The sequence below is a fragment of the Xylella taiwanensis genome, from assembly GCF_013177435.1.
GTDB classification, from domain to species: Bacteria; Pseudomonadota; Gammaproteobacteria; order Xanthomonadales; family Xanthomonadaceae; genus Xylella; species Xylella taiwanensis.
The window spans coordinates 828,995-1,751,740 of the sequence record NZ_CP053627.1 but is presented as its reverse complement, the minus strand read 5'-3'; the positions used below and the strand labels follow the sequence as shown (position 1 = coordinate 1,751,740).

Sequence of the window (922,746 nt, the reverse complement as noted above, 5' to 3'; positions counted from 1 at the left end):
GGGTTGCTCGGTCCCAACGGCGCGGGAAAGACGACGACGTTGCGCATGCTCTATACGTTATTGGTCCCAGATCAGGGCTGCATCAGCGTGGACGGCGTGGATGCGGCGAGCGATCCGATGACGGTTCGTCGTGGACTTGGTGTATTGCCAGATGCATGTGGTGTTTATAAGCGCTTGACTGCGCGCGAGAACATTGCCTATTTCGGTGAACTGCATGGCTTGTCGCGTATATACATCGCCGAGCGTGTCTCCATACTGTCGAAGGCGTTGGATATGGACGACATTCTCGACCGTCAGGCTGCAGGCTTCAGCCATGGTCAACGCACTAAGATCGCAATCGCACGCGCATTGGTGCATGACCCACGTAACGTCATTTTAGATGAGCCGACGAATGGCTTGGATGTGATGACCACACGTAAGTTACGAGATTTTCTCCGCCAGCTACGTGCCGAAGGCCGTTGTATTATCTTCTCAAGCCATGTCATGCAAGAAGTGGCAGCGTTGTGTGATCACATCATTGTTATTGCTAAGGGCAAGGTAGTGGCGGCCGGTAGTGGCGATGAACTGCGCGCACAAACTGGAAAGGACAATCTGGAGGATGCATTCGTTGATGCGGTCGGTTCGGACGAGGGACTGCATGCATGAGCCCGTTTCCTACCTTATGGACAGTGATGCGCAAGGAGTTGCGGGACGTCTTGCGTGATCGACGTACCCTTGCTCTGTCGCTGCTGCTTACACCGCTGCTGTATCCTTTGCTTATCCTCGGTATGGGGATGCTTAGCGAATCGCGGATCAAGACTCAAATTGATCAGTTACTGGATGTGCCTACGATCGGGCGCGAGTACGCACCTACCTTGGTAAAGTTTCTTGCAGCTCAGGGGCTGAATGCAGTTGCCCCTTCGGGTGATGTGGTCACGGCGATTCACACACAGCGGATTGACATTGCGTTGCGTATTGATCCGAGCTATGCCGATGCTTGGCGCGAAGGACGTCCGGCCCTGGTGGAGATTTTGTACGATACTACGCGTCGTGATGCCGAAATCCCCGCGACACGGTTGAGGTCGGCTTTGAATGCTTACAGTCAGCAGGTTGGCATACTGCGGTTGCTGGCAAGGGGTATCGATCCTCAAGTGGCGCGCCCGATCGAAATAAGCATGCGAGATTTGGCAACGCCCGATGCCAAACGTGCTCTGTTGATGTCGGTCATACTTCCGGTGTTGTTGATCATTACATCGTTTATTGGCGGTGCTTCGTTGGTTTTAGATGCCACTGCCGGTGAACGTGAGCGGCAGTCTCTGGAGCCTCTGTTAACGACACCTGTGTCACGTTGCGTCATTGTCAGTGGCAAGATTGCTGCAGCGTGCACAGTTAGTTTGCTCTCGTTACTACTGACGTTGCTGGCATTTAAATTAAGCGCCCAGCTGTCAAGTGCCGATATTAGTCAGCAGCTCAATGTCGGGTTAATACCGATGTTACAGATGCTATTTATCCTTCTGCCGATGCTGTTCATCGGGACTGCGCTGTTAACCCTCTTGGCTGCTGCCGCTAAAAGCGTGAAAGAAGCCCAAGCCCATATGGCATGGTTACTATTGCTACCGATGCTGCCCAGCTACGCCATGATGGCTTATCCACTGAAAAGTCAGCTATGGCAATTCGCGGTTCCATTCTTGGCACAAAACCAGTTATTGCAGAAAGTGATCAGGAATGAAGTGGTTGGGATCGAGGTATGGGTGATTTACCTAACCATGGGTTTTGGCTTGGCCCTACTGCTATGGTGGGCAGCAGTACGCCGTTACTATCAGGAGCAACTAGCAATTTCCGATTAAGCGTGCCGTGGGAGGAAAGAGCCATATCTGTTACGTGTTGCATGCAAACGCTGCTACGAACCTTTACATGGTCTGGAAAGTATTCCAAGCCAAATCTTTCAGTTGCCTGGGGTAAAGGATAGTGTACGGCGCGTCGTGACCATGGCCTTAACTGGCTCGAATTTCCAGCTTTTGACCGTATGCAGCGCCTCTCGATCGAATACGCGAGGTGGTGTGGACTGCACTACCCTTGCATTAGTGACCGAGCCGTCAGTGCCTACTTTGATTTCCACCACCACTTCCCCCGAGATACCGGCGCGTAGTGCCTCTGTCGGATAGCTTGGTGCTGGTGTACTGATCGCGTGTAGGGTTGCTACTACAGGTGCCCTCACCGGTATTGGTGTTAGTGCAGGTCCCTGTGCTGTTGCAGGTGCTGTTGCAGGTGCAGTTATAGATGTTGGAGGTGTTTGTGCTGTTGTGGATACTGGTGCCGTTGTGGGTCCTTGTGTTGTCGTCGAAGGCGGTATCAGTATCGGTACCGCCACTGGCGCACCAATTTGAGTGGTGTGTTGCTCAACCTCACGTTTGGTTGGGGCTGGGCGTTCGAATTCGGTTATTTCCTGATGCACTCTTTCACGTTGTTCAGCTACGCTTTCGCGTGTTTGCTGACTAGTTTGCTTCTTGTAATTATTTTCCCCGATTTCCTGCGATTCTGATTTCTTTGTATGCATCTTGCCCATGACCGCCTGCTTCAGACGTGGGAACGCTGGTGCGTTGGGATCCACCTTTTCGATCAGATCAACCAAGCGTCTGGCTTCAGTGAAGTCTTTTCGGTTAATGCTCTGTTCTGCGGCGATCAGTGTGTACGGCAATAAATCGGTCAATGCGCTGTTGACGATGGGGTCTTGTGGTTGCTTTTCACGGAGTGCCAAGTAGTACTCTACCGCGTTGTTGCCGGCTGGTGCGTACATGCGATTATCGCGTAGTGCTTGAGTCGCGGCCTCGTGTAACTGATCCATCGCCATGTTTTGTGATTGTGATGTTGTCCCTTGAACAGTGGGTGTGGTTTGTGGATCTGTGGTGGGAGCCGATTCATCGTCTTGCTTGGAACATGCCACTAGTATCGCTAGTAACAGCAGTATTGGTGCGCTCAATGGTACGGTGCGGCTCATCTTCGGTTGCAACATATTTCCCTCATTGAGCGAGTATTAATGCGGTGAGACGTCGTGCTGGGCGTTCTCATGCGGGGGCGGCGAAAAACCGAAATTTAGCATTTCTCATCATGAGGAGGATGCAGTTTTTTCCTCGACATGACGCGTGCTGATACCTGAGAGACAGGTTATATAAAGCTCGGTTAGGAGTTTACCTTTCAAATTCGACAGCAATAGTCTGGCATTCCTACTTTGCTGAAAGTCCTTTCCCCTCGCAGTGATTGATTGTTGCCGGCGTCTGTCGAACTGGACGTTTGATTTATGCGTACTGCTTGCAAAGCGTTCCTTAGAGTAGATAGGGTGAGTCTAAAGATCTGTGGTTAATCGCATTGGGTCGCTGAGATGCTATGGTATTTACAGAGGGATTCATGGCAGTCAAACGGTGATTGGAATGCTTGAGAGTGTCATGATTTGTCACGTATAAGCCGACAACCGTAATTGATTCGGCTAAAGATATGGAAACGAGGTCATTTGTCTAGACCGATTTTGTGATTTTATTGACAATTGCACTTCGGAGACGGATAACAAGTAACAAGCTGTGTCGTGCATTTCATTCAGTGATGCATGTCAGTATTTTAAAATGTGTGATGTTGCTATAGGGCTGCTGCATACTACTTTAATGAATAAAATCGTTCCCTAAAGGCGGATGATGATGCGTGTGTTTAACTTCAGTCCCGGCCCAGCAGCATTACCAGAACCTGTTTTGCGTCAAGCACAGGCTGAGATGCTTGAGTGGAACGAGGCGGGAGCTTCGGTGATGGAGATAAGCCACCGAAGTGCTGAATTTATGGCGCTGGCTGCCGGTATTGAGAGCGACCTACGTTGCTTGCTTGGGATACCAACTGACTATGCAGTACTGTTCCTGTCGGGTGGTGCGACAACTCAGCAAGCTCTCTTGCCGCTCAATTTTGCCGCATCAGGGCAGACTGCCGATTACGTGGTCACCGGTCACTGGAGTAAGACCGCACTTAAACAAGCCAGACCCTATGTGAATATCAACGTGGTGGCCGATGGTGAGCCTGGTGGCTTCCACGATATTCCAAGCCCCGCTGGTTGGCGTTTATCCAAAGATGCGGCCTATGTGCACATTACTGCTAACGAGACGATCCACGGCGTTGAGTTCCGTAAGATTCCGGAGGTTGGCGATGTACCGTTATTTGCCGATTTTAGCTCTTCGATTGCTGCGGATCTGATCGATGTGTCCAAGTATGGTTTAATTTATGCCGGTGCGCAGAAGAACCTTGGTCCTGTTGGCATTTGCGTAGTGATCGTACGCCGCGCTTTGCTTGAACGTATCGGTCAGCCGCGTGCGGATATTTTCACTTACGCCTTGCACGCTGCACGTGATTCGATGCTCAATACTCCGCCAACCTGGAACTGGTATCTGCTTGGCCTCACCGTCAAATGGATGCTTGATGAGGGCGGAGTGCAGGAGTTCGCGCGTCGTAATCATGCCAAGGCACAACTGGTTTATCAGGCGATTGATCAGTCTGGCGGTTTCTATCGTAATGGTGTCGCTCCGGCAGTGCGTTCGCGGATGAATATTCCGTTCTTTTTGCCGAGCGCTGAGCAAGATGCCCGTTTTGTAGCTGAGGCCAAGGCCGCTGGTTTATTAGCATTGAAGGGGCATAAAGCGGTTGGTGGCATCCGAGCTTCCCTCTATAACGCCATGCCACTGACTGGTGTACAAGCATTGGTTGCATTCATGCATGATTTCCAACAGCGCTACGGTTGATTTGGGTCCCCGTACCACGCCGTTTGAGCGGCAATGACCATGAGGCATTTCTGCTCGTGACTACCAAGCTAGCTTCCAAAAAGACTAAGTCGGTTAACACGACCGCTGACATGGTTGCAGTGCCTGACATGGCATTGACCGATGTCCGTACCAAAATCGATAAGATTGATTGTGACATTCAGACATTGATTACCGCGCGCGCGCGTTATGCCCAGCAGCTTGGTAAGGCCAAGAGCAAACTTGTCGCTGCAATGGATTACTACCGCCCCGAGCGTGAAGCGCAGGTGCTGCGTATGGTGGTGGAACGCAATGAAGGCCCGCTGTCAGATGAGGTTCTGGTACGGGTGTTCCGTGAAATTATGTCTGCTTGCCTAGCTCAGCAGGAACCATTGAAGATTGGTTACCTTGGCCCGGAAGGCACTTTTAGCCAACAAGCAGTGCTCAAACACTTTGGCCATTCTGTGCTTGGTGAGCCCATGGCTAGCATTGAGGAGGTGTTTCAGGAGGTCGAAGCCGGTAATACCGATTTCGGAGTAGTGCCGGTGGAGAATTCAGGCCATGGAACAATCCAGGTCACGTTGGATGTGTTCTTGACTTCTAAATTGAAGATCTGTGGCGAGATCGAGCTGCGTGTGCACCAATACCTAATGTCCCGTACGGGTCGTCTTGAAGACATCCAGCGGATCTATGCGCATCCGCAGTCCTTCGCGCAGACGGCCGGTTGGCTGCGTGCTAACTTGCCTAATGCCGAGAAAATCCCTGTTTCCAGCAACGCAGAAGGTGCGCGTCGTGCCTACAATGCTAACGATGCAGCCTCGATCGGTAGCGAGAACGCCACACGTGTGTATGCTCTGAACAAGGTGCTCATGCAATCGATTGAGGATGAGCGGGACAATACCACGCGCTTTCTTGTCATTGGTCGTCGGATATTTCCACCTTCAGGATGCGACCGTACTTCGATTCTAGTGTTTATTCACGACAATCCTGGTGCATTGTTCGAAGTGCTTGGCTCGTTCGCACGTCACGGTATTAACATGAGCCGTATCGAATCGCGCCCGTCGCATCAGGCCAGATGGGAGTATGTCTTTTTTATTGATCTGGTCGGCCACGTCGAAGATGAATCGATGAAACAGGCGCTGGCCGAACTGGAGGAATCCGCGGTGAAGGTCAAGATCCTTGGGGCTTATCCCATCGCGCTTCCATGATTAGTGCCTATTTCTGTTCGATGTCTGCACACGTGACCACCGCATCGGCAGTTTGTGCTGTGGTCGCCGTTTTTTGCAGAAACCCAGTATGAGCCATAGTACGCATGATTACTGGATCGCACGTAAGGGTACGCCACTGCACGGTGTGCTGAGTCTCCCCGGGGATAAATCAATGTCCCATCGTGCGGTGATGTTTGCTGCGCTTGCTGACGGGACTTCACATATCGATGGCTTTCTTGAGGGGGAGGACACGCGTTCCACTGCGGCTATTTTGACCAGGCTCGGCGTGCGTATCGAGATTCCCTCATTCTCCCAGCGCATCGTGCATGGTGTCGGCGTGGATGGACTCAAGGCACCGTATAGTCCCCTGGATTGTGGCAACGCCGGCACCGGCATGCGCCTGTTAGCCGGCCTGCTGGCAGCACAGCCTTTCAACAGTGTGTTAATCGGAGACGCCTCACTGTCAAAGCGACCGATGCGGCGTGTGACCGATCCGCTGTCACAGATGGGCGCACGTATCGACACCAGCGACGATGGCACTCCGCCGCTGCGTATCTTTGGTGGTCAAACGCTATGTGGCATTGATTTCATCTCGCCAGTGGCCAGCGCTCAGGTCAAGTCAGCAGTGTTACTGGCTGGACTGTATGCGCGCAACGAAACTGTAGTACGCGAACCGCACCCCACTCGTGATTACACCGAGCGTATGCTCGCTGCGTTCGGTGTGGACATCGATTTTTCGCCAGGTCAGGCGCGGTTGCGTGGTGGACAGCGTTTGGGTGCTGCCGATATTGCAGTTCCCGCTGATTTTTCTTCGGCTGCGTTTTATCTGGTCGCAGCCAGCGTCATTCCTGGCTCGGATATCACACTGCAAGCGGTGGGGCTCAATCCGCGTCGTATCGGTCTGCTAACCGTGTTGCGGCTGATGGGTGCAGATATTACCGAATCCAATCACCATGAGCATGGTGGTGAGTTAGTTGCCGACCTGCGTGTGCGCTATGCGCCGCTCCAGGGTACATGTATTCCTGAAGATCTGGTGCCGGATATGATTGACGAGTTCCCGGTATTGTTTGTCGCTGCAGCGGCGGCCAAGGGTCAAACTGTGGTCAGTGGTGCGGCTGAACTACGGGTCAAGGAATCGGACCGGTTGGCTGTGATGGCGGCAGGCTTGCGCGTGCTCGGCGTCCGGGTGGATGAGACCACGGACGGAGCGACGATTCATGGGGGAGCAATCGAACATGGCACTATCAACACTCATGGCGATCATCGCATCGCCATGGCGTTTTCAATTGCAGGGCAGCTTTCCGTGAGTGGAGTACGTATTGAGGATGTCACCAATGTTGCCACTTCGTTCCCAGGCTATGAGACGTTAGCGCGCAGCGCTGGTTTCGGTCTTGAAGTGTACGGTAATCCATTGGGAATGAACTCCATCAATACCTGAGTCGCGCTGTAAACCATGTGGTGGCTGCCCAAGATATATGCTTCTGATCATCATGTGTTCCAAGCATTGAATCATGCTTGTGTTTCTGACTTACTTCTTCGATTTACCTTGTGAACGGTCAGCATCTGCTGGGTGATGTGCTACTACCACCTATATTCGAAAGGCGAGTTTTGTTTAATTAATGATGGGTGATTCGCGTTGTCCATTCATAGGGGGCTTACAGAAGAAATTGAGTTGTGCATGCAGGTGTGCATGCTTTTTTCCTGGTTACGGCAAAGCGGTGTCTGGCAAGGGCGATACACATCCAAAATATTTTTGTCGACTCGATGATTGGACGGGTACCAGTAGCCACCAAGTCGCAAAAACAACCGGCAGCAACTATTCGAGAGTTTCCCAGATGGTTTCATGACGATGGGTACACATTTCCGCCAAGCCTATGGCATGTGGTTGCACAGGACACCGTTCGTTCAAGCTTCTCAAGCATTGTTCGCCGATTTTTCACCTGTGACGACAAGCATGCCAGCAAGCTCTCTCGTATTCGTCTCACTTGTCTTTGTGTTTGGGTGATGCGTGAAAATACAAACACAACCTGTGAGCAATGTCATCGCGGGCAACGCCCAAGCGATGTGTGCAGGTCAAGACAGATGTGTTGATCTTGTGTGCATCCCCTGCTTTGCCAGCCATGTTGCAGGGGCGAGGAATCTTCGCCTGCTTGGTTGGTGACCAGAATAAGCAGGCGATGCATTGCCATGTGGCGTCAACGCAGAGAGATCGAACTTACTGCCCGAGATTGAACTCAAACGGGATTTCAAGGCTTCCTGGTACCGGTTGATCGTTGCTGTTGCGCGCTGGTTTGAAGCGCCAGCCGCGTACCGTTTGTAGTGCGGCATTATCCAATTCGCGCGAGCCGCTACTCTTGGCCATTTCCACGCCGCTGGGAGCACCTTCGGCATCCACCAGCACCCGCACGGTGACTGTACCGTGATCTCCACGCGCTGCCGCATCGGCTGGATACTCGGGTGGGGGCATTTGTCCAGGTATAGGAGTAGGTTGGTTGATTGGCGTCGTTGCTGCCGCAGTTGGGGCCGATGTTGCCGTGGTCGGCGTCTGCGCCGGCATATTAGCTGGTGTCGTGCCGGTGGGGGATGACGGTATGGGTTCGGGAAGCGTGTCGTTTATTGGTGCATTCTCTGTCGTCAGGCCGTCCTCTGGTAGTGGGTCGGATGGTGCCTTGGGCATATTGGCGGCAACATCGCCTTTAGCCGGCAACGGTGCCGGTAACGGAGCTAGCGTTGGCGTACTTTCGGCCACCGGTGCCACTTGAGTGTCGGTTGCCCTGCCTTGACTGCGTCCTGTCATCCAAAAAACACCAAATAGGAGAATACCGATACCGAATGCGATGCCAGCAATTTTGAATGTATGCGGGGGGAGCAGCTGAGGCGCGGATTGGGCGTAAATACGGCGGGCGTACATGAGACTAAGCCTGGGCGAATGCTGCAATTATTTCACAGTACGGATGAATGTGTGCCACAGGCAGAAGCAGCGATAACAGGCGATAATCGTGACCCGATCCATTTCACCGTGCTGCTTCTATGCTCGATCCGGCCCTGCTGCGTCAACATCTCGCAAAACTTGCTGAACGCTTGTGGAATGCACGCGGTTTCACCCTTGATGTTGCAGCCCTTGAAGCATTGGAAAGCGAACGTAAACGTATCCAGATACGTACCCAAACGTTGCAAGGCTTGCGTAACAGCAAATCTAAGGCGATCGGCCAAGCCAGAAGCAGAGGCGAAGATGTGTCTGTGCTGATGGCAGAGGTTGCTGGTTTTGGTGATGAACTGAAGATGTCGGAGATTGCGTTGGAGCATATCCGCAGCGAATTAGAGACATTGGCGCTGGGTATTCCCAACGTGCCGCAGGAGGATGTGCCGCTCGGTACCGATGAGCGTGAGAACGTAGAGCAGGCACGTTGGGGAGTACCACGTACGTTCGATTTTGTGATCAAGGATCATGTTGAATTGGGTGCGTGTCATGGTTGGTTGGATGCCGAGAGTGCAGCCAAGCTGTCCGGCGCACGTTTCACTGTATTGCGTGGCCCCATTGCACGCCTGCATCGTGCACTTGCGCAGTGCATGCTTGACTTGCATGTTTGCCAGCACGGATACGAAGAAATTAATGTCCCGATCATTGTCAATGCCGACAGCCTGTACGGCACCGGTCAGCTACCAAAATTCGAAGAAGATATGTTCAGTACTCAACTCGGTGAGCATCGGCGCTATTTGATTTCGACTTCGGAAATCTCGCTGACTAATATGGTACGCAACGAGATCATTGAGGCGGATCGTCTGCCACTGCGTATGACCGCACACTCATTGTGTTTCCGTTCCGAGGCAGGCAGTGGTGGCCGCGACACGCGTGGCATGATTCGTCAGCACCAGTTTGAGAAGGTCGAATTGGTCAGCGTATGCAGGCCCGAGGAGAGTGAAATTGAGCACCAGCGTATGACCCGTTGTGCAGAGATGGTGCTGGAGAACCTTGGGCTGCCTTACCGTAAGATGCTGTTGTGCACTGGTGATATGGGATTTGCTGCAACCAAGACCTATGACTTGGAAGTTTGGTTGCCGTCGCAGGGGATGTACCGCGAGATTTCATCGTGCTCCAACTGCGGCGATTTTCAAGCCAGGCGTATGCAAGCCCGCTGGCGTAATCCTGTCACCGGCAAGCCGGAATTGGTACACACTCTCAACGGTTCTGGCGTCGCCGTTGGCCGCGCGATGATTGCGGTGATGGAGAACTACCAGAATGCTGATGGTTCAATTGAGGTGCCGGAGGTGCTGCGTCCTTACATGAATGGCTTGACTCGGATTGGTTGAGTCTGGATGTAGCGACAGTGTGGCAAGGTGCTGTGGACTGTTATGTGCGCTGTAAAGGCATGTCAGAACCATGCAGGTGAGTATCGTGCCCTGCCAAATGAGTGCCGCCTCATCGCTAGCAAATTTGCGACGACATTAGATTGATGAAAAACGGTAATGACTCTCTGGGTGTTGAAGCTGTCAATAGCAAAATGGAGGCATGATTTAGAGGTTAACGTAAAACTTCATGACCCTCCGATGATGAGATTGGAGTACAGGCCGGGCTCACAGAATGAAGTGCAATACAATGCCTTCCAGAAAGGATCGAGTTCTGCCCATCTGTCCGGTGAAACACCACCCAACGCCTCTTATGTTCCACCAGTGTGCCGATTGCTGAGCAGAAATTTTCCGCTTTATTTGCTTTATTTAAAGTTGTCTTTCTGAGTTGTCTTTCTGCGCGGTGCCCCGATACGGGATGCGGCTTCATCTTTGTGCAAACAGGGTGCGATACGCCGTGCGTTGAGGATAAATGATTCTCTGTTGCTATTTACCAATGTTGTGTGGTGGCGATCATGTGCCGCTTGGCTCGGGCTCAATGCCTGGGGCATGTTTCCCTTGATTTCACCACATAAACTTGATTGTCAATCCTGGCATCAATCATTTTGTTCTGATCAATAGATCATCGAATACATCGATAGAGATAGAGATTGGACGCACGCCGATGATGATGTGCTCCGGGGCCAGTGACCGAACATAAAATCGTTATGGAGGATCTCTCCGCTGCCATAATGTGTGTCCCCGGTCAGCGATGTGGCTTTGGGAGGTACTGCTGGCTGCTATGATCGGCTACGTCATCCGCTGCCTAGGGTATAGAGTTGCTGCATCTTAAGATCAGCAAAGCACGACTTTGAGTTTCCCCTGTTTTTACCATCTTTAAGCGCGTAAATATCTTCATGGTACAGAGGGCATTGGAACCAAAGGGCATGCTCGTGTTTTTGCTAAGCATGATGAATCTGGATTTTTTCTTTGATTTTCAAAAATTTTAAAAAGGGAAGTGCAATGGGGACATTAAATAAAATCAGATATGCGTGTTCTGTGTACATGCTGATGGCCGTGGCGACATTGGTCGGATGTAAGCCTGCAGATCATCCTGTCGAATCGACTCAGCGGTCCCAGCCGCCCCATGTTGTGTTGGAACACAAAGATGCCGAACAGGTCCCGTTAAATATTGAAGTGTTTAACCTGGGCGAGCATTCGACCTTTGCAGTCTCCTCCGTATTGGTGACAGGTACTAAAGATGCTGTCCTGATTGATACGCAGTTCTCTGCCGCTGATGCGCGTCAGCTTGTCGAGAAAATCAAGGCATCTGGCAAGCGTCTGATGACGATCTATATCAGTCATGGTGATCCTGACTATTATTTTGGTTTAGATATTGTGCATGCTGCGTTCCCTGAGGCGCAGCTGCTTGCTACTCCACAAACTATCGCGCATATCCAGGCTACCAAGGATGCGAAGTTGAAGCTCTGGGGGCCGCAACTAGGGCAGAACGCACCGAAACAAATCTTGATCCCAAAGGCATTGGAAGGAGACCAGCTGATGCTTGAAGGTCAGGCATTGAGGATTATAGGCCTGGATCGTCCGACGCCTGACCATACTTTTGTGTGGATTCCCTCAATTAGGACAATCGCCGGCGGTATCCTGGTGACGGATGCTCAGCACGTATGGATGGCTGACACACAGACTCCACAGTCGCACCTGGATTGGCTGGCTATGCTGGATCGGATCAAATCACTGGATCCGAAGGTTGTGGTTCCAGGACATTTTTTGCCTGGCGCGTCGCTGGACGGGCGCTCGGTGACGTTCACTGCCGATTATATCCGTGCCTTTGACGAGGAAACCGCTAAAGCCAAGGATGCGGCTGCGCTGATCGCAGCGATGCAGCGACGTTATCCCGGACTTGGTGGCGAGAAATCGCTTGAGATCAGTGCCAAGGTGGCCAAGGGCGAGATGGAATGGAAGTGATGTGACGGATAGGGCGGCTGTTTAGGCCGCCTCCAGCACTGTCAGCACTTTCGACGGATGGATCATATGTTCTCTCCTGGCGGTGGCGGATGAGCAGGATGTATGGCACTAAGATCGATTCTTCGTTTGATCTTTCATTGGTTGACTGTTTGCTGTGTTGTTCGATCTGAAAACACACGCTTCATTTGAATGATGTGAGCAATGTGTTGAAAGAGCGGGCTCATATCCGAAGGTGTGAAGGCTGTATCGATACGAGATCATTAGCATGATGCACATGAAGAAAATCTCTTAATTTTGTGGATCGGAAAAGTTGAAAACGTCAGGCGATCACTGCGGATGATGAGTGATAAGTGCGACGGTATTTTTAACTTACGATCGCAGTACATAAAGCCGTGAAGCAGTCCTGTGGAGTTGGTTCGAGTGGCTGTAACGCTGAATAGATTCACTTTAGTCATAACCCCCATCAATACCATTGCATCGAAGCCCTGAGTGAAATGGGTGGCTTCATAGGTGGAATGGCCTTTCCGGTCAGTTCCACCGTTCAGTGTCACTGACGGTGATCTTCACCCTAATCACATGGGTTGACCTAAAATCCAATTCGGGCACAACACCGCTCAGAGATCATCGGCATGCGCAGCCTGGGCGGGGGGATAGAGGCATCTCCTAGTCAATCTCTAAATGGATCCCGCGACATGGCACAAAGACTTAAATTTGGGACAGATTGCAGAGGTGCCCGAGTTGATCTCCCATGCATCCATCAATCAGTAAGCCTATTACGTCTATGTTGAGCGTCACCGAAGCAGTGAGCCGCTCAAACTTCTGTGCTGTCCAGAGCAGTGATGAAGGTCAACAGTGTTAGCAGTACCGTTGAAACGACAGGAAAACACTGGCTCAGTCCCGTTTCCGCCGAGGAAACGAGGAAATCAGTCGAGAGATATATCCAGTGGCAATAGTCAGATCCATGTTGGTGATGATGATCTCGTCATCCCATACAAAACCAATGCGCCCAGAAGTAAAAAGGTTCTAAGAAGCATTTCTACGTAGACCTTTCGACTCACTGCAACCAGCTCCTGTTTTGGTGTGCCGGAAGCGATGTACCGAGCTGCGCATCACCAGGCCATTTTCTATAAAGTATCGAGCTGCATCGGTGCCTCGCTGGTGGCTGGGATGAAGGAGCTTCAAAAAGAAAGCATGAAAGCAGTACATCCATTCCTGGATATTGGTGAATGCGTTGTAACTACTGTTTCTACGGACAAGCGTCCCAATTGGAGTTTGGAGAGGCGTGTAGGGCAGAAAAATGGAGACGATACGGCTTTTCAATGAAGTGGCTTGGAAGCTCTACTCAACATCGCGTAGGTTCGGAAACGTAGTCTCGTGAATCGATTTACAAGCACCCTTATCGAAGTTTAAGGATGAAATCGAAGTGTTTGGGGCACGTTGTAAGACGACAGAACAATCTGGTAGCGCTTGACAGGATGCATGCATCGCCATCCTTGCAGGACGATGGTAAGGACTTTACAGAACATTGCTTCAATATATGCTCACGATCCATTTTCATTCGTACATTATCCAGTGCTTCATTGTGATGATGGCCTCAATTATTTGTGGTAGAGCGCGATAGAGCGACTTCCTTTTGGAGCCGTGTGGCCTGGGAGATGACATGTCTTTTAGGTTTTGCGATGGCTTCCCCTTCACTGTACTTGACGTTCGAAATGCTGTTTCTTGAAAGCTCAAACCAGTTGCTGTCTGGTAGAAGTGGCATCCGGATTTTCCTGATTGGCCTCCCAGCCCGCATAATGTTCAAATGACCCCTTTCATCAAAACTCCTTTCATGTCTAGGATCATCGCCATTGCCAACCAAAAAGGTGGTGTCGGTAAGACCACGACAGCGATTAATCTGGCGGCAGGTTTGGTACGCTCATCCAAGCGTGTACTGCTGGTGGACCTTGATTCGCAGGGCAATGCGACGATGGGCAGCGGTGTGGATAAGAACGAGGTGATCTCGTCCACCTGTGAGGTTCTGCTGGGTGAAAGTAGTGTCGCCGAGAGTCGGACCAGGGCCCCGGAAGGTTTCGATTTACTGCCTGGCAACATCGATTTGACTGCAGCGGCCATTCAATTGATGGAGCAAAGCGAGCGTGAGCAGCGGCTTAAGCGTGCGTTGGTACCGATTCGTGATCAGTACGATTTTATCTTGATTGACTGCCCGCCGGCGCTGTCGCTGCTGACATTGAATGCCCTGACTGCAGCTGATTCGGTGATTGTGCCGATGCAGTGCGAGTATTACGCGCTGGAAGGGTTGAGTGCGCTCCTAGAAACGATCGAGGCGCTGCGCGCCAACCTGAATCCGATGCTGGAGATTGAGGGCGTTCTGCGCACGATGTTTGATATTCGAAACAATCTGGCCAATGCCGTTTCGGCTGAGTTGACCGAGCACTTTGGTGACAAAGTGTTCCGGACCATTGTGCCGCGTAATGTGCGCTTGGCTGAGGCTCCAAGTTACGGGCAAAGCATCGTCGGTTATGACGGCGCTTCGCGTGGTAGCGTGGCTTATTTGGGTCTGGCCAACGAAGTGATTCTCCGCCAGAACAACCGCAAAAAGGCTAACGTTGTGGAGACCAATTGATGAATAAACCCAGCCCTCCTCTCAAGAAGCGTGGTCTTGGCCGTGGTCTTGAAGCCTTACTTGGGTCTAAGGGTGGATCTTCCGTGCCACCGACGCTTGCTGAGGAGCAGTTCTCTGACGAAGAACTGCGTACGCTGCAAGTCACGCAGTTACAGCCCAGTAAGTACCAACCGCGACGAGAGATGAATGATGTCAAGCTGACTGAGCTTGCTGAGTCGATCAAGGCACAGGGGGTAATTCAGCCGATTATCGTGCGCGAGCTGGCTTTGGATATGTTCGAGATTGTTGCTGGCGAGCGCCGTTGGCGCGCCTCGCAATTGGCTGGGTTGAGCGAAGTACCGGTGCTCGTTCGCGAGTTGGATGATCGTACCGTGATTGCTATGGCGCTGATCGAAAACATCCAGCGCGAAGATCTTAATCCACTGGAGGAAGCACAGGCACTGCAGCGGCTGATCGATGAGTTCTCGTTGACTCATGCAGAAGCTGCTGAGGCTGTCGGCCGCTCACGTGCGGCGGTGTCTAATCTCTTACGTTTACTTGAACTTCCGGTGGGGATCCGTACGTTGCTGGAGTCACGTCAGTTGGAGATGGGCCACGCGCGTGCCTTGTTGACCCTGGCGCCAGAACTGGCGACTAAGCTGGCCAAGGAAGTGGTTGACCAAGGGTGGTCGGTCCGTGAGGTTGAGCACCGTGCTCAGCAGTTTGCCGCTGGAAAAGTGCCAGACGTCCGTGACAAGAAGGCCAAGCCCGCCGCGAGTATTTCTTCTCAACCCGACATCGCCTCGTTGGAGATTGAGTTGTCTGAGCGCTTGGGTACCAAGGTGGCGATCAATCATGGCCGTGCTGGTAAAGGTAAGTTAGTGATCCACTACACTGACTTGGACGTCCTTGATGGTGTTTTGGAGAGGTTACGTACTCGTGCTGCTGGTTAGGTGCCCCTATGGCTTCCCCAATTTTGCTGCCATGTATACGGAGATGAAGAAGAAAGGTCACCATCGTCTGTTATCTGGGCTGCGAGTAGGATCAGTGCCTGATCTCGGTGTATCTGCATGATGGCTACACCTATGGCCACCAAGTGCAGCTGTGCCTAGTGGTTGGAGTGGATCTGGCATGGTGATGTGTGATCGATCTTTTACCGTTGATCGTGTATTGCCTCCCGGGAGGACCACCACGGCCATGGTAGGTATTTGCAGTCACGTGCAAGAACACGTTGCAGGGTTCGTGATTGCTATGGAAAGCATGGGCGCCTGTGCGGCGGCTGGTTGGATGGATCTGCGAGTCTGGAGCCTATCTGGAGGATCCCAATGACGGTGTTGGTGACAGGTGCGGCTGGCTTCATCGGTGCCCATATTTGTCGCGCGTTGGCCGCATGCAACGCTAAGGTGGTCGGATTGGATAACTACAATGCCTACTACGATCCGCAGCTGAAGCGTGACCGCGTTACAGCCCTATGTCCGGATATTGATATCCGTAGGCTTGATTTGATCGACCGCGATAGATTGGCGGCACTGTTTGACGAGGTTCAGCCCGAATGTGTTGTGCATCTGGCTGCGCAGGTGGGGGTGCGCTACTCGCTTGAGAACCCGTATGCCTACGTAGATAGCAATCTTGTCGGTTTTATCAATGTGTTGGAGCTATGTCGGCATTGTCGTGTGCAGCACTTGGTTTACGCTTCGAGCAGTTCAGTGTATGGCGACTCAGCGACCCCGCCGTTCTCGGAGGAGCAGCGCGTGGATCAGCCACGCTCCCTATACGGCGCAACAAAGGCTGCCAACGAATTGATGGCCTATAGCTACGCTCAACTCTATGGGCTGCGTGCCACTGGTCTGCGTTTCTTTACTGTCTATGGTCCCTGGGGACGGCCGGACATGGCGCCGTTGATCTTTAGCCGTGCTGTACTGGAAGGGCGCCCCATTGAAGTATTCAACCATGGTCGCATGGAGCGCGACTTCACTTTTATTGATGACATTATTACTGGTGTTATTGGTGCGCTTGATCATCCGGGTGAGCGGGCGGTGCCACACCGTCTGTTCAACTTGGGTAATCATACTCCCGTGCCACTTGAGCATTTCATCGCGGTGATCGAGCAGGCGGCTGGCAGGCAAGCTGATAAGCATTACAAACCAATGCAACCGGGTGACATGACCACCACAATGGCAGATATTGCCTCGGCACGCACCGCGTTTGGATTCGAACCGGTCACACCGATTGAGATCGGTTTGCCGCAGGTGGTGGATTGGTGCCGTCGCTACTTTGGTGCACGTTTCTAATGTACTGATTTCAATCGATTGAAGTGTGCCGAAAATGCATTGCTTTTTTCTTCCGTAGTGCTTGCAGCGATAGATGTCCCATGAATGATTTGCAACTTTCTGTTGTGGTTCCGGTATTTAATGAGCGTGATAATGTTGCGCCCCTGATTGCTGAGATCGTTGGTGTACTGCGCGGAGTGAGGGCGTTTGAGATTGTATATGTTGATGACAATTCAAAAGACGACTCGCTCTCTGTGTTGCAAGGATTAAAGGTCTCCACTCCGGAACTGCGCGTGTTCCACCATGCTGCCCGAGCGGGGCAAAGCACGGCGATACGCAACGGAGTGAAGGTTGCGCGTGCGCCTTGGGTGGTCACCCTGGATGGTGACGGCCAGAACGACCCGTCCGACATCCTCAAACTATTGGCTGCACGCGAAGTGGCTGAACCGTTGGTGAGGCTATTCAACGGTTGGCGCCTCTATCGTCAAGATTCAAGTTCCAAGCGCTGGGCGAGCAAATGGGCGAATACGATCCGGGCACGCCTGCTGCGTGATGACACACCGGATACCGGTTGCGGTATCAAGCTGTTCGAACGTGCGGCGTTCTTGGAACTCCCGTACTTCGATCATATGCATCGTTTCCTGCCAGCGTTGATGCAGCGCGCTGGCTGGGAAACCGCCAATGTCCCGGTGAGTCACCGTCCTCGTGTTTCTGGGGTGTCCAAGTACAACAATCTCCATCGTGCCTTGGTAGGCATCCGTGATCTGTATGGTGTGGCATGGTTGATGGCACGTAGCACATGCATTGATGCTCAGGAATGTTGACGTGTGGAGTGATGAGTTGAACGCGCAGTTGCAGTGGCTGGCTTGGACCGGATTGCATGTCACCGGTTGGAAGCTGATCGGTTATAGCGGTGCTTTGATGTTTGGTGGACGTTGGGTCATCCAGTTTTTGGCTTCGAAGCGTGCTGGCAGGCCAGTGATTCCACGTCTGTTTTGGTACATGAGCGTGCTCGGCAGCTTAATGACACTGAGTTACTTCATGTTTTCAGCCAAGCGGGATTCGGTAGGCGTATTACAGAACTTGTTACCAGCATTCACAGCGTTCTACAGCTTGTATTTGGACATCAAGCATCGAGGCTGGAAGTAGGATCTTGTTCCATATTCAACACGAGCAGACTTGGCTGTCATCCTGCGGTTCGCTCAGTAAACCGACTCAGGTCATGCTTACACATCAACGTGTGTCTGTGTCAGGACAGTTGCGTCGTACGGTTCAAAGAGGACTCTGGGAGCGCCACGATTCATAGAAAGATCGCTTGCAACTTCTTAGAAGCTCTCTCATGGATGGCTACGTATTGGATGAGTCGGATGTATAACGGCCTCTGGTAGCATCACTGGGCTTGGCGCGTTATTAAGGTATACGTATGGATGACTTCTGTGTTGCGTCATTTCAGTGGTATCCCAGGATGCTAGCCACTCCGTATTCCGGACTGAGTAGATTGCTGCCTGTGAGGCTAGGTCAGCTTGCAATCACACAGATACCAGCGCATGTGTGATGTGGTGTAAGCCGGCTTCCATTTTGACCGATTCCTCATCATTGCAGGCAGAGTAAATTTATTTCACAGATGTGTGCTTGGTTGATGTGGGCTCTCTGCGAGCAGCGGTGCACCTGCGAGTGCTTAGTCACACATACTTCGTGCGTTGTGGACAAGGAGTAGGCTCGAGGCTCGATCAGCGGGTTCGCAGCACAATCCAGCACGCGCGATTGCGCAACCATTCTTATGTTTAGCTGTGCTTGGAGCAGCTCGCACATATACTTCAGTGTGCGAACCAGCCTGTTTGACAACAGGTATCTTTTGCTAATGATGACAACGTTGTTGCTGTGATCGTAGAGCATGGGCTGTGGAAGGGCAGGATGGTCGAACATAAAATCGGTGTCTTGTGCATTCAATATTCGAGAATGCATACCGGCGATATTGCCTGGTGCACGGTGTTGATAGAGCGTGCCACTGAGTGTTCATGGGCCACGTGTGACATGGTGCGGTGCGTGTTGAGTTGCTATTTGCCAGAGAGTCTGTGTGTAAGCAAACAAGCCACGTGCAGGTAATCGACCATAATTCAACACATGATAGAGCCTTGTAACATCGCTGCAGTGCTGCCGCGTTTGGCACGCGAACGCCCCGACCAAATTGCGATTCGCTGTCCGGGGCGTCATGTTTCTGGTGGTATGGCGGCTTATGACGTGACCCTCAGCTATCGTGAATTAGACATGCGCAGCGATGCGATCGCGGCTGGCTTTAGCGGTTATGGCATCGGCCGCGGGGTGCGTACCGTGGTTATGGTGCGGCCTTCGCTGGAATTTTTCTTGCTGATGTTTGCCCTGTTCAAGGCTGGCGCGGTACCGGTACTCGTGGATCCGGGGATCGATCGATCCGCCTTGAAACAATGCTTGAAAGAGGCCGAACCTCAGGCATTCATCGGTATCTTGCTAGCACAACTGGCACGGCGTTTGTTGCGTTGGGCACCTTCCGTCACACGGATTGTCACCGTCGATACCCGGTGGGCGTGTGGCGGCACCACGCTGGCGCGCCTGGAGCGTGCTGGCGTAGGCGCAGGTGCCCAACTGGCCGATACGACGGCTGATGAGATTGCAGCGATTCTGTTCACCAGTGGCTCAACAGGCGTGCCTAAGGGAGTGGTGTATCGTCACCGTCACTTTCTCGGTCAGATTGCTTTGTTGCGAGACATGCTTGGCATTGTGCCCGGAGGGGTAGACTTGCCAACCTTTCCTCCGTTTGCGTTGTTCAGTCCAGCACTGGGTTTAACCAGCATCATTCCGGATATGGATCCCAGATGTCCGGCCCGGGCGGATCCACGCAAGCTGCATGATGCAATCGCACGTTTCAATGTGAGCCATTTGTTTGGTTCACCTGCGTTGCTGCGGGTCTTGGCCGAGTACGGCAGGCCGTTGCCAACGTTGCGTTGCGTGACCTCGGCGGGTGCTCCGGTGCCCCCGGAAGTGGTGGCACAGATACGCGCGCTATTGCCCGAAGACGCGCAATTCTGGACGCCCTATGGGGCCACCGAATGTTTGCCGGTCGCGGTTGTGGAGAGCCGTGAATTGGAAACCACGCGTGCTGCCACTGAGCGTGGTGCTGGGACGTGCGTTGGTCATGTGATGGCACCAAACCTGGTACGTATCATTGCGATTGACGATGCGGTCATTGAAGCGTGGGATGCAGTGCGTGAAGTCGGCCTGGGGGAGATCGGTGAGATTACTGTCGTTGGCCCTAGCGCCACTGATACCTACTGCAACCGTACAGCAGCGACGCGCCTCGCCAAGATTCGAGAGCGTTTGGCCGATGGCAGTGAGCGTATTGTGCATCGCATGGGAGACCTCGGTTACTTTGATGCGCAGCGCCGCTTGTGGTTCTGTGGGCGCAAGACACATCGCGTGGAGACAGTGCACGGACCGTTGTATACCGAGCAGGTCGAGCCTGTTTTCAATGTCATCAACGGTGTGCGCCGTACCGCGCTGGTGGGTATCGGTGCGCTTGGCGCGCAGCGCCCGGTGTTGTGCTACGAGGCGCTGCCAGGCGTGGATGCGGCTGCGTTGGAGCAGCGTTTGCGTGTCACTGCAAGGGCGTCTCTGCACACCGTCGCTATTGCTGATGTTCTAAGCCATCCCGGGTTTCCGGTCGATATCCGTCATAACGCCAAGATTGGACGTGAACACCTGGCGGTGTGGGCGGCACAACAGTTGGCGTGCTGAAAGGGATGGTGTGCGGGATGCCGCGAGGTGAACGAGGCTGGGTCGGCCGGGTGCCAGTCCTGGGTTGCAACGATGGTGTGGTATCCGGCGTGCATCGCAGAGTGCAGCGATTTCAGGCACGATGGACGCTCCTGGGTCGCACGCAAATGCCCCGCCGGGTATGAAATCAGGTTGCAGATCAACCACGATCAGCGCGACGTTTTCGGGGTGCAATGGAAGTGGAACCAAGGTCCTTTAATCGATTGCTTCAGGCGGTTGACGAGATGGCGTGTCAGTTACCGATTCAGGTGTGTCGCCGTAGTACAGTACGCCGAGTTTGATCCGTTCCCGGCCCTGGGCGCGGCGATGGTGGTTGCTGTCCCGCAGCGAGTAGACGCAGCCGCAATACTCCTGCTGGTAGAAGTGCTCCCGCTTGCTAATCTCGATCATGCGTTGGCTACCGCCGTGTTTGCGCCAGTTGTAATCCCAGTAGACCAGACCGGGATAAGGTGCAGCGGCGCGGTGGCCACAGTCGTTAATCTGCTGCATGTTTTTCCAGCGCGAGATCCCTAGAGAACTGGTGATCACTGGGAAGCCGTGCTCGTAGGCGTACAGTGCGGTGCGTTCGAAGCGCATATCAAAACACATGGTGCATCGGATGCCGCGTTCGGGTTCGTTCTCCATCCCCTTGGCGCGCGCAAACCAAGCATCGGTGTCGTAATCGGCATCAATGAACGGCACGCCGTGTTTCTCGGCAAAACGGATATTTTCCTGCTTACGCAGTTCGTATTCTTTGAGTGGATGGATGTTGGGGTTATAAAAGAAAATGGTGTAGTCGATACCGGATGCCACAAAGGCTTCCATAAGTTCGCCCGAGCAAGGAGCGCAGCACGAATGTAATAGCAGGCGCTCACCTTGTGGCAGTTGCAGAGGCGGGCGAACGGGGGGGGATGGATGGGACCTCATACAGCGTGCTCCAGTGCGTGCCGGGACGGTTCCCCGCCCCGGCTGTGTTCAGATAAGCCTGCGTTCATTCGGCGCGCAGCCGCTGTGCGGCGTGCACCATCGTTTGTAGTGCGGCCCGGGTTTCCTTCCAGCCACGTGTTTTTAGACCGCAGTCTGGATTGACCCACAATTGTTCCGGCGCCAATACCGCACGTGCCTTTTTCAATAGCTGCACCATTTCCTCTTCCTGTGGTACACGCGGCGAGTGAATATCGTACACCCCAGGGCCGATAGCGTTCGGATAGCGGAACTTCACGAATGCATCCAGCAACTCCATGCGTGAACGTGATGTCTCGATCGAGATGACGTCCGCGTCTAATGCAGCCACGGCTTCGATGATGTCGTTGAACTCCGAGTAGCACATGTGAGTATGGATCTGGGTGGTGTCGCGTACATTCGAAGAGGCAATGCGGAAGCTGTCCACGGCCCAGTTCAGATAGTCCGCCCATTCGCCACGGCGTAGTGGCAGACCTTCACGGATGGCTGGTTCGTCGATTTGAATCACGCTGATTCCAGCCGCCTCTAAATCCTGGACTTCGTCGCGCAGTGCCAGTGCGATCTGTCGGCATGTCTGGGCGCGTTCCTGATCATCGCGTACGAACGACCATTGCAGCATCGTCACTGGACCAGTGAGCATCCCTTTCAGCGGTTTGGCGGTGAGTGATTGTGCATAAGCAGACCAAGCCACGGTCATCGGCGCCGGGCGCGCCACATCGCCATAAATGATGGGAGGCTTGACACAGCGCGATCCGTAACTCTGTACCCAGCCGAACTTGGTGAAGATGAAGCCATCCAACTGTTCCCCGAAGTATTCGACCATGTCGTTGCGCTCGAACTCGCCGTGCACTAAGACGTCCAGTCCGATCTCTTCTTGGGTACGCACGCAGCGCTCGGTTTCTGCCTTCAGAAACACCTCATAGTCGGTTTCGGACAACTTGCCGGATTTGAATTGAGCGCGGGCCTCGCGTACCTCCAGCGTCTGCGGGAATGAACCAATCGTGGTGGTCGGGTAAGCAGGCAGGTTGAGTGCGTGCTGCTGTGCTTGACGGCGCTGCGGGTAGGCTGTGTTGCGCCGGGTGGTTTCTGGTCTGAGTGCGGCGAGGCGCTGTGCCACTTCGGGGCGGTGGACCTTCGGTGATTGGCGCCGTGTCTCCAATGCCTGGCGTGCTTGCGCCAGTGCCGTTTCGGCTGTCGGCTTACCGTCCAGTGCGTCTGCCAGCACATGTAGTTCGCCAAGTTTTTGCTTGGCAAATGCAAGCCAGTGACGTACATCGGGATCCAGGTTTTTTTCTTGTTCCAGATCTACCGGCACGTGCAGTAGCGAGCATGACGGTGCCAGCCATAACCGATCCGCACCGACGTGGCCCTGCGCGTAGCGTGCCAGCGTCAGTGCGTTGTCCAGTGCGGTGCGCCATATATTGCGTCCGTTCACCAGGCCAGCGGAGAGCACCCGCCCCGCGGGCAATGCTTTGAGGACGGCGTCCAACTGTTCGGTGCCACGCACCAAGTCCACGTGTATGCCATCGGCAGGGAGTTGCAACGCCAGTCCGAGATTGTCGCCGAGCGAACCAAAGTAGCTGGTCAACAGCAGTTTTGGACGTGGTCCCTGAGTCAGTGTGGCGTAGGCGTCACGGAATGCTTGCTGCGTGTGTGTGTCCAGGTCCAGCACCAGTGTTGGTTCGTCTAGTTGTACCCATTCCGCACCGGCGGCTTGCAATTGGCTCAGCAATTGAGTGTAGACCGGCAGCAAACGCTCCAGCAGGTCGAGCCAGTTGCTGCCATCCACTGTCTTGGACAGCAAGAGAAAGCTCACCGGTCCGAGCAGCACCGGGCGGGTACGAATACCCAGCGCCAGTGCTTCTTTGAACTCGGCGACCGGTTTGTCGCCACGTAACGCGAAATGCTGGTCGCGGTGCAGTTCTGGGACGAGATAGTGGTAATTGGTATCGAACCATTTGGTCATCTCCAGAGCGTGCAGGTCAATCCCGTCAGCTTGGCGACCACGCGCCATCGCGAAGTAACCGGCCAGCGGATCAGCATCTGCCAGGGTGCGGTAGCGCTGTGGAATGGCGTCGACCAGGAATGCGGTATCCAGGACGTGGTCATATAGGCTGAAGTCGTTGCTCGGTGGCAGGTCTACACCCGCCTCGCGTTGTAGCCGCCAGTGCCGTGCACGAAGTTCGCAGGCGGTGTGTTGCAGCTGCGTGGCATCGGTGTCGCCACGCCAGTGGCTTTCCAGCGCGCGCTTGAGCTCGCGTCGTGCGCCGATGCGCGGGAAACCCAGGTTGGTCACGATTGTCATAGTGGGTGTTCTCAGTACTTGAAGGGCGATGAAGAACGAAACAACTGTGCAGCTTGCCCGTTACCGATGTCATGTCATCGGCCTTCTCCTTCGCCGGCGAACCGGTTGGAGTGGGCAGCGTGCGGACGCATGTCTGCTCAATGCGGGCCGGGTCGCTTCCCGCGGAGCGCCAAGCTGAAACCAAGGATCATGTGATCCTACGGTCCAGATGGATATTGGGGTGTATGGACAGGCCGTGCGAGCACACGGAAAGCCTACTACCCGTCATATTCCAGGGGCGCGCCGGTGCCCAGGGTGGATAACGGGGGTCGTTTCCATTCACCTTTGCTGAGTCGCTCCGGAATGGGATGCAAGCATCCTTCACCGGGCTTTCCTTCAACTCCATCGCTTCATCGAGATGTAGCGATGAAAGACTCAGCATGTGCAGCGTAGGTGCCGCGCATGTCCAGGTCAAGCATCAGTGCACTTCAATCGTGGCGTGGTTACTTCGGTCTTGATATCCGTTCTGGGGTGACAGGCGTACTTGGGGAGGCAATAGACTCGGGCCCGAGATGGTCTCTCGGCAGCGATTGACGCACTCTGGCGATGTGCCGATCAGGGTGTCGGATGTCGGTGAGGCTATCGGATGTGTGCTACAGCGGTGCCACGGCAATGGTCTGGCGCAGCACATGGCGTGCTCCGGGAGGCAGTTCGATCACGTCTGGTCCTGCGTTGGCTGGTTCCAGGCAGACATAGTCGCGCCAGCCCTCGGCAACATCGATCATGTGGGTTGCGCCGGCCTGACCTGGATTCCAGACCACCAGACTGCGGCTACCCTGGGTCGTCAACACGATGCGTCGGGCGAACAGTGGATCGACCAGTACATAATGACCGCCGGCTTCGACATAGATACGATCTGCACGGCCCGGATCACGTGGATCCTGCAAGGTCCAATCGCCCTGCTGGCGGTGGCGTTGGGTATAGCCCTCGAATTTGTCGAGGTATTCCAACCCGTCCAGTCCCTGGACCGTGACTTCCAGTGCGTTGCTCACCCTGAAATAGTTGTGCAGCGCTTGGGTGAAGCTGAGCGGGACTTGGCTGAGGTTCTCGGTGGCCAACTCTTGTTCCAGGGTGCGGCCGATACGCAGTGTCATCCGCAGACGTAACCCCACCTGTTTGAATGGCGGCGGCACCAGGACGAGAAACAGACTTCCATCGGTCTCTTGGCAGCTTTCCACCCGTTGCCATGGCACAGTGCGTACGAACCCATGTGCGGGCATAGTGTCGCGTTGTCCTTGGTGGCCGAAGTAAGGCCAACAGACTGGAATACCGCCGCGGATCGGGGTTGGTGGTTGCTGGGCCAATGGGGAGAGCCACATGACCTCCTCGCCACCGGCCGGTACGAAGGAGAGTAACTGTCCGCCAAACACACTGATCACGGCACGTGAGAACGGGGTGTGTATCAGCAGTGCGGGGAAACCATGAAAATCACCTGTGCTCATGCCGGGAATGTCAAACATCGTGGTCACCTTCTGGAGAGAGGGGAATACGGGAATTGCTTGAGAGTGCTGTGCTGAATGATGGTGGTGTTGGCCAGATCGTGAAGGGGATATGTCCAGGTCCAAGCATGCGCCGGAAGCGGGAATGATGCGACGTGCTCCAAAAGGGTATAGACACGCATCTTAGGTTGATTACCGTCATCGCTTCTGGGAACGGTGGCGTTGTGACACCCCATGAGGGCGATGTGCTGCAGGCTGTGCGGCTTGGTGACGATATGAAGTGAGCATGCTGTCGCTAATAAAATTTTCACATCCACGTATGCTCGCCGGGATTGCAGCGATGGCTATTTTGCCTACGGGGTTCCTAATACATGAATTTGCACAATAAGACAGTGCTCATTACCGGAGTGGCGTCTGGCATTGGCGCAGAGGTGGCCCGGCTGGCGCGTTTCCAAGGGGCTACGGTGATTGGTATCGATTGTCAGCCAGTCACCATGACTTTGCATGGGTTCCATCACGCTGATCTTGGTGATCCTGCTTCGATGGATACCTTGATCGCGCAGTTGCCCGAACGTGTCGATGTGCTGGCTAACATTGCTGGTGTGCCAGGCACTGCGCCGGTTGATGTCGTTGCCAAGGTCAATTATTTAGGGTTGCGTCACTTGAGTCATGCATTGCTGCCACGCATCGCGCCGGGAGGCAGTGTGATCAACATGACTTCGCTTCTTGGTGCGGAATGGCCGCAACGGCTGGAACTGCATAAGCAATTAGCTTCCACCCCGGATTTCGCTGCCGGGCTGGATTGGTTGGCGGCGCATCCGGTGCCGGCTTCTAGCTGTTATCAGTACTTTAAGGAAGCGTTGATCGTCTGGACCATGCTGCGGTCGCGTGATTGGTTTGCCGAGCATGCCGTGCGGGTCAACAGTGTTGCGCCCGGCCCGGTATTTACGCCGATTCTGGGTGATTTTGCGACCATGCTCGGTCCGGAGCGAGTGCAGGCTGATGCGGCCAAGATGAAGCGGCCTGCTTACGCGGATGAGGTGGCTGAGGCGGTGGTGTTCCTGGCGTCCGATGCCGCGCGCTGGATCAACGGTGTCAACCTGCCGGTCGATGGAGGCTTTGCTGCCGCGGCGATTTAAAAGCGTTGTCGATGCTCCGTGCGGGGAAAACATGTTTCGGTACGCTGCACTTTTCTCACAGGCGCAGGTCTTGTGAGGTGAACGGCACGCGTGTTTCTCGACAACGGGCGCGTGGTGAGTCGGTTGGTCGCATGATCACTGTTGTCGAAAAGGGAATGAAATACCGGACCTTCGTGTGTTCCCATTCGATGCGAAGTCGATCGTGTGGCCTTGAGAGGCCACACGTCTAGCCTATTGGAGAAGAGCGATAGCATTCAGCAGGTTGCTCAGTTCACGCTCCACGAATCCTGGGTCACCCTGAAACGCGACCACTCATTTGCAGTCAAAAGACGTCCCTGAGAAATAGACGAGGTGCTGTAGCGCCATGGCCCTGCATATTTCATCAATATGTGGTTACGTGAATCCGATGCACGCCAATGCAGGAGAGTGCAAAGCCCTGTGCTTGATCGAACTAGCGATCAAGGAATATAGGCAGTCCGCAAGTTCAATCATTTATTCATGAAGACGATATTGAATATTTCGAAAAACTGGATAGCAAGCAGCGTGATGTGATGGTTCGATTTTCCGTCTGTGGTGTCGCTGCGTTCGGCGGTTCCGATGCTGGCAGGGGAGAATGCCGTTATAACCTGCCACGACCTTGCAGCCCATATCGTCCGGCATGGTTGCGTTGTTGTGTCAGAGCACAGACCTGCCCGAGCGTTGTGCAGAGTCGTTGTATGCAGTGCGTTGCTGGTGATGTTGTCTGCCTATGTGGACATCAATGCGATGGGTGCAGGGTGGCTTGAGGCGGATTCATGAGTGTTTGTGGTGCTGGCTCGAGGTTGATGCCGATCTCAGGTCACATGGAAGCCTAGTGTTGCCTCGACGGCTTGTTTCCAGCCTGCGTACAACTGCTCGCGTCGCTCCTTGTCCATCTCCGGCTTGAAGCAGCGATTCATCCCCCAGTGTTGCGTAATTTCCTCGCGGCTGGACCAGAATCCGGTCGCAAGTCCGGCCAGGTAAGCCGCACCCAGGGCTGTGGTCTCGGTGATCTGTGAGCGCAGCACCGGCACGGCGAGGATATCGCTCTGGAACTGCGCCATGAAGTTATTGGTGATTGCCGCGCCGTCAGTGCGTAGTTCTTTGAGTTCGATGTCTGCGTCTGCCTGCATGGCGCTCAGTACGTCGCGGGTTTGGTAGGCCATCGATTCCAGTGCTGCACGGATGAAGTGTTCCTTGGTGGTACTGCGTGTCAGCCCGAACACCGCACCACGGACGTCGCTGCGCCAGTAAGGTGCACCCAGGCCAACGAAGGCCGGTACGAAGTACACTCCGCCGTTGTCGCCGACACGGTCGGCGTAGGCTTGTGAATCCTGGGCCTTGCCGAGCATGCGTAATCCATCACGTAGCCATTGCACCACGGAGCCGGCGACGAAGATCGAGCCTTCTAGTGCGTACTCAATGTCCCCATTGATACCCCAAGCGATCGTCGTCAGCAGACCATTTTTGGATTTCACCGCTTTCTTGCCGGTGTGCATCAGCATGAAACAACCGGTGCCGTAGGTGTTCTTCGCCATGCCAGGCTCGAAACATGCCTGGCCGAACAATGCAGCTTGTTGATCACCGGCGATTCCGGCAATCGGTATTTGTTTTCCGTGGAAATACGGGGTTTGGGTGACGCCGTAAATTTCACTGGATGAGCGGACGTCCGGCAGCATCGCCGCTGGCACGTCGAGCATGGTCAGCAGATCCTCGTCCCAACGCAGTGCATGGATGTCATACATCAGGGTACGTGAGGCATTGCTGTAATCGGTGACATGGACTTGGCCACCGGTCAGGTTCCAGATGAGCCAGCTGTCGAGGGTGCCAAACGCCAATTCCCCACGTGCAGCCCGCGTCCGTGCGTTCTCGACATGGTCCAGGATCCACTTTACTTTGGTGCCGGAAAAATAGGCGTCGATCAGGAGGCCGGTCCTGGAATGAACGAGGTCCTGGTGCCCGGCCGCCTTGAGTTGGTCGCATATGTCTTTGGTTTGGCGCGATTGCCAAACGATGGCGTTGTAGATTGGCTGGCCGGTCTTACGGTCCCAGACCACGGTTGTCTCGCGTTGGTTGGTGATGCCGATCCCGGCGATGGCATGCACGTCGATCTGGGTGTTGTTGAGCAGCTCGGTGATCGTAGTGTAGACACTGGTCATGATCTCACGTGGGTTGTGCTCGACCCAGCCAGACTGCGGGAATATCTGGGTAAATTCCCGTTGTGCGATGCCGGCGATGCGGCCTTGGTGGTCAAACAGGATCGCGCGCGAGCTGGTGGTGCCTTGGTCGATGGCCAGTATGTATTGCTTTTGCATCAGGACAGTTTTTTCAATGCGGACATCGCCCGCGATATTCGGAAGGGGAATGCTTCAGGGATGCTGCCTGTTCAACAGCATCATGGCTTGTTGCTTGGCACGTACCCGCGTCGGTAGGAATGGATAGATGAGACACTGGAACGCGGTTGCACCCGTCACGCCACCGATCAGGGGACCGACGATCGGAATCCACCAGTAGTGATCTTTTCCGGGCAGCGCCGCTGCACCCCAGCCAGCCAGAAAGGCGAACAGACGTGGACCGAAGTCACGCGCCGGGTTGATGGCCCATCCTTCCAGATAGCCCGTGCAGGCACCGATCGTCGCAACCAACAGACCGATGATCAGTGCCCCTGCGTTGGCGGTTGGTGCTGCTTCGTTGAAGCGTTCGGTGATTGCGAAAATGCCGAAGACCAGGAATGCGGTCAGGATCACTTCATCGCTAAGTGCGTGCATGGGTGTGATGGCCAACCCCGGCGAGGTGAAAAACACGCTGGCGGCACCGCCGGTGTCGCGCGTTAGTTGGTGGATGTGGTTGTAGTGGTCGATGACGGGGCTGTATAGCTGGTACACAATCATTGCACCGAGGAAGGCGCCGCCGACTTGCGCTCCCCAGTACGGCAGTACTTTTTTCCACGGGAAGTGGCGGAATAGCGCCATGGCCAGGGTGACGGCCGGATTGGCATGGGTTCCGGAAACCGAAGCGGTGACGTAGATTGCAATTGTCACCGCTAGGCCCCAGGAGATGCATACGCCCCAGTAGGCGTTTTGATAAGGACTGGGAGCATAAAGGACGTACATTGCGGCCACGGATTCACCAAGAGCGATGATGATGAACATCGCGACTGCTTCGGAAATCAGTTCGCCGAACAGCGCTCGGCTCATGGTGTGCTCTTGCGGGGGGATATTCATGTAGCTGAAACACCTCAGTGTATGGTGGGTGGTGTGATCGATCCTTTGGAGGTGCCAGGATCAGTCCGTTGTCGTGTTTGCTTCCTCCGGTATACGGGAGGAGCAGCTTAGATAGTCTTCAAGACGCTGGGTGACATCGGCGTCTAAGCGTAGACCGAGTTTGCTGCGGCGCCAGAGGATGTCCTCGGCGCTACATGCCCATTCGTAGGTGCGCAGGTAATCGACTTCGGCTTGGTACAGATCAGCACCAAAGTGGATACCCAGGGTGTGCAGGTTGGTGGCATCGCCGAGCACCATTTCGGCACAGGTGCCGTAGTTGCGTATCAGGCGTTGTGCAGTGGAGGCAGGTAGCCAGGGGCGGCGTTGGCACAGGGTGCGCTCTAGCGCCTGGATGTCGTGGCATTCGCCGCCAGGCAGAGGTGAGTCATGGCCGGTCCAGGCGCGGTAGGGGTGTCCCAACACCCGACATAGCTGGTTCACGGCTTCTTCGGCGAGCTTGCGATAGGTGGTGAGCTTGCCGCCGAACACGTTGAGTAATGGTGCGTCATTCCCAAGCATTTCCAGTTGGTAGTCACGGGTGACTTTCGATGCGTTGCTGTGTGCATCGTTCAGGAGCGGGCGCACTCCACTGTAGCTCCAGACGATATCTTCCGGTGTGATCTGATCACGGAAATAAGCATTGACTGCATTGCACAGGTAGGTCATTTCGGCCGCGTCAATGTGTGGATGAACTGGGTCGGCTTGGTCGTCGACGTCGGTGGTGCCAATCAGCGTGAAATCTTGTTCATAAGGAATGGCAAATACGATGCGCCGGTCCGGTTGCTGGAAGATATAAGCATGGTCATGCTTAAACAGACGTGGCACGACGATGTGACTGCCCTTGACCAGACGCAGCGAGTGACGATGTGGCTGTTGAGCGATGTTATCCAGGAACGCTACTGCCCACGGGCCGGTGGCATTAACGACGGCCCGGGTACGCACCACGTGGTGTGTCCCTTGAGCGTCTTCCAGTTCAGCCAGCCAATGCGTGCCATCACGGCGCATCGTCATGCAGCGGGTTCGGGTGAGGATGCGTGCGCCACGCCGTGCTGCATCCATTGCATTCAGCACGACGAGCCGCGCGTCCTGGACCTGGGCGTCGCAATACATGAATCCGGTGTGTAGTTCCGTCTTTAGGGGTTCCCCGCCGGGGTGTTTGGTCAAGTTCAAGCGACGTGACCCAGGTAGGGTGCGTCGGCCAAGGCCGAGGTAGTCGTACAGCAGCAGGCCGGCGCGGATCATCCAGGTTGGGCGCAGATGCGGTTGGTGCGGGAGTATAAAGTGCAGTGGCCTGACGATGTGCGGTGCTTGGCGCAGTAGTACCTCGCGCTCGGTCAATGCTTTGCTGACCAACGCAAACTCGTAATGTTCCAGGTAGCGCAGCCCACCGTGAATCAGCTTGGTGCTGGCACTGGAAGTGTGGGAGGCCAGATCGTGTTGTTCGCATAGACAGACTGACAAGTGACGTCCGGCGGCATCACGGGCGATGCCCGCACCGTTAATGCCGCCACCGACCACCAGTAGGTCGAAATCATGAATGGTCATGGGTCTGCTTCGGTTAGTGATACGAACTGGGTGCTTATCTGGTGCTTATCTTGGGACGCATCATGAGTAGAGGGTGATGCGTTAGGAAAATGATGCTTCGTGTATGCCAGCAACATGCGGCATTGGCCTTGAGGAAGGCGTGTTGTTTTGAAGGTCGTACATCAATGCTTTTAATGAATAAATGTTATTGCCGATGCCAACGGCCAAGCTGGTGTTAGGAGGACAGCCGCAGTGGAGGAAGACGTTGTGCAGCGTGCGGAGCATCCTAAGTGCTGTAACTCGATCGGCTGGTTCGACGCGACGGCCCACCGTTTTTTCAGTGGGTGGAATAGTCAGCTTGCATGTGCTGGCGTTGCGGGGCGTCCTTCGTTGATCTGAGTGTGCGATGTGATGTCTGCCATGGCTGTTTTATTTTTTAATCTGCAAGATGTGTCTCTTGAGTGCCTGTGTCAACACCATTGGGTTGCTATTGTTTGTTGTGGTGGTGCTGTTGGTATGCGTCATTGTCTGGTTGCATGCGATCCATGCATGTGCAGGAAATCGAGTTATTGTCACCCACGACCGGGCGCGTTGGTGTGATCATTTTCACAGGTTATGAAAATGTATCCTGGTGATGATGTCATCATCGTCATGAGCGCTGCACCATGATTCCAACCTGGGTTTGGCGTGATTGTCTGCGAGTGTGGATGCAGCCATACCGGCACTAGCGATCTTTACGTTGCTCTGGGCGTGGTGTTGCAGAGGGTCTGACAGGAGACGGTGATGGTGGTGCGATGGGAAATAGTCCCGATGCTGTGTGTGCTGGTCGTCATGGGGGAGAAGGACGTGCACGTTTTTCTGGAAACGGGCAGGGAAGGCGTCAGCGGGGGGGCTGTCTGTTGAGTTCTAAATGGCTGACAGCGTTTTTCGTGGTGACGTGTGGCGTACATCAGAGGATGCCACGCGGGAACGATCACAGGGCCAAGGTTCGGAATGAATACTCGGATTGCTGATGGTAGTGAGCCAAGTAGGCGTGTTTTTCGAATTCGGATGTCGCGTCGGTTTGCTTGGTGTGCAACGTGTCTAGTCGGCGCCGTGGTTGCCTGGGTTGCGCAGTGGTCACAGGTCATGACTCACATGATGTTGATTGATCTCGGTGATATGGCAGGCGGGGTGTCGTGTGCGATGTGAGGTGACTCCGGTGGTATATATCCGGGGGTGTGGTCGTACGCTTCTGAGGGAGTCTCACATGGGTAACGCGGTTGAAGTTCAATGGGTTGCTCCATCTCAGATCGGTCAGCAGGTGTTGATGTTGATAGATGCGATGTTTTCTGGGTGCTTGTGCTGATGCAGTTGTTACTTGCAGGTCTGTCGCGCCTATTCCCCCGGGGGATATGGCTGTAGCAAAGATGCCAATGCCGTTGCGGGTGGGTGCGTCGTTTGTCTGAGGACATGTGTATCTGGGAGGAGCGTCCGGCGATGGGTACAGTGGGGTGTTTGAATCACACACTCACGCACTTTGCATTGGGACATCGCCCTGTCATCCAAAAAAGGTGTCTGAATCAGATCACTTTGTTGGATGTTTTAAAGATGTCTGGGTGTTGGATGTTTTTCCGTTGTCGGAATGCAACCTGAAAGGCTTTCTTGAGGTGTTTGCTTGTCATTTACGCGTGACCGTCCGGACTCCAGGAGGCGTCTTGGGATGGATGGGGAGCATTCAGTCATTTTGGGCGCGCTTGGGCTGACTGCTGCATTCGTGTCGCTGGACTTGCTTGGGCTGAAGCGCTAGCGTGGCTCGGTTTTTTGCGGATCACGTGGGTTTTTGATGAACAACGCTATTTCTCCCCGTCAGCTCACTTTCCGTGCCGCGGTGCTGGCGGTCGTGCTGGCGGTCGTGCTGGCGGCGGCTAACGCTTATCTGGGGTTGTTTGCCGGCTTGACCATTGCTACGGCGATCCCGGCGGCGGTGGTGTCGATGGGGGTGCTGCGTCTGTGCGGCGGCAGTTCGATCTTGGAAAACAATATCGTCCAAACGGGTGCTTCGGCCGGCTCATCGATTGCTGCTGGTGTGATCTTCACGATTCCGGCGTTGGTCATCATGGGCTACTGGCCGGATTTCAAGTACTGGTGGGTGCTTGGCATTGCGGGCCTGGGTGGGTTGCTTGGGGTACTGTTTTCGGTGCCATTGCGGCGCTCAATGATCGTTGAGGACCCGCTGCCGTTCCCTGAGGGCAAGGCCGCGGCTGAGGTGCTGAAGGCGGGTGAGAATCCCGGGCCAGGGCTGAAGATCTTGGCGTTGTCTGGTGCGATCGGTGCGTTGGTTAAGCTGGCCGCCGCCAGTGGCTTCAAGCTGATTCCGGACACCTGGACGCAGGCGGCCTATCTGGGTAGTAGCAAGGTGGTGGGTTATATCGGCACAAACTTGTCGCCGGCACTGTTGGGCGTTGGTTACATTGTCGGCTTGAATGTAGGCATCGTGGTTTTGTCAGGTTCGATTCTGTCCTGGCATGTCGCCATTCCGCTATATCAGCAGTTCTTGATGGGGAGTGATCCAGATCTGGCGCAGCGTCTGGCGACGGCTGCGGCGGCTGACGCGGCGTTTGGCATCTGGGGGGAAAAGATTCGCTATCTGGGCGTGGGTGCGATGCTGATTGGTGGTGTATGGACGCTATTCTCGCTGCGTAAGTCACTGCTCGGCGGCGTCAAGAGCGGCTTCGCTGCGGCACGCAAAGGAAGCGGCAAGGTGGTGTCGCATACTGAATGTGATTTACCGATGAAGTGGATGTTGGTGGCGCTGGTGGTGTTTACGTTGCCGTTGCTGGCGTTGTATCAGACGATCGTGCAGCAATGGCAAGTGTCGGTGCCGATGACGATTATCATGATTGTGGCTGGTTTCTTGTTTGTTTCGGTGTCAGGGTACTTGGCTGGCATGATTGGTTCGTCAAACAATCCAGTGTCAGGCATCACGATCTCAACGATCTTGTTTGCTTCAGCGGTGCTGGTCTTGTTGCTTGGGCGCAGCGGGTTGGCGCCGACCGGGAGCGGTGGTGCGCCGCTGGGTGCTGTGGCGGCGATTATGATTGGTGCGGTGGTGTGCTGTGCGGCAGCGGTGGGCGGCGATAATTTGCAGGATCTCAAGGCGGGCTATTTGGTCGGTGCCACACCGTGGAAGCAGCAGGTGATGATGGGGGTTGGTGCGTTCTCGTGTGCCTTGATCATGGCGCCGGTACTGAACCTGTTAGCGCATGCTTACGGCATTGGTCCGGCGACACCGGAGCACCCGAATGCGCTGAGCGCACCGCAGGCAACGTTGATGGCGTCGGTGGCACGTGGTCTGTTTGGCGGTCAGTTGCCGTGGACGATGATCGGTGCCGGTGCATTGATTGGTGCACTGATCATTGGGGTTGATGAGTGGCTCAAGGGACGTGGTGCGCGTTTCCGTATTCCGGTACTGGCCGCAGCGATTGGCATCTACCTGCCTTTGGAGCTGATGGTGCCGATTTTCGTGGGCGGGGTGTTGTCATATTTGGTTGAACGGGCTCACAGGATCCGTCGCGATGACGAAGCAGAGCGCGACCGGGTGCATCGCCCTGGGGTGCTGTTTTCTGCGGGTTTGATTACCGGAGAGGCGTTGATGGGCATCGTGATTGCAGTGCCGATCGTGGTTTCGGGCCGTGCTGACGTACTGGCATTGCCGGAGACCTTTCATTACAGCCAGTGGGTTGGGTTGGCACTCTTGGCGTTCGTGGGGTGGCTGCTGTATCGCGTCAGCAAGTATGGTGCACGTACGGCGTAATGGATTTTTTCTTGATGCTTGTGCTTTGCTAGAAAGAGTGGGGAGTGCTTGTATTCAACAGTGATGGTTGCACTGCCTGTGTTTCTCTCAGTGTATTGGTTGCGGGAGTATTCGGATGTGTGCAGATGAAGAGAACGTCCCTGTGGTGGAATACAACGGCGTTCTCCACTGCATTGAGTGTGCGTATTTCACTGAGGATCTTCTGCATCGACTTCACCAGCCTGCATCATGATCCGAGTGCCGCACCACACAGCGTAAAGAGGCTTAATGCCCTGTCATGCTTTCGGGTTTGGGTGACGCCGTGTCGCTTTTGCTTCCCATTGTCGGCATGTTCATTCATGCGGTTGGTATGCCGATGGCTTGCTGTCTTTGCGTCCTGATGAGACATCGCACTACCATCGCTGCTTTTCCGTTGCGAGAGTCCTGATGAAGTTTCGTTGTGTTTTGCTGCTGTGTTTACTGTCCGTCTTGCCCACACTTGCCGCAGCGCGTGGTTTCGATGTGCGCGATATGGTGGCGTTAGACCGGGTGTCCTCGCCAGAGCTGAGTCCTGATGGCACCGTCCTGGTATTTGCTAAACGCCAGATGGATGCTAAGCACATCAAGGCCAGTACCAGTGTGTGGGTGAAACGGTTGCATGCTGGTGCTACGGCTGACCCCGTTCGGCTTACGCCATTGGGGTGGGATGTGAGTGCACCGACTTTTTCCCGTGATGGCAAGGCTGTCTATTTTCTTAGTGCCAAGTCCGGAAGCAATCAGTTGTATGTGTTGCCGGTGAGTGGTGGTGCACCGCGCCAGTTAACCAATCTGGCTGTGGGTATGGACAGTTATAAGTTGTCCCCGCAGGGCGACCGCATTGTGTTCAGTGCCGGAGTGTTTCAGGCCTGTGGCGCGGATCTGGGCTGTACCAAGCGAAAGTTGGATGAAAAGAAAAACGCTAAGCCGAGTGGTGTGGTATTCGAGCGACTGTTTGTGCGCCATTGGGATGCTTGGAACGACGGTCGCCGCAACACGCTGTTTGTTGCGTCGTTGCCCGCTGCTGGTGATAAGCCGGTGAGCAATGTGGCAGCGATGAGTGCAATGCTTGATGGCGATGTCCCGTCTAAGCCGTTTGGCGGTGCCAGTCACTTCGCTTGGTCACCAGATGGAAATAGTGTGGTGGCGAGCATCCGTGTGGCCGGTCGTGAAGAACCTTGGTCGACAAACTTTGATTTGTATCGTTTTGATGTGTCCGGCCACGCGGCGCCGGTCAATCTGACCAGGGCCAATCCGGCTTGGGATGCGACGCCGGTATTCAGTGCCGACGGCAAAATGCTGTATTACCGTGCGATGCAGCGTCCGGGTTTCGAGGCTGACCGTTTTGGGCTAATGGTCATGGATATGCATAGTGGCAAGGTGCGTGAGATTGCTCCGCATTGGGATCGTTCTACGGATGAGATCGCACTTTCAACCGACGGTACGGCGCTCTATGTCAATGCCGACGATCATGGGGAGCACCCTCTGTTCAAGGTCGACATTGCTTCGGGCAAGGTGGAGAAGTGGGTGGGCGAAGGCAGCGTGCATGCTCCAGTGCTGGCGGGTGGGACGTTAGCTTTCACGCGTAACTCGCTCAAGAGTGCGGACCAGATCTTCGTGACAGATGCGGCGGCGCGGGCACCGCTGCGTGCCATCACTCCGGCGACTGGCGAGGTGCTTAAGGATGTGCGTTTCGGTGATTTCGAGCAGTTCAGCTTCAAAGGATGGAACGATGAGACGGTGCACGGTTATGTGGTCAAGCCACATGATTACCGGCCGGGGAAGAAGTATCCAGTCGCATTCTTGATTCATGGCGGCCCACAGGGCAGTTTTGGCAACGGCTGGAGCTACCGTTGGAATCCACAAACCTATGCTGGTCAGGGCTATGCTGTGGTGATGATCGATTTCCACGGATCCACTGGCTATGGCCAGGCGTTTACCGACGCCATCAGTCAGCACTGGGGAGATCGCCCGCTGGAAGATTTACAAAAAGGCTGGATTGCAGCACAGCACCAGTACGCATTTCTCGACGGTGGCAAGGCCTGTGCTTTAGGTGCCAGCTATGGCGGCTATATGGTGTATTGGATGGCCGGCCAGTGGAATCAGCCGTGGAAATGCCTAGTCGACCATGATGGTGTATTCGATAATCGGATGATGGGCTATGCCACCGAGGAATTGTGGTTCAGTGAGTGGGAGAACGGTGGTACGCCGTGGCAGAATCCTGCTGGTTATGAGCAATTCAACCCGGTGTTGCACGTGGACAAATGGCGTGTGCCGATGTTGGTGATTCACGGCCAGCAGGATTTTCGCATTCCCGTCGAGCAGGGGTTAGCGGCGTTCGGGGCGTTGCAGCGTAAGGGTATTGAATCCAAGTTTCTGTACTTCCCGGATGAGAATCACTGGGTGCTCAAATCTCAGAACAGCATTCAATGGCACGACACAGTGAACGCGTGGCTTAAGAAGTACATCGGTCAATGACATGACTTGCGCGAGGCGTGCGATGTCATGCACGGCCTCGTTGGGTGTTTGTAGCAGCGGCGGCTTGGGTATCGGAGTGTATGTATGACATCGCAGGCACGTTGTTCCTGAGCGCCGCTGGTTGCTGGTGAGGTGGATGTGGTGAGTGCCGCTCTTCGTGTTGCTGTTGTCTTGTTATTGGTCGATGTGGTGCTGCTGTTTGTGCCCGGATTACATGGTGGGTTGACATCGCGGGTGATGCGATGCTTGATCAATCCCGTTGGAATATCCGTAATGGTTGGCATGCTGCCCCTTGAGGCGACCAGAGGGTGTGGTGGTCGGCGTTGCAGTGTGCAAAAAACTGCGATCTGACAGGGATGTCTGCCTCGTGTGTCTATCGTTGTCCATCGGGTGCTGTGATGTACGAGCTCTAACGCAGCATGCATTGGGTTTGGAAAGGACGTTTGGTGCAACTGGAGGTAGGCACAGCCTGCCTCCAGTGGCCGGAGTTTACCGTCTGCTAGCGCCACTGTAGTTGCCACCGCCGTAACCACCAGCGCCGTTGCCGCTGTAACCACCAGCACCGCCACCGCTGTAATCACCAGCGCCGCTGCCGCTGTAACCACCAGCGCCGCCACCGTTGTAACCACCAGCGCCGTTGCCGCTGTAACCACCAGCGCCGCTGCCGCTGTAACCACCAGCGCCGCCACCGTTGTAACCACCAGCGCCGTTGCCGCTGTAACCACCAGCGCCGCCACCACTGTAACCACCAGCGCCGTTGCCGCTGTAACCACCAGCGCCGCCACCGCTGTAACCACCAGCGCCGCCGCCGCTGTAATCACCAGCGCCGCCGTAACCACCACTACCACTCCAGCTTCCGCTTCCGCTGTAGCTCCAGCTACCATCGCCATCATGCTCGTCATGATGGTCGTTTTGTTCCGACATGCGATTGATCAGAGATCGCTGCTGGTTGCGCTGGAGGTTACTTATCTGCACGTTTTCTTGTGTCGTGAACTTGTACAGCTTGCCCGTGTTGTCAGTGAAAGCGAAACCTAAGTACAGCGCGTCATTGGCGATCACAGGGGGGCTGACGATTGATGCCTGGGTATCGAACGACGACAATATTTCTCCGGTGTTCGCATTAACCATCGTTATCTTGCCGCCGGGCAGGCTGGTGTAGACGATATCCGGTGATGATGCTATTCCACCCCCTGTATTGTGCTTGGTGTTGATGTGGCTGCTTTCTGGCAGTTTTATATTCCACAGCATTGTGCCGGTTGCTGCATCCAGCGCTGTTAAGTAATGCGCGTTGTGCATCTGGGGGTCTGTGGCATTGGATGCCACATAGATGTGCGATTTGTAAGGATTAAATGAGGTTCCAACAATGCTATTTGTACTACCGGGGTTGACCTCAATTGACCACAGTATGGTGCCGTTATTGGCATCGAGTACTTGATAGTGACCTCTTGCTTCCGGAATAGCCACGACGTCTCGTGTTGTGCCATTGATCTGCAATGTAAATAAAGTGACGCCGTTGTTGTCGGCGTTGTCAGTGACAGTACTTGCCTGCTTTTCCAGGTTCCGGCTCCAGAGCAATGTGCCGTTTTCCGTGTCCAACACCAGCAATGTGTTGGTCAAGGATGATACTTTGCCGTTGCTGCTTGTTAGGGCATAGAGACGTTTTTTTGCTGAGTTAAGCGCTAAGGGGCCCCGAATTAAAGCGTCGGCTGGAATAGCGTAGGACTGCCAGCGCAGCTTACCAGTCTTCATATCCAGCGCGGCCACGCTGCTTGGTGATTTTCCGGAAGATACGCTGACGTAGACACTATCCTCGTCGATGGTCGGTGGGGAGGTGATTTTCGCATCCAGGCTGGGTTGAATCGTGGTTTTCCACAGCAGTGTGCCGGTGGTTTTGTGCAACGCTAGTAAGGTGCCGCTGCTCTGGTCGCCGACCACGATACCTTCGGGAGCGATCGCGGTGCTGTTGAGTGAGACTGAATGAAGGTTGCCGGTGTAGTCGGATAGTGGGATCGACCAGAGCAGGCTGCCCAGCTCGGTATCGATCTTGTTCAATGTGCCGTTCGAGTTCGATACGTATAAGGAGTGATTTTCGATAGTTGGAGCAGTTGGGAATCCACCTGGTGTGGCGAGGCTCCATTGGACTTGCAGGCGTATGGCAGTGGTTGCATTGATCAGCGGTCCGTCCGGTTGAAAATTGCTGTTCAGGGTGCCGCCACCAGCACTAGGCCAGGAGTTTTGGGTGGGAAAAGTGGGAAAAGTAGTGTCCAAGCGGGAGGTGGTGACGTGGTTCGATAGAGTCCTTTGCGTAGCAAGCAGGGGAGTGAGGGACGATAGGCCGATGAGCAAAGTTGGTAACACCGCGAGAGCAAGAGGGCTTGGTCTGAAGTTGCTTCTTGGTATTTTCATTTGAGGTTCCATAGTTCAATCGGTTGAAGTTGGATTCCCCCGGTGTCCGTAAGGCCAAGATAGGCAGATAGAATGACCGGATGCCAGCAGGAGATCCGGTAGCGTTTATGTGCAAGTTTGGATAGTGAAATTATTTGAGAAATGATATGTGTTTTTAATCACGCATCATGGTTTTTCTATTGAAAAATATGGAGACCAGATCATAAATTCAGACATTAATTATTATTTTTTTCTATCGTATGATATGGAAAATATTTTATAAAAAATTGCTTACATCTGGTTTCGTTTGGAGACGATAATACTTTTAAACTTCCATGTCTTGTTAATTAAATGTTTCGATTCCAAGATGTGTTTTACTGCATGATTCTCCTATCTTCACGGGCGACACTTTGTTTATCCATGTGCTCATACACATGCCATGTTGGTTCTGCTTGGTTTCTTTATGAGAGTAATCAGGAAGTGCTTAGTCCCTACGTCCAGTCAGGACGCTCTTTGATTTTTGGAACAATAACAACGAAGGAGTTTGGAACGTCCCCGAGAGGGATGATAGGGCATGCTGATCGTAGCAATGACATACCGCTATTTAAAGGGTTTTGATTCTGTTTTCCAAATAAAATATTGTCATTTCGTTTCCAGAAATATATTGCTCTACGATCGTGTAATGTCTGTCGTTTCTTCCGAAGGTGCGTGAATGTCTGTACTAGTACGTTGTTTTGTTTAGCATTAATGGATAAATTTTAAGAAATTGAAATTTTAATTTATGGAGTTATTTCATGTAATCGCTGGCGTATTATTTTCATAAATGCATAATAAACATCGAGTATCTCAATGGAACGCGTTAATTTCTAGAATTTCAAAATTATTTTTCATTAATTTTTAAGAAATCCATTCAGGTTTTCTTTAATGTGAAGATTTTATTTTCATAAATCATGGATTTATTTTAAAAATAACCAGACGGGTTATTTTATAGAATGAATTTCCGTTTTTGTTAAGTATGGCGATGTGATTTATTAAGCTATCCTATAAAAAATCAATTTTTCATTCGGTGTGAGGTTTCTATAAATTAATTGAAAAGTCGTGCATCTTTATAATGATGTATTGACGAAGTGATTTCATTTCCAGAAAGGCTGGACTCAATATTTATAATGATTTCATTTTCCTTCTCCTTCCTATGTGAATAATCACTGTCGGCTAAGAATATCTTTGCTTTATATTTACACTTAATTTTTTCTTCTGCATGAATGCATTTATTAAATCCGAATGTTTCTAAGCATCTTTCTGATGTGCAGTTATTGGATAATATGTGTTGACTCAAAGAGTCGCTTAGGTTTTTGATTGAAAAATCTTTTCCTTTCGTCCATGACATAGATACGAGTGTCTGCAGAGCCGATCCTGAAATATCATCCATTCTATAGTCGATGCCAACTTTTGTTTTGCCTGATATTATAATGAAATAGGAGATTATAGCCGTAATAAAAAATATTATGATCGGAATTTTTCTTTTAAGTGAAGATTGTTTTTTCATGATTCTTGCTTTAATTAGAATTTGTGAAGATAGGTGCTTCAAATAATTTCCATATTCCTTTTAATTATTCATCTGGAGAGATGATCTCGAAATGAATGATGTACCTATACCTGCTTACAGCATAATCGGTTTGTGTCTTCTAACTATTAATGAGGTTGAAATAACTTTATTTTAACGATTTTCCAATCGAGTTTCCAAGATGATAGCCATTACCTTAATTTTATTTGCGGTAGAAAAATTATCCGGATACGTTGTTTGGATATCTGAACAGTGTATAGGATGCGTGATTAAAAATAATTAAATGAATGGAAGTATTGAAATTCATGTTGATGGTAAAAGGATGAAAATAAGATGGAATGAGATTGCTAGGATGTATAGCAGGATATGCTATTAGGGGCGCTTCATTTCTTATATGCCTTTTCGTTTTAGATCTGTAAGATCTATAGGATGCCTTTTAAAGATGCTCTTCAGTGTCCAGGAGGCATTGTATGTTGATGCCATTGTTGATGTGCTGGGTGTGCTGACGTCGATAATCAAATAGTTCGAAAGTGGTGCTGTTGATGTGTGTTATTGGTGGTTAGAGGTGTTGGGGATGTTGGTTCAATACGGCATGTATGTTGTTCTGACATTGCTCCTTGGTTGATTTCATCTCCAAGAGACTTGTTTAGTCTCTTAAGAGATTTTAGAGGGTGGAATACAACATTTAAGTTTCTGAGCGATGCCGTTGAAATCCTTCCGAATCTGCAATGTTCTAAGGTAGTATTTGGAACAATGATGGCAACTTTGGAATCGAATAAAGATGATACTGAAAAAATTAAACTAAATGGTTTTTCTGCATTTTGGAATACAATCAGGGTGTTTTTTTACATCACCTTGGCTACTACTAACAAGCAATCACACACGAAAGGAAATTAAAAATGAAAGATCTAGAAGGAAAAATTATTCTTATTACAGGTGCAACCGATGGTATTGGTAAAGCAGCCACGACTGAGTTTGCAAAACGTGGCGCATCAATAACTTTAGTTGGACGCAGTAAAGAAAAGACCGACAAGGTCATCAAAGAACTTGAAGCATCTACCGGCAACAAAAATCTTGATTACATTATTTGTGATTTAGCAAAGATTAAAGATGTGAAAAGAGCGGCACAAGCGTTCAAAGCAAAGCATGATCGTCTTGATGTTCTTGTAAATAATGCTGGTGCAACCTTTAAAAAACCAACATTAGGGCATGACGGATATGAGATTACATTCACACTGAATCATCTAGCATATTTTCAGATGACTCATGAGTTACTTGACTTAATTCGCGAAACACCGAATGCACGAGTTGTCTCAACCTCAAGTTCAATGCAAGCATTAGGGAAAATTGATTTAAATAAAATCTCCACTGCTATTGATGTTTCTGGACCTAAGGCTTACGCTACATCAAAACTTGCAAATATTCTCTTCACCAAGGAACTTCAGAAAAAATTAGCTGGAACTACGGCAGTAGCCAATTGTTTTGAACCAGGAATGGTTAACACTCAGTTTGGTGGATTTGGATCAGATCAAGGTTGTCTAATAAACTTGGTTTATGCTATTGCGAAGCCATTTGCAATTTCACCAGAAAAAGGTGCAGATTCTTTGATTTGGCTTGCCACTTCTAAAGAAGCATTAGCTTTGCAAGGTGAATATGTTTCTAAACGTCGTCCAATCAAACCATCCCAACAAGCACTTGACACCAAACTAGCTTCAGATTTATGGGTCCTTAGTGAAAAAATTTGCTTGAATGAAAATGGATTGATTTAATAAGAAAGCTGTCATTGCGACAGCTTTTTTATTTTTTGTAAGTTGATTTTTTATGCGTCGGTTAAGCCCTTCGATTCTGGAAGTTGCTAATGTGAATGATTTCAAAACAGGCGCAGGTAAAAATGTTCAATTTTGTTTAATATCAGATTGATAATTGGAAAAAGCATTAAGCAACAAATAGCGAACTACGAAGCATAGAAAGTAGTAGTTAAGTAGGCAAGAATGGGGTTTTTAAACATAGCTACACTCAGAGTCTTAATAGGTGTGACTAAGTTTAAATTTGTGTTAATACGATGCATGCACGATCTAGGAATGATTAACTATTTCCGATTCTACATGTAGAGCGACTAAGAAGGAAAAAGATTAGAAATAAAATAATAGTACTTTTATGAAATAACAAATTGAAACTGCGAAAATTTTCTTCAAAAAATACAAAGCACCTGTGGGTGCTTTTTTTACGAACTTGCCTTTGACGTTGGGTAATCACATTGTGCTTTGCTGTCTGTACGATTTTCTTCATCGGGGTAAATCCATTCCACAATACAGAGACGCAGAAATAAATTTAAAAGTGACTCCCCGACAACTGCCTATCACTTATTATTAGGAGTGTTCAATCATGAAATAACTCAACATTTTTTATAAAAGTAGAAAAAGTACAAAAAACTATCAACATCTTGGTAAGACTGGTTCCTTATGGAAATTTTTCTGTAGCTAGATTTTATAAATCACATGTTGGGCAAGCAGCTATGCGCCAAGTTTTTGAGAACACATCTGTGATGCTATTGAGAAAGTATTTGCATTGCTTGGTGCTTACCAGGCTGCTGAATATGCGAATGCTTTCTATGGAATGAGTAGGGATGACTTGTTACCCAATTGTTCAATATGTTTATGTAATCGGGTTATAAAATTCTTCAAGATGGTGATTACTGTAGGTATTGAACTTGCCACGTGACAAGCTACGGTGAAGGAATCAACAGAAGAAGTTGTGTAATTATGAAAACTACAACATACCCTCAATATATCGTCAATGGAGTTAGAAAAAGGTTCTTTAACTTCACCAAAACTAATAGTGGTAAGAAGTTAATTGAGGTCTATAAGAAAATAATGCACAACAGTGATGAGTCAAGCAAAGAGACTTTGATTGCATTCAACAGCGATTTCATGCTTCAAGCGGTATTAAAATTAAGAGACCTCCTAAAACAAAGCTTCAGTCATCAAGTTTATGTCTTCATCCGCGGAGTAGACCGGGTGTGACCACGGGGATCAAGTGGGTCAGGATGTTGGTACCCCGTCTTTTCTGCGTTGTGCTATGTGAGTGTTTGTGAGAGCGTGAGTTCAGTTGTTGCTGCTGTGTTGCATGCAAACCTCATCCGGTGCTGCTCAGATGTTCGTATAAGATTGTGCTGCCTACGATGATCAGGATCATACCGCCAACGATCTCGGCACGTTTGCCTACTAATGTGCCTAATGCACGACCGAGCATCACCCCGACGGTTACCATGGTGAGGGTGCATAGGCCGACCACTGCGGCGACGACGCCAATCTGTACATCCAGGAACGCTAGGCTGATGCCAACCGCTGCTGCATCAATGCTGGTTGCCAAGGCAGTGGCGGCCAGGATCAGCCATCTTCCTTTGTGGGGGTGCGTATTAGTGTTGTTCTTGCTGGTGTTGGCGTCGTATTTGAAACCCGTAACGATCATGTGGATACCCAGACCGCTGAGCAGGCCGAATGCGATCCAGTGATCGAAGGTGGTGACATATTGCGATGCAATTTGGCCGAGTAGCCAACCTGCGATTGGAGTCAAGGTCTCGATCACGCCAAAAATCACACCAACATACAGTGCATCACGCAGGCGTGGTTTACCCATCGCGGCACCCCTGCCTATCGCAGCGGCGAATGCATCAGTGGACATCGCAATGCCGATCAACAGGATCGCAACAGGGGACATGCAAACTCCTTGTGGGTCGGGCGCTGCGCAACGGTTCGTGTTCGTGCCCAACCAGCATGACGTACACGAGCCGTTGGTCTCGCCAAACCAGGATGGTTGCTGCGCCACGGTACGTATGCCGAGTCTGTTGACGCGAGCGCTTCCGCATGTGTGGAAGCAGGCTACTCCCCAAGGGAGATGCAGTGTAACAGTGCAATCGTGGCCATCAATGCTTTCGATGAAATGCGAAGGTTGATCTGGCTTTTATAGCCGAGGCTATGCATTTGATGTCAAAGCATGACAGCAGTTTCAGTAAAGTACGCGGTCATGTGGCATGAGCGTGCTTGTGTGGCTGCGGTGTGAGTGTGACGGGAATGCGACGTTTCCACGTTCATTCACTTCTTATTTTCCGGTCGCTGTATGGTTCGATGCAGTGTGCCGGTGAGTAGTCACATCTGGGTTCAGATGGTGGCGCCTCGGTTGCGTGGCATGGTGTGGTCTTTGATACGTGAAGTTCTTAGACGATCCGCGTGTCGATACGTTTCGCACCTGTTATTCGTAGTGAATAAAATGGATGTGGAGTCTTTGGACAAGTGTTGGTTGATCTTGTGTGCTTCGCGATCGTGATGGGGGTACCAAGTGCTGTGCCTTTCTATGAAGCTCGCGTTTTGTTTTTCATGCTGATAGCGATGGTGTGGCCGATCGTGTCTCAATGCGTTGTTTTGGAGAGGCGTCTGTATCTGTCGTGGTCGATCGTATCGTGTGTCAAAGGCCGTTCCTGGGAGCACTATTGTCGACTGCTGTAAGTGCAGCGTGTCTACGTATCAGTGTCCAGAGGTTTGAGGTGCCGAATGCGTTGACGTCTATCAGTCGCACATTGGCATCGTTGTGTTGTTTGGTCAGGGAGAGCATGCGTTGACATGAGTGTGTGGTACGGCTTGGGACGCTGCAAAACGGAAGGAGAGCGAGGAAAAATGCCTGTCAGGGATTAAGGGCATGATCGTGGATCCCGTCCCGTGGATTTGTCAGTGTTTCAGTCGTTCGTTCACTAGTAAATCGACTACAGACGGATCGGCAAGTGTCGAGGTGTCACCGAGCTGGTCCGGTGCATTTTCGGCAATTTTGCGCAGAATACGGCGCATGATCTTTCCTGAGCGAGTCTTGGGGAGGCTTGGGGCCCATTGCACGTGATCAGGTGTGGCGATTGCCCCGATGTCCTTGCGTACCCAGGTGATCAATTCTTTGCGCAGCGCTTCGCTGGGTGCCTCGCCGGCAATCAAGGTCACGTACGCGTAGATGCCTTGGCCTTTGATCTCGTGAGGGAAACCGACGACCGCGGCCTCAGCCACTTTCGGGTGAGCGACCAGGGTGCTTTCGACTTCGGCGGTGCCGATGCGGTGGCCGGAGACGTTGATGACGTCGTCCACACGCCCGGTGATCCAGTAGTAGCCGTTGGCATCGCGGCGGCAGCCGTCACCGGTGAAGTAGGTATTGGGGTAGGTGCGAAAATAAGTGTCGATAAAACGTTGGTGGTCACCGTAGACAGTACGCATTTGACCCGGCCAGGAATCGAGCAGCACCAGGTTGCCTGCTGCGGCGCCATCCAGGATGTGGCCGTTGGCATTGACCAAGGCGGGGCGTACGCCGAAGAAGGGGAGGGTGACTGATCCGGGTTTAAGGTCGATTGCACCCACGAGTGGGGTGATGAGAATTCCTCCCGTCTCGGTTTGCCACCAGGTATCGACGATGGGACAGCGTCCGTTGCCGACGACGTTGTAGTACCAGTGCCACGCCTCGGGGTTGATGGGTTCACCGACGCTACCAAGCAAGCGCAAGCTTTGGCGTGAGGTTTGTTTTACCGGCATCTCGCCTTCGCGCATCAATGCACGGATTGCGGTCGGTGCGGTGTAAAACAGGGTGACGTGATGTTTATCGATCACTTCCCAGACGCGCGACACGGTTGGGTAGTGGAGCACGCCTTCGAACAGCAACACGGTGGTGCCATTGGCCAGGGGACCGTAAACGATGTAGCTGTGACCGGTGATCCAGCCGATGTCGGCAGTGCACCAGTAGACATCGTCTTCGTGCAGGTTGAATACGGCTTCATGAGTGTAGCTGGTGTACACCAGATAGCCGCCGGTCGTGTGCAGCACCCCCTTGGGTTTGCCTGTGGAACCGGAGGTATAGAGGATGAAAAGCGGGTCTTCGGCGTTCATGCGCTCGGGTGCGCATTCAGTCGGTTGGATGTCGACCACGTTGTGGAACCAGCGGTCGCGTGGAGGGTGCATGTTGACCGTGCCGCCGGTGTGGCGCACCACGAGTACGGTTTCAACGCTCTGAGTTCCGGTGATCTTTAATGCGGCGTCGACATTGGCTTTCAATGGAATTTTTCTGCCGCCGCGCAGGCCTTCGTCTGCGGTAATGATCAGTTTGCTACCACAGTCGATCACGCGGTCGGCAATGGAGTTTGCTGCAAAGCCGCCGAAGACGACGCAGTGGATGGCACCAATGCGTGCGCAAGCTAGCATGGCGACGACTGCATCCGGAATCATTGGTAAATAGATGGTAACGCGGTCGCCCTTTTCGATGCCGAGGTGACGCAGTGTGTTACCGAGTTGGCAGACGCGTTCGTACAGTTCACGGTAGGTCATGCGGTAGGACGAGGTGTCCGGGGCGTCAGGTTCAAACAGCAGCGCCGTTTTGTCGCCACGCAAGGTGAGGTGGCGGTCCAAACAGTTGACGCTGGCATTCAGTTCACCGTCTTCGAACCAGCGGATGTGAAAGTCTTCTAGCCGGTAGCTGACGTCCTTGATCCGGGTTGGCACTTTAAACCACTCTAGCCGTTGTGCGACCTTGCTCCAGAATGCTTCCGGTTGTTCGAGGGATTGCTGGTAAAGCGCTTCGTAGTCAGCACGGTTTACGTGCGCATCTTTAGCCAACATCGGGTCAACGGGATACAGATCAGCCATGGCACTTTTGGGTTGTTAGTTCGATGGGAACGGGCTGGCGTTTTGATGCCGGCTTGCAGGTGTCCAGTGTGCCGTATCGTTGCCTCACTTTGGACTTTTCCGTGGATTCCAATGCTGTGCTTAACGTGTGTTCGTGCATGTGGTGAGTTGATCAATCGAGGATCAATGGGCGTCATTGTCCGACTGCGCCTTGCCATGTGTTGAATGAGTTGTGTGGCGATGGCCACTCAATCTAGACGTGATTGATGTCCGCCGGGAAGTATTCTGGTGAGTCACCCCTCATGTGTGACCTTGCTGGAGTGCGTATACCAATTCTTTGATGTATGGATCGTGTGACTTGGGGAGGTGGCAAGGTCGAAGCAGTCGTCAATTTGCCAAGTGCGATCATTTATGGATTGTATTCCCGGTGACAATGGAAACGGCAGATTGCTGGATTCAATATGTTGCAATGTCTCGAATGAAGGCTAAAGCGGCGTCGGTATCTTTACGGTGCTTGGCGAATTGAAGGTGAACAATGTCAGTACGACTGCCATGCATGTAATGGTTGCTTTTTGATTCTTGTTTTAATCCCTGTTGCTCAAGCTCGGTGGTGATGTCGAACGGATCATTGGCAGTACGAAATAAAAAGTAGGGCCAGCGGTGTCATGGCGTGTGTGCAATATGTCAGCGAATACACATTTTGATGCTGGTACCTGGCTCCGAATAGTTTTAAAAGGCTGGTATGCAGCGCCATCCTTGGCTTAGGGCGAACTAGCATCATCATCTGGGAGACTATGCATGAATGTTTCGCATGACGATTTAATCATCAAGATTGATGCTGATCCCAAATATTACGCATTGAAGCGGCAACGCAAGGTGCTGAGTTGGGTGCTGACCGTACTGATGTTGCTCGTGTATTTCGGTTTTATCGGTCTCATCGCTTTTAATAAGGCGTTTCTTGCCGTGCCGCTCGGCAGCGGCGTCACCACACGTGGTGTCCCGATTGCGATTGGGGTGATGCTGTTTGCCATCGTGGTCACTGCGATTTATGTCCTTTTTGCCAACATGGTCTACGACAAATTGAGTAACAACATTCTTGAGGATGCCTGCAAATGAACATGGGCACGCGTCTTGTGTTGTTGTTGATTGGATTGTTGCCGGTGAAGTTGGCATTGGCTGCAGACGGTATGACTTTGGTCGATAAGCAGCCGGTCAACTGGGTGGCAATCGCAATGTTCGCTGTCTTTGTCTTGATCACGTTGTGGATCACTAAGTGGGCGGCGCAGAAGACTCGATCTTCTGCGGACTTCTACACTGCCGGCGGTACGATCACCGGCTTCCAGAATGGTTTGGCGATTGCTGGCGACTATGTGTCCGCTGCTTCGTTTTTGGGCATCACTTCGGCGGTGATGACCAATGGCTATGATGGGATGATCTATGCGATCGGTTTCTTGGTTGGTTGGCCCATTCTGATTCTTTTGATTGCTGAACGGCTGCGTAATCTTGGCAAATATACGTTTGCTGATGTCGTGGCTTACCGTTTCGCAGCCACGCCGGTCCGTCTGTTTGCTTCCGTTAGTACGCTGGTAGTGGTGTTGTGTTACCTGATTGCTCAGATGGTCGGAGCCGGTGCGCTCATCAAGTTACTGTTTGGCTTGGATTATTGGGTTGCAGTGGCCTTGGTCGGCGGGCTCATGATGGTGTACGTGTTGTTTGGTGGTATGGCTGCGACGACCTGGGTACAGATCATTAAGGCGGTGCTACTGCTCAGCGCTGCGACTTTCATGGCGGCGATGATTATGCGGGGGTTCGATTTTAGTTTTGAGGCGTTGTTTGCCAAGGGTGTAGAGGTCAAGACCCACATTGCGATGGCGGGTGGTCAGTCTGTGGAAGAGGCCCAAGCAGTGGGGCGGTCGATCATGGCACCGGGGGGCTTCGTTAAAGATCCGATTTCGGCGATTTCATTTGGCATCGCATTGGTGTTTGGTACTGCCGGGTTACCGCATATTCTAATGCGCTTCTTCACCGTGCCTGATGCTAGACAGGCACGTAAATCGGTGTTGTGGGCGATCACCTGGATCGGCTACTGCTACACCTTGATGTTTATCATTGGTTTCGGCGCGATTGTGCTCGTGTTAACCAATCCACAGTATGCCGATATCGCTACTGGCACCATCCACGGTGGGCAGGGTGCTGCCAATATGGCCGCGGTGCTTGTTGGCAAAGTAGTGGGGGGTGATGTGTTCATGGGGTTTGTCTCTGCGGTGGCGTTTGCCACGATTCTGGCGGTGGTGGCAGGTTTGGCCCTGTCTGGTGCATCGGCGGTGTCCCACGATCTGTACGCGATGGTGATCAAGCGTGGTAACCCGTCTTCGGATACCGAATTACGGATCTCACGTGCGACGACCGTGGTACTGGGTGTGGTGGCCGTGTTGCTCGGGATCGTGTTTCAGAAACAGAACGTTGCATTCATGGTGTCATCAGCATTTGCGATCGCGGCGTCGGCTAATTTCCCAGTGCTGCTTCTGTCGCTGTTGTGGAAAAATTGTACGACGTGGGGTGCCGTGATCGGTGGCTTTCTCGGTTTGATCTCCTCGTTGGTGTTGACCGTGTTATCGCCCCCGGTGTGGGTGGATACGTTGGGTCATCCAGTGGATTCGGTGTTATTCCCGTACACCTCGCCGGCGTTGTTTTCTGTGGTCATAGGATTTGTCGGTATTTGGTTGTTCTCGGTGCTGGATCGTAGTGGCCGTGCCGCTCGAGAGCGTGCGGCGTTCAAGGCGCAGCAGGTGCGTGCCGAGACTGGGCTGGGTGCTTCCAAAGCGTCCAATCATTGGTCATCTTCGCGTTGAAAGGGGGGAGGCTATGGAACGTTCGCGCCCTCGGTTGCCGAGGTGCGGCGTTTTGGTATTTGAAGTGGAGCAATGAGCAACGCTGCGATCATCGAAGCATGTCGATGCAGAAATTGTGATGCAAGCCATGCTTTGTGCTGTCTGTTGAGCCCAATGGATTGATGGTGACCTCGGTACTGATTACTTGAGTCAGCAACAAGCATCGATCAATGCGAGTCGTTGGTTATATCCGAAGTATTGAGGAACCACAGTTGCAGCAAACGGAGTGTGTGTTGCATGTCTCGATGCTCATCAATGAGTTGATCATTCAATGTTGCTGTGTTGCTGATCATGCCGCATTGGACGCTGTGAGTATTGGTATCTATCTATGTCCTTGTGGTGATTGTCAGTGTCGAAGAGGCGTTCCATGAAGTCGGTGAAGGCCAGTGGGGTAGACATCACTGTGGGGGTGATAGGCCGGTGGATATCCATAGAGACTTTCAGTGTGAACTGTCCAGACGTGGATAAGAGAGGACTGCAACTTTATGTATTCATCATGTACGAATGCGATTTGTACCCAGGTGGTGTGTACTGTTAAGTGGTATCGGTTGAAGCATTTTCAGTGTGGGTAAGGTGCACTGTCTATCGTGATTTGATGATGTGGTGGTTGCAGTGCAGTGGTCGTCACATCTGTCGAACGTGCCGCAGGCGCACTATGGGGATGTCGATGTGGTGTCGTCACTGGATGTCTAAACGTCCGGTTTGGGCATGCATATTGACGGCCAATGCTAGGGACATCTCGTTATGATCCCATGAGCCTGCGAACACCTTGGCACAATGCTTGCTTGGAACGTATCGAAGGGGTTGCCAACGGTACGTTATATGAGTTCGCAACAGTGATATCCCACTATCCAATATCTAAGCTTGGTTGCACGATTTCCTGATACAGAGTGTGAGTTGTTTGCGGAAGGTATTGAAGAACTCAAGATAATGTTGTTGACGCTGTCATCTTTTGAAAGTGCGTCAGTCATGTCGAGTGATATCCACTGTTGCCGGGATGTTTCTTGGATATTCAAGCCATGAGGGTCATATGCTGGTCTCTTATTGATTTCTCTGGACTTGCTCTCGAAAGGTTTTCCAAGAAACCCAAACTAGGCAGAGTGGGTGTGATGTTCAGTTGATGGAATCGATCCGATAGAGAGTGGTTTGTCGAAAGTGGGAAGGTTTTCAACATGGATAGTGGCGGATAGGGATACGGTTATTTTCAAAGCGCTGTTGTCCGGCAATAAGAAGCAATCAATGCCATTCTCATGCTTGACGGCATTGCTTGCTCGGGTTCCATATGGGGAGGACAATATTGTTTCCGCTGGAATACCAAGACGATGATTGATTCCGCCCGTTATTCACGTTTGTCGCGTATCCAGACTCCAGATGATCTCCGCACGTTCGAGGAGACGGAGTTACGTGCGGTTGCCGATGAGTTGCGGGATTATCTGATCGAATCAGTAGGGCGCAGCGGCGGTCATTTTGCTGCTGGCCTGGGTGTCATTGAATTGACGATTGCCTTGCATTATCTGTACCACACTCCTGTTGATCAACTTATCTGGGATGTGGGTCACCAAACCTATCCACACAAGATATTGACCGGTCGCCGTGACCAGATCAGCACAGTCAAGCAGAAAGGTGGTTTGGCACCGTTTCCAAAGCGCGAGGAAAGCGTCTATGACACCTTTGGTGTCGGTCACTCCTCAACTTCGATCTCGGCTGCGCTTGGGATGGCGATCGTGGCACAGCGTAATGGTGATGACCGCAAGGTAGTGGCCATCATCGGTGATGGTGCGATGACCGCGGGGATGGCTTATGAAGCGCTGAATCACGCCGGTGGCATGACTCCCGAACCGAATGTGTTGGTGATCCTCAATGACAACCGCATGTCGATTTCCGAAGCGGTTGGTGGGCTTACCAAGATGCTTGGTCGTGCGACTGGCAGCAAGACATTCAATGCAATCCGTGAAGGTGGTAAGAAGATTCTGGGGGACAAGAAAACCAATGCGACCGCGCGCTTTTTACGTCGCTGGGAGGAGCATTGGAAGGGTATGTTTGTGCCGTCCACCCTGTTCGAAGAGATGGGGTTTCACTATACCGGCCCAATCGATGGTCATGATTTGCCGGCGCTCTTGGGTGCGTTGAAGACGCTACGTACATTGAAGGGCCCACAACTATTGCATGTGATCACCACCAAAGGTAAGGGCTACGAACTGGCTGAGGGAGATCAGATTGGTTATCACGCTGTCGGTCCGTTCGATCCGCAAAAGGGGTTGAGCAAGGCGGGAACAAAGAAGCCAACGTATACGGACGTGTTTAGTGAGTGGTTGTGTGATATGGCCGCCGTTGAACCGCGCTTGCTTGGCATTACGCCAGCCATGCGTGAGGGATCGGGGTTGGTGCGTTTCAGTCAGGAGTATCCGCAGCGCTATTTTGATGTGGCGATTGCCGAGCAGCACGCGATAACACTGGCGGCTGGGATGGCCACTCAGGGCGCCAAGCCTGTGGTGGCGATTTACTCGACTTTTCTGCAACGTGGTTACGATCAATTGGTCCACGATGTTGCGTTGCAGAAGTTGGATGTGCTGTTTGCAGTGGATCGCGGTGGTGTGGTTGGCCCGGATGGTGCGACGCATGCAGGTCATTTGGATCTCAGTTTCCTGCGTTGTGTGCCAAACATGGTGTTGATGGCTCCCGCCGATGAGGCAGAGTGCCGACAGATGTTAACCACTGGCTTGTACTATTCGGGACCAGCGGCGGTGCGTTATCCGCGTGGTACGGGTCCTGGAGTGATGCCGTTGGCTGAGTTGGATATGTTGCCGATTGGTGTGGCGCAGGTGCGTCACCTTGGTGCGCGGATCGCGCTACTCGGTTTTGGTGCGTGCGTTGCCCCTGCTGAACAGGTAGGGCGCACACTTGGCTTGACTGTGGTCAATATGCGTTTCATCAAACCGCTGGATCGAACGCTGTTGTTGGATCTGGCGCGTACCCACGAAGGGTTTGTCACGATCGAAGACAACGTGGTTGCTGGTGGGGCTGGTTCGGGGGTCGCTGAACTGCTCAACGCTGCAAGCATCACCCTGCCGATCTTGCATCTGGGGCTTCCCGATGCGTTCCAGCAGCATGCTGGTCGTGAGGATTTGCTGGCTGAAGCTGGTATTGATGCGACTGGCTTGCATGCCGCCTTGCTAAGCCGCTGGCCTGATTTGGTAGCGCAGCAGCCTCCACTCAGTGCGGTAAGTTGAGGTCAGTGCTGTTTCATATCTGGATTGAGCCACTGGACGATCACATGTATCCAACAATCCAGAATGGCTGCGCAGCGTGGTTGTGTGAGTACACGTGTGGAGCCCTGTTCAGGGCTTTGGCGATTCGAGATTTACCGTGATGCGTCCGAATGTATCGATCATTTCCCAGGATTTCAGGCCACGGCCACCCAGGTGGTGCAACAGCACTGTACGCATGCTGCGGCGTAGACCAGCCAAATCATCGTTGTTCGGTATCTGGTTCCGGCTCAATGCCAGGAGTACGTGTCCGGTGGCAGTGTCGCGTCGGTCAGCGTTACTGCGTTCGCTAAGCAAACGGCGTGGTCCTTCCAATGGGTCGAGCCAATAGCGGGCGGCGGGATCCAAAGGTGTACCGTCTGCATCGCATTCCAGGTTGAAACCGACGCCCAGTGTTTCGAGTACGTCGTGTTCGAAACGGCGCAGTGACCACGCTAAGGAGTCATGGGTGCGCAGGCGTTCCCGTGTCTGCGCATAGGCCAGATACAACTCGCTGACTGGAGCGTGACGAGGCACCAAGCGCAATAGCAATTCGTTAATGTAGAAACTGGCCAACATGGCTTCGCCTTTCAGGCGTGGGGCGGTGTCTAGCGCTTCGGCTTGGCGCAACTGGCCAAGCTCGCCACGTTGCATCGCACTGAATCGGATCCACTGTAACGGTTGCAACGCTGCACGCAGTGCCTGTTTTTTCAGTCCCTGTACACCACGTGCGATCAGACCCAGGCGCCCATAGGCCTGGGTCAGTACTTCGACTAGCAAACTAGTCTCGCGCCAGGGGCGCACGTGCAGAACGAAGGCGACTTCATTTTCGATGAGCATAAGAGAAAGGGGATACCCAAGCGGTTATGAGCGTCTTGCGACCCTGTTTGGGCATTGTAAGCACTGCCATCGCGTATGCGCCGCGCGTAAGCAGGCGTTATCCGGGTGGAGCAAAACGGAACGCAAAGATGGGCCACATTGGGTGGATTCAAACCGTAACTTGTGATGTGGCTTGCATGGGATTGGCAGGCATTTGCGATTCGATCGGATGAAGTGAGGTTATTCGTAGCCAAATGTTTTTAGTGTTGCTTCGTCGTCGGACCAGCCTTTACGTACACGCACCCAGGTTTCGAGGAATACTTTGGCTTCGAATAAGCGTTCCATCTGTTGCCGTGCTTTAGCGCCGATGTCTTTCAGTCGGGCACCCCCTTTGCCGATGACGATCGCTTTCTGACTTTCGCGTTCAACCCAGATCAGTGCACCAATGCGTAACAACCCAGCATTTTCGGTGAAGTATTCGATTTCTACGGTAGTTGCGTAGGGCAATTCCTCACCAAGCTGGCGCATTATTTGCTCGCGAACTAGTTCGCTGGCCAGGAAGCGCTGACTCCGGTCGGTGATCTCGTCTTCGCTGAACATTGGCTCGCCCTCGGGCAACAGTTTGAGCAGGTCGCGTACCAGGGCTTCCAAGCCCTTGCGTTTGAGTGCTGAAACCGGATGTATTGCGGTGAACGTGTAGTTCTCGTTGACACGCGTGAGGAACGGTAACAATGCGCTCTTGTCTTTGAGACGGTCGACTTTGTTGATGACGAGTACGACAGGGATACCAGTGTCATTGAGTACGTTGTAAGCCAGTGTGTCTTCCTCGTTCCAGTCAGTGGGTTCGGTCACCAGGAGTGCTGCATCCACGTCCTCAAGTGAACCGCGTGCGGTTCTGTTCATGAACCGGTTCATCGCACGCTTTTGCTCGCAGTGTAAACCCGGTGTGTCGACCAGCATGATTTGGCCTTCAGGAAAGGTGGCGATGCCAAGCAAACGGTGCCGAGTCGTTTGTGGGCGGTTGGAGACGATGCTGATTTTGGTTCCGACCAGTGCGTTGGTGAGTGTGGACTTGCCGACGTTGGGGCGGCCGATCACAGCGATGCTGCCGCAACGATACGGAGAAGCCTGGGTCACTTGTTTGAATCCAGTTGGTAGATGGCGTGAGCGGCAGCGTCTTGTTCAGCAAGGCGGCGTGAGCTGCCTTCACCCTCGGTGCGCAGCTCCAACTCACACAGAGTACAACTCACCCGGAAGTGCTTGGCGTGAGGGTCACCGCTCTCGAAAGTCAATTCATATACTGGTAACGACCACTGGCGTGCCTGCAACCATTCCTGGAGCCGAGTCTTTGGGTCCTTCTCGGGTTTGCCGACGGGCAATGCCGTGAGTGCTGCCTCGAACCACGGTAACACCACAGTACGGCAAGTTTCTAACCCGGCGTCGAGATAAATCGCTGCAATCACTGCCTCCACCGCGTCGGCGAGGATTGAGTCGCGGCGGTGTCCACCAGATTTGAGTTCTCCGGGTCCAAGTGTGAGCTGTTCGCCCAACTGTATGGTGCGCGCAATCGAGGCCAAAGATGTCTCACGTACCAGTTCGGCACGAGCTCGAGTCAGTGCTCCCTCGTCGGCACGTGGCCAGCGCTGGAAAAGTGCCTCGGCGATCAGAAAATTAATCACGCTGTCGCCGAGGAACTCCAGGCGTTCATTGTGTGGGGTACCAGCGCTGCAGTGACGCAGTGCTTGCAGAAACAGAGACGGATCGGTAAACACATGGCCGATCCGATGTTCGTAGTCGCTTGTCTTACTTGATAGCACTTGATGTCAAGTCCTGCTCGGTATCGAATGTGCCGATTACGTGGAGATTTCCAATGCGCTTGCGGACGATTCCATAGTTGACCTTCATCTTCCAGCCATCTTTGATTCTTTCAAACTTGATGTTTTCTTTCTTTACATTTTGCGAAGAGTCGACACTGAGTCGCTTTAGCAACAATTCTTCCAGTGTGGCGGGATCTGCATCGCTACTGCCAAGCTCTTCATGGCATTCTTGATGGAGTTGTATTCCTGGTAAATCGAAAACACATTTATAGCGATATGCAATGCAAAAAAGAAGACAGTCGTCACAATCAAGACAGATCTCAGTGTCAGGTCATACTGCACGTGCCTCACTAGAATTCCCCTGGTAGGGAGCAACTTTCATTCAATGAATCACGGTGCCGATTCTCGATGGATCAAAGCTTCCTTTACAGAACCAGTTTTCGCAGTTGAGCCAGATCAGGAAGGCTTTGCCGCGTAGGCTCCGTTCTGGAAGAAAATGGGTCTTTGTCCAGAATCTGCTGTCCTCACTATTGTCACGATTGTCGCCCATCACAAAGTACTGCCCCGGTGGTACCACCCAGTCACCCTCGCCTTCCTCGCGGCCACGACCGATTGATTCCAATATGGTGTGTGGCCGGTTTGGTAGCTCCTCGACGAGCAGAGTCGGATCCGGTACGCCAGCATTTTTGCCTGTGTACTGCCCTTTTAACGTATATCTAACGGCTTCTCCGTTGATGTACAGCGTGTCGCCATGGAAGCCGATGCGATCCCCTGGTAGACCGATCACACGTTTGATCCAATTCTCGTCAGGCTTGTGTGGTGGCTTGAATACCGCCACGTCGCCGCGGCTTGGCTTGCCGATCGGAATGATTTTGGTGTTGGTGATTGGCATGCGGAGGCCGTAAGCGAACTTATTGACCAAAATGAAGTCGCCAATCAGCAAGTTGGGCATCATTGAGCTTGAGGGGATCTTGTAAGGCTCTGCGATGAAGCTGCGCAGGATCAGCACGGCCGCCAGTACTGGAAAAAATGAACGAGAGTAGTCGATGATCGGTGGTTCGGTGTCAAGCAAGCCGGCGCGTGCGGCCCGGCGCTTAGCCAGGAATAGCTTGTCCAGCAATGAGATGATGCCTGTCCCCAGAGTCAGTACTACTAAGATGATTTCAAACCATTTCATTCGCATTCCTTAACACGATGGGAATAGGGAATGGTGCAAGGGGGCGGAAACGACGTTGGTTGGTAATGTCGTCGCCGCTTGGTCCCTTGATCCAGGCCCAGCTTACTTGTTGTCTATCTGCAGTACGGCCAAAAATGCTTCTTGCGGGATCTCCACCCGACCGATTTGTTTCATCCGCTTCTTGCCTTCTTTCTGCTTCTCGAGCAGTTTTTTCTTACGACTGACATCCCCACCGTAGCATTTAGCCAGCACGTTTTTTCGCATCGCCTTGACTGTCGAGCGTGAAATGATTTGCGACCCTATAGCGGCCTGGATTGCCACGTCAAACATCTGCCGCGGGATCAAGTCTTTCATCTTCTCGCACAATTCGCGACCCCGACGCTCCGCCTGATGACGATGCACAATGATGCTCAGTGCGTCGACTCGGTCACCATTGATCAGTGTGTCCACCCGAACAAATGGTCCTTCTTGGAAGCGTACGAAGTGGTAATCCAATGAGGCATAGCCACGACTGACCGACTTAAGTTTATCGAAAAAATCCAACACAACCTCGGCCATTGGCAGCTCGTAGGCAACCTGGACTTGACTTCCTAAGTAGGTGATACCGATTTGGTTGCCACGCTTTTCCTCGCACAGTGTGATCACTGCGCCCACATAGTCTGGTGGAGTCAGGATATTGGAACGGATAATCGGCTCGCGGATCTCGTCGATTTGATTGATCGCAGGCATCTTTGCTGGGTTGTCCATGGCCATCACATTGCCGTCGGTCTTAAGTACTTCATAGATCACGGTTGGCGCAGTGGTGATGAGGTGCAGATCGTACTCGCGTTCCAGACGCTCTTGTACGATTTCCATGTGCAGCATGCCTAGAAAGCCGCAACGGAAACCAAAGCCCATTGCCTCTGAATTCTCAGGTTCGAAGCGTAGTGCGGCATCGTTCAGGCGCAGCTTTTCCAGTGCCTCGCGTAGGTTCGGATAGTCTTCGGCATTGACTGGAAACAAGCCGGCAAACACGCGTGGTTGCATTTCCTGGAAACCTGGCAGCGCTTTGGCTGCCGGATCGCTGGCAAGCGTCAGTGTGTCGCCGACCGGTGCACCGTGTACATCCTTGATCGATGCGGTGACCCAACCCACTTCACCGGCAGTCAGCTTTGTCAGTACCTTGCGCTTAGGTGTGAATACACCAACAGCGTCCACCTGGTAGCTGCGTCCTGTGGACATCACTAACAGTTTGGCACCAGGTACGATCTCACCCTGCATCAGGCGTACCAGTGAAACCACACCCAGGTAGTTGTCGAACCAGGAGTCGATGATCAGCGCCTGCAACTTGTCAGTATCACGCGGGCGCGGTGCTGGGATGCGGTGGACGATGGCTTCCAGTACCTGTTCCACGTAAAGGCCGGTCTTGGCACTCACTGCCACTGCTTCGCTGGCTTCAATACCAATCACTGCTTCGATTTCTGCCTTGGCACGCTCGGTATCGGCGGTGGGTAAGTCGATTTTGTTCAGAATTGGCACTACTTCCAGCCCTTGTTCCACGGCGGTGTAACAGTTGGCGACGGACTGCGCTTCCACACCCTGAGAAGCATCCACGACCAGCAATGCGCCTTCGCAGGCTGCTAACGAGCGGCTGACTTCGTAGGAGAAATCGACGTGTCCGGGTGTGTCAATTAAGTTCAGATGGTAGTTCTGTCCGTCCTGCGCTTTGTATAACAGCGACACGGACTGGGCCTTGATCGTGATGCCACGTTCCCGTTCGATCGGGTTGGAGTCAAGTACTTGAGCTTCCATCTCACGCGCCTCCAGACCACCGCACAACTGAATGAGGCGGTCGGCCAGGGTAGATTTGCCGTGGTCGACGTGGGCAATGATAGAGAAGTTGCGAATGTTCCGCATCGGATCAGATGACATGGAGATGTGCGGCGCCGGAACCATCGTCGGGATAACATGGGATTATGGCATGGTTCAAAGTGGCCGTACTCAGGAACGCTTGAGTAATGATGATGTCTGGCCTGGACGCCCGCTGCCGGCTCGGCATGACGGGACGTGTCAGACTCATTGGCGGACGCGGTGTGTGCCCGCCGTCACTGCTTACCCGCCCGCCCTCAGCGCACTGTAGAAGGTGCCACGGCCGCCGGTCACCAGCAGCATGATCACATCTCCCTTCTTATAATTTGCTAGGACACGATTCAGATCAGTCACATTGGTGACCGGAGTACGTCCGATCCGTAGGATCACTAAACCTTCCACCAATGGCGGGTTGGCGTTGCGTGCCCACGGCGCTGTGACCGCTGTGATACGTACTCCTCCCTTTCCATACTGTGATGCAGCTAAGCGTTCACGCTCAGCAGCGCTCAGGTTTTCGACCTGCAGGCCGAGCAGGTCAACACTGGCAGATGCTTCTGGCTTGGAAGGTCCTATGTTGTCTTCATCTTCGCTGGTTGTTGCATCTTGATTGAGTGCCGAAAGAGTGACGACGATCTCGCGCGGTTTGCCGTCACGCATAATACCCAGGGTGACTTTGGTGCCTGGTGGCATCATGCCGATCATTGGGGGCAGATCGCTGAAGTTACCGATTGCTTTGCCGTTGACTGAGCGAATCACGTCACCGATTTCGATACCTGCTTTGGCTGCCGGACTGTGAGGTGGAATGTTATTGACCAGTGCGCCACGGCTGTCTGGCAAGCCTAAGCCCTGGGCCTTGAGTGCATCGATAGGACCGATTTCCACACCGAGCATGCTGCGTTGTACCTTGCCTGTTTTGCGGATTTGTTCGGCAGCATTGATCGCTAAATTGATCGGAATAGCAAAGCTGATACCCATGTAACCGCCGGAGGCGGAGAAGATCTGTGAGTTGATACCAACCACCTCACCTCGGGTATTTAGCAATGGACCACCAGAATTGCCCTGGTTAATCGGCACGTCGGTTTGGATAAATGGTACATAGCGTTGATCATCGCTGGTGCTGCGCCCTAGTGCACTGACAATACCTGCAGTCACCGAGTGGTCCAACCCGAAGGGTGAACCAATTGCGACAACCCACTGACCGGGTTTAAGCGCACTTGAGTCGCCGGTGCGCACGGTAGGAAGATTTTTGGCGTCGATTTTGAGCAAAGCGACATCGTACTGTTCGTCGCTGCCAATGACTTTTGCCTTGAACTCGCGGCGATCAGCTAATTTGACCGTGACGTCGCTCGCCCCATTGATGACGTGGTGGTTGGTGAGTACGTAGCCGTCTTGCGAAATAATGAAGCCAGAGCCCATTCCCCGACCAGCGATACCCCCATCGTCGTCCTGGCCACCACGAGGTTGGTCCGGGAACTGGAAATCTGGGCCAAAGAAACGCCGGAAAAACTCGGGTATATCGTTGTCAAGCGGTATGCTGCCACGTCGCCCGACTCTCTTACGGGTAATGACTGTCTCAATGTTAACGACGCCAGGTCCCACCTGGTCGACCAGCTGAGTGAAATCGGGTAACCCAGCCACGAGCTGCGGTGCTGGGGTGGTATTGCGGGTGACAATGGGTGTGGATGGTGCAGAATGAGGGGGGGGAGGACTTTGTTGTGCGCCGCATGCAACTAACGGCAAGGTGATGGCAAGTAGGCCGCAGCATCGTGTATGGATACGTGAATTCATCAGGTTAATCTCCTAATTGCGAAACAAAGGGATCCAAACCGGGGCAACTACACCGGTGAGTAGAAATACAAAGCGGAGCATCATGAGCAGTGCGTGAGGTGGTGGCCTTACTCCTGTGGGGACGTAGGCTGCGATTCGGGGAGTCGCTGTTCGAATGGATAGAACACACGTGGTACAGCGGTACCAGGGAAATTCGCGTTGAACGGTGCCTCAGCAGGGAGAACAGTACGCGGCCAGGGTTTGGTTTGTATTGTGTTGTAATGCGTGAATGGATTCAGACGATGTGGGGCTGCTGTTGTGGGAATGGTGGCGAGCGTATGTTCGGGCGCAACCTGCCGGTTGTGTGTCGTTTTGCCCCATTGTGTTGTACCACTGTCTGCGTATTTTGACTTGGGGATTGCGGCAATCTTAGTCGATGCAGGGGGCTTGAGCAGTTGTGCGGTCGTTGCAAATACCAGTTCGGTTGTTGTTAACGGTGGTGCCATTGCTAGCCACCCGCGCACTGTCAGTAAGATGACTGCGGCAAGTGAGGCGGCCAGCGCCACCCCACCGCCCCAGCGCCAACGGCGGTGCGGCCCGGTGTGAGTGACGGGTGCCGGTTCGGCTGCCACCGCTGCCTGCACGCGTAGGGTAAAGTCCGCAGGAGCAGGAGCCACTACAACGCCACGCAGCACATCACCATACAGTTGCCAACGCTCCTGGCAGTTGGCTAATTCTTCGTTGTGTTGCAACCGACGTAGTAGGAAGCGAGCTGCGTCCAGCGGCAGTTCACCATCGATCAGTTGGGACAATTGCAGTCGGGTGTGGAGTTCGAACTTGTCAGCAGTCTCGGACAGATGTTTGTTCATACACGATATTGTTTGCGGGTCATGTTATTGATCTCTAGAAAAGGCCGTAACTCGACGTCGATGGCCTCGCGCGCCCGGAAAATACGTGAACGTACCGTTCCAATTGGGCAATCCATCCGTTGGGCGATCTCTTCGTAGCTCAATCCTTCCACCTCACACAGAGTAAGAGCAGTCTTAAATTCTTCGGGCAGTGCTTGGACCGCTTTCATCACGATTTGTTCCAACTCCTGCCGCATGAGTTCTCGTTCCGGTGTATTGGTGTCGCTTAAGTGTGTGGTGTGATTAAACTGCTCGGCCTCTCCGATCTCGATGTCATCGGTAGGGGGGGAGCGCTTGCGCGCGGCGAGGTGGTTCTTGGCGGTATTCACAGCGATGCGATGTAACCAGGTCGAAAACTGAGCGTCGCCGCGAAAACTGCCGATCGCACGATAGGCGCGTACAAAGGTCTCTTGCGCTACGTCTTGACATTCGCTCCAATCAGCGATGTAGCGTCCGATCAGGGCGATGACCCGATGCTGGTATTTGCGTACTAAGGTATCGAATGAAGTGTGTTCGCCGCACTGCACGCGTCGGACCAATTCTATATCTAGAGACTGAGGTGGTTTTGTTTCGGCCATGTCGGGCCGTACTCCTAATTGAGCCGAACGAAATCGGCCGCTGTAGCCATGCAGTGTGAGAAATAAAGTTCAGCGTTTTTCGTTGGTGTGCAACAGCACTTAGGTTAACGCCTCTCCTGTCAGGTTGGCCGTAGTCGATCATCTGTTGGATTTGAGGTCAAGGTAACAGCCTCCGGATGATAACCACCTCCCATATGCAAACAATTGATGGTTGGTTCATGCTCCCAGGTTTTGATGGTCTTCCATTCAGCCATTGGTGGGTAGAACCGCGTGACGATGGTGTGGTGATCCTGAGCGTGGATTATCAGGATGTCAGGCTTCATCTGCTCTCGCAGAGTGTGTGACTGGAGCTGGGTACCTGATCGAGCGTCTGGTGTTGGACGTACCCAAGGGTGTTGTGATGCGCTCGAATAAACCGAAGGGCTTCATTGTTGGTGCGGATCTTAAGGAGTTCGAAGAGTTCGACCGCAAGGGAAGGAGCAACGATGTGATCCACTGCGGCCAGGCCGTGTTCAGCGCGTGGTTGAATGGCCCTGTCCAACGGTGGCGGCGATCCCCAGTTTGTGTATGAGATCGCGCTGTGCTGTCGATACTGTATTGCTTCAGATAATGCCTGGACCCTGATTGGTTTGCCCGAGATAAAGTTCGGTCTTTTCCCGAGTTGGGGTGGTAGCTCGTGCTGCCGTAGCTGATTGGTGTACTCGTTGTGATTCAGAGTGGTACATGATTGTGTGGATTACAAATATCTGGTTGGCTCCCAAGCTGTTGGCTAGACAGATGTGTAAACAGATCGTACGTCAGGCACGTTATGACCCTTACCCGGCTCCGTACGCCATGATCAGGGTTTACATGGGGGTGATATTCAGGCACGTCTAGATGCAGAGTGTGAGGTTGTCATCAAGTGTGCTGCTACCTCGATAGCGCGTCATTTGATCCGCATCTTTTTCTTGACTGAACAGTTCAAGGATCTGGGTGGCAACGAGTCACATGGAGTGCATCAACGGTTCAACTGTGATGTTGGTGGTACCGGTATTTTCAAGGCCGATGTGGTGATTGAGGCAATCGTCGCGCAGTCAGAAGCTAAACGCGCGTTAATTAAAAGCGGATGTGAGTGCTGTGTCGATCCCGTTGACGGAGTAAAGATGCTGCTGCTAGAAATCGTTTGGCGGTGTTATGTAAGGCATTGGATAATGCTCCCATTACCAGTGCTTGGTTTAGTTCCCAGGATTTTCTCGTTGACTGCGTGCTGTTTCCCTACCTTCTGGAAGCAGTCACCGCCTACATGGAGGGGATTTCCAGGTCCGGTGATTGATGAGGTGGCAGTGAAATTTGGGATACCGATGAGGGCAATCGAGCTGATCGATACGCTGAATCTTGAAGTGGCATCTGGGGTCAGTCCCGGATCGGCGTGGCAACAAGGACGGCCAGAGGCGCTATGTTTGGCAGAGAGGATGTGCGTAAAAGCCGCAGGTGTTGCAGCAGTACCAAGTTCCGACTGACTTGAAGGATACGCTGATCCTGAGGTTACTTAATGAAGTCGTGGCTTGTCTCCACGAAGGTGTGGTGGCCGATACAGACCTGCTTGAGTTGGTGTGATCTTCAGTACCGGCTTTGTGCCGTTCCGCCGCGGCCCAATCCAATACATTCGTACCGTTGGCGTCGATATCCTGGTTGAACGTTTGAAAGCCCTGCAGCGGCGTCTTGATTGGGGCGCATCATCGTTGATCTGAGCGGAGTGCTAAATGGCAGGCGGCGGGGTTGTCCCGCCGCCGCTTGTATCAATGGGTACAACCAGGTTGGAACTAGAATTTCAATCCTATGCTGGTGAAGAAATAGCGTCCCGCCTGGTCATAGCCACTCAGCGCGTTGCCGTTGTAGCTCAGCGAACTGCCGACCAGGGGAGGCTCACGGTCGAATACATTGTTAAGTCCCAGCGTCCAGGTGATGTCATCGCTCAACTGTACTGAGCCGCTCAAGTCCAAGTAGTGATAGGCCGAAACCCGGTTGCCACGGTTGACCAGTAATGTGTCGGTGGAACCTGGGGTGCCATCCGTGTTTTCGTAATCCATCTTTCCGATATAGCGCCAGCGCGCACCCACGGTGTAACGGTCGAAACCGTAGCGCACGTTCAACATGTGTCGCCACTTCGGGCTCCCTCCCTTAGCGCCGTTAGTGCTGCCGCAAGCGGTATTGACAATGCCAGCACAACTGTAATTGTTGGCACTGATACCGGGTACGGGTTGATAGTCCTGCTTGAGCACGTAGTTGCCGATCATACTGGTGGTCAACCGTCCGGGCCCGATGTTCCAGGCATACGAAGCGGTCAAATCGATACCGCGGAACTGCAATGCACCGAAGTTGCCCAGCGAGTTCAACACCAGACCGGAAGTGGCTGGATTGCTTCCCATGAACAAGTCGCCTGTGGCGGTATTACGGCGGATGCGGCTGCACAGATTGGTATCGTTTGTCAGACCACAGGCAGTCAGGATATTCGATGCGCCGATCGTGCGGATCGTATCCTTAATTTTGATACTGTAATAATCCACGCTCAGATCAAGATTTTTGATCGGTGTGGCGGCGAACCCAAGGGTCCATGTATCGGCGGTTTCTGGCTTGAGGTTCTGGTTGCCGCCACTGATCTCGTTGTACTGGCCGGATGGGTTCGCGGTGATGTTCCCGTACTGAGCTGCAGTCACGCCAGTGTTGGCACACTGCGCTTGAGTGAACAGTGGAGTGGCACCGCCGCAGGGATCGGAACCATCCCACAGTCCAATGGTGTTTGCTTCATACAGCTCGGTGATGCTTGGTGCGCGGATTGCACGGTTCCAACCACCACGTAACAGGTACTGGCCGTCCGCAAAGCTGGCACCGAAACCCGCTTTGTAAGTGTTGGTGCTACCAGAAACATCGTAGTTGGAACGGCGGTAACCGAACTGTAAATCAAGTTCTTTCAGTAGACCGGTATTAGCGAGCACCGGTACTGCACTCTCCAGAAAAAGCTCCTTCACGCTAATACTATTATTCACGTTGGTGGTGGGGCCGCCTGCACCAGTAAAATTGCCAGCCTGTGTATTGCTGTCGGCGGTACGTGTGTAGGTTTCGGTACGCCACTCGTAACCGGCGACCAAGCTGATCGGCTTGTTGTTCGCCCAGGGCAGCGCATAACCGAAGTCGCCAGTGACGTAGCCGTTGAGTACTTTCATCGAGGTGGTGTAATTGATAATCCCCACACCCTCGAGTGCTTGTGCAGCAGCTGTGCTGACGTTATTTGCCCAAACATTGTAAGGAACGCACCCCTCAAATGAACCGGCCGGGCAACCCAATAACGCGTCGCGTACTCGAGTGGTTATAAAGTCCTTGAAGCGTTCTTCCTTCGTAGAGCTGCGGTTGTAGGTAAATGAAACGTCGTAGGACCAGTTACCGATGAGGTTGCCGCCAGCACCGGCGGTAATGCTTCCGCTGTTACTGTCGTAGTTGGTAGTGCGTGGCCCGCCTTCGACGTTGCGCTTGGCAACATAGACAGTGAATGCATTGTCGGTAATGCCAACATCGTGGCACAGGCTGCCTAGAACGGCGGTGCTGCAGTTCACGCTTAAATCAGTGAAAAACGTACCCGATGGTGCGGATTGGATTGAGCTGCGGTGATTAACGAACAACGCTTCAACATACGGTTTGAAATGGTTATTGATTTCATACTGGATGTTAGTACCAGCGGTGTAGCGGGTATCCGGACGTTGGTAGTAATTTACTGGAGCATAGTTGTAAAGGTTTGGGGTGTTGGTTTTAGACCAAGTCCCGTTGGCTGAAGGCAGCACGTAAAACGTGCCGGCCGCTGGTGCGACGATGTTGAAATTGGATGGGTCAGCGGTGAGCGAGCCGCCGCAGGCACCACCGCTTGGGCGGAGTGCACATGCGGAATAGTCGCGCCGCCCTTGTAACAGGCCGTCGTTTTTGCGCCAGGTGAGCCACGTAGTGGCGTGGCCACTTTCTCCGAAGTTGCCACCGATCGCTAAGTCGATATTGCGTGAGATACCGTCGAAACCGGATCCACCTTTGGGATAAGAGTAGCCGGCTTTGTCCATCAGACCGCGCATATAGCTGTTGTCATTGTTGTGCTGATATGCTGAGTAGCCGACGTTGGCACTGATGCCATGAAACGTATCGTCGAGGACGAAGTTAACCACGCCAGCAACCGCATCCGAACCGTATACTGCTGATGCGCCGCCAGTGAGCAAGTCCACACGTTTGACAAGTGCTGCTGGGATAATGGTGATGTCTGGCGTCTCTCCGATGCCCTTGGGAATGCGCCTGCCATTGACCAAGGTCAGGGTACGCTTAGCTCCAAGGCCACGCAGGTCGACGGTGCCATAACTATCCGCACCGTTGTTGGTAAAACCATCGAAATTCAAGGACAATTGCGGATATTGGTTGACCAGATCTTCAACTTTGGTTGCTCCGCTGTATTGGAATTCCTCGGCATTAATCTCGGCCACTGGACTTGAAGCGGTCATCGACTGGCTCTTAAGCCGAGTACCAGTCACATTGACCGTATCCAGTACGGCAGCAGTACTCGTATTCTTTTCCTGGTCCTGGGCGAAACCCGTGGCGGGGATAGAGAACGTAGCCATCGCAATAGCGAGCGATACGACGATCGATTTATGTGGAGTGTCGGGCCTAAATTTCATTTCTGTTTACTCTCTCTGAATGTCGCAGAGCGTCCTGATCAGCCGTGGAAAACACCGGCCAAGCGGAGCTCTTTGGCAGCCGCCAGAAGATATGGGATAGTGATGGCAACGAACGCAGTATGTAGTACTTCGAACACGCCATCTTAATGATTAACTAACACAAATAAAGAAGCAAGAAAAATACGAGGTCATTGGATGAGATAAGGGTCTCTGAAATACGATCTCGGTGGAATGAGAGGGGGTGCTCAATTTATTGGGGCGTGTTTTGCACGGATTGAGGGCGTTAACCTGTAAATACCCAGTGTTACTGCAGTCAGGTAACGATGATGACTCCATGACCGTGGAAAGTGTGTTTCTCTGAATTTTCCGATGTTGGAGACACTTGGAAGAGAGCAAGCGTCTAGGGCGAAACGTGATTGGATTGATCTTGGGCAACGATGGCTGATGAGCGTGTTGAAAAGCCAATGGCTGTGCTCAAGAAAATGTAATGCCTGAAGCGATGGTTGTGTCGATGCTCGCAGAAAAGATGAGAGCAGATGACACGCCAGTATGCCTTTCATGAAAGAGCATGATGAGCCGGTATGGGTAGACACGAATGTAGGGAGAATCGGCGTATATACGGAGAAAGTTCAGGGTTCATCCTGTGGTTTACGTTGCAGCTTGAAGTGGCTGCGCTGGTTGTGCTCAGTGTCTTCCAGCCATTCGAGTGTTTGTTATCTTTTTGTCCTTTGCTTATTTTCAGTTCGTTATATGAAGTGCATCAAATGGTATCCAGTCAGAAGGACATGCTGCTTCTGCATGAAAAGTAACCACGGTGAAAGCACGTTCCTGCAGATCGTCCTGTTCTACTCCCTGCATCGCATGAGAGAAGACACCACCACACCATGAGCACTGCTTGTTTTTAAGATCGTATGTTCGTTCCGTGGAGCGGTGAGGTTGTGATTGTTTTCGCCAGCCGTTTCCGTGATTTTTTTAAGTCATTGCAAGGAGGAGCGACTGGTGAGCATCGGAGGTGAATGCACGCATATCACTTGGCTCTGGTATCCGGGCTAAGTCCAGTGTGGTTGCAGCTAGGCCATCGACAGATGCGGGTGACCGCGTGCCTCATACAGCCAGTGACGTTACCTTGGGAGAACTGGTCGGCTTGAGGATTCCGGAAGATCTACTGTGCGAACGGGACTTGGGTTTTGGCTCGCTAAGACTGTTGATCCCTGATCCAGACGGATGTGCAGATCAAGAAGGGGTGACACTTCAGTGCGGTAAATAACGGGCGGCGTTTACTGACAATCCCTCGTATGTCGTTTGATAGGCGTTGACTTGATATGTCGTCGTACGAGCATCGTGTACTGGTGTACCGATTTCCAGTGTCACGGAGAATACAGAGAGATCAAGGCTGTTTGGTGCCGTAGCGGTTTCGTTGCTGAAGATAACTTTGTCCTGGAAACGCGTATTGAAAGGTGCCTATGTCGTGCCGCTGTTGTGATGCTAAATGATTCACCATGAGTCAGTTGCTTCGATATGTTGCTGTACAGGTTGATGCTGTCTGCCCGTATTGAGTTGCTGCCGATTTTGTCGCATTGCATTTTTGCTGACTTCGCAAGATTCAAGGCATCTTTGCATGCGACGAACCTTCACCTTTCCGATGGAGATCGCTTACAAGACAACGCCTGAGTACGTCGCTGGTGCATCGTTGATTGCATCCGATCGTGACCAACGCATCATGGTGAAGCCGTTGCTGTGACGGGCTTCTCGGCTGCTGAGATCATCTGTCTGAAGAATGATGTTTCCTCATGCAGAGCGCTTGATCCTCAGGTGGCGAATGAGGGTTCCATTGACTGCTCTACCTCATAGACGCCCATTAACTTGTCGTAAGGCTTTGATTTTATGAGCTCTTGGTGGAGCAGGCACAATAGCCATCCCGTCCAGGAGTGAGTATGTTCGTGTTTGCATCATTCTCGGTCTTGATGTTTGGCTGTTTGCGTGACTCTCGTGCCTTGACCTGGCTGCGCTGGAGTTGTGCCGGACTGCTTTCGCTTCTTCTCGTGCTGGACTTGGTTTGCCCACTGCCATTACCAGCCTCGCAAGATATGGCCATGCTGGTGGTTGCGCGAGATGGTACTCCGCTGCGTGCCTTCCCTGATGCTGGCGGTGTATGGCGCTACCCGGCGCTGTTGGCGCAGGTGTCGCCGTTGTACGTGCAGGCCCTGTTGACCTATGAGGACCGTATGTTCTGGCACCATCCGGGAATCAATCCTTGGGCACTGTTACGTGCTGGGGGGCACTGGCTGCGCTATGGTCGTATTGTTTCTGGTGGCTCGACCTTAACGATGCAGGTGGCACGTATTCTTGAGCCGCATGGCCGTACTCCTTGGGGCAAACTCAGGCAGTTGTTGCGTGCAGTGCAGTTAGAAGTACATCTGAGTAAATCTCAGATTCTGCAGCTGTATTTGGAACGTGCACCTTATGGGGGGACTATCCAGGGCGTTGAGGCGGCTAGCTGGGCCTATCTTGGTAAGTCGGCCGCACGCTTGTCGCATGCTGAGGCGGCGCTGTTAGCGGTATTGCCGCAGTCGCCGAGCCGGTTTCGCCCAGACCGTAATCCGGAGGCAGCCTTGTATGCACGCGACAAGGTGCTCACTCGCATGGCGGTGCTTGGTGTCTGGTCCGATGAAGATGTGAAAGATGCGCGGCTTGAACCGGTAGTCGCGCGTGCACTGCAACCGCCGATGTACGCGGCGCTGTTGGCGCAGCGTCTGCGTGCTCAATCGCCACGGGTTGCACGTATTGTTACCACGTTAGACATTGATTTGCAGCGCACGCTTGAGGAGCGAGTGAGTACCTACTTCTCGCCGTTGCCTGAGCGCACTTCTGCTGCGGTGCTGGTGATGGATAATCAAAGTCTGGAAGCACGTGCCTACGTTGGTTCGGTGGCGTTTGGTGATGCCAAGCGGCTTGGTCAGGTGGACATGGTGCAGGCTTGGCGTTCGCCGGGGTCCACGCTCAAACCATTTCTGTATGGGATGGCGCTGGACCAGGGGCTGATCCATTCTGAAAGTCTGTTGGTTGATGCGCCACAGCGTTTTGGTGATTATCGCCCGGGTAATTTTGATGCCGTGTTCAATGGTCCAATTGGTGCGGCCAGTGCATTACGACAGTCGTTGAACGTGCCCGCAGTCGACTTATTGGAACGGATTGGGCCGGCTCGCTTAGTGGCGCGCTTGGCGCATGCTGGAGTGCAGTTGCGTTTTTCACGCGGTACCACCCCGAATTTGGCGTTGATCCTTGGGGGGACAGGTACGCAGTTGCAGGAGCTGGTGGGTGCCTTTTCTGCGTTCAATCGTGGTGGCGTTGCCGGACGGGTGCGTTATACCCCTAATGATCCGCGTATTGAGCGTCGCTTGATCTCGCCTGGTGCGGCTTGGATTGTGCGCGAAATTCTTGCTGCTAACCCTCGTCCTGGTTATGGGAGGGGTACTTTCGATACAGCGATGCGTCCTTCCGTGGCGTGGAAGACTGGGACCAGCTACGGTTTTCGTGATGCTTGGGCGCTGGGGGGGACGCGCCGCTACACGGTTGGCGTCTGGGTTGGACGTCCTGACGGTACTCCGTTGCCGGGTCAGTATGGTGCGATCACCGCGTTGCCATTGATGTTCGATGTGATCGATGCGTTGCCGCGTGAGCCTGGCAATGCTGTCCCGGAGCCGATGCCGGCCAGTGTGGAGCAGGTTGATATCTGTTGGCCGCTAGGTTTGGCTGCTGTCAACACTGCGCCGGAGTTGTGCCGGCGCCGCTACAGTGCTTACGCATTGGATGGGGTGGTGCCGCCGACATTGGCTGAACGTGATGCGCGGCTGTGGCGTAGTGGTCTGGAACGGTTCCAGGTGGATGCGCGTAGCGGTTTGCGTGTGATGCCTAACTGTCGTGTGTCACACGTGGTCAGGGAGCGCCAGATTGCACGCTGGCCGGCACTGGTGACCCCATGGCTTGATGCTGCCGAGCGTGACGCGGCGCAATTGCCTCCGCTGGCACCAGACTGCTCTGATGATGGTCGTGGTGATGCCGGGGTGCTGTACATCGATGGTCTCGTTGAAGGTGCCACACTGGCGCGTGCACCTGGTAGTGCCCAGCCGGTGCGCCTGCAATTGCGTGCATTGGGTAGCGAGGCGCGGATCGACTGGCTCTTGAATGGGCGCTGGATTGCTCAAACCGTTGGGCGTCGCACCTTTCAGCGAGATTTCCTTGACCCCGGTACGTATGTGCTGACTGCGCTGGCTGAGGATGGTGCCTGGAGCCGTGTACAGTTCCGCGTTGTCCGTTAATACGTACTGTGCAAAGTGTGTTGATAGAAGCAAGATTTTGAGCGTGTCGGCGTTCAGTGATACTCACGTTTGCATGTGGCGGGTTAGCGGATCATTTTCCGGCAGCCCTTGCTGGGAGTGTCGTGACAGGTTTCAGATGGGTCCATGTTTTGCTTCCCGGCAGATGTGCTTGCTCCAGCTACAAATTGACTAGCGCACACTTTGAATGCGATTCCGCCAGATATCAGTTGTGCATCTTCAATACTTTTTCAATTTCCTAATTCGACAAATCTAATGATTGTTGAGTGAGGTGAATACGTGGCGTTTGTCTGTGTTTGCAATGGTGCGTGTGCGTCTTAATGTGCTGTTGAGTGTGTGCTTGCTCATGCGGATTTTTTCCGGAATGGAGTCATGCAGAATCGGTGGTACCAACAGCAGGTCAATGCTCAAGAACACTATGTGTGCGTTCGGAGAGTCGAGTGCCATTCTGAGTAACGGGTCATTGATACGAATGCCCAGTTTGTTTTTTGAGATGAATGGAGTATGGAAGCAGATAAAAAGAATGCATCTGGGTGCTTGAAAATAACGTCACTGTGCCTATCTGTGGGACTAAGGCGCAGTGTTTTTATCAGAAGCCTGCAGCCGTCCATCAATCAATCATGTCCGGAGGTTATCGATGAACGTTGTCCGTTACACTCCGTGGCCTGCTCAGGCTGCGTTGCAGAATGAGATCAGACAGGTGTTTGACCGCTTTTTCGAGCACAACGGCGACACCGATGAGTCTGCAGTGGTGACTGCGCAGTGGGTACCGCGCGTAGATATTAAGGAAGAGCCCAACCAGTTTGTGTTGTACGCTGATTTGCCTGGAATCGACCCGGCTAATATAGAGGTACAAATGGAAAAGGGCATTCTCTCGATTCAGGGAGAGCGTAAGAGTGAGGCGTCTAGTGAAACGGAACGTTTCTCACGCATTGAGCGGCGTTATGGGAGTTTTCATCGCCGCTTTGCATTGCCTGACAGTGCTGACGCTGACGGCATTACGGCCAGTGGCAGTCATGGTGTGTTGGAGATCCGAATTCCGAAACGACCGGCAACGACACCGCGGCGCATCCAGGTTGGTAACGGTGTCTCTGGCGACGCTTCGTTGTAATAACTGCGATGTCGTTTGGGTGCGTGCAGATGCATGCCTTCGTTGGACATGTGCTGGCTGCCGCAAACTGGTGTCAGCGCGTGTCCCGGAACGGATCGGGCGGGCCCGTGGCTTCGATGCTACGGGCTTTTCCTTGTGTGAGAGGTGACGGATGCAATTCAAGGATTATTACGCGACCCTGGGTGTTGAACCGAGTGCGGGTGAGGCTGAGATCAAGACCGCTTACCGCCGGCTGGCGCGTAAGTATCATCCCGACGTCAGTAAGGAGTCGGGCGCCGAGGAGAGGTTCAAAGCTGTCAACGAAGCCTATGAAGCATTACGCGACCCGCAGAAGCGTGCAGCTTACGATCAATTGCGCGCGCAAGGGTACCGGCCTGGCGAGGAATTCCATGCTCCACCTAATTTTGGTGGTGCGCATGGCTTTAGGTTCGAGGAGGTGTTTGCCAATGCGTCGGGTGGTGATTTTAGCGATTTCTTTGAGAGCTTATTTGCTGGGGGACGTGCTGACCGCAGTCGCAGTGGAGGTGGTGCCGGCGCGTCACCATCTGGTGACACCCGTAGCAAGTTGACGGCGCCACTGGAGGCAATCTATACCGGCAGTAGCGTACGAATCACGGTCAATGGGCGTCAACTTGATGTGCGTGTCCCTAAAGGCATTCAACCTGGTCAGGTTATCCGGCTGAACGGGCAGGGCAACTATGGTCGTCATCTCTTGTTAGAGATCGAATATGCGCCGCATCCACAATTCGAGGTCGATGGGCGCAATATCCTGCACACGGTGCAGGTGACGCCATGGCAGGCCGCATTGGGTACCACGATTAGCGTGCCGACTCTCGGCGGATCTGTGGAGCTGAAGGTGCCGCAGGACTCCGATGCTGGGCGCAAGTTGCGTCTGCGAGGTCGTGGTTTGCCGGGTCATCCACCAGGCGACCAGATCGTCGAGTTGGAAATCACGGCTCCGCTGGCTACAAACGAGACGCAGCGCAAGGCATACCGGGCGCTTGCGAAAGCGTTTGGCGAAAAGGCTTGAACAGACCAGCCATGTGCGATTTTTGAATGAGGATCGGGGTTCGGCTGTGTCGTATTGTATCAGCCGTGTTCTTCAAGCGATCTTTGGAGAATACTGACCTCGATATTAGGGTTTTTTAAAGTGCAGGAATCTAGCAAACGCTTGCTTTGCGATGCTTATGGGAGTTTGCACTACTCATTGGTTGTGGCTTTTTTCTTTAACGCATTCGGTTGGGTTAAACAGGGTTTGGGGACTCAGATGGTATTGGCAGATCAATAATGGCTTGGCAAGCGTTGAAGCGAGGTTTCTTTATTGCATTTTCTTGTGGCAGTTGAAGAAAAAATCATACGATTCATGTGTGCTGTTGAGTGAGGGATGATGATTGGACATGGTATAAATTCAATAATTAATAACTATCGTATTGCTGTATATATTTAATTTATACATATCGTTATTTTTTTATAAACTATTGCTTATTTTCTTTTACAAGGATTGTCCGCAGTGAGCGCATCATCTCCAGATACCACTTCTGTCGTTAAGTGTCCTTTCCATCAGGCAGTGGTTGAAGGTACGAACAATAAAGATTGGTGGCCGAATCAGTTACGTGTGGACCTGTTGCATCAGCATTCGAACAGATCTAATCCACTGGATACAACGTTTGATTACGCCAAAGAATTTCAGAAACTCGATTACGCTGCGTTGAAGCGTGATTTGCATGCATTGATGACCGACTCACAGGACTGGTGGCCGGCTGACTTCGGTCACTATGGCGGTTTGTTCATTCGTATGGCTTGGCATAGTGCTGGTACTTATCGTATCGGCGATGGTCGCGGTGGTGCTGGTCGCGGCCAACAGCGCTTTGCCCCGCTCAATAGCTGGCCGGATAATGTCAGCCTGGACAAGGCGCGTCGTTTGCTTTGGCCAGTCAAGCAAAAGTATGGTCAGCAGATTTCCTGGGCCGATCTGATCGTGCTCACTGGCAACGTAGCGCTTGAATCGATGGGTTTCAAAACCTTCGGTTTCGCTGGTGGTCGTGTGGATACCTGGGAACCTGATCAGGACGTGTATTGGGGCCGGGAGACGACCTGGTTGGGGGGCGATGTTCGCTATCAAAATCCAGGTGCACACGGTGGAGCGATGGGTAAGGCTGATCAGAACATCGACTCGCGTGTGTTGGAAAATCCGCTGGCTGCTGTACAGATGGGGTTGATCTATGTCAATCCGGAAGGCCCTGATGGCCATCCGGATCCCCTCGCTTCTGCTCGAGACATCCGTGAAACTTTCGCTCGCATGGCAATGAATGATGAGGAGACCGTTGCGTTGATTGCTGGCGGCCACACCTTCGGCAAGACTCACGGTGCTGCTCCTGCAGACAACGTCGGTGTTGAACCAGAAGCCGGGGAATTAGAACAGCAGGGTTTGGGCTGGCGCAATCGGTTCGGTAGTGGTAAGGGAGAGGATACGATCACCAGTGGTTTGGAAGTCACTTGGACCAATACTCCAACACAGTGGAGTAACGGTTTTTTCGGGAATTTGTTCGGCTACGAATGGGAATTGACCAGGAGTCCTGCGGGCGCCCACCAATGGGTGGCTAAGAATGCTGAAGCGACCATCCCGCATGCCCACAATCCATCAAAGAAATTATTGCCGATGATGCTGACATCGGATTTGGCGTTGCGTTTTGATCCGGTCTACGCAAAGATCTCGCGGCGTTTCCATAAGCATCCGGACCAGTTTGCCGAGGCTTTTGCCCGTGCTTGGTTCAAGTTGACGCACCGTGATATGGGGCCGCGTGCGCGTTACCTTGGTCCTGAAGTGCCGGCTGAAAAGTTGATTTGGCAGGACTCGATTCCTGAGGTCAACCATCTGTTAGTTGATGTGCAGGACGTTGCTGCGCTGAAACAGAAAATTCTGGCTTCAGGCTTGGGAGTTTCGCCGCTTGTTTCGACGGCTTGGGCGTCGGCATCTACTTTTCGCGGCTCGGATAAGCGTGGTGGCGCTAATGGAGCGCGTATCCGCTTGGCTCCACAAAGGGAGTGGGAGGTCAATCAGCCTCGGCAGCTTAGCGTGGTGCTGGAAACGTTGGAGCGTGTCCGGGCTGAATTCAACGCGCAAGCGGGCGGCAAGCAAATTTCCTTGGCCGATTTAATTGTTCTGGCCGGTGGTGTAGGGGTGGAGCAGGCGGCGAAGAGTGCCGGTATTGCGGTGGAGGTGCCCTTTGTGCCCGGGCGTACCGACGCTTCTCAGGAGCAGACTGACGTCGCTTCATTTGCTCCTCTGGAGCCGGTTGCGGATGGATTCCGCAATTATCTCAAGGGAGATTATGTCGTCCCGTCCGAGCATCTGTTGATCGACCGTGCTCAGTTGCTCACATTGACTGCACCGGAAATGACCGTGCTCATCGGCGGTTTACGCGTGCTGGGTGCCAATGTTGGCGGTGTGAAGCACGGTGTGTTTACAGATCGCCTTGGGACGCTGAGCAACGATTTCTTTATCAATTTGCTCGACATGGGCACGGATTGGGTACCCGTTTCCGAAGGGCGTGATGTGTTCGAAGGGCGTGATCGCACCAGCGGTGTGCTGAAATGGACTGGTACCCGTGTTGATCTGGTGTTTGGCTCGAATGCAGTGCTACGTGCGTTAGCTGAAGTCTATGCCGGGGCAGATGCTCAGGAGAAGTTTGTACGTGACTTCGTCGCGGCCTGGACTAAAGTGATGCACCTGGATCGCTTCGATTTGGTGTGATGACCCTGGTGTGCGCGGTTCTCGATCGCGTACACCGAACGCTTACTCCCGATGATGTGCAATGACGGCCATTGGCTGGTGTCCTTGATGAGTACGGCAACAGTGTTCGCACTGATTTTTGTTGTTTCGCGTGCAGAGTGAAACAACAGCACTGGCCTTGGTGTCATTGTCATTCAGTGTGTGGATCAGTGGCTATCCAAGTTGAGTTTGGCAGGATGGCAGCTGCTGTTGGCAGTGTTTCCCCTCGTACAGCGTTTGCGCCATTGGCGTTAAGGAGGGCGTGGATGTTATGCGGCACCTCTCGAAAGTGAGATTGCTTCATGAAATATGTCGCTAGGACCCTGGTCTCAGGCAGTCAATTTCAATGTGCCTTCAGCATCGTCGTTGCAATGGACCCACGATTCGAGCGTTGAATGCGGGTGTCTTGGCATGGCGAAGAGCTTTTTGGTTCGGGTGTTTCCCTGGCAATGCGCTTTTCGTTTCATGTTCGTACAACATCCAGGTGAAGCCCTTGTTTCGATGGAGGTGCTGCTGGCGTATCGATTGATGTGATTGGTAATGAACAGCCCGTCATGTTGGCTTCGAGGCAACGAGCAAATATCGAGTGAATACCTGTTGCAGTGGATTGACTGAGCAACGACCACATGTCAAACATGTGCTGTGTACAGATTGATGACGGCGGCCAGATAGCTGTGGTCTTTAGGATGTTGCGATATAGGCGATGTTGTCTGCTTATAGGTGTGGGATGCGTTTCAGGGATTCGAGCCATGACGAAGGGAGGCCGATTCGGTGATTCAGCCAGTGACATCCTGAGTCTTGAAGTACTTCGATGGTATGGAGATCAGATGGAATGCAGACTACATGGCATGACATCATCGGAGGTGATGGAAATCCCGCCTCCTTAAGTATTCAGCGTCTAGACAGCTTTAGATTTGCTCGCGGAAACATCTTCGAGAAGAATTCATCTTCTTTCAATAAACGTCTCAGAAATTAAGTGAAGCCTATAACGATTTTTCAGTTACCACCGTTGGGTGTCCCAGGGAGCATGCCTTGATGAAATTCCTTTTTTCGGCGGCTGTTACCTCCATGTTTGCAGTTAGCCTGGTTTTTGCGCAGGCTCCACAGCCTGCTCCCGCTCCCGCAATACCGATTCCCAAGGCGCCAGCGCCTGCTGTGGCCAAGGCATGGATTGTGATGGACTATGCTTCCGGTCAAGTGCTCGCCGGCGAGAACATCCATGTGCATCTGGCTCCGGCCAGTATGACCAAGGTGCTGACTTCCTATGTGATCGCTGCTGAGATCAAGAACGGCAAAGTGCATCGTGATGATCAGGTGATGATGACTGAGAATGCTTGGCGCAACGGAGGCGCTGGGACCGATGGCAGTTATAGCGGCTTTCCTGTCAACAAGACTGCGCGTTTGGAGGACATGGAGCAGGGCATGATTGTGCAGTCGGGGAATGATGCTGCGATCGCGCTGGCCGAGCATGTGGCTGGTAGCGAGCAGGCATTCGTTTCGCTGATGAATAGCTACGCCCAACACATTGGCATGAAGAATTCGCACTTCGTCGATGCCACAGGCTTGATTGCTGAGGGTCATTACTCCACTGCGTACGATATGGCGCTGCTTGGCCGTGCGCTGATCCGAGATTTTCCAGAAACCTACGCCTATAACAAAGTGAAGGAGCTGGTGGTCAACGGGATCAAACAGTCGAACCGTAACTTGCTGCTGTGGCGTGATCCATCGGTGGATGGCATCAAAACAGGCCATACTTCCGAGGCAGGCTATTGCATCATGAATTCGGCCAAGCGTGGTGATCAGCGCATCCTGACCGTGGTGATGGGTGATGTTTCCGAGAAGAAGCGTGCAGAGGATAGTCTGGCCTTGTTGAACTGGGGCTTTCGCTTTTTCGAGACTCACAACCTCTATGAGCCTGGCAAGGTGGTGATTAAACAGAAGGTATGGAAGGGGCAGGTTGCCGAAGTTCAGTTGGGGGTGGCGCGTCCGCTACTCGTCAGTGTACAGCGTGGCCGTTATAACGATCTTAAACCCAGTATCGAGGTGCCGCGTAATCTTGAGGCACCTATTAAACCGGGGCAGTCGGTGGGTAAGGTGAAAGTCACGCTTGATGGTAAGGTCGTCGCACAGGCACCTTTAGTAGCAATGGCTGGTGTCGAGAAGGGGGGATTCTTAAAGCGCTTATGGGACGCTTTCTGGATGTGGTGGGAGCTTAAGTAACCTGTGTGGTGAGAGACGTTGGTGCCAGCAGATCAGCGCATCAAAATGATCCAATGGCTTTTTTCTCGGCACAGTATCGGTGGCTCATGGTGTGTCCGGAAGATGAGAAGTTTTAACCCTGATTGATAGGCGACTGTGTTTGTTAGAGCCTTTTGTTTAGCAAGTGTAGTCAGAGTGGGGCAATGGCTAAATATGATTTGAACAGAGCTGGATCCTTGATCCGTCAATAATCTAACCAGCATGATCGCTGCGCCAGGAATGAACAGGTCCAAAATCATCGAATGTGCAGTGACGGTAGGGCCATGATCTTGGCACCTCGCAATGGTTTGTCCCATGTCGATCATGTGGCTATCGCAGCGAAGCCGGCGACCATCGTGACGGCGACGGCGTGGCTGCAAGAGCAATGGAACAGGATGAGACGTAGGTGGATGATCAGATACGACGGCGGGATTATTTTCTGAGGCGCGGGTGCAGCGAGAACGATAGAATGTGGTTATGTCCCTGCCGACTATTTCCCTGGTCAATCAGTTGCTGATTGCGTTGCCGTCGCTGTCGGATCCACATTTTGCACGTGGCGTCGCGTTGATTTGTCAGCACGATGGCAATGGAGCGATGGGTGTGGTGCTTAATCGGCCATCTGAATACACGCTTGGTGAGGTGTTGTCTCAAATGGGGATTGACACCGCCTATGAGGCACTGCGTGGGCAGGTTGTGTTGGCTGGTGGCCCAGTGCATCCGGACCGCGGCTTCGTCATTCATGACAGCGAACACGCGTGGAATCCAAGTCTGTCAATTGGCAACGGTCTGTATCTGACTACCTCACGCAACATACTCGAAGCAATGGCTGCAGGGTGTGGTCTTCCCCGGGCGTTGGTCGCGCTTGGCTGTGCGGGTTGGGGGGCCGGGCAACTGGAGTTCGAGCTGGGCGAAAACAATTGGTTGATGGTGCCGGCTGATGCCTCATTGCTGTTCGACACCCCGATAGATCAGCGTTGGCAGCGTGCAGCGGGACGCATTGGCGTGGATTTATTTCGGTTAACGGACTATACAGGGCATGCCTGAGGCATCGCCCATATTCCCCGACGGTATTGTGCTTGGGTTTGATGTCGGCACACGTCGGATTGGCGTAGCGGTCGGCAGTGGATGGGGTGTTGGCGCGCGTGCGGTGGCGGTGATCGACGTGCATGGCGCTGCTGTGGATTGGAATGCGCTGGATCGTGTGAAGTGCAATTGGCGGCCGGTTGGTTTGGTGGTTGGTGATCCGTTGACCATGGATGGCCAAGACCAGCCGATGCGCAAACACGTGCATGCTTTTGCTCGCCAGCTGCGTGAGCGCTATCGATTGCCTGTGGTGTTGGTTGACGAACGTTCCAGTTCGGTCGAGGCGGCACACCGTTTCGCCGATGCGCGTGCAGCAGGGTACAAGCGCCGCCGCGATGCTGACACATTGGATGCTATAGCGGCTGCAGTCATCGTTGAGCGTTGGTTTGCCGATCCCACGCAGGCGACGTCGCTTCCTTGATTTTTCGAACCTCGAGCGGTTACTCCTATGCAATTAGATTCAAATGGACGTTTGCGTCATCTGCTCACTTTGGAAGGACTGCCGCGTGCCACACTGTTGCAGGTACTTGACTGTGCTGCCCAGAACTGCGCTGTCACGGTTGACCATGTGGGCAAGCGTCACGTGCTGGCTGGTATGGCGGTATGCACACTCTTCTTTGAACCATCCACGCGTACCCGCAACTCGTTCCATTTGGCTGCGCAGCGTTTGGGAGCGGACGTATTGAATTTTGATATCTCAATGTCGTCTACGAGCAAGGGTGAGAGCGCACGCGACACATTAAAGAACTTGGAGGCAATGGGGGTGCGCGGTTTTATAGTGCGCCATCCTGAGGATGTAGTCATCGCACAGTTGGCTGCGGTAGTCGGTGAGGGCACTGTGCTCATCAATGCAGGTGCTGGCCGTAGTACCCATCCGACTCAGGCGTTGTTGGATATGTTGACCTTATGTCAGGCCAAGGGCAACGATTTTTCCAGACTTAAGCTGCTTATTGTCGGTGACATCAAACATTCGCGTGTTGCACGCTCGAACCTGCACGCGCTGCGTACGCTTGGTGCCGGTGAGATCCGTGTCTGCGGTCCGACCGCGTTAATGCCCCGTGACGGCATCCTTTCTGGTTGTATGGTTGGTCACGACCTCGACGCAATGCTAGAGGACGTGGACGTGCTGATGATGCTGCGTCTGCAGCGCGAGCGTATGCAGGAAGGGCTGGTGCCGTCGTTCGAGGAGTACCATGCCAAATACGGTTTGACTGCAGCACGTTTGGCGCGCGCTGCTCCGGATGCGGTGGTATTGCATCCGGGGCCAATGAACCGCGGTGTAGAGATTACCGATGAAGTGGCTGATGGTCCGCAGTCATGGATCCTGCGCCAAGCTAGGAATGGTGTGATGGTACGTATGGCGGTGCTGGAGACTTTGCTGGGCTGAGCGCGACTGCATGATGCGGTGTCGTCGTTTGCAATGCATGGATGCTCAATCCGTAGGCCTTGTGAGCACAGACGGCAGCGCGCATTCGCGCAACTGTGCCGTTGTCTGTGCCTGTTTTTGATTCCTATTGTAACGATCATGCCTGCAAGTGCGAGTTTAATTCCTTGATCGTATTATGGTTTATGCTGCTGCTGGCGGTCGAGGTGGTGCAAGTGTGGATGGCCTCTTGACAGCCATAGGGTTGCTGCGGTTTCTTCACGGCATGTTTAAGTCCGGCTGTTATCTGATCTTTACTATGCCTGCGGCTTGGCGGGGCATCGGTGTTGCTGGGATAGTCGGCATGATTGCCACGACTCGCACCAACATTATGTGCCCGGTGCGGCCCGTCGTCTTCGCGTAACTTCCGAATACCACGGCCCCGCACCCGACTTAGGTTGCGGGGGAAACCCTCAGCCTGATGCGGATGGGGCCTCCATCATGAGGTCTGTCGATGTCATCGTCTGCTGTCCGGCTGTCCACCGTTGAAACTCCGGTCCACGTCCCGCGTACTGTCGTTCACAAGTTTGGAGGAACCTCGGTTGCCGATGCCGATTGCTATCGTCATGTGGCACGTTTGCTGTTGGCGCGTGAGGAGGCTGTGCAGGTGACCGTCGTCTCTGCGATGAAGGGCGTAACCGATGTGTTGATCAAACTGGCTGAACAGGCCGCCAGGAATGCTCCCGAGTGGAAGACGCTGTGGCAGCAAACCCGCACGCGTCATTGCGACGCAGCCGTGGCACTGCTTGGAGAGCAAGCCGGCACGGTGGAAGCGTGGTTGAATACCCGTTTTAACGAACTCCATGAGATGTTGGCTGCATTGGCCGTCATCGGAATGTTGCCGTGCGAAGTGCTGGACCGCTTGCAGGGCTTGGGTGAGGTGTACTCTGCGCAGCTGCTTGGGCAGTATTTCCAGTTGCTCGGTGAGGATTGCGTGGTGCTGGATGCGCGTGAAGTGCTTGTGGTCAATCCCGGCGAATTTGGTGTGGAAGTGGATTGGACAACGAGTGCGCAGCGCCTTGCGCATTGGCGTGTGCAGCATCCGCAGCGGCGTGTGGTGGCGACCGGTTTTGTTGCGTGTGATCGTGCCGGGCGCGCGATCACACTGGGTCGCAACGGGAGTGATTATTCCGGGGCTATCTTCGCGGCGTTGTTCGAGGCTGACGAACTGCACATCTGGACCGATGTGGATGGGGTGCTGTCGGCGGACCCAAGGGTGGTACCGGAAGCAGTGCAACTCGACGCCCTGAGTTACGACGAGGCGTGTGAGTTGGCCTATTTTGGTGCCAAAGTGGTGCATCCACAGACCATGTCGCCAGTGATGAAACGGGGGATACCGATCATCATTCGAAACACGTTTCAACCTGGCCATTCAGGGACTCGGATCACCTCTGACAGCGTGGTCAGTGGGCCGGTCAAGGGCCTGACCCTGAGTCCAGGACTGGCCGTGCTGAACGTGGAGGGGACGGGCCTGATCGGTGTCCCTGGTACCGCCGAACGTGTGTTTGCTGCGTTGCGCAATGCACGTGTGTCTGTCGTGATGATCTCGCAGGGCTCTTCCGAGCATTCGATTTGCTGCGTCGTGCGCCAAACTGAGGCCGAGCGTGCACGTGATGCGCTGTTGCATGCCTTCGCCCACGAGTTGGCGATAGGGCATGTTCAGCGTGTGCAACTCACCAACGCTATCAGCGTGTTAGCGGCGGTGGGTGACGGCATGACGGGTCACCTGGGTGTGGCGGCGCGCTTGTTCGAATCGTTGCGGCACGCTCATGTCAACATTCTAGCCATTGCTCAAGGCTCTTCCGAGCGCAATATTTCGGTGGCCATCGACAGTCAACATGCGACCAAGGCACTGCGTGCTGCCCACGCTGCTTTTTGGTTATCGCCGCAGACATTTTCGATTGGTGTGATTGGCCCGGGTCACGTTGGGGAGGCACTGTTGGACCAGTTACGTGCGGCACAGCCGCAATTGCTGTCCAAGGCGAATTTGGATTTGCGGTTACGCGCGATCGTTTCACGGCGGCGTATGTTATTGGACGAACGTGGCCTGAGCGGTGACTGGCGTGAGGCCTTCGCCACCGCACCGGAGGTGGCCGATCTGGATCGCTTTACCGCACATTTACAGGCAGCACATCTGCCGCATGCGGTGATCATTGACTGTAGTGGCAGTGCCGAGGTGGCGGATCGCTATGCCGGCTGGCTGGCGTCCGGTATCCATGTGGTGACCCCGAATAAGCAGGCCGGCTCCGGTTCCTTGTTGCGCTACCGCGCGATTCGCACTGCTGCAGATGCCAGCGGTGCACGTTTCCGCTACGAAGCCACGGTTGGCGCAGGGTTGCCGGTCATCACGACATTGCGCGATTTGATGGATACCGGTGATAGCGTCACCTCGATCGAAGGTATTTTTTCCGGAACGCTGGCCTGGCTGTTCAACAAATATGACGGTAGCGTCCCGTTCTCCCAGTTGGTCGTGCAGGCGCGAGCGATGGGATATACCGAGCCGGATCCGCGGGATGACCTGTCTGGAATCGACGTGGCGCGTAAGCTGGTGATTCTGGCGCGAGAGGTTGGACGTGATATCAGCTTGGAGGATGTTGCGGTAGAAAGCTTGGTGCCAGAGACATTGTGTCAACTCAACGTTGAGGATTTCATGACACGGCTCGGTGAGGTTGATGCTACCTTCGCACAGCGCTTGGCTGCCGCGAAGCAGCGCGGCTGTGTATTGCGTTACGTCGCACAGTTGTCCCCGGGGCACGTCCCTAGTGTCGGTTTGGTTGAATTGCCGCCTGGCCATGCCTTTGGCAATCTCCGTCTCACTGACAACGTCGTGCAATTCACCACGCGCCGTTATTCTGAAAACCCGCTGGTGGTACAGGGTCCGGGAGCCGGTCCGGAGGTGACCGCAGCGGGTGTATTCGCCGATGTGCTTCGGGTTGCGGCTGGCGAGGGTGCACGCCTGTGAATCGGATCTTGGAAGAGGCCACGGGCGCCTCTCGAGCGGTGCCCGGAGTGTGTCAGGCGCGTGCGTTCGCACCAGCGTCGGTGGCGAATGTTGCCGTTGGGTTTGACTTGCTTGGCTATGCCATGGATCGGGTCGGCGATACTGTGGCCGTGCGGCGCATTGATACACCGGAGGTACGTATCGTCGCAATCCGCGGTATTCCGCAATCGTTGCCATTGGACGTCGAACGCAATACAGCCGGTGCAGCGTTGCTTTCCATGCACCGCGACTTGAGTTTGACCTTTGGCTTTGAACTGGAGATCGAAAAAGGGATCCCGTTGAGTTCCGGAATGGGCGGTTCGGCGGCCTCTTGCGTGGCTGCCCTGATGGCGGCCAACGCACTGCTGGATGAGCCGTTGCCCCGTGAGCAACTGTATCGCTATGCACTGGATGGCGAGGCGGTCGCCAGCGGTAGTCGTCATGGCGACAACCTGGGGCCGATGTTTCTCGGTGGGCTCGTACTGTGTACCTTGGAGCGGCTAGTGCCGGTGACAGTACCCGCTGCCTGGCACAGTTTGCTTGTCCATCCGGATGCGTTGCTGGAAACACGCCGTGCACGCGAGGTTCTGAAAGCCCCCTATCTGCTGGCCGATGTTGTCACACAGAGCGCCAACTTAGCGTTGGTGTTGGCGGGTTGCCATGCCGGTGATGCCGGGCTGGTGCGTGCTGGGCTGCGTGATGTGCTGATCGAGCCACGCCGTGCACCGCTGATCGCCGGTTTTGCTGCGGCCCAACAGGCTGCACTGGAAGCTGGTGCGATGGGGGCGAGTATTTCTGGTGCTGGCCCCAGCGTGTTTGCCTGGTTCGAGACGCGGCGCGTTGCAGAAGCCGCCGCGCCAGCCGTGTGTGCCGGCTTCGCTGGTGCCGGCCTGGCCAGTCAGGCGTGGGTGACGCCACTGGCCAGTCCAGGAGCGCGCCTGCTATGAGTGCGTTGCATCCTTAAGATTTTTCCTTTCCGTTGCTACGATCTATTCCCAATGAACTTTCTTTCCACCCGCACCACCGCCCCTGTGGTCACCCTCAGTCAGGCGATCGCTGCCGGCTTAGCACCAGACGGCGGGTTGTACGTCCCCGAGTGCTTGCCACCCCCTGGTGACTTGAATCACGGCGCAGATCCCATTAAGACCGCCACCGCATTATTAGCCCCGTTCTTTGCTGGTGATGCGCTGGACGTGCATGTGCCGGTGATCTGTACGGAAGCGCTTAATGTCCCCGCACCGCTGCTGCCTTTGGCGACATCTGGAGACTATGTACTTGAGTTGTTTCATGGCCCCACCGCCGCCTTCAAGGACTTCGGCGCGCGTTTTCTGGCCGCGTGTCTGACTCGGCTGCGCCGTGATGCGCGCTATCCGTTGACGATTCTGGTCGCCACATCCGGTGATACCGGGGCGGCGGTGGCGGCTGCATTTCATCGCCAACCGGGGCTGCGTGTGGTCGTGCTCTACCCGGATGGGCGTGTATCGCCACGTCAGGCGCACCAGCTGGGTTGTTTTGGCGACAATGTACAGGCCTTGCGTGTGGCGGGTGTGTTCGATGACTGTCAAGCGATGGTCAAGCAGGCGCTCAACGATCCCAGCCTCCAGGCAACCGTGCCGCTGAGCTCCGCTAACAGCATCAGCCTGGGCCGGTTGCTGCCGCAAATGAGCTACTACGCACATGCGGCGTTGATGCACCGTGCAAGCTGTGGTCGCGAGCTGAACTTGGTCGTGCCGACCGGCAATCTCGGCAATGCCTTGGCCGCGATGCTGGCGCGTGCATTGGGGGTGCCCTTAGGCCGGATCGTGCTGGCGACGAATGCTAACCGTGTGCTACCTGATTATTTCTCCGGAGAGCATTACCGACCGCAGCCGAGTGTTGCGACGTTGGCCAATGCGATGGATGTTGGCGCGCCCAGTAATTTCGAGCGATTGCGTTGGTTGTATCGGGGCGATGATGCCGCGTTACGTGCCGCTTTTGCCGCGCATGCAGTGGATGATACGGCGATCCGCGAGACGATCATGGCGCGCCATCACCGCTACGGTGAAGTGTTTTGTCCGCATACCGCCACGGCGGTGTATGTGCTTGAGCAGTTGCGGGCGCAGGGGGTGGATGGCGATTGGGCCGTGGTGGCGACGGCGCATCCCGCTAAATTCGAGCAGGTGGTAGAGCCTTTGATTGGTACAGCGGTGCCGGTGCCGGCACCGCTGGAGATGCTGCTGCAACGCCCCACGCGGGCCGAACCGTTGGCGCCGGAATACGCGGCGTTGCGGCAATGGCTGCTGGCGATGTGAAGTTGGAGTGTGGTGCCGGTAGTCAGTGGGGATCTGGTTTTGATCCTTGATCTCGCTGAGTGGGTCAGAGTGAGGACTGCGGTCTAGTAGCCGTGCTGCCGGCTGGCCTAAGACTGTGCATGCGTTGCTTCGTTCCGTATCGTCATCCTGCGCTGCGACAGCGCTGCCCAGGCCGTGTGTCTACAGACCATGTTGAGGCGTATTTCACTCAGTTGGATGAGATCGGCCCCTGCTCCGGGCGCTGCGGCGGACATGCTGCAAAATTTTAGGATTTTCCGAGCATGCCATGTCATCTGCAGGGACCGCAGCCGGTAAAATGGCTGCCTGCTTTTATCTGTTTTTGTTTTTCCTGGAGTTTCGTTCGTGATCAAGCCTCGCACGCCGCCTGGCGTCTTGGAACTGCTGCCCCGCGAACAGATCGCTTTCCAGCGCATGCTGGACGTGATCCGCCGCAACTATGAGCGTTTCGGATTTTTGCCGGTAGAGACGCCCGTGTTTGAACTGTCTGATGTCCTGTTGACCAAGTCTGGTGGTGAGACGGAGCGTCAAGTCTATTTCGTGCAATCCACCGGCACTCTGGCCAATGCCGCTGAGTCCGGAGATAACCGTCTGCCGGAGCTGGCGTTGCGCTTCGATTTGACCGTACCGCTGGCACGCTATGTGGCCGAATATGAGCACGCCTTGACCTTTCCGTTCCGGCGCTACCAGATGCAGCGCGTCTATCGCGGCGAGCGTGCTCAGCGCGGCCGCTTCCGTGAGTTTTATCAGTGCGACATTGATGTGATTGGCAAAGATACCCTCAGCATCCGCTACGATGCCGAGGTGCTGGCGGTGATCCATGCGGTGTTTTCCGAGCTGGGGATTGGTGACTTCCAGGTGCAGTTGAACAACCGCAAGCTATTGCGTGGCTTTCTTGAGAGCCAATGTGTGGTTGAGAACGAGCTGCAGTTGGCGGTGTTGCGCGAGGTCGACAAGCTCGATAAACGCGGTGCCGTTGCGGTGAGAGACACGCTGATGGGGCCGGGTTTCGGCATTCCTGCGGTGCAGGTCGACAAGATCCTTGCCTTTGTTGCCATGCGTTCTCGCAGCCATGCGGATGCATTGGCCCGGCTGGATGCATTGGACGGGACGTCGGGGCCGGGTGCGCACGATGTACTGCGCGAAGGTGTGGCTGAACTGCGTGAGGTGCTGGAGTTGGTCAGGGCGCTCGGGGTCCCCGAGGATGCGTATTGCCTGAACTTCTCGATTGCCCGCGGTTTGGATTACTACACCGGCACTGTTTACGAGACCTTGCTCACTGAGCATCCACAGATTGGTTCGATCTGCTCGGGTGGTCGCTACGAAAACCTAGCGAATCATTACACCAAGTCGAAATTGCCGGGCGTGGGCATTTCGATCGGGTTGACCAGGTTGTTCTGGCAACTGCGCGATGCTGGGTTGATTGATGGTATTGCCGAGAGCAGTGTGCAGGCGATGGTTGTATTGATGGATGAAGCCAGACTGGATGATGCGTTGGATATTGCCCGGCGGTTGCGCATGGGTGGCATCAATACCGAAGTACAGATGGAAGCAAAGAAGGTTAGCAAGCAATTTCAGTATGCGTCGCGTGCTGGGATCCGTTTCGTGGTGTTGGCGGGTGAGGATGAGCGCGCGCGTGGGGTGGTGGCGGTCAAGGACCTGAAACGTGAACAGCAGTTTGAGGTCGCCCGCGAGGAATTGGCGAGTGCGTTGCAAGTCGAACTGGAACAGGCCAAGGTCATGTGAGCATGTCCGCTCTGTGGGAATGGCGTTCCATGTGCCAGACAAGGCGCGGTCATGTCTGGGGAGCGGTGTTCAGGGGAGAGCGGTTGAGGCGATCGCATCTGCATGCAACAGCACCTGCTGTTGCTGCTGTGGTTGGTGACCCGCCGCCGTTCTTGATTGATGTTTCCGACGGGGTTGCACGCCGTGCGTGGATTGGTCGACTTTCGATTAGCACCGGGCGTCTGGGTTGCCCTGGTAGCCCGTAAAAGGGCTGGGTGAGCGTTCCTCTGATGCTTCCACCCGGGCCTGCTTCGGACAGTGGCCGTCCCCCCCGCAGACGGCCATCCTCAGCGTCCATGTGAGATGCGGTCAAGCGCCGTTGCCGGCTTAAATCAAGATGTAAAGAGACAGAGGTGCCGAATATACAACGGGTACGTCCGTTGTTGAGGTGTTACTGATGGCCGTGTGCTGATCTGAATCAGTCACCTGAAGTGTATTTAGATTCTGATGAATCAATGAGTTGCTTCAGGCCCAATAGGAGGTGTCCGCAAGGTGCCCAGGTGAGACAAGTGCTCAGTATGGCCGGCGGCGCAGCGATGCAGCGGGGCATTGAGCCGCGTCTATGGCGGCGGCGTGCTCTTGCATGGCCACGCTTGATTGTCTGAAGCAAGCCACATCCAAGGTGATTGAATGCAAACAGGTCATGGCATGCGTTGCAGTCTGCTGCTAATCCAGCCTGCATCATGGCGTTTCACGCGACTGCTTCTCGCTTGTAGGGTTGTATTAATGTAATAGCTCGCTATAAGATTCCCCGATGAAGCCACGTCCAATTTCCCGCCCCCATGGTGATACCTGCGATGCTTTACAGGCGTTGGCCGAGGCTTTTGCCTGTCTTGGAGAAAGCGCTGCAGTCGTTGCCTTTCTCCGTGACCTGTGTACCCCAGCCGAGTTGGAGGCGCTGGCCGACCGCTGGCGCGTGGTGCCATTGCTGCTCGAAGGCCGGCCTTACCGCGAGATTCACGATCATACCGGGATCAGCGTGACCACCATCGGGCGTGTGGCGCGTTGCCTTGAACACGGTGCCGGCGGCTATGCGGCGGTGCTGCGTGCCCGGATCACCCCTCCTGCCGGATCCCATTGAGAGACCACGATGAGTGCTTCCACGGCAGTGCCGTTACGTGACCGGCTGCGTATTGCCATTCAAAAGAGCGGGCGTTTGACCGAACCAGCGCGCAGCCTGCTGACGGCCTGTGGACTGAGCTGGCGCCAGAGCCGCGACAAGCTGTTTTGTTACGGTGAATCGCTACCGGTGGATCTGTTATTGGTGCGTGATGACGACATCCCTGGATTGCTTGCTGACGGCGTGTGCGACCTGGGTATCGTCGGTCGCAATGAACTGGATGAACAGGCGGCTGCGCGTCGCCGCAACGGCCTGCACGTGCCGTACAAAGCGCTGCGTGCATTGCACTTCGGCCAGTGCCGACTGATGCTGGCGGTGCCCGAGGAATGGGAGTGGCAAGGGATGTTGCAGTTAACCGGTAAGCGCATTGCCACCAGCTACCCAGCGATCTTGGCTGAGTGGCTGGACACGCATGGCGTGGATGCACAGGTGGTTGAACTGTCCGGCTCGGTCGAGATCGCTCCACGCCTCGGCACGGCTGACGTGATCTGTGATTTGGTGTCCTCCGGTGCGACATTGGCGGCCCACCAGCTCAAACCGGTTGTACAAGTGATGGAAAGCGAAGCCGTACTTGCGGGCATGATCCGCGCACCTGCTGATGCCCGTGCCGGACTGTTGGCGATGCTGCTGCGGCGCATTGATGGAGTGCTCACCCTACGCGACAGCAAATTGTTGATGTTCCGTGCGTTTCAAGAACACGTGGCCGAGTTGACCCGGTTACTGCCCGACGCCGATCCGCTGGTGCAGTTACCCGATGATGGGAGTGGAACGCTGCGGTTGCAGACCATGTGTCACGGTGCTGTCACCTGGCAGCGTTTGGAGGCATTGGAACGCGCCGGTGCTCAGGCATTGGTGGTGTTGACGGTGGAGCGATCCCTGGCATGAACATTCTTGATTGGAACCGCCTCGATGCGGCGGCTCAAGCCCGGGCCCTGATCCGTCCCGCACAGACGATCGTGACGCGGACACGCCAGGCAGTGGCCGCGTTGCTTGACGAAGTGCGTACCGGAGGCGACGTGGCGTTGCGTGCCATCACCGCGCGCTTGGATGGTGTCGACATGGCCACGTTCGAAGCTGGTGTCACCGAATTAGCTGCTGCTGAGGCTGCCGTCGCGCCGGCATTGCAGCAGGCGATGCAGGCGGCGGCGGCACGCATCGAAGTCTTCCATCGCGCCGGGTTGCCACAGGGCTATACGGTGGAGACGGCGCCGGGTGTGGTGTGCGAGCGTCTGGTGCGTCCGATCGGTCGGGTGGGTTTGTATGTGCCGGCCGGCAGTGCGCCGTTATTTTCAACTGCGTTGATGCTGGGTGTGCCGGCGCGGCTGGCGGGTTGCCGTGAAGTGGTGTTGTGTACCCCACCGGGCAAGGATGGCCGTGCCGATCCGGCAGTGCTGGTGGCCGCGCGCCTGACGGGGGTGACCCGGATATTTAAGCTGGGTGGTGCTCAGGCCATCGCGGCGATGGCGTATGGGACCGAGAGCGTTCCCGCATGTGACAAGCTGTTTGGGCCTGGGAATTGCTTTGTGACCGAGGCCAAGCAGCAGGTCGCACAGGCGGGCGTGGTCGCGATCGACATGCCAGCGGGCCCTTCGGAGGTACTGGTGATCGCTGATGCCGGAGCGGATCCTGCGTTTATCGCTGCCGACCTCCTGTCGCAGGCGGAACACGGCCCGGATTCTCAAGTGTTGCTGTTGTCTGAGAATGATGCACTGCTTGCAGCGGTACAGGCCGCACTGGCCGTCCAAGTGGAGCAGTTATCCCGTGCGGCGATCGCGCGTCAGGCGTTGGCGCAGTCGAGGTTGATCAAGGTGGCGACGCTCGATGAGGCCTTCGAAATTAGTAACCGCTATGCCCCCGAACATTTGATCCTGGCATTGCGCGAACCGCGTGCTTGGCTGGACCGGATCGAAGCGGCCGGTTCAGTGTTTCTTGGTGATTACACCCCTGAGGCACTAGGGGATTACTGCAGCGGTACCAACCACGTGTTGCCCACCGGTGGTGCCGCGCGTGCCTATAGCGGCGTGAGCGTGTCCAGCTTTCAGAACATGATCAGTGTGCAAGCGGCCAGTCGCGCGGGGATTGCCGGGATTGGCGACTGTGCATTGACCCTTGCGCGTGCCGAAGGGCTGGATGCGCACGCCAATGCGGTCGCGCTGCGGATGGGGGCGGCGGGATGAAGGCACAGACGGCTTCCGTGCTTGACCTGGTGCGTCAGGAGCTCCGCACCTTTACTGGCTATTCCTCGGCGCGCAGTACCGCGTTGACCGGTGACATCTGGTTGAATGCTAACGAATCGGCTTGGGCCAATCCGGCAGATCCGCAGGCCACTATGCGCTGTTATCCGGAGCCGCAGCCCGCCACATTGCGCCGCATCCTGGCTGAACTTTACGGCTGTGTTCCCGAGCAACTGCTGATGGGGCGCGGCAGTGATGAGGGGATCGATTTGCTGGTCCGGGCGCTGTGCGAGCCTGGACGCGATGCCGTGGTGGTGACCCCGCCGGTGTTCGGGATGTATGCCGTGTCCGCACAGTTGCAGAACGCGCCATTGGTTGAAGTGCCGCTGGTCGATGGCGAGGATGGGTTCCGCGCGGATGTGCCTGCGATTATCGCGGCGGCGCAGGCGTCTCGTGCCAAGCTGGTGTTCTTGTGTTCACCGTCGAACCCGGTTGGCGCGGCGATCCCGGTGCACCACATTGAGGCCGTGCTGCAGGCGCTGGCTGGTACGTCTCTCGTGGTGGTCGATGAAGCCTATGGCGAGTTCTCCGCGGTGCCGTCCGTGGTCCCGCTGCTGGCCCAATATCGAAATTTGGTGGTGCTGCGTACCTTGTCCAAGGCGCATGCGCTGGCTGCCGTGCGGATCGGTAGCTTGATCGCCGATGCTGATGTGGTGGCCGTGTTACGTCGCTGCCAGGCACCGTATCCGTTGCCGGCTCCATGCGTAAGGCTTGCCGAGCAGGGGCTGTCGGCAGCAGCGTTACACGTCACGGCGCAGCGCGTGGCCGTGGTCTGTGCCGAGCGCGAGCGCCTGCGTGTCGCGCTCGCTTCTGTGCCTGGCGTGCGCCGGGTCTATCCGTCACAGGGCAACTTTTTGCTGGTGCGCTTTGATGATGCTGAGGCCGTGTTTCAGGCGCTGTATCGTGCTGGCGTGGTGGTGCGCGACCAGCGCGCCGCGCCGCAGTTGCATGATGCATTGCGCGTGACCGTGGGAACGCCCGCGCAGAACGCCCGCGTCCTGGCCGTGTTGCGTGATACGCAGGCGGTGCCCGCATGACACCAATCGTGTTCATTGACCGCGATGGGACTCTGCTTGAAGAGCCGCCCGATTTTCAGATCGATGCTTACGAGAAGCTGCGCTTTGTCGCAGGAGTAATCCCCGCATTGCTGCAGCTGCGCGATGCTGGTTATCAGTTTGTGATCGTCACCAATCAGGATGGATTAGGCAGCGCCGCCTATCCGCAGGCCAGCTTTGATGGTCCTCATGATCTGATGCTGCACATTTTTGCTAGCCAGGGCATCGTGTTCCGGGATGTGCTCATCGATCGCAGTTGGCCGGCTGACAACGCGCCCACCCGTAAACCAGGTATTGGTCTGATGGTCGGGTACCTTCAGGATCGCCGCATTGATTGGGCACGCTCAGCGATGGTGGGCGACCGCCCCACCGACCTCCAATTTGCGCAGAACCTCAATATTCGCGGATTCCAATTGCGCACGCCGCAGTTCGGCGGTGAGTGGGATTGGGGCGCGATTGCGCACGCACTGGCCGATGCGCCGCGGCGTGCGGTCGTGCAGCGTCATACAAAAGAAACCAACATCCGTGTCGAGATTGACTTGGATGGTGCACCGCAGGCGCGTATCGCGACGGGGTTGCCATTCTTCGATCATATGCTCGAACAGATCGCTAAGCATGCGGCTGTCTACTTGGATATCAGCGTTGCCGGGGATCTACATATCGACGAGCACCATACGATTGAAGATACCGGGCTGGTGCTGGGCCAGGCGCTGCGTGAAGCCTTGGGGGACAAACGCGGTATCGGGCGCTATGGGTTCGATCCGCCAGAGATGCCGTGGCACGTGAGCGGTGCGGCGGTACACGGTGGTTTTACCTTGCCGATGGATGAAACTCAGGCCAGCGCGGTATTGGATTTCAGCGGGCGCCCGTATTGTGTCTTTGAGGGTTCATTTGTGCGTGAGCGGGTTGGCGACATGCCGACCGAACTGGTGCCGCACTTTTTCCGCTCGCTGTGTGATACCTCCGGGATGAACCTGCACTTGAGTGTGCGTGGCGAGAACGACCATCACAAGGTGGAAGCTTGTTTCAAGTCGCTGGCGCGCGCCTTGCGTCAGGCGGTGCATCGCCAAGGGCGGGTGCTGCCTTCGACCAAGGGGGAGTTATGACCGTTGTTGCCCTGATTGATGCGGGTGGTGCCAATCTCGGTTCGGTGCGTTACGCGCTCCAGCGTTTGGGGGTGGAGCCACGCGTGGTGGGTGATGCCAGCGGTTTGGAGGGGGCCGAGCGGGTGATTCTGCCAGGGGTTGGGGCGGCACCCGAAGCGATGGCGCGGCTGCGTGATCAAGGCTGGATTGAGCCGCTGCGTCGGTTGCAGGTGCCGCTCATGGGTATCTGCCTGGGCATGCAGTTGCTGTTCGAACATTCGGAGGAAGGTGATGTGGCGTGTTTGGGATTGTTGCCCGGTGTCGTGCGCCGCCTGACGCCGGCTCCCGGCATCCGAGTGCCGCACATGGGCTGGAATCAGTTGTTACCGCTGCGTGCTGCGCCGTTACTGGCCGAGGTGCCTGAGGGAGCCAGCGCCTATTTCGTGCATAGCTATGCTGTGCCGTTGACGGCGGCGGCGGTGGCCGCGTGTGATCACGGTGGGATGTTCAGTGCTGTGGTGCAGCATGGATGGCGCTGTGGTGCCCAATTCCATCCGGAGCGTTCTGCCGGGACGGGGGCGCGTATCTTGCGTAATTTTCTTGAGATGGAAGTTGCATGAGTTTCATTGTCTATCCAGCGCTGGACATCCGTGATGGCCGCGTGGTGCGCCTGCAGCAGGGTGATTACGCCCGTGAGACGCGCTACGACGATCAGGTGCTGCCGCGCGCGCAAGCGTTTGCCGAAAGTGGTGCAACCTGGATGCATCTGGTTGACCTGGATGCTGCCAAGGCGGGCGGTTATACCTTGGCGCCTCTGTTGGATCGGATCACCCACGAAACGGGATTGCGGGTTCAGACCGGCGGTGGTGTGCGTTCACGCGATGACGTGGCACGCATCCTCGACGCAGGCGCGGCGCGTGTGGTGATCGGGTCGCTGGCGGTGCGCGAGACGGCCCGTGTGATCGATTGGTTGCATGCGTTCGGTCCTGAACGTATTACCGTGGCCTTGGACACGCGGCAGGATGCCAGTGGCGTCTGGCGCTTGCCGGTGCATGGTTGGACCCAGATGGCCGAGGCCACGTTGGGCGTGTTGGCGCAGCAGTATGCCGAGGCAGGTTTGCGCCATCTGTTGTGTACGGACATTGCCCGTGATGGCATGTTGTCCGGTCCAAACATGGCCTTATACGCGTATCTGCGAGCGTTGGTGCCGGGAGTGCGGGTGCAAGTCTCGGGTGGTGCCCGGGATGTAGGGGATATCGTGGCTGCCAAGATGGCTGGCTGTGCGGGCATCGTGCTTGGTAAAGCCCTGTTGGAGGGCCGCCTCGCATTACAGGAGGCGTTGCAGCATGAAGGTGTTGCCGAGAGCAGCGATACCGTGCCTGGTGGGAAACAAGAGGAGCCTGTATGTCGTCAGAAACCCGTGTGATGCGGCTGGTGCGGTCGCCAGGTGTGGTATGTCCGCATGGCCGTCTCTGGCCGTGTGGTGGCGGCACACAATACCTGGGTTGTTTTTGCTGGTATGGGCAGGCGCTGTCATGTTGAGCCGCCGCATCATTCCATGCTTGGACGTGCGCGATGGACGGGTGGTGAAAGGGGTGCGGTTTCGCGACCACGTGGACATGGGCGATATCGTCGAACTGGCACTGCGTTACCGTGATCATGGTGCCGATGAGTTGGTGTTTTATGACATCGGCGCCAGTCCAGAAGGACGTTCGGTGGATTACCGTTGGGTGGAACGTGTGGCGCGTCTGATCGACATTCCATTCTGTGTGGCCGGCGGCATCCGGGAGGTCGAGACTGCGCGTGCGGTCTTACAGGCTGGTGCCGATAAGATTTCGATCAACTCACCAGCCCTGCGCCGGCCAGCGTTGATTAGTGCGTTGGCTGAGGCTTTTGGGGTGCAATGCGTCGTGGTTGGTGTCGATTCGATCCGTGAGGCCGACGGTCAGTGGCGAGTGCGTTGCAACACCGGGGATCCGGACAAGACCCAGGCGTTGCCGCTGCGCACGCTGGACTGGATTGTTGAGGCGCAGCGCTTGGGGGCGGGTGAGATCGTACTTAATTGCATGGATAGCGACGGGGTGCGCCGTGGTTACGATATTGCACAGTTACGCCAGGCGCGGGCGTTGTGTCAGGTGCCGTTGGTGGCGTCAGGTGGCGCCGGGGAGAGGCAGCACTTTGCTGATGTGTTTGCACAGGCCGATGTCGATGGCGCATTAGCGGCCAGTGTGTTCCACAGCGGTGCGATTTCGATTCCTGATGTGAAACAGTTTCTGCGTGAACGGCAGATCGAGGTCCGTGATGTGCAATGAGTGTCCGATGACCGATGTAAGGTTGCCTCGCCTGGATTGGGCGAAGGGCGACGGATTGCTGCCAGCCATCGTGCAGGACGCCGATACGCTGCGGGTGCTGATGCTTGGCTACATGAACATGGAGGCGCTGGAGGTGACGCAACGCAGCCGCCGCGTGACGTTCTACAGCCGCAGTAAGCAACGCTTATGGACCAAAGGGGAACGCTCCGGGCATGTTCTGGATCTGGTGGCGATTGATGCGGATTGCGATGCCGATACGTTATTAGTGCAGGCCCGGCCCCATGGGCCGACGTGCCATCTTGGGCGGACGAGTTGCTTTCCGTCGGCACCGGGGCAGTTCCTGGGGACACTGGATGCCCTGGTGGCGGAGCGGGAGCGCGACCGGCCACAAGGCGGTTACACCACCGCGTTGTTCGAGAAGGGGATACGCCGCATCGCGCAAAAGGTGGGTGAGGAAGCTGTGGAGACAGCACTGGCTGCGGTGGCACAGGCGGATGATGCACTCCTTGATGAATCTGCCGACCTGCTGTATCACCTGATCGTGCTGCTACGCGCACGCGGGCTGTCGCTTGCCGATGTGGTCACGGTGTTGGAGGCGCGGCATCGTTAATGTCGATGGCGGGTTGCTCGCAGTGCGAACCTTTGAAGTTGCCTGTTTTTTGCTGGTGATATGGCTGATGGTTGTGGCTGTTGTTTGCAGTACGCCTGATGCAGATGCAGGCAGTCCAAGCCCGCGATGCTTCATGCGCCGGATGGATGGCTTGCGATTTTGGAATAGCTTCCCGGCATCTCCCGCTGTGCTGCAGGAGTCACGATAGATGTGGGACAGAGGGATGTTATGTGCAATGCAGCGTGGCAGCACTGCGCCTGCTGAGCCGTGTCTGTCTGTGCCCAGCATTGCATTGGGCTACGGTGTGGCTTGGCATACCGTGGTATTGAGGTATTGAGGTATTGAGGTATTGAGGTATTGAGGTATTGAGGTATTGAGGTATTGAGGTATTGAGGTATTGATCATCGTGGTTGCGATGTGAATGGGGCCAATGACCCTGGATGGTGATCTCGTCAGTCTGTCATTGGCGCATTCATCACGCTTTGCAACTGCGTGGTGCCAATTTCAGGGATGTTGTTGTGTCTTGCAGCGATTCGCATGTGATGGGATGTATGTTCGCAATGCTTCTAAATGTGAATGAGCGCTCTTGGCACGATGAGTAAAACTACTGCAATGCGGATCATTAACGCTGAGCGGCGCTGAGGGAGTCCGGCAACACTGGCAGGAGTCTGCATGTGTCGATGCGGCGTTTGAAGCGCAGGCCGACTTGGCCCATGTTGGCGAACCAGAGATCAGCACGTTGCGCTGTTGACCGATAGAACAGCGCCGCCTGTCGTTGTGTCCCACGCCTGTAGGCGCGAGGTGTGCATAGGTCCAGGGATGTGTGATGTTCTTGATGTTGGCGGATGGCGTCGGCCTGATCTATGTGCCGCTGCAACCACTCGAGTTGCCCAAGCATCGCTGCTCATGCATCACCTGATGATTCAGGTCGTGTCGATGTTCCCTGAGCATGCGGAAGACTAGGAAAAAGCAGTGTTTGCGGGTGATCCGGTGCTACTTGTTATCGAAGGTGTCCTGGTTGTTAAGGGAGTGATGTGTACCTCTTCTGCGGATCCATTGCCTGTATCTGGTCTTGCTCGGTGACAGTCCAGCAGGTTCATTCGGCACAGTGTGGCCGGTAGCGTCTGATGGAGGCGATCTCATTCCCACAGAGGTGTTATCGCGTCACGGGTGTCAGCAGATCATGTGGTTGCCGTCACGCAGCACCTGCCGCATTTTTTCAGAGCAGGATGCTGTTCAGGACGTACCCGATGTTGTTGGGCGTGCATTCCTCGTCTGCTTGAGGCCATCAAGATGTCGGCTCTGAAAGTAGCGCTGGGGTGTGCGAACCGCACAAGGTGGCCTCTCTTTGTGTCAGGACAGCGTTCTGTCACCTTAACCATGCTTTTGAATCAAATGTTTGGTGAGAGGTGATGCTGACTCCGCATCCAGAGTCGGTTGATCTCTCTCGGCTGGGCAAAGGGAAGTGGGTGTTTTAAACGTGTGATTGGCTTGCGCATGTGGGGCGTTATCAGACATGTGCTGGGGTGGCGTGATATCTACTCCGCAGTGTATGGCCGATGCGTCAGTTCCATGCTGAGGTGCGGAGGATCCATCACCGGCCGTGTGATTGGCGCAGTGTTGGCGTCAATCAGAATCCCGTCAATGCAAAGGGTTCAGTGAACCAAGTATCCGATGGATTTAACCACGCGTCGCTATCAAAGCTGGTTGGCGACAGTCTGCAGGCTGACGGTATGTTGATTGCAGCATCGTGATCAGTCATCCGTCATGGTGACATGACGTTCAGCGCGCGGTGGGCGCTGCGGCGACGGGGGGATAGGGATATGGTATCGGAGGACCTGGGACAATCCCGGCACGCCAATGCGCCAGGACTGCACCGATGTGCGCGCCTTGTGCGCGCTGCGGCAGTGATGGCCATTTGCCGTCGTTGTGTTCGCGTGCGCTGATTTCTTGGCGTGCGAACTCGAATGCGGTGCCGAAGTCGTTGGTGCGGTTCATCCCGTCGATGAGCCACGCCTGCCCGAAGTAGGTCGCGTTGGAGGTATTGCCACAGCCAAATGATGATCGGTCGGCGCGTGTCGCGGTGAGCAGCAGCGTATCAGGGGTGTGCAATCGTGCAATGAAACCACCGGAGTAACACGCCGAGATCACCACGACACGGTTGCGGATGCCGGCATCATCCAACGCCTTACGCAGGTCTTTAGGTGTGATGGCATCTTCCTCCTCATTATCTACGTTCACGTATAGCGTGTGCTCTTTGGTGCCATGCGTGGTCAAAAACAGCAGGAGTACGTCTTCACGCGGATCCATCAATTCCCCGATACGTGCCAGCGTTTCGTACAGATTGCCGTAAGTTGCAAGCGGTGCATACGGCTGCTTGCCAAGGTTATCTGGATGGTTGACAAGGACAACGGTACGTCCGGTTGTGCCAAAACGGCGCTCGAATAACTGGCGTAGGTAGAGTGCCTCGTTGCGAAACACGTCCTCGCTGGCGTCGCCGGCGAAACCGACCACGTACAGATCGGTGACCCCCGGGCGCTGCGGATGCAAGGTGGCTAGCGTCCGCTGCAGTTGTGCTTTGTCGACCGGATCATCTGGATCGATATTCTCCAGAATTGTTTCTCGCGTTACTGACATGAGGGAGTGTTGTGCGGCATCGATGTCCTGGTGACAGCCGATGAGCAGCGCCAGCCCGAGTGCGAGCACGAGGTGTGGCAGCCGTGTTGGAGTGGGGGCAGTGCAGAGCAGCATGGGCGCGATAGGGTGAGCAACACCGCAGGTGGAGCCATTAATATGGGATGGCGCGCAAGCGCATCTGTCGTGGTGTGTTGTGAACGTGTTAATCAGAAGAACGCCAATGGCTGCATAGCGCAACACATGGGAAAACAGCCATGCAGAAGCATCTCCAAAAGCGATCCGCGTTGTAGGCGGCATGGATGACTTTTATCGAGTAGCTTCGCAAGTGAGGTGAATTCAGGAATGAAAAACACATCGTGTCATGGCCATTGATGCTTGAAACCTGGGCTGCCATCAGAGAGAAACTCGATCTTATCGCTATGCTTAATATTATTTTGAGAAATGAAGGGTGTGCAGTGACCTTGGACGATATCAAAGACGGCGAAGGCGACAACCTCATGTATGTCGCAGGATACGTTTGAACTGATCTCTGGAGAAGGTAAACCTGCAGTGAAGTCGCAACTTGCGTTGCCTTAGGTTAAGGCGGCGCGTTTCATGGCCGAACGTGGCACATGTGAAGGCATATCACTATGCATGATGGGGCACGTACGTAGATGCTGTTCGATCGCGGTGTGGCCGCGATGGCAACCGAGCACCATGTGCGCGGACGCTAACCCCATCTTTTATAGATACATGATGGGGCAGGTACCGTAGTGGTGCAGCATCCTGTGCCGCTGGATGTCTGGCGCGCGTGTCAATGTAAATGTAGGTGCGTCCACTACGGTCTTGTGGTGTTGCAGCGGTATACCCACCAATGAAGCGGTTTGAACAGTCATGTCAGCTGCATTCTGAACGATGCAGAGCGTTGCGTCGTTGGAACGTGTAGGGATGTGATTGAGCAGCCCGTGCATGTCTGCGTGTGGATCGTTCCTGGACGCGGCGACTGGGACAATGAATGAGGACGCGGAGGTCTTTTGGATGGGATCGATGCAGCGTTTCCAGAGGCTGCTGCCTGTGATTGATTGCATGATTAGGATGCAACAGGCCAGCGGCGCCGTTGTTCTGATGGACGATGTGCTTGGCGATGGCTGATGCGCGGTGAGATTGAAATGGCTGCAGCGGGGTAGCGCTACACGTGTTGCCTAATGCAAGTGCAGATCCGCTCCCACGACGGTGGTTGCGGATTGATGTGCGGGGATGACGGCATCGCTGTGACCGCAATGAGCCCGTTTAGAAGGGCAGTTGTGCGAAGCTTTCCAGATGCATGTGGCGTCCGGCGTCTTTGGCGTTGCGTGGCGTCGGATAATCTTCACGGCGGTCGATCAACACCGTCTTCATTCCGGCATATGCGGCGGCGTCTAATTCTGCGATCACATCGGATAGAAACAGGATCCCGGCGGGCGCGATGCCAATGTGTTTGGCAATGCGCTGGTAGCTGGTGTGCTCGCGCTTGCCGCCAGTCTCGGTATCGAACCATCCTGAAAATAATCCACTCAGGTCACCGGCATTGCTGTGGCTGAAGAATAGCTGCTGCGCTGGTACTGAGCCGGACGAATACACGTACAGCGGCACTTTGGCCGCGTGCCAGGCACGCAGGCGTTCGGCGGCATCCGGGTAGATGGGCGCGGTGAAATCGGCCTTCTGGTAACCCGAGGCCCAGATCATGCCTTGCAGTGCTTTGAGTGCGGTGTGCTTACGATCCTCGTCAATCCATGACTGCAAGGTTGTCACCAAAGCGTCTTCTGAGATCTCTTGGCCACTGTCATGGATGACCTGATTCAGCCAGTGCTTCACGTCCGGGTGTCCACGATGCTCGTGGATAAAATCGGGAAGTGCGCGGCGGGCGTACGCAAACAACACATCCTTGACGAAAGAGATACTGCTTGTGGTCCCTTCGATGTCCGTGACAATCGCGTGTGGCATGTCCATTGTCAGAGGACTCGTTGGCCGTTTTCAGGTACATAGCGCGGGAATTGCTGCGCTATGGTGCTGCCGGTGAAATGTCCAATCCAGCCGTCTGGTTCGGTAAAGAAGCGGATGGCGACGAAATACGGTGCGGCGCCCATGTCGAACCAGTGCAGAGTGCCATCGGGGATGGCGATCAGGTCATTCTTGACGCATTCGATTTCGTAGACGTTGCCGTCCGTGTGCACTGTGAATAACCCTGAACCAGCGACGAAGAAGCGGACTTCATCTTCTTTGTGAAAATGTTCATCCAGGAATTTGGCGCGCATCGCTTCACGCTTGGGGTCGTCTGGGGCAATGCTGACCACGTCCACAGTCTTGAAGCCATACTTGGCAATCAGCCGGTCGATATCGTCACGGTAGGCGGCCATCACCTGCTCTGGAGTGGCACCAGGTTCAATCGGCTGAGCGGCTTGCCAGCGTTCGAAGGTGATGCCGATGTTGCTCAGCTCTGCGGCGATCTGTGCCTCTTCATTGCTGACAAAGAACGGGGTCTCGGGGATTTGGTCGTGGAAGATGCGTAGCCGGCTCATGTTGAAGGGTGGTTCCATAGACAAGTAAGTGGGACTCAAAGATGTCCACGTAATTTCAGCAGATCCAGCTCGCAGTGCAGCAGAAATTCGAATGCTTCCAAGTGGCGGCGCGCGGTGGCGAGGGTACGGCCCCAGGTGTACATCCCGTGTCCGTCGATCAGATACCCCCACATCCGTTGCTTGTCTAAGAGTGCGTCAACCTGGGCCGCAAGGACGTTCATGTTTTGGGTGTTGGAGAATACGGGCACATCCAATGTGGTCTCGTGGGTGGTGTAACCCTCGAAAGCCTTGAGCAGTTCGTAATCTTGCAGACAGATGTGGCCAGCTCCGGCGTACAGACGTGAGGCGACGGTTTGAGTCAACGAGTGGGTATGCAATACACAGCCGATTTCAGGGAAACGCCGGTACAGTTGGGTGTGTAACAGCGTCTCTGCCGAGGGGGAGTGCTGCTGTCCAACAGCGTTGCCGTCCAAGTCGACGACCATGATGTCCTCTGCCACTAAGCATTTCTTATCGCGGCCTGACACGGTGATTGCAACGTGATGTTCGTCCAGGCGGTGCGAGAAATTGCTGCTGGTGGCCGGTGTCCACCCAGCATGAGCGAGTTCACGGATGGTGCCGATCAACAGATGCGCTAACTCGCACAGATGGGTGGCAGCGTAGGGGAGCGGTGGTGTTGAGGCGGTGCTCATCGCCTCATTCTAGCGTCCTGTGTCTGGTCATGCTGTTTTATCGACGCAACTTGCTGTGGCGATAGCCGTAACCGCAGTACAGCCCAAAGCCAATGGCCGTCCACACGCTCATCAGCATCCAGTTATGCATGGTCATTGCTGACAATAAGGTGATGCAGCTGAGTACACCGGCGGAGCAAAACAGCCAGGCGGCTGGCATCCGGAACGGACGCGGCAGGTTTGGTCGAGTACGGCGCAGAATCAACACGCCGGCACAGACGGCGGCAAAGGCAATCAGGGTTCCCATTGAAGTGAGCTCGCCGAGTACATCCAGTGGGAACAGCGCCGCCAGCAAGGCGATACCGATACCGGTGATCACCGTGTTGATGTGCGGGGTGTGGTGCCGGGCGTGGATCCTAGTGAATACCGGTGGCAACAGGCCGTCGCGGGCCATGATCATAAAGATGCGTGGTTGGCCGATGAGCATCACCAGCACCACCGAGGACAATCCCACGAGTGCACCGATCTCGATCACTACGCGCAGCCAACTCAGTTGTGGGTGCGCGGTGACGGCGGTGACCACGGGCTCGTCTGTGCCGAGTTGCGTGTAGGGCACCAAGCCCGTCATGACAGCGGCCATCATGATGTACAGCACAGTGCAGATCAGCAACGCGCCCATCATGCTGATAGGAAGATCGCGTTGTGGACGCTGCGATTCCTGCGCGGTGACCGACACCGCTTCGAAGCCGATGTAGGCGAAAAACACCATCGCCGCGCCATGCAGCACACCGTCCCATCCGTACTTGCCCGGCCCCTGGTTGGCAGGGATGAACGGTTGCCAGTAACCAGGATCCACGTATTTCCAGCCGGCAATGATGATCAGGAGGATGAGGGCGCTCTTGAGTGCGACCATAGCGATATTCATCTTCGAAGACTTGCGGATGCCGAAGTAGCACACCCAAGTCAGCAACAGCACGATGGCGGCGGCTGGCAGATTGGCGATGGCACCGGTGGGGTGCAGGGTACCGTTGAGTGGCGCATTGACCAGTGACGCGGGCAGATGGATGTCCAGATGCTGTAGCAGGCTGAGGAAGTAACCGGTCCAGCTGACGGCGACCGCGGCGGCGGAAACCCCGTATTCCAACACCAGCATCCAGCCGATGAACCAGGCAGCCAATTCACCGAAAGTGGCGTAGGTGTAGGTGTAGGCGCTCCCAGAGACCGGCACCATTGCCGCGAATTCGGCATACGCGAGCGCACAGAATGCGCAGCAGACCGCCGCGAGTGCGAACGACAGCATAATGGCTGGCCCAGCGTGATTGGCTGCCGCCTGGCCAGTAATGACGAAAATACCGCCGCCGATCACCGCGCCAATCCCTAGTGCAGTCAAACCCCAGACTCCGAGTGCGCGTTGCAGGCCGAGCTCAGCGGCGGTGTCCTGATTGGCTTCAGAGAGTTTCGTGGCCCAGAGCTGCTTAAACATAGAGAGTCAGGACATGCAAAAGTGAAATGTAAAGAGGCCGGCGCTTGGCCGGCCTCCTGAGGTGTGATCGTTTAGGCGCCACGTCGTAATTTGCTGTGGTGATAGCTGTATGCGAAATACATCACCAAGCCGAGCACCGTCCAACCGACCATCAGCGGCCAGTGCTCGGTGAACGGCTGCCAGAACAGGTATAGACAGGCGGCTGCGCCTGTTGGGGCAATCACGGCGTAAGCGGGTACCCGGAAGGGGCGTGGCAGGTCCGGGCGGGTACGGCGCAGCACCACGATGCCGATGCAGACCGTGGCGAACGCCAGCAGCGTGCCCATCGAGACCAGATCGCCAAGCAAGCTGATGGGGAACAGCCCGGCTAAAACGGCGGCGCAGACACCGACGATAACCGTGCCTATGTGAGGCGTCTGGAATTTCGGGTGCACTTTGGACAGCAGCTTGGGCAACAGGCCATCCTGCGACATCGTGTAGAAAATCCGCGGTTGTGCCATCAGCATCATCAGCATGGTGGAGCTCAGGCCCGCAATGGCACCGATTTCGACGACATGCTTGAGCCATGCCAGTGTCGGGTAGGCTTCCAGAGCGGTGGCGACGGGTTTGGGCGTGTCCAACTGCGGGTAGGGCAGCAGGCCGGTGAGGACACCGGAGAAGAAGATATAGATCACGGTGCAGATGGCCAGCGAGCCGAGGATGCCGATGGGCATGTCACGCTGCGGGTTCTTCGCTTCACCAGCGGTGGTAGACACTGCATCGAAGCCAATGTAGGAGAAAAACACGACGGCGGCACCGCGGATCACCCCCTCGATACCGTACTTGCCCGATTCCACGTTGGCCGGGATAAAGGGCACCCAGTTGTCCGGGTTCACGTAGCGCGCCGCAAAGCCGATGAACAGCACGATGACGCTGACTTTGATCGCAACGGTGATGGAGTTGACGAAGGCCGATTGAGTGATGCCGACGTAGCACAGTCCACTGATGGCGGCCACGATAGCGACTGCCGGCAGATTGATCAGGCCACCGCTATAAATCAGGCGGCCATCAATCACATCCAGTGGCGCGCTCGATAGCGAGGCCGGCAGCCCATAACCGAAGCTACTCAGGAAGCTGTTGAGATAACCGGACCAGCCGACCGCGACGGTGGAGGCAGAGAACATATATTCCAGGACCAGGTTCCAACCGATGAACCAAGCAGTGAATTCGCCGAGCGTCGCGTAGGCGTAGGAGTAAGCCGAACCGGATACCGGCAGCATGGCCGAGAACTCCGCATAGCACAGACCAGCTAAGGCGCAGGCAATGCCGGCCAGGATGTAGCTCAGTACCACGGCTGGCCCGGCGTATTCGGCAGCAGCGTGTCCGCTAAGCACAAAAATACCGGCACCAATCACGGCGCCGATGCCGAGCATTACTAACTGCCGTGCGGTCAGCGATCGTTTGAGTGTCGTTTCGCTGTGGAGTGCACCTGCGGCTGGTTGGCCGGTCCCTGGGTGACTTGCCGGCGCGATTGGTTTGACGATGAATAAATGTTTCTTGAGCATGCGACGTTCCCCTCCCCCTAGATAGATAGTCGCTGAGTCATAAAGTGAATCGATGGATGTGCAGCAAATGTTGTGTAACGTTATCCCTGTGCCAATAGCGTAACGCCTACCTTGCCAATAGGCGTGGAACAACACAAGCGGTATTGCACGTCAATCGTGTGATGCCAGCGGATTGAGCTCCTGACTTGCAGGATTGGTGCATATGCCTATGCCGCACGAAAATGAGGCGGAATTGGGGTGCTATGCGGAAGGGATTGGCCAGACACGATGTTGCGAGCCATTCGGGATCCGTCATCATCCGCTGAATGTTGTGGCGCCGCATGGGTGCGGTGCTGCAATCGAATGCGGCGTTGCCGATGCAAAGCTTCGCGAAGTGGTTGCCATAGCGAGCAGTTTAAAAGTGTCAGCTCCCGCTGCCGGGAGACCTGCCGTGAATAGGGTGGTCAAGTGTCTGGGGCTGGTTCAGTACAGCAGGCGGGTGCGCAGCGTGCTTGGAATCTGTGTCAAGGCATCCTTCAGTGCATTGGCCTGTGTTTCGCTGGCGTCGCTATCGATGACCACATAGCCCAACTTGGCATCGGTACGCAGGAACTGACCATCGATATTGACGTTGTGGCGCGAAAACAGCTCGTTGATATGCGACAGCACCCCAGGCACGTTACGGTGAATATGCAGCAAGCGCATGCTGCCAGCATGCTCCGGCAGGGTGACCTCGGGGAAGTTCACGGCTGACAGGGTGCTGCCGTTGTCGCTGTAACGGATCAGCTTGGCTGCAACTTCAATGCCGATGTTGTCCTGTGCTTCCAGCGTGCTGCCCCCGATATGCGGCGTCAGGATCACGTTGTCGTGTGCGGTCAATGGCGAGATGAACGGATCACTATTACCCTTGGGTTCGCTTGGGAACACGTCCACTGCCGCGCCGCCGAGATGGCCGGACCGCAGCGCTGCATCCAATGCATCGATGACGACGACGGTACCACGCGAGGCATTGATCAGATGTGCGCCTGGCTTCATCCGTGCCAGTTGAGCACTGCCAATCATGTGCTTGGTCGCCGTGGTTTCCGGCACATGCAGCGTGACTACGTCAGCGCTGGTGAGTAATTCATCCAGGTTTGCGGCGGGGCGTGCGTTGCCCAGAGAAAGCTTGGACTCGATGTCGTAAAAAATCACGCGCATCCCCAGCGCTTCGGCCAGCACACCGACTTGGGTACCGATGTGACCGTATCCGACGATACCCAGTACCTTGCCACGCGCTTCATGGCTGTGGGTGGCGGATTTGGACCAGCCCCCACGATGGCATTCGGCATTTTTCTGCGGGATCCCGCGCAGCAGCAAAATGGCTTCGGCAATGATCAGCTCGGCCACACTGCGGGTATTGGAGTATGGAGCGTTGAAGACGGGGATGCCGCTCAGTTCCGCCGTATCCAGGTCGACTTGATTGGTTCCGATGCAGAAGCAGCCTATTGCGATGAGCCGCTTGGCGTGGGCCAGTACTTCTGCACTGAGGTGGGTGCGCGAACGGATGCCGATGATGTGGGCTTCGGCAATGTCTGCTTTGAGTTCGTCTTCCGGCAGCGATGTTGTATGGAGCTTGATGTGTGAATAGCCCGCTGCGCGGAGTGTTTCGACGGCGGTGTGGCTGATCCCTTCCAGTAGCAGTATCCGGATGTCTGGTTTGGGAAAGGAGGTTTGCTTCGGCGGCATAACGGGACACAGGGCAGTGCAACGGAACGGCGACTATGCCAGATGATTCACTGTGTTTGGGGAGATTGTGCAGATGATGTGCTGGCAGCGTGTCAGGTGAATCCACCGCGTGGTGCTGGACGGGCGCTGGTACGGCTGGCAGGCTGCGGAATCCTCTTTAATAGTTCTGCGCGTGTGATCCGATGAATGATTCCCGCCTCGCTGCGTTGCAGCAGTCCGTCCCAGGGCTGCGTCTGAAAACCGATCCTGCCGATCTGCAACACTATGGCCGCGATTGGACGCGGCGTTTCACACCAGCACCGTTAGCCATCGCACTCCCTGGCAGTGTCGAGGAGATACAGGCGATTGTGCGTTGGGCCAACGCTGCAGAGGTTGCGATCGTGCCCTCGGGTGGGCGCACCGGACTATCCGGTGGTGCGGTAGCGGCCAATGGCGAACTGGTACTGAGCCTGGAGCGGATGCACAAAATGCTGGTGTTCGATCCCCTGGATCGCACCATGATCGTGCAGGCTGGCATGCCCTTGGAGGCGGTGCAGGTGGCGGCGCGCCAGCAGGGGCTCCAGTATCCGGTGGACTTTGCCGCGCGCGGCTCATGCTCGATCGGCGGCACGATTGCGACCAATGCCGGTGGCATTCGCGTGGTTCGGTACGGCAATACCCGAGCGTGGATCGCGGGGCTCAAGGTCGTGACCGGCACCGGTGAATTGCTGGAGTTGAATCATGCGCTGGTCAAGAATTCCAGTGGCTATGACTTCCGTCATCTGATGATCGGTTCGGAAGGCACCTTGGGCATTGTGGTTGAGGCGACACTGCGCCTCACCGATCCACCGCCGCCAAGCAAAGTGATGTTGCTGGCATTGCCCTCGTTTGAGGTGTTGATGCACGTGTTTGCCGCGTTTCGTGGGCAATTACCGCTTGAAGCGTTCGAGTTTTTTACTGATCGTGCCATGCGCCATGTTTTGGCGCATGGCGCCCAAGCACCGTTCGAGCGCCTCTATCCGTATTACGTGGTGACAGAGTTCGCCTGCGGCGATGCGGTGCAGGAAGCGGCCGCACTGACGGTGTTCGAGACCTGCATGGAGCGAGACTGGGCGTTGGACGGGGTGATCAGCCAGAGTGAAGCGCAGGCGACACAGTTATGGCGCCTGCGCGAAGGCATCACCGAGAGCGTCGCGCGTTATACACCGTACAAAAACGATATTGCGGTGCGAATTGCCGCGATGCCGGCGTTTCTGGAACAGGCACAGGCGCTGCTGAGTCAGTCCTATCCAGAGTTCGAGGTCCTTTGGTTTGGCCATATTGGCGACGGCAACATACACATTAACGTTCTCAAGCCGGATACATTAGCCCAGGTCGATTTCATCGCAACGTGCGAGCAGGTGACCGCGCTGCTCGCTGATCTGTTGCAGCGTTTCCGCGGCAGTATCTCGGCAGAGCATGGCATCGGCCTGATCAAAAAACCCTACCTCGGCAGCACTCGCAGCGCGGCTGAGATTGCATTGATGCGTGAGGTCAAGCGTGCCTTCGATCCCAAGTGGCTATTGAATCCAGGAAAATTGTTCGATGCGTGAACAGCCAAGTCAGCGTCCGTGGTTCAATGAGAGCCAAACAACGGCGGTGCCTGGCTGGCACCAGAAACCCGGGCTGGTGGTGTGTTGCAACGCGTGGTGATCCTTCCCGATGGTGTTTAAGGGGGGCTGACAGCAACGCGGTTCAGCCGGCACGGCCGCCAAACGTGCCCGTCGTGGTATTGACCAGGATACGTTCGCCTGTGGTGATGTACTCCGGCACCATAATCTCGATGCCCGTCATGAGCTTCGCCGGTTTGGGGCGTTTGGTGGCCGTGCCTCCCTTCAGTTCCGGAGGCGTCTCGATCACCTCAAGAACCACATGTTGCGGTAACTGCAATGCGACCGGCACTGCATCAATGATCTGGACGTAGCACCCGGAAAGCCCCTCGCTGATATAGCCGGCCTGATCACCGATGGCTTCGAGGCCCAGTGTGTACAAGGTGTAATCCTCATCGTCTAGGAACACGAAGGACTCCCCGTCCTTGTACGAGAAACTGGCCTGGCGGCGCAGCAATTCCACCTCGGTCAGCGTATCTTCGGCATCGAAACTGGCGTCTAACTTGGTACCGCCGGGGACGCTATACATGATGAAGCGGAAGCGGACATTACCACCCCGTCCCTGTGGTGAACTGCGTTGGATATCTCTAATCTGGTAGGTGGCATTGTTGTACTCGACAATACTGCCTTTTTTGATGTCGCTGACTTTCATGGAATCACGTGTCGGTGGTGGATGTGGTGTCGCAGGTAGATCACGTTCTGCAAGGTAGTGTGGTTGTATGCGCTGCAAGAGAGGCGTACTGCATGATGTGATCGAGCCAAGTGTTGCCGACGTCAGGCAGAGGTCGAAACCTGTTTAAGTGGCCTGCTATCCGGAAAATCGTCATCACCCTGAGCGCTGTGCTGGCCACTTAATCTGTCTAGTCTCTTGCCTTCCTACAGACGGTGATCGGCGCCGTAGTGCATGTTGGTCGTCATTGATAGGAGCGTTGCGTTGCATCGTGCCGACCGCGCTCTGAGCGACATCGCATTGCTCAAACAAACGGATAGGCCATCATGCCGACCGTTCAGTACCACGCATGATGGCCGTTCTTCTTCGATATTCCAAATACGTGAAATGCAAAAAACCTTTCACGCCCGTCTCTGAACATGACTTCCTTGAACTGGCTGCAGAACAAGAGCCTCCCATTGAGATGCGATTGGCAGCGTTAACAACGTCTTATTCAAAAAAACGGGTGCTTTAAATGGATGCTGAATCAGATGGGAATCAAACAAAACGCCTTCTGCAAGCGCCTTGCAAAATAACCAAACTGCCGTTCATTCCTTTGCCTTATTGCGCCGCATGAGCTGCAAAATGTTTTCTTGATGCTTCAGCATCCCTTGACATGCCTTGATGGCAGCCACGGATGCTTGCTCCTTGCCCGGCTCTGCGAGTGCATTCATGTGGATGAGCCCAGCTTCACGTTTGGGGTCCGTCAGAGATTTCCAATGCGTGTTACTGACTGTGTTCCCCGTCGCGACATAGTGTTGTGAAGCTAGCACCCACATCGCCGCCGTTTCGGCCTCATTTGCCTTGTTATGGAATTGCTCAGCGTTGGAAGATTTTCCAGCGATCTTTTCTAGGTTGGCCATCCAGTCCCAGACACCAGCACAGTTTGCAAGCATCATCGCAGACTCCTCAGCTTGGCTTTCAGTGATACCCACAGGCGGGCTCTTCGCTGGCCCGGCGGCCAATGCAACGGCCAAAAAGATTGCACTCATCTATCACCCTATGTATTCAGTCAGTCACAAATGATTGTGTGCTTGATAGGGTAGGGAAAGCTACGGTGTTGTAAATGGTTACTGGCAGCAGCGGCGTTTTTCCGGATCATCCGCCGATGCCAAGGAGCCTGGTATCACTGCGTGGCATCACCCAGGTGCCACCCCGAAGATTGCATGCCGCAGTCATCTGAACGGCATTGACGCTGCGCTGCCAGTGCTCTGCCGCCGTGTTCAGGTCCGTGCCAGCGGAGCGTGGCCCACTGGAACCTCTGCAGATCCCCTACGCCCCAGGTGACCCTCCAGATGCTCTTGCCGCCCCAAATGACATAAACGCACCCGCCGATTCGGCTTGCCCACCTTAGCGTTGCATCAGATACACCCACGTCCGCTTGAGTGATAACAAAGTCGCCGTGCCGGCCCGATCTCGGACAACGTCGCACTTGACGCTGCGTGGCCGCATAGGCGTTGTCGTGCTGTACGGCACTTGACCAGGATCGGCAGTGCTGCGCGTTCCTAGCGTCAACAGCAGGATCAGCCGACTGGCCATGCACCCAGCGCCGTGACGGCTGCAAACACGCTGAAGCGGCGTGACCCAAAACAACGATGACCTCTGGCGGATCACCAGGCAGGCCCTGCACCAGTGCGGACGACGTCTGATTCACATGTGCTGCCGCAGTGACCTGAAGCGTCACCCATGCCTTGCCCGCACGTATCGCTCACCGCTGCACCGATCGCGGCTCCTACACCTATACCTGTGAGCGATCGATACCACCAGCCCGATACATCCCGCGTCTTCTCATCCCCAACGCCATTGCACCGCATTTCAGCAACGCCGCACCCCCTCGATCCGTATCCAATCTTCCTCACGCTCACAACGCAGCAGATCGAACCAAGCGGCATAGCAGCGCAATACCTCTGCCTCCTCCCCGTGCAGAATCCCCGACAGCGCAAGATGTCCCCCGGGCGCAACATAGGCAGATAACCTCTCGGATAACGAAACCAACGTCGCAGCCAGGATATTGGCCACCACCACCGGATAGGTGCGTGCAGGTGCCTGAGAGGGCAGATACACCGCCAACCGTTCCACCACCCCATTGCGCCGCGCATTTTCCGTGCTTGCCAGCAACGCTTGCGGATCATTGTCCACCCCCACCGCACCGGCCGCTCCCAGCTTCAAACCAGCCATCGCCAAAATGCCGGAACCACAGCCGAAATCGAGCATTTGGCGACCCGTTAACAACCCTTGCCCCCCCAAGGTGTCGAGCCAGCGCAGGCATAACCCCGTTGTCGGATGCGTCCCCGAGCCGAAAGCCAACCCAGGATCCAGGCGTACCACCGCCGCATCGATCCCGGACGCCTCCTCAGGCACCGCCTTATTCCAGGGCACGATGAACGTACGCGCCCCAAAACGCATCGCGCGGAACTGATCCAAGCACACCCGTTCCCAGTCCTGATCCTCGACCACACCAAAACGTATCCCGGCCCACTCCAGTTCCGGATCGAACTTTTGCAACGTCCCCAGCAACCCCAGCGCATTGGTCTCTACCGGAAACAGCGCACTCAAGACCAACGCATCCCATAACACCGTCTCGCCCACCCCCGGCTCAAAGATCCCGCGCTCATGCCCCGTGTTGGCATCGGCATCTAGCAGGGTGATGGCCAACGCACCGCAGGTCTCCAACACCTGCTCATAGCGAGGTTGTGTCGTATCAGTGCAGTGCAAGGTCAGTTCTAGAAACGGCATGAGTAAATCCCCTTTAAACCGCCCATTCTCCATGTGTCTGGATGGACACCCAAGCCCCTAGAGGTGTGCAACCATCCCATCCCAGCAGCGCATTGCAGCCGCATCGCTCCCTACAGAGGGCACACCACAGCGCAGCGGGAGAGGGCCTTTCCACACCTAAACTGGCAAGGGAAATTATCACGCCGCGACGGCTAGCAAGCATCCACCCACTGGTTGGCCTGAAACGCCACACACGTATTGACGTTGCCACTTGAAGAATATCTAAGGCTAACCCATAGATCTGATAAACAAGATTGCTCCAGATAGTGAGCCACAGATAAAACCATGCAGGGAGTGATCTGTCCGTCGCACGACCTAATACCATCATTTCAAGTCATCCAAAAAAAATGAAAAAAGCAAAAAGTGATAAGACTGACCCGGTGGCTATATTGATATAGCTTCTGACTTTTGGTTTTTTTAGGGCTACATTTGCAAACGATATAAATATCGTCATTAGAGTAAACCATGCGAATATATTGAATGAATGAATGGTGACGAGTTCAAATCCTTTTTTTATGCTATCTCCAGAAGATAGAAACTTTGGAAATACAGTGATATAGAATATAGAAACTTTAGGATTTAATATTTGCGTTAAGAACCCATCCATATAACTCGTTGATAATTTTGTTTTATTTTTTAAATGATTTTCTTCGCTTGATACAATCTCATTTTTTTTAAAGCCTTTAATCCCTGAAGCTATAGACTTCACACCCATGTATAATAAATAAGTACCGCCCATCAACTTAACTAAAAGAAAGAGAGCATGATTACTTAGGACAATAGCTGATACACCTAGTATAGAGAAAGCCCCATGAACATATGTTGCAGTGCATAGTCCGGCAACGCTGGCGAATGAATTTTTCTTTCCTAATCTTGATGCATGATCAATGATGAGGGCCATGTTTGGCCCTGGGGATATCACCAAGAAAAGAGAAACGATGAAAAACGTTAATACCTGATGATTCATTTTACATTGATCTCTGCAATTAAATTACCATCAATATATAGATTTGTTTTATCATTGTTTGACAGTTTTCCTACTCCCTTAGATCTCCAGGTATATATGATGTCACCCTCACTTGGCTGAATATATTGACTAATAAAAGATATTATTTCTTCAAAACTAAAAGCTTTCACCTGTCCAGTGTTGCTTGGCCTATCTTTCCTAACCCAATGAATCCGATAACCTTATGCTTCGGGAGAATTTTTTTAGGTTATTTTCCTGCTATGTGCCATTATATTTCTTGGCAAGATTAATTATGCCTTGATACCTGTCTACATCCATCTAGTATCATTGATAGTGCTGTATCAGCTACTTCATCGATACAATATGAAAGATTATTTGCAAACTCAACCCCATGCTTCCTAATTGCTTCATAGTCAACTTGGTCATATCCAATGCCAAATCTAACTGCTATTTTACATTCTTTTAGCTTCTTGGCTGTTTTTTCTGTGATTTTTTCGTGCCAAATCAATAAAGCATTAATTTCATAAGGGCATCACTCGGAAAATCGTCTTCATTGAATTGAATCGAAAAATAAAACTCAGCGCCACGATCAATCAGTGGCTTTTCAAAATCACTCCTGTTCTCCGTGAGATCAAAAAAAGCCTATATCACAGTATTCATTCCAACATTTCATCCTCGTCGGCATCCTCCTCCACCAAAGAATCCAGTGGCCTCCATACCATCGAGTCGCTCAGACATATCAACGGTCATAGCAACCTTGAGCGCATCGGCCTTGGTATTCCAAAAGTCCATCATGAATCAGATCCTTTATACAGGCGGTTGACTAGGTAGTAAGCACTTTTCTTCTTCTATGTGGTCGCTACCACTATTTCGCATGAGATGGATAAGTGATGATGAAATTTCTGACCCACTGCGGGATCGGGCGCAACGGGCGATCCGTGCCCCGCTTGCACGGGGCTTGGCTTCTCAGCTGATCGTCCCCCCAGCGGTGAATGACGGCCGCTCCCCGATCAGCACAATCAATCCAGCACATCTGTGGAGTGTGTCGTGTCCTGCTTTGTTATCAACTCGATTTTGGCGAAGGTTGGTCACCAGATCATGAGCAGCACCAGGCACGGCCAGCGTCCAGAAGCCAACTACCATGATGTCGGCAATGGCCTCACGCCAGAGTGGTGTAGTCAGCCGGTCCTCTGTTTTAAGCAGGCCCTCAAGGTCTTTGACCCCAGAAGCATCAACGGGTGCGACCGACTGCACCCCAACGTCGTCTTGGCTAACTGTTGGAGTGTCCCGAGAGACATCCAAGCAATGCCCACATTCAGGCAACATCACGCCTTGTCACCATAGCGCCGGGCCAATTGGGCCAACCAGTGTGCCAGCGCCGCTGCGCTGCTTGGGCGGTAGCGGCCTTATTGTGATGCGACCAGAGATACTCAGAGAGCTGCGATTGTCGCTGCTGTTCTCCACAGTCAGCCGACTATCGAGCAGCCGAGCACCGGCCACGGGTACGCACGTCGTGCCGGTACTGTAGCGCTGACTGATCGTTGGCACCCCGCACAGCTGATCCGGCCACGTACCCACAAATACATCCCATGCATCCAGCAACAGCTCCAGCGCCCCGCGTATTTAAGCCGGGTGCGGAGAGTTTGGATGTGGAGTGTGTGCTGTACTTTTCGAACTGAGCCTGAGTGTTTTTCTGAAGTTGGCGTGAGTGGAATGTCCGCGCACGGCTTAGCACATTTTTACGCTGGCCGGATTAAAATGTGATAAATATCACCTTATCTCATGGAGCATCCCTCACCTGACCTGGGCGTTCGGGATCCTCCCTCATCACAAGGACTATGGATGAACAAGGACCTGTACCGCCTGATCTACAACCGCGCCCTGCGCCTATGGCAAGTGGCTTCAGAACTGGCTGTTCCACGCGGTAGCGCCGCGGGCACCTCACCGCAGCTAGCGCGCCGACAGACCGCGCAAGTGCGTGCAGTGTCCTTTGGATTATGGTTGAGCCTGGGTTGGGTTGGGGTGTGCAGCCTGGCTGGCGCCCAAGTGGTGGCCGATCCCCAGGCCCCCGGGACGCAGCGCCCCACGATTTTGGAAGCGTCCCCTGGTGTTGCCCTGATCAATATTCAAACCCCCAGCCAGGCGGGAGTATCGCGCAACACCTACCAACAGCTAGACGTGGGCGCCTCTGGCGCGATTCTCAACAACGCCCGCACCCAAACCCAAACACACCTGGGCGGCTGGGTACCGGGCAACCCCTGGCTGGCGACCGGCACCGCCCGGGTGATTCTTAACGAAGTAAACAGCGCCCAACCCAGCCAATTGCATGGCATGGTGGAAGTGGCTGGCGCCCGCGCCCAAGTGATCATTGCCAACCCTTCTGGGATCACCTGCAGCGGCTGCGGGGTGCTCAACGCCAGCCGTTTCACCCTGAGCACGGGAGCTCCCGAGTTTGATGCTGGCGGCGCCTTAGAGAGCTACCGCGTTCAAGGCGGTGCTATTCGCCTGGACGGCGCTGGCCTGGACAGCCGCACGGCTGACTACACCGCCCTGATCACCCGCTCCATACAGCTCAACGCTGGCCTATGGGCCCAGCAACTGCAGGGGAGCATTGGCGCTGCCTCCGTGCCGGCTGACGGTAGCGCGGCTGTCTCCCTGCCTGGCGCGGCGGCGCCTCCGGCCTTTGCCCTGGATGTATCGGCCCTGGGCGGGATGTACGCCGGCAAGATCACCCTGATAGGCACCGAACACGGCTTAGGCGTCCGTCATGCTGGCGCCATGACGGCCCAGTCCGGTGAACTGGTGGTCACGGTGGATGGCCGCCTAGACAACAGTGGTCGCCTGCAAGCGGCCACAGACACGCACCTGAACGCGACACAGGGGGTTGGCAACAGCGGCCTGATCAGTGCTGCCCAGACCCTGCACCTGCACACTCAGGCCGACATTGACAACCGCAGCGGCACCCTCAACGCCGCTCGACTGGACCTGAGCGGCGCCACCCTGGACAACCGCGGCGGTCGCCTGGAACAAACCGGCGCCCAACCCCTATCCATCCAAGCCCAGCAGTTCGACAACCAAGCCCAAGGCCGCCTGGGAGCTGTGGAGGGGCCGTCTATCGGGCAGCCTCCCTCCACGGACCTGCCCACCGGCCCCAGCGCCCCTCCCGTCGCCGTTGAGCCTCCTGGCAGCCCCCCCCCCTTCCGTTGCCATTGAACCTCCTGGCAACGACACCTCCCCCCTGCCTGCGTCCCCCCCTGCCATCTCCCTGCTGGCCGACGGTCGCCTGACCCTAGAGAGTGACATTGACAACCGCGGCGGCCTCATCACGGCTGGCGGCGCCATCAACGCCACCCTGAGCGGCCTGGACAACCGCCACGGCCACGCCGCCCTGAACCAACTGACCCTGCAAGGCCAAGGGTTGGATAACCGTCACGGCATCCTGCACCTTGCAGCAGAGGCCCTCATTCACAGCCAAGTGGTCAACAACGCCGCTGGGCAACTCCAAGCCAGCGGCGCCCTGGACCTGAACACCCAACAGTTCAACAACCGTGGCGGCCAATTCCTCCACACCGGCCCCCAGGCGGCCCACCTGCGCATTGATGGCCTACTGGACAACCAACACGGCGTGCTGGCCAGCGCGGCTAACGCTCTGACCCTGCAGACCGGGCAACTTACTAATGACGCCGGCCAACTTCAGGCCAGCGGCGCCCTGGCCCTGAACACCCAACAGTTCAGCAACCGTGGCGGCCAATTCCTCCACACCGGCCCCCAGGCGGCCCACCTGCGCATTGATGGCCTACTGGACAACCAACACGGCGTGCTGGCCAGCGCGGCTAACGCTCTGACCCTGCAGACCGGGCAACTTACTAATGACGCCGGCCAACTTCAGGCCAGCGGCGCCCTGGACCTACAGACCCACCAGCTCAACAACCGTGGCGGCCAACTCCTCCACACCGGCCCCCAGGCGGCCCACCTGCGCATTGGTGGCCTGCTAGACAACACCACTGGCACCCTATCCAGCACCGGCAGCGCCCTCACCCTCAACGCCACCACCCTGGATAACAGCGGCGGCACCGTACAGCACAGCGGGCAGGGGTCCCTGCAGATCGACGCCGCCACCCTTTTCGGCCCCGGCGGCACCCTGAGCAGCCAAGGCGCCCTGAGCATCACCGGCACCCAGACCGACCTGAGCCAAGGCACCACCTGGGCCCAGCACGTGAGCATCCGTACCGGCGTCCTCAGCACCGCCGGCGGCCAACTTACCGCCCAGTCAGACCAAGCCCTCCAACTGGAGGCCCGCACCCGCCTGGACAACCGTGGCGGCAGCATCGCCACCAACGGCGTGCTGGACCTACACACCGCCACCCTGGATAACCGCGGCGGCACCCTGCACAGCACCGGCCCCGGCGCCAGCCGCCTGGAGGCCACCCAAGCCCTAGACAACCGCGGCGGCCATCTATTGCTCACTGGCCCGGCCACCCTGACCACCGGCACCTGGGACAACACCCAAGGCCAGCTGCTGCTCAGCGGCCCTGGCACCCTGCACGCCAGCACCCTGGACAACCGCGGCGGCGTCCTGCACACCGCCACCGGTCTGCTGGACCTGCACGTTACTGGCACCCTCAACAACCAAGACAACGGCACCCTGTCCAGCGGCCAAGACCTGCGCCTGAGCGCGGCCACCGTGTTCAACCAACACGGCACCCTGGACGCGGCCGGCGCAGCGCAGCTGCACCTGAGCGGCCTGCTGGACAACAGCGCCGGCCTGCTGCAGAGTCGCGAAGCCCTCTGGCTCAGCAGCGCCGGCCTGACCAACCGCGCCGGCACCCTGAGCGGCGCCCAAGTGACCCTGTACACCCAAAACCAACCCTTGGACAACCGCGGTGGCCGCCTGGGCAGCACCAGCGGCACCGTGACCCTGCACAGCGGCGTCCTAGACAACCGTGCCGGCCTGGTGCAAGCGGCCACTGCCCTGCGCATCGACACCGGCCCGCACCTTCTGGACAACAGCGCCGGCGGCGCCCTACTGGCTGGCGGCGCCCTCGACCTGCGCAGCGCCACCCTAAACAACCACGGCGGCCAAGTATTCTCCCAAGCCGCCACCCAGCTGCACAGCACCCACATTGACAACACCGCTGGCGGCCAACTTGGCGGCGCCAACGGTCTCCAGATCGACGCCCACACCCTGAGCAACACCGGCGGACGCCTGCACAGCGGCGCGGATGCGCGCCTGCACCTAGACAACCGCCTGGACAACCACGACGGCCTGATCAGCGCCGCCGGGGCCCTGGCGATCACCACCACCACCCTGGACAACCGAACGACCCCTGCGGCCCCGGACCCTGGCTCCCGCCCCCGTGACACCGCCGCCCCGGCCACCGGCCTGCACGCCACCCACCTGCAGATCGACAGCACCACCCTGGATAACCGCGATGGCCACCTCAGCGCTGCCCAAGACATCGCCCTGACCCTACGCGGCGCCCTGCAGAACACCGCCGGACGCCTCACTGCCGGCGGCACCCTACAGCTGAGTGCCGCCCAACTGACCAACCAAGCCGGCACCCTGCTGAGTGGCGGCGCCCAAAGCCTGCACCTGAGCGCCTTCAGCGGCGCCGGCCTGCTGCATGCTGGCACCGCCCTGACCCTGGCCCTGCAGGAAGGTCTGGACAACGGCGGCACCCTCAGCGCCGCCGGCCTGCTCACCGTGCGTACCGCCGGGGCCCTGCACAACCGCGGCCTTATCCAGGCGGCGGACCTGACCCTGCACGCCCAGCGCATCGATAACGTGGCCACCGGGCAGATGGCTGCCAGCGGCCAAGCCCAGCTCAGCGCCGCGGACACCTTCAGCAACGCCGGCCTGCTGCACACCGGCGACCTGACCCTGCACGCCCAGCGCATTGACAACGCTGCCACCGGGCAGATGGCTGCCAGCGGCCAAGCCCAGCTCAGCGCCGCGGACACCTTCAGCAACGCTGGCCTGCTGCACACCGGCGACCTGACCCTGCAGGCCCGCACCATTGACAACGCTGCCACCGGGCAGATGACTGCCAGCGGCCAAGCCCAACTCACCGCGACCGAGACCCTCACCAACAGCGGCCTGCTTCAGGGCCGTGACCTGACCCTGCACGCCCAGAACATCGATAACGTGGCCACCGGGCAGATGGCTGCCAGCGGCCAGGCCCAACTCACCGCGACCGAGACCCTGAGCAACAGCGGCCTGCTTCAGGGCCGTGACCTGACCCTGCAGGCCCAGCGCATCGATAACGTGGCCACCGGGCAGATGGCTGCCAGCGGCCAAGCCCAACTCACCGCCACCGCGACCCTGAGCAACAGCGGCCTGCTTCAGGGCCGTGACCTGACCCTGCACGCCCAGCGCATCGATAACGCTGCCGCCGCCCAGATCCTTGCCAGCGGCCAAGCCCAGCTCAGCGCCGCGGACACCTTCAGCAACGCCGGCCTGCTGCACACCGGCGACCTGACCCTGCAGGCCCGCACCATTGACAACGCTGCCACCGGCCAAATCACCGCCAGCGGCCAGGCCCAACTGACCGCCACTGCGACCCTGAGCAACCGCGGCCTGATTGATGCGGCCACCACCCACCTCCAGGCCGCCACCCTCGACAACATTGGCACCGCGCGCCTCTACGGCGACCACCTCGCCCTCCAGGCCCAGACCCTCACCAACCGCGATGAATCCACCGCCGGCCAGACCCACGCCGCCACCATTGCCGCCCGCGAACGCCTGGACATTGGCGCGGCCACCGTGCGTAACAGCGGCGCCGCCCTGATCTACAGCGCCGGCGATGCCGCCATTGGCGGCACCTTGGATAGCGATCGCCACGCCACCGGCAGCGCCACCCTGCTGGACAACCGCAGCGCCACCATTGACGTGGACGGCGCCTTGGACATCACCACCACCACCCTCAACAACATCCGCGACAACGTCCACCTCACCCAGGCGCCCGGCGTGAGCACCACCGTACGCATGTCCCAACCGGCCTGGCGCGACAACCAACGCAACAATGACGCGGACTTCACTCTCACCAGCAACTACGACGCCCACGAGATCTACTACCTCAACCCCAACGACATCCTCCAAGACGAACCCTATACCACCCCGGACGGCTACATCATCCACCGCGCCGTGGTGCGCCTGACCCCGCAGACCAGCGCCTACCTGTATGCCCGCGGCGGCCTGTATGCCGCCCGCGGCCAACGCCAGCGCCTGGACCTGAGCCAGCGCGAAGGCATCGTCGTGCTGTACTACACCGACCGCCAAGACCAACAACCCAACCCCGACCAAGTCCAAAGCGCCGCCCGGCAGGGCAGCGCCTGGGCCGGCCTGGACACCCCCCAAAAAAACGAACGCCAACAAGACGTCCACATCACCTACCAAGACGAAGTCCTGACCTACGACCCGGCCTACGGCACCTGCCGTACCGACTGCGTCCGGCTGATCACCTGGCGTGACTACACCGACCCGGACCACACCCTGACCCACATGCGCCGCGGCCCCACGGATGTCAAAACCAACGAACAGTACCGCCACGCCACCAAGACCACCGTCGACGACATCCTGCAACCGGGCGTCGGCGCCGCGGCGCTGATCCAATCTGGCGGCGCCATGTTCGTCCAGGTCGACCGCCTGGCCAACCACTACGCCGACATCCTTGCCGGTGGCGACCAGACCATCGTTGGCCTGCCGCCACACCCGCCCAAGGACCCCGAAAAAGCCCCGGAGTACAGCAAAGCCAGCCTCATCGACAACCTCACTGCTGAACTGTCGCGCACCACGCAGTTCAACAACATCAGCTACACCTACGCCGGCGCCGCCGAGACCTGGACCATGCCGTCCCAGCGCTACACCATCGGCCAAATTGGCGGGCGCATCACCAGCGGCGGCCACCAATACATCGCCGCCGTGGATGTCAACAACCGCCTGCAATCCCTGCATACCACCACCCACGTCGAACACCCGCCCCTGGGCGACCTGCACACCAGCCCCCCGATGCCGCTGATGCCCGAGCTCACCCCGGCTCCGAGCACGGACCAGTCTGCCGAGGAGCCCGCCTTATCCGTGGAGAGCCAGCTCCCGCTGACCATCCCCGACACCACCCTGCAGGACCTGGCGGACGCCCGCCTACCGACCCTGCACACCGACAACGCCCCGATCAGCGTGGCTGCCCCGTCCTGGGCCACCGCGACCACCGTTCCTGGCCCCCTGATCCTGCCCAACAACCGCCTGTTTACCGTCCATCCCGACGCCGCCAGCCTCATCGTCACCGACCCACACTTTAGCGGCGGCAGCGACCGGACCACCGCCGACCGACAACTTCAGGCCCTGAACGACCCCCTGGCCAGCATGCACAAACGCCTTGGCGACGGCTTTTACGAACAACGCCTGATCCGCGAACAAATCGCCCAACTCACCGGGCGGCGCTTGCTGGACGGCTACGCCAACGACGACCAACAATACCGCGCCCTGCTGGACGCCGGCGTCACCGTTGCCCAGCACTACGGCCTACGCCCCGGCATCGCCCTGAGCGCTGACCAAATGGCCCAACTCACCAGCGACATCGTCTGGCTGGTGGAACAACCCGTCACCCTGCCCAACGGCACCAGCACCACCGCCCTGGTGCCCCGTGTCTACCTACGCCCGCGCCGCGGGGACCTGAAGACCGACGGCGCCCTCATGGCCGGTGCCCGCCTCACCATGGACCTATCGGGCACCCTCACCAACACCGGCACCCTCACCGGGCGCGACCGCCTCACGATTGACGCGGACAACATCCACCAAGAAGGCGGCCAGATGGACGCCGACCACGTCAAAGTGCATACCAAAGACACCCTCACCGACATTGGCGGCACATTCAGCGCCCGCAGTTCACTGGATGTCACCGCCGCTGGCGGCCTGATAGCCCGCAGCACCACACGCGGCTACAGTACCTCAGGCCAACGTCACTTCAGCCGCACCGAAATCGACCGTCCATCGACCTTTCGCGTCACCGGCCCCGGCGGCACCCTGCACGTGACTTCCGACAAAGACATGACCCTGCAAGGCGTCACTTTCAGCAACACCGGCCCGGGCGGCACCAGCAGCGTCACCGCCGCCGGCAAACTCAACATGGCCACCGTGGCCGTGGGCGAAACCAACACCGCCACCCTAGGACCGGGCAACAGCATCCACAGCACCCGCGACAGCGAAGTAGGCACCCGTATTACTGGCACTGGCAACGTCACCATCAAAGGCGAGGGTGGCGTCATCGGGCGTGCCGTGACCCTGGACAGCCGCCAAGGCAAGCTGAACATCAGTTCTGCTGACGGCACCGTGGCCCTGGTGGCCGGCCAAGAACGGCGCAGCGGCCAAGAAGAACGCACCAGCCGGCGCAGCGGCCTATGGGGCTCCAGCCGTAGCCACAGCACCGCCAGCAGCCAAGACACCATTGCCCTGGGCAGCGTCCTGGGCGGCACCAAGGTCACCGTCACAGGCGACAAGGTTTACAGCGTTGGCACCGACTTTATAGCCGATGGCAACCCCCACATTGAAGGCACCCACGGCGTGGGCATGTTCGGCGCCCAAAACACCCACAGCTCCAGCTACAGCACCACCCAGCGCCGCAGCGGCGTGTTCGGTTCTGGCGCCGGCTTCACCGTGGGCTCCCAAAAAGCCAGCCAACAAGGCAGCCACCACGCCACCTACTTGACCGGCAACACCGTGGCCGCCCTCAATGGCAACATCTTCATCTCCTCCAGCAAAGGCGCCGTCCAGGCCCCTGGCATCGACCTGATTGCCCCGGAAGGCAACATTGACATCCACGGCAAAAAAGTAGCCATTGTCGAAGCCCGTGAGACCGAGCACACCACTCAGGAAACTAAGTTTCGCCAAAGCGGCCTGACCGCGAGCCTGAGCAATCCAGCGATTGCGGCCTTCCAAACCACCCAGCACATGACAGCGGCCGCCGGGCGGACCTCCACCCCCCGCCTCCAGGCCCTAGCGGGAATCACCGCCGCCCTGGCCGCCAGAAACGCCGTAGATGCCATCGGCAGCGACCCCAAGGTCCTGGGCGGCGTAAACCTCACGGCGACCCTGGGCACCACCCAATACCACAGCACCACCACCACCCACAGCGACCGCGCCGTTGCATCCACCCTCCACGCCGGCGGCAACATCACCATCAGCGCCACCGGCGCCGGTGAACAGTCCACCCTGACCCTGAGCGGCACCCAGATCAGCGCTGGCAACGTCACCCACCTCAAAGCCGATGGCGACCTTGTCATGGCGGCGGCCAAAAACACCGAACAGATGACCCGCGACAGCCGCGGCAGCGGTCACGGCGTGGGAGTGGCGGTGAACCTGGGCACCGGCGGCGCCAGCGCCGGCTTCACCGTCCAGGGCAGCGCCTCCAAAGGCAGCGGCGCCAGTACCGATGTCACCTGGACCAACACCCGCGTGCAGGGCGGTCGCTTGCTGGTGCTGGAATCTGGGGGCAACACCATCCTACGCGGCGCCGTGGCCAGCGCCCCCCAGCTGATGGCCACCATTGGCGGCAACCTAGACATCGAAAGCCTCCAAGACACCCACCAGTACCGCAGCAAAGATCAAAGCATCGGCGGCAGCTTCACCGCTGGGGTTGGTGTTTCTGGCAGCGCCCACCTCAACCATCACACCATCCGCAGCGACTACAGCAGCGTTACCGAACAAAGCGGCCTGCTGGCTGGTGATGGGGGCTTTCAAGTGACCGTGGGCGGGCACACCACCCTGATGGGCGGCCTGATCACCTCCAGCGCCGCCGCCGCCCAAGCGGGCCTGAACGTCCTGGACACCGCCACCCTGAGCGAAACAGCGCTGGACAACCACGCCTCCTACAGCGCCAGCCACGTGAGCCTAGGCGGCGGCTACAGCCGCGGCCCCGGCGGCGTGGGGACCGACCAACAAGGCCGCGCCGCCACCGCAGAACAGGTGCCTGGCACCCAACTGCCGGGCTATCACGGCGTGAGCGTGGCTCCCCCCGGCGTCATCAACGCCCGCGACGCCAGCCACAGCACCACCCAAAGCGGCATCAGCGCTGGCGCCATCACCATCCGTGACCAAGCCGGCCAACAGGCCCGCACCGGGCAGACCGCCGCCGAGACCATCGCCGCCCTCAACCACGACGTGCTCACCGGCCAAGACACCAGCCACACCCTGCAGCCGATCTTCAACGAACAAGAGATCAAAGCCGGCTTTACCATCGTCAGCGGCCTACAGCGCGAAGTCGGCACCTTTATTAACAACCGCGCTCAAGAAGCCACCCAAACCCAACAGGCCCTAGACAGCGAACGCGCCAAACCCGAACACCAACGTGACCCGGCCCTAATCGCGGCCCTACACCAACGCCTCCAAGACAACGCCACCTGGGACGTAGGCGGCACCGGCAGAACGATTGTGACCGCCCTGAACCTGGCCGCCGGCAGCCACGTGACCGGCAGCGCCACCCAAATGCTTCAAGGCGCCGCGGTCAACTACCTGCAAAGCCTAGGCGCCAGCCAAGTCAAAACACTGGCCGACCAACTAGACAGCGAACCGGCCCGTGCGGCCCTGCAAGGCCTGCTGGGCTGCGCTGGTGCTGCCGCCCAAGGCCAAGGGTGCGGCGCCGGCGCGACTGGCGCGGCGGCGGCCGTGGTCATCAATAACCTACTGGACCGCGCCACCGGCGCCGACGTCGCCAGCCTGAGCGCCGCGGAAAAACAACAGCGCACCGATACCGTCACCAGCCTGGTGGCCGGCATCACCGCTGCCGCCGGTGGCGAAGCGGCGGTGAGCAGTGCAGCAGCCCGGCTGGAAACCGAAAACAACGCGGTCTTCGTCCCCGTGCTCATTGGTGCCCTTTGGTTAGCCGATAAAGGCCTGACCGCCTATGACGCCTGGCAAGACATCAAAGCGATTCGTTCAGGGGAAAAGACCATAGAACAAGTGGCCCTAGAAAAAGGCGAGGAATACATCGCCTCGGTGATGATCGGCAACCTGGCCAAATACGGCGTGAGAGCGGCCAAAATCGGCGGTCGCTGGATCTCCGGCAAAGCCGATGACATTGCCAAAGCCGAGAAACAAGCCCTTGATCAAATTGCACACAATCCTAAAGGGCCTGATCTCACCTCAAAGCCCATTGGCAGTGTTTTAGAGCAACAGCGCATAAAGCGCCTGGATAACGTAAAAGGCGTGATTGGGAAGGGCAATGCAAAGGATGGCTTAGTGGTTGGAGGCGTGGAGTTCAAAGCCATCCCGTATGACCCCAAAGTGAAAGGGGGAAGTAATAAAATGGGTAATGCGAAGGTGTTTGATTCTCAGGTGTTAACGGATCAGGATATTAAAAACTACGCACAGCAATTGGCCGGAGATGTGCCTTTAAAGCAGGTGAAGCCAGGTATTTATCTGGCTGAACTGAGTGATGGAACGAAGGTGACGTTGAGGTCTGTGTCTACTTCACAAGAGGTGACTCAAGCAAGATGGACGATTGATATCAAAGATAACCCCTCTTTGATGAATATTACAAAAGAAAAAGTTGAACTTAAATTTAGGTGAGAGGTGATTGGATGTTAACCCAAGAGCAGATAGATTCTATTTGTGACCCGGACAGGTCGGACGAGCCTTTGCATTTTCTTTGGAGTTATGTAGGGGATGCACATGGAATTTCTTCTACGCAAATAGATAAGGATTCATTTGAAGAGAGAAAAAACGATTTCTTCTTTGTACTGAGGAAATTAATGGATGAGGGTCGTTTCAAGCTTGGTCACAGAAAGGAGGAGCGTATTATGCAGGGGTCCACCGAGGAGGTGCTGGAGCCGTTCAGACAATGTTTTCCTGCTTCGGATGAAGCGCTAGAGAAAGGACTTTGGTTAGTGTTTGAGGAGTGTCCATTCGTCGCCGTCTGGGTATATAAAGGATTAGGAGAACATGGTGAGGATGATTACGGATGGTGTTTTTGATGATGCCTCAGTAATTGCACTGCCTCTTGAGGTGAGTGGTGTTGCTGCACGGGTGCCGCGTCCCCAAGGGGGGGTGCCGGTGCGGGTATGATTGCTAATATAAATCGTGGTGTTTTATTTAAAGGCTATTGAATAAAGCAGGGTGTGTTTGGGTCGCCTCGCCTAAATCATCAATGGGTTATTTTTGGTTTAAATCTAAAACCAACCTCATCCGAATATAAAGCGGGAAGTCATAAAACGTCGTCAGCGGCCTACAGCGCGAAGTCGGCACCTTTATTAACAACCGCGCTCAAGAAGCCACCCAAACCCAACAGGCCCTAGACAGCGAACGCGCCAAACCCGAACACCAACGTGACCCGGCCCTGATCGCGGCCCTCCAGCAGCGCCTCCAAGACAACGCCACTTGGGCCCCCGGCGGCACCTATCGGCAAATCACTACCGCCTTAGCCGCCGGCATCAGTGGCAATGCCAGCGCCGCCACGCGCGAGGTAGCTAACACCATGCTGGTGAACTACGTACAGCAACAAGGGGCCTCCTATATCGGTCACCTGGTCGCCAACGGGCAACTCACCGAAGGCACGCCCTTACACGCGGCCTTGCATGCCATCGTGGCGTGCGCCGGTGCCGCGGCCAGCCAGCAAGGCTGCGGCAGCGGGGCCACGGGCGCGGCGGCCTCCAGCGTACTCACCGGTTTATTCAGCGCCACCACGCCCGATGAAACCGCCCAGCAGCGTGAAGCAAAACGCAACCTGATTCTTTCCCTGGTCACCGGCATTGCCAGCGCCGGCGATGCCCATGCAGCCAGCGCCACCCATGCAGCCACTGCGGCGCTGGATAACAACTGGCTTGCCACCCAGCAAAACGCGCAAATGAATCAGGAGCTTGCAGCGGCCAATGGCCTCTTGGAATCGCTGCAAGTGGCGGCCAAATGGGGTTCCATTTATGCAAGACAAGAAGGATTAACGGGCGTTGGATTAGTCAAAGGCTTAGCCGAATCAGGCCTCAGCGATATTCAAGGACTGGTGCAATTTCTCTCCAACCCCATGGCTGGCCTTCGTGGCCTGAAGGAGCTGATCACCAACCGAGAAGTACGCCAGCAATTAGGCGACAGCGTTTTTCAGGAGATAGATCACAAGATTGATCGCATGCAGACGGCCCTGACCGTTGGAGGTAATCAGCATGCCGAGCAATACGGTCGCGATCTTGGCACCGTGGTCTGGGATATTGGTTCAGTTGTCTTGGGGGTGGGCGGCGTGGCCAAAGGCGGTGCGGCCCTTACCAACGTAGGCATCAATCTGAGTAAAGATGTCTTGGAAGGCATGGCCGCGTCTAAGGCCTATCAGCTGGGCCGTGCGGAGGCGATTGCCAGTGCGGAACAAGCTCAGCACTTCTATCGAGATGGTGCCGCTTACCTCTTGCCGGCAGAAATCAGAACAACCAGTGGCGTGGTCATCAAGGCTAATCCTGATAAGACCACCACGGTGCTTGGAGCCTTTTTAGATGACACTGATCGCATCATCAATCTAGAACTGGGCTTGCCCAAGTCAATGATTATTGATGGCCCAATACAACCTGGCTCGTTTAATTTACTGAATACCCCAGATAGTCTGTACGCCGCATTAGGCCCAGAGAAATTCTGGCAACAGGTCAATAAACCCTTCCTGGATGCCGCTATAAAAAGAGGAGATGACATTGTGCTGGCAACAACACCAAAAAGTGGACCTTTTATTCTAAATTCAAAAGAATCAGGAAATATGCTTAGAGCAGATGGAACCCTGACCGGCTTTGGACGTGAAATAACCTATCTCGAGAAACATGGATATATTTATGACGCAGCTACAGGAAAAATGGTGAAACCATGAGTAAGCAATCCCTCACAGTGGAAAAAGAGTGGTTAAGAGTAGTCGAATGCCATCGCAAGCTTGCTGAATTTGGCTTTGTTGAAAGTCATCCTGTAGATCCGCGAGGAAGGTTGAAAAAAGCGCGCTTCTCATCAAAGAATTTCATTTTTGTCATTGGCATTGATCTGCTTCTGAATGAGCAATCTGGGCAAACCCTTGATGCTGATACAGGGATGACGGTGCCGACACTGGGATCAGCGCTGTGTTATTTTTTGCCAGAGATTGACAGCCTCATCGCCCGGTATGAGGGTAAAGATACTATAGAGCAGTCCTTCGACGTCACGGTTGCTTTATATCGAGAAAATCCCTGGGTGATTCACTCTAAGGCGTGGACATTAGATCAAGAATTTCTTGATGCCATTAAAAAAACCGAACAATGGGTTTATAAAGAAATGCATGGTAAAACGCATCCTTTAAAGCAATGGGAATTTGAAAGAAAACTGCATTCATACCGCAAGCCAGAGACGCAGATTCCAAGTGAGGTGCGTTAGAAAAATCATGCATTGAGTAAAAGAACTAAATCTGAGCTGCGCTGCCGCCCAAGGGTAGGGCGGCGGTAGTGCGACCCGGCCCTAATCGCGGCCCTCCAGCAGCGCCTCCAAGACAACGCCACCTGGGACGTAGGCGGCACCGGCAGAACGATTGTGACCGCCCTGAACCTGGCCGCCGGCAGCCACGTGACCGGCAGCGCCACCCAAATGCTTCAAGGCGCCGCGGTCAACTACCTGCAAAGCCTAGGCGCCAGCCAAGTCAAAACACTGGCCGACCAACTAGACAGCGAACCGGCCCGTGCCGCCCTGCAAGGCCTGCTGGGCTGCGCTGGTGCTGCCGCCCAAGGCCAAGGGTGCGGCGCCGGCGCGACTGGCGCGGCGGCGGCCGTGGTCATCAATAACCTACTAGACCGCACCACCGGCGCCGACGTCGCCAGCCTGAGCGCCGCGGAAAAACAACAGCGCACCGATACCGTCACCAGCCTGGTGGCCGGCATCACCGCCGCCGCCGGTGGCGAAGCGGCGGTGAGCAGTGCAGCAGCCCGGCTGGAAACCGAAAACAACGCGGTCTTCGTCCCCGTGCTCATTGGGGCCCTTTGGTTAGCCGATAAAGGCCTGACCGCCTATGACGCCTGGCAAGACATCAAAGCGATTCGTTCAGGGGAAAAGACCATAGAACAAGTGGCCCTAGAAAAAGGCGAGGAATACATCGCCTCGGTGATGATCGGCAACCTGGCCAAATACGGTGTGAGAGCGGCCAAAATCGGAGGCCGCTGGATCTCCGGCAAAGCCGATGACATTGCCAAAGCCGAGAAACAAGCCCTTGATCAAATTGCACACAATCCTAAAGGGCCTGATTTAACCTCAAAGCCGATTGGCAGTGTTTTAGAGCAACAGCGCATAAAGCGCCTGGATAACGTAAAAGGCGTGATTGGGAAGGGCAATGCAAAGGATGGCTTAGTGGTTGGAGGCGTGGAGTTCAAAGCCATCCCGTATGACCCCAAAGTGCAAGGGGGAAGTAATAAAGCGGGTCATGTGAAGGTGTTTAAATCAGAGGCCTTAACGGATCAGGATATTAAAAACTATGCGCAGCAATTAGCCGGAGATGTGCCTTTAAACCAGGTGAGGCCAGGGGTTTATCTGGCTACGCTGAGTGATGGAACGAAGGTGACCTTGAGGTCTGCTTCTTCTTCAAATGAATTGACTAAAGCAAGATGGACGATTGATATAGACAATAATCCTTCTTTAAGAGAAATTACAAATAAAAAAGTTGAACTTAAATTTAGGTGAGAGGTGATTGGATGTTAACTCAAGAACAAATAGATTTTATTTGTAAGGATTTAGGGGGGGGGTTTCATTTTCTTTGGAGTGATATAGGGAATGCCTATGGAATTCCTGCTGGAGAAGTGGATCCTGACTCGTTTGAGGAAAGAAAAAACGATTTCTTGTTGATCATCGGGAAATTACTTGATGAGGGACGGCTCAAAATTTGCAATACAAAGGGAGAATTTATCGAGGGTACCACTGAGGAACTAGTAGAGATGTTCAGAACATCTTTTCCTGCTTCCGATGAAGAAGTGGATCTGGGAGCGGTAGGACTTTGGTTTGTTCTGATAAATGAGTGTCCATTCCTAGCAGTCTGGGTGTTTAAAGGAGAAGGCGAAAATGGAGAAGATTATTATGAGTGGACGTGAGGTTGTTTGATTGGCTTGACACTGCGTCAGTGAAATCATTAAACGCGATGGATTTTCTTCTTTTAGGTGCTTGCATGCGATGTTGCTGCAAGCATCGCTGTTGAATCGAAGCAATGTCAATGTCAAAGCCATCCCGTATGACCCCAAAGTGAAAGGGGGAAGTAATAAGGCAGGTAATGTGAAGGTGTTTAAATCAGAGGCCTTAACTGATCAGGATATTAAAAACTATGCACAGCAATTGGCCGGAGATGTCCCTTTAAAAGAAATGAAACCAGGCGTTTATCTAGCTACGCTGACTGATGGAACGAAGGTGACGTTGAGGTCGGTTTCTACTTCACAAAACGTGACCAAAGCAAGGTGGACGATTGATATAGATAAGAATCCTTCTTTGAGGGAGGTTACAAATGAAAAAGTTGAACTTAAATTTAGATGATAGGTGATTTTGTGTTAACCCAAGAGCAGATAGATTATTTTTATGAGCATTTAGCGGATCCTTTGCATTTTCTTTGGAGTTATATAGGGGATGCGCATGGACTGTCTCATGATCAAGCGGATCCGCACTCCTTTGAGGAAAGAAAAAACGATTTCCTGTTTATCATCGGGAAATTAATGGATGAGGGTCATCTTAAGCTTGGTCATAGAAAGGACGAGCGTATCTTGGAGGGTTCCATCGAGGAGCTAGTGGAGCGATTCAGGCAATGTTTTCCTGCTTCAGATGAAGAGATTGATCAGGAAGTGGGAGGACTCTGGTTCTTTACAGATTGTCCATTCGTCGCCGTCTGGGTATCGAAAGGAGTAGGAGAACATGGTGAGGATTATTACGATTGGTGTTTTTGATGATGCCTCAGTAATTGCACTGCCTCTTGAGGTGAGCGGCGTTGCTGCACCGGTGCCGCATCCCCAAGGGGGCGGTGCCGGTGCGGGTGTGACGGTGAATACCCATCTTGGGGTTTTATTCAAGGCTGTTGAATAAAGTAGGGTGTGTTTGGGTCGCGTCGCCTAAATCATCAATGGATTATTTTTGGTTTAAATCTAAAATCAACCCTATCCGGATATAAAGCGGGAAGTCACAAAACGTCGTCAGCGGCCTACAGCGCGAAGTCGGCACCTTTATTAACAACCGCGCTCAAGAAGCCACCCAAACCCAACAGGCCCTAGACAGCGAACGCGCCAAACCCGAACACCAACGTGACCCGGCCCTAATCGCGGCCCTACACCAACGCCTCCAAGACAACGCCACCTGGGACGTAGGCGGCACCGGCAGAACGATTGTGACCGCCCTGAACCTGGCCGCCGGCAGCCACGTGACCGGCAGCGCCACCCAAATGCTTCAAGGCGCTGCGATCAACTACCTGCAAAGCCTAGGCGCCAGCCAAGTCAAAACACTGGCCGACCAACTAGACAGCGAACCAGCCCGTGCGGCCCTGCAAGGCCTGCTGGGCTGCGCTGGTGCTGCCGCCCAAGGCCAAGGGTGCGGCGCCGGCGCCACTGGCGCGGCGGCGGCCGTGGTCATCAATAACCTACTAGACCGCGCCACCGGCGCCGACGTTGCCAGCCTGAGCGCCGCGGAAAAACAACAGCGCACCGATACCGTCACCAGCCTGGTGGCCGGCATCACCGCCGCCGCCGGTGGCGAAGCGGCGGTGAGCAGTGCAGCAGCCCGGCTGGAAACCGAAAACAACGCGGTCTTCGTCCCCGTGCTCATTGGTGCCCTTTGGTTAGCCGATAAAGGCCTGACCGCCTATGACGCCTGGCAAGACATCAAAGCGATTCGTTCAGGGGAAAAGACCATAGAACAAGTGGCCCTAGAAAAAGGCGAGGAATACATCGCCTCGGTGATGATCGGCAACCTGGCCAAATACGGCGTGAGAGCGGCCAAAATTGGTGGCCGCTGGATCTCCGGTGCAACCGATGTTGTCGCCCGGCGTCAGGCATTGACTGATCAGTTAGCCAAGCGGGCCGATGTCAGCCAGGTCAAACAAATCACCACAGGCAGCAAGAACACTGGTTGGGATAAAGCGGTCAATGGTTCTCTGGAGCCTAAGACAGCCTATGTGTTGGATAACGGTCATGGGTATGTGACAGACACGAGAGGATTAGTAAAAAGTGTCGAAGCGGATTTGACTTTAAAAAAGATGGACCGCAACACCTACCAGCAACGTTGTATGGGTAAGTGTGGCGAACTGGGCGATGAAGGCGGACATTTGATTGCCTCCAGCCTCGGTGGAGCTGGTGATAGGATCAATCTCGTGCCGCAAGCAGAGATTTTGAACCGAAGCGGGTGGAGAAAAATGGAACAACAGTTTAATCAAGCGTTACAGGACGGCAAGTCCGTCAGTGTCAAGATCGATCTGGGTTATCCAGCCACTGGTGGCGTGAGACCGAATAAGTTTGTGGTTGAAGCAACGATTGACGGGGAAAAGATTTTAAAGGAGTTTTATCAATGAATACCGAATTCGAATTTCAAAATGTCGAAGAAGCGTATCATGCCATTGCAGAAGATCTTATGGCATTTCCAGGCGAGCGCGCTTGGGATGAAGTGGTGGGTAAATATGAGGTTTATCCAAAAATGGTTTCATGTAGATGGTGGTTAGTAAAAGAAGGGTGTGTGGATAGGAAATGGATTGGTGGTTCTGATGAATTCCATTCTCGTGCTTTCGCTGCTGTTTTATATCTTAAAGATGATCTTATAAAGTCAGGTGGAGATCGAATATGGGGTTTGACGTGTACTATTCGTCCCAACGGTGACCTTGGTGATGAATTCTGTAAAGTTAAATTTAATATTGAATATGACTACAACAAGCCCGAGGATTACGATGAGTCTGATGAGTTCATCACGGGCGAAGAGGCCAATCAATCTTTACGTAATTTGTTTGGATGAGCATCAAGGCTGCTGGTGATAATGGTGCCGCCAGCGGCTAGTTAAATAAGCTCAATCATGAATGAGTGATTTCAGGCGTGGAGGTCAAAGCCATCCCGTATGATCCCAAAGTGAGAGGGGGAAGTAATAAAGCGGGTCATGTGAAGGTGTTTGATTCCCAGGTCTTAACGGATCAGGATATTAAAAACTATGCACAGCAATTGGCCGGAGATGTGCCTTTAAAGCAGGTCAGCCCAGGGGTTTATCTGGCTAAACTCAGTGATGGAACTATTTTGAATTTTAGGTCTGTTTCTTCTTCACAAAAAGAAACTGGAGCGAGGTGGACGATTGATATAAGAAATAGTCCGGCCTTGAAAGATGTTGTAAATCAACAAAAAGTTGAACTTAAATTCAGGTAATTTTATGTTAACGCAAGAACAAATAGATTTTATTTGTGAGGATTTAATCCATCCTTTGCATTTTCTTTGGTTTGGCATATGTGATGCACATGGAATTGATACTAGGAAAGTAAATAATGATTCGTTTGAAGAAAGAAAAAATGATTTTCTGTTTTTATTGGAGAAATTACTTGATGAGGGCAAGCTTAAGCTTGCCAAAAAAGGTGAATTTATTACGGGGACGACCGAAGAATTGGTTGATCTATTTAGAAAATCGTTTCCTGTTTCGGATGAAGATGTGGATATGGAAGGAGCAGGACTCTGGTTTTTTATGGATGAGTGTCCCGCTGGAGCGGTATGGGTGTTTAAAGGAGAAGGTGAAAATGGAGAAGATTATTATGAGTGGACGTGAGGTTGTTTGATTGGCTTGACACTGCGTCAGTGAAATCATTAAACGCGATGGATTTTCTTCTTTTAGGTGCTTGCATGCGATGTTGCTGCAAGCATCGCTGTTGAATCGAAGCAATGTCAATGTCAAAGCCATCCCGTATGATCCCAAAGTGCAAGGGGGAAGTAATAAAGCGGGTCATGTGAAGGTGTTTAAATCAGAGGCCTTAACTGATCAAGATATTAAAAACTATGCGCAAAAATTAGCCGGAGATGTGCCTTTAAAGCAGGTCAGCCCAGGTATTTATCTGGCTAAACTCAGTGATGGAACCAGTGTGCGTTTGAGGTCTGTTTCTTCTTCACAAAAAGAAACCGGAGCGAGGTGGACGATTGATATAGAAAATAATCCTTCTTTGCGAGACATTACAAAAGAAACAGTTGAACTTAAATTTAGGTGAGAGGTGATTGGATGTTAACCCAAGAGCAGATAGATTCTATTTGTGACCCTGACAGGGCAGGGGAGCCTTTGCATTTTCTTTGGGGGTATGTAGGGAGGGCGCATGGAATTGGGCCTCAGCAGATAGCTCAGGATTCATTTGAAGAAAGAAAAAACGATTTTCTGTTTATCATCGGGAAATTCCTTGATGAGGGTCGTTTCAAGCTTGGTAATAGAAAGGACGGACTTATCATGGAGGGTTCCACCGAGGTGTTGGTGGAGATGTTTAGAAGCTGTTTTCCTGCTTCGGATGAAGCACTAGAGAAAGGAACTTGGTTGGTGTTTGAGGAGTGTCCATTCGTCGCCGTCTGGGTATTAAAAGGCGTAGGAGAACATGGTGAGGATGATTACGATTGGTGTTTTTGATGATGCCTCAGTAATTGCACTGCCTCTTGAGGTGAGTGGTGTTAATCCACGGGTGCCGCGTCCCTAAAGGGGGGGTGCCGGTGCGGGTATGATTGCTAATATAAATCGTGGTGTTTTATTTAAAGGCTATTGAATAAAGTAGGGTGTGTTTGGGTAGCATTGCCTAAATCATCAATGGGTTATTTTTGGTTTAAATCTAAAACCAACCTCATCCGAATATAAAGCGGGAAGTCATAAAACGTCGGCAGCGGCCTGCAGCGCGAAGTCGGCACCTTTATTAACAACCGCGCTCAAGAAGCCACCCAAACCCAACAGGCCCTAGACACCCTGCCCAACGGCACCAGCACCACCGCCCTGGTACCCCGTGTCTACCTACGCCCGCGCCGCGGGGACCTGAAGACCGACGGCGCCCTCATGGCCGGTGCCCGCCTCACCATGGACCTATCGGGCACCCTCAGCAACACCGGCACCCTCACCGGGCGCGACCGCCTCACGATTGACGCGGACAACATCCACCAAGAAGGCGGCCAGATGGACGCCGACCACGTCAAAGTGCATACCAAAGACACCCTCACCGACATTGGCGGCACATTCAGCGCCCGCGGTTCACTGGATGTCACAGTGGTCTACCGGGCGATGAAGGCGGACATTTGATTGCATCCAGCCTCGGCGGAGCCGGTGATAAGATCAATCTCGTGCCGCAAGCAAAGATTTTGAATCGAAGCGATTGGAAGGAAATGGAAAATATGTTTCGTCAAGCCTTGCAGGACGGTAAGTCCGTCAATGTCAACATTGATGTGTATTATCCAGTCAATGGGGGCGTGAGGCCGAATAAGTTTGTGGTTAAAGCAGAGAGATTAACGGGGAAAAAATTTCAAGGACATTTAACCAATGAATCATGAATTTCAAAATGTGGAAGAGGCTTATCACGCGGTGGTGGGTAAATATGAGGTTTATTCAACAATGGTCAAGAATTTGGATCATTCGTCCGCGTCATCGTGATCGTGCAGGATTGTTTCGTAATCCTGGCCGCCGTAGAACACGCCTATGATGGAAACCAGATTGTCAACCACATCGAAGGCGATCACGACGCGCTTGCGGTAGTGCGTGATGCGCAAGCCAGGTCGTACATCGTTGCGCATGGTGCCGCGCAGGGGGAACGTGCCAAGACTTTCACAGTAGGAGACGATTGCTTCGGTGTAGTGAGCTGCAATGTCAGGTGAGGCCGCTGCCGCGATGTAGCGGTATAGCTTGGCAAGCTGCTCTTCGGTCTCAGGTGAGAAAACAACCTTGTAGCTCATCGGGCCTTCGTATGTTCTGCGGCGAGGCGTGTGCGTACTTGGTCAGGGGTGATAGCTCGGGCGGGATCGGCTTTCAGCGCGTCATACGCTGCACCTGCTTGGTTGTGAAGCCAAGCTTCGACGGCAAGGTCACGTGCAAGAAGCGCGCGCAGGCCGTCATGGATGACCTCGCTTTCGTTCGCGTATTCTCCTGTTTTCACCTTCGTTCTCACCACGTTGGCCATGTCATTTGGCAAAGTGATGCTCATTTGTTGAGTGGTTCGCATGCCGGCCTCCAATCGGTTCAGTAGGATTCAATCCTATCACCATCCCAAAACCTTACCCGATTTGCGCAAATGACTCCTCATTGGGATGTATCTCTGTGGAGCATGTGTATTCCGCTATATGGTTGGCTTGTTCGGTGACTCGTTGGCTGTTGTCAGGGGGGCATGTGGTGTTGGCCATTTTTTTCCGTAGTAGTTTCGAGTGGATGTGGAGTGTGTGCTGTACTTTTCGAACTGAGCCTGAGTGTTTTTCTGAAGTTGGCGTGAGTGGAATGTCCGCGCACGGCTTAGCACATTTTTACGCTGGCCGGATTAAAATGTGATAAATATCACCTTATCTCATGGAGCATCCCTCACCTGACCTGGGCGTTCGGGATCCTCCCTCATCACAAGGACTATGGATGAACAAGGACCTGTACCGCCTGATCTACAACCGCGCCCTGCGCCTATGGCAAGTGGCTTCAGAACTGGCTGTTCCACGCGGTAGCGCCGCGGGCACCTCACCGCAGCTAGCGCGCCGACAGACCGCGCAAGTGCGTGCAGTGTCCTTTGGATTATGGTTGAGCCTGGGTTGGGTTGGGGTGTGCAGCCTGGCTGGCGCCCAAGTGGTGGCCGATCCCCAGGCCCCCGGGACGCAGCGCCCCACGATTTTGGAAGCGTCCCCTGGTGTTGCCCTGATCAATATTCAAACCCCCAGCCAGGCGGGAGTATCGCGCAACACCTACCAACAGCTAGACGTGGGCGCCTCTGGCGCGATTCTCAACAACGCCCGCACCCAAACCCAAACACACCTGGGCGGCTGGGTACCGGGCAACCCCTGGCTGGCGACCGGCACCGCCCGGGTGATTCTTAACGAAGTAAACAGCGCCCAACCCAGCCAATTGCATGGCATGGTGGAAGTGGCTGGCGCCCGCGCCCAAGTGATCATTGCCAACCCTTCTGGGATCACCTGCAGCGGCTGCGGGGTGCTCAACGCCAGCCGTTTCACCCTGAGCACGGGAGCTCCCGAGTTTGATGCTGGCGGCGCCTTAGAGAGCTACCGCGTTCAAGGCGGTGCTATTCGCCTGGACGGCGCTGGCCTGGACAGCCGCACGGCTGACTACACCGCCCTGATCACCCGCTCCATACAGCTCAACGCTGGCCTATGGGCCCAGCAACTGCAGGGGAGCATTGGCGCTGCCTCCGTGCCGGCTGACGGTAGCGCGGCTGTCTCCCTGCCTGGCGCGGCGGCGCCTCCGGCCTTTGCCCTGGATGTATCGGCCCTGGGCGGGATGTACGCCGGCAAGATCACCCTGATAGGCACCGAACACGGCTTAGGCGTCCGTCATGCTGGCGCCATGACGGCCCAGTCCGGTGAACTGGTGGTCACGGTGGATGGCCGCCTAGACAACAGTGGTCGCCTGCAAGCGGCCACAGACACGCACCTGAACGCGACACAGGGGGTTGGCAACAGCGGCCTGATCAGTGCTGCCCAGACCCTGCACCTGCACACTCAGGCCGACATTGACAACCGCAGCGGCACCCTCAACGCCGCTCGACTGGACCTGAGCGGCGCCACCCTGGACAACCGCGGCGGTCGCCTGGAACAAACCGGCGCCCAACCCCTATCCATCCAAGCCCAGCAGTTCGACAACCAAGCCCAAGGCCGCCTGGGAGCTGTGGAGGGGCCGTCTATCGGGCAGCCTCCCTCCACGGACCTGCCCACCGGCCCCAGCGCCCCTCCCGTCGCCGTTGAGCCTCCTGGCAGCCCCCCCCCCTTCCGTTGCCATTGAACCTCCTGGCAACGACACCTCCCCCCTGCCTGCGTCCCCCCCTGCCATCTCCCTGCTGGCCGACGGTCGCCTGACCCTAGAGAGTGACATTGACAACCGCGGCGGCCTCATCACGGCTGGCGGCGCCATCAACGCCACCCTGAGCGGCCTGGACAACCGCCACGGCCACGCCGCCCTGAACCAACTGACCCTGCAAGGCCAAGGGTTGGATAACCGTCACGGCATCCTGCACCTTGCAGCAGAGGCCCTCATTCACAGCCAAGTGGTCAACAACGCCGCTGGGCAACTCCAAGCCAGCGGCGCCCTGGACCTGAACACCCAACAGTTCAACAACCGTGGCGGCCAATTCCTCCACACCGGCCCCCAGGCGGCCCACCTGCGCATTGATGGCCTACTGGACAACCAACACGGCGTGCTGGCCAGCGCGGCTAACGCTCTGACCCTGCAGACCGGGCAACTTACTAATGACGCCGGCCAACTTCAGGCCAGCGGCGCCCTGGCCCTGAACACCCAACAGTTCAGCAACCGTGGCGGCCAATTCCTCCACACCGGCCCCCAGGCGGCCCACCTGCGCATTGATGGCCTACTGGACAACCAACACGGCGTGCTGGCCAGCGCGGCTAACGCTCTGACCCTGCAGACCGGGCAACTTACTAATGACGCCGGCCAACTTCAGGCCAGCGGCGCCCTGGACCTACAGACCCACCAGCTCAACAACCGTGGCGGCCAACTCCTCCACACCGGCCCCCAGGCGGCCCACCTGCGCATTGGTGGCCTGCTAGACAACACCACTGGCACCCTATCCAGCACCGGCAGCGCCCTCACCCTCAACGCCACCACCCTGGATAACAGCGGCGGCACCGTACAGCACAGCGGGCAGGGGTCCCTGCAGATCGACGCCGCCACCCTTTTCGGCCCCGGCGGCACCCTGAGCAGCCAAGGCGCCCTGAGCATCACCGGCACCCAGACCGACCTGAGCCAAGGCACCACCTGGGCCCAGCACGTGAGCATCCGTACCGGCGTCCTCAGCACCGCCGGCGGCCAACTTACCGCCCAGTCAGACCAAGCCCTCCAACTGGAGGCCCGCACCCGCCTGGACAACCGTGGCGGCAGCATCGCCACCAACGGCGTGCTGGACCTACACACCGCCACCCTGGATAACCGCGGCGGCACCCTGCACAGCACCGGCCCCGGCGCCAGCCGCCTGGAGGCCACCCAAGCCCTAGACAACCGCGGCGGCCATCTATTGCTCACTGGCCCGGCCACCCTGACCACCGGCACCTGGGACAACACCCAAGGCCAGCTGCTGCTCAGCGGCCCTGGCACCCTGCACGCCAGCACCCTGGACAACCGCGGCGGCGTCCTGCACACCGCCACCGGTCTGCTGGACCTGCACGTTACTGGCACCCTCAACAACCAAGACAACGGCACCCTGTCCAGCGGCCAAGACCTGCGCCTGAGCGCGGCCACCGTGTTCAACCAACACGGCACCCTGGACGCGGCCGGCGCAGCGCAGCTGCACCTGAGCGGCCTGCTGGACAACAGCGCCGGCCTGCTGCAGAGTCGCGAAGCCCTCTGGCTCAGCAGCGCCGGCCTGACCAACCGCGCCGGCACCCTGAGCGGCGCCCAAGTGACCCTGTACACCCAAAACCAACCCTTGGACAACCGCGGTGGCCGCCTGGGCAGCACCAGCGGCACCGTGACCCTGCACAGCGGCGTCCTAGACAACCGTGCCGGCCTGGTGCAAGCGGCCACTGCCCTGCGCATCGACACCGGCCCGCACCTTCTGGACAACAGCGCCGGCGGCGCCCTACTGGCTGGCGGCGCCCTCGACCTGCGCAGCGCCACCCTAAACAACCACGGCGGCCAAGTATTCTCCCAAGCCGCCACCCAGCTGCACAGCACCCACATTGACAACACCGCTGGCGGCCAACTTGGCGGCGCCAACGGTCTCCAGATCGACGCCCACACCCTGAGCAACACCGGCGGACGCCTGCACAGCGGCGCGGATGCGCGCCTGCACCTAGACAACCGCCTGGACAACCACGACGGCCTGATCAGCGCCGCCGGGGCCCTGGCGATCACCACCACCACCCTGGACAACCGAACGACCCCTGCGGCCCCGGACCCTGGCTCCCGCCCCCGTGACACCGCCGCCCCGGCCACCGGCCTGCACGCCACCCACCTGCAGATCGACAGCACCACCCTGGATAACCGCGATGGCCACCTCAGCGCTGCCCAAGACATCGCCCTGACCCTACGCGGCGCCCTGCAGAACACCGCCGGACGCCTCACTGCCGGCGGCACCCTACAGCTGAGTGCCGCCCAACTGACCAACCAAGCCGGCACCCTGCTGAGTGGCGGCGCCCAAAGCCTGCACCTGAGCGCCTTCAGCGGCGCCGGCCTGCTGCATGCTGGCACCGCCCTGACCCTGGCCCTGCAGGAAGGTCTGGACAACGGCGGCACCCTCAGCGCCGCCGGCCTGCTCACCGTGCGTACCGCCGGGGCCCTGCACAACCGCGGCCTTATCCAGGCGGCGGACCTGACCCTGCACGCCCAGCGCATCGATAACGTGGCCACCGGGCAGATGGCTGCCAGCGGCCAAGCCCAGCTCAGCGCCGCGGACACCTTCAGCAACGCCGGCCTGCTGCACACCGGCGACCTGACCCTGCACGCCCAGCGCATTGACAACGCTGCCACCGGGCAGATGGCTGCCAGCGGCCAAGCCCAGCTCAGCGCCGCGGACACCTTCAGCAACGCTGGCCTGCTGCACACCGGCGACCTGACCCTGCAGGCCCGCACCATTGACAACGCTGCCACCGGGCAGATGACTGCCAGCGGCCAAGCCCAACTCACCGCGACCGAGACCCTCACCAACAGCGGCCTGCTTCAGGGCCGTGACCTGACCCTGCACGCCCAGAACATCGATAACGTGGCCACCGGGCAGATGGCTGCCAGCGGCCAGGCCCAACTCACCGCGACCGAGACCCTGAGCAACAGCGGCCTGCTTCAGGGCCGTGACCTGACCCTGCAGGCCCAGCGCATCGATAACGTGGCCACCGGGCAGATGGCTGCCAGCGGCCAAGCCCAACTCACCGCCACCGCGACCCTGAGCAACAGCGGCCTGCTTCAGGGCCGTGACCTGACCCTGCACGCCCAGCGCATCGATAACGCTGCCGCCGCCCAGATCCTTGCCAGCGGCCAAGCCCAGCTCAGCGCCGCGGACACCTTCAGCAACGCCGGCCTGCTGCACACCGGCGACCTGACCCTGCAGGCCCGCACCATTGACAACGCTGCCACCGGCCAAATCACCGCCAGCGGCCAGGCCCAACTGACCGCCACTGCGACCCTGAGCAACCGCGGCCTGATTGATGCGGCCACCACCCACCTCCAGGCCGCCACCCTCGACAACATTGGCACCGCGCGCCTCTACGGCGACCACCTCGCCCTCCAGGCCCAGACCCTCACCAACCGCGATGAATCCACCGCCGGCCAGACCCACGCCGCCACCATTGCCGCCCGCGAACGCCTGGACATTGGCGCGGCCACCGTGCGTAACAGCGGCGCCGCCCTGATCTACAGCGCCGGCGATGCCGCCATTGGCGGCACCTTGGATAGCGATCGCCACGCCACCGGCAGCGCCACCCTGCTGGACAACCGCAGCGCCACCATTGACGTGGACGGCGCCTTGGACATCACCACCACCACCCTCAACAACATCCGCGACAACGTCCACCTCACCCAGGCGCCCGGCGTGAGCACCACCGTACGCATGTCCCAACCGGCCTGGCGCGACAACCAACGCAACAATGACGCGGACTTCACTCTCACCAGCAACTACGACGCCCACGAGATCTACTACCTCAACCCCAACGACATCCTCCAAGACGAACCCTATACCACCCCGGACGGCTACATCATCCACCGCGCCGTGGTGCGCCTGACCCCGCAGACCAGCGCCTACCTGTATGCCCGCGGCGGCCTGTATGCCGCCCGCGGCCAACGCCAGCGCCTGGACCTGAGCCAGCGCGAAGGCATCGTCGTGCTGTACTACACCGACCGCCAAGACCAACAACCCAACCCCGACCAAGTCCAAAGCGCCGCCCGGCAGGGCAGCGCCTGGGCCGGCCTGGACACCCCCCAAAAAAACGAACGCCAACAAGACGTCCACATCACCTACCAAGACGAAGTCCTGACCTACGACCCGGCCTACGGCACCTGCCGTACCGACTGCGTCCGGCTGATCACCTGGCGTGACTACACCGACCCGGACCACACCCTGACCCACATGCGCCGCGGCCCCACGGATGTCAAAACCAACGAACAGTACCGCCACGCCACCAAGACCACCGTCGACGACATCCTGCAACCGGGCGTCGGCGCCGCGGCGCTGATCCAATCTGGCGGCGCCATGTTCGTCCAGGTCGACCGCCTGGCCAACCACTACGCCGACATCCTTGCCGGTGGCGACCAGACCATCGTTGGCCTGCCGCCACACCCGCCCAAGGACCCCGAAAAAGCCCCGGAGTACAGCAAAGCCAGCCTCATCGACAACCTCACTGCTGAACTGTCGCGCACCACGCAGTTCAACAACATCAGCTACACCTACGCCGGCGCCGCCGAGACCTGGACCATGCCGTCCCAGCGCTACACCATCGGCCAAATTGGCGGGCGCATCACCAGCGGCGGCCACCAATACATCGCCGCCGTGGATGTCAACAACCGCCTGCAATCCCTGCATACCACCACCCACGTCGAACACCCGCCCCTGGGCGACCTGCACACCAGCCCCCCGATGCCGCTGATGCCCGAGCTCACCCCGGCTCCGAGCACGGACCAGTCTGCCGAGGAGCCCGCCTTATCCGTGGAGAGCCAGCTCCCGCTGACCATCCCCGACACCACCCTGCAGGACCTGGCGGACGCCCGCCTACCGACCCTGCACACCGACAACGCCCCGATCAGCGTGGCTGCCCCGTCCTGGGCCACCGCGACCACCGTTCCTGGCCCCCTGATCCTGCCCAACAACCGCCTGTTTACCGTCCATCCCGACGCCGCCAGCCTCATCGTCACCGACCCACACTTTAGCGGCGGCAGCGACCGGACCACCGCCGACCGACAACTTCAGGCCCTGAACGACCCCCTGGCCAGCATGCACAAACGCCTTGGCGACGGCTTTTACGAACAACGCCTGATCCGCGAACAAATCGCCCAACTCACCGGGCGGCGCTTGCTGGACGGCTACGCCAACGACGACCAACAATACCGCGCCCTGCTGGACGCCGGCGTCACCGTTGCCCAGCACTACGGCCTACGCCCCGGCATCGCCCTGAGCGCTGACCAAATGGCCCAACTCACCAGCGACATCGTCTGGCTGGTGGAACAACCCGTCACCCTGCCCAACGGCACCAGCACCACCGCCCTGGTGCCCCGTGTCTACCTACGCCCGCGCCGCGGGGACCTGAAGACCGACGGCGCCCTCATGGCCGGTGCCCGCCTCACCATGGACCTATCGGGCACCCTCACCAACACCGGCACCCTCACCGGGCGCGACCGCCTCACGATTGACGCGGACAACATCCACCAAGAAGGCGGCCAGATGGACGCCGACCACGTCAAAGTGCATACCAAAGACACCCTCACCGACATTGGCGGCACATTCAGCGCCCGCAGTTCACTGGATGTCACCGCCGCTGGCGGCCTGATAGCCCGCAGCACCACACGCGGCTACAGTACCTCAGGCCAACGTCACTTCAGCCGCACCGAAATCGACCGTCCATCGACCTTTCGCGTCACCGGCCCCGGCGGCACCCTGCACGTGACTTCCGACAAAGACATGACCCTGCAAGGCGTCACTTTCAGCAACACCGGCCCGGGCGGCACCAGCAGCGTCACCGCCGCCGGCAAACTCAACATGGCCACCGTGGCCGTGGGCGAAACCAACACCGCCACCCTAGGACCGGGCAACAGCATCCACAGCACCCGCGACAGCGAAGTAGGCACCCGTATTACTGGCACTGGCAACGTCACCATCAAAGGCGAGGGTGGCGTCATCGGGCGTGCCGTGACCCTGGACAGCCGCCAAGGCAAGCTGAACATCAGTTCTGCTGACGGCACCGTGGCCCTGGTGGCCGGCCAAGAACGGCGCAGCGGCCAAGAAGAACGCACCAGCCGGCGCAGCGGCCTATGGGGCTCCAGCCGTAGCCACAGCACCGCCAGCAGCCAAGACACCATTGCCCTGGGCAGCGTCCTGGGCGGCACCAAGGTCACCGTCACAGGCGACAAGGTTTACAGCGTTGGCACCGACTTTATAGCCGATGGCAACCCCCACATTGAAGGCACCCACGGCGTGGGCATGTTCGGCGCCCAAAACACCCACAGCTCCAGCTACAGCACCACCCAGCGCCGCAGCGGCGTGTTCGGTTCTGGCGCCGGCTTCACCGTGGGCTCCCAAAAAGCCAGCCAACAAGGCAGCCACCACGCCACCTACTTGACCGGCAACACCGTGGCCGCCCTCAATGGCAACATCCTCATCCACTCCAGCAAAGGCGCCGTCCAGGCCCCTGGCATCGACCTGATTGCCGCCGGCAACATCAACGTCAGCGGCGTCAACGTCACCATGGACCCGGTGTACGACACCGCCAGCGCTCAACAGCAGCAGGCCAGCAAACACAGCGGCTTTAGCGTTGGCTTCAGCAGCGCCCTGGGCACCTTCGCCCAGGCCGTGCCCGCCGACATTAGAAACGCCCGCCATGCCCCGACGGGACAACTCAGCACGCTGTACGGCGTACGCGCCCTCAACAGCGCCTTCAGTGCCGGTGATCGTGCCCTGGACGAAATCAAGACCCTGCGCGAAGGCGGCATACCCCACACCTTCGGCGGCGGCGTCTCTTTCGGCAGCACCACCAGCCAAAGCCAGACCAGCATGACCGCCACCACGGCCCGCGGTGCCCAACTACGCGCCGGCGGCAAAGTCTCCGTCACCGCCTTTGGCATCCACAATGAAAAAGGCGAGCGCCAAGAGGGCACCGGGCAACTCAGCGCCGTTGGTGCCCAGATTAGCAGCGGTAGCCTGGCCTTCAATGCGGCTGGTGACCTCATTCTGCACAGCGCCCAGAGCACCCAAGAGCACACCTCCAGCCAACGCTACAGCAGCAGCAGCGTGGGTGCCCAATGGAACGTGGGCTCCTCCAGCCCCAGTCTCAACGCCGGCGGCGCCCGGGGCAGAGGCCAGTCCAGTCAGCAGTCTGTCACCCAGGTGGACACCGCCATCCGGGTCAGTGGCAATGCCACCCTCAACGCCGGTGGCAACGCGCAACTGCGTGGCGCCCATGTCTTAGCCGATAGCATCAACGGCACCATTGGCGGCAACCTAGACATCGAAAGCCGCCAGGACACCCTGCGTGCCAGCTCCCAACAGCGCCAAAACAGCGCCGGCGCCACCTTGGTCATGAGCGGGCTTGGCAGCAACGCCACCTTCAGCCATGCCAATCAACACGCCACCCAGGACTACGCCAGCGTGCGTGACCAAAGCGGCCTATTTGCCGGCGCCGGCGGCTACACCATCCACGTGGGCGGCCATACCCAACTGGACGGCGGCGCCATCGTCAGCAGCGCCCCTCAGGCATTGCAAAAGCTCTCCACCCAGAGCATGGGCCACAGCACCGTGGACAACCACCACAATGCCGGTGCGAGTGCCTCCGGCTTCACCCTGAGCAGCGACCTGGTCAGCGGCCTCTCCCAGGGCAACAGCCAGCTTCCGATCTACAGCCTCGGCAGAACCCTGATTGGTCAACACATGGGCAGCGCTGATCGTCAGGTCAACGACCGCAGCACTACCGAAGCGGTGGTGAGCGCGGCTAACATCGTGCTGCGCGGCGGCGATCCCGCCCCCCTGGCGACCCTGCGCCGTGACCCGGATGGGGCCCACACCCCTCTGGCGGCCACCGACCTGGGCACCTTGCAGGCTGACGTACAGCACCGCAGCCAGGCCGGCGCCTTACTGGCCGACAGCGGCCGCATCCTGATTGACCAAGGCCTCAGCAACATCCTCAGCCCGACCCTTGAGAAGGTGTTCTGCGTCAGCCAACCCTGCACCAACGACCATGCAGCCAACAACACATTGGTGGAAGAACGCACCGCCGCCCTGCGGCAAGCCCATCCGGGCTGGTCGGACAAACGCCTCCGCGAGCAGGCCGTCAACGACCTGACAGACACCATCCACGACGCCAACCGCACCTTGGACGCGACCAAAGTCGCCGAGTTCATCGCCGGCACCCGCGGCCCCAACGATGACCTGCTCACCGACCAAAGCCGCTGGGCCCTGACCGGCGGCGTAGCCAATATCCAAGCGATCCCGGTGACCTTGGATGCGCTGCGCGCCCTGGCGGACGAAGAGAAGAAAAACAGCACCGTGTTCGGCAACGGCATCAGCAACTTGTTGCGCCGCGCTGCGGAACTAGGCTTGCAAATGACGCCGTGGGACAGGAATAAGGGAAATATCCAGGACACCGGCGAAACCTACGTTAACACCACCTACGTGGTGCATACCCAGCCCACCCATACTGTGGGGGAACTGATCGTGGCCGGCCTGGAGAAGCTGATGGAGGTCAGCAATGGGCGCGTGGTCAGCCCGGCCTCACGGCTCCAGGCCCAGGTGGCGGAGACGTTGATGTATAACGAAGCGGATAAACAGTACACCAACCCGGTAAATTTTGTGGGTCATAGCCGTGGCACCATGACTGAAACCGGGGCGCTCAATGTGCTCGCAGCACTTGGGGTGAAGAGCGATGAATTAAAGATCTTCGTCAACAACCCCGCGGCTGAAGAGAGCCGTCTGACGGCGGTCGCGGGGCAGGTTACTAAAAATAAACCCGGCTTCTGGTCACCGCCCAATGACTTTGTCGCCCATATTATTGGTGGCTATCCGGGGACCGCGGGTTTGAAGGACCTGCGGGAGATCTTTGAGACCAACTACTCGGTGCACAGCAGCGGCGGCACCGCCGCCCTGGGCAGCCATCCGGACAACGTCAATCCTGAAGGGGTGTTCAGCTATGCCGGCCTGGATATCGATGAGATGAACCGTAAGCGTCACGATCAGACCATGGCAGCGCTGCAGCAATGGCAGGCGGTGCGGCGTCCGGAGGACCCCGTCGCCACCCAACTGGCCCAGTTGCAACGCCTCCTGGATCAATCGGCCTACTGGCAACAGCAGCTCGATGGCACCCCAGGCATGCTGACACCCTTCACCCCTGCATCGCCCCCAACCGGCACCTCCCGCCAACAGCAACTGCAGCAGTTGCGCCAACAGCTCACCCCCGCGGAGTAATCCCCATGCACAGCCGCATCAAGATAGGTGTCCTGATACTTGCCAGCAGCGTACTGCTGGCATGCAGCGGACCCGGCCCCCGTATCGACTCCCGCACCGGCAAACCGATGCTGGCCGGCCCCTGGGAGAACCGCGACCTGAGCCTGGAATCCTTCAAGGTGGATTTTTTAGGCCAATACACGGTCAAACACGCCTTTATCAATGGCATCAATATCTTCCGCTGTTACCCCAGCTCGCCGCCGGACAATGTCCAGATGGTGATGGAGCGGCGTAGTAATGGAGAAGATGTCCCAGGAATCGTGGCCAGCATTGGAGATGGTCCGCCAATGGTTGCTAGAAAATATGCCCATTTCATCGGCTACCCGTATTACAGAAACACCCCCCAGCCCGATGGCACGGTGAAAAAGCAAGTCGCCGGGGTGAGGTTTAGTGAGTTGTGCGATGCAGAGTTTGCGGGGCGCAACGACATTAACTTTGGGATCCGTAGCGCCGCCAGCGAAAGTATCCAGACGCATGTCCAAAGAATGGTTGCACGGGTCAGTGCTCCTGATCGTGCTTACAAGTCCAATCGTTTTTTAGAGCCCCCACGCACCGAAACCCGCTGGGGCAACGCCTGGACCTGGTACCGAGCGTATATGCCAACGCCGGTGGGTGATGGCGTGGAAACCTGGATGACTCCCATCGGCGACAGCGGCTACTACATCACCGTCAACTTCAACTTTATTGAAGCCGCGCGGCAACAGAACACCGAGGATTACCAACGTGCCCGCAAGCTGATGGACGGCATCTTGCAATCGGTGCTCATCCAAAAGCAGTGAGCGCGGTAATGTCCATGCACCGCCGCATCAAGCTAGGTGTCCTGATACTTGCCAGCAGCGTACTGCTGGCATGCAGCGGCCCCGGCCCCGTCATCGATTCCCGCACCGGCAAACCGATGCTGGCCGGCCCCTGGGAGAACCGCGACCTGAGCCTGGAATATTTCAAGGTGGATTTTTTAGGCCAATACACGGTCAAACACGCCTTTATCAATGGCATCAATATCTTCCGCTGTTACCCCGGCTCGCCGCCGGACAATGTGCAGGTGGTGATGTATCGGCGTAGTAATGGCGAAGATGTCCCGGCGATTGTGTCAGACAGCTACGGTAAACGGCCTCCTCAGGCATATCCAATGTATGCCCATTTCATCGGCTACCCGTATTACAGAAGCACCCCCCAGCCCGATGGCACGGTGAAAAAGCAAGTCGCCGGGGTGGAGTTCAATGCGTTGTGCGATGCAGAGTTTGCGGGGCGCAACGACATTAACTTTGGGATCCGTAGCACGGCCAGCGAAAGTATCCAGACAAAGGTTCAAAGGGTGACGGATTTGATCAATGAGTCCTATCAGGGTCGCCCGTCCAATCGCGCTTTTTTGGAGGCCCCGCGGACCGAAACCCGCTGGGGTAACGCCTGGACCTGGTACCGGGCACGTATCCCAACGCCGGTGGGTGATGGCGTGGAAACCTGGATGACCCCCATTGGCGACAGCGGCTATTACATCACCGTCAACTTCAACTTTATTGAAGCCGCGCGGCAACAGAACACCGAGGATTACCAACGTGCCCGCAAGCTGATGGACGGCATCTTGCAATCGGTGGTCATCCAAAAGCAGTGAGCGCGGTAATCCCCATGCACAGCCGCATCAAGCTAGGTGTCCTGATACTTGCCAGCAGCGTACTGCTGGCATGCAGCGGCCCCGGCCCCGTCATCGATTCCCGCACCGGCAAACCGATGCTGGCCGGCCCCTGGGAGAACCGCGACCTGAGCCTGGAATATTTTAAGGTGGATTTTTTAGGCCAATACACGGTCAAACACGCCTTTATCAATGGCATCAATATCAAACGCTGTTACCCCGGCTCGCCGCCGGACAATGTGCAGGTAGTGATGATGTCTTTTCGCAATGGTTCCAGTAATCCGGGGATTGTGTCAGACGGTTACGGTAAACGACCTCCTCGTCCTGCTGATAAATATGCCTATTTCATCGGCTACCCGTATTACAGAAGCACCCCCCAGCCCGATGGCACGGTGAAAAAGCAAGTCGCCGGGGTGGAGTTCAATGCGTTGTGCGATGCAGAGTTTGCGGGGCGCAACGACATTAACTTTGGGATCCGTAGCACGGCCAGCGAAAGTATCCAGACGCATGTCCAAAGAATGGTTGCACGGGTCAGTGCTCCTGATCGTGCTTACAAGTCCAATCGTTTTTTAGAGCCCCCACGCACCGAAACCCGCTGGGGCAACGCCTGGACCTGGTACCGAGCGTATATGCCAACGCCGGTGGGTGATGGCGTGGAAACCTGGATGACCCCCATTGGCGACAGCGGCTACTACATCACCGTCAACTTCAACTTTATTGAAGCCGCGCGGCAACAAAACACCGAGGATTACCAACGCGCCCGCAAGCTGATGGACGGCATCTTGCAATCGATGCTCATCCAAAAACAGTGAGCTCGGTAATCCCCATGCACATATGCATCAAGCTAGGTGTCCTGATACTTGCCAGCAGCCTGCTGCTGGCATGCAGCGGCCCCGGCCCCGTCATCGACTCCCGCACCGGCAAACCGATGCTGGCCGGCCCCTGGGAGAACCGCGACCTGAGCCTGGAATATTTTAAGGTGGATTTTTTAGGCCAATACACGGTCAAACACGCCTTTATCAATGGCATCAATATCTTCCGCTGTTACCAAGGCTCGCCGCCGGACAATGTGCAGGTAGTGATGAAGTCATATCGAGATGGCTCCAGTAACCCAGGAATCGTGGCCAGCATTGGAGGTGGCCCACCGATGGTTGCTGGAAAATATGCCCATGTCATCGGCTACCCGTATTACAGAAGCACCCCCCAGCCCGATGGCACGGTGAAAAAGCAAGTCGCCGGAGTGAGGTTTAGTGAGTTGTGCGATGCAGAGTTTGCGGGGCGCAACGACATTAACTTTGGTATCCGTAGCGCGGCCAGCGAAAGTATCCAGACAAAGGTTCAAAGGGTGACGGATTTGATCAATGAGTCCTATCAGGGTCGCCCTTCCAACTCGAATTTTTTGGAGCTCCCACGCACCGAAACCCGCTGGGGTAACGCCTGGACCTGGTACCGGGCACGTATCCCAACGCCGGTCGGCGATGGCGTGGAAACCTGGATGACCCCCATTGGCGACAGCGGCTATTACATCACCGTCAACTTCAACTTTATCGAAGCCGCGCGGCAACAGAACACCGAGGATTACCAACGTGCCCGCAAGCTGATGGACGGCATCTTGCAATCGGTGCTCATCCAAAAACAGTGAGCGCGGTAATGTCCATGCACCGCCGCATCAAGCTAGGTGTCCTGATACTTGCCAGCAGCGTACTGCTGGCATGCAGCGGCCCCGGCCCCCGTATCGACTCCCGCACCGGCAAACCGATGCTGGCCGGCCCCTGGGAGAACCGCGACCTGAGCCTGGAATCCTTCAAGGTGGATTTTTTAGGCCAATACACGGTCAAACACGCCTTTATCAAGGGCATCAATATCTTCCGCTGTTACCCCAGCTCGCCGCCGGACAATGTCCAGATGGTGATGGAGCGGCGTAGTAATGGAGAAGATGTCCCAGGAATCGTGGCCAGCATTGGAGATGGTCCGCCAATGGTTGCTAGAAAATATGCCCATTTCATCGGCTACCCGTATTACAGAAGCACCCCCCAGCCCGATGGCACGGTCAAAAAGCAAGTCGCCGGGGTGGAGTTCAATGCGTTGTGCGATGCAGAGTTTGCGGGGCGCAACGACATTAACTTTGGGATCCGTAGCACGGCCAGCGAAAGTATCCAGACAAAGGTTCAAAGGGTGACGGATTTGATCAATGAGTCCTATCAGGGTCGCCCGTCCAATCGCGCTTTCTTGGAGGCCCCGCGGACCGAAACCCGCTGGGGTAACGCCTGGACCTGGTACCGGGCACGTATCCCAACGCCGGTCGGCGATGGCGTAGAAACCTGGATGACCCCCATTGGCGACAGCGGCTACTACATCACCGTCAACTTCAACTTTATTGAAGCCGCGCGGCAACAGAACACCGAGGATTACCAACGCGCCCGCAAGCTGATGGACGGCATCTTGCAATCGGTGGTCATCCAAAAGCAGTGAGCGCCGGTGTGATGCCTTAGGCCGGGCGATGACAGTGATATGGACATGGCCACCGTGGCCGTGGGCGAAACCAACACCGCCGCCCTAGGGTCGGGCAACACCGTGGCCGCCCTCAATGGCAACATCTTCATCTCCTCCAGCAAAGGCGCCGTCCAGGCCCCTGGCATCGACCTGATTGCCCCGGAAGGCAACATTGACATCCACGGCAAAAAAGTAGCCATTGTCGAAGCCCGTGAGACCGAGCACACCACTCAGGAAACTAAGTTTCGCCAAAGCGGCCTGACCGCGAGCCTGAGCAATCCAGCGATTGCGGCCTTCCAAACCACCCAGCACATGACAGCGGCCGCCGGGCGGACCTCCACCCCCCGCCTCCAGGCCCTAGCGGGAATCACCGCCGCCCTGGCCGCCAGAAACGCCGTAGATGCCATCGGCAGCGACCCCAAGGTCCTGGGCGGCGTAAACCTCACGGCGACCCTGGGCACCACCCAATACCACAGCACCACCACCACCCACAGCGACCGCGCCGTTGCATCCACCCTCCACGCCGGCGGCAACATCACCATCAGCGCCACTGGCGCCGGTGAACAGTCCACCCTGACCCTGAGCGGCACCCAGATCAGCGCTGGCAACGTCACCCACCTCAAAGCCGATGGCGACCTTGTCATGGCGGCGGCCAAAAACACCGAACAGATGACCCGCGACAGCCGCGGCAGCGGTCACGGCGTGGGAGTGGCGGTGAACCTGGGCACCGGCGGCGCCAGCGCCGGCCTCACCGTCCAGGGCAGCGCCTCCAAAGGCAGCGGCGCCAGTACCGATGTCACCTGGACCAACACCCGCGTGCAGGGCGGTCGCTTGCTGGTGCTGGAATCTGGGGGCAACACCATCCTACGCGGCGCCGTGGCCAGCGCCCCCCAGCTGATGGCCACCATTGGCGGCAACCTAGACATCGAAAGCCTCCAAGACACCCACCAGTACCGCAGCAAAGATCAAAGCATCGGCGGCAGCTTCACCGCTGGGGTTGGTGTTTCTGGCAGCGCCCACCTCAACCATCACACCATCCGCAGCGACTACAGCAGCGTTACCGAACAAAGCGGCCTGCTGGCTGGTGATGGGGGCTTTCAAGTGACCGTGGGCGGGCACACCACCCTGATGGGTGGCCTGATCACCTCCAGCGCCGCCGCCGCCCAAGCGGGCCTAAACGCCCTGGACACCGCCACCCTGAGCGAAACAGCGCTGGACAACCACGCCTCCTACAGCGCCAGCCACGTGAGCCTAGGCGGCGGCTACAGCCGTGGCCCCGGCGGCGTGGGGACCGACCAACAAGGCCGCGCCGCCACCGCAGAACAGGTGCCTGGCACCCAACTGCCGGGCTATCACGGCGTGAGCGTGGCTCCCCCCGGCGTCATCAACGCCCGCGACGCCAGCCACAGCACCACCCAAAGCGGCATCAGCGCTGGCGCCATCACCATCCGTGACCAAGCCGGCCAACAGGCCCGCACCGGGCAGACCGCCGCCGAGACCATCGCCGCCCTCAACCACGACGTGCTCACCGGCCAAGACACCAGCCACACCCTGCAGCCGATCTTCAACGAACAAGAGATCAAAGCCGGCTTTACCATCGTCAGCGGCCTACAGCGCGAAGTCGGCACCTTTATTAACAACCGCGCTCAAGAAGCCACCCAAACCCAACAGGCCCTAGACAGCGAACGCGCCAAACCCGAACACCAACGTGACCCGGCCCTAATCGCGGCCCTACAACAGCGCCTCCAAGACAACGCCACCTGGGACGTAGGCGGCACCGGCAGAACGATTGTGACCGCCCTGAACCTGGCCGCAGGCAGCCACGTGACCGGCAGCGCCACCCAAATGCTTCAAGGCGCTGCGGTTAACTACCTGCAAAGCCTAGGCGCCAGCCAAGTCAAAACACTGGCCGACCAACTAGACAGCGAACCGGCCCGTGCGGCCCTGCAAGGCCTGCTGGGCTGCGCTGGTGCTGCCGCCCAAGGCCAAGGGTGCGGCGCCGGCGCCACTGGCGCGGCGGCGGCCGTGGTCATCAATAACCTACTAGACCGCGCCACCGGCGCCGACGTTGCCAGCCTGAGCGCCGCGGAAAAACAACAGCGCACCGATACCGTCACCAGCCTGGTGGCCGGCATCACCGCCGCCGCCGGTGGCGAAGCGGCGGTGAGCAGTGCAGCAGCCCGGCTGGAAACCGAAAACAACGCGGTCTTCGTCCCCGTGCTCATTGGTGCCCTTTGGTTAGCCGATAAAGGCCTGACCGCCTATGACGCCTGGCAAGACATCAAAGCGATTCGTTCAGGGGAAAAGACCATAGAACAAGTGGCCCTAGAAAAAGGCGAGGAATACATCGCCTCGGTGATGATCGGCAACCTGGCCAAATACGGCGTGAGAGCGGCCAAAATCGGCGGTCGCTGGATCTCCGGTGCAACCGATGTTGTCGCCCGGCGTCAGGCATTGACTGATCAGTTAGCCAAGCGGGCCGATGTCAGCCAGGTCAAACAAATCACCACAGGCAGCAAGAACACTGGTTGGGATAAAGCGGTCAATGGTTCTCTGGAACCTAAGACAGCCTATGTGTTGGATAACGGTCATGGGTATGTGACAGACACAGCAGGCCGAGTAAAAAATGTGCAAGCAGATTTGATTTCAAAAAAGATGGATCGCAATACCTACCAGCAACGCTGTATGGGTAAGTGTGGCGAACTGGGCGATGAAGGCGGGCATTTGATTGCCTCCAGCCTAGGCGGAGCCGGTGATAGGATCAATCTCGTGCCCCAAGCACAGATTTTGAACAGAACCGATTGGAGAAAAATGGAACATCATTTTCATCAAGCATTGCATGACGGTAAGTCCGTGAGTGTCAAAATCGATCTGGGTTATCCGGCCACTGGTGGCGTGAGACCGAATAAGTTTGTCGTTGAAGCAACGATTGATGGTAAAGAATTTGTAAGGATATTTAATCAATGAATAGCGAATTTGAATTTCAAAATGTCGAAGAAGCGTATCAGGCCATTGCAGATGATGTGATGGCATTTCCAGGCGAGCGCGCTTGGGATGAAGTGGTGGGTAAATATGGTGTTTTTTCTAAAATGGTTTCATCTGAATGGTGGTTAGTAAAAGACGGGCGTGTGGATGAGAAATGGATTGGTGGGTCTAAGGATTTTCGTTGTCGTGCTGCCGATGCTGTTTTTTATATTAGGGATGAACTTATGAAGTTCACTGGAGATCGTATCTGGGGTTTGACATGTACTATTCGTCCCAATGCTGAATCCGGTCAAGTTAAGTTCAATATCGAATTTGACTACAACAAGCCCGAGGATTACGAAGAGTCCGATGAAGTCATCACCGGGGATGAGATTAATGAATCCTTGCGCAATTTGTTTGGATGAGCATCAAGGCCGCTGATGACATGATGTTACCAGCGGCTAGTTAAATCAGCTTAATTATGAATGAGTGATTGCAGGCGTGGAGTTCAAAGCCACCCCGTATGACCCCAAAGTGAGAGGGGGAAGTAATAAAGCGGGTCATGTGAAGGTGTTTAAATCAGAGGCCTTAACTGATCAGGATATTAAAAACTATGCGCAGCAATTGGCCGGAGATGTGCCTTTAAAGCAGGTCAGCCCAGGGGTTTATCTGGCTAAACTCAGTGATGGAACCAGTGTGCGTTTGAGGTCCGTTTCTTCTTCACAAAAAGAAACCGGAGCGAGGTGGACGATTGATATAGAGAAGAATCCTTCTTTGATGGAGATTACAAATAAAACAGTTGAACTTAAATTTAGGTGAGAGGTGATGTGATGTTAACCCAAGAGCAGATAGATTTTATTTGTGACAGTGAAGGAGAGCCTTTGCATTTCCTTTGGGATTATGTAACGGAGGCGCATGGAGTTTTTGCTGATCAAGTAGATCCGGACTCATTTGAGGAAAGAAAAAACGATTTCCTGTTTATCATCAGGAAATTACTTGATGGAGGTCGTTTCAAGCTTGGTCATAGAAAGGACGAGCGTATTATGCAGGGTCCCACCGAGGAGCTAGTGGAGCTGTTCAGACAATATTTTCCTGCGTCGGATGAAGGACTAAAGGAAGGACTGTGGTTAGTGATGGAGGAGTGTCCATTTGTCGCAGCCTGGTTGTTTAAAACCGAAATAGAAGGAGAACCTGATGAGGATGATTACGAGTGGGCTTTTTGATGATGCCTCAGTAATTGCACTGCCTCTTGAGGTGAGTGGTGTTGCTGCACCGGTACCGCGTCCCCAAGGGGGCGGTGCCGGTGCGGGTGTGACGGTGAATACCCATCAAGGTGTTTTATTCAAGGCTGTTGAATAAAGTAGGGTGTGTTTGGGTCGCCTCGCCTAAATCATCAATGGGTTATTTTTGGTTTAAATCTAAAATCAACCCTGCCGGGATATAAAGCGGGAAGTCATAAAACGTCGTCAGCGGCCTACAGCGCGAAGTCGGCACCTTTATTAACAACCGCGCTCAAGAAGCCACCCAAACCCAACAGGCCCTAGACAGCGAACGCGCCAAACCCGAACACCAACGTGACCCGGCCCTAATCGCGGCCCTACACCAACGCCTCCAAGACAACGCCACTTGGGCCCCCGGCGGCACCTATCGGCAAATCACTACCGCCTTAGCCGCCGGCATCAGTGGCAATGCCAGCGCTGCCACGCGCGAGGTAGCTAACACCATGCTGGTGAACTACGTACAGCAACAAGGCGCCTCCTATATCGGTCACCTGGTCGCCAACGGGCAACTCACCGAAGGCACGCCCTTACACGCGGCCTTGCATGCCATCGTGGCGTGCGCCGGTGCCGCGGCCAGCCAGCAAGGCTGCGGCAGCGGGGCCACGGGCGCGGCGGCCTCCAGCGTACTCACCGGTTTATTCAGCGCCACCACGCCCGATGAAACCGCCCAGCAGCGTGAAGCAAAACGCAACCTGATTCTTTCCCTGGTCACGGGCATTGCCAGCGCCGGCGATGCCCATGCAGCCAGTGCCACCCATGCAGCCACTGCGGCGCTGGATAACAACTGGCTTGCCACCCAGCAAAACGCGCAAATGAATCAGGAGCTTGCAGCGGCCAATGGCCTCTTGGAATCACTGCAAGTGGCGGCCAAATGGGGTTCCATTTATGCAAGACAAGAAGGATTAACGGGCGTTGGATTAGTCAAAGGCTTAGCCGAATCAGGCCTCAGCGATATTCAAGGACTGGTGCAATTTCTCTCCAACCCCATGGCTGGCCTTCGTGGCCTGAAGGAGCTGATCACCAACCCAGAAGTACGCCAGCAATTAAGCGACAGCGTTTTTCAGGAGATAGATCACAAGATTGATCGCATGCAGACGGCCCTGACCGTTGGAGGTAATCAGCATGCCGAGCAATACGGTCGCGATCTTGGCACCCTGGTCTGGGATATTGGTTCAGTTGTCTTGGGGGTGGGCGGCGTGGCCAAAGGCGGCGCGGCCCTTACCAACGTAGGCATCAATCTGAGTAAAGATGTCTTGGAAGGCATGGCCGCGTCTAAGGCCTATCAGCTGGGCCGCGCGGAGGCGATTGCGCAGGATGCTCAACATTTAATCCAAAAGCCGATTGGGAATGTTGTAGCGCAGCAGCAAAATTACTTAGATAACGTAAAAGGCGTAATTGGTAAGGGCAATGCAAAGGATGGCTTAGTCGTTGGAGGCGTGGAGTTCAAAGCCATACCGTATGACCCTAAAGTGCAAGGGGGAAGTAATAAAGCGGGTAATGCGAAGGTATTTGATTCTCAGGCTTTAACCGAGCAGCAAATTAAAAACTATGCGCAGGAATTGGCAGGAAATGTACCTTTAAAGGAGATGAGGCCAGGCATTTATAGGGCCGATTTGAGTGATGGAACCATTGTGCATTTGAGGTCTGTTTCTACTTCACAAGACGTGACTAAAGCAAGGTGGACGATTGATATAGACAATAATCCTTCTTTGAGAGACATCACAAAAGAAACAGTTGAACTTAAATTCAGGTGATAGGTGATTTGATGTTAACCCAAGAGCAAATAGATTTTATTTATGAGGATTTAGGGGGGGGGTTTCATTTGGTTTGGAGTTATATAGGGAATGCCCATGGAGTTTCTTCTGTGGATGTAGATCCGAACTCGTTTGAGGAAAGAAGAAACGATTTCTTCTTTGCATTGGGGAAATTACTTGATGAGGGCAAGCTTAAGCTTGGTCATAGAAAGGACGAGGTTATCATAGAGGGTCCTACCGAGGAATTGGTGGAGCGGTTCAGGCAATGTTTTCCTGCTTCGGATGAAGCGCTAGAGGCAGGACTTTGGTTCTTTGCAGATTGTCCATTCGTTGCAGCCTGGTTGTTTACAAGAGAAGTAGAAGGAGAACCTGATGAGGATGATTACGGATGGTGTTTTTGATGATGCCTCAGTAATTGCACTGCCTCTTGAGGTGAGCTGTGTTAATCCACGGGTGCCGCGTCCCTAAAGGGGGCGGCGCCGGTGCGAGTATGACGGTGAATACCTTTATTCAAGGCTGTTGAATAAAATAGGGTGTGTTGTTAATTAGCGTCGCCCGAATGATTATTGATGGCCCCACACAACCTGGCTCGTTTAATTTACTGAATACCCCAGATAGTCTGTACGCCGCATTAGGCCCAGAGAAATTCTGGCAACAGGTCAATAAACCCTTCCTTGATGCCGCTATAAAAAGAGGAGATGACATTGTGCTGGCAACAACGCCAAACAAAGCCCCTTTTAATCCAAATCCAAAGATATCAGGAAATATGCTTAGAGCAGATGGAACCCTGACCGGCTTTGGCCGTGAAATCGAGTATCTCAAAAAGAATGGATATGTTTATGACGCAGCTACAGGAAAAATGGTGAAACCATGAGTAAGCAATCCCTCACAGTGGAAACAGTGGAAAAAGACTGGTTAAGAGTAGTTCAATGCTATCGTAAGCTTGCTGAATTTGGTTTTGTTGAAAGTTATCCTGTAGATCCAAGGGGAAGACTTAAAGAAGCCGAGTTTTCATCAAAGCATTTCATTTTTGTCATTGGTGTTGATCTGCTTCTGAAGGAGCCATATGGACAAACCCTTGATACGGACACCCGGATGATGGTGCCGGAACAGGAATTAGCGCTGTGTTATTTTTTGCCAGAGATTGACAGCCTCATCGCCCGGTATGAAGGTAAAGATACTATAGAGCAGTCCTTCGACGTCACACTTGCTTTATATCGAGAAAATCCCTGGGTGATTCACTCCAAGGCGTGGACATTAGATCAAGAATTTCTTGATGCTATTAAAAAAACTCAACAATGGGTTTATAAAGAAATGGAAATGGAGGATGAACTAAAGCCTTTAAAGCCCTGGGAATTTGAAAGAAAACTGCATTCATACCGCAAGCCAGAGACGCAGATTCCAAGTGAGGTGCGTTAGAAAAATCATGCATTGAGTAAAAGAACTAAATCTGAGCTGCGCTGCCGCCCAAGGGTAGGGCGGCGGTAGCCTGACCCGGCCCTGAGCGGCCCTACACCAACGCCTCCAAGACAACGCCACCTGGGACGTAGGCGGCACCGGCAGAACGATTGTGACCGCCCTGAACCTGGCCGCTGGCAGCCACGTGACCGGTAGCGCCACCCAAATGCTTCAAGGCGCTGCGGTTAACTACCTGCAAAGCCTAGGCGCCAGCCAAGTCAAAACACTGGCCGACCAACTAGACAGCGAACCGGCCCGTGCCGCCCTGCAAGGCCTGCTGGGCTGCGCTGGTGCTGCCGCCCAAGGCCAAGGGTGCGGCGCCGGCGCGACTGGCGCGGCGGCGGCCGTGGTCATCAATAACCTACTAGACCGCACCACCGGCGCCGACGTCGCCAGCCTGAGCGCCGCGGAAAAACAACAGCGCACCGATACCGTCACCAGCCTGGTGGCCGGCATCACCGCCGCCGCCGGTGGCGACGCGGCGGTGAGCAGTGCAGCAGCCCGCCTAGAAACCGAAAACAACGCGGTCTTCGTCCCCGTGCTTATTGGGGCCCTTTGGTTAGCCGATAAAGGCCTGACCGCCTATGACGCCTGGCAAGACATCAAAGCGATTCGTTCAGGGGAAAAGACCATAGAACAAGTGGCCCTAGAAAAAGGCGAGGAATACATCGCCTCGGTGATGATCGGCAACCTGGCCAAATACGGCGTGAGAGCGGCCAAAATCGGCGGTCGCTGGATCTCCGGCAAAGCCGATGACATTGCCAAAGCCGAGAAACAAGCCCTTGATCAAATTGCACACAATCCTAAAGGGCCTGATCTCACCTCAAAGCCGATTGGCAGTGTTTTAGAGCAACAGCGCATAAAGCGCCTGGATAACGTAAAAGGCGTGATTGGTAAGGGCAATGCAAAGGATGGCTTAGTGGTTGGAGGCGTGGAGTTCAAAGCCACACCGCGCGGCTCTGAAGGAGGAAGTAATAGAATGGGTAATGTGAAGGTGTTTGATTCACAGGCATTAACTGATAATCAAATTAAAAACTATGCACAGCAATTGGCCGGAGATGTCCCTTTAAAGCAGGTCAGCCCAGGGGTTTATCTGGCTAAACTCAGTGATGGAACCAGTGTGCGTTTGAGGTCTGTGTCTTCTTCAGAAGCAGCGACTAAAGCGAGGTGGACGATTGATATAACAGACAATCCATCTTTGCAGAAGATTGCAAATCAAAGAACTTTTGAAATTAAATTCAGGTGATTTTATGTTAAGTCAAGAGCAAATAGATACTATTTATGAGGATTTAATTCATCCTTTTCATTTTCTTTGGTTTAAAGTGGGGTATGCGCATGGAATTTCTATTGATCAAGTAGATCCTGACTCCTTTGAAGAAAGAATGAATGATTTCTTTTTTTTAGTGGGTAAATTACTTGATGAGGGCAAGCTGAAGCTTGGTAACAGAAAAGACGAGCGTATCATGAAGGGTTCCACCGAGGAGCTAGTGGAGCGGTTCAGACAATGTTTTCCTGATTCGGATGAAGCGCTAAAGGAAGGACTTTGGTTAGTGATGGAGGAGTGTCCATTCGTCGCAGCCTGGTTGTTTAAAACCGAAGTAGAAGGAGAACCTGATGAGGATGATTACGATTGGTGTTTTTGATGATGCTTTCGTGACTGCACTGCCTCTTGAGGTGAGCGGCGTTGCTGCACCGGTGCCGCATCCCCAAGGGGGCGGTGCCGGTGCGGGTATTACCGTCTATCCTGGTGTTTTATTTAAGCGTTGCTGAATAAATTTATAGTGTTTTTGATTGGTGTCGCCTAAATAATCAATAGTTTATTTCTGGTATCAATCTAAAACATATCTCGCCCTGCTCCGAAGGGGGAAGTAATAAAGCGGGTCATGTGAAGGTATTTGATTCCCAGGTCTTAACTGATCAGGATATTAAAAACTATGCGCAGCAATTGGCCGGAGATGTGCCTTTAAAGCAGGTAAGGCCAGGTGTTTATAATGCTGAACTGAGTGATGGAACGCAGGTGATTTTGAGGTCTGTTTCTTCTTCAAATGAATTGACTAAAGCAAGATGGACGATTGATATAGACAATAATCCTTCTTTAAGAGAAATTACAAATAAAAAAGTTGAACTTAAATTTAGGTGAGAGGTGATTGGATGTTAACTCAAGAACAAATAGATTTTATTTGTAAGGATTTAGGTGGCGCTTTGGATTCCCTTTGGTTTGATGTAGGGCATGCACATGGAATTTCTGCTGTGCAAATAGACAAAGATTCATTTGAAGAGAGAAAGAATGATTTCTTTTTTTTAGTGGGCAAATTACTTGATGAGGGCAAACTTAAGCTTGGTCACAGAAAGGACGAGCGTATCATGGAGGGGCCTACCAAGGAGTTAGTAGAGATGTTTAGAAGCTGTTTTCCTGATTCGGATGAAGCGCTAGAGAAAGGACTGTGGTTAGTGTTTGAGGAGTGTCCATTCGTCTGGCAGTGTTTTAGCGCAGCAGCAAAAAAAGCGATTTGACGAGTTCAAAGATTTCTTTGGCAAGCGTAACTCAAAGGATGAATTAGTGATTTCAGGCGTGGAGTTCAAAGCCACCCCGTATGACCCCAAAGTGCAAGGGGGAAGTAATAGTAGCGGCACGACTAAGGTGTTGGATTCGCAGAAGTTAACTGATCAGAACATCAGAGACTATGCACAGCAATTGGCAGGAAATGCACCTTTTAAGCAAATGAGCCCAGGGGTTTATAGAGCTGACCTGAGTGATGGAACCGTTTTACATTTGAGGTCTGTGTCTTCTTCAGAAGCAGCGACTAAAGCGAGGTGGACGATTGATATAAGAAATAGTCCGGCCTTGAAAGATGTTGTAAATCAACAAAAAGTTGAACTTAAATTCAGGTGATAGGTAATTTTATGTTAACCCAAGAACAAATAGATTTTATTTATGAGGATTTAATCCATCCTTTGCATTTTCTTTGGTTTGATATAGGGGATGCTCATGGAATTGGGCCTCAGCAAATAGATCCGGATTCATTTGAAGAGAGAAAGAATGATTTCTTTTTTTTAGTGGGGAAATTACTTGATGAGGGCAAGCTGAAGCTTGGTCACAGAAAAGACGAGCGTATCCTGGAGGGTTCCACCGAGGACCTAGTGGAGCGGTTCAGACAATGTTTTCCTGCCTCGGATGCAGCGCTAGAGAGAGGAACTTGGTTAGTGATGGAGGAGTGTCCATTCGTCGCAGTCTGGTTGTTTGAAGGAGAAGAAGGGGGTGAGGATTATTACGGATGGTGTTTTTGATGATGCCTCAGTAATTGCACTGCCTCTTGAGGTGAGCGGTGTTGCTGCAGCGGTGCCGCATCCCCAAGGGGGGACGGCGCCGGTGCCAGTGCGGGTGTGACGGTGAATACCCATCTTGGGGTTTTATTTAAATGTTGTTGAATAAAAACTCTGCATGCGATACTGCTGCAGGCGTTGCCGTTGAATCGAACCGATAGGAAGGCGTGGTTGTACAAGTCAACCAAATCATACATTGTTCATTGTTCCAGGAGAAAGCAATATGAGTGATACTCTCAGGGTTTTTGATTCTCAGGTGTTAACCGATGATCAAATTAAAAACTATGCGCAGCAATTGTCAGGAAATGCACCTTTAAAGGAGGTTAAGCATGGCCTTTATACGGCTAAATGTGATGATGGAACCATTTTGCATTTGAGGGCTCTTACTCCTTCTCCAAAAAAATGGAATAAAGCGAGGTGGGCGATTTATATTTTAAATAGTCCCTCTTTGACCCCTGTTGCAAATAGAAAATCTGTCGAACTTAAATTCAGGTGATTACATGTTAAATCAGGAGCAAATAGATTTTATTTATGAGGATGCAGGACATCCTTTAAGTTTTCTTTGGTTTAATATCGGGGAGGTACATGGAATTTCTCCTGCGCAAGTAGATAAGGATTCATTTGGAGAAAGAAAAAATGATTTCCTGTTTTTATTGCGGAAATTACTTGATGATGGAGATCTGATACTTGCCAAAAAAGATGAATTTGTTAGGGGGACCAAGGAAGAATTAGTGGATCTATTTAGAAAAGCATTTCCCGCTTCAGATGAAGAGGTTGATCTGGGCGGGGGAGGACTCTGGTTTTTTACAGATGAGTGTCCCGGCGAAGCGGTATGGATTCTTAAAGGGGAGAATGGAAAATTTTATTTCGAGTGGACCTGAGGTGATTTGATTGGGGTGACGCGGCGTCAGTGGAATGATTAAACGGAATGGGTTGTCTTCTTTCAGGTGCTTGTATGCGATTCTAAATGGCGAAGAGGTTTATCACGTCCTAGTTCGCGTCATCGTGATTGTGCAGGATCGTTTCGTAATTTTGGCCGCCTTAGAACACGCCGATGATGGAAACCAGATGCGCACGCCAGATTGCGCATGGTACCGCGCAGGGGGAACGTGTCTAGACTTTCAGGAGAGACGATTGCTTCGGTGTAGCGAGTTGCAACGTCAGGTGAAGTCGCCGTTGCAATGTGGCGGTACAGCTCGCCAAGCTGCTTTTCGGTCTCTGGCGAAACAACAATCTTGTCGCTCATCGTGGCTTCGCATGTTCTGCGGCGAGGCGTACGCGTACTTGGTCAGGGGTGACAGCTTTGGAGGGATCGGCTTTCAGCGCGTCATAGGCTGCGCCGATTTGGTGGTGAAGCTAGGCTTCGACGGTCAGGTCACGTGCAGGCTGTCGCGCATGTTGAGTATGTGTATTTCGCTATGTGGTTGGTTTGTTTCGCGGCTCGTTAACTGTTATCAGGTTGGTGCATTCTGTGTTGGCCATTTTTTTCGTAGTCGTTTCGAGCATTTCCGTAGTCACGTGATCTACGGTGACGCTCTGTTGCAGTATCTGTTGCCGCTTGGTTGGGAGTCATCAATTTAAATGGCGATGACCTCTGGCGCAGCAGAGCCAAGATCGGTGCGGACAAGTTCAGGCCACTACGACTGTTGCAATCAGCTTAGCGTGCTTTATTTTCCGTTTTCTGAGACCTCTCCATCGTCGACATTGGTGGTGACCTCAGTATTGAAGGCCTTCCAAGACACCCACCGTTACCGCCGTCTGGGCGACGGCTACAACCGTAGCAACGCTGGTATGAGATGCGCGCCGGGGTATGTAAGGACGCCGGAGTGGGCACTACTCAGCAAGGCCGCGTCGCCGCTGGGCGCTGTTTGGCGTTGTTGGTGTTCGGTCGGTTGCTGCATAGTCGACTATTATTGGTTTGTTTGAGCATTGCTGGCGTGTTGTTGCGAGTGCTTGCGCGGGTATTTTCCCCATTTCCGGACTGTTTGATGATTACTTTGATTTTGATCGCTATTAATGCGCTGGTGTTCTGGTTGGCTTTCAACAATGGCCGTTTGCGTGATCGGTTGATTTTTTGGCCACCGGCGGTTGACCGCGATCGCCAATACGATCGGTTGATCACTTATGGTTTTGTGCATGCCGATGTTTCGCATTTGGTGTTCAACATGGTGACGTTGTATTTCTTTGGCCGCATGATTGAGGCAGTAATGGGTGAGCTCACTGGTAGCGTATTGACTTACCCTTTGTTTTATTTAGGGGCGCTGTTGGTTTCGATTCTGCCCAGCTATATCAAGAACCAGAAAAATCCACAATATCTGAGTCTTGGCGCTTCAGGGGCTGTGTCTGCTGTGTTGTTCGCTTCGGTATTGTTGCAGCCTTGGGCGTCAATTGTTGTGTTCTTTATCCCTACGCCTGCGATTTTTTACGCTGTTTTTTATGTGGGTTATAGCATTTGGATGGGGCGCCGCGGCGGTGATGGGATTAATCATAGTGCACATCTTTCTGGTGCTGCTTTTGGTGTGGTGTTTATGTTGTGTATGGAACCGCAGTTGTTGCAGGTATTTTTGATGCAGTTGAGTATGCCCCGCTTTGGCTGAATTCATGTGTTGGGTGTTTTGATTTGGGGCGAGGTCAGGTGTTGGTTGGTGGAATATGTCAGGCAGATTTGTAATGGGTGTGTATTTTTCTTTTTGAGTTTCGTGTGGCGATTGTCAACTGAGAGGTGCCTAGGCGATGCATTCACAGCAGCTGTTGTGCGGGTGGTGATGCCAAAGTGATCTTGGTATGTATGGTGTGGTGTATACCAAATCTGCCTTTTGGTATTGCTATTGCGCGCTAAGCGATGGTGTTTGAGGAGCGGGTTGGATGTTTTGTGTTCGACCGCTGGGAACCGGGATGGTGGTGAGGCTCGCTGGAAGTGGTGTGCGAACAGTGTCGTATGACATTGAGTGGTGTTGGATCATCTCAAACACCGAGGCGTTAACTCACGGATTGTCAGCAAGGCTGACTCCGAAGCTCGGTGTATGCTGCTGCGAGTCAACGAACATGGGTTTTGGAGCTGGATAGACATGCGCCTATGTCGATCCAGTATCGATCGATCATAGGCCAACGATTTGTGGACGGCCTAATCCGAGAGGAGTAATGCGTCTTATCAGTTCTAAGGCGGTGTCATGGTCTGGTGCGTCAACGCGCAGTCGCCACAGAGTGCGTCCGCTGCTGACGATAGCACTGATGCTGGCTCCGACAATGCCGGCGGAGGTCAGTTGGGTCAGTGCGCGGTTGGCGTTCTCACGGCTTGCGAAGCTGGCCACTTGCACTAGGATGCTGTCCAGCGTGGTGGTGGCGACCTCAGGAACATGGAGGGTCCCTGTAAGAGGAGCTTGCGTTGTTTCACTGGGTGGTGTTGCTTTGGAGACGCTTGCAGCTGCAATGATAGGAGCCTCAGGTGGCCGGGTGGTGATGGTCGTCACCGGCACAATGGGAGTGAGCGTGGTGACCGAGGGGCTGCTGGTCGGTAGTGATTGCAGGCGATTGATGGGGTTATCAGGCTTGACAGTGGCTGAGATGCTGTTGGTTGGTGTTTGTGCCGTCGTCGTTGGACCCGTGGAGGCGAGGGCACTTGCGGTTGTCGGTGCGATACGCCTGTTATTCCGCGCCAGCAGCATTGGGTTGTCGTCTTCGCTGAGTACACGGACTTCGACATTTGCGAGTCCGTTTTCGGTAAAGCCCAGTTTCACTGCTGCGGCGTAGCTGAGATCGATCAATCGATCGTCGTGAAACGGGCCGCGATCATTGACTCTTACCACGACCGATTGGCCATTGTCCAAATTGGTAATCAGGGCGAAGCTGGGGAGTGGTAGCGTTTTGTGTGCGGCGGTGAAGGCGTACATGTCATAGACCTCGCGGTTGGAGGTCAGCCGGCCATGGAATTTGGTTCCGTAATATGAGGCAATGCCTCGCTTCACATAGCCTTTGGCTTCGTCAAGTACTCGGTAGGATTTACCTAATACCACGTACGGTGATTGGTTGCCGATGACCGAGCGTGGTTCGACGGTCACAAGGGGCTCTGGGATACAGGCGACATCGGGTACCTCGTCTGGCACACCATCTTTGATACCAGGCTTATACAGGCCATTTTTGGTGTAGCCGTTGCGGGTACTGGGTAGCTCTTTAGCCGGTGCGTACGGAGAGGTTGGTGGGCAAAGAGTTGCGGTTTCCGAGTGCTTTCTGTCAGCGATCTTGGACGTGGGTGTACCTGGGTATGTGCCACCTTTGTGTGGTGTGGTGCTGCACGCCATCAGGTCAAAAACAAATGCTATGAAGTACCAACGTGTGTTCATGTTTTGGGGAGTGCGCGGCCGGCAATGGCTTCGGAGAGTTGAAATACTGCCATCGCATACATTTTGGAGGGGTTATATCGGGTAATTGCGTAGTAATTCTGGAAGCACAGCCAGTATTGTTTACCGGTGGTGCCGTCCAGACTAATCGGGGTGGCGGTGGTGCCGTCCGTCACGGGTGCATTGGCATGGTAGCCACGCGCGGCCAACTCGGTCAGGGTGTAACGTGGGATCCAGTCGGGAGGAGTAAATTCCTGGTAACCCGGAGTGAGGGTGGCTGGTACCGCGATCAGACCGCCACGCACCCAACCGCCCTTTTCTTTGACGAAGTAATTGGCGATGGAAGCGAATACGTCCTCCTTGTTGGTGAACAGGTCACGTTTGCCGTCACCGTCACCGTCTACTGCATAGTCACGATAGTTGGAGGGCATGAACTGACCCATGCCCATGGCACCGGCGTAGCTGCCCATCAATGTGGTCACATCCAGGCCTTCTTCCTTACCGAGTGCAAATAACTGGCCGAGTTCATCGCGGAAAAACAACTCACGTTGCACTTCGCGTTTGAGCTTGTTTGGATCGCCGCTGCGTGGGTATCGAAAGGCGAGTGTGTATAACGCGTCCAGTACCCGGTATTTATCACGACTAGTACCGTAGTCGGTTTCCACACCCATAATCGCGACGATTAACTCCATTGGCACGCCAGTAGCAGCCTCAACGCGTTTCAGTTGCATCTTGTGAGAGGCTAAGAACTTACGTCCACTATCGATCCTTTGCTGATTGACGAACATCAACCGGTATTCGCTCCACGGTTTGACTTGCTCGGCTGGGCGCGACATTGCTGCCAATATCCCATCTTTGATTTGAGCTTGAGCCAGGGTTGCTTCGATCCATCGCGGGTCCAACCCGTACTTGGTAGCGGTATCGCGTATGAAATTGGTACGAGCGATTTCAAACGGAACGGGGGACAAATCCAGTGGAGGTTCTGTGACTTTGGGCGGTTCTGTCGTTTTCGTCGGTTCTGTTGGCGTTGGACTCGCTGGCCGCTTGGATGAGGGTTGCGATGCACAGGCGACGAGGCCGAGAGTCAGTATGGAAGTTATTAAGCGCTTAATCATACTCATTAACGATAAGGGAAAGTAAATAAAAAATAGGTTAATAAAAGGGTGTTTTTTGTTTCCGGTCAAGCTCGGCGAGTTCGATTTTGAATGTCCGATGGTTTTTCTAGAGAAAACCACATCGTAAATGAGACTGAAGGTATGACAATTGGTACTTCGCGCCCTGGGTTTCCTTTTTCTCTAAAAGTCTTTGATTCGATATGAGGTCGAGTCATGCCGCCGATCCGCATAGGCTTTGGATGTGATGAGTTTGGCGCTGTGTTTGGATGCTGGCGTATGGATCGTCTTGCGTTGGAGGTAGGTATTCGGATGGCGGTGTGGTGCTGGCGACTTCCACGGCTCGTTGCTACATAGGGACTTCCAAATGTGCTGCATTTCCAACCGGATTCCTGCGCAACGTCTATGAGATGTTTGCATCGTTCGTTTTTCAATCTTGTGGACGTGTTCTGGTACTGGGGCGGTGTGATGCGCTGAGATAAGGTGCTGAGTGTCGTTGAGATATGAGTTGAGCTTCGTGTGTTTTCTGCATCTGCTGGTTATTTCAATCTTCCCGACCTTTGGGTTCTGCAATAGGCTTCAAGGTGAATGGTGAAATGTTTTGCCAGATACCCAGTAAATGAAGGGATTTGATTGTGATGCGGGTTTTATTCCGCTCCAACGTGATTGGGGCGACTTGGCTTGGCCTGGAGTACTCTGGGGGAACTGATTGGCTGGGTTGTTTCAGTGCGGCTGTTTTCAAAAAGCGTGCCACGCAACGGGTGTAGCGGCTAAGATGGCCGCCCGTTTTGTCTTGTTGTTGGTATGCAATCTAAATCTAACGTTGTTACCGCACTGATTCTGATTCTGGTTGGTTTGCTGTTTTTAGCGAATAACTTAGGTTGGACTCAGCTTAGTCTCGGTCGGTTGATTGCCACGTGGTGGCCGGCATTGCTGGTAGCAATGGGGATCGGCATGTTATTCAACAAAGGTAGGTAATCGGATGTCGATCCTAAGGCAGACGAGGGCATGTATCTAAAGTAATGCGCTCTGGATTCACGCTGAGGGAACAATACGAATGCGGATCCCCATTCCAGGTGATTGGTGTTTATAAGTGCAATGCATAATCCATGGCTCGAGCGGCGTGGCCGTCTGAGTGATTGGATCACCTGTGAATTCAACAGGTGCTGCGAATCTTATAGGCATGGCGGCAGCTGGTGCTGTGCACGTGTGGTGGCTGCTCAGTTTGCGTTGTCGCTTGATGTCAGTTGGTCAGCGACGATCCATAGCCGTTCTAATGCATAGAACTCGCGTATGCGCGGTAGCATCACATGGACGATCACGTCACCAAGATCGATCAATACCCATTCAGCTTCGCGCTTGCCTTCCACACCCAACGGCATGATGTCCAGGCGCTTGACAAACTTGACCACCTCCTCAGCAATCGATTTCACGTGGCGTGTGGAGGTGCCTGAAGCGATCACCAAGTAGTCTGCGACGCTGGATTTGCCACGTACGTCGATCTTTACGATGTCTTTGGCTTTGAGTGTTTCAACGGCCTCGCAGACGGTCGACAGCAGCATCGGTAGCGATGGCGGTGGTGTGGGTATGGTGGTTTTGATGAGATGCGCTTGATTGGTCAACGTGAGGACTCAGGCGAACGTTGGTGAGGGGGGATTATAGATAACGTGGTGGTTAATTGATGTCATGGATGCCGTATAGGCCATGGGTGCGGATGTATTCTGCAACTGCTGGTATGAGGTCGGCCTCCCAGTCGGTGGCGGCAGCGATGGCGGCACGCACGTTGCTTGCTGAGCTTGGGGTCGGGTGTTGGTTCAATAACCAGACACGCCCGTTCGCAGTGCTGCGAAGTGTTGCAGGATCTTGGACCCAGCGATCATTGAAGATGGCAGCCATCTTGGGCGGCAGTGGTGCTTGTAGTGTGACGCCTGGTCGGTTGGCGACGACCAGATGAGCGAGTTCCGGTAATGTTTGCCAACGTTGCCAGTTGCTCAGGTTGAGGAAGGCGTCAGCACCCAGCAGCCAGATGATCGATGTTTTGGGGCCGAGTTCACTGCGTACTTCGGTCAAGGTGTCGACGGTGTAGGACGGCTGCGTCTGCCGCGCCGCGCGTTGCAACTCACGCGGATCCACCGACAAACCTGGTTCGTCGGAGACCGCTAAGCACAACATGCGTAAGCGATCTATGCTTGATGCGCTGGGTGTCGGACGATGTGGCGGATCAGCGGATGGGAGCAGCGCTACGGGTGCTCCCAGTGCTGCACGTGCTGCGCGCGCGATGGTTAAGTGGCCGGTATGCACGGGATCAAAAGTTCCGCCATAAAACACGTGCATGCTGGACATAGCATCATTTGTCTCCAGGACGGGGCCGTTATGCTAGCAGACGCGCTGCACCTGCTTCTGCCACTGCGACCAGCAGCCGTTCCAGCGCCAGCCACGCATTGCCGTCACTGCGTCCTTTGGCGATGCGGTCGATGCGCCCGGCTTCGGCAACGAAGTGCTCCCAACGGTATGCTGAGGGATGACGCTGCAACGCACGCTTGAACGGTGCTTGACGTGTCTCCCAGATGCCTTGTGCTTTCATTTCTGCGGCTAAATTACCGCTGCTATTCTGGACCCATGCCAGCGTAGTAACACGGATCAGTTCTTTGATCAGAATGGGCAGCAGTGCTGCAACCGTTTCGCCTTCAGCACGTAGCTTGGCGAGCATGCGTACCGCTGCAGCTGGTTGGCCAGACAGCATCGCTTCGGCAAGTCGGAATACGTCATAACGGGCTGTGTCGGCAACGCAGGATTCCATGGTCTCCAGGTCGAGGAGAGGGCCTTGGGTTAACAGTGCCAATTTGTCAATCTCCTGGGCGGCGGCGAGCAGATTGCCCTCCAGGCGTGTGCTTAACTGTTGCACCACATCCGCAGTGGCGCGTAGCCCTTTGCTATGCAGGCGGCGTGTAATCCAGTCGGGTAGTTCGTGAGGCTTGATGGTCCAGGCGATTGCGATTTTACCGATGCGTGCGATTGCATCGGTCCACTTACCATGGTGTGTTTTATTCCATTCGTTGCAGATGATCAGTAACACAACGTCTGGCGGCGGGGCCGCACAGAAGGCTCTGATGACTTCACTGCCTTCCTTACCAGGCTTGCCGCCTGGCAGGTGTATTTCGATCAAGCGACGGGAACTGAACAGACTTGGGGCGTTGAAGCTGGATGCAAGTTGCTGCCAGTCGAAATCGCGATTCTCGGCGTCAAATACTTCACGTTCGGTGATGCCGTCAGTACGTGCCCGCGCACGTATCGCATCGACAGCTTCTACTAAGCGCAGCGTTTCGGGGCCGGCGATCAGGTAGGCTGGCTGTAACGGTTGGTTGGCCGGCAGGTTGGCGAGCTGCTCTGGACGAAGTTCCATGATGTCTCGATCAGGCACCGGACGTCGCAGACGAGGGCGGTTTTGCTTGCTCCAACAGTTCGCTCTTTTCAAGACGCGAACGTACGACACTGTCGATACGGCGTAGGATTGAGGCTGACATATCACGGCGTAGCTCGTTAGCCAAAATCTCGCGTTCAGTGGTGGTTCCTGTTGCATCGACCGGAGGAGATAGGTAATCACGGGACAATTCGATGACTTGTTGTGGCACGATCACCTCCCCATTAGCAGCGACCAGAGTGAAGATGGCTGCGTAGCGCAGACTGTACTCTTGTGCGCGCCCCTGGATGTCGATCGCGGTGGGTAAATCGCCCCAGCGTTCGGACAGGATCTTCAGCTGTGCCACGCCGCTGGTGGTTGGATCTTCAACTACGGTGACGCCTGAAGCATGTAGGCCGCGCCGCACGAACTTTTCCAATTCGCTGTACTTGATACTGGACTGGATCAATAACGCTGGCACATTAGGGGGAAGATTCAGGTTGGGGGGCTGGGGTAGGCTGGGAGGCAGGTTCAGCTTGTTACGCAGGTGGAAGTCACAGCCAGTTAGCCCAGTGATCAGAGCGGCGGCAGCCAGAGTAGTAAGAAATTTGATCATTGAGAGACCCTCTTGGAGGAGACGCCGATATGGGAACAGATAGCTAGCTTCCTGCATTCGGCGTGAACGGTGCTTAAGATGCCATCGGTTCAGCTAGTAACAATGTTCACTATTTTGCCTGGGACAATGATGATTTTAAGTACCGTCAGTCCCTGCAGAAATTTGGCGGTGTTCGGCTCGTCCCGTGCGTTGGTTTCGATATTCTCGCGCGCTGCGTCGGCGGCAACCTCAATCGTCCCACGCAGCTTGCCGTTGACTTGTACAGCCAGGGTGACTGCCTCGCGCACCAGTGCAGTGCTATCGACCTTAGGGAATGGCTGATCTTCCAGTAGCGTTTCGGGGTGACCCAGGGTCTGCCACAGTGCGTGGCTGGTGTGTGGAGTGATCGGATTGAGCAGCAACACCATTGTCTCAAGTGCTTCTTGACGTACAGCGTGGCTCTGTGTGTTGGTGTCATCGAACCTGGCTAATGTGTTGGACAGCTCCATGATCGCGGCAATCGCGGTATTGAAGCTGCGACGGCGGCTGTAATCGTCCGCGACGCGCGCGATAGTCTCGTGGGTCTTGCATCGTATGGCCTTCTGTGCGGCGTCCAGTGTCGTGATATCTAGGGCTGTGGGCGGACCATGAGCGGCGTGGTGATGCACCTGGGCCCACAACCGACGCAGGAAGCGCGCCATGCCTTCTACTCCGGCTTCGTTCCATTCCAACGATTGTTCTGGTGGTGCAGCGAACATCGAGAACAGGCGCACGGTGTCTGCGCCATATTTGCTCACCATCGCTTGTGGATCCACACCATTGTTTTTGGATTTCGACATCTTTTCAGTCGCGCCGATCATGACGGGCTTGCCATCGCTGATGAGGATCGCGCCGGTGATGCGGCCGCGCTCGTCGCGTTCCACATTGACATCGGTTGGGTTGATCCAATCTTTGGAACCATCCGGGTTTTGTCGGTAAAAGGTCTCGGCGATCACCATGCCTTGTGTAAGCAGGTTGATCGCTGGTTCGTTGCTGTCGACCAGCCGCGCATCGCGCATGAGCTTGTGGTAGAAGCGGAAGTACATCAGGTGCAGGATCGCGTGTTCGATGCCACCAATGTATTGGTCTACCGGCAGCCAGTAGTTGGCCCGCTTGTCGACCATCTCTCGTGCCTCTGGAGAGGTGTAGCGCGCGTAATACCAGCTCGATTCCATGAAGGTGTCGAAAGTATCTGTCTCACGCTCAGCAGGGCCGCCGCATTCCGGGCAGGTCGTTTTGCGCCATTCCGGATCCGTTTTGAGCGGTGAGCCAGTACTGCTGAATGCGACATTTTCTGGCAGGATGACCGGCAGTTGGTCTTCCGGTACAGGTACCGCGCCGCATGTGGAGCAGTAAATGACTGGAATCGGACAACCCCAGTAGCGCTGGCGGCTCACACCCCAGTCGCGCAGGCGGTAGTTCACTCGGCGCTGACCACGTCCTTGACGTTCGAAACGCTCAGCCAGCACCTCGAATGCGCTCTGGTAGTCCAGTCCATCGAACTCGGCTGAGTTGACCAGCTCAAATTCGCGAGTCTTATCACCGTACCAATCACGCCAGACATTTGGTTCCCAGGTGCGCTCATCGTGGTTTTTGGGTGCCTTGAGCGCGATCACTTGGTGGATCGGTAAGCCGTACTTATTCGCAAATTCCTGGTCACGCTGGTCGTGGCCAGGCACACCCATCACCGCGCCGGTGCCGTAAGCCATGAGCACGAAATTGGCTACCCACACGGGTAATGGCTCGCTGGTAATCGGATGGATCGCCTTCAGACCGGTGTCCATGCCACGTTTTTCTTGGGTTTTCAGCTCGACTTCGGAGAGACCACCTTGCTTCATCTCAGCTAGCAGCGTGGCCAATTCAGGCTTAGATTTCGCCGCATGCAGGGCGAGTGGGTGTTCAGCAGCGATCGAGACGAAGGTGACGCCAAGCAGTGTGTCTGGGCGTGTCGTGAACACGCGGAGTGCTTCCAACGCATTGTTATCGGGATCGCGTACTTCGAATTGGATCTCCAGACCCTCAGAACGGCCGATCCAGTTGCGTTGCATAGTTTTGACCGGTTCCGGCCAGCCATCCAGTGTGTTCAGATCATCTAGCAGTTCCTGAGCATAGTCGGTGATACGCAGGAACCATTGTGGAATTTCACGTTTCTCCACCCGTGCTCCGGAACGCCAGCCACGTCCATCAATGACCTGCTCATTGGCTAATACAGTTTGATCCACCGGATCCCAGTTCACGAGCGCATGACGACGGTAGGCTAGACCTTTGCGCATCAGCCGGGTAAACATCTGCTGTTCGTGTACGTAATAGTGGGGTTGGCAGGTGGTGAACTCCCGCGACCAGTCGATCGCGTAGCCCAGAGACTTGAGCTGGGTACGCATGTGTTCGATGTTTTTATAGGTCCATTGAGCTGGAGCGACCTTGTTTTTGATGGCTGCGTTCTCGGCCGGCAGGCCAAACGCATCCCAGCCCATCGGCTGCAGCACGTTGTGGCCGGTCATACGCTTGTAGCGGCTGATGACGTCCCCGATCGTGTAGTTGCGCACATGCCCCATGTGCAACGCGCCGGATGGATACGGCAGCATCGACAGGCAGTAGTACTTGGGCTTGTCAGAATGCTCGTTGACTTCAAAGGCGCGTGTGGAGTCCCAATAATGCTGTGCAGCGGATTCGATCTGTTGTGGGTCGTAGGTGTTGGCTTCGGTGGACATGAGAGCGGATATGTGGAACAGCGCAAAGCAGAACAGCGTACCGCAGCGCGGCAGATGGCTCCATATTTGATTGGCGCGGCAAGTCAGGGCGGCACGGCGGGCCAACGCCAGCCAGCCAGCATTAACCAGAGGAGCCACGTGGAAAAACCGATCCGTTGTGCGAAGGCAGGATGCAATCGTTCGGCAGGCCCGAATGAACTCGCTGCGACGATCAACCCAGCGATGCACGTGGCCCACGCCAGTGCTGTCATGCCTGGTCGAGGCAACAGTGCAACAGCAAGGAGAAGTGTGGCCGCAGAAAAGGCGATCACCCACAGTAGCCATACAGAGGCGTGGTACTGGGTGGCGCGCCCCTCCAGTTCGTTCATATCCAGTGGCAGCAATCCCATCGCAGCGAACGCGAATCCTGAGAGCATTACCAGTTGCATGCCGATGCGCAACGACCAGCTGGTATGTTGGAGGGAGCGTGTCATCAGACAGGTGGCCAGTGTCGCTGCCAGCAAACCAGGGACCAAAAATCCGAATACGTTGAACAAGCCGGCGTGGGGCATGCCTTGCGCGCCGAGCAGGGCCACGGGATGCAGCATGTGTCGGTACCCTGGCAACGTGAGCGCGAAGCCGGTGACCGATGCAGCGAACATGATGGCTGCCATCGCTCCTGCACTCCGCCAGATCTTTTCGATATGCATTGCTGTTTCCTTTGTTTCTGGCGTCCACTATTGGGTCTGGAAGGTGGCCTGTGTCCAGGCGCGCCCCTAAACTGCATTGTCATGCTTGCCCTTCATCAGGTGAACCCCTCACCTTGTATCGCTCTGGTGTGTCACCATTTAATGAGCAATCATCATTGATCGAAGAGTCCTTGACATGTCCGACAAACCCCACGTATTCGACGTGACCGACGCAGCTTTTGAGACTGCAGTCTTGAAGAAATCTTTGCGGACCCCGGTACTGGTCGACTTTTGGGCCCCTTGGTGTGGTCCCTGCCGCTCCTTGAGCCCAATTCTGGAGAAACTGGCTGCCGAGTATCATGGGGCATTCGAGCTGGCTAAGGTCGATGTGGATCAGGAACAGCAAGTGGCTGCCGCGTTCCAGATCCGTTCGGTGCCGACGGTGTACCTGGTCAAAGGTGGGCAATTGGTCGATGGCTTTCCAGGTGCGAAGCCTGAAGGTCAGGTGCGCGAGTTTTTGGCTAAACACGGGATCTTTCCTGCTCAGTCTGAAGTACCCGAAGAGGTGTCGCCTGCCATTCCACTGGATCCACAGGCTGAGGTCGCGCGGTTGCGTCAAGCACTTGCGGCTAAGCCGGACAATAACGATCTCAAGCTCGATCTGGCCTTGGCGCTGCTAAAGACGAATGAGATCGATGAGGCCACGGTACTCATTGATGCGTTGCCGGCGAAGCTGGCAACAGACGATCGAGTGTTACGCGCCAAAGCGCGGCTTCGCTTTGCTGGTGTATTGAATGATGCACCGAGTCTGGATGTACTCCAGGCGGCGTTTGCTGTCGATGCTTCGGATCTGAACAAGCGTCACTTGCTTGGTGTGCGGTTATTGCTCGATGGGCAGAGCGAAGCGGCACTGGAGCATTTCTTGGAGATACTGCGTCAGAATCGCGACTTTAACGACGGGTTGCCACGCAAAGCTTTGATTGATGCGTTTCAGGTGATCGAAGACAAAGATTTGGTGGGCCGTTACCGCCGCAAGATGTCGGCATTGTTGTTCTGATTGCTATTGATCGAGCATCGGCCAGTGCGACAAATCGCAACGTGGCACCATGTTTGGGTGCTTGGTGGTTAAGCGGCACAGGCTGCTTCATTCAGATTGATGCCGTGTAAGCGTGAGAATGACGCGGCTCAATCCCAGGTGTGGATGCGTTTATAGCGTGGTGCTGATAGCAGCGTTCATTAGTTTGGACATGTATTGAAGCAACATGGCTTTTCTTGCGTGGGGGGCTCTGCAGTACCCGTCATGCTGGCATTGTTTGACTGAAGCGATGAGGTGTTTTGGAAGGCATCGGATTCCGATGGTGAATCAGTGGACTTTTGTGTGGATTGTTGGTCGTTTTGCTCGAAAGTAAAGTGTTGTCGTTGCTGTTGTCCTTGAACTGAACGAAGGTGGGGTACCTGTCAGTGTTGAGGCACTGTACGGTGTTTCGAATGCAGGTGGTTTGCGGCCAACGTTCTGGAAGATGGATTTGGGTGTCATCGTGTTTTCCCTTGTTTGCGTGCAGCTGCTACGGCTCAGCATTGAGAGTGATTGCCTCGCCATGATTGGATTGAGTATCGCGCTGCATACCCATTGGGATCTTTCTCGAAGTGCTTGCTGGCCTCTGAATGCTGCATGCAGTGCTGGTCGTGGCGTGAACGAGGGGTTGCTTCGTGTGGGTGGGTGAGCGGCTGTTTCAAGCCAGTGTGGTGCATCTCCTGCGGTGAGACGTGTTTGCTGATTCACCGATAGAGAAAAGACGGCGATGTGCATTTTATTATGCTTCCAGCAAAGCCTTGTAGCTGTACCCACAGCTATCTGTCCTTCAGGGGTTGCTATGCCCGCTATCGCTGTACGCAGCGGTGCAGGATTGCGGTGCTGTGCTTGCCATGAACCATCTGCTTGCACATCTTGACCTGGGGTGAGGTACTGTCCGGATGATTGGTACATGTGGCACGTGTTGTTCGCATGGTGCACCCGTGTTTCACGGATGGGCGTATCGTTGTGACCTTGCATGTTTGCGCTGCGGGGTCATGTCTGTTGGGTTGGTTCGTCCATCACGTCTCAATGCTGCAATGAGCGGAGCATGCTCGACGAGCCGCGGCATCACGGTGGAACAACAGATTCAGTGTGCTTTGGGCATGACACTGTCAATCAGCACACCCGCGGATGTGAGAGGGACATCCAGCGCTTGTTTGGGCAAGTATTTTCTGGATGGCTGGCTGGGTCATCAGTCACTGCGGCGTCAGATGAGCGCATAGACCACAAGTGAGACGAACACGAGATTGTTGCTGATGTGCTTGTCCTCGCATGTGTCGGATCACTCTTTGGATTTGCAGTGATTGAGTGTTTGTGGATATTGCCGTTCCCTGTGGGGCTGAGCCCGGTGAGCTTGGTGGTCTCCTCGTGCGTGTGATTGGCTTTGCACAACCGTACTAGATGTACTGACTTCTTTATCCGGCCCGGCCTGTAGTGGCAGTGATCTCATCCCGGCCGTTTCCCTTGAACCGATTGAGTGGCGCAAGGGAAACATGCGGATGGATTCATACCGGATCCAAGAAGGTGGTTCCTGCCTGCCTCCATACACCGTTATCACCGTGCTAGATCACGATTGAAACGCAATGCATCCCTTGAAAGGGCTTTCGAGCCTGGCTGGTGAGTATGTACGGGGCCCTACTGCATATTGTCTCTGTACCGTTGTACCGCCTCGGTCAGGATCCGTTTGGCTTCGATTGCGTTGTCCCAACCCTCGAGCTTGACCCATTTTCCTTTCTCCAAGTCCTTGTAATGATTAAAGAAATGGCCGATACGTTCCAGCCAGTGACCGGAGACTTGGTTGATGTCCTCGATATGCGCGTAGCCAGCAAAGATTTTGCTCACCGGCACCGCCAGCAGTTTTTCATCATTTCCAGCTTCGTCTTTCATGTTCAGCACGCCGACCGGACGGCAGCGCACGACCGAACCGGGTACCAACGGGAGTGGCAGCACCACCAGCACGTCGACGGGGTCACCGTCGCCGCACAGGGTGTTAGGAACGTAACCGTAGTTGCAGGGATAGCGCATCGGGGTGGATAGAATGCGGTCAACGAAAATTGCACCGCTCGCTTTGTCTACTTCGTATTTGACTGGCTCGGAGTCCTTGGGGATCTCGATGACGACGTTGATTTCTTCAGGTAGGTTGTTGCCGGCGTTGACCAGTTCCAGGCCCATGCGTGTTCGCTCCGAGGCAGAGTGTAGGTTAAAGAGGAGCAGTGATTTTACGCTTTCGATTGTTGCAGCATAGTGGGCTGCGGCGAATGTCGGCAGGGCGTGGCAATCTTTACAGTGCTGCCGTTCCGCTTGATGTAGCCACCTGGGTCACGTGATGAGCGTTATGCCCTTCTTGCAAAGTCTTTCTGTATGCCAACGCAACGGTTGATCATGTGAGTGATGATCTGGAGTCTCGGCGAAGGGGAGTCGATTGGGGCATATGGAGTCGCTTCTGGAGCATCATCTCGATAAAAGCGGTGGTCACTGTCATTGTCTGTGAAACCGATGGCGGTGCTGATTGCTTCTTAGTGATTGTATTGCTTGCATCATCCCAGCGGCTTTTGTTTACCAATATGTTGGGATGTTTACAAAGTTAACCCGGTCAAGCGACCGATGCCTTGTCTACTCAGCACGTTAGGCCAGCGCTGTATCACCGTGTGCTTCATCTCGCTGCTTGGTCATGAGGTGTTGACGTTACAGTGGCGCACATCTGTATCGAGCTATGTTGTGGTATTGCCAGGGTGAATCTTGTGTGCTCTCAATCTGTCCAGGTATGGGAGGGGAGATGCGGAGATTGCTTTGTCTGGTGATTGAGTTGGCATCATTGCAATGGAATCGCCTTGGATAGCGCATTAGGGTGTACTCAACACAGTACTTTCGATCTCTCCAGACGTGTTGCTGCACGCTGTGCAACTGAGACTGGGTTTGGCTTTCCTAATGCTGTCCAGCAACGGGACACTCTTGTGTGTGGAGCCACCGATACGCCTGTGTATGCATCCGTTCAAAAGCGGAGTGTTGTATGCACAACTGAAGGTTTAACGTGTGTTGTCCTTGTGGGGAAGCATCAGCATTGTCAGCGCATTGCGGTGTTTGTTGTTTACGTACGCTGTGGTGCATTTGAACGATGGGGATCTTGTTGTAGAGCTCCGTATCGGCTCATGCATCTTGGCATCTTCGTTGTGGCGCGTTGTGGCGATTGATGGGGCATTTTTTCAAAACACTGATTGGCGCAAGTTACGGCGCACCGTATGTTTTACATCGGTTTTTGCGGTGTGCAGCGGGCATGTTAGTTCCAGATCTATGTTCAGGCATTGCGGGATTGGTTGCCTTAATCGTTGCGTGCGTCCGTCACGTGTCAGGTATCTTCGATCTTTCCATCTTCAATGGATCAGAGATCTTTCCGGTCATTGTTTTGTCAATCGGCAACTCCTGTGTGACATCGCGTTGTCATCTCCCGTGGGACTATCGTTTGGATTTCAGTAGGGATATCGCTTGCAGGTGTTGAATATGTCTATGTCATTGGCTGTCAAGTGGATCGTTCCTGGGAAATGACAGGTGCTTTTTTGTCTTTGACAAGGATGCGGTATTGCCGAAGGCACGCTTCAAAGGGGCATGAAGTCATTTGAGGTGTTGTCGCTTTTGTTGCTTTAAATCCAGAGGCGGCGCTCACGAGTTTTTGTCATAGGGGCTGTTGGTGGTGGAATTCAATCGATGCATGGCTGCGTGGATTGGCATGTGGTGCGCTGCGCTTATACGGCGCTTGCGCTGTGGATTTTTCATAGATGGGGCTCGACTCATCAATGCAACGATCAATGGTTTGGGGGGATGCCAGAAGACAGTGCTGCATCATCTTTGAGCCTTGGGATTGAGAGTGTAGGTGCCGTACAGCGCGGCTTCGGTCAATACATGACCCTGGATCGCGCGTAGGAGTGCGGGACCGTCAAAGCGCTCGGGAAGAGGCAAGCGTTCCAGGTCAAGTGCGAACAGACGGAAGAAGTAGCGGTGTACACGCAGGTCGTTGAACGGTGGATACGGGCCGTCATAGCCGTAATAGTCACCGCTCATCTCCGGGTTGTTGGCAAACCAGTGCGTGTAGTCGTTCAATCCCTGGCGTGTGCCTGCCGGACCAGGCGGCGTGGGTTTGCCGCGTACCACAAAGCCATCGCTGCAACTACCGGAGGCGATCACCCGCAGGGCGGCAGGTAGGTCAGCCATGACCCAATGTACGAAGTCGGTACGTGGTTGTGTCACCGGGATATCCAGATCGGTACGACCGACAGTCTCTGGAATGCTCGGTGCGTCTGGGTCCACGCACAGCAGGGCGAAAGAACGGGTGTTTCCTGGCACATCGTCCCACGTCAGGTGCGGGTTACGGTTGGGGGCGAAGCTGTCCGCTTTGCTAGCCGCGTATTCGAGCGGGATCGGTTGGCCGTTTTTGAAGTCGTCACTCATTAAGCGCATGGAATGTCTCCGGAGTAAGTGCTAGATGGTCCGTTTGGGAAGCTGGGGGAGGATAGAGATCACATCTTAGAACTTGCGGTGAGGTTTTTAGTCAATGGGATAACCCAGCCGCATGGCGGCCAACATAAGCGCGTCGAATGCGTTTCTGAGTGTTTCTTGGTAGTCACGCCAGCGGCCAGCGGCCAAGCGTGGCGCCTCCAGCGATGGTGGTACTGGAAACGGATAGCCGAAGATCTCTTCCAGGGTGGCGGCCAGTGCCGGTGGATTGTCTTCGATCCCATCCAGGCGGATGAGGTGGTGTGGATACAGGTCAAGTTCGTGCAGGGTAGCGATTTGATTCAGGATGTCTCCCAGCCAGTTTGCCGCTTGTTGCAGTGACTCCAACGCAAGCGGTATTGGTGAGCCGTAGGCGATCCAATCCAGCAGCATGTCACGCGGATCGCGCAGCACAATGGTCAGCCGACCTTCCGGTAAGTGGGGACGCAATGCCGATAACAGGCTGTTATCCCACCAGAGCAACCAATCGATTACGTTGCCGTCTTCGATGCCGCGTGCCGGTAGGTGTTGCCGCCATGCATCGACCAAGGCCTGCGGTGCTAATGTGCCGGATGCCAGTTCGGACACCGTTTCGTAGCGTTGCAGTGGATCTGGTGGCGGTGTCTCGCTATAGCGATCAGTACACAGCATGCTGCTGGCCCAGGCCATCATCATGGTGACGCGCTCGACGTGGCTGCCGGGAGGCCCCCATATCAGCAGTGGGCGTGCCGTTATTTCATCGGGGATTGCGGCCAAGTCGGGCCATTGCCGTGGGTTGGGCCAGGTTTGTGGCGGCAGTGGCAGTCGGTATTGAGCTTGTTCGGCTTGGAACTGCAGCCAGGTTGCCAGCGCTGCCTCAAACTGGCCGGCACGATCTTGGACGAGCCCCAGCCACGGTCGTAGTACGGTGCGTTCATGTTCGGGCACGCTCTCGATGAGTTGTTGCAAACAAGCGACCGCGGCTGGTGGGTCGCGTTGCAGCAGCGCTTCCACAATCCGCTGTTCGCCGCTGAGCCGGCCTGGCTCGATGGCCACGATTTGCCGTGCCACGGTCTCGGCGGCTTCAGGTTCGTTTTGTATGTCGTGCAAGCCCATCAGTGCTTCCAATGCTGGAAGATGCTCCGGCATGGCCAATAGCCACCGTTCGATCACGGTGCGTGCTTCCTCGCTTCCGATGGGTGCTACGGCCAGGCGTGCCAGCCATAGATCATGGGCGTGTGGTGCGGTCTCTAACGCTGCGTCCAGGGTGACGCGGGCGTCATCGTCTGTATCCAATTGCTTCCAGGCAGTCAGCAGTGCTTCTAGGGTACGCCGGTCTGCCGGCCAGGTTGTCAGTACCTGGCGCAGGTGTGTGAGTGCCCGATCCGGGTGTCCGGCCAGCAGTTCAAATTCACCAGCCAACCGGCGTAACGCTGGGGTGTCGCCTCCAGGTAAGGACAGTGTTTCTTCCAGGATGGTCAGTGCGTCATTGAGTCGGCCTTGGCGTTGTGCCAGTTGGGCGATAAGAGTCCGTACCGGGATGACCTGCGGGTTGAGTTCGATGACACGCTGAAACGCGCGCTCGGCGAACGCAATATGACCTTTTTGAAGGTAGGCGAAGCCAAGCGAGAACAGTACCGCTGGTTCATCAGGCAGCCGCTCGGCGGCTTGCGAGAGCATGGCCAGTGCCTGGTCGCTTTGCCCGCGATGCAGCGCGATGGTGGCGTTCACGGCCAGCAGTTGCGGGTGATCCGGCATCACGCGTGCGGCAGTGCGGCTGAGTTGCTCGGCTTCGTCCAGGGCGCCGCGTGCGATTGCCAAGTGTGCTTGCATGACATAAGTGCTGAACTGGTTGGGATCTAAGCGGGTACTGCGAGACAGTGCTACGTCGGCGCCGGAGAGGTCGTGTTGGGCGATTAACAGGAGACCGTGTTGCAGATGTAGTTCCGGTAGTTCGGGGGCTAGTGCCAGTGCGGCTTCGCTGGCAGCCAGTGCCGCTTCGTGCTCGCCATGTTGTTGCAGGGCCGCTGCCAGCCAGCGTTGCGGTTGCGCCTCACCGGGTGCAGATGCGCACCAGGCGCGGGCCAGGGTCAGTGCTTCGGTGTGTGCCTGACGATGCAGGGCATCAATGATCTGGTCTTGCATGGAGAACTCGGGGGCAGTGGTCAATGTGTGCAAACAAATGGAGTAAGTCCGGCACTATGCTGCTGACAAATCGTCGTGATGTCGTTGGCATCATGCTGTTTGGTTATCCAGTACTTAAGAAAACGTCTCAGTGGAAAAAATCAGATGCCGCTGAGTCAAGTTTAATTATTGTGATGGGCGGCGCCATGATGGTGGCCGGTTCCGACAGCGGACACACGGTAACAACGTCTGCTGTTGATGTATTGGCTCATTGCTGTTTCGAGTGGACTGCGATGCGCCGTGGGAGGGCTGACGATGATGTGCAACAAGTTGCATGTGCTGTTGAATCATGCTTGGCGTCGTTCGGCCTGGATCAGGTTGGCGTTGCATGGGAATCGTTGTAGTGGTTTAGGACGTGTTAACACGTCTGAGATGGAGAGATCTCGATTGCATTGAAAGATATCTAACGTCAATGAGTGTGTTTGATGACCTTCATAGGCATCATGGATGATCAAGCGATCGGATGGGAACAATCCGGAGAGCAGCTTGTAAAACTGAAATGATTGTACGTTTAGCTTATTTCATGAGTTTTCGAGTTATCAGCGTTTAGAGTAAAAAGCTATATTTTTATTCTTGGTCTATGTGTCCTAACTTAACCGCAGTGCTTCTACTATCAGCGAAAATGCTGGAGAGGGATGTTTACGACTCGGGTAATACAGCGAATAGCCTGGAAATGGATGGCACCATGGTTCCAACATTCGAATCAGATGACCTGTTTCAATATGCGTACCAAACTCTTCTTCGGGCAAAAAGGCGATTCCAAACCCCGCCAGTGCAGCATCGATAACGTGTTCAGATGTGTTGAACGTGAGCTGCCCGTTAACGCGTACATTCAAATTGCCACCACCCTGATCAAAATCCAAGATATACAGTTCGCCAGACCTGATCATTCGTAGATTAATACACTGGTGTTGTGTCAGTTCATGCGGTATTTGCGGGATTGAATGACGCGCAAAATAATTCGGTGATGCCACCGCCGCCATACGTAATTTTGGTCCGATAGGCACGGCAATCATATCTTTATCAATAGTGTCTCCAAGTCGCACACCAGCATCAAAACGGTCTGCCACAATGTCACGCAAACCATGATTTGCGTCGAATTCAATATTAATATCCGGGTACTGACGCAAAAGCGGTGTCAGCTTTGGAAGCAGCGTAGTCTTCAGAATATGCGGCCCACAGGTGATACGTACCGTACCTGCAGGTTTATCGCGTAGTTCGGTCAATGTATTCAACTCGGCTTCTATCTCATCAATTCGAGTGCCGATCGCTTGTAAGAGCCGTTCTCCAGCGCCAGTCAGTGACACGCGACGGGTCGTACGTGTTAGCAGACGAATGTGCATACGTTCTTCCAGAGCCGAAATCGCTTGGCTGAGAGCAGACTGAGTCACGTTCAGGTGAGCGGCTGCTCGGGTAAAACTGCCTTGACGTGCGACCATGACAAAATAAAAAAGATCGTTAAGGTTACGTTTCATCAGGTATTCGTCTTGATATTAATAAGTAAAGCTTATAATAAAATTAAGTATTCATTAGTTATTAAATGTATGCTGGATGTGTAAAATTTCGGCACGTTAAGTGCTGTTGCCTTTATGTTTACTACATGATTAATCTTTTTGACGTTATTTCTAGAAATAACGCCTGCTTCCGATTTGCTTGAAAACGGTCTGGGGTTTATTCGGAGATAAGTATTTATGTTCACTCTGCGGAGAGACGCATCACACCACAAAGATCAAGTGTACTGGAGTGGTGTATTCGCCATGACGCTGTGCGTCTTTGCGTTAGTTGCTTCGGAATTTATGCCTGTTAGCCTGCTTACGCCCCTATCTATGGATTTAGGCATCAGTGAAGGTCTAGCAGGGCAGGGGATCACGATGTCTGGGGTGTTTGCAGTACTGACGAGTCTCTCTATCTCTACGCTTGCCGGGAATCTCAATCGTAAGATTTTGCTATTGAGTATCACCACGTTGATGGCACTTTCCGGAATTGTCATGGCGTTGGCATCCAGTTATCTGATCTATATGGCGGGACGTGCCCTGATCGGCGTTTCTATCGGGGGATTCTGGTCGCTGTCTGCTGCCACTGCCATTTGCTTGGTTCCTCAACATCAGGTTCCTCGCGCACTGGCCATTTTTAATGGCGGTAATGCTTTGGCAACCGTTGTTGCTCCACCGCTAGGCAGTTATCTGGGTGCGGTGATCGGCTGGCGTGGCGCATGCTTTTGCCTCGTTCCAGTTGCGGTGATTGCTTCCATCTGGCAGTGGTTCAGTTTGCCAGCAATGACAGTGAGTAAAAGCGATAAACGTACTGGCACTGTTTTTCGCCTTTTCGCTAACCCACTTGTGTTGGTTGGTTTGGCGGCTTGCGGATTGTTCTTTATGGGTCAGTTTTCTTTGTTTACCTACCTGCGTCCATTCCTGGAAACGATCACGCAGGTGCATATCAGTGTGCTGTCTTTCATTTTGCTAACGATTGGTCTGATGGGATTTATTGGTACATTGTTTATTGGCACGTTTCTGAAATCTGGTTTTTACCCTACGTTGATAGCGATTCCTTTGCTCATGGCCGCGATTGCTGTGGCGTTGATTGTATTTGGTCGCAACGTCTGGGTTGTCGTACCTTTGCTCGGCTCTTGGGGATGTATCGCAACGGCAGCCCCTATCGGATGGTGGATCTGGATCACCAGAACCATGCCTGATGATGCTGAGCAAGGTGGTGGCCTGATGGTTGCTGTAGTGCAATTGTCGATCGCCTTGGGTTCCACAGTCGGTGGCTTAGCGTTTGACCACAGTGGTTATCAAAGCACCTTCATCATCAGCGGCGTTTTATTGGTGATGGCTGCTTTCTTGGTTTTATTGACATCACGTAAAGATATCTAATTAAACTCGCTTAGGGTGCTTCAATGAGAGCATTTAATATGTTGTTTTGGTTGTTAATGAGCTTGTTTTCTGCTGCTGTAACAGCAGTCGATATGTTTAACGTAACAGATAATTTTTAAAAAAGTAAAAGGTCACTAAGAAAAAGTGAGCTTTAAAAGTCAGTATCACATGAATGTCACTGCTCATCTTTTTATGCCTAAAGATATGAGTCAGAATGTAAAAAAACAGGCGATTATCTTTGGCCATCCAATGGGGGCGCTCAAAGAACAAAGCTCGGATTTATATGCCTATAGGCTCACGGAACAAGGCTTTGTGACACTGGCTATTGATCTCTCTTTCTGGGGCGAAAGCGAGGGTTAATCGCGTAACGCCGTCTCTCCGGATATCTATGCGGAAGATTTCAGTGCGGCAGTGAATTATCTGGGTACACGTTCAGATGTCGACCGTCATCGTATTGGTCTGCTCGGTATTTTGTGGCAGTGGTAGCTTTGCTATCAGCGCAGCGAAAATCGATCCACGCATGAAGCAGATTGCTACCGTCAGCATGTATGGCATGGGGCCGCCAACCCCAACGCGTTGCATCACTGGTTAATTCTTGAATGACACTACAAAAAATTTCTTTTTTTAGAAAAGATGATGGAATGTACTGCCGCCTCCTGTAATGATGGAAATACTTGGTTTACTAAGTATTTCAATTGTCTTAAAAATTACCTGGTTCACTCGAGCATTCGACTTTTTCTTACAACCATTCTTATTGATAGTATTAATCTTAGTCTTTCCATCAGGCGCTCATTTACACAACGGGTCTCAACCTGAAAAAATAGATCCCCACTGAAATGACTTACTGCGTCTGGCCACATCCATCAAGCAGGGTATAGTTACCGCATCACTCATGTTGAAAAAGTGAGTCAGTTATCTAAAGCAGAACGGGTTGGCAAAAGTACTGCGGGAAATTGGCCGCATCGAAAGGACATTGTTAATGTTGGATTGGTCTCTGCACTAGCCTTGAAATCCGGCATTGCGCCGAATCGTCTCAGCGAAATCAGATATCAGCTCATCCCGTGTGTGTATTCGTGAAGGGCGATGCTACATTCCGGATGATGTTGGTTGTTTAGTATGTTTATCAGTGTTGCAAGGTTGGATATCAGGAGGATGCAAAGGGAGATAGGCAGGCTTGCCAGCGTATCCGAGTATGGTGTGTTCATTGTCGGAAGCAGTCTTTCGGTGACGTAACTGTAGTATGAGGTGCTGGGGCGCTTTGATAAGCTTGTCACTTTCAGCATGGTTCTTTCTTCCTGTGTGGTGTGTGTTGGCCATTGAATCGTGTTGCCTGAATCCATAGCTCATGTCGTATCGGACACGGCGGTTGGAAAGATGGGACGCGAAATCATCCTTGCCCGATTTCAATGTGCGTCACACGTGTTAGGCAGGTACTCAGGTGCTTCAAAGTGTGAGAAGGCGATATCGACGCAGCTGAGTAAGCGGTTGGCAGCGCATTCTGACCAATGTGTCCGGAACGGAGCCCCTCCTGGGGGCATTCATTTGAGTCGTGCACGTGCGAAGGCTTGTGCGAGTGTGTTATCGGTTGGGGGAGGAGGGGATTTGACTTTCCTGGCGATGGGACCTGGGCTGTTGCGTGTGTCATGTTCATGACCAGCCTTATTGGCTGGTGAGGGGGGGGTCTTCATGTAGGCGGCACGTCAGTGCGATACGTTTGCGCGGCACATCAATGTCTAAGACTTTGACTTTGACAATGTCGCCCGCTTTGACAACGTCACGCGGGTCTTTGACGAAGCGGTCCGACAGCGCTGAGATGTGAATTAATCCGTCTTGGTGTACCCCGATATCGACGAAGGCACCAAATGCGGCCACGTTACTAACGACTCCTTCGAGGATCATGCCGGGCTTGAGGTCTTTGATGTTTTCTACGCCTTCAGTAAATTGCGCAGCTTTAAATTCCGGACGTGGGTCGCGGCCTGGTTTTTCCAGTTCTTTGATGATGTCGCGTATGGTCGGTATTCCGAAACTCGCGTCAGTGAATTGTTCTGGTTTGAGCACGCGCAAGGTGCGGCTATCGCCAATCAATGTTTTGATCGGCTTGCCTGTTGCTTGCACGATGCGTTCGACGACCGGGTAGGCTTCTGGATGTACTGCAGAGGCGTCCAGAGGTTCTTTGCCGTCAGCGATACGCAGGAAGCCGGCGCATTGCTCAAAGGTTTTTGTGCCCAGTCTTGGTACTTTCAATAGGTCTTGGCGTTGTTTGAACGATCCGTGTTCATCGCGATAGCGAATGATGTTTTCAGCGACGGCCGCAGACAAGCCAGATACGCGCGACAACAGTGCAGCGGATGCTGTGTTGACATACACTCCAACGGCGTTCACGCAGTCTTCTACACGTGAGTCCAGCGCTTTAGCGAGGTGGAATTGGTCGACGTCATGCTGGTATTGGCCGACTCCGATTGCTTTGGGCTCGATTTTGACCAGTTCGGCCAGAGGATCCTGGAGCCGGCGTGCGATCGAGACGGCACCGCGCAACGATACGTCTAGATCGGGGAATTCCTTAGCAGCGGATTCTGAGGCCGAATAGACGGAGGCGCCTGCTTCGCTAACCACGATTTTTTGCAGTTTTAATGCAGGATGCGCTTTGATTAGGTCACTCACCAGCTTGTCGGTCTCGCGGCTTGCAGTGCCATTACCAATTGCAATCAGCGTGACGTGATGTTGCGTGCAGAGTGTCTTTAGGGTGTGTAGTGATTTGTCCCATTCGCGCCGCGGCTCGTGCGGGTAGATGGTTTCTGTGGCGATGAGTTTGCCGGTGGTGTCAACGGTAGCGATTTTGCAGCCAGTGCGGATACCTGGGTCGATGCCCAAGACTACGCGAGGTCCGGCCGGTGCGGCCAGCAGGAGATCCTTGAGGTTATTGCTAAATACTGCGATTGCTTCCGCTTCCGCTTTTTCGCGTGCCTGGTTGAAGAGATCTAACGTCAAATGCATGTGGAGTTTGGCACGCCATGTCAGGCGGCAGGCGGTCATCAACCACGTGTCCGCCGGGCGTCCCTGGTCAGCGACACCTGCGGCACGTGTGACTCGACTTTCACAGTGTTGATGGCCAGTTTCAACATCATGACCGGGATCTAGGTCTAAATGCAGCACTTCTTCGGAGCGTGCGCGGAACAACGCCAGCAGGCGGTGTGAGGGAATCTTGGAGAGCAGCTCGGTATGGTTGAAGTAGTCTCTGTACTTGGCCCCAGCGTCTTCCTTGCCTTCGCTGAGGCGCGCATGAATCACGCCATTGTTGATGAGCCAGTCGCGCAGTTCACCGACCAGGGCGGCATCTTCTCCCCAACGCTCTATCAGGATTGCACGTGCGCCTTCAAGCGCGGTTTTGATGTCAGTGACACCTTTTTCAGCGTCGATAAAGTTGGCAGCAAAGGTTTCCGGAACGAGTGTGGGGTCAGCCAACAGGCTGTCGGCGAGTGGCTCCAGGCCGGCTTCACGTGCGATCTGTGCGCGAGTGCGGCGTTTGGGTTTATATGGGAGATACAGGTCTTCCAAACGTGATTTTGTGTCAGCAGCGATGATCTCAGCGCGTAGGACGTCGCTCAGTTTTCCTTGCTCGGTAATGCTGGCGAGGATTGCTGAGCGGCGTTCTTCTAGTTCGCGCAGGTAGGTTAATCGGGTTTCGAGGGTGCGTAATTGGGTGTCGTCTAGGCCGCCCGTGGCTTCCTTACGGTAGCGTGCGATGAAGGGCACGCTTGCGCCCTCATCAATCAAGGTGATGGCTGCGCGGGCCTGGTTAGGCTGAGCGGAGATCTCAGCGGCAATGATCTGTGCAATTTGCTGGGTGAGAGGGCTGTTTTGCATGAATCCGGCGATGGCCGTCTGTCAGGAATCCAGCATTGTGGCAGCCTTGCAAAGCTGTGCAACCCGTTGACAGCGCCGCCCACTATAGGAGTAGGAGGTGGGCGGCGCGCTTGTGGATTCAGCTTGCACGTCTTGCGTAGTGATCAGCAGCACGTTCGATCAGGATATCTTCCTGAAGAGATTCAAGTGCCATCACTCGGACGGTACCGATCTCGGCGAGTGATAACGTGCGTTGCACATATACCTCAGGCCCTGTTTCAGTAATTGTTCGGGTTTTGTTGAAACCATATGGGACAACACCTTTGTCACCATCTTTACTTCCACCGACATAAAGGACTATCGACATGCGTCACCTTAAGCGTTGCGGATTTTAAATTTGAGGTCGTTACCATACACAGCTTTACTTAAGACAGGTCTGAACGAGTTGGCAATTCAAAAATACTGCACTGATCCGAATACAAGTATGCTCTCCAAATATGGCACTAATAAAACAACGAAATTTCACAGAGGCTAAATAAGGCAACAAAGGCAGGCAAACACACTCAGATGCACTGCTTATAGGAATCTGAGAAGTTCCTTTATTTAGGAAGATGGAATTATCGTTAAAAATGTTTCCGAGGTTGTCATCAGGAGTGATTGGGTGTGTTGTGTGTTTGATATTGGGAGTCAATTTGGTGATCGCCTTTGGGTTGGTTGTGGTGTTGGTGTGTGATATCAAGTAGTCAATTTGGTTGCGATTTTTTTCTTGAATCGTAGGCGTCCAGGTTGAAAATCTGTTTTTTAATGTTTCTGAACCAAGCTGAAGTGCCAGAAAATGCCTTGGAACATGGCTCGCTAAGGGATGAGATGCAGTTATGAATCTTGCTCCATGATTGCATCCTGATATTTCATAGAGTCATGTCTTTATATGTTGTGAAGAAAAACTTAATAGCTATCGATCATGGATATTTAAAATTTTTTATTGTTATTTACATCACAAATTAACCGGAAAATAATCCAAAAGGGCAATTTGATCCAACTAATAAATGATGATGTTAGGCCGTGAGCGCGATATAGAGTGTCATGTCAGTGATCATCAAGATTTGCACAATGCGTCGTTACTGGTATTAAGAAGGTGTTGAGCGTGTTCTGTGTTGTTTCTTTCTCTAATGAAATGAAAAACCTGAGCCCATGAGATGTCGTTCTTTTGCTTCCAGTGATGCCATTAGTTGTCGGCATCGCTGGCATTTGCGCAGTTTGGCGTGATAGCAAGTTCGCTTGGGTTCGATCTACATTCAGCAAGCTGCGCTTTGCGTTCTGTTTTATGTTTCTTGAACCATTTCACGGTTCGCACTGGTTCTTCTTTCCTACCGGAATTTTCTTTCTTACATCCCGTTAAGATCATCATTGCAATTGTTACAAGCAGTAGCATGACGTTTCTTTTCATTCATTCGCTCTCTATACCACTATTGACATTGATAAGGTGTCATCAAACAAGGGTGATGCAGGACAATGAAGGGGGTGTTGTGGGTGCCGCCCATCTCGTATCGATGCTTGAAGAACATAATTGGTTTTTCCTGAATGCTATGGGAGATCCTGTCGAATGTGGACTTCCATTTTCGTAATTTTTGTTTCTCAATCTTGTGCTTGATTTGATCTTTTCTGATCATTTTTTCTTTGGTAGCGATCCAATCAGCGCTTGCAGCTGAGCGATAACCTTTGATATGCCTTTGAGTGGTGATGTCACCTAAAGTCATGTTTGGGCCTTCATAGTTGTCCATCCAGGTCCGAGCCAGGATGGATGGACTGACGTTTTTCAAGCCCGTCGATGGGTACTGTGATCGTCAAGCGCCGCTCGAAGTGTGCAAGCAGACGTTGTTTGGCGGGTTGCCACGCGAATCTGATATCTAAGTGAACGATGGAAGCACTGTGAGTGATGCGCCAGCGGTCGTCATTGTCTTTAATACGGCACGGAAAAGCATTAAATATCAAATGGTTATTTTACATTTGTTTCCGCAATCGGTATTGGCGACATGCTTATAACTGATTGATTTTATAGAGCCTATAAAGTACATGCGGAGATGATTTTTCGTGGTCGATCAAGGTTACTGCCCGATAAGGCTTTCCGCCGGAATCCCCAAGCCTGTATGCAGTTTTCGGATCATGGCCAAGGTCAAAGGGCGACGGCCAGCCAGAATTTCGTAAACGCGATTCCGGCGCCCAATCATGGGTTCCAAGTCTTTGGGGGTTAACCCGGCCTGTTCCATGCGAAATTTAATTGCCTCAATCGGATTGGGTGGGGCGATGGAGTGATGTTTTGCCTCGTAAGCCTCGATCAAGATAAGCAACATTTCAAATTGATCAGCCTCTGCCGTTCCCAATTCTGGTTCATGGTCGAAGTAAGGCGAAACGGCACGCAGTGCGTTTTCGTATTCGGCCTCGTTTCTGATCGGTTTGAGTTCCATTGCGCGTTTCATGCTTTACTCCGTTTCGACAGTGGCTGCATCTACTTGGTCATATTGCCGATGGGTGCCAACAAACTGGATATACACCGCGCCAAATCGGTAGGCCACAGCCACAATGAGCCTGTAAGTATTACCTTTGATGTTGAACACCACGCGATTATTAGCCACAAAACTTGCACTAGCGTACTGTCGCTTGATGTCCTGCGGGGTTTTCCATTCAGCTTTGGATACCTCGTCGTACCAAGACTTGAGCGGTTGCTCAGTATCTGAATGTTTAGTCCAGTAATCGACAAGATGATGTTTGGCTATGACCCTCATGGAGTAACTTTAGTCCCGAAATGGGACTGATGCCGGTGTGTTTTCGATAATGGGGTTTCCTTAAGGTGCCGATAAAGGCGCTGCTCCTAACGCCCCGCGGGTTGAGCGGCCTTCATGGCCCCGTGTCCGGCCTGATGAAGATGCCTTTGCCGCGGGGATTAAGGAATCAGGGAATGCCGTAACAGCGTGTATGACTTTCAGCGGATGTCCTACGGATGCGGTGCAGCGGGCCATGTCACCTGGGAAGGGAAACCAGGTTGCGATGTGATCTGGCGCAATGCGGTGCGGTACTGCATCCATGCCGTGCGCTTAGCTTCAGAGAGGGGGACATCCAACAGCATGTAGTGGTTGCTGTTTTTGAGTAGCAGATCGCGCCGTGCTCGTACTGCATCGGGCAGCGGATCGGATGCGGGCGCAGGCTCAGTTTCGATAGCGACCCAACCGCCATCTTGCCGGACGTAACGCTGCCTATCGCTAGGCGCATCAATGATCAGATCGCCAGAGGCGTTTGGCAGGGTGATGGTCTTTGATCCCCCGCTCGCCGGGCGCGCCTGAAGGTGCGTACCGTCACCCTGGTGAAATTGCAATGCGGGCGGGGCCTGTACACCTGCGTCCCCGCCGTGCAACGACATTGCAGGGGTGTCAGTGGCGTGAGCATCGCACACTGCGATGCTGGGCTCCCGCTGCCGGTTCAACTTGAAGCCAAGGGAGTGGAAGCCTTTTTCGCCGGTGGCGTCTGTACCGTAATAAGCCTCTGCGGCGGGGGTCGCTTCATCGCCCACCAGCGCAAGCACCACAACGCCGTTAGACACGACCCCATCGGCATTGATGGACTGTCGGCCCAGGATCGATAGTTGCAAGCCCTGCCCGTTTTTGATCTGGGTCACCGTCTTATCTAGGGTTTCGTACAACGCCCGTAAAGCGTCGCTGTCCTGGGTCAGACTCAACCGGGCCAGATAGTTTCGCCACGGTGGGGTGATCCGTCCGGCGCTGTCCACCACCGGCTGATCGACACGTGGTTGCGCCGCGAACGCGGTGTTCATGATTGCACCTTGCCGAAGGCCAACCACTGAAACGGAATGGGAGAGGTGAGCACGTCGGAGTTTTTCTCTTTGCTGTCAGCCGTGACAAAATTGAACGTGGCCGCGGTCGTCGATGCGCCACTCACACTTTCGGCCACCAGGCTGGTATTGGTGGTGCGCACCACGGTGACACTGGCTTTGATGAAGTACGGCGCGCTGCCGAAAGGCTTAGGGAAGGTGACGGTTTTTAATGTGGCTGTGCTGCCGTTGGTGTGCATCTCTAATACCGGCACTGCGCCGCCAGGATTGCCGGTGAGCGGTTCGTACTCGCCCGCCACAACATCCCCGGGTGCCGGAGCAGTCACTAACTGCATCTCCAACACGCCCCCCGCACTGGCATCCGGATACATGAAATAAGCGCACGTGCGCGCATCCCAGTATTCCGCCGGGGGGCCCACGTAGCCGCCCCAGAACATGCCCTGCCAGCTTTTCCACAGGGATGGATCGGCCAGTAAGTTAGCCATGTCCCCAGGCCTGTATCAGTTCGCGATAGTGGGTACGGCGCAAGCGGCGGCCCGGACTCTCATACAGACGATGGACGTAGCTGTGGTCGTTGACTGGGTGCATCCGGGTGGTATGCGCGAAGGCCAGGTCGCCGCACACCCGCCAGGCGGCGTGATCAAAGCCGCACGCCGTGGAGCGTTGATAGCAGATCAGATGATGCGGGCCGGGGCAGCGCCGCCGCACGCCGGATTGCTCGGTAGTCTCTCCGGGGGCGATGGCCTCGTGTCCGGCGTGCAGTGCGGGCCCAAGGGCCGTAAACGCCCCAGGCAATACCACGTCGTCATCGTCGATGTAGGTCACATAGGGTTGGGTGCCCAGACGGTAGCCACGGGCGCGGCCACGGCCAATATGCCCGATGATTCCAGGCAACTCGTGAATGACCACCCGGTAACCGGCCTGGGCCACCGCCGCCGCGATCGCAGCACGACGCTGCTGCACCCACGCCACCGGCGTGTCCGGCAGGGTCAATATATGCACGTCCAACATGCGTTCACTCCGGCTCCAATGCGCCGCACCCGTCGGGCTGCCAGGCTTGCTCACGGCTGGCCGCCTGGGTCCACGCCGCAAGACAACGCACTTGAGCGGCGCAGTGCGCATAGGCCACACGCCATGACAGCGCATGCTCAAGCACATCACGCACCGTCGCCACACGCGGCAGTACTGGCTCCTCGCAAGGGCGTAATAATTCCTGTGGCGGGGCAGCCACCTCAACGCGGCTCTGGACGACCGTGATCGTCTTGACAGGTGCTCCCGTCGAGCAGGCACCCAAGCACGTCAGGCACATCAGTATCCAGAAAGGTTTTAGCCTCATCGTGCAAATGCTCCAGGTGGGTGATGCGCTGCCGTAAAACGCGGTCCCGGGAGGTGATCCGGTTTAAATCCGTATGCAGGCCCGCAAGGGCGTGCCTGTCGATCTCGCGTAAGGAGCGCAGCCGTGCAATCGCTTCATCCTGATCACGGTTAATCGCGATCTGCTGCTCCAAGGTGCTTTCCACACGGGCCAGTTGCTGCGCCAGGTGCGTGGCACGCTGCGCTAACTGGCTACGTTCAGACCACGCCAGCACCGCATGACCGATCAGCGCCACTAAGGCCCCAATCATCGTGTACTCGATCAGCAACCGCACACTGGGCAGATGCTGACGCATCCGGCGTATCCGTTTAACGATCATCAGAGGGTCTCTTTTTAGAACTCATTTTTGGGGAGATGACGTGTTGGATGAACTCCAGACTATTGGAGGTACCGATCAACCCAGACACCCCGACCGTGGCGAACGTGATGGACTGGCTCATATCGAGCGCGTCGCACCCCCACATGACACATAAGCCCACCAGCCCCGCGCTGAGGGTTTCAACCAACACCCGCGAACACAGCAGCTTCCCGCCTTCATCAAGCGTGCGCATGCAATAGCCCAGCGTTCCGGCCATCATCGCCAGGCCCACGCAAAAGGCTTCCTTCCACAGGGGCATGTCGGTCAGGTCAAGCACACCGGTCCTTCACTGCATCACGGCGCTTTCTTGCTTCGGCATGTAAGCGTTTGGCTGCGGCGCGCCAATCCCCACCTTCAAACAACACCCGTTCTACGGCCCGCCGTATGATCAAGCCTCTAGAGACACGCCCAGCGGCGTGCTTCCATACCTGGAACTGCTCCGCCGCGCCTGTGACATCTCCCGCATTGAGCTTGCGCAGCAACGTTGAGATCCCCAAATTCCCCAAGCCGATGTTGTAAGCCAGCGAGACCAGCGCATCGAATTGATATTGGGTGACAGGCACGCGCAGCCTCCGACGCACCCCCGGCACGAATTCCTTAGACATCCGGGTGTGAAAGCGCGTTTCGGCTTCCTCTAGGGTGATCTTCAAACCAGGCACCACGCTAGGCCCGGTATCACCATAGCCAATGGTCCACTTGCCACCCGGGCATTTGTACGAGGTCAGCTTGCACCCTTCAAAATACTTGATGAGGGCGATGCCTTCGGTTCCTAGGTTCATAGCCGTTCTCCGCAACGCAAAAAACCGCCCGGAGGCGGTCTGTGCTCAATAAAAAAAGCCCTGCGGGTGTACAGGGCTTGGGGGAAATCGCGCGATGGCGGCAAAAACAAATGTGCGGGATCACCACTCAGGCGCGTAGATTAGGGGGAAAAGTGCGGCGGTATCAACGCCGCACTACGCTGCCACACGTATCAAGCCGTGCGGCGTGGTCTGTACAGCTCGCCAAGCACCCGTTGCGCGGCCTGTTCCATGTGCGGGTCAAGGGCCTTTTCTATCGGACCGACACCGCCATGCATCCCGTCAAGCAGGCGGTCGTAAAGCTCACCGCTGATCCGCTTAGCCCCAAGCCAAGCCAGCGCTTGCGACACCTTGTTGACGCGGGCCATCTCGTGCAGCCCCTTGAAGTGTCCGGACAGAAAACGGATGGCGTAGAGCACATTGTCATCTACCATCGTGCCGGTAGCGGTATAGCGGCCCGTCTTGCGGATGGAGGGGAGAACTTCATCTGTCACCCAATCCGAGAAGGCAATAGCCTCTGGCTTACGGCTCCGTAGGACAAGGCGATATAGGCTGCTCTCGGAAACTATCGTAAGTTATTGATTTACTTTGATGGTACTCACAATGTGAGTACCCTTCTGATGCGCATTAACATGACGTGCTGCATTTGAAGGAGGTTGACGGTGCATGGTTGTAATACCGAGTTAAGGAATCGGCGGCCTGAAGGCCGCGCGCACTGACGCTATGTGCATTGAACCTTGGGATTGCAAACCAGGTCGCCGATTGGGGCGACAACCCACCATGCACAGGCGAATCAAACAGTTCGTTCCTTATGAGACGGTCTGTCAGCACGCTTAGCACTTTCAAAGTGGCTTGCAGTCCGGCTACTGCGAAGTGATGGTTAAGAACGCAAGTTCGATCCTGCATGCTGCTCCGGGCACAACGGAGTACTCCAGCATCACTGGTTCTGGATGACCGGAAGTCGTCATCTGTTGTTAGGCATGGCGCACGGGTGGGCGATGCTGGAGCAGGAGCAAACGTAAAAGCAGAGAGGGTGGTAAGCGTGCTGTCCTGCTTGCTGACAGGACGCATCATGCCTGTGCGTTGCCGGGTGTGCGCCCAAATGTATTAGCGGATGCAGCAGATGCAGCATGTGCAGCACATCGCGGGTCAAAGAGTAAAAGTGGTTTTCTAGCACAGGATGCAGGGGATGGCATTGCAGCCATCATCCTTGCTGAGGCTGGACATGGCTTCGTACTGCTGCCATCCCTTCCAAGAGGAGGCCAGCGCAGCTGCGGATGCATGAAGCGTTGGGTGACGACTGGTTGGTGATAAAGAACGATGGCCTGATCGCTTAGCAAATTTGCATTGTGTCGTCTCCATCCTTCTGATGTTCGGCAGCGCAGTCTCTTTCTACAGCGTTCATAACGCGCGTTAAAGTGGTTGAAAAAAGCTCGTTCGGATGTTGAAACTTCGATGTCATGTCCATACGCTGCTGTGCGATATCCATTCGTAACCTTCCTATGTCTTCATCAGCCACTAGTAGTGCGTGGAAGTGTTTTGGATTCCATTAGATGCTGAAGACATAGCCTAAAGCTTTATTTATTCGCGAGTCTTTAGACACTGGACCGTCTATCAATTTCACGGCCTGAGAGACCGACTCAGGTGTGACCGCCACGATCAAGATAAGACTGTTAATGATTTTTTGCTGGATGGATCTATCTAAGGTGACTGTTTCAGCGGACGTGATGCGTACTCAGAGGTACCATGGGCGGTCATGAAGAAAAAAACTATCAAGGGCGCTCAGGCGTCACAGACTGCACGTACCACCACGATCTCTTCTGCAAAGCGTGTCTCGGCCCCATCTAAGGTGACATCGAACAAGAAGCGGAGTCCCGACGGCAAACAACAGGGACACACTACGTTGTCCCCAGCCACGCCGCCGCCGCCGGCAGTCGTGACGGGTAAGCGATTACGTCAACGCAAAGCCCCCCTAAAACATGCGCCCGCAGCGTCTTCCTCTAGGAAAGCGTCACCACGCCTAGCTCGGGCTGCGGCAGCAGTGCCTTTTCAGGATCCGCATGCGGCACGTGAGGCCGAACGTTATGCTGAGCCTATTGCGAGTCGTGAGGCAATTCTCGATTTGTTGGATGCGTGCGATGGCCCACAGACGGTTGAGGAGATTGCCGATCGGTTCGGGTTTGGCGATCGCATCGACATCCTTGGGCGGCGTCTCGGTGCGATGGTGCGTGATGGTCAATTGGTCAAGAACCGCCGTGGCGGTTTTGCTCCGGTGCAGCACGTCAACCTGATTGCTGGTACGGTGATTGCCAATCCCGATGGCTTCGGTTTCCTCAAGCCGGATGAGGGAGGGGACGACCTGTTCTTACCTCCGTTCGAGATGCGCAAGGTCATCCATGGTGATCGGGTGCTGGTGAATCTCACTGGTATCGACCGCCGTGGCCGCCGCGAGGGGAAGATCGCCCGCGTCTTGGAACGTCGGATGACCCGTCTGGTCGGACGCTTTTTCTATGAGCAGGGCATCGCTTATGTCGAGCCGGACGACAAGCGTTTACAGCGTAATGTACAGATCCCACCGGACCGTATCGGCGGTGCCTGCGAGGGCCAATTGGTCGTGTGTGAATTGGTTGTGCCCCCAGACACGCGCCGTCCGGCGATCGGTCGCATCCTGGCCGTGCTTGGTGACGCACTGACTCCGTCGCTGGTCGTTGAGACGGCCATTCATGGTCATCAGTTACCGCATGTATTTCCACAGATGGTGTTGGATGAGGCGGCGGCGGTGCCGTTGACTGTAGAGTCAAGTATGGTTGGCCGACGCGTGGATCTGCGTGGGCTGCCGTTGGTGACGATTGATGGCGAGGATGCGAAAGATTTTGACGATGCAGTGTACTGCGAGCCCAACCGTGGTGGTTTCCGCTTAGTGGTGGCGATTGCAGACGTTTCTTACTACGTGCGTCCAGGTACGCCGCTGGATGAAGAGGCGATGAAACGCGCCACCTCGGTGTATTTTCCCGGCTTCGTCGTGCCGATGTTGCCGGAGACCTTGTCCAACGGCATTTGCTCACTGAAGCCCAAGGTCGACAGGATGTGCTTGGTGTGCGACATGCAAATCGATCGTAAGGGCAAGGTGAAGTCTTCGTCCTTCTACGAGGCGGTGATGAACTCGCATGCCCGTTTGACCTACACACAGGTGTGGAGGGCCGTGGGTGAAGACGATGCAGAGGCACAGGCGCACCTGGGTGCGTTATTGCCGCAGGTGCAACAATTGCATCAGCTGTATCGCGTGTTGGCCAAGGCACGGGCACAGCGGGGGGCGATCGAATTCGAGTCATCGGAAGTCCGTTTTGTGCTGGACAATCGCGGCGAGGTGACTCAGGCCGGGATGTTGGTGCGCAATGATGCGCATAAGCTGATCGAAGAATGCATGATTGCTGCCAACGTGCAGGCCGCAGACTTTTTGCTCAAGGCGGCGGTGCAAGCACCGTATCGTATCCACGAGCGACCGCCGGAGAGTAAATACGCCGATTTGCTGGAATTTCTCAAAGAATTCAAGCTCAGCTTGCCCTCGTGGGGGAAGGTGCAGCCCGGCGACTTTACCAAGCTGTTGAACAAGGTCCGGGAGCGTCCAGATGCGGTGCTGCTGGAGTCAGTGCTGTTGCGTAGCCAGAGTCTAGCCGTGTATTCGGCTGAGAATCGCGGTCATTTTGGTTTAGCGCTGGATGCCTACGCGCACTTTACTTCGCCGATCCGGCGCTATCCTGATCTTTTGGTGCACCGTGCGATCAAACATGCTCTCAGTGGTGCGCCACCGGAGCGTTTCCTGTATACGCCGCGTAACATGGTTGCATTGGCATTGGAGTGTTCTAGCCGCGAGCGCCGCGCCGATGAGGCCGAGCGCGAGGTGGATGAGCGCTACCGTGCCGCATGGATGGAACGGCACGTCGGCAGTGAGTTCGATGGTGTGATCAGTGGTGTGACCAGCTTCGGTCTGTTCGTAGAGTTGGAGCAATCCAAGGTCACGGGGTTGGTTCATGTGACCCAATTACCGCAGGATTACTATTACTTCGATCCGATTCGAAAGATGCTGGCAGGTGAGCGCCGTGGTCGTGTGTTCCGGCTTGGTGATCGTTTGCGTGTTCTGGTGCTCAAAGCCAGCATGGAGGAGCGTAAGATCGATTTCCGGTTGGTTGAGCGCTCAATGGGTGAGCAGGTTCCACAGGATGTGCCGCCCCGGGTGCCACGTGGGAAGTCTGCTAAGCGCAAGAAGGTCGTCAGGACGCGGTGATCACCTGAAAGTGCAAGTGCTTTCCCTATTGGGTATCGCGTGGCCGAGCGGGTGGGACTGCTTCCATCTTCAGGTGAAGCTGTTGCTTGAAGATGGAAGGATTCGGTGTATATGACGCCGTGTGGATGTCGGGGTGTGGTACCTGATTAGTCCCGACGTACGATGTATTGCTGTCCGGGACATCGTGCTTGGATACCTTGCACTTGCGATCAGTGGGTTGTAGCGAAGCAAACATCAACAGTGCTGCCTGACGGTGACATGCCGTGCGACGGGTATCGGTCTTTGCTTCGCGATGGACTTCGAAGGTCGGCATATGCTCGTTGTGGTTGGTCCCAGGGGAGAGCAGCGCCTACCATGTTTCGATCTTTTTTTAGATCTAGATCATGAATAAGCAAAACCAGTGGATTGTTGGCATCAACGCCGTTGTGTCTTCTATCGAGAATGATGCTGAGCACGTGCGTGAGGTGCTGGTCGAGATTGGCAGCAAGAATCAGCGGCTGCTTGACATTGAGGGAAATGCGCGGCGCAAGGGGATTGAGGTGCGCCGGGTGACCACGCAGGCGCTGGATGGGGTCGGCGGTGGCGTGCGTCATCAGGGGGTAGCCGCACGTTATGTGGCGGCTTATCTCTGGGCCGAGAATGATCTAAAAGGACTGGTGGATACGGCTGGAGGTCAGGCACTGCTGCTGGTGCTGGATGGGGTGCAAGATCCCCATAACCTAGGCGCTTGCCTGCGCAGTGCGGCGGCGGCTGGGGTGACAGCAGTGATTATCCCCAAAGACAAGTCGGCTGGTATCAATGCGACGGTACGTAAAACCTCAGCGGGTGCGGCGGATCGTCTCCCGGTCATTCCGGTCGTCAATCTGGCGCGTTCTCTGCGTGAATTGCAGAAGCAGGATGTATGGATCTATGGGCTCGCGGGCGAGGCCGAGACTTCGCTGTATGCATTGGATCTGCGTGGCAACGTGGCGTTAGTGGTGGGTGGAGAAGCTGACGGGCTGCGTCGACTGACCCGCGAGCACTGTGATGTGCTTGCACGCATTCCAATGTCGGGCGGCATCGAGAGCTTGAATGTCTCGGTCGCGACGGGTGTGACGCTTTTTGAGGCCGTCCGCCAGCGTGCTCCGGTTTAAGGCTGTTCAGTGATTGAGATCGTATGGCCTGTACTTAAGGAGGGTGTCGTATTGCAGGGTCTGGCTGGTTGAGCTGGGGTTGTGTGTGCTGGAGTGATTGCAGTGGGTTTGACTGATCTGAGCGGATGGCGTTTCAGAAAGAGTTCGGCTAGCATTTTGTTGAGACGTTGTGCTGTCCCGGTCAAGGATGCAATTTGCGATTTTTCAATGAATTTCCATTGTCGCAACGACAGTAACCAGGACTTCGATCCTCATGCTACTGGTGTCTTAAACGGGTCGGGATTCAGGGAAAGTGCTCACTCCACTTTTTCACGTATGTTCAAAACTCACCTCAGTGAGGCCGACACACGATCGCTGTTGGAGTGCTTGTTGTCACGTATGTAGAGTTGACAAAACTGCTTAATACACTGCACAAGCATTTGGCTATGTTTTTCTTTGCATTGCAGATGGCCTTGGCTTGTTGTGCGGTGAGGATCAACCCCACTGGCTTGCCAAGCACACCACACTTGAGACTGACATCGTGCTGTTTTTGAGGCAGCGGTGGCCTATACCGTCGTCAGGTCGAGCAAGACGTGTTGGGCGTGGGTCCTAGCCTGCCATTCCGAGCGCGAGGGGTGGTCACACTGTATGTACACGGTGTGCCAGTGGCCACTGTTACCAGCGAATGAGGCGGCGACGCGGGGCGTGTGCAAGTAACCCATCACGCGGTGTGGAGGAATCTGTGGTGGTTGACGGCTGTTGGATCTTCGCGGTCTGTTTTGTCCTGCATGTTCCCTGCATTCTGCATGAAGACATCGTCATTCAGCTGTATACCAATCATCCTGACGGGTTGATGTAACAAGCAGCATGTCGACACGTGCGAAGGTCAATCGCATCTGATGAAAGACGCAGACACAAGGCGACAAGGAGGATTCGTGGGGGTCGTCCCTTTCGTTGGGTTGCATGGATGGCAGCACCTGGAAGGTGTGCAACGCGCGTTAAGCAGGCGATCTTGACGGCTCTGCGGCCACGCTGTGGGGTGATGGGACGCTGCTGTAGCAGTGGAGAGTGTTATGTGGCTTTGGTTCCAGAGAGACGTGTGCTTGCGGTTTTTGTGCTCAAACCTAAGTAGCGGTTTTTCAGTTGCACGTAATGTTGTGCTGAATAGTGCAGGCTTTCGATTTCTTTGTCGCTGAGCTTGCGTACCAAGCGTGCCGGATTGCCGAGCCATAGTTCCGCCTCACCCACTACTTTGTTGGGGCTGACAACGGCGCCAGCACCGATGAAGCCGTACTTTTTTACGGTGGCGCCATCCAGGATGCAGGCGCCCATTCCGATGAGACATAGGTTCTCGATGGTGCAAGCGTGGATGATGGTGCCGTGTCCGATGGTCACGTCTGTGCCTATCAGCGTTGGATGTCCGGTCGTGTTGTACGGGCTGTGGTGGCTGACGTGGATGATGGTGCCGTCCTGCACGTTGCTGCGGGCACCAATTTGGATGTGGTTAACATCGCCACGGATGACCGTCTGTGGCCACACCGAGACGTCATCGCCAAGGATGACGTCACCAATGACGGTGCTGGTTGGATCGACGTATACGGCACAACCCAGTTGCGGTGTCTTGTCCAGGAATGGGCGGATCGGGTTCATGAGCACTCCAGGTGGATGCGGCGCAGCGATGCATCATAGCGTGCACGAGTGCGCTGTTAGATGTGCTGAGAGATCACCCTGGCAGCGATGTATCGGTATTTTCTTCGAATGCTGTACTGCGGTTTGAATGTACGGGCTGGTCTTTTCGTAACATGCGATCCTGGAGATGAGGTCATCGCCCGTGTTGCTGCTATCTCTGGTGCCTTCACACATGCGTCTGTTGTAGGGGCGTTGTTGTCATGAATGTGTTGTCGAATATGGTCTATTGCTTGGATGTAATGGTGATGTCCAGTGTGGAGCGATCAGTCACACGAGTCGTTGTCTTGCAAAAGGTTGGGTGGGTGGGGCTTTGCCAGTGTTGGTTCTTGGGGCGTTCGCTGTGGCTGGGGTCACTGGTTGCTCAATGGGACCGGTGACCGTGATTTGTTTGCTTGATTTGTCTGTGTTGGCATGGGCAGTGTCTGGTGCGTGGCAACGTGAAGGAAAGTTGTGCGGCGTTTTTAGTGCGCCAAGTGGCGGTGCACATTGCCGAGTAACGAGTAAAACGTCCTACAACAATCCGATGATTTCTGGTGTCTGATCGGTAGCAAGCAGCTTCCAGAGCGGTGGGTCGCGGAGGGAACAGTAGCCGGCGATGCGGGCGGGTTCATTTATAAGTCCATCACGTGAATCAACTCTCACCACCTACTTCGATGAAATTTAAGAATTCGGCGCGGGTGCGTGCGTCTTGGCGGAAGGCACCGAGCATCTTTGAGGTGACCATCGATACACCACGCTTGTGCACACCTCGGGTGGTCATGCATTCGTGCGCACCCTCGATCACGACACCGACGCCGCGTGGGGTCAATGTGTCCTGGATGCATGCTGCAATCTGTGCAGTCATTTTCTCCTGTACCTGGAAGCGGCGCGCATAGGCATCAACCACACGTGCCAGCTTGCTGATGCCGACCACTTTACCGTTTGGCAAGTAGCCAACGTGAACTTTACCGATGATGGGTGCCATGTGGTGTTCACAGTGGCTTTCATAGGTAATGTTGCGCAACACAATCAGCTCGTCGTAGCCAGAGGTTTCCTCGAAAGTGCGTTGCAGGTAGGCATGGGGGTCTTCGCGGTAACCGCTGAACCAATCCCCGTACGCTTCAACGACACGGCGTGGTGTGTCAAGCAAACCTTCACGGGTGGGATCTTCACCGGCCCAACGTAACAGGGTGCGTACAGCTTCTTCTGCCTGGGCTTGAGTGATGGAGGCTGTGTGTTGGTTGGAGTGGTCCATAGATGAGGAAGTAGTATGGATGATACGCATGGTACCTGAACTCACTATGTTTGAAAGGCTAAGGAGAATGCAGGTTAAATAGGGCTAAATAATGAACTTTGGAAGTACTGATGACCGGTGACAGGATGTGTCCATGATAGATAAATTCAAGTGAATATCTTGGCGTCTAAACATTTCTTTTTATAATATTTCAATACAATTTTTATTGTAATGACTATTTAAATAATGAAGAACATCTGTTCTAGATGGTTTTTCGGTATTGGATACGGGGAAATCGGCAGTTTTTTGATCAATTTGGCTATGAATCAAATATTCACGAGACGGCTGATGGATTGCCATCAGTGAGCGATCTGACAAGCATCTATCTTGATTTTAGGAAGGTGATCTACGTGAATGGTTCCAATCGGTGATTCAGTTGCCGTGTTATGTAACATGGAAAATAATAATTTGAAAATTTCAATGTAATAGATCGTTTGCATGTATTCAATACTTAATATATGCGTATCCATAGTGGTATTACTTCAAGCTTGGTGTTGATGATGCAATATTCGACGTTGGTTGGTGCGATTATATTTTAAAAGATGCTGATATTGATTAGTATATTTAATAATAAGATATCGTCTATTTTTTGGTTGGTGTGTCGAAGCTTTCTTCGTAATGATTAAAGTTTACTTCTCGATAAGTTGTGCATCATAAATGAGTCGCCATTCCTTATCAGTTGATAGATACGCAATGGTCACTGCATGGCCGTTTTTAGCCAACTTCCGTAGCTAGCAATCTAACGTAGATCCGGTAAGCGTTAAGAGTACATCCGCTTCAGGTCGATTGCTGAGTGCTTGATCCTTGGTGTCACCGTTAACAACGCGCCGCAAAATTCTTCCATTTGTCACATTTAAATGTTTATGTTAGTCACATTTATTTGTACAATTGCAATGTTTAGAGATAAATCTATAGGGGATGGAAATCAATTCAATAGATTTTCTCAATTCTATCGATTCTATTGGCAGTTCTTTAATCCACAGTAATTCGTAGTCTCAAATGCTCGGCATTGCCGAGCCAAAGTGAAGGAGTATTGTTATGCAAGCTGACGTTGCACTGCCCATGGTTCGGTTGGGTAGAATCAAAAGTGTTGATCCATTTATGCCGAAATATGGAATCGGTCATCCGCTGCAACACGCGGTTATGACTTCAGTGTCTTCAGGTAAAAAAGGCACGGGATCCGGACGTTCCAACAAGGCGATGGTCGCTAAGCGCAGTGGTAAAGTGCAGGACAGGAGGCAGCTGCAAGGTGTCTTTTTAACAGTGCTTGCGGCGTCGATGGGGTATGCCGGGAAAGCAGCAGCTCAGGTCTACGTGAATGCCAATTCTACTGGAACATGCGTACAAATACTGGATGATAGTAATCAGCAGTCCATCATTCAGAATTTTAGTGGATCGCAATGCGAGCCGGATTTGACGCAAACAGAGTATTCCCTGTTTTTCGACTATAGAAACCTTGTTCTTGGCGGGTCCTTATATGTCAATGAGGGCAAACTCGGTTTAGTTGATATCACTGGTGCAACTTATTCTATGCGTCTAGGGAGCGTTGCCACCGTGAATGGACCGGCTGGCATCGACTCGATTGCTATCGGTTCAGGGCAAGGTTCGAAAACTGACGGTAAGACCAGTGGCGCCACTGTTGCAAGCGGGCTGCGTGCGATTGCCATTGGTTCTACGGCTCGTGCGCAATCTCTTGATTCAATTGCTTTAGGGACTGGCGCATCCGGTACAGGTAATTTAGGGATAGCAATAGGCAATTTAGCAGCGACTTCGGGCGCCAATGGGGTGGCAATTGGCGCATCAAGCAGTGTGACCGTTGCAAATGGAGGCGTGGCGCTGGGACAAGGCTCACTGGCTTCTACCGGCGCGGGTATCTCTGGCTATGATCCAAAGACAAGGGGTACTTCGACTGATTCCTCGTCAACGTGGAGGAGTACGCTGTCGGCAGTCAGTGTCGGCAATGTGTCCTCTGACACCACCAAGACACGCCAGATGACAGGTTTGGCAGCGGGTACGGCAGATACGGATGCGGTGAATGTCGCCCAGCTTAAGTCACTTACTGAATCTGTCAATGCTGGTTGGAATTTGACAGCTTCTGGGGCCAACAGCAGTAATGTGGGGTCGGGTGAGTCGGTGGACCTGAAGAATACCGATGGGAACTTGTTGGTCAGTAAAACAAGCGACAGCAATGATGTGCTTTTCAATCTGTCCAACGAAGTCAAAGTGGACAGTGTGACCACTGGCGACACGGTGATGACCACCGATGGTGTGAAAGTGGGCAGTGGCGTGGTGTTGAGTTCGACTGGATTGGTGATTATGGATGGTCCATCGGTCACCAGTGCAGGCATTAATGCCGGTAGCCAAAGGATCACTCAAGTTGCAGCCGGTACGGCAGACACGGATGCCGTCAACTTTAGCCAGCTTCAATCGGTGAGCGATACGGCCAACAAGGGTTGGAATTTGACAGCTTCTGGGGCCAACAGCAGTAATGTGGTGCCGGGTGCGTCGGTGGACCTGAAGAATACCGATGGGAACTTGTTGATCACTAAAACAAGCGACAGCAATGATGTGCTTTTCAATCTGTCCAACGACGTCAAAGTGGACAGTGTGACCACCGGCAATACGGTGATGACCACCGATGGTGTGAAAGTGGGCAGTGGCGTGGTGTTGAGTTCGACTGGATTGGTGATTATGGATGGTCCATCGGTCACCAGTGCAGGCATTAATGCCGGTAGCCAAAGGATCACTCAAGTTGCAGCCGGTACGGCAGACACGGATGCCGTCAACGTTGGCCAGCTTCAGTTGGTAAGCGCTACAGCCAGCAGGGGTTGGAATTTAATGGCTTCCGGAGTCGACAGTAGTAATGTGGGGCCGGGTGAGTCGGTGGACCTGAGGAATACCGACGGAAACCTGTCGATCAGTAAAGCAAGCAACAGCAATGATGTGATTTTCAATTTGTCCAAAGATTTCAAACTGGAGAACGTGATCACTGGCGACACGGTGATGAACACCCATGGCGTGAGGGTGGGTAGTGATGTGACGTTGGGTTCGACTGGATTGTTGATTGCGGATGGCCCCTCGGTGACCAGCACGGGCATTAATGCTGGTAGCCAAAGGATCACTCAAGTTGCAGCCGGTACGGCAGATACGGATGCCGTCAACGTTGGCCAGCTTCAGTCAGTGAGCGATACGGCCAGTAAGGGTTGGAATTTGATGGCTTCCGGAGCCAACAGCAGTAATGTGGCGCCGGGTGAGTCGGTGGACTTGAAGAATACCGACGGAAACCTGTTGATCAGTAAAGCAAGCGACAGCAATGATGTGATTTTCAATCTGTCCAAGGATTTCAAACTAGACAGTGTGACCACTGGCAACACGGTCATGACGACCGATGGTGTGAAGGTGGGCAGCGGCGTGATCTTGGGTTCAACCGGATTGGTGATTGCGGATGGCCCCTCGGTCACCAGTACGGGCATTAATGCCGGCAGCCAAAGGATCACTCAAGTTGCAGCGGGTATGGCAGACACGGATGCCGTTAACGTCAGCCAGCTCAATAGTGTGGTCGCGGGCATCAAACCAGTTCGTTACTACAGTACGAATGATGGTGGTACCCAGGGAGGCAACTATGATGGCGATGGTGCGACGGGCATTGGGTCTGTAGCGGCTGGTGTGGGTACGCAGGCATCGGGTGAAGGCGCGACAGCGCTAGGCGCTGGTGCTGCGGGCAATGGAAAAGGCTCCGCGGCGATAGGCCGCAATGCAAGTGCCAGTGCTGATGGCAGTGTGGCGTTGGGGGATGGTGCGAAAGATGGTGGGCGTGGTGCTGAGAGTTACACCGGGAAATATTCAGGTGTACAGAACAACACAGTGGGAACCGTTTCGGTGGGTGATGCTGCTAAGGGGGACACTCGCACGATCAGTAATGTCGCTGATGCTAAGGAAGCGACTGACGCGGTGAACTTGCGTCAGCTTGATTACGTCGCTCAGCAAGCCAATCGTTATGTTGATGACAAGATACACAGCATTGGCGATGCACAGAGTTTCGTTAAAGTTAACCATGTCAGCAGTAGTAGCACTCCCAGTGCGAGCGGAGTCGACGCAACAGCCATTGGTGTCGGTGCCGTAGCTTCGGGTACCGATAGCTTGGTGGTAGGTCAGCATGCCAATGCATCTGCTGAAAGTGCGATTGCCATTGGTTCTAATGCTGTGGCTTCGGGTGCCGATAGTGTTGCGATGGGTAAGCATGCCAATGTGTCTGCTGACAATGCGGTTGCCATTGGCGCCAATTCAGTGGCCGACCGTGCCAACAGTGTTTCGGTAGGCTCGGCGGGTTCTCAGAGGCAAGTGACGAATGTGGCCGCCGCAACGGCAGATACTGATGCAGTCAATCTGGGTCAACTCAATCAGGGGTTGATCACCGCCAAACAGTACACTGATGGAATCGTAGGCAGTCTTCGTAGGAATAGTAATGCAGGCGTGGCGGCAGCAATTGCGACGGCAAACCTCCCGCAGGCTTATGTTCCGGGACGAGGCATGACCTCCGTAGGCGTCAGTAGTTACCAGGGGCAGTCCGCCATTGCGGTGGGTGTTTCAGCGGTTTCTGAGAGTGGGCGTTGGGTGTTCAAATTCAGTGGTAGCGCTAATACTCGCAGTCAAGTGGGCGTAGGTGCAGGTGTGGGTTATCAGTGGTAAATACAGGCTGTCAGCAATGAAAACCATAGGACGAGGGAAGCTCCCTCGTCCTAACTCAATGGCACCGTGTGAGTCCATAGATATAAAACACATCAGCCACTTTCAGATGCATGCAACACAAAAAATCGTATGGGTTGTGCCGTAGTGCATGGTCTCCGTTGTCGTACTGTGCCCGTTGGTGTGATTTGATTGCGCCTCTGTAGGATTGGGCTGAACCTAATCCCGGGTGACATATTTAAAAAAACTACATGCGGCTGCATGTGAGTCATGCTCGGTGTCAAGCCAAGCCTTAATGATGTCAGCCTTGGCGGATTGGTGGCCATGATTGGGCTGAAACGGTGAAATCGACTTCGTTTAGAGAAGCTCTGTCAGGCATGTTGTATCGTGTTTCTCGGTCATCTTCATCTATGGTTGAGGGATGCGTTGATTGGAATCCTTACTATTCAGAAAGTGTCAATCGGCTTCTGCGGCATGATCGCTTGGTGCTTGACATTGTTGGATAGGAACGGTGTTGCATGAACATCTCTAGTGATGATGAACGCATTGCTTTCTAGCATCTGTTCGGCAGATCCTGATGTGCTTTTAGTGATAGTCGTTGTCTCGCGTTTTCCGTGTGTCGTGCCACATAGGGCGCGATACATTAAGTGGCTGGAAAGAGATCGCAAGATTGATGGATATCTGCTTGTTACTTGGCCGTATAGACCGAGATATTTGACTGTTTATTAGATGTGGGATTTCGCTGCGCACGCGATGACAGCAGGTAGTGTGAGTGAGTTGTGAACGAGAGTTAGGACCGCTTGCTGTAATCTTCCCAAGATCGGTGGGTTCATGTTCTGAACGGAAGCTTGGATAAAGTGTTACGGGAGCCCTCGACAATCACGTTACTGTTGTCGATCGTCATCGCGCGTGCTGATCGGGTATGCATGCGTAGCGCACGGCCGGCTGAATGTGCAGACAGCCAGGAATCCTGTGAGATGGTTGTCGTAGATGGCTCGGCTAGAATCATCGCAGGAGGAACTCCATTATGTTCATTACACTGATAGCCGTGATTGTTGCACTCGCGTTGGGACATCTGTTCCCTTCCCAGGTAGCAACATTGCGTTCTTTCGACTGGTTCGGCCGCTGGCTGGCTTGGATGGGTCGTCTGGTCCAAATGCGTGACCTGTGGCAGACCTCATATGGCTTGGGGTTAGCATTGGGACCACTGTTGTTGACCGTGGCTTTGCTGCAATGGTGGTTGGACGGTGTTTGGCACGGTCTGTTTTCATTACTGTTCGGTGTGGCTGTGGTGATTTGGACCTGGGGGCCCCGCGATTTGGACCGTGACGTTGAAGCAGTGATTGATGCTGACGATGCGTCAGCTCGACACTTGGCAGTCAGGCAACTACAGGCAGCCGGTGGTAGCCTGTATGACGATATCCCTTCGTTGGTTGAAGCTGTGGTGGTTAACGCACTACGGCGTTGGTTGGCACTGTTGTTTTGGTTTCTGTTGCTAGGGCCGTTTGGTGCGGTGTTGTACCGACTGACTGCGCTGGCAGTGGAGAGCCGTTTAGCAGCACATTTGCCGCCTGCTAACAGGCGCGGTGCGAGTCGCTTTCTGTCGATGATGGAATGGCCAGTGGCACAGCTGATGACACTGTCGATGGCGCTTGTAGGCAACTTCGATACCGTGTTTCGTGCCTGGCGTGAGGCAGGTGGCAACCGTTTAAACTTCGAGCTTGCTTTTCTCGGCGATGTGGCGCGTGCCAGCGTGCGCGGCGAACTGCGTGAAGAAGCGACTGACTATACCGAGTCTGGTCTAGTTTCGGTGTGGCGACATTTGCCTGAGTTGCGTGATGCAATGAACCTGGTGTGGCGAGTGTTGTTGCTGTGGATAGCGCTGCTGGTATTGCTGATCATTGTTAGCTGGGTCACTTGAGTAGATTGTCTGTGTTGCTGCGACTTTCCGGGTCAAGCAAGGTTGACTTTAAACTGACCTTGCTACGGGTAAGTCGAACTTGGTTTTTATGTGGGATTGCAGAATTACGTGTACCTCTATCGTCAGGCTGCGGCGATTTTAGTTAGAACTTCCTTGCCCGAAGTGCTGACTGAGATTGAGCCGGCCTTGCTCGATTTTCATATCACTGTGCGGGGCATTGGGGTGCATGGTGAGTCGGACATGCCGCAAAAGTATTCCGGCGCATTCCATTCAGTCAGATGAGTCGAGGCCCGCATTCAAGGAGATGTGCTTCCGCATCTCGGATGATTGAACACTTTATCGACGGCCACAAGATCAATGATGTGAAGAGTCGTGTTGCCTTTAATCTGGAATGGTATTCGCAGGATCAGACCTTCGAGCGTGATCTATATGCGATGAGGGCATTCCACGAGTGCGGTCTGATCAGTTTAGGTGCCATGGTGACACGTAGCGAGACGCTAAACGCTGTTTTGGAAGTAGTACCGCGACTGACCAGAACCGGTGAACCAGACCTGTTCAAAACCGTGAAGCAAGCCGGTCAACCTAAAACGGTACACAACAAGTACGCTGCTAGCAGGATGTGGATGGAGAAACGACTGTAATGGTGGTTGTCCGGTCCTGGTATTCGGCATCACTCCGAAGCTGAAACTGCATGATAGTTAGACGTTTGCAACGATCCTGGCGTATCTACCTGCACAGTTTCAGAATCCGACGGGAAAAGTCGCACGGAACATCACCGGCTGTCCCGTGATGGAACGACGGATCTTGCTGAAATCATGACCTTGCCAGTGAACGATGCTTTACTTCTGGGTCTGTAATGCTCTACTGCCTGAAGGTATCAAGGTGCTGGAAGCCTAGGGCTTCATCTACACAAGCAACGTGGTGCGGCACAAGATCTGTAAGGATGGCCGTTCAGATAGTCGAGGAGTCGGTTTCTAATTCCGTCATGTCACGGAACCGCTGCTGTTTGGACTGCGTGGTAAGAACGCCCGAACGTCACAGCAGATCAACGACTGGGTAGCCCACAAACGGGAACATTCCCGCACGCCAGATGAGTTTTACTGCGTTAGAGTCTTGCAGCCCTGGACCTTACTTGGAATTGTTTGCACGCGGCTCGCGTAAAGATTAGGCCGTATAGAACCATCAGGCGGAAGAATATTTCCCGGATTGGCCGACTTACTCACACCACTCACAGACTGAGCATAGCGGCATAGGCCTGTCAGGGATCAAACTTGCCTCTGTTTCTGGTATCGATGAGATGAGCATCGCGCGGTGATCTGGATACTCTGATCGTATTCCTGATCACGTGCATTGCTTTCTCCATCTACAGCGTGCATTGATTTTGGGATCATACCGAGGGCATGACAATAGTAAACCGGCCAGTCTGACCGTGGAGCACCGACGGTTGCCAAGGTCTGAGCCTGGCGGCACTTGCCACTTGATTGAGCTTCGCAGTGGCGATGTGAGTGGCTTGCCATGCGTGTTACATGCGCAGTAGCAGCGCCGCTGAGAATGTGACTCGCGCCCACTATGTCGATGTCCATCGTCATTGATGCGCGTTCCTGGTTGAGTGTCGTCCAGTCAGCCCGCCAAGCTTGCATTGGGAAAACGAGGCGGTTGCTTCCAAGCGGCGCTGAAGAACATCGCACCTACATCAGGTGTTGAATAGGTGGGCTATGTCGTGGCCAATTCCGGGATATCTTCAGCCGGCACCGGCTGCATGAGTGCAGTGACTGCGGCACGCAGTTGCGGTAGCAATCGCAATAGCAACGTTAGCTGAGTCGCGAGCAAGTGACGGGTGCGGTCGTCGGATTCTTTGATTGCCTCCAGTGTATCGATCAATCGTTGTTCGATCTGCGCTTCAGGCATGGGGGGAGCCGTACGTGCTGCCAATGCATGTGAGATTGCTTCCAATTCCTGTTCTATATAAGCCCCTGCTTCCTCTAATTCCGTTGTGTTTGAGATATCCGCCAGTGGTGCACGATGTACGCCCAGCGCCGACAGATGGCCCAGTAGCGTGTTGGTCAGTGCCAGGAAGCGGAACCCAGTATCAAGATTACGCCGATAACGACCAGGCTCACGCAACATATGTGCCAACGCTGCTGACAATCCTGCATCCGCGTTATTCATGTCGCGGCGCGCAATGCGATAGTCCAGGTCATCAACAGGCTGACCACGATAATACACAAGCACCTTGTCCAGATAGTTCGCACAAGTGTCAATGACATGAGCGCAGATCTTGTGCAACCGTCGACCCTGCCAATCAGGAAGAATCAAAAACGCAGCGGCGGCGGCAATTGCACAGCCAATTAAGGTATCGAACAGACGTGGCCAGATCAGTACAAAACCATTGCCGATCAGATTGAAACAGAACAGCACCATCGCTGTAATCGCAGTGGTAGCCACCATATAACGTTCGGTGCGGGTGAGGATGAAGATCAGCGTACTGAGCAGAGCGAACACCAGCTGTAATAAGGTATTGGAGAACAACTGCATCAATACCCAGGCGATCACCAAGCCAAGCAGCGTGCCGAGAATCCGCTGTATCAAGCGCAACCGGGTCGCGTCGTAATGGGGGCGGCAGACGAAGGCAGTCGTTAACAGAATCCAGTAGCCATTATTGGTATTGATCGAATGTATCAGCAGATAGCCAGCACTCAATGCGATGGCCATACGTAGACCGTGCCGGAACAGTATCGAATTGGGGGTGAGTTGCTCCCCCAGGCGTGCCACCATCTCTCGCAACGTGTGTGGCGAGGAATCGCTTAAGCGCATGTCCATCTGCTCGGTGGCGGTATCCAACTGCGCAGCCTCGAAGAGACGCCGCTCAATTGTTTGTAGATTGCTCACTAACAGATCGAGCGTGCCAAGTAAGCGCCGTTGTGCGGCATTGGGACGGTTTTTTAAGAAGCTCAGTGACTTGTATAAATCGTCGCTGGCCAGACTCGTATCCTCACTATAAACAAACGGCCGACCTAGCTGGATAGCCTTCCCCAGCGCAGCGCAGAGCAACCCTTGCAGGCTGAGCAGACGTTGGCAGCGATAGAGGACATCGCTGTGGAAGAACGCCTCAGTCAGTGCCTCATATGGATAGTGTGAGGAACTGGCGCGTTCGTGAAACTCCTGAGCCATGTAATACAGTCGGAAGTACACCCCGGAGCGCATACCAGGCCGGCCAGAGCGACCGAAGCGCGCAATGATCACGTCTTTCACATCGTTAAGTGCGGTGACCACGCGTGCGTTCTGCTCGGACAGCGCCAAGCGTATGGCATACAAGTCACTTTGTCGCACCGGTTCCAGCAGATCGGCTTTAAGTTGCAGGTAATGGCCTAATTCTTCGAACAGCCGTGACAGGCGTTCGCGCACTGGACGGTTGGCAAATAACAGGACCCATAGAATCGACAGCGCCCCATACCAGGCAGCACCAATCATCAGTAACACGACACCCTGCCATGGCTGTTCTCCACCGTGGTCAATGCCGATCATGGCATAGATGGCCAAAGCCACAGTGGCTTGAGCGATCAAGGCATAACGCTCACCGAGCGCACCGAGTAAGGTCAGAGCGAACGTTGAGGTCGCCATACCCAGCACAAACAATGCTGGATGCGGAAATAAAAGGACCACGCTGGCCCCGGCACCAGCAAAGCACAGCAGCGACAGCAGCACCGCCTTGCTGCGACCTAACCAGTTATCGTCAGTCTCTGCGATAGCACTGGCAATTGTTCCCAAGAAAAGGCTCGCTACTGCATCAAGGTGGTCCGTCTCCCAGCAGACAGCGATGGTGACCGAGAGGGTGATCAGCACACGTAGGGCGTAGCTCGTTTTCTCATGCGTCCATAGACGATTGAGCTCGGAGGTGAGGTGCCCTATCCAATGTTTACTCGAGCTGGTCAAACAGGTCTTTCCAGAAGTTCTGCTTCAAATCGCTTGATACTGGCGATCATGTTGAAAAAATGACTGCAATGCTGATGATCCAGCACTGCAAATTGACCAGTCTGTCGAGCACAGGTCACTTTCTGGTCATCGTCCCGGGGGAGCATATTTAGTGTCCGGCTTGGCCTGATGAATGCGTTGGAAGATCTGCAGCGGCGTTTTCCCTGGTGTCGCGCTAGTGTGCCTATTTCTAAGGCGTGCTCTAGCGACTGGAAGAGCACCGGATAGCAGGATTGCAATTCCCACCAGGCGATATGAACAATGTCATACGCCGCTGTGCCGGAGGTGTGACAAACATGCATGAGATGTTGCTGCATCCCCCAGTCATTTGGCAGGTGATCCTGATCGCACTGCGCGATAACCCTTCTATGGGAATGTGTGTCGCTGGCAATACGGCGTTCCAATGGCTGTTTCTGATCCTGCGTATCGTTGCAAGCGATCAATCGATGATCCATTCCTTTGACCAGTACCCGTAAGCACTGCAGAAAACGGCCCGGTAGGCGGCGAGCCAATATTTCCTCCAGCAGCAAGCGCAGCGCTTTCATCCTGGATGAATCCTTTTGAAGATTGGTTGCCACCCATGGCCGCGTTGACCGTCCCCCGTGATAGGGGGGGTGATGTTCTGATTGTCGTGTCTGCGATGCCGCCTGATGCCGTCGCGGTACTTGACCAACCCACGCCCCCCGTAATGTCTTGCAACACGGTCCGGTCTCCCGCTGTCAGCGGATCTTGGGGACGTTTCTAGCTGCCCGATCACTAATTGCAATTGCCGATCACGATGATGCCCTGGTGCTGCGACGCAGGGCATCAGGTCGGGAGCCGGATCGTACAGCAGAACCCTGTCAGACACGTCACGATCAGGGAAAAGCAATCTGAACGAACGATCTTGTAAATGCAGAGTGAGAGAGTTCTTGTCCATCGATCGGAGTACAGGCGAGGCGATACCAGGCACACGGTGTGTCCCTGCTTTTGGACCATTGAGAAAGATCGCAACGTTGCAGCCATGCCCTGTATCGATATGGGAATGTGAGATACGCCCGTGTCCTGTGATGTGTTTGAAGGTACGGATGGACTGACACCGTTCAAATGCGCCCAGATCTTTAATGGCCAGCGTATTCAGGGCAACCTGTTGATGTTGTCGGTCCGGTGCGTTGTCGGATGGATGCACATCTTCCACAGCGCTGCTTGCATAGCCCTGACCGATACATCCATCCAGAAACACGCCTGGGCGGTCATGGAGTCCGCGTTTGTAGCGTAATTGTTTCTGCTGCACGGCCGGGATGGGTGCGTCCTTCGCGAGCGAGACGGAATACGACATCGTCCACTTAACCCCGCTCGTTTCCATGCTGTATTGCAATTCAATTAGGACGGCGTTGTGATGCGGATTGCAGCCAGGGCTGCGGGCTTCACAGCAGTGGTGGTGCGTATCCAGGGCAGTGCGGCAATTGTCTTGGAGACCCGGGTCAAGCAAACCGGACAGAGTGAAAAACGCCCGCTCGCCTGAGCGGGTGACCCCGACAACAAACACGACACATGCTGATCTGTTTTTAAGATGAACGTTGCGGAAGCCCTGAACATGTTTCAGGATGATGGGCTCGATTTTCATACGTGCAGTTCCAGAAAATGAGCCGCTGGGGTGGCATCATGGTTACGGCGTGGAAATATTATCGCGGGTCGCTTCAATGTAAGCCACAGCAATCAATCCGTGACTTCGTAGCATTTCAGTTCAATCGGGATGGCAGTGTGATAGAGATCGCAGCCAACGCCGAGTACTTCACGGAAACCATTGCACTTGCCCAGGGCCGCGTGGTCATGAGTCCTGGGGACAATGGTCAGGAAAACCAGCCAAAGTGAACAACGTGCACGCGGTCAGCACAGTGCCGGTAGGCACTGCGCGTTCATGGGCAAGCTGATCAAACAGCCTCCATAGAGCGCCTGCCGATGCTGGCCGCGAGTCACGCAGCGTGCTCGCGCATGATAGCGCGCCAGCCAATGTCGTTGCGCTGGAAGGCGTTGGCCCAGTGCAGCGATGCCACACCGGCGTAGGCGTTACGCTGTGCTTCGGAAACGTTGCTCCCGAGCGCGGTGACGCACAGCACGCGCCCGCCTGCCGTGACGATGCGGCCTGCTGCGTCGAGTGCAGTCCCTGCATGAAACACCTTCACGTTGGCTGGGAGTGCTTCCAGACCGGAGATGATATCGCCGGTGATGGGTGCCTCGGGATAAGGGCGCGCTGCCATCACCACACCCAGTGATGGGCGCGGATCCCACTGTGCTGGCACCTCATCAAGACGACCATCGAGTGCGGCTTCGATCAGTTCCAGCAGATCGGATTGCAAACGCACCATCACCGGTTGAGTTTCCGGGTCCCCGAAGCGCACGTTGAACTCGATGACTTTGGGCGCACCACTGGCATCAATCATCAGGCCAGCGTAGAGAAAGCCCATGAAGGGCGTACCGTCAGCGATCATGCCCGCCACGGTCGGGTTGACGATCTCGCGCATCACCCGCGCATGGATCTCGTCCGTGATGACCGGCGCGGGTGAGTAAGCGCCCATGCCCCCCGTATTGGGGCCCATGTCGCCGTCACCGACGCGCTTGTGATCTTGCGACGTGGCCATCGGTAGCGCGTGTGTACCGTCGACCATCGAAATGAAACTGGCTTCCTCTCCATTGAGATAGTCCTCGATGACCACGCGTGCGCCCGCATGACCGAACACGTTTCCGGACAGTATGTCGCGTATTGCCACCTCGGCCTCGGTCACTGTCATCGCCACAATCACTCCTTTGCCTGCCGCCAAACCATCGGCTTTTATGACAATCGGAGCGCCCTGTTCGCGTACGTAAGTGATTGCAGCATCGACATTGGTATGCACCGCGTAGCGCGCGGTGGGGATACGGTGGCGGGCCAGAAAGTCTTTTGCATAGGCTTTACTGCCTTCTAATCGTGCGGCGGCGGCTGTCGGCCCGAAAATACGCATCCCAGCTGCGCGGAAGCAGTCGACAATGCCAGCGACCAGCGGCACTTCAGGGCCTACCACGGTCAGATGCACCGCTTCGCGCTGCGCCAACGCCAGCAGTCCGTCCAGGTCGGTGACCTGCACAGGCGCATTACGGCATTTAGTCTCTGTTGCGGTGCCGGCGTTGCCGGGAGCCACGATGATTTCGGAGACACGCGGAGATTGGGCGAGTTTCCAAGCCAGCGCATGTTCACGGCCGCCAGAACCGATGACAAGGAGTTTCATAGGACATTACATGGATGAATGGAGAGGGAAGCGCATTTCAGCATGACGTTCAGATCAATGCCGTTGTGAGGTGTCATTTAAAAAAGTGCAAGGAAGCGTCGCGGTCTGTGGCTGACTGATGGGGGATGTTACCTATGATGCTTGCGATGCCAGCCCTCATTGAAACGGCGGTGCTGTTTCATGACCTGTTCAAAGACCTTTGATTTTTTCGATTGCATCGAAGTTCAAGAAGATGTGTGTGCGATCCGCCTCCGTTGATGCCTCTACAGAGATGCCATTCCGAAGGGGTGCCAATGCCCGCTATCGTATCAACACTTTCACACTGCAACGCAGTAATGTGCTGTTTCTGCCGTGACGCCGCTGGCGCGCTTTTTCAAGCACCTCGGGAACGTTATTGTGTTGCTCAATGGATTCCCGGCCAATCATGCGCATGCGTGCATCCTCGATTCATTGGTTGTTGATCTTGATGATGAGCACAGCATGGCTGGTACATGTTTTTAATTCTTATGTCTGCTGGTGCTCCCCCTGGCATTGTCGTGGTTTGCCCAGGGCATCTTGATCCTATGGAAGTCGTCTTCCAGCCTGGCTGATTCACATGCCGACACGTGATAGGCGCACCTGAATCCAGGCAGGAATCGTGGGTAGCGGCCCACATCGGAATATTTATTGTGCAAGTGAACGTGTTACAGACAGGAGATGTCCTGTGACCATACGATGTCAGTCAGAGGGCGCGTGGCGTTATGTTCTTCAACACTGGCAATCAATGGGATGGACGTTCCGAATCTTCAACGTGCTGATGTGCGGGGTACCTACCATTGCTTGGTTTCCCTAATTTGCATCGCATCCTTTGAAGCGGCTGTGCCATGTGCAGCCATCCAAGCCATAACGCATTTCCGTTCAGTGCCGGAAATGGCGCACCCCGGTGAAGACCATCGCAATCCCATGTTCGTTGGCTGCCGCGATCACCTCGTTATCACGCATCGAACCGCCTGGTTGAATCACGGCATTGATGCCAGCGGCGGCGGCGGCATCAATGCCGTCGCGGAATGGGAAGAACGCATCGCTCGCCATCACCGAGCCTGCGACAGCCAGATGGGCGTCGACCGCCTTGATGCCAGCGATGCGCGCTGAATACACGCGACTCATTTGTCCGGCGCCGATGCCAATGGTGCGATTGTCCTTGGCGTAAACAATGGCGTTGGACTTGACGTACTTGGCCACGTGCCAGGCAAACAGCAGATCGCGTTGTTGTGCATCGGTGGGAGCAAGCTTGGTTACCGTCCTGAGCACATCGGAATGGATGTGCATGGTATCGGCGCTTTGGACCAGCAGTCCGGAGCCGATACGCTTAAAATCGTACTGATTCATCCCGCGACCTTCTGGGATACGCAACACGCGCACATTGGCCTTCTTGGTTGCATAGGAAAGGGCATCCTCAGCGTAATCCGGTGCAATTAACACCTCGACGAATTGACGATCCAATATGCTTTGCATGGTGACCGCATCCAGCATGCGGTTAAAAGCAATAATGCCGCCAAACGCACTGGTTGGATCCGTGGCATACGCTGCTGCGTAAGCCTCACCGCAGGTCATCCCGATCGCGACGCCACAGGGGTTGGCATGTTTGACGATGACGCAGGCTGGCGCTTCGAGTTCACGGATGCATTCCCAGGCGGCGTCGGCGTCGACGAGGTTGTTGTAGCTGAGTGTCTTGCCCTGGAGTGGCTGGAAGGTCGCCAGCGTCCCGGGCTGCAAATGCACATCGCGGTAGAACGCGCCCCGTTGATGCGGGTTTTCACCGTAACGCAGCTCCGTCACTTTCACGAAGGTATGGTTCAACTGGGCCGGGAATTCATCCCGCAGCGGCACCGCCATCTCCGTGTCGGAGACGCTCGAAAGATAGTTGCTGATGGCCGCATCGTACCGGGCAACGTGGTTGAACGCCGTCACGGCCAATGCAAAACGGGTGTTGGCTGAAAGCTGGCCGTGGTGTGCGTTGAGTTCAGCAAGCAGCTCGGGATACTGATCCGGTGACGTTGCCACGGCCACGCGCGCGAAATTCTTTGCCGCTGAGCGCAGCATCGCCGGGCCACCGATATCGATGGTGTCTACCGCCTCGGCCAGCGTGCAATCTTTTTTGGCGGTGATCTGTTCGAACGGGTACAGATTCAATACCAGCAGATCGATCGCTGCGATGCCGTGTGCGGCCATCACCGCATCGTCGATACCGGTGCGTCCGAGCAGGCCGCCGTGGACCACGGGGTGCAGCGTTTTCACGCGGCCATCCATCATTTCCGGGAAGCCAGTCACATCGGCTACGTCCTGCACCGGCAGACCAGCCTCGCGGATCATGTTGGCCGTGCCACCGGTGGACAGTAATTCAACGTTGCATGCCACCAACGCGCGCGCCAATTCGATCACGCCTGTTTTGTTAGAAACAGACAACAGTGCCCGGCGTACGGGCAGAAAATCGGATGTCATGGGGGCACACTGTCGACGCGGAGTGAAGCGGCATTGTAGGTCCTTCCAGTGTCAGTGTGGGATCTGGGGGGCGGTGCCTGGCGATCCAGGCGGCGGGTGGGCCTGGATGCCTGTTCATCCCTTGCCTGTGCTGCTCGGGATGGATGCTGCAGGTGCTACGGTGTGCGGATGCGTTGCAGTGATGTGCAACGTCTGACGTTTGGATGGCGCTTCCTAGCGTTGCTCACCTGTCGCGTTGTTCCTGGTGGGCTGGATCAGCTTAACGCAGTGATTCTAAAGCGTAGGTATTGCATGTGCCCGATGAGTGATGGCGCACATGCTGGCAAGAAGGGCAGCACACGCAGCAAGACCAGCACGGGACCCATGCGGCGGACACGTTGACGCTGAGTGGCGAATTAGGAGTGTGCTCAGGTGCATTCACTTGCACATCGTATCCAGCACAGGGTGGCCCAGAGGGTGAGCGTAGCTTTCGAGTGTGTGTCTGCTGCGGTGGGAGCCAGTGAAACAATGTCAAGCGATCGTTTTTCAGGAAGCCATGCAGTTGAGCTCGCACCCAAGGCACTCGCCGAGAGGCCAGACACCAAGCGTCACGGTGCGATCTCGCGCAGCACGGTTACTGCTCCTTGTCGAAGTCAAAAATGCACATGGTGCATCACGCTCGATGTTTCGCAAGGATGGCGCTGCAATTGACCGTTCAAGATTGTTCTGCATTCTTATCGTATCTCCCCTGGTGCCGCGTGATCTCGATGTGCTCACGTGTCTGCACGGGTCGAAGTAGGCGTGTTTGAGTGGCTGACATGCATGCTTACTGCCGCGCCGACCAAAGTGCCGCATGCATCTCTACAAGGGTTGCACCAAGAAACTGCGCGCCGGCTGGACGGTAGTGTTGCTCCGTTGCTTGCCAGGTTGCGCGCTCGGATTGCTGCTATACGCAGTGCAGCACAATGTCTGCCCTGGTGGCTCGATGGGTGCGATGTCCCGTTGCGGAACGGGATCAATGTCGAGTGTGTTTTATCCTTGGTCGTGACTCACGCTTAACATTCTCCAAGTGAATGATGTTTCCCATAGAGAGACATCGATAGTGATGCAGGTGGCTGGACATGAGTCAGCAGTGATGTTTCAGGAGGACATCCGGAGGATGTGTGCCTGTATCCATACCAATAGGCAGGTTGTTGAGCTTGCCGCCGCAGGGAGCGTTCTGAGGAATAAACGTTAGTGACTGAAGGGCGTTAGCGATCCGCAAGGGAAGGGGGGCAGGTGACTCCTACAAAGCCCTGTTGCCGCCATGCCTCGAACACCATCACGGCGACGGCATTGGAGAGGTTCAAGCTGCGGTTCTGCGGTTGCATCGGTAAATACAGGCGCTGCGATGCGGGGATGGCGTCCAACACAACGTCGGGCAGGCCCCGGGTTTCTGGGCCGAAAAGAAATGCGTCTCCCGCGCTGAACGTTGGGGTGTCGTAGCGCACCTGGCCACGTGTACTGAGTGCGAACAGGCGTCGTGGTGCGATTGCGGCGAGCGCACTGGTGAGGGTGGGGTGTACCTGCATCCGCGCGTATTCGTGATAGTCCAATCCAGCGCGCTTGAGTTGCCGATCGTCGAGATCGAAACCCAGTGGTTCGATCAAATGCAGACGCGCACCAGTATTGGCGCACAGGCGGATCACATTGCCGGTGTTGGGTGGGATTTCGGGTTGGTACAGCAAGACATCGTAGCTAGAGATGTGCATGAGGGCAGTGTAGCCCCAGCTTTGAGGTACACCGTGTTTTACCAAGTTCGGATCGTTGCAGCGAGATGCGCCAGGCATTGATGATGGTAACGAGGCTGCTTAGTCAGCACCCCAGACGGATAGACCTGGGGTACGGTTGTGGTTGCAAGACTTTTGTTGCACTTCATGAATCGGGTTGGAGCGATGGCTCCAGTCGCTACCACCATTGCCAAGTTCCACGATTGGGGCACAATCGAATACTTCGATGCATTGCTGCATTTATTGTAGAACAGTCTTATGCGTGTTTTGATCCTTGCTTTGCTTGTCGCTACTGTTATTTCTGCTTGCACGTGGGTGCCGATTGAATCGGTTGGAAAAACAGTGCGCGTGTTGCCCCGGGGGACTGTGCCGAATGACTGCCAATCCCAGGGTGAGATTATGGTGTCGGTTAAGAATAAGGTCGGGTTTTATACTCGGAATCCGTTGCGCGTCCAGGATGAATTAGAAACCCTGGCACGTAATGAAGCACCCTCAATCAACGCCAATACAGTCCAGGCACTGGGTCCGCCCGTCGACGGCAACCAGCGATTTGTGGCGTTCTATTGCGGTGGTCGCTGACGCCACAACGCGGCGCAGTGGCACCAGTCTGGAATGCTAAAGATGCGGTAAAAGCATTCAATCGCTAGAATAACCGCCTCTCGCCCGATTCTGGCGCTATTTATTTATGTTTTTCAAGAATGTCTCCATTGCGGGACTGGCGCATATTGACGCCCCATATACACTCACTTCGCAGGAAATTAACGCGCGGTTGCAACCGATGTTAGAGCGGCTCGGGATTAAGAGCGATGTGCTCGGTGATATTGCCGGCATCGACGCGCGCCGCCTGTGGGATACCGACGTGCAGACTTCCGATGTGGCAACGATGGCAGCGCGTAAAGCACTGGAGGATGCCGGAGTGGAGGTGGGCCGTATCGGCCTTGTCGTCAACACTTCGGTGAGTCGCGATTATCTGGAGCCGTCCACTGCTTCGATGGTGTGTGGCAATCTTGGTGTTGGCGAGCAATGCATGACCTTCGATGTGGCCAATGCTTGCTTGGCCTTCCTCAACGGTATGGATATTGCAGGGCATATGCTGGAGCGTGGGGACATCGATTATGCCTTGGTGGTCAATGGCGAAACCGCTAACCGCGTTTACGAAAAGACCCTTGAGCGGATGAGTGCCCCTGGTGTGACCGAGCATGAGTTCCGCGAGGAGATGGCGGCGTTAACCCTCGGTTGCGGTGCTGTGGCGATGGTATTGGCGCGTACCGATCTGATCCCTGATGCACCTCGATACAAAGGGGGGGTCACCCGCTCGGCCACCGAATGGAACACGTTATGTCGCGGCAATCTGGATCGCATGGTCACTGACACCCGCTTGATGCTGATCGAGGGCATCAAGCTGGCAGAGAAAACCTTTGTTGTGGCGAAGCAAGTACTAGGTTGGGCGGTGGAGGAACTGGACCAGTTTGTGATCCACCAGGTCAGCCGCCCACACACGGAGGCGTTTATCAAGTCATTCGGCATCGATCCGGCCAAGGTCATGACCATTTTCCGCGAGTACGGCAACATTGGTCCGGCTTCCGTGCCGATTGTGCTGAGCAAGCTCAAGGAACTGGGCCGTCTCAAGAAAGGTGATCGCATTGCTTTGCTCGGCATTGGTTCAGGGCTGAGTTGCTCAATGTCAGAAGTGGTGTGGTGATGCCAGGATGGGCCAAGCAGCCCTCATGTTGAAAAATGAGGGGAGTCTTTGATGCCCCTGTCATGCTGCGTAGCGAATGCTTGCCTAATCCGCCGGCTGATTTTGAAGCCCGGTTGATGGATTTCGTGGATTTTAACGACACCGTGCTGGCAAGCCGTTTGCGCATCCGGGAACGCGTGATGCGTGTTGAGTCAGCGCTGCTCTCCGGCCCTCAGCGTGCTGCGGATGAATGCCGTACTGATCTTTGGGCGACGCTGGCTCCGGCGGCGGTGGCAGAAGAGGCCGAGCAGGTGCGCCTCTGTCTGTCCGAGGCGAATGACCGGGAGTTGCAGGTGCGTTTGCTGGAGAAGTTCCGTCAGGTCATTGAGCATGCCGGTTATGCACTTCCTGAGGATGATGAGCAGTTGTTGCAGCAGCTGGAGTTGGTGTTGGTCCGCCATCCTGAATTGCTGCGGTTAGCCTACCGGCGGTTTCGCCATGCTCAGGTGGCTGATGTCGAGGTGCCGCTCCTGTCTGAGTTGCACAGTGATGTGCCTCTGGAGAGGGCGCAGCGCGGGCTGTATGGCATATTTCCGCCGGGCCTCAATCAAGATGAAATCGCGGTAGCGCGGCAACTTGATGCCAGCCCGTTGGTGCATTGGTGGCATCGCAATCCGGTGCGCAAGCCCGAATCGGTGGCGCTGTATCGTTGGGACGACGGGGAAGGCTTTTATCCCGATTGTGTTGTGGCGATGATGCAGCGTGATTCACATGGCTGTATCGCCTTGTTGGAAGTGAAGGGCGCTCACCTGTGGGGGGAGCCGAAGGAAATCGGGAAAGCGGCGGAGACTCACCCCGACTATGGTCGAGTATTCATCGAGGGCCTGCGGCGCGGCGAGCGGGTGTTCCATCACTTGCGGGTCTTGGAGCATCGTCTGGAGACAGACGGCCTATTTACATTGGATCGGTTGGGTCACGTATGAGATATCCCGATTATCCCTTTATCCCGAAGTGCTTCGAGGTCCGTCCGGGGATCACGCTGCGTTATCTCGACGAAGGTCCACGCGATGCAGCGGTGGTCGTCATGCTGCATGGCAATCCATCCTGGAGCTACTACTGGCGCCACTTGGTGACGGCGTTGCGGGATGGCTATCGCTGTATCGTTCCAGATCACATCGGTATGGGCTTGTCGGATAAGCCGGAGGACACCCCCGGCGCGGTGCCCCGTTACGATTACACACTGCAATCGCGCGTGGATGACTTGGATGCATTGCTGTGCCATGTGGGCATTGGAAATGTCACGCCGGTGACGCTCGCCGTGCACGATTGGGGCGGCATGATCGGATTTGGTTGGGCGCTGGCGCACGCGCACGCTGTGCAAGTACGGCGGCTGGTGATCATGAACACGGCGGTGTTCCCGATGCCCGCGGCCAAGACGCTGCCGTGGCAGATTGCATTGGGGCGTGATTGGAGGATCGGCGAATGGCTCATCCGTGGTTTTAACGCCTTTGCAGTGGGTGCGGCGTGGATGGGGGTGGAAACGCCATTGCCGCGCGCGGTGCGTCGCGCCTATGTAGCGCCCTATGACAATTGGGCGCAGCGGCGCTCGATCATCCGTTTTATGCAGGATATCCCGCTTGGCCCAGGTGATCGTGCTTGGCCGTTGCTGGAGGCGGCCGCCAAGGCGCTACCTGGCTTCGCTGACCGCCCGGCGTTCATCGGGTGGGGCTTGCAGGATATTGTGTTCGACCATCATTGTCTGGACAGATTCCGTGCTGCTTTGCCGCGCGCGCAGCTCCATGCTTTCGAGGATGCTGGCCACTACGTATTGGAAGATAAACGCACTCTTCTGGTGCCGGCGATTCGCGCGTTTCTCGACGCGCATCCGTAGGAATACATGCGTTGCGGGGGCTATGCGTTTGTGGGCCATGCTGCTGCATGGCTTGAGTGTCAACCCACGTGATATTGCATGTGATCCCGTTGTTCACTCTGGCGTTGTACGTTCAATCAAGTTGATGCATGAACATGCAGTGACTCGAAAACGCACGCTGGGAAACCCCCGGTCAACAGCGTGCTCATTTCAGGTGCGATGTGGGTACAGTGGCTATCCCGGTGACGGTCCTGGTTGTCTTGTGTCATGCCAGCTATCGCTTTCATAGCTGTTTTCAGGAAATTGTTGTTGGCATTGATCTCAAGGTGCTTGCAAGTTGCTGGGAGGCGGTGATCAGGTGGGGATCCCAGGGCAAGGCGGCACTGTATCTTCCTCAAGAAGCGTGTGGTGAGTACATGATGCGCCTACCTCAAGAGGTGGGCGTAGGCAGAGCGTTTCGCTAAAGGACTTGCGGGATTTGCTGTCGTTTGTGGGCGTTTTCGGATCGAAAGACATCGCTGCATGCGGGCGTTGATGTTGGTTGCTATTGCTTTTGAAAAGCAGCACCCGAGAGGAGGTTTATTGGCTCATCGTGCAGGTGTTGCTGGCGTGGCTGCGCGAGGCGGTGTTGCGGTGTTGATGTGGGCATTAAACGATCTGGTTTAGTCATGTGGCAGTGGGTTGCGTTCGGTGTTGGTGACGCCGGCCCAGTCGGCTTCGGTCAGGATGTGCAGTCCGTGCGCGCGCCGCGCTGTGTCGCATTGCTGGCTGCGTGCGCCGAATTCCAGCGAGGCGGGGACGGCTGCGCACACGGATGGACGCCGGGCGTGGATCGTACAGCGGCTGTGACGGCCGATCTCGGCGTCCAGTGCGATGCAGCGTGGATGTGACTGCGAGGTGCCGCGCATGACCCGTTCGTGGCTACGCAGTGGCTCAGTGAGTTCAATCGGGACGGTGCCGCCCAGTGCCGGATCGGCCTCGCTCCAATGAAAGCTGACGCGGAAATAGGCGCAGCAGGCACCGCAAGAGAGACAGGGATGCGCCATGTAAATCCTGATTTTCGTGGTGTGTATGCGTCAGTGGTGCAGCATTCTGACGCAATCATTGCTGCGTGCAAGTAAAACGGCAGTGTGACGGTGAATGCCGTGCGCTGTTTGGTTAATGCAATGGTTTAACGTGCACACGTTTTTTTACGATGCGGCGCCATAGGTGCTCTTCTCGATGGCGCTGTGTCGTTTGTTACGCCTTCCGGTGTTGGCGTTGGTGTGGTTGATGATGCAGGTCAATCCGGTACTGACAGGGATCGATGATTGGCATGAAGCGGTCCGAGACCATGCGGTGCATTTGCATGACGCTCCGACTCTATATATCGACTGACGATGCCGGGATGAGCATGCATGGTATGCACGGCTGTAGTCACTTGAGCGTGGTGTTGCCGGGAGTTGTTCTGGCGCCGTTGCTACTCCAAGGGACTGACAGTCCTGACAGTATTCCGTTGGCGCGTGCGTGTGCGCCTCTGGTACCTCTGCTGTGTCCTCCAATGGCGGGCTGACATTGAATGCGGCATGCCGTTATCTGGCGGCACTCTGGAAGAGCCGCCGTCCTGATTTCGCAGCAGTGAGTGGTGATCCGCTGGTGTTGCCGGCGTTACAGGATCTGGCTCAGTTGGAACACCACTTGATGCGCACTCCAGAGTTGGCCCAGTTGACGGGTGAGGCTCGGGTACGTGAGGCGGAGTTACGCTTGGCGCGCAGCCAAGCCGGTGCTGATGTGCAATGGCAAGTGGGGATACGTTATCTCCGCAATGGTGGTGATGTTGGGGCTGAGCCTGCCGCTTGGGGCAGCAGGCGGTGCGGTGCCGGGTCTTGATGCGACTGAGGGGGCATTGACGCTGAATGCAATCGAGCGTGAGACGTTACAGGTTCGTTTGTATTCCACTTTGGTTGCAGCCTATGGTGACTACACCACAGCATGCTTAGAAGTGACGCGGATGCGCGACGCTGTGCTCCCGCGCTTGGCACGTGCGGAACAGGCGGCTGATCACGCTTGGCGTGCTGGGGCCATCAGTTACCTGGAATGGGCGCAGTTGCAGCGTCTGCGGATGGTGGCGTTGCACTGTCAGTTGCAAACAGCCATACAAGCGCAGCGTGCTCTTATCGAACTCCAGCGCCTCACCGGCCAAGCGATTGTTGCCGGTGTGCATGCCACTTCCCAGGACACATCCCCACAATGAACACGTGTTGTTCTCGGCGTCTTTTTAAGAGCTTCTCATTGGTTTCTGGGCTGTCTGGTGCTCATGGCCTGTGGTAAACCGGAGGCCGCAGTAACGCGCCCCATCTCAACAACACCGGCATTCAGTGCCGAGGCTGGCCTGATGGCCACACGCATAGTAATGATGATGGGGACATTGGAGATGTGACCAAGGAAGGCGTTGCTAAGATGAAAGGCGTTATGCACGTTGTTGGTGTTGCTGTGTCGGTCCCTCGGTTACGACCTGCGCGATAGCTTGCCAAGAAGTATCAGGTTTGTGCCTGAGAGGTGATCTTGATGTGCCGTGGCAATGAAGACACATAGAGTAGATTGGCCATAGCTCGTTTGGGTGGATAGTACCGCGCGATTGATACAGATCATGCTACGCAGCGTGTGCTGCTGAAATGATGTGGTGTTGGTGAGTCTCGGGTGGCTCTGAGGGATGCTTGCGCATGCTCTACGCACCCATTGGGGTTGCACTATCCTTATCATGCGTGCAAGAGGAGCAAACACAAGGTCACTGATGATATGTCCGCATCTCTCCGCATCGCCATGGCTCAGTTTGATTTCCCTGTGGGGGCTGTGGCGCAAAACGCTGATCGCATCATTGCATTGCTTGAACAGGCGCGAGATGAGCACAGTGCCGATGTGGTGTTGTTCCCGGAGTTGGCGCTCAGTGGTTATCCGCCGGAAGACTTGCTGTTACGTCCAGGTTTCCTGGCGCATTGTCAGGTAGCGATTGAACGCATCGCGGCGGCCACGCAGGGCATTGTTGCCGTGGTTGGGTGGCCGCAAAGCGCGGGGAGTGTGGTGTACAACGTGGCTAGTGTGCTGCGTGGCGGCCAGATCGAACAGACCTACCGGAAGCGTGAGCTGCCCAACTATGCGGTGTTTGACGAGCGCCGTTATTTTGAAGTCGATCTGAGTGGCGGTTGCTGTGTGTTCAAAGTAAAGGGTGTGCCGCTTGGATTGCTGATCTGTGAAGATCTATGGTTCTCTGAGCCACTGGCTGACAGCGTGTGCGACGGTGCCGAGTTGGTGTTGGTACCTAATGCTTCGCCATACGAACGCGGCAAGCACGCGCAGCGCGATGCGCTGTTAGCCGAGCGTGCTCGCGAGACAAGAGCAGCAATCGCATATCTCAACGTGGTTGGAGGTCAGGATGCGCTGGTCTTTGATGGTGCTTCGGTGGTTGTTGATGGTGATGGCCATGTGCATCCTGCGGCGGCGGCTTTCCTCGATCAGTGGCTCGTGGTGGACTATATGCCGTCTGAGCGCCGTTTCGTTCCGGTGCAGTGGATGGAAGAGGGTGATGTGAGCATCAATGCGCTAGCGTGGCGTGCGGTGGTGCGTGGGGTGCAGGACTATTGTCATAAAAACGGTTTTTCCAGAGTTTGGATAGGGTTGTCGGGTGGTATCGACTCAGCGTTGGTGCTTGCCATCGCTGTCGATGCGCTCGGTGCCGACAATGTGACTGCAGTGCGGTTACCGTCGCGCTATACGGCTGAGGTATCCAATGATTTGGCTGCAGAGCAGTGTCATATCTTGGGAGTGAGGCTGGAAACGGTGACGATCGAACCTGTATTTGAGGGGGTGTTAGCTGCGTTGGGGCCGTTGTTTGCTGGGACGGTTGCAGATGCTACTGAGGAGAACCTGCAATCGCGCAGTCGCGGTGTGATTCTGATGGCGTTGGCCAACAAGTTCGGTGGGCTGTTGTTGACGACCGGCAATAAAAGCGAATACGCGGTTGGTTACGCGACGATTTACGGTGATATGTGTGGCGGGTATGCGCCGCTGAAAGATCTTTATAAGACTGAGGTGTTTGAGTTGGCTAAGTGGCGTAATACGGTCAGCGATGTACCGTCGATCCCTCCGGCAGTGATCCATCGGCCGCCTTCGGCGGAATTGCGGGCTCATCAGACCGATCAAGATTCGCTGCCTCCCTATGAGGTGCTCGACGGCATCCTGTCTCTCTACGTGGATCAAGAACAGTCGCGTGAGGACATCATCGCTGCTGGTTATGCTGCCGAGATCGTTGACCATGTGCTGAACTTGGTACGGATTAACGAGTGGAAGCGTCATCAAGCTGCGCCGGGGCCGAAGGTGTCCCGGCGTGCGTTTGGACGCGAGCGACGCTATCCGATTACGAATGGTTACCGTGGCTAGAGATAGGTGTTGTCTGTCTTGTTGGATGGTGCGGCTAGTGTGTGATGTCGCCATGCCATGACACGTTTTGACAGAACGGCGCGTTGTCCATGAGGTCAAAGTAAATGGTTCTGCTGGGTATACGATGCCGTTGAGTCTGGTGCAGGCTGCTTCAGTGAAGTTCAGACTTCACGGTGATTGATGATGTAGCGTGATCTGTTTGAAATTTTAGGGCCCATGCCGTACAACAACGACCTCTGCGTGAGCCAGAATGGCTCATGAGTGTCCTGACACTGAAATAAAGCGCAGCAGTTCGGTCGGTATACTAATGTCCTGTTTCCACAAGGCGTTTGCTGCATGTCCGATTCTCGGGGTGTACTGTCTACTTCCACCAGCACAACCTTCCAGGGTTTGATCCAGATCCTCAATCAGTACTGGGCAGAGCAGGGTTGCGTGTTGATTCAGTCGCTGGATCTGGAAGTAGGGGCGGGCACCTTTCATCCAGCTACCTTTTTGCGTGCTTTGGGCCCGGAACCTTGGAATGCTGCCTATGTGCAGCCCAGTCGCCGCCCGACTGATGGTCGTTACGGGAAGAATCCGAATCGCTTGCAGCGTTACTATCAGTATCAGGTCGTCATGAAACCCAACCCTGACAACATCCAGGAGTTATACCTGGGTTCGTTGCAGGCGTTGGGGATCGATCCGTTGGTGCACGACTTGCGCTTTGTCGAGGACAACTGGGAGTCCCCGACATTGGGCGCTTGGGGTCTTGGCTGGGAGATCTGGCTCAATGGCATGGAGGTGACGCAGTTTACGTATTTTCAGCAAGCGGGCGGCCTGGAATGCAAACCTGTTCTGGGTGAGATCACTTACGGGATGGAACGGCTCTGCATGTATTTGCAGAACTGCGATAACGTTTACGATCTGGTGTGGACCTATGGTCCGGATGGTGCCCCAGTGACTTATGGCGATGTCTATCACCAAAACGAGGTGGAGCAGAGCGGTTACAATTTTGAGCACGCGAATGTGGCTGCGTTGTTCCACACTTTCGAGGCTTGCGAGCGCGAGGCTAAAGCGCTGTTCGAGGCTGGTTTGCCGCTGCCGGCCTATGAGCAGGTGATCAAGGCGAGCCACAACTTCAACTTGCTTGATGCGCGTCGCGCGATTTCTGTCACTGAGCGCCAGCGCTACATTCTTAGGATACGTGCGTTGGCACAAGGAGTGGCGCAGGCTTATTACGTGCAGCGTGAGAAACTAGGTTTTCCGAACTTGAAGCGCTAGCTGCCTCCTTTATCCGTTTTCCGTTTTGATAAGTGTGGTGTGCCGCTTGTTGCCATTGGCGGGAGAAATGAAGATCAAGGTCCTATTGCCATGACTGAACTAAAACCACTGCTGATCGAACTGGGTACCGAGGAACTGCCAATCAATGCGTTGCCGGGGTTGTCCCAAGCATTCTTCGAGGGTGTGCTGACTGGCTTGGAGAAGCGAGGCATTGTGATCGATCATGGTGACGCTAAGTCACTGTCCACTCCACGCCGGCTTGCCGTGTTACTAACGGCTGTAGCAGCGGAACAGCCAGAGCAGTACCGTGAATTGTTTGGTCCTTACCTGAACGTGGCGTTCGATGATGCAGGTAAGCCGACCAAGGCGCTGGAGGGTTTTGCTGCCAAATGTGGTGTGAATTGGACAGCATTGGAGCGGATCCGCGATGCCAAGGGTGAGCGTTTCGTACATCGTGTTGTGGTGCCCGGTGAGCGTACTCATACGTTGTTGCCAGAGATATTGACCGAAGCAATTGTGAGTATGCCGATTCCCAAGCCGATGCGCTGGGGTGCCCATAATTATCTGTTTGCACGTCCAGTGCATTGGCTGGTAGTGCTTTTTGGGCAGGATGTGGTTGAGGCCGAGGTCATGGGGGTGAAGGCTGACCGTATCAGTCGTGGTCATCGCTTCTTACACGGCAAGCCGGTGTGGCTGAGTGATCCGCAGGATTATATTGATGTTCTTCAGGCTGCTTATGTGTTGGTGGATCCTGCTGCACGCCGTGCTCGCATTGTTGCTGAGATTGAGGCCGCAGCGCGTCAGGCTGGTGGAGTGGCGCGGATCACTGCAGATAATCTGGAACAGGTGGTGAACTTGGTGGAATGGCCGTCGGCGGTGTTATGTAGCTTCGAGCGAGTGTTTCTTGAAGTGCCGCAGGAAGCGTTGATCGAAACAATGGAGGTTAATCAGAGATTCTTTCCTGTACTTGATGGCTTGGGCAAATTGACCGAGAAGTTCATCGGGATTGCCAATATCAAGTCCAATGATGTGGCTGAGGTTGCAAAGGGCTATGAGCGTGTGATCCGCCCACGTTTTTCCGATGCCAAGTTTTTCTTCGATGAGGATCTCAAGCAGGGATTGAAGGCGATGGGGGAGGGACTGAGGACAGTCACTTATCAGGCTAAGTTGGGTACCCTGGCTGACAAGGTTGCACGTGTTCTGGTACTAGCTGAAGCGATTGCACCACAGGTTGGGGTGGATCCAATGCTTGCCAGACGTGCTGCATTGCTCAGTAAAAATGACTTGCAGTCTCGTATGGTCAATGAGTTCCCGGAATTACAGGGGATCGCGGGTCATCACTATGCCTTGGTGAGTGGTGAATTGCCTGAGGTCGCAATGGCGATCGAGGATGCCTATCGGCCTCGCTTTGCGGGTGATGACATTGCGCGTTCGCCGCTGGGCAAGGTGCTCGCACTTGCTGAACGTCTCGATACGTTGGCCTGTGGTTTTGCCGTGGGATTGAAGCCGACGGGTAACAAGGATCCGTTTGCGTTGCGTCGCAATGCGCTGGGATTGGCAAGGACGATGATTGAGAGTCGATTCGATCTGGATTTAAAAGTGCTGCTGGATCAAGCGTCGGACTGGGCCGCGTTTGCGACGACAATCGAGCAGGAGCGTCATGCACATGGATCAGAAAAGGAAGCGGCTGTTACGCATTCGGTGCCCCAGGCCAGTGACGAGAAATCTGTCAGGATCGAGGAACTTTACGATTTCATCGTGGAACGTTTGCGCGGTTACTATGCTGACAGGGGCATCCCGGCCACGCACTTTAATGCAGTTGCTGAACGCAAGCCGGTATCTTTATACGATTTCCATCGCCGCATTGATGCGATTGGCAGATTTGCGGCACTGCCAGAGGCCGAGGCGCTGGCAGTTGCCAACAAACGTATCCGTAACATCCTGCGTAAGGCGGAGATCAAGATCCCAGATTCAGTCGATTCGGTGTTCCTCCTTGAACCGGCCGAGAGGGTGCTGGTTGTGGCGTTGGAAGGTGTGATCAGCGATACCCGCAGTGCATTGGATTGCAAGAACTATGTCAGTGTCCTTACGTGCCTGGCACGGTTGCGGCCACATATTGATGAGTTTTTCGACAAAGTGATGGTTAACGATGCAGATCTGAAATTGCGTGCTAACCGGTTAGCGTTGCTGCAACGATTAGGTGAGCACCTGGGCTGTGTCGCGGCAATTGAGCATTTGTCCAGCTGATGACAATGTCAGCTTTCTCCTCTGGGATCACACGTGTGTATACCTTACCTTAGGTTTATAAACGATGTTTGTGTATCAAACCTTGTGTCTGTTTGGTGCTCTAGAAATTGCCGTGATTCACTGTTTACGAGGGCATTTGTTGATTTTAATCAGATGAACTTTGTGCGATTCAAACGGTGTTGAGCATGGTGTTGGACATTTGCGCGCAGCCATTTTGGAAAACCATATAGAATTTTTGTATTGCACGCTTTGACTGCCCATGCTTTAGGGCTGGGTATATCACTACGCCTGTTTTACTCAAAGATAGTTTGGGGTGGTATCACTTCTAAGAATAATGATTGCTGATGACCAGATTGAGCTGTTTTCTCGAGCCCCCGTGATAGGGAGGTATCCTGCAGGTGTTCATTCCTTCGTGGATGAGTGGCAGTGGAACAGGGAGGTGAAGCTATTGATTCGGCACTTAAGGAAAAGTGTATTTAAGTCTTGAGTGGGCAGTAATGTAAATGGTAAGTAGGATAGTCAGCGTGGCATTGGGGATTAATCGAGGTATGACCTGATGCAGGATACCGAAATGCTTATCAGCACTTATTCCATTACCGATGGTCCATGCGCTGGTTTTATTTCTTCGGAATAGACGATATTCATGAGGCTATGGCATGTGCGTCATAATGCCTATTTTTTGATGGGGAATCATTGTTCTTGAGGGGGTTTTATTTATCATTGCCTATCAATTCATGCAGTTTGATTGTGGCCCATCCATTTCTTGTTGTGTTTATTAGGGGTGTGGAGACAAAAAGTAATGCTATTATGATTATAAGGGAGGCTTTATTTTGCTCGTCGATATTTTCTGAAATGATATCTTTCATGGATGGATTTTTCCATATTTCGCAAAGAATTTTATGATCTCTTTTGTTGAATTTTTTTTCAGCCACGATCTTTTTTGCGCTGCAATTTTCTATATTTATAGTTTCTTGTTCTCGAAATGGATTTGCTGTTTTAGCTTCATTATGAGATAAATAAACCCAGGTGCCAGTTTCTTTGATTATGACAATAAGATGATTGCTTATGGCTAATGTTGTGGCTAATGCTGCAAAAAAAACAATGAATACGATTGGAATTAGTGAAAATGTTGTCAACAAATGACATGAAATTCTCTTTGGTACTTCTTTCTTGTCGATGCTGCACGTGCGCAGGTTAAATGCTTTATCTGCTTTTCCAATGAGATTCAATGATATATTTCTATTTTCCGCAAAGTTTGCTACTTTCTTCGCATCACTTAACGTATGCGCTTTAACGCCAAAAGCTACACGAAAAGTAATTAAAGCGGCTTGATCCGATACATGTTTGCGGATAGTTTGATCTTCAATATCATTTTTACTGATAAAGAAGCGTAGTAACCGCATATTGATAGGGTAGAGAGAATCTGATTTCCAGTAGATGTAGATGGCAGCACTAAAAAATAAAAATACAGGAGCCAGTATCGTTATCGTTTTGTCTGTCAATAAAATTATAAAATCCACGATCAGTCTGCTTTCTAAATAAAGTGTTGTCTTGACCTATGTGCCAATTAAACTATTTGATTCAATGTCATTTTATTTTTATGAGTAATGGCTATTAAAAATAAATCTTTCTTGAAAAGAATCGAATCTGTTTGAGTGGTATCGATGTTGGATATAAAAACTTCTTAAGGAATCTCTGTAAGACTCGATTTTTCACTTGGTTCAACGTCGTCACTTATTAATGATACATGGGGCTTGGGGCTCTGAAATGTCTGTAATGAATGAAGCGCTGTATCAAGAATGTTATTTACAGACATGTCATGGGCACATGTTGAGGTTGTAAAGGTTCAAAAGATGGCATGGTCAGGCATCGTTATGAAATGTATGCGTGCGAGTGCGTTCTGTCAGTGAGTGTCGTGCAAGCTGCCGGCGGGCAGGAACAGCCACGTGCGGGTCACATGCAGGATGTCAACATTGTCTTGAGTCTTGGGAAGTGGTGGGAATGGCTGTGCGAGTTGGACGACACGCAACGCGGTAGCGTCTAGCAGTGGTGAGCCGCTGGAGATCAGTACTCTACTGCTATCTACACTGCCGTCGCGGCGTATCCCAACCGTAATGACTACACTGCCGCTGAGCCGACGTCGGCGTGCCTCATCCGGATAGTTTAGGTTGCCGATTCGCTCGGCACGATCGACCCATGCGCGCAGGTAGTTGGCATAAGCGTATTCGCGTGTGCTGGCTGAGATAAATTTGCGGGTAGGGCGCTTGGCATACTCTTCTGAGCGTAGGTGTACTTCGGCAGCTAAGCGTGCCATCTCTGCATTCCGTTGTTCACGTGTTGCATCGCTTGGGTTCGGTTGCAGATGTGGATCTTCCAGACGTGTTTGCTGTACCGGAAGCGGTCGCTCGCCATGACGGCTGGTAATCACGTGCGGTTGCGTTGGTTCTGGTGTGCGTGCCTGTGTTGCGCGTTGTATCTGTGGAGCGAGTCCAACCTGCTCTTGAGGTACCACACCGGGTTGGCTGTCGCGCGGGCGCTGTGCTTTATCTTGGTCACCGCCGCCTTGCTGGTTGGCTTGGGCCAGAAAATCGGCTTGCTTGGGTGTCAGTGGGGTACTGGTCTGGCTGAAGATGACGTCCAGGGTTGGTACCAGGGGGGCTTTGTCGGTAACCACAAAGCCTACTCCCAAGATCAACACAAGGTGTATGAGGATCGATAGCACCAGTGTTGCGTTCAGACGTTGGCGTTCCCGAATTTGGGCTGTGCTGACCGCATCCATATCAGCCTCCAGCTTCGATTGCATCGAACAATTGGCCAGCGATGTTCAGGCCGCACTGTGCATCTAATTCACGTAAGCCGGTCGGGCTTGTGACGTTTATCTCAGTCAAGTAGTCACCGATCACGTCGATTCCGACAAAACGCATGCCACGGTATCGCATCTCTGGTCCGACTTGAGCGGCAATCCAACGGTCGCGTTCGTTGAGGGGACGGCTCTCGCCCCGGCCTCCAGCAGCCATGTTGCCGCGGAATTCGTCTCCCTGTGGGATTCTGGCTAAACAATAGTCTATAGGTACTCCGTCGATCAGTAGGATGCGCTTGTCGCCGTCGATAATTTGTTGCAGGTAGCGCTGTGCTATGGCCAGCTTACGTCCACCGTCTGTCAAAGTTTCTAGGATCACGTTGAGGTTAGGGTCGCCGTCATGACTACGGAATATCGAATGCCCTCCCATGCCATCTAGTGGCTTGAGAATCGCTTGCCCCTGCTTTTGGACAAACCTCTTAAGTGCTTTCATATCACGGGTAATCAGGGTTGGTGGACAGCATTGTGGGAATAGCTGTGCAGCTAGTTTCTCATTGAAGTCGCGTAGGCCCTGTGGGTGGTTAATCACTTGAGCGCCAGCAGCTTGGGCGATACCGAGCAGCTGAGTGTCGTAGATAAATTCAGTATTGACGGGAGGATCTTTGCGCATCAGGATTATTTGTCCTTGGCCGAGTGCGGTCTCGCTGAATTCGGCTAAGGTGTACCAGTCTGTCTTGTCGTCATGTACTTTTAGCGGTGAGGTTTGTGCAAACGTACGGCCCTCGTGCAAGCTCAGGCTTCCGGGATGTACGTAGTGAAGACGATGGCCGCGGCGCTGTGCTTCTAGCAGCATGGCGAAGGTGGTGTCTTTGGCGATTTTGATACCGGTGATGGGGTCCATCACAACAACGACGTCCAACGGCATTACGGGTCAACCTGGATTTGAAACGGAGATGCCGATGTTAGCGAGTTTAGGAGAGCAATAGTGTGCCTGTTTTGCCATGTACCGTGTATGCATGCGATGCTAGGGCCGTTTTTTTTCTATGGCAATGACCTATGGCAATGACCAGTGCTTGCCGGTTTTCAGTTCTTTTTCTTGACTGCGGGCACATTTTCATTCAGGGTTACCATTTGCGGTTGCAGTGCAGTACACAGTATTTAGATTAGAGCGCTGTGCGCATGGGGATATTGGCAATGATTGACAATGTTGCTGGTGGCAAGGAATTCGCAGGTCTTAGGGTGATGGTCATCGACGACTCGAAAACCATAAGGCGTACTGCCGAAACACTGCTCAAGCGTGAGGGGTGCGAGGTGGTTACCGCTACTGATGGCTTTGAAGCCTTAGCAAAAATTGCTGACCAGAAGTCGCAGATTATTTTTGTCGATATTATGATGCCGCGTCTGGATGGTTATCAAACCTGCGCGTTGATCAAGAACAATACCTTGTTTAAGTCGACGCCCGTGATCATGCTTTCTTCTAAAGATGGCCTATTCGATAAGGCGCGTGGCCGTGTGGTCGGTTCCGAACAATATCTGACCAAACCTTTTACACGCGAGGAATTGTTAAGTGCGATTCGTAGATATGTTACCCCTTTGAAATTAGCTGTTTAACCTGATTATCCATCTGATGCGTTTTCCCTTCGATATTCTTGATGATTACGAGCGGCGTAGCCTCGTACACAGCGTGCAGTTGCCTGAGAAGCAGTTTTCGGTCGATATTTGGCGCGGTGTTGGCTATCGCATTGGAAACAGACACTTAGTCTCTGACTTTAGTGAGGTGGTTCAGGTTGTGCCAATGCCTCCGGTGACATTAGTGCCGGGGTCTCAGTCCTGGTTGTTGGGCGTAGGTAATTTGCGAGGTAATCTGTTGCCTGTGATCGATCTCAAGCAGTTTCTGGAGGGGCAACGTACAGTATTACTGGAGGGCCAGCGTGTCTTAATCATGCGCTTAGGGAGGGATAATGCAGCACTGGTTATCGATGATCTCTATGGACAGCGTAGTTTTTCATTGAGTAAGACGGTCAAGATCGGCGATCTTGCGCAAGGGCGTTATGCTCATTTTATTGAACGTGTATTTTTGGTTGACGGGCAGTCCTGGTGCGTATTTTCGCTTTCTCTGCTGTCGCGGACACCCGAATTTAGACAGGCTGCCGCTTGATCGGCTATCCCGTCTTGCATATTTAGATTGAGGTCGAACATGAGTAGCTCCCCGAGTGTCCGCAATAGTAAAAAGCTTGGCAGCGTGAGTACCAGCTTTTGGATGGGTTTGCTCTTATTATCGATAATTGTGTTGAGCGCCAATATCGGTGTGGCGACTTGGCAGGGGAGGCGTCTGGCCGGAGCCAGTGCTGATGTGGCTAATTTGCAGGTATTGTCACAGCAGTTGGTGAGTCAGGGGCGCGAAGCGGTAGCTGGAGATTCAAAGGCATTTGCTCATTTTAAGGAAATCAAAAGCAAAATTGAAGGAACGCTCAGGGAGCTGGAGGCGCGCTATGGTAATGAAAGTTCGGTTTCTGGTGCTTTGCTTCAGCTCAAAAGTACTTGGGAACCACTGAGTAAAAATGCACAGCAGTTGATTGCCAGTGAACCTGCAACATTGGTTTTAGCCAGTAATGCTGATCGGTTCGTAGGTAATGTGCCTCAGCTTCAGGCGCAATTAAACGAGGTGGTACGTGCGATGACTGCCAGTAGCGCCCCACCCTCGCAGTTCTACAACACATTGCAGCAGGTGGTCGTCGCTGGGACTATGGCTAGGCGTGTGGCAGAGATGCGTGCTTCCGGGTCTGGAGCAGTCGCAGCCGGTGATGCGCTGGCGCGGGACTCTGTGATGTTCACGCGGATGCTGGACGGTTTACGCAACGGTAACCAGGAACTGGGCATCTCTCCCGTGCGCAATGATGCTACGCTGGCAGCGCTGGCAAAGTCGCAGTCGCTGTGGATGACGATGAAAAAGGACGTTGATACGATCCTGGCGACCTCGCATCAGCTGTTCGTTGCACAATCCTCTATCGATGCATTGGTGAATGGCTCGGGTAAGTTATTGGAGGACAGTAACAAACTATTTCATGCGTTTTCGACCTTTGGATTTGGCTCGATACGCGATATGCGCCTTTTCCCTAATTTCTGGCTAACCCTGATATTTGGGGTGCTATCGCTGGTGTCGATCATTGGCTTTGTCTGGAGTACGGTTCTTGCTCGCTCACGCGAGCAAGAACAACGCTACCAAGCTCAGGTGGAATTTAACAGCCGTAACCAGCAGGCAATTATGCGATTGCTGGAGGAAATTATTTCTATCGGTGAAGGTGATCTAACCGTGAAAGCTTCGGTGACCGAGGAAATGACTGGGGCAATAGCCGACGCGATCAACTGCGCTGTTGATGAACTGCGTCAATTGGTGGCCACGATCAATACCACTTCAGCTAAAGTTGCGGTATCGACCAATGAGACTCAGTCCACTGCGATGCGCTTGGCCGAGGCCGCAGGTCACCAAGCCAATCAAATCACTACTGTCTCAGAGAGAATTAGCGAGATTGCTGCCAGCATCGAACAGGTGTCACGCAACTCCACAGAATCGGCCGAAGTAGCGCAGCGTTCTGTAGTGATCGCTGCAGAGGGGGCTGGTGTGGTACGAGAGACTATCCAAGGCATGGACCAAATCCGCGATCAGATCCAGGAAACCTCAAAGCGCATCAAGCGTCTGGGCGAGTCGTCCCAGGAGATTGGTTCAATCGTGGAGCTAATCAATGATATTTCCGAGCAGACCAATATTTTGGCGCTTAATGCCGCGGTACAGGCTGCTTCGGCTGGCGAAGCAGGGAGGGGTTTCGCCATCGTTGCCGATGAAGTGCAGCGTTTGGCTGAACGCACCTCAGGCGCAACCCGTCGCATCGAGAGTTTGGTACGAACAATTCAAGTGGACACTAACGAGGCCGTTAACTCGATGGAGCAGACTACTGCTGAAGTGGTATCTGGCGCGCGTTTGGCTGAAGATGCCGGTACTGCATTGATTGAGATTGAACACGTGTCCAACGCGCTTAACAATCTCATTAAGAACATTTCCATTGCTGCGCACCAACAAGCTGCTGCTGCTACAGACATCACTCAAACGATGGGTGTAATTCGCCAAATCACTGCTCAGACCTCGCAAGGAGCCGGGAAGACTGCTGAATCGATCGGTCGTTTGGCTGAGTTGGCTGCTGAATTGCGTCGCTCGGCAGCCAACTTCAAACTGCCAGCTTGAATGCTTCTCAGCTTGTAAGGGATGAGCAGATGAAGTGCAGCATGATATCAAAGCAGAATATGTGGGTGCGTCGTTCTTTGAGTGGTGACGTAGCAGGTGAACTTCCATGAACGCACTTCGTGATGCGATGAGCCATGCTGCGCTTGGTTGGATAAAGCCTGATCTGGATGAAGTTTTGGGCCAGGCGCGTCGGGAGATTGAGTTCTTTGTTGAGAAGCCTGCTGACACCAGCCGGATGTTTTCTTGTGCCGATTATCTGCATCAGGTGCAGGGTACGTTACGCATGCTTGAATTGTATGCTCCGGCGATGGTGGCCGAGGAGATGGAACGGCTAGCTAAGGTGATGCAAGCCAATGGAGTCGATGATCATGAGGAAGCCTGTGCAGTATTGATGCGCGGCACTCTATTGCTGCCTGATTATTTGGAACGCTTGCAGAACGGCCATCGGGATATTCCAATTGTTCTTCTACCTCTGCTTAACGAGATTCGTGCTGCGCGTGGCGAACCAAGATTGAATGAGAATGTGTTGTTTGCTTTCGATCCTGAGGTGCGCAACGCTACTGAAGCTGAGCTTGATCATGCCCGTAGCAGTCTGAGTGGGTGTAATCGCCAACTGTTGGATGCGGTTGGTAGTGAAGTGAAGGAAGAGTTGCTCCGAGTCAAGGAAGCGTTGGATCTGTATCTGCGTATCGGTGGCGATGTCGCTGATTTAAGGACACAGATTGTGGAGCTGAGTAGTGTTGCTGATACTTTGGCAATGATGGGTTTGGGCATTGCTCGCAGCTTGGTGCTGCAACAGCGTGATGCACTATTGCGGATTGTTGAATCTGGAGAGCAAGCTGATGAGGCGCTGTTGCTAGACATCGCTGGCGCATTGCTCCATGTTGATGCTTCTTTGGACAACCAAGTCGCTAGCTTGGGGGCAGATACTGATGGGGATGTGGCGCTGGTAAACGTTGAGACCCGTCGTACGTTGGATGTGCTGGCGCATGAAGCGATTGCTAACTTTGCTGCGGCCCGTGAGTGCTTTGTTGCTTTCATCGAGAGCAATTGGGACCAAGCGCGCTTGGTGAAGGTGCCCGGTTTGCTCAGCGAAGTTGGCGGTGCGTTGTCAATTCTTGAGTTGCCACAGGCTGCAAGCTATCTGGAGGGTGTACGCCGTTATATCGAGTGTGAGCTAATCGCAAAGCGTCGTGTGCCTGGTGCCCGTCAGCTAGACACTCTGGCGGATGCAATAGCCAGCTTAGAATACTACTTGGAAGCGTTGCGTGAGAGACGTCTGGGGCGTGAGGACATCCTCGAGATCACACGTAACAGCCTGGAGTCACTATCTTATTGGCCGTTTGCTACTAAGGATGGTGAGAGCGTTGGTTCGCAACAAAGTACAGATGTGCTGGCTTTGTCGGCTGTTACTGTCAAATCTATGTCACCTAAAGAGGTGCCACCAGCACTGACTCTGATCGAAGATGAAATGGGTGTTTTTGCAGCCAAATCCCTTGAATTAGTTGCGCCTGAAAGTGCGTACATTCCCGGCTCATCGTTGCGGGAACTGGTGCAGCCGATTGTTACTGAGAGATACGAAGGGGCTCAGGGGAACGCTCTGGAGTTGTCGGTTGAATGCACGCCTGTTTTGGTGCCGCCTCCGCATGGTGAGGCTATGGCACTGTATCCCTTAAAAAACGATGAGACTGTTGCCCAAGGTACGTCTGCTTTTGTTGCACCGCTGTTGTCTGAAGGTTTCAAAGACGATGTTGGGGTGATAATCGACAGTGATATCCGCGATGTATTCCTTGAGGAATTTGATGAAGAACTGGGTAACCTGCGTCGCCTGCTGACGATCTGGTGTGAGGCACCGGATAACATGGATAGTTTGCGTCAGATCCGCCGTGTGTTTCATACGCTTAAGGGTAGTGGCCGATTGGTTGGCGCGCTCATCCTGGGTGATTTTGCTTGGAAGATCGAGAGCATGCTTAACCGCGTGCTTGATGGTTCGCGTTCAGCGAGTCCGGCTGTTGTTGCGCTGCTCGAACGCGCCTGTGAAGTGGTGCTTCCAGAGATAAATGCCGCTTTGCATGGTAAGGCTTCGATCAGCGCTGATCTTGAAGCAATTCAGGAGGAAATTGATCTGGTTGCATCAGGTGAAGATGCGTTCTATGCGTCGCCGGACAGGGTTGCTGGCGAATCGGTCATACCAAACATGGCACCTCAACTGATCGAGGGTGGTGCGCCTGTCTTCGTGGACAGTGTGCTGCGTGAAATCCTTGAAGCTGAGGTTGCTACCCATTTGGATACTATCAACGCTTGGTTAAATGCTGCTGCTGGCCAATCTCATTCTGTCAACGAGCCGCTGTTGCGCGCTGTACACACATTGCATGGCGCGTTCGCTATGACTGAGATTCCAGAAATCACCCAGGTGATGCAGTCTGCGGAACTTTATATTAAGCGTCTAATTACTAAAAACCAACAAGCCAGCGTTGAAGGTGTGGCTGTATTGTCGGCAACGGCCACAGCGATTGCCGATACGGTGGCCACGTTGCGAACTGAATCCCCGCGAATTCCCTCTTTTGCGTCTTTGGTCACATGCCTGTGTGAATTAGTTGCAACAATACCGGAGAGGCAGTGTCAACTACAGCATCCTGAAAGTGTGTCGGAGCAAACGCATGATGTGTTGCTGAGTAGTGATGTATTGACTGATGTATACGATTCAAGTTTTGACTTGGATGTGTTGGACGCATCAAGTACTGAAGTCGAACCAATGAGGCCAATGATTGATACACCTCCGCAGGACGCTGTGTATCAATACGACGATGTGGCTGCATCTACAGTGGATGATCCTAAAGCGGACCCAGCGATGGCCGGCACACGCTCGCTTGTTTCGGGTAACGCCGAAGTTGTCCCCCAAGCGCCTGCTGAGGAACTGGGGCTGCTGGATTTTGATGAGCCTGTTTTTGAGTTGGTTGACATCTTTGTTGAGGAGAGTAGCGACCTGCTTGACCATTGTGACAATTTGTTAGCGAAGCTGCATGAAGCACCACAGGACCGTGAGCTGTTGGTTGGTTTACAACGTGACCTGCATACGCTTAAGGGCGGAGCACGTATGGCTGGGATCAACGCGATTGGCGACCTGGGTCATAGTATTGAGTCGATGTTGGAAGCAGTGATGGCTGATTACATCATGCTTAGTCGTGATGATATGCGCCTGCTTGAGTATAGTTTTGACCATTTGCATCAGATGTTGACACATACTCGTCAACATCGTGCGGTGGCGATGCCCAGCGATCTGATCACGATGCTCAAAGCACGTACACAAGGTACCACACATCATGGCGTGTCAGATTTTGCTGTGTTTGTCGGGCGTTCGTTGACGACTGATGTTTCGTCTGTTCAGGATAACGTGGCTTCAAGTGCTATCGCTGACAAGGGAGCACAGGCTCTTCATGATGCTGTTTTTGACTCGGTCGCATATGCGCCTGCGCCTGTCAGTGTAATGCCCCCATTGTCGTCGCCAATACCGTTGGAAGGTCATGGCGAGGACGGTTCTCTGGAACGTTTGGTGCAGGAGCAGGTGCGCGTACGCGCTGACCTTCTTGACCGTTTGGTCAACCATGCTGGTGAGGTTGCTATCTATCGCTCGCAGTTGGAGCAGCGATTGGGTGCTTTCCGGAACGCGATGTCTGAGCTGGGTCGTACCAACGCGCGTCTGCGTGATCAGTTACGCCGCCTGGATTTGGAAACGGAAGCGCAGATTGTGGCGCGTTACCAGCGCGAACAACACTTGGTTTCACGTGATTTCGATCCATTGGAGTTGGATCGCTTTTCCACTTTGCAGCAACTCAGCCGTGCGTTGAACGAATCTGCGGCTGATTTGAACGGTCTACAGGGGGTACTCGACGAGCTGGCACGTCAATACGATGGCCTACTGCAGCAACAATCGCGAGTTAACTCAGAGTTGCAGGATGGGCTGATGCGTGCACGCATGGTGCCTTTCAATAGCATCGTACCGCGTTTGCGTCGTGTGGTGCGTCAAGCTGAAGCCGACACTGGCAAGCAGGTGCATTTAGTGCTGGAAGGTACTCATGGTGAACTTGATCGTAACGTACTAGATCGTATGGTCGCACCATTAGAGCACATGCTGCGCAATGCAGTAGCACACGGTCTTGAGTTGCCTGAGCAACGCCGTGCTGCTGGAAAAGCTGATGAGGGTATGATCACGATTCAGCTGCAACGCGAGGGTTCTGAAATCGTGTTGAAGGTTGCCGACGACGGGGTTGGCTTGGATCGGGATGCAATTCAGCGTCGTGCTAAGCAGCGTGGTTTGATTCCGATTGATGTCGATCTTAGTGATGCCGAATTGGATGGACTTATCTTCACCTCTGGCTTCACTACTTATGATGAGGTCAATCAGCTTGCTGGTCGCGGCGTGGGTATGGATGTGGTACGTAGCGAAGTGTGTCAGCTCGGTGGCTCGGTCAACATTGACTCAGTATCCGGGTACGGAGTGACTTTCACTCTGCGTCTACCGCAGACGCTAGCAGTCACCCAGGCGGTATTTGTTCGGATTGGTGAGAGCACCTTTGCGGTTCCGGTGGCTTCAGTCAGTGGCATTGGAAGGATTGCACATGAACGCTACAAATCTGATCGGGACAGCTACCATTACGATGGAGAGAGATATGCACTGTATGACCTCGGTTTGCTGATTGGTCAATCTGCAGTGCATGCTGATCGTCACGAGCAGGTGCCGTTATTGCTGGTGCGTGCTGGTGATTTGCGCGTGGCTGTAGCGGTCGACGAAGTGCTTGGCAACCGTGAGATCGTGGTTAAGCCAGTTGGATTGCAGATTGCTTCAGTACCAGGCATCTATGGGGCCACTATCACTGGTGACGGTTGTGTGATTGTCATTCTGGATTTAGCGCCGTTGGTGCGTCGTTATTTCAGTCAGCCGATACGTTTGGAGGTTGAAGAAGCACCTGTTACTCAGGCCCAGATGCCGTTGGTGATGGTGGTCGATGACTCGCTCACCATGCGTAAGGTTACTAGCCGTGTACTGGAGCGTCACAACCTCAGTGTTAGTCTTGCTCGCGATGGTGTTGAAGCACTGGAATTGCTTGAAGAACGTATCCCGGACTTGATGTTGTTGGACATCGAGATGCCACGTATGGATGGTTACGAATTAGTCACTGCTATGCGCACTGATGATCGCTTTAAGACCATACCAATTCTGATGATTACCTCCCGCAGCGGTGACAAGCATCGTCAACGTGCCTTTGAGATCGGTGTACAGCGCTATCTTGGGAAGCCCTACCAAGAGTTGGATCTGATGAGAAATGTATATGATTTACTAGGGGTTGTTCGTGTCCGGGAGTAATAGCGTCCAGGGCAAACTCGTTGCATTACTGGGGTGTGCTGGCTCTGCAAGGGAGCGCTTGCGTGAAGTGTTGATACAAGCAGGTGTAGATCTTGTGCTTGAGGAGGATCCTCGTGTTCTCGACGTACGGATGCTGCTTGGTGCCACACCAGAAGCTGTGGTGATCGCGCTTGAGCCCGTTATCGAGGAGGCGTTGGAGGCGCTGGAGGTAGTGTTGCTTCAGCCTGGCTTGACTGTGATTTTTGATGAGGCCGAGTTAATTGCTCGTCGCCAGGGTTGGGAGGCGCAACGTTGGAGTCGACATTTGGTAGCGAAGTTACATGGTCAAGATCAAGATAATGCATTGCCAGAAGGTGTTTATATTGAAGCGAGACCTGAAATGGATTTACCACCGAACCTGGAATATTCGCATGTTGATGATCCCGTGGAGATATCTCGGAAAGTACCAGCTGATGACCCTGAGTTGGTCTCGAATCTTGAAAAATTGATGACTGCTTTACCAACAATAGAACCGGTACTGGCACCATTGCCTGCTGCTCCATTGGCCCCTTTGGGATCTTGGACGCTTGGTTGGCAATTGATTGATGAGGTCATAGTTGATCACCCCTCCTGTGGCACACCTGGTCTAGCTCTGAGCTCTGCGCCGACATCCTCTTTATTCGGTGCGGTGCTAGTGCTGGCTGGTATCGGCGGTCCGGATGCGATCCGGCGTCTGCTGGCTGCATTACCTGCTGGTTTCAAACATCCAGTGTTGATACGGATGGATGGGTTGGATGGTGGTCAATACAGTAATCTAGTCCGGCAGATGGGACGAGTCTCGACATTGCCAGTTGATTTGGCTGAATCTGGTCAGCGCGTTCAGGCTGGTCATGTTTATGTGCTTCGGGATGATCTGGGCATACGCTTCGGCGACGATGCATTGGTGTTCAGTATCTCCTCAGAGGATCCAGCGGCCCTGGTGGCAATGTTATCGGCCAAGGATAGCGCGGTGCTGTTGCTTAGTGGTGCTAGCGCGGCCTTGGTTCCAGATATATTAGCGTTTGCCAAGCGAGGTGCTTGGGTCGCGGGTCAGGCGAGTGCCGGTTGTTATGATCCTGCAGCAGCGTCGCTCCTGGAGCTGGATGGACAATTTTCCGGTAATCCTACCCAGTTAGCACATGCCTTGAGTGCACGTTGGCCAACTAAACATTGAGATGCAAGGAAACTGTCTTCAATGAGCTATATCAGCCAAGACGAAATCCGTGGAATTCTTATCCAGACTGGTAGCGAGCGAGTATTATTGCCGAATGCAGTGGTGGCTGAGGTGATGTCGCGTGTGTCAGTCGAGTCGTTGACTGATGTTCCGTCTTGGTTGGTTGGCAGAATTGTTTGGTATGGTTGGAAGGTACCGTTGGTCTCCTTTGCTCGCTTTATCGGGCTGGATGAGGAGGTGACTGCCGACAGTAATAAAGTGATCCTAATGAAGGCGCTTGGCTGTCATGCTGATCTTCCGTATTTTGCTTTACTCACAGGTTCATTCCCACAGTTGATTTCGGTGTCACGTGATAGTCTACTTGCCGATGCGTCTGAGGAGATATTGCCGCAGGGGGTGCATATGCGTGTACTGCTCAGTGAGACTCAAGCGCTACTGCCGAATCTAGACACTATTGAGGATGCCTTGCGCCTTACCTGTGTCCATAATCTCAACAGTGATGGAACTACATTTAACATGGGGGGGATGCCTTAGATGTCCACGAGTTTGTTCGATATTTTCATGGAATTGAAAACATTTATCAGAGAGATGTAGTTTCTCGTTAACAGTTTAGTTTAGCTGGGTAGGTAGCGTATTAATGTGCAGCAGATGGAGAGTGCCTATGTGTAATAAATCGACCAGTAGATCTTGCTCAAGCCCCGTACCACATAACAATGGCGGCGTTCCTACTTGTTGTATGGCATTCTTCCTACATTCTCTGCGACCATCTTAAATGACCAGACTGCCTACTAGATAAAAAGAATTTTTAGACTAGCTATGATTCGGTCTTAGCTTTATGGATCGTATAGTTAGGATCTTGCTAAAGAAACAATTAAGAGCGTCAATGAGCTGACTGATGGTTTACTATGATCCAATTAATGATTGGACGTTAATGTGTATTTAACGTTTTGAGTTGGTGAGATGGACTATTGATTCTTTCATGAAGTTGCGTATAATCTCTGTGTTCTATATTCTATTGCGATATAGATTTATATGATGCTTATTTAGCATGTTTTTAAAGGTCAGTGCTTTTTTCTGCAATCGCAGTAATGAGTGCCATGTATAAAATAAAACTTCCTTTGCGGTGGATCCATGCCGGGGGGCTGGGTTCACCGCTTTTTTGGTGCTTATTAGTTTTTAGTACATGCTTTTTTCGAGTTTAATTTGGTCCGCGTTGTAGGCTCTTGCTGCTCTTGATTGTTGATGCTCATATTAAGTGGCTTATTTTCGCTTGAGGTCATCGGAGCGTATTTGACGGATCCGATCTAAATAGCCTCGTTCAATTCCAGTGATATAGTTACCATTGAAGCACGATGAGTCAAATTGCTTGATTTCTTGGTTTCCCTCGCGCACAGCGCTTTCTAGATCCTCTAAATCTTGGTAAATCAACCAGTCGCAGCCAAGAAGGCACTGTATTTCCTGTTCAGTACGATCATGCGCGATTAATTCATCTGCTGCTGGCATGTCGATGCCATACACGTTTGGATAACGCACTGGTGGTGCAGCACTTGCCAAGTACACCTTGCGTGCGCCGGCATCACGTACCATCTGGACAATCTGGCGGCTGGTGGTGCCGCGAACAATTGAATCGTCGATCAACAGCACCACGCGGTTTCGGAATTCCAAATGAATTGGGTTTAGTTTACGACGTACGGACTTAACTCGTTCCCCCTGCCCTGGCATGATAAAAGTGCGGCCAACGTAGCGATTCTTAACGAAACCTTCGCGATACTTGACGCCGAGTACGTTAGATATCTCCAACGCTGCATCGCGTGAGGTGTCCGGGATCGGAATGATGGTGTCGATATCGTGATTTGGGCGCAAGCGCAGGATCTTTTCACCTAATTTCACACCCATACGCATACGCGCCTTATGCACTGAAATGTTGTCGATCATCGAATCGGGACGTGCGAAGTACACGTACTCGAAGATGCAAGGAGCATGGTTGGTAGGCGTGGTGCAGATCTCGGAGAATAGCTCGCCACGTGCGGTAATCACCACCGCTTCACCCGGACGCACGTCTCGCATACGTATAAACCCTAGGATATCGAGTGCCGCCGATTCAGAGGCGACCATGTATTCGTCACCTTCGGTATGTTCGCGCTTGCCAAGCACCAACGGACGGATGCCGTGTGGATCACGGAATGCAACCAGTCCCAGTCCCAATACCACACTGACCACTGCGTAGCCACCCTTACAGCGGCGATGGACTCCTGCCACCGCACGGATTGCCGCTTCTGGAGTGAGCATACGTTGCGCATCTAACTCGTATGCAAATACGTTCAGTAGCACCTCGCTGTCGGAGTCGGTATTGATGTTACGTCTGTCCGCTTCGAACACCTGCTGGTGTAGTACTTCTGTATTGATCAGATTGCCATTATGTGCTAAAGCGATGCCATATGGTGAGTTAACGTAAAAAGGCTGTGCCTCGTCCATACCTTCAGAGCCAGCAGTTGGATAACGGCAATGAGCAATCCCCATACGGCCATCAAGCACCGCCATATGCTGTTCGTCGAACACGTCGCGTACCAAACCATTGGCCTTTTGAACGCGCAAACGAGTGCCGGCGGCTGTGGCAATGCCAGCAGCATCTTGTCCACGATGCTGCAAGACGGTCAGACCGTCATAGAGTTGACCAGCAACATTTTGGTTCCCAACGATACCGAGGATACCGCACATGATTGAGTGTTCTCCGCTGCAGCTTGTACTGTGAGTTTGTGGATGCTGGGCCGTGAACTTTAAATTTGCAGGATATTGTATTCTCCAGCGTACACCTGCAATGGGTCGATGTTGGCCTAAAGAGCATAGTTTGGACTGGATATCAGCGATTATCACCGGATACTGGCAATCTGCTTAAATCCGTATTACTGATCATTGGCCTTATTAAGTGCGATTGCTGCGTTGGCAGCTTAGCGTGCATCCATGAGACTCCGGGTTGCAGCAATGGTATCAATCGTGAGTTACGCCAAACAGGCTCATGGGTCAATGGAGTGTAACCCAACAGCAGTAGCAGTACGCAGGCAATGAAACCACCGCGCAGTGTGCCCAAAGCAAAACCGAACATACGATCTATGTTGTTTAAATGTATTGCGTCGATCCCAGCGTGGATTAGCATGCCTCCTCCTCCAACCGTCATCAAAGTTCCGACGAACACTAACGCATAACCGCAGAACGTCTCAGTAGTTGATGGTGTGGGATGGCTTGCTAGCCAATGACTAGCTGCGGCGCCGAACTGAAACGCCGCCCAGCTGGCCAGTAGCCAGGAGGAAGTACCGACCATAATGCTGACAAAACCGCGTAATAATCCCAATAATGCTGAAACTAAGATGATGACGCCTAGGATCAGGTCGATCATCGTTACAGTTTCCATAGCGGTGAGTTGGAACCGCTCATGTGCGAGTGCCTTCAGGGGGGAGAGGGAGAGACAGTAATCAGGGATGTGACCTGACCATACCGATAATGCCAATCTTGGCCGCGACTTGTGCTTTGAGTTGATCTGCCGTTTCGCGCTTAGGTACTGGTCCAACTCGGACACGGTGTAGCAACCCTTTATCAGTGTTGACTTGCTCGACAAAGGCGCTGAAACCAGCTGCACGCACTCGGTCACACAAGACATTAGCGTCTTCGAGCCGTCCGAATGCACCTAGCTGCACGGCGAAACCGATGCTACTGGCAGCTGGTACCTTCGGTGCTACTACGGGAGGTGTTACTGGTGGCTTGGCCGTTGAGGCGGCTGATTTGGCAGCAGTGATGGTAGCCCTAGGAGGTTGAGTGAGTTTTGATGGGCTTGGTACTTGTTTCACCGGTAGCTTAGAGGTTTCAGTTTGTACCGTGGTGGTTGGTTTAGTTCGCGAAGGTGTACTTGGCACCAAGGGGTTAGTGACTGGGCTTTCCAGCTTTGCGTCTAAAATCACCACGCGTGCGTTAACGTCGCTGCGTATCTTGATTGCCTCCAGGCGAACTGCTTCGGCCTGTGCTTGCTCAGCGTAGGGCCCAATACGTACGAGCCAAGCTGGGATCCCGTTGATCTGAATCTTTTCACTGAATCCCGGCAGCCGTGCTTGCGTAAGACGCATAATCACTTTATTAGCATCAATGGGGCTGGAGTAGGCGCCAAAGTTAACCGCATAGTTACCTGCTGCTACGGCAGGTGGCAGTACGTTTGCTGTATCAGCAACATCGTGGCTCCCTTTTACTGCGCTGGGCAGTGGTTGCAGCGGTGTGTTCCCTATGGGCGTGGTATTGCTTGTGGTGGGAGGTAACGGTAGTTCTCGAGTCTCGAACTTGGTGTTGTCGGGTGCAGAGGGGGCTTTCAGTGGTACATCGACCACACCGCTGTCAGGAGCGGGGCCGTTGACCAGCAACGGTAAGAATATTACGGCGAGTGCCACCAGGATGATGGCACCGATCAGTCGCTGTTTCAAAGCAATGTCCACTGTTGGAGAGCACCACACCAAAATGAAAGCCTTGCCGATTATACGTCCACTGGCAATGCTGCACTTTTGTCAACTGAATGAAGCAGTAGCAAAGCTTCGGCTACGGTGTAAAACGAGCCGAATACAAGCACTCGATCACCTGGGGCTGCAGTTTGTAACGCATGCTGTAATGCTTCGGTAACATTGCCAGAAAGGCTAGACGGTACCACAGATGTCTGTGCCAGCCTTCCGGCCAAACACTCAGCCGATTGTCCACGTACGCAGTCCAGCCCAGCCAAGTGCCAGTGTGTCACTACCTCAGCCAATGCAGCAGCGACTCCCACCACATCCTTGTCGGCCAGAGCGGCATAGACTGCATGCGTAACGCCACTGGGTATCAGCCGAGTACGCAGCGCCGAAGCGAGTGCCCTTGCAGCTTGTGGGTTGTGACCGACATCAAGCAGGACCTCGATAGGCCCGATCTTGAATGCTTGCAGACGTCCGGCAATCTGTGCTCCGACTACGCCGTCGGCGCAGGCCACAAGCGGTAGGGTCCGCGGGAGCGCGCGCAGTGCAGCGATTGCGGTGGCAGCATTGGCTAACTGTATCGGTGCGCTCAGCGTAGGCAACGGTAACTCCATGCATAGCGAAACATCCCGCCAGCGCCAATGCTGCTCATCGATCTGTTCGTAGAAAAAATCGCTGCCTGCGCGGATCGCATTGGCACCAAGTAAGTAGGCGCGATGCAGCACACTCGATGGCGGGTCGACCTCACCCAGCACTAATGGCTTCCAACTTCTAATAATGCCAGCCTTCTCTGTACCAATTGTCTCGCGATCATTACCGAGCCAATCGGTATGGTCGATGTCCACAGTGGTAATCACAGCTACATCAGCATCAACTAAGTTGACTGCATCCTGGCGTCCGCCTAATCCCACTTCGAGTATCGCCAAGTCAAGCGCGACGCGCGAAAATAACCATAGGGCAGCCAGGGTGCCAAACTCAAAAGAGGTCAGTGCAGTTTGCTTGCGCGCCGCTTCGATCCTAGAGAAAGCTTCTACCAATATTGCATCGTCCACCTCTCTGCCATCAATACGCACTCGCTCGTTGTAGCGCAGCAGGTGCGGTGAGGTGTAGGCGCCGATTTTCCAGCCCGCTGCGCGTGCGATCGCTTCAATGAAGGCCACGGTTGACCCTTTGCCATTAGTGCCGGCGACTACAATGCAATGCTGCGCTGGGCGTCCCAACCTCATGGACTCAGCCACTGCGCTCACGCGTTCCAGACCCATCGAGATTGACTGAGGATGTTGTTGCTCGATATACGTAAGCCATTCGGAAAGCGTTTTGGGTTCGGTCATGATGAGCACTAGCCACACGTAAGCCAGAGAGCTTTAATTATTATATTGCCTCTGACCTTTGGCAACTCTGAATCCTGAGTATTTGAATGAGTGTTGTTTGGTTTGACTTTATTTTGCATTCCAAATCACAATTTTTCTTTCTTTAAATTGGTACGCATCCTGGCTTGGTGCACCGTATCGTGTCATTGCACCAGCACAAGGACTTACGAGTAACGTAGGTTTATCATGCAATGTGTAACGACAGTAAAGAAATATAAAAATCGAAAATAATAATTATTGAGATAGAATGCAATAGGTAGGTAGTTATCACATGCGACAAAAGTTCGATGTGTGTCTAATGATCCTTTGAGAAGAGTTTTAGTGATGATTCATCGATGATTTGTCGATTAATCGAGAAGGTTAAAAGCGATGCTTATTTTTAGTTCTAGTCGACGATAATTTGGAGGTTGCCTCCGGTGTACTACTTCATTACTGAACTGCAAGACGATGAACCATACGCTGTGTTTTATACGGGGAGTCAGTGTATGTGGCTGACAAAGAGACTGGTAGGTTGCTGGTCGCTGCATAACTACGAGAACGTCTTGCCAAGTAGATAAGAAACATGGTTCTTGGACCTCAGCAAACAGTATCTTCATGAATGATGGTTTGCTGGTACTTTACTTGTCGATATCATTGTTCATTGTTACCGAATGTTTTTTCACTATTTGACTCGGATCATCAATCAAAGATAAACATCATCCAATGCATGGCTTATTTTCTATCGTGATGGAAATGTATTTTCTTCATTAAGATTATAATATTTTATTATTTTTTAAGAAAATAAAGATATTTATGACAACGGAAGTGTGATGCATTTTAATTAATAAAAATAATGAATTTAAAATTCACATACTAATATCATGTGTTTTATATACTCTTTAAAATCCGTGATGTCTGTTTTATCTCGGTCCAACTTAATTCGAGGAAGTATCCCAATGATACGCATTACTTTTGTTGGCACATTGCTGTTGTCGTTGGTACCTGTAGCCTCGGTCATGGCACTGCCATTTCCGTTATCCCTTAATACGCAGTCAGAAATTCTCGCAGCGTTTGATACTGGTCATGCTGTTTCAGTTTCGATTAAACTATCCAACTGCATCCCAGAGAGTGGGACGCCGGTTAGTCAGACGCGTGGTAGCTTACACATTCAAGCATATCGACTCACCGCCGATGGCACATTGGCATTCTCGGACGAACACTTTACTGTCTCCGATGATGGAAAACCGATCCAGCAATTCATGCGCTACCAGGTGTATAAAAACGGAAATATCAGATTTACTACGTACATGTATGATCTCCCAGCCATGACTCCGCGTGGTTCAGTGTTTGCCTACCAGTGCGCGATTAATAGCGGTATGCATTTTTACTCAGACTATAGCATTACGCATTTTTACTCTGACTGAGGCGGTCAAGTTTACCGTCCGAGCAAATTAGAAATAAGAACGAGATGGACGATGCCACCTCGTTCTGCTGAACACACAGGTTCATTCACTTCAACCCACGATTCTCCAACAGTGGTTGTACACTTGGATTCTGGCCTCGGAATTGTCGATACAAGTCACCCAGCTCGATGCTGTTACCACGCGAGAGAATTTTGTCGCGGAATATATCGCCGTTCTTGCGGTCTAGGCCACCGTGCTGTTTAAACCACTCGAATGCGTCGTCACTCAGCACTTCAGACCAGAAGTAAGCGTAGTAGCTTCCCGAATAGCCGCCACTCCAAATGTGGTCGAAATAGCTGGTGCGATAGCGTGGCGGCACTTCTTTCAGATCGATCTTGTACTTCTTTAGTGCGTCGGCTTCGAATTTGTCTACATCCTGTAGTGGCACATCTGCTGGCAGAGTATGCCAAGCCAAGTCGAGAAGCGCGGCTGAAAGGTACTCGGTGGTTATGTAACCCTGATTGAACGTTTTTGCCTTGTGGATACTTTCCACCAAGCTCTGTGGCATCGACTCACCGGTTTGGTAGTGCTTGGCGTAATGTGCGAACACTTTTGGATCGGAGGCCCAATGTTCGTTGAATTGCGACGGGAATTCGACAAAGTCGCGTGAGGTTCCTGCCAGTGAAGGATACTTCACTTTCGAGAATATACCGTGCAGTGCATGGCCGAATTCGTGGAAGAGGGTGATAACGTCTTTGAAGCTCAGTAGCGCCGGCTGGCCTGGGGCCGGTTTGGTAAAGTTGCAGACGTTGTAGACCACAGGTTTTGTGCCGGTAAGCCCATTTTGTTCGACTAACTCGGCCATCCACGCACCACCGGATTTACTGTCGCGTTTGAAGTAATCGGTGTAAAACAGCGCCAACGAGGTGCCATCATGGTCAAATACCTCGTAGACCTTCATGTCCGGATGGTAAGTGGGTATATCTTTCCGTTCTTTAAAAGTGAGTCCGTATAGTTGATTGGCCGCGTAGAACACGCCGTTTTGCAGCACATTGTCGAGTTCAAAATATGGTTTGATCTGCTCTTCGTCCAGGTTGTACTTTGCTTTGCGCACCTGCTCCGCATAGAAGCTCCAGTCAGAGGCGGTGAAATTAAAGCGATTTTCTTTTGTATTGACGCGTTGCGTATCAATCAATTTCTGAATCTCGGCAGCTTCGTTGTGTGCTTTCGTAGTCGCCGCGGGCACTGTATCGTTCAGTAGCTTCATTGCCGCATCAGGGGTCTTTGCCATCTGATCGGCTAGGCTGTAAGCAGCGTAGTTTGGGAAACCTAGTAATTTGGCTTTTTGCGCACGTAGCTGACTCAGACGTTGCACGATCTGGCGAGTATCGTTGGCGTCGCCCTTCTCGGTCCGGGTTTCTGATGCTTGTAGCACCTGAGCACGCAACTCACGGTCCTTCAGTGAAGCTAATACAGGTTGTTGAGTGGTGTTTTGCAATGCGAGCACGTACTTGTCGTTGAACTTACGTGCCTTGGCAGCTTCCGCCGCTGCAGCGATATCACCTTCGCTCAGTCCGTCGAGCTTATTTTTTTCGTCGACCACTACAGCACTGCTCGCTGTGGCAGCGACCAGCTTGGTATGGAACTGTGTAGACAGCATGCTCTCTTCGACGTTGAGTTTGCGCAAGGTTGCTTTGTCTGCTTCAGGCAACTGTGCCCCAGCGCGCACGAACTTTTCGTAATCACGTTCGACCAAGCGTTTCTGTAATGGATCCAAATTAAGCGTGTCACGCTGGTCATAAACTGATTTGATTCGGTTGAATAGCTTGGGATTCAAATAAATCTCATCTTGGTGTGCAGCCAACTTGGGGGCGATTTCCTGCTGAATCTTTTGGCGCGCATCATTGGTATCGGCTTGTACTAGACCGAAGAAGATATTCGAGACCCGATTCAAGGTTGTGCCGCTGCGCTCTAGCGCTTCGATGGTGTTCTCGAAGGTCGGTTTGTCGAGGTTTTCAGCAATCTTGACGACATCGGCCAGATCTTGCTTCATGCCCTCCTCGAAGGCGGGCAAATAATCGCTGTCCTTGATCTTGTCAAAAGGTGGCGCCTGGAACGGTAACGAACTAACAATTAGCAGTGGATTGGTGGTGACTGGCACTGAGGGTGTGGTGGTAGTTTTTTCGGGCATTGTGGATGATTCTTTGGAAGAACAGCCAGCAAGCGACAAGCTAATGGCAGCAGCTAAAATGGCGGTACGCGAGATCACTTAAAACTCCAGGAATAATTGGGTGGAGGAATCATCTGATAAGTTTAACAAGGTGCTGTCATGAGCGTCATGTTCAATTGAAGTAATCTATCTAAGGTGTCAAGGCAGCATGATTTATGTTGATGCCCACTTATCATCGCCGAGATAGTATTTGCTGCAACTAGTGAGCTCATTACGGAAAGTCCATTCAAAAAATCACAATCTTTTTTTGAAACCTGGAAACATTCAAAGCAAGTTGAGATTGCATGATATCAGTGATCGATAGCAGTTTGATTCGGAGCTGATCTATAAAGGGGATACGAGTCAAGGAGATGCTTGAATGCTTTATCGATACTTTACATAATTTGAATGCGTGCAAATATGATTCTTTCATCCTCATTACAACCTTTTCAAGGTTGATGTGTTTCCTAGCGCCTTTGTAGAGACCTTGATTAATTATAGATGTACTCACATTTTTTTGTGGTCATGCGTGGCTGCTCAAGCGACATTTTTGATGCATTTTCGATTTAAGCGTGGTGCAATGATGCTCTTGGTAGGGTTGGATCTAACCGTCCCTACTTAAGGGGACATCGTTCTTGTTGGCCATTTAGTAATAACGGCTTAGCTAGGTCGAGTGATGCGATTCTGCATACACCAGATATCCAGGACTTCTTCTTTGGTAATGATCAACTGCAAATGCCTGTAATACGTATTCATTCTTAGAAGGCATCCTGATACTTAAGCCACCTTGCAAACTGTTCGAGTGTTTGTGGTCGGGTATTTTTTATGCTTCAAGTGCTTGTTGGTGCGTGAGCACGATCATTGAGAGTCGATCAGGATGTATTGGACTTCGTCGACCTTGCCGGACTTCGTTTCGCCGCGATCGGGAAACGCATATGCAAACGGGTGTGCCAGCGATACGATGCCGTCGATAGGTTCCCGCTACGGATGACCTGTTCGGGCCATTCATCGTTCTATCTGGATGAACGAACTTTGATCTATTATTTTGCGAGGCAAGTCGTATTCGACCCACTTCTGTACTTCATCCATTAGCAGCGTACCGGTACCGAGCATACTGAGTTTTTTATACAACAAACAATATGTCAATGCCAGAGGATGTCAAAAATATGGTTTTTAATCTCGCACTATTTAATGTGTTTTATTCTATCCAATGAAGTGGTTAGGTAATTTAGCCTTGTTATATTTTATGAGCCATATTCGGATAGATCAGTATATATTGAACTTGGCATCAAGTTTTTTTTAGCTTTCTCTAATGACTATAGTTTAGCGGCGCGCAGGGGCTACTAGAGCACAATTCATATACAAAAATAGCAGTGCCAGGGGAGCGTGCTAATGAAATTGGGACGACCTCAGCCGTCCCAATCGTTTTACTACGGATATCGATGATGAGCCATCAAAGTGTTGCGTCTTTAAGCTTTTTCAAAGGGCGGGTCTTGATCTTCACCGAAGCTGGCTTGGCGGCGAACCATTGCTCTTCTTTGGTAAAAGGGTTGATTCCCTTGCGCTTTGGCTTGGCTGGTACATTGACCGTGCTGATCTTCAACAGGCCAGGAAGGGTGAAACTGCCGATCCCCTTCTTATTCAATGAGGCGTGAATGGTATTCTCCAGTGCTCCGAGCAAGGTGCGTACGTCCTTGGGCGCCAATGCTGTGGATTCAGCTAAGTGAGTTACCAAAGCAGATTTGCTCAATGTTTCTTTGATCGGTTTTATGGTGGCCGGCTTAGCGGCTTGTTTTTTCACTGCTTTCTTCGGAGCAGCCCTCGTATTCTTGGCGGTTTTTGCCATGGTGTCCTGTTCCATAAATCAAGTGGTGGTTGGGTCTTGCCGACACCGTCGGCAAGCGCAATGTAGGGTAACTGTCGATGTTAGCCAATAGGTGCGAGGCAAAGACATAGATTTAAGGGTAACAAATCCAGCAGGTTCGATTGCTGGCAACCGCGTATGTCCAAAGATAGCACCACCGATGCGATCCATTAGAAGTGGTTCAGTTGCATTACCGCTATCGAGTTTACTCCGCAGAAACACCTTATAGGCGACGTATGATGTTCGATTGGGACGTGGTACTCCACCCAGCTGTAACACGATTCACCTTTGGCTACTATGGTCAAAGCTACCAAGTGGCGTGTCATGCAATTTTTTAGTCCACCGATGTCTAAGGATTGTAGTGAGCGTATAGAAGTTTGCTCATCATATTTAGTAGGTACTGATCGACCTATCCAAAGTGCGTGGTGAGTGCATGAGTGATAGGTTGGTGTTGGTCGCCAATTTGCGGAGTCGTTGTGACAGTGCTAGTGCTAGTGCTAATTAAGTTACTGCGAACACCACATTGAATCTGCAACTCATTTTTGTGGGAATAGAAGAAGAGTACTGCGATTGCTTTGAAACGCTTTCCAAGAACTGTGGTTTTGATATGTTGGTGCAAGCGTTCAACCACCTCATAAAGGTATGATGGGGCATTGTAATCTTTGAATGGAATGGGAAGCAGACTTTGCTGGCTCGCCCTTTGTGGTGTACGCCTGTTTTGGTCTGCGTATTCCTTAGTGCAGATCGCTGATGCAGCACTGATGTTCTAAAGTTTAATACTGGATAGATTGCTGGCATAAAACGTGCTACTCCTCCTGATCTATCGTGTGTGGGTAATCAAATCCTCCAGTGACAGGCCAAGTTACTCATGTCGTTGTCACCACGGGCACTGCTTAGATTTTCTGTTTGGATATGATCACTTACTTCACAGCAAGTACAATTTCGGTTAGTTAATCCAAGTGGTAGCAATCCAGCATGTGTTTTTCATACATGTTTGGGAGATACAGAGATCAGTTTGTGTCGACTTCACAGCAGACTCATTGACACAATCTGGAAACACTGCGAATAAGGATGCTAGTAGTGCTGGATTGTCACGACGTAGTGCATGTGTGAATGCACAGTAGACTGCTTCTATCAAAGTGTCCTTGTGTGGAATAGTGGTTTTACTGGATTGAAAGGCCCATTGGCTATGTAATGCGCTTTAGTTGGAATCATACTATCTAACGTTCATTGTTCCTTGAAACTTACTACAGCATTGCTCATGCGAAGCAGCATGAGTGTTGGAAAATCATAGTTTGAGATTGAACACGGGTTTCTTATTTTTTCATGTGTATGATTCTTGAGTTGGAGTGCTAATGATCGTTGATGTATTTTCTATAGATTTAGCGCTTTGATGAACGCTAAATCTTTTTTCTAACTTGGAGAAATAATCGATGTCGTCTCCCGTGTATCGCATTTTGCTCTCTCTATTATTCTCATTCCTTGCATTACCAGCTTTAGCAGGTAATCCAAAGTGCTACAAAGGAAGCGCACCCTTGCCTTCTGCCGGTGAGGTGCGTGAAGTTGCTCAGCTGTTTGATCGTTGGAATGCGGCCTTGGCCACCGATAATCCACGCAATGTTGTTGAGTTGTACGCACCACATGCTGTGCTGTTGCCAACGATATCTAATCAGGTCCGTAGCTCTCATGCTGAGATTTATGATTATTTTAAGAAGTTCATGGAGCTTAAGCCAAAAGGAGAAGTTAACTACCGTAAAACGCATCTGATTGACGAGAACAATGCCGTGGATGCTGGCGTCTATACCTTCACTTTAACCAACAAGGATGGCAGCAAACGTAACCTCCAGGCACGCTACACCTTCGTTTACAGTAAGCGTGCCGGAGAGTGGAAAATCATTCATCACCACAGTTCCACAATGCCGGAGGGGGGATGCTTCTAAGTTCAGTCTCTGAGTACTGGCTAACGTTGAACTTGAAGTCTAAGCGGGTTTGAAAGCGTCCCTGGACATCGCCTCGCAGCATGAAACATATTCAATCGGAGGTTGTACCGTGATACTGAAAATCGGAACCTTCAAACAGGGTATACCACACATTGATGGATCCCAGGCAGGACGTACCGAACCACTGCCATTGCATAATCGCCATTACGTCAATGGCCATCCACTACGCGATGTTTTCTTGGGTTTGGCGCAGGTCCAATTTGGATTGGGTTGTTTTTGGGGTGCTGAGCGTATGTTCTGGCAATTGCCGGGAGTATTCAGCACAGCAGCTGGTTATGCTGGCGGTGTAGTCTCGTATCCGACTTACCGTGAAGTCTGTTCTGGGCAGACGGGTCATGCCGAGGTGGTCTTGGTGGTGTATGACCACACTGTTATTTCATTTGAACGTTTGTTGCAGGCATTTTGGGAATGCCATGATCCCACCCAAGGGATGCGCCAGGGCAATGACATTGGTACCCAGTACCGTTCTGTGATCTATTGCACTACGTCTGAGCAACACACTGCGGCATTAGCCAGTCGAGAGGTTTACCAGCAACAGTTAAGTGCGGCGGGTTACGACGCGATTACTACAGAGATACTCCATCCAGCACCGCCTTTCTACTATGCCGAGGATGAGCACCAGCAATATCTTGCAAAACATCCGAACGGCTATTGCGGCTTGGGAGGCACTGGAGTGAGTTGTCCGATTGCCGTGCAGGTCTGAGTGGCTGGACACCACTTGGAACAGTAGTGCGACGGTTAGTGTGTTGGAAGAGAGGACTGACGTCTTAGCCCGCTGACGCTCTGAATTTTTCTTTGATTGTGCTAGCTCTGGGGATAGGGTGTGTGGTGACAGCGGTGGTCTGCATCCAATCTTGCGAGTATATACGGAGAGATCGTTAGTCGATCGCAGCCAACCAGCGTTTCAATTGATTGAATAGTAGAGTAAAACGAGGCAGCCATTGAGTAGTCAGTGTTGCGCCGTGAGAAGAAATATTTGGATGTAGGCAGATCTTGTTTTGCGTCACTGCAGCTTGTGCGATAGCCACCGCGATTTATGCACCATGACCGCTAGCGTTGCGTCCTGCGTTCTTTGTTCACTGAGATGTCTATCGTATGGCCGAGCTGCTTTTATAACTCTGCCATTTGGAATGGGGGTCACAAGTATGGTCGGGGTGTTAATGTTTGCTAATCTCTTGGCTTTGATCTGCCCCGAGGCCAGAATTGATGACTTCGTTTGCTACTTCTCCTCATTCCGGCTTGCCACTGCACTGGAAAATGAGCATAGGTTTTCTTGGTGGCCTGCTGATTGGCTTGGCTGCGCATTATTTGGCTGGTGCTGATGCCATTTGGGTACAACGTGCCATCCATTATTTCACCACACCGTTTTCCAAGTTGTTCCTCAATCTGATCTTCATGCTGATTGTGCCCTTGCTGTTCTCGGCACTGGTGATTGGTGTAGCCGAAATGGGCGACATCCGCGCACTGGGCCGTATCGGTTGGCGCACGCTGAGTTATACCGTGGTGCTGTCATCCGTGGCTGTGTTACTGGGGCTGGTGCTTGTCAATGTGCTTAAGCCAGGGATCGGTGTCGATCCGGAGTTGGCGCAACAGTTGCTTACCGAGAATGCGGAGCGTAGCCGCGAGATCGTCGCCTCCACCGACACCCAGATCCATGGCATGGATATGTTGTTATCGATCGTACCGAACAACGTGGTCGCCGCAGCGTCCAGCAACGGTGCCATTTTGTCGCTGATGTTCTTCGCGGTTATGTTTGGCGTTGGTATGGTGCTGGCACCGCAGGACAAGGTGGAGACACTCAAACGTGGTATTGAGGGCGTGTTTGAGATTTCGATGACCTTGATTGGGTTAGTGATCCGTCTTGCACCGTATGCAGTGGCCTGCTTTATGTTCAATCTGACAGCACTATTCGGCTTCGAATTGTTGATGCGCTTAGCGGCTTATGTCGGTGTTGTGGTCCTGGCGTTGGCGCTGCATATGTTTGTCAGCTATGGTTTGGCAGTATGGTGGGCGGGGCGTTCACCGCTGCGTTTTTTCCGCGAGACTCAAGAAGCAACACTGATGGCGTTCTCTACCGCCTCCAGCAATGCCACTTTGCCAACCGCATTGCGCGTCGCTGATGAGATGGGTCTACCACAGCGGGTTTCGCGCTTCGTACTGACCGTTGGTGCGACTGCCAATCAGAACGGTACGGCGTTGTTCGAAGGTGTGACCGTGATCTTCCTGGCGCAATTTTTTGGTGTGGACCTCAGCCTGACTCAGCAAGCGATGGTCATGGCCGTCTGTATCCTGGGTGGCATCGGCACCGCTGGTGTGCCGTCCGGCTCGCTGCCGGTGGTGGCACTGATCTGTGCCATGGTTGGCGTTGATCCTATCGGGATTGGGCTGATCCTGGGAGTAAACCATTTCCTGGACATGTGCCGTACCGCATTGAATGTGACCGGCGATTTGGCGTTGACCACGTTGGTGTGCAAAGGCGAGCGTTAGTCTGATGCAAGTCAGTGTGCCTTGATCCGCGATCATGTCACTGTGGGACAATAGCGGGACATCGTGCGATTTTCACGATGTCCCTTTCTTTAGCACCGATGCCTCATGACCCAACCTACACGCCGTCAGTTGGCCAACGCCATCCGTTTCCTTGCCGCTGATGCGGTGCAGGCCGCTCATTCTGGACATCCCGGCATGCCGATGGGCATGGCTGATATTGCTGAAGTGCTGTGGAATGATTTCCTGCGCCATAACCCGAACAATCCGCACTGGTTTAACCGCGACCGCTTCGTCCTCTCTAACGGTCACGGTTCGATGCTGCAGTATGCGTTGCTGCATTTAAGCGGCTATGACCTGCCGTTAGATGAACTCAAGCGATTCCGTCAGCTGCATAGTAAGACGGCTGGTCATCCTGAGCGTAGCGAGACCCCAGGGGTTGAAACAACGACAGGCCCGCTTGGTCAGGGGTTTGCTAACGCCGTCGGTTTTGCCCTGGCCGAAAAACTTCTAGCGCAACGCTACAACCGTCCGGAACACCTCATTGTCGATCACCGTACTTGGGTGTTCATGGGCGACGGCTGCCTCATGGAAGGTATCTCACACGAGGTTGCAGCGCTGGCAGGTACCTGGAACTTAGGTAAGTTGATTTGTTTCTGGGATAACAACCAGATTTCTATTGATGGCAATACCGCGGGTTGGTTTACCGAAGACACTCCGGCGCGATTTGAGGCTTACGGTTGGCACGTGGTCCGCGATGTCGATGGCCATGATGCGGAGCAAATCGAGGCCGCCATTGCAGCCGCCCTTGCCGAAGAGAGCAGGCCCTCGTTGCTGTGCTGCCGCACGGTGATCGGATTCGGTTCGCCGAATAAAGCGGGTAAAGAAGCTTCGCACGGTGCACCACTGGGCAAGGAGGAACTGGAGGCCACCCGTAAGATGTTGGATTGGCCATACGGTCCGTTCGAGATTCCTTCCGAAATTTACGCTGGTTGGCGTGCTAACGGCGCTGGCATGCTACGTCAAGCAGAGTGGGAGCAAGCGTTCGACAGATATGCTCGGCAATATCCGAACGAAGCTATTGAATTGACCCGGCGTTCTCATGGTGAATTGCCTGATGATTTTCTCAGCCAATTCGATGCCTACATGACTCAGATTCAAGCTGAGGGGCCGTCCATTGCTTCCCGTAAGGCATCCCAGATGGCCATCGAAACATGTGCACCGCTGCTGCCTGAATTGATTGGAGGCTCGGCTGATTTGGCGCATTCTAATCTGACGTTGTGGAAAGGGAGTCAATCGGTTGTTGGCGACAACCCGAACGCCAACTATGCCTACTACGGCGTGCGTGAGTTTGGCATGAGCGCGATCGCGAATGGACTTGCGTTGCATGGTGGCTTCATCCCCTTTGACGCTACATTTCTCGTGTTTAGTGATTACGCACGCAACGCGGTGCGTATGAGTGCATTGATCCCAGCCCATGTGATTCACGTTTACACCCACGATTCAATCGGACTGGGTGAGGACGGTCCAACGCATCAGCCTGTCGAACACTTGGCCGCGTTGCGTTATATCCCAAACAATGACGTGTGGCGTCCCTGCGATGCGGTTGAGTCGGCAGTGGCATGGAAGGCCGCGATCACTCGCAAGAACGGCCCGAGCTGCTTGGTGTTCAGCCGTCAGACCTTACCGCACCAGCCCCGTCATGATGCGCAAGTGGCGCACATTGCACGCGGCGGCTATGTATTGGCCGATGCTGCAAACAGCGTCCCCGACATCATCTTGATCGGGACGGGTTCGGAAGTCAGCATCGCGGTCGCAGCGAAGCAGATGCTTGATGCCGCGGGATTGAAGACGCGGGTGGTGTCGATGCCCTCGACCAATGTGTTCAACCGCCAGGACGCCGCTTACCGTGAATCAGTACTACCGTCGCAAGTCCACAAACGTGTGGCCATAGAAGCCGGTGTGACTGGTTTTTGGTGGCAGTACGTAGGGTTGCATGGCGCCGTGATTGGCCTCGACACGTTTGGCGCCTCGGCCCCGGCCGATGTGTTGTACAAACATTTCAACATCACACCCGAACACGTGGTTGCAGTCGCAAAGGCGCTTTAAACGTGTCTGCCATCGTGCCAAGTTTCAGCTGAGACACAAGGCGACATCAACAGAGGATGTGCGGTAAGCGCTATCCCTTCCGCACGACCACCAAGTGCCGCGTTCCGGTGAGCTTGGGGACCTGCAAAGGGTGTACTGCTTCGACAGTCCAGCCAACCGGCAACCTGGCGATCTCCTCGTGAGGATAGACACCCTTCATCGCCAGCAAGGTCCCATCGGGCTTGAGGAGATGACCACCGACCGCGATGATGCCGTTTAACGTATCCAAGGCGCGTGCCGTGAGATGGTCATACATGATGGGTTCGTCCAATGCTTCAGCGCGCGCTTCAGACACGCGCGCATTGCTCAAACCGAGTTGATGCACTACCTCACGCAGAAAGCGTGCCTTTTTGCCGTTACTTTCTACCAATGTCACCTGTAGAGACGGGCGAGTGATGGCCAGCGGAATCCCAGGTAGCCCAGGTCCAGAGCCGAGGTCGGCAAGGCGAGCCGCGCTCACGTAACGCTGTATCGCCAGCGAATCGAGCAGGTGACGCGCCACCATTTCCCGTGGATCGCGGATTGCGGTCAGATTGTAGGTACGGTTCCAGCGTATGAGCAGTGCTAAATAAGCCAGCAGCGGCGCAGTGCAGGCCCGGTCCAGTGCCAGAACATCTAGACCGTATTCCAGATCGGCCGTCACTTCTGGAGAAACAGAGGGATCGTTCATCAGTGAATTGGCTTCGTTGCGGGACAAGCCCCGGTAAAAAATCGAGAGCCCTATATCGGGCACCCAGCAGCAGGCTATTAAGCAGGCGATTGATAACTGTTCCGAATCCTGTCACTCCCGTGTCCTGCAATGCTGCTTGCTTCTCGTGATGGCATGTTATCCCGCCCCTGGAACCTGCGATACGCTGCTCAGGCAGACATTGATATCCGTATCAGACATCGCTGCGTGGGGTTGCCGTGGCAAACGGATGCCAAGCTAACGCCGCGCGATAACCGGGTGCGGCTTGCCATTCGTATAACGTCCAAGCTGGGGCGGCGCCCAGCGCCGGGTCGCACTCGACCAAAATCAGATGTCCGTTATGTTCGGCTAAGTGCAAGCGGTGCAAGCCGAAGGCGATGCCAGCCCCGTGCGCTTTCAGGATGGCTTCTTTGGCACACCACAGGCGGAAGAACAACGCGTGCTGTGCTGGCACATCCAGCGTGTGTAGCACCGCTGTTTCGCTGGGATGGAAAAAACGCTGTGCCAGATCGAGCAACTGTGGCCGTGAGCGTTCACGCTCCAAGTCCACACCAAGACATCCTCCATGACCGAGGGCAAGCAGCAAATAGTCGCCGCTATGACTCCAACTGATATCCCAGCCTGACAGGGGAGAGGTAAACCGTGGGCGGCCGCGCGCATCCCGACGTAACGGCAGTGCATCTGGCGCCCACCCCAACACCTTACCGAAGACGAGACGCGCTTGCGGCTCACCGCGCTCACCACGTTGGTGCGCGTGAAGCCATACCTGCACTGCGCCCCATTGCCACGTGTGCTCACCCACGGTTCTTACCGGGCTTGCATGAAATCAAGGCGTGGTCGGTCACGCAGATCCCATTCGCCTTGCCACGCATGGAGCTGGGACCCAGATGCTGCGGGCGGTACGTCAACAATGGAGATAGGCCTCATTGCATTGATCATCAAGCGGCCTGGTGTGCTGGTCAGCAGCACCACCCGTTCACGATGTCTCCGGACATGTCTCCTCCGAGATAGTGCCGGCCTGACGCTGCCAGGTTGTCCGGCAGCGATATTGAACCGACCTATTGAACCAAGCATCGTGCTCAAGAGGCTGGCCGACATGGGGTGTTTTCCGGGAATGCAGGACACCGCATGGTTAAGACACCGCCGCAGTTAATTCAAGCCACGCCGGAGCGTGATCACTGGGCCGTTCCCAGGTTCTGGGGACCCGGTCGATCCCAGCGGCGGCGACCTGCGTCCGCAGGCCCTCGGAGATCAGCGTGAGGTCGATGCGTAATCCTAAATTGCGGCGGAAGCTGGCTTGCCTGTAGTCCCACCAACTAAACATCCCCGCCTCCTGAGTGTGCAGGCGCAAGCCATCATGCAGGCCCAGTGCCAACAACTGACTGAGTCCGGCGCGTTCCGCCGTTGAAGTAAGAATATGCTCATCGTTCCATACCGCCGCGTCGTATACGTCCCGTGCGTCAGGAGCAATGTTGAAGTCACCCAGCACCACCAGCCGCGGATGGTGCCGCAGCTCCTGTGCCAACCAGGCGTACACCGCGTCCAGCCAACGGAGTTTGTACGCGTACTTTTCGGTGCCAACGTCTTGGCCGTTGACCACATACAGATTGACGATGCGTATTCCATGCACTGTGGCGGCGATCACCCGTTGCTGCGCATCTTCAAACCCCGGGATCCCGATTTGCACGCTCTCCAGCGCCGTGCGCGCCAGAAGTGCAACACCGTTGTAAGTTTTTTGTCCGGCATACACACAGACATAGCCCAGTGCGGCTAGCGCTTCTTCTGGGAATTGATGGTCTTCCAATTTCGTTTCCTGGAGACCGAGCACATCCGGTGCGGCATCCACCAGCCACTGCTGCACATGAGGCAGGCGCACCTTGAGTGAATTCACGTTCCAACTTGCAATACGCATGGTCATATTAACTAATTGATTTTATTTAAAAGATATTCCACATTTCATGAGGTTTGCCTGTGTGCAGACCTCTCGACAGCAGTGCTTGGTGATCCTGCAATACCTACAGCTGAGAGGGAAACTTAACCTTTCTGGTGTCTGGTGTCTGGTGTCTGGTGTCTGGTGTCTGGTGTCTGGTGTCTGCCCGATGCCCGATGCCCGATGCTATGTGGATGGCCAATCGTCACGAGGGGTATTCGATCGTGCCAAACAACGTTTGGATAAACCACATGCAGCATAAGCGGGATACTTCAGTGCATGCGTGTTAGCACGACGAACAATCACTCAAGTCATTGCAGAAAAACGTCCCGCAACATGCTTGCCGCACCTGAGCCCACACCTGAAAAAATGCGTCCATGCGACAAGGTCGTTACACATGACCCCTCCCTTCAGCAAGGGATCAAAGGGCCATGTACTGAATGCACCGGACCGAGTGGCCGCACTTCCTAATGCACTACCAGGATGGCACGCACAGCACTAAGACCTTGATAGAAACGCAGAAAAACCCTTCCTTCCCGGCATGCCACCAAGCGATACCGCGCAATGTTTTTGCCGTGGTGTTGCTTGACATACGGGCACGGTGCAACGCATCGCACATCCACACCAGCATCCTCAATGCATGACGTCACCCATAGAGATGCTAGAAATACTGACAAATCAATCCCTTCATTCATCCAGCACGCTCCGCGCTAAAAGCGGTGGCCGTTCAATGAATCAGCCCGAGCGAAATATTCGTTAATTTTCACTTTTATTTCACATTGAAATCACATTTTATGCCATTTAATTCCGCGTGCCCGACTGGTACCAATGCGCCTCTGAGGCGCATCAGCTCACCAGACAGGCGGACCCGGGTAAAAACCCTTAATACGATGGAGTGATAACAACGCGTGATCTTAATGTTGAAGAGCTTTCGTTAGTGGCTGGTGCTAGGAGACTGATCTATAGAATAGAGCCGAAACCAGAGCCGGTACCAGATCCCATAAATCCCAACAGAGGTGTTATCCCATACGAAACTCTCGCGGAAATTTGTATAAGCCACGGTGGATCATTCTCAACAAGTACATTTTCAGGATCATTTTCCGGGAGTGCGATTGGTGGCAGGTTTGCTTCGGGTAATATAGGAGGCGAGTATATTAGTGTGACGTGTAAACTCCCGCATTCCAAAGAATAACATGGTGAAGTAACCTTAGCTTTTTGACCTGAGTGGTTTACCGCTCAGGTCATTTGAGGCAAGTATCCTGAGAAATATAAAATTGCGATGGTTGAACGGAGATGATATTTACTTCATGGAATATCGATAAGCTGCAAGGTGATTGATAATGCAATTAATGTAAGATTCACCATAGCCTCCGTAGCGAGCAGGCTGTTTTCCAAGTTTATTCAGAACGCTGATTCGAAAAACTTACGCCTCAAAACCTCCGTAACATGCTGTGATTGGATTTGGAATGGCAGGCTCGTAAACGATCGTTACGTTAAAAGTTTATTTCTGGACATATAGGAACATTGGATGAAGATAAATACTGGAATAAAAAAAATAGTCATCTTGATGCTGTCTGTTGTGATATTGTCATTCTTTGCGATGGCTGTATATGTTTTATATCCCAGGCTACCGCACTCCAGGCTATTGTATGCCTGGAAAAAAGTGGATGAATTCTATTACGACAGAACGTTTGGCGGCTTTGACTGGCCAGCCGTCCTGGCGACGTATAAAAAGGAGCTGCCGTGGTTCGATTGGGATGGGCAAAAGACCTCTCCCATCATTAACAACATGCTGTCAGTTCTTGAGGTGTCCCATTTGAAGCACTTGCCAGCTTTTATGGTTTCAGAAGACATAAAGAAGGGAGCCGTGTTGGCAAATTATTCCCCAGAATTGCGTGATATATCAGGGATGGCGCTAGCGCAGGATATGTTATTCCGGACTTCAAGAGTACTGTCTCTGGAGACCTGGTCCCCGCTGTATGCGCATGGGGTCCGTGTGGGCGACCGTATTTTTCTGGAAAGTATAGATACTGCCGATCAGGCGGCCCGGTTCCATTGTTATCACATCAATAAAGCAGGGGCAAAAAAAGAATTTGAGTTCACCCTCCCGGCGAAGCTTCTTGGCGCTCGGCGTACGGCGGTAAACACGGTCGATCATGAGCTGCGCTTAGAGCGCTTAGACCAGGCAGATCTCCAAGCGCTCAAAGCAGTGATCGAAGATAGGAATTCATCGGTGACACGGTTGCATTATATTCCTTTAGGAACCGTGATGACGCCGCCTCGCCTGTCAAATACCAAAGTCATTGATATTATTAAAGATTCAGAGGCGGATAAGGCGGGCGTTGAAATCGGTTCCATCATGGGGGCGGGTACCAACATTAAAGCAGGGCCTGAAAATATCGGCGGAAAAAAAGTAATAAAAACAAATTCAACATATAAAATGATCCTACCCGATGATAGGAAAGTCACTTTCTCCATTGATAAGGAAATTCCCCAATTGAGTCACTTTTGGGAACAGCGTTCAGCACAGCTGGTCGGTCGAACACTTGTCCTCACATTCAATGAGATGACCGATGAAAACACGCGCTGGGTATTGAAAGAAATACAAAAGACACCTGCAACAGCCATTGTGCTCGATTTGCGCTACAACACCGGAGGTTCAAGCATCGCCGTATTGCAGTTACTGGCTGGATTTTTGCCATCAGGGACCCGAATGGCAACAGAAGTAACTGCCAAAAAAACCAATGCAATAAACATCCCTTCCGGATATCCTCCCACTGACAAGCCACTGGCCGTCTTAATTGGTCTCGCCTCTGCAAGTGCTGCTGAAATAGCGGCAAGAACTCTGCAATTTTATCATCGTGCCCGTGTTTACGGTGCCCAATCGTCGGGGCAGGTGTTCGTATCCCATTTTTTCAGACTTACTGACGGTTCTTATATACAAATTCCGGATGCAAATTTACTTGATCCGGGAGGGAAGCCGCTTGAGGGGGATGGCGTCATCCCCGATGTAAAAAAATGGAAAACTTTAAGCGATGTCCGTGCTGATCGCGATCCAGTGCTGGAATGCGCGTTAACCGACCTTTCCGGGCGTCAATGCCAATCACACTGAGCCATCTGGAGCGCACGATTTTGTATCAGTGAATACGGTTATGTTCTTGTCGGAGTAAGGGGTTGCGATTCGGATGTTGTTCGAATAGCACTGTTTACAGATAGGCTTGAGATTATTTTATTCTTGTTGCGGTATTTTTTCTTTAAATTATAAAGATATTTTTGGGTTGCTTCATAGGAGTATCCGCTTAAGTTTGATGCGGTTAAATCTAAGGTAGAGAGTTACTCTGCATTTTGATTTTTTATTTTATTCTTGAAAATGCAGGATATAATTAAATCCCATAAATGATTAAGATGCATTTGAAAAATTGAGTGTGCTTGAAGTGGAGAGCAGTGTTACCGATGTGGTTTTATCACTTATGACAATCTAATAATAAAGTGAGTTGATCAATATTCGCTCTTTTAATATTCTTGATAATATTGAAAATAAAATAAAGAGAAAGGAAGCTGACAGCACGAGTGCCAGTTGATAGAGCATCAGTAAATCTGCGGTATGGTGGTATTTGAATTTCGTTATGAAAATGATGTGAGTTTTTCTTGCCTAGCAAGTTAAGTACTAGATCCGATGGCTGCTGGTCCAGCAATGCTTGCAGGGAAGGGATTGACGGTGTCAATGGTCGGGGCGTGGTGTTGGTTGCGATGGCTTGGCATAACGTCAACCGCGTGACAATCGGCAATCCACTGCAATAAATGCGGTTTTCTGATCTTTACCGATCCAAGTGCTGATAGTGGACGGCAATCTTGCAGTATGCCGGTTTGGTGAGGGGCAGTGAGGAGGAGCTGTAATGTCTTCCTATTCAAGGGCAGGGTAGGGAGGCAAGCGGTTTCAGTAGGGCGGACCGTGGTCTTTTCCCTGTGGTTATGAGGTGGAATTTTATGCAGGCAAGTATCAGGCTGAGGCGGGGTAGGTTGAATCCACTGCTGCAGGTGATTGATTGTCATCCTGCTCAGTGTGGCTGGGACGGCAACTGCCACACATTTGCGATTTAGATGAATGTTGACAATCCGCATGAGGTGTGAAATGTGTTAAGCATTACAGAACCAGGGCGTCAGAAAAAACGATGATGTGCTTGGTGATAAGGGTGTTCAGTACATCGCTTTGCTCGGTTTTCGATCTGGGCCGCGTCAGGTTAAAGCACTCGATGGTTGCATCACTGTGGTGTTCCCTGGAGTCAGTGTCACTGCGTTCCTGGGTTTTAATCCTCAATTTTTATTTGAGATCACTTCCATTGCCGGTGTTTCTTTCAGAGTTTCATGTCCGGAGATGTATTCAGGGGCCTTACAATGGCAACGTTTTTTAGTCAGCAACTAAGAGCCAGCCGGTGTCATTGATTAAACAAGAAGACTTTATCCAATCCGTCGCCGATGCATTGCAGTACATCAGCTACTACCATCCGGTCGATTACATCAAGAATCTTGCTTTGGCTTACGAGCGCGAGGAGTCGCCCGCTGCTAAAGATGCGATGGCACAGATCTTGATTAACTCACGCATGTGTGCAGAGGGTCGCCGCCCGATTTGCCAAGATACGGGCATCGTCACGGTGTTCCTTAAGATCGGCATGCATGTGCGTTGGGACGATGTCACGATGGATGTGGAAGACATGGTGAACGAGGGGGTCCGCCGTGCTTATCGTCATCCGGATAACACGCTGCGTGCGTCAGTGCTTGCCGATCCCGCCGGCAAGCGCCGGAACACGAGGGACAATACGCCAGCGGTGGTCAACGTCAAGGTCGTTTCTGGGGAACATGTTGAAGTGATTGTTGCTGCCAAGGGCGGCGGCTCGGAAGCTAAGAGCAAATTTACAATGCTGAATCCATCAGATTCCATTGTTGATTGGGTGCTCAACACGGTGCCGACTATGGGGGCTGGCTGGTGCCCGCCAGGGATGCTCGGTATCGGTATCGGCGGTACGGCTGAGAAAGCGATGCTGCTCGCCAAGGAGGCGTTGATGGAACCGATTAACATCCAGGATTTAATGCTGCGTGGCCCTTCCAACCGTGCCGAAGAATTACGCTTGGAGCTGTACGAGAAGGTCAATGCTTTGGGGATTGGTGCTCAGGGGTTGGGTGGTTTGACGACGGTACTGGATATCAAAGTCAAGGATTATCCGACACATGCCGCCAATTTGCCGGTAGCGATGATCCCCAATTGTGCGGCCACCCGCCATGCACATTTCACATTGGACGGCAGCGGTCCAGTTGCGCTGGAGCCGCCGTCATTGGAGGATTGGCCTAAGTTGAGCTATCTCCCGCAAAGCGCACGCCAGGTGAATCTGAATACTATTACCAGGGATGAGGTTGCTCAGTTCAAACCAGGTGAGGTGTTGCTGCTCAGCGGTAAGTTGCTGACGGGCCGCGATGCTGCGCACAAGCGCATCGTCGACATGCTCAACAAGGGGGAGACATTGCCGGTCGATTTCACGAATCGCTTTATCTATTACGTGGGTCCGGTTGATCCGGTGCGTGATGAAGTGGTCGGCCCTGCGGGTCCAACCACCGCCACGCGCATGGATAAGTTCACGCGTCAAATGCTGGAGCAGGCTGGGCTGCTCGGTATGGTGGGCAAGGCCGAGCGCGGCCCGGCAGCGATCGATGCAATCCGTGACAACAAAGCCGTGTATTTGATGGCGGTGGGTGGTTCGGCTTATCTGGTCTCCAAGGCGATCAAGGCCAGCAGGATGCTAGCTTTTGAAGACCTGGGCATGGAGGCAATTTATGAGTTTGAGGTCAAGGAGATGCCAGTGACAGTGGCGGTTGATGCCAGTGGCGAGTCTGTACACAAAACTGGGCCGCGTGAGTGGCGGGCCCGGATCGGCAGAATTCCGGTTGTTGTGGAGTAGGAACGGCTCAAGGCTGGGAGCAATGGAACAGTGAGGGATCGCCTCAGAAAACGGAAAATAAAGCACGCTGAACTGATTGCAGCGGCCGGAGTGGCCTGAACTTGCCGGCGCCGATCTTGGCGCTGCTGCGCCACAGGTCATCACGATTCAGATTGATGTGCTCCTAGCCAAGCGGCGACAGGTACTGCAACAGGGCATCATGGACGGTTTGGCTGCGGCTACGCAGGGCATGTCCAGGCCGTTTCAGATAGACCGTGTTCCATAACACGATGGCCGCCGTCACCAGGTTGAGGTTACTGGCCCAGTAGTGCTGCTGCTCGAAACTGCGGTCGCGGATTTCGCTAAGGTGGTGGAAGCACAAGGTACAGGCCAGCATGTTGCGAGCCTCCCCCGGCGTACACGCGGTGTCGAATTCGACGCGTTGCAGCCAGTCCAGGATGAACAGCGTGCGCTCGATGTGGCCCAGCTTGCACAGGGCGACGGCCAAACCGCTCTGGCGCGGAGAGTTGCTGAACTTGCTGAGCATCAGTGAGGCCGTCACCTTATCCTGCTTGATCGAGGTGGCCAGCCGCAGGATTTCGTCCCAATGGGCGCGGACGTGTTTGATGTTGAGCGTGCCACCGATTATCGGCTTGAGCGCGCCATAGGCGGCGTCGCCCTTGGGAATATAGAGCGTGGTGTCGCCCAGGTTGCGAATGTGCGGCGTGAAGTGGAAGCCCAGCAGGTGCATGAGCCCGAAGACGTGATTAGTGAAGTTCGCCGTGTTGGTGTAGTGCGCTTCGATCCGCAGATCGGATTCGTAATACAGCAGACCGTCGAGCACGTAGGTCCAGTCGCGCACCCCGATGTTCACGACCTTGGTGTGGAACGGCGAAGAGCTGCTGTTTCGGGTTGTTCTCAGCCTTGTTGTCAGTACGGAAGCTCTAGCCATCCGAGGATGAAACAGGTGCCGTCTTCCCTGTGCTCTGCGGAAGGATGCCGAAACTGTGTCTTGAGCAGCTCGGCCAGCACCACCGCGTAGGTTTCCTCGTGGATGTGCCAAGCCAGCTTGGTGTAGGTCGTGCTGAGAATCGCGTTGGCCACAATCGTGGTTAGCACTAGGTGCTTGTCTTTGCCAAGTCGCCCGATTTCAGGTGCGCGAGCAGCAATTCGGTAATCTTCATATGCGGCAGGATCATCGCGATCTGGTCGATCAGGGCCTGCGTGGTGTTGGGTATCGTAGATACACCGGTTGGCACGGATGATCGCCCAGGTTGGCCATCGGCGAGTCCTCGCCGGTGAAACTCAAGCCTTCCTTGAGGAAGGCGATGCGGACGCCGCGCTTGCTCAGCTCAGGTTACGCGCCACGCGATCCATGCTGTGCACCACCACCATGTCTCTATCGCGCACGAAAGACAGTAGCGTGTCGAGTTGTGGTCGATGGGTGTCCTTGACCGACGTCTTATCGGTAAAGACACGATCTCCCTGGACAGCATCCAAGTGCCGTTCTGGGTTCTGGTCAAAGCTGCTGATCCGAACATAACCAATGCATTGACCTGCCAAACGGCCTCCACAAAGTGTGAAGTGTCAGCGTGAAATTTATTACTCTTAGGGTGCGTGTCAATCGGTCACACCCCCTCTGGTGTGATATTAGGGGATATATCAAATTGACACTCCAATTGTTTCTTCACGCAGGAGAGGCCAATTATGAAAAGCATTACGGTCGTTATTGGTGCCGGATCTATCGGTCAGGCAATCGCACGGAGGGTTAGCACCGGCAAACATGTTTTACTGGCAGATCTGTGCCCAGAAAACGCCGGTGCCGCAGCGCAAGTGCTTGGTGAAGCCGGATTCGAGGTAAGTACAGCTACGGTGGATGTTGCTTCACGCGAGTCGGTTCATGCTCTTGTTCAAGTAGCGACAACGCTTGGCAACGTCACCTGCATGATTCACGCAGCTGGCGTTTCCCCGTCTCAAGCACCTCCAGCCGTTATCCTCAAGGTCGATCTGTATGGGACCGCTGTCGTTCTGGAAGAGTTCGGTCACGTGATTTCGTCAGGAGGTTCCGGGGTTGTCATCTCTTCCCAATCCGGACATCGCTTGCCAGCACTGACGGCCGAGCAGAACAATGCCCTGGCAATGACGCCAGCCGATGCATTGTTGTCACTTCCGATGCTCCAGTCTGACCAAGTGACAGATTCACTACATGCTTACCAGATATCCAAGCGTGGTAATGCGTTACGGGTCATGGCCGAAGCAGTGAAGTGGGGCAAACGCGGGGCGCGGATCAATACAATCAGTCCAGGCATTGTCATCACGCCGCTGGCTAAGGACGAACTGACAGGCCCTCGCGGTGAGGGCTATCGACGCATGATTGAGCTATCTCCAACCGGCCGCGCGGGAACACCGGATGAAATCGGAACGCTGGGGGCATTCCTCATGGGGCCAGATGGTGCGTTTATCACGGGTAGTGACTTCCTTATTGATGGTGGGGTTACCTCTTCCTATTGGTACGGTGAACTCGCCCCGAAATAAACGTTTGTGAAAGAGGCACGCTGTCCTTTCGTGCTTTATTTTCCGTTTTCTGAGGTGACTCCAATGAGCCCAAGTCAGGCTGTGCGTTCTCTTTGCCGTTGCATCGAGTTGGTGCAACGCAGGATCTAGTTTGTTTGTTTCGACATATCCATTCGTGTTGCAGATGTTTGCCAATAGCCAGCCATGCAATCGGCTGGATTGGCTAAAGATTCCTTGGCTTAAAAAACACAATATGAAGCGGTGATGACAGCATTGCGTCCGATGGCACGCTCATGCCAATCGTATCCATTGCTTGATTTAATGAAGTCGTTTTTGCCGCCATCACGGTGTGAGTTTCCTGGTCATCACATGGACCTCGGAGAGTTGTTCGTCCGGGATGGGCGACGGCGCATCGGTCATCAGGCATTGTGCGCTGGTCGTTTTCGGAAATGGAATGACGTCACGGATTGATTCGGTGCCGGCGATCAGTGCGGCAATGCGGTCGATACCGAAAGCAATCCCTCCGTGGGGCGGGGCGCCATAATTCAGTGCGTCGAGGAGAAAGCCAAATTTGGAACGTGCTTCATCTTCCGCAATACCGAGCAGTTCAAAGACGGCACGCTGCATGTCTGGGCGGTGAATACGGATCGAACCGCCACCGATTTCGTTGCCATTGAGCACCATGTCATAGCCACGGGACACAGCAGTTCTAGCGTGTGCACGTAATTCAGCAATATCTTCAATGGCTGCTGGTGCAGTGAATGGATGATGCAAGGCAATGTAGCGCTGCGCCTCCTCATCCCACTCGAACATCGGAAAGTCGGTGACCCACAGTGGGCGCCAGCCTGCGGTGATCAGCGCAAAATCTTTGGCGGCTTTCAGGCGTAATGCGCCCATGAAGTCGGAAACTTTGCTGTAGCTTCCAGCACCGAAAAACACGATGTCGCCTTTATCCGCACCGACATGGGACAGCAACGCAGCGAAGGCATTTTCGGAGAAAAATTTGGCTATTGGCGAGGTGATTTCGCCTGTGGGGGCGAGCTTGGCGTAAGCAAGCCCTTTGGCACCATACTTGGATGTGTGGGCAGCGTATTCATCGATCTGCTTGCGTGACAGTATTGCCCCCCCGGGGATACGCAATGCGGCAACGCGGCCGTTTGGATCTGCAGCGGCATCAGTAAATGCGGTGAATGTGCTGTTAGCGACCAGTTCGGCAACATCAACCAGTTCCAGATCAATGCGCAGATCTGGTTTGTCCGAGCCAAAACGGCGCATTGCTTCAGCCCATGCCATGCGGGGAAACGGTGTATCGAGCTCGATCCCGGCCACCTCTTTGAATACCGTCCGGATCATCTCCTCAACGAAGTCCTGTACGTCACGTTCGCGTACAAAGGCAAACTCCATGTCAAGTTGAGTAAATTCAAGCTGGCGATCCGCACGCAACGCTTCGTCACGGAAACAGCGTGCGATTTGATAGTAGCGATCAAAACCGGCCACCATCAGTATTTGTTTGAATAGCTGCGGCGATTGCGGTAACGCGTAGAATTCGCCGGGATGCATTCTCGCCGGAACAAGAAAGTCACGGGCGCCTTCAGGTGTGGCTTTCGTCAGGATTGGGGTTTCGATGTCTTGGAATCCGTGCATGTCCAGATGGCGGCGCAGTGCTTGTACCAGCTTGATGCGCGTGCGTTGCATACGCTGCATTTCTGGACGGCGCAGATCCAGGTAGCGGTATTTGAGACGGATATCCTCGCCTGGATTCTCGTGAGCATGAAACGGTAGCGGTGCAGCCTTATTGAGCACCGTAATCTTTGTGGCAATCACTTCGACCTTGCCGCTCTTGATCTTGGTGTTGACCGCATGACGTGTGCGTACGACGCCTTCGACCTGCAGTACATCTTCGTAGCTCAAGCTGGTAGCGATCTTAAATAGTTCTGGGCTGTTCTCATCGATTGCATGCGGATCCACAGTCACCTGCACGATTCCTTCGTGGTCGCGCAAATCGATAAAGCAGACTCCCCCGAGGTTGCGAGCCACATCGGTCCAGCCGGCAAGGGTCACGGTGTGCCCGATCAATGTTTCATCAATCAGGCCGCAGAAATGGGTACGCATCAAGAACTCCCCAAGGAACGACCGACTCAGAATGAAGTCGGATAGTTTCACATTCTGCGGCTCGCGCTCAACGTCGGCAAATCCTGGCTGATGTCTGGAGTGCAAAACATGCATGCCTTTGAAATATAGGCTTAAGGATCAACAAAGAGGTTGAGGAATGGCATCACCATGTATCTAATGCCGTCTTGGGGACGCTATGAATATTAAAAATTACTTAATAGAGGGTGCGTATAACACCATAGGGTGTCCTTCGAACAAATCACTTGAAGCTCCTTGACTTTCAGTCTGTTTCAATGTAGTACCGCCATGATTAAACAATTCGCCTTTTCAGTACACCCTTGGTGCCAAGATCACTTGGCGTGTTTGGGTTACGTCTTGGAAGAGTGCACGCGATGTTTCAGTGCACATCAGTTTTGGCATCACGTCATTTTCCATCTGGCACTGTTCCCGGTGTGAGTTTGCTGTACTCATTCTTTTGTAGTTAACCGTAGATGAGGTGCTAGATGAGGTTGATGCGTGGTTGATATCTTTCATTGCGACGAACATTCGCATCTGAGTGAGTGAACCTTAAAAATGAAGCTGATACAGCAAATACAAGCGACTCAACATTACATGTGGGATGGCGACGGGCGTCTTGGAGAAGTGAGCTAACATAGACCGCTGCCACCTGTCAGACTCAGTCAGTCATTCTTGAGGTCTGGCGTTCTTGCCATAGTTAAATAACGTCAATGAGTTGAAACAGCGTAAGTGACATTCGTTCTGATATCCCCAAAAGTTTGAGATTTCTAACATCTAACTGCTGTTAGATATTTCATATTCTCCTGATTTTTCGAACTCTGACTCTAAGTCTCCATATGAAGAAAGCTGTTGTCTTGTTGTCCGGAGGTATGGACTCTGCTGTTGTCACCGCTATCGCCCAATCGCAGGGATTTACGGTGCATGCTTTAAGTGTACGTTACGGTCAGCGCCATACTTCCGAGCTGGACGCAGCCTCACGCGTAGCCAAGGCACGGGACGTGGCTGCACACAAAGTCGTGGACGTGGATCTGCGCAGCATCGGTGGTTCGGCATTGACTGACGACATCGAAATACCAGACGCGGGTAGCGAGGGCATTCCGGTCACCTATGTGCCAGCGCGTAACACCATCATGCTTTCACTCGCGTTGAGTTGGGCCGAAGTCATCGGTGCCGCCGATCTGTTCTGTGGGGTTAACGCAGTTGATTATTCAGGTTATCCCGATTGCCGCCCGCAGTTCATCACGGCCTTTGAAACGCTGGCTAATCTGGCAACCAAAGCCGGCGTCGAGGGTACTAAGTTGCAGGTACATGCCCCATTACAGTTTCTCAGTAAGGCAAACATCGTTCACGAAGGCTTGCGACAGGGAGTGGATTTTGCATTGACCGTGTCTTGTTATCGTGCCGATGTTGGCGGGCGCGCTTGCGGCCGCTGCGACGCTTGTAAGCTGCGTGCGGCCGGATTCGCTGATGCTGGTGTCTCCGATCCTACGCGCTATGTGCAGTAAAATCGCCCAGGTCATTACTCTTACGGTAGACTATGCAGCCGCACTGTCATGTGTGTGGGGGATTGTGATTTTGGGCCGTTAGCTCAGTCGGCAGAGCATCGGACTTTTAATCCGCTGGTCGCTGGTTCGATTCCAGCACGGCCCACCAAAATCTCTTCCCGCATTGCCTCGTTCGCAGAAGCCGCCATTGCTACGTTTGTGGCTGCGCTGAGCCGTTCTACTATCGATTGCCATATCCGGCGTTGTGTTGGTGTGTCTGCTTCTTCTTCACGTACTTTTGCAAACGTGCTCGCGTCTGCATTGGCTATTTCGATCAGCAATGCAAGATATTCATCTTTGATTTTTCCTCCCTGCCTCCATACGTGTAGCGATTGCGCTGAAACTCCTATTTTTTTCGCTAATGCTCTATCGCTGTTTTGAGAGCATGTTTCTTTAGCTTTGTCAATAAGTTTATTTGTCGTAATCATATTAGTTTGTGGTTGACAATCTATCAGTTATCAGTTTACATATGTCTTGTGTCAGTTTGTAACTGATAAATCACCTTCTCATTCGACCTACCTTGGAGGTGAGGTGTTCTAACCAGAGGGTAGGTCAGGGTAGGAGCTGATGCGTGTTGATCTTTAGAGACGGTAAGCCGTGTAAGGGCATGTCATACCATCCTAGTGTGATTACGTATCGCATGTTTTTACGTGATCACATTTCATCTTTGACCCTTGTTTTAGATCGTCTTGATGAGATTGTTTTGAAGGCTGATTGCGCGTTAGATGATTTGGCAGGATTGGATGGTACGCGTTCGGTTCGTTTAGCTGATGAATTTTTAACAACTGTTTTTTCTGCTTATGTAGCTTGCAGGGCATTAATTGAGCATTGACATGCTCTTGATAATACGAGTGTTTGATATATGCGCATCACCGATACAGAGCGAGGTGCTCGTATGGCGTTAGAGGTTGCAGATATTCGTGCATTGCAATTTGATTTATTTGAGGTGATTCCAGATCAGTTGGAGTTTTGGTCCGATATACGTGTTGCGGCATTGGATCAGTTGGATGAATGCGCTTTATTGAGGCAAGTATTGTGTTTATAGCTACTTTTCAAGCGAGTGTTGTTTATGGATGACTTCACGTTCAGATTAATTACTTTTTTTCTCATTCATTTTATTCTCTTTCTTGATCATTTTGGGTGGCTTGTTATTTTGATTTCTTTTGTTTTTCTATATAGGGCGCTTACTCGTACAGATTTTTAATGATACATACTGCGGCATTAGATCAGTTGTATAAGTGTGCTTTATTGCGGGAGGCTATGTGTCTGTCTCAGAATATTCTTTCCACTGTGTAACTTATTTGTTTTTTCTTTTTTGTTTTGTCTACCATCTTTTTTCTTTACGTTTAGCAAAGTTTCGTTTGCGTGTGGTCTGGGTTGATTGCATTCTTTTAGTTGTTGGTTTTGTTTTGCTCGCGTTCCATTTTTATTGTTTGGTGTCTCTAGTAATTTAAACTTTCTTGGGTGGTTAGTTTATGGCTCGTAAAGCCTGTGTTGATGGTGCCGATTTTATGTCTCGTGAGCGTCGTGCGCTTGAGGAGGCTGCTCATTTGTATGAGACCCGCCGTGAGCGTCACGATCCGTCCTATGTGTTCCGTGCTGCGTCCGGTGAAAAGGGGGGCGGCCCACACAGTAACACGGGCCAAAAGGGTTACCCTGTTTGTGTTGATTATTTGACGGTTGTGATGAGCCGTGATCGTTTGCAGGAGGCTGGTTATTTAAATGAGCCTAAGTTTTTGTTGTACCTTTTGTTCGGTTTAAATCCTGATGAGGTTTCTATTGGTAAACATACTTCGGTACGCTGGCATTTTTATGCTTCTAGCGCCTCTATTTTAGATTCCAATAGCGATCTGGTCGGTAAAGTGGGGTGGGACGGTAATAATGATTCGTTCTGTATTAGTTTGACGGGTGCGGCATGCCGTTATATTCATGATTGGTCTAAAGCGTGTCGTGTTTTAACGTCGCTGGATGCGCGTATTACACGTTGTGATGTGGCTTATGATGATTATGACGGCATATTGGGGACTGTGCGCGATCATGAGGCGCGTGCTCGTGAGCACTTAGCGCCCGCCGGCGGTTGCCTATTGTTTGCTTCCGGCGGCACTCCTCCACGCACCCGGTTTTTAGATGATCATGGGGGCGGCTCTGGCTGTACGTTGTATGTGGGGCAAAAGGGGCACAAACAACTGTGTATCTACGATAAGGGCAAGCAATTAGGTGTGGCTGAGTCTGCCTGGGTGCGTTACGAGGTGCGTTTGTATGCCAAGCACGCGGTGATTCCTTTTGAGGTGTTGTTAGATCCGATGCGTTATTTGCGTGGGTCTTATGATTATTTGCACCAGTTATTTTTAAAGGTGGTGCCGGGGGTGGGGGAGCGTATTCCTGCGGTTGTGAAGTATGTCGAGGTTACCGGTGAGGCGTTGGTGCGTTGGCTGCGTCGGCAGGTCGGCCCGGCCATTCATGTGTTGCGTGAAGCATTGGGTGATCTTTTCCCACGTTTTATAGGTGAGCATGTGTCGCGTGAGGGGCTGCCGTCGCGGTTTCGTGGGGTGTGTAAGAAGGCGCATTTACCTGCGTATTTGCGTGAGACGTTGTCGGCTCGTGTGGCCAGTGTGGCGGTGTGAGTGTGCGTGGTGTTTTTGTTATCTAACTTAATTGAGGTGATATGTATGTCTGTTGTTAGGGTAAAGGATAGTCATGTTCTCGAGCGTCAGATTACAGGCAAGACGGGGCCAATGACATTTCGTGAGCAGCGTGCTTGTCTTTTAATGGGGGGGGGGTATGAATCTGTATTTAATATAGCCCTTGGTTCTGGGGGCGCGTATTCCCCGGGTGATTATTTGATTCATCCGGATTCTTACGCGAATGATAAATATGGAAAGTTGGCATTTAACCGTATTTCTCTCATTCCGTTGTCTGTCGCGTTGAAAGACATTGTTGGTAAGGATGCTAAGGCGTCGTAATGATGACCGTGGCCGTGTTGCTGGTGCCTGCGTGCCGTGGGGCAGACGTAGATATAGCAACGGGGACATGTGCGGCGGTGATGTGGGTGCCGCAGTCGTCGATATTACCTGAGTTGACGATTGAGGGTGCACAGTTCATCGGCGCTGGTATTTTAGGCTTATGGGCTGTGGCGTATGTATTCAGGTTATTGCGTAAATTAATCAAGTGAGGTGGAAGATGTTGAAACGATGTTTAACGGTGTTGAGGCGTCCTGGTGTTGTGGGTGGTCTGCTTGCTTATGGGTTTGTGGCACCCGCATTTGCCGCAGGTATTGATGTGTCTGAAGTGCTGGAATCAATCAAAGCCGGATTGGTGCCGATTGCCGCGATTGGTGCTGCCGTGTTGAGCATTCATGTAGCGATCAAGATTTATAAATGGATCAGGCAATCTTTATAAGAGAGTCAGTTCATCTCTTTCATGTGGACGGGGTGTCTTTGTACAGGCACCCCGATTTAAGGAGGCATGATGGAAGGGTGGATCTATTTAGGTGCGTTATGTGTGGCGGGCCTCATTCTTTTTTGGGGCGATGATTAATGCGTGTCGTTCTGATGTTGATTTTATTCGTATTCCCGTTATATGCCTGGGGTAAGTCTTGTGGTCCGGATGGTAAGCAAGGGACCTATGATCATCAGGGAGACGCTTATCGAGAGGCTGTTAGAGCGGCGAGATTTCAAGAATGTATGTCTGCTGGTCGCAACAAGGCTGAGATCAGGAGTTCATACGGACATTATACTGTTGTCATGCTTAACCCTTGGGTTATTGTGGGAGGGTATTCTTATTATAATACTTGTGCGTCACGCCCATCACGGCAAACGCGGCGTCATCCATTTACCGGCTCTCTGGGCTGTAATATGGGATGTCTGGTGAGTTTTATCCGTAATGGCGATGATGAAACCTCAACCGAGAGTACGACCGGCGAGGTATGTGATACCGATCGGTTAGAGGACGTGTGTAAATCCAAGTCAGGTCCTCAAGGGAATTATGTTTATTTTCCTGCGATGCATGTCTGTCACCCCGTGCAACCGCCGTGCCCTGAAGGACAGCGGGCCGAACATGGTGTGTGTGAACGTATTGACGCCTGTCCACATGGCACGATCACGGATCAGCACACGCAAGCATGTGTGCCTGAGCAGGAAGCGTGCCCTGTCGGGCAAGTGCGCGCGCCTGATGGTAGTTGCGTAGGAGATCAAGACAAGGATCAATGCCCGCCTGGACAAGCGCGCGGTGCCGATGGTCAGTGTAAGGCCGATCAGGATCATGATGGCATCCCCGACGATGAGCAAGATTCGGATGCTAAGGATAAAGACAAGGACAAGGAAAAAGATAAGCCGTCATCATTTTCTGGGGGTGAGCGGTGCGATGTGCCGCCGCGATGCTCAGGCGATCCGGTGATGTGCGGTCAGGCGCGTATTCAATGGCGCATTGAATGTAATTTGCGCCGTGATGTGAAAATCACCGGTGGGGCATGTGATACGCCCCCCGTATGTACAGGGGAAAAATGTAATGCGATGGAATATGCCTCGTTGTTATTACAGTGGCGGACGGCGTGCGCGCTCGAAAAAAGCCGTGGCGGTGTTGTTCTAGGTGAGGGTGACGATTCGTCTGCTGCGAATGTGGCCGCGATTAAAGAGGCGCTGACTGGGTCCGATGGGGCTGTGGAGGGGGCAGAAGAAGGTGATGCCTCGGGGGTGTTTTCCGATGAGTCCGGCTATGGCCGTGAGGGGTATCCGAACATCAAGTTGGATGATAAAGGGCGCGGGTATTCGCGAGCGTGTCCCCGGTCTATCACGGTGAATGTGTTAGGGCACCCGATTGTTTTTGATGCTACTCCGCTGTGTCAGTGGATGCAGTTAGGCGGCAAGTTGGTGCTGTTATTTGCTGGGCTTGCCTGTTTACGGATTGTAGGCGGTCGTTCGGATGGGGCGGGGTGAGTCATGCCAATGTTTGTCGCTCGGTTGCTGACGGGCCTATTAGGATTATTAAAAACGAAATTGGGGTATCTGGTCATGGTGGCGTTTGCATGGCTCGGCATTAATTGGGGGTCGTATCACTTTGTGATGACGCCTGTGATTAACCAGTTATATATCTATATGGATGGTGTGGGGTCTTCCGGGGGCGATTGGGGAGCCTCGGCGATTGATTGGCTTGGCGTGCTTAATTTTGATCGGGCGGTATCCATGATTATTTCTGCGTATGTGGCCCGGTTTGCGGTGTTGAGTGGCCGGTTATATCTATTTAAGCGTGGTTTTGGTGGTAAACCTTCAGGAGTAGCGTAATGCCAATTCATCTGTTGACGGGCAGTCCTGGTCATGGAAAAACCGCGTTAATGGTGGAGCTTTTATTGGCCGAGTCCAAGCGTGCCGAACGTCCGATTTTTGCAGCCGGTATTGATGGCTTACAACCAGGATTGGCCAGTGTGTTAGGGGACCCGCGGCAGTGGAATGCCAAGGATAGCCAGGGGGACTATCTTGTTGCTGCTGGGGCCATTATTTTTATTGATGAGGCGTGGAAATGGTTTGGTCATTTACACGATGCCTCCCGGCAGCCGACCCCGCCTCATGTGCTTGATCTTGCCGAGCATCGCCACCGTGGTTTGGATTTTGTCTGGACCACGCAGCAAACCGGGCAGCTATACCCTTTTGTCCGTGGTTTGATTGGCCAGCATACCCATGTTAAACGCCGCTTTGGCACTGGCTGGATTGATGTATGGACCTGGGGGGAACTGATTGACAATGTCAAATCCTCTTCCAGTCGTGAGCGTGCTCAGTATGTATTGCGTCGGCTTCCTTCACAGGCGTATGGGTTTTATCGATCAGCCCAAGTGCACACCATCAAGGCGCGGTTACCTTTCAAGGTGTTTTTGCTTCCTGGGGTTGTTGTTGTTGCCATCGTGTGTATCGTTGTGTCCTATCGCGCGTTACGTCCCGCGTCGTTTTCTACGGTGGTCACGGGGGCGCAGGAGCGGCCAACAGCTGAGCTTGCGAAGCCTGGCGCGACGGCGTCCCCGCGGTTTGTAGAAGGTGAACGGGGGGAGGGTCCGCGGTGGCAGACGGTCACAGCCTATGCCAAAGATCATTTGCCGCGTTTTGCGTCGATGCCGTGGACGGCTCCGATTTATGATCATCGTTCCCCGACGACGGATCCTCAATTGATCTGTATGTCTGGCGGTGAAGGACTGGATGCCCAGGGGGTGTTTAAGGGGCTGTCGTGTACGTGTTACACCGAGCAGGGCACCTTGTACGAGATTGCCGATGGAGAGTGCCGCCGTATTGCGCGGCGGGGGCCGGTGTATAACCCGTATCGTGAACCCAGTCAGGAGCAGGGGGTGGTGCAGCAGGCTCACAGGCCGGTATTGCCGATGCAGCGCGCTGGTGGGGAGCATGTCATCCTAGCAACAGGGCACGGTCAGGGGGTGTTGCCATGATTTCTAGTTCAACTATTTAGTGATTCGTCAATAAGGCAGGCTCTATTCTAGTTATCTATTATTTATTTAATGATGATTCATGTTAGTGGGTTTTTAACCTTTAGATGATACCAACGATGAGCAACAGTGCTTTTTCTACTGCTTTTATCCTCTCGTCATTGAGATGTCCAAAAGGTTTGCTGATTTTGCTACGCGGCAGTGTTGAAATTTTGTCTACCATGATTTGCGAGAGCGTCCGTAGCCCATTGGCTATGTTTGGTTCAACGGTGATGCGAAATATCGCATTACGTAGCTCACTTGTGACCGGACACAGTACGACACTATCTAGCTCCATCAGCAGGTCTGATTGGAGGATTAACGCCGGTCTAGGTTTGCCATAATCGCCTTGCAGGGAAACCGTTACAAGGTCGCCGCGTTGAGTCATTTCCAGCCTTCAATATGGGTTATGGCTTCTTCGGTGAAGCGCAAAGCGTCAGCTTCTTCCGGGTCGTTCTTCAGGCTCCTGCACTGGCTCCGAATTTCAGCGGCGAATTCCGGTGTGCGCGTATCCGGTACCCAGAACTGGACAGGACGTAATCCCGCTGCGCGCATTTGCTTTCGGTGGCGAGCTACTTTGCTAGTCGGTTCGTGAATGAATGCCATGACAGGCTCCCTTTGGTTACATGCATAGTTACATGATGGTATACATGAAACCACAGAGGGGGTGTAGGGGGTTCCCCCCTACGGTGACGCTTTTTTCCAGCGTTGTGTCAGCGCTGAGGGGAGCAAGGCATCCGATACTGTCTCCGCGTCCCTCGCTAACCATTTTCCGCAAAACCGCTTTTATAGGCGCGTTAGGCAGGCGCTGATCATCGGACGGGGCAAAGCCGCCCTGCGACATGTCCGCCATGCCATGCCTGTATATGTTTAAGGACCTAGGAGAGGGTCATGTTTAATTATGTATGGGAGCAGGCTGCGACCCGATGGTTAGCGGAAAAATCTTACAAAGCCACGGCGCATGAGGATGCCGCCAAACTGCGATGGCTGGCTCCACACTTTGTAGGGACATTATTGGTTGATATTGATGGCGATTTCATTTTGCGTGTCGCCATGTTGAAAGCCAATCAAACAACACCGGCCACTGCGAATCGTTATTTAGCGCTCATTCGTTCTATTTTGCGCCGTGCCTGTGATATTTGGCGCTGGATTGATAGGTGTCCTGCTATTGCACTTTTTCCTGAGCCTAGCAAGCGCGTGCGTTGGTTGACCCCGGCTCAGGTGCGCTCGCTGCTGGCGGAGTTGCCATTGCATCAGCGCGATATTGTGGTGTTTGCTTTGGCAACCGGATTGCGTCAGGCCAATGTATTAAAGCTACGTTGGCAGCAGGTCGATATCGTTCGTAAGGTGCTGCGTATTCCTGCTGATCAGGCCAAGGGCCGTCAAGCGATCCGTATTCCGTTACCGGCACATGCGTTGGGAGTGCTTCAGCGGCAGTATGGCCAGCATCGTGATTGGGTATTTACCTATCGTGGCCAGCCTTTGAAGAGTGTCAATACTCTTGCATGGCGTCGTGCGTTACAGCGGGCTGGTATAGAAGATTTTCGTTGGCATGATTTACGGCATACCTGGGCGTCGTGGCATGCACAGGCCGGTACTCCGTTGTTATGTGTTGCAGGAGCTTGGCGGCTGGCAGTCCGAGTCAATGGTGCGCCGCTATGCTCACTTGACGCCCAGTCATTTTTCTGCTTATGCAGAAGCTGTTACGGAGTCTCTCCCACAGTGTTTTTAGTGTTCCTTCCGACTGCCGGACTTTTAATCCGCTGGTCGCTGGTTCGATTCCAGCACGGCCCACCAACATCTCTTCCCGCATTGCCTCGTTCGCAGAAGCCGCCATTGCTACGTTTGTGGCTGCGCTGAGTCTTTGCCACAGTGTGCTCCATCCTTTCTTTTCAGTTTCACTTTCTGCGCTTTCTTGACGTATCAGTACTGCTAGAGCCGGATCTTCTTTGGCTAGGTTTATAGCTGCCATAAGATGTTTGTCGGTGATTCTTATCGCGTCTCTGCGCCATTGCATCATTGTTTGTCGCGATACATTGAGCGCTTCTGCTACTGCTGCATCACTTTTTCTAAAGCACGATTCTTTTGCTTTGTCAAGTATTTTATTTAGCGTGTTCATGTCATTTGATTATTGACAATAGTGTCATTGGTTAGTTTACACAATGCATTGTCATTCATTGAATGACACCACCTCCTCATTAATCCCTACCCGGGTGAGGAGGTGATCTAGATAAAGCGTAGGGTCGCGTAGGAGCGTAGAGATGTTGCAGGTGAAAGAAGGTGTATCTGCTGACGGTATGACGTTTGACCTTTTAATGTTGTTTATTCCTTCCGGGAAAGTGTCTGAATCCGACGTTCAACACCTTTGTCGTTTGGTTCTTGAGCAAACCAAGCCGGACTCTAAAACCCCAGCGGAGTATTAGATCATGCGCATTCCCGTTGATTTTAATCGGATGTCCCGGCAGCAGTTGACTGAGCATATTTGTCATTTACGTAGTGCCGGCTCTTTTATTTGTAACCACGATACTTACGTTTGTTTATCAGCGATCGCATTGATTGCTGATGAGTTAGATCATCCATCTGTTGCTTCGCTTGCTTACAGTATTGTTGATGATCTTCATGATTTTTCTGATTTACTGACCCGCCTGTCGCATCGTTTAGAGGAATCTCTTTCCGTAGCGGCTGCTTAGTTTTTTATATGCGCATTGATCATATGAAACGAAGTAGGAGAGTAGGGTATGCGCATCACCGATACTGAGCGAGGTGCTCGTATGGCGTTAGAGATTGCAGATATTCAGGCATTGCGATCATCGCAATTTGATTTATTTGAGGTGATTCCAGATCAGTTGGAGTTTTGGTCCCATGTTCGTATTGCGGCATTGGATCAGTTGGATGAATGTGCTTTATTGAGGCAAGCATTATGTCTATACATTATTTGAACACCTTTCTTTTGGCCGTTCCCTACTTTTTTTATATTTTTGCCTGGGCTCTATGCTTTCCTTTTTAATCATTGAGTATTTAGACATCTAGCGATTTACAATTTTCTATGAATTACTTGATGACTCGTTTGCTGACTCCATATAAGTTTTGGTGGCGTCGTACCTCTCGGCTAGACAAGATTGGTTTTTTTGTGGAGGAGATTCTTCCTCGTTTTGCTATTTGGTTTACCTTGGCGCTGTATGTCTGTTTTATCTTTATCTAAATACATGTAGTGGGTGTTTAAAAGTGAAATGTCGATATTCTCTCATCGCGTATCGGTGGTCATAGTGTGTGCATCTTGTTGTCAGTGCGTGTGCGGCGTTTTGTGCCGTGCACCACTGTCAATGAGATGTGCACACGGTGCCGTAGGCAATGTCCACGGATACGTGAGCCCGTGATCTTTCCGTTGATGAGGGGTGATGTCTCTTGCAGAACGTGATGAACAGTTATGTCAATTATTAAACACCCAGTTCAATCAATCCGGGGTCCGCCTTCAGTCAGCCGCGTATGCCGATTTATTACGTCGCATCCCTTGGCAGCAGTTTTGGACCTTGACGTTTCGACCGACCAATTCCGGTTGCAATGGCAGTATGCATCCGGAAGCCGCTGATAAAGCGTACCGTTATTTTGTCAGTTGTATTAATCGGTCCTTATATGGTCGGGTGTGGTCCAAGCGTCCCCATCGCGGGATTCAATGGGCCAGGGGCCAAGAATGGCATCGCGACGGACGCTTACATTTTCATGCGGTGGTCGCTGCCCCGGATGAGGATATTAACCGTTTAATTAATCGGTATGAGTGGCATGAGTTTTGGTACCGCGAGTTTGGCCGTAATCGCATTGAGGCTCCACGTAGCCAGATGGAGATTACCGGTTATCTCTCTAAGTACGTGGCCAAGGGGGGCGAGGTGGATGTATCGCGTAATTTCGGGGCCTGGGTCCCGCCGATGCTCGACTATACCCCGCGGCCTGAGCAGTGCGCCTTGATTGCAGGTGACCGCAGTACGTAATTCGGCGATTGGTCCGTCATCCAATCCCCCGGTGGCAGGTGGCAAGCCCCGCACTGTGGGTACTCAAGCGGTTCTTCCTTGTCTCCTGCTGGGGGGTAAGGGGGGATCATAGCTTGACCCCACAGTACCGCCCGAAATGATGCAACGACCAAAGATGACGAAGCGATAAAAGATGATGAAAAGACGAAAGATGAGTAGGCGACGCAAGATGAAAAGATTACAGATGAAGATGAAACGAGATGATGAATGAACCGAGTGATCAAGAGGATTAACTGATGGATATGCCTAAAGTAACGATTATGTCTGGTGTGAATATGCGTGTTGTGACGACGAGTAAAGGCGTACAGATGCAGATTTATAGTCAGCGCGCTGTATTGGAATCGGAGTTGATGAAGCTTCAAATTGATGTAGATGTGGATGGTTTGAATGCCGGTTATCCGGTGGGTGCGATTAAATATTGGGATGTGGTGACGGATTTGGTGCCGGGTCAATATGGGCTTGGGTTGGCTCGACGCATGACGCTAGTGGATGCCAATGTGAGTAGTAGTGGCCGTGCGGTGCCGCCGGTGTCGGCGTCTAAGGTGGCGTAGTGATGCCTGTGGCAACGTTGCTGGTGTCTGCGTGCCGTGAGGCGGATGTGGACGTTGCCACGGGTCAATGTGCGGCGGTGATGTGGGTGCCGCAGTCGTCGATATTACCTGAGTTGACGATTGAGGGTGCACAGTTAATGGGCGCTTGTATTTTGGGCTTATGGGCTGTGGCGTATGTGTTCAGGCTATTGCGTAAATCAATCAAGTGAGGTGGAAGATGTTGAAGGCAATGTTGAGGGTGTTGAGGCGGCCTGTGGCGTGGGGCAGCTTGGTTTCTTATGCGTTTGCGGCGTCGGCGTTTGCGGCGGATGCTGCCGGTGGTGGTGGAATTGATGTGACTGATGCGGTGAATTCGATTAAGCAGGGCAATGCACCTATTGCTGCGATTGGTATAGCGGCGCTTGGGGTTGCAGTGCTTTTGAAGGTCTATAAGTGGGTGAGACGGGCTTTATGAGCCGATTGTTATTTTGATGTGTTTGGGGTGTCTTGGTCGGGCACCCCTTTTTTCGAGGTGGGCATGATGGCGGGCTGGATTTATTTAGGTGCGTTATGTGTGGCGGGCCTGATTATTTTTTGGGGCGATGATTAATGCGTGTTGTCCTGTGCCTATTATGTTTGATGTGTCCTACGTTGGTGTTTGCTGGTCCTAAATGTTCTGGTCGAATTTTGTTATCTCAGAATTTTCATGATCAGGGTGCGGCTTATTCTGCTGCTGTGAGCTCTTTGAATTATCAGCTTTGTTTTGATGATGGTCAGTCATCTGGTCATATTGTGTCTGGTGTTAAACAGTATATTGCTGTGCTTGATCATCCTTCTTCTGTGATTGGTTATTATACTTATGATACGTCTTGCTCTGATTTGCCGAGTAAGCGTATAGAACTTTCTTCTACTGCTATTTCTCATTTCGTTAATGGTACGCGTTCTTGTTTTGATGGTTGGGATATAGACAGTGGAGGCACGGGTGCATGTGAGGTTGTGAAGCACTTTGATTCTGCAACTAAGACAGTGATTGAGACATATACAGGTAGTGTGTGTGAGGTATTTAATTATAAGGACGATTGTCTTTCGCGTCCGGGATACACCTATCTTGAAGGTGGGGCTGGATCAGGGGCTTCGTTGGTGAATGGATATGGTGATTGTGTTCCTCCTTCTTCAAAATGTCCTTCAGATAAGAAGCTTGTTAATGGGGTGTGTGTATCTGATTGTCCTGCGGGTTTGGTTGAGGATCAGACCAGCCATGAGTGTGTTGCGAAGGATCAATCGTGTCCTACCGGTCAGGTGCGCGCTCCTGATGGAAGTTGCGTAGGAGATAAAGATCCTTGTCCTTCAGGTCAGGCGCGCGGTGCTGATGGTCAGTGTAAGACGGATGCCGATCATGACGGTACGCCCGATGATGAGCAGTCAAAAGATAAGGATGGCAAAGACAAGTCGTCTTTTTCTTGGAAGGGCAGTTGTGAAGTAGCTCCGAGTTGTTCAGGCGATCCGGTGATGTGCGGTCAGGTACGTATTCAATGGCGGATTGAGTGTAATTTGCGCCGTGATGTGAAGGTGACCGGGGGAGCGTGTGATGCGATGCCGGTGTGTACGGGTGAGAAATGTAATGCGCTGGAGTATGCCTCGTTGCTGATGCAGTGGCGCACGGCGTGTGCGTTGGAGAAATCTACAGGTGTGGCTTTATCGGGAGATAAGGATGGCGTCTCTTCGGATGTAGCGGTGATTAAGAATGCTTTGACCGGCAAGGAGGGTGTGGTGGATACGGGCGATGAGGGGAAAGCATCGTCTGTTTTTTCTGATGAGTCCGGCTATGGGAAGGATGGCTATCCGCAATCCAAGCTTGATGATAAGGGGCGCGGTTATTCTCGTTCGTGTTTAGAGCCAATGATGGTGGATGTGTTTGGAGAAACGATTACTTTTGATCTTACTCCGCTGTGCCAGTGGTTGCAGGTGGGTGGTAAGTTGGTGTTGTTATTTGCAGCGCTGTCGAGCGTTCGTATTATTGCCGGTACTTCTCAGGAGTAAGCATGCCTATTTTTATAGCTAATGTATTGATGGGTCTGTTTAATTTATTTAAGACGAAGTTAGGTTATTTAATTGCGGCGGCGTGTGTGTGGTTAGGTATTAATTGGGGGTCCTATCATTTTGTGATATCGCCTCTTGTGGATCAGTTATATACGTATATGGATAGTGTGGGTTCTAGCGGTGGTCAGTTCGGCGATTTGGCGGTGAGGGCGTTGGGTATTTTGAATGTTGATCGTGCGTTGTCGATGATTATTTCTGCGTATGTGGCCCGGTTTGCGGTATTGAATGGGCGGTTGTATTTATTTAAGCGCGGTTATGGCGGTACGCCGCCCACATCGGTTTCTTGACAGGGGGCGTGTATGCCTATTCACGTGATTACGGCTACGCCTGGAGGCGGGAAAACGGCTTTAATGATGGAGATGTTATTGGCTGAGAGTGAGCGTGCTCAGCGTCCGATTTTTGCGGCGGGGATTGATGGATTAGCCCCTGGCCTTGCGGCGGATCTGGCGGACCCTCGGCAGTGGAATGCTAAAAATGATCAGGGTGAGTATCTTGTGCCTCATGGAGCTATTATTTTTATAGATGAGGCGTGGAAATGGTTTGGCAGTGCATTTAATGCGTCCCATCAGCCGACGCCGCCTCATGCCCTTGAGCTTGCTGAGCATCGCCACCGTGGGTTAGATTTTGTGTGGACGACGCAATTGGCGCATAAGCAGTTGTATCCTTTTGTGCGTGGTTTGATTGGCCGTCATACCTTTGTGAAACGTCGTTTTGGCACGTCCTGGCTAGATGTGTATGACTGGGATCAGCTTGTTGAAGAGACTGATTCTTCTACCAATCGTCAGTTTTCACGGCATTCGGTGCGTCGTCTACCTAAGCACGTGTATAAGCTGTATAAATCAGCCGAAGTGCATACCATCAAGATGCGTCTGCCTTGGCAGCTTGTATTGATTCCGTTAATGGTTGTTGTCATTGTGGCCTGTGTCTTTTATGCCTATCGTTCCTTGATCCCTTCGGGGTTTTCTTCCTCAATTGAGGGGACGCGGAGCACGCCGGGTACCGGCGGCGATGCGTCCCCGAAAGCGGGTGAAGCTAGCCGTGGGGAGGGGCCACGTTGGCCGACAGTCACAGCCTATGCCAAAGATCATTTACCGCGTTTTGCATCGATGCCGTGGACGGCTCCGATTTATGATCATCGTTCCCCGACGGTAGATCCTCAATTGATCTGTATGTCTGGCGGTGCGGGTCTGGATGCTCAGGGGGTGTATAAGGGTTCGTCCTGCACGTGTTACACCGAGCAGGGGACGGTGTATGACATTTCACAGCTGGAGTGTCGAACGATCGCGCGGCGGGGTCCGGTGTATAACCCGTATCGTGAGCGTGTGCAGGAGCATAGTGCTATGCAACAGGGGCAAGTATCGTCTTCACTGGTTCAGGGCAGTACGGCTAAGCAGGTGAGTGTGTCTGCGGCAGGGGCGCTGCCTTAATTTCATTATTATAGTGGCTGCGTATGGACAATGTAGCTCATTTGAGCTACATTTTTCTTTCTGCTAAATAGTGAAGGATCGTAAACTTATGGCTGCAAATGCACTTGTGCGTGCCAGAGTTGATGAGGCTCTTAAAGATGAGGCCGCTTCTGTACTTGCGACGATGGGCCTTACCGTATCTGATCTTATACGTATCACCTTGACTAAAGTGGCTCGTGAAAAAATGTTGCCTTTTGAGATGCACTCACCTAATAGGCTTACGGTTGAGACTTTTGTTAAAAGTGAGTGTGGTGAGGATGTGCATTATGCTGAAAGTGCTGATGCCATGTTTAAAGATCTTGGTATCTAATGCGCCGTCCTGCTTATTCTTCGCAGTTCAAGCGTGATGTGCGAGTGTCTCAGAAGCGCGGTAAGGACATAGAGAAACTTAAGATTCTAATAACTTTGCTGATTGAGGGTAGTCCGTTGCCTGCGATGTATTTGGATCATCCGCTTAAGGGGCAGTGGCGTAGTTTCCGGGATGCTCATGTTGAGCCGGATTGGTTGTTAATCTATAAGGTTGATGGTGATGTGGTGCGCTTTGAGCGTACTGGTCGTCATGCTGATTTGTTCGACGATTAATGATTGAGTGGGGTGTAGGGGGTTTACCCCCTACGTTAACGCTTGTGTTGGCGTTGTATCAGTACTTGGCTGAGTAGGATGACCGATCCTATGTCCGTGTCAGGACACTTTCTGTTACGCAAACCCGTTTTTTGGGCGTTGTCAATGAGGCGTTGATGATCGCTCGCGGCAGGGCCGCCTTGTAATGGAACCGCTCGCGCGTGCTCCATCATTTTTTGCCATTCTCGTGCCAGTGTGCATGTGAGTGATAGCCATCGCAGTTGATACGGTTCGATGTACCGTCTTTCCGGTGTCACCAGATATCCGTTTCTGAATGCAAACCCCGTCCAGTTTTCATTGAGCACTTGATCGGCGATGGGATCTTCGATAACTACAGCCATGCTAGCGATTCGGGCGTTAGCATGGCTTTTACGTTATTCAGTTTTGCTTTCAATGCAGTTAACAGTTCTCGTGTGTACTGTGTCGACCTTCTTCTCCCATTTCGCATAATGCATAATCTGTCCACTTTGTGAATAATCTATTTTTCACGTGATTCGACGCCTCTGACACGTTAGGGGAGGTAACGCCTACACCTAATGCTAACGTGGCCGCTGTTGCTAGTTTCCGCCAGACTGCTTTTTCCTCTTTGCTTTTTGCTCGCGCTTCTCCAACGATTCCAATTACTTTTGCTAGTGGTAGTCCTGTGGCATTTGCTAGTGCTGAGCATGCTATTGCGTCTGGTAGTGATATGCCTTTTCTGTAATTGCTTATTGCTGTTGCTTTGATTTTTAGCTTCTGTGCTAGTTCTTTGTCCTGTTTCACGGAATACATTTCTTTTGCTTTGTCAAGTAGTAAATTTATATCCATTGTGAACCAAGCCTCTTGATTTTTATGCTCCAAGGGTATTGAATCATATTTGTAATCCAAGAGTATTGGATTGCACATCTCTTCATTAAGCCATACCCGGGTGAGGAGGTGTTCTAAGCAAAGGGTAGGGCAGGGTAGGAGTGTAGAGATGTTGCAGGTGAAAGAAGGTGTATCTGCTGACGGTATGACGTTTGACCTTTTAGTGTTGTTTATTCCTTCTGGGAAATTGTCTCAGTCTCAGGTTCCTGATCTTTGTCGTTTGGCTATTGAGCGATTTAAGTTAGATGCTAAAACTGAAGCGGAGCATTAGATCATGCGCATTCCCGTTGATTTTAATCGGATGTCCCGGCAGCAGCTGACTGAGCATATTTGCCATTTACGTAGTGCCGGCTCTTTTATTTGTAACCATGATACTTACGTTTGTTTATCAGCGATCGCATTGATTGCTGATGAGTTAGATCATCCATCTGTTGCTTCGCTTGCTTACAGTATTGTTGATGATCTTCATGATTTTTCTGATTTACTGACCCGCCTGTCGCATCGTTTAGAGGAATCTCTTTCCGTAGCGGCTGCTTAGTTTTTTATATGCGCATTGATCATATGAAACGAAGTAGGAGAGTAGGGTATGCGCATCACCGATACTGAGCGAGGTGCTCGTATGGCGTTAGAGATTGCAGATATTCAGGCATTGCGATCATCGCAATTTGATTTATTTGAGGTGATTCCAGATCAGTTGGAGTTTTGGTCCCATGTTCGTATTGCGGCATTGGATCAGTTGGATGAATGTGCTTTATTGAGGCAAGCATTATGTCTATACATTATTTGAACACCTTTCTTTTGGCCGTTCCCTACTTTTTTTATATTTTTGCCTGGGCTCTATGCTTTCCTTTTTAATCATTGAGTATTTAGACATCTAGCGATTTACAATTTTCTATGAATTACTTGATGACTCGTTTGCTGACTCCATATAAGTTTTGGTGGCGTCGTACCTCTCGGCTAGACAAGATTGGTTTTTTTGTGGAGGAGATTCTTCCTCGTTTTGCTATTTGGTTTACCTTGGCGCTGTATGTCTGTTTTATCTTTATCTAAATACATGTAGTGGGTGTTTAAAAGTGAAATGTCGATATTCTCTCATCGCGTATCGGTGGTCATAGTGTGTGCATCTTGTTGTCAGTGCGTGTGCGGCGTTTTGTGCCGTGCACCACTGTCAATGAGATGTGCACACGGTGCCGTAGGCAATGTCCACGGATACGTGAGCCCGTGATCTTTCCGTTGATGAGGGGTGATGTCTCTTGCAGAACGTGATGAACAGTTATGTCAATTATTAAACACCCAGTTCAATCAATCCGGGGTCCGCCTTCAGTCAGCCGCGTATGCCGATTTATTACGTCGCATCCCTTGGCAGCAGTTTTGGACCTTGACGTTTCGACCGACCAATTCCGGTTGCAATGGCAGTATGCATCCGGAAGCCGCTGATAAAGCGTACCGTTATTTTGTCAGTTGTATTAATCGGTCCTTATATGGTCGGGTGTGGTCCAAGCGTCCCCATCGCGGGATTCAATGGGCCAGGGGCCAAGAATGGCATCGCGACGGACGCTTACATTTTCATGCGGTGGTCGCTGCCCCGGATGAGGATATTAACCGTTTAATTAATCGGTATGAGTGGCATGAGTTTTGGTACCGCGAGTTTGGCCGTAATCGCATTGAGGCTCCACGTAGCCAGATGGAGATTACCGGTTATCTCTCTAAGTACGTGGCCAAGGGGGGCGAGGTGGATGTATCGCGTAATTTCGGGGCCTGGGTCCCGCCGATGCTCGACTATACCCCGCGGCCTGAGCAGTGCGCCTTGATTGCAGGTGACCGCAGTACGTAATTCGGCGATTGGTCCGTCATCCAATCCCCCGGTGGCAGGTGGCAAGCCCCGCACTGTGGGTACTCAAGCGGTTCTTCCTTGTCTCCTGCTGGGGGGTAAGGGGGGATCATAGCTTGACCCCACAGTACCGCCCGAAATGATGCAACGACCAAAGATGACGAAGCGATAAAAGATGATGAAAAGACGAAAGATGAGTAGGCGACGCAAGATGAAAAGATTACAGATGAAGATGAAACGAGATGATGAATGAACCGAGTGATCAAGAGGATTAACTGATGGATATGCCTAAAGTAACGATTATGTCTGGTGTGAATATGCGTGTTGTGACGACGAGTAAAGGCGTACAGATGCAGATTTATAGTCAGCGCGCTGTATTGGAATCGGAGTTGATGAAGCTTCAAATTGATGTAGATGTGGATGGTTTGAATGCCGGTTATCCGGTGGGTGCGATTAAATATTGGGATGTGGTGACGGATTTGGTGCCGGGTCAATATGGGCTTGGGTTGGCTCGACGCATGACGCTAGTGGATGCCAATGTGAGTAGTAGTGGCCGTGCGGTGCCGCCGGTGTCGGCGTCTAAGGTGGCGTAGTGATGCCTGTGGCAACGTTGCTGGTGTCTGCGTGCCGTGAGGCGGATGTGGACGTTGCCACGGGTCAATGTGCGGCGGTGATGTGGGTGCCGCAGTCGTCGATATTACCTGAGTTGACGATTGAGGGTGCACAGTTAATGGGCGCTTGTATTTTGGGCTTATGGGCTGTGGCGTATGTGTTCAGGCTATTGCGTAAATCAATCAAGTGAGGTGGAAGATGTTGAAGGCAATGTTGAGGGTGTTGAGGCGGCCTGTGGCGTGGGGCAGCTTGGTTTCTTATGCGTTTGCGGCGTCGGCGTTTGCGGCGGATGCTGCCGGTGGTGGTGGAATTGATGTGACTGATGCGGTGAATTCGATTAAGCAGGGCAATGCACCTATTGCTGCGATTGGTATAGCGGCGCTTGGGGTTGCAGTGCTTTTGAAGGTCTATAAGTGGGTGAGACGGGCTTTATGAGCCGATTGTTATTTTGATGTGTTTGGGGTGTCTTGGTCGGGCACCCCTTTTTTCGAGGTGGGCATGATGGCGGGCTGGATTTATTTAGGTGCGTTATGTGTGGCGGGCCTGATTATTTTTTGGGGCGATGATTAATGCGTGTTGTCCTGTGCCTATTATGTTTGATGTGTCCTACGTTGGTGTTTGCTGGTCCTAAATGTTCTGGTCGAATTTTGTTATCTCAGAATTTTCATGATCAGGGTGCGGCTTATTCTGCTGCTGTGAGCTCTTTGAATTATCAGCTTTGTTTTGATGATGGTCAGTCATCTGGTCATATTGTGTCTGGTGTTAAACAGTATATTGCTGTGCTTGATCATCCTTCTTCTGTGATTGGTTATTATACTTATGATACGTCTTGCTCTGATTTGCCGAGTAAGCGTATAGAACTTTCTTCTACTGCTATTTCTCATTTCGTTAATGGTACGCGTTCTTGTTTTGATGGTTGGGATATAGACAGTGGAGGCACGGGTGCATGTGAGGTTGTGAAGCACTTTGATTCTGCAACTAAGACAGTGATTGAGACATATACAGGTAGTGTGTGTGAGGTATTTAATTATAAGGACGATTGTCTTTCGCGTCCGGGATACACCTATCTTGAAGGTGGGGCTGGATCAGGGGCTTCGTTGGTGAATGGATATGGTGATTGTGTTCCTCCTTCTTCAAAATGTCCTTCAGATAAGAAGCTTGTTAATGGGGTGTGTGTATCTGATTGTCCTGCGGGTTTGGTTGAGGATCAGACCAGCCATGAGTGTGTTGCGAAGGATCAATCGTGTCCTACCGGTCAGGTGCGCGCTCCTGATGGAAGTTGCGTAGGAGATAAAGATCCTTGTCCTTCAGGTCAGGCGCGCGGTGCTGATGGTCAGTGTAAGACGGATGCCGATCATGACGGTACGCCCGATGATGAGCAGTCAAAAGATAAGGATGGCAAAGACAAGTCGTCTTTTTCTTGGAAGGGCAGTTGTGAAGTAGCTCCGAGTTGTTCAGGCGATCCGGTGATGTGCGGTCAGGTACGTATTCAATGGCGGATTGAGTGTAATTTGCGCCGTGATGTGAAGGTGACCGGGGGAGCGTGTGATGCGATGCCGGTGTGTACGGGTGAGAAATGTAATGCGCTGGAGTATGCCTCGTTGCTGATGCAGTGGCGCACGGCGTGTGCGTTGGAGAAATCTACAGGTGTGGCTTTATCGGGAGATAAGGATGGCGTCTCTTCGGATGTAGCGGTGATTAAGAATGCTTTGACCGGCAAGGAGGGTGTGGTGGATACGGGCGATGAGGGGAAAGCATCGTCTGTTTTTTCTGATGAGTCCGGCTATGGGAAGGATGGCTATCCGCAATCCAAGCTTGATGATAAGGGGCGCGGTTATTCTCGTTCGTGTTTAGAGCCAATGATGGTGGATGTGTTTGGAGAAACGATTACTTTTGATCTTACTCCGCTGTGCCAGTGGTTGCAGGTGGGTGGTAAGTTGGTGTTGTTATTTGCAGCGCTGTCGAGCGTTCGTATTATTGCCGGTACTTCTCAGGAGTAAGCATGCCTATTTTTATAGCTAATGTATTGATGGGTCTGTTTAATTTATTTAAGACGAAGTTAGGTTATTTAATTGCGGCGGCGTGTGTGTGGTTAGGTATTAATTGGGGGTCCTATCATTTTGTGATATCGCCTCTTGTGGATCAGTTATATACGTATATGGATAGTGTGGGTTCTAGCGGTGGTCAGTTCGGCGATTTGGCGGTGAGGGCGTTGGGTATTTTGAATGTTGATCGTGCGTTGTCGATGATTATTTCTGCGTATGTGGCCCGGTTTGCGGTATTGAATGGGCGGTTGTATTTATTTAAGCGCGGTTATGGCGGTACGCCGCCCACATCGGTTTCTTGACAGGGGGCGTGTATGCCTATTCACGTGATTACGGCTACGCCTGGAGGCGGGAAAACGGCTTTAATGATGGAGATGTTATTGGCTGAGAGTGAGCGTGCTCAGCGTCCGATTTTTGCGGCGGGGATTGATGGATTAGCCCCTGGCCTTGCGGCGGATCTGGCGGACCCTCGGCAGTGGAATGCTAAAAATGATCAGGGTGAGTATCTTGTGCCTCATGGAGCTATTATTTTTATAGATGAGGCGTGGAAATGGTTTGGCAGTGCATTTAATGCGTCCCATCAGCCGACGCCGCCTCATGCCCTTGAGCTTGCTGAGCATCGCCACCGTGGGTTAGATTTTGTGTGGACGACGCAATTGGCGCATAAGCAGTTGTATCCTTTTGTGCGTGGTTTGATTGGCCGTCATACCTTTGTGAAACGTCGTTTTGGCACGTCCTGGCTAGATGTGTATGACTGGGATCAGCTTGTTGAAGAGACTGATTCTTCTACCAATCGTCAGTTTTCACGGCATTCGGTGCGTCGTCTACCTAAGCACGTGTATAAGCTGTATAAATCAGCCGAAGTGCATACCATCAAGATGCGTCTGCCTTGGCAGCTTGTATTGATTCCGTTAATGGTTGTTGTCATTGTGGCCTGTGTCTTTTATGCCTATCGTTCCTTGATCCCTTCGGGGTTTTCTTCCTCAATTGAGGGGACGCGGAGCACGCCGGGTACCGGCGGCGATGCGTCCCCGAAAGCGGGTGAAGCTAGCCGTGGGGAGGGGCCACGTTGGCCGACAGTCACAGCCTATGCCAAAGATCATTTACCGCGTTTTGCATCGATGCCGTGGACGGCTCCGATTTATGATCATCGTTCCCCGACGGTAGATCCTCAATTGATCTGTATGTCTGGCGGTGCGGGTCTGGATGCTCAGGGGGTGTATAAGGGTTCGTCCTGCACGTGTTACACCGAGCAGGGGACGGTGTATGACATTTCACAGCTGGAGTGTCGAACGATCGCGCGGCGGGGTCCGGTGTATAACCCGTATCGTGAGCGTGTGCAGGAGCATAGTGCTATGCAACAGGGGCAAGTATCGTCTTCACTGGTTCAGGGCAGTACGGCTAAGCAGGTGAGTGTGTCTGCGGCAGGGGCGTTACCTTAAGTATTGGTCAGAAGAATTTGATGATAGTCGCAGCGACCGCAGCTCCGATATTTACATATACAATATGGCATATACAATGAGCCGATACTATGTCTATTTCTATGCCATCATCTAGACTCAAGGAAGCTAAGCTGTTCCGCAACAATCGCAGTCAGGCCGTGAGAATTCCGGTTGAGTTTGAATTACCGGGGGATCGAGTATTGATTCATCGCGAGGGTAGCAAGCTCATCATTGAGCCTGTGAGCATGCCTACCAACATTATAGAATTGTTAGCGCAGTGGAAAACGGAAGATCCGCTTGGACTTGAAGATCAGTTTCCTGAAATTGAGGACATGCTTGCTAAGCCGGATGACATATTTTGAGCGGATATTTGCTCGATACGAACATCATTAGCGACATGATCCGTAATCCGTTTGGACTAGTTGCGTGTCGCATTGAAAAGGTCGATCCAAAAGAGGTTTGCACTAGCATCGTTGTCGCTGCTGAGTTGCGGTATGGTTGTGCAAAGAAAGGATCGACCAAGTTGCTTGCGAAGGTGAAGCTCATGCTTGAAACAATTCCTGTGCTGCCTTTGGATATTCCTACCGACGCTGAATATGGTCGCATTCGTGCAGAGTTGGAGTCAGTAGGACAAACTATCGGCTTAAATGATCTATTGATAGGTACTCATGCTTATGTACTGGGGATGACATTGGTAACGGATAATGTTAAAGAGTTTAAGCGTATTCGTGGCCTTAAGATCGAAAATTGGCTGGAATGTGCATCCTCGGTTTAGCTTAGGATTTTTCCTTAATCTTTGTATCCGAGTAGGGGGTGTAGGGGGTTTACCCCCTACGGTTAACGCTTGTGTTGGCGTTGCATCAGTACATGGCTAAGCAGGATGACCGATCCTATGTCCGTGTCAGGACACTTTCTGTTACGCAAACCCGTTTTTTGGGCGTCGTTAATGAGGCGTTGATGATCGGTCGCGGCAGGGCCGCCTTGTAATGGAACCGCTCGTGCGTGCTCCATCATTTTTTGCCATTCCCGTGCCAGTGTGCATGTGAGTGATAGCCATCGCAGTTGATACGGTTCGATGTACCGTCTTTCCGGTGTTACCAGATATCCGTTTCTAAATGCAAACCCCGTCCAGTTTTCATTGAGCACTTGATCGGTGATGGGATCTTCGATGACTACAGCCATGCTAGCGATGCTGGCGTTAGCATGGCTTTGAGGGTGTTAAGTTTGGTTTGTAGCCAACTTAACAGTGTGTCTGCGCGCTTTGTCGCTCTTTCACATTTCATTTCGCATAATGCATATTATGTCCATTTATGCATGGGCTTATGAACCTTGCTCTCTAAAATCAATGCTACAGTGCACGATGCCTAGCTTCACCGAAGAACGGTGTGTGGTGAGCGCAGTCGTTTAGGCGTACTACTTGTAGCTGGTCAAGATCTTTTCCTTCGAGCAAATTCAGCGTAGTAGGTGCTTGGTGGAAGCGCCATAAATGGGCCAACGGCAGTCCCATCACTCGACATAGGAGCACTCGGTTGACTGCATCATGCGCAACTACTAATAAGATGTCGTCGATGCCCAATCCTTCAGTAGCGCTTGTTAAGCCACGCCAGCTGCGTTCTAGGACTTGCTGCAGTGATTCGCCGTTAGGCATTCTCACTGTCTCAGGTGCTTTACGCCAAGCGTACAGCCGTGTGGGATCCATCTCATGAATCTCAGTGTCAAGAAGCCCCTCCCATTCGCCGTGGGCAATTTCTTTCAGATCCGGCTCAATAAGTAGCTGTGCTGCGCGACTCTCGCCCAACGCCAATTGTGCGGTGTATTGAGCCCGTGCCAGCGGTGACGCCACTGCACGTGCAATTGCCACATCTCGTAGACGCTCACCGAGTGCACGAGCCTGAGCCTCACCAACAGACGAAAGAGGGATATCGATTTGGCCCTGATAGCGGCCTTCAGCGTTCCAAAGCGTCTCTCCATGACGAGCAAGCAAAATGCGCATGCTATACAAAGTCTCACATTATGGGAAAAGTCAACGTCACGACGGCAGCTGGAAAAATACAGGATGTATTTTTGCTTGCAGCACAAGCTATTTGATAGGCAGTAGTTCAACGATACAGATTCAATTCCTTTAGCAGATGTGGTGCTGGTGCGACCTCGGTCATGATCCACTGCACGTAGCGGCTGTCGACTGCGATCATTCTAGTCATCACCGGATCAAACACCCAATTACTACTGATAGACTCCCAATTACCGTCAAATGCTAAACCGACCAATTTGCCGTGTGCATCCAAGACTGGTGACCCTGAATTGCCGCCGGTAATGTCCAAGTCAGATAAAAAATTCACAGGTACAGTGCCAAGGTGGTGGTCGGCCAAACCAGCATAGCGCTTTGTCTTTATTGCATCTATAAGTGCCTTTGGTGAATCGAACGGATCAATGCCAGTATTCTTTGCAGTGATACCCTGCAGTGTGGTAAAGGCTGTGTACTCGACGCCATCCTTAGGTGGATAACCTTTTACGTGGCCGAAGGTAATGCGTAACGACGAGTTGGCGTCTGGGTAAACAAGTTTTCCCTGATTCTTTTTGTAGTCAGCTAACGCTTGCAGGTAGATCGGGCGTGCCTTGAGCAGCTCCCCAGTACGGATCTTGTTCTGACGTTCAATTTCCAGTAATGCCGGCATGATGGCCACTGCATAGCGGATCGCTGGATCTTGACTGCTTTCGAACGTCGCACGTTCGGCCTTAAACCACTGCAGCCGTTTCTCGGTACTGCTCAATATAGTGTCATCCAAACGCTTGACAGTTGCTGCAATGCTATCTCCCAACCAAGCATCAATTGCAGCCACACGCTGCTTGACAGGAAGCTTGGTGTACTCGGTCAGCCAGTACTGCTGCATCTGGCGGTCCATTGCTGGTACGTAGCGTCGCTCCATCTGCTTCAGGTTACCTTCAATGGTTGACAAATCACGCTCCTGATATCCCGCTTCACGTTTGGTATCAGGTTTGGTGCGCTCAATTGCCAAGCGATACAGGTTCACTGCCACACCAATGGTGCCGCTGCTGTTGAACTGACTCAGCACGAAATCACGATCCTGGTTTGCTTTATATTGTTCAGTCAGATCAACCAATGTTTGATGTGCAGCCAGTGCCTCGTGCCCGCGTGTACCCTGCTGCTTCAACCAAGCCAATACTGCCGTTTCCTCACGCTGTTTCTGCCCCATAGCATCAATGCGTTGGAAGCCCTCCAATTGACCATCAAAGTTCTTGGCTACGTTATTCAAAGCCGCTGAAGTGCTCGCGTATTTCACTTGGATGTCTGGATTCTGCTTGCTGGCCGCCTCAATTAGAGCAATGACGTTCTTGAAATGCTGGCCGACCACTGGATAGGCCCAGTGAGCAGTATTCTCAAATTCGGCCACCAGAGCATAGCGATTGGTACGTCCTGGGTAACCAGCTACCATCACGAAGTCACCTTCACTTAAGGGCTGATCGCTAAACTTCAGCCAGTGTTTTGGTCGGTAAGGCACGTTCTCGTTAGAGAATCTAGCCGGTTTACCGTCTTTACCGATGTAGGCGCGGTAGAAAGCAAAGTCACCGGTGTGGCGTGGCCACATCCAGTTGTCGACGTCGCCCCCAAACTTGCCAACACTGCCCGGCGGCGCGTAAACCAAACGTACGTCCTTGATCTCCAAGTTCTTAAACAACCTGTAGGCATTGCCGCCGGCAAAGCTGAAGAGTTGGCAGCGATAACCCGGCTCGGCCTCGCATTTAGCGATTTGTTGTTTGCTGAATGTCTCCAACGCTACCGTACGCTTGAGTGGGTCATGACCAGCAGTAGCCAAGGCGGCTTTGGCATGTGTGGTGACGTCAGTAATCTGGTCAAGCACATAAATACGTGCATTCGGACCGGCACTGACTTCGTCGGCCTGAGTCAATGCGTTGAAACCTTCCTTGATCAAGTTCTTCTTTGGTGTGGAGTTCAACTGAATCGCACCATAGGCGCAGTGATGGTTAGTGATCACGAGCCCCTCTGGTGAAACCAGACTCGCGGTACAGCCACCGAGAGCGACTACCGCTCCCATAGGATCTCCAGTCAAATTAGCTAATTGTTCGGGTGACAGTTGCAGGCCAGCCTGCTTTAGTTGGCCAGCGATTTCTGGTAGCTGTTGTGGAACCCACATGCCTTCACCAGCGTGAGTGGAATCGACAGCCATTAGTATGGCTACAACGGAAAGCGACAACAGGTTAAGACGCATCAGTAATCACTCCATGGCAGACAGGTGACGGGATTCGCGCTTGCTGGAGCTGCCGAGCAAAGCTGGCCGAAGATAACATCTAGCTATGCCGGTCGCATGAAGTATTTACTTTCACTCGGCGTGTAATTTAGCTCAACCTAATCCAGTTGTGTTCTCGGTTGTGCTTTAATTTGTCCCGAAGCGGGGGTACCGTGGCCGAAATGCGGTTGAGACACACTCTTCGAACCTGATCCGGTTTATACCGGCGTAGGAAAGCTTCGTGGACCACGCCGCACGACCACTCAGCCGGGCGTAAGGTACCGCGCCGCCGCTTCGTCCCGCCACTGCTTGGACGAACATCGTGAACATCACCACTGCCCTACCCCTTCCCACCCATATGCTATCGGCAAAGGCGACTGCACCTTTGCCAGGAGCACGCAAAATTTACGTGATCGGATCACGCCAAGATATACGCGTGCCGATGCGCGAGGTTCCCCTCACATCTAGTTCAGCTCGCTACGGCGGAGGCGAAAATCCGCCACTGGTGCTATATGACACTTCGGGACTTTACACTGACCCGCAAGCCACGATTGACTTGGCGTGTGGTCTACCGCGATTACGCGCTGCCTGGATCGATGAACGCGCCGATACCGTAGAAACTGAGTTGCATTGCAGTGTGTCCGAATCAGCGCTGCACTTCCCTGCACCACCACGGTCACGACGTGCACGCGACCATGTAGCGGTAACCCAACTGGAATACGCGCGACGTGGCATCGTCACTCCAGAGATGGAATTCGTCGCTATCCGTGAACAACAACGCCGTGTACTGGCTGTAGAGAACCTTCGCGGCCAGCGCCATGTCGGTTACCCGTGGGATGCAGCGATCGGTACGTTTATCACTCCTGAATTCGTACGTGAGGAGATCGCACGTGGTCGGGCGATTCTTCCTAGCAATATTAATCATCCAGAAAGCGAGCCAATGATCATTGGCCGCAACTTTCTAACAAAAATCAATGCCAATATCGGTACCTCAGCCCTGTCCTCCAGCATTGCCGAAGAAGTGGAGAAGCTTGTTTGGGCGATCCGTTGGGGTGCAGACACAATCATGGACCTGTCCACTGGCCGTGACATCCATGCTACCCGCGAGTGGATTCTGCGCAATTCACCGGTGCCTGTGGGTACGGTCCCAATTTATCAAGCTTTGGAGAAAGTCGGCGGGCATGCTGAAGATCTGAGTTGGGCGGTGTTCCGTGACACTCTGATCGAACAAGCCGAACAAGGTGTGGACTATGTAACTGTGCATGCAGGTGTCCTCAGGGATTTTATACCTCTTACTGCCTCGCGTTTAACGGGCATCGTCTCGCGCGGCGGCTCGATCATGGCCAAATGGTGTCAGGCACACCGCCACGAAAACTTCCTATACACACATTTCGACGAACTCTGTGGAATCATGCGTGCCTACGACGTGGCATTTTCTCTTGGCGATGGACTGCGACCAGGCTGCATCGCTGATGCGAATGACGCAGCTCAATTCGCCGAATTAGAGACTCTTGGCGAATTGACCCGTATTGCCTGGAATCACCAAGTACAGGTAATGGTAGAAGGTCCTGGACACGTACCAATGCATCTGATCAAGACCAATATGGATAAGCAACTAGCCACCTGTGGCGAAGCGCCGTTCTACACGCTGGGTCCATTAACCACAGACATCGCACCAGGTTACGACCACATTACCAGCGCGATCGGTGCGGCAATGATCGGCTGGTACGGGACGGCGATGTTATGTTACGTGACACCGAAGGAGCACCTTGGGTTGCCTAATTTGCAAGATGTCCATGATGGCATCATCGCCTACAAAATTGCCGCACATGCAGCTGATCTTGCCAAAGGGCATCCGGCGGCACAGGTACGCGACGATGCACTGTCGAAAGCACGTTTTGAATTCCGCTGGCAAGATCAGTTCCATCTCAGCTTAGATCCAGAAAAAGCAAGGGCACTGCACGATGAGAGCCTTCCTAAAGAAGCGCATAAACGAGCAGCATTCTGCTCAATGTGCGGACCGCAATTCTGTTCAATGAAGCTCTCTCAGGAGGTACGTGAAAATGTCTCCACCGAGCTTTCGGATGGAAACACGGATACCAACGACAGCGTCTAGTACTCCCTTTTCTCTGACATTGGAACGAACACTTGTTTGTTCCTGTGTCAGTCACTTGCATGTATGAGATTCATTCTCATTGATGTTCGTTACACTAGAATTCCTTACCCTATTTATCTCGAAGAGCGCACGCTATGTCTCCCGCCTTCGGCACCGAAACAGTGCTCCATGTTCATCATTGGACCGATGTCTACTTTAGCTTCATCACTACCCGTGACTCTGGATTTCGCTTCGAGAACGGCCAATTTGTGATGATTGGGTTGGAAACCGAAGCACGACCGCTTCTACGTGCTTACTCGATTGCCAGTGCCAACTGGGAGGAGCAACTGGAATTTTTCAGTATTAAGGTACAGGATGGCCTACTGACCTCACGGCTACAATACATCGAACCTGGAGACAAAATCCTGGTCGGCAAGAAGCCCACTGGTACCCTGTTGATTAACGATTTGCATCCAGGCCGCCATCTGTATTTACTGGGCACCGGTACTGGGCTTGCACCATGGCTGTCAATCATCAAGCACCCAGAGACCTATGAGCGCTTTGACAAAGTCATCCTGGCCCATGGTGTGCGCTACAGTAAGGATCTTGCTTACCGTGACTACTTAGAGAAGGGACTACCACAGCATGAATTGCTTGGGGAGACGATTCGCAAGAAGCTTCTATATTACCCTGCGGTGACTCGCGAGGATTTCCCTAATCGCGGCCGTTTAACCCAACTGATTGAAAGCGGTGTGATGCAATACGCTATTGGTCTACCGGCAATCGATCCGGCCCATGACCGCTTCATGCTCTGTGGAAACCCGCAAATGCTGACTGATATACGTACCTTGTTGAATACACGGGGCTTTGATGCCTCACCACGTATCGGCAGCCCCGGTCATTACGTATTTGAGCGTGCTTTCGTTGATAAATGAGTATTACCCTCCCTCTCCTAAGGCACGCACGATATGCACCTCCAATTGTTCCGGTGACTTGGTTGGCGAATAGCGGGCAATGGGTTGGCCGTTGCGTCCGATCAGAAATTTAGTGAAGTTCCACTTAATCGCTGCCGAGCCGAACAAACCACGGCGGCGGTGTTTAAGCCATTGCCAAAGTGGGTGTGCATCAGATCCATTGACTTTGATCTTCGCCGCCATTGGAAAGTCCACGCCATAATTAAGCATGCAAAACTCAGCGATCTGCGCTTCATCCCCAGGTTCCTGACCACCGAATTGGTCGCATGGGAAACCGACCACAATCAACCCTGCATCGCGGTACCGCTGCCATAACATCTCCAACCCAGTGTATTGTGGAGTGAAACCGCAACGCGAGGCCACGTTGACCAGTAACAGCACTTGTCCACGCCAATCTGCTAATGCTTGAGACCGTCCGTCAAGACGGGTAAAAACGAATGTGTAGACGCTACTCATAGTGAACTGATCCCACGGTAGATGTGACGGCTTGTGTGCGTCCTGGTTGAGTTATTCTGACTCTACCCAAGTATGCCGTCACCACAACAGCCGCCAAGCATTCTAAATTCTGTTTTTTCTGAACATTTTTCTGTTGGGTCAACATAATCCAACCGTTAATTCATGTCCAGGAAATCATCAGAGACAAAGCAACTGCAGGTCCATATCAGTAGCTACACGATAATCCAAGTACATTGCAAGGATATGAGTGACATTACGAGCTTTCTGGTTGAAAGCAGCTAATACATGCTGAACTAGGGGATATCAATACGTTTATTGACTGAAAAATCTTGTACTGTTGCTAAGGGATTTAGATGTGCAGTAACTCATATAAGAAAACAGTATCTCGTTGAAAACACAGACTCAATATAAAAATTTCTTCAACTACGTATTTCTTGAGTGCTGTTTATCGAGCATGAGTCTCATACGGGATTTGACCTAAGTCCTAGCTTCGGCGATGCTCACATTTTATCTCCATTAATTAGGGACCATTTCTTTTTATCCTGAACACAGGAGAGATCTTCAATGAGCGTTGACACGACCGTGCAAAACACGGTGCATCCTCCGACACCACCAACGCAGTTTCTAGAATTTGAAACTATTTTCGGCCATCCCAAGCCTCTTTGGATGTTATTCATGGCGGAATTCTGGGAGCGATTTGCCTTCTACGGTATCCGTTGGGCACTTACGCTGTACATTGTCACTCAATTCTTTGATGGCAATTCTATTGGCGAAGGTGATGCAAACCGTACATATGGCGCCTATTTAGCATTGGTTTATGCCAGTGCCATTTTTGGAGGCTATATAGCCGACCGAATTATCGGCTATCAACGATCAATTCTTATTGGTGCCGTTATCATGGCTTGCGGGCTGTTCCTGATAAGTGTGCCAAGTAGAGCCATGTTCGAGATGGGTTTAGCTACTATCGTGATCGGCAACGGCCTTTTCAAACCCAATATTTCGTCGTTGGTTGGTCAACTGTATGCTGAAGGTGATACACGTCGAGATCGTGGTTTTACCATTTTTTACATGGGGATCAATGCTGGTTCTCTCATCTCACCGCTACTAACGAGTTGGCTTGCTGGGCATGTATTAGGTACATCGATGCAGCAAAACTACAAAGTGGTGTTCATCGCATCAGGAATAGGTATGCTTTTAAGCCTATTGTGGTTCTGGATAGGCAAACGGCAATTAAAAGGGATCGGCTTGCCACCAAAAGGAGGAGAAAGCATATTTCGCACTATTTTAATAATCTTGGGAGCGCTACTCGCTATCCCATTGGCATATCTTTTATTAGCTAAATTGAGCGCTACAGCGCTAGCATGGATTCTTGGCTTACTTTTTGCTGCTCTAGCAGCATTATTAATGGTAAATGCCTTGCGTCATGGAAAAATCCAAAGAGATCGTGTCATCGCGATGCTCATTATTTTTATTTTTAATGTAATGTTCTGGATGTTTTTTGAACAAGCAGGAAGTTCTTTCAATTTTCTTGCAAAAAATATTGTGGATCGGCAAATATTAAGCGATTGGGAGTTCCCTGTGGGATGGTTCCAGTCAGTCAATCCCATTGCCATTGTTTTACTTGCTCCGATCATTGCGCTTATCTGGTCATTGCTTGATAAACACCGACTGGAGCCTTCAATTCCACGTAAATTTGGTCTTGGTCTGATGTTTAACGGATTCGGATTCTTAATATTAATTTATGCGTTATCTAACCTCTTGAATGGCTCTAACATGATCCCACTCTGGCCACTCATTGCAGTCTACGTAGTACAAACAGTTGGTGAACTATGCCTTTCGCCCATCGGTTTATCGATGGTCACTAAGTTAGCGCCAATTCGTTTGGTCGGCTTTGCAATGGGCGGATGGTTCTTATCGACTGCAATAGGTAACAATCTTTCCGGTATTTTCGCAAGTTTGGTTAGTGGAGAGGAAGGGATGACTGTCAGTTCAGCGTTGAGTGGCTATACATTCGGTTTCTGGTCACTCATTGGCGCCGGGATGTTACTTTTTCTAGTCTCTCCTATGATTAATCGCCTGATGCATGGAGTGAAATAGTCGAATAAAACATGATTCAACTATCTTAGCTTCGCAGAGTACTCACATCTGCAATTATTTTGCAGGTGTGAGTACCAGCGTCTTTACAAATCACAAGTGCAGCATGTGAGGAGATAGTGTTAAATAGTGAATACATGGAACGTTTTTTGATACTAATGGTAGTTACAGCAGAGACAGTGAGTCATTGTTTAAGATTATTTTTCCACGTTGTGAGGCCAGACGATCCGCTTGCCGGGTGGGTTCTGGTAGCCGGTAGCCGGCGAGGCAGCGCTGGGTCCAAGTAAGCGCGCTGTGAAGTGAAACTCTGTGCCCAGGTGAGATAATCAGCGGTTTGCAACGCACTTTGCTGCGCAATGCCCAGCCGACCTGGGCCCGATGCAATAGGATTGGGGTGTGTTCGCCGATAGCGGTACCTGGTTCGATAAAATTGCCGACGAGTCTCTTCTTAGCTACACCTATACAAGGTAGGTTGGTTACTACGCCGAAATGTGCAGCGATCCCGAGTCGACGTGGATGCGCAATCCCATGTCCATCTACAAATACAAGTTCTGGACTTCGCGACAATTGGGCCAGTGCTTGCAGCAGTGCAGGTAGCTCGCGGAAGCTAAGTAGGCCAGGGACATAGGACATCGAAGTTGGTACACGCACAACATGGGTTTCTAGCAATCGTAGATCGCATGCATTAAGTAAAACGGCAGCAGCACGTGTGGTGCGTCCTTCGTCCTCAAAGCCAACGTCAAAACCAGCCAGCAATGTTGGCACCTGCAATAGATCAAAATCATCCTCAAGCACAACGCGTTCTGCCATGGCGGCTTGCAAGCGTCGAGCCTCGGTAATACTGCCATCCCAGCCGGCGAAGATAGAATCAATGGATGGAATCTTCATAAATACCATCATGCCTGTATCAGACCGCATGTGGGTAATCTCAACCTGACGTTACAATCACTATTTGAAACGTCCGTCCCATTCAGGAGAACTGCGTGATTCGTAAACTCGTATTGCTGCGTCATGGACAGAGTCAATGGAACTTAAATAACCGTTTTACTGGATGGGTTGATGTAGATCTGACCGAACAAGGTCATCAAGAAGCCATCATGGCCGGTCATTTGATGAAGGAGGAAGGATTGCAATTTGATTTTTCTCACACTTCTTTGCTTAAGCGTGCAATCCACACACTACATGACGCACTCAAAGGACTGGACCAGGATTGGTTGCCGATTCATAAAAGCTGGCGTCTCAATGAGCGTCATTATGGTGGTCTACAGGGGTTGGATAAAGGAGAGACTGCCGCTAAGTATGGCGAAGAACAAGTCAATATTTGGCGTCGCTCCTATGACATACCGCCACCGCCGATTGCTCTGGATGACCCAAATCATCCAATGCGAGATCGCCGTTACGCTGGTCTGGACCGCAAAGTATTACCTGTTGCCGAATCGTTAGAAAATACACTCGAGCGAGTCCTGCCATACTGGAGCGATGTAATCGCACCACAACTGAATGACGGCAAGACGGTGCTTATTAGCGCCCACGGCAACTCATTGCGTGCGTTGTACAAGTACCTCAATCAAGAAAGCAAGGAGGGAATCCTAAAGGTCAATATCCCTACTGGGATCCCACTCCTATTTGAACTAAACGATACCCTACAGGTAGTGAGTTACCGTTACCTGGGTGATCCGGATGTAGCTCAGCATGCCGCCGAAATGGTAGCGAACCAAGGCAAGGCAAAGTAATGAGTAATTTTTACGATCAATAACTGTGATAGGTATGTATTCAGTCTGTTCCTTTGAGGATTGAATCGCCTTAGCGCCCAGGCTCGTCGTTCCACAACAACTTGTGCAATTGCAACTGGAAACGTACTCCTAGACGGTCAGAAATAATCCAATCAGCGAGCACAGTAGGCGCCAGATCTTGTTTGCTTGGAGAGAACCAGACCATACAACGTCGTTCCAGATCATGCTTAGCAACACAGGCACGCGCCCATTCATAATCGGCACGGTTGCATAGCACAAACTTGACTTGGTCGTGTGGGGTTAACAATGTCAGATTGGGCCAGTAGTTGCGGTGCACTTCTCCAGATCCAGGGGTTTTAATGTCAACTACACGTGACACCCGTGAATCAACCGCGGCAATATCGAGTGCACCTGAAGTTTCTAATGAAACTTCAAAGTTGGCATCACATAATTTCTCCAGCAACAGCAGGCAGCGTTTTTGGGCCAGTGGTTCACCGCCGGTGACACAGACGTGACGCACGCAGTAACCACGCACCTCGGTCACGATATCGTCGATACTGCGCCACTCACCGCCGTGGAAGGCATAAGCAGTATCGCAGTACTGACAGCGCAGTGGACAACCAGTCATGCGTACAAATACTGTTGGCCAGCCAACACTATTTGCTTCGCCCTGGAGAGATAAAAATATCTCGGAGATCTTTAGCTGTGGCAGCGCGCAATCAGCGATCTCGCCGGATCTGGTGGACTTCATTAAGAGATTGTTATACCACTGGCCATTCAAAGCGATGACAAGAGCTACAATTCCTCAGAACGGATTGATTGACTTAACTTAATTGACTGTAAGCGTTCCTGAGCTAGACGTGCCGCATCAGTACCAGGATATTGGGATAAAACCTGTTCCAATGACTGCTCTGCATCGGTATTGTGCCCTTGATTAGCTTGGCATAAGGCCTGTTTCAGCAAGCCCCCGGATGCTTTGTCGTGGGTTGGATAACGGCTGAGTAAGCTGCGAAACTGAGCTTCGGCAGAGACGAAATCATGCATTGCATAGTAACTCTCCCCAAGCCAGTATAGGGCATTAGGAGTATAGACTCCGTTCGGGTAGATCTGTAGGAAACTCAGGAATAGCTGGGCGGCGTCGGCGTATTTACTGTTTTTTAAAGCTTCAAAGGCAACGTTGTAAGCAGTGCGCTCCTCGTTACCGATGGTCAATGCGCTTGGATCGCCATGTACTTTAGGCGATTGCTCGCTGGTTACAATTGGTTGCTTATAGTGAGAGGGGGAAACCTGAGAGATTGGGTTGACTGGAGCGTCAGGTAGCACTTTCACTGAACCACCTTCAATGGGTTTTAAGCGACTGTCTAAATCCAGATACTGATCCTTTGATTGCTGCTTCAATTGCTCGTACCCATGCTGTATCTCTTCGAGTGCACCTTGCATTTGACGCATCTGCGAACGCAAATCATTGATTTGATTAATAAGATCTAGGTTAACTTGCGGGTCAGAAGCACGCTGCTCTAATGCCGTCACACGGTCAGCCAAACTGGACATCTGGGCAAAAGTCGGCGCGACGGTCCCCAAGGCCATCGCGACGACACAAAATATAGCTCCCCAGAAGCGCATGGTTTACTTCGCTGTGTAGACGATTTCAACGCGACGGTTACGTGACCAGCAACTTTCTGTTGTTTCAGTGCAAACCGGACGCTCTTCGCCGTAGCTAACAACGTTCAATTGTCCCGATGAAGCACCATTAGCTTGTAATGCGTAAGACACAGACTTAGCACGTCGTTCACCTAGCGCTATATTATACTCCCGTGAGCCTCGTTCGTCAGTGTTACCTTGCAAGGTGAGACGTGCAGAGGGACGGTTTTGTAGATATTTGGCATGGCAAGCCATGACCGTCTGAAACTCTTGTTTCACATCATCTTTGTCGAAGTCGAAATAGACGACCCGCTGACGCAGGCAAGCGTCGGTATCCAGATCAGCCACTGTGTAAAGCCCAGAAGAATGGGTTGGGGTTGGGGGCGTCATAGGTGTAGAAACAGGCGGTGTAACAGGTTTAACCGGCACATGCGGCTGTTCTTTAACTTTCTTCGAACATGCGACAAGCGCGCTGGTAGAAAGCAATGACACTAGGAGAAAACGTGTGGAATTGTTCATAACGATACCTATGGTAGCTCCCTCGCCAATGAGTGGTTCAGTACATCAAAATATTAACATTATTAGTGTACGCTTCGGTAAGGACCCCAAGCAGGCTCTCTTACATCACTATCAGCCGATACTGATACTAGGCGCTGGCGCACGCGCGCATCAGCGGATACTGCATAAAGTACGCCACGATCACCTTCACGTGCCGCATAAATGACCATACTAGCGTTCGGAGCAAAGCTTGGAGATTCGTCCAACGAGCCAGTAGATAAAGTGTTCCATACCGTAGACCCCGAACTCTGATCCATCATTGCAATTCGGTATGTATTACCGCTTCCTTGTGCTACTACAATCTTCTTGTCGTCGTAGGAAACGCTGGCGGTGGCATTGTAATTGCCTTGAAATGTCACACGTGCAGCGCCCCCCCCCGAAGCTGCAACTTTGTATATCTGTGGACGTCCACCACGATCAGAGGTGAAATAAATAAATTTTCCATCTGACGACCAAACCGGCTCAGTATCAATACCGAAGCTATTGGTCAACTGAATTAACTGTTTGCTAACCAAGTCCATTACGTAGATTTCAGGATTGCCACTCCGTGACAAAGATAAGGCTAGCCGGCGACCATCGGGAGCAAACGAGGGAGCAGCATTGATACCACGGAAACTAGAGACCAATTCGCGAGAACCGGTAGCAATGTCCTGAATGTAGATTGAAGAACCACCTTTCTCGAAGCTAACATAGGCCAGTTTCTTACCATCCGGGCTCCAATCAGGTGACAACAGTGGCTCAGCTGAGCGTACGATGGTCTGTGGATTATAGCCGTCCGAGTCAGCAACCATCAGTGCATAGCGCATTGCTCCATGTGAACCACTGGCAGTGACATAGGCGATCCGGGTCCAGAATGCGCCACGTGTGCCGGTAATCTTCTCGTAGATTGCATCAGCCATTTGGTGTGCGACGTCGCGCATCGCACTAGAGCGCGCAGTCATCGCCAAGCCAAGCAGGCGTTTGCCGTTACGAACATCGAATAGTTCGTACTCGACACGGTAAGTACCTTGCCTCGCATCAAGAACACGACCAACCACGATGTAGTCCTGTTTCAGTGCTTGCCAAGTCGGAAATCGGATCTCGCTGCCATGTGTCGGGCGCTCAGTGATTTGCGCCAGTGGCAACGTGCGGAACTGACCGGAACGGTTCAAGTCAGCAGCAACAACACTCGAAACATCCGTAGCTGGAGCGCCTACACTGTCATGATAAGGCATCGGCACTATTGCAATAGGGGTCGCTGCGGAGTTACCACCAACGATATCGATTGTTAGCCCCTGTTGTTGCGTCAGAGCTGATAAGGGAAGCAATAAGGCGGCCAATGCGGCCAGCCAGCGTGGCAATTTCGTCATGGGTGACTCGATAACTTGGAAGAAAAACAATGCATGAATAATTTAAAACGGATCCCATAGAGTGAATGTTTTAGAAATCGTTAACAACAACAGCGTGAATGTAACAGTGGAAATGATGGCCGAGATGTACAAACGGCACAAGGAGACATGAAAGTTCAGTCACTAGGTATATGCAGAATGCGTTCAAATACGGTCTCATCGCACTACGTTTTTGATAGGACAGACAGGTGCCAATACTTTTACCTTCAGAAGCAACTTGCCCGAAGATTTGATTGTTTGAGAGGATGGCGACCCTGTCGCGTAAATAACATGCCCTTTCTGAGCTCACTTTGATCTAGCTAGATGGCAGCATCATGCAAAGAATGAAAACATGACAACACAAAGCAAGCTCCCCTCTGCACACACGTGTGCTGTTCGAAATCGCACACTGTAGGGGCGACAAGCATTACAGTTCCTCAAGCTCAATCAGTGGTCTTCAGGAATAAATTTGAAATACACATCACGCTCAAATACTGGCTCAAAACCACGATAAGGTAATGGTTGCGCACGCATCACCGCACTCTCAATGGAGCGCCGTCCAGCCTCGTCGTAAGGGCAATCAGATGCGACCTCAGCACTAAGGACACGTCCCCCAGGTAACTGAGTAATGTGGATCATGCACTCCTGACCGAGAGGGACTGATGGTGGACGACTCCACTGCCCACTCACTGCCTGTTGAATCGCTGCTTTGTACTTATCACGCAGCCCTTTATTGTCACCGTTCTGCCCAGGAGTCTGCGACCCGCCTGTGTTGTTGACCGGAGATGGCTGTTGGGCACGTTCAGCAGCTAACTGACGCAGCTTTTGCTCAGCCAGTTCGGCCTGTTTAGCGTCGTTTTGTATCTGCGTTTCCAATTGCTCACGACGTTTGCGGAGTTCAGTCAACTTTTTCAGGCGATCGATCTGGGCCTGCTCCTCAATCTGTTTTTGCTTCTGTATGATTTCTTCTTGCTGACGGGCCAAACGCAACTTCTGCTCGGCTTGTTCCTGACGTTTGCGTTCCTCAGTGAGATCGATCTGTTCCTGACGACGCTTGGCTTCCTGCTCCCGTTTAGCCTTCTCTTGCGATTCGGCTAGAGCATTGACTTGTTCCTGATCAACCTTGTCAGGTTGGGTAATGCGTTCCTGCGCTTCGGTCTGACGTGAGGTAAACGCATTCTGCGGATGTGATTCAAAAATTGGTTGTGGAATCTTCCCTTGTATCAGTTGAGGAGTTTGAGCTGGTTCATTACTTATCGCTTGGCGTGCAATGCGGGCATCAGTGACGGATACATCCAAACTTGCTTCGATACGTGAATCAGCAGCAGAAGAAGACGTTTCATGTTTGGGCGACCATAACCAAGCAAGCAAAAACACACCCGCAACAAAGGCATGTAGCAATAGTGCCATCAACACTGGGAACACAACCCCTTCACGGCGCCTTGAACGGCCAAGCTGTACGTCAGTGTGCATTGGTACCTGGTGGTCTAGTCAGCAAGCTGACCTTCTCGACCTTAGCATCCTGGATCGCATTCATTGCGGTAATCACATTCTTATAAGCAACGCTTCTCCCAGCGGCAACCACGACACGCACGTTCTTGTCCTGAAGCACCATCGCAGCCAGCCTATTACTCAGTAATTTATCGTTATCTATCTTCTCCAACGACTTATTTCTGGGTAACTGTAAACCGAACGTATCATCACCGTTCACGATGACCACAATCGGATCCTGTTTGCTTTCTAGTGCCTTAGCTTTTGAAACTGGCAGGTCTACATTGATGCTGAGTGTCAATAACGGTGCAGTGACCATAAAAATGACTAGCAATACCAGCATCACGTCGATATACGGCACAACGTTAATCTCTGCTTTGAGCTTGCGGCGTTTACGGTGAGAAATGCTGAACACTCTTTCAGGCTCCTGCGTCGTATGGAATACGGTTATTCGTCGACACTAGCCTGCCGTTGCAGGATAGCGCTGAACTCCTCTGCAAAAGTTTCGTACCTTACAGAAAGACGTTCGACACGGGTAGTGAAACGGTTGTAAGCCCACACTGCCGGAATAGCAACAAACAAACCAATCGCGGTAGCAAACAACGCTTCTGAAATGCCAGGGGCGACCGCAGCAATACCAGCTTGATTGCCACTACTGATCATGTCATGCATGGTGACTATGATGCCGAACACAGTGCCGACCAAGCCAACGTAAGGTGCCGTTGAGCCAATGTTTGCCAGTAGCTCCAAATTCCGTTCGAGCTGATCCACCTCACGCATGAAGTTAGTACGCATAACACGCTGAGCCCCTTCAAGTTGAGTACGCGGATCAAGCCGACGACGCTCCCGTAAGCGAGTAAATTCGCGGAAGCCGCCCTCAAATATGGCTTCTAGACCACTGACCATATGTTTGCGACTGCTCGTGGAGGCATACAGTTTGCTGAGATCAGTCCCAGACCAGAAGCGATTTTCAAACTGATCGGCTTCACGATTGGCTTGCTTGAATACTCGCGCCTTGCGAAAAATAATCACCCAGCTAGTAAATGAGCCAAGCAACAACAACAGCACAATAATTTTGACGGGGATACTGGCTTTTAGCATCAGATCCATATAATTGATCCCGCCATGAGCAGTTCGAACGAGTGCTTGCGTTGCTACGCCGGTGATGTCTTGCGGCAACGCTTCCACCGTATCCTGTAAGGCCAGGAGCCATGTCATCATCCGTTGTTCCTCGATAATTCAGATTCTGAGATTTCTAAAGACTTGAATCGGTCGTATAGCACACTGTTGATCGCGCAAGGACGGAAACGTGCTGCCGACAACGCTGCAAGCTGAACCTCCGCATCCAGTAATACCTTCCCGTCGCACTTAATCGACTGTGCAAACAACAAGCTAGCATGCTTACAGCGGACCAACACCACAGACACTTCCAGTGCATCATCAAGATGTGCGGGGCGGAGAAAATCCAGACGCATGGCACGCACCGCGAACACCAAATCGTACTCCTGGCGCAAACGCTCTTGTCCGTATCCTATCGCTCGCATCCATTCAGTCCGCGCTCGTTCAATGAAAGCCACGTAGCGAGCATGGTAGACGACGCCGCCAGCATCTGTATCTTCCCAATAAACGCGTGTCAGCCAACTGAACTCCGGAGTAACAGTGGTGTTGATAGGAGATTTGTTGGCAAGGTAGTACTTCAAAACAAGTCTCCTGGATCATTAAGAGCCGACACTCGCTCGCGAGGCAGGAGACCGAGATGCTGGTAGGCTCTATCCGTGGCCATACGTCCACGCGCAGTACGCACCAAGAAACCTTGCTGAATTAGGTAGGGTTCAATGACATCTTCAAGGGTACCACGCTCCTCTGACAACGAAGCAGCGAGCGATTCGATCCCCACAGGACCACCGTCGAAATACTCAACGATGGTGTGAAGCAAGCGTCGGTCCAATTCATCAAAGCCCGCTGCATCGACCTTGAGCATCTGCATCGCCGCCTGCGCCACCTCCATTGTAATTCGACCCATCGCCTTAACCTCGGCATAGTCGCGTACCCTCCGCAATAAACGGTTAGCAATGCGAGGCGTACCGCGTGCACGTCGCGCAATTTCAGCCGATCCTTCCGTAGTACAGTCGATACTGAGGATGCCTGCTGAACGCCGCACAATCCTAGCCAGATCCTCGGGACTATAGAACTCCAGACGCTGGACAATACCAAAGCGGTCGCGCAGCGGTGCAGTTAGCAGCCCTGTGCGAGTGGTAGCGCCGATCAGAGTGAATGGCGGCAGGTCGATCTTTATTGACCGCGCAGCCGGACCTTCGCCAATCATAATATCGATCTGGAAGTCCTCCATTGCTGGATATAGCACTTCCTCAACGACTGGGGATAGCCGATGAATCTCATCAATGAACAGCACATCGTAAGGCTGTAGATTGGTAAGCAGTGCGGCCAGATCTCCAGCCTTCTCAATAACCGGCCCAGAAGTCACGCGCAGTTTGACCCCGAGTTCATTGGCGATGACATGGCTCAACGTGGTTTTGCCCAACCCAGGTGGGCCGAAAATGAGTACATGATCCAGTGCCTCAGCACGGGCCTTGGTGGCCTGGATATAGATATCCAGCTGCTCACGCACCGGTTGTTGACCAAGGTAGTCAGCCAAACGCTTGGGACGGATACTGGCGTCGACCGCTTCATCCTCGCGGGTAACTCCGGTGTCGATAATGCGATCCATGAAGAGAGGCAGCAAAGTTAAGAGAATAGGTAATCGGAAACACTAGACAACAAATAGTAACTCTTGAGATACATGTGCCACGTGGCGAACCGTAGCTGAGCGCCACACTCAGATTTCCACTTGTGCACCAAGTTCGACCAAGCGATTCCCTGGGATTCTGAAGAATGCATTGGCTGGGGCTGCATTACGGTGCATCAATACGAATAACTTGTCGCGCCAGATTGGCATGCCTCGATTAGCACTAGGAATGACGGTTTCACGGCTGACGAAAAACGTCGTGTCCATCGGATCAAAGTCAATTCCCGCACTATCCCGTGAACACATCAGCGCCATTGGCACATCCGGTGTTTCCATAAATCCGAAGCGGACATGGACTCGATAAAACCCGTTGCTGATCGGATCGATCTTGAACCGTTCGCTGCTAGTCGCATAGGGTATTTTTAACGTTTTCACGGTCAAAAACACGTTGCGCTCATGCAACACCTTGTTGTGCTTAAGATTGTGCATCAATGCGTGCGGTACTACTGTTGAATCGGCAGTTAGGAATACCGCGGTGCCCGGTACCCTTACCGGCGGGGCCAGCATCAATCCGGGCAGAAAGTTGTCTAAGTTAATACCGTCTTTGCGTATCTCCTCGTATAGCAACTTGCGGCCACGACGCCAAGTACGCATAAAGGTGAATATCACCACGCCAAGTAATAGCGGAAACCAGGCACCGTCCATGAACTTAATGATGTTGGCATAGAAGAACGCACTATCTACTGCGATAAACAGAATTGCCATCATCCAGAGCATCACACGCGGCACGCGAGGATTAGCTCGGGCATAGATGATCATTAAGATTGTAGTAATCAACATTGTGCCGGTCACTGAAACGCCGTAGGCACTCGCCATTGACGTGGAGTCGCCAAAACCGATCACTGTTAAGATCACCATTGTCAGCAGAGTCCAATTCACCACCGGCACGTACACTTGCCCAATCGTGGACTGGGAAGTATGGCGAACATGCATGCGCGGTATATAGCCAAGTTGCATCGCTTGGCTGGAAAGCGAATAGGCTCCTGTGATCAACGCTTGCGAAGCAATGACGGTAGCGGCAGTAGCGAGCGCAATCATTGGATACAAACCCCAGTCTGGCACCGACTGGTAAAAAGGATTACTGATGACCGCAGGGTTGCTCAGCACTAATGCACCCTGCCCCATGTAATTAAGAGTCAGCATCGGTAGCACAAAAAAGATCCAAGCGTGGCGAATTGCTTTAGCGCCAAAATGGCCCATATCCGCATAAAGTGCCTCCCCTCCAGTCACTGCGAGAACAACAGCGCCAAGCACGAACATGGCATGCCAGTTGTGCTCTAAAAAGAAACGCAGGGCCCACCAGGGATTGAGCGCCTGTAGTACCTCTGGTGCCTGCACGATGTTGTATACACCGATCACACCAAGCGCAATGAACCAAATCAAAGTAATCGGCCCAAATGTTTTACCGACCCGTTCAGTACCAAAGCGCTGACATAAGAAGAGTAAGATCAACACTGCCAGAGTAATCGGCACTACGAACGCTTTCATTTGAGGCGCTGCCACCTCCAAACCTTCGACTGCCGACAACACCGAAATGGCCGGAGTAATGACTCCGTCGCCAAAAAACAACGAAGTACCAAAGATACCGAGAATGCCCACTACGTAGATCGAACGGGTACTAAACGGCATCGTGCGCTGAGTCAGTGCAGTCAACGCCATGATGCCGCCCTCGCCATCATTATCGACACGCATAATGACGGTGACATACTTAATTGTGACCACTAACATCAGTGCCCAAAAGATTAACGACAGAATACCTAACATCGTGTCATGGTTTGGGGTCAAGCCATAGTGAGGTGAGAACACCTCCTTTAATGTGTACAGAGGACTAGTACCTATATCACCGAACACGACACCGATCGCTGAAAGTATGATGGCGCGATGGTTCTTAGGGGACACTGCGGCGCAATCACCTGAATAAGAGGGAGCAGACATAAGTAATTAAGTCAAATAATGCGTAGGGGCGTGGAAATGTAGGAAATAAACCAGGATCAGCGTAACGCGGCTTGCAACGCTTTCTTGATCACACTAGCGACATCGCCGCTCTCAGTACTGGCATCGCGTGCCATACGTACAGCCTCAGCCGGCTTATACCCCAATTGCTGCAAGGCCAAGGCAGCTTCAGAAACAACATCGGGAGGGAGTTGGCCTGAACCAGAGGTGCTACTGCTGAAGTCCGTGGCACGATCACGCAACTCCACTAGCATGCGTTCGGCGGTTTTCTTGCCAATCCCAGGGATCACTGTTAGCGCGGCTATGTCGCCAGCCTGAATCAATCGTGCAAATGCATCCACGCTGACACTGGATAGGACCGCCAAAGCGATCTTGGCACCGATGCCACTGACCCGCTGCAGGTTGCGGAACAATCGCCGCTCACTTTCATGCAGAAAGCCATACAACGCGGCAGTCTCTTCCTTTTGCGTATAGTGAGTAAACAAAATGACTTCGTAACCGACATCCGGAAGGTCGCAAAAGGTACTCATCGGTGCCTCTAGTTCGTAGCCAACTCCACACACATCAACCACAAGCCAAGGTGGCGTTTTGCTAGCCAAGACTCCTCGCAGGCGACCAATCATACGTAATGCTCTTTACGGAAAGCCGTATGCTGATCGCAGGTTACCGCTCTACTGAAGTTCAAGATCACACACTGACGTTGGCGTTCAATCATTTCCGGCTCCACGCCTGCTTCGTGTTGACACCCAAGCGCTGTGCACTGGCGCGCACATGAGCATGCGTGATGGCCACTGCTAACGCATCTGCGGCATCAGACTGTAACCTACCTTGCAGATTCAGCATGACACCAACCATATGCTGGATCTGCTGCTTGTCGGCACCACCGCGCCCAACTACGGCTAATTTAATTTCCCTAACCGCGTACTCATGAACAGGTAAATTGTGCAGCACTACTGCACTGATTGCAGCACCACGCGCCTGACCAAGCTTAAGTGCCGAGTCGGCATTCTTAGACATAAACACCTGCTCAATTGCCACTTCCTTTGGACTGTACTCCTCGATCACCGCGTTCAGACCCAACAGCAACTGCTTAAGCCGTTCGGCGAAACTGCTCTGACCTAGCAGTACCAGTGGTGCATGGTAGATATGGTGGCTGCTTCCGTCGTTATCGACGTCGATGACACCAATTCCAGTGCGTTGTGATCCAGGATCAATACCGAGGATACGCGTCATCAGATAAGAGATATTGGAAGAGATAAGATGCAGTGGTGAATGGTGGAAGCGCAATTCATAAGATGGAGCGTATCCTGGTTAATTAACGTTGGTACGTGTTCATCTCAGACCTTGTCTAACGCAACCTGATCAACGTTGGAATACACGTCCTGAACATCATCCAAGTCTTCCAACATGTCCAGGAGCTTACGTACCTGTAACGCAGTATCACCATCCACCACAATGTCGCTATCGGCGCGGAAAGTAATCTCAGCATGGTCCGGTATCAAACTCGCCGCAGCCATCCCTTCCTTGACATGAGAGAAAGCTTCTGGGGTTGTCATTACTTCAATTCCACCGTCTTCTGTGTAAACCATGACATCTTCAGCACCAGCATCAATGGCTGCCTCGGTGATACGCTCTTCATCGGCAGTAGCGCAAGCGTAGCTGAGCACGCCCAAGCGCTTGAACATAAACGCGACCGAGCCTTCAGTCCCCATATTGCCGCCGCATTTGGAGAAAGCATGGCGCACATCGGCCACAGTACGCACACGGTTGTCAGTCAGACAGTCAACAATGACTGCAACTCCACCGGGAGCATAACCCTCGTAACGCACTTCCTCGTATTGGACATCTTCCAACTCACCGATAGCCTTCTTTATTGCACGCTCTATCACGTCCTTAGACATATTTGACGCCAATCCCTTGTCTATCGCCACACGCAGACTTGGATTATTCGATGGATCGCCGCCGCCGGCACGAGCAGCGACACCAATTTGGCGGATGATCTTAGTGAAAATTTTGCCGCGCTTGGCATCAGAAGCATTTTTACGGGCTTCAATCGAGGGGCCTCTACCCATGGCCTTCAGGAGTGCATTGATAATGGGAGTGCGATTATAGCTGCCCGAGTATCCAGAAGGCACAAGAACTGCCAACGGCCTCTCACAGTGCTGTTTTTACAATTTCCCACAAGACTACCTTCAGTAGTGCAATGTTCAAATGCATCAGATTTCTTTAAAAGCATGGCATAACTATTTCTTTATTCTGTAAATGCTTTGAGTGAAAGTCTAAAAGACTGGATCGCTGTTTTTGTATGGACTGTGTTGCATAAATGAATCGAAGGCCAGCTTCACCAATCCAGGACGAAGGGCCTGAAAACCTCAAAGTGGTGAACTATCACTCAGAGGCTGCTATGCAAACGGTTCCCTACCCCGCTCTAGGAGACATCCTGCTCAAGGAGTTCCTTGGGTACATTGGTATTACCCAATACTGCCTCACCAAGTCAATCGGCGTTGCCGCCGCAGTGTATTGGTCAGATTGTCAGCAACAATCACACTGGCACCACCGATATGGCATTACGTCTGTCGAAGTTCTTCGGGAGAAAAGATCGTTTCTGGCTCGGGTTGCACATGGACTACTACACCAACTTCCTTCATAACGCATGGTGTAGCACCAAGGCCACCTATCGGCATGGACGCATCCTATCCATCATCCATTCGTGCATGCCACTCCATGCACTGCGGTAGATGCATAAATCAGTATCTCGTCGTTGTGCCGATGCTTGGGTGTGCTTCTGTCCAGGCTCCAAACCACATACGCTGCTCGTGCTCGGCGATTCATTCGGTCGTCTAGTTACCGTCGGTCAGATAGCGGCGTACGTTGGCGCGACGGAATCGCTGCAGGTGCATGGTGAAATGGAAGTGCGGTCCGATAACTCATTCGAAGAAGGCCCGTGTGTCGGCGCCGTAAGTGTGGGCTGGCTTTCGCTGTGTTGGAACCAGATTGCTGGCGTATCCGCTCGATCGCCTCCTGTTTGTGGCGCTGTGTCGACAGACTACGCTCATGACAGTAGACCACCAGTTTCTGCATGTGGCAGTGATTTAAATCGGTGAAGCAGAACAGCACCCAGGAAAATTGTGTAGGATCCGTTGACGTCAGTCTCAAGTCCAAGCTTATGCTTGTGAAGATCGCAGCAGCCTAATGAACACTAGTTTTCCTAAGCACTCTGCCGAGGTAACGTCAGTCCGATGCATCTGCAAGTATTCCAAGTATTCACGAATCGATCGACGAAACCTGGAAGCTGAATCGAACCTTTGAGCCACTCCAGTCAGTGCAGGTCGTGCAGATCAATCTTCAATTTCCAAGGCGTGTCGCTGGACAGCATCAGTCTAAAGATGTACGCGGTACACCCCCAAAAACTATCGGTAAATTTCGTGGTGAGTGGACGCACGCGCTTACTTGCTCTCTAACACCTGGAAAAGCACAGGATGTGCTGTAAGGCCAGGAGTTGCTATTGCTCAACTCTGCCCGCCAAATCGCTCGTTGCACGTGCTCATGGATCGAGCGACTAAACTCGCCCGCTGACGCTTGACTTGAATTTCATTCCCATCGTGCCATCGCTGTGCACGCGTATCGAGAGTGACCCTAGCTGCAATGAGATCGAACGCCTGTGCCGCAGGATCAATGGTTATCGCCGCATCTGTTCCAGATCCGAGCATTCGCTTGGTTCCAATTCGGATGGCTTGCGATCATGTTAACAGCCCCTTTTATGGTGGCTTAGAGAAGTCATATTAACCAAGCTATTCTAAGTAAGCTCTAATCGCAGCCCTATTTGATGGATGCTTATTCATAGCATCAGTTTAATAAAGGGTAGTGGCAAATATTCAGGTAGTTGCGGATACAACACCAGAAAACAGCCTCATCACAGGGGGGGCTTTGATAGCCACCCTGCACTATCAATCTAAGTTACTTCAAAAGCATCACGAATCTGATGAACAGAGGGGATAGAATTCACATTCCATCGAACTAACAGCAATCCGGCATTTTCAACAGCCTTACTTTTATCAAGATCAGCCTTCCTACGGGATTCTCTCACATGTGTCGCATCATCCAATTCAATAACAGCTAAAACGGAAGAATCCTTGGCACACACAACAAAATCTGCACTCTTTTGATTAATACGATTAAACCAATGCCGTTGATGTCCTCTGCGAACACCGAGAAATCTGGATAATTGAACCTGACATAAAACGATACGATCTGGCAACGCTTCGACTAAACGCCAATATAAAACCTGCTCAGGATCAGTCATTACGCGCTTAGGATAAAAAGGCCATGTGGAAGATAAAGAGTCTTTTTTTGAAGAGCCTGAAGATTTTTTCTTAAAAAGAAGAAACAAGAATATTAATAATATGAAGAATAATAAAAACAAGATTATCACTTGCGCGTCCTATGAATAAATGACACAGAAAATCTATCATATAAATATTACATAAACCAGCAGATATGATCTTTACCACGCAAACATTTCCTGCACAGATCCATATACTACTTACCCCGGTCTCAACAACGGGAAGAAATAGATATCTAATTTAGATTTAGTGCGTCAGGGAGGGATCTACACTGATACTCCCCGTAGATGAAACAGATGCAAATAATTTAAATGCAAAATGTGATGCATAAATTAATAAACTGGTTATTAAAAACACTGTATACGTGGAATTCGTATTTAAGGTATCAAGCGTCAGGTTCAATGTATCCTTCGGGCTTGGCTGCACTGCGTTCAAATAAGAATTTATGGAGCTCCTCTTCGAGGAATGCCCGGTGCTTGGGATTACGTGGCGATAGCCTGTTTTCGTTGATTAGCATGGTCTGATGTGCCAACCAAGCAGCCCAGCCAACCTTGCCAATGCAGGCGAAAATCTTTTGGCCGAGCTCACCAGGATAAGGTACGAAGTCCAAGCCTTCGGTATCGCGTTGTTCGTATTCGCAGAAGACGATGCGGGACATGTGAGAGTGTGTGGCAGTAACTGTTAATGAAGAATCATAGGTCATTGAGCAATTTGCGGATTGGGGCGGGTAACCCAAACTTGGCCAGATTATTCGGTGTTACCCAGCACAAACCATCTGTGTTTTCCAACACTGGATGCAAGGCAACTTTACGCATGTAGCGTGGCTTCAGATAAAGACGGTAGTGGCTGAAAGTATGCACAATTGGGTTCAGAGCTTTGGCCAAGTCATAGTCTGCATCGGTATGGTCTGTACACCAAGTACGTAACTCTGCCTCGGTGTCGGCTTGTGGCAGAGTCCAAAGTGCAGCCCAAATTCCATTCGAGGGCCGCCGTTGTAATAGGATTGCGTCATCATCGTTCTGCAATAGCAGCACAACGGCTTCACGCTCGGGTAAGACTTTACTGGGTTTGGGCGTGGGTAAAGTTTCAGTCAAGCCCTCACGCCAGGCCACGCAATCGTCTTGCAATGGGCATAGTAAACATGCTGGCCGCAATCGGGTGCATACGGTAGCACCAAAATCCATCTGTGCTTGGGTATAGTCGGCCAGACGTCCGGCTGGTGCCTGAAGTACGTACCCTTCGGCCAGTGTCCAAAGCTGTTTTTCGATCATCAATTGACCTGGCCAGCCGACGATGCCGTGCAGGCGTGCCAGTACACGCTTGATGTTGCCGTCCAGGATCGGAGCACGGTCGTTCCATGCTTGAGACAGGATCGCAGCGGCAGTACTGCGACCAATACCGGGTAGTGTTTGCAGAGCGTCTTGGTCACGTGGTAAGTCACCGCCGTGCAGCTCAACGCAGCGCTTGGCTGTAGTATGTAGATGACGCGCGCGGGCGTAGTAACCTAGACCAGCCCAGTGTGCCATGACTGTGTCAGTATCCGCTGCTGCCAAATCGGGCAGAGTTGGGAAGCGTTCCACGAAACGTAGAAAGTACGGAATTACTACGGTGACCTGGGTTTGCTGCAGCATGATTTCCGACAGCCATACCCGGTAAGGGGTGCGGGGGTGTTGCCAAGGCAGATTATGGCGTCCATATTGATCGAACCATGTCAGCAAACGTTGGGCGTAGAGAGCAAGCATGTCGGCTGGCCGGGGAGTAGGCAAGCGAGTATGCACCCGATGGCATTACCTTAAAACGGTATGAGCTGGCGTAGGTAAGAATTGGGGAGCCTTAAGCACTCCCTAACGTTTTTGGCAGTAGCGCATCTACGAATGTCTCAGGGTCGAAAACGTGCATATCTTCTAGCTGCTCACCTATGCTGATGAAGTAAATTGGAATGCCAAATTCGCGTGCCAACGTGAATACCACGCCCCCCTTTGCAGTGCCATCTAGCTTGGTGACTACAAGACCAGTGACGTTCACGGCGGCGTGAAATTGACGCAATTGCGAAAGCGCATTTTGCCCAGTGGTACCATCAATCACCATCAGTACCTCGTGTGGTGCGGTGTTATCGAGCTTGCCGAGTACGCGGCAGATCTTGCTCAATTCGTTCATCAAACCAGTCTGGGTGTGCAGGCGGCCTGCGGTATCGGCGATGAGCACCTCGGTACCACGTGCCTTGGCTGCTTGTAGCGCATCATAGATTACCGAAGCAGCATCGGCATTCGGGCCTTTTTGTGCGATCACGGTAATGCCATTACGCTGACCCCATGTCTGTAACTGCGTGACCGCAGCAGCACGGAAGGTATCACCTGCAGCCAAAATAAGGCTGTAACTATCGTCCTTGAACCACTTCGCAAGCTTGCCGATTGTTGTAGTCTTACCAACACCATTAACACCCACAATGAGAAGCACGAACGGAAGTGCACTGCGTTTGATGATCAGTGGTTTAGAGACGGGACGCAGTATCGAAATCAATTCGGTACGTAATGCGGCTGACAGCGTTTGAATATCAGCGAACTCACGTGCTTTCATACGCTTACGCAAACCTTCGACCAGAGCGTTGGTCGTAGACACGCCTACATCGGCCGTAATCAGTGCAGTTTCAATCTCATCAAGAAGATTGTCATCTAAACGGGGGTTGCTGGAGAATAAAGCATTGATGTTGCGCGCAAAGAGACTGCCACGTAGGCGTTCACGCCAACTGGGCTTATCCACCAAAATTGGTGGGATGCTCAACACTGATCCGTCGTCCCTGGTGGATGCTGTTATGTCTGTAAGTGAAGTGGATAGGGTGCAGGAAGTGTTGCTCGTGAGGGGGTTCTGCTGAGGTGAAGATAGCAGTGAGGTAATCTTAATTAGCTCTTGGTCTGGTGCAACATCCCGTGTGGGAGCCTTTGGGAAGGCGGCTGCCAGTTCTTCAGTGTCGTAATGTTGGGTCCGCTCGTTGTCGCTGATGGCGTTCGGGGGCGGGGGCTTCTTGCGGCGTAAAAAGCTTAACATTGAGCAGATGCGCACTTGAACAGACTGACATGGTACCACTCCGTAGACTTGTACTTCGTGCGGCCATAAAAAGTCTTGTGGATTCTTGATTGTATGTCAGAAAAATTTAATTTGGCCCTAAACGATAACGTGATAGAAATTGTGCGATGTTATCTTTAACTCAACAAGAGTCAAAAGGTGTATGAGTACTCCAGATTGTATCGTGACTATTGCAAATTTTATCCTTAGCGATAGCGATTATAGAAAACATATCTTCGATTCCTATCGATCATGAAATGATTGATGGGTAATACACCTCAGAAAGAGAATTGATCCATGATGGTTTGTACGTGTTAATAGCTCACGATTGTGTTCTATAAAATGGCTTGGGCCATGAAATTTTCAAAGCTCATAAAACTGAAGAGTAATATTTTTTGATTGGTTACTATTTTTCATGGTAACCAGGACCGTCACATTATTATCGTACTGAAATTTATCCATGAATATCAGTTGCCAAGTGGCTTTGAAAAGGAGCACATGCTTTGTGCTTGCACCAACTATGCTGCAGTCTGCATCCATAAACAGACACTAAGAAGCAGGCGTTAAGCTGTTTGTTGATACCAAAAGATCTGATTGGAATCGAAAATGGTTCAGGATGGGCGCCAGCGCCAAGCTAAAATCTTGTAAAAATTTTTGACACTGACAGACGTTAGTCTCAACAGGTCCCAGTACAATGAACCTATCTTTGTCGTAGCATGATGTTTTAGCGGAAGCAACTGCAACGCTAAGCAACCTGCACCGGGTACCGCAAGCCGTACCGAGTAATCCATCAAATTAACATCATTGCTACCTAGGAATTAATACGATGCGCTTTACCATTAATTTGATCGTAAGTATGCTGTTCGGGCTGCTCCTGACAGGATGTGGGCCGGTACGCCGTATTTCCGAGCCAACTGCCAACATCCAACAGTTGAGCGTAGAGAAAAAAGACGTCTGGTCGATAGATCTGCGCCTGCAGAATTACAGCAGTGTGCCAATGCACTTTCAACGTGCCATGTTGTCACTGGAAACCGACGGCCAGGTAGCCGGTACTTTAGACGTGATGATCAGCTTATCGATTGGTCCGGAGAGCGCTGATGTCACCAACCTTCAGCTGCAACCAAGCTCGCTTGGGAAGATCGCCGTCGCCGCTGCCCTGGCTAGCAACCATTCGCTACCCTACAGGCTGAAGGGCAAGATCTGGGCGACGCGGGAAGGCAATAGCACCCCACGCGAATTTGAGATTGACACGCACAATATGCTCAACATGACTCCGGGTTTGCCTGGCGTCCTTCGCTAAAGTTTTAGAGCGTTTGATAGCGGGGAAATTTCAAGTTAACCAAAGTATTTTGCAATTGTTCATCATTGCAGTGCTGAGCCAAGCGAGACCGTTCGACGTTAGTCAACGTAACTGAGCTCCCCGTATCCTCACTCACCATGACATGAAGGAAATTTAAAAACTCCAATAAACAAAATCTCAGCAGAGATACACAAACGGTCGCTAATCGAGTATAACCTAGTTCTCCGATGGAGACAGACGCTCGGATATGCGGTCTGATTGACACCGAATTTGATATGGTTCCTGTCCCAAGCATCTTTTCTTTCTTACCATCTCCCAGTAGTGTTTCAATACGTTTTCTGTCGTTAGACGCTTGTGGCCGTGTACTCGACTGGATCAGTTGGCAAGAGGCTGCTTGTTTGTACGTACGCGATGCCGTGTCTTGGACTCTTGGGGATCCATGCCTGTCAATCCACGGTGGTATTTCGCGCTTGACCGGCGAGCGCAGCGTGATTGCGTTGCATCCGATCATTGCTTCACGCGGTCACGCACGTGCGTGCGTGCCGGTTTCAACCCCGGCACTGACCAACCAAGCGCTGTTTGCCCGTGATGACCACCTGTGCCTGTATTGCGGTCAACAGTTCAGCAGACTGCAGCTGACTCGGGACCATGTTGTGCCGATTTCCAAAGGCGGCTTAGATATATGGGAAAATGTAGTCACCGCCTGCTTTCACTGCAATTCGCGCAAGGCTAACCGCACCCCACAGCAAGCGTCTATGCCGTTGCTGGCGGTGCCATACCGACCAAGCTGGATTGAACACCTTATATTATCAAATCGTAATATTTTGACTGACCAAATGGCCTTTCTGAAGGCACAGCTACCCAAGCGTTCCAAGCTATCCCGCAACTAATGCATGCTGAAGGTTTCAACAAACAAGCTAATGCCACAAGACACTCTTTACGCTGTATCCCATCCGCTCTCATTATCGGAATACTTCGGTGTGACAGATATAGGTATTCAAATACAAAAACGGGAAGATCATAAGAACAATCGCTATTGACATAATGCAGTCCTCAATGACACAACTGATCAAATGCTGCAGCACGAATGGTGGACCAAACCAGAAATCCATTTGACATATAAAAACATCAGCAATATCTACTGCCATACGAGTGCCACGTTCAGTATCGATGATGCACCTAGCCTGCTCCTATACTCCGTTCAACATGGTCAATACCCAATGATTCAGAAATTACACGCCTCGGCCTCAGCTTCTAATAGAAAAATGCAGCTTGCCATCAGACAAAGCACTAGCTGATCGAATGGGAGTAACAAGACAAGTGCTATGGCAAGCACGAAACGAACGCGGGCAGCTATCAGATGAACGAATCGCACAACTGTGCGCAATGGCAAAACTAGACGGCCCAGCCTGGATAGCCAAAATCCATGCAGAACGAGCAGAGTCACCAACAGAACGTGCAATGTGGAAAGTAATGCTAGAACGGCTCAGCACAGCCGCCGCACTAGGAATAATAGGGCTAGGCGTTACCTCCCCTAACGTATCAGAGGCGTCGAATCATGTGAAAAATAGATTATTCACAAAGTGGACAGATTATGCATTATGCGAAATGGGAGAAGAAGATCGACACAGTACACACCAGAACTGTTAACTGCATTGAAAACGAAACTGAATAACGTTAAAGCCATGCTAACGCCAGCATCGCTAGCATGGCTGTAGTCATCGAAGATCCCATCGCCGATCAAGTGCTCAATGAAAACTGGACGGGATTCGCATTCAGAAACGGATATCTGGTGACACCGGAAAGACGATACATCGAACCGTATCAACTGCGATGGCTATCACTCACATGCACACTGGCACGAGAATGGCAAAAAATGATGGAGCACGCACGAGCGGTTCCATTACAAGGCGGCCCTGCCGCGAGCGATCATCAACGCCTCATTGACGACGCCCAAAAAACGGGTTTGCGTAACAGAACATATCCAGACACGGACATAGGATCGGTCATCCTACTCAGCCAAGTACTGATGCAACGCCAACACAAGCGTTAACGTAGGGGGCTAGCCCCCTACACCCCCTAATCAGTAAAAGGCTAGACTAGACAAGAACAAAAACGAGGAAACGACAATGACGCAAAATGAAGAAAACAAAGACATGGCAAATGAACGTGAATTGCAAATCGGAAGAATCATCACCGAAACTGCTAAGCTGAACGCAGAAACAGCCAAGTTACAAGCTGAAATCCACGAAGTGAACGCCCATACCCGCAAACTAATGACAGAATCAAAATGGTACCCAGTAGTCGTAGGCAGCAGTCTAGTCGCTGCAGGAGCCGCTGCTGCTACAGTTGCGATCAAATTCTTCTGAAATATAAATCATCACTCAATGATTCATGAATGATGAATAACCGGTTTAATGAGAAGAAGATGCACCTGAAGCCGTCGGCGTCGAAGCAGCAGCAGCCACCGCCCCAGACGAAGCAGCCACCACATATTGATGGTACACATTAAAAGGCAATGGAGCGGCCAGTAAACGACGACACTCCGCCGCACTCATATCAATCTGATAACCATCGGTATTGAAACAACGACACGAACGCTCCGAAGAGACACAACCAGCCAAAGAAGGCGCAGGCTCCGTCCCCACAGACGCATAGGCACGCATCCCAGAGATCAACGCACGCTGCACCGGCCCAGGGGCGGGGAGCAAGCTCCCCTGCCCAGGGGCCGCAGTAACCAGAGTAGGACCTTCAGTAGGATGACCATAATGACGCCAAAAGACAAACCCAATCACCGCAACAGTCACCATCACTGATAGAGCACTCCATACCTTCTTGGGAATCCTGAACTTGTGACTGACCGTATGCAGCGTACTAGACCGATATAACGCATAACGCTCCTTAGGAAACTTCCAAATCTCCTCCTCGGCCTTATCACGTTCCTTCACGTCGTAAGGGTCATCTTGGGCACGCGGCCAGCGCAATAAACCAGCCGTCTGTAATCCCATCGCACGACTCAAATGCACATGCTCACCCACAAGCCGACGGATCTCATGATGAAGCTTCGTAGGAGACTGCGTAATAAACATGATGTCATACCCACCATGCCGATGTGTATCAAGATCACGCACCCGTGGATCATCAGAACGACCAGGACGGCCAACCCCATCAAAAAGCCGGTGAGCCTCGTCATACACAATCACGCTGCCATGAGGCGTTGTACGCCAATCCTGCGGAGCAGACTCAACCACATAGCCAGTAAGACGGCGCACCGCCTCCACATCAAACCCCTCAATATCCGTGTAATACGTACGAGGCACAGCCCCTTTAGCCACAAGGGCTTTATCAATTTCAATTTGCCTGATTAACCAATCCACCGCATACAAGGTCTTTCCATTACCAGGAATACCCGTCACAAGATACAACATGAATGAGTCGCCTTAATTACAAAAAATGATGGGACAAACTCGGACGGAACCATAATAGAAAGAATTTACCGGTATCAATGTTGCATTCCAGAATATGACCCAGGCTCATACAAATGAACTGGGTTCCGGAAGACGGAAGAATTCACGCGTGACCGCTGTACTGCGATTGGCGCACGCAATCGTGTCTTCCCCACGGTTGCGTGCCAGTTCCGTAATGATATGAGTCAGAAACGCCGGCTCATTACGACGGTTCTTAGGCAACGGTCGCAATGTGCGTGGTAGCAAGTAAGGTGCATCCGTCTCAATCATCAAGCGTTTTTCTGGAATATGCCGCACCAGTTCGCGCAGATGCATACCACGGCGCTCATCGCACAGCCAGCCAGTGATACCGATGTGCCAATCATGATCCAGGTAGTCGAACAGCTCCTCACGTGCACCAGTGAAGCAATGCACAACTACTGGACCGAGGCGACCATCAAAGCCGCGCATCATCGCCATAAAGTCGTTATGTGCTTCACGTTGATGTAGAAACAATGGTTTCCCGTTCTCACTGGCCAACTGCAATTGCCGTTCGAACGCCCGGTGTTGAGTCCTGCGTGGAGAAAAATCTCGAAAGTAGTCCAGGCCGCATTCACCGACCGCCACTACTTCCTTATATGTATGCAGTATCCGCATCTCAGCATCGCATTCGTCGGTGTATTCAGCCGCATAGTGCGGATGCACCCCCGCAGTGGCATATAGCACGCGAGGATGACGCTGAGCTAGTAGCACCGCACGCGGTGAATGTGTGCGGCTGGTTCCAGTAACTACCATCTGCACTACACCTGCGTCATAGGCGCGCTGTAAGACTGCATCGCGGTCGTGATCAAACGACTCATGGGTGAGATTGGCGCCAATGTCGATCAATTGCATCTGATAAATAAAAATTCGAACACAGAGCAGCGGAATTGTACGACATGCTCTGGTTCTTTCTGCTATTCATGGTTAAGTGGGGTAGCGTGCTGGTTCTAAGATATAGAAGACGAGGTCGCTGGGGTGGGCATCATCGATAAACCCATATCGTCGACCGTAAACATAATGCACATAGGCAGGCTATCGGAGCATGAGCTTTGGCCACAGCCTGTCTAGTACTAACAAATAAGCAAGTAACGCGACGCACATAGACTATGAGTTGAAGGCTACGCACGAGTGTTATCTAGTGTATTTATCGATTTTCTGCCTTTTAGGCCTAAGAGACAAAATCAGTGCAACGAGGCAATTCTGGATGGTCTAAATAATTGTCTCCAATTTAACGCTCAGTGCAAGGTGGAACTACAATCACCCTCTATACAAGACTCGGCATCTGATTTAACACTACTAACAATACCAGGCTGTAAGGATAAAGCTCCTGCAACTTCCAATGGATCCTGGTTTTGATAACAAACTTTGATTGGATTGGAGAGATTCATACAAGCCTGCCCTTTTGCAAGAATTGCGTGAAGCTGACCACATGGTTTGTTTCATCTGGACTTTGCTTGAGGGGATGGTAGATTCTGGACTCCGTCGCAACGACATGATCCTTGGAGAGACAGCATGTTTTTTTTGAGACAAGGCCACTTAGCGCTCTGCCTGATTATTGCATTGTTCACTCCTTTCATATCTTTTGCTGCCACGCAGTCACAGACTGCGCCGTTCACGTTGCCGCCACTCCCCTACGCTGTCAGCGCGCTGGAACCGGCGATTGACACGGAGACAATGACTTTCCATCACGATTTCCATCACAGAACCTACGTAGATAACCTCAATAATGCAATCAAGGATGTACCTGCACTATCCGGAAAGACCTTGGAGCAACTGCTTGCCATCGCCTCAACGTTGCCGCCAGTGATACGAAACAATGCCGGTGGCCACTGGAACCACAGTGAGTTCTGGAAGATGATGGCTCCGGTTGGCAAGGGAGGGAAACCATCGGCCACACTCGAAGCACAAATTAAAAAAGACTTTGGTTCATTGGATGCTTTCAAGGAGCGCTTTAACAAGGCCGCAACTAGTCGTTTTGGCTCAGGTTGGGCTTGGATGATATTGACCAGCAGCGGTTTGCAGATCACCTCAACGCCCAATCAGGACAACCCACTGATGGATGTCGCTGAGGTACCCGGTCAGCCATTGCTGGGGGTGGATGTCTGGGAGCATGCCTACTATTTGAAGTACAAGTACAAGCGTGCTGATTATCTGAACGCATGGTGGACAGTGGTGAACTGGAACTATGTCAACTATTTGTTCGAGGTGGCAAAAAAGGAGGAGGGGAACCTAAGTCATCATCTCCACCATCAACACTGAAGAACACGGATTGCCTCGTAAATGAGCTGGCCGAGCGCGCGTTGTCCTCCATCTTTAGTCTGAATCAGCTATACAATCACCACGCGGTCGATAATGTTATCGGCTGCGTCGGTGTTTAACCTGATTTTACATAATATCTTTTCTACCCAGGCTCGCACTTTCTTCCTAATGACGGAGATTATCCAAGTCATGACAAGGGAGCTGCAAGAAATTATCTAGAACACTATTGAATCTATCTGATTTATTGATGCGAAATCGAATGAGGCATTATCTGGAATAATGCCAAGCATCTCTGCTATGAAACCTCTTATAGCTTAATCAGTTCTTGAATACTGAGATGCGGACGAACTGCGCAATCATGATATTTGAAGGATGAAAATGGTGTTTGCAACACAAGCGATGTCTACTCAACTGTTGAATCTCTCAAGGTGATCCCAATGAACGATCGCATCTTTTGGGGTCATATTGGCCATGAACGCCAATATTAAATACTCTGTTGAGTGCACACCTCTCGATTTTTACCAGAACATCACTCTTCATGAACTAACGGCCATAACATGCCACCGCCTCCGCACAGAGATTGACCATAATGCAGCCTTGCTTGGCAGTAGACCTATTTTGATTCAGTAAATGAGTTTCAGAGACACGTCAACCTATAGGTTTCTCGGAAGAAGCGATAATATGCTCGAAATTGGCATAAAGGAGATCGCAGTGAACCACGCCGTTTTATCTTCGTGTCTCGATAAATGCGGCGACTGTTTCGCCTCGAAAGCGGCCCGGATGAAGTTTGACAATGACATTGAGGCGATCTTCGAACTCAAACGTAAACGAAATGCTGTCATTCTTGCGCATAATTACCAGACCCCAGAGATCTTTCATGGTGTTGCCGACATTGTGGGTGACAGTCTCGCACTGGCCCGCAAGGCGATCGATGTCGATGCCGATGTCATTGTCCTTGCCGGGGTGCATTTCATGGCAGAGACGGCAAAGCTCCTGAATCCGGAAAAAACGGTCTTGATCCCCGATATGGAGGCAGGCTGTTCTTTGGCTGAGTCGATTACACCACAGGATGTCGCATTATTGCGTCAGGCGCATCCTGGTGTTCCTATCGTCACATATGTGAATACTTCAGCAGCCGTGAAAGCGGCTTCAGATATCTGTTGCACGTCGGGCAATGCCAGGAAGGTGGTAGAGGCACTCGGTGTTCCCAAAGTGCTGATGATTCCAGACGAATACTTAGCACGTAATATTGCCAAAGAAACGGATGTCGAAATCATCTCCTGGCATGGTCATTGCGAAGTACATGAACTTTTCTCGGCCAACGATATCTTGCAGCTGCGCGAAGATCATCCAGGTATCACCGTGCTCGCTCATCCCGAATGTCCACCCGATGTGGTGGCAGAGGCAGATTTCGCAGGCTCGACTGCAGCGATGTCCGACTATGTCGATGCTAAGAAGCCGGCGCGAGTGGTACTTCTGACAGAATGCTCGATGAGCGATAACATTGCCGTCCATCATCCAGATGTTGAGTTCATCCGTTCCTGCAATCTCTGCCCGCACATGAAACGGATCACACTTGCCAATATCCGGGCCGCATTGGAAGAAAACCGTTATGAGGTGACGGTGGATGCTGAGATTGCTGCCCCCGCGCGGCGAGCCGTTGAAAGGATGCTGACGATATGACCGAGGAGCAATATGGCTGAGATATTGGACCATCTTGCAGACCGCCCGATCATCGTTGGTAGCGGTCTTGCGGGTCTGATCGCAGCGCTTACGATTTCTCCTGAACCATCAGTTCTTGTCACGCGCAGTACCTTGGGCGCAGAAACATCAAGCGCGTGGGCCCAGGGGGGAATGTCTGTGAGCCTTGGACCCGATGACAATGCCAGTTTGCATCTTGCCGATACCCTAGCGGCTGGTGATGGTCTTTGTGATGCAATGGCGGCAGAGAGCATCATTTCGGAAGCAGTTCATGCTTTTAATGTTCTGGAACACTTTGGTGTCCGATTCGACCAAGATAGCAACGGCAATCTGGCGCTTGGGCTGGAAGCAGCCCATTCCCGCCGTCGTATTGTGCATGTTGAGGGCGATAAGTCGGGAGCAGTGATTGTCCAGGCATTGACTGCTGCTGTTCTCAACGATCCATCGATCACGGTGATGGAGGGAGTCGAAGCGCGGCAAATCCTGATGGCGGACAACGCAGTCTGTGGATTGCTACTTTCCAATCTGGTATCAGATATTGTGTTGCCTTCATCAAGAATTCTTCTGGCAACGGGCGGCATCGGCGGGCTTTATGATGCAACGACCAATCCGGTGAACAACTTTGGCCAGGGCATCGCGATGGCTGCACGTGCTGGTGCCGTACTTGCCGACATGGAGTTCGTGCAGTTCCATCCGACTGCACTCCATTGCCATGATCGCCCACTGGCACTCGTCAGCGAGGCTGTCCGCGGCGAAGGCGCGCAGCTCATTAACGAACGCGGCGAACGCTTTATGGCGGATATTCCTGGTGCGGAACTTGCGCCCCGCAACGTCGTTGCACAGGCGATCAGCGCTGAAATCACCCGCGGTGGCCTAGTTTTTCTCGATGCCAGGAGGGTATTGGGGCCACGCTTCAGTGCTCGCTTTCCAACAATTACTGCACTCTGCCACAAGATAGGCGTTGACCCAGCACGCATGCCAATCCCCGTACGTCCTGCTGCTCATTACCACATGGGCGGTATCGCAACCGATAGTGAAGGTCGCAGCAGCATTTCTGGCTTGTGGGTTGCGGGTGAGGCAGCGTCTACAGGCTTACATGGCGCAAACCGGCTTGCTAGCAATTCGTTGCTCGAGGCAGTCGTCATGGGAATGCGTGCAGCCCGAGATATAGCAACCCACAACATTCAACACGCTCTTGGGATAATCCCCTTCATGCCTAAAAAACCTGAAACCACGCTTGTTCGGCCAATTGTCTCCCGGTATCTCGGCGTACTGCGCCACGCGACGGGTATGTATGACGCGATTACTGCGCTGCTGCCGTGTGTGGAAAGCGAAGAAGAATTTTCAGATCCTGCCATCGTCGCGTTGCTGATTGCTGTCTTTGCAAGTCTCCGCACCGAATCACGTGGTGCCCATGCGCGAACCGATTTCCCTCTGAAACATGACAAGGCACAGCGATGCAAAATGACCCTTGCGGACGTTCTTGAGATCGCTCATTCCAGTGTTTCAAAAGATAAGGTTCTTCTGACATGAACCTCGTTTCCCTTCCACGCATCATCATCGAACCGATTGTGCGTAATGCGCTTGTGGAAGATTTGGGGCTTGCAGGCGACATTACCTCAGCTGCGGTTATCCCTGAGGAACACCGTTCCACAGCGGTCATAGCGGCTCGTCAATCGGGGGTGGTCGCGGGGCTAGATATAGCCGAGCTCGCATTCCAGCTAATCAATGCCGAGATCGTGATGATGCGACATGTGAAGGATGGTATGAGGGTGGAGCCTGGCGAGGTGATTGCCACTATCACCGGTTTCTCACGAGCATTGCTAACTGCCGAGCGTACGGCACTCAATTTCCTGAGCCATCTTTCTGGCATTGCAACAGCGACAGCGTCGATCGTCACAGCAATTGCCGGAACAAAAGCAGCGATTGCCTGCACACGTAAGACGCTCCCAGGACTGCGTACACTCGAGAAATATGCGGTCAGGGCTGGTGGTGGTATGAACCATCGATTTGCTCTGTACGATGCGATATTGATCAAGGACAACCATATCGCAATTGTAGGTAGTGTCCGCGAAGCGCTGCGTCACGCAAAGGCTGCAGCTGGTCATATGGTAAAGATTGAGATTGAGGTCGATACGCTGGAGCAGCTCCAGGAAGCGATGCAAATAGGGGTAGACGCTATCTTGTTGGACAATATGCAGCCCGACGAATTGCGAGAAGCGGTTAACATCGTTGCAGGACGGGCGATTACCGAGGCATCTGGACGCATTACTCCAGAGACAGCGATCGAAATTGCCGCGTCTGGTGTCGACCTGATATCTGTCGGCTGGATGACTCACAGTGCTCCCATCCTCGATATCGGCCTCGATTTTAAGAGTGCTATATCGCCAAGTTTATAAGGGATCGTCTCAGAAAACGGAAAATAAAAGCGCAGTCAGTTGCTGGATGGATACCTACCCATATCGTTTTCTATGTGCAAATTCCTGCAATCCTGTGTGGAGCTACTCAGGACTTACGTGTCGCACGAGGCGAAACACGAAGGCGGCCTGTCATACGTAGGCCATCGCGTGCGTTTAAACCCATCAGCATTAAGTTTGTCGCCCCGACGATCAGTTCAATGATCTGCACTACGTAGAAGGTCGTGTCGAACGTACCTGTGCTCGCCCATCGGTTTAGGAAGATTGCGCTTGGCACGAGCACGAGCAGTCCATTAGCTGCGATGAAGGGCATGCGCTTCTTCTTGGCATCGACTAGTCGTCCGTGCCGTGACTTGGACAGGAACATGCCGCTGCCTCCAGTAGCAGCCATAGCTGGAATAAGAATCCACAATCCTGGCGTGACGATGAGCGATTTAAGCTGTGCCACTGATACGTGTGAGCCGAACAACTCGACGAGGATGGTGGACATGAAGAACGTCGCCATGCAGAGCGGAGCAAGGAGTCCCGCGATGAAGTGAACGTGCTTTAACATAGTGTTGATCCTTTCTGGTCTACCGAATTAGGAGGTGCATAGGTTGGGTACTGCGACTTTACTGAACACATGCGGCGTCGCAGTGGCGCTAGAGAGATAAGCGTCTAAGGCACTGATGAAATTGGAATGAGTGAACGCAGCTCGGAAATGTTCAATCGTGTCTCACACGGTGTAGTTCATCAACATGCAACTACCACCAATCGCGCGATGCAACTGGGTAGAGATGAAGTATGACTGGCACTTCATCCAGTTAGTATCCTTACTCCCAAACGACCATGAGCGTAAGGTATGTCGGCTTCAGCGACGGTAAAGAAGTTGATGAGGACGACTGGTGTAGAGGTGCTTTAGATCTGTTTCTCAATCGGTACAGTGGGTCGAGGGGGAGTAGGTTTGGCCAAATTTGCGGGTCAGCGTGTTACGGCCCAGGCCCAAACGCGCAGCAGCTTCGGCGCACCGACCATGCGTCAAACGCAATGCTACATCCGGCAGCTTTCGATCTAAGCGCTTGCCCGTCTCGGCATACACACCGTTGCGTCTGAAACTCAATCGCTTTCAGCATCACAATGCCTACACTTGCCATGTGTCAACACAGCCTCAATGTCATTAGCTGAGATGTCTAGGTTGTGTCCAGTCATCCCCAGAAAATTCTTGGCCCGCTGTGCCACGTCATCACGCTGTTCACCTAACGATGGTAGTTGCAAGCGCACCACGTCTAAACGGTGCAACAGGTCGGAACGAAAACACCCCTGCTCGACCTAATGTCTCAAGGTCTTGATGAATAGCCGTAATCCGGAAGAATTCATTTTCGGCCAGCACACAGAACAAGCTAGTCTGCACGTGCAACGCCGTACATTGTGTTCATCTCCCTGCTGTTCCAGTGCTTTCAGTGTTTGCTGTTATTAGACGTCTTGCACTGACTCCAAGCCAGCATGTGAAGGCCGTCTTGACACCTTGGATGCGCCCTCCACCCCATGGACTTAGTGGTGCGCGGGCAGCCGCACCACGGCAATTCAATTCCACATCAAGGCAAGTCTGGTATATCGGGTCTATGAACTGAACCACGCTCAGGAGTCATACGCTGACTCGCCATGCGATGTAATGTCAAGTCCTTCGCGCTCAGCTTCTTCGGGCACACGCAAGCCAAACACCAGCTTGACGATTAGGAAACCAACAAACGAAACGATGCCAATCCACACGATACTGATCCCCACGCCCATGGCTTGAATCATGACTTGATTGCTCATCGTCATCCCCTCGGAGTATCCCTGGCCACCTAGCGCTTTATCGGTAAAGACTCCAGTCAGGATCGCACCGACAATGCCACCAATGCCATGCACACTGAATACGTCCAAGGTATCGTCTACGTTCAATAGTTTTTTCAATCCAATCACACCCCAGACGCAAAACACAGCAGCAACAGCGCCGATTGTGATTGCACCAAACGGGCCAACGGTACCAGCCGCAGGGGTGACGCCAACTAGACCAGCAACCATACCTGACGCAACGCCAAGCGCCGAGGATTTGCCTTTAATCATCTTTTCGAGCAGCGACCAAACCAGTACCGCCGCCGCAGTAGCAAGCATGGTGTTGAGGAAAGCCAACGCAGCAATGGTATTGGCTTCTAACGCTGAACCGGCGTTGAAGCCGAACCAACCGACCCATAACAGTGCAGCACCAGTGAAAGTCATTGGGACGTTATGCGGCTTGACTGCAATCTGACCGAAACCAATACGTTTGCCAACAAAATAAGCACCGACCAATCCGGCGATGCCAGCATTGATATGCACCACGGTGCCACCTGCAAAATCCAAGGCCCCCTTGTTAAACAGAAAACCTGGTGCCGACCACACCATGTGCGCTAGTGGTAGATAGCCAAAGGTGAACCAGATGACGATGAACAACAGCACCGCAGCGAACTTCACACGTTCGGCAAAAGCACCGATGATCAATGCACCGGTGATACCAGCAAAAGTCAACTGAAAAGCAATAAATACATACTCAGGCAATTTGAAACTTTTAGAGAAAGTGTCGGCCAACGTGGCGGTGTCCACGTCATGGAGCAATGCCTTGTTCAATGTGCCGATAAACATGTCACCATCGGCAAAAGCAAGACTATAGCCGTATAGCACCCACAAAATTGCTATCAGAGAGAACACCACGCCAATTTGTATCATCATCGATAGCACGTTTTTAGAGCGCAACATACCGCCGTAAAACAGTGCCAAGCCTGGTACCGCCATCAGTAGCACCAATAGCGTGGAGGTGAGCATCCATGCAACATCACCCTTGTCTACCACAGGGATGGGAGTGGTTTTGGAGGTCGCTACCGCCTCGGCGGACGCTACTTGAGGTGTCAGCAATTCGGTGGTGACTTGCTCGCTCGGCAGAGGATTGGTTTGTACCTGGGCTTGCAGATTATCGATGGAGTTGACCCCTACTAACAGGGTGAACGCCATCAATATACAGGTCGTATAAAATCGGTTCTTCCACATAGTGAAAAGACCATTCTTCATATGAGCATGACTCCAAGAGTTAGAGTGCATCGATGTCAATCTCGCCAGTGCGAATTCGTACAACCTGTTCGATTTTGGTGACAAAAATCTTGCCATCACCGATCCTGCCGGTGCCAGCCGCAATCCGGATCGCCTCAATCACAGCATCCAGGCGTTCATCGGTCACGACAGTTTCGATCTTGATCTTGGGCAGGAAATCAATGACATATTCAGTGCCGCGATACAACTCAGTATGACCCTTTTGCCGTCCAAAGCCCTTGACCTCGGTGACGGTAATACCTGATACGCCAGCTTGCGATAGTGCTTCTCGCACCTCGTCAAGCTTGAACGGACGGATGATGGCGGTGATCAGTTTCATTCGCATACCCCAATGGTGGAAGGGATAGATTGGCATCCACCAGCCAGTGATGTCAGGTTGATTGGATACTAAAGCAGCGTCTGTTCTCTCCAAACGAAGACGGACACACGTTCAGAGATATCTTTAACAGTTCAAGTCCATAACCAAGGTGGAGAGGGAGTCCTCCAGGATGCCCACTTAAGCAATGAGCGCTTGACACCTGATCCTCCCCTGCCATTGGTGAAATGGAAAATAGCGATGGTGGAAAGGAAGTACCCACCATCGCTGCCACTGGAATTGCCTAGTTAGCGTAGTACAGCTGGTATTCCAGCGGATGAGTGGCCGCACGGAATTGAGTGACTTCCTGCATCTTCAGGGCAAGATAACCGTCGATGAAATCGTCACTCATCACACCACCTGCCTTCAGGAACTCGCGATCTTTATCCAGTGCTTCAAGAGCCTGATCCAAACTGGAACAGACCTGTGGGATTAACTTTTCCTCTTCAGGTGGCAGGTCGTACAGATCTTTGTCATTCGGCAACCCTGGATCAATTTTGTTTTTAATCCCATCCAGGCCAGCCATCATCAGCACAGTGAAAGTCAGATAGCCAGACTGCAATGGATCGGGGAAACGCATTTCAATGCGACGTGCCTTTGAGTTGGAAACCCACGGAATACGGCACGAGGCTGAACGGTTGCGTGCCGAATAAGCCAGCATCACCGGTGCCTCAAAGCCAGGGACCAAACGCTTGTAGCTATTTGTGCCCGAATTGGAAAACGCGTTGATCGCTTGAGCGTGCTTGAAAATACCGCCGATATACCACATCGCCAGTTGCGACAGGCCAGCATAGCCGTCACCTGAGAAGAGGTTGACCCCTCCTTTAGACAGCGACTGATGCACATGCATGCCAGAACCGTTGTCACCAACGATCGGTTTCGGCATGAAGGTGGCAGTCTTTCCGTTGCGGTAAGCAACGTTTTTAATGATGTACTTCATAGTCAGCAGCTCATCGGCCTTTTTGACCAAGGAGTTGAACTTAGTGCCGATCTCGCACTGCCCAGCCGTGGCGACTTCGTGATGATGTACCTCAGTCTCAATACCCACTTGCTCCAGAGTCTTCACCATCTCGGTACGCAAGTCGTGTAGTGAGTCAGTTGGTGGGACTGGGAAGTATCCCCCCTTTACACCCGGACGGTAACCACCGTTTCCCCCCTCAAGCTTAGCGCCGGTGCTCCAGGCGGCCTCTTCCGAACCGATTTGGAAGAAAGTGTGGCCCATGTCATTAGCGAAACGTACTGAATCGAAGATAAAAAATTCAGGTTCCGGACCGAAAAATGCTTGATCGGCAATACCCGAAGAGTTTAAGTAAATTTCAGCACGCTTAGCGATGCCACGGGGGTCACGCACATAACTCTGCATCGTCGCTGGATCGAGGATGTCGCACGTCATGACCAGAGTTGGATCCGCGTAAAAAGGATCCAGGTAAGCAGTGTTGGTATCAGGTAACAGCACCATGTCCGACTCATTGATGCCCTTCCAACCGGCAATCGAACTGCCATCGAACATCTTTCCATCCTCGAACAGCGATGGTTCGATGATGCTGACCGGGAAGGTGACGTGCTGTTGCACGCCGCGCATATCGACAAAACGCAAGTCGACGAATTCGATCTTTTTGTCCTTGACAAGCTTTTCAACATTTTCCATTGACATCAGAGGCAACCTCTAGGATTGGGGTAGCAGTCGAAATATATAAAGCACTTGGTATACCAAGTGCGTTCAGCCTTGCAATCCATTGGTTTTTCTCGGATAAGCATAGTGCAAAGCCAAAAAATAAATCCCACCAACATGGATCATTCATGCATCGATTATGCTATCTCTCCATTTGGCTCTCAACCATTCCCCCCATGTTCGAACTGCTTGCTGCCCTTATGCTGGGCATTCTCGAAGGGCTCACCGAATTTCTACCTGTCTCCAGTACAGGCCACCTGCTGATTGCAGAACATTGGCTCGGTTCCCGCTCGGATTTCTTCAACATCGTGATTCAGACCGGCTCGATTCTGGCTATTACCTTGGTGTTCCGAAAAAGATTGTGGTCACTTGCCACCGGCTTGGGCAAGTACACCAACCGTGATTATGTGATGAAACTTGTTGCTGCTTTCCTGGTTACTGCAGTGGTTGGCTTGGCTGTGCGCAAGGCCGGCTGGCAGCTACCGGAGACGATACAGCCGGTCGCCTGGGCACTGATTATTGGCGGTATATGGATTCTGATAGCCGAGTATGTGGCCAAACACTTACCAGAGCGCGAGAGCGTCACCTGGACAGTAGCAATCGCAGTTGGTTTGGCACAAGTAGTGGCTGGTATGTTCCCCGGAACATCTCGCTCGGCTTCGACCATCTTCTTGGCAATGTTGCTAGGTCTAAGTAAACGTTCAGCAGCAGCGGAGTTCTCTTTTTTAGTTGGTATTCCGACGATGTTTGCAGCCAGCAGCTATACATTCCTGGAATTATTCAAACGCGGTGAGATACGCCACGAAAACTGGTTGGAAGTAAGCGTGGCGTTTGTGGCAGCGATGGTCACAGGCTTCGCCGTAGTGAACTGGTTACTTGGCTATATCAAAGCTCATTCGTTTGCGCCGTTCGCTTACTACCGGATCACATTGGGACTGGTCCTGCTGACTTGGTTACCCTAAAACAAACCTGATGCTAATACTTATCAGCCGCAGCGTACTGGCGCATTAACTTCATTGATTGGCGCCTGACCGGGTTTCCTAGACCGGAAGGCGCCAATGTGACTGGAGTTTCTACCCCTTCTTTAGACTGGTGTGCTGCACTTGATGGATGATGCTAAGGCACAGGGTCAATGAGAAACCCATATACATCTACATCGTTCAGGGCCCACACAGGCCAAAAAATTGTAGGCATGTGTGTCTAGAGTGTGATGCGTCTGCAATACCTTGATTACTGATGGGGTGCAGCAACAGCGCCTTCCAGTTGTGCCTCTGCCGTGATGCGCACTTTGATTTCGTCGCTGACATTAGGAACATAAGCACTCAGAGCAAACTCGCTACGCTTAAGCGTGGTGTTAGCATCGAAACCAATCGCTTGCTTCTTTGTCATCGGATGTTCACCAGCACCATTGATCGTTACATCCAAAGTGACGGGTTTGGTAATGCCTTTAACCGTTAGATCACCAGTGACAGTCAGTTTGTTCGTGCCGCTGGACGCGACCTTGGTGCTCTTGAAGGTGATGCTTGGAAACTTGGCCGCATCAAAAAAATCGGCGCTCTTCAAGTGTTCATCTAACTTAGTGGTAAAGCTGTTCAGACCGGAAAGCGGTAGGGTGACTTGCACCGTCGACTTAGTCACATCGGTAGCGTCGTAGACCAAGATACCTTCGGCATTACCAAAGTGTGCGCTCGGATTCGAGAATCCAAAGTGATTCCACTGTAGCAATACATCAGTGTGGCTTGGATCCAGCTTATAAGTACCAGACTGAGCCTCAATCGGCTTGATCTGTTCAGTCGTACTTGGAGGCTGGATTACCGGGGAAGCAGGAGTAGCTTCGTTTGCTCCCGGGACAGAGGGAACTTCCGGCTGCTTGGCGGGCTTGGAGCACGCAGTAATGTACAGAGTCAACGCGAAAGGCAGCAGCAGTTTTTGAGTGGTGTTCATAAAATCGACTCCTTAAAATGTAAATTGAGATAGTGCCTGAAAGCACAACTAGATCAACTAATTCAGACAATGTGTGCAGCTTCCTCGAAACTCAAGCGTGGCAAGCGCGGAAACAGACTGGTTGAATCACCATAACCCAAATTAATCAGAAAATTGGACTTGATCGCGGTCCCAGAAAAGAACGCTTCATCAACTTTGGTGTTGTCGAATCCTGACATCGGCCCAGCATCCAGGCCCAATGCACGTGCGGCTAAAATCATATAAGCACCCTGTAGAGTGCCGTTGCGGAATGCAGCTTCGGCACGAATTTCACGCGGGCCGTCAAACCGGCTTTTGGCATCGATATGCGGGAACAGATAGGGTAGCTTCTCATGGAAATCCTGATCATGGGCAACGATGACTGTCACCGGTGCGGATAGAGTCTTGGCCAGATTACCCTCTGCGAGGGCCGGTTTGAGTTTGGCCTTGCCCTCCACCGAGGTGACGAACACGAAACGTGCTGGCCCACTGTTGGTTGAAGTTGGCCCCCATTTCGTCAACTCATAAAGCTTGCGTAGCAGGAGCTCGTCCACCGGCTTGTCGAGAAATGAGTTATATGTGCGTGCAGTACGTAATAGCTGGTTCAGCGCGGCATCGTTGAGTACATCGGACATAGCAATCCCTTAAATTGAAGACTCGAAAGAAAATCATCGTGGGTAAAACTGTAAGGGTGGAGAGTATAAAGTGATGCGATTCGTGCAATACGCGTCTATTTTCGCAACACGCCAATGTCGTATGTAAAAGAATCAGACAGGGTTTTGGCCATTAGCGACGGTCGCACCGGTAATGCACGTCAAGCAGAAGCACTGGCCAACACCCTAGTGGGTAGCCCTTACACAACTCAATTGCTCAAGCCGCGTATACCGTGGTGCTGGACGGCACCATACTGTCTGCTTGGTGCCAAGCACGCGTTTGGCTCTGAATTCTTACATGCATTAAGACATCCCCCATTTCTGGCCATCGGTTGCGGACGCCAAGCCGCATTGGCCACACGCCTGCTGCGCAAGCAAAGCACTGGCGTCGTTCAAATTCTGGACCCGCGCCTACCAGCACGTTACTGGGACCTGCTCGTGGTTCCTGAGCACGATCACATACGTGGCCATAACGTGCTGACTCTAATTGGTAGTCTGCATCCAGTGAACGATGTTTGGCTGGCAATGGGGCGTGCCCAGTTTCCGAAATTGGGGGACTTGCCTGGTCAGCGCGTGGCGCTGTTGGTCGGGGCACCAACAACCCAAGCACCTTGGCAGCCAGCTAAATTGGAGGCGTTATGCACTACTCTGCTGAGGCGATTGTCCCACCGTGGCAGTTTGCTGGCCACCACCTCACGACGCACATCACCAGTACTCGCAGCTCAACTACGCACACGCCTGGCCGCAATACCAGGGCTGTTTTGGAACGACGCTGACGAAGGTCCCAACCCCTATCCAGGTATCCTCGGCTGGGCGGATGCGATCATCGCCACTGCTGATTCGGTCAACCTCCTATCCGAAGCCTGCGCCACCCGTGTTCCAGTGACTGCCGCCTTCTCCGATCATGCCCGTGGTCGCATACGCCGTTTCATTGACACCTTAGGTACACGCCTATGCACCATTGATAATTTGCTCGATATTGATACACTCGTGCAGCCTCTCCGAGAGACCGAACGCATCGCCAATGAAGTACGTGCCCGGCTCGGGATAATAATAGATTAGAGCTTTCAATTTAAGGACGAAGTTCAAATGAAAAATGGATTTTTATGCGCCCGCCTTTTGCTGCTATCCCTAAGTTTGGTAACGACTGCAGCGATTGCAGCGACGCCAGTTTGCCAACCACGCTATCCATCACCCACTGCAACCGAGGCCATGTTGACCGTGGCCGATCGTGCCGCCCGGCAACTGGATGCATTACCGGGCACACAGGTAGCAATCATCGCCCGCTCTGGCCAGGATCTAAGCCGCTACGGCTTACGTCACAGTCACATGGCATTCGTCGTGCGCGAAGCTGATGGTCAATGGCGTGTACGCCACTTGCTTAATCACTGCAAAAGTAGTTATTCGCAATTGTACCGTGAGGGGTTGGCTAACTTTGTCGGTGAAAGTGCACAAACTGGGGATCTGCGCTTGGGTGTGCTCGCGCCATCACTGCAGCAACGTTTGTATCCATTGCTGCTTGCTCAAAACAGCTTGATGCAGCGCTTGCACGAGCCCCGCTACAGTGCGGTGGCCTACCCTTTTACCGTTGGCTACCAGAACTCCAACCAATGGGTACTGGAGATCATCGCTGCAGCACTTGCCGCTCCTGATGGACCATTGCCGGATAGCCGCCGCCAAGTCCAAGCGTGGTTACGCAACGCACATTACAAACCTAGCCGCTTGCATCTCACCTTGGGACAACGGTTGGGTGCGCGTTTCATCGTTACGAACGCAACGACAACCGATCATCCTTGGGGAGAGCGTATTTCGGGTAACTATTCAGTCGCAACAGTGGAATCCGTATTCAACTTTTTACTAGAACGCGGTGTACTGCTTGGAGATCAATCCATCGCACATCAACCTCCTTCCTCTGCAAGAATGGGAGCTTCACCATGAATCATTCACGCCTCCTGGGTACTCTCTTGTCATTTGGATCATTCGGAGTAATTTTTTCGAGTAACTCTGTACATGCCAGTGACGCTATATCAGCCAGTGGAGATGCAATCTCAGCCAGTGGACAGGCTGCAGGGGTCAGTGCCATGTTGGTTGTGAGTATGCCGCTCATCTCTGTTGGGGCTTTTGTTAAAGGCGCATCAATGACCGCAACCCAACTGAGTCAGGAACATAGCAGTTCCCACAAACACTATCAGGCCAACAGCAAGCCCAAGCTGCCACCGCCGATGCAGGTGAAATCCATAGAAATTCAACAGGGTGGCGGATACCAGGTGAAACTGCAGGATCCTGTTACCCCAGATAACCAAGCAGAGTTGCGTTGGCCGGCACGCCAAGACAATCCCACCACGGGGTTCAAGGTTGGCGAGCTCGTACATTTCCAACCTAATAAGGAAGGCATAGGCTGGACTGTGCGCTCAGCACGAGAAGAGGCACTGGCATTTGTGCCAACTGTTGAAGCTGCAAATCACGTACTCAGCGAGACCTTGAGATGACCATGGCTCTCTTCCCATAACAAGCAAGGTTTACCTCTCACGCTTCTATGTTTGTCCCTTCCATGCTTGAGTATGTACATAGCAACGCAGATCTTCGGTCGTGGCAATGCCCCACTATGACGGCCAATCATCGATCACCCATTACGTGATCTAAGGAGCGGTTATCGTATTAACTCGCATTAGAGCTATAACCCGGATTTCAGAAACGGCAATCCCTGCCTCTAGCTTAGCTAGGTTCTGGATGATATGAGAGCGTGTTATGAATTCAGCTTACCGATGAAGCAGTGACCAATTAGATCACTCCGAAAAAGGTGCAGGCGACCTGAATCATTAAGCATGCCAATAGCGTATTTAAGACTACCTGCCTCACACAGAGGCAAGTTGATGCGCGAAGATGGTTTGAATGCGTTTGTGTTAAGAGGTGCGATGAATATGGACGTCAGAAGCCTTAAGCACTGTGTAAATAGCTGTACATAAATATCGTGTGCAAGTGAAAGCCAAAATCTAGTTTCTCGTTGCTGATGCTGCCATCGTTAATGGGTTAATGGTCACGAAGAACCCGTCTGGCATGATGCTATTTACCAGTGTTTATCGTTTAAAAGCATCACCAAACTAACAGAGGCGGCGGATGCTATTCGCAGCTGGCTCCCAGCCACAGCAGCTAAAGTAACGTGCCATCTCAGCGCTTACCGGGTTCCTTTTTACTGATGTTTACAGACCACATGCAGCGTGCGATCCGGTATCGCACCGACGACAAGATGGATGCACAGTACATCAAGTCCTCGGATTGAAAGTCATCAACATTCACTTGATCTGCAAGATGAGGTGTCCTCACGCATGTTCATGATATCCGTGAGATGAAACACATCTACTACCTTGCAATCGGATTCGATTTCCAAAACACGCTACTGTTCCACGGTAATGGATGGTCAGTGTGTCTGGATGGCTACGGTCTCAACCTTTGGCAATTCGTCCCCATTGGATTCTCAAGAAGCTTCACAATTGAAAATAGAGAATACACACGCCAACATTTTACATACAGTCGAGCATGGACTGGGTGACGCGTGCCATAACCTATAACATGCTGCAATTACAGTGTCCCTATGAGGTCCTTCAGTTGATTATTCATCCCAAAGTCCGCGGTTTCATTTGCACCACCACTCATCCAGTGGGTTGCGAGTACAACGTCCTGGAGCAGATTCAATCCACCCGCGCACGAGGTGTGCGCAGTAACGGCCCTAAGAAGGTACTGGTGATTGGCGCTTCCAGCGGCTATGGCTTGGCCTCAAGAATTACTGCTGCATTCGGCTTTGGTGCAGATACGCTTGGAGTGTTCTTTGAAAAGCCAGGTGCCGCCAAAAAACCTGGGACCGCTGGATGGTACAACGCTGCGGCATTCGACAAATTCGCTAAGAAGGCGAGTCTTTACAGCCGTTCGATCAACGGTGACGCGTTTTCCGACGAAATGCGTGCCAAAGTGATCGAACTGATCACGACCGAGATGGGAGGCCAGGTTGATTTGGTCGTGTACTCGCTTGCCTCACCACTGCGCAAGCTGCCATCTACCGGCGAAATAAAGCGTTCGGTACTTAAACCCATCGGGGCTACTCACACCTCTAACGCAATTGACACTAATAAGGACCAGATCATCCAGGCCACAGTCGAACCGGCCACCGAGCAAGAAATCGCCGATACAGTTGCAGTGATGGGTGGCCAGGACTGGGAATTGTGGATCAATGCGTTAGCGGAGGCAGATGTACTGGCACCACATGCACGCACCGTAGCTTTTAGTTATATCGGAACCGAAATCACTTGGCCAATCTATTGGCATGGTGCGTTGGGTAAAGCAAAAGCTGACCTTGATGCAACCTCACGACGATTGGATGCACGCTTGCAAGTCCGTGGCGGCGGTGCAAACGTAGCAGTACTAAAATCAGTGGTGACTCAGGCAAGTGCAGCAATCCCTGCACTACCGCTATATATCGCGATTGTGTTCAAGGTGATGAAAGAGAAGGGGTTGCACGAAGGGACGATCGAACAGGCGGATCGTCTGCTGCGTGAGCGTCTGTACCGGGAAGACGGTCAGCCTGCTACAGTCGACGAGGAGCATCGCCTGCGTTTGGACGATTGGGAACTACGTGAAGATGTGCAAGCTGCATGCAAAATGATCTGGGCGCAAGTGACCACCGAAAATCTGTTCCAATTGACCGACTATGCTAATTACAAACGAGATTTCCTCAAGCTGTTCGGCTTCGAGCGTGCAGACGTTGATTATGATGCTGATGTCAATCCGGAAGTTGCTTTCGACGTGATCGAATTGTAATCCGCCAAGTTTGATGTGGTTGTGGAACACGGGCGCACCTCTGTTTACCCATGCTCCTGTTTCTTAACACGTGCTCACTTGCTCTCATGAACTATGAATGAGCACGAGAAGTTCATTAACACAACATGTATTTACTCTGAGAACAGAGTCGCCGTAATCGATACTTAGCTGTGCTGTATGTAGCGTTGTTATTACAAATGTTCTAATCGATGCTTGCAACCTGCTTGACCAACAAACCGACAAGATCAGAAGATGGGAGCAATCTACATTCTCTTCCAGGAGTTCCCCCCCATGAAGCGATGGTTGCCACTGCTACTGCTTGTGTTGATACTTCCTGCGCAAGCGCTGGACCTTCCTTACGACGAACATGCGGACGCCTGGGCTCAAGTCACAAAAGCTTTGGCTGCTGGCAAACTTACGCACAAATCGACCCTCATATTTTTCGGTGCTAACTGGTGCACCGACTGCCGAGCACTCGATAAATCACTGCATAACCCGAAGAACGCCGCATTGATCGCCAAGCACTTTGAAGTGGTGAAGATCGATGTGGGCAATTTTGATCGCAATCTTGAATTGAGTCAGGCCTATGGTGACCCAATTCAGGATGGCATTCCCGCGGTCGTTGTGGTCAACCCGGATGGCCAAGTGCACTACACTACAAAGGCTGGAGAGCTGGCAAATGCGCGAAAAATGAGTGACCAAGGAATCTACGATTTCTTTGCCAGGGTTACAGGGATGAGAGCATCACATTGAATATCTATCACGGGTTCAGGAGAAGCGAAACGTCACGTCGCATGATAAATGTCCATCACAGGGCGCTATTCGCCTCATCACCAGCCGCTATAAACAAATGTTTCACATCGGGTAACCCACTTAATCCAGATTCACATTCCCAGGTACCAACCATCCGGATGTAAGCGGCTGTCTGCAATTCTATGTCATTAGCTTCGCCACCAGGCACTGAACAACGCTACCGCACCAGCAAACCCGCTAATCAAGCTCCACCCTGGAATCGTGCCTAGGTACCAACCATCCGGATGTAGGCCATACAACACAGCAGCCACCACCAAGAAGCTGCTCCCCACAATCGCATTGACCACACGACGCTGCAAGCCTTGTAAAGCTAGGGGTAGCCTGTGTAATTGTTGCAAATAAACGTCATTCTGTTTCCGGCTTTCAACCTGCTGTACTAGCCACGTATGTATTAGGCGCGGTGTGTCTGGAGCGTGAGTCATGATCTCAGGCAAGCGTTTATTTAACTCCTTAAGCACATGACGCGGGCTGTAACGGGCACGTAGAATTCGCTCAAGGACTGGGCGCGCCACTACCCAAATATCTAATTCAGGATCGAGTTGACGACCAACGCCTTCAATATTGAGCAGTGTCTTTTGCAGCAAAATCAATTGCGGCTGTAACGTAAGCTGGTAACGCTGGGCAACATGGAACAATTTGATCAGCACTTCAGCCAACGAGATCTGTGATAAAGGTCTTGTAAAGTATGGCTCACACACCGAACGTGCTGCCGCCTCTAGTTCCTCAATACGGACATGTGCTGGTATCCAGCCCGCTTCCAGATGCAACTCGGCAATACGCCGGTAGTCTTTATGAAAGATCGCCATGAAATTCTCGGCCAAGTAGTATTGATCCTTCTGCGAGAGCTGGCCCATGATGCCGAAATCAAGCGCAATAAAACGTGGATTGGATTTGCGTGCCGGATCACTGTCGACCCAAATGTTTCCGGAGTGCGCATCGGCATGGAAAAAATTATCGCGGAACACCTGAGTGTAAAACACGCGTACTCCCTTCCTCGAAAGGGCCTTACGGTCGATGCCGGAGGCATCAAGACAAGCAATATCGTCCGACGGAATGCCATACATACGTTCCAGAGTCAGCACCCGTTCGGCCGTGTGTGACCAAATCACTTCCGGCACATATAGATCGTCGGACGCCTCCCAGAAGCGACGTAACACGCTGGCGTTAGCACCTTCACGCTGCAAATCCAACTCAGCTGCAAGCGTAGTCTCGATCTCCGCCACAATCGCGCGCGGGCGGATTTTATCCGCATGCGGGTGGGTGTGCTCAACCAACGCGGCTAGTGACTTAAGCAGGGCAATGTCGCCATTGATCTGATGCTCAATATCAGGGCGCAGCACTTTGACCACCACTTCACGTCCGTCGTGCAGCGTGGCCGCATGCACTTGCGAGATTGAAGCGCTGGCCAGCGGCATAGTATCGAAGTGCGCAAATGCTGTTTCGACCGACTGACCCAGCGCAGTTTCAATGATGGCACGCGCAGTCTGGCCGTCGAACGGCTCTACGCGGTCTTGTAGCATGACCAGTTCATCGGCGACATCCGGTGGTACCAAGTCTCGGCGGGTAGAGAGAATCTGCCCAAACTTGACAAAAATAGGTCCCAGTTCTTGGAGTGCTAATCGCAAGCGGCGCCCACGTGGCTGCTCAGCAATCTTAGCGTTGATACGGGGTACAAAAGGCTTAGCCAAACGCAGCCAGCGCTCAGCTGTAGTACCGTCCAGCAACGTGTCCAGCCGGTAACGTAGCATCACCTTGCCAATACGACGGGCTCGGAACAACGCCTTCATGCCGCCGTTTCCGAACACAACCTCACCAGTCGAGTGGCTAGCCGCTCGACATCATCACGTAGCACATCAACATCATCGTAAAACGCTTCTAACTCAGCACGTGGCACCACGCTCCCGGATTCTTCGGTAATGAACTCCGCAGTGCTATGTGCCAAGTCCACTGCACTGCGTTGCATGTGCCGCAAAGTCATGTGCAACACACCAGCGACCTGTACGCCAAGCAATTCACCGAACACAGCAACAAAAGGTTGTTGCCAATCAGGATCGAAACGTGTGGCTAACTGTTGTAACCGTTGCGCCAGTTCAGCGTCACCAGCCACACGTAGCCGCCCAGTCTGCACCGTACTAGTGCGGCGTATATGTGCCAGCCACGGCAATTGTCCAAGAAACCCGGCCAACGTCCCCTGTACTTTCAGGTCCACCTCTTGCTCTGAATCGATCGGGCCGACGCGCAGACGTTCATCCTCAACACGAATCTGTAATTCTAAGGGTGGTGTCTCCAGGTACAGTGCGATGCGCTGGCCATCAAGCATGCGCATGACTTGATAGGTGTCCGGATCAAGAGCTAAGAGGCGATTTAATGCCAGCTCCAGGGCACGTGCGGCCAAAGGTTTAAGAAAAGAAGGGATTAATGAGGAAGACATGACTCTATTCTAGCCGTGCCTGCGTCATTTCATTGCATCAATCAATGTTACTTTCATTTTGGTAGTATCAAATTGGAGAAACTGCAAAGTGCTACCAGCAAAAGGACAAGGACGCGGCTGGAAGCATCTGTTGTCTGTGACCCGTTATGAAGCTGTATCTTGTGGCCCCACTTGCGACAAAACATGACTAAGGACTTGCACTACCTGATCCTTGCCAAGAGACAGCGCATCACCAAGAAGCACGACAACCAACACAGCAACACCTGAATGAACCAAGGGCTTCGTTTTTCTTCATCATTTGTGTGTTATTTCTCATGGAATGGTTTTGTTGCACGGTGTTGCTGGGTTGGAAGTTTGTGCCTGAGCCAGTCGTGAATATGCCGAAACAGGTAGAGAAGAAATACCGAACGACGGATTGGTCAACGGATAACACAGCGGCAGTCTAAGCCTGAATTGGTTCGATCCCGATTTCAATACGATTTCTCGGTACCAAAAGCACTTGCAAGTTGCCATACCCTATCGTGGCAAGAGCGATGTTTGAGAACAGCTCATGGATAGCGTGAGCCTCAAGATGCCCAAAGAGTGAGAAATGGAAAACGAAGAAGCAATACAACAACCCTGTGGGTGGTGCATTGATGTGGTTGGAGCTTCAATTATTCGGATACTGATCGACACTGGCATCTTTATCCAAAATGAGGGATGAGCACATTAGCAGTTGCGTCTTTTTCTAAGAGGCTACTTAACACAACCACTATTCAATATATGTGACAGAGACATGATGTTGATGCGAGGACATATTCAGCACTATGCGTACACCGTTTAAAGAAGATGCTTAGCGTGCTGCTGTAACAATAGACCAGCCAGCAAATGTTTTAGGAATCACCATGCGATTCCGGTAGTGTTCGGCTACCATCATACGAATGCGTCACGACTATATCCTTACCCTATTCTGTCCCGACCGTACTGGCCTTGTGTATCGCATCAGTGGAGCGTTGTTTCGGACGGGCTGCAATATCCTTGATGCGCAACAGTTCGGTGACAAGGAGAGTGATCGCTTTTTCCTGCGCGTGCATTTCGACGTGGCTGACAGTACTTCATTGGCACCGCTGCAAGATCGGATCAACATGCTTGCCAACACCTATGCAATGCACTGGCAATTGCACGATGCGCACCGACGTACCCGCCTGCTGGTGCTGGTCAGTAAGCAAGGTCACTGCCTTAACGATTTATTGTTCCGCATCCACAGTCGGCAACTGCGTGCAGAGATCGTCACGGTCGTTTCCAACCACAACGACTTCGCTCCATTAACAGCGTCATACGGCGTGCCATTCCAGTACTTGCCGGTGGATGCAGACAACCGCGCTGAGCAAGAAGCGCTGATCTTACAACTGGTCGAGCGTGAGCACATCGACTTGGTAGTGTTGGCACGTTACATGCAAATCCTTTCACCGACGCTGTGTGAAGCACTGGTTGGGCGTGCGATCAATATCCATCACAGTTTCTTGCCGAGCTTCAAGGGTGCCCAGCCCTACCATCAAGCGCACGCACGCGGGGTGAAGATCATCGGTGCTACTGCACACTACGTCACCCGTGATTTGGACGAGGGTCCCATCATCGAACAGGACGTAGCACGGGTTGATCACTCAATGACTGCGCATGACTTGGTGCGCATAGGCAGTGATATCGAATCGCTAGTGTTAGCGCGTGCAGTGAGTCGCCATGTTGAACATCGAATCTTGCTTAACGGTCATCGGACAGTGGTATTTCGCTAGAACACGTTACGCACTTTGAGCCAGCTAGGTTAGTGGATAAAGATGATATTCCGCCGTCCGTCTCCTAGGGGCATTTCTGATGAAAACGGTAGATTGCTACACCTTGATTGAGCAAACAGCTCACAATCCCAGTCCTGTCTGGGTATGGGGTAGCGCCATCATCATGGGGACGATCCTCTAGGGACCGTTAACACTCATGGTACTGAGACGATGTCACTGAGGCGGTGAGTGTATGAAGATTACAGCCGCTTAATTTATGCAGGTCGAACATTCTCTGCCAAAGCAACACAGCAACGTCAATCCAAGAAATCAGTAGATGTTCAACGCCCTTCTGTATGTTGCTGAACATGGTTACAAATGGCTTGGCCTACCCAAACGCTTCAACAACTGGCACATGATTTACACATGCATGAACCAAGAGGCGATCTGGCGTGCTGCATTGAGACTCCAGCAAGGGCAGGTCTTGCAGATCGAAAACTAGGCTAGCACCAGTCTGAAGGTACATCCTGACGGCACCAATGTACCCTCCAAAATCGTCCGCCCGTTATCGACAAATGAAACACCAACGCGCTCATCACTTTCTCTATCGGCCTGGACAAGTACACAAGGTGCTGAAAAATGACGAGTTGCCGTTGCTCAAGCGGCTCAGGCCACCGAATCGTCCTCATGGGCCGTGCCGATGATCGTGTTGAAAAGTGACTCAGCAACTTATCCACAAGCTTAAAGTATCAGCCAAAACAGTTTCATTCCCACGCTTTACCACTGGTTACCCACCTCGGCACACACTTCAGTGCACGATTTTTTCTATTTTCTGAAGCAACAATACGGGTAGACCCGCTTAGAAAATGATATAAAGTATCAAATTGTTTGGTTCATCCGCCAAGCATCTCAGGTATCGGCAAGATCACTCTGCTTAATCGACAGCTTTATAACTAACGTGGTGGATTGCTATGTCAACGCTTACACATCCCTTCGATTTCCACTTGCCTGTTACCGTTTTGTCAGGTTTTCTTGGTGCCGGTAAGACGACTTTGTTGAATCGCCTGTTACATAACCGTGATGGTCTCCGCGTGGCCGTGATCGTTAACGACATGAGTGAGGTCAACATTGATGCGCAGTTGGTGCGTGATGGAGGGGCTGCTCTCAGCCGTACCGAGGAGACATTAGTGGAATTCAGCAACGGCTGTATCTGTTGCACGCTGCGCGATGATTTGTCGAAGGAGGTTAAGCGTCTTGCGTTGGAGCAACGCTACGATTACCTGTTGATCGAATCTACTGGCATTGGCGAGCCGATGCCAGTCGCCGCAACATTCGCTGTGCGGGATGCCGAGGGCTTTTGTCTTACAGATGTGGCACGTTTAGATACCATGGCAACAGTTGTTGACGGCAGCCAATTTACGACGCTATTCAGCTCAGTGGCTACATTGGCTGAATTAGGCCAACAAGCAAATTCCGACGATACTCGCAGCCTTGCCGACCTGCTTGGCGAGCAGATCGAGTTTGCTGACACCATCGTCATCAGCAAGTGTGACCTCATCGATACTATGCAGCTTGCACGCGTCCGTGCAGTCGTGCGGGGGCTTAACCGCGACGCGCAGATCATCGAAGCACGCCTTGGCGAGGTACCCTTACAGCAGCTGGTTGGTACTGGGCGCTTCGATTTCACCCGCGCCCAGCTTGCGCCGGGTTGGATGCGTGAGCTGCGTGGCGAACACACTCCTGAGACCGAGGAGTACGGGATCACTAGTTTTGTTTACCGCGCACGCCGCCCATTTCACCCATTACGCTTCAGCTATTTGCTTGGTCATGGTCTGCCTGGTGTGATTCGCAGTAAAGGCTTCTTCTGGTTAGCCAGTCGTATGGATTGGGTTGGCGAATTGTCCAGTGTTGGCAGTGCCACCCGCACCCAGGCAGCCGGCTTTTGGTACGCTGCGCGGCACCGTGTCGACGTACATGAGGAAAATATGCCGCCACAGATTGGCATTGCTCCCCTCCCCTACACCGAGCTGGGTTGGCAACGTCAACAGAGTGCTTGTTGGAACGCACCATTTCCTGCGCCGCATGAAGTTAGCGATCCTGGTGAATATGCGGCGATGCAGCGCCTGTGGCATCCCCAATGGGGCGACCGCCGCCAGGAACTGGCGGTCATTGGTTTGGATATGGATGAGGATGTTGCACGTCATGAATTGGATGCTTGTTTGCTCAGCAACGAAGAGCTAAGGATGGGGCCGATGTATTGGAGCGCACTGCCAGATCCATTCCCACAATGGCAGCGCTGAATGTTACGTCGAGCGTCTGGTGCATCCCTAAAGCGATTGTCGCGTGTCGCAATCGCTAATCTGAGGCCGAGCTGAGTGTGTGTGGTGCCGTGGTCGTCATGACTAAGGACAATGCGCTTGAACGCGATATTACGCTCTGGAAAACCGCATTGATGGTGTCAGTCAATGATGATGATGACCAGCATCAATTCCGTTGAAAGGTTCACCAAAACGAAACGTATGTCATCCACATTCTGGCGATGTGGTTCATGAGACACCAGGGGTCGCAAAGTATATGACGCTGTGACTCGGGCTGTATCCATGATGAATACATGCCGTAGGGCAGCTATGATATGGGTATGCTGAATCCAGTATTCCCCCACACCTCCGGTACTCTATTTTTAGAAGGTCCCGTTGGATCGCTCGAAGTTGCAGTCGACTTTCCGGAGTTCGATGTCACTGCGCAGTCGGCGATTGCGATTGTTTGCCATCCGCTCTCTACCGAGGGAGGAAGTATGCATAACAAGGTCGTGACAATGACTGCACGTGCATTGCGCGAATTAGGCATGATGACCGTGCGCTTTAATTTCCGCAGTGTTGGCGCTTCAGATGGCAAGTTTGATGATGGCAACGGTGAACGTGCGGACTTGCGTGCAGTGGCCGCTTGGGTGCGTGTGCAACGCCCCGACAGTACATTGTGGTTGGCCGGCTTCAGCTTCGGTGCTTACGTATCGTTGCACGTTGCTGAGGAATTGGAGTCGCAAGCGCTGATTTCAATCGCACCACCAGCTGGGCGCTGGGACCTCAGTAACGTGCATCCTCCGGAACGTTGGTTGCTGATCCAAGGTGATGCTGACGAAGTTGTTGACCCTCAAGCTGTCTATGATTGGATCCGCACATTGCCGCGCCAGCCTAAGCTGATACGTATGCCTGACACCAGCCACTTTTTCCATCGCAAGTTGATTAACTTACGCGATGCTATCCAAGACAGTGTGCGTAGCTGGTTACCGCAGCTGCCATAGATCCACAAGCAGGCTGCGCCCGTACTGCAGCCATAGAATCCGATATGACCGAAATGACCCCTTCGCAACGCTATGCCGCCGGCGTGGAACATGGCAATTGGAACGACGATCTTGCCCAACATGCAGCCTTGGCAGAGTTGGATCGTATCCATAACGCAATCATTCACAATCCGCAGAACCGCTGGTTGGACCGTCTTGCAACGTTCTGGAAAAAGCCCGAGTTGGTGCAAGGCTTGTACTTTTGGGGTGGTGTAGGCCGCGGTAAGACTTTTTTGGTAGACCTGTTCTACGATGGCTTACCCCTTAGTAAATTTATCGCCGAACGCCAGTGGAGCGAGGATATTCAAGAGCCTAAATCCCCTATCTCAACCGCTACTTTCGGGGGCGGTAAGTACCGTACTCACTTCCACCGTTTCATGCGTGGTGTACATCAGCGTTTGCGGGTGCATACCGGGCAAAGTGACCCTCTGGCCAAGATTGCAAAAGAATGGCGTGGCAACTTGCGTGTGTTGGTATTGGACGAATTCTTCGTTGCCGATATTGGCGATGCGATGTTACTTGCGCGTCTGCTTGAGCACCTGTTTGCAGAGGGAGTCATCCTGGTGACCACCTCCAACACTGCGCCGGAGAAGCTTTATTGCAACGGTCTACAGCGCGATAGCTTCCTGCCCGCGATTGACTTGCTAAAGCATTACTGCGTGGAGTTGTATGCTGAAGGCACTGAGGACTATCGTATGCGCGCATTAACAGCTTCGCCTGTGTACCGTACGCCGTTGGACACGCAGGCCGATGCTTGGTTGGCCCAGCGTTGGGCCGAGCTGAGCGGAGGCGCTACGCCTCATCCAGGCAACATTGTCATCGACGGACGCAAGATTCCAGTGCGTGCCCGTGGTAAAAGCATTGCTTGGCTTGACTTCACCGTGTTATGTGAGGGGCCACGCAGTACTACTGACTACATTGAGATCGCACGTGAATTCAATACGGTGCTGATCGGTGGCATTCCGCACTTCAATCCTTTGAATGAGGACGCGGCACAACGCTTCGTCAACCTGATTGACGAACTATACGATCGCCAAGTCAACTTGATTTGCACCGCATCCGGTACACCGCTGCAACTGTATAACGGTGACCGCTTAGCAACGGCGTTTGAACGTACTGCCTCACGCTTAAATGAGATGCAAAGTGCTGAATATCTAGCCACTGCACATCGTGCCTGATCTTCTCTCCGCTATGTTTGTCAACGGTGCTGCATGTCAGTTAATGGGGCCACATTCCTGGCTAGAAATCTTGACATCATGCTCTCTCATCGGCTCATCAATAAAGCATATAGAGTGATGCACACACTATATAGATATCGTGCGTTATGAGAATCGACGTACTGTTTCGGAGATCGGCAAGCATCATGTTTTTGTAATTAATAACGTTAACAAAGTATGTGCTTAATAATCCGCAGCCGTACGTTAGGTGATCACCGCTCTAACCGATGGAGGCTGAACTTTGCGTGTTCCTTTCAGTAATGTGCCAAAGTGGGTACTGTGTTTCAGTTCCTATGACCTTGAGGAGTTGAAACGGCTTAAGAGCACATTCGATGTGCTACGAGACGCTTGCGCTGAAATGCATCAGTGTTGACATAGTGTTGGTATATCGCACGCAACAACTATTGCAAAAATTGAAATTCTTCTGACACGATTACGCCTTCATCTGACAGGACAACTACCATGGCTTCACCCGAGAAGATTCTTTACACCGCCATTGTTACAGCAACTGGTGGCCGTGATGGCAACGTCGTATCTTCCGACAACTTGTTAAACGTCAAACTATCCGCTCCACAGGAATTAGGTGGCCCGGGTGGCTCTGGTACCAATCCAGAGCAACTGTTTGCTGCGGGGTATTCCGCCTGTTTCATTGGTGCTCTGAAGTTTGTTGCTAACCAGGAGAAAGTGAATTTACCGGACGAACCACGCATTGAAGGCCGTGTTGGCATTGGTCAAATTCCTGATGGTTTCGGGCTAGTTGTCGAACTGCGCATTGCCGTATCAGGTATGGAGCGCAGCATGCTGCAGACCTTGGTTGACAAGGCTCATCGAGTTTGTCCGTACTCCAATGCAACTCGTGGAAATATCGACGTCGTTTTGACTCTGATCGACTAACCCAGATGACGGAGTGCATCTAAGCAGGGGGAGATTGCTGTACGGCAGCGGCGGCAAAACAGGGGGTTATCAGCAATACTCGCTTGTGTACTCCCTGGATTGCCACAATCTGAAGATGACTGATTTTTTATCATAACGAGTTCAATCCAGACACCAGCGCAATGGTGCTGGTATATCGCAGGTTAGTTGTGACACCACTTCCCATCTTTTATTACCCCCAGTGTTGTTTTGCCGTGGGTGCTATGTGAACTATTGGTGATTTCGTTTGGCAGAGACATGCTTCTTTAGACCCTGTGGTGGCATGGATTGTCGCGAGTGAATGGAGGTCGCAACGTACTAATCTTCTCGCTGTCACTGCTCCAGTCAGTAATGATGGTCACATTTTTATGAAAATCCTCGTTACCGGCGGCGGCGGGTTCCTGGGCCAAGCACTGTGCCGAGGGCTACTCAAGCGTGGCTATCAAGTGCTCAGCTTCCAGCGTGGTTACTACCACACACTACAAGCGCTGGGTGTTGTCCAGATTTGCGGAGATCTGACCGATTTGCACGCGGTGCGGCACGCAGTCCGTGGTATGGACGCAGTTTTCCATAATGCTGCCAAGGTAGGTGCATGGGGTTCCTACACCAATTACCACCAGGTCAATGTGGTTGGCACACAACACGTTCTGGATGCTTGTCGTGCTGAGAACATCGGTAAGTTGGTGTATACCTCTAGCCCGAGTGTGATTCATCGTTTCACTTACCCGGTTGGAGGTTTGGATGCGGACCAAGTGCCATATAGCAAAGACGTCAAAGTGCCATACGCGGCGACTAAGGCAATTGCTGAACAGGCAGTGTTGGCAGCCAACGGTCCTGACTTAAGCACCGTGGCACTGCGCCCACGCATGATATGGGGCCCAGGTGACCAGCACTTGGTGCCGCGCTTGGTGGCGCGCGCGCGCGCTGGGCGACTGTGTCTGATCGGCGATGGTAGTAACTTGGTAGATAGCACCTACATTGACAATGCCGCACAGGCACATTTCGATGTGTTCGACCATCTCACGCCAGGAGCAGCTTGTGCTGGCAAGGCTTATTTCATCTCCAACGGTGAGCCGTTGCCGATGCGCGAATTGATCAATAAGCTGCTCGCCGCTGTGAACGCGCCACAGGTGACCAAGTCACTGTCATTCAAGGCGGGTTACCGCATTGGTGCATTATGCGAGATGCTGTGGTCGTTACTGCCCCTTCCCGGCGAACCATTGCTAACACGGTTCCTCGTTGAGCAGATGTCTACTCCACATTGGTACAGCATGGTGCCAGCCAAACGTGACTTTGGCTACGTGCCACGTGTGTCTATCGAAGAGGGTTTGGTGCGTTTGCTGTCTGATTGGGGATGATTTCAACGGTATTGTCAGCGTGATGATCAATTACGAAGCACCTATTTTCATCAAGGCTTTAAGGACAAGAAGGCGATTGACGATGTTGTGCCAACCATGCGTGATGAGAACCCTACATCACCTACACGGAAGATTCCCATATATGAACAATTGATCTTCCATTGGCCACCTAAATGCATGCGAACAAGCTGACCAAAGGTTTTTATTGATATTTCTGGAAAACATATCAACCGACAGACGCATATAGGATTCGTTCAGCATAAGTGAGTCGCGCGATTCCTGCAGAAACAGGGTAAGCCGCGCCTTGATCCCTGCTTGCAATCATTTTGCGACCTGATACGCAATGGATACAGAGTACAAGCACAACGTGCACAACGATAACTCAGTACCCAGCGACACTATTTGTATGTGTCATGCGTGTCCGTAATACGCCAAGCATTTTCAGCAATCTTGGTATTCATTTGATAGGAAATCGGTGATCTATTAGCAACTTCTGTTTTACATCGACTCATCCTATCGGTTTATTATAGGGTTCATCACAAGTGCATCACGTAGCCAATAGATGTTGAACATCGCTGTGCGGTTGAGTTCGGATCACCTCGGCAATGTCCTCATCCCGATGTATTCGTACTGCAACGGCAGCAATCTCATCTCGGGCGTTTCCGTTGAAACGGCTTGATAGCACGCGTGAAAATGGCCGTTCGGTTTTCCTTAGATCAACGCTTCAATCAGTTCCATCAGTGACAACTTTGCCTTCTTCGGTTGTGACTTTGTCAACAGGATCATTAACTCTATATATATCAATTCATTGGAGAAACTTGCGAGGTTCTTTTATAAGAACCTTCACAGTATTTAGGATAAGCACCTAATGCACTGATCCATGAGACGTGCATTTACAGCGTGTACGTGCGCGTTCATATTTTTCGGCAGTCGTAGCGTTAGGCTGTTTTGCAACTTGCCTGACCTAAAACGGCCTCGTCCTCTAGAGTAAATTAATGAGTTTCCGAATCCTTAACTCCTTAAAAGCTGCCCTGCTAACCCTGGCCATCACTACTGCTCCGGCGTTGATGGCTAAATCGGACCCCACACCTCCTCAAGCAGCTACGTCAGATCAAAGTACAGCGGCCAAGCTGGTGTATGGTTTGCTTTCAGACAGCCGTTATGCTTACCGGCTGCGCCCACTTAACGAAGCAATGTCCAAAGACATTTTCAAGCGCTACTTGGAAGCCCTGGACAGCAGTAAGCAATTTTTTACTCAAGCCGATATCGACAGCTTCGTAACATTACAAGCCGATATACCGGATTCAATCCGTAACGGCAATCTCCAGCCGGCGTTTAGCATATTTGCGGTGTATAAAAAGCGCGTTGCTGAACGTGTCTCCTATGCAAATCAGTTACTCAAGCAGAACTTCGACTTTTCCGGCCAGGAAAAGTACGAATACGATCGTAGCAAAGCGCCATGGCCAGCCAACCCGCAAGAGCTCGACAACCTTTGGCGCCGATCGACAATGAACGATTGGCTACGTCTGAAGCTGGCCGGCAAGAAGCCCGAAGACATCCGGAAAACTCTTAACAAACGCTATGGCAACCTTGTTAAGACGGTCAACGAGCTTAAGGGTGAAGACATCTTTCAGTTGTATCTCAATGCATACACTAATGCGATCGATCCGCATACCGACTACTTCACTCCACGTACTGCTGAGGCTTTCAACCAACAGATGTCACTGTCGCTGGAAGGTATCGGCGCCCAGCTGCAAAAGCAGGAAGACATGGTGGTCATCCGTGAAGTCATTCCCGGCGGCCCAACTGCTTTGGATGGGACGCTCAAACCTGGTGATCGCATCGTCGGCGTTGGTCAGGGAAAAAACGGTCTAATCGAAGATGTCATTGGTTTACGCATCGACGATGTTGTGTCCAAGATCCGCGGCAAGAAAGACACCCAGGTACGGTTGGAATATATTCCTGCCGAGTCTGGAATCGACGGCGCACACCGTATTGTGACTCTTACACGGCAGAAGGTCCGCTTAGCTGAACAAGCAGCGAAGAGTGAAACCATTACCATAGGAGCCAGCAACGGCGAGCCACAGCGTCGCATCGGCATCATCAAGCTGCCAACGTTCTACCAAGACTTCGAAGGACGCCGCCGTAACGTCACCAACTATACGTCTGCAACACGAGATGTAGCTAAGCTCTTGACCAACTTCAAGGCTGACAAAGTCGATGGTGTGGTACTCGATCTGCGTAACAACGGCGGGGGCTCGCTGGATGAGGCTATCGAGCTAACTGGTCTATTCATCGAACAGGGTCCTGTGGTGCAGGTACGCGAAGCCGGGGGCCGTGTGACTGTCAACGGCGATCGCGACGACAAAGTGACCTGGGACGGCCCACTGGCAGTATTGATTAACCGTGGATCCGCTTCGGCATCGGAGATCTTTGCCGGAGCCATCCAAGACTATGGGCGTGGTTTGGTGATTGGAGAGACCAGCTTCGGTAAAGGTACCGTCCAGAACATTGTCGACTTAGATCGCTGGCCGGCCAACGAAAGTCGGCGATTCGGCCAGGTCAAACTGACCATCGCGCAATTCTTCCGTATCAGCGGATCCAGCACGCAGCACAAAGGAGTGGTACCAGACATCGCTTTCCCAGCAAGCGTAGGTGCGACTGAGTTTGGTGAGAGCACTTATGATAATGCCTTACCCTGGACTAGGATTGCATCGCTCCAACATACCCAATACGGTAATTTCATTCCGCTACTAACAAAGCTGAAAAAAATGCATCTCAACCGTACTGACAATGACATTGAATTTAAATGGTGGAAAGAGGATGTGCGTAATTTCCGTCTGGAAAAGGAAAAGAAGTACGTCATACTTAACGAAGCCGAACGCCTTGCAGAACGTAAAAAGCAAGAAAGTCAGAACAGAGAGCGCCAGACTATTCGGAAAAAGCTTGGTTTACAGCTCGATCCTTTGTCTGAGGATAATGACGATGGACTTATTGGTAACGAGCGTGATATCGCCAAGGACACCGCACGTGAAAAGCTAGCCGACAAGCGCCCCGACCCGTTATTGCATGAATCCGCTGCGATCCTGGCCGATACGATCAACCTGCTAGAGAATGACCAGTTACTATCGGCACAGGTGCTTTTACAGTCCACTGCACCGGGACATTGGGCCAATTGAACAGCGTTGGCTCTGCTTTCTATACACAGAGCTTTGCCAGTGGTGCTGGGTAAACCGACCAACGCCACAACGTTTTCTGCAAGGCAGCTTATTGGATTTGCAGATAATGTTGAGTGTAACGATGGCGCATTCCCAGCCCCTCCATCAGCAGCAGTGATTCATTTTCTGGCATCTGGCCTGGATGATCAGCTAGGCTAGATAGCGGTTCTTAAGCAGGTCACCCCGTCATCTCATCTTTTCTGTCTTTACCAACCGGCCATCCAGCATCGGTATCCCTAAAGATGCCGATGTTCGTCGAAACCAGGGTGGTCGAGATGTCTGTAAAGAGACTCGTGATACCAGCCTAACCCAGGGCACCTGCCACCACCGGCCATTTGGATGTTTCCAGTTCCATAAGAGCTTGGGCGTCAACTCAGGTCCATAGAATAATGAAGAGTCAATAAGATTTGCTCATACCGTTTCTTAAACGTACCTTTCGCTGATATGAGCACGTATTGGACACCTTCGGTACGTTGGCCATCACGCGGGTGGATGCCAATGCCAACACTGGATATGAGTATGGGGTCTTTGAGCCGAGAACCCATCATGTTACATATCTAAACACTTGATTATCTGGTCGGCTATAGCCGAGCCAAAGCGTAACCCTATATTAGGAAACAAAAAAGTATGTCTGCATCCCGCACAAACGGCAATTGCAACGACTCTCAGTCACTGTAAACACAATCTTTTCAATTGAAGTTAAGGGTTGACAGGACTGCCGTACAATGTTTATCTGCCTTCCATGATTTCCTTCCTGCGTTCTTCCAGCTTTCTTGTTCATTCTGCTCTTGCGGTAGACTTTCTTCTTGTACCCGTGCTTATTACCTGCTCAAGCAGTGCGGGACAAGCCAGCGTGTAAACAACATACACCCAGGCTTCGATAAGACCCCGCATTGGCAACATTGCGGGGTTTTGTCTTTGTATGGGGCCTGAAAATTTCGATATGACATGAACCAAAGCATCAGATCGGATTAAAGCATCGTCTGTCGTACCTGCAAAAGCCTCATGGAAGCTGCAGGTTATATGCGTTGCGTACCTCGTTCATAAACCTTCTAAACAGCCAACGTATGCACTGTTGGCTAACCACCCAAGATCATTACAAGGATCCCATTCATGAGAAACACAACTTCCACTCTGAGAATCGCAGTCATCGGTTATGGAAGTCAGGGCCGCGCACATGCTCTGAACCTGCGTGACTCCGGTTTCGACGTTATCGTCGGTCTGCGTACTGGAGGTCCAACCGAGGCTAAAGCTCAGAGCGACGGTTTCACCGTGCAGTCTCCGGCCGAAGCGGCGAAGCATGCCGACTTGGTTTCAATGCTGACCCCAGACATGGTCCAAAAGAAACTCTACGAAGAAGTTTTGGAGCCGAACCTGAAGCCGGGCACCTGCCTGCTATTCGCGCATGGTCTCAACGTGCACTACGGCATGATCACCCCACGGACCGATCTGGACGTGGTGCTGGTTGCACCCAAGGGTCCCGGCGCGCTGGTACGCCGTGAGTACGAAATTGGGCGTGGGGTGCCATGTATCTATGCGGTGCATCAAGATCCCAGCAGCCATGCTGAGCAGCTAGCGTTGACCTACGCTGGTGGCCTTGGTGGTGCTCGTGCCAACATCATCAAAACCACTTTCAAGGAAGAAACTGAGACCGACTTATTCGGTGAACAAGCAGTGTTGTGCGGTGGTGCTTCCTCGCTGGTGCAGGCTGGCTTTGAAACTCTGGTTGAAGCCGGTTACCAGCCGGAGATCGCCTATTACGAAGTGCTGCACGAATTGAAGTTGATCGTGGATCTGTTCTACGAAGGCGGCATTACCCGCATGCTGGAGTTTGTCTCTGAGACCGCACAGTATGGTGATTATGTTAGTGGCCCACGCGTGATCGACGCCAGCACCAAGGAACGTATGAAAGCTGTGTTGAAGGACATTCAAGACGGCACCTTTACCAAACATTGGATTGCCGAATACGAGGCTGGCCTTCCGAACTACAAAAAGTATAAGCAAGCTGACCTGGAACACCCAATTGAGAAAGTTGGTAAGAAGCTGCGTGCCAAGATGGTCTGGTTGAATAGCGAAGAGACAACTGATAATGCCACTTCTCTGAGCTCGAAGGTGGCTTAATGCCTTCCGTCCTCCTCTCACTGCAACACATAAGGTCGCTACCACATGAACAGAACCGCACACGGCGTACCCCGCAATGGTGCGCGCTGGTTGACGCAGGCTCTGGAAGCAGAAGGAGTTGATACGATCTTCGGCTATCCGGGTGGCACGATCATGCCGTTTTATGACGCACTCGTTGATTCTCGCCTCACACACATCCTGGTCCGCCACGAGCAGGGTGCAGCCTTGGCTGCCAACGGCTATGCACGCGCTAGCGGACGTGTCGGTGTATGTGTAGCAACATCCGGGCCAGGTGCATCCAATCTGATCACCGGCATTGCCGACGCGATGCTGGATTCAGTCCCCATGGTGTGTTTGACGGGCCAAGTCGTGACCTCGTTACTGGGCACCGATGCATTTCAGGAATTGGACGTGTTTGGCCTGACCATGCCGATTGTCAAGCATAGCTTCCTGGCACGTTCGGTACAGGATCTTCCGGGCATGGTGCGGGACGCATTCCGCATCGCACGGGAGGGCCGGCCGGGTCCGGTATTGATCGACCTACCTAAAGACGTGCAAATGGCTGATGCTTCGCACCTGCAGGACCACGTACCGGCCCCCGTGGTCCCACCGCCACCACCGGAAATGGAAATCATCATCAAAGCCGCAGCGGCAATCGCTGCAGCCGAGAAACCAGTGATCTATGGCGGCGGCGGTATCGCTCTGGCCGATGCAGTAAACGTCTTCCGTACCTTCGTCGATACTACTGGTATCCCGACCACGTTGACGCTACGCGGTTTAGGTGCGCTGCCACACACGCATGCCCATTACCTAGGCATGCTGGGCATGCATGGCACCCGCGCGGCCAACATGGCAATCCAGGAATGTGACCTGCTGCTCGTCGTTGGTGCCCGTTTCGACGACCGTGCAACCGGAAAGTTGAACGAATTCGCGCCGTTTGCTCGGGTTATCCACCTTGATGCAGACCCCTACGAAATCAATAAATTACGGGACGCAGACATCGCCGTGCCAGGTCACTTGGTCACAGCACTCACTGCACTGAGCACCGCCTTGCCATCCACTGCGGCGGGTCACCACCCACGGGCGGGCACACCACAAGCCGAATGGCACAAGCACTGCATAGGCAACCGTGAACGTTTTGGCGTACGTTACGATGCCCCAGGCAATGATATCTACGCACCAGCCCTGCTTAAACGCCTGAGCGAACTAGCGCCAGCTAATACCATCGTTGCTTGCGACGTCGGCCAACATCAAATGTGGGTGGCGCAACACTGCGCATTCGAGGATCCGCGCAATCACCTGACCAGCGGCGCACTAGGCACAATGGGTTTCGGTTTACCTGCAGCCATGGGTGCACAGTTTGCCTATCCAGAGCGCATGGTAGTACTGGTTTCTGGCGATGGCAGCTTCATGATGAATGTGCAAGAACTGGTCACCATCGCACGCTGCAAGCTACCGCTGAAAATCGTACTGCTCGATAACAGCTCGCTTGGCATGGTTCGGCAATGGCAGGAGCTGTTCTTCGCGGAGCGTTACAGTGAAATTGATCTGTCTGATAATCCCGATTTCACCGCGTTGGCGCAGGTATTTGGGATTCCTGCAAAACGCATCACCATCCGTGCCGATGTCGAAGATGGCTTAACTGACTTGCTGGCCCAGCAAGGTCCAGCGTTGCTGCACGTATTGATCGATGCACGCGCCAACGTCTGGCCTCTTGTACCACCCAACACCGCCAACAGCATCATGCTGGAAAGCAACCCCGCCCATGTCCAGAAGGAAGCACCGCATGCAATACCGGCTTGATCTGGTCCTCAAGCCCGCCGAAGGTGCAATACTGCGTGTGCTTGGCATGACTGAACGCCGCGGTTTCCGCGCCTGCGCGATCCACGGCAGCACTGTCGTTAACGATGCAGGCCGCTGGCACCTTCAAATGGTCGTAGACGGCTCGCGCTCACCAGAGACGCTACGCTTGCAACTGGAGAAAGTATACGACTGCGAATCAGTAGCAATTACCGCCCTGGAAGCGGCATGAATTGCAGGGTACTAAGTGCTATACCGCGCGCAATACTGCCGCTAGATTTTCTTTGCAGGCATAAGCCAGCATGGCATCTCGTAATGATGTTTGCTGGTCATCAGGGTGTATAGCTACATGGATATACCTGATTTGGGTCATGCCTTCGTTAAACAATCCAATGTAAGCGACAGTAACACCGTGAGTGTGGCCGATGTGTTGGCCGCACAAGCCCGTTTACGTCGTTATCTGACACCTACACCGATTCACTATGCTGAGCGTTTTGGAGTGATGTTGAAGTTGGAGAATCTGCAACGCACCGGTTCCTATAAGGTACGCGGCGCGCTGAACGCGATGTTGGTTGCGCTGGAACGCGGCGATGACCGCACAGTCATTTGCGCCTCAGCCGGCAACCATGCCCAAGGCGTGGCTTGGGCAGCTTACCGACTAGGTATGCAAGCAATCACCGTCATGCCTCACGGCGCTCCGGCTACGAAGATTGCCGGTGTCTCACATTGGGGGGCCACGGTACGCCAACACGGCCAAAGCTATGACGACGCCTATGCGTTTGCATGTGAGTTAGCTGAGCAAAACGATTATCGCTTTCTATCCGCGTTCGATGATCCGGACGTGATCGCCGGTCAAGGGACCGTTGGTATAGAGATCACCCCGCATGACCCAGACGTGGTGATCGTGCCGATCGGCGGCGGCGGCCTTGCTTCCGGCGTTGCTTTGGTGCTCCGCTCACAGGGAGTACGCGTCATCGGGGCTCAAGTCGAGGGCGTCGATTCGATGGCACGTGCAATCCGTGGTGACACGCGCGAGATCGCTCCAGCTTCGACCTTAGCGGACGGGGTGAAAGTCAAAATTCCTGGTTTCATTACCCGGCGTCTGTGTGCCAATTTGTTGGACGACGTGGTGATTGTGCGCGAAGCCGAATTGCGTGAAACACTGGTGCGCTTAGCACTGGAAGAGCACCTGATCGCCGAAGGGGCAGGCGCGCTAGCGCTGGCCGCTGGCCGCCGCGTCGCAGGTAAGCGTAAGTGCGCCGTGGTCTCCGGGGGTAACATCGACGCTGCAGTACTGGCCAGACTGTTGTCCGAAGTACGTCCGCAGCCACCTCGTAAGCCGCGCAAACGTAGTGCAGATCGTCCTAACAATTCCGGCAATGCCCCTGCCCCGCGTAACTGATTCCGTTCCATATCCACGCCTGTCAATGGCACTGCTGTAGAGGAGTATTCACTGGTGAACACGAGCATATCCAACCAGCCCCCTCGTATCCGAATTTTCGATACCACGCTACGGGACGGTGAGCAATCTCCCGGTTGCAGTATGCATTCGCAACAAAAACTGATCATGGCACGCGCGCTAGATGCACTGGGCGTGGACATCATCGAAACTGGTTTCCCAGCCAGTTCCCAATCTGATTACGAAGCGATGACGCTGATCGGTCGCGAATTACGCAGACCAACGCTAGCGGTGCTGTCACGTTGTTTGCAAGCCGATATCGAGACTTCAGCACGTGCATTGGAATCAGCCGCCAAACCACGCTTGCATGTGTTCCTGTCAACCAGCCCACTACACCGCGAGCACAAGCTGCGCATGACCAAGGAACAAGTGCTGGAATCGGTGCACAAGCACGTGAGCCTCAGTCGCCGTTTCATCGACGATGTGGAATTCTCGGCCGAGGATGCGACCCGCACCGAGGAGGACTTCCTGATCGAGGTTACCCGTGTAGCAATCGCTGCAGGTGCAACCACGATCAACCTGCCAGATACCGTTGGGTTCGCCACGCCGGAAGAAATCCGCAACATGTTTACGCGTATCATCGCGAGCGTCACAGATGCAGACAATGTGATCTTTAGTGCGCACTGCCACAACGATCTGGGGGTGGCGGTCGCCAACTCGCTGGCAGCGATTCAGGGTGGCGCACGTCAGATCGAATGCACTATCAACGGCATTGGCGAGCGTGCTGGCAACTGTGCGCTAGAAGAAATCACCATGGTATTGAAAGTACGCAATGCGTTTTACAACATTGATACTGCAATCCACACATCACATATCGTCTCCACCTCCCAATTGCTGCAACGATTGGTTGGTATGCCGGTGCAACGCAACAAGGCGGTCGTGGGTGCCAATGCATTTGCACATGAGTCGGGTATCCACCAACACGGTATGCTGCGCCACCGTGGTACCTACGAGATCATGCGTCCACAAGAGGTGGGTTGGATGTGTTCGCACATGGTGCTCGGCCGTCATAGCGGGCGTGCTGCAGTCGAACAGCGTCTACGTGCGCTGGGCTACTTGCTGGAGGAAGAAGAGCTCAAGCTGGTATTCGAGCAGTTCAAACAGCTTTGCGAGAAACAGCGTTTGGTCACCGATGTCGACCTGCAAGCGCTGATGCAAGATACGACCATGCAGAATGGCTACCGCTTGGCATCAATGACAATCAGCGATGTCGGTAACCGAGCCAACGCACTGGTGGAATTATCCGATCCCCAAGGTCATCGTGTGGCCGAAACTGCACAAGGCAACGGCCCAGTAGACGCACTGTTCGGAGCACTCGCTGCAGCAACCGGAGTCAAACTGGAGTTGGACAGCTATCAGGTACACAGTGTCGGTATCGGTACCGATGCACGTGGTGAAGCCAACCTCAGTGTGCGCCACAACGATACTCCATACGAAGGCACCGGTACCAGCAAGGACATTATCGAAGCCAGTGCGCTCGCTTGGCTGGATGTAGCCAACCGTTTGCTGCGTAAACCAGCTAATGTACAAAGTACACAAGACGCAGCAATGGCCTGACTCGACGCACCGCACATCCTGGTCATGGCTTGTCCCTGAAGTATCGAACTTCAGACATCAGCTGAGACTCTGCTGCCTGAATTGAAAGCTTGAGGTTAGGTTCTCTGGAAAGCGTTACGCATTGTGATCCAGTTGTGCTGGTGGCTACTTGTGCTGGTGGCTACGCATTATTTCCTGTGATCTGTCTCCACCCCAACATGAACAATGAAACATGGACGTTGCTGTACTGATGAATGAACAGACGCTGTAACCCATGCAGATACTGAAGATAATGTTTAACACTTTGCATTGGGTCGCACACTACACAACGACTTTTCATCCTGGAAAGCGGGCGATCGGCACTTTCAACGGCTGCTGAAAAAACGATGGACTGGAAGGGTGACGTTGATGTTACATGTCACCTCAGGCAGATCAGTTTAGCGAAGCTGTCCTGATTCGGGATTGCTAAACATTGCAATCCATCTGAGTGTGATACACGGAGTGTCAATGATGGTGTTTCTTTGTGGTAACTCGACATTGCTTGTTTTGATACTCCTATTTTGTTAACCATTTCACTATTTGATCCTGTTTAGCATATTTCTTTTGATTTGTGATGAATTAAAACGGCGAAACCTGTTTTGAGAATCTCCGCACGCTTTTTATGCGTAAATACAATGTTTCTCGAATCTGATATTCTCGAGGGAATAACTTTATCCATCCCGATGACGGCCTAAATTCAGTGTGCCGCAGGTTTATTTTATATTCAAATAAGATGAGATTATTTTAAATTCAGCTTCAAAATTGCATGGCATATTCAGCAACTATAAATTTATTGTTTTGTTGAATTGCAGATTCAATCTGACTCCTTAACTTTTGAGGGAATAACTTTATCCATCCCGATGACGGCCTAAATTCAGTGTGCCGCAGGTTTATTTTATATTCAAATAAGATGAGATTATTTTAAATTCAGCTTCAAAATTGCATGGCATATTCAGCAACTATAAATTTATTGTTTTGTTGAATTGCAGATTCAATCTGACTCCTTAACTTTTGAGGGAATAACTTTATCCATTATGACGATGGCTTAAATTCAGCGCATCTTAGGTTTATTTCACATTAAATAAGATGAGGTCATTTTAAAATCCAGCCTCAAAGCTGCATGGCATATTCAGCAACTATAAATTTATTTTTTGAATGAAATTCAACCCGACTCTCTATTTTAACTAATAAGGGGAACAAGCAAGCCAATCATAAAGATAACGTCATGTTTAAAGACCATCCATAAAATTACTGAGGAATAAGGTGAATAATTTGAAATTCCCTCAAAGCATCTTGAAAACCTTGAAATATACGACGTCTGTTTTACTCCTCACTGGAAGCCTATTATCAACTCCAGTTGTTTACGCTGAAGATCATGTCGATAACCCGTTCGTTGGCGCGACTGCTTATGTGAATCCAGATTATGCAAAAGCAGTTGATACTTCAATTGCGAAAGTAAGTGATGCTTCATTAAAAGCAAAAATGGAAACCGTGAAGTCCTATCCTACAGGGATCTGGCTTGATAGGATTGCTGCGATAGACGGCGGTGTGAAAAATGGAGGCCGTCTTGGTCTAATAGGTCATTTGGATGCTGCATTAGCACAGAAAAAAGGAAATACGCCTATTACAGCACTCTTTGTTATTTATGATATACCTGGGCGCGATTGTCACGCATTAGCTTCTAATGGCGAACTGCCTTTAACTCCAGCAGGTTTGCAGCGTTATAAAACAGAATACATTGATGTAATTGCCAATATTTTTGCAAATCCAAAATATAAAGATATCCGTATTGTTAATGTAATTGAACCGGATAGTTTGCCCAACCTTGTCACTAACATGAATACTCCGAGTTGTGCTAAAGCAAGCTCTACAGGAATTTATGAAGAAGGCATAAAATATGCGCTTAACAAACTTGCTGAGATTCCAAATGCATACAATTACTTGGATATCGCTCACTCTGCCTGGTTGGGATGGGATAACAACCGGATACCAACAATCGGTTTGTACACAAAGCTAATTCAAGGTACTACAGCAGGCTTTGCTAGTGTAAATGGTTTTGTTACCGATACAGCAAACTACACACCGCTGATTGAACCGAATCTCCCTAATTCTGATCTCAATGTGGGTGGACAACCTATTAGATCAGCAAAATTCTACGAATGGAATCGTTATTTTGATGAAGTTGATTATGTAGAAGTTTTGTATAACGATTTTGTCGCTGCAGGCTGGCCACGTAGTATTGGATTTTTAACTGATACTGGGCGCGACGGATGGGGTGGATCTCAACGTCCCACTGGCGCTTTCGGAAATGATGTCAATACTTATGTAAACTCTGGACGTATAGATCGTCGTCTTCACCGTGGTAACTGGTGTAATCAGAGCGGAGCAGGTATCGGTTTACCTCCAAATGCAACTCCAGGTGGTCATTTAGATGCTCTTGTATGGGTTAAAGCTCCAGGCGAATCTGATGGTTCTAGTTCACTTATTCCGAATGATGAAGGTAAAGGCTTTGACCGGTACTGTGACCCTACCTATGTAACACCAGATGGCACGTTAACAGGTGCATTGCCTAACGCTCCAATCGCTGGTGCCTGGTTTCATGATCAATTTGTAATGTTAATTAACAATGCTTATCCCGCCATAGAACGTTCTTCAAGTTCTAGTTCTGGTGTTCCTGATTCCAAATCCGGAGACTCCAAATCCGGAGACTCCAAATCAGGTGACTCCAGTTCTGGTAGCTCCAGCTCCAGTAGTTCCAGCTCCAGTAGTTCCAGCTCCAGTAGTTCCAGCTCCAGTAGTTCCAGCTCCAGTAGTTCCAGCTCCAGTAGTTCCAGCTCCAGTAGTTCCAGCTCCAGTAGTTCCAGCTCCAGTAGTTCCAGCTCCAGTAGTTCCAGCTCTGGTGGTTCCAGCTCTGGTGGTTCCAGCTCCAGTGGTTCCAGCTCTGGTGGTTCCAGCTCTGGTGGTTCCAGCTCTAGTGGCTCTTTTAATGTTACTACCATCATGGATACCGATTGGGGCACGGGTTATTGCCAACGTGTCCAGGTGACTAATACCGGAAACAGTCGCAATACCTGGACCGTCCAGGTTCCGATGAAGGGCAAGGTCGAGAACCTCTGGAATGCACAGTGGTCACAGAACGGTACCACGCTCACCGCTTCTGGTATGGACTGGAACAAGACGCTGGCGCCGAGTGGAATGCCGAATTCAACGGCCGAATTCGGCTTCTGTGGGTCATATTGAGGTGTCTTTCCCACTCCGGCGGCACACCGCCGCCGGAGCGGGTACGACGGCAGTACGCCGTGTCCAAAGATAATGCGACGTTTGTGGGAGGGGCCTAAACCAAGGCCCCGCTTTTCGTAATCCCTGAGTTCACCCTCTATCCTGAGTCCCTTGCACAGACCGGAAACAGAAGTGTCGCTTTGCACCATGACAGCTTACACGAGACACATCTGTGGGGTAGACCAACGCTTCTACACGCTTCGTTCGCTTAAACGTAAAGTTGAGATACTTAAAATGATGCTGCTCGGCGTCGCCATGACAGACATCGTTGCGCTGGTAGCCAAAGCATTTTTTGATTCATCCTGGGACTTTACGCCAGAACGGAACTGCCGATACTTGTCTTGTGCAGCCTGGTCACAAGCCAAGCTCGCGATGAGAGCCGAGGCGTACGAGCTGCTATATCAACACCAGCTCAGGTGTGACGTGGCAGTCCCGGTGCCTTTCTAGTTGCCAGTCAGTGCATGATCGGAATGAGGTGGCTCTAGTGGCTGGTCGTACGCCAATGCTTTGACAACGGGCATCAGTTCTAGATTGAGCGCGGTGCGGTGCTGCCCCTTGATCTCTTGTAGTCGCGCCTGAAATCGCTGCCAGCACGGTCGATGCCTGTTACTGGATGTGCTCGTCAATGTGGGCACGGACAACAGTATGTTTAGACATGGAGCTACATTTTCGTAATGCATGTAAGGTGGGTCGGTTAGTCCGCATCCTCAAAAAAGAAGACGTAGTAGCATGGCAGACGGCAACTGGTACCGGCAGAGCACGAACTGGTAATGTCCAAGAATCGTACTAACCGCCTTGGCTTCGCGCATCCTGCTGACCTTCTTCCGCGAGTGCGGCCGTTTTCCCAGAGACAAAAGCGAAGTGTTGAAGCGCACGGCATTGCGGTGTTCAGCAAACAACTCGACGTGCCTGCGCCGATTGACAGCGAAGCCTTCCTCCCGGCTGCCGTGAAGCAACGGTAGCTGATGCCGATATGCTAATCGCCTGGTTGCACCTGAGGTCGACAGCAGCACTTTGTGTACTCACGTAAACCACTTCCATTATGGCCTCTTTGAGTGGCCTGTCGTCCGAACGCGCGAGCATTTGGATGCTTTGCTGGATCCAGAGAAAGCGGGCATAGACGATACCGCACAGGACGAGGCTGCTCTAGTGAAGCATTTCGTCCACACCAAGGTACACACTTTCCCAACAAACGAAAAAGTGCCGCTCAAAGGCGTCGTACGTGGCCTATGGTGCAAAGCCGTGACGGAGAAATCAGATGGCGCATGTTGGGATCGAGATCGCGTCACTTACGAATGCGTTCTCCACCTTCAACATAAGCCTGAAGAAGAACACTTATGTCAGGCTGAGCAGCAAGAGCGGCGATTAGATCACATTGACACCGCTCGACACGCACCCTGATCTACCCAACCTGACTGCACTCAAGACCGAACTCAATGCCACCTAACCAACGGCCACCTAACCAACGAATGGCCGGACTGGATTCCGGCACAACAGCTAAGACCTGGTCTATGTGCACTGCCGCTCTATCGGCGTAGAGGTGATGCGCTGCTTAGTCATCAGCGTCGCCGACGGCGTGTAATACGGTGATCTGGGGCCGTGGCACTACAGCCTGCACATCCGACTCCAAACACTTCGGTGCCTGGGATCAGAACCTCACCACGCAATCGCGGCATCATGATCTACTGACAGGTCGAGCGTAATCCACTGTACATCCACTCTCAGCTCAAGTCGCCGTCGTCGTCGGAAATTGCGTCGATAATTGAGGGCGTGATCCACGACTGTACCGAGATAGAGGTGATCGTCAGTATGTCGATTCGTATGGCCAAAGCTATAGTCGCATTCGCCTTCTGTCGACTGCTGGGTTTTCAGTCGCTGCCATAGTTGAAGGCGATCAACTCGCAAAAATGGTGCAATCGATTTCGTTTTCTTTGTCCGTCGGAGTGAAATGGCACAGCAACCGCTCTGCGCGGATCATGAGGTCAGCATGCTCGAACGCTGCACCTGATCCAGAATTGCATGGTCGTACGTCAATACCCTGATGATCAAAATATTCTGGCACTACCGCACTGGCAAGGCAGGTTCACACAGCGCGACTACACTGCCCTGACACCGCTGATCTGGGAACACGTTAACCCTTTATGGCTAGCTAGACCTCAACATGAACACGAGGCTCGATGTGCCGTAATCGAAATGGTGGATGGTGACACGTTGGTAAATCAACAACGTGTTGCATTACGCAACAACATTTAAGTGATTACCAACTGGATCACCTGTTTAAATTTTCATCGACGAGCTGCTTAAGTGATCAGAGAGGTAATGCTTTAGATTCTGGAATTGACATACTTCTTGTTGTGCTGACAAATCAGGATAGTCGCTATGCTGCTGAATGATGACGTATGACGGAAAAACGCTATCTGCATGCACCACACATTTGGGATGACAGGAGTAACGCCAAGATGGTAAGGATCTCGCCCCAAAGCACTGGCGGATTGGATCAGTAACGCAGTAACGCTGATCCCCAAGTAAAACCACCACCAAACGCTTCCAGAAGCAGTAACTGACCACGCTGCACACGACCAGAACGGATAGCCTCGTCAAGCGCGAGTGGCACCGAAGCCGTGGAGGTGTTGCCGTGACGATCAACAGTGACCACCACCTGATCCATCGACATATCTAAACGCCTTGCGGTAGCTTCGATAATACGCAGGTTAGCTTGGTGAGGAATTAACCAATCCAGTTCGTGTTTATCTAGATGATTAGCTTCTAGCGTTTCGTCAACTACGCTATCGAGGGCTTTAACCGCGTATTTAAACACCTCATTTCCCTTCATCAACAGGGCGCCGCCATTTTTGCCTTCACCAAAGCCAACTGATACACCAATAGGGTCCCAAAGCAATTCTTTTTTACTGCCATCAGCATGCAGGTGGGTACTGAGAATGCCTGTGTCTTCATCAGCCTTAAGCACCACGGCTCCAGCGCCATCCCCAAATAGTACGCAGGTAGTGCGATCACTCCAGTCTATGATTCGGGTCAAGGTATCCGCACCGACTACTAACACTGTTCTAGAGTCGCCCGAAGACACAAATTTATCTGCCACGCTCAACGCATATACGAAACCGGAACATGCAGCATTAACGTCGAACGCACCACAGCCAACAGCACCAAGACGTGCCTGCAACAGGCAAGCAGTAGACGGAAAGATCAAGTCCGGTGTGGTGGTCCCGACAACAATCAAATCCAAATCAGTGGACCGCACATTAGCAGCTTCAAGTGCACGAATCGCAGCCTCGTAAGCCAAGTCGCTGGTCGTTTCGCCTTCGGCAGCAATATGCCGCTCACGGATACCGGTGCGAGTGCGGATCCATTCGTCGCTGGTATCGACGATCCGCGCCAGATCGTCATTGGTCAGCACTTTCTCTGGCAAATAACCGCCTGTGCCTGCGATTCTGGCGTAGATTCGCTTGCTCATATCGAATTCCTAAATTTAAAAAAGCCGCGTCGGGACAGACGCGACTTCCAAAGCACATGCACTAAGCAAGCAAGGTTCTGTATCCCACATCCCCCAATCAATCTTCTTCGACAACCGAAGTTTTAATCGCAATAACCTTCTTGCCACGGTAGTAACCATCAGCAGTCACGTGGTGGCGCACATGCACCTCACCGGTCGTTGGATCAATTGACAACTTTCTCGCGGTCAACCTGTCGTGAGAACGACGCTGACCACGACGGGAAGGGGTCACTCGGGATTTTTGCACAGCCATGGGATTACTCCAGATTTATTGCGATAACTTTGAATTGTTTCGTTGCATATGACAAAACACGTCTCAAATTCATTTTCTATCCTAAACCTTAGCAGCGGCTATTGCCTCTTAAACGAAGCGAGCACTGCAAACGGATTTGTCTTATTCGTTTCTTGATCAGTAGGGGGCCATTTGGTTTCCACTGCTTCGGTATCTAACGCCACTGGCACCAGCGGGATCGCCAACAACAGTTCATCCTCGACAAGATCAACAGGCCGTAGCATGCCATTAGCGGGCACCAGAAGTACCTCGTAATCCGGTGGGAGTGCCGACTCCTCAGCCTCATTGCGAATCAAGCCCATACGCTGGCTAACACGCACTGGCAACAGAAAACGTTGCAAACTGCGCTGGCATTCCAGCGGCAACTGCGCCTCCACGGTCAATGCCACATAAGCTATTTGCAGTCCCTCGTCATGACCGAACTCAAGCACATAAGTACACTCACCTTCGGTATCGAGTAACGCATCCCCCAACCGCTTCATCTTGGTTAGATGAATCCGCCCACCAAAACACCCGCGGGCAGCGACCATCCGCCAAGTATCCAGCCATTCTGGGACGTTTTCAATCATAAGCTACGGCATCCTAAGGATAGAGACCAGTATTGTCAAATCAGAACAATCCTGGCGCTAGCCATTGATAGCATTGACCTGCAAACTGGCGCAAAATTAGCGCGATGGTATAAACAATAACACCTGCCAAATTTTAGCCCCAGGCAATGACGAGATACTCCTGTGATATTGATATGCGTAGGAACATTCGACTTAAATATCATGGACTTGTACAAATGTTGTAACCACACACCGTTTAAAAATTGTATGAATTAAATATGGACTGCTTCTCTATTCTGGCCAGAGTAGTAAGCGAAATCATCAATTCCCATTCCGGTAATAAAATAACGGCATCACTTTCATCTTTTTCGACATTGTGGACATGCTCTGGATGATATGAAAACCGAAAGAAAAACGTATATTTCTTCGAAATCATAATATTCTTGAAGGAATACTGAGATAATCAAAGCAAGATTCATCCCGTCGAATGCATTGAGCGTGATGGAGGGAACACAGATACATGCCATTATTAACGGGAGATACGTAACGGCTGCTCTGTCCAATCTTCGACACTACCATCACGCCCATGGAGACGTAGTCCGAGCCAATGCCGACCCGGGGATAACATGCGGAAGTTCACTTGTCCACGAAAACCTACCCGTGGGTGGCTGGGATCAGTCGAGATACGCCAGTAATCACGCACGTCCCGCAATAGACCATAGTCAGCCTGAGCCGCAACTTGCCCATCAAGCAAGATATCCACTCCCGCCAAACCCACACCATCCTTAAAAGCCCATCCAGTGACCTGGAATGCATCAGATACCACCGCATCGGACAACGGCTGATCGATCCAAGCCATTGCTGGTGTTACGCATTGTCCGGACGTGCGCTGTACCGGCAACCGGAACAACAAGAAACGCTGGTAACCATGATCGGTCGAAACGATCTGTGGGGGTGGCAGTGGGCCAACCATCGCGCAGACCTCATGATAATGCTGTAACAGGTCACGGTAGCGCATGTCACTCGGCGACAGTACCAACAGACGTCTACCTTCGTGTGTACTCTGATTCAACAGCCCCCACTGACGCATTTGTGCGGTACGTCCGTGGCGATCGTTGAGTGATGAGGCCAGTACCTCAATGCGTGGGTCACGCAGCCGGAAACCTAGTTCAGCACCAACCTTAAAGTTGCCCGCCAAGATGCGTGTACCTGGCTGCAGCATCAGTTCAGCACGTACGGCCTCAGCGAGCGCATCCCAGCCAGCAAAATTGCGCGGGTAATACTTCCTTCCAGCACTGCGTTCCCGCAACGCCGGTACCGATACTGCCAAGTAATAGCCGTAAGCACTGAGCGTCCCAATGACCGCCAGTCCCCAGGCGCCACGCCGCCAGTGTCGCGGCCAATTCATCAGTACCTGCGGGACAACGATCAGCAAAGCGAAATAACCCGGAAGTGTCCAATGAAAGCTGACTCGCTCATTATCGGTAAAGAACCCGAGCAAAAAGATCCCCAGAGTGGAGATGCCGCCGAGTAAACCGAAGTAACGCCACTGTACACGCCCACTGCCACGCACCGCGAGCCAAGCCACCCGCACCATTGCATAGGCGAGCAACGGCGTGACTAGCAGTGTCTGAATCAACAGAAACACCGCACCTTTGACTTGAAAACTCCATGGGTGACGTTCAATAAATTGGAAGCGCAGCCCAGCCTCCTGGTTGTCGAAGTTCCATAGCAACAGAGGTAGCCAACCCAACGCACCGACAATAAGCGCAATCCATAGCCGCGGATCGCGCAGCAATGCACGTCCCTGCGGCATACACAACAACGCGATTAATCCGATCCCAATCACACCGATAAAACGGTAGTGACTCAACGCACCCAGCAACAAACCCGTCGCCAATTCCAGAACACTGATCGCATCGATGTCACGCAACAAACGCGCCCCAGCGTCCAGGCAAAACACCACAGCCAACGCCATCGGCACATCCGGGAGAGCGAGAATACCGAGCGTGGCCGATAACGGCATCAGCAGGGTCAGCATGCCAGCACGCCAACCCAACGAAGGACCGAACCAGCGTGTAGCAATATGTGCGACCAACCACGGCAGCAGCGCGGCGATTACAAGAAATGGCAAGCGCAACGCCAACAAATGATGCCCACCCAGCATGACACCCAGTCTGGTGAGCCATGCCGTCATCCCTGGAAGATCCGAATAAGCCAATGCCCAATGTTGGCCTTCCTGCCAGTAGAATGCCTCGTCAACAAACAGCGGTAACCGCGCCGCGATCACTAACTTGACGGCAGTCGCCAGGGCCCACAGGATCACAAATGCCCGATAGGCACGTTGATCTACCTGGATGACCTCCACCCGTTCTTTAGACACTGGATCGTAATGCCCCTACCATCGATTCAAGGAATGCTAACCGATACGCTATACCACTCGCTTGAGGACGCGCAGCATCAAGTCAATACCATGTTGCTTGGTAAACAGCAGGAAGTGCGTCTTGCCTTCGTCGCATTGCTGTCCGGCGGTCATTTGTTGCTGGAAGACCTGCCCGGTCTAGGTAAAACCACCCTGGCGCACGCATTAGCCTCGAGCCTGGGATTGCACTTTCGCCGTGTGCAGTTCACCTCCGATCTGATGCCGGCCGATGTGCTTGGGATCTCGGTATACAACACACAGAATCAGCAGTTTGAGTTCCATCCAGGCCCAGTATTCACCCATGTGTTGCTGGCCGATGAGATCAACCGAGCACCACCACGCACGCAAAGTGCACTCCTGGAAGCGATGGCTGAACAACAAGTCACCCTTGATGGTGTCACTCGCCCGCTGTCGGAACCGTTCTTAGTGATTGCCACTCAGAACCCTGTTGACCTGTACGGCACTTTCCCACTGCCAGATTCGCAATTGGATCGCTTTTTGCTGAGACTCAGCCTGGGTTACCCCAGCGTCGAGGCTGAATGTACTCTGCTATCCGGCATGGATCGACGAGAACTTATTGCAAACACCGTGCCACGACTGAAAGAGGCAGAGGTGATCCTGTTGCGCCAAACAGTGCTTCGAGTACACGTCAGCGATGCACTGATTAACTACGTGCAAGCACTGTTGTTGCGAAGTCGCCAGCAGACTGGCGTGCGTGTAGGTTTGTCTCCGCGTGCTGGCATTGCCCTGCTGCGCGCAGCGAAAGCCTACGCACTGCTCTCAGGTCGTGAGTACGTGCTACCGGAGGACATTCAAGCACTCTTCGTTGCAGTCGCCGGACACCGTCTGGTGCCAGAAGCCGAAACCGCTTCCACCGGACTAGAGCTGGCTAAGACATTGCTGTACAGCGTGCCCGTGGACTGAGCGTGCGCACACTCCTACGCCACTGGATCCAACGTGCTGGGATGCTGGCACGCCCGCACGGCCCCGAATCTATGCCGGTAACACTGGATCGGCAGCGTATTTACATGCTGCCCACTCCTTTCGGCCTATTCTTTGCGATCTTAATGATAGCGATGCTAGTAGGAGGACTGAACTACAACAACAACATGGCACTCCTATTGGCACTGCTGCTCAGCGGAGCTGGCATTGGCAGTGCATTGGCCACACATCTACAGCTCGCTGGGCTTTGTTTGGAAATACTCCCATCCAAACCGGTCGCCGCCGGACAACCGCTGCGGATGCGACTCCTGCTGGACAGTGCCCAACCTCGCCCTCGTCCGGGGCTGCACTTGAAGCATGAAGACGTACAAACGTATTGCTCGCTTTCTCCAGGAGTGTCTGTCGAAGTCAACCTGAAGGTGACTAGTACGCACCGTGGCTGGCGCAGATTGTCACGCATTCGGATCTCCACTGTGCAGCCACTAGGGTTGATCATGGCTTGGTCCTGGGTATGGCCGGAACAGCCTCTGCTGGTGTATCCATCTGCGGAACAAAGCGGTCCACCACCTCCGATCAACGATGGCCATAGAGCGCACACTTGGCGACACGGCGTGCAGAACGAAGAAATGCACCAATTACGCTCGTATCGCCCTGGCGATGCCGCCCGTACCATCGCCTGGAAGCACTCAGCACGGCGCAGCGCACTCTTGGTACGTGAGTATCAACAGCCTGTCGGCTCGGAAGTACTGCTGGACTGGAACCAACTGTACACCCTGCCCTATGAGCATCGCATCGCACGCCTGACACGTTGGGTCAATGAAGCCGAGCGGGAAGGCTGGCGCTACCGTTTGTCTCTTCCCGGCCATCCTGAATTGGGCTATGGCCAAGGTGCCCACCACCACCACGGTTGCTTGCGCATGCTGGCTCTTTTACCAAATGCCTAAACCAAATTCGCCTTCTCCCGCAAGCCGTGCCTGTGTGCTGGTCACTGCCTGGATCGCACTGACACCGTTGTTACTACAGATGCCGCGCCCTCTGTCGTTAGGCATCGTGGTGATGGCACTGGCCGTTGACACACTCACTTGGCGTAAAGCGCTTTGGGCACCTGTGCGGATACTGCTGGTGATAACGATGCTCGGCATGGTGTCTTGGCAAACGGAGATACGCTTTGACCGTGATACCGGATGTGCGGTGCTGGCGGCAATGCTGGCTATTAAAACCTCAGAACTACACAGCCTGCGGGATGCACGCAGCCTACTCGGTTTTGCTCTGTTCTCACCGTTTGCCGCATTCCTACTCGACCAAGGACCGGCAACCATGATATTTGCATTGCTCGTTGTGCCTGCTGCACTGCTGTCAATGCAGTACTTAGCCCAAGAACAAAGTCAGGTTCCGGCACTTCTACTGCGGTCCCAACTATTCAGCATCGGCAAACTGACTGTGCTGGGAGTGCCACTGGCTCTGGCCGCATTTTGGTTGCTGCCACGCTTGGATGCACCGCTATGGGGTGTTCCAGAGCGCACACTGGCACGTCCCGGATTGTCAGACAGGATGGCGCTCGACACCTGGGTCGATCTGATGAGCGACGACACCCCTGCACTGCGCGTAAGTTTCAATGGTCCAACACCACCACCGGAGCAGCGTTACTGGCGCGGACCGGTGATGTGGGACTTCGATGGGCGTAGCTGGCAAGCGACATCGCATGTCGATTTAACACCGCCGACACCCTTAGTGTCAGGTACGCAACACTTCAACTACAGCATGGATTACGAACCAACCGATCGCCACTACTTAGTCGCACTCGATCTGCCACTGGCCGCACCCGTCGGCGCACGCCTGACCGCCGAACGTAGCTTACTGTCGGAGGGTCCCCTGACTGCAATCACACGCTGGCAACTGCAATCAGCATCACCGACCAGTTTCGAGGAAACACTCACAGAAACGCAGCATCAACGCGCACTCGCTCTTCCTCTTGACTTTAATCCACGCACAGTAGCGTTGGGTCGGCAATGGCGGCAGGAGGCCGGTCATGACGATGCAGCCATCGTGCAGCGCGCACTGAAGTGGGTACGCAGCGAATTTACTTACACTTTGGCCACAGCACCGCCAGGCCGTCACGCGGTGGATGAGTTTCTATTTCGCGACAAAGCGGGCTTCTGCGAACATTTCGCTTCTGCATTTGTCGTGCTGATGCGTGCGTCTGGTATTCCTGCACGCGTGGTAACCGGCTATGTCGGTGGCGTCTACAACCATTTGGGCCATTATTGGGTGATACGCCGTATGGACGCCCACGCTTGGGCTGAGATCTGGCTACCGCAACGTGGCTGGGTAAGAGTTGACCCGACTATAGCTGTGGCACCCGAACGGATTCACGATACGTTGGAAGATCGCTTGGGACAGAACAATATCGGCACCAACATAGACGGCAATTGGCGATTAGCTGACATGAGAGACTGGTTGCGAAGCAGTTGGAACGACTTGGTATTAAGCTTCGACGCCAAACGCCAACAACAATTGCTGCACCCATTCGGCATCGACCATCTGCATGTATCTCAACTGATCATATTGTTTATCGCATTCGCATCAATTGCACTGAGCTGGATGGCGTGGTGGCTGGCCCGTGGCGAGCGAGAACGCGATCCGCTACTACGCGCTTGGCGTCGGCTCGGTCGCCGCTATGCGCGTCTTGGTCTAGAACGTAAACAGCACGAACCAGCACTGGTTTGGGCGAAACGAGTCGAACAACAGTATCCTGGCATCGGCTTATATACACTCAGCCAGCGTTTCACCAATGCACGTTATAATTGCAACCATTTGGACCACACTCTCATCCATGCTTTGCTGCAACATCGCCCGCATACCGGAGCACCTGAAATTGAGAACACGTTTGCTTGTTCCACTGATCACCCTTTTGGCGTTGGCTGCCTGTGTGACCGTGCCAAAGCCACTGCAAGGACAGTTCAGCACAATCACACCACGTGACTCCGTCACCAATGCCCAGATCGGCACTCTAGTGCGCTGGGGTGGCAAGATTATCAAAACCATACCTACCCATGGCCAGACTTGCTTCGAGATGATGTCACGCCAGCTCAGTCCATCGGGCCGTCCGGACAGTGATACCGGCGACGCCAACGACGGTCGTTTCATCGCCTGCCGTAACGGCTTTTACGATCCAGCGGTCTTCGAGCCTGGCCGTGAAGTGACTTTCATCGGAAAAATTGAGAGCTACGAAAACACACGCATCGGCGAATACGATTACAGGCTTCCCAAAGTCGCCGCCGACGTCATCTATCTGTGGCCAGTGATACGCGAAATTGAAGTTGTACCCGTCTATCCGTATGGCCCATGGGGCCCGATGGGGCCATGGGGCTGGGGTCATCCTCGCTGGTGGTGGTGAGAGCTACCACTCTGTAGGTAAGGCACGCGCCGCTGACCGTCAAGCGGCGGCGCATATTTCAAATAGCATCACCACATTCCCAAGGGTGCGCCAGCAAGCAGGTGCAGGTGGATGTGGAACACGGTCTGCCCACCATGCTCTCGACAATTCATCACGATACGGTACCCATCCTGCGCAAAGCCTTCGTGCCTGGCATATTCAGCTGCAGCTAACACGAGCTTGCCAATCAATGGACCTTGCTCTGGCCGCACATCGTCCAGGGTCGGGATCATCTCCCGCTTTGGAATAAACAATACATGCACCGGGGCTCGCGGCATGATGTCCTTAAAGCCCAGTACCTCCTCATCTTCGTAGACAATCGTGGCAGGAACTTCGCGACTGATAATCTTAGCGAAGATAGTCTCAGCAGACATACACACACTCACAGAAATGGGGATACACCAAGCTTAGCGGGTCAGCACGCTTTGGTTTGGCGTTCCGCATCACTGTTCAGACCACTTCATTACGGGTGCCAAACGCATGTGAAAGGGTGCCACGGTCTAAGTATTCCAGTTCCCCACCCAACGGCAAGCCTTGCGCCAGCCGGCTGGGGCGTACGCCATGCTGACGTGCCAGGAGCGCCAAGTAGTGCGCTGTCGTCTCACCTTCCACCGTCGCATTAGTAGCAATGATCAGCTCGGTGACCTCACCGGCGGCAAGACGTTGACCTAAACGGTCCAGCCCAAGTTCGTGCGGGCCGATCCCATCCAGAGGAGACAGCCGCCCCTGCAAAATAAAATAAAGCCCGCGATAGCCAGTGGCGTGCTCAATCGCCAGCCGGTCAGCCGGCGACTCGACTACGCATAGCTGCTGGCGATCACGGCTGGAGCTAGCACAGATCGCACAGATCTTGGTCTCACTGAAGTCACGGCACTCCGTACAATGACCAATTTGCTCAATCGCACGGCCCAAAACATCGGCCAAGTGACGACCGCCTTCACGTTCACGCTCGAGCACATGGTAGGCCATACGCTGGGCGGTCTTCTGACCGACACCTGGCAAGATGCGGAAGGCACCGATTAATTGCTCAAGCAAATATGTATGCATAACGTGTCTACGATACCAAGCCTGATACCTCGCCAATCAAGCCAACAATCAACCGGGCAAACACTGTCAAGTACAATGCACCGTTCACAATACAACGTCACAAATCGTCCAATGCCTTCCGAGACAACGGATCTGCGCCGTAGGTTCATTCACCATCCACTGCGTGGTCATCCTGTCAAGCACGCTCAGAACGGCAGCTTGAAGCCAGGCGGAAGCGACATGCCAAGAGTGGCTGAACCCATTCTTGCCTTGGATTCAGTATCCACCTTGTTGGAAGCATCATTGAACGCGGCAGTGATCAAATCTTCAATCATTTCGTGATCGGCCAATATGCTGGGATCGATACGTACTTTGCGACACTCTTTAGTACCGCTGAGGATCACGCTCACCATACCACCACCTGCGCTGCCAGTAACCTCCAACTTGGCTAGTTCTTCTTGGGCACGCTGCAGATTCTCCTGCATCTTCTGTGCCTGCTGCATCAATTGGGCAATATTGCCTCGCATCATTAGCTACTCATCGTAAGGACGTATGGAATCGGTAACAACCTTGGCAGCATGCTGATGGATCAGATGCTGCACTACATGATCGCTCATGAAAGCTTCTTCGGCCACCCGCTGACGCTCACTCTTCTGACGATGGGTGCGCTCATGCAGGGTTTCGACTTGAATGTTTCTGGTTTCGATCTGTACTTTAGGTGCCTGACCCAGCAACCGAGTCAGTGCTTGGATCAAATCCGTCACAGAACGTGTCGACTGCAGATATTCAAACTCCGGAGCCAGCGCCAAACGCAGGACGTTGTCCTCATGAGAGACAAAAGCGGCATGAGCAGCCAATTGCTTAGACGGACCACTCAACCCAATGCGCTCGACCAACGCAAGCCATTGTCCAACATCAGTGATATTCCCATCACAAGAACCAGCTTCATCGACTTCGATGGAAGACGAGTGAGGCAACAAGGCATGCATCATTGGCACAGCGACATGATCTGGATTCGATTGCTCAGGAATCGTTGCCAGTGGGACGCGTTCTATCGTTCCCTCAGAAGAGGGAAGTATAGTCGGCTTGGTCAGCACCAACACATCGTCGAGCTGATACAGCAGTGGATTTTCCACGGGCATCATCGCTACTGTCGCTGTGTTCGACTGAGCCACACGAATGTCATCATCGCCCCTTGGAGGTGGAGCAACCGCAAGCGGTGGGAGATCAGAACGGGATTCGGACATCGCATACACGGCGGCTCCATGTGCGTCACTGCCACTAGACGTCACTGTAACGGCGCTAATACCCGGCCCATCAGTCAACACCATACCCGGTGCGACTGCCGGAACAGGTCGGAACGCGAGCATCCGCAGCACTGTCATCTCAAATCCCACACGCGGACTTGGTGCCAAATGTAAGTCACGGCGTCCGTTGATGGTCATCTGGTACCAAAGTTGTACGATCTCCGGCTGTGTTTGTTCAGCAAATGGAGCCACGTTCAATGTGTGCCCTGCAAACGCCACCGAAGGCACCAGTTGCCGTACTTGAATCATGTGCAAGGCTTCAGCCAGGGCATCCAGCACCCCGCCCCAGTCTGGCGAAAACTCAGCTAATGTTGCCACCACCTGTAACACTCGCTCACCGTCACCGGCAGTTAACGCAGCCAACATCACATCAATCTGAGTACGATCCACCGTACCGAGCATGGTCCGTACTACATCCTCGCGCAACGCCCCCCCAGCATAAGCAATCGCCTGGTCTAACAAAGAAAGACCATCACGTAATGAACCGTCAGCGGCCTTGGCCAGCTGTGCGATCGCACCTTGATCTGCTGCAATCCGCTCAGCGGTCAGGATCTTGCTTATTTGACCGTGGATCTGTTCCTCGTCCAAGCGCTTTAGGTTGAACTGCAAACAGCGAGACAATACGGTCACAGGTAGCTTCTGAGGATCAGTCGTTGCCAGCAGGAATTTCACGTGCGGTGGTGGCTCCTCCAGCGTCTTGAGCAGCGCGTTAAACGCTGCTTTAGAGAGCATATGCACCTCGTCGATCAGATAGACCTTGAACTTACCTCTGGTGGGCATGTATTGCGCGTTTTCTATCATCTCGCGCACATCATCCACACCAGTATTGGAGGCAGCGTCGATCTCCAGCAAGTCGATATAGCGGCCAGCATCAATGTCCAAACAAGCTGTACACTGGCCACATGGATCGGCACTCGTGCCCTGCTCGCAGTTCAGTGATTTAGCAAAGATACGCGCAATAGTCGTCTTGCCCACACCACGGGTACCAGTAAATAGGAATGCGTGATGGACACGGCCACTTTCCAACGCATTACTCAGCGCACGGACCACATGCTCTTGGCCCACCAGCTCGGCAAACCGCTTGGGACGCCACTTGCGAGCAAGAACAAGATAGGACATTAGGGGATCATCTTCATCTAAATTGCTATTGTGACATGCTCGGCTGCAGGGGCCATATATGGTGCAATTGAACTTGTGAAGAATACTAAGCGAAGCTAAGATTTGCCCTTTAAATAATCCAAGTCACTGTGCTTGGTGAAAATTCAGGAGAGGTGTCCGAGTGGTTTAAGGAGCACGCCTGGAAAGTGTGTAAGCGTCTAAACCGCGCTTCGGGGGTTCGAATCCCCCTCTCTCCGCCATTTATCCAACATGTTGCAAGAAGGCCACCCGTCGAGGTGGCCTTTTTATTATCTAATTGCAGCACGTTGCGACACCGTACAGCTAGAAGAGCATCACCCACCATCGTAGGGACAACATGGCTAAGTAGGTGGATTAGGGCATTTTGGCTGTCCGGTACAACGCAAAGCGTACAGGTGAGGCTTGTAGACTGACTAAGGAATTACTCTTTGCCTACCGCAGCAAGATCTACAAAGATCTGATGCATGATGGGTGCAACAAGCCGATGGTCCAGCAGCGCTTAAAATCACTCAAGATGAAGGAGCAGCAAGGGAACTGCCCACTTTGCAATGAGGCCCCGCCTGAATGAGGGATGGTTCTGGAGTGCACCCTGGCAGTCGATAGGCAATACTCACCTGATTCACGCCACCTGCGAAGGCCGCAAAGAGCTACACCTAGTTCCGACCTTGGAGCTGATAGAGACCTGGACCAACCTTCTTGAACTTGGAAGCAGTCCACAGCCAAGTGATGTTGCGCGGCAAGGGCACAGATAGGGTGTTATCCAGTGTGCTGCCTGTATTATCTAAGCTTCCTGCAGCCTACGGCACGCTCGACAATGTCTCGCACCCGCAAAGGCTTGCCAGCACGCTTTAGCACTGCTTCGGCAGTAGGTAGGAAACCTTCACCAACTCTCTTAGGCATACACACCCTCGGTTCGAGAGAAAATTGGAATAGACCTTCGTATCCTCGGTCTTTGCGAGAAGGTGACGAAACAAGCGCCCGAAAACAGCAAGTGATTACAACTTCGTATCGCTTCGGCGATCCCACAAACATTAAAACTGAATGAATCGGCGGACGCAAAGCACTCTCAAAGGCTTTCAAAGAAGCGCTGATCATCGGTCGTATAGCGATCAGATCATCAGGCACAAGCTGCTGATGATACCGCCTATCGCGCCCAATGCTTGTACCCATGTAAGGCGGATCCATAGAAGTAACGTGGTGTCGCCTCGAAAGTAGTTTCCAGCGCCCCCCCCTTTCCGAAAGTTCGTCTTGCTGCGAAGCAGGGCTGATGCCTCCTCGATTGCTCCAGCCATTTTATATGGCTCCATTCCCAATCAGCGCTTGTCATGCGATGGGGTGAACCGCCCTCCCCATTGAAACGCACCACGTTCTTGACGCAACGACAAATCAGATACAAATAATCAACCGGGTCCTTCTCATTTGAAATAGTCCGTTGAAACGATTGCTTGACCTCGCCAAAGCTGCACATACTTTTTTACGGTGTTGGAAGGCTGCTCAATAATTACAGCCCAAGACATACCGTTTGATGACCCCATGATGTGCCACGAGCACCCTCATTACCGCGCATCCCGCAAAAGGTTCATAAAACGATGCGATATCAGATGGCAACAATGAATAGATCATCGGCGCTAACATTCGCTTGCTGCACTGATAAGGAATCGAGTGAGGGAGTTTCTTTGCCATGCGTCTTTATCTAGATCGTTGGGAAGATCCAGCGTGGACTCTCGGCCATTAGGGAGCACAGCGCAATGTCTGGATGCGCCCGGCCACAAGGCTGTTCAGCGATTCGAGCCTGGTCAGCGAGACGATCCGCCCAGAGGCGGCGTGCCGCAAGCAGTAAGTGCGTTCATCGAGCTGGAATTCCCGAGGTCATTCCAGGTAAACCTGGGGCGCTCACCAGGCCTTCACCTACATGGACATGCAAGCACGGTAACCGTGATCAACCCACTACAGGGCCATCGTCACTTGGCATGGGACAGTTCCCACTGGGCGCTTCTGCCCCTTTAGCTGTCATCGTCAGTGTCTTCCACGTACACGCTGAGGGTGGGCTGATTGATCAGGATTGCTCGGCGTCGCGAGGTGGATGTGACGCTTGGCAACTAGAAAGCCCCGATTCGGTCAGTAACCACGGCGAATCATTTTTCATCTTGGCAACGATCGCATTGCGCTCCGCCTGCTGCTTCTGGTGGAAGACCTTCGTGGAGATAGTGCCTCTCATGCTTCGTCTACCGCGGCGATGACCTAGGTGACAAGCTGATTCATCAGATTCTCGATAGGGTTGGTCTTACCATGGATGAACTCGTCATTGGTTGCGTGCGAGTTGTGCTTGGTCAATAGGACGCCCTTGAGCTTGGCCGTGATCTAGACGTGCTACATGGCCCTACATACCTGCTACTGAAAATGCGATCAGACATGTCCCCGATGGCAGTGGCAACTGTGATGACTACGGTGGTTGCCAGTTCGAGCAAGCCTACCCCGTCGGTTCGGTACTGCACGCGCTTCGAATCACTCAGCATCAAAGCAGGTGACGTGAAGTACAACGAATGCAGGCGGCAAGCGGCCTACACCGCTTCTCAGCAGGTGGCTAGGTGTTGAACAGTTGCAGTGCGAGGACAGGATTGTAAGGCGACGCGAACCTCTTAAAACGTAGATGACACGGGTGCCAATATCGGGCGAGGTACTCATGACAAACATGCCCATGAGCAGCGCCTGTGATCTGGTAGAAGGTGGCATCACATGTGTGATCATTCGCAGAACTGTTCACGTCCTCCGGGTTATGCGGATTATGTGGCAGGTTTGGGACCCTCTCCAACCAGAAAGTGGTAGCACAAGGCGATAAAGCACTTCCCATTGACCATGATATGTTTCAATAACTCGAAGCGCGGTATATACGTGCTTCCTCGCGGGCGAGTCCTTCATTTCAACCTCTTTCCCCCATACCATTTACTCGATAACTTCGCCTTTCTCGAAATGATTTGGATAGGTCGGAATACGATATTCTTCATCATCATTAGTATTAACGATGTAGCGAGAGTGGTTGGATGTTTTCATCATTACTTCTGTTGAGACACTCCCGATTGTTGACATCCCCATTAAGCATTTTGATGCATGACAGGCTCCCTGGCAGTTTCCTGGAAGAATGGCGTATTCCGAATGTCCAATGACATTTTTGACAAGCATGAAGAACAATTCCCCACACGGACAATGTGGTTATTTCGTGCGACGACGAATAACTGACTGTCGCTGCTGAGAAGTCCTAGGAGTAACTCATTGGACTTATGAAATTGAGAAATGCACTTACCGATTATTTTGATTCTTGGATAGCTTACGTTTTCACAACTGACAGGAAAACTACACGATTGATTCATTGAATTTTCCAGATCCCCCTGATTAGCTAACTGTTAGAAGCAATCAGGACGGCACCTTGTCGATAATCCCCGAAGTGAAATATCCTTTGACTTTGCTGCACAATGCCCCTTCCCAACTCAGCTTTGGACGCCAATTCGTCTTGTAACCTGAAAAATGCGCAAATGCTTTGAGTACTTTAAACAACAGCGGTTGCCCGTCAACTCGATAGCTATTAAAGATGATGGAAAGTAAGCAGGCGCAGAGTAAAGTCTAGCCCCATGCGTGGCATCATTACTTAATATTTTAATTGTTTAATATCTCAGACGTAGTAGATGCTCTTGCAATCTTGAGAGCAAGACACCAAGTAAAGTATCTGACACAACAACAGATCTAGCGTTGGTACCCCCGCCCTCAAAACTTGACTTAATTATTTTCAACTTATATTATTTCAACTAGTGTATTCAGTAATCATTCTGTTACATATATGGACAATTCATACTTAAGTGCTAACGCTCCCTAGAGTTTAAGTTGTCACATCACTTTTAAAGTACAGGTAATCAATATGAAGACTTCCCTCTTGGTTCTCGGCCTTCTCTCCTCTATTCCCTTCGTTGCTTCGGCTGCTCAAGGTTTGTCTTATAACTACGTCGAGGGTGACTACGTAAGGACGAAAGCTGATGAAAACGCCAAGGGTTGGGCCTTAAAAGGCTCCTTTGCCTTTCATCCGAATTGGAGTGTGTTCGGTGACTACACTAAGCAGAAGTTCCGTAGCAGCGATTTGAAGCAACAACAGTGGCGGTTTGGTTTGGGATATAATTATTCCATCGCTGACCACACCGATCTTATAGCACGCATAGCGTACAAAAGGCTTAATCAAAACAGCTCAAACCCCAATTTTAACGGTATTAATCCTGAAGTTGGTTTGAACACTGCATTTGGTGATCATGTAGTAGTATATGGTTTAACTGGCTATGAGAAATACTTTAAAAAGAATGGAATCAGACCAGACAGCCAGTTCTATGGTCTCCTTGGTGGCCAAGCAAAGTTCGACCAACATTGGTCCCTGGACGGCCAGATGAAACTAGGCAAGGGAGGCGCCAAAGAATGGTCAGTCGGGCCACGTTTCAGCTGGTAAACAGTATCCTGACCCTTGACCAACAAGCACGTTTTTATCTCGTGCCACATTTTGAGGAAGAGGCCCCGATCCAAGGATCGGGCTTCTTTTTTTATTTAGGCAAAGTCGATATATGCCTTCCCCATGGGCGGTGGAGACATTGATCGCAGCTTAAAGACGGGGCGGCCTATCTCGGATATTAAACAGAATATCAAGGTATTCTGGCTTCTGCTCGCGTGCGAGCAGGGCTTTCATTCCAGCATCTGGGGTTATTTCTTCACGTAGAACAGCACGTACCGCTTCGGAAATCGGCAATTCGATACCATACTGCTCAGCTTGGCGCATTACCTCATCGGAGGTCTGCACAGACTCAACAACTTGACCAATCTCACGTATCGCATCTGACAGACTTTGTCCACGCCCCAAAGCGAAGCCTAGGCGACGGTTACGCGATAAGTCACCAGTACAAGTCAGTACTAGATCGCCAAGACCAGCCAAACCCATGAGCGTTTCCGGTCGAGCACCTATGGCCGCAGACAAACGTAGCATCTCATTGAGTCCACGAGTAATTAGGCCAGCACGCGCGTTCATGCCTAACCGCATGCCGTCAGCCACGCCAGTAGCTACTGCCAGCACATTCTTCATTGCCCCACCAAGCTCAGCACCAATCACGTCGTTGCCGGTATAGGCACGGAACATCGGACCATGCATCGTATTGGCCACAATCTGGGTAAAACGTGTATCTTCACCATGTACGGTAACCGCTGTAGGTAGACCCTGGGTAACTTCTTTAGCAAAGGACGGGCCCGTGACTACTGCTAACGGTACATCCGGCCCAAGGATTTCGCGAGCCACCTCGTGCAGGAAACGACCAGATCCTGGTTCGAAACCTTTGGTTGCCCAAGCAACACCAACACCGATTGAGAGCAATGGAACCAGTCGCCACAAAGTTTCAGTGAATGCATAAGAGGGTACTGCGACCAAAATCCAGTCAGCCCCTGAGATCGCTGCAGCCAAGTCGGTAGTGGCACGCAGCGTCTGAGGAAGCACAATCCCAGGTAAGTAACGGAAGTTTTGGTGGTTAATGTCGATGCTCTGTATAACTTGCGCATCGCGGCCCCACAATATGGTCGGATAGGTATGCCGAGCAACTAATGCCGCAAGAGCAGTTCCCCAAGAGCCGGCACCAAGAACAGCGATTTTCTGCTTCGGATCGCTCATCCTTGCAACATGCACCAAAACTTAAGCGTTACCAGCTGGTTTGGAAGTGACCTGCGAACCTTCCTTTTCATTTTGAGCCCTTTGGCGTAGGGTTTCAGCATATAGGGCGTCGAAATTAATCGGCTGTAAATAGAATGGTGGAAAGCCGCCTACCTGGATCAGATCACTAACCAACGAACGTACATAAGGGAACAATATGTTCGGACATTGGGTGCCAAGCAACACACCGATCGCCTGTTGATCCAAGCCGAATAGGCCAAACACGCCGGCCTGCTGTACTTCAACCACATAAGCAGTTTTTCCTGCAGCGGTACAAGTTAATGTCACATGTAACACCAGTTCGAAGGCGTTTTCGTTTAGGCGTTGCACTCTTTGGTTCAGATTGAGCTGTAATTCTGGTTGGGCAGTCTCATTGAAGACTGTCGGCGAATTCGGTGCCTCAAAAGAAACATCCTTGATGTAAATCTTCTCGATAGTAAAAGTAGGGCCAGCGATAGCTTCAGTCGGTTTAGTAGCACCGTTGGTAATTTCGTCGGACATTTCTAACTCCAGAAATGGTTTGGGTAAATGATGTGGGGAGTAGCAAGCACATTGGGAGTATCACATGAGTGCTGTACCTGATGATGGACAGTTCCATCCCAGTAAAGTCCGTGGATTCAGGTACGCCCCTTGATCAGTGGCATCTCAGCCATTTTCCAAGTAGCAATACCCCCGTCAAGCCAATAGACTTTTTCGAAGCCGGCCTTCTTAAGACGTTTAGCTGCCGCTGCAGAAATATGCCCATTACGACACACCACAACTAATGGGGATTGTTTAGCGCCTAGCAGCAACTTGCTCTCAGGATCAAACTTACTCTCAATCACACTGCGACTACCAGCAATATGTCCCCTTTCGAAATCGCTACTAGGTGACAAATCTAAGACTAAGGCATTCTCGCTATTGATCAATCTAGTCAGATCAGCAGGCTTCAACGCAGTATAACTGCGGAACAGAAGGGCAATTTCTGTAATCACAATCGCAAGGGTCAGACCGACGAAAGCCAGCGAAAGCATCGGATTGCTGGCCGCGAAGGCCTGTAGCTCTTCAAGATTCACGGATCTACAGGATTAATGGAAGTGAACGAGGGATTGTCGCATAACTCGATAGCAAGCAGGGGAAGCCAAACCAGGTTCACTCGCCCTGCCACAGGTCCGGCAACCCAGAGACAAGCCACCATTGTTTACGCCCCGTGTCCCAGCGCCAGCGTTCAGTGCAGCGAACTTTGCGTTCAGCTTGACTATTACGCCCAACTACTCCGATCTCCACCTCACGTAGCACCATGCCATCGGCCTGCAGACTGGTGCGCAACTCACGATAGCTGGAGACCTGTACCTGCGCGTAGCGCGAGTGTTCCAAATCAGTCAGCGAATGGGTAAGACGGTAAGCTGGGTCAAGCATCTCCTCAGCGTCCTCGAAGTTGCTCCAACGCACTGCAGCAACATAAGCATCTAGAGTTGCCTCCCAAGCACGCATTTGCAAACGATCCATCGCCATGACATTGTCGACTAAGGCTAGCATCGCCAGCAGTAACCATCCCCATGGATATTTAGCTTCAATTGTGCACGCCATCTTCGCTCCATTAAGTTAGGCCACACGACACATATTAGCGCTTCATGAAGCTGGCACCCACTTATCCAACTCGGTCGTGAATTCATCATAAGAACTGCGTGGACAAACGCCATTCAACGAAGAGGCGACCCATAATGCACACCATGACCCGATCAAGCCAAGACTCCGCCTCATGGTATTTGTTGTCGATGCGTCCGGCAAACAACCATGCCGCCCTCCGCCGTGCCGTCGCACGGCACGGCGGAGGGCTAATCGCACTATCCCCGTGGCGATTAAAACACCGCGACAGTCCAGAAACACGCGCCGCATTGGCCTCAGCATTAACTGCATCAACACTTGTCTTCACCAGTCCGGAAGCAGTGCGTGCAGCACATGCACTACAACCACTACGTACTGCACCTGGACAAGTGTGGTTGTGCGTTGGTGCAAGCACTGCACGGGTGCTACAACACTGTGGCATTGCACACGTGTTACATCCAACACAAATGGACAGTGAGGGGCTACTCGCCTTACTTGCGCAGCAGCCCCCAACCGAAGTCGGACTTATTACCGCCCCTGGAGGCCGTGGTCTACTGCCGCAGAAGCTGTTAGAACGTGGCATACGGTTACATCGTGCTGACGTCTACGAGCGTCAGCCGTTGCGTCTGCGCACAGCCGCCTTGGATGCGCTGCAACGCACCGCCACACGTAGCATGCTTGCACTAAGCAGCGCCGAAGCGTTGGCACTATTACTGCCACAATGGCCCGAGGAGCTGCGAACAATCCTATACCAACGTCCAGTGATTGCAGCAAGCACACGCCTAGAAGATCTGGCACGCGCCAAAGGGTTCACCACCGTTTATCGCGCCACAGGACCATTAGCACACCAGTTGGCAGCAACAGCAGCAGCTTTTCGACCTGATAAAACAGCACAATGACATCTAGCTTGCGGCAGTGCCAAAGTACCCTAAGGAAGCCACCGATAATGAACGAGACCGCGCCCTCTACCCTACGCCGTATTCCCTGGCTCTGGCTGATACTGCTACTGACGCTGGCAGGGTTTGGGATGATGAGTTGGTATGGCTGGCGATACTGGCAAGCTCAGTCCAATGCTGCGCAACAAGCACAACTGGAAGAACAGCAACACTGGCAAAGCCTGAACCAGACACTGCAAATGCTGCGTAGCGGGCAGGATTTTGCCTACAAACGTCTGCGCGACGTGGACGATACTAACCGCGTGTTGCGCGATGAAATACTCGGTTTAAGCCAGCGCAGCGCCCTGTTGGAACAGACCGTGGCGCGGCTGTCCGATCCGAATCGGCACGGCACTCAAGCATTACGTCTAGATGAAATCGAAACCCTACTGCGCCTGGGCCAACAGCTTTTGACAATTGCTAGCGACCTGGACGGAGCACGCCGCGCTTATGCGCTAGCGGCCTCCACCTTGGAAGGCCTTGATGATCCCGGCTACCTCAACCTGCGCCAGACCTTGGTTCAAGAACGCAACGCACTAGACACTCTGGGCGAAAGCCCGCAAACGCGGGTCAATGCGGCATTAGAACGTTTCGGCAAAGCCTTACAGCAACTGCCCCAACATCCTAATGCGGGTACCGCCAATATACAGCCATGGTGGCATAAGGTACTGTCGCCGTTGGTGCGTATCACTCCCTCCCATAGCCCGGTATTACTCGCCGATTCTGAGCGCCAGAGTGCACAAGACGCATTGCAGATTGAATTGAGCTTGGTTCGTGCAGCGGTCGAACGTAACGACCTGACCAGCTATGTCGCAGCACTGCATCGGATTGATGCACTGATGCAACGATTGTGGCCAGATTCGGCGGCGCGGCGTGCACGGCATGCGGAACTCACTTTACTAGCGAAAGCCGATCTGCGTCCCACACGTTCAGAACTAGGCACCACACTTCTGCAATTACAAAGCATGCGTCAGGGAAGTCACCACCAATGAATATCTTGCGTAACCTCACCCTGCTGTTCTTCCTCTTAATCCTGGGCATATTCAGCGCACAATGGCTATCGCAGCAGCCCAGCCGCGACTTGGGTGATGTCGTGATGCGGCTCGGAGGCAATGACTACATCACGACAGTGCCACAAGCCGTCATCCTGCTACTGCTGACACTATTGCTGCTGTGGTCGCTGCGGTCACTGATCGCACTACCGTTCCGGATTTGGGAGCGCTACCAATACAAGCAAGGGTATGCACACTTAATCGAGGGCCTACGCAATGCCGATCATGGGTATTGGCAACTCGCCGAGCGGTTACTGATAGCCGCCAGCGAAGATACGCAAGTCAGTGCAATTGCACTCACAGCAGCAATCCGCATGGCTGATATGCGTGGTGATCTGGATACAGCCACCGAATTGACACAAAAACTCGCCAAGCACGATCCGATTACACATGCACTACTGCAAAGTGAGCGATTGCTGGCACAACAGCGCCCTCATGATGCGATTAATGCCTTGGACGCCCCAGAAGCACACCCCTTACCCCCACGAAGCTTGCTGATACGCACCCGCGCACTGGTACAGATCGGACGTGCTGACGAAGCCTATGACCACCTCAGCACGTTAAGGGAACAAAGAGTGCTGTCAAAACCTCACTATGTCGCCCTCGAAAATGAGGTTATCGAGCATCTACTAAATCAAGCTGAGGATGCTCATGTTCTGGCTGAACAGTGGGAAGCGTTGCCTCAGACGCTAAAAACACACCCAAATATCGTCGGCACATATGCTACCCGAGCAACGGCACTGCACTTGGAAGATGCAGCAATGCAGAGCCTGGAACAAGCCTTGGACAGATCTTGGGACGAAAACCTGATACGCCTATATGGTTTGTTACCCTTGGAAAAATACAACTCACGCCAAACCAGTGCCGAACACTGGCTAACGCTACACCCCGATAGCCCCAACTTGCTGCTGACCTTGGCACGATTGGCACGTCAGCAGCAACAACACACCCAGGCCGAGGGTTTTTTGCGTTGTGCCGTTGACAAAGGAGCTGGTACAGAAGCCTGGGAGGAACTCGGCCACAACTACGCCGCCCAGGGTAACGTGACCCATGCACAGGAGTGCTATGCAAACGCGTTGCGTCTACGTAATCCGACCCTAAAATAATTTCGCTTTTTCTAGTTGAAACATTAAGTCACGTAAAACAGATCACCAAATGACCTTTGGCATATAACCGATAACCTAACACCATTCGTCGTGCGTCGTTGGAAGTCGTTCGGCAATGCGATCACAAGTTCAGCCATAAATCCAAAATGACCGACAGCAAATAAACCGGTCGCTAAAAACTTAGGTGTACCAAGTCCAACGCTTTATCCATGTACATCAACCTTAACGTATTAAGGTAAACACACAATTCAACACAACACGGTGCCAGAGGTAGCATTCATCACGGGCTCGGAAGCGGGATGCTTGTGGCGTCCCGTTGACGGCGTGTAAGCAAACCGTAGTACAACAATGGAATCACCACCAACGTGAGCACGGTGCTGACCATAATGCCAAAAATCAGCGCGATCGCCAGGCCGTTGAAGATAGGATCATCGATAATGAAGAAGGCTCCACCCATTGCCGCCAACGCAGTCAGCACAATGGGCTGGGCACGTACTGCACATGCATCAATCACCGCACTCTCCAAGCGCTGGCCACGTTCGACAAGATGGTTAATGAAATCCACCAGCAGAATCGAATTGCGCACAATAATCCCGGCCAGAGCGATCATGCCGATCATGGATGTGGCGGTGAACTGCGCGCCAAGCAGAGCATGGCCAGGCATCACCCCGATCACAGTCAGTGGGATCGGCGCCATGATCACCAGCGGTACCGCATAACTGCGAAACTGAGCAACGACCAGCAGATAGATCAGCACCAAGCCGGCAGCATAGGCAATGCCCATGTCACGAAAAGTCTCATAGGTGATTTGCCATTCACCATCCCACTTGACACTGAAAGCACTCACGTCGCTTGGCTGAGTAAAAAAGTGCTGTTGCAACTGGACGCCAGCAACACTATCCCGCCGCAATTGGCCCACCAAATCAAACATGCCATACAGCGGACTATCCAGCCGCCCAGATGCATCACCGATGACATAAACCACCGGCAACAGGTCCTTGTGTTGAATCGCTCCATCCCAATTACGGTGCTGTACTTCAACCAGCTCCGACAACGGTACCAAGCGGCTGTCGCTACCGCGCACACGCAGAGCAAGCAAGCGTTGCAGGCTGGCCTGATCAGCACTGGGTAAACGTAAACGAATCGGCCGAGGATATTTACTGCCCTGATCAAGCAGATTGCTGACGTCGCTACCACCAATGGCAGTGGCGATGGCTTGGGCAATGTGCGACTGTGACACCCCCAAACGTGCAGCACGCACCCGGTCGATCACCAACACCTCGCGTGGCGCATCGGCCTCGACGCTAGTATCGATATCAACGATGTCAGCTGTTTTGACAAAAGTTCGCTCCAACGCACGGCCAAGCTGGCGCCCGACAGTATCGTCCGGACCGTACAACTCAGCGACAATCGGTGCCATCACCGGCGGGCCCGGCGGTACCTCGACCAGCTTCACCGAAGCGTTATAGCGGGCACCAATCCCGGTCAACACGGGACGCAGCCCACGTGCAATCACGTGGCTCTGGCGCGCACGGAGATGCTTGTCAACCAGATTGATCTGCAAGTCGCCGACATTCGTACCGCTACGAAGGAAGTACTGCCGTACTAGACCGTTAAAGTTGATCGGCGCGGAGGTACCCGCATAGCCCTGGTAATCGAGCACCTCCGGTACTTTGTCGATCTCTGCAGCCAGATCCTGTAGCAGCGCATTGGTCCTCTCCAGCGGCGTGCCCTCGGGAAGGTCAACAACAACCTGCAACTCAGACTTATTGTCGAACGGCAGCATCTTCAGTACCACAACCTCGATCACGGCCAAGGCACCGGCAAGCACCACGAGCACACCAATCACAGCAAACAGCCCACGTCGCCGGCGTGCTCCACGCTGTAGATCAAGGAACGGCATCATGACCCATGCAAACACTTGGCGCAGCCGTGCGGCCATACGACCCAATGCGGGATCATGGCCGCTGCTGGTAGGCACCGCCGGCATGTGACGCGATAACAGCTTCAATGACAACCACGGTGTCACCACCAACGCAACCGCCAGTGACAACAGCATGCCTGCCGAGGCGTTGATCGGGATCGGACGCATATATGGGCCCATCAACCCAGAAACGAACGCCATCGGTAGCAACGCGGCAATCACCGTGAACGTCGCCAAGATAGTTGGACCACCCACCTCATCTACCGCCAATGGAATGGCCTCGCGCAACGTCCTGACGCCTTGAACCATATGGCGGTGGATGTTTTCAACAACAACGATAGCGTCATCAACCAAGATACCAATCGAGAAGATCAACGCAAACAGCGAGACACGATTCAGAGTGAAGCCCATCGCCCAAGAGGCAAATAAGGTAAGCGCCAATGTCAAAACCACGGCAGCACCCACCACAAGCGCCTCGCGCCACCCCAGTGCGAACAAGACCAGAAGCACCACCGAACAAGTAGCGAAAACCAACTTGTGGATCAGCTTCTCTGCCTTGTCGGTCGCCGTGATACCGTAATCCCGAGTAACACTGACATGTACCCCCTCTGGGATAAGCTCGCCACGCAACGCTTCCACACGTTGACGCACCGCGGCGGTGATATCAGCGGCGTTACTGCCCGGTTGTTTGGCGATCGCCAAAGTGACGGCCGGCGCAGGACCACCCACTGGGCCGGCACGACCGGGTGGAGCACCATGCCAGACGTAGCGCAACGGCAAATCAGCAGCATCATCGACAGTCGCCACATCAACCACACGTACCGGCTTACCCTCCTGCAGACCAAGGACTAAGGCAGCGACTGCATTGCGATCGGCCAGAAACTGGCCCGCGGTGACAGGAACCACCCCTTGAATGCCAAGTCGCTCACCGGCCAGATGGACCTCATTGGCTGCCCGCAAAGCACCCGTAAGATCGTCCAACGCCAAGCCATAGCTCGCCATCCGCGCCGGATCTAGAGTGATGCGCACGGCGCGATCCGGCGTTCCGATCGTGTCGATGCCGCGAGTGCCAGGGATACGTTTGAGCTCACTCTCCAGCGTGTGTGCGATATGCCCAAGTTCGAGTGCACCACGCTGCGCATCGTCACTCCATAGTGTCAGTGCCATCACCGGCACGTCGTCGATGCCCTTGGGTTTGACCACCGGCTGGCCGACACCGAGATCACGAGGCCATAAATCGGCATTAGACCAAACCTGGTTATACAGACGTACCAAAGCAACCTGACGCGGCACACCGACTTTGAATTCAACGGTGACGATTGCGAGTCCAGGGCGACTGGTGGAGTAGACGTGCTTGAGTCCCTCAATCTCCGACAGACGCTGTTCCAAAGGCGTAACCACCAACTGCTCGACCTGGTGTGCATCAGCACCTGGAAAAGTAACGCTCACGTTGGCCATGGTCACATCTATCTGAGGCTCTTCCTCACGCGGCGTGATCATGACTGCGACCAAACCGAGTAACAGGCCCAGCAGCGCAAGCACCGGGGTCAACGGGTTGTGTTGGAAGGTCGCGGCGAGACGGCCAGCGAGCCCGAGGCGGGAGGAAGAGACGTCACTCATCACGGCCCGCTCCGACACCACGCACCCGCCGCATTACCTGTAGCGTTTGCAATGCTTGCAGCGGATCGACAGCAACACGCTCACCGAGACCGATCCCAGCCAACACCTCAACCTGATCTCCACGGCGCTCACCCAAACGCAACTGGCGCAGTACGATGCGCTGCGGCGTCACCACATAAGCACCCACCAATTCACCACGCAGGAACAGCGCGGCCGCCGGGATCCACGGCGTAGCCGCCTGAGTCGCCCCGCCAGGGAACACAACCTTAGCGGTGGTGCCTGGCACAATCGCCTGCGCATCCAGGGGCAGCAGCACACGCACGCCGACAGTATGCGTGGTGGCATCAGCACGAGGATGGACAATGACCCGGGCAGCTTCTAGTGTGCGTCCAGTGGCGAGGATGACGCGCGCCTGCGGCTGTGCGCGCAGCGTGTCAGCCACAGTCTGAGGCACCTGTACATCGATCTGTGTTCCTCCAGGCACATAGATCGCCATCAATGGCTGCCCAGCAACAACCGTCTCATCGACCTCAACATTGCGCGCCACCACCACTCCGGAATACGGCGCACGCACCACGGTGTACACCGCTTGTTGACCGGTGCCGATCAACCGGGCATGAGCAGCGTCGCGGTTAGCACGGGCAGCATCATATGCAGTGCGGGCCACATCGACCTGAGCACGAGAAACATACTGACTCGGTGCCAGCGCCTCGATCCGCTTCCAATACGCCTGAGCCTGTGCCAACTGTGCCTGGGCAGCGGCTAACTCGGCCTGTGCAATATGGCTGTCGGCCTGCTGTTCAACCGCCGTCAGGCGCAGCAGGACCGCACCAGCAGCAACGTGATCACCGATGTCCACGTATACCCCGGCGACGCGACCACTGGTCTGCGACGACAGCGTGGCATGGCGTACCGCTTCGACCACCCCATCCCATGAAACCAAACTTCGGTCGGCCATGGTACGGGCAGGCACAGTACTCAGGACCGGCGGCGCCGGTGGCGTCAGTGGTGCCGACTGGCTGCTACAAGCAGCGAATGCCAGTGACAAAAAAAGAAGATACCAGGGACGGAACAGACAGAGCCGAACGATCACTGGCAGGGCCTCACTTAAACGCACGGCCCTGGACGAACCCCGGGCGCTTGAACAGCAGAGTGGTTGAACAGAACCCAATGGATGTGTGTTAGGTCGGGTAACGCTAGTACAGGTGTCACTGGTGGGAAGCCACGCGTGTTGCTCAGCCTGTCCACACCACCCATCGCACCAAAACCGGTGAACACCGACAGCACCACACAGTCGCGCTGCCTGCACTTGCGCAGGTTGGCGTCTCAGATCATCGCGAACACGTAAGCGGCACCAAAACAACTGGCACTTAGTACGGCACTCATCACCACTGGACAAGAATTGGCAAAAAAGCGCCGGTAATATCTCTGCGATGTAGTACAGAAGCACGCGACCATTGCCTGGTTCAATACCCCCACCACCACTCAGCAGGTCTATGCCTTGGTTGACCAGAGAGCCACTGGCATCGCGCTGAACCTCAGTAGGCGCACACCAACCGACCGTGCCCCATTGATTCCACTGGGTGAAGGAGAAAATCGCGATCTCACTGAGCACAACAACGCGGTGCTCACTTGAAAGTTCGTCGTGTAGCGCATCGGCGGCATTCATATCGCCTATACCCGCACCCAGTACCAAAACCGTGCTCATCGTTGTATGGTCCTTTGCTTCAAGGAGACGCACTGCTAGGACACAGTCCAGCATCCGCGCCACTAATATTAGAAGATAATAATATTAGAGCAAGTTAATTCAATGAAAATTGTTTAAGAGTGAGCCATCCTGATGACAGTCGATAATCTGGTCGCTACCGCACGATCACCTATCCACGAGATCAAAGTGGCGGCGCTGGCCACGATGCAGGTCTCCAAGGACACACCGATTGATGTGCGACAACCAGCAAAACACTTGGAAGAACACTTGCCGAATGCACTCAACATCCCAAGCAGCGTGCTCGAATTCCGCATCCATAGCATCCTAGATCCCATACCAGCGTTGGCCAGCCGTCCGCTGGTGCTGTACCGCACGGTACTGGCCGCCGAAAGCCTGCAACAATCGAGGATCACTGGCGGACGCTTGCTAGCCGGTGGCATCCTCCCTTGGCGTGGTAAAGCTGGTGGTGTAGTACACAAGGAGGAAGAGTCTTGACCAGCCATACGCCAGCACTGGCTGAACAGATGCGCACACGCGCCAAAGAAGCCGCGCAATTGCTGAAGATATTAGCTAACGACAAGCGACTGATGATCCTGTGCTTGTTATCTGAGCGCGAGCTGTCGGTTGGGGAATTGAACACATTGGTTGCGCTCAGCCAATCGGCACTGTCTCAGCACCTAGCCGTGCTGCGCGCAGAAGGTGTGGTGAACACTCGGCGTGAAGCGCAGACCATTTATTACTCGTTGCTACCAGGGCCTGCGCTAGAAATGATGCGCACGCTTTACGCAATCTATTGCGCCCCATTGCACAACACACGCATGACGCCCTAACGCTCGCTCAAGCTGAAACACAAGCCCATCACTGGCGCAACGGCATTTCAAACAAGAGTTGATGCATTAGCCGGACATACGATCAATGAATAGGGCAGTATGCTGATCTCTTGTGCGTTGTAGAAACTACGCGGGATGTCGATAGTCGTCACTGATGCACATTGCATCGACACACGGATAGTGACTGAACACCGACCCCCGAGCTGTGCTGGAGATAAACCCCCAATTCGACTTGTAGTCACCAAAGATGGCGGCTAGTGACACGGCTATCCCAATGGGCCTAGGGGGGGCGGTTCAGTCTCAGGCGACTCAGTAGTACTCGAGCTCGGCCAAGGCCATCCGGGAAGTTGAGATACCCCTATTCCTGAAACGCATCTATGCCGATTCGACATTACTTCTTCTTGCCACCACCAGCAGGCTTGCTGCCGAGTAGCTGCGTGAGTACGGATTCCACCAGCTTCTTTGCGGTCATCGTGGAGGATTTCTGCTAGAAAACCTTGCAGGCGAGGCTGGTCAGCTCCTTTTGCGGGTTACCTCATAAATTGTGGACTAATAGTGGATCTGAACATCTGAAACACTGCTGCTCCGAGCTCGCCAAAGATGGCATGAGGCATACACGTTCCACTGACCGGGATGCGACCGCGAACCAACTACAATCACGAGAAGCGGTGACCAGCACTCTGTCATCTTGACAGACCTCACCTTTCACATCCTTCTGGATGGGATGATCATCTAGCGTCTATCGAACGGGCTGATGCTATCGGAAGGGCCGCTTTGTTGCCAAAGAGCCATTCTTGGCCATTTTCCAAATGGGCCAATGAGTTGCCTTAGAACCCGAATCTCCGTCACTCCCCTTCTGATTGAGAACAAGTTCAACGAGAACAGCGTTGACGATTTCATCAACCAATTGCGGATCACTGCAAAATTCGCGCAGATTTATGCACCACAGTTCACATGCGCTACTGAGCCACCATACATCATGCTTTGTAGTGGCGTGCCTCCTCAGCGAAACTAGCTTTCAAGGCATCGCTAACTGGCTTGAATTACAGGTACGCAGGATCAAACACAACCTGCAAAGCGAGTTAGAGCGAGCCAAGTCTCGCTCGGCTACTTGCATGCTCCCACCCAAGTCACGCTTCGACGTTGTACCCGCCGAACTACCCAACCGCAGGCGACCACGCCGAACTTCTCGGTGTCACTGAAGAGTGTTGGTACGGAGAGCACCGCATGAGTTGGTGGAGTTCATCAAGGTGCTCGACGTACAGTCGCTCGGGTTTCTGGGCGAGTATCTGGAGCAAGGCGCGCTGAAGTTCAGCAAGAGAACAACACCAAAGGAGCTGACGACGCGAGGTGATGCGGTGCCACTTCACAGACCCGCAACTGTGTACCTACTGATTACAAATCACTCATCGTTCCCTTGATACAAAAAGGAATTCTGAAGAATTATTTTGCCCCCCCCTCGTGGAACACCTGTCATTGTTAGGGATTTTCCAGAGTTTTCCCGGCATATTTATGCCAGCTACGAAGGGTCATGATCTATGGATGCTTTTTTCATGCTTGCCGTATAGCGGGCGATGCGCGAGCCCTTTGGGGCGCTAGTTTCCTATATGGCCGGTATGCTACCCGGATCGCGCGCCTTCATGATTAGCATCGCAGTGGCGGTAAGGTGCTGCTCATCTGCCTGCGTAACTTCAGGATAGGAGTTGCGCAACTTTTCCTTGACTTGATAGCAGTGTGACTGCTTTCTTATCAAACGATACGAAGGTTTCACCACCTAACCATGCGCTCTCATAGGCCATGATGCCATCGGCAAAATCGCCGCCGGCTTCCAAGATCGCAAGTCCGGCTTCTACAGCGGGCCGGTTCATCACGACATTTCCAGCATCCAGCAAATCGCGGAGCGTCACGGCAACATCTTCTTTCGACAGCTTTGCGCCCCGACTTAATATCCAAACCAGCTCACATAAGCAGGGCAAAGAAACTGCAATGAGAGAGGCGTCTTTCAAGAGTGTGCTTGCAGAACGGCCTTGGTTCGCATCGTCCTGCAAAACAGCGCGGGCTAGTACGTTTGTATCGACAGAAATTTTCATTCCTCGCCCGTCCAGCCTGCGGCGGCAATCTGGTTCATTTCCTCGATCGTCATCGGTTTTTTGACCTTGCCCGCATGCCGACCGATGAAGTCATCAATCGTGCCAGTTGGCCGCGCCGCCTTTGCTCGAAGCTCACCTCCGGGTAACTTTTCAAAGTCAATCCGCTCTCCCGGTTTGATACCAAGGTGTTGCAGCAAGTCCCGCTTGAGCGTGATCTGTCCTTTTGCTGTGACTGCCAACGATGCCATATCAATCTCCATTAGCCTAAATGATCCACAGAGTAATTGATAAGTTCATTACCATCAATCAGCTATTACTCCACAGAAACTATCACCTTCATGACGCTGATGTGGAGATGCCGGAAAAGGCGCTGGTCCTAGCGCCCCGCGGGTTGAGCAGCCATCATGGCCTCGCGTCCGGCCTGCTTAAGATGCCTTTATCACAGGGGGTTAAGGAATCAGGGAATGCCGCAACAGCGTGTAGGACTTACAGCGTTGCCAGATCTTACACACTGCCCATTGTCTGGCTCATGTGGTCCTATCAATACGCAATACAGGCCATGATGCGCAGGCGCGCGGGCAGGTTGTGGTGTTCCCCAAAAGGATCGACCCACACCGTGTGAGCATGGTGACCTGAGGATGCTGCTGTTGCCGTGTGGACGTGATGTCCCCGCCTTCGGCCACAGTAATGTCATGCCCCTGCTGGCTTGAGCCATGCATACCTATGGTGTGAGCATGAAGGCCGTTTGCAGGCGGTGCTTCGGCACTCATGCACAAAGCGCGTGTAAGCCGAACGTCCCCCCGGAAGGCTCGAGAATGGGAATAGCCGCTTATCTTGGCTGGGCCAATGCGACTGGCACCTATCGAACCATACATACTGACAAAGTATATACTTTGTCAGTATACGCACTATGGAGGATGGCCCATGTCGAAAGAATCTGTTTTCACGATGAAACTGGAACCGGAGTTACGTGCTGAGTTCATGGCCGAGGCAGCCAGCGAAGACCGGCCAGCGTCCCAAATCCTGCGCGAGCTGATGCGCAGCTATATCGAGCAACGTCGTCAGGCGCGTGAATACGATGACTACCTACGCAGCAAGGTTGAACAAGCACGCGACTCAATGCGCGCTGGCCGGGGCCGCTCGAATGATGAGGTCGAAGCGAAATTTGCCGCGCAGCGCGCCCGCCTGGCAACCAAGGCATAGAACGGGCAGCGCGGCTTTTAACTCGGTCCGACCTCAGGCAGCAAATCCAGATCGATCCAATCACCTGACCTCCATTGATTTACATCATCAGTAAGCGGCTAAGCTCAGATGTAAGTTGTAAGCTGGAACCTCACATACGCATCTATTGCATATCAGCCTTCCAGGGGTGTATCGGCTGCACCGCAAGACGCATACCCATCGTCTTTAGAATCGCTGACAGGCTGTGAATCTCCGGATTGCCCTTAGCAGACAGCGTGCGGTAAAGGTGCGTACCGTTTAGCTGCGCCTTTTCGGCCACCTTGGACATGCCACCAAATGCCTTCGTCATCTGACGAAGCGCAATCAGAAGCTCTCCCTGGTTGCCGTCTTCAAGGATGCTGTTTAACAACTCCACCGCATAGGCTGGATCTTTACGGAATACGTCGGCCATTGCATCGTCATGTAATCTATCTTTCATTTCTCTGGTGCTCGTTGTCTTTCATCGTTTCCTTCGTCGTTCTTTCGTCGTGTTCTTTGCGCCGCTTCTCTCTCTATACTCTCAATCTTTCTCTTATTTCACGTTGCTGCGCTTCCAGTCCTTCAGGGATTCACACGCCTTGGATATGTCTGCTTCCTGAGAACGCTTAATGCCACCGCAAAGCAGCAAGATCACAGTTTTTCCAACCTGCGCGTAATAGATGCGGTGGCCTGATCCCAAATCGATACGAAGCTCCCAGACACCTTCCCTGCATGGCTTATGGTCGCCAAAATTTCCAAGCTCGACACTGTACAAACGTCGGTCGATCGCAATTCTCACCTTGTTATCCTTTACCTGCTCGTACCACTCTGAGAACAAGTCACGGCCATCATCGGTGATGTAATGTTTTATCTCGAACATGATTTCCACTTATTAGAAAACCCATTTTTTTAGAAAACCTATTTCCCTACGCCCCCTTATTTTCGCTTATAAGCGAAAATAAGCAAGGGATTTAAGGAACGGTCACGTTCATTTTCTAGAACGGCACTGAGCACGTTGAGGGTGCGCACCATTCCCCGAGATTGTGCGCACCTGGGTAGATAACGTGCTCATTCATGAGCATCGCTACCGAACACGTCGCCCTATTACAGGAGGCCTACCGCAAAGTGCTGGCAGGTCAGTCCGTCCGTCTGGGCGAGCGCCAAGTGACCCGTGCCGATGCCAAATGGATTGGTGATGAACTAGACAAATGGATGCGCCGCGCCGCCGCCGAATCCGTGACCGGGACCGCTGGCGTGGCCATCGCCGATTTCAGCCGAGGCCGCCCATGAGCGCCGCCGCCCCGCGTCTTCACCGCATCGTCGCCGCCTTCGACCGCGCGCTGCTCCAGATGGCGCCGGCCTGGGCCGCCTCCCGCGCCCAGCACCGCATCAAAGCCGTCGCCTACCGCCAAGCCTACGAGGCTGCCGAGAAGACCCACCTGCGCCAAGCGGCGCGTGAATTCGGCAGCGGTAACACCATCGTGACCATGAACGGCAGCGCCCTGCGCCACCAGGCCCGCCACCTAGACCGCAACCACGACATCATCAGCGGCGGCCTGTCCACCCTGGTGCAGAACATCATCGGCCCCAACGGCATCAACATCATCCCCACCCCCCGCGATGCCGCCGGCACCCTGGTTGAATCTGTCGTTGACCAGATCATGCCCCTGTACCAAGCCTGGTCTAAGCGGCCCGAAGTCACCTGGATGCACGACTGGCCCAGCGTCCAGCGCCTGCTGGCGCGCACCTGGCTGCGCGATGGCGAAGCCTTCGTCCAAGAAATACGCGGCTTCCTGCCCACCTTGCAACACGGCTCAGCGATCCCGTTTTCCATCGAAATGCTAGAGCCGGATTTCGTCCCCCTGGACTACGACGATCCATCCCAAAACATCTTGCAAGGCGTCCAACGTAACGCCTGGGGCCGCGCCACCGGCTACTACGTCTACAAACAAAACCCCGGCGATGCGTACGTACTCATACCGGAAAAAAAGTTCGTTCCCGCCGACCTGATCCGCCACCTGCGCACCATCGACCGCATCGGCCAAGTGCGCGGCATCAGCCTGCTGGCGTCCACCTTCACCCGTATCGAAGACCTCAAAGACTACGAAGAATCCGAACGCATCGCCGCCAAGATCGCCGCCAGCATGGCCGCCGTCATCGTCAAAGGCGACCCCACCCTCTACGACGCACAGACCCCCGGCCAACAAGACCGCCGCATGCGCCTGCAGGCCGGCATGATCTTTGACGATCTACGCCCCGGCGAGACCGTGGAGACCATCGACAGCAAGCGCCCCAACGCCAACCTGGAGCCCTACCGCAACAGCCAATTACGTGCCATTGCCGCCCCGATGCGCATCTCCTTCTCATCCCTATCAAAAAACTACAACGGCACCTACAGCGCCCAACGTCAAGAACTGGTCGAGCAATACGGCGCCTACGGCGTCTTGGCCTACGAATTCATCTCCCAGATGGTGCGCCCCGTATACGAACGCTTGATTGCAATGGCTGTGGTGTCCGGGGAACTGGTGCTGCCGCGTGGCGTCACCCTGGCCAGCGCCGTCGGTGCCGACTACCTGCCGCCCTCCATGCCCTGGATTGACCCGCTCAAAGAAATCAACGCACTCACCGCTCAAGTCCAAGCCGGGGTGCGCTCACTGAGCAGCGTCATCGCCGAACGCGGCGGACGCATGTACGACGTCCTGGAACAACTGTCTCTCGATAAGCAATGGGCCGCCGCACGCGGCCTGTCACTGAGCGTATTCCAGACCCCCGCCGCCGCGCCGGCCCCCGCGGCGGACGAACCGGACGCCGCCGAAGACGCCCCCCCTGAGGACCAAACACCATGACAGCCAACACACGCCCTGGCGGCCTCCCCAAAGCGATCAATGCCCTGGACGCCAGCGCCCTGGAGCAGAGCGCCCCGCAGGCCCGCGGCCCATCGGTGCTGGCCCTGGACACCCGCCACCCCGACGCCGCCGAACTGCTCATCTACGGCCCCATCGGCGATACCTTCTGGGAGGAGGGCATCACCGCCTCCAGCATCGCCGCCCAGCTCAGCGCCATCACCGCCCCGGTGATCAACGTGCGCATCAACTCTGATGGCGGCGTGGTCAGCGATGGCCTGGCCATCTTCAACGCACTCAACACCCATCCGGCGACCGTCACCATCACCATTGACGGCGTGGCCGCCTCCATCGCCAGCCTCATTGCCCAGGCCGGCGCCACCCGCCGCGTGTACCGCAACTCGACCATGATGATCCACGGCCCGCGCGCCGGCGTCTGCGGCTTTGCCGAGGACCTGCGCAACATGGCCGCGGGACTGGACGCGATCGCCGCCGCCATGCTCACCAGCTACAGCGCCCGTGCTACCCAACCCGACGCCATCGAACAGATGCTCAGCGACGGCGGCGACCACTGGTTTACCGCCGAGCAGATGATCAGCGCCGGCCTGGCCGACACCATCATCGACACAGATCCCAGTGCGGACGCCCTCAGTGATGCCGCCGCCGCCGCCGCGCTGCGTTCCTACATCCATGCCATATCCACCCACCCGCACCCCGCCGTCGCGGCCGCCTTACGCCACCGCATCCAGACCACCGTCACCGCCTCTGCCTTTGCCGCCCTCCACCACACCCAGCAGCGCGCTGTGATGCCCCATATCCAGGACACCGCCATGAAAGAACAATTGCACGTCATCCTTGCCCAGGCCGGCCCCAGCGCGCCCACGCCAAGCGTCAACACCCCCGCCTCCGACCCTGCCGCGGAGACCGCCGCCAACGACGCCCCGATGACCGCCCTCATCGCACGCAACACCAGCATCCGCGACGTCTTCGCCGCCTTTGCCGAGGTGCCCGGCGTGCGTGAACTGGAAGCCGCCTGCCTGGCCGATCCGCGCCTGAGCGTCGCACAAGCCCAGGCTCGCCTGTTACAGCGCCTGCCCGGCGGCGCCATGCCGCTGGCCGTGGCACCGCGCAGCCCCCCGGACGGCATCCACCTGGTGCACGACGAACACGACACCCGCCGGCAACGCATCGCCGCCGGCATCCTCGCCCGCGCCGGCATCCTGACCGGCCATGAAGCCGCCACCGCCCGCCAAGACAACCCCGCCGCCCACCAGCCGCTTTACATCCTGGCCGAGCAATCGCTGATCGCCAGCGGCGTCAATACCCGCATCATGGATCGAGACCAAATTTCACGCATGGCGTTAGCCCAGAGTACCGGCGATTTCCCGGTGATCCTGGAGAACGTCCTCCACAAAACCTTGCTGGCCGCCTATCGCTTACAGGCTTACACCTGGCCGCGCTTCTGTGCCACCGGTTCCCTAACCGACTACCGCCCCCACCACCGCTATCACATGGGCTCCTTCTCCGACCTGAGGCCGGTCAACGAGGAAGGCGAGTATGAAAACGGCGTGCTCTCCGACGCCGCCAAAGAAACCATCCAGGGAGTCCGCAAAGGCCGCATCTTGCAGATCACCCCGGAAGTGCTCGTCAACGACGACCTCGGCGCCTTCTCGCGTCCCACCACCGCCCTCGGCCAGGCGGCGGCGCGCACCATTGAGAAAGACGTCTACGCCCTGCTGGCGTTAAACAACGGCCTCGGCCCGAGGATGAGCGACGGCAACACCCTGTTCCATGCCGACCATGCCAACATCCCGACCGCAGCGCCCCCATCCATTGAGAGCATCGACGCCGCCCGGCAACTGATGGCCCAGCAAATGGACGTGGGCAGCAATGACTTTATCGACATCGTCCCGGCCATCTGGCTCAGCGCACTGTCGTTGGGTAGCAAGGCGCGCGAACTCAACGCCCAGGAATATAACGACGAAACGGACAAGCAGCAGCGCAAACCAAACGTGGTGCGCGGCCTGTTCACTGACGTCGTCGATACCCCGCGCCTGACCGGCAGCGCCTGGTACACCTTTGCCGATCCCAACATCGAACCGGTCATTGAGGTCGCCTTTCTCAACGGCGTCCAGCCCCCCACCCTGGAACAAGACACCAACTTCCGCACCGATGGCCTGAGCTGGAAAGTCGTCCACCGCTACGGCGTCGGCGCCGTCGGCTGGAGAGGAGCCACCCGTAACAAGGGCGCCTAAACCCCCATCACTATCACGCTGGTGCAGGCCGCGCCACCGTCCAATGTACTGAGGACACCCACATGGCTAATAACTACATCAAACCCGGCGAGCACCTGACATTCACCGCTGACGTGTCTATTACTTTTGGCAACCCGATGCTGTCCGGTGGCGTGGTGCTGCTGGGCACACTGCTGGGCGTGGCGCTGACCACCATCGCCGATAACACCAATGGTGAAGCCGCTGTCGAAGGCGTCTGGAGATTGCCCAAGAAGAACGGCCAGGTGATCAACGCATGGTCCAAACCGATCTGGAGCCTGAGTGAGGCCGCGTTCGTCAATAAAGACGCCGCCGCGGGCGACCTGATCAACAGCTGCATCGCTGTTGAAACCGCAGGCGCGTCGGCACGCACCGTCAAGGTCAAGTTACTGCCGGGCGCTGGCCGCGTGCAGACCTGATGATTTTCAAGTGTCACGGCGCTGTCGGAGCGGCGCGGAGATTTTTTTCAGGGGGGTAGCCAGGAGAGATCGCAGCCATGTTCGGGAATCACACCATGCGTTACGAAATGATAATCACCATTGGCATGGCCGTGGCAAAATCCGCGGTGCCAGTCAGCGTGACCGTGCTGACCAGCGATGTCATCATTGAGGTGGCAACATGCTTATACATCCTGTTGCAAGCGGCCCACCTGCTGTGGAAATGGAGGGTGGACTGGAAGAAACGCAAGGTTAAAAAGGGTGAAAGGTGAAACGGGAACAGACGGATGGCAAGGCATAAAAAACGCTCCTCGCCACGCCACCCGGGTCCTCTGGCCGTCACCTGCATTGCGGCGGTGCTGGCAATTGCCACGCCGATCGTGTCGTACTGGGAAGGTTTGAAATATCGTCCATATCAGGACATCGTCGGCGTGGTGCTGGCAATTGCCACGCCGACCGTGTCGTACTGGGAAGGTTTGAAATATCGTCCATATCAGGACATCGTCGGGGTGTGGACGGTGTGCTACGGCCATACGGGTCCGGACGTGATCCGTGGCAAAACGTACACCAAGGCTGATTGCGATGCGTTCCTGCAAGCCGACTTGCTCGAGGCCAATACCTACGTGCGCCGCTGCATCAAGGTGCCGATGCTGCCCCACGTGGCAGCGGCGCTGGTGTCGGCTACCTTCAACCTGGGGCCGAAGGTGGTGTGCGGCAGCACCCTGCAACGCAAGGCCCTAGACAACGACTGGCCGGGAGTCTGTGCCGAACTGGACCGCTGGAAGCACGCCGATGGCCGCGAAGTGCGCGGCCTGATATTGCGTCGTGCCAATGAGCGCGCCCTGTGTGAAGGCGATGCATCGTGAGCGCTCTCAACCCCTGCGTCCTGCCCGCCGCACTCCTGCGGTGGATCGGCACCAGCCTGGGTATTTTCTTTGTAGGCATGCACCACAGTGCCGCACAGCACGTCACACCGCTGGTGCAGGCCATCCAGCAGCACAGCAAGCTCCGATGTCACTGAAAGCGGGACTGTTGGTCATGTCATAACCCATTACCTAAGTAGCACAGATTTTCAGCAACTAGCGGCACGCACAAAGGTGGATTATCAGCGTCAGTCAGAAATCGTCCACAGGTATAAAACCGGTATGGGTATAACACTGGACCGGCCAAAGGGGTGAGACAGGCACCAGAGCGTAAACGAGATGGCATGCCTACACATGAAGCATTCGCAGCGATCTTGCAATTTGCCACGCACAGAGGGCGGCTCAAGCCGCATACAGCAGGCAGTGTTCCATGCTACATCGCGCCACTGATATACATTACCTACACCTGCCGTTTGAGAGGCATTGAAGCCATCACACTGACCGAAGCCAACACGACCGAGCATGGAATTTTGAGCAACCGCCGTAAACGAAGCCGCGACAACATCACGCGCTGGACACCTAGCCTACGTCAGGCATGGAAGGAGCTACTCACGCATCGGGCAGCCGTATTGAATCGCAATCATCTCCCACAGCAACTACGCCCTAAAGATCGTCACCTCGTTTTGGCCGAATCAGGACGCCCGCTCACAAAATCAGCATTGGATCCTGCATGGTAGAGGCTGATGGCCTTAGCGATCCGAGAGAAAGTGATTTCCGATGAGCAGCGTTTTACCCTGCATGGAATCAAGCATAGCTTCCGCATAACCAGAAAAATGACTTGGCGTCAAGTGAGCATAGCGACGCACCATTGACTCGGACTGCCAGCCGCCAAGCTCCTGCAACACATACAGCGGCGTGCCGGCCTGTGCGTGCCATGACGCCCAGGTATGCCGTAAATCATGCCAACGAAAATCTCCTATCCCGGCCCGCTGTAACGCGTGACGCCATGCACGAGTATTCACACCTCTTATAGGCTGCCCACGGTACGTAAATACCCAATCACCGTGCTGGCCATACTGCCGCTGAAGCACTCCCACGGCATGCACCGATAACGGAATCCGGATCGCCTGGCGCCCCTTGGCCTGATCAGCAGGAATGCGCAGCACCTTACGAACAATATCTACCTGATGCCAATGCAACTTGAGTACATTGGCCTGACGCAATCCAGTAGCCAAGGCAAACACCACAATATCGCGCTGATGCAATGGCAACTCCGCCAGCAGCGAGCGCACCTGAGCCGGGGTCAACCAACGCACGCGCTTGCTAGGCTCAGGAAAAAGTGCAATAGCAGGACACCTATCAATCCAGCGCCAAATATCACAGGCACGGCGCAAAATAGAACGAATGAGCGCTAAATAACGATTCGCAGTGGCCGGTGTTGTTTGATTGGCTTTCAACATGGCGACACGCAAAATGAAATCGCCATCAATATCGATTAATAAGGTTCTAGCTAAGTGGGGAGCCAGCCATCGCAGTTTGGCGGCATCCTCATGCGCCGTGGCTTTGTAAGATTTTTCCACTAACCATCGGGTCGCAGCCTGCTCCCATACATAATTAAACATGACCCTCTCCTAGGTCCTTAAACATATACAGGCATGGTAGGGCGGACATGTCGCAGGGCGGCTTTGCCCCGTCCGATGATCAGCGCCTGCCTAACGCGCCTATAAAAGCGGTTTTGCGGAAAATGGTTAGCGAGGGACGCGGAGACAGTATCGGATGCCTTGCTCACCTCAGCGCTGACACAACGCTGGAAAAAAGCGTCACCGTAGGGGGAACCCCCTACACCCCCACACACGCAACAGAACTCTATACAGCAATGCTCAGATAACGCCCAGTAGATGGACAAAAAAACAATAAAGGAATACGTTATTACTAAGTATCACTAAGTGATAAGAAACTCATTATGGCAACATCACTCAAGATCGACAACACACTAAAAAGCCGTGTAGAACACCTCGCCAACCAACGCCGCCGCTCAGCACATTGGATCATGCTCGAAGCCATCCAACAGTACGTTGAACGAGAAGAAGCCCGTGACAGCTTCAAACAGGAAGCATTGGCATCATGGGCCGCCTATAAGGAAACCAATCGTCACCTAACAGGACAGGAAGTTCGTACATGGCTAAACACCTGGGGCACCAAGAACGAAAGAGAAACGCCAGAGTGCCACAAGTAATCGTCACCGAAGGTGCAGCGGAAGGTTTGGAACGATGCCGGCAGTTTTTAGCCACCAAATCCTCAGAAGCAGCCAAACGAGCTAGTCAAGCCATCGAAGAACAATTACTGCTACTAGAAACAGCACCCGACATTGGCCGACCGTTCCATGAAATGCCAGAGATGCGCGAGCTAATCATTGCCTTTGGGAAATCTGGATACGTGGCCCTGTACCGCCACGAGTCAATCGACGATGCAGTATATATCCTAGCTTTCAGACATCAGAAAGAAGCAGGCTACCATGACCACTCACCATCATGAGCAGTCAAGGCAACACCCCCTGACCGTGCCCTGTTGCTAGGATGACATGCTCCCCACCAGCGCGCTGCATCGGCAATACCGGCCTGTGAGCCTGCTGCACCACCCCCTGCTCCTGACTGGGTTCACGATACGGGTTATACACCGGCCCCCGCCGCGCAATACGGCGGCACTCTCCATCGGCAATCTCGTACAAGGTGCCCTGCTCGGTGTAACACGTACACGACAGCCCCTTAAACACCCCCTGGGCATCCAGTCCTTCACCGCCAGACATACAGATCAATTGAGGATCCGTCGTCGGGGAACGATGATCATAAATCGGAGCCGTCCACGGCATCGACGCAAAACGCGGCAAATGATCTTTGGCATAGGCTGTGACCGTCTGCCACCGCGGACCCTCCCCCCGTTCACCTTCTACAAACCGCGGGGACGCCGTCGCGCCAGGCTTCGCAAGCTCAGCTGTTGGCCGCTCCTGCGCCCCCGTGACCACCGTAGAAAACGACGCGGGACGTAACGCGCGATAGGACACAACGATACACACGATGGCAACAACAACAACCCCAGGAAGCAAAAACACCTTGAAAGGTAACCGCGCCTTGATGGTGTGCACTTGGGCTGATCGATAAAACCCATACGCCTGTGAAGGAAGCCGACGCAATACATACTGAGCACGCTCACGACTGGAAGAGGATTTGACATTGTCAATCAGTTCCCCCCAGGTCCATACATCAATCCAGCCAGTGCCAAAGCGGCGTTTAACATGGGTATGCTGGCCAATCAAACCACGGACAAAAGGGTATAGCTGCCCGGTTTGCTGCGTGGTCCAGACAAAATCCAAACCACGGTGGCGATGCTCGGCAAGATCAAGCACATGAGGCGGGGTCGGCTGCCGGGAGGCATCGTGTAAATGACCAAACCATTTCCACGCCTCATCAATAAAAATAATGGCCCCAGCAGCAACAAGATAGTCCCCCTGGCTATCCTTGGCATTCCACTGCCGCGGGTCCCCTAACACACTGGCCAATCCTGGTTGTAAGCCATCAATACCGGCTGCAAAAATCGGACGTTCGGCACGCTTGGACTCGGCCAATAAAAGCTCCACCATTAACGCGGTTTTTCCATGACCAGGACTGCCCGTCAACAGATGAATTGGCATTACGCTACTCCTGAAGGTTTACCACCAAAACCACGCTTAAATAGATATAACCGGCCACTCAACACCGCAAACCGGGCCACATACGCAGAAATAATCATGGATACCGCCCGATCAAAATTAAGCACGCCAAGCCAATCAATCGCCGAGGCTCCCCAATCGCCCCCGGAAGACCCCACACCATCCATATAGATATATAACTGGTTAATCACAGGCGTCATCACAAAGTGATACGACCCCCAATTAATGCCGAGCCATGCAAACGCCACCATGACCAGATACCCCAATTTCGTTTTTAATAATCCTAATAGGCCCGTCAGCAACCGAGCGACAAACATTGGCATGACTCACCCCGCCCCATCCGAACGACCGCCTACAATCCGTAAACAGGCAAGCCCAGCAAATAACAGCACCAACTTGCCGCCTAACTGCATCCACTGACACAGCGGAGTAGCATCAAAAACAATCGGGTGCCCTAACACATTCACCGTGATAGACCGGGGACACGCTCGCGAATACCCGCGCCCTTTATCATCCAACTTGATGTTCGGATACCCCTCACGGCCATAGCCGGACTCATCGGAAAACACCCCCGAGGCATCACCTTCTTCTGCCCCCTCCACAGCCCCATCGGACCCAGTCAGCGCCTCTTTAATCGCGGCCACATTCGCAGCAGACGAATCGTCACCCTCACCTAGAACAACACCGCCACGGCTTTTTTCGAGCGCGCACGCCGTCCGCCACTGTAATAACAACGAGGCATATTCCATCGCATTACATTTTTCCCCTGTACATACGGGGGGCGTATCACATGCCCCACCGGTGATTTTCACATCACGGCGCAAATTACATTCAATGCGCCATTGAATACGCGCCTGACCGCACATCACCGGATCGCCTGAGCATCGCGGCGGCACATCGCACCGCTCACCCCCAGAAAATGATGACGGCTTATCTTTTTCCTTGTCCTTGTCTTTATCCTTAGCATCCGAATCTTGCTCATCGTCGGGGATGCCATCATGATCCTGATCGGCCTTACACTGACCATCGGCACCGCGCGCTTGTCCAGGCGGGCATTGATCCTTGTCTTGATCTCCTACGCAACTACCATCAGGCGCGCGCACTTGCCCGACAGGGCACGCTTCCTGCTCAGGCACACATGCTTGCGTGTGCTGATCCGTGATCGTGCCATGTGGACAGGCGTCAATACGTTCACACACACCATGTTCGGCCCGCTGTCCTTCAGGGCACGGCGGTTGCACGGGGTGACAGACATGCATCGCAGGAAAATAAACATAATTCCCTTGAGGACCTGACTTGGATTTACACACGTCCTCTAACCGATCGGTATCACATACCTCGCCGGTCGTACTCTCGGTTGAGGTTTCATCATCGCCATTACGGATAAAACTCACCAGACATCCCATATTACAGCCCAGAGAGCCGGTAAATGGATGACGCCGCGTTTGCCGTGATGGGCGTGACGCACAAGTATTATAATAAGAATACCCTCCCACAATAACCCAAGGGTTAAGCATGACAACAGTATAATGTCCGTATGAACTCCTGATCTCAGCCTTGTTGCGACCAGCAGACATACATTCTTGAAATCTCGCCGCTCTAACAGCCTCTCGATAAGCGTCTCCCTGATGATCATAGGTCCCTTGCTTACCATCCGGACCACAAGACTTACCCCAGGCATATAACGGGAATACGAATAAAATCAACATCAGAACGACACGCATTAATCATCGCCCCAAAAAAGAATGAGGCCCGCCACACATAACGCACCTAAATAGATCCACCCTTCCATCATGCCTCCTTAAATCGGGGTGCCTGTACAAAGACACCCCGTCCACATGAAAGAGATGAACTGACTCTCTTATAAAGATTGCCTGATCCATTTATAAATCTTGATCGCTACATGAATGCTCAACACGGCAGCACCAATCGCGGCAATCGGCACCAATCCGGCTTTGATTGATTCCAGCACTTCAGACACATCAATACCTGCGGCAAATGCGGGTGCCACAAACCCATAAGCAAGCAGACCACCCACAACACCAGGACGCCTCAACACCGTTAAACATCGTTTCAACATCTTCCACCTCACTTGATTAATTTACGCAATAACCTGAATACATACGCCACAGCCCATAAGCCTAAAATACCAGCGCCGATGAACTGTGCACCCTCAATCGTCAACTCAGGTAATATCGACGACTGCGGCACCCACATCACCGCCGCACATGTCCCCGTTGCTATATCTACGTCTGCCCCACGGCACGCAGGCACCAGCAACACGGCCACGGTCATCATTACGACGCCTTAGCATCCTTACCAACAATGTCTTTCAACGCGACAGACAACGGAATGAGAGAAATACGGTTAAATGCCAACTTTCCATATTTATCATTCGCGTAAGAATCCGGATGAATCAAATAATCACCCGGGGAATACGCGCCCCCAGAACCAAGGGCTATATTAAATACAGATTCATACCCCCCCCCCATTAAAAGACAAGCACGCTGCTCACGAAATGTCATTGGCCCCGTCTTGCCTGTAATCTGACGCTCGAGAACATGACTATCCTTTACCCTAACAACAGACATACATATCACCTCAATTAAGTTAGATAACAAAAACACCACGCACACTCACACCGCCACACTGGCCACACGAGCCGACAACGTCTCACGCAAATACGCAGGTAAATGCGCCTTCTTACACACCCCACGAAACCGCGACGGCAGCCCCTCACGCGACACATGCTCACCTATAAAACGTGGGAAAAGATCACCCAATGCTTCACGCAACACATGAATGGCCGGGCCGACCTGCCGACGCAGCCAACGCACCAACGCCTCACCGGTAACCTCGACATACTTCACAACCGCAGGAATACGCTCCCCCACCCCCGGCACCACCTTTAAAAATAACTGGTGCAAATAATCATAAGACCCACGCAAATAACGCATCGGATCTAACAACACCTCAAAAGGAATCACCGCGTGCTTGGCATACAAACGCACCTCGTAACGCACCCAGGCAGACTCAGCCACACCTAATTGCTTGCCCTTATCGTAGATACACAGTTGTTTGTGCCCCTTTTGCCCCACATACAACGTACAGCCAGAGCCGCCCCCATGATCATCTAAAAACCGGGTGCGTGGAGGAGTGCCGCCGGAAGCAAACAATAGGCAACCGCCGGCGGGCGCTAAGTGCTCACGAGCACGCGCCTCATGATCGCGCACAGTCCCCAATATGCCGTCATAATCATCATAAGCCACATCACAACGTGTAATACGCGCATCCAGCGACGTTAAAACACGACACGCTTTAGACCAATCATGAATATAACGGCATGCCGCACCCGTCAAACTAATACAGAACGAATCATTATTACCGTCCCACCCCACTTTACCGACCAGATCGCTATTGGAATCTAAAATAGAGGCGCTAGAAGCATAAAAATGCCAGCGTACCGAAGTATGTTTACCAATAGAAACCTCATCAGGATTTAAACCGAACAAAAGGTACAACAAAAACTTAGGCTCATTTAAATAACCAGCCTCCTGCAAACGATCACGGCTCATCACAACCGTCAAATAATCAACACAAACAGGGTAACCCTTTTGGCCCGTGTTACTGTGTGGGCCGCCCCCCTTTTCACCGGACGCAGCACGGAACACATAGGACGGATCGTGACGCTCACGGCGGGTCTCATACAAATGAGCAGCCTCCTCAAGCGCACGACGCTCACGAGACATAAAATCGGCACCATCAACACAGGCTTTACGAGCCATAAACTAACCACCCAAGAAAGTTTAAATTACTAGAGACACCAAACAATAAAAATGGAACGCGAGCAAAACAAAACCAACAACTAAAAGAATGCAATCAACCCAGACCACACGCAAACGAAACTTTGCTAAACGTAAAGAAAAAAGATGGTAGACAAAACAAAAAAGAAAAAACAAATAAGTTACACAGTGGAAAGAATATTCTGAGACAGACACATAGCCTCCCGCAATAAAGCACACTTATACAACTGATCTAATGCCGCAGTATGTATCATTAAAAATCTGTACGAGTAAGCGCCCTATATAGAAAAACAAAAGAAATCAAAATAACAAGCCACCCAAAATGATCAAGAAAGAGAATAAAATGAATGAGAAAAAAAGTAATTAATCTGAACGTGAAGTCATCCATAAACAACACTCGCTTGAAAAGTAGCTATAAACACAATACTTGCCTCAATAAAGCGCATTCATCCAACTGATCCAATGCCGCAACACGTATATCGGACCAAAACTCCAACTGATCTGGAATCACCTCAAATAAATCAAATTGCAATGCATGAATATCTGCAATCTCTAAGGCCACACGAGCACCTCGCTCAGTATCGGTGATGCGCATATATCAAACACTCGTATTATCAAGAGCATGTCAATGCTCAATTAATGTCCTGCAAGCTACATAAGCAGAAAAAACAGTTGTTAAAAATTCATCAGCTAAACGAACCGAACGCGCACCCTCCAATCCCGCCAAATCATCTAACGCGCAATCAGCCTTCAAAACAATCTCATCAAGACGATCTAAAACAAGGGTCAAAGATGAAATGCGATCACGTAAAAACATGCGATACGTAATCACACTAGGATCGTATGACATGCCCTTACACGGCTTACCGTCTCTAAAGATCAACACGCGTCAGCTCCTACCCTGACCTACCCTTTGATTGGAACACCTCCTCACCAGGTAGGTTGAATGAGGAGGCAATCTGTCTCCAAGTTGAGACAGTTTTAAAATTACTCTTTTTAGAGTCAAATATCTACCATTTGGAGACAAAATATGTACGTAAAAAAACTAATAGAGCTTGCTGTTCAGCGTCTAGACAGGAGTAATGTGCATGCACTTGCAGAACGGCTAGAAATTGCACACGGAGTGCTATATGAATGGCGAAACGGAACAAAACCGATACCAGACGAACGAATCAGACAACTAGCAAAAATCGCAGGAGAAGATGCAGGACACTGGCTACTACTCATCAGGTCAGAACAAGACAAAGGCGACCTTGGTAGAGAATGGGCGAAGCTGTACAAACGACTCACCACGACAGTAGCAACGCTAGTAGTGGGCGTAGGGGTCAGTCTGCCTCACACATCGCAGGCCAGTATGACAAACCACGGTGGGGTGGAAGCGCTCAAAAAAGCTGGTGGGCCGTGCTGGAATCGAACCAGCGACCAGCGGATTAAAAGTCAATTCAACTTACCAGGAAAAATAAGCGTTTAGCAGCTAATTATTTTCAGGAGGCTGTAATTCCAGTTTACAACTTCCATTTGAGCTTGGTAGCTTAATTATAATGCAATTTTGCATTATAATACAAGGCAAACTAATGGAGGTAACGCCATGAGCACGCTAACGGTCACCGCACGTGGCCAAGTGACATTCCGTAAAGAAATATTGCAGCACTTGGGTATCAAACCAGGTGAGCGGATCGAGCTAGATTTGTTGCCTGATGGCCGAGCCGAGTTAAAAGCCGCACAGCCCAAAGGCTCGTTCCACGAATTGAGGGGCTTCCTCAAAGACAAGACGAACGGCGCTCGGTTGAGTATCGAGGAAATCAACGATGCGATAGCCGAAGCCGGCGCGGTAGCCGGAGCTAGTGACGCATGAAAGTGACCGCTGATACGAACGTACTGCTTCGAACCATCGTTGACGATGATGAAGCTCAAACCACACAGGCTGTCGAACTACTGGAAGCAGCCGATATGGTAGCGGTGAGCCTGCAATCGTTATGCGAGCTCGTATGGGTACTGTGTAGCCGATACGGTGCGGCACGTGCTGACATTGCCGCCGCACTCCGTATGCTGTTGAACACAAACAATGTCGTAGTCAATCGCCCAGCCGCTGAGGCTGGCCTTGAGATGCTTGATGCAGGGGGAGATTTTGCCGATGGCGTCATTGCATATGACGGCACTTGGCTCGGCGCTGAAACGTTCGTCTCCTTCGACAAGAAAGCGGTGTCGCTACTCACGAAGCAGGGACATGCCGCGCGCCTGCTCTGACCTTGTTTCAATAGACGTGACTGTTGAGATGATTCGTAGAAGAAAACAGTTTCGTGCGCCGAAATTTGGACCGTTTATTCAAGAGGTCATTAAGGATGGCGTTTTGGTCGGTATCGGGGGAAAGGATAAAAGCCACACATGCCATCATTGAAGATGGTGACGGCAACACGTGGCATTTTAAAGTCACTCGGGAATTGGCTAAGGACTTAGCTCACCATTTATTCGGAAAGCCAGTTCGGCTCATGGGCAGTGGCCGTTTGCATAGAGATGAAGAAGGGTAATGGCAATACAACAATCTCAAAGCAGCTGAATTTCAACCACTAAACGACGATAAATCCAAGGGCGCGCCCATCAGAATTTCCCCGTCACGCCGAAGATATCCAGCGTCTTACCTGCGGCAGGTGCGGTGACGGCGGCGGCCTTCCAGGTGTGTGTCTTCTGCATGTAATGCACCCGGTTTCCGTTGACGTCGTACTGAAACAGTCCCGCCAGCCCCGCCGCCGTACGCGCATCGGTCGTGGCGCCTGGCGCGGCGCTCACGCTGCCGATCAAAAAGTCAGGGCCGGCCCCGGCAAGCTGCACATAAAAATTGACCACGATGGCGGTGGTGTCGGTGTTACTGATGTGCAACGCCCGCAGTTCTTCGTCCTCGCCGCGCTCACTGCCGACCGTAAACAGCGTGACCTTGTTTCCCGCGCCGCTGGCCGTGGTGATCTGTGCGGCGAAGTTGCCGACGCTTTGCACGAATGATTGCTTGCTGGATTTAGCCATGATCAGAGTCCTCCACCAAAGTTGCCGTAGCCGTTGTCAGCGCCGCCGCCGCGCAGGTCGATCCCTTCGCCATCGGCGGGCCAGGCGGCGCCGTCGTACACGTACATCAGCCCATCGTCAGTGACCAGATAGGCCGCCCCCGCAGTGGGCGTACTGGGCAGGTGGGCGTAATCGGCCACAACACCCGTCAGCACGATGCCGGCGCGCGTGTTAGTGATCACCCCGTCTGTGATGTCAATCCCTGGGCCGGCTTCATAGACCAGGACACTGAGGACCGGCACCTGCGGGTTAGTCACATCGATGGTGACGCCGCGGCCCGCGTTGGCCGTGCCAATGGGCGTGCCGGCCTTCATGTAATCCAGCGCATTCCAGGCGGTGCTGCCATCGCCAATCTTCAATTTGCCGGTGTCGGTTTCCAAACCAAACTCACCGGCCAGCAGGCATTCATTGCGTGCCGTCCATGTAGCCGCACGCCCGCGGCGCAGGACAAAACGGTACTGCAGGGTCTCAACCATCGAGATGGCCTCCGTCCACGATGATGCCGTCGAATACCGGCGTGTAAGCGGTGGCCGTGATCGTGTTGTCTGCCGGGGCCGGATCACTCGGTGTGTACGCGAAGGCGTGCACGTGTTGCTGCAGACTCACGTGCGCCACGTTCATCGCTAACAGCCCCGTGAAGATCCCTGCCCGCATCAGGCCCGCCAGCGCCGTCGTATCACCGCCGCTCACCACCGGCGAGGCCGTGCCGGGCACATTGTTGACCATGTCGGTGTAGGTCGTGTCGCTCAGGTCGATATTGATGCCGTAGCACCGCAGGTTGGCCACCTGATCCACATCAGCGCGCGCGGCCTGGGCGATGCTGGCGGCAGGGGCGCTCGGCTCCCCATCGGTCATGAAAAACGCCAGCCGGATCGCATCGGAAGGTGCCCCGCCGTAGAAGCCGGGCATGTCCATCGTGCCGGCAGGAAAGTAAGTGCCATACGTGGCGACGCGGGAACTGACCCAGGCCTTCACATCAGTGATGTCCGGCACCGTGCAATGACGCCGCACGATGCTCTGACGGACATCCGGAGCATCGCCGAACCCGGTCAACATGATGTCTAGCGCGGCGCCGGCGGCGACCGCTTCACCGAGCTGATCCAGCACCGCATGCAGCGCGCTCTTCATGTTGCTCAGCCGCGACTGACCATTGGGGGCGAGCGTATTCATCGAGCTGGACAGGTCGATGGCGAAATACACCGCAACACTAGGTGCGGTGCGCATCCCGATAGGGGCGCGCAGCGGATACCAGCAGGTGTCGTGATCCCAGCCCGTCATGTCGAACCCCGATACCGTGGTAGTAGCCATAGTCGGACCAGTTAAAAAGCTGCGCGATACGCCAGTGGGTCTCCGGGTACAGCAGCACATCAGCCACTTGGAGCACCTCCAGGCTCATGATCTTTTTCGAGGGCAGATGGTGCGCGCCTTCGGGGAGCAATTGCAGGTCATCCGGTTTCACGGGGTGGATGATCGCAGTGACCTCTTCCAGCACATACCCTTGGGTCCAGGTGCCATCGGGCAGGTACTGGCCTGTGCCGCGCAGCACCTGGACACGCTGGGCGAATGTTGGATTGCGCAACAGCGCGCTGACATTAAGCATCTCTCACCTCATGGGTGATCGACTGAATCAGCTGTCCGGTGTCGATCAGCGAGGCGCTGGACCCCTTGCGCTGGATCGTCTGCGCTGCCAATGGTGTCAGATCGGCATGGCGGATCGTCACCGGACAGGGTGCCCAACCTGTTCAGGGTGGTCTCCGCGGTCATCTCGCCATGCAACATGGCACGGATGTGCTGACGGTTCAGCGCGCCATATTTTTCCTGGTACTGACGAATGGAACGCAGCACCACCGAGCGCTCCGGAATGCCTCGCTCAGGGGCACCAAATTCATGCACCGCCAGCAGGCGGATGCGATGGCCTCTCCAGGCCGGGCGTTGCACGAGGCCGGGATCCCCACCACCACACAGTGCGCCGCGGCGGCCTCAAGCCGCTCGGACAACCGCTTCCATTGCGTTGGGTCGCTGTCGCAGATCCAACATGACATTTTTAAACTTTCGTCAAAAATTTTTTATGACAAAATATTTTTTTTATTTTGAAATAAATCACAATAACGGCCTTCTCAATACTGAACAAAGCATCCAATATGGAGAATCAAGAAGGCTTTACTTTGACCGAGGTGCTCATCGTCATTGCCATCATTGCCGGGCTAGCAGCCATCGCTGTGCCCATTTACCGGAGTTACGTCGCCCGAATTCAAACCGTGGCGGCACTGGCCGATATCACGCCGGGCAGGACGCAAGCCGAGCTTATTTTTAACGAGCCCTTGCCGCGGAAAGCCTCCCGTTCCGAGATGATCGTCGATCACCCCAACCAGATTGGTTTGCCCACTTCCACGCTGCGTTGCCATCGCATCATGGTCGAGATACGGCAGGCGGATGGCGTTCAGAATGATATTAAAACTGGTGCCGTCACCCAGACGGATAGCGATACCCTAATCACATGCACGATAAACGGCAATGCGCTGGTCAACAATAAAACTATCTCTTGGCATCGTTTCAGTACTCAAGCCAACGTTTATGAAATCATCAAGCTTCCCAATGGGGGTCAGGAGTTAGGCCAGTCTTTAGGGGGGCGTTGGTACTGCCTCACAGACGTTGCCGAAGAGTTGCGACCTAGAAACTGTAGAAAATCGACCTACGAGTTCCTTTGAATGGCTTCCAAAGGCCAGTGTGGCCTTATCCCTACATGCCTAATCATTTACACAGCGCCCATGCCGGCCCTGCGGCGCAGGGCCACGTAACGCTGCCCATACACTGAGGTCATCAGCCACGCATCCCCGATACCCCCTGATGGGGCGGCGGCGTAACCCACCTGGAGATCGCCGGCACGCTCAGCGATCACCGCCCCTTTGGCCCCGGCGGCGGCGGCATCGCCGCTCATGTCCGGCATCGACCATACAAAATGGGCGGCCAGACTGGCTAAGCCTTGCTGATAGCACGGCCCCCAGCGGCGTGCATCCACCCAGGGGCCTGCGTCCTCAATGGCCAGGGCCAGCCGTTCTTGGGGCTGCGTGGCGAACTCCGGATAGCGATTGATGAAGGCTCGGACGCTCAATGACTCGGCCATGCTCAACTCCTCCTGGGTTTGCTGGCTTTACCCGGCGGAGCATCGCGGATGAGGGCGATGCCTTCGGTTTCTAGGTTCATAGCCGTTCTCCTCAAAACAAAAAACCGCCCAAAGGCGGTCTGTGCTTTCAATAAAAAAGAAGCCCTGCGGGTAGACAGGGCTTGAGGAATCGCGCGATGGCGGCAAAAACGAATGAGTAGGATCACCACTCAGGCGCGTAGATTAGGGGGAAAATGATGAGGTATCAACTCATCGCTACGCCTCCCCCCAACATCACTCAAGGGGCGGCATCACATGTCAGGGACAGCGCCCGAGTTATGCGCTCAATGACGACCTTGCAGACAGCTCGATCCCGAGCGCCTTCATTACAACCAGTGTCGTGCGTAGCGTCGGGTTCCCCTCGGCACTGAACGAGCGGGAAAGCTGTTCGCGTGATAGGCCCGTCTCTTTGGCTATCTGCGTCATGCCCTTGGCGCGGGCGACAATGCCAAGCGCTTGGGCGATGAATCCTGGATCGTTCGTCTCGAACGCACCGGCCATGAAGTCGGCGATGGCCTTGTTGGATTTCAAGTGCTCAGCCGGGTCGAAAGTGGTCAGTTTCTCGGTCACGGTCATTCGCTCCATTCGTCAGCAAGGCGCAACGCCGTCTTGATGTCGTGAGCCTGCGATTTCTTGATCGCCGCCACACAGCAGGACGATGATCGTGTCGCCGCGCCTCTGAAAATACACCCGGTACCCGGGGCCGTAGTGAATGTGAAGCTCACTGACTCCCCTTCCTATCGGTTCAACGTCACCAGTGTGACCGTAGGCCAGCCGCACCAGCCGCAACGAAATCGCTGTAGTCGCGCGCTCATCTAGGAGCTTGGCAAACCACTTGCGGAAGGTTCCAGTCTGCTTCAACTCAATCATGCTACGGGTGTAGTCTATAAAATACCCAAGGAAAGCGTCAGGCTCATACGTTCAATGGCGGCCTTTGCGATATCCGGTAGATGCTCGGATGGAAAGGTGGGGCGGCTTATATCGTTAAACATCACGCCGCCTCCCTGCGCAACGTCTCATGCAGCTCCAAGGCGGCTTGCCGTTCCGCGTGGCGCATCCGCTCCAGCAGCCACTCGTACACGCCGCGCCATGTCCTGATGTATGCCGCCGCATCCCCACCAATCGCCACCGCACGGCGGCAGTCGCTCATCGCAACCACGCCGCTGCCGTGGCCGATCAAAAACCAGACCATGTAGACCTCTGGTCATTGAGGAAGGCTCCGGCTGGATGGGCGCTATACCCCCGTCTTGCGGATCGAGGGGAGAACTTCACGTGTCACCCACTTGGCGAACTTGCAGGCTTCCGACTTGCGGGAACGCCGTCACTAAAGCGTACAGGCCGGACTCGGGGTTCCGGCGCAATTGGCCACACTCCAGGAGGCGAGCGAGTTTCTGCGGCAACATCGCATCATCGGCAAGTTGAAGAAGTACAACAGTCGCCTCACGGCAGATGAAGAAAAGAAGCGACTCACTGACCTGGATACGGGGCACGGCACAATCGTTCGCTTCGCCATACTCACTGCGCGGCGACAAGACGAGATTGTGCGCCTACAGGGGCCCCGACAAGGGCATTGCCCTGCTGCGTAACATGAAGTACCCGAAACGCCGTACTGGCAACGACAAGTCGTTTTGCATGTTGTCGCCAGCATGGGTGCTTATCGAGCCGCTGCCGCGTGTGATAGTTAGGTGATACGAAAAGCACTGCAATACCAAACTCTGGCGTATTTTCATGCAATGCGAAATCGATCAGCATTGCCTTCGGCCACGTGGTGCGTTTCCTTGGGATTGAGAATCTGCGTTTTCACGACCTGCGGCACGAGGCCACCTCTCGCCTATTTAAGAAGAGTGATCGCATTCAAGAAGTTACTCAGTTCACGCTTCACGCATCATACGCCACACTCATTGCTCGCCCCTTCAATAATGCCAAATCTTAATAGCGGCATTTTAATTGGATCAGTCGCCAATCAACAGCGCAACGGTAGCTAAGCTGCATTGCATCTGCTTGCGCTGCACAATGATTTTTTGTTGAGCCAGAGTTGAAGTGCATTCTTCTCTGCACCTCGCCTCTGGCTGTGGTAACAAGAGAGTTTGTTATACCCTCCGCTGATCCGTGTTCCCGAAGAGATTAAGGCTACAAGCGGACGTTATCCAAAAGCACATCTCCATTAATCCCAGGAATACTCCCTTTGCTACTGTATTGCCAGACTGACCAGGTTTTACCAGCTTTACTCCAAGTCTGCGGAATTTTAGGTTCATCAACGTCCCAATTGGCAACCCATAGTGGGTATTCACTAAAATTATGTCTGTCTCCAGCCACACTTTCATCCCAGAAACCTTTTGAGCAATAAATTAATGGCTTTCTATCTCCAATAATATATTCTTTCCCAAGCAAGAGAAGTAACTTGTAAAGATTGTCTGCAATCACTTCTGGTTTTGCCTCCTCATTACCGACGCGCGCCACACTTAAAGCCAAATATTCATGTGACGAATTAAATCCATTTTTAGTCAGCACATTAACTATATTATCTTTCTGTGCTTCTGGTGTACTGCTCAGTGCACGAAAATAATGATAGGTTCCCGCTTTCATTCCTGCGGATAGTGCACCGGAACGATTCTTAACATAGAGAGGATCGTGATATGTCGCACCTTCTGTTGCTTTTATAAAAACATAGTCTATATTTGCTCCTTTAACTTTTATAAAATCTATGTCTCCATTCCAGTGGGAAATATCAATACCTTTCTTGAACATATCAATACCTTTAAATTGAATGAGTTTGGTGTTTCATCATTCAATGTACCTATCATTACCCTAAATTTTTGATACTTCTATAGAAAATAAATGTTTTCTTGAGTGATAGAGTTCGCATTCCGAAAGTTCCACAGTGACAGCCTGTGGAAAGGCGTATGAATACCAACAGAAATAGCGACGCTAGCTGGATCATTCTTATAATCGGTGATTTGGAAATTTTCGACATTCAGGCGCATAGAAGTTCTTTCGTTTGGTGTTGCTTGCGTCTTTTAAACCTGTTGGCGGTACCAGCGTTAACCATGGAGCTGCTCGCAGTCCCGCCTGAATTTAATTTGCCGAATACGGACGCTAGGTAGTTCACGTTGCTCATGTCCCCGGTCATGCTCTCGTAGGGAACATCCAAACCAGCGGCAATCAGTTGCAGATGAAGCTTGCAATAGCCCACATATCCGCCGGTCGGTTTGGGCTCTACGGTAGTGATGCTCTCCCCTGGACCCATGCGGGTCATCGCACCTCTAGGCAAGGGGCCAAGGTCTTGCCATCCGCAAGTCGCCAGCTGGGAGCCGGGAGCACAGTGCCCTGCATCGGGCATCGGAAGATTGCTGATGCAGTCAGGGTCGCCGCTGAGCAGCACACCAAGACGGGTTTCAAGGTTCTTACGCGCAATCACCGGAGCCAGCCGTGTGATACCGGACACCTATCCAGGAGGGTTGACACGGTAAAGATGAATGATGTCCTGTGCGGGAACCAGCCCAGCTGGGTAGGTGTCATGTGTGATGCACATGCTCACCTGGATGTGTGTCACACAGCCAGTAGGCGCGCACGCAGCCCCGTGGGTCGTATTGGATACCGTTCATGATCCGTCCCCCATCGTTTAAGGAAAGGTTTTTGCTGCTGTCCAGGCAATCGATTTCCAGTACCTGCCCTTGCAACGGTACCCGCAGTGTCGGAGACCGAGCGCGGACGGCGGCGGCATGATCGAGGTTGGTACTGGCTCCAACGCGGTGCACGCACCGTGCGGGGCGTAACAAGAGGGAAGAAGACGCTCTACAAGGTGGCGGGTCATGGTCGAGAGTTTTTTGTCGAGCCCACCCCTTGAGCATGGCAAGCGCCACAGTTGATCCGTATCGGTCCTGTCAGACGTGTCGACGTTCGATCTCGTGCTCCTTGCCCATCGAAAAGCTGCGGGATTTGAAGCCATCGCTGTCCAGGTAGATACTTTTGACGTGCAAGTCATCGAAATATTTAGGACTGGTAAAACGTCCGAACCCTTTCCCGCCCTCGGTGATCTTTAAATCGGTGTCGAGCGTATCGAAAGATTCTCGGTGGGCATCGTTAAAGCCTATGCCATTATTTTCGATGTCAAAACCGACAATCTCCGGCAGACTACTACCATCAAGCTCAACCTGATTGCTACGCCGCGTCCGCACCAACACCTTTCCGTCTTTCCTGCCCGCTTCATCTATGGTTTAAATGCCGTTGACGACAGGGGGGTATGCGGTCGTATTCGACCGATTCATGCCCTGCCTGTGGGCCAAAGTGCAGCCAGACAACATCGCCAACTCGCTTCATGCATACGCTTCCTTGCGAGTCGCCACTACACCATCCTCATAAATCAATCTGATTGCCGACAGCCGGACCGAAACTAACTTCGCTGTACAGGTTGTTAGGGGCCATGCCTGCGACGAGCATCCCAAGCATAACCCGAGGATCCCACCGTACAGCGACCAATCCAGAATTCTAAAGGGAATCTATTGGGAGGATGGATGCTGGTATACGCCTCATATCTCACCGTAGAGCGCGGACAGCACCAGAAACGAACGGTGGCAAGCCGTGAGACGTACTTACATGACCTGCACACCATCATTGAACAGCAACAGACAGGAGTCATTCGAGGAACACTTGGTGACGTGTTTGATAAATTTCATCAGCTTATGGCTTGCGCCTGCGAAGCCTAAAGGTGTGCACACTGATCTACGCTCATCATAAACCGCACGGTGTCCTATCAAAACGTCGGAAAGGTAGTTGTGACAACATCACCCGTTGGAATGCTGAATTGCGCTCGGCGTGGGATTGGCTTGTTGAGTATCGGACTTCTCGTTGGTCCTCTAACAAACACGCCACACCACTACGGGCTGAAGATCGCTTTCTATTCGTCAACCAGTTCGGCGGACGGTTAAGCAAGTCATCATTGGACACTGCATGACAACGGATGATTGTCATGGCAATCCAGGGTAAGGTGTAATCACGGCAGAAGAACGTTTCTCGCTGCATGGTTTCAAGCATCGCGAGGTATTACCGATAGTGAGGATAAACGGTCAGGCGGCCATCGTACTGAAGAGATGCGCGAGCGCTAAGACCACGAAGTGCCCCTCGTGGAACCTCCACAGAACCCAAAGTTTTCCCGGTAGTTTTCCTGGCGACAGAAACAAACACCGCAAGTATCATCGCAAAGCATTGATGTATATGGTGCCGCTTGTCCGATTCGAACGGACGACCTACTGATTACAAATCAGTTGCTCTGCCAACTGAGCTAAAGCGGCAATTTCTGATAACTTTTCTTGACTGAACGCGTATTCAATCTAGCACGAACTCTTCAGAGTTGCCTTACCAATGCCCCAAAGTCCGCCATTCTATATTGCAAGATCATTTACCAACACAACAACATCAAAGTACCAAACGGACGTATGCGATACGCTTCTAGCGTAACGTGGCACAGTCCAGGGATCCAAGACGATACCCGCGCAATCGCACCTGCAGTGCGGCAAACGGAATTGCACTACGCAAATGAATTTCCCAGCGTGACATGTCACCCGATAGCAAATTTGCCTGGAAACCAGCAGCGGCAAGTTCGGTACGCAATCGTTTGGCACCTTCACGGTTGCGGTACCGACCCAAGACCACTTCATTGCCGAGCACATAATAGTCGTGAAAACCAGCACCCACAATGCGCTTGGCGAGCACCTGTGCCGCGGCATGATCACTTGCTGACATGACCACCCGATAGCTGCTTGATTCGCCACTTGGGAGCGCTCGGATACTACCCGTGTCCACGTCACGACCCAGCGCAATCAGCGCCGCGCGTGCTTCAGTTTCGCTGGCAAATGAGCCAACGCTATAACAATGAGGCAATACCTTCTGTGTGGCAGGACTCGGGGGCACCTGCTTTGCGACTGGAATCATCGGCAGCAACTCAAGCCGGGCGACGTGAACGGGCGATGACGTCGGCACAGGAACAGGCACCTGTGGTGCCGGCTGGCTCCCCCACCAGAGTGCTACGCCAAGATTGAGGACAACCAAAACCACAATGAGCGCACGCACGAGCATAGAGACGATTCTAAACGTTAGCCGCAACGGCCGCCCAGATCGCTAGGCCATCCAGCACCAATGTAGGACGATGTGCCGCGTCGCCGAACCAAGGCAATAAAGATGGCACACCACCACCATGCAACAATAATCGAACCGACTGGTCCAGGCGTTGACGTGCCTCATACAAACTTCGTTCGATCAATGCCACTGCTGCACCGTCGCAACCCGACACAAGTGCATCGTCTGTGTCCTCAGCAAACTCCAAATAGCGGCCACCATTGAGGGGGAGCGCGGCACGCGCATGCAACGCCTCGCGCATCAACGTCGGTGAAGCACTGATACGCCCTCCAAGGTGACCACCGTTGGCAGCCAATAAATCGATAGTCAATGCTGTTCCAACACCAACTATCAGTACATCACCTTCACCATGCGAACCAAGCAACGCTAAGAATCTATCCACGCCAAAGCGTTCCGGTTGAGCATAGGCGATCCTGACTCCGGCACATGCAGCGACGGTTGCGGCCACCTGGACTTGCTCAAAGCGCATCTTTAACGCTTCAAGCACATGCCTTGTGAGAGTCGGCGCCGCGACACTCGCCAAGTAAGCCACACGACCACGCGGGAGAGCCTGCAAGGCAAACGTATCCATAGTCTCGGTTAAGTGCGACAAAACCTTTACAGGACCAATAACACCGTCCCGTAGCGACGCACATTTGAAACGTGAATTACCTAGATCGAATAGCCAGTCACTCATTTCGGCCTAACCGAAACTTCACCGGCATAGAAAGGACACAACACACCGTCGATTTCCACCAAGAGCGCGCCGTCGGAGGCCAAGCCACGCGCAATACCAACATATTTCAGATTAGCTTTTTGGATCCGAACCGCACAGCCAACAAGACAATCCAACTTGGCATAACGCGGCAGAAACGGCGCCAAGCCCTCAATTTGAAACACATCCAACGCAGGCAATAAAGCCGACAGCAATAGTGCAACCAATGCATTACGCTCCACCGTACCACCCGCAAGAGTCTCCAGATCGACCCAAGGTTGGTCAATATGCTCAGCAAAAGTTGTTGGCATCCGCACATTCAACCCTAACCCGATCACCACACGCGCTGGCCCCTGTCCCTCAACTAACATGCCACCAAGCTTCCGCCCATTATCAACGAGATCATTAGGCCATTTCAGCCGGACTTGGGAGAAACCAGCCGTAATCAACACTTCAGCAACTACGACACCAACCGCCACGCTCAATCCAGCCAGTTGCCCCACGCTACCAGGAAACATCCGTGACAATGACAAATAAACATTTGCTGCCAATGGGGAAATCCAGGTCCGGCCACGTTGGCCGCGGCCGCCCGTCTGACATTCCGCCAGCAACACTTCCACGCCATCCACCAGAGCCGGACGCGCCAACAACGACGTATTCGTCGATTCAAGAATCCAAGCCACGTCTAAGACTCGCAAGTTAGCAGCGAGAGATGGTGATAAGCCTGCACGGATACGCTCAGCTGTAAGTAGGGATACCGGCGCAGCTAAAGCATAACCCCGCTTTGTATGTAACTGTATCGGAATGCCGGCGGCGCGAAGTGCTTGGATGCGCTTCACAACCGCAGCTTTGGTCATTCCAGTCATGCTCGCCAAAACATCGCCAGAGACGTAATCACACGCCAAGCAAGCCAGCAATACGCGCTCGTCCACATCAAATTCCCAACCACGGAGTTGCCATTATGCGAGATGCTGCCGACAGGGCTCAAACAACCTGGAAACCACAGGGTAATATATTCTTGCTTGCAAAATCCTGTTGATTCCCCTTCACAAGTCCGGGCAGCAAACAAAATCGATGCTCCCCAGCTATAAGCGCCTAAACACTTGAAATGAACCACAGTGATGAGCGCCGATAAACTATTGCTTACCTTGTTGCTGCACAAGGCGATGCGCTTGAACTCCTTGGAACGTGCCAAAAATGTTCTCAATCAAGTGTAAATCTCCAGAACCATGTCAAGGGGCTATTAACACCGTAGTGTGCTGAAGTGATTTCCCCCGAGAGTGAGCTTATGAAGATCACAGTCGCTCAATTTGTGCAGACTGATGGAACGCAGCTATGAAGGCCATCAAACCAGCCAGGTGGTGCTTGACTTGATCGTATCGCCACCGCACACACGCGGTTGGACATATGAGTACAAGATATGCAAGCGCCGCAATTGCATCTGCTCAAGATGTAAGAAGCTCGATGTCATATTCATCACCTTTATCTGCTTCACTCTGATTGCAGCTGGCTTGCAATGTAGGAGCTAGCAAAGACTGTGCAGGATAGAAAGTGATGGAACTGCAAGTCATCGACACGCTACAGCTTTGCTAGCCCGTGATGACGAATACTTGCCAAGTACCTGAGCAGGGCTGTATTCAGTTGTACTCGCTTTCCTGATGGTCAACAATACATTCACCATTATTTAACTTTGTATAACGTGCTCTGAAGAACGGCCCGAGGGAGAATAATGTTGCTGTCACGTGAGCAATTTTGCATTTTTTTTCGTAGAGAAGTGGTATCCGCTTACCATCGCATATAATTCCCATCCCCCCTGCGCTTTGACTAGATATGGGGAGGATTGTGACGTAAAGGGCTTCTGGTAATGCAGCAATGCCACCAACAATCTCCTGTCGCAAGTTGCTGGGAAAGGAGGGGCCGCCATCTACCAAAAACCCAAGTTGAGATTTTAGGTCAATGAAGGTCAATGATCGCTTTTGCTACAGTGCGTCGTCTGCTACAAGGGGGCACATGGGCCGCACACAAACCTCTGAAGCATTGCCAGGACAACGAAGTTGTCGCTTTTGAAGCTTTACGCAACAACTTACAAACGCTGACTTGCAGAAAACAAGCTGGAGCGGGAAACGAGGCTCGAACTCGCGACCTCAACCTTGGCAAGGTTGCGCTCTACCAACTGAGCTATTCCCGCACATTTACGCCAGCCATTGTAGACCACATTTCGGATTTGCCAAGCCTTTGCGGTATATCCGCAGATAGACTTATTCCCTCCAATCCAGCGAAAGCGTACTCGCTCCTTATGTCGGTTCAGTATTTGGGGATATACGAGAGTTTCCCTCTGCTACAAACCCATAGAACATTGTAGATGGTCCATATACCATCCCCAAATATGCTTATAAAGTACGCGATCGAACACGTGGCGCCATCATTAGAGTTAGAGAGATAGATGTTATCCACCCTACCAAATCATCCAAGGGTATTGAGATTGACACACAAAACTCAGTCGAGCAGCAAGCGCTTTCCGGGGTTTAGATAGCCTGACCAAGTTAATCAACACACACTATCCCGGTGACGTTCTGTAAATGGGGAACTGAAGTGACTGTCTTATCTCTCAAGGATGCTGTCGATCCGATGCGTGGCTCGCAAAGATTGACTGTGGATGATATCCGCCACAATCTGAACAAGGTGTATGGCCGTATCGTTTCTGCTTGCCAGCGTGTTGGCCGCGATCCCAGCAGCGTGAGGCTGTTACCCGTCAGTAAAAGCGCCGATGAAATACATATCCGATTATCCTACGAGGCTGGATGCAGGAAGCTGGCCGAGAACCATGTTCAAAATGCTTACCGCAAATGGGAAGCTATGGCCGATCTCACTGATCTGCACTGGTCGGTGATTGGGCACCTGCAGACCAATAAAGCCAAATTGGTTGCACGGTTTGCCTCGGAATTCCAAGCACTCGATAGTCTGCGTGTTGCTGAAACGTTGGAACGGCGCCTTCAGATAGAGGGGCGTGGCCTTGACGTGTTCGTTCAAGTCAATACTTCCGGCGAAGCAAACAAATACGGATTACCTCCCGAAGAGGTTATCCGTTTCGTGCATGCACTGTCCGCGTACCCAGCGCTTCGGGTACGCGGTTTGATGACGTTGGCACTGCTCTCTTGCGAAACCTCGCGGGTGCGGCAATGCTTTACGCAGTTACGCACCCTGCAAGATCGCATCCAACAAGCGTTGTCCCACGGCCATCAAGTAACCGAACTGTCCATGGGCATGTCTGGGGACTTCGAAACTGCTATTGAAGAAGGCGCAACGGTAGTGCGTGTGGGACAGGCGATCTACAGCGCCCCTACCCCGCCCGATCTTCACTTGCGCCATGTTGGTGTAGATCAACCCATATTTCAATGATCGGCGATGAGCCTCGCAACCTCACTCCCCTGAAACAATGGTGTTGCTATAACAGCGCTTTGAGCCGGTAAAGCGCTTCCAGTGCTTGTTTTGGCGTCAATTCATCAGGTTCCAATGCAGCCAGTGCTTCCTGGGCAGCTGAGGGTGCCGACGCGAATAGACTCCGCTGCTGCGGTGCATCCAATGCTCGCGGTGTTATTTCCGACACATGACTTTCGCGCCCACGCTGCTCCAATTCAGCTAAACGCTGCCGCGCCTGCGCGACGGTCGCAGCGGGGAGACCAGCCAAAGCAGCCACCTGCAGACCAAAACTGCGATTGGCCGGGCCATCCTTGACCGTATGCATGAACACCAATCGCTCACTGTGCTCGACTGCATCCAAATGCACGTTGGCGATACCACTCAAACCTCCCTCATACGTTTCGTCGGCAAGTGTAGTCAGTTCGAAGTAATGCGTGGCGAACAGCGTATAACAGCGGTTGATATGGGCCAAGTGGCGTGCTACTGCATCCGCCAACGCCAAGCCATCGTAGGTCGAGGTCCCCCGACCAATTTCATCCATCAGCACCAACGACTGCGCAGTCGCATGGTGCAGGATATAGCTGGTCTCAGTCATCTCGAGCATAAATGTTGACTGACCTCGGGCGAGGTCATCACCGGCACCGATACGGGTCATGATGCGATCAATCGGCCCAATCAGCGCACGGCTGGCCGGGACGTAGCTGCCGATATAAGCAAGCAGGACAATCAGGGCATTCTGGCGCATGTAAGTTGACTTGCCACCCATATTGGGGCCGGTGATCACCAACATACGGCGCTCAGGGTGCAAATCGAGATCGTTGGGCTCGAATGGCTGTTCGCGCACCGCTTCCACGACCGGGTGACGGCCACGTTCAATATGCAGGCACGGGGCGTGTTCCAGTTCCGGACGCACCCAATCCAATGCCTCTGCACGCTCGGCAAAGCAGGCCAGCACATCCAGTTCGGACAGCGCAGCGGCGCAGCGCTTAAGAGGATCCAATTGCGCGCCAATGGTGTCCAGCAACTGTTCGTACAGCAATTTCTCCCGCACCAGGGCACGGTCGCGTGCGGATAATACTTTGTCTTCGAAGGCCTTAAGTTCCTCTGTGATGTAACGCTCGGCGTTAGTCAGTGTCTGACGCCTGGTGTAATAAACCGGTGCCTTATCGGCTTGGCCCTTACTGATCTCGATGTAGTAACCATGCACACGGTTGTAACCAACCTTCAGCGTGGGGATGCCGCTGGATTCGCGCTCGCGCACCTCTAGATCGATCAAAAACTGGTCAGCATTGGTCGATAGCTTACGCAGTTCGTCCAATTCGACGTCGTATCCTGGGGCGATCACACCGCCATCGGACAGCTTCAACGGTGGCTGTTCTGCAATGGCTTCTGCCAATAGATACGCGGTGTTGTCATGCTCGCCCAGCTCAGCGTACAGCATGTGCAGGCGCGGGGAATCCAATGCATCGAGAAGCTCACGCAGGCGCGGCAAGAGGCTGAGACTATCCCGTAGTGTGGAGATGTCACGTGGACGTGCTGAGCGCAGTGCCACACGGGTCAAGATCCGCTCCATGTCACCAAGCCTGCGGAAAATCTCCCGGAATTTGCTATCGGTACCGCAGTCCATCATTGTCCCGACGGCAGCATGACGTTGTCTCACAACTTCGCGCAGCCGCAGCGGTCGATGCAGCCACCGCCGCAGCAACCGTCCCCCCATCGGCGTCACCGTACTGTCTAGCACCCCAAGCAGTGTGTGGCGGCTATCTCCATCCACACGTGTGTCCAGCTCCAAATGGCGGCGTGTGGCGGCGTTCATCGTAATCGCTTCGCCGACAGTCTCCATCGTGATTGAAGTAAGATGCGGCAAGCGCTGTTTCTGTGTCTCCTCAATGTAGCCAAGGAGTGCACCAGCCGCAGCAATGGCGCGTGGATTGTTTTCAATGCCGAAGCCGGATAAATCGTGCAGTTTGAAGAACGCCAGCAGTTTACGGCGACCACTGTCAGCATCAAACAACCAGGGAGGACGGCGACGTACGCCGATGCGCTGTTGCAGACACTCTGGCCAGGCATCCTCGTCGGGGAGCAACAGCTCAGCTGGTTCCAGGCGTGCGAGCTCGGCTTCTAATGCGTCCTCGCTATCGATCTCATTCACCAGGAAACGGCCACCAGCCAGGTCGGCCCAAGCAAGACCATAACCGCTTTTACTGCGTGACAAGGCCATCAACAGCGTGTCGCGACGTTCGTCCAGTAACGCCTCGTCAGTGATCGTACCTGGAGTGACGATACGTACCACTTTACGTTCAACCAAACCTTTAGCAAGCGCTGGGTCGCCGATTTGTTCGCAGATCGCGACCGATTCACCAAGCGCAATGAGCCGTGCCAAATAACCTTCATAAGCATGGACAGGCACGCCTGCCATTGGGATCGGCGCACCACCGGAACTACCCCGCTGAGTCAACGTGATGTCAAGCAACCGTGCTGCCTTGCGGGCATCTTCATGGAATAGCTCGTAAAAATCCCCCATGCGGAAGAACAGGAGTAGGTCTGGGTACTCAGCCTTGGCAGCGAAGTATTGCTTCATCAGTGGGGTATGTTCTGCTATACCCTTCCCACCTTCGGGCTTTTCTTTAATGTCAATGCTTTGCAAGAAACGTCCTTCCGCAGTCTGAACGGTCACGAGTGTCTCGGAGGTGGTTTGGTTTGAATCAGATGATCGTAGCTGGATTCAGTCTGCCGCCGATGAATAGCAAGACGCTTTCAGCTCTGCTGTGCGTGAGGCATGTGCTTGATAAGCCTTCTTAAATTGGCGAACTTTCTATCAGATATCAGATCGCAATGTCTTGGTTGTCGTCAGGCTTTCCATCACAGGTTGGATTGATTAAGGAATCGCCAATTTGTTGCTCCCTGTGGTTTCCGGAGATCAATCATCCATCTGCATGGATTACCGACTCGATTGCTTCTCTCTCTTTTGCCTCCAACTTCAGCAGTCACGCTAACACCCCTGCATATTCCAGGTAATGGGCCAAGTTTGGTACGAAGCAAAAAGCAGTCAGATTGCTTCGTCTATTAGGATGGAATCATAGATATTGTGATATGTCTCAATATCAATGCTAGCGTTAACCGCTTGGAGGGCATAGGTCAGCTTGAGCCTTGACGTATTACGATGCTTGCACACAGCCAAATGCGCAACCTGGCAAAGCCAATACAACGATTTACTCGTTGATCAAAGCACCTCCAATCACCGAACGTGCCCATCCGTCATCCCTGAGGACGGAGCAATAGTTCAATGGATAGCTCATCGGGAATGACAGATGAATGAAACGCTGCGGCCTATGGTATGGATCGTTTTGTCTGAAAGACAAAATATAAAGATAGATTTCCATTGAGCGCAGTTGATGTGTAGTAACCGAACTGAAATGGCTTGAATTGGAATGACTACACATCGTCTAAACATATAGAGGATGAATGCCAATAGACTCTAGGGTATCTCAAGGTATTCCGATCCACCGAGCTGTTGTGCTTGACGCTGAATCCATGAACTTCGCCACTGTATATAAGGACCAGGAGACTGCACATTATAACGCCGGGGTGCAGGCAGTACTGCGGCCAGCTTGGCTGCATCGCTGGTACTCAGATTAGTAGCGTCTTTGTTCCAGTAACGCCGTGATGCGGCCTGCACGCCATACACGCCATCGCCAAACTCAGCAATGTTGGCATAGACCTCAAGAATACGGCGTTTGGGCCACAAGAATTCGATAAGTAGTGTGTACCAACCTTCCAGCCCCTTACGCACCAAACTGCGGCCTTGCCAAAGAAACAGATTTTTTGCTACCTGCTGGCTGATCGTGCTGGCACCACGCAGACGCCCACCATGTGAGTTATGGCCGAGTACCTTCTTGATTGCATCAAAGTCGAAGCCGTGGTGGAAAGGGAATCGCTGGTCCTCAGCAGCAACCAGCGAAATTGGTACACTCGGTGCAATCCTATCCAAGTCACGCCAAACGTAATGCACACGAAAACCCCACTGCCCATCGCTCCAGGCCTCTAAGTAGCGCCCAACCATCGCCATACTGCACGGTGGATCGATAAAACGAAGCACAATCACCTGCAGCACGCTGATCAACGCTAACGCCAGCGAAAATATGAGCAGACGACGCCACCAGGCCCACCGTTGATGGGCATTAGTATCTATTTGAATCTGCTGATCCAGCACCATGGTTCGTCATCATCCACTTAACACTTAAGCCTGTTCTATTCCGCAAGCAGGCGTTCTCTACGCTTACTCATGACCGATCACGACTACCTGACTCGCTTTCTGTTACCTAATGCCGTAGTCTGCGGTATCCATGTCAGTCTTAACGAAACTTGGAGCAATATCCAGAGGAAAATCCACTACACACCATTTGCACGCCGCCTGCTTGGTGAGGCTGTAGTGGCAGCGGCACTGTTCGCCAATCACACCAAGGTGAGCGGACGCCTCTCGGTGATGTTGCACAGCAAAACAGCACTGCGCACGTTGTTCGCAGAATGCACGGCATCCGGCACCTTGTGCGGCACTGTACATATGGCTAAGGACATATCTCATGCCGATGCGCCAACCAATCTACGCGAATTAAGCAACGATGCCCTGCTGGCAATCACTGTGGAAAATTCAGGACTAGATCCACGTGAACTACAGCGTCACCAAAGCCTCGTCGCACTGGATGCAGCCAATCTGACTGAAGCATTCGAGAACTACTGCCGCCATTCTGAGCAACTACCAACCCGGGTGTTACTGGCAGCCGACGGGAAGCGGGCTGCAGGATTGTTGTTGCAGAAACTGCCTAGTAATGCTGACAACTTGGAGAGCTGGCCACACATTTGTACCCTGTTCAACACCCTGCAAGTATCTGAATTACTAGAACTCTCCGGGCAAGCTCTGTTACATCGTTTGTTTCACGAAGAAACCCCTCAACAGCTAGAGGAGCGTCCACTACGTTTTGGTTGCTCCTGTTCACGCGGGAAAGTCGCGGTAATGCTGCAGGAACTTGGTGAAGATGAGGCGCGCGCCGCCCTCAAAGGTAATGGCACGGCCAAAGTACATTGTGAATTCTGTGGACACGAATACCGGTTTTCTTACAAGGAACTTACCTCATTGTTCCCTTGCAAAGAGGAAAATTTGATAGAGCTTGAAAATATAACAACATGATGATTATCACTATCTGAAAGGATTTCATCTTGTTAAACAATCATAAGCCACCTAATATCCCACCCATAGTTTTGGGAACTTGGCCCATGTTTACCAGGTCTCACTCTCATCCATGAAAATGTTGACTCATCTGCTGCTTGCACTAATGGTCGCCCTAGCGACCGCGCTGGGTGCGCATGCACAGTCAACAATCCACTCTCACTCTATTAACAGCACAATACTGCCAATCTTGGATAAAGGCAGCGGGAAGGTTGAAGCTCTATTGTACCTAGAACCTGCTGGTGAACAGAAAATCGGCACACGCTGGAACTTCAACAAAAATTCGCTGGACACAGCGTTTGGTCTATCCCCAAGTAGTTCGCTGGGACTACTGTGTAATAACGGCAGCGGAATCAGTATGCTCGGCTTGACTACCCATTGCATGCTTGCCAGCTTGGACGAGACTAATGCAAATAATGGCAGTCCACGGATCGCAGCTACTGCCTTGTTTAATAACAACTCTACCCGCTTCGGATTAACCTTCAGTACCGTTCGCAATATCCTGCCAACATGGTTATTTGGTAGTAATTTGACCAAAGTCGAGCAAAACAACCTAACTGTGTTTGGCCAGAAAAGTACAGGTAGAGAAGGCTTCGTCTCGATAGCAGGTACCTATGCGCTCGCACGTGTAGTCCCGCTGACCAATGCCACTGCCGATCTAGCTGGCCAGTGGGACAGTAAAACTCTCAGCATCGGCGGTGGTTACGGATCGTTCAGCGCCCATATCATTGGCCGTGTGGTCGACGCTCCTGGCCGCCGTCCCGAGAAACTGAAAGGTATTGGTTTGGGTTTAACTTGGCGCACGCCTTGGAGCGGCCATTTCTCGGTCGGTGCCGAAAATATCATCAGTCGTGGTAATAATCCGTTTGCACCAAGCAATGAGAACAGTAACGACGGTACGGTACCGTACGTACGCTACGAACAAGATCTCTAGTTAATGACTCAATAATAGAGCTCCTAATAGATTAATCCAATTGTATATTCGAGCAGGACCAACCCATCGACTCCTTGTACCACTCGCCTGTAAAACTCATCAGAGGCCGCAAAAAGAAAAAAACAGAGGACTGGATAGATGATGCATTCGACAGACATCATCAAAACTTCGTCAGTAACCCTAAAAGTTTGGTGGCCCCGGCGGGATTTGAACCCACAACCTACGACTTAGGAGGTCGTCGCGCTATCCAGTTGCGCCACGAGGCCATATCCAATGATGATATCTTAAAATCGCACTAAGACAGCTTGACCAAATTAAAGCTACTACTAAACAAATTGACTTTCATCTTGAATAGCAAGATGCACAACTAGTCAGAGCATTTGGAATCAATGACAGCACAAAAAGCAAGACACTTCCTCAGGTGATAAGCCTAATAGGTGAACATCAAAAATGTGCGATCGGATATTCCCTCAGGAGGCAGGCGTATACTGCTAGACACGATGTTCAGCGTCGTCCAATAAAGAAGGGATGACCATCTAGTGCAACTCTGAGATCTGCGTTTTGACCGGATTCAACTCGTACAAACGATGCCCCTATTTGGTCAACGAGTAAACAGTGTGATAATGGACTACACCAGTCACGCAAATAGCTCATAGTGCAGCAGTCACCATAATTTCGACCTTCCATGCCGGATTGGCCAGCTTGGCTTGTACAGTCATACGCGCCGGCGTGAAGCCTTGAGGTACCCAGGCATCCCAAACTTCGTTCATACCAGAAAAATCACCAATGTCGGCAAGAAAGATTTCAGCTCGTAATATCTTACTCTTGTCGCTGGCCACAAGCGCCAAGAGTCGGTCTATCTCGGCCAGCACTTGCTCAGTCTGACGTCCGATACCAACACTAGTATCTTCAGGCACCTGTCCCGCCAGATAGCAAATCCCGTGGTACACGGTCATCTCGGACATGCGCACGCCAGTTTCGAATCGTTGCAACATTCCAGGCACCTCGAATTAAGTAAGCATTCCCATCAGCACCCTATGCACAGCCCCTACAGCGAAGATCACGGGGAAATAGCACGGCTACAGCAAGATCGCTACAATAACGCATGAATTAAGCTGGTATATGCACAACAGTAAGGATGCATGAACAACCAAGCATCAAACAGACACGCTGTAACCCAGCCGTCAACAATGGCAAATCCAATCAGGCCTAGCCGACACCCAAGAACAGACCGACCACTGTGACGCTACAAATGAAAGCTGTGGTGGAACGCCGACTGACAATATGCCACTCGCAGCAAAAAACTATATGGGCCCGTATAGATGCAACGTCAACTTTCGCCAAATCGCTACGCAAACACTGCCGAGAAAAAGCCGCCCCCTATTGCCCTCTACCGCTCGTTATACCGCATATGTTTCCTCAAATATCTTAAGGATTTATATGCCCTTCGGACACACTGATAGCAATGGATCATGCCATGCTACATCTTTGCTTTTCCCACTTTACTCTTCAATCTGTCGCCCTTGATGTGTGTGCTGTCACTGATCACCCCAGGCGTCACATGGTGTAAGTAACAACTTGGAAATGGATTTTTTCTCTTGACAGAATGTCTGACTCATGACGGATACCAGCACCCACAACGTCCACAGCCAATCTAGCTGGCGCCGCGCCATTCCGGTATTAATCAGTCTGCTCATTCTCGGCATGGCGTTACATGCCTTGTCTAGCCACTTTACCGATCATGGCTATCACCAGATCCGCCTGGCATTCAAAGCATTTACCACTTGGCAAATCGTGATGACCCTGGTACTTGGGCTGTGCAGCTACGCCTGCTTGGTAGGCTTCGATTGGATCGGTCTACAACGTGCCGGCAAGCGTCTACATCCTGCACGGGTGGCGATTACCGCCTTCCTCGCCCACACAATCGGCCAGACGTTGGGCTTTGCTGCGCTAACAGGAGGGGCAGTGCGGCTACGCAGCTACGGCAAAGTGGGATTGAGCTTAATCGAAATCGGTCAAACAGTATTGATGAGCACACTAGGCTTCATATTCGGTGCTTGGGTGCTGCTGGGTTTGGCATTAGCGCTCGAACCGACCACAGCCACATCAGTACTGCCACTGGACACCATAGGGATCCGCAGTACAGGTATTGTCTTGCTCACTGCATTCATGGTGATGCTTTGGCTCGTTGGTAGCAATGGTCGAGAGTTCGGCCTCGGTCGGCAACTCTTCTGGGTGCCGGATAGACGCACCGTGCTCGGTGTAACCGCGCTCAGCATCGTCGAACTAGGTCTGGCTAGCGCCGCATTCTATGTGCTGTTGCCATCGGACACGAACACAGGCTACTTCGGCTTCATCGGCCTATGGCTGGTTGCTGTCGTCGCTGGGTTGATATCCACAGTGCCAGCAGGGCTTGGTGTATTCGAATGGAGCATGCTTAAACTTCTGCCTCAGATTCCACCTGGCGTAGTACTAGCAGCCGCGCTGGCCTATCGCATCACCTATTACGTCTTGCCTACTATAATTGCGCTAGCAATCGCTGTAAGCACCGCTCTGCGTCAACCAATGCGAGTCAGCGCCGGCACTGCACTCGCAATCTGGAAGACAGTACGCCCCTGGCTCCCCAAAATCATCGCACTAGCAGTGTTCGCAATTGGTGCAATCCTGGTGGTAGACGGTACCTTGCCGACACCGAAGTCACGGCAGGATGTCGCACCCCTTCCACTCATCGAGACTTCACATTTACTGGTCAGCCTTGGTGGCGTAGTGCTATTGCTCATTGGCCAGGGGCTGCAACGACGTAGCCACTCAGCTTGGCTGTTGGCGTTAGGCATCTGCATATTACTGCCGCCACTGGCGCTGTTACGCGGTAGCCACTACTCGGTCTCACTGTGGGCTGGCCTGACCGCAGTAACACTCTGGGTAGCACGGCGTGAGTTTTACCGCCAGGGTGCCCTGCTAGACGAGGCTTGGTCGTGGCGCTGGCTGAGTAATCTGGGCATCGTCATGGTTAGCACGTTCTGGCTGCTGTTCTTCGTCTATAGCCACGTTGAGTACAGCAACAGTCTGTGGTGGGAATTCGCAACTTCTGGCAACGCGCCGCGCGCACTGCGTGCATTGTTATTGATATGTGTTTGTTTGATCGTGTTCGGCTTGGCGCGTTTACTGCATAGTGCCCGACGGCCATTCACACCAGCCAGCGAAGCTGAGTTGCAAACGTTGGTGCCGATACTGGCCAATAACAAAGATACAAAAGCCTGTTTGGCCATGACCGGGGACAAGGCGTTGCTGCACGATCCTCAGAAATGCAGCTTCGTAATGATGCAGCGCTACGGCGGTTCACTCATCGCAATGGGTGACCCAATTGGGCCACCTGAAGCAGCTACTCAACTAATCTGGCGCTTCCGTGAAGTAGCTGACCGACTTGGATTGCGCCCAGTGTTTTATCAAGTCGCGGGCAACTATTGGCAGAACTACCTGGATCTGGGTATGACCATGGTCAAGCTTGGAGAGGAAGCAATCGTTGATCTTGAAAAATTCAGCCTGGAAGGACCCGCTAACGCTGAAATGCGGCAGGCATTCAACAAAGGTAAACGACTGGGGCTGAATTTTCGTATTCTTTCGGAAGAAGAAGTCAGACCACTGATCCCTCGGCTCCGTCAGATCTCTGACGAATGGCTGGAAGAAAAAGGCAGTGAAGAAAAAAGCTTTTCACTAGGCAATTTCGATCCTATCTACCTGTACCGCTTTCCACTCGCGGTGATCGAGCACGGGACTGAACAGCGGATCATCGCCTTCGCAAACATCTTGAAAGCGCAAGCAGGCAGCGAGCTATCGATAGATTTGATGCGATACTGCCAAGACGCACCCAATGGCACGATGGACTTCCTGTTTGTAGCCATGCTCCTATGGGGGAAAGAGCGAGGTTTCCAGCGGTTCTCTTTAGGGATGGCACCTCTCTCAGGCTTGGCCCAACACCATTTAGCCGGACGCTGGAACCGGTTCGCCAACTTAGTCGCACGGCATGGCGAACGCTTCTACGGCTTCAGCGGGCTACGCCGGTTCAAAGCCAAGTTCTCACCCAACTGGCGCCCCCGCTACTTAGTGGCACCTGGCGGTATGCACCTGATCGCAGCGTTACTTGATGTCACCCGCCTGATCTCCATAGGTCCCAAGCGCCGTGAGGAGAATTACGATCAAACCTAATGTTTGCAATGCCCTTGGATCAGCCCTATGAAAAACTTTTAAAAATAGCTACACACAGCACAATGAATATCCTACTCACGAAACGCGCAACAAATGCATAGACAGCTGAAAAACTATACAAGCGCAGATTTGAATAGAGGATAACAAACCTTTTCCTAGAGATTTATGAAAAGTCATTATCGCCCTGAATACAGACAACAAAATCGGCAACACGCGACAGTATTAGTTTTATTCAATCAGCAGGCGGTATAGGCGGATCGAGCTGCCACATCCTCAACGATCCAAAACCAGACGAAGTTCCCTATGATACAAACGATGCTGGAAATCAGAAAATCCTGGTCCACTCTTACAGACCCGATGGGAAGTTAAAACGGTATTCAATCACGACAAGGGGGCACTATACACAATATAAACAAATTTTCTTTACATATTTCAAATAAAGATATAGTCCCAACACAGAAAACACGATATGGCTGAGTACGGGAAAAGCAACGCAACATTGTTGGAAAATGCAGAAAATCAAAGCGTTTCACAGAAAAAACCATCTGCACGGAAAATAGACCGCATCTAAGTTAAATGGGCCCATCAACATCAATGGAGACGCCAAATTAGGATAAAAGCGTCGCCTGAACACTCTACAATGCCCACCGTAGGACTTTATCAGGATTAGCAATTGCACAAAGCAAATTACTGCCTCAGCCAGCCGTATCCAGACTAACCCGACTTAAAATGCCGTCGATCAATCCAACTTAGATCGACCAACAATCACATATGAAGAAGCAACGTCATGAACTCACACTGCTGTCGGCTAGCATCCTATTAAGAACGCACCAACCTAATTCGACACTCCAGCAAATCGACATTAATAGAATCTATTCGATCACCCTTGCCCTCATTCGAAAGAATGATTTCGGTGGCATCTTAAATACGTTTGAAAAACACATCCAATGATCTCTTTACGTAGAAACACTACAATATCACCTAGAAAAAACTTCTGAGCCAATTATTTTCGTTAGATGCATAGGGGAATGGGGAATATCAATCCGTTTCTAACGATACACCATCGTTTTAAAACAAATAACTAGCACTGCAGCAGCAATTTGGCTCAACACTCATCACGCAAAAATCGTCCCATCGAAGCAACACCCAGTTGTTCCGACTCAAATTGCCCTGCAACATCAATGAAACCACGCATGATTGCAATCTCACGCGGCTGACGGTTGAGCGCATCACGACGATCTGAATCAGCACCAGCACGCAGCAAACATTGCACTAAAAGTGGCAAACCATGTAGTGCAGCCAAGTGAAGTGGCCCGAAACCGTGCGTGTCTACCACGTCTAAAGTGACTCCCTCATCAAGTAGGCGCTCAACTCCAGCCAGCACAACCTGCTCGTCACAGACTGCACCTCGTTCGGCACGTGCACCAAGCAATAGGAGCAATGGAGTGGTTCTACCGTCAGCGGGCTGCTCCGGATTGGCTCCGGCCAAGAGCAATGTATCCAACAGCGCCAACAACCGACTCTTGTCACGGGCACTAAAGCCATATAGCGCTGCACAATGAAGCGCGGCAAAGCCCAGCACATTGCTGGCATGTACATCAGCACCAGCCGCAATCAGGCGCATCGCAATGTCCGGAAAACCCAGTGCAGAAGCCAACATCAGTACCGTCATCCCCTCCGGTAAACGATGCTCAAGTGGCGCACCCGCTTCCAAAAGAGCGGGAACGATCTCATTCTGGCGCATACTTACCGCTGCCGACAGCGGCGTGGCTCCATTGTTGGCGGCACGCTGCAGGTCGGCCCCACGCATCAGCAGCAGACGCACCACTGGTAGATGGCCACCACCAGCAGCACGCAATAGTGCGGTACACCCCTGTGCGTCAACCGCATCTACCGGCAGCCCCAAATCAAGCAAGCGGCGCACCGCTTCAGTATCTCCTTTCATCGCCGCATCCGGCATATCGGCCTCTCGTAACGGACGACGCGGCAGTGACCAGTTACGCCAGTCCAACCAGGCAGCCAAGTCACGTCGACCACTGGATAGGGCCATACCCAGCGAGGTCTGGCCGTCAGCAGTGCGTGCATTCGGATCTGCGCCATACATCACCAAGAGCTTCAAAGCCGCTTCACGACCAAGAATGGTTGCCTGGTGCAATGCGGTCATACCGTAGCTATCACGAGCCTCACGGTCCACTCCACGCTCCAGTAAAGCCTGTTGCAAACGTAACCAGCCCAGCCGTACTGCCAACACCAGTGGCGGGTCGCCATCTGGTGAAGGCACAAACGGATCGGCACCATGCTCCAACAGCTCACAGGCAAACTGCTCCATACCGCGCGAAGCGGCATCACACTTTACACAGACAGCCAACCACCGTCCCAACCCGCCGGCGCCAGCGGGCGATACACCATGACGCAACAACACCTTCAAAGTCGGTACTGCCTCGATACCACACGCCAATAATGAAAAGATCGGCACGTCCCCAGAGGTATTACGCACCGTCGGTGCAGCTCCATGATTTAGCAACCAATCAACTACATCAGGATTCAATGCCAAGTGCGGATCATGCAAAAGCGTCCCCATTTCTTCTGCATTACACAGTTTGGTTAAGGCCGGCAAATTGCCAAAACTACCCAACTGCAGCCCCTCACGCAGCAATGTCAGTGGTGGACGATCCAGCAACCCAGGTACCGCCGCACCGACACTGATAGGTTCACTCACAGCCACGGGCAGGGGATAGTCGGGATCGAGCAGGGATACGATCAACCAACGCCCAGCCTTAGCAGCGATATCAACCGGACGATAGCCATGCTTGTCCGCTACGACTGGCACGCCAATTTCCAGCAAACGCCGGATTAACATCGGAGTCACCCGCTCGGCCAAGCAAGCCAAAAACACCGCATTGCGACCCTCGCTATCGAAAGCCAACTTGTCGGCCTTGTAGGACAACAGGCACTCCAACACCACAGTGCGTGCGTGCCGAGCTGCCTCCAGCCACGGCGTGCGCCCCCCCATGTCCCGCGCCTCCAGGTTAGCAGCAGCCCCCAGCAGCGCTTTGACAATCTCGATGTGGCCAGCCTCGGTAGCGTCGTGCAGCGCACTGCGACGCAACCGATCGCGTGCATCCACCCGAGCCTTATGCTTGAGCAACAGCAGCACTCCCGTTGGATCATCCTCATCGGTGCCAGCCGCAGCTAACAAGACCGGAGTACCCCCAACCGGCTCTGGCTGGGCACCGCGTTCAAGCAAAAATTTGGCCAGATGCCAATTGCCAACTTGACAAGCAACGGCAAGCGGCGAAAAGCCATCGCAGTTGAGCGCATCCAACTCCGCCGCCGCATCACGTAACAACGCCGCCACCCCCGGATCACAACTGCGGGCGGCATGATGCAAGGGAGTATTGCGATCAGCATCGACAATACGTGGATCTGCACCGTTTGCCAGCAAAGTCAATACCGCCTCAGGCCGGCCATGCCAGCTGTCGCGGGTAGCAGCTAACAACGCTGTCATACCGCGGTGTCGCTGGTTAACGTCGACGCGACGTACAATAAGCTCACGCAGCAAGCGCAGGTCCGGCAAGATTGCAGCCAACACCATCAAACTACGTTGGTCACGTGCCTTTGCGAAGGGCAGCGCATGTGGGTCCGCACCGACCTCAAGTAATTGCAACGCATGATCGACACGGCCGGTACGAGCTGCTTCATACAAATCCGCGACCAGTCGGTCGCTTGCAATCGGTACCAGCGTCCGTGGCACCGCCGCCACTTCAGCCAACAGTTCTCTTGCAATTGGCGGCACACTTCTTGCTCTCAACCCACGCGGTTGAACCCCTTGCAGCAGCAGATGCACCGGCAGCGCCAGTAACGCACTGACAAAAGACAATATCCAACGCATAGATGGCGCGAGTAACCCAGGCCAAGCCAGCGCCACGGCCACAGAACCGATCATCAGCACCAGAACGGCTGTACCAAGGCCTGGCCAGGATGCCAAATCATGTCTTGGCAAAACGTACCAACTGCTGCGAAGCGTACACGGCCCACGTTCCATCTGTGACCATAATGGCCAAGTGCGCCAAAGTGCTAGCAGACTGATACTGACAGCAACACTCAACGCCAATGCCGCCGCAAGACTACCGCTGTTACGCAGCACAGCCAGCGGCCATAACGCCGGCAACACCACGACACTCAAACCACCAGCCCACAGCCCAGCAAGCAACAGCCATTGCCGGCACAGATCACGTAGCGAATGAGGCAGTGCGCGTGTTCCACGTAACCAAGACACACTTAGCGCCAGCATCGGTTGCGCTCCCCACAGCGCTAATACCGCCCCTCCCCCAAATCCAGCAAGCAGATGCAGTAGCACTGCCGCGAACAGCACCAGCACAAACAACTTCAACGGTGCACGCACGCTCAAAATTTCAGTCATCTCCAAACCTATCGACTGATCGGAATGAATACAGCAACAACATGAAGTCGCATTCAGTCAGTTGGTCCTGTACCTTGGCCTGGACACTCTTGGCTAAGCACACACCCAAGATCAATGCGATCTCAAGCACGAACACAAGCATCCGAAATTGCTCGCACGCCATATTTGACAATATGACGAACGTAACCAGACAGGTAGACGCAAGTCTTCTGATTGCGGTAACCCTTGTAAACATAAGCATGGATGCAAATGTAGCCACACAAAAGTGTGGATTTGAATGAAATTGTCGCGGAAATCACTAAGGAAGCCCAGAAGCACCACAACTGAATGTTGCAATGAACTGGTAGCCCGGCTCGATAGCATCAATATACTAATCAAATGTTCCTGCCCAACAGATCTGGTCGAATGAGTCCATTGCAGCCTTCAGCACGCATGGTTCCTATCGCTATCACTGCCTTCACTGCTACTACTGCGGTAGGCACCGGGCAAGCCGCACTTGCTGAAGCACTACGCACGCGCCGCAGCGGGCTCCGCCGTAATGATTTCGGCGTACAGCCGCTAACGTGCTGGATCGGACGCGTCGACGGGTTGGAAACCATGACACTTCCCCAAGCACTGCGTCCCTGGGAATGCCGCAATAATCGGCTGGCTTGGCTGGCACTGCAGCAGGACAGATTGGCCGAGGCAGTCGCAGAGGCACGAACACGGTATGGCAAAGCACAGGTAGCAGTGATCATGGGTACCTCGACATCCAGCATCGGTGCAGCTGAAGAGGCTTATACCCGGATGGAATACGATGCCGAGGGCGCACGCTTCCCCGACGATATGCAAAGAACCACTATCCACAGCCCACATTCGCTAGGCAATTTCGTACAACACGCCATGGACCTGTGTGGCCCCTGCGTTACTGTAGCTACCGCCTGCTCATCTAGTGCCAAAGTATTCGCGCAGGCAGCACGTCTAATCACCGCAGGCGTGGTCAGAGCAGCTCTGGTTGGCGGCGTGGATACCCTATGTGGCAGTGTGCTGTTTGGTTTCAATGCACTTCAATTGATTGCACCAGAACCATGCCGTCCGTTCGATGTACGTCGTGCCGGCTTGTCGCTGGGTGAAGCAGGGGGATTTGCACTACTGGAACGGCTCGACTTGGCACCCGATACGGATCTGTTGCTGTGTGGTTACGGCGAATCCAGCGATGCATATCATATGTCTGCACCACATCCGGAAGGGCTAGGAGCGCGCTTGGCGATGCAAGAAGCACTGGCTATGGCCAACGTGGATGCCACTGAAGTCGGTTATCTGAACTTGCATGGCACTGCCAGCCCTGCCAACGACAGCATTGAAGCCGTGGCCGTGGCTACACTGTTCCCTGCGACACTGCATGCCAGTTCGACCAAAGCCTGGACCGGCCACACCCTTGGCGCTTCTGGCATCATCGAATCCACCATTGCACTATTAGCGTTACGAGGGAACGTCCTGCCCGGCACCATGAATAGCGAACAACTTGACCCAGTGTGCGGACCACAGATCCGTTTCGAAAACGCACACACTCCGATCCTTTACGCGATGAATAACTCTTTCGGTTTCGGAGGTAATAATTGCGCGTTGTTATTCAAAAGGACTGACGCATGAACGTGCTGAGCGCCACTGTCGAAGGTATCGGCTTCTGGTACAACGGCCTACCCAGCTGGGCAGCAGCCTGCGACTTTGTTGCTGGTACCGCACCGCATTCGGCTTCGGCGCGCCCTACTCCTCAACTGCTGGCCGCTAACGAGCGGCGACGTACATCAGACACTGTTGCCGTATCATTGGAAGTTGCACTGGCCGCCTGCATTGACGCTGAATGCGATCCGGCACAACTGCCATCCGTCTTCACCTCCGCATATGGCGACCAAGAAATCACTGACTATATGTGTATGACCCTGGCGAACGACCCGGAAGCGGTATCGCCAACAAAGTTCCACAATTCCGTACATAACGCCGCCGCCGCGTATTGGACCATTGGCGTGCATGCCCTGACACCAACGACTGCACTCAGTGCCAACCGTGCCAGCTTCGCTCAAGGTTTGCTGGAGGCATTGGTACAACTAGCGATGGGCGCCAAAGCGGTGCTTGTGGTCGGCTACGACAGCTACGCGGTGGGACCATTCCGCAGGATATTGTCTAGCCAGGGCCTATTAGCCGGTGCATTGGTACTGAGCAACACATTGCATTCAGATCGGCTGCAATTACGAACGCACCTCGGCGAAGGTGAAGCTCTCCCGGGAGCCGGTCCACTGGCACGGTATGCCGCAGCTAACGCGATGGCACCGATGTTGCCACTGTTCGATGCACTGGCTAGTGCGGATACAGAAACTGCACTGTATGCTGGCTCGAACCAGATACTGCACGTGAAATTGCTACGTTGAACAAGATCGTGCTGACCGCGGATGCCACTGCAATCATCATCCCCGCGCTAAATGAAGTACTGCGCATCCGCGAGGTCACCACCGACGCACTCACGTATTGCCCACACGTGATCGTGGTCGACGACGGCTCTGACGATGGTACCGCTGACTGCATCGCCGATCTGCCAATCACTCTAATACGACACCCACAACGCCGCGGTAAAGGTGCAGCACTGCGCAGCGGCTTCACCGCAGCCACCCACCTGGGTGTACAAGGAGTGATGACCATGGACGGTGACGGCCAACATAGTGTCGCCGACTTGCCACGCCTGCTGGCCGCAGCTAACCGTCATCCTGGCTGTGTGATCATCGGAGCACGGCTGCGCAAGCGTGCCGAGCAACCATGGATCCGGCGCCTGGGGAATCACTTGGCTGATTGGGGCATTAGTTGGGGCTGTGGCTGTCGCATCGTCGACACGCAAAGTGGGCAGCGCTTCTATCCAGCCTCTGTCTTTACCCTACCAAACGTATTTGGAGAAGACTTCGTGTTCGAGGCACAATTGTTGATCTCAGCCGCACGCCAAGCTGGTGCACGGATGGTTGCTGTGCCAATAGAAGCACGTTACACCACTCCCCATTCGCCAAACGTTTTCCGCAAAAGTCATTTTCGAATGGTAAGAGACCTTTGGAAAATCACATCTCACGTCACCGTACAAATCTGGAGCTACGGTCATATATTTCGCGAGTACTACCGCACGCAAGCACATCCTGCCGTTATTGACGATTCGGATAATGAAATGAACGCTGGTACCACATGACCTGTTGATAAAGATGTGAGTCAAAAACACACAAACAGAGTGAACATAGAGTAACGATCCATCCGTGATCACTAGGAGGGGGATTACATTTAGTGCTGCAATTGAAGCGGTACGCACATGTCGAAATGAATTGAAGGTCAAGCTCCCCAATCCAGGATGGATTGATGATGTGGTGCGGTAAGTTGGGCGAAACATCGGCATATTCAGATCTGTTCGAGTACAAACCTTTAGCCCAGTTATTTGTCTGCCCGATGTGTGTAACAAAGCTCCGCTATTTGTGCTGGTTGCAACGGTAATTATCCTCCACCTCTTTCCAGCACGTGCTCTTGATTTATACCACTACGTTGCTCGCGTTTGGCCATCCGTTGAGTTGATCCACATGGATACGGTTAGTAAGCAGAGAAAACGCCAGCATTCCTGCCAAGCCATTCACCCGGCTTACCCACGGTGGCAGCCAACGTGGTGCAGTCAAGGTGCCATCCTCAAACAGTGGAGCGAACACAGCGACATCCTCCAGTGCCATTTTGCCCGCAAACAGCCAACGGCACCGGCGTAATTGGTCATGCTGCAAGGACTGGCAAAAGAAGTGATGCACCGTCATCAACCCTCTCAGATACACGGTGTCCTTGGTGAAGGCAACCCCACCCCCCAAAGGCACACCACGGAACACACGCTGAGCCATCAAGAAACTCTCCGTCTCGTCCTGCCCACTTTGGTGGAAGTAATTGAACACTTCTATAAAGTCGGCCCCGGCACGCGCCATCGCAATTGCCTCGACACGCAGGCTAATACGTTTCAAGCGCTCGATATCGATGCTGCCAGTGATCTGCTCGGCAAAGGTTGCCAACCCCTCTTGAGTAGCGGTCGTACGGGGTGAAGAAACTCCTAAACTTGGTAACACCGGTTGCAAATGTCCGTTCAGCGCGGTCAGCGAGTGAACAAGCGCTTCGTGATGAAACAGTTGGGCGCGATCATAATCACTGAACACTGCACTTGAACGTAACCAAATGTGGTGAGCGCTGGCCATTGCTTTGGCGAGGATATCTGGGTTCAGTTCGACTTCAATCACCCTCCCATTGAAGAAAGCATCCAGATCAGTCTGCAACTGCAAGCGCATCACCGTTGCCGATACTTGATCTTCCGGTAATTTCTGCGCGTGATCTAGATTCTGTGCAATCTGGATGAAATGACGCGCAACTTCGCACGTCATTGAGCAGGTACCGGAAATCGTATCTTCCGGCACACCGAACAACTGCACTGAATAATCGCCCGCTGCGGAGGTACCCAACGACTCAAGCAACGCTGCGGCCATGTCCCAACTGTGAATCGAATCACAAAGATAACGCCCCAGAGGATGCCCCGGATCAGCTTGGTGGGCAATCATAGCGAGCTCGCGCCGGGCATCACTGAAATCTAGACGTGGATAAATCACTTGCGGCAGATGCGGGACACCACGCGTGACACCTTCCAAGAACAATGCCTGTAGTGACTGCGGCCAACTGGACAGCTCCAGCAAATGGATCCCACTCACTGCTTTGACCATGCGTGCGTCCAGCGCAGCGTAGTAAGCAATATCAGTTTGCATCGATAACTCAACTCAAGTGGTGTATGCACGCGCTAAGACATGTTATCAAGCTGGATATTAACCATTAGAAATAAAAATTTATTACAAAGTTACCCTCAGAGGCATTCATTTCTTTTATGTCCATGAAAATCCATGACATGATCTGGGAATCACCTTTTGTAGGTTGTTGTTCACTCACGACGGGATGCCGCATCCTTAGGTTCACGCAACCACAACCGCAACCACTGGACAAAAGCATGGCTCCAGATCGCCAGCCAGACCACGGAACGTATCAACAAGCTGCGCTGCGCTGCCTCGAATTTGCAGAAGTAGCGCCATAACCCACGATGTTTGTGCAACTCAACGAAGAACGGCCGTGAACGACTGGAAACACCACGTAGATGCACCACCTGCAATGTGTTGACCACTGCGACAGTAGCACCTGCTACACGTGCACGCCGACACAAATCCAGGTCCTCGGCATGCAGTCGGTACCTCACATCCCAGCCACCAAGGTGCTCAAACAGCGTCCGCGGCATTAGCATCAACGCTCCGGACAATGCCGGTACCGGCTGCAGTGACTGGGTCGGATCAGCCGGGATTGCCAGTTGCGTCCCCCGACGCGGGTTACGCAGCATCGCCGCAAAATCGGGATCACGCCGGCGCACTGCAGGATCCAGACACCCACCTTCATCGACCTGTTCCACACCTAGCAACGCTGGAGCATGCGTCTCAGCATACGCACGTAACTGTGCCAGGGTCTCAGGCTCAACCATCAAATCCGGGTTGACAAACACCAACCACGGGGAGGTGACATCAGCAGCTCCCTGGTTACAAGCGGCAGCGAACCCTGGATTATCGAGGTTGGCGACAAAGCGTAAGCGTGGGTCGAGCAAGGCATGGCACTGCACAATTTTCAAGGTGTCATCGTGCGAGCCATTGTCGACTACACAAATCTCGGCCACATCCGTGGCAGCACGTAAACGTGTCAAGCAAACATCGATCGTGCTGGCACTTTGGAAGGTGACCACCACCACAGCCATGAAATGCTTATCCATTACTGGATTATCCTCGCTTGGAGGGCGAGGCGTCAGCAACAATCGACAACATGGAATGATCAGGGGTTTGGTGAGGAATGTCTTGTCCCAAACAAGCCATCCGTACGCAACCTCCCATTCCAAACGACAGCCAAGGCCTGCTCTGTCTCTGTACCTGCATTGCATTCCAAACGATATGCCGCAGGAACCACCAGACACACCTCACGATGCCACGATAACGACACCTGCCCGTGATCCAAGCGCTGTGCTTTATCGATTACTGGCAGCCTCATTCTCCAAACCACGGTTACTTGCTCGGTCATGCTGACGGGTGCTGCAGTCTGGGAGCAGTCATACAGCCGAAGTGCGATATACACTAGATACTGCCTGGTGTTCCGGACCGTCCCATGAGACCCAGCCCATCCGATCCAGATAAGAACAGCGTGGTTTCTGTCGGGGGAAGATACATCAAGGCGCGTTTAATCCAGCAAGATAAACCTGGTGGTCAAAGGTATAGGGTCAGGTCTTCCTCTGGTCTGATTATGACCAAAGCTCATCAGCACGATTCGGCACTTTTGACCTAATGAATCAATGCGTCACCGGGACAATTGGAACGCTGCACGCACACGAGGTGAGTGTTTGTTAGCTGCTCTTAATTCCTTGGATGACATATATCGATGTGCCAATAGCAACATGGGGCAACTGCGTATTGATTCAGTTTTTGCAGCAGATTCCGACATATTAGTTCCTACGAACTATTTCCCCTCACTCATCTGTATCTTTTTGCAGGGAAATAGATAGATTCCAGCACCTTACTAAGTAGCAATATACTGCTGTCAAAATACACACACGGTTTTGCTGTCATCAGCATACGATGCTGTCGCCATTTTACAACTTTCGCATTTTCTTAAGAGAGGAACAACGTGCAAATGCCAGCGTGGCCAACGCAGCGACACACGCCATGAAACCTTAGAACCCTACGATCTGGCCGCTAAAACAGCAGCAGAATCACAGAGACCAGTATCTGAGCAGGTCCGGTAAACGCTCTCTGACTCAGATAATTCCATGGACGCTGCTCATAGTTCAGTATGATCACTGATCAATGCCAGCAGTTGACGCTTGACTTGGGCTTGATCGCTGTCCTGCTGCCGTTATACACGGACCTTGGGCATATGACCGCAATATATATAAGCGCTGCAATGAGCTATAGAGCTATTGTCGCATCTGCCCCAGATGCGAGAAACGTGATGTCACGTTCATTACCTTCGTCTACTTCGTTATGATTACGAATGGCTTGCGATCGTGTCGACAGTCCCTAGTCGGACGGGTTTGTGCGGCCATCCGAGGCAGTGTTGCAATTTTGCTGCCGCTTCTTGGACAAAATCTTCATCGAAAACATGCGAGTGCTATGTAATAAGCATTGTTAATGCACGTTCGTTATGCGCCAAAGGACGTTTAGTACCATCGGCAGCCGCACAGATCACATGCGCTGTACAATAAGCAGCACTTGATAACAGCACAACAACACGTTCTTTAGTGAGGCGTGCGCTATAATCCAGGCTGAATAGAGTTGTTCCATTACGTAGTCTATGCAAGGGGGCAAACAACGTATGGATATCGCTGAGCTATTAGCGTTTTCAGTCAAGAACAATGCTTCGGATCTGCATCTGTCAGCAGGCCTGCCACCAATGATCAGGGTCGATGGTGATGTACGCCGTATCAATATCCCTGCATTCGACCACAAGCAGGTGCAGGCACTGATTTACGACATCATGTCCGACAAGCAACGACGCGACTACGAGGAATCACTCGAAGTCGACTTCTCGTTCGAGATTCCGTCACTCTCCCGCTTCCGCGTCAATGCATTCAGCCAAGAGCGTGGGGCAGGTGCTGTATTCCGTACCATTCCCAACAAGATAATGACCTTGGAGGAACTCGGCTGCTTGCCGGTGTTCCGTCAACTTATTGAAGAGCCGCAGGGGTTGATCTTGGTGACCGGGCCGACTGGTTCTGGCAAATCAACCACCCTCGCAGCCATGATCGACCATATCAATAAAAATGTGTACGGGCACATTCTCACAATCGAGGATCCGATTGAATTTGTTCACACCTCGCAGAAGTGCTTGATTAACCAACGTGAGGTACATCGCGACACCCACGGCTTCAACAAAGCACTCAGCTCAGCTCTACGTGAGGATCCAGACATCATCTTGATTGGAGAACTGCGCGACCTGGAAACCATCCGTCTGGCGCTGACTGCAGCCGAGACTGGTCACTTGGTATTCGGCACCTTGCACACCAATTCAGCAGCGAAAAGTATTAACCGCATCATCGACGTGTTCCCGGCCGCCGAGAAACCGATGGTACGCTCGATGCTCTCCGAGTCGCTATGCGGAATCATCTCACAGATGTTGTTGAAGAAAATCGGTGGTGGACGAACCGCAGCCTGGGAAATTATGGTTGGTACCCCTGCAATTCGAAATTTGATCCGTGAGGATAAAGTCGCACAGATGTATTCATCAATTCAAACTGGCCAGCAGCACGGTATGCAGACGCTTGATCAGCATTTACAGGATCTCATCAAGCGCGGTCTAATCACGCGCCAACAAGCACGCGAATACGCTAAGGATAAAGCGAGTTTTTGAGCAAATGCTACCCCCCTCGTGGCATAAATTCCGAATGAAACAGTCACACTCTCTTCAAAACGTCCTAGTAGAGTGGGCCTTGAAAGCTGGAGACGAATAAGGACACGGGGCCATGCTCCCCTCCAGCTATCAACACAGCAGCAAAGGAGCAATACCGATGACGACCATCGATTTCACGTCCTTACTTAAGCTGATGGCGCACCAAAAGGCGTCAGACTTGTTTATCACATGTGGGATGCCACCATCGATGAAGATGCATGGCAATATCACTCCAATAACACAGGTACCGCTGACTTCAGACCAAAGCCGTGACATGGTCTTCAATGTGATGACTCAGGCTCAGCGTGAAGAATTCGAGAAGACACACGAATGCAATTTCGCCATCGACATCACGAACATTGGCCGCTTCCGCGTCAACGCATTCTATCAGCGCAGCCAGATTGGTATGGTGTTACGCAGAATCGAGATGTCTATTCCCACGTTTGAGAAACTGACTCTCCCCCATGTGATCAAGAATCTCGTCATGGCAAAGCGTGGCATCATCATCATCGCTGGCGCCACTGGCAGCGGCAAATCAACCTCAATGGCATCAATGGTCAACTACCGTAATCAAAACTCCACGGGGCATATCATCACTATCGAAGATCCCATTGAGTTCATGCACAAGCATGAGAACTGCATCATCACCCAACGCGAAATCGGTACCGATACCGATAGTTGGGAAAACGCACTGAAAAACACTCTACGCCAGGCCCCAGATGTGATTATGATTGGTGAGGTACGTACCCAGAAAACGATGGACCACGCGATCTCCTTCGCTGAAACCGGCCATCTGGTAATGTGCACCTTGCATGCCAACAACGCCAATCAGGCAATAGACCGTGTCATCAACTTCTTTCCGGAAGATCGGCGCGGTCAATTATTGATGGATCTGTCACTAAACCTAAAGGGCATCATCGCTCAACAATTAATCCAAACTCCGGATGGTAAAGGTCGCTGTTTAGCGGTGGAAATTTTGCTTGGCACTCCATTAGTCCAAGACTACATTCGCGCAGGCGAGATCCACAAGCTCAAGGAAATCATGCAAAGCTCCACTAACCTTGGAATGAAGACTTTCGATCAAAGCCTGGTAGAGCTGTATCAGGCCGGTGCGATTAGCCATGCAGATGCGCTACGCTATGCTGATTCGCAGAATGAGGTACGCCTGCGCATTAAGCTCTCTGAGGGTAAAGACGCTAAAACCCTGGAGCAAGGATTCGATGGAATAGAGATTGCAGAAGTGTCATGAATCTTTGAGGGTTACAAAACCGATAACAATGATAAATACCTTAGATAGTGACGCACCTAAACATCTAGGGTTTGTATGGCTCAATTCACCATTCAGGTACTTTTGTTAACCGTTTTTGCGTCATTTCCAGTGATCGCAAGGCGGAATCCAAATTGCATTCCGGAGCAACTGCCACCGCAATGTGGCAATTGCTAACCTTTGCATCAGATAGAAATCCTGGATTAATTACATTACTCATAGTTGCTCAGCACCAGGGACAATAGTGCCTTCACTTGCTCGCGCAGTGCTGGTGGTTCAACAATCTCTGCATCCGAAGCATAGTGCAACACATCGATTAGCAGCTCACGCGAGATGCTATACGGTAAATTCATAACAGCCATCGGTCGGTGCTTAAAATGTCAGTGTTCGTCAGCCACCCAGCGGGCCGCTTTGGGGCTGAACACGATTGTAACCCAACCCTTGGGGGCCCCTGAGAAAATACCGTAACTACCTGCCAACTACTCCTCCAGATCGGAATCAGGTAGATCATGCGACCGTACCTCAACAAGCCGAGCACAATGGATCCTGTCCACCACGAAACTGCGTACTCCTTGACGGCCATGATCCCAGGTATCCAGGTACCAGTTGTCGTGGTAGTGGATAATGCATTGTGGCGAGAACATACGGTTGGTTGCTTCGTCGATAGAACGTGCGTGGTCATAAAAGCCAAGCTGCTTACGCTCGAGCACCACCGAAAACTGGGTTCGTCCAACTCGTGATTTCGGTGTGAGATTATCCGTACACGTTCCGCTTGCGAAGATGGTAGACCAGCCTGGGCGGACAGGAAGTTTTCGATATACTGTTGCAACACCATCAGTACATGCCAACTGTTGTTGCATAGTCAGTAACACTTACAGTTCATCAGAACTGAACCACATCCTCGGTAACTCGAACTGGTTACCCGCTCTCAAGAGATAAAAAAACCCCGCTTCGCAATCACTCTCAATCGGAGCCATCAGCACATCGCGCAGGAAAGCCACATCGCGACATACCGTCGCACCCGAGCAAACTAGTTGATTATGGAAACGTGACACGGCGATTGCGACTTAAACAGACGGTGCATTACATTGATACGCTCATAACGATCCATGGAGGGATTATGTCCAAGTAGCCAGACGATGGCACGCAGACTACAAACCTTTCTCAGGAGACGTGCCACTACGCACAGTATCGAGATGCTTCTACTCGTCCCAAAAAGCTATTTTAGAATCGCAATCTTTTGCCCACCGTTAACTGCTCCCCCTTCTATGCCCATCACTGAAAGTTCTTATTTGAACCACACCAACTACGAGAACACGTCTCCCTGGGCTACAGTGGGTCAAGTCGGACTAGGGCTACTGTTATGGACACAGATAAGCACCACTCTTTTATCCATTGGCAGCAAAAACACAACATCGCTCAATCCAATGCAATGCGCTGCCCTCATCTTAGGTACAATACTGACGCTAAGTGTCATGATCAATTTGATCCGAACTGTATCTCCTGCGTATCGTAACTGGCAGCGCATTGCCGCAAGTGCTACATCACTGACTCTGGTCGGGAGCACTACGCAACTTTGGTTTCTTCACCATCCCGTTTTACTACCGGGTTTCATGCCGATGATCGGTACGCTATCCAGTCTAACGGCCCTAACTAGCTTGTACGCATTACAGAAGACACTGGCTCCCTCCCAAAATGAGCTTGCTTTGCTCAGTCACTGCATGCACACATTAGCCGGCGGTGCGGGACTTCTTCTCGCAATGATGTCCCAGTACGCAGCAACACCATTGGCAGGCACAAATGCCAGCATATTGATCCTACTGGGTACCGTCACTGCAATACTGTTGCTGAAACAGCAACTCCAGGACGCTACTACAAAACAAACGCCAGATATCAAGCATGTCATAGTACTGTCGCTGTTGCTCGGTCCACCCCTATTACTATGGATTTACGGGCATTTCAATGAGCCTTCACGACAGAATTGGTGGCTGACGGCCGCAGCCATGATCATCAGCCACACCTTACACTGGCAAGTTACTAAGAATCCAAGACAGCCTGGGAGTAGATAACACCGAAGACAACATACGCTCTAAAGGTTTTCCAACCTAGTTCTCGAAACCTGCGGAAAAGCTTGATTTATATAAAGCAGGTCACTTGTTCAGGCAACCCTTAGCAAGGCCGGTGCATCCACTTTTATAATTAAGAGACTTTACAGTTAACTTGCTCCCGACCCAGAGAAGCATCTATGTCCCGCCCATCATTCTCCATCCTACCTTTGCTGCTATGTACCTCCGCCACCTCGGCTCAAACCACCTCTGTCTCGCTGATCCCAAACAACCCAAGCGATCCGGCGGCGGCAGTGGTGCCATCACCGTGGACCGGTAGCAGCGGTGAACTGGGTTTTTCTTCGGCGCGTGGTAACAGTACCGCAGAAAACCTTAACGGGCGCCTGAAAGTAAAATACAATGAAGGAGACTGGATCCACTCGCTGGACTTATTTGCTAACCGTTCTAGTTCTAATTATACAGAGACCCGTGAAGACGGTGACATCAGTCGTTACCGTCAAACGACAGCTGAGCGCTATACGGGCGCTGCGGGTAGCGCTTTACAATTGGGCGAATTTCGCCAACTCATCGCCACAGGACGCTACGAGCGCGACAGGTTCGCGACCTACGACCGCTTGACAACCTTCGGTATTGGCTATGGAACACGCCTAATCAACCAAAACCGTTTCTCGCTCGACACGCAAATCGGACCAGGCGTACGTCGCGCTCACAACGCCTATCTGGCACGGACCGAGGTCGGGCCGATTGGCCGCGGCTTACTCGACCTAAAATACCGCATCAGCGAAAACACTGATCTAATCAATAATTTGCTAGTCGAAGTTGGCTCTTACAACAACTACATACAGAACGACCTGGGCGTACAAGTGGCAATGAACCAGCGCTTCGCGCTCAAAGCAGCTTGGCAACTACGCCACAATACTGAAGTCAACGGAGACAACAAAAAAACGGATACACTGACCACAGTCAACTTGGTCTACACCTTCAAATAATCTTACCGTCATTATTTACATAGCGTATCAGGTCTTCTTAATCAGTCGCAGCCAGTAACTCAGCTGCACCGGCATCCAACAAACGCTGCGCTACTGCCCTCCCCAGCATATCCACCTCACCCTTTGCACACCACAGATCAGCACGCACAAGACGACCATCGGCAGCGCAACCCACCACCCCCTGTAAGCGCAACCCACCAGCTTCGCAGCATGCATAAGCTCCCACTGGCACATGGCAGCTACCATGAAGAGCACGATTCATCGCACGCTCAGCAGCGACGCATTGGCGCGTTGGGAGATCATCGAGATCAGCCAATAACGCGCCGATCCAAGCATCCTCGGTCCGTGACTCCACCGCAATCGCCCCCTGTCCTGGTGCAGGCAACCATTCTGGCGGTGCCAGCCGAGCCGCAATGCGCTGCTCCAACCCCAACCGACGTAATCCAGCACAAGCCAGCACAATCGCATCGTAATCTCCGTTATCAAGCTTCGCCAAGCGCGTGTTAACGTTGCCGCGTAAGTCAAACAACTGCAGATCAGGCCGATAGGCACGTAGCTGGGCCTGTCGGCGTAGCGAAGACGTAGCGACGCGTGCACCAGTTGGCAATGCCTCAAGCGAAACGTAAAAATTAGAAATCAGCGCATCGGCCGGGTCATCACGACTCAGAATCGCCGAAAGCGTAAATGGCAGTTCCAGCTCCATGGGCACATCCTTCAGGGAATGTACCGCGCAATCGGCATCACCACGCAATATCGCCAGTTCCAGTTCCTTGAGAAACAGCCCCTTGCCACCAATTGCGGCCAGGGATCGGTCCAGGATCTCATCGCCACGGGTGCTCATCGGCACCAACACTACCTCTAAATCAGGACATAGCGCACGTAAACGCGCAGCGACATACTCACTTTGCCACAGAGCAAGCACACTCTTGCGAGTAGCGATACGAAGTAAAGGCACGTCAGCATTACCAGCGACCTGTCAGAACACCAGACAGGCGCAGCTGATCACATAGTAAAGGAACACAACGCCGACTAACGGCTAACGGCGTAACAACATTGCGAAGTACCGCCTGCACCTGTCCATCGCCGCAACGACGCAACTCGGTCAGTTCGGCACGAGCAATCAAACAGTTGCGATGGATACGCACCAGCCGGTCACTGAACTCCTTTTCCAAGGATTTCAGCGATTCCTCGATCAAATCTTCACCATGCGCATGACAGATCACCACGTACTTCTCCTCTGCCTGCAGGTAACGCACTTCATCCAGAGGAATCAAGCGTAGTGCGCCGCGGATACGCGCGCACAAATGAGTCCGTGGCCTCCCATCAAATGAGATCTGCGGCGCACGTAGGCGCCCAGCCACGAAGGTTCGCACTCGTTCCAATGCCGCATTGAGCCGTTCAGCACGCACTGGTTTCATCAGATAGTCGATAGCCTCCACATCAAATGCCGACAATGCGTGGTCACCATAAGCAGTACAAAACACCACCGCTGGACAATCATTGAAATGACGTAAATAACGTACCGTTTCCAAGCCATCAATGCCAGGCATTGCAATATCCAGCAGTACCAAATCAGGATGCAGACGCTCGCAATTCTGTAATACCTGCCCGCCATTCTCAGCCTCAGCCACCACCTCTAGATGTTGCACTTGTGCTTGCAGCAACACACGCAGCCGCTCACGAGCAAAAGGCTCATCATCGGCAATCAAGATACGTAGCAAACCGGCAACCTCCCATCATGTCAACGGTAATACGATGTCACAGGCATAATAGCCTCCACTCCAAACAGCCGTCATTCGAGCAGCTGGACCAAAGCGGTAACCAAGGCGATGCGCGATGCTGGCCTGCGCATGACCCGCTCCTGCAGCTAATTTCTGTGGAGACGGTGCCGGATTGACGATACGTATGTATAAACGCTGCACTTCGCAGCACAGGCTCACCTCGACGCAGCCACCGGCAGGCAACTGGGAAATACCATGTAAAATTGCGTTCTCCAGTAACGGTTGCAACACCAAGCGCGGCAACGGCAACTGCCATGGCAGAGGCTCAACACGTTTCCAACGTACCTGCAGCCGGTCACCCAAGCGCAATGATTCAATCGCAAGATAACGCTCAGCCAATTCGCACTCTTCACGCAAATTGGATTCGTCCCCCCCTGCCTCAAGCGCAGCACGGAACAGATCAGATAAGTCTAACACCGCCTGCTCAGCAATTTCTGGATCGCGGCGCAGCAAAGAGGCAATCAGATTCATGCTATTAAAGAGAAAATGTGGGCGGATACGTGCCTGTAACGCATCCACCTGAGCACGAGCCTGCGCCTGCAGTTGGGCAACCCAACGATCACTAACATAAAAATAGTGGAGCGCCAAACCTGTGATCAGTACTGTGATGGCGCTACATCCAAGGGTATAACGCCAAAACCCTATCTCAGGCGCTATTGGTGGCTGACCAAGCGAAACATACAAAACATGCACTACACCAGTTCCCAACATAGCCACTGTACTGGCCACCATTAACACCGCGACCTTGCCCAACATCGGAGGAAGACGCAACAGGAACGGACGCAAGACGCATAACAGCACACCAATAGCCAGCGCTAACCACATCGCCATACCACTTGCCGAGAGGAAACGCGACACAGACCACACGCTCCTCTGATCAGGCACCAACATCGCAACCACAACTACGAGCTCCGCCAATCCTAGCAACGCCACAATGCGTGGAACTCGGCACATCTCCGGCAACCAAGACGGGCGCAACAGCAATGATTGCGGCACAGGAGCAGCTCAGGGACAGGAAACGGCAAAACGCCGCTCTAGCCAATCTCCCAACGTCTGGATCTCCTCCTGGCAAACCTGGTGCGCCATCGGGTAAGTATGCCAGTCCACAGCGAAACCTAGCTTACGCAGTGTCTCAGCAGCGGACTGACCATGCACCAATGGCACCACTGGATCAGCACGCCCGTGGGCCATGAACAACGGCTGTGCACTGCTCCCTGGAAGCAAACGGGCAGCGGCGCCCGCCGTGTCCGGTAGATACGTAGACAACGCAATCAGGCCAGCTAAGGAGGTCGCGCAACGCAGACCTGTGCTGAGCACCACCGCCCCTCCCTGGGAAAATCCAGCTAAAAACAAGCACTTGGACGCAATGCCACGCTCCTGCTCGCGCACCATCAACGCCTCGACCTGAACGACTGCAGCCTCAATCCCAGCCTGGTCGGCACGCTGATTGAAATCGAGGCTGAGAAGATCATACCAACCACGCATCGGTACACCGTTATTAATCGTGATCGGCCTAACCGGAGCATGCGGAAACACAAAACGCAACGCAGGCCAGTGCGGACGCACCAACTCTGGCACGATCGGCATGAAGTCATGACCATCAGCACCCAAACCATGTAACCACAACACACTCCACTGCGGCATGGGGGCAGTCTCGTGTTCGATCGTTTCCAACATCTTGGGTGAATCCAAACAGAGAGAACCAAACATTATGCTTGCCTAACGCGGCGAAGCTCGGCTACACGCATCAACACCTTCGATGGTGCAGTTTCCTCTGGAATCAAAAAGATACCCCAATGACGTAACACAGCACCTACAAGGCGATGTGAGGTCAATGCCACAACCGGCACTGACAACGCCATACCAAACACCACTGGAGACATCCACATTGCTAACGGCGGAGAAACGGCATACGCCAATACGCCAATAAACACCCCCAAGACGCTCAAACCTCCGTAACTACGCAGCAATACACTCCAAGAGAGCTTACCATCGTCACGCTGTTGTGCATCCCAGCCAGAATCCTTGCCAGCCAACACTTCAAACACACCACGCGACTGCAAGTACATCACCACCGGAGCCATCAACGCTGCCAGAACGCTCTCCAGCAGAATACTCAGCAACACACGTAATGCTCCACCGCAAGCACGGCATTCATGCGGGTTAAACAACAAGGCGAGGTAAGCAAGCAGCTTTGGCGCCAGAAGAACAAACATGGTAAAAGCAAAAATCCACAATACATCACCGTCTGTGCGTCCATGCCAATAGTGTGCTGGTGAGAAGTGCAGGCCTGCAGTCAGATCAATGCCATCTCCAGCCAGGGGGATAGCAATACCAATCAGCATCATTAACCCCCACATCGGTGCAGTGAAGTAGTGGCCAATACCAATCAGCATATGCATACGGCTGATCCAATGCAGACCAGCAGCATTAACGATTTTGGCATGCTGTAAGTTACCTTGGCACCAACGACGATCACGAATCAGTAAATCGGTCAAAGTCGGTGGGCCTTCCTCGTAGCTACCCTGCAAGTACGGCACCATATGCGTGGCCCAGCCGCCGCGTCGGATTAGAGCAGCCTCAACAAAATCATGGCTAAGCACGTGACCGCCAAAAGGCTTGCGTCCAGGCAATGCAGGCAATCCAGCGTGGTCTGCAAAAGCCTTCGTGCGGATCACTGCATTATGGCCCCAGTAGTTGCTCTCTGCGCCATGCCACCAAGCTACGCCGTAAGCAATGATCGGACCGTACACACACCCACCGAATTGCTGCATCCGTGCGAACAAGGTACGGCCACCAACCACAACCGGCAGGCTCTGAATCAAACCGACGTCCGGATTGGACTCCATACCAGCGACCAAACGCACGATTGTGTCCCCAGTCATCACACTGTCGGCATCCAGGATCAGCATCTGCTGGTAAGCGCCACCAAAGCGGCGTACCCAGTCAGCGATGTTACCTGCCTTGCGCCCAGCGTTATCTGCGCGGCGCCTATAGAATATTCGGCCATGAGCAGCAAGCCGCGCACACAGTGCAGCATACTCACGCTCCTCGGCCAACCCGAATTCTTCACGACGACTATCACTAAGCACGAAGAAATCGAAATGCTCCAACTGCCCAGTCTCAGCCACCGATTCATAGATCGCCTGCAGCCCTGCTAACAATCGACCCGGATTCTCGTGGTAAGTAGGCATCAACAATGCAGTACGGGCGTGCAGATCAGGCAGCGGCACCTGCGGATCGATACCAAGCTTACGGCCACCACCGAACACCACGCAGAAAAACCCAGCTAATGCACTGGCAAAGGACATGGTCACCCAGGCGAACAAGAACATGAACAGCACTAGCAAGCAACCTTCAAGCACATTGATCCCACCAGGCCACATCACAGCGAGCATCACCCAGGTTGCAATCAAGCTCATCGCCATAGTGCCACCAATCAAGTAGAAGCGACGCAAACCAATCCCCAACGGGGCAGTACGCTGACGTGGCACCTGTAACCGACCCTTGCGTAACGACTGCTCAGGCATGGGCAACGGTGCCTCTGGTGGCAAAACCGCACAACCAACATCCAATACCTGGACATCTAGCAAAACGGTTTCAGAAGCGCACATTTGCATTTCCATCTAACGCATGCACTGACAGTGAGACACAAAGCTACATGCTTGCCATGAAACCACACCCGCCCGCTGCATACAGTAGATCCCCCACGCCATGCTTAGATTGCGATGCACACGCTCTCCTCGACCGTAAATGGTCTCCACGCACCAATCAAAGAGGGATGTGTGCCCCTCATCCGACATACCCTACAAAACACTATGATCGCACTGGACGTCCCAAACACATATATCCAAAGTAGCAGCAACAGTCCTGTATATGGCTAAGCCAGTGATCATTGTGGAGGATTTGGCATTCGTGAGCATTGGCCAACCTCGCACACATCAAACCATACATTCCATCAAGCGCCTAAAACTGGAGCGAACATATCTTACTATGCTTATCCATTGGTACAGCCCGACAACGACATGCATAAAAGCAACTCGATGTTTTCTGTAATCAATAAAACGGTGATTGATCAAACTGACTTGCCAGATTGAATAAAAAGGGACCTTCATGCTTGAAGGTAGCTATCAGTAAGCACTAGAGGCATTGCCTATCTTGGGGAAGCCTAATATCCGAAAGACATCAACAACCTCGACTCCAAGCCAAATCGTAAGCACGACGCAAACGCTCGAAGTCCCTATAGACTGCATCAACACTGCGTTCACCACGTATCTTAAGCAATGAACGTAGTAAGCGGGCCAAGTTGCGTTCCCGCCAGCTGGTAGCCGGGATACGCAGCACACCGCGATCAAAATCGATCAACCAGCACTTTCCAGCGGGGTCTAACAGAATGTTGTGCGCATTAAGATCAGCATGATCCAGCCCCTCGCGATGAAAGCGCGAAATCAGCCTCCCAATCTGCTCCCAAGGCGTATCGTTGCTGTTCCCACGCACGCACGCGGCCAGTGAAGACACCCCCTCCAGTCGCTCAATCAAGATCGCCGCTTGGTATTGCACACCATGCCGCACATAGCAGGCAGCCAAGGGAACTGGAACCGGCAACCTGCGCGAGATCAACTCGCGCATCAACCGAAACTCAACGATGCTTCGAGTACGATGCCCACCACACCAAAAGTAACGATCACGATTGAACATAGCGATCATTCCGCCACGCCGGTACTGACGCAATACCGCATGCCCAAACGGCGCGTCCACGAACCAAGCACTACCGCGTCCTCCCTCAGACACTGGATGTGCCCGCCCCCCCCACCAAGCCGGTACAAATAGACCGTACTCGACTTGCCGCATACGCTGGCAGTCGAACAGAATAGCTCCTTCCCTGCGGCCCTCGCAGAACGGCGTTAGGATTTCGTTGGCGTCAAATGCAACCATCCATTCAAGTCTAACAACACGATGGAGCAAACCTCCTATTCCCTATGCCTGCTACGCTTATCAGCACTTGGGGATATCACTCACGTAGTGCCGTTGGTACGCACCTTGCAACGCGAGCTACCCAAAGCACGCCTGCACTGGATTATTGATACGCCTGGCAGCAAGCTGCTGGACGGACTTGATGGGGTGCACCTACATGTCTACGACAAGCGCACGGGCTTAACCGGCATGCGCGCGCTACGTGCCAAGCTGACACCACTAGGCCAGTTCGACGCACTTTTGCAAATGCAAGTGGCGCTACGCGCCAACCTCCTGTCAGCATTTGTGCCAGCACGCTGCCGCATCGGCTACGACCACAGCCGCTCCAAAGATTTGCACGGCTTATTCATCAATCAGCGCATCCCCAACCGCCCCGGCATCCATGTGCTAGACGCGATCGGCAGCTTCTGCGAGCCGTTAGGCCTAGTGCAGCGTGAAGTACACTGGGATCTGCCAGTGTCTGAGGAGGCACGGGCCTGGGCCTGGGCTCAGTGGGACAATGATGGTCAGCCGGTACTGATGATCTCCCCCTGCTCCAGTCACATCCATCGAAACTGGCAAGCGCAACGCTACGCAGCAATGGCCGAGCACGCCGCTGCACAGGGCTGGCGAATCGTACTATGCGGTGGCCGCAGCACACTGGAACGGCAGACCGCAGACACAATTCTGGCGCAGACTCAGGCACCACTACTGGATATGGTTGGCAAAGATACACTCAAACAACTGCCAGCCCTCCTCGAACGTGCCGACTTAGTAATGACCCCAGACTCTGGACCGATGCATATCGCCAACGCAGTAGGCAGAAAAGTATTGGGTTTACATGCAGCCAGTAATCCACGCCGTAGTGGCCCATATTCGGACTTGCGCTACTGCGTGGATCGTTACGATACGGCTGCACGCAAGTACCTAGGTAAACCAGGCAACACACTGCAATGGGGCACCAAAATCGAGTTCGATGGGGTTATGGACCTCGTGACGGTCGAAGACGCCATCGCCGCGTTCGAACGGTACCGCACTGACTATGCACACACCTGAACTACAGACAGAGACGTTCAAAAAGTATCGACTGAGCGGTAATCCTGATAGGATTTTTCTTCAACATAAGGTGAATCTAACGCGAGGTTGATCTCCTTTTTGATCCGCGCGCGCGCATCGTTCTCAAAGTACACGCTGCGTGCTAGACGGATGAACTCATTATCGAATGCCTGCGCCTTCTCCTTCAAGCGGATTTCGTCCTCTATCACCCACAACCGCTCATTGACTGCTTTCAACTCGGCACGCAAACGCGGTATCTCGCTGGCAGTAGACGGGTATGCCATCCAAACTTCTTCCAGAGCTGCCAGTTCATTACGGACGTTAACAAGTTTCGCTACATCGTTGATCCTTTCGGACTTAATTTGCAGGATCGCGATTTTATCGAGCAACTCTCCAAAGGACACAGGCACGAGGATTCCTGACATAGTAAGCACCAACAGAACCAAGATACGGCAGTATAATGGCGGTGGATTAAAATCGCATTCGCATTACCAATTTGATTGATCAGCTGCGATGAAGCTTAATAATATCCCTTTAGCTTTAAGAGGATCATTAGAAACGCATCAATCCTTATTAAAAAATACAAAGAACATATTGGGAACAGTACTCACAATATCTCCCTGTTTCTCAAAAAAATGTATCACTTTGTGTCAGCTTCGTCTTACGTCGCTCCTAAACCGTTCAAGCCTACTAATACAGATGTTGCAAGTCCTGCTGCAATCAATGAATATCCAATGCATGATGATCAATCCAAGCATCTTACTGTCTCATCAACGCAGCTCCGTAGCAAAAGCTGATCGCATCAGAGCATCAGATGCACCAATTCTCAAAAAAATCTTCTTATGAAGCGATAGGACTAGTTGTGAAGTTACTAGATGTTACTCACTAATCGGTAATCAGATTAAATCATAACTTTGCAACTAGTTTTCCAACTGAACACGAATGTGCATTGCCATCACATCAACACAGATGCCACCCTGAAACGACGCGGCAAGTAGGTGATAATTAGCAAAGACTGAAAGGACGACCATTTGATACAAAAGTATTTCAACAAGATCAGAAACTTATAGCGCTATACAAAACATGTATCCCAAGAGTATTCTGATTTTTTTCGTACCCGAGACTTGTCAGCATTACAAGCATCTTGCCTAGAAACTCAAGTCTCCACTTTTGAAGTTTTCCAAACAAACTTCGATACATAAATCCAGGCATACCTTAGAAAAAAAGATTTTTTTAAGAATGACCAGTCATCCATCCTATTTACTTCAAAATATCATCAGATAAACAAATCTCAAGTGTCATCTGGAAAACCATACTCAATTACGCGACCAATATCAAAAATATCAATCGCTTCAGGTCACTCTCCTTTAACCTCAATGATGCTCCCATCTCCTTACATCAACCTTGGCTCATCATAAAATCCGACAAAGTGAGCGCCGACAACAAGATCACAGTCACGGCAAAATCAGGAAAATAATCTTCCCCTAACATTGCAGGCCGAAAACAATAAAAAAATGCAACCGTCAACAACGAAACCTAAAAGTATTTACGTGACAATATGGCTTATACGCCCTCTTATAGCTGTCTGATTGTTTTATATCCTTGACGGACTTCAGCACAATTTTTGTAAGCACTTTAAGACCCAATCATCAGCTCAAACAGATCTCCAATAGCTAGGAATGCCCTCTTACCTTGGACAAAAGCTATCAAGGGCTCACCTAAACAGTTGATGTGGTCGATCTTCTCCGCGATCACCACTTCGCTCAGTTTCAGATTCGGTCACTATGCACAGCAACTGAGCATGATCAACACGTGTACATGATGCCTTCTCGCGATACATGCCATCGGTCAATCTAACAACCTCAATGATCCTTCCCCGGCATAGACCTTGCACATCCGTACTGATGCACAGATAGAGCCACGCTAATATCGGCACCGTTGCCTACTGTAAGCGATATACCACCACGTACTCTTCTCGTAACACATCAATGCAATACCAAAGGAGTTCGCCAAGACCCGATCTCGGTGTATTAACAGACTTATAAGTGGCGCTCTTGGTCTAAACGTGGACAGGAGCGAACTTGACGCAAACCGATGAAAAATACAGTTTCAGCAAATCGTACGGATCGCCAACCAGATCCCTTGCTTCTAAATAACTGGCGGGAAGAGGGGGATTCGAACCCCCGAGGCGCTATAAACGCCTGCCTGATTTCGAGTCAGGTACATTCAACCGCTCTGCCATCTTCCCGGCGATAGGGAGGATATCGTACTTAGGTGCCGGCGGCCCAGCAAGCGCACACAGGCAGCGATGTGTTGCTTAAAGCACAGATGATCCGTGATTATATCTTCTCTGTTATCCACCACACTGCCATGCTTGAATTTGGCCACCTTTCACACCCTGGCCTAAGGCGCGACCTCAACGAAGACACCTACTATGGTGATGGCAAGCTCAACCTATGGCTGATAGCCGACGGCATAGGCGGCTACGCTTGCGGCGAAATAGCCAGCGCTTTGGCACGCGAAGTAATCGTACGCGAAGTACGTGCCGGTAGGACGCTAACCGAGGCGATTTACTTGGCCGATGAAGAAATCATCAATGCCTCAAAACATCGCAACGACACCTTGCCGATGGGGACCACAGTAGTCGCAGTACAAGTACATGGCACACGCTTTGAGGTCGCCTGGGTTGGCGATAGCCGCGCCTACCTTTGGCACGATGGTCGCTTGATCCAGCTAAGCCAAACTCACAGCTTCATTCCAAAACTGATCCCCCCGACCAACGAGCAAGTGCACTCACACCCATATCGCAATGTCATCACTCAAGCACTGGGCATCACCGATCCTGCCTACTTGAATATAGCCACAATCACCGGTGACCTGACACCCGGCATGGAGTTGCTGTTGTGCAGCGATGGATTGACCGAAGAAGTCACTGAGCGTGATATCGCCGCTACGCTTAACCATAACGACTGTAGCGCCCAAGAATGCGTGGACACGCTGGTCGCTGCAGCACTTGATAATGGCGGTTCAGACAACATCACTGTGGTGCTGATCCGCTGCCACTCACTCATGGAAGTACTTGGCTAATGGCCAAGTCATATCTCCAATCATCAGTCAATGGTGGCAAAGAACCCAACCTACACCCCATCCCACAGCGCATGACCAGCCATCTTACGCAACTTGGCCAAGCGAGCCTCATGCGCTTCCAGCTCGGATTGCGCCGCCACTACACAGGGACGTGGTAACAACACATCCGGTGCAAACGCCACTCTAACAGCATCGACACCACCAACACGACTGATATCTGGCAACGCAAAGCCAATCTCCTCTTGTCCAGAAGTCAACGCAATATAAACATCTGCTAATATCTGAGCGTCAAGCAATGCGCCATGCAACTGACGATGGGCGTTATCCACGCCAAGACGCTTACACAATGCATCCAGCGAATTGCGCTGACCTGGATAGCGCTCACGAGCCATCACCAGAGTGTCAAGCACACTGGCACGATCTGTTATTTTCCCGTACTCAGAACCCAACCGCGATAGCTCGTAATCAAGGAATCCCAAGTCGAACGCCGCATTGTGAATAATCAGTTCGGCACCATTGATATACGCCAGGAATTCATCGGCAATCCCGCTGAACTTCGGTTTGTCGGCTAGAAACTCTATGGTCAGCCCCGTCACTGCCTCGGCGCCGGCCTCAAACGAAACATCAGGCTTGAGATAACGATGAAAATTGTTGCCGCTGAGTCGGCGATCAAGCAACTCGACCGCGCCAATCTCCACAATGCGGTTCCCCTTGGCCCATTCCAGCCCGGTGGTCTCAGTATCAAGAACAATCTGACGCTTCGTATCATTCATTGGCTTGCTAACGTACCACGCTGAACCATAGCTTGGGCACGAGCCAATAAATCAACCCGTTCATTATCTAAATCACCATTGTGGCCCTTGACCCAACACCATTCGACCCTATGCCGCTGAGTAGCCGTACACAACCGCTCCCATAGATCGCGATTCTTGACTGCGTCACCGGCCGCGGTTTTCCAACCTCGCCGTATCCAGCCAGACATCCACTCAGTGATGCCTTGGCGCACATACTGCGAATCGGTATGAAGTTGGATCTGACAAGGCTCGCTCAACCGTTCCAGAGCCATAATCGCGGCCATCAGCTCCATCCGATTATTGGTCGTATTAGCCTCACCACCCACCAATTCCTTCTCCTTATCTGCATAGCGCAACAAAACAGCCCAACCACCAGGCCCTGGGTTACCAAGACAGGAACCATCCGTGTAGACGTCGATCGATTTCATAGACTCCAAAAATTCAGAAAGCCAACAACGGACGCTGCCAGCCTATTCGCGCTTGAATCAGACCAGTAGGTACAACCGCACGCTTATCAGCCTCAAGCAGACAGACTGCGCGCCACGGAGCACGATTAACATTGGATCGCAAGCAACTTGGCCGCCAAGTTGGCCCCAGATAGCGAACTGGCCGGCAATGCAAACCGGCATTGTGAAGTAATGCGCGCCAGTGCTCCGAACCAATCGCAACCGGGCCCTGCCGCAACCAGCGTAGACGATACGGACTCAGCGGATTGAGCGCAAACAGATACAGGCATCCACCAGGCATCAATACGCGTGCGCACTCGTCGAAAAACTCGACAACACTGTCAGCAACTACGTGCTGCACCACAATCGCACGCACGCTTTCTGTCGGTAACGGCAATGGAAGCACACAGCGCACATCTCCTTCGAACCCCCCATCGCACTGGATCAGGTGCAATCCACACCTACTCAGCGCAGTAGCAGAGGGCAACTCTGTAGAAACACTGAACCACAACCAAGGCTGGGACGATCGCTCACGCAACACATGCAAAACAAGCGGACACTCGAACTGAATCAACGAACGCCCCGCCCTCGTTTGGAACCAGGATGACATACCAGTTTGACATGAGACCATAACGGCAGGCATGGTCACATTCTATGCGACTGACTCCACTCCCCGCATTCAACGACAATTACATCTGGACATTGGTTGCCCCTGATGGCCGTGCCCTCATTGTCGATCCAGGTCAAGCTTTGCCAGTATTAACAGCTCATGCCAAGGGACTCATCCCCACTGCAATCCTATTGACACATCACCACGACGATCACATCGGAGGAGTGCCGGAACTTCTAGAACATTGGCCAACACTCTCCGTCTATGCACCACACGACGCACGAATCACCCTGAATTGCCGCCGGACTGGCGACGGTGATTCATTGAACATACTTGGTATAAGGTTCCGAGTCCTCCAGACCCCAGGCCATACCCAAAGCCACTTGGCCTTTATCGGTAACGACCTGCTGTTCTGCGGTGACACACTGTTCAGCCTGGGCTGTGGACAGATGTTTGAAGGTACCGCACCACAGATGCTCACTTCATTGCAACGCTTGGCTGCTCTGCCAGGCCGAACCCGCGTGTGCTGCGGTCACGAGTACACCTTGTCCAACGCTGCATTCGCACTGCACGTCGACCCGACCAACACCGCCTTACAACACCGTCAACAACAAGCCAAGGCCATGCGTCTGGCAACCCGCCCTACACTGCCTGTTTCGCTCGAAAGCGAACTGAACACCAATCCGTTCCTGCGTACTGCCGCACCTGCCATCCATACTGCAGCCACCGCTCACCTGCATCGAACACCACTAGATGAAGTGGAAGTATTTGCTACATTACGCAACTGGAAAAACAACTTCCACACATAAAAAATAACCTGCTAATAACACAACGCTGCATATCGGCCGACGATCTTTTGAACACAATCACAATACGTATCGATAACGCGTCCTTGCTACAACTTGGCAAAGCCGCGCCGTGACCGTGGCTAGACCACACATTTAAAGTCATTGCGGTAAAGACAACTTCATAAATTAACTACTCATTGATTTATAAAGACTTTTCAATCGTCATTTCCGCAACTGACCTCTAGATTTCCGCAACTGACCAAGCCCGTTCCTGTTTGCGTTAATGCTCATTTAGTGGGCTTCACCACTTCACCTACGCGCCGGTAGACCCTCTCGGTGATGTCCTGCTCGGTGTGACCTAACAGTTTGCTGGCATGCTCCAGCGGTAGTTCGCTGGCGGCCTTGGGGCGGATGTCGCGGAACTGGAAGGTGCGAATTCTTTTTGCCAAGGCGATATCACCCGCTTGTCCGGCGGCTTGAGCCGCAGCGCTCCTGGCCCGATCGAATCGGGAACGTAGCATGTGCTCGTTCAATTCATTCCCAGTTGGCGTAGCGACGAGGAATAGGTTAACCACCTTGCGTTTGCGTGCCTTGATACGGTCGATCACCTCACCAAGTCCTGTCCGCACGCCGTCACTCTCCAGCAGGATGCGCAGTTTCTTCCTGGTTTTGTTCTGTTGCACCTCAAGGGCGGCGTCTTTGATGTCAGAAAAGCGCATCTTGAGTACGTCAGCAGGCCGCTGCCCGGTCAGGTAGCTTAGATCCATCGCATCCTTGATTTCATGACTTGCCTTGGCATACACCGCCGCCCACACCGCATCGTCGGCGTAAAACTCGCGGGGCTTTTCTCTGTTTTTACGCACGCCGCGTACCGGGTTTTCTTTGGCCGTATACCCCCATTCGCGCGCCATATTCCATATATGGGATAACAGCGCGATTTCCCGATTAGCGCTGACCGGCGTTTTAAGGCCCCGTTTATCACGGTACTGCGCAATGTGCTGTGGGGTCACCGTATCGATATTCACCGCATCAAAGACCTTACGCAACGTGATCAGGCCGTTTTTATTTAATTTCTGCGTTTTGGGGGCTTTGGCCGGGATCACTTCACGCGCGTATCGATCAAATATGAAGCGCAGCAAGCTAGTGTCTGCCGGCGCTTGACAACATTCCAACGTGGCCCACTTGCGTTTTGCTTCGTTTAAATCCCGTCCCAGCGGGATTTCAATGCGGCGTCCTTGCGCCGTGCGTCCGTTGTAGTAAAACGATTCCCACACCTTGCCGCTGTTTAACACGCGCACACGGCGTAGCATTCGGGGCGGCAAATCGCGATGGCTTGATTTGGGACGCATCGTAACAACACCTTAGTCCAAGGCCGCAAAATTAGGGCGGCCCGCTGGGGACATACCGCCCCCGTCCATGTGTGGGTGTACCCCTGCCAAGCGCAAGCGTGCAAACCAGCGGCCTACAATCGGGCGGCCCGCCGCATTGACCACATAGGCCCACCCGTTTTTGTCGAGCCACTCACGTTGGCTGGCGATGTGCTTATAGCCTGTCACCTCAATCAGTTCTGCGGCGGTTAGAAATTCTGTTGCGCTCATGGCCGTCTCAACGTGCTATGTGTTCGGTGTTGCAAAGGCCCTGATAGGGATTACGCCCAGCTATTCATTGCAGGCAGAGAGGCTTTGCAGCGTATTGGCCTGAACGCTTCATCCACGTTGGTGACACAGAACCATTGGCCGTCAAAACCATTACCCGCATCATCAAACTTGGCGTTATGCGCATCGCTGATACGAATCCACTGGATGATTTTATTGTTGACCTGCGCATTGCCATGAATCGTGCAGGTGATGCTTGAATCAGGAGCGCTCACACTCCCTACTCTGGGATGGCCGTCTGGGTCGGTATAGGACTGCGTGATGGCAACCTCGACAATGACATCAATGCGGTGGCAATGCGTCGTGACGGCACGCAGGTCAATATCATTGGCAAGCCTGGTGCGCGGCATTCCATGTGCCATACGTATCTCGGTGTTTATCTTCCCAGGCGTAATGTCAGCCAGGGCCGCCGTGACTTGAGATTTAGCGACGTAATGCTGATACATCGGCACAGAGGTACCTGCGAGAATGGAAATAATCGCAAGCACCATCATGAGTTCGATTAAATGAAACCCTTGCTGCTTTTTCATCATGCGTCCCCTCTTATAGACATATTCGATCTGTAGCGAATCATCTGTAATGGAAGAGGTTATTCATGCCGCCTCCCTGGCCGTGCTGAAGCCTATTTCTGGAGTGATAGTTGATGCCGTGACGCTGGCTTCTTCATCCACGGTCGCGTTCTTCAGTAGACAAATACGTTCTCCGATGTACGCGCTTTTTTTGATTGAAACGCGATCGTGGATGGCCACGTAATTACAGATAACTACATCCTCACCAATGGAAGCATGTTTTCCGATGTTGACGTAGTGTCCGACGATGGCGTTATCTAAAATGAGTACTGAAGATTCAATAGACACATCGTCCCCGATAAGAACATCTTTTCTGATGTCCACGTGTCTAATGAGGGCTCTATCGCCAATGATGGTTCCGTTGCCCACGGAAGAATTACGACTTATGCGGACGGCGTTACCAAGGCGGACGTTGTCACCCACGTGTACTTGTTTACCGATGCTGGAATAGTTCCCTATGCGGGATTCAGCACCGATAGAACAGTTATATTTAATAAAGGCACCGAAACCAATTTCAGCTCTGGGATGAATGTGTGTACCTTTGCCAATGTGGGTGTCCCCTGCGATTGTCGCTTCAGGCCATATCACCGCCCCGGGGCATATGTGCGCACTCATAGGGTGTACATGGGCCGCCACGGCGACGATGCCGCCTTGGCTCCCATCGGGGTTGGTCCAGTAACACGCGGGCGCGGTTAATGCATCTGAGAATGTGTAATCGAAGGTGTCGTTTGTATTGATGTGTTCTGGTTTCCGTAGTGCGGGGTCATCGTCGGTGTCTTCTGCGTCTAGGCCTATGTGAGCCGCTAATGCGTTAACTAGATCGGCAAAATTTTTTACGGTGTCATCCGATAGTTGGAACGGTAGGTCACTCTGGTGGTTGGGGTGTTTATCATCGGGTGTGTTGTTCATGCGGATCGCTCCATTTATGGTGTAGGTGAGTGCGAGGTGCGTGTTTCTCTTCTTTTCACGGCATCAAGTAATAGGTCTTGGACTTCGCGTTTGGATTCGCGGCGCGCCATGACGAGCTCATCCACCGTGCCGGCGGCGATGATGTGGTGAATGAACACCGGGCGGTTGTGTCCGGCTTGGGCCTGCCGTGTGGGGCCGATGCGCTCGATGATCTGCTGGTACTGCTCCAGGTCCCACCAGTGACCGAAGAAGGCCAGAATGTTGCCGCCGTCCTGAAGGTTTAGTCCGTGACCGGCGCTGGCCGGATGGGTGAACAACACCGGGATGGCTCCGGCGTTCCACTCCCGGAGGGTGTCAGGGTGTGTGTCCAGGGCACGGCCTTGAGGGAAGGCGCGCTGCAAGCGGGCTAGATCGCTTTTGAAGTGATACGCCACCAGCACGGGCATACCGGCGGCCTCTTCGATAATGGCGTCCAGGGCATGCAGTTTGGCGTCGTGGACATCGGCCCAGGCGCGGCGCGTGGCGTCGGTGTACACCGCGCCATTGGCCAGTTGCAAGCACTTGATCGTTTTGCTGGCCGCGTTAAAGGCTTCAACTTCAGCGCCACATTCCAGCGCCAGCCACATTTCTTGCTCCATCGCTTTGTACATGCGCTTGGCATGCTCCGGCAGCGTGACGCGGATGGTATTCACGATTGGCTGGCGCAGGTCGAAATAGTCGCCGGGCTCCAGCGACAGACACACATCACGCACCTTGTCTTGAATCTCTTTAAAGGCGTTGGGTGTGGGCACCACGCGCACGGCGTGGGGATCGCTGCCGATGCGGATCGGGCGGAACCATCTATCCGTGAACTTGCTAAAACTACTCTCCAGGCGTGCGCCCCGATCCACCATCCACAGTAGCGCCCACAGATCCTGTAACCCGTTAGGCGCAGGGGTGCCGGTCAAGCCGATGTAGCGTTCAACTTTGGTATGTACATGCTTGGCCAGGGCGCGGGCGCGCTGGGTCCCGCGCCCCAGTCTGAAACCTTTCAGCTTGGAGCATTCGTCGGCAACCACGGTGCGAAACGGCCAGCGCTCCCCGAAAAACTCCACCATCCACTTCAGATTGTCGTAATTAATGCAGTAGATATCGGCCTGCTGCTGCAAGGCACGGCGACGTACCGCGGCGCTGCCCACGGCCACGGCCACGCGCAGCGGGGCCACAACTAAGATGGGGGTCACCGCTTCGGCCAGGATGAGCACATCTAGGGCGGTGAGCGTCGACACCGTCTTGCCCAGGCCCATCGGCACAAACAGATTGCAGCGCGGATGGGCCAGAATGAAGTCAACGATCCTGTGTTGGTAGCGGTGTAATTTCATGCGGCACCGTCTCCATGCTGCCGCGAGGGGGCGCTGCTATACTCGCCATCACATCCGGGTAAGGCGGGGGCATGTGTGACATCAGCGGCGTTCGATACACTCAAATACGCAAACCAGCTTAAAAATGCGGGTCTTCCTTCCGCGCACGCCGAGGCCGAAGCCGAAGCGTTAGCCGGGGTGGTGGAAAGGAATCGGCAAGACATTGCTGATTCGGAATCCAGAACCGCCAAGGCATTGGAGCGTCTTGAAGTCAATATGGAAAAAGGCTTCGAGAAAATGGACCAGCGCTTCGAGAAAATGGACCAGCGCTTCTCACATCTAGAGACGCGCCTTGCTAAAACAGAAGGTGATACACGGCTGCATAGCTGGATGCTCGGCGCTATCGTGACCGGCATCGTGACGCTCATTGCCAAAGCGTTTTTCTGAGTCATTGCAGCACCTGATCTACGCCTTCAAAGGAATCGACGACTTCCACGCGCTGCCCCATACGGCGCATGCGCTCGTGCTCGCGTAGTTGCAGTGGCCTGCACTGCTCACCGGGGGCTTTGAGTTCGATCCACAGGGTGCTGCCGGGCAGCATGGCGATGCGGTCGGGCGCGCCGTGACGACCGATCCACTTCACCTTGCGGATTTCACCGCCTTTGGCCCTGACTCGCGCCACTAAATAGCGTTCGATGCTGCGTTCATGCAATACGTTCATGGGTTAGTGCTTCCTATAGCGATCGGTTTCAAAGCCTTCAGCGGCCAGCGGCAGCCCAGCGGCCCAGGCGGGCGCGGTGGTCATCAGCGCCGCCAGGTGCCCGGCATTGAAGGCGCTGTGGGTTGCCGCTTCGGTGATGATTTCGTCGTGCACCGTCAGCACGATCTGATACCCGGCGGCCTCAATGCGCGGCATGCAGGCGGCCAGCACGTCACGGCTCACGGCTTGGGTGATGTTCTCGACCAGTTTTCCGCCATAGGTGGCGATCCGGGTCCATTGGCCGGTGGTGGGGTGGGGTCCCATGTAGGACAGCCTCCCGTCCGCATCTACTCTTGCTGCCGGGTAATGGAGCAGGCGTCCGGACGGCAGACGGATACGTAACCAGGCATTGGCATAGTGCAGCTTCAAGCGGCGGCAGGAGCGGACCGTGCCGGGGTGGGTGATGGCCTGTACAGCGGCGGCCTGCACATCACTCCAGAAGGTGACGATCGCTGGGTGGGCCTGACGCCAGGCGCGTTTGAACACATCGCACATCAACCACGCACGCTCGGACAGCTCGAAGGTGGGGCGCTGGGTGTCCCTGGTCCATTCCAGGGCGCGAGCGGCCTCCTGGAGCAGCACCGGCGGCAGCGTGGCGTGGGCCTGTGCGGCCATGTCATCTAGGTCAATGCGGTATAGGGCGGCGAACGCGGCGAAGGCCCCCACCCCGCCGCCATAGCCCAGCGCCAGTTCTTGCACTTTGCCGATGTGGCGCTGCTGCTTGGTCACAGCCTCTTGGGCGATCCCGAAAGATTGGGCGTAGGCCCGCTTGTACAGATCCGGGCCTTGTCGGACCGGCTCCCCCTGGGCATCACGATGCAGGGCGATGGGCGCGCCGCACCGTGCCGCCTCCGTGATGGCCGCGCCGCTATACCACAGCCCATCCACGCCTTGGCAGGTGTCAAAGGCGCTGAAGGCGTGCAGTTTGCCTTGCTCACCGGCCAGCCACGCCAGCACCCGCCCCTCAATAGTGGACAGGTCCGCATTGATTATTGAATGGGCGAGACGCCTCAAAGCCGCCGCACGAGCGCTTTTACGGTGACCAACCAAATCCGCAGGCAGGGAAGTTTGATCGAGGTCACCGTGTCCGACTGTAAACAACAGGAATTCTGCAATGAGCAACCCTGGTGAATTACTGGCCCGTCTTACCCCGGGCACGGTCCGGTACGGCGTGCCCCACGGCGGCACGCCCGATCTCACCGCACAGGACATTGCGCATGGACTGGCGTTAGTGCCTGCCGGTTTAGGGCGTGATGTGCTGGAAGCGTGCTGGTGGCCAGATGGCGCGGCGTTGCGGCGCAGCCACTTACGCGATACGGACGTGGCCCTGGTGGTGCGAGAGATCCAGCGCCAGCAGCAACGCTTGGCCGAAGCACGCACCGATCTAGGCATTGCCAAGGCGTGCTTGGGCTGGAGCGGTCCGGTGACCAGTGCGCAACGTGCCGAACGTGACCGTGCCGCGTTACGGCTGGAGCAGGTCAAAGACAGCCTCTGGCCACAAACGACGTTGGACATGCTGCCCGCCCTGGTCGCGGCGGTCATCTCGGAGATGGCGCAGCCTTCTTTGTGCCCCTCTTGCTATGGCCGGGGGGAACGGCGTGTGGGCGCACTGCTCAAGGTGTGTGATGTCTGTAACGGTAGCGGCGTGGTTGCGATGAGCGACCGCAGACGTGCAGAAGCTATTGGCCGTGATGGATCCAATTACCACAGGGCGTGGTGCGGTGTGTATGAATGGCTGCTGGAGCGAATGCACCACGCGGAACGACAGGCCGCTTTGGAGCTGCACGAGGCATTGCGGAGAGATGCGGTGTAGTGCGCTGGCCGACACGATGGACAATGCGTCACTTGAATGCTTGCACTGTTATTCCCAGTGAACTCTCGTGCTAGGTACCATTTTTTAGTACCATCTCATCCATGAAGCGTAAGCACGCTAAGACCCTCAGCACCATAGACACGCGCCCTGTTTCCGCCAACATCCAATGGCGCGATATTGAAGCACTCTTCTTGGAGCTTGGAGCGACAGTAGAAGAACGTGAAGGGTCTCGTGTGCTGGTGCGGCTGTTCGGTGAACGCCGTGTATTCCACCGGCCCCACCCTTCGCCTAACACTGACAAGGGCGCTGTTGAATCGATCCGAGCTTGGTTGAAATCGAACGGAGTGACACCATGAAAAACATCATGACCATTGAAGGCTTCAAAGCCATCATTACCTATGATCCGGATATCGACATGTTTCGCGGTGAGTTTGTCGGTATCAATGGCGGTGCTGATTTCTATGCCAAAGACCTCAAGGGCCTTCGTCGAGAAGGGGCTATTTCTCTGAAGGTATTTTTGGAAGCCTGCGAAGAAGATGACGTCGAACCACGCAAATCCTACTCAGGGAAGTTCAATGCAAGGATCTCTCCTGAACTCCATGCTTTGGCTTCTGAAGCCGCAGCAGCACAGGGAATCAGTTTGAACCAATTTGTAGAACAGGCGATTCAGCATGAAATCCACATCTGACGAAAGGAATCTCGATGAGCACAGCGGTATTTGCGTCCGTACGTCTCTATGTCAGGAGGGCTTGGGAGGTGGTGTAATTCGGACTTGATGGGTCCGCACTTCCCCCCCTAATCTACGCGCCTGAGTGGTGATCCCGCACATTTGTTTTTGCCGCCATCGCGCGATTTCCCTCCAAGCCCTGTGCACCCGCAGGGCTTTTTTTATTGAGCACAGACCGCCTCCGGGCGGTTTTTTGCGTTGCGGAGAACGGCTATGAACCTAGGAACCGAAGGCATCGCCCTCATCAAATATTTTGAGGGGTGCAAGCTGACCTCGTACAAATGCCCGGGTGGCAAGTGGACCATTGGCTATGGTGATACCGGGCCTAGCGTGGTGCCTGGTTTGAGGATCACCCTAGAGGAAGCCGAAACGCGCTTTCACACCCGGATGTCTAAGGAATTCGTGCCGGGGGTGCGTCGGAGGCTGCGCGTGCCTGTCACCCAATATCAATTCGATGCGCTGGTCTCGCTGGCTTACAACATCGGCTTGGGGAATTTGGGGATCTCAACGTTGCTGCGCAAGCTCAATGCGGGAGATGTCACAGGCGCGGCGGAGCAGTTCCAGGTATGGAACAAAGCAACCAACCCTAAAACGTATGCGGACGTGAATTCATGAATTCGCTGGCGGACTCTTCTATGGCCGAAGTGAAAGCGGCCATTCAGGCTGAGCCGTGGCTCACAGCGGCATTTGAGGTAGGCGAAAACTACATCCGCACCACAGATCGGCGTGTGGGGTTTGCTTTCATCGGTCTACGCCGCAACTTGGACAGCATCAAATCCAAGGCACGCATTCTGCTGCTGTGGGTGGATGAAGCCGAGAGCGTGTCCGAGGCCGCCTGGGAAAAAGCCATTCCGACCGTGCGTGAGGAACATGCGGAAATCTGGGTGACCTGGAACCCGGAACACGCCATCAGCGCGACCCATCTGCGATTTCGCGAACACCCCCCAGAGCGCTGCAAATGCGTGGCGCTCAATTGGCGCGACAACCCGTTTTTTCCGGACGCACTCAACCGTAAACGACTGGAGGACCTCAACAAACGGCCTGACAGCTACGCGCACATTTGGGAAGGCGCGTTTAGAACCTCAATCACAGGCGCGTACTACTCACGCGCCTTGATCGAAGCCAAAGACCAAGGGCGCATTGGCTTTGTTGCCACCGACCCCTTGATGACCCTAAGAGCGTATTGGGACATTGGCGGCACCGGGGCCAAGGCTGACGCCTGCGCCATCTGGATCGCCCAATTGATTGGTACCGAAGTACGTGTATTGGACTACTACGAAGCCATCGGACAGCCGCTGGCCACGCATGTGAACTGGCTGCGCCGCATCGGCACCCCACACTGCATCCTGCCCCACGACGGAGCCACGCACGACAGAGTATTTGCTGTCAGTTACGCAAGCGCCTTAAAACAAGCCGGTTTTGAAGTCGCGGTCATTCCTAACATGGGCCCTGGCGCGGCGGCAGCACGGATTGAAGCCACACGGCGCATGTTTCCAAGTGTCCGCTTCAACGAAACCGCGACCCAAGCCGGAAGGCATGCCTTGAACTTTTACCATGAAAAGCGCGACGCAAACCGCAACATTGGCCTAGGACCGCACCACGATTGGTCCAGCCATGCGGCTGATGCCTTCGGGCTGATAGCGATCGATTACGAAAAGCAGCGTACCCGCGCGGGTGTGCCTGTTAAAAGGATTCAGTACAAAAGCCAATGGCGATGAAGCAAGACGAAGATAAATACCGGCGGATGCGCGAGCGGTTTGCCGATTGCCAGTCCGCCGAAGCGGCGCTGCGGACGCGCGCCCTAGATGATCTCAAATTCATCTGGGTTCCGGGCAGCCAGTGGGACGATAGCTCCCTGGCGAATCGCGACAAGCGCCCGAAATACGAATTTAACAAACTGCGCCAGATGGTGAAGAAGGTCGTCAACGACCTGCGGATGAACACACCCTCCATTAAGATTCGGGCCACCGAAGATGGCGATGCCGCATTGGCCGAACTGCGGCAGGGACTGATACGCAATATTGAAACGCAATCGCGGGCCGACGAAGCCTACGATTGGGGCGGCTTATATGCCGTGAGTGGCGGGTTCGGGGCGTGGCGTGTCAGGACGGCCTACACCGATGATGACTCCTTCGACCAGGACATCCGCATTGAGCGGATTCACAACCCGTTTTCAGTGCACTTTGACCCGCATGCACGTGCTTTGGACCGCTCCGACGCCCGCTTTGCCTTTGTTGAGGAGTCCATCCCACGTGTACGGCCTACACCACTGCCAGCAACAGCAACGCCCGCATTGGCCTGGTATCCGGCCTGGGCTCGCACCTGCTGTCCAACGTCAACTGGAACGTCGCCGGGCGTTCCAGCGCCTACCCGACCGCCCCCGGTCCGCTGCCCAATCCCGGCAGCATCTACACCTTTGGCAACCATCTGAATACCTTCACCGGAACAGATCATGGTAAACGCCTTATCCGTGTTCTGTCCGGCTACGCCAACGGTGACCAGATGGCCGAGCGCTACCGCCAACAACGCCAGCGCAACCAGTGCTCCCCAGGTCATCAGCGGCGTTCCGCAGGCGTATGGATCCGCCGCCTGGACCCCCAGACGGCCACGGCCTATCAACAGGACGCAGACGGCATCGCCCTGACCCCCGCTGATGTGGACGTCATGGATGGCATTGTTAAAAAGGCCATGCGCAATATCGTGAAGGATCGCGCCGACGTGGTAAGCAAACAACACCGGTACATCCTTGATGCATTTGCACAGGGCCCCCTATCAGCAGCAAGAAATACCAATCAGAGTCGTCACCTGTATATATACAGGTGACGACTCTTAAGCTTTAGAGACTAGTTGCGACATTCCAAGCTTCCCATTCCAGGAGTGACGTGGGCCCATGATGGCCGTTCAACCCGTACGGCGCCGGAGCAGTGCCCTGACCGGCACATGAGGAAACCCCGAAAAATCGTTTCCACAGGCACTTTATAAACCAAAATATAATCAATTAGTTAGCGATATTTCGATGATGAGACTTGCAGAAACTAATTGCACATAAATATTTGATATTTAATGTTTTTTCGTAAGATTTAAAGACAGACTTCAGCAAGGCATCTGCATCCCATTGAGCGACTGAAGCAACGTTCATCGCACCTTCCCATTGTCAAGGGAACCGACACATGCTGGTCACCATGCGTACACCGTAAACACCTTGGATTTCAGCGACCAACGCTTGGCTGTCTCCACAGGATCGCGAAACAAACATCTCTCTCACACGCATCCGCTCCGCTGCACTTGCTGCCACACCCAAACACGATATGCATGTTGCAAGCGCTACCGGCCTAATAGAGATGAATCTTGGGGCAAGCGTTGCGCCATGCTGGATGGTACCGAGAGCGGGCGCAACCCGGACTGCTGCTCAACCTCGTTGGCAAGTACCACCAGGATTCTCAACCGTGCGCCATAAAGTTGGGTAAAGCCCGTATGCAGGGGCCGTAATGCCTCAACATAACCGATATCATCGCCCCCCAGGCTGCCCAACAAAGGGCATAACAACAGTAAGTATTTGTCAAGCCGCATCTGGGGACTCTCTGACACGATCACCTGTGCGGCACGCACCAGCCAAGCACACATGCGTTTCCGATACTCAGCCGCCTGGGCATACGCAACCTCGACCTGATCCAGATCCATTTCCGGATTCCACGCCAGTACCAGCACCATCTGAGCAAGCGCGTCCAGTGCTTTCACCTCAGTCCCCAAGGCATACAGCACGTGCAGCAAAAGCCACTGCACGTGTGCCTTCGCGCGCTGCGCTTCCGGCAATGCATGCAATGCCAGCCATAATCGACGTGCGAACACGCCCGGCACATCGTTCAACACCAATGGCCCCTGATCGACACTCAGTAATAGGCACTCGGTGCGCAACGCAAGAGTATCCGGCAGGCTGCCATCGTGCAGCGGACGACACACACCATGGTCAAGTAATGCCAACACCATTTCTAACCAGTAACGCCGCTGCTGTTGTTGCATCCGGCGCTGGCTGGCTTGCTGCCAGGATTCACGTAGCTGTTCCAGTCGGTCGATACATGCCTGGGCATCCAATGTCTCCCAAGGAGGGCGTTGCGCAGCACTAGGATCCAAATCTTCTGCAATCAACAAACCACTACAGAAACGCTGCCAAGAGGCATCGTGGCAAGGCAAGACGGTGTGCGGCGACACGGGTAAATACGGGAGTGCGGTTTGAATGCATAAGGTGGCACTGATCCAATCCGGTGGTAAACGCGGCACGAACAGCGCCTGTACGAGTCGGCGTCGGCAATACCACATCACGGCACCGAGCACACTTAAGCTAGCGATCCCGATACTCGCCCATAGCAGGCCATCGCCATGCAACAACACCCCATGCTCGCGCGCCATGTGCCACAGCGAGCAACAACCAGCAACCACCAACAGCAGCCAGCCAAAAATCAGGCCATACCACTCGCGCTTGGAACGGCGGGACAACGTCAAAGACGAACGTTCCCGAGCATTGAAATCAGTCATGACAGTTCCCCTTAGTCACTACTCGAACACGATGCTATGCCGAGTCATCGGCCAGGGGCGGGCAATTTTAAAAGATGTAAATTTCGATTTATCAACCACTCACTCAATCATGCTGTCTTCCATACGCACCAGAGCGGGCATTGGATTAGGATCACCAAGGCTATTTTCAGACAGGATGCAAAGGCCCGAAGGGCCCTGCAAACTGGCTCAACCCCATACCATCCATTGCTCCACGGCAGCATGCAAGGGTAAAGGCGAAGGAACACAGGCACTACACCACACCGAGCCACCAGAAGCATACTGCAGCCCTCAACCGGCTTTACCCGCTGGTCCGATCAGCCCTTCAACATCACGGGCGGTAATCGAACCGAGGAATTGCTTGGCGACAGTACCATCCGGCGCGATCAAGTAACTCATTGGCAAACCGCGCGGCACAGCGAAGTCTTTAGGCGGGTCGAAGACGTCAACGATAATGATCGGATAATCGACAGAATGCGATCGCAAGAACGCCTGAATCTCCTCCGGCTTACTGTCATCGTAGGCCAGCCCAATCACCTCAACGTCGTTTCGCCGCCGGTGTAACGCGGACAACTCTGGCATTTCCTTCAAACACGGGGCGCACCAGGTAGCCCAGAAATTCACCAAGACCCACTTACCGCGATGTGCAGCCAGGTCGTATTCTTCGCCACCTAACGTCTTGGCGTGCAATACCGGACGCTCAACCGTGCGCTGTTGCGTGGCAGCACCGACCTTCGCTGGGCTGGACACCTGCTGTGCAGTGGACGCAGCCGGCGGTTCAGGCACACGCTGGCAAGCCACGCACAACACAGTGGAAAGGAGACCCAAGATACGTAAGTTCATGCAGTATCTCCGAAGAATTGAGAAAGGCCACTCACCATGCAATGGCTGAAATAGCCCACGCACCCGTCGTCCACAATGATCTAGACAGCGGCCGCAATCCAGTACTCGCACCTCACTGTACAGCAACGCGGAAGGGACGGGAGGACGGGCGACACGTGTCAGGTGCCGGTGTGACAGATCACCCGCGGATGGATCTGCTCCAGATCCTGGGCCCGCCACCCTATATCTGACCTTGGTGATGCAGCAAGTCGGTGTCACACCACGCGGGTACACAGCCTGCAACACTGCATCGTTAAACAATGGCTGCAGCATCGGGATACATCACTCCATCCAAACCATTGCCACATGGGCATGTAGTCGCCGGACGGCCATCACCGCCGGTATATAGCAGAGCCCAGCAGCCAACATATTCACTCGGATCGGCAACGCAATACTAAAGATCAAACATGCCAGTCAGACACCCAACAACACTGGCACCTCGTTCCAGGAGATCCACAACATCATGATTCGCCATGTCGACGCAACACCATAAAAAGGCTTGAGTTCCTGAGCTTGGCATCCGCTTTAACGCAAACCAGGATCGCAATGCATGCTTTCATCTCAACAGCAACACAAACATATCAAGCACCTATGCTATCAATGCCAACCGATAGAAAAAGCATGATGTAATCCGCATCCCTGTTCCACATCCTCTGACACATCACCCACATTCAATATGGCAGCGCAACAGTGTCTGAGCACGCCCCGCACTGACACGAGCAGAACTCCAACACATCCTGATCAACTCCAAGAATATTGGTACACCGCAACAGGCCAGCAGGATTTCAAAAACAACCGGACGCAGGCACGCATCCGTTCCCAAGGCCGCTTGAATCCCAAGCGGCTTCTGGCCGCGGACGCTTCGAGCAAGCCAGCATGATTCATTGTGACCGCAGGACCCGCCAGGAATATCTGGCAGGTACAGCATCGTATTAACTGCTTACTAAAGGGCTTATTGTCAACGTCGACAAAAAGAATGATGCGGACACCTATGCATGAGCCGGTTCAATCTGACGGTATCAAGGCTGTCATTGCGCCACGCCCACATCGCACCTGGAAACACCACGACAGTCGATGGATACTAAGATTATTCGCCGCATCTCCACACACGAGGACAAGCGCACCAGCCGTCATCGTCTATCCGCCTCGTATACCTGTATGTCGAAAGCATGAATGAAAATGTAAACACGGCCCAACCCACACAGGTTACCTTCATGGCCTTGTGCGTAACGTGCTGAACGTTCTGCACCAATGGAGGCATTTGGGATCGCTGGATAAACGCAACTTGCATCCCCAATCGAGAGGCAAACATATCCACCACGCTGTGTCCGGCGCGTACCGGCCATGATCCCGGTGATGACACCTTGCAGTCATCCAGCATTGCTGCCTTGAGTGGACGTTTGTTTGAACGGAACGACGCAATCGTTTTGGAAAATCAGAACGGCCTTGCTACGCACAACCACTGTTTTGGAGTCACACCACTCAATGCCATGTCGTCATGTAGATGGTTATCCACCCAAACCAATAGATGGTTATCCACCCAAACCAACACGGGGCGTACCATTTGACGTCTTCCAAATGCATCCAAAGGGGACATGTCATCACGATGCATCGCTGCCAACCCGATGCAGGCATGTCATGCAGGCGGCGCGCTGCAGTTTTCCAGAGGAGACGGATTCAAACGTGCCACCTGTTTTCAGAGGAACAACGCACCCCGACTTGTGTTTCCAGTTATCACGTTTCACCTGGCACACGCACAGGGACACACACCTAAATCCCAATTGCAGTGGTCATCCTGCAGCGGCAGCTACTGCGCAGCGATCTTGCCATTCCCACCTGCCAAGACAACAGTCCTCCTTTTGGAGTTTCTTGCAGCAGCGCAAGCAACACTGTGTCCATGCGCCTAAATCTGAATCGTGATGCGCACGTCAGGGAACACTTCCACCACACCCAAGCCGGTCTCTATTCCTACGAGAGGTTGCATGATCCAACTTCCTGAAAATCGCGACTGCTTCATGAGTCATGTTCCTTAGGTAAAAACGACTTCGCTTCCCAATGCATTTTTTTATATGCGAATAGAGATGACTCCACCTGCCGCCACATACTGAAGCGGTCAACGTTGCTATGCACATCGTCAGGTACGACTCACTCATCAGGTATACGGCCAAAACGCTCCAAACGCACCAACTTGCATCTGTCTCGCTTCATGACGGGTTTGCACCCTGAACCCGCTACCCCATACCCAACCACACACCATCTCACCATCTCACCATCTCACCATCTCACCATCTCACCATCTCACCATCTCACCATCTCACCATCTCACCATCTCACCATCTCACCATCTCACCATCTCACCAATGTATGATGACGGCACATGAAAGCCATCGACATCTTTGCTGCAGCATTCATCAATACGATGGCGCAGCAAAGTGAAACGCACCAACTCAATGGGTCAGTCCCCTCTATCCAGTACAGCAAGATGCGGCACCTGTATGCACCTTGCCGGGATGACGCATCCGTTTTTCCAACATTGAACTGACTCGCATCCACAATCAAAAGATGATCACTATGACACCCGGCCCAACATCCATATATGTCGTTCGAAAGACGTGTGCCATCTGGATCCACTCATGAACAATCCCACGTTCCCACATCCACATCCGTTCGGCTCCCCGGCAACGATCCGTTGCGAACGCGCCGCTACCGAACTGCGTGCCGGCCGGCCGGTGTTGTTGAACGATGCTCACGAGCGCCAGCATGTAGTCATGGCCCTGGATAGCATGACCGCTCACAGCTTTGCGGTATTTGCCAACGCTGTGGGCAACACGCACTACCTATTCCTGACTCCAATACGTGCCAGCGTGCTCGGCCTAGACGCTCCCCACGGTGCGCGCATCCCACTGGCTGCTCTGTCCTACGACAGCCTGGCCAAACTCGCCTACCTGTGCGAGACCACGCTGCCAGCAGTATGGTCGCCCGGAGATAGGTTAGACGCAGCAGCCACCGAGATCACTCGACTTGCCCTACTACTGCCAGCAGTCGTTGCCGCCGAGTGCACCCCCAGCACCGCACATGCCTTTAAAGATTGCCAAACGCTGGACTTGGCTGACCTCAGCACGGCTACCACGTGCGCCTCCAAAACACCGTACGAACTGGTCACACGTACCCCGGTGCCACTACGTGATCTGGGCATGAGCGAGTTCGTTGTGTTCCGTGGCGGCATGGCTCAACGGGACCAAGTCGCGATCCTGATCGGTCACCCCGACTTGAGCAATGCAGTCCCCGTGCGAGTGCATTCGTCGTGTCTGACCGGCGACCTCTTTGGCTCGCTCAAATGTGACTGCGGCGACCAATTGCGCCACAGTCTGGCCAAGCTCAAAGCGCTGGGTGGCGGTGTGCTGTTGTACTTGGACCAAGAAGGACGCGGTAACGGCATCGCCGCAAAAATACGCGCCTACAACTACCAACACGCAGGACTAGACACAATCGACGCCGATGCACAGCTCGGATTCGGTCCGGACGAGCGCCGCTACACTGGCGCAGCAATGATGCTGCGCGCACTAGGCATCACCCGAGTGCAACTGCTATCCAATAATCCCACCAAAGCAGAGCGCCTGCGCGCGGCAGGAATCACCATTGAGGAACGCATCCCGGTGACAGGACAGATCACCAAACAGAACGAACGTTACCTGCGTACCAAAGCGAGCCGCGCCGGCCACGATCTGGACGTAGATGCGTTGATCATGACATCACAGACACGTAAAGACCGGTTGGATAGCGTGGACTGTGATGCTGTAAAACCCATCGCAAAAACCGGCCACCTATAACCGACAATCTCCAACACCCCGCAACCGCAATGAGCACACCGGAAACGGAAACGCGCCTGTTATCCCTGAACCAGACAGTGACGCCTCTTGGAAAAACGCCACATCTACAGGACACCTTAGCCGCCGTACCACGGCTTCACATTTAGGGGGCAAGCGTGACGCCTGCTGGCTGTCAAGCAAAATTCACTGAACCACATACACGGCCATGTGGAGCACACAGACGCTATCTCTCAAGCAGACATGAGAGCAGGTGCCCTCTTCCGGTGCGGCCACAGACACTTTCACAAAAAAATCCGGACACGACACCCAGCAGCGCTGACAATCACCCTGCAAACAAACCTGCAATATGCTGCCAACACACGGAAGACACCCGCCTCAGTCACTGGACGCAGTACCGTGACCACATCCTGATCACCGGACACTGGAGTTGCTGACCCAGTGAACGCTGGCGATGCGACACATCCAGTCCCACATCAAACCTCTGCAGCATACGCTGCACGGCCACCGGACAGTGCTCCACAGCGGCTCGCAAATCCATCGATGGCAACCGGCCTAGCAACACAAGAAACAAGATGAAAGCACTATGGTGTCACGCTCACCGCTGCAGCAACGATGCAACACCACAACACTAGGACTGGACACAACCGGCACGATGCACCACAACACACCCTCAGACGCCGCCGCTCTCTGCCAAAGTACAAGCCACTGTGGCTGCGCATTGACCGCACCGTAAAGCGAGGCAGGTTGCATGACTGGCCATACGGACACAAACGCATCACAGAGTACCGCTGCACACACCCGGAACAGGTATGAGAAACGCCTCTTACAGCGTTGCAGCGCGCCATCATTCACAGCCAAGCAGGCCCCCAATAGCCAATGCGTTTACGCAGTTTGAACTTACGCCAGAGATTCAACGGCTTCGGGCGACGATTACGCCCTCCCTCAGCAACGAACACCTCGATTGCCTCAAGCACACGCTCACTAGAACGACCATCTCGGTATGGATGGATCGCATCTGCATACGTGCGGATCGCAGCCATCACGTCCGGTGGTCGGGATAACGCACGCCGGATTGCCGGCTCGAACTGAGTCGGGTCATCAATATCGATCAGTTGCGGCCCAGGATTTCTGTTTTTGAAAGTCACCACTGGCTTGTAGGTCAACAGGAATTCGTTAAGCGCCGAAGAAGTATCCGAACACATCATGTCGACATGCGGAAACAGCTCAAGAATATTATCGTTATCGGCAAAATGCAGATAATCACTCTCCAAAGCACGATAGCGCGCAACGACATCTGGGCTCATCTTCGGATGGAAAGTCACAATCCAGCGCCACTGACCACGCAACGACAGACGCTTGACCTCATCGTAAAGGAGGCCAGCCGCACTCCACGACGGCGAAAACGTGGAATGGTAGAGAATCACCGGCGGCTGGCGTACTGAAGGCAGTGTTTCACCCATCCTGGCCATAAACGGATCGAGCTTCGGCCAGCCGGTCTCTTTCACTGTAAAGTGGCCGAGTGTACGGGCCAGCTCACCGAATGCAGCGGTGTCACGCAGGCCAGTGGTGCAATACAGGTCAAAGAAACCACGGCTATAGACATGGCGCGGCTTGCCCGCATTAAAGCCATGAAAAACCTCGACCTTCACCCCTGGGAAAAAGTGCGGCACCGCGTTACTACTCGTGATCACTGCATATGGCTTCCAGGCACGCACCTGCGCCACACTGAGCAGCGGCTCGTCAGCCGTAAGGTCCGCCGCACCTGGACCATCAAAAAACCATGCTACTTCGTCGCCACGTGCACGAATCGCTGCCTGCAGTGGACGCAGGATCGCCAGTGCATAGCGTTCCGATCCGTACAACAGATAATGCTTCTTGCTCATTCATGCTCCAGACGATGCTTACACAAGTGTGCGTGTGCTTGTTGAATCGAGTCAGGATTGCGCAACATCTCGTAGTAACGCATCCGCTTGTAGAGGGCATAACTGGCAGCCGTCTGCGCCACCACGAAACCACGCCAGCCATCGAGCATCGCCAAGCGGAGCACATAATCCTTTAAGAAAGCAGCCACAAAGACCAATGGAGCCTGCCACATGCGCGCAGCCTGCGCCTTGCTATGCCAATCCAATGCTTTTAACTCGGCATAGCGCAACACCTTCAAGTATTTGTGCACCAGCGTCGGATTGTGCAGATGATTGAACGGGGCCATGAACTCGGCACTGGGAGCATCGAAGCGCAGCGATTCATGGACACGCACTTCACTCCAACGGGCACGGTCACGATGATAGAGCCGGGCGAGGCGCTCACCCACCATCGGCCGGTACCAACGCATCGGCGCTCCCATGTACCAGGTACTGCGGCGCAGCCAAATGGCGGCCAGCCGGTCTTCCGCCAGTAGCGCCGGCAAGCGTCGTAAACATTCGGCTCGCAATGTGTCCGAAAGGAATTCGTCAGCATCAAGTACCAGGATCCAATCGTACGCCGCTTGCCCAGAAGCAAAGTTGCGCTGCGGCCCGAACCCCAGCCACGGTTGCTCGATGACGCGGGCGCCATGAGCGCGTGCGATCGCCACGGTGTCATCCGCGCTGCCGCAATCCACTACAAGTTTCTCAGAGACAAACGGCACGCTGTCCAGGCAGCGAGCAATATTAGCCGCTTCGTTGTAGGTCATCACCACCAGACTCATCGGTAACAGTACAGCCGCCTCTGACTGGGGCGTGTGATCCTCTCGCTCGATTCGCATCTGTACTCTTTATCCGCTTGTTCTAGTAAGCCACCGGCATTATAGAGACCGCTGCGCGCTCACCTCACGCAACGCCAAACCAATACACAGGCCAACCGCCACCGCATAGAAACTCGTGCTGACCTGATGCGCAAACATCGACTGAGTCATACCACATAAAATGTAGGCCACCACCAGCATCATCCCCGTCGCCGCCGGACCATGGAAGCGCTTACGGCCACTCGCCCAGTAAAGACGTAGTAATAATGCAAACGGCACACCGTAAATCGCCAGGATCACCAGTAATCCAGGCACCCCCTGGGTCGCGGCCCATTCGGCCAGATCATTGTGGGCGTGCCGCAGATGGCAACGCGCCAACCACACACCACTACGGCACACTGGTAACAGAGTCATCGCACGATCGAAGTGACCGATACCAACACCCGTCAAGGGCTTGCTCAAGAACGTGGCATAGGCCACTTGAAGACGCTCCAGACGCGCGCCTGTAGAAGAATCGCTGTCACCACTCTCCAGACGGTGCATGTCGGCCTTCAGTTCGATCAACCGCATCTGTTCAGTGAGCTGCGGTACCCCCCAAGCCAACGTACTGCCTCCCAGCACCAAACCAGCGAGCAGCAGCAGGCGGACACGCAAGCTGGCCCAACGTACGCTCAGAGCCAACATAAACAACACCACGGCCATTGCCAGCAAAACCCCACGGCTACCGCTGAGCACGATCACGACACCGCAAGCAAGTAACACCAGCGACGGCAGCAACCAACATCCCTTAGGGCGCGCAAACACCACCACGATTGCCAGAGCCATGGTGAGATCGGCAAGCACAATGGCATTACCCCAACCTTCGGCACGTGTGTCGCCACGCCATATCTGAACCACGGCCAGCAGCAGAACCCCAAACACACCCAAAGCCGCGCCACCCCAGAACCATTGCTGGCGCGGTCGCAACGCATAAACCCACAAAACAGACCAGGGCAACAGCAGGAAGCGTGTCCTGCTATCCAAATCACGCAGTTCCAGATGCGTGACCATAATAGACAGTGCCGACAGGACCAACACACCCAGCGCCAATACAAACAAAATACGCAGCGGCACCGCAATTTCCGACGCGGTACGACGCAATTGGTCGAAACACAGCAAACTCGTCGTCGTCAACACTAAGCCAAAAGGGGCAAGCCCGGCTGGCAGGGTGATGGCTAGAGCACCGAATAACAACAGGCCAATCTCAGCACCCATGCGCGTCCAAGCCAAGCCACCTGGGGGTTTTAGCATTGTAAACGTCGTCAACAGAGGGGATCCAGGTTAGCGTGCAATATCCATGGTATAGGCACTCAGGCAAGGTCGCCTACTCTTAACTATGGCAATAGAAAATCGTAGATACGATCAGTGGTATTTGGAACAGAGATGGTACTGCGACCTGGCAAAGGGCAGCCCCCCTTAGCGTAGGTGGAGACGGTCGCACCGTGGCACTGGAGGTGGCGTATTGCCCACCACAGCCAAGCCCTGATGGCGCACCGTAGACGTTCTCTCCCCTCGCCAGCATCGCTCACAACACCCCCGTGACATCGCATCGGATCACACCGTCATCGACCACTTCCACACGTCGTTCATCTTTAGTATCCAGTTGCAATCGTGGCGCGTGGCGCATGACAGGTTGGGATACAAGCAGGTCATGATCGCTGCTGCACCTGTTACGGCCATCCAATGCCCGGTTGACCGGGGTTTCAGTGCGATTGGCAACATCGCCTGAATATTTCCTAAAGATCACGCCATTGTCGAATTCGATGTGCCGGTAACAGTCACGTGCAGTCACAACACCGTGGTGCTCGGGCCCAGCAGAAAGATTCGCTACGTACTCACCAAATCGATGATTTGATCCAGCAAGACGCAAAAAATGACAAATGATTGCTCCACATGCCACTGCAACTCCTCAGGGTTGGAGCACTGACCCACATCGGCCATGTTCCGAGCAAGCCAACCCACACTTGTGCCATGCCACAAAGGCTGGCAAGAGATTACTCACCACACCCTCCCCACCATGCCAACGTCATTGCGCTTCCACAGCTGCGCAAGGCCACACCCCAGCAAAACGCAACATATCTGATCTGAAAATAGTGTGCGGGTTCAGCCAGCCACACTGTTGCTGCATCGCTCCATCTTCAGCATCGCAATCACATGCCTTGATCAATCGAATTCCATTACAAGGAGATTAAGCTCACTTACAGACAGTATCACTATCTTATCCGTAATTGAAAGCGGAACGAACACATCGCATCGAATGTAAGCGCTATATCTGCTCCCTGTCATCCGGGCACATTTTACGTGAGCAAACTTTTCGAACGCATCCGCGAGGCTCGCCGTATGTCCGGTCTGACCCAAGAAGCGTTGGCTGGTGAGCTTGGAGTCTCGCGCAGTGCAGTTGCCCAGTGGGAGATGGAGCAAGGTACCGCACCGTCTGTGGAGAATCTGATTCGCTTGGCGCGCCGTAGTGGTCTGTCGTTCGAATATCTGGCCACAGGACGTGGCGAGCCTTACTACGGTCCATCAGTGAGCGCTATCGCTGAACCAGTGCCGGCCTACCAGAAGTTCGATCCACAACAGAAACAGTTGCTAGAGCAGTTCGCCAAACTCACGCCGCGGCAACGCCACGGGCTGCTCGAGTTGCTCACTACCCCGTTTGACACGCGCCGCCGCTGAAGCCAGAACATGATTCAATAGCATTTCGCGCCCCTCCCCCGTCATGCTTCGATGAATCAGCTGCCACCTTCCCTGGTTAGATTTCTCCGCTCACAATCGTCCCCCCCACCAACCGCCACCGCATCTACCAACAATGCACCGTTGCTTGAAACCGGAATAGCAACACCGCCTTCTGAAACCACGCCCCAGCCGGCCTCCTCGCACATACCAAACGCAAACGCTGCGGAGACACCGACCTTTGCACATCCGATACAAAACGTCTTGGCGACGCAGCGCAGCCGATATCTGTACGGTCTGCTGATCGCCATCTTAACCCTTACACTGGTCTTGCAGGTGTTACTCGCTGACCGCGCACGCCTCGCCGGCGATGCGGCGTGGCGGCCATTGCTTAACAAACTCTGCATCGTGTTGCGGTGCTCACTGCCGGCTTGGCATGAACCGACAGCCTTTACGATGCTACAACGTAGCGTCCAGCCGCTGCCTGGATACCCCGGTGTACTGCAAATCCAAGCCAGCTTCCGCAATGATGCACGCTGGGATCAGGCTTGGCCGTACTTGCAACTATCACTGTCCGACGCCGATGGCAAAGTGATCGGCAGCAACACTTTCACACCGGGTGAGTATCTGGGTCACCCTCCGCATCCCAAGGAGAGGCTGGCCCCCGGTCAAGGCGCGCATATCACTTTCCGCGTACATGAGCCGGAAGCAAACACGGCTGCTTTCACCTTCGAATTCCGCTAAAACACACATGGCAGAAGCAATGGTCACGCGCTAGACTTCCCCTCCGCAAAGCGCCCGCCCGACGTCCCAAGCCCGGAAATGTCCGTTGAACGTAGTACCCTCCCGTCCTGAAGTCAGCCGTGGCACCTCAAAGTCCCCCCTACGTGAACATGTAGCTCAGGCGGTCCGCCGTTATCTGCGCGATCTCGACGGCTGCGATGCCAACGATCTCTATGGCATGGTGCTGCGCGAAATGGAGATTCCCCTATTTGTGGAAGCGTTGAACCATTGTGAAGGCAATCAGAGCCGTGCTGCTGCACTGCTTGGCATTCATCGCGCCACGCTGCGGAAGAAACTCAAGGAGTACGGATTAATCTGAGGTGTTCTGGATGTGAAGGCCAGAGGCCGCATTAACGAGTGATGATGAGGCCATGCAGATGTGACCAACAGGTCGGTACGCGTCCGTCATCCATGAGGCAAGCGCCGGGAACAGCCGATTGATGAGGATCAACGGAAACAGAGCAGACCACGACTGCAACACCGCAACAGCCATGTCGCCCCCGCATCACCGCCTGGAGGTAGGACGCAGGTATCACGATGATCGCAGGCCTTCCGATCGACTGGGCAATCCTGGTGGCAACACACAACAGAAACTTCAAAAACAGCCAAGCACAAGCACTCAGGCGTCCCCGAAACAGCTGGAGCGCCAGGTTACCTGTGGCGATGCACACTTCGGACCAGGCAGGGGCATTGATCCTCACCGCAGGACATGCACAGCAACACGTCGCTCACCCGTCTTCAAAATGCGTCATTGTCGACAACGCTCAGGACGCCGATGCTTGTGTACGTGGAGTTCAAGCCCGTACCAAGGAAGCCTTGAACCGCTCGAAGCGTCGGTTGGAACGCCACGACAGCCGCAGATGCACCGCACAGCAATGAGGTCAAACGCTTGCTCAACGACATCAAGCATCTTCGGCAAGCCTGCACGCGCGAGGACAAGTAGACCAACAGCAATCCCGGGTTCGCCTCACGTGCCTGTGAGTTTGGACCATGCGTAAGCATCTAAATACGACGTAGTGTGAATCACACGGGGGATGTAGGGATGTCCCCCAAGCCATTGATTTCAGGCCACGTGAGTGACAGTGCGGTAGCTGCGGTCATGGGTACGATAGCCAACATCATCATCAAGAGGCGGATCAATGTGAAAGCGCAACGACGGCTGGCAGATATACAGGTTTGCCTATCTCCGCCATCGCAATGCGTGGGTTCCCCGACATCAGCCATGTCAACACGTTCTTCAAGAATGAAGCAGGCTGTACATCGAGACATCGAGATCAACAAGGCTTCAACAACCACCCAAAGCCTGCTTAACAGCAGGGATCAGCGTGCGATTTTGCGGATTTCCGTGACGCGCCCGTGAAGGTATTCTGCAGCAAGGGCAGAACACAAGATCGAGTTTAACTGCACCCCACGGTCCTGTATGCAAGTAAAAAGTAAAGCGACACAAGACATGAAGAAAACCAGTGTTACTCATTCCTTCAAACGCATCATCCACCCATAGCGATCTGGCAGACGGCCGTATTGGATGTCGGTCAGTTCCTTACGCAACGACATGGTGACTGCACCAGGCGGTGCGTTGCGGTCTCCGACGGAAAAGCCCTCCGCTTTCAATTCACCAATTGGAGTGATCACTGCAGCCGTGCCGCAGGCAAATACTTCGCTGATCGCCCCGGAGACCACCCCCTGTTTCCACTCCTCAATCGCCACCTTGCGTTCCTCAACACACATCCCTCGGTCACGGGCAAGCTGCAAGATGCTCTGGCGGGTGATGCCTTCGAGGATGCTGCCGGACAATGCTGGTGTGACCAAGGTGCCGTCCCTGTAGACCAAAAACACATTCATGCCTCCCAGTTCCTCCAGGTACTTGCCTTCAACCGGATCGAGAAACAGGACCTGCGAGCATCCCTGGGCCTGCGCCAACTGCTGCGGTAGCAGCGAAGCGGCATAATTGCCCCCGCACTTGACCGCCCCCGTCCCTCCCCTGGCAGCACGTGCGTAGTCGGTCGACAACCAGATCGACACGGGAGCGACGCCTTTAGCGAAATACGGGCCGGCAGGGCTAGCGATCAGGTAGTAAGAGGCTTGCCGTGCAGCACGTACACCCAAATAAGCCTCTGTGGCAAGAATGAAAGGACGAAAATACAGGCTGGTCTCCGGTGCGGAAGGCACCCAGCGACCATCCACGGCGATGAGTTGACGCAACGATTCCGTAAACAGTTCCACCGGCAACTCTGGCAGTGCCAATCGTGTGGCCGAACGCTGCAAACGGCGACCATTGTCATGCGGGCGGAAGGTCCAGATGGAGCCATCAGCATGCCGATAGGCTTTGATACCTTCGAAGATCTCCTGCCCGTAATGCAGGACCGCAGCGGCAGGATCTAGCAGCAACGGCCCATATGCACGTACCTGCGCGTCGTGCCAACCATGGTCCTTATCCCAGGCGATCGCAATCATATGATCGGTGAAATGCACCCCAAACCCTGGGGCTTCCAAGAGCATAGATAGCTCGTCAGCAGCGCGGGGTGAAGATGAACGGGTGATAGCGAAAGAGACAGGCACGCAAAAATTCCTGTTGAAGCAAAGGGGAACGCATTAACGCAGCAAGTCAATATGGATTTCAAAGCATACCGGTCTCAAGACGTGCACTTTCAGACATCATGTGGCGGCTCCAAGGTGGCTCGAAGACGAGTTCGACATTGGCTGCAACAACCGTTGGAATCAACTCCAATTTAGAACGCACATCGTCAACCAATATCTCACCCATACCGCACCCCGGAGCAGTCAAGGTCATTTTGACCTGGACCGTACGCTGGCCATCGTCGCGATGTCCCAATACCGCCTCATACACCAAACCCAAATCGACAATATTGAACGGTATCTCCGGATCGAAACAGGAACGCAACTGCTGCCACACCAGTATTTCCACTGCTGCGTCGCTAGCGTCCTCGGGAAGTTGCAACCCTGGGGGCGGCTCTTTGCCAATGGCATCGCCATCCTTACCAGCAATACGGAACAAATTGCCATCCACAAACACCGTATAGCTGCCACCCAACGCCTGGGTGATGTAACCATAACTACCCGCGGGGAGGGTGACCGAATCCCCCTGCGGCACCATCACGGCTTCGCAGTCACGTTCGAACTGGACAGGTTCGCTGCTACGAGAATACATACATCGGATATAGAGCCACGCCATAAAGACGCAAGACAACCATTGTATCGTGTTCGTCCACCTTGCTTGGCGGTCTATTCCGGGCCCGAAGAAAAACCCCGTATTCTAAGCCTTCCCCAAGGAAGCCCCGATGTCCCCACACTCAACGCCCACCAGAACCACGCACTGGCTCTGGCCTCCACTCCTGTTCCTTGGGTGCATGATCGGCCTCATCGCCTGGATCCTGGTTGCACTCGGAAGCCAGCATCAAGCCGGCTGGTTCGCATTGGCTGTCGCGCTCGATGTGGCGTACATGCTGCACCTGGGTACATTGCGTAGAGGCTGGCTGCGTCTTGGTGTGGCGCTGACCGCCACCCTGGGAGTGATCCTGGCCGCAAACTGGGGCATCGCTTCAGCTCAACTCGGTATAGTCATGGGCTTGGATCCGTGGTCCTCAGCGTTGAAGATGGGCCCGCGACTTGCATGGACCTTGTCGACACTGGCCAATCAGAGCTTGGACCTCATTTGCTATGGCGCTGCGTTACTACTGAGCTGGCATTTGGCACGTTGATAAGCCAAAACGCAAATACACGCATCAACCACGGGGGCACTGATGGGTTCTCAAATCACGCTTTCTCTGAAAGCGATGCCCCATGCTGTGCTGGTCATCCCGCGTTACGATCGGCACTACACATCACTGTCACAGGCGGGTGCTATACAGCATGGCAACTCACCCATACAAATCGGTATCGGAACTGAAACCTTATGCTCCGCCACTGCAATCAATGCACTAAGCTGCTGGTGCTGAACGTATTAAGGCGATCAAGCACAACCCGCATTGCGTTGTCGAATGCGTCGTCGTTGACGCGGGAACACAATCGCCCCTGCCGTACCATCACCGCCAATTCTTCCGGTGAAGCGACACAGAAACGGATCCCGTGTCGATCGACCCACAGCAACCGCCCCGAAATCGGGCTGATCCAGGACAACTTGACGGTCTGCACCTTGCCTCCTGTTTCGATGAAATCCAACCAAGTACCAACCTCCATCTTCCGGAAGCGGTCAGCATCGACAGCATCGAACTCTCCCATCACGGTCTCCTGTCCAGGTTCGAATGCACTCTGCTCTAGAGTAGGTAGCAACAGGCTGATCTCGGGGAACGGCGTCTCTAACTCGGGTCTGGATGCGGCAATACCATGCAAAGTGTCGTAAAGCGCGGCAATCGCCACCTGTGCCGTATCCTCATGCAGACCGACGCTACCAAATATCTTCAGCAACCCCGGTTGAAATGCCTGCAACCAAGGTTTGGCAACGATACGGCGACGCGCCTGAGCCAGCTCCTCAAGCACACCATCAGCCACCGCCAGCGCCTCGGCCACACCAGCACCATCTTCGCCCTCGCGCAACAGGACCATGGTTAGGTAATGCTGCCAAGGTTGACGCATAAAGGCCTCGATCGCACCCGGCAGTTCAACGCCATTCAAGCGTTTGCCCAACTCCTTCGTAGCAAAGACACGTGCCAATCTCAGTTTTTCCTGAGCACATTGTGTTTCAGCAGCACGCCGCTCGACGATCTCGACCCGACGCCGGTGCTGAGTCAGAAACTCGCGAAACTCCTCGTCCAAAGTCAAGAAAATGGCTAAGTTCTCGTTAAAATCGACTACCAGACGCTTAACGATCTCCTCGACTTTGCTCAGCAGCGCGCGGTCAGCCGGAGTACTCGCAACATTGCCATTGCAGGCATCAGCCAATGCATTGAGTAAACGTCGCGCTGGATGAGTCTTTCGCACGAACATTTTGCGATCAAGCAATGCAACTTTAACGAATGGCACTAGTAATCGCCCCATCAGCCTCCGAGAATGCGCCTCCAAATGACACTGATCCAGCATGACATCGAACAACATACCCACCAGATCGATGGCATCTTCATCAACGGGATCCAGGTGCGCATGTGCAGGATTCACCCCAAGTTGGATGACATTGGACAGCACTTCTCTCTTCAACCGCTGCGTTAACGACTCTCCTTTGTCATCAAGCGTCGCACTGGGATTTGCTTGCAGCAGCGACAGTACAGAAAGTATTTCGCGCTGACTCAGTGGTCGCTGCGCGACGGCAACGGCTCTCGTCACTTTCTCGCGCTGACTGCGAGTCTGCTGCAGTAACGCATGGAGCGTTTCCAATAAGACGTCCTGACTACCGCCAAGATGGCCACAGGAAACATCTGCATCCTCATGCACCCGGTACGCGACTTGGAACCGGTAACGGTTTCGTTCCCAACGATCCATGAAGTCCACCGCCCGGAACGAGGCATATTGCTCACCGTATTCGTCTCCCTCGGAACCCTCCTTAGGTGTAGCAACGCTGGTCGAGTGGATCACTGGGAGCCGCGACCTGACAATCTGGGCCACGTCCCCAATCTTAGCCAGCTGTTTGTCCAATATGCGATACAAGCGTACCAGCGGTTGGAGCAAATCACGCTCACAAAGCTTGATCAGGAGCAGACGTACTTCTGATGCCAGCTCACATGTGCCAAAAGCCTTATACACTGCCACGCCGATATGCTCCGGGCCGACCGGATTAGAGTTGGCATTCAACTCGACCCCCCCAGCAATCACACCCAAGCGCCATTCCAAACAAGCCAATACGTGTTCACATTCACGCGATAGGACGGTAGCCAGATGACGCACAGCAAGATGAGATTCCAACACGTGCTCCGGCAACAGATTCAGACTGCTCTGACTAGCGTCTGTCAGCACCAATTCGGCTGCCAGTGGGGTCTTACGATCGAACGCTCGCCAAGCCACGTCCAGATGCTCGCGAAAGCGCATGCAAACATCCTCTCGGCATCGGCGTAGTTCATGGACACCATCCAAGAATACCCACCGGGAGAGGCCAACCGCCTCAGCACGATCAAACAACACAGTGTCAAAACACTCGACGCAACGGACAAAAGCATTGGCAATTTCCGGTAACGCCAAGGCACGCGCCTGCTCCATCAATCGGTTATCACGCCCCCTAATACTAGAAAGGCTGGACGTAGACTTCATGCAGAAAGGCTCCCCAACGCAACAGGCGCCAACAAAACCAATCAATAGGAAATAAAACGGGGCAAGCATACCCGCCTATTCATGGGAAGCGGAGTCATAAACGCACAACTGCAACAGACAGCACAATTTCATATCTGTGACGATAAATAACCTGCAATCATTCCATCCTTGCTCACCGAATCAGACGAAAGAAATGCCGTCAGCGACACTCCTCAAAATCGCTGGTTCAAGCTTTATATACTCCCCAGTCAACACCAAACCGCGTCAACCAGATACTGTTTGGCACTGTAGTAAAGCGTCTCCATCGCGGTGCAGACGCAAGCGACCTAAGCACATCAGCGTGGACAGTTCCTCTGGTGAGGCCACGCACAAACGACGACCAAGATGATTAACAAACATCAATCGCCCTGAAATCGGGCTGACCCAGGATAACTGGCCACTTTGCACGCGACCATCAAGGCCAATAAAGTCTAACCACGTCCCCAACGAAAGCCCACGAAAATAGGCAGCAGTAGCCGTATCCAACCCGCAAGTAGCCGATTCATCCGGCACTGGGAGGAGCACATCAACAACCTGAGTACCCGCCGATGTGGCGATCGCTGGCGATTGCGGCGTAGCCGCCGCCAATACATGCTGCAAATCAGCAAACCCGGCCTTAGCTTCAGCCAGCGTCATACCAGCAATAGAGAAAGCGTCGAATATGCCAGTACGCTCGTCATCCAACCAAGGCCGCTCCGGCGTGCGTCCCTCACTGGCCTGACGCCACTGGGCAAGCAATGCATCTCCTAACGCCAGTACGGCCTCAAGCGCTGGACCATGACCATCATTGAGCAACGCCACCTGCTGTACATGAGCAAACCAGATGCGACTGAGAAAATGTTCGATCGCCTGGGGCAACACATGCCCATGAAGGTGCTTTTTCAGTGCATCATCAGCGATCTGATGAGCACGTTGACGTCGCTCTTTGGTGATCCACGGTTCTGTCACATGACGCTTGGCACTCTGGGTATTGGCCAAGTACTGCTCGTAATGCACGCTAAACGTGGCTTCCTGAGTCAGGAACAACTGCACGTCATTGTCAAATTCACGCACTACCGTATCCACAATCTTGCATACCCGCATCAATAACGCCTGCTCAACTGAATTCTCACCGTTGTTACCATTGCAAGCATCTATTAACAATGTCAGTAAGCGCCACACCGGATGGTCATCACACTCGAACAAGCGACTGTCAAGCAATGCAACCTTCGCAACTGGCACCAGCAACTGCCCAATCCACATACGCGGTTCGGGATAGAAATAGCTATCACGTAAAATCGCATCGAACAGCCGCCCAACCAAATCAAGCACATTCTCATCCGCAGGTTCGAGGCATATCCCGGATGGATCCGCCACACCTAGTGCAGCAGCGGCCTGCAGAACCTGCATACGCAAGCCCATAGCCAAGCCTAGGCCAGTCTCGACCACCGCCTGATAACTCGCCTGTGCCGAGATCTGCAGGAGCGACAGCGCTGACAGCAATTCGCAAGGAAACAATGCACGCCCCTCCTTGGACACCATACGTGATGGTTGCCGCACATTGCGTAGCTCCTGCAACAACTGGCTCAACCCAGTCGATATCAAGCCGGCGTCCTGGGGCGTTTGCATGTTCAACGCAACGTCCCCAAGCAACCAGATGAACCGGTCGATTCAATCGTCAAAGGCACACCAGATGCAGTCCTGCTGATCTCAGAAACGAAAGACTTGTTCATGCACTCCTGGAAACAACTCGCAGAGACGGAACAACAAATCCCATCTATACTCGAATAGATTCCCACTCAAGAATGAGACAATGAGCACACTTTATCCGTTACAAGCGTTGGATGCACGTCGCTCGGTACCGTCACGCCAGCTCGGCGAGCCAGGTCCGGACACGACAACGTTGCGACGGATACTACAGTCAGCAGTGCGTGTCCCCGATCACGGGAAGCTTGTGCCGTTTCGGTTTCTACGTATTACCGGTACCGCGCGGGAGGCACTTGGAGAATTTCTGGTACAACGCACCCTGGAACTCGATCCACAGGCACCACAGACCGTGCTGGACAAAGAACGCGAGCGCTTTTCCCATGCTCCGCTGGTAATCATCGTCGTAGCGCGGCTGCAGCCAGCTGATAATGTCCCGGAGCAAGAACAACTGCTGACAGCCGGCTGTGTCTGCTTTGCACTGCTGCAAGCCGCCCAGGCCTACGGCTTTGGTGCTCAGTGGCTCACCGCCTGGATGGCCTATGATCGCAGAGTCGCCGAGTATCTCAACCTTGGCCCACATGAACACATCATCGGTTTTATCCATATCGGCACACCACGCTTGGAAGTCCCCGAACGTGAGCGTCCGGATGTGGACGCATTACTACACAACTGGACACCGTGACGTAGCCGCACTGCAGCAAAGGACACCAACACGACTGTCCTTGGTTGACACCGCGCTATACGTGTTCCGCTCCTGACACACAATATCCAAATGCATTCAGCAACATACGAATGTTTACAACACGCACGTCACGTATAGCATTCGTACTCGATCTGCTCGAAGGCGAATGTCGGCAACACATGGCGGCCGCAACTGCTCAAACATGACGAGCCGTGACCTCGCACGCAGCCTGCGTCGGGGCCTATCAAAGGTTAAAGCACGCCATGCAATACATCTGCACCAGATTGCCAATTATCTGGTACCGTCCGGCAAGCCGATTACCGTGGTATCGAGACCAAGTCTAATGAGGAATGACCGAGCGAAAATTCGGGCTGATTCCACCTAATCCGTCGTTTTGGGTGTGTCGCCCGCCGCGATCCGCAAGCCTGGGAAATACACTGCCCCACTTGAATCCTTGAGCCGCCTGTGGATCACATGCCGAGGCTATAAGCATGGGTGCCAAAATTAGCTAAGGACCTGGCTCGCCACTTATTAGGCAAGCCTGTTCGGCTAAAGGGTTGAAGCTGCGCAGTGTGCGTTTCAGAAGGGTTGGCAATGAGTCATAGAGCATTGCGTTATAGGTTTGATAGGACACATGATACGGTGGCAATTCTGGTAGTACTGACAAGGCAGTTTGATGGGGGACATTCGTCAAGCCCAAGCGCACTAAGGCATTCATCTGTGACGGCAACAAAGCATGATGCGCGTAAGCGCAAGGCGGCGAAGGCAACACCAACGCGGTGAATTGCGGAACGGGCATTGTGTTACAAGTCATCGATTCTATTTGAGCTTCGGATGCTACTGACACGCATGGATTAAGTCGCATTGCTACGTTAAGGACGTACTGCTGCAACCTCAATTGACCACCATTGCGTGGTACGGATCTATCGAGGCAACCCACGCTTTTAAACACCAAACAGATTCCAATATGATGCAGAACCTGTGCGCAGGATGCCGTTGCGTCCCTGCAACTTTGTGACGGAATCGACAGGCTTGTATGTTCCCCCTCTCCACCCATCAAGAAGATTTCACAGCAATGAATTCGTCTAACAACACACCACACGTGGTCTTCGAAGGAAAGTACCAACGTATGATCGTACACGGCACTTGGGAATACTCTGAACGCGTCCACGCTGGCGGCCTAGCTGCAATTATCCTGGCGGTAACACCGGAAGACCGGGTTATTTTTGTCGAGCAATTCAGAGTCCCCGTGCAGCAACGCACTATTGAGATGCCGGCAGGATTGGTCGGCGACATTGATACCAATGAATCAATCGAGCATGCAGCAATCCGCGAACTAGAAGAAGAAACCGGCTGGAGTGCTGACCAAGCCGAGATATTGCTCATCGGTCCGGTATCGTCCGGAGCCAGCAGCGAGCGTATCGCTTTTGTACGCGCCACTGGATTGCACAAGGTCAGCGCCGGAGGCGGTGACGCTAACGAGGACATCGTTGTACACGAAATTCTACGTACACAAGCTGCAGCTTGGTTAGTACAAAAGATGCATGCCGGCTTTGCGATGGACCCAAAACTATGGGCATCCCTATGGCTGATTGATCACGCCCTGGACGGCACCCCCATCAGATAAGCACCCTGGCAAACCCATACACCACCAAGCAGGACCAGCAAGCCGAGTCGAGCTATTGCGAAGCTCAGATATTAGTCTGCGAGTGCCGATCAGCACATCAAGAGACATCTCACCGCGCGGCAGCCATCTCCACCTCGATCTCATCGGCAGAGCGTGGCAACGCATCAGTCAGCACACGATGTCCATCTTCGGTAATTAATAAATCATCCTCGGTACGTATGCCAATGCCGCGCCACTTCGACTGGACCGTAGTGTCATCCGGGAGAATGTATAACCCTGGCTCAATCGTAAAGACCATGCCAGGCTCAAGTAATCGCGACTGACCATCAATACGGTAGTCACCAACATCATGCACGTCCAAACCTAACCAATGCCCAGTCTTGTGACGGTAGAAGCGCTTGTAACTCTGCTCAGCCAAATTCTGCTCCAGTGTGCCCTGCAAGAGACCAAGCCGCAGGAGGCCTTCGGTCAACGTCTGCACCGCAGCCAAATGTCCAGCCTCATATGGTAGCCCAGGTCGCGCCTGCGCCAGCGCAGCACCATGAGCAGCACCCACCAGATCGTATAGCGCGCGCTGCGCTGGGCTAAAACGCCCGTTGACGGGGAAAGTACGGGTAATGTCAGCGGCATAACCACGGTACTCAGCACCGGCATCGATCAACACTAAATCGCCATCACGGCTGCACTCGGCATTGGCTCGGTAGTGCAATACACACGCATTAGCACCGGCAGCAACAATACTGGAATAAGCAGGCCAACTGTCAGCAGAGCGAAACACGCGCTCGACCTCAGCCTGCAAAACATATTCAGGAACATTAGGATGCGCATAACGTAACACCGCACGGTGTGCTTCAACACTGATGTTGGCAGCACACTGAAGCAAAGCGATTTCATCGCAAGACTTGAACAGACGCTGCTCATGCAACAGGTGGCCAAGGTCTATAAATTCGTGCGGAGAATCCGTACCGTAGCGCACTTGCTCACGGGCTAGATTGACCCAACCAATTAGCCTCAGATCAAATTCAACATCACGACAGAAATGATAATAGATCCGGGACCGGCCTTCGAGTAGGCCGGGTAAGATTTCGTCCAAGTCATCAATCGGATATGCATCGTCCATACCGTAATGCTCTACCGCGCCGTCGTACCCAGCACGCGGACCATCCCATGCTTCACGCTCAGGATCACGCTCACGACAGAATAGGACTACTTGACCGTGGCAACGCCCCGGCACAAGCACCAACACCGCATCTGGCTCGGGAAAACCACTCAGGTACCAGAAATCAGAATCCTGCCGGTAGGGGTAATAAGTATCACGGCTACGTACCCGCTCAGGCGCAGCTGGTAGCACGACGATACCCTGGTCACCAACCATCTTCATCAGCTGACGGCGACGACACCCATATTCAGCGGCAGCAATGCCTGTATGCTTCTTCACGATTCTATTCAATTGAGGCGCTGGGAAAAACGCGGACCAATCACACAGTCTCCGTGCAACAGCATCACCGCCACACGAACGAACTCTTCGAGCTCCTCCAATGCCCCATCCTCCTCTTCAGTCACGTCAAAGTCTTCGACTGAAGCTTGGGCCAGCTTAGCCAGATCACGGAGGACTTCATCACCTTCCTCAGACAGCACCGAGCGGGACTGCGCAGCCAGACCAAAGCCACCTAGGAAAGCACGGCACCAGTCGAACAAGGCATCGGCACGCGCAGCCAAAGTCGCTCCATCGTCAGTCAAGAGTAACTCGAAGGCAAAATCAGGATCCTCCAATTGCAACACAGTGACCTGATACAAGCGTTCCAGCGCACTACCCTTAGCCGGTATAGGCGCTTCTGCATTGGCTAGAATCAGTGCCAGCCAATCAGGGCCATTTCCTCCCCCACCAGCTAACAAACCGGATAGGCTGCCATGAAGCTCAGTAGCAGTGGCGGACAAACCTAGCTGCCGGCTTTCTTGTTGCACTGCAATCACTTCAGGAAGATGCATGGGAGGTTCAAGGTTAAAGCGTGCAGCACAAATCGAAGTTTAGAATACTGTAGATTCTTGGGTTTTCAGTGTAACAATTTTTCCAACCAAACTAGTATAAGAGCATTACGCCCATATGTGCTTGACCAGCACTCCAAGCGGCACCTAGTCTTGCAAGCATGGATCAGACTGACGCCCTCACCCAACTCCACGCCCTGGCCACACACGTGGAGAGGTTGATCGAGTCCTACAAACGTTTAGCCGACGAGAACCGCAACTTGCGCTATCAGCAGGATCAAATGATTGTGGAACGCTCTCAGCTTCTGGCCAAAAACGAACAAGCGCGCTCCCGCGTGGAAGCAATGATTACACGTCTTAAGGCCCTGGAGCAGCACACGTGAGCGACACTGAGCCGGTCAACATCCGCATCCTCGACCGCGAATATACCGTCGGAGTGGGCGTCGAAGAACGTAATGGCTTGATAGCCGCCGCACAACTACTCGACGCACACATGCGTGAGATCCGCGGTAGTAACCGTATGGCATCCATAGATCGCATCGCAATACTTGCAGCACTCAACATCGCTCATGAACTGCAGCAGCTGCATGAAAAGCAGGAGCATCACGAGCGTCTGCTGATCACCACACTGGATACACTGCAACGGCGTCTGGAGAATGCGATGAATACAGCGCATTGACTGTTAACGTCAAAATCCGTGATGTAATTAGTCAATTCAGCACCATTCGCTCGATGAAAAATGGACTACACAAACACATCACGATGGATATAATCGCTAAGCGTTCTCTGCTGTGAACGACGGCGTGTGCAAACATTCGCCTTGTCCCTTAATCATGACCAAGGGGCGCGACGATGCCGGGTGTGCAAGTCCGCCTTAGCAGCGGGAAGCCCAATGGTGTTTCAGCGTCTCCACTTGAACCGCTGGTTCAAGGTCGTTTCGCACGCATCGTCATAGCGGAGAATGCAATGCCCCTCCTTACCCGAAAGATTTCGGTAGCCGCTGGTTGTTTGATTTTCAAATGAAGTGCGAGTGCATCCGCCCCATCTAGACTCATCGCTTGCAAGCCACATAAACCACACGCTGGGGTGTTTGATGCATCTTCCAGCTATCGTCTCGTCTGAGTACAGCATCGCAACACGATCGGTGTAAATCAGAATATTGCGCTCATGGAAATCAGGTTTTTTGACATTCGCAGCTGCTGACATACTGCTTGTTACGCGAACCAGTCAGGATGGCCAGTAGACTGCTGAACGATGAAATAAAGTATGGAAGCAAGCCGGAGAAAGCGTGCCACGTAAGGCAAGCAACTTGGATCTAACCTCAGTCAACCACTACGAGTTCCTCCAAGCCATGCACATAGATAAGGCACACAAGCCGTTCGTGGTAGAACTTGCCGAAGGAATTGAGTCACTGGGGCAGTTTCACGATAGCGGAAAAACGGCGTCTGATCACACATAGCACTTGCGATAGCAAGCTGAACAAAAATCCAACACATCTTGATCGACATGAATATCGTGGATGATGTCAGCATACAACTGGGGAACTAAAAACAACCAACCGCAAGCACCCGCTCGTTCCCGAGGTGATTTGAAATACGAAGCTGCCTATGATGGTGGATACGTCGAGTACATCGGCCCAGTTGATCCTCACCGTGAGAAACGCCCAAGACATCTGCTGTACATAAGCACTGGTCGACCAACTGCCTACCAAACCGGCACCCGCGTAGATAAATGTACACACGACAGCAACTAACCGCCTGCGTCCAACTGCCAACAGCAACTTTGCCGAATCAGACAGATGGCACCTGCTGTGCTTGGAGAGCCATCATGCCGATGACAGATATTCAGAGTGAAGAATTGGAATACGATATCTCCTGTCGGACAGCAAGTAGTCGCGCTGTTCGCGTAATCGAACGACTACACCAACTCAACCACAATGCGGGCGCCTTTTTCCCATCCAACACCGATGACCGACAACCGCTCTACTCTGCGTCAACAGATCCGCACACACCGCCGTGCAATCGATAAACACGCACGTCTGGCCGCTGCTGAAGCACTGGCAGAACGCCTGCTGACACTACCATTCGCCCCCCAATCCGGTGCGGTGGCGGGTTACTTAGCGATGGATGGAGAGATCACGTTGCACCGCTGGAAAATGAGACTTCCTGCACAAGTACGCTATTGCTTGCCAATACTCGTGGGTAAGACACTGCGTTTTGCGCCATGGCACCCCGGACAACCACTGAAGCCAAACCGCTACGGCATCCCCGAGCCAGACGTAGCACCGGACGACACCCTAACTCCAGAAACGATGGTATTGGTAGTAACACCGCTGGTCGGCTTCGACGCACAAGGACACCGACTCGGGATGGGGGGTGGTTGGTATGATCGCAGTTTTGCATTCCGGGATCGCCAGTCACCGCCTCCCTGGCTTGTCGGTGTTGGCTTCGCAGTGCAGGAAGTTAACGCACTACCGGTTGAAGCTTGGGACGTCCCGGTCGATGCGATCTGCACTGAACTCACCACGCTCTTGCTATCCACTACTTCCACATGAGCACTCATACCAGCTACTGGTTGATGAAATCCGAGCCAGATACTTTCTCAATTAACGACCTACAGCGGGTGGGTACCGAACCCTGGAATGGCGTGCGCAATTACCAAGCACGCAACTTCATCCGTGATAGAACACAAATCGGCGATGGTGTGTTGTTCTACCATTCCAACTGTAAGGTACCCGGCATCGTCGGCTTGGCTCGAGTAGCCAGTGCAGCCTATCCGGACGAAAGCCAATTCGACCAGAACTCCAACTATTACGACCCCAAAGCCAAGCGTGAGAAGCCACACTGGTACTTGGTAGACATAGCATTCGAGCGCAAACTGGCTCGCACCATCACACTTGAAAATATCAAACAACATGCCGAAGCCCTCGGTGAGGGCTTTCCACTGACCACACGCGGCAACCGGCTGTCAGTATTCCCGGTCGCCACGGCGCAATGGAAGCTGCTGCTGTCTCTAGAGTGAACTCAACCGTCAGCTGACGCCTGTCAGTTTTCCCACCTCTCCACGTCTTCATAAACCCATGAACGAAGCAAAACAGCGAGCGGCCGAGAAAGCCATCGAATACGTCGAGAACGATATGATTATCGGAGTCGGCACCGGCTCAACAGTAGCCTACTTCATCGACGCACTAGGACGCATCCGTAACCGGATCAAAGGTGCAGTATCCAGCTCTGAGCAGAGCACAGCACGTTTAAAGCAACACGGGATCACTGTCCTGGAGCTCAATCATACCGGCACACTACCTCTATATGTCGACGGTGCAGACGAATGCGACCCCCACAAACGCCTTATCAAGGGAGGGGGCGCATCGCTGACACGCGAGAAGATCATTGCCGAAGCCAGCGAACAGTTCATTTGTATCATCGATCCAAGCAAACAGGTGCCCATGCTAGGCAAGTTCCCACTACCGATCGAAGTAATCCCGATGGCACGCAGCTTGGTAGCCAGGCAGATCATGGCACGTACCGGCGGTCAACCCGTGTGGCGCGAGGGAGTGGTCACCGATAACGGCAACTTTGTACTGGATGTACATCACTTATGCATCACCGACCCGGTAAAGCTGGAACAGGAACTCAATCAAATCCCAGGCGTCATCTGCGTCGGCCTGTTCGCGCGTCGGTGTGCGGACGTGGTGATCATCGGCAGTGAACCACCACAAGTACTCTGATCTTCGCTCCCATCGTCTAAACCGCAAGCGAATTGCATCGCATCATTCATAACCGCACCCCTGCACTGCTCCAGAAATAGTACATCGGCTCAAAAATTCCACTTCCACACCGACAAAATGAAATGAGGAGGTTTTTCCGATCGCTATTAGCAGTGATCCTGGTCAACCACTTTGTACTGCGTAGATCAACATTGCACCACATCTCAAAATGCTTCGTTGCCATGACGCACTTCCACACCGAGCAGTGAACATAACGTCAACATCATCTCGTCGTCACGACTCAGTGCAATCCAGCCAGCATAGCTGTCGCCAGATGTATCCCAGTTCCATAAGGTATAACCATGCTCACGCAAGCGATCGTAAGCGACAGCCATCAGTGCGGAGACGTCAGTGACACTAAAGAAATCGTCGTCGTCTAAATCGCCGCCCCAGTCAATACGTAGATTCCAACGCGCGATCAATTCATCCACTGCATCAACGAAAGATTGAATGTCCTTCGCGTCGGCATAAAATCCTGAACGCCAGTCAATCACATCCTTCAGCGCCCAAAGCCAAGCCTGAACACCATCGCTATCCAGATCGAGATCCGCCACTCTGTCACGCCACGCATTGAACTGACCGAACACAGCATCCCGATCACCAGGATTGATCAATACCAGCAGATTCCAAACCCCAACGGAGTAATCGTCGGTATCGTCAAAGTCCTGAAGCAGACTGTCCTCGTCCTCATAATCCGCACTGTTGTCAGGCATTACGCTACTCCACCAAGGATACATCGCAGTGCGCCGACTGCAACGACAGACGCAAGAGATACAGCGATCTTCTGCCGCACGGTTGAAAAAAGCCATTCAACCTATCATCAACGACGCGAAAACCGCATGCACGAGACACCTCCACATCTATCAACACTGGTCTCATGTGGCCCCTCCACGACACTCAAGCAAGCAAGGGAAGCCTGCGTTTCAACAATACTCAACACGACAGCGTCAAGAAATGCATGCTCTCGAAGATTGGATTCAAATCCAGATCGGTAAGACATGTACACACATTGCAATCCAATGAGGTCGAAGCTCAAACACAAGGTTCCGTACTATTTCATGGAAGCAAAACAGGTTCATTCAATCCAACATAGTACCCGCCCTGTTCAACTAACTACGCCTACGTACCTCGATCAAATCCAGATTACGCACCATCCGCCGCGACAACTCATCGGAAATATGCGACTCGCGCGCCAATCTGAACAGTTCGTCACGCTCAGCGGCCAAACCAACCTGACGAAAGCGCCGTACAACCTGCTCGAACACCTTGGTTTCCTGTGGATCGGCCTTAGCCAAATCAACAGCGCCAAGCTTGCGTTGATACAATTGGCTGACTTGATTAGCCGCCTCATTGTAGCGCTCAGCATTAGCGCTATCCTCAACCAACCTCTGACGCAACCGCTCTACTGCCTCAAGTGCCGCCTGAGCCGATGCCCTGCGCGCAAAATCCTCTTCCTGCTCATAGCTACTCTCCTCAGGAAGCTCCAAGCCACGCAGCAAATACGGCAACACCACGCTAGCCAGCAACAGCGAAACCAGGATGACCGAGGCCGCCAGGAAAATCACCAGTTGCCGTGCCGGCAGTGGTGAGCCATCCGGCATCAACAACGGCAAGGTAAGCACGCCAGCCAGAGTGACCGCGCCACGCACCCCAGACAACGACGCCACAACCACAATCTGCCACGGCGGGCTAATGTGCTGCTCACCACGGTAAGCCGCGTAAAACAAGGTCCACTGCAGTGACACCCACGCCCATACAAAACGCAACAACATCAATCCGACGCTAATCACACCAACGTAAACCAATAACCATGCCGGATTCATATGCCCAGCTTGCTGTGCACTGTCGATTACATCGTTAAGGATGCCAGGCAACTGCTCACCGAGTAGCACGAAGATAATGCCATTGAAAGCAAACTGCACCATCTCCCAGACCGCCCAGCGCTGCACCCGCATCGTACCGGGAGCATTACCGTTCAATTCGACATAACTCATCGTGATCCCAGCCGCAACTGCCGCCAGAATCCCCGAAGCATGCATGCTCTCAGCCAGCAGATAAGCAGCAAAAGGAATCAATAGATTGATCAGGATTGCCGCCCCCGGCTCCCCACCGAAATGACGCCAGATCCAACCCTGTACTCCACAAAACACGTAGGTCGTCGCTGCGCCTAAACTCAAACCGATCAGTAAAACCCAGACGAAAGTCAGCGAGGCAGCCATCAAAGAAAAATGACCGGTCAACAGTGCCGCAATTGCAAATTGAAAACAGACCAAACCAGTCGCGTCGTTAAGCAGCGACTCGCCTTCCAAAATATGCATCATGCGCTTGGGAATAGGCACCCTTGCAGTAATCGAAGACAGCGCCACGGGATCGGTGGGCGACAAAATCGCCGCCAGCGCAAAGGCCAGCGGCAGCGGCATTGTGGGAATCATCCAGTGAATCAAGAACCCGACACCCAATACAGTAAAGACCACCAGTCCCAGTGCTAACTCTAAGATCGTATTTTTATCGCGGAATAAACCCTGCTTAGGAATGCGCCAACCATCCAAAAACAACAAGGGTGGCAAGAACAATAAGAAAAACAACTCCGGCTGCAACTTGTGGCCGTAATCGAATACACCAGAAATCACCGCACCAAGTGCGATCTGCACCAGAGGGAGCGGCATCGAAAATGGAATAATACGCACAAGGTAGCCACTGGCTGCCACGACAAGCAACATCGCAAGGACTACTTGAATCGAATACACGCAGAAACCATGAATTATCATGCAAAAACCATGAATGATGAGGAAAAGACATCACAGCCATACTGCACATAGTCACCATGGACGTTAGCGATTGCACTGCACCAAGAACATCTCCTTTTCCCAAATCATTCAGATGAAACTGAGTTCATCTGCCTGATTGAAACATCGCACCTAAAGATACTCACCACAACATACATCACTACATCATCATCCGATTCACTGACAATACAACGTCAACAACCACTTCCCATAACAAATCATCTCCATGAAAACATCGGCAATGTGCTCGATGAAACTCATCCTCTCCCTAACTGCGGAGATCGTACGTTCACCGCCATCACTGCAATCTGACTCGCACAGACTGACAGTATGCTTACCCCAGAAAAATTAAGAACACCAGCAATAACATGATCAATGACAAATAGTTCCCTTCCCTATGTTCAAGACCATAGCATCACGTCCGCACCTATCAACGGACGTTCAGCGTGCCACCTCAAACACCACTTGCATCGCATCGCAGCAAACCCTAACCATTCCAGCTCACCACCCTTCGCTTGCACACAATGCACTCACACCGGGTATACCAACAACACGGCGTCGAAACGATAAATATCATTGCGAGAAAACTCTCATCTACACAGGCGTCCAGTCGCTGCGCAGCAAGTCACATATCACCAAACACATTCATTGCCACGTACAACAACAACCAATGTTTATCTGTGCATCCGTCGAGTGTGCTTGCTTGTCATACAGCGCTTAGCAACAGTCATCCAGTCACGCCGGAATGTCGTCCGCGCAACTGATATTCGCTCCAGTCAACAAATGGTTGCATATGCGGTGCCGGCTGTGCATTGCTGTAACTACCGTCAGCATCGTACAGAATGTGAGTCAAGCTGCCAGAACCAATCAGCAACACAGCAAACATATGACCAAAAGCAAGGGCTAGATCGATAACCACATCACCGAAATATCTACAACCAGATACAACAGCAACAAAGACTTCCAAACACCGTAATCCAAACCACGGGACTCATTCAAGTACGGATGCAAGCAGACGTGTTCAAGCATGCGTAACACTTGACCGAACAACGCCGGACTGCCCGAAGCACGGTATTCCATCTCGTACAGCACGAGCCAGCGTGCCGCAGCAACCACAATTGCACATCGGTATAGCAGCGGCGCAATCAGTTAAGTCAGACGTTTACCAAGCCAACCAGGTTATAGCACGATGATTGGCAAACCATGCTGGATATAAAGTAAAAGAAACATATGCACACAAAAACAAAAAAGATGCTCAACACCACCGCAACCACAACGCAAACGTAAGGTCACCAAGGCTCTGCAACATCACCAGCACAACCACGCGTGCTATCGAATAGTGCCTGCATCCAAAAACATTGATGACACCCATCGCACATCAATATCAACACTGACGCACCAGATCCATACGCATCGCAAAGTAAATAACTATGGCAAGCAAACATAGCGAACATCGGGTGCTCGATTAAAACATGGACCTGAAACAACGCACGTGGCGACAAACGACGTGAAGCCTCTAATAACATCGACCAAAAGCGTTCCATCGACTTTCTGACTACTGCAAAACACTCAACGCGATGTTCAATGTTTTCACAGTTTCAATGTCATCATCCGATGACTAGAAGTGTCCATACACCAAACCAATGGACCCAGCATCAATGCAGCTGCCCTTAAATTGAGTGCAAAGAAAAGAACAGTTGGGCAACAACTCATCGTTGAAGAGCTGCACTGCCTGATGAAGACAATGCAAACTGTCCTCCCTGCTCATTTCCACCAACAGTGCCATTGATCCGCAGCACCGCCGCTTGCTTTGAGACTTGGTGCTAACTGGCCGCATCGTTGCTTTTGACAATATTTCGACCCTTACGGATACATCTCCAGCACCGGACGAACTCGACCGAAAAATGGCCAAACCCGTGCATCATCTCGTGATGATCTACACGAAAAATCGTGACTTTAAATAGCCTGGTTTTCCCACTTCCAATAGCTGTAGCACCCACTCGCCGCACTGGAGCAAGTGAGTCGATTATCAGAAGATCGGCGAGGACACCATTCACCCATGATCGAACGCACCATTCACGCGACACCACCAACAGTCAACCACTCCCTCTATCCATCTGATTCTTGACAAACGATGTTGTCATCCACGATCTCGTACAGCGCAGCCTGCAAACCATCACTGGACTGCTCGAACACGAACAAACAATGCGCACCGCCAGCAAGGTGCTTCATGATGATCTGAGCGGAACGTTGCAGTTCAACCGACATCTGTCGCCATCTCCCCGGAACACACCATGGCCCGATGCCATCATCCGTACAGCCACATTAACGATTGAGGACAATACATCCTTCTCCAACATCCTCCCTCCTCACCAAACGGTCAGCCGCCGGACACACCATCTGCCGAGCCATCACATCAACCCGATAAACTGAGGCTTGTAAACTGAAAACCCCCAACCACCGTTCGTTTGATCGATATCAGACCAAAATATCTGCACAGCGTTGCATGCCCCTCCACCGCCATGTGCATATGTAAGCGGTTGAACGTCCCAATTCATCTGCCCAGGTACACAGTGACCACTCCCAGATAAGGGATACTCGCCGTCCTATTCAGATCTTCTGTACGTGCTATGACCACCAGCTTTCTGTTCTACGACTTAGAAACCTTCGGTCAAGACCCGCGCCGTACTCGCATCGCACAGTTCGCCGCGATACGGACAGATCCCGAATTGAACGTCATTGAGGAGCCCATCAGTTTTCTCGTCACACCCGCCGCCGACCTCCTGCCCTCGCCCCATGCCACCTTGATCACCGGGATCACCCCGCAACAGGCACTCCGCGAAGGCGTGAGCGAGGCTGAAGCCTTCGCGCACATCGCCACACAGATGACGCGACCACAAACTTGCTCGCTCGGCTACAACACCCTACGTTTCGACGACGAATTCATCCGCTACGGCCTATTCCGTAACTTCTACGACCCATACGAACGCGAATGGCGGAATGGCAACTCACGTTGGGACCTGCTGGACATGCTGCGACTGATGCACGCGCTACGTCCAGAAGGCATCCACTGGCCAACACGCGAGGACGGTGCCACCTCATTTAAACTCGAACATCTTGCTCTGGCCAACGATGTGCGCGAAGGCCAGGCACACGAAGCATTGTCGGATGTCTATGCCACCATCGGCATGGCGCGCAAATTCCGTACCGCACAGCCACGCCTCTGGGATTACGCGCTCAAACTGCGCGACAAACACTTTTGCGGCAAGCTGCTCGACCCAATCTCAATGCAACCAGCACTGCATATCTCACAGCGCTATCCGGCCACACGACAGTGCGCCGCCGCCGTGCTGCCGCTTGCCAAGCACCCACACATCAACAGCCGCATCATCGTCTTCGACCTGAGCAGCGACATAGACCCACTGCTACACCTATCCGCGGAAGACATCGCTGACCGTCTGTACACCCCAGCCGCGGATCTACCCGAAGGGGAACAACGCGTTCCACTGAAAGAAGTCCACCTCAACAAAGTACCGGCCCTGATCGCCTGGAACCACCTGCGTGCATCAGACTTCACCCGCCTTGGCCTCGACCCAAGCATGCTCGAAGCCAAAGCCGCACAGCTGCGCGCCTGCGGACCGGACTTGGCCGAAAAGGTCCGCCACGTCTTCGACCACACACACCAAGCCTCCAACACCGTCAACGACGCCGACACTTCACTGTACGACGGCTTCCTCACCGAGGATGACCGCCATCTACTGCCGCAGCTACGCGCCTGTCCGCCTGATGGTTTGGCAACGTTCGACCAGCGCCTGCATGATCCACGTCTAATCGAGTTGCTCTTCCGCTACCGCGCGCGTAACTGGCCAGACACACTGTCTGGTGACGAACAGGCACGCTGGGACACGTATCGGCGCCAACGTCTGACCACCGCCACCGGCCTATCGGAGCTCACCATCGACCAGTTCCACACCCAAATCGCCGAGTTACGCATGACTCACTCCCAGGATGCAGCCAAGCAGATCCTCTTGGACCAGCTCGCCACCTGGGGCTCCGACCTGTCCCGCACGCTATGACGGCCTACTTCACCGACGCCAGCTTCAAGTTCTTACACGAACTGGCACACCACAATGACAAAGCGTGGTTCACTGCACACAAACCACAGTACCTCGAACACGTGCAGGCACCCTTTCTACGCCTCATCACTGACTTACAGCCCTCACTGGCCGAAATCAGCGAACACTACCGCGCCGATCCACGCCCCCAAGGTGGCTCCCTGTTTCGAATCTATCGCGACGCGCGCTTTTCCAAAGACAAGTCGCCATACAAAACCTGGCAGGGTGCGCGCCTGTTCCATGCCCGCCGGCGCGAAGTGCCGGCTCCCTCGTTTTACATACACCTGCAACCGGGTGAGAGCTTCGTGGGCGGCGGGATCTGGCAACCAGAGTCAGACACACAACGCCGTATCCGCCAGTTCATCTTTGACAATCCCGCCAGTTGGCACGCCGCTGCACACGCTCCTAAGCAACGCCGTACATTTACCCTGTACGAGCACGAGAAACTGGTACGTGCACCGCGCGGTTTCCCCACCGACTTCGCTTTTCTAGATGATCTCAAGCACCGCCACTGGGTGCTGTGGCGCCCGTTGGGAAACACCGTCATGACCGGACCGCAGCTGCGTCGAACGCTGGAAGCCAGCCTGCGCCTGCTGGCGCCGTTCATGGACTACCTCTGCGCCGCATTGGACCTTGAGTTCTAAGATGATGCACAACAAGGCAATCCAGCTATTGCACGTCGTTCTAATCACCTTGGAACGCGACACCGCCTTGAAGATACACGCATCATTCGAATGTCAGGCATATGCAACACCACACCTCTGAAGCGTCATATCGACTTCACAGCATTGCGGACCGGTGTCAATACAGAAGTGCCCCCAACCGGGATCGCAACACCCTTGCAAGGAAACGACGTGATAGCAACATATCGACAGTGAATGCATAGGCAACAACACCGACGCTGCACCGCCACCGACGGATGCGCTACAAAACATTGATGACCACTTCACACCAATCATCGGCCGTTGCACTGTGACGGCACAGAACGCTAGGAGCACCACCGGGTGTTGATCCTCAAGCACAACAAGCTACCCTAGTCAGTTACCGACACCCATCAATCACTGTCAATAACCACATCTGCACCATGCCACGCAACCGCTACTATCAAGGCCCACTCAGCGACCACTTCGACGGCCTGCGCTTCTTCAATCCAGGCCAAACAAACACCGACAAACCATTCAGCGACCTGCTGCGCTGGCGCTGGGACAGCCGCCGCCTACCCCCCTGGCGCAACGCACCACGCACCCACGTATCCACACCCGTCGCACACAGCCAACATCCTATCGTCACGATGATCGGCCACTCCAGCGTGCTGATACAAATCGCAGGACTCAACCTGCTGGTTGATCCGGTCTGGTCCGAACGGGCCAGCCCACTGTCCTGGCTGGGTCCGCGGCGTTGGAATTCCCCCGGCATCACCTTCAGCGCATTGCCACCCATTGATTATGTACTGATCACCCACAACCACTACGACCATCTGGATCTGGCCACCCTCGCCCGCCTCCAGATGACGCATGCCCCGCGCGTAGTTACACCACTCGGCAACGATGCCATCATCCGAAAGCACGTCCCCGACATGCGGGTGCACCCGCTCGATTGGTGGCACTCAATGCAACTGGCAGATGACCACGCCAAGATCAGCGTCGTTCCCGCCTACCACTGGTCCGCACGCGGCATGCGAGACAAACGTATGGCACTGTGGGGCGGCTTCTACCTGCATACCTCGAAGGGAAACCTCTACATTGCTGGCGATACTGCCTACGGGGACGGGAGCTTCTTCCACGCGATCGCGAAACGCTGCGGTCCTCCAGACCTAGCCATCCTGCCCATCGGCGCATATGCGCCACGATGGTTCATGCACAACCAGCACATTGATGCCGTCGAGGCAGTGCAGATTATGTGCGACGTGGGCGCACGCCAGGCGTTGGGGGTACACTGGGGCACCTTCCGTCTGACCGACGAAGCCGTAGAAGAACCACCTGCCCTGTTGGCTCAGGCCCTGCAAGCCCAGGAGATCGCTGCAACGTGTTTCATCGCGATGACACCGGGTCAACGTTGGACCGGAACGGCTGAAGACTCCCAAGCATCTTCACCCACCCCTCCAGCGATACCGCATGCTGCACTTATGACCAGCACCCTATGACGCCAAGGCATTGTCCCCACAATGACCAGGGCCGGTTAACCCGATCGCAAACCACCGTTAATCAGAGCGAAGGCGATGAACATGACATCGAACTTCTCGCATTTGGAACAGACACGGCGATCGCTCTTGAGCCTGTGGAACAGGGACTCGAACTCATTACAACGCTTGTACATCTTGTGGTGATATCACCAAGGCTCGATGTGCGTGTGCAGCAGCGACATGACAAGCATGAAACCCGAGTCAAACGCCCAGCAGCGCACCTGGTGGCTTTATAGGCGTGGTCTACGCGCACGTACAACGGGCGATTCGGCGATTCAGACCACTTGAGCCACTCGCGGCATTTCAGCACATCGTGGGCTTCTCCAAGCGATAGAGAGAAGATGACGACCCCACGCGCGGCCACGGCAAGGAGATGGCGCTTGGGGTTCCACTCACCACAGCATTTTCCGATAACCGACGGACCGTTCTTGGAGTGCGTCAGTGCCATCCGGATGCACTTTCACACCGATGCTATCCAGCGACTCAACCTGGAGATCGATGTGTACGCGCTGCGCTTGCTGGAGTGGCTTGAAGGCTCAATCCAGCACATCCGGCCGCGTATCGAATCATGCATGTATAGATCATCAACGCTTGGGTAGGCGATGCCATTGACAGCCATGTTCAGCGAGATACCGGATGGTGTTGAGCACTTGCAGATGCGTCGGACTGGCGTTGCGGTGTTGCCGCGGCAGAGCGCTTAAAAAAACAGTGTTCGAGCTGCTCGAATTGGGCTGCTGCGATCTTCATATACTCACTGCCGCTTAACAGACCCTAGTCCATCTGACACACGCATCGTTCAATGACTCGTATTTGCTCCCATCGGGATCAATGGTGAGAGACGTGTCATTTTAAATACGGTCCCCAACAGAGCCCAGCCTATTGGGAAACAGCCTTGTCTTCAGTCGTCAGCACAAGATCAGCTGCGTAAGACTTCTGATATCGAATCGACATTGATCACATAGCGGCACATCCTACATGCCATCCCTGAGACTGGCAGAGACACGATCGGCCCTTCTTGGTGAGCGGCATCGTCACACCCATGTTGCGCAATGAGATTAAGGATGTAACACATCAAGCTCCGGAAGCATCGTCACGCTTTCTTGGTCATTCGGATCGGTCCGTGCGACCAATACAATGGCTGGTTCATTAGAACTGTTGTAGGGCTGATGCGGCACACCAGCCGGTATGTAAAAAAAATCACCTTGCGCAACAGTGGCATGTTCCTCCAATCTCGCGCCATACCAGACGTGCGATACGCCGGTGAGCGCGTAGAGCGCTGTTTCGTGGTCCGCGTGCATGTGGGTCTTGGCTTTTGCACCAGGGGGAATGGTGACGAGCTGAAGATTGATTGCCTTGGCACTGACGGTCTCTGCAGAAATTCCGACTGCATAGTCAAGACCTTGTTTTCCGGTGAAAGACGGCTGTGCACGCAGCAACCTACAAGTAGAACGTGTTTCTCCGAGCTGGGTCTTCATCAATGGACTCCGCAGATAGGAACATCGCAACGATTGAAAAAAATAAAATATGCCAAAAACCAGGCTGATAACAGTCAATAAGATGATCATTAGCAAAAATCTGCTTCCAAGTACACAACGCAAAACGACATGGATAGCATAGAAACAAAATCAATGAGGAAACTTCAATCCTCGGTCAACACTTCTGAACGCAGGTCATCAGGACGGAGTATAGATTTGAGCAGCACCGCTGCAACATCGCATGATGACGGGAAGCCGGGACGGTCGCGTTGCCCGGTTTTGCAGTCAGTCGTCATATAGATCAACACGTCATCATGTAAAAGCAAAGATAGCCACTTTGACGGTATGCGCCGGAGCGATCCAAGTGTTCCTGTACTTCATATTTATCGTGAGAGCAGAGGATAAAGTACTGCACGTTCCCGATGTACGTTGACTGTGGTCAATCAACAGCCAGTCACTGTATCTCAACAACCATGTTGCGCTTTCTATCCCAGGAAAGCCTCATCATGCATCGACCATGCAACACAATCACTCACGCTCTCAAAAACAAGCCATCATCCTCACTGAATGCAACCACTTCCGGACTCATTAAGCCCATCGGAAAAACTCAGCTGTCCTGAAGCTCCCGATATCCTCCACAGATGGACGAGACAGCACCAGAAAAACATCAATGTTGTTGCACATTGCACATTCGATAAGGAACGCTTCTCTACGGAAAGCCACACTTTCAATGTTATTAGCGCGTGATTCCTTTGAGCGGATGCCATTGCAAACGCTGTCGACCTCACCCGCAACAATTGCAGTCACTGCCAGCACACATCTCCTGATCGTCACATGCACAAACAGCCGCTTTAGCTACACGCTTTTTACCCTCAAGCCGACGCTGACAGCATCATTAAAAAGCGACAAAAAGCCGAAAAAAATCAGATGGGCACCCGCTAAACAGCAGGATCATGCAAGCTGGGTTCGCATCCGCGCCATGACAGAGCAGCCTGTACATCATGATTGGACACATAAAACTCTAGTTCCAATCATTAAAATTGCGCATCTTCCCACGCAGCCTACATGCAACTTCATGGAAGGCATCACATATCACGGTCACTCATGGCTCCAAGCGATTGCCGCCACGTCACTCATACGCCGTTCCAGCAGCACTAGCCACCCACTGATTGCCGCAAGCGTTGTTTAACGCCAAGTCCCTGTGAGTACCCGTGACGTACAGATACATCCAGAACCCGCTTTGCAGGAACCCGTACAGCGTTCACTGCTATAGAAAATAAAGGCCAACAACGTAAGTGGGCTTCCATCAGAGCCATCAGCATCTTCCAACAGCACCTCAATGCGTTCCTAGTGGCGTGCGATTCAAACCCCTGGTGATCCAGACTTTACTCAGTGTGAAAGACACATCATCCGGTGGAATACTGAACGCCTCTCACACAGCACGATCACCGCCGAATCGCATGTCATCGCCGCAACCCACACCTGCACTGGTGTGCTGTGACTCCCCCAGAAACACCATTCGCAGAAAGTGGAGAGCAAACGCAGCCCGATGATGAACAATGTGCCATCGGCATCTACACGGTGGCCCACACCATGACCGCTCAACATGATGCCAAATCCGGAGCACTCAGGCCGTCTTAACAACCGCTTATCCCGGATCGTTGGAAACTCCGTGCGGAACGTGCCCAGCAGCCACACCCTGGTGCTGACGAACACTGTCGATATTGTGCTGCGAATCGTCGAAGAAAATATCCGCCCCAAAGGCTTCCAGGAATGGCCCCTTATGTCGCCCTCCCAAGAACAGCGCCTCGTCCAAACGCACGCCCCATTCCCGCAATGTGCGGATGACACGCTCATGCGCCGGCGCTGAACGCGCAGTGACCAGTGCCGTGCGGATCGGTGAAGCTTCACCGGACGGAAATGCCGCCTGCAACGCATGGAGTGCGGACAAAAAATTACGGAACGGCCCGCCAGTCAACGGCTCACGTGCGCGTTCACGCTCGTAGCGACCAAACGCCTCTATTCCTTGCTCGCGGGACATGCGCTCGCCCTCATCGCCAAAGATAACGGCATCACCGTCAAAGGCAATGCGCAGTTGCGCTGGCAAAGCACTGCCTGCGTTGTCGGAGACTGCCGCCGCAGCCTCTACACGTTCACCCGGCATGCGCGGCATGATTGTTGCTGCGGCGATGCCGTGCTCCAACGCACGCCGCACTGAGACCGGATTGGCCGATAGGAACAGGTCGGTACCGAAGGGTTTGACGTAAGGCCATGTTGCCTCACCAGACGTGAAAGTAGCACGCACAATTCCAAGACCGTAGTGCTGGATGGAATTGAAGATACGCAGACCAGTGTCAGCAGAATTGCGCGACAGCAAGATCACCTCAACCCGCGGCATATCGGTCAGCGCCCCCCGATTCAACGCCAGCAATTTGCGGACTACGGGAAAAGCCACACCAGGTTGCAGCACATCATCCTCGTGTTCACGTTGATAGTGAGCATAAGCATCGACACCATCACGTTCGAACAAGGCATGCCCCTCTTCCAGATCGAACAAGGCACGTGAAGTCACTGCAACGGTCAGCAATCTATGAGAATCATCTGGCATAGATAAGGTTCATGATGTGGAAGGAGCAATCAGAACATTCCCGTTTCCCTGGCATGGCAGCCTGCCACCTGAGGCGGGAGATGGCTCAGACAGCAAACTGCTCGTTGAAGATTCGTTCCTCAAGATTATGCTCGGGGTCGAATAGCAAAGTAACACGCTGCTCGGTCGATTCACGGATGGTGACCTCAACGACATCGCGAATTTCATGGGAATCGGCAGTGACACTGACGGGACGCTTATAGGGATCCAACACACGGAAGCGAATCTCAGTATCGGCCTTAAGGATCGCACCACGCCAGCGTCGCGGTCGATAGGGAGCAATTGGTGTCAGCGCCAAAGTATGCGATCCCAGCGGCAGAATTGGGCCGTGTGCAGAATAGTTGTAAGCGGTGCTGCCAGCCGGGGTGGCAACGATGACACCATCGCCGGTCAACTCATCAATCCGAGTTTGGCCATTGAGATCGATACTGAGATGCGCCGCCTGATGCGTTTGGCGCAGCAGCGAGACCTCGTTATAGGCCAACGAATCAACACTGACACCGGATTCAGTTTCCGCCAGCATCTGCAACGGACGCAGCTTGGCCGGTTCAGCACGCTGCAAGCGTGCGAGCAGATCATCGTGATATTGATTCATCAGAAAGCCGACTGAACCCAGTTTCATACCATACACCGGTTTGCCGCTTGCCCCATGGCGATGCAAGGTCTGCAACATGAAGCCATCGCCCCCCAAAGCGCACAGTACATCAGCCTCCTCAATCGGATAATCGCCATAGCGGGCCATCAGCTGCTGGCGTACCCGTTGTGCCGGCTCAGCGGTACTCGCGAGGAAAGCGATACGAGTTACGGCAGTCATCATCATCTCCAGGGACAGGCCCTTCAGCATACGGCAACCCTATGACCCGTTTAGACGCACCGGACAGACGAGGGAGTACATCAGCGACCAAGCCCTCAAGCGCCATGCGCAGCAAGCTGCCCTAAACGCTGTACCGCCACCGAGACAGTTGGGTAATCCAGGGTCTTCTGCTCGTTCAATTCAGCCAACATCGACAATGTGAAACGCAGACCGCTGTCATCACGCGCGATCCATTGATCAACCTTTTCCTCCGCACTCACGCCCGGCATCGTCAGCACATGGCCGGACAAAGCGCGCTGGTGCGCTGCCAGTTCATCACGCAACACGCCGCGCGCGATCGCATGCCAGCGGCCACTGACCTCCAGCGCGTCAATGTGCGCGAACAGCCATGGCAACCCCAACGCCGCACCCAGGCGGAAATGCACCTTGGACACCTCCACTGGCTTGAGCTTGCACGTGTGCGCTAATTCGATAATGTCAAACGCCCTGTCTAGGTAAGACAACTCAGACAGTCGCTGCGCCAGCACCAGCGCCAATCCCTGATTCGTCCAGCCCTGCACGCTGGCCTCGTAAGCGGCGCGTTGCTGATCCGGCAACACCGCAGCAACCATACGGATGTCGTTGAACGCTCCGTGGTAGCGCTCCACGACCGCGGTAATATCCGGCATCTGACCAGGACGCAGCAGCAACCAACGCACGCATGACCATTGCAGCCGCCAGATCACCTCCAATGCGTCTATCTGCACCGACTCAGGTATCTGTCCATCCAGTGCATCGATCTCAGCCCATAATGTACGTACACCTAGCGTCTCGCGGCTCATCGTGTAGGCTTTCGCAACCTCACCAATACTGCGCCCGGTGTCCTCCTGCATCCGCATCAGGAAAGTCGCTCCCATGCGATTGATCGTTGTATTTGTTACCGCCGTCGCGATGATCTCGCGTTTCAAGCGATGCTGCTCCATCACGTGGGCATACGTCTTCTGCAACGGCTCTGGAAAGTAGCGCTGCAATTCCTTTGACAGATAAGGATCCTCAGGCACGTCGGATTCAAGCAGCTGCTGAAACGCAACCAGTTTGGAGTACGACAGCAGCACCGCCAGCTCCGGCCGCGTCAGGCCCAAACCACGTGCCTTACGTGCTGATAACTCAGCGTCGGATGGCAGGAACTCGATCTGCCGATCAAGCAAGCCCTGTTGCTCCAGGGTGCGGATGAAATGCTGTTTGGAGCCAAGACGCTTGACACTCATCCGCTCCATCAAGCTAATCGCCTGATTCTGACGGATGTTATCCCACAGCACTAACTGCGCGACTTCATCAGCCATTGATGCCAATCGTGTGTTGCGCGCCTCGAAGCTGAGCGTCTTGGCCTGCACCACATCATTGAGCAGGATTTTGATGTTGACCTCGTGGTCAGAGGTGTCTACACCCGCTGAATTGTCGATGAAATCGGTGTTAAGCAGCACACCGTTGTGAGCCGCCTCAATGCGACCCAGTTGAGTCAACCCCAGGTTGCCACCTTCACCTACGATCTTGCAGCGTAGCTCAACGCCATTGACGCGCAGACCGTTATTGGCACGGTCACCGACATCGGTATGCGTCTCGCTGCTCGCCTTAACATAGGTACCGATGCCACCGTTCCAAAACAGGTCTACGGGTGCTTTGAGAATAGCGCTTATCAATCCGTCTGGTGACAATGCCCTGATGTTGGTATCCAGGCCTAGCACCGCAGCGACCTGCGGGCTGATCTGGATCGACTTAAGAGTACGCGGATAAACGCCACCACCTTTGCTGATCAAGGTGGCATCGTAGTCAGTCCAACTGGAACGCAGCAGCTTAAACATACGCTCACGTTCGGTAAACGAGATGGCTGCATCCGGCGTTGGGTCCAAAAAAATGTGGCGATGATCAAACGCGGCCACCAGACGAATATGGCGTGACAACAACATGCCGTTACCAAACACGTCACCTGACATGTCGCCAATGCCCATGCAACTGAAATCTTCATTCTGGCAATCACGACCAAGCGCGCGGAAGTGGCGCTTGACTGACTCCCAGGCACCACGTGCGGTAATACCCATGCGCTTGTGGTCATAACCGACCGATCCACCGGAGGCAAACGCATCACCCAACCAAAAACCGTGGTCCAACGCCAAACGATTGGCGATATCGGAAAACGTTGCAGTGCCTTTGTCGGCCGCAACCACCAGATACGGGTCATCCTGATCGTAACGCACCACCTGCGCTGGCGGCACGATCTTACCGCCAATCATGTTGTCGGTCATATCCAGCAGACACTGGATAAACAGGGTGTAACATGCGATGCCTTCAGCCTGGATCGCATCGCGATCCGCAACGGATGGCAGGCACTTCACGAAGAACCCTCCCTTGGCACCCACTGGGACAATAACCGTGTTCTTCACCATCTGCGCTTTGACCAGGCCAAGTACCTCTGTGCGGAAATCTTCACGCCGATCAGACCACCGCACACCACCACGAGCGACCGGACCAAAACGCAGGTGAACGCCTTCCACACGCGGGCCGTAGACAAAAATTTCACGGTATGGGCGCGGCTTAGGCAAATCCGGCACCTGAGTGGAATCGAACTTGAAGCTGATACAGGGACCCGGCTGGCCATCCTTACCGGTTTGATAATAGTTGGTACGCAAAGTCGCATCGATCACACCGATGAAACTGCGCAAGATACGGTCTTCGTCCAAATTGGAGACACGGTCCATCAGCTTCAGCAGCACATCGTGGATAGCATCTCGATATACACCACGACTGCTGAAACATGCTTCAAGCACTGGCTGCAATACCTTCAAAGCAGCCTCATCATCACCAGTCAATGCCGTCAACCGGGCACGTCGCTGCGATTGATCTTGGTCGATCCAGGATTTGGCCGCATCATCAATGGCCGGGTTGAAACGGGCCTCGAACAGTTCCACCAGCAATCTCGCCAACAGTGGGTAGTGGGCAAAAGTCACTTCAACGTAACTTTGTGAGAACGGCACACCCGTTTGCAGAAGGTATTTACAGTAGCCGCGCAGCAGCGCCACCTGACGCCAATGCAGACCGGCGGCAAGCACTAAGCTGTTAAAGCCGTCGTTTTCGGCATGGCCGTTCCAGATCTGAACGAACGCCTCAACGAAAAGCACGCCCACTGCGGCTATATCAATGGTGCCGACAGCAGATTTGATTTCGAAATCCTGGATGCATATTGGAACCGACCCAATCTGCAAACGGTATGGCCGTTCGGAAATCACACGTAATCCCAAGTTCTCCATCATCGGTAACACATCGGAGAGCGGGATACCGTCCAACTGACGGTATAGCTTCAAACGCAGCCCTGGCGAACCGGAACACGGCAAGACATGCAAGCTCAGACGCAGATCGTCAGGGCCATGCAATGCCGCCACGTGCTCGACATCCACTGCCGCAGACTCGATAGAAGACTCTTCCAAGTAACCCGCGGGCAACGCACGGCCATAGAGGGCCGCCATGCGCAAGCCGACATCCTCACCATGACGTGTCACCAGTACCTCGCGTAGCGCGTCTTGCCCGTTACGCAGCAAATGTGCCACGCGCTCTTCCAATGCCCGGATGTCTGGTTCCAGCGTATGGCCACTTTGAGACCTCACGATGAGATGCAACTGCGCCAATGGCGACAACTCACTCACTACCATTGAAGAATCGATGTATTCGCCCTGCAAGACGTCCTTCAGCAACGCCTCGATACGCAAACGCACATCCTGATTGAAATGCTCGCGCGGAACATAAACCAGTGCTGAGATAAAACGCTTGTACTTGTCACGGCGCAAGAATAAGCGGCTGCGCACCCGATCCTGTAAACCGAGGATGCCCATTGCAGTGCGATACAGCGCCTCATCATCGGACTGAAACAGCTCCTCACGCGGGAGCATCTCCAGAATGTGGCGCAGCGCCTTGCCGCTATGACTGTTCAACATCAGGCCCGACCTACTCATCACGTATTCGTAGCGCTGGCGAACGAACGGGATCTCCCATGGGCGGCAATAATAGGCACTGGAGGTAAACAAACCCAGGAAGCGCCGCTCACCGATCATCCTGCCTTCGGCATCGAACTGCAGTACACCGATGTAATCCATATGGCCAGTACGATGCACCGGTGAGCGTGCATTGGTCTTGGTCAGGATCAGTGGCTCATGGTGGCCTGCAGATTGACTCAACCCGTAGGCAGCAAAACTCGCAATCGAGCGTGGCGGCGATACATCACGGCCACGCATCAGTCCCAAAGCAGTGTCCTGCAACGATACCAATACGACTGCTTCGCCGTGCTGCTCAACTCTATATTCACGGTAACCGAAGAAGATAAAGTGATCTGCCGCCAGCCAGCGCAAAAATGCCTGCATCTCATGCCTCAGCGCCTCATTCGGCACATAACGCATGGCCACATCACCGGCCAATCTCACCATTTGCTCACGCATCGCGCCCCAGTCGGTCACCACTGCGCGAACCTGGTCCATTGCATTACGTATTGCCGTCTCGATCACTGCCATCTGCTCAGTAGACTGGCGGTCGATCTCCAGCAACATCAGCGACTCGGCGTTGCCCTCACCAACCGTGATCAGCCTGTCTTCCTTGTCGCGAGTCAAGTGGATCACCGGATGAAAGAGCAAATGCACACCAATGCCAAGCTCAGTCAAAATCATGATGATCGTATCTACCAGGAACGGCATGTCGTCGTTGACAACCTGCAGCATGGTGTGGCAGCTGCCCCAACCGTTAGCATTGGAAGTGGGTTTGTACACACGCACGTTCACCATGCCAATCCTGCGTACGCGAGCAAACTCCAGCATGTCCATGGCCAATGCAGCCCACTGTTGCGGCGTATGCCTGGTGAATTCGTCCACTTCCATGCTGCGGTAGAAACTGGCTCCGAATCGCTGCACCTCGGATTGCTTGGACACCGGACACCGCTCACGCAATACTGCGAACACAGACTCCAGGTTAACCATGCAACCCGGCTCAACATCGCCAACCACCGATCGCTTAGCAGGAGTCTTGGAAGATCCTTTGACCGATGTTGATAAAGACTTCTTGGAGGCCATGACTCAGTCGCACATGCTTGTTGATCAATATCTATTGTAACGGGAGCAGGTTAGACTGCTTTCTGCATACACGGGATACGGATTAAAATGCCGTGCTGTGTCGCTGAGCATCAAGACGCGTAAACAGAGCGTCCTGGCAGCGACACAGGTCATCACCGGAAAGTACCGTTTTTGCTTTCCACGCTTGCTATGCTGGCATCGACCATATGTCATCATGATCCACCAAGCCCACCTTCACCTATCTGGGCCATAACGAGATGTGCTTGCCCCACCAGCGAAAGTATGCGAGCGGGCTCTTACACGCTGCCAGACATGACCAGCGCAACCTGCGTGAGCGCCGCTATATCCAACAACATCATCTCTACCTTGCTGCTCCGCTTACGGATGCCGCCATCATCATCGGCATGTGAATAGGTTTACAGATGGCTGCCATCGATCAGCAGCATCAAGATTCGAGAAAAAAGCACATTCTTCAACTACGAATACGAAACGCTGGGAAGACTTGGATTTTAGAAAGCCATCCGCATCTATCCCCCAACTGGTTCATAAATTCGCAACACGCTCTCAACGCGATAATGATTCCCACGTCATGGACACCTTAATAAACTTGAATCTGACACAAAAGGTACCCCCATCGCAGCGAAGAGAACGGCGTGTACACAGATATGAAACCGCGTCAAGGGCTATATGAAATCAAACTGAGAGGTATAGTTGCTCAGTGAGACCGCTTGAATCTGACCCCGGAGGGCATTGAACACTTCAGGATCAGTGTCTACCAATTCAGATGCTCTACCACATATTCGGTTAGAGCCATAAACACACCACAAGGCAGCGCTCCTAATGACCGCACTCATGAATGCCAATACGCTATCGTTTGGAGCATTACTTCAGAACGGCCCTGCCTGGGAAGCACCCCACCTCAAGGTCACCACAATACAACCGGAGATGGTTTGCAAAGCATGCAATACATAAACACCACGTGTCTGCAACAACCATCGCATATTTTAGTTTCAGATCAACTCACAACCTCGGAGCCACTCCCGATGACTGTCCCGTCCCGCGTACTCGGCTTGGCCTGCACTGTCTTGCTAGCACTGACCGCATGCAGCAAGCCGGCACAGCCGCAGATGCCAACGCCGGAAGTTGGTATCGTCGAAGCGAAGCCGCAAACAACCCCAATACAACTTGATTTAGTCGGACGTCTATCAGCCTACCGCTCTGCAGACGTACGTGCACGCGTGGCTGGAGTATTGCAAAAGCGGATATACACCGAAGGCACCGAAGTGAAAGAGGGCCAGCCGCTGTTCCAAATCGACCCGGCACCCTTTAAGGCCGTACTGTCTGAAGCACAAGGTCGTTTAACCGCAGCCGAAGCCACTTACAAAAATGCCAAGATCGTCGCTGACCGTGCCCGCCGCTTGTCGCCGGAACAGTACGTCTCACGCTCGGATGTGGACAATGCGGAGGCCACAGAGCGCACTGCCGCCGCCAGTGTCCAACAAGCCCGTGCCGCAGTGGAAAGTGCACGAATCAACCTCAGCTACGCCAACGTGACTGCCCCAATCAGCGGTCGGGCTGGCCAACAGCAAGTCACTGAAGGAGCTCTCGTTGGCTCTGGGAGCAGTACCCTGCTGACCACCGTTGATCAAATCGATCCGCTGTACGTGAACTTCTCAATCAGCAATGACGAGTTGTTGCAGCTGCGCCAAGCGCAGCACCAGGGAAGTGTGCAATTGAGCAGCGGCGGTACATCCACTGTCGACGTGCTACTTAGCGACGGCAGCAAATATGCACACTCAGGGACATTGGATTTCTCCGGAGCGACCGTCGATCCTCGCACCGGTACAGTGTCACTGCGCGCGGTGCTGCCAAATTCCGATCACCTGCTACTACCAGGCGCCTTTGTCACATTCAAAGCCACCCTCGGCCAGCGCAGCAATACGATCCTGCTGCCCGGCACATCGGTGCAACGTGACACTACCGGTGCCTACGTACTCGTGATCGGCAAAGACGGCAAGGTCATGCGCAAGAACGTGACCACTACCGGGCTGCAAAATGGCCAGTGGCTGATCACCGCGGGACTAAGCACCGGAGATCAAGTGATCGTCGACGGCATCCAGAAGGTCAAAGAAGGTATTCCGGCCAAGAGCACACCCTGGAAACCAAGTGCATTTAATCCCAACACCTCTCACGCACAAGCCAACAAGCCAACTAACGCCGCTAAAACCGAACAGTAACGGACGCGCCCACCATGCCAAAATTTTTCATTGAGCACCCAATCTTCGCCTGGGTGGTGGCGATCCTGATCTCACTTGCGGGTGTGATCTCGATCTTCAACCTCGGCATTGAATCCTACCCGAGCATCGCTCCGCCACAGGTGACCATCACTGCTAATTATCCTGGTGCTAGTGCCGACACACTAGAAAAGTCAGTCACTCAAGTGATCGAACAACAACTGACCGGCATTGATCACCTGCTGTACTTCAGTTCCTCCTCGGCCTCCAATGGTCAGGCCACGATCACACTCACTTTTGAAACCGGTACCAACCCAGATATCGCCCAGGTACAGGTCCAAAATAAGGTGTCGCTGGCCACTCCTCGCCTTCCCACCGAAGTCACCCAACAAGGCGTCGTGGTGGCTAAGGCTAACGCGGGCTTCCTGATGGTGGGGGCATTACGCTCAGACAACCCTGCGTTCGACCGCGACGCATTAAACGACCTTGTGGGCTCACACGTGCTTGAGCAGATCTCACGTGTCCCTGGCGTCGGCAGCACCAATCAGTTCGGTGCAGAGTACGCCATGAATATCTGGTTGAATCCAGAAAAACTACAGGGCTACCACCTGTCAGCAAGCCAAGTGTACAACGCGATCAGAAACCAGAACGTGCAATTCGCTGCCGGCTCAATCGGGGCCGACCCAGCACCGACCGACCAAAAATTCACCACCACCGTCACCACGAAGGGCCGCTTCAGCACACCTGAACAATTCGAGAACATCATCCTACGCACTAATAATGACGGCAGCACGGTACGGCTGAAAGACGTAGCGCGAGTCAAGATCGGCACACAAAACTATGGGCTTGACTCCCAGTACAACGGTCAACCCGCTGGTGCCTTTGGTGTACAGCTGCTACCTGGTGCCAACGCGTTGAAGGTGGTCGAGAGAATACGTACCAAAATGGACGAGCTGCAAAGCACGTTCCCGCAAGGCGTCACCTGGTTCACCCCTTATGAAAGCACCACTTTTGTCAAGATATCGATCAAGGAAGTGGTGAAGACACTAGCCGAAGCGATTGTCTTGGTATTCCTTGTAATGCTGATCTTTCTGCAGAACTTCCGTGCGACGATCATCCCGACGCTGGTGATTCCGGTCGCGCTGCTCGGCACCTTCGCAGGTATGTTGGCGATCGGATTCACGATCAACCAACTCACCCTATTTGCAATGGTGCTAGCCATCGGCATCGTGGTCGACGATGCGATCGTCGTGATCGAGAACGTCGAGCGCATTATGACCGAAGAACATCTGGAGCCCAAAGCCGCCACGCAGAAGGCGATGACACAAATCACCGGCGCAGTAGTGGCCATCAGCATTGTGTTAACAGCCGTGTTCATCCCTACCGCGATGCAACCGGGCGCAGCCGGGGCGATTTACAAGCAGTTCGCACTGACGATCGCTATGTCAATGGGTTTTTCAGCATTCCTAGCACTAAGCTTCACGCCTGCACTGTGTGCAGCGTTTCTAAAGTCCACCCATGGGCAAAAGAAAAACTGGATATTCCGTATCTTTGACAAGTACTACGACAAACTCTCACATCGCTATGTCGGTCTGATCAGCAACACGCTCAAGCGTACTCCACGTTGGACAGCACTGTTTGCAGTGCTCGTGGTGCTCTGTGGCTTTTTATTCACAAGGATGCCCACAAGTTTTCTACCTGAGGAGGACCAAGGCTTCGCGCTGGCCATTGTACAGCTGCCCCCGGGCGCCACCAAGGCGCGTACGAACGAAGTATTCGCTCAGATGCGCACCATACTGGAGAAGATACCAGCCATCGAAGGACTCATGCAGATCACTGGCTTCAGTTTCGTTGGCTCGGGTGAAAACGTGGGAATGGGCTTCATCCGATTAAAACCATGGGATGAGCGTCATGAGACGGCCGATCAACTCATTCAGCAGCTTAACGGTATGTTCTACGGCATCAAAGGAGCCCAGATATTCGTGGTCAACCTTCCCACCGTGCAAGGGCTTGGACAGTTCGGTGGCTTCGATATGTGGCTGCAAGACCGGACTGGTACCGGCCAAGAAGCACTGACCCAAGCACGTAATCTGCTACTTGGCAAGGCCGCGCAACACCAGAACGTGATGATCGGCGTGCGCCCGAACGGGCTGGAAAACTCTCCTCAGCTGCAATTGACTGTTGATCGCGTGCAGGCAGAATCGATGGGCCTGTCAACCAGCGATATCTACACAGCGATCCAACTAATGCTGGCTCCAACCTACGTGAACGATTACTTCTCGGAAGGCCGCATTAAACGCGTCAACATGCGTGCCGACGACACTTATCGCACCAGCCCTGATTCGCTACGCAACTTCTACACACCCAGCAATTCAGCCACTGATACTAATGGCCAACCGTCAATGATTCCGCTCAGCAACGTGGTCAAGACGGATTGGGTATACGCAGCGCCATCACTCAGCCGTTATAACGGTTATTCAGCAATCAATATTGTTGGCAACACAGCACCTGGTGCATCATCGGGGCAAGCGATGAATGTGTTGGAAAGCATCGTTAACAACGACTTGCCACGTGGGTTTGGCTTTGACTGGAGCGGGATGTCATACCAGGAGATCATCGCTGGCAACGCCGCAACGTTACTATTGGTGCTGTCTGTCGTCGTGGTGTTCTTATGCTTATCAGCACTTTATGAAAGTTGGTCAATTCCGGTAGCTGTGCTGCTGGTCGTACCAATCGGTGTATTAGGTGCCATCGTATTTTCCATGCTTCGTGGCTTACCGAACGATCTGTACTTCAAAATCGGCATGATCACAGTGATCGGTCTGGCAGCAAAGAATGCAATTCTGATTGTGGAATTCGCCGTCGCACAACGCGCCGTTGGCAAAACATTGCGTGAAGCAGCCATCGATGCAGCACGTTTACGCTTCCGCCCAATCCTGATGACGTCCTTCGCGTTCATCTTGGGTGTGTTGCCACTAGCCATCTCCACGGGTGCTGGAGCCAACGCCCGGCATTCGATTGGCACCGGCGTGATCGGTGGCATGGCTTTCGCAACCATCCTCGGGGTGATCTTCATCCCGCTGTTCTTCGTCGTGGTACGACGTATACTCGGCGACAAGCTGGATGAGCAATCCAAGCAATACCTTGAAGCTCAATCAAACAACGGACGCCTTCAAAATCGCTGATTCTAGCAGCCTGGACAGGCCTCCGAAGCCTCGGTCATAAGACCGGGGCTTCGTGCCTTCAGGATAAACGTGAACATCTTGCCTACATCGTAGACCACACACTGAGTTGTTCCCCAAAGCACCGCCTACGGTAGAAATTTTTGCATTTCCAACCATCACGGGCGCACGAAAACAACAGGCCGTCTGAAGCGATGTCTACAACTCGTTGCGCAGCCGGCGATAACCCTCGACGAGCCGGTGGTTAGTCTCCACCACATCTTCGGAAAACTCGGAGGCAGCCGCAGTGACTCGCGGCACTGTGCCAAGGTCGGTACTTGGCCCAATCCGCTCGGTGGAAGGTACGTAGAAGCCAGGGGGCAAATCACAACCATCGACCACCGCGTTGTGCCGAACGACACAACCATCACCAACCACACAGTTGAACAACACACTGTTGAAACCAATGAAAACACGCTCGCCGACCGTACATGGCCCATGCACGATCGCCCGATGCGCGATCGAGGTACGTGCACCGATCGTCACCGCAGCGCCAGACTTGGAATGGATCACCACTCCATCCTGGATGTTGGCACCAACACCAATCCGAATCGGCTTAATCTCCCCGTCAGCCGTGGTCTCGTCGGCACGGATGACCGCATACGGGCCAATAAAAACACCAGCTTCAACAATGACACAGCCACATAGGATGGCAGTAGGATCAACGAAAGCACTTTCGTGAACATCAGGCAGGTCTCCCCGCGGGTTTTTACGGATCATAGGACAGCACTTGTGATGGGAACCAGAAAGGACTATTTCATGCATCTTGAATTGAACATGGATCAGGTCGATAACGCATCTTCGGTACTGGCAACCACATCGTGAGGATGCAAGCTCTCCAAGTGCCGTACATGTACCCTGAAAGCGGAATAATGGATGGCTAATCCGTGCTGCAAACGGCGTGCAGCATCCTCCACGTACATCAAGTTAGCGCCATTGAGGCGAGCAAAAGCCTGTTCATCGACACGCCGTACCGCCGCCTGCACAGGCGTGGACAAGATGCGCTCGGCACAGTCGACTAATGCGGCAAGACCCAATTCAGATGCCTGCTCAGCCAGTGCAACCTCAATACATGCCACGCTGCGCTGGCTATGTGGTGTGGCATAGGAACCATGCCGACGCAACCAATCGGCAATGGTCACGGGTGATAATGCAGACACATCAGCGTGCTCCTGTAGAAATGCATCGGCCAGCATCTGCCGCGCTAATGCTGCCGAACACGGACAAGTCGACGAGTACGCAACCTCCACGCACAACCAGAACCGAACACGCTCAGAACAACATTCGGCACGCAGCCGCACCGGATAACCACGCCAACCAGCCAAGTCGCCACTCACCAACGCCGGCACACGCTTCAGCCAATCGAAACGCCAATCCACACGGGCAGCGGTAGATGCACAATCAACATGGCTGTTCACCATCGCGGTCAGCAATCCACAAATACCAACAGGTGTCAGTGGTTCAGCCGCATACGTATCTAAAAGGCGATACAAGCGCGACATATGAATACCCTTGACTTCTATAGCAGGTAAATCAATCTGCGCTTTGGCCCGTCCAACCAAACGTTGGCCACCATCGGTAGTAGTCAATTGGACTGGTACTACGATCCCGTCCATGCCAACCCAACGCAACGGCGCAGCGACTGCTGGGAGCTCATGAACAACAACATCAGGAATAGAAGTAGACATCATCGAGAGCCCGCAACACACATAAGGAAGAAAATCTGACTAGTACAGCCAGTGCACCTACACATTCTGGTGATGCCCACAAACCAAACGTCCACAGTTGTCGGTATCACGCATGAAGCCAGTCTCAATCATCTGCCACGAAAGCAGCTTGTTTAACACGCGACAGATGCAACCGGGATCGCGTGGGCACTCTGTATCCGAACTACACGCCAGAAGGGATCGTGCTGTTTATCGAAAAAACCATCGGGTTTTTGTACAGAATGCTGGACACATTGGCTGTCGTTGTCGCCACTATTCTCACTACTGGCAATCCAACGTGTGATTACAGAACTGACAGCATCTTCAAACAGCACATCCTCTGAAGCACCCTGAGCATCATGGTTCAAAGCAACATCAACATGGGTCAGAACGAACACATCAACCTTGTGGCAACACACGATTACTACGCATTGATGCAATCGCAAAAGACAATCGCCGATAAGAATGACCACCGGCAAATAACGTGAATTGGCAGCCATATACTTATACACACACGAACAAACAGCCACCGCCATTGTCAGATGATTTTCGTACGTATTGTTTTTACAGAGCTTTCCAGGACTCTTACCCTCATACCCAGGATCGATTGCAACCAGCCACGACACCAGTACAACAGGTAATGAATCCACCAGCCAATCACCCTGCCCATCAGAGATCATCCACAACTCCAGCAATAGACACCAATCCCACATGAAGTATCGAAAGCGATGGAAATCGACCTGTGCAGACAAAAGCAACCGCAAACACAGATGAATATGAACACTTTCGAAAACATTCCTTTGCCAGCACTCGCTATCCACAATCCAGCACAAGCGTGGCGTCAGTAACAAAATTCAGTAACAAAATAACGACAGCCCCCCTCCCCCAGCCAAACAAAGTCATTCATGTCACGATTCCACGCGGCATACGCAGTGAAACCACACACAGATACTGCAATTCAATCAATGGCAAGAAACACCCAACAATGGGCACAGATAAATGAACACCATCAAATAGTTGATATAAAGTAACATAATAAATCCCAGCAAATACTGTCAAACACCCCATTTTCACCCCTGTGATGAATCCATTAATCCCCAATACCTACGAAGCTTGGCGTCACTGCATCGAACACCGCTGCAAGATCCCTTTGACTCGCACCTATATCGAGGAACGCCTGGCTGCACTGCGTGACCCGAACAATTTCCACACTCAGCAATTCATACGATGTTGGGGCCAAGCACATTTACTACAGATCACGCATTGGTTCACGTTAGCTATTGAGAATGCCTCACAACGCTGATCTGAATTGCACACCTTTTTCCATAACTGGACCCAATATCGGAAAAATCATTGCTGTCACCATAAAACGGTGAATTTTTTGAAAATGATACTCACCGCTTGCACCAGATATCTCGTATCTCGTCTAAATCATATTTACGTTTTCACGCATGATCCAAGCACACAGGCACGTGAGGCGAATACGACATCACTGCCGGCACACTTGGCTTCTCATCGCGCATCAAGATTCAACGAACAATGTTCGATACGGTTGAATATGTGTCCGACCACATTGCGCGTGCAACCCCTCCCGTTTTCAGACTGCCGCAGCTGGGCAACTATCGATCGAACCCCACACACCAAAGCATTGGTGCCGTCACACTTACTCGTCAACAATGAAAGCTTTGACAAACATGTGATCGAGGCGATCCTCACGCACCGATGATGTAATGGGCTTTTCTCGGAGTGAACATCAGGTGCAATGATCTTCCCAAAGCGTCCACAGACAAAAATAACGCGGTGCCAAAGTCCACAGAACACTTGCGAAAGACTGTTTTTGAGGGCTTACCGCATATGGGTACTCCCGTCGATTAGAATGATGTCGGACTTGCACAGGCGTGCAATGACCGGCACGAGAAACTATTGGACACTGTTTCGCCACCATAGCGAAATACCCCGTAAATCCCCTCTGCCTTGCCCAACACACTTCCTTCGCCTGCTTGCATCCTGCATTACTCAGCAGCATCACGACCATCCTGACTTGCTCGCACGACAAGCAGTATGCCAACACTAGCGAATATCAAAAGAATCTAGCCACTTGGCAGCTACCATCATCTGTTTGGGTCAATCAATAACACCCTCCAGGGATTGCCAAGACGATTACCAGCCATCAGCAATCAGAACCAAGCAAACGAAGGCGATGAACATGACTTCAAGCTTCTCGCATCGGAAGCAGATGTGACGATAGCGCTTAAGATTGCAGAACAGGCGCTCGACCTCATTGCGACGCTTGTATATCACTGATTACGTCGAAATGCGGCACGATCAAAATGTAATGTAACGACATCACCACATTCTCCGCCTTGATCGAATCGATCTCACTGAGAAAAAAACCGACGTACATACAGAAAAAGCACAGCAATCGCTCAGACACCCACCCGAACGAACTTGAACACTAAAAAATTACGCATAACCCGAATCAAAGAAGACACTGCATGCCTGCAAAGAAAAAGGCAAAATCTTCCGAACTGCGCCACTCCTACAGGATGCATGTCTACAACGCGCTGGCTTGTGGAGACACTACAAACGTTTGTTACTCAACCTAAACTGGAACGGCATAAAGGCTCAAAAGATCGTGAACATGCTCCTAGCACCAGATCAGTAGATGCAATGCCTCTACAATGACCCACTGATGAACGGCATTTTTGATACTCATCACATTCGCCGCGCGTTTTCGCGCGCAGCACACAGCTATGACGCCAACGCCATACTCCAGCAAGAAGTCGAACAACGTCTGCTCGAATCCCTGGATTACCTCGGTAACCACATGCCGCGCGTGATACTCGATGTAGGAGCCGGTCCTGGACGTGCCAGCATCGCAATGAAAAAGCGCTGGCCCAAAGCACAGGTGATCGCACTCGATCAAGCAATGCCGATGTTGCAAGAAGCACGGAAACGCAGTCACTGGTGGAAACCATTTGCGCAGGTATGTGGCGATGCACGCACGCTGCCAGTGGCCGACGCCAGTGTCGACGTCATCTTCAGCAACCTATGCCTACAGTGGCTCGAAGATCTACCAACGGTATTGGCTGGCTTCCGCCAAGCGCTACGGCCCGGCGGCCTGCTACTGTGCTCTATCTTTGGACCAGAGACTCTGATCGAATTGCGTGAGGCATTTGCCCAGGCCGATACAGTACCGCACATCAGCCCTTTTCCATCAATGGCCCAGTTTGGCGACGCACTCGTATTGGCTCATTTCCAGAACCCCGTACTGGACCGCGATCTGTTCACCCTGACCTACGACAACTTGCCAGCACTGATGCGTGCACTGCGTATGATCGGCGCAACTAATGCTCTACAAGAGCGTCGTACTACCCTGACAGGGCGCGGCCGCTTCGCAGCAACCACTGCTGCCTATGAAGCACGGCGCAACGCCGATAACAAACTCCCCAGCTCCTGGGAAGTCATCTACGCCTGTGCTTGGGCACCAGCATCAAACCCAATGATCATGGAAAACAATCATGAAGTTGCCAGTATGCCAATCGACTCCATTCCAATCCGCCGCCGTGATTCCAGCTAAGCACCGCAGCCACAAGACTCGCCCCTTGGGATACGATCACTCTTCTCCTCTGATACTGCGATACTTCCCCTTCACATGATTAAATGGTCTCTCATAGTCCTTTTTATCTCTTCGGTCCTGTACACCCACTTCCGAGGCCGTGTTCGCCACCGTTGGAGACGGCAGCTATTCGACCATTCGACCTTCATGGCACCGATTAATGCACTGATGTACCTGTGTTCCCGCATACCCACGACACCGTTCATCGACCCCGCCACATTCTTCCCCGAGCTGATGCCCTTACGCACTCAATGGACTACAATCCGCGACGAGGCACTCGCGTTGCAACGCATACAGAAGATCCGAGCAGCCGACGGCCATACCGACGCAGGATTCAACTCGTTCTTCCGACGTGGATGGAAACGCTTCTACCTAAAGTGGTACGGCACCACACATCCATCTGCTATCGCGCTGTGCCCCAAAACCACAGCTCTGCTGAAAAACATTCCCACGGTCAAGGCCGCCATGTTCGCCGAACTGCCACCGGGCGGTGACTTGCGTCCACACCGCGACCCATTCGCCGGCTCGATGCGTCTACACCTGGGTTTAGCAACTCCCAACAACCCGCGCTGCTTTATCGACGTCGATGGTCAACGTTACACCTGGCACGACGGCGAATGGGTCATGTTCGACGAGACCTATATCCACTACGCACGTAACGACACAGAGCACAATCGCATCATCCTGTTCTGCGATATCGAACGCCCAATGCGCTGGCGCTGGGCACAAGCATTGAATCGCCTCATAGCCCGCAATTTAATCGCTGCCGGCACTTCACCTAACCAAGCAGGCGATAAGATCGGCAACATCAACCGTGTGTTCCATTACTTCTACGCATTGCGCCTCAAAGGCAAAGCACTGAAAGAATATAGCAACACGCTGTACCAAACCCTCAAGTGGAGCCTCTTCACGCTGCTGATCATTGGCATCTTACTGTGGTAAACCACACCACTTACGGTCCACATACTGCAAGCAATAAATTAAAACCGCAGATAGTCCCAGAAAAACCATTAATTATTAGCGACACTCAGCCACCATCGCATCTCTCCCGTGACACAAAAGCAAACACCCCACTGTCATTGATGCAACGTGTTCAGAGCATCATCGACAGTGCTCTCCCTAGTTCGGAATGCAGATCGCACAACACCGCAAGAACACACGCACCCTGCACTAAACAAGGTACCAGGGATACTCCGCATAAAATCACTCACATAACAGACAACGTATTACAGCATTGATAAGGTGAGCAGAAACAACCGTTGTAGAAATCAATAAAGCACCCGCTGACCAGCACCCAAAGCCAAGAGGTAGCTACCGCAATGTCTCCCCGCCCACCTCTGAGTTCCATAATTTGGAAGCTGAAAAACCCTTTGACTCACTTCCATGATGACATTGTGAGTACGGGATCGCTCGTCACATTCTTCTTTAGAAAAGTAACGGGCAGTACATCCACATCCTCCAAGATGATCCAACTGAACATTTCGGTCATTTTCTGAAATGTCCGAAAATACCTGTGGGGCTAACTACATTCTGGTATGTAGGAATGGATGCCAACCCCGTAGCAATACAACACCCTCTCAGCGAACCAGCAGTTATCAAGTAATGAGGCACTCTGGAGGCCCCTTACGGTCGAGTAGTGGCGATCAGATTCATTGTCATGAACAACTCGTCGATCAATAGGTATAGACCCCAGGAAGCACTTACTTTCTTAGCATGGATCACCACACCCCTGCTTCCCATGATATCCGAGGCAAGATACCTAATAGCGACTCCTTCCCAAGCCGATCCCGTTCACCGACAGTCATATCAGCGCGATACCGCAAGATCGAGGGTTGTATGCTCCAAGACACAAACCCACACTGATGATACCCACTCAACAATGTCCGTGAAAAAACGCTGGCGTATTTCGAATATAACTGTCCGTACTTAATTGGCCTCTATCACCAAATCACGATGGAAAAAGTACACTTCTTGCAGCAAAAAGCGCCAACGAGTGTGCAAGCTGCGGAAGCGCGTGCTCGGCGTCGCCGAAGCCAACGCATCGATATCCAGTTCGCGGCACAGCCGCAACGCACGTGCCATATGTAACGGATCACTAACCACAATAGCACGGCGCAATCCATGAACCCGCATGAGCCCACGTGCCTGAATCAAGTTTTGGCGTGTTGTCCGCGAAACAGTCTCGATAAAAATCGCACTGGCCGGCACGTCGTAACGCAACGCATAACGGCGCGCCACTTGTGATTCGGCAAAGCGCGCACCATTACCACCAAAGCCACCTGTAAAGATCAACGCAGATGCATAGCCACGCCGATACAAATACAAACCATGACGGATCCTTTCTTCAAATACAGGTGACGGCTTAGCGTCGTAGGCAGCAGCGCCGAGCACAATAATCACATCAGATGATGCCGCTTGATCACGTTGGCCAATCCAGACGATCCAGCTGGCAACTGCCACTAGCCAGAGGAACACGAGCACCACCAGAAAGCAGATCCATTCCCACCAGCGACGGCCTGTAATACAACGACTCAAAACGCCACCAAAACGCTCACGCCACCGATGAGGAAACCGACACCACAGCAGCGCCCAGTAAAGCACGCCGTCAGCCAAACAATCGATTGCGCAGAGATGATTCTATGGCGCAGACACGCAATACCACACCACATCGCTGCGGACTCACCACGCGGCCTGCGACCAAACACCTGTACCCGCAGGAGCAGCATCTTCGTCGAGCCCCCTATACATGATTTGACCGACAACGCCAAAGATGAGTACCGCATCATCGCTCAGGTCAGCGGGATTCACGTCGCCACCGTTCAGCATCGCCACCACGACAACCGTCACCAAGGATCAAGAATAACGGGATATCAATGCAACTCCATCTGTTTTTAAAGTCCAATACTATTCAGGCTGAACTGCCATGCAACCTTCAATCTGCAGAAATACACTTGCACACGGATCGCTCCACCATATATCCAATGATGTCCGAAAAAACGCTACATCTTCACCAAGCTGGCAACAAGAATGGTGGCCACCCGCTTGAACACCCAAACAGCAGGCACAAACAGATCGCCCAAGCGTGTCATACCTACTTGCAACCAGTACCCAGGCACAGAAATATCACGACCTTATCTCGATGAGTTAACAGTAGTTCAATGCCTCGCCACGTAAATATGATGATCGAAACAAAAACACCCCGATGAAAGCCCATCTGTCCCTCTTCATACTGGTGCTGTTGGCGATCAGTGGCTGTGCAACTTACAGCTACACCGACGGCTACTACCACAGCACACCGACGGTGGAATACCACTATCCACCAAGCTATTACTCCCCCTACGGCTACGGGATGAATGGCTTGTTCGATTATCCGATACCCCCGATCTACCCCCGCAGCTTTTATAGCAACCACAGGTATCCCCGATACTGGCCAAAGCCGCATCATGACCCGAGCCGAACACGACCTCTCGAACAACCAATGAAGATAGATCAACAAAACCATATCGAAACGCATGTGCGTTCACCATGACGCAATTCGAAACAGATCAAGGACTCCAGCCTCCTCTGAAACGCATTACATAGCGTGACAAATAACACATTTACTGCAATCAGCACTTGCATCGCAGGGTGCATTACCTACAACCTAAACACGTTGTGACCTCCAGCGTCGGTTTTTGACCTGAGGTTGTTTGGCTTTTAATGTCGGCACCCGGCAGGGAAATTTGGATCCCCCCTGTTCCGACCCCTGTCGGGAGTCGGCACCTAATACAGCAAAAGCCTTCGTTTTGTGATCTAGGCTTTATGTTGGTCAGCTCTGGACTCGAATCGATACATGTACCCACGTTGTGGGACGTCCTAAAAAATCAAGGGCCGGCAGTCCCCTGACCTGCCAGCCCCATGCTTCCCCACCGCACGCGTGGTCAGCCCCGTTCCAATCCCAACCTTTGCGCCTATAGTCGCACTACCGCGGCAGGTGCAAAACGGTTAGAAGCATGAAGCGTGCCAACTCTAAACAGGGCATTCCTGAAAGCCACACAAAACACATAAAATGCTATCCAAGCTGCCTCCCCCCTCCACCAGCCACAAATAACACAGCCTATCTTTCTCCCTTGCTGCCCTTGCCCACATGACTGATTCCTTCTATCGCTACGATGTCATCGTCATCGGTGGTGGCCATGCTGGTACCGAAGCTGCACTGGCAGCCGCACGGACCGGAGCACACACGCTATTACTGACCCACAATGTCGAAACCATCGGCGCAATGAGCTGCAACCCAGCAATCGGAGGCATTGGTAAGGGCCACTTGGTCAAAGAGATCGACGCACTCGGCGGAGCAATGGCACACGCCGCAGACGCCGCTGGCATCCAATGGCGCACGCTCAACGCCTCCAAGGGCCCAGCTGTGCGCGCCACTCGCTGCCAAGCAGACCGCGCGTTATACCGCACTGCGATCCGGCACCTGATCGAAACACAGGTAAACCTGAGCGTGTTCCAGGCCGAGGTGGACGACCTACTGTTTGAAGGCGATTCAGTACATGGTGCGATTACACAGACAGGATTGCATTTCAAGGCCCCAGCCGTGGTGCTGACCGCCGGCACATTCCTTGCCGGTAAAATCCACATCGGATCAAACCAATATGCCGCCGGACGCATGGGTGACCCGCCAGCAACCACACTGGCCGCACGCCTGCGTGAACGTGTATTCGCGGGTGCACGACTCAAGACAGGTACCCCACCAAGGATCGATGGCCGGACGCTGGACTACACGGCGATGCAAGAGCAACCAGGCGACGTCCCACGCCCAGTGATGTCCTTCATCGGCAATCCAGCTTCTCATCCACGTCAAGTCAGCTGCTGGATGACCCAAACTACCGAACGCACGCACGCGATCATCCGGGCTGCACTGCACCGTTCGCCACTCTACAGCGGGCAGATTGAGGGCATCGGCCCACGCTATTGCCCATCGATTGAAGACAAGGTGGTGCGCTTCGCTGAGAAGAGCAATCACCAGATCTTCGTCGAACCCGAGGGGCTGAACGTCATCGACATCTACCCAAATGGCATCTCAACCTCATTGCCGTTCGACGTCCAGCTAGAGCTGGTACGTAGCATCCGTGGGTTCGAGCAAGCTCACATCACCCGCCCCGGTTATGCCATCGAATACGACTTCTTCGACCCGCGTGGGCTCAAATCGTCACTGGAAACGAAAGCAGTCGCTGGACTGTTCTTCGCCGGGCAGATCAACGGCACCACCGGCTACGAAGAAGCCGCCGCGCAGGGCCTGCTGGCTGGGCTCAATGCCGCACGCCATGTGCGTGGGTTGTCTCCCTGGACACCACACCGCAACCAAGCCTACCTGGGTGTCCTGGTCGACGATTTGATCACTCACGGCACCAACGAGCCGTACCGCATGTTCACTAGTCGAGCCGAGTACCGATTGCAGTTGCGCGAAGACAACGCCGACGCACGCCTAACCGCAATCGGCCGTGATCTAGGCCTCGTCGACAATACGCGATGGGCACGCTTCAGTGCGAAACAGGAAGCAGTAGCACGTGAATGTGGACGCTTATCCGCGCTGTGGGCCACGCCAGGCAACGCGCTAGGTCGTGAAGTCAAGGCGACCCTAGGGGTGACAATAAGCCGCGAAACCAACGTCATTGACCTCATGAAGCGGCCAACGCTGGATTACGCTGCACTGATGCGCGTACCTTCACTGGGTCCGGGTGTGGACGATGCGCAGGTCGCTGAGCAAGTCGAGATCGGGGTTAAATACGCCGGCTATTTAAACCGTCAACGCGAAGAAATTACGCGCCAGCAGCGCCACGAGGCTACTACAATCCCACTTGAATTCGACTATGCCGCAGTGCGAGGACTCTCGACAGAGGTACTACAGAAGCTGCAACACACCCAGCCGCAGACAATCGGTCAGGCACAACGCATCCCGGGTATGACACCTGCAGCGATCTCGTTATTACTGGTACACCTGGAGCGCCTACGTCGCAACCGCGTCGCCTGATTCCAATCACATCACCGCACATATCGTTCGCTCCCTCCATGAGACCGGCAGAAGATAATTCACGTGAATATCCACGCGACAACGGAACACCAAAATACTCGCGAAAATTAATGCGCCGCGCTGGAGTTTCACCTCATTGAACAGTGACTATTAAACAATGATTCTTAACTTTACTTTTGATCTAAATCTCATATAAGGCACGTCGCGCAAAGGCAATGCACCACCCAGCAACTGAAAATCGAGCGGCGATATCTACACTGGAATCGATGCCCACTTTCACGTCACATCAGGATAAGTGGATATTATGGATCTCACCGCAACATTGCTCGAAAATTCCAATGCAAAAGACACCGATAACAGCCAAGCACACAATATAAACGCACCGTGGCAATCACGCTGTTACCAGTCACACAAGCAGATCGCAATCTGCCCCAATCCACCCCAAAAGTGCAACACAAAAACAATCACAGACTATTACAAATACAAGACTCAATATCCGGAGATAGAAAAATCCTTCGCACAGCTCAAAGAGCCTCCCACCACTATCACTACAAGTGACGACAAGACCACATATCGCTTCTTCAAAGTGATCCAATTGGAAGTGTCCCTGCCTCTGAAAATGGATGAGATGACGCGAATTGCCTTACAAAAAATTTTAATATCTCCATTTGACTACCATGCAACGTATACCAGCGTGGATTTTAAAAAAGCGATCCGCATCCGTAACACGTCCTAATACCTGACCTTCAACAAACATCCTTGGCCAAGCTCACCTCAGCATGAGCTGATTTCACCGCTGAAGCGACTTCAACTCGGATATCGCTGAAAAAAACCCCGTGCAATGCACTATGCGTTTTGGACAATCCAATTCCACGTTGGTCAACTAATAGCACTATCACAAAATAGCCAAACGATACGTTCAACCACACCGATTCAATACGATGTCATATCCGCATGCTGTGTTTCATGATGGTACAAGCATCCATCTTCTGTGTCGCGTACCGCCTACAGATAACCTCCTTGATAATGAATCATTGTCAATCAAGTTCCACATTAGTGATAGAACGCAAATTATTTTGTGCGCGGCATCCTATGCCGGCAACACATATACAGTATTCAATACGCATACTATGCCGGCAACGCGACTCCCAAATGGGTACGCTTCTCGATGACCGATACGTCTTTTCTTCCTCGCCCCCACCACTTGCTCTGTTCCCCCAGCATCAAAGAGCCTCCCCTCACTCGAGAGCTTAACCAACGCATCAAGGCATTGCAGGGCGATCCTGATTTCATGACCTCGTTGGCACGCGGGCTGTTGGTGCTCAGTGTATTTACGTATCACACGCGCACAGTGACAATGTCGCAAGTCAGCCTGGAAACCGGCATCTCACGTGCAGCGGTACGACGTGTGTTGTACACGCTAGTACGCCTTGGCTACGTTGGGGAACAAGGCCGTGCTTACATGCTGTTGCCACGCGTGCTAGCCATCGGCAACGCCTATGCAGCCTCTTCGCCAATGACGTTGGCAGCACAGCCAGTGCTAGAAGCGCTATCTAACCAACTGCAAGCATCATGCTCGCTGAGTGTGCTAGACGGCGACGAGGTGCTCTACATCGCACGCGCCGAGACAGTTCGGATCACATCGATTTGTCTGAAACCGGGTAGCCGTTTACCGGCCTACTGCACTTCAATGGGTCGCATGCTGCTGGCTGGACTGCCACAGCACACACTTGAGGCCTACCTCAATCGCACTTTGTTGCGCCCACGCACCGAACACACCATCACCCAGCGTTCCGAACTCGTCAAACGACTGCTGCACATATCCCGCGAAGGGACAGCAGTGGTCGATCAGGAATGGGAAATCGGACTGCGTTCGATCGCGGTACCCGTGCACAATCGCCGCGGTGAAATTGTGGCCGCACTCAACGCCAGCACCCAGGTTGAACGAGTGAGCCTGCAGTGCCTGCAAGGACCGGTGCTGACAGCCCTGCGAGACGCGGCAAAGCATCTGAGTACATTGCTGGAATGAACTCTCAGATCAAGAATCAGCTGTCCAAAGCCCTCTGTCCGCTGGAACATTTCTTTTTAAACACTATCGCAATGACCTCAGCACTTACGCTCCAGAAAACTCAACAGCGCATCGTTGAAGGGCTCCGGTGATTCGACATTGCACAAATGTCCTCCGGGAATCACCACGCAGTCACTGTGAGCCACTGCATCGGCAATCTCTTGTAACACCTGCGGCGGGCAAATCGGATCGTCCTCACCAGCAATCGCAAGCAACGGCGTCTCGACTGTACCGAGCAAATCGCGGAAATCGGCCTCAGCCACCGCATGGCAGCACCCCACATAACCCTCCAGCGCAGTATTTGTAAATACGGCGATTATCTCAGCCACACGCTGCGGCTGTGTGGTAACAAAGCCAGAGGTAAACCAGCGTTGCATTGTGGCAGCGGCCAAGCCATCAAGACCCTCAGCACGTACCTGAGCGATACGCTTATATAAGACATCAGCACTACCCATCTGCTGCGCAGTGGCGCAGACCACCAATCGGTTCAACCGCTCTGATGCATTGAGAGCCAACCACTGTCCAGTCAGCCCCCCGATCGACAAACCACAAAAATGGCTTCGTATGACACCCAACATGTCCCACAGGGCAAGCACGTCGCCACCTAAATCAGCAACGGTGTATACCCCAGGCGGCATTCCAGACTGACCATGACCGCGACTGTCATAACGTAGCACACGGTAGTGTTGAGCCAACCGCTCCACCTGAGCATCCCACATATGAAGATCGGCACCAAGCGAGTGGCAGAAGGTCAACCACGGGGCATCGGTATGGCCATCAATACGGTAATGCAGGCGATGTTGCTGAAGTTCGACAAAAAGCATGCAAAGTTCACCGGCAAACTGATTGATGAACCACCATAATATGCGGAGCACGGATCATAATTACAGGCAGTCATGATCCAACACAGACGTGCCCCCCTCCATACTGGGGACCATACATAACCCACGCATCCACCAAAGCCACGACACACGGGGCAGTCTCCATCAAAACATCCAATTGTTGCGAAGCTGGGCGCACTCGAACGGTCGATGAGTATCCTCAGCGCCTTCTTGGTCGTGATGGAGTCTTCTCCGGTACTCTATCTAGCACAGTATCAGAAGGTACGAAAATCGCGATACCTGCGGCTTGCTTTCGCGTGGTAGGAATACCAAAACTCAAACCGCTGGTGACATGGCCAGCAAAGTTACCAGCACCGACCGACACGCCGCCACCGGAACGCTGCGAACCGACTCCCACCAATACCAGGCCATTAGCACCAAGTTTGGCTGCCTCACGCTTGAGCTGGTCTATCACAGCATCAGTTTGGCGTTGGTTGCCAAACCCAGAACCAGTGATCGATTCAAGCTGTGCGATCTGTACAGCATTGGCAGGAACAGTCGGGTAAATGCGTACTAATGTTGGATCGATCGGCGTACGCGCCGCACTTAGCATCACTTTGGAAGTGCTGGCGCAACCAGCCAGAACGAGGGCGATGAGAGTGACGATCACAAGACGTAAAGACATGGGCATGGGACTCCTAAACTAATGCCATAGTGAGATGATCTGTGCAGGTTACTGAACCTACAAGGACTATATTAGCGTGATTATCGTCACATATTTACGCGAGGGCATCACACATCAGAATCCACCAAGCACGACTTGGAGGAACCACCTGCCGAAACCCTCTCCGCTGGGGAAGTGTCATGAAGATCATCGCTAACTCCCCATTACGGAGATAGTTTGCCTACTCTGAACGGATACCGCTCACTTGTACTACGCTGTTGTGGAACCGCGACATTACGTCCCACCGGTGCAATCACAGGACGGCATATAATGATCGCCACTTAAATATACTCATCAATCTGATCCAAACCTCAGCCCTCTGCATATGATCGTCCATCTGTGACTCACACGGCTGGCCCTTGTTTAACATCCTGTACAGCTCAATCCAATTCAGTTTCCGTATTCCAAATAACGCCAATCGGGCATCGTACATATCAGTGCCACAACGTTCAGTCTGTATTTTTGATACGACGCCATGAACAGTATGACATCTAAGGCGTCACACAATGGCTGTTATGCGTGTTACCACCGTTCCGATAAGCATTCAAAAATCGGCCCTTAAAAACAACTATCGAGATCGATCTGAACACTCTACTCCACAAAACATTGCTTCCAAAATCGTTACAACCACATAACGACTGAATGTACTGCCCCAGCTCATCATTCACATAAACCTGTCATGGCATATCCACATTACCGTCCACGGCGTATGCGCCGCCACGCATTTATTCGCCGATTGATACGCGAGCACACCCTGACTGTAGATGACCTGATCTGGCCGGTATTCGTGCATGGACTACCCGGACGAGCACCTATCGTATCTATGCCAGGTGTAGAGCGGCTCTCACTCGATGCACTGCTACGTGAGGCCGAACGCGCATTAGACCTAGGTATTCCACTGATCGGTTTATTCCCGGTCATTGATCACGCGTGCAAGAGCCTTGACGCAGCGGAGGCATGGAACCCTGATGGCCTAGTGCAACACGCAGTACGTGCAGTGAAAACACGCTTCCCGGAGCTCGGCGTAATGACCGATGTGGCACTGGATCCATACACCACACACGGGCACGACGGAATTATCAACACACAAGGCTACGTACTCAACGACATCACTGTAGAAGCACTGGTGAAACAATCACTGTCACATGCCGAAGCAGGTGTGGACATTATCTCGCCATCTGACATGATGGATGGACGTATCGGTGCGATTCGCAAGGCGCTGGACACCAATCCAAACTTCATAAACATCAGCATCATGGCCTATTCCGCCAAATACGCTTCAGCGTTCTACAACCCATTTCGCGATGCAGTGGGCAGCGCCACTAACCTCGGTAAAGCCGATAAAAAAACCTATCAGATGGACCCTGGCAACAGTGACGAAGCACTCCGCGAGATAGGACTGGACCTCGAAGAAGGCGCAGACATGGTGATAGTCAAGCCAGGACTACTTTGCTTGGATGTGGTACGTCGGGTAAAAGATACATTCCGGATGCCCACTTACGCCTATCAAGTCAGCGGTGAGTACGCAATGATCAAGGCCGCTGTATCCAATGGGTGGTTGGAAGAACGCACCAGTGTGTTGGAAACGTTGATAGCATTCAAACGTGCTGGTGCGGACGGCATATTGACCTACTTCGCACCGCAAGTGGCATGCTGGTTGCGCGAAAGCGAACGTGGCGATTAAAGGCGCTTTGCTGCATAGGCAGCGGCACTGCATCGGCCTTAGTACTCTCGCTCAGCGCAGGGAATGGATCCACTCCAGTGATAGTAATCAACTGGTTAATCGATATCACGTTGCAGATAGCGTTTCCATCATTGCTGCATAAATAGGCAGCAGCACCAACGTTCGGTTGGTACACTGCCTTCCACACATAGCTTGGCACACGTACCTGACTGGCACCGATGGTCACCGCAATACCTTTGCCGAACGCTGGGCCAGTAACAATGTAAATCTCCCCCTTCTGTTCGGCAAGCTGACGCACAGCTTCCTCAATATCCGCCCACTTACCGGTATTAAGGGTATGATTTTGCGGTACAACATTCGCCATCGAAAATGTCTGCTTCTGAGTGACGACAGTTGAAGCGTCGCCAGCCGGTGTCATGTGACCACGATCGTAGTTGCTGTTGGTGTAATCCGAACTCTTAGAACGGTCAGCAGCAGGAATACCAGTCTCCTCATGAAAGGAGCCGACACGATCAATCGATTTGGCCAGAGTCACCTGCTGGGCTGTGAGACGCTCGGCCGAATACACAGGACCTTTGGTCACACCTGAAGCCAATAGCACGTACTCTTTATAGCAAACTTCTGTGGTGCGATTGGTCAGCACGGCACTCAACGTTGGCGATTTTCCGTCGAGATATAATGTGGGGCAACGCGTCGCGGCTAGCGCGTCCTGGAATAGAACGAAAAGAAACAGAAATAGGCAAACACGCAGAGCGCTATACATTGATGGGAAGTTCATCAATAAAAAGGAGACCAAAGCTAACAGCATTCGCATGCACGCATGATAAACATGAAATGAATACAATTAATTGCAACGTAATGCCACTTGCGCTCAAATCGTTTTGACATCGCACTGATTGATCGAACTGTCAGAATAATTTCAAATTGAGTCATTAACGGGTAAATCGTATAAATCAGTGCAGATACACCGATTGTATTTCAAAAATACGAAATCACAGTGACAGCCCGCAGCGTGTCATTAGGTACATACCATCCGCTAACAACCAATGATCTTTTCTAGTTTCTTGTCGAGGTGTTGGCTAGATATTGATTCGTATATTGCCACTGGAGAGTAAGCTGCAAAACATACCTTCACCAAGGTGCTAATGATGTACAGCAAGATGATGCAAAAGCACGAATATCTTGCATGTGTCATTCTGGACAAATATCTGAAAAATGCTTATCAATATCTCGCAACTAAACCTACATGAAATGTCTTTTCTAAACATAACAAGCGATGGTTTTACTGTATTACGGATCTGATTGAAGGGTTCAAACTTCAGAGTATCCATCGTTTCCAAAGACAGTACACATGTCAATAAATGCTCTATTCGGACAGAAGAATCTTGCACTCGTATAACATACATACAAAGTGCTCAACCATTTTTATCAAATGAAAACTTACGAGTTCCACTGACGATGACGCCTCATTCTCAAAAGTAAAGAATCGCATCAAAATTTGGAGACCATCCAGTCCACATGACATCATCCCCATGTCGCACCTCACGTCATGCAGCTGCATTTTGAATAGCTACAAATTACTTTTTTTCTCTAATTAAACGTATCTTTCAGTCACGTGTTACCACATCAAACATCGAAGAACGTTATCTGCATCATCAATGATGCGTTTGATCGAAACATAAAAACCACATCTAGCGATCCACACACATGTATTCAAACTTACAACTCGCCAAACGATTCCGATCTGGTAATAGATAGAAGGTATCCGCTCCCCATGAAACATTCTCGCTCTCATGCCCTCTTCGCCCAGGCACAAACACTTATCCCTGGTGGCGTTAATTCACCGGTGCGTGCGTTCCACTCGGTCGGCAGCGAGCCGTTCTTCGTTGCACGTGCTGACGGCCCGTATCTATTTGACGTCGACGACCACCGTTACATCGACTATGTCGGCTCTTGGGGGCCGATGATCGTAGGGCACAACCACCCAGTGGTGCGTGAGGCGGTACAGGCGGCAATCAGCAACGGTCTGTCCTACGGCGCACCGTGCGCCGCCGAGGTAACCATGGCAGAAACCATTACTCGACTAGTGCCGTCCTGCGAAATGGTACGTATGGTTAACTCTGGCACTGAGGCCACATTGTCGGCAATCCGACTGGCACGTGGAACCACTGGGCGCAACCGCATCGTCAAATTTGAAGGGTGTTACCACGGCCACGGCGACTCGTTCCTAGTCAAAGCCGGCAGCGGCATGCTTACCCTTGGCATACCAAGTTCGCCAGGTGTGCCAGCCGAACTGAGCGCACTGACTAGCACATTGACTTACAACGATTTCAATGGTGCCACAGCACTGTTCGACAAAATGGGAAACGAAATCGCCGCCGTGATTATCGAACCGGTGATTGGCAACGCTAACTGTATCCCACCGCGACCGGGCTATCTGCAACACCTACGCAAACTCTGCACGCAGCACGGAGTACTGTTGATCTTCGACGAGGTGATGACGGGCTTTCGCGTCGCACTTGGCGGCGCGCAAGGGCTGTACGGAGTAACGCCGGACCTGACCACCTTCGGCAAGATCATCGGGGGGGGCATGCCGGTGGGGGCTTATGGTGGCCGCCGTGATCTGATGCAACACATCGCTCCAGTCGGTCCGATCTATCAGGCCGGTACGCTCTCTGGCAATCCGGTGGCAATGGCGGCTGGTCTAGCGATGCTGGAACTGATACAGGCACCCGATTTCTATACGCATCTAAGCCAGGCCGCAGCGGCCCTGTGTGCCGGATTGGAACAAGCAGCCAGTGACGTCGGCATCGCAATGACCACGCAACAGATTGGCGGCATGTTCGGCTTGTTCTTCACCGATCAACACGTCGAAACCTATACCCAAGCGACCGCCTGCAACATTGGCCGCTTCAATCGCTTCTTCCACGCGATGCTTGAACGTGGCGTGTTCTTTGCTCCATCAGCTTACGAGGCAGGATTTATCTCCAGTGCGCATTCGCCGGAAATTATCGAGGCCACGCTGGAAGCGGCGCGTGCAGCGTTCAAGGCAATCATTCACGCAGAAGCGATCATGAGTTAATCAGACCAACCTATCAAGATCCGGGCATCCCCCAATCCTTGAAAATTCCATTACTAAATAAAAATTACTTCACGAACACACAAAGTGCGACTGTTGCAGACATTGCTGTTTTCAGCTCAGTCAAATAGACCACTAACAACGCAGCATGTTGTAGTGCAGATCAACCCAATGTTGAAGCAATCGGAATCGCAGCACGCGGGCGTTTCGCCAATTGTTCAACCAGACAGGCAGCGGCAGCAGCATAGGCTTGCCCAGCGATACCGTCAGGTGCAGCAACGGCAATCGGCTGACCTGAATCGCCATGCTCGCGAATGGCAATGTCCAGCGGCAATGATCCAAGCAGCGGCACATGATATTGCGCTGCCATACGCTGCGCCCCTCCTTCACCAAACAGATGTTCCACATGTCCACATTGCCGGCAACAGTGCATCGCCATATTCTCGACGATACCAAGTACCGGGACATTGACTTTCTCAAACATTTTCAAAGCTTTACGCGCATCAAGCGTGGCAATGTCCTGGGGTGTGGTCACAATGACAGCACCTGCAACAGGGATTTTCTGCGATAAGGTCAGTTGAATATCGCCTGTGCCTGGCGGCAGATCGATCAGCAGATAGTCCAGATCACCCCACAACGTATCGTTGAACAGTTGGGTGAGTGCAGACGTGGCCATTGGACCACGCCAGATCATCGGTGTGTCAATGTCAATCAACAGCCCAATCGACATTGCCTCGATTCCGAATGCACGCAATGGCTCGATCGATTTATTGTCAGGACTATCAGGGCGCCCACTTAACCCAAGCATGGCCGGTACACTGGGTCCGTAGATGTCCGCATCCAGCACCCCCACCCGAGCACCGGCCCGCTGCAACGCAACGGCCAGATTGACCGCGGTGGTTGACTTACCCACCCCACCCTTGCCAGAACCAATCGCAATAACATTGCGCACGCATGGATGCGGAGACAGGCCAGGTTGGACGGCGTGACGGCTGATTCGGAGAAATGTGCTGCTCAATTTGAGGGGGAGGCGCTGTTCGACTGCGCTCATCGGTGGTGACTCCGCCATCTTGGCCCATTCGCGGGATTCGTCCAAGAGGCAGCATGTTCTAAACACTATCAAAGCTTGCTTTGAATCACCGATGCAACGTTCTCAGACGCAGACGCCTAGGAACGTTGCACATCGTCGTTTTTTGAGTGGACAGAGGCTGAGTAACAACTCACTCCACCATACATATCAGCAGTGAACGTCTGCATCACCCAGAATAAACGCTCCATACCCACCGACCAGCGGCGGCGCACATGCCGTCCTGTCTGGTGAACTGACCAGCAAATATAAGCAGAAATGGGGTTGAGTCAACATCACTACAACCGCCTTGCCACGGGAGGCTGCATCACACCACTCTCACTGTCTCTCAAGCGGGAATAGAGCTAAAACGTCGCTGACCTGCCGCAGTTACTGCAACGTTGCCATCATTGATCCCGGGCTGAGTCTGCAATTTTGCCGATGACGCGGCAGTTTGAGCACGTGACTACCACAGCGCTAGTCAGCATAAACGTGCTTAATCTTTGGAGGTACTAACAAACACGGTGCTCATCTTTCAAGTATTGGAGAAAGTCGACAGGCATGCTTAAGAGCTGAATTAAGCCATGTTGCGCGACATCCTGATCGGACAAACCGAACAAGATGTGAGCGATATACTCCTCAAGAGCCAAGCGGTTAACCTCTAAAATCCAGTCCTTCACATCGATGATCTTCAATCCGTTTGATGCAAGCGATTTCCAGCTTCATTCCGCCCCACGTCGATCTGTCTTGCACTGCCCTATCATGCGCTTACTTCACATCCACCAGCGCCAGGCAGCATCCCGGAAATCAAAGATCATCGACAACTCGATACAATGAAACCAGCTCCCGCTCCTGTGGGCACAGGGAGCTTGACCGGGAAGCTTATCAAATGAGTACTCGTTGTAAGGCTAAACATTCATTTAGTCAGCATTGGTAAAGTGTAAAAGCAGCTTTTTTACTGTCGATTGACTTGATTCATAGGGAAATCCGGATGAGTGTCGAAATCGTGCCCTTCGTGGTCGCTGTTCCTGCACGTTTTGGCGCATCGCGACTGCCCGGCAAACCGCTGCGTCTACTGGGCGACCAGCCGCTAATCTATAGGGTAGCCGAGCGGGCACTCGATGCCGGCGCACGGGAAGTATGGGTTGCAACCGATGACGCACGCATTGCTGAAGCAGTCGCTTCTCTTGATGGTGTGCACGTGGCGATGACCGCAAAAACTCACCTGTCTGGGACCGACCGCTTAGCCGAGTGCGCACGCATCGCCGGATGGGATCCTGATGTGTGCGTAGTCAACCTGCAGGGCGATGAGCCGTTCGCGCCAGCTGCGGGGATCCGTGCTGTGGCTGCATTACTACAGGACACCAATGCCACAATGGCCACGCTCGCAACGACAATCGACAAGAGCGAAGACCTATTCGACCCAAACATAGTCAAGCTGGTGTGTGACGTACATGGGAAAGCGTTGTACTTTAGCCGTGCACCGATCCCGTGGCATCGAGAGGACTTCGCCACAGCTCGCAAACAACTGACATTGGGTCCGTGGTTGCGTCACATCGGTATCTACGCTTACAACGCTGGCTTCCTGCAACAGTTCGCCGCAATGCCGCCGAGCACACTGGAGCGGATTGAATCCCTGGAACAACTACGTGTGCTGGAAGCGGGCCACCGGATCGTAGTCAGGATGACTCCGGAGCATTTCCCACCTGGTATCGATACCCCTGAAGACTTGGCGAGAGCCGAGGCGGCATTGGAGCATGCATGAGACTGTTGGTCGTTTGCTTGGGTAACATCTGCCGCTCCCCAATGGGCGAGGGAGCATTACGCTGGCACATCACCAAAGTTGGCAAAAAGGACCAGATCGAAGTGGACTCGGCCGGCACCGGAAGCTGGCATGTTGGCCACCCCCCGGACGCGCGTGCCATCCGTTGCGCACACAACCATGGTATCGACATCTCCACGCTGCGCGCACGCCAGATACAACGTGCAGATTTCGAGCGCTTCGACTGGCTGCTCTGCGCCGACGCATCGAACCAACACGACCTACTCCACTTAGCCCCACACGGGTTAGAACATAAAGTCGTCCTGTGGCTGCCTTGGTCAGGAATCACACACGAACACGAGATACCGGATCCGTACATTGGCGACGCGGAGGACTTCGAGCATGCTTGGAAATTGATTGACGCAGCTGCACAGGCCAGCTTGGTGCGGCTCACGCGTGTTTGAGTCGCTTTGCTGATCATCCAGAGATGAACAGGTTCACGCCCCAAACATTCACGGAATGGCTAAACATGCTTCCAACTGCGCCGTACAGGAACCACAAACTCCCCATGCCCATCACGTTTCTCAATAACAGCTCGACGTGTTGCACTCCATGTCTTCAGGAACGAATCCACTGGCGGACACACACTCTAGACAAACGGCAGGTGATGGTACCGGCACTATATGAACTGGACTTGGATCTCAAACAGTTAAGCAAAGAAAACGGACAAATACCAATCCTGTTGGATTGTCATAAGGATGTTTGGTGACGCTTTCATCCCGGGAAGCAAATTCCTTTACACCACCGACACAGGAAACCATGCACTATCGCTATGCCAAGTCAACCTGCACAACGATATCGTGACTCTCCTGCGCCGCAATGGCCACGCTTAGGATTGATTCGAAAAAGTACTGATCACACCGTCCGTACCTGTACACCACAAGCTGTACAACTTGACATTGGCAAACAATCAAATGTTGATCCGGATCATCAGCAAAACTCGGATCCAGGGTTACCGTTGCGAGCGCAACACGCTGGTTTGGCACACCTGCCGCAGGATGCAAGGAAGCAGCAACCACAATCTGCATCTTTTTGTACCAGCACCAATTGCAATGCAGCATCTTGATACCGCCGCAGCTGGACTGACAAAGGGTGTACTCGTTCAACAGAACCGAAGATCCAAACAACCAAACTTGACTGGCATTCCCTCAGGCAATCGCGTTAGCCTCAAAGGCCTTGGTACTGTGAATCCTCAATACCGGCAACGGTGAAGCAAAGTGCGCAACATCATCGAAACATGACTGAGAACGCACCAATTACATTCGATGGAAAAAGGTTCGCTGCGCAGCTGAGTACCGCACCTGGCGTCTACCGTATGTACGCTGCCGACGATACGCTGTTGTACGTTGGCAAAGCAGGTGCGCTGCGCAAGCGTGTTGCCAGCTATTTCAATGGCATCCCAAAGAATACACGGTTAACAGCCATGCTCGCCCAGGTTGTACGCATGGACGTGACCATCACGCGCAACGAGGCCGAAGCCCTGCTGCTGGAGAACCAGCTGATCAAGTCACTGGCCCCGCGCTACAACGTCTTACTGCGGGACGACAAGAGTTACCCATACGTACTGCTGACCCGTGAAGCATGGCCACGCATCGCACTGCACCGCGGCCCACAGATGGTACCGGGCCGCTACTTCGGTCCGTATCCAGGGGTGACTGCGGTACGCGAAATGCTGAATCTGATGCACAAGCTGTTCAAGCTACGCAGTTGTGAGGACAGCGTGTTCCGCAACCGTTCGCGACCATGCCTGCAATATCAAATCGGGCGTTGCAGTGCGCCGTGCGTCGGCTTGGTCACCAATGAAAACTACACTGAGGCAGTACACCGCGTCACGCTGTTTCTTGAAGGGAAAAGCGACCTGCTTGCCGAAGAGATGATACAGGCCATGCAAGTTGCCAGCGAACATCTGGAATTTGAGCATGCGGCACGCTTGCGCGACTTGCTCACCTCACTGCGCAGCATGCAAAATCGGCAATATGTCGACGGCCGCGCCGCAGATTTGGACGTGTTGGCATGCTCAGCTCTATCTGGTCAAGCGTGCGTATTGCTCCTCAGTTTCCGTGATGGCCGCAACCTGGGCACCCGTGTGTTCTTCCCCAAGACCAACGGTGAAGAACGCACGGCTGAGATACTCAGTGCATTCGTCTCTCAATACTACGCCGAGTACCCGCCTCCCCCGGAGATTCTGCTCGACCGGGAAATCCCCGATCACACACTGCTTGAGGCGGCATTAAGTAGTACCGTCAAACGTAAAATCAGCCTGCGCTGGAACGTCCGCGGTGAGCGTGCCGGTTATGTCGAATTAGCCGTACGCAACGCTCAAGTGGCCTTATCTACCGAACTCACCAGCCAAAGTGCCCAGCGAGCACGCAGTGAGGCAGTACGTCAACTGCTCGGTATGGACGCTCCAATCAAACGTGTGGAATGCTTCGACATCAGTCACACTATGGGCGAGGCCACCGTGGCCTCTTGTGTGGTGTTCGATGCTGTTGGTCCGGTACGTTCTCAGTACCGGCGTTACAACATCGCTGGCATTACCCCAGGTGACGACTATGCAGCGATGCGCCAGGCCATCGAGAGACGCTTCCGCCATGCGGTCAAAGAAGATGAACAAAGAGAGCTACCAGACGTGCTATTAATTGACGGCGGTGCTGGCCAGCTAGCACAAGCCAAGATGGTACTCACCACCCTTGGGGTGGACAGTGTGCTGGTGGTAGGCGTATCCAAGGGTGAAGAGCGCCGTGCCGGGCACGAGATGCTGGTCATGCCAGACGGATACGAGCTACGTCCAGGTACGGCTTCACCTGCCTTGCAGTTCATTCAGCAGGTTCGTGACGAAGCACACCGGTTTGCGATCACTGGACACCGTGGGCGTCGGCAGAAAACACGTATGACCAGTAAGTTGGAAGAGATTCCTGGAATCGGTTCGCGCCGTCGGGCCAATCTCCTCAAGCATTTTGGTGGATTGGCTGGACTCAAGGCTGCCGGGCAAGCCGAAATCGCACGGGTAGAAGGGATCAGTGCTGCGTTGGCAGCAAGGATTTACGCCAGCCTACACGGACTGTCGACATGCAATATGGAATATGAGTCGAGGACGTAATGAGGTTGACCCTGCCCACTTGGTTGACGCTGCTACGGATCGTAATGATCCCTGTGCTGATTGTGGTGTTCTACCTGCCTTACCAATGTACCCATATTCTCGCCACGGGGGTGTTTGCGATCGCTGCCATCACCGACTGGCTTGATGGATGGATCGCGCGTCGCTATGCACAGCATTCGGTATTGGGTGCGTTTCTAGACCCAGTTGCGGACAAATTGATGGTCGCCATCGCGTTGTTCCTCATTGTGCAAGGTCACCCGACACCGTGGATGGCATTCTGGGCAGCGGTGATCGTCAGTCGTGAAATTGCAGTTTCGGCATTGCGTGAGTGGATGGCCGAGATTGGTCAGCGTACCAAGGTGCGTGTGGCCATCCTTGGCAAGGTTAAGACTACTGCTCAAATGATTGCGCTACTGTGTCTGCTATATTCAGTCACTCCCGGGAAGAGGACGATGCATCAGATATGGTTTGGTCACTTGACCTTCCAAGTCGGTTATTGGACATTGGTGATTGCCGCATTACTGACATTGTGGTCAGGTTTCCAGTACTTGCGCGCCGCTTGGCCAAGCTTACGCACCGGAAAACCTGTGGTGATTAAAACGCAAACCAGAAAGGATCGAAAGATTAAGAGTTGACAGCATTCACTAGACGTGTACGATTCTAGCCCCCAAGCGGGAATAGCTCAGTTGGTAGAGCGCAACCTTGCCAAGGTTGAGGTCGCGAGTTCGAGCCTCGTTTCCCGCTCCAGATCTCCGCTTGAGAGATATTGCAGTATTTCGATTCGCAAGAAGCACATTTCCTATACAATCCTGTTCCCGGCCTGGTGGCAGAGTGGTTATGCAGCGGATTGCAAATCCGTGTACGCCGGTTCGATTCCGACCCAGGCCTCCAATACAGACCGCTATTGGAGTTTTTTAGGTTCTATGATGGCTGCAGCCATCATGGAAAACCTTCATGCAAATGCAATAAAAATTTCAGCATGTTAGACACCTTGATCCTATCGCATACCCTCGTGCCACCGCGTCCCAGAGTAAAGCTGCATTGGTAGGTTGGGGCTTCGGCTATCCTCCGACTCACGTACTGTGTGGTGTAGGCTAAGCCACAGGCCCCTGAAAATGACAACAGCTTACTGATACTCAGTACAACAACCAAACAAAGAAACGATATTGACTCATTGATACGACTGCAACCGAATTAAGTTAGTGGGTAGCGATAAATGCCGACGACGCCGTAAAAGAACATGGCTTGCAAGCTGTTATTCATTAAATGACATTAGGCTCGGCCATGATATTAATCATTTACACGAGATCGTTGCATCTACGTCGAACATCGCTATATACCTCATACGTCTTAATAAATTGAAAAATCTGGCAACCCAATACTCTGAAAAAGAGAGATGCGGCAACTTATCCAAAGAGTGATGCTAGCTGATCGTGAACAATTCAACTCATATCCACAGCACAGCGTGATCACAAGCACACCAACTGAGATTTTCCACATAATTCAAAACAACCACAAGCACAGATATACACCACGCAATAACACGCTCAAATCGCTATAAACTCCTTATTTACAAGCAATGTATACAAGGTAAACAGTGATGATGCGTGGGACTCACTATATATCGTTACTTCCATAAAGAAAGTGCACGAAACATTAAGTGGTGTTTATATTTTTACGCATCACCCAACCCTACAGGCAAAGCGAAATAAAACATGTCATCGGAAACCCGAAAAACAATGCTTGATACGCTTCAAGCAGCATTGAATCATATTGCGCACGCGATACAACCCCGACTGTTGCAGCATTCCAACTCGCACTGCAAACGCTCTGGAATGACACCCTTGGCAGCATGAAATCCAACCCCAGTGACCGAGACATTGAACATCATCATACTTGTCAGCAATGCCAGCGTTGACAGACAGATGATCGAACATTTCCTTGGCACACCAAATCTCTTGGGTTTGTACTGCTGTGAAGATCAACCGTACCGACTGACACGAAACGTCGACCACTAGTAAGTAGCCTTTCATCAAGCGACATCAGGAACACACAAACCGTTGCAGTGGACTGTTTTTGAGCAGCCAGCTGCCTACTGATACACACCCGCAATCGTTCAGTCGTTCGGGATGCATTCAATCCCATCAGCACGTTACGCCACGGACAGCCTGTTCAAACTATCCGTCGTAAGACTTTAGAAGAATCACTAGTGCTTGATCGCTATGAGACTCAAATGACCTACCTGCCTTACCCGCCAGTCTCCGTTCGCGTCGCATAACAACCATCCTAACGTATTCGCACAACAAGCCGTCTCTCAAAGCCTGCAAATGTCATCAAGACCCAAACGGGTTAAGAAAATTCTGGAAAATGCAGGCATACACACCATGCAACATACCAACAACAAGGGTGAATCTGTTCATCAGAGGTCAACACCACCGCAACAGCAGAAAAAATCCACTTAAGTAACCACCAGCAACCTAGTAACCACCATAAGCTCTAGGAACACGCTCAACGATGCGATGCTGCCCAGCTCCCAATACCCTATCCAGGGGACTCAATCCTGCTGTATTGCTCCACAGCCGCAGTGATAGCCCCCTCTTAGATCGAAGCAAAACCTGCCTTTAAATTCAGCCTGGCACATCGCCTCAGGCCCCATCCATCAAAAGCAACCAAGCCTGCTCGGCTTCAGCCAACTGTCTGGCAGCACGCTCGCGCTCATCACCAAGACGCATCATCACTGCGCTATTAGCATAGTTGGCCGGATCGGCAAGTTTGCTGTCCAATTCGGCCAAAACCGTCTCCAATTCACCCACATGCTTCTCCGCAGCGGCCAGCTTTTGTGGGTTGGCTGGCCTCTTCACAGGGACCTGAGAGGAAGTCAACTTGGCGGCCACAGCGGTCCGCGGCTGATTGACTTCAGTCAACTTGGCACGCACCCCACGTGCGGCTGGACGTGTCCGCAGCCAAGCGGCGTATTCGTCAAGATCACCAGCAAACGGCTCGACCACACCATCAGCAACACGCCAAAACGTGTCGCACACCAAGCCAATCAAGTGACGGTCGTGCGAGACCATCACGATCGCCCCATCGAAATCGCTCAGCGCTTCAGCCAGCGCCTCACGCATCTCCAGATCCAGGTGGTTGGTAGGCTCATCAAGCAACAACACATTCGGCTGCCGCCAAGCAATCAACGACAAGGCCAGACGCGCACGCTCACCGCCCGAAAAACCATCCACGGACTCGAATGCGCGATCCCCAGGAAAATTCCACTTGGCCAAAAAATCACGCAAGGATTGGATCGACACCTCGGGTGAAAGCCTACGGAAATGATCAATCGGCGACTGCCCCTCATACAGTGATTCGACCGTATGTTGTGCAAAATAGCCGATACGCAGGTCAGGATGAGCAATACGCTCACCAGCCAAGGGGGGCAGGTCACCCACCAATGTCTTGACCAGCGTCGATTTACCAGCGCCATTGGGGCCGAGCAGACCGATGCGATCCCCAGCCTCAAGACCAAAGTCAACACCGCGAAGAATCACAGCATGCTGCGAATGTCCAGCGGTATTGATGCTGACAGGTGCAGGATCAAAGGTGGCAGACGAGGAGCATCGCGAATAACCGCAATTCACCTGCTGTAACGTGATCAACGAATGCGGCAGCTTGGTTGGCGGCGCGAATGTAATGTGGAATTCACGCTCCACACGCACGGCCTCCGTTCCAGCCAACTTCTCTAGACGTTTAATCCGGCTCTGCGCCTGCCGAGCCTTCGATGCCTTCGCCTTAAAACGGTCGATGAAGCTCTGCAAGTGAACCCGCTCGGCTTGATCCTTCTCGAAAGCAATCTGTTGCTGACGTAGCTGCTCGGCACGTTGACGCTCGAAGTCAGTGTAGCCACCTACGTATAGCTTGGCGTTGCCATCATGTAAGTGCAGAGCATGCGTAGCAACGTTGTCCAAGAACTCACGATCATGGCTGATCAGCAATAACGTACCGGGGTACTTCAGCAACCATTGTTCCAGCCAGAGCACGGCATCCATATCCAGATGGTTGGTTGGTTCGTCCAGCAACAACAGATCGCTCGGCATCATCAGTGCACGTGCCAGGTTCAAACGCACCCGCCAACCACCAGAGAAAGTTGAGACTGGACGCTGCTGAGTCTCCGCGGGGAAACCCAAGCCATGCAGCAACTTACCTGCACGCGCTTCGGCATCGTAACCACCGATCTCGGCTAACCGCTGATGCGCAGCGGCAACCGCCTCCCAATCCTCGCGTGCATTGGCCTCGGCCTCGACACGCAGCACCGTGGCAACCACATCGTCGCCACTGAGTACAAAATCGATAGCCGAATCCGGCAACGACGGGGTTTCCTGCGCAACACTGGCAATACGTAGTTTTCCTGGTAACTCGACATTGCCCTTGTCCGCTTCCAATTCACCACGGATCGCTGCAAACAGACTGGACTTTCCAACACCATTGCGACCAACGACGCCAACACGATTACCCGCATGCAAGGTGACATCGACATTGGACAACAACAACCGCCCACCGCGGCGCATTGCGAAATGACGTAGAGAAATCATGCAGCTTTCCTTTGATAGAGAAACAGCTCGGATAAACAGCCATTCTGGGATGCCATTTTATTTAACGTTATGATGCTTTGGGTTCGGAACACAGCTCAAGACCGCAGCGCTGTCGTTCCACCACCAAGTACAACATCATATTGAAGGTTGCGATGAACCCGTTTCTATCTCTGGCGGTGGCGATCTTAGCCAGCGTCCTCATCGCCTCTCCTGCTTTCAGCCAGGAAACCATGGCACCTGCAACACTGGCCACGGTGATCGTCACCGGCACCCACGTCACTCAGCGTACTGCGGCCGAATCTCAATCGCCGATCGACATTATCAGCGCTGCAGACCTAGCCGCCACCGGGAGTTCGGAACTGGGGACCGCACTGTCCCGCACCCTGCCCTCATTTAACTTCCCGCACCCAGCATTAACAGATGGCACCTCCGGTATCCGTCCGGTACAGATGCGTGGACTCGCCCCGGATCAAACACTGGTGCTGGTCAACGACAAACGCCGCCACCTCTCCGCGCAGATCAACGTCAACGGCACCATCGGGCGCGGTACTTCAGCAGCTGGTCTGAACGCGATTCCGATCACAGCGATTGATCGCGTAGAGGTGCTGCGTGATGGTGCCTCAGCACAATACGGCTCAGATGCAATCGCCGGAGTAATCAACATCGTACTCAAAGGTGCCAGCCAGGACGGCAGCCTGGCCTCAGCCAACAAAACCAGACTAATCGTGCCGGTCCCTACCAGGGTAGCGCACCCAATACCGGCAACTATCCAAGCATCGGCCGCACTGCATTCATCTACGGCGACCCACGTGTAAACGCCACTGCCATTTCGGGCAATGGTATGTTCCGCTTCAGAGAGCATCTGAGTGGCTACGCCAACGCCATTGTGAGCAACCGTGACATCACCTCGTTTGCGTTCTAATGCTCACGCAACCACAACGGGCAAAGCATGTTACTGGCCCAGATATATCCGGATGGTTACGTACCTGAAATCGAGCAGGACACCAAAGACCGCTCACTGGTCGCCGGACTGAAGGGCAGCACCAGGAACGACTTGAACTGGGACGTGAGCTATAACTACGGTAGCAATCATATCGGCTTCCAAACTACCAACAGCATCAACTACAGCCTGGGTGTGGATAGTCCGCGCGACTTCTACGACGGCGCACTGGAATACATTCAACACCTCGTCAACACCGACTTCACCAAATCGCTGGATTGGGGCTTCACTGATCTAATCACACTCTCCTTCGGTACCTAGTACCACCGTGAGCAGTGGAATCAGTCCCCTGGCATTCCCGCCTCGTACAACGGCACCACCGACGGCGCACAGGGATTTGCTGGTTTCTCACCACTGAATACAGTGCATACCAACCGTAATAGTTACGCACTGTATGCCGGACTGGATGATGATCTTAGCGAGCACCTCTCTGCAGAAATCGCCGGGCGCTTCGAAAACTACTCTGACTTTGGCAATCAGACATCAGGCAAGCTCTCAGCACGCTACGCATTGACTGATACAGTGGCGCTACGCGCCACCATCGCCAACGGCTTTCGTGCACCGTCACTGGCACAGCAACACTACCAAGCGGTCACCAGCACCTACAGCAACGGCAACTTCTACGAGTCAGGCACGTTCCCGACAAATAATCGCGTCGCCCAGGTACTGGGGGCAGCCCCCCCCCCTGCGGGCTGAAACCTCATTGTCCTATAGCCTGGGTCTGGTACTCCAATCGATCGAACGTCTTTACCTGACACTGAACACCTACCAAATCGACATCAAACACCGCATCCTGCTTTCCTCCAATCTCAACGATGCGTCCGTACTTCTGCACTACAACAACAAAGCAATAACAACGTCACCAGTGTTCGCTATTTCGCAAACACCGCCGACACGCGCACCCGTGGCATTGATCTGGTCAGTACCTACACCATTCCGTTCGCTGCCAGCCACCTCGAGATGACCGCAAGCTACAGCGGCATCCAGAGCAAGATCCGCAAAGCAGTGACACAGTCGGCAGTACTAGCCGCCATCGGTTCGACTCAGACCATCCTTGGACGTGACGAGATAGGCCGGCTAGAAGAGAGTTTCCCTAAAAATAAGCTGATCCTTAGCGGTACTTGGAAGCTGACACATTGGGATCTGATGCTAGCAGCGACACGCTACGGCACATTTACTGTGCGCAACCCAACGTCCTCCTCACACGATCAAACTTACGGTGCTCGCTGGGTGGTCGATACCTCGGCCAGCTACAGGCCAGACAAGAACTGGATCCTGACTTTGGGTACAAATAATCTGTTTAATGCTTATCCAGATACAACCGTCAATCCAATCAATTCAATCTACGGACAGATGCCTTACAGCAACTACGCACCATTCGGTTGCAACGGCACCTATGTCTATGCACGCATCGGTTACTGCTGGTAAGCGCCGTTTCGAAACTCCGCTTCACAGCAATGATATACCTCTTCCAAAAGCCGTCACGTCCTGTTAAAGCATTGCATCGCCCTCCAACCATCATTGCAATGAGGATGCCGGTTCCGATGGAGAGTCCGTGATCAATTGAGCTAATGCATGCGAGAACGCTTCTATTGGCTGCGCGCCATTCACTGCAATATGTCCGCCTATCAGGAAGAACGGCACTCCGCTGGCACCGTAACGCTGCAAGCGGCGCTGATCATCCTCTATCTCAGCGATGAAATCCTGACCGGCAAACAATGCCACAACCACCTCACGCTCCAATCCAACTTCAATCGCCAAAGGCACCAAAGTCTCGACATCGAACACGGGCTCCCCTTGGCTGAAATAAGCCCTGCATAAGCGCTCCAGAAGTACATCCTGTAATCCCTGCATGTGTGCCAAATACAGCAAACGATGTGCCTGCAGTGTGTCACCGCCCTGGGTATCAGCCAATCGATAGATCAACCCCTCTGCAGCAGCAATCTCCTCAATACGTGCCTGCATTGCCAAAATCTGTGCCGCCGAACCACCATAACGCTGCTGCAGCACTTCAATCACCGGAAGCGGGACCAGTCCCGGCATTAACCGGAATGCGCGGTGGCGCAATCTGATTTGCGGAAAAATCGGCGAATGTCCAAGGGCACGTTCCAAGCGCCGTTTACCGATCCAGCACCAGGGACAGATCACATCCGACCATATCTCGATCTCCACAACAGCAGGAATCGACATCAATGCACTCCTTGAAAATACCAGTAGACAGGCAAACACAGCTCAACCAGGCACACGCCATCTCCAGATCGTGGGGATGAGCTGTAATGGATGCAATGCATGATGCCTATTCTGGAATCTTCTGATTTAAGGCCGCATAAAACACAAGACATACTGCCGTACAAGCCATGAGTTTCCCTAGCCGATACAGTACATGGTACATGGCACATTGCTCCTTGCACATGCACTTTATCTCCACCAATCCCAGCAACCGTATCCAAGAGAGATTGCGATTGTTGCCATCCGGCAGATCACTCTGAAAGGAGGTGCAAACGATTCTGTCGTCACATTGATCAATAAATTATGACTCGAGCAAGCTGTGAAACACCGGATTCGGACATCAAGCCTTGTAGATATGTCGATCGCAGTCACGCATGGCCGGTTGTATTAAATGGAATCACAACATTCCTGGGAAGGTTGTCGTAGCAACGTGTTTATCGGCTTGTTGTCCACATCGTCGACCCTATCAGCAATCACGTCTTTCCCCACACGATCTGGCAATAACGCATGAGCACCCTACTCACTATCACGAACCCGTTTTAGACGTCAGGTGAAAGCCAAAAAAGCAATCGAAGATATCGATAACCGGCTGAATATTGGCCTCATACAGCGATATCTGACGATCTGCGATTCGCTCATTCTTTTCCTTGACACCACGGGAAGGAGCGTCGAATCGAGCATCGTGTATATAAGCGGCCTCTTGAGACAGTGTCTGTAACACTCGTCCCCACATACCTGAACCTCCTCAATATGAGAAACACGTATAGACACCAGAACATTACCCAAGCACCAGTAACACCTCCCATCCGGAGACGTCGGTGTGGTAACGACACAGTACAACCTCGAGAAACAAGGGGTTGTCATACGTGTTCATGAAGATATGCGCCTAAAGACCATCAGCAGAAGGGCAATCTGCACATCTCATTGCAACCCCTCTTCAAAGACACAGTCTTCTTTTGAAACTCATTAATCGACACCTCAGGACACAAACACCTCTTAATTTTTTCAGTTCTGGATTGATAGCGCCTGCCCCGCAGGTGTTCTGAAATACATGATAGAGCACGCCATTAAAAATCATAAAAATCAATTACTTAAATTGAATATTCAGATTTATTAAATGTAGGCTCAGTAGCAAGAAACAATGAGAACCACAATCACAAACTAACAATAATTTGACATTCAACAATCATCCGAGTTACTCGTTAGCAGCGCATACATTTCCAGAACTCCTTAAGAACTGGCTGGAAGGCGCTTTTTTCCTTCTCATGTCTCTCACCGCCGGAGTCACTGCCAAATGAAAAACAGGTCCCGCTTCCTTGCGTTTACCATCACGGCCGCCTTCAGTTGCACCGTATTTCCAATACAAGCACAAAGCATTTCAAACAAAACTCTGGATACGCTCATCGTCACTGGTACACGCATCAGCGACCGTACCGCCGCAGAATCATCCTCACCGATTGACATCATTTCCCCACAAACACTTGAGGCCACAGGCACCACAGAACTGGCCACTGCGCTGGCACGCGCGGTGCCATCGCTAAATTTTCCCCGTCCAGCAATCAGCGACGGTAGCGATGCAGTACGCCCAGCACAGCTGCGTGGCTTGGCTCCAGACCAAGTACTCGTGCTGGTAAACGGCAAGCGCTACCACACCACTGCAATGGTCAATCTCAACGAGATCCAAGGTCGAGGTTCATCACCTGCTGATCTCAACACCATCCCCATTGCTGCAGTAGAACGCATCGAAGTGCTGCGGGATGGCGCCTCAGCACAGTACGGCTCAGACGCCATTGCCGGTGTCATCAACGTCGTTCTCAAAGGTGCCGGCAAAGGTGGCAGTATCACTGGTCACTACGGCCAATACAAAGCCAATGATGGGAAACAATACGAGGTATCGGGGGACACCGGATTGAGCTTCGCAGGCACAGGAAAAATTCACTTGGCTGCTCAAGACGGTCACCAAGATCAAACCAATCGCGCCCTGCCCTATAACGGCATCATCAAGCAACGCTACGGTGACCCCAGGATCGATCAGGGGGCGTTCTCGTACAACGGCCAGTACAGCCCCACAGACGGTGTGACCTTCTATTCATTCGGCATGGCAAGCCGCCGCGAGGTACTGTCCAATGGCTACTACCGTTGGGCTGACGATCCACGCAACCGACCGGAGATCTATCCCGAAGGTTTTCTGCCACAGATCTACAACGTCACCAAGGACGTCTCCTGGGTGAGCGGACTGAAAGCTTCGACTGCATGGGGGCTCAACATCGACTTGAGCTACAACTATGGCAACAATCAGCTGACTTTCGACGTCAAACACAGCCTCAACAACAGTCTGGGCCTGACCAGCCCCACCGAATTCTACGCCGGCGCGCTACAGATCACGCAGCATGTACTCAACGCCGACTTCAGCAAGTCTTTGGATTGGGGAAAGATGGCATACCCGCTGAATTTGGCGTTCGGCGCAGAATGGCGTGGTGAAAATTTCAGCGAATCTGCAGGAGATCAGGTGTCCTACATTAACGGTGGAGTGCGTTCCAATGCCGGCACGCTGCTGCCGGGAGCACAAGTATTTTCTGGCTTCAAGCCATCAGATGCCGGTCACTATGACCGCAACAGCCATTCGCTATACATCGATCTGGAACAGGACTTGACGGAAAAGTTATCTGCTGGACTCGCCGGGCGCTATGAACATTACAGCGACTTCGGCAACACCACTACGGGCAAACTGTCACTACGTTACGCCTTCACTCCCAAAGTCGCAGTACGCGCTACTACTTCCAACGGCTTCCGTGCACCATCGCTGCAACAGCAGTTTTTCCAGTCGATCTCCACAGAATTCATTGGTGGTGTGCCTTATGAAATCGGGACGTTCCGTACCGACAACTCAGCCGCAATCGCCCTAGGTGCCGAACCGTTGAAAGCAGAGAAATCCAAAAACTACAGTATGGGTTTAGTGCTGCAACCAGCCGATGACCTGCATCTCACGATCGATGCGTACCGCATCAATATCGACGACCGTATCGTACTTTCCGAGAACCTGACTTCAACCGCAGTACGTACTTATCTGCAAGCGAACGGTTATGCCGGTATCGGTGGCGGCCGCTATTTCACCAACGCGGTCGACACCAAGACGACTGGGGCGGATGCAGTCGGCAGCTACCATTGGACGCTGAGTAACAGCACCATAGACATCACACTCGGTTATAACTACAACAAAACCGAGGTCACCCACGTAGCCGACAACCCGACGGGGTTAACAGCGATCGACTCAAGTGCCATACGCATCAGCCAAGCTGAACTGACCCGCATCACCCAGGGCACACCGCGCGACAAGGCGTTTCTCAGTGGAATCTGGAGCATAGGCAACTGGTTGTTCACCGCTACAGGCACCCGCTGGGGTGAATTCACTGTCTACAACACACCAACCACTGCTCCTGTGCAACAAACTTTCGCTCCAAAGTGGACGCTGGATCTTGCGGCGTCCTACAGGTTGCAGCACTGGAATTTCACGATAGGCGCGGACAACGTCACCAACACCTATCCAGACCGCGATCTCGTCGCGCAAGGGACACGCAGCTACTTACCCTATAACCGTTCTTCACCTTTTGGCTTCAACGGAGCATTCGCCTACGCCAACATCAGCTACAAGTGGTGAATCCAGTCCCTGGACCGGTGCCATGCATCGGTCCAGGAACATTGAGTATGCATTCGGAATGATGTGAGCCACCAGGCCCTGTTAACACTTCCCGTGATGGGTGGAACAGCAAGCGCCATCTCCTCGCAGCTGAACTATATGTGCACTTTCACTTAACTTCTAACGCTTGGACAAGCACACGATGCACTGAAAGGTCATCAGTTGCTCAAGCAGTTCGAGCTGCCGAATCGCCCGGCACGTACTCATGGAACGCACCTACGCATGCCACCAGACCCGACAGCCCGCCGTGCCATGGCTACACACGCACAGCGAGCCTTGATAAATACGACCGCAAATGCACAAGGACTGTGATGAGGTCGAGCAGCTGTTCCGAAAGGCTCAAGGGCTATCGCCACATCTACTCCAGATGCGAAAAGCCCGATGTCATGTGCATCGCCTTCTTCTGCTTCACTCTGATTGCGGATGGCTTGCAATCATGGTACCAGGCCCTAACACCGCCTATCATCATACATCACCATGTCTTGATTAGAAGACATAATTAAGCCAATTGCGATCTCCGACGTATACTATTTGGGACATTAACCGTCCTCGAATGGACTTGGCTCAACATCTTCGCCATATCAGCAACCCCTCATGCCTTTCGCCAATACTCCAGGAAAGTGCATCGGTTGGGCCTACTGATATGTCAAGGACGCTCCACATACAAGGTACAGAATGCACCACGACACCAGCCTCATCGACATCATCGCCGTCGGCCTCAGCTTGGCTTTCGTACTCGGCACACTGGCCCAACGTCTGAAACTCTCGCCACTGGTCGGCTATCTCGTTGCTGGTATCTGTGTCGGTCCATTTACACCCGGCTTTGTCGCTGACCAACAAATTGCCAACCAGTTGTCTGAACTGGGCGTGATGCTGCTGATGTTCGGTGTGGGATTGCACTTCTCCCTGGAAGACTTGCTCGAAGTTAAAGCAATTGCAATCCCGGGCGCGCTGGTACAGATCGCAGCAGCCACCGTGCTTGGCTGGGGCTTGGCTTGGACCATGGGCTGGCCACTGGTGCAAGGTATGGTGTTCGGCTTGGCATTGTCGGTTGCCAGCACCGTGGTGCTGCTACGTGCACTTGAGGAACGCCGACTGATCGACACTCAGCGCGGGCGTATCGCGGTGGGCTGGTTAATTGTTGAGGACTTAGTGATGGTACTGGCACTGGTGCTGTTACCAGCACTGGCACAAGCACTCAGCGGCAACGAATCTGTTGCAGGCGAGACTGGAACGATGCTCACCACACTCGGCTGGACATTACTGAAGATGGCTGGCTTCGTTGCGGTCATGCTGGTGGTCGGGCGTCGAGTGATCCCATGGTCGCTGGAGAAAGTGGCCGCAACCGGCTCACGCGAATTGTTCACTCTGGCTGTGCTTGGTATTGCGCTTGGTGTGGCGTTCGGCTCGGCAAAACTGTTCGGCGTATCGTTTGCATTAGGTGCCTTCTTCGCCGGGATGGTCCTCAAAGGCTCGGAAACAAGCCACGCCGCAGCGACCGATTCACTGCCATTGCGCGACGCATTCGCAGTGCTGTTCTTTGTCGCAGTCGGCATGCTGTTTAATCCAGCAATCCTGATCGAACATCCCTGGCAGGTGCTTGCCACTTTTCTAACCATCACTATCGGCAAATCGGCCGCGGCTTTCTTGATCGTACGCGCATTCGGCCATCCAACCAGCACCGCACTGACCATTTCTACCAGTTTGGCGCAAATCGGCGAGTTCTCATTCATTCTGGCCGGGCTTGGAATACAGTTGGCAATCCTACCGGAGACCGGACGCGACCTGATTCTGGCCGGCGCATTGTTATCGATCATCGCCAATCCGTTCTTATTCTCCTGGCTAGACCGCTGGCAAGCACAACAAACAGCCGACGAACCGACTCTGGCTGAACCTGAGCTACCGCCGGGCCCCAACCCAGACTTGTATGACCATGCCATCGTCATTGGCTATGGACGGGTTGGCAGCATGTTGGCACAACTGCTGCAAAGCAGACATGTACCGGTACTGGTGATCGACGACAACGGCGAACACGTCCTTAAAGCACACGCGACAGGCATCCCTGCGATCCGTGGCAGTGCCGCCGCCGACCGGGTATTGGCAGAAGCACATCCGGAACGAGCGAAGATCGCAGTGCTGGCAATCCCTCAACCACTGGAGGCTGGTGAGGTACTGGCAAAGCTGCGTGCATTGAATCCAGAGCTAACCCTACTCGCGAGAGCACACAACGACGGCGAGGTCAAGCACCTGCTCGAACACGGCGCCGATGCTACTGTGGTGGCCGAGCGTGAAATGGCACACTCTCTGGCCGAGATGGTACTGTCCGCTAACCACTCCAACAGTACACGCCCACAACCCGCCATAGCGTGAACCACTCCGCCAACCTCGAGCCACTACTTCACCCGGATAGTCGAGCGACTCTACATCAGGCTCATCAATCATGCGCGTACTGGCACCTGCGATCCACAGTTTTCACGAATGGACCTCAGGATGTCTGTTTACCTTTTTCGTCTCTGGAGTTCAGCCTGACATGAGTGTTGAGGCCATCAATGTTTTAAGAGAAACACTCAATGTTGCTATAAATGCAGTAAGGATAAAAAAGAAATTTCAACTACATCGCGAATAAGAAGCTCCGAAATCATGTATTCATAATGGTGATTTTGGAAAGCAGTCACTCCCACAAACATGTTTTCCATAACAGTCTTTCTTTGCATCTGCCTCCCTTGAGATTCTGTAAAGCTCGTTTTTGCCTCACGTCACAACCTACACAATGTCATTGATTTGCAATAAAAACATCTTTTCATATAGATATCTGCTGGCTCTTTAATGGGCACTATTGGAGTTTTCATGAAAGTACATTTTGCTAGTTTCACTGCCCTATTTTTGGGCATCGCCCTGGCAACCAGCGCCTGCAAACTCTCCAACGACAATCAGCCAACAGGTATCAGACAGGATGAGACCAGTACGACGGCGCCCTCCGCCCAGCAAACCAAGAGCGTAAAGATTTCAGGCGCCGGTGCCTCCTTCATCTATCCACTGATCTCACAATGGTCAGCGGACTACAATGCCGCCACCGGAAATAAGATCAACTATCAGTCGATCGGCTCAGGCGGTGGTATTGCCCAAATCAAAGGCGGAACAATTGATTTTGGTTCTTCCGACAAACCACTGGACAGTAACGAACTGGCCCAAGCCGGACTAGGGCAGTTTCCATCAGCAATCGGTGGCGTAGTACCGATTGTGAACCTAGACAACATCGAACCTGGCAAATTACGTCTGACCGGCACCCTGCTTGCAGATATTTTCCTAGGCAAGATCAGCAAGTGGAACGACACAGCGATTGTCGCCGCAAACCCCGGATTAACTCTTCCTGACACCAAAATCAACATCGTGCATCGCTCCGATGGCTCTGGCACTACTTACAATTTCAGCAACTATCTATCCAAAGTCAGCCCAGAATGGAAAAAGAAAGTTGGTGAAGGCACTTCACTACAGTGGCCCGGAGGGATCGGTGGCAAAGGCAACGAGGGTGTAGCCTCATATGTACAACAAATCAAAGGCTCCATCGGCTACGTTGAGCTCGCTTACGCGCTTCAGAACAAAATGCCGTACACAGCACTACAGAACGCCGCTGGTCAGTGGGTGCAACCGAATGCGGAAAGCTTTGCAGCAGCTGCATCCAACGCAGACTGGGTGAACGCAAAAGATTTCAACCTAGTGATCACCAACGCCACAGGGGAAAAATCTTGGCCGATCACAGCAACCAACTTCATATTGATACACAAACAAACGAAGGATGCAGCACACCGAAAAGCCACGCTGGACTTCTTCAAGTGGGCCTTTGAAAATGGCCAGAAACAAGCAAACGAATTGCACTATGTGCCGTTGCCGCCACATTTGGTGAGGCAAATCGAAGCTTACTGGGCTGCAGAATTCAAGTGATGTGTCACACATACACACACGGCAAAAATCCTACTTAGTACATTGTCCTTCCAGCGTAAAGGCATATGGCACATCCAATCCATCCAAGCCACAGATAACGAGCCCATCAGAATGACTTCCACCCTCATTCCCAAGGAGATCTCTACTCTTGGCGGGCGTGATCTGCGCGATGGACGAGCCGACTATTTCTTTAAGCTCGCACTGTCTGCCACTGTCGCCTTCGTTTTGATCGCTTTAGTGAGTGCAGCCCTATCAATGCTGTGGGGAGGACGCCACGTACTGCAACTGCAAGGCATCAACTTCTTCTACAGCACAGAATGGAACCCCGTAGAAAATAGATACGGTGCGCTAGCGCCGATCTACGGCACCATTGTGACCGCACTGATTGCGATGTTAATAGCGGTGCCCGTGAGCTTTGGTATCGCTTTTTTCCTAACCGAAGTCGCACCACGCTGGCTGCGCAGACCAGTTGGCACTGCAATTGAGTTGCTGGCCGGTATCCCATCCATCATCTATGGCATGTGGGGCCTGTTTGCGCTAGTGCCTGTGATGACCAACCACATCACTCCGTTCCTCAATGATCACCTCGGTACTCTGCCGCTGATCGGCGTGCTGTTTCAAGGACCGCCGCTGGGAATCGGCACACTGACTGCTGGCTTCGTGTTAGCAATCATGGTGATTCCATTCATCTCCTCAATGATGCGTGAGGTGTTCCTGACTGTCCCGACTCGACTGAAAGAATCGGCATACGCACTGGGTTCAACCAAGTGGGAGGTGAGTTGGAACATTGTGCTTCCCTACACCCGATCAGCAGTGATCGGCGGCATCTTCCTCGGCCTAGGCCGTGCACTGGGCGAAACCATGGCGGTGACTTTCGTGATCGGCAATAGCGTACGTTTGTCGCCCTCGTTACTGACACCAGGAACCACGATCGCTGCGCTGATTGCCAACGACTTCGGCGAAGCCACAGAAACCTACCGCTCGGCATTGTTACTACTCGGCTTCGTACTGTTTATCGTTACCTTCGCAGTACTGATGGTCACTCGCATCATGTTAATGCGGCTATCACGCAAGGAGGGCAACTGATGTCCGCAGTATCACAACGTCTGTACAACCGCCGCCGATTGATCAACACTGCCGCCATCGTGATGTCTTGTATCACTGCACTGTTCGGTCTTTGCTTCCTTAGTTGGATTTTGTGGACTCTCGTCACCAAGGGGCTAGCGGGGATAGGTCTAGATCTATTCACCCAAATAACACCGCCACCCATGCAGGAAGGCGGCTTGGCTAACGCGTTCTTCGGCAGCGCACTCATGTGCATCCTTGCAATCGTGATCGGCACACCTCTGGGCATCGCCGCCGGCACTTGGCTGGCCGAATATGGCAACGCATCCAAGACAGGCACCGTGGTGCGCTTCGTAAACGATGTCTTACTCTCAGCACCATCAATCGTGCTCGGCCTGTTTGTCTACACTCTCTACGTGATGCACACCGGTGGGCAATTCTCCGCGTTTGCTGGCACCCTGTCACTGGTTTTCATCGTACTTCCGATAGTAGTACGCACCACTGACGAGATGCTGCGCTTGGTCCCAGGGCAAATGCGTGAGGCAGCACTATCACTAGGCATCCCACAGTGGAAGATGATCATGCAGGTGTTATACCGCAGCGCCTCGGCCGGCATCGTCACTGGTATTCTTCTAGCACTGGCGCGTATCAGCGGCGAAACTGCACCGCTACTCTTTACAGCATTTGGCAACCAATACTGGAACAGCAATATCTTCCAGCCCATGGCCTCCGTGCCTGTGGTGATGAACCAATTCGCCGGCAGCCCATATCAGTCTTGGCAAGTGCTGGCGTGGGCTGGTGCATTGGTACTCACTCTGTTCGTTCTGCTAGTTAGCCTGGGCGCACGTGCACTATTGCTGCGCAACAAGATATCCAACGAATGAATCTTTCTCGGGCACCTTTCATGAACGAACTCCACAACGCATTGCCGATGCAACGCATTGCTGTCCCAGCATCTGCCAATACGTCACCGACGACACCTCCAGTCAAAATTGCTACACGCAACCTCGACTTCTACTACGGCACGTCCCAAGCACTGAAGCAAATTAATTTAGAAATCCCTGAAAAGCGCGTAACCGCACTGATCGGACCATCGGGCTGTGGCAAATCAACGCTGCTACGCATCTTCAACCGGATCTATGCGCTATATCCCAAACTAGAGGCGCGCGGTGAGGTGTTCTTAGACGGCGAAAATATCTTATCGCCGAAGTATTCGATAAACCGACTGCGCAGCAAGGTGGGCATGGTATTCCAAAAACCTGTGCCATTCCCCATGACAATCTACGAGAATGTTGCCTACGGCATCCGCCATCATGAAGTGCTCTCCAAAAGCGAAATGCATGACCGCGTCGAACAGGCGCTGCGCCAGAGTGCGCTATGGGATGAAGTCAAAGATAAGTTGAATCAAAACGCACTGGGCCTGTCCGGAGGCCAACAGCAACGTCTGTGCATCGCACGCGCAGTGGCGTTAACACCTTCGGTACTGCTGCTTGATGAACCGACTTCGGCGCTGGATCCAATCTCGACCAGTCGCATCGAACAACTCATTGAGGAACTAAAAACCAAATACACCATCGTGATCGTCACTCACAACATGCAACAAGCCGCACGCGTATCCGACTACACTGGCTTCATGTATCTAGGCGACCTGATCGAACACGACAGTACCGAAACTATCTTTTCACAGCCATCTAAACAGCAGACCGAAGATTACATCACCGGTCGATTTGGCTGAACCCACACAACGCACACTATGAATGCTTTGTATAACTACCATATCGTGAAGAGCTACGACGACGAATTGAACAGCCTGGTCACCGAAATTGTACACATGGGTGAAATCGCAGTCGCACAACTTGAAGCTGCATTGGACGTCGTCGAACGTCGAGACGATAAGGCCGCAGATCGAATCGTCATGAACGATGAAGCGATCGACACACTCGAACACTCAATCAGTCACGACGTGATGCGCTTGGCCCTACGCGGGCCAATGGCCCGCGACCTACGAGAAATCCTCGTCGGCCTACGTATCCCCGCTGACATTGAACGTATCGGCGACTACGCTGCCAATGTAGCCAAGCGCTCGATCGCACTCAACACCATGCCACCTCTACCCCAGACCGTCAGCCTATGCGCCCTTGGCCAGTTTGCTGCGCAAGCAGTACGGAATGCACTGCTGTCCTACAGCAAGAAGGATGAACAGATCGCAATGAAGGTGCGCGAGAATGATGCCCGTCTGGACGCTCAATACACGGCGTTATTCCGAGAGCTACTCACTTACATGATGGAAGACACTCGCAACATCACCCCATGCATACATCTACTGTTCATGGCCAAGAACCTGGAGCGCATCGGTGACCACGCTACCAATATCGCAGAGAACGTCTTATTTCTTCTCAACGGCGAACAGATGCTCCCACCGCGGGAAAAGCGCGATAACACCAGCGACGCAAACCTCGATTGAGTTTTACATTGAAAGATCAAATTCAAAATAAGAAAAGTTCGAACAAGTGGCCTAGACACCACAAATACAATTGGCTCTTATGAACTAGATGTTTCGTGCTGATCGTGAGCCCATTAGCAGCGCAACCAATTCGCCCAACGGCTTACTAACTAATATGTATAGCAAGTCTCATTCCCATAGGTTATATCTCTCCGCACAACCGGGCACTTCAACCTGATCGAATGCTGTCCTGTTAGGCTACCGTGATGAACCAATCCATCACACCATCCACCCATCCGCCAATGTCCCAGCGCTTCCGCGGCTATCTGCCCGTAGTGGTCGACGTTGAAACAGGTGGCTTTAACTGGAACCACCACGCTCTGCTAGAAATCGCCTGTGTCCCCATTGAGATGGACGACACTGGAAGACTCTACCCTGGCGAAATCACCAGTACCCATGTGATTCCCGCACCTGGTACCGACATCGATCCAAAATCACTGGAGGTCACTGGCATCATACTCGACCATCCTTTTCTCTTCGCCAAGGAAGAAAAGCTCGCGCTGGAACACATATTCGCACCAGTGCGCGCAACAATGAAGAAATACAGATGCCAGCGCGCAATCTTGGTAGGACACAATGCCCATTTTGATCTCAACTTCCTCAACGCAGCAGTCGCGCGAACCACACACAAACGAAATCCGTTCCATCATTTCAGCGTATTTGACACTGTGACTCTAGCAGGCATCGCCTACGGCCAAACTGTATTAGCACGTGCAGTACAAGCCGCCGGCTTGGATTGGAACGCAGCTGACGCACACAGCGCGGTCTACGATGCTGAACAAACCGCTCACCTATTCTGCACAATCACCAACACTTGGCCATTTGTGGTAGCTGGCTGATCTCACTTTTTCCTGCATGCCTACAGCAAACAACTAGACTCATACTCGCTGTACGTCGGCAGACCGACACACCAGGACAACAAGACTTTCACTTAGATCTAATGTTTTCGATCCCTATGTCTGCTTGATCCCTTTCGAGATGCGACATAGCACAAAACAAATGCGGCCTCATACATCGCCATCGAACTTGCCGGGGGAGCTTGTGTTTCACTGGCACCTGAGCCTGCTACCGAATTAGTAGGCACTTCACACTGGAGGCAATAACATCATCGATTCTAGCTAACAATCTCCATCTCCAAGGAGTACTTAGGCACTTCTAATCTCCAGAAGCCTCTGTCTACGTGTTCGATCAAACTGTCAGTACGTTGCAGGCCAGCACCACCCAAAAAACCAACATAGCCAACCGCTTCTTGCTGACAGGAAAGTCATAGATCCATCGTATACCCGCAGCATCAACCCAGCAGACGCAGCTCACTGCACTGATGTACCGACCACTCGTCGTCACTGTCCTGCATTCAACGCATACAACATTACCCGTTCTGTGTCCCTGAGATTGGCATATAGCGCCGCTAATAAAGCGGAAGTTACTCTGGCGTTAATACGTCAAGAACATGCAGCAGAGGAATAGATCTCAGACAGACATCAACTTACTGAACACCCAATGCAAACATCGATAAGAACAATCGTGATGTCACCGATTCCACTGTGATGCAACCTCACGTCCCCATCCAAATTAATGAAGACATCCCAATCTGGCACATGCATGCGATAGGTGTGATTGAGTGAGTTGCTCAATGTAAGCATTGCTAGTCTTTTTTACGACTGTATAAGGGTTCATTGGATACCTCACTGATGCGTTCACTGGCTCCTGCAGGGAAACCTTAAATGAGCTTTTTCTTAACAAATGAACTTCGTTCGATATCTCTCTTAACATACAGTGTTCACCAAGGTAGGTAGTTTATTTCCATATGGACTTGATTCATCTGGTGCATCTCATTGAGTACTTTCGTTGAAATATACGATCAGCAAAGCTCGCTTCTTGGACACCAATGCCACAAGACGAGCCAGACAATCAGTCACACAGCACCTCCCAGCACACAACTAGCACCGCTGCTACCCAGACACCTCAATCAACTAGAATCCACTGGTATGGAATCTCGACTGTTCAATGCACCAGCGAAAAAAGCGTTGGGCCAACACTTCCTTGTTGACCGTTACTACATCGACCGCATCGTGCATGCCATCGATCCTCAACCAAACGACCACATGGTCGAAATTGGCCCCGGCCAGGGCGCGATCACCCTGCCACTGCTGAAACGCTACGGCTCTCTGACCGCAATTGAGTTGGATCGCGACCTGATCACTCCGCTGACCGCTGCTGCTGCACCACTAGGCAAATTGACCATCATCCACCGCGACGTGCTCACTGTGGACTTCTCCATTCTGGCCAAACAAGGAAATAACAAGCTGCGGCTGATCGGCAACCTTCCCTACAACATCTCCTCACCGATCCTTTTCCACGTACTACAACATGCTGCAATCATCGCCGACATGCACTTCATGTTGCAGAAAGAAGTAGTGGACCGCATGGCGGCCCCTCCAGGTAGCAAGATCTACGGTCGGCTCAGTGTCATGCTACAAGCTTGGTGCGAGGTGACTACAATGTTCGTGGTACCACCTGACGCCTTCCAACCACCACCGAAGGTGGATTCGGCGATAACCAAACTAGTGCCACGTGATCCAGCCAAAATCCGTATCGCTGATACAAAGCGTTTCACCGACATCGTGCGTGCGGCATTCGGTCAACGTCGCAAGACACTGCGTAACGCCCTTGCCGGTGTATGCACACCAGCCCACTTCGAAAATGCCGGGATACGCGCTGACGCACGTGCCGAACAACTGGAAGTGACGGAATTCATCGCGCTCGCCAATGCCAAGGACATTTGAACGGCATTCATACGCCACTTTGCTTACACTGCACACATGCAAAACAATCCCAGTTCTCAGATCGAGGTGGTTGTCTCGTCCCGCTTCCTCGACAACCAATCTAACCGTAATGAAGGCCGCTATGTCTTCGCCTACACCATCCGGATCTACAACACTGGGCATATCGCTGCACGACTGATCGCACGCCACTGGCAGATTACCGACGCCAACGGTAAGGTCGAGTACGTCACTGGCGAGGGAGTCATCGGAGAACAACCGCGACTGCGTCCAGGCGAAGAATTTCGCTACACCTCTGGGGTAGTGTTGGGAACCGAACAGGGCCAGATGCAAGGACATTACGACATGATGGCCGATGACGGTACCGAATTCACCGCCACAATTGCCCCATTCGTACTCAGTGTGCCGCGAACACTACACTGACGGAGGCGCATAGATGAGCATCTGGGCCATCGGTGACCTGCAAGGCTGCTATGACGCCACCCAACGCCTGCTGGAAAATATCCGCTTCGACCCTTCGCAGGATACGTTGTGGTTTTGCGGCGACTTGGTCAATCGCGGCGGTCAATCGTTGGAAACACTACGCTTGGTACATTCACTCCGCACCCACAGTGTCGTGGTACTGGGTAACCATGATCTTTCACTATTAGCAATCACCGTCCGCAGCGAAGAGGAGCAAAACAAGGTCAATCCCGATCTGCTACGCATCATCACCGCTGAGGACCGCGACGAAATACTTACCTGGCTACGCATGCAGAAACTGATTCATGTCGATCGCACCGCCGGCTGGATGATGGTGCATGCAGGATTAGCACCAAAGTGGACGACTCAGATGGCGGAGAAACTGGCACAAGAGGTCGAACAGCAGCTACACAGCGCCGAATACCATAAGCTGCTGCACAGCATGTATGGCGACAAGCCCGATTGGTCGCCAGCGCTGAGCGGCTACAACCGCAGCCGTGCAATCATCAATGTGCTGACACGCATGCGCTACTGTACTCCACGCGGGCGAATCTCCACCGAGGACAAAGGAACACCGGGAACACAAACTCAAGGCATGTATCCGTGGTTCGAAGTGCCAGGCCGGGTTGAACGTGATCTCAAGATCGTCTGTGGCCATTGGTCGACGCTGGGATTGACTATCACTCAAGGCATCCACGCAATCGACACTGGTGCAGTCTGGGGCGGCAAACTGACCGCATTGCAGATCGACACCGACGAATTGCGCCTAGTACAGGTACACGGCCTGTCAGTCGAACATCCACCACCCACACCACGTCGACGAGCAAAAAAGCGCCCCAAGCGCTCCAAAAAGTAATCACCGAACATCACTTATTTCCACTTCAGCCTTCAAAGCAAGCATTACGCTGACCCAGGTGGATCTTGTGCTCGGACAAAGTCAAACAGATCTCATTAAGACATGTTGTCAATCGGTCATCGTGCATGAGGTCGATCAACCAAACCTAACAATATCCTTGGGAACCATGAATAGCAGGCGTGTCTTACGCACTAAACGCCTACCTGGCTTGATCAGTAAATATCACATACACCTCTCCAAAGATGCAGTACACGTACTTGCTGGAGTCAGGAACATCTTTTTTGAATAGCCGTTTGGAGCATCACGATGGTTGCATTGCTTTTTCACAAGTACTTCCGGCACCTTAAGCTTGAACTTCTCTTGAACGTCTATCTCATGCATACGAGCGTTCTCCTGCTAAAGAGCCTTCCTTAAGACCAACAACAAAGCGATACGTACCTCGACACTTGATTCGTCACTTATAGAATGTTTATCTGGTCTAGACTCTGTTAACACTCATGATGCTGAGGTAATTTCCATTCAGGACCGCGGGTATGAAAATCGCAGCAGGCTCTTGCTGAGTATGGCTGGAAATGGCGTGGTCTACCAAGCGCTTCGGCCACTTCTACACAATTTACACATGCATGAAGCCATGGACGAAGCCGAACGAGCTGAATCGAGCCTTGGAATTACCTCAGCAAGCGCAGATCGTGTAGATCAAGATCCAGGTTGTGTCACTTGACAACTAGCATTGTGAAGATGCATCCGGACGGCACCAGCACACCCCCAAAAACACTCCGCCGGCTATCGGCAAATGCAATGGTGGATGGCGCACCAAGAGCCGCCTTTACACGGCGGACACTTGTACGACCATCTATCGCCTAGATAAGCACATGATGTGCCGAAAGGTTACGAATAGCTCAAGTGGCTTGGGCCGCCGAATCGCCCATCGCACCCGCTCATGAACCATGCTGATGAAAACCACAAGATCCGCACGATTTACTTTAAAGAGACACCAACGCCTTGCCGTTTCTGGCTTCCGACTCAGCAAGCGCTTGCAGATACCTACTCAATCCACCGTCTCAGCGCGACCAACACTCAGCCAACAATGATTGACAGAACAAGCCCGGTAACTACCGTACTGACATAGCGGAAATAGATCTGCTGAAACGCCCAGAGCAATGGGTGGGCTTCGGCTCACTTCTGCTCGACTATGCGCTCAGCTCACAACCGGAGAGCACCAAGCCGATGGCCAGCAACATCCCACCAACTTTAAAAATCATCCTCATTTTTCAGTCTCCATGCAAAAATTCAATCAGGGCATGGTAACACAGGTTACGGTTTTGCTTAAAGGGTAAGGGAATCCGATTTCACAACACACGGCCCAGCTCTTTGGGGATTGCACAATCCAAAGGCAAGACAGATCCATTGACACTTGAGAAAGTAGCGTTAACAGCTCAGGTCCGGTACTGGCATTTGAGGAATTACACGCGTTGCTAGCCTCTTAGCGTGCTAGGGGAGGCCGTCGAGTGGCCGAGCTATCCACATTCACAGTGGATAAGCCTGTTGACGAAGCCGGATATGACTATATGCAAATACTATGGATATAGGCCGGTTTCCACCTCGATACTTTACGGCGAGCGACAATATTCTGTGTCCATCTTAACTTCAATGTGGACGATGAAATGTCACGAATACCGGCGGAAGCCGCCGCGATCTTTCTCCTCGCAAATGCCTCACCAGCTTTCGCACAAGATTCCGAGAAACAAAATATTGCCGTAAGTGGCTCGGCGTCGATCGCCTCGGACTATCGCTTCCGGGGCGTCTCGCAGACCAACAAAGCAATGACCATTCAAGGCGGATTCACTCTTTCGCACAAGAGCGGCGCATATGTCGGAGCCTGGGCGGCCAATCTGGCGTACTGGGGCACGTTCGGCGGTGCCAATATGGAACTCGATCTCATCGCCGGCTACAAGCTGGCCCTAGCCAAGAAGACCATGCTCGACATCGGCCTCACTTGGTACGTGTACCCGGGAAGTGCGAACAATACAAACTTCGCTGAATCTTATGTAAAGCTGAGCGGCACGACGGGACCCATAGCTTTGACGACGGGCTTTGCTTATGCGCCCAAGCAAAAGGCGCTAGGCCATTGGTATTTCACCGGTACCGATGCCGCAGCCGGCGTCTACAACGCACCATACGATAAACAGGACAATCTCTACCTTTGGGGCGACGCCGCAGTCGCACTCCAGGGTACCCCGCTCACCGCCAAGGCACATATTGGCTATTCCAAGGGCAATCCGGGCCTGGGACAGAACGCCACGAGCATCGCACCAACCGGCAAATATTGGGACTGGTCGCTTGGATTAGACGCCAGCTGGCACAACCTGACACTCGGCGTTTCCTACGTCGACACCAATATCAGTCGCTCGGCTGCAGCCTATCTCCAACCGAGCTTCAGCAAAGGTCAGGACGGCATCGGGTCCATCGCAGACGGTGCAGCCGTTGTCTCGCTGACAGCGGCGTTCTAAAGGAGATGAGCCATGTACGATTTGCTTTGGATCGCAATCATGCTCGGACTGGTGGGCCTGCCACTCGCCTATGTTCACCTGTGCGATAACGTTTGAGGTCATGCGATGACACTCGATTTCTGGCTCGCCGGGCTGACCACACTCGGCCTTCTGGCTTATCTCGTGGCGGTGCTCGTCCGCCCCGAACGCTTCTGAAAGGAACACACTCATGACTCTCCAGGGCTGGATCCTGATATTCGCCTTTACCGGCATCCTATTGCTGCTGACCAAGCCTGTTGGCATTTGGCTTTTCGCGCTCTATGAGGGCCGCCGCACGCCGCTTCATGTCGTGCTTGGCCCAATCGAACGCAGCTTCTATAAGCTTGCCGGCATTGATCCCTCAATCGAGCAAAACTGGCGCCGCTACGCGGTGCACATGCTCATCTTCAACGCCGTGCTGATGCTGTTCACCTATGCGGTGCTGCGGCTTCAAGGCGTGTTACCGGGTAACCCGCAGGGGCTGACAGGTGTGAGCGAGCATCTCTCGTTCAACACCGCTGTGAGCTTCACCACAAATACCAACTGGCAAAGCTATAGCGGCGAGTCGACCATGTCGAACCTCAGCCAGATGCTGGGCCTTACGATCCACAACTTCCTATCCGCAGCGACGGGTATCGCGCTCGCCTTCGCCATGTTTCGTGGTTTTGCGCGTCGCAGCGCAACGACGCTCGGCAACTTCTGGGCGGATTGCACGCGGATCACGCTATATCTCCTGCTACCTGTTTGCATCCTCTATACGCTCTTTCTGATCGCAAGTGGTGTGCCCCAGACGTTGGCAGGCACCATCGACATCAACACACTCGAGGGTGCCAAGCAGATCCTGGTCACCGGGCCAGTGGCCTCCCAAGAAGCGATCAAGATGCTTGGTACCAATGGTGGTGGCTTCTTCAATGCGAACTCAGCGCACCCCTTTGAGAATCCGACGGCACTCACCAATTTCGTGCAAATGCTGTCGATCTTCGTGATCGGCTTCGGCCTGACCTGGAGCTTCGGCAAGGCAGTGGGTAACACCCGTCAGGGTTGGGCAATCCTGGCGGCGATGGTGATCCTGTTCCTGGCTGGCGTCAGCGTCACTTACTGGCAGGAGGCAGCTGGCAATCCAGTCATTCATTCCCTCGGCGTCGCAGGGGGTAACATGGAGGGCAAGGAGGTCCGCTTCGGTATCGCGGCGTCTTCCCTGTTCTCTGTCGTCACGACAGCAGCCTCGTGCGGTGCTGTCAATTCCATGCACGACAGCTTCACCGCGTTGGGCGGCATGATCCCACTGTTCAACATCCAGCTAGGCGAAGTCGTGGTCGGCGGCGTCGGCGCGGGTATCTACGGCTTCCTGCTATTTGCGATCCTCGCGGTATTCATTGCTGGGTTGATGGTTGGCCGCACCCCAGAATATGTCGGCAAAAAGATTGAGGCGCGCGAAGTGAAGCTAGCGGTACTGGCGATCGCGGTGCTGCCATTGATTATCCTGGGCTTCAGTGCGATCTCATCGGTGCTCCAACAAGGGTTGGCAGGCCCCCTCAACAAGGGACCGCACGGCTTTTCGGAAATTCTCTACGCTTTCACGAGTGCGGTCGGGAACAACGGCTCAGCCTTCGCGGGGCTCACTGCCAACACGCCTTATTACAACGGCATGCTGGGCGTCGCGATGTGGATTGGCCGCTTCTTCATCATCGTGCCGATGCTGGCGATCGCCGGCAGCCTGGCGACCAAGAAGTACATACCAGAGAGCGCAGGTTCGTTCCCAACCACTGGCGGTCTCTGGACCGGCCTGCTCGTCGGTATCGTGCTGATCTTGGGCGGCCTCACCTTCCTACCGAGCCTTGCACTCGGTCCCATTGCCGATCATCTCGCGATGATTCGCAGCCAACTCTTTTAAGTGAGAACACCACTCATGGCTCACGCATCCACTAAATCCCTGTTCACCGCGGAGCTCATCGTTCCGGCCATCGGTGACGCTTTCAAAAAGCTCAATCCGAAGGAATTGATCCGCAACCCCGTGATGTTCGTCACGGCCTGCGTAGCACTGCTCATGACGATCCTGCTAGTCATTGGCAACGATACGTTGACCATGGGGTTCAAGCTACAACTCGCCATCTGGCTCTGGCTCACTGTGCTGTTCGGCACGTTCGCTGAAGCGCTGGCCGAAGGCCGCGGCAAGGCCCAAGCCGCCAGCTTGCGCGCCACCAAAGCCGAACTGACTGCCAAGCGGTTCAAGGACGGTCGCCTCCAGGATGTCGCTGCCAACCAGTTGCGCGCCGGTGACATTGTGCTTGTCAGAACGGGCGAACTCATCCCAGCCGACGGGGAAGTGATCGAGGGTGTTGCCTCAGTCAATGAAGCAGCAATCACAGGCGAGAGCGCGCCCGTGATCCGCGAGGCGGGCGGCGACCGCTCCGCGGTCACTGCAGGCACGCGCGTGATCTCTGATGAGATCAAGGTGCGTGTCACTGTCGATCCAAACCAGGGTTTCCTCGATCGCATGATCGCGCTCGTCGAGGGCGCCAAGCGGCAGAAGACGCCGAACGAGATCGCGCTGACCATCCTGCTGGTTGGCCTCACGATCATTTTCCTCATCGCAATCGGCACGATTCCGTGCTTCGCAAGCTATGCAGGTGGTGCCATCCCGGTAGCAACCCTTGCGGCCCTGCTCATCACGCTGATCCCAACGACCATCGCTGCATTGCTATCGGCAATTGGCATCGCTGGCATGGATCGGCTTATACGCTTCAACGTGCTGGCCAAGTCAGGCCGCGCGGTCGAGGCAGCGGGCGATGTCGACGTGCTGTTACTCGACAAGACTGGCACGATCACGATCGGTGACCGTCAGGCAAGTGAGTTCCACCCCGTTAGTGGCGTTTCTCTCGCAGCATTGGCGGAAGCGGCGCTGCTCAGCAGTCTGGCAGATGAGACGCCCGAGGGGCGTTCGATCGTCGTCCTCGCACGTGATCGGTTCAAGGTCGCGATTTCGGCTTTGCCAGCAACTACTGAAGTGATTCCCTTCACCGCGCAGACTCGTATATCCGGTGTGAAGACCAGAGACGTGCTGATCCAGAAGGGCGCGGTCGATTCAGTCCTCAAGGCAAATCCGGGTGCAAGTGAGACTGCGGCCGCGACTGAACTGCGTCGCGTAACAGACAAGATGGCACGTGCTGGCGGCACGCCTCTCGCCGTCGCCCGGAACGGGCAGCTCCTAGGCGCGATATTCCTCAAGGATGTCGTCAAGGCAGGCATCCGCGAGCGCTTCGGCGAATTGCGCGCGATGGGTATCCGCACGGTGATGATCACCGGTGATAATCCTCTCACTGCTGCCGCCATCGCCGCCGAGGCAGGCGTCGACGATTTCCTCGCCCAGGCGACGCCCGAGGACAAGCTAGAGCTGATCCGCAAGGAACAGCAGGGCGGCCGACTTGTGGCGATGTGCGGCGATGGCACTAACGATGCACCTGCCCTCGCACAAGCCGATGTCGGCGTGGCGATGAATACGGGTACCCAAGCCGCTCGCGAGGCCGGTAACATGGTCGACCTTGATAGCGATCCAACCAAGTTGGTCGAGGTGGTAGGCCTTGGCAAGCAGCTACTGATGACCCGAGGTGCGATCACCACCTTCTCGGTCGCAAACGACGTCGCCAAATACTTCGCGATCATCCCTGCGATGTTTATGGCGTTATACCCGGGTCTCAGCGTCCTCAACATTATGGGCCTGGCGACGCCTGATAGCGCTATCCTATCGGCAATCATCTTCAACGCACTGATCATTCCGCTGCTGGTGCCACTTGCGCTTAAGGGCGTGCCCTACAAACCGATGGGAGCGGGACCGCTACTCGCTAGGAACCTTGCCGTCTATGGCCTCGGTGGCCTTATCGCGCCGTTCGTCGGCATTAAAATCATCGACCTTGCCATTAACGGCATTGGTCTGGTCTAAGGAGCATCATCATGGGCAACGATTTCATGACTTCACTGCGCCCGGCCATCATACTGACGATCCTGTTCGCACTGCTGCTCGGGATACTTTATCCTCTTACCATGACCGGTATCGGACAAGCCATTTTCCCGTCCCAGGCGAATGGCAGCCTCATTCATGACAGCAGCGGCAAGGTGATCGGCTCGACCGTCGTCGGCCAAGCGTTCATGTCCGAGCGCTATTTCCAGACCCGTCCTTCGACTGCCGGAAAGGGCTATGACGGTCTAGCCTCGTCAGGCTCGAATTTGGGACCGACAAGCCAGCCCTTGGTCGAGCGCGTCAAACAGGACGTGAAAAAGCGTCGTTCAGAAGGCGTGGTCATGATCCCGGCGGACCTTGTGACTGCAAGTGGCTCCGGGCTCGATCCAGATCTCTCTCCTGAAGCCGCGATTGCACAGGCCCCGCGCATTGCGCGCGTACGGGGTCTGCCCGAAAACCAGATTCGTGCACTGGTGCAACGAAGTATCGAACGCCCGTTGCTGGGGGTCCTAGGCGAGCCACACGTCAATGTACTGGCTCTCAATCAAGCACTCGACAGGATCGGTGGCACGCGTTGACGAGACGGAGACTAGCCTACCCTGAGGCCTTCCTACGCGCCGCTGCGCAGGAAGGCCGGGGCCGGCTCAAGATTTTCCTCGGTGCCGCGCCAGGTGTCGGCAAGACCTTTGAGATGCTCTCCGAGGCGGCTGCCCGCAAGAAGGCAGGCATCGACGTCGTGGTCGGTATCGTCGAAACCCATGACCGTGCTGAAACCGAAGCCTTAACAAGCAACCTTGAAATCCTGCCGCGCCACAACGTCAACCATCAAGGGCACACGCTCACCGAAATGGATCTAGACGGTCTGCTGGAGCGCCGCCCACAGCTCGCGCTGGTGGACGAACTAGCCCACACCAATGCAGTCGGTAGCCGGCACTCCAAACGGTATCAGGATGTCGAGGAGTTACTTGACGCGGGCATTGACGTCTACTCGACGATCAACATCCAGCATATAGAGAGCTTGAATGACGTGGTCGTCTCATTCACGGGCGTGCGCGTACGCGAGACCGTTCCTGACAGCATCCTTGAGACAGCCGAGATTGAGGTCGTTGACATTCCACCGGACGAGCTTATCGATCGGTTGAAGGAGGGCAAAGTTTACCTGCCCCAAGAAGCCACACGGGCACTCAACCATTTCTTCTCAAAGTCGAACCTGTCGGCGTTGCGCGAGCTGGCACTACGTCGCACAGCTCAAGTGGTCGATGCACAGATGCTCGAACATGTCCGCGCCAACGCACTCGGCGGAACCTGGGCGGGCAGTGAGCGGATCATCGTCGCAGTAAATGAGCTTTCAAGCTCCACCGGCTTGGTACGCGCCGCTAAACGTATCGCCGACGCGCTTCATGCACCTTGGACCGCTGTTTATATCGAAACCACACACACGCGCCAACTCGGTTCCGACGAGCATCAGCATCTTGCGGCAGTTCTCGCACTCGCAACACAACTCGGTGGCCAGGTGGCGACAGTTCCTGCAGCAAATGTGGTCGAAGGGTTGAAAGCCTTCGCGATCAACGCCCGAGCAACACAACTTATTGTCGGCAAATCGGTACGCTCGCGCTGGGTCGATCTGCGGTACGGCTCGGTCGCCGATCATCTTGTCCGCAAAACGCACGGTATCGCCGTCCACGTCCTACCATTAGAAAACGAGCAGCGTGTTGGGAACGGCAGCGCGAGACAGGGAGCACCCGTTGCTTCGGGCTGGGGCGCACCATCAGGTTATGTCTATTCAGTGCTCATGGTCGCAGCGATCACGGCAATCGGCTCGGTACTGCTCCATATCCTGAACCTCGGCAATATCGCACTCCTGTTTCTGCTGCCAGTCATGACGGCGGCAAGCCTGTTTGGTCTCCGTACTGGGCTGTTTGCTGGGCTCACTGCGAGTCTCGCCTATAATTACTTTTTCCTGCCGCCGATCGGTGCGTTCAACGTCAGCAATCCCGAGAACGTTATCTCGATTATCGTCCTCGTGGGCGTCGCCTTCGTCACTAGCCAACTTACTTCACGCGTCCGACTCCAAGCCGACATTGCATCAATGAGCGCACGCACCAATGCGGTTCTAGCAGGCTATCTGCGCCAGTTGACCGCACTCAACGATCCGCAGGATGTCGCCAACGCCGCCTGTATCGAGATCGCCCGCCTGCTTTCGCTTCGGGTCGTTCTGCTTAAGCGATCTGCGGCCGGATTTTCGATCCAAGCAGCGAGCGACGCGCGATCAGTGCTGGAAACGATAGAGATGGCCGCCGTCAAGTGGGTCGGTGATACGGGTCAGTCGGCCGGGCGAGGGACAGGTACGCTCACGGCGTCCGATTGGCAGTTCCAGCCACTCAAGGCCGGTGATCAGATTCTCGCCGTCCTCGGCCTCGCACGGGAAGATGGCAGCAATCCAATCCGCTCGGACCAGCTGGGTCTGCTCAACAGCCTTATCGACCAGACCGCCATCGCATTGGAAAGATTACGGCTCGAAGCGGAAATGCGCGATGTCGATGCAGTGCGTGAACGCGATCGGCTGCGCGCAGCGCTCCTCTCCTCCGTCAGTCACGATCTGCGCACGCCCCTGACCTCAGTGCTCGCTGCTTCGGCAGAACTCCGGCGTCGCTATAAAGATCCCCTGCTCGACACACTCGAAAGCGAAGCGACTCGTCTAAATCGATTCGTCACCAACTTGCTAGACATGGTGCGGCTCGAAGCGGACGCTCTGAAACTCAACATCGAGACAGTCGACCTTACCGACGCGGTCAGCGGTGCCCTCCGTGATACTCGCCAATCGCTGGATGGTCATCCGATTAATCTCGACATGGCACCAGACCTGCCGCTCGTGAAGGTCGATCCGCAACTGTTCCACCATTGCCTGCTCAACCTGTTCGACAATGCCGGGCGCTACGGCAATCCAGGAACGTCGATCCTCATTCGAGTTGAACAGTCTTACGAAAAACTGATCCTGTCGGTTGCAAATCATGGCGTTGGCCTTCCATCCGGTAGTGAAAAGGAAGTGTTCGAATCCTTCCGCCGCCTTACAGGCTCCGATCGCTCGATCAGCGGCACTGGGCTGGGTCTCGCAATCGTCAAGGGGTTCGCGGAGGCCATGGGCATGATGGTCGAAGCGCGGAACCGCGAGGACGGTCTCGGTGCTTGCTTCAGCATTCATTTTCCCGCGCAGCTACTGGTGTGGAACTCTGAGCAAGGAATGGACGTATGATGGAACAACGCGTTCTGATCGTCGATGACGATCTGCACATCCGCCGCCTGCTGCAAAACACGCTCATTCGGGCTGGCTATAAGGCCGTGGAAGCGACCACTGCAGCCGATGCGCTCGCTCTAGCAAAGTCCGCGCGGCCCGATGCAATCCTTCTCGACCTCGGTCTTCCTGACCGCGATGGCTTAGAGATCGTCACACTGCTGCATCAGCAAGGCACCGCGGCGATCATCGTCGTCTCTGCACGCGACACCACTGACCAAAAGGTGGCCGCGCTTGATCTTGGCGCCCAAGATTATGTCACCAAGCCGTTTGACAGCGAGGAAGTGCTGGCGCGGTTGCGGGCCAATATTCGTGATCGGGTCGAGGCACAGGGCGCTTCCGCGTTGGTCTGCGCTGGCGCCATCACCATCGATCTTGCCAACCGAATCGTCACCCGTGACGCAGTGGAGGTGCACCTGACCCGCAAGGAGTTCGAGGTTCTGCAGCAACTCGCGCTGCATCCCGGTCGCGTTATAACCCATCAGAGCGTGCTCGCAGCCGTCTGGCCCTATGAAGTCGACCGACGGATCGACTATCTGCGGATCGTCGTGAGGAACCTGCGCCAGAAGCTCGAAATCGATCCAGCACGCCCTGCGCTCATCATGAACGAACTTGGCATTGGCTATCGCTTGATGGCAAACGGATCGTAGCTTGCAGATCCTGTCGCTACACCACTGAATAGTTGGCACCTGCAAACACGGCCAGGAACTAGGGGAGATTCATAGCAGGTTTCTGCTTTTTACTTTGGCATTCTACTTCGCTTAAGAGATAAAGCCTCGTTTCTCTCGCACTCACCTGTGATCGACAAAGGAGTTTCAGCATGACCAAGAGTCAAGCGCAACACTATGTCGTTGGCTCTGGTCTTGGCCGTTTTCGGATTCACCATTTCCAACACGTTTGTTTGACAAGGTCCAAAAACAATTAGCGAAGCGGCAATGGCAGATTGCCAAAGAGCAAACCGCAAGACGAACTACACAGTTATAGCAATGGGTGCAGCTTTAATGGTCTATCTTGTGACATTGTTCCGGTAAAAAATTGGCAGCCAACGTAATCAGGGGCTTAGGCTGGAATGCGACGATTTAACTGACTTTCCTGTTCCATTGCTCCCCGAACTTCGGTTCCAGCGATATTCGTCATCAATCACGTGAACGACGCGATATAAGTCACCATCGGCCTGCAGCGTAGCTCCTGTGCGGTGCGTGGTGGCAAACGCATCCAAACTGGTGCATCTGTTTGTCACTCATGTGGACACGTCGGACAAGACAATTTCAGCACAGCACCCATCCTCGAACGCTACCAAGATTTATAATTAAAGCTACAGGATTAAATCTTCGATGTGCGAATCAACCAACGCACAGGGCAGAACACTAGAAATGCGCCGTTCGCAACCCAAATGATCCCTGCAACGGCAAGCGAAGTCCCCTACATCCTCGACGGCCTATTCATAAACGAATGCCGGTTGTTATATCCCAGAGCAATTGGTCAACACAGGCGGCTTCACTGATCATGTTTTTGCCGCATGCGCTATTGCTGGCTACCGGTTTGCTCCGTGCATCCGCGATCTGCCGTCCGAACAACTCTACGCTTTCAATCCTTCGACCGTCCCGGTACGCCTGTGGGCCATGAGCGGCGGAAAAATCAATCAAGCCATGATCGAGCGCAACTAGCCTGACATCCTGCGCATTGCCACCACCATTACAGCCAGAAGCATCACGCCCAGTCAGATAACGCCACGCCCATATCGGGCTCAACAAGGACGAAGCCCATCACACGCTCAAAGGAGCTATCAGCTTCCATCGCCGGGGCCAAATCCGCGACCGTTCTGCCGAAGGCGAGTACTACCAGATCACCGACATGAACCTGCTTGCCGCGATCATTCTCTTCAGGAACACCATACAGTTGGCCGAAATCGTCGCCAACCAGAAAAGCAAGGTTAAATTGCCATTACTCGATCTGCTGGCTCATATCTCGCCGCTCGGATGGGAGCACATCAATCACACCGGAGAATATCGTTGGCCAAAACTTTATCGTAGGATTCCGCCCTCTCTCGCAAAAGCCCCCTCCATCGCCGTCGTACCGCCGCTGTGCACAGACATAGAGCTTTGGAAATTGGGAATATGACCTCAAGATGTACAAGCGCTGCAATAAGGCCGAACGCCTGTTCCGCAGGCTCAAAAGTTATCGCTGTATTTGCTCCAAAGACGAGAAGCTTGATGTCATGCTCATCACCTTGATTGGCTTGGCTCCGATTGCCGATGGCTTACAATCGTGTCGCTAGTCCCTAATACCAACTGCGGCATCGTTCCACAGCTACTTATTCAGCACATTGTTTTTGTAGAGGATAAGGATAAAGCGAGAGAAACAAAGTCATCAGGAATGCATCACTGACTTTCAATTTATCCGGATACTTTTTCTGACCAACCATTATCGGGAAGCATCTACTGCACATGACTTCACTAGTCACTGCAGGTGTTGCAGAAACGCCAGATCGTCAGGATGCACTAACTATATCGGCGATAATAATCGATAAAGGTAAACGCGTATGCATGATGCATATCAGCCTTATGGGATTCACGTGTCATGATCTCCCAATCAGCAGGATCGAACATAGGAAAATACGCGTCAGCACCCACGACGGCCACATCCACGTGAGTCAAGTACAGGACATTGGCATACGGCAAGGTCAATGCATACAGTTCACCCCCACCAATCACACTTAACCTGTCGGTACCCTCCGCAGCTGCCTGCGCGATAGCCGCATCCAGTGAATCCACCACCCGCATCCCCGGAAATGGGATTTGCCCAGAACGGGTCAACACCAGATTGGTTCTCCCTGGCAAGGCACGCCCAAGCGAGTAAGCAGTCTTGCGACCCATCAGCACAGGTCGACCTAAGGTCAATGCCTTGAAACGCTTCAGATCATCAGGCAGGTGCCACGGTAAGTCGTTACCACGGCCGATAGCGTAGCAAAGATCCAACGCAGCAATTAACGAAACGATCATGGAACTGTGTACAAGACGTTGTGGATATTCATTGGCAATCTCATCCCTATCGAACACAGCCCCTCTGTAAAGACAACATTGATGAATCTGATTCCAACCCCATCCTCTCACCTCCATGGATCAATTTGGACTGATCTTGCAAACCACAAGCAGTAAAACCTGAAGAAAGATCACGATTAAAAACAAACCTCAAATCCCATAGGAGGTAAACAACGATATAAATACACCAACCAAATTTTCTCTGGCTTTCTTAGGACGGTTTGCCATTCACTGAACCCACACTGGTCCTGACATCTATGAAGTCGCCGACTGACACCATAAATCACACTGCCACAGGTGCCTTGATGGCCGGATATGGATCATAGCCTTCAATCACGATGTCATCGTAGATAAAGTTGAACAGGTCAGTGACTGCCGGATTGAGCCTTAATACCGGTTGCGGTCGCGGCACACGCTCCAGTTGCACATATGCTTGCTCGACATGATTCGCATACAAATGTGCATCGCCCAACGTATGCACAAAGTCACCTACAGCTAGACCAGTCACCTGGGCCAGCATGTGGGTGAGAAGCGCATAACTAGCGATATTGAAAGGGACACCAAGAAAAATATCAGCACTGCGCTGATAAAGCTGGCAGCTCAACCGGCCATTGGCAACATAGAATTGAAATAATGCATGGCACGGCACCAAAGCCATCTGTGGAAGATCAGCCACATTCCAGGCGCTGATCACCAACCGGCGCGAATCTGGATTACGCTTGATCTCATCGACCAACCAACGGATCTGGTCGATCTCGTGGCCATCCGCACCTGCCCAGCGCCGCCACTGCTTGCCATATACAGGCCCCAACTCACCCGTGACATCAGCCCATTCGTCCCAGATGCTGACCTGATGCGACTTAAGATAAGCAATATTGGTTTCACCTCTGAGGAACCACAGCAACTCATGAATGATAGAACGTAGGTGCAACTTTTTAGTTGTAACCAGTGGGAAGCCTTGGCCGAGGTCGAATCGCATCTGCCAACCGAACACACTGCGTGTACCCGTCCCGGTGCGGTCAGACTTCTGAATGCCATTCACAAGCACATGATGCAGTAAATCAAGGTACTGCTTCACTTAGAAACCTCAGTAACAGGCGCCGGCTGCAATACTGGTGCGCGACGCGACAACCAGCACAGGAACAATCCGATCACGATCAGCGGCAAGCTTAAGATCTGGCCACGCGTCAGCCATCCGAACGCTACATAGACACCGTTGTCTGGCATACGTACAAACTCGACCAGGAAACGAAACACACCATACAACAGCGCAAACAATCCAGACACCGCATAACGCCCACGTGGTCTGCGTGAAAATAACCATAGCGCTATGAACATTACCAACCCCTCAAGGAGCGCTTCATACAGCTGCGAGGGATGCCGGGCATAGTGACCCAGAAGACCAGCGGCATAATGCTGTTGGATATGCGCGAAGTTCATCACATCCTGCATCGCAGGCTGCCCAGCAGGCACATCGCTAAGCGGAGCACGCGGAAAGATCACTCCCCAGCCATTCTGGGTGAACTTACCCCAAAGCTCACCGCCGATGAAGTTGCCAAGCCGACCAAAACCTAAGCCCAGGGGGACCAGTGGTGCAGCGAAATCAACCACATCGAACATATGCAGGCGCTGCCGCCGAGTCCACCAAGCCACTGCCAGCAAGACACCAATCAAACCACCATGAAAACTCATACCACCTTCCCAAACCTTAAAAAGCAGCAGTGGTTCTCGCAAGAAGTCATCGAACGCATAGAACACCATATAACCGACACGCCCACCCAACACCACTCCCATCATCGCGTAGAACAACAGGTCGGAAAAACCATCCATGTTCACACCAGACAAACGCCCGGCCTGGATTCGGTGACGTCCCAAGCACCAAGCCGCACCAAAACCTGCCAGATACATCAAGCCATACCAATGCACCTTCACCGGACCAAGCGAGAAAGCGATTGGATCGATAGCGTGGAGATAAATCATGTGGAATCGTGCCCTGCCAAAAAGCGAGAACACCCATTGTGCCATCGTGCAGCCATCCATCAGATAACCTGCCGCAAGCAAAGGTATTAAAAAAGACGCGGACCTAAGATCAACACCCAGCAAAGCACCACGTTGCCCAACGTGATGAATACCGCAGCCGATCCCATATCCTTCGCACGTCCAGCAAGCTCATGGTATTCAGGCCCATAGCGCTCGATGACTGCTTCAATTGCCGAATTGAGCAACTCCACCACCAATACCAACAATAAGGCACCAACCAACAGTACCTGTTCCACAGGGGTTTGCCCCAGCCACAGGCCCAGAGGCCCAAGCACCAATAGCAATATCACTTCAAAACGGAAGGAAGACTCGTATAGCCAAGCTGCACGCAACCCCTGCAATGACCAGATTGCAGCTTTGTAAATGCGCCGCGGCCCACGCGGCATGTGTCCAAATTGGTCAGCCATTATTTCAACAAAAGTTAGAAAAGCTGGCATAACAGAACAGCGCCCCGAACATGCCCACGGAACGCAACGATTCTGCCACAACAATGCCGCCGTCTTATCAGAAGCTATCCGTGCGCTTATACAATCCCAATCCATTTAGGAATTGATGTAAACACGAAGCATTGCACAATAAATTGCTCAACGTCTAGCACAGATGCACCTAGCATTCAGTGCAATCATCAACAATTTCTAGCGATACTTAACTTCTTTTGGCAGCAATAAGGCACATCTTAAAGATTCTCATATTGCGATTGATTATCGACTTAGCTCTAAGACATTGATTGTTCGATATCGACCATCCGGTAGCCAGCGCTCTGTACAGTGTGTAACAGTGGTCGACCAAATGGTTTGTCAACCACCTTGCGCAAGTTGTATAGATGGCTGCGCAGCGTATCTGAATCCGGCAGACAGTTGCCCCAAATCTCACGTTCAATCTCTTGGCGACTGACTACACGTGGCGACTCACGCATTAAGATAGTCAGCAGGCGGAGCCCAATCGGCGAAAGTTGAAGTTCGGTACCGGCACGGGTAGCACGCATACTCACCGGATCAAGGACAAGGTCAGCAAGCTTGAGCACTTCCGCACCAACTTGGCGGCGCTCACGACGGATTAGAGCTCGCAAGCGAGCTTCCAATTCCTGAATCGCGAATGGCTTAGTCAGGTAATCGTCGGCACCGAACCCCAGTCCGGTGAGTTTGTCGTCAAGTGTGTCGCGCGCTGTCAACATAAGAACAGGTGTAGATTTACGTGCATCTTTACGCAGCTGGCGACAGACCTCTATGCCGTCTAAGCGGGGCAGCATCAAATCGAGCACCACAACGTCATAGCTGTTCTCAACGGCCAAGCGATAGCCGTCTAAACCATCGACCGCGTAATCTACTTCAAAACCACGGCCTTCCAAGTATTCACCGATCATCTCCGAAATGTTGCGGTTATCTTCCACTATCAGGACAAGTCCTGAGGTTTCCTTGGTCTGACGCATGAAGGCTCCCAGTTCTTCAGGTTTGTGAAATCGTGCTGCATCACCTCGTGGAAGCAACGTGAAGATCCTGTCCTTACTGGATATGCTCAGTGAGTGTTTCTCAAAATCCTGACACAGTTACAGCTAAACACATTGCCGAGCACCCGCAACTACTCAGCGTTAACCCGATGCCCTGCCAGCCTGCACTCATTCGGACTGCAACACCACATCCTACAACGGGAACGAGCACATCCGATGAAATACCGTGATCAATTCTTGATAGCTACCAAGATAAAGATTAAAAAATATAACCTTCTCGAAGTAGACCATGGATCAATCACTGGAGGTAGAGTGAGTCCGATGAATATTTAAGAAATAAACAACAAGCTGACTGATGTCAACAATGACATTCATCTAGATAGCATCATGCTGCCGTCAGAACCATTTCCATTTCATAGCCATGTAAAGCCACATTAGCAACCATTGTGCCAGCCGCAGTATGCCAAACATATAGCAATGGCTGGGTGGCACTATCACAGCTGGTTGCACGACCAGAGCAGGTCTCAAGCTGGCACAGTATGAAGGTTATCCATAAGACGATACCCTCCCTGGCTCAGTCAGCCATCACCAAGTTCACTAGAGTGTGTAAGTAAAGCAACCAGAGATGTGCAATAACCTCGGTACGGATACAGATGATGTTAACCACACAAGCATACATGGAATCAGAGGATTGTATTACCGAGATACCGCACCCAATGGCTGCCGGCCAACAGACACGAGGACTTCAAAATAACATTCAACCGGTTACTGCCGTTGTGGAACTTCCTCACTACGAATACTTGTAGCAGCGATGGTGTACTAACAAACATCCGAAACACCTGCACAACCGACGCTCTTCGGAAACCGACTTGGCCGGAATGTGTAAACCCTCTGCTGCCACAGATCGAGCATGCACTGAATCACATCAGCTCCCAGATGAAATAAGTCAATGCTTTTTTAGACTCACTTAGACACTGGTACTCTCTATTGGACTCATGGACGCTCATGCCAGGGGCGCATCGCGATTGTCGTCTAAAGTGCAGATCACGGCAATTCGACTGACATTGCAGCTTTATTCTCCTGCTCCTACTGCACACTACATGCCACTTGAAAGTTCTATAACTTATGTTCTAGGGAATGAATGACATGTCGTTTACGAGCATCTCCATACACCATAGCAAAAGACCGCTGGAATCAAAGCACGACAATCACACTCTCCACATCACTTATCCAGAGTCCGGCACCTGATTGACAGCACCCCATGACATCTTCAGATGAATCATAGACACTGAATGAAGACTCCCTCTTCATTGTGGTTATCATCATCCAAAGATGGTTATCACTGCTGTGGCCGAGTCAACACTCGACCAATCCTGTGCATATCGATCTCGTCGGCAGCACGTATCAGCGCAACGCGATCGCTACCCGGGTCAAAGCTAATCCGAAAATGCAGTTCACCGACTGGCGTACGCGATGAATGAATCGAGGACAGATTAATCCCATGCTGCTCGAACACTTGCAGCAATCCTCGCAATGAACCAGGGCGGTCCTCGGGAAGGTACACACTGAGAACCAACGGCTCAGTCAAATCAGCCAACAAATAGCCGATCCGCTCGTAGTTATAGTTACCGGCCACCAGCGAAGCTTCCGCAAAAGCTTGGTGGTTAGCTTCCAAGAAGCGGGCACGGAATCGCGCACGTGCTGCATCACCACCACAATGCACCAATTCGCGTAGTTCCAGCAACTGACCAAGCAGGCGGTCCAGCATCTCAGGTACATACGAATTTCCAAACTGGATATCCTCGTAAATCGACGGATTCAGAGACAAAATCCGCGCAATCATCGCCGTATCCAACTCAAATGACGTCGAGCGGAATGGCATGATCGACTGAAGCTCGCCCAATAGAGGCAGGTAATCGCGTAACACACCCGCCTGTGCCAGGTGGCAGGCATGTACCATTGCCTGCACCAACGCCATCACCCGGTCATGGTACTCAGGCGTCGCAGCCACACATTCAGCCTCCAACGCCTCACACAGTTGCACCAACCACGGACGCCAACGGTGTAGTCGCGCCTCACAGACCACCAACACACGACCCTTGAGCGTGGGTGCCTTAGGTGGTGCAGTCATCGGATGCAACCCAACCACCTCGGCCTGCGAAGCCAGCATAGCCGACACAGGAGCTTGTTTGATCGATGTCACATCGATCCAAAGCTGTCCAGCTTCAGCACCGCCAGCCATCGCCACGTATTCACTGATCAACGCAGCGGTATGCCTGATAGGCACAGAGAACACCAACACCTCAGCACAACACAGTAGCTCGATTGGCGATAGCGAGGCTGGATCGGCCGGATCATAGCCAATCACCTTCAAGCCCATGCGCTCACGCAGAAATCGGCCCAGCCAGTGTCCATAGGCACCAGCACTACCGACAATACCAACCACTGGAGCCACACTCACACCAGCAGCCCTATTAAAAAAGGACATCGTGTAACCAAGCGGCAGGAGCCAAGGGAAATATATTCGTGCACCGCAACCGGTATGACGGTAGACAACTGTGACGGGACCAAAATAAAGTCGTGTCGACGGGCTAGAAACTGTCTTGGCATTGCCAGCAGCAATACACCACACATATGACGTAAAACCGATTCATTGCCATAGTTCAATGCCTGATATACGCAGCAAACCTCAGTGAACGCGGCATGCCTCTTACCAACTGGACGAAAGCAATGATGGTTCAAATGTAACGCGAGCAGCAATTCACTCAGGACGTCATCCGGTCCCAGAAGCTTTTTACACCATCAAGAAAGGTGGCCGACTTCGGCGAATGCTTACGCGCATCCTCACCAGCGAAAGTCGTCTCAAATTGCTCTAGCAGCTTACGCTGCTCAGCAGTTAAGTTAACAGGAGTCTCAACCATAATACGACAGTACAAATCGCCTTCGGTGCGACTACGCACCGAACGTACACCCTTGCCACGCAGGCGGAACAGCTTGCCAGTCTGGGTCTCAGCAGGAATACGAATCTCGGCCTCCCCGTCAAGCGTAGCCACACGGACAATGTCACCGAGCGCAGCCTGCGAAATGCGAACCGGCACTTCACAGTGTAAATCATCGCCATCGCGCTGGAAGATCGGATGCTCGCGCACGCGCACTTCCACGTATAGATCACCCGGGGGCGCCCCCGCCGGACCAAGCTCACCCTCACCACTCAAACGAATACGATCACCATTGTCCACACCAGACGGAATTTTAACTGAGAGAGTTTTATGGTCCTCAATACGCCCAGCGCCACTGCAAACCTTGCACGGATTTCGAATAATGACGCCTCGTCCGCCACAATGCGGACATACTTGCTGCATAGCAAAGATGCCGCGTTGAATCCTCACTTGACCGCTACCGCGACAAGTATTGCAAGTCTCGACTTGACCGTCTTCTGATCCACTACCATGGCAGTGAGTACATTCAACCAAAGTTGGTATCTGAATCTGTCGTTCAACACCAGCAACAGCTTCCTCCAGATCCAACTCAACCACGTAAGCGATGTCGGCACCGCGGCGTGACGCGCGCGCGCGCGCGCCGCCAAAGATGTTACCGAAGATATCACCGAAGATATCGTTCATGTCGGGCGCATCGCCGCCCCCCATGCCGTGTTCGAACGCGGCATGACCATGGGTATCGTATAACCTTCGTTTTTTTGCGTCGGCAAGAACTTCGTAGGCTTCCTTGCATTCTTTGAACGCCGCCTCTGCAGCCACATCGCCAGGATTACGATCCGGGTGGTACTTCATCGCACAGCGGCGATAAGCTTTTTTCAGATCATCTTCGCTAGCAGTACGGGACACGCCCAGCACTTGATAGTAATCACGCTTACTCATGGATAGCAGACATCAGTAGTTAAAGAAACGGCACTCAATCGAAACATGCAGATAGCAGCAAAACCAGGGAAAACAGCGAAGGGCAAAGCTTAGCCTCACCCATTCGCAGTGTCCTTCCACCTCAGCATAAAGGGATTATTTTTTCTCGCCCTTGACTTCTGTGAACTCAGCATCAACCACATCATCAACTTTAGCTGAAGATGTAGCACCAGCCCCCGTGCTTCCTGCCTGTTCTGCTGTTGCTGCCATGTACAGCGACTGCGCAATCTCGGTAAGGATTTTAGATTTAGCCTCAATCTGGCTCTTATCATCACCTTTCATCGCAGCTTCAAGTTCTGAAAGGGCGGTTTCGACACGCCCAATCACCTCACCACCCGCCTTACTACCATGCTCCTTAATAGCTGAACGGGTTGAATGAATCAAACCGTCAGCATGGTTCCTTGCCTGCACCAATTCTTGGAACTTTTTGTCTTCCTCGCGATGCGCCTCGGCATCAGCAACCATCTGTTGAATCTCATTATCCGACAGCCCAGAGCCGGCTTTAACCTCGACCTTCTGCTCCTTATTGGTCTTCTTGTCCTTGGCAAATACATGCAAAATACCGTTGGCATCAATGTCAAAAGACACCTCGATCTGCGGCTGGCCACGCGGCGCAGGTTCAATGCCCGCCAAATCGAATTTGGCCAGCGATTTGTTGAAACGCGCCTGCTCTCGCTCACCTTGTAACACATGGACAGTCACCGCAGACTGACCATCCTCTGCAGTAGAAAACACCTGGGATGCTTTGGTCGGAATGGTTGTGTTCTTCTCGATAATCTTGGTAAACACCCCACCCATCGTTTCAATACCAAGGGATAACGGAGTCACATCGAGCAACAACACATCCTTGACATCACCAGCGAGCACTCCCCCCTGAATCGCAGCGCCCAGTGCCACAGCCTCGTCCGGATTAACATCCTTACGCGGCTCCTTACCGAAAAACGCAGCGACTGCTTGCTGTACCTTTGGCATACGGGTCTGGCCACCGACCAAGATGACCTCCTGAACATCGCTGGTACGCAACCCAGCATCGTTCAACGCAATGCGACATGGCTCGATTGACTTACGGACCAAGTCGTCTACCAATGCTTCAAGCTTGGCACGCGTCAGCTTGATGTTCAGGTGCTTCGGACCAGAGGCATCAGCCGTAATGTATGGCAGGTTAACCTCCGTTTGCTGTGAGGAAGACAATTCGATCTTGGCACGCTCGGCAGCATCCTTTAAACGTTGCAACGCCAGCGGGTCCTTGCGCAAATCGATACCCTGGTCCTTATTGAATTCATCAACCAGATAATCGATGACACGCTTGTCGAAATCCTCCCCCCCCAGAAAGGTATCGCCATTGGTAGCCAATACCTCGAACTGCTTCTCGCCATCCACTTCGGCGATCTCGATGATCGACACATCAAAGGTGCCACCACCAAGATCATACACAGCGATCTTGCGGTCCCCGCCTTTCTTGTCCAGGCCGTAAGCCAATGCCGCAGCGGTCGGCTCATTGATAATACGCTTGACATCTAAACCAGCAATCCGGCCAGCATCCTTCGTTGCCTGACGCTGGCTATCATTAAAGTACGCCGGCACAGTAATCACTGCATCGGTCACTTTCTCGCCCAGGAAATCCTCGGCGGTCTTCCTCATTTTCTCCAGCACATTGGCAGAAATTTCCTGCGGTGCCAGCTTCTTACCAGCAGCAGTGGCAACCCAAGCATCACCATTGTCGTGCTGGGTAATCGCATACGGAACCAAATCAAGGTCCTTCTGCACCTCCGCGTCGCCGAACTTCCGCCCAATCAAACGCTTCACCGCATAGAAAGTGTTTTTCGGATTCGTGACCGCTTGGCGCTTGGCCGCAGCACCGACAAGCACCTCGCCATCCTTGGTGTAAGCAACAATCGAAGGAGTAGTGCGATCACCCTCCGAGTTCTCGATGACACGCGCCTTGCCGCCATCCATAATCGCCACGCACGAATTTGTGGTGCCGAGGTCGATACCAATGATCTTGCCCATAAGGGTAGCTCCTAAAAGTTTTGCATCAAATCCCCAGCCGTGCCGGGGTCTGGTTCAAATGTGGGGATGACCGACGCCTGCTCAAGCGGCTGTCACCAAAGTTGTATTCGATCGGCGGGGCTCAACAGAACTCAATCTTGCTTGGCAACAACCACCAGAGCCGGGCGCAGCAGACGTTCGTTGAGAAGATACCCCTTCTGAAACACCTGGATCACATGGCCTGGTTCAACGTCGGCACCCTCCGCCTGGCTGATCGCTTGGTGGTGTTCGGGATTAAATAGCTGACCGACCGGATCCAACAATGTCAAGCCGTTGTCAGTAGCGACCTTCAGCAACTGCTTGTAAGTCAGCTCCAGGCCATCACGCAACGGGCTTGGCTCAGTACCGGAAGCAGTCAGTCCCGCATCCAGACTATCAAACACCGGCAACAACTCACCAAGGAGTTTTTCGTTGGCAAATTTGCGCGCCTGTTCCACATCCCGAATGACACGCTTCCGCTGATTCTCCAGCTCAGCACGCTCGCGCAACACATCCGCCTTGATCAACGCAATCTCACTGCGCAATGTCTCAACCTCAATCTTGAGCGGATCAGTTTCAGGTGAATCCTGCGTCAGTTCTTCAGAATCAAATTCGGGGTGGTCTTGGTTCATATACAAATCCTGGGCCAGCGGAACACCCGCCTCAACTCCACCCGTATGTGGGCAAGGCGCCGGCTTTCAAGAGCAGTCCATCATTCATTCAGTGATAGCGACAATGCATATTAACCTCACCTAACGCACCATCGGTGGCTCCAGTGCCGTGCCCAGCACCTGGGCCGCAACCTCTACCAAGGGGATCACCCGGTCATACGCCATCCGCTTGGGACCAATCACTCCCAACACCCCCAAGACCTGACCGTGCGCTATATATGGCGCAGTCACCAGCGAAATATCCTCCATGGAAACCATTCCGGTCTCCTCACCGATAAAGATACGCACCCCTGGCGCATCAATCGTGCGCTCCAGTAACTGCAAGATCTCCCTCTTGCTCGCAAATGCCTCGAATAACTCACGCAAGCGATCGATGTCCGAAAGATCCTGAACAGCCATCAGCCGAGTCTGTCCAGCCACCACAATATCCTCACCATCCTTTGGCACCAACATCTCCGAAGCAAGATCGAGGCTATGCGCCAACAACTGTTCCATCTCGTCCTTGGCCTTGCGTAGCTCGCACAACACAGTGGTACGGATATCGGCCAACGTGCGCCCGATGAAGTGCGCATTCAGGTAATTGCTCACCCGTTCTAGTTCTCCAGGCTCGTACGCACGACGCGGCTCAATGACCCGGTTCTGTACCTCATTGTCAGCAAAAATCAGAATCGCCATGATCTGATGCGCATCCAAGGGCACAAAATCAATATGGCGAAATGCGAACTGTTCACGCCGTGGAGCACTGACCACGCCCACAAAATGAGTCATCGCCGATAAAATTTCCGATGCACTGCCCAACAGCGCCTGAGTCCCCCCACCGACCATCTCAACACGTAACCGACGAATATCATCCTCGCTGGGAGGCCGCATCTGCACCAAGCTGTCCACAAACATTCGGTACCCATGCGCCGTCGGTACCCGCCCCGCCGAAGTATGTGGCGAATTGAGTAGACCAAGCTCCTCCAAGTCCGCCAGGATGCTACGGATCGTCGCCGGACTAATGTCCAGTCCAGCATGCTGCGCCAAGGTCTTCGAACCAATCGGCTCACCATTCTGGATGTAGCACGAGATCAACGTCCGCAACAATTGCCGGGCTCGGGGCTCAAGCGTAGGAGAAGAGGAGACGTGCATGTGATATTGGTAAGACAAAGGAAACAAATAGTCTCTCAGCGGACCGTTGGCAAGGCCATCCATTTTCTGTCCTCGCCTCTCGCCCTAAAGCTTTTTCGATCAACACCGCTCTAACGCCATGCTCAGACATCTCTCGATTAAGGACTTCGCCGTTGTACGCAACATCGAATTAGAATTTGGTCCAGGGATGACTGTGGTGTCCGGCGAGACCGGTGCCGGCAAATCACTGATCATTGATGCTCTTGGTTTCCTCTCGGGACTACGCGCCGATAGCAGTATCGTCCGCCACGGCGCCGAGCGTGCCGAATTGTCGGCTGAATTCGACATCACCATACATCACCCTGCCCACGTTTGGCTGCGCAAGGCAGATCTCGATGACACCGAGCAGTGCCAGCTACGCCGAATCATCCGTGCCGACGGTGGCTCGCGTGCATGGATCAACACACGTCCAGTCCTACTATCACAACTGACCGATCTCGCCGCCTATCTGGTCGAGATCCACGGCCAACATGAACACCAGACGCTGCTCTCACGGCAGAGCCAGCTCGGGCTTCTGGACACCTACGCACAAAACGAAACCGAGCGTGGCGCAGTGCAACAAGCCACAGCACATTGGCAGGCACTCCTGAACGAACGCGATGCAGTACAGACACAAGGTGACATCTCCGACAGGATCAATTTCATCCAGCACCAACTGGCCGAATTGCAACGCGAAAACCTGGATCCGGCCACCATCAACGCATTAGACACCAGTCACCGACGTCAAGCTCATACCGCTGCACTCATTGAAGCCTGTAAGAATACTACCCAGACCTTGAATGGCGACGACACCACCTCAGCGTTGAATCTGCTGCAATCAGCTCGTCACAACCTAAGCCGTGTCATCGAACATGACGCACGATTAGGCGAAGTCGAAACCTTACTAGACAGCGCAATGATCCAAGTGGACGAGGCGCTGGTGCTACTGGACCGGGTGCATAACGACCTGAACGTCGATCCAGAACAATTTGAAGCAATCGAACTTCGAATCGGACGCCTGCATCACCTGGCACGCAAACATCGCTGCACACCTCATGACCTGGCTGCACAGCGCGACCGTATGGCCGTTGAAGTCGAATCAATGCGCAGCATGGATATACGCTTACAGCAACTGGACCGGCACATCACCAACGCCATCGAAGATTGGCGGCAAGCAGCGGAGATGCTCAGCATTAGCCGCACGCGCGCTGCCGCAGCACTTTCAGCAGCTGCGACAAGCCTGATTGGTGAATTAGGCATGGATGGAGGACAACTTCTGATCCAACTGCAACCACAAGAAAACAGCCGGCCGCATCCTAATGGTGCCGAACACACCGAGTTTCTTATCACCACTAACCCAGGTCAGCCGCTACGACCACTACGCAAGGTTGCCTCTGGAGGTGAACTGTCACGCGTGTCGCTAGCCATCATGGTCGCCGCACTCGCAACACTGGACCTGGATACAGCGCCAACAATGGTATTTGACGAAGTCGACACAGGCATTGGCGGCGCAATCGCTGACATCATCGGCCAAAAACTACGCGCCTTAGGCGAGCAACACCAAGTACTATGCGTCACTCACCTACCACAAGTCGCCGCCAAGGGACATACTCACTACCGAGTCAGCAAAACGCCTGTGGATGGCATGACCCAGAGCGCCATTGATCTGCTCGACCCGCACGCTCGTCAAGAAGAACTAGCACGCATGCTGGGCGGCGTGAACATTAGTAAAGAAGCACATGCAGCAGCACGCAAACTGTTACAGGAGATATAACCAGCGCCGCTGGGAGCGGGACGATCCCTAACAGGTCAGAAACGCCTTCTCCATGTAGAACTGCTCTTCAAAACACACAAGACTAAGATCACTCTCAAACCATGTTGTTACAGGAGCACGGCGGGAACCTCACCATTAACGACCGCGCTTTCTACGTACGTACAATACTAGCGAGTGCTCTTCTAACTCATAACCGTGTTCAGCAGCAATCCTGCGCTGCAGCAACTCAATCTCATTGCTCTCGAACTCAATGATCTTACCGGTGTCAACATCCACCATGTGATCATGATGTCCGCCACGATCGATCTCATAGACCGCCTGCCCGCTTTCGAAGTTGTGCTTAAGCACTAATCCTGCCGCCTCGAACTGAGTCAACACCCGATAAACTGTAGCCAAACCAATCTCGTTGCCCTGTTCGAGCAGCTGCCGGTAAATGTCCTCAGCACTGAGATGATGTTCACTGCTGGACTGTTCGAGCAGTTCGAGGATACGCATCCGCGGATGCGTCACCTTCAAACCAACCTTACGCAAATCATGTGATTCCATTGACTTCTCAATTGATAGATCGTTTAGCGCCCGCTGCCTCGTGAATCGGTTACGGTAACCGCATGGGAGTGTATCATCGCGGGAATATTTACCTGTGACTGCTAAAATCCCAATGCGTAATCTCCTGCTGGTCGCTGCCCTTCCTCTCCTCTTTACCACTGGTTGCGGCATCATCTACAAACAGCCAATTTATCAAGGCAACTTGATCAAAAAGGAAGCTGTTAATCAGTTAAAAGTCGGCATGAACAAACAACAGGTCGCCATGCTACTTGGTACCCCGTCGATCTCCGACGTGTTTCACACGGACCGTTGGGATTATACGTCCACCCAACGCACCAACCGTGCGCTGCACACTGAGGTTAAGAATTTCACCATCTACTTTCAGAACGACCTAGTCACGCGCTGGGAAGGAGACTACTTCCCGAACCAAGATGAGAAACTAGCGGAATCGGCACGCAAACAATTCGGTCCAAACCTATCCCGAAAAGAGCACGGTAGCCGCTGAGCAGGTTCTATCGAAACTTTTAGAAGTATTACGTCGGCACAGCGCGTCGGCGCCGTGCCTCCTTAGGATCAATCAGCAACGGACGCAACAATTCAACCCTGTCACCGTCGTACAACACATGGTCTGGTTTAACTAGCACTCCGAACACCGCATAACTCACCGCCTGCTCGATCCCATCCAACGCAGCCATCGTCACCGCATCTGCCACCCGTGCCCCCTCTTGCAGCATGACCTCGCAGCAACGAACGCAGTCCGGCCAAGCAATCAGTACTTCAACTCTCATCCCCCCTCCCTCACACAATCGGCAATACGAATGAAGTCCTTGACCATGCAATCAGCCAAGCTATTGAATCCCAGTGTCAAGGCTGGACTCAACACACGCGAGACCGGCTCAAACTCCAACCTCAAACTGACCTTGCAAGACTCTTCTGTCAACGTCAGGAACTCCCAACGCCCTTCCAGACGTTTGAACGGACCATCACGTAACTTCATATCTATCTGAAACGGCCGCTGCAAGGTATTCTCAGTCGTAAACCAAGTCCGCAACGCCCCTACCCCCACATCCAGCCGCGCCATCAAACGATGTTCGTTATGCTCGAATAATTGCGCCGCATGACACCAACTAAAACGGCAAGGATAAGCAGCAATATCGTTGACAAGATCGAACATACAACTTGCGCTGTGGCAGACCAAAGCGCTACGGCAAATAATAGGCATAACATTTAGGCGTGGCGAGCAGACAGATCGTTCAGAAAAATTCTATTCGGGGACAATAGTCGGATGAACAAGAAACCTCCCAAGAATAAAGCAAACAGCACAACAAGCCCAAAAACCATCGCTCTGAACAAACGTGCACGTCATGACTACCATCTGATTGAACGCCATGAAGCCGGTCTGGAACTACAAGGCTGGGAACTCAAAGCAATCCGTGCCGGCCGTGCCAACCTTGGCGACGGCTATGCCTACGTCCGCGACGGCGAACTCTTTCTGATTGGTGCCCAAATTACTCCGCTTATCCAAGCGTCCACCCACATTGCCGCCAATGACCGCCGTACCCGCAAACTACTGCTGCACCGCCGCGAAATCGACACATTAATCGGACGTGTAGAACGCGAAGGTTTCACCCTGGTCCCGACCGCGATGTACTGGAACAAGAATCGGGTCAAACTAGAAATTGCCCTAGCCAAGGGTAAACAGGCCCATGACAAGCGCCATGCAGAGAAAGAACGTGAATGGCAACGCGACAAACAACGGATTATGCGTGCCCATAACCGCAACGCTTGACCATGACACGAGTGGAAAGAATCAAGACCTAAATATCAATGGATATCAACAGGAAGCTGAAAACAAGTCACCTGATCTGAATCAATTGGAACAGCAGCCACATTCTCTTAGAAGTCGAGTTTGTTTTCCTCGATCATCTGAAAACCACAAAAAAAGAGCCACAAACGTGGCTCCACAGTGGTGTTGAGTTTGAAGAATGAGTATTAAATGCCACTGTTAAAAACGGCCACCCACACTCAACATACCGCTCCAGGTCCTGTCACCAAGCGCTGTCTTGCTAACCTCCACCATTGCCCCTAAGGACATCGTTAGATTCAGGCTGTACTCCACACCACTGGTCATTGTTCCCATCATGCGCTGCCCCCCGTCTTGATGTACAAAGCCACCGATATAACCAGCATACCCACGGTATACCGGATCATGTCCATGAAGCATCCGATCAACTTCAAGACTTGTCATCCATTTCATGCGTGCTGTTAGCGGTACGGTAACATCTGCACCAACATACGCTGAGGTACGTTGGTTATTCACAGCGCTGTAGGTCACGGGGAACACTGCATTATGCTCGCTGTATCCAGTACGCAAAACACGGCTGTCCCGCACTCCAAGATGCCAACCCAATGAAACACTACGATCGGCATTGAATCGTTGCCCTGCTTCCAGCGAAGCATCCCGGCCTTTCATACGACTGCGGCCAGTTCCTGCCTCTGTATTTATCAGCAACGGACGTTGCACAACAACGCTGTACTGATTGAAAGCCACGGCTGGACGTACATACCATTCACCACCTCTGAAGGGAGCATGCCATTGTGCATAAAACCCTGCACCCAGGTTACGGTTGTTTTTGAGATAGCTATCCGGCAATGAGCGGGACAGTGAACGGTCCAGCGAAACACCCGTAGACAGTGTTTCAGTCAGCGCATAACCGAGTCTGAAACCGACGACCTTATCTCGACTGCTACCTGTAGAGGTGAGTCCAGTACGCACAGACCAACAGTTCCGGCTCTCATCGGTCTGACATCCTTGCTGTAGACGGATGAGTTCTTGGCGCTGCAGATCCATGACCGAGAATGTCTCTGCTGCTAACAGCGATAAGGTGCGTATGGTGTTGGCTGCATCCACTTTGACCACTATCGGTTGGTGAGGTTGTGGTTGTGGTTGTGGTTGGGGTTGTGGTTGGGGTTGGGGTTGTGGTTGTGGTTGTGGTTGGGGTTGGGGTTGGGGTTGTGGTTGTGGTTGGGGTTGTGGTTGGGGTTGTGGTTGTGGTTGGGGTTGTGGTTGTGGTTGTGGTTGGGGTTGTGGTTGTGGTTGTGGTTGGGGTTGTGGTTGGGGTTGTGGTTGTGGTTGGGGTTGGGGTTGTGGTTGTGGTTGGGGTTGTGGTTGTGGTTGTGGTTGGGGTTGGGGTTGGGGTTGGGGTTGGGGTTGGGGTTGGGGTTGGGGTTGGGGTTGGGGTTGGGGTTGTGGTTGGGGTTGGGGTTGGGGTTGGGGTTGCGTTGGATAAATGATTTTCCAGACAGCCGCATCGTCTTTTCCTGAATCGATTTCAGAATATCCTGCAGCAATTGTCCCATCTGCAGAGAGTGCGGTAATAATAGAATATCCTGAATTATCACTTTTTAATGTTCCCAGGTCGATTTTCGTTTTCCAGTGATCCCCCAACCAAATAGTGGCACGTCCTATGGAAGAATCAGACTCAGCAAACCCTGCAGCAATTTTCCCATCGGCGGAAAGTGCATAAACAACAGAATTTCCTGAATGATCACTTTTCCATGTTCCAAGCTGAGTTTTCGTTGTCCATTGGTCACCAGACCAGATGACTCCATAAACAACACTGCCATTTTTCATAGAAAAATAACCGCCTGCAACTTCCCCATCAGCGGAGAGTGCTCGCACCTCAGCCCCTTCGGATTCATCATTATTCAATGTTCCCAGGTCAGTTTTTATTCCAAAATTATCACCCGACCAGATAAATCCATGCGTAAAAGCGAGGATGTGATTATCTCTGTCTTTTTCTAACATACTACTTGGAATGTCTCTGGAACTAACATATCCTCCAGCAACTTTTCCATCTGTGGATAAGACATTCACCTTGGCATCATAATATTCTTTTGGCACATCAAGCTGTTTTATATCTTCCCAGTGATTCCCCGACCAAACAATTGGAACAAGATGAGCAGAGACACCGTATCCACCAACGGTTTTTCCATCTGCGGATAATGCATTAACCACTCCAGACTCTAAACTCCCCAAATCAAGCCTTTTTTTGTTTCCCCATGAGTCACCGAACCAAACGATTGGAATCAAAATACTCGAAGTGACATCAACATCTGGAAATTTTTCATTGGAGGCCCTACGTTGAACATTGGCATGTGATGGACTAGAAAAAATACTGATGGTTTCATAACCACCAGCAATTCCCCCATCAGAAGACAACGCTTTCACCTTGCTACCTGAAAAAGAGGGATCAAGAATAATTTTATCTTTAAAATTACTTCCTGACCAAATAGTTGCAACATAGTCACTACCATCAGGAACAACAAATCCACCAGCCACTTTCCCATCCCTTGAGAGAGCATCGACATATGAATATTGAGAATCATCACTTGTCAACGTCCCCAGGTCATATTTTTTTAATACTGATGGCATGCTTCCATTTGAATATACAACATCTGCCTCCCACATAGATAACACGATAAATACAGTCAAAATTTTTCTTTTCCTGATTTTCATTTTCACAATAAATAATCCGTAAATTTCAGAATATTATCCATCATCTAATGAACTTCCGTCTTGATACGTTAACTCATAACCAGACTGAAAGTCTGAATAATCTCATATTTTTTTAATCTATTTACCACTTAATCATTCAATAAGGTTATATATCGCATCCTAATCTTTACGAGCTGCAACAGAGCAATATGAAAAACACGTAATTATTCAATTTTCACAACACATGCACCAGTATACCTTCACCCTATTTAAAGGTTCTTGATGTATTCTTAATAGCACCTCTCATTGAATAATTGTCCACAGCGAACACAAATAAGCATTCATTTGTTCAGCAAGCACTGTAATTATTAGTATGCGGATTAATACCAGGGCTGACCCCAATAAACTACGTAAGCTGAACGAACCCTACTCCTGCATAACACATAAGCTCACATACAACTGCTTTCCAACAGCTCCACTGTTAACCGTGCAGAATCATGAAGAACTACGGCAATCCTCGTATTTACTCCAACTGCGCAGCAACATATCAGCCTCTTTAAAATATCTGCACAAAATCTTAGATGGACATCGACTTTGGATTCGCTTCGTTTCGCGGTAACAAACAAACACCCGTTGATCGAGCACTGGACCCTGGGATATGCCATCCGATACTCGCACTTCCACTGTGAAATACCGTAGCCCCGAGGCAATGTCGCCTTTAGAGCGCACTTTAAATATGCAGATCCTTCCCTCGTACTATGTCACCCATAGTGGTATCCAGACTGTATTACCTTGACCTGATCCATAAAAATACATTGCATTGTTCGACACATAACGTACTGCCTTTGCTACACAATTCAACGTATCCGAACACACTCCTGCTCTCAAAACACATGTCCTGCATAACCAAACAGCAGACCCAACGTATCCACCTACCATGTGCCCCGCTTGGATGTACCGCCTGCAAGCTCATGTAACTGTATGTCCAAGTCTGGCCATACAGAATCGGAATCACTCCCCTGCACTGCCTCTACCTGCCTGACAGAAATAGAACACAGATCATTTACCGCAGCAGCCAAGGTTACGACTGCCGACAGAGGAGTTCCTAATACGTGACGCATCGGCGCATGATCAGTACGATGCAATACAACACGTTGAACATCACCCTCAACGCCTATGCACACTGCGGCATCTCTTCAACGAAGGACAGCGAAAACCCTGTATTCATCGCTAGGAGACAGTCCACCGGACTTCGTCCGTCCACATTGAATCAACCCGACCAACTCAAGGTTCATAGAGCATCTCAAAGATGATCACATCAATAGATGTCGAGGATTTCTGGAATATCCACCGAAACTGTCGTTATCCAAACACAAGGATATCCAAGCAAACTAATAAATAAAATGCGACGCCCATCACTGAACGTCGCCAAAATCATTGGCCGTGTGTTTTTTAGCACAAGCCGCTTAGTGTGAGTTTTAATGACACGCCAGGACGGTTCACGCCGCTAGCGCGGCATTTTATATTGGCGTGATATTCGATGCCTGGGCACCCTTCGGGCCCTGCGTCACGTCATAAGTCACTCTCTGGCCTTCCTGCAAGCTACGAAAGCCTTTTGAGTTAATCCCGGAATAGTGCGCAAACACTTCGGGAGTACCATCGTCCGGTGAAATAAATCCAAATCCCTTTTGGTCGCTAAACCACTTAACTGTACCGCTCGGCATGGTGATGCGAGACCTTTGCAAATTGAATGGGTAGTGTACGTCCCCTAGCGCACATACTGAGTATGCAAAGCTTGGGTCCGAATGACAATCACCCTCTCGCAAGTTTACTAATTAGTTCCGGAAGACAGCTGGAAGCTGTCGCAACATTGGACAAAATCTCCCCCATTGTGATCTCGCTTCCATCACCACAACCCGCCGCCCAGTTCGAGACAATACCCAAGCAGGCATATTCCAGACCTTTCTCGCGCGCCAATGCAGCCTCAGGCATACCCGTCATACCGACCAGGTGACAACCGTCGCGGCGTAACCGGGCAATCTCTGCAATCGTTTCCAAACGTGGTCCCTGAGTCACTCCATAGCAACCATATTCGACCAAACTGACATCCACAGCACGTGCTGCACGCAGTAAACAGCTACGCAGCAGTGGAGAATAAGGATGGCCAAAATCCACATGCAGCACCTCACTGCCCACTTCCTCGCAAAAGGTGGAGACACGCCCCCAGGTATAGTCGATCAATTGATCAGGACAAACCAGCGTACGCGGACCAAACGCATCGCTGATTCCGCCGACAGTATTGAGCGCTAGCACACGACCGACGCCAAGTTGCTGCAACGCGGCAATGTTGGCGCGATAGTTAATTTTGTGTGGTGGCAACGCATGTTCCTCACCATGACGAGCCAGGAAAGCGACACACTGGCCGAACAGCATACCAACCCGGATCGCTCCAGAAGGGCGGCCATAAAACGTCTCAACTTCGTACACCTGTACATCGTCGAGCTGAGAGAGAGTGTAAACACCAGTGCCACCAATCACGGCCAGAGCAATCGTTTGCATAGACACCATCCACCTACTGCCTCATCGCATAAATCGCCGGGATACCTCGCAGTTGCCCAGCGATGTCCATGCCAAAACCGAATACATAGCGGTCCGGAACTTCGACGCCGTAATAATCAGCAGCCATATTGGGTACACGGCGATCATGACGCTTGACCATCAACACCACCAGCGACACATCAGCAGCCCCCTGTTTCAGGCACCACTGACGTACCTCCGACAAGGTATGACCCTCGTCAAGAATATCGTCAACCAAAATCACACGGCGACCAAACATGACACTGACAGGATGATGCTTCCACACCAATGCGCCACCAGTCTGCTCGCCACGGTAACGCGTCGCATGCAAGGAATCGAACTGTACGTCCTGGCCGCGCGCACCTAGCTCCAATGCCAGTTGACCGGCAAACGGCAACGCACCATGCATGATGGTGACAAACAATGGCACCTCGCCATGGTAATCGCGGGCGATGTCATCGGCGATATGCGCAATAGCCGCATCAAGACTGGGACGGTCGACCAATAAATCGGCCTGAGCAAGTGTCTGGGAGATAGTGAAAGTAGGCATCAAGTGGATGTTCCAAATCGTTCAAATAAACGGGATTGAATGGAACCATAACGAACATCAGCTAGTAGTCCATCCCAGCCAAGCGCACCGCGACCGATTAAGCCAATAAGAGCAGCCGTGTTGGCGCGACGGCCAGCAACAGCGGACAGTGCCTCGTTAACCAATTCCGGATGGCACACCAGAACCACGTCACAACCAGCATCTAGATGTGCGTGCACACGGCCCGCAACACCACCAACGCTATGCACAGCAGCCATGCCGATGTCGTCAGAAAACACTACACCTCGAAAACCCATGCGTCCACGCAAAATAACGTTGATCCAGTGTGCAGAGAAACCGGCCGGCTCAGGTGTGACCTTTGGATAAACCACATGTGCCATCATCACTGCATCGGCACCGGCAGCAATGCCTGCCGCAAACGGCACCAAATCCTCACACTCGAGTGTTTCCAACGGACGCACATCCACTGCACGATCAACGTGGGTATCCTCAAGAACACTACCGTGCCCGGGGAAATGCTTGAGCGTCGCGGGCATACTAGCAGCATGCATCCCCTGCACGTAGGCCCGAGCAAAAGCGGCAACCACGTGCGGGTCGTCACTGAAAGCACGATTGCCAATTGCACGGTTACCACGCCCCAGGTCGACCACCGGAGCAAAGCTTAAATCCACACCACTGGCTTGGATTTCACTGGCCATCAACCAAGCGTGCTCGAACGCCACCTCCAGCGCCACCTCCGGATCGCACGCGTACAATGCACCAACCCCTTGCAGTGGTGGTAACGCGCTATAGCCCTCCCGGAAACGCTGCACACCCCCTCCTTCCTGATCAACGGCCAACAAAAGTGGCCGTGGTGCGGCAGCACGTAGCGCACCCGATAGCTCGACAATTTGCGCGCGTGAAGCAAAATTACGCTTAAACAGTACGACTCCGGCCACTGCATCGTGCTGCAACCAATCCATCTCCTGAGCACTGAGTGCAGTACCGGCTACACCAATAAGTAACATTGCAAAGACCTCCAGTCACAGCACCACAGGGACACCAACACACCCTTGTCGCAAAGATATAAGTCCGAACACGTCAGACTGCCTGTTCAAGGGCTCGTACCAGCTTGAGAACCACCGCACACTGCAAACAACGCCCCGCTTAACAAACACATCATCGCAATTCACACCAATAAGACGCCAAGTCTCTTGGCATCGCTGCTCAGCAGCAGCAATGGTTGCCACTACAATTCATGCTTGGCCTCACCGCCGCAAAGGGCAATACGGACACACGCAACATAAGATCAAACTAGACCGATGCACACCAGCAAACGAACGGATGCGAAGCCAGAGCAAGACTGTAGTAACGTGCGTCATCAGTCACCTCAGCACCAAGCCAATCCGGCCACACAAAGTCCTCATCAGCACTGTCCAGCTCAATCTCAGCCACCACCAAGCCAGCGTTATCACCGAAAAACTCATCGACCTCCCACACGTGGCCCGCATAGCGCACCAGATGACGACGCTTATCAATCAATCCCCCCACACACAACGCAAGTAAATCGCTCGCCTCACTCAAAGGGATTGCATATTCGAATTCCTGGCGAGTATGGCCAAGTTCCACCGACTTAAGGTTGAGATACGCCTCCTCCCCTTGGATACGTACCCGCACTGACACTTTCTGCACACCGCTTCCCAATGCTTTCTGGTCATTGATATACCCTTGAGTCATCGGGATGACTACATGCGCAGCAGCACGCCAACTTTCCCCAACAACCAGGAATTTACGTTCTATTTCGATCGGCATAATTTTATAAAATTCAGAAAAAATCAGAACGGATGGGGCTTTGTGAAATCTCGCCAGATAATTCAGCAACACTCGAATACAGCAATGCTCTCCACATGCGCAGTATGCGGAAACATGTCCATCGCCCCAACCGCACGCAACACAAAGCCCTGTTCGTTGACAAGGAAATCAGCATCACGTGCCAAAGAGCCAGGATGACAACTGACATAAACAATGCGTTCGAACGTCTTCAACGGTAACTGCTTGAGTACTTCAATCGCCCCGGAACGCGGCGGATCCAACAGCAACTTATCAAAGCCCTGACACATCCACAGCGCACCGCGTTGGTCCCGGGTCAAGTCAGCAACAAAAAATTCAGCATTATCCAGGCTGTTACGCTGCGCATTCTCCCTGGCCCGCGCCACTAGCCCAATATCACCCTCCACTCCAACCACCTCACGCACAGTACGCGCCAACGGCAAGGTGAAGTTACCCAAGCCACAGAACAGATCGAGCACGCGATGCTGGGGGCCGGCACCGAGCAGATCCAAAGCATGCGCGATCATCTTCTCGTTCAAGACAGCATTGACCTGGATGAAATCCAGTGGACGGAACACAAGTTCCACATTCCAGGGCATCAATCGGAATGCCAACAGCACCTCCTGAGGCCACAACAGATGCACGCTGTCCACCCCATGCGGCTGCAGAAAAATCGCAAAGTCATGTTCCTTGCCAAACTCAGTCAGCGCTCTGCGATCGTCCTCGCTCAGCGGCTGCAAGTGACGCACCGTTAACGCCACAACAGCATCACCAGCGATAAATTCGATCTGCGGCACGTCACGCTTACCGCTCATGCTCTCAATCAATGCTGCCAAAAGAGCAATTTTTTTACCGATCTGCGGAATCACTGTGTGGCAGATCGACAAATCGGCAACGAAACGCGGATCATGCTCACGGAAACCAACCAGCGTCTTCCCCTTTTTCTCGACACGACGCACTGAAAAACGACCCTTACGCCGATACCCCCAGCTATCTGCAGCCAGCGCCGGCAACACCCGCTCGGGACTGACACGGCCGATACGCTCCAAACTTTCCAACAACACTCGTTGCTTGGACACGATTTGCTCATCTTCAACCAAGTGCTGCAATACACAACCAGCACAGATTCCAAAATGCGGGCAACGCGGTGTCACCCGTTGCGGTGATGCTTGCAACACCTCGACGAGACGTGCCTCGTCAAAATGACGGTTATGCGCCATTGGCTCGACCATCACCACCTCACCCGGGAGCGCGCCAGTGACAAAGGTCACTTTGCCTCCCTCGCCATAAGGGCGCGCGACCCCACGGCCATCATGACTAAGATCGATAATCTGCGTTTGAAATGACGTACGGTCAAAATGGTTAGAGCGGGCCACAAAAAACACTGTAAAACAGAATTCAAAGCATTGTCGCAGATTGCGTTCCACATCGAACACAACCGCCCCATCCATATATCCACCCAGATGACAGAAAATAACTGTTGTACAAATAAATAAACAGGAGCAGAATTTCAGAAAAATTCTGCGCATACACTGTGGATAATAACGCTGACACGGAAGCAGCCCGATGATCGAATCTACGCAGCATCTGCACCCACGGCTATTGCTGGTAGAGGACGACCCGATCAGCCGTAGTTTCTTACAAACATCTCTGGAAGCATTGCCCGCTCAAGTTGACTGGGCCAATTCGGCCGATGCAGCGCTAACGCTCAGTCGCAACCACCACCACCACCTGTGGTTGATCGATATCAATCTCCCAGATGGCAACGGCACCGAACTACTCTCCTCGTTACGCCGTTTGCACCCAAACACACCGGCGCTGGCACATACTGCTGAAGCTGATGCCCATCTCCACCATGGCACTGGCTTTGTCGCAGTACTGGTCAAACCGTTATCGAGCAAGCACCTGCTGGAAGCCGTGCACCATGCACTTTCACACAACCCTGTGGAAAGCGATGCATCCTCATGGATGGTGTCCCCCACATTTCCAGGCCAAGACTGGGACGAAGCCGCTGGGCTGGCCGCACTTAAGGGGCAGCACAGCCATCTAGACGCAATGCGAAAACTCTTCCTGGCCGAGCTGCCAAGCAACCGCAATGCAGTCGACACAGCACTACGCCACGACGACAAACAAGCACTATCCGGACACCTGCACCGGCTACAAGCCAGCTGCGGCTTTGTTGGGGCATCACGACTGGGCAACGCAGTACGCCAGCTACGCAGCAACCCAAACTCATACCAAGCTCGTGCCCAGTTCTACAAAGCCATCAAAGCGCTTCTGCACTAAATACACAAGTGCAACACCACACCCGGGAAAAAACCATACAGTACCTTGATCACCAGCGATCACCTACTCACTGGATATCCGACTCGCCTTTTAGTAAAACGAAACACATCTGTCATTTTCCTCTTAAAAATCGAGTATCAACACCAGAGACACAACCAACCAGAACAGCAACTCTTGAAGACGCAGATGCTGATACTAAAAATCAAAAATTAAACGGCACATAAACTAATTCAGCCGCTTTCCCCTAAGCAGACAGACATGGAAAAATCGAAAAACATCCCAACTATAGCGTTTAAATAAGCGTCGCGGCTCTCGCAACAATCGGTACAACCATTCACCGTGTACACGACGTACCCATAAAGGCGCACGCTGCACACTACCAGACATGAAATCGAACAACGCACCAACAGCGAAAACCACTGGCGTGTGCAACTGCACGTCGTGGTCGAGAATCCAGCGCTCCTGCAGAGGACTACCCAAAGCAACCAACAAAACATCAGCACTGCTGGCATTAATGAACTCGACCAAGTGTTCACCACTGGCAGCGAACTGCGCATAACCATCGCAAGTGCCGACCACTAATTGCCCCAATCGACACAGCGTCTGTGCCGCCGCATCGGCAACACCAGGCTTGGCACCGAGCAAGAAAAAGCGCAACGGACGTGGCGTATGCTTGCATAGGTACGGGATCAAGTCAGTGCCATTAAGGTTACCAACAAAACGGCGGCCATGGATGAGCCACGCAGCCAAATCCATACCGATCCCATCGTTGAGGATACACACGCGTTCTGAATACATCCGTATTCGGAGCGACTGACATTGCACCACGAAATTTGTGTTAGCAAAAAATACGCGCTGCGGCCTTCCTTCAGTCAGATTACGGTACAACGAAGCAACAAAGGCAGATGGCGTGATCGATAACACCGGAAACCCTCCAAGCAGAAGACTGTCAGTGGTTTCAATAGAGGGTGTATCGGAAGAAATGTCAGAAATCATCACGACAAGGTCTCCAAGAGCCCACACCGCAGCACGGGCAAATCATCAACAGAAAGATTACTTCACAAGTTCAAACACGCTTCAATACTGGTCACTTAATACTAGCGTGCCTATCTTGTGCCTCCATCATCGTCGTACTTGGAATGGCCACCTGGATTTCCCTTGTGGAAATAAACGCTGGGGATAGCGTCATCGTTCGCGCGCACCCACTCGTACAACGAAATAGTCAACACCAGACCGGCGGCCAACATTTCCTGAAAAACATCACTGCTTACAATCTGAAAACAGAAGAGACTGTGAATAGCATCAGCACTTCACAAGCCACTCATTAATCACGACAAGATAAGACAAAACAAATGAGTACCACTATTAAACGTATTACGCAGAAAGAAAAGCCTGATTTAACCTCCTAAGCTCCTGTACACCTCCGCACCTCAAGCATTACACCTTCCATAAAATGATACATGCACAGACCAATTTATCGAACAGTTATCAAAACGCTCAAAACATTGCGATTCGCTCGGAATCCCACGATTGGCCTGGAAACACAGCATCATCTCATCGTTGCCAAGAAAATTTCATAACTCAAAAAATTAGAGGCAATCGTCACTATTTTTGAAATTATGAAACAAGCTAATATCACATAACACCAGCACCTGCCCCACGATCATCTTATGAAATTGTACATATCGGTATTGCTATTTTTAAATGGCTAACAGAAAAGCACACTGTAGTCTTCAAATACAATCTAATTCTCCAAACACCATGCATTAAGATGCATGATTCCATACTTCTACACATGCATCGAATGCCCCCCGTTCACCATCAATCCTGACAGAATAAAGTCACGGATGCAGATGCATTCACACCACAGGCAATATCCGGGTATCCTCATAGGAAGCAGGATCCAGGACCCGATCGGCAATCTCTGCCCAACTCAAATATTGACGAGACTGCTGATGCGGCGCCTGCAACGCATGCTCGACCGCAGCCACCAATTCAATGGGATTACCAGGGGTATAGCCAAAGCGTGTCGGATAGGACCCGACCACCGCATGCGGACATACCGCCGGTAAGCCAAAGAAGTCATACTGCATTAGTTTCATCGAACTGTCCGCTAAATACACTGGCACCTGCTGTGACACATACGGCGCAATACCGAAACACGCATGTTTGATATAGCGGATGGTTTCAACGTACTTCATCTCACCGTAAACCACGATATTATCGCCGTAATCAGGATGCCGCCCCATGCCTGAACCGATGACATGGAAAGTAATGTGTGGAAATGCCTTCCCAGCAATCACAAAAAACAAGGGATCAAACAACATCGAACCAACCGATACCGCATGGATACCCTCCTCATACGGCGATGGATCACCAAGCTCACCCAAATTCGGAAGTACCCCGTGACCGACATAAAACACATTGTCATGGCTAGGAATCTCTCTAGTCATTGCGGGAGACACTACAGTGATCACAGCCAAGCTTGAAGCAACCTTCTGAAATTCACGCTCGATATAGGACGCAACATTAATCGCACTAAGACTGTCAGAACCATTATAGATAAGCTGAGCACGCGGGTTCAGTCGTTTCGCCATGTCAATAAACGCCACTGCAGTGCCGCTCTCGAACAAGATCGTGTCGGCTTCGCGTATCCACTGCAACAATATCTCTGGAGGATGCTGCACATACCAGCGGAAGAGCATATCTTCGACACTGCGTAACCATCGTCTACGCGTATTGAACGGATGGACCAAAGTACGCCACAGATAGCAATGCACCCCCTTGTACTCAACTACACAGTTGGCAGTTTCATCCAGAAGGACACGTATATCGTTCTTGAACCTAGACAACCGACTGTAGCGTAATGAAAAGAAGCGAGTGTCACCACGCTTGGCCAGTTCATCGGTAATGAAATGAATACTGGCACGACTTGGCGTGCGATAGTCTTGGGCTGACAGTACGAGATAATTGGGACGTACTGGAACGGACATCATGGAAACACTTGCAGCGTGATTTGATCCGGTATTGGTAGAAGCATGCATAAACTCGCTCCTTGGTTGCTGAATTAACGTGTTCTATGAATTTTCAAAACATCTTAAAAATGGATGAATTAAGAACCCTTCCTCACTCTATTCATTATCCTTAGAGGAAAGGATGGTACCTCTGGAAACAACATACCGATCTTAAGGATCGACAGCACATCACGACGAAATGCTGTCCATAACACGCATAACACTGCAAAAGCTCCCAACATCGCCAAAGCACCGACGATCAACTGCTCCCACAGATTAGACCCACCCCACCACTGCGAAGCATACGTGGAAACTGATGCACACAAACCGTAACCTGCGATCGTACGCACTCCATTGAAAAACATTTCCCAACCAGGAACCGGTGTAACGCGTGCTGCCCAAACAATCGACAATGGCCATATCATCGCCAGACTGATGCTGTAACCGATAGCCACGCCAAATACACCCCAATAAGCGCCAATGCACACGCAAACTACCAACAACACGTGACTGACAATGGAAAACAAAAGATGATGACGTATCAATCCACGTGCTAAGAACAGCCAATAACTTGCATAACCAGCACTCTGAGTTATACCAGCCAACGTTAGGATCTGGAACAGCAGCACCGCCGGACGCCACTGCTCACCAAGCACTAACACAATTAACGGGGTAGCCTGTGCGCAAGCGAATGCAAACAACGCCACAATCACATGCAACATGATCGTTTGCCCACGCAATAGGAACGCATCGAAACGCACACGATCATCTTGCAACTGAGAAAGCACCGGCAACGCCACTGAGCTGGCCGGTGCAATGACTTGATTCAATGGCATCATCAGCAGCTGAAATGCACGGTTATATAAACCCAATACATTGGGGCCAAACCGATAACCGATGATCACTTGGCCCACACTGCGATCCGCGTAGGCAAGCAGCTGTGCAACCATTAGATTCCAACCGAAACTAAGGAAAGTGCGCATCGGCACACCACGTTGATAACCACCTGGCAACCAACGTGCACAGACCATCGCAATCGCAAGATTCATCACAGCCTGCACCACCTGCTGTAACACCAACGCCCAAACGCCCCACCCCAACAGCGCCACAGCAACGCCAACCAACAGTCCCAATACCTGTGCACCGATATCACTCAACGCAAGCTGACCGAAACGCATCTCGCGGCTAAGGTTGGCGCGGTATTGGGTTGCCATGCCGTTGAGCAAAAAATTGATCGCCAACACCTGCGTAATCGTCACCAACGCTGGTTCACGATAAAAATTCGCAATCACCTGCGCCGCACCGAATACCACCAATGACAATGCCAAGCCGATACCACTGTTAATCCAAAACAAATTGTCGCGCTGCGCGTTGGTGATGTGCTTGGCCTGGATCGCCGCCGAAGAGAGACCGAAATCGCGAAGAATATCGGCCACACCCACAATCGCAGTCACCATCGCCATCAGACCATAATCGTGAGGGGTCAACAACCGAGCCAACAACACGATAATGGCAAACTGCATCACCACTCTCGCCCCTTGTCCCAGCATCGTTACCACAGCACCGCCAGCTGCACGCGAAGCCAAACTACGCTGAGACGCCGCAGATGCACTGACTACACTGTCACTCATATCATCACCTCACCGCTATGGCCCGGGACCTCAAGACAACAGTAGTCATGCCGACACCCGATTCGGAGTCGATCACGTTGCGGCAACGCAAGCACACCAAAAAGACTGTCGCATCCCTGCACACTAGCAGCAATCAATAAGGCCTCATTCTGCTCACCGTGAAACAAGAACACGCAACTCAAAGCAACCGGCTCTGCGATTACCACGTTGGACTCACTCCGCGGTACCGGCGCCAGACGCAACAGCAGCAATACCCATTCGATTTGGCTGCTACACAGCACCCACGGCAACCTAGCCATATATTGCAGTAAGGCATTGATCAACGTGTATTCACCATCGCTATACTCGACGGCCTGACAGATCCTCACAATGCTCGAATGACTGACAACACATAAACCAACCCTCGGATTCTGCTCCATGCACCACAGATCACAACGCCCTAGTAGCATCTTGTGCATCGAGAAGTAACGCATCTGCACAGAAATCGAGAACACAACGTAGCACTGAGGGAAATAAAGTTTATTCGCTATCAATGGCACCTCACTAAAAAACAGCACAGCCCACCGTGTCGACATACCGGACACAACCAGAACAAAACAGATACAGCTCATCCCAGAAACTCCTGCTCGCAGCTCAATCCAAGCACCCTGCGATACTCATCGATATAACAACCAATCACGTGACGCCAGTGATAACGATCAGTGAAAGCCATCGCCTGACGTCGCCACTCGATGAAATTGGCATCCGCTTGTACTGCCAGCGCCTGTACAGCAACCGCAGCTTGCTGTGGCTGTAATGGATCAACCAAAACTCCTAAGCAGGACTCACGGTGTAGACGCGCAAACGGCGGGATATCACTCAACACAGGAATCAATCCAGCACTCATTGCCTCAACCGCAGCGATACCGAAACCTTCGTGATGTGATAGTGAAACAAAAAACTGCGCTTGCTCCATAAGCAAACACAGCTGCGACTGTGACGGATTGCAATGGAAATGCACCTGCTCACACAACCCAAGCGTCTCCACCGCATGCGTCAACGCAGCCTGATCGTAATCGTATTCACGTCCAGCAATGATCAAGCGCCAGCGGGGATCCGTCGCATACAATGCACCGAGCAATTTCAAAGTCTCTAACAATCCCTTGTTCACTGACCAACGCCCGAAATACAACAACGTGCGCCCAGGTTCGGAAGAACCACACCCTGCGTATTTCTCCACATCTACGCCATTCTCGATGACTCGCAATCGTGTCGGCGCAACGATCTTTGCAAACAACGTACCGTCGTTTTCACTGCTCGCAATGATTCGCGCATAAGCCAACGCGGACAACCTAGTCAAGGTATTGAACCAAAGCACTTTAAGCCTAGAGGCATACGTCGTATGGAAGAAACCACCGTGAGTCGAAACGACCATCGGTTTCCCATGCAACATGCGTGTCAAAGCCAAGAAATCATAAAAAAAATCAATACCATGCACATGAACCACATCCGCTGTGCACAGCATACGCAGTACACCTGGTGCCAATGGATAACGCGAAGAACCAAGATAACCAATGCGCCGAATCGACACATGACGATACTTATCACTGGCTGGAAGAAGAACGTCAGACTTGGTAAATACCCGGTTCAACGTCACGACATCGGCATCAACTCCAGCCTGCAAATGCAGCTGCATAGCAATATTGAAGACCACATCCTCCATTCCACCAATCGATGGATGAAATTGACGAACAACATGCACTACTTTCATCACACAGTGCTCCCATTCCATTCTCGATTGAAAAAATTCGAATGACCTCTTCCTCCATTAATGCACCAAATGATGCATTGCGGTTTCGTGAAAAACTTTCATCAGGTCACGGGCAAAGACATCACTGTCAATAGAACAAACACATAAAATCTCTGGAAGACACTACCAAGCGCGGGAAAGCAAGAAATACAGTCACCAACGCGTGCAACACCACCATGCCCATAAAAGTTGCACAAAAAAACTTCCAATTAAATAAGGACAACCTAAAAAACTGCACACCGTCGCAACTTTAGACGCATACCTTGCATCCTATAAGCCATCTGTATATGTCAAAACCTGGTACTGCTCTTTCACACTAAAACATCACAAAAGAGGTATCGGACATGTCAAATAAAGAATATCGAGCAACAAAACGCAATCAGTCTCCAATCCGGATGAAATTCGCATCATTTCGCAGGCATTCGCACAGACGAACTTGCACCCAGTGACCAAGGCATCCATTTCATCAATATCCACCTAAAAATTGGAGTTAAATACAACGTTATGACTGGAATCAATAACGCCGAGATAACTCCAGACTTGATTCCGAGCAGCGACAATACTCCGGAAAACACAAAAAATACCAAAGGATGTGTGCACGTAATCAACAGCGTATTGCGACCAATCCATTGCACGACCGAGCAGTGTTCAACCAGAGCCGACACACACAGCACTATCGCCGTACCCAACAATGCCACCACATAGAAGAGCAACGGCGAAGCGCCAAAAAGGAGCATATTCATATCAACTTTGGTGTTGCACCACGCCAACCCAAACCAAGGCAACAACAACACCGCAAGCAAAATGAGATTACCGCGCTTTGTTTTCGGGAACAGCCGCAACCAAGACCCACGTGCTGCCATGGCTCCAAAAACGAAAAAAAACAACGCAACAGGCATTTCATCTAAGGCGAATGGCAGGCGTGTACCCACTCCAGGAAACCACTGTATCCAAATCCACGAAGCTAGCCATGTCAACACGACCAATCGCGGTAAAGGAACACACTTAGACAAGACATGATAGGTTAAGGCGGTCACAAACAACGCCGGCAGAAACCACAATGCCGGTTGCACATATAAGTCAGCTCCAACCCCCAACAGTAAGCCTTTCAACGGCTCCCACCATGGATGTGTGCCCCAGCGCACAGCCTTCTCACCAATATGACGTGTTAGCAACCAATAGAGATATCCAAGAAAAAAAAAGAACAGGTATGGCACCAGCAAGGTACGCACCAACTGCAACAAGCGTTCACCGAAACCACGCTCACGCGTATGCATGCCAGCAACCCAGCCGGACAACAGAAAGAATAACGGCACGGGGAAACTGTAAATCAGCACAATAAACCAGTCTGGGAAACCTTTGCTATGACCGAACACCACCAGCACCATACCTAGTGCCTTCGCTGCATCGATACGCGCATCGCGCCCACCTTGTGGCGACGCTGGAGTGCTGGTGAACCTCCCTACCCACCCACATCTCTCGTGGCAATTCACGATACTCCCCCTGGTACTGTTACTACAGCTGGCCTCAGAGCGCTTCTCATACCAGATGCCTGCGGTGACCAATGCCAAAGATAGCCACACGTAAACCACCACAGCGCCGACGTTTTAATCGAGAAATAACTATTGGATACGAACAGACTCAATGCGAACGCAAATATGGCCATGTTTTTAAATACTCGCCCCTCATGACTTGGCATGATAAAAAGGAATGAATAAGTCAACAAAAAAACAAGCACCGTGATCACTGACTGTGACGTGATGAAATAAGCAATACCACTATCGAAATAACGATAGGACGCCTGAACATCCAGGCCCAACCAGGAATCCAACGGCAAATGACCGAGCGAATACACACTGAAGAAAATCCGACCCAGGATCGTATCCTGGTTATACTCATGAATATCGCTTATCCAAACCAACAACCAAGAGCTGACTAATACGGCAAAAAATAGCAAAAACCCAAAACGCTGATCAAATCGTCTTAGCAATGGCGCTAGCAACACCATCAACATGCAAGTACCCGTCGCCAAACGGCCATCCGAAGCGACGATCATAAATCCGATCATTGCAACCGACAGCAGCAGCTCAGAGAAACTCATCCAACGCCAAAAGGTCAAGACGATTGCAGCGAAAAAGATGATGTAATTTCCCATTGTCACCGGCTCGATGAACACCGAAGACGCACGCGGCAAATTCGAACCTGGTAAGAAATTACGCTCGTTCGGACGCGTGGCGCTGACATACAAGCTGCTCTCTTCATTCCAGAAACCTTCGGTGCTGGCACCACGTGAATTGATGAAGTAACTTTTCGGATTGGCAATGTCTCCATAGACATCAGGCACAACCAACTCGAAACAAGCAACTAAGGTCACCACAATACTCATACCCATGAACAAACGTATTAAAGACCCTCGATAAGCTGCGCCAAGCACTAGAAACGCGAACGCAATCAATGCATCTCTGAAAAATTTTGGATCAAAATCAAAACTCATCAAAAACCGTATCAACGTCAATGCGACAAGAAACCCAAGACCACTCATCACCAACGCAGCACGCTTACGATCCAATGCAAACAATCCGAGCGTGAAACAGGCCACATAAATCACCAACTCCACCACATAAGTCGTCACTGGACGAACCACAAAAATTTTGGCGTTGATCACGGCCAACGAAAAGTTATAGGTCACTCCAGCAAATAGCACTATTCCAATAAGAATATTGCGTAACCGCTCCCAGGTGATCCCGTTCATACGCATTAACATAGCAGCTCCCCTGCTCCAACTATGCGTGAACTGACACACCCAGTATCAATAAGCATTCTTCTGACCAAACACACGCACTACCGTCAATACAAGAATTCGAAAATCAAACCACAATGACCAGCGCCGGATATAATCAAGATCGTACTGAATACGCTTTTTCATTGTCCTTAATTCTTGAGTTTCACCACGAAAACCATTTACCTGCGCCCACCCAGTGATGCCTGGTTTGACGTAATGGCGTTGCATGTAATGCTGAATCAGCTTTTCGTAATAAGTGTTGTGCTGAGCCGCATGCGGGCGCGGACCAACGATCGACATGCTACCGCCAAGCACATTAAAGATTTGTGGCAATTCATCCAGACTGGTACGGCGCAGAAACCCGCCAAAACGGGTGACACGACTGTCATTACGACTGGCTTGCTTCAGATACTGACCTTGATCGTCATGCACGCGCATCGAACGAAATTTGAGCACGTAAAACTCACGCCCATTCAATCCGTGGCGACGTTGCCGGAACAATACAGGACCTGGTGAACTGAGCTTGACGCCAATCGCGATCATGATCAGCAGCGGCCACAGGAACAGCAACGCAATAAGTGCCAGAATCTTATCCTGGATTGTCTTAGCAACGACAAAGTAGTTATCACGATAAACTCCACCTTGGCGAAGGTTAATAACAGGCACATGACCAATTTGCTCACCTGACTGATTGAGCATCCCAAAGTCGAATAGATCCGGGACAATTTTGACGTTGATCGGATAACGCTCTAGTTTCTGCAACAACGTCTTGATGTAATCACGCTCACCGAGAGGCAGGGAAATCCATACTTGCTCGACACAATTGTGTTCCAGAAAGTCAAACATCCCATCCGGCGTTCCAAGACAAGGCACACGCCTAACATACTCAGATACAGACACATCGTAAGAGGTACTGAAATACCCAACTAACTGCATGCCGGTCCATGGATTACGGTTCAGATAATGATGAATCTTCATCACAGGATGACGCAGTCCCACCACAACAATACGCTGCACATCCAAGCCACGCATGTGCAACCAGTTGAGCATGGTACGAAGCATCACGCGCGCGCTCAGTAAGGTAGACAGTACCCCCAAGAACCAAATACCAATCCACAACCAGGACACAGGCTGTCCCAACTGAACAACCAACGCATGCAACGAAAATAGGGTGAACACGCCACAGAACGCACTGCTCAGCACCAGCAATTCACGCACCAGAGCACGCCCACGCCAACTGCGGTACAACGGGAATAAAGAAAAACAAATCACCGAATACAGCAAAGTGGTACCAATCGCAACACGATATGGAACCGCCAGTATCCAGGTGCCAAACAACAAGCGGTAAGCCACCACACCGGAGAGCACGACCATTGTCAGATCAAAAACACGAAGACTCAGATCAGCGGCTGCAGAATATTTCGACAATAACTGTGGTGAAGAAGCAAGATCAGTAACACTGTTCAGATCTGCCAAAAGCATTGATGGAAGTCCTCACATGTCCTGGGCACCGCATGTTGGGGAAGAACAGACGGACACCACCAGACAACGTTGGTTTCATTCGCCGGCGTTTGCCACCATGCATCAATCCCTGGCAAACGCTAGCACTTTACTTAAAACGAATCTGACCACCGTGCATCAGAACTAAATCCCTGAAAACCACCCACCACTCTTCATTCAACACAACCGATTTCAGTCGACGCTAATGATATTTATCATTCCGCTTCGCGCAGGAAATACCGCACAACCACCACCGTCAAACCTAAAAAGAGACCGAAGATCGCACCCAATACCGTGTTCATTAAGAGGTTCGGTGAAGTCGGCCGAGTTGGCACGTCAGCCGGGTCCAACACCATCACATTGTTACTCGCGCCATCCCCAAGCGCGCTAATCTCCTTATAACGTTGCAACAACGCATCATAGAGTTGACGATCTGTTGCAGCCTCTCGCTTGAGCATGTTGTAACGGATAAGGCGCGTTTGCAGATCCAATTCATCTTTTTCTAGCACTGCAATGCGCTCGTTGAACAGACGCTCCTGAAGCAACGTCGTCTCGTACTGTGTCTTCAACGACTGTCGAATATTGAGCACTTCCGCCTTGATCTGATGGCTGTTTTCTTCGATCTTTGCCTTCAGGCGTTGCATCTCCGGATACTGCGGTTTGAACATCGACAATTTCTGCTGATATTCATCGACCATATCCGCCTGTTCGGTACGTAAGGACTGCACCAACGGGTTGGACAGTACCTGAGGGACACTCATATCGTCACAAACACTGGCTTGACGCCAAGCAGCTTCGGCCTTAATCCGCTCACCTTGCGCAGAGGCCAGCAGCGCATTCAGGTCTCTGAGGTTCTGCAAAGACAGCGATGGTTTGTCATCATCCACAGAAACAATCTTTTGATCAGTGGAATAGGCAACTAAATTGCTTTCGGACGCATCCACCTTGGCACGCAGCTGTTCTAAGCGTCCAGCAAGATACTTGGCTGCAAACGAGGAGGCCTGCAGACGACGTTGTTGTTGACTCTCAATGAACATCCTTGCATAGCTATTGGCTACCTTGGCCGATAACACCGGATCTGAAGAATTGAAATGCACATGTACCAACCGCGAGTTGAGGATCGGTTCGATCTTCAAACTACTTAAAATTATTTCGATAAGGGCGCGCTCGACAGCAGCCTTGCGAATATCACCTGCGATGGAGGGCTTCTTTGCCAACACCTTATCGACGCGGGGTTTCAACATGGGCTCCTTATCCAACCGCATATTACGAATCACTGCAAGGGCCAACGAACGGCTCTGTAGTAACTGGTATTGAGTTTGGTAGAAATCACGATCCAACGGCGACTCTACCGGCATCAGATTCTGGACATTAGCTACCTTCAACGTATCCCGTTCGATCTGCAACGTCGTGGTCGCGCGAAATTCTCGAGGCAGCAGCAATGAAATACCAGGCACCAGCAAAGTTACACTTATGGAAATCCCCATGATCAGCCGATATCCACTGACCAACACACGCCAAAAATCCAAAAGACTCAGACCCGATGGTTCTGAAGAATCAAAAGTAGTTGACGAAACCTGATTTTGTTGTTTCATAGTTATCGATACGCGCGCCAGACCATAACGAAGGGAGTAATCTCAACCAGAGTGCGCAGGAACAGGCGCATATCGGAACGGTAAACAACGATGAGATCGCCGGCGTATATCTCAGGATCAGGATCCTTACCACGCTCAATACGCGTCAGGTCAAAACGCGCCAACATCTTCTGGCCTTTGACATTCCGGAATACGACCACGTTTTGAAGACTCGCCAGCGTGTTTACACCCTTAGCCTGAGCAACGGCTTGCTGTAAGGTCAGGTTGGTACCGATCAACGGATAGATGCCCGGCTCAGTGACTGCGCCAGTCACGGTCACACGGCGCGCATTAGCCTCTTGGAGAAAAACAGAAACCTGAGGATCCTGCAGATACCCTCCGCGGTAGCGATTAGCGATGAGTCGTTCCAACTCAGCCACGCCTTTACCGGACACATCAATGCTTCCCAACAATGGCAGGGTAATACGCCCACTGTTGTCCACACGGACCTGACGCTCCAGATCATCCACCTGGAACACCTTGATCAGCAATAAGTCGCCAGGAGCAATTTTGTATTCAGACTGCACCTTCGAAAATACCAGTCCATCCGGTTCTGGCAGAGAGCGGGCCAGAGAATGTGGTGCAGTATTGCAAGCCATCAGGGTAACCGCACACATCAAAGACACACTCGCTATCGAGCTGAAACGTCCTGTTAATTTCATACGTGATGACATGGACCTCTTGTAGGGAGAAATCGCGTAACGACTCGCCACGTGGTCCCGATCCATAAGAGCGGCGGGTAAAAAAACTGAAACAACCCGCTGAACACCTCCTGGGAAAACACCCCGATACCACGTATTAGATCCAATATCGCATAGGACTTGAATAGCGCAATCCTGATTTCATTATTTTTTGACGGAGTTGGCTCAATAAATAAAACTTTCAATTTGCATAGGAATTTAAAATTTTGAGTTACCTCCTACTTCGCTACCAGTCTGATTCCAGAAATTCACATGCTTAATGTCTTTACTCTTTAAAGACCCATTAAATCTTTCTGCACATTCGACTCATAAAGGAACCATGTATAAGTATGAACCTAATGAAAAAATAATCAGAACCCCTTATAAACCGATCACGATATACAACTCGTACTTCATGAGTATGAGTGCATTCCCGTCACGCAGAGAGTCCGTCTTTATCTCAAACAACATCGATTAAAGACTGTGAAACAGATTGCAATATATGTCTTTCTGGATCACAAAGATCACAAGAAGAACAAGACTCATCCAAAAATCGAACTCACTGCAACACACATCTGGAAAAGGTTGGATTAAGAGCAGAATCATTGATGCCATGCTGTAAGTAATAGCCCTGACGCCACGGCACGATATTGCACTCAATCCATAGAAAAAAATCAGCCTTTATCAACCCGCACGTGTAAACAAGACTCAGAGCGCTGCCACCACTGCATCTCCCATGGCTGCAGTACCCACCTTGGTCATCCCGTCCGACCAGATATCAGCTGTACGCAAACCACTATCGAGCACAACACCGACAGCGTGCTCAATCGCCTCAGATGATTTGGCTTGTCCCATGCTGTAACGCAACAACATTGCCACCGACAAAATCATCGCCAGTGGATTAGCGACCCCATGCCCCGCAATATCCGGTGCTGAACCATGGCAGGGCTCGTACATCCCCTTGTTATTCGCGTCCAACGACGCCGACGGCAACATACCGATCGAACCGGTCAACATCGATGCTTGATCCGAAAGGATGTCACCAAACATATTGTCAGTGACGATCACATCAAACTGTTTGGGTTCGCGTACCAACTGCATCGCCGCATTATCTACATACATGTGCGAGAGCATCACATCCGGATAATCTCTGGCCATTTCCCCCGCCACGGTGCGCCACAACTGGCTGGAAGCAAGCACATTAGCTTTGTCCACCGAGCAGAGCTTCCTGCCACGCAGGCGCGCCATCTCAAAACCAACCCTAAGGATGCGACGGATTTCGCTCTCACAATACGGCAATGTATCGAACGCTTCACGTTGGCCATTTTCCAATGTGCGGCTGCCGCGTGGCTGACCAAAGTAGAGACCACCTGTCAGTTCACGCACGATGAGAATATTGAGTCCGGATACAACTTCGGGTTTCAGGGTGGACGCGGCTGCCAATTGCGGATACAACAATGCGGGACGCAGATTGGCGAACAGTCCCAATTGAGAGCGGATCTTCAGCAATCCTCTCTCCGGGCGGAGCGCCGGATCTATCGTGTCCCACTGCGGGCCACCCACCGCACCAAGCAGTACTGCATCCGCCGCACGTGCGCGCGCCAACGTTTCGTCAGCCAGTGGACTCCCATATTTTTCATAAGCAGCGCCACCAAGTGCGTCAAAACTCAATGTCAAACCCAGACCATGACGCACGTTGACGTGTTCCAACACTTTTACGGCTTCAGCCATGATTTCAGGCCCAATGCCATCGCCAGGAAGAACTAGTATTTGCTTACTCATATGAAGATGTCCTGTGTATTAGACAACGCTGCACATCTGTGCACCTGTTGTCCATAGATCTGGAGAAAGGATAAAAAAGCAATGCACCACACAAACCGCAAGGACACAGCCGCGTAGTACATCTTAAGCATTCGCGTAATACAAAACGCACATGGCAATCACACGACAGTCGCATATCCAACCAAAGGCTTGTAACGATCACGCAAGCTCAGCAAACACCGTGATGCCACCCGCACCCAATACCACAACCTCACGCAGCATTTGGCATAACGTTGCTCGGAGCTGTGCGACACACAACGACCGACCACAACGTCGGAACCGATATTGGCCAATGGCAAGCACCCACGTACATCCTGCACCGCAGGCACATTACTGGAACATTTCAGGTAACGGTATTCAACGGATCGTATGCACCACATCGGCCAGGTGAGCGCAACATGGACACGATTGCAACTCAGGTTGCGCGCATGCTCATCCGGTTGTACAGCGCACACTGACCGTAGTCCCGCACCTGTCTCACTCAACACGCACACCACGCCGTAGCAATAAATGTGCGGCTGCTGTGCAGCCTATCGCAATGCGGAGAGAGTCACACTCATCAATCGGGATTCAGCGCAACGGTGCAAACAACCACGGTTGGCGCATACGATGCGCACCCTCGAAAGCACGGATTGCCTCAGCATCCTGTAACGTCAGCCCAATATCATCTAGGCCGTTAAGCAAACAATGCTTACGGAACGTGTCGATCTCGAAAGCGTAGGTCATGCCGTCCGGGTCAATCACTCGCTGTGCCGCTAAATCCACCGTCAGTGTGTAACTCTCGGTCACCTTGCACTGCGCAAACAGTGCGTCGACCTCAACGTTATTCAACACGACCGGTAGCAAGCCATTCTTGAAGCTGTTGTTAAAAAAGATGTCGGCAAAGCTCGGCGCGATCACTACACGGAAGCCATATTCGTCCAGCGCCCACGCGGCATGTTCACGCGAGGAGCCACAGCCAAAATTCTCGCGCGCCAATAACACGCTCGCCCCGGCATAACGGGGGAAATTCAACACAAAATCAGCATTGAGGGGGCGCCTGCTATTGTCTTGTCCAGGTTGACCCACATCCAAATAGCGCCACTCGTCGAACAGATTAGGACCGAAACCGGTGCGCTTGATCGACTTTAAAAATTGCTTGGGAATAATCTGATCGGTATCGACATTAACGCGATCGAGCGGACAGACCAAGCCGGTGTGTTGGGTAAACGGTTTCATCATGCATCACCAATGCTTAAATGCTCTATATGTACTCTACGCTCATAGAGCGCAAAATCGTTTTATTACGCCGCTAAATCCAAAGAAGCAACCGCTTGGGGAATACTCGCAATACAGCCAGGACTTTTTTCGGGAGTATGTCCGCCAATCGTCCGTCGGAACAATCCAAGCACAGCACTGCCAACACACATATCGCCCAATATGGATCGACCATTCGGCTGATTTCAGCCGCCTTGCAATTGCTACACCATCTCCAAGCACATGCAAAGGAGATTTAAAGAAGATTTTCCGATGTGATGTATTCATGACCGCATCAACTCGCGGACATCGACAAAGTGACCAGCCACCGCTGCTGCTGCTGCCATCGCGGGGCTGACTAAATGAGTGCAGCCGCCGTTGCCCTGACGCCCCTCAAAATTACGATTAGAAGTAGATGCGCAATGTTCGCCACTGCCCAATTTGTCGGGATTCATCGCCAAGCACATCGAACATCCAGGCTCACGCCACTCAAAACCAGCCTCGACAAACACCTTGTCCAAACCCTCAACTTCAGCCTGTGCCTTCACCAATCCCGAGCCAGGCACGACCAGCGCCTGTTTCACTGTGGGAGCAACTTTACGGCCTTTGACGACCGCCGCCGCCACACGCAGATCCTCAATACGGGAATTCGTGCAGGAGCCAATAAACACACGGTCCAGCCGGATTTCAGTGATCGGCTGGTTCGCCTGCAAGCCCATGTATTTCAGAGCACGAATCATCGACTCCTTCTTCACAGGATCTGCTTCGCACTCCGGGTCCGGCACAGATTGATCCACCGCCGACACCATCTCCGGCGAGGTCCCCCAGGTCACCTGCGGTTTGATCTCCTCGGCACATAACTCAACCACACGATCGAAGTGCGCGTCCGGATCAGAGACCAAACCGCGCCACAGCGCCACAGCAGCGTCCCAATCGGGGCCCTTGGGCGCAAACGGACGACCACACACATAGTCGATCGTCTTCTCGTCCACCGCCACCATACCCACGCGCGCACCTGCTTCAATTGCCATATTACACATGGTCATGCGCCCTTCCATCGACAAAGCGCGGATCGTACTACCAGCAAACTCCACCGCATGACCGTTGCCACCGGCGGTGCCTATCTTTCCGATCAACGCCAACACGATATCTTTGGCAGTCACACCCCATGACAGGGCGCCTTCCACACGCACCTGCATGTTTTTCATCTTCTTGGTGACCAAGCATTGCGTGGCCAGCACATGCTCGACCTCAGAGGTCCCGATGCCATGTGCCAACGCACCAAACGCACCGTGTGTGGATGTGTGCGAATCACCGCACACCACCGTCATACCAGGCAAAGTAGCTCCCTGTTCCGGACCGATCACGTGGACGATGCCCTGGCGAACATCGTTCATCTTAAACTGGAGGATACCGAAATCATCGCAATTTTCGTCCAATGTCTGCACTTGCAGGCGCGACACAGGATCTGCAATGGCGAGCAAACCGCCTTGACGCTCCCCATGAGTAGTCGGCACATTATGATCGGGAGTAGCGATGTTGGCATCGATCCGCCACAACTGCCGCCCAGCCAAACGGAGTCCTTCAAAAGCCTGTGGCGAAGTCACCTCATGCAGGATATGACGATCGATGTAGATCAGCGAAGAACCATCATCGCGACGCGCCACCTCATGAAGGTCCCACAATTTGTCATACAGGGTCTTACCGGCCATAGCGGCGATTCCTAGGTGGTTCTGATAATCGGCGACTGGCGCCACCGGCTTTGAACCACGATACTAGATCAAGCACTCAAGATCGATAAAACGAATCCACATTTTTGAAACCTCGAAATCATTGGGCATTAGAGATTTGGTATGGAGTTGCCCCCTGACACATGTGTTACCGCGACCGAGAACAGCCGCCTTTCCAGAGTCGCTGAGTTCCCACTCTCCCTCAGCAGACAATCAGCACACGTACTCTCTCCACAAAGGCACAGTGGCATGGACGCAGGTTCTACCCGCTTGGTCGCCAAGCACTGTCCACTAAGTAAGGCGCGACACGCCCTGCGGTCACTCGAACAACACTTTGCCTAAGAAGTGGGAAGAAGTGCATCGGATACTGGACACCCTCAACAACGCAGTAAGCAACTAGCTGAGCCGAATCCTCATTCAGTACATCCGTGTGTACCGTCGAGCAGCATTCACTGCAATGTCCTCTGCAGCACACACGCCTAAAATAAAAACAATGCTGAACACTCAGCACCTCGATTCAGAATGAACCCACGCAGCAACGTTGTATCTAAATCGGGCAAGTGCTGATCACATGGACACCAACAACATACTGTACAGCCGAATCATTTAGCCAGATCGACTCACGATGGCTGCCGCACACATCACCCTGCTAGGTGCATTGACTACCCTGCTACCACCTAATGCAACCAGATATCTAACAACACGAGTAATCCAGGAAACGTTGACACATCAACATGATCTTACTTCCTAACAACAAGCGCGATCACGCACCTCATCCAAGGTCACACTGCAACACCGGCTGGGCTGTGAGACTTACCCGCAATACACAACTTTCATAAGCAGTACGCCTATTTCCCTTAATGAATACAAAAACATACCCGCCCATGAGGCCACGCCCCAAAGTGGTCAATCTGACATCAAGCTAAAAAAGAAGCGGCAGTCCTCCATGACTGCCGCGGCATGCAGCGCGCAAAAGGCGCAGCTGGCACCGGACGGTAGCAGACCATCCGTAATCACATCAACTCGACTCCCAGTGACTCCCCTGGTAAGCCTGACGCTCGTTCCACCAACGCTGCCGGCTCCCCATATGCCCGGCTAGAACTGAGCTATTGCAAGATTAACAGGCAAGTTAAAAGCATGTGATATCAGAAATGATGAATTGAGAGAGAAATCACATCATGTATATACGCCACCTTCACTTTGAACCCACACAACGTGCGGTTGCATAACACATGTGCTATCTGCACACTCAAAATGCACATCACCTCAGCACTCGTCATTGGTCAGGCAACATGTCATGACTGAATGAGTGCATGCATTAACCTTAATACGCCTGCTCCCTACACACCATGACCGATCAGCAACAACGGCAGCATTGCTTTGCTGCAACGTTGCCTAAGCAATTCAATCAATGTCACGAATGGCATTGACAGTCACGACGACTGACAATGCTGTACAGACACCATATCGTCAGCAGGACCATATGTGTGAACCTGATCCTTCCCTCCTCGCAACATGGGTTCCAAAATCTATGGACACCACGTCATCGCTGCAAGAAAGCGGCGGGGAATGTGTCATCACACGCGACGATCGCATCGTACTATCTTGACCCACATTACAAGATATCTATTCAATCAGAGACCGGCCATCCCCGGTCAGGACCTGGAATAGATAGAAAGCGATCAACGGAGCTTGCATTGATGTCAGCGCACAAAGATCCTCCAACACCGTTACTGCTGTTGGCAACCTGGACACCCAATCTTCCATTACTGCAGTAACCCATCAGACGGCGACGAAAACCAGCATCGACGCGGTCAACGACAAGTTTCCGGCCATCTGGGCCTCAAGCCCTCAATAGAACAAGCAATCATGCAGACTATCCGCTGACTGTGTCCCAACAACACTAAGTAAAGGCACCAATAACAAAGATCCGGGACGACAGTGTCAACTTAGTGTTAATCCACAGCCATTGCAAGATTGACGGCATGCTGATGCCAAGCGACGATCACCACAGCGTGGATGCCAATATCCATGAGCTCTAAGTTCCACACTTGGATTGCGCAACGCGCCGTCCAAAGTGGAGATCCCCATCATCGAAACCGTGCAACACATAAAGAACTAAAAAGCCAAGCTATCCAGCAATATCTCCGGAAAATCAATATGTTTCGATTACACGCATTCTCCCCCAATCTAAGCAGCGTATTAATGTTAGCAGTGCTGTTCTACATTGCCCCCGAAGCTAAACGATGCGCAAGCATGTTGGCGTTAAGCATGCTGGTCTGCATACTGGTCATTGTCAAAATTCAATGGAACGACACTGGGCTATCCAAGCGCTGCAACACCGGAGTAGGCGCATGAGTGAAATCATCAAGCAACTGCTCACCGGCAAAGATAATCAGACGCATGATTTAGTGCGCTGGCTTGGTATTCTTGTCGTCTTTATAGCACTAGCTCTGACAATCTACACCGTCGTCTGGCGTGGCCAAGCCTTCGACCCCCAAGCGTTCTGCTTCGGCATGGGTTCCATCTTCGCCAGCATCGGCGCTGCATTGAAACTCAAAGAAACGACCGAGCCATACAACTCCACCGAAAACAACGGTACCCATGTTTCCAAAACGGCTGAGCATCAAGATGAGTGTGATCCTATTAGCAAAACATGAAACTGCAACAACGATGATGGCTTGATTCGACCTTCCCATCCTGTTTTGGCGTTTACCGCGCTGCCGCGCGTATCGCGTGTATAAGACGTTAGCAACCATGCATCATCGTCCTAACCATACTATTCTCTCAGCAACGTCCCTTAGGATATTCAATAGGGATCATGCAGACGCTGGCAGGCCAATGGGAAGCCTGCGTCTGTCTTAACTATAGATAAAGACCATGAGCGACCACTGTCCTCAGTGGCTTGAAGTCTTCGGTCACCACATTGCCGCTGCCAATGTCAGCCAGATAAAGCTGGCCAACCACGTCTATGAAGACGCACAACAACCGTATGGTCCGCTTTATCCTCTGCGCTCTCGGAAAGTACCTTCCGGATCATGATGACCACTACACTATCAATGCTTGCAACATCGGGAACGTGCTTCCACAGCATTCCCCAGAGAACTGCTGAGGATTTAGTCACGATGACGCCGCAGCACTGATATATCGCCTGGGCAATATGAACTTGCTAAAAAATCTAGAGCGATCCACAAAGTAAAACGATCTTTCGACAACGCAGCAGCCGGCTCAGGATAACGCCGATTGAACACCACAGCAGATCGCAGCACATTAAAACGCAAGCCGCCGTCATTTCGCACATCGCGCAACTGAGCTGGAACTTTAAGAACATCGGGAACATGATCGACAAACAACGACCAGCCCCTGGACTGTTACAACAGCTTGGGGGATTTTTGAGTCTCCCTTTAAGCACAGTGCCATGAGTTAGAAGGGCACACACTACGGCTGTCACACCGACTTGGCAGCAACCCGCATCTGCTTTAGCCATTTTTGCAGCGCCTTAGGGGGTGGCATTGTCGTGGCAGATGACGTCATTGACAATGGTAGAGCGTGTAACCCATTGGGCAGGCACATCAAGACTTCAATGGCAACCGTCCTTGTGTTGCTCTCGGCGGCTGCCTCGTACAAACGGACAAAGCCCAAACACCACATCCACAGCAACGACGCACTATTGACGCGGGTCACGGAACACCGGGATAGGCGACGCCATATCCGGCGTGGCACGCAGAGGATTGATATCCAGGCCGCCGCGGCGGGTGTAACGCGCCTCTACGGCGAGCCATTGCGGCGCGCATCGCTGTAACACATCCTGGAAAATACGCTCCACGCATTGCTCGTGGAATGCAGCGTGATTGCGGAAACTGACCAAGTAGCGTAACAAACCCTCGTGGTCCAGCGGCGCACCGAAGTAACGCACCGTCACGCTGGCCCAGTCTGGCTGACCAGTCACTGGGCAATTGGACTTGAACAAAGCGGAGGTCAGGGTTTCTTCAACAAAATCCTGAGCAGCCATGGACAAATAATCTGGATTCGGCGGACCGTAGTCATCCATGGCCACATTCAGTCCATCAAGCGACATTGCTGTGTGACACATAACGGCCGGCGGCAACCCAAATTCAACCGTAACCGCCGCACCAGCGCACACCGACACATCAGTGGCGATACGCATGCGCAACACCTCAGCACTATCGAATGTCTCGGCATTGAACGAATTGAGATAGAGCTTGAGCGATTTAGATTCGATCAAACAGGGCGAATCGCACGGCACATGCAAAGTAGCGGTCGCCACACAGGGCTTGCCGCGCGCATCCAACCAACTCAGCTCATAAGCATGCCAGCGATCCTCACCCACGAACGGCAGCACCACACCGATACCAATATGAGTACGCGCTACAGCACGGGAGATCGGGAAAAGTAACGACGGATCGTAAGCCCTCGGGTAGGGCACCACGTGTCCAAGAGCGGAATACTGGGGGGTGTTCATATGTGGATTCTAGAGGCTGTTCTGACGTTTGCAGAGGACTGTTCCCGCCGCAACATCAAAACCACCCACCTTCCCCTCTATTCATGTTTTGGTCAGCGTTGCATACGGCAATGCTCTACCATGTCGCGAACCCGGGGGATAGGATGCCGAAGGCACCAAGTCTCTCAGCATCCAGGATTTGGTCATGCCGTACTTCTTGAAAATTTCATTGCTGGCCACAGCACTCATGGCCACCGCATGCACTCCACGCGACAAGAGCAGCGCACACCTCGCTGGTACTGACAACACACCCAAGACCGGGAAACAGGAGAACGCAGATCCAGTTCCCGTCACGGTGGTCGCAGCGAGCACCCAAAATGTTCCCGTATACGCCACCGCCCCCGGCACCGTGACCGCACTGAATACCGTCACGATTAACCCACAGGTCAGCGGTCAATTGGTCAGCCTGCACTTCCGTGAGGGCGAAGCCGTCAAAAAAGGCCAGTTACTGGCCAGAATCGACGCACGCGCACTTCAGGCCAGCTACGACCAAGCCGCAGCGGCTAAACGTCAGAACCAAGCACTACTGGCAACCGCGCGCGCCAACTACACCCGCTCCAGCACGCTGGAATACCAACCCTACGTCGCCAAGACAGAGTTGGATACACAGCGTAACCAAGTCGCACAGTACGAAGCAGCCGTGGCCGCGAACGAAGCCTCAATGCGCGCCGCCCAGGTGCAACTGCAATACACCAGGATCATCGCCCCGATCGACGGCATCGCCGGGATCCGCGGCGTGGATACTGGCAACGTGGTCACCACCAGCACCGCCATCGTGACCTTGACTCAGATTCATCCCATCTACGTCTCATTCAATCTTCCCGAGCGCCTGTTGCAAGCCGTGCGCGAAGCGCATGCCTCCGGACCCGTGATGGTGGCCGCTCTGGACCGCGGTAATGCACACCCACTGACCGAGGATGGCACATTGGATGCGATCAACAACCAGATCAACGCTGACAGCGGCACTTTCAGCGCACGCGCCGTGTTTTCCAACCGCGATAACACACTATGGCCTGGTCAGTTCGTCAACGTGCGCCTGCAACTGCGCACCATCGCCAATGGTGTCGTGATTCCGACACAGGCTGTGCAACGTGGCCCAGATGGCGACTACGTCTACCTTGTCAAGCCCGATCACACAGTCGTCACCCATGTGGTCACTCAAGGCGTGGACATCGGTGACAGCCATGTACAGATCGCCAAAGGCTTGGCTGCCGGCGACACAGTGGTGACCGAAGGTCAATTCCGGCTCAAACCAGGCAGCAAGGTCATCACGTTAGCACCAGGTGAAACTCCACCAGCACCCACCGAAGCCGAACTGAAGGCCGCTGCGCAAAAACGCACCAAGAAGGGCATGGGCCCTCCTGGCGGCGGCCCACCCTTCTGACCTTAATTTATCTTGCAGCGCGTCACGCGCTTGCTCCAACTGACGTTATTTGTCAAGGACACACCACGTGGGCTTTTCGACGATCTTCATCCGCCGCCCCATCGCCACTTCCCTGCTGATGGCCGGCGTACTCCTGCTTGGGATCCTAGGCTACAAGCAATTACCGATGTCGGCGCTCCCGGAGGTGGATGCCCCCAGCCTGGTTGTCACCACTCAATACCCGGGTGCCAACGCCAACACAATGGCCTCACTGGTGACCACCCCCCTGGAACACCAGCTCGGGCAGATTTCCGGCTTGGACATGATGAGCTCTGATTCCTCGGCCGGCTTGTCAACGATCATCCTGCAATTCTCAACACAAAAAAACCTCGATATCGCCGCACAAGACGTGCAAGCAGCGATCCATCAAGCCACGCTCCCCTCATCACTGCCCCACCAGCCGATCTACAACCGGGTGAACCCAGCCGATGCGGCCATCCTCACCCTCACCCTCACCTCCGATACACTGCCACTACGCGACATCAACACATACGCCGACACCATCTTGGCCCAGCGCCTGTCACAAATACCAGGCGTGGGTCTGGTCTCGATTGCTGGCAACGTCCGACCAGCCGTACGGATCCAAGTCAATCCTACCCAGCTATCCAGCATGGGCCTCACCATGGAAGCGCTGCGCAATACGCTGACACAAGCCAACGTCAGCGCACCCAAGGGCTCGCTCAATGGCAAGACTCAGTCCTACAGCATCGGTACTAACGATCAGCTCAAAGATGCTGCGCAATATCGCGACACCATCATCCATTACCAGAATGGACGTCCGGTGCGCCTGTCGGATGTCGCCAATGTGGTAGACGGCGTCGAGAATGACCAGATCGCCGCCTGGTCCGACGGGCAACAAGCCGTGCTGCTGGAAATCCGCCGCCAACCCGGCGCCAACATCATCCAGACCGTCGAACAAATCCACGCGATCCTCCCACAGCTGCGTGCCGTGCTGCCCGCCGATGTCCGTCTTGACGTCTTCTCCGACCGCACCGAGACCATCCGCGCCTCCGTACATGAGGTGAAATTCACATTGTTGCTCACCATCGCCTTGGTGGTGGCGGTGATCTTTGTATTCCTACGCCGGCTGTGGGCCACACTCATTCCATCGGTGGCGGTACCACTGTCGCTGGCCGGGACCTTCGGCGTGATGGCGTTTACCGGTATGTCGCTGGACAACCTCTCCCTGATGGCACTAGTCGTCGCCACCGGTTTTGTCGTCGACGACGCCATCGTGATGATCGAAAACATCGTCCGCTACATTGAGCAAGGCAAGAGCGGACGCGAAGCGGCCGAGATCGGCGCACGTCAGATCGGTTTCACCGTACTCTCGCTCACCATCTCGCTGGTCGCAGTGTTTCTGCCACTGCTGTTGATGCCCGGCATCACGGGCCGGCTGTTTCACGAGTTCGCCTGGGTACTGTCAACCGCAGTGGTTATTTCGATGCTGGTGTCACTGACCCTCACCCCGATGATGTGTGCCTACCTGCTTAAGCCCGATGCCCTGCCCGAAGGTGAAAGACTCCATGAGCACACCACCCCAGGTGGCAAGGCCACGCTGTGGACGCACACCGTCGCCCTATACGAGCGCACCTTGGACTGGGTACTGATGCACCAACCACTGACTCTGGCCGTAGCGCTGGGGACAGTGACGCTGACCATACTGCTGTATGTGACGATCCCCAAGGGCCTGCTGCCGGAGCAAGATACCGGACTCATCATCGGCGTGGTACAGGCCGACCAGAACGTGGCGTTCCCACAGATGGAACAACGCACCCTAGCCGTGGCCGAAGCGCTGCGCAAGGATCCCGCCGTCACAGGCGTCGCCGCATTTATCGGCGCTGGCACCATCAACCCCACACTCAATCATGGTCAACTGTCGATCGTACTCAAGCCACGCAACCAGCGTGAGGGATTGAACACACTACAGCCACGGCTGCAACGCGCCGCAGCCGGCATCCCGGGGATCGCCCTGTATCTGAAGCCAGTGCAGGACGTCACCTTGGACACCCACGTGGCTGCAACTGAATACCAATACTCGCTCTCGAACGTCAACGCAACCGAACTGGCGGCCTGGGCCACACGGATGACCGAGGCCATGCGCCAGATTCCGGCACTGGCCGACGTAGACAACAACTTGGCCGACCAAGGTCGTGCATTACAGATCACCGTTGACCGTGACAAGGCCAGCCTCCTTGGCGTACCGATGCAGACCATCAATGACACCCTCTACGACGCATTCGGCCAGCGTCAGATCTCCACGATCTTCACTGAACTTAACCAATACCGAGTGGTCCTGGAAGTGGACCCACAGTTCCGCACCAGCACCGCACTGATGCAGCAATTGGGAGTAGCTAGCAACGGCAGCGGCGCACTGACTGGCAGCAATGCCACAAGCTTCGGTCAAGCAGTCTCATCGAATTCCTCCACGGCCACCGGCATCGGCAACCAGAACACCGGTATGACCGTCGGTGCAGGCCGTATCATCCCGCTGTCGGTGCTTGCCGACGCCAAGGTGACCAACGCCCCTCTCGTCGTCAGCCATCAGCAACAACTTCCCGCCGTGACGATCTCGTTCAACCTGGCTCAGGGCTATTCCCTTTCCCAGGCCGTCAAGGCGATCGAACAGGCACGCGCACAGTTAGATATGCCCCCCCAGGTGCGTGCCCAATTTATCGGTAAAGCGGTCGAATTCACCGGTAGCCAGAGTGACATCGTATGGCTGCTGGTGGCTTCGATTGTGTTGATCTACATCGTGCTGGGAGTGCTGTACGAAAGTTATATCCATCCTCTGACGATCATCTCCACCCTACCACCGGCCGGTGTTGGCGCATTGCTAGCACTGATGCTGTGCGGACTGAGCCTGTCGGTGGACGGCATCGTCGGCATCGTGCTGCTTATTGGTATCGTTAAGAAAAACGCGATCATGATGATCGACTTCGCCATCGAGGCACGTCGCACCGGGAGCAACGCCCACGATGCAATCCGCCGCGCCTGCCTGTTGCGCTTCCGTCCGATCATCATGACCACCGCCGCGGCACTGCTCGGCGCACTGCCGCTGGCGCTGGGCGATGGCATCGGCGCGGAGTTGCGCCGTCCGTTGGGTATCACCATTGTCGGTGGCCTGCTGCTGTCGCAATTGGTCACCTTGTACACCACGCCCGTGATCTACCTGTTCTTCGAGCGCTTGTCCGAGCGCCTGCATGTCTGGCGCGCACACCGCACCACGATCCAGGCGACACCGGAGCGCACATGAGCCGCCATCCCATTCACACACCGGCACCTGCCGGTACATCCGTGTGTGCAGGCCGGGCTCATGTCCTCCACTCCGGGGGTCCAGCTTCATGAATATCTCTGCCGGGTTTATCAAGCGTCCGATCGGCACTTCATTGTTGGCAATCGGCGTGTTTGTCATCGGCTTGATCTGCTACCTGCGGTTGAGTGTGGCGCCATTGCCGAAATTTCAGATCCCGGTGATTTTTATCAACGCCTCCCAGGCGGGCGCTGACGCCAGCACCATGGCGTCCACGGTCACCGCCCCGTTAGAACGTTATCTAGGACAGATTCCCGGCATCAAACGCATGCGCTCTTCCAGCTCGGAGGGCAACAGCACCGTATTTCTAGTGTTCCAGAACAGCCGCAATATTGACGCGGCCGCACAAGACGTCCAAGCCGCCATCAACGCAGCGCAAGCTGATCTGCCCTCCGGGCTGTCCTCCCCGTCATACAAGAAAGCCAACCCAAACGACGACCCTGTGATTGCTCTGACTCTGACTTCCGCAACACAGTCGGTGGATGCGCTGTACAACGTGGCCGACTCGCTGCTGGCACAGCACCTGTCCCAGATTCAGGACATCAGCTCCGTGGATATCGCCGGCGCCTCAACCCCAGCGATACGGGTGGATGTGGATATGCAGGCACTCAACGCGCTGGGCCTGACAACGGACCAATTACGCAACGCTGTGCGAGCCGCCAATGTCACCTCACCCACAGGTTTTCTTTCCGACGACACCAGCACGACCGCGATCCTGCTCAACAGTGCGATCGCTAAGGCTGTTGACTTCGCTCACCTGGTGATCGCCACCCAACCCAACGGCCGTATCGTGCGCCTGGGCGACGTCGCCCAGGTTTACGACGGCCAGCAAGACACCTACCAAGCCGCCTGGTTCAATCGCAAGCGGGCCGTGCTGATATACGTCTTCCCCCGTGCGGGGGCCAACATTGTTGAAACCGTAGACCGGGTGAAAGCTGAGCTGCCCGCATTACGTACCTATCTGCCACCCGGCACTGTGCTGACGCCTTACTTCGACCGTACCCCGACCATCCGTGCCTCGCTGTATGAGATCCAAACTACCCTGCTGATCAGCTTGACGATGGTGGTGCTCACGATGGCACTGTTCCTGCGCCGGCTGGCACCCACCGTCATCGCCGCAGCGACGGTTCCCCTATCGCTGGCTGGCTCGGCGATCGTCATGTATGCGTTCGGTTTCACTCTGAACAATCTGACCCTGCTGGCACTGGTCATTGCGATTGGCTTCGTGGTTGACGACGCCATCGTGATGATCGAAAACATCTCTCGCCACCTCGACGCCGGCATGTCGCGCATGGAAGCTGCACTCACCGGCACCCGCGAGATCAGCTCCACCATTGTCTCGATCACCGCTTCGTTGGTGGTGGTGTTCATTCCCTTGCTGTTCGATCAAGGGATGGTCGGCATATTATTCCGTGAGTTTGCGATCACCCTGGTCGCTGCAATCATTGTCTCGATGTTGGTCTCGCTGACGCTCACACCGGCACTGTGCAGCCGCTTCCTATCCGCGCACGTCGCACCGGAAAAATCCAACGGCGCCGACGCTTGGCTGGAACGTATCTACACGCACATCCTCCATCTGTATACGGCGGCGCTGGACTTCTCTTTGCGTCACGCGCTGTTACTGGCACTGACGCCGCTGTTGTTGATTGTGTTGACCGTCATGCTTGCCGGAGCCATCAAGAAAGGCGGCTTTCCGCCCCAAGACACCGGCTTGATTCAAGGCCGCGCCAACTCCAGTACAACAGTGGCGTTTGAGGACATGGTCAACCGTCAACGCCGTATCACTGAAATGCTGCTCGCTGACCCAGCCGTCAAGAGCGTTGGGGTACGCATGGGCTCAGGCCGCCGGGGTTCGGGCACTTCGTTCAACATCGAGTTGAAAACTCGTGCCGAAGGCCGCCGCGAAAGCACCGATACCGTGGTGGTGCGGCTCAGCACCAAAGCCGCACACTACCCTGACTTGGCACTGCGGCTGCGCACCGTCCAGGATCTGCACGATGTCGGTGGCGGCGGTACCAGTCAGGGAGCCCAATATCGTGTTTCGCTCCAGGGCAACGACCTAAAACAACTAGAAGAATGGTTACCAAAGTTGCAAGAGATGCTGAAACAAAATCCGAAATTGCGTGACGTTGGCAGCGATATGGATACCGCTGGACTGCGCCAGAACATTGTGATCGACCGTGCCAAAGCGGCACAGATGGGCATTTCAATCGGCGCGATTGACGGCGCACTGTACGGTGCCTTCGGTCAACGCCAGATCTCCACCATTTACTCCGATACCAATCAATACACGGTGGTCATCAACGCATTAGCCTCTCAAAGCGCCACGCCAGCAGCACTGGACAACATCCAAGTCCCTAACCGTAGCGGCAAAATGGTACCCATCACCGCTGTTGCACACCAGGTGCCGGGGCTGACACCCCCGCAGATCAAACATGACAACCAGTACACGACGCTGGACTTGAGCTACAACCTCGCCCCAGGCGTTAGCAGCGGTGAGGCCGAAGCGATCATTGAGGCCGCCATCAAAGGATTACGCCTACCGGGTGATATCCGCATCGCTGGGGACAACAGCTCCAACCAGGATCTGAGCCCAAACACGATGAAGGTGCTACTCATCATCACACTCATCGCCATGTACATCGTACTGGGCATGCTCTACGAGAGCCTCATCCATCCGATCACGATCTTATCCTCGTTGCCTGCGGCCGGTATGGGGGCATTGCTGGCCCTGTTTGTCACTAACACCGAACTGTCAACGATTTCGATGATCGCACTGGTGCTGCTGATCGGCATCGTCAAAAAGAACGCCATCATGATGATTGATTTCGCGCTGGTGGCGCAGCGCGAACACGGATTGGAACCGCGTGCAGCCATGCGCGCAGCCTCAATCGTACGCTTTCGTCCGATCATGATGACCAGCATGGTCGCCATCCTGGCGGCCATGCCGCTGGCCATCGGCGTGGGCGAAGGTGCCGAGCTGCGCCGTCCACTAGGCATCGCAATGATGGGCGGATTATTGATCTCGCAAAGTTTGACGCTCTTCAGCACCCCAGCGCTGTACGTCATCTTCTCCTGTCTGAGCGAACGTTGGCACGTGTGGCGAGGTAAAAACAGCGTGGCACGTTCACAGTGATTGCAGCGACCCGATTCAGGAAACAGGTTATACGGTGACACGCGATGCATCTCATCGTAAGCGCGGCGTCATCACTGACAAAGATGCCAGCAACGCATGCCCGCCACGACCGCATATAACCGACTACCTCCCTCTTAGGGTAAGCCTCATATCCTCCGAGAAAATGCTACAGCCCGGACTGTTGTGCAGCCACCGCTGCTTCAGCCGCCGCCCGAGCGGCAGCCAAGCGTTGTGCACGGTCGCCTAGCTGACGACGCAGTAAAGCATCCAACACAATGGGACGGTCCCAATGGTCGTAGCTTGTCACTAATATATGGCGCAACGCACGATAGTAGGTATTCTCTGGCGCCACCGGTAGGATCGCCAGAGCGGCATGCCACCCCTCCTGTAAGTGTGCCTGGTATACCTGCAACACCGCATGCAATGGTTGCCGCGTGATCAGTGCCCAAGCACCAGCGAAGTACACATCAGCCGCACGCCATCCCTGTTTCAGCAGCATCTGCGCTTCGGCGTGCGGTATTCCGATATAGCGTGCCAGTTCATCAATGAAGCTGTCTGGATAATGCTTGGCATAAACATCCAGGTCAGGCAACTGCTGGTCGATCCAAGCATCCCCTGTCGTTGTTGCAGACACACCCGCCGGCTGAGCCAAGGCGAGCGTCACGGGCATGGTCAACAACAACGCCAACACGAGGGCGACACGATGAACACGGTGCAAAAAGAATGGCGGAAGCAAACAGGCATACGACATGTATTGATCATGCCCAGAAAGAAAGCAGATCGCAAAATCGACCCATCGTGCTTGAAGTGCCGCTGTCAAGGCTTGGGTGCTCTCATGCTGTCACAGCAATACCAGAACCCTCGCGTCCCAATCGCCAATCCCGCTTAGGCGACACACGGCTGAACAAGGTAGAAAACCGTGATCGCAGGATGTCGTTCTGGAAAGGCCATCACTCACTGGACGTGAGGCCGTCAGTGGCAGCTCATGCGATCACACGTGCCTTTACAGCAAAAGAAAACAATGCAGATGACGCAGTCCCATACATCGGGCTCGATGTGCATCATCGACTGACTGTTGTTACGGATGGCGAGTGCGACCCAGCACGTGCCATCAGAACAACAAGAATCGCAGCGCAGAATTGTGCTGACATCGAAGCTCCCCTGATAGCCGCTCATGTCGAATACAAAACCGACAACGGTTACCCCCAGCGTGACCACAATTTGAATCACCGCTGTCATCTTCCGCGTTCTGGGGGAGCACTTTCAGTCAATCATGTCAGCTAAACCATGAGGGTACGGTTACCCGCAGCCCCAGGATGCCAAGAAGAATCGCAGTCACTACCACCACGCATCAAACGAGCCCCATGGCAATCGCTGGCATTCCTCCAGAGATGAAAGATCAGCACCGAGTAAAGACCAACGTTCAGTCACCTTCCAATCAGGCGAACTCCGATGAAACCAGGCCTGCCGATGACGGGAAGCACACACGGAAGCGTGGATGCATCCACGCGAGTCGCTACTTCAAGGAAAGGAGGCAGAGAAGCGCACCGCGCGAACAGGCCCATACAGAAGATGCCGACTGCTGTCATACCTCATGTGCAATGGAAAACCGCTTCAGCAACATGCAGACATGGCCGGAACCGGGCCTGTTTGCAGTCCTCACGGAACAAAGCGCCATCCGACAATCCACCAGGCGATGGCTGCCACTGGAACAATGTAAAAGCCTGCGCCGCGCTATCCCATGATTACCCCAGGGAAACGTGCCACGGGTGCAGCCACAACCGCAGTCATCGCATGATTGTCGACACATGTGAAACCTGAGGATCCAGCACGCACCGCAACGCCATCGTTACCAACATCGGCGCAGAGTCACCATCGGTCACACCAAGCAATCATGAACACCACAGCATCCGACGCACATGCCAACACCGTTCCAAACACGACCATTCACAGCAGCAATGCCTTTCGGTCGAGTCGCACCGCAACGACACAATGCACAGGCTGGTCAGCAAGCAAACACTCTGAAAATCGAAATCACCTGCCCGGCCTGAGCTTCGCTGATGCGCAGGTCAATCACGATGGCCGTGATCAGGCTGATTGGTATGAATGCGGATGCGATGAATACACACACCGCACGCAACAACGGCTTTCCATGTCCTGATATTGTCATCAGCATCGAAAAAACCGCACTGCTGATCAATGCTTATGGAGTTCGTCGAAATCGAGAATGATGCGTCCACGTAGACCACCTTCGGCAAGACGCCGATGGGCCGCCGCCGCCGCAACGGCGGGAAACGTCGCAGCAACCCGCATCGGCAAGAGTCCGTCAGATGCTTGCTGACCGAGACGCACAATGGCGGCATGGTCAGTGACACGCTGACGCACCCTCACGAACACCGCCCGAATACCGCGATCCAGACCAGTGTCGTTTCCTTGACGCAAGTAGATGAGCGTCCCGTTGTCACGGACAGTAGGCGCAATCTGTTTGTACAAAAGCGCAGCATCCACTACAGCATCAACCCCCTCTGGGAAAGCATGCCGTACCCGTGCAGCAACATCGTGTCCACGTTCAATGATCTCAATGGCACCAGTAGAACGCAGCAAACGCGCATCCTCCTTCGCAGCGATCGCGACGACACGTAAGCCTTCAGCGGCCGCCAATGCAACGGTATAAGTACCAACCGCACCGGCAGCACCCGTGACCAGTAGTGTGGAATCTGGCGGCAGGCCCAATGTATCCAAAGCACTACGAGCAGTCAGTGCATTCATCAGAAACGACGCTGCTGCAGGGAATGTAGCACCGCCTGGAACCGGAATCACCGAAGCCGCAGGGAGACATACGTACTGGCTATAACCACCGTAGCTGCCGTAGTTATCCACTACGCCGACAACATCCTGTCCGATCGTGATTCCGCAACTTGGATCAATGTCTTCACCTACCTCGTCGATGGTCCCGGCAATATCCATACCAGGAACAAACGGTGGCTGCGCCTGGGCAAATTGTTGCGCATAAGAACCCTCGCGTACCATCACATCGACTGGATTGACCCCAGCCGCACGCACCCTGATACGGACCTGCCCCAATCCAGGGTGCGGGTCAGGAAGCTGCATGAGACGCAGTACATCTGGGCCACCGTAGGTGTTCAATCCAACGACATACATGATGTTGCTACTCCATGATCAATGTGTGGTAATGGAAAAAATCCAAAGACAGGCAAAAGAAAGGCACTGTTGCATCAATGGATAATGTTTAATCAAGCGGCCAAGGTCGCGTTATCAATCACGAAACGGTACTTCACATCACCTTTCAACATCCGTTCGTAGGCATCATTGATCCGGTCGGCACGGATCAATTCAATATCCGCAACGATGCCATGTTTGGCACAGAAATCCAGCATTTCCTGTGTTTCAGCGATACCGCCAATCAACGACCCAGCAATCGAACGGCGCTTAAAAATCAGGTTGAAGACTTCGGGTGAAGGATGCGGCGTGGCCGGTGCACCTACCAGGGTCAAGGTGCCGTCCCGCTTTAGCAACGTCAGGAACGTATCAAGAGAATGTGGGGCCGCCACGGTATTCAGGATCAAATCGAAACTCTTTGCATGGGCGGCCATGTCTTGCTGATGACGCGACACCACCACCTCGTCGGCTCCCAGCGCCTTGGCATCCTCACGCTTTGATTCGGACGTGGTGAATGCAACAACATACGCTCCCATGGCATGAGCCAACTTAATGCCCATATGGCCCAAACCACCAATACCGACAATACCGACCTTCTTGCCGGGACCGGCATTCCAGTGGCGCAGCGGCGAGTAAGTGGTAATCCCTGCACACAACAACGGTGCGACGGCAGCAAGCTGTGCCTCCGGGTGGCGGATGCGTAATACGTAGCGTTCATGCACAACGATCTTCTGGGAGTAACCGCCCAACGTGTGACCCGGAGCATCCTGCGTCGGAAAGTTGTAGGTACCAATCATGCCGTCGCAGTAATTCTCCAATCCGGCATCGCACTCCTGACAATCCTTGCAGCTATCGACAAGACAGCCAACAGCGACGAGATCGCCCATCTTAAAGCCATTCACGTGCGTCCCTACGGCAGACACACGGCCGACGATTTCATGGCCCGGCACGCATGGGAAAAGCGTGCCCCCCCATTCGGACCGTACTTGATGGATATCGGAATGACACACACCGCAGTAATGAATGTCGATTTGTACATCATGCGCACCCGGGGCACGACGAGCGATCTGTATGGATTCCAAGGGTTTATCGCTAGCGTGTGCACCATAAGCGTTGATAAACATTAGATTGTCTCCTTTCACATTAAATATTCTTGCAGTGGAAAAAAGCGATCACACCGCGGCCACGCGCATACTTCTTCAAGCACTCACTCACAAAGAACGTCGATTTTTCCTTAGAGCATCAACGCAACATTGAGTTGGCGCTTGCACATGAAGCAACGCCAAGTGGGTGCTTACATTGCAACGATACAGCCAAGCATCGCACCGGAAAAACGCTTGCGTCTAAACGCAACGGCGGCAGGATGGAAGCTTCAAACCGTCCTTTCATCCTACATATTCATGAATGGTTTTGCATCGCAAGGATCAATCCCTGTTGAAATCATCCGCTCGAAGAGACTGGCACATCACTTCAGTATCACTGTCGATACGCCGCAGATACGTAGTGAATATGCAAGCGCAAGCGCTCAAAGAACGTGCCACGACGCAACACCCCAGAATAGCCGCCATGTCATGTATGGAATGCTTGTCAGCCTCAAGGGGAAAACCGTTAATCCTCAATCTTCCTATAAGGTGGATGGATGCACACCGTTTGGTCATCGACAGCGCTTGATCCACGCCTTGTAACACAATCAACCTTGCATGGATGACCCTTCCAAGGATGGCGAATGGTCAACAACCAGACGCCCCTCAGAAAAACCCAGGTGTGTCGAAAAACACCTCGTGTCACACAGACACCACCATCACTCGCAAGTGGTTCCAAACACGCTTGTAGCACATTGAAATGCGACCGCACGACCACGCAAAGGAAAACTCCTTGCAACCGCAGGCACGAAAGAGCGGAGATCACGTCACTCCGCTGCTCTCCGCAATGCCATTGGCGCCTTCATTCCAGCTGAAAAATTCAACCATTTATCAGCTTTGGAATGCTTCCATCACAACCTGGACAATCTGACTGCCTTCCGGCGTCGTCCAGTGACCGGCGAGTTCGGCCATGACCTGATTCGTGCTCGTCAGCGTCACACCATTCTTTTCCATGCGGCGCAGCGCCAGCATCGGCAACCACCTGAACGTCGTAACCACCACGCGCCAAACTGAGTGCCGGATAGACCGTACAGACATCGTTGGTCACGCCCGCCATGATGAGCTTCTTGCGACCGGTGGCCGTAACGGCTGCGACAAAGTATTCATCCTCCATCGCGTTGACAATGCCAAGGCGTTTAATACGTGCGGCGAACGCCGCCGGCAGGATCATCTCCAGCTCACTTAACAGCGGCCCCTGTGCGTTTTCCTCCATGCTGGAGGTCAGCACCACCGGCATCTTGAGGATGCGAGCCGTCTTAGCCAGCATCAATGTATTGCGCTTGAGCTCTTCGAATGGCATGGATTTGGCCCAACCCATTGTGCCGACCTGGTGATCAATGAGCAGCATGGCAGCGTTGTTGCCGGTGAATCGTTCGTAAGACATGGTCAAATTCCTTGGTGGTTCAAATGGACATGGATTGCAGCGGGGGGCCGGAAAACAGCATCACTTTGGCATTGCCATGGGGTGCTTGAAAGAGCATCGCGTGCGGGGTGTCTTGCGCGGGGAACACCGGGAGCTTGAGGGCATGATGCTCAAAGGGCTGCCCATCCACCACCACCGTGCCGAAGATCGGCATGACAAAGGCGCAATGGCCAGCCGCAACGGGTATGGCCAGCTCGGCATCTTCCTCCAGCGCGATGTCGAGCATCGTCACATCGGTAGGCGGGTTTAGTGGAGAGCGGGCATCCCCGAAACTCCCCACAGGCACGCGCACCTTGGCACCCGGCCATTGCACAACCGGCACGTTGTGCGGTTCCAGAGACAACGCGAAGGGCATGATGTCCTGTTGTTCGCGTGCCAGGTTGACGAAGATTTGCAGCGAATGGACGATCTTGCCGGTTTCTGCCGGCACTTCTTCATGGATGATGCCGCGCCCGGCTGTCGTCCAGTGCACACCGCCGGGCCGGATCAGATTATGGGTGCTAATGTTATCGCGATTATCGATACCCGTTTCCGAATCGAGAAACACATAGGACACCGCCGAGAAGCCAGCATGGGAATGCGGCGGGAACGTCGGCGCGCTCATCCAGGCATGATCAACTGCGATGAAGGGGTCGATCAGTGCGGCCATACCGCGCAAGCCGTAAGCCCGGAAGTGGTTGCCGTGATTGGCGCGCTGGAGCGAAGCAATAATGGACATGATGGCCTCCTTAGGTTTCTTGGGCGTCGTTCAGGGTTGGATAGTCGGTGTAGCCCTTCTCCGTACCACCATAGAAACTCTCCCGGTACGCCTCGTTCATCGGTGCGTTGCTCTTAAGCCGTGCGACGAAATCCGGGTTGGCCAAGACCATCGTGCCGTAGACTTCCAAGTCAGCCAGGCCAGAAGCCACGTCGGCACCGACCTGCTCGCGTGGGCGGCCCGGACGATTCAAGATCAACGTGCTTTTCCAGAGCGTGCGGATGTCGGCTAACAGCGCCTCGTTACCCTGATCCACGATGTGCAAGTAGGCCAACCCCAGTCTGCCGAGCTCAGCGACCAGATAACGGTACAAATCCGGCCCTTCGGCACCCTCATCGATCCCCCACATCATCATGCCGGGCGACAAGCGGATGGCAGTGCGATCAGCGCCGATCTCCGCGGCGATCACCTTGGCCGTTTCGATAGCGAAGCGGGCACGATTCTCGATACTGCCACCATATGCGTCGCTACGTGTGTTGGCGTTTGGTGCGAAAAATTGCTGGATCAGATAAGCGTTTGCACCATGGATTTCGACACCATCAGCACCGGCTTCAATCGCACGACGGGCTGCGCAGGCAAAGTCAGCGATGGTCTGCTGCACTTCTTTGATGGTCAAAGCGCGTGGCACCGGAACGTCCTGCATTCCCTTGACCGTGAATAGGCTCGTGCCTGGTGCAATGGCCGATGGCGCAACACTCTGGCGGTGATGCGGTGTGTTGTCTGGGTGGGACATGCGTCCGGCGTGCATGAGCTGGATAAACATGTGACCACCCTTCGCGTGTACGGCGTCGGTGGTCTTCTTCCAACCGGCAACATGCGCATCGGTGTAGATGCCCGGCGTCATCAAGTAGCCCTGGCCATCATCGGAGGGCTGGGTGCCTTCGGTCACGATCAGACCGACGCTGGCACGTTGCGCATAGTACGTCGCGGCAAGTGCACCCGGTGTACCGTCACACTGCGCGCGCGAGCGGCTCATCGGAGCCATAACCAGACGGTTCGGCAAGGTGTAGCGGCCAACGCGAACAGAATCAAACAGGTGACTCATGATGGAATCCTCGGAAGTGCTGGATGAAAGAAAGGGTTGGTTTACCTACTACGCAGCCGTTCCTAGAGACCTGTGCGTGCTACCAACGCCTCGGACGCCGCCATGAACGTGCGAATGTGTGACTCAGTCAGTCCTGTCGACGGCAGGATGGCCAGGCCCTTGCTGTTGAACATCGCGCCGCTGTAATCCTCAATGTCGGGGGTGAACAGGAGCGGCGTGATGCGCTTGGCGTAGGTATCGGCGGTGGGTGTCAGCAACCCGATCAGCGTTTCTATCACGTGCGATTTCAGCGAGTGCTTGCCGAAAAAGTTGTCACGGATGTTGGTCTTGATGAGGCCGGGATTCAGGCCAAAGAACGTGGCATGCGGATAACGTCTAGCTGCGTCGAGTACCAGTATTTCGTTGCCGGCGATGGTGTTCATGTGTGCCGACATCGCTTTGTAAGACATTACGGCGTTGAGGTCGTCCGGCGTACCGATCTGGCCACTGCCGGGATAGCCCATGAGAAACACGCGCGGCTTCATCGACGGCATAAGGCGTTGGGTTCCCAGCCTCGAAGCGATAACGCGCAGGATGACCAGGCGGTTTAAGTAGCTGACGGCCAGATCACGCTCAATACCTTCTGGCGTTTCCTGGCGCTGCGGTGCAGCAAAGATGCCGGTGGTGAAGATCACCATATCCAGTGTTTCGGCCTGCAGATCCGCAGCAACCCGCCATGCTTCACGCATCAAGCTCAGATCGGCCTGGATGAATGTGATCTTAGCGACTCCGGTATCGCGGAAGGTTTGCCCCACCACGATGACATCAGCACCAAGAGACACCAGATAACGGCTCAGCGCGCGGCCAATGCCACCGGTACCACCGACAATAGCAATCTGCTTGCCTGTAACGTCCAGAGGAAAGGCATCGGTGCGATGCCATGCCACGCGCTTATCCCGTTTCATGATGATGTCCTTGGATTTCAGATGAGGCAATGATCAACCGCTCCTCATAATAGATAAATATGTTATTTCGGATAACATTGATCTAATTTTGGAGCAATTGAGATGGATGATTACCTCAATGACATGGCCCTGTTCGTCGAGGTGGTCAAAGCCAGGGGATTCCGCCGTGCCGCGGAAGCAATGGGGATGCCGAACTCAACGCTATCGCGGCGCATCAGTGCACTGGAGAAGTCGATCGGGCTGCGGCTGCTCCACCGTACGACACGCAAGATCGAGCTGACCGAGGCCGGGCAGATTTATTTCGAGCGCTGTAAGCGCATCGTTGATGAAGCGCGTCTGGCACACGAACAGCTCGGCGAAATGCTGGCGCAGCCCAGTGGCGTGCTGCGCGTCTCGTTGCCGGTGGATTTCGCCGTGATCTACCTGGCACCCTTGATCACTGCATTCGCCAGCTTTTATCCTGGGATCACCTTTGACTTCGACTTGACCCCGCGGCGGGTCGATCTGGTCAGCGACCCCTTCGACGTGGCCATCCGCATGGGTGAGTCGGAAAATTCGCAACTGATCGCACGCCTGCTGGCCTCGCTGACCCCGTACCTCTACGCGTCGCCTGGCTACCTTAAAAACTCAGGCGAGCCAAGCAAGCCAGCCGACTTGGAACGGCATGAATGCCTGAGCATTCTGAAGGCAGGTACGTGGACATTGCTGGATGGAAAGCGAAGGACCACGGTATCGGTAGGGAGCCGCTTTACGCTCAACAGCATCGGCATGATCCGCCGTCTGGCAACGCTTGATATGGGCATCATCCTGATGCCGGAGAAAATCGTCACCGCTGACCTGGCCAGTGGCAAGCTACGTCAAATCATGCCAGCGTGGAGCGGCACACCGCAGCCGGTCTATGCGATCACCGAAACCCGCTTACTGCCGGCAAAGACGCAATGCTTCATCGAGTTTTTGTCTGAGCGTCTGAGGCAGTAGCCGATGCTCATCACCTGTAGGTTGTGCTCATGCAGCAGCCCTGTTGGTCATCCCCGTTAGCGGGGATGCCGCGGCAGTGTGGTTGTGTTCCAAGCAGTAGGTGACCTGATGCACCGAACACCGATGCATCTGTGTTCTTAAAACAACCGGGATACCACTGCTTACGGCACGGAACGCGTTTGCGTCTCGCATCATGTCTGCCGGTCTCACCAAAGTAGTTCCAGGACACTGATGACCAGCCCAATGCAGCGGCGCTGGTTGCGCCGTGGGCCACGTGACCAGCGCAGTTCAATACAGCAGTGGATAGAGTGGATATATCTGACTATTGTTAAACACACTGTTTATGTTACGCAGATAGATGACCGTCGTTACAGTCATTCGAGCCACTCATTTTATGTGACTCGTCGCGCATTACTGCGCGTACCATCATGCTATTTATGCAACCGCATCCCTGTCGGTGTACAAGCCATACGTACTATGTCGGTGACGCATCGGGTATACACGATGCGCCTTTATTAAACATCTTTATCACTCGATTTCGCTTTACGGAGCCCCCTCATGACAGATCGCATTCCACTACCTGGCAGCCATCGCCATCTCCTGCCAGGTACACACGACGTTGGGCAAGCATCAGCCAACGAATATCTTCGTGTCGTTATCGTATTGCGGCAACCTGCGTTGGCGGAAGCCGCACACGCATTGATCCGTACCAAAGTACCGACACCAATGCTGGACCGGGCACACTTTATGAAACGGTTTGCGGTCCCTAAGGAGGACTTGGATCTCTTGGATGGTTTTGCGGCGGCATACAACCTCAAGGTGGTGCGCCAGGAACCAGCGGCTGGATTGGTTGCACTGGAAGGTACCGTGGCAGACTGCAATGCTGCTTTCGGCATCGATCTGCGCTATCACGAAAAAAACAACAAGCGTTACCGTGGCCGTACCGGTGAGATCACATTGCCAGCAGCATTGAAGGATAAGGTCATCGCTGTTATGGGGCTGGATGCGCGCCCCCATGCGGGCTGCTCGCACCCGCGGCGCGGGCTGCATGATGGGCCAAGGATATGGTATACGCCGCCACAGGTGGCGCAGCTCTACGGTGCGCCGGCCAGCGAAGGACATCACCGCCAACGTTTGGGCATTATTGCCCTTGACAGCGGTTACCGACGGGATCAGGTGGCTGCTTACTTCGCCGAGGTTGGTGTGCCGATGCCTTCGATTGTCGACGTTGAGATTGCGGGTGCACAGCCACCAGCGGGGCCGAAGGATGACGGGCTCGAGACAGAACTGGACGTGCAGATTGCTGGCTCCGTCGCGCCCGGCGCCACGCTCGTCGTGTATCGCGCACCTAATAGCGAGAGCGGCATGCTGGAGGCCATCGTGAGTGCAATCCATGATCAAAAGTCTGGCTGCGATGTCCTGTCGATCAGTTGGGGATTGACAGAGTCGATGTGGACCGATCAAGCGTTAGCTGCCTACGAGCAAGCATTCCAGGCAGCAGCATTAATGGGCATCACTGTCTGTGTGGCTTCCGGCGACGATGGGGCACGTGGTGGGGCACCGGGTTTTAACGTCTACTATCCAGCCACCAGCCCGTACGTGTTGGCCTGCGGTGGTACACGGTTGGAGCTCCGCTATATACAGACTGACGAGCAGGCATGGTCTGGCAGTGGCGGTGGCGAGAGTGCGAAGTATGAGTGTCCAGCATGGCAGCAAGGTTTAGTCATCACCGCTGAGAAAGGTGGAGTCACACGCACACTGACACAACGTGGCGTCCCTGACGTGGCGGCTAATGCAGATCCGGAAACGGGGTATTACATACGGGTCGATGGGCATCATGGAGTGGTGGGTGGTACCAGTGCCGCAGCGCCACTGTGGGCTGCTTTTCTGGTGCGCGCTTATGCTGTTAACGGTGGCAGCAGCCGGGCATTCATGCCACCTTGGCTGTACCGTTCTGCTCAGGGTTACCGTGATATTCAGGGTGGTGCCAATGGTGGTTTCGCGGCCACAACATGTTGGGATGCCTGTACTGGCCTTGGCGTCCCAAACGGACAGGCCCTGGCGGCGCTGCTGAAGGAAGCGCTCGCGCATTGATGCGGATACCCCCCCGGATAAGAGCCACGAACAAACAGGCAAATCCCTGGCATGTCCACCCAACAGGGGGGTGTGTAAATAGGTGTGCGGCAGGCCATTGCCCTGCCGCATTGGCAATGCCCCTTGCCATGCTCCATCCGAGGTGAGCGGTTCTTAATCACACATCCGCTCACCTGCTGCTCCATACGTTGCATCATTGGATCGTCTTTATGGACAAGACCATCAAACTAAGCTTGGTTTGCTGATCGTCATACCATCGTTCTGGCTGGCTAAGCCTGATAGAAGTGTCGGCAAGCCTCTGGGCCAACTCAGCCAACCAGTTTTGGGATAGTGACTGCACTTATCGACAGCGATACCTTGGTGTCGAAACTGGATTCCTGAGCCAAACACCACTTCGTACTCATCATTATTTTCCGAAGAGAGCAGCGGCATATCCCCATGCTGCCGCGGTTGATCGTAACAACCAACGTCAGCAGTCACACTGAACCTGGAAACAGGAATGTCGCCCAGGGAGTGATCGACGTTTAACGTCTCGTCGTGAGTCAGTTCAATACTTTGGCACGCTGTTGTCGACCTGAGTGGACCAAGCATCAATACCACCACTGATGTTGTACACGTGGGTAAAACCCAAGCTGCGGAAATGCTCGGCCGCTTGAAGACTACGCCCACCACGATGGCACAAGAATGCCAGCGGCGTCGCTTTGGGAAGCTGCTCCAACGCAGTGCGTTCGGCACCGTCCATGGTACGGAATGGCAGAGCGATCGAAGCAATCGTACGCTCATCAGCAGGGCGTACATCCACCAAAGTCAGGGTACCCGCATGGACTTGGGCAGCAGCGTCACGGGGTGATAGTTCCTGAATCGGCTTAGGCGCGTTTGGATTGTCGATCGCCAAACCGTGGCCACGGATATCATCGACCCAGTCGATCGTGATGCCCTCAGCGCGGCGTGCGCTGGCAAGATCGAATTGCACGCGCAAACCGTTGGATTCTGAAGCGATTGCCTTCTCGTTGGTGGGTACCAACTCAAAGGTGGGTTGAAAGCGACTGTCGATTGACAGTGCCAACGAGCTCCCAGGCGCATTGGCCAGTGTGCTCTTGAGCATCTCCACGGCTGCTGGAGTGATGGTGATTGATGGTGCGGTGCGCTCCGGAGCCGTCATACCAAGCAGAGTGCTCAATTCACCGTTGTCATACATCTGCAGCATGATGTCGCTACCACCGATCAGTTCACCATCAATGTACAGCTGCGGGATGGTTGGCCAGTCACCATAGCGCTTGATGCCTTCCCGGATCTCTGCGTCGTCCAATACATTGACGTGCGCGTACTCGACACATAGTTCATCAAGTATGCCTGCCGCCTTGGCAGAAAAACCGCACTGCGGCATCCCTGGACGACCCTTCATAAACAAGACGACGCGGTTGGAATGCAGCAGAGTTTCAATGCGCGAGCGCAGAGCAGAATCGAGGGACATTTGAGAACCGATCATGGGACGTAGAATAGCGGTCCATTTTACGCCTGCCTGCGATGAATAAGGGACATGATTGCCAAAGAAATACCACATTACACCGTGATGCCTGCCCGTCCCTGGATAGGATGGTTTGTCTTGTCGCACCTCACCGCCGCCGTACTGTGGTGGTGCCTGGGTTGGCACTGGGGGCTGCCGGTTCTTTTAATCAGCCAAGCCTATTTTTTATTAGCCGTATTTTTACCGCGATCACGGCTGTATGCGCCGGTCGTCGTCCAGTTGGACAGCACTGCACCGGTCGTCTGGCTGACCATCGACGATGGCCCCTCCGATGACACAGCACCCATGCTGGATCTGCTCGACCGCCACGATGCGCGCGCCACGTTTTTCCTAGTTGGGGAACGCGCTGCGCGTCAACCGGCATTGGTGCGGGAGATTCTGCGCCGTGGCCATGCGATCGGTAATCACAGCCATACCCACCCTTATGCATGGTTCTGGGCGCTGGGCCCGCGCCACATGGCTACAGAGATTGGAATGGCACAACACACGTTGACTGAAATCATTGGCACACCACCACGTTGGTACCGCTCAGTGGTGGGTATGACCAACCCTTGGGTGGCGGCGCCGTTGTGTCGGCACGGTCTGGAGCGTATCGCCTGGAGCGCACGTGGCTTTGACGGGACTAAATGTGAGCCCGATGACGTCGTAGCGCGGATTGTGCGTGATCTGCGCCCTGGTGCCATCGTGCTTCTACACGAAGGGATTGCACATGGCCACAATTGCACAATCCTCAGCAGGGTGTTGGAAGCCCTGGACGCACGTGGCTTAAAAGCACGTAATCCCAATTGAGTTAAAAGACCATTCCCCGTATTCCTCTACACAGCAGCAAAGCCCCGCCACGGCAGCCATACTTTTCGCAGCGGCCTTCACCTGAAGTGCCAGGCACTCCCCCAGAGTATGCGTGACGTTTGTCTGTCCATGTATCAATATGCATTGATGGTCATGTTGAGAAGCCCTTGGAGGAAGAGTGCTGGCTCGCTTTTCAGTAGATCGTAATAGCGCTTCAACGGCACCATGTGCAGGTACCGCTGTGTTTACTACAGATGTTCATGCACTCTAGCTTTTGTCGAGCATAGGCGGATACACAACGGATATCTTCGACACTGTTCCGCCGGATTGCAGTGATGTATATCGATGACCAAGGCACATGGCTACTCTGTGCAACGCAGTGGACGAAGTTTCAGCATGGCGTCCCGGGGCACAAAGCGTTCCTCCAGCGTATACCGCCCCTTCCATCTATTGCGACGTGTCAATGTTCTGCGACTACGTTGACCCACACTCACCTTGCAGGATCATCGTGCCGTCTCTGTTGTTGACGCATACGAGAAAGGCGTCCGATGATGCAGCGAAACACCACGTGGTGAAAATGACATAGAAAACGCCCCAGGGGGGAGCATCGTGTACTTCCATCAGGCGGCTGCACTACGCGACTTGAGCGGCACAACCTTCGTGGTGACCTCGGCACGGCGGGACAATGCCCGATCGATACGAGAAAACACTTCGCGCATTAACGTAGCCTCAGGCAACAAGGTCACGCGGAAGTGATTCCGGTATGGCACATTGAAGCTTGATCCAGGGACCACCAGCACCCCTTCCTCATTCATCAACTCCAGCGCAAAATCATGGTCATCGAAATGCCGTGCGGCCGGCCCGACCACCGCTGGGAACGCGTATAACGCCCCTGCAGGTACCACCAGCGACAAATGCTCACTGGCCGCGCATGCCTCGACCACAGCGCGACGGGTCTCGTACAGAGGACCACTCGGCGAGCATAACGGGCTGATCGTATCTGGCCCGTTGACCGCTGCGTCAATCGCATATTGCCCCGGCACATTGGCACACAAGCGCAGCGCACCAAGCAGGTCCATCGCATTGCGCAGGTTGTCGACTCGAATACTACTCCCGGACAACAGCGCCCAACCGACACGCCAGCCGCAGGCACGATGTACCTTGCTGAGCCCACTGAAAGTGATGCATGGATGCGTCCCAGCCAGTGGCGCCACTGGCACGAACACAGCACCGTCATACAGGATCTGATCGTAGATCTCGTCCACCAGTAACAACAGATGATGTTTGACTGCGATGGAGACGATCCGCTCCAGTAATTCCTGCGAATAATTGGCACCGCTGGGATTGTTCGGATTGATCAACACAATCGCACGCGTGCGTGCAGACACCAGAGATTCGATCTCGACCGGATCTGGCTGAAAACCGTTCTCCGATGCACAACGGTAATACACCGGGCGGCCATCGTTAAGAATGGTCGCCGCTGACCAAAGCGGATAGTCCGGTGAAGGAATCAACACCTCATCACCTGGATTAAGCAGGGCGCGCAACGATAAGTCGATTAACTCGGACACCCCGTTACCGACGAAGATTCTATCTGGATGTGCATCTGGATAGTGGCGTCGGGCATAGGCGGCGGCGATCGCTTCGCGTGCGATGGGCAAACCCTGTTGATGGGTATATGGGTCGGTACGTCCCATGTCATCGGCAATGGCACGTTGCAGATGTTCCGGCGCCCGGAAACCGAATGCTCCTGGATTGCCGATATTGAGCTTGATCAGCGTGCGACCCTCTGCCTCCAGTTCACGCGCACGACGCGCCAACTCGCCTCGGATCTCATAGCGGACTTCGGACAGGCGCTGGCGCGTAGCAAGCGGCATTTGCGGGCTATTAGGCATCGCGGATGTAAGCCGGTTCACTGAAAGCCCGCATGTTAAGTCAAAAAGCAGTGGTACGTCAGACCTTATATTCCTTAAATCCTTACTCCGACGTGCTTAGGGTTGTACTAGATGAATCGTTTCCATATACACCACGCTCCCATTTCAGCTCGGCCACTCAACACTCACCGGATTGCACTACCTGTCGCTCCACCGATGCAGCAGCAACAAGCATTGCCGGCTTGCCACGCTTGATAACGCGCCCCGCGGCAACAGCATGATTTTCAGCAACGTGATTATATAAAATAAGACATTGCCGAAAGTTCACGGGGCCATATGGTCACTCAGCAGCGGACATCAGTGTTTTAAATATAGATAAGGAAAGGAATTGCACATTAAGGATGGCAACATGACAAACAAGGGTTCCCTTGCGACACCAGAGAATCAAGCAGGTTCGAATACACGGCTTGACAGCGCGCTCCACGGCTTAGTGCTGCTGGCCCAGTTTCATGGCATTGCGGCTGATCCCATCCAGATAGCGCACGATTTCGGGCGCAGTGGCGAACCATTCGATGAAACGTCCTTACTGCTGGCTGCCAAGAAGCTCGGACTAAAGGCCAAAGTCGTCACTCAGCCGGCACACCGTATCGCGATGGCGGCATTGCCTGCACTGGCACTGCTCCCTGAAGGACATGCATTTATCGTTGCCAAAGTCACTGGCAACCAGATACTGATCCACGACTTGACAGATCAGCGGCCACGGACAATCTCACTGGATGAATTTGCAGCGCGCTACGCAGGCCGCCTGCTCCAAGTGGCCTCCCGCGCCTCGGTCCTGGGAAATCTGGCTAAATTTGACTTCAGCTGGTTCATTCCAGCCGTCGTCAAGTACCGCAAACTGCTCACTGAAGTGTTTGCAGTGTCGCTATTCATCCAACTATTCGCACTGATGACACCGCTGTTCTACCAAGTCGTCATGGACAAAGTGCTGGTACATCAAGCACTGACCACACTTGAAGTGATCGTCGTTGGCCTGATCTCGCTCGCCTTATTCGAAGTGTTGCTGACGGGGCTGCGGACTTATGTCTTCTCACATACCACCAGCAAAATTGACGTTGAACTAGGGGCACGCTTGTTTCGCCATCTTTTGGCATTGCCCTTAGCGTATTTTGAATCGCGTCGGGTTGGCGACACCATCGCACGGGTACGCGAGCTAGAAAATATCCGCCATTTCCTCACCGGCCAAGCACTGACCTCGGTATTGGACTTACTGTTCACCGTGGTCTTTTTGTCCGTGATGTTTTGGTACAGCGGCTGGCTGACACTGATTGTAGTGTTGTCGTTGCCAATCTATGCACTCATCTCAGCGTTCGTCACCCCAGTACTCCGGAAACGTCTGGATGAAAAATTTGCACGCGGCGCAGACAACCAAGCATTTTTAGTCGAGACAGTCAGCGGTATTGGTACCGTCAAAGCGATGGCGGTAGACCCACGTGTCACACGCACCTGGGACAACCAACTCGCCGGCTACGTCGGAGCCAGCTTTGGCGTCACCAAAATTGCGACGTTTGGCCAACAAAGCGTTCAATTGGTACAGAAACTCACCAACGTCGCCGTGTTGTTCTGGGGCGCCAAACTAGTGATTGAAGGGAAACTGTCCCTTGGACAGCTCATTGCCTTCAACATGTTGTCCGGGCAGGTGACTGCTCCAATCATCCGGCTAGCCCAGCTATGGCAGGATTTTCAACAAGTAGGACTTTCGGTCGAGCGACTAGGCGAGATTCTCAATACACGTACCGAACTTCCCGGCAGCCGCATGACATTGCCGCCCATCCAGGGGCGGATCACCTTCGAACGCCTCATGTTCCGTTATCGCCCGGATACGCCCGAAGTGCTCGCCGGGATCGACCTGGACATACCGCCTGGCGAAGTACTCGGCATCGTGGGGCGTTCCGGCTCTGGAAAAAGTACCCTGACCAAACTAGTACAACGGATGTACGTCCCGGAGCGCGGGCGCGTTTTGGTCGACGGCCACGACCTTGCATTGGCTGACCCGGCCTGGCTGCGTCGCCAAATTGGCGTCGTACTGCAGGAGAACTTTCTGTTCAACCGCAGCGTGCGTGAAAACATCGCCATGGCCGACCCGGGCATCCCGCTGGAACGCGTGATCCACGCCGCAACACTGGCCGGTGCCCATGCATTCATTGCTGAACTGCCAGAAGGATACGACACCAAGATTGGCGAACACGGCACCGGGCTTTCCGGCGGGCAGCGCCAGCGCATTGCCATTGCCCGCGCCCTGATTGGCGATCCGCGCATTCTGATTTTCGATGAAGCCACCAGCGCACTTGATTACGAATCAGAACATGCGGTGATGCAAAATATGCGTGCCATCTGTAAGGGCCGCACTGTCCTGATCATCGCGCATCGCCTATCGACGGTACGCCACGCTGACCGTATCGTCGTCATCGATAAAGGGAAAATCGTGGAAAGTGGATCGCACGAGATACTGTTAGGCCGCCACGACGGTCATTACGCCCATCTATTCCGGCTCCAACAAGGCACATCATGAAACACCTGCTCCAAGGATGGCGCGACTTTCTTTCGCGTTACTTCAATGTTTTCCGAGCCGCCTGGTCAATTCGCGCCCAGTTAGATCCACCGCACAGAACGCCCGATGAGCGCACCTTCCTGCCCGCCCATCTGGAACTGACAGACACCCCGGTATCACCTACCGCACGCTGGAGCATGCGGATCATCATTGGATGCTTCGTAGTGGCCCTGCTATGGGCCTGTCTCGGCAAGATTGAAATCGTTGCCGTCGCCCCTGGAAAGATCGTGGTGGATTCACGGACCAAAGTCGTGCAGCCCCTGGAGACCGCCGTCGTGCACCAAATCCTGGTACGCGATGGCGAAAGAGTGCAAGCAAATCAGCCACTGATCGAACTGGACGCCACAGCCACCGGTGCTGAATACGCCCAGGCTGACGATGCCTTGCTCAATGCCAGATTGACCGCCTTGCGGCTGAAGGCACTTTCGGCCGCACTCGAGCAGAACCAAGCACCGCAATTAAAACAGGCCGCAGATATCCCAACTGACCGCATGGCCGCCGAGCAATCACTGGCACTCAGCCAGTTCGACGCCTTTCAAGCCAAACGTCACAACCTGCAAGCAACAATTGCCCAGCGCCGCGCCGAATTACAAACAGGCCAAGACACCATCGAACCATTGGCAGAATCGGCACGGATTTCCAAAATGCGCTCCGAAGATTACGCGCAGTTACTCAAAGGTCAATACGTGGGCCGTCACGAATACCTGCTGCGTGAACAGGAACGCATCACCGCCGAACGCGACTTGGCGACGCAACGCAACCGTCTCCAGGAAATCCGCTCCGCCTTGAGCGCCGCGCAGGAAGAATTGAGCGTATGGGAAACCGATTTTCGCCAACAGACCCTGGATGGCTTACGTAAAGCCGAAGAGCAAATTGGTCAACTGACACCACAACTAGCGAAAGCCCGGCAACGCGATCACTTCATGACCCTGCGCTCCCCCGTCGAAGGCATCGTGCAGCAATTAGCCATCCACACCATTGGCGGTGTGGTGACACCGGCACAGCAATTATTGGTGGTTGTCCCCGTACAAGAGACATTGGAAGTGGAAGCAAACGTACTCAACAAAGACATCGGCTTCCTACGTCCCGGACAACGGGTGACCGTCAAGGTTGAAAGCTTTCCCTACACCCGCTACGGATACCTGACGGGCCACGTCGTCAGCGTCTCCCATGACGCCGCACAAGACGAGAAACTTGGACTGGTCTTTCCCGTGCGGATCCGGTTAGACGCCACGGCACTCGATATTGACGGAGCTCGAATCAAGATGAGCGCAGGCATGGTATTGAGCGCAGAAATCAAAACAGGTAAACGCACCGTCATTGATTATTTACTGAGTCCTCTGCGGCAATATGCTGATGAAGCATTACGGGAACGATAAGCAACGTTGTGAGCCTTGGCGATGCGATTGCCTTACTTTTTCCACAGTGGCAATCAGCAGCAGCATTTCATGAAATAAAACAAGACACCGCATGAAGGGCCTGTTAGGGAACCTGCAATGAAGCGTCAACCGCTTCTACTGCAACATCAGGCGGCACCCACAACTCAGTGTCCCCCCTCCGACACCGTCCACGCCTTGCCACCCTTGAAAAGCAACGGTGCAAGACCCGATCTGCAAGCCCCCGCCCTCTCCTACATCACTGCTTATCACCACCGCTCAACCAAGCAAAAGGAGCGTCCACGCCGCCAGCGTTACGACCATCTTGCATCACCTATAGAACGTGATATAAATCGCGAAAAATAACGGAAAGGATTCCCGAATGGAGCCCCAGGACACTTCAGACGATCAGGCCATCTGCGGCGTATCACGGCTGGCAACGCCGCGGCCATCCTTCCCCGTCCATCCCATCCATACACACCTCCACAGCGCCTGCGTCCATCGCACCCCGGCCACTGCCGGAACAACTCAAGGAGTGCTTGCCATGTGGCCTCCTCCCACACGCCGTCTTTGCCCACACGGAACCTTCGAAGTCACAACAGCCCCGCATGGCACTTCCCGTTCAACCGGCTTGCGCACATGGCCCACGGGCCCGGCACCGCTCAAATACTTCAGAGCAAGCAATACCCAAACCCATGAGAAATAGAAATATCACCACCACAGAAAATAGATAAATGAGATGTTTAATAAAACCCAATGCCATTGGGTTTCATCAAGGATTTCACAGGCATGCACATCACTCAGGTGAGGAGGTCAAAAAAATAGGATGGATTCTTAAATGGGAATGCTTCTTAAACAACAGGGATTCTTTTACCCAGCATCACAGCTGTTGTATCCATGTATTTAAATAGTCTCAAAGGACATGACATGCCGTTTATTAATGAAATTCCCACAGCGGAAGATATCGAAAAATATGGATTGCCTTTTAAAAAAGATCTGAACTTACACATCGAACTACGCAGGCAATGGACTGTGGATCGTGAACGTAACTTTCATTTATACGAAGGTGGCCCCACTGCAAATCAAGCATTTAAAAATGTCTTTTATTACCGGTTCTATCTTTATCTGAATGGTTCGAAATTTATTATCAAATTGGATATTGACCGTACTCGTAAACCTTCCTTGTTTAAAGACAACCCCTATGTTATCGAGTGGAACAAAGTAGCGTCGATCAAAGTGATGCCCCATGATCAAATCAACCCCCTTAAGACATTGCCACCCTCGGCTTGGGAAAACCCCGATGTACTACAACCCTTATTGGACAATTATTCGTTCAATCAATTTATCGCCATCTTCAAAGCAGCCGTGACTGTGCACGGCGCAGGCCGGTCTAACCGTCACATTCATACTCCCATCGTGGTCCGTTTTAGATTTTAAAGCAGCGGAAGATAGGCATGACACTCACCGCACAACAAGCCCACGCATTGCTTGACAGTATTAGCACCCAAGAGCAGTTATGCGCTTTATATAAAAAGATGGATACAACATTGACTTTTCATGCAATTTAAAAATGATGATTATGTATGACTAAGATATTCTCCCTGTCGGATATTCGACGCGATACTTCTTACAATGGTAAAGACAATACAGCAAGCGTGATTGCACCACAGGCACCCTGCTGTAGAGTCGAGATCAGTGCCGCAAGATTATTCCATCATCCGCTGATATTACGTGCGATCTTTGGCGCCGCTTTCATGATGGCATGCACCGCTTTAATGTCCTGCGGAAGAAGCGACATGAAAGAGAGCGAGCATCAACATGCCGCTAAGGAAGCCGTGCAGGAACCAAATAAAATCATGATGTTTAAATCGGATGATTCCAAGTACAAAAAATGTTTCAGTTTCCCCTCAGAAATGTGGCCGGCCCAATTTTCGCCTAGTAAGGGGATATTTCGTTTTAAGAATTTTGGATATATTTCTGGAGTCGAGAAATCTCCAGGTAACATCGGTGAACCAGGAACATCGATGGTGACACTAGCTTTTTTTCGTGATAACCCAGGAAAAGAATATTATATCTATTCTCTTTCGCGTGCTTATAGAAATGGGCAAGTAAAAATCGAAGAGGAATATAAAGCGTTCTATTTGTATGATCTTAAAGATTTCACTTATTCAGCCATTGATAAAGATGGGCTGTTCACTATTGAATATGACATTGGTGATGGCCGGCCAAGAAGCAAAGAGGAGTGGATTCATGAGTTGAAGTTGATTGTTGATTTTGTCGAGTCCCATACCATCCCATGTCAAGGAGCATCATCATGACAAATCCAGATTTTTATTTTAATCAGGCGCAGTTGGATATTGCCGACAGTGACAAGCCATCGGGGAATATCACGGCGATGTACGATACCTTGTCTCAAGCGGTGCGTGCCGGTGGCGGCGATCCAAGATTGGCGAATTGGCTGGCAACCGCAGGACAAATTAATTCCGGGCAAGGTTTCTACGCACCGTGTGTACGCGGCGCGGTGTATCAGGCAGGGCGTGAGGTTAGTAAGAAGATGGCCCACAGGCATCCTGCGCTGGAGTGGAGATGAGTGCCGCAAGCTTATTCCATCATCCACTGATATTACGTACGATTTTTGGCGGCGCTTTCATGATGGCATGCAGCGGTTTAATGTCCTGCGGAAGAAGCGACATGAAAGAGAGCGAGCATCGACATTCCGCTAAGGAAGCCGTGAAGGAACCAAATAAAATCATGATGATTCAATCAGATGATCCCAGATACAAAAGATGTTTCAGTTTTCCATCTGAAGTCGGGCCGATTCAAGTTCTTCCTAGTGGACTTATATTTCATTTTAAGAATTTTGGATATATCTCCGGAACCGAGAAATCCCCAGGTATCATCGGTAATCCAGGTACGTCAATGGTGAGTGTCTCGATCTTCCGTGATATTTCATCAAAAAAATATTATATTCATTCTCTTTCGCGTGCTTATAGAAATGGGCAAGTAAAAATTGAAGGGGAATACAAAGCGTTCTATTTGTATGATCTTAAAGATTTCACTTATTCAGCCATTAATAAAGATGGGCTGTTCACTATTGAATATGACATTGGTGATGGCCGGCCAAGAAGCAAAGAGGAGTGGATTCATGAGTTAAAGTTGATTGTTGATTTTGTCGAGTCCCATACCATTCCATGTCAAGGAGCATCATGATGACGAGTGCATATTTTTATTTTGATCAGACCCAGTTGGATATTGCCGACAGTGACAAGCCATCGGGGAATATCACGGCGATGTACGATACCTTGTCTCAAGCGGTGTGTGCCTGCGGTGGCGATCCGAGATTAACGAATTGGCTAGCGCGTGCCGGAGGAATTCATTCCTGGCAAAGTTTATACGCACCGTGTGTACGCGGCGCGGTGGATGAGGTGGTCCGGGAGGCAGAAAAAAAGATGACATGCAGGCATCCTGCGCTGGAGTCGATATGAGTGCGGCAAGATTATTCCATCATCCACTGATATTACGTACGATCTTTGGCGTCACATTCATGATAATATGCTTTGGTTTAATGTCCTGCGGAAGAAGCGACATGAAAGAAAGAGGGAATCAACATTCCGCTAAGGAAGCCGTGAAAGAATCAAGTAAAATTCTGATGATTCAATCGGATGATTTAAGTTACAAGAAATGCTTTAAGTTTCCACCCGAACTTTACGCAACGAATACCTACCCTAACGAAGTGATGTTCTGGCTTAAGCATGTTGAATATATTTCTGGCGCCGAGAAATCTCCAGGCATCATCGGTGAACCCGGAATGTCAAGGATCACCATAGGATTTTTTCGTGACAAATCAGCAAAAGAATATTATATCCATTCTCTTTCACGTGCTTACAAAAATGGACAGTTAAAAATTGAAGGGGAATACAAGGAATTCTATTTGTATGATGTTCCTCAGTACTCTTATTCAGCCATCAATAAGCATGGGCTGTTGAATATTGAATATCTCATTGGTGATGGTCGGCCAAGAAGTAAAGAGAAGTGGATTCATGAGTTAAAGTTGATTGTTGATTTTGTCGAGTCCCATACCATCCCATGTCAAGGAGCATCATGATGACGAGTGCATATTTTTATTTTGATCAGACCCAGTTGGATATTGCCGACAGTGACAAGCCATCGGGGAATATCACGGCGATGTACGATACCTTGTCTCAAGCGGTGTGTGCCTGCGGTGGCGATCCGAGATTAACGAATTGGCTAGCGCGTGCCGGAGGAATTCATTCCTGGCAAAGTTTATACGCACCGTGTGTACGCGGCGCGGTGTATCAGGTGGTCCGGGAGGCAGAAAAAAAGATGACATGCAGGCATCCTGCGCTGGAGTGGAGATGAGTGCCGCAAGCTTATTCCATCATCCACTGATATTACGTACGATTTTTGGCGGCGCTTTCATGATGGCATGCAGCGGTTTAATGTCCTGCGGAAGAAGCGACATGAAAGAGAGCGAGCATCGACATTCCGCTAAGGAAGCCGTGAAGGAACCAAATAAAATCATGATGATTCAATCAGATGATCCCAGATACAAAAGATGTTTCAGTTTTCCCTCCGAATTGGGTTCGAACGAATTTCCGCCCAGTATGATCATATTCTGGTTTAAGCATTTTGGATATATTTCTGGAACCGAGAAATCCCCAGGAAAATTCGGTGAGCCAGGAATGTCGAGAGTCACCCTATCCTTTTTTCCTGAAAAATCAGCAAAAGAATATTACATCAACTCTTTTTCTAAAAAAAATCCAAGTGGACAGGTGAAAATCGAAGGGGAATACAAAGCGTTCTATTTGTATGATTCCAATGATTACTCTTATTCCGCAATTGATAAAGATGGATTGTTGAATATTGAATATCTCATTGGTGATGGCCGGCCAAGAAGCAAAGAGGAGTGGATTCATGAGTTAAAGTTAATTATTGATTTTATTGATGCCCATACTATCCCATGTCAAGGAGAATCATGATGACGAGTGCCTATTTTTATTTTAATCAGGGGCAATTGAATATTGCCGACAGTTACAGACAATCTGGGAATTACCCGGCGATGTATAACACCTTGTCTCAAGCGGTGCGTGCCGGTGGCGGTGATCCAAGACTGGCGAATTGGCTGATGCGTGCCGGGGAGATTAATTCGGGGCGAGGTTTCTATGCACCGTGTGTACGCGGCGCGGTGTATCAGGTGGTCCGGGAGGCAGAAAAAAAGATGACATGCAGGCATCCTGCGCTGGAGTCGATATGAGTGCGGCAAGATTATTCCATCATCCACTGATATTACGTACGATTTTTGGCGCCGCTTTCATGATGGCATGCAGCGGTTTAATATCTTGTGGAAGAAGTGACATGAAAGAAAGAGGGAATCAACATTCTGCTAAAGAAGCCGTGAAGGAACCAAATAAAATCATGATGATTCAGTCGCGTGATTCGAGTTACAAAAAATGTTTCAGTTTTCCCTCCGAATTGGGTTTGAACGAATTTCCGCCTAGTACGATCATATTCTGGTTTAAGAATGTTGGATATATTTCTGGGGCCGAGAAATCTCCAGGAAAATTCGGTGAACCCGGAATGTCGAGGGTCACCATAGCCTTTTTTCCTGACAAATCAGCAAAAGAATATTATATCAACTCTTTTTCTCAAAATTATCCAAGTGGGCAATTGAAAATTGAAGGAGAATACAAAACATTCTATTTGTATGATTTCCCAGGTTACTTTTATTCAGCCATCGACAAGGATGGACTGTTCACTATTGAATATAAAATTGGTAATAGTCGGCCAATAAACAAAGAGGAGCGAATCAATGAGTTGAAGTTAATAGTTGATTTTGTCGAGTCCCATACCATCCCATGTCAAGGAGAATCATGATGACGAGTGCATATTTTTATTTTAATCAGGCTCAGTTAGATACTGCCGACAGTTACAGGCAATCGGGGAATTACCCGGCGATGTATAACACCTTGTCTCAAGCGGTCCGTGCCGGTGGTGGTGATCCGAGACTGGCGAATTGGCTGACACGTGCCGGGGAGATTAATTCGGGGCGAGGTTTCTATGCAGAGTTTGTACGCGGTGCGGTGTATGAGGCCGGACGGGAGGCGGGCAAGAATATAGATGCGGCTGTATTTCAACGTGTCTCTAATATGCTGGCAATGGATGTAATGGCGGATGCAATACGAGATAAAAGACTTTCTTTTGATAACGTCATTTCAAGAGATGTTGGGACTGCCATAGGAGGAGAAGAAACAGGAGGCTTGGGGCTGTCGCCGGATAAATGGGCCGGGACGGTGGGCGCCGCCTTCCCTATCGGTGTGGGTGGGCTTGGGATGGACCCTGATTCCGAGTTCTATCAAAATCTTGAAAAATACTATAGGGAGAATGGCTACGACCCGTATCAACGGGCCGATAGGCTCTTTGACCTGATTGATGACAATGTTGCGGGTGCTATTCATGCCGCCCAAGATCCCATTGCCAGAAATGAGATTGCAACGAAAATCGCGATTGATGCAATCATGCAATACAGCGCCCTCATCCAACAGCAACTCGGGGTTGCAAAAATAATCTCTGAGTTGGGCAGCGATGTTGTGCAGAGCGACGGCCAATCTTGGACCTGGGACGGGGTGCGCGATGCAGCAAAACAGTTCTCCCAGATGGCCGCAGGCCTGCATTGGTATCAGGATTTTCTCCAGGGGACCATGAATATGGCCAAGGCCCTGGCTGAGGGGAGCGCCGATGTGTTCTCTGGAGCGGAAGCCACCTGGAAACGCTGGATACAACCGTTGTTTGATCATCTGCGAGAGATGATCCGCGACAGCATCACAGATGGCGTGGATGCGGTGAAGCAGAGGCTCCATGACTGGCGCACCCATCTTGGCGATGCCTTCCAGCGCCTGGCCAATCAACTACACAAAGACAGCGACGCTTTTATGACGCTGCTTCATGACCTGTTCGGCTATCAGCGTGATGTCCGCGACCCGCTGGTGCTGGATCTGGATGGCGACGGCATCGAAACCGTGGCGGCGGGTAAAAACATCCTGTTTGATCACGACGGCGACGGCATCAAACACGCCAGCGGCTGGATTAAATCCGATGACGGCTTGCTAGTGCTGGACCGCAACGGCAACGGACACATTGATGACGGCAGCGAACTGTTCGGTGCCGATACCCTATTGGCCAACGGCCAGAAAGCCACCTCCGGCTTTGAGGCACTGCGCGATCTGGACAGCAACGGGGATGGCGTCTTTGATGCCGGCGACACCCGCTTTACCGACGTGCGCGTGTGGCGCGATCTCAATCAGGATGGCCGCTCCCAGACCAACGAGCTGTTCACCCTCTCCAGCCTGGGCATTGCCTCGATCGCCCTGACGCCCACCGACACCCAGCGCGTCAACTTGAACGACGGTAATTTCATTGATGGCCGCGGCACCTACACCCGCAGCGATGGCCGCACCGGCGTCGTTGGCAACCTGCAATTGGGTCTGGACCACTTCTACCGCGACTACAACGGCGCCCACGCCCAAGTGACCGTGAGCGAGGCGGCCCGCGCCTTACCAGCCATCACCGGCAGCGGCGCGGTGCGCGATCTGCAAGAAGCCGCCAGCCAGTCACCGGCCTTATTGGCGGCCGTTCAAGCGCTATTGTCCGGCACCACTCCGGGCACCCTGCGCGCCGCGCTGGATCAGGTCATTGCCCTGTGGGCCGACACCTCAACCATGCGTAGCAGCGAGGAGCGCCTCGAAGCCTCCGGGGACATGCAGCGCAATGTGTATTACCAATGGTTCGTCCCTGCTGCCGTGATCGCCCAGGGCCAGGAGGCCGTTCAGACCTGGACCCAGCAGCAGCATGCCCGGCTTGGGCCGATCATCGGCATCCTGGAGAAGTTCAACGGCTCCACCCTGGTCAGCGATCACAACGGCCAGATCTCCATGGGGGGGCAGATCTTCAGCTGGAACCGCGTGGTCCATCCTGACGGACACGGCGAAGAGGTAATGACCTTCCGGTTCCTGCCGGAGCAGTTCGATCCCTTGATTGACCCCTTCACGAAGGCCTATGCCCACCTGAAAGAATCCATCTATATCCGGCTGGTGCTCCAGCAGCGGCTCAGCGATTACCTGTCCGGACTCACCATGACATATCACCACGGTGTGATGGGCTGGGATGCCTCCGGGGTGCACGCCAAGCTGGATGACACCTGGCAGCACAACAAAGCCCAGGCGCTTCAGGATGCGATGGACCTGTACCGCTACGGCAGCGATGCCCTTGCTGGCAGCGACTGGAAGCCGCTGGATACCTTGCGCGACATGATCGACCGTACCGCCGCCGCCCCTGATGGCATACAGGCCCTGAAGGAGGCGGGTACGCCCTTTGTGTCTGGAGATCTGGAAGGCAGTGCCGCGGCGGATATCATGTTCGGCGATGCCGGAGCCAATACCCTCAGTGGCGGCGCTGGCGACGATGTGCTGTCCGGCGGCGGCGGAGACGACACGCTGTACGGTGGTGAGGGCAACGATATCCTGCGTGGCGATGCGGGCAACGACCTGCTGTACGGCAGCTCCCAAAACAATACCTACCTGTTTAACCAAGGAGACGGCCACGACACCCTCGTGGATCAAGGCGGTAGCGACACCATCGTGTTTGGCACAGGCATTGCCGCCAGCGACATCCGAGGATGGTTGCAAGGTCAGGATGTAGTGCTGGATTTGGGCAACGGCCACGACAGCATTCGGTTCAAGAACAGGGTGAACTCCGATGGAGGGCGTGACACACGCACCGACATCGAACAGATCACCTTTGCCGATGGCACCGTCTGGACCGGAAAGACGTTGAATGACATGGCGTTAACCACACAGGGCACCTCCGGCAACGACACCCTGCAGGGCTGGCAAGGCCGGGACACCATGCTGGGCGGCGCTGGCGATGACACGCTGTCCGGCCGCGGCGGCGATGATGTGCTGCTGGGCGGGGATGGCAACGACCTGCTGGACGGCGGCAGCGGCAGCAACCGTCTGGAGGGCGGCGCCGGTAACGATGTGCTCAAGGTGTCGGCGTATTACTCCTCTGACAACGTGCTGAGCGGTGGTACCGGCGATGACACGCTGTACGGCAGTAATAATTCGGACACGTATTTGTTCGAGAAAGGAGACGGCCACGACACCCTCGTGGAACAGGGCGGTACCGACAAACTCGTGTTGGGCGCCGGGATTGCGGCCAGTGATGTCAAGGTGCTGCGCGAAGGTCAAGACGTGGTGCTGGACCTGGGCAACGGCCACGACAGCATCCGCTTGAAGGACTGGTTGACCTCCGACGGCTACCGTAGCGGCAGTGCCGACATTGAGCAGATCGTGTTTGCTGATGGCACGGTCTGGACCGGGGAAACGTTAAGCGACATCGGCCTGACGACCATCGGGACCTCTGGCAACGACACCCTGCAGGGCTGGCAAGGCCGGGACATCCTGCTGGGCGGCGCTGGCGATGACGTGCTGTCCGGCGGTGCTGGCAGCAACCGTCTGGAAGGCGGTGCCGGCAACGACGTGCTCAAAGTGTCGGCGTATTACTCCTCCGACAACGTGCTGAGCGGTGGTACCGGCGATGACACGCTGTACGGCAGCATCTTTGCGGATACCTACCTATTCAACCAAGGAGACGGCCACGACACCCTCGTGGAACAGGGCGGTACCGACAAACTCGTGTTGGGCGCCGGGATTGTGGCCAGTGATGTCAAGGTGCTGCGCGAAGGTCAAGACGTGGTGCTGGACCTGGGCAACGGCCACGACAGCATCCGCTTGAAGGACTGGTTGACCTCCGACGGCTACCGTAGCGGCAGTGCCGACATTGAGCAGATCGTGTTTGCTGATGGCACGGTCTGGACCGGGGAAACGTTAAGCGACATCGGCCTGACGACCATCGGGACCTCTGGCAACGACACCCTGCAGGGCTGGCAAGGCCGGGACATCCTGCTGGGCGGCGCTGGCGATGACGTGCTGTCCGGCGGCGCTGGCAGCAACCGTCTGGAAGGCGGTGCCGGCAACGACGTGCTCAAGGTGTCGGCGTATTACTCCTCCGACAACGTGCTGAGCGGCGGCACCGGCGATGACACGCTGTACGGCAGTGACAACGCCGATACCTACCTGTTCAACCAGGGAGACGGCCACGACACCCTCGTGGACCAAGGCGGTAGCGACACCCTGGTGTTGGGCACAGGCATTGCCGCCAGCGACATCCGAGGATGGTTGCAAGGTCAGGATGTAGTGCTGGATTTGGGCAACGGCCACGACAGCATTCGGTTCAAGAACAGGGTGAACTCCGATGGAGGGCGTGACACACGCACCGACATCGAACAGATCACCTTTGCCGATGGCACCGTCTGGACCGGAAAGACGTTGAATGACATGGCGTTAACCACACAGGGCACCTCCGGCAACGACACCCTAAACGGCTGGGAAGGCCGGGACACCATGCTGGGCGGCGCTGGCGATGACACGCTGTCCGGCCGCGGCGGCGATGATGTGCTGCTGGGCGGGGATGGCAACGACCTGCTGGACGGCGGCAGCGGCAGCAACCGTCTGGAAGGCGGTGCCGGTAACGACGTGCTCAAGGTGTCGGCGTATTACTCCTCTGACAACGTGCTGAGCGGTGGTACCGGCGATGACACGCTGTACGGCAGCATCTTTGCGGATACCTACCTATTCAACCAAGGAGACGGCCACGACACCATTGTGGAACAGGGCGGTACCGACAAACTCGTGTTGGGCGCCGGGATTGTGGCCAGTGATGTCAAGGTGCTGCGCGAAGGTCAAGACGTGGTGCTGGACCTGGGCAACGGCCACGACAGCATCCGCTTGAAGGACTGGTTGACCTCCGATGGCTACCGTAGCAGCACTGCCCACATTGAGCAGATCGTGTTTGCTGATGGCACGGTCTGGACTGGGGAGACGTTAAGCGACATCGGCCTGACGACCATCGGGACCTCTGGCGACGACACCCTGCAGGGCTGGCAAGGCCGGGACATCCTGCTGGGCGGCGCTGGCGATGACGTGCTGTCCGGCGGCGCTGGCAGCAACCGTCTGGAAGGCGGTGCCGGTAACGACGTGCTCAAGGTGTCGGCGTATTACTCCTCTGACAACGTGCTGAGCGGCGGCACCGGCGATGACACGCTGTACGGCAGTAATAATTCGGACACGTATTTGTTCGAGAAAGGAGACGGCCACGACACCCTCGTGGAACAGGGCGGTACCGACAAACTCGTGTTGGGCGCCGGGATTGTGGCCAGTGATGTCAAGGTGCTGCGCGAAGGTCAAGACGTGGTGCTGGACCTGGGCAACGGCCACGACAGCATCCGCTTGAAGGACTGGTTGACCTCCGACGGCTACCGTAGCAGCACTGCCAACATTGAGCAGATCGTGTTTGCTGATGGCACGGTCTGGACTGGGGAGACGTTAAGCGACATCGGCCTGACGACCATCGGGACCTCTGGCGACGACACCCTGCAGGGCTGGCAAGGCCGGGATATCCTGCTGGGCGGCGCTGGCGATGACGTGCTGTCCGGCGGCGCTGGCACCAACCGTCTGGAAGGCGGTGCCGGTAACGACGTGCTCAAGGTGTCGGCGTATTACTCCTCTGACAACGTGCTGAACGGTGGTACCGGCGATGACACGCTGTACGGCAGTGACAACGCCGATACCTACCTGTTCAACCAGGGAGACGGCCACGACACCCTCGTGGATCAAGGCGGTACCGACACCCTGGTGTTGGGCACAGGTATTGCTGCCAGCGACATCCGAGGATGGCTGCAAGGTCAGGATGTGGTGCTGGACCTAGGCAACGGCCACGACAGCATCCGATTCAAGAACAGAGTGAACTCCGATGGAGGGCGTGACACACGCACCGACATCGAACAGATCACCTTTGCCGATGGCACCGTCTGGACCGGAAAGACGTTGAATGACATGGCGTTAACCACACAGGGCACCTCCGGCAACGACACCCTAAACGGCTGGGAAGGCCGGGACACCATGCTGGGCGGCGCTGGCGATGACACGCTGTCCGGCCGCGGCGGCGATGATGTGCTGCTGGGCGGGGATGGCAACGACCTGCTGGACGGCGGCAGCGGCAGCAACCGTCTGGAGGGCGGCGCCGGTAACGATGTGCTCAAAGTGTCGGCGTATTACTCCTCTGACAACGTGCTGAGCGGTGGTACCGGCGATGACACGCTGTACGGCAGCATCTTTGCGGATACCTACCTATTCAACCAAGGAGACGGCCACGACACCCTCGTGGAACAGGGCGGTACCGACAAACTCGTGTTGGGCGCCGGGATTGTGGCCAGTGATGTCAAGGTGCTGCGCGAAGGTCAAGACGTGGTGCTGGACCTGGGCAACGGCCACGACAGCATCCGCTTGAAGGACTGGTTGACCTCCGATGGCTACCGTAGCAGCACTGCCCACATTGAGCAGATCGTGTTTGCTGATGGCACGGTCTGGACTGGGGAGACGTTAAGCGACATCGGCCTGACGACCGTCGGCACCTCTGGCGACGACACCCTGCAGGGCTGGCAAGGCCGGGACATCCTGCTGGGCGGCGCTGGCGATGACGTGCTGTCCGGCGGCGCTGGCACCAACCGTCTGGAAGGCGGTGCCGGTAACGACGTGCTCAAGGTGTCGGCGTATTACTCCTCTGACAACGTGCTGAACGGTGGTACCGGCGATGACACGTTGTACGGCAGTGACAACGCCGATACCTACCTGTTCAACCAGGGAGACGGCCACGACACCCTCGTGGATCAAGGCGGTACCGACACCCTGGTGTTGGGCACAGGCATTGCCGCCAGCGACATCCGAGGATGGTTGCAAGGTCAGGATGTAGTGCTGGATTTGGGCAACGGCCACGACAGCATCCGATTCAAGAACAGAGTGAACTCCGATGGAGGGCGTGACGCGCGCACCGACATCGAACAGATCACCTTTGCCGATGGCACCGTCTGGACCGGAAAGACGTTGAATGACATGGCGTTAACCACACAGGGCACCTCCGGCAACGACACCCTAAACGGCTGGGAAGGCCGGGACACCATGCTGGGCGGCGCTGGCGATGACACGCTGTCCGGCCGCGGCGGCGATGATGTGCTGCTAGGCGGGGATGGCAACGACCTGCTGGACGGCGGCAGCGGCAGCAACCGTCTGGAAGGCGGTGCCGGTAACGACGTGCTCAAAGTGTCGGCGTATTACTCCTCTGACAACGTGCTGAGCGGTGGTACCGGCGATGACACGCTGTACGGCAGTAATAATTCGGACACGTATTTGTTCGAGAAAGGAGACGGCCACGACACCCTCGTGGAACAGGGCGGTACCGACAGGCTGGTGTTTGGTGAGGGGCTGCATCGTGAAGAGGCGCTCTTTACGAAGTCAGGAGACGATCTCTCCATCCTTTTCAATCATGGGGACGATCAGGTGACCGTGGCAGGCTGGTTCAGTACGCCGGCGCATCAGGTGGAATCTTTCGTATTCCAGGATGGGACGGTGCTGTCCGGTGAGGTGGAGCGTTTGATTGCGGCGATGGCGATGCCGTCCGCGGTGACCACGACACAGGCGACGGTGCGCGACACTAACGAGCATCACTTACTGGTCGCCAGTTCGATTGTCTGAGGGTGTGTTGTGTTACTGGGAGGCCCCGCAGATGCGGGGCCTCTTATATATGGGCTCGAATAACATGCTGTTTAAATAACAATATGCTGATGCCAAGCGCTTGATATGGCCGCTGTGTTTGGAGTATTGCCACCTTCATTATTATTTGCCGTGTTTCTTATGCGTTGTTTTTTTCTTTAATGTCCATCGCATTTTTCTTTGATCTAAATTAAAGCGGGCATGAAATAGCAAGCGATGCTTCAGCGGGAGACATAAAAGCGATGTTGTCCATGAAGGTTTGATCCCATGATCCGAACGGGGCCGTCCCCCTACGCGATCAGCATCACTGCGATGTTGGATCGGCATCCGGGATAACACGTCCAGATCTGAAGGTGCAGCATGGAACGCGCTGCAATATAAAAAATAAGACGGCCATCAAAACTTTATTTCACTCCGTGGATACACTTTTGCTGCCATTCAACACTGACATCCCCAATGCCGATTATCGCTCTCTGCGGAGTACCCGCACATGGCCGCATGGCTTTGAAATGCGATCAGCACCATATGCAGCGATGCAGAACGCGCTTACAGCAGGCCACATCATGTAGCGGCGCTATTTTGTATTGGGAAGGTTTTAAGACGTTGTCAAAGGATGCCATGTGGCTTTGGCCCAATGACGGCGTAATGCCATGTGCCGCTATCGGCAGGCAACACCATACCTCCACGCCTAATAAGGACTGATGAGAATATGCAGGCACGCTCTTCCGCTTACGCAAGCTATTGGCGTCATTCGCTCGCAGATGCTGAAACAGACCGTGGAGCATTTGATGGTCGTCATATTTCAGCATTCTGGGAGCTTTCTCAGGAACACTTGGCAAGTGGTTGTGCAAGCCGCAACATCGTCGATGCCTGCTTCGGCAAAGACGCCGAACAGTTACAGGCGGTCGAAGTAGTCATCCGACCCAAGGTCTACACCCTGCCCTTCGAACATGGCACGCCGCAGCATATTGGAACACCCGCTATCGTGACGCCCATCGTTGCATTGGCGCTGCTGGCCCGCGATGGCAGGATCTATCCATTAACCCGGACGCTGGTCCCTCGCGACATTCTGGAGCCTTTAGCACGCGGACATTTCTCTATTGGCTGCGTGTCTGATCAGGATGCGTTCCTGACGGCACACCCTGTGCCTGGAATCGCTTTTATGGGGAATGATGCGGACCCATTGAGCAATCTCGAATTCGATCGGCAGTGGGTAGATTTTCTGGCGGGCTGCGATCGGCTGCTGGAGCAGATCGGTGGCGGCTGGCCTGGACCCGACGAGCATTACACGCTTGCCAAACATGGTTACCTTGCCAAGAAAGAATCGTTCTCCAGTGGGCATATCCTCGCTTTATACGACCATCTCCGCCGCCATACACCACAGGTGCCCTTGTTCGAACGCTATGCCAGCACCGACATCGCTGCACCTGAACCTTGTTTACCGCCGCATGCGGGGTTTTCCCAACGGCTCGCACATGGCAGCAATGCGTTCCCTGCAACGCCGGCACAATGCGATGCCCTGACACACTTGATGGCCGCCAAAGCGGGGGAGATTCTTGCGGTCAATGGCCCTCCCGGTACTGGGAAAACCACGCTGTTGTTATCGGCTGTGGCGTCGCTGTGGGCTCACGCGGCCCTCGCACATGAGGAGCCGCCGGTCATTGTGGCTGCTTCGACGACGAATCAGGCGGTGACCAACATCATTGATGCGTTCGGACATGATTTCGCAACAGGCGATGGCCCTTTCGCGGGACGTTGGCTGCCAAACATCAAGAGTTTCGGTGCCTTCCTGCCTTCCGCAAAACAAGAGGCTAAAGCTTCAGAAAAGTACCAAACCGAGGAGTTTTTCGATGCTGTGGAATCAGCCGCTTATGTTACTGAGGCACAGCAGGCTTATTTACGTGCAGCAGCGGTAGCATTTCCAGAGATCGCGCCTGAGTCACGCAGTGTCGCGGCTGCCGTCGAGGCTTTGCAGAAGGCGATTCGGAAAGAAGCGGCAACACTTGCCGCCATTGAGGAGGCGTGGTCAGCCCTGAGTGGTGCGCGCGATGCGGTTCGAGTGGAGTTGGGGGATATGCCGGCTGCCACGATGACGCGACGCCGCAAACAACTGGACAACACGGAGACCGAGAAGCGCTTGATCGATGACGTGGTCACACGCTGGGAGCACTATCGTACGCAAGAGTCTGTCGTTTACGCTTTTTTTTCTTGGCTGCCTCCTGTCGCCCAAAAGCGCCTGCGCCTGGCACGCCTGTTTTTGAAGCCGATCTGGCCGTCTTATCACGCACAAGGGGCCTGGGAGACCATCCGCCAGATTGATGCGTCTCTCAAAGGTATCACCCGTCAATTCGATCAAACGCTCAAGGAACACAAGTGGTGTGTCAAGCGCGGCGAAGCTGTGCTGCACGCCGAACAGTTCTACATGGGGAAATGGCAGGCCGCTTTGGCGCCTCTGGATCTATCGGACGCGGCAAGCCACATATCCATTGCGGACTGCGAGTCGCGCGCCGACATGCAGATCCGTTTCAAGATCTTTCTACTGACCACCCACTACTGGGAAGGGCGCTGGCTGTTAGACATGCAAGCGCTCTTGCCGAATCTGGATGAAGAGCGCCATAAGAAGGAACGTTCTTTCATAGAAAAGCGCTGGCGGCGACGGATGAAATTAACGCCCTGTATTGTCTCGACGTTCTTCATGCTTCCGCAAAAAATGCGGGTTTACCAGCATGATGGACCGGGCTTTGTCTCCAACTACCTCTATGACTTTGCAGATCTGCTGATCGTCGACGAAGCCAGTCAAGTGCTTCCAGAAGTCGCAGGAGCCTCATTTGCGCTCAGCAAGAAAGCCCTGGTCATCGGCGACGACATGCAGATCGAGCCGATCTGGTCGGTCCCAGCCAGCATCGATATCGGCAACTTGATCAGTGCCAAGCTGCTTGCTGAAAAAGGGGATCAAGAGGCCTACGAGCGTCTTTGCAAGACTGGAAAATCTGCTGCTTCAGGCAGTGTCATGCAGATCGCCCAAATGCTGAGCCGATATCACTATGATCCCGCGCTGGCACGTGGCATGTTTCTGTACGAGCACCATCGCTGCTTTGATGAAATTGTCAGCTACTGCAATGCGCTGTGCTATCGCGGCAAACTCATCCCCAAGCGCGGGTCGAAGGCGGAAGCCTTCGACAAGGGCGATATGTGGCCGGCCCTGGGATACCTCCACATCCACGGTGTTTGCCAGAAAAGCAGTGGCAGGAGCCGGCACAACATGCATGAGGCAGAAACCATCGCCGCGTGGCTTGCAAAGCACCGGGATGCGCTGCAAGCGAACTATGGGCAACCACTGCATCACATCGTAGGCATCGTGACACCTTTCAGTGCGCAGGTAGATGCGATTTCGCAGGCGTGCCGTCTCGTGGGAATCAACGTCAGCCCCGAAAAGGAAGGGACCATCGTTGGCACAATGCATTCCTTGCAAGGCGCGCAACGGCCTGTGGTGATCTTCTCTCCGGTGTATAGCAAGCATGCGGACGGCCGCTTCATCGACAATCGTCCAAGCATGCTGAATGTGGCGGTTTCGCGCGCAAAAAATACTTTTTTGGTGTTTGGAGATATGGATGTCTTCGCGTCGGCATCGAAGATGACGCCGCGCGGCCTGCTGGCTGACTATCTTTTTCGGGATCCCAGCAACGCGCTTTCTTTCGAACATCTGGTCCGCAAAGATTTGCAAGTTCCCAGTACAGATCTCCATGTACTGCGAGACGCACCAGCGCACGATACCTTTTTGTTAGAGACGCTGAAGCGCGTGCAACGCGAAATCCATATCGTGACTCCATGGATGAGCCTGAAGCGCATCGAAGACATCGGCGCCTTCGCAGCGATGCGGGATGCCGTGGGGCGTGACGTGCAGGTCACGATCTACACCGATCCGGAATTCAATACGGACAATGACACCTGCGGAAACAAGATCAATGAACTGCTGACGGCGACCGATACATTGCGTGATGCGGGGATTCAAGTGGCCTTCGTTGTCAGAATCCACAGCAAAATGGTGATCGGGGACGATGATGTGTTTTGTGTTGGATCGTTCAATTGGTTCAGTGCCAGGCGCGACACGCAATACGCCCGGCATGAAACGTCATTCATCTATCGTGGTGGCGGGCTTGCAGACGAGCGGGACGCCATGCTGAAAAGTTTACGCCAGAGGGTCATTGATGATCCTGTGCAACGAAGCGACTCGTGATGCTGTGGTGTTGCGCGTATCTGGACCGCAGGTGGATGTGTCGCGCGATGCGATGGCGTCAAGACGTGGTCAACATAGCAGCCATGTTGTGGTTTCGCCTCAATGCACCCGAAGGTTTGCCGTTCTTGTCAGGTTTCACCGTCACCCTGGTGTCCACCATCACCTGCGAGCGTTTCTCTAAGCGGTTTTCGACACCCGGCTGAAGCGTCATCCGAAACAATGGCGCAGCCCCCCAGCAGGCATGTCACCGGCAGCACGGTCAGGCGGTGACGATCTTGCCATTGCACCAAGCGTCATGGATGTGTGGATCGACCAGAAACCCGCGCTTACTACCGACGTCTCCAGCCTGGGCGATCACCTGCGCATCGGTGGTGCCCGGTGCATCGGCAATGCCGATTCATTCTGCAACCACCGGATTGGCATGGGTCTGTTCTAGCCGCTGGTGGATGAAGCCTGGAGCAATCAGCAAGCGTGGTGTGTAGCCGGTGATGCGTGCGGCGGCCAGTAGCGTAGGTGCCGGTGACGGCGTGGATGCCACGGACTGGATGAGACCGCCTCTCGGGCTCAGCATCGCTGTCTTCCAATGTGCACCACACTCACCACCGTTCCAATTTGGTCACACATGCTTTCGATCGTTTGCGGCAACGTACCCGTGGTTCCCAGTGAGGCGGCCATCGCGACTGATCCGAACACCGGAATCAGTGTGTTACGAGGATCGGTGCTGGCATCGGCCAAAGGCGCAGTACCCAAGGCCAATGACGCTGCTGCAGACGGTTTGGATGAGGGGTGCGCCAGCGTCGATGTTCAGCACTTCTACGCCTACGCCGTGTAGATAGTGTTGCGGCCATCAGGCCCTCTATAAGTCCCTCACGTGCCGCAAGACGGAGACAGCATCTGAGCTGCGCTACAGGATGTCCTCTGACGGGTTTTCCAAGCGGCGTGGGGCGTGCGTGCCAGTGATTGCGTTCACTTGGGCCGATCACGGTGCAAGCGTATTCACCAGTACTGGAAACACCAACAGTAGCAGTAGCAGATCAGTCTGATCGAACGAACGTCAGCCCCCTTCCGACGCAAGGATAATCCGACACCAACAGCCGTGATCACGCCCCATCAGCAACGCGATGCCGTTAAAGGAGTCAGCCAGGTCAAGGAGCAAGCGCTTGACACGAAACAGTACCGCCAGTTTGTACAGAGCGGCAGCGGTGGGCAACAGCACCATGCCCTGCCTCGGCATCGTGATTGTCCAGATAGCAATACACCGATGCGCGCGACACGAGCACCTCTATCAGGGCATGACTGGACCTGGTGTTCTCCTTCAGGCTTAAGCGGCGGCAGCGTAATAGACGCTTTCCGGGCAGCGGGTATTAAAATCGATATCCTGAAACACAATGATCCGAGTGCCGCCGCCGGTGTTCAGGCTGTACGGAGCTACCGTCAGGTCCAGCCCGCCCCACATGGCAATGACGAGGTCGGCTCAGTGTCCAAAGAACACGTCGCCTGGTTGAATTTGGTTGGACACACTGGTGGCATACCCGTTGATGGTGTTATCAGATTCCCACATCGTGCCGCTGGCAGCGGTCTTTGGCATAGCCGCGAATCCCGGCATTAAAGGCATAGGACATGGCATCCACATCAGCGTTACCCAGTGCAATCTGGGTTTCCATCTGCACCAGCTCGGCAAAGGAAGGGCACCCTGGTTTGGTAAAGAGCACTGCGTTGATACCACTGTGCTGTTTGATGCCTTTGGGCTGGGTACCGGACCCGCTGCCGTAGATCGCTGCGCGATCCACTTCCAGGGCCATCACGTGGAGCAGATTGGTGCGAACGATCTGTCCGGCATCGGGAGTGGATTGCAAGAACAGGCGGCGGGTGATGTCGGTGTAGGCCGCTAGCGATGTGGGGGTGAAATGAATCTGATCCAGGGCGGGCGGGCTTGCTTGCTTCCGGCGATTCGCCCTCACCGACCCAGTAGGCTTGGGTGGCGCCTTTTTGGCGGGGGATATCGACGTTGCCGACCAGGCCCCCCATGACATTGGCGCGCTGCATCACCCAGGTGTTGTGACGCAGTCATTCAATAAAGGACGCAGCGTGTAATTCGGTCGCAATGATGTTGGAGCCGGGCCCCTCGGATGGGGTGGTCATGAAGAATGCACGGTTCAGCAGGTCCGCGGGGATCAGCAACCCACGCGCCGGTTTGGCATAGGTTTTTTCTCGGCGTGTGAGCACTCGATCTTGAAGGTTGCGCGGCTTTGTCAGCCTTGCTGGCGTTAGGCAATAACGCGGGGATGGCGCGAATGACGCTGTAGTGCCGTACTTCTTTGGTGGACAGGCCGATGCTAGTCGCTGTGTCTTGTTCGGACTGCGGCAAGGATGCTGTTTCACTCAGTTTGGTCAGCAAGGCGCGCTGACATGCCTCTGGGGATTTGCCTTGGTCAATACTCACGGGCCAGTTCCGTGTTCCCGTAGCTGCTCCCAAGTACGTTAGTTTGCCGCACGCAGGTACGTTCCTCATCCACGTCATTGTTGTGGCTTTGGCGCTGTGCCTCTCCGGGACGTTCCAGGATTTCGAGTACCTCGGCAATCTGGCCATCTCCCTGACAAGGGCTGCGGAAGCGTCTCTTACGATTTTCTCAGTCATGGGGTGATCCCGCTTTGGGTGTGTCGCACGTGTTTGTGCAGTCTGTACCGTAGGGACGGCGGCGTCCTGTGGCGAGTTTTCCAAAGGCGCACCCGATACCCACGGAAGGATCAGCCGGAATGCTCACAATGGAAATCTCAATGGGCTCCCAGTCGGTGGTGCGGTATACGGGGTGTCTGTCGCGCTGCCCGATCACCTCCAGGGCATGCATTAAATCGCCCACTGAGACGTGATGGAGAGATTGGTTGGCATAGGCAAAGCGGCACAGGCGTTGGGAATGTCGATCATGACACTGCGGCGTTATGCCGTGAAAACGACTGTGGAAGTATCGCAATGCCGATGGTCTACCGTATTGCGCTGGACCCCAACAATACGCAAGCAACCTGTCTGGCGCGTGCAGCGGATGTGGCTGGCTTTTGCCTACAACTGAGCACCTTGCCATTGAACGTGCACGAGTGGAGATGCCCGAAGTACGGCAAGGTTCACAACCACGACGGCAACGCGGCAGTGAACCTCAAGCGTATCGCTGTGAATTCCACGGTGACAGCCTGAGGAGAGCAAGACGCTAACGAGCGTCGCAAGATGGTGGTGAAACCAACCTGGGTGAGGCAGAAAGTCAGCGTCGAATCTGTTTCGGCAGATTCGAGTAGGGATGCGGGAACGGTATATAGCGTGTCTGATGGCCGCAGGCCGTGCTCAGTGCGTCGGCCTGGGCAGATACGACTCTCTTGGCATCCAAAACCCTGCTGAACGCCGATATTGGTGAGCCTCGGATTGATCTTCAGCGCGGTGCAGTCATATACGTATCTGCCCGATTCCCGCGCCTGCATCGACGTTGTGTCCGTACTCTCCGACAAATCCATACGACGCGACGCACTCCGGGCGGCTCGGCAGCAGGACACGCGATCCCGATCCCGGATGCGGCCAGGACACACAGCACATCCTCGGGAGTCGTCATGAGACGCTCCAGCGCAGCGGCACTGCTCATGCATGCGTTTCTAATGACGCAACCCATGCCGATGTCATTAGTGGGCACCGTGGATAGCATCCAGGTTGGACGCGAGCTGGCGGATCTGTTGTGGGCTGAGCAGCGGGGAGACTGGGGTCAGGTTCATGGCAGGTTGACGCCTATGAGATTGGTTGACCTGTGGCCGCTTTCGAGCGCGTGCCCCACGCCTTGAAACGGATCGCAACGCCATTGCGCAACCGGAATGCTTTCAATATGTCGTGGCGCGTTGGCCGAGAACGTCAGCGTTCTTCGGTGATGTTCCCCTATTTGTTACTGCTGTCACGGCCAAGCTCAATGATGTTCTGCTGATCGAGCGCACCACACACACGGCTAATGACGGGCCCGTGAGCGGCCAAGCCGACCTCATCGCCAACCTGAGCAACCAGCTCACTACCCAGGGCATCACCACTCCATCGAGCAAGGGGAAGTCAACATGAAAGACGCTGTCCCCGACATCCGGAAAACCAAAGACTGTCCACCAGAAGAGACAGACCAAACATAACGCGACGGCGGCGAAGATAAACAGGCGTGTGGCGGCCACTCACAGCAGTTACTGATCGCATCAGGGCTTTCCGGTAGCAAAGTGTGTCGCCGCCCTCGCGTCGCCGGGAAACCCTGACCAATCAGCCCACCGGGGCGGATGTGGAAAACGCCGACGGTGACGGCAACAGGGCGGATGCACCTGGGACGCTGTCTCCCAACAGCAATGGCGCGATGTTGCGCCGATCCCAACTACGGTGCGCCTAGCCGCACAGATGAAAGCGCGATGGGCGGACCCGATTTACCGAGCGTGCACCCGGCGCTTCCACCACGACGCACGCACCTACCGCTGACCGCACCTTGACTATGGGCTGCTCGTCTCGCGGAGTACGCTCAACATGCACGATGAGTAGAGGCTCAAGCCTGATGCGCTGGAATGGCGGCTCGCGCGCAGCGATCCCTGTTGGGTGCGTGCCGATGTAGACAGTCGAGGGTCGTGGGATTCAGGTGGCGTCGGCAAGGTCCGACGCCAATGGACTATAGGAGGGCGAAAGCTGACGCTTCCCCGTCTCAGGTGTAGCAAGGGGGTGGTAATTACGCCATCACACCGAGATAAGAAGATGATGAAGCACGACAAGCGTCAGAAGTTGGTTGGCTATCTCAAGCGATTCTTGAGGAAGCCTTGGTTCATACAATTGGTCATGGTTGTCTGGAAACTGCTTGATCGTTTCTTTTGAACAACACTGCGCTGATAGCCAAGCATGATACGACAAAACCAACACCCTCCCATAGAACAACACTACCCACTTGAGGAAAGTAATACGGAGGCGAAATGTTGAATAGAGCCCTCAAGATCATCCGAGAGGTTCATCGGATGAAGCAGGGCGAACTCGCTGATTTGCTGGGAATCTCGAAGTCTTATTTGTCAGAGCTTGAACGAGGCGAAAAGAAGGTGAGCCTCAATGTGTTGAACAAATATGCCAGTGTCTTTGATGTTCCGGCTTCGACGTTTTTAAGTTTCATGGAAGCACTCGAAGGTGAATCAGAAACAAGACGCGCCCGTGCTGAGAAGCTACTAAGCGTCCTCTCATGGACAATTGAGAATGAATCAGCAGACGACCAAACCCGTCTCAACAAAGAGGCGAACTGAGCGGTACAGGATCGCTTCGTCACACCTGTATGGCATTCGGCGTCATACAAAACTTGCTGAAATCCTTTGGTGGGCCGGCACAGCAGGGCAACTACAGACCTTCACTCGCCAGCCCGACAACTACACGAGATACATCGACACATCGAAGCCTGGCAAGGATCGTCTTATTGAAGCACCTGCCCGTAGGCTAAAGGGTTTTCAGAGGCGCTTACTTGACCTTCTTATTCGCATTGAGCTTCCCGATTATCTGCACTCTGCGCGCCCTGGCTACTCGTACTTGAGCAATTCTGCAGCACACTGCAAGGCTGACGGCTCCACCGTCACGATGGATATTGATTCGTTCTATCAATCAGTAACACTGCATCGCGTCGCACAATTCTTTGAACAGAAGCTCAACTGTGCACCTGATGTGTCAGAGACACTTGCGCATCTGCTTTGCTGCGATGGACACCTAGCCACAGGAAGTCCCGCCAGCCCACTTTTGTCTTTTTGGGCATATCACAATTTGTTTGACTCTATCAATGACAGAGTGCGGTCACGCGGCGGGGTCTTCACGCTCTATATTGACGACATGGCCATAACCGGCAATGGCTTCGGCCATACAGACGCACGCTGGGTCGGTCGCCTTATACGCCGCTCAGGATTGAGACTAAAGGACTCAAAGACGCGCGTTTTCCGAGCCGATGCCGCCAAGCTCATTACAGGACGCGCCTGTCGAAACGGAGTCAGTAGGGCTCCGAATAAGCAGCACCGTAAGATGCGGGAAGCTCAAGCGCAGCTAGAACAAAACCCGCATGATCTAACGCTACGCGCGAGTGTGGCCGGGTTAAAGCGCCACCTCGCACTGCTTGATGATGTAAAACGTGATCAACATCGTGCGGATGCGTCGAGAATCAGCAAACGACATTAACCAATCAACGTGATTATCTTGGCGCGTGGCAGAGAAGATCGCCCATGTGATAGGCGACCCGTGCGAAAAGCTGGTGATTGGCTCGCTCCGCAGCAGCAACTTTTTCAACGCCTGGCTCGAACAGCTTGGACAAGCGATCCCACGTTGACCACAACAGCATTGGCAAGCAACTTGCGAAAGTGCTGTCCTGCCATTGATAGAAATTGGACGAGCTTCACTCACGGCGCTTAGGTCGGACTCAAGTCGATAGATGTGGAGGACTGCGCAGTACGCTGCCATAAAGGTCAATTGCGACGCAGTCTAGACTGGGAGCTGGGAGAAAATAGTCGTTAAGCCAGTCAAGGAAGGTGGGCCGACTGGTGTCTCAATGCCCCCTGGCAGAGACAAAGCAGAAACTGCATCAATCGTGGCAATGCATCGTGTCACCGGCGACACGATGCATTGAGCGTCTAACTTAGACTCTATACCTTGCAGCATGCCACGCAGCCCTTCAACAACTTCATGTAGCATCGGAATGATCAGCACTATGTTAGTGAGAGACAAACAAAAGGCCGCACCTTAAGTGGACGGCCTTCCGCTACATCATGGTGCCGGAGATAGGAGTCGAACCTACGACCTTCGCATTACGAATGCGCTGCTCTACCAACTGAGCTACACCGGCGAAAACCAAAACATGTCTAAACCGTGTCTGTCCTGCAAAGCCATCGGACCGCTGGCAGCCCGAACGCCTGGTGATGCAGGCCTTGCACCTCCGCCGCCACGAGTAGTACACGGTGACCACTCCGTGAACGAGTGCGGCCTAAGCGGGGAATTTTAGGGCGGGGCGTTCTGACTGGTCAACGCCGACGCGCGCTTCGCACCCTCAACCCACCAGTTGCAGGCGCAGTTCCTTGGGGAGTGCGAAGACCATCGATTCCGGTGTGCCGCTTTGTTCCAACACACTTTCTGCACCTAGTTCGTACAGCCGTGCCAGCACACCATCGACCAGCACTTGCGGTGCAGAGGCACCCGCGGTGACACCGATGTGGTGCTTACCAATGACCCAGGCGGGATCGATCTCAGCAGCACTGTCGATCAGGTAGGACACGACGCCCTCGCGTTGCGCCAATTCGCTCAGCCGGTTGGAGTTGGAGCTGTTTGGCGAGCCGACGACCAGCACCAAGTCGCATGCTCGGGCCAGATTCCGCACCGCATCCTGGCGGTTCTGGGTGGCATAGCAAATGTCATCGTTCTTCGGCCCTTGGATGGTTGGGAAGCGCCTGCGTAACGCCTCGATGATGCTGCGCGTGTCGTCCACCGACAGCGTGGTTTGGGTGGTATAGGCCAGGTGGTGCGGTTGGGTTACATCCAGCATGGCGACATCGTCGATGTTCTCAACCAAATAGATATGGCCAGCACCACGCTCCTGGTCCCACTGCCCCATAGTGCCCTCCACCTCCGGGTGTCCAGCATGACCGATGAGTACCATGTCACGTCCGGCGCGGCAGTGGCGAGCCACGTCCAGATGCACCTTGGTCACCAGCGGGCAGGTGGCGTCAAACACTTTCAGTCCACGCTGCGCCGCTTCGCGACGCACGGCCTGCGATACGCCGTGGGCGCTGAAAATCACTGTTGCTCCATCGGGGACCTGATGCAGTTCTTCAACGAACACCGCACCGCGTTGCTTCAAATCATCAACGACGAAACGGTTATGCACGACTTCGTGACGGACGTAGATGGGGGTTCCCAGCATCTCGATGGTGCGTTTGACGATTTCGATGGCGCGGTCAACGCCGGCGCAGAAACCTCGAGGATTGGCAAGCAGGACTTTCATTGCGGGCTTCTATATGGCGGTGAGGCACTCTGTCAGGGGAACAGAGTACGGACAGAAATTATCCTGTTTTTGAGTGGTGCTTGCCGTTCAGTAGGCCAAACACGGCAATACCGATGGCACCAGCGACAATGGCCGAATCTGCAACGTTAAACGAAGGCCAGTAATAGGAACCCACGTGCCATTGGATGAAATCGACTACGTGACCATGCATCAGTCGGTCAATCACGTTACCAATGGCTCCTCCAATGATCAGCGCATAGGGCAATGCGCTGCGCCATTCGCGCCGTGGAGTACGTGAGAGCCAGAACATCAGCACGCCACTGATGCCAACAGCCAATGCCACGAAGAACCACAGCTGCCAACCACCCGCTTCGCTAAGTAAGCTGAACGCTGCGCCGGTATTGTAGCTGCGGTACCAATTCCAGAACCCATTAATCACTGGCACGGGGATGTATTCGGGCAGGCTGGATAGGACCCAAGCTTTGGTGCATTGGTCCAGAGCAATGACGCCGACCGAAAGCAGTAACCAGATCAGCGCGTTGGAGTGGGATGGTTTGGTCATATGATCGGCGGCCTGGTCTTTTAAGTCTTTGGTGGTTTTTTCAGCAGCTGAAAAGGTCGCTACAGGAAAGATAAGAAAAAACGGTGAGATGCACTCTGTGGCCAGACATTCATCCGGTATCGGATGGCACACGCTGGCCCGTTTTCAGGAGAAACGTTGTGGCGTTGTAGGCTGTCAGAGCAGAATGTCTCATGTTCTGTTGAACGTGGCGTCTATGTTTCAGTAAAGCACGGGGAGTACACGCAATCTCCACACGTTGCGACGTCCATCCGAGTACAGCGGTAGATGTGGGCCGCAACGCCGCTCGCAGGCAGGTATTCAGAACCAACGACGCACTTCACCTGGACCCTCGACGTTACTGACACAACGCCCGCAGAGTTCCGGATGCCTTGGGTCGGCACCGACATCGGCACGATAATGCCAGCAGCGGGCGCATTTGGCTTTGGTGGTTGGCTGGGCACTGACAAAGACGCCGTCAGTATTAGCCACCGTCACGGTCACATCACCACTGATGAACAGAAAGCGCAGCTCCTCGGTCAGCGATTGCCAGCGTGCGGCGCTATCAGCATCAGCAGCGACGGTGATTTCTGCTTCCAATGCAGCACCGATCACGCCGTTGGCGCGCATCGGTTCCAACACTTTGGTGACTTGGTCGCGCAACATCAGTAACTTATCGAAGTCGGTCACCGTCAGCGGTGCGTTGCCTGGCAATGGCGCCAAGCCTGCGTACCAGGTGACGAAAAGCACATTGTCCGCGTGGTCACCCGGCAAATAGGTCCACAGTTCGTCAGCCGTGAAACTTAATATCGGTGCGATCCAACGCACCAAGGCTTCAGTGACATGGAACATCGCGGTCTGTGCAGAACGCCGGCCAGGGGCGTCTTCACGCATGGTGTACAAGCGATCTTTGGTGACGTCCAGGTACAGCGACCCCAGGTCCACGCTGCAGAAATTCAACACGGCCTGCACGATCTCGGCGAAGTCGTAACGCGTGTAAGCCGCCTTGATGGTCTCTTGCAACTCAAAGGCGCGATGTACGATCCAGCGATCTAAAGCCACCATGTCGTTCAGGGCCACCAGGTGTACGGCGGGATCAAAGCCATGCAGGTTGCCCAGTAAGAAGCGGGCCGTGTTGCGGATACGCCGATAGGCGTCAGCGTTGCGCTTGAGGATCTCCTGGGAGAGAGACATCTCGTTGCTGTAGTCAGCGGAGGCAATCCACAAGCGCAGGATGTCCGCGCCCAGGGTCTTCATGATGTCCTGTGGCTCGATACCATTGCCCAACGATTTGGACATCTTGCGGCCGTGCTCGTCCACAGTGAAACCGTGGGTCAGGCATTGTTTATACGGTGCAGCATTGTCCATTGCCACGCTGGTCAGCAGCGAAGATTGGAACCAACCGCGGTGTTGGTCGGCCCCCTCCAGATACAGATCAGCAGGTTTAGGCAGGCCGCCCTCGGTGAGGACGGCATCGTGGGTGATACCAGAATCAAACCAGACGTCGAGAATGTCGGTGATCTTCTCGTATTGATCGGTTTCGGTACCCAGCAACTCCGCTTGATCCAGCGAGTACCAGACGTCCACACCTTGCTGCTCGACGCGCTCCGCCACTTGGCGCATCAACGCGGTACTGCGCGGATGGGGTTCTCCACTCTCACGGTGTACAAAGAGTGGAATCGGCACGCCCCAGGTGCGTTGCCGTGAGATGGTCCAGTCCGGACGGTTTGCGATCATACCGGCGATGCGTGCCTGCCCCCATCCGGGGTACCAAGCAACCTGCGCGATGGCCTGCAGCGCATCCGCACGCAAGCCAGCCTGCTCCATAGAGATGAACCACTGCGGTGTGGCGCGGAACGCGATGGGGGTTTTGTGGCGCCAGCAGTGCGGGTAGCTATGACGCATTTCACCGGCGGCAAGCAACGCGCCGCGAGCACGCAACGCTTCGACAATGACAGAGTTGGCCTTCCAGATATGCAGACCGGCCAGTGGGATCTCACCAAGTGGCGGGGTCGAAGGCAAGTAGACGCCGCGGTCGTCGACGGGGTTGAGTTGCGCGCTGCTATACCGGCCCAGTAACCCGTATTGCTGAGAGACTTGGTAGTCTTCCTGGCCGTGACCAGGCGCGGTGTGTACCGCGCCGGTACCGTCTTCAGCCGAAACATGGTTACCAAGCAGCAACGGGATCTGGCGCTCGGCATAAAATGGATGCGCCAACATGTGCAGATCGAGCGCGGCCCCCTTGGCGCGCCCATGTACCACCACTGCGCCGATGCCGTAGCGTGCCAGTGCTTTCTCGGCCAGTGCCTCGGCCAGCACTAACCAGCGGCGGTGCCCGGAGTGCGCCGGCCCTTCAACCAAGACGTAGTCCAGTGTTGGTCCCACAGAGACGGCCAGCGAAGCAGGGAGTGTCCACGGTGTGGTGGTCCAAATCGGCACGGCGAGCTGAACATCAGACGGCACCGTGACGTTGAATACCGCTGCAAACGCCGTGGGGTCAAGCACTGGATAGGCAACATCCACCATGGGAGAGGTTTTGTCGGCATATTCGATCTCCGCTTCGGCCAGTGCCGAACCGCAGTCGAAGCACCAATGCACTGGCTTGACACCACGGACCAGGTGGCCTTTATCGACGATCTTGGCAAGCGCACGGATCTCGTTGGCTTCGAAGCGGAAGTCAAGCGTCTTGTATGGGGCGTCCCAGTCACCAATCACGCCCAGGCGCTTGAAATCGCGACGCTGCAACTCGATCTGCTCGGCAGCATACTCGCGGCACTTTTGGCGGAACTGCACCGCATCCAAGGTGACACCCACCTTGCCGTATTTCTTTTCGATGGCGATCTCGATGGGCAAGCCGTGGCAATCCCAGCCCGGAATGTACGGTGCGTCGAAACCATCCAGGTGCTTGGACTTGATGATGATGTCTTTGAGGATCTTGTTGACGGCATGGCCAAGGTGGATCTGACCATTGGCGTAGGGTGGGCCATCATGCAGGACGAACAGAGGGCGGCCCTTGGTACGGGCGCGCAGCTGTGTGTAAAGTCCCTCACGTTCCCAACGTTCCAGCATGGCCGGCTCACGCTTGGGGAGGTCGCCACGCATTGGGAAGTCGGTTGCGGGCAGATGGAGGGTGGCTTTGTAGTCTTGGCTCACGCGGTGGCTCGCAGTCTATGTTCGGAAAGAATGCGACGCGCCTCTTGGGCGTCGCGATGTATCTGTGTGGTCATTGTCGGGAGATCAGGGAATGTCGCTTCGTCACGTAGTTTTGCGACAAATTCGACGTCGATACGGCGTCCATATAGATCGCCTTGGAAATCGAACAGATGCACCTCCAGCAGCGGTTCCACACCGCCGACGGTGGGCCGGGTCCCGAAGCTGGAGACCGAAGGCCATGGCTGCTCGAAGATGCCATGCACCCAGGTCGCATAAATGCCGGCCAGTGCGAGGGGATGCGGGAAACGCATATTCGCCGTCGGGTAGCCCAGAGTGCTGCCAATCTGCCGGCCACGCACAACGTGCCCGCCGATCATGTAGGGTCGGCCCAGCAGCTCAGCCACGTGGGCAAAATGGCCTGCGGCCAACAGTGTGCGGATTCTGGTTGCAGAGACGCGCTCACCATGCCGGTGTAAGGGTGCAATCTCGGTGGCTGTGAAACCGTACCTCAGGCCCAATTGCTGCAACAGCGCGATATCACCGCTGCGCTGATGCCCAAAACGGAACTGCGGCCCAATCAAAACCTCGCGTACCCCCAAGCGCCCAACCAGAACATGCTCGACGAAGGCTTGAGCACGCATCGCTGCAAGTCGGGTGTCGAAACGCAGCAAGCCGACGCTGTCGGCACCGAAACGGTGCAGCCCCTCGATCTTGGCGCGTGTCAAGGTCAAACGCGGGGGCGGGGCGGCAGGGGCGAAAAATTCGCGTGGCAGCGGTTCGAAGCTCAGTGCCACGGTGGGGACATCCAAGGCCGTTGCATGTTGAAACGCACGACGGACGAGCGCTTGATGACCCAGATGCAGACCATCAAAAGCGCCGATGCAAACGACACTTCCATGCGGGAACAGCCTCCCACCTTCGATATCTCTAAACACCCTACCCATTGATCAATCCAAAAAGCCCGGATACGGGGATGGCCGGGCGTGGTGATACGTCACTATTGGAAAGTATAACTGGGCTGCTACACCAAGGCCGAGCAGCGCCACGTATTTCGGCCAGCTGGCGTATGCGGTGACCAGGGATGGAGGACTCCACGTTTCTATCCTTGGCGCAGGTGATGCGGACGCCATCCTAGTGCGACTTGAGTCACCCCATAGGTGAGCCCTCCCCCACCGACCAGAATCACCAGCCAACCGATCTTCTGCCACTGGTCCATGCTGGAGGAATCGGGGCGCCAGTGCATCAGTGCCAGCAGGACTGCAACCATTGCGGCACATGCCAGTGTGAGACGCAGCAGGTATCCGCTCCACCCTGGACGTCGGCTGTAGATGTTGCTTCGGCTGAGCCAATACCAGAGCAACCCAAGATTCAGGTAGCTGGATAACGCGCTGGCGATGCCCAGGGCCAGATGCAATCCTGGCTGTTGACCCAAGGCGGCCAGCACGCCCTGTGCCTTCAGGGATGCTGGCACCATCCACTGATACAGCAATGCCAACAGGGCAACATTCAGCAACATATTGGCCAGCAGCGCCGCAATGCCAGCACGCACTGGGGTGGTCGTGTCTTGGCGTGCGTAAAACGCCGGAAGCACCACTTTTAGCAATGCGAAGGCAGGCAAGCCAAAACTCAATCCATAGACTGAAAGGGCGGTCATGCGCACATCGAACGCGGTGAAGTGCTGGTATTGAAATAGCGTCGCCACTAATGGCTCGGCTAGCAGCAGGAGTCCCAGCATCGCAGGTACGACAATCAGCAACGTGGTGCGCAGCCCCCAATCCAGCGCATTGGAGAAACTAGCGCTGTCGGTCTTGACGTGATGGCGCGCCAGCGTCGGCAAGATGACCGTACCTAATGCCACACCGAACACACCCAGTGGCAGTTCCAGAAAGCGGTCGGCCAGTGACAACCACGTCTGCGAACCGTCACTCAGTCGCGCCGCAATGAAGGTATCCATTAACAAATTAATTTGAGCAACCGAGGAACCAAACAGTGTGGGTACCATCAGTCCGAGGATCTTGCGCACATCCGGATGACTCCAACCCCAGCGTGGCAGCGTCAGCAGATCGATACTGTGCAATGCCGGGAGTTGGAACAGCAATTGCAGGATACCGGCCGCCAATACCGCCCACCCCAGTGCCAAGATAGGCACTTGCAGCCGTGGTGCCAGCCATAACGCACCGCTAATCATGCATAGATTAAGGATCACCGGAGTGAGCGCCGGCATTGCAAAACGCTGGAAGCTGTTCAGTGCGCCGCTTGCTAATGCAGTCAGCGAAACGAACAACAGAAATGGGAAGGTCAACCGAAATAATTCGGTCAACAATCCCTGTTTCGCCGGATCGGTATTGACGCCACTCCCGAATAGCCAAGCCAACTGCGGTGCCAACAACAGCCCCAATGCAGTCACGATCAACAGCACTCCCCCCAGCGTGCCAGACACGCGTGCCATCAGTGCGCGCAGTTCAGTGTGCGGACGGGTCTCCTTCACTTCGGTGAATACGGGGACAAAGGCCGTGGCGAATGAGCCCTCAGCAAACAGTCGACGCAGAAAATTCGGTACACGAAATGCCACCATGAAGGCATCCGTGATCGCATTGGCACCGAACTGGGTCGAAATCACCTGGTCCCGCACCAAGCCCAGCACCCGTGACACCATGGTCATGCTACTGAACGACAGCAACCCTCGAAACATATGGGACTTGCTCATCGCTTGCTCCTGTCGACAAGAGGCTTGACGTAGATATTCATGAAAATCATAATCCCCTGCTTAATTTTTCATCAATGGATTTCGAGGGAAGTACCGCCGTGGCCAATATCAAGTCCGCCAAGAAGCGCGCTAAGCAGACCGTTGCGCGTAACACACGCAACACGGCGCAGCGTTCTATGTTGCGCACTGCCGTCAAGAAGGTCATCAAGGCGCTCGACACTAGGGATATCGTCGGTGCCGAAACTGCTTTCGCTGTTGCCCAACCCATCCTTGACCGTTTCAGCGCCCGTGGATTGATTCATAAAAATAAAGCGGCCCGCCATAAGAGTCGGTTGACAGCCCGCATCAAAGCGCTGAAGACGGCTTGATGCTGCACCACAGTCCGGAACGATGAGTCGAACTGGCCATCGCACTCTGCAAAACAGGGTACGGCTAGTTTCAAGGATGAAGAAATGCATCGTTCCAAGGAGCTGCCACTGCTTCATCCCATCCATGCGCTTTTCTCGACCATCTCCTCCCGCTGGCGCTCGAAGAACTCCATTGCACGCTTCATGATTGGCCAAGTCCCGTGGCGGCTCAGCGCGGATACTAGATACCGCGGCCCGCTCCAGCCGAGTTCGGCAATCAGTGCCTCCGCAACGGCGTGAGCCTCTTCTTCGGGCATTAAGTCAGCCTTGTTCAGCACCAACCAACGTGGTTTGGCCAACAGTGCTGGATCATGCCGTTCGAGTTCGAGTTCGAGTTTACGTACCTGCTCGGCTGGTAATAGACCTACTCCAGCTTTTTCGTTGCCGTAAGCATCAGCGGTTGCGGAAATGTCCACCATGTGCAGCAGTAACCGGGTACGCTGCAAATGACGCAGGAACTGATTACCGAGCCCAACACCCTCAGCAGCTCCTTCAATCAACCCAGGAATATCAGCGATCACGAAGCTGCTGTGCGCCTCGATTTTGACCACACCCAGGCTTGGATAGAGTGTGGTGAACGGATAATCCGCAACCTTCGGAGTGGCCGCAGAGACTGCACGAATGAAAGTGCTTTTACCTGCGTTTGGGAAACCAAGCAAACCAATATCAGCAAGCAGCTTGAGTTCTAGCTTCAATGTACGCTCTTCGCCCCCCTCCCCAGGCGTGGCTTGGCGTGGAGCACGGTTAATCGAGCTTTTGAAATGCATATTGCCTAAACCGCCTGTGCCCCCTCTGGCCACCAATAAGCGATCGCCATGACGGACCATATCCCCGATCACCTCATCTGTCTGGACATTGATCACCACGGTACCCACCGGCACATTGATGATTTTGTCCTGACCAGCCTTACCATACATCTGCCGGCCCATTCCATTGACGCCACGCTGCGCTTTAAACATGCGCTCGTGACGAAAATCCACCAGTGTATTGAGGTTTGCATCGGCCACCAACCAGACGCTGCCACCGTGACCACCATCGCCACCGTCAGGGCCACCAAACGGGATAAATTTCTCGCGCCGGAAGCTGACACAGCCATCCCCACCATTGCCGGCCATCACTTGGATTTCTGCTTCGTCGACAAACTTCATGGAATACGGATTCGGAATTAGAAAACGAAAGACGATTGAAGCAGACGGTTTACATGTACAGAACAGTGCAACAGACACGTAGCAGGTAGATAGAGAACACAAAACCCCGCTATAGCGGGGCCTTTAGCCGTGATGGGTTCTCAGTGTCGAGCAATGCGAGATTGAAATTCACTCCTGAATGACGCTGACAGTACGGCGTTTTTTCGGACCTTTGGTCGAAAATTGAACCGTGCCATCCACTAACGCGAATAACGTATGGTCGCGCCCCAGACCAACACCACAACCTGGATGAAACTGGGTACCACGCTGGCGAACGATAATGTTTCCAGCTTCGATGGCTTGCCCACCGAAGAGTTTGACGCCGAGGTATTTCGGGTTAGAGTCGCGGCCGTTACGCGAGGAACCTACACCTTTTTTGTGTGCCATGAACAACTCACTCCTTATTATCGATTACTGCTGGCCAGGCCCGGTCATACCGGTGATTTGGATTTCTGTGTAGTACTGCCGGTGCCCTTGATGCTTCATGTGGTGCTTGCGGCGACGGAATTTGATGATTTTCACTTTGCGAGCGCGGCCGTGGGCCACGACCTTGGCGGTGACAGAGGCACCTTGCAACGCTTCACCCACTTGGATGCCATCGCTGCCACCCATCAACAGGACACTGTCAAAAGTGATCTCGCTCCCAGCTTCGACATCGAGCTTTTCAACCCGCAACGTCTCCCCCTGAAGCACACGATATTGCTTGCCGCCGGTGACCAGTACTGCGTACATGACCATACCTTCCTTTTTAATGTCGTTATTGTGGTCGCTGCCGCCAGAATCTGGACAGACAGAAGGACGCAAATGCTAGCGTTTTTCCAAAGAAAATAAAAGAAGCTTCGGTCTTGCAGCCAACGGCGGAGATAGCGATGTGAATGCGAAGCTAGAGTGCACACTGGCATTTTTGCATCCTCCCCCCGATTTGGATTGAAGTGGGTAATCTAAGCAGTTGATGATTGAGTGTCTAAACGCGTGGGAAATTTCTGTAGTGCATCATCAATCATGCTGTCGGACCTAAACTATCATCCATCAGTGCCCCGCCACTGACCTGATTCCGGATACCCCATCGTGACGGACCTCATCCGCATCCGCGGCGCGCGGACACATAACCTTAAGAATCTGGATCTCGATCTACCACGCAACAGCCTGATCGTCATCACCGGCCTGTCCGGCTCTGGCAAATCATCGTTGGCGTTCGACACGATATACGCCGAAGGTCAGCGCCGCTATGTCGAATCGCTTTCGGCCTATGCACGGCAGTTTCTCAGTGTGATGGAGAAACCGGATCTGGACCATATCGAAGGGCTGTCCCCGGCGATTTCAATTGAACAAAAGTCAACCTCGCATAACCCGCGCTCCACCGTCGGTACGATTACCGAGATCTACGATTATTTGCGACTGCTGTATGCACGTGTCGGACAACCACGCTGCCCGGACCATCATTACCCGCTGGAAGCGCAGACAGTCAGTCAGATGGTGGATCACGTATTGACCTTGGATCCCGAGCAGCGCTACATGCTGTTGGCACCCGTGGTACGTGAGCGTAAGGGTGAACACATCCAGGTGTTCGAGCAGCTGCGCGCGCAAGGCTTCGTGCGCGTGCGCGTGAATGGGGAACTATATGAGATCGACGCAGTACCCACATTGGCACTGCGTCAGAAGCATACGATCGAAGCAGTGATTGATCGTTTCCGCCCACGTGAGGACATCAAGCAACGTTTGGCCGAAAGCTTTGAAACTGCATTGAAACTCGGCAATGGGATGGCCTCCGTCCAATCGCTAGACGAGACAACAGCCACACCGCAGCTGTTTTCCTCCAAGTACTCCTGTCCAGTCTGTGACTATTCGCTACCGGAGTTGGAGCCGCGGTTATTCTCCTTCAACGCGCCGATCGGTGCTTGCCCCACGTGCAACGGTCTGGGTGTGACCGAGTTTTTCGACCCGGCCAAGGTCATCGTTCATCCAGATCTTGCACTGTCGGCCGGCGCTGTACGCGGCTGGGACCGCCGCAACGCGTATTACTTCCAACTGATCGCTGCACTTGCCAAGCACTATACGTTCGACGTGGACGCACCATGGCAAGCGCTGCCTGAAAAGGTACGTCATATCATGCTGTTCGGCAGCGGTGATGAGCAGATCAGCTTCACCTACTTGACGGAAGCCGGGGGCCGTACCACACGTAAACATCGCTTCGAAGGCATCGTGCCGAACCTGGAGCGCCGTTATCGTGAGACAGAATCGCCTGCCGTACGTGAGGAACTTGCCAAGTACATCAGCACGCGGCCTTGTCCGGAGTGCGGTGGTACACGTCTAAACCGTGCCGCACGCAACGTGTTCGTTGCCGATCGGACGCTCCCTGAGCTGGTGGTGCTGCCGATTAATGAAGCATTGGTATTCTTCCAAACGCTGCGTCTACCAGGCTGGCGCGGTGAGATTGCCGCTAAGATCGTCAAAGAAATCGGAGAGCGCCTCGGTTTTCTGGTCGATGTCGGCCTGGACTACCTGACGTTGGAGCGTCACGCCGACACACTCTCCGGTGGTGAAGCACAACGTATCCGTTTGGCGAGTCAAATTGGTGCCGGCTTGGTGGGCGTCATGTACGTGCTGGACGAACCTTCGATTGGGCTGCACCAGCGTGATAACGAACGCCTGCTCGGTACGTTGACCCGGTTACGCGACCTCGGTAACACCGTGATCGTCGTCGAACACGACGAGGACGCGATCCGCCAAGCGGATCACATCCTCGACATTGGTCCCGGTGCCGGCGTGCATGGCGGTGAGATCTGCGCCCAAGGCACGTTGCAACAGATTATGACTGCGCCACACTCATTGACCGGCCAATATTTATCCGGGCAGCGCCGCATTGAAATTCCCCAACAGCACCGCACCCCCAATCCGGAAATGATGCTGCACCTTCGCGGCGCCTCTGGTAACAACCTGAAAGGCGTTGATCTTGACATCCCAGCGGGGCTATTCACTTGCATTACCGGCGTGTCCGGCTCCGGCAAATCGACGCTGGTCAACGACACGCTGTTTGCGTTAGCCGCAAACAAGATCAATGGCGCCTCTCATGCCATTGCGCCGTATCAGTCAGTCGACGGTCTAGAGATGTTCGACAAAGTGGTGGACATCGATCAATCACCGATCGGACGCACGCCACGCTCCAACCCAGCCACCTACACCGGCCTGTTCACTCCGTTGCGTGAGCTGTTCGCTCAGGTTCCGGAGGCACGTGCGCGCGGTTATTCTCCAGGGCGTTTCAGCTTCAACGTGCGTGGCGGCCGCTGTGAAGCCTGTGAGGGTGACGGACTGATCAAGGTTGAAATGCACTTCTTACCGGATGTCTACGTGCCATGCGATGTCTGTCATGGCAAACGTTACAACCGCGAGACGCTCGAGATTCGATATAAGGGATACACCATCAACGACGTGCTGGAAATGACCGTCGAAGATGCCCTGAAACTGTTCGAGGCCGTACCAGCGATCGCCCGCAAGCTGGAAACACTGGTAGACGTCGGCTTGAGTTACATCAAACTCGGCCAGAGTGCGACGACGCTATCAGGCGGTGAGGCGCAGCGTGTCAAATTGTCCAAAGAACTGTCCCGGCGCGACACGGGCCGCACCCTGTATATCCTCGACGAACCAACCACTGGGCTGCATTTTTACGACATCGAAGCACTCCTAGCCGTGCTACACACCCTGCGCGATGGAGGCAATACAGTGGTCGTGATCGAACATAATCTGGACGTGATCAAAACTGCCGATTGGGTCATCGATCTCGGCCCGGAAGGCGGCGGGCGCGGCGGTGAAATACTGATTGCCGGCACCCCTGAAGCTGTGGCGGCGTGTCCTCACTCGCATACGGGGCGCTTCTTAGCCAAGCTGCTGCCTTCCATGCCTGGCAACGATGTGTCCGGCGACCGTTATCCAACCCCAGGAGAAGATGTCATGGTCGCACAGGTGGTACACCTTTAGACCGCATCCACGATGAGCGGTGCCTGCATCCAGACATGATGTGCTTCCTCAACACTGCCAGACAATCCCAGACCAGGAAGCAAAAAATCAATCGCGATATGGAGGGATAGCGGTCAACACCCATCTCGGCAACAAAACCCATGTCGTGATGAACGTAGCACCCTCCTCAGTCATTGGATGGATGGTGGGCCGGCAGATCACCTGATGCCATAAGAAAGACCATGCGCATGCATGCCCCCCACGCCGAGCCACCATGAGCGCTGCCGTGCATTGGTGCCGAGCAAGGCCCTACGGCGAGGCTCAAACATGCAGCGCCGTTGGCATCATTGAAAGGGGGTCAGATAAGGCATGATTTGTGCCGCAATCACATTTCCGGCTGCGTTCTCGAACATAGCCTTCATACTCTGCGCGGCCCTCTTGATAATGGGCCATTCCGGTTTTGATGAAATAGCCTGTTCTTGCAAAGTCATTAGATAGGCTTGCAGCTCGCCGCGGATTTCTTCCGAGACAGCACCTTGCTCAAGCGCTGTGCGCAGACACTCAATCAACGATAACAACGCGGCCATGTCATCCGCTGTGTGAATATGGGTCTGATTGGAACCGATCGTCCCAATTTGAACATTAGAGTTTTTGACGTCTCCAAAGTTAAAACGATAGTTTTTCACGATCTGCTTTTCCTCCACTGAGAATATCCTTCCCTTGCCAAGCACGCCCTGAGTCTCCAGATCAAGCACCCATTGCAGCACCTTGTCGCGCACCTTTTCGAGTATTTCATGAACCTTCTCGTTCGATAATAAGTACAGCGGACGCCCCATCCCTCCGGACGAAAGTCGCATGATCTCCATCAAACTACGCTCAATTTCAGGATTCAAAGCGAAATAAATTTCGGTCTTCCGCTGGGCAAATTGTCCCAGCTCATGAATCGACTGTATGACAGATAGCTGAGCAAACTCTTTGCTGATGTCAGGCGGGAGATTGAGAGGGACAAAGCCCTTGACTGGATCCTTGGCGATAAACGGTGCCAATACCCGCCGATAGTCGGGAACCTCATCCGAGGGATAACCGTTCAGTTCCCCCTTGATCCATGCCGCCAGTGCGGGAAGCTCCAAGCGCGACGCGGCCACCAGCGCCAGACGCAACAGATGAGCCAATGACACAGTCCTGTCAAGCACTGCATCCACCAATTCATTCACCAGTACCTTGCTTTCGTCCATGCTCATCTCACCCGTCAGTGCCTCCACGCGGAGTGTGTCATCGTTATCCGGCATTAACCCGGCATTAACCCGGCAGCCATCTTAGCAAGCCCGGACGGGTGATCGTCGCCGTGGACTTCGGCAAGCCACGCCGCAGCACAGGTGAGATCGGCACAACAGTACTTGGCGATCACCTCATCATCCGATCCGCCTTGCATCGCGCTCCTCCTCCCTGAGCGCTTGAGTGAATGGAGCATGGGCGCTGCGGCCATCGCTGTCAGCGACCACACGCAACGGCAAACATCCTCGTCCTTATCGCCAGCCCTGAACGATAGCGCGGCAAGTGAATAAGCAACCGATCGACTCGACATCGCGCCAACCGTCCCCGGTGAGACCAAGAATGACAGCGGCCAAGCGATAATCACTCACTGCGAACCTTGGCCATCTCCAGCCGTCCAACATTGACCACCGTCCAGCACTCCGCACACCTACACTGCCGCGCCTTTGGGTAGCTTTTCTCGGCCTCGCCGATGCAGGTGTGAACGTTGGGGGCATGCGTCCCGCTTTGCACTTCGATAGCGCCCCCGTGATCAGCCCGATGTCCTCAAAGGCTTAGATGAGATGCTTCAGCGGCTCGCATTCGGATTGCACGCCGCCGCCCCACTTCTCACGAAAGTTGCAGTGCGGCTGACACGCGGCCAATGCCTGGACGTGTTGTCCGTCGGTATTCGCAACCAGGATGAGCTAAAAACATCTGGACGATGACCGGCTGCGCCGCTGTGTGGAAACACACACCGCCGCACTACTGCGTAAAAAGAGTGATACGGCTTGCATTTCATGATGAACAGGGAGGAGATGCATGATCCTGAGCGATCACGAAACCAACATTGATCTACTGAACAACGAGGCCATTGCCACCACCATCATCAAGTTGCTTGGCACGCAGCCCAACCACCCGGTAACGATCGGCGTGCACGGCGACTGGGGTGCGGGAAAGTCCAGCGTGCTCGAAATGATCGACGCTGGCTTCGCGGATCAGGACGCTGTCCTATGCCTCAAGTTCAATGGGTGGCGCTTCCAGGGCTTCGAGGATGCGAAGATCGCCTTGATCGAGGGGATCGTGACAGGCTTGATCGAGAAACGCCCGGCGCTCAACAAGCTGACCGTAGCCGCCAAGAATGTGTTGCGTCGCATCGACTTGCTGAAGATCGCCAAACGGGCCGGCAGCCTGGTCCTGACCGCATTCACCGGCATGCCGACGCCCGAGCAAAGCAGAGGCATCGTCGGCTCACTCGAAGTGCTCATAGCAGACCCTACCAAGCGCATCACGAAAGAAAAGCTCTCGACAGTCATTGACGATATAAAGGCCGTGCTGAAACCGGGCGAGTCCAAGCACGTGTCGGAGGAAGTGGAGGCCTTCCGCAAGGCATTCGCCCAGCTCCTGAAAGATGCAGACATCAAACAGCTCGTTGTCCTGATCGACGACCTCGACCGCTGCCTGCCCGACACCGCCATTGAAACACTCGAAGCCATCCGGCTGTTCGTATTCACCGCGCAAACCGCGTTCGTCGTCGCCGCTGATGAGGCCATGATCGAATATGCCGTGCGCAAGCACTTTCCCGATCTGCCCGACAGCACCGGACCGCGAGACTATGCCCGCCATTACCTCGAGAAACTCATCCAAGTTCCGTTCCGCATCCCGGCCCTGGGTGAAACCGAGACACGGATCTACGTGACGTTGTTGCTCGCTGGTACCGCCATCGGCGAGAACGACGAGAACTATAGGAGGCTGATCGCCGTCGCGCGGGAACAGTTGAAGCGACCGTGGAGCAGTGGCGGTCTGGATGCCGCTATGGTCAAGACGGCGCTCGGCCAGCAAGCCGAGAAGGCAAACAATGCGCTGGCACTCAGCGACCAGATCGGACCCATCCTGGCGAGCGGCACAAAAGGCAACCCGCGCCAGATCAAGCGCTTCCTCAACACGCTGTTGTTGCGCGCGCACATGGCGACTGCACGCGGTTTTGGAAACGACATCACGCTCCCCGTGCTCGCGAAGCTTATGCTCGCGGAACGATTCATCCCAAAGTTGTTCGAACAGATCGCGTCGGTCGCGGCAGTCCATCCACAAGGGCGGTGTGAAGACCTCGAAACGCTGGAGAAAAGCCTGGTGTCGGCTAACGGCAAGAATCGTCAGTCGAAGAGGCAAAAGGTCGCCGCAGCGGTGCCCGCCTCCGACAACACCGTGTTGAACGAGTGGAAGTCGTCGGAGACGGCGCGCGACTGGGCGCATCTCTCCCCGAAGCTGTCAGGACTCGATCTGCGCCCCTACTTGTTCGTCACAAAGGACAAGAAGGACTACTTCGGTCCCGTGTCGGTGCTCGGCCACCTGGCTGGCATAGTCGAAAAATTGTTCGGCAGCAAAATAGCCCTCCAGAGCTACAAAGCCGAGTTGAAGCAGCTGCTGCCCCCCGAAGCCGAAAAGGTGTTCGAGGCCGTGCGCAGCAAGATCATGAGCACGGGCACCTTCGCTGCCAAGCCTGCAGGCATTGATGGTCTCGCCGTCCTTGTGGAGGTGCAGCCGGGACTCCAGAGCCGGTTGCTGGATTTCCTGGAGGCACTGCCACATGGCCAATGCGGGTCTTGGCCTGCCGGTGGTTGGGAAGGCGCCCTCAAGGACAGGGCATGCAACACTCGCCTGACGAAGCTGCTGGAAGCATGGAGCAAAGCTCCCAAGTCGACACTCAGTATCGCCGCCACAGCGATGCTCACCTATGACAAGGAAGGACGTTGATGGGAACCTCGACAGCGTACGGCGGCCCGCGCGGCGGAACCCCGCTGGTTCCGTCCTGGCTGAATGCCCCCGATAGCCCAGGTACACCTGCCGCCCCTCCTGGCAATGGCGCAGCACCAGACAACGTCATGCCGCCGAACCGGCCACCCATGCCCGCAACGGCAGACCCGCGACGCTTCTCCGATGCGCGCAACAGCTTCACGCGATTTGCCGCTTCGGGTGGCAGCGACCGTGTCAACCTGGGCCGCGCCGTCTCAACATACGTTGCAACATCGGCCGGCGGCGCGCGCCAGGCGGCGCAACGTATGGGCGCCTCGCGTGGAGCGGGGGCACGGTTGCTTGGTTTTCTGGCCGATGCACAAGCAAGGGGGGTGCGCGAGGCGCTACGAGCGCTGGACCTGGAGTCGTTAGCCGGACGCCCACTCACGGGCATCCTCATTGGTCTGGCCGACTACGTCTGCCCAGGCGCGGGCACCGTCGATGCAGGCATCCCCCGCGAGGCGTACTTTGAAACCATCGACGAACTGATAAGTGAAGGGCTTACCGATCTGGACACCTGCACGCCGGATCAAATGCAGACAGTCTTCGAGCTGTATGCCACCCACGCGATAGAAGCCCGCATCTACAACGACATTGGGACAAAGGCTGTGACCATGCCAGCGGACACGCAAGCTGCACACCGCGTCGAACAGCAGTTGCGCGACTTCATCCGGGGTGGGGTGAGCGACGCGCTGACGCGGGCCCGTGCGGAAACGCCGAATCTCACGCCCGAGCGCATTCAAGGGTTCGTCGATGCGCTGTACGCGTCTGCATTTGCAATCTTGCACACCCTGGCCGATCTGGAGGCGGATCAATGAAGCGACACCTCTTGGCGGGCCACTTCGGTCCTGATGACAACTTCAAGGTCACGGCGGGTGTCGACGAACACAGCACCTACGTGCTACTCGTTTCCAAGGATAAATCCTTAGCGCATGGCATCGGTCATGCGCTGACTCGCTTGAAGAACCTCGGTGTGTTTCCCTCGGAGATCGGCATTGACCTGCTGATCCTGGCGGCCCATATCCACGCAGCAGACACAGGCATCTCTCGTACCAAGCACTCGCAGGACGCGTGGACGCGCGAAATACGGCTGGTCGTGCCAGTCAGTGATCCCGTGCGTTGGAATGCAGCAGCAGCGCTACTGAAGCAGTCGCTGGACTTCCTGACGGGTGATCTCTGGACGATCGTGTTCAGAGCACGTCCAGATCAGTTCGCGACGCTTGCCCAAGCAACGTCTCTGGACTTGATCGCTCCGCTCTTTGATTCCATCAGCCTGTTCTCAGGGGGATTAGACAGCTTGATTGGGGCCATTGATCTGTTGGAGGACGGCGCCACGCCTCTACTGGTCAGCCACTGCGGCGAGGGCGCGACAAGCCAGGCACAGGAAAGATTGTCCAAAAGCCTGCAAGAACATTACAACACCTCATTCGAACGACTGCGGGTCAACATGACCTTTGCCGATGGCCTTGTGGAAGACGGTGACAAGGAGAACAGCACCCGCGGCAGGTCGTTCCTGTGCTTCGCTCTCGGGGTGTTCGCGGGCACCGGGCTTGGGCAGCGTTTCGTCCTGCGTGTCCCCGAAAATGGGCTGATCGCGCTGAATGTGCCTTTGGATCCGCTGCGCTTGGGATCAAACAGCACCCGCACCACGCATCCGTATTACATAGCGAGGTGGAACGACCTGCTCGTCGCACTCGGCATTAACGGCACGATTCGGAACCCTTACTGGGACAAGACGAAGGGCGAGATGGCCGCCGCCTGCCGCAACCCAGATCTCTTGAAGACGCTGGCAACAGATGCGTTGTCGTGCTCATCTCCCGCCAAGGTCAGATGGCTAGGACGTAGTATTGAGCAATGTGGCTATTGCCTGCCCTGTCTGATCCGTCGCGCAGCGTTGACAGCCGCATGGGGTACGGGGAACGACCCGACGACGTACACCGTACCCGATCTTCACGCGGAGCCATTGGACACACGCCAGGCGACAGGAGTGCAGGTCAGATCGTTCCAGTACGCGATCGAGCGCTTGAAGGGCAAGCCTCAGCTCGCGAACCTCTTGATCCACAAGCCCGGCTCGCTTGCCGATGAAGCCGCACACTTGGATCAGCTTGCCGATGTCTACCGGCGCGGCCTTGACGAAGTCGCACGGCTCATCGACGGTGTTGAAGCCAGACCAGGTTGACCAGGATGCGTGCATGATCGCCTCTGCAAACCTGGTGGACTTCCACTGCCACCTTGATCTCTACCCGGATCATGCGGCGGCGGTCCAGGATGCGGAGGCGTCCGGCGTGTTCACCCTGGCCGTAACGACGACTCCGCGCGCGTGGCCCCGCAATCACGCACTCGCGCAGCGCACAAAGCATGTTCGAGCAGCGCTGGGGCTGCACCCGCAATTGGTCGCGGAGCGTGAAAGCGAGATCGAGTTGTGGGATCGGTATCTCGCGGAGACGCGTTATGTTGGCGAAGTCGGGTTGGACGCCGGCCCTCGGTACTTCAAGTCGCTTGATGCGCAGCAGCGTGTCTTCCAGCACGTGTTGCAGCGTTGTGCGCAGGCCGGCGACAAGATCATCACGGTCCACAGCATCAGGTCGGCTAAGGCGGTGCTCGATCTTGTCGAGACACATCTGCCGCCCGAGCGCGGGAAAATTGTTCTCCATTGGTTCACCGGAACCAAAACCGAGGCAAAGCGTGCGCTGGAGCTGGGCTGCTACTTCTCAATCAATGCCAGAATGCTGGGCCATGAGAGGCACGCGCCGCTGGTGCAAGCAATCCCCTTGGATCGGCTGCTGACGGAAACCGATGGCCCCTTCACCCGCACTGGCGACAGACCTTCGCAACCGGCTGATGTAGCAAGCGTAGTGGAGGCACTGGGCCGTTTGCATGGACGGCCTGCGAGCGACCTGGCTCGCATCATCCGCGACAACCTGCGCGCGTTGCTCGTATAGCTGGAGGCGGAACACGCTGAGTCGCAATACCCAAAACTGCCGGCCTATGTTGACAACTTAAAGAGTGATCTATGCCTGACATCCCCATTGGCGACGCGCTGTTCTCCGCCCTCCTCAACCGTGACATGGCTGCACTCGATGCCATTGAAGCAAACCGCGCCGCCGAATGCGCATTCATCCGCACCGTCTTCTGCACCGATGCTCCGGGTGCCGTTGACTTGGAGCTCGGGCTCAATGTGTCCTCCAGCGAGGCTGTAACCTCGTTTTTTTGAGGGCCGCGTGCGTTCTTCATATCGCCCGAAACCAGCGTCCATGCCTGTCTCACGGGTGGCAGGTCGAACGTGTTGATCGATTTCTCTCTCAGCTTCGACTCGAATGTTGCAGAGAAGCGGCGTGCGGCCATTGCTGGCGAGAACATTCAACGCGCTGATCGCGATAGGGTCATCCAAATTCTCATGCTGAAGGCTCGAAACCGCCATGTGCAATTCGACGTGATGTCGTTTCTCATTGAGAACAGGCGTCTAGCCCGCGACGAGCCCTCAAACGAGCGCCCCTTGAATACGCTGATCGCTTTCCGCATGCTCGACCACCTGGATTGGCATGCCTTTCAGCATGATCCCAGCCGCTTCGTTTTTGATGCTGCATACGAGGACCTGAAGGCCCTGCTACGGCCCGATGCCGAAGCCTTTCTGACCGAGTCACACACTAGTAAGTGTATTGATGAACACGAGGCAAAGAGCGCTGTAGTGCAGGCGCTGCTAGTGCGGTTCGCTCGACTTTGGCATGAGGAACGCAAACGGGACAAGCATCACATCCTGCGTGAATTGTGCCGTTTCAGCATTCATCAGCTAGGGGTGATCCCGCTTACCGAATTGCAGCTGATCTGGAGCGGCATGACCTCTAGCCAGGGGTCGCCCTTCTTCGGCCCCATCATGGGCAGGTCCACTGAGATGTTGCAGAAGATTCGCGGCATGGCCTGGGACATGACATTGCTCCGTGTCATGGAGCAAAACGCCACAGCCAAATCTAACCAGGCCGACTTCTTCATCCCGTATTTCGTGTCAATGGATCGCCGCTGGCGCCACCTGCTTCGCTTGAATTCTGTGATGCTGATGGTGATCAATGATGCGGATGGGTCCGTGCGCTGCGCACGCACCGATGCACTGGAGTTCCAGCGAGTGCTGGGAGCGTGCATCCAGACCGAATTTCAGTCGGAGATGACATCTGAAAAGATCGCGGGCCGCCGCAGGTCAGCGCGGTCCGTTGAACTGAACGCAATGCAGGAGCTCGTCGCCGAAGAAGAACGCTATTGGCTCGAACAAGACTTGAAGTAACCATTGAGTGAAGTCGAAAAAGACACCGCAAGAGCGCTTGACTTGGCCGTGCTTCGCTCCAGCACGTTGTTCCGATAGGTACTGAACTTCATGTAGGGCTTGGCCGCAGTGGACACGTGGATTGAGGCGCACCAGCAAACCCCTCGTAGTAGCGCTGCGAAGCCCGATGTCTACCTACGCAAAACCTGCCCTACCCGAGCGGGTTCACGCCAAGCATGCAGCCAGCACCAACCTGCATCCAAGCAGGACTTGCAGCTGCTTCAGACGCAGCACGCGGCAGACGTCAACCGTGCTGGGCTACATTGACCTGCAACGCCACGCACGCAGGTCCATAACGGAATGACATGCAAGGGTGTCCAGTGACCACGTAGCCATTGCAAGCCATCACACGCAATAGAAGCATGACCGTGTTCTTCGGCATCAATTCGGCACGTAGATCTGCCCGTCGATCCAGGCATCGACCATGTTGGCCCACGCCTGCAGTATGTGGCACCGGTGTTCGGTGTACTGGCTCTGGTTGTAGATCGAGCATGAGGAACGACCGGCTTCGTGGACCAGGCACTTCTCGATTCAGTCGCAGTTGCAGCCGATGTCGTGCAACAGCGTCGCGCCTGTACGGCGCACGTGATGGACGGTGAATGGCTCCATTTGCCCGCTCCGCCACGATCTGCTTGATCGGTTACAAGGTCGCGTTCGACATGCAGCGGTCAGCGTCATAGCGTAACGGCAGCACCCACTTGGAACCGGCCACGCCGGTGTGTAGCGCCACAAAGCTGTCGTGCGCCGGGCGCAACAGATCAACCACCTGCGGCGCCGCTTGATACGTTGCTTGGGAATCGTCCAGGTGGCGTTCTTGACATCAACCTCATCACGGGGGAGCTGCATCAAACTCTCTCATGTGCACCAGCAGCAGGATCATGCGCAGTGCCAGCGGGATCCTCGGATAGGTGGCTGTCGTGCCCCGTGGTGCCAGCAGCGAGATTTCCAGCAGCGACAAGGCACGCTCCTTGGGAACAAAGGTGGTCATCGAAGCGGCACGCACGCTTGCGGCTGGGTTGTCCACTTGCTCGCCGTGCAGGATTTCCGAAGGCATCATCCTGTTTGACGATCTCACGGATGGGTACGTCCACGGGCCTTGACCTTATTGCACATGGCACGGCCAGGGGGCGGCGATGATTGCGTTGCGCTGCCGATGCTGGAAGGCCGGCAGAATATTGCGTGCAACACTGCTCTTGCGCATCACCTGAGTAAGGTCAGCCATTCAAGCATGCGCCCCCCTTGCCTACTAGGTCGCAAAAGATCTTGGCTGCGGTCAGCCTGCGTTGCTTCTCTTGCGCTGGGGACTGGCTCTGAGCGACGACGTCCTTTTCGGCGTCGCTTCGCGTTTCACTAGCCATCGCCAGCGCAATACCAGACCGCCCATACCGTCGAATGGTCAGTGTCTCGCGCCGGCCATTGAGGCAGTCATCGCCACGGAAGGTGGCGGTACCGGTGGTCGATACCGTACCGTGTGACGTACATGCCGTCACGATCCGAAGCCTGATAGGGCTTGGAATGACGCTTAAGATTGCATCGTGCAGTGTCGGTAAGCATTGAGGGGTTCCCTCATGTGCGTAACGGTTTTTACCGTCAAAGGTCAACAATCCTGCTGATGCTCGAAAATCTTCATGACACCAGCTTTCTTTACGGGTGTTTTACCTGCAAAGACCGGTTTGGTCCGAATAGTAAACGGTAGAGTCTTCATCCGGTCCTTGAGCTCTAGCATCACCTTTACCACTAACGTGCTCCGCTTGCTGAGGATCGATAGACACCGTGAGGTAAGCGACAAGAAAGATGTCCTATCGCTGGCGATAAACCACGCAATGACCTGATTTCACTCCCACTCAATCGTCGCTGGCGGTTTGCCGGAAATATCGTAGACCACGCGGGAGACGCCCCGTAGTTCATTGATGATGCGGTTGGACACGATGCTGAGGAAGTCATACGGCAGCGGCGCCCAATGTGCGGTCATAAAATCGACGGTCTCGACCGCACGCAATGCAATCACCCATTCGTAAGCGCGGGCATCACCGACGACACCGACCGATTTCACTGGAAGAAAGACGGCAAAGGCTTGGCTGACGTTGTCGTACAGGCCGGCGCGATGCAATTCATCGATAAAAATCGCGTCAGCCTTGGCCAGCAGCTCGGCATACTCTGGCTTGACCTCACCCAGGATACGCACGCCCAAGCCCGGGCCTGGGAATGGATGGCGATACACCATCGTGCGGGGCAAATCGAGTGCGATGCCAAGGCGGCGCACTTCATCTTTGAACAATTCGCGTAATGGTTCGATGATGCCGAGCGTCATGTGCTCCGGCAAGCCGCCGACGTTGTGATGGGTCTTGATCACGTGGGCCTTGCCGGTCTTGCTGCTGGCCGACTCGATCACGTCAGGATAAATCGTGCCTTGGGCCAGCCATTTGGCGTGCTTTCGCTTGCTGGCTTCTTCCTCGAATATCTGGATGAAGAGGTGACCGATGATCTTGCGCTTGGCCTCTGGATCACAAACACCTTGCAGTGCATTGAAGTAACGCACTGCGGCATTGATACGGATCACGTTGACGCCCATGTGTTCAGCAAACATGGCCATCACTTGGTCGCCTTCCTGCCAGCGAAGCAGGCCGGTATCCACAAACACGCACGTCAGTTGCCGTCCAATGGCTTTATGTAACAGAGCGGCCACGACGGAAGAATCAACGCCACCGGACAGGCCGAGAATGACTTCATCGCTACCGACACGTTCACGCACGCGCGCAATCTGGTCTTCAATAATGTGAGCCGCGGTCCACAAGGTCTGGCAGCCACACACATCGACCGCGAAACGGCGCAGCAAAGCCTGCCCCTGTAAGGTATGGGTCACTTCCGGGTGAAATTGCACGCCATACCAGCGCTTATCTTCGCGGCTCATCGCCGCAACGGGGATGCGGTCAGTGACCGCGGTGATGGTGAAGCCAGGCGGCACTTGCGCAACATGGTCGCCATGACTCATCCACACATCCAGACGGGACTCAGGGTGATGATCGGACAAGCCGGAAAGTAAGGTATCCGGGCAAATGACCTGAACCGAGGCGTGGCCGAACTCGCGTTTGTTAGCGGCCTCGGTCGTGCCACCAAAGTGTACGGCCATCGTTTGCATGCCATAGCAAATGCCGAGGATGGGCAGGCCGCTGTCGAATACGTGTTGCGGGGCTGTGGGCGCGCCTGGGGATGTGGTCGATTCGGGGCCGCCGGACAGGATAATCCCTTTGGCTCCGAAGTTCAGGATCTCTTCGGGGGAATGATCCCAGGCCCAGACTTCGCAGTAGACACCGATGTCACGGATACGGCGGGCAATCAATTGCGTGTACTGCGCACCGAAATCGAGGATAAGAATTTTGTCGTGATGGATATTCGGCGTCATAGCAGGTGGTCCGGTGACAGCAACGCGGCGGGCTATGCTCAGGAAAAAAGCGCAGCAACGCGACACATAGGAAATCAGGCGAGAAATGACTCGAGAAAGATGACCGTGGCATACATCCGCCACGAAACACCACAGAGATTGATAACGACCAACAAAGCCGGCAAAGCGAGGCAGACGCTTTCTGTGGCATCACGGAGCTCACCGCGTCCGATAGTTCGGCGGCTCCTTGGTGATCTGCACATCATGGACATGGCTCTCGACTTGGCCGGCCCCAGTGATCTTCACAAACTGAGGTTTGGTGCGCATCTCTTCGACCGTCGCACAGCCGACATACCCCATAGTCGCACGCAAACCGCCCATCAGCTGATGCACGATGCCACTGACAGAACCCCGGTAAGGCACCCGCCCTTCGATCCCTTCCGGGACCAGTTTGTCGACGTCGCTAGCATCCTGGAAGTAGCGGTCTTTGGAGCCCTTTTCCATCGCCGCCAAGGACCCCATGCCGCGGTAGCTCTTGTAAGTTCGCCCCTGGAACAACTCGACATCACCCGGAGCCTCCTCAGTACCTGCAAACAAACCACCAATCATGACCGTTGATGCGCCTGCAGCCAGTGCCTTGCCGATATCGCCGGAATAGCGGATACCTCCATCAGCAATCAGCGGGATGCGATCTTGCAGCGCGTCGGAGACCATCTGCACTGCCGTAATCTGCGGCACACCGACACCCGCTACCATTCGCGTCGTACAAATGGAGCCTGGACCTACGCCAACCTTCACTGCATCAGCACCGGCATCCAGCAGTGCCAAGGCAGCATCGCCAGTGACGATATTGCCGCCAATCACTTGTAGTTGCGGGAAGTGCCGCTTAATCCAGGCCACACGATCAAGCACACCCTGCGCATGACCATGCGCAGTATCAACAATGATCACGTCCACCCCAGCAGCGGTCAATGTCTCAACGCGCCTTTCGGTCTCTCCCCCTACGCCCACCGCGGCGCCCACTAATAACCGGGTCACAGCATCCTTGGCCGCGTTGGGAGAGTCGGATTTCTTTTGAATATCTTTGACTGTGATAAGGCCACGCAGCTCAAAAGCATCGTTCACGACTAGTACCTTTTCGATGCGATGTTTATGCAACAGTTGTAGTACCTCATGGGAACTGGCCCCCTCTTTCACCGTCACCAGGGCCTCTTTTTTAGTCATGATATGGTGCACTGGGTCATCCAGCTCGCTCTCAAAGCGCATATCCCGGTGAGTGACGATGCCAATCAATTGACCTTTATCGACCACGGGCACGCCAGAAATGTTCCGGGCGCGGGTCAGCGCTAACACTTCGCGGATCGAGGTCTCCGGATCAACCGTAATCGGGTCACGAATGACGCCAGATTCATATTTCTTGACTTTAGTCACCTCAGCGACTTGCTGTTCGATGGTGAGGTTTTTGTGGATGATGCCAATCCCGCCCAGCTGCGCCATGACGATCGCCAAACGGGCTTCTGTCACCGTATCCATCGCGGCCGAAAGGATCGGTAATTTGAGCCTGATATTGCGTGTCAACCGGGTTTCAAGATTGACGTCCTTGGGCAGGACCGTGGAATGGGCGGGGACAAGCGAAACGTCGTCGTAAGTCAGAGCTTCAGCCAAAATGCGCAGCATCGGCAGACCCGGAAGAGTTTTAGGGAATCGCAGCATTTTACGCCTAAATCACTCCGACCGACACTCACCGCATATGCTGATGACACCTTGCAACGCAGCTTATCGCGCCCAAGGGCTTAGTCCGTCGCTTCGACAGCTTCCAGCGTGTTTTGCATCAAAGTCGCCACCGTCATCGGCCCTACTCCTCCCGGCACCGGAGTAATCCAGCTCGCACGCTGGACTGCACTCTCAAAGCCAACGTCGCCCACCAACCGACCATCGTCGAGCCGGTTAATACCAACATCAATCACGACCGCCCCACGCTTAACCCACTCCCCCGGAATCAACCCAGGACAGCCAACTGCAACGACGAGAATATCAGCCTGACGCACGGCTGCTTCCAGCATCTGCGGCGGAGTGAATTTATGGCAACTGGTCACGGTACAACCGGCTATCAGCAGCTCCAGTCCCATGGGTCGGCCAACATGGTTGCTAACTCCGACAATGGTGGCATTACGCCCACGGACCGGTCGATCTGTGTGGCCAAGCAAGGTAACGATACCGCGAGGCGTGCATGGCCTTAGGCCAAACTCACGCAACGCCAAGTGACCAACGTTCTGAGGATGGAAACCATCTACATCCTTGCGCGGGTCGATACGCTGAATCAGCCGGTTGGCATCAGGAATGCCCGGCAGTGGTAATTGGATCAGGATGCCGTGGATCTTCGGATCGGCATTGAGTCGGTCAATCAACGCGGCCAACTCGGCCTCGGATGTCGTTTCTGGAAGATCGAAGTCGTAGGCTTTTATCCCGACCTTCTCTGCTGCACGCCGCTTGTTGCGCACATACACGACTGACGCAGGATCAGAACCGACCAGCACCACCGCCAACGTTGGACGCAGCTTACCGGCGACGACACGTGCATCCACCCGTGCCTTCAACACATCAAGCAGGTCCTCGGCAATACGACGCCCGTCGAGGATACGAGCCAAGTCGGAGGCTGCCGGCATAGAGATGATCACGCAGAAGATAAAAGGTCTTGTCGCACATTGTCACCCAATTCTTCCATGACTGACACCACTGCAAGCGATGTCGTCACCTTTCAACACTTGTATTGACATCGTAAGGTCAGGAACGCATTGAGGCTCAGCACGCCGCCTGAAGATACGTCGTCCAGAAGATAAGGACGACGTATGCTGGGCATCTTTGCGAGAACCGCAGCAAATGTTGACAACTCAGTGCTTGTCGACCGAGAGCAACGTGCCACGCAGCATCTCACGCACTGCTTGGCCATGTTTGCTGTGTTCAAGCGCTAAATGCAGGGTGGCCTCAATCAAACCAATATGCGCGCCGCAATCGAATCGGTGGCCTTCAAATCGGTATGCATCCACTCTCTCGTATTTCAGTAGTTGGGCGATCGCATCGGTCAATTGAATCTCGCCGCCAGCACCGATAGATGTGTTTTCAAGCAACTCGAATATTTTGCCACTGAGAACATAGCGCCCCACCACAGCGAGGTTACTCGGTGCATCCTCGGGCTTAGGCTTTTCAACAATTTTGGTAATGCGACCCTTGCGTCCTTCAAAAACTTCAGTCCCAACGATGCCATAACTCACGGTCTTATCGGAGGGGACATCCTCTACTGCGATCACACTGCTGCCGGAGGCTTCAGCAACATCAGCCATTTGTTTGAGCGCACCGCCATCACGGCTCCACATGAGATCGTCTGGCAGCAATACCGCGAATGGTTCGTCGCCCACCACCGGTTTGGCACACAGCACCGCATGACCCAGACCTAATGCTTCGGTTTGGGTGACGAAAACTGTACGCACCCCATCAGGCAACACATGGCGAACTAATTCTAGCTGCTCATATTTACCGGAACGCTCAAGCTTCTGCTCCAACTCATATGCTTTGTCGAAGTAATCGGCAACCGCATGCTTGTAACGGTTTGTCACGAATACCAGCGTATCGCATCCAGCCTGGATTGCTTCGTCAACCGCGTACTGGATGAGAGGTTTATCGATAATCGGCAGCATTTCCTTGGGGATGGTTTTAGTCGCTGGCAGGAAACGTGTGCCAAGACCTGCCACGGGGAAAACAGCCTTACGAATACGCTTAATCATTATAGTCTTCTGACCTCACGTGCTGGAAATGGGACCACTGTTTCGAATCTTCTTTCTTCTTTATGACGTGCAGCATCGAAATCTGGCATCAACACACTAAGCACCGACTCAATCTCGACAGTGTCGTAATGTTGCACCGCCTCACGTAGACGCACCACTGACTGCAACACTTGCTCTTGGGGGAACGCCCGCACATCCGCTTCAAGGATATTAGGATGTGCAGTCGGTCGATAGTTTTCGTCGGCATAAAAAAGCGTTTCATGCATCTTCTCACCGGGACGCAATCCAGTGTAAACAATGACGATATCGCGCCCCGGCTGCTTACCAGCCAGACGGATCATCTGCTCGGCCAGCAAACGGATCCGCACAGGCTCCCCCATATCGAGCGTGTAAATTGCGCCATGCGATGCCAACGCCGCAGCCTGCAAGATCAGCTGACAAGCCTCGGAGATAGTCATGAAATAACGGGTAACGTCCGGATGAGTCACAGTCACTGGACCTCCCTGGCGAATCTGCTCACGAAACAGTGGCACCACGCTGCCTGCCGAATCCAGTACGTTACCGAAACGCACCGTGACAAAACGCGTCCCAGTGTTCTTGGCATCAAAGCTCTGACAAATCATCTCCGCGTAACGCTTTGTCGCACCAAGCACGTTAACCGGTTCTACCGCCTTATCGGTAGAGATAAACACGAAAGTTTGAACTTTGGCTGCAACACAATTGCGCGCCACGTTCTCGGTCGCCAAAACGTTGTTACGCACTGCCTCGCGCAATTGCTCTTCGAGCAACGGCACTTGTTTATAGGCCGCCGCATGGAACACAGCATCTGGATGCGCGCAACGGAGTGCATGAGCGATCACTGCAGCATCACCGCAATCGCCAAGAATGCGCAGCACCTCAATGTCGGGAAACAATCTGCGCAGGTCCGAGTCAATCGTCAGCAACGCCAACTCATCGATCTCAACGATCACTACCCGACTCACGCCGTGACGCGCACATTGACGACACACTTCTGAGCCAATGGAGCCGCCGCCCCCCGTCACCATCACCGTCTTTCCAGATAACCAACTACGGATCAGACGCCAGTCCGGGATTACAGGTTTGCGATTGAGGAGATCCTCAATGGAGACTTCCTTCAGTTCACCCGGCAGGGTACGACCTTCGAGCACATCGATCAGCTTAGGCACCATCCGGAACGGCAAGCCGGTACTCTCACAGATCGCCACCACGCGCTGCATGCCAGCAGCATCAAGCGAAGGAATCGCAATCACCAGTAATTTGGCTGCAGTCTCACGCGCGATAGTGCTGGCCTCTTCCAAGCAACCAAGAACGTTCAAGCCCTGAATCTTGGCGCCACGCAGATACACCGCATCGTCGATGAAACCAACCGGAACGAACGCACTAGTACGGCGCATATCTCGCACTAAAGCCTCAGCAGCGCGCCCAGCACCCAGAATCAGTACGCGCTCAGAGGAGTCGACCGAGTGAATCAATTGGTAGTCTTTCCAAGCTCGATACAGCAATCGAGGTGTGCCAAGCAACACCGACAGTGCAAAGGGATAAACAACCAACACTGACAGCGGCACCCCTTCAAACCGAGTGACCGACAGCACCAACACAATCACGATCAGCCCAGAAAAAGCGGACTTGAAGATGTTCCAGAGATCAGGGACGCTGGCGAAGCGCCACAGACCTCGATACAGACCGACTCGCCAGAAAACAACCGCTTGCACGATAAGCACAACCAGCGTGCGCCAGTCGGCATATGGCAAACCCGGAGGCTGAACCAACATCGAGTAACGCGCCGCATGCAGAACAACCCAGCACGCCCAGACCTGGACCAAGTCATGAACAATGACAGCCAGCTTAGGCACAACGCTGGCAAAGCAGTTACGCCAAGAAATCATGTATTCCTTCCTTCAGTCGTCACGCAATTCATGACGCAGAAATAGCCAAATCAGGCCGACAAAGACACAAAAAATCATCGATTCCATCGCTTCCCACTGCAACAACGGTATATGTGCAACGGCAAAAAATAAGACAAGGGTAGATACACTGAAAACGAAATAAGCAAGTGTGACGGGCGTATGCGAGCCACAACGTCTGGCAGCCCGCTGATAGACATGTTGAACATGCGGTTGCCACCAACGCTGGCCAGAAAATAGGCGAGACAGCAAGGTGAAGCCTGCATCGACAAGAAACGCAGTCAACGGAATCCAAACTATCCAAACGCTGACCTGTCCCTTAGTCAGGGCCAACGCCAGCAATGCGGCCAAAGCATAGCCTAATGCGCCGCTGCCACCGTCACCAAGGAAGATCATCGCACGTGGAAAATTGAACGGCAGAAAACCCAAACAAGCCGCTGCCAGGGCCCAGCCCGCCCAAGCTGTGAGTCCCGGCAAGACCAAGGCATAAGCGATCGCTGCAACCCCTGCCTGAGTGGTCGCCAGACCATTGATGCCATCCATGAAATTCCAGATATTAACCAACACCAGCGCAGCCCCAGCAGCAACCAATGCTTGCCACACACTGCCAGATTCGGTGAAGGTCAACACACCAAGGAGCGTAGCAGCCAGACAATGCACCACGAAACGGAGAACAACCGGTAGCGGACGATGATCGTCCCACCAACCGATTGAAGCAATCAGTGTAAGACCGCAAGCATAGAGAGCCAGATAGAAGCGCCACTGCGGCAATCCGAACCAAGCCAACACACAGCCAAAAAGCAACGCAAACACAATTGCCATACCACCACCACGCGGGGTCGCCATTTGGTGACTACGACGTTCACAAGGCAAGTCGAGCAACCGACGCCAAAGAGCATAGTGGCGCAACAGCCAAGTACCCACCGCTGCCACTACCAAGTGCAGTACACCCCACTGCCATAGGATCAGCATTAGACCACCGCATAGTTCAGCAACGGCTTCACTGTTCCCCACTCTTTACAACTTGGACATTGCCAATGATGAGTCTTAGCGCCGAAACCACAGCGCGTGCAACGGTAACTGGGATTGCGTACCAACAGTTGATCGGTAATATGCTTTAGATCATGCAAAGACGCGACCGGATCGCTTCCATCAGCTAGAGTTAGATCGATCAGCGCCGATTGACCACGTACCGAGGGCTTCGCTTTCAGCTGGCTACCGAGATAACCACGCGCATGTGCTGGTCCTTCCTGCGATTCCATCAGTTGGGTCATCGCCAAAACCGGAGCAATACCACGATAGTGCTCAGTCATCTCGGAAAGAAAATTACGGGCCCCAGCAATGTCACCCCCTTGACGATAGGCAATCAGCAACGCCGGAATGATCTCGGGAAGATACTCAGGATCATGACGCGCAGCACGTTCCCAAGCACGGACCGCCGCCTCGTTGTGACCCAAATCAGCCTCAATGCGACCTTCAATGATACCGGCACGTACCGAAGTCGCATCGGCTTGGTAAGCACGACGCACCGCTTCCAGCGCCCGTTCGTGTTGGTTGGAAGCACGGTAGCGATCCGCCAACTCGCATTCGAATTGACCAATAAGCTTGCCCATCGGCTCCCCAGTGACCGCTTCATAACGGATCGCATTGTCGATCGCTTTCTCCCAATCACGCTCAGTTTGGTAGATGGTGATTAAGTGGCGTAGCGCTTGCGGTGCACGTTGATCAATCTGCGCAAGTTCTGTGAATACTGTCTCAGCGCGATCCAGCAATCCAGATTTCATGTAATCCTCGCCCAGCGCAAGTAAGGCCTGCACCCTCTGATGGTCGGTCAAATCAGAACGTTGCACCAATCCTTGATGCAACCGGATCGCGCGATCAATCTCACCACGGCGGCGGAACAAATGACCGAGCGCAACATGAGTCTCGAAAGTTTCCTTATCCAGCTCCGCAATATGCTGAAACAGCTCGATTGCCTTATCGGGTTGTTCGCTGAGTAGATAATTCAGGCCGCGAAAATAAGTACTAGACAACCGACTCACCTGGGCCTGACCATGGCGTTGCCCTCCCCGTCGGCCAATGACCCAACCGCTCAAAGCAGCCAGCGGCAGCAATAAGAAAAACCAGAACCACTCATCCAAGAATTCCATAGGATCAATGCAATCCATCGGTAGGACGCAGATCGGCAGCGAGTTCAGATGCACTACGCATCTGAGCCAACACTTTATTGGTCCTGCGAAGCTTGGAATAAGTAGGAATCAATGCGACCACGAACACCAAACTGCTACCAATAATCAGACCAGCCAGCAACGCCACAACGATAACCATACCCAAAGTGGTACGCACACTCGAGAACATAAAATCCAGAGTCACTTCGGCAGAATTCAAGACGCCAATGACCAAGCCGACCAGTAGAAAGACCAACATTACCAGAAGGCGGAAGATTTTCATGGGTCACATCCGAGAACGATCAGCCAATAGCTTAACCGATCAGAACTGGTTACTCAGTGGCGCCGCCACATTCCGCCAGAGGTACAATACTTGACACACGTTCACGCAATTCTTTGCCAGGCTTAAAGTGAGGCACATGTTTGCCAGGTAATGCAACTGATTCACCGGTCTTAGGGTTACGCCCACAACGCGGTGGACGGTAGTGTATGGAGAAACTACCGAAACCACGGATTTCAATGCGGTCTCCCTCAGATAGGGCTTCGCCCATCATTTCTAATAATGACTTGACCGCAAGATCGACGTCATCTGACTTCAAATGCGCTTGGCGCTTGGCCAGGATCTCGATTAATTCGGACTTGGTCATCGGTAAAAGACAAAAAATTGCTTGACACCGGAATCGGTCCAGGCAGAACACCTAGGCCGATCCGATCCCTAATTTTATAAAGGAGAATCAGGAGCAACCAATTACTCGGACTTATTACCGAGTTGCTCTCTCAGCAACGTACCCAATTTTGTAGTACCGCTAGAAGAGGATTGGTATTCCTCAAGAACTTCACGCATCTCGGCATCATCTTTGGCTTTAATCGACAACTGTAAAGTACGCCCCTTACGGTCCATGCCAATGAACTTAGCTTCCACACTATCACCTACCTTCAGGTACTGACTCGCGTCCTCTACACGCTCGTTGGCAATGTCGCGTGCCGAAACGTAACCTTCGATTCCGTCAGCCAGCTCAATCAAGGCCCCTTTGACATCAACCTCCTTAACGATGCCAGCGACCTTGGAGCCTTTCGGGTGAGTAGCCATATATTGGCCAAAAGGATCCTGTTCCAGCTGCTTCACACCCAGCGAAATGCGCTCACGCTCTGGATCGACAGCCAAGACAACTGTTTCTAGGGTATCCCCCTTCTTGAAGTTACGGACTACGTCTTCGCCGGTAGTGTTCCAGCTAATGTCAGACAAGTGCAACAAACCATCGATACCACCTTCCAAACCGATAAAGATGCCAAAGTCTGTGATCGACTTAACCTGACCACTCACCTTGTCACCCTTCTTATGGGTAACGGCAAAGGTTTCCCAGGGATTGGCAGCGACCTGCTTCATGCCCAACGAGATGCGACGACGTTCCTCGTCCACATCCAGAATCATGACCTCAACCTCATCACCAACCTGAACAACCTTGGAAGGATTGACATTCTTGTTGGTCCAATCCATTTCTGAGACATGCACCAAACCTTCGACACCTGCCTCGATCTCAACAAACGCACCATAGTCAGTAACGTTGGAAACCTTACCAAATACCCGACAGTTAGCCGGATAACGACGCGAGATGTTATCCCAAGGATCCTCGCCCAGTTGCTTCAAACCAAGGCTGACACGATTGCGTTCACGATCAAACTTCAGTACACGTACCTCTACCTCATCGCCGATATTAACCACCTCACACGGATGGCGCACACGCTTCCATGCCATGTCAGTGATGTGAAGTAATCCATCGACTCCGCCTAGATCCACGAATGCCCCGTAATCGGTCATATTTTTAACCGTACCAGTCAAAACTGCGCCTTCCTGCAACTTATCCAACAGCTGCTCGCGCTCCTCGGAATGCTCGCTTTCGACCACCGCACGACGAGAAACAACCACATTGTTACGCTTACGATCTAGCTTAATGAGCTTAAACTCCAGCTCCTTACCCTCCAAGTAAGCAGGATCCCGAACCGGGCGCACATCGACCAAAGAAGCGGGAAGAAACGCGCGGACATCCTTAATGTCAACGGTGAACCCTCCCTTGACCTTACCGCTGATACGGCCACTGATAGTCTCATTCTTCTCCAACGCCTCTTCCAGCTCATCCCACACCATCGAACGCTTAGCCTTTTCACGCGACAGAATAGTCTCGCCAAAGCCATTCTCAATGGAATCCAACGCAACTTTGACCTGATCGCCCACTCCAACATCGATCTCACCAGCGTCATTACGGAACTGCTCAATCGGCACGATGCCTTCGGACTTCAAACCGGCGTTAATAACCACTACGTCACCACGGACATCCACAACGGTCCCAGTAACGATGGCACCCGGTTTTAGCTTCGCCAGGTTCGCTTGGCTGGCTTCGAACAGTTCAGCAAAAGATTCAGTCATTTGATTTACTCGGTTAAACACACGGACGGTCACTCAAAGCTTTATCGCCAGATACACCGTCCACCCTAAAGTTTAAGTGGATAAACCGCCACGCATCGCGCAACGGAGCCTGTCTACAACACCTTGCATATTTGATTCTGGCACCCCATTGGACACCACAAGCACTGGGGATTCTGTCCAAAGGAACCTAAACTTCTTACTTCAATCAGTCACCAAAGCAAGTACCTGAGCAACGACTTCATCGACCCCAATACGGGTACTATCGATTAACAAGGCATCATCAGCCGGCCTTAACGGCGCTACAGATCGGCAAGCATCACGCGCATCGCGCGCCCTAATTTCGTCCAGCAAAGTGGTGAACATAACCGAAACACCCTTCTTCATCAACTGTTTATGCCTGCGTTGAGCGCGCTCCTCGGCGTTAGCAGTCAAGAAAACCTTATATTGGGCATCCGGAAAGATTACCGTACCCATGTCACGACCATCTGCAACTAATCCTGGACCGCGTCGAAACATACGTTGACGCTCCTTCAATGCAGCGCGCACCTCAGAGACAGCAGCAATTGTCGAAGCCAGCACACCAGCGGTTTCCATACGCAGCTCGTCGGTGGCGTCGATCGTATTCACCAGGATACGCATATCCCCATCAGCACACTCGGCAAAATTGACATGAGTATCGAACGCGCAACTCACTAAAGCCATTGTGTCGGACACATCAAGACCTGCCCAGCCAGCCGCCACTCCAACAGCCCGATACAACACCCCTGAATCCAAGTAATGCCAACCCAGCCGCGCAGCCACAATCCTACTGACTGTACCCTTACCAGCCCCGGACGGGCCATCAATGGTAAGGACAGGCACAAGGTCAGTCATCCAAACTCCAGTAATCGCGATTAAAGCTAGAGATTGTAGCTCCGCCTGTTTATGTATGTGCCATAAGCACTTGAAAGTCTACTTTAAAGGCAGATAGCATTATCAACATCAATTAGCTTCCTGGTCATTTTAGCGTCTGGTGCATTTTGATTTATTAAGAGAATGCATGAACGCCTAACTCTAGCTATACAAGAGCTATACAAGACAAGCGTTTCGCCGAGGTGTATATGAAAGTTCTATCCTCACTAAAGTCAGCAAAGACACGTCACCGTGACTGTAAGGTGATCCGCCGCCGCGGTAAGATCTTCGTGATTTGTAAGTCCAATCCTCGCTTTAAGGCGCGTCAACGCTGAAGCGCAGCTTTGTGGTAGTGTGTCCTGGAAAACCGCCTCAGGGCGGTTTTTTGTTTTTCTGCCGCATTGAACAAACGTTGATAAACCTTTTACGTATGTGGCCAAAGCATTTTTCATCAATGTTTTTTGTTGTAATCGCAGTTCAACATCATCCAATTGAGGAAATAAAAACATGCAAAACGGCCATATCGCCGCATGCACGCTGGCCGCGTTACTGGGGATCGCTGTAACTTGTCAAGCCGAGACGCTACTGATTGATCGCGTTAAAATTAAGCCAACCGCAGCACCAACGCGAAATCAATCTATGGCCCAGGTGGAAGCGAATTACGGCACACCCACACAGAAACTGCCTCCAAGCGGCGGTCAAAAGCGGAAATGGCCACAAATTGATCGTTGGGTCTACCCTAATTACACCGTTTACTTCGAGAAAGGGAAAGTCATCAACGTCGTCATGAATAGCGCAAGCACCGACGAAATTGGACCTAAAGCACCGGCAATGCGCTGATTACGGCCATCCTGCCACAGAGTGCAATCACTGAAAGTGAAACACAATTGACGACACTCCCGTTCCGCTTCCCCGCCGAGTGGGAACCGCAGTCTGCCATTCTAATCGCTTGGCCGCATGCCAATACTGACTGGTCCGCACGTCTGCCTGAAGTCGAGGAAACCTACATAGCACTGGTAGCAGCGATCACTCGCTTTCAGACAGTCATCATCTGCGTTGTCGACGACGGCTTGCAAACCTATGCCGAGGCGCGACTGCGTTCAGCACATGTAATGATGAAACGGGTACGCTTCACCTTGGCCATTTATAATGACACTTGGGTGCGCGACTCAGGGCCGATCACCTTGGTCGGCACGAATGGCAACTTCTGCTTACTGGACTTCCGCTTTACGGGCTGGGGCGGTAAGTTCGAAGCTAAGCTGGACGACCAGTTGGTGAGCGTATTGCACGCCAGCGGTCTGTTCGCGAACGCCCTGATGCACAGCATCGACTTCACTCTGGAAGGTGGCGCAATCGAGACAGATGGCGCGGGCACCCTACTGACCACTTGGCGCTGCCTGCACGAACGCCACCCGCAGCACACACGTACAACACTGGATGCCAACTTAACTGCATGGTTGGCACAAGACCGGGTGCTGTGGCTGGAACATGGCTATCTTGAAGGCGACGATACCGACGCCCATATTGATACTCTTGCCCGCTTCGCCTCGACCGACAGTATTGTCTATCAATCCTGCAACGACATCAGTGACAGCCATTACGCTGAATTGCAAGCAATGGGCACTGAATTAACCACACTACGCACCACCGACGGACATCCCTACAAGCTGTTCCCACTGCCATGGACAAAGCCAATTATGGACGAGGATCGACGCTTAGCTGCGTCTTACGCCAACTTTCTAATCATCGAAGGTGCGGTCCTGATGCCAATCTATGGAGATCCAGCCGATGCACTCGCACAAGCAGTGCTGGCCGACGCATTTCCCGAGCGTGAAATCGTGCCAGTACCGTGCCGTCCCTTGATCTGGCAAAACGGAAGCCTGCACTGTATCACCATACAGATACCGGCTGGCCTGCTCGCCACATCACCATGTATTGGATAACACTCTCTACTGGGCCCACAACCACTCTCAACATCACGCACGAGCACGCTACCCTGTGCGCATCCTTCATGGAAATGTGTCATGAACCGTCATATTCTCCCCGTAGCACTGATCCAGGAGCACAACCATGGCAATGCCGAGGCTAATCTAAGCATCATCGAAGCGCGTGTAGCTGAGGCTGCAGCACAGGGCGCCAAACTGGTATTGCTGCATGAATTACACAACAGTGCATACTTCTGTCAACACGAATCGATCAGCGAATTCAACTTAGCCGAGCCGATTCCAGGTCCAAGTACCGAACGCCTGGGTGCACTGGCTAAGCAACATGGCGTGGTACTTGTCGGCTCACTGTTCGAACACCGTGCCGCAGGCCTCTACCACAATACTGCGGTGGTATTGGAAAAGGACGGCAACCTACTCGGTAAATACCGTAAGATGCACATCCCAGACGATCCTGGTTTCTACGAGAAGTTCTACTTCACACCAGGTGACATCGGCTTCAAGCCAATTGTTACATCGGTCGGCTGTCTCGGTGTTCTAGTGTGCTGGGATCAATGGTACCCAGAGGCGGCACGATTGATGGCACTGGCGGGCGCCGAATTGCTGCTGTACCCAACTGCAATCGGCTGGGATCCGAATGATGAATACGACGAACAAACCCGCCAGCGCGACGCTTGGTTACTGAGCCACCGTGGTCACGCCGTTGCTAATAGTTTACCAGTGCTCAGTTGCAACCGTGCCGGCCACGAACCATCACCGCTCGGCACGTCAGGCATTCGCTTTTGGGGGAACAGCCACGTACTCGGCCCGCAAGGCGAGTTCCTCGCCGAAGCCAATAGCCACGGACCAGAGATTCTAACATGCGAAATCAACCTGCAACGCAGCGAGCACGTACGACGGGTCTGGCCATTTCTGCGCGACCGTCGCATCGACGCCTATGGCGACTTGCTCAAACGCTACATCGACTAAGGTGTAGACGCTGCAGCCCTACAAGACATTGCATGAATGAGATGCCAATGATCACAGCGTTCCATCGTCAAGCGGTGGATCTGCCTAATACAGATATCCTACCCTCTTCTGGACGAATTTTTTGATGATTCCCTCTGTTTCCCCGCAACAAGACGCCCTCACAGGGCAACCTCTACGTGTGGTTGAACGCAATGGCGTGCACTACACGCTACTCGGCACTGCTCACGTCTCACAAGCCAGTGTGGCTGCAGTCAAACAAGAGGTAGGAAGTGGCTGCTATGACGCCATCGCTGTCGAACTGGATGCACAGCGCCTGCAAGCACTATGCGATCCGGATACGTTAGCTAAGCTTGACCTGATACAGGTGATACGTAAGGGCCAATTGGCCTTATTCGCAGCCAACCTGGCTCTCGCGGCATACCAACGGCGCCTAGCCAAGCAGTTAGGCATCGAACCAGGTGCAGAATTGAAGGCCGCAGTGACCATGGCACGCGAACGCGATCTCCCCGTACATTTGATCGACCGTGAAGTCGGCCTTACTTTTAAGCGTGCCTCGGCCAAGCTTGGCTTCTTCGGGAAATTGAAGCTGGGCAGTGGACTGATCGCTGGGCTGTTCGCCGCCGATGAAGTCGGCGAAGAAGAAATTGAAAAACTCAAGCAAGGCGACATGCTCGAAGCTAGCTTTGGCGACTTCGCCAGCGAAAGCCCGGAGCTATACCAGACCATTATCGCCGAGCGTGACCGCTACATGGCGGCCCGCCTGCGCGAGGAAGTAAACATTGCAACGCGGAAAGTACTGGTGGTTGTCGGTGCAGGTCATTTAACTGGATTGGCTAAACATCTGGAGGATGACATCGAACCACCAACCGAGCTGCGTGCCATACTGGAAAAAGTACAACAGAAGAAACGGGTCCCCTGGTTCACGCTGGGACTGATGACACTTATCGCAACTGGTATTGTGGTCGGATTTTTGCGCGGTGGCTTGGCAATGGGCACAGACCTTTTGCTGCAATGGGCATTATACACCAGTGTCATGGCCGGACTCGGCTGCGCATTAGCAGGCAGCCACCCATTAAGTGTGCTGGTGGCATCACTGGTCGCGCCGTTTAAGCCGTTCCGGCTAAGCCTACCAACTGGTGCCTTCGCCGCACTGGTCGAGGTTCATATGCGCAAGCCAGCCTACCAGGACTTCCTGACCTTACGCGACGACGCACAGACCCTATATGGCTGGTATAAAAACCGGGTTTCAAAGGTGATGTTGACCTTCTTATTCACAAACTTCGGCAGCATGCTCGGGGTCTGGATCGCCGGCTTGAGTATCTACAATCGCCTACACAGCTAGCCCGCCACCAAGCCACGCAACGAACCAAGGGTTGCATATCTACACTCCATCCTTATCTGAGGCTCAACACCCGTCAGGATCCAACTTCAACCCCACCCACAACCAGTGGGTACTGCTGGAAGCGCACCATATGGTCAATCCAAACTTGACACACGAACAACACAAACTTCAGTGGATCCTCTTTTAGAGGGATCGTTGAACCAGCGACGCTCCCATGCTCCCATCATCAATTAGTGCCATTCATCGCACTCGTGCAGAACCCCAGCAACAACAAAACGCACAAACTTCGCTACCCAGGTACACCTTGTCCAAGATACACCCTTTTCATGGCCCCACGCGCTCGGTACGGTGTAGCGTGGCCGCCGGCATATCAATTTCCACCGTCGCCGGCAACCGCAAAATACGTAGTTCTCGCCCCTGCCAAGCCGCAACTTCACCATTAATCCTGGACGCACCGGGTACGCCAGCATACGGCCAACGGAACACCACACCGCCAGATGGCATCAGCAGTCCAGACTTCAGCTCAATGCGTAATTGCTTCTCGCTTCCCTGAATGCGGTAGCTCAGCCGTCCATGAGGCGTACGCAGATCGTGTAAAGCCACACCCTCACCTCCAAACCAATGCACCGGTACACCGGCCGCAATCACCAGACTGGCATCGGACTCACGTGTGTAGGCAAACATGTCAAGTACCGAACGCACAAAGTCCGAAGCAACCCAAGCATGCGGCAGATCACCCACAAAGAACGGCACGTTAGGCGTGTGCGAAACAACCTCAGCCCACTGGTTCCATGCCGGCGGCGCACGGTCTCTGAGAAAAAACGTGGCCGCATCCCAGACACGGTTACGCCAATCCAAACGCACGAAAGCAGAAACATTACGCCACTCATACGGAGTGTAATCCTTCCACTTGCGCTTGCCATCACGGCGCTCAACAAATTGAGTCCAGTAACGCTCAAAAGTATTAGCGAGTAAATCCTGCGGCAGTAAGGACCGTTCTCCTTCCAGCGCCAACGCGACCGCTGTTGAGGTCGCATCAAAGTCACCATGTTCTGCTGATCCAGGAAGATAATCGATACCATGATTGCGAACCGTCGAACGCAACGAAGCAGACAAGTCAGCGGCGAACTCGTCCCGTGAAGCGCTCAAACGCACAGCATCCTCAGGCTTATCCAACACGCTCGCCAGATGCGCCGCATCTTCATACCCACGCAACGCCCAAAAATTATCCCAATACGCATGTACCGGTTTGGCCGAATAGCCCTCATGGCTGATTGACGCCGGCATCATCCCGTAGAAAGCCGGATCACGCATGAAATGGGCCTCGGTGCGTTCGCTCAAACGCAACGTGTCCATATAGGCTGCCGCCGCATTGACATGCGGCCACATCGCCGCCAGGAAATCACGGTCACCTGTGTAGCGATAATACGCACCGATGGTGTAAATCAACTCCCCATGACTGTCATTCTCCGGAACCGGATCACTACCACGGTGATCCACGCAACATGGCACCATGCCGTTAGCAAATTGATACGGTGAGAACCAATTGATGTAATCGCGCACCACATCTTCACGGCCCAGTCGCAGCAAAGCCTCGGAAATCATTGCACCATCACGGATCCAACTACGCGAATAAGAGCGTGTACCAGGTTGCAGACTTGACCCATCCCGCGAAATCAGCATATGCGACATTGCGGTACGCAAGGTATCGACGATCGGTCGACCTTCGGTAGGCACCTCGATCCGCACCAAATCGAGCTTGTCGTGCCACATCTGCGCAACCTGCTGCTGCGCCTGTTTGGCATCAAAACCACTAGACCATCCGGGGCTCCCGTTTTGCGGTATCAACACCGCGATCTCGCGAATTTCGTTTGGCTGAAGATGCCAGCGAAATAACATGACTCCAGACGCCAAGCCACTATCGTCATTCACCTGAGTAGTATGTGGCAGCGGTGCTTGGGCCAGATGGACGACATCCATACCGGCATCGAATGAAGTGGCGAATGCCGCATCCGGTGCCCGCGAAGTGAACACGCGCGGCTTGCCGTTAACACTGACTTGAGTACCGTTGAACACAAGCTGATCAATCCGACTGATACCACCAGGCGTATTGAGAAACTGCGAAGGTGGATTCACCTGGAACGGGCGTACCGCCAGCGCAAGCGCAAAATCACGCGCCTGCTTACTCGTGTTGCGCAGTTGGTAGCGGGCCACCACTTGCGCCTGCTCAGGTGTACCTTGTACGAATGCAGTCACCTGTAGATTAACTTGGTCGTGGCGCCACTCCACACGCGGAATCGGCAGATAACCTTCTTGCAGACTCTGCTCACTGCTCACGTCGGACCAGCGTAGCAAGCGGTTACCGTCCATCACCACAAAGGGCTCAATACTGAAACCGGACTTAGTCGCCTCGATTGCACCATCTGTGTTGATCAACCCCTGTTCGCTACCGCCGTCCAGACCAAGGATGGTCCAATAAGACTGCTCGCCCGAAAAACCGCGTGGGAAGCTGCCACGTGGCCAAAGCGAAGCTAAAGACTTGATAAAGTCGTTCGGCGTCGCAGCGAACGCTAACGGCTGTAAATGAATCTCCTTAATCCCATAACGCCAGTTCGGGCCGTCCTGCAGATCGAAGCGCACATAACGCGCCTCAGTCTCCGGTAACGCTAGCCAGTGGGTGGGATAAGTACCGGCAATAACGTTACGCAGCACCTTCCAGCGACGACCGTCGATTGAACCACGGACCGTGTAGCGTGTCGCCTGCAATCCTGGCACCCAGTCGATCACCGCACCCCCAATCTCCCGTGGTCTCCCCATGTCCAGGGTGACAGTCTGCTGCTTAATTCCACTACTTAACCAAAAGGTATCGAGCCTGCCATCAATCAAGCGATGCTCAAGCGCTGGAGCAGTGTCGGTAATTGCCGCAGCGGTCAACGGAGAAGTATCCGGGGAAGGCAACGCCTTCAACGCAAGCCTGTCGAAACAGATACTCCCACGCCCACCAACGCTATTGTGGACATTGAACTCAATCTGCGCGCTGCGGCGCAGCGTTTTATCCGTATCTGGGCCCCAAGCCTTTTCGATGTGACGCTTACGATAACTTACCAGTGTCCAATTAGGTGGCGCCTCGAACTTAGTTCGATTGACCCACCACACATTGTCGCCACTCACATCGAGCAACTTCAATTGCAAGTCATTGGCTGGCGCATCACCGCGCACTAAAAAAGAGAACTGGTAATTTTCAGAGTACTGGATCGGCAGCTCACGACGGATACCAACGTCACCAGAAACACCATTGAAATTGTAATCCAAACACAGTGCATACCCCCCGGAAGCCACTGCCACTTGGCGCAAGGTGCCACTCACGTGATCAGAAAGCACAAGCTTCCAGGAAGAAACATCCTCGAACTCATCCAAAATCTGTTCCTGCTCAGCCTGGGCAGCACATATCCAGATACACGCTACGACCACGCTGAGGATTTGTATCATTCGCTTCACCCTTTCACGCTCCCCAGCAACAAACCCTGGATGTAGTAACGCTGCAACACCATGAACAACAGCAGTACCGGCACCACAGTTACCACTGCTCCTGCCATCATCATTTCTATGTCCATGACGTGCTCGCGCGCGAGCGCAGCCAGCGTCACCGGCAAGGTGTAGTGCTCCTGATCGGTGAGCACGATCAACGGCCACATGAAATCGTTCCAAGCCGTCATAAAGGTAAACGTTGTTAACGTCACCAATACCGGTTTCAGCATTGGCAGAACAATCTGGAAGAAAATCCGCATCTCGCTGGCACCATCAATGCGTGCGGCCTCGATCAGATCATTGGGAATACCACGCGCGTACTGCCGGACCAGAAAAATGCCAAATACCGTCGCCAATGCTGGAATGATCACTCCAGCGAAACTGTCGACCAAATGCAGATGTTTCATCAATAAAAACAACGGCAGCATGGCCACCTGTGCCGGGATCACTAACGCCGTAAGAAGCAACTGAAAGACCCGTTCACGACCGGAAAAACGCAGCTTGGCAAACGCGTAGCCAGCCATCGTATTAAAAAGTACTGAACCACATGTAATCGATAACGACACCAGCAAGCTGTTAGCGAAGTAGCGCCCCATGCCAATGCGTGCAAACAACTCACGGTAGTTGGCCAACGTCACCACAGACGGAAGAAATGGCGGCGGGAAGCGGCTAGCTTCGCCCGCTGGCATCAACGACGCAGACAACATCCATAGCAAGGGCGCAAGGCTCACCAACGCAAGCATGAACAAACAGCCATTGACTAACAGGATGTTCCACTTAGTGCGCCCAACTTCGCGGCTCATATCAAATCTTTCCTACGTCCAACACACAGCATCAACGTCGTCACCGCAAGAATGATCAAGAACAACAGAAACGCGACAGCAGAAGCACGTCCAAGGTTCCACCATTTGAAACCCTCCTCAAACATGAAGTACAGCACACTGACCGTACTCTGTAGAGGATCACCCCGGGTCATCACATAAGGCTCGGCAAACAACTGAAAGTAGCCGGATACAGTGATGATCCCAACCACCATCAGCACAGGTCCCAGCATCGGCAATGTGATATGCAGGAATTGCCGCCATTTGGAAGCTCCATCAATGCGCGCGGCTTCATACAGATCCTGTGGGATCGCCTGCAACCCGGCCAAAAAAATCACCATGTTGTAACCAAAGTTCTTCCACACAGCGAACAGCATGATCATCGGCATCGCCCAATGCGGGTCACCCAACCAGTCGATTGGATGAATACCAACGCAATTAAGCGCCCAGTTCACCACCCCATACTTAAGTTGAAACAGGTAACGCCAAATCAACGCGACAGCAACCAACGTAGTCACCACCGGGGCAAACAAAACTGTGCGGAACAATCCCTTAAAACGTGCTGCTCTTGAATTCAACAGCAACGCTGCCCCCAGCGACACCGCAATCGACATCGGCATACCGAGCAGCACAAAATAGGTCGTATTCCACAGCGACTTCCAGAACAACGGGGTCTGCAGCAATTCCAGATAATTGTTCAAGCCAACAAAGCGCAGGTACATCGGATTGGCGAGAGCGTATAAATCGAAATCGGTCAAACTGAGTGCTAACGCCATCAACACTGGTACACCGAAGAACATGCCAATCACCAACACCGCAGGAGCAGCGAACACCCAACCGACTAAAGAAGCACACCTCATTGCTTTACTCTCTCAGAATGCGACGTCTTGCCGACCTGCTCCTCGATCCAACGACGCTTGGCAAGAATTTTGTCGACACGCCGATCAAGCTGCTCTACAGCCTGCTCCTCTGCCAAACCCCCGCGTACCACCCGCTCGGTGATCAAACGCATCTCCTGCACGATCCGCTCCCACTCCAGCACTTTGGGCGTGGATTTAACGCGCTCCAGCTGCTCTGCAAAGGCATGTGCCAACGGATCTTCGGCTAAGCCAGGAAAACGCCAAGTACTGCGGCGCGGCGGCAAATCTCCGATGATGCTGTGGAAGCGAGCCTGCACCTGCGGCCGAGACAGATATTCGACTAATCGCCAAGCCGCCTGTTTGCGCTGCGAAGATTTAAAAATAACCAAGCTGGAGCCACCAGCGACGCCCGCGCCAAGCCCATCCGGACCAGGCAGCGGCATCGTGCCCCATTTACCGCTCATCTCCGATGGCTGACGCAACTTAAACTCGCGCACGTTCCACGGCCCTGAGAAGTAAAACGCATAATTGCCGTTAAAGAACTCGTACCAGACATTAGACACCTGGGTTTCGGAAATCTTAGGTGCCCAGCTCTGCTCGTAAATATTGCGGTAAAAACGCAGTACCCGACGGAACCCGGGACTGCGAAAATTGCCATAATTGTCGTTATCACGCAGCAACGGATCGTCCTGCTGCAATGCCAACGAAAGCTGCTGCTCAAACTCATTGAGCGGCATTAAGATGGCATAACGATCTGGGCCGACATGGCGCTTGATCGCGGCCATCGCACGTTCCCAATCGGCCCAACTGGTTAAAGGCCCACTGTACCCGGCTGCCGCCAGAATATCCTTGCGGTAGAACAGCAGACGTGTGTCCACATACCAAGGTACCCCATAAAGGATGTCAGCAACGATGTTGGTATCCCAAACGCCAGGGAAGTAGTCCGCAGGCATTACAACATTGGACTTGGCCACGTACGGCTGTAACGGTTCCAGCGTATCCAGTAACGCAAATTCTGACAGCCAAGTGTTACCTAATTGGCACACATCAGGAAGGCTGTTTGCAGCAAATGCTGTCAACAACTTCTCGTGGGCGGCGGTCATTGGGATGCTCTGAAGGTCTACACGAATCTCCGGATATTCCTTCTCGAAGTCACGCACCAATCCGGCCACCACCTCGGCCTCACGTCCCATTGCCCAAAACCTCACCGTGTGTCTGGACGGCTCATGACCACAAGCAACCATCACCAAGCCAAGCAACAACCCAGTCAGGCATTTACCGGAATGCACTTACTACTCCGGTTTCTTACTCGAGAAGGATGGTATCGACTGCATTTGCGCAGCCGCAGCACGCGACTCCGCGATGCCCAACGAGCGTGCCGCCGCAGCGCGCTCGTCCTTTTGCAGCCCACTCAGTACCTCATCCTCTTGGAGCCAGCCACCCGTAAAACCGGCACGCTCCAATCCAGTACGAACATACTTATTCTTCTTTATTACATTCCAGACAAAGTCGTTACGGTAGTTGGCAATCATGCTGAGCATGATCCCTTGGTCGATGCCGATATAATCACTGGCCACCCAACCACGGCCGGGGATCAAGCGACCTGTTTTAAGGGGAATATCATAATCAAAGCTGGGATTGAAGGCGTCCAGAAACCCATAACTGGAATATAGGAAATCACCATAACGCTTGTGCATCTCCAGCGTGGCTGGGATCACCACTTCAGGAGCGAACACAACCGAAGCCACCACAGCGGTTGGCGCAATCGTACCGTCGTCAAAGAATTCAAACAGGCCGGCACCACGGCTACGGTAGTGGAAAAACTGACGCTGTTCACCGCGGTATTCCTGGGTGGTGTTTTGCGGCCCATCGCTGGCAGTCAAGCCCCAAATGTTTTCGCCATAATCCTTCCACTTCATCGGGTTATCGATTGCGTAATCGCGGTGAGCAAGCACAGCACGACGGCTATTCAGGAAATAATCAATACCGCGCTCACGCATGTATTGGTCTTGAATATCTCGAAAATCCACCCAGACATGAGTGTACTGATGTCCAAACAACGGGCCGAAAGCCAGATACTCCTGCCCCTGAAACACCCCCCAATCCTTGTTATAGGTGCGTGTCCATTCAATCCAGGAGACGGGTTCTAACGGATGGGTCGGCGAACCTAACGCTAGCAAGTAGACCATCATTGCTTCGTTGTAACCCATCCAGTCATGCTCGATGAAGCCACGCTCAGGATACCAACCCATCGAAATCAGCGGCTTACGCTGTTGCAAATACGGCCAATCAACCCGCCTATATAGCCGGTCGGCAATCTGACGAATTTCCTTCTCACGGACATCTTCACCATCGTAATAAGACTCGACAAACAACACTCCCATCATCAGCAATGCAGTATCCACACTGGACAACTCGACCCAACTGTCGTAGCGATGCCCCTGTTGCATGTCCAGGAAGTGGTAGAAGAACCCCTTGTAGCCAGCACGGCCACTACGCTGCGGCCCCATCGGAGCATCGCGTAAGAATTTCAGCGTAGTCAGGGTACGATCAATCGCTTGATTTCGGCTGATCCAGCCGTTTTCGATCCCGATGGGGTATGCGGTCAGAGCGAAACCGACAGAAGCGATACTGGCAAACGGCCTTGACGGATAGCGATCCGGAGTCAGGCCATTCACCTCATTGGTTGTGTCCCAAAAAAACTGAAAGGTACGCCGCTCAATATCCAGAAACAGCGGTGGCAGATCAGGCTTGAGAGGACGGGGCGGCAATTTAGCTTCAATCATGATGATCTGCGGCTTAGCCGACGGGGACTCCTGTTTGCACGAAGTCAATAACGACCCAGCGACTGGCAACAGAAAAACAAACCAATGTGAAGTAAATTGCAGATTCATTGAATCCACCAATACGTAAGGCTTACATATCACATAAAAAATGAAGCCGTAGCAACCGTCTTCCCCTTTTGGACGGAACAACCACACCCAATCACCCTTACGCCGAACTCAAACGACAGCTTGACAATACGCACGATGTACTTATCGAAGTGCCTCACAATGCGAGGCTGCCAACGGATGCTGACACTTTGGTAGCGCTCCCCTTGGCAGTGGGTACTCCCAAGTTAGATGGACAAAGTACATGCAAACAAAGCCGGATTACCGATATTGCAGAGTGGGTAGATATTCTCCAGCACGTTGTCAACTCATAGACGCAGGTTAACGAACGAGGAAATGACATATTTTTTCAAGACAAAATCCAGAAAAGTAACATCAACGACTTAACGACACCCTCACGCATTGCATGCTATGCACCAGTCAGTTTCCTACTGGTGATTATCAAATGTTTTACCAACATACGATTGAATGGCTGCAATCGATTCGAAGATGACAGTAAAACCCATGCAAATAGCCATCTTGCCTTTCCTAAAACCTGAACCTGAAACTGAAACCGCCACAATCACTCTAATCGCTTTGGACAGCACCAGCGCCACTCGCTCAATGTGCGTCACCTTCATCAACCAGAGCTTCGATTGAAAGCGCGTGGATATCTGTCTTCATCATCGAGCCCAACGCCGCATAAACTGCACGGTGCCGAGCAAGCAGCGTTTTTCCAGCGAACATGGGCGTGACAATCAGAACGCTGAAATGACCACGGCCATCACGCGCACCAGGATGACCAATGTGGCGATCGCTTTCGTCTTTCACCTCCAACCGAGACGGCGCAAAAGCATCTTGAAGGGCGATCTGAATCCGTTCGACCGGGTTCACAGCCACACCTCACCACACAGATACACTCGGCTTCCTACCGTGACACAAGGATCTGTGTCGGCACAAGCAGTGACCTCCCACAACCAAGAAAACCAGACGATGACCGTACTGCCACTAAACCCAGCTGACCACAACTCGCCCACATCGACCGCAGGAGACGGACCAACAACCGTCAAATACTTGGGCTCAAGCAGCACCTGCAAACACTGAAAATTTACAAACCTCACACGGCACTCTGCCTTCGCAGCATCGGTACCGCCCTCAACCCCGATCACGTACCACATGCAATGCTCCTCGCACTTCGAACAAACCGACGATTCATTGCAACGCTCCGGCTCCAAACACTGCTGGACACCGGACCGGCAAGCGAATTACTCTTGGAACAATGATACGCAGCCACGGACAGCGGTTCTGCCAGTCCCGCCAAGAATTAGAAGGCACCTACGAATGATCAACGCGCTATGCGATGCTGGCGCGGAGTATTCCAGGAAATCCTGTTTTGCCTCCAGGTGGGAAAATATATCGTTTGTGCATTCTCAGCAGCGCGCTGCAAGCGGTGCCGCCTAGGATCGCAACAAACCTCATATGATGATAAACCGGATCGAAACCGCAACCGGCCACTGCAACATCCAATAGCAACCCGATGAATTCAGAACGCGCACCAGCCGCGAATCCACCAACACCGACACCAGTACCACAACAGCAGGAAATACCGCTGGCAATGGTACATGGCCAGCCCGTGCTGCAGATCCCTCAAGATCTGTATATCCCCCCGGATGCACTGGAAGTCATTCTCGATGCATTCGAGGGTCCACTGGACTTGCTACTGTATCTGATCCGCCGCCAGAACCTAAATATCCTGGACATTCCGGTTGCCGAAATCACCCGGCAATACGTTGACTATATTAACGTGATGCAAGAACTGCGCTTTGAGCTGGCCGCTGAGTATCTGGTCATGGCAGCCATCCTGGCCGAAATCAAATCACGAATGCTTCTGCCACGTCCCCCCAACGCCGAGAGCGAGGAAGGGGAGGACCCGCGTGCCGAATTGGTACGTCGCTTGCAGGAATATGAACGCTTCAAACAAGCTGCCGAGGATCTGGACGCTCTACCCCGCCTGGACCGTGACAGCAGCTCAGCACATGCCTTTGTTCCAGACCAAACCACGGTACGGATACCACCCCCGGTCAACATGAAGGAACTGCTGCTAGCACTACGCGACGTACTCAAGCGTGCCGAACTGTTCAGCGGCCACGCCATCCGGCGCGAAGCGCTGAGCGTACGCCAACGCATGGGCGATATACTGGCCCATCTGGAAGACGGTAAGTTCCACCATTTCACAGCACTGTTCACCGCTGAAGAAGGCAAACTTGGGGTACTGGTGACATTCCTGGCACTCCTGGAACTGGCTAAAGAACAGCTGTTGGACATCGTCCAGGAAGCCCCGCTAGGCCCGATCTACGTGAAATCCCTGGCCGCCCATCACCACACCAACGGACCGCTACAGCTCTCCAGCGAGTTCGACAACAGCCATTCCACCCATGCCCCCCCCTGAAGCCGATACCCACCTGGATTTGACGTTGATCACCCGCATCGTCGAAGGTGCATTGCTAGCCAGCAATCAACCGCTCACACTGGCACAACTGCACGCTTTATTCCCAGACGACACACCAGTACCGCCAGATAGCATCGAGCGTGCCCTAGAACTGCTACACAATGCCTGTGCTGAACGCAGCGTGGAACTCGTGGAAGTAGCCTCCGGTTTCCGTTTCCAACTCAAGACAGACGTGCATGCTTGGGTCACACCGCTATGGACAGAACGCAAGACCAAATACTCTCGCGCCACACTTGAGACCTTAGCCCTGATTGCCTACCGCCAGCCAATCACCCGTGGCGAAATCGAGCAAGTACGTGGTGTAGCGGTCAACAGCAACATCATTCATGCATTGGAAGAACGCGAATGGATTCGCGTTGTCGGCCACCGCGACGCACCTGGCAAGCCAGCATTGTTCGGTACCACCAAAGCATTTTTAGATTACTTCGGACTTAAACGGCTGGACGAACTACCACCACTGGCAGATCTGAAAGACATTGGCGAATTGGAGCCACAATTGCCGCTAGACAGCAACAATCGACACACCTCCCAGAGCCAGATTCAAACGGACGATACTCCCGCAGAATCTAACGACAACAACACAAACAACACATCGGTATCAGACACCACAGCACCCCCACCGAACATCTCTCCCCAATTAACCCAAGATGTGAATACCAATATAGAGACCACCATTACCACCGATAGCACCTCCAGCAACCGACCATCTGCGGATACCGAAGCCCCAGACATCGCAACGGACCTAGTAACAACCAACGTTGAAAACCACAACGCCTCCCCCTTCTCCCTCGAAGACGTACCGGGTAACAACGTGACAACCCCAAACCAACAAGAAGACAACGCCATCACGACAACGTCTATAGCCGATCACTACACTGACTCAGATTCAGAAATCGACACAGACGCCGCCGGACGGAGCCTTACCCCATGAGTAATACCCCACATAAACCGCCATCGAACACACTTTCACTCAAACGCGAGACAGCCACCGAAGTACCAAAATTGGAGGAGCGCCTCCACAAGGTTCTTGCCCAGGCTGGTCTGGGTTCGCGCCGTGCACTGGAACAACGCATCGCCAACGGACTGATCAAGGTTAATGGCGAAATTGCACAGATCGGCATGTCCGTCAAAAACGGTGACAAAATCGAACTGGACGGCCGCAGCTTCGTCGCCAGTGCACTCACCGAGCCAGCACGCGTGTTGATCTACAACAAGCCCGAAGGCGAAGTGACCACGCGCGAGGATCCAGAGGGACGCCCCACTGTGTTCGAAGCCCTACCCACACTCAAAGGTGCGCGTTGGATCGCCATTGGCCGCTTGGATATCAATACCACTGGCCTGCTGCTGCTCACTACCGACGGTGAACTCGCCAATGTGATGATGCACCCCTCATCCGAAATCGAACGCGAATACGTCGTACGCGTGCGCTCCCCCGAGGGAGAAGAACATGTGCGAGACGACCTGGTCGAACAATTGACACGCGGCGTCGTGCTAGAAGACGGCACAGCAAAATTCGACACTATCGAACGAATCGGCAACACCGATTCACACGACTGGTTTCGTGTTGTGGTCAAAGAAGGCCGCAACCGCGAAGTACGCCGGCTTTGGGAATCGCAAGGCTGCCAGGTCAGCCGCCTCAAACGTACCCGTTATGGTTCTGTACTCCTACCACGCGAACTACTGCGGGGCCAGTCGACCGAACTCACCAAGACGCAAGTGGAAGCACTGCGTACCCAACTGAAACTCGAAAAAGACATGCCGTTAGCACTCACCTTGCAACCGGTCATCGGCCAACGCCGTTCAACCAAATCCACACTGCACGTGAATCGCAACGACAACAGCAGATATGCCTACCTCAACAACCACAGCACCGCCGATGAAAGCCGTGAGCTGCGTCGCTTCGACACCCTGCGTGATGACCGAGGTCGCGGCCAAGGTAAGAACCATTTCAAAGATAGGCTGACCGTCAGTGGGGAAGTCGCCGCCAAACAAGCACAAAAACCCTTCAAACACTACAAGCCCAAGGGCGACCATTCGCTATCGGAAGGCAACCCGGCAACGTTCCACAGCTGGTACGTCCCCGAAGGTGTCAGCACCGGCCCCCGTAACCACCGCAACGCTGGTGCCGGCTCCAACAAAAAAAGCCCAAGCCCCTACAACACTCCTGGACAACAAGGACGCAAGCCCCCATACAAATACGCCAACAATGCACCTAACTTCCCCTCCGACCACGCGACTCCAAGCTTCAGCCCCTACGGCAACACTGGTCCGAGAGGAGGCATCGTAGGCCAACCCAACAACAGCGGTAGCAAATACAACCGCAATCGGCGGCCAAGATCCCCGTAATCGTTCAATGCTCCTAGTGCCGCTGCAACATCCCACGTATTCACCACCACTCCCCTCGGTTGCAAACGCTTGAAACCATAATCAATCACCGCCGCATGACTTTACATTCCGAAAGATCAATGCGGATCAATGAAGCCAAAGTACCTGGAGCGCCTGCACATCCTGCCTGATCACCATGCCCCTCTACACGTGCGAACACACTGACAACCATGTAAGCCCAGGAGGGGCGGCATTAAAGCTGCTCATGGCAATTGATCGCATCGATCAGGAAAACCACCCACGGGAAAATCGCTATAGCGGCGCACCGCACCTAACAACAGCGACTCCGCCCTCATGTCCGTCAATCATCACGCGACAGTGATCCTAACGCGATCATCAGGTATTCGGCTTGCAACCCGCGACTGACGGGCGCGGCTGCACACGCCGTACAACATTACTTTGGACGGATTGGCGCGGTTTAATGACGAAATTGCCAAAACCGATACCAACATCAATACCACTACCAGTCCCGCCCAGGGACAACGACGCATCCCCCTTAGTCACCAACTGGATACCACCAGATTTAACAATGCCGATATGCGCCTCTGCGCCACCATAGGTGCCGAACACATCCTTGATGTTGTAGATCCCAAAAAACTTGCCTTTACCACCGATGAACTTGTACTTACCAAAAGTCAGCCCCCCCCCCTTAGCGCTAATCGTGACTGGAACCACCATGCCATTAGCGCATGTCACCGTACCAATGCCGCTCGCCGTCTTATAGAACACCGACCAACCCGCCAAGTTAAAGCGCAACTTACAACCCATGTCTTCTACCGCTTTGGCCTGCGGCGTCAATAAAACCGCGCTCAAGGCCGCGGCCATGGCCCAATACTTGAGATGCATGATCGGTATTCCAATGGACAATGGCGCTGACTGTAACAGCGCATCCACCTTGGAGATGAGATACGCACAAGTGCCCATTCAGCAATTGATCACCGATCAACACCGGGCCTTTCCAATGCAAATGCATCCGCATCCAGCATTGCCGGGAAACACGCACGGTGTTCTACCAGCACCTGTGCAGACATTGTCGTAGTCACCACCTGTTCACGCCCGTGGATCTCCAATTGCGGCTGACCAAAAACATCGATCACCGCACTGTCCCCGGCATAGTGCAACTGATTACCATCCACCCCCACCCGATTGACCCCAACGACGTAGCACAGGTTCTCGATCGCCCGGGCACGCAGCAAAGTTCTCCAAGCATCAGCCCGCACCGCCGGCCAATTAGCAACAAACAGTTGCACATCAAAATCAAGCTGACCAACACGCTCGACGTCATAGCGATTGCGGCAGAACACCGGAAAGCGCAAGTCATAGCAGATCTGCGGATTGATCCTCCACCCCTTCCATTCCACAACCAAGCGCTTACACCCAGCAACATAACGCTGCTGCTCGTTCGCATAGCGGAAGAGGTGACGCTTATCGTAAGTCTGCAACGTTCCATCCGGAGCAGCCCATAACAACCGATTGAACACGCCCTCAGACGTACGCAGCTGCACACTTCCCGTCACCACAGCCCCCAGAGACACCGCCTGCTCAAGGATCCAAGCGACCGTCGGACCATCCATCCCCTCGACACCCTCAATGGCATCGTTAGAAAAACCACTGGTGAAGGTCTCCGGCAACACCGCCACATCAGTGACGCCCGCCAGAGGAGCTAACAGAGCACCATAGTAACGACGGTTACCAACCGGGTCATGCCACCGGGTATTGCCCTGGACAAGCGTGATACGCAAATCCTGCATGCTGTCCTCCCAATCAAAGCCGTTGCAACCGCTCGACCGCCGCCGCCAAAGTCATGTCATGTTTAGCAAAACACAGCCGTACCAAACGTTGACCGGCTGGAACACTCTCATAAAACGGCGATAACGGAATCGAGACCACCCCTTTCTCCACAGCCAACCATCTCGAAAATTCCACATCCGACCCATCACTGACCGCTGCGTAATCAACCAACTGAAAATAACCACCCGACACCGGTAGCGGCGTCAACTTCGTTGTCAGCAACTGCTCACGGAAACAATCGCGCCTCGCCTGATAGAACAAGCCAAGCTGCTCCTCGTACCCGGGCTGCTCGCGCATCATCACGGCAAACGCATGCTGTGCCGGGCCAAAGCTGGTAAACGTGTTGTATTGATGAACTTTACGAAACTCTGCACTGAGCAGCGGCGGTGCAATCGCGTAACCAATCTTCCATCCGGTGCAATGATACGTTTTACCGCAACTGGAAATCACCCAAGCACGCGCACGCAACTCCGGCCACCGCAACACCGATTCATGGCAACGCCCATCGAACACGATGTGCTCGTAAACCTCATCGGACAGCAGAAAAATCCCAGTGCCATCCAACAACGCCGCCAAGGCCCGCATATCCTCGGCTGAAAACATGGCCCCGGATGGGTTATGCGGACTGTTGATGATCAAGAGCCGAGTCTTTGAAGTGATCGCCCCACGCACCCGTTCCCAATCCACCGTAAAGTTCACCGCGTCCAATGGCACATGCACCGCACGGGCACCCGCCAACACAATCCCCGGCTCATAGCAGTCATACGCTGGATCAAGCACAATCACCTCATCGCCAGCCCGCACCACCGCATGGATCGCATTGAAAATCGCCTCGGTAGCGCCACTGGTGACCGTGATTTCAACATCAGCATCCACCTGCGCACCGTAGCAGCGCAGCACCTTCGCAGCGATCGCCTGACGCAACGCAGCCACACCGATCATCGGCGGGTACTGATTGTGTCCCTGACGTACCGCATCCTCCAACGCCTCCAGCAACCGCAATGGCACCGGAAAATCGGGAAAACCTTGGCCTAAATTGACCGCGCCATACTCATCTGCCAACTGCGACATCACGCTGAATACAGTAGTCCCCACACCAGGTAACTTCGTCGTGATCTGCATGACGGGTGCGTATCTCGTCGGAATATGTAAGAGCGACGAGTGTACTGAATGTGCATCATGGTACGGCCGCATGTGCTGCAAAACGCACCGTGCGTATCGCCGCCGCCCCTATACCATCCCCATGCCGCGATACACCGCATGCCCCGTGTTTTTCAATCCCACCACCCGATGATCGATCTACCATCCTCCGCACCACCCCTGCTGGCTGCGCATCCCATGACCGACTCGCACAACGCAACACCCATCCTCAGCCCACGCGATGTCCACATCAAGGCTGGTGCAGCCATCGTCATACAGAGGGAATCAACGGGATCGGTAAAACCACCCTAGCCGGGCTCCGGCCCAGCGATCACGGGTACATCAAGAGCAACAGACAACACACCACAGCTACGGAAGGCCGCCACTTCATCGCCTACATGAGCCACCTCCCAGGACTGAAACATGACCTGTCAGCGCTGGAAAATCTGCACTTGCTGAGCACCTTGCACAGCGGCCACCCCACACGGACACCAGATGACGCATTCGCCCCCGTCGGTCTGGCAAACGACGGAGAGACACTGATCCAGCAACTGCCAGCCGGTCAGAAAAAGCGCCTCATACTTACCCGACTGTGGCTATCACCAACACCGTTGTGGCTGTTAGACGAACCCTACGCCCACCTGGATCCGGATGGCATCACCCTCGTCAACCACATGATCTTTGTACACCTTCACAACGGAGGCGGCGCACTCCTCACCACACCCGATGCTCATCCCACACTTCCAGTGCCCACCCACCTGATTCACTGAGAGCACTTAGAGAAAGCCACATGAGCGCGCCTATCCCCGACCTATGCACCCGGCACACCTCATCTACCATCGTCACCCGAGCACTGTGCCTGCTGTGACGTCAGCGCACCAATGCCGTGCAACCCATATTATTTGCACTGTTGATGGCGATACTGTTCGCCCTCGGCCTTGGTGCAAAGCCACAGTCACTGGCACACCCGGCCCCAACAGTGCTGTGGATCGCTGCTCTACTCGCAGGCTTGGTGTCGCTGGATACGTTGTTCAGCGCCGACGTTGAGGACAGCACCATAGAACAATGGCTGCTCTCACCCGTCCCACTGACCTGGCTGATCACCGTGCGGGTGGCATGCCACTGGACAGCCAGTGTGCTACCGCTGATCGCCATCACCCCGTGACTGGCACATTGCTACGACGACCCCAGGAACAACTGCCCATATTGCTAGCATCGTTGGCATTGGGCACGCCGCTCCTGAGCCTGCTCGGCACTGTCGTCGCCGCACTGACCGTCACGATGCAACGCACTGGCATCCTCGTCGCACTGCTGGCCTGACCGCTTTACCTCCCGGTACTCGTGTTCGGTAGCGGCAGCATCACCGCCACCGTGCAAGACCAGGACGGTACGAGTGCGCTGTTACTCCTTGGCACCGGCTTGGCTCTGGGTGTGGTGCTGGCACCACTGACAGCCACCACCGCAATCCGTATCTCACTCAGTTAAAGAACCGTTGTTGATGCAGCCTTGTCCGTGGACTCCATCGGCTTAGCTCACCGCCGACCTTTGATCAGTGCGCCGCCCGCTGGGCACCATCGTGCTATTTCACTGTGCTGGCACTGATAGCCCCCGCACTCTGGCAGGCAAGGGTCGTATTGCCGCCAGAGCAGTACATAGGCGAAACCGTGCACATCCTTTGCACTAGGGTCAGGCACTGCGCCTGCTAGGCACATCAAGCATTTACAACATGACCACGTTGTGGTTGATGCTGGCAACAACCACGTGCTGGTTCCTTGGCGCGCTGCTCAGTCGCACCCGTGCCGAAAACCTATACTCGAATGCCAACCAACATTGGGCGAGTGAACGCCTGGAGTCGCAGTGATGACCCACCTACCCTATGTCATCGGCGCTTATGCCGTATTCGTGCTCATCCTGCTGTGGGATTTGCTCGCAGTACGCCGGCAACGACGCACTGCACAGCGACGTGCCCAGATGGAACAGCATCGTCTACGCGAGCGCCACAACACGCCTGCTATCGACAACACACTCATAGGATAAATACATACCGCCGCTGCTGCTGACGGCCGCAGCGGCAACCACGCTGACCATCATGGCGCTGCAACGCCCGCTCACCTATCTGTACATGCCATCGGACGTATTGCGTGGCGACGCCGGCCAACAGATACGTTTCAGGCGCGGCAGCATGGTCGCAAAGGATTCATTGCAGCGCACCTGCGGTATGCTGGAAAACCGCTGCAGCGTCACCGCTGGCAACACACCCCTGCAGGTGCGTTATGTCCCCATCCTCCCAGACCTCTTCTAAGAAGGCCAAGCGGTGACCGCGACCGGCCAGATATAGCAGGCGTCTTTGTTACCGAAACCATATTGGCGCAGCACAACGAGACCTATACACCAAAGAAAGTGGGCAGCAAGATGCCAACAACGCAGCGCCAGCACACCATCCTGGACACCCCCATCCCAGAAGCAGCGCCTTAAATGGCGCCACACCACCGCAGCGTTGTGGTAGTCATGCTTCCCCAGATTCACGCTCTGACGTAACGGCTGGCACGCCTGCTGCACTCCTTAATCACGCACTGCACCCCCATTCACCACGACACCGCATGCTGCCTGAATTTGGCCAGATCCTGCTGATCCTCGCTCTGCTGCAGGGACTGCTTGCCTTGGGTGGCGCAGCGCGCGGACACGTTGACTGGATGGACGGCACACGCCCGGCAACCTAGGTTCACCTGGGTTTAGTGGCCGGCGTATTCACGCCGCTCACCCATGCGTTCCTCGTCAACAACTTCTCAGGGCAGTATGTCGCCGCGCACTCCCATTCACTGCGACCAAAGGTTCTAACGCTATATCGCCGTGGGGGATGCACACGAAGGATCGCTACTGTTATGGATGTTGCGATTGGCATGATGGACCGCCACCGTTGTCTTGTATTCGCACACACTCCCAGCAACGCTTGAGCGCACGTCTGCTTGGCGTGCTGGCTGATTCCTCACATGGATTGTATTGACCTCCAATCCATGCGCACGTCTGCTACCTGCCACGTCATAGGGTCATGACCTCAATCCACTGTTGCAGGATCCCGGGATGATGGTGCACCCGCCCCGGTGATATGCAGGCGACATCGGTTTCGCAGTGCCATTCGTGTTTGCCGTCGCGGTGCTGCTAGAAAGGCGGATAGATCCAGCCTGGCGACGCTGAAGCTGGCCCTGGAGCCACATCGCATCGGAACGGCTGCCCCGGGGCATCGCGCTTGGCAGCGGGTGGGTGTACTACGCACTCGGTCGGGGAAGCTGGTGATTCTGGGATCCTGTGGAAAACGCCAGCTTCATGCCTTGGCTGGTCAGTGTGGCACTCATGCATTCTCCAGCGATCACCGCCACACGCGGCAGCTTCACGCACTGGACGCTGCTGCTGGCAAGCACCACATTTGCATTGGCACTGCTCGGCACATGTGCACACATAGGCGTGTTGACCTCGGTACACAGCTTTACCACCGACCTAGTACGTGGAGCATTTATTCTGGTGTTCATGGTGACATTGCTGGGCGGTGCATTGTTGCTGTATGCACAGTGTGCGCCGCAGCTGGCCCCTATCACGATTGATGTGCAGCAACGCTTTACAGCGGTCTCACGCAAAATGCTGCTGCTGGTCAACAACCTGTTGCTGAAAACCCGATGGCAACGCGAACAACCCTCGAAACCACTGGCGCTGCTAACACCGTGGGCCGCACTAGCACTGGCCGCAGCAGGCCTGGCCGGCATCGCGGCACCGTTAGAAAACCATGCTCAGCGTGGCCGCAACGGCATGGGTACTGCTGAGGACACTGCGCTGCATCTGGTTGCACTGGCACACTACCCGATCACGCCCCAACGCCAGTACGCTGGGCATGGTCTTGGCACAATCGGCATATTCACTGGCGCTCTGTTGGTTGCAACACGCCGCCTGCAACGCGAAGTCGCCCTCACCCTCGGCCACATCACCTTGCGCTTTGACGCTCTGTTCGAATACCAAGGCCTACACTCCTTGGTTGACCGCACGCCGTTGAGCTTGCAACGCGACGGACGGCCACCACGTACCCTGACGACGGAGCAACGCCGCGATGCCGGTAGTGGCCCAGTCATGACCGAAGCCGGTCTCCGTGCGCAGCGATGTTTACGTTGTTCTGGGAGCATCACGCGGCGATGGAGCATGGGTAATTCAGGCACACTACAAACCGTTCGTCCGCTGGATCTGGCTGGGCGCAGCACGAATGCCCTGGGTGGGCTGATCGCTGCCGCCGATCGCCGGTTCCGCCATCACCCGGAGTCCTCGCATGTCTGATTCACCCCGCCGCTTACCCGTCCCCCTCCTGTTAGCCGGTGCCATTGCATTGCTGATCCTGATCGCACTGCTCACCTTCGCCGTCATGCGCTCCTGGGATACAGCACGCGACCAAGTATCCTCAGCACTGATCGGAAAATCGGCACCAACGTTCTCACTGCCACTGCTGCACGATCCCTCAATGGAAATCAGCAGCACCGATCTGGCCGGTGCCCCCTATCTGCTCCACATCTGGGGCAGTTGGTGTGCGGCCTGCACCGCCGAACAGCCGGTACTGACTCAGTTCGCACTGAGCAAGCGCGTGCGTGTGATCGGCTACAACTGGAAAGACCGGCGGGAAGATGCACTACAGTGGCTCGAGCAGTTGGGCAATCCGTATCTACTCGTGGTGTCAGATGCGGAAGGAAAAACCGCCATCGATTGGGGCGTGACCACGGCACCAGCAACATTCTTAATTGATGGACGTGGCATCGTGCGCTGGAATCATAGCGGCGCTCTAAATCAGGACATGATCGAACACAAGCTGTTACCGGCACTCGCCGACATCGAACGTTCACCGACCGCCGCACCAGCATTGCATCCAGCACCATGAAACACACGCTTGCACTCCTGCGGTGTACGGCCATGCCTGTTGCCATTTCGGCACCACTGATCAGTGATCCAACACCACTGCACGATCGCGATACCATGCGAAGGAACCACGTTTTCACACCTGCACCGCAAAGCAGCGCTGTGTGCCCCGTCTTCGCACACCCCCAGCTCGTCAACATCTGTGGCCGTGATCGGCCCCCCTAAAGTAAACGCCGCTACAGAGCGTCTTTGATAACAGCATCCACCTGATACCAAACCAGACACGTTCAAACCTAAAGCGGGTAGAAGAACCTGCCCATCTATCACGCAACAGTCATGCTCAGCCACACACCAAAACCCTAGCGTGTGCTCCGGTGACAGTGGTTCTGCCAGCAACAAAGCCGGTGGCACTCACACTCCAGCATTGCGATGGGAAAATCTGCCGCAGCTCGTCGCACAGGCAGCACCCTCTGAACGTCTTACTTACTCGAGCTGCTTTCCTCTCGCCCCCCTGCTCCGACATCAAACGTCAGGCAACATGGGTGCACCGTCGGCGATATGAGGATCCCCAACCACCACGGTGCACAACAACCACACATCCCACATTGGGTGAGACACACCTCACTCAATACTTAGGTAGCCACATGGCTAGAATTCTGCAATGACCGAATTTATCCCTCCAGGCAGCCGGTTCCATGCGCTTTCCTCTCCATTCCCGATGAAGCGTGGCGGACACCTGCACGGCGCCCACATCGCCTACGAAACATGGGGCCGGCTGAATGCCAGCGCCACCAATGCCGTGCTGATCGTGACTGGCTTGTCACCCAATGCCCATGCCGCACGCCATAACAGCAACCCTGAACCAGGGTGGTGGGAGTCGATGCTGGGTCCAGGTAAACCCATCGACACAGACCGTTGGTTTGTGGTCTGCGTCAATTCGCTAGGCAGTTGCAAAGGATCTACCGGCCCTGCGTCGCTCAACCCCATCACGAATGCTACATATCGTCTGGACTTTCCCGAACTTTCGATCGAAGACGGTGCCAATGCCGCCATCGAAGTCGTGCATGCGCTCGGCATCGACCAGCTTGCCTGCCTGATCGGCAATTCAATGGGGGGGATGACCGCGCTAGCCATCCTGCTGTTACATCCCGACATCGCCCGCCGTCACATCAATATTTCCGGCAGTGCGCAGGCATTACCGTTTTCGATCGCTATCCGCTCGCTGCAACGCGAAGCGATCCGCTTGGACCCCAATTGGAAAAGTGGTCACTACGACGATACCCATTACCCAGAGTCGGGGCTGCGCATGGCACGCAAACTCGGTGTAATCACCTACCGCTCAGCGCTGGAATGGGACGGACGCTTCGGCCGGGTACGCTTGGATTCGGATCAAACCAACGACAATCCCTTTGGACTGGAATTCCAAGTCGAAAACTACCTGGAAAGCCATGCACGCCGCTTCGTGCACACCTTCGACCCGAATTGCTACCTGTACCTGAGCCGCTCGATGGACTGGTTTGATGTAGCCGAGTACGCCAATGGGGACATCCTTGCAGGACTCGCCATGATCCGCATCCAACGTGCCCTGGCTATCGGTACCCATACCGACATCCTCTTTCCAGTACAGCAGCAAAAACAGATTGCCGAAGGGCTGCGCCGCGGTGGTACGCAGGCCACATTCCTGGGCCTTGACTCGCCGCAGGGGCATGATGCGTTCCTTGTGGATGTCGAGGGATTCGGCCCCCCAGTGAGGGAATTTCTGGACGCATTGTGATGCGTGACGCTGGAAGGTGCCTGCTCGGATTTGGACCGACGTAGTCACCAGTGCGCTGCAGCGAATCCTGGGTCTCTGCAAGCGCAACGATGCACTGATCCACGCGTGGCTCACCGCTGCCCCTGAGCACGATGCGAACATAGATCATCGCATCCAGTGTCTCCCTCTGTGATTCACGCCTGTTGTCCACTTAGATCGCGCCAGGGCGAGCAAGGACCAGACCGCGTACCCAGTGGTGTCGAGTGGTTGGTTCACCATGCCGCACTTGGCAAACATCCGCTGTCTGCGTGCAGGTTTAGCAATGACAGCGTCACGCCGTGCCAGCTACAGCAGGGCGTTGAGATCTGATGCTTCTGTCTGAGCGGTGTGGGGGAACACCACGCCAGACAGCGAGACATGGCTGCATCCATGCCGTGTTCGGCGACCATTGTGGCCAGCATCGCCGCCAGGGTCATTCCCGCAGGCAAGGAAAGAAATCACTTCCATCCCCCCTCAATCTCCACCGCTGGCGGCACGCCAGCTATGCCAAAGTTGCTGTAATGGCGATGGATTGCCGTGCTGACCAAGCACTTGGCGATGTAACCGCAACCGCATCAGACGCGACCAGATCCGGTGCGGCCGTACCAGTGTTGGCTTAACAGGCCACGCCGCAAGCAGTTGTGCACGCCACGCCGCGATACTGACTCCTGCAGGCGCCGCGGCCGCGCCAATCGCCCGGTGACGCGCATCCAACCATTGCAATGCAAGTGCACGTCTGTCGGTACCCTCGATACGCGCAAACGCTACAGCCTCCACCGCAGCAACGGCTTCCACCAGCGGCTGCAATGGCAATAATGCCTGCTCAAATGAATCAGGACGCCGGCGCGCCACCTGCACCGCCGGCAGCGCATCCGCTAACACGGCCCAGGGTGCACGTACCGGCTCCAACAACCGCCCGAGCGGATGCCGCGAGCGCTGCGCAGCCCAGTCAATCAGTTCCTGCTGCCACCACGCGAGCTTGGCATCGGCTGGCAGCGGGTCGCCAGCGACATTCATGACATCTTCGAACTCTTGCAGCAGGGTGAACCATGCCATCACCAGACGCCGCTGCGGTTCAGGGATAAACAGTTCAGCCACTGACCACTCCGGCCAGCGGTCCAACCACTTGTCCAGGAAACTATCCAAGGCACTGGATCGACTCACCGCCGGTACACAGTCAGACAATGCTCAAGTGCCGGGCCAGGCATCAGGCTGACTCAACACCTGTGGCTGTCCAGCCACACCATCTGCCTGCCAAGTCCTTGGGTTGTCTTCATGCGGCCGATAGCCCCACAGTGCAACCACCGATGGCATCCCCGCCGCACGTGCAGCAAGGATGTCGCACACATCGTCACCCACGTAAACACACTCCCCAGGCATCACGCCGATACGTTCGGCGGCGGTCAACAACGGTAATGGATGCGGTTTACGCTGCGCCAACGTATCGCCCCCGATGAGCACGGCACAGCGAGAGGCCCATCCCAGTAACGGCAAGATCAGTCGCGCTAAAAACTCTGCCTTGTTAGTGACAATCCCCCACACTGTCCCCGCGCGCTCCAGGGCATCCAGCATCACCTCAACACCATCAAACGGACCCGAGGCGCTACCAATCAGTACCTCGTAGCGCTGCAGAAACTCCGGCACCAGCCCCTGGAGCGCTGCTGCATCCAGTTCTGGGAAGGCCACAGTGATGATCGCGTATGCACCTTTGGAGACGACCGGACGTAACTGCGCTAATTTGAGCGGCGCACGGCCACGCGCCGCCAACATCGCGTTGGCAGTCGCGAGCATGTCCGGGGCGCTATCGAGTAACGTGCCATCCAAATCGAACAACACCGCGCGCGGGAACTTCGTCCTGGACAACACATTAAGCGGCATGGGGACTCTCCGGACGGATCGCGCAGGCAAGATAATTGACTTCAGTACGCGATGTGAGCCGTGCACGATTGCGCCACGGCTCGTACAGCATGCCGCTGACATCTTCCAAATGCAGCCCAGCGTGACGCAACCAAGCCGCCAGTTCAGCCGGCCTGATGAAGTCTTTGTATTGATGGGTGCCCTTAGGCAACAGGCGTACTACATACTCAGCACCCACCACGGCCAGCATGAACGCGGCCAGGGTTCGGTTAATCGTGGACAGAAAGAACCTGCCTCCAGGCTTCAACAGGCGCGCGCAGGCCTCCACAATTGCATGCGGATCGGGGACATGTTCAAGCATCTCCATGCAGGCGATCGCATCAAACTCAGCTGACTGTTCAGCCGCCAATGCCTCGACCGCCTGTATTCGATAATCCACCTGGACACCCGATTCCACACCATGCAGCCGGGCCACCTCGATCAGTTTCGGAGCCAGGTCAATCGCGGTGACCTGTGCACCTTGGCGCGCTAACGCCTCACTGAGCAGTCCTCCGCCACAACCGACATCAAGCACACGGGCACCAGACAGCGGCACACGCGCCGCCATGTAGTCCAAACGCACCGGATTCAACGCATGCAATGGCTTCTGCGGTCCATCAGGATCCCACCAACCACTCGTAAAGGCAGCAAACTTGTCCAGTTCACTCTGGCGGTAATTTTTGGAAACGCTGTCATCAGAGGAAGGCATGGCGAATCTCCGTGAAACGGTACGCAGGATTCAAGCGCGGATGGCGCGGATGCGCTCGCGCCACTGGCGCGCCTTAGCGACCAGGCCAACCACATCAATGTCAATGAGTTCACGCTGCACCAATTTGGGCCGCCCGGCAATCCACACGTCACTGACGTGCTGACGACCTGCGGCGTAAACCAGCTGCGAGAGCACGTGGTGCAACGGTTGAGTCTCGAGCGCCGCAAGGTCCACGCAGATCAGGTCGGCCTGCTTGCCAACCTCAATCGAACCAATCACATCGCCGAAACCGAGGGCGCGGGCACCACCCAAGGTCGCCGCACGCAACGTGGTGGCCGCGTCCAGCGCGGTAGGATCGTGAGCAACAGCTTTCGCCAAGAGAGCTGCAATGCGATTTTCGCTGAACATGTCCAGATCATTGTTACTGGCACAACCGTCCGTGCCAATGGCAAGGTTCACCCCGGCACGCTGCAATGCGAAGGCCGGGCAAAAACCGGAAGCCAGTTTGAGATTGGATTCCGGACAATGCACCACACTGACACCGGCGGTGGCGCACAACTGGATCTCAGCATCGGTCAACTGCGTCATATGCACCGCAATCAAGCGATCATTGACCACACCAAGCCGATGCAATCGCGCCAGCGGACGCTGGCCATATTGTTTGATCGAGTCGGTAATCTCCTGCGCCGTCTCGTGAGTATGCAGATGCACGGGAACATCGAGCTGATCGGCCAGCAGGCGCACCCGCTCGAAATTCGCATCGCTCACTGTATATGGTGCATGTGGCGCAAACGCGGTACCGATCAATGCATCGTCACGCCACTGGTCATGCAACTCAATCGCACGGGCAAAGTACTCGTCGTCGCTGTTGGCCCAGGCCGTCGGGAAATCGATGATCACCGCACCGACCAGGGCGCGGAAACCGTGCTGTTTATAGACTGCCGCCTGCACATCAGGGAAAAAATAGTTTTCGTTCGCGCATGTGGTGCCGCCGCGCAGCATCTCGGCAATGGCCAGGGCGGTGCCATCACCAACGAACTCTGGCCCGATGACCGCTGTCTCCACCGGCCAGATGTGCTGTTGCAGCCATGTCATCAGTGGCAGGTCATCGGCCATACCACGCAGTAGCGTCATCGGATTATGAGTATGCGCGTTGACCAATCCCGGCAATAACGCGGCGTCAGGGCGGCTGACCGTCCGCGACGGAGCAAAGCGTACCCGCGCCTCAGCGATCGGCAGCACACCAACGATGCCACCATCACGGACCGCGACCGCATGCTGTTCTAGCACGATGGCATGTGGCTCGATCGGGACCACGTAGCCAGCCTCAATCAGCAAGTCACAAGGTTCAGAAGGGGGATGCGCAGTGGTCATGACAATGTGGGGCAGAGGGTGATGTAGGAGGACTTAGCCATGTCTGTGAAACGAGCGCCAGCCATTGCAGATCCCATATCGGCTGACATCGCACTTTGTGGAGGCTACCACACACAGTCAGCCGCCAAGGAACAGGGTTATTTCACCCGCGAGACGTACTCCCCAGAACGGGTATCGACCCTGATCACCTCGTCTTGATTCACGAAGAGCGGCACACGCACCACCGCACCGGTCTCTAAGGTAGCCGGCTTACCACCGCCGCCGGACGTGTCACCACGCAACCCCGGATCGGTTTCGATGATCTTCAGCTCGACGAAGTTTGGCGGCTGCACCCCAATCGGAGTCCCATTCCAGAGCGTCACCACACACGCTTCCTCACCTTTGAGCCATTTTTCAGCACCGCCCATACCGTTTTTGTCGGCTTGAACTTGCTCGAAGGTTTCCTGTTGCATGAAATGCCAGTGCTCACCATCGCTGTACAGATACTGCATGTCAGTGTCCACAACGTCAGCTGCTTCAAGTGAATCGGTCGATTTCATGGTGAGTTCCTGTACACGACCAGACTTGATCAGACGGTACTTCACGCGAGTAAAGGCTTGGCCCTTACCGGGCTTCACATATTCAGTGTCAGTGATCACTGCGGGTTCGGCGTTGACCAGGATCTTCATCCCGTTCTTAACATCGTTCATGCCGTAACTGGCCATGCTGAAGCTCCTCGATTAAACAAAAAAACCGCCGCGGCAGGAGAAGCGAGCGGATACAATGCGGGAGCCCACCGGGAACGGCGAGGGTTTTCCCAACGCAGCATGATAACCGCAGCCTCTCGTCCCTTACAGCCATCCTCCGCCAGTCCATTGCCGCCGCCACGCTGGCAGCAGTTATGGCGCGAGGCCGTGCGCGACCCACGCGAGCTGCTTGCACTGCTAGAACTTGATCCCACATCGGCCGGCATGAGTGAGGCGGCTGCAACCCAATTCCCGCTGCGTGTCCCACGAGGGTTCGTGGCGCGGATGCGCCCTGGCGACCTAAACGATCCGCTACTACGCCAAGTGCTGCCAATTGACGCGGAACAGCGCCAGATCGCCGGCTTCGGTGTGGATGCTGTCGGCGACAGTGCCGCCAGACGCGCAACTGGGATCATCCATAAATATCGAGGGCGCATCCTGCTCATCGCCACTGGCAGTTGCGCGGTGCACTGCCGCTACTGCTTCCGGCGGCACTTTCCCTACGCTGAGGACACGGCCTCACATAACCGCTGGCAGGAAACGGCAACATTACTCAGGGCTGATCCATCCATTGAGGAAGTGGTGTTGTCCGGCGGCGACCCACTGTCGTTGTCTACCGCCAAGCTGGCCGAGCTGACCGACGCGCTGCGCGGCATTCCCCACCTGCGGCGCCTACGCATCCACAGCCGGCTGCCGGTGGTCCTTCCCGAACGGGTCGACACACCACTGCTCGATTGGCTCAGGGATCTTCCCTGGCCCGTAGCCTTCGTGATTCACGCCAACCACGCCAACGAATTCGACACCAGTGTGGACGCCGCACTAGCCGCACTGCGCAATGTCGGAACACAGTTACTCAACCAAGCCGTCCTGCTGCACGGCGTCAACGACACCATCGATACACTGGCCGCATTGAGCGAACGCAGCTTTGCCGCCGGGGTATTGCCGTACTACCTGCACCAGCTCGACCGCATCGCCGGCACCGCCCACTACGAAGTCGAGGACGCGCGTGCACGTGCACTGCACGCTGAGTTAGCCGCGCGCCTGTCGGGTTATCTGGTGCCACGCTTAGTACGCGAAGTCCCTGGTGACAGCAGCAAACGCCCATTGTAAAAGGCATCAATGCAGCCACTCGACACACAGATGTTGGCTGTCCATCGTCTGGATTACGCAGAGTGATGCCATCCCAATCCTGCCCGTCGTGGAGGATGAGATCGAGCACGATCCCCAACTGCCCCAACGATCTATTGGACATCGCTACGCACCTATTGACTCCTACATTCTTATTCACTCGACCCCTAACACCCCTGCCCCTTAATGCAGCAACGCCGCCTGACGAAACACGCGAGGCCATGACACAGATCATGTCTCGAACTTGCGCCCTAGCATGGCGATGCGCTGGACATCGGAGAGCACGCCGCGAAGCAGCCTCACTTCCTTCTCGGTCAGTTCGGCCTTGGCAAACAGGCGACGCAACTTGCGCATGGCCGATTCCGGTGCGCGTCCCTTGTGAAAATCGATCTCATCCAAGGTTTGATTGAATTGGCCGAACAAACCTTCCAAGTGTGCGTGACTGGCGGGTGCTTCCCGGAATGCTGAGAGTGAGTGGATTGGCGCAGAGATCGCATCGAGAAAAGCCAAACGCATCTCGTAGGCCAAGATCTGCACGGCTGCCGCCAAATTCAGCGAACTGAAGGCCGGATCAGCGGGAATATGCACCGCGGCATGGCAGAGCTGGAGCTCCTCGTTGGTCAGTCCGGTGCGCTCGCGCCCAAACAGCAACGCGACTTCACCGCCCTTGTCAATTTTCGCCAAGATCCGGGATGCCGCCACTGTTGGACGCAGCTCCTCAAGCGCAACGCGGCGCGCGCGCGCCGTACATCCCAGCACAAATGTGCAATCGGCGACGGCATCGGCCAGCGCCGTATGCACCGGCGCGGTTTCAAGGACATCCTCAGCCCCCGCCGAACGCCGGTACGCATGTTCATCAAGTCGGCATTCGGGTGCAACCAGCACCAAACGGGATAACCCCATGGTCTTCATCGCACGGGCAGCGGCACCGACGTTGCCCGGATGCTGAGTACCAACAAGGACAAAACGGAGATGCAGGAATGCAGACATCAGCAATACACCAAAGAAGATCAACCCTGCATGGTAAACTCAGCAACTGGCAACGCACTGCATTGTTCTCACCCTTTTTCAACCGTCCGTGCTTCTGGACTTCACGAGAGCCTCTAGGCATGCAGAAACCCGCCGTCAACATCATGGTCAAAGCCGCCCGTTCCGCCGGCAACGTCTTATTGAGGCACATTAATAAGCTGGAAACGCTGCAAGTCGTACAGAAAACCCTCATGGACTATGCCAGCGACGTGGATGCGATGGCCGAAAAGGTCATTGTCAAGGAACTCAAGCGCGCTTATCCGGAGTACGGCCTCCTTGGCGAGGAAGGCGGGTTACAAGGGAATGGCCGGATCATGTGGGTGATTGATCCGCTGGACGGTACGAGCAACTACTTGCGTGGCTTCCCGCATTACTGCGTATCGATTGCATTGGTCGAGAACGGTGAACCTACAGACGCCGTCATCTTCGACCCACTGCGCAACGAACTGTTCACCGCCAGCCGCGGTGCTGGCGCCGTACTCAATGAACGCCGCATCCGCGTAGCGAACCGTAAGGACCTGAACGGCACAATCCTGAACACTGGCTTCTCGCCACGTGAACGCAGCCGTGCCAATGCACAACTGAAATGCGTGGATGCATTGCTGATGCAGGCTGAAGACATCCGTCGCACTGGTTCGGCCGCACTGGACTTGGCCTACGTCGCGTGCGGCCGCACAGACGCCTACTTCGAGGCTGGGGTGAAGGTTTGGGACGTCGCTGCGGGGATGCTATTGGTACGCGAAGCCGGAGGTTACGTGTGTGACTTCAAGGGCGCCGATGCACCCCGCATGGATGACAAAGGCCCGGAGAGCTGCCACTTGGTCGCAGGCAATATCAAAGTGGCTCATGCCCTGCAAAAAGTCATCGTAAACAGCGGCTACGCGCGTGAGTTTGATCCGAAACGCTGAGCAGACATACCTCCTCTGCGAGCCGGCTAAGGTTTGTATGCAAGCAATCACCTCCCCTCTTATTCCCCGTGCCAGACAGCATCCAAACTGGCCTGTGTGGCTTCGGCACGCAACGCTGTGTAGAGGGGTCCCAACGCTACAACCAGGGACTGTTCTTTGCGCTCCGTCGAGATAGCTACACACCCACCCATGTGGCGCTAACGATACAGCAGATAAGAGCAGTCGCAGCACATACAAACACAGGTCTCAAGAAAGCTCAGCAAAAAACGCAGCGGCGCATCTCAAGCTGCATCTGAGCACATCAACATCACGACAAGGCAATACGGCTAGACTGGCACACATCTCTCATAGTCGTGAGGGTCTGTGCTTTTGGGCGTTTTATTCAGCCATCCCAAACCGACAGAACCTATTAGAAACACAATGGCTCAACATTTCAGGTTAGGGATTGGACTCACCGCATGGCGGTGGAACTGGCTGAGCTAAAAATTTTCAGGAAGAAACACGGTTGCTAATGGCAGCACAATGTTCCGATGCAGGATGGACGCCGAAGACATGATGCAACAGGTTCAGCAGCTTCCCACCTATCTTTCACTGTCTAATCGCCGAGGTCATCACCAAAAATATAGACACTAGTTACAACACTTTAGTTTTTAAGCAGCTCAAAATATGCTTTGGCCTTTGATGTTACGCGCCAAGAAAAGTAGTGATATCGCACTGTAAAAATCTCAGTACCCCGCCTTGGAAGCACATCGACTCCTCAATACCAATGGTGTGACTTGCCTAAGCGCTGCGACCACTGACAAACGATCTACACACGCATGAATCAATGAGCATCGCCTGGCATCCTAGATCGAGCCTTCGAGCCACTCCAGCACGTGCAAGTCATGTAGATCGAGATCCAGACTGTGTCGCTAAAGAGTATCAGTCTGAAGATGCATCCGGACGACACCGGCACACCTCCTCAAACAGTCCATCGGGCTAGCGGCACATTGCATGATGGGTGGAACACCAAGCATCACCTCCTCACGGCGGACATGCGCGCGCTATTACCTGCTCTCTAGCGCTTGGACAAGCACACGATGTGTTGGAAAGTAGTAAGTTGCTGTTGCTCAGCGGTTTTGGCTACAGAATCACCTGTTGCACGTGCTCATGAACCGCGCCGATGCAGGCGAGCAAGTCCGCCCGCCGGCACGTGACGTGGAGTTGATCCCGCCGTGCCGCTGCTGTGCACGCGCATCGTACCTTGGGCATAGGATCGCAAGATGCATAAACGCCGTCATGAGGTCGAACGCCTATTGCAAAGACTTAAGGGTGATGACCCCAGCTGCTCCAGATGCGAGAGACTCGATATCATGCTCATCGCCTGCATCTGCTCCGCTCCAATTGCGGGATGGCTGGCAATCGTATGAGCAGGCCTCCGTTTGGTATCCGTTTCAAACCCAGGATCGACACACCCTGGTTCATGCCACCTCCAGCGTGTTGTAACTACCTCGCAGAATGTTTTCAGCCACGTTAAGCCGTTTCCATGTATCGCCGTTGATCTGCTGTATCAAGTTCACCGACCATTTCGAATACCCCACGACCAGATCCCTGCTGGTTTTGATAGCGTCGGTGACAGTACATGTTGCTCGGCCAAAGCTGTGCTTTAAGCCACAGCCAGTCACTGCGGATATGCTGAGATGCTTTCCCATTTCACTCAGCACACCTCATGTCCCTGTCCGCCATCTATGTCACCGGTACTGATACTGGTATCGGAAAAACATTCGTCAGTTGTACCCTGCTGCATACACTGCGCACACGTGGCCAACGCGCGGTTGGCATGAAGCCTGTCGCCAGTGGCTGCACCTATAGCACCACAGGCTGGCGCAACGCGGATGCACTGGCACTGCAAGGCGCCAGCGATCCGACGCCACCCTACGATCTGATTAATCCCTACGCACTCCCGGCACCAGTGGCGCCTGAAATCGCCGCGACCGAAGCTGGGATCACTCTGGCGCTGGAACCGCTGCGCACTGCATTCACCCAGTTACGCGCACAGGCCGATGTGGTCGTCGTCGAGGGAGTGGGCGGCTGGGCCACACCGCTGAACGCCACACTCGATCAAGCCACCTTGGTGCGCGCCCTGGATATACCCGTCGTACTGGTCGTCGGCCTGCGTCTAGGGTGCCTGAACCACGCGCGCCTGAGCACAGCGGCGATCATGGCTGACGGGCTGCGCTGCATCGGCTGGATCGCTAACACCATCGACCCACACATGGTACGTATTGAGGAGAACCTGGTGATGCTACGCCAACGCCTGCCAATACCATATTGGGGGCACCTACCACATACTCCAGGGATGCATTCGGCCGCATTAGCCACCGTGCTTAATCCACAGGGGAGATGAACCGTTCGCACGCATCACCATGCTGAAACAACCTTGCTCGTTCAATCCGCATGGGGGTCACGTTTCAACTGGAAATATCCTCCGGACACGGGTTCCGAACCTTCGATGCCAACGAGGGCCTTCACTGTCATCACAGAATGCAACCAGCGATGACAACAGAGCACCGGCTACGTAGGACACCATGTTTGCCGCCACTACTGGACAACTATGTGATCTGCCTGTCTCGCCAGAGAAACTCTGTGAGCCTCTGAGTTTGAGTGCTGTGTTATCCGCTGACCAATCCATCGTTCTATATTTCTTCTCTGTCGGCTTCGGCATATTCAGGTCTGTTCAAGTACAAACCTGCAACTCAGCAACGTGTATGCCCGATGTATGTAACAAGGCCAATCAGGCACTCACACAACACCAGGAGCCAACACCTATGCATCACCGATCAGCAGCCAATGAGCACCTGTCAGGTGACACCATCACTATGAGCCAGTGCTGATAAAACGGTATCAGTCGGGTTAGGATCCCGCCTCAAGGCATTGCTCACGCCCACCGCGCTAAAAATCCTTAACATCGGCGATTCAGCCGTTGCAAGCATGGCAATCACCAACCGCTTCGGAAAACACAACGAGATGTACCGAATGGTCCAGCGTTTAATCCGTTTGCCTGCGTTACCCCACTCATTCAGTGTCCTACTTAGGTAAAGTCACACCTGATTAAAGAGTCTGGCTGCTTAAGGACTTTGCAAGCCATCTGGATTGCACCACCGAGCAATCAACGTTGGATGCCGCTGCTGAATGTGAGGCTCTCAAGCCATCCAGGACACACCATCGGTGCCTTACCACGCACCAGAATTGTGCTTTGTACGTCAACACATTAAAGATACAAACAACAAATGCAGCTGCCAAAATCCAAACGGCATAACGACATAGAGAATAAAAATCAGCCGACAGATTAACCAGTAGGCAAACTCATCTCCACACGTGAAGCCGAGACCTAGCAGAATCCATATGGCCCCTAGAATTAAGACTTACAGCATGATCGGCTGCCCCAAACACAGCCTATAACTGCCAACTTATATCAAGTTGCCATCAAGCGGACCGCAAAGACATCAACGCATCACGTGCTCAGGAATAGCGCACTTTGCAACGTAGCGAACTTGAATACTTGCCTGCTACGGTTCCACACCGAAAATGCCTAAAAAAGCCGCATCACCACCAACGCGATAACAGCCGTATTAGTGTGCAATGCACTTAACAAAAAGGCTCTCTTCCTACTTACGAGCCTCATTTGGTGGGCGATGCAGGGATCGAACCTGCGACCCTTGCCGTGTGAAGGCAATGCTCTACCGCTGAGCTAACCGCCCACTTGACACTAAACTTCTGATTATAAATAAACCAATGGATACATCTCAAGCGCAGTAACAGTCACATGGTGTGTGTCGACTTATCCGAGTTGAACATGCCAGCAAGCAAAGTTTCGATGCGGTTGCGCACCATGTTCCCTGCCTGACCATCAGGCAGTTGCACCCCGATGCCCGCTACGCGATTACCTTGCGCCCCAACTGGAGTACACCACACCACTTTACCAGCCACCGGTAAACGCTCGCTAGAATCAGGCAGGGTCAGCAACAAAAACACTTCGTTCCCAAGGAAATAACGCTTGGGCGTAGGGACGAAGATCGCCCCGTTTTTCATATACATCATATAGGCACTGTATAGCGCCGCCCTGTCTTTCAGGGTCAGCGACAGAATACCCTGACGCGGACTTGTTGCACTCATTCATGCTCCTTACATTCTGCTTGGCACTCCCACCCAGTGCGCCAAGCCAACAGAAGTTCAATCACCGCCAGATCAGCGCGGACTGTGGTACGCAGCAGATCGCGGGTACGGTTCGCTGCATCGAACCACATCGCCAGCTTGTGCAAACGTGATGGATCGGTCAAGACAGCCGCAGCCTGCGTTAAGGCCAGATCAGCCGCGTGGTGCAAACGCTGTGCGGCCTTGTCGTCAGCAACCCACTGCTGCGCCAACTCGACCACACCCATTTTGCCACTAGCCACCATCTCCAACCCGGTAGCAACCGCGCGGCGCAACGTCATCCCCTCATCGCGCAACCACTGCATGGCCAAACCAGGATGGCCGCGTGCCGCATCCAGTGCTTCCAAGGCAACCCCCTCAGTGATGCCCTGTGCAACCAGCCAGGCCAACGCTTCGTGCTGTGGCGGTAATTTGAACTCTAAACGCTGGCAACGGCTGCGAATCGTCACTGGCAGCCGTACCGGCTGCGCACTGATCAACCACAGATAGCACCCCGAGGCCGGCTCTTCAAGCGTCTTAAGCAACGCATTACAAGCAGCAGGGTTGATCGCATCAGCCGGATCGATGATCACCACTTGAACTTGACCGTACTGCGGAGTCAACGCCAGCTTCTCAGAGAGCTCACGCACCTGCTCGATCACGATCTCGGTACGCAGCTTGTCTCCCGCCTTAGTCGGAATAAACGAGACCAGTTGGAGATCAGGATGGGTATCGGCAGCAATCAATTGACGGCAACGCTCACGTGCTGCTGCAGTCAGTCCCTTGCCGAGGACAGCGTCAGCCAAAGCAAGCGCAACTGTACGTTGCCCCAATCCTTCAGGACCACACAGCAACAAGCCATGTCCAAGCTGACCAGCATCCAATGCGGCTACCATCTTGTCGTAAGCACGCTGCTGCCAGGGGGAAAAAGCCGGGATCATCCATCGTTTCCTAAGCAATCCACACAATTCATTGCCGCTGCTTCGCAGTGCCTTCGCGAAGCCGTTGTAAGTAACGCGCCACCGCCGCGTTATGCTGCTTCAGTGACGACGAAAAAGTATGTGCACCACTCCCATCGCCAATTGCAACAAAATAGAGTGCATCTCCCAGGGCTGGACGCGTCACCGCCCGCAGGGCATCACGCCCAGGCATTGAGATTGGGGTCGGCGTCAATCCAGTGTGGACGTAAGTGTTATATGGGGTAGCGGTTCTCAAATCACGCTTGCGAATATTACCGTCGTAGACGCTACCTAGACCATAGATCACCGTCGAATCAGCCTGTAATCTCATTCCCCGAGCAAGTCGGTGGAGAAACACCCCAGCAATCTTCGGCCGCTCAGCGGACAACGCGCTTTCTTTCTCCACGATCGAAGCAAGAATGAGCGCCTCCTCAGATGTATGCAACCCCAGCTCCGGATCACGCTCCGCCCATGTCTCGGCAAGCGCCTTTTGCATCGCGGCATGGGCACGACGCAAAACGTCCAAGTCGCTATCTCCCCGCTGATATAAATAGGTCTCAGGCAAAAAACGACCTTCCGGATGTTCACCTGGGAAACCCAATTGAGCCATTAATGTCGCATCATCCAGCGTGGCCGCAACGTGCGCCAACGGGCTGGCTTGGCGCAATGCAGCTCGCAACTGACGAATGTTCCAACCCTCAACGATCGTGAAGCGGTAATGCGCTCCCTTGCCCTGACGCATACGTTGTAACAAATCGCGTGGAGAAACCGCTGGCACCAAAGAGTACTCACCAACTTTCAGATTACCGGCAGCGCCTACTTGATAGGCCAACAGTTGCCACTCCAAGTTGGTACCACTCTGGACCCCAGCCCCACGTAACTTAAGCAAGACTGCATGCAGAGAATCGCCACGTGTGATTTCCACGTTGGGTGCGCTCGCGTTGAGCGGAGTCTGCGCAAAACGTTGATAATGCTGATAATACTTCCAGCCCGGCACATAATGCTTTAAATCCGGCTCTGCAGTGAGTCCCAGTAGCACGATCAACACAAACATCATCGGCACCACTAGCACGACCAGACATCCGCGTTTGCGTCCCACCAGGTCCACCTCGTCAAGCCTTCAAGGCCAAACAGCATAACGCGCGTACCACCATCACCCCAAACTAACGTTCAGATCATATGCAGCGCACGCAATAAGCCAATCGCCTTAGCACGGGTCTCATCCAGTTCACGCTCAGGCAATGAATTGATCACGATGCCAGCACCGGTGCGGAACCGTACAGTAACGTCGTCAACCTCTGCTGTGCGGATCAAAATGTTCAGATCCAAATCACCATCGCGATTCAGCCATCCAAACGCGCCTGTGTACGCACGGCGGGCAACCTGTTCGAGTTGAGCAATGATTTGCATGCAGCGTACCTTCGGACAACCAGTGATGGTCCCGCCCGGAAACACGGCGCGAATGATCTCGCCTGGGGTCCTCCCGATACGCAACCATCCACGCACATTGCTAACGATATGATGCACATGCGCATAACTTTCTACCGTCATCAACTCATCAACCTCAACCGTACCAGGCACACACACCTTCCCTAAATCATTGCGCTCCAAGTCAATCAACATCACGTGCTCAGCACGCTCCTTAGGGTGGTTCACCAGTTCGCGGATGCGCGCAGCATCGTCATCGCCAACAAAGCGTGGCCGGGTACCAGCAATCGGACGAGTCTGAATGCGCTCGCCCTGCACCGAGATCAACCGCTCTGGTGAGGAACTCACCACGGCCCGGCCATGAGCCACGAACAATCCAGAGAACGGCGCAGGATTGGCGGCACGCAACTGCATGTACAACGCTGCCGGATCAAGTGCAGTGGCAAAGCGAGCCTCCCAAAGACGTGAGATATTCGCCTGGAACACGTCGCCCGCACGAAGATAATCCAGCACTCGATCTGCATTGGCAATAAAGTGTGACGGTTCATCCTCGGTCACTGCCATTGGTGATCGCCAAGCCGGCAATGGCGGCAGCAACGCAACAGCAGCCAAATCCGCCTCGATCACGTCCAGTAAATGTTCACTCCCCAACTCAACGACAACCAAACAAATACCGCTGCAGCGGTCACGTAATACCGCTGCCGGACAACGCAACGCTAACGCCATGGGCAAGCCATCGGTACGCGGCGGCAGTGCCAACACCGGTTCAATCTGTCCAGCCAGTTCATAGTCCAGCAGTAACGCCCAACCACCACGAAATGGCGGCACATCCACACGAGTATCACGCGACGCTGGCTCAGCTCTCCAAGCTGAATCCAGTGCCTGTAAAAAGTCACCAGACATTGCTCTGCCTTGAGCATCGCGGGTCACATAATCTGAATCCAAACGCAAGAAACGACCATCAGTATGCAACAACAAATCCCAGCGACTCTGCTGAGTACCAGAAGCAGTAGACTCAAACAGCGCCGGATAGCGTTCTGGTGCCAGTCGGTGCACGGACAACAAATCAGGATCGGTACGCAGGAATCGAGTTAACGTCATCGGTCTAGGCTGGATTTAGATCATTCACGAAGAATAGGGAAGGCATTTTAGGTCTCCCTGCTTTCATCGGAACATGACAACGCACAATGCCATTGGAGGAATGCCGCTGGAACGTCCCCAGAACAAGTATAGACAAACACCCCAGCACACCCTATTAAGAGGCGCATCACTCAGGGATGCTCCCCTCCCCACTTGGCAAGGCACGGAGACAAATATTAGATACGCTTGAACACTAACGTGCCATTAGTACCACCGAAACCAAAACCGTTTGAAATTACTACGTCACACTTGGCCTCACGCGCCACATGAGGCACGTAGTCAAGGTCACAGCCTTCGTCTGGATGCTCCAGATTGATCGTCGGCGGAATGATGCCTGTATGCAACGCCATCACTGAGAAGATTGCTTCCACGCCACCGGCCGCACCGAGCAGATGCCCGGTCATTGATTTGGTCGAACTGATCATCACTCTGTAGGCATCGTTACCCAGTACCGCCTTGATCGCCTTGGTTTCACCCAGATCCCCCAAAGGAGTCGAGGTGCCATGTGCATTGAGATAGCCAACCTGCTCCGGGGTAACCTTCGCATCCTTCATCGCTAAACGCATACAGCGCGCCGCACCTTCACCATCCTCGACCGGCATCGTCATATGGTAGGCATCGGAACTGGCACCGAAACCAGCCAGTTCAGCATAGATGCGTGCACCTCGCGCTTTAGCATACTCATACTCTTCTAGCACCAGAATGCCAGCACCGTCGCCAAGCACAAAGCCATCGCGATCCTTGTCCCACGGCCGCGAAGCACGAGTTGGATCGTTGTTACGGGTAGACATCGCCTTCATCGCACAAAAACCACCCATCGAAGTTGGCGAAGAAGCACGCTCAGAACCACCAGCCAGCATGACATCGGCATCACCATACTGGATCATGCGCATTGCTACGCCAATCGAATGATTTGAAGTGGCACAGGCAGATACCGCCGAGAACGTCGGACCTTTCAAGCCTTTCAAAATACTCAACTGTCCTGGCAGCATGTTGATGATCGTCGCTGGCACATAGAACGGAGATATCTTGCGTGGCCCCCCCTCATAAAGCCTGATGGCCTGTTCCTCAATGCCAAACACACCACCAATACCAGAACCGATGAGCGCACCAATGCGCTCGGCATTGGTCTCGGTAATCTCCAGACCGGCATCATCCAGCGCCATAAATGCTGCGCCGATACCGTAGTAAATGAAGGAATCCATTTTCTTCACATCCTTCGCGGATACGAACTTCATTGGATCGAATCCCTTGATTTCACCAGCAATCTGCGTGGAGAATTTCGAAGCATCAATCTGGGTGATGGGGCCGATACCCGAACGTCCGTGAACGATGCCATCCCAACTGGTGATCAGATCATTGCCCAGCGGCGACACAATCCCCATCCCAGTAACGACAACCCGACGATTCATTACAGATCTCCTGACCAAGGATTCTTACTATTTGGAACGATTACACACTTCATTCTTAATAGGCTTTATAGGCTTTGCAATAAAGACAGGGCCGCAGCAGCGGCCCCATGCAGATGATGCAGACACACACAGACTCGTTGTCGGCACCGGAACAGCGCATTAGCACTTGGCATTAGACTTAATGTAGTCGATGGCATGTTGCACCGAAGTCATCTTCTCAGCAGCCTCGTCGCCGATCTCACACTGGAATTCGTCTTCCAAGGCCATCACCAACTCGACGGTATCCAGCGAATCCGCACCCAGTTCATCGACGAACGTCGAGGTATTAGTCACTTTTTCTTCATCGACATTGAGTTTCTCGGCGACAATTTTTCTGACGCGCGCTTCGATGTCACTCATTGGCTTATCACTCCGCAAAAAATCTATAAATTGAGGTGTTTCATAAAGCCATCAAACCACGATGGGCCGTATTGTATAGTGTAATAGAAGCGGGGGAACCATGCACCGCAGCATAATCACAATCTAAATCAATCGATTAGATGTAAACCTTATACCGCCCGCCGACTCACGGCATATACATACCACCGTTAACATGTAATGTCTCGCCAGTGATGTAACGTGCCGCAGGAGAGGCCAGAAAAGCCACCGCGTGCGCAATATCGACCGGATCACCAAGATGGCTAAGCGGGATCCGGTCAAGGATATTCTTACGGACATCCTCCGACAGCACACGGGTCATATCGGTATCGATGAAGCCCGGAGCAACCACGTTGACGGTGATGCCACGTGGACCAATTTCCTTAGCCAATGACTTACTGAAACCAATAATGCCAGCCTTGGCCGCAGCATAGTTGGCCTGACCGGCATTGCCAGTGACTCCAACGACCGAAGCAACGTTGATGATACGGCCCTTGCGCGCCTTCATCATGTCGCGTATCACAGCCCTGCTGGTACGAAAGATACTGCTCAGATTAGTGTCCACAATCGTCTCCCAATCCTCATCCTTCATCCGCATCAACAAACCGTCTCGTGTGATGCCGGCATTATTGACCAGAATCGAGACCGAACCGAATTGTTTAGCGATTTCATCAACCAATGCACCAACCGCAACAGTATCAGTGACATCCAGTATGCGACCGTGACCAGACAACAGCACCAAACGATCGCCGATCAACTGCGCACCAGATGCAGAAGTGGCTGTACCAATCACAATGGCCCCCTGGTCAGCCAAAAGACCAGCCACTGCAGCACCGATGCCACGGCTAGCACCGGTCACTAACGCGATCTCACCCTGTAAGGGTTTGTTCATTGTTGTAGTTCCTCGATGAGTGAATAACACTGCATAACGGCAGCAAAGTAATAAGGGGACAGCATGCAACCCCACCCCTTAACATTACTAAATGATTCAGAAACCCCACTCGTCTAAGGCATCGGAGAACCCAGCTGGAGTCCCGAATGAACGGACCTCCAGTGCTTTGTCGATACGCCTGATGAGCCCGATCAGCACTTTACCAGGACCGCACTCGGCGATACGTGTCACACCGCACGAGGCCAGCGCACACACACAATCCGTCCACTGCACTGGCAGATAAAGCTGCTTGACCAGTGCCTGACGTACGGCTTCAACACCCTCATGCACCCTGGCATCAACATTCTGCACTACCGGAATCCGAGGTGCCTTCCAAACCAATCCAAGCATCTCCTCGGCAAGACGACGTGCAGCATCACGCATCAGTGGCGTATGCGATGGCACGCTCACTGCCAGCTTGACTGTTTTGCATACACCACGCTCGGCCAACAAGACCAGCGCACGATCGACCGCCGCCGCATGACCGCCAATCACAACCTGCCCCGGTGAATTAAAATTGGCTAGGACTACAATCTCGCTTCCCGCAACCTGCACGCAAACCTCAGCAACCAAAGCATCTTCGGCCCCCAGCACCGCAGCCATCGCACCGGCACCCACCGGAACCGCATCCTGCATCAGCTGACCGCGCAACCTTACCAAGTAAGCACCATCCTTCAATGACAATGCACCAGCAGCCACCAACGCGGTGTACTCTCCCAGACTATGCCCGGCAAGCAGATCCGGCGCGCGGCCACCGCGCGCATGCCAAAGCCGCCATAGCGCCACACCGGCGGCCAACAACACGGGCTGAGTGTACTCGGTACGGCTAAACATCTCCTCAGGACCACTTTGCGACAACGTCCAAAGGTCAACACCAGCACCCTCAGATGCCTCGGCAAAAGTTTCGAGAATCTCAGGATATAACGCAGCCAACTCGGAGAGCATGCCAAGAGACTGGGAACCCTGACCTGGGAAAACGAAAGCAAAGGTAGACTCTGTCACGCGCATCATGGATCAACAGAAACACAAGCCGCGATCATACGGGCAAAACCATCGCATCGTCTGTACTGACGCGTATGCATCAAACGGATGCAACACGAAAGCCACTCATCACTCACCCACTCAAGACACCCGGTACATCGCCCGCGTGTAGCACCCAGGATTGGATGCCATTGATGTCAAACACAGGCTGCATACACTTAAAGCGCAACACCTTGAATCACTGCGTATCACCGTCACTACCACTGTAGCGACAGGAGAAACCGTCAATATCCACCACGTTAATAACCACACAACAACCTAATGACATGCCCGTGACTGCAGCAGATTGATCACTTTAATCGACAGTATACAAACAAATCAAAATAAATTGCGCTGGAAAATCGCTAACGAGTTCATATTCGACATGATCAAAGAATAAAAATAACCGCCAAGCAGACCAATGAATATATATCCATGCTAGTACCACAAAGTATTTATTAGCCATCTCAGCGTTATTCATCCTCTCATCCCATTCTGCTATACATTGCGAGAACGATCTCACATGACAGACAATTTCCCCATTTCATTCGTATAACCCAGCGGCACGAATAATATATTCATAAAATTAAAGACCCAACATCTAACACATATCCAAATAAAAACAACGAACTTAGACAACGCCTTCTTCAAAGTACACTCAAGCAACGCGGGCACACTATAGAAAATGCAAAAAAATACCTGAGGATGACCCGATCATGGATCACATCTACGGACAGACGTGACAAATGAAACCAAATATTAATTTCAATGCACTATAACCGCACACACCAACATCAGTTAACGATTTGAGAACATCGGAGGGCAATGTAATGAAATAAAGCATCTATTATAAAAATCAAAGCATCCCATTGAATCTCGGTCACTTCGACAAGAAAAACATGATATTCACTTCTTTCCATTCACTTCGCACTGATCATCAAGACGACAAAAAGTGCTGACAACATACACTATGTCATTCGTGTCAATGGAACTGCTAACGAACTACAATCATGAATTTTCCCTTATCAACCAAATATATGCCAGAAGACAGCTCCTGCCACTCACTTTAATCGCAAATTTCGCATGTTATCGCAGCACATGAATACAGCACCCGACATAACCTTCACCGCACGATAGTATTCTTTAAAAATAAATCTAATATATGGCCTATATGAAGAGTAAGTGCATATAACATCCAATCCAGAAAATCATTGAGAACCAAGTTAATAATAAATAAGTCATTGGAGTGCATCAACACTTCACCCACTACCCTGCCACCCATGATCCTCACTTAAACACACATCAACACCTACAAATGAGATTGCTTCTCGTCGTTTTTTATCCCTTTGCAGGGCACTATTGATCGTCGCAGCACCAGTGAACATCAAACGACCATTCCCTGAATACAACCGCGGCAATAGTGCGGTATCTGCATCAGATGTACCACCACCCACACCTACTCCGCAGCTGTACTGTATTGGAAGATCTCATCGTTATGTCTAGACAGCACATCGGTGGAGCCGTTGATGAACCTCCCAGACAACAATGATCGATGTGGGCCATCTCAAACCACCAAGCCCGCATCATTGCGACACGTAACACAACCGCACTGTAACCCGCTACAGCCCCACTCTCTGCTATCCATGCTGGGATCCAATCTTTTCGTGCTAATGGGTCTCGATCCTTTCGATGCCCGGCCAACAAACACCAACGTACAAGCATCATTGCTCAATTGAATTGTTGCACCTGGATTGGATCATAACGTCCACCCATGCACGCGGTGCCACATAAGTGTCTATTGGAATAATGCGACAGCACCTGCAGAACAACCAGCTTCATACGAGATATAGAGTACGGCAGCATTCATGCTGATTCAGACAGCCATTGACCATGTGGCGCACCACCTCACTCAGTCAAGCGACTCAAGGAGTACAGAATCATCAGACGTTGCAGCAACCAACGATATGGCAACTCAGCAGCAGCACCCACTGCAACTCCTGTCTTCATGCCGTGTCATTGATGCAATCATCCAGCAATGCATGTCTGTATTCTCACTCGGGTATGTTGCAAACATACAGACGAGCGAGACGAACACGAGATCACTGCTTGCATGCGTGTGCTCACACATAAGAATTTAACGAACAATACTTGATACGCCTGAACAAGCGCTCGACCACGTTTTCATTTGCACACTGGATGTCCTGAGCTCATCCAGAGTCATTCCACTGTAACAATCAACCGCACTGACTTACCTAACAAGCCTGCCACCGGAAACAACCTAGAATTCAAGTCACTCCAGAAAGACCACAACCCTTACTGACAGAGATTTTTGAAGCCGCAATGGTTTACTGCAACTGCCCACAAGCATCCAGTCAATCAGGATCTGCTGGACTTGCGTCCAGTACTACCGCGCAGTGCGAAACACTCCCAAACACAATCACCACCACCATTTGGGAAACACACCACGATATATACGATATGCAATGAACCCACTTCCTTCGCGAAAGATCGCCATATAGGACCTACACAAACCATTCATGGCACAGTTTAGAGAAACCTGCCGTGGTTGATCGCCCTTGGTCCCAGGTCGCTTGCCTTGCCAGGAACGCCCCCTCCGACCTGGATCCATACTTAACGGCCATCCTGACACATTGGTGCAACACGGAGTATGCCAACCCCCTGCGAATGTCAACAGAAGCCAACAAATCGAAGAGATCGCAGCAAGCAACGGCAATACCGTCTCACTGCAACCCACCCTTACTTAGATTATCGAATTAAATTTCACTGCTCTATCGCGGACATTTGATTTAAGCAACCAAGCATATCCTTCAGCATTATCCAAGATGACCTGAATTGAGCACAGGAATGCCCGATCAGGGGCATCCCCAAGTCACGCTGGCAGCGTATTACTCAGGACATGACACACCACATGAAAACGACATAACAACGATCCACGTGCCTACTCGACTCCAACGGATGAACTATTGGCTTACCAGCATCACCGGCACAGACAGAACATGGATAGCGTATCGATACCACGGGCGATAACACATCAACCAACCTCCATTCTGAAACTTGGCCTACCACAAGATCGAATGCGATTGGATGACTCCGTTCAACACCGATCTGTATGCTGCAACCAGCAGATCGAAGTCGAGCCATCATGTGAGTTTAGAAAGCCACATGACACTCATAAATATACGGGAAGCTTAATCCGCTCCTACACCCTTGGCCGGGGACATTCGGGCATGTTGTGATCACCGTTACAACATCCCGCACTCACGCACTCCACCTGATTGCATACACAACCGTAGCGAAGAATGCTGTTGAACCTGTGCGTTACACTTACACATTGGAACATCTAATGCATGCGCGCGCGCAGTCCCTGGGAACACTAATGAACTGGTTGAAAGAAGCACTGCACAACGACCCAAACCCCCTTGAAACCCAGGAATGGCTCGAATCGATCAAGGCCGTCATCGACGTCGCCGGTCCCGAACGCGCGCACCAATTGCTGGGAGGCATGGTCGAACAGATCCACCGTACTGGAACCAACCTGCCATTCTCACCCATCACCGAATACGTCAACACAATTTCTACAGCCGACGAAGCCAAAAGTCCCGGCGACGCCGCAGTGGAACGGAGCATCCGCTCGATCATCCGTTGGAATGCAATGGCTACCGTGGTGCGCGCCAACCGCAAGCCCGGCGACCTCGGCGGCCACATCGCCTCATTCGCCTCTTCAGCCACACTGTACGACGTAGGCTTCAACCACTTCTGGCGCGCCCCCAGCCCCCAACATCCTGGCGACTTGTTGTACATCCAAGGCCATAGCTCACCAGGCATCTATGCCCGCGCCTTCCTAGAAGGCCGTATCAGCGAGAGCCAACTCGACCACTTCCGCATGGAAGTGGATCGCAAAGGCGTCTCCTCTTACCCCCACCCTTGGCTGATGCCGGAGTTCTGGCAGACACCCACCGTATCGATGGGCCTGGGTCCACTGAGTGCCATCTACCAAGCGCAGTTCATGAAATACCTGGAACACCGTGGTCTGATCGCACCGTCCGACCGCAAAGTGTGGTGCTTCATCGGCGACGGCGAAAGCGACGAACCAGAAACATTAGGCGCGATTACGCTGGCTGGTCGCGAAGGATTGGACAACTTAATCTTCGTCGTCAATTGCAACCTGCAACGACTCGATGGCCCCGTACGTGGCAACGGCAAGATTATTCAAGAACTGGAAGGCGTCTTCCGCGGCGGCGGCTGGAATGTCATCAAACTGTTATGGGGAGGGCATTGGGACCCGCTCCTGGCCCAGGACACCCATGGTGTGCTGCGCAAACTGATGATGGACACCGTCGATGGCGAATACCAAAACTGCAAAGCCTTCGGTGGCGCATACACACGTCAACACTTCTTCGATAAGTACCCGGAAACGGCTGCGATGGTTGCCCACATGTCTGACAACGACATCTGGCGCCTCAACCGCGGCGGCCACGACCCACACAAGATCTACGCGGCCTACCATCGCGCCGTTAACACAAAGAACATGCCTACCGTGATCCTGGCCAAGACAGTCAAAGGCTATGGCATGGGAACAGCGGGTGAATCAATGAATCCAGCTCATCAAACCAAAAAGCTGGACAACGACGCCATCAAACACTTCCGTGACCGATTCAACATCCCGATCAGCGACCAACAATTGGACAAAGCGGATCACATTCCGTTCTACCACCCCGGCCAAGATACGCCGGAAGTGCAGTACATGCTTGCTCGCCGTCAAGCGCTGGGGGGCTTCCTACCGCAACGTCGCACCAAAGCCAGTCAATCATTCGTTGTACCCAGCCTCGACAAGTACGCACGCCTCCTCACATCGAGCGGCGAACGCACTTACTCTACGACCATGGCGTTTGTGCAGAGCCTCAATATCACCCTGCGCGACAAAGCACTCGGTCCTCGTATTGTTCCAATCGTGGCCGACGAAGCCCGCACCTTCGGTATGGAAGGGATGTTCCGCCAGATCGGTATCTATGCGCCATTCGGCCAAAAATACAAACCGGTCGACGCCGACCAATTGATGTACTACCGCGAAGATCAATCCGGCCAAGTGCTGCAACAAGGCATCACCGAACCAGGAGCCATCGCCTCGTGGATGGCTGCCGGCACCAGCTACTCTGTATCCGACGTGCCGATGCTGCCGTTTTACATCTACTACTCGATGTTTGGCTTCCAACGCGTAGGCGATATCGCCTGGCAAGCCGCAGACATGCGTACCCGCGGCTTCTTGCTTGGTGGCACCGCTGGCCGCACCACATTGAACGGCGAAGGCCTGCAACACGAAGACGGCCACAGCCATCTGATGGCCGGCGCAATCCCCAACGTACGCAGCTACGACCCGACGTTTGGTTACGAAGTCACCGTGATCCTGCAACACGGCATGAAAGCGATGATGCAAGATCAGATCGACGAGTACTACTACCTGACCTTGATGAACGAGAACTACGCCCATCCGGACATGCCAGCCGGTGCGGAAGCAGGCATCATCAAAGGTATGTACCTGCTCAAGGACACTGGCAACCCAAAGAAAGGCGAACTGCGGGTGCAATTGCTGGGTTCAGGCACTATCTTGCGCGAAGCCATTGCCGCCGCCGAATTACTGCACAAAGATTTCGGTGTCACTGCAGATATCTGGTCATGTACCAGCTTCAGCGAATTACGCAAAGATGGCTTTGATGCAGAACGGTGGAACCGCATGCATCCAGAAACCGAACCACGTAAACCATACGTCACCCAGCAACTGGAAAACCGTCAGGGGCCGGCGATTGCCGCAACAGATTACGTGCGTCTCTTCGCCGACCAAATCCGCGCTTTCGTCCCAATGAGCTACACCGTCCTTGGCACCGATGGTTTCGGGCGCAGCGATACCCGTGCCAACTTGCGTCGCTTCTTCGAAGTGGACCGCCATTTTATCGCCCATGCCGCAATTGCAGCGTTAGCAAAAGAAGGCAAGATGACCGCGCAAGATGTTTCCCGGGCCATCACCCTCTACAACATCGATCCAGAGAAAACAAATCCCGTTGAGGTCTGATGTTCTTCCAAAATCAACACCCGCAACACGGTTTGATCGAACCACATCACACCTCATGCCTAAAAGACAACCCACAGCGATGCTGTGATGCCTATACGTTCAAACGAGTACTCCTCAAGCTGTTCATGACCATCCTTCCCCATCAATGTGCAACAAGGTCTGCCCACCTGTGAATATCTGGGCGTTGCGATCACTGACCAGGCTGGAGCTGTTGAACTTCTCCAGGATGGCGATGATCGGCCTAAACCGGGCCTGCTGCCCCTGAGCAGTGACGGCCGCAGCCACGGTGCCGTGGTAATACACGGTGCGGGTCACCGGCCCGGAGGTTTCGAGACGGTCCTCGATACTGGGCATGGCCGAGGGCAACGATCTGATCCGTAGCGGCACACAGGGTACCCTGGCTGGCGCCGGACATCAGGGCCTGAAGGGCGGTCAATCACGCGGGTGACAAGCTGGCGGCCTCTTGGAGATCACGCACCGCACCGCTGCCCGTCAAGTGCTGCAAGGCGGCAGCGGCGTCCATCACGGTCACCTGGTCGTGAGCACCGCTGGCATCACGGTAGCAGTGGTTGAAGCCTCATTGCAGGTCGCCGCCCAGGCCGGTGCGGCCATCGGTGCGGGTGTAGGTGCCGCGGTTATTGATGAGGTTGCCGTTACCCAGGTCCAGGTCCTGGGGATCAGCGTGATCCAGGCAACGCCCAGGCTGGAAAGGATAAACAGCTCGTTGTATTGGGAGCGGCCATCCCGGTTGAGATCACGCCAGACGCGCACGTCCGCAAAACGGGTGTCAGCGGCATCAAAGAGGCGGTCAGCGTTGCTGTCCAGGTCGCGCAGCGTCTCGAAGCCGGAGGTAGCTTTCTGGCCGTTGCGCAGCAGGGTATCGGCACCGAACAGTTCGCTACCATCATCAATGCGTCCGTTGCCGTTGCGGTCCAAGACCAGAAAGCCGTCATCGGGTTTCACCCAGCCGCTGGCGTGTTTGACGCCGTCGTAATCATGCCCGCCCCCACCATTTCGATGCCATCGCCGCCCAGGTCCAGCACCAGCGGGTCGCGGCGGGGTTCGACATCACCGTCGCAATCACTCCACACCGGGAACTTCTCCACAATCCATCCGGCAAGCCCGACCGGAGCATCGTTCAGTGTAGTCCCGGGCATCCACGGTTTGGTGCCCTGGATGTGCATGTAGGCACCCTCTTCCTGCTGGAACCAACCGAGCTGCTGTAGATAGCCACCTTCCTCCGGCGTCAGCTCCTGTGGCGGTACCATCGCGTACAGCGGCAGGATGGGTCAGATGTATTCCGATCAGCGCGCCCGGACGATAGGCGGCGAGCAATACACTGGCGCCGGTGCTCATGTCGCCACCGTATGCGCCGTAGCGGTCATCGCCCTGTTCGCGCATCACCGCGTTGCGATAGCTGGTGAAAGCGAACATGGTGCTGCCGTAGGCACCATCGCACAGCGAGAAGTTGAAGTCCGGCAAGCACGACGCAATGACGTGCAATGCGGCGGCCGCACTACCGCCATGGGAAGCAGGATCAGTCAACAGTGAGATCAGCTTTTCGAAACGGAACGGGCTGTCGGGCAGCACGAGGAACATAGGCACCGGGCCCTTGCCACACTCGTGGATGATATGCGCCGTCGTGCCGTCGACACCGCCGTGCAATTGGTTGCAGCGATTCAGCGGATTTTCCTGCCCTTCCAGTCGAACTGGTCGTGGCAGTAGGCAACGATCTCGGTGAAGTAGCCCATGTCGATGCCGTCTTCCCAGCCGGGCTGGCTACTTTCCGGAAGGCGGGTACGCACCAGACGCTTTTGCAAATCCTCCAGGACGGTCGCAGCGGTTTCGATCTTGAATGGTTCGAGCATATAGAGTTCCCGTTGCGATCAAGGGGAATCGGGTATTCGGCACTCACCCATGTTGCGGACCTTGCGCGGCCCGAGAGAGCGTCATCGCCGTTCAGGGCGCAGCGGACCGAAACCGTTGCACCCTCCTTGATGATCAAGATTCCCTGTTGTTTGTTGCTATCGGTCTTCACGAAGCCCGGGCAGATCGAGTTCATCTTGATCGGCATGTTGCACAGCTCATAAGCAGGCTGGACCGCCAGCATGTTGAGTGCGGCCTTCGAGGCGGTGTAGCCGATGAATTTCCGGCTCGACAAGAGGTTGGTGCCGCTGCTCCACGCCAGCGAGCCGAGCGTGCTAGAGACGTTGATGATCCAGCTGGCAAGAGCGCTTCAGCAAGGAGAACATCCCCCAGGTGACGGCCAGCGTGGCGATGCAGTTGGTGTCGAGGATCTCGCAGACCGCCGACACATCAGCCTCAGCCGGCGGGTCGTCATGGTCGAGCATGATGCCGGCATTGTTGACGAGTGCGATCCGTGTCGCCGCACACACCATCGTCATGCGTCACCAAGTGCGATCACGATGGCCTGGACGGCCCTTCCTTGACTACGGAGTTCAACGGTCCTGACTTCACCCTGCTACCAGATCACGCGCGCCAAGAAACACATGCACCCCCGGTGCGCGAGCTGGCGGGCCGTCTCGAAACCAATGCCAAGGTGGCGCCGCTGCTCAGGGCGATTTTGCCCTGCGCATCAATGTCAGGGATCGTCTTGATACGCGCAATATCAGGTACCACAACGACTATTTTATATATGGATTGTCAATAAGTTTATTGTATTACCATGAATGATATGAAACGAACCGCGGCCGGAGAGGCCCTCAGCGACCTGTTGCTGGACCTATTCCGGCTTAACAGCCGCGCTAACCTAGCGGGCGACCGACTGCTTGCCCCCCTCGGCCTCACCAGCGCCCGCTGGCAGCTCCTCGGCACGATCAAATGTTGTTCAGACCGGCCGCAGCCTGTCGCCTGGCTTGCTCGCGACACCGCGGCTAACCGGCAAAACGTGCAGCGCATCGTCAACGACCTGGAACGGGACGGCCTGGTCGCGTTCAAGCCGAACCCGCATCACCGGCGCGCCCATCTCATCGTACTCACCGAGAAGGGCCAGCAGGCCTGGGAAACCGCCATGAAGCTACAGGTGCCGTGGGTGAATGATCTGGCGGACGGTCTTCGCCTTGAGGACATCAAGACCATGCGTGCGCTCATCATCACACTGCGGGGCAAGCTGGAAAAGGACGCCGCTGTCGAAGACGAAGAGTGAGGGTCTTACAACAGCGGCAGAGCCGCAGGATCACAAGGCCGGCCTCCCGATGATCGCTTGCGCCGCAACCGACCTGTTCGAGGAGTGGAGCTTCATTCGCCCCGAGACGCCGGGTCTATGGCTCAAATTGTGCCAATAAGGGATCCGTCTCTCCCCACTGTGACACGTGATGCAGTCGTGGATATCGCTCTGTGTCATGGCTAGATCAATGATCAGGGCACGAGCTGCAACGCGGTTTATTTCCTGCTGCACTGCACGCCGTACCAGCAGCACAACCTCTGATCCCAGATCAACCGTATCCGCGTTGCGCAATTGGGCGCTGTAGACTGGATCGGACCGTGCGGATTAGCACAGATCGAAGCGGCCAAGGTAGATAAGCACTGGGATGGCGTCTATCCCCCGCAGAGTCAGGCGCGCGTCCCCAATGATGTACCGGCAGCGCTTGATGCAGCCCCTACAGCAACCACCACCTTCGAAGCACGAAGCTACCCAATATGCATTCCTGAACGGCATTGTGACCGTCAAGCACATCGAGACCCGGGTGCACAAAATAGCCGAACCAATCGCCCGCCTGTCGGTGCGTGACGCCCCGGCGCTCGCGCAGGCCAGGCTCGGCAGACTGCAACAGTTCAACGTGCCCGCTGGCCTCGCAGCGGCATCTCCAACCTTTGGAACGTCTGTTGTCTCATTACTTTCGCATCGGCATGGAACGCCGTCTTCTTAAGCGCGCTCGCAGTCGCAAGCTTTGTCGCCAGGGAGTGGCGTCAGCTTGCTGACGTCACTCCCTGGTGGTCTGCACGTCTCACCTGGCAGGTCATTCAGTCGTGATCGTTGGTAGCCGGTTCGTGACCACTGTCACCCGGGGTATCGACCGGGAACGAGTCGTTGTGGTGTTCGCTGCGCTTCTGGCGCGCTCCAACCTCAGCGTCGCCTAACGCCGAACATGGCCGTGCTGATGAGCAGCTGCGTCTTGCTCAGCTTTAGGTTCAGCGGACACTGGACGATGGCGGCGGCGCTCACTATGCGGCGGGTGCAACCAGCGGACATCCCGGAGGCTTGCGCCATCGCTTTTGGCGGCATCTCCGTCGCAATGGTCGTTGCCGCTCTCATGAGCAGCCTGATCGAACCCCTGATCGGCTGGCGCGGTGTGTTCCTGATCTTTACCGCGATCGGCGTCCTCTGCCTGGCCTGGCCGACGCTTATCCTTCCCGCTATGCCCTTTGACGACACTGGTCATGTCAAAGCGGTTTTCGCCGTCCTTCATCGACGTGGCGTGCCTGTCACGATGCTAGCGATCGCCGCCGTTTGCGCCGGCCAGATCGCCATCTTCACCTCTATCCGGGCGCTGCTTGAAACACATGCCTGTTTTGATGTCACAGGCATCTTGAGCATGCTCCTGGTTTTCGGCACCACCAACTTTATTGAAACATCGCTGGCGGCGACCACCCTGAAAACCGGTCTGCACCTCAGCTTGGCGGCAGCACCGCTTGTCATTGGTGCATGTGCGCCCGGCATGCCCGCTGTCGGCACCCGCAACGACACTGCCGCCATGACGCTCATCGCGTTGTGGAGCCTCGCGTTCGGTTGCATTCCTGTCACCTGGTCGACCTGGATCACCCATCATCTTGGAGACGATGCGGAAAACGCCGGCGGCCTTCAGGTCACGACGCTCCAGCTCGCCAACACCTTCAGAGCCGCTGTAGGCAGAATGGCTTTCGTGATCTTTGGCATGAAAGGCCCAGTTCTGCTCGGTGCCGCACTCTTGCTGGTCACCTACCTTATATCAATGTGGTATGGGACACGGTGCAAGAATGGCTGCCTGAGTTGCTGAAGCAACGGCACGCCATCCCCCCAGAACAGAATGATAAAAAAGGCAACAAATAATAGTTGGCTGCCCAAAGGTCTTGGCAGACAAGATGAGCGGTACCCGGGCAGACTGGCCGGGCTTGACCAGGACACTCGAAATGCTACGTGAAGGCGATACCCTGGTCGTCTGGAAACGCGACCAACTGAAAAGCCACTGGTCAACCTGGTTGGCACTCTGCACAAGCACGCTGTCCAGTGCAGAAACCTTACCGACTGCATCGACACCGGCACGCTGTCCGGTCGGTTCTGCTTCCATGTCATCGCGAACTTGGCTGGAATAAAGCGCGAGTTGACCAGCACACGCACTCGCACAGGATGAGAAATCGCCAGGCAGCTCGGTCGTAAGGGTGGCCGCAAGCCGAAGATGACCGATAGCAAGATCGCGTCGGCCAAGAAGCGGCTTGCCAGTGGCGTGCTATTCCAAGACGTCGCGACGCTGTACCACTGGCTACCAGCCGCAACGCAGGCTTAACGTAGGCTTGGGCTCCCTCCCGCAAACGACCCTGACCGGGACAGCGGATACGCCGTCGTTGCAGCGCTTCGCCTCCCACATTGGGCTTCGCATTTCGGAAAGTACTCGGCAAAGGCTACGCCGAACATCCTCTCAACGATACGATGGAGCACTCCGCAGCGATCGCTGTACTGAATCCACAGGGCCGCCCTAGCGGCCTGATCCACCCACCTTGCAACGCTGAGAAGATCGCCGCGGACCTCCAGAAGCTCGCCAAGGAAACCACTCTGTGAATTTAGTCACCACGCTGACCTATCTCCTGCCACATCGCCTGCTGTCCTCACTGGCACGCCACTTCGCCTATTGCCAGCATCCGCTTGTCAAACAGTGGCTGATCGACACGGTGATCGCGAGGTTTAATGTCAATCTGACCGAAGCAGCGGAGCCGGATGCGCACGCCTACCCAAGCTTTAATGCATTTTTCACCCGATCACTCAAAGCCGGCGCACGCATCCCGGATCCGGATCCGACCACATTGCTCATGCCAGCCGACGGGTGCATCAGCCAACTCGGGCCCATCCGCGCAGGACGCATCTTGCAGGCCAAGGGCCAATCCTTCACTGCACCCGAATTATTGGGTGATGCAGCAGCAGCAGCCCCCTTCGCCAACGGCCTGTTTACCACAGTCTATCTATCGCCACGTGACTACCACCGCGTGCATATGCCGTGTACCGGTCATCTACGCGAGACGGTGCATGTACCAGGCCGCTTATTCAGCGTCGGCCCGGACGCAGTACACCACGTCGCACGGCTGTTCGCACGCAACGAACGGCTGGTGTGCCATTTCGACACTGCCTTCGGGCCAATGGCCTTGGTGATGGTGGGTGCACTGCTCGTCTCTGGTGTAGAGACGGTTTGGGGTGGCGTGGAAATCCCCGCTTATGCCGACCGCATCACCCGCAAGGACTACCAAGGACGCCATATCACGATAGAACGCTTCGCAGAAATGGCACGCTTCAACTATGGTTCAACGGTGATCGTGCTGTTACCGCCACATGTCGCCACACTGGCACCTCACCTGACAGCAGCAAGTCAGGTCACACTCGGTCAAGCACTGGCACACCTTCTTTGAAGTCACACCACAGCGGCACTTGTGCTGGCGGTGGTTGCTTGCAACCGCCACCGAGGTGTTGTGACCCGCCGCTGCCATGAAAGCAGGCCAGCTTTTTTCCACGCGACTGCAAAGCCATCATGTGCCTTTATGTCCGGGCAATAAAAAAACGTCACGCCCACATCAGCCTCGTACATACACGCCAACGCGGTATGTCGGCACTTCCAACCAAGAAACGGTTCCGGAATATTCATGAAGTAACAACGCCGACTGTGGCTGCGTGATGATCACTGCTGCAAGCACCAACACCTGCATGAACGTCACCATGGTGGCCCCGCCCTTGTCAAAGTACTTGATCCGGGATGCATACCCATGCAGTGCAATAAAAACAACCTACATGACGTCACAGCAGCCACACACCAGACATTCAGAGGCGTATCCATCCAGGACAGCTCTGCAAAAAAACAGATGCCTACAAAAATAATGAGCAAAGCAGGTGAATTTAGCCACACTCTCGAACAGATCTGCAAAGACAATAACCAGCTATCATGGTGAAATTACTCTTTTGACTCTTTACCCGAACATACCCCGTCAGGAAATAAAAACGACAGATAAAACCAATCGATTGTTTCATCATTACTTAAGGCATACATGCGAATTATCAAATGAATTCAATAAAAATCAAGATATTGCAAAGCATCGTAATAAACTTATTTTCTATGTTATTGCGTAAGAGCAAGAATGTATCCCATCGAAATACAGGAAATCATCAAAGCAATATCCCATTGATATAGTAATAGCATCATCACTGTAATACGGGAACGGGCGCTCTGATTTTCCATGAAAATAATGATGCAACAACTCTTCATCATCGGAATCGATTATTACAAAAATATCTCATCACTTTAAGGAAGCGTGGACGCTACCAATGCCGTAAAAGCAATGTTAGAGAGGCACGCAGACAGCCCTATCATTTCTCTATTAAACTCATGAAGGCACACATCATCAGGATGCCATCAAGCGCTCAAGATGAAACGAAGCAGCATGAGGATTATTTATCTGGTGACAATGACATTCGTTTCACTGAATGTCGCAAAACATGGTCACATTAAAATAATTGACGGTTATTTGTATGCAGGTGATAACCAAGCTAGCAATAATCATTCTCCACCGAATGAAATTAAAAAATAAAATCATTATTCTGGGTAGTTGTCATCGCAGGATTACAGCCGAATATCAGAAAAAAGTTTCCAAGGCCATTGATGGTGCCACCATGCTGACCACCTCAACCAAAGATCAATATGCTTCTGAAAAAAGGTGCATCCGTCATTTCTATTTTATGAACTCCAAGGTATTGCGGAATTTCCCCCATTAATTGGTGACAAATTTCAACTTCATCCGAATGATGCAACAGCCGGGCCAAGTCCTGACCCTGAGAAGACAGCCATCTTGCAAAAATATAACCGGGTGAATGTGCTTATTCCTGATGAAGCTGAGCACTGTTACTACGCTGCGACGCAACGCAGAACTCTCAACATAACCACCCCCGCGGAGTACTGTCGTCAACTCACTCCTGAGCATCCAATCTGATGCAGCAACATTCTTCATTGATCACTGTTGGCCGTAACATGTCACGTGCTATACGTTGCGCTTATCGCCACGAGAAGTAACGACCTATGGAACTCAAACACCCCGGCTCACAGCCCTCAGTCAAAGGCCCCGCGGAATACTTCACCGTGGACGTCCGTATCGACATGCTCAACAATCCCGCCGCACCAGCACGTACCGTGTGCGCCAGCGTCACCTTCGAACCTGGCGCACGCACAGCTTGGCATCAGCACCCATTAGGCCAGACCTTGATCGTGACCGCAGGGTGCGGCTGGACACAGTGCGAGGGTGAGTCCATCGTCGAGATCCGCGCCGGCGACGTCATCTGGTGCCCGCCCGGACAACGCCACTGGCACGGTGCCACGTCGACCACGGCGATGACCCACATCGCCATACAAGAAGCACTCGACGGGCAGACTGTCGAATGGCAAGAACATGTCACCAACGAGCAGTATCTCGCAGGCATCGCTCATGGCAGAGGCGCACCGTAAGGATGCCTGTTGGGGACCATCACCCGAGAAGGGGAAGTCCATGCGCATGAACCACTCCGTTTCACCCCCATCGGGAAACACACCCACAAGTGACGCTCGCACGAGATCGCCTGGCACGCTTGTAGTCATGGGACGACCCGACGCAAATGCTTGCCATGATCGAAGCAGCGTCCGGTCATATTGCAATGTGCTTTATTCCGCAGACTGTCGCGCGGTGTTTCGATGTGTCGTTCGAGCATGGCGCAATGCCGCCGGCAACGATGGATCGAACTGCCTGTACACCAGCACATGATGGACAGCCGTTGAACCCCAACCATCTGCAATGCTAGAGACACCCCTTTGCTCCGCTTTCATCCTGCATCGCTGAGCAGTGTCACAACCATCCTGCCCCTTTCTGTCAACAAGCCGTATGTCAATACCAGCGAATGCAACCAGAACCTCATCATCTCTATTCAGAATAAAGCAACTTCGTACGAGTCATGATGACCTAACTCATCACAATCAACGTTCCTCAGTTACTCAATTTAAAAAGCAACGCAGTGGGATCACATTGACATAACCACTGTGTCTACTGACGCTCAAATATACGTGCTGCACTGTACTTGGCGAACTGCGATGCCAGACCATGCGAAAGGCATGAAGGCATGCAAGATGTGGCTCGAACAGGACTCGCAAACAATGACACCACGCGCCAACACTCAACCGAGCGAACCCGGATGCCTACACAGCGAAGGCGTGCAAGATCACCACAATACACACGGTGGTCAAACAGCAGCACGATAACCGAACAACGAACACCACAGCGTTCGGATGATGTGTATGGTTTCACTGAGCAAGAGCAGCTTGCGTTGCAACATTGGTGGGCGGCGTGTGTAACACCGAGATGCTACATCGACTGTATGCAGGAGCTTAAATCTTATCGGGAGCGCTGCTAGGTCATCTCTTCCCACCAACACTGAACGACCTGAATCTGCGTTACGTCCAAGCAGTCATGGCTACGTTGCGAGCCACCATCACCCACATTGTGATGTTCTCCCTACCCAGCAACACATCCGGACTCACGCCGATTTCAAGCTGTACAACACCTATATGAAGCAGACCCTCACCCAGCTTGCTCCAGCTCGTACAAAACGACTGCATTAAAAGTCAACACAACTCATGGCGGTAAAGCCTTCAGTGCCACCTAACCAGAAAGCATCTCGAATACGCATCAATTCGCTATACAGCGTGACTCATCGTGCGATGATGCTGACGCAAGCTCAGTACCCGAACCAAGTCCCACATACTAAACAAATATTCAAACAGCGACTTTGATATAGTCCCGCGAATGACTCTGCTCTTACGTTTCGTCACTGTACTCGCACTGGGCATCACTGGCTGTGCCCGCGCACAAAACGGTGACCCGCAACTGCTGGCTGTTCGCAATGCCATCGCTGCTGCCGAAAATGGCCGCCTCGATCCATCTCAAGCAGCTACTCTGAGTGGGCATCCGTTGTACGGTTGGATCGAATACGCCAATCTGCGCCGCAATATCGACACAATCAGCAACACCCAGGCGCAAAACTTCCTCTCCCGTTACGCTGATCAGGCCGTCGCTCAGGCATTCCGCTCAGCATGGCTGCCCGTCGTTGTGCGGCGTAAAGACTGGGCCACACTGCTGGCGAATTGGAAACCGACCCGCACCATCAGCCTACGTTGTGCCCAGCTGGAAGCACGACAACGTTTAGGCAAAGCAGACGCTCAGTGGACAAAAGAAGTGCAAGCACTATGGCGCGATGCCGGAAAGCCAATGTCCGACGCCTGCGACTCAGTATTTGCTGCACTCTCCGCTCAAGGAGATTTGGACAATACACTGCGCTGGGCGCGCATCGAAGCCGCTGCTGACGCGCAGCAACCCGAAGTGATGCGTGCCGCCGCACGTGGCCTGCCAGCGACTGACCAAGCCTTGGCTAACGACTACGCCTCCTTTGTCGAGACGCCACATCGGCCCGCTCTGAATTGGCCCAAGACTGAACGCAGCCAACGTATCGTTATTGACGGACTGGCACGGCTGGCTAGGAGCGATCCGAGCGCCGTTGAACGCTCCTTACCTACGTATGTCGACGCACTTGACCTCAATGAGACGCAGCGCGGTCAAGTGCTGTACCAAATCGCGTTGTGGACGGTCGCTTCCTACCTGCCGGATGCAGCACGGCGACTAGCCGCAGTACCAGAATCTGCTTACGATGAACGCCTCCACGAATGGCGCACGCGCGAAGCACTGGCACGCGGCGACTGGCCAGCAGCGTTAGAGGCGATCCGCAAGATGCCACCGACACAGCGCGGCGATCCGCGCTGGCAATACTTTGAGGCACGCTTGGCCGAAAAGACTGGTGAAAGTGTACAGGCCCAAACGCTATACCGTGCCGCGGCACGCAGTGCCACATTTCATGGCTTTCTTGCTGCAGACCATCTGCAACAGCCCTATACACTGTGCCTATGGCATCCCAACGATGCCGCTGATCGCACCCAGGCTAAAGCCGCTGTCGCGCGTACTCCCGCGCTGGTACGTGCGATCAGTCTGTTTCAGATCGACAGAACCGCCTGGGCCACACTCGAATGGAACGACGCGCTCACCCGCTTCAATGACAACGAACGCCGGCTAGCCGTAGAAGTGGCCAGTGCCGCCGACTGGTTCGACCGTGCCGTCTTCGCGCTCGGTAAGCAGCCTGCCGAGCTACGCATGTACGACCTGCGCTTCCCAGTACGCCACGATGCTACGATCAACCGTGAAGCAGCCAAGCACGGACTCGACCCTGCCTGGATCGCTGCCGAAATCCGTGCCGAAAGCGTATTCAACCCACGCGCACGCTCCCCAGCCAATGCACGCGGCCTGATGCAAGTTCTACCCAGCACAGCAGCAAGCGTGGCAAAACGCATTGGCTTGACCGACTATGGTAACGCCGACAACCTATACGATGCAGACACCAACATTGCCATTGGCAGCGCTTACTTACGCCAACTCCTTGACCAGTACAACCATCCGTATCTGACCATTGCCGCTTACAACGCGGGCCCAGGCTCAGTCCAACGCTGGCTGGCACAGCGCCCCAACTATGATCCGGATCTCTGGATCGAAACCATCAACTACAAAGAGACACGCGAGTATGTCGCACGCGTACTTGCTTTCAGCGTGATCTATGACTGGCGCCTCAACGGTGATGCGCTGCCACTCACTGACCGACTCCTTGGCAAACCCAGCCACCTGCGTAAACAAATCATCTGTCAGTAAGCACGATGCCTGCCGCAAAAGCCAGCCCAGTGCCTCTCATTGGCGGTGTACCATCCTCGGTATCTCATCACTGAGATGATGCATTGAAAATCTACCTTGTCGGTGGCGCCGTCCGTGACGCCTTACTAGGTCAGCCTGCTGGCGACTGCGATTGGGTCGTCGTTGGCACCGACCCAGCACACATGGAGAGCCTGGGCTTTAAGGCGGTAGGCCGTGACTTTCCTGTATTCCTACACCCCAAGACCGGCGAAGAATTCGCACTGGCACGTACCGAACGTAAAAACGGCCGTGGTTACCGTGGCTTTATCGTCAACGCTGACCCAGCGGTAACACTCGAACAAGATCTACAACGCCGTGACTTCACTATCAATGCGATTGCTCGCGACCAGAGCAATGGCACATTGATCGATCCCTATGGCGGCGTGCATGATCTTGAGCAACGCGTATTGCGCCATATTGGCCCGGCATTTGCCGAGGATCCACTGCGCGTGCTGCGCGCAGCACGCTTTATGGCGCGGTTGGCACCATTAGGCTTCAGCATTGCTCCTGCAACACTGGCAATGATGCGTCAGATGGCTGTCAGCGGCGAACTGAACAGTTTGACCCCCGAGCGAGTATGGAAGGAACTGAGCCGAGCCCTAGCCTGCTCGCAGCCATCAGCCTTCCTCCATACACTACACACGGTGAATGCACTCGACGTCGTGTTACCCGAATTAAACGCGTTATATGGGGTACCACAGCATTCAGACTATCACCCGGAAATCGACACCGGCATCCACCAAGAATTGGTCAGTGATATGGCTGCAAAGCTGGCGCCGGGCGATGTGCCAATCGGCTTCGCTGCACTGTGCCACGATCTCGGGAAAGCCCTGACCCCACGCGAAGCATGGCCGCATCATCCGATGCACGAGCAACGCGGGATAGCACCGACACAACAGCTCAGTGAACGGCTCAAAGTCCCACGAGATCACCAGCAACTCGCATTAATCGCCTGTCGCGAACACCTCAACGTACACCGTCTGTCAAAGTTATGTGATCACACCGTATACGAACTGCTGCAACGCTGCGATGCATTCCGCCGACCCGAACGGATCGCCCAGCTTGCGCTGGTGTGCGAAGCCGATTATCGAGGACGCTGTGGATACAAAGATGCCAACTACCCACAAGGACAACTATTGTGCCGACTGCACGCCGCAGCATTGGCAATGCACGCACGTGACCTTAACGCACAAGGTCTGCACGGCACACACATCGGCGCAGCACTGGCTAAAGCACGGATCCATGCGATCAACTTAGCTCAGGTCCACGATAGCGGAATGAGAACAGATGTTTGACGTGTGCCACGAAGCATAAAATCAAAGCGGCGTATTTCAGGCCATTGACAACATATTGAAGCATCCAACACACAACCACCGATGTCTGCCTCGCCATGCTGCCTGCACGGCTTGACATCTCGTACCTTAGCGCCTTGCCATTGAGAATAGCCGATCATCAGCGCGCCAGAACTCATGTCTGCACGCTACATGTAACGCGCTGCCAACGCGACGTGACCGTGCTTCCAAGCTGCTGAAGATCAAGAACGACTCGATCACAAACCAATTCAAAAACGAGCTGCTGTCAGCTTTGCTGGATCGAAGCAACATGACTTCAGAGCACGCGCAGCAGAACATGCGTCTAGCGCTTGCCATGCCGTCGGAACCATCCCACACAATCAGCACGCACCGAGGGCAACCCGTACCCTCCGTGATCATCGACGCAGCTATAGAGTGCAGTGTATGCAATGACGCACCATGATGACGCATGAACACGCTGACACACGAGTACGAGCCTGCATCACTTGGTCAAATGAATGTTTGACGAGCGGCCAAGCGTGCTGGGCCATCAGGATCATGGGATGGCAGGATGACTGTCGGCGTCGATGTTGCGTACTCGGTGATTCTACGAAGGGTATCCTTCGATAGCACAGGATCGAAGGTCACACCGTCCACCTTCCCGGAACGCAGAATGCCCTCAGCGTACGTCGCATCCCCAGCGATAAAGATCGACAGGTCGTCATTGCAAACCAACACGGAAACATGCCCGTTGGCGTGGCCTGGGGTCGGTACAAGCACGATGCGGCCGTCACGGGTGATTGGATAGGAGGAGGCGAACGGACCGACAGCAGGTCCAGTCAGTTCGATCAGCTCCGGCTTCAGCCAGATCGGCCAGTGCTGAGGCAGACAGCCTGCAACCTTACCCAAAAATCCACGTGAGGCATCATAGTTCTCCTTTGTCACTATGACACGAGTATGCGGGAAATGATTGAGGCCACCGGCATGATCGTGGTGCATATGCGTGAGAATAACGGCCTCGACGTCACGTGACGGATCGATATGCTTCGCCAGTAGCTGCGGGCCAATCTCTTCGTGCAACGCAACCTTGACCATCGCTTGCTTAGTGAAAAACGGATTCCAGCGGGGCAGGTATCCCGGCACAGCGTTGCGCCACGTGTCACCTGTATCCACAAGGAAACGACCTTCCGGATGTTCAATCAAGAAACAAAAAATGGGCAACGCTTCGGTCCAGTTTGGATCACGAAATATATCGAACTTGCGACCGATACCGTTCTTACCGTCTTGTCCTGCCTGTTGAGCGGTTTTGATACGGACTGTGCCGGTTTGAAACGGTGTGACTGTGATCACTGCGATTTCCTTCTTGGAAAAATGAATAAAACTCTATTTATATAGAGGTCTATTCGGATAAAGAGTAGATATTCTCTTGAATGAAAAACGCCATACTGCGCGGCGAATTTACGTACTGTAGTCAAGCCGACCCAAATCGGAAACTATATCTTTGCATTTATTAATTTTCTTCCTTTGCAACACTTCTGCTTTCTATTTTTCATAAAAATATTACCTTCGCACTTTATTGACTCACCAACATCCGAAAGACACATCTAACCACCCTGGATTTATGATCGAGCATCACTGGTCATCATGCTTAAGAAGAACCAATAGCACTCAGAGCTGTCTCGAACCCCCATAACATATCAGTAGCAGCAGGGTCACACCTTAATCTTGGTATCGATGCTATTGAATTATAAAGAGTTTTTATCAACCACTTACAGCCACAAGAAAATTATTTTAAAAATAAAGCACAATGAAAAACAAAAAGACTAAAAATCCAGCTAATGTAGTCCCCACTCTCAATCTTGAGAAAAATATAAGCAACCCATAAATCCACCATGCAATCGCATCATTGCATTACCGACAAATTCTGAACACTTTCATTTGGGCAGACTTATATTTCACCTCACCTTTTACTTGATATTAACCTGAGTTCCTTTAAATACCCATCAACCATAACAAAACCACATGTTGCGTTTGCGGAAAATTTCATTTAAAGCACATTATTAACTTATAAAATAATCCATGAATTTCATAAATTAAGAATATCACACATGACAAAACCAACACCTTGGCTCCTCTCATCATCAACGATTCAACAACATTGGATGACACGTTCACCACAACGGCTTAATACGCTTGCATATTACGATCATGGATTGAATTAAATACGCCAAAATTTATGTAATGGCGAATCATGTGTCCTGAGCATCCATTCACCTCGAACGACTCATTTCAATAAACATTAGCCACCCTCAACCAATGATCAAACATCAGGAAGGCAAATAACGCCATCAAATAAACCACCGAATAACCAAACGTTTTCATCGCAAACAATTCGTCGGGTGGATCAAGCATCCGCCATGCATACCAAAGGAACCCTGCATCCAACACCAAAGCACCACCCAGGTAAAACACTCCGCTCATGCCAGTGACCACCGGCAGTAACGTCACCACACTCAGAATCACCGTATACAACAAGATCTGACGACGTGTGTGTTGTACCCCATGGGTCACCGGCAACATCGGAATTGATGCCTTGGCGTAATCAGCACGGCGAAAGATCGCCAACGCCCAGAAGTGCGGCGGTGTCCACACGAAAATGATGGCTACCAGCAATGACGCATTGATCCAGTCTGCCGCTGTCGACAACCCCGTTACCGCCGCCCATCCCAGCATCGGCGGCATGGCACCCGCCAAACCACCAATCACAATGTTCTGCGAGGTCATACGCTTGAGGTACACCGTGTAGATCACCGCATAGCCGATCAGTGAAGCGAACGTCAGCACTGCCGTAATGAGGTTGACCCAAACGAGCAAAATCGTCATCGAAAGAGTGATCAACACACCCGCGAAAACCAGTACCTGCACCGGACGTATCTTGCCAACAACGAGCGGGCGCCATGAAGTGCGTGCCATCTGTGCATCGATTTTGGCATCCAGCAGCTGATTGATCGCCGCTGCCGCTGCCGCCGCCAGCCAGATGCCTAAAAATCCAAGCGCACCGGCCCGCACCTGCACAATACTGGGCATACCAGGGACAGCCAGAAACATCCCAACCAGAGCGGTGAATACAATCAATGCCACTACCTTGGGCTTCGTCAGGTCCCAATAGTCCCGAAATCGAGCCGCCATACTCACTCCGGGGCACGCAGACGTGCGAGTAGAGAAACTAACACGAAGACCAGTGCCACCGCGCCACCGTTGTGCATCACCCCCACCACCAACGGAACCGCCAATTTAACGTTGAGCACGCCAAGCATCACTTGCAACACCACCAGCAGCGCTAACACTACCGCCCAAGCGCGCATGCCCGGCCGGCGGGATAAACGCCAAGCCAGCCACACCAGATAGACAGAAGCCACAATCGCCCACAGCCGATGCGCCATCTGGATCGCAATCCGCGACGCACCGTCAAGCACACCTCCCTCATAATCCACACTGATCATACGCAGCAGAGTGAAGCCCTCACTGAAGTCCTGCGGCGGCCACCACTCACCCACACAACGCGGGAAGTTATCTACCAACCAAGCACCGCCGCCACACGCCAACGCCGCGTAGTTAGCACTGACCCACCCCCCCAACGCAATCTGCAACACCAGCACCACCAAACCCAAACGCAGCCAGCAACGCAGCTTGGTAGCATCACCCAAGGTGATCGGTAAGTGAGTCGCCCGCCAAGCCATCCACACCAGCAACGCAAACATCAGCAGACCGCCAAGCAGGTGACCTATCACAACGATCGGCTTGAGCAACAACGTGACTGTCCACATCCCCAATAATGCCTGGAAGATCACCACAGCCAAGGTCAGCACAGCGGCCCGAGACAAATCCTGGTTATTCCAACAGAACGCAGCGAACAGCAGGATCACCTCGCCCAGTACCGCCGCCGCCATTGCTCCTGCACGCTGGCCGGCCATGTACAACGGAATCGACAACACCACCAGCACCACGGCGCTGCAAATCTGAGCGACACCGAACCGACGGCGGCGTGCAGCCAACAGTGACAGCACTAACACCTCCACGCCCAGCATGCCAGCCAAGAAACGATGCACCTGTTCACGCCAGACTTTGTCCGTCTCCAATGGGCGGATCTGACTCGCCGCATGGGCATCCGCCTCCGCCGCCGTCTGTGGCCAAGTGATACGGCCATAGCACGTCGGCCAATCAGGACAGCTCATGCCAGCATCGGACAAGCGCACAAAACTGCCAAACATGATCGTGCTGGCGGTAAACAATGCGGCTAACCAAGCCATGCGATGGAAATGCCGGAACCGTACCGGCCGGGCAAATAAATCCATTAGAAAAAACTCACTTCAATGACAACAACTTCACTCACAAGCCCACACTTACTCCAACTACATTAGTCCCAATGAATACCGAAGGCATCACGCAACACGATGCAACGATCAAAGTCGATTACATACACCGACACCCCAGGGGCTGGTATCGTCCTCCCACAGCAAGCAGACATGCAGAACCGTCCTAAGCCGCAATCCCTGGCATTCATGCAAGATCGAACCCTTCACCAGCAGCATCCCGATCCACAGCATATCCCCCTGCAGTCAAGCTCAGTCCCCAACAACGACCAGACCATATGGATGCAGTGACAAGATCAGCACCTGACAGCACGCTCGCATGACCAACGCAATACAGCATTCAATCACCTATAGAGACGTCCTGGCATCACGGGGACAACGCAAGCAAGCAGAATAACTCACCCTAGTTGCGGTAAGCCCATTGATGCCCCATCGCCATCGAACAAGCACCACATACCCAACAACCTACGAACAGCCCACATAAAACAAACAACCTCTTGTAACTGCATCGATCTAAAGCAAGTGGCATAGCACTTTATGCCTACAAGACCTGCCTCAAACTTAGCCACTGCGGCGAAATGTCACACCTGCCCAGCACCACAGCGATGTGCAGCCGCACTCACCTGCTTTGGCGACGCCGCACCCATTACGCTCAATTCCAGCAACCACCACCTGATCCTAACCATGAGCAATCCCAAGGCCGAGCTTCACCAAGCAAAAGGGCGATTCACCGCCGCAGTAACGCACCACTCACACCCATAGGCCACTGGACTTGACAGACTCCGGAACACCCACTCACTGGGCGCCACACCGGCTGACGCGCTAGGCTAACGGACTCAACGCCCACATAGGGATGTCTGCATGACACGACCGGATTTGAATGAACGCATACTGTCACTGCGCAAACTGCGTCTAGCACAATGCCGTATACGCACTAGACGCACGGTCGAAAAGCGTGAAGGCGTTCGGCTCGAAATCAACGGACGCTGGTTGATCGAATTCTGTTCCAACGACTACCTAGGGCTCACCCAACACTTCGAAGTCATCGCCGCACTGCAGGATGCGGCCGCTCGCGACGGCATCGGTGCCACTGCTTCGCATCTGATCTGTGGTCACCACGCCGTACACAAAGCATTGGAGCATGAATTGGCCGAGTGGTTGGGCTATCCGCGGGCATTGCTGTTCAGCAGCGGTTTCGCAGCCAACTTGGCAGTGCAACAAGCCCTGCTCAACAAAGAAAACGACGTTTGCGTTCAAGACCGGCTCAACCATGCCAGCCTGCTAGACGCCACCCGTTTAGCAGGCTGTCGCCTACGCCGTTACCCACACCTGGACGTCGCTGGAGCGGCGCATCAGCTCAAGAACGCACCTGAAGGTGCAGCAATCCTGGCCACCGATGGCGTATTCAGCATGGACGGCGACATCGCTCCATTACGTGAACTCAGCTTGGTCGCGCGAACTCAGCAAGCACTCATGTATGTGGATGACGCACACGGTGTCGGAACGACCGGGCCCCAAGGGCGCGGCAGCGTCGCCGCTGCTTGGCTCAGCGTAGAGGAAGTGCCCTTACAATTAGTGACCCTCAGTAAAGCCCTGGGTGGCTACGGCGCAGCCGTGCTCGGCAATACCACGCTGATCCAACACTTGGCCGAAACCGCACGACCGTACCTCTACACCACTGCACTTCCCCCAGCGCAAGCCGCTGCAGCACTCGCCGCGATCCGCGTTGCACGGCGCGACGAATGGCGCCGGCAGCGCCTGCACGAACTCGTGGAGCGTTTCCGTGAAGGTAGTCGCCGCCACGGTTTGGACATCATGGCTTCAGACACGCCAATCCAGCCCTTGCAATGCGGCAATGAAACCACGGCAATGGCCATGTCAGCCGCATTGGAACGCGAAGGGTTGCTGGTCAACGCGATCCGACCACCAAGCGTACCGGAGGGAAAATCACGGTTGCGCGTGACCCTGTCCGCCCTACATACCCCCGAGCAGATCGACACATTAGTGCAAGCACTTGCACGCGCCCGCGATGCCATCGCCGCCGACATTGCGCCTGTACCGGTATAGCGTTCGACCTCAGGGCACTGACGCGCTCCTCCACCTCTCACAGCAATACAAGAAAAGCACAACACCGGCACGCTTGACCATCTAAGCACCTTACCGCCGATGACTCATCGACCGACAGACCACCCAAACCCCTCATATCAGCAACGAATGTAGCGATGCATATCGAAGTTACCGGGCATGGTCCGGCACTGGTTTTGATCCATGGTTGGGCACTGCACAGCGGTGTATTCATACCGCTAGTCGAGCAACTCGCCGACCACCACACGCTATACCTGGTCGATCTCCCCGGACATGGCCACAGCCACACGACTCCCACCCCACTGGCTCTGCCGCACGTGGTGCGCGCAATCGCTGCGGCCACGCCTCCAGCCGTGTGGCTGGGCTGGTCACTGGGCGGACTATTCGCACTGCACGCAGCAGCCACCCTACCTCAGGTACGCGGCCTGGTCATGCTGGCTGCAACACCATGCTTCATACGGCGCAAGGATTGGCCACACGCCGTCGAAGCCAACGTGTTCGCCCAATTCGGCCAAGATCTGAAGCAGAACTACACGGATACCATCAACCGGTTTCTTACCCTAAACACACTTGGGTCAACACACGGGCATACCGAGTTGCGCCAGTTACAGCACATTTTAAACACACGCAACACATCAAACCCCGCAACACTCCAGACCGGCCTGGACCTCCTCGAACGTACCGATTTACGTCGCGCCGTGATTGACCTCACACGTCCAAGCCTATGGATCGCCGGCCAGCAGGATCGGCTGGCACCCACGGCGAGCTTGCACGCAGCAACAGCATTGGCGCCGCGTGGCCAGACCGAGTTGCTCACCATCGCCGGCAGCGGCCACGCTCCGTTCCTCAAGCATGCCAATCAAATTGCGGCAGCACTGCGACACTTCATTGCCACCATCCACTAAACCGCTTGGTTTCAGCCTGAATACCGCTGCTCCCACACCCACCCGAGGTACTACACCCGTACGACCATCTCTCCTGCCCACCAGTACCACCGCACAACACAAAGGAAAGCACTCCAATACCACTCAGGTTACATGCGGCATCATGCTGATCGAATCGTTGACCCAAAGCATTCCATCACGCTCACTCGGAATGTGCAGATAGTTCAGCAACGGCTGGAGCCGCAATGCCGCAGGTGGCAGTGCGCCGCATCCAACCCAAGCGCTTGCAATATAGTCGGCATCACACACGCTTATCGCAGTTGCGCTCCTCCAGTTAGGGGAATCGGCACGGCATCAAGCACTGCCTGCTCCCCGAGGTACACTCATTGACTCTACAAGAGCAGACCATCGCACCCTATTGAATCGCAGACCGCTGTGCCGCAATACCTGCAACGCCAAGTACGGATTGACTGCATTGAGCAGCCTTCAATACCCATGTTCCCGGCCACCTGCTTACCGTCTCCACACCTTCCTGCTCAAATCAGTACCGATGCATTGCACTGCCGTATCACCTTAGCGGATGCAGCACACCCAGGTATTTTTGTCGAGTCCATCAAGACATCACGCCACTGCCAAGATCAGGCTCCATCCCTACCTAAAACCAAAGATCCCACCCATCGAAGATACTTTGGTACACGCTGCACAATGCAAACACCCGGAATCAATGTCCGCCACCAATACCAGCGCGATCGGCACTTGAACCGAATGGTGGCTTAGCCAACCAGAGGAACGGGACGATGACCAGAAACACCCAGCCAAGCGTATAGGAAATATCATTGAAGCCCATCTGAGAGGCTTGTTGGCTAATCATGGTGTTGAGAAAGGCAGCACCAGCCTGTAAATCGCCTCTTCCCATCGCAGTCACCTGCTCCTGCATGCCCGGCGTGTAAATCGAGATGTGCTCAACCAGATGTCCATGATGCTCAATCGTCCGTCGCGACAACAAGTAAGTGGTCAACGAAGCAGCAAAACTGCCACCGAGGGTACGCAGGAAAGTCGCCAAACCCGAGCCAGCTGCAACTTCGCGTCCTTCCAAATCCGATAGCAGAATCTGTAATACCGGCATGAAAAACAGCGCCACACCCACCCCCATCACCAACTGAATCATCGCCACATCGTAAAAATCGACCTGTAAATTGAAATTAGAACGCTGGAAACTGGTCGCCGCCATGAAGACAAAGGCAATAGTCGCCAGAATACGCAGGTCAAAACGCAATGCATATTTGGCGATGAACGGAGCCATGATCAGGGGCATGATGCCAAGCGGCGCCGTCGCCAAGCCCGACCAGATTGGGGTGTAACCCATATCACGTTGCAACCATTGCGGGATCAGCAGAGCGACGCTGAAGAACGCCGCAAAAACCACCACCATCACCAGCGTACCGACGCGGAAGTTACGGTGAGCAAACAGCTTCAGATTGACAATCGGCTCCTTGTCGGTCAACTCCCAGATCACAAACACCACGAGCGCGATCACCGAAACGCAAGAGAGCGTAACTATCAAATCTGAGCTGAACCAGTCCTCATCGTTCCCCAAGTCCAGCACAATCTGGAGCGCACAGACCCCAATCACAAGTAGGATCAGGCCAATGTAGTCGATCTTCGGGCGCTCAATCTGCTCGGGCCGTCCGTGCAATTGCGCACCAACGATGATACTGGCAGCGATACCGAATGGCACATTGATCAGAAAGATCCATTTCCAACTGTAGTTGTCAGTGATCCATCCGCCCAGGATCGGGCCTGCGATCGGCGCGACCACCGTGATCATTGCCAGCAACGCGAGCGCGTGTCCGCGTTTTTCTCGCGGATAAATCGACACTAGCAAGCTCTGGATGATCGGATACATCGGTCCAGCCACAAGACCTTGCAGGGCGCGCGAAACAACCAACATCTCCATGCTCTGCGCCAAGCCACACAGCAACGAAGCAATGCTAAAGGCCAACGTGGACCACACAAACAGCTTGGTTTCCCCGAAACGGCGACTGAGCCACCCCGTCAGTGGCAGGGTAATGGCCGTGCACACCGTAAACGAAGTAATCACCCAGGTCATCTGCTGTGAACTGGCGCCGAGGTTACCGGCAATCGTCGGCAATGACACGTTGGCAATGGTGGTATCCAGCACCTGCATGAACGAGGCCATTGCCAAGCCAACCGTACAAAGCACCATGCTTGGCACCTTGAACCCACCTGTCGATGCACCCGGCACAGAAGAAATGTGTAACGACATGGAAGTGCCTCAACCAGCCTTCGCCCGGTCGGGCAGATTCGCTTGGATGATACGATGGATATCTGCCTCAGCCTTCTGGAGTTGGCTGGCATAGACATCAGTATCGAACAACGGCTCCGACACGGGCTGGGACGACAACACGTTGCCCTGCTGGTCGTGCAGATCGACCTTGACCTTCATCGACAAACCGATCCGCAGCGGATACTCCGCTAACTGTTTTGGATCAATCACAATGCGTACAGGGACACGCTGCACGATTTTGATCCAATTACCACTCGCATTCTGCGCCGGCAACAGTGAGAAAGCGCTACCAGTCCCCAGACCCAGGCTTTGCACATGACCGTTGTAAATCACGCCCCCCCCATATAGATCCGAGCTCAGTAGCACCGGCTGTCCCAGACGCATCTTTTTAAGCTGGGTCTCCTTGAAGTTAGCCTCAACCCACACCTGTTCCAACGGCACTACCGCCATCAATACAGCGCCAGGCTGTACATGCTGCCCAATCTGCACCGAACGCCGCGCCACATAGCCGGTTACCGGCGTAACAATCGCGCTGCGCGCATGGTTGAGATAGGCTTGACGCAGCTGCGCTGCAGCCGCCTGGACGTCTGGCTGGGTCGCAATCACGGTATCGTCAACCAACGCACGATTACGTTCGAACACGTCACGTGAACCACTGACTGAGGCCTCAGCAACGACCAGCTCTTCGCGGGCATGGGCCAATTCCTCATTTGAGATCGCACCACTGGCAACCAGATCCTCGCGCCGCTTGACATCGGCACGCGCCCGCCGCAATGCCACCTCACGCACCAGCAGATCTGCCTTTGCACTATCGACACCATGGTACAGGCCACGCACCTGACGTACAGTCTTTGCCAGGTTAGCTTCAGCCTGCTGCAACGCGACCTTGGCATCGGCGGGGTCCAGCTTCACCAGCACCTGGCCACGTTCCACACGCATGCCATCGTCAGCAACAATGCTGACCACAGTCCCGGAAATCATCGAAGTAATCTGGACTTGATTACCCTGCACATAAGCATTCTCGGTCTCCTCATGCCAACGGCCATACAGGACATACCAAATAACCGCAGCCATGACGAGCAACATCACGATCACGGCGAAGATCTTCAGTAAGCGCTCCCGCCAGTTCGTGCGGGCAGCAGCAGAGATGGAGGTAGTATCACTCATGGAAAACATCTCAAAAATGCGAAGAAGCGGAGGGCACAGCAGTCGTACGCCCAACATCGGACGCAAAGCCCCCTCCCAGTGCGGTGCGCAACTTCATCGAAGCAACGACCTGTTGATACTGCAGCTGAGCCAACCCCTGGCGTACACTCAATAGCTGCTGCTGTACGTTGAGCACGTCCAGATAGCTGCTGATGCCGGCATGGTAACGCTGCTGCTCCAGTTCCACACTCACTTGCGCTGTATGCAGTGCGCGCTGCTGCCCCTGCAACTGCTGCTGTAACGAACGCATCACAGTCACCTGATCGGCGACTTCACGTAATGCCCCAAGCACCTTCGCGTTGTAATCAGCAACAGCAAGGTCGTATTGAGCATCACGATCAGCCAAATTGGCGCGCAACGTATTGCCATGGAACATCGGCAAACTCAGCGCCGGAGCAACCAGACCCAACGCCGAAGCGCTCTTGACCAAGCTGCCGACGTCCTTATTAACCAAACCACCGAGTACGGTGAGGTTAACGCTGGGATAAAACTCTGCTTTGGCTGCATCAATGCTCTTGGAGAAGGCCTCTACACGCCAGCGCGCAGCAACCACATCAGGACGATGACCGAGCAGATCAGCCGGTAGTACGCTGGGTAACTGCAGTGCTAATGCCACATTCAGCACCGGGCGCTGGATTTGCAAGCCACGATCCGGCCCCTGCCCCACCAACACCGCCAACGCAATGCGCGCCGCGCTCATCTGCTGCTGTACGACCTGACGTTGCTGCTCAGCAACCAGCATTCGAGACTGCACCTGACGTAACTGCACATCACTGTCGATACCGGCGCTGCGGCGTTGGCGCGTGAGATGAAGGGTGCGTTGCACCCGTGTCAGATCTGCATCGACCACATCCTGCAGCGCCCAGATGTAAGCGAGCTGAGCATAGGCCTGAGCGATGCTATCAATCAGGTTCAGTCGTGCTGCCTGCGTATCAATCTGCGCAGCATGCGCCTGATCGACCGCGGCTTCCCAAGCAGCACGCTTGCCGCCCCATAGATCCGGGGCATAGCGAAAATCCAGCATTGCATTAATGCTGTCGGTGTACTTACCACCCAATCGACTACCGACCATCGACTCGGGCAGTTGCATGCCTAGGTAACCAACAGAAACGGAAACACTCGGCTGACGATTGGCGTCGGCTGCACCCGCTTGAGCCTGGGCTTGACGCAGCCGGGCGACAGCGGTGGCCAACGAGGGACTATGATGCAACCCCTCTTCAATCAAGGCGTCTAACTGTGGATCACCAAACGCCCGCCACCAGTCTGTAGCAGGCCAATCCGCTCGACTGAGCCTGCTGGCAGCCAAGGTTTTGCCCGTCTGCAAACCAGATATTGCGAGCAAGCGTCCCTCAGAGCGCAATCCATGGCTGCCGGCACAAGCCATCAAGGCCAACGCTAGAGAAGCCACCAAAACAGCACGTAAAACACGCATTGTAAGCAATGGGAAACGGACAAGAGTCATGGCACATTGAGAGAATCGCGGATCCGGGTCAGCAGATGAATCAGTTGCTGCTGCTCATCCTCGGACAAGTCGCGTAAGGCATAAGCGATGGCACGCTCACCATGCTGTTGCAAACGTCCCCACAGAGCCCTGCCAGTCTCCGTCATAACGATCTGCAATGCCCGACGATCCTGGGCGTGCGGCTCACGACGCACCGCATCCATCGCTTCCAATTTGTCCAAGAGACGCGTCACAGCGCTAGGCGTCTGATTCAATGCTTGGGCCAACTTATTGGCCGTGCATGGCGCATGTATCGCCAGCACCTTTAGGCCTACGTAATGCGTGAACCCAAGATCACGAAACTCCTGACGTACCTCCTCATCCAATTGACGCACGACACCATCACGGACTTGACGGAACAGCAGACTAATGGATGTAGATGGATACATAGCGCAAACATTAATTACAAAAAGAATTATTGTCAATAAAAATATTTCTTTCGCTAAAATACCACGTGACATCAAAATCTGGGGCAACACGTAGCAACACATTGGGACAAGCTACGGTGTTGCTGGGTGAACTGCTCTAAGCATTGATCGAACCATGACACCTATAACCTGCAAAAACCGCACATACCACCTCCAGAAACACTGGATTACACTCATTTCATAGGTTTTTTCAGCGCGCTACCACTCTTTGCAATATCCCACCAACTGCCACCTGACCCACCGAGTCTGGCGCAACTTGGCTTCCTGGGTCGCATACGGATAATCGACTCCTGAATCTGACCACGTCACACATCCGTGCAGACCGATTCATCATTTATCTCGAAAACACTTCCACACAATGACCGATCTGACTCGCCCCACCTTCCATGGCTTCGAACAGATGCCACTGCGCGAATACGCCGAACGTGCCTATCTTGATTACTCAATGTATGTCGTCCTCGATCGCGCGCTCCCCTTTATCGGAGATGGTCTCAAGCCAGTACAAAGACGCATCATCTACGCCATGAGCGAATTGAACCTCAATGCCGCCGCAAAACCGAAGAAGTCTGCACGTACGGTTGGCGACGTGATCGGTAAGTACCATCCGCACGGCGACTCAGCTTGCTACGAAGCACTCGTGCTGATGGCCCAGTCGTTCTCATACCGTTACCCACTGATCGAAGGGCAAGGCAATTTCGGTTCTTCCGACGACCCGAAGTCATTCGCAGCGATGCGCTACACCGAATCCAAGCTCACCCCGATTGCTGACGTCCTACTCAGTGAACTGAGCCAAGGCACAGTCAATTGGACAGCGAACTTTGACGGTACCCTGGAAGAACCTTCGTGGCTGCCGGGCCGCCTTCCCCACCTGTTGCTTAATGGCACCACTGGCATCGCGGTTGGCATGGCGACCGACGTACCACCGCATAATCTCAACGAAATCGTCAGTGCGCTGGTTCATCTGCTTGACGACCCAGACGCCACTATTGCCAAGCTGTGTGAATACGTCCGCGGTCCTGACTACCCAACCGCCGCTGAGATCATCACACCACCCAGTGACCTACAAAATCTATACGAGACGGGCAATGGTAGTGTGCGTACCCGCGCCACCTACCAGAAAGAAAGCGGCAACCTGGTGATCACCTCCTTGCCTTACCAAGTGTCCCCGTCCAAAGTCATTGAACAGATCGCCCAGCAAATCCGTTCCAAAAAGCTGCCCTGGCTGGATGGCGAAGGGGTACGCGATGAATCCGACCACATGAACCCGGTGCGTATCGTGCTGTTTCCACGTTCCCAACGGATCGACGTGGAACAACTCATGGGCCACCTGTTCGCAACCACCGATCTAGAAAAGAGCCATCGGGTGAACCTCAACGTGATCGGCCTGGACGGCCGCCCGCAAGTGAAAACCCTGAAACAGCTGCTCACCGAATGGCTGAGCTTCCGCAGCAACACGGTCACCCGCCGTCTCAACCATCGGCTACAAAAAGTTGAACGCCGCCTCCATCTGCTGGAAGGCTTGCTGATTGCCTTTCTCAACCTGGACAAGGTGATCCGCATCATTCGCAATGAGGACGAGCCCAAGCCAGTCCTGATCGCACAATTTGGCCTGTCAGAGACGCAGACCGAATACATCCTCGACACCAAGCTACGCCAACTCGCGCGCCTGGAAGAGATGGCGATCCGCAGTGAACAAGACACGTTGACCAAAGAACGCGGCCAGATCATCGCGATCCTGGACAGCAAAGTCCAACTAAAAAAGCTGATCAAGGATGAATTATTGGCCGATGCTAAGCAGTTCGGCGATCCACGCCGCGCGCCACTTGTCAAGCGCCAAGCCGCACAGGCCATTGATGAAAGCGAACTGGTCGCCAGTGAACCAATGACCGTGGTGCTCTCAGAGAAAGGCTGGATCCGCGCCGCCAAAGGCCACGAAGTCGATCCAAGTGGGATGTCTTATCGTGAAGGCGACTGTCTTCTGGCGGCCGTGCGGACCCGCAGCACCCATCATGTCTCCTTTCTCGACTCAGAAGGACGTGCCTATTCAACACTAGTGCATACCCTACCCTCGGCGCGCGGCAACGGTGAACCACTGACGGGACGCTTTTCGCCTGCCCCTGGTGTGTCATTCCAAGCCATGGCCAGCGCTGACAATAACAGCCTGTTCGTGTTGGCCTCATCTCACGGCTACGGTTTCATCACCCGGTTCGAAAATCTCACCGGACGAAACAAGGCTGGTAAAGCACTGCTTAATCTGACACCTGGCGCGCAAGTGCTGCCACTGGCGGCACTGACTGACGCGCAACATGATCGCATTGTCGCGGTGACCAGCGCCGGCCACCTGCTAGCGATTGCAGCGGGCGAGCTGCCGGAGCTAGATAAAGGCAAGGGCAACAAGCTGATCGACATTCCAAAAGCCAAACTGACCACCGAACGCGTGGTGGCTGTCATCGCAGTCGCTTCGAGTCACACCCTGCTGATCTGTAGCGGCGAACGAACGATGCGCCTTTCATTTAAAGATTTAGACACTTATCTTGATGCACGTGCCAACCGCGGCCGCCTGCTGCCAAGGGGCTGGCAGAAAATCGACACACTCGATATCCAGTAACAGACATGGCAAAAGCTACGCAATAACGCAACATGGAAACTTGCAGATGAGGCTGCAGTAGCCACAGACCACCATTTCCGGTTTCTTACCACACTAGACAGGGTGTTCTGAATTGATCACTTGACTGTTCGTTGAAAATAATTCCGTCTGTATGCGTGGTTTATGCGGCTCCTTGCAGCTTGATGCCATGAATCGACAACACGTGTACGGGTTGTATATGCATGCGGTTTTACCGCGCACCTGCAAAGCAAGATACGTGGGACATCCGCTAGTAGCACCGTACGCATGCACAAACCATCTTTCCAAGACAAAAAACGACGCACGATAAAAAAACCAAGCAAATCTAGGAATCTCTGAAATTCGCAGTACCAAGTATCCAACACCCAGAAGGCAATGCGGTCTCGCTTGAGGTCTGCTGGCTGGACAACGACTGTACGCAACCCAAGACTTTCGCTCCTAAAACCAAGGGCTGGCTCGGGTAGTAGTCCGGTTTGGTGGTCACCTCCGGGTTTCTATCATGTCTCATCAATCCATTTCCATTCTTCTTTGCCACCCTTGGTGCTATTCCCCACACTACACACTTAAGTCGTCGTCGGTCACGTTCGCAACATTGGTCTGCTTGGCCTATGGCTCGTAGATCATTGGGTACACGGGCACTACCATGTGCACTGGCACGGGACACTCACCATGCCTACATGCAAGCTACAGCTGCAACTCCTGGCCAGCCCACCTTACCGCGACCACATGCATCAGGTCCGATCCGAAGTAAAAACAATGCGCACGCCAATCTGGACACAAGTGCAATCACAGATCCTGTCGACCATCTCACTCAGTGCCGACATCCACACTCGCAACCATGCAACCTACCAGTGCCATCCTGAGACACGCTCATCAGCAGAGTAAACTGATACACGACAAGCGCTACATGATGCCAAGCACAAGAATGTCCTATTTAATTCCCCATCAAACGCACTCCCAGTCACAGATCAACATAAATACGTGCTTGCAATTGACATCACACCACCAACAGATAGGCCGATTGCGGTCTCTTTAGCAACCCATGGAATCACTCAATTCCACACAGAGATATCACCAGATACACACCGCAAATATCACGTGTGAATTAGCCAGAGTGCATGCCGTCGTGTCAGGCGTATTGACAGCACACATTTTTGACAACAATTGCCAGCATCACCATCGGATGTCTTTAGAAGACATATACACAATTCACCCGACACCAGACGTAACACCAGCACGTACAGTGCAATTCCTGTCGACCATCTCACTCAGTGCCGACATCCACACTCGCAACCATGCAACCTACCAGTGCCATCCTGAGACACGCTCATCAGCAGAGTAAACTGATACACGACAAGCGCTACATGATGCCAAGCACAAGAATGTCCTATTTAATTCCCCATCAAACGCACTCCCAGTCACAGATCAACATAAATACGTGCTTGCAATTGACATCACACCACCAACAGATAGGCCGATTGCGGTCTCTTTAGCAACCCATGGAATCACTCAATTCCACACAGAGATATCACCAGATACACACCGCAAATATCACGTGTGAATTAGCCAGAGTGCATGCCGTCGTGTCAGGCGTATTGACAGCACACATTTTTGACAACAATTGCCAGCATCACCATCGGATGTCTTTAGAAGACATATACACAATTCACCCGACACCAGACGTAACACCAGCACGTACAGTGCAATACCAGACTGAATCCAAGGATTGATCACCATCACCAAATACAGATCAAACGGACTCTGTTACACGAATGAAGCGGTGACGGTAACAGGAGTTCGAAGTTGGGCAAAACAATCGAGCAAGACGACTCGTCTCCCAAGACGCGCAACTTGACGACCAAAATCACCAGACATCATGCGCTCGCCAAGCAATTTCAAATACGGCATTTTGGTTGTCACGGGGTATCACTGATGGTCGCCACGCGCACCGCCCGACCAGACGCTGGGTTTCTCTGAGGACTACATGGCCTGCATCGGCTTCAGGAGGCTATGTCTTCCATCACTTGGCATTTCTTCGGGACGGGATAATGGCGGGATGCTCCCACAGCTGCGCTGACCAGCATGGCAGCCCTTGGCATCGTCAACCACTACACTGGTCACTGTGGCAATGGTCGTGGCTGAAGCCATCTGGCCTGGAAGTTCCAACCGCATCGCACACGGTTGCTGGTGACTTCAATGGCCGTATCTCCTATGGTGTGGGCCTCAAGCCCCAGACGCACCTTGGATCACTGACGGCAGTAGCCGGCCACGTTTGCCGCGTAACTATCGATTGACATTCTATGGCCAAGACTGATTTGGATAGCATGATTGACTACCCAAGATCTTCCTACTTAACGTAGTCAAAGCGGGGCGCGCGTCGGAAATCAAGCGTTTCTTAACGTGCCTATTCTCAATAATGGACCGTGGATATTTGCGAGCGAAACACACTATCGCATCGCCCCATAACCCACCCTATCGCGGCATTTTTCAAAGGGCGGGGACTAAGAGAAACGCAGACCACGTGTGACTTGCTTAACCACTGTCACGGCACCTAGTGAGCAATGCTTATAGTTCAAGCACCCAAACGCATCTCTCTTTAACAGCGTCTTTAGTAGGACAACTCATTTCACTACTGATAGCCCTCCCCATTTAAGGGGAACATCGCTAAACATTTGTAATGCTAATGAACAGCTAACAGAGGCAATGACCGCATGGACATGACGCCAGATGATGTTTGACCTAAACGCGAGCACGGCTACAAAAGATCACTGCCCTCTTGATTCAATCAATATCGAGGAATGAGCGCAGTTGCTCTGAACGACTTGGATGACGAAGCTTCCGCAATGCCTTGGCTTCGATCTGGCGAATACGTTCACGAGTGACATCGAATTGTTTGCCTACCTCTTCCAGTGTGTGGTCGGTATTCATGTCGATACCGAAACGCATACGCAAAACCTTCGCTTCTCTCGGTGTTAAACCAGCCAACACTTCACGCACAGTTTCTGACAAGTTGACATTGGTTGTGGTATCGACCGGAGACTCGACATTGGCATCCTCAATGAAATCCCCCAAATGCGAATCTTCATCATCTCCGATCGGAGTCTCCATTGAGATCGGCTCCTTGGCAATCTTCATTACCTTACGGATCTTGTCCTCAGGCATGTCCATTTCCTTGGCCAGCTCCTCTGGAGTCGCTTCGCGGCCAAACTGTTGGAGCATTTGACGGGAGATACGGTTAAGCTTGTTGATTGTCTCAATCATATGCACCGGGATACGAATGGTGCGCGCCTGATCGGCAATAGAACGGGTAATGGCTTGGCGAATCCACCAAGTAGCATAGGTCGAGAACTTAAAGCCCCGACGGTGTTCAAACTTACACACGGCTTTCATCAAACCGATGTTGCCTTCCTGTATCAAATCCAGGAACTGCAAACCACGGTTGGTATACTTCTTTGCGATCGATATGACCAAACGCAGGTTAGCTTCGACCATCTCTTTCTTAGCCTTGGACGCCTTTGCTTCACCGTAAGCCATCGCACGGTTGATATCTTTGATGTCGGCTAATGTGAGGAAACTGGATTTTTCCAAATCGATGGTAGCTTGCTGCTCAGCGGTGATCTGGTCCTTGATATCACGTAGTGCAGAGGACCATTTCTGCTTGCGCTTAATCGCATCTTCCACCAACTCTAAGTTGGTCTGGTTGTTTTCCCAGGCACGGATGAAGTCTTTGCGCGGCATTTTGGCTACATTAGTTGCCAAATGAAGCACTTTGCGCTCGTGATCCTTGATCGCGTTGACTAGGTTCTGTAGCTGATGAACCAGTAAATCGGTCAATGGAAGCGGCAATTTGAAAGTGACGAAGATCGCAGCCACATCTCCACGCAACTTAACTACTGCTTTGTGCTCAGCACCATGCTTAAAGTAAGCTTTTTTGAACTTGGCGTACTCAGCGGAAAGCGCTTCCATACGCGAGGCAACTTCGGCAGGATCCGGACCTGTGGTGGGAACATCTTCGTCATTGCCAACGCTTTCATCGTCTTCGTCGACTTCTTCACCAGCTTCGACGACGGACTCGTCAGTCATGTCAGCTGAGGTGACAACGACGTTATCCTCCTCTATCAAGTCATTAAAGCCAACAACGACCTCAGTCAGGCGCTTCTTACCTTCTTTATGCAATTCATATTCGCTAAGCAGCAATTCCGTCGATAGCGGGAAGGCACCTAAAGCAGCTTGTACCTCGCTCAAGCCTTCTTCAATGCGCTTGGCAATCGCTATTTCACCTTCACGGGTTAACAGCTCGACCGTACCCATCTCACGCATGTACATGCGCACCGGATCGGTAGTACGTCCTCCTTCGGTGTCAAGCGCACTAAGCGCAGCTGCCGCCTCTTCTGCAGCCGTATCGTCGACTTCCCTGTTTCCAGTGTTTCCCTCGTTAAGAAGCAGGGTCTCGGCATCGGGAGCCACTTCATGGACATCAATGCCCATTCCGTTAATCATCCCGATGATGTCTTCAATTTGGTCAGGATCCACCAGATCATCTGGCAGGTGATCGTTAACTTCGGCGTAAGTCAGGTAACCCTGTTCCAACCCCTTGCTGATCAGTTGTTTGATATCGGATTGCTGAGCAGGGCGTTCATTGGACATGTGGGATTCGCGTCAGGGGCTGTTGATATAACTTAAGTATTATACCAGTTCAACATCATTTCTCGTATTAACAGCAGAGACTTCTGAGTGATCCTAAAATCTGAAAGTACCAAATCGAGGATTCTCGATTGAAAAATAGACGCTTATATAAACGCTTATAAAGCCAGCTCCATCCCAGACACAGAGCATTGTCCCCCGCTAAATCACCATTAACATCGGTTGCTTTGCTCCTTTTAACGAATTCTTTATTTTTCATCATGATGGCCCTGAAATTTGGTTGCCTGATCCTGTTGGCAAAAGACATCAGCCAGCCACACACCAACAAACCACTGGGTAATAGACTGATAGCAACGTTACCTCAAACTCGTGAAGATAGCGTCCTTTTAGAATTGTATAGATGAATCTCAACTCCAAAATCCGTTGGTTGTATCGGGTCGCATCATTGGTAGGGCACATACCCTGGCCACTACTCAAACGACTGTCCGATCTAATCGCCTGCTGCTGTCTTTATTTGAACACGCGAGAAAGTCGCGTGACATGGCGTAATTTGGAACTGACCTACCCAGAGCTGTCACGCCAGGAGCGCTCGCGGCTACATCGCCAAATCATCTATTCCACAGTACGTCAAGCGTTCGAAATGCTACATATATGGACTCATCCACAGAAAGAAAACTTGGCGCGGCTGCGTGAATGCCACGGCCTTGATTTATGGGATGCAGCCCTAGCCCGGGGACAAGGAGTGATTATGGTTGCCCCACATTTTGGCAACTGGGAGTTACTTAAACAGTACATGTCCAATCTTAGGCCAGCCACGCTCATGTCGCTCATGTACCGTTCAACTAATTCGGCCATGTTAGATGGTTTTCTGCAACTGGTACGCAGTGCCGACAATGTGCATCAAGTTCGTGCCGATGGAATGGCAGTACGGCAATTGTTCAAAGTACTCAAGAATGGTGGTGCAATCGGGCTCCTTGCCGACCAACAACCGAAGATCGGCGAAGGTGTATTTGCACCATTCTTCGGCATCGAAGCATTGACCATGACTCTTGTGCAGCGTTTAGCCGAGCGGACAGGCGCGACCGTGCTATATGGCTGGTGCGAGCGTATGAGTCCTAATCTGGAGTTCGCCTTGTATGTGGAACGAGCCGACCCAGCAGTGGCCGATCCAGATCCACTGATCGCGGCAACCGCACTCAATACAGGAATCGAGCGTATCGCTCGTCGCGACCCCACTCAGTATCAGTGGACTTATAAGCGCTACAGCTTACGCCCACCGGGTAGCAACGAACACAATCCTTATAAACTGGAACGCCCAGTACGCTAAATTGTGGAAGCACTCATCCATCCTGATAGGTGATGCGCTTCTAACAACAAACTAACTGACTTAAATAAAACAGTAACGTTCGAAGCGGCTTTGTTGCATAAATTGAACGGGAGGTGAGCCTACCCAATCCAGGACAGATTGATGGCATAGTGACGAAATAGGAGTACGGAATTGGGTGAAACAGTCGAACAAGACGGCCCATCCCTGAAGTTCCGCCGCTTAACAGCCAAAATGATCCATACTTCAATGTGGTTGTCGAGCAGTTTCAAATACCCCATTTTAATTGCAACAGGACATCACTAGCAGGCGCCCTTCATTCATAGCAACGATGCCACCTTGGTTGCCATCGGGATTAATCTAGTAATACGCTGGCGTGGTTAATTCATTGGAGAATTTATCATCGAAGGTGTCGTTCATATCGACATGTCTGGTTTTCTGATGACGTGGACGCCATCAGCGTCGGTGATCTTGGTAAAGCGAGCGCCCTGCCTAGATACGTCGTATTCCATGACGCACCTCTCTTCACAGCAACGTTTGGATCGCGAGCGGTAGCTAACTTCTGCTTTGCCTTGTCCACGGTGACAAGCGGCACTGCGGTATTAGGTGCAGGCATGCCGAGAAGATCGGCCTCAAACGCCTTGATGCTGTCGTGGCTAGTGAGTGCGCCGGATCCGGGCCACCCCATACATCACGCACTTCTTACCCAGACTGATCTCCGGCGCATACGCGCGCGCCCCAAAACTGGCGGAGCGGTACATGAACATTTGTTCCGCTAAGGTCAACCACTTGCTACCGTTCTTCTTCGACCAGCCTTCGGAATCGACCATCTTCCAAGTGATCCACGATCCATAACATGTCTCGCCGCTCGCTTTGTCCTTGGCATAGGCACGCATGCGGTAATCCTTTGCCGCTGGATCATTGCCACTCACCTCAAAGCGCAGCGGCTCGAATCGACCGCAGGCGTTCACCGTGGCAATCAGGAACGAGGACGACCACGACGGACGGCCTTGCACAATGTAAAGGTTCTGTATGACCGCAACCGGAGTAGCGCCGATGCGGTGTGCGATTTCCAGAGCCAGCAGGGTGTTGACCATGTTGCCCTTGTATGACGGTGGCACCAGGTCCGAGGAGCACCGTACTTTGGCTTGGCGTTGTACACGCTCGACATGCGATTGCGCCGCAGACGGAGCCAAGGCGGAAGTAGGAAGTACTACGACAGCGTTCATGATCGATCCTCAGTTGAGCACCCAAGTAGGCAGAGAAATTTCAGTGATTCCGATATAGCCAGGCCATTGCTCGGTGGCAGTGCACCGGGCCAGCGTGTGCAGGCCAGTGGCGCGAATCTCCAAGCCCTTCGCCTCTGAAGCAGCGTCGATGTGATAAACGGCGGCGCAATACGGCGCTTGTTTCTCCTGGCCGAGAATCAGGTAGTTCTTGACCGGGACCCAGCACGCACGTGCGCCATCGCAGTCATGCACCTGCTGGATGTGATACCCGTAAGTGTCGATGCTGCGTGCGAAGCTGCCTGGGGATGCGTCGTTGCAGGTTTTCAGGTCAACGAAGCACGCACGGCTTGGCACGCGTCAGTCCGGACGTGCTTTGCAGACGACGCCGGTTTGCTCATCCATCCAACGCAGCATTGGTGCTGCAATCCCCTCCTTGAGGATGGCAACAATAAGAAGGTTGGACACGAGCGCCACGTACATCGCCCCAATGCGTTCGGCACACGTTGCCGAAATGCATTGTGCGCCCATCCATGCATCGCGTGTGGCCCGATGCTGACTGCTGCGCAGGTCGCGCCGCAGTCGGGCATGACCAAAAAAATCGCTGGCGAAGCGTTGCGGCTCCAGCACGCGGCAATGATACGCGCGCGCCAACACCAAGGCTGGCCTATTTTCATCTTCATGACCCTGATACCACGCACACACGTGCGCCGGTGTTGTCTCGCGCAATAGCTTCAACACACTGCGACTAGCGACACCCAACTCACGCCTGTGGTACTCGTGCGCACGCAGATGGGGGATGACGTAGCCTTACCGATACTCTTTCATGACAGCGTTCCTGTGCGTGTTCCAACGCTCGGCTTGATCATGGCAACGGTGTTCATGGCATGTCTCCTGCCGTCATGGACAGCGTGTGAGTTAAGGTGAGAACGTTCCAATCGTCAGCGTGGCGACACCGTCCAGTTCACGAAACAGCACCGTCTTGAAGTCCTGAGTGATGGCTTCTTCGTGGGCTTCGCGCTGTACGATGCGCAGCACCATGCTCGGCTTGTCATCTTCGGTCAGCACCGACAGCCGCAGGCGAAACGTGCGCGACGGCAGGCCAAGGTACGGTTCAGTGGTGAAGGTGAAGGTGAATCCAGTCGGCAGGCCAAGGGATGACCTAGCTTCGATTGCATCGAACTTAGAGCGCGATACCTTAAAGTCGCCTTGGGTGAATTCGGATTCGGACGTCGCCTTGATCGTTAACTTGCGAATCGCAGTGATGGCTGTCGTCAACGGTATCAAATCCCCAGCTTCTTGCGAGAAAGCAGACATAAAAGCGGACAGCAGCGGTGCCCAGTCTTCAAGCCAGTCGATCAGTTGTCGCTGGTTCAGTGCTCTACCATCGATACTGAGCAGTGCTTTATAGGCAGCGGTGGCCTGGAGAGTGAGCGCAGCTGTCCAGTCGGCGTGCCCCGGCTCGGCGCTGGTGCCGAGATTGAAAAATACCTTAGCGCTGAGCGTGTCTGCGTCTATAAAGCCTTCACTTTTGTCCTTGGTTTTGACGTACTGCACGAAGTCGGCAATGGATTTTGTTTCCAGTGCGCCACGAAAGCGGAAGCGGCGTTCGTAGAATTTTTCAAGATAATGAAGGTTGTAATTTTCGGGCAGCGCAATGGCCTTGTTGCCCAACACATCCGGCAGACGACGGGCATTGGCATCAATAGCGGTTTGCTGGATCAGTTCGATTGCGGTCTTATTCATGAATCAGCCCCCCATCCCTTCACCAAACAGGTTCTGCTGTGTATCGAGGATGAACGTAAGCGTGCCACGAGTGCCGACGTACATCGGCATACTGGTGGTGTCTTCCTCAATGACTTTGCCGCGTTGCTTGAGCTCGACGTATTTGAACGTGTGGTCGATCATGACATGCGATGCGTCGCGAATCCGCTTGATTTTGAAGATGAGTGCAACTTCACCATGCTTGGGTGTGTAGTGGATTGATTGCGCCACGTCGCTGAGCGTCTTTGCGCCTTTCACGGCGAGTGTGCCGCCATCCAGGTGTTCAATATTGGTGAGCTTGGAATGATCTTCAAACATGAGTGATTCCTGGTGACGGCAGCCAGACGGATGCATGGGAAAAGCGAGAGGATCAGTCATTCAAGAATGAAAGGCGGGCGCTGGAACCGCACTCTAGTGCGTCACATGATCAGCCGAGGCCCGCTAAAACGCATGCGAACAGCATCACAGCACCGAATACGTAGTGGCCGAAGATCACCTCTAAAGTGGAAGTAGTCACGAAGCTTCATCACAGTGCTACTCCTGCTTCATACACGGGATGAATGGATACGCCTGGAATCAAACACTCCTGTGAATGGAGGCCAACCCCTTGGGACCTTATGATGGAAGTCCCAACCACCATCAAACTCCAAGAAGCCAGGCATGACTGAAAAGCGGATTTTTGATGAGCACGATCTTGAAAAAGGGATAGGGGTTCCCATACGCGGACCGACGCAACTTTCCCTTGCTCTCATACCACCAGCGTCGCCACCAAAAAAAGTGAGGAACTCATGAACACACCCGCACCGTAAGCACGCACGAAATACGCAGCCAAGTTTGATTTGACGTATCACGTCCGCCTCTACGAACGGCATGTCCGGTTTTATCGCCGGGTCCGAAAAATATTGTTCTTTTTAGTGCCGTGGCTGGAACAGTGGCCCTGGGTCACGTTGCGAGCGAATTGCCGTGGCTGGTCTCGCTGCTAAGTGTGGTTGTGGCCGTGACTGAAATAGCCACTCTTGTCCTGAAGCTGAGCAATAAATCTGTCGCACATGAACATCAGCAGCGTACATGCGTGGAACTTCAGGTGCAGCCGTCGGCATTGACGTTGGACGAGCTTGACCGCCAGATGCGAAAAGCCTTTATAGATGCCCCACAGGAAATTGAGGCGCTTAGGATGCCCGCTTACAATGATGCTCTTCGCACATGCTGCCATGTTGCACGTGTGCAACCGCTTGGACGGGTGGAACGCTTGCTGGATACGCTCGCTTGAATCCTTGCCTACTGGTATTACGGTGATTGTGACGGCATCAGCAGTGTGCATTTCCATGTTTTGAGCGTGTGTGAACATAGGTGTGAGCAAACTGCGTTACGCAGCGTGGATCAGGCTGCACGTGACGACATGGGGTGAAAGATATTTTGTGCTGGCTTGATGCCAATGGGCGTGACAGTGATTGCCGTGTGAAAGCCGAACCGCTTGTAGGCGACACATCCAACCATGTGTACGCTTTGGAACAAGCCGGTGTACGTGTGCTCGGCATCTGGCGCGCGCGCTTTCACAGTGCAAAGCATCATGCGTATTCCTCCTGCCAAGCATCAATCGCTATATGGCTGGTGCGGTCATCTTCTTTTTGTATTTCGTCCTGTATTTCCTATTCTGCGAGGATGTAGAGTTGTTTCAGGCGTGCTGGTCCGTGAGGCTGCGCGAGCCTGTAGAGCCGCTCCAGCAGCGCGCTGCTGATCAATCGATCTGAGGGCATGGTATCCAGATCGACCATTGCGGTTTCAAGCACGTTGTAGTGCACTGCGGACAGTCCGCCTGCGATCCATGCATCGGCCTCTGCGATCCTTTCTGAGTCGCCCAGGAAGTGTTGGACCTTGACATCGACACGCTCCCACCGGTCTTCTTCAAGGGATTCACGTGGCTGCAAACGCGGGTCGCTGTCACTGCGATCCATGACACACCTGCCTTCACAGCGGCGTTTGGATCGCGCACGGCGCGGACGTCATTTGTTGCTCCGTTGTAGCGGACGCAGGAGCCGTCGTCTCTAAATTCAACAGAGCATGAGCCGTTGTGCGGATCATCGTTGTTTTTAGGGTCAGCTTCATGGGTAAACGTCCAAAAGCATTCACTTGGCGTGTCCGGAAAAGCATCGGTGTCGATAGCCGGTGCATAGCGACTGCGGTCCCGGATGGACGCTCGTGCTTCCAGGGTTGGCAAGCGCCAGTCGGTGTGACCGCCTCATCTCAGTTCACGGCAAGCCCTTGCTGCGGCAGAGTCGTTGAACCTGTTCACGCAGTTGCCTATATCCCGCGCTGACCATTCCAAGCCGGTGAGCACAATGCCATTCCTGGTCTATGACGCCTGGACAACACGCCCTACCAGCGCGAACCGATGGACATGCTGGTGAACCCGGACTGCTACCACGTCACCCTGAAATGGGGCACCCAGGTGGGCAAAACCCTGCTGGCGCTGTGCGTCCAAAGCTACTGCATCGACATGACATCGCGCAGCCAAATGATGCTGCAACCCTCCCAAGGCGATTTACAGGCATGGCTGGAAACCAAATTTTCACCCCTGATCTGTGCCAATACAGGATGACAGCGACTCATCGCAGCACGACAGTGGTGCACGGCTGCCCATCCACGCGGCTTGTCTGGATACCGGCGGCACCACTGGCCATACCCAGGCGGCTTACGAATACCTGCGCACCACCTCCGGACATCGCGTGTTTGGCATTAAAGGGGTGGGCGGCTGTGGCCGTCCCAACGTTGAGAAAGCGCAACGCAAACATTCCGGGCGCAATACCCGCAAAATCAATCTGTTTGCCGTGGGCGTGGATGAAGCCAAATTAATCGTGATGCGCCGCTTGGCCATCGAAAAACCCGGTCCAGGCTACGCACACTTTCCCACAGACCGCGCCCCTTCCTGGTTTGCTCAATTGACGGCTGAGAAATTGCGGACCTGCTACGTCAAAGGTCAGCCGGTGCGCCAATGGACCAAGCCGGATAAAGCCCCTAACGAAGCGTTGGATTGCCGGGTGTATGCCTACGCGGCGCTCAAAATCATCAACCCGCATGTATCACGTTATGCCCAGCGGCTCAAAGACACCGCAGCGCCGCCGCCGGAAAAACCGCCACAGGACCCTGTGACGGCATTGCAGCACCATGAAACACACTCCCGGCCCAAACGTCCCATACACCCATCAAGAAAACGGGGGACGTGAGCGACCCAATGGTGACCCATGCCCCTGCCGCTTGCTTCCTCGACCTTTCCCGCGGTGATCCAGACCGGATGTTCTCTACAGGCATCATGCTCACTGGAAGCGTATCCCAGTACCGGCTGGAAGGTGCGCTGGCTGCTGCGCGGTTCCAAGTCACTTGACATCGTGGCACACGGTGAACACAGCGTTCACCGATTCCAGATCCCCGTCGATGACACCGCACAGTGGATCCCGAGCCATTATGGGTATCGATTGCATGCAGAACGGGGCACACAGACCGTAGACATCGAACGCGGCCAACTCCGCGTGGAACCGGATTTTTCCTCCCTTCCAGAAGGGTATGACGGACGCAGCAACAAGCAGCGCGCCCTAAACGCCATCAATGCCGTACTGGAAAAACGCGCGACCCAGGATCAATCGCGCGACCACATCAACAACCGCGAACTATGGCGCACATCGATCCCCGAATGACTGAAACTACGCACCTTTTATGCCCTTGCCGTCACACGAGAACAAGCCTCTGACAGATCACAGCACTGGGGAAGCCAGCTTCCCGTGAGGTTTTTCGGATGATCTCACTGGCATGGTGGAAACGCCGATCCTTAAAACCAGAGACGACGTTCCAGGAAACGGCAGAAACACGGGTAACCCATACACCGCCCACATGGCATCAGCGCATGCTGCCTTTAGGCGGCATGTTCAAAGCCGGGCAAGTCGATGCCAATGACCTGTGGAGCAGCATCCCGGTTGCACCGGATGAATACATCAGCCAGCGTCTGCCGGTGCTGGTGGCGCGGATGCGCGAACAATGGTCCAAGAACGACCATGTCAAACGTTACATTGACCTATGCCGCCGCAACATTGTCGGCCCGCGCGCCTTGCTGACCAAACTGAGTCAGACAGCATCCGCACCACTGACCGAACAAGACACACCCACCAGCATTGGCCTGTCCACCAAAGAAGTACGGCACTACAGTGTCATCCGCGCCATCAGTGCGTTATTACCCAACGCCAGCACGGCCGACAAAGCCACGGCAGCCTTCGAGATCGAGTGCTCAGATGCCGCGGAAAAAATCTATGGCCAAAAGTCCCGCAGACTCATGATCCCCGCGGACGTGCTGAACCTTGCATTCTCCATGACCATCCCATCCGAGGGGCCCGGCTCCGACATCATTGCGACCGAACTACACGCCGCTTCCTTTATCGAATGACTGCGTCACAACACCTGGGTGATGCAGCGCGCCAATGTCATGGGGGGGCCTGGTCAGCAACGTCGATATCCCCCGCCCCAAAGGCGCCACCCAAGCCTACTGGGTCGGTGAAGGCGAATCGCTGGAAGCAAGCCCGCCCGCCCTGGATCAGATTCATTTCACGCCCACATCGCTAGCGGCCTACACCGACATCACCCGCCGCCTGTTCTTGCAATCCACTCCCAATGCCGAACAGATCGTTCGCGCCAATCTGCTGCACGTGATGGCCCTGGAAGTGGATCGCGCAGCGATCTACCGCAGCGGGTCCGATACCCAGCCCAAAGGCATCAAACAGCACAGTGGTATCAACGCGGTGCCCTTTGCCAAACCAGGGGGCCCTTCCTTTGCCGAGCTGGTGCGGATGGAAACCCAGATTACACTGGGTAACACCGATGCGAATGCCATGTCCTATGCCTTTAATGCCGGGATTCGCGGCTATGCCAAAGACCGCTGCCAGCGGCACGATGTGGGAATCTGATAACACCATCAACGGGTATGCCACCAGTGTGTCCAACCAAATTCAACCAGGCGACGTGTTCTTTGGACACTGGGCCGACCGCATCATCCCGCTATGGAGCGGGCTGGACCTGACGATAGCTCCGTACAGCCTGAACACCGGCGGCGGCACTCGGATCATTGTGTTTCAGGATATCGATTTTAATACCCGCTGCCCGGAAAGCGTCTATTACGCTGCCGCCGCTTAAGCCTGAAGGAGAACACCCGGTCCAGCCATACCCTGAAAATGACTTCCGCGGTCGTCATCAATGGCGTGATTCACCGCAGCGGTGCGGTGGTGCAGTGTCCTGCGGCACTGACGCAAGATTTAGTGCGGCATGGCCGTGCCGAACCCAGCGCTGAGGAGGACGGACCGATGGAATCGATCATTGCATCATCCATCGATAATGATCGCGTCACGACGGATCCAGGCAACGCTCCACCCAACCCTGACACCAAAGGGACTGCCGCACCACGCGGTAGCCGCCGCGCATGAGTCATCCGCCGTGGGATCACCTGGATGCTTTTCTGGATACTGGCGATTTTGCAGTGATGGTCCGGTTGAGCTCTGAAACATCCGGGCAGGTGCATGAATGCCACATCATTTTTTGATGTGCCTTCTATGAATGGGGATCTGGGTGACTATCGGATGAGTGCTCCGGGGCTGTCTTTCACGTGCAAATATGTCGATGTGGCCGCTTTCAAGAAACACGATCGTGCCGTCATCGCAGGGCAGCACGATTGGTTGACCCACGATCCCCAACCGGATGGGATTGGCATGACCTTCGTGTGGCTGGCCCCGTGGGGTTACCCATCCATCGCAGGAAATCACCATGAACGAACCCAATTTTGAAGCTATCGGGCGCTATCAACATGCACGGCAACACATGGCGACGCTGTCCTGGCAACGCAACGATGTACTGAAGCAGCTCAGTCGCTTCTGCGAACGCTGCGTGAATACGACACGATCCACGACCATTTCCAAACTGAATGTGGCTGCACTTCATACCCATCTGGAAGCGGTACGTGATGCCGATGCGGCACTGATGGCCGCCGTCGCCGAATGCAACCGCTGGGCCGTGGAAGCTAAGGCATTGCCGATCCGGATCGAATCTCATCCGACTTGAATGACAGAGCACGTTCCAGGTGATTACTCTCCAGATCGACACACCTCCTTACCGGGATCGCGCATGCACTCAATGCCACCGAAGTTCAGATGGAGCAGGCACTGCGCTCGACAAAAGTCAAAATGGCGTCCTGGCTGCGTACCCGCTCCATTCGCGGCTTGAGTGACTCCCTGAAAGTTCAACATAAGATCCTGCGCAGGCGGCTGCGTACCTATCGCCTGCGCGACCAGATGAAACTCTGGTACGGCCTGGACCCGATCCCGTTCATATGGTTGCAACCCAAAGCCACCGCCAGCGGCGTACGCGGTGCTGGAGGACGCCACATCAAAGGTGCCTTCATAGCCACCGTCCGCGGCAAACGGCAGGTGTTCAAGCGTGTGGGCACCGCCCGTTACCCGGTGGCCGTCCAGAAGGCGGACATGTACGCCCCATCCATCACCTATATCCAAAAAAACCTGATGGATACCCCCACGTTTGCAGCACGCTTCTTTGCCTTGTTTGAGCACGAATTGAAATGGCGCACACAGACACCGATATAAGCTTGGAGGCGCTGCATACAGCCAGCCGCGATCAGATTGCCGCACAATTTCCCGACCTAGCCACCGTCGCGTTTTATCTGGGCGATGAAGATCACCGTCTGCCGTTGCCCGCCTGTTTACTGGAACTGACCGACATCGAACCTGCCCCAGAAAACGATGCAGGCACCGGGCAATTCCCGGTGCTGCTGCGGTTTCAAGCACGGTTCGTGCCGGGACATCGCGATCCTGCAAGCGCGCCTGGCCGCCGCGGCCCTGGGGACCTGGCGCTATCAGCGCCGCTGGCGTGGCGTGCCTACCGATCCTTGCCGCGTGATGGCCATCTATCCAGACGTATTCAGTGCCGCACTGGATCAATGTGTCGTCTGGACCGTGGAATGGCAGCAGCCGGTATTTCTCGGCAACAGCGCCTGGAACAACGCTGGATCGCTGCCAAAGGACCTATGGATATCCTTTGCACCGCATACCGGCCATCCCTTCCAGGACCGCTATACCGCCATGGCACCATGAGAAAGACACTTCATGAACACAGCCACCAGTTATCCCACCTGATCCTGACAGGAACGGTCGCCGCGCTGGATGCGGCCACCGCCTGCGTGCGTGTGAACTACTCACCGGTTGGCTGCCCGTGATGGCCGCACTTGCGGGCGTGGATCGCTCCTGGTGGCTGCCGCAACTCGGCGAACAAGTCGTGGCCCTGTGCCCCAATGGCGATTCGGCACTGGGCATCGTGTTACCCGGTAACCTCTACCAAGACCGTTTCGCCGTCCTCGGCGGCACCGCCCATCAGGCGGGTGTGGGCGGGTGTGGTGTTTGGCGACGGCACCAACCTCACCTATGACCGGCACGCGCACACGCTTACCGTGGATACTTCGGCCTCCTGCGGAACGGTCAACCTCAGCTGCGCCACCGCCACCCTCAAGGCCAGCAACAGCGTCACCTTGGACACCCCCAAGGTGCAGATGACCGGCGATCTGTCCGTGGCTGGCACCATCCACGCCCGGGGCGACATCACCTCCGCAGGCATTGGATTACAAAGCAACCGCCATACCACCCAAGGACCCCAGGCACCCACCACTCCGGCGCAGTGATAAGTGCACTCAAGCGACGCGAGGGTGAATACGTGACAGGGCCTCTCCAAGGTCGCGTTTGGCGCATTCGAGTGCATAGTGCTGTTCCAGATTCAGCCAGCTTTGCGGATCGGTGCCAAAGTAACGTGCCAGACGCAGTGCAGTATCCGCCGTGATCCCACGTCGTTCGCGCACAATCTCGTTGATCCGTGCCGCCGTCACGCCAATCGCCTTGGCCAGCGCATTGCTGGATAAGCCTAGAGGGGCCATAAATTCTTCCCGGAGAATTTCTCCTGGGTGAATGGGGGGAAGTGTCTTGGACATGCTCATCTCCTAGTGATAATCGACAATTTCAACCTGATAGGCATCGCCGTTTTCCCAAATGAAACAGAGGCGGAATTGATTGTTGATACGGATGCTGTGCTGCCCTTGGCGGTCCCCTTTTAAGGTTTCAAGCCGATTACCAGGCGGCGCATTGAGAAAGCTCAAGGTCGCTGCTGCATGCAATTGAATCAGCTTCCGGCGTGCGACCGCTTCTATGTGAATAAAGCGACGTACCCGTGACCCGTTGAACAAAGATTCCGTGTCCTGGTCGGCAAAGGTTTTAATCATTTTTTATTGTATATCGGTAAGCGATAAAAACAAGGCGCAGAAAAACCCGTCACAGGACGTGGTACAGGGTGAGCGTGCATGCTGCGGTGCGATGCGCGGCATGAACAGTCATACAGGCAAACCCCTTGATGGGATCGAGCACCTGCGCCAATCGGTGCAGGACATTTTGAGCACGCCGCTGGGCAGCCGCGTCATGCGGCGCGATGACGGCAGCCGGTTACCGGAACTGCTGGACGCCCCGATCACCCGTGCCCTACAGATGCACCTGTACGCCGCCACCGCGCACGCTCTAGCCGCCCACGAACCACGGCTCACTCTACAGCGCGTCACCGCACGGGTCACTGCTTCCGGCGCGGTGGTCCTTGATCTGAGCGCCCGCTACCTGCCCGCAGGCCGCACCATCGCCTTAGACGGCATCCAGGTACGCTGATGGATAGCAACTTGACTGCCATTGATATCTCACGGCTGCCGATGCCCGATGTCATCCGGCAGGTGGCCGCCGATGTGATCCTGCAAGAGATGCTCGCCGATCTGTATGCCCGCGCCCCGGCGCTGCAAGGCTTGCTGCCCTCCGATCCCCTGTACACCCTGCTGGAAGTGGCCGCCTACCGTGAATCGGTACGCCGCTATCAAAGCAATGATGATGCCAAAGCCGTCATGGTGGCCTTAGCGACCGATGCCGATCTGGATCACCTGGCCGCCTTATTTCGCGTCAAACGCCTGGTGCTTGATCCCGGCGATCCCTCCAGGGGCATCGCCGCCGTGATGGAGCGTGATGCCCAGTTCCGGCGGCGCATCGTCCTGGCCCCGGAAGGCTACAGCGTGGCCGGTCCAGAAGGCGCTTACATCTACCATGCCATCAGTGCCCATGCCGACGTCCTGGACGTGAGCGCCACCAGCCCCGCCCCTGGAGAGGTGGTGGTGACGGTGCTGTCGCGCCGCGCCAACGGGCAGCCATCGCAAGAGGTGCTTGACGCCGTCATGGCCTCGGTCAATCACGAATCAGTGCGCCCCATGACCGATCATGTCACCGTGCAACCGGCACAGATCACCGACTACCAGGTTCACGCCCGGCTGCACACCTATGCCGGACCAGATGCGGCGGTTGTCTTGTCCGAAGCGCAGCGGCGCGTCACCGCCTACACCACAGAAGCCTTCCGTTTAGGCCGGGACATTGCCCTCAGCGGCCTGTATGCCGGATTGCACGTAGAAGGAATTCAGCGCGTAGAACTCAATACGCCACAGCAGGGATTGATCATCGGGCGCACTCAGGCGGCCCGCTGCACGGACATCACCTTGGTGCATGGAGGCGTGGATGAATAAGCCTGTGGAGAGTCTGCTGCCCCCCACCGCCACGCCCCTGATGCGCACCCTGGAACAGGTGATGGCGCGGATGGCCGATATCCCGATTCCGTTCAGGCAATGATGGGACCCGCAGACCTGCCCGGAACCCTTGGCGTGGTCCTTGTTGGTGGACACCTGGCGTAGCGATTGGCCGGTGCATATCAAGCGTGCGCGCATCGCTGCCGCCATCGAGATTCAGCGCTGTAAAGGCAGCGGCAAGAGCGTGCGCGATGTGGTGCGCAGCTGCGGTGGAGACGTGCTCATCACCGCAGTGCCCTGTACGACGCTGCCGGAGGCCACGAATGATCAACGCCAACCTCTGGAGCGATCTGGCCGCAGGGATTCAACAGACGCTCCACTCCAGCAGCAGCAATCGACCTGTACTACTGCTGCTGGGTGGTTACACATTCTCTGTGGCCACCGTGGTGTATCAGGAACTCGCCCGCGTGAATGAATACCGCTAGCCGCCATTGAGCGCTATGGGCAGCGCGATGCGCACCAATACACCGGACCAGGAGAGGAGAGTATCGAGTTGCCTGGGATCGCCTATCCGGATTGGCAAGGCAGCGGCGCTTCATCGGACGAGCTGCGCACCATCACCAGCCAAGGCAACCCCTTGCAGTTCATTGATAGCCACGGTGTCATCCACGGTTGGTATGTCATCGAACGGATCCAGGAGCGGCACAGCGACCATCATCCGGACGGCAGACCACACCGCATCGAATTTATGCTGTCGCTGCAACACGTCAGCGATGACCAAGGGATGCAGGTCAGCTCATGAGCCCACAACGCTATCTCACACGCCACGGCGACACCATTGACTGGCTTGCATGGAAGTATTACGGGCGTACCGATGCGGCCATTCACATCATGGCCAACGACACAGACATCACCGCCCTCATTGCTGAACGCATGGTAGGCGTGCGGCTTGCGGATGCATCCGGCAGTCATGCGGATACATTGGAGATTGTGCTCGCCGACCCTCTAGCCAACGCCCCACTCAGGTTGCCGCCAATGGGCGCAGAACTGCAATTGTCATTGAGCTATGACGGTCAATTGCGCCAGATGGGCGTTTTCGTGTGCAGTGGAGATCGCGTTGTCCGGTTGGCCTGGCACGATGACGCTGCGTGCCCATGCTGCTCCCTGGGAAGGCACTCCCCAAGGCAACAGCGATCTTCAAACTCCAAAAACACGCTCCTGGCCGGCGGGCACCACACTAGGAACCATGCTGTCCATCATGGCCGCCGAACATGGGATGGAGTCAGCGATTTCTCACTCACTATCTGGCGTGACGTTACCGCACACTGATCAGACAGAAGAATCAGATATTAACGTGCTGGTGCGGCTAGCACGGCGTTACGCTGCCATTGCCAAACCCGGGAGAGGACGGCTGATGTTTGCCAAGCGCGGCGAGTCTAAAACAGCTTGCGAGCTTTTGAACATCTGGCGCAACCAGATCAGATTGCTGCTTGCTGTGGATGGACCGGCACCGGCCTTGCGGCGTGGTTCAATTGGCTCGATGAAATCCTGCAGGGTGAGTTGGTCAACACGCTTGGATGCAAGAGAGCAGTTACTCAGTGCGGCTCATTCAGATTTCTTTGAGCGTCCCCACGGCTCCTCTGGTCGCTCGCGACCCTCGTAGCACCGCACCATTTCGGCAACGCTCATCCTGGGCCCGACCGGCTCGCCACACGCCCGCTGTCCTTGCAACGCCGCCTCCCGCCTCGTGATCCATTCCTTAACTAGTACGCGCGGCACTGCAAGTTTCTGCTGCGGAGTCGAATTCTTGCTGTGTATCCTGCGGCAAATCGTGATTGTGCCGATGCTTATGGGGTCACATTCGATCTTTTTTGACACCAAACGTACCAGCGAGCGAAGGTCGAGAAATGCCCGGATATCCGCAGTAATCATTGGAGGTAGAAGCGCCGTAAATCATTAATTTATTATGAAAAAACTCCCGTAACCCTTACGTTTCAAGCGATTTACGCTTGTCTGTCTCCACAATGCCACACTGGATGATCATGTCGTACTTACCATCCCCAGCAAAAACGGAGTTGCCACCGATACGGCCATCAACCCTCCCAACCTAGAACACCGATATCCAAGGCCGTAACCATCAGATACACATTAATTCGCACCTGTAGAACTTCATAACCGCTCTTCTGGTAGGGAGGGTGACCTTAAACGCAGGACAGTCAGTCAAACATGGCTTCACGATTTTTTTAATCGAACGAATATCGCAACATCACCCCGCTTATCGCCCAGAATCACTCAATGAGCGATCCGGTCACCTAATGGCTACCAGATGTCTCGTATCTGGCCGGATATTCAACCCGCAGACTCACTGAGAAACACTCCATATTGCCGCGGGATCAAACGCAGTTCCTGGCCCTCAACATATTCATCAGCCGCACTAGGCAATTCGATCTCCACCTCATGTGCACCCTGCTCCAGACGCGCCCGCACGCGCAGCCGAGGACCACTGCGCTGGCTCCACAACACGGTGGCTGACCACCCCTCCTGGGCATCCGGCACTAGATCCTCCGGTCGCACATAAAGATCTACCGGGCCCACCGCTGCTATCTGCGGCGGACGAGACAGCACGATCCCAGCCACCTGCAACCCATCAGCACCAACACAGCCCGGCAAGCGATTCACCGCTCCAACGAACGAATACACGAACGGCGAAGCGGGCCGGTTATAAACCTCAGCCGGACTAGCCACCTGCTCGATCTTGCCCTGATTGAGAATCGCAACCCTATCGGCTAACTCCAACGCTTCTTCCTGGTCGTGGGTGACGAACACTGTCGTTAGCCCAGTCCGGTCATGGATCTCACGCAACCAGCGCCGCAGATCACGCCGTACCTGGGCATCCAGCGCACCGAATGGTTCGTCCAGCAATAACACACGGGGCTCGATTGCTAACGCCCGCGCCAGTGCGACGCGCTGGCGCTGACCACCAGATAACTGCATTGGATAACGCTGCTCCAAACCATCCAACTGCACCAACGAAATTAATTCAAACACTCTTGCACTAATGTGTGACTCTGGCCAACGCGCCTTACCGCGACGCACACGCAAGCCGAAAGCAATGTTCTCGTACACACTCATATGCTTGAACAACGCATAGTGCTGAAACACGAAACCGACCCGACGCGCCTGCACACTCATGGTCGTCGCATCCTCATCACCGAACAGCACCTGACCTGCATCGGCATGCTCCAACCCAGCGATAATCCGCAGCAAGGTGGTCTTGCCCGAACCAGACGGCCCAAGCAACGCCAACAGTTCACCCTGACGAATATCCAGGTCGATCGCCGCCAATGCAGTAAAACCCTCGAACTGCTTGCGCAGCTTCTGGATGCTGATCCCCATACTCAATTCATCCTCAATGCTGGCGCCTGATAGCCAACAACTCACCATGACGCTTTTCCAGAAAAGCCTTCAAGGCCAACGTCAACAACGCACTCGACGCCAACAATGAAGCACAGGCAAATGCAGCACTGTAAGCGTACTCGTTATAGAGAATTTCCACGTGCAACGGCATTGTATTGGTTCGCCCACGAATGTGACCGGATACCACCGAAACTGCGCCAAACTCCCCCATCGCACGCGCACCGCACAACAACGCCCCATACAACAGCCCCCAGCGAATATTCGGTAACGTCACTCGCCAGAAAGTCTGCCAGCCACTCGCACCCAGACTTAACGCAGCCAGTTCCTCCTCATTGCCCTGCTGCTCCATCAATGGCATCAGCTCACGCGCAATAAAAGGGAAAGTCACGAACATCGTCGCCAAGACGATGCCGGGCAACTCAAACACGATCCGTGGCAACTTCACCATGCATTCGCCAAACAAAGGCAATGAGAATCGAACGCCATCCTCGATCAACGGCCACGCCCAACCCTGCCGACCGAAAATGAGCACGAACACCAAGCCGGCGACCACCGGTGAGACCGAAAACGGCAAATCGATCAGACTGATCAGCAGCCGCTTGCCAGGGAACTGATGCTTGCTGACCGCCCAAGCCACGGCGACCCCGAACACCATGTTCACCGGCAGCACAATCAGCATCACCAACACCGTTAAACGGATTGCAGCCAACGCGTCAGGATCAGTGACCGCACGTACAAATACCTGTGTCCCACCGCGCAGTGCTTCGGCGAACACTAACATCAGTGGCAGTATTAGAAACGCCAGTAGGAACCCAAGTGCACCCAGAATGAGCAACCACTGTACCCACTGTGACTCAGTGGTCGCGGATGCGGTCAGCAACCGGCGCCAACGCTGCGCGCTCGTCTGCCCCTGAAAACGGGAAGAACGCGGGTGCATCGCATTGTTGTTCATCTTCCTCCCCGCTGTTTACCACGCAATAAGCGTGCCTGCAGCCCGTTGATCATTAACAACACCGCGAATGACAACAACAGCATCGCTGCCGCAATGGCTGTGGCCGCAGAATAGTCGAACTCCTCCAAGCGGATTGTAATGAGCAGGGGCGCGATCTCGGTTGCATTGGGTAAATTGCCAGCAATGAAAATCACCGACCCATACTCGCCCACTCCGCGCGCGAAAGCCAACGCAAATCCGGTCAACACCGCTGGCCATAGCCCTGGCAATACGACGCGAAACATGGTCTGCCAACGGTTCGCACCGAGCGAGGCAGCAGCCTCCTCCAACTCCTTCTCGGCCTCCGCCAACACCGGCTGGACAATCCGCACCACGAACGGCAGGCCAACGAACACCAGCGCCACCACGATCCCCAACGGGGTGTAAGCCACCTTGATCCCGGCAGGATCCAACCAGCGCCCTATCCATCCATTGGGTCCATACAATGTCGCCAAGGCAATACCGGCCACTGCCGTCGGCAATGCAAACGGTAAATCGATCATCGCGTCGAAAACACGCTTACCAGGAAAATGGTAACGCCCAAACACCCAGGCCACCCAGGTCCCCATCACCGCGTTAAACGCTGCCGCAACCAGCGCAACGCCAAAACTGACCCGCAGTGCAGACAGTACCCGTGGTTCAGTCCACACCTGCCATAATCCACTCCACCCCAACCCACTGGCCTTGACAAATACGCCAATCAGCGGGATTAACACGATCAGTCCCAACCAAACAAAAGTGATCCCCAAACTCAGACCAAGTCCGGGAATCACGCGTCGACGTGGTAAATACGTCGGCGCTACAGTACTTTCAGCCATGGACTACTTTCCCGCCTGGATCTGGTCGAACACACCGCCATCGGCAAAATGCTCCTGCTGTGCCTTAGCCCAGGAACCAAACGCTCCCCCGATCGTCACCAACTTAATCTGAGGAAACCTAGCCAAATCGGCAGCATCGGCCAACTCAGGATGGCGAGGACGGTAAAAATGCTTGGCGGCCAATCTCTGCCCACTCGACGAATACAAATACTTCAAGTAAGCCTCAGCCACCGCACGGTTACCATGCTTATCCACGTTCTTATCTACCAATGCCACTGATGGCTCCGCCAGGATCGATAGTTTGGGCATTACAATCTCAAATTTGTCTGGGCCCAACTCCTCCTGAGCCAACAGCGCCTCATTCTCCCAAGTCAACAATACGTCACCAATACCACGCTGCGCGAACGTCGTCGTCGCTCCCCGCGCGCCCGTGTCCAAGATCGGAACATTGCGAAATAAGGCCCGCATGTAACGCAGGATCTTCTCGCGGTCCCCCTTGAAGATATAGTCGGCATAGGCCCAGGCTGCCAAATAATTCCAACGCGCCCCCCCGCTGGTTTTCGGGTTCGGAGTAATCACCTGCACCCCCGAACGCAGCAGATCAGGCCAATCCTTAATATTGTTCGGATTGCCCTTACGCACCAGAAAGACGACCGTCGAAGTGTAAGGCGCACTGTTGTCCGGCAAACGCTTTTGCCAACTAGGATTGATCAAATGCGATTTTTCCACGATCGCGTCAACATCATAGGCCAGCGCCAACGTCACCACATCCGCCTCAACCCCATCGATCACCGAACGCGCCTGCTTACCCGAACCACCATGTGAGGTTTCGATCTTCACCGTCTTAGCGGTCGTCTGCTTCCAGTACTTCGCAAAGGCGGCGTTATAGTCGCGATAGAACTCGCGGGTCGGATCATAAGACACGTTGAGCAGCATCTGTTCGCGCGCGTGCGCCAGTGAGGCACTCAACAGCAGCCCCAACAACAAGGCTGCAACATATCGAATTGGAATACATCGGTTCATGTCGATCTCCTGTGCAGTCACGGCAACAGCCGGTCCGACAAGGATGCCATGCTGCGCAGCCGCATGCAGGCGGTGAAATGATATGAAGCTGGCTGTTTATGCCTTTTAAGCATGAGCAAGCAATACTGAAGGCAACCCTATAAAACACCCATGTCGCAGGCGATCTCCTCCATAAGACACCCATCCAGCGCTTCCGCGACGCCAAAGACCGTATGACAGCTCTTGAAGCCCATCAAGCAAATCACTCACACGACCAGCTCCAGGACGCAAACCCAACACGGCCAACAACGTGTTCTCAATCGAAAATGTCCATCCCTCCAGAGATTACATGAGACATCTTCACCCACCTGAAGCGTACCAACGACACCTTTGCCGCACACCCAGCAGCATCCGCCATCGACACGGAAACCGTACTGCCCTCTATGGCGTTGCGCTGCTACGGCGAGTCGTATGCATTTGCGATGCTGGCATCCCCGACACCCGCTTAACGATGTGGATGCCATTCGCCTTCATCCAGGCATCGAACTGATCGGCAGTCATCCGCTGGCCGTTCTGAGTCATATCGAACCGATACTTGGCAACGTTATCAGACCCACGTGGCGGCAGAGTCGGTTGGAACACACGCCGTGGAGAAGACCTCAAGGCACAGGCCACCAGTATGAGCATCAGCATCACCACGAACACACGGCACAAAAACCTGAATACAGGTTGCCACATCTGAACGTTATCCACCTAAAAATGAAGTCACTTTATTGACGTGTAAAAATTTAATAAATCATGAAGCAAGGCACCATGATGCCAAATGAACGTTCCAAACGATCATGATCGCGCATGCACTGGACAGGCAACCTCCAATTCACCATAGCGTCAACGTGGCATCAGCAGCCTTCCTCCTGATCCACTCACACCGCCGCCACGACTTCCCCATTGAATCCATGCAATGATCTGGCACCACTCGGCAACCCAGTCCAACAACGAAACCGCCTGTGCAACAGATATCACACGCCCCCCGCTGGTGATCTTCATCAGCTCGATCCATGAGCACGTGCAAGGGGCGATTCGGCAGCCCGGACCGCTTGAGCCACTCACGACCTTGCGGCACCTCGTGCGCTTGTCCAAGGGATAGAAAAAAGGCGATGCCCGTCTGGCCATGTGCGCATCCACCACGAAAAAGTGGTTCTTGGTGTTCCACCGATCACAGGATGTGCCGCTACCGTCGGATGTACCCGCACACTGATGCTATCCAGCGACACCGTTTGGCGCTTGATCTGCACGACCCGCACTGACTGGCATGGCTCGCAGTGTCGATTTAGCACGCTTGGCTTCGCCCATTGATCCATACCTGTGCAGATCGTGTGCCAGTAGCTGAAGCCCTAGGACAGGCGATGCCATGTGCAGCCATGCTCAGCGACATACAGAATGGCACTGACGTTGCCGCGCTGCCTCGGCAGAGCGACTAAAAAACAGTGTTCGACCTGCACACACTGGGCAGAGGCGATCTCGATACGCTTACTACCGCAGGGACATCGCCTCCGCACCATTGAGTGTTAATAAACTCCACTCCTGTCGTCACGATCCAATCGCACCCAATTCCCTGAAGCGCCCACCGCCAGCGCAAACCATCCACATCCATCGCACCGCTTGGCAGCAACTGTGGTGGTTGCCTGCCTTGCCCGATACGCCCACTTCACCCTGTTTCGATTAAGACAAATGAAATTTTAAATGGCCATGCCGTTATTGAACTCCCCGGCACACCCGTCGAGGACAAGCAAACAGAGCAAGAGACACATATCCGTACACGGTAGATGCGTTGTGCAGCTTTATGACCCAATGTAGATCGCTCCAGCCCACAGGTGACCTTAAGTGGACCAAGACGACACCGCACGCAAGCCAGACAAGGAAGCAAAAGTCACTGCCGGTCATCCCGCATGCCGAGAGCAAACCGCAGTTGGCATTGTCAGCACCCCACTTAGAAAAAACACCGTTTGAGATAGATCGTTGAGATAGATCGATCATGTTCGGAAATTAACCTGTCATGACGAACCATGACCGCTCTTGGCAGACCTCTAGTGCGTGAGTTTTTACCCTCCTGACCCTCAGCAACACCCCCCATCTCCTGCAACATGGATTACATCAGGCGACATTGACCACTGTTGTGACGACAAGGATTGATCACCACCCCAATGATATTCACCCAGGGGCTACGGAATTATTTTCACTGCATCGTTTTACAAACCGCTTGTCTGCTGTATTAAACGCGTTGACTGAAAAAAATTGTTCAGTAGCAATCAACGACACCGCATTTGAACCACTTCATACAATCGAATCTATCCCGGTGAATACAACCACTCGATTTGCATCATCCCTACACCAGCAGATCAGCAAAAAGAACGATTACTCCTGGGACAACAGGGTCACTATCTGCCGCACTTTATCCGCATCTGTGCAGGCGTAGTCTCCACCCAAGTCGCGGATATATGGATGAGGCCCTAACCGCCGTGCAGCTACCACACGGCGCGCCGACGCGTGGAATTCATATGCTCCCGTCAGGACCCGCAATTGCACTACATTGCCTGCAGACACACCGGCGCCCGGCATCACCACAATCCGCCCTGCCGCTTGGACCACCAGGGCCGCAATTGTTTCAGCACCCTCCAGCGCACTCGGACGTGCCCCTGACGTCAGCACCCGCTCGCAACCCAACGCAATCGCATCCTCCAACGTACGTGCTGGATCCGCACTGACATCCATCGCACGATGAAAAGTCACACCGAGCGGCCCAGCCGCGGCGATCAGCGCGCGCATCATCCCCATGTCAACATCACCCGCCGGATCCAATGCACCCAACACCACGCCATCGCAACCAAGACGCACGCAATACTCCACATCACGGCACATCACGTCCATCTCCTGCGCGGAGAACACAAAATCGCCGACCCGAGGCCGAATCAACACATATAGCGGGATATGCAGATGTTCACGCGCAACGCCCAACATCCCATACGACGGAGTCAACCCGCCACCATCCAGTCCATTGCACAACTCCACCCGCATTGCCCCGCCCTGCTGCGCGGCGAGCGCCGCAGCAACCGAACCAGCAGCCACCTCCAGTACAGGCGACACGCTCATACCCGCCTCCCGTGATTATCGTGACTGTCAGTACACATCATCCTCTCCACCACAGCGCAACGGTCCATATAAACATATAGAGCAATCCTCGTCTGACATCGGTGCATTCGATTCCTGGGATCATGCGAACAGCACTGCACGATCACCAAACACCATCACGCGCAATCCCTTCTTCAGATGACGCATACGGCGCCAGACACAAGCACCACCCTGCAGCAGCACGATCGCGGTGCAATCATGCAGATCCCCATGATACAAACGCCCAGCCTGACCCAGCGATTGCAATCCGAACATTCGATCGTACCCACCGCGGTATTAGACAGATCCATCCCGATGAAGGGCACACCTGGACAAGAACAGCGAGCAACGTTGGATCATCAACGCCCCATCCCCTGGCACGGGGACATGGTCCGTCATACACCACGCACCACTGCGTAAGAAACACCGATCTCCACTTAACGATATAGACCGGCAAGCCCACATGGCCTATGCATGGAAAATCATTGCGCTGCATCCTGTGCTGCAGCAACCGCAACACATTGCACGATTGACACACACACACCGAAGACATATCACTACAGACACGCCCAGGTGGCTTGGTGAACGGGGATACACACACCTGCACACCAATGAAGGTTCACTCGTTTTTCGTCAGGGACGTGCTGGCCAAACAATCACGCATCTGATTGATACCAGCATTGAACGCCGCTCCGCACTGACGTTCAGGACTGCCGCTGAACATTTTGAAGTGGCACAACAACGCTGCAACCACGCAGCCACTGCTCCAACACGACTGAGCCGGCACGCAGCGCACAACAGCGGTATAGATCACCGAGTAAGCCAGCTACACAGCCTCCAGCCCCCTGTCAGCCATGCAGACATACAACAGGATGCACATCGTCTCATCCAAAGATTTCACAGCGAACACCAAGCAAGCCACGCCAGCATTCTCCAACGCATGTGTAGCTTGACGAGCGTCAAGCTGGCACTGAACACGGCAAACCATCCGCACCGAAGAGACCACGCAGACCATGCTAAAAACCCTGCACACCTGGACGCATCACGGCGCAAAACATAGGAAGCTCGGCTACACTCGCCGCCTGTACACCGTTCGACCACGCATGTCCGAGATCCCCGCTAGCGACGCCTCAGCTCAAACTGAGAAGAAAGACTTTATCCGCCAGATCATCCGAGAAGACCTGGCTCACGGCAAACACACGCGCATCCGTACCCGTTTCCCCCCCGAACCCAACGGTTACCTGCACATCGGCCATGCCAAGGCCATCTACCTGGACTTTGGCATCGCCGCGGAATTCGGCGGACACTGCACCCTCCGCATGGACGACACCAACCCCGCCAAGGAAGACCCCGCGTTTGCCGCAGCAATTCAGGACGACGTACATTGGCTAGGCTTCCATTGGGACGCCCTACGGCATACCTCAGATTATTTTGAAGTGCTCTACTTGGCCGCCGAAAAACTCATTGCCGATGGGCAAGCTTACGTCTGCGACCTCAGCGCCGAACAGGTACGCGAATACCGCGGCACCTTGACCGAACCAGGCCGCTCGTCACCGTGGCGCGAGCGTCGTGTCGCAGAAAACCTGGCGCTATTCCGACAGATGCGTGCCGGCCTATTTCCAGACGGAACACGTACCCTGCGTGCCAAGATCGACATGGCCAGTGGCAACATCAACCTGCGGGACCCGGCGCTCTACCGGATTAAACACCTCGAACATCAAAACACCGGCAACACCTGGCCGATCTATCCCATGTACGACTTCGCACACGCGCTGAGTGATGCGATCGAAGGCATCACCCATTCATTGTGCACCCTCGAATTCGAGGATCACCGCCCCCTGTACGACTGGTGCGTGAATCACGTCGACCTACCGAACCATCCACACTTGCTGAACCCATTATTGGACAAGGGCTTTCCTCAGGAACCCAGCCAACCTCGGCAAATTGAGTTCTCGCGCCTGAACATCAACTACACCGTGATGAGCAAACGCAAGCTCACCACACTAGTCGACGAAAAACTGGTCGAAGGCTGGGACGACCCACGCATGTACACACTGCAAGGTCTACGCCGACGCGGCTACACTCCAGCAGCGATGCGCCTGTTCGTGGAGCGGATCGGCATCAGCAAGCAGAACTCGATCATCGACTTTGCAGTGCTGGAAAACTGCTTACGCGAGGACCTGGACGCAGTGGCACCGCGCCGGATGGCAACCATCGCACCACTGAAGTTGGTGCTCACCAACCTGCCCAAGGACCACGAAGAAATACTGATCTTCTCCAACCATCCCAAAGACGAAACCCAAGGCACGCGAACAGTGCCGTTTTCACGCGAGCTATGGATCGAGCGCGACGATTTCGCCGAAGTTCCGCCCAAGGGCTGGAAAAGACTGGTTCCAGGTGGAGAGGTGCGCCTGCGCGGAGCCGGCATCGCACGCGTGGACGACGTGGTGAAAAACGAGGCAGGCGACATCGTCGCACTGCACGGCTGGCTGGATCCAACATCGCGTCCCGGCATGGAAGGCGCACACCGCAAGGTCAAAGGCACCATCCACTGGGTCAGTGCATTTCACGCCGTAGCCGCGGAAATCCGTCTGTACGACCGGCTGTTCTCCATTGAAAAACCAGACGAACACTCCGACGGAAAAACCTACCGCGACTTCCTCAACCCGGACTCTAAACGCGTCGTGCATGGCTACGTTGAACCAGCGGCGGCACAGGCCACGCCAGAACATGCATTCCAATTCGAGCGCTTGGGCTACTTCGTCACCGATCGCCATGACCACGACGCCATACACCCGGTCTTCAATCGCAGCGTCACGCTGCGTGACACATGGCAGGGCCGCTGAGCGGCACCACCACACAAATCCACTGACGTTAGAGACAGTGCTGTCAGTGTTCAACGTGGTCCCAAGCACCCGGAGGGGCGATGCATCGGACCTCACCGCGATCCTCTGTTGGATTGGCAACACACGCTGCCATTCACAACTCCGCCTCTCTCCAACGCAGATTGGCCACCATTGATGTTCACCGCGTGCCAAAAGCAGTATCACAAACAAGCGTGCCGTCATCGCCACACATGCCTGAACCTTCAACGTGAGTCGACACGGTCAATCCGCACACCTAATCATCTTAAACAGCACCTCGAATCTGCATCTCGTTGTCATCACACATGCTCAGCGTGATGGTGTAGTTAACGTGATCGAACCACCTGACATCGTCTGGTACCAAAGGTGTCATTGCACCGCACGCCAACGTCACCTCAAAACAAGGCTCCGGTTAGCGACCCTAGAGATGCGGACGGGTCATCGCAGAGCACTGGAAAAATCGCACGCTAAGCCGGTTATCACGATCACAGTGACCTGAACGTGCCTGCACCAATTTTGGCACTGTTGCACCACACGTCATCGCCGGTCAGGTGAATGTGCTGCCAGCCAAGCAGCGACAGGTAGCGCAACACAGGATCTTTGACGATCTGACCGTGGCCACACAATGCATTCGCGACCCGTTCCGCATAGACCGTGTTCCACAGCACGATGACCACCTTCACCAAGTTGAGGGCACTGACAACGATGCCACATGGATACCAAACAGGTTCACCCCGACAGTGCGGTGAATGGCTCACACAGAATGTTCGCAGCACCACTGACTGAGGGAATTCAGTCGCTCACACACCATGCTTTTACTTCGTGCGTTGCAAACCACCGCTCATCCTCACTCTCTGCAACCGCATGATCAGGGATACAACAAAGACTTGCTCCAGCAGCCCACCGCATCAGCCGCGTAACGCCAGCGCTCGTGCAGGCGAAAGCGAGCGCCATACCAAAACTCGAACAAGTGAGGCACCACACGGAATCCTCCCCACCCTTCCGGGCGTGGTACGTCACGCCCCTCGAAACGCGCGTGCACCTCAGCCAAGCGCGCCTGAAATTCCTCGCGCGAGCCCAAGGGGCACGACTGTAGCGAAGCCCAAGCGCCGATTTGACTCTGGCGCGGACGTGAAGCGAAGTAGGCATCAGCCTCCGCCACAGCAACCTGCTGCACCCTCCCCTCAATGCGCACCTGTACTCCAGCCTCACGCAGACCACGCCACAAGAACAACAAAGCGGCCTGCGGATTGCTCTGCAAATCGCGCCCCTTGGGACTGTCGATATGGCTATAGAAAACAAAACCACGCACGTCGAATTTCTTCAACAAAACGGTACGCGCACTCGGACGGCCCTCTAACGAAGCCGTGGCCAGGGTCATCGCGTCAGGCTCGATCTCGCTGCTGTTTTTCGCCTCTTCAAACAACAAAGCGAACGTGGATAGGGCTTCAGCATACAAGTCAGACATGACATCCAGACAGACTATGGAGGGATGCCGCTATTGTGGTCGCATGTCTGTTGCTCCGCCTATAGACAGATCAAGGCAACTCTTAAGGGATCGACAATTGCAAGCACCCACAACAACACACGTATCCATCGCTGTAATGCAGAAAAACAGTTATGCATGTCCGTACAAGCCCTCCCTCAGATCACCGACCAATACGCTTCAAACAATCCCGTTTCTGAACATCACCGCGCACTCGATCGAACGCGCGATAAATCGGCAGTGCTAACATCAATGGGTATGAATCCCGCTCCCAATCTTGTGATGATCGGCCCGATGGGTGCCGGCAAAAGCTCCATCGGGCGACGCTTGGCCAAACACTTCAACCTGCACTTCGCAGATACTGATCACGTCATCGTCGAGCGCGTCGGCACGAGCATCCCTAACATTTTCGAATACTCCGGCGAGTCAGAATTCCGGCGCATGGAGCGCGAGGTGCTGCACGACTTGCTGGATCATGAAAACCAACTGATCGCGACTGGCGGCGGTACGATCCTGGATCCGAATAACCGCCGCCGCATTCACGAACGTGGTTTCGTGGTGTTTCTAAAGATCAACGTGGACACCCAATTGGAGCGGTTGGTACACGACCGTTACCGACCGCTGCTGCAACAACCCGACCGTACACAGGTGTTGCGCGATCTATCCGCCACACGCCAACCGCTATACCACGAGATCGCCGACATCACCATGACGACCGACCACATATCCCCCAACGCAGCCACCACACAGCTGGTGCTGCACTTGGCTGCCCACTGGCAGAGATCAAGCAACACCGCATGACCACTCCCACATCGCTGCGCACTGTCACCGTCGGTGACGCCTCCCCCTACACCATCACCATTGGTCGCGGCTTATTGGACGACAGTGCCCGCCTTAGCACAGCGATCCGCGGCCGGCATGTGCTCATTTTCAGTGATTCGGAAGTCGCCCCCCGTTATGCCGCACACCTACGGGATACGCTACTGCGCGCACGCCCCGATCTACGCCTCCAGGTGTTCAGCCTGCCAGCCGGCGAAGCATCCAAGACCCTGGAAAACTTCGGCGCAGCGATCACCGCACTTGCCGAACTCGGCGCCACCCGTGATGCCTGCATATTTGCACTCGGCGGTGGTGTCGTCGGGGATCTGGCAGGTTTCACCGCCGCCTGCTGGATGCGGGGGATAGACTACGTACAGGTGCCCACCACGTTGCTGGCGATGGTCGACTCTTCCGTCGGCGGCAAAACTGCCGTGGATATCCCCCAGGGTAAAAACATGGTCGGCGCCTTTCATCCGCCACGTGCAGTGATCGCCGACACCGACACCCTTGCCACACTACCGCCACGCGAGCTACGCGCTGGCCTAAGCGAAGTCATCAAGTACGGTGCCATCCGTGACCCCGTGTTCTTGCGCTGGTTACAGACCGAACGCAAAGCACTTCTGGCGCGCGCGCCAGCCGCACTGGCCCAGGCAATCGCACGTAGCTGCGAACACAAAGCAGACATCGTCGGACGCGATCCACTTGAGCAAGGCGAACGCATCCTGCTCAATCTCGGGCATACCTTCGGCCATGCCATCGAAACAGAACAGGGCTACAGCACACCGGGCAGCAACAATCTCAACCACGGTGAAGCAGTGGCCGTCGGCATGGTACTCGCCGCACGCCTGTCAACCGCCTTAGGTCTCGCGCCGGCACAGGACACCGAGACCCTAAAAAGCTTACTTGATGCCTACGGCTTGCCCACTGCACTACCATCAGGTCTAACACCGGAAGCGCTGCTAGGACGCATGCACCTGGACAAAAAAAACATCGCGGGCCGTTTACGCCTGGTCCTGTGGCGGGGGATTGGCCGGGCCGAGGCCGTCTCCGACGTCGATGCAACAGCGGTGCGACAGATCCTAGCCAGCTAAACCAATCCAAACACTAGACTCAAACCACATCACATCTGTCAGCATGCAACAACCAAGCCCCCCAGCCGACGGACACCCCACCTATACACCGAGCCATCACGGACACACCAGCCGCACCAGCTTCATGACCACAGCAGCTACAATCGGTTCCTACACACACGCTGCTGCAACACCCGTCTGTGGACAACGAACGGTCTCATTCTCTCCAACGCCTCCACACCCTGATCTATTCAAACCTCAGGACCTCTGATACAGGAAAACGGCCAGATCGGTACATGCATCCAGCGGCAGCGGATGTGCCCCTCACTGAAGACAAGGCACAGCATGTGCTTGGCAAGACGCACAACAGTCAGACCAAACACACCGTCTAGGTCATACTCACCCGCGATTCCAACACGTCACACTGAGAGTCTCCATGCTCAAAAATGATCGTCTGCTGCGCGCCTTGCGACGCGACAGCGTAGACCGTACCCCCATCTGGCTGATGCGCCAGGCTGGACGTTATCTGCCAGAATACCGTGCTGCCCGGCAACGCGCCGGCAGCTTCCTCAACATGGCAAAAACGCCTGACATTGCCTGTGAAATCACCCTGCAACCGCTGCGCCGCTTCCCACTGGACGCCGCAATTTTGTTCTCCGACATCCTGATGATCCCCGACGCGATGGGCCTGGAGCTGCACTTCATTGAAGGTGAGGGACCACGCTTCCGCAAGCCGATACGCGACGCTGCAAGTATTGCGCAGCTCGCCGTGCCGGATATGGAAACCGAACTACGCTACGTCATGGACGCCGTGCGGCTGATCCGCCGGGAACTCGGCAACAGCGTGCCACTCATCGGTTTTTCCGGCAGTCCATGGACACTGGCCTGCTACATGATCGAAGGAGGGAGCAGCAAAGAGTACGCACGCATCAAAGCCATGGCATTCAACGCGCCAGAAGTGCTGCACCAACTGCTAGACACCGTCACCACCGCGGTGATCAGCTACTTGGCAGCACAGCGCGCCGCTGGCGCACAGGCACTGCAGGTGTTCGACACCTGGGGAGGCGTGCTGTCGCCAACCATGTACCGCACATTCTCGCTACCCTACTTGGCGCGCATTGCGCGCGAACTGGAACGCGGCACTGGCAGCGAACGCACACCACTCGTGCTGTTTGGTAAAGGGAACGGACCTTACGTCGCCGAGCTGGCCATGACCGGTACCGAAGCCGTCGGCGTGGACTGGACCATCGAGTTAGAGGAGGCCGCACGGCGCACCAACGGCCAGGTTGCATTACAAGGCAACCTCGACCCGGCCACGCTGTACGGAACACCACACGCCATCGCGCACGAGGTACAACGCACCCTGGACAGCTACGCGGCGGGTAACGGTGGCTCACGCGAGGGTCATGTGTTCAACCTTGGCCACGGCATGTCACCTGGCATGGATCCGGATCACGTCGCCGCTCTTGTCGAAGCAGTGCAACGCTTGAGTCGTCGTTGACACACCCTGTACCCCAGGGTCAACAACTGGAATCTGGCAATGCAACACCATTCAGAGTCGAAAGTGTTCAACGATGCGCTGAACACTGAGTTTTCATACCAATTTCAAAACACTGGACCGCCCACTGGATCGACACGCACCTGAGTGATCTCAGTACCTTGCATCTGTTCAACAAGGGCGCACTGCTATACAACCTCAGCTTTGCGATATTCAAAGCAACTGCACGCACCGGGCATCCCTTCCCTGATGATCGCTAGACTGTCGCCCACGTGCAGACCTGTGGATCATCGACCTGACAGCACATCACGCATGTGTGATGCCATGTGCGCATCATCCAGATCCACGCCCACAGCAAGGTTCAATTCCAAGATCGTCTTCTTCAGACTTTGGAGGCTAGCAACGATCCAGGGAACGAAACGCCCTGCTGCTCCTGTCTCGACCGGCAACTCACAAAACAACCTCCCCAGCTGCAAACATGCTCTCTCGAAGAGCGCACCGAGCCGTTCTCCCGCATCAGCCGCCAAAAACACGTGGTGTGCCGCTTGGCCGACCCAGTCCATCGCCTCGTCATAGAGCGGCAATGGATCCGAAAGGGCTGGTTTCCAAAAAATTATTTCATGGAAGGCACCGTGTGATCGCCGATACAGCCATCCACCGCGCACGACACAGCCTCCGCACATTTCGATCTGCACAGATCAGAAAGCATCATTCGCAAGCTCCAATCATCGGCCTGGTTCAATAGCATCGATAGCCAACAGCTGAAACCAGCATGCCCGTGTGTCAAGGAACTCATGCATCGACGGCACTATTCGATCCAGGCACACCAAAGACCTACCTTGCAAAGGCAACCCACCAGAAATCGGGTTGGTCAGCATCGAGCGGCTGACCAACATGCGTAAACATGACGTCAAAGCCCGCCTCGTACCCAACGGACTTGGTCACATCATCCACGCGTGCAGTCGAACACATATCATTCAGGCAAACCCAGAACCAGGTTAAACAGGGCCAGACCAAAGGCCATGTCCAGATGGTTCGACACTCGATCGTAGTACACCCAAGTGGGCGGTCACCACCAGTACCTGGCAATGGCAATCATGCACCCGCACCATACGCAAAAGCTGTTTTAGCCACTGCCTGACACGCTCTGCAACAACGCAGCACGTGCTGCACTGACAGCCATGCCAACGTCCATACCTCAGCAGGATCATAGGATCGCACTATCCACCACACCGACCTTTTATCGCGCGGTAACGCCACGACGAAACGGATGCGTATTCATTGACCAATTTATGTTGGTGTACACACATCGCCATCTCCACGGCGCACATTCAACACCTGAGTGAGCACCTGCTCAAGCATGTCACCGGTCACAGGTTTGCGTAAAAATGCATCACCGCCAGCGTGTAGCGCCTGCACCTCAGCATCGGCATCGGTACGCGCGGTGACCACGACGATTGGAAAGTGCTTACCCTGGGCGCGCAGTTGCACAATTAATTCGGTGCCATCCAATCCCGGCAAATCAAGATCACATAAACAGGCGTCGAAACAGGTCACCGTCACCTCCGTTAATGCCGCCAATCCATGCAAAACGTGAGTGACACGATGCCCACGGATACGCAACAGTCCGGCGATCACATCAGCCACAGTCGGGTCGTCCTCGACCAGGAGTAGATGCAATGGATTGGACAAGGGTGAGGGTGCCGCAACCATGTCAGCAACCGCAGGTTGAGCCGCCAACACCCATGGAAGAGGCAGATCAACACGGAAACAGGTGCCCTTACCAAGCTGGCTGTCCACTTGGATATACCCCCCCATCACGGTGGCCAACTCGCGGCAGATGGCCAAACCGAGTCCACTGCCACCATAACGGGCTGCGGTGGAGGCACCCTTCGCCTGCTCGAAACGGCGGAACAAGCGCTGGCTTTGTTCCTCACTCAGTCCGGGACCGGTATCGGTCACTTCGATCCGTACACCAAGCCGCGGTTGCTCCTGCACAGGCGTAACCTGCAACACGACGTCCCCCTGCTCAGTAAATTTGGTCGCGTTGATCAACAGGTTGAGCAAAATCTGCTGTACTCGGTTGGCATCCCCATGCAGATGCTGCGGCACCCCTGGATCCAGTCTATAGACAAAGCGCAACCCCTTGCGCTCAGCCATCGGGCGCATCATCGCCACCACCTGTTCCAGCAACGCATGAAGCTCAAAATCACGCAGCTCCAGCGGCAGCTTGCCGGCCTCGATTCTGGCCAGATCCAGAGCATCATTGACCAACCGCAGTAAGTGCTTACCAGCCGATTGGATCGAAGTCGCATAGCCGCGCTGATGCACATCAAGCGGTGTCTGTAGCAGCAGTTCGCTCATCCCAAGCACGCCGGTCATCGGTGTGCGTACTTCGTGACCCAACGTGGCCAAAAACCGCGTTTTAGCCAGCGAGGCCCGCTCGGCAACTTCACGTTTATGTTGCTCCAGCTGCAAGCGAGCACGACGCCGTAACCGGCGATGGTAGTTCCACGTAACGCCCCAGACCAATAGCAATCCGATCCCCGTCAATACGCTCATCCCCCAGACGCTGCGCCACCAGGGCGGCAGTACGCGAAACTTCACCAAGTGGATGCGCGACAGATTGCCCATCGCGTCGGTACCCTGAATCAATAAGGTGTAGTCAGCCGAGGGTAGCGAAGAGAATTCCCGTGTACCGCTGGTACCCTGATCAACCCACCCTGTATCGAAACCCTTTAACCAATAACTGTAACGGTTGGACAACGGATCACCAAAGGAGAGCAACCGCGCACCGACAAGCAGTTGGCGATCATTAGGCAACAGTTCAAAGGGCTGATCAGTCGGCAAATTGGTGCGGCGTCCAGCACGGATCACACTGGCGGTCTCCATGCGTAGCTGAGGCACAAAGGGCGCCGGGTCGGACATCGCGGTGTCAAATAGCATCAGGTAACCGTCGGTAGTACCACCCACCAGCACACCATCCGGAGCCATCCACAAGCACGCATCAGCAAACTCCTGGCTGCCAAGACCGTCACGCAAACCAAAGTTACGCACCTCCAGCTCTTCGGCATTATCAATACGCCACAGGCCGCGGCGTGTAGACAACCAGATGCGGCCATGTGCGTCATGCTGCATCCCCAGTGACTCCATGGCAGGCAGTCCATGATGCGGCCCCACCCAGGCGACCCGCTGCCAACCATGACCACTGTGCCGCCATTGCTCCAAGCCCCGTAACCGATGCACCCAGAGTTCATCTTTCCCCGTCGCGACAAAGCTGTAGGCACGCTCTCCAGCCAAACCCGGTATCGGCACGAACATGTGGGTCTGTGGCTCCCAGGCATACACGCCACTGCCGGAAGCCAGCCACAATCGTCCATCCGGACCAAGGCCGATCTGCTCAATGTTGGAACCATCCAGGCCATGGCTGCCCGGTGCAATCTGATTTAACACACGCCCGCTTTCGAGATCCCGTTGCTGCAACACGCCCAACGCTTCTAGCCAAAGGCTGGCATCTGGCATTTCCACAATCCAAGCAATAGGACCATACAGCGGAATCGCGTCGTGTCCATCTGAGGACCACTCACGCCATTCTCCATTTCGCAGGTCCAGCCGCGCTAAGCCATTTTGCATGTTTGCCAGCCACAACCGACCACGGCTGTCCTCCAATGTGCTGGTCACCTTCATGCCGCGCAATTCGTTTCGCTGCCATCCCGTTTGTACCAGTTCACCGGTGCTGGTATTTAGACGCATCAACTGTCCAACGCTGTTCAACTGCCACAGCCCGCCCGAATACGCCGCCGGCGCAACATTGCAATAGGCACCCTCATCACCATCACTAGGCCGCACAACCGCCATTCGCTTCCAATCCTGGCGCAGATAGCCTAGACCGCGGCCATAGATCGGTACCCACAGTCCGCCACTCGTGTCGCGCCACAGGGCCGAAACAACAGCTGCGCCATGGTTCATGTCACCCAAAGGTATCTGAACTGGTGGTCGCTCTTGACGAGTACGCCACAGGCCACGCTCGCTCCCCAGCCAGAATTCACCATCACCAGCATCAGCCACAGACCACAGTAGATTGCCGAAAGCAAACATTGGCCCCCAATTCGGCGCACGCCAGCGGCCATCAGCGTCCTGCACGTACACGCCATCGGTAGTGCCAACCCACAGCCGGGTACCCACGGCAACAATCGAATAAATCGAGGCCTTGTCCAAAGGCGGCGGCGCCAAATGTAAACGCCCCCCCTCTAAATACAGCAGGCCGTCAGGCGTGCCCACCCAAAGTCGTCCATTGGCATCGAAGGTCAACGCTACAACCGGGGTATCCGTCAGGGACGGCGCAACATCAGCCAGCGCATAACGGGTGAGCGTTCCTCCCACACCAATTCGCATGACTGAAGCATGTAGACCACCCAGCCAGATCGCATCGCCACGACCGGTCAGCGTCTGTAACGCGTCCGTTTTAGCAACCGAACCCACTGGAACCAAGGTGAAGCGACGGCGCTGTGGATCGAGCACAGCAAGCCCAGCATTCTCAGACAACACCCAGATCCTGTCCTGTCCATCAATATACAAAGCCAGCAATGAATTGCCCGGGAGTGAGCCTGGATCGTCAGGATCATGGCGCCACACCTTGAATGCGGTGCCGTCATAGCGCGCCAGACCATCGCCCGTCGCCAGCCACAAATAACCAGCAGCGTCCTGGACCATCGCTCGCACCACATTGGATGGCAACCCGCTCGTCGCATCAAGGACACGGAAGCGTGGCATCTCCGGCACCGCCGCTGTAGCTGTAACGAACAACACCAACACGAGCAGCGCCGCCAGCATGCCCCCACACACGATCTTCAAACACCCCATCCAGCCATCTCAATTCCTTTTTATTGACATAGTCGCAACGGATCGTTGCAGACGCAACACACACTGGAAAAAGTATGACTAAAATCAAGGCTATGTTGCGTTGCACATTTCCGTTACTTGCCTTATTGCTCGCCGTCCCGCTTGCGAGCACCGCGGCCACAACCCGCTACGTACTGGACCCAGTGCATACCCGGATCGTATTCGCAATCGACCACGCTGGTATCTCAAAGGCCCTTGGTACGGTCTCCGGAAGCACCGGGACACTTGACTTCGATCCGGACAACTGGTCCAGCGCACACCTGGACGTGCGCATACCATTGCAGCGTGTGGACCTGGGCGATGCCAAGTGGAACAAAGCCACCTTGGCGCAGGGACTGCTTGATGCTACGCGCTATCCAGAGGCACACTTTGTCTCTAGCCAAGTCACCTCCACCACGCCGTCCAAAGGGCAGGTCGTCGGCCAACTCACCCTGCATGGAATCACTCACGAGGTGGTATTGGACATCACCTTCTATGGGATAAAGCGCCATCCTTTGCCTCCGTTTCGGCGTACCGCCGGCTTCTCGGCCAACACCACACTCAGCCGTGCCGCTTTCGGAATCAGTGCCTGGAAATCAATGATAGGCGATGAAGTACAGCTGCGCATTGAAGTTGAAGCTGTACGTGAAGGAATCATCAGCAAGGAGGCAACGGACCAGGCTGTGCATAAGGCCACGACAACATCAAGCAATGCAAAGGGGTCAGATGCAACGCCGCACGAAACCAATACAGGCGAAGAAACAGATACCACACCGTAGGAAAACTGATAATGACTCTGAAGAACACTGCTGAACGATGGGGCAGCCTGAGCCAGACACTGCACTGGTTGATCGCTGTGCTGATCCTAGGTTTAGGAATCGTTGGTCTCACCATGGGCAACCTGCCCAAAACTCCGAATTACTTCTGGGTTTACACCGCACACAAATCGATAGGCATCAGCGTACTGGTACTGGCTGTACTACGTCTGCTTTGGCGCCTCTATGCCGGTGCACCTAAGCCAGTACCTGGCACACCCGGCTGGCAGGAGCGGGTCGCCAATGTCACTCATGTGCTGCTGTACGTGCTGATTTTTACTATCCCGCTGGCCGGTTGGCTGTATGATTCAGCGCGTGGTCTGCGCCCGTTCTACTGGTTTGGTTTGTTCGAGATGCCCGCGTTGGTGTCGCCAAACGAAGCGATACGTGGAGTCGCCCACGAGATCCACAAATTTGGCTTCTGGACACTCGTCAGCTTAGTCGTATTGCATGCCGGCGCTGCTTTCTACCATCATCTGATCCAACGAGACGCCACCCTGGCACGGATGCTGCCACGCAACTGGTTCTCATCGAAATCCTAAGGAGTCGTGTATGTTCAAGGGGTCCTTTTACCTAGTGCTAACCACCGCCGTCCTGGTGATTGGCTACACCGTTGCCCCAGCGTGCGCAACCGACTATGTGGAAACGTCCGGTTCGATCTTGGTATTTTCTAACAAGTACGATGGCAAAGTGTTCACGGGCACTTTCCCTGGCTTTCGGACCCAAATGAGTTTCGACCCAAACGACCTATCCAGGGCACGCCTGGACGTCGCTATCCCGCTGACCAATGTGCACACCGGCGACAATGATCGCGACTCAACACTGCAGAGCGCAGATTTCTTCAACGTTAGCAAGTTCGCAACAGCGCACTATCGCGCCGACGCGTTCCGTGCGTTAGGCAATGGCAAGTACGCTGCCGATGGCACACTAGAGCTGCACGGCATGACCAAACCGGTCACACTGAACTTCACCTGGACCCCGGGTACACAACCCATTCTGATCGGCAAAGCCACCGTCAATCGACTGGATTTCGGTATAGGAAGCGGTGACTGGGCTGACATCAAAATCATTCCAAACGAGACCGCAATCAGCACCAAGGTCGTATTCAAGGCCAAGTAAGGCTCGCTACAGCACCTCAAACGGCGGACCGCCTCGTCGGGTCCGCCGTTTTTTTATGTGCGATGCACCAGAAACACATTAAACACATTGCTACAGCGAGACCGTATCGCACAGCTAGTCCGGACCCAAGACCATTGCACAGCACCACAACACCAACATCAACGCTTCCTACTGAGAATAAGCCAACAGTCGCTATTGAAGTTGATTCTGCATCGAGCCAACACGGCACAATCGCCGACGTTGATAGCATCATGGTAGGGGAGGTGGGAAGACATGGTCGGCATACAGCTCTTCCGGTCACACTCCTGTTGACCTGCAAGAGATCAATAGGATAGGCATTACATAGTCCTGATCACCTTGCCCAACAACGGGTTTTGATGCTGAGCAGTGTCTCGAACTGCTAGTCCTGCGAACGACCAGGCACCACCGCTCCTTCATGAAACCCGGCAATCCGCCATAGATACAGTCCGGCATAGGTGCGGTAAGGTCCCCAGCATTCGCCGCGAGTCAATAACGCCTTTGAGGTCGGGACGCAAGCAAGGCCATCCACACGCTGAGCACCCTTGCGTACCCCCAGATCGTCCACCGGCAGTACATCAGGACGGCCAAGACGGAATATCAACATCATCTCGACGGTCCAACGACCGATGCCACGAATCGCCATTAATGTCTCAACGATGGTGTGATGGTGCATCCACCCCATCTGCCGCACACTGGGCAGCTCGCCTGCAACTTCACGCCGCATGAGATCGCGTAAAGCCAGGATCTTGTTGCCGGAGACACCACAGGTACGCAGGGCAGCATCGTCGATGCACGCAAGTGTGTCAGCATATAAACAGTTGCTACCAATGGCAACCTCAACACGACCGACGATGGTCGAAGCAGCCTTACCACTGAGTTGCTGAAACAGAATCGCTCTGGCCAGGACATCAACCAGATTGAACGGCTTACGCCAGCCTTCCAGGGCTGGCAACGGACCAAGACGCTGCATCCACGCAGACAACCCTGGGTCGCAGTGGTACAGATGATCGTAGGCCGCCGCAACGTCGAAACCACGTGGGTACCAAGCCATGCACTTAAGCGCCTCAGTTTATCGATCATTAGCAGCATCCTGCGAGCAAGCATCACAGATGCTGCAGAGCTGGACCATCCGAATCAAGACCTGCCACAACGCAGCGACCCACAGACCGACGGAAAACAGCAGGGTTCCAATCCGCAATGCAAGCCAAGCCAACCCATATCAGGAGGTGTTATCCGGAATTAACAAACACAACCAACACCGCCCCGTGGGCGGCATAGGCAAATAGAACGGTTGAAAAAACGTGCCGCACTCAGCAGCACGTTCTAACAACATCAATACATGGCGTTACAACCGATCACTTAATCGCCCAATACAGATCATAGCTCCCATCTTGGGTAAACGCCTTGTCCACGCCCCTCTTCCAGGACTCATAGGGACGGTCAACAACGTCGTAGCCTGAGGTGACAGCCCATGCCCGCAGCGCATTACGGGTAGTATCCAATCCTGCCATATGGCCGGTGTAAGAGGCAGAAGCAGAATGGTGCGGTTTGGTATGCACGTATTTGACCGGAGCACCGGCAGGGATAACGACCTTCAGCGTGCCACCTGTGGAAACCATGTGCGCATCAGCCGCCCGCTCTTGAGGTTTCTTTTTTCCTTTGCCATCTGTCTTGGACTTAGCATCGTTGGGTTTACCACCGACCTTCTTACGCACCGGTTGAACCACATCAAAGGCATATTTGTACTGAGCAAAATCAGTCGTGACAATGCGGATCGGGGCAGATGGCTCCAAGCCATTAGCATCCATAACGCGCTTGATCCATTCCTGGTTATCTTTGATTGACTTCTTAATGGTGTCGTTTTGACGGTCAATATTACCTGCGTTGACAACCAGCAGATCCTCAGCAGGTACATTGACGATTTTCAGACCGGTTATGGCCAACTTGCCATCCAGCTCAGCACGGTAATCGACGTTTGGCACGCCGGCCAGAATGTTAGACAAACGTAACAACCCCAATTTCAAATCTTCACCCACATGGCGGCTCACATACAGACCAGCATAGCGACCAAACAGGTTGAACCCGTACTTGACGTTGTAGTCCTGGGTGATTTGGACATTACGGTTGTTTTTACCGGTAGGCTGCAAAGTAAACGTCGTCACCTTGTCGTAACCCCTGGTTGCATCCTGGATTGCAATCTCAACGCGCTCATTCTTCACACTGTTGACGATCTCCCAGCTGCCGCTGCCGATGTAGCTTTGATCGGAATTGTACTCAACACGGGCTCCTTTACCCGATTCTGGGCCAGCCAGCTTGATTTGGATTTTTGGATCACGCAACAACAATGGATTCCAGTCCTTGAAACGGCGGAAACTGTTTACCGTGTCGTATACGATCGTCATCTTACGGTTAGTCCCGATGCTCTCGGCCATGTGACGTTCCGCAGGCAAAGCCAACCCCACCCCAAGAAACAAAGCAGCCACAATTCCCAACGCGATCAAGAACTCGGTGATACGGGCACGAATCATTCAGCAATCTCCGGAGACCGATGCCACGGCCGGGTTAATTGAATATCAAGCTACGCATCGTAGCAGGCTTCACTCTAGATGTTCAGCCACCCTGCCGAGCAAGATTGCACTGAAATCCCACATCAGCAATGGTTGATTGCAGCAACCACCGTGCGTAGCAACTCAACCAATGATCCCTGCCACGGCACTCATCACAATACCGGGCTGGATGATTGATGATTAAGGTCAGCTATTTCTGCAATATCATTGCACTTGTGTACCGATGTACACGGTATTGGCTTGAGGATGTGATAGACCACTGCCAGCTAGCATAGTGCGGCATCGGCAACGACACCTAGCCAAAAACATCTTGATGCATAGCCTGGATTAGGTGAACACAAACCAACATTGAAAATGTACTGCCTGGATGCAAATCACCAGCAATACTGGACTTGGCCAATCTCCCCATAAACCCATCTGTTGCTCGAACTATGATGAATAACTGCACCACCCCTGGTGACGCCTACCGCATTCCAACGGATCGCAGTCACGGCATACCTCGTTGACGATGATTCCGGGACAACACCAAACAGCACCTGGGCATACTCTAGGTTCTCGGCAATCGACAGCATAACGATATCCAAACGAATACCGCTTCACAGCAGGCAAATCCAACGCTGCGATCTGATCGCTGGCCGATCGCCAACCCTGGCATAGATGACCGATCACCTTACACACATCACTCACGAGCAACCCGTTCAAAGCGATACACGTGGCACACATATTCCTGATGTCTATCCACCGGCGATGTACCCAAGTACTGCTAAGTTCAGACGCATCGTTATCATCTACCGCGTGCCACGCTAAGGCCACACATGTCATAATCTGCACTGGATCCAGCAATCCGGATTGACCACGCTACACCACGGAGTCTTAATGCCGATTCTCATCCGCGACGTGCGTGAGTCTGAACTCGATGCCGTACTGGCTCTGAACAATGACGCCGGATTAGCGATCTTACCTCTAGATCTTTCTGAACTTCGCCGTTTCTACAAAACCGCTGAATACTTCCGTGTGGCCGAGCGTGACAGCAATCTGGCTGGTTTTTTGGTCGGGTTTGGTAGCACAAGCCAGCACAGTAGTAGCAATTTTGCTTGGTTTCGCGAACGCTACGAGAACTTTTTCTATATCGACCGTATCGTAGTCACCAGCCGCCGTCGTGGCGGTGGTGTCGGTCGGGCATTGTATGCAGACGTACACAGCTACGCCGAATTGCGCTATCCATATCTGGCCTGCGAGGTATTTCTGGACCACGGTGCCGAGGCAGCATTGTTATTCCACGGCAGCTTCGGTTTCCACGAGATCGGGCAGAACACGATGACTGATATCGATGTGCGTGCCAGCATGCTGATGAAAGAGATGTGCAGCTACCCCTGGATCCAAGAGACCTACGGCGACAAGCTTCCGAACCTCCCCTGGGTAGGCCGGAAACGCCATATCGCCACACCCAACTAGGCGGAAAGTTAAGCATGTCGAGTGTGAACATGGACTTCGAGCAAGCCGGTGAACTGAAAATCGGCCAAGTGGGTATTGCCACTTTGCGGATCCGCACCCTGAACGTATCACGCCTAATTCAGGAGATGTGTGATCGGGTAACGCGCGCACCCAAGCTCTTCAAACGTACCGCCGTGATCCTGGACTTCGGAGAACTCGCAAAAACCCCAGACTTGGTCACTGCACAAGCACTGGTGGAAGGCCTACGCGGAGTCAACGTGCTGCCAGTAGCCATTGCTTATGGAACCAGTGAAATTGACCTGCTGTCGCAACAACTCGGATTACCGCTACTGTCCAAGTTTCGTGCCCATTACGAGCGTCAGGAAACAGTCGCTGCACCACCACCATCAACACCACCCACGCCGCCACCTGCCAAAGCTAGCCGAATACAGCACACCACAGTGCGCTCAGGCCAGCAACTGTATGCAGAACACTGCGATTTGACCATCCTGAATACAGTCGGCGCCGGTGCTGAAGTAATCGCCGATGGTAGCATTCACATTTATGGGACCCTACGCGGCCGTGCCATGGCCGGCGCCCGGGGCAACACCGAAATGCGAATATTTTGCCGGGATTTTCAAGCAGAATTGATCGCCATTGCGGGCCAATACAAGGTGCTGGACGATATCCCCACAGAACTACGTGGTAAGGCTGTCCAGGTCTGGCTGGAACAAGATCAGATCAAAATTGCTGTGTTGGATTGACACAGCCTAACCACAGAACGTATCAGGAGAAGTCCTTTGGCTGAAATTATCGTAATCACTTCCGGCAAGGGCGGCGTCGGTAAAACCACTACCAGTGCAAGCTTAGCCTGCGGATTGGCACGACGCGGCAAGAAGGTTGCAGCGATTGACTTCGACGTTGGGCTGCGCAACCTTGACCTCATCATGGGCTGCGAACGCCGTGTAGTATACGACTTCGTCAACGTGATACATGGCGAAGCCACACTCAAGCAGGCACTCATCAAGGACAAGCGCTTCGATAACCTGTATGTGCTGGCCGCCTCCCAAACCCGCGACAAGGACGCATTGACCAAGGAAGGTGTGGAGAAAGTGCTCAAAGATCTGGATGCGGAAGGCTTCGACTTCATCTTCTGCGATTCACCGGCCGGTATCGAAAAAGGGGCCTACCTGGCGATGTACTTTGCCGACCGTGCAGTCGTCGTGGTCAACCCGGAAGTATCCTCCGTGCGCGACTCAGATCGCATCATCGGGCTACTTGATTCCAAAACTAAGAAAGCCGAGACCGGTAGCAGCGTAGTCACCACACTGCTGCTGACCCGTTATAGCCCAACACGCGTAGAAAGTGGTGAGATGCTCAGCATTACCGACGTCGAGGAAGTCCTCGGACTGAAAGCAATCGGCGTCATCCCCGAATCAGGCGACGTGCTTAACGCCTCCAACAAAGGTGAGCCTGTAATCCTGGACAACGACTCCTCAGCCGGCCTAGCCTACGAAGACGCCGTTGGCCGCATCCTGGGCGAAGATCACCCAATGCGCTTCACCACTGTGGAAAAAAAGAGCTTCTTCAGTAAGCTGTTCGGGGGTTAAGCATGGGTCTGATCGATTTTCTAAGAAACAAGACAAAAACCGCCGAAACAGCGAAGAACCGCCTGCAAATTATTATCGCGCAGGAACGCACCAAGCGTGGTGGCCCCGATTACCTGCCACTGCTACAGCGTGAACTGCTGGAAGTCATCAAAAAATACGTAAAGATCGATGCCGATGCGGTGAAAGTCGACTTAATCAAGGACGGCGCTAATGACGTCCTCGACATATCAGTAGCACTGCCCGACGATTCAGAACGCTGAACCAGGCATCTTCCCGTTTCCGCAAATACCGTCAAACCTACCATTTCCCAGAAACCCTGGATGCCTTCCACATTGCCCACTTCTCAGACCACACCCAACGCATCGGCGAGTGTGTCCCGTGTCGGACAGATTGCGCTCACCGGTGCCATCGAGTTGCTTGCACGTTATGGCCTGCACTTGCACCTCATTGAGGACGGAGCTCCAATCCCCGGCAGCTACTGGGGTGAACCAGAAGCCGGCATCATTGGTTGTGACGTCTACGTACGCAGCGACACACCGGTGCACTCGATGCTGCATGAGGCATGCCACCTGATCGTATTACCGCCAGAACAGCGCGCCACGGTGCATACCAACGCAACTAATTCAAGCGAAGAAGAAGATGCGACCTGCTATTTACAAATATTACTGGCTGATGCCCTCCCCGAAATCGGTCGCGACCGGCTCATGCACGATATGGATGTTTGGGGATATACGTACCGGCTTGGGTCAACTCGGGCATGGTTCGAACAGGATGCTGACAACGCATACGACTGGCTAAAAGCAAGAGGCTTACTCAACATATGAATTTCAATCCAGCCAATAAAACACTCATCCACCTTTGATAGCCTCCACCATCGTCAGCACTGCACCGGACAAGATGTACATCAAGCGGAAGCACAGGGCTGAAACAAGGCAACTTAGTACTGCAAGTGGAATCCATCGACAGATGGCGAAGCACGCGCACCTACGCATTCATCACAAATGAACACAGTAAAGATACGGAAAAAATAAATATCTCATCGTATGGAACACCGCTTTCGTGGAAATCTTTACGGAAAAACGACATTAACCTAACCTGGAACAGGAAGAGAGTGATTGGGGCCTGGGATACCGATACTGCACATCCAGGCAAGATCAATCACCTAAGCCAAGAAAAATGGCACTTAGATCAAACCCAACCAGAAGGTTGAATCGCTCTCATCAAGCACCTGAAGCAGGAACAGCAACGAGGTCACTGCGAGCTCCTGTCCACACCTCAACGCTGCGAAGCAAGATCAACGCGCCGCGCGAATTCATCTAACTCCGGAATATGCGGATCCCAGCGCCGCGCCTGTTCCAAGGCCCGGCGCGCGAAAGTGATATCACCTCCACCAAAACGCTCGCTCCCAATCCCAATCCAACGCTGTGCCAAGCGCCTTCTGGCCACTGACAAAGCCCCATCCTGACCATCAATCGCCTGCCAAGCATCCAGACATGTCTGAGCACTCTGCAATCGATTGCGGCTGAGTTCACCCTCAAAACAGGCACGCATAGCCACCAGCATGCGCTGTGCAGCCCCCTGTACACGTACATCTCCCGGTGCAATCGCTTGGGCAGCGCGCACCTGATCATAAGCACTGACACCGGGCGGAGCCAGCCACTCCTGCCGACTCTCGGCCACCTCGAAGCGTCCCATTAATTCACACAAATGCCGCTCACGCGTAACTTTGGATAGTTTTGGCTGTGCTGAGCTCTGAGTTTGACGGGCACGCTGCAACGCCTGCTCAGCTAGATGGATCGAGACTTGACCAGGCAACAAAGCACGTGCGCGTGCCAGCGACACTTCAGCATGCTCGAAACGGAATTCAGCCGCCTCACGTCCAGCCTGCGCCACATATTTCTCCACCACTTGCTCCAATCCGCGCCGCGCGTCGCTCTGCTCAGGACGCACTGCCAGCACCGTCCCAAAGTCGCGAGCCGCAGGTGCCAACCGGCCACGCCGCAATAATCCAACTGCCCGGCGCAAATGGACATCTATCGCGCGGTTGAACAAGTCCTGCGTCTGCGGCAAGTCCACGTGTCCCGGATCGTAACGCTGTGCCGCATCAAGCTTGGCAGCCGCAGCATCCAACCGGCCACGTTCCAGATCAACGTACGCTTGGCGCAACAATTCAGTCAGTACATCCTCACGTCCTTCCAAAGCACGAGCCAGCCCCGGAACCAACTCCAACACCCGCTGGTACAACGGCAGTGCGCTGTGTGAATCACCTTCCAGACGTCCAGCAGCGTAAGCCTCCTCGGCCCGAACGAGCAATTGATCAAGACCAGCATGCTCGGCTTGACGCCGACGCACGATACGCTCCAGCGCATCGACCTGCTCTTGCGGCATCTGCAGCTCACGCGCCAGACGCAAATAACGTTCAGCCACGTCAAGCTGACCACGATCAAACGCAATACGCGCCTGTACTAACGCCGCCTGTCCGGTACGCAACAAACCATCCCGCGCCTCATGGCGATCACCATCCAATGCTTTCGCGGTCTCAAACAGATCACGTGCACCACTGCCATCAGACGCACTGAGATAGCCCTGAGCAAGTGCTGCCTCACCACGCTGCAACAACTGCTGGATCCGGCTATCCGGCAAAACCCAATCGGCCAATGGTTTGCTTAACACCAGCATTGCCAAACCGAGCAGCAGTGTCCCAGCCAGCAACGCATGCCAAATAGAACACTGTCGCGACAGACCAAACAGGCGCGAACGGAGCCGAGGTAGGAATGGAAGGAACATGAAGCCGATTCCTTAGCTCAAAACGTCCTGACAGTGAACAATGACCCTCGGAATTCTAAGCATAAACGTCGCAATGACAGTGACATACATGCCCTACTGTAGCCTTAGCCCATCCTCCGCACCTCATTGACACCGGAGAGTCCATCCAATTTGCTCAACAACGCCGCCAATTGGCTATGATCACTGACCTTCAGCCGCATCCGCAACCGAAGATAACTGCTGTCGCGAACCGTATCGCTACTCATTTCCAGCATATGCGCATCCTCTTGTGCAATCACATCGGTGATGTCCTTCAGCAACCAACGCCGGTTTACCGCACGCACCAAAATCCCAACTTCATAACTGCCACCGGGCTGACTGCCCCATTCAACCGATAACACCCGCTGCGGATGCATAGCACTCAAGCGCATCAGTACAGCACAGTCAGCACGATGTACGGTGACCCCGCGGCTTCGGGTCAAGTAACCGGCGATCATCTCGCCAGCCACCGGCTGACAACAACGAGCCAGTTGCACCAATACATTGCTCACGCCCTGCACAGTGAACATTGATTTGCCAAGGCCATCACGCGTGCTCCCTGGCCGTGTCAGTGACGCAAGTGGAACAACACGCTCAGTTTCCAGCAACGCACGGCTCACCTGATTCGGTCCGGTGTCACCAAGCGCGATCTGGACATACAAATCATCCACACTATCGGCATGGAAACGTCGGGCGATAGGACCAAGATCAGCGTGCTGATGTCCCAACCGTCTGAGCTCACGGTCAAGCAAATCCTTGCCGGTCTGCACGTTGCGCACCCGCTCAATCTTATTGAACCAAGCGCTCACCTTGTCACGCGAGCGGCCACTGGCCAGAAAACCATTCGCGCGAAGTAGCCAGTCGCGATGGGGGTTGGCTTCCTTCGCAGTCAAGATCTCCACACGATCGCCACTGCGCAGGCGGTAAGTCAGCGGCACAATGCGACCGTTCACTTTCGCCCCCCGGCAGCGATGACCCACCATCGTGTGCACGTGATAAGCAAAGTCCAGGGGCGTCGCGCCCTGCGGCACATCGATTACCTCGCCTTTAGGGGTTAACGCGTAAACCCGGTCCTCAATCAACTCCGTATCTAGCGCCTCTGCCAACTCGCCAGATTCACCATCCTGAGCATGCTCTAACAGCTGCCGCATCCAGATGATCTTGCGATCAAAGGCCGTTTCCGTACCTTTGCCACCCTCTTTATATTTCCAGTGTGCAGCCACACCCAATTCAGCGTGTGCGTGCATTTCGTGCGTGCGGATTTGTACTTCTACAGTACGCCCTTCCGGTCCCAACACTGCCGTGTGTAGTGAACGGTAATCATTCGCCTTAGGCCGAGCGATGTAATCGTCAAACTCACCGGGCACCGGTACCCACAACGCATGCACCACTCCAAGTGCGGCATAACAGGCGGCGATGTCCTCGACTATCACACGCACTGCTTGCAAGTCGTACAGATGTTCGAAGGGCAACTGCTTCTTCTGCATCTTCCTCCAAATACTGTAAATGTGCTTCGGGCGGCCACTCACCTCAGCACTCAAACCATGCTCAGCCAGCACCTGCGATAACTCGGCAGTGATCACACCGATATAGCGCTCACGCGCAACCCGGCGTTCATCCAAGGCAGACGCAATACTTCGGTAGGTATCTGCCTCCAAATAACGGAACGCCAGATCTTCCAGTTGCCACTTCAGTTGCCAGATACCAAGCCGGTTAGCCAATGGGGCATGGATATCACGGGTCAGTTGCGCCAACGCACGCCGCTGCGACTCCAGCAACACACCTGCAGCACGCATCTTGGCCAGCTGCCGGGCAAGTAGAATCGGCACCACACGCAGATCATGAACAATGGCCAACAACAGCCGGCGCAACCCCTCACCATGACGTCCCGCTGCACATCCGGCGTGCAGTGTCCACACTTGTTCTGCAGCATCCTGGCCGTCGAGCAAACCCTGAACCACTTGCCGATGCACACTCGAACGCCACGGCAACTCAGGTAGCATTGGGCGCAGCATTGGCACATCGAACAACACCGCTGCGGTCAGTATCGTCTCATCAGCGGACAACACCAACAGTGCATCCAGCATGTCGGCCAACACCGGCCAAGCCACCTGCTGCCCGGATTCAGAAGGCAGCGCTTGCCACGCCTGCACCAACGCTTGGCACAACACCGGATTAAGTGCAAACAGCGTCGAGCGCCGCAGTAACATATCCAGTTCTTGAGGAAATAACGAGACATTCACAACAGACTACCAATCTAACGTGCGCTACATCCCCGCCTTGAAACACGCGCTTTTTAAGATCGCATCAACACATCATCCGCCTTGGATATTTAAAGACGCCAATTATGCGCAGGACTAATACATCCATTTAAGAAGCGCAGAACATGTAAACACACAATCCAATACGTCAGACCAACCATGTTGGCGCCAACTGATCAAGAAAAAAGCAGCATTCCACGAATCGGCCTGAACACCCTGAAACCCGCAATACGCTGACCTGAGCTTTCACTTCATAGGATTCAGATCTGCTTGCCCATCATGGCATCTCCCGCATTCAACTCAAACACGTCAACCGAACACGCTTTACCCTTGTCGATGCTGCATCCACGATGGATACAAAGCATACCGATGGTTCGTGTCCTTAAAATTACTCCGAGAAGACCTGTCGACCTGCCCAAACCACCCTTGGACCGCGGCTGCTTGCATCCTTCAAACTTGGGCCTCATGTCCTGAATCCCACCGCACAGCCACATCGGTGGAGACCACAATGCCAACCGCATCGGCTTAAATTAACTCATTGCAGGTGATGAACCGCTTGGTGCGTACAAGTCTGACAGAACCTCGGCGCCACGCTTTACAACGCTCAGCAAACTTACAACACATGCAACCGCTGACCATCAATTCAATGAAACAAGCGGTTCCTACCACATCATCTCTTGTCCACAATCATAAGAAAAAAACAGCTCACACGCATCCAGCGACTCCATTGCTATAGCCGCGCATCATGTGGACTCACATATGACTCCAACGCCGTTTCGTACAACCGCTGGTCACACAGATCAACAAAATGGCATCACTAGGGAACCACGTTTATAGGCTATAACTCCTTACGAGGACAAAAGCCCAGTGTTCAACCGTAACCGCAACGCTTGGCAACCAATCAGTCACTGAATCAATGTCGGCAAGTAACGTCAGCAGCACCAAATATTGAACAATGCAGTAAACCAGACAGAATCTATACTGCTACCAGATTCAGCGCTCGACTGATGCAGCAATCGCGAGTCATTACAGCATGACGTCACATCGGCTCAATGCTAATGAGTAATGATCTGGTGGGATTATTGCTCACCAGCATTACGCGGAAACAGTAACATCGCGTCTCCGTAACTGAAAAAACGGTAATGCTCCTGCACTGCATGACGGTAGGCTTCAAGAACACGCGTACGCCCCGCAAAAGCAGCAACCAGCATCAACAATGTACTCTCAGGCAAGTGAAAGTTAGTCACCATTGCATCCACACTGCGAATGCAATAACCGGGGAAAATGAAGATCCGAGTCTCGCCAACAAATGGTTGCAACTCCCCATTACGCATCGCACTCTCCAATGAGCGCACCACGGTCGTGCCAACGGCAATGACTCGGCCACCCCGCGCGCGGGTACTACGCACTTGCTCGACCAATTCAGCACCAACATTGAACCATTCACTGTGCATCACGTGCTGTTGCAGTAACGCTACCCGCACCGGCTGGAACGTGCCCGCTCCTACATGCAAGGTGATATAACCAAACTTTATCCCACGCGCGCGTAGCCGTGCCAACAGCGACTCATCGAAGTGTAAACCAGCGGTGGGTGCCGCTACAGCACCCGCTGCACGTGCAAACACCGTTTGATAGCGCTCACGGTCATTCTGCTCAGGCTCGCGGCGGATATACGGAGGCAGCGGCAACTGACCGACATCCGATAACCACTGTTCCAAAGGTAAGTCAACCTCGAAACCCAACAAATAGAACTCACCGTCACGACCAAGCACCTCGACACGACCACCAGCATCCAGCAAAATTCTGTTGCCCACTTTGGGCGGCCTGCTAGTACGCAACTGTGCCGCTACCTGCTGCGCACCGAGCAAGCGCTCAATCAAGATCTCAACCCGACCACCGCTCACCTTCTTCCCAAAAAGCCGCGCCGGGATCACCCGCGTGTCGTTGAATACCAGCAAATCTCCAGGCTGCAATAGTTCTGGCAAATCACGCACATAGCAGTCCTGCAATCGCTCTGGTATTGGCGGCACAAGCATCAGACGACTTGCTGAGCGTTCCGGTAAGGGCGCTTGGGCAATCAGATCCTCAGGTAAGTTGTAATGAAAATCGGACTTTTTCAATACAGAAACACTCGTTCTGCATGCTTAGCATTGTAACGAGGGACTAACGTATCAAACGGCTGGATAGACATACCTGGCTATTTTCCTTCATCACTCATACTCAACCGCGATGCACTCGCCGATGCGAACGTACCGCCATCACCAAACCGAAACCAACCAGTAAAGAAACCGCCGAAGTACCGCCATAACTCATCAATGGCATTGGTACACCCACCACTGGCAGTAAACCTGAGATCATACCACCGTTGACCAACACATAGACAAAAAAAGACAAAGCAACGGCGCCAGCAAGCAAACGCGAATAAGTATCGCGTGCTTGTCCGGCAATCCACAAGCAGCGCATGATGACTACCAAGTACAGCATCAGCACCGTAGTCACGCCAACCCAACCAAACTCTTCACTCAGTACTGAAAACGCAAAGTCAGTCGTCTGCTCCGGAATAAAGTTAAGGTGCGATTGTGTCCCAAGGCCCCAGCCCTTACCGGCCAGCCCTCCCGAACCAATCGCGATCTTAGACTGAATAATGTTCCAACCCGCGCCAAGCGTGTCGTTCTCCGGATTAAGAAACATCATGATGCGATCCTTCTGATACGGTCGCAGCAGCCAACACCAACCGACCGGTGCGATCATGGCAATACCAACGATGCCGATCCCAATCCACCACCATGGCAAGCCAGCCAGCAATAACACGAACACACCAGAGGCAGCGACCAACACACTGGTGCCAAAATCTGGTTGCAGCATGATGAGCGCGGTCGGCAAACCTATGATCATGAAGCTGACCACCACCGTAAACAGGCGCGGTGGCAGTGGCATACGTTGGAGGTACCAAGCCATCATCATTGGCAAACTGATTTTCAGTAGCTCAGCGGGCTGCAAATAAAATAGCTTCAGGTCCAACCACTGGCGCCCGTATTTGCCAGTACCCAGCACGAATACCGCCATCAACGGCAGCATCGACAACACGTAAATCAGTGGGCTCCAAGCACGCAGGCGGGGCACTGGGACCCTTGACAAACACCACATTGTCACCAGCCCAAACGCAAAACGCGCACTCTGCGACAACATCAAGTGACGGGTACCAGTGACGGCAGCACCAGCACTATGCATCACCATCAACCCAATCACCATCAATGCCCCAAGTGCCAAACATAGTGGCAAATCCAAAGTACGCGTAAAGCGCAACACCAGATCCACACCCCAACGCAACAAATCCCTCAAGGGTCTTCCTCCTGTGAAGGATCGAGCATCACCGGGGCACGCGGCACGGCTGGCATCATGCTGGCTGAATTTAACATCCAAGCAGCGACCGAAACCTGCAGTTCTCCCAGTTGCAACGCAGCACGGTTGCCAGCTTCACAGACTTCAGCAACGGTAGTATCAAACTGAGTCAAACCAATTGCGGTGCGACCTCGTGCACTATCCAACGGCTCCAAGCCCTCCGGTAGCTTGCCTAGCAACCAAGCATCAAAAATCTTGCGTGCAATGGGTGCAGCAGTGCTGGCACCGTAACCGCCCCCCTCTACCGCAATCGCCACGGCGATCGTCGGATTGTCAGCCGGAGCAAAACCAACAAATAACGCACGGTGGCGTAAATGCATTGGTAAGTTACGCGGATCAACTGCAGCAGTCCCCTTACGGCTAGCCACTTGCGCAGTACCGGTCTTGCCAGCAATCGAATACGGTGCACCAACCGCAGCCTGGTAGCCCGTCCCTCCAGGACGCATTGTGTCTATCATGCCCTCGCGCACCACCTGCACATTCGCCGGATTCGGGCTGATCGGCTGTGATGCTGGCTGCGCCAGTACCTGCCACGGCTGGCTGAAACCAGTACGCTCGGCAACGACCAAATGCGGGCGGTTCATCTGACCACTGGCCAAACCAGCAACGCTACGCACCAACTGAAGCAGGGTTACTTTCCAGTCTCCCTGCCCAATCGAAACATTGACCGTATCGCCCTGATACCAAGCCTGTTTACGCACCTTGCGCTTATATTCAAGGGACGGGAGGATGCCACTGATCTCTCCGGTCAAATCGATCCCGGTGAGCTGACCGAGGCCATAGCGACGCATGTAGTCGGTGAAGCGCTCGATGCCCAGATCCAACGCCAATTTATAGTAGTAAGTATTGACCGACTGCGCGATCGATTTACGCAAATCAGTCCAACCATGACCACCACGATGTGCATCCCCCCAACCCCGGTTGACACCGGGCAGGTAGAACATACCGGTAGACAAAATCCGGTCCTCAGGCCGACGCACACCAGCATCCAATCCGGCCAACGCGATCAACGGCTTGAGTGTGGAACCAGGAGCCACGCCGCCCGATACCAAACGGTTAAACTGCGGCCGCGAAGGGTCAGCATTAAGAGCGTCGAATTGAGCATGAGAAATGCCATTGACGAACAAATTGGGATCATAGCTGGGTAAACTCACCATTCCCAGAATCTCCCCGGTGCGTGGATCCATCGCCACCGCGGCCCCTTCATATTGGCCAAACGCAGCCACCATCGCACGCTGCAAGTCAGCGTCAATCGACAACCGCAAGTCGGCACCCGCCTGTGCTGTTACCTGTCCCAGGCTCCGGATTGCACGTCCTTGCACATTGGTCTCGATTTGCTGGTAACCGATCCTGCCACGCAGCACTTGCTCATAATAACGCTCCAGACCCGATTTACCGATGTATGTCAACGCAACATCCCCTCCCTTCAGCACCTCCAAATCCTTTTCGTCGATACGACCGACATAACCGATCACGTGGGCAAACAAATCGCCATACGGGTAACGGCGGGTCAGATAGGGCTCTAACTCCACACCAGGGAAGCGCCAACGATCGACAGCAAAACGCGCCCTCTCCTCCTCACTCATACGCAGCTTCAATGTCACCGGCATAAATCTTCGACGCACCTTGCGCTCGCGGTGAAAACGCTCCAGTTCATCCGCTGAAAGCGGAATCACCTTCCCCAGCTCAACGAGCATTGCTTCCATGTCGTCAACCTTATCCGGCATCACGTCCAATCGGAATGCAGGCACGTTATCCGCCAAAAGCCGTCCGTCCCGGTCGTAAATCATGCCGCGCCCTGGCACGACTGGATGCAATTTGATCCGGTTGGCATCAGAACGTGTCGCATAGATCTCATGATCGAGTACCTGCAGCTTGAAGTACCAGGCAACTAAACCAAACAGACACACCATGACGAAGAACAAGCTCAGTAACGCACGACGGCGAAACTGTTCAACTTCGGCATACGTATGCTTGGCTTGTGGATGAGGCACGTTCATCGGTTCACTTCCGACTCCCATGACCGAGTCGTAACGCATCCAGCAATACAAACAACGGCCCCCACAACAGCATTCCCAATAGCGGTGCCCACCAGTAACTCCACGGCAACAGCGGCTCGCCCAAAGTCAGGTGCAACGCCATGGCAACCACACAATCGTTGAATAGCAAGCCACCGATGACCAACGCCTGCTGCGGCACCGGAAAGAAGCGCAGGCGGGCTCGGAAACGTTGCACGATGAACAACATCACCACCAGGCGCAACGCCTGCTCCCCTAACAAGCCACCATATAGCAAGTCCGCCAGGACACCCATTGCAAAAGCGAAACCTATCCCAACTTGACCAGGCGTCTCGATGACCCAGTACATCAGCACCAGTGCCAACCAGTACGGACGCAGCGGACGTATTGGCTCTGGTAACGGAAGCAATCCCAGCAGCAAAGCCAATATCACGCTGACTGGCAACAGCCAAGCATTACGCGGTCGGGTCATTGCTGCGGTTCCTCGATCAACTCGGAAGAAAAGGAGTTGACAGGGTAAAGCGCACTCTTTGAGTCAGTGATCGATGTTAACGGGCTTCTGACACCAGGTGATACGGCCGCACCAAAGCGCGGCAACAGCGGTCCAGAACGCAGCAACAGCACGTTACGACCACGATCCAACTTAGCTGCCGGCGTGATCTCCCCGACGAGGAAAGCATGGCTATCATCCGGGCGCAGTGCCGAAATGCTACCCACCGGGAAACCAGCAGGGAAACGACCTCCCAGCCCTGAAGTAATCACGACGTCACCAACTTTCACACCTGCACTGAGCGGGATATCGCGCAGTTCCAAGCGATCACCCCGGCCATACACAATCAGACGCACACCATTGCGTGCCACAGTCACCGGCACCGCGTGATCCGGATCCGTCAACAGCAGCACAATCGAATGCAGCGGCGTCACCTCGATCACCTGCCCCATTAAACCGCCAGCATCAATCACCGCTTGACCGAGCCTGACACCATCACGGCTGCCGGCATCCAGGACAAGGCGTTGTCGGGTTGGGTCCAGGTCAACATCCAAGATCGGTGCCAACTGCACATCCAGGCCACGATGCTCAGCCAAATTCAGCAACTCACGCAACTGGGCATTGTCACGCGCTGCGGTTTGCAACCGGGTCAGACGAGCATTTGCAATCAACAGCTGATTGCGGAGCTGACGGTTTTCGATAACCAGACGAGCATGACTGATTGCACGCTCGCTGAGCTGGCCACCAAACCAACCAGGCAACCCAGCCAATGCCCACACCGGTTGCACCAACCAGTTAGCCTGCTGACGTAACTGCGACAACCAAGCGCTGCGGCTGTCGAGCAGAATCAACGCAATTGCCAAGGTTAAGTAGGTCAGCAAGCGTATTGTGCTGACAACTCCTGGCGAACGGGACGCTAATGAAAAACCGGGATAGGAGGGCACAGAAAAACCACATGATCGAAAAATCTAAGGTTCACAACGTCGACAACCTTACAGAGGCATCAACATGGCACCTATCCTGCCCCGTACGGCGCGCCACGAAATGCATCTCAGCCTGACCGCAAATCAATCTGGAGGATATCCTCCCTTCCCTGCGTGAAACATGTATGGATCATACGGAATCGCCATGGCAGCCCATTACGGTGTAAAGAATTCATTACCATGCATGTCAACCAACTCTAACGCGCGACCGCCACCACGAGCCACGCACGTCAACGGATCGTCAGCCACCTGTACGTATAGGCCAGTCTCATCGGAAATCAGCCGGTCCAAGTCACGTAGCAACGCCCCTCCACCAGTCAACACAATACCGCGCTCAGCGACATCGGCACACAGTTCCGGTGGAGTCTGCTCCAATGCAGACTTGACTGCCGAGATAATCCCCGAGAGAGGCTCGTGTAGAGCCTCCAGCACCTCGTTGGAATTAATCTTGATCACCTTTGGTACACCCTCGGCAAGGTTGCGGCCGGAGATCTCCAACTCCTGCACCTCAACTTGCGGATAGGCGCAACCAACCTCCAATTTAATCCGCTCAGCAGTCGCCTCGCCAATGAGCATACCGTGGTTGCGACGCACGTAATTAGTGATCGACTCGTCGAAGCGATCTCCACCAACACGCACCGACTGCGAGTAAACGATACCATTCAGCGAAATCACCGCAACCTCGGTGGTACCGCCGCCGATGTCGATGACCATCGAGCCACGCGCTTCGGTGACCGGCATACCAGCACCAATCGCTGCGGCCATTGGCTCCTCAATCAGATAGACGTCACGTGCACCAGCCTCTTCGGCTGATTCCTTGATGGCACGACGCTCGACCTGAGTGGAGCCGGCCGGCACACACACCAGTACGCGTGGACTAGGACGCAGAAAACGCGCCTTGTGAACCTTCTTGATGAAGTGCTTCAACATCGCTTCGGTGTAGGTAAAATCGGCGATGACGCCATCCTTCATCGGACGAATCGTCGTGATATTACCTGGAGTGCGGCCCAGCATCTGCTTGGCTTCGACACCCACCGCAGCCACCGAACGAGTCCCCCCGATCGCACGATCCTGGCGCACCGCCACCACAGACGGCTCGTTCAGCACAATCCCTTGCCCTCGTACATAAATCAGGGTATTCGCTGTCCCCAGATCAATGGACAGGTCGTTAGAAAACATACCACGCAACTTTTTGTACATCTGGAAAATCGATCCTGGAAGGGTAAGATGCGCACCCATGTACCGGATGGCTAAAAAAAACAGGCAAAAACTTTAAAGCCGGGTAGCCTAACAATCCCCCCCGATGCAAGCAAGGGAAAAGCAGCATCCAGCACCAATGTGTCATCCACCTAAAAAAACTTGGTAGCCATAGGCGCGATCCCAGTACTCAACAACCGTGACTTTGATCCTCCATGAATCCACACACCGGTGATCTATTGCCGGCAGAAAGACCAATGCCACCGCAACAGCCCCGCTCACGTCCGCACCAATGTGTGGCCTCTCACCGCTGACATCTTCCGGATTAAAGGTGGCATCCTGAACATATCGTTCCCACTACCGTGGATACATCGCACATCCTGCAGATGTACTGGGGACATCACCTGGAACCCACATTGCCGGGCAACTGTATGATCACCATCGATAGGGACAGATAAGCAACGCACAAGCAATTACACAACGAACTTCAAGCCCCTGGGCGGCACTTGACCCCAAATTAGCTAAGGCCGCCAAAATATGTTCACCCCATTGGTGTTCACCACCAATCCAGCCAACATAACATATGTCACGCGGCTGCCCCGCCTACTCACGGCGACGCCTTCCACGCGACTTGATCTATCAAACATTCAATATTGTGACAAGAGTCACACTAACGACGCTGTTAGCAACACTGATCAACAGACTTGAGATCAATCTCTAAAGCCCTTCAGAAATCAGAGTTTCAATTTTACGGAGTTCAACCAACGGTTCGGCAATCCACCATCACCAGCACAGCCAAGCGATCCCACCTGAAAGCACATCATGCTATGCCTACGTCACTATCCCTCTGCCAGTGCCAGCACTCACCACTTGACGTCGCCTCGTGGCAAGATGGGTCATATTGCATGCCGAGGATCGATCAGCCTTTGTACGACAGAATGACGGAAAAATCTCACTCTGTCATTTTGACCATACAACCCCAGGAGGTGATCTCGTAAAGCATGTTTTTCATCGCCGGATCGCTCAATGCTAACCACGGCTGTAGTAAATAGCCGCTTCTCTGGATCTGGATGGCGCAAGGGAAACAATTTCCATGAAGGGATCCGCATTTAGAAAATACCGCAACAATCATTTAAAAAAGACTGCGTGCTCCATTTGTCATAGTAACGTTTCAAACCGCGCTGATTTGTGCCTACTCCGATTACTCAGGGCCAGTTACCTAGTTACCTCATCAGAGGCATCCTTTTTTTCTTCAAGACTCCCATCATCATGAAAATGAATGTCAAAATAATGATTTGTTAATAATAAACATGCAGAGAGAGCAACCGCAAGTATCGCCGCTCCTCCAATATCCAATGAGGAAAGATCTATATCCGAAGAATATAAAAACACTAGAATAAAGCTAATAAATCCAAAAAGTTTCACAAAGAACCTGCCACACACCGGAAGATATAATTTAATGAAATTATTAAATGCAACAATCATAGATTTCAAGCTGAATGCTCCACCTGTAATAGTATTATTTTAAGTTTCACTGATTTATACCTGACCCATTATTCTTGTTCAAACTGCATCTTCAGAACTATTCTTTTTTTTCTTTAGACTCCCATCAGCATGAAAATGACTTTTAAAATAACGATTTATACATAACAAGCCTATAGAGAGAGCAATCACAAGTATCACGCACATCCCAACATCGAATGAGGCAATATCTATATCCGTAAACACAATATATAAAAATACAAAAATAAACCCCGTAAAAAAAACCATTTTCATCCGGAGTCTGCTGACCCCTTCCGCCAAAAGATTCGATGCAATACAATCATCGAAGGCAATCATCATGGCTTTAAACTTGTTCATTTCATCACCTTTAAAGGTGGGCACCCAAAATCATAGTGCCCACACAGATTAAACTTAACGAATCATCGGATAAGGAGATAAAAATCTATTATAAATAAATGTTCCAACCCCCCAACCTAATCCACCAGAAAATCCACCAGCAGCTCCAATAAGTCCACCTCGGCTTGCACCAGCCAAACCTCCCTGAATAGCGTAACCTGCAATCATGCCAATAGCAGCGCCTGTATCGACCCATTCAGCCATGCCGGATCCATCAATTTGCATTACTTCAGAAGGTGATAGCTCATGTATATTCATCATTTTTATTCCTCAATAAGCAATAGAAGCAGACATAGAAGGAGCGAAGAATCTATTATAAATAAATGTTCCAACCATCCAACCTCCTCCCGCAGCCGCACCAAGCAATCCCCATGTGGCGGCAGATGCGCCAATTGTAGCCGCTGAAGTAGCACCAGTCATAATGCTACCAAAAGCACCGAAACCAGCCCCAATTGATGCACCATCAGTCATAGGGTTACCTCCAGAAACCTCTGAAACCTCAGCAACAGATAATGTACGCATTGACTTACTCCTTTTGATTGACGCATCCCCTGCGTCTTGGGGCCGGGAACATACCCGGCAATTTCCAATCCAAAATACGTTGCTATCTATGCTATCTATTAGTATTCCTCCTTAAATAAACACAGCGACTCAAACAATCCATTCGCACAATCAGGAGATTGATCAGACATGATGGATGGCAACTTTAATCTTCCATCTAAGTTAACCCGACATCAAACAATGGGTGTCAATCGAAACACATAAAAAAACATGACCACACACAATGCCATGACACTATCCATCAACAGTCATAGTGAAGATAACACTATGCAGTGCAACTGCTGTGCTGCTATCAAGAGCCCCTTCAGAGAATTAACTATGAAGGGGCATAAACGAAGCTAAAGATACAACTTATAATGGTTTAAGATTGCCTTTTACAACAAATCTTTGGTTTATAAAAAATCTAGTAGCCAGATTTAAGACTTAACGCTTTAAAAAAGCACTCAGAAAGTTAGTCAGAAAGCTAGACGCACTAGCCGCAAGGCTAGACGTAGTAGGATCAGTAGAAACAGTACTACTACTAAACAAACCGGACAAACCACTTAATAAATTACTAAAAAATGTATTCAAACATGCACCAGAAACCTGTTCAACTTCCACTTGATTAAGCTCACGCATCTCTAAATTCTTCTCATTCATTAATTTAAAAACTAACAAACCAATTTTAAGACTTAGCTTTAAAACAACGACCCCAAAGGCTAGCCATAATATTAGACTCACTAGTCTCAAGGCTAGGCATAGCAGGTTTAAAAATTTTTAAAGGGTTAAAAATGTTAACAGGATTAAAAGAAATGGCGGCATCCTTAAACTCAGAAGATAAACCACCCACTATATTATTAAAAATTGCAATAGAAATAGAAAATGCACCAGAAACCTGTTCAGCTTCCACTTGCTTAAGCTCACGCATCTCTAACCCCCCGATTCATTTTATTAATTTAAAAAAGCCTAACAAACAGATTTAAGACTTACCACTCAGAAGTTTAGTAATAGGTTCTAAAAGTTTTAAAGGATTAAAAATGTTAAAAGGATTAAAAGAAACAGGGCTATCGTTAAATACAGGGGACAAACCACCTAATATATTATTAAAAATTGCGCCTAAAAGCCCACCACGACCACCACCACTTGCACCAGAAATCTGTTCAACTTCTACCTGATTAAGCTCACGCATTTCTAAACTCACCTCTTTAATTTATGAAACGTTAAAAAATTACTCTAAAGGTAAAGGTTAAGGTTAAGATTTACTATTCTCAAGGACAGACGAAGCAGGCTTTAAAAGATTTAAAATTTTTAAAGGGTTAAAAATGTTAAAAGGATTAAAAGAAACAGGGCTATTGTTAAATACAGGGGACAAACCACCTAATATATTATTAAAAATTGCGCCTAAAAGCCCGCCACGACCACCACCACTTGCACCAGAAATCTGTTCAACTTCCACTTGATTAAGCTCACGCATTTCTAAATTTTCCTTTCGACTTGATTAATTTATAAAAAATCAACAAACGGATTTATTATTTTTTATTGTAACCTTGATAGAATCCATTAAAGAATGCCTTAATATCATCAATATTGACTGTAACCCAATGAAAGACAATATTGACACCTGTACTCAAATCATCCCATATGCCCGCACCAGAAATCCTTTCAATTTCCAATTCACTCATCTCACGCATCTCTAATTAACTCCTGACTTCAATAAAAAGCTCTATTAAATTCGCTTAAGATTTTTTATTAAAGATACTAAATAATGAGAAAAAACCTGCACCAAATAATGAAGTGATGCTGTCTGCAAACCAACGGAAAACCGTACCTGTAGTTTGACCGATATCTTCCCACATACCTTCACCAGAAACTTGGTCTACTTCCACTTTACTAAGCTCACGCATCTCTGTATTAACTCCTAAATTTCAATAATTTTTAGAAAATCTCTAGATAAACACACTTAAGACTTTTTATTGTAACCCAAACCAAAGCCACTTATAAAATCTGTAACTGAACTATAAATATAAGAAACATTTTTATATAAGGTAATAGCTGTCCCAATTACCCCAAGAGCCGCCAGGCCCAAACTGCCACCAGAAACTTCTTCCATTTCTGCTGCATTGATCGTACGCATAGTTGCTTACTCTCCAAAGTTGACGTTGATGTACTCCACTCTATTTAACGTGTTACACATTAAAATTATGTGACGAAAGACACATTATTTAGAGAACATCCCGAAGGAAATCACATACGGGAAACATTGTCAATAGAGAAAATACTACTGGAAAATAACATCAATAAAATCAAACAACAGCACTTATCCAGGTGGATAATCCAAATACGGATAGAATTTCATTCGTTTTTTCACTAAATAATTAAATAAAAAAATTTTATGGCTTTATATTAAAAAAATCGCGTACAGCGTGAGCAATAAAATAACCCCGAAATTACAGTTCAGCACATGACTACAGATTCTTACGCGTCGGTATCAGTAGATTGCCAAACAACAAACCCGCCACAAGCGCCATCACCACATTTGTGACACTTAGCAATTCATCCTGGCCCACATTGATGCTTTGCTGTTCAACCACATCCATGAACCCACGCATACTAGTACTGCCGGGCACCAGCATGATGATCCCTGGTACACGAATCAACGCACCAGGTTTAGGCATCAAACGGCCAAATAAATTGCCTGCTGCGGTCAATGCCATCGCCGACAGAAACACGCCTTCGGCATTGCCCCATAATTTCCCGGCATAACGCGCGATGACATAACCAGCCATTGCAGCAGCCATCACCCATGGGTAATCGCGTAAACGTGCCTTGAACAGCACCGCGAACCCATAAGCCGTGGTCAACAGTGCCACCCATTCAATCCATTGCGGCTGTGTCTGGGCTACGTATATTTGCGGTTTCAACCCAATCAGCTTGCACAAATTCACTGCGATCACAGCCCCAACCGTGAGCTTGAATACCACAGTCAGTGCGCCAGCCAACCGTGCTGTACCTGAGACCCAATGCTGGCTTGACAATTCGTTCACAGCGTTGGTCAGTGACATACCGGGTAGCAATACCACTACCGAAGCAATAATCACCGTATTAAGGTTGATCGGACCAACCAACGTGGCTACCAGCGTAGCAACGAAACCAGCCAGCAATGCAGCCAATGCCTCACTGGCCTCACGCGTCGCGGGACGGTGGTCGGTGTACTGTGTCAGCAGGCCAATCAGCAAACCAACCGTCGAAGCTGTGGCGATATCCAGCCACGGCAGCTTCCACAGTCCAGCAACACCAGCCGCGGCCAGCCCGAAACCGAACACTTGTATCATTTTGGAACGCCGATCCAACTCGCGATCCAACCGGCGCAATGCAGTGTGCCCCTGGGAGATGCTCATTCGACCAGAGGCTACCGCTTGAGCGACATTGTCAGCCACACTAAGCTTGTACAGATCGTTTTCACCCGGTGCCAACCGGATCACTCGGGTAATATCACTAGAGCCGATTGTCTTCGCTGGATCACTGAAGCTGAGAATAATGCCCGTCGGATTAGACCATGGCTCACAATCCAATCCAAGTTGCTGACTCAGAGCCACCAACGATGCTTCCAGCCGCTGTGCGGTAGTGCCATATGAATGCAGGCGTCCGGCAATCTCAGTCACAAACGCAACGCGCTGCGCATAACTGGTGGAAACGGCGGGTGAAAGGACAGGGACAGAAGACATACGTCAGATAAAAAGCACGAATAGCCAAGACAGCCAGTGTATGCCGTCCCCCGCAAGAAAATGCTAACCCAATGTCTGACACGTGAAAATCGATATCCGCGCTTCACGCAGACCAAGGTATGCTGTACCCCGCATTATGCCGATAAACACCTTGACTGCACCACACATTGAACAAGACGCCCAAGACGGTAGCCGGATACACCTGAGCGGCAGCTGGGTATTAGCTAACATATTAGCTGCAGCTGAGTTACTGCAGTTACATACCAACACCATCCGGCACATCAACGCTCGTAACATCGATCATCTGGATTCGGCTGGAGTACTGCAGCTACTGCGTTTCGCCGCACATACCGGACTTAAGAACGAAGCAATTGAGTTTCGTGAGGAGCATCGCACCTTGATCTCCACAATTGAGATTCTCGACGATGAGCATCCCAGGTCTCAACGTGACTACGGTTTTCTTGCGGCATTGGAGCGCCTAGGCATCGCAGTAACCAAAATCGGCCACAATATTGTCGACGTATGCAGCTTCCTCGGCGAGAACTTGCTCAAGATAGTTCAACTGGCACGCGAACCACGACGCTTTCGCCTCACCTCCACCGTGCACCACATGGAGCAAGTCGGCCTGGATGCAGTGCCGCTGGTGGTGGTGCTGTCCTACCTAGTAGGTGCGGTGATCGCATTCCTAGGTTCGACCATCTTGCGCAACTTTGGTGCAGAAATATTCGTGGTCGAATTGGTCAACATTGCCTTCCTGCGTGAGTTCGCCGTGCTGTTGACCGCCATTGTCCTGGCCGGACGCACCGCTAGCGCATTCACCGCACAAATCGGTGCAATGAAGTCGCGCGAAGAGATTGACGCAATCCAAACCCTGGGACTGGACCCGATCGACCTGCTGGTCATCCCACGTCTGGTCGCACTGCTAGTCATGCTCCCACTGTTGACCTTCATCGCAATGATCGCCGGCTTGGCAGGGGGAATCACCGTGGGTGCATTCGACCTAGGCATTCCTCCACAAATGTACTTGTCACGCATGCACGAAACCATGCAGGTCCGGCATTTCCTGATCGGTCTGTCCAAGGCGCCGCTGTTTGCACTGATCATCGGACTGATCGGCTGTCTGGAAGGACTCAAAGTCACCGGCACTGCGCAGTCGGTCGGCAAACATACGACCTCCAGTGTGGTACAGACGATCTCGCTGGTGATCATCATCGATGCGTTAGCAGCGTTGTGGTTCATGCGTATGGGTTGGTGAAGCAATGAGCAAGACGACAACACATCCGGCAAATAGCATCGCTGGAGAGCATCACGAAGAAAACTTGGCAATCCGCGTGCGCGGCTTAATCAATCGCTTCGGTACACAGACCGTACACGATGGGCTGGACATGGACGTACGTCACGGCGAAATCCTGGGTGTGGTCGGTGGCTCAGGTACCGGAAAATCGGTATTAATGCGTACTATCCTAGGGTTGCACACCCCCAACGCTGGATGGATCGAGGTACTCGGTGTAAACGCCCACTCGAAAACCTCTGAGGACCGGCGCCTCATCACTCGTAACACGGGTGTACTATTTCAGGATGGTGCATTGTTCTCCTCGATGACAGTCGGCGAAAACGTACAAGTGCCACTTAAGGAACACCACGGAGCATTGACCGAACGCTGGTACTACGAACTGGCACTGCTCAAAATCAAGCTCGCAGGACTGCCAGCCAACGCACTGGATAAGCTACCTTCGCAACTGTCCGGTGGCATGCGCAAGCGTGCTGGCCTGGCACGTGCACTTGCGCTAGATCCCCCGCTCCTGTTTCTGGACGAGCCCACCGCAGGTCTAGACCCGATCGGCGCAGCCTCGTTTGACCAGCTGATCAAGACACTGCAAAAAGCGCTGGGCTTGACCGTGTTTCTAATCACCCACGACCTGGACACGCTGTATACCATCTGTGATCGCGTCGCAGTACTGGCCGAACGCAAAGTCATCGCGAACGCACCGTTAGCAGAGATCGAGCACATCGATCACCCGTGGATCCGTGCGTACTTCCACGGACCACGGGGACGTGCTGCACGTGCCGCCCAGCAAGCCTCTATAGAAACCACCTAAACCATGGAAACCAAAGCTCACTACGTCCTGATCGGCACCTTTACCATTTTGACTGGGCTGGCATTGCTGCTCTTTGGCCTCTGGGCAGCCAAATACTCCTCCGACCGCACTTGGCAAAACTACAGAGTGGTGTTCCGCGAAGCAGTCACCGGCCTATCCATCGGCAGCCCCGTGCAATACAACGGTATCGCCATCGGTTCAGTCACTCAGCTGACTCTCGCCCCGAATGATCCACGCCAGGTCGTAGCACATATCCGGGTCAACTCGACCACACCCATCAAGAAAGACACGCGCGCAAAACTAGCAATTAGCAGCTTGACCGGCCCATCCATCATCCAACTGTCTGGCGGCACCCCAGAATCACCACCACTGACAAGCATTGATAAAGATGACGCCCCAATGATCCAAACCACACCATCTGCATTGCAAAATATCACCGACACCGCTAACGATATCGTCGCACGTCTGAACGAAGTACTCAGCGACAACAATGTCGCAGCGATCTCAGCCACCTTGCAAAACTTGCAGAAAATCAGCACCCAAGTATCTAACAGCGAAACAGGCTTAGAAGCACTGCTGGTCAGCGCGCGCGATGCTGCACGCCAACTGGACACCACTCTAGCCAGCGCCAACGGAACAGTGCAGCAATTGGACCAGAACCTAGTAAAACGCCTACCCGCCATTCTGAATAAACTCGACACCACGCTGACCAAGATCGACGTAGCTGCCAACAACACCAATAGCATTCTTGACAACAATCACGCAGCCATTAACAGCTTCGCCAACGAAGGCCTGGGCCAATTCGGTCCGACCCTGAGTGAGCTACGCAGCCTGATACGTGACTTGCGCCAAATCAGTAACAAACTCGAAAACAATCCCAAACGTTATCTGTTCGGTCGCGATGTTCCGAAGGAGTTTGATCCTAAATGAAACTGATCCATCCTCTGCTGTGCCTGCCTGTATTCATCCTCACCAGCTGCTCCTCAGTACTGATGGGCGAAAAGACACCGACAACAATTTATTCACCACAAATCCACGTCGTCCCCGATCCCTCCTGGCCTACGGTGGCTTGGCATCTGACGGTACTCAACCCCAAAGCCCCACGCATGATCGACAGCCCACGTATCAACGTACAACCCACCCCAGGCGAGATCCAGGTCTACCGTAACGTGAGTTGGGCGCAACCAAGCACCGATATACTCGAAGATGCACTCATACACGCGTTCGAAGATTCAGGGAAGATTGCCGGCGTGGCTCGAGCCGGAACCGGCATCAGCACCGATTACAACCTAAGCTTAGATCTACGCCGCTTTGAATCTGATTACGCTGGGAAACGAATGCCAACGGCAACCATCGAAGTCAACGCTAAACTGATCGGCACCCACAACCAACGCTTGATCGCTTCGCGTACTTTCATGGCCACACAACCAGCAGCAAGTACCGATACCTCCGCGGTCGCTAACGCCTTCGGACAAGCACTCACTCAGTTGACCAATGAACTGGTCGGCTGGACTCTGACCACTGGTCAAAGCGACGCCACCACCCACAACAAGCCTCCAAAGCGCTGAGGCATATAGATATCGTTGACTTAAAAATCAACTCTTGGCCATAACATCAGGAACAGCAGCACGCTGTCATTCCAACATAATAAGCAACGCACAAAACATAAATGCCGGAACTTCAGTCAAGCAAAAAGCATAAAGGCTAGACTAGACGTGACCCACCGGGCCGTTAGAAACATTCCGCCACATCCCTACGCCCTTTAAGAAAAGGGCAAAAATCAAATCAGGATGCGCCGAAAAGTCAGGTTGATCCGCTCCCCCAACAACCTCGAAGTACGGGGCAAGGCATGCTGATAGTAACGCTGAGTTGTCCCTCCCATCAGTAACAAATCACCGTGACTGAGTACGCATTCAGCACGTAGGCGACGCTCACGCCGATGTCGGAATACAAAGCGACGCGAAGCCCCCAAGCTGAGTGATGCGATCAAGGGATCCACCCCAAGTTCCGACTCATCGTCACTGTGCCAGCCCATTGCATCACCACCATGACGGTAACGATTGAGTAAAACGCTATTAAAAGCAGCATCAGTTTCATTCTCTAGATACATACGCAGCGACGCTAGCACCGGCAACCAAGGACTTGGCTGAAAGCATGTACCTGAGTAACGATAACTGGCTTGCGGGTCTCCCATCCAACATGACAAACGTGGCGAGTCAACCTCACGGCCAAAGATGTGAATTCGCTGCACTTCCCAGGGCACCTCTTCAAGCAGCCGTGCCAACAGTGCATCAGCCACACCGAACGGCAACCACCCCGGCTGCAGGGAAATCCGCGCATCTGGCAAGAACGGGAACAGATGCATAGCAAGCCACATTAACACGATGACAAGAACACAGTATCCATTTGCCGCCCCTAAAGAACTTCAGGAAAATAATCAAAAGCGATCAAGCTTATTTCAGGAGCACAACATGTTGGCAACGGAACAGGAGACAGGAGTAAACGCCACCGAACGTGAGGTGATGGAATACGACATTGTCACTGTTGGGGCTGGCCCAGCCGGCTTAGCGTTTGCAATCCGGCTGAAACAACTCAATCCTGGATTGTCAGTATGTGTGATCGAAAAATCCAGCACCATCGGCGCCCATATTCTCTCTGGCGCAGTGATCGAACCTGCCCCCCTGGATAGCCTACTTCCCGGCTGGCGCGACGCCCCGCCTCCAATCTGCGTACCCGCGACCGAAGACGAATTCTGGCTCCTGAGCAAAGATAACGCACACAGATTTCCGATCATGCCACCAAGTATGCGCAACCACGGTAATTTTATCGTCAGCCTTGGCGCATTATGTGCCTGGTTGGCACCTCAGGCCGAGACGCTGGGCGTGGACATTTACCCAGGCTTCTCCGCCACTGAAACCCTGCATGATGCGGCTGGCCAAGTCATTGGAGTGCGCATTGGCGACATGGGTATCGCCAAAAACGGAACACACAAACCCAGTTTCACTGCTGGGATTGCCATCCATGCCAAGGTCACCGTACTCGCCGAAGGCGCACGTGGCCACCTGACCAAACGCCTGATTAAACATTTCGCTCTGGATCAAAACAGCGATCCGCAGACCTATTCCATCGGTATCAAAGAATTGTGGCAAGTACCCAAGGAACGTGGCTCTCCAGGCAAGATCGTACATACCCTCGGCTGGCCCGCCGATACACATACCTACGGCGGCGGTTTCCTATACCACCTGAATGACAATCGCATCGCACTCGGTTATGTCAGCAGCCTGGACTACCACGATCCAGAGTACGAACCTTGGGAAGCATTCCAGCAATGGAAAAACCACCCACTCATCAAACCGCTTCTGGAAAGCGGTAGCATCCTTTCGTCCGGCGCACGCGCGATCGTCACCGGCGGCTGGCAATCACTCCCAAAAGTGGAGATGCCAGGTGCACTCTTGATCGGTGACACCGCCGGCTTACTCAACGTCCCCAAGATCAAGGGAACACACCAAGCGATCCGCAGCGGCATGCTCGCTGCCGAACATCTGGTCGCCACCCAACTCACCCCCTATGGATTCGACGCCAAGCTGCGTGCTTCGAAGGCTATGGCCGAGTTAAAACAAGTACGTAACATCAAGCCGGGTTTCAAAAAAGGTTTATGGTTCGGCCTGCTTAACGCGGCCTGGGAGACCGCTACAGGTGGCGCCTCCCCATGGACATTGCAGAACACACCAGACTGGGCCACCCTGGAACGACTCGGCAAACACGAGCAGCCCAAACGCGACTACGTGCAACGCACACTACCGCCACGTGACCGCCTGCAAAGCGTCTACTTTGCCGCCACTGTGCACGATGAGGATCAACCCATCCATCTGAAAGTCGCCAACCCCGAACTGTGCGTAACACGCTGCGTACAGGAATACGGCAATCCATGCACACGTTTCTGTCCGGCCAACGTCTACGAAATCATCGAAGACACCACCGCAACAACCAACAAACGCCTGCACATCAATGCAGCCAACTGCATCCACTGCAAGACCTGTGACATCAAGGACCCATACCAAATTATCGACTGGATCACCCCAGAAGGCGGCTCAGGCCCAAACTATCAGAACTTGTAAACATCTATCGACACCGTAGCAGTATCACCAGCACATGCACGAATATACTTCTGAAATATCAATAGTCACATCATCACTCCATTTTACTTGAGCAACAGCACGGCAGCGGCATACCATCAAAAATGGATAAAACCATTGGTCGCAATTTACTCAAAATAAAGAATTTCCCATCCTAAGATTTTATATGAACCATAAATTAGACAAATAAAATTTCTTGCAATTTTAAAACCACCCAGAAACTCGCTCAACCACGATAGAAACCCAGAAAAAAATAACACAACAACCATCAACATAAAAATAATATTCCACATTTATAAAACGACAATTGCCACAACGACAAAAATTTTCTCCAAGCACCCACATCTGATGCGTCACTACACAACAAGCCAAGATGTATGCGAAATTTACCAGCAAAAAAACATGCTCCCTTTCTTAATTTCTCATCATGAGATCAAGTGACATGTATTAATGCAATCTCTACAAATACCCATAAAATACTGCTGGCTGGTCCTGTGATAGTTTTGTAAAATAACCACCCTAAAATAGGCCCTCAAACAATAGCCATATGTAATTCATTAAGAAACAAAAAAGGATGATTTCATGAAAACCAAACGAAATAATTATTTTACTCGCATCATCATAGCCGGATTCTTGTTAACGCTTCCCTTTTACGGGATAGCAACACAACATCACACTAAAATTCACACCGCTCAAGTTCAGAAAGAAGATCCACTTTTTGAAACTCTTATCGATCAAGAACCTGAACTCATCACCATCTATGACAAAGGGATTTGGCTTGAGGGACCTCAAGCCTTACCTGACGGTAGCCTTATCTGGAGCGATGTCAAGGCAAACCGTGTGCTTCGTTGGCAAGAAGGAGAAGGAGTTTCCGTCTTTTTGGAACCGTCACATTTCCAAAATGGCCATGCATTAGACAATGAAGGACGCTTACTCGCAGCTTCACATGGGAAAAGAGCGATAGAACGGCTCGAAAAAGATGGAAAGTGGATGATAGTCATCGATGCTTATCAAGGACATAAACTGAACAGTCCAAACGATATCATCGTCGATCGCAGTGGCGATATATGGTTCACTGACCCTGCATTTGGTATCAATAATCCTAAAGAAAGCTACGGCGGTACAGCAGTACAAGGAGGAGATTACAGCTATCGATACTCACCAAAAACGGGAACCATTGTTCGCTTGAAAACTCCTCTTGTCAAAGCACCTAATGGGATCGCTCTCAGCCCTGATGAAAAGACTCTTTATATCGCAGACAGTGAATTAGCCTATAATTTTAACTCTTCCAATCTCAACAGCAGAATTGTCGCTTACACTATTAAAAAAGATAAATCACTCAAAAATGGAAGAGTGCTTGCAACTGTTTCACATGGCATACCAGACGGTATCGCCACCGATGCCATTGGTAATATATGGTCAAGTAGTGAAGGAAGTATTCAAATATTTTCCCCCAAAGGAAAACGTCTTGGAAAAATTATCCTACCTGGCACTGTCAGTAATATGAATTTTTCACTGGATAAAGCGAATAACCCCATTCTTTATGTAACAGCAAGCCACGCAATTTACCGTCTAAAAATAAAAGTAAAGGAGAGTAAACACTGAATACTCATGTTATCGCTATCGTTAAGGCATATGTCTTAACGATAGACATCTATGAATATGATCGAAAAGCTAACGGAACACCATTCTAAATAAGCTAACTTAAGAAATTCACTACCGAATACAGCATTTAATGTTCAGGAACGCTGCAATCCAGAGCACTGACAACCTTAGCTCCACTTAAGCCGAAGATACGCTGCCTGCCCTCCTCCAGAAAACCGGCGGCAGCGTGCCAACCTCACCACAACCCCAGATGACTCAACATTTTGAGCAGCACTACCCATTCGAGTTTCGCTTCAAGCTGCACTTTCACCAACCAGAAATACGCTAATAAACCAATCACACTCTTGCTCCCTCTTCCCAAACTCTTTACTGAATGGCGATCATCCGTCTCGCTTCTCACCCAGCGAAAGACGTTTATTGTTTCCAAATTTCAGAGTTAACTCCAAGATTGCTCCACCATTAGCCTTATGTAGCTCGTTGAACTACTACCAACGTGTGCCTCCTATAAAGGATTCACTTCTGGATGTGTTCTCTCTTTGCCCTCCTCCATCCACTTCTAGTCTCCAAGCGGAGTAATCCACCAGGGGAAGTCGGAAGCATTCCTTCGAGCATTACACACAACCCTGTACCCCATGACACAGCCCAATGACAACGATAATGATGCCGCACTGTTCCGTGCCGCCATCGGCGCAGTGCGGCCACTACGCCCCAGCGAGACGGTCTTCACTCCCCAACTTCGCTCACGGCCCCACAGACACATCATTCAACACAAAGGAAACGAAGCGCAAAGCGAATTTGCACGGTTGCTGCGCGAATCGGCGCAATTGGAAGCTGGCGACATTATCAGCTATCGCAGTAACGTACTGCCTTCGCACCTGTTCCAAAGGCTCAAGCGAGGACAGTTCTCAGTGCAGGACGAACTAGACCTGCATGGAGCCACCGCAGTGCAAGCTGAAACGCTACTACGCCAATTTCTGCTCGACGCTCATGTGCACGAATATGGCTGCGTACGTATCATCCACGGCAAAGGCTTGCAATCCAACGGTGGCACTCCAGTACTGAAAAAACTGGTTAATCAATGGCTGCGCTTACGCAAGGATGTGGTTGCATTCCATTCTTCACCACCCGCGCAAGGCGGCACCGGTGCAGTGCTGGTGCTACTGAGGCGACGCTGAGCCAGTTCAACACAGAGTGGTACCTGGGCCCCTGGCACTCTGACTGAACTTGTTAAATAGCTCAGTATAGTGACTGCAACCCTACACAATAACGATCTCAAGAGCGACACTTTCACTTTGCATTGCTCAGAGCCACAGGGACTGAACCATCAGCCCCGCACGTATCGAGCGGAATACACCCAGGGCTTGGTTCTATAGCAATCAAGCAGCATTTCTTTGTCTACACCACGATACCTTGAAGGCGATACAGCAATACCACAACCTGAGCAGCAATACCCTCACCGCGGCCAATAAAACCAAGCCCTTCGCTCGTCGTGGCCTTGACACTAACGCAATCTGGTTGAACTTCGAGTAAGCGCGCAATACCCTCACGCATCGCACTGACATGCGGAGCGATCTTTGGCCATTCACAGACCACGGTTGCATCAGCATTCCCTACACACCAATCACGTGCACGCAGCAACATATGGCAATGACGCACAAAGATGGCGCTATCCGCTCCCTTCCAACGTTCATCGGAAGGTGAAAAATGTTGGCCAATGTCACCCAATCCCAACGCACCAAGCATGGCGTCACACAGCGCATGCAAGATCACGTCACCGTCACTGTGTGCCAATACACCGCAACGATAAGGCACATGCACTCCACCCAACATCATATGGTCACCGGGTCCAAACGCATGGACGTCATACCCCTGACCGATGCGAACGTTCAAACCCGCCATCACTTGATACTCCATAAATTAAGCCACTCAAACACGTCGTGACAACTCGAACTCAAAACGCGCCAAATCATCTGGCGTCGTGATCTTGAAGTTGCTCTCAGCACACTTCACCAGCAGAGGACGCAAGCCCTGCCGCTCCATGACCATCGCTTCATCGGTAACCTCGATCCCAGCCGCCACCGCCGCCTGCAGGCCACGCACCAACTGAGATCGGCGAAACAACTGCGGGGTGAAGGCACGCCACAACCGTTCACGTGGTTCGGTACCATCAATGCTGCCATCGCCACCGGCACGCTTCAGCGTGTCGTGCACCGGCACCGCCAGGATCGCACCCACTGGATCGGCACAGCCGGCTTCTAGCAACCGATCTAAGTCCGACACCGCCAAGTTCGGACGCGCGGCGTCATGGACTAACACGAAATCATCAGCATGCACCACCTGCGGCAACGCCAGCAAACCAGACAATACCGAAGCAGCACGAGTCACGCCTCCACTGCAAGTAAGCAGTGGCTTATCTGCCACCTCCGTCCAGCCGAACCAATCAACGTCGCCATCAGCAACAACCACCATCAACCCACACACTGCCGGATGTGCTGCCAACGCTTTCAGCGTATAAGCGATCAATGGCTGCCCAGCGACGGGTAAGTACTGCTTAGGCACCAGAGCACCAAATCGGACACCACGCCCAGCGGCTGGGATCACCGCCCAGACGCCAACACTCATGGCTGTTTTCTACGCGGTGGCATCTGATCGGCTCCATGAACAGCAGATGCATTATCCGAAGCAGGTAAAGGAACATCCTCAACCACACGGTAGAAGATCTCGCCAGGCTTGATCATGCCCAATTCACTGCGCGCACGCTCCTCAATCGCTGCCTCGCCATCCTTCAAGTTCTTGACCTCAGCAGCAAGCGAAGCATTACGCTGACGCAAGTGTTCGTTCTCTCGACGCTGTTGAACGATCTGCTTCTCCAACATGCGGACCTCGCCGGAGTTACCAGGACCGAACCAAAAGCGGTGCTGCAGCCAAGCCAACAATGCCGCAAGCACCAGCAACAACCAGCGCCAATTACGCACAAATCAGCACTTGAGCGAAACGAACGCATCGCGACCAGCGTAACGCGCACCAACGCCGAGAGCTTGCTCAATGCGTAACAACTGGTTGTACTTGGCAACACGATCACAACGGCACAACGAACCGGTCTTGATCTGGGTGGCCGTGGTCGCCACCGCAATGTCCGCAATAGTAGTGTCCTCGGTCTCACCTGAACGATGCGAGACAATAGCAGCGTATTGGGCACGGTGAGCCATAGCAATTGCTTCCAAAGTCTCCGTCAAAGTACCGATTTGATTGACCTTGATCAGGATCGCATTCGCGATGCCAGAGGCGATACCTTCCTTGAAAACCTTAGGATTAGTCACGAACAGGTCATCTCCTACCAACTGTACTTTATGACCGATACGCTCAGTCAACTGCTTCCAACCAGCCCAGTCATCCTCGGCTAAACCATCCTCAATACTGATAATCGGATACTGTGCAACCCAGTTAGCTAGGAAATCGACAAATTGTTCACTGGTCAGGCGCTTGTTCTCACCAATCAAGTTGTACTTACCGTTGTCGTGAAACTCGGAAGAGGCGACATCCAACCCTAACAACACATCCTCTCCAACGGTATAACCAGCCCTACCGATTGCCTCAAGAATGGTATCCAGTGCCTCGACATTGCTGCGCAAGTCTGGAGCAAAGCCTCCTTCATCACCCACTGCCGTACTCAACCCATGCCCCTTCAGCACTGACCTGAGTGCATGAAAGATCTCTGCACCGGCACGCAATGCCTCGGAAAACGAGGCGAAACCAACCGGCAACACCATGAACTCCTGGAAATCAACATTGTTATCCGCATGCGCACCACCATTGATGATGTTCATCATTGGCACCGGCAGCGACACGTTGGATTCACCAAGCGTGGACAAGTACAGCCACAGCGGCTGCTTACGCGCAGCCGCAACCGCATGTGCCGTCGCCAGCGAGACACCAAGCAGCGCGTTGGCCCCCAAGCGCCCCTTGTTCTCGGTACCATCCAGATCGATTAAGCGATGGTCCAAGCCCTGTTGATCAGCGCCATCGAAACCGAGCAACGCCGTAGCAATAGCGCCATTGACGTTATCCACTGCTGCACGCACTCCCTTGCCTAAGTAGCGAGTCTTGTCGCCATCACGTAATTCGACCGCTTCCTTGGTACCGGTCGAAGCGCCTGAGGGCACTGCAGCACGGCCACACGCACCATCCTCAAGCGTAACCTCGGCTTCAAGGGTGGGATTGCCCCGGGAATCAAGAATCTCACGAGCATGGATTTTGGTAATAGTGATCATGGGTCCAGTCAACGGCTAGGGAAGGGAGGAACACCAGGAAACCATCGGATTATCATCGCAGTACCGCGACTTGCCAAATGGCTCCGGTTTCAAAAGATCCTAAGACGACGCCATGGAAATCTCCGGCACCTACTGAGCTGTACCGAGCAACAATGAAACCGTTGCACTGGGCATGTAATGACAACCTGAGGTTAAGGACAACAAACAACCCCAGCTGATGCTGTCTGATCTTGTCTGAGAACATCAATGATGACCGAGTCCACCGTAAGACGACGCCAGGATGATATCACTGAAGAAGACCACCCTGGCTGCGTTGATCTGGAACGCTGTATCAGTTACTGCGACAACGGATCGATGCCATTCTGGATCATCGCATCAATCATCCGACTATCCCGTGTGACCATACCGCACTGAGTGAATTCTAGGAGGGATGGCCATCACATGCATCGGTACAGTTGCTTTTGAAAATCGTTCGAGGCAATGCGTGTTTCTCATCGCATTCAACTCATCCATCTCCACACGGATGACAATCATCAACCCGACACAGTCAAGCAAGGAACACGGCCAACCATCACACGATCAAGAGATACTTCCGACGCACACCAATGCCTTCCTGCAATCAGCAAATTGATTCAATCCTGTTCCAGAAAACCTTGTTTTTTAGTCACCGCATCCAACTCCAGCAGCGTTTCCAGCAACACCGCCATCTTGTGCAACGGCCAAGCATTGGGGCCATCGGACAGTGCGTTGGGCGGATCCGGATGAGTCTCCGCGAACAATCCGGAAATACCCGCCGCCACAGCGGCCCTCGCCAACACGGGCACGAACTCGCGCTGACCACCAGAACGGCCACCCTGGCCACCCGGCAGCTGCACAGAATGAGTTGCGTCGAATACCACCGGACAGCCGGTCTCACGCATCACCGCCAGTGAGCGCATATCGCTCACCAGATTGTTGTAACCAAACGAAGCGCCGCGTTCGCATACCAGGATCTGTGCATTACCGGTCGACTTAGCTTTCTCGACCACCGGTTTCATATCCCATGGGGACAAAAACTGTCCTTTCTTGATATTGACCGGTTTGCCCACCGCACAGACATTCCTGATGAAATCAGTCTGACGTACCAAAAACGCAGGCGTTTGCAGCACATCAACAACAGCTGCCACCTCGTCTATTGGGGTGTACTCGTGCACATCCGTCAGCACTGGCACACCGATCTGTGTCTTCACCGCTTCTAGTACTTTCAAACCTTCTTCCAAGCCGGGGCCACGAAAACTGTTGCCCGAGGTTCGGTTCGCCTTATCGAAGCTCGACTTGAAGATAAAGTTTAAACCAAGCTTGGCGGTGATCTCCCTGAGTACACCAGCAGTATCCAGCTGCAACTGTAGCGACTCGATCACACACGGGCCAGCGATCAAGAAGAGTGGCTGATTGAGACCAACTTCGAAACCACAAAGCTTCATCACATCACCTGACTGTTTAGGAATACCGACCAACGGAGAAAACAACGACAAACGAAACGAGGGACATTTTTTCCGTCAACGTATCTTGATTCCGATCCCCAAAACATCTTCACCAAAGATCAAATCAGCAACACTCCATGTTCAAACGCATCCTTCCCTGAGCAATGTGCCTCCAGCCTTACGCGCGCGCGCAGCCTGCACAAAGCCAATGAAGAGCGGATGACCATCGCGGGGAGTCGACAAGAATTCAGGATGCGCTTGGCATGCAAGAAACCAAGGATGCATTTCGCGTGGTAACTCGATCATCTCTACCAAAGTGTCGTCCATCGATTTGGCCGCAATCACCAAACCGGCATCCTCCAACTGGGTACGGTAGCGATTATTAAATTCGTAACGATGGCGATGACGTTCACCCACCACATCCTTGCCGTACAGCTCGCGTGCCAGCGTCCCCGCCTTGAGACGCTGCTCCTGCAAGCCAAGACGCATCGTGCCACCCAGATCGGACTTCTCATCACGACGTTCAACCTTACCAGCAGCGGTACGCCACTCAGCAATCAAAGCAATCACCGGATGGGGCGAGTGACGATCATTTTCAGTGCTGTTGGCACCCTCAAGCCCGGCAACATGGCGTGCGTAATCGACCACCGCCGCCTGCATGCCATAGCAAATACCGAAATACGGCACTCGATGCTCACGCGCATACCTTGAAGCAAGTACTTTCCCCTCAAAACCACGATCACCGAATCCTCCCGGCACCAAAATACCGTCAATATCTTTAAGGATCGCCATATCGCTGCCTTCCAAGTCCTGAGCCTCAACCCACTTGAGATTGACTTTGGTACGCTGACGTAGGCCACCATGCTTGAGTGCCTCACCGACCGACTTATAGGCATCCTGATAATCGACGTACTTGCCGACAACGGCAATAGTGACTTCATCCAAAGGATGCTTTGTTGCGTCGACCACATCCTCCCATTCGGACAAATCAGCCGAACTGGCTTTTCCGCTGAGTTTGAACTGATCAATCACAATTTCATCAAGGCCCTGACGACGGAGCTCCAAAGGCATCCCATACAACACGTCGATATCGGGACAGCTGATCACCGCTCGCTCAGAGACGTTGGTAAACAATGCAATTTTGCGCCGCTCCGAATCCGGGATCACCTGCTCAGAGCGACACAACAACACATCTGGCTGAATACCAATCGAACGCAGCTCTTTGACCGAATGCTGCGTCGGTTTTGTTTTGAGTTCGCCAGCAGCGGCAATATACGGCACCAGAGTCAGGTGCATGAACATCGTCCTCTCCGCACCGCGCTCAATCCGTACTTGACGGATCGCCTCCAAGAAAGGCAGCGACTCGATATCCCCAACAGTGCCACCGATCTCCACCAACGCCACGTCGAAGCTTGACGTGGCCTCATCAATGCACCAGCGAATCTCATCGGTAATGTGCGGAATCACCTGTACGGTAGCACCGAGATAGTCACCACGGCGCTCCTTGCAAATCACATTCTGATAAATCCTGCCGGTAGTGACCGAGTTATTACGCGACAGCCGCGTGCGTACAAAACGCTCGTAATGGCCCAAATCCAAGTCAGTCTCGGCACCGTCATCGGTGACATAAACCTCACCATGCTGGAACGGACTCATCGTGCCAGGATCAACATTGATGTAAGGATCCAGCTTCACCATCGTCACCTTCAAACCACGTGCTTCAAGGATAGACGCAAGTGAAGCCGCCGCAATGCCCTTGCCAAGTGAGGAAACAACGCCGCCAGTAACAAAAATCAGAGGAGTCATGGGGCCACATGGCTCAGTTAAAGCCAATAGTCTAACGGGCACTTCCCCAATGCCCAAGCATGCCCCTAAGAAGCACCGCTGTATGAGACATAAAAAAACGACGCCCCGGGCTCATACGGGGCGTCGGCGCAGGTAACTAAGAACCGAATCAACGCGTAGCAGAGCTGCTCTCTTCTGGTTCCTTCGGGGCGGTGGTGTCAGTGCTCATGTGCTTAGCATTAGCATTAGCATTAGCATTAGCATGACTATGATGCCTCTTACCAACTTTTTTGTTTTTGTTGTGCTCACCCATACCCTGCCCCTCGGGGGTAGGCATGTCGGCAGAGGTTTGCTGTTGTGTTTCAGCGGCGGTCGACGCTGGCTTGGGGGGCGTCTGAGCCAGAGCACTCGGCACAGCGACTCCCACAACGGCGGGGACCAGCATAAGCATCACTAGGTACTTCAGTTTCATGGTCGCGACTCCGGAAGTTCCTGTCCTGACCCAAAATAGGGCGACTTCAATTGGAATTCCGGCGCCGAGCCTATCAGGAATAGCAAGACATTCACTGAACAGACCTGAATGGCGTGCAAAAATTTGTACCAAACTGCACACTGGCATGTTGCCTCATACCACGTCACAAGACGCATGAACACCCGCTATAACGCCGCCGACATCGAAGTTCTCTCCGGCCTGGACCCGGTCAAACGCCGCCCCGGGATGTACACCGACACTACGCGTCCCAATCATCTGGCACAGGAAGTGATCGACAATTCAGTGGACGAAGCGCTTGCCGGATACGCAAATCACATTGAGGTCACGCTGTACAAGGACGGCAGCTGCGAGGTCGCCGACAACGGCCGTGGCATGCCCGTGGATATTCACCCGGAAGAAAAGATCCCCGGCGTGGAATTGATCCTGACCCGGCTTCATGCTGGCGGCAAATTCAGCAATCGCAACTACACCTTCTCCGGCGGCTTGCACGGCGTAGGCGTGAGCGTGGTCAACGCGCTATCCAGCAAAGTCGATCTCTTCATCAAACGTGAAGGCAGCGAACACCGGATGGAATTTCGTGAAGGTTTTGCAGTATCCGAATTGGAAGTGGTCGGTACGGTCAACAAAAAAAATACCGGCACCCGTTTGCGCTTCTGGCCGGATCCAAAATACTTTGACACCCCTAAATTCAACGTGCGTGGATTGCGCCATCTACTGCGCGCCAAAGCAGTACTATGCCCAGGACTGACGGTCGAACTGCTCGAAGAGGCCACAGGGGAGAGCAACACCTGGCACTTCGAAGACGGCTTACGCGACTACCTCAAGGGCGAGATGGCCGGACGTGAACTGCTGCCTGTCGAGCTGTTCATCGGCTGCCTGAAAAAGGACACCGAGGTGGTGGACTGGGCGGTCGCCTGGGTCCCCGAAGGTGAACTCACTCAAGAAAGCTACGTTAATCTGATCCCCACTGCACAACATGGCACACACGTGAATGGGCTGCGCTCGGGGTTGACCGATGCACTGCGCGAATTCTGCGACTTCCGCAATCTGCTGCCACGCGGAATCAAACTGGCCCCTGAAGATGTCTGGGACCGCGTCACTTTTGTACTGTCGCTGAAAATGAGCGACCCGCAATTCTCCGGCCAAACCAAGGAACGCCTGTCCTCGCGCCAAGCAGCGGGCTTCATTGAGGGCGCCGTGCATGACGCCTTCAGCCTATGGTTGAACCAGAACGTAGACATTGGCGAACGCATTGCACAGATCGCCATCGAACGTGCCAGCGCACGTCTGAAAACCGAAAAACAGATCACCCGCAAGAAAGTCACCCATGGCCCAGCACTACCCGGCAAATTAGCCGACTGCATCAGCCTGGATCTGTCGCGCACAGAATTGTTCCTGGTGGAGGGCGATTCGGCCGGAGGCAGCGCCAAGCAAGCACGGGACAAAGATTTCCAAGCGATCCTGCCGCTGCGCGGCAAAATCCTCAATACATGGGAAGTCGCCTCCGGCAGTGTACTGGCCTCGGAGGAAGTGCATAACCTGGCAATCGCAATCGGCTGCGACCCTGGCAAGGAAGATCTCTCAGGGTTGCGCTACGGCAAAGTCGTCATCCTGGCCGACGCCGACTCCGACGGCCTGCACATCGCTACCCTACTCACCGCACTGTTCCTCAGGCACTTCCCTGCCCTCGTCGCAGCCGGTCACGTGTTCGTGGCAATGCCACCCCTGTTTCGCGTCGACGTAGGCAAGCAAGTATTTTATGCACTGGACGAAGAAGAAAAGACCATGCTGCTGGAAAAGATCCAGCGTGAGAAAATCAAGGGGCAAGTGAGTGTCACCCGCTTCAAGGGGCTGGGAGAGATGAACCCGCAACAGCTGCGGGAATCCACGATTCATCCGGATACGCGTCGCCTCGTTCAACTGACCGTGGACGACAACCACCAGACCCGCTCACTGATGGACATGCTACTGACCAAGAAACGCGCGAGCGATCGAAAACAATGGCTGGAAACCAAAGGCAACTTAGCGTCCCTGGACATCTAGCCAGTCACCCATGCGAGTCGCAGCAATCAGCCCTTCCAACGTTCGCATAGCGACCGGAAGCCCCTGAGTAACTTTAATCTCCTACAAGGTCGAAGTTCTTTCGTTCACGTATGCACCATCCCATGTGCTCGCCCCAACGTCCCCGTGACTATCCGCAACACTCATGCCGGCAGACGGATCGCACGACTGAAAAGCATCATCCAACATCAGCGAACAAGGTAATCACTCAAGGCAAAAGTGTTTTTATTCGCTCGACTTCAATGTAAGTGTCGAATCACCACATGCAGCCCCTTCCGTACACATTCTATTTCTATGATCAGCGGAAAAAACTGTCTACTCCCCATCTAACGCCTACCCTCATCAGCACATCTCAGAGACTTTCCTGCGATTCCTTCCTACTTGCACACAGTGCTCCCTCAGACGCTAAGAGCTATGGAAACCACAACCATAGGTATCCTCGCTACAACAAATATTGGTACCCACACAGCATCCAACGGCAGCCTCTGGGTGAGGCATCGGAACAGATCGGCACGCCGATTACGCGCCAGACAAGTCATGCGCCAAAGATCGTCTGACTGCACAGCGACATACATCACCATTCGATGCGCAACGTGCGGCATACCAGTACATTCGACCAAAGCGAATGTGTCATGTGCGATACACTGCATTGAAGCCACGGCTCATGTAGCATCGCAGCAATACATCACCACACCCTCGGATCCCCTCGCCGCATCATACGTCTGTGCGATATACCCAGGCATCTTCAACACCGCGTTCTTGCTGCCTGACGGCGCCAGTGAAACGGCAGCACCAGGTCATAAAAGTAACCACGATGAACTTTGAGCAATACAGTCGCAAGACCACACCACCACATCGCTCACCGCCACAGCACAACCATCATGGGAAATCCACCAAAGTATATTCGGATGAATCAATGGACCAGGAAATCCGTGTCACCGACACAGGCAGGTGACACACAACACCAGCGCACCATTGATCAGCAACACTTCATGATCACCGCTCCACAAGCAGCACACGCGGATACCGTCTGCACCTTCCAACCCCACAGTGAAGGCATGCCCTCCAACCTCTTCTAATCTAATACCGCCGCCGCTCCCCCTCATGCGATTCCCCACCAGATTCCTATTCATATATCCATGATCCCCCGCATCGCTCTTCTGTCACTCCTACTTTCTGGTGGCATTCCCTCGGCCTACGCAAGCGGAACTGCATCCAAGCCCAACAAGGAAGCCGCCACGCATGCCGATTCCCTCCCCGGACTACCAGCCGACGCACGGATACGGCAGAGTATCCGCCTCGGCAACCGCAACCTAAGCTACATAGTCATCATCAGTGCCTTACCGGTACGGGACGATAAAGGAAAGACGATTGGCGACGTGGTGTTCACCGCCTACATCATGGAAGGCAAGAACCGCCCGGTCACCTTCGCTTTGAACGGTGGTCCTGGAGCATCCTCGGTTTACCTCAATATGGGCGCCATCGGCCCCAAGGTGGTGTCCTTCGGCACCCAGGGCACCAGCCCATCCGACCCCGCCACACTGCACGACAACCCTGGCACTTGGTTGGACTTTACAGACCTTGTGTTCATCGACCCAATCGGCACCGGCTTCAGCCGTGCCCGTATTGAAGGTGAGGAAGCCAAGAAGCAATTTTTCAACCCTAAGGCTGACGTCGACTACCTATCACGCACAATATACGACTGGCTGGTCACCAATGGGCGCCTGCTCTCTCGCAAATATTTGGTGGGTGAAAGCTACGGAGGCTTCCGCGTCCCGCGTATCACACACACCCTACAAACCCAGATGGGTGTTGCACTGAACGGCCTGGTGCTGGTCTCGCCCTACCTCAACCCAACCCTGGACGACAACAGTGATGTCTCGCCGCTAGCCTGGATATTAACGCTGCCTTCGATCGCCGCCGCGCACCTGGAACGCCAACATCAGTTAAGCGAAGCCAATATGCGCCACATCATTGAGTACACCCGTGGCGACTACGCCAGCACACTGATGAAAGGCCGCTCTGATCCGGCGGCCACCGAAACGATGCTACAGCAGGTCGTACACCTGACCGGATTGGATCCGACTTATGTACGGCGTACTGGTGGGCGTCTGGAAACGCAGGCCTACCTACGCGAAGTATTCCGTGATAAAGGCGAACTTGGGAGCCGCTACGACGTTAACGTCACTGCATTCGACCCATTTCCCCACGATGCTGAGCAGCGCACCAACGACCCGCTGCTAGACAGCATCATCGCCCCAACCACCACTGCCATGGTCGACTTCTTAACCCGCACCGCCGGCTGGAAAGTACACGAGCGCTACCAAGCCCTGAACTACGATGTCAATCGGCAATGGGACTGGAACGAAGAGTTGCGCAAAGGCTCAGTGACGCAACTACGCCAGTCAGTAGCAATCGACCCGAAACTACGCGTACTGATCGCACATGGCTGGAACGACCTTTCCTGCCCCTTCATGGCATCGGTGTTGACTGTGGACCAGATGCCAAACATGGGTAGCGACCCGACCCGTATACAGGTACACGAATATCCTGGTGGTCACATGTTTTACAACCGTACAGACAGTCAGGCATCGTTCCGCCGAGACGTACAAGCGATGTACGAACATTCCCAGGACAATCCCTGAACCAGTCACCTGACATATATTCAGCTTGATATCGATCCATCACTTACGACAGGCCAGCAAGACTTGCTTCCAGAATATTGCTTACTTGGCCACTCAAGGTACGGTGGTCAACCATACCAACCACGCATGCTCTCCGAGGGTGTCAAATCATCAATGAATCACCATAGGAAAACATTTCGAATCCAGCTCGGAATGTTGCACACCCTTGCATCAAACACTTCGATATCTTTATGACCGATCAACGTATATGACCGCATCGAGCGCTTGGTGCATTCCTCCAACAACACCCATTCAAAAGCATCCGGCACCAACTAACAATCTGTCCCAAGCAGCATCGCATGTCGGATGTTGGCCGCATTGTCGACACCCTCATTTCATAGCCCATCATTGCTTACCGGAAGCAACGATGGGCTACAACACACCCATGAATGGAAGCATCCCAGTATCACCACAGACATAACACTTAGCGGGAATTGTGGCCATTCGATACGGATGCTAGAAATCGATGCCATCCAGCATCCAGGCAACAAGCACCAAACCATCCTGTTAACATGCCCCAGTGCCCTCGCGGCACGCCCTATGGACGACGACCCGATATCCCTCTGCCACTCCCCTCCCGCAACACGCACAGGCTGCACTGGCCTCTGTGTTCTCCTTGCTATATCTCCTAAGGAGGGGAGCCGTGTTTGAACTGCTCATTGTCATTGCTCTGATCTTTCTCAACGGCTTCTTCGCCATGTCAGAGATGTCTCTGATGACCTCGCGCAAAAGCCGGCTGAAGCAGATGGCCAACTCCAGCAAACACGCGGCTAAAGCACTGGCGCTGGCCAAAAGCCCGGAAAACTTCCTATCCACGGTGCAGATTGGCATCACTCTCATCGGCATCCTCACCGGGCTGTTTGGCGGCGACGCAATCGGTGTGGCAATCGGTCAATGGCTAGCCACATTAATCCCAGGGTTAAGTGAGTACGCGAGCATCATCGGTAAAACACTGTCCGTAGCATTCATCACATTCCTAACATTGATCTTCGGCGAACTGGTACCAAAACGGCTTGCACTGACGCATTCGGAAAACATCGCCAGCGTCATCGCGGTTCCAATGAGCCTATTAGCGCGCATCGCCGCCCCCGGCGTCTGGGTGTTGGCCAAATCTACCCAACTGGTACTGCGTGCCCTTGGCTTTGGCAAACGTCCATCCAGTGCCGTCACCGAGGAGGAAATCCGCATGCTAGTGGCCGAAAGCCACGAAGCCGGCGTGATTGATGACGACGAACGCAACATGATGAATCGCGTGATGCGCCTGGGTGATCGCACTGCCGATAGCCTGATGACACCACGCAATCGCATTGCTTGGCTGGACAGCAGCGCCACGCTGGGACACAACTTGGAGATAATGCGTGAGCACCAGTTCTCACGCTATCCCGTCTATCGCAGCAGCGACCAGGACATCGTTGGCATCCTCGAAGTGAAATCTGTGATCACACGGATAGATACTCAGACCACACTATCGCTGTTCCAACAACTCTGTGAACCGCTCTTCGTCTCTGAATCGACACATGCATTGAAACTGCTGGAAATCTTCCGCGAAGAGCAGCAATCAATGGCACTGGTGGTCGACGAATATGGAGAAATCCGTGGCCTAGTGACCATCAGCGACCTGATGGGCGCAGTCATCGGCCGTCTGCAAACCGTGGAGAACACCGACGAAGACGCCTTGATGGTTACCCGAGAGGACGGTTCACTCCTGATCGACGGCACACTCCCCATTGAGGAACTGCGCGAAGTGCTCGGCGCCGAACTGCCAGACGCACAGGAAAACAATTACCACACCCTAGCTGGCATGTGTATCTACTACTTCGGCCGCATCCCGCATGTTGGCGAATACTTCGACTGGGCCGGTTGGCGTATCGAGATCGTTGACCTAGACGGCGCACGCATCGATAAACTCCTGCTTCGCCGGCTGACCAAAGAAGAAAACGACGCCTCCCCCAAATAACCTCTCAGACACACGTCATAACACAGCAGATATATCACTGCCTCTCGACTTTCCGAACAAATGATTTAATTGATGACTCTGAAAAAATCCCAGGAGCATCTCACCCTTAATCTGATATCTCTGAAACCTCGATAGATACCTCAAGTGAATGACCGTGCCTTTCCTTCAATCAAACCTGGCCAGCCAGGACGACCCAATCACCACTATGTAACGCGCGACTTTTAAAACCCTCGAATAATACTAGCGATGCAGAGTCGCAAGCATTCATCACCCCAAGCAGCGCCCGCCTTAAACACCAAGTCATCAAACAACTGCAGCTCTGGATGGCAAGATTGATTCGGGAGTATTGAGCCCGCGCGAAAAAATCATCACCTCTGATCCCTCATAACGCGATTGAGCGCTATACCTCAACCCAAACACCTGTTGCCGATACGGCTGATACAACGAGCAAATCTGCGGAACATTGTCATCACTCACCAACCACGGTTGCTGAATCGTCGCGACAAGATTCGAAATCTTCACGTGATCATCATGCGAATAATGGTGCTCATACAGGCCAGCGCCTTTGACGTAGTAGGGAGGATCAAGATAAATCAAAGCACGGCGCGGCAGCGCCGGGAGGACGTGTTTGATCATCTCAGCCCCATCAAGGTTGTAGAGATTGATCCGCCGCCGCACCCTTCCAATACGCTCAATCCGTTCGACAAGATCTTTTGTGTTGAAACGCGCCCCCAGCGTCCATGCTCCCGCCTGCCCTTGCCCCCTATCACCCCTCCCAGGACGATCCCGGAACGATTGGTGCGATTCAAAAAAAATGTGGAAAACACCAAGTCGAATGGATCCGGGCTCGCCTCCGTCTGCACAGCACGTTGGCGGTGCCATTCACGCATAGAGATTCGCGTATTACGGATCCGCTGACAAAGATCTTCATTTCGATGCAACACAACCCACCAAAAAGCATGCACAGAAGCATGCAGATCATTGATGTGGATATGCCGTGCGTCGTCGAGCCTCAACAAGGTCATGGCCACACCAGCCCCACCCGCATAAAGCTCTACATAGTCCCCTCCGATCAGACGATTTGCTGACATCACCTCTGCCATCTATTGCGACAGACGCCCTTTCCCACCGGGGTAACGCAATGGCGTATTGAATTGCACGACACAACGCTCCACGAATTGATTTCAGCATGTTGCCATCAAGATTCTTTCGACTTGACCAGCGCTACGTTCGCAACGTGTCTAAAGAGACCATCAAAGTAATCATGCCATTTCTCCCAAATCATCTTCACCTCGGTCTGATCAGGAACCACACTCAGGTTATGGATGAAATCATGCAAATTACCGACAAAATGAATAGCCTCCTTAGTTCGGATCCCTTTTCTCGCCTCTACAAATGTCTTCGCCTTTCCAGTGGGGTCCAGTACACCAAGCACCGCGTTAATTTTTGTTGCAAGAGACAATCCCTGGTCTGACCAAGATGTCCATGTTCTCTGACCGGGTTTCTAATGCGGCACAGCAACCTTCATCGTTTCCAAAAAATAGTCCGTGCTCAACTCCAGAAATACGCGACACAGCATCAATGCTGAGTTGGTCAATGTTGTAACGTTAATCGCTTTAGCCTCGTGATACAGCGCTGCAAGGCGTTTATCCTTGATATTCAAATCATACTGCTCACCCAATAATGCAAGTAACTTGCGTGCGCGTTGATCTGACTCAGAACGTTTCGGCTTCTTCTACTGATACGTCGTGATTAACTTCGCAGGGGATGTAGGCATCGACCTCAACGGTGCATTGCATGCCCAAGGTGTGAATTCATCGATAAAAGCCCTGCGTTGCTCCTTTAAACGGATGTTATTCACGTTGAAATTATCCGCGGTCATGCGCTTGATCATCGCTATGAGCAACTGCACACCTTGAGCTTCATCGCCATTCTCGAATGTAACGCTTCATGTCTTCTCGATCTTCACCCCCAAGCAGATGCCATATAAGGCATTTGGAACACACGATCGAGATTGGAAGTCCTGCCGCGCGTTGCCTGTTCAAGCCCCTTTGGCAGCGCTGACTGAGTACGCAAAAAATCCAGCACCGCCAACAGCGAGCCCCTTTCCTTCATTCGGATTATGTTTGCGCTCTATCCAGATAAATGCGGCGTCTTTATTGGGAAGCACTGTACATGGAAGCGTTGTGATCGGAAACTTTTGAAATTGCTTCGACAGGCGAACAAAGCCGGAATAATAAAGCGTGCCTGCAGCAAACTGTGGATCAGCCATCATTCGAATCGCAGTCAAACGGCGATTGCCTTCACATACAATAAAACATCCAGGCTCATCTGCATCCGGAACAACAATCAATCGCTCCGCCGGACTTAATCCATTCTCAAGAATGTCCGAAGCCAAATTGACTAGCTTTTCTTTCTGCTCATCCAACATGGCTCGATAGGCCGCTCTAACATCTTCATATTCACCAAGACGAAAATTATTTAAATCTATAGACAATAAATCTATATCGATATTTTTATCCGTTACCATTATTCCCCCTAAATAAATCAGAACGGCAGTATTTAGAACGCTTAAGAACCGATTGAAAATCGATGTATGCTGCTGCCAACATCATTTCTAGCGTGTATTCATCCCTATGTAACACCCTATATGCATCGAAACAATAATGCTGCTTTAGCATGCATTGCATCCACCGGAAGAATGATAAAAAACGTTGCGTCGCATGAATACAGACATGCGATCTGTACTATGTACTGGACAACGCACTGCAAAGATCATTTTCCAAATACTTCTTCTGAAAGTTCGCAGTCATTTAAAAGTACTCACCTCGTATCTTGTGGCTAAGAAACAATGTTTCCCCATACCTCATCGGCATTCGCACATCTCTCGGCCACTGCATACCGCTGTCTCCATGCATGCCCGATAACACCCAGAGTGCAACACGTCATGCTCCGTCTTCCGGCGTTTACACCTAACAAGCTCTCCGTTACGACACGCCTGTTTTATGTCAATGATCATCACGCGGTGTGCTCATTTTACGAACACAACCCAGATAACCTCATTGACGTCTCGCTAGCCGCTTCGTCAGAGATCAAAACGAACCACCACGTTGCATCGCTGCTGCAACCGTCGTCTTCAGCCAATCCAACGCTGCTGTCCAAGCGGGCCGCTTCTCATCATCTGGAACATCCGATTCCGGATCCGCTGTGGGGGCGTCGTTGTCACAGACCAGCTGCAACG

The 922,746-nt window shown here is 53.6% G+C and carries 818 protein-coding genes, 10 tRNA genes, 1 other RNA gene, 31 pseudogenes and 1 riboswitch (2 of these 861 only partly in view); of the genes and pseudogenes, 438 read left to right on the top strand and 422 right to left on the bottom strand.

Going from position 1 to position 922,746, the window contains the following annotated elements; translation table 11 throughout:
* Together PLS229_RS07620 and PLS229_RS07615 are read left to right on the top strand one after the other, a co-directional pair.
* Positions 1-645, top strand: the 3' portion of a protein-coding gene (locus PLS229_RS07620; RefSeq protein ID WP_038271133.1) for an ABC transporter ATP-binding protein. It extends 102 nt beyond the left edge of the window; only the last 645 of its 747 coding nucleotides appear in the window; its start codon lies off the left edge, out of view; its stop codon occupies positions 643-645.
* Positions 642-1,826 (top strand): ABC transporter permease, encoded by a 1,185-nt coding sequence (locus PLS229_RS07615; RefSeq protein ID WP_038271134.1) that lies wholly within the window; start codon positions 642-644, stop codon positions 1,824-1,826. Before PLS229_RS07620 ends, PLS229_RS07615 begins: the two co-directional genes overlap by 4 nt.
* Before the next feature lie 98 nt (positions 1,827-1,924).
* Here the strand turns inward: PLS229_RS07615 and PLS229_RS07610 are convergent, their stop codons facing one another.
* Positions 1,925-2,992 (bottom strand): energy transducer TonB, encoded by a 1,068-nt coding sequence (locus PLS229_RS07610; protein ID WP_051482304.1) that lies wholly within the window; start codon positions 2,990-2,992, stop codon positions 1,925-1,927.
* A 673-nt stretch (positions 2,993-3,665) separates the two neighbouring features.
* Here PLS229_RS07610 and serC point away from each other — a divergent pair.
* The 3 genes from serC (at position 3,666) to aroA (ending at position 7,394) form a co-directional block, all read left to right on the top strand.
* The gene (gene serC, locus PLS229_RS07605) at positions 3,666-4,751 is read left to right on the top strand and encodes a phosphoserine transaminase (RefSeq protein WP_038271211.1); all 1,086 of its coding nucleotides are present in this window, start codon (positions 3,666-3,668) and stop codon (positions 4,749-4,751) included.
* A 110-nt stretch (positions 4,752-4,861) separates the two neighbouring features.
* Positions 4,862-5,956 carry a prephenate dehydratase gene (pheA, locus tag PLS229_RS07600; protein WP_038271212.1) on the top strand — a complete coding sequence of 365 codons (1,095 nt, stop codon included), beginning with the start codon at positions 4,862-4,864 and terminating at the stop codon, positions 5,954-5,956.
* Between the two features lie 88 nt (positions 5,957-6,044).
* Positions 6,045-7,394 (top strand): 3-phosphoshikimate 1-carboxyvinyltransferase, encoded by a 1,350-nt coding sequence (gene aroA, locus PLS229_RS07595; protein ID WP_038271135.1) that lies wholly within the window; start codon positions 6,045-6,047, stop codon positions 7,392-7,394.
* A gap of 777 nt (positions 7,395-8,171) precedes the next feature.
* Here the strand turns inward: aroA and PLS229_RS07590 are convergent.
* Positions 8,172-8,867, bottom strand: coding sequence for an energy transducer TonB (locus tag PLS229_RS07590; RefSeq protein ID WP_038271136.1), 696 nt, complete (start codon positions 8,865-8,867; stop codon positions 8,172-8,174).
* 119 nt (positions 8,868-8,986) lie between these two features.
* Here PLS229_RS07590 and serS point away from each other — a divergent pair, with 119 nt between their 5' ends.
* The 9 genes from serS to oleC all read left to right on the top strand — a co-directional run bounded on the left by serS (position 8,987) and on the right by oleC (position 20,914).
* Positions 8,987-10,267 (top strand): serine--tRNA ligase, encoded by a 1,281-nt coding sequence (gene serS, locus PLS229_RS07585; RefSeq protein ID WP_038271137.1) that lies wholly within the window; start codon positions 8,987-8,989, stop codon positions 10,265-10,267.
* A gap of 1,038 nt (positions 10,268-11,305) precedes the next feature.
* Positions 11,306-12,268: an MBL fold metallo-hydrolase gene (locus PLS229_RS07580; RefSeq protein ID WP_038271138.1), complete on the top strand. Its 963-nt coding sequence runs from the start codon at positions 11,306-11,308 to the stop codon at positions 12,266-12,268.
* 1,080 nt (positions 12,269-13,348) lie between these two features.
* Positions 13,349-13,591: a hypothetical protein gene (locus PLS229_RS07575; protein WP_152536608.1), complete on the top strand. Its 243-nt coding sequence runs from the start codon at positions 13,349-13,351 to the stop codon at positions 13,589-13,591.
* 508 nt (positions 13,592-14,099) lie between these two features.
* On the top strand, positions 14,100-14,894 hold the full coding sequence (locus tag PLS229_RS07570; protein WP_038271140.1) for a ParA family protein: 795 nt from the start codon (positions 14,100-14,102) through the stop codon (positions 14,892-14,894).
* On the top strand, positions 14,894-15,826 hold the full coding sequence (locus PLS229_RS07565; RefSeq protein WP_038271141.1) for a ParB/RepB/Spo0J family partition protein: 933 nt from the start codon (positions 14,894-14,896) through the stop codon (positions 15,824-15,826). Before PLS229_RS07570 ends, PLS229_RS07565 begins: the two co-directional genes overlap by 1 nt.
* A 372-nt stretch (positions 15,827-16,198) precedes the next feature.
* Complete coding sequence (locus PLS229_RS07560) at positions 16,199-17,164, top strand: NAD-dependent epimerase/dehydratase family protein (protein WP_038271142.1); 966 nt, start codon at positions 16,199-16,201, stop codon at positions 17,162-17,164.
* 80 nt (positions 17,165-17,244) lie between these two features.
* Complete coding sequence (locus PLS229_RS07555; RefSeq protein ID WP_038271143.1) at positions 17,245-17,967, top strand: glycosyltransferase; 723 nt, start codon at positions 17,245-17,247, stop codon at positions 17,965-17,967.
* Entirely contained in the window at positions 17,951-18,292 is a 342-nt protein-coding gene (locus tag PLS229_RS07550) for a lipid-A-disaccharide synthase N-terminal domain-containing protein (protein WP_038271144.1), read from the top strand. Before PLS229_RS07555 ends, PLS229_RS07550 begins: the two co-directional genes overlap by 17 nt.
* Before the next feature lie 975 nt (positions 18,293-19,267).
* Entirely contained in the window at positions 19,268-20,914 is a 1,647-nt protein-coding gene (oleC, locus tag PLS229_RS07545) for an olefin beta-lactone synthetase (RefSeq protein ID WP_038271146.1), read from the top strand.
* On the opposite strand, the pseudogene PLS229_RS12295 reads toward oleC, so the two are convergent.
* The 4 genes and pseudogenes from PLS229_RS12295 to PLS229_RS07530 form a co-directional block, all read right to left on the bottom strand.
* Positions 20,911-21,127 (bottom strand): annotated as a pseudogene (locus tag PLS229_RS12295) (nicotinamidase); the annotation flags it as partial. The gene oleC and the pseudogene PLS229_RS12295 overlap by 4 nt on opposite strands.
* Positions 21,128-21,148: 21 nt before the next feature.
* Positions 21,149-21,859, bottom strand: coding sequence for an epoxyqueuosine reductase QueH (locus PLS229_RS07540; RefSeq protein ID WP_051482305.1), 711 nt, complete (start codon positions 21,857-21,859; stop codon positions 21,149-21,151).
* A gap of 64 nt (positions 21,860-21,923) precedes the next feature.
* On the bottom strand, positions 21,924-24,200 hold the full coding sequence (gene metE / locus PLS229_RS07535) for a 5-methyltetrahydropteroyltriglutamate--homocysteine S-methyltransferase (RefSeq protein WP_038271147.1): 2,277 nt from the start codon (positions 24,198-24,200) through the stop codon (positions 21,924-21,926).
* A gap of 632 nt (positions 24,201-24,832) precedes the next feature.
* A pseudogene (locus tag PLS229_RS07530) lies at positions 24,833-25,738 on the bottom strand (D-hexose-6-phosphate mutarotase); the annotation flags it as partial.
* A gap of 311 nt (positions 25,739-26,049) precedes the next feature.
* Here PLS229_RS07530 and PLS229_RS07525 point away from each other — a divergent pair.
* Positions 26,050-26,817 carry a coniferyl-alcohol dehydrogenase gene (locus PLS229_RS07525; RefSeq protein WP_038271148.1) on the top strand — a complete coding sequence of 256 codons (768 nt, stop codon included), beginning with the start codon at positions 26,050-26,052 and terminating at the stop codon, positions 26,815-26,817.
* A gap of 833 nt (positions 26,818-27,650) precedes the next feature.
* On the opposite strand, the gene glpK is transcribed toward PLS229_RS07525, so the two are convergent.
* From glpK to glpD, 3 genes are all read right to left on the bottom strand, one after another.
* Positions 27,651-29,150, bottom strand: coding sequence for a glycerol kinase GlpK (gene glpK / locus PLS229_RS07520; protein ID WP_038271149.1), 1,500 nt, complete (start codon positions 29,148-29,150; stop codon positions 27,651-27,653).
* A 54-nt stretch (positions 29,151-29,204) separates the two neighbouring features.
* Entirely contained in the window at positions 29,205-30,032 is an 828-nt protein-coding gene (locus PLS229_RS07515) for an MIP/aquaporin family protein (protein ID WP_038271150.1), read from the bottom strand.
* An 87-nt stretch (positions 30,033-30,119) separates the two neighbouring features.
* Complete coding sequence (glpD, locus tag PLS229_RS07510; RefSeq protein WP_038271151.1) at positions 30,120-31,643, bottom strand: glycerol-3-phosphate dehydrogenase; 1,524 nt, start codon at positions 31,641-31,643, stop codon at positions 30,120-30,122.
* Positions 31,644-33,279: 1,636 nt separating this feature from the next.
* Here glpD and PLS229_RS12470 point away from each other — a divergent pair.
* The 3 genes from PLS229_RS12470 (at position 33,280) to PLS229_RS07500 (ending at position 37,911) form a co-directional block, all read left to right on the top strand.
* Positions 33,280-33,411, top strand: coding sequence for a hypothetical protein (locus PLS229_RS12470; RefSeq protein WP_267903154.1), 132 nt, complete (start codon positions 33,280-33,282; stop codon positions 33,409-33,411).
* 36 nt (positions 33,412-33,447) lie between these two features.
* Positions 33,448-35,418: an OPT family oligopeptide transporter gene (locus PLS229_RS07505; RefSeq protein ID WP_038271152.1), complete on the top strand. Its 1,971-nt coding sequence runs from the start codon at positions 33,448-33,450 to the stop codon at positions 35,416-35,418.
* A 426-nt stretch (positions 35,419-35,844) separates the two neighbouring features.
* Positions 35,845-37,911, top strand: a complete 2,067-nt coding sequence (locus tag PLS229_RS07500) for an alpha/beta hydrolase family protein (RefSeq protein ID WP_038271153.1) — start codon at positions 35,845-35,847, stop codon at positions 37,909-37,911.
* Positions 37,912-38,400: 489 nt separating this feature from the next.
* Here the strand turns inward: PLS229_RS07500 and PLS229_RS07495 are convergent, their stop codons facing one another.
* A complete protein-coding gene (locus PLS229_RS07495; RefSeq protein ID WP_081755433.1) occupies positions 38,401-40,317 on the bottom strand; it encodes an outer membrane protein assembly factor BamB in 1,917 nt (638 codons plus the stop codon).
* 1,063 nt (positions 40,318-41,380) lie between these two features.
* A complete protein-coding gene (locus PLS229_RS07490; protein WP_201745846.1) occupies positions 41,381-41,842 on the bottom strand; it encodes a hypothetical protein in 462 nt (153 codons plus the stop codon).
* Between the two features lie 564 nt (positions 41,843-42,406).
* On the opposite strand from PLS229_RS07490, the gene PLS229_RS07485 reads away from it, so the two are divergent.
* Together PLS229_RS07485 and PLS229_RS07480 are read left to right on the top strand one after the other, a co-directional pair.
* A complete protein-coding gene (locus PLS229_RS07485; protein ID WP_152536610.1) occupies positions 42,407-42,757 on the top strand; it encodes a hypothetical protein in 351 nt (116 codons plus the stop codon).
* A 2-nt stretch (positions 42,758-42,759) separates the two neighbouring features.
* Entirely contained in the window at positions 42,760-43,629 is an 870-nt protein-coding gene (locus PLS229_RS07480; protein ID WP_038271155.1) for an SDR family NAD(P)-dependent oxidoreductase, read from the top strand.
* 1,366 nt (positions 43,630-44,995) lie between these two features.
* Here PLS229_RS07480 and PLS229_RS07475 read toward each other — a convergent pair.
* Together PLS229_RS07475 and acs are read right to left on the bottom strand one after the other, a co-directional pair.
* The gene (locus tag PLS229_RS07475) at positions 44,996-45,580 is read right to left on the bottom strand and encodes a manganese efflux pump MntP (RefSeq protein WP_038271157.1); all 585 of its coding nucleotides are present in this window, start codon (positions 45,578-45,580) and stop codon (positions 44,996-44,998) included.
* 1,004 nt (positions 45,581-46,584) lie between these two features.
* Positions 46,585-48,528 (bottom strand): acetate--CoA ligase, encoded by a 1,944-nt coding sequence (gene acs, locus PLS229_RS07470; RefSeq protein ID WP_038271158.1) that lies wholly within the window; start codon positions 48,526-48,528, stop codon positions 46,585-46,587.
* Positions 48,529-49,305: 777 nt separating this feature from the next.
* Between acs and PLS229_RS07465 the strand changes: the two genes are divergently transcribed.
* Together PLS229_RS07465 and PLS229_RS07460 are read left to right on the top strand one after the other, a co-directional pair.
* On the top strand, positions 49,306-49,623 hold the full coding sequence (locus PLS229_RS07465) for a DUF485 domain-containing protein (protein WP_038271159.1): 318 nt from the start codon (positions 49,306-49,308) through the stop codon (positions 49,621-49,623).
* Entirely contained in the window at positions 49,620-51,359 is a 1,740-nt protein-coding gene (locus tag PLS229_RS07460; protein ID WP_038271160.1) for a cation acetate symporter, read from the top strand. Before PLS229_RS07465 ends, PLS229_RS07460 begins: the two co-directional genes overlap by 4 nt.
* Before the next feature lie 303 nt (positions 51,360-51,662).
* Here PLS229_RS07460 and PLS229_RS07455 read toward each other — a convergent pair whose 3' ends face one another.
* A complete protein-coding gene (locus tag PLS229_RS07455) occupies positions 51,663-51,830 on the bottom strand; it encodes a hypothetical protein (protein ID WP_160165167.1) in 168 nt (55 codons plus the stop codon).
* 890 nt (positions 51,831-52,720) lie between these two features.
* Between PLS229_RS07455 and dxs the strand changes: the two genes are divergently transcribed.
* On the top strand, positions 52,721-54,628 hold the full coding sequence (dxs, locus tag PLS229_RS07450) for a 1-deoxy-D-xylulose-5-phosphate synthase (RefSeq protein WP_038271161.1): 1,908 nt from the start codon (positions 52,721-52,723) through the stop codon (positions 54,626-54,628).
* A gap of 108 nt (positions 54,629-54,736) precedes the next feature.
* Here dxs and recO read toward each other — a convergent pair whose 3' ends face one another.
* The 9 genes from recO to rpoE form a co-directional block, all read right to left on the bottom strand.
* Positions 54,737-55,483: a DNA repair protein RecO gene (recO, locus tag PLS229_RS07445; RefSeq protein WP_051482307.1), complete on the bottom strand. Its 747-nt coding sequence runs from the start codon at positions 55,481-55,483 to the stop codon at positions 54,737-54,739.
* A 219-nt stretch (positions 55,484-55,702) separates the two neighbouring features.
* The gene (era, locus tag PLS229_RS07440) at positions 55,703-56,599 is read right to left on the bottom strand and encodes a GTPase Era (RefSeq protein ID WP_038271162.1); all 897 of its coding nucleotides are present in this window, start codon (positions 56,597-56,599) and stop codon (positions 55,703-55,705) included.
* Positions 56,596-57,279 (bottom strand): ribonuclease III, encoded by a 684-nt coding sequence (rnc, locus tag PLS229_RS07435; RefSeq protein ID WP_038271163.1) that lies wholly within the window; start codon positions 57,277-57,279, stop codon positions 56,596-56,598. The genes era and rnc overlap by 4 nt, the downstream gene beginning before the upstream one ends.
* Entirely contained in the window at positions 57,266-57,451 is a 186-nt protein-coding gene (locus tag PLS229_RS12290; protein ID WP_230428223.1) for a DUF4845 domain-containing protein, read from the bottom strand. The genes rnc and PLS229_RS12290 overlap by 14 nt, the downstream gene beginning before the upstream one ends.
* 210 nt (positions 57,452-57,661) lie before the next feature.
* Positions 57,662-58,456, bottom strand: coding sequence for a signal peptidase I (lepB, locus tag PLS229_RS07425; RefSeq protein ID WP_038271164.1), 795 nt, complete (start codon positions 58,454-58,456; stop codon positions 57,662-57,664).
* Between the two features lie 102 nt (positions 58,457-58,558).
* On the bottom strand, positions 58,559-60,367 hold the full coding sequence (lepA, locus tag PLS229_RS07420) for a translation elongation factor 4 (protein WP_114867221.1): 1,809 nt from the start codon (positions 60,365-60,367) through the stop codon (positions 58,559-58,561).
* Positions 60,368-60,547: 180 nt separating this feature from the next.
* A complete protein-coding gene (locus tag PLS229_RS07415) occupies positions 60,548-62,092 on the bottom strand; it encodes a DegQ family serine endoprotease (RefSeq protein ID WP_038271165.1) in 1,545 nt (514 codons plus the stop codon).
* 107 nt (positions 62,093-62,199) lie between these two features.
* Complete coding sequence (locus PLS229_RS07410; RefSeq protein WP_038271166.1) at positions 62,200-62,940, bottom strand: sigma-E factor negative regulatory protein; 741 nt, start codon at positions 62,938-62,940, stop codon at positions 62,200-62,202.
* Positions 62,937-63,557, bottom strand: coding sequence for an RNA polymerase sigma factor RpoE (gene rpoE, locus PLS229_RS07405; RefSeq protein WP_038271167.1), 621 nt, complete (start codon positions 63,555-63,557; stop codon positions 62,937-62,939). The genes PLS229_RS07410 and rpoE overlap by 4 nt, the downstream gene beginning before the upstream one ends.
* A 340-nt stretch (positions 63,558-63,897) precedes the next feature.
* On the opposite strand from rpoE, the gene PLS229_RS07395 reads away from it, so the two are divergent.
* The 3 genes from PLS229_RS07395 to PLS229_RS12745 all read left to right on the top strand — a co-directional run bounded on the left by PLS229_RS07395 (position 63,898) and on the right by PLS229_RS12745 (position 65,287).
* Positions 63,898-64,128 (top strand): Clp protease/crotonase-like domain-containing protein, encoded by a 231-nt coding sequence (locus PLS229_RS07395; RefSeq protein WP_051482308.1) that lies wholly within the window; start codon positions 63,898-63,900, stop codon positions 64,126-64,128.
* Between the two features lie 376 nt (positions 64,129-64,504).
* The gene (locus tag PLS229_RS12750) at positions 64,505-65,056 is read left to right on the top strand and encodes a hypothetical protein (protein ID WP_152536611.1); all 552 of its coding nucleotides are present in this window, start codon (positions 64,505-64,507) and stop codon (positions 65,054-65,056) included.
* Between the two features lie 93 nt (positions 65,057-65,149).
* The gene (locus PLS229_RS12745) at positions 65,150-65,287 is read left to right on the top strand and encodes a hypothetical protein (protein WP_160165169.1); all 138 of its coding nucleotides are present in this window, start codon (positions 65,150-65,152) and stop codon (positions 65,285-65,287) included.
* 72 nt (positions 65,288-65,359) lie between these two features.
* On the opposite strand, the gene PLS229_RS07380 is transcribed toward PLS229_RS12745, so the two are convergent.
* Positions 65,360-68,242 (bottom strand): TonB-dependent receptor, encoded by a 2,883-nt coding sequence (locus tag PLS229_RS07380; protein WP_038271168.1) that lies wholly within the window; start codon positions 68,240-68,242, stop codon positions 65,360-65,362.
* A 1,618-nt stretch (positions 68,243-69,860) separates the two neighbouring features.
* On the opposite strand from PLS229_RS07380, the gene PLS229_RS12465 reads away from it, so the two are divergent.
* The 25 genes from PLS229_RS12465 to hisIE all read left to right on the top strand — a co-directional run bounded on the left by PLS229_RS12465 (position 69,861) and on the right by hisIE (position 97,696).
* A complete protein-coding gene (locus PLS229_RS12465; protein WP_267903153.1) occupies positions 69,861-69,983 on the top strand; it encodes a hypothetical protein in 123 nt (40 codons plus the stop codon).
* 193 nt (positions 69,984-70,176) lie between these two features.
* The gene (gene pbpC, locus PLS229_RS07375) at positions 70,177-72,561 is read left to right on the top strand and encodes a penicillin-binding protein 1C (protein ID WP_038271170.1); all 2,385 of its coding nucleotides are present in this window, start codon (positions 70,177-70,179) and stop codon (positions 72,559-72,561) included.
* Positions 72,562-73,216: 655 nt separating this feature from the next.
* Positions 73,217-73,690, top strand: coding sequence for an Hsp20/alpha crystallin family protein (locus tag PLS229_RS07370; protein WP_038271172.1), 474 nt, complete (start codon positions 73,217-73,219; stop codon positions 73,688-73,690).
* A gap of 151 nt (positions 73,691-73,841) precedes the next feature.
* Positions 73,842-74,720, top strand: coding sequence for a DnaJ C-terminal domain-containing protein (locus PLS229_RS07365; protein ID WP_038271173.1), 879 nt, complete (start codon positions 73,842-73,844; stop codon positions 74,718-74,720).
* A gap of 480 nt (positions 74,721-75,200) precedes the next feature.
* A complete protein-coding gene (gene katG / locus PLS229_RS07360; RefSeq protein ID WP_038271174.1) occupies positions 75,201-77,444 on the top strand; it encodes a catalase/peroxidase HPI in 2,244 nt (747 codons plus the stop codon).
* A gap of 1,053 nt (positions 77,445-78,497) precedes the next feature.
* Positions 78,498-79,682 carry a D-alanyl-D-alanine carboxypeptidase family protein gene (locus PLS229_RS07355; protein ID WP_038271175.1) on the top strand — a complete coding sequence of 395 codons (1,185 nt, stop codon included), beginning with the start codon at positions 78,498-78,500 and terminating at the stop codon, positions 79,680-79,682.
* 495 nt (positions 79,683-80,177) lie between these two features.
* Positions 80,178-80,744 carry a YqgE/AlgH family protein gene (locus PLS229_RS07350; protein WP_038271177.1) on the top strand — a complete coding sequence of 189 codons (567 nt, stop codon included), beginning with the start codon at positions 80,178-80,180 and terminating at the stop codon, positions 80,742-80,744.
* Positions 80,737-81,204: a Holliday junction resolvase RuvX gene (gene ruvX / locus PLS229_RS07345; RefSeq protein WP_038271178.1), complete on the top strand. Its 468-nt coding sequence runs from the start codon at positions 80,737-80,739 to the stop codon at positions 81,202-81,204. The genes PLS229_RS07350 and ruvX overlap by 8 nt, the downstream gene beginning before the upstream one ends.
* Positions 81,205-81,231: 27 nt before the next feature.
* Positions 81,232-82,170, top strand: coding sequence for an aspartate carbamoyltransferase catalytic subunit (locus PLS229_RS07340; RefSeq protein ID WP_038271179.1), 939 nt, complete (start codon positions 81,232-81,234; stop codon positions 82,168-82,170).
* 214 nt (positions 82,171-82,384) lie between these two features.
* On the top strand, positions 82,385-82,570 hold the full coding sequence (locus PLS229_RS07335; RefSeq protein ID WP_152536612.1) for a hypothetical protein: 186 nt from the start codon (positions 82,385-82,387) through the stop codon (positions 82,568-82,570).
* Between the two features lie 90 nt (positions 82,571-82,660).
* The gene (gene thrA / locus PLS229_RS07330; RefSeq protein ID WP_051482310.1) at positions 82,661-85,168 is read left to right on the top strand and encodes a bifunctional aspartate kinase/homoserine dehydrogenase I; all 2,508 of its coding nucleotides are present in this window, start codon (positions 82,661-82,663) and stop codon (positions 85,166-85,168) included.
* Complete coding sequence (locus PLS229_RS07325; RefSeq protein ID WP_038271181.1) at positions 85,165-86,133, top strand: homoserine kinase; 969 nt, start codon at positions 85,165-85,167, stop codon at positions 86,131-86,133. The genes thrA and PLS229_RS07325 overlap by 4 nt, the downstream gene beginning before the upstream one ends.
* A 51-nt stretch (positions 86,134-86,184) precedes the next feature.
* Positions 86,185-87,477, top strand: a complete 1,293-nt coding sequence (thrC, locus tag PLS229_RS07320) for a threonine synthase (RefSeq protein WP_038271220.1) — start codon at positions 86,185-86,187, stop codon at positions 87,475-87,477.
* 119 nt (positions 87,478-87,596) lie between these two features.
* Positions 87,597-87,746, top strand: a complete 150-nt coding sequence (locus PLS229_RS11975; protein WP_216651940.1) for a hypothetical protein — start codon at positions 87,597-87,599, stop codon at positions 87,744-87,746.
* Positions 87,747-87,840: 94 nt separating this feature from the next.
* Positions 87,841-89,241 (top strand): histidine--tRNA ligase, encoded by a 1,401-nt coding sequence (hisS, locus tag PLS229_RS07315; protein ID WP_038271182.1) that lies wholly within the window; start codon positions 87,841-87,843, stop codon positions 89,239-89,241.
* A 2-nt stretch (positions 89,242-89,243) separates the two neighbouring features.
* Positions 89,244-89,486 (top strand): hypothetical protein, encoded by a 243-nt coding sequence (locus PLS229_RS07310; RefSeq protein ID WP_038271183.1) that lies wholly within the window; start codon positions 89,244-89,246, stop codon positions 89,484-89,486.
* A gap of 548 nt (positions 89,487-90,034) precedes the next feature.
* Positions 90,035-90,361 (top strand): YerC/YecD family TrpR-related protein, encoded by a 327-nt coding sequence (locus PLS229_RS07305; protein ID WP_038271184.1) that lies wholly within the window; start codon positions 90,035-90,037, stop codon positions 90,359-90,361.
* 9 nt (positions 90,362-90,370) lie between these two features.
* Positions 90,371-91,285: an ATP phosphoribosyltransferase gene (gene hisG / locus PLS229_RS07300; RefSeq protein ID WP_038271185.1), complete on the top strand. Its 915-nt coding sequence runs from the start codon at positions 90,371-90,373 to the stop codon at positions 91,283-91,285.
* Positions 91,282-92,577, top strand: coding sequence for a histidinol dehydrogenase (gene hisD / locus PLS229_RS07295; protein ID WP_038271186.1), 1,296 nt, complete (start codon positions 91,282-91,284; stop codon positions 92,575-92,577). The genes hisG and hisD overlap by 4 nt, the downstream gene beginning before the upstream one ends.
* Positions 92,574-93,671 carry a histidinol-phosphate transaminase gene (hisC, locus tag PLS229_RS07290; RefSeq protein WP_038271187.1) on the top strand — a complete coding sequence of 366 codons (1,098 nt, stop codon included), beginning with the start codon at positions 92,574-92,576 and terminating at the stop codon, positions 93,669-93,671. Before hisD ends, hisC begins: the two co-directional genes overlap by 4 nt.
* Positions 93,668-94,795 carry a bifunctional histidinol-phosphatase/imidazoleglycerol-phosphate dehydratase HisB gene (hisB, locus tag PLS229_RS07285; RefSeq protein WP_038271188.1) on the top strand — a complete coding sequence of 376 codons (1,128 nt, stop codon included), beginning with the start codon at positions 93,668-93,670 and terminating at the stop codon, positions 94,793-94,795. The genes hisC and hisB overlap by 4 nt, the downstream gene beginning before the upstream one ends.
* A complete protein-coding gene (hisH, locus tag PLS229_RS07280) occupies positions 94,792-95,394 on the top strand; it encodes an imidazole glycerol phosphate synthase subunit HisH (RefSeq protein WP_038271189.1) in 603 nt (200 codons plus the stop codon). Before hisB ends, hisH begins: the two co-directional genes overlap by 4 nt.
* Entirely contained in the window at positions 95,391-96,200 is an 810-nt protein-coding gene (gene hisA / locus PLS229_RS07275; protein WP_038271190.1) for a 1-(5-phosphoribosyl)-5-[(5-phosphoribosylamino)methylideneamino]imidazole-4-carboxamide isomerase, read from the top strand. The genes hisH and hisA overlap by 4 nt, the downstream gene beginning before the upstream one ends.
* A gap of 109 nt (positions 96,201-96,309) precedes the next feature.
* On the top strand, positions 96,310-97,086 hold the full coding sequence (hisF, locus tag PLS229_RS07270; RefSeq protein WP_038271191.1) for an imidazole glycerol phosphate synthase subunit HisF: 777 nt from the start codon (positions 96,310-96,312) through the stop codon (positions 97,084-97,086).
* Positions 97,076-97,696: a bifunctional phosphoribosyl-AMP cyclohydrolase/phosphoribosyl-ATP diphosphatase HisIE gene (hisIE, locus tag PLS229_RS07265; RefSeq protein ID WP_038271192.1), complete on the top strand. Its 621-nt coding sequence runs from the start codon at positions 97,076-97,078 to the stop codon at positions 97,694-97,696. Before hisF ends, hisIE begins: the two co-directional genes overlap by 11 nt.
* A 622-nt stretch (positions 97,697-98,318) precedes the next feature.
* Here hisIE and PLS229_RS07260 read toward each other — a convergent pair.
* Both PLS229_RS07260 and PLS229_RS07255 read right to left on the bottom strand, forming a co-directional pair.
* The gene (locus PLS229_RS07260; RefSeq protein ID WP_038271193.1) at positions 98,319-98,594 is read right to left on the bottom strand and encodes a hypothetical protein; all 276 of its coding nucleotides are present in this window, start codon (positions 98,592-98,594) and stop codon (positions 98,319-98,321) included.
* Positions 98,595-99,478: 884 nt separating this feature from the next.
* On the bottom strand, positions 99,479-100,447 hold the full coding sequence (locus PLS229_RS07255) for a C13 family peptidase (protein ID WP_081755435.1): 969 nt from the start codon (positions 100,445-100,447) through the stop codon (positions 99,479-99,481).
* Positions 100,448-100,689: 242 nt separating this feature from the next.
* Between PLS229_RS07255 and PLS229_RS07250 the strand changes: the two genes are divergently transcribed.
* Positions 100,690-100,854, top strand: a complete 165-nt coding sequence (locus PLS229_RS07250) for a hypothetical protein (protein WP_160199356.1) — start codon at positions 100,690-100,692, stop codon at positions 100,852-100,854.
* A 427-nt stretch (positions 100,855-101,281) separates the two neighbouring features.
* Positions 101,282-101,464 carry a hypothetical protein gene (locus tag PLS229_RS07245; protein WP_038271196.1) on the top strand — a complete coding sequence of 61 codons (183 nt, stop codon included), beginning with the start codon at positions 101,282-101,284 and terminating at the stop codon, positions 101,462-101,464.
* Positions 101,465-101,602: 138 nt separating this feature from the next.
* On the opposite strand, the gene mtnC is transcribed toward PLS229_RS07245, so the two are convergent.
* From mtnC to serA, 6 genes are all read right to left on the bottom strand, one after another.
* On the bottom strand, positions 101,603-102,301 hold the full coding sequence (gene mtnC, locus PLS229_RS07240; RefSeq protein WP_038271197.1) for an acireductone synthase: 699 nt from the start codon (positions 102,299-102,301) through the stop codon (positions 101,603-101,605).
* Between the two features lie 2 nt (positions 102,302-102,303).
* Positions 102,304-102,870 (bottom strand): 1,2-dihydroxy-3-keto-5-methylthiopentene dioxygenase, encoded by a 567-nt coding sequence (locus PLS229_RS07235; RefSeq protein WP_038271198.1) that lies wholly within the window; start codon positions 102,868-102,870, stop codon positions 102,304-102,306.
* Between the two features lie 35 nt (positions 102,871-102,905).
* Positions 102,906-103,562: a methylthioribulose 1-phosphate dehydratase gene (locus tag PLS229_RS07230; RefSeq protein WP_038271199.1), complete on the bottom strand. Its 657-nt coding sequence runs from the start codon at positions 103,560-103,562 to the stop codon at positions 102,906-102,908.
* A 37-nt stretch (positions 103,563-103,599) separates the two neighbouring features.
* The gene (locus PLS229_RS07225) at positions 103,600-105,024 is read right to left on the bottom strand and encodes an amino acid permease (RefSeq protein WP_038271200.1); all 1,425 of its coding nucleotides are present in this window, start codon (positions 105,022-105,024) and stop codon (positions 103,600-103,602) included.
* A gap of 71 nt (positions 105,025-105,095) precedes the next feature.
* On the bottom strand, positions 105,096-106,568 hold the full coding sequence (locus PLS229_RS07220) for an amino acid permease (RefSeq protein ID WP_038271201.1): 1,473 nt from the start codon (positions 106,566-106,568) through the stop codon (positions 105,096-105,098).
* A 462-nt stretch (positions 106,569-107,030) separates the two neighbouring features.
* Positions 107,031-108,272 (bottom strand): phosphoglycerate dehydrogenase, encoded by a 1,242-nt coding sequence (serA, locus tag PLS229_RS07215; RefSeq protein WP_038271202.1) that lies wholly within the window; start codon positions 108,270-108,272, stop codon positions 107,031-107,033.
* 182 nt (positions 108,273-108,454) lie between these two features.
* Between serA and PLS229_RS07210 the strand changes: the two genes are divergently transcribed.
* The gene (locus PLS229_RS07210) at positions 108,455-109,843 is read left to right on the top strand and encodes an FAD-binding oxidoreductase (protein ID WP_038271203.1); all 1,389 of its coding nucleotides are present in this window, start codon (positions 108,455-108,457) and stop codon (positions 109,841-109,843) included.
* 142 nt (positions 109,844-109,985) lie between these two features.
* Here the strand turns inward: PLS229_RS07210 and yeiP are convergent, their stop codons facing one another.
* From yeiP to PLS229_RS07165, 9 genes are all read right to left on the bottom strand, one after another.
* Positions 109,986-110,552, bottom strand: a complete 567-nt coding sequence (gene yeiP / locus PLS229_RS07205; protein WP_114867220.1) for an elongation factor P-like protein YeiP — start codon at positions 110,550-110,552, stop codon at positions 109,986-109,988.
* Positions 110,553-111,157: 605 nt separating this feature from the next.
* Complete coding sequence (locus PLS229_RS07200; RefSeq protein ID WP_038271205.1) at positions 111,158-111,601, bottom strand: hypothetical protein; 444 nt, start codon at positions 111,599-111,601, stop codon at positions 111,158-111,160.
* A 134-nt stretch (positions 111,602-111,735) separates the two neighbouring features.
* Complete coding sequence (locus tag PLS229_RS07195; protein ID WP_160165171.1) at positions 111,736-112,263, bottom strand: hypothetical protein; 528 nt, start codon at positions 112,261-112,263, stop codon at positions 111,736-111,738.
* 161 nt (positions 112,264-112,424) lie between these two features.
* Complete coding sequence (gene prmA, locus PLS229_RS07190) at positions 112,425-113,345, bottom strand: 50S ribosomal protein L11 methyltransferase (RefSeq protein ID WP_038271207.1); 921 nt, start codon at positions 113,343-113,345, stop codon at positions 112,425-112,427.
* A 373-nt stretch (positions 113,346-113,718) separates the two neighbouring features.
* Positions 113,719-114,285, bottom strand: coding sequence for a LysE family translocator (locus tag PLS229_RS07185; protein ID WP_200866196.1), 567 nt, complete (start codon positions 114,283-114,285; stop codon positions 113,719-113,721).
* A 352-nt stretch (positions 114,286-114,637) separates the two neighbouring features.
* Entirely contained in the window at positions 114,638-114,859 is a 222-nt protein-coding gene (locus PLS229_RS12740; RefSeq protein ID WP_081755434.1) for a Rossmann-fold NAD(P)-binding domain-containing protein, read from the bottom strand.
* 161 nt (positions 114,860-115,020) lie between these two features.
* The gene (locus tag PLS229_RS12460) at positions 115,021-115,146 is read right to left on the bottom strand and encodes a hypothetical protein (RefSeq protein ID WP_267903152.1); all 126 of its coding nucleotides are present in this window, start codon (positions 115,144-115,146) and stop codon (positions 115,021-115,023) included.
* Between the two features lie 171 nt (positions 115,147-115,317).
* Positions 115,318-115,680 (bottom strand): hypothetical protein, encoded by a 363-nt coding sequence (locus PLS229_RS07170; RefSeq protein ID WP_152536614.1) that lies wholly within the window; start codon positions 115,678-115,680, stop codon positions 115,318-115,320.
* 6 nt (positions 115,681-115,686) lie between these two features.
* The gene (locus PLS229_RS07165) at positions 115,687-115,899 is read right to left on the bottom strand and encodes a hypothetical protein (protein ID WP_162814100.1); all 213 of its coding nucleotides are present in this window, start codon (positions 115,897-115,899) and stop codon (positions 115,687-115,689) included.
* A 294-nt stretch (positions 115,900-116,193) separates the two neighbouring features.
* On the opposite strand from PLS229_RS07165, the gene PLS229_RS07160 reads away from it, so the two are divergent.
* The 18 genes from PLS229_RS07160 (at position 116,194) to PLS229_RS07070 (ending at position 136,812) form a co-directional block, all read left to right on the top strand.
* Positions 116,194-117,564, top strand: coding sequence for a two-partner secretion domain-containing protein (locus tag PLS229_RS07160; RefSeq protein WP_114867153.1), 1,371 nt, complete (start codon positions 116,194-116,196; stop codon positions 117,562-117,564).
* Positions 117,524-126,913 carry a hemagglutinin repeat-containing protein gene (locus tag PLS229_RS07155; protein ID WP_114867152.1) on the top strand — a complete coding sequence of 3,130 codons (9,390 nt, stop codon included), beginning with the start codon at positions 117,524-117,526 and terminating at the stop codon, positions 126,911-126,913. The genes PLS229_RS07160 and PLS229_RS07155 overlap by 41 nt, the downstream gene beginning before the upstream one ends.
* Positions 126,914-126,924: 11 nt before the next feature.
* Complete coding sequence (locus PLS229_RS07150; protein ID WP_038273304.1) at positions 126,925-127,317, top strand: DUF596 domain-containing protein; 393 nt, start codon at positions 126,925-126,927, stop codon at positions 127,315-127,317.
* Between the two features lie 500 nt (positions 127,318-127,817).
* On the top strand, positions 127,818-129,179 hold the full coding sequence (locus PLS229_RS07145; protein ID WP_230428221.1) for a DUF769 domain-containing protein: 1,362 nt from the start codon (positions 127,818-127,820) through the stop codon (positions 129,177-129,179).
* A complete protein-coding gene (locus tag PLS229_RS07135; RefSeq protein ID WP_038273268.1) occupies positions 129,176-129,709 on the top strand; it encodes a hypothetical protein in 534 nt (177 codons plus the stop codon). Before PLS229_RS07145 ends, PLS229_RS07135 begins: the two co-directional genes overlap by 4 nt.
* A gap of 153 nt (positions 129,710-129,862) precedes the next feature.
* On the top strand, positions 129,863-130,999 hold the full coding sequence (locus PLS229_RS07130) for a DUF769 domain-containing protein (RefSeq protein WP_114867151.1): 1,137 nt from the start codon (positions 129,863-129,865) through the stop codon (positions 130,997-130,999).
* 11 nt (positions 131,000-131,010) lie between these two features.
* A complete protein-coding gene (locus PLS229_RS07125; RefSeq protein WP_038273215.1) occupies positions 131,011-131,403 on the top strand; it encodes a DUF596 domain-containing protein in 393 nt (130 codons plus the stop codon).
* Positions 131,404-131,482: 79 nt separating this feature from the next.
* A complete protein-coding gene (locus PLS229_RS07120; RefSeq protein ID WP_114867150.1) occupies positions 131,483-131,836 on the top strand; it encodes a DUF769 domain-containing protein in 354 nt (117 codons plus the stop codon).
* 11 nt (positions 131,837-131,847) lie between these two features.
* Positions 131,848-132,240 (top strand): DUF596 domain-containing protein, encoded by a 393-nt coding sequence (locus PLS229_RS07115; protein ID WP_038273217.1) that lies wholly within the window; start codon positions 131,848-131,850, stop codon positions 132,238-132,240.
* Positions 132,209-132,376, top strand: coding sequence for a hypothetical protein (locus tag PLS229_RS07110; RefSeq protein WP_162814099.1), 168 nt, complete (start codon positions 132,209-132,211; stop codon positions 132,374-132,376). The genes PLS229_RS07115 and PLS229_RS07110 overlap by 32 nt, the downstream gene beginning before the upstream one ends.
* A 298-nt stretch (positions 132,377-132,674) precedes the next feature.
* Positions 132,675-133,850, top strand: coding sequence for a DNA/RNA non-specific endonuclease (locus PLS229_RS11970; RefSeq protein ID WP_205395216.1), 1,176 nt, complete (start codon positions 132,675-132,677; stop codon positions 133,848-133,850).
* Positions 133,847-134,284 carry a hypothetical protein gene (locus PLS229_RS07100; RefSeq protein ID WP_038273137.1) on the top strand — a complete coding sequence of 146 codons (438 nt, stop codon included), beginning with the start codon at positions 133,847-133,849 and terminating at the stop codon, positions 134,282-134,284. The genes PLS229_RS11970 and PLS229_RS07100 overlap by 4 nt, the downstream gene beginning before the upstream one ends.
* A gap of 65 nt (positions 134,285-134,349) precedes the next feature.
* Positions 134,350-134,682: a DUF769 domain-containing protein gene (locus tag PLS229_RS07095; protein ID WP_114867149.1), complete on the top strand. Its 333-nt coding sequence runs from the start codon at positions 134,350-134,352 to the stop codon at positions 134,680-134,682.
* Between the two features lie 4 nt (positions 134,683-134,686).
* Positions 134,687-135,073 (top strand): DUF596 domain-containing protein, encoded by a 387-nt coding sequence (locus PLS229_RS07090; protein ID WP_038273143.1) that lies wholly within the window; start codon positions 134,687-134,689, stop codon positions 135,071-135,073.
* Positions 135,074-135,152: 79 nt separating this feature from the next.
* On the top strand, positions 135,153-135,506 hold the full coding sequence (locus PLS229_RS07085; RefSeq protein ID WP_114867148.1) for a DUF769 domain-containing protein: 354 nt from the start codon (positions 135,153-135,155) through the stop codon (positions 135,504-135,506).
* Positions 135,507-135,517: 11 nt separating this feature from the next.
* Positions 135,518-135,910 carry a DUF596 domain-containing protein gene (locus PLS229_RS07080; protein WP_038273145.1) on the top strand — a complete coding sequence of 131 codons (393 nt, stop codon included), beginning with the start codon at positions 135,518-135,520 and terminating at the stop codon, positions 135,908-135,910.
* Positions 135,911-136,324: 414 nt separating this feature from the next.
* Positions 136,325-136,564, top strand: coding sequence for a hypothetical protein (locus tag PLS229_RS07075; protein WP_114867147.1), 240 nt, complete (start codon positions 136,325-136,327; stop codon positions 136,562-136,564).
* Positions 136,561-136,812, top strand: a complete 252-nt coding sequence (locus tag PLS229_RS07070; protein WP_051482408.1) for a DNA/RNA non-specific endonuclease — start codon at positions 136,561-136,563, stop codon at positions 136,810-136,812. Before PLS229_RS07075 ends, PLS229_RS07070 begins: the two co-directional genes overlap by 4 nt.
* A gap of 78 nt (positions 136,813-136,890) precedes the next feature.
* Here PLS229_RS07070 and PLS229_RS07065 read toward each other — a convergent pair whose 3' ends face one another.
* Both PLS229_RS07065 and PLS229_RS12605 read right to left on the bottom strand, forming a co-directional pair.
* Positions 136,891-137,211, bottom strand: a complete 321-nt coding sequence (locus tag PLS229_RS07065) for a type II toxin-antitoxin system RelE/ParE family toxin (RefSeq protein ID WP_038273255.1) — start codon at positions 137,209-137,211, stop codon at positions 136,891-136,893.
* Positions 137,208-137,477, bottom strand: coding sequence for a ribbon-helix-helix domain-containing protein (locus tag PLS229_RS12605; protein ID WP_038273253.1), 270 nt, complete (start codon positions 137,475-137,477; stop codon positions 137,208-137,210). Before PLS229_RS12605 ends, PLS229_RS07065 begins: the two co-directional genes overlap by 4 nt.
* A 398-nt stretch (positions 137,478-137,875) precedes the next feature.
* On the opposite strand from PLS229_RS12605, the gene PLS229_RS07055 reads away from it, so the two are divergent.
* The 26 genes from PLS229_RS07055 (at position 137,876) to PLS229_RS06935 (ending at position 164,394) form a co-directional block, all read left to right on the top strand.
* Positions 137,876-139,246, top strand: coding sequence for a two-partner secretion domain-containing protein (locus PLS229_RS07055; RefSeq protein WP_114867153.1), 1,371 nt, complete (start codon positions 137,876-137,878; stop codon positions 139,244-139,246).
* A complete protein-coding gene (locus PLS229_RS07050; protein ID WP_230428220.1) occupies positions 139,206-148,571 on the top strand; it encodes a hemagglutinin repeat-containing protein in 9,366 nt (3,121 codons plus the stop codon). The genes PLS229_RS07055 and PLS229_RS07050 overlap by 41 nt, the downstream gene beginning before the upstream one ends.
* Positions 148,571-149,389 carry a DUF769 domain-containing protein gene (locus PLS229_RS07045; protein WP_425511086.1) on the top strand — a complete coding sequence of 273 codons (819 nt, stop codon included), beginning with the start codon at positions 148,571-148,573 and terminating at the stop codon, positions 149,387-149,389. The genes PLS229_RS07050 and PLS229_RS07045 overlap by 1 nt, the downstream gene beginning before the upstream one ends.
* An 8-nt stretch (positions 149,390-149,397) precedes the next feature.
* Positions 149,398-150,222, top strand: coding sequence for a DUF769 domain-containing protein (locus PLS229_RS07040; protein ID WP_038273131.1), 825 nt, complete (start codon positions 149,398-149,400; stop codon positions 150,220-150,222).
* Between the two features lie 14 nt (positions 150,223-150,236).
* Positions 150,237-151,052 (top strand): DUF769 domain-containing protein, encoded by an 816-nt coding sequence (locus PLS229_RS07035; protein ID WP_038273128.1) that lies wholly within the window; start codon positions 150,237-150,239, stop codon positions 151,050-151,052.
* Positions 151,053-151,066: 14 nt separating this feature from the next.
* On the top strand, positions 151,067-151,882 hold the full coding sequence (locus tag PLS229_RS07030) for a DUF769 domain-containing protein (RefSeq protein WP_038273126.1): 816 nt from the start codon (positions 151,067-151,069) through the stop codon (positions 151,880-151,882).
* Between the two features lie 8 nt (positions 151,883-151,890).
* Entirely contained in the window at positions 151,891-152,712 is an 822-nt protein-coding gene (locus PLS229_RS07025) for a DUF769 domain-containing protein (RefSeq protein WP_114867143.1), read from the top strand.
* A 39-nt stretch (positions 152,713-152,751) separates the two neighbouring features.
* The gene (locus tag PLS229_RS07020) at positions 152,752-155,700 is read left to right on the top strand and encodes a hemagglutinin repeat-containing protein (protein ID WP_114867142.1); all 2,949 of its coding nucleotides are present in this window, start codon (positions 152,752-152,754) and stop codon (positions 155,698-155,700) included.
* Positions 155,697-156,122 (top strand): hypothetical protein, encoded by a 426-nt coding sequence (locus tag PLS229_RS07015; RefSeq protein ID WP_038273237.1) that lies wholly within the window; start codon positions 155,697-155,699, stop codon positions 156,120-156,122. The genes PLS229_RS07020 and PLS229_RS07015 overlap by 4 nt, the downstream gene beginning before the upstream one ends.
* Before the next feature lie 64 nt (positions 156,123-156,186).
* Positions 156,187-156,516 carry a DUF769 domain-containing protein gene (locus PLS229_RS07010; RefSeq protein ID WP_114867141.1) on the top strand — a complete coding sequence of 110 codons (330 nt, stop codon included), beginning with the start codon at positions 156,187-156,189 and terminating at the stop codon, positions 156,514-156,516.
* An 11-nt stretch (positions 156,517-156,527) separates the two neighbouring features.
* A complete protein-coding gene (locus tag PLS229_RS07005; RefSeq protein WP_038273239.1) occupies positions 156,528-156,920 on the top strand; it encodes a DUF596 domain-containing protein in 393 nt (130 codons plus the stop codon).
* Positions 156,892-157,056 (top strand): hypothetical protein, encoded by a 165-nt coding sequence (locus PLS229_RS07000; RefSeq protein ID WP_160165238.1) that lies wholly within the window; start codon positions 156,892-156,894, stop codon positions 157,054-157,056. The genes PLS229_RS07005 and PLS229_RS07000 overlap by 29 nt, the downstream gene beginning before the upstream one ends.
* A gap of 364 nt (positions 157,057-157,420) precedes the next feature.
* Positions 157,421-158,731 (top strand): DUF769 domain-containing protein, encoded by a 1,311-nt coding sequence (locus PLS229_RS06995; RefSeq protein WP_230428219.1) that lies wholly within the window; start codon positions 157,421-157,423, stop codon positions 158,729-158,731.
* A gap of 11 nt (positions 158,732-158,742) precedes the next feature.
* The gene (locus PLS229_RS06990) at positions 158,743-159,132 is read left to right on the top strand and encodes a DUF596 domain-containing protein (RefSeq protein WP_038273188.1); all 390 of its coding nucleotides are present in this window, start codon (positions 158,743-158,745) and stop codon (positions 159,130-159,132) included.
* Positions 159,133-159,290: 158 nt separating this feature from the next.
* Positions 159,291-159,605: a hypothetical protein gene (locus tag PLS229_RS06985; protein WP_038273185.1), complete on the top strand. Its 315-nt coding sequence runs from the start codon at positions 159,291-159,293 to the stop codon at positions 159,603-159,605.
* Positions 159,602-160,150, top strand: a complete 549-nt coding sequence (locus PLS229_RS06980) for a hypothetical protein (protein WP_038273182.1) — start codon at positions 159,602-159,604, stop codon at positions 160,148-160,150. The genes PLS229_RS06985 and PLS229_RS06980 overlap by 4 nt, the downstream gene beginning before the upstream one ends.
* 151 nt (positions 160,151-160,301) lie before the next feature.
* Entirely contained in the window at positions 160,302-161,435 is a 1,134-nt protein-coding gene (locus PLS229_RS06975) for a DUF769 domain-containing protein (RefSeq protein WP_114867139.1), read from the top strand.
* A 4-nt stretch (positions 161,436-161,439) separates the two neighbouring features.
* On the top strand, positions 161,440-161,832 hold the full coding sequence (locus PLS229_RS06970) for a DUF596 domain-containing protein (protein ID WP_038273019.1): 393 nt from the start codon (positions 161,440-161,442) through the stop codon (positions 161,830-161,832).
* Entirely contained in the window at positions 161,804-161,959 is a 156-nt protein-coding gene (locus PLS229_RS06965) for a hypothetical protein (protein WP_160165232.1), read from the top strand. Before PLS229_RS06970 ends, PLS229_RS06965 begins: the two co-directional genes overlap by 29 nt.
* Before the next feature lie 115 nt (positions 161,960-162,074).
* Entirely contained in the window at positions 162,075-162,329 is a 255-nt protein-coding gene (locus PLS229_RS06960; protein ID WP_230428218.1) for a hemagglutinin, read from the top strand.
* Between the two features lie 11 nt (positions 162,330-162,340).
* Positions 162,341-162,703 (top strand): DUF596 domain-containing protein, encoded by a 363-nt coding sequence (locus PLS229_RS06955; protein ID WP_051482393.1) that lies wholly within the window; start codon positions 162,341-162,343, stop codon positions 162,701-162,703.
* A 46-nt stretch (positions 162,704-162,749) separates the two neighbouring features.
* The gene (locus PLS229_RS06950; protein WP_038273022.1) at positions 162,750-163,082 is read left to right on the top strand and encodes a DUF769 domain-containing protein; all 333 of its coding nucleotides are present in this window, start codon (positions 162,750-162,752) and stop codon (positions 163,080-163,082) included.
* An 11-nt stretch (positions 163,083-163,093) separates the two neighbouring features.
* Positions 163,094-163,477 (top strand): DUF596 domain-containing protein, encoded by a 384-nt coding sequence (locus PLS229_RS06945; protein ID WP_038273048.1) that lies wholly within the window; start codon positions 163,094-163,096, stop codon positions 163,475-163,477.
* Complete coding sequence (locus PLS229_RS12455; RefSeq protein WP_267903151.1) at positions 163,449-163,577, top strand: hypothetical protein; 129 nt, start codon at positions 163,449-163,451, stop codon at positions 163,575-163,577. The genes PLS229_RS06945 and PLS229_RS12455 overlap by 29 nt, the downstream gene beginning before the upstream one ends.
* Positions 163,578-163,736: 159 nt before the next feature.
* The gene (locus PLS229_RS06940; RefSeq protein ID WP_038273025.1) at positions 163,737-164,009 is read left to right on the top strand and encodes a hypothetical protein; all 273 of its coding nucleotides are present in this window, start codon (positions 163,737-163,739) and stop codon (positions 164,007-164,009) included.
* A 4-nt stretch (positions 164,010-164,013) separates the two neighbouring features.
* Positions 164,014-164,394: a DUF596 domain-containing protein gene (locus tag PLS229_RS06935; protein WP_038273027.1), complete on the top strand. Its 381-nt coding sequence runs from the start codon at positions 164,014-164,016 to the stop codon at positions 164,392-164,394.
* A 119-nt stretch (positions 164,395-164,513) separates the two neighbouring features.
* On the opposite strand, the gene PLS229_RS06930 is transcribed toward PLS229_RS06935, so the two are convergent.
* Positions 164,514-164,759 carry a hypothetical protein gene (locus PLS229_RS06930; protein WP_230428217.1) on the bottom strand — a complete coding sequence of 82 codons (246 nt, stop codon included), beginning with the start codon at positions 164,757-164,759 and terminating at the stop codon, positions 164,514-164,516.
* 11 nt (positions 164,760-164,770) lie between these two features.
* Between PLS229_RS06930 and PLS229_RS06925 the strand changes: the two genes are divergently transcribed.
* Together PLS229_RS06925 and PLS229_RS06920 are read left to right on the top strand one after the other, a co-directional pair.
* Entirely contained in the window at positions 164,771-165,094 is a 324-nt protein-coding gene (locus PLS229_RS06925; RefSeq protein ID WP_038273029.1) for a hypothetical protein, read from the top strand.
* Positions 165,095-165,501: 407 nt separating this feature from the next.
* Positions 165,502-166,110, top strand: coding sequence for a rhomboid family intramembrane serine protease (locus PLS229_RS06920; RefSeq protein WP_038273050.1), 609 nt, complete (start codon positions 165,502-165,504; stop codon positions 166,108-166,110).
* A gap of 501 nt (positions 166,111-166,611) precedes the next feature.
* Here PLS229_RS06920 and PLS229_RS06915 read toward each other — a convergent pair.
* Both PLS229_RS06915 and mltB read right to left on the bottom strand, forming a co-directional pair.
* Positions 166,612-167,853, bottom strand: a complete 1,242-nt coding sequence (locus PLS229_RS06915) for a septal ring lytic transglycosylase RlpA family protein (RefSeq protein ID WP_038273031.1) — start codon at positions 167,851-167,853, stop codon at positions 166,612-166,614.
* Positions 167,850-168,965 (bottom strand): lytic murein transglycosylase B, encoded by a 1,116-nt coding sequence (gene mltB / locus PLS229_RS06910; RefSeq protein ID WP_038273033.1) that lies wholly within the window; start codon positions 168,963-168,965, stop codon positions 167,850-167,852. Before mltB ends, PLS229_RS06915 begins: the two co-directional genes overlap by 4 nt.
* Before the next feature lie 635 nt (positions 168,966-169,600).
* On the opposite strand from mltB, the gene PLS229_RS12450 reads away from it, so the two are divergent.
* Complete coding sequence (locus PLS229_RS12450; RefSeq protein ID WP_267903150.1) at positions 169,601-169,729, top strand: hypothetical protein; 129 nt, start codon at positions 169,601-169,603, stop codon at positions 169,727-169,729.
* Positions 169,730-169,766: 37 nt separating this feature from the next.
* Positions 169,767-169,940 carry a LiaI-LiaF-like domain-containing protein gene (locus tag PLS229_RS06905; RefSeq protein WP_114867137.1) on the top strand — a complete coding sequence of 58 codons (174 nt, stop codon included), beginning with the start codon at positions 169,767-169,769 and terminating at the stop codon, positions 169,938-169,940.
* Positions 169,941-170,182: 242 nt separating this feature from the next.
* Here PLS229_RS06905 and rsfS read toward each other — a convergent pair whose 3' ends face one another.
* The 6 genes from rsfS to PLS229_RS06875 all read right to left on the bottom strand — a co-directional run bounded on the left by rsfS (position 170,183) and on the right by PLS229_RS06875 (position 176,396).
* Entirely contained in the window at positions 170,183-170,584 is a 402-nt protein-coding gene (gene rsfS / locus PLS229_RS06900) for a ribosome silencing factor (protein ID WP_038273036.1), read from the bottom strand.
* Between the two features lie 52 nt (positions 170,585-170,636).
* Complete coding sequence (gene nadD, locus PLS229_RS06895) at positions 170,637-171,305, bottom strand: nicotinate-nucleotide adenylyltransferase (RefSeq protein WP_038273039.1); 669 nt, start codon at positions 171,303-171,305, stop codon at positions 170,637-170,639.
* Between the two features lie 28 nt (positions 171,306-171,333).
* Positions 171,334-172,365 (bottom strand): DNA polymerase III subunit delta, encoded by a 1,032-nt coding sequence (gene holA, locus PLS229_RS06890; RefSeq protein ID WP_114867136.1) that lies wholly within the window; start codon positions 172,363-172,365, stop codon positions 171,334-171,336.
* 10 nt (positions 172,366-172,375) lie between these two features.
* Complete coding sequence (locus PLS229_RS06885) at positions 172,376-172,978, bottom strand: LPS-assembly lipoprotein LptE (RefSeq protein WP_038272569.1); 603 nt, start codon at positions 172,976-172,978, stop codon at positions 172,376-172,378.
* An 89-nt stretch (positions 172,979-173,067) separates the two neighbouring features.
* The gene (gene leuS / locus PLS229_RS06880; protein WP_038272610.1) at positions 173,068-175,707 is read right to left on the bottom strand and encodes a leucine--tRNA ligase; all 2,640 of its coding nucleotides are present in this window, start codon (positions 175,705-175,707) and stop codon (positions 173,068-173,070) included.
* Positions 175,708-175,790: 83 nt separating this feature from the next.
* Complete coding sequence (locus PLS229_RS06875; RefSeq protein WP_038272571.1) at positions 175,791-176,396, bottom strand: DUF998 domain-containing protein; 606 nt, start codon at positions 176,394-176,396, stop codon at positions 175,791-175,793.
* Positions 176,397-176,571: 175 nt separating this feature from the next.
* On the opposite strand from PLS229_RS06875, the gene trxA reads away from it, so the two are divergent.
* Entirely contained in the window at positions 176,572-177,432 is an 861-nt protein-coding gene (gene trxA, locus PLS229_RS06870; protein WP_038272574.1) for a thioredoxin, read from the top strand.
* A 1,653-nt stretch (positions 177,433-179,085) separates the two neighbouring features.
* On the opposite strand, the gene ppa is transcribed toward trxA, so the two are convergent.
* The 3 genes from ppa to PLS229_RS06855 all read right to left on the bottom strand — a co-directional run bounded on the left by ppa (position 179,086) and on the right by PLS229_RS06855 (position 184,062).
* Positions 179,086-179,622, bottom strand: coding sequence for an inorganic diphosphatase (ppa, locus tag PLS229_RS06865; RefSeq protein ID WP_038272580.1), 537 nt, complete (start codon positions 179,620-179,622; stop codon positions 179,086-179,088).
* A 1,665-nt stretch (positions 179,623-181,287) separates the two neighbouring features.
* On the bottom strand, positions 181,288-181,902 hold the full coding sequence (locus PLS229_RS06860; protein WP_038272582.1) for a YbhB/YbcL family Raf kinase inhibitor-like protein: 615 nt from the start codon (positions 181,900-181,902) through the stop codon (positions 181,288-181,290).
* Positions 181,903-181,989: 87 nt separating this feature from the next.
* Positions 181,990-184,062 (bottom strand): tetratricopeptide repeat protein, encoded by a 2,073-nt coding sequence (locus PLS229_RS06855; protein ID WP_038272583.1) that lies wholly within the window; start codon positions 184,060-184,062, stop codon positions 181,990-181,992.
* A gap of 56 nt (positions 184,063-184,118) precedes the next feature.
* Between PLS229_RS06855 and PLS229_RS06850 the strand changes: the two genes are divergently transcribed.
* A complete protein-coding gene (locus PLS229_RS06850) occupies positions 184,119-184,445 on the top strand; it encodes a hypothetical protein (protein ID WP_038272586.1) in 327 nt (108 codons plus the stop codon).
* A 243-nt stretch (positions 184,446-184,688) separates the two neighbouring features.
* Here the strand turns inward: PLS229_RS06850 and PLS229_RS06845 are convergent, their stop codons facing one another.
* Positions 184,689-185,579: a LysR family transcriptional regulator gene (locus PLS229_RS06845; protein ID WP_114867135.1), complete on the bottom strand. Its 891-nt coding sequence runs from the start codon at positions 185,577-185,579 to the stop codon at positions 184,689-184,691.
* Between the two features lie 279 nt (positions 185,580-185,858).
* On the opposite strand from PLS229_RS06845, the gene PLS229_RS06840 reads away from it, so the two are divergent.
* Positions 185,859-186,977 (top strand): MFS transporter, encoded by a 1,119-nt coding sequence (locus PLS229_RS06840; RefSeq protein ID WP_230428504.1) that lies wholly within the window; start codon positions 185,859-185,861, stop codon positions 186,975-186,977.
* A gap of 168 nt (positions 186,978-187,145) precedes the next feature.
* On the top strand, positions 187,146-187,337 hold the full coding sequence (locus PLS229_RS11965; protein ID WP_201745809.1) for an alpha/beta hydrolase: 192 nt from the start codon (positions 187,146-187,148) through the stop codon (positions 187,335-187,337).
* Positions 187,338-187,409: 72 nt separating this feature from the next.
* Here the strand turns inward: PLS229_RS11965 and PLS229_RS11960 are convergent, their stop codons facing one another.
* Complete coding sequence (locus tag PLS229_RS11960) at positions 187,410-187,562, bottom strand: hypothetical protein (protein WP_201745808.1); 153 nt, start codon at positions 187,560-187,562, stop codon at positions 187,410-187,412.
* A 250-nt stretch (positions 187,563-187,812) separates the two neighbouring features.
* Here PLS229_RS11960 and PLS229_RS12735 point away from each other — a divergent pair.
* Positions 187,813-187,968, top strand: a pseudogene (locus PLS229_RS12735) (Tn3 family transposase); the annotation flags it as partial.
* Between the two features lie 547 nt (positions 187,969-188,515).
* On the opposite strand, the pseudogene PLS229_RS06830 reads toward PLS229_RS12735, so the two are convergent.
* From PLS229_RS06830 to PLS229_RS06765, 14 genes and pseudogenes are all read right to left on the bottom strand, one after another.
* A pseudogene (locus tag PLS229_RS06830) lies at positions 188,516-190,841 on the bottom strand (Tex family protein).
* A 118-nt stretch (positions 190,842-190,959) separates the two neighbouring features.
* The gene (locus PLS229_RS06825; protein WP_038272591.1) at positions 190,960-191,187 is read right to left on the bottom strand and encodes a hypothetical protein; all 228 of its coding nucleotides are present in this window, start codon (positions 191,185-191,187) and stop codon (positions 190,960-190,962) included.
* Between the two features lie 858 nt (positions 191,188-192,045).
* On the bottom strand, positions 192,046-192,267 hold the full coding sequence (locus PLS229_RS06820) for an EexN family lipoprotein (RefSeq protein ID WP_038272593.1): 222 nt from the start codon (positions 192,265-192,267) through the stop codon (positions 192,046-192,048).
* A gap of 19 nt (positions 192,268-192,286) precedes the next feature.
* Complete coding sequence (locus PLS229_RS06815; protein WP_152536656.1) at positions 192,287-192,577, bottom strand: hypothetical protein; 291 nt, start codon at positions 192,575-192,577, stop codon at positions 192,287-192,289.
* A 348-nt stretch (positions 192,578-192,925) separates the two neighbouring features.
* Positions 192,926-193,297, bottom strand: coding sequence for a helix-turn-helix domain-containing protein (locus PLS229_RS06810; protein WP_230428215.1), 372 nt, complete (start codon positions 193,295-193,297; stop codon positions 192,926-192,928).
* A gap of 3 nt (positions 193,298-193,300) precedes the next feature.
* Entirely contained in the window at positions 193,301-193,603 is a 303-nt protein-coding gene (locus tag PLS229_RS06805) for a type II toxin-antitoxin system HigB family toxin (RefSeq protein WP_038272599.1), read from the bottom strand.
* 209 nt (positions 193,604-193,812) lie between these two features.
* Positions 193,813-194,646, bottom strand: a complete 834-nt coding sequence (locus tag PLS229_RS11955) for a tail fiber assembly protein (RefSeq protein WP_200866213.1) — start codon at positions 194,644-194,646, stop codon at positions 193,813-193,815.
* Positions 194,643-195,149 (bottom strand): hypothetical protein, encoded by a 507-nt coding sequence (locus PLS229_RS06795; RefSeq protein ID WP_038272601.1) that lies wholly within the window; start codon positions 195,147-195,149, stop codon positions 194,643-194,645. Before PLS229_RS06795 ends, PLS229_RS11955 begins: the two co-directional genes overlap by 4 nt.
* The gene (locus PLS229_RS06790) at positions 195,142-195,675 is read right to left on the bottom strand and encodes a glycosyltransferase family A protein (RefSeq protein ID WP_051482374.1); all 534 of its coding nucleotides are present in this window, start codon (positions 195,673-195,675) and stop codon (positions 195,142-195,144) included. Before PLS229_RS06790 ends, PLS229_RS06795 begins: the two co-directional genes overlap by 8 nt.
* Before the next feature lie 4 nt (positions 195,676-195,679).
* Positions 195,680-195,973, bottom strand: coding sequence for an Rz1-like lysis system protein LysC (gene lysC, locus PLS229_RS06785; RefSeq protein WP_236632879.1), 294 nt, complete (start codon positions 195,971-195,973; stop codon positions 195,680-195,682).
* Positions 195,897-196,358 (bottom strand): hypothetical protein, encoded by a 462-nt coding sequence (locus PLS229_RS06780; RefSeq protein WP_038272606.1) that lies wholly within the window; start codon positions 196,356-196,358, stop codon positions 195,897-195,899. The genes lysC and PLS229_RS06780 overlap by 77 nt, the downstream gene beginning before the upstream one ends.
* On the bottom strand, positions 196,348-196,674 hold the full coding sequence (locus tag PLS229_RS06775; protein WP_038272608.1) for a phage holin family protein: 327 nt from the start codon (positions 196,672-196,674) through the stop codon (positions 196,348-196,350). The genes PLS229_RS06780 and PLS229_RS06775 overlap by 11 nt, the downstream gene beginning before the upstream one ends.
* Positions 196,667-197,176 (bottom strand): lysozyme, encoded by a 510-nt coding sequence (locus tag PLS229_RS06770; RefSeq protein WP_114867133.1) that lies wholly within the window; start codon positions 197,174-197,176, stop codon positions 196,667-196,669. The genes PLS229_RS06775 and PLS229_RS06770 overlap by 8 nt, the downstream gene beginning before the upstream one ends.
* Positions 197,177-197,367: 191 nt before the next feature.
* Positions 197,368-197,844, bottom strand: a pseudogene (locus PLS229_RS06765) (BRO-N domain-containing protein); the annotation flags it as partial.
* 1,106 nt (positions 197,845-198,950) lie between these two features.
* On the opposite strand from PLS229_RS06765, the gene rnr reads away from it, so the two are divergent.
* Together rnr and rlmB are read left to right on the top strand one after the other, a co-directional pair.
* A complete protein-coding gene (gene rnr, locus PLS229_RS06760) occupies positions 198,951-201,479 on the top strand; it encodes a ribonuclease R (RefSeq protein ID WP_038272997.1) in 2,529 nt (842 codons plus the stop codon).
* A gap of 383 nt (positions 201,480-201,862) precedes the next feature.
* Entirely contained in the window at positions 201,863-202,612 is a 750-nt protein-coding gene (gene rlmB, locus PLS229_RS06755; RefSeq protein ID WP_038273001.1) for a 23S rRNA (guanosine(2251)-2'-O)-methyltransferase RlmB, read from the top strand.
* A 1,050-nt stretch (positions 202,613-203,662) separates the two neighbouring features.
* Here rlmB and PLS229_RS06750 read toward each other — a convergent pair.
* Positions 203,663-204,241, bottom strand: a complete 579-nt coding sequence (locus tag PLS229_RS06750) for a gamma carbonic anhydrase family protein (RefSeq protein WP_038273004.1) — start codon at positions 204,239-204,241, stop codon at positions 203,663-203,665.
* Positions 204,242-204,911: 670 nt separating this feature from the next.
* Positions 204,912-205,514 (bottom strand): GTP cyclohydrolase I FolE, encoded by a 603-nt coding sequence (folE, locus tag PLS229_RS06740; protein ID WP_038273009.1) that lies wholly within the window; start codon positions 205,512-205,514, stop codon positions 204,912-204,914.
* A gap of 1,077 nt (positions 205,515-206,591) precedes the next feature.
* Here folE and PLS229_RS06735 point away from each other — a divergent pair.
* The 3 genes from PLS229_RS06735 (at position 206,592) to PLS229_RS11950 (ending at position 212,801) form a co-directional block, all read left to right on the top strand.
* On the top strand, positions 206,592-210,242 hold the full coding sequence (locus PLS229_RS06735; protein ID WP_114867132.1) for a YadA-like family protein: 3,651 nt from the start codon (positions 206,592-206,594) through the stop codon (positions 210,240-210,242).
* Between the two features lie 1,024 nt (positions 210,243-211,266).
* Complete coding sequence (gene ampE, locus PLS229_RS06730) at positions 211,267-212,160, top strand: regulatory signaling modulator protein AmpE (protein WP_038271558.1); 894 nt, start codon at positions 211,267-211,269, stop codon at positions 212,158-212,160.
* A gap of 323 nt (positions 212,161-212,483) precedes the next feature.
* Positions 212,484-212,801, top strand: coding sequence for a BglII/BstYI family type II restriction endonuclease (locus PLS229_RS11950; RefSeq protein ID WP_051482342.1), 318 nt, complete (start codon positions 212,484-212,486; stop codon positions 212,799-212,801).
* 1,072 nt (positions 212,802-213,873) lie between these two features.
* Here PLS229_RS11950 and yccS read toward each other — a convergent pair.
* The 3 genes from yccS to PLS229_RS06710 form a co-directional block, all read right to left on the bottom strand.
* Positions 213,874-216,003 (bottom strand): YccS family putative transporter, encoded by a 2,130-nt coding sequence (yccS, locus tag PLS229_RS06720; protein WP_230428288.1) that lies wholly within the window; start codon positions 216,001-216,003, stop codon positions 213,874-213,876.
* A gap of 86 nt (positions 216,004-216,089) precedes the next feature.
* Positions 216,090-216,677 (bottom strand): hypothetical protein, encoded by a 588-nt coding sequence (locus tag PLS229_RS06715; RefSeq protein WP_152536631.1) that lies wholly within the window; start codon positions 216,675-216,677, stop codon positions 216,090-216,092.
* Positions 216,674-217,450: a hypothetical protein gene (locus tag PLS229_RS06710; protein WP_152536632.1), complete on the bottom strand. Its 777-nt coding sequence runs from the start codon at positions 217,448-217,450 to the stop codon at positions 216,674-216,676. The genes PLS229_RS06715 and PLS229_RS06710 overlap by 4 nt, the downstream gene beginning before the upstream one ends.
* 57 nt (positions 217,451-217,507) lie before the next feature.
* On the opposite strand from PLS229_RS06710, the gene PLS229_RS12445 reads away from it, so the two are divergent.
* Positions 217,508-217,636, top strand: coding sequence for a hypothetical protein (locus tag PLS229_RS12445; RefSeq protein ID WP_267903149.1), 129 nt, complete (start codon positions 217,508-217,510; stop codon positions 217,634-217,636).
* A gap of 119 nt (positions 217,637-217,755) precedes the next feature.
* Positions 217,756-217,986: a hypothetical protein gene (locus PLS229_RS06705; RefSeq protein ID WP_152536633.1), complete on the top strand. Its 231-nt coding sequence runs from the start codon at positions 217,756-217,758 to the stop codon at positions 217,984-217,986.
* A gap of 101 nt (positions 217,987-218,087) precedes the next feature.
* Here the strand turns inward: PLS229_RS06705 and purD are convergent, their stop codons facing one another.
* Entirely contained in the window at positions 218,088-219,377 is a 1,290-nt protein-coding gene (purD, locus tag PLS229_RS06700) for a phosphoribosylamine--glycine ligase (protein ID WP_038271566.1), read from the bottom strand.
* An 897-nt stretch (positions 219,378-220,274) separates the two neighbouring features.
* Positions 220,275-221,858: a bifunctional phosphoribosylaminoimidazolecarboxamide formyltransferase/IMP cyclohydrolase gene (gene purH / locus PLS229_RS06695; RefSeq protein WP_038271569.1), complete on the bottom strand. Its 1,584-nt coding sequence runs from the start codon at positions 221,856-221,858 to the stop codon at positions 220,275-220,277.
* 756 nt (positions 221,859-222,614) lie between these two features.
* On the opposite strand from purH, the gene PLS229_RS06690 reads away from it, so the two are divergent.
* On the top strand, positions 222,615-222,896 hold the full coding sequence (locus PLS229_RS06690) for a hypothetical protein (RefSeq protein WP_152536634.1): 282 nt from the start codon (positions 222,615-222,617) through the stop codon (positions 222,894-222,896).
* Between the two features lie 191 nt (positions 222,897-223,087).
* Here PLS229_RS06690 and PLS229_RS06685 read toward each other — a convergent pair whose 3' ends face one another.
* Positions 223,088-223,588 (bottom strand): tRNA (cytidine(34)-2'-O)-methyltransferase, encoded by a 501-nt coding sequence (locus PLS229_RS06685; protein ID WP_038271638.1) that lies wholly within the window; start codon positions 223,586-223,588, stop codon positions 223,088-223,090.
* 276 nt (positions 223,589-223,864) lie between these two features.
* Here PLS229_RS06685 and PLS229_RS06680 point away from each other — a divergent pair, with 276 nt between their 5' ends.
* From PLS229_RS06680 to PLS229_RS06660, 5 genes are all read left to right on the top strand, one after another.
* Positions 223,865-224,185 carry a DUF4156 domain-containing protein gene (locus PLS229_RS06680; protein WP_038271574.1) on the top strand — a complete coding sequence of 107 codons (321 nt, stop codon included), beginning with the start codon at positions 223,865-223,867 and terminating at the stop codon, positions 224,183-224,185.
* A gap of 106 nt (positions 224,186-224,291) precedes the next feature.
* Positions 224,292-225,308, top strand: a complete 1,017-nt coding sequence (locus PLS229_RS06675; RefSeq protein WP_038271575.1) for a 3-oxoacyl-ACP synthase III — start codon at positions 224,292-224,294, stop codon at positions 225,306-225,308.
* A gap of 35 nt (positions 225,309-225,343) precedes the next feature.
* Positions 225,344-226,270 carry a hypothetical protein gene (locus tag PLS229_RS06670; protein ID WP_230428214.1) on the top strand — a complete coding sequence of 309 codons (927 nt, stop codon included), beginning with the start codon at positions 225,344-225,346 and terminating at the stop codon, positions 226,268-226,270.
* Positions 226,267-227,178, top strand: a complete 912-nt coding sequence (locus PLS229_RS06665; RefSeq protein ID WP_038271576.1) for an alpha/beta fold hydrolase — start codon at positions 226,267-226,269, stop codon at positions 227,176-227,178. The genes PLS229_RS06670 and PLS229_RS06665 overlap by 4 nt, the downstream gene beginning before the upstream one ends.
* Positions 227,179-227,399: 221 nt before the next feature.
* Positions 227,400-227,621 carry a hypothetical protein gene (locus PLS229_RS06660; RefSeq protein WP_152536635.1) on the top strand — a complete coding sequence of 74 codons (222 nt, stop codon included), beginning with the start codon at positions 227,400-227,402 and terminating at the stop codon, positions 227,619-227,621.
* A 198-nt stretch (positions 227,622-227,819) separates the two neighbouring features.
* On the opposite strand, the gene PLS229_RS06655 is transcribed toward PLS229_RS06660, so the two are convergent.
* Complete coding sequence (locus PLS229_RS06655; RefSeq protein WP_038271578.1) at positions 227,820-228,203, bottom strand: YkgJ family cysteine cluster protein; 384 nt, start codon at positions 228,201-228,203, stop codon at positions 227,820-227,822.
* 175 nt (positions 228,204-228,378) lie between these two features.
* Between PLS229_RS06655 and PLS229_RS06650 the strand changes: the two genes are divergently transcribed.
* The 6 genes from PLS229_RS06650 (at position 228,379) to glyS (ending at position 235,080) form a co-directional block, all read left to right on the top strand.
* Positions 228,379-228,534 carry a hypothetical protein gene (locus PLS229_RS06650; protein ID WP_160165192.1) on the top strand — a complete coding sequence of 52 codons (156 nt, stop codon included), beginning with the start codon at positions 228,379-228,381 and terminating at the stop codon, positions 228,532-228,534.
* A 153-nt stretch (positions 228,535-228,687) separates the two neighbouring features.
* On the top strand, positions 228,688-229,026 hold the full coding sequence (locus PLS229_RS06645) for a hypothetical protein (RefSeq protein ID WP_152536637.1): 339 nt from the start codon (positions 228,688-228,690) through the stop codon (positions 229,024-229,026).
* Positions 228,971-229,390: a TolC family protein gene (locus PLS229_RS06640; RefSeq protein WP_152536638.1), complete on the top strand. Its 420-nt coding sequence runs from the start codon at positions 228,971-228,973 to the stop codon at positions 229,388-229,390. Before PLS229_RS06645 ends, PLS229_RS06640 begins: the two co-directional genes overlap by 56 nt.
* A 545-nt stretch (positions 229,391-229,935) precedes the next feature.
* Entirely contained in the window at positions 229,936-231,573 is a 1,638-nt protein-coding gene (locus tag PLS229_RS06635) for an NAD+ synthase (RefSeq protein WP_038271579.1), read from the top strand.
* A gap of 336 nt (positions 231,574-231,909) precedes the next feature.
* Complete coding sequence (gene glyQ / locus PLS229_RS06630; protein WP_038271580.1) at positions 231,910-232,833, top strand: glycine--tRNA ligase subunit alpha; 924 nt, start codon at positions 231,910-231,912, stop codon at positions 232,831-232,833.
* A 90-nt stretch (positions 232,834-232,923) separates the two neighbouring features.
* The gene (gene glyS / locus PLS229_RS06625; protein WP_038271582.1) at positions 232,924-235,080 is read left to right on the top strand and encodes a glycine--tRNA ligase subunit beta; all 2,157 of its coding nucleotides are present in this window, start codon (positions 232,924-232,926) and stop codon (positions 235,078-235,080) included.
* 710 nt (positions 235,081-235,790) lie between these two features.
* Here glyS and PLS229_RS06620 read toward each other — a convergent pair.
* The 3 genes from PLS229_RS06620 to gshB all read right to left on the bottom strand — a co-directional run bounded on the left by PLS229_RS06620 (position 235,791) and on the right by gshB (position 238,805).
* Entirely contained in the window at positions 235,791-236,600 is an 810-nt protein-coding gene (locus PLS229_RS06620; RefSeq protein WP_038271584.1) for a DUF6216 family protein, read from the bottom strand.
* A gap of 383 nt (positions 236,601-236,983) precedes the next feature.
* The gene (locus PLS229_RS06615) at positions 236,984-237,859 is read right to left on the bottom strand and encodes an energy transducer TonB family protein (protein ID WP_038271586.1); all 876 of its coding nucleotides are present in this window, start codon (positions 237,857-237,859) and stop codon (positions 236,984-236,986) included.
* A gap of 1 nt (position 237,860) precedes the next feature.
* On the bottom strand, positions 237,861-238,805 hold the full coding sequence (gshB, locus tag PLS229_RS06610; protein ID WP_038271589.1) for a glutathione synthase: 945 nt from the start codon (positions 238,803-238,805) through the stop codon (positions 237,861-237,863).
* Positions 238,806-239,074: 269 nt separating this feature from the next.
* Between gshB and PLS229_RS06605 the strand changes: the two genes are divergently transcribed.
* From PLS229_RS06605 to PLS229_RS06580, 6 genes are all read left to right on the top strand, one after another.
* Complete coding sequence (locus tag PLS229_RS06605) at positions 239,075-239,491, top strand: response regulator (protein ID WP_038271642.1); 417 nt, start codon at positions 239,075-239,077, stop codon at positions 239,489-239,491.
* Positions 239,492-239,507: 16 nt separating this feature from the next.
* The gene (locus PLS229_RS06600) at positions 239,508-240,038 is read left to right on the top strand and encodes a chemotaxis protein CheW (protein ID WP_038271592.1); all 531 of its coding nucleotides are present in this window, start codon (positions 239,508-239,510) and stop codon (positions 240,036-240,038) included.
* A gap of 39 nt (positions 240,039-240,077) precedes the next feature.
* A complete protein-coding gene (locus PLS229_RS06595; RefSeq protein WP_038271594.1) occupies positions 240,078-242,120 on the top strand; it encodes a methyl-accepting chemotaxis protein in 2,043 nt (680 codons plus the stop codon).
* 106 nt (positions 242,121-242,226) lie between these two features.
* Positions 242,227-247,485 (top strand): hybrid sensor histidine kinase/response regulator, encoded by a 5,259-nt coding sequence (locus PLS229_RS06590; protein ID WP_038271596.1) that lies wholly within the window; start codon positions 242,227-242,229, stop codon positions 247,483-247,485.
* Positions 247,472-248,677 (top strand): chemotaxis protein CheB, encoded by a 1,206-nt coding sequence (locus tag PLS229_RS06585; protein WP_038271598.1) that lies wholly within the window; start codon positions 247,472-247,474, stop codon positions 248,675-248,677. The genes PLS229_RS06590 and PLS229_RS06585 overlap by 14 nt, the downstream gene beginning before the upstream one ends.
* Before the next feature lie 21 nt (positions 248,678-248,698).
* On the top strand, positions 248,699-249,211 hold the full coding sequence (locus tag PLS229_RS06580) for a chemotaxis protein CheW (RefSeq protein WP_051482345.1): 513 nt from the start codon (positions 248,699-248,701) through the stop codon (positions 249,209-249,211).
* Between the two features lie 726 nt (positions 249,212-249,937).
* Here PLS229_RS06580 and purF read toward each other — a convergent pair.
* From purF to folC, 4 genes and pseudogenes are all read right to left on the bottom strand, one after another.
* A complete protein-coding gene (purF, locus tag PLS229_RS06575) occupies positions 249,938-251,395 on the bottom strand; it encodes an amidophosphoribosyltransferase (protein ID WP_038271601.1) in 1,458 nt (485 codons plus the stop codon).
* 148 nt (positions 251,396-251,543) lie between these two features.
* Positions 251,544-252,071 (bottom strand): annotated as a pseudogene (locus PLS229_RS06570) (CvpA family protein); the annotation flags it as partial.
* A gap of 76 nt (positions 252,072-252,147) precedes the next feature.
* On the bottom strand, positions 252,148-253,152 hold the full coding sequence (locus PLS229_RS06565; protein WP_038271603.1) for an SPOR domain-containing protein: 1,005 nt from the start codon (positions 253,150-253,152) through the stop codon (positions 252,148-252,150).
* 38 nt (positions 253,153-253,190) lie between these two features.
* Complete coding sequence (gene folC, locus PLS229_RS06560; RefSeq protein ID WP_038271605.1) at positions 253,191-254,489, bottom strand: bifunctional tetrahydrofolate synthase/dihydrofolate synthase; 1,299 nt, start codon at positions 254,487-254,489, stop codon at positions 253,191-253,193.
* A 1,004-nt stretch (positions 254,490-255,493) separates the two neighbouring features.
* On the opposite strand from folC, the gene PLS229_RS06555 reads away from it, so the two are divergent.
* On the top strand, positions 255,494-255,931 hold the full coding sequence (locus PLS229_RS06555; RefSeq protein ID WP_425511085.1) for a VirK family protein: 438 nt from the start codon (positions 255,494-255,496) through the stop codon (positions 255,929-255,931).
* Between the two features lie 85 nt (positions 255,932-256,016).
* Here PLS229_RS06555 and dcp read toward each other — a convergent pair whose 3' ends face one another.
* Both dcp and PLS229_RS06545 read right to left on the bottom strand, forming a co-directional pair.
* Positions 256,017-258,176 (bottom strand): peptidyl-dipeptidase Dcp, encoded by a 2,160-nt coding sequence (gene dcp, locus PLS229_RS06550; protein WP_038271650.1) that lies wholly within the window; start codon positions 258,174-258,176, stop codon positions 256,017-256,019.
* Between the two features lie 1,396 nt (positions 258,177-259,572).
* Positions 259,573-259,965 (bottom strand): HU family DNA-binding protein, encoded by a 393-nt coding sequence (locus PLS229_RS06545; protein WP_038271652.1) that lies wholly within the window; start codon positions 259,963-259,965, stop codon positions 259,573-259,575.
* 1,463 nt (positions 259,966-261,428) lie between these two features.
* Between PLS229_RS06545 and PLS229_RS06540 the strand changes: the two genes are divergently transcribed.
* The 4 genes from PLS229_RS06540 (at position 261,429) to tkt (ending at position 266,576) form a co-directional block, all read left to right on the top strand.
* On the top strand, positions 261,429-261,923 hold the full coding sequence (locus PLS229_RS06540) for an SgcJ/EcaC family oxidoreductase (protein WP_038271655.1): 495 nt from the start codon (positions 261,429-261,431) through the stop codon (positions 261,921-261,923).
* Between the two features lie 112 nt (positions 261,924-262,035).
* Positions 262,036-262,686, top strand: a complete 651-nt coding sequence (gene msrA / locus PLS229_RS06535; RefSeq protein ID WP_038271658.1) for a peptide-methionine (S)-S-oxide reductase MsrA — start codon at positions 262,036-262,038, stop codon at positions 262,684-262,686.
* Positions 262,687-263,189: 503 nt separating this feature from the next.
* Complete coding sequence (locus tag PLS229_RS06530) at positions 263,190-264,470, top strand: dicarboxylate/amino acid:cation symporter (RefSeq protein ID WP_081755459.1); 1,281 nt, start codon at positions 263,190-263,192, stop codon at positions 264,468-264,470.
* Between the two features lie 105 nt (positions 264,471-264,575).
* Entirely contained in the window at positions 264,576-266,576 is a 2,001-nt protein-coding gene (gene tkt / locus PLS229_RS06525; protein WP_038271614.1) for a transketolase, read from the top strand.
* A 70-nt stretch (positions 266,577-266,646) separates the two neighbouring features.
* Here tkt and rsmG read toward each other — a convergent pair whose 3' ends face one another.
* The 3 genes from rsmG to xth all read right to left on the bottom strand — a co-directional run bounded on the left by rsmG (position 266,647) and on the right by xth (position 269,215).
* Positions 266,647-267,285, bottom strand: coding sequence for a 16S rRNA (guanine(527)-N(7))-methyltransferase RsmG (rsmG, locus tag PLS229_RS06520; RefSeq protein WP_038271616.1), 639 nt, complete (start codon positions 267,283-267,285; stop codon positions 266,647-266,649).
* Between the two features lie 211 nt (positions 267,286-267,496).
* Positions 267,497-268,105 (bottom strand): 4'-phosphopantetheinyl transferase family protein, encoded by a 609-nt coding sequence (locus tag PLS229_RS06515; protein ID WP_038271618.1) that lies wholly within the window; start codon positions 268,103-268,105, stop codon positions 267,497-267,499.
* A gap of 330 nt (positions 268,106-268,435) precedes the next feature.
* Positions 268,436-269,215, bottom strand: a complete 780-nt coding sequence (gene xth, locus PLS229_RS06510; RefSeq protein WP_038271660.1) for an exodeoxyribonuclease III — start codon at positions 269,213-269,215, stop codon at positions 268,436-268,438.
* 1,546 nt (positions 269,216-270,761) lie between these two features.
* Between xth and PLS229_RS06505 the strand changes: the two genes are divergently transcribed.
* The 3 genes from PLS229_RS06505 (at position 270,762) to PLS229_RS06495 (ending at position 275,184) form a co-directional block, all read left to right on the top strand.
* Positions 270,762-272,345: a S41 family peptidase gene (locus PLS229_RS06505; protein WP_038271621.1), complete on the top strand. Its 1,584-nt coding sequence runs from the start codon at positions 270,762-270,764 to the stop codon at positions 272,343-272,345.
* A 1,065-nt stretch (positions 272,346-273,410) separates the two neighbouring features.
* Positions 273,411-273,656: a hypothetical protein gene (locus tag PLS229_RS06500; protein WP_038271623.1), complete on the top strand. Its 246-nt coding sequence runs from the start codon at positions 273,411-273,413 to the stop codon at positions 273,654-273,656.
* Positions 273,657-273,666: 10 nt separating this feature from the next.
* Positions 273,667-275,184: a fumarate hydratase gene (locus PLS229_RS06495; protein WP_038271625.1), complete on the top strand. Its 1,518-nt coding sequence runs from the start codon at positions 273,667-273,669 to the stop codon at positions 275,182-275,184.
* A gap of 43 nt (positions 275,185-275,227) precedes the next feature.
* On the opposite strand, the pseudogene PLS229_RS06490 reads toward PLS229_RS06495, so the two are convergent.
* Positions 275,228-276,407 (bottom strand): annotated as a pseudogene (locus PLS229_RS06490) (Tn3 family transposase); the annotation flags it as partial.
* A 103-nt stretch (positions 276,408-276,510) separates the two neighbouring features.
* Positions 276,511-276,726, bottom strand: a complete 216-nt coding sequence (locus PLS229_RS06485; protein WP_051482349.1) for a recombinase family protein — start codon at positions 276,724-276,726, stop codon at positions 276,511-276,513.
* A gap of 144 nt (positions 276,727-276,870) precedes the next feature.
* Here PLS229_RS06485 and PLS229_RS06480 point away from each other — a divergent pair, with 144 nt between their 5' ends.
* A complete protein-coding gene (locus PLS229_RS06480; RefSeq protein WP_038271629.1) occupies positions 276,871-277,698 on the top strand; it encodes an SDR family oxidoreductase in 828 nt (275 codons plus the stop codon).
* Positions 277,699-278,019: 321 nt separating this feature from the next.
* On the opposite strand, the gene aspS is transcribed toward PLS229_RS06480, so the two are convergent.
* Entirely contained in the window at positions 278,020-279,789 is a 1,770-nt protein-coding gene (gene aspS / locus PLS229_RS06475) for an aspartate--tRNA ligase (RefSeq protein ID WP_038271663.1), read from the bottom strand.
* Positions 279,790-280,643: 854 nt separating this feature from the next.
* On the opposite strand from aspS, the gene queC reads away from it, so the two are divergent.
* Both queC and PLS229_RS06465 read left to right on the top strand, forming a co-directional pair.
* Positions 280,644-281,312 carry a 7-cyano-7-deazaguanine synthase QueC gene (queC, locus tag PLS229_RS06470; protein WP_038271631.1) on the top strand — a complete coding sequence of 223 codons (669 nt, stop codon included), beginning with the start codon at positions 280,644-280,646 and terminating at the stop codon, positions 281,310-281,312.
* 72 nt (positions 281,313-281,384) lie between these two features.
* A tRNA-Lys gene (locus PLS229_RS06465) sits at positions 281,385-281,460 on the top strand.
* Between the two features lie 4 nt (positions 281,461-281,464).
* On the opposite strand, the pseudogene PLS229_RS12730 reads toward PLS229_RS06465, so the two are convergent.
* Positions 281,465-281,779: pseudogene (locus PLS229_RS12730) on the bottom strand (DUF3693 domain-containing protein); the annotation flags it as partial.
* Positions 281,780-281,958: 179 nt separating this feature from the next.
* Between PLS229_RS12730 and PLS229_RS06455 the strand changes: the two are divergent.
* From PLS229_RS06455 to PLS229_RS06415, 9 genes are all read left to right on the top strand, one after another.
* Positions 281,959-282,183 (top strand): hypothetical protein, encoded by a 225-nt coding sequence (locus tag PLS229_RS06455; protein WP_160199341.1) that lies wholly within the window; start codon positions 281,959-281,961, stop codon positions 282,181-282,183.
* 30 nt (positions 282,184-282,213) lie between these two features.
* Positions 282,214-282,396: a hypothetical protein gene (locus PLS229_RS06450; RefSeq protein WP_114867130.1), complete on the top strand. Its 183-nt coding sequence runs from the start codon at positions 282,214-282,216 to the stop codon at positions 282,394-282,396.
* A gap of 430 nt (positions 282,397-282,826) precedes the next feature.
* On the top strand, positions 282,827-283,975 hold the full coding sequence (locus PLS229_RS06445) for a replication initiation factor domain-containing protein (RefSeq protein WP_038273097.1): 1,149 nt from the start codon (positions 282,827-282,829) through the stop codon (positions 283,973-283,975).
* Between the two features lie 45 nt (positions 283,976-284,020).
* A complete protein-coding gene (locus tag PLS229_RS06440; RefSeq protein WP_038273093.1) occupies positions 284,021-284,314 on the top strand; it encodes a single-stranded DNA-binding protein in 294 nt (97 codons plus the stop codon).
* Positions 284,314-284,523, top strand: a complete 210-nt coding sequence (locus tag PLS229_RS06435; protein WP_230428208.1) for a hypothetical protein — start codon at positions 284,314-284,316, stop codon at positions 284,521-284,523. Before PLS229_RS06440 ends, PLS229_RS06435 begins: the two co-directional genes overlap by 1 nt.
* Before the next feature lie 8 nt (positions 284,524-284,531).
* Positions 284,532-284,750: a major capsid protein gene (locus tag PLS229_RS06430; protein ID WP_051482398.1), complete on the top strand. Its 219-nt coding sequence runs from the start codon at positions 284,532-284,534 to the stop codon at positions 284,748-284,750.
* A 467-nt stretch (positions 284,751-285,217) separates the two neighbouring features.
* Positions 285,218-286,285 (top strand): virulence factor TspB C-terminal domain-related protein, encoded by a 1,068-nt coding sequence (locus PLS229_RS06425; RefSeq protein WP_152536670.1) that lies wholly within the window; start codon positions 285,218-285,220, stop codon positions 286,283-286,285.
* 3 nt (positions 286,286-286,288) lie between these two features.
* Complete coding sequence (locus PLS229_RS06420) at positions 286,289-286,630, top strand: DUF2523 family protein (protein WP_038273089.1); 342 nt, start codon at positions 286,289-286,291, stop codon at positions 286,628-286,630.
* The gene (locus tag PLS229_RS06415) at positions 286,630-287,778 is read left to right on the top strand and encodes a zonular occludens toxin domain-containing protein (protein WP_069636227.1); all 1,149 of its coding nucleotides are present in this window, start codon (positions 286,630-286,632) and stop codon (positions 287,776-287,778) included. The genes PLS229_RS06420 and PLS229_RS06415 overlap by 1 nt, the downstream gene beginning before the upstream one ends.
* A 100-nt stretch (positions 287,779-287,878) precedes the next feature.
* Here the strand turns inward: PLS229_RS06415 and PLS229_RS06410 are convergent, their stop codons facing one another.
* A complete protein-coding gene (locus tag PLS229_RS06410) occupies positions 287,879-288,202 on the bottom strand; it encodes a type II toxin-antitoxin system PemK/MazF family toxin (RefSeq protein WP_038273166.1) in 324 nt (107 codons plus the stop codon).
* Entirely contained in the window at positions 288,199-288,420 is a 222-nt protein-coding gene (locus tag PLS229_RS06405) for an antitoxin MazE family protein (protein WP_038273164.1), read from the bottom strand. Before PLS229_RS06405 ends, PLS229_RS06410 begins: the two co-directional genes overlap by 4 nt.
* Before the next feature lie 285 nt (positions 288,421-288,705).
* Between PLS229_RS06405 and PLS229_RS12565 the strand changes: the two genes are divergently transcribed.
* A complete protein-coding gene (locus tag PLS229_RS12565) occupies positions 288,706-289,674 on the top strand; it encodes a tyrosine-type recombinase/integrase (protein ID WP_325065060.1) in 969 nt (322 codons plus the stop codon).
* A 16-nt stretch (positions 289,675-289,690) separates the two neighbouring features.
* On the opposite strand, the pseudogene PLS229_RS12560 reads toward PLS229_RS12565, so the two are convergent.
* Positions 289,691-289,786, bottom strand: a pseudogene (locus PLS229_RS12560) (DUF3693 domain-containing protein); the annotation flags it as partial.
* Between the two features lie 289 nt (positions 289,787-290,075).
* Here PLS229_RS12560 and PLS229_RS06390 point away from each other — a divergent pair.
* From PLS229_RS06390 to PLS229_RS06330, 13 genes are all read left to right on the top strand, one after another.
* Positions 290,076-290,237 carry a hypothetical protein gene (locus tag PLS229_RS06390; protein WP_160165236.1) on the top strand — a complete coding sequence of 54 codons (162 nt, stop codon included), beginning with the start codon at positions 290,076-290,078 and terminating at the stop codon, positions 290,235-290,237.
* A 3-nt stretch (positions 290,238-290,240) separates the two neighbouring features.
* Positions 290,241-290,504, top strand: coding sequence for a hypothetical protein (locus PLS229_RS06385; RefSeq protein ID WP_162814095.1), 264 nt, complete (start codon positions 290,241-290,243; stop codon positions 290,502-290,504).
* Positions 290,505-290,552: 48 nt separating this feature from the next.
* A complete protein-coding gene (locus PLS229_RS06380) occupies positions 290,553-290,753 on the top strand; it encodes a hypothetical protein (protein ID WP_038273077.1) in 201 nt (66 codons plus the stop codon).
* 119 nt (positions 290,754-290,872) lie between these two features.
* On the top strand, positions 290,873-291,016 hold the full coding sequence (locus PLS229_RS06375) for a hypothetical protein (RefSeq protein ID WP_160165233.1): 144 nt from the start codon (positions 290,873-290,875) through the stop codon (positions 291,014-291,016).
* Positions 291,017-291,212: 196 nt separating this feature from the next.
* Positions 291,213-291,800 carry a rolling circle replication-associated protein gene (locus PLS229_RS06370; RefSeq protein WP_038273076.1) on the top strand — a complete coding sequence of 196 codons (588 nt, stop codon included), beginning with the start codon at positions 291,213-291,215 and terminating at the stop codon, positions 291,798-291,800.
* 275 nt (positions 291,801-292,075) lie between these two features.
* Positions 292,076-292,390 (top strand): hypothetical protein, encoded by a 315-nt coding sequence (locus PLS229_RS06365; protein ID WP_230428211.1) that lies wholly within the window; start codon positions 292,076-292,078, stop codon positions 292,388-292,390.
* Positions 292,391-292,392: 2 nt separating this feature from the next.
* The gene (locus tag PLS229_RS06360) at positions 292,393-292,599 is read left to right on the top strand and encodes a hypothetical protein (protein WP_038273075.1); all 207 of its coding nucleotides are present in this window, start codon (positions 292,393-292,395) and stop codon (positions 292,597-292,599) included.
* A gap of 8 nt (positions 292,600-292,607) precedes the next feature.
* Entirely contained in the window at positions 292,608-292,844 is a 237-nt protein-coding gene (locus PLS229_RS06355) for a major capsid protein (protein WP_230428212.1), read from the top strand.
* Positions 292,845-293,023: 179 nt separating this feature from the next.
* Positions 293,024-294,409, top strand: a complete 1,386-nt coding sequence (locus PLS229_RS06350) for a furin-like repeat-containing protein (RefSeq protein ID WP_230428213.1) — start codon at positions 293,024-293,026, stop codon at positions 294,407-294,409.
* Positions 294,410-294,411: 2 nt separating this feature from the next.
* Positions 294,412-294,756 carry a DUF2523 family protein gene (locus tag PLS229_RS06345; protein WP_038273069.1) on the top strand — a complete coding sequence of 115 codons (345 nt, stop codon included), beginning with the start codon at positions 294,412-294,414 and terminating at the stop codon, positions 294,754-294,756.
* 12 nt (positions 294,757-294,768) lie between these two features.
* Positions 294,769-295,896 (top strand): zonular occludens toxin domain-containing protein, encoded by a 1,128-nt coding sequence (locus tag PLS229_RS06340; RefSeq protein WP_114867127.1) that lies wholly within the window; start codon positions 294,769-294,771, stop codon positions 295,894-295,896.
* 70 nt (positions 295,897-295,966) lie between these two features.
* Positions 295,967-296,245, top strand: a complete 279-nt coding sequence (locus PLS229_RS06335; protein ID WP_425511059.1) for a type II toxin-antitoxin system RelB/DinJ family antitoxin — start codon at positions 295,967-295,969, stop codon at positions 296,243-296,245.
* The gene (locus PLS229_RS06330) at positions 296,245-296,517 is read left to right on the top strand and encodes a type II toxin-antitoxin system YafQ family toxin (protein WP_038272512.1); all 273 of its coding nucleotides are present in this window, start codon (positions 296,245-296,247) and stop codon (positions 296,515-296,517) included. The genes PLS229_RS06335 and PLS229_RS06330 overlap by 1 nt, the downstream gene beginning before the upstream one ends.
* Before the next feature lie 35 nt (positions 296,518-296,552).
* Here the strand turns inward: PLS229_RS06330 and PLS229_RS06325 are convergent, their stop codons facing one another.
* Complete coding sequence (locus PLS229_RS06325) at positions 296,553-296,897, bottom strand: DUF3653 domain-containing protein (RefSeq protein ID WP_038272511.1); 345 nt, start codon at positions 296,895-296,897, stop codon at positions 296,553-296,555.
* A 58-nt stretch (positions 296,898-296,955) separates the two neighbouring features.
* Positions 296,956-297,441 carry a DUF3693 domain-containing protein gene (locus PLS229_RS06320; protein WP_114867129.1) on the bottom strand — a complete coding sequence of 162 codons (486 nt, stop codon included), beginning with the start codon at positions 297,439-297,441 and terminating at the stop codon, positions 296,956-296,958.
* A 70-nt stretch (positions 297,442-297,511) separates the two neighbouring features.
* Between PLS229_RS06320 and PLS229_RS06315 the strand changes: the two genes are divergently transcribed.
* The 13 genes from PLS229_RS06315 to PLS229_RS06255 all read left to right on the top strand — a co-directional run bounded on the left by PLS229_RS06315 (position 297,512) and on the right by PLS229_RS06255 (position 304,107).
* Complete coding sequence (locus PLS229_RS06315; protein ID WP_160165182.1) at positions 297,512-297,673, top strand: hypothetical protein; 162 nt, start codon at positions 297,512-297,514, stop codon at positions 297,671-297,673.
* Between the two features lie 3 nt (positions 297,674-297,676).
* Complete coding sequence (locus PLS229_RS06310) at positions 297,677-297,940, top strand: hypothetical protein (RefSeq protein ID WP_162814095.1); 264 nt, start codon at positions 297,677-297,679, stop codon at positions 297,938-297,940.
* A 48-nt stretch (positions 297,941-297,988) separates the two neighbouring features.
* Positions 297,989-298,189, top strand: coding sequence for a hypothetical protein (locus PLS229_RS06305; protein WP_038273077.1), 201 nt, complete (start codon positions 297,989-297,991; stop codon positions 298,187-298,189).
* A gap of 119 nt (positions 298,190-298,308) precedes the next feature.
* Positions 298,309-298,452 (top strand): hypothetical protein, encoded by a 144-nt coding sequence (locus tag PLS229_RS06300; RefSeq protein WP_160165233.1) that lies wholly within the window; start codon positions 298,309-298,311, stop codon positions 298,450-298,452.
* 196 nt (positions 298,453-298,648) lie between these two features.
* Entirely contained in the window at positions 298,649-299,236 is a 588-nt protein-coding gene (locus PLS229_RS06295) for a rolling circle replication-associated protein (protein WP_038273076.1), read from the top strand.
* Positions 299,237-299,511: 275 nt separating this feature from the next.
* A complete protein-coding gene (locus PLS229_RS06290; protein WP_230428211.1) occupies positions 299,512-299,826 on the top strand; it encodes a hypothetical protein in 315 nt (104 codons plus the stop codon).
* Between the two features lie 2 nt (positions 299,827-299,828).
* Positions 299,829-300,035: a hypothetical protein gene (locus PLS229_RS06285; RefSeq protein ID WP_038273075.1), complete on the top strand. Its 207-nt coding sequence runs from the start codon at positions 299,829-299,831 to the stop codon at positions 300,033-300,035.
* Between the two features lie 8 nt (positions 300,036-300,043).
* Positions 300,044-300,280, top strand: a complete 237-nt coding sequence (locus tag PLS229_RS06280; RefSeq protein ID WP_230428212.1) for a major capsid protein — start codon at positions 300,044-300,046, stop codon at positions 300,278-300,280.
* Between the two features lie 179 nt (positions 300,281-300,459).
* On the top strand, positions 300,460-301,845 hold the full coding sequence (locus PLS229_RS06275) for a furin-like repeat-containing protein (RefSeq protein WP_230428213.1): 1,386 nt from the start codon (positions 300,460-300,462) through the stop codon (positions 301,843-301,845).
* Positions 301,846-301,847: 2 nt separating this feature from the next.
* The gene (locus PLS229_RS06270; RefSeq protein WP_038273069.1) at positions 301,848-302,192 is read left to right on the top strand and encodes a DUF2523 family protein; all 345 of its coding nucleotides are present in this window, start codon (positions 301,848-301,850) and stop codon (positions 302,190-302,192) included.
* Between the two features lie 12 nt (positions 302,193-302,204).
* Positions 302,205-303,332, top strand: a complete 1,128-nt coding sequence (locus tag PLS229_RS06265; protein WP_114867127.1) for a zonular occludens toxin domain-containing protein — start codon at positions 302,205-302,207, stop codon at positions 303,330-303,332.
* Positions 303,333-303,421: 89 nt separating this feature from the next.
* Positions 303,422-303,694: an AbrB/MazE/SpoVT family DNA-binding domain-containing protein gene (locus tag PLS229_RS06260; protein WP_038272460.1), complete on the top strand. Its 273-nt coding sequence runs from the start codon at positions 303,422-303,424 to the stop codon at positions 303,692-303,694.
* Between the two features lie 8 nt (positions 303,695-303,702).
* A complete protein-coding gene (locus PLS229_RS06255; protein ID WP_200866210.1) occupies positions 303,703-304,107 on the top strand; it encodes a type II toxin-antitoxin system VapC family toxin in 405 nt (134 codons plus the stop codon).
* Positions 304,108-304,169: 62 nt separating this feature from the next.
* Here PLS229_RS06255 and PLS229_RS06250 read toward each other — a convergent pair whose 3' ends face one another.
* From PLS229_RS06250 to PLS229_RS06240, 3 genes are all read right to left on the bottom strand, one after another.
* Positions 304,170-304,514, bottom strand: coding sequence for a DUF3653 domain-containing protein (locus tag PLS229_RS06250; RefSeq protein WP_038272464.1), 345 nt, complete (start codon positions 304,512-304,514; stop codon positions 304,170-304,172).
* Between the two features lie 166 nt (positions 304,515-304,680).
* Entirely contained in the window at positions 304,681-305,325 is a 645-nt protein-coding gene (locus tag PLS229_RS06245; RefSeq protein WP_038272466.1) for a histidine phosphatase family protein, read from the bottom strand.
* Between the two features lie 106 nt (positions 305,326-305,431).
* On the bottom strand, positions 305,432-307,507 hold the full coding sequence (locus PLS229_RS06240; protein ID WP_230428285.1) for a S46 family peptidase: 2,076 nt from the start codon (positions 307,505-307,507) through the stop codon (positions 305,432-305,434).
* 247 nt (positions 307,508-307,754) lie between these two features.
* A riboswitch (TPP riboswitch) is annotated at positions 307,755-307,853 on the top strand.
* 105 nt (positions 307,854-307,958) lie between these two features.
* Here PLS229_RS06240 and thiC point away from each other — a divergent pair.
* Together thiC and PLS229_RS06230 are read left to right on the top strand one after the other, a co-directional pair.
* The gene (thiC, locus tag PLS229_RS06235; RefSeq protein ID WP_051482371.1) at positions 307,959-309,716 is read left to right on the top strand and encodes a phosphomethylpyrimidine synthase ThiC; all 1,758 of its coding nucleotides are present in this window, start codon (positions 307,959-307,961) and stop codon (positions 309,714-309,716) included.
* Between the two features lie 134 nt (positions 309,717-309,850).
* Entirely contained in the window at positions 309,851-310,630 is a 780-nt protein-coding gene (locus PLS229_RS06230; RefSeq protein WP_038272469.1) for a ferredoxin--NADP reductase, read from the top strand.
* A 3-nt stretch (positions 310,631-310,633) separates the two neighbouring features.
* Here the strand turns inward: PLS229_RS06230 and PLS229_RS06225 are convergent, their stop codons facing one another.
* Positions 310,634-311,125 carry a glutathione peroxidase gene (locus PLS229_RS06225; RefSeq protein WP_038272471.1) on the bottom strand — a complete coding sequence of 164 codons (492 nt, stop codon included), beginning with the start codon at positions 311,123-311,125 and terminating at the stop codon, positions 310,634-310,636.
* Positions 311,126-311,689: 564 nt separating this feature from the next.
* Here PLS229_RS06225 and PLS229_RS06220 point away from each other — a divergent pair.
* Positions 311,690-313,222, top strand: coding sequence for a peptide MFS transporter (locus tag PLS229_RS06220; protein ID WP_038272473.1), 1,533 nt, complete (start codon positions 311,690-311,692; stop codon positions 313,220-313,222).
* Between the two features lie 162 nt (positions 313,223-313,384).
* Here PLS229_RS06220 and nfi read toward each other — a convergent pair whose 3' ends face one another.
* The gene (gene nfi / locus PLS229_RS06215) at positions 313,385-314,107 is read right to left on the bottom strand and encodes a deoxyribonuclease V (protein WP_171898053.1); all 723 of its coding nucleotides are present in this window, start codon (positions 314,105-314,107) and stop codon (positions 313,385-313,387) included.
* Positions 314,108-314,202: 95 nt separating this feature from the next.
* On the opposite strand from nfi, the gene gpmA reads away from it, so the two are divergent.
* Positions 314,203-314,952, top strand: a complete 750-nt coding sequence (gpmA, locus tag PLS229_RS06210) for a 2,3-diphosphoglycerate-dependent phosphoglycerate mutase (RefSeq protein ID WP_038272477.1) — start codon at positions 314,203-314,205, stop codon at positions 314,950-314,952.
* A gap of 70 nt (positions 314,953-315,022) precedes the next feature.
* Here the strand turns inward: gpmA and queE are convergent, their stop codons facing one another.
* From queE to ftsY, 17 genes are all read right to left on the bottom strand, one after another.
* Positions 315,023-315,703, bottom strand: coding sequence for a 7-carboxy-7-deazaguanine synthase QueE (gene queE, locus PLS229_RS06205; RefSeq protein ID WP_051482372.1), 681 nt, complete (start codon positions 315,701-315,703; stop codon positions 315,023-315,025).
* A 44-nt stretch (positions 315,704-315,747) separates the two neighbouring features.
* The gene (ybgF, locus tag PLS229_RS06200; protein ID WP_038272479.1) at positions 315,748-316,575 is read right to left on the bottom strand and encodes a tol-pal system protein YbgF; all 828 of its coding nucleotides are present in this window, start codon (positions 316,573-316,575) and stop codon (positions 315,748-315,750) included.
* A 3-nt stretch (positions 316,576-316,578) separates the two neighbouring features.
* Positions 316,579-317,112, bottom strand: a complete 534-nt coding sequence (gene pal / locus PLS229_RS06195) for a peptidoglycan-associated lipoprotein Pal (protein ID WP_038272481.1) — start codon at positions 317,110-317,112, stop codon at positions 316,579-316,581.
* 62 nt (positions 317,113-317,174) lie between these two features.
* Positions 317,175-318,500, bottom strand: coding sequence for a Tol-Pal system beta propeller repeat protein TolB (gene tolB / locus PLS229_RS06190; RefSeq protein ID WP_038272484.1), 1,326 nt, complete (start codon positions 318,498-318,500; stop codon positions 317,175-317,177).
* 465 nt (positions 318,501-318,965) lie between these two features.
* Entirely contained in the window at positions 318,966-319,991 is a 1,026-nt protein-coding gene (gene tolA / locus PLS229_RS06185) for a cell envelope integrity protein TolA (RefSeq protein ID WP_038272486.1), read from the bottom strand.
* Entirely contained in the window at positions 319,981-320,424 is a 444-nt protein-coding gene (locus PLS229_RS06180) for an ExbD/TolR family protein (RefSeq protein ID WP_038272488.1), read from the bottom strand. The genes tolA and PLS229_RS06180 overlap by 11 nt, the downstream gene beginning before the upstream one ends.
* A 32-nt stretch (positions 320,425-320,456) precedes the next feature.
* Positions 320,457-321,230 (bottom strand): protein TolQ, encoded by a 774-nt coding sequence (gene tolQ / locus PLS229_RS06175; RefSeq protein ID WP_038272490.1) that lies wholly within the window; start codon positions 321,228-321,230, stop codon positions 320,457-320,459.
* Positions 321,227-321,679, bottom strand: coding sequence for a tol-pal system-associated acyl-CoA thioesterase (gene ybgC / locus PLS229_RS06170; RefSeq protein WP_038272516.1), 453 nt, complete (start codon positions 321,677-321,679; stop codon positions 321,227-321,229). The genes tolQ and ybgC overlap by 4 nt, the downstream gene beginning before the upstream one ends.
* A gap of 26 nt (positions 321,680-321,705) precedes the next feature.
* Positions 321,706-322,737 carry a Holliday junction branch migration DNA helicase RuvB gene (gene ruvB, locus PLS229_RS06165; RefSeq protein ID WP_038272492.1) on the bottom strand — a complete coding sequence of 344 codons (1,032 nt, stop codon included), beginning with the start codon at positions 322,735-322,737 and terminating at the stop codon, positions 321,706-321,708.
* Positions 322,738-322,845: 108 nt separating this feature from the next.
* The gene (locus PLS229_RS06160) at positions 322,846-324,750 is read right to left on the bottom strand and encodes a potassium transporter Kup (RefSeq protein WP_038272494.1); all 1,905 of its coding nucleotides are present in this window, start codon (positions 324,748-324,750) and stop codon (positions 322,846-322,848) included.
* A gap of 56 nt (positions 324,751-324,806) precedes the next feature.
* On the bottom strand, positions 324,807-325,391 hold the full coding sequence (ruvA, locus tag PLS229_RS06155) for a Holliday junction branch migration protein RuvA (RefSeq protein ID WP_038272496.1): 585 nt from the start codon (positions 325,389-325,391) through the stop codon (positions 324,807-324,809).
* Positions 325,392-325,479: 88 nt separating this feature from the next.
* The gene (gene ruvC / locus PLS229_RS06150; RefSeq protein WP_038272498.1) at positions 325,480-326,001 is read right to left on the bottom strand and encodes a crossover junction endodeoxyribonuclease RuvC; all 522 of its coding nucleotides are present in this window, start codon (positions 325,999-326,001) and stop codon (positions 325,480-325,482) included.
* 104 nt (positions 326,002-326,105) lie between these two features.
* Entirely contained in the window at positions 326,106-326,840 is a 735-nt protein-coding gene (locus PLS229_RS06145; protein WP_038272500.1) for a YebC/PmpR family DNA-binding transcriptional regulator, read from the bottom strand.
* A 1,880-nt stretch (positions 326,841-328,720) separates the two neighbouring features.
* The gene (locus PLS229_RS06140; RefSeq protein WP_081755474.1) at positions 328,721-329,200 is read right to left on the bottom strand and encodes a DUF2726 domain-containing protein; all 480 of its coding nucleotides are present in this window, start codon (positions 329,198-329,200) and stop codon (positions 328,721-328,723) included.
* A gap of 296 nt (positions 329,201-329,496) precedes the next feature.
* A complete protein-coding gene (locus PLS229_RS06135; protein WP_038272505.1) occupies positions 329,497-329,769 on the bottom strand; it encodes an oxidative damage protection protein in 273 nt (90 codons plus the stop codon).
* A gap of 34 nt (positions 329,770-329,803) precedes the next feature.
* Positions 329,804-330,877 (bottom strand): A/G-specific adenine glycosylase, encoded by a 1,074-nt coding sequence (mutY, locus tag PLS229_RS06130; RefSeq protein ID WP_425511058.1) that lies wholly within the window; start codon positions 330,875-330,877, stop codon positions 329,804-329,806.
* Between the two features lie 67 nt (positions 330,878-330,944).
* Positions 330,945-332,156, bottom strand: coding sequence for a signal recognition particle-docking protein FtsY (ftsY, locus tag PLS229_RS06125; protein ID WP_038272508.1), 1,212 nt, complete (start codon positions 332,154-332,156; stop codon positions 330,945-330,947).
* Positions 332,157-333,000: 844 nt separating this feature from the next.
* Between ftsY and PLS229_RS06120 the strand changes: the two genes are divergently transcribed.
* The 5 genes from PLS229_RS06120 (at position 333,001) to PLS229_RS06100 (ending at position 335,843) form a co-directional block, all read left to right on the top strand.
* Positions 333,001-333,474 (top strand): LEA/WHy family protein, encoded by a 474-nt coding sequence (locus tag PLS229_RS06120; protein ID WP_038272510.1) that lies wholly within the window; start codon positions 333,001-333,003, stop codon positions 333,472-333,474.
* Between the two features lie 275 nt (positions 333,475-333,749).
* Complete coding sequence (locus PLS229_RS06115) at positions 333,750-334,364, top strand: HNH endonuclease (RefSeq protein ID WP_081755477.1); 615 nt, start codon at positions 333,750-333,752, stop codon at positions 334,362-334,364.
* 412 nt (positions 334,365-334,776) lie between these two features.
* Positions 334,777-335,124 carry a DUF3693 domain-containing protein gene (locus PLS229_RS12555; RefSeq protein ID WP_114867126.1) on the top strand — a complete coding sequence of 116 codons (348 nt, stop codon included), beginning with the start codon at positions 334,777-334,779 and terminating at the stop codon, positions 335,122-335,124.
* Positions 335,125-335,182: 58 nt separating this feature from the next.
* On the top strand, positions 335,183-335,527 hold the full coding sequence (locus tag PLS229_RS06105; protein WP_038271360.1) for a DUF3653 domain-containing protein: 345 nt from the start codon (positions 335,183-335,185) through the stop codon (positions 335,525-335,527).
* A gap of 76 nt (positions 335,528-335,603) precedes the next feature.
* Entirely contained in the window at positions 335,604-335,843 is a 240-nt protein-coding gene (locus PLS229_RS06100) for a hypothetical protein (protein ID WP_038271358.1), read from the top strand.
* A gap of 45 nt (positions 335,844-335,888) precedes the next feature.
* On the opposite strand, the gene PLS229_RS06095 is transcribed toward PLS229_RS06100, so the two are convergent.
* The gene (locus tag PLS229_RS06095) at positions 335,889-336,902 is read right to left on the bottom strand and encodes a zonular occludens toxin domain-containing protein (RefSeq protein ID WP_038271357.1); all 1,014 of its coding nucleotides are present in this window, start codon (positions 336,900-336,902) and stop codon (positions 335,889-335,891) included.
* A gap of 105 nt (positions 336,903-337,007) precedes the next feature.
* Positions 337,008-337,814 (bottom strand): TatD family hydrolase, encoded by an 807-nt coding sequence (locus tag PLS229_RS06090; protein ID WP_038271356.1) that lies wholly within the window; start codon positions 337,812-337,814, stop codon positions 337,008-337,010.
* Positions 337,815-338,474: 660 nt separating this feature from the next.
* On the opposite strand from PLS229_RS06090, the gene PLS229_RS06085 reads away from it, so the two are divergent.
* The 4 genes from PLS229_RS06085 (at position 338,475) to nadC (ending at position 343,321) form a co-directional block, all read left to right on the top strand.
* Entirely contained in the window at positions 338,475-339,221 is a 747-nt protein-coding gene (locus PLS229_RS06085) for a superoxide dismutase (RefSeq protein WP_114867125.1), read from the top strand.
* A 681-nt stretch (positions 339,222-339,902) separates the two neighbouring features.
* The gene (gene nadA / locus PLS229_RS06080) at positions 339,903-340,904 is read left to right on the top strand and encodes a quinolinate synthase NadA (RefSeq protein ID WP_201745829.1); all 1,002 of its coding nucleotides are present in this window, start codon (positions 339,903-339,905) and stop codon (positions 340,902-340,904) included.
* A 12-nt stretch (positions 340,905-340,916) separates the two neighbouring features.
* A complete protein-coding gene (locus PLS229_RS06075; protein WP_038271354.1) occupies positions 340,917-342,455 on the top strand; it encodes an L-aspartate oxidase in 1,539 nt (512 codons plus the stop codon).
* Positions 342,452-343,321 carry a carboxylating nicotinate-nucleotide diphosphorylase gene (gene nadC, locus PLS229_RS06070; RefSeq protein WP_038271353.1) on the top strand — a complete coding sequence of 290 codons (870 nt, stop codon included), beginning with the start codon at positions 342,452-342,454 and terminating at the stop codon, positions 343,319-343,321. The genes PLS229_RS06075 and nadC overlap by 4 nt, the downstream gene beginning before the upstream one ends.
* A gap of 106 nt (positions 343,322-343,427) precedes the next feature.
* Here the strand turns inward: nadC and PLS229_RS06065 are convergent, their stop codons facing one another.
* The 5 genes and pseudogenes from PLS229_RS06065 to glnA all read right to left on the bottom strand — a co-directional run bounded on the left by PLS229_RS06065 (position 343,428) and on the right by glnA (position 348,453).
* On the bottom strand, positions 343,428-343,892 hold the full coding sequence (locus PLS229_RS06065; RefSeq protein WP_038271352.1) for a hypothetical protein: 465 nt from the start codon (positions 343,890-343,892) through the stop codon (positions 343,428-343,430).
* 357 nt (positions 343,893-344,249) lie between these two features.
* Positions 344,250-344,735, bottom strand: a pseudogene (locus tag PLS229_RS06060) (helix-turn-helix domain-containing protein); the annotation flags it as partial.
* A 221-nt stretch (positions 344,736-344,956) separates the two neighbouring features.
* Entirely contained in the window at positions 344,957-346,405 is a 1,449-nt protein-coding gene (locus PLS229_RS06055; protein ID WP_081755446.1) for an ammonium transporter, read from the bottom strand.
* A 19-nt stretch (positions 346,406-346,424) separates the two neighbouring features.
* Entirely contained in the window at positions 346,425-346,763 is a 339-nt protein-coding gene (locus PLS229_RS06050) for a P-II family nitrogen regulator (protein ID WP_038271350.1), read from the bottom strand.
* 280 nt (positions 346,764-347,043) lie between these two features.
* Positions 347,044-348,453 carry a type I glutamate--ammonia ligase gene (glnA, locus tag PLS229_RS06045; RefSeq protein WP_038271349.1) on the bottom strand — a complete coding sequence of 470 codons (1,410 nt, stop codon included), beginning with the start codon at positions 348,451-348,453 and terminating at the stop codon, positions 347,044-347,046.
* Between the two features lie 194 nt (positions 348,454-348,647).
* On the opposite strand from glnA, the gene PLS229_RS06040 reads away from it, so the two are divergent.
* Positions 348,648-349,433 (top strand): undecaprenyl-diphosphate phosphatase, encoded by a 786-nt coding sequence (locus tag PLS229_RS06040; protein ID WP_038271348.1) that lies wholly within the window; start codon positions 348,648-348,650, stop codon positions 349,431-349,433.
* A gap of 268 nt (positions 349,434-349,701) precedes the next feature.
* Here the strand turns inward: PLS229_RS06040 and PLS229_RS06035 are convergent, their stop codons facing one another.
* Together PLS229_RS06035 and PLS229_RS06030 are read right to left on the bottom strand one after the other, a co-directional pair.
* Positions 349,702-350,415, bottom strand: a complete 714-nt coding sequence (locus PLS229_RS06035) for a YceI family protein (RefSeq protein ID WP_081755445.1) — start codon at positions 350,413-350,415, stop codon at positions 349,702-349,704.
* A 62-nt stretch (positions 350,416-350,477) separates the two neighbouring features.
* On the bottom strand, positions 350,478-351,068 hold the full coding sequence (locus tag PLS229_RS06030) for a malonic semialdehyde reductase (RefSeq protein WP_038271347.1): 591 nt from the start codon (positions 351,066-351,068) through the stop codon (positions 350,478-350,480).
* A 114-nt stretch (positions 351,069-351,182) separates the two neighbouring features.
* Between PLS229_RS06030 and PLS229_RS06025 the strand changes: the two genes are divergently transcribed.
* The 5 genes from PLS229_RS06025 (at position 351,183) to PLS229_RS06005 (ending at position 356,651) form a co-directional block, all read left to right on the top strand.
* A complete protein-coding gene (locus PLS229_RS06025) occupies positions 351,183-352,148 on the top strand; it encodes a mitochondrial fission ELM1 family protein (protein WP_038271346.1) in 966 nt (321 codons plus the stop codon).
* Between the two features lie 27 nt (positions 352,149-352,175).
* Positions 352,176-353,024: a DUF2145 domain-containing protein gene (locus tag PLS229_RS06020; protein ID WP_038271345.1), complete on the top strand. Its 849-nt coding sequence runs from the start codon at positions 352,176-352,178 to the stop codon at positions 353,022-353,024.
* Between the two features lie 200 nt (positions 353,025-353,224).
* Positions 353,225-353,575, top strand: coding sequence for a hypothetical protein (locus PLS229_RS12265; RefSeq protein ID WP_230430835.1), 351 nt, complete (start codon positions 353,225-353,227; stop codon positions 353,573-353,575).
* A 1,117-nt stretch (positions 353,576-354,692) separates the two neighbouring features.
* Positions 354,693-355,898, top strand: coding sequence for an enoyl-ACP reductase FabV (gene fabV, locus PLS229_RS06010; RefSeq protein ID WP_038271378.1), 1,206 nt, complete (start codon positions 354,693-354,695; stop codon positions 355,896-355,898).
* A 291-nt stretch (positions 355,899-356,189) separates the two neighbouring features.
* Positions 356,190-356,651: a thioredoxin family protein gene (locus PLS229_RS06005; protein ID WP_038271343.1), complete on the top strand. Its 462-nt coding sequence runs from the start codon at positions 356,190-356,192 to the stop codon at positions 356,649-356,651.
* A 188-nt stretch (positions 356,652-356,839) separates the two neighbouring features.
* Here the strand turns inward: PLS229_RS06005 and ubiB are convergent, their stop codons facing one another.
* Entirely contained in the window at positions 356,840-358,498 is a 1,659-nt protein-coding gene (gene ubiB, locus PLS229_RS06000) for a ubiquinone biosynthesis regulatory protein kinase UbiB (protein ID WP_038271342.1), read from the bottom strand.
* The gene (locus PLS229_RS05995) at positions 358,495-359,142 is read right to left on the bottom strand and encodes a ubiquinone biosynthesis accessory factor UbiJ (RefSeq protein ID WP_038271341.1); all 648 of its coding nucleotides are present in this window, start codon (positions 359,140-359,142) and stop codon (positions 358,495-358,497) included. Before PLS229_RS05995 ends, ubiB begins: the two co-directional genes overlap by 4 nt.
* A gap of 920 nt (positions 359,143-360,062) precedes the next feature.
* On the opposite strand from PLS229_RS05995, the gene purU reads away from it, so the two are divergent.
* The 17 genes from purU to PLS229_RS12260 all read left to right on the top strand — a co-directional run bounded on the left by purU (position 360,063) and on the right by PLS229_RS12260 (position 383,425).
* On the top strand, positions 360,063-360,914 hold the full coding sequence (gene purU / locus PLS229_RS05990; RefSeq protein ID WP_038271340.1) for a formyltetrahydrofolate deformylase: 852 nt from the start codon (positions 360,063-360,065) through the stop codon (positions 360,912-360,914).
* 316 nt (positions 360,915-361,230) lie between these two features.
* On the top strand, positions 361,231-361,395 hold the full coding sequence (locus PLS229_RS05985) for a transposase (protein ID WP_114867124.1): 165 nt from the start codon (positions 361,231-361,233) through the stop codon (positions 361,393-361,395).
* 469 nt (positions 361,396-361,864) lie between these two features.
* Positions 361,865-363,193, top strand: coding sequence for a GTP-binding protein (locus tag PLS229_RS05980; protein ID WP_038271339.1), 1,329 nt, complete (start codon positions 361,865-361,867; stop codon positions 363,191-363,193).
* Between the two features lie 338 nt (positions 363,194-363,531).
* Positions 363,532-364,194, top strand: coding sequence for an alpha/beta hydrolase (locus tag PLS229_RS05975; RefSeq protein ID WP_038271377.1), 663 nt, complete (start codon positions 363,532-363,534; stop codon positions 364,192-364,194).
* 44 nt (positions 364,195-364,238) lie between these two features.
* Positions 364,239-365,411, top strand: coding sequence for a cell division protein ZapE (gene zapE / locus PLS229_RS05970; protein WP_038271338.1), 1,173 nt, complete (start codon positions 364,239-364,241; stop codon positions 365,409-365,411).
* A 501-nt stretch (positions 365,412-365,912) separates the two neighbouring features.
* Positions 365,913-366,344: an organic hydroperoxide resistance protein gene (locus tag PLS229_RS05965; protein WP_038271337.1), complete on the top strand. Its 432-nt coding sequence runs from the start codon at positions 365,913-365,915 to the stop codon at positions 366,342-366,344.
* A gap of 386 nt (positions 366,345-366,730) precedes the next feature.
* Positions 366,731-367,720, top strand: coding sequence for a 2-alkyl-3-oxoalkanoate reductase (gene oleD / locus PLS229_RS05960; RefSeq protein ID WP_038271336.1), 990 nt, complete (start codon positions 366,731-366,733; stop codon positions 367,718-367,720).
* Between the two features lie 995 nt (positions 367,721-368,715).
* The gene (locus PLS229_RS05955; protein WP_038271335.1) at positions 368,716-370,899 is read left to right on the top strand and encodes a carboxy terminal-processing peptidase; all 2,184 of its coding nucleotides are present in this window, start codon (positions 368,716-368,718) and stop codon (positions 370,897-370,899) included.
* A gap of 1,152 nt (positions 370,900-372,051) precedes the next feature.
* Positions 372,052-373,059 (top strand): ketol-acid reductoisomerase, encoded by a 1,008-nt coding sequence (gene ilvC, locus PLS229_RS05950; RefSeq protein WP_038271334.1) that lies wholly within the window; start codon positions 372,052-372,054, stop codon positions 373,057-373,059.
* 45 nt (positions 373,060-373,104) lie between these two features.
* Positions 373,105-374,862 (top strand): acetolactate synthase 2 catalytic subunit, encoded by a 1,758-nt coding sequence (gene ilvG / locus PLS229_RS05945; RefSeq protein ID WP_038271333.1) that lies wholly within the window; start codon positions 373,105-373,107, stop codon positions 374,860-374,862.
* Positions 374,846-375,091, top strand: a complete 246-nt coding sequence (locus PLS229_RS05940; RefSeq protein ID WP_038271332.1) for an ACT domain-containing protein — start codon at positions 374,846-374,848, stop codon at positions 375,089-375,091. Before ilvG ends, PLS229_RS05940 begins: the two co-directional genes overlap by 17 nt.
* 117 nt (positions 375,092-375,208) lie before the next feature.
* Complete coding sequence (locus PLS229_RS05935) at positions 375,209-376,261, top strand: threonine dehydratase (RefSeq protein WP_038271331.1); 1,053 nt, start codon at positions 375,209-375,211, stop codon at positions 376,259-376,261.
* 54 nt (positions 376,262-376,315) lie between these two features.
* Positions 376,316-377,875: a 2-isopropylmalate synthase gene (locus PLS229_RS05930; RefSeq protein WP_038271330.1), complete on the top strand. Its 1,560-nt coding sequence runs from the start codon at positions 376,316-376,318 to the stop codon at positions 377,873-377,875.
* A 1,290-nt stretch (positions 377,876-379,165) separates the two neighbouring features.
* Positions 379,166-381,133 (top strand): glycoside hydrolase family 6 protein, encoded by a 1,968-nt coding sequence (locus PLS229_RS05925; protein ID WP_069636213.1) that lies wholly within the window; start codon positions 379,166-379,168, stop codon positions 381,131-381,133.
* Positions 381,134-381,942: 809 nt separating this feature from the next.
* The gene (locus PLS229_RS05920) at positions 381,943-382,134 is read left to right on the top strand and encodes a hypothetical protein (protein WP_081755444.1); all 192 of its coding nucleotides are present in this window, start codon (positions 381,943-381,945) and stop codon (positions 382,132-382,134) included.
* Positions 382,135-382,879: 745 nt separating this feature from the next.
* Positions 382,880-383,056: a Tn3 family transposase gene (locus PLS229_RS12725; protein WP_425511084.1), complete on the top strand. Its 177-nt coding sequence runs from the start codon at positions 382,880-382,882 to the stop codon at positions 383,054-383,056.
* A 135-nt stretch (positions 383,057-383,191) separates the two neighbouring features.
* Positions 383,192-383,425 carry a hypothetical protein gene (locus tag PLS229_RS12260; RefSeq protein WP_038271326.1) on the top strand — a complete coding sequence of 78 codons (234 nt, stop codon included), beginning with the start codon at positions 383,192-383,194 and terminating at the stop codon, positions 383,423-383,425.
* A gap of 244 nt (positions 383,426-383,669) precedes the next feature.
* Here the strand turns inward: PLS229_RS12260 and PLS229_RS05910 are convergent, their stop codons facing one another.
* The 4 genes from PLS229_RS05910 to PLS229_RS05895 all read right to left on the bottom strand — a co-directional run bounded on the left by PLS229_RS05910 (position 383,670) and on the right by PLS229_RS05895 (position 387,882).
* Positions 383,670-384,644 (bottom strand): beta-ketoacyl-ACP synthase III, encoded by a 975-nt coding sequence (locus tag PLS229_RS05910; protein WP_038271325.1) that lies wholly within the window; start codon positions 384,642-384,644, stop codon positions 383,670-383,672.
* 97 nt (positions 384,645-384,741) lie between these two features.
* Positions 384,742-384,936, bottom strand: coding sequence for a 50S ribosomal protein L32 (gene rpmF / locus PLS229_RS05905; protein ID WP_038271324.1), 195 nt, complete (start codon positions 384,934-384,936; stop codon positions 384,742-384,744).
* 98 nt (positions 384,937-385,034) lie between these two features.
* Positions 385,035-385,544, bottom strand: coding sequence for a YceD family protein (locus PLS229_RS05900; protein ID WP_038271323.1), 510 nt, complete (start codon positions 385,542-385,544; stop codon positions 385,035-385,037).
* A gap of 508 nt (positions 385,545-386,052) precedes the next feature.
* Complete coding sequence (locus tag PLS229_RS05895; RefSeq protein ID WP_171898081.1) at positions 386,053-387,882, bottom strand: ArnT family glycosyltransferase; 1,830 nt, start codon at positions 387,880-387,882, stop codon at positions 386,053-386,055.
* 27 nt (positions 387,883-387,909) lie between these two features.
* Here PLS229_RS05895 and PLS229_RS05890 point away from each other — a divergent pair, with 27 nt between their 5' ends.
* The 4 genes from PLS229_RS05890 to PLS229_RS05875 are packed head-to-tail and all read left to right on the top strand — an operon-like array spanning position 387,910 to position 392,284.
* Positions 387,910-388,869 (top strand): AAA family ATPase, encoded by a 960-nt coding sequence (locus PLS229_RS05890; RefSeq protein ID WP_114867219.1) that lies wholly within the window; start codon positions 387,910-387,912, stop codon positions 388,867-388,869.
* A 2-nt stretch (positions 388,870-388,871) separates the two neighbouring features.
* On the top strand, positions 388,872-389,831 hold the full coding sequence (locus PLS229_RS05885; RefSeq protein ID WP_038271319.1) for a DUF58 domain-containing protein: 960 nt from the start codon (positions 388,872-388,874) through the stop codon (positions 389,829-389,831).
* Positions 389,824-391,869 carry a transglutaminase TgpA family protein gene (locus tag PLS229_RS05880; protein ID WP_038271318.1) on the top strand — a complete coding sequence of 682 codons (2,046 nt, stop codon included), beginning with the start codon at positions 389,824-389,826 and terminating at the stop codon, positions 391,867-391,869. The genes PLS229_RS05885 and PLS229_RS05880 overlap by 8 nt, the downstream gene beginning before the upstream one ends.
* On the top strand, positions 391,763-392,284 hold the full coding sequence (locus PLS229_RS05875; RefSeq protein ID WP_038271317.1) for a Slp family lipoprotein: 522 nt from the start codon (positions 391,763-391,765) through the stop codon (positions 392,282-392,284). Before PLS229_RS05880 ends, PLS229_RS05875 begins: the two co-directional genes overlap by 107 nt.
* A gap of 68 nt (positions 392,285-392,352) precedes the next feature.
* Here PLS229_RS05875 and PLS229_RS05870 read toward each other — a convergent pair whose 3' ends face one another.
* The 5 genes and pseudogenes from PLS229_RS05870 to dnaX form a co-directional block, all read right to left on the bottom strand.
* Positions 392,353-392,697, bottom strand: coding sequence for a histidine triad nucleotide-binding protein (locus PLS229_RS05870; protein WP_038271316.1), 345 nt, complete (start codon positions 392,695-392,697; stop codon positions 392,353-392,355).
* A 76-nt stretch (positions 392,698-392,773) separates the two neighbouring features.
* Positions 392,774-393,370 (bottom strand): recombination mediator RecR, encoded by a 597-nt coding sequence (recR, locus tag PLS229_RS05865; RefSeq protein WP_038271315.1) that lies wholly within the window; start codon positions 393,368-393,370, stop codon positions 392,774-392,776.
* A 185-nt stretch (positions 393,371-393,555) separates the two neighbouring features.
* The gene (locus tag PLS229_RS05860; protein ID WP_038271372.1) at positions 393,556-393,876 is read right to left on the bottom strand and encodes a YbaB/EbfC family nucleoid-associated protein; all 321 of its coding nucleotides are present in this window, start codon (positions 393,874-393,876) and stop codon (positions 393,556-393,558) included.
* Between the two features lie 6 nt (positions 393,877-393,882).
* Positions 393,883-394,290 (bottom strand): annotated as a pseudogene (locus PLS229_RS12720) (DNA polymerase III subunit gamma/tau C-terminal domain-containing protein); the annotation flags it as partial.
* Between the two features lie 357 nt (positions 394,291-394,647).
* Positions 394,648-395,775 (bottom strand): annotated as a pseudogene (gene dnaX / locus PLS229_RS12715) (DNA polymerase III subunit gamma/tau); the annotation flags it as partial.
* A gap of 146 nt (positions 395,776-395,921) precedes the next feature.
* Here dnaX and PLS229_RS05850 point away from each other — a divergent pair.
* Together PLS229_RS05850 and PLS229_RS05845 are read left to right on the top strand one after the other, a co-directional pair.
* Positions 395,922-396,014: transfer RNA gene (locus PLS229_RS05850), tRNA-Ser, on the top strand.
* Between the two features lie 475 nt (positions 396,015-396,489).
* On the top strand, positions 396,490-396,645 hold the full coding sequence (locus PLS229_RS05845; RefSeq protein ID WP_160165180.1) for a hypothetical protein: 156 nt from the start codon (positions 396,490-396,492) through the stop codon (positions 396,643-396,645).
* A gap of 2,091 nt (positions 396,646-398,736) precedes the next feature.
* Here the strand turns inward: PLS229_RS05845 and PLS229_RS05840 are convergent.
* The gene (locus PLS229_RS05840) at positions 398,737-398,973 is read right to left on the bottom strand and encodes a hypothetical protein (RefSeq protein ID WP_152536622.1); all 237 of its coding nucleotides are present in this window, start codon (positions 398,971-398,973) and stop codon (positions 398,737-398,739) included.
* Positions 398,974-399,703: 730 nt separating this feature from the next.
* Between PLS229_RS05840 and PLS229_RS05835 the strand changes: the two genes are divergently transcribed.
* Complete coding sequence (locus tag PLS229_RS05835; RefSeq protein ID WP_038271312.1) at positions 399,704-400,276, top strand: OmpO family porin; 573 nt, start codon at positions 399,704-399,706, stop codon at positions 400,274-400,276.
* 150 nt (positions 400,277-400,426) lie between these two features.
* Here PLS229_RS05835 and PLS229_RS05830 read toward each other — a convergent pair whose 3' ends face one another.
* The 4 genes from PLS229_RS05830 to PLS229_RS05815 form a co-directional block, all read right to left on the bottom strand.
* Complete coding sequence (locus PLS229_RS05830) at positions 400,427-401,476, bottom strand: NAD(P)H-dependent glycerol-3-phosphate dehydrogenase (RefSeq protein WP_038271311.1); 1,050 nt, start codon at positions 401,474-401,476, stop codon at positions 400,427-400,429.
* A gap of 21 nt (positions 401,477-401,497) precedes the next feature.
* Positions 401,498-402,016 (bottom strand): protein-export chaperone SecB, encoded by a 519-nt coding sequence (gene secB, locus PLS229_RS05825; protein ID WP_038271310.1) that lies wholly within the window; start codon positions 402,014-402,016, stop codon positions 401,498-401,500.
* A 116-nt stretch (positions 402,017-402,132) separates the two neighbouring features.
* A complete protein-coding gene (locus PLS229_RS05820) occupies positions 402,133-402,570 on the bottom strand; it encodes a rhodanese-like domain-containing protein (RefSeq protein ID WP_038271309.1) in 438 nt (145 codons plus the stop codon).
* A gap of 76 nt (positions 402,571-402,646) precedes the next feature.
* Positions 402,647-403,084 (bottom strand): hypothetical protein, encoded by a 438-nt coding sequence (locus tag PLS229_RS05815; protein ID WP_038271308.1) that lies wholly within the window; start codon positions 403,082-403,084, stop codon positions 402,647-402,649.
* Between the two features lie 143 nt (positions 403,085-403,227).
* Between PLS229_RS05815 and PLS229_RS05810 the strand changes: the two genes are divergently transcribed.
* From PLS229_RS05810 to PLS229_RS05800, 3 genes are read left to right on the top strand one after another with little or no spacing between them, the layout of a single operon-like run.
* Entirely contained in the window at positions 403,228-404,001 is a 774-nt protein-coding gene (locus PLS229_RS05810) for a uroporphyrinogen-III synthase (RefSeq protein ID WP_038271371.1), read from the top strand.
* 47 nt (positions 404,002-404,048) lie between these two features.
* A complete protein-coding gene (locus PLS229_RS05805) occupies positions 404,049-405,029 on the top strand; it encodes a uroporphyrinogen-III C-methyltransferase (RefSeq protein ID WP_038271307.1) in 981 nt (326 codons plus the stop codon).
* Entirely contained in the window at positions 405,026-406,195 is a 1,170-nt protein-coding gene (locus PLS229_RS05800) for a heme biosynthesis protein HemY (RefSeq protein WP_038271306.1), read from the top strand. The genes PLS229_RS05805 and PLS229_RS05800 overlap by 4 nt, the downstream gene beginning before the upstream one ends.
* A gap of 280 nt (positions 406,196-406,475) precedes the next feature.
* Here the strand turns inward: PLS229_RS05800 and PLS229_RS05795 are convergent, their stop codons facing one another.
* Both PLS229_RS05795 and PLS229_RS05790 read right to left on the bottom strand, forming a co-directional pair.
* Positions 406,476-409,739, bottom strand: a complete 3,264-nt coding sequence (locus PLS229_RS05795) for an efflux RND transporter permease subunit (RefSeq protein WP_038271305.1) — start codon at positions 409,737-409,739, stop codon at positions 406,476-406,478.
* A complete protein-coding gene (locus PLS229_RS05790; RefSeq protein ID WP_051482321.1) occupies positions 409,732-411,447 on the bottom strand; it encodes an efflux RND transporter periplasmic adaptor subunit in 1,716 nt (571 codons plus the stop codon). Before PLS229_RS05790 ends, PLS229_RS05795 begins: the two co-directional genes overlap by 8 nt.
* Before the next feature lie 132 nt (positions 411,448-411,579).
* On the opposite strand from PLS229_RS05790, the gene PLS229_RS05785 reads away from it, so the two are divergent.
* Positions 411,580-411,942 (top strand): rhodanese-like domain-containing protein, encoded by a 363-nt coding sequence (locus PLS229_RS05785; protein WP_051482320.1) that lies wholly within the window; start codon positions 411,580-411,582, stop codon positions 411,940-411,942.
* A gap of 29 nt (positions 411,943-411,971) precedes the next feature.
* Entirely contained in the window at positions 411,972-412,277 is a 306-nt protein-coding gene (locus tag PLS229_RS05780) for an ArsR/SmtB family transcription factor (RefSeq protein ID WP_051482325.1), read from the top strand.
* Between the two features lie 1,691 nt (positions 412,278-413,968).
* On the opposite strand, the gene PLS229_RS05775 is transcribed toward PLS229_RS05780, so the two are convergent.
* The gene (locus PLS229_RS05775; protein ID WP_038271302.1) at positions 413,969-414,367 is read right to left on the bottom strand and encodes a type II toxin-antitoxin system VapC family toxin; all 399 of its coding nucleotides are present in this window, start codon (positions 414,365-414,367) and stop codon (positions 413,969-413,971) included.
* On the bottom strand, positions 414,364-414,615 hold the full coding sequence (locus PLS229_RS05770) for an AbrB/MazE/SpoVT family DNA-binding domain-containing protein (protein WP_038271367.1): 252 nt from the start codon (positions 414,613-414,615) through the stop codon (positions 414,364-414,366). The genes PLS229_RS05775 and PLS229_RS05770 overlap by 4 nt, the downstream gene beginning before the upstream one ends.
* A 700-nt stretch (positions 414,616-415,315) precedes the next feature.
* Between PLS229_RS05770 and PLS229_RS05765 the strand changes: the two genes are divergently transcribed.
* Entirely contained in the window at positions 415,316-415,570 is a 255-nt protein-coding gene (locus PLS229_RS05765; protein WP_200866200.1) for an antitoxin of toxin-antitoxin stability system, read from the top strand.
* A 142-nt stretch (positions 415,571-415,712) separates the two neighbouring features.
* On the opposite strand, the gene PLS229_RS05760 is transcribed toward PLS229_RS05765, so the two are convergent.
* Together PLS229_RS05760 and PLS229_RS05755 are read right to left on the bottom strand one after the other, a co-directional pair.
* A complete protein-coding gene (locus PLS229_RS05760; RefSeq protein ID WP_038271299.1) occupies positions 415,713-416,027 on the bottom strand; it encodes a helix-turn-helix domain-containing transcriptional regulator in 315 nt (104 codons plus the stop codon).
* Positions 416,028-416,120: 93 nt separating this feature from the next.
* Positions 416,121-416,447, bottom strand: a complete 327-nt coding sequence (locus PLS229_RS05755) for a type II toxin-antitoxin system RelE/ParE family toxin (RefSeq protein WP_038271298.1) — start codon at positions 416,445-416,447, stop codon at positions 416,121-416,123.
* A gap of 194 nt (positions 416,448-416,641) precedes the next feature.
* Here PLS229_RS05755 and PLS229_RS05750 point away from each other — a divergent pair, with 194 nt between their 5' ends.
* The 8 genes from PLS229_RS05750 to PLS229_RS05715 all read left to right on the top strand — a co-directional run bounded on the left by PLS229_RS05750 (position 416,642) and on the right by PLS229_RS05715 (position 422,720).
* A complete protein-coding gene (locus PLS229_RS05750) occupies positions 416,642-416,857 on the top strand; it encodes a hypothetical protein (RefSeq protein ID WP_038271297.1) in 216 nt (71 codons plus the stop codon).
* Positions 416,854-418,413, top strand: a complete 1,560-nt coding sequence (locus PLS229_RS05745; RefSeq protein ID WP_038271296.1) for a phage portal protein — start codon at positions 416,854-416,856, stop codon at positions 418,411-418,413. Before PLS229_RS05750 ends, PLS229_RS05745 begins: the two co-directional genes overlap by 4 nt.
* Positions 418,410-420,665, top strand: coding sequence for a ClpP-like prohead protease/major capsid protein fusion protein (locus PLS229_RS05740; protein ID WP_081755442.1), 2,256 nt, complete (start codon positions 418,410-418,412; stop codon positions 420,663-420,665). Before PLS229_RS05745 ends, PLS229_RS05740 begins: the two co-directional genes overlap by 4 nt.
* 62 nt (positions 420,666-420,727) lie before the next feature.
* Positions 420,728-421,102, top strand: a complete 375-nt coding sequence (locus PLS229_RS05735; protein WP_038271295.1) for a DUF2190 family protein — start codon at positions 420,728-420,730, stop codon at positions 421,100-421,102.
* Positions 421,103-421,179: 77 nt separating this feature from the next.
* Positions 421,180-421,392, top strand: coding sequence for a hypothetical protein (locus PLS229_RS05730; protein WP_038271294.1), 213 nt, complete (start codon positions 421,180-421,182; stop codon positions 421,390-421,392).
* Between the two features lie 15 nt (positions 421,393-421,407).
* On the top strand, positions 421,408-421,986 hold the full coding sequence (locus PLS229_RS05725; protein ID WP_081755441.1) for a lysozyme: 579 nt from the start codon (positions 421,408-421,410) through the stop codon (positions 421,984-421,986).
* The gene (locus tag PLS229_RS05720; RefSeq protein ID WP_160165178.1) at positions 421,983-422,141 is read left to right on the top strand and encodes a hypothetical protein; all 159 of its coding nucleotides are present in this window, start codon (positions 421,983-421,985) and stop codon (positions 422,139-422,141) included. Before PLS229_RS05725 ends, PLS229_RS05720 begins: the two co-directional genes overlap by 4 nt.
* A 186-nt stretch (positions 422,142-422,327) precedes the next feature.
* Positions 422,328-422,720: a hypothetical protein gene (locus tag PLS229_RS05715; protein WP_051482319.1), complete on the top strand. Its 393-nt coding sequence runs from the start codon at positions 422,328-422,330 to the stop codon at positions 422,718-422,720.
* Between the two features lie 12 nt (positions 422,721-422,732).
* Here the strand turns inward: PLS229_RS05715 and PLS229_RS05710 are convergent, their stop codons facing one another.
* Positions 422,733-423,605 (bottom strand): tyrosine-type recombinase/integrase, encoded by an 873-nt coding sequence (locus PLS229_RS05710; protein ID WP_051482318.1) that lies wholly within the window; start codon positions 423,603-423,605, stop codon positions 422,733-422,735.
* A gap of 341 nt (positions 423,606-423,946) precedes the next feature.
* On the opposite strand from PLS229_RS05710, the gene PLS229_RS05705 reads away from it, so the two are divergent.
* Together PLS229_RS05705 and PLS229_RS05700 are read left to right on the top strand one after the other, a co-directional pair.
* A complete protein-coding gene (locus tag PLS229_RS05705) occupies positions 423,947-424,219 on the top strand; it encodes a CopG family ribbon-helix-helix protein (protein WP_038271292.1) in 273 nt (90 codons plus the stop codon).
* Positions 424,162-424,518, top strand: a complete 357-nt coding sequence (locus PLS229_RS05700; protein WP_200866198.1) for a type II toxin-antitoxin system RelE/ParE family toxin — start codon at positions 424,162-424,164, stop codon at positions 424,516-424,518. Before PLS229_RS05705 ends, PLS229_RS05700 begins: the two co-directional genes overlap by 58 nt.
* 4 nt (positions 424,519-424,522) lie before the next feature.
* Here the strand turns inward: PLS229_RS05700 and PLS229_RS05695 are convergent, their stop codons facing one another.
* The 9 genes from PLS229_RS05695 to PLS229_RS05655 form a co-directional block, all read right to left on the bottom strand.
* Entirely contained in the window at positions 424,523-425,671 is a 1,149-nt protein-coding gene (locus tag PLS229_RS05695) for a zonular occludens toxin domain-containing protein (RefSeq protein ID WP_069636227.1), read from the bottom strand.
* Entirely contained in the window at positions 425,671-426,012 is a 342-nt protein-coding gene (locus PLS229_RS05690) for a DUF2523 family protein (protein ID WP_038273089.1), read from the bottom strand. The genes PLS229_RS05695 and PLS229_RS05690 overlap by 1 nt, the downstream gene beginning before the upstream one ends.
* A 3-nt stretch (positions 426,013-426,015) precedes the next feature.
* Positions 426,016-427,083: a virulence factor TspB C-terminal domain-related protein gene (locus tag PLS229_RS05685; protein ID WP_152536670.1), complete on the bottom strand. Its 1,068-nt coding sequence runs from the start codon at positions 427,081-427,083 to the stop codon at positions 426,016-426,018.
* Between the two features lie 467 nt (positions 427,084-427,550).
* On the bottom strand, positions 427,551-427,769 hold the full coding sequence (locus tag PLS229_RS05680) for a major capsid protein (protein WP_051482398.1): 219 nt from the start codon (positions 427,767-427,769) through the stop codon (positions 427,551-427,553).
* A gap of 8 nt (positions 427,770-427,777) precedes the next feature.
* The gene (locus PLS229_RS05675) at positions 427,778-427,987 is read right to left on the bottom strand and encodes a hypothetical protein (protein WP_230428208.1); all 210 of its coding nucleotides are present in this window, start codon (positions 427,985-427,987) and stop codon (positions 427,778-427,780) included.
* The gene (locus PLS229_RS05670; protein ID WP_038273093.1) at positions 427,987-428,280 is read right to left on the bottom strand and encodes a single-stranded DNA-binding protein; all 294 of its coding nucleotides are present in this window, start codon (positions 428,278-428,280) and stop codon (positions 427,987-427,989) included. Before PLS229_RS05670 ends, PLS229_RS05675 begins: the two co-directional genes overlap by 1 nt.
* Positions 428,281-428,325: 45 nt before the next feature.
* Positions 428,326-429,474 carry a replication initiation factor domain-containing protein gene (locus tag PLS229_RS05665; RefSeq protein ID WP_038273097.1) on the bottom strand — a complete coding sequence of 383 codons (1,149 nt, stop codon included), beginning with the start codon at positions 429,472-429,474 and terminating at the stop codon, positions 428,326-428,328.
* A gap of 430 nt (positions 429,475-429,904) precedes the next feature.
* On the bottom strand, positions 429,905-430,087 hold the full coding sequence (locus PLS229_RS05660) for a hypothetical protein (RefSeq protein ID WP_114867114.1): 183 nt from the start codon (positions 430,085-430,087) through the stop codon (positions 429,905-429,907).
* Positions 430,088-430,117: 30 nt separating this feature from the next.
* Positions 430,118-430,342: a hypothetical protein gene (locus PLS229_RS05655; RefSeq protein WP_160199345.1), complete on the bottom strand. Its 225-nt coding sequence runs from the start codon at positions 430,340-430,342 to the stop codon at positions 430,118-430,120.
* Between the two features lie 180 nt (positions 430,343-430,522).
* Between PLS229_RS05655 and PLS229_RS05650 the strand changes: the two genes are divergently transcribed.
* The 3 genes from PLS229_RS05650 to PLS229_RS05640 all read left to right on the top strand — a co-directional run bounded on the left by PLS229_RS05650 (position 430,523) and on the right by PLS229_RS05640 (position 431,739).
* Positions 430,523-430,963, top strand: coding sequence for a DUF3693 domain-containing protein (locus tag PLS229_RS05650; protein ID WP_069636219.1), 441 nt, complete (start codon positions 430,523-430,525; stop codon positions 430,961-430,963).
* A gap of 117 nt (positions 430,964-431,080) precedes the next feature.
* Positions 431,081-431,347, top strand: a complete 267-nt coding sequence (locus tag PLS229_RS05645) for an AbrB/MazE/SpoVT family DNA-binding domain-containing protein (RefSeq protein WP_038272159.1) — start codon at positions 431,081-431,083, stop codon at positions 431,345-431,347.
* On the top strand, positions 431,344-431,739 hold the full coding sequence (locus tag PLS229_RS05640; protein WP_038272158.1) for a type II toxin-antitoxin system VapC family toxin: 396 nt from the start codon (positions 431,344-431,346) through the stop codon (positions 431,737-431,739). Before PLS229_RS05645 ends, PLS229_RS05640 begins: the two co-directional genes overlap by 4 nt.
* A 351-nt stretch (positions 431,740-432,090) precedes the next feature.
* Here PLS229_RS05640 and PLS229_RS05635 read toward each other — a convergent pair whose 3' ends face one another.
* From PLS229_RS05635 to PLS229_RS05620, 4 genes are read right to left on the bottom strand one after another with little or no spacing between them, the layout of a single operon-like run.
* Complete coding sequence (locus PLS229_RS05635; RefSeq protein WP_038272155.1) at positions 432,091-432,510, bottom strand: hypothetical protein; 420 nt, start codon at positions 432,508-432,510, stop codon at positions 432,091-432,093.
* A 2-nt stretch (positions 432,511-432,512) separates the two neighbouring features.
* Positions 432,513-433,025: a hyaluronate lyase N-terminal domain-containing protein gene (locus PLS229_RS05630; RefSeq protein ID WP_038272154.1), complete on the bottom strand. Its 513-nt coding sequence runs from the start codon at positions 433,023-433,025 to the stop codon at positions 432,513-432,515.
* On the bottom strand, positions 433,018-433,827 hold the full coding sequence (locus PLS229_RS05625) for a VWA domain-containing protein (RefSeq protein ID WP_200866208.1): 810 nt from the start codon (positions 433,825-433,827) through the stop codon (positions 433,018-433,020). Before PLS229_RS05625 ends, PLS229_RS05630 begins: the two co-directional genes overlap by 8 nt.
* The gene (locus tag PLS229_RS05620; protein ID WP_069636218.1) at positions 433,757-434,149 is read right to left on the bottom strand and encodes a hypothetical protein; all 393 of its coding nucleotides are present in this window, start codon (positions 434,147-434,149) and stop codon (positions 433,757-433,759) included. The genes PLS229_RS05625 and PLS229_RS05620 overlap by 71 nt, the downstream gene beginning before the upstream one ends.
* Positions 434,150-434,187: 38 nt before the next feature.
* On the opposite strand from PLS229_RS05620, the gene PLS229_RS05615 reads away from it, so the two are divergent.
* Together PLS229_RS05615 and PLS229_RS05610 are read left to right on the top strand one after the other, a co-directional pair.
* Positions 434,188-434,643 (top strand): hypothetical protein, encoded by a 456-nt coding sequence (locus tag PLS229_RS05615; RefSeq protein WP_160199346.1) that lies wholly within the window; start codon positions 434,188-434,190, stop codon positions 434,641-434,643.
* Between the two features lie 47 nt (positions 434,644-434,690).
* Complete coding sequence (locus PLS229_RS05610; protein ID WP_038272151.1) at positions 434,691-435,257, top strand: pilin; 567 nt, start codon at positions 434,691-434,693, stop codon at positions 435,255-435,257.
* A 47-nt stretch (positions 435,258-435,304) separates the two neighbouring features.
* Here the strand turns inward: PLS229_RS05610 and PLS229_RS05605 are convergent, their stop codons facing one another.
* From PLS229_RS05605 to PLS229_RS05535, 15 genes and pseudogenes are all read right to left on the bottom strand, one after another.
* Positions 435,305-435,673, bottom strand: a complete 369-nt coding sequence (locus PLS229_RS05605) for a DUF4054 domain-containing protein (RefSeq protein ID WP_038272150.1) — start codon at positions 435,671-435,673, stop codon at positions 435,305-435,307.
* Between the two features lie 315 nt (positions 435,674-435,988).
* Entirely contained in the window at positions 435,989-436,288 is a 300-nt protein-coding gene (locus PLS229_RS05600; RefSeq protein ID WP_171898051.1) for an addiction module antidote protein, read from the bottom strand.
* A 12-nt stretch (positions 436,289-436,300) separates the two neighbouring features.
* Positions 436,301-436,582: a type II toxin-antitoxin system RelE/ParE family toxin gene (locus PLS229_RS05595; protein WP_325065062.1), complete on the bottom strand. Its 282-nt coding sequence runs from the start codon at positions 436,580-436,582 to the stop codon at positions 436,301-436,303.
* 121 nt (positions 436,583-436,703) lie between these two features.
* Positions 436,704-436,904 carry a hypothetical protein gene (locus PLS229_RS05590; protein ID WP_038272149.1) on the bottom strand — a complete coding sequence of 67 codons (201 nt, stop codon included), beginning with the start codon at positions 436,902-436,904 and terminating at the stop codon, positions 436,704-436,706.
* A gap of 48 nt (positions 436,905-436,952) precedes the next feature.
* Positions 436,953-437,058, bottom strand: a pseudogene (locus PLS229_RS05585) (BRO-N domain-containing protein); the annotation flags it as partial.
* Between the two features lie 784 nt (positions 437,059-437,842).
* Positions 437,843-438,460 carry a glycoside hydrolase family 25 protein gene (locus PLS229_RS05580; RefSeq protein ID WP_038272147.1) on the bottom strand — a complete coding sequence of 206 codons (618 nt, stop codon included), beginning with the start codon at positions 438,458-438,460 and terminating at the stop codon, positions 437,843-437,845.
* Between the two features lie 226 nt (positions 438,461-438,686).
* Positions 438,687-439,157 carry a phage portal protein gene (locus tag PLS229_RS05575; protein WP_114867113.1) on the bottom strand — a complete coding sequence of 157 codons (471 nt, stop codon included), beginning with the start codon at positions 439,155-439,157 and terminating at the stop codon, positions 438,687-438,689.
* Positions 439,158-439,227: 70 nt separating this feature from the next.
* Positions 439,228-439,491 carry a phage portal protein gene (locus PLS229_RS05570; RefSeq protein ID WP_216651947.1) on the bottom strand — a complete coding sequence of 88 codons (264 nt, stop codon included), beginning with the start codon at positions 439,489-439,491 and terminating at the stop codon, positions 439,228-439,230.
* A gap of 105 nt (positions 439,492-439,596) precedes the next feature.
* Positions 439,597-439,896 (bottom strand): hypothetical protein, encoded by a 300-nt coding sequence (locus tag PLS229_RS05565; RefSeq protein WP_038272145.1) that lies wholly within the window; start codon positions 439,894-439,896, stop codon positions 439,597-439,599.
* A gap of 1,031 nt (positions 439,897-440,927) precedes the next feature.
* Positions 440,928-441,003, bottom strand: a tRNA-Thr gene (locus tag PLS229_RS05560).
* A gap of 157 nt (positions 441,004-441,160) precedes the next feature.
* The gene (locus PLS229_RS05555) at positions 441,161-441,787 is read right to left on the bottom strand and encodes an SPOR domain-containing protein (protein ID WP_038272144.1); all 627 of its coding nucleotides are present in this window, start codon (positions 441,785-441,787) and stop codon (positions 441,161-441,163) included.
* Between the two features lie 10 nt (positions 441,788-441,797).
* Positions 441,798-442,523: a type III pantothenate kinase gene (locus tag PLS229_RS05550; RefSeq protein ID WP_038272143.1), complete on the bottom strand. Its 726-nt coding sequence runs from the start codon at positions 442,521-442,523 to the stop codon at positions 441,798-441,800.
* Positions 442,520-443,473 (bottom strand): bifunctional biotin--[acetyl-CoA-carboxylase] ligase/biotin operon repressor BirA, encoded by a 954-nt coding sequence (gene birA, locus PLS229_RS05545; RefSeq protein WP_038272140.1) that lies wholly within the window; start codon positions 443,471-443,473, stop codon positions 442,520-442,522. Before birA ends, PLS229_RS05550 begins: the two co-directional genes overlap by 4 nt.
* A 705-nt stretch (positions 443,474-444,178) precedes the next feature.
* The gene (locus PLS229_RS05540; RefSeq protein WP_152536648.1) at positions 444,179-444,508 is read right to left on the bottom strand and encodes a hypothetical protein; all 330 of its coding nucleotides are present in this window, start codon (positions 444,506-444,508) and stop codon (positions 444,179-444,181) included.
* A gap of 145 nt (positions 444,509-444,653) precedes the next feature.
* A tRNA-Gly gene (locus PLS229_RS05535) sits at positions 444,654-444,729 on the bottom strand.
* A gap of 404 nt (positions 444,730-445,133) precedes the next feature.
* On the opposite strand from PLS229_RS05535, the gene PLS229_RS05530 reads away from it, so the two are divergent.
* Positions 445,134-445,940: a YggS family pyridoxal phosphate-dependent enzyme gene (locus PLS229_RS05530; RefSeq protein WP_038272139.1), complete on the top strand. Its 807-nt coding sequence runs from the start codon at positions 445,134-445,136 to the stop codon at positions 445,938-445,940.
* 46 nt (positions 445,941-445,986) lie between these two features.
* Here PLS229_RS05530 and mutS read toward each other — a convergent pair whose 3' ends face one another.
* Complete coding sequence (gene mutS / locus PLS229_RS05525) at positions 445,987-448,593, bottom strand: DNA mismatch repair protein MutS (protein WP_162814115.1); 2,607 nt, start codon at positions 448,591-448,593, stop codon at positions 445,987-445,989.
* An 846-nt stretch (positions 448,594-449,439) separates the two neighbouring features.
* Positions 449,440-450,177: a monofunctional biosynthetic peptidoglycan transglycosylase gene (gene mtgA / locus PLS229_RS05520; protein WP_038272137.1), complete on the bottom strand. Its 738-nt coding sequence runs from the start codon at positions 450,175-450,177 to the stop codon at positions 449,440-449,442.
* A gap of 69 nt (positions 450,178-450,246) precedes the next feature.
* On the opposite strand from mtgA, the gene PLS229_RS05515 reads away from it, so the two are divergent.
* Entirely contained in the window at positions 450,247-451,149 is a 903-nt protein-coding gene (locus tag PLS229_RS05515; protein ID WP_051482360.1) for an Hsp33 family molecular chaperone HslO, read from the top strand.
* Between the two features lie 145 nt (positions 451,150-451,294).
* Positions 451,295-452,122: an XOO1806 family protein gene (locus PLS229_RS05510; protein ID WP_038272169.1), complete on the top strand. Its 828-nt coding sequence runs from the start codon at positions 451,295-451,297 to the stop codon at positions 452,120-452,122.
* 189 nt (positions 452,123-452,311) lie between these two features.
* Here the strand turns inward: PLS229_RS05510 and PLS229_RS05505 are convergent.
* Positions 452,312-452,388: transfer RNA gene (locus tag PLS229_RS05505), tRNA-Arg, on the bottom strand.
* Between the two features lie 384 nt (positions 452,389-452,772).
* A complete protein-coding gene (locus PLS229_RS05500) occupies positions 452,773-453,117 on the bottom strand; it encodes a RidA family protein (protein ID WP_038272135.1) in 345 nt (114 codons plus the stop codon).
* A 622-nt stretch (positions 453,118-453,739) separates the two neighbouring features.
* Here PLS229_RS05500 and mprF point away from each other — a divergent pair.
* Entirely contained in the window at positions 453,740-456,328 is a 2,589-nt protein-coding gene (gene mprF, locus PLS229_RS05495) for a bifunctional lysylphosphatidylglycerol flippase/synthetase MprF (protein WP_038272132.1), read from the top strand.
* A 1,105-nt stretch (positions 456,329-457,433) separates the two neighbouring features.
* Here the strand turns inward: mprF and PLS229_RS05490 are convergent.
* Together PLS229_RS05490 and PLS229_RS05485 are read right to left on the bottom strand one after the other, a co-directional pair.
* Positions 457,434-460,751, bottom strand: a complete 3,318-nt coding sequence (locus PLS229_RS05490) for an ankyrin repeat domain-containing protein (protein ID WP_038272125.1) — start codon at positions 460,749-460,751, stop codon at positions 457,434-457,436.
* Positions 460,744-460,893, bottom strand: a complete 150-nt coding sequence (locus tag PLS229_RS05485; protein ID WP_160165206.1) for a hypothetical protein — start codon at positions 460,891-460,893, stop codon at positions 460,744-460,746. The genes PLS229_RS05490 and PLS229_RS05485 overlap by 8 nt, the downstream gene beginning before the upstream one ends.
* A 263-nt stretch (positions 460,894-461,156) precedes the next feature.
* On the opposite strand from PLS229_RS05485, the gene PLS229_RS05480 reads away from it, so the two are divergent.
* Genes PLS229_RS05480 through PLS229_RS05470 form a run of 3 tightly spaced genes read left to right on the top strand, consistent with a single transcriptional unit; the run spans position 461,157 to position 463,956 of the window.
* Positions 461,157-462,383 (top strand): beta-ketoacyl-[acyl-carrier-protein] synthase family protein, encoded by a 1,227-nt coding sequence (locus PLS229_RS05480; RefSeq protein WP_230428207.1) that lies wholly within the window; start codon positions 461,157-461,159, stop codon positions 462,381-462,383.
* Between the two features lie 2 nt (positions 462,384-462,385).
* Positions 462,386-463,159, top strand: a complete 774-nt coding sequence (locus PLS229_RS05475; RefSeq protein WP_171898080.1) for a beta-ketoacyl synthase chain length factor — start codon at positions 462,386-462,388, stop codon at positions 463,157-463,159.
* The gene (locus PLS229_RS05470; RefSeq protein WP_038272117.1) at positions 463,156-463,956 is read left to right on the top strand and encodes a glycosyltransferase family 2 protein; all 801 of its coding nucleotides are present in this window, start codon (positions 463,156-463,158) and stop codon (positions 463,954-463,956) included. Before PLS229_RS05475 ends, PLS229_RS05470 begins: the two co-directional genes overlap by 4 nt.
* 331 nt (positions 463,957-464,287) lie before the next feature.
* On the opposite strand, the gene PLS229_RS05465 is transcribed toward PLS229_RS05470, so the two are convergent.
* Both PLS229_RS05465 and PLS229_RS05460 read right to left on the bottom strand, forming a co-directional pair.
* Positions 464,288-465,541, bottom strand: a complete 1,254-nt coding sequence (locus PLS229_RS05465; protein WP_038272115.1) for a flavohemoglobin expression-modulating QEGLA motif protein — start codon at positions 465,539-465,541, stop codon at positions 464,288-464,290.
* Positions 465,542-465,711: 170 nt separating this feature from the next.
* On the bottom strand, positions 465,712-466,563 hold the full coding sequence (locus PLS229_RS05460; RefSeq protein ID WP_081755470.1) for a glycosyltransferase family 2 protein: 852 nt from the start codon (positions 466,561-466,563) through the stop codon (positions 465,712-465,714).
* Positions 466,564-468,167: 1,604 nt separating this feature from the next.
* Here PLS229_RS05460 and PLS229_RS05455 point away from each other — a divergent pair.
* Positions 468,168-469,202, top strand: coding sequence for a type IV pilus twitching motility protein PilT (locus tag PLS229_RS05455; protein ID WP_038272165.1), 1,035 nt, complete (start codon positions 468,168-468,170; stop codon positions 469,200-469,202).
* Between the two features lie 157 nt (positions 469,203-469,359).
* Entirely contained in the window at positions 469,360-470,490 is a 1,131-nt protein-coding gene (locus PLS229_RS05450; protein ID WP_038272110.1) for a PilT/PilU family type 4a pilus ATPase, read from the top strand.
* Between the two features lie 230 nt (positions 470,491-470,720).
* Here the strand turns inward: PLS229_RS05450 and PLS229_RS05445 are convergent.
* Positions 470,721-471,619 (bottom strand): annotated as a pseudogene (locus tag PLS229_RS05445) (helix-turn-helix transcriptional regulator).
* A gap of 1,134 nt (positions 471,620-472,753) precedes the next feature.
* On the opposite strand from PLS229_RS05445, the gene PLS229_RS05440 reads away from it, so the two are divergent.
* A complete protein-coding gene (locus PLS229_RS05440) occupies positions 472,754-473,563 on the top strand; it encodes a DUF481 domain-containing protein (RefSeq protein WP_038272108.1) in 810 nt (269 codons plus the stop codon).
* A gap of 37 nt (positions 473,564-473,600) precedes the next feature.
* Here PLS229_RS05440 and hemC read toward each other — a convergent pair whose 3' ends face one another.
* From hemC to PLS229_RS05410, 6 genes are all read right to left on the bottom strand, one after another.
* Positions 473,601-474,518 carry a hydroxymethylbilane synthase gene (hemC, locus tag PLS229_RS05435; RefSeq protein ID WP_038272106.1) on the bottom strand — a complete coding sequence of 306 codons (918 nt, stop codon included), beginning with the start codon at positions 474,516-474,518 and terminating at the stop codon, positions 473,601-473,603.
* A 7-nt stretch (positions 474,519-474,525) separates the two neighbouring features.
* Complete coding sequence (locus tag PLS229_RS05430) at positions 474,526-475,284, bottom strand: LytR/AlgR family response regulator transcription factor (protein ID WP_038272104.1); 759 nt, start codon at positions 475,282-475,284, stop codon at positions 474,526-474,528.
* Positions 475,285-475,299: 15 nt separating this feature from the next.
* On the bottom strand, positions 475,300-476,298 hold the full coding sequence (locus tag PLS229_RS05425; protein WP_051482362.1) for a sensor histidine kinase: 999 nt from the start codon (positions 476,296-476,298) through the stop codon (positions 475,300-475,302).
* 51 nt (positions 476,299-476,349) lie between these two features.
* Positions 476,350-477,021 carry an alpha/beta hydrolase gene (locus PLS229_RS05420; RefSeq protein WP_038272161.1) on the bottom strand — a complete coding sequence of 224 codons (672 nt, stop codon included), beginning with the start codon at positions 477,019-477,021 and terminating at the stop codon, positions 476,350-476,352.
* A gap of 32 nt (positions 477,022-477,053) precedes the next feature.
* Positions 477,054-478,970: a glucans biosynthesis glucosyltransferase MdoH gene (gene mdoH / locus PLS229_RS05415; RefSeq protein ID WP_038272102.1), complete on the bottom strand. Its 1,917-nt coding sequence runs from the start codon at positions 478,968-478,970 to the stop codon at positions 477,054-477,056.
* Positions 478,971-479,529: 559 nt separating this feature from the next.
* The gene (locus tag PLS229_RS05410; RefSeq protein WP_038272101.1) at positions 479,530-480,279 is read right to left on the bottom strand and encodes a 3-deoxy-D-manno-octulosonic acid kinase; all 750 of its coding nucleotides are present in this window, start codon (positions 480,277-480,279) and stop codon (positions 479,530-479,532) included.
* A 21-nt stretch (positions 480,280-480,300) separates the two neighbouring features.
* Here PLS229_RS05410 and PLS229_RS05405 point away from each other — a divergent pair, with 21 nt between their 5' ends.
* On the top strand, positions 480,301-481,353 hold the full coding sequence (locus PLS229_RS05405) for a glycosyltransferase family 9 protein (protein ID WP_038272098.1): 1,053 nt from the start codon (positions 480,301-480,303) through the stop codon (positions 481,351-481,353).
* A gap of 17 nt (positions 481,354-481,370) precedes the next feature.
* On the opposite strand, the gene PLS229_RS05400 is transcribed toward PLS229_RS05405, so the two are convergent.
* A complete protein-coding gene (locus PLS229_RS05400; protein ID WP_038272096.1) occupies positions 481,371-481,778 on the bottom strand; it encodes a DUF6165 family protein in 408 nt (135 codons plus the stop codon).
* Positions 481,779-483,510: 1,732 nt separating this feature from the next.
* Positions 483,511-483,601: transfer RNA gene (locus PLS229_RS05395), tRNA-Ser, on the bottom strand.
* Between the two features lie 122 nt (positions 483,602-483,723).
* On the opposite strand from PLS229_RS05395, the gene PLS229_RS05390 reads away from it, so the two are divergent.
* Complete coding sequence (locus PLS229_RS05390) at positions 483,724-484,440, top strand: PP2C family protein-serine/threonine phosphatase (RefSeq protein WP_038272160.1); 717 nt, start codon at positions 483,724-483,726, stop codon at positions 484,438-484,440.
* Positions 484,441-484,490: 50 nt separating this feature from the next.
* On the opposite strand, the gene dnaQ is transcribed toward PLS229_RS05390, so the two are convergent.
* The 3 genes from dnaQ to PLS229_RS05375 are packed head-to-tail and all read right to left on the bottom strand — an operon-like array spanning position 484,491 to position 486,323.
* Positions 484,491-485,213 (bottom strand): DNA polymerase III subunit epsilon, encoded by a 723-nt coding sequence (gene dnaQ / locus PLS229_RS05385; protein ID WP_038272095.1) that lies wholly within the window; start codon positions 485,211-485,213, stop codon positions 484,491-484,493.
* Positions 485,210-485,662 carry a ribonuclease HI gene (gene rnhA / locus PLS229_RS05380; protein WP_038272094.1) on the bottom strand — a complete coding sequence of 151 codons (453 nt, stop codon included), beginning with the start codon at positions 485,660-485,662 and terminating at the stop codon, positions 485,210-485,212. Before rnhA ends, dnaQ begins: the two co-directional genes overlap by 4 nt.
* A gap of 13 nt (positions 485,663-485,675) precedes the next feature.
* Positions 485,676-486,323, bottom strand: a complete 648-nt coding sequence (locus PLS229_RS05375; protein ID WP_038272092.1) for a class I SAM-dependent methyltransferase — start codon at positions 486,321-486,323, stop codon at positions 485,676-485,678.
* Between the two features lie 11 nt (positions 486,324-486,334).
* On the opposite strand from PLS229_RS05375, the gene gloB reads away from it, so the two are divergent.
* Positions 486,335-487,099: a hydroxyacylglutathione hydrolase gene (gloB, locus tag PLS229_RS05370; RefSeq protein ID WP_038272090.1), complete on the top strand. Its 765-nt coding sequence runs from the start codon at positions 486,335-486,337 to the stop codon at positions 487,097-487,099.
* A 266-nt stretch (positions 487,100-487,365) separates the two neighbouring features.
* Here the strand turns inward: gloB and PLS229_RS05365 are convergent, their stop codons facing one another.
* The 5 genes from PLS229_RS05365 to PLS229_RS05345 all read right to left on the bottom strand — a co-directional run bounded on the left by PLS229_RS05365 (position 487,366) and on the right by PLS229_RS05345 (position 491,572).
* Positions 487,366-488,427 (bottom strand): tyrosine-type recombinase/integrase, encoded by a 1,062-nt coding sequence (locus PLS229_RS05365; protein ID WP_038273275.1) that lies wholly within the window; start codon positions 488,425-488,427, stop codon positions 487,366-487,368.
* Between the two features lie 12 nt (positions 488,428-488,439).
* Complete coding sequence (locus PLS229_RS05360; protein WP_069636229.1) at positions 488,440-488,676, bottom strand: DUF4224 domain-containing protein; 237 nt, start codon at positions 488,674-488,676, stop codon at positions 488,440-488,442.
* Positions 488,677-488,726: 50 nt separating this feature from the next.
* Positions 488,727-489,263: a pilin gene (locus PLS229_RS05355; protein WP_038273354.1), complete on the bottom strand. Its 537-nt coding sequence runs from the start codon at positions 489,261-489,263 to the stop codon at positions 488,727-488,729.
* 63 nt (positions 489,264-489,326) lie between these two features.
* Positions 489,327-490,211, bottom strand: coding sequence for an LbetaH domain-containing protein (locus PLS229_RS05350; protein WP_114867111.1), 885 nt, complete (start codon positions 490,209-490,211; stop codon positions 489,327-489,329).
* Between the two features lie 14 nt (positions 490,212-490,225).
* Positions 490,226-491,572, bottom strand: a complete 1,347-nt coding sequence (locus PLS229_RS05345; protein WP_114867110.1) for a DEAD/DEAH box helicase — start codon at positions 491,570-491,572, stop codon at positions 490,226-490,228.
* A gap of 75 nt (positions 491,573-491,647) precedes the next feature.
* On the opposite strand from PLS229_RS05345, the gene PLS229_RS05340 reads away from it, so the two are divergent.
* Positions 491,648-491,998 (top strand): DUF1640 domain-containing protein, encoded by a 351-nt coding sequence (locus PLS229_RS05340; protein ID WP_114867109.1) that lies wholly within the window; start codon positions 491,648-491,650, stop codon positions 491,996-491,998.
* 1 nt (position 491,999) lies between these two features.
* Here PLS229_RS05340 and PLS229_RS05335 read toward each other — a convergent pair whose 3' ends face one another.
* The gene (locus tag PLS229_RS05335; RefSeq protein WP_114867070.1) at positions 492,000-492,272 is read right to left on the bottom strand and encodes a PDDEXK family nuclease; all 273 of its coding nucleotides are present in this window, start codon (positions 492,270-492,272) and stop codon (positions 492,000-492,002) included.
* A 3-nt stretch (positions 492,273-492,275) separates the two neighbouring features.
* Complete coding sequence (locus PLS229_RS12255; protein ID WP_230428203.1) at positions 492,276-493,469, bottom strand: DNA polymerase family A protein; 1,194 nt, start codon at positions 493,467-493,469, stop codon at positions 492,276-492,278.
* On the opposite strand from PLS229_RS12255, the gene PLS229_RS05325 reads away from it, so the two are divergent.
* The 7 genes and pseudogenes from PLS229_RS05325 to PLS229_RS05295 all read left to right on the top strand — a co-directional run bounded on the left by PLS229_RS05325 (position 493,426) and on the right by PLS229_RS05295 (position 497,674).
* A complete protein-coding gene (locus PLS229_RS05325) occupies positions 493,426-494,124 on the top strand; it encodes a hypothetical protein (RefSeq protein ID WP_114867108.1) in 699 nt (232 codons plus the stop codon). The genes PLS229_RS12255 and PLS229_RS05325 overlap by 44 nt on opposite strands.
* Before the next feature lie 101 nt (positions 494,125-494,225).
* Positions 494,226-494,480 carry a type II toxin-antitoxin system HicA family toxin gene (locus tag PLS229_RS05320; RefSeq protein ID WP_038273324.1) on the top strand — a complete coding sequence of 85 codons (255 nt, stop codon included), beginning with the start codon at positions 494,226-494,228 and terminating at the stop codon, positions 494,478-494,480.
* A complete protein-coding gene (locus tag PLS229_RS05315; protein ID WP_038273322.1) occupies positions 494,477-494,812 on the top strand; it encodes a type II toxin-antitoxin system HicB family antitoxin in 336 nt (111 codons plus the stop codon). Before PLS229_RS05320 ends, PLS229_RS05315 begins: the two co-directional genes overlap by 4 nt.
* 252 nt (positions 494,813-495,064) lie before the next feature.
* Positions 495,065-495,430, top strand: a pseudogene (locus PLS229_RS05310) (lysozyme); the annotation flags it as partial.
* 32 nt (positions 495,431-495,462) lie between these two features.
* On the top strand, positions 495,463-496,569 hold the full coding sequence (locus tag PLS229_RS05305) for a phage terminase large subunit (protein ID WP_114867106.1): 1,107 nt from the start codon (positions 495,463-495,465) through the stop codon (positions 496,567-496,569).
* Positions 496,566-497,282, top strand: coding sequence for a portal protein (locus PLS229_RS05300; RefSeq protein WP_160165226.1), 717 nt, complete (start codon positions 496,566-496,568; stop codon positions 497,280-497,282). Before PLS229_RS05305 ends, PLS229_RS05300 begins: the two co-directional genes overlap by 4 nt.
* A 71-nt stretch (positions 497,283-497,353) precedes the next feature.
* Positions 497,354-497,674 carry a hypothetical protein gene (locus PLS229_RS05295; protein ID WP_038272832.1) on the top strand — a complete coding sequence of 107 codons (321 nt, stop codon included), beginning with the start codon at positions 497,354-497,356 and terminating at the stop codon, positions 497,672-497,674.
* 501 nt (positions 497,675-498,175) lie between these two features.
* Here PLS229_RS05295 and PLS229_RS05290 read toward each other — a convergent pair.
* Together PLS229_RS05290 and PLS229_RS05285 are read right to left on the bottom strand one after the other, a co-directional pair.
* Positions 498,176-499,384 carry a hypothetical protein gene (locus PLS229_RS05290; RefSeq protein WP_038272829.1) on the bottom strand — a complete coding sequence of 403 codons (1,209 nt, stop codon included), beginning with the start codon at positions 499,382-499,384 and terminating at the stop codon, positions 498,176-498,178.
* Positions 499,385-499,693: 309 nt separating this feature from the next.
* Positions 499,694-500,245, bottom strand: a complete 552-nt coding sequence (locus tag PLS229_RS05285; RefSeq protein WP_038272837.1) for a TlpA family protein disulfide reductase — start codon at positions 500,243-500,245, stop codon at positions 499,694-499,696.
* A 2,416-nt stretch (positions 500,246-502,661) separates the two neighbouring features.
* Here PLS229_RS05285 and PLS229_RS05280 point away from each other — a divergent pair.
* Positions 502,662-502,826, top strand: a complete 165-nt coding sequence (locus PLS229_RS05280; RefSeq protein ID WP_160165225.1) for a hypothetical protein — start codon at positions 502,662-502,664, stop codon at positions 502,824-502,826.
* Positions 502,827-502,917: 91 nt separating this feature from the next.
* Positions 502,918-504,114 (top strand): GTP cyclohydrolase II RibA, encoded by a 1,197-nt coding sequence (ribA, locus tag PLS229_RS05275; RefSeq protein WP_038272824.1) that lies wholly within the window; start codon positions 502,918-502,920, stop codon positions 504,112-504,114.
* Between the two features lie 848 nt (positions 504,115-504,962).
* Here the strand turns inward: ribA and PLS229_RS05270 are convergent.
* The 4 genes from PLS229_RS05270 to PLS229_RS05255 form a co-directional block, all read right to left on the bottom strand.
* Complete coding sequence (locus PLS229_RS05270) at positions 504,963-505,997, bottom strand: CDP-glycerol glycerophosphotransferase family protein (protein WP_038272823.1); 1,035 nt, start codon at positions 505,995-505,997, stop codon at positions 504,963-504,965.
* On the bottom strand, positions 505,994-506,857 hold the full coding sequence (locus PLS229_RS05265) for a glycosyltransferase family 2 protein (protein WP_051482381.1): 864 nt from the start codon (positions 506,855-506,857) through the stop codon (positions 505,994-505,996). The genes PLS229_RS05270 and PLS229_RS05265 overlap by 4 nt, the downstream gene beginning before the upstream one ends.
* A 39-nt stretch (positions 506,858-506,896) precedes the next feature.
* On the bottom strand, positions 506,897-508,126 hold the full coding sequence (locus PLS229_RS05260; protein WP_038272822.1) for an O-antigen ligase family protein: 1,230 nt from the start codon (positions 508,124-508,126) through the stop codon (positions 506,897-506,899).
* 274 nt (positions 508,127-508,400) lie between these two features.
* On the bottom strand, positions 508,401-508,667 hold the full coding sequence (locus PLS229_RS05255) for a hypothetical protein (protein ID WP_114867105.1): 267 nt from the start codon (positions 508,665-508,667) through the stop codon (positions 508,401-508,403).
* A 509-nt stretch (positions 508,668-509,176) separates the two neighbouring features.
* On the opposite strand from PLS229_RS05255, the gene PLS229_RS05250 reads away from it, so the two are divergent.
* The 5 genes from PLS229_RS05250 to PLS229_RS05230 all read left to right on the top strand — a co-directional run bounded on the left by PLS229_RS05250 (position 509,177) and on the right by PLS229_RS05230 (position 511,691).
* Positions 509,177-509,551 (top strand): helix-turn-helix domain-containing protein, encoded by a 375-nt coding sequence (locus PLS229_RS05250; protein WP_038272819.1) that lies wholly within the window; start codon positions 509,177-509,179, stop codon positions 509,549-509,551.
* Positions 509,552-509,602: 51 nt separating this feature from the next.
* Positions 509,603-510,292, top strand: a complete 690-nt coding sequence (locus PLS229_RS05245; RefSeq protein WP_038272817.1) for a DUF3426 domain-containing protein — start codon at positions 509,603-509,605, stop codon at positions 510,290-510,292.
* 85 nt (positions 510,293-510,377) lie between these two features.
* Positions 510,378-510,650: a DNA-binding transcriptional regulator Fis gene (fis, locus tag PLS229_RS05240; RefSeq protein WP_038272815.1), complete on the top strand. Its 273-nt coding sequence runs from the start codon at positions 510,378-510,380 to the stop codon at positions 510,648-510,650.
* A gap of 218 nt (positions 510,651-510,868) precedes the next feature.
* Positions 510,869-511,210 carry a hypothetical protein gene (locus PLS229_RS05235; protein WP_038272812.1) on the top strand — a complete coding sequence of 114 codons (342 nt, stop codon included), beginning with the start codon at positions 510,869-510,871 and terminating at the stop codon, positions 511,208-511,210.
* Between the two features lie 163 nt (positions 511,211-511,373).
* The gene (locus PLS229_RS05230; protein ID WP_152536663.1) at positions 511,374-511,691 is read left to right on the top strand and encodes a hypothetical protein; all 318 of its coding nucleotides are present in this window, start codon (positions 511,374-511,376) and stop codon (positions 511,689-511,691) included.
* Between the two features lie 110 nt (positions 511,692-511,801).
* On the opposite strand, the gene PLS229_RS05225 is transcribed toward PLS229_RS05230, so the two are convergent.
* Both PLS229_RS05225 and sufT read right to left on the bottom strand, forming a co-directional pair.
* Positions 511,802-512,890 (bottom strand): branched-chain amino acid aminotransferase, encoded by a 1,089-nt coding sequence (locus PLS229_RS05225; RefSeq protein ID WP_038272810.1) that lies wholly within the window; start codon positions 512,888-512,890, stop codon positions 511,802-511,804.
* Positions 512,891-512,948: 58 nt separating this feature from the next.
* A complete protein-coding gene (gene sufT / locus PLS229_RS05220; protein ID WP_038272808.1) occupies positions 512,949-513,500 on the bottom strand; it encodes a putative Fe-S cluster assembly protein SufT in 552 nt (183 codons plus the stop codon).
* Positions 513,501-513,630: 130 nt separating this feature from the next.
* Here sufT and PLS229_RS05215 point away from each other — a divergent pair, with 130 nt between their 5' ends.
* Positions 513,631-514,050, top strand: a complete 420-nt coding sequence (locus tag PLS229_RS05215; protein ID WP_038269965.1) for a hypothetical protein — start codon at positions 513,631-513,633, stop codon at positions 514,048-514,050.
* A gap of 211 nt (positions 514,051-514,261) precedes the next feature.
* Here the strand turns inward: PLS229_RS05215 and PLS229_RS05210 are convergent, their stop codons facing one another.
* Positions 514,262-516,526 carry a DUF1631 domain-containing protein gene (locus PLS229_RS05210; protein WP_038270283.1) on the bottom strand — a complete coding sequence of 755 codons (2,265 nt, stop codon included), beginning with the start codon at positions 516,524-516,526 and terminating at the stop codon, positions 514,262-514,264.
* A gap of 264 nt (positions 516,527-516,790) precedes the next feature.
* A complete protein-coding gene (locus PLS229_RS05205; protein WP_081755389.1) occupies positions 516,791-518,173 on the bottom strand; it encodes a DUF1631 family protein in 1,383 nt (460 codons plus the stop codon).
* 184 nt (positions 518,174-518,357) lie between these two features.
* Here PLS229_RS05205 and PLS229_RS05200 point away from each other — a divergent pair, with 184 nt between their 5' ends.
* Entirely contained in the window at positions 518,358-518,933 is a 576-nt protein-coding gene (locus PLS229_RS05200; RefSeq protein ID WP_038269967.1) for a nitroreductase family protein, read from the top strand.
* 508 nt (positions 518,934-519,441) lie between these two features.
* On the opposite strand, the gene PLS229_RS05195 is transcribed toward PLS229_RS05200, so the two are convergent.
* A complete protein-coding gene (locus PLS229_RS05195) occupies positions 519,442-519,732 on the bottom strand; it encodes a hypothetical protein (protein ID WP_038269970.1) in 291 nt (96 codons plus the stop codon).
* Between the two features lie 276 nt (positions 519,733-520,008).
* Between PLS229_RS05195 and PLS229_RS05190 the strand changes: the two genes are divergently transcribed.
* The gene (locus PLS229_RS05190) at positions 520,009-520,560 is read left to right on the top strand and encodes an NUDIX hydrolase (protein WP_038269973.1); all 552 of its coding nucleotides are present in this window, start codon (positions 520,009-520,011) and stop codon (positions 520,558-520,560) included.
* Positions 520,561-520,669: 109 nt separating this feature from the next.
* On the opposite strand, the gene PLS229_RS05185 is transcribed toward PLS229_RS05190, so the two are convergent.
* Positions 520,670-521,998, bottom strand: coding sequence for an aminopeptidase P N-terminal domain-containing protein (locus PLS229_RS05185; RefSeq protein WP_038269975.1), 1,329 nt, complete (start codon positions 521,996-521,998; stop codon positions 520,670-520,672).
* 8 nt (positions 521,999-522,006) lie between these two features.
* A complete protein-coding gene (locus PLS229_RS05180; RefSeq protein WP_038269978.1) occupies positions 522,007-522,549 on the bottom strand; it encodes a YecA/YgfB family protein in 543 nt (180 codons plus the stop codon).
* Between the two features lie 158 nt (positions 522,550-522,707).
* On the opposite strand from PLS229_RS05180, the gene PLS229_RS05175 reads away from it, so the two are divergent.
* The 6 genes from PLS229_RS05175 (at position 522,708) to rpiA (ending at position 526,273) form a co-directional block, all read left to right on the top strand.
* Positions 522,708-522,929, top strand: coding sequence for a TIGR02449 family protein (locus tag PLS229_RS05175; protein WP_038269981.1), 222 nt, complete (start codon positions 522,708-522,710; stop codon positions 522,927-522,929).
* Positions 522,926-523,225, top strand: coding sequence for a cell division protein ZapA (locus PLS229_RS05170; RefSeq protein WP_038269984.1), 300 nt, complete (start codon positions 522,926-522,928; stop codon positions 523,223-523,225). The genes PLS229_RS05175 and PLS229_RS05170 overlap by 4 nt, the downstream gene beginning before the upstream one ends.
* Positions 523,226-523,326: 101 nt before the next feature.
* Positions 523,327-523,511, top strand: a non-coding RNA gene (gene ssrS, locus PLS229_RS05165) — 6S RNA.
* A gap of 1,001 nt (positions 523,512-524,512) precedes the next feature.
* Positions 524,513-525,100 carry a 5-formyltetrahydrofolate cyclo-ligase gene (locus PLS229_RS05160; protein WP_038269986.1) on the top strand — a complete coding sequence of 196 codons (588 nt, stop codon included), beginning with the start codon at positions 524,513-524,515 and terminating at the stop codon, positions 525,098-525,100.
* A complete protein-coding gene (locus PLS229_RS05155) occupies positions 525,097-525,567 on the top strand; it encodes an EVE domain-containing protein (RefSeq protein ID WP_038269989.1) in 471 nt (156 codons plus the stop codon). The genes PLS229_RS05160 and PLS229_RS05155 overlap by 4 nt, the downstream gene beginning before the upstream one ends.
* Before the next feature lie 58 nt (positions 525,568-525,625).
* Positions 525,626-526,273, top strand: a complete 648-nt coding sequence (gene rpiA / locus PLS229_RS05150; protein ID WP_038269991.1) for a ribose-5-phosphate isomerase RpiA — start codon at positions 525,626-525,628, stop codon at positions 526,271-526,273.
* Positions 526,274-526,476: 203 nt separating this feature from the next.
* Here the strand turns inward: rpiA and PLS229_RS05145 are convergent, their stop codons facing one another.
* The 5 genes from PLS229_RS05145 to PLS229_RS05130 form a co-directional block, all read right to left on the bottom strand.
* Positions 526,477-527,025, bottom strand: a complete 549-nt coding sequence (locus tag PLS229_RS05145; RefSeq protein WP_038269994.1) for a DUF6630 family protein — start codon at positions 527,023-527,025, stop codon at positions 526,477-526,479.
* 396 nt (positions 527,026-527,421) lie between these two features.
* Positions 527,422-529,080, bottom strand: coding sequence for a Na+/H+ antiporter (locus PLS229_RS05140; RefSeq protein WP_171898050.1), 1,659 nt, complete (start codon positions 529,078-529,080; stop codon positions 527,422-527,424).
* A 745-nt stretch (positions 529,081-529,825) separates the two neighbouring features.
* Positions 529,826-529,984, bottom strand: coding sequence for a hypothetical protein (locus PLS229_RS12250; RefSeq protein ID WP_230428202.1), 159 nt, complete (start codon positions 529,982-529,984; stop codon positions 529,826-529,828).
* A gap of 17 nt (positions 529,985-530,001) precedes the next feature.
* Positions 530,002-530,214, bottom strand: coding sequence for a class III extradiol ring-cleavage dioxygenase family protein (locus tag PLS229_RS12245; RefSeq protein ID WP_051482237.1), 213 nt, complete (start codon positions 530,212-530,214; stop codon positions 530,002-530,004).
* Positions 530,215-531,207: 993 nt separating this feature from the next.
* Entirely contained in the window at positions 531,208-531,366 is a 159-nt protein-coding gene (locus PLS229_RS05130) for a hypothetical protein (protein WP_160165114.1), read from the bottom strand.
* Positions 531,367-531,728: 362 nt separating this feature from the next.
* Between PLS229_RS05130 and sbcB the strand changes: the two genes are divergently transcribed.
* The 3 genes from sbcB to PLS229_RS05115 all read left to right on the top strand — a co-directional run bounded on the left by sbcB (position 531,729) and on the right by PLS229_RS05115 (position 535,356).
* The gene (sbcB, locus tag PLS229_RS05125; RefSeq protein ID WP_038270002.1) at positions 531,729-533,174 is read left to right on the top strand and encodes an exodeoxyribonuclease I; all 1,446 of its coding nucleotides are present in this window, start codon (positions 531,729-531,731) and stop codon (positions 533,172-533,174) included.
* A complete protein-coding gene (locus PLS229_RS05120; RefSeq protein ID WP_038270005.1) occupies positions 533,171-533,857 on the top strand; it encodes a DUF2461 domain-containing protein in 687 nt (228 codons plus the stop codon). Before sbcB ends, PLS229_RS05120 begins: the two co-directional genes overlap by 4 nt.
* A 440-nt stretch (positions 533,858-534,297) precedes the next feature.
* Entirely contained in the window at positions 534,298-535,356 is a 1,059-nt protein-coding gene (locus tag PLS229_RS05115) for an MBL fold metallo-hydrolase (RefSeq protein ID WP_051482238.1), read from the top strand.
* Between the two features lie 1,094 nt (positions 535,357-536,450).
* Here PLS229_RS05115 and PLS229_RS05110 read toward each other — a convergent pair.
* A complete protein-coding gene (locus PLS229_RS05110) occupies positions 536,451-536,870 on the bottom strand; it encodes a cupin domain-containing protein (protein WP_038270292.1) in 420 nt (139 codons plus the stop codon).
* A 164-nt stretch (positions 536,871-537,034) separates the two neighbouring features.
* Entirely contained in the window at positions 537,035-537,196 is a 162-nt protein-coding gene (locus tag PLS229_RS11940; protein WP_205395225.1) for a hypothetical protein, read from the bottom strand.
* Between the two features lie 404 nt (positions 537,197-537,600).
* Here PLS229_RS11940 and PLS229_RS05105 point away from each other — a divergent pair, with 404 nt between their 5' ends.
* Positions 537,601-538,059, top strand: a complete 459-nt coding sequence (locus tag PLS229_RS05105; RefSeq protein ID WP_038270011.1) for a hypothetical protein — start codon at positions 537,601-537,603, stop codon at positions 538,057-538,059.
* A gap of 459 nt (positions 538,060-538,518) precedes the next feature.
* Here the strand turns inward: PLS229_RS05105 and PLS229_RS05100 are convergent, their stop codons facing one another.
* The 3 genes from PLS229_RS05100 to PLS229_RS05090 all read right to left on the bottom strand — a co-directional run bounded on the left by PLS229_RS05100 (position 538,519) and on the right by PLS229_RS05090 (position 545,418).
* Positions 538,519-539,478 (bottom strand): 5'-nucleotidase, encoded by a 960-nt coding sequence (locus tag PLS229_RS05100; protein WP_038270016.1) that lies wholly within the window; start codon positions 539,476-539,478, stop codon positions 538,519-538,521.
* An 85-nt stretch (positions 539,479-539,563) separates the two neighbouring features.
* The gene (locus tag PLS229_RS05095; protein WP_038270019.1) at positions 539,564-540,331 is read right to left on the bottom strand and encodes an NAD kinase; all 768 of its coding nucleotides are present in this window, start codon (positions 540,329-540,331) and stop codon (positions 539,564-539,566) included.
* A gap of 95 nt (positions 540,332-540,426) precedes the next feature.
* A complete protein-coding gene (locus PLS229_RS05090) occupies positions 540,427-545,418 on the bottom strand; it encodes an NAD-glutamate dehydrogenase (RefSeq protein ID WP_038270022.1) in 4,992 nt (1,663 codons plus the stop codon).
* 1,043 nt (positions 545,419-546,461) lie between these two features.
* Here PLS229_RS05090 and PLS229_RS05085 point away from each other — a divergent pair.
* Together PLS229_RS05085 and PLS229_RS05080 are read left to right on the top strand one after the other, a co-directional pair.
* Positions 546,462-547,655, top strand: coding sequence for an efflux RND transporter periplasmic adaptor subunit (locus PLS229_RS05085; RefSeq protein ID WP_038270025.1), 1,194 nt, complete (start codon positions 546,462-546,464; stop codon positions 547,653-547,655).
* Positions 547,656-547,669: 14 nt separating this feature from the next.
* Positions 547,670-550,837, top strand: coding sequence for a multidrug efflux RND transporter permease subunit (locus PLS229_RS05080; RefSeq protein WP_038270028.1), 3,168 nt, complete (start codon positions 547,670-547,672; stop codon positions 550,835-550,837).
* 195 nt (positions 550,838-551,032) lie between these two features.
* Here the strand turns inward: PLS229_RS05080 and PLS229_RS05075 are convergent, their stop codons facing one another.
* The 3 genes from PLS229_RS05075 to PLS229_RS05065 form a co-directional block, all read right to left on the bottom strand.
* On the bottom strand, positions 551,033-551,593 hold the full coding sequence (locus tag PLS229_RS05075; RefSeq protein WP_038270030.1) for a gamma carbonic anhydrase family protein: 561 nt from the start codon (positions 551,591-551,593) through the stop codon (positions 551,033-551,035).
* A gap of 62 nt (positions 551,594-551,655) precedes the next feature.
* Positions 551,656-552,561, bottom strand: coding sequence for a GTP cyclohydrolase FolE2 (folE2, locus tag PLS229_RS05070; RefSeq protein WP_171898079.1), 906 nt, complete (start codon positions 552,559-552,561; stop codon positions 551,656-551,658).
* Between the two features lie 152 nt (positions 552,562-552,713).
* Complete coding sequence (locus PLS229_RS05065; protein WP_162814091.1) at positions 552,714-553,274, bottom strand: N-acetylmuramoyl-L-alanine amidase; 561 nt, start codon at positions 553,272-553,274, stop codon at positions 552,714-552,716.
* A 386-nt stretch (positions 553,275-553,660) separates the two neighbouring features.
* Between PLS229_RS05065 and PLS229_RS05060 the strand changes: the two genes are divergently transcribed.
* Positions 553,661-553,882, top strand: coding sequence for a hypothetical protein (locus tag PLS229_RS05060; protein ID WP_051482239.1), 222 nt, complete (start codon positions 553,661-553,663; stop codon positions 553,880-553,882).
* A gap of 857 nt (positions 553,883-554,739) precedes the next feature.
* On the opposite strand, the pseudogene PLS229_RS05055 reads toward PLS229_RS05060, so the two are convergent.
* Positions 554,740-554,877, bottom strand: a pseudogene (locus PLS229_RS05055) (IS5-like element ISCARN85 family transposase); the annotation flags it as partial.
* 394 nt (positions 554,878-555,271) lie between these two features.
* On the opposite strand from PLS229_RS05055, the gene bioC reads away from it, so the two are divergent.
* Together bioC and lpxO are read left to right on the top strand one after the other, a co-directional pair.
* Positions 555,272-556,159 carry a malonyl-ACP O-methyltransferase BioC gene (bioC, locus tag PLS229_RS05050; protein WP_038270294.1) on the top strand — a complete coding sequence of 296 codons (888 nt, stop codon included), beginning with the start codon at positions 555,272-555,274 and terminating at the stop codon, positions 556,157-556,159.
* A gap of 75 nt (positions 556,160-556,234) precedes the next feature.
* Positions 556,235-557,140, top strand: a complete 906-nt coding sequence (gene lpxO, locus PLS229_RS05045; RefSeq protein WP_038270046.1) for a lipid A hydroxylase LpxO — start codon at positions 556,235-556,237, stop codon at positions 557,138-557,140.
* A gap of 984 nt (positions 557,141-558,124) precedes the next feature.
* Here lpxO and PLS229_RS05040 read toward each other — a convergent pair.
* The gene (locus PLS229_RS05040; protein ID WP_038270296.1) at positions 558,125-558,733 is read right to left on the bottom strand and encodes a YdcF family protein; all 609 of its coding nucleotides are present in this window, start codon (positions 558,731-558,733) and stop codon (positions 558,125-558,127) included.
* Positions 558,734-558,877: 144 nt separating this feature from the next.
* Complete coding sequence (locus tag PLS229_RS05035) at positions 558,878-559,045, bottom strand: hypothetical protein (protein WP_160165115.1); 168 nt, start codon at positions 559,043-559,045, stop codon at positions 558,878-558,880.
* A gap of 355 nt (positions 559,046-559,400) precedes the next feature.
* On the opposite strand from PLS229_RS05035, the gene PLS229_RS11935 reads away from it, so the two are divergent.
* From PLS229_RS11935 to PLS229_RS05020, 4 genes are all read left to right on the top strand, one after another.
* Positions 559,401-559,727: a hypothetical protein gene (locus tag PLS229_RS11935; protein ID WP_081755391.1), complete on the top strand. Its 327-nt coding sequence runs from the start codon at positions 559,401-559,403 to the stop codon at positions 559,725-559,727.
* Between the two features lie 597 nt (positions 559,728-560,324).
* Positions 560,325-562,214 (top strand): tRNA uridine-5-carboxymethylaminomethyl(34) synthesis enzyme MnmG, encoded by a 1,890-nt coding sequence (mnmG, locus tag PLS229_RS05030; protein ID WP_038270052.1) that lies wholly within the window; start codon positions 560,325-560,327, stop codon positions 562,212-562,214.
* Positions 562,215-562,518: 304 nt separating this feature from the next.
* Positions 562,519-562,950, top strand: a complete 432-nt coding sequence (locus PLS229_RS05025; RefSeq protein WP_038270055.1) for a hypothetical protein — start codon at positions 562,519-562,521, stop codon at positions 562,948-562,950.
* A gap of 555 nt (positions 562,951-563,505) precedes the next feature.
* Positions 563,506-564,243 carry an IclR family transcriptional regulator domain-containing protein gene (locus PLS229_RS05020; RefSeq protein WP_325065066.1) on the top strand — a complete coding sequence of 246 codons (738 nt, stop codon included), beginning with the start codon at positions 563,506-563,508 and terminating at the stop codon, positions 564,241-564,243.
* Between the two features lie 77 nt (positions 564,244-564,320).
* Here PLS229_RS05020 and pcaD read toward each other — a convergent pair whose 3' ends face one another.
* Positions 564,321-565,106: a 3-oxoadipate enol-lactonase gene (pcaD, locus tag PLS229_RS05015; protein WP_038270300.1), complete on the bottom strand. Its 786-nt coding sequence runs from the start codon at positions 565,104-565,106 to the stop codon at positions 564,321-564,323.
* 217 nt (positions 565,107-565,323) lie between these two features.
* Entirely contained in the window at positions 565,324-565,794 is a 471-nt protein-coding gene (locus PLS229_RS05010) for a DUF4156 domain-containing protein (protein WP_081755393.1), read from the bottom strand.
* Positions 565,795-566,506: 712 nt separating this feature from the next.
* Between PLS229_RS05010 and hemB the strand changes: the two genes are divergently transcribed.
* A complete protein-coding gene (gene hemB, locus PLS229_RS05005; protein WP_038270065.1) occupies positions 566,507-567,511 on the top strand; it encodes a porphobilinogen synthase in 1,005 nt (334 codons plus the stop codon).
* Here the strand turns inward: hemB and PLS229_RS05000 are convergent.
* Entirely contained in the window at positions 567,426-568,274 is an 849-nt protein-coding gene (locus PLS229_RS05000) for a DNA/RNA non-specific endonuclease (protein WP_081755396.1), read from the bottom strand. The genes hemB and PLS229_RS05000 overlap by 86 nt on opposite strands.
* A 1,011-nt stretch (positions 568,275-569,285) precedes the next feature.
* Between PLS229_RS05000 and hemL the strand changes: the two genes are divergently transcribed.
* On the top strand, positions 569,286-570,593 hold the full coding sequence (gene hemL, locus PLS229_RS04995) for a glutamate-1-semialdehyde 2,1-aminomutase (protein WP_038270070.1): 1,308 nt from the start codon (positions 569,286-569,288) through the stop codon (positions 570,591-570,593).
* Between the two features lie 160 nt (positions 570,594-570,753).
* On the opposite strand, the gene apbC is transcribed toward hemL, so the two are convergent.
* Positions 570,754-571,641, bottom strand: a complete 888-nt coding sequence (gene apbC / locus PLS229_RS04990; protein ID WP_051482243.1) for an iron-sulfur cluster carrier protein ApbC — start codon at positions 571,639-571,641, stop codon at positions 570,754-570,756.
* Between the two features lie 1,006 nt (positions 571,642-572,647).
* Between apbC and kdsB the strand changes: the two genes are divergently transcribed.
* The 6 genes from kdsB to PLS229_RS04960 all read left to right on the top strand — a co-directional run bounded on the left by kdsB (position 572,648) and on the right by PLS229_RS04960 (position 577,469).
* Entirely contained in the window at positions 572,648-573,421 is a 774-nt protein-coding gene (gene kdsB / locus PLS229_RS04985; RefSeq protein WP_038270076.1) for a 3-deoxy-manno-octulosonate cytidylyltransferase, read from the top strand.
* Positions 573,418-573,882 carry a low molecular weight protein-tyrosine-phosphatase gene (locus PLS229_RS04980; protein ID WP_038270078.1) on the top strand — a complete coding sequence of 155 codons (465 nt, stop codon included), beginning with the start codon at positions 573,418-573,420 and terminating at the stop codon, positions 573,880-573,882. Before kdsB ends, PLS229_RS04980 begins: the two co-directional genes overlap by 4 nt.
* Before the next feature lie 833 nt (positions 573,883-574,715).
* Positions 574,716-576,578, top strand: coding sequence for an excinuclease ABC subunit UvrC (gene uvrC, locus PLS229_RS04975; protein ID WP_038270083.1), 1,863 nt, complete (start codon positions 574,716-574,718; stop codon positions 576,576-576,578).
* Positions 576,578-577,213, top strand: coding sequence for a CDP-diacylglycerol--glycerol-3-phosphate 3-phosphatidyltransferase (gene pgsA, locus PLS229_RS04970; RefSeq protein ID WP_038270086.1), 636 nt, complete (start codon positions 576,578-576,580; stop codon positions 577,211-577,213). Before uvrC ends, pgsA begins: the two co-directional genes overlap by 1 nt.
* 36 nt (positions 577,214-577,249) lie before the next feature.
* Positions 577,250-577,325, top strand: a tRNA-Gly gene (locus tag PLS229_RS04965).
* Between the two features lie 70 nt (positions 577,326-577,395).
* A tRNA-Cys gene (locus PLS229_RS04960) sits at positions 577,396-577,469 on the top strand.
* Positions 577,470-579,223: 1,754 nt separating this feature from the next.
* On the opposite strand, the pseudogene PLS229_RS12710 reads toward PLS229_RS04960, so the two are convergent.
* Both PLS229_RS12710 and PLS229_RS12705 read right to left on the bottom strand, forming a co-directional pair.
* Positions 579,224-580,123 (bottom strand): annotated as a pseudogene (locus PLS229_RS12710) (ATP-binding cassette domain-containing protein); the annotation flags it as partial.
* Between the two features lie 89 nt (positions 580,124-580,212).
* Positions 580,213-581,161: pseudogene (locus tag PLS229_RS12705) on the bottom strand (ABC-F family ATP-binding cassette domain-containing protein); the annotation flags it as partial.
* Positions 581,162-581,313: 152 nt separating this feature from the next.
* Between PLS229_RS12705 and PLS229_RS04950 the strand changes: the two are divergent.
* Positions 581,314-583,589 (top strand): annotated as a pseudogene (locus tag PLS229_RS04950) (TonB-dependent receptor plug domain-containing protein).
* Positions 583,590-583,679: 90 nt separating this feature from the next.
* Here the strand turns inward: PLS229_RS04950 and PLS229_RS04945 are convergent.
* Positions 583,680-584,351, bottom strand: coding sequence for a DsbA family oxidoreductase (locus PLS229_RS04945; RefSeq protein WP_038270092.1), 672 nt, complete (start codon positions 584,349-584,351; stop codon positions 583,680-583,682).
* A gap of 1,333 nt (positions 584,352-585,684) precedes the next feature.
* Here PLS229_RS04945 and PLS229_RS04940 point away from each other — a divergent pair.
* From PLS229_RS04940 to PLS229_RS04855, 18 genes are all read left to right on the top strand, one after another.
* Positions 585,685-588,048: a TonB-dependent receptor plug domain-containing protein gene (locus tag PLS229_RS04940; RefSeq protein ID WP_038270110.1), complete on the top strand. Its 2,364-nt coding sequence runs from the start codon at positions 585,685-585,687 to the stop codon at positions 588,046-588,048.
* A 714-nt stretch (positions 588,049-588,762) separates the two neighbouring features.
* On the top strand, positions 588,763-590,457 hold the full coding sequence (ybaL, locus tag PLS229_RS04935; RefSeq protein ID WP_038270112.1) for a YbaL family putative K(+) efflux transporter: 1,695 nt from the start codon (positions 588,763-588,765) through the stop codon (positions 590,455-590,457).
* A gap of 477 nt (positions 590,458-590,934) precedes the next feature.
* Positions 590,935-592,029: a phosphate ABC transporter substrate-binding protein PstS gene (gene pstS / locus PLS229_RS04930; RefSeq protein WP_038270114.1), complete on the top strand. Its 1,095-nt coding sequence runs from the start codon at positions 590,935-590,937 to the stop codon at positions 592,027-592,029.
* A 111-nt stretch (positions 592,030-592,140) separates the two neighbouring features.
* Positions 592,141-593,115, top strand: a complete 975-nt coding sequence (gene pstC / locus PLS229_RS04925) for a phosphate ABC transporter permease subunit PstC (protein WP_038270116.1) — start codon at positions 592,141-592,143, stop codon at positions 593,113-593,115.
* Positions 593,115-593,978: a phosphate ABC transporter permease PstA gene (gene pstA, locus PLS229_RS04920; protein ID WP_038270121.1), complete on the top strand. Its 864-nt coding sequence runs from the start codon at positions 593,115-593,117 to the stop codon at positions 593,976-593,978. The genes pstC and pstA overlap by 1 nt, the downstream gene beginning before the upstream one ends.
* A 20-nt stretch (positions 593,979-593,998) precedes the next feature.
* Positions 593,999-594,829, top strand: a complete 831-nt coding sequence (gene pstB / locus PLS229_RS04915) for a phosphate ABC transporter ATP-binding protein PstB (RefSeq protein WP_038270123.1) — start codon at positions 593,999-594,001, stop codon at positions 594,827-594,829.
* An 18-nt stretch (positions 594,830-594,847) separates the two neighbouring features.
* The gene (gene phoU / locus PLS229_RS04910; protein ID WP_038270125.1) at positions 594,848-595,558 is read left to right on the top strand and encodes a phosphate signaling complex protein PhoU; all 711 of its coding nucleotides are present in this window, start codon (positions 594,848-594,850) and stop codon (positions 595,556-595,558) included.
* A gap of 245 nt (positions 595,559-595,803) precedes the next feature.
* A complete protein-coding gene (gene rnt / locus PLS229_RS04905) occupies positions 595,804-596,436 on the top strand; it encodes a ribonuclease T (protein ID WP_038270127.1) in 633 nt (210 codons plus the stop codon).
* A 1,149-nt stretch (positions 596,437-597,585) separates the two neighbouring features.
* Positions 597,586-598,383: a 16S rRNA (adenine(1518)-N(6)/adenine(1519)-N(6))-dimethyltransferase RsmA gene (rsmA, locus tag PLS229_RS04900; protein WP_038270130.1), complete on the top strand. Its 798-nt coding sequence runs from the start codon at positions 597,586-597,588 to the stop codon at positions 598,381-598,383.
* A 36-nt stretch (positions 598,384-598,419) separates the two neighbouring features.
* Entirely contained in the window at positions 598,420-598,803 is a 384-nt protein-coding gene (gene apaG / locus PLS229_RS04895) for a Co2+/Mg2+ efflux protein ApaG (protein ID WP_038270131.1), read from the top strand.
* A 13-nt stretch (positions 598,804-598,816) separates the two neighbouring features.
* Positions 598,817-599,698: a symmetrical bis(5'-nucleosyl)-tetraphosphatase gene (locus PLS229_RS04890; RefSeq protein WP_038270133.1), complete on the top strand. Its 882-nt coding sequence runs from the start codon at positions 598,817-598,819 to the stop codon at positions 599,696-599,698.
* A gap of 1,664 nt (positions 599,699-601,362) precedes the next feature.
* On the top strand, positions 601,363-602,208 hold the full coding sequence (locus tag PLS229_RS04885; protein WP_114867100.1) for a TorF family putative porin: 846 nt from the start codon (positions 601,363-601,365) through the stop codon (positions 602,206-602,208).
* Between the two features lie 105 nt (positions 602,209-602,313).
* Positions 602,314-602,403 carry a K(+)-transporting ATPase subunit F gene (gene kdpF / locus PLS229_RS04880; RefSeq protein WP_038270136.1) on the top strand — a complete coding sequence of 30 codons (90 nt, stop codon included), beginning with the start codon at positions 602,314-602,316 and terminating at the stop codon, positions 602,401-602,403.
* A gap of 13 nt (positions 602,404-602,416) precedes the next feature.
* On the top strand, positions 602,417-604,120 hold the full coding sequence (gene kdpA, locus PLS229_RS04875) for a potassium-transporting ATPase subunit KdpA (protein ID WP_038270138.1): 1,704 nt from the start codon (positions 602,417-602,419) through the stop codon (positions 604,118-604,120).
* A 15-nt stretch (positions 604,121-604,135) separates the two neighbouring features.
* Positions 604,136-606,166: a potassium-transporting ATPase subunit KdpB gene (gene kdpB, locus PLS229_RS04870; protein ID WP_038270140.1), complete on the top strand. Its 2,031-nt coding sequence runs from the start codon at positions 604,136-604,138 to the stop codon at positions 606,164-606,166.
* An 11-nt stretch (positions 606,167-606,177) separates the two neighbouring features.
* A complete protein-coding gene (gene kdpC / locus PLS229_RS04865; protein WP_038270142.1) occupies positions 606,178-606,762 on the top strand; it encodes a potassium-transporting ATPase subunit KdpC in 585 nt (194 codons plus the stop codon).
* Positions 606,763-606,875: 113 nt separating this feature from the next.
* Positions 606,876-609,437 (top strand): sensor histidine kinase, encoded by a 2,562-nt coding sequence (locus tag PLS229_RS04860; protein WP_230428201.1) that lies wholly within the window; start codon positions 606,876-606,878, stop codon positions 609,435-609,437.
* Positions 609,434-610,126, top strand: a complete 693-nt coding sequence (locus PLS229_RS04855) for a response regulator (RefSeq protein ID WP_200866177.1) — start codon at positions 609,434-609,436, stop codon at positions 610,124-610,126. Before PLS229_RS04860 ends, PLS229_RS04855 begins: the two co-directional genes overlap by 4 nt.
* A 792-nt stretch (positions 610,127-610,918) precedes the next feature.
* On the opposite strand, the gene PLS229_RS12700 is transcribed toward PLS229_RS04855, so the two are convergent.
* Positions 610,919-611,227, bottom strand: a complete 309-nt coding sequence (locus PLS229_RS12700) for a hypothetical protein (protein ID WP_425511080.1) — start codon at positions 611,225-611,227, stop codon at positions 610,919-610,921.
* On the opposite strand from PLS229_RS12700, the gene PLS229_RS12695 reads away from it, so the two are divergent.
* Complete coding sequence (locus PLS229_RS12695) at positions 611,217-611,597, top strand: Tn3 family transposase (RefSeq protein WP_325065065.1); 381 nt, start codon at positions 611,217-611,219, stop codon at positions 611,595-611,597. The two genes, PLS229_RS12700 and PLS229_RS12695, sit on opposite strands and share 11 nt — an antisense overlap.
* 380 nt (positions 611,598-611,977) lie before the next feature.
* Here PLS229_RS12695 and PLS229_RS04845 read toward each other — a convergent pair whose 3' ends face one another.
* The 10 genes from PLS229_RS04845 to hrcA form a co-directional block, all read right to left on the bottom strand.
* Positions 611,978-612,478, bottom strand: coding sequence for a dihydrofolate reductase (locus PLS229_RS04845; protein ID WP_038270308.1), 501 nt, complete (start codon positions 612,476-612,478; stop codon positions 611,978-611,980).
* 322 nt (positions 612,479-612,800) lie between these two features.
* Positions 612,801-613,595, bottom strand: coding sequence for a thymidylate synthase (locus PLS229_RS04840; protein WP_038270148.1), 795 nt, complete (start codon positions 613,593-613,595; stop codon positions 612,801-612,803).
* A complete protein-coding gene (gene lgt / locus PLS229_RS04835; protein ID WP_038270310.1) occupies positions 613,592-614,497 on the bottom strand; it encodes a prolipoprotein diacylglyceryl transferase in 906 nt (301 codons plus the stop codon). Before lgt ends, PLS229_RS04840 begins: the two co-directional genes overlap by 4 nt.
* An 86-nt stretch (positions 614,498-614,583) precedes the next feature.
* Positions 614,584-614,964 (bottom strand): diacylglycerol kinase, encoded by a 381-nt coding sequence (locus PLS229_RS04830; RefSeq protein ID WP_038270150.1) that lies wholly within the window; start codon positions 614,962-614,964, stop codon positions 614,584-614,586.
* Positions 614,965-615,272: 308 nt separating this feature from the next.
* Positions 615,273-615,986, bottom strand: a complete 714-nt coding sequence (locus PLS229_RS04825; protein WP_038270312.1) for a response regulator transcription factor — start codon at positions 615,984-615,986, stop codon at positions 615,273-615,275.
* Between the two features lie 1,357 nt (positions 615,987-617,343).
* On the bottom strand, positions 617,344-618,465 hold the full coding sequence (locus PLS229_RS04820) for a prephenate dehydrogenase (RefSeq protein WP_038270314.1): 1,122 nt from the start codon (positions 618,463-618,465) through the stop codon (positions 617,344-617,346).
* Positions 618,466-618,769: 304 nt separating this feature from the next.
* Positions 618,770-619,882: a molecular chaperone DnaJ gene (gene dnaJ / locus PLS229_RS04815; protein WP_114867099.1), complete on the bottom strand. Its 1,113-nt coding sequence runs from the start codon at positions 619,880-619,882 to the stop codon at positions 618,770-618,772.
* A 135-nt stretch (positions 619,883-620,017) separates the two neighbouring features.
* Entirely contained in the window at positions 620,018-621,931 is a 1,914-nt protein-coding gene (dnaK, locus tag PLS229_RS04810) for a molecular chaperone DnaK (protein WP_038270151.1), read from the bottom strand.
* Between the two features lie 131 nt (positions 621,932-622,062).
* Entirely contained in the window at positions 622,063-622,581 is a 519-nt protein-coding gene (gene grpE, locus PLS229_RS04805; RefSeq protein WP_038270153.1) for a nucleotide exchange factor GrpE, read from the bottom strand.
* Between the two features lie 120 nt (positions 622,582-622,701).
* Positions 622,702-623,751: a heat-inducible transcriptional repressor HrcA gene (hrcA, locus tag PLS229_RS04800; protein ID WP_038270316.1), complete on the bottom strand. Its 1,050-nt coding sequence runs from the start codon at positions 623,749-623,751 to the stop codon at positions 622,702-622,704.
* Positions 623,752-623,869: 118 nt separating this feature from the next.
* Between hrcA and recN the strand changes: the two genes are divergently transcribed.
* The gene (recN, locus tag PLS229_RS04795) at positions 623,870-625,543 is read left to right on the top strand and encodes a DNA repair protein RecN (protein WP_038270155.1); all 1,674 of its coding nucleotides are present in this window, start codon (positions 623,870-623,872) and stop codon (positions 625,541-625,543) included.
* A 135-nt stretch (positions 625,544-625,678) separates the two neighbouring features.
* On the opposite strand, the gene fur is transcribed toward recN, so the two are convergent.
* A complete protein-coding gene (gene fur / locus PLS229_RS04790) occupies positions 625,679-626,089 on the bottom strand; it encodes a ferric iron uptake transcriptional regulator (RefSeq protein ID WP_038270156.1) in 411 nt (136 codons plus the stop codon).
* Between the two features lie 112 nt (positions 626,090-626,201).
* Here fur and PLS229_RS04785 point away from each other — a divergent pair, with 112 nt between their 5' ends.
* A complete protein-coding gene (locus PLS229_RS04785; protein WP_038270157.1) occupies positions 626,202-626,594 on the top strand; it encodes an outer membrane protein assembly factor BamE in 393 nt (130 codons plus the stop codon).
* A gap of 28 nt (positions 626,595-626,622) precedes the next feature.
* Here the strand turns inward: PLS229_RS04785 and PLS229_RS04780 are convergent, their stop codons facing one another.
* A complete protein-coding gene (locus PLS229_RS04780) occupies positions 626,623-626,877 on the bottom strand; it encodes an RnfH family protein (RefSeq protein ID WP_038270165.1) in 255 nt (84 codons plus the stop codon).
* Complete coding sequence (locus PLS229_RS04775; RefSeq protein ID WP_038270167.1) at positions 626,874-627,311, bottom strand: type II toxin-antitoxin system RatA family toxin; 438 nt, start codon at positions 627,309-627,311, stop codon at positions 626,874-626,876. Before PLS229_RS04775 ends, PLS229_RS04780 begins: the two co-directional genes overlap by 4 nt.
* A 63-nt stretch (positions 627,312-627,374) precedes the next feature.
* Between PLS229_RS04775 and smpB the strand changes: the two genes are divergently transcribed.
* Complete coding sequence (gene smpB / locus PLS229_RS04770; RefSeq protein WP_038270168.1) at positions 627,375-627,878, top strand: SsrA-binding protein SmpB; 504 nt, start codon at positions 627,375-627,377, stop codon at positions 627,876-627,878.
* Positions 627,879-628,094: 216 nt separating this feature from the next.
* Here the strand turns inward: smpB and PLS229_RS12230 are convergent, their stop codons facing one another.
* The 7 genes from PLS229_RS12230 to rlmD all read right to left on the bottom strand — a co-directional run bounded on the left by PLS229_RS12230 (position 628,095) and on the right by rlmD (position 636,899).
* On the bottom strand, positions 628,095-630,614 hold the full coding sequence (locus tag PLS229_RS12230; protein ID WP_230428199.1) for an autotransporter domain-containing protein: 2,520 nt from the start codon (positions 630,612-630,614) through the stop codon (positions 628,095-628,097).
* 1,493 nt (positions 630,615-632,107) lie between these two features.
* The gene (locus tag PLS229_RS04760) at positions 632,108-632,311 is read right to left on the bottom strand and encodes a cold-shock protein (RefSeq protein WP_038270170.1); all 204 of its coding nucleotides are present in this window, start codon (positions 632,309-632,311) and stop codon (positions 632,108-632,110) included.
* An 88-nt stretch (positions 632,312-632,399) separates the two neighbouring features.
* Complete coding sequence (locus tag PLS229_RS04755; protein WP_114867214.1) at positions 632,400-633,152, bottom strand: S-methyl-5'-thioinosine phosphorylase; 753 nt, start codon at positions 633,150-633,152, stop codon at positions 632,400-632,402.
* Between the two features lie 7 nt (positions 633,153-633,159).
* A complete protein-coding gene (locus PLS229_RS04750; protein ID WP_038270175.1) occupies positions 633,160-633,714 on the bottom strand; it encodes a hypoxanthine-guanine phosphoribosyltransferase in 555 nt (184 codons plus the stop codon).
* On the bottom strand, positions 633,714-634,721 hold the full coding sequence (gene nagZ, locus PLS229_RS04745; protein ID WP_038270178.1) for a beta-N-acetylhexosaminidase: 1,008 nt from the start codon (positions 634,719-634,721) through the stop codon (positions 633,714-633,716). The genes PLS229_RS04750 and nagZ overlap by 1 nt, the downstream gene beginning before the upstream one ends.
* A 286-nt stretch (positions 634,722-635,007) precedes the next feature.
* Positions 635,008-635,505 carry a CYTH domain-containing protein gene (locus PLS229_RS04740; protein WP_038270320.1) on the bottom strand — a complete coding sequence of 166 codons (498 nt, stop codon included), beginning with the start codon at positions 635,503-635,505 and terminating at the stop codon, positions 635,008-635,010.
* A gap of 62 nt (positions 635,506-635,567) precedes the next feature.
* Positions 635,568-636,899, bottom strand: coding sequence for a 23S rRNA (uracil(1939)-C(5))-methyltransferase RlmD (rlmD, locus tag PLS229_RS04735; RefSeq protein ID WP_038270321.1), 1,332 nt, complete (start codon positions 636,897-636,899; stop codon positions 635,568-635,570).
* Positions 636,900-637,089: 190 nt separating this feature from the next.
* On the opposite strand from rlmD, the gene PLS229_RS04730 reads away from it, so the two are divergent.
* A complete protein-coding gene (locus tag PLS229_RS04730) occupies positions 637,090-637,809 on the top strand; it encodes an Hpt domain-containing response regulator (protein ID WP_038270180.1) in 720 nt (239 codons plus the stop codon).
* Between the two features lie 225 nt (positions 637,810-638,034).
* Here PLS229_RS04730 and PLS229_RS04725 read toward each other — a convergent pair whose 3' ends face one another.
* From PLS229_RS04725 to leuC, 13 genes are all read right to left on the bottom strand, one after another.
* Positions 638,035-638,805 carry a WecB/TagA/CpsF family glycosyltransferase gene (locus tag PLS229_RS04725; RefSeq protein ID WP_051482240.1) on the bottom strand — a complete coding sequence of 257 codons (771 nt, stop codon included), beginning with the start codon at positions 638,803-638,805 and terminating at the stop codon, positions 638,035-638,037.
* Positions 638,806-639,668: 863 nt separating this feature from the next.
* Positions 639,669-640,802, bottom strand: coding sequence for a GumK N-terminal domain-containing glycosyltransferase (locus PLS229_RS04720; RefSeq protein ID WP_038270322.1), 1,134 nt, complete (start codon positions 640,800-640,802; stop codon positions 639,669-639,671).
* Between the two features lie 119 nt (positions 640,803-640,921).
* On the bottom strand, positions 640,922-642,454 hold the full coding sequence (locus PLS229_RS04715) for a lipopolysaccharide biosynthesis protein (protein ID WP_038270183.1): 1,533 nt from the start codon (positions 642,452-642,454) through the stop codon (positions 640,922-640,924).
* Positions 642,451-642,822: a hypothetical protein gene (locus PLS229_RS04710; RefSeq protein ID WP_162814090.1), complete on the bottom strand. Its 372-nt coding sequence runs from the start codon at positions 642,820-642,822 to the stop codon at positions 642,451-642,453. The genes PLS229_RS04715 and PLS229_RS04710 overlap by 4 nt, the downstream gene beginning before the upstream one ends.
* 239 nt (positions 642,823-643,061) lie before the next feature.
* Complete coding sequence (locus tag PLS229_RS04705; protein ID WP_038270324.1) at positions 643,062-644,204, bottom strand: glycosyltransferase family 4 protein; 1,143 nt, start codon at positions 644,202-644,204, stop codon at positions 643,062-643,064.
* A gap of 446 nt (positions 644,205-644,650) precedes the next feature.
* Entirely contained in the window at positions 644,651-645,631 is a 981-nt protein-coding gene (locus PLS229_RS04700) for an acyltransferase family protein (protein WP_114867097.1), read from the bottom strand.
* A 101-nt stretch (positions 645,632-645,732) separates the two neighbouring features.
* Positions 645,733-646,995 carry a polysaccharide biosynthesis protein GumE gene (locus tag PLS229_RS04695; protein ID WP_171898077.1) on the bottom strand — a complete coding sequence of 421 codons (1,263 nt, stop codon included), beginning with the start codon at positions 646,993-646,995 and terminating at the stop codon, positions 645,733-645,735.
* A gap of 57 nt (positions 646,996-647,052) precedes the next feature.
* Positions 647,053-648,507, bottom strand: coding sequence for an undecaprenyl-phosphate glucose phosphotransferase (locus PLS229_RS04690; RefSeq protein WP_038270186.1), 1,455 nt, complete (start codon positions 648,505-648,507; stop codon positions 647,053-647,055).
* Positions 648,508-648,740: 233 nt separating this feature from the next.
* Positions 648,741-650,141, bottom strand: a complete 1,401-nt coding sequence (locus PLS229_RS04685) for a GumC family protein (RefSeq protein ID WP_171898076.1) — start codon at positions 650,139-650,141, stop codon at positions 648,741-648,743.
* A complete protein-coding gene (locus tag PLS229_RS04680) occupies positions 650,123-650,821 on the bottom strand; it encodes a polysaccharide biosynthesis/export family protein (protein WP_038270191.1) in 699 nt (232 codons plus the stop codon). The genes PLS229_RS04685 and PLS229_RS04680 overlap by 19 nt, the downstream gene beginning before the upstream one ends.
* Before the next feature lie 726 nt (positions 650,822-651,547).
* Positions 651,548-652,621: a 3-isopropylmalate dehydrogenase gene (leuB, locus tag PLS229_RS04675; RefSeq protein ID WP_038270194.1), complete on the bottom strand. Its 1,074-nt coding sequence runs from the start codon at positions 652,619-652,621 to the stop codon at positions 651,548-651,550.
* A 609-nt stretch (positions 652,622-653,230) separates the two neighbouring features.
* Positions 653,231-653,878: a 3-isopropylmalate dehydratase small subunit gene (gene leuD, locus PLS229_RS04670; RefSeq protein WP_038270325.1), complete on the bottom strand. Its 648-nt coding sequence runs from the start codon at positions 653,876-653,878 to the stop codon at positions 653,231-653,233.
* A gap of 302 nt (positions 653,879-654,180) precedes the next feature.
* Positions 654,181-655,608, bottom strand: coding sequence for a 3-isopropylmalate dehydratase large subunit (gene leuC, locus PLS229_RS04665; RefSeq protein ID WP_038270200.1), 1,428 nt, complete (start codon positions 655,606-655,608; stop codon positions 654,181-654,183).
* Positions 655,609-657,657: 2,049 nt separating this feature from the next.
* On the opposite strand from leuC, the gene PLS229_RS04660 reads away from it, so the two are divergent.
* Entirely contained in the window at positions 657,658-657,984 is a 327-nt protein-coding gene (locus tag PLS229_RS04660) for a protein kinase family protein (protein WP_152536564.1), read from the top strand.
* The gene (locus PLS229_RS04655; protein WP_038270202.1) at positions 657,981-658,286 is read left to right on the top strand and encodes a hypothetical protein; all 306 of its coding nucleotides are present in this window, start codon (positions 657,981-657,983) and stop codon (positions 658,284-658,286) included. Before PLS229_RS04660 ends, PLS229_RS04655 begins: the two co-directional genes overlap by 4 nt.
* 205 nt (positions 658,287-658,491) lie before the next feature.
* Here the strand turns inward: PLS229_RS04655 and PLS229_RS12440 are convergent, their stop codons facing one another.
* Together PLS229_RS12440 and queF are read right to left on the bottom strand one after the other, a co-directional pair.
* A complete protein-coding gene (locus PLS229_RS12440) occupies positions 658,492-658,614 on the bottom strand; it encodes a hypothetical protein (protein ID WP_267903177.1) in 123 nt (40 codons plus the stop codon).
* 679 nt (positions 658,615-659,293) lie between these two features.
* Positions 659,294-660,109 (bottom strand): NADPH-dependent 7-cyano-7-deazaguanine reductase QueF, encoded by an 816-nt coding sequence (gene queF / locus PLS229_RS04650; protein ID WP_038270204.1) that lies wholly within the window; start codon positions 660,107-660,109, stop codon positions 659,294-659,296.
* Positions 660,110-660,293: 184 nt separating this feature from the next.
* Between queF and PLS229_RS04645 the strand changes: the two genes are divergently transcribed.
* The 3 genes from PLS229_RS04645 (at position 660,294) to PLS229_RS04635 (ending at position 668,020) form a co-directional block, all read left to right on the top strand.
* Positions 660,294-661,532: an efflux RND transporter periplasmic adaptor subunit gene (locus PLS229_RS04645; RefSeq protein ID WP_038270206.1), complete on the top strand. Its 1,239-nt coding sequence runs from the start codon at positions 660,294-660,296 to the stop codon at positions 661,530-661,532.
* Positions 661,533-661,599: 67 nt separating this feature from the next.
* Positions 661,600-664,827 carry an efflux RND transporter permease subunit gene (locus PLS229_RS04640; RefSeq protein WP_038270209.1) on the top strand — a complete coding sequence of 1,076 codons (3,228 nt, stop codon included), beginning with the start codon at positions 661,600-661,602 and terminating at the stop codon, positions 664,825-664,827.
* Between the two features lie 88 nt (positions 664,828-664,915).
* Positions 664,916-668,020, top strand: coding sequence for an efflux RND transporter permease subunit (locus PLS229_RS04635; protein WP_038270212.1), 3,105 nt, complete (start codon positions 664,916-664,918; stop codon positions 668,018-668,020).
* A gap of 166 nt (positions 668,021-668,186) precedes the next feature.
* On the opposite strand, the gene PLS229_RS04630 is transcribed toward PLS229_RS04635, so the two are convergent.
* The 5 genes from PLS229_RS04630 to PLS229_RS04610 form a co-directional block, all read right to left on the bottom strand.
* Positions 668,187-668,771 carry a hypothetical protein gene (locus PLS229_RS04630; RefSeq protein ID WP_038270214.1) on the bottom strand — a complete coding sequence of 195 codons (585 nt, stop codon included), beginning with the start codon at positions 668,769-668,771 and terminating at the stop codon, positions 668,187-668,189.
* A gap of 221 nt (positions 668,772-668,992) precedes the next feature.
* Positions 668,993-669,259 (bottom strand): hypothetical protein, encoded by a 267-nt coding sequence (locus PLS229_RS04625; RefSeq protein ID WP_152536567.1) that lies wholly within the window; start codon positions 669,257-669,259, stop codon positions 668,993-668,995.
* A gap of 766 nt (positions 669,260-670,025) precedes the next feature.
* Complete coding sequence (locus PLS229_RS04620) at positions 670,026-670,196, bottom strand: hypothetical protein (protein WP_160165118.1); 171 nt, start codon at positions 670,194-670,196, stop codon at positions 670,026-670,028.
* Between the two features lie 20 nt (positions 670,197-670,216).
* Positions 670,217-671,182: an NADP-dependent oxidoreductase gene (locus PLS229_RS04615; RefSeq protein WP_038270221.1), complete on the bottom strand. Its 966-nt coding sequence runs from the start codon at positions 671,180-671,182 to the stop codon at positions 670,217-670,219.
* A 92-nt stretch (positions 671,183-671,274) separates the two neighbouring features.
* On the bottom strand, positions 671,275-672,324 hold the full coding sequence (locus PLS229_RS04610; RefSeq protein WP_038270222.1) for an NAD(P)-dependent alcohol dehydrogenase: 1,050 nt from the start codon (positions 672,322-672,324) through the stop codon (positions 671,275-671,277).
* Between the two features lie 147 nt (positions 672,325-672,471).
* Here PLS229_RS04610 and PLS229_RS04605 point away from each other — a divergent pair, with 147 nt between their 5' ends.
* Positions 672,472-672,885: a hypothetical protein gene (locus PLS229_RS04605; protein ID WP_038270232.1), complete on the top strand. Its 414-nt coding sequence runs from the start codon at positions 672,472-672,474 to the stop codon at positions 672,883-672,885.
* Positions 672,886-673,162: 277 nt separating this feature from the next.
* Here PLS229_RS04605 and PLS229_RS04600 read toward each other — a convergent pair whose 3' ends face one another.
* The 4 genes from PLS229_RS04600 to PLS229_RS04585 all read right to left on the bottom strand — a co-directional run bounded on the left by PLS229_RS04600 (position 673,163) and on the right by PLS229_RS04585 (position 676,511).
* Entirely contained in the window at positions 673,163-673,726 is a 564-nt protein-coding gene (locus PLS229_RS04600) for an isochorismatase family protein (RefSeq protein WP_200866178.1), read from the bottom strand.
* A gap of 19 nt (positions 673,727-673,745) precedes the next feature.
* A complete protein-coding gene (locus tag PLS229_RS04595; protein ID WP_038270235.1) occupies positions 673,746-674,483 on the bottom strand; it encodes a pirin family protein in 738 nt (245 codons plus the stop codon).
* 10 nt (positions 674,484-674,493) lie between these two features.
* The gene (locus tag PLS229_RS04590) at positions 674,494-675,567 is read right to left on the bottom strand and encodes an alkene reductase (protein ID WP_038270238.1); all 1,074 of its coding nucleotides are present in this window, start codon (positions 675,565-675,567) and stop codon (positions 674,494-674,496) included.
* Between the two features lie 62 nt (positions 675,568-675,629).
* Positions 675,630-676,511 carry an SDR family NAD(P)-dependent oxidoreductase gene (locus PLS229_RS04585; RefSeq protein ID WP_038270240.1) on the bottom strand — a complete coding sequence of 294 codons (882 nt, stop codon included), beginning with the start codon at positions 676,509-676,511 and terminating at the stop codon, positions 675,630-675,632.
* Positions 676,512-676,613: 102 nt separating this feature from the next.
* On the opposite strand from PLS229_RS04585, the gene PLS229_RS04580 reads away from it, so the two are divergent.
* Together PLS229_RS04580 and PLS229_RS04575 are read left to right on the top strand one after the other, a co-directional pair.
* Positions 676,614-677,489 carry a LysR family transcriptional regulator gene (locus PLS229_RS04580; RefSeq protein WP_038270243.1) on the top strand — a complete coding sequence of 292 codons (876 nt, stop codon included), beginning with the start codon at positions 676,614-676,616 and terminating at the stop codon, positions 677,487-677,489.
* 558 nt (positions 677,490-678,047) lie between these two features.
* Complete coding sequence (locus PLS229_RS04575) at positions 678,048-679,583, top strand: S53 family peptidase (RefSeq protein ID WP_038270246.1); 1,536 nt, start codon at positions 678,048-678,050, stop codon at positions 679,581-679,583.
* Positions 679,584-680,130: 547 nt separating this feature from the next.
* On the opposite strand, the gene grxD is transcribed toward PLS229_RS04575, so the two are convergent.
* On the bottom strand, positions 680,131-681,057 hold the full coding sequence (gene grxD / locus PLS229_RS04570) for a Grx4 family monothiol glutaredoxin (protein ID WP_038270326.1): 927 nt from the start codon (positions 681,055-681,057) through the stop codon (positions 680,131-680,133).
* Positions 681,058-681,123: 66 nt separating this feature from the next.
* On the opposite strand from grxD, the gene PLS229_RS04565 reads away from it, so the two are divergent.
* A complete protein-coding gene (locus PLS229_RS04565) occupies positions 681,124-681,900 on the top strand; it encodes a polysaccharide deacetylase family protein (protein ID WP_038270247.1) in 777 nt (258 codons plus the stop codon).
* A gap of 620 nt (positions 681,901-682,520) precedes the next feature.
* On the opposite strand, the gene PLS229_RS04560 is transcribed toward PLS229_RS04565, so the two are convergent.
* The gene (locus tag PLS229_RS04560) at positions 682,521-683,795 is read right to left on the bottom strand and encodes a pyridoxal phosphate-dependent aminotransferase (protein ID WP_038270250.1); all 1,275 of its coding nucleotides are present in this window, start codon (positions 683,793-683,795) and stop codon (positions 682,521-682,523) included.
* 388 nt (positions 683,796-684,183) lie between these two features.
* Here PLS229_RS04560 and PLS229_RS04555 point away from each other — a divergent pair, with 388 nt between their 5' ends.
* From PLS229_RS04555 to PLS229_RS04480, 16 genes are all read left to right on the top strand, one after another.
* Positions 684,184-686,346: a type I secretion system permease/ATPase gene (locus PLS229_RS04555; RefSeq protein WP_038270253.1), complete on the top strand. Its 2,163-nt coding sequence runs from the start codon at positions 684,184-684,186 to the stop codon at positions 686,344-686,346.
* Positions 686,343-687,764, top strand: a complete 1,422-nt coding sequence (locus PLS229_RS04550) for an HlyD family type I secretion periplasmic adaptor subunit (RefSeq protein ID WP_038270256.1) — start codon at positions 686,343-686,345, stop codon at positions 687,762-687,764. The genes PLS229_RS04555 and PLS229_RS04550 overlap by 4 nt, the downstream gene beginning before the upstream one ends.
* Before the next feature lie 117 nt (positions 687,765-687,881).
* Complete coding sequence (locus PLS229_RS04545) at positions 687,882-688,127, top strand: hypothetical protein (protein WP_152536569.1); 246 nt, start codon at positions 687,882-687,884, stop codon at positions 688,125-688,127.
* A gap of 561 nt (positions 688,128-688,688) precedes the next feature.
* The gene (locus tag PLS229_RS04540) at positions 688,689-689,198 is read left to right on the top strand and encodes a hypothetical protein (RefSeq protein WP_038270259.1); all 510 of its coding nucleotides are present in this window, start codon (positions 688,689-688,691) and stop codon (positions 689,196-689,198) included.
* Between the two features lie 254 nt (positions 689,199-689,452).
* The gene (locus tag PLS229_RS04535) at positions 689,453-690,079 is read left to right on the top strand and encodes a hypothetical protein (protein WP_051482244.1); all 627 of its coding nucleotides are present in this window, start codon (positions 689,453-689,455) and stop codon (positions 690,077-690,079) included.
* Positions 690,076-690,351, top strand: a complete 276-nt coding sequence (locus PLS229_RS04530) for a hypothetical protein (protein WP_236632887.1) — start codon at positions 690,076-690,078, stop codon at positions 690,349-690,351. The genes PLS229_RS04535 and PLS229_RS04530 overlap by 4 nt, the downstream gene beginning before the upstream one ends.
* A complete protein-coding gene (locus PLS229_RS04525; protein WP_038270262.1) occupies positions 690,348-690,971 on the top strand; it encodes a hypothetical protein in 624 nt (207 codons plus the stop codon). Before PLS229_RS04530 ends, PLS229_RS04525 begins: the two co-directional genes overlap by 4 nt.
* Complete coding sequence (locus PLS229_RS04520; protein ID WP_038270265.1) at positions 690,968-691,246, top strand: hypothetical protein; 279 nt, start codon at positions 690,968-690,970, stop codon at positions 691,244-691,246. Before PLS229_RS04525 ends, PLS229_RS04520 begins: the two co-directional genes overlap by 4 nt.
* Positions 691,243-691,866, top strand: coding sequence for a hypothetical protein (locus PLS229_RS04515; protein WP_038270268.1), 624 nt, complete (start codon positions 691,243-691,245; stop codon positions 691,864-691,866). The genes PLS229_RS04520 and PLS229_RS04515 overlap by 4 nt, the downstream gene beginning before the upstream one ends.
* Complete coding sequence (locus PLS229_RS04510) at positions 691,863-692,141, top strand: hypothetical protein (protein ID WP_038270272.1); 279 nt, start codon at positions 691,863-691,865, stop codon at positions 692,139-692,141. The genes PLS229_RS04515 and PLS229_RS04510 overlap by 4 nt, the downstream gene beginning before the upstream one ends.
* Positions 692,138-692,761, top strand: a complete 624-nt coding sequence (locus PLS229_RS04505) for a hypothetical protein (protein WP_038270275.1) — start codon at positions 692,138-692,140, stop codon at positions 692,759-692,761. The genes PLS229_RS04510 and PLS229_RS04505 overlap by 4 nt, the downstream gene beginning before the upstream one ends.
* Positions 692,758-693,036 carry a hypothetical protein gene (locus tag PLS229_RS04500; RefSeq protein WP_038270278.1) on the top strand — a complete coding sequence of 93 codons (279 nt, stop codon included), beginning with the start codon at positions 692,758-692,760 and terminating at the stop codon, positions 693,034-693,036. The genes PLS229_RS04505 and PLS229_RS04500 overlap by 4 nt, the downstream gene beginning before the upstream one ends.
* The gene (locus tag PLS229_RS04495) at positions 693,033-693,656 is read left to right on the top strand and encodes a hypothetical protein (protein WP_038270281.1); all 624 of its coding nucleotides are present in this window, start codon (positions 693,033-693,035) and stop codon (positions 693,654-693,656) included. The genes PLS229_RS04500 and PLS229_RS04495 overlap by 4 nt, the downstream gene beginning before the upstream one ends.
* On the top strand, positions 693,656-701,425 hold the full coding sequence (locus tag PLS229_RS04490; protein ID WP_114867094.1) for a calcium-binding protein: 7,770 nt from the start codon (positions 693,656-693,658) through the stop codon (positions 701,423-701,425). Before PLS229_RS04495 ends, PLS229_RS04490 begins: the two co-directional genes overlap by 1 nt.
* Before the next feature lie 727 nt (positions 701,426-702,152).
* Entirely contained in the window at positions 702,153-705,680 is a 3,528-nt protein-coding gene (locus PLS229_RS04485) for an AAA domain-containing protein (RefSeq protein WP_038272843.1), read from the top strand.
* Between the two features lie 47 nt (positions 705,681-705,727).
* Positions 705,728-705,883, top strand: a complete 156-nt coding sequence (locus PLS229_RS04480; RefSeq protein ID WP_160199298.1) for a hypothetical protein — start codon at positions 705,728-705,730, stop codon at positions 705,881-705,883.
* A gap of 194 nt (positions 705,884-706,077) precedes the next feature.
* Here PLS229_RS04480 and PLS229_RS12225 read toward each other — a convergent pair whose 3' ends face one another.
* Positions 706,078-706,251, bottom strand: coding sequence for a hypothetical protein (locus PLS229_RS12225; protein ID WP_230428193.1), 174 nt, complete (start codon positions 706,249-706,251; stop codon positions 706,078-706,080).
* 51 nt (positions 706,252-706,302) lie between these two features.
* Here PLS229_RS12225 and PLS229_RS12220 point away from each other — a divergent pair, with 51 nt between their 5' ends.
* Positions 706,303-706,512: a hypothetical protein gene (locus PLS229_RS12220; protein WP_230428192.1), complete on the top strand. Its 210-nt coding sequence runs from the start codon at positions 706,303-706,305 to the stop codon at positions 706,510-706,512.
* A 222-nt stretch (positions 706,513-706,734) separates the two neighbouring features.
* Here the strand turns inward: PLS229_RS12220 and PLS229_RS04470 are convergent, their stop codons facing one another.
* The 5 genes from PLS229_RS04470 to PLS229_RS12205 form a co-directional block, all read right to left on the bottom strand.
* Positions 706,735-706,914 carry a hypothetical protein gene (locus tag PLS229_RS04470; RefSeq protein WP_152536664.1) on the bottom strand — a complete coding sequence of 60 codons (180 nt, stop codon included), beginning with the start codon at positions 706,912-706,914 and terminating at the stop codon, positions 706,735-706,737.
* A gap of 87 nt (positions 706,915-707,001) precedes the next feature.
* Entirely contained in the window at positions 707,002-707,136 is a 135-nt protein-coding gene (locus PLS229_RS12435) for a hypothetical protein (RefSeq protein ID WP_267903176.1), read from the bottom strand.
* A 91-nt stretch (positions 707,137-707,227) separates the two neighbouring features.
* A complete protein-coding gene (locus PLS229_RS12215; protein WP_051482383.1) occupies positions 707,228-707,641 on the bottom strand; it encodes a phage major capsid protein in 414 nt (137 codons plus the stop codon).
* Positions 707,642-707,747: 106 nt separating this feature from the next.
* Entirely contained in the window at positions 707,748-707,906 is a 159-nt protein-coding gene (locus tag PLS229_RS12210; RefSeq protein WP_230428190.1) for a hypothetical protein, read from the bottom strand.
* Between the two features lie 404 nt (positions 707,907-708,310).
* On the bottom strand, positions 708,311-708,529 hold the full coding sequence (locus PLS229_RS12205; RefSeq protein WP_230428189.1) for a hypothetical protein: 219 nt from the start codon (positions 708,527-708,529) through the stop codon (positions 708,311-708,313).
* A gap of 122 nt (positions 708,530-708,651) precedes the next feature.
* On the opposite strand from PLS229_RS12205, the gene PLS229_RS04460 reads away from it, so the two are divergent.
* Positions 708,652-708,870 carry a zinc ribbon domain-containing protein gene (locus PLS229_RS04460; RefSeq protein ID WP_038272853.1) on the top strand — a complete coding sequence of 73 codons (219 nt, stop codon included), beginning with the start codon at positions 708,652-708,654 and terminating at the stop codon, positions 708,868-708,870.
* A 229-nt stretch (positions 708,871-709,099) separates the two neighbouring features.
* Here the strand turns inward: PLS229_RS04460 and PLS229_RS04455 are convergent, their stop codons facing one another.
* Positions 709,100-709,306 carry a hypothetical protein gene (locus tag PLS229_RS04455; RefSeq protein ID WP_152536665.1) on the bottom strand — a complete coding sequence of 69 codons (207 nt, stop codon included), beginning with the start codon at positions 709,304-709,306 and terminating at the stop codon, positions 709,100-709,102.
* Positions 709,307-709,458: 152 nt separating this feature from the next.
* Here PLS229_RS04455 and PLS229_RS04450 point away from each other — a divergent pair, with 152 nt between their 5' ends.
* The 3 genes from PLS229_RS04450 (at position 709,459) to PLS229_RS04440 (ending at position 711,867) form a co-directional block, all read left to right on the top strand.
* On the top strand, positions 709,459-709,764 hold the full coding sequence (locus PLS229_RS04450) for a hypothetical protein (protein ID WP_038272854.1): 306 nt from the start codon (positions 709,459-709,461) through the stop codon (positions 709,762-709,764).
* A 917-nt stretch (positions 709,765-710,681) separates the two neighbouring features.
* Positions 710,682-710,957 (top strand): helix-turn-helix domain-containing protein, encoded by a 276-nt coding sequence (locus PLS229_RS04445; protein ID WP_200866217.1) that lies wholly within the window; start codon positions 710,682-710,684, stop codon positions 710,955-710,957.
* Entirely contained in the window at positions 710,911-711,867 is a 957-nt protein-coding gene (locus PLS229_RS04440) for a reverse transcriptase family protein (protein ID WP_038272860.1), read from the top strand. The genes PLS229_RS04445 and PLS229_RS04440 overlap by 47 nt, the downstream gene beginning before the upstream one ends.
* Positions 711,868-712,452: 585 nt before the next feature.
* Here the strand turns inward: PLS229_RS04440 and PLS229_RS04435 are convergent.
* The 6 genes from PLS229_RS04435 to murJ all read right to left on the bottom strand — a co-directional run bounded on the left by PLS229_RS04435 (position 712,453) and on the right by murJ (position 720,084).
* Positions 712,453-712,528, bottom strand: a tRNA-Thr gene (locus PLS229_RS04435).
* A 201-nt stretch (positions 712,529-712,729) separates the two neighbouring features.
* Positions 712,730-713,680 carry a 4-hydroxy-3-methylbut-2-enyl diphosphate reductase gene (ispH, locus tag PLS229_RS04430; RefSeq protein WP_038272862.1) on the bottom strand — a complete coding sequence of 317 codons (951 nt, stop codon included), beginning with the start codon at positions 713,678-713,680 and terminating at the stop codon, positions 712,730-712,732.
* A 58-nt stretch (positions 713,681-713,738) separates the two neighbouring features.
* Positions 713,739-714,242 carry a signal peptidase II gene (lspA, locus tag PLS229_RS04425; RefSeq protein ID WP_038272868.1) on the bottom strand — a complete coding sequence of 168 codons (504 nt, stop codon included), beginning with the start codon at positions 714,240-714,242 and terminating at the stop codon, positions 713,739-713,741.
* 318 nt (positions 714,243-714,560) lie between these two features.
* Positions 714,561-717,392, bottom strand: a complete 2,832-nt coding sequence (gene ileS, locus PLS229_RS04420; protein ID WP_038272864.1) for an isoleucine--tRNA ligase — start codon at positions 717,390-717,392, stop codon at positions 714,561-714,563.
* The gene (locus PLS229_RS04415) at positions 717,389-718,336 is read right to left on the bottom strand and encodes a bifunctional riboflavin kinase/FAD synthetase (RefSeq protein ID WP_114867093.1); all 948 of its coding nucleotides are present in this window, start codon (positions 718,334-718,336) and stop codon (positions 717,389-717,391) included. The genes ileS and PLS229_RS04415 overlap by 4 nt, the downstream gene beginning before the upstream one ends.
* Before the next feature lie 155 nt (positions 718,337-718,491).
* The gene (murJ, locus tag PLS229_RS04410) at positions 718,492-720,084 is read right to left on the bottom strand and encodes a murein biosynthesis integral membrane protein MurJ (RefSeq protein WP_114867213.1); all 1,593 of its coding nucleotides are present in this window, start codon (positions 720,082-720,084) and stop codon (positions 718,492-718,494) included.
* 113 nt (positions 720,085-720,197) lie between these two features.
* Here murJ and rpsT point away from each other — a divergent pair, with 113 nt between their 5' ends.
* The gene (gene rpsT, locus PLS229_RS04405) at positions 720,198-720,467 is read left to right on the top strand and encodes a 30S ribosomal protein S20 (protein ID WP_038271456.1); all 270 of its coding nucleotides are present in this window, start codon (positions 720,198-720,200) and stop codon (positions 720,465-720,467) included.
* 113 nt (positions 720,468-720,580) lie between these two features.
* On the opposite strand, the gene obgE is transcribed toward rpsT, so the two are convergent.
* The 3 genes from obgE to rplU form a co-directional block, all read right to left on the bottom strand.
* Positions 720,581-721,654, bottom strand: coding sequence for a GTPase ObgE (gene obgE / locus PLS229_RS04400; RefSeq protein ID WP_038271438.1), 1,074 nt, complete (start codon positions 721,652-721,654; stop codon positions 720,581-720,583).
* Positions 721,655-721,822: 168 nt separating this feature from the next.
* On the bottom strand, positions 721,823-722,080 hold the full coding sequence (rpmA, locus tag PLS229_RS04395; RefSeq protein WP_038271437.1) for a 50S ribosomal protein L27: 258 nt from the start codon (positions 722,078-722,080) through the stop codon (positions 721,823-721,825).
* Between the two features lie 24 nt (positions 722,081-722,104).
* The gene (gene rplU / locus PLS229_RS04390) at positions 722,105-722,425 is read right to left on the bottom strand and encodes a 50S ribosomal protein L21 (RefSeq protein WP_038271436.1); all 321 of its coding nucleotides are present in this window, start codon (positions 722,423-722,425) and stop codon (positions 722,105-722,107) included.
* Positions 722,426-722,758: 333 nt separating this feature from the next.
* On the opposite strand from rplU, the gene uvrA reads away from it, so the two are divergent.
* Entirely contained in the window at positions 722,759-725,668 is a 2,910-nt protein-coding gene (gene uvrA, locus PLS229_RS04385; protein ID WP_230428279.1) for an excinuclease ABC subunit UvrA, read from the top strand.
* A 323-nt stretch (positions 725,669-725,991) separates the two neighbouring features.
* Here uvrA and PLS229_RS04380 read toward each other — a convergent pair whose 3' ends face one another.
* Genes PLS229_RS04380 through PLS229_RS12200 form a run of 3 tightly spaced genes read right to left on the bottom strand, consistent with a single transcriptional unit; the run spans position 725,992 to position 727,432 of the window.
* Positions 725,992-726,936 (bottom strand): AbiTii domain-containing protein, encoded by a 945-nt coding sequence (locus PLS229_RS04380; RefSeq protein WP_230428502.1) that lies wholly within the window; start codon positions 726,934-726,936, stop codon positions 725,992-725,994.
* A complete protein-coding gene (locus PLS229_RS04375; protein ID WP_038271434.1) occupies positions 726,936-727,286 on the bottom strand; it encodes a hypothetical protein in 351 nt (116 codons plus the stop codon). The genes PLS229_RS04380 and PLS229_RS04375 overlap by 1 nt, the downstream gene beginning before the upstream one ends.
* Complete coding sequence (locus tag PLS229_RS12200) at positions 727,283-727,432, bottom strand: XcyI family restriction endonuclease (protein WP_230428188.1); 150 nt, start codon at positions 727,430-727,432, stop codon at positions 727,283-727,285. Before PLS229_RS12200 ends, PLS229_RS04375 begins: the two co-directional genes overlap by 4 nt.
* A 288-nt stretch (positions 727,433-727,720) precedes the next feature.
* Here PLS229_RS12200 and qatA point away from each other — a divergent pair, with 288 nt between their 5' ends.
* The 6 genes from qatA (at position 727,721) to PLS229_RS04350 (ending at position 733,967) form a co-directional block, all read left to right on the top strand.
* On the top strand, positions 727,721-729,652 hold the full coding sequence (gene qatA, locus PLS229_RS04370) for a Qat anti-phage system ATPase QatA (protein WP_038271433.1): 1,932 nt from the start codon (positions 727,721-727,723) through the stop codon (positions 729,650-729,652).
* A 149-nt stretch (positions 729,653-729,801) separates the two neighbouring features.
* Positions 729,802-730,509 (top strand): Qat anti-phage system associated protein QatB, encoded by a 708-nt coding sequence (gene qatB / locus PLS229_RS04365; RefSeq protein ID WP_230428187.1) that lies wholly within the window; start codon positions 729,802-729,804, stop codon positions 730,507-730,509.
* Positions 730,506-731,870, top strand: a complete 1,365-nt coding sequence (gene qatC, locus PLS229_RS04360) for a Qat anti-phage system QueC-like protein QatC (RefSeq protein ID WP_038271431.1) — start codon at positions 730,506-730,508, stop codon at positions 731,868-731,870. Before qatB ends, qatC begins: the two co-directional genes overlap by 4 nt.
* A 13-nt stretch (positions 731,871-731,883) precedes the next feature.
* Positions 731,884-732,633 carry a Qat anti-phage system TatD family nuclease QatD gene (gene qatD, locus PLS229_RS04355; RefSeq protein ID WP_038271430.1) on the top strand — a complete coding sequence of 250 codons (750 nt, stop codon included), beginning with the start codon at positions 731,884-731,886 and terminating at the stop codon, positions 732,631-732,633.
* 71 nt (positions 732,634-732,704) lie between these two features.
* Positions 732,705-732,905 carry a hypothetical protein gene (locus PLS229_RS12195; protein WP_230428186.1) on the top strand — a complete coding sequence of 67 codons (201 nt, stop codon included), beginning with the start codon at positions 732,705-732,707 and terminating at the stop codon, positions 732,903-732,905.
* 69 nt (positions 732,906-732,974) lie between these two features.
* Positions 732,975-733,967: a hypothetical protein gene (locus tag PLS229_RS04350; protein WP_230428185.1), complete on the top strand. Its 993-nt coding sequence runs from the start codon at positions 732,975-732,977 to the stop codon at positions 733,965-733,967.
* A gap of 283 nt (positions 733,968-734,250) precedes the next feature.
* Here the strand turns inward: PLS229_RS04350 and PLS229_RS12190 are convergent, their stop codons facing one another.
* The 14 genes from PLS229_RS12190 to cmk form a co-directional block, all read right to left on the bottom strand.
* Positions 734,251-734,499 (bottom strand): hypothetical protein, encoded by a 249-nt coding sequence (locus tag PLS229_RS12190; RefSeq protein WP_171898048.1) that lies wholly within the window; start codon positions 734,497-734,499, stop codon positions 734,251-734,253.
* A gap of 336 nt (positions 734,500-734,835) precedes the next feature.
* Positions 734,836-735,081 (bottom strand): hypothetical protein, encoded by a 246-nt coding sequence (locus PLS229_RS12185; protein WP_171898047.1) that lies wholly within the window; start codon positions 735,079-735,081, stop codon positions 734,836-734,838.
* A gap of 139 nt (positions 735,082-735,220) precedes the next feature.
* Positions 735,221-735,496, bottom strand: a complete 276-nt coding sequence (locus PLS229_RS12180; protein WP_230428184.1) for a hypothetical protein — start codon at positions 735,494-735,496, stop codon at positions 735,221-735,223.
* 344 nt (positions 735,497-735,840) lie between these two features.
* A complete protein-coding gene (gene guaA / locus PLS229_RS04330) occupies positions 735,841-737,409 on the bottom strand; it encodes a glutamine-hydrolyzing GMP synthase (protein WP_038271429.1) in 1,569 nt (522 codons plus the stop codon).
* A gap of 198 nt (positions 737,410-737,607) precedes the next feature.
* Complete coding sequence (gene guaB / locus PLS229_RS04325) at positions 737,608-739,065, bottom strand: IMP dehydrogenase (protein WP_038271428.1); 1,458 nt, start codon at positions 739,063-739,065, stop codon at positions 737,608-737,610.
* Between the two features lie 116 nt (positions 739,066-739,181).
* Complete coding sequence (gene folD / locus PLS229_RS04320; RefSeq protein ID WP_114867092.1) at positions 739,182-740,066, bottom strand: bifunctional methylenetetrahydrofolate dehydrogenase/methenyltetrahydrofolate cyclohydrolase FolD; 885 nt, start codon at positions 740,064-740,066, stop codon at positions 739,182-739,184.
* Between the two features lie 213 nt (positions 740,067-740,279).
* Positions 740,280-741,170, bottom strand: coding sequence for a UTP--glucose-1-phosphate uridylyltransferase GalU (gene galU / locus PLS229_RS04315; RefSeq protein WP_038271426.1), 891 nt, complete (start codon positions 741,168-741,170; stop codon positions 740,280-740,282).
* A complete protein-coding gene (locus PLS229_RS04310; RefSeq protein WP_038271425.1) occupies positions 741,170-743,077 on the bottom strand; it encodes a polysaccharide biosynthesis protein in 1,908 nt (635 codons plus the stop codon). The genes galU and PLS229_RS04310 overlap by 1 nt, the downstream gene beginning before the upstream one ends.
* Before the next feature lie 12 nt (positions 743,078-743,089).
* The gene (locus PLS229_RS04305; RefSeq protein ID WP_038271454.1) at positions 743,090-744,061 is read right to left on the bottom strand and encodes an MraY family glycosyltransferase; all 972 of its coding nucleotides are present in this window, start codon (positions 744,059-744,061) and stop codon (positions 743,090-743,092) included.
* A gap of 5 nt (positions 744,062-744,066) precedes the next feature.
* A complete protein-coding gene (gene lapB, locus PLS229_RS04300; protein ID WP_038271424.1) occupies positions 744,067-745,245 on the bottom strand; it encodes a lipopolysaccharide assembly protein LapB in 1,179 nt (392 codons plus the stop codon).
* A 4-nt stretch (positions 745,246-745,249) separates the two neighbouring features.
* The gene (locus PLS229_RS04295) at positions 745,250-745,546 is read right to left on the bottom strand and encodes a LapA family protein (protein WP_038271423.1); all 297 of its coding nucleotides are present in this window, start codon (positions 745,544-745,546) and stop codon (positions 745,250-745,252) included.
* A 49-nt stretch (positions 745,547-745,595) separates the two neighbouring features.
* Positions 745,596-745,910, bottom strand: coding sequence for an integration host factor subunit beta (locus PLS229_RS04290; RefSeq protein WP_038271422.1), 315 nt, complete (start codon positions 745,908-745,910; stop codon positions 745,596-745,598).
* A 101-nt stretch (positions 745,911-746,011) separates the two neighbouring features.
* Positions 746,012-747,688 (bottom strand): 30S ribosomal protein S1, encoded by a 1,677-nt coding sequence (gene rpsA / locus PLS229_RS04285; protein ID WP_038271421.1) that lies wholly within the window; start codon positions 747,686-747,688, stop codon positions 746,012-746,014.
* Between the two features lie 201 nt (positions 747,689-747,889).
* Complete coding sequence (gene cmk / locus PLS229_RS04280; protein WP_038271420.1) at positions 747,890-748,561, bottom strand: (d)CMP kinase; 672 nt, start codon at positions 748,559-748,561, stop codon at positions 747,890-747,892.
* Positions 748,562-748,788: 227 nt separating this feature from the next.
* Here cmk and ykgO point away from each other — a divergent pair, with 227 nt between their 5' ends.
* From ykgO to PLS229_RS04255, 5 genes are all read left to right on the top strand, one after another.
* Positions 748,789-748,914: a type B 50S ribosomal protein L36 gene (gene ykgO / locus PLS229_RS04275; RefSeq protein WP_004085979.1), complete on the top strand. Its 126-nt coding sequence runs from the start codon at positions 748,789-748,791 to the stop codon at positions 748,912-748,914.
* Positions 748,915-749,086: 172 nt separating this feature from the next.
* Complete coding sequence (locus PLS229_RS04270; protein WP_038271419.1) at positions 749,087-749,419, top strand: hypothetical protein; 333 nt, start codon at positions 749,087-749,089, stop codon at positions 749,417-749,419.
* A gap of 47 nt (positions 749,420-749,466) precedes the next feature.
* A complete protein-coding gene (locus PLS229_RS04265; protein WP_038271418.1) occupies positions 749,467-750,522 on the top strand; it encodes an agmatine deiminase family protein in 1,056 nt (351 codons plus the stop codon).
* Between the two features lie 81 nt (positions 750,523-750,603).
* Positions 750,604-751,491 carry a carbon-nitrogen hydrolase gene (locus PLS229_RS04260; protein ID WP_038271417.1) on the top strand — a complete coding sequence of 296 codons (888 nt, stop codon included), beginning with the start codon at positions 750,604-750,606 and terminating at the stop codon, positions 751,489-751,491.
* A 124-nt stretch (positions 751,492-751,615) separates the two neighbouring features.
* Positions 751,616-752,833: a TraB/GumN family protein gene (locus PLS229_RS04255; RefSeq protein ID WP_038271416.1), complete on the top strand. Its 1,218-nt coding sequence runs from the start codon at positions 751,616-751,618 to the stop codon at positions 752,831-752,833.
* Positions 752,834-753,157: 324 nt separating this feature from the next.
* On the opposite strand, the gene PLS229_RS04250 is transcribed toward PLS229_RS04255, so the two are convergent.
* From PLS229_RS04250 to PLS229_RS04215, 8 genes are all read right to left on the bottom strand, one after another.
* The gene (locus PLS229_RS04250; protein ID WP_038271415.1) at positions 753,158-756,322 is read right to left on the bottom strand and encodes a discoidin domain-containing protein; all 3,165 of its coding nucleotides are present in this window, start codon (positions 756,320-756,322) and stop codon (positions 753,158-753,160) included.
* A gap of 5 nt (positions 756,323-756,327) precedes the next feature.
* Positions 756,328-757,164: a carbohydrate ABC transporter permease gene (locus tag PLS229_RS04245; protein WP_038271414.1), complete on the bottom strand. Its 837-nt coding sequence runs from the start codon at positions 757,162-757,164 to the stop codon at positions 756,328-756,330.
* Entirely contained in the window at positions 757,161-758,042 is an 882-nt protein-coding gene (locus PLS229_RS04240; protein ID WP_038271413.1) for a carbohydrate ABC transporter permease, read from the bottom strand. Before PLS229_RS04240 ends, PLS229_RS04245 begins: the two co-directional genes overlap by 4 nt.
* A complete protein-coding gene (locus tag PLS229_RS04235; protein ID WP_051482335.1) occupies positions 758,039-759,286 on the bottom strand; it encodes a sugar ABC transporter substrate-binding protein in 1,248 nt (415 codons plus the stop codon). Before PLS229_RS04235 ends, PLS229_RS04240 begins: the two co-directional genes overlap by 4 nt.
* A gap of 48 nt (positions 759,287-759,334) precedes the next feature.
* Positions 759,335-760,936: a glucoamylase family protein gene (locus PLS229_RS04230; RefSeq protein ID WP_038271453.1), complete on the bottom strand. Its 1,602-nt coding sequence runs from the start codon at positions 760,934-760,936 to the stop codon at positions 759,335-759,337.
* 425 nt (positions 760,937-761,361) lie between these two features.
* A complete protein-coding gene (locus PLS229_RS04225) occupies positions 761,362-761,553 on the bottom strand; it encodes a hypothetical protein (RefSeq protein WP_152536626.1) in 192 nt (63 codons plus the stop codon).
* The gene (locus PLS229_RS04220; RefSeq protein ID WP_038271449.1) at positions 761,534-761,806 is read right to left on the bottom strand and encodes a BolA family protein; all 273 of its coding nucleotides are present in this window, start codon (positions 761,804-761,806) and stop codon (positions 761,534-761,536) included. Before PLS229_RS04220 ends, PLS229_RS04225 begins: the two co-directional genes overlap by 20 nt.
* Positions 761,803-762,090 carry a YciI family protein gene (locus tag PLS229_RS04215; RefSeq protein WP_051482334.1) on the bottom strand — a complete coding sequence of 96 codons (288 nt, stop codon included), beginning with the start codon at positions 762,088-762,090 and terminating at the stop codon, positions 761,803-761,805. Before PLS229_RS04215 ends, PLS229_RS04220 begins: the two co-directional genes overlap by 4 nt.
* 359 nt (positions 762,091-762,449) lie before the next feature.
* Here PLS229_RS04215 and PLS229_RS04210 point away from each other — a divergent pair, with 359 nt between their 5' ends.
* Genes PLS229_RS04210 through PLS229_RS04200 form a run of 3 tightly spaced genes read left to right on the top strand, consistent with a single transcriptional unit; the run spans position 762,450 to position 765,767 of the window.
* Positions 762,450-763,361, top strand: coding sequence for a segregation and condensation protein A (locus PLS229_RS04210; RefSeq protein WP_038271411.1), 912 nt, complete (start codon positions 762,450-762,452; stop codon positions 763,359-763,361).
* Positions 763,362-763,374: 13 nt separating this feature from the next.
* A complete protein-coding gene (gene scpB, locus PLS229_RS04205; RefSeq protein WP_038271447.1) occupies positions 763,375-764,352 on the top strand; it encodes an SMC-Scp complex subunit ScpB in 978 nt (325 codons plus the stop codon).
* On the top strand, positions 764,349-765,767 hold the full coding sequence (locus tag PLS229_RS04200) for a pseudouridine synthase (RefSeq protein WP_038271410.1): 1,419 nt from the start codon (positions 764,349-764,351) through the stop codon (positions 765,765-765,767). Before scpB ends, PLS229_RS04200 begins: the two co-directional genes overlap by 4 nt.
* 375 nt (positions 765,768-766,142) lie before the next feature.
* Here the strand turns inward: PLS229_RS04200 and PLS229_RS04195 are convergent, their stop codons facing one another.
* The 3 genes from PLS229_RS04195 to PLS229_RS04185 form a co-directional block, all read right to left on the bottom strand.
* Positions 766,143-766,652, bottom strand: coding sequence for a hypothetical protein (locus PLS229_RS04195; protein WP_038271446.1), 510 nt, complete (start codon positions 766,650-766,652; stop codon positions 766,143-766,145).
* An 89-nt stretch (positions 766,653-766,741) separates the two neighbouring features.
* Positions 766,742-767,557 carry an amidohydrolase gene (locus PLS229_RS04190; protein WP_038271409.1) on the bottom strand — a complete coding sequence of 272 codons (816 nt, stop codon included), beginning with the start codon at positions 767,555-767,557 and terminating at the stop codon, positions 766,742-766,744.
* Positions 767,558-767,570: 13 nt separating this feature from the next.
* Entirely contained in the window at positions 767,571-768,719 is a 1,149-nt protein-coding gene (locus PLS229_RS04185) for a pyridoxal phosphate-dependent aminotransferase (protein ID WP_038271408.1), read from the bottom strand.
* 168 nt (positions 768,720-768,887) lie between these two features.
* Between PLS229_RS04185 and ccmA the strand changes: the two are divergent.
* The 8 genes and pseudogenes from ccmA to metX all read left to right on the top strand — a co-directional run bounded on the left by ccmA (position 768,888) and on the right by metX (position 775,398).
* Positions 768,888-769,507 (top strand): annotated as a pseudogene (gene ccmA, locus PLS229_RS04180) (heme ABC exporter ATP-binding protein CcmA).
* 116 nt (positions 769,508-769,623) lie between these two features.
* Positions 769,624-770,222, top strand: a pseudogene (locus tag PLS229_RS04175) (heme exporter protein CcmB).
* Positions 770,223-770,463: 241 nt separating this feature from the next.
* Positions 770,464-770,598: a hypothetical protein gene (locus PLS229_RS12430; RefSeq protein ID WP_267903175.1), complete on the top strand. Its 135-nt coding sequence runs from the start codon at positions 770,464-770,466 to the stop codon at positions 770,596-770,598.
* Positions 770,598-770,774 carry a heme exporter protein CcmD gene (ccmD, locus tag PLS229_RS04165; RefSeq protein WP_069636214.1) on the top strand — a complete coding sequence of 59 codons (177 nt, stop codon included), beginning with the start codon at positions 770,598-770,600 and terminating at the stop codon, positions 770,772-770,774. Before PLS229_RS12430 ends, ccmD begins: the two co-directional genes overlap by 1 nt.
* 52 nt (positions 770,775-770,826) lie before the next feature.
* Positions 770,827-771,212: pseudogene (locus PLS229_RS04160) on the top strand (cytochrome c maturation protein CcmE domain-containing protein).
* Positions 771,213-772,088: 876 nt separating this feature from the next.
* Positions 772,089-773,054, top strand: a complete 966-nt coding sequence (locus tag PLS229_RS12175; protein ID WP_230428501.1) for a cytochrome c-type biogenesis CcmF C-terminal domain-containing protein — start codon at positions 772,089-772,091, stop codon at positions 773,052-773,054.
* Positions 773,047-773,646 carry a DsbE family thiol:disulfide interchange protein gene (locus PLS229_RS04150; protein WP_038271407.1) on the top strand — a complete coding sequence of 200 codons (600 nt, stop codon included), beginning with the start codon at positions 773,047-773,049 and terminating at the stop codon, positions 773,644-773,646. Before PLS229_RS12175 ends, PLS229_RS04150 begins: the two co-directional genes overlap by 8 nt.
* A gap of 639 nt (positions 773,647-774,285) precedes the next feature.
* Complete coding sequence (metX, locus tag PLS229_RS04145) at positions 774,286-775,398, top strand: homoserine O-acetyltransferase MetX (protein ID WP_038271406.1); 1,113 nt, start codon at positions 774,286-774,288, stop codon at positions 775,396-775,398.
* Positions 775,399-775,890: 492 nt separating this feature from the next.
* Here the strand turns inward: metX and PLS229_RS04140 are convergent, their stop codons facing one another.
* The 5 genes from PLS229_RS04140 to efp all read right to left on the bottom strand — a co-directional run bounded on the left by PLS229_RS04140 (position 775,891) and on the right by efp (position 780,099).
* Positions 775,891-776,580: an isoprenoid biosynthesis enzyme family protein gene (locus PLS229_RS04140; protein WP_038271405.1), complete on the bottom strand. Its 690-nt coding sequence runs from the start codon at positions 776,578-776,580 to the stop codon at positions 775,891-775,893.
* Between the two features lie 24 nt (positions 776,581-776,604).
* The gene (locus PLS229_RS04135) at positions 776,605-777,294 is read right to left on the bottom strand and encodes a phosphoglycolate phosphatase (protein WP_038271404.1); all 690 of its coding nucleotides are present in this window, start codon (positions 777,292-777,294) and stop codon (positions 776,605-776,607) included.
* On the bottom strand, positions 777,284-778,021 hold the full coding sequence (gene ubiG / locus PLS229_RS04130; protein ID WP_038271403.1) for a bifunctional 2-polyprenyl-6-hydroxyphenol methylase/3-demethylubiquinol 3-O-methyltransferase UbiG: 738 nt from the start codon (positions 778,019-778,021) through the stop codon (positions 777,284-777,286). The genes PLS229_RS04135 and ubiG overlap by 11 nt, the downstream gene beginning before the upstream one ends.
* A 30-nt stretch (positions 778,022-778,051) precedes the next feature.
* A complete protein-coding gene (locus PLS229_RS04125) occupies positions 778,052-779,395 on the bottom strand; it encodes a TRZ/ATZ family hydrolase (protein ID WP_038271402.1) in 1,344 nt (447 codons plus the stop codon).
* A gap of 137 nt (positions 779,396-779,532) precedes the next feature.
* A complete protein-coding gene (gene efp, locus PLS229_RS04120) occupies positions 779,533-780,099 on the bottom strand; it encodes an elongation factor P (protein WP_038271401.1) in 567 nt (188 codons plus the stop codon).
* 102 nt (positions 780,100-780,201) lie between these two features.
* Between efp and epmB the strand changes: the two genes are divergently transcribed.
* Positions 780,202-781,230 carry an EF-P beta-lysylation protein EpmB gene (gene epmB / locus PLS229_RS04115; protein ID WP_038271400.1) on the top strand — a complete coding sequence of 343 codons (1,029 nt, stop codon included), beginning with the start codon at positions 780,202-780,204 and terminating at the stop codon, positions 781,228-781,230.
* A 249-nt stretch (positions 781,231-781,479) separates the two neighbouring features.
* On the opposite strand, the gene PLS229_RS04110 is transcribed toward epmB, so the two are convergent.
* Entirely contained in the window at positions 781,480-782,238 is a 759-nt protein-coding gene (locus PLS229_RS04110; protein WP_038271443.1) for an RNA methyltransferase, read from the bottom strand.
* A gap of 119 nt (positions 782,239-782,357) precedes the next feature.
* On the opposite strand from PLS229_RS04110, the gene PLS229_RS04105 reads away from it, so the two are divergent.
* Positions 782,358-783,185: an inositol monophosphatase family protein gene (locus PLS229_RS04105; RefSeq protein WP_038271399.1), complete on the top strand. Its 828-nt coding sequence runs from the start codon at positions 782,358-782,360 to the stop codon at positions 783,183-783,185.
* A gap of 1,708 nt (positions 783,186-784,893) precedes the next feature.
* Positions 784,894-785,571, top strand: a complete 678-nt coding sequence (gene bioD / locus PLS229_RS04100) for a dethiobiotin synthase (protein ID WP_038271397.1) — start codon at positions 784,894-784,896, stop codon at positions 785,569-785,571.
* 1,279 nt (positions 785,572-786,850) lie between these two features.
* On the opposite strand, the gene PLS229_RS04095 is transcribed toward bioD, so the two are convergent.
* From PLS229_RS04095 to fabD, 9 genes are all read right to left on the bottom strand, one after another.
* Positions 786,851-786,925, bottom strand: a tRNA-Val gene (locus tag PLS229_RS04095).
* 61 nt (positions 786,926-786,986) lie between these two features.
* Complete coding sequence (locus PLS229_RS04090) at positions 786,987-787,340, bottom strand: PilZ domain-containing protein (RefSeq protein WP_038271396.1); 354 nt, start codon at positions 787,338-787,340, stop codon at positions 786,987-786,989.
* Entirely contained in the window at positions 787,337-788,299 is a 963-nt protein-coding gene (locus PLS229_RS04085; protein ID WP_038271395.1) for a DNA polymerase III subunit delta', read from the bottom strand. The genes PLS229_RS04090 and PLS229_RS04085 overlap by 4 nt, the downstream gene beginning before the upstream one ends.
* A 28-nt stretch (positions 788,300-788,327) precedes the next feature.
* Positions 788,328-789,374, bottom strand: coding sequence for an endolytic transglycosylase MltG (gene mltG, locus PLS229_RS04080; protein WP_038271442.1), 1,047 nt, complete (start codon positions 789,372-789,374; stop codon positions 788,328-788,330).
* A 113-nt stretch (positions 789,375-789,487) separates the two neighbouring features.
* Positions 789,488-790,846, bottom strand: a complete 1,359-nt coding sequence (locus PLS229_RS04075) for an aminodeoxychorismate synthase component I (RefSeq protein WP_038271394.1) — start codon at positions 790,844-790,846, stop codon at positions 789,488-789,490.
* A 215-nt stretch (positions 790,847-791,061) separates the two neighbouring features.
* A complete protein-coding gene (fabF, locus tag PLS229_RS04070; RefSeq protein ID WP_038271393.1) occupies positions 791,062-792,297 on the bottom strand; it encodes a beta-ketoacyl-ACP synthase II in 1,236 nt (411 codons plus the stop codon).
* Between the two features lie 159 nt (positions 792,298-792,456).
* Positions 792,457-792,696 (bottom strand): acyl carrier protein, encoded by a 240-nt coding sequence (gene acpP, locus PLS229_RS04065; RefSeq protein WP_004083472.1) that lies wholly within the window; start codon positions 792,694-792,696, stop codon positions 792,457-792,459.
* A 166-nt stretch (positions 792,697-792,862) separates the two neighbouring features.
* On the bottom strand, positions 792,863-793,606 hold the full coding sequence (gene fabG / locus PLS229_RS04060; protein WP_038271392.1) for a 3-oxoacyl-ACP reductase FabG: 744 nt from the start codon (positions 793,604-793,606) through the stop codon (positions 792,863-792,865).
* Between the two features lie 96 nt (positions 793,607-793,702).
* Complete coding sequence (gene fabD / locus PLS229_RS04055; RefSeq protein ID WP_038271441.1) at positions 793,703-794,647, bottom strand: ACP S-malonyltransferase; 945 nt, start codon at positions 794,645-794,647, stop codon at positions 793,703-793,705.
* 3,415 nt (positions 794,648-798,062) lie between these two features.
* On the opposite strand from fabD, the gene aceE reads away from it, so the two are divergent.
* Positions 798,063-800,753 carry a pyruvate dehydrogenase (acetyl-transferring), homodimeric type gene (gene aceE, locus PLS229_RS04050; protein ID WP_038271391.1) on the top strand — a complete coding sequence of 897 codons (2,691 nt, stop codon included), beginning with the start codon at positions 798,063-798,065 and terminating at the stop codon, positions 800,751-800,753.
* A 138-nt stretch (positions 800,754-800,891) separates the two neighbouring features.
* Here the strand turns inward: aceE and PLS229_RS04045 are convergent.
* The 4 genes and pseudogenes from PLS229_RS04045 to PLS229_RS12690 form a co-directional block, all read right to left on the bottom strand.
* Positions 800,892-801,814 (bottom strand): annotated as a pseudogene (locus PLS229_RS04045) (calcium-binding protein); the annotation flags it as partial.
* A 19-nt stretch (positions 801,815-801,833) separates the two neighbouring features.
* Positions 801,834-802,358: a hypothetical protein gene (locus PLS229_RS04040; RefSeq protein ID WP_152536625.1), complete on the bottom strand. Its 525-nt coding sequence runs from the start codon at positions 802,356-802,358 to the stop codon at positions 801,834-801,836.
* A 74-nt stretch (positions 802,359-802,432) separates the two neighbouring features.
* Positions 802,433-802,621 carry an epoxide hydrolase N-terminal domain-containing protein gene (locus PLS229_RS04035; RefSeq protein WP_051482330.1) on the bottom strand — a complete coding sequence of 63 codons (189 nt, stop codon included), beginning with the start codon at positions 802,619-802,621 and terminating at the stop codon, positions 802,433-802,435.
* A gap of 206 nt (positions 802,622-802,827) precedes the next feature.
* Positions 802,828-802,914: pseudogene (locus tag PLS229_RS12690) on the bottom strand (hypothetical protein); the annotation flags it as partial.
* Here PLS229_RS12690 and PLS229_RS11915 point away from each other — a divergent pair.
* Positions 802,895-803,203 carry a hypothetical protein gene (locus PLS229_RS11915; RefSeq protein WP_160165184.1) on the top strand — a complete coding sequence of 103 codons (309 nt, stop codon included), beginning with the start codon at positions 802,895-802,897 and terminating at the stop codon, positions 803,201-803,203. The pseudogene PLS229_RS12690 and the gene PLS229_RS11915 overlap by 20 nt on opposite strands.
* 40 nt (positions 803,204-803,243) lie before the next feature.
* On the opposite strand, the gene PLS229_RS11910 is transcribed toward PLS229_RS11915, so the two are convergent.
* Positions 803,244-803,393 (bottom strand): hypothetical protein, encoded by a 150-nt coding sequence (locus tag PLS229_RS11910; protein WP_216651946.1) that lies wholly within the window; start codon positions 803,391-803,393, stop codon positions 803,244-803,246.
* Positions 803,394-803,439: 46 nt separating this feature from the next.
* On the opposite strand from PLS229_RS11910, the gene PLS229_RS04020 reads away from it, so the two are divergent.
* The 10 genes and pseudogenes from PLS229_RS04020 to PLS229_RS03975 all read left to right on the top strand — a co-directional run bounded on the left by PLS229_RS04020 (position 803,440) and on the right by PLS229_RS03975 (position 814,051).
* Complete coding sequence (locus PLS229_RS04020) at positions 803,440-803,919, top strand: MarR family winged helix-turn-helix transcriptional regulator (protein WP_038271387.1); 480 nt, start codon at positions 803,440-803,442, stop codon at positions 803,917-803,919.
* Between the two features lie 385 nt (positions 803,920-804,304).
* A complete protein-coding gene (locus PLS229_RS04015) occupies positions 804,305-804,643 on the top strand; it encodes a hypothetical protein (protein ID WP_160199299.1) in 339 nt (112 codons plus the stop codon).
* A 64-nt stretch (positions 804,644-804,707) separates the two neighbouring features.
* Positions 804,708-804,854 carry a hypothetical protein gene (locus PLS229_RS04010; RefSeq protein WP_160165183.1) on the top strand — a complete coding sequence of 49 codons (147 nt, stop codon included), beginning with the start codon at positions 804,708-804,710 and terminating at the stop codon, positions 804,852-804,854.
* Positions 804,855-804,862: 8 nt separating this feature from the next.
* Positions 804,863-805,750, top strand: a complete 888-nt coding sequence (locus tag PLS229_RS04005; protein WP_051482328.1) for an MFS transporter — start codon at positions 804,863-804,865, stop codon at positions 805,748-805,750.
* A gap of 85 nt (positions 805,751-805,835) precedes the next feature.
* Positions 805,836-806,104, top strand: a pseudogene (locus PLS229_RS12685) (recombinase family protein).
* A gap of 233 nt (positions 806,105-806,337) precedes the next feature.
* Positions 806,338-806,529, top strand: coding sequence for a hypothetical protein (locus PLS229_RS03995; RefSeq protein ID WP_114867089.1), 192 nt, complete (start codon positions 806,338-806,340; stop codon positions 806,527-806,529).
* Positions 806,526-807,368 (top strand): archaetidylserine decarboxylase, encoded by an 843-nt coding sequence (gene asd, locus PLS229_RS03990; protein WP_114867088.1) that lies wholly within the window; start codon positions 806,526-806,528, stop codon positions 807,366-807,368. Before PLS229_RS03995 ends, asd begins: the two co-directional genes overlap by 4 nt.
* A 1,655-nt stretch (positions 807,369-809,023) precedes the next feature.
* Complete coding sequence (locus PLS229_RS03985; RefSeq protein WP_038272666.1) at positions 809,024-809,446, top strand: (R)-mandelonitrile lyase; 423 nt, start codon at positions 809,024-809,026, stop codon at positions 809,444-809,446.
* Between the two features lie 1,327 nt (positions 809,447-810,773).
* Positions 810,774-812,717 carry a lytic transglycosylase domain-containing protein gene (locus PLS229_RS03980; RefSeq protein WP_038272670.1) on the top strand — a complete coding sequence of 648 codons (1,944 nt, stop codon included), beginning with the start codon at positions 810,774-810,776 and terminating at the stop codon, positions 812,715-812,717.
* An 83-nt stretch (positions 812,718-812,800) separates the two neighbouring features.
* On the top strand, positions 812,801-814,051 hold the full coding sequence (locus tag PLS229_RS03975) for a multifunctional CCA addition/repair protein (RefSeq protein WP_038272671.1): 1,251 nt from the start codon (positions 812,801-812,803) through the stop codon (positions 814,049-814,051).
* Positions 814,052-814,558: 507 nt separating this feature from the next.
* Here the strand turns inward: PLS229_RS03975 and PLS229_RS03970 are convergent.
* The 3 genes from PLS229_RS03970 to PLS229_RS03960 form a co-directional block, all read right to left on the bottom strand.
* Positions 814,559-815,398 (bottom strand): N-acyl homoserine lactonase family protein, encoded by an 840-nt coding sequence (locus PLS229_RS03970; RefSeq protein ID WP_051482375.1) that lies wholly within the window; start codon positions 815,396-815,398, stop codon positions 814,559-814,561.
* A gap of 939 nt (positions 815,399-816,337) precedes the next feature.
* Positions 816,338-817,237, bottom strand: a complete 900-nt coding sequence (gene cyoE / locus PLS229_RS03965) for a heme o synthase (protein ID WP_038272675.1) — start codon at positions 817,235-817,237, stop codon at positions 816,338-816,340.
* 2 nt (positions 817,238-817,239) lie between these two features.
* Positions 817,240-818,403, bottom strand: coding sequence for a COX15/CtaA family protein (locus PLS229_RS03960; protein ID WP_038272676.1), 1,164 nt, complete (start codon positions 818,401-818,403; stop codon positions 817,240-817,242).
* A gap of 879 nt (positions 818,404-819,282) precedes the next feature.
* Here PLS229_RS03960 and bioF point away from each other — a divergent pair.
* Both bioF and bioH read left to right on the top strand, forming a co-directional pair.
* A complete protein-coding gene (gene bioF, locus PLS229_RS03955; RefSeq protein WP_038272681.1) occupies positions 819,283-820,488 on the top strand; it encodes an 8-amino-7-oxononanoate synthase in 1,206 nt (401 codons plus the stop codon).
* Between the two features lie 155 nt (positions 820,489-820,643).
* On the top strand, positions 820,644-821,411 hold the full coding sequence (bioH, locus tag PLS229_RS03950; protein WP_038272683.1) for a pimeloyl-ACP methyl ester esterase BioH: 768 nt from the start codon (positions 820,644-820,646) through the stop codon (positions 821,409-821,411).
* A 700-nt stretch (positions 821,412-822,111) separates the two neighbouring features.
* Here bioH and PLS229_RS03945 read toward each other — a convergent pair.
* Genes PLS229_RS03945 through PLS229_RS03930 form a run of 4 tightly spaced genes read right to left on the bottom strand, consistent with a single transcriptional unit; the run spans position 822,112 to position 826,794 of the window.
* On the bottom strand, positions 822,112-823,677 hold the full coding sequence (locus tag PLS229_RS03945) for a DHA2 family efflux MFS transporter permease subunit (RefSeq protein ID WP_051482376.1): 1,566 nt from the start codon (positions 823,675-823,677) through the stop codon (positions 822,112-822,114).
* 9 nt (positions 823,678-823,686) lie between these two features.
* Positions 823,687-824,865 carry an HlyD/EmrA/EmrK family protein gene (locus PLS229_RS03940; protein WP_038272696.1) on the bottom strand — a complete coding sequence of 393 codons (1,179 nt, stop codon included), beginning with the start codon at positions 824,863-824,865 and terminating at the stop codon, positions 823,687-823,689.
* A gap of 10 nt (positions 824,866-824,875) precedes the next feature.
* Positions 824,876-826,366, bottom strand: a complete 1,491-nt coding sequence (locus tag PLS229_RS03935; protein ID WP_038272685.1) for an efflux transporter outer membrane subunit — start codon at positions 826,364-826,366, stop codon at positions 824,876-824,878.
* Entirely contained in the window at positions 826,363-826,794 is a 432-nt protein-coding gene (locus PLS229_RS03930) for a MarR family winged helix-turn-helix transcriptional regulator (RefSeq protein ID WP_038272687.1), read from the bottom strand. Before PLS229_RS03930 ends, PLS229_RS03935 begins: the two co-directional genes overlap by 4 nt.
* 397 nt (positions 826,795-827,191) lie before the next feature.
* Between PLS229_RS03930 and parC the strand changes: the two genes are divergently transcribed.
* Positions 827,192-829,441: a DNA topoisomerase IV subunit A gene (gene parC / locus PLS229_RS03925; RefSeq protein ID WP_038272689.1), complete on the top strand. Its 2,250-nt coding sequence runs from the start codon at positions 827,192-827,194 to the stop codon at positions 829,439-829,441.
* Positions 829,442-832,240: 2,799 nt separating this feature from the next.
* On the opposite strand, the gene rpoD is transcribed toward parC, so the two are convergent.
* A complete protein-coding gene (gene rpoD, locus PLS229_RS03920) occupies positions 832,241-834,106 on the bottom strand; it encodes an RNA polymerase sigma factor RpoD (protein ID WP_038270699.1) in 1,866 nt (621 codons plus the stop codon).
* A gap of 397 nt (positions 834,107-834,503) precedes the next feature.
* Between rpoD and PLS229_RS03915 the strand changes: the two genes are divergently transcribed.
* Positions 834,504-835,430: a lauroyl acyltransferase gene (locus PLS229_RS03915; protein ID WP_038270698.1), complete on the top strand. Its 927-nt coding sequence runs from the start codon at positions 834,504-834,506 to the stop codon at positions 835,428-835,430.
* A 653-nt stretch (positions 835,431-836,083) separates the two neighbouring features.
* Here PLS229_RS03915 and PLS229_RS03910 read toward each other — a convergent pair.
* From PLS229_RS03910 to PLS229_RS03890, 5 genes are all read right to left on the bottom strand, one after another.
* On the bottom strand, positions 836,084-836,656 hold the full coding sequence (locus PLS229_RS03910; protein WP_051482276.1) for a hypothetical protein: 573 nt from the start codon (positions 836,654-836,656) through the stop codon (positions 836,084-836,086).
* Positions 836,657-836,665: 9 nt separating this feature from the next.
* Complete coding sequence (locus PLS229_RS03905; RefSeq protein WP_038270697.1) at positions 836,666-837,010, bottom strand: PD-(D/E)XK nuclease-like domain-containing protein; 345 nt, start codon at positions 837,008-837,010, stop codon at positions 836,666-836,668.
* 3 nt (positions 837,011-837,013) lie between these two features.
* A complete protein-coding gene (locus PLS229_RS03900) occupies positions 837,014-837,415 on the bottom strand; it encodes a PD-(D/E)XK nuclease-like domain-containing protein (RefSeq protein ID WP_160165148.1) in 402 nt (133 codons plus the stop codon).
* A gap of 156 nt (positions 837,416-837,571) precedes the next feature.
* Positions 837,572-838,399 (bottom strand): DUF2303 family protein, encoded by an 828-nt coding sequence (locus PLS229_RS03895; protein ID WP_038270695.1) that lies wholly within the window; start codon positions 838,397-838,399, stop codon positions 837,572-837,574.
* 3 nt (positions 838,400-838,402) lie between these two features.
* The gene (locus PLS229_RS03890) at positions 838,403-838,735 is read right to left on the bottom strand and encodes a hypothetical protein (RefSeq protein ID WP_038270693.1); all 333 of its coding nucleotides are present in this window, start codon (positions 838,733-838,735) and stop codon (positions 838,403-838,405) included.
* Positions 838,736-839,336: 601 nt separating this feature from the next.
* Here PLS229_RS03890 and PLS229_RS03885 point away from each other — a divergent pair.
* A complete protein-coding gene (locus PLS229_RS03885) occupies positions 839,337-839,687 on the top strand; it encodes a hypothetical protein (RefSeq protein WP_230428181.1) in 351 nt (116 codons plus the stop codon).
* A 379-nt stretch (positions 839,688-840,066) separates the two neighbouring features.
* Here PLS229_RS03885 and PLS229_RS12170 read toward each other — a convergent pair whose 3' ends face one another.
* Both PLS229_RS12170 and PLS229_RS12680 read right to left on the bottom strand, forming a co-directional pair.
* Positions 840,067-840,372, bottom strand: a complete 306-nt coding sequence (locus PLS229_RS12170) for a hypothetical protein (RefSeq protein WP_051482274.1) — start codon at positions 840,370-840,372, stop codon at positions 840,067-840,069.
* A 92-nt stretch (positions 840,373-840,464) separates the two neighbouring features.
* Positions 840,465-840,635 (bottom strand): annotated as a pseudogene (locus PLS229_RS12680) (hypothetical protein); the annotation flags it as partial.
* Between the two features lie 174 nt (positions 840,636-840,809).
* On the opposite strand from PLS229_RS12680, the gene PLS229_RS12165 reads away from it, so the two are divergent.
* The 11 genes and pseudogenes from PLS229_RS12165 to PLS229_RS12155 all read left to right on the top strand — a co-directional run bounded on the left by PLS229_RS12165 (position 840,810) and on the right by PLS229_RS12155 (position 846,137).
* Entirely contained in the window at positions 840,810-841,016 is a 207-nt protein-coding gene (locus PLS229_RS12165) for a phage terminase large subunit family protein (RefSeq protein ID WP_038270689.1), read from the top strand.
* Positions 841,000-841,641 (top strand): terminase gpA endonuclease subunit, encoded by a 642-nt coding sequence (locus PLS229_RS03870; RefSeq protein WP_038270687.1) that lies wholly within the window; start codon positions 841,000-841,002, stop codon positions 841,639-841,641. The genes PLS229_RS12165 and PLS229_RS03870 overlap by 17 nt, the downstream gene beginning before the upstream one ends.
* A gap of 18 nt (positions 841,642-841,659) precedes the next feature.
* Positions 841,660-842,109 (top strand): hypothetical protein, encoded by a 450-nt coding sequence (locus tag PLS229_RS03865; protein ID WP_230428180.1) that lies wholly within the window; start codon positions 841,660-841,662, stop codon positions 842,107-842,109.
* Positions 842,110-842,207: 98 nt separating this feature from the next.
* A pseudogene (locus PLS229_RS03860) lies at positions 842,208-843,592 on the top strand (phage major capsid protein).
* Positions 843,593-843,630: 38 nt separating this feature from the next.
* On the top strand, positions 843,631-843,879 hold the full coding sequence (locus PLS229_RS03855; RefSeq protein WP_038270686.1) for a hypothetical protein: 249 nt from the start codon (positions 843,631-843,633) through the stop codon (positions 843,877-843,879).
* 93 nt (positions 843,880-843,972) lie between these two features.
* Positions 843,973-844,236 (top strand): head-tail joining protein, encoded by a 264-nt coding sequence (locus tag PLS229_RS12675; protein ID WP_425511079.1) that lies wholly within the window; start codon positions 843,973-843,975, stop codon positions 844,234-844,236.
* Positions 844,217-844,510 carry a hypothetical protein gene (locus tag PLS229_RS03845; protein WP_038270685.1) on the top strand — a complete coding sequence of 98 codons (294 nt, stop codon included), beginning with the start codon at positions 844,217-844,219 and terminating at the stop codon, positions 844,508-844,510. The genes PLS229_RS12675 and PLS229_RS03845 overlap by 20 nt, the downstream gene beginning before the upstream one ends.
* Before the next feature lie 122 nt (positions 844,511-844,632).
* Positions 844,633-845,049, top strand: a complete 417-nt coding sequence (locus tag PLS229_RS03840) for a hypothetical protein (protein ID WP_230428499.1) — start codon at positions 844,633-844,635, stop codon at positions 845,047-845,049.
* The gene (locus tag PLS229_RS03835; RefSeq protein WP_230428178.1) at positions 845,025-845,678 is read left to right on the top strand and encodes a hypothetical protein; all 654 of its coding nucleotides are present in this window, start codon (positions 845,025-845,027) and stop codon (positions 845,676-845,678) included. The genes PLS229_RS03840 and PLS229_RS03835 overlap by 25 nt, the downstream gene beginning before the upstream one ends.
* Positions 845,678-845,887 carry a phage baseplate assembly protein V gene (locus PLS229_RS12160; RefSeq protein ID WP_230428177.1) on the top strand — a complete coding sequence of 70 codons (210 nt, stop codon included), beginning with the start codon at positions 845,678-845,680 and terminating at the stop codon, positions 845,885-845,887. Before PLS229_RS03835 ends, PLS229_RS12160 begins: the two co-directional genes overlap by 1 nt.
* A 22-nt stretch (positions 845,888-845,909) precedes the next feature.
* Entirely contained in the window at positions 845,910-846,137 is a 228-nt protein-coding gene (locus PLS229_RS12155) for a hypothetical protein (protein ID WP_425511078.1), read from the top strand.
* 9 nt (positions 846,138-846,146) lie between these two features.
* On the opposite strand, the gene PLS229_RS03825 is transcribed toward PLS229_RS12155, so the two are convergent.
* Positions 846,147-846,446 (bottom strand): HigA family addiction module antitoxin, encoded by a 300-nt coding sequence (locus PLS229_RS03825; RefSeq protein ID WP_081755408.1) that lies wholly within the window; start codon positions 846,444-846,446, stop codon positions 846,147-846,149.
* A gap of 3 nt (positions 846,447-846,449) precedes the next feature.
* Positions 846,450-846,728, bottom strand: a complete 279-nt coding sequence (locus tag PLS229_RS03820; protein WP_038270683.1) for a type II toxin-antitoxin system RelE/ParE family toxin — start codon at positions 846,726-846,728, stop codon at positions 846,450-846,452.
* Between the two features lie 100 nt (positions 846,729-846,828).
* Here PLS229_RS03820 and PLS229_RS03815 point away from each other — a divergent pair, with 100 nt between their 5' ends.
* The 5 genes and pseudogenes from PLS229_RS03815 (at position 846,829) to PLS229_RS03790 (ending at position 849,714) form a co-directional block, all read left to right on the top strand.
* Positions 846,829-847,158 carry a GPW/gp25 family protein gene (locus tag PLS229_RS03815; RefSeq protein WP_230428175.1) on the top strand — a complete coding sequence of 110 codons (330 nt, stop codon included), beginning with the start codon at positions 846,829-846,831 and terminating at the stop codon, positions 847,156-847,158.
* Positions 847,158-848,051, top strand: coding sequence for a baseplate assembly protein (locus tag PLS229_RS03810; RefSeq protein ID WP_038270682.1), 894 nt, complete (start codon positions 847,158-847,160; stop codon positions 848,049-848,051). Before PLS229_RS03815 ends, PLS229_RS03810 begins: the two co-directional genes overlap by 1 nt.
* Positions 848,044-848,340, top strand: a pseudogene (locus PLS229_RS12550) (phage tail protein I); the annotation flags it as partial. The gene PLS229_RS03810 and the pseudogene PLS229_RS12550, both read left to right, overlap by 8 nt.
* Positions 848,341-848,526: 186 nt before the next feature.
* Positions 848,527-848,853, top strand: a complete 327-nt coding sequence (locus PLS229_RS12145) for a phage tail protein (protein WP_325065064.1) — start codon at positions 848,527-848,529, stop codon at positions 848,851-848,853.
* Between the two features lie 264 nt (positions 848,854-849,117).
* Positions 849,118-849,714 carry a contractile injection system protein, VgrG/Pvc8 family gene (locus tag PLS229_RS03790; protein ID WP_162814073.1) on the top strand — a complete coding sequence of 199 codons (597 nt, stop codon included), beginning with the start codon at positions 849,118-849,120 and terminating at the stop codon, positions 849,712-849,714.
* A 686-nt stretch (positions 849,715-850,400) separates the two neighbouring features.
* Here PLS229_RS03790 and PLS229_RS03785 read toward each other — a convergent pair.
* The 8 genes from PLS229_RS03785 to PLS229_RS03750 form a co-directional block, all read right to left on the bottom strand.
* On the bottom strand, positions 850,401-851,447 hold the full coding sequence (locus PLS229_RS03785; RefSeq protein ID WP_038270717.1) for a sulfate/molybdate ABC transporter ATP-binding protein: 1,047 nt from the start codon (positions 851,445-851,447) through the stop codon (positions 850,401-850,403).
* 13 nt (positions 851,448-851,460) lie between these two features.
* A complete protein-coding gene (gene cysW, locus PLS229_RS03780) occupies positions 851,461-852,405 on the bottom strand; it encodes a sulfate ABC transporter permease subunit CysW (protein WP_051482278.1) in 945 nt (314 codons plus the stop codon).
* Between the two features lie 11 nt (positions 852,406-852,416).
* Positions 852,417-853,277, bottom strand: a complete 861-nt coding sequence (cysT, locus tag PLS229_RS03775; protein ID WP_038270680.1) for a sulfate ABC transporter permease subunit CysT — start codon at positions 853,275-853,277, stop codon at positions 852,417-852,419.
* A gap of 3 nt (positions 853,278-853,280) precedes the next feature.
* Complete coding sequence (locus PLS229_RS03770) at positions 853,281-854,300, bottom strand: sulfate ABC transporter substrate-binding protein (RefSeq protein ID WP_114867085.1); 1,020 nt, start codon at positions 854,298-854,300, stop codon at positions 853,281-853,283.
* A gap of 420 nt (positions 854,301-854,720) precedes the next feature.
* Complete coding sequence (locus tag PLS229_RS03765) at positions 854,721-854,966, bottom strand: hypothetical protein (RefSeq protein ID WP_230428174.1); 246 nt, start codon at positions 854,964-854,966, stop codon at positions 854,721-854,723.
* 201 nt (positions 854,967-855,167) lie between these two features.
* A complete protein-coding gene (locus PLS229_RS03760) occupies positions 855,168-855,326 on the bottom strand; it encodes a hypothetical protein (RefSeq protein ID WP_160165146.1) in 159 nt (52 codons plus the stop codon).
* Between the two features lie 1,368 nt (positions 855,327-856,694).
* On the bottom strand, positions 856,695-857,429 hold the full coding sequence (locus PLS229_RS03755; protein WP_038270676.1) for a copper homeostasis protein CutC: 735 nt from the start codon (positions 857,427-857,429) through the stop codon (positions 856,695-856,697).
* Between the two features lie 120 nt (positions 857,430-857,549).
* Entirely contained in the window at positions 857,550-857,723 is a 174-nt protein-coding gene (locus tag PLS229_RS03750) for a hypothetical protein (RefSeq protein ID WP_160165144.1), read from the bottom strand.
* Positions 857,724-858,550: 827 nt separating this feature from the next.
* On the opposite strand from PLS229_RS03750, the gene PLS229_RS03745 reads away from it, so the two are divergent.
* On the top strand, positions 858,551-860,293 hold the full coding sequence (locus tag PLS229_RS03745; RefSeq protein ID WP_038270716.1) for a glutamine--tRNA ligase/YqeY domain fusion protein: 1,743 nt from the start codon (positions 858,551-858,553) through the stop codon (positions 860,291-860,293).
* A gap of 503 nt (positions 860,294-860,796) precedes the next feature.
* Here PLS229_RS03745 and PLS229_RS03740 read toward each other — a convergent pair.
* Both PLS229_RS03740 and pdxH read right to left on the bottom strand, forming a co-directional pair.
* Positions 860,797-861,009, bottom strand: a pseudogene (locus PLS229_RS03740) (Tn3 family transposase); the annotation flags it as partial.
* A gap of 170 nt (positions 861,010-861,179) precedes the next feature.
* Positions 861,180-861,779 carry a pyridoxamine 5'-phosphate oxidase gene (gene pdxH / locus PLS229_RS03735; protein ID WP_038270670.1) on the bottom strand — a complete coding sequence of 200 codons (600 nt, stop codon included), beginning with the start codon at positions 861,777-861,779 and terminating at the stop codon, positions 861,180-861,182.
* 276 nt (positions 861,780-862,055) lie between these two features.
* Here pdxH and PLS229_RS03730 point away from each other — a divergent pair, with 276 nt between their 5' ends.
* The 3 genes from PLS229_RS03730 (at position 862,056) to hemE (ending at position 865,187) form a co-directional block, all read left to right on the top strand.
* Positions 862,056-862,598 carry a shikimate kinase gene (locus PLS229_RS03730; RefSeq protein ID WP_038270669.1) on the top strand — a complete coding sequence of 181 codons (543 nt, stop codon included), beginning with the start codon at positions 862,056-862,058 and terminating at the stop codon, positions 862,596-862,598.
* Positions 862,595-863,707 carry a 3-dehydroquinate synthase gene (gene aroB, locus PLS229_RS03725; RefSeq protein WP_038270668.1) on the top strand — a complete coding sequence of 371 codons (1,113 nt, stop codon included), beginning with the start codon at positions 862,595-862,597 and terminating at the stop codon, positions 863,705-863,707. Before PLS229_RS03730 ends, aroB begins: the two co-directional genes overlap by 4 nt.
* Before the next feature lie 415 nt (positions 863,708-864,122).
* Positions 864,123-865,187 (top strand): uroporphyrinogen decarboxylase, encoded by a 1,065-nt coding sequence (gene hemE / locus PLS229_RS03720; RefSeq protein WP_038270667.1) that lies wholly within the window; start codon positions 864,123-864,125, stop codon positions 865,185-865,187.
* Positions 865,188-865,471: 284 nt separating this feature from the next.
* Here hemE and PLS229_RS03715 read toward each other — a convergent pair whose 3' ends face one another.
* A complete protein-coding gene (locus PLS229_RS03715; RefSeq protein ID WP_160199301.1) occupies positions 865,472-865,768 on the bottom strand; it encodes a hypothetical protein in 297 nt (98 codons plus the stop codon).
* 706 nt (positions 865,769-866,474) lie between these two features.
* A complete protein-coding gene (locus PLS229_RS03710; protein WP_038270665.1) occupies positions 866,475-870,047 on the bottom strand; it encodes a hybrid sensor histidine kinase/response regulator in 3,573 nt (1,190 codons plus the stop codon).
* Positions 870,048-870,139: 92 nt separating this feature from the next.
* Between PLS229_RS03710 and PLS229_RS03705 the strand changes: the two genes are divergently transcribed.
* Genes PLS229_RS03705 through PLS229_RS03695 form a run of 3 tightly spaced genes read left to right on the top strand, consistent with a single transcriptional unit; the run spans position 870,140 to position 871,999 of the window.
* Complete coding sequence (locus PLS229_RS03705) at positions 870,140-870,844, top strand: YceI family protein (protein ID WP_069636203.1); 705 nt, start codon at positions 870,140-870,142, stop codon at positions 870,842-870,844.
* 11 nt (positions 870,845-870,855) lie between these two features.
* On the top strand, positions 870,856-871,422 hold the full coding sequence (locus PLS229_RS03700; RefSeq protein WP_038270663.1) for a cytochrome b: 567 nt from the start codon (positions 870,856-870,858) through the stop codon (positions 871,420-871,422).
* Between the two features lie 10 nt (positions 871,423-871,432).
* Positions 871,433-871,999: a YceI family protein gene (locus PLS229_RS03695; protein ID WP_038270662.1), complete on the top strand. Its 567-nt coding sequence runs from the start codon at positions 871,433-871,435 to the stop codon at positions 871,997-871,999.
* 400 nt (positions 872,000-872,399) lie between these two features.
* On the opposite strand, the gene PLS229_RS03690 is transcribed toward PLS229_RS03695, so the two are convergent.
* Both PLS229_RS03690 and PLS229_RS03685 read right to left on the bottom strand, forming a co-directional pair.
* The gene (locus PLS229_RS03690; RefSeq protein WP_038270661.1) at positions 872,400-873,071 is read right to left on the bottom strand and encodes a DNA-3-methyladenine glycosylase family protein; all 672 of its coding nucleotides are present in this window, start codon (positions 873,069-873,071) and stop codon (positions 872,400-872,402) included.
* A 304-nt stretch (positions 873,072-873,375) separates the two neighbouring features.
* Positions 873,376-874,548 carry a polyketide cyclase gene (locus PLS229_RS03685; RefSeq protein ID WP_038270660.1) on the bottom strand — a complete coding sequence of 391 codons (1,173 nt, stop codon included), beginning with the start codon at positions 874,546-874,548 and terminating at the stop codon, positions 873,376-873,378.
* A gap of 696 nt (positions 874,549-875,244) precedes the next feature.
* Here PLS229_RS03685 and PLS229_RS03680 point away from each other — a divergent pair.
* The 6 genes from PLS229_RS03680 (at position 875,245) to PLS229_RS03655 (ending at position 878,455) form a co-directional block, all read left to right on the top strand.
* Positions 875,245-875,394, top strand: coding sequence for a hypothetical protein (locus tag PLS229_RS03680; protein ID WP_160165143.1), 150 nt, complete (start codon positions 875,245-875,247; stop codon positions 875,392-875,394).
* 69 nt (positions 875,395-875,463) lie between these two features.
* Positions 875,464-876,042 carry a GNAT family N-acetyltransferase gene (locus PLS229_RS03675; protein ID WP_038270659.1) on the top strand — a complete coding sequence of 193 codons (579 nt, stop codon included), beginning with the start codon at positions 875,464-875,466 and terminating at the stop codon, positions 876,040-876,042.
* Positions 876,043-876,056: 14 nt separating this feature from the next.
* Positions 876,057-876,785, top strand: a complete 729-nt coding sequence (gene minC / locus PLS229_RS03670) for a septum site-determining protein MinC (protein WP_038270658.1) — start codon at positions 876,057-876,059, stop codon at positions 876,783-876,785.
* 36 nt (positions 876,786-876,821) lie between these two features.
* Positions 876,822-877,631, top strand: coding sequence for a septum site-determining protein MinD (gene minD, locus PLS229_RS03665; RefSeq protein ID WP_038270657.1), 810 nt, complete (start codon positions 876,822-876,824; stop codon positions 877,629-877,631).
* 2 nt (positions 877,632-877,633) lie between these two features.
* On the top strand, positions 877,634-877,891 hold the full coding sequence (gene minE / locus PLS229_RS03660; protein WP_038270656.1) for a cell division topological specificity factor MinE: 258 nt from the start codon (positions 877,634-877,636) through the stop codon (positions 877,889-877,891).
* 60 nt (positions 877,892-877,951) lie between these two features.
* On the top strand, positions 877,952-878,455 hold the full coding sequence (locus PLS229_RS03655) for a hypothetical protein (RefSeq protein WP_038270655.1): 504 nt from the start codon (positions 877,952-877,954) through the stop codon (positions 878,453-878,455).
* A 451-nt stretch (positions 878,456-878,906) separates the two neighbouring features.
* Here the strand turns inward: PLS229_RS03655 and PLS229_RS03650 are convergent, their stop codons facing one another.
* The 20 genes and pseudogenes from PLS229_RS03650 to PLS229_RS03555 all read right to left on the bottom strand — a co-directional run bounded on the left by PLS229_RS03650 (position 878,907) and on the right by PLS229_RS03555 (position 896,951).
* Positions 878,907-880,418, bottom strand: coding sequence for a tetratricopeptide repeat protein (locus PLS229_RS03650; RefSeq protein ID WP_038270654.1), 1,512 nt, complete (start codon positions 880,416-880,418; stop codon positions 878,907-878,909).
* Between the two features lie 104 nt (positions 880,419-880,522).
* Positions 880,523-882,646 carry a bifunctional (p)ppGpp synthetase/guanosine-3',5'-bis(diphosphate) 3'-pyrophosphohydrolase gene (locus PLS229_RS03645; RefSeq protein WP_171898046.1) on the bottom strand — a complete coding sequence of 708 codons (2,124 nt, stop codon included), beginning with the start codon at positions 882,644-882,646 and terminating at the stop codon, positions 880,523-880,525.
* A 1,130-nt stretch (positions 882,647-883,776) separates the two neighbouring features.
* On the bottom strand, positions 883,777-884,817 hold the full coding sequence (queA, locus tag PLS229_RS03640) for a tRNA preQ1(34) S-adenosylmethionine ribosyltransferase-isomerase QueA (RefSeq protein ID WP_038270651.1): 1,041 nt from the start codon (positions 884,815-884,817) through the stop codon (positions 883,777-883,779).
* Between the two features lie 100 nt (positions 884,818-884,917).
* Positions 884,918-886,039, bottom strand: a complete 1,122-nt coding sequence (rodA, locus tag PLS229_RS03635) for a rod shape-determining protein RodA (protein WP_038270650.1) — start codon at positions 886,037-886,039, stop codon at positions 884,918-884,920.
* A complete protein-coding gene (gene mrdA / locus PLS229_RS03630; RefSeq protein ID WP_038270715.1) occupies positions 886,036-888,099 on the bottom strand; it encodes a penicillin-binding protein 2 in 2,064 nt (687 codons plus the stop codon). The genes rodA and mrdA overlap by 4 nt, the downstream gene beginning before the upstream one ends.
* 4 nt (positions 888,100-888,103) lie before the next feature.
* Positions 888,104-888,589, bottom strand: a complete 486-nt coding sequence (gene mreD, locus PLS229_RS03625; protein WP_038270649.1) for a rod shape-determining protein MreD — start codon at positions 888,587-888,589, stop codon at positions 888,104-888,106.
* Between the two features lie 38 nt (positions 888,590-888,627).
* Positions 888,628-889,551 (bottom strand): annotated as a pseudogene (mreC, locus tag PLS229_RS03620) (rod shape-determining protein MreC); the annotation flags it as partial.
* Positions 889,552-889,746: 195 nt separating this feature from the next.
* Complete coding sequence (locus tag PLS229_RS03615) at positions 889,747-890,790, bottom strand: rod shape-determining protein (protein ID WP_038270648.1); 1,044 nt, start codon at positions 890,788-890,790, stop codon at positions 889,747-889,749.
* A 1,212-nt stretch (positions 890,791-892,002) separates the two neighbouring features.
* A complete protein-coding gene (locus PLS229_RS03610) occupies positions 892,003-892,272 on the bottom strand; it encodes a hypothetical protein (protein ID WP_038270647.1) in 270 nt (89 codons plus the stop codon).
* 78 nt (positions 892,273-892,350) lie between these two features.
* Positions 892,351-892,647 carry a hypothetical protein gene (locus tag PLS229_RS03605; protein WP_038270714.1) on the bottom strand — a complete coding sequence of 99 codons (297 nt, stop codon included), beginning with the start codon at positions 892,645-892,647 and terminating at the stop codon, positions 892,351-892,353.
* 54 nt (positions 892,648-892,701) lie between these two features.
* Positions 892,702-892,947 (bottom strand): hypothetical protein, encoded by a 246-nt coding sequence (locus PLS229_RS03600; protein ID WP_230430824.1) that lies wholly within the window; start codon positions 892,945-892,947, stop codon positions 892,702-892,704.
* A 9-nt stretch (positions 892,948-892,956) separates the two neighbouring features.
* Entirely contained in the window at positions 892,957-893,208 is a 252-nt protein-coding gene (locus PLS229_RS03595; protein ID WP_069636202.1) for a hypothetical protein, read from the bottom strand.
* 462 nt (positions 893,209-893,670) lie between these two features.
* Positions 893,671-893,886 (bottom strand): hypothetical protein, encoded by a 216-nt coding sequence (locus PLS229_RS03590; RefSeq protein ID WP_162814087.1) that lies wholly within the window; start codon positions 893,884-893,886, stop codon positions 893,671-893,673.
* Positions 893,887-893,911: 25 nt separating this feature from the next.
* Positions 893,912-894,154, bottom strand: a complete 243-nt coding sequence (locus PLS229_RS03585) for a hypothetical protein (RefSeq protein ID WP_038270646.1) — start codon at positions 894,152-894,154, stop codon at positions 893,912-893,914.
* A 51-nt stretch (positions 894,155-894,205) separates the two neighbouring features.
* Positions 894,206-894,415 (bottom strand): hypothetical protein, encoded by a 210-nt coding sequence (locus tag PLS229_RS03580; protein ID WP_152536586.1) that lies wholly within the window; start codon positions 894,413-894,415, stop codon positions 894,206-894,208.
* Positions 894,416-894,478: 63 nt separating this feature from the next.
* Positions 894,479-894,700, bottom strand: coding sequence for a hypothetical protein (locus PLS229_RS03575; RefSeq protein ID WP_152536585.1), 222 nt, complete (start codon positions 894,698-894,700; stop codon positions 894,479-894,481).
* 55 nt (positions 894,701-894,755) lie between these two features.
* Positions 894,756-894,908 (bottom strand): hypothetical protein, encoded by a 153-nt coding sequence (locus PLS229_RS03570; RefSeq protein ID WP_162814086.1) that lies wholly within the window; start codon positions 894,906-894,908, stop codon positions 894,756-894,758.
* Positions 894,909-894,962: 54 nt separating this feature from the next.
* Positions 894,963-895,130, bottom strand: a complete 168-nt coding sequence (locus PLS229_RS03565) for a hypothetical protein (protein ID WP_160165141.1) — start codon at positions 895,128-895,130, stop codon at positions 894,963-894,965.
* A gap of 56 nt (positions 895,131-895,186) precedes the next feature.
* Positions 895,187-895,360, bottom strand: coding sequence for a hypothetical protein (locus tag PLS229_RS03560; protein ID WP_171898045.1), 174 nt, complete (start codon positions 895,358-895,360; stop codon positions 895,187-895,189).
* Between the two features lie 331 nt (positions 895,361-895,691).
* The gene (locus PLS229_RS03555) at positions 895,692-896,951 is read right to left on the bottom strand and encodes a threonine/serine exporter family protein (protein ID WP_038270645.1); all 1,260 of its coding nucleotides are present in this window, start codon (positions 896,949-896,951) and stop codon (positions 895,692-895,694) included.
* A gap of 136 nt (positions 896,952-897,087) precedes the next feature.
* Here PLS229_RS03555 and PLS229_RS03550 point away from each other — a divergent pair, with 136 nt between their 5' ends.
* The 4 genes from PLS229_RS03550 to PLS229_RS03535 are packed head-to-tail and all read left to right on the top strand — an operon-like array spanning position 897,088 to position 900,618.
* Positions 897,088-898,206, top strand: a complete 1,119-nt coding sequence (locus tag PLS229_RS03550) for an MlaE family ABC transporter permease (RefSeq protein ID WP_038270644.1) — start codon at positions 897,088-897,090, stop codon at positions 898,204-898,206.
* Positions 898,207-898,210: 4 nt separating this feature from the next.
* Positions 898,211-899,050 carry an ABC transporter ATP-binding protein gene (locus PLS229_RS03545; protein ID WP_038270643.1) on the top strand — a complete coding sequence of 280 codons (840 nt, stop codon included), beginning with the start codon at positions 898,211-898,213 and terminating at the stop codon, positions 899,048-899,050.
* Positions 899,051-899,053: 3 nt separating this feature from the next.
* Positions 899,054-899,980, top strand: coding sequence for an MlaD family protein (locus PLS229_RS03540; RefSeq protein ID WP_038270642.1), 927 nt, complete (start codon positions 899,054-899,056; stop codon positions 899,978-899,980).
* Entirely contained in the window at positions 899,977-900,618 is a 642-nt protein-coding gene (locus PLS229_RS03535; RefSeq protein ID WP_038270640.1) for an ABC-type transport auxiliary lipoprotein family protein, read from the top strand. Before PLS229_RS03540 ends, PLS229_RS03535 begins: the two co-directional genes overlap by 4 nt.
* Positions 900,619-900,830: 212 nt before the next feature.
* On the opposite strand, the gene PLS229_RS03530 is transcribed toward PLS229_RS03535, so the two are convergent.
* Positions 900,831-901,415: an alpha-ketoglutarate-dependent dioxygenase AlkB family protein gene (locus PLS229_RS03530; protein WP_038270710.1), complete on the bottom strand. Its 585-nt coding sequence runs from the start codon at positions 901,413-901,415 to the stop codon at positions 900,831-900,833.
* 106 nt (positions 901,416-901,521) lie between these two features.
* Between PLS229_RS03530 and PLS229_RS03525 the strand changes: the two genes are divergently transcribed.
* From PLS229_RS03525 to PLS229_RS03515, 3 genes are all read left to right on the top strand, one after another.
* Positions 901,522-903,168 (top strand): electron transfer flavoprotein-ubiquinone oxidoreductase, encoded by a 1,647-nt coding sequence (locus PLS229_RS03525; RefSeq protein WP_038270639.1) that lies wholly within the window; start codon positions 901,522-901,524, stop codon positions 903,166-903,168.
* A gap of 600 nt (positions 903,169-903,768) precedes the next feature.
* Complete coding sequence (locus PLS229_RS03520) at positions 903,769-904,791, top strand: SMP-30/gluconolactonase/LRE family protein (protein ID WP_038270637.1); 1,023 nt, start codon at positions 903,769-903,771, stop codon at positions 904,789-904,791.
* Between the two features lie 632 nt (positions 904,792-905,423).
* Complete coding sequence (locus PLS229_RS03515; protein WP_038270636.1) at positions 905,424-905,966, top strand: Smr/MutS family protein; 543 nt, start codon at positions 905,424-905,426, stop codon at positions 905,964-905,966.
* Between the two features lie 220 nt (positions 905,967-906,186).
* Here the strand turns inward: PLS229_RS03515 and ispF are convergent, their stop codons facing one another.
* The 7 genes and pseudogenes from ispF to PLS229_RS03480 all read right to left on the bottom strand — a co-directional run bounded on the left by ispF (position 906,187) and on the right by PLS229_RS03480 (position 912,782).
* A complete protein-coding gene (ispF, locus tag PLS229_RS03510; RefSeq protein WP_038270708.1) occupies positions 906,187-906,690 on the bottom strand; it encodes a 2-C-methyl-D-erythritol 2,4-cyclodiphosphate synthase in 504 nt (167 codons plus the stop codon).
* Positions 906,691-906,723: 33 nt separating this feature from the next.
* Positions 906,724-907,413: pseudogene (ispD, locus tag PLS229_RS03505) on the bottom strand (2-C-methyl-D-erythritol 4-phosphate cytidylyltransferase); the annotation flags it as partial.
* Positions 907,410-907,766, bottom strand: coding sequence for a cell division protein FtsB (gene ftsB / locus PLS229_RS03500; protein WP_038270632.1), 357 nt, complete (start codon positions 907,764-907,766; stop codon positions 907,410-907,412). The pseudogene ispD and the gene ftsB, both read right to left, overlap by 4 nt.
* Positions 907,767-907,769: 3 nt before the next feature.
* Entirely contained in the window at positions 907,770-909,062 is a 1,293-nt protein-coding gene (gene eno / locus PLS229_RS03495) for a phosphopyruvate hydratase (protein ID WP_038270631.1), read from the bottom strand.
* Positions 909,063-909,694: 632 nt separating this feature from the next.
* Positions 909,695-910,525 carry a 3-deoxy-8-phosphooctulonate synthase gene (kdsA, locus tag PLS229_RS03490; protein ID WP_038270707.1) on the bottom strand — a complete coding sequence of 277 codons (831 nt, stop codon included), beginning with the start codon at positions 910,523-910,525 and terminating at the stop codon, positions 909,695-909,697.
* 141 nt (positions 910,526-910,666) lie between these two features.
* Positions 910,667-912,331 (bottom strand): CTP synthase, encoded by a 1,665-nt coding sequence (gene pyrG / locus PLS229_RS03485; protein ID WP_038270629.1) that lies wholly within the window; start codon positions 912,329-912,331, stop codon positions 910,667-910,669.
* 148 nt (positions 912,332-912,479) lie between these two features.
* Positions 912,480-912,782, bottom strand: coding sequence for a hypothetical protein (locus tag PLS229_RS03480; protein ID WP_230428173.1), 303 nt, complete (start codon positions 912,780-912,782; stop codon positions 912,480-912,482).
* 174 nt (positions 912,783-912,956) lie between these two features.
* Here PLS229_RS03480 and parE point away from each other — a divergent pair, with 174 nt between their 5' ends.
* The gene (parE, locus tag PLS229_RS03475) at positions 912,957-914,846 is read left to right on the top strand and encodes a DNA topoisomerase IV subunit B (protein WP_038270628.1); all 1,890 of its coding nucleotides are present in this window, start codon (positions 912,957-912,959) and stop codon (positions 914,844-914,846) included.
* A 953-nt stretch (positions 914,847-915,799) separates the two neighbouring features.
* Here the strand turns inward: parE and PLS229_RS03470 are convergent.
* Positions 915,800-915,970: a hypothetical protein gene (locus tag PLS229_RS03470; RefSeq protein ID WP_160165140.1), complete on the bottom strand. Its 171-nt coding sequence runs from the start codon at positions 915,968-915,970 to the stop codon at positions 915,800-915,802.
* A 27-nt stretch (positions 915,971-915,997) separates the two neighbouring features.
* On the opposite strand from PLS229_RS03470, the gene PLS229_RS03465 reads away from it, so the two are divergent.
* Together PLS229_RS03465 and PLS229_RS03460 are read left to right on the top strand one after the other, a co-directional pair.
* Positions 915,998-917,509, top strand: coding sequence for a S10 family peptidase (locus PLS229_RS03465; protein WP_038270627.1), 1,512 nt, complete (start codon positions 915,998-916,000; stop codon positions 917,507-917,509).
* 682 nt (positions 917,510-918,191) lie between these two features.
* Entirely contained in the window at positions 918,192-919,505 is a 1,314-nt protein-coding gene (locus tag PLS229_RS03460) for a hemolysin family protein (protein WP_038270626.1), read from the top strand.
* 303 nt (positions 919,506-919,808) lie between these two features.
* On the opposite strand, the gene PLS229_RS11905 is transcribed toward PLS229_RS03460, so the two are convergent.
* From PLS229_RS11905 to PLS229_RS03440, 5 genes are all read right to left on the bottom strand, one after another.
* Positions 919,809-920,141 (bottom strand): DNA adenine methylase, encoded by a 333-nt coding sequence (locus PLS229_RS11905; RefSeq protein WP_200866183.1) that lies wholly within the window; start codon positions 920,139-920,141, stop codon positions 919,809-919,811.
* Positions 920,138-920,596, bottom strand: a complete 459-nt coding sequence (locus PLS229_RS11900; protein ID WP_200866182.1) for a DNA adenine methylase — start codon at positions 920,594-920,596, stop codon at positions 920,138-920,140. The genes PLS229_RS11905 and PLS229_RS11900 overlap by 4 nt, the downstream gene beginning before the upstream one ends.
* Before the next feature lie 413 nt (positions 920,597-921,009).
* Positions 921,010-921,168, bottom strand: coding sequence for a hypothetical protein (locus PLS229_RS03450; protein WP_160165139.1), 159 nt, complete (start codon positions 921,166-921,168; stop codon positions 921,010-921,012).
* Positions 921,169-921,546: 378 nt separating this feature from the next.
* Positions 921,547-922,035, bottom strand: coding sequence for a ParB N-terminal domain-containing protein (locus tag PLS229_RS03445; RefSeq protein WP_051482272.1), 489 nt, complete (start codon positions 922,033-922,035; stop codon positions 921,547-921,549).
* Positions 922,036-922,597: 562 nt separating this feature from the next.
* Positions 922,598-922,746, bottom strand: the 3' portion of a protein-coding gene (locus PLS229_RS03440; RefSeq protein ID WP_038270624.1) for a hypothetical protein. 34 nt of this gene lie beyond the right edge of the window; the window shows 149 of its 183 coding nt (coding positions 35-183); the start codon falls outside the window, past its right edge; the stop codon is at positions 922,598-922,600.

Coding starts and splice junctions, on each gene's coding strand:
- PLS229_RS07615 (WP_038271134.1), top strand. CDS start 642: ATGAGCCCGTTTCCTACCTTATGGACAGTGATGCGCAAGGAGTTGCGG.
- PLS229_RS07610 (WP_051482304.1), bottom strand. CDS start 2,992: ATGTTGCAACCGAAGATGAGCCGCACCGTACCATTGAGCGCACCAATA.
- serC (WP_038271211.1), top strand. CDS start 3,666: ATGATGCGTGTGTTTAACTTCAGTCCCGGCCCAGCAGCATTACCAGAA.
- pheA (WP_038271212.1), top strand. CDS start 4,862: ATGGTTGCAGTGCCTGACATGGCATTGACCGATGTCCGTACCAAAATC.
- aroA (WP_038271135.1), top strand. CDS start 6,045: ATGAGCCATAGTACGCATGATTACTGGATCGCACGTAAGGGTACGCCA.
- PLS229_RS07590 (WP_038271136.1), bottom strand. CDS start 8,867: ATGTACGCCCGCCGTATTTACGCCCAATCCGCGCCTCAGCTGCTCCCC.
- serS (WP_038271137.1), top strand. CDS start 8,987: ATGCTCGATCCGGCCCTGCTGCGTCAACATCTCGCAAAACTTGCTGAA.
- PLS229_RS07580 (WP_038271138.1), top strand. CDS start 11,306: ATGGGGACATTAAATAAAATCAGATATGCGTGTTCTGTGTACATGCTG.
- PLS229_RS07570 (WP_038271140.1), top strand. CDS start 14,100: ATGTCTAGGATCATCGCCATTGCCAACCAAAAAGGTGGTGTCGGTAAG.
- PLS229_RS07565 (WP_038271141.1), top strand. CDS start 14,894: ATGAATAAACCCAGCCCTCCTCTCAAGAAGCGTGGTCTTGGCCGTGGT.
- PLS229_RS07560 (WP_038271142.1), top strand. CDS start 16,199: ATGACGGTGTTGGTGACAGGTGCGGCTGGCTTCATCGGTGCCCATATT.
- PLS229_RS07555 (WP_038271143.1), top strand. CDS start 17,245: ATGAATGATTTGCAACTTTCTGTTGTGGTTCCGGTATTTAATGAGCGT.
- PLS229_RS07550 (WP_038271144.1), top strand. CDS start 17,951: ATGCTCAGGAATGTTGACGTGTGGAGTGATGAGTTGAACGCGCAGTTG.
- oleC (WP_038271146.1), top strand. CDS start 19,268: ATGATAGAGCCTTGTAACATCGCTGCAGTGCTGCCGCGTTTGGCACGC.
- PLS229_RS07540 (WP_051482305.1), bottom strand. CDS start 21,859: ATGAGGTCCCATCCATCCCCCCCCGTTCGCCCGCCTCTGCAACTGCCA.
- metE (WP_038271147.1), bottom strand. CDS start 24,200: ATGACAATCGTGACCAACCTGGGTTTCCCGCGCATCGGCGCACGACGC.
- PLS229_RS07525 (WP_038271148.1), top strand. CDS start 26,050: ATGAATTTGCACAATAAGACAGTGCTCATTACCGGAGTGGCGTCTGGC.
- glpK (WP_038271149.1), bottom strand. CDS start 29,150: ATGCAAAAGCAATACATACTGGCCATCGACCAAGGCACCACCAGCTCG.
- PLS229_RS07515 (WP_038271150.1), bottom strand. CDS start 30,032: ATGAGCCGAGCGCTGTTCGGCGAACTGATTTCCGAAGCAGTCGCGATG.
- glpD (WP_038271151.1), bottom strand. CDS start 31,643: ATGACCATTCATGATTTCGACCTACTGGTGGTCGGTGGCGGCATTAAC.
- PLS229_RS07505 (WP_038271152.1), top strand. CDS start 33,448: ATGAACAACGCTATTTCTCCCCGTCAGCTCACTTTCCGTGCCGCGGTG.
- PLS229_RS07500 (WP_038271153.1), top strand. CDS start 35,845: ATGAAGTTTCGTTGTGTTTTGCTGCTGTGTTTACTGTCCGTCTTGCCC.
- PLS229_RS07495 (WP_081755433.1), bottom strand. CDS start 40,317: ATGAAAATACCAAGAAGCAACTTCAGACCAAGCCCTCTTGCTCTCGCG.
- PLS229_RS07490 (WP_201745846.1), bottom strand. CDS start 41,842: ATGAAAAAACAATCTTCACTTAAAAGAAAAATTCCGATCATAATATTT.
- PLS229_RS07480 (WP_038271155.1), top strand. CDS start 42,760: ATGAAAGATCTAGAAGGAAAAATTATTCTTATTACAGGTGCAACCGAT.
- PLS229_RS07475 (WP_038271157.1), bottom strand. CDS start 45,580: ATGTCCCCTGTTGCGATCCTGTTGATCGGCATTGCGATGTCCACTGAT.
- acs (WP_038271158.1), bottom strand. CDS start 48,528: ATGGCTGATCTGTATCCCGTTGACCCGATGTTGGCTAAAGATGCGCAC.
- PLS229_RS07465 (WP_038271159.1), top strand. CDS start 49,306: ATGAATGTTTCGCATGACGATTTAATCATCAAGATTGATGCTGATCCC.
- PLS229_RS07460 (WP_038271160.1), top strand. CDS start 49,620: ATGAACATGGGCACGCGTCTTGTGTTGTTGTTGATTGGATTGTTGCCG.
- PLS229_RS07455 (WP_160165167.1), bottom strand. CDS start 51,830: ATGGATATCCACCGGCCTATCACCCCCACAGTGATGTCTACCCCACTG.
- dxs (WP_038271161.1), top strand. CDS start 52,721: ATGATTGATTCCGCCCGTTATTCACGTTTGTCGCGTATCCAGACTCCA.
- recO (WP_051482307.1), bottom strand. CDS start 55,483: ATGCTCATCGAAAATGAAGTCGCCTTCGTTCTGCACGTGCGCCCCTGG.
- lepB (WP_038271164.1), bottom strand. CDS start 58,456: ATGAAATGGTTTGAAATCATCTTAGTAGTACTGACTCTGGGGACAGGC.
- lepA (WP_114867221.1), bottom strand. CDS start 60,367: ATGTCATCTGATCCGATGCGGAACATTCGCAACTTCTCTATCATTGCC.
- PLS229_RS07415 (WP_038271165.1), bottom strand. CDS start 62,092: ATGAATTCACGTATCCATACACGATGCTGCGGCCTACTTGCCATCACC.
- PLS229_RS07410 (WP_038271166.1), bottom strand. CDS start 62,940: ATGAACAAACATCTGTCCGAGACTGCTGACAAGTTCGAACTCCACACC.
- rpoE (WP_038271167.1), bottom strand. CDS start 63,557: ATGGCCGAAACAAAACCACCTCAGTCTCTAGATATAGAATTGGTCCGA.
- PLS229_RS07380 (WP_038271168.1), bottom strand. CDS start 68,242: ATGAAATTTAGGCCCGACACTCCACATAAATCGATCGTCGTATCGCTC.
- PLS229_RS12465 (WP_267903153.1), top strand. CDS start 69,861: ATGCGACGAACCTTCACCTTTCCGATGGAGATCGCTTACAAGACAACG.
- pbpC (WP_038271170.1), top strand. CDS start 70,177: ATGTTCGTGTTTGCATCATTCTCGGTCTTGATGTTTGGCTGTTTGCGT.
- PLS229_RS07370 (WP_038271172.1), top strand. CDS start 73,217: ATGAACGTTGTCCGTTACACTCCGTGGCCTGCTCAGGCTGCGTTGCAG.
- PLS229_RS07365 (WP_038271173.1), top strand. CDS start 73,842: ATGCAATTCAAGGATTATTACGCGACCCTGGGTGTTGAACCGAGTGCG.
- PLS229_RS07355 (WP_038271175.1), top strand. CDS start 78,498: ATGAAATTCCTTTTTTCGGCGGCTGTTACCTCCATGTTTGCAGTTAGC.
- PLS229_RS07350 (WP_038271177.1), top strand. CDS start 80,178: ATGTCCCTGCCGACTATTTCCCTGGTCAATCAGTTGCTGATTGCGTTG.
- ruvX (WP_038271178.1), top strand. CDS start 80,737: ATGCCTGAGGCATCGCCCATATTCCCCGACGGTATTGTGCTTGGGTTT.
- PLS229_RS07340 (WP_038271179.1), top strand. CDS start 81,232: ATGCAATTAGATTCAAATGGACGTTTGCGTCATCTGCTCACTTTGGAA.
- thrA (WP_051482310.1), top strand. CDS start 82,661: ATGTCATCGTCTGCTGTCCGGCTGTCCACCGTTGAAACTCCGGTCCAC.
- thrC (WP_038271220.1), top strand. CDS start 86,185: ATGAACTTTCTTTCCACCCGCACCACCGCCCCTGTGGTCACCCTCAGT.
- PLS229_RS11975 (WP_216651940.1), top strand. CDS start 87,597: ATGCGTTGCTTCGTTCCGTATCGTCATCCTGCGCTGCGACAGCGCTGC.
- PLS229_RS07310 (WP_038271183.1), top strand. CDS start 89,244: ATGTCCGCTCTGTGGGAATGGCGTTCCATGTGCCAGACAAGGCGCGGT.
- PLS229_RS07305 (WP_038271184.1), top strand. CDS start 90,035: ATGAAGCCACGTCCAATTTCCCGCCCCCATGGTGATACCTGCGATGCT.
- hisG (WP_038271185.1), top strand. CDS start 90,371: ATGAGTGCTTCCACGGCAGTGCCGTTACGTGACCGGCTGCGTATTGCC.
- hisD (WP_038271186.1), top strand. CDS start 91,282: ATGAACATTCTTGATTGGAACCGCCTCGATGCGGCGGCTCAAGCCCGG.
- hisC (WP_038271187.1), top strand. CDS start 92,574: ATGAAGGCACAGACGGCTTCCGTGCTTGACCTGGTGCGTCAGGAGCTC.
- hisB (WP_038271188.1), top strand. CDS start 93,668: ATGACACCAATCGTGTTCATTGACCGCGATGGGACTCTGCTTGAAGAG.
- hisH (WP_038271189.1), top strand. CDS start 94,792: ATGACCGTTGTTGCCCTGATTGATGCGGGTGGTGCCAATCTCGGTTCG.
- hisA (WP_038271190.1), top strand. CDS start 95,391: ATGAGTTTCATTGTCTATCCAGCGCTGGACATCCGTGATGGCCGCGTG.
- hisF (WP_038271191.1), top strand. CDS start 96,310: ATGTTGAGCCGCCGCATCATTCCATGCTTGGACGTGCGCGATGGACGG.
- hisIE (WP_038271192.1), top strand. CDS start 97,076: ATGTGCAATGAGTGTCCGATGACCGATGTAAGGTTGCCTCGCCTGGAT.
- PLS229_RS07260 (WP_038271193.1), bottom strand. CDS start 98,594: ATGCTTGGGCAACTCGAGTGGTTGCAGCGGCACATAGATCAGGCCGAC.
- PLS229_RS07255 (WP_081755435.1), bottom strand. CDS start 100,447: ATGCTGCTCTGCACTGCCCCCACTCCAACACGGCTGCCACACCTCGTG.
- PLS229_RS07245 (WP_038271196.1), top strand. CDS start 101,282: ATGTCTGCGTGTGGATCGTTCCTGGACGCGGCGACTGGGACAATGAAT.
- mtnC (WP_038271197.1), bottom strand. CDS start 102,301: ATGGACATGCCACACGCGATTGTCACGGACATCGAAGGGACCACAAGC.
- PLS229_RS07235 (WP_038271198.1), bottom strand. CDS start 102,870: ATGAGCCGGCTACGCATCTTCCACGACCAAATCCCCGAGACCCCGTTC.
- PLS229_RS07230 (WP_038271199.1), bottom strand. CDS start 103,562: ATGAGCACCGCCTCAACACCACCGCTCCCCTACGCTGCCACCCATCTG.
- PLS229_RS07225 (WP_038271200.1), bottom strand. CDS start 105,024: ATGTTTAAGCAGCTCTGGGCCACGAAACTCTCTGAAGCCAATCAGGAC.
- PLS229_RS07220 (WP_038271201.1), bottom strand. CDS start 106,568: ATGCTCAAGAAACATTTATTCATCGTCAAACCAATCGCGCCGGCAAGT.
- serA (WP_038271202.1), bottom strand. CDS start 108,272: ATGCCGCCGAAGCAAACCTCCTTTCCCAAACCAGACATCCGGATACTG.
- PLS229_RS07210 (WP_038271203.1), top strand. CDS start 108,455: ATGAATGATTCCCGCCTCGCTGCGTTGCAGCAGTCCGTCCCAGGGCTG.
- yeiP (WP_114867220.1), bottom strand. CDS start 110,552: ATGAAAGTCAGCGACATCAAAAAAGGCAGTATTGTCGAGTACAACAAT.
- PLS229_RS07200 (WP_038271205.1), bottom strand. CDS start 111,601: ATGAGTGCAATCTTTTTGGCCGTTGCATTGGCCGCCGGGCCAGCGAAG.
- prmA (WP_038271207.1), bottom strand. CDS start 113,345: ATGCCGTTTCTAGAACTGACCTTGCACTGCACTGATACGACACAACCT.
- PLS229_RS07185 (WP_200866196.1), bottom strand. CDS start 114,285: ATGGCCCTCATCATTGATCATGCATCAAGATTAGGAAAGAAAAATTCA.
- PLS229_RS12460 (WP_267903152.1), bottom strand. CDS start 115,146: ATGATGGACTTTTGGAATACCAAGGCCGATGCGCTCAAGGTTGCTATG.
- PLS229_RS07160 (WP_114867153.1), top strand. CDS start 116,194: ATGAACAAGGACCTGTACCGCCTGATCTACAACCGCGCCCTGCGCCTA.
- PLS229_RS07150 (WP_038273304.1), top strand. CDS start 126,925: ATGTTAACCCAAGAGCAGATAGATTCTATTTGTGACCCGGACAGGTCG.
- PLS229_RS07145 (WP_230428221.1), top strand. CDS start 127,818: ATGCTGGTGAACTACGTACAGCAACAAGGGGCCTCCTATATCGGTCAC.
- PLS229_RS07135 (WP_038273268.1), top strand. CDS start 129,176: ATGAGTAAGCAATCCCTCACAGTGGAAAAAGAGTGGTTAAGAGTAGTC.
- PLS229_RS07125 (WP_038273215.1), top strand. CDS start 131,011: ATGTTAACTCAAGAACAAATAGATTTTATTTGTAAGGATTTAGGGGGG.
- PLS229_RS07120 (WP_114867150.1), top strand. CDS start 131,483: ATGTTGCTGCAAGCATCGCTGTTGAATCGAAGCAATGTCAATGTCAAA.
- PLS229_RS07110 (WP_162814099.1), top strand. CDS start 132,209: ATGGTGAGGATTATTACGATTGGTGTTTTTGATGATGCCTCAGTAATT.
- PLS229_RS07100 (WP_038273137.1), top strand. CDS start 133,847: ATGAATACCGAATTCGAATTTCAAAATGTCGAAGAAGCGTATCATGCC.
- PLS229_RS07090 (WP_038273143.1), top strand. CDS start 134,687: ATGTTAACGCAAGAACAAATAGATTTTATTTGTGAGGATTTAATCCAT.
- PLS229_RS07085 (WP_114867148.1), top strand. CDS start 135,153: ATGTTGCTGCAAGCATCGCTGTTGAATCGAAGCAATGTCAATGTCAAA.
- PLS229_RS07080 (WP_038273145.1), top strand. CDS start 135,518: ATGTTAACCCAAGAGCAGATAGATTCTATTTGTGACCCTGACAGGGCA.
- PLS229_RS07075 (WP_114867147.1), top strand. CDS start 136,325: ATGGCCGGTGCCCGCCTCACCATGGACCTATCGGGCACCCTCAGCAAC.
- PLS229_RS07065 (WP_038273255.1), bottom strand. CDS start 137,211: ATGAGCTACAAGGTTGTTTTCTCACCTGAGACCGAAGAGCAGCTTGCC.
- PLS229_RS12605 (WP_038273253.1), bottom strand. CDS start 137,477: ATGCGAACCACTCAACAAATGAGCATCACTTTGCCAAATGACATGGCC.
- PLS229_RS07055 (WP_114867153.1), top strand. CDS start 137,876: ATGAACAAGGACCTGTACCGCCTGATCTACAACCGCGCCCTGCGCCTA.
- PLS229_RS07040 (WP_038273131.1), top strand. CDS start 149,398: ATGTCCATGCACCGCCGCATCAAGCTAGGTGTCCTGATACTTGCCAGC.
- PLS229_RS07035 (WP_038273128.1), top strand. CDS start 150,237: ATGCACAGCCGCATCAAGCTAGGTGTCCTGATACTTGCCAGCAGCGTA.
- PLS229_RS07030 (WP_038273126.1), top strand. CDS start 151,067: ATGCACATATGCATCAAGCTAGGTGTCCTGATACTTGCCAGCAGCCTG.
- PLS229_RS07025 (WP_114867143.1), top strand. CDS start 151,891: ATGTCCATGCACCGCCGCATCAAGCTAGGTGTCCTGATACTTGCCAGC.
- PLS229_RS07020 (WP_114867142.1), top strand. CDS start 152,752: ATGGACATGGCCACCGTGGCCGTGGGCGAAACCAACACCGCCGCCCTA.
- PLS229_RS07015 (WP_038273237.1), top strand. CDS start 155,697: ATGAATAGCGAATTTGAATTTCAAAATGTCGAAGAAGCGTATCAGGCC.
- PLS229_RS07005 (WP_038273239.1), top strand. CDS start 156,528: ATGTTAACCCAAGAGCAGATAGATTTTATTTGTGACAGTGAAGGAGAG.
- PLS229_RS07000 (WP_160165238.1), top strand. CDS start 156,892: ATGAGGATGATTACGAGTGGGCTTTTTGATGATGCCTCAGTAATTGCA.
- PLS229_RS06995 (WP_230428219.1), top strand. CDS start 157,421: ATGCTGGTGAACTACGTACAGCAACAAGGCGCCTCCTATATCGGTCAC.
- PLS229_RS06990 (WP_038273188.1), top strand. CDS start 158,743: ATGTTAACCCAAGAGCAAATAGATTTTATTTATGAGGATTTAGGGGGG.
- PLS229_RS06985 (WP_038273185.1), top strand. CDS start 159,291: ATGATTATTGATGGCCCCACACAACCTGGCTCGTTTAATTTACTGAAT.
- PLS229_RS06980 (WP_038273182.1), top strand. CDS start 159,602: ATGAGTAAGCAATCCCTCACAGTGGAAACAGTGGAAAAAGACTGGTTA.
- PLS229_RS06970 (WP_038273019.1), top strand. CDS start 161,440: ATGTTAAGTCAAGAGCAAATAGATACTATTTATGAGGATTTAATTCAT.
- PLS229_RS06965 (WP_160165232.1), top strand. CDS start 161,804: ATGAGGATGATTACGATTGGTGTTTTTGATGATGCTTTCGTGACTGCA.
- PLS229_RS06955 (WP_051482393.1), top strand. CDS start 162,341: ATGTTAACTCAAGAACAAATAGATTTTATTTGTAAGGATTTAGGTGGC.
- PLS229_RS06945 (WP_038273048.1), top strand. CDS start 163,094: ATGTTAACCCAAGAACAAATAGATTTTATTTATGAGGATTTAATCCAT.
- PLS229_RS06940 (WP_038273025.1), top strand. CDS start 163,737: ATGAGTGATACTCTCAGGGTTTTTGATTCTCAGGTGTTAACCGATGAT.
- PLS229_RS06935 (WP_038273027.1), top strand. CDS start 164,014: ATGTTAAATCAGGAGCAAATAGATTTTATTTATGAGGATGCAGGACAT.
- PLS229_RS06930 (WP_230428217.1), bottom strand. CDS start 164,759: ATGAGCGACAAGATTGTTGTTTCGCCAGAGACCGAAAAGCAGCTTGGC.
- PLS229_RS06925 (WP_038273029.1), top strand. CDS start 164,771: ATGTTCTGCGGCGAGGCGTACGCGTACTTGGTCAGGGGTGACAGCTTT.
- PLS229_RS06920 (WP_038273050.1), top strand. CDS start 165,502: ATGATTACTTTGATTTTGATCGCTATTAATGCGCTGGTGTTCTGGTTG.
- PLS229_RS06915 (WP_038273031.1), bottom strand. CDS start 167,853: ATGAACACACGTTGGTACTTCATAGCATTTGTTTTTGACCTGATGGCG.
- mltB (WP_038273033.1), bottom strand. CDS start 168,965: ATGATTAAGCGCTTAATAACTTCCATACTGACTCTCGGCCTCGTCGCC.
- PLS229_RS12450 (WP_267903150.1), top strand. CDS start 169,601: ATGCGGGTTTTATTCCGCTCCAACGTGATTGGGGCGACTTGGCTTGGC.
- PLS229_RS06905 (WP_114867137.1), top strand. CDS start 169,767: ATGCAATCTAAATCTAACGTTGTTACCGCACTGATTCTGATTCTGGTT.
- nadD (WP_038273039.1), bottom strand. CDS start 171,305: ATGTCCAGCATGCACGTGTTTTATGGCGGAACTTTTGATCCCGTGCAT.
- holA (WP_114867136.1), bottom strand. CDS start 172,365: ATGGAACTTCGTCCAGAGCAGCTCGCCAACCTGCCGGCCAACCAACCG.
- PLS229_RS06885 (WP_038272569.1), bottom strand. CDS start 172,978: ATGATCAAATTTCTTACTACTCTGGCTGCCGCCGCTCTGATCACTGGG.
- leuS (WP_038272610.1), bottom strand. CDS start 175,707: ATGTCCACCGAAGCCAACACCTACGACCCACAACAGATCGAATCCGCT.
- PLS229_RS06875 (WP_038272571.1), bottom strand. CDS start 176,396: ATGCATATCGAAAAGATCTGGCGGAGTGCAGGAGCGATGGCAGCCATC.
- trxA (WP_038272574.1), top strand. CDS start 176,572: ATGTCCGACAAACCCCACGTATTCGACGTGACCGACGCAGCTTTTGAG.
- ppa (WP_038272580.1), bottom strand. CDS start 179,622: ATGGGCCTGGAACTGGTCAACGCCGGCAACAACCTACCTGAAGAAATC.
- PLS229_RS06860 (WP_038272582.1), bottom strand. CDS start 181,902: ATGCGCTTAATGAGTGACGACTTCAAAAACGGCCAACCGATCCCGCTC.
- PLS229_RS06855 (WP_038272583.1), bottom strand. CDS start 184,062: ATGCAAGACCAGATCATTGATGCCCTGCATCGTCAGGCACACACCGAA.
- PLS229_RS06850 (WP_038272586.1), top strand. CDS start 184,119: ATGCTGCTGACAAATCGTCGTGATGTCGTTGGCATCATGCTGTTTGGT.
- PLS229_RS06840 (WP_230428504.1), top strand. CDS start 185,859: ATGACGCTGTGCGTCTTTGCGTTAGTTGCTTCGGAATTTATGCCTGTT.
- PLS229_RS11965 (WP_201745809.1), top strand. CDS start 187,146: ATGAATGTCACTGCTCATCTTTTTATGCCTAAAGATATGAGTCAGAAT.
- PLS229_RS06825 (WP_038272591.1), bottom strand. CDS start 191,187: ATGTCGATAGTCCTTTATGTCGGTGGAAGTAAAGATGGTGACAAAGGT.
- PLS229_RS06820 (WP_038272593.1), bottom strand. CDS start 192,267: ATGAAAAGAAACGTCATGCTACTGCTTGTAACAATTGCAATGATGATC.
- PLS229_RS06815 (WP_152536656.1), bottom strand. CDS start 192,577: ATGACTTTAGGTGACATCACCACTCAAAGGCATATCAAAGGTTATCGC.
- PLS229_RS06810 (WP_230428215.1), bottom strand. CDS start 193,297: ATGAAACGCGCAATGGAACTCAAACCGATCAGAAACGAGGCCGAATAC.
- PLS229_RS06805 (WP_038272599.1), bottom strand. CDS start 193,603: ATGAGGGTCATAGCCAAACATCATCTTGTCGATTACTGGACTAAACAT.
- PLS229_RS11955 (WP_200866213.1), bottom strand. CDS start 194,646: ATGAACACCGCGTTCGCGGCGCAACCACGTGTCGATCAGCCGGTGGTG.
- PLS229_RS06795 (WP_038272601.1), bottom strand. CDS start 195,149: ATGGCTAACTTACTGGCCGATCCATCCCTGTGGAAAAGCTGGCAGGGC.
- PLS229_RS06790 (WP_051482374.1), bottom strand. CDS start 195,675: ATGTTGGACGTGCATATATTGACCCTGCCGGACACGCCGGTGGCGTGG.
- lysC (WP_236632879.1), bottom strand. CDS start 195,973: ATGTGCCTGACGTGCTTGGGTGCCTGCTCGACGGGAGCACCTGTCAAG.
- PLS229_RS06780 (WP_038272606.1), bottom strand. CDS start 196,358: ATGATCGTTAAACGGATACGCCGGATGCGTCAGCATCTGCCCAGTGTG.
- PLS229_RS06770 (WP_114867133.1), bottom strand. CDS start 197,176: ATGAACCTAGGAACCGAAGGCATCGCCCTCATCAAGTATTTTGAAGGG.
- rnr (WP_038272997.1), top strand. CDS start 198,951: ATGAAGAAAAAAACTATCAAGGGCGCTCAGGCGTCACAGACTGCACGT.
- rlmB (WP_038273001.1), top strand. CDS start 201,863: ATGAATAAGCAAAACCAGTGGATTGTTGGCATCAACGCCGTTGTGTCT.
- PLS229_RS06750 (WP_038273004.1), bottom strand. CDS start 204,241: ATGAACCCGATCCGCCCATTCCTGGACAAGACACCGCAACTGGGTTGT.
- folE (WP_038273009.1), bottom strand. CDS start 205,514: ATGGACCACTCCAACCAACACACAGCCTCCATCACTCAAGCCCAGGCA.
- PLS229_RS06735 (WP_114867132.1), top strand. CDS start 206,592: ATGCAAGCTGACGTTGCACTGCCCATGGTTCGGTTGGGTAGAATCAAA.
- ampE (WP_038271558.1), top strand. CDS start 211,267: ATGTTCATTACACTGATAGCCGTGATTGTTGCACTCGCGTTGGGACAT.
- PLS229_RS11950 (WP_051482342.1), top strand. CDS start 212,484: ATGATTGAACACTTTATCGACGGCCACAAGATCAATGATGTGAAGAGT.
- PLS229_RS06715 (WP_152536631.1), bottom strand. CDS start 216,677: ATGAAAGCGCTGCGCTTGCTGCTGGAGGAAATATTGGCTCGCCGCCTA.
- PLS229_RS06710 (WP_152536632.1), bottom strand. CDS start 217,450: ATGTCGTATTCCGTCTCGCTCGCGAAGGACGCACCCATCCCGGCCGTG.
- PLS229_RS06705 (WP_152536633.1), top strand. CDS start 217,756: ATGAGCCGCTGGGGTGGCATCATGGTTACGGCGTGGAAATATTATCGC.
- purD (WP_038271566.1), bottom strand. CDS start 219,377: ATGAAACTCCTTGTCATCGGTTCTGGCGGCCGTGAACATGCGCTGGCT.
- purH (WP_038271569.1), bottom strand. CDS start 221,858: ATGACATCCGATTTTCTGCCCGTACGCCGGGCACTGTTGTCTGTTTCT.
- PLS229_RS06685 (WP_038271638.1), bottom strand. CDS start 223,588: ATGCACATCTCTAGCTACGATGTCTTGCTGTACCAACCCGAAATCCCA.
- PLS229_RS06680 (WP_038271574.1), top strand. CDS start 223,865: ATGCGTGTTTTGATCCTTGCTTTGCTTGTCGCTACTGTTATTTCTGCT.
- PLS229_RS06675 (WP_038271575.1), top strand. CDS start 224,292: ATGTTTTTCAAGAATGTCTCCATTGCGGGACTGGCGCATATTGACGCC.
- PLS229_RS06670 (WP_230428214.1), top strand. CDS start 225,344: ATGAGGGGAGTCTTTGATGCCCCTGTCATGCTGCGTAGCGAATGCTTG.
- PLS229_RS06665 (WP_038271576.1), top strand. CDS start 226,267: ATGAGATATCCCGATTATCCCTTTATCCCGAAGTGCTTCGAGGTCCGT.
- PLS229_RS06655 (WP_038271578.1), bottom strand. CDS start 228,203: ATGGCGCATCCCTGTCTCTCTTGCGGTGCCTGCTGCGCCTATTTCCGC.
- PLS229_RS06650 (WP_160165192.1), top strand. CDS start 228,379: ATGGCGCTGTGTCGTTTGTTACGCCTTCCGGTGTTGGCGTTGGTGTGG.
- PLS229_RS06640 (WP_152536638.1), top strand. CDS start 228,971: ATGTTGGGGCTGAGCCTGCCGCTTGGGGCAGCAGGCGGTGCGGTGCCG.
- PLS229_RS06635 (WP_038271579.1), top strand. CDS start 229,936: ATGTCCGCATCTCTCCGCATCGCCATGGCTCAGTTTGATTTCCCTGTG.
- glyQ (WP_038271580.1), top strand. CDS start 231,910: ATGTCCGATTCTCGGGGTGTACTGTCTACTTCCACCAGCACAACCTTC.
- glyS (WP_038271582.1), top strand. CDS start 232,924: ATGACTGAACTAAAACCACTGCTGATCGAACTGGGTACCGAGGAACTG.
- PLS229_RS06615 (WP_038271586.1), bottom strand. CDS start 237,859: ATGGATGCGGTCAGCACAGCCCAAATTCGGGAACGCCAACGTCTGAAC.
- gshB (WP_038271589.1), bottom strand. CDS start 238,805: ATGCCGTTGGACGTCGTTGTTGTGATGGACCCCATCACCGGTATCAAA.
- PLS229_RS06605 (WP_038271642.1), top strand. CDS start 239,075: ATGATTGACAATGTTGCTGGTGGCAAGGAATTCGCAGGTCTTAGGGTG.
- PLS229_RS06600 (WP_038271592.1), top strand. CDS start 239,508: ATGCGTTTTCCCTTCGATATTCTTGATGATTACGAGCGGCGTAGCCTC.
- PLS229_RS06595 (WP_038271594.1), top strand. CDS start 240,078: ATGAGTAGCTCCCCGAGTGTCCGCAATAGTAAAAAGCTTGGCAGCGTG.
- PLS229_RS06590 (WP_038271596.1), top strand. CDS start 242,227: ATGAACGCACTTCGTGATGCGATGAGCCATGCTGCGCTTGGTTGGATA.
- PLS229_RS06580 (WP_051482345.1), top strand. CDS start 248,699: ATGAGCTATATCAGCCAAGACGAAATCCGTGGAATTCTTATCCAGACT.
- purF (WP_038271601.1), bottom strand. CDS start 251,395: ATGTGCGGTATCCTCGGTATCGTTGGGAACCAAAATGTTGCTGGTCAA.
- folC (WP_038271605.1), bottom strand. CDS start 254,489: ATGACCGAACCCAAAACGCTTTCCGAATGGCTTACGTATATCGAGCAA.
- PLS229_RS06545 (WP_038271652.1), bottom strand. CDS start 259,965: ATGGCAAAAACCGCCAAGAATACGAGGGCTGCTCCGAAGAAAGCAGTG.
- PLS229_RS06530 (WP_081755459.1), top strand. CDS start 263,190: ATGACTTCGTTTGCTACTTCTCCTCATTCCGGCTTGCCACTGCACTGG.
- tkt (WP_038271614.1), top strand. CDS start 264,576: ATGACCCAACCTACACGCCGTCAGTTGGCCAACGCCATCCGTTTCCTT.
- rsmG (WP_038271616.1), bottom strand. CDS start 267,285: ATGAACGATCCCTCTGTTTCTCCAGAAGTGACGGCCGATCTGGAATAC.
- xth (WP_038271660.1), bottom strand. CDS start 269,215: ATGCGTATTGCAAGTTGGAACGTGAATTCACTCAAGGTGCGCCTGCCT.
- PLS229_RS06505 (WP_038271621.1), top strand. CDS start 270,762: ATGAAGATAAATACTGGAATAAAAAAAATAGTCATCTTGATGCTGTCT.
- PLS229_RS06480 (WP_038271629.1), top strand. CDS start 276,871: ATGAAAAGCATTACGGTCGTTATTGGTGCCGGATCTATCGGTCAGGCA.
- aspS (WP_038271663.1), bottom strand. CDS start 279,789: ATGCGTACCCATTTCTGCGGCCTGATTGATGAAACATTGATCGGGCAC.
- queC (WP_038271631.1), top strand. CDS start 280,644: ATGAAGAAAGCTGTTGTCTTGTTGTCCGGAGGTATGGACTCTGCTGTT.
- PLS229_RS06455 (WP_160199341.1), top strand. CDS start 281,959: ATGTCATACCATCCTAGTGTGATTACGTATCGCATGTTTTTACGTGAT.
- PLS229_RS06450 (WP_114867130.1), top strand. CDS start 282,214: ATGCGCATCACCGATACAGAGCGAGGTGCTCGTATGGCGTTAGAGGTT.
- PLS229_RS06445 (WP_038273097.1), top strand. CDS start 282,827: ATGGCTCGTAAAGCCTGTGTTGATGGTGCCGATTTTATGTCTCGTGAG.
- PLS229_RS06440 (WP_038273093.1), top strand. CDS start 284,021: ATGTCTGTTGTTAGGGTAAAGGATAGTCATGTTCTCGAGCGTCAGATT.
- PLS229_RS06435 (WP_230428208.1), top strand. CDS start 284,314: ATGATGACCGTGGCCGTGTTGCTGGTGCCTGCGTGCCGTGGGGCAGAC.
- PLS229_RS06430 (WP_051482398.1), top strand. CDS start 284,532: ATGTTGAAACGATGTTTAACGGTGTTGAGGCGTCCTGGTGTTGTGGGT.
- PLS229_RS06420 (WP_038273089.1), top strand. CDS start 286,289: ATGCCAATGTTTGTCGCTCGGTTGCTGACGGGCCTATTAGGATTATTA.
- PLS229_RS06415 (WP_069636227.1), top strand. CDS start 286,630: ATGCCAATTCATCTGTTGACGGGCAGTCCTGGTCATGGAAAAACCGCG.
- PLS229_RS06410 (WP_038273166.1), bottom strand. CDS start 288,202: ATGACTCAACGCGGCGACCTTGTAACGGTTTCCCTGCAAGGCGATTAT.
- PLS229_RS06405 (WP_038273164.1), bottom strand. CDS start 288,420: ATGGCATTCATTCACGAACCGACTAGCAAAGTAGCTCGCCACCGAAAG.
- PLS229_RS12565 (WP_325065060.1), top strand. CDS start 288,706: ATGTTTAATTATGTATGGGAGCAGGCTGCGACCCGATGGTTAGCGGAA.
- PLS229_RS06390 (WP_160165236.1), top strand. CDS start 290,076: ATGTTGCAGGTGAAAGAAGGTGTATCTGCTGACGGTATGACGTTTGAC.
- PLS229_RS06385 (WP_162814095.1), top strand. CDS start 290,241: ATGCGCATTCCCGTTGATTTTAATCGGATGTCCCGGCAGCAGTTGACT.
- PLS229_RS06380 (WP_038273077.1), top strand. CDS start 290,553: ATGCGCATCACCGATACTGAGCGAGGTGCTCGTATGGCGTTAGAGATT.
- PLS229_RS06375 (WP_160165233.1), top strand. CDS start 290,873: ATGACTCGTTTGCTGACTCCATATAAGTTTTGGTGGCGTCGTACCTCT.
- PLS229_RS06370 (WP_038273076.1), top strand. CDS start 291,213: ATGTCTCTTGCAGAACGTGATGAACAGTTATGTCAATTATTAAACACC.
- PLS229_RS06365 (WP_230428211.1), top strand. CDS start 292,076: ATGGATATGCCTAAAGTAACGATTATGTCTGGTGTGAATATGCGTGTT.
- PLS229_RS06360 (WP_038273075.1), top strand. CDS start 292,393: ATGCCTGTGGCAACGTTGCTGGTGTCTGCGTGCCGTGAGGCGGATGTG.
- PLS229_RS06355 (WP_230428212.1), top strand. CDS start 292,608: ATGTTGAAGGCAATGTTGAGGGTGTTGAGGCGGCCTGTGGCGTGGGGC.
- PLS229_RS06345 (WP_038273069.1), top strand. CDS start 294,412: ATGCCTATTTTTATAGCTAATGTATTGATGGGTCTGTTTAATTTATTT.
- PLS229_RS06340 (WP_114867127.1), top strand. CDS start 294,769: ATGCCTATTCACGTGATTACGGCTACGCCTGGAGGCGGGAAAACGGCT.
- PLS229_RS06330 (WP_038272512.1), top strand. CDS start 296,245: ATGCGCCGTCCTGCTTATTCTTCGCAGTTCAAGCGTGATGTGCGAGTG.
- PLS229_RS06325 (WP_038272511.1), bottom strand. CDS start 296,897: ATGGCTGTAGTTATCGAAGATCCCATCGCCGATCAAGTGCTCAATGAA.
- PLS229_RS06320 (WP_114867129.1), bottom strand. CDS start 297,441: ATGTGCAATCCAATACTCTTGGATTACAAATATGATTCAATACCCTTG.
- PLS229_RS06315 (WP_160165182.1), top strand. CDS start 297,512: ATGTTGCAGGTGAAAGAAGGTGTATCTGCTGACGGTATGACGTTTGAC.
- PLS229_RS06310 (WP_162814095.1), top strand. CDS start 297,677: ATGCGCATTCCCGTTGATTTTAATCGGATGTCCCGGCAGCAGCTGACT.
- PLS229_RS06305 (WP_038273077.1), top strand. CDS start 297,989: ATGCGCATCACCGATACTGAGCGAGGTGCTCGTATGGCGTTAGAGATT.
- PLS229_RS06300 (WP_160165233.1), top strand. CDS start 298,309: ATGACTCGTTTGCTGACTCCATATAAGTTTTGGTGGCGTCGTACCTCT.
- PLS229_RS06295 (WP_038273076.1), top strand. CDS start 298,649: ATGTCTCTTGCAGAACGTGATGAACAGTTATGTCAATTATTAAACACC.
- PLS229_RS06290 (WP_230428211.1), top strand. CDS start 299,512: ATGGATATGCCTAAAGTAACGATTATGTCTGGTGTGAATATGCGTGTT.
- PLS229_RS06285 (WP_038273075.1), top strand. CDS start 299,829: ATGCCTGTGGCAACGTTGCTGGTGTCTGCGTGCCGTGAGGCGGATGTG.
- PLS229_RS06280 (WP_230428212.1), top strand. CDS start 300,044: ATGTTGAAGGCAATGTTGAGGGTGTTGAGGCGGCCTGTGGCGTGGGGC.
- PLS229_RS06270 (WP_038273069.1), top strand. CDS start 301,848: ATGCCTATTTTTATAGCTAATGTATTGATGGGTCTGTTTAATTTATTT.
- PLS229_RS06265 (WP_114867127.1), top strand. CDS start 302,205: ATGCCTATTCACGTGATTACGGCTACGCCTGGAGGCGGGAAAACGGCT.
- PLS229_RS06260 (WP_038272460.1), top strand. CDS start 303,422: ATGTCTATTTCTATGCCATCATCTAGACTCAAGGAAGCTAAGCTGTTC.
- PLS229_RS06250 (WP_038272464.1), bottom strand. CDS start 304,514: ATGGCTGTAGTCATCGAAGATCCCATCACCGATCAAGTGCTCAATGAA.
- PLS229_RS06245 (WP_038272466.1), bottom strand. CDS start 305,325: ATGCGCATTTTGCTTGCTCGTCATGGAGAGACGCTTTGGAACGCTGAA.
- PLS229_RS06240 (WP_230428285.1), bottom strand. CDS start 307,507: ATGTGGGTTCCACAACAGCTACCAGAAATCGCTGGCCAACTAAAGCAG.
- thiC (WP_051482371.1), top strand. CDS start 307,959: ATGCTATCGGCAAAGGCGACTGCACCTTTGCCAGGAGCACGCAAAATT.
- PLS229_RS06230 (WP_038272469.1), top strand. CDS start 309,851: ATGTCTCCCGCCTTCGGCACCGAAACAGTGCTCCATGTTCATCATTGG.
- PLS229_RS06225 (WP_038272471.1), bottom strand. CDS start 311,125: ATGAGTAGCGTCTACACATTCGTTTTTACCCGTCTTGACGGACGGTCT.
- PLS229_RS06220 (WP_038272473.1), top strand. CDS start 311,690: ATGAGCGTTGACACGACCGTGCAAAACACGGTGCATCCTCCGACACCA.
- nfi (WP_171898053.1), bottom strand. CDS start 314,107: ATGAAGATTCCATCCATTGATTCTATCTTCGCCGGCTGGGATGGCAGT.
- queE (WP_051482372.1), bottom strand. CDS start 315,703: ATGAAGTCCACCAGATCCGGCGAGATCGCTGATTGCGCGCTGCCACAG.
- ybgF (WP_038272479.1), bottom strand. CDS start 316,575: ATGCGCTTCTGGGGAGCTATATTTTGTGTCGTCGCGATGGCCTTGGGG.
- pal (WP_038272481.1), bottom strand. CDS start 317,112: ATGAACAATTCCACACGTTTTCTCCTAGTGTCATTGCTTTCTACCAGC.
- tolB (WP_038272484.1), bottom strand. CDS start 318,500: ATGACGAAATTGCCACGCTGGCTGGCCGCATTGGCCGCCTTATTGCTT.
- tolA (WP_038272486.1), bottom strand. CDS start 319,991: ATGCACACTGACGTACAGCTTGGCCGTTCAAGGCGCCGTGAAGGGGTT.
- tolQ (WP_038272490.1), bottom strand. CDS start 321,230: ATGATGACATGGCTCCTGGCCTTACAGGATACGGTGGAAGCGTTGCCG.
- ruvB (WP_038272492.1), bottom strand. CDS start 322,737: ATGGATCGCATTATCGACACCGGAGTTACCCGCGAGGATGAAGCGGTC.
- PLS229_RS06160 (WP_038272494.1), bottom strand. CDS start 324,750: ATGTCTGCTCCCTCTTATTCAGGTGATTGCGCCGCAGTGTCCCCTAAG.
- ruvA (WP_038272496.1), bottom strand. CDS start 325,391: ATGATTGGTCGCCTGCGAGGAGTCTTGGCTAGCAAAACGCCACCTTGG.
- ruvC (WP_038272498.1), bottom strand. CDS start 326,001: ATGACGCGTATCCTCGGTATTGATCCTGGATCACAACGCACTGGAATT.
- PLS229_RS06145 (WP_038272500.1), bottom strand. CDS start 326,840: ATGGGTAGAGGCCCCTCGATTGAAGCCCGTAAAAATGCTTCTGATGCC.
- PLS229_RS06135 (WP_038272505.1), bottom strand. CDS start 329,769: ATGTCCCGCATCGTCTTCTGCGAATACGAACAACGCGATACCGAAGGC.
- ftsY (WP_038272508.1), bottom strand. CDS start 332,156: ATGTTAAGCTTTTTACGCCGCAAGAAGCCCCCGCCCCCGAACGCCATC.
- PLS229_RS06120 (WP_038272510.1), top strand. CDS start 333,001: ATGCGCTTTACCATTAATTTGATCGTAAGTATGCTGTTCGGGCTGCTC.
- PLS229_RS06115 (WP_081755477.1), top strand. CDS start 333,750: ATGGTTCCTGTCCCAAGCATCTTTTCTTTCTTACCATCTCCCAGTAGT.
- PLS229_RS12555 (WP_114867126.1), top strand. CDS start 334,777: ATGGGAGTAACAAGACAAGTGCTATGGCAAGCACGAAACGAACGCGGG.
- PLS229_RS06105 (WP_038271360.1), top strand. CDS start 335,183: ATGGCTGTAGTCATCGAAGATCCCATCGCCGATCAAGTGCTCAATGAA.
- PLS229_RS06100 (WP_038271358.1), top strand. CDS start 335,604: ATGACGCAAAATGAAGAAAACAAAGACATGGCAAATGAACGTGAATTG.
- PLS229_RS06095 (WP_038271357.1), bottom strand. CDS start 336,902: ATGTTGTATCTTGTGACGGGTATTCCTGGTAATGGAAAGACCTTGTAT.
- PLS229_RS06090 (WP_038271356.1), bottom strand. CDS start 337,814: ATGCAATTGATCGACATTGGCGCCAATCTCACCCATGAGTCGTTTGAT.
- PLS229_RS06085 (WP_114867125.1), top strand. CDS start 338,475: ATGTTTTTTTTGAGACAAGGCCACTTAGCGCTCTGCCTGATTATTGCA.
- nadA (WP_201745829.1), top strand. CDS start 339,903: ATGCTCGAAATTGGCATAAAGGAGATCGCAGTGAACCACGCCGTTTTA.
- PLS229_RS06075 (WP_038271354.1), top strand. CDS start 340,917: ATGGCTGAGATATTGGACCATCTTGCAGACCGCCCGATCATCGTTGGT.
- nadC (WP_038271353.1), top strand. CDS start 342,452: ATGAACCTCGTTTCCCTTCCACGCATCATCATCGAACCGATTGTGCGT.
- PLS229_RS06065 (WP_038271352.1), bottom strand. CDS start 343,892: ATGTTAAAGCACGTTCACTTCATCGCGGGACTCCTTGCTCCGCTCTGC.
- PLS229_RS06055 (WP_081755446.1), bottom strand. CDS start 346,405: ATGAAGAATGGTCTTTTCACTATGTGGAAGAACCGATTTTATACGACC.
- PLS229_RS06050 (WP_038271350.1), bottom strand. CDS start 346,763: ATGAAACTGATCACCGCCATCATCCGTCCGTTCAAGCTTGACGAGGTG.
- glnA (WP_038271349.1), bottom strand. CDS start 348,453: ATGTCAATGGAAAATGTTGAAAAGCTTGTCAAGGACAAAAAGATCGAA.
- PLS229_RS06040 (WP_038271348.1), top strand. CDS start 348,648: ATGTTCGAACTGCTTGCTGCCCTTATGCTGGGCATTCTCGAAGGGCTC.
- PLS229_RS06035 (WP_081755445.1), bottom strand. CDS start 350,415: ATGAACACCACTCAAAAACTGCTGCTGCCTTTCGCGTTGACTCTGTAC.
- PLS229_RS06030 (WP_038271347.1), bottom strand. CDS start 351,068: ATGTCCGATGTACTCAACGATGCCGCGCTGAACCAGCTATTACGTACT.
- PLS229_RS06025 (WP_038271346.1), top strand. CDS start 351,183: ATGTCGTATGTAAAAGAATCAGACAGGGTTTTGGCCATTAGCGACGGT.
- PLS229_RS06020 (WP_038271345.1), top strand. CDS start 352,176: ATGAAAAATGGATTTTTATGCGCCCGCCTTTTGCTGCTATCCCTAAGT.
- PLS229_RS12265 (WP_230430835.1), top strand. CDS start 353,225: ATGACCGCAACCCAACTGAGTCAGGAACATAGCAGTTCCCACAAACAC.
- PLS229_RS06005 (WP_038271343.1), top strand. CDS start 356,190: ATGAAGCGATGGTTGCCACTGCTACTGCTTGTGTTGATACTTCCTGCG.
- ubiB (WP_038271342.1), bottom strand. CDS start 358,498: ATGAAGGCGTTGTTCCGAGCCCGTCGTATTGGCAAGGTGATGCTACGT.
- PLS229_RS05995 (WP_038271341.1), bottom strand. CDS start 359,142: ATGTCTTCCTCATTAATCCCTTCTTTTCTTAAACCTTTGGCCGCACGT.
- purU (WP_038271340.1), top strand. CDS start 360,063: ATGCGTCACGACTATATCCTTACCCTATTCTGTCCCGACCGTACTGGC.
- PLS229_RS05985 (WP_114867124.1), top strand. CDS start 361,231: ATGTTCAACGCCCTTCTGTATGTTGCTGAACATGGTTACAAATGGCTT.
- PLS229_RS05980 (WP_038271339.1), top strand. CDS start 361,865: ATGTCAACGCTTACACATCCCTTCGATTTCCACTTGCCTGTTACCGTT.
- PLS229_RS05975 (WP_038271377.1), top strand. CDS start 363,532: ATGCTGAATCCAGTATTCCCCCACACCTCCGGTACTCTATTTTTAGAA.
- zapE (WP_038271338.1), top strand. CDS start 364,239: ATGACCGAAATGACCCCTTCGCAACGCTATGCCGCCGGCGTGGAACAT.
- PLS229_RS05965 (WP_038271337.1), top strand. CDS start 365,913: ATGGCTTCACCCGAGAAGATTCTTTACACCGCCATTGTTACAGCAACT.
- oleD (WP_038271336.1), top strand. CDS start 366,731: ATGAAAATCCTCGTTACCGGCGGCGGCGGGTTCCTGGGCCAAGCACTG.
- PLS229_RS05955 (WP_038271335.1), top strand. CDS start 368,716: ATGAGTTTCCGAATCCTTAACTCCTTAAAAGCTGCCCTGCTAACCCTG.
- ilvC (WP_038271334.1), top strand. CDS start 372,052: ATGAGAAACACAACTTCCACTCTGAGAATCGCAGTCATCGGTTATGGA.
- ilvG (WP_038271333.1), top strand. CDS start 373,105: ATGAACAGAACCGCACACGGCGTACCCCGCAATGGTGCGCGCTGGTTG.
- PLS229_RS05940 (WP_038271332.1), top strand. CDS start 374,846: ATGCAATACCGGCTTGATCTGGTCCTCAAGCCCGCCGAAGGTGCAATA.
- PLS229_RS05935 (WP_038271331.1), top strand. CDS start 375,209: ATGGATATACCTGATTTGGGTCATGCCTTCGTTAAACAATCCAATGTA.
- PLS229_RS05920 (WP_081755444.1), top strand. CDS start 381,943: ATGTCCAAGAATCGTACTAACCGCCTTGGCTTCGCGCATCCTGCTGAC.
- PLS229_RS12260 (WP_038271326.1), top strand. CDS start 383,192: ATGGTCGTACGTCAATACCCTGATGATCAAAATATTCTGGCACTACCG.
- PLS229_RS05910 (WP_038271325.1), bottom strand. CDS start 384,644: ATGAGCAAGCGAATCTACGCCAGAATCGCAGGCACAGGCGGTTATTTG.
- rpmF (WP_038271324.1), bottom strand. CDS start 384,936: ATGGCTGTGCAAAAATCCCGAGTGACCCCTTCCCGTCGTGGTCAGCGT.
- PLS229_RS05900 (WP_038271323.1), bottom strand. CDS start 385,544: ATGATTGAAAACGTCCCAGAATGGCTGGATACTTGGCGGATGGTCGCT.
- PLS229_RS05880 (WP_038271318.1), top strand. CDS start 389,824: ATGCCTAAACCAAATTCGCCTTCTCCCGCAAGCCGTGCCTGTGTGCTG.
- PLS229_RS05870 (WP_038271316.1), bottom strand. CDS start 392,697: ATGTCTGCTGAGACTATCTTCGCTAAGATTATCAGTCGCGAAGTTCCT.
- recR (WP_038271315.1), bottom strand. CDS start 393,370: ATGCATACATATTTGCTTGAGCAATTAATCGGTGCCTTCCGCATCTTG.
- PLS229_RS05860 (WP_038271372.1), bottom strand. CDS start 393,876: ATGCGAGGCAATATTGCCCAATTGATGCAGCAGGCACAGAAGATGCAG.
- PLS229_RS05840 (WP_152536622.1), bottom strand. CDS start 398,973: ATGCTTGTCAAAAATGTCATTGGACATTCGGAATACGCCATTCTTCCA.
- PLS229_RS05835 (WP_038271312.1), top strand. CDS start 399,704: ATGAAGACTTCCCTCTTGGTTCTCGGCCTTCTCTCCTCTATTCCCTTC.
- PLS229_RS05830 (WP_038271311.1), bottom strand. CDS start 401,476: ATGAGCGATCCGAAGCAGAAAATCGCTGTTCTTGGTGCCGGCTCTTGG.
- secB (WP_038271310.1), bottom strand. CDS start 402,016: ATGTCCGACGAAATTACCAACGGTGCTACTAAACCGACTGAAGCTATC.
- PLS229_RS05815 (WP_038271308.1), bottom strand. CDS start 403,084: ATGGCGTGCACAATTGAAGCTAAATATCCATGGGGATGGTTACTGCTG.
- PLS229_RS05810 (WP_038271371.1), top strand. CDS start 403,228: ATGACCCGATCAAGCCAAGACTCCGCCTCATGGTATTTGTTGTCGATG.
- PLS229_RS05805 (WP_038271307.1), top strand. CDS start 404,049: ATGAACGAGACCGCGCCCTCTACCCTACGCCGTATTCCCTGGCTCTGG.
- PLS229_RS05800 (WP_038271306.1), top strand. CDS start 405,026: ATGAATATCTTGCGTAACCTCACCCTGCTGTTCTTCCTCTTAATCCTG.
- PLS229_RS05795 (WP_038271305.1), bottom strand. CDS start 409,739: ATGAGTGACGTCTCTTCCTCCCGCCTCGGGCTCGCTGGCCGTCTCGCC.
- PLS229_RS05790 (WP_051482321.1), bottom strand. CDS start 411,447: ATGAGCACGGTTTTGGTACTGGGTGCGGGTATAGGCGATATGAATGCC.
- PLS229_RS05785 (WP_051482320.1), top strand. CDS start 411,580: ATGACAGTCGATAATCTGGTCGCTACCGCACGATCACCTATCCACGAG.
- PLS229_RS05780 (WP_051482325.1), top strand. CDS start 411,972: ATGCGCACACGCGCCAAAGAAGCCGCGCAATTGCTGAAGATATTAGCT.
- PLS229_RS05775 (WP_038271302.1), bottom strand. CDS start 414,367: ATGAAAATTTCTGTCGATACAAACGTACTAGCCCGCGCTGTTTTGCAG.
- PLS229_RS05770 (WP_038271367.1), bottom strand. CDS start 414,615: ATGGCATCGTTGGCAGTCACAGCAAAAGGACAGATCACGCTCAAGCGG.
- PLS229_RS05765 (WP_200866200.1), top strand. CDS start 415,316: ATGAAACTGGAACCGGAGTTACGTGCTGAGTTCATGGCCGAGGCAGCC.
- PLS229_RS05760 (WP_038271299.1), bottom strand. CDS start 416,027: ATGAAAGATAGATTACATGACGATGCAATGGCCGACGTATTCCGTAAA.
- PLS229_RS05755 (WP_038271298.1), bottom strand. CDS start 416,447: ATGTTCGAGATAAAACATTACATCACCGATGATGGCCGTGACTTGTTC.
- PLS229_RS05750 (WP_038271297.1), top strand. CDS start 416,642: ATGAGCATCGCTACCGAACACGTCGCCCTATTACAGGAGGCCTACCGC.
- PLS229_RS05745 (WP_038271296.1), top strand. CDS start 416,854: ATGAGCGCCGCCGCCCCGCGTCTTCACCGCATCGTCGCCGCCTTCGAC.
- PLS229_RS05740 (WP_081755442.1), top strand. CDS start 418,410: ATGACAGCCAACACACGCCCTGGCGGCCTCCCCAAAGCGATCAATGCC.
- PLS229_RS05735 (WP_038271295.1), top strand. CDS start 420,728: ATGGCTAATAACTACATCAAACCCGGCGAGCACCTGACATTCACCGCT.
- PLS229_RS05730 (WP_038271294.1), top strand. CDS start 421,180: ATGTTCGGGAATCACACCATGCGTTACGAAATGATAATCACCATTGGC.
- PLS229_RS05725 (WP_081755441.1), top strand. CDS start 421,408: ATGGCAAGGCATAAAAAACGCTCCTCGCCACGCCACCCGGGTCCTCTG.
- PLS229_RS05715 (WP_051482319.1), top strand. CDS start 422,328: ATGCCTACACATGAAGCATTCGCAGCGATCTTGCAATTTGCCACGCAC.
- PLS229_RS05710 (WP_051482318.1), bottom strand. CDS start 423,605: ATGTTTAATTATGTATGGGAGCAGGCTGCGACCCGATGGTTAGTGGAA.
- PLS229_RS05705 (WP_038271292.1), top strand. CDS start 423,947: ATGGCAACATCACTCAAGATCGACAACACACTAAAAAGCCGTGTAGAA.
- PLS229_RS05700 (WP_200866198.1), top strand. CDS start 424,162: ATGGCTAAACACCTGGGGCACCAAGAACGAAAGAGAAACGCCAGAGTG.
- PLS229_RS05695 (WP_069636227.1), bottom strand. CDS start 425,671: ATGCCAATTCATCTGTTGACGGGCAGTCCTGGTCATGGAAAAACCGCG.
- PLS229_RS05690 (WP_038273089.1), bottom strand. CDS start 426,012: ATGCCAATGTTTGTCGCTCGGTTGCTGACGGGCCTATTAGGATTATTA.
- PLS229_RS05680 (WP_051482398.1), bottom strand. CDS start 427,769: ATGTTGAAACGATGTTTAACGGTGTTGAGGCGTCCTGGTGTTGTGGGT.
- PLS229_RS05675 (WP_230428208.1), bottom strand. CDS start 427,987: ATGATGACCGTGGCCGTGTTGCTGGTGCCTGCGTGCCGTGGGGCAGAC.
- PLS229_RS05670 (WP_038273093.1), bottom strand. CDS start 428,280: ATGTCTGTTGTTAGGGTAAAGGATAGTCATGTTCTCGAGCGTCAGATT.
- PLS229_RS05665 (WP_038273097.1), bottom strand. CDS start 429,474: ATGGCTCGTAAAGCCTGTGTTGATGGTGCCGATTTTATGTCTCGTGAG.
- PLS229_RS05660 (WP_114867114.1), bottom strand. CDS start 430,087: ATGCGCATCACCGATACTGAGCGAGGTGCTCGTGTGGCCTTAGAGATT.
- PLS229_RS05655 (WP_160199345.1), bottom strand. CDS start 430,342: ATGTCATACGATCCTAGTGTGATTACGTATCGCATGTTTTTACGTGAT.
- PLS229_RS05650 (WP_069636219.1), top strand. CDS start 430,523: ATGTACGTAAAAAAACTAATAGAGCTTGCTGTTCAGCGTCTAGACAGG.
- PLS229_RS05645 (WP_038272159.1), top strand. CDS start 431,081: ATGAGCACGCTAACGGTCACCGCACGTGGCCAAGTGACATTCCGTAAA.
- PLS229_RS05640 (WP_038272158.1), top strand. CDS start 431,344: ATGAAAGTGACCGCTGATACGAACGTACTGCTTCGAACCATCGTTGAC.
- PLS229_RS05635 (WP_038272155.1), bottom strand. CDS start 432,510: ATGGCTAAATCCAGCAAGCAATCATTCGTGCAAAGCGTCGGCAACTTC.
- PLS229_RS05630 (WP_038272154.1), bottom strand. CDS start 433,025: ATGGTTGAGACCCTGCAGTACCGTTTTGTCCTGCGCCGCGGGCGTGCG.
- PLS229_RS05625 (WP_200866208.1), bottom strand. CDS start 433,827: ATGACGGGCTGGGATCACGACACCTGCTGGTATCCGCTGCGCGCCCCT.
- PLS229_RS05620 (WP_069636218.1), bottom strand. CDS start 434,149: ATGCTTAATGTCAGCGCGCTGTTGCGCAATCCAACATTCGCCCAGCGT.
- PLS229_RS05610 (WP_038272151.1), top strand. CDS start 434,691: ATGGAGAATCAAGAAGGCTTTACTTTGACCGAGGTGCTCATCGTCATT.
- PLS229_RS05605 (WP_038272150.1), bottom strand. CDS start 435,673: ATGGCCGAGTCATTGAGCGTCCGAGCCTTCATCAATCGCTATCCGGAG.
- PLS229_RS05600 (WP_171898051.1), bottom strand. CDS start 436,288: ATGACCGTGACCGAGAAACTGACCACTTTCGACCCGGCTGAGCACTTG.
- PLS229_RS05595 (WP_325065062.1), bottom strand. CDS start 436,582: ATGATTGAGTTGAAGCAGACTGGAACCTTCCGCAAGTGGTTTGCCAAG.
- PLS229_RS05590 (WP_038272149.1), bottom strand. CDS start 436,904: ATGGTCTGGTTTTTGATCGGCCACGGCAGCGGCGTGGTTGCGATGAGC.
- PLS229_RS05580 (WP_038272147.1), bottom strand. CDS start 438,460: ATGTTCAAGAAAGGTATTGATATTTCCCACTGGAATGGAGACATAGAT.
- PLS229_RS05555 (WP_038272144.1), bottom strand. CDS start 441,787: ATGCTCGTGCGTGCGCTCATTGTGGTTTTGGTTGTCCTCAATCTTGGC.
- PLS229_RS05550 (WP_038272143.1), bottom strand. CDS start 442,523: ATGAGTGACTGGCTATTCGATCTAGGTAATTCACGTTTCAAATGTGCG.
- mtgA (WP_038272137.1), bottom strand. CDS start 450,177: ATGGTGCTGGATCAGCAGATTCAAATAGATACTAATGCCCATCAACGG.
- PLS229_RS05515 (WP_051482360.1), top strand. CDS start 450,247: ATGACCGATCACGACTACCTGACTCGCTTTCTGTTACCTAATGCCGTA.
- PLS229_RS05510 (WP_038272169.1), top strand. CDS start 451,295: ATGGTCGCCCTAGCGACCGCGCTGGGTGCGCATGCACAGTCAACAATC.
- PLS229_RS05500 (WP_038272135.1), bottom strand. CDS start 453,117: ATGTTGCAACGATTCGAAACTGGCGTGCGCATGTCCGAGATGACCGTG.
- mprF (WP_038272132.1), top strand. CDS start 453,740: ATGACGGATACCAGCACCCACAACGTCCACAGCCAATCTAGCTGGCGC.
- PLS229_RS05490 (WP_038272125.1), bottom strand. CDS start 460,751: ATGACTGAAATTTTGAGCGTGCGTGCACCGTTGAAGTTGTTTGTGCTG.
- PLS229_RS05485 (WP_160165206.1), bottom strand. CDS start 460,893: ATGCTTGTGTTCGTGCTTGAGATCGCATTGATCTTGGGTGTGTGCTTA.
- PLS229_RS05480 (WP_230428207.1), top strand. CDS start 461,157: ATGAGTCCATTGCAGCCTTCAGCACGCATGGTTCCTATCGCTATCACT.
- PLS229_RS05465 (WP_038272115.1), bottom strand. CDS start 465,541: ATGCAAACTGATATTGCTTACTACGCTGCGCTGGACGCACGCATGGTC.
- PLS229_RS05460 (WP_081755470.1), bottom strand. CDS start 466,563: ATGGCTGTGGTGGTGGTCACCTTCCAAAGTGCCAGCACGATCGATGTT.
- PLS229_RS05455 (WP_038272165.1), top strand. CDS start 468,168: ATGGATATCGCTGAGCTATTAGCGTTTTCAGTCAAGAACAATGCTTCG.
- PLS229_RS05450 (WP_038272110.1), top strand. CDS start 469,360: ATGACGACCATCGATTTCACGTCCTTACTTAAGCTGATGGCGCACCAA.
- PLS229_RS05440 (WP_038272108.1), top strand. CDS start 472,754: ATGTCCCGCCCATCATTCTCCATCCTACCTTTGCTGCTATGTACCTCC.
- PLS229_RS05425 (WP_051482362.1), bottom strand. CDS start 476,298: ATGTGCCGAGTTCCACGCATTGTGGCGTTGCTAGGATTGGCGGAGCTC.
- PLS229_RS05420 (WP_038272161.1), bottom strand. CDS start 477,021: ATGTTGGAAACGATCGAACACGAGACTGCCCCCATGCCGCAGTGGAGT.
- mdoH (WP_038272102.1), bottom strand. CDS start 478,970: ATGGAAATGCAAATGTGCGCTTCTGAAACCGTTTTGCTAGATGTCCAG.
- PLS229_RS05410 (WP_038272101.1), bottom strand. CDS start 480,279: ATGGTTGCATTTGACGCCAACGAAATCCTAACGCCGTTCTGCGAGGGC.
- PLS229_RS05405 (WP_038272098.1), top strand. CDS start 480,301: ATGGAGCAAACCTCCTATTCCCTATGCCTGCTACGCTTATCAGCACTT.
- PLS229_RS05400 (WP_038272096.1), bottom strand. CDS start 481,778: ATGTCAGGAATCCTCGTGCCTGTGTCCTTTGGAGAGTTGCTCGATAAA.
- PLS229_RS05390 (WP_038272160.1), top strand. CDS start 483,724: ATGCTTGAATTTGGCCACCTTTCACACCCTGGCCTAAGGCGCGACCTC.
- dnaQ (WP_038272095.1), bottom strand. CDS start 485,213: ATGAATGATACGAAGCGTCAGATTGTTCTTGATACTGAGACCACCGGG.
- rnhA (WP_038272094.1), bottom strand. CDS start 485,662: ATGAAATCGATCGACGTCTACACGGATGGTTCCTGTCTTGGTAACCCA.
- PLS229_RS05375 (WP_038272092.1), bottom strand. CDS start 486,323: ATGCCTGCCGTTATGGTCTCATGTCAAACTGGTATGTCATCCTGGTTC.
- gloB (WP_038272090.1), top strand. CDS start 486,335: ATGCGACTGACTCCACTCCCCGCATTCAACGACAATTACATCTGGACA.
- PLS229_RS05365 (WP_038273275.1), bottom strand. CDS start 488,427: ATGCGTCCCAAATCAAGCCATCGCGATTTGCCGCCCCGAATGCTACGC.
- PLS229_RS05360 (WP_069636229.1), bottom strand. CDS start 488,676: ATGAGCGCAACAGAATTTCTAACCGCCGCAGAACTGATTGAGGTGACA.
- PLS229_RS05355 (WP_038273354.1), bottom strand. CDS start 489,263: ATGAAAAAGCAGCAAGGGTTTCATTTAATCGAACTCATGATGGTGCTT.
- PLS229_RS05350 (WP_114867111.1), bottom strand. CDS start 490,211: ATGAACAACACACCCGATGATAAACACCCCAACCACCAGAGTGACCTA.
- PLS229_RS05345 (WP_114867110.1), bottom strand. CDS start 491,572: ATGAAATTACACCGCTACCAACACAGGATCGTTGACTTCATTCTGGCC.
- PLS229_RS05335 (WP_114867070.1), bottom strand. CDS start 492,272: ATGAACGTATTGCATGAACGCAGCATCGAACGCTATTTAGTGGCGCGA.
- PLS229_RS05325 (WP_114867108.1), top strand. CDS start 493,426: ATGAGCAACCCTGGTGAATTACTGGCCCGTCTTACCCCGGGCACGGTC.
- PLS229_RS05320 (WP_038273324.1), top strand. CDS start 494,226: ATGAAGCGTAAGCACGCTAAGACCCTCAGCACCATAGACACGCGCCCT.
- PLS229_RS05315 (WP_038273322.1), top strand. CDS start 494,477: ATGAAAAACATCATGACCATTGAAGGCTTCAAAGCCATCATTACCTAT.
- PLS229_RS05305 (WP_114867106.1), top strand. CDS start 495,463: ATGAATTCGCTGGCGGACTCTTCTATGGCCGAAGTGAAAGCGGCCATT.
- PLS229_RS05300 (WP_160165226.1), top strand. CDS start 496,566: ATGAAGCAAGACGAAGATAAATACCGGCGGATGCGCGAGCGGTTTGCC.
- PLS229_RS05295 (WP_038272832.1), top strand. CDS start 497,354: ATGGCCGAGCGCTACCGCCAACAACGCCAGCGCAACCAGTGCTCCCCA.
- PLS229_RS05290 (WP_038272829.1), bottom strand. CDS start 499,384: ATGACTGATTTCAATGCTCGGGAACGTTCGTCTTTGACGTTGTCCCGC.
- PLS229_RS05285 (WP_038272837.1), bottom strand. CDS start 500,245: ATGAACTTACGTATCTTGGGTCTCCTTTCCACTGTGTTGTGCGTGGCT.
- PLS229_RS05280 (WP_160165225.1), top strand. CDS start 502,662: ATGAAAGCCATCGACATCTTTGCTGCAGCATTCATCAATACGATGGCG.
- ribA (WP_038272824.1), top strand. CDS start 502,918: ATGAACAATCCCACGTTCCCACATCCACATCCGTTCGGCTCCCCGGCA.
- PLS229_RS05270 (WP_038272823.1), bottom strand. CDS start 505,997: ATGAGCAAGAAGCATTATCTGTTGTACGGATCGGAACGCTATGCACTG.
- PLS229_RS05265 (WP_051482381.1), bottom strand. CDS start 506,857: ATGCGAATCGAGCGAGAGGATCACACGCCCCAGTCAGAGGCGGCTGTA.
- PLS229_RS05260 (WP_038272822.1), bottom strand. CDS start 508,126: ATGCTAAAACCCCCAGGTGGCTTGGCTTGGACGCGCATGGGTGCTGAG.
- PLS229_RS05245 (WP_038272817.1), top strand. CDS start 509,603: ATGAATCAGCTGCCACCTTCCCTGGTTAGATTTCTCCGCTCACAATCG.
- PLS229_RS05235 (WP_038272812.1), top strand. CDS start 510,869: ATGATCGCAGGCCTTCCGATCGACTGGGCAATCCTGGTGGCAACACAC.
- PLS229_RS05230 (WP_152536663.1), top strand. CDS start 511,374: ATGTCCCCCAAGCCATTGATTTCAGGCCACGTGAGTGACAGTGCGGTA.
- sufT (WP_038272808.1), bottom strand. CDS start 513,500: ATGTATTCTCGTAGCAGCGAACCTGTCCAGTTCGAACGTGACTGCGAA.
- PLS229_RS05215 (WP_038269965.1), top strand. CDS start 513,631: ATGTCCCCACACTCAACGCCCACCAGAACCACGCACTGGCTCTGGCCT.
- PLS229_RS05210 (WP_038270283.1), bottom strand. CDS start 516,526: ATGAAGTCTACGTCCAGCCTTTCTAGTATTAGGGGGCGTGATAACCGA.
- PLS229_RS05205 (WP_081755389.1), bottom strand. CDS start 518,173: ATGCAAACGCCCCAGGACGCCGGCTTGATATCGACTGGGTTGAGCCAG.
- PLS229_RS05200 (WP_038269967.1), top strand. CDS start 518,358: ATGAGCACACTTTATCCGTTACAAGCGTTGGATGCACGTCGCTCGGTA.
- PLS229_RS05195 (WP_038269970.1), bottom strand. CDS start 519,732: ATGCCCGTTCCGCAATTCACCGCGTTGGTGTTGCCTTCGCCGCCTTGC.
- PLS229_RS05190 (WP_038269973.1), top strand. CDS start 520,009: ATGAATTCGTCTAACAACACACCACACGTGGTCTTCGAAGGAAAGTAC.
- PLS229_RS05180 (WP_038269978.1), bottom strand. CDS start 522,549: ATGCATCTTCCTGAAGTGATTGCAGTGCAACAAGAAAGCCGGCAGCTA.
- PLS229_RS05175 (WP_038269981.1), top strand. CDS start 522,708: ATGGATCAGACTGACGCCCTCACCCAACTCCACGCCCTGGCCACACAC.
- PLS229_RS05160 (WP_038269986.1), top strand. CDS start 524,513: ATGACCGACAACCGCTCTACTCTGCGTCAACAGATCCGCACACACCGC.
- PLS229_RS05155 (WP_038269989.1), top strand. CDS start 525,097: ATGAGCACTCATACCAGCTACTGGTTGATGAAATCCGAGCCAGATACT.
- rpiA (WP_038269991.1), top strand. CDS start 525,626: ATGAACGAAGCAAAACAGCGAGCGGCCGAGAAAGCCATCGAATACGTC.
- PLS229_RS05145 (WP_038269994.1), bottom strand. CDS start 527,025: ATGCCTGACAACAGTGCGGATTATGAGGACGAGGACAGTCTGCTTCAG.
- PLS229_RS05140 (WP_171898050.1), bottom strand. CDS start 529,080: ATGATAATTCATGGTTTCTGCGTGTATTCGATTCAAGTAGTCCTTGCG.
- PLS229_RS12250 (WP_230428202.1), bottom strand. CDS start 529,984: ATGTTTGCTGTGTTGCTGATTGGTTCTGGCAGCTTGACTCACATTCTG.
- PLS229_RS05130 (WP_160165114.1), bottom strand. CDS start 531,366: ATGTCGGTTGAACTGCAACGTTCCGCTCAGATCATCATGAAGCACCTT.
- sbcB (WP_038270002.1), top strand. CDS start 531,729: ATGACCACCAGCTTTCTGTTCTACGACTTAGAAACCTTCGGTCAAGAC.
- PLS229_RS05120 (WP_038270005.1), top strand. CDS start 533,171: ATGACGGCCTACTTCACCGACGCCAGCTTCAAGTTCTTACACGAACTG.
- PLS229_RS05115 (WP_051482238.1), top strand. CDS start 534,298: ATGCCACGCAACCGCTACTATCAAGGCCCACTCAGCGACCACTTCGAC.
- PLS229_RS05110 (WP_038270292.1), bottom strand. CDS start 536,870: ATGAAGACCCAGCTCGGAGAAACACGTTCTACTTGTAGGTTGCTGCGT.
- PLS229_RS05105 (WP_038270011.1), top strand. CDS start 537,601: ATGTTATTAGCGCGTGATTCCTTTGAGCGGATGCCATTGCAAACGCTG.
- PLS229_RS05100 (WP_038270016.1), bottom strand. CDS start 539,478: ATGCCAGATGATTCTCATAGATTGCTGACCGTTGCAGTGACTTCACGT.
- PLS229_RS05095 (WP_038270019.1), bottom strand. CDS start 540,331: ATGACTGCCGTAACTCGTATCGCTTTCCTCGCGAGTACCGCTGAGCCG.
- PLS229_RS05090 (WP_038270022.1), bottom strand. CDS start 545,418: ATGGCCTCCAAGAAGTCTTTATCAACATCGGTCAAAGGATCTTCCAAG.
- PLS229_RS05085 (WP_038270025.1), top strand. CDS start 546,462: ATGACTGTCCCGTCCCGCGTACTCGGCTTGGCCTGCACTGTCTTGCTA.
- PLS229_RS05080 (WP_038270028.1), top strand. CDS start 547,670: ATGCCAAAATTTTTCATTGAGCACCCAATCTTCGCCTGGGTGGTGGCG.
- PLS229_RS05075 (WP_038270030.1), bottom strand. CDS start 551,593: ATGATCCGTAAAAACCCGCGGGGAGACCTGCCTGATGTTCACGAAAGT.
- folE2 (WP_171898079.1), bottom strand. CDS start 552,561: ATGTCTACTTCTATTCCTGATGTTGTTGTTCATGAGCTCCCAGCAGTC.
- PLS229_RS05060 (WP_051482239.1), top strand. CDS start 553,661: ATGAATCCATTAATCCCCAATACCTACGAAGCTTGGCGTCACTGCATC.
- bioC (WP_038270294.1), top strand. CDS start 555,272: ATGAACGGCATTTTTGATACTCATCACATTCGCCGCGCGTTTTCGCGC.
- lpxO (WP_038270046.1), top strand. CDS start 556,235: ATGATTAAATGGTCTCTCATAGTCCTTTTTATCTCTTCGGTCCTGTAC.
- PLS229_RS11935 (WP_081755391.1), top strand. CDS start 559,401: ATGAAAGCCCATCTGTCCCTCTTCATACTGGTGCTGTTGGCGATCAGT.
- mnmG (WP_038270052.1), top strand. CDS start 560,325: ATGACTGATTCCTTCTATCGCTACGATGTCATCGTCATCGGTGGTGGC.
- PLS229_RS05025 (WP_038270055.1), top strand. CDS start 562,519: ATGGATCTCACCGCAACATTGCTCGAAAATTCCAATGCAAAAGACACC.
- PLS229_RS05020 (WP_325065066.1), top strand. CDS start 563,506: ATGACCTCGTTGGCACGCGGGCTGTTGGTGCTCAGTGTATTTACGTAT.
- pcaD (WP_038270300.1), bottom strand. CDS start 565,106: ATGCTTTTTGTCGAACTTCAGCAACATCGCCTGCATTACCGTATTGAT.
- PLS229_RS05010 (WP_081755393.1), bottom strand. CDS start 565,794: ATGCCCATGTCTTTACGTCTTGTGATCGTCACTCTCATCGCCCTCGTT.
- hemB (WP_038270065.1), top strand. CDS start 566,507: ATGGCATATCCACATTACCGTCCACGGCGTATGCGCCGCCACGCATTT.
- PLS229_RS05000 (WP_081755396.1), bottom strand. CDS start 568,274: ATGTATAGCGCTCTGCGTGTTTGCCTATTTCTGTTTCTTTTCGTTCTA.
- hemL (WP_038270070.1), top strand. CDS start 569,286: ATGAAACATTCTCGCTCTCATGCCCTCTTCGCCCAGGCACAAACACTT.
- apbC (WP_051482243.1), bottom strand. CDS start 571,641: ATGAGCGCAGTCGAACAGCGCCTCCCCCTCAAATTGAGCAGCACATTT.
- kdsB (WP_038270076.1), top strand. CDS start 572,648: ATGAGTGTCGAAATCGTGCCCTTCGTGGTCGCTGTTCCTGCACGTTTT.
- PLS229_RS04980 (WP_038270078.1), top strand. CDS start 573,418: ATGAGACTGTTGGTCGTTTGCTTGGGTAACATCTGCCGCTCCCCAATG.
- uvrC (WP_038270083.1), top strand. CDS start 574,716: ATGACTGAGAACGCACCAATTACATTCGATGGAAAAAGGTTCGCTGCG.
- pgsA (WP_038270086.1), top strand. CDS start 576,578: ATGAGGTTGACCCTGCCCACTTGGTTGACGCTGCTACGGATCGTAATG.
- PLS229_RS04945 (WP_038270092.1), bottom strand. CDS start 584,351: ATGTCGATTCCTGCTGTTGTGGAGATCGAGATATGGTCGGATGTGATC.
- PLS229_RS04940 (WP_038270110.1), top strand. CDS start 585,685: ATGAAAAACAGGTCCCGCTTCCTTGCGTTTACCATCACGGCCGCCTTC.
- ybaL (WP_038270112.1), top strand. CDS start 588,763: ATGCACCACGACACCAGCCTCATCGACATCATCGCCGTCGGCCTCAGC.
- pstS (WP_038270114.1), top strand. CDS start 590,935: ATGAAAGTACATTTTGCTAGTTTCACTGCCCTATTTTTGGGCATCGCC.
- pstC (WP_038270116.1), top strand. CDS start 592,141: ATGACTTCCACCCTCATTCCCAAGGAGATCTCTACTCTTGGCGGGCGT.
- pstA (WP_038270121.1), top strand. CDS start 593,115: ATGTCCGCAGTATCACAACGTCTGTACAACCGCCGCCGATTGATCAAC.
- pstB (WP_038270123.1), top strand. CDS start 593,999: ATGAACGAACTCCACAACGCATTGCCGATGCAACGCATTGCTGTCCCA.
- phoU (WP_038270125.1), top strand. CDS start 594,848: ATGAATGCTTTGTATAACTACCATATCGTGAAGAGCTACGACGACGAA.
- rnt (WP_038270127.1), top strand. CDS start 595,804: ATGAACCAATCCATCACACCATCCACCCATCCGCCAATGTCCCAGCGC.
- rsmA (WP_038270130.1), top strand. CDS start 597,586: ATGGAATCTCGACTGTTCAATGCACCAGCGAAAAAAGCGTTGGGCCAA.
- apaG (WP_038270131.1), top strand. CDS start 598,420: ATGCAAAACAATCCCAGTTCTCAGATCGAGGTGGTTGTCTCGTCCCGC.
- PLS229_RS04890 (WP_038270133.1), top strand. CDS start 598,817: ATGAGCATCTGGGCCATCGGTGACCTGCAAGGCTGCTATGACGCCACC.
- PLS229_RS04885 (WP_114867100.1), top strand. CDS start 601,363: ATGTCACGAATACCGGCGGAAGCCGCCGCGATCTTTCTCCTCGCAAAT.
- kdpF (WP_038270136.1), top strand. CDS start 602,314: ATGACACTCGATTTCTGGCTCGCCGGGCTGACCACACTCGGCCTTCTG.
- kdpA (WP_038270138.1), top strand. CDS start 602,417: ATGACTCTCCAGGGCTGGATCCTGATATTCGCCTTTACCGGCATCCTA.
- kdpB (WP_038270140.1), top strand. CDS start 604,136: ATGGCTCACGCATCCACTAAATCCCTGTTCACCGCGGAGCTCATCGTT.
- kdpC (WP_038270142.1), top strand. CDS start 606,178: ATGGGCAACGATTTCATGACTTCACTGCGCCCGGCCATCATACTGACG.
- PLS229_RS04860 (WP_230428201.1), top strand. CDS start 606,876: ATGCTCTCCGAGGCGGCTGCCCGCAAGAAGGCAGGCATCGACGTCGTG.
- PLS229_RS04855 (WP_200866177.1), top strand. CDS start 609,434: ATGATGGAACAACGCGTTCTGATCGTCGATGACGATCTGCACATCCGC.
- PLS229_RS04845 (WP_038270308.1), bottom strand. CDS start 612,478: ATGATCGTTTCGTTAATTGCTGCGTTGGATCTTTGCTACGCTATCGGC.
- lgt (WP_038270310.1), bottom strand. CDS start 614,497: ATGATTTATCTCCACGCTATCGATCCAATCGCTTTCTCGCTTGGTCCG.
- PLS229_RS04830 (WP_038270150.1), bottom strand. CDS start 614,964: ATGGCTGACCAATTTGGACACATGCCGCGTGGGCCGCGGCGCATTTAC.
- PLS229_RS04825 (WP_038270312.1), bottom strand. CDS start 615,986: ATGCGTCAGACCAAGGAAACCTCAGGACTTGTCCTGATAGTGGAAGAT.
- dnaJ (WP_114867099.1), bottom strand. CDS start 619,882: ATGAGTAAGCGTGATTACTATCAAGTGCTGGGCGTGTCCCGTACTGCT.
- dnaK (WP_038270151.1), bottom strand. CDS start 621,931: ATGGGCAAGATCATTGGTATCGACCTCGGCACCACAAATTCGTGCGTG.
- grpE (WP_038270153.1), bottom strand. CDS start 622,581: ATGAACCAAGACCACCCCGAATTTGATTCTGAAGAACTGACGCAGGAT.
- hrcA (WP_038270316.1), bottom strand. CDS start 623,751: ATGCACGTCTCCTCTTCTCCTACGCTTGAGCCCCGAGCCCGGCAATTG.
- recN (WP_038270155.1), top strand. CDS start 623,870: ATGCTCAGACATCTCTCGATTAAGGACTTCGCCGTTGTACGCAACATC.
- fur (WP_038270156.1), bottom strand. CDS start 626,089: ATGGAATCACATGATTTGCGTAAGGTTGGTTTGAAGGTGACGCATCCG.
- PLS229_RS04785 (WP_038270157.1), top strand. CDS start 626,202: ATGCGTAATCTCCTGCTGGTCGCTGCCCTTCCTCTCCTCTTTACCACT.
- PLS229_RS04780 (WP_038270165.1), bottom strand. CDS start 626,877: ATGAGAGTTGAAGTACTGATTGCTTGGCCGGACTGCGTTCGTTGCTGC.
- PLS229_RS04775 (WP_038270167.1), bottom strand. CDS start 627,311: ATGCCTATTATTTGCCGTAGCGCTTTGGTCTGCCACAGCGCAAGTTGT.
- smpB (WP_038270168.1), top strand. CDS start 627,375: ATGAACAAGAAACCTCCCAAGAATAAAGCAAACAGCACAACAAGCCCA.
- PLS229_RS04760 (WP_038270170.1), bottom strand. CDS start 632,311: ATGCCGAGCGGTACAGTTAAGTGGTTTAGCGACCAAAAGGGATTTGGA.
- PLS229_RS04750 (WP_038270175.1), bottom strand. CDS start 633,714: ATGCCTACTTTCACTATCTCCCAGACACTTGCTCAGGCCGATTTATTG.
- nagZ (WP_038270178.1), bottom strand. CDS start 634,721: ATGTTACTTATTGGTGTAGCCGGTACTGCACTCAGTGCTCAGGAGATG.
- PLS229_RS04740 (WP_038270320.1), bottom strand. CDS start 635,505: ATGCCGATCGAAATAGAACGTAAATTCCTGGTTGTTGGGGAAAGTTGG.
- PLS229_RS04730 (WP_038270180.1), top strand. CDS start 637,090: ATGATCGAATCTACGCAGCATCTGCACCCACGGCTATTGCTGGTAGAG.
- PLS229_RS04725 (WP_051482240.1), bottom strand. CDS start 638,805: ATGATTTCTGACATTTCTTCCGATACACCCTCTATTGAAACCACTGAC.
- PLS229_RS04720 (WP_038270322.1), bottom strand. CDS start 640,802: ATGTCCGTTCCAGTACGTCCCAATTATCTCGTACTGTCAGCCCAAGAC.
- PLS229_RS04715 (WP_038270183.1), bottom strand. CDS start 642,454: ATGAGTGACAGTGTAGTCAGTGCATCTGCGGCGTCTCAGCGTAGTTTG.
- PLS229_RS04705 (WP_038270324.1), bottom strand. CDS start 644,204: ATGAAAGTAGTGCATGTTGTTCGTCAATTTCATCCATCGATTGGTGGA.
- PLS229_RS04700 (WP_114867097.1), bottom strand. CDS start 645,631: ATGGTGCTGGTGGTGTTCGGTCATAGCAAAGGTTTCCCAGACTGGTTT.
- PLS229_RS04695 (WP_171898077.1), bottom strand. CDS start 646,995: ATGAACGGGATCACCTGGGAGCGGTTACGCAATATTCTTATTGGAATA.
- PLS229_RS04690 (WP_038270186.1), bottom strand. CDS start 648,507: ATGCTTTTGGCAGATCTGAACAGTGTTACTGATCTTGCTTCTTCACCA.
- PLS229_RS04680 (WP_038270191.1), bottom strand. CDS start 650,821: ATGAAATTAACAGGACGTTTCAGCTCGATAGCGAGTGTGTCTTTGATG.
- leuB (WP_038270194.1), bottom strand. CDS start 652,621: ATGAGTAAGCAAATACTAGTTCTTCCTGGCGATGGCATTGGGCCTGAA.
- leuD (WP_038270325.1), bottom strand. CDS start 653,878: ATGAAACCGTTTACCCAACACACCGGCTTGGTCTGTCCGCTCGATCGC.
- leuC (WP_038270200.1), bottom strand. CDS start 655,608: ATGGCCGGTAAGACCCTGTATGACAAATTGTGGGACCTTCATGAGGTG.
- PLS229_RS04660 (WP_152536564.1), top strand. CDS start 657,658: ATGAGCTCTAAGTTCCACACTTGGATTGCGCAACGCGCCGTCCAAAGT.
- PLS229_RS04655 (WP_038270202.1), top strand. CDS start 657,981: ATGAGTGAAATCATCAAGCAACTGCTCACCGGCAAAGATAATCAGACG.
- queF (WP_038270204.1), bottom strand. CDS start 660,109: ATGAACACCCCCCAGTATTCCGCTCTTGGACACGTGGTGCCCTACCCG.
- PLS229_RS04645 (WP_038270206.1), top strand. CDS start 660,294: ATGCCGTACTTCTTGAAAATTTCATTGCTGGCCACAGCACTCATGGCC.
- PLS229_RS04635 (WP_038270212.1), top strand. CDS start 664,916: ATGAATATCTCTGCCGGGTTTATCAAGCGTCCGATCGGCACTTCATTG.
- PLS229_RS04630 (WP_038270214.1), bottom strand. CDS start 668,771: ATGTCGTATGCCTGTTTGCTTCCGCCATTCTTTTTGCACCGTGTTCAT.
- PLS229_RS04625 (WP_152536567.1), bottom strand. CDS start 669,259: ATGACAGCGGTGATTCAAATTGTGGTCACGCTGGGGGTAACCGTTGTC.
- PLS229_RS04620 (WP_160165118.1), bottom strand. CDS start 670,196: ATGCTGATGACAATATCAGGACATGGAAAGCCGTTGTTGCGTGCGGTG.
- PLS229_RS04615 (WP_038270221.1), bottom strand. CDS start 671,182: ATGTATGTCGTTGGATTGAACACCTACGGTGGCCCAGATGTACTGCGT.
- PLS229_RS04610 (WP_038270222.1), bottom strand. CDS start 672,324: ATGTTTATCAACGCTTATGGTGCACACGCTAGCGATAAACCCTTGGAA.
- PLS229_RS04605 (WP_038270232.1), top strand. CDS start 672,472: ATGAAGCAACGCCAAGTGGGTGCTTACATTGCAACGATACAGCCAAGC.
- PLS229_RS04600 (WP_200866178.1), bottom strand. CDS start 673,726: ATGTCTTACGAACGATTCACCGGCAACAACGCTGCCATGCTGCTCATT.
- PLS229_RS04595 (WP_038270235.1), bottom strand. CDS start 674,483: ATGTCCATTATTGCTTCGCTCCAGCGCGCCAATCACGGCAACCACTTC.
- PLS229_RS04590 (WP_038270238.1), bottom strand. CDS start 675,567: ATGAGTCACCTGTTTGATTCTGTTCGCGTTGGCCGCTACACCTTGCCG.
- PLS229_RS04585 (WP_038270240.1), bottom strand. CDS start 676,511: ATGAAACGGGATAAGCGCGTGGCATGGCATCGCACCGATGCCTTTCCT.
- PLS229_RS04580 (WP_038270243.1), top strand. CDS start 676,614: ATGGATGATTACCTCAATGACATGGCCCTGTTCGTCGAGGTGGTCAAA.
- PLS229_RS04575 (WP_038270246.1), top strand. CDS start 678,048: ATGACAGATCGCATTCCACTACCTGGCAGCCATCGCCATCTCCTGCCA.
- grxD (WP_038270326.1), bottom strand. CDS start 681,057: ATGTCCCTCGATTCTGCTCTGCGCTCGCGCATTGAAACTCTGCTGCAT.
- PLS229_RS04565 (WP_038270247.1), top strand. CDS start 681,124: ATGATTGCCAAAGAAATACCACATTACACCGTGATGCCTGCCCGTCCC.
- PLS229_RS04560 (WP_038270250.1), bottom strand. CDS start 683,795: ATGCCTAATAGCCCGCAAATGCCGCTTGCTACGCGCCAGCGCCTGTCC.
- PLS229_RS04555 (WP_038270253.1), top strand. CDS start 684,184: ATGACAAACAAGGGTTCCCTTGCGACACCAGAGAATCAAGCAGGTTCG.
- PLS229_RS04550 (WP_038270256.1), top strand. CDS start 686,343: ATGAAACACCTGCTCCAAGGATGGCGCGACTTTCTTTCGCGTTACTTC.
- PLS229_RS04545 (WP_152536569.1), top strand. CDS start 687,882: ATGAAGCGTCAACCGCTTCTACTGCAACATCAGGCGGCACCCACAACT.
- PLS229_RS04540 (WP_038270259.1), top strand. CDS start 688,689: ATGCCGTTTATTAATGAAATTCCCACAGCGGAAGATATCGAAAAATAT.
- PLS229_RS04530 (WP_236632887.1), top strand. CDS start 690,076: ATGACAAATCCAGATTTTTATTTTAATCAGGCGCAGTTGGATATTGCC.
- PLS229_RS04525 (WP_038270262.1), top strand. CDS start 690,348: ATGAGTGCCGCAAGCTTATTCCATCATCCACTGATATTACGTACGATT.
- PLS229_RS04520 (WP_038270265.1), top strand. CDS start 690,968: ATGATGACGAGTGCATATTTTTATTTTGATCAGACCCAGTTGGATATT.
- PLS229_RS04515 (WP_038270268.1), top strand. CDS start 691,243: ATGAGTGCGGCAAGATTATTCCATCATCCACTGATATTACGTACGATC.
- PLS229_RS04510 (WP_038270272.1), top strand. CDS start 691,863: ATGATGACGAGTGCATATTTTTATTTTGATCAGACCCAGTTGGATATT.
- PLS229_RS04505 (WP_038270275.1), top strand. CDS start 692,138: ATGAGTGCCGCAAGCTTATTCCATCATCCACTGATATTACGTACGATT.
- PLS229_RS04500 (WP_038270278.1), top strand. CDS start 692,758: ATGATGACGAGTGCCTATTTTTATTTTAATCAGGGGCAATTGAATATT.
- PLS229_RS04495 (WP_038270281.1), top strand. CDS start 693,033: ATGAGTGCGGCAAGATTATTCCATCATCCACTGATATTACGTACGATT.
- PLS229_RS04490 (WP_114867094.1), top strand. CDS start 693,656: ATGACGAGTGCATATTTTTATTTTAATCAGGCTCAGTTAGATACTGCC.
- PLS229_RS04485 (WP_038272843.1), top strand. CDS start 702,153: ATGCAGGCACGCTCTTCCGCTTACGCAAGCTATTGGCGTCATTCGCTC.
- PLS229_RS04480 (WP_160199298.1), top strand. CDS start 705,728: ATGCGATGGCGTCAAGACGTGGTCAACATAGCAGCCATGTTGTGGTTT.
- PLS229_RS12225 (WP_230428193.1), bottom strand. CDS start 706,251: ATGCTGAGCCCGAGAGGCGGTCTCATCCAGTCCGTGGCATCCACGCCG.
- PLS229_RS12220 (WP_230428192.1), top strand. CDS start 706,303: ATGCTTTCGATCGTTTGCGGCAACGTACCCGTGGTTCCCAGTGAGGCG.
- PLS229_RS04470 (WP_152536664.1), bottom strand. CDS start 706,914: ATGCCGAGGCAGGGCATGGTGCTGTTGCCCACCGCTGCCGCTCTGTAC.
- PLS229_RS12435 (WP_267903176.1), bottom strand. CDS start 707,136: ATGTGGGGCGGGCTGGACCTGACGGTAGCTCCGTACAGCCTGAACACC.
- PLS229_RS12205 (WP_230428189.1), bottom strand. CDS start 708,529: ATGCATGCCCTGGAGGTGATCGGGCAGCGCGACAGACACCCCGTATAC.
- PLS229_RS04460 (WP_038272853.1), top strand. CDS start 708,652: ATGCCGATGGTCTACCGTATTGCGCTGGACCCCAACAATACGCAAGCA.
- PLS229_RS04455 (WP_152536665.1), bottom strand. CDS start 709,306: ATGAGCAGTGCCGCTGCGCTGGAGCGTCTCATGACGACTCCCGAGGAT.
- PLS229_RS04445 (WP_200866217.1), top strand. CDS start 710,682: ATGAAGCAGGGCGAACTCGCTGATTTGCTGGGAATCTCGAAGTCTTAT.
- PLS229_RS04440 (WP_038272860.1), top strand. CDS start 710,911: ATGAATCAGCAGACGACCAAACCCGTCTCAACAAAGAGGCGAACTGAG.
- ispH (WP_038272862.1), bottom strand. CDS start 713,680: ATGAAAGTCCTGCTTGCCAATCCTCGAGGTTTCTGCGCCGGCGTTGAC.
- lspA (WP_038272868.1), bottom strand. CDS start 714,242: ATGACCAAACCATCCCACTCCAACGCGCTGATCTGGTTACTGCTTTCG.
- PLS229_RS04415 (WP_114867093.1), bottom strand. CDS start 718,336: ATGGGTAGGGTGTTTAGAGATATCGAAGGTGGGAGGCTGTTCCCGCAT.
- murJ (WP_114867213.1), bottom strand. CDS start 720,084: ATGTTTCGAGGGTTGCTGTCGTTCAGTAGCATGACCATGGTGTCACGG.
- obgE (WP_038271438.1), bottom strand. CDS start 721,654: ATGAAGTTTGTCGACGAAGCAGAAATCCAAGTGATGGCCGGCAATGGT.
- rpmA (WP_038271437.1), bottom strand. CDS start 722,080: ATGGCACACAAAAAAGGTGTAGGTTCCTCGCGTAACGGCCGCGACTCT.
- rplU (WP_038271436.1), bottom strand. CDS start 722,425: ATGTACGCAGTACTGGTCACCGGCGGCAAGCAATATCGTGTGCTTCAG.
- PLS229_RS04380 (WP_230428502.1), bottom strand. CDS start 726,936: ATGCCGGATAACGATGACACACTCCGCGTGGAGGCACTGACGGGTGAG.
- qatA (WP_038271433.1), top strand. CDS start 727,721: ATGATCCTGAGCGATCACGAAACCAACATTGATCTACTGAACAACGAG.
- qatB (WP_230428187.1), top strand. CDS start 729,802: ATGCCCGCAACGGCAGACCCGCGACGCTTCTCCGATGCGCGCAACAGC.
- qatC (WP_038271431.1), top strand. CDS start 730,506: ATGAAGCGACACCTCTTGGCGGGCCACTTCGGTCCTGATGACAACTTC.
- qatD (WP_038271430.1), top strand. CDS start 731,884: ATGATCGCCTCTGCAAACCTGGTGGACTTCCACTGCCACCTTGATCTC.
- PLS229_RS12195 (WP_230428186.1), top strand. CDS start 732,705: ATGCCTGACATCCCCATTGGCGACGCGCTGTTCTCCGCCCTCCTCAAC.
- PLS229_RS12190 (WP_171898048.1), bottom strand. CDS start 734,499: ATGCTCGATCTACAACCAGAGCCAGTACACCGAACACCGGTGCCACAT.
- guaA (WP_038271429.1), bottom strand. CDS start 737,409: ATGACGCCGAATATCCATCACGACAAAATTCTTATCCTCGATTTCGGT.
- guaB (WP_038271428.1), bottom strand. CDS start 739,065: ATGCTGCGCATTTTGGCTGAAGCTCTGACTTACGACGACGTTTCGCTT.
- galU (WP_038271426.1), bottom strand. CDS start 741,170: ATGATTAAGCGTATTCGTAAGGCTGTTTTCCCCGTGGCAGGTCTTGGC.
- PLS229_RS04310 (WP_038271425.1), bottom strand. CDS start 743,077: ATGATTTCTTGGCGTAACTGCTTTGCCAGCGTTGTGCCTAAGCTGGCT.
- lapB (WP_038271424.1), bottom strand. CDS start 745,245: ATGGAATTCTTGGATGAGTGGTTCTGGTTTTTCTTATTGCTGCCGCTG.
- PLS229_RS04295 (WP_038271423.1), bottom strand. CDS start 745,546: ATGAAAATCTTCCGCCTTCTGGTAATGTTGGTCTTTCTACTGGTCGGC.
- PLS229_RS04290 (WP_038271422.1), bottom strand. CDS start 745,910: ATGACCAAGTCCGAATTAATCGAGATCCTGGCCAAGCGCCAAGCGCAT.
- rpsA (WP_038271421.1), bottom strand. CDS start 747,688: ATGACTGAATCTTTTGCTGAACTGTTCGAAGCCAGCCAAGCGAACCTG.
- cmk (WP_038271420.1), bottom strand. CDS start 748,561: ATGACTGACCTTGTGCCTGTCCTTACCATTGATGGCCCGTCCGGGGCT.
- ykgO (WP_004085979.1), top strand. CDS start 748,789: ATGAAAGTTCTATCCTCACTAAAGTCAGCAAAGACACGTCACCGTGAC.
- PLS229_RS04270 (WP_038271419.1), top strand. CDS start 749,087: ATGCAAAACGGCCATATCGCCGCATGCACGCTGGCCGCGTTACTGGGG.
- PLS229_RS04260 (WP_038271417.1), top strand. CDS start 750,604: ATGAACCGTCATATTCTCCCCGTAGCACTGATCCAGGAGCACAACCAT.
- PLS229_RS04255 (WP_038271416.1), top strand. CDS start 751,616: ATGATTCCCTCTGTTTCCCCGCAACAAGACGCCCTCACAGGGCAACCT.
- PLS229_RS04250 (WP_038271415.1), bottom strand. CDS start 756,322: ATGATACAAATCCTCAGCGTGGTCGTAGCGTGTATCTGGATATGTGCT.
- PLS229_RS04245 (WP_038271414.1), bottom strand. CDS start 757,164: ATGAGCCGCGAAGTTGGGCGCACTAAGTGGAACATCCTGTTAGTCAAT.
- PLS229_RS04240 (WP_038271413.1), bottom strand. CDS start 758,042: ATGAGGTGTGCTTCTTTAGTCGGTTGGGTGTTCGCTGCTCCTGCGGTG.
- PLS229_RS04235 (WP_051482335.1), bottom strand. CDS start 759,286: ATGGTTGCTTGTGGTCATGAGCCGTCCAGACACACGGTGAGGTTTTGG.
- PLS229_RS04230 (WP_038271453.1), bottom strand. CDS start 760,936: ATGAATCTGCAATTTACTTCACATTGGTTTGTTTTTCTGTTGCCAGTC.
- PLS229_RS04225 (WP_152536626.1), bottom strand. CDS start 761,553: ATGAAGGTGACGCACATTGAGCGAGTGGCGCTGGTGCTGTCCAAAGCG.
- PLS229_RS04215 (WP_051482334.1), bottom strand. CDS start 762,090: ATGTGGTACGTGATCGGGGTTGAGGGCGGTACCGATGCTGCGAAGGCA.
- PLS229_RS04210 (WP_038271411.1), top strand. CDS start 762,450: ATGAATTCAGAACGCGCACCAGCCGCGAATCCACCAACACCGACACCA.
- PLS229_RS04200 (WP_038271410.1), top strand. CDS start 764,349: ATGAGTAATACCCCACATAAACCGCCATCGAACACACTTTCACTCAAA.
- PLS229_RS04195 (WP_038271446.1), bottom strand. CDS start 766,652: ATGCATCTCAAGTATTGGGCCATGGCCGCGGCCTTGAGCGCGGTTTTA.
- PLS229_RS04190 (WP_038271409.1), bottom strand. CDS start 767,557: ATGCAGGATTTGCGTATCACGCTTGTCCAGGGCAATACCCGGTGGCAT.
- PLS229_RS04185 (WP_038271408.1), bottom strand. CDS start 768,719: ATGCAGATCACGACGAAGTTACCTGGTGTGGGGACTACTGTATTCAGC.
- PLS229_RS12430 (WP_267903175.1), top strand. CDS start 770,464: ATGACCACGTTGTGGTTGATGCTGGCAACAACCACGTGCTGGTTCCTT.
- ccmD (WP_069636214.1), top strand. CDS start 770,598: ATGACCCACCTACCCTATGTCATCGGCGCTTATGCCGTATTCGTGCTC.
- PLS229_RS12175 (WP_230428501.1), top strand. CDS start 772,089: ATGCATTCTCCAGCGATCACCGCCACACGCGGCAGCTTCACGCACTGG.
- PLS229_RS04150 (WP_038271407.1), top strand. CDS start 773,047: ATGTCTGATTCACCCCGCCGCTTACCCGTCCCCCTCCTGTTAGCCGGT.
- metX (WP_038271406.1), top strand. CDS start 774,286: ATGACCGAATTTATCCCTCCAGGCAGCCGGTTCCATGCGCTTTCCTCT.
- PLS229_RS04135 (WP_038271404.1), bottom strand. CDS start 777,294: ATGCCGCTTAATGTGTTGTCCAGGACGAAGTTCCCGCGCGCGGTGTTG.
- ubiG (WP_038271403.1), bottom strand. CDS start 778,021: ATGCCTTCCTCTGATGACAGCGTTTCCAAAAATTACCGCCAGAGTGAA.
- PLS229_RS04125 (WP_038271402.1), bottom strand. CDS start 779,395: ATGACCACTGCGCATCCCCCTTCTGAACCTTGTGACTTGCTGATTGAG.
- efp (WP_038271401.1), bottom strand. CDS start 780,099: ATGGCCAGTTACGGCATGAACGATGTTAAGAACGGGATGAAGATCCTG.
- epmB (WP_038271400.1), top strand. CDS start 780,202: ATGATAACCGCAGCCTCTCGTCCCTTACAGCCATCCTCCGCCAGTCCA.
- PLS229_RS04110 (WP_038271443.1), bottom strand. CDS start 782,238: ATGTCTGCATTCCTGCATCTCCGTTTTGTCCTTGTTGGTACTCAGCAT.
- PLS229_RS04105 (WP_038271399.1), top strand. CDS start 782,358: ATGCAGAAACCCGCCGTCAACATCATGGTCAAAGCCGCCCGTTCCGCC.
- bioD (WP_038271397.1), top strand. CDS start 784,894: ATGTCCCTGTCCGCCATCTATGTCACCGGTACTGATACTGGTATCGGA.
- PLS229_RS04090 (WP_038271396.1), bottom strand. CDS start 787,340: ATGAGTGCAACAAGTCCGCGTCAGGGTATTCTGTCGCTGACCCTGAAA.
- PLS229_RS04085 (WP_038271395.1), bottom strand. CDS start 788,299: ATGATCCCGGCTTTTTCCCCCTGGCAGCAGCGTGCTTACGACAAGATG.
- mltG (WP_038271442.1), bottom strand. CDS start 789,374: ATGATGTTTGTGTTGATCGTGCTACTGGGACTCACTGCAGAGCCGGAT.
- PLS229_RS04075 (WP_038271394.1), bottom strand. CDS start 790,846: ATGACGTTAACTCGATTCCTGCGTACCGATCCTGATTTGTTGTCCGTG.
- fabF (WP_038271393.1), bottom strand. CDS start 792,297: ATGAATCGTCGGGTTGTCGTTACTGGGATGGGGATTGTGTCGCCGCTG.
- acpP (WP_004083472.1), bottom strand. CDS start 792,696: ATGAGTGACATCGAAGCGCGCGTCAGAAAAATTGTCGCCGAGAAACTC.
- fabG (WP_038271392.1), bottom strand. CDS start 793,606: ATGAACAAACCCTTACAGGGTGAGATCGCGTTAGTGACCGGTGCTAGC.
- aceE (WP_038271391.1), top strand. CDS start 798,063: ATGAACTGGTTGAAAGAAGCACTGCACAACGACCCAAACCCCCTTGAA.
- PLS229_RS04035 (WP_051482330.1), bottom strand. CDS start 802,621: ATGCTCGAACCATTCAAGATCGAAACCGCTGCGACCGTCCTGGAGGAT.
- PLS229_RS11915 (WP_160165184.1), top strand. CDS start 802,895: ATGAATTTCCGGCTCGACAAGAGGTTGGTGCCGCTGCTCCACGCCAGC.
- PLS229_RS04020 (WP_038271387.1), top strand. CDS start 803,440: ATGAATGATATGAAACGAACCGCGGCCGGAGAGGCCCTCAGCGACCTG.
- PLS229_RS04015 (WP_160199299.1), top strand. CDS start 804,305: ATGGCGTCTATCCCCCGCAGAGTCAGGCGCGCGTCCCCAATGATGTAC.
- PLS229_RS04005 (WP_051482328.1), top strand. CDS start 804,863: ATGGCCGTGCTGATGAGCAGCTGCGTCTTGCTCAGCTTTAGGTTCAGC.
- PLS229_RS03985 (WP_038272666.1), top strand. CDS start 809,024: ATGGAACTCAAACACCCCGGCTCACAGCCCTCAGTCAAAGGCCCCGCG.
- PLS229_RS03980 (WP_038272670.1), top strand. CDS start 810,774: ATGACTCTGCTCTTACGTTTCGTCACTGTACTCGCACTGGGCATCACT.
- cyoE (WP_038272675.1), bottom strand. CDS start 817,237: ATGGCGGCTCGATTTCGGGACTATTGGGACCTGACGAAGCCCAAGGTA.
- PLS229_RS03960 (WP_038272676.1), bottom strand. CDS start 818,403: ATGGATTTATTTGCCCGGCCGGTACGGTTCCGGCATTTCCATCGCATG.
- bioF (WP_038272681.1), top strand. CDS start 819,283: ATGACACGACCGGATTTGAATGAACGCATACTGTCACTGCGCAAACTG.
- bioH (WP_038272683.1), top strand. CDS start 820,644: ATGCATATCGAAGTTACCGGGCATGGTCCGGCACTGGTTTTGATCCAT.
- PLS229_RS03945 (WP_051482376.1), bottom strand. CDS start 823,677: ATGTCGTTACACATTTCTTCTGTGCCGGGTGCATCGACAGGTGGGTTC.
- PLS229_RS03940 (WP_038272696.1), bottom strand. CDS start 824,865: ATGAGTGATACTACCTCCATCTCTGCTGCTGCCCGCACGAACTGGCGG.
- PLS229_RS03935 (WP_038272685.1), bottom strand. CDS start 826,366: ATGACTCTTGTCCGTTTCCCATTGCTTACAATGCGTGTTTTACGTGCT.
- PLS229_RS03930 (WP_038272687.1), bottom strand. CDS start 826,794: ATGTATCCATCTACATCCATTAGTCTGCTGTTCCGTCAAGTCCGTGAT.
- parC (WP_038272689.1), top strand. CDS start 827,192: ATGACCGATCTGACTCGCCCCACCTTCCATGGCTTCGAACAGATGCCA.
- rpoD (WP_038270699.1), bottom strand. CDS start 834,106: ATGTCCAATGAACGCCCTGCTCAGCAATCCGATATCAAACAACTGATC.
- PLS229_RS03915 (WP_038270698.1), top strand. CDS start 834,504: ATGAATCTCAACTCCAAAATCCGTTGGTTGTATCGGGTCGCATCATTG.
- PLS229_RS03910 (WP_051482276.1), bottom strand. CDS start 836,656: ATGAACGCTGTCGTAGTACTTCCTACTTCCGCCTTGGCTCCGTCTGCG.
- PLS229_RS03895 (WP_038270695.1), bottom strand. CDS start 838,399: ATGAATAAGACCGCAATCGAACTGATCCAGCAAACCGCTATTGATGCC.
- PLS229_RS03890 (WP_038270693.1), bottom strand. CDS start 838,735: ATGTTTGAAGATCATTCCAAGCTCACCAATATTGAACACCTGGATGGC.
- PLS229_RS12170 (WP_051482274.1), bottom strand. CDS start 840,372: ATGGATCGCAGTGACAGCGACCCGCGTTTGCAGCCACGTGAATCCCTT.
- PLS229_RS12165 (WP_038270689.1), top strand. CDS start 840,810: ATGGACATGCTGGTGAACCCGGACTGCTACCACGTCACCCTGAAATGG.
- PLS229_RS03865 (WP_230428180.1), top strand. CDS start 841,660: ATGCCCCTGCCGCTTGCTTCCTCGACCTTTCCCGCGGTGATCCAGACC.
- PLS229_RS03855 (WP_038270686.1), top strand. CDS start 843,631: ATGACTTCCGCGGTCGTCATCAATGGCGTGATTCACCGCAGCGGTGCG.
- PLS229_RS12675 (WP_425511079.1), top strand. CDS start 843,973: ATGAATGCCACATCATTTTTTGATGTGCCTTCTATGAATGGGGATCTG.
- PLS229_RS03845 (WP_038270685.1), top strand. CDS start 844,217: ATGAACGAACCCAATTTTGAAGCTATCGGGCGCTATCAACATGCACGG.
- PLS229_RS03840 (WP_230428499.1), top strand. CDS start 844,633: ATGGCGTCCTGGCTGCGTACCCGCTCCATTCGCGGCTTGAGTGACTCC.
- PLS229_RS03835 (WP_230428178.1), top strand. CDS start 845,025: ATGGCGCACACAGACACCGATATAAGCTTGGAGGCGCTGCATACAGCC.
- PLS229_RS12160 (WP_230428177.1), top strand. CDS start 845,678: ATGGCCGCACTTGCGGGCGTGGATCGCTCCTGGTGGCTGCCGCAACTC.
- PLS229_RS03825 (WP_081755408.1), bottom strand. CDS start 846,446: ATGAGCATGTCCAAGACACTTCCCCCCATTCACCCAGGAGAAATTCTC.
- PLS229_RS03820 (WP_038270683.1), bottom strand. CDS start 846,728: ATGATTAAAACCTTTGCCGACCAGGACACGGAATCTTTGTTCAACGGG.
- PLS229_RS03815 (WP_230428175.1), top strand. CDS start 846,829: ATGAACAGTCATACAGGCAAACCCCTTGATGGGATCGAGCACCTGCGC.
- PLS229_RS03810 (WP_038270682.1), top strand. CDS start 847,158: ATGGATAGCAACTTGACTGCCATTGATATCTCACGGCTGCCGATGCCC.
- PLS229_RS03790 (WP_162814073.1), top strand. CDS start 849,118: ATGACGGTCAATTGCGCCAGATGGGCGTTTTCGTGTGCAGTGGAGATC.
- PLS229_RS03785 (WP_038270717.1), bottom strand. CDS start 851,447: ATGGGGATCAGCATCCAGAAGCTGCGCAAGCAGTTCGAGGGTTTTACT.
- cysW (WP_051482278.1), bottom strand. CDS start 852,405: ATGCACCCGCGTTCTTCCCGTTTTCAGGGGCAGACGAGCGCGCAGCGT.
- cysT (WP_038270680.1), bottom strand. CDS start 853,277: ATGGCTGAAAGTACTGTAGCGCCGACGTATTTACCACGTCGACGCGTG.
- PLS229_RS03770 (WP_114867085.1), bottom strand. CDS start 854,300: ATGAACCGATGTATTCCAATTCGATATGTTGCAGCCTTGTTGTTGGGG.
- PLS229_RS03765 (WP_230428174.1), bottom strand. CDS start 854,966: ATGCTCATACTGGTGGCCTGTGCCTTGAGGTCTTCTCCACGGCGTGTG.
- PLS229_RS03760 (WP_160165146.1), bottom strand. CDS start 855,326: ATGAAGATCACCAGCGGGGGGCGTGTGATATCTGTTGCACAGGCGGTT.
- PLS229_RS03755 (WP_038270676.1), bottom strand. CDS start 857,429: ATGAGCGTGTCGCCTGTACTGGAGGTGGCTGCTGGTTCGGTTGCTGCG.
- PLS229_RS03750 (WP_160165144.1), bottom strand. CDS start 857,723: ATGTTCGGATTGCAATCGCTGGGTCAGGCTGGGCGTTTGTATCATGGG.
- PLS229_RS03745 (WP_038270716.1), top strand. CDS start 858,551: ATGTCCGAGATCCCCGCTAGCGACGCCTCAGCTCAAACTGAGAAGAAA.
- pdxH (WP_038270670.1), bottom strand. CDS start 861,779: ATGTCTGACTTGTATGCTGAAGCCCTATCCACGTTCGCTTTGTTGTTT.
- PLS229_RS03730 (WP_038270669.1), top strand. CDS start 862,056: ATGAATCCCGCTCCCAATCTTGTGATGATCGGCCCGATGGGTGCCGGC.
- aroB (WP_038270668.1), top strand. CDS start 862,595: ATGACCACTCCCACATCGCTGCGCACTGTCACCGTCGGTGACGCCTCC.
- hemE (WP_038270667.1), top strand. CDS start 864,123: ATGCTCAAAAATGATCGTCTGCTGCGCGCCTTGCGACGCGACAGCGTA.
- PLS229_RS03710 (WP_038270665.1), bottom strand. CDS start 870,047: ATGGGGTGTTTGAAGATCGTGTGTGGGGGCATGCTGGCGGCGCTGCTC.
- PLS229_RS03705 (WP_069636203.1), top strand. CDS start 870,140: ATGTTGCGTTGCACATTTCCGTTACTTGCCTTATTGCTCGCCGTCCCG.
- PLS229_RS03700 (WP_038270663.1), top strand. CDS start 870,856: ATGACTCTGAAGAACACTGCTGAACGATGGGGCAGCCTGAGCCAGACA.
- PLS229_RS03695 (WP_038270662.1), top strand. CDS start 871,433: ATGTTCAAGGGGTCCTTTTACCTAGTGCTAACCACCGCCGTCCTGGTG.
- PLS229_RS03690 (WP_038270661.1), bottom strand. CDS start 873,071: ATGGCTTGGTACCCACGTGGTTTCGACGTTGCGGCGGCCTACGATCAT.
- PLS229_RS03685 (WP_038270660.1), bottom strand. CDS start 874,548: ATGATTCGTGCCCGTATCACCGAGTTCTTGATCGCGTTGGGAATTGTG.
- PLS229_RS03680 (WP_160165143.1), top strand. CDS start 875,245: ATGACCGATCACCTTACACACATCACTCACGAGCAACCCGTTCAAAGC.
- PLS229_RS03675 (WP_038270659.1), top strand. CDS start 875,464: ATGCCGATTCTCATCCGCGACGTGCGTGAGTCTGAACTCGATGCCGTA.
- minC (WP_038270658.1), top strand. CDS start 876,057: ATGTCGAGTGTGAACATGGACTTCGAGCAAGCCGGTGAACTGAAAATC.
- minE (WP_038270656.1), top strand. CDS start 877,634: ATGGGTCTGATCGATTTTCTAAGAAACAAGACAAAAACCGCCGAAACA.
- PLS229_RS03655 (WP_038270655.1), top strand. CDS start 877,952: ATGCCTTCCACATTGCCCACTTCTCAGACCACACCCAACGCATCGGCG.
- PLS229_RS03650 (WP_038270654.1), bottom strand. CDS start 880,418: ATGTTCCTTCCATTCCTACCTCGGCTCCGTTCGCGCCTGTTTGGTCTG.
- PLS229_RS03645 (WP_171898046.1), bottom strand. CDS start 882,646: ATGTTACTGCGGCGCTCGACGCTGTTTGCACTTAATCCGGTGTTGTGC.
- mrdA (WP_038270715.1), bottom strand. CDS start 888,099: ATGAACGTGCCTCATCCACAAGCCAAGCATACGTATGCCGAAGTTGAA.
- mreD (WP_038270649.1), bottom strand. CDS start 888,589: ATGACCCGACCGCGTAATGCTTGGCTGTTGCCAGTCAGCGTGATATTG.
- PLS229_RS03615 (WP_038270648.1), bottom strand. CDS start 890,790: ATGTACAAAAAGTTGCGTGGTATGTTTTCTAACGACCTGTCCATTGAT.
- PLS229_RS03610 (WP_038270647.1), bottom strand. CDS start 892,272: ATGATTGTTGCATTTAATAATTTCATTAAATTATATCTTCCGGTGTGT.
- PLS229_RS03605 (WP_038270714.1), bottom strand. CDS start 892,647: ATGAACAAGTTTAAAGCCATGATGATTGCCTTCGATGATTGTATTGCA.
- PLS229_RS03600 (WP_230430824.1), bottom strand. CDS start 892,947: ATGATGAATATACATGAGCTATCACCTTCTGAAGTAATGCAAATTGAT.
- PLS229_RS03595 (WP_069636202.1), bottom strand. CDS start 893,208: ATGCGTACATTATCTGTTGCTGAGGTTTCAGAGGTTTCTGGAGGTAAC.
- PLS229_RS03590 (WP_162814087.1), bottom strand. CDS start 893,886: ATGAATGAGAAGAATTTAGAGATGCGTGAGCTTAATCAAGTGGAAGTT.
- PLS229_RS03585 (WP_038270646.1), bottom strand. CDS start 894,154: ATGCGTGAGCTTAAGCAAGTGGAAGCTGAACAGGTTTCTGGTGCATTT.
- PLS229_RS03580 (WP_152536586.1), bottom strand. CDS start 894,415: ATGCGTGAGCTTAATCAGGTAGAAGTTGAACAGATTTCTGGTGCAAGT.
- PLS229_RS03575 (WP_152536585.1), bottom strand. CDS start 894,700: ATGCGTGAGCTTAATCAAGTGGAAGTTGAACAGATTTCTGGTGCAAGT.
- PLS229_RS03570 (WP_162814086.1), bottom strand. CDS start 894,908: ATGAGTGAATTGGAAATTGAAAGGATTTCTGGTGCGGGCATATGGGAT.
- PLS229_RS03565 (WP_160165141.1), bottom strand. CDS start 895,130: ATGCGTGAGCTTAGTAAAGTGGAAGTAGACCAAGTTTCTGGTGAAGGT.
- PLS229_RS03560 (WP_171898045.1), bottom strand. CDS start 895,360: ATGCGTACGATCAATGCAGCAGAAATGGAAGAAGTTTCTGGTGGCAGT.
- PLS229_RS03555 (WP_038270645.1), bottom strand. CDS start 896,951: ATGTCTTCTGTCCCTGTCCTTTCACCCGCCGTTTCCACCAGTTATGCG.
- PLS229_RS03550 (WP_038270644.1), top strand. CDS start 897,088: ATGCCGATAAACACCTTGACTGCACCACACATTGAACAAGACGCCCAA.
- PLS229_RS03545 (WP_038270643.1), top strand. CDS start 898,211: ATGAGCAAGACGACAACACATCCGGCAAATAGCATCGCTGGAGAGCAT.
- PLS229_RS03540 (WP_038270642.1), top strand. CDS start 899,054: ATGGAAACCAAAGCTCACTACGTCCTGATCGGCACCTTTACCATTTTG.
- PLS229_RS03535 (WP_038270640.1), top strand. CDS start 899,977: ATGAAACTGATCCATCCTCTGCTGTGCCTGCCTGTATTCATCCTCACC.
- PLS229_RS03530 (WP_038270710.1), bottom strand. CDS start 901,415: ATGCATCTGTTCCCGTTCTTGCCAGATGCGCGGATTTCCCTGCAGCCG.
- PLS229_RS03525 (WP_038270639.1), top strand. CDS start 901,522: ATGTTGGCAACGGAACAGGAGACAGGAGTAAACGCCACCGAACGTGAG.
- PLS229_RS03520 (WP_038270637.1), top strand. CDS start 903,769: ATGAAAACCAAACGAAATAATTATTTTACTCGCATCATCATAGCCGGA.
- PLS229_RS03515 (WP_038270636.1), top strand. CDS start 905,424: ATGACACAGCCCAATGACAACGATAATGATGCCGCACTGTTCCGTGCC.
- ispF (WP_038270708.1), bottom strand. CDS start 906,690: ATGGCGGGTTTGAACGTTCGCATCGGTCAGGGGTATGACGTCCATGCG.
- eno (WP_038270631.1), bottom strand. CDS start 909,062: ATGATCACTATTACCAAAATCCATGCTCGTGAGATTCTTGATTCCCGG.
- kdsA (WP_038270707.1), bottom strand. CDS start 910,525: ATGAAGCTTTGTGGTTTCGAAGTTGGTCTCAATCAGCCACTCTTCTTG.
- pyrG (WP_038270629.1), bottom strand. CDS start 912,331: ATGACTCCTCTGATTTTTGTTACTGGCGGCGTTGTTTCCTCACTTGGC.
- PLS229_RS03480 (WP_230428173.1), bottom strand. CDS start 912,782: ATGAAACTGAAGTACCTAGTGATGCTTATGCTGGTCCCCGCCGTTGTG.
- parE (WP_038270628.1), top strand. CDS start 912,957: ATGAACACCCGCTATAACGCCGCCGACATCGAAGTTCTCTCCGGCCTG.
- PLS229_RS03470 (WP_160165140.1), bottom strand. CDS start 915,970: ATGAGGGGGAGCGGCGGCGGTATTAGATTAGAAGAGGTTGGAGGGCAT.
- PLS229_RS11905 (WP_200866183.1), bottom strand. CDS start 920,141: ATGATCAAACACGTCCTCCCGGCGCTGCCGCGCCGTGCTTTGATTTAT.
- PLS229_RS11900 (WP_200866182.1), bottom strand. CDS start 920,596: ATGTCAGCAAATCGTCTGATCGGAGGGGACTATGTAGAGCTTTATGCG.
- PLS229_RS03445 (WP_051482272.1), bottom strand. CDS start 922,035: ATGGTAACGGATAAAAATATCGATATAGATTTATTGTCTATAGATTTA.